The 894,200-nt window shown below is 72.0% G+C and carries 867 protein-coding genes, 7 tRNA genes, 56 pseudogenes, 1 riboswitch and 1 other annotated feature (2 of these 932 running past the window's edge); of the genes and pseudogenes, 595 read left to right on the top strand and 335 right to left on the bottom strand.

All coding sequences use genetic code 11. The features are described from left to right. The 7 genes from FIV44_RS11340 to FIV44_RS11310 all read right to left on the bottom strand — a co-directional run. Positions 1 to 319: the beginning of a crotonase/enoyl-CoA hydratase family protein gene (locus FIV44_RS11340; RefSeq protein WP_141004530.1), read on the bottom strand. The gene continues 488 nt to the left of window position 1, outside the view; the window shows 319 of its 807 coding nt (coding positions 1-319); its start codon is at positions 317 to 319; its stop codon lies off the left edge, out of view. Positions 320 to 375: 56 nt separating this feature from the next. Continuing rightward, positions 376 to 1,782, bottom strand: coding sequence for a sugar transferase (locus FIV44_RS11335; RefSeq protein ID WP_141004529.1), 1,407 nt, complete (start codon positions 1,780 to 1,782; stop codon positions 376 to 378). Then, a complete protein-coding gene (locus FIV44_RS11330; RefSeq protein ID WP_141004528.1) occupies positions 1,779 to 2,282 on the bottom strand; it encodes a glycosyltransferase in 504 nt (167 codons plus the stop codon). Before FIV44_RS11330 ends, FIV44_RS11335 begins: the two co-directional genes overlap by 4 nt. Continuing rightward, on the bottom strand, positions 2,279 to 2,728 hold the full coding sequence (locus FIV44_RS11325; RefSeq protein WP_246086918.1) for a UDP-N-acetylglucosamine--LPS N-acetylglucosamine transferase: 450 nt from the start codon (positions 2,726 to 2,728) through the stop codon (positions 2,279 to 2,281). Before FIV44_RS11325 ends, FIV44_RS11330 begins: the two co-directional genes overlap by 4 nt. Before the next feature lie 113 nt (positions 2,729 to 2,841). Further along, on the bottom strand, positions 2,842 to 3,528 hold the full coding sequence (locus tag FIV44_RS11320) for a response regulator transcription factor (protein ID WP_246086917.1): 687 nt from the start codon (positions 3,526 to 3,528) through the stop codon (positions 2,842 to 2,844). Further along, a complete protein-coding gene (locus tag FIV44_RS11315) occupies positions 3,525 to 4,952 on the bottom strand; it encodes a sensor histidine kinase (RefSeq protein WP_141004527.1) in 1,428 nt (475 codons plus the stop codon). Before FIV44_RS11315 ends, FIV44_RS11320 begins: the two co-directional genes overlap by 4 nt. Before the next feature lie 237 nt (positions 4,953 to 5,189). Next, positions 5,190 to 10,553: a PKD domain-containing protein gene (locus FIV44_RS11310; protein WP_141004526.1), complete on the bottom strand. Its 5,364-nt coding sequence runs from the start codon at positions 10,551 to 10,553 to the stop codon at positions 5,190 to 5,192. 575 nt (positions 10,554 to 11,128) lie between these two features. On the opposite strand from FIV44_RS11310, the gene FIV44_RS11305 reads away from it, so the two are divergent. Genes FIV44_RS11305 through FIV44_RS11285 form a run of 5 tightly spaced genes read left to right on the top strand, consistent with a single transcriptional unit; the run spans position 11,129 to position 17,220 of the window. Then, positions 11,129 to 12,508, top strand: a complete 1,380-nt coding sequence (locus FIV44_RS11305; protein ID WP_181411115.1) for a YveK family protein — start codon at positions 11,129 to 11,131, stop codon at positions 12,506 to 12,508. Then, positions 12,505 to 13,986, top strand: a complete 1,482-nt coding sequence (locus tag FIV44_RS11300) for a lipopolysaccharide biosynthesis protein (RefSeq protein WP_141004524.1) — start codon at positions 12,505 to 12,507, stop codon at positions 13,984 to 13,986. The genes FIV44_RS11305 and FIV44_RS11300 overlap by 4 nt, the downstream gene beginning before the upstream one ends. Further along, the gene (locus tag FIV44_RS11295) at positions 13,983 to 14,858 is read left to right on the top strand and encodes a sulfotransferase family protein (protein WP_141004523.1); all 876 of its coding nucleotides are present in this window, start codon (positions 13,983 to 13,985) and stop codon (positions 14,856 to 14,858) included. The genes FIV44_RS11300 and FIV44_RS11295 overlap by 4 nt, the downstream gene beginning before the upstream one ends. Further along, the gene (locus tag FIV44_RS11290) at positions 14,855 to 16,057 is read left to right on the top strand and encodes a ParB N-terminal domain-containing protein (protein ID WP_219996399.1); all 1,203 of its coding nucleotides are present in this window, start codon (positions 14,855 to 14,857) and stop codon (positions 16,055 to 16,057) included. The genes FIV44_RS11295 and FIV44_RS11290 overlap by 4 nt, the downstream gene beginning before the upstream one ends. After that, positions 16,054 to 17,220: an aminoglycoside phosphotransferase/kinase family protein gene (locus FIV44_RS11285; RefSeq protein ID WP_141004521.1), complete on the top strand. Its 1,167-nt coding sequence runs from the start codon at positions 16,054 to 16,056 to the stop codon at positions 17,218 to 17,220. The genes FIV44_RS11290 and FIV44_RS11285 overlap by 4 nt, the downstream gene beginning before the upstream one ends. Here FIV44_RS11285 and FIV44_RS11280 read toward each other — a convergent pair. From FIV44_RS11280 to FIV44_RS30410, 6 genes are all read right to left on the bottom strand, one after another. Then, positions 17,209 to 18,639: a carbohydrate binding domain-containing protein gene (locus FIV44_RS11280; protein WP_181411114.1), complete on the bottom strand. Its 1,431-nt coding sequence runs from the start codon at positions 18,637 to 18,639 to the stop codon at positions 17,209 to 17,211. The two genes, FIV44_RS11285 and FIV44_RS11280, sit on opposite strands and share 12 nt — an antisense overlap. Positions 18,640 to 18,878: 239 nt before the next feature. Next, positions 18,879 to 20,168, bottom strand: coding sequence for an HNH endonuclease signature motif containing protein (locus FIV44_RS30420; RefSeq protein ID WP_181411113.1), 1,290 nt, complete (start codon positions 20,166 to 20,168; stop codon positions 18,879 to 18,881). 143 nt (positions 20,169 to 20,311) lie between these two features. Beyond that, complete coding sequence (locus tag FIV44_RS11275; protein WP_141004519.1) at positions 20,312 to 21,181, bottom strand: glycosyltransferase family 2 protein; 870 nt, start codon at positions 21,179 to 21,181, stop codon at positions 20,312 to 20,314. Next, positions 21,178 to 21,378 (bottom strand): hypothetical protein, encoded by a 201-nt coding sequence (locus FIV44_RS11270; RefSeq protein ID WP_181411112.1) that lies wholly within the window; start codon positions 21,376 to 21,378, stop codon positions 21,178 to 21,180. The genes FIV44_RS11275 and FIV44_RS11270 overlap by 4 nt, the downstream gene beginning before the upstream one ends. Next, on the bottom strand, positions 21,375 to 21,905 hold the full coding sequence (locus tag FIV44_RS30415; protein WP_181411111.1) for a CDP-alcohol phosphatidyltransferase family protein: 531 nt from the start codon (positions 21,903 to 21,905) through the stop codon (positions 21,375 to 21,377). The genes FIV44_RS11270 and FIV44_RS30415 overlap by 4 nt, the downstream gene beginning before the upstream one ends. Next, positions 21,902 to 23,941 carry a hypothetical protein gene (locus FIV44_RS30410; RefSeq protein WP_181411110.1) on the bottom strand — a complete coding sequence of 680 codons (2,040 nt, stop codon included), beginning with the start codon at positions 23,939 to 23,941 and terminating at the stop codon, positions 21,902 to 21,904. Before FIV44_RS30410 ends, FIV44_RS30415 begins: the two co-directional genes overlap by 4 nt. A gap of 138 nt (positions 23,942 to 24,079) precedes the next feature. Here FIV44_RS30410 and FIV44_RS11260 point away from each other — a divergent pair, with 138 nt between their 5' ends. Continuing rightward, complete coding sequence (locus FIV44_RS11260) at positions 24,080 to 24,886, top strand: hypothetical protein (RefSeq protein ID WP_141004517.1); 807 nt, start codon at positions 24,080 to 24,082, stop codon at positions 24,884 to 24,886. After that, positions 24,876 to 25,562: a helix-turn-helix transcriptional regulator gene (locus tag FIV44_RS11255; protein ID WP_181411109.1), complete on the top strand. Its 687-nt coding sequence runs from the start codon at positions 24,876 to 24,878 to the stop codon at positions 25,560 to 25,562. Before FIV44_RS11260 ends, FIV44_RS11255 begins: the two co-directional genes overlap by 11 nt. Here FIV44_RS11255 and FIV44_RS11250 read toward each other — a convergent pair whose 3' ends face one another. Both FIV44_RS11250 and FIV44_RS11245 read right to left on the bottom strand, forming a co-directional pair. Next, entirely contained in the window at positions 25,563 to 26,813 is a 1,251-nt protein-coding gene (locus FIV44_RS11250; RefSeq protein WP_141004515.1) for a fatty acid desaturase family protein, read from the bottom strand. 31 nt (positions 26,814 to 26,844) lie between these two features. Next, positions 26,845 to 27,990: a ferredoxin reductase gene (locus FIV44_RS11245; protein ID WP_141004514.1), complete on the bottom strand. Its 1,146-nt coding sequence runs from the start codon at positions 27,988 to 27,990 to the stop codon at positions 26,845 to 26,847. 93 nt (positions 27,991 to 28,083) lie between these two features. On the opposite strand from FIV44_RS11245, the gene FIV44_RS11240 reads away from it, so the two are divergent. Continuing rightward, on the top strand, positions 28,084 to 29,274 hold the full coding sequence (locus FIV44_RS11240; RefSeq protein ID WP_141004513.1) for a PucR family transcriptional regulator: 1,191 nt from the start codon (positions 28,084 to 28,086) through the stop codon (positions 29,272 to 29,274). Continuing rightward, positions 29,271 to 30,155, top strand: a complete 885-nt coding sequence (locus FIV44_RS11235; protein WP_141004512.1) for an SGNH/GDSL hydrolase family protein — start codon at positions 29,271 to 29,273, stop codon at positions 30,153 to 30,155. Before FIV44_RS11240 ends, FIV44_RS11235 begins: the two co-directional genes overlap by 4 nt. A gap of 1 nt (position 30,156) precedes the next feature. Here FIV44_RS11235 and FIV44_RS30405 read toward each other — a convergent pair whose 3' ends face one another. The 7 genes from FIV44_RS30405 to FIV44_RS11200 form a co-directional block, all read right to left on the bottom strand. Beyond that, positions 30,157 to 31,110 carry a hypothetical protein gene (locus FIV44_RS30405; protein WP_181411108.1) on the bottom strand — a complete coding sequence of 318 codons (954 nt, stop codon included), beginning with the start codon at positions 31,108 to 31,110 and terminating at the stop codon, positions 30,157 to 30,159. A gap of 130 nt (positions 31,111 to 31,240) precedes the next feature. Then, positions 31,241 to 31,585: a PadR family transcriptional regulator gene (locus FIV44_RS11225; RefSeq protein ID WP_141004511.1), complete on the bottom strand. Its 345-nt coding sequence runs from the start codon at positions 31,583 to 31,585 to the stop codon at positions 31,241 to 31,243. A 176-nt stretch (positions 31,586 to 31,761) separates the two neighbouring features. Beyond that, on the bottom strand, positions 31,762 to 32,634 hold the full coding sequence (locus FIV44_RS11220) for an HpcH/HpaI aldolase/citrate lyase family protein (RefSeq protein WP_141004510.1): 873 nt from the start codon (positions 32,632 to 32,634) through the stop codon (positions 31,762 to 31,764). Positions 32,635 to 32,636: 2 nt separating this feature from the next. Then, positions 32,637 to 33,725 carry an HpcH/HpaI aldolase/citrate lyase family protein gene (locus FIV44_RS11215; RefSeq protein WP_141004509.1) on the bottom strand — a complete coding sequence of 363 codons (1,089 nt, stop codon included), beginning with the start codon at positions 33,723 to 33,725 and terminating at the stop codon, positions 32,637 to 32,639. 62 nt (positions 33,726 to 33,787) lie between these two features. Continuing rightward, positions 33,788 to 34,351, bottom strand: coding sequence for a DnaJ family domain-containing protein (locus FIV44_RS11210; RefSeq protein WP_141004508.1), 564 nt, complete (start codon positions 34,349 to 34,351; stop codon positions 33,788 to 33,790). 201 nt (positions 34,352 to 34,552) lie between these two features. Continuing rightward, positions 34,553 to 35,362 (bottom strand): poly(3-hydroxyalkanoate) depolymerase, encoded by an 810-nt coding sequence (phaZ, locus tag FIV44_RS11205; RefSeq protein ID WP_141004507.1) that lies wholly within the window; start codon positions 35,360 to 35,362, stop codon positions 34,553 to 34,555. An 11-nt stretch (positions 35,363 to 35,373) separates the two neighbouring features. After that, entirely contained in the window at positions 35,374 to 37,062 is a 1,689-nt protein-coding gene (locus FIV44_RS11200) for a PHA/PHB synthase family protein (protein ID WP_141004506.1), read from the bottom strand. A gap of 107 nt (positions 37,063 to 37,169) precedes the next feature. On the opposite strand from FIV44_RS11200, the gene FIV44_RS11195 reads away from it, so the two are divergent. Beyond that, positions 37,170 to 38,351 carry a PucR family transcriptional regulator gene (locus FIV44_RS11195; protein WP_141004505.1) on the top strand — a complete coding sequence of 394 codons (1,182 nt, stop codon included), beginning with the start codon at positions 37,170 to 37,172 and terminating at the stop codon, positions 38,349 to 38,351. Between the two features lie 471 nt (positions 38,352 to 38,822). Here FIV44_RS11195 and FIV44_RS32080 read toward each other — a convergent pair whose 3' ends face one another. The 3 genes from FIV44_RS32080 to FIV44_RS11170 are packed head-to-tail and all read right to left on the bottom strand — an operon-like array spanning position 38,823 to position 41,915. After that, a complete protein-coding gene (locus FIV44_RS32080; protein WP_246086916.1) occupies positions 38,823 to 40,997 on the bottom strand; it encodes an SLC13 family permease in 2,175 nt (724 codons plus the stop codon). Next, positions 40,994 to 41,476 carry a TrkA C-terminal domain-containing protein gene (locus FIV44_RS11175; RefSeq protein WP_141004502.1) on the bottom strand — a complete coding sequence of 161 codons (483 nt, stop codon included), beginning with the start codon at positions 41,474 to 41,476 and terminating at the stop codon, positions 40,994 to 40,996. Before FIV44_RS11175 ends, FIV44_RS32080 begins: the two co-directional genes overlap by 4 nt. Next, positions 41,466 to 41,915, bottom strand: coding sequence for a hypothetical protein (locus FIV44_RS11170; protein ID WP_141004501.1), 450 nt, complete (start codon positions 41,913 to 41,915; stop codon positions 41,466 to 41,468). Before FIV44_RS11170 ends, FIV44_RS11175 begins: the two co-directional genes overlap by 11 nt. Before the next feature lie 113 nt (positions 41,916 to 42,028). Between FIV44_RS11170 and FIV44_RS11165 the strand changes: the two genes are divergently transcribed. The 22 genes and pseudogenes from FIV44_RS11165 to FIV44_RS11065 all read left to right on the top strand — a co-directional run. Beyond that, positions 42,029 to 42,988, top strand: a complete 960-nt coding sequence (locus FIV44_RS11165; RefSeq protein WP_141004500.1) for a sensor histidine kinase — start codon at positions 42,029 to 42,031, stop codon at positions 42,986 to 42,988. Next, on the top strand, positions 42,985 to 43,647 hold the full coding sequence (locus tag FIV44_RS11160; RefSeq protein WP_141004499.1) for a response regulator: 663 nt from the start codon (positions 42,985 to 42,987) through the stop codon (positions 43,645 to 43,647). The genes FIV44_RS11165 and FIV44_RS11160 overlap by 4 nt, the downstream gene beginning before the upstream one ends. 30 nt (positions 43,648 to 43,677) lie before the next feature. Continuing rightward, entirely contained in the window at positions 43,678 to 44,316 is a 639-nt protein-coding gene (locus tag FIV44_RS11155; RefSeq protein ID WP_141004498.1) for an MBL fold metallo-hydrolase, read from the top strand. 58 nt (positions 44,317 to 44,374) lie between these two features. Further along, positions 44,375 to 45,055, top strand: a complete 681-nt coding sequence (locus FIV44_RS11150) for a hypothetical protein (RefSeq protein WP_141004497.1) — start codon at positions 44,375 to 44,377, stop codon at positions 45,053 to 45,055. Then, a complete protein-coding gene (locus FIV44_RS11145) occupies positions 45,052 to 45,771 on the top strand; it encodes a dienelactone hydrolase family protein (protein ID WP_141004496.1) in 720 nt (239 codons plus the stop codon). The genes FIV44_RS11150 and FIV44_RS11145 overlap by 4 nt, the downstream gene beginning before the upstream one ends. Positions 45,772 to 45,813: 42 nt before the next feature. After that, positions 45,814 to 46,503: a demethylmenaquinone methyltransferase gene (locus tag FIV44_RS11140; protein WP_141004495.1), complete on the top strand. Its 690-nt coding sequence runs from the start codon at positions 45,814 to 45,816 to the stop codon at positions 46,501 to 46,503. Between the two features lie 363 nt (positions 46,504 to 46,866). After that, positions 46,867 to 47,223, top strand: coding sequence for an NADH-quinone oxidoreductase subunit A (locus FIV44_RS11135; RefSeq protein ID WP_141004494.1), 357 nt, complete (start codon positions 46,867 to 46,869; stop codon positions 47,221 to 47,223). A gap of 51 nt (positions 47,224 to 47,274) precedes the next feature. Further along, positions 47,275 to 47,829: a NuoB/complex I 20 kDa subunit family protein gene (locus FIV44_RS11130; RefSeq protein ID WP_141004493.1), complete on the top strand. Its 555-nt coding sequence runs from the start codon at positions 47,275 to 47,277 to the stop codon at positions 47,827 to 47,829. Continuing rightward, positions 47,826 to 48,560 carry an NADH-quinone oxidoreductase subunit C gene (locus tag FIV44_RS11125; protein ID WP_141004492.1) on the top strand — a complete coding sequence of 245 codons (735 nt, stop codon included), beginning with the start codon at positions 47,826 to 47,828 and terminating at the stop codon, positions 48,558 to 48,560. The genes FIV44_RS11130 and FIV44_RS11125 overlap by 4 nt, the downstream gene beginning before the upstream one ends. Next, positions 48,557 to 49,897 carry an NADH-quinone oxidoreductase subunit D gene (locus FIV44_RS11120; RefSeq protein WP_141004491.1) on the top strand — a complete coding sequence of 447 codons (1,341 nt, stop codon included), beginning with the start codon at positions 48,557 to 48,559 and terminating at the stop codon, positions 49,895 to 49,897. Before FIV44_RS11125 ends, FIV44_RS11120 begins: the two co-directional genes overlap by 4 nt. Continuing rightward, positions 49,894 to 50,298 (top strand): annotated as a pseudogene (locus FIV44_RS34020) (NAD(P)H-dependent oxidoreductase subunit E); the annotation flags it as partial. The gene FIV44_RS11120 and the pseudogene FIV44_RS34020, both read left to right, overlap by 4 nt. Then, on the top strand, positions 50,283 to 50,600 hold the full coding sequence (locus FIV44_RS34015) for a hypothetical protein (protein WP_425465162.1): 318 nt from the start codon (positions 50,283 to 50,285) through the stop codon (positions 50,598 to 50,600). The pseudogene FIV44_RS34020 and the gene FIV44_RS34015, both read left to right, overlap by 16 nt. After that, positions 50,597 to 51,907 (top strand): NADH-quinone oxidoreductase subunit NuoF, encoded by a 1,311-nt coding sequence (nuoF, locus tag FIV44_RS11110; RefSeq protein ID WP_141004490.1) that lies wholly within the window; start codon positions 50,597 to 50,599, stop codon positions 51,905 to 51,907. The genes FIV44_RS34015 and nuoF overlap by 4 nt, the downstream gene beginning before the upstream one ends. Continuing rightward, entirely contained in the window at positions 51,904 to 54,366 is a 2,463-nt protein-coding gene (locus tag FIV44_RS11105) for an NADH-quinone oxidoreductase subunit G (RefSeq protein ID WP_141004489.1), read from the top strand. Before nuoF ends, FIV44_RS11105 begins: the two co-directional genes overlap by 4 nt. Further along, the gene (gene nuoH / locus FIV44_RS11100; protein WP_141004488.1) at positions 54,366 to 55,676 is read left to right on the top strand and encodes an NADH-quinone oxidoreductase subunit NuoH; all 1,311 of its coding nucleotides are present in this window, start codon (positions 54,366 to 54,368) and stop codon (positions 55,674 to 55,676) included. The genes FIV44_RS11105 and nuoH overlap by 1 nt, the downstream gene beginning before the upstream one ends. Beyond that, positions 55,669 to 56,253, top strand: a complete 585-nt coding sequence (nuoI, locus tag FIV44_RS11095; protein ID WP_141004487.1) for an NADH-quinone oxidoreductase subunit NuoI — start codon at positions 55,669 to 55,671, stop codon at positions 56,251 to 56,253. The genes nuoH and nuoI overlap by 8 nt, the downstream gene beginning before the upstream one ends. 26 nt (positions 56,254 to 56,279) lie before the next feature. Next, the gene (locus FIV44_RS11090; RefSeq protein WP_246087016.1) at positions 56,280 to 57,098 is read left to right on the top strand and encodes an NADH-quinone oxidoreductase subunit J; all 819 of its coding nucleotides are present in this window, start codon (positions 56,280 to 56,282) and stop codon (positions 57,096 to 57,098) included. Continuing rightward, positions 57,095 to 57,388, top strand: a complete 294-nt coding sequence (nuoK, locus tag FIV44_RS11085; protein WP_028657193.1) for an NADH-quinone oxidoreductase subunit NuoK — start codon at positions 57,095 to 57,097, stop codon at positions 57,386 to 57,388. The genes FIV44_RS11090 and nuoK overlap by 4 nt, the downstream gene beginning before the upstream one ends. Positions 57,389 to 57,399: 11 nt before the next feature. Beyond that, a complete protein-coding gene (nuoL, locus tag FIV44_RS11080; RefSeq protein WP_141004485.1) occupies positions 57,400 to 59,367 on the top strand; it encodes an NADH-quinone oxidoreductase subunit L in 1,968 nt (655 codons plus the stop codon). Further along, positions 59,367 to 60,896, top strand: coding sequence for an NADH-quinone oxidoreductase subunit M (locus tag FIV44_RS11075; RefSeq protein WP_141004484.1), 1,530 nt, complete (start codon positions 59,367 to 59,369; stop codon positions 60,894 to 60,896). Before nuoL ends, FIV44_RS11075 begins: the two co-directional genes overlap by 1 nt. Continuing rightward, positions 60,896 to 62,497, top strand: a complete 1,602-nt coding sequence (gene nuoN, locus FIV44_RS11070) for an NADH-quinone oxidoreductase subunit NuoN (RefSeq protein WP_141004483.1) — start codon at positions 60,896 to 60,898, stop codon at positions 62,495 to 62,497. The genes FIV44_RS11075 and nuoN overlap by 1 nt, the downstream gene beginning before the upstream one ends. Before the next feature lie 63 nt (positions 62,498 to 62,560). Continuing rightward, a pseudogene (locus FIV44_RS11065) lies at positions 62,561 to 63,073 on the top strand (ribulose-phosphate 3-epimerase); the annotation flags it as partial. A gap of 216 nt (positions 63,074 to 63,289) precedes the next feature. On the opposite strand, the gene FIV44_RS32075 reads toward FIV44_RS11065, so the two are convergent. The 10 genes and pseudogenes from FIV44_RS32075 to FIV44_RS11025 all read right to left on the bottom strand — a co-directional run bounded on the left by FIV44_RS32075 (position 63,290) and on the right by FIV44_RS11025 (position 70,213). Beyond that, a complete protein-coding gene (locus tag FIV44_RS32075) occupies positions 63,290 to 64,165 on the bottom strand; it encodes a phosphoribulokinase (protein ID WP_141004482.1) in 876 nt (291 codons plus the stop codon). Between the two features lie 10 nt (positions 64,166 to 64,175). Next, positions 64,176 to 64,652 carry a hypothetical protein gene (locus tag FIV44_RS32070; protein WP_246087015.1) on the bottom strand — a complete coding sequence of 159 codons (477 nt, stop codon included), beginning with the start codon at positions 64,650 to 64,652 and terminating at the stop codon, positions 64,176 to 64,178. Positions 64,653 to 64,673: 21 nt separating this feature from the next. After that, positions 64,674 to 64,805, bottom strand: a pseudogene (locus tag FIV44_RS34010) (hypothetical protein); the annotation flags it as partial. 41 nt (positions 64,806 to 64,846) lie between these two features. Then, positions 64,847 to 65,248, bottom strand: a pseudogene (locus tag FIV44_RS34005) (hypothetical protein); the annotation flags it as partial. 114 nt (positions 65,249 to 65,362) lie between these two features. Beyond that, positions 65,363 to 65,956, bottom strand: coding sequence for a hypothetical protein (locus FIV44_RS11050; protein WP_141004481.1), 594 nt, complete (start codon positions 65,954 to 65,956; stop codon positions 65,363 to 65,365). A gap of 122 nt (positions 65,957 to 66,078) precedes the next feature. Further along, positions 66,079 to 67,005: a class I fructose-bisphosphate aldolase gene (locus tag FIV44_RS11045; protein WP_141004480.1), complete on the bottom strand. Its 927-nt coding sequence runs from the start codon at positions 67,003 to 67,005 to the stop codon at positions 66,079 to 66,081. A gap of 86 nt (positions 67,006 to 67,091) precedes the next feature. Then, positions 67,092 to 67,919, bottom strand: coding sequence for a hypothetical protein (locus tag FIV44_RS11040; protein ID WP_141004479.1), 828 nt, complete (start codon positions 67,917 to 67,919; stop codon positions 67,092 to 67,094). Between the two features lie 4 nt (positions 67,920 to 67,923). Continuing rightward, positions 67,924 to 68,772 (bottom strand): hydrogenase nickel incorporation protein HypB, encoded by an 849-nt coding sequence (gene hypB, locus FIV44_RS11035; RefSeq protein WP_141004478.1) that lies wholly within the window; start codon positions 68,770 to 68,772, stop codon positions 67,924 to 67,926. Between the two features lie 33 nt (positions 68,773 to 68,805). Next, the gene (locus tag FIV44_RS11030) at positions 68,806 to 69,156 is read right to left on the bottom strand and encodes a hydrogenase maturation nickel metallochaperone HypA/HybF (RefSeq protein WP_141004477.1); all 351 of its coding nucleotides are present in this window, start codon (positions 69,154 to 69,156) and stop codon (positions 68,806 to 68,808) included. 1 nt (position 69,157) lies between these two features. Continuing rightward, on the bottom strand, positions 69,158 to 70,213 hold the full coding sequence (locus FIV44_RS11025) for an AraC family transcriptional regulator (protein WP_141004476.1): 1,056 nt from the start codon (positions 70,211 to 70,213) through the stop codon (positions 69,158 to 69,160). Positions 70,214 to 70,422: 209 nt separating this feature from the next. Here FIV44_RS11025 and FIV44_RS11020 point away from each other — a divergent pair, with 209 nt between their 5' ends. From FIV44_RS11020 to FIV44_RS34000, 17 genes and pseudogenes are all read left to right on the top strand, one after another. Then, on the top strand, positions 70,423 to 70,977 hold the full coding sequence (locus FIV44_RS11020; protein WP_181411107.1) for a DUF1641 domain-containing protein: 555 nt from the start codon (positions 70,423 to 70,425) through the stop codon (positions 70,975 to 70,977). 41 nt (positions 70,978 to 71,018) lie between these two features. Further along, a complete protein-coding gene (locus tag FIV44_RS11015) occupies positions 71,019 to 71,978 on the top strand; it encodes an NADH-quinone oxidoreductase subunit B family protein (RefSeq protein WP_141004474.1) in 960 nt (319 codons plus the stop codon). A gap of 81 nt (positions 71,979 to 72,059) precedes the next feature. Then, positions 72,060 to 73,667 (top strand): nickel-dependent hydrogenase large subunit, encoded by a 1,608-nt coding sequence (locus FIV44_RS11010; RefSeq protein WP_141004473.1) that lies wholly within the window; start codon positions 72,060 to 72,062, stop codon positions 73,665 to 73,667. A 99-nt stretch (positions 73,668 to 73,766) separates the two neighbouring features. Further along, complete coding sequence (locus FIV44_RS11005; RefSeq protein WP_219996500.1) at positions 73,767 to 74,324, top strand: hydrogenase maturation protease; 558 nt, start codon at positions 73,767 to 73,769, stop codon at positions 74,322 to 74,324. Continuing rightward, a complete protein-coding gene (locus FIV44_RS31280; RefSeq protein WP_219996395.1) occupies positions 74,261 to 74,494 on the top strand; it encodes a hypothetical protein in 234 nt (77 codons plus the stop codon). Before FIV44_RS11005 ends, FIV44_RS31280 begins: the two co-directional genes overlap by 64 nt. A 40-nt stretch (positions 74,495 to 74,534) precedes the next feature. Then, entirely contained in the window at positions 74,535 to 74,795 is a 261-nt protein-coding gene (locus FIV44_RS11000) for a hypothetical protein (protein ID WP_181411106.1), read from the top strand. A 526-nt stretch (positions 74,796 to 75,321) separates the two neighbouring features. Then, positions 75,322 to 76,206 carry a hypothetical protein gene (locus FIV44_RS31275; protein WP_141004472.1) on the top strand — a complete coding sequence of 295 codons (885 nt, stop codon included), beginning with the start codon at positions 75,322 to 75,324 and terminating at the stop codon, positions 76,204 to 76,206. Then, positions 76,203 to 77,105, top strand: a complete 903-nt coding sequence (locus FIV44_RS10990) for a NifU family protein (protein ID WP_141004471.1) — start codon at positions 76,203 to 76,205, stop codon at positions 77,103 to 77,105. The genes FIV44_RS31275 and FIV44_RS10990 overlap by 4 nt, the downstream gene beginning before the upstream one ends. Positions 77,106 to 77,127: 22 nt before the next feature. Then, entirely contained in the window at positions 77,128 to 78,318 is a 1,191-nt protein-coding gene (locus FIV44_RS10985; RefSeq protein ID WP_219996394.1) for an NHL repeat-containing protein, read from the top strand. Further along, entirely contained in the window at positions 78,315 to 80,678 is a 2,364-nt protein-coding gene (gene hypF / locus FIV44_RS10980) for a carbamoyltransferase HypF (RefSeq protein WP_141004469.1), read from the top strand. Before FIV44_RS10985 ends, hypF begins: the two co-directional genes overlap by 4 nt. Continuing rightward, positions 80,678 to 80,932: a HypC/HybG/HupF family hydrogenase formation chaperone gene (locus FIV44_RS10975; RefSeq protein ID WP_141004468.1), complete on the top strand. Its 255-nt coding sequence runs from the start codon at positions 80,678 to 80,680 to the stop codon at positions 80,930 to 80,932. Before hypF ends, FIV44_RS10975 begins: the two co-directional genes overlap by 1 nt. Beyond that, positions 80,929 to 81,699 (top strand): HypC/HybG/HupF family hydrogenase formation chaperone, encoded by a 771-nt coding sequence (locus tag FIV44_RS10970; protein WP_141004467.1) that lies wholly within the window; start codon positions 80,929 to 80,931, stop codon positions 81,697 to 81,699. The genes FIV44_RS10975 and FIV44_RS10970 overlap by 4 nt, the downstream gene beginning before the upstream one ends. Next, the gene (locus tag FIV44_RS10965; RefSeq protein ID WP_141004466.1) at positions 81,696 to 82,361 is read left to right on the top strand and encodes a D-sedoheptulose-7-phosphate isomerase; all 666 of its coding nucleotides are present in this window, start codon (positions 81,696 to 81,698) and stop codon (positions 82,359 to 82,361) included. Before FIV44_RS10970 ends, FIV44_RS10965 begins: the two co-directional genes overlap by 4 nt. After that, positions 82,358 to 83,470: a hydrogenase expression/formation protein HypE gene (gene hypE / locus FIV44_RS10960; RefSeq protein WP_141004465.1), complete on the top strand. Its 1,113-nt coding sequence runs from the start codon at positions 82,358 to 82,360 to the stop codon at positions 83,468 to 83,470. The genes FIV44_RS10965 and hypE overlap by 4 nt, the downstream gene beginning before the upstream one ends. 68 nt (positions 83,471 to 83,538) lie before the next feature. Continuing rightward, positions 83,539 to 83,814, top strand: a complete 276-nt coding sequence (locus FIV44_RS10955) for a HypC/HybG/HupF family hydrogenase formation chaperone (RefSeq protein WP_141004464.1) — start codon at positions 83,539 to 83,541, stop codon at positions 83,812 to 83,814. 1 nt (position 83,815) lies between these two features. Next, complete coding sequence (gene hypD, locus FIV44_RS10950) at positions 83,816 to 84,952, top strand: hydrogenase formation protein HypD (RefSeq protein ID WP_141004463.1); 1,137 nt, start codon at positions 83,816 to 83,818, stop codon at positions 84,950 to 84,952. Then, positions 84,945 to 85,756 (top strand): annotated as a pseudogene (locus FIV44_RS34000) (DUF6390 family protein). Before hypD ends, FIV44_RS34000 begins: the two are co-directional and overlap by 8 nt. On the opposite strand, the gene tkt reads toward FIV44_RS34000, so the two are convergent. Further along, complete coding sequence (gene tkt / locus FIV44_RS10940) at positions 85,692 to 87,650, bottom strand: transketolase (protein WP_219996393.1); 1,959 nt, start codon at positions 87,648 to 87,650, stop codon at positions 85,692 to 85,694. The pseudogene FIV44_RS34000 and the gene tkt overlap by 65 nt on opposite strands. Before the next feature lie 113 nt (positions 87,651 to 87,763). On the opposite strand from tkt, the gene FIV44_RS10935 reads away from it, so the two are divergent. After that, positions 87,764 to 88,456, top strand: a complete 693-nt coding sequence (locus FIV44_RS10935) for a response regulator (protein WP_141004460.1) — start codon at positions 87,764 to 87,766, stop codon at positions 88,454 to 88,456. An 18-nt stretch (positions 88,457 to 88,474) separates the two neighbouring features. Further along, positions 88,475 to 89,680 carry a GAF domain-containing sensor histidine kinase gene (locus FIV44_RS10930; RefSeq protein ID WP_219996392.1) on the top strand — a complete coding sequence of 402 codons (1,206 nt, stop codon included), beginning with the start codon at positions 88,475 to 88,477 and terminating at the stop codon, positions 89,678 to 89,680. Between the two features lie 30 nt (positions 89,681 to 89,710). On the opposite strand, the gene FIV44_RS10925 is transcribed toward FIV44_RS10930, so the two are convergent. Continuing rightward, positions 89,711 to 90,715 carry a class I fructose-bisphosphate aldolase gene (locus FIV44_RS10925; protein WP_141004459.1) on the bottom strand — a complete coding sequence of 335 codons (1,005 nt, stop codon included), beginning with the start codon at positions 90,713 to 90,715 and terminating at the stop codon, positions 89,711 to 89,713. 35 nt (positions 90,716 to 90,750) lie between these two features. Beyond that, positions 90,751 to 91,647: a LysR family transcriptional regulator gene (locus tag FIV44_RS10920; RefSeq protein ID WP_219996391.1), complete on the bottom strand. Its 897-nt coding sequence runs from the start codon at positions 91,645 to 91,647 to the stop codon at positions 90,751 to 90,753. A 121-nt stretch (positions 91,648 to 91,768) separates the two neighbouring features. Here FIV44_RS10920 and FIV44_RS10915 point away from each other — a divergent pair, with 121 nt between their 5' ends. From FIV44_RS10915 to FIV44_RS10895, 5 genes are all read left to right on the top strand, one after another. After that, positions 91,769 to 93,223, top strand: a complete 1,455-nt coding sequence (locus FIV44_RS10915; RefSeq protein WP_246086915.1) for a form I ribulose bisphosphate carboxylase large subunit — start codon at positions 91,769 to 91,771, stop codon at positions 93,221 to 93,223. Positions 93,224 to 93,236: 13 nt separating this feature from the next. After that, entirely contained in the window at positions 93,237 to 93,659 is a 423-nt protein-coding gene (locus FIV44_RS10910) for a ribulose bisphosphate carboxylase small subunit (protein ID WP_141004457.1), read from the top strand. After that, positions 93,649 to 94,605, top strand: coding sequence for an AAA family ATPase (locus FIV44_RS10905; protein WP_141004456.1), 957 nt, complete (start codon positions 93,649 to 93,651; stop codon positions 94,603 to 94,605). The genes FIV44_RS10910 and FIV44_RS10905 overlap by 11 nt, the downstream gene beginning before the upstream one ends. Before the next feature lie 134 nt (positions 94,606 to 94,739). After that, positions 94,740 to 95,684, top strand: a complete 945-nt coding sequence (locus tag FIV44_RS10900; protein ID WP_141007829.1) for a polyprenyl synthetase family protein — start codon at positions 94,740 to 94,742, stop codon at positions 95,682 to 95,684. An 82-nt stretch (positions 95,685 to 95,766) separates the two neighbouring features. After that, on the top strand, positions 95,767 to 96,270 hold the full coding sequence (locus FIV44_RS10895; RefSeq protein ID WP_141004455.1) for a flavin reductase family protein: 504 nt from the start codon (positions 95,767 to 95,769) through the stop codon (positions 96,268 to 96,270). Between the two features lie 94 nt (positions 96,271 to 96,364). Here the strand turns inward: FIV44_RS10895 and rarD are convergent, their stop codons facing one another. Next, the gene (gene rarD / locus FIV44_RS10890) at positions 96,365 to 97,273 is read right to left on the bottom strand and encodes an EamA family transporter RarD (protein ID WP_141004454.1); all 909 of its coding nucleotides are present in this window, start codon (positions 97,271 to 97,273) and stop codon (positions 96,365 to 96,367) included. 116 nt (positions 97,274 to 97,389) lie between these two features. On the opposite strand from rarD, the gene FIV44_RS10885 reads away from it, so the two are divergent. Beyond that, entirely contained in the window at positions 97,390 to 97,833 is a 444-nt protein-coding gene (locus FIV44_RS10885) for a hypothetical protein (protein WP_141004453.1), read from the top strand. Between the two features lie 73 nt (positions 97,834 to 97,906). On the opposite strand, the gene FIV44_RS10880 is transcribed toward FIV44_RS10885, so the two are convergent. Beyond that, entirely contained in the window at positions 97,907 to 99,070 is a 1,164-nt protein-coding gene (locus FIV44_RS10880; RefSeq protein ID WP_181411105.1) for a 2-oxoacid:ferredoxin oxidoreductase subunit beta, read from the bottom strand. After that, positions 99,067 to 101,019 (bottom strand): 2-oxoacid:acceptor oxidoreductase subunit alpha, encoded by a 1,953-nt coding sequence (locus tag FIV44_RS10875; protein ID WP_141004452.1) that lies wholly within the window; start codon positions 101,017 to 101,019, stop codon positions 99,067 to 99,069. The genes FIV44_RS10880 and FIV44_RS10875 overlap by 4 nt, the downstream gene beginning before the upstream one ends. Before the next feature lie 368 nt (positions 101,020 to 101,387). On the opposite strand from FIV44_RS10875, the gene FIV44_RS10870 reads away from it, so the two are divergent. From FIV44_RS10870 to FIV44_RS10850, 5 genes are read left to right on the top strand one after another with little or no spacing between them, the layout of a single operon-like run. Beyond that, a complete protein-coding gene (locus tag FIV44_RS10870) occupies positions 101,388 to 102,422 on the top strand; it encodes an extracellular solute-binding protein (protein ID WP_141004451.1) in 1,035 nt (344 codons plus the stop codon). After that, the gene (gene cysT / locus FIV44_RS10865) at positions 102,419 to 103,288 is read left to right on the top strand and encodes a sulfate ABC transporter permease subunit CysT (protein WP_141004450.1); all 870 of its coding nucleotides are present in this window, start codon (positions 102,419 to 102,421) and stop codon (positions 103,286 to 103,288) included. Before FIV44_RS10870 ends, cysT begins: the two co-directional genes overlap by 4 nt. After that, complete coding sequence (locus FIV44_RS10860; protein ID WP_246086914.1) at positions 103,281 to 104,129, top strand: sulfate ABC transporter permease; 849 nt, start codon at positions 103,281 to 103,283, stop codon at positions 104,127 to 104,129. The genes cysT and FIV44_RS10860 overlap by 8 nt, the downstream gene beginning before the upstream one ends. Further along, a complete protein-coding gene (locus FIV44_RS10855; RefSeq protein ID WP_141004449.1) occupies positions 104,126 to 105,124 on the top strand; it encodes a sulfate/molybdate ABC transporter ATP-binding protein in 999 nt (332 codons plus the stop codon). The genes FIV44_RS10860 and FIV44_RS10855 overlap by 4 nt, the downstream gene beginning before the upstream one ends. 9 nt (positions 105,125 to 105,133) lie before the next feature. Beyond that, the gene (locus FIV44_RS10850) at positions 105,134 to 105,586 is read left to right on the top strand and encodes a hypothetical protein (protein WP_141004448.1); all 453 of its coding nucleotides are present in this window, start codon (positions 105,134 to 105,136) and stop codon (positions 105,584 to 105,586) included. Here FIV44_RS10850 and FIV44_RS10845 read toward each other — a convergent pair. Genes FIV44_RS10845 through FIV44_RS10830 form a run of 4 tightly spaced genes read right to left on the bottom strand, consistent with a single transcriptional unit; the run spans position 105,540 to position 107,336 of the window. Then, positions 105,540 to 105,773 (bottom strand): SRPBCC family protein, encoded by a 234-nt coding sequence (locus FIV44_RS10845; protein WP_141004447.1) that lies wholly within the window; start codon positions 105,771 to 105,773, stop codon positions 105,540 to 105,542. The genes FIV44_RS10850 and FIV44_RS10845 overlap by 47 nt on opposite strands. After that, complete coding sequence (locus FIV44_RS10840; RefSeq protein ID WP_141004446.1) at positions 105,773 to 106,036, bottom strand: SRPBCC family protein; 264 nt, start codon at positions 106,034 to 106,036, stop codon at positions 105,773 to 105,775. The genes FIV44_RS10845 and FIV44_RS10840 overlap by 1 nt, the downstream gene beginning before the upstream one ends. A gap of 38 nt (positions 106,037 to 106,074) precedes the next feature. Beyond that, positions 106,075 to 106,848: a lytic transglycosylase domain-containing protein gene (locus FIV44_RS10835; protein ID WP_219996390.1), complete on the bottom strand. Its 774-nt coding sequence runs from the start codon at positions 106,846 to 106,848 to the stop codon at positions 106,075 to 106,077. Further along, positions 106,845 to 107,336 (bottom strand): YajQ family cyclic di-GMP-binding protein, encoded by a 492-nt coding sequence (locus tag FIV44_RS10830; protein ID WP_141004445.1) that lies wholly within the window; start codon positions 107,334 to 107,336, stop codon positions 106,845 to 106,847. Before FIV44_RS10830 ends, FIV44_RS10835 begins: the two co-directional genes overlap by 4 nt. A 117-nt stretch (positions 107,337 to 107,453) precedes the next feature. Between FIV44_RS10830 and FIV44_RS10825 the strand changes: the two genes are divergently transcribed. Next, positions 107,454 to 107,535, top strand: a tRNA-Tyr gene (locus tag FIV44_RS10825). Positions 107,536 to 107,562: 27 nt separating this feature from the next. Here FIV44_RS10825 and FIV44_RS10820 read toward each other — a convergent pair. Together FIV44_RS10820 and FIV44_RS10815 are read right to left on the bottom strand one after the other, a co-directional pair. After that, on the bottom strand, positions 107,563 to 108,018 hold the full coding sequence (locus tag FIV44_RS10820) for a nitroreductase family deazaflavin-dependent oxidoreductase (RefSeq protein WP_141004444.1): 456 nt from the start codon (positions 108,016 to 108,018) through the stop codon (positions 107,563 to 107,565). Between the two features lie 123 nt (positions 108,019 to 108,141). Then, entirely contained in the window at positions 108,142 to 108,750 is a 609-nt protein-coding gene (locus FIV44_RS10815) for an RDD family protein (RefSeq protein WP_141004443.1), read from the bottom strand. 151 nt (positions 108,751 to 108,901) lie between these two features. Between FIV44_RS10815 and mptB the strand changes: the two genes are divergently transcribed. After that, a complete protein-coding gene (gene mptB, locus FIV44_RS10810; RefSeq protein ID WP_141004442.1) occupies positions 108,902 to 110,428 on the top strand; it encodes a polyprenol phosphomannose-dependent alpha 1,6 mannosyltransferase MptB in 1,527 nt (508 codons plus the stop codon). On the opposite strand, the gene FIV44_RS10805 is transcribed toward mptB, so the two are convergent. After that, positions 110,418 to 111,536 carry a glycosyltransferase gene (locus FIV44_RS10805; protein ID WP_141004441.1) on the bottom strand — a complete coding sequence of 373 codons (1,119 nt, stop codon included), beginning with the start codon at positions 111,534 to 111,536 and terminating at the stop codon, positions 110,418 to 110,420. The two genes, mptB and FIV44_RS10805, sit on opposite strands and share 11 nt — an antisense overlap. A gap of 62 nt (positions 111,537 to 111,598) precedes the next feature. Between FIV44_RS10805 and FIV44_RS10800 the strand changes: the two are divergent. The 14 genes and pseudogenes from FIV44_RS10800 to FIV44_RS10740 all read left to right on the top strand — a co-directional run. Further along, a pseudogene (locus FIV44_RS10800) lies at positions 111,599 to 112,405 on the top strand (pirin family protein); the annotation flags it as partial. 70 nt (positions 112,406 to 112,475) lie between these two features. Beyond that, complete coding sequence (locus tag FIV44_RS33545) at positions 112,476 to 112,982, top strand: CidA/LrgA family protein (protein ID WP_342778906.1); 507 nt, start codon at positions 112,476 to 112,478, stop codon at positions 112,980 to 112,982. Next, positions 112,982 to 113,689: an LrgB family protein gene (locus tag FIV44_RS10790; protein ID WP_141004439.1), complete on the top strand. Its 708-nt coding sequence runs from the start codon at positions 112,982 to 112,984 to the stop codon at positions 113,687 to 113,689. The genes FIV44_RS33545 and FIV44_RS10790 overlap by 1 nt, the downstream gene beginning before the upstream one ends. 84 nt (positions 113,690 to 113,773) lie before the next feature. Then, entirely contained in the window at positions 113,774 to 115,171 is a 1,398-nt protein-coding gene (locus FIV44_RS10785; RefSeq protein ID WP_141004438.1) for an amidase, read from the top strand. Positions 115,172 to 115,245: 74 nt separating this feature from the next. Then, positions 115,246 to 115,318: transfer RNA gene (locus FIV44_RS10780), tRNA-Thr, on the top strand. 88 nt (positions 115,319 to 115,406) lie between these two features. Then, a tRNA-Met gene (locus tag FIV44_RS10775) sits at positions 115,407 to 115,480 on the top strand. 41 nt (positions 115,481 to 115,521) lie between these two features. After that, positions 115,522 to 115,692, top strand: a complete 171-nt coding sequence (rpmG, locus tag FIV44_RS10770; RefSeq protein ID WP_028654832.1) for a 50S ribosomal protein L33 — start codon at positions 115,522 to 115,524, stop codon at positions 115,690 to 115,692. A gap of 261 nt (positions 115,693 to 115,953) precedes the next feature. Continuing rightward, positions 115,954 to 116,352 carry an FAS1-like dehydratase domain-containing protein gene (locus FIV44_RS10765; protein WP_141004437.1) on the top strand — a complete coding sequence of 133 codons (399 nt, stop codon included), beginning with the start codon at positions 115,954 to 115,956 and terminating at the stop codon, positions 116,350 to 116,352. Beyond that, complete coding sequence (locus tag FIV44_RS10760; RefSeq protein ID WP_141004436.1) at positions 116,349 to 116,750, top strand: MaoC/PaaZ C-terminal domain-containing protein; 402 nt, start codon at positions 116,349 to 116,351, stop codon at positions 116,748 to 116,750. The genes FIV44_RS10765 and FIV44_RS10760 overlap by 4 nt, the downstream gene beginning before the upstream one ends. Then, entirely contained in the window at positions 116,750 to 117,013 is a 264-nt protein-coding gene (locus FIV44_RS33540) for a hypothetical protein (RefSeq protein WP_342778892.1), read from the top strand. Before FIV44_RS10760 ends, FIV44_RS33540 begins: the two co-directional genes overlap by 1 nt. After that, positions 116,944 to 117,792 carry a UDP-N-acetylmuramate dehydrogenase gene (locus FIV44_RS10755; protein ID WP_342778891.1) on the top strand — a complete coding sequence of 283 codons (849 nt, stop codon included), beginning with the start codon at positions 116,944 to 116,946 and terminating at the stop codon, positions 117,790 to 117,792. The genes FIV44_RS33540 and FIV44_RS10755 overlap by 70 nt, the downstream gene beginning before the upstream one ends. Before the next feature lie 161 nt (positions 117,793 to 117,953). Then, positions 117,954 to 119,009, top strand: a complete 1,056-nt coding sequence (locus tag FIV44_RS10750; protein ID WP_141004435.1) for a hypothetical protein — start codon at positions 117,954 to 117,956, stop codon at positions 119,007 to 119,009. A 152-nt stretch (positions 119,010 to 119,161) separates the two neighbouring features. Continuing rightward, positions 119,162 to 120,184, top strand: coding sequence for a hypothetical protein (locus FIV44_RS10745; protein WP_141004434.1), 1,023 nt, complete (start codon positions 119,162 to 119,164; stop codon positions 120,182 to 120,184). 201 nt (positions 120,185 to 120,385) lie between these two features. After that, complete coding sequence (locus FIV44_RS10740) at positions 120,386 to 121,387, top strand: hypothetical protein (RefSeq protein ID WP_141004433.1); 1,002 nt, start codon at positions 120,386 to 120,388, stop codon at positions 121,385 to 121,387. Positions 121,388 to 121,454: 67 nt separating this feature from the next. Here FIV44_RS10740 and FIV44_RS10735 read toward each other — a convergent pair whose 3' ends face one another. After that, positions 121,455 to 122,474 carry an adenosine deaminase gene (locus FIV44_RS10735; RefSeq protein WP_141004432.1) on the bottom strand — a complete coding sequence of 340 codons (1,020 nt, stop codon included), beginning with the start codon at positions 122,472 to 122,474 and terminating at the stop codon, positions 121,455 to 121,457. A gap of 269 nt (positions 122,475 to 122,743) precedes the next feature. Here FIV44_RS10735 and FIV44_RS10730 point away from each other — a divergent pair, with 269 nt between their 5' ends. The 10 genes and pseudogenes from FIV44_RS10730 to rplA all read left to right on the top strand — a co-directional run bounded on the left by FIV44_RS10730 (position 122,744) and on the right by rplA (position 127,927). Next, complete coding sequence (locus FIV44_RS10730; protein ID WP_141004431.1) at positions 122,744 to 123,343, top strand: RNA polymerase sigma factor; 600 nt, start codon at positions 122,744 to 122,746, stop codon at positions 123,341 to 123,343. After that, positions 123,340 to 123,918, top strand: coding sequence for a hypothetical protein (locus FIV44_RS10725; RefSeq protein WP_141004430.1), 579 nt, complete (start codon positions 123,340 to 123,342; stop codon positions 123,916 to 123,918). The genes FIV44_RS10730 and FIV44_RS10725 overlap by 4 nt, the downstream gene beginning before the upstream one ends. Positions 123,919 to 123,996: 78 nt before the next feature. Further along, on the top strand, positions 123,997 to 124,416 hold the full coding sequence (locus FIV44_RS10720; RefSeq protein WP_141004429.1) for a hypothetical protein: 420 nt from the start codon (positions 123,997 to 123,999) through the stop codon (positions 124,414 to 124,416). 10 nt (positions 124,417 to 124,426) lie between these two features. Continuing rightward, positions 124,427 to 124,837 (top strand): TetR/AcrR family transcriptional regulator, encoded by a 411-nt coding sequence (locus FIV44_RS31270; protein WP_219996389.1) that lies wholly within the window; start codon positions 124,427 to 124,429, stop codon positions 124,835 to 124,837. Beyond that, a complete protein-coding gene (locus FIV44_RS31265; RefSeq protein WP_219996388.1) occupies positions 124,837 to 125,106 on the top strand; it encodes a hypothetical protein in 270 nt (89 codons plus the stop codon). The genes FIV44_RS31270 and FIV44_RS31265 overlap by 1 nt, the downstream gene beginning before the upstream one ends. A gap of 115 nt (positions 125,107 to 125,221) precedes the next feature. Next, positions 125,222 to 125,294, top strand: a tRNA-Trp gene (locus FIV44_RS10710). 50 nt (positions 125,295 to 125,344) lie between these two features. Then, positions 125,345 to 125,617, top strand: coding sequence for a preprotein translocase subunit SecE (gene secE, locus FIV44_RS10705; RefSeq protein ID WP_141004428.1), 273 nt, complete (start codon positions 125,345 to 125,347; stop codon positions 125,615 to 125,617). A 47-nt stretch (positions 125,618 to 125,664) separates the two neighbouring features. Further along, positions 125,665 to 126,587: pseudogene (gene nusG, locus FIV44_RS10700) on the top strand (transcription termination/antitermination protein NusG). A 134-nt stretch (positions 126,588 to 126,721) separates the two neighbouring features. Continuing rightward, positions 126,722 to 127,150 (top strand): 50S ribosomal protein L11, encoded by a 429-nt coding sequence (rplK, locus tag FIV44_RS10695; RefSeq protein WP_141004427.1) that lies wholly within the window; start codon positions 126,722 to 126,724, stop codon positions 127,148 to 127,150. A gap of 63 nt (positions 127,151 to 127,213) precedes the next feature. Beyond that, on the top strand, positions 127,214 to 127,927 hold the full coding sequence (rplA, locus tag FIV44_RS10690; RefSeq protein WP_141004426.1) for a 50S ribosomal protein L1: 714 nt from the start codon (positions 127,214 to 127,216) through the stop codon (positions 127,925 to 127,927). A gap of 161 nt (positions 127,928 to 128,088) precedes the next feature. Here rplA and FIV44_RS10685 read toward each other — a convergent pair whose 3' ends face one another. After that, positions 128,089 to 129,372 carry an aspartate aminotransferase type Ic gene (locus FIV44_RS10685; RefSeq protein WP_246086913.1) on the bottom strand — a complete coding sequence of 428 codons (1,284 nt, stop codon included), beginning with the start codon at positions 129,370 to 129,372 and terminating at the stop codon, positions 128,089 to 128,091. A 272-nt stretch (positions 129,373 to 129,644) separates the two neighbouring features. Between FIV44_RS10685 and rplJ the strand changes: the two genes are divergently transcribed. From rplJ to FIV44_RS10610, 15 genes and pseudogenes are all read left to right on the top strand, one after another. Beyond that, positions 129,645 to 130,307: a 50S ribosomal protein L10 gene (rplJ, locus tag FIV44_RS10680; protein ID WP_141004424.1), complete on the top strand. Its 663-nt coding sequence runs from the start codon at positions 129,645 to 129,647 to the stop codon at positions 130,305 to 130,307. A 75-nt stretch (positions 130,308 to 130,382) separates the two neighbouring features. After that, positions 130,383 to 130,777 (top strand): annotated as a pseudogene (rplL, locus tag FIV44_RS10675) (50S ribosomal protein L7/L12). Between the two features lie 253 nt (positions 130,778 to 131,030). Next, complete coding sequence (locus FIV44_RS10670) at positions 131,031 to 131,996, top strand: ABC transporter ATP-binding protein (protein ID WP_141004423.1); 966 nt, start codon at positions 131,031 to 131,033, stop codon at positions 131,994 to 131,996. A 50-nt stretch (positions 131,997 to 132,046) separates the two neighbouring features. Then, the gene (locus tag FIV44_RS10665; protein ID WP_141004422.1) at positions 132,047 to 132,829 is read left to right on the top strand and encodes an MlaE family ABC transporter permease; all 783 of its coding nucleotides are present in this window, start codon (positions 132,047 to 132,049) and stop codon (positions 132,827 to 132,829) included. Between the two features lie 4 nt (positions 132,830 to 132,833). Then, complete coding sequence (locus FIV44_RS10660; RefSeq protein WP_141004421.1) at positions 132,834 to 133,661, top strand: MlaE family ABC transporter permease; 828 nt, start codon at positions 132,834 to 132,836, stop codon at positions 133,659 to 133,661. 7 nt (positions 133,662 to 133,668) lie between these two features. Then, the gene (locus FIV44_RS10655) at positions 133,669 to 134,916 is read left to right on the top strand and encodes an MCE family protein (RefSeq protein ID WP_141004420.1); all 1,248 of its coding nucleotides are present in this window, start codon (positions 133,669 to 133,671) and stop codon (positions 134,914 to 134,916) included. Next, entirely contained in the window at positions 134,916 to 135,959 is a 1,044-nt protein-coding gene (locus FIV44_RS10650) for an MCE family protein (RefSeq protein WP_246086912.1), read from the top strand. Before FIV44_RS10655 ends, FIV44_RS10650 begins: the two co-directional genes overlap by 1 nt. Before the next feature lie 16 nt (positions 135,960 to 135,975). Beyond that, positions 135,976 to 136,944, top strand: a complete 969-nt coding sequence (locus FIV44_RS10645) for an MCE family protein (RefSeq protein ID WP_141004419.1) — start codon at positions 135,976 to 135,978, stop codon at positions 136,942 to 136,944. Beyond that, a complete protein-coding gene (locus FIV44_RS10640; protein ID WP_141004418.1) occupies positions 136,941 to 138,077 on the top strand; it encodes an MCE family protein in 1,137 nt (378 codons plus the stop codon). The genes FIV44_RS10645 and FIV44_RS10640 overlap by 4 nt, the downstream gene beginning before the upstream one ends. After that, entirely contained in the window at positions 138,074 to 139,531 is a 1,458-nt protein-coding gene (locus tag FIV44_RS10635; RefSeq protein ID WP_141004417.1) for an MCE family protein, read from the top strand. Before FIV44_RS10640 ends, FIV44_RS10635 begins: the two co-directional genes overlap by 4 nt. After that, a complete protein-coding gene (locus FIV44_RS10630; RefSeq protein ID WP_141004416.1) occupies positions 139,528 to 140,832 on the top strand; it encodes an MCE family protein in 1,305 nt (434 codons plus the stop codon). Before FIV44_RS10635 ends, FIV44_RS10630 begins: the two co-directional genes overlap by 4 nt. A 172-nt stretch (positions 140,833 to 141,004) precedes the next feature. Further along, positions 141,005 to 141,739: a PT domain-containing protein gene (locus FIV44_RS10625; protein WP_219996387.1), complete on the top strand. Its 735-nt coding sequence runs from the start codon at positions 141,005 to 141,007 to the stop codon at positions 141,737 to 141,739. After that, positions 141,736 to 142,620, top strand: coding sequence for a J domain-containing protein (locus FIV44_RS10620; protein ID WP_141004415.1), 885 nt, complete (start codon positions 141,736 to 141,738; stop codon positions 142,618 to 142,620). The genes FIV44_RS10625 and FIV44_RS10620 overlap by 4 nt, the downstream gene beginning before the upstream one ends. 278 nt (positions 142,621 to 142,898) lie before the next feature. After that, positions 142,899 to 146,408 (top strand): DNA-directed RNA polymerase subunit beta, encoded by a 3,510-nt coding sequence (rpoB, locus tag FIV44_RS10615; RefSeq protein WP_246086911.1) that lies wholly within the window; start codon positions 142,899 to 142,901, stop codon positions 146,406 to 146,408. Positions 146,409 to 146,492: 84 nt separating this feature from the next. Then, complete coding sequence (locus FIV44_RS10610; protein WP_141004413.1) at positions 146,493 to 150,371, top strand: DNA-directed RNA polymerase subunit beta'; 3,879 nt, start codon at positions 146,493 to 146,495, stop codon at positions 150,369 to 150,371. Between the two features lie 214 nt (positions 150,372 to 150,585). On the opposite strand, the gene FIV44_RS10605 is transcribed toward FIV44_RS10610, so the two are convergent. Further along, positions 150,586 to 151,476 (bottom strand): alcohol dehydrogenase catalytic domain-containing protein, encoded by an 891-nt coding sequence (locus tag FIV44_RS10605; protein ID WP_141004412.1) that lies wholly within the window; start codon positions 151,474 to 151,476, stop codon positions 150,586 to 150,588. A gap of 101 nt (positions 151,477 to 151,577) precedes the next feature. Here FIV44_RS10605 and FIV44_RS10600 point away from each other — a divergent pair, with 101 nt between their 5' ends. Continuing rightward, positions 151,578 to 151,943 (top strand): winged helix-turn-helix transcriptional regulator, encoded by a 366-nt coding sequence (locus tag FIV44_RS10600; RefSeq protein WP_141004411.1) that lies wholly within the window; start codon positions 151,578 to 151,580, stop codon positions 151,941 to 151,943. A 10-nt stretch (positions 151,944 to 151,953) separates the two neighbouring features. Here FIV44_RS10600 and FIV44_RS10595 read toward each other — a convergent pair whose 3' ends face one another. From FIV44_RS10595 to FIV44_RS10560, 8 genes are all read right to left on the bottom strand, one after another. Further along, positions 151,954 to 153,300: a hypothetical protein gene (locus tag FIV44_RS10595; RefSeq protein ID WP_141004410.1), complete on the bottom strand. Its 1,347-nt coding sequence runs from the start codon at positions 153,298 to 153,300 to the stop codon at positions 151,954 to 151,956. A gap of 172 nt (positions 153,301 to 153,472) precedes the next feature. Further along, positions 153,473 to 153,964, bottom strand: coding sequence for a hypothetical protein (locus tag FIV44_RS10590; protein WP_141004409.1), 492 nt, complete (start codon positions 153,962 to 153,964; stop codon positions 153,473 to 153,475). A 68-nt stretch (positions 153,965 to 154,032) separates the two neighbouring features. Next, positions 154,033 to 155,310, bottom strand: a complete 1,278-nt coding sequence (locus FIV44_RS10585; RefSeq protein ID WP_141004408.1) for a hypothetical protein — start codon at positions 155,308 to 155,310, stop codon at positions 154,033 to 154,035. Positions 155,311 to 155,383: 73 nt separating this feature from the next. Next, positions 155,384 to 156,097 (bottom strand): hypothetical protein, encoded by a 714-nt coding sequence (locus tag FIV44_RS10580; protein WP_141004407.1) that lies wholly within the window; start codon positions 156,095 to 156,097, stop codon positions 155,384 to 155,386. Positions 156,098 to 156,163: 66 nt separating this feature from the next. Continuing rightward, a complete protein-coding gene (locus FIV44_RS10575; protein WP_219996386.1) occupies positions 156,164 to 156,865 on the bottom strand; it encodes a response regulator transcription factor in 702 nt (233 codons plus the stop codon). Then, a complete protein-coding gene (locus FIV44_RS10570; RefSeq protein WP_141004406.1) occupies positions 156,862 to 158,895 on the bottom strand; it encodes a sensor histidine kinase in 2,034 nt (677 codons plus the stop codon). The genes FIV44_RS10575 and FIV44_RS10570 overlap by 4 nt, the downstream gene beginning before the upstream one ends. 47 nt (positions 158,896 to 158,942) lie before the next feature. Continuing rightward, on the bottom strand, positions 158,943 to 159,431 hold the full coding sequence (locus FIV44_RS10565) for a hypothetical protein (RefSeq protein ID WP_141004405.1): 489 nt from the start codon (positions 159,429 to 159,431) through the stop codon (positions 158,943 to 158,945). After that, positions 159,431 to 160,678 carry a WD40 repeat domain-containing protein gene (locus FIV44_RS10560; protein WP_141004404.1) on the bottom strand — a complete coding sequence of 416 codons (1,248 nt, stop codon included), beginning with the start codon at positions 160,676 to 160,678 and terminating at the stop codon, positions 159,431 to 159,433. The genes FIV44_RS10565 and FIV44_RS10560 overlap by 1 nt, the downstream gene beginning before the upstream one ends. A gap of 189 nt (positions 160,679 to 160,867) precedes the next feature. Here FIV44_RS10560 and FIV44_RS10555 point away from each other — a divergent pair, with 189 nt between their 5' ends. The 17 genes from FIV44_RS10555 (at position 160,868) to FIV44_RS10485 (ending at position 174,256) form a co-directional block, all read left to right on the top strand. After that, positions 160,868 to 161,431, top strand: a complete 564-nt coding sequence (locus FIV44_RS10555) for a Uma2 family endonuclease (protein ID WP_181411104.1) — start codon at positions 160,868 to 160,870, stop codon at positions 161,429 to 161,431. Between the two features lie 25 nt (positions 161,432 to 161,456). Continuing rightward, positions 161,457 to 162,017, top strand: a complete 561-nt coding sequence (locus tag FIV44_RS33145; RefSeq protein ID WP_281285824.1) for an NAD(P)/FAD-dependent oxidoreductase — start codon at positions 161,457 to 161,459, stop codon at positions 162,015 to 162,017. Then, the gene (locus FIV44_RS33140) at positions 162,014 to 162,325 is read left to right on the top strand and encodes a geranylgeranyl reductase family protein (protein ID WP_281285823.1); all 312 of its coding nucleotides are present in this window, start codon (positions 162,014 to 162,016) and stop codon (positions 162,323 to 162,325) included. The genes FIV44_RS33145 and FIV44_RS33140 overlap by 4 nt, the downstream gene beginning before the upstream one ends. Positions 162,326 to 162,345: 20 nt before the next feature. Then, a complete protein-coding gene (locus tag FIV44_RS33135; RefSeq protein ID WP_281285822.1) occupies positions 162,346 to 162,699 on the top strand; it encodes a hypothetical protein in 354 nt (117 codons plus the stop codon). A 214-nt stretch (positions 162,700 to 162,913) separates the two neighbouring features. Next, positions 162,914 to 163,798, top strand: coding sequence for an NUDIX domain-containing protein (locus FIV44_RS10545; RefSeq protein WP_141004402.1), 885 nt, complete (start codon positions 162,914 to 162,916; stop codon positions 163,796 to 163,798). After that, complete coding sequence (locus tag FIV44_RS10540) at positions 163,795 to 165,081, top strand: hydroxyacid-oxoacid transhydrogenase (RefSeq protein WP_141004401.1); 1,287 nt, start codon at positions 163,795 to 163,797, stop codon at positions 165,079 to 165,081. Before FIV44_RS10545 ends, FIV44_RS10540 begins: the two co-directional genes overlap by 4 nt. Beyond that, positions 165,078 to 165,575, top strand: a complete 498-nt coding sequence (locus FIV44_RS10535) for a DUF1648 domain-containing protein (RefSeq protein WP_181411103.1) — start codon at positions 165,078 to 165,080, stop codon at positions 165,573 to 165,575. The genes FIV44_RS10540 and FIV44_RS10535 overlap by 4 nt, the downstream gene beginning before the upstream one ends. Before the next feature lie 119 nt (positions 165,576 to 165,694). After that, a complete protein-coding gene (locus FIV44_RS10530) occupies positions 165,695 to 166,756 on the top strand; it encodes a WD40 repeat domain-containing protein (protein ID WP_141004400.1) in 1,062 nt (353 codons plus the stop codon). After that, a complete protein-coding gene (locus FIV44_RS10525) occupies positions 166,753 to 167,004 on the top strand; it encodes a hypothetical protein (RefSeq protein ID WP_141004399.1) in 252 nt (83 codons plus the stop codon). Before FIV44_RS10530 ends, FIV44_RS10525 begins: the two co-directional genes overlap by 4 nt. Positions 167,005 to 167,129: 125 nt before the next feature. Next, positions 167,130 to 168,332, top strand: coding sequence for a class I SAM-dependent methyltransferase (locus FIV44_RS10520; RefSeq protein ID WP_141004398.1), 1,203 nt, complete (start codon positions 167,130 to 167,132; stop codon positions 168,330 to 168,332). Beyond that, positions 168,329 to 169,321: an esterase-like activity of phytase family protein gene (locus tag FIV44_RS10515; protein WP_141004397.1), complete on the top strand. Its 993-nt coding sequence runs from the start codon at positions 168,329 to 168,331 to the stop codon at positions 169,319 to 169,321. Before FIV44_RS10520 ends, FIV44_RS10515 begins: the two co-directional genes overlap by 4 nt. A gap of 159 nt (positions 169,322 to 169,480) precedes the next feature. Beyond that, positions 169,481 to 170,326, top strand: coding sequence for a DNA topoisomerase IB (locus FIV44_RS10510; RefSeq protein ID WP_246086910.1), 846 nt, complete (start codon positions 169,481 to 169,483; stop codon positions 170,324 to 170,326). Between the two features lie 83 nt (positions 170,327 to 170,409). Further along, a complete protein-coding gene (locus FIV44_RS10505) occupies positions 170,410 to 170,901 on the top strand; it encodes a macro domain-containing protein (protein ID WP_141004396.1) in 492 nt (163 codons plus the stop codon). A 123-nt stretch (positions 170,902 to 171,024) separates the two neighbouring features. Next, positions 171,025 to 171,300 (top strand): hypothetical protein, encoded by a 276-nt coding sequence (locus FIV44_RS10500; protein ID WP_141004395.1) that lies wholly within the window; start codon positions 171,025 to 171,027, stop codon positions 171,298 to 171,300. 280 nt (positions 171,301 to 171,580) lie between these two features. Further along, entirely contained in the window at positions 171,581 to 172,612 is a 1,032-nt protein-coding gene (locus FIV44_RS10495) for a hypothetical protein (RefSeq protein ID WP_141004394.1), read from the top strand. Then, on the top strand, positions 172,605 to 173,789 hold the full coding sequence (locus FIV44_RS10490; protein ID WP_141004393.1) for a hypothetical protein: 1,185 nt from the start codon (positions 172,605 to 172,607) through the stop codon (positions 173,787 to 173,789). Before FIV44_RS10495 ends, FIV44_RS10490 begins: the two co-directional genes overlap by 8 nt. A gap of 11 nt (positions 173,790 to 173,800) precedes the next feature. Continuing rightward, complete coding sequence (locus FIV44_RS10485; protein WP_342778890.1) at positions 173,801 to 174,256, top strand: Uma2 family endonuclease; 456 nt, start codon at positions 173,801 to 173,803, stop codon at positions 174,254 to 174,256. A gap of 6 nt (positions 174,257 to 174,262) precedes the next feature. Here the strand turns inward: FIV44_RS10485 and serC are convergent, their stop codons facing one another. From serC to FIV44_RS10470, 3 genes are all read right to left on the bottom strand, one after another. Next, positions 174,263 to 175,381, bottom strand: coding sequence for a phosphoserine transaminase (gene serC / locus FIV44_RS10480; protein ID WP_141004391.1), 1,119 nt, complete (start codon positions 175,379 to 175,381; stop codon positions 174,263 to 174,265). A 138-nt stretch (positions 175,382 to 175,519) separates the two neighbouring features. Then, positions 175,520 to 176,380, bottom strand: a complete 861-nt coding sequence (locus tag FIV44_RS10475) for an ABC transporter permease (RefSeq protein WP_141004390.1) — start codon at positions 176,378 to 176,380, stop codon at positions 175,520 to 175,522. 4 nt (positions 176,381 to 176,384) lie between these two features. Next, a complete protein-coding gene (locus tag FIV44_RS10470; RefSeq protein WP_141004389.1) occupies positions 176,385 to 177,266 on the bottom strand; it encodes an ABC transporter ATP-binding protein in 882 nt (293 codons plus the stop codon). Positions 177,267 to 177,398: 132 nt separating this feature from the next. Here FIV44_RS10470 and FIV44_RS10465 point away from each other — a divergent pair, with 132 nt between their 5' ends. Both FIV44_RS10465 and FIV44_RS10460 read left to right on the top strand, forming a co-directional pair. After that, entirely contained in the window at positions 177,399 to 178,496 is a 1,098-nt protein-coding gene (locus FIV44_RS10465) for a sensor histidine kinase (protein WP_141004388.1), read from the top strand. Continuing rightward, entirely contained in the window at positions 178,493 to 179,161 is a 669-nt protein-coding gene (locus tag FIV44_RS10460) for a response regulator (RefSeq protein WP_141004387.1), read from the top strand. The genes FIV44_RS10465 and FIV44_RS10460 overlap by 4 nt, the downstream gene beginning before the upstream one ends. Here the strand turns inward: FIV44_RS10460 and FIV44_RS10455 are convergent. Continuing rightward, positions 179,067 to 179,792 carry a pyridoxamine 5'-phosphate oxidase family protein gene (locus FIV44_RS10455; protein ID WP_141004386.1) on the bottom strand — a complete coding sequence of 242 codons (726 nt, stop codon included), beginning with the start codon at positions 179,790 to 179,792 and terminating at the stop codon, positions 179,067 to 179,069. The genes FIV44_RS10460 and FIV44_RS10455 overlap by 95 nt on opposite strands. On the opposite strand from FIV44_RS10455, the pseudogene FIV44_RS32060 reads away from it, so the two are divergent. Further along, positions 179,791 to 180,024 (top strand): annotated as a pseudogene (locus FIV44_RS32060) (hypothetical protein); the annotation flags it as partial. The gene FIV44_RS10455 and the pseudogene FIV44_RS32060 overlap by 2 nt on opposite strands. A gap of 140 nt (positions 180,025 to 180,164) precedes the next feature. Further along, on the top strand, positions 180,165 to 181,226 hold the full coding sequence (locus tag FIV44_RS10450) for an aminotransferase-like domain-containing protein (protein ID WP_246086909.1): 1,062 nt from the start codon (positions 180,165 to 180,167) through the stop codon (positions 181,224 to 181,226). Here the strand turns inward: FIV44_RS10450 and FIV44_RS10445 are convergent. Beyond that, positions 181,180 to 182,409, bottom strand: a complete 1,230-nt coding sequence (locus FIV44_RS10445) for a CynX/NimT family MFS transporter (RefSeq protein ID WP_181411102.1) — start codon at positions 182,407 to 182,409, stop codon at positions 181,180 to 181,182. The two genes, FIV44_RS10450 and FIV44_RS10445, sit on opposite strands and share 47 nt — an antisense overlap. 50 nt (positions 182,410 to 182,459) lie before the next feature. On the opposite strand from FIV44_RS10445, the gene FIV44_RS10440 reads away from it, so the two are divergent. Continuing rightward, entirely contained in the window at positions 182,460 to 183,122 is a 663-nt protein-coding gene (locus FIV44_RS10440) for a FadR/GntR family transcriptional regulator (RefSeq protein WP_141004384.1), read from the top strand. Here FIV44_RS10440 and FIV44_RS10435 read toward each other — a convergent pair whose 3' ends face one another. Next, positions 183,123 to 184,025, bottom strand: coding sequence for an EamA family transporter (locus tag FIV44_RS10435; protein WP_141004383.1), 903 nt, complete (start codon positions 184,023 to 184,025; stop codon positions 183,123 to 183,125). 74 nt (positions 184,026 to 184,099) lie between these two features. On the opposite strand from FIV44_RS10435, the gene FIV44_RS10430 reads away from it, so the two are divergent. Continuing rightward, positions 184,100 to 184,972 carry a LysR substrate-binding domain-containing protein gene (locus FIV44_RS10430; protein ID WP_141004382.1) on the top strand — a complete coding sequence of 291 codons (873 nt, stop codon included), beginning with the start codon at positions 184,100 to 184,102 and terminating at the stop codon, positions 184,970 to 184,972. A gap of 217 nt (positions 184,973 to 185,189) precedes the next feature. On the opposite strand, the gene FIV44_RS10425 is transcribed toward FIV44_RS10430, so the two are convergent. Next, positions 185,190 to 186,293, bottom strand: a complete 1,104-nt coding sequence (locus FIV44_RS10425) for a citrate synthase 2 (protein WP_141004381.1) — start codon at positions 186,291 to 186,293, stop codon at positions 185,190 to 185,192. A gap of 108 nt (positions 186,294 to 186,401) precedes the next feature. Here FIV44_RS10425 and pdxH point away from each other — a divergent pair, with 108 nt between their 5' ends. Beyond that, positions 186,402 to 187,079, top strand: a complete 678-nt coding sequence (gene pdxH / locus FIV44_RS10420; RefSeq protein WP_141004380.1) for a pyridoxamine 5'-phosphate oxidase — start codon at positions 186,402 to 186,404, stop codon at positions 187,077 to 187,079. Here the strand turns inward: pdxH and FIV44_RS10415 are convergent. The 10 genes from FIV44_RS10415 to FIV44_RS10380 form a co-directional block, all read right to left on the bottom strand. Next, positions 187,031 to 187,222 (bottom strand): hypothetical protein, encoded by a 192-nt coding sequence (locus tag FIV44_RS10415; RefSeq protein ID WP_141004379.1) that lies wholly within the window; start codon positions 187,220 to 187,222, stop codon positions 187,031 to 187,033. The genes pdxH and FIV44_RS10415 overlap by 49 nt on opposite strands. 403 nt (positions 187,223 to 187,625) lie before the next feature. Then, complete coding sequence (locus FIV44_RS30395; protein WP_181411101.1) at positions 187,626 to 188,210, bottom strand: glycosyltransferase; 585 nt, start codon at positions 188,208 to 188,210, stop codon at positions 187,626 to 187,628. Between the two features lie 41 nt (positions 188,211 to 188,251). Next, positions 188,252 to 188,890, bottom strand: coding sequence for a glycosyltransferase family protein (locus FIV44_RS30390; protein ID WP_181411100.1), 639 nt, complete (start codon positions 188,888 to 188,890; stop codon positions 188,252 to 188,254). After that, a complete protein-coding gene (locus FIV44_RS30385; RefSeq protein WP_181411099.1) occupies positions 188,887 to 189,441 on the bottom strand; it encodes a hypothetical protein in 555 nt (184 codons plus the stop codon). The genes FIV44_RS30390 and FIV44_RS30385 overlap by 4 nt, the downstream gene beginning before the upstream one ends. Before the next feature lie 7 nt (positions 189,442 to 189,448). Then, positions 189,449 to 190,534 carry a glycosyltransferase gene (locus tag FIV44_RS10405; protein ID WP_181411098.1) on the bottom strand — a complete coding sequence of 362 codons (1,086 nt, stop codon included), beginning with the start codon at positions 190,532 to 190,534 and terminating at the stop codon, positions 189,449 to 189,451. 140 nt (positions 190,535 to 190,674) lie between these two features. After that, positions 190,675 to 191,637, bottom strand: coding sequence for an NAD-dependent epimerase/dehydratase family protein (locus tag FIV44_RS10400; protein WP_141004377.1), 963 nt, complete (start codon positions 191,635 to 191,637; stop codon positions 190,675 to 190,677). Next, on the bottom strand, positions 191,634 to 192,908 hold the full coding sequence (locus tag FIV44_RS10395; protein WP_141004376.1) for a F390 synthetase-related protein: 1,275 nt from the start codon (positions 192,906 to 192,908) through the stop codon (positions 191,634 to 191,636). Before FIV44_RS10395 ends, FIV44_RS10400 begins: the two co-directional genes overlap by 4 nt. A 1-nt stretch (position 192,909) precedes the next feature. Further along, positions 192,910 to 193,749: an MBL fold metallo-hydrolase gene (locus tag FIV44_RS10390; RefSeq protein WP_141004375.1), complete on the bottom strand. Its 840-nt coding sequence runs from the start codon at positions 193,747 to 193,749 to the stop codon at positions 192,910 to 192,912. Next, positions 193,740 to 194,738, bottom strand: a complete 999-nt coding sequence (locus tag FIV44_RS10385) for a 3-oxoacyl-[acyl-carrier-protein] synthase III C-terminal domain-containing protein (protein ID WP_141004374.1) — start codon at positions 194,736 to 194,738, stop codon at positions 193,740 to 193,742. Before FIV44_RS10385 ends, FIV44_RS10390 begins: the two co-directional genes overlap by 10 nt. 62 nt (positions 194,739 to 194,800) lie before the next feature. Continuing rightward, on the bottom strand, positions 194,801 to 195,748 hold the full coding sequence (locus tag FIV44_RS10380; RefSeq protein ID WP_141004373.1) for a patatin-like phospholipase family protein: 948 nt from the start codon (positions 195,746 to 195,748) through the stop codon (positions 194,801 to 194,803). A gap of 61 nt (positions 195,749 to 195,809) precedes the next feature. Here FIV44_RS10380 and FIV44_RS10375 point away from each other — a divergent pair, with 61 nt between their 5' ends. The 4 genes and pseudogenes from FIV44_RS10375 to FIV44_RS10360 all read left to right on the top strand — a co-directional run bounded on the left by FIV44_RS10375 (position 195,810) and on the right by FIV44_RS10360 (position 201,980). After that, positions 195,810 to 197,531 carry a CocE/NonD family hydrolase gene (locus tag FIV44_RS10375; RefSeq protein ID WP_181411097.1) on the top strand — a complete coding sequence of 574 codons (1,722 nt, stop codon included), beginning with the start codon at positions 195,810 to 195,812 and terminating at the stop codon, positions 197,529 to 197,531. 156 nt (positions 197,532 to 197,687) lie between these two features. Next, positions 197,688 to 197,810 (top strand): annotated as a pseudogene (locus FIV44_RS33995) (hypothetical protein); the annotation flags it as partial. 460 nt (positions 197,811 to 198,270) lie between these two features. Beyond that, positions 198,271 to 200,010, top strand: coding sequence for an ABC transporter ATP-binding protein (locus FIV44_RS10365; RefSeq protein WP_141004371.1), 1,740 nt, complete (start codon positions 198,271 to 198,273; stop codon positions 200,008 to 200,010). After that, positions 200,007 to 201,980, top strand: coding sequence for an ABC transporter ATP-binding protein (locus FIV44_RS10360; protein WP_141007820.1), 1,974 nt, complete (start codon positions 200,007 to 200,009; stop codon positions 201,978 to 201,980). The genes FIV44_RS10365 and FIV44_RS10360 overlap by 4 nt, the downstream gene beginning before the upstream one ends. 74 nt (positions 201,981 to 202,054) lie before the next feature. Here the strand turns inward: FIV44_RS10360 and FIV44_RS10355 are convergent, their stop codons facing one another. Next, positions 202,055 to 202,705, bottom strand: coding sequence for a hypothetical protein (locus FIV44_RS10355; RefSeq protein WP_141004370.1), 651 nt, complete (start codon positions 202,703 to 202,705; stop codon positions 202,055 to 202,057). A 74-nt stretch (positions 202,706 to 202,779) separates the two neighbouring features. Between FIV44_RS10355 and FIV44_RS10350 the strand changes: the two genes are divergently transcribed. The 6 genes from FIV44_RS10350 (at position 202,780) to FIV44_RS10325 (ending at position 208,290) form a co-directional block, all read left to right on the top strand. Beyond that, positions 202,780 to 203,103, top strand: a complete 324-nt coding sequence (locus FIV44_RS10350; RefSeq protein WP_246086907.1) for a DMT family transporter — start codon at positions 202,780 to 202,782, stop codon at positions 203,101 to 203,103. A gap of 20 nt (positions 203,104 to 203,123) precedes the next feature. Then, entirely contained in the window at positions 203,124 to 204,008 is an 885-nt protein-coding gene (locus tag FIV44_RS10345; RefSeq protein WP_181411096.1) for a LysR family transcriptional regulator, read from the top strand. A gap of 158 nt (positions 204,009 to 204,166) precedes the next feature. Continuing rightward, positions 204,167 to 205,156: an ABC transporter substrate-binding protein gene (locus FIV44_RS10340; RefSeq protein WP_181411095.1), complete on the top strand. Its 990-nt coding sequence runs from the start codon at positions 204,167 to 204,169 to the stop codon at positions 205,154 to 205,156. Beyond that, positions 205,153 to 206,370 (top strand): quaternary amine ABC transporter ATP-binding protein, encoded by a 1,218-nt coding sequence (locus FIV44_RS10335; RefSeq protein WP_141004367.1) that lies wholly within the window; start codon positions 205,153 to 205,155, stop codon positions 206,368 to 206,370. The genes FIV44_RS10340 and FIV44_RS10335 overlap by 4 nt, the downstream gene beginning before the upstream one ends. Next, a complete protein-coding gene (locus FIV44_RS10330; RefSeq protein WP_141004366.1) occupies positions 206,363 to 207,277 on the top strand; it encodes an ABC transporter permease in 915 nt (304 codons plus the stop codon). Before FIV44_RS10335 ends, FIV44_RS10330 begins: the two co-directional genes overlap by 8 nt. A gap of 59 nt (positions 207,278 to 207,336) precedes the next feature. Next, positions 207,337 to 208,290, top strand: a complete 954-nt coding sequence (locus tag FIV44_RS10325; protein ID WP_141004365.1) for a TauD/TfdA dioxygenase family protein — start codon at positions 207,337 to 207,339, stop codon at positions 208,288 to 208,290. Positions 208,291 to 208,371: 81 nt separating this feature from the next. On the opposite strand, the gene FIV44_RS10320 is transcribed toward FIV44_RS10325, so the two are convergent. From FIV44_RS10320 to FIV44_RS10310, 3 genes are read right to left on the bottom strand one after another with little or no spacing between them, the layout of a single operon-like run. After that, the gene (locus FIV44_RS10320; RefSeq protein ID WP_141004364.1) at positions 208,372 to 209,049 is read right to left on the bottom strand and encodes a methionine ABC transporter permease; all 678 of its coding nucleotides are present in this window, start codon (positions 209,047 to 209,049) and stop codon (positions 208,372 to 208,374) included. Continuing rightward, on the bottom strand, positions 209,046 to 210,095 hold the full coding sequence (locus tag FIV44_RS10315; RefSeq protein WP_219996385.1) for a methionine ABC transporter ATP-binding protein: 1,050 nt from the start codon (positions 210,093 to 210,095) through the stop codon (positions 209,046 to 209,048). Before FIV44_RS10315 ends, FIV44_RS10320 begins: the two co-directional genes overlap by 4 nt. Then, positions 210,092 to 211,060 (bottom strand): MetQ/NlpA family ABC transporter substrate-binding protein, encoded by a 969-nt coding sequence (locus FIV44_RS10310; protein ID WP_141004363.1) that lies wholly within the window; start codon positions 211,058 to 211,060, stop codon positions 210,092 to 210,094. The genes FIV44_RS10315 and FIV44_RS10310 overlap by 4 nt, the downstream gene beginning before the upstream one ends. 489 nt (positions 211,061 to 211,549) lie before the next feature. Between FIV44_RS10310 and FIV44_RS10305 the strand changes: the two genes are divergently transcribed. Then, positions 211,550 to 213,232, top strand: a complete 1,683-nt coding sequence (locus tag FIV44_RS10305; protein WP_246086906.1) for an MDR family MFS transporter — start codon at positions 211,550 to 211,552, stop codon at positions 213,230 to 213,232. After that, the gene (locus tag FIV44_RS10300; protein ID WP_141004362.1) at positions 213,229 to 213,690 is read left to right on the top strand and encodes a MarR family winged helix-turn-helix transcriptional regulator; all 462 of its coding nucleotides are present in this window, start codon (positions 213,229 to 213,231) and stop codon (positions 213,688 to 213,690) included. Before FIV44_RS10305 ends, FIV44_RS10300 begins: the two co-directional genes overlap by 4 nt. A 9-nt stretch (positions 213,691 to 213,699) precedes the next feature. On the opposite strand, the gene FIV44_RS10295 is transcribed toward FIV44_RS10300, so the two are convergent. Together FIV44_RS10295 and FIV44_RS10290 are read right to left on the bottom strand one after the other, a co-directional pair. After that, positions 213,700 to 215,289, bottom strand: a complete 1,590-nt coding sequence (locus FIV44_RS10295; RefSeq protein WP_141004361.1) for a glycoside hydrolase family 13 protein — start codon at positions 215,287 to 215,289, stop codon at positions 213,700 to 213,702. Next, positions 215,286 to 216,014, bottom strand: coding sequence for a hypothetical protein (locus tag FIV44_RS10290; RefSeq protein ID WP_141004360.1), 729 nt, complete (start codon positions 216,012 to 216,014; stop codon positions 215,286 to 215,288). Before FIV44_RS10290 ends, FIV44_RS10295 begins: the two co-directional genes overlap by 4 nt. Positions 216,015 to 216,073: 59 nt before the next feature. Between FIV44_RS10290 and FIV44_RS10285 the strand changes: the two genes are divergently transcribed. Continuing rightward, positions 216,074 to 216,760, top strand: a complete 687-nt coding sequence (locus FIV44_RS10285; protein WP_141004359.1) for an iron-dependent transcriptional repressor DtxR — start codon at positions 216,074 to 216,076, stop codon at positions 216,758 to 216,760. Here FIV44_RS10285 and FIV44_RS10280 read toward each other — a convergent pair. The 5 genes and pseudogenes from FIV44_RS10280 to FIV44_RS10260 form a co-directional block, all read right to left on the bottom strand. Continuing rightward, positions 216,747 to 217,577, bottom strand: a complete 831-nt coding sequence (locus FIV44_RS10280) for a Sir2 family NAD-dependent protein deacetylase (protein ID WP_141004358.1) — start codon at positions 217,575 to 217,577, stop codon at positions 216,747 to 216,749. The two genes, FIV44_RS10285 and FIV44_RS10280, sit on opposite strands and share 14 nt — an antisense overlap. Then, positions 217,574 to 218,149 carry a protein-L-isoaspartate O-methyltransferase family protein gene (locus tag FIV44_RS10275; RefSeq protein ID WP_141004357.1) on the bottom strand — a complete coding sequence of 192 codons (576 nt, stop codon included), beginning with the start codon at positions 218,147 to 218,149 and terminating at the stop codon, positions 217,574 to 217,576. The genes FIV44_RS10280 and FIV44_RS10275 overlap by 4 nt, the downstream gene beginning before the upstream one ends. After that, positions 218,127 to 218,393 carry a DUF2277 domain-containing protein gene (locus tag FIV44_RS10270; RefSeq protein ID WP_141004356.1) on the bottom strand — a complete coding sequence of 89 codons (267 nt, stop codon included), beginning with the start codon at positions 218,391 to 218,393 and terminating at the stop codon, positions 218,127 to 218,129. Before FIV44_RS10270 ends, FIV44_RS10275 begins: the two co-directional genes overlap by 23 nt. A 25-nt stretch (positions 218,394 to 218,418) precedes the next feature. Continuing rightward, positions 218,419 to 219,873 carry an HNH endonuclease signature motif containing protein gene (locus FIV44_RS10265; RefSeq protein WP_141004355.1) on the bottom strand — a complete coding sequence of 485 codons (1,455 nt, stop codon included), beginning with the start codon at positions 219,871 to 219,873 and terminating at the stop codon, positions 218,419 to 218,421. Positions 219,874 to 220,324: 451 nt separating this feature from the next. Next, positions 220,325 to 221,260: pseudogene (locus tag FIV44_RS10260) on the bottom strand (integrase core domain-containing protein); the annotation flags it as partial. A gap of 206 nt (positions 221,261 to 221,466) precedes the next feature. On the opposite strand from FIV44_RS10260, the pseudogene FIV44_RS10255 reads away from it, so the two are divergent. Then, positions 221,467 to 222,752 (top strand): annotated as a pseudogene (locus FIV44_RS10255) (integrase core domain-containing protein). 87 nt (positions 222,753 to 222,839) lie between these two features. On the opposite strand, the gene FIV44_RS10250 reads toward FIV44_RS10255, so the two are convergent. Continuing rightward, positions 222,840 to 223,433, bottom strand: a complete 594-nt coding sequence (locus FIV44_RS10250) for a TetR/AcrR family transcriptional regulator (RefSeq protein ID WP_141004353.1) — start codon at positions 223,431 to 223,433, stop codon at positions 222,840 to 222,842. 167 nt (positions 223,434 to 223,600) lie between these two features. On the opposite strand from FIV44_RS10250, the gene FIV44_RS10245 reads away from it, so the two are divergent. Beyond that, entirely contained in the window at positions 223,601 to 224,071 is a 471-nt protein-coding gene (locus FIV44_RS10245; protein ID WP_219996384.1) for a class I SAM-dependent methyltransferase, read from the top strand. Between the two features lie 35 nt (positions 224,072 to 224,106). Here the strand turns inward: FIV44_RS10245 and FIV44_RS10240 are convergent, their stop codons facing one another. Next, on the bottom strand, positions 224,107 to 225,252 hold the full coding sequence (locus FIV44_RS10240) for a lysozyme family protein (RefSeq protein ID WP_141004352.1): 1,146 nt from the start codon (positions 225,250 to 225,252) through the stop codon (positions 224,107 to 224,109). 310 nt (positions 225,253 to 225,562) lie between these two features. On the opposite strand from FIV44_RS10240, the gene FIV44_RS10235 reads away from it, so the two are divergent. The 12 genes from FIV44_RS10235 to FIV44_RS10185 all read left to right on the top strand — a co-directional run bounded on the left by FIV44_RS10235 (position 225,563) and on the right by FIV44_RS10185 (position 243,097). After that, on the top strand, positions 225,563 to 233,545 hold the full coding sequence (locus tag FIV44_RS10235) for an RCC1 domain-containing protein (RefSeq protein WP_181411094.1): 7,983 nt from the start codon (positions 225,563 to 225,565) through the stop codon (positions 233,543 to 233,545). Continuing rightward, positions 233,431 to 237,405, top strand: a complete 3,975-nt coding sequence (locus tag FIV44_RS10230) for an RHS repeat protein (protein ID WP_141004350.1) — start codon at positions 233,431 to 233,433, stop codon at positions 237,403 to 237,405. The genes FIV44_RS10235 and FIV44_RS10230 overlap by 115 nt, the downstream gene beginning before the upstream one ends. Then, entirely contained in the window at positions 237,402 to 237,803 is a 402-nt protein-coding gene (locus tag FIV44_RS31260) for a hypothetical protein (RefSeq protein WP_219996383.1), read from the top strand. Before FIV44_RS10230 ends, FIV44_RS31260 begins: the two co-directional genes overlap by 4 nt. After that, the gene (locus FIV44_RS10225) at positions 237,800 to 238,351 is read left to right on the top strand and encodes an RNA 2'-phosphotransferase (protein ID WP_219996382.1); all 552 of its coding nucleotides are present in this window, start codon (positions 237,800 to 237,802) and stop codon (positions 238,349 to 238,351) included. The genes FIV44_RS31260 and FIV44_RS10225 overlap by 4 nt, the downstream gene beginning before the upstream one ends. 388 nt (positions 238,352 to 238,739) lie before the next feature. Further along, positions 238,740 to 239,090, top strand: a complete 351-nt coding sequence (locus tag FIV44_RS10220) for a hypothetical protein (RefSeq protein ID WP_141004347.1) — start codon at positions 238,740 to 238,742, stop codon at positions 239,088 to 239,090. Between the two features lie 29 nt (positions 239,091 to 239,119). Then, positions 239,120 to 239,722, top strand: a complete 603-nt coding sequence (locus tag FIV44_RS10215; protein ID WP_141004349.1) for a hypothetical protein — start codon at positions 239,120 to 239,122, stop codon at positions 239,720 to 239,722. Next, positions 239,719 to 240,120, top strand: a complete 402-nt coding sequence (locus FIV44_RS31255) for a hypothetical protein (protein WP_219996383.1) — start codon at positions 239,719 to 239,721, stop codon at positions 240,118 to 240,120. Before FIV44_RS10215 ends, FIV44_RS31255 begins: the two co-directional genes overlap by 4 nt. Beyond that, entirely contained in the window at positions 240,117 to 240,668 is a 552-nt protein-coding gene (locus tag FIV44_RS10210; RefSeq protein WP_219996382.1) for an RNA 2'-phosphotransferase, read from the top strand. Before FIV44_RS31255 ends, FIV44_RS10210 begins: the two co-directional genes overlap by 4 nt. A 388-nt stretch (positions 240,669 to 241,056) precedes the next feature. Continuing rightward, entirely contained in the window at positions 241,057 to 241,407 is a 351-nt protein-coding gene (locus tag FIV44_RS10205; protein WP_141004347.1) for a hypothetical protein, read from the top strand. 29 nt (positions 241,408 to 241,436) lie between these two features. Beyond that, positions 241,437 to 241,955, top strand: a complete 519-nt coding sequence (locus FIV44_RS10200; RefSeq protein ID WP_141004346.1) for a hypothetical protein — start codon at positions 241,437 to 241,439, stop codon at positions 241,953 to 241,955. 444 nt (positions 241,956 to 242,399) lie between these two features. Continuing rightward, positions 242,400 to 242,753: a transposase gene (locus FIV44_RS33990; RefSeq protein ID WP_141004345.1), complete on the top strand. Its 354-nt coding sequence runs from the start codon at positions 242,400 to 242,402 to the stop codon at positions 242,751 to 242,753. 140 nt (positions 242,754 to 242,893) lie between these two features. Then, positions 242,894 to 243,097 (top strand): hypothetical protein, encoded by a 204-nt coding sequence (locus FIV44_RS10185; RefSeq protein ID WP_141004344.1) that lies wholly within the window; start codon positions 242,894 to 242,896, stop codon positions 243,095 to 243,097. Between the two features lie 53 nt (positions 243,098 to 243,150). On the opposite strand, the pseudogene FIV44_RS10180 reads toward FIV44_RS10185, so the two are convergent. After that, positions 243,151 to 244,592 (bottom strand): annotated as a pseudogene (locus FIV44_RS10180) (IS256 family transposase). A 63-nt stretch (positions 244,593 to 244,655) separates the two neighbouring features. On the opposite strand from FIV44_RS10180, the gene FIV44_RS10175 reads away from it, so the two are divergent. Further along, the gene (locus FIV44_RS10175) at positions 244,656 to 245,972 is read left to right on the top strand and encodes an RHS repeat-associated core domain-containing protein (RefSeq protein WP_141004343.1); all 1,317 of its coding nucleotides are present in this window, start codon (positions 244,656 to 244,658) and stop codon (positions 245,970 to 245,972) included. Next, entirely contained in the window at positions 245,969 to 246,340 is a 372-nt protein-coding gene (locus tag FIV44_RS10170) for a hypothetical protein (RefSeq protein WP_141004342.1), read from the top strand. Before FIV44_RS10175 ends, FIV44_RS10170 begins: the two co-directional genes overlap by 4 nt. Positions 246,341 to 246,363: 23 nt before the next feature. Here FIV44_RS10170 and FIV44_RS32050 read toward each other — a convergent pair. After that, positions 246,364 to 247,095, bottom strand: a pseudogene (locus FIV44_RS32050) (transposase family protein); the annotation flags it as partial. Further along, positions 246,692 to 246,826 (bottom strand) — a sequence feature (AL1L pseudoknot). It overlaps the preceding pseudogene by 135 nt. 66 nt (positions 247,096 to 247,161) lie before the next feature. On the opposite strand from FIV44_RS32050, the gene FIV44_RS10160 reads away from it, so the two are divergent. Beyond that, complete coding sequence (locus FIV44_RS10160) at positions 247,162 to 248,025, top strand: polymorphic toxin-type HINT domain-containing protein (RefSeq protein WP_141004340.1); 864 nt, start codon at positions 247,162 to 247,164, stop codon at positions 248,023 to 248,025. Between the two features lie 407 nt (positions 248,026 to 248,432). Here the strand turns inward: FIV44_RS10160 and FIV44_RS10155 are convergent. Next, positions 248,433 to 248,700, bottom strand: a pseudogene (locus FIV44_RS10155) (transposase); the annotation flags it as partial. 149 nt (positions 248,701 to 248,849) lie between these two features. Between FIV44_RS10155 and FIV44_RS30380 the strand changes: the two are divergent. Continuing rightward, a complete protein-coding gene (locus FIV44_RS30380; RefSeq protein WP_181411091.1) occupies positions 248,850 to 249,152 on the top strand; it encodes a hypothetical protein in 303 nt (100 codons plus the stop codon). Positions 249,153 to 249,188: 36 nt separating this feature from the next. Here FIV44_RS30380 and FIV44_RS10150 read toward each other — a convergent pair whose 3' ends face one another. The 3 genes from FIV44_RS10150 to FIV44_RS10135 form a co-directional block, all read right to left on the bottom strand. Beyond that, entirely contained in the window at positions 249,189 to 249,386 is a 198-nt protein-coding gene (locus FIV44_RS10150) for a hypothetical protein (protein ID WP_141004339.1), read from the bottom strand. After that, entirely contained in the window at positions 249,380 to 250,816 is a 1,437-nt protein-coding gene (locus tag FIV44_RS10145) for a beta-propeller domain-containing protein (protein ID WP_181411090.1), read from the bottom strand. Before FIV44_RS10145 ends, FIV44_RS10150 begins: the two co-directional genes overlap by 7 nt. Positions 250,817 to 251,147: 331 nt before the next feature. After that, positions 251,148 to 251,666, bottom strand: coding sequence for a SigE family RNA polymerase sigma factor (locus FIV44_RS10135; protein WP_141004336.1), 519 nt, complete (start codon positions 251,664 to 251,666; stop codon positions 251,148 to 251,150). Positions 251,667 to 251,758: 92 nt separating this feature from the next. Between FIV44_RS10135 and FIV44_RS10130 the strand changes: the two genes are divergently transcribed. The 3 genes and pseudogenes from FIV44_RS10130 (at position 251,759) to FIV44_RS33130 (ending at position 258,773) form a co-directional block, all read left to right on the top strand. Next, positions 251,759 to 252,949 (top strand): saccharopine dehydrogenase family protein, encoded by a 1,191-nt coding sequence (locus FIV44_RS10130; RefSeq protein WP_141004335.1) that lies wholly within the window; start codon positions 251,759 to 251,761, stop codon positions 252,947 to 252,949. 329 nt (positions 252,950 to 253,278) lie between these two features. Next, positions 253,279 to 258,042, top strand: a pseudogene (locus FIV44_RS10125) (ATP-binding protein); the annotation flags it as partial. Further along, a complete protein-coding gene (locus FIV44_RS33130; RefSeq protein ID WP_281285859.1) occupies positions 258,012 to 258,773 on the top strand; it encodes a carboxyl transferase domain-containing protein in 762 nt (253 codons plus the stop codon). The pseudogene FIV44_RS10125 and the gene FIV44_RS33130, both read left to right, overlap by 31 nt. Positions 258,774 to 258,782: 9 nt before the next feature. Here FIV44_RS33130 and FIV44_RS10120 read toward each other — a convergent pair whose 3' ends face one another. Together FIV44_RS10120 and FIV44_RS30375 are read right to left on the bottom strand one after the other, a co-directional pair. Continuing rightward, positions 258,783 to 259,391: a TetR/AcrR family transcriptional regulator gene (locus FIV44_RS10120; protein ID WP_181411089.1), complete on the bottom strand. Its 609-nt coding sequence runs from the start codon at positions 259,389 to 259,391 to the stop codon at positions 258,783 to 258,785. Further along, entirely contained in the window at positions 259,388 to 259,984 is a 597-nt protein-coding gene (locus FIV44_RS30375) for a TetR/AcrR family transcriptional regulator (protein ID WP_181411088.1), read from the bottom strand. Before FIV44_RS30375 ends, FIV44_RS10120 begins: the two co-directional genes overlap by 4 nt. 233 nt (positions 259,985 to 260,217) lie before the next feature. On the opposite strand from FIV44_RS30375, the gene FIV44_RS10110 reads away from it, so the two are divergent. From FIV44_RS10110 to FIV44_RS10065, 9 genes and pseudogenes are all read left to right on the top strand, one after another. Further along, positions 260,218 to 261,072, top strand: a complete 855-nt coding sequence (locus FIV44_RS10110; protein WP_141004333.1) for an SDR family NAD(P)-dependent oxidoreductase — start codon at positions 260,218 to 260,220, stop codon at positions 261,070 to 261,072. Between the two features lie 29 nt (positions 261,073 to 261,101). Next, positions 261,102 to 261,935 carry a mycofactocin-coupled SDR family oxidoreductase gene (locus FIV44_RS10105; RefSeq protein WP_141004332.1) on the top strand — a complete coding sequence of 278 codons (834 nt, stop codon included), beginning with the start codon at positions 261,102 to 261,104 and terminating at the stop codon, positions 261,933 to 261,935. 44 nt (positions 261,936 to 261,979) lie between these two features. Next, positions 261,980 to 263,233 (top strand): aminotransferase-like domain-containing protein, encoded by a 1,254-nt coding sequence (locus FIV44_RS10100; protein ID WP_141004331.1) that lies wholly within the window; start codon positions 261,980 to 261,982, stop codon positions 263,231 to 263,233. Positions 263,234 to 263,340: 107 nt separating this feature from the next. Then, positions 263,341 to 264,486, top strand: a complete 1,146-nt coding sequence (locus tag FIV44_RS10095; RefSeq protein ID WP_141004330.1) for a sugar ABC transporter substrate-binding protein — start codon at positions 263,341 to 263,343, stop codon at positions 264,484 to 264,486. A 30-nt stretch (positions 264,487 to 264,516) separates the two neighbouring features. Continuing rightward, a complete protein-coding gene (locus FIV44_RS10090) occupies positions 264,517 to 266,040 on the top strand; it encodes a sugar ABC transporter ATP-binding protein (protein ID WP_141004329.1) in 1,524 nt (507 codons plus the stop codon). Positions 266,041 to 266,134: 94 nt separating this feature from the next. Beyond that, a pseudogene (locus FIV44_RS33985) lies at positions 266,135 to 267,039 on the top strand (ABC transporter permease). A 59-nt stretch (positions 267,040 to 267,098) separates the two neighbouring features. After that, the gene (locus FIV44_RS10075) at positions 267,099 to 267,932 is read left to right on the top strand and encodes a mycofactocin-coupled SDR family oxidoreductase (protein WP_141004326.1); all 834 of its coding nucleotides are present in this window, start codon (positions 267,099 to 267,101) and stop codon (positions 267,930 to 267,932) included. Continuing rightward, on the top strand, positions 267,929 to 268,315 hold the full coding sequence (locus FIV44_RS10070) for a RidA family protein (RefSeq protein WP_141004325.1): 387 nt from the start codon (positions 267,929 to 267,931) through the stop codon (positions 268,313 to 268,315). The genes FIV44_RS10075 and FIV44_RS10070 overlap by 4 nt, the downstream gene beginning before the upstream one ends. A gap of 5 nt (positions 268,316 to 268,320) precedes the next feature. Continuing rightward, entirely contained in the window at positions 268,321 to 268,734 is a 414-nt protein-coding gene (locus FIV44_RS10065) for a GlcG/HbpS family heme-binding protein (protein WP_141004324.1), read from the top strand. Positions 268,735 to 268,760: 26 nt separating this feature from the next. Here the strand turns inward: FIV44_RS10065 and FIV44_RS10060 are convergent, their stop codons facing one another. The 3 genes from FIV44_RS10060 to FIV44_RS10050 form a co-directional block, all read right to left on the bottom strand. Next, the gene (locus FIV44_RS10060; protein ID WP_141004323.1) at positions 268,761 to 269,261 is read right to left on the bottom strand and encodes a nuclear transport factor 2 family protein; all 501 of its coding nucleotides are present in this window, start codon (positions 269,259 to 269,261) and stop codon (positions 268,761 to 268,763) included. 98 nt (positions 269,262 to 269,359) lie between these two features. Beyond that, the gene (locus FIV44_RS10055; RefSeq protein ID WP_141004322.1) at positions 269,360 to 270,628 is read right to left on the bottom strand and encodes a hypothetical protein; all 1,269 of its coding nucleotides are present in this window, start codon (positions 270,626 to 270,628) and stop codon (positions 269,360 to 269,362) included. Positions 270,629 to 270,681: 53 nt separating this feature from the next. Continuing rightward, positions 270,682 to 271,527, bottom strand: a complete 846-nt coding sequence (locus FIV44_RS10050) for an LLM class F420-dependent oxidoreductase (RefSeq protein WP_141004321.1) — start codon at positions 271,525 to 271,527, stop codon at positions 270,682 to 270,684. Between the two features lie 68 nt (positions 271,528 to 271,595). On the opposite strand from FIV44_RS10050, the gene FIV44_RS10045 reads away from it, so the two are divergent. From FIV44_RS10045 to FIV44_RS09985, 13 genes are all read left to right on the top strand, one after another. Beyond that, positions 271,596 to 272,174: a TetR/AcrR family transcriptional regulator gene (locus tag FIV44_RS10045; protein ID WP_141004320.1), complete on the top strand. Its 579-nt coding sequence runs from the start codon at positions 271,596 to 271,598 to the stop codon at positions 272,172 to 272,174. After that, complete coding sequence (locus FIV44_RS10040; protein ID WP_141004319.1) at positions 272,171 to 273,412, top strand: cytochrome P450; 1,242 nt, start codon at positions 272,171 to 272,173, stop codon at positions 273,410 to 273,412. Before FIV44_RS10045 ends, FIV44_RS10040 begins: the two co-directional genes overlap by 4 nt. Beyond that, positions 273,412 to 274,206 carry an SDR family oxidoreductase gene (locus FIV44_RS10035; RefSeq protein ID WP_141004318.1) on the top strand — a complete coding sequence of 265 codons (795 nt, stop codon included), beginning with the start codon at positions 273,412 to 273,414 and terminating at the stop codon, positions 274,204 to 274,206. The genes FIV44_RS10040 and FIV44_RS10035 overlap by 1 nt, the downstream gene beginning before the upstream one ends. Then, positions 274,203 to 275,567, top strand: a complete 1,365-nt coding sequence (locus tag FIV44_RS10030) for a cytochrome P450 (RefSeq protein ID WP_141004317.1) — start codon at positions 274,203 to 274,205, stop codon at positions 275,565 to 275,567. The genes FIV44_RS10035 and FIV44_RS10030 overlap by 4 nt, the downstream gene beginning before the upstream one ends. After that, positions 275,564 to 275,764: a ferredoxin gene (locus FIV44_RS10025; RefSeq protein WP_141004316.1), complete on the top strand. Its 201-nt coding sequence runs from the start codon at positions 275,564 to 275,566 to the stop codon at positions 275,762 to 275,764. Before FIV44_RS10030 ends, FIV44_RS10025 begins: the two co-directional genes overlap by 4 nt. Beyond that, positions 275,761 to 276,414: a nuclear transport factor 2 family protein gene (locus FIV44_RS10020; RefSeq protein ID WP_181411086.1), complete on the top strand. Its 654-nt coding sequence runs from the start codon at positions 275,761 to 275,763 to the stop codon at positions 276,412 to 276,414. The genes FIV44_RS10025 and FIV44_RS10020 overlap by 4 nt, the downstream gene beginning before the upstream one ends. A gap of 133 nt (positions 276,415 to 276,547) precedes the next feature. Beyond that, the gene (locus FIV44_RS10015; RefSeq protein WP_246086905.1) at positions 276,548 to 277,870 is read left to right on the top strand and encodes an aldehyde dehydrogenase family protein; all 1,323 of its coding nucleotides are present in this window, start codon (positions 276,548 to 276,550) and stop codon (positions 277,868 to 277,870) included. A 122-nt stretch (positions 277,871 to 277,992) separates the two neighbouring features. Then, positions 277,993 to 278,742, top strand: coding sequence for an SDR family oxidoreductase (locus tag FIV44_RS10010; RefSeq protein WP_141004315.1), 750 nt, complete (start codon positions 277,993 to 277,995; stop codon positions 278,740 to 278,742). Then, positions 278,739 to 279,551, top strand: a complete 813-nt coding sequence (locus FIV44_RS10005; RefSeq protein ID WP_141004314.1) for an NAD(P)-dependent oxidoreductase — start codon at positions 278,739 to 278,741, stop codon at positions 279,549 to 279,551. Before FIV44_RS10010 ends, FIV44_RS10005 begins: the two co-directional genes overlap by 4 nt. Continuing rightward, positions 279,551 to 279,955 carry a carboxymuconolactone decarboxylase family protein gene (locus tag FIV44_RS10000; RefSeq protein ID WP_141004313.1) on the top strand — a complete coding sequence of 135 codons (405 nt, stop codon included), beginning with the start codon at positions 279,551 to 279,553 and terminating at the stop codon, positions 279,953 to 279,955. The genes FIV44_RS10005 and FIV44_RS10000 overlap by 1 nt, the downstream gene beginning before the upstream one ends. A 26-nt stretch (positions 279,956 to 279,981) precedes the next feature. Beyond that, positions 279,982 to 280,725, top strand: a complete 744-nt coding sequence (locus FIV44_RS09995; RefSeq protein WP_141004312.1) for a 4'-phosphopantetheinyl transferase family protein — start codon at positions 279,982 to 279,984, stop codon at positions 280,723 to 280,725. Positions 280,726 to 280,785: 60 nt separating this feature from the next. After that, entirely contained in the window at positions 280,786 to 281,856 is a 1,071-nt protein-coding gene (locus FIV44_RS09990; protein ID WP_141004311.1) for a hypothetical protein, read from the top strand. Between the two features lie 64 nt (positions 281,857 to 281,920). After that, entirely contained in the window at positions 281,921 to 283,393 is a 1,473-nt protein-coding gene (locus FIV44_RS09985; RefSeq protein WP_141004310.1) for an MFS transporter, read from the top strand. A gap of 24 nt (positions 283,394 to 283,417) precedes the next feature. Here the strand turns inward: FIV44_RS09985 and FIV44_RS09980 are convergent, their stop codons facing one another. Genes FIV44_RS09980 through FIV44_RS09955 form a run of 6 tightly spaced genes read right to left on the bottom strand, consistent with a single transcriptional unit; the run spans position 283,418 to position 289,044 of the window. Further along, complete coding sequence (locus FIV44_RS09980) at positions 283,418 to 284,032, bottom strand: malonic semialdehyde reductase (protein WP_219996381.1); 615 nt, start codon at positions 284,030 to 284,032, stop codon at positions 283,418 to 283,420. Between the two features lie 36 nt (positions 284,033 to 284,068). After that, positions 284,069 to 285,124: a 2-oxoacid:ferredoxin oxidoreductase subunit beta gene (locus FIV44_RS09975; protein WP_141004309.1), complete on the bottom strand. Its 1,056-nt coding sequence runs from the start codon at positions 285,122 to 285,124 to the stop codon at positions 284,069 to 284,071. Further along, complete coding sequence (locus tag FIV44_RS09970; RefSeq protein ID WP_141004308.1) at positions 285,121 to 287,151, bottom strand: 2-oxoacid:acceptor oxidoreductase subunit alpha; 2,031 nt, start codon at positions 287,149 to 287,151, stop codon at positions 285,121 to 285,123. The genes FIV44_RS09975 and FIV44_RS09970 overlap by 4 nt, the downstream gene beginning before the upstream one ends. A gap of 11 nt (positions 287,152 to 287,162) precedes the next feature. Then, positions 287,163 to 288,035 (bottom strand): SDR family NAD(P)-dependent oxidoreductase, encoded by an 873-nt coding sequence (locus tag FIV44_RS09965; protein WP_141004307.1) that lies wholly within the window; start codon positions 288,033 to 288,035, stop codon positions 287,163 to 287,165. Then, complete coding sequence (locus tag FIV44_RS09960; RefSeq protein WP_181411085.1) at positions 288,032 to 288,589, bottom strand: nuclear transport factor 2 family protein; 558 nt, start codon at positions 288,587 to 288,589, stop codon at positions 288,032 to 288,034. Before FIV44_RS09960 ends, FIV44_RS09965 begins: the two co-directional genes overlap by 4 nt. Next, entirely contained in the window at positions 288,586 to 289,044 is a 459-nt protein-coding gene (locus FIV44_RS09955) for a nuclear transport factor 2 family protein (protein ID WP_141004305.1), read from the bottom strand. The genes FIV44_RS09960 and FIV44_RS09955 overlap by 4 nt, the downstream gene beginning before the upstream one ends. A gap of 193 nt (positions 289,045 to 289,237) precedes the next feature. Between FIV44_RS09955 and FIV44_RS30370 the strand changes: the two genes are divergently transcribed. The 10 genes and pseudogenes from FIV44_RS30370 to FIV44_RS09915 all read left to right on the top strand — a co-directional run bounded on the left by FIV44_RS30370 (position 289,238) and on the right by FIV44_RS09915 (position 297,338). Then, positions 289,238 to 289,408 (top strand): hypothetical protein, encoded by a 171-nt coding sequence (locus FIV44_RS30370; RefSeq protein WP_181411084.1) that lies wholly within the window; start codon positions 289,238 to 289,240, stop codon positions 289,406 to 289,408. Beyond that, a complete protein-coding gene (locus tag FIV44_RS09950; protein WP_181411083.1) occupies positions 289,390 to 289,866 on the top strand; it encodes a VOC family protein in 477 nt (158 codons plus the stop codon). Before FIV44_RS30370 ends, FIV44_RS09950 begins: the two co-directional genes overlap by 19 nt. Then, the gene (locus tag FIV44_RS09945) at positions 289,863 to 291,455 is read left to right on the top strand and encodes an FAD-dependent oxidoreductase (RefSeq protein ID WP_141004303.1); all 1,593 of its coding nucleotides are present in this window, start codon (positions 289,863 to 289,865) and stop codon (positions 291,453 to 291,455) included. The genes FIV44_RS09950 and FIV44_RS09945 overlap by 4 nt, the downstream gene beginning before the upstream one ends. Next, positions 291,452 to 291,790 carry a hypothetical protein gene (locus FIV44_RS09940; RefSeq protein WP_141004302.1) on the top strand — a complete coding sequence of 113 codons (339 nt, stop codon included), beginning with the start codon at positions 291,452 to 291,454 and terminating at the stop codon, positions 291,788 to 291,790. Before FIV44_RS09945 ends, FIV44_RS09940 begins: the two co-directional genes overlap by 4 nt. A 127-nt stretch (positions 291,791 to 291,917) precedes the next feature. Further along, positions 291,918 to 293,567 carry an ABC transporter substrate-binding protein gene (locus FIV44_RS09935; protein ID WP_181411082.1) on the top strand — a complete coding sequence of 550 codons (1,650 nt, stop codon included), beginning with the start codon at positions 291,918 to 291,920 and terminating at the stop codon, positions 293,565 to 293,567. 86 nt (positions 293,568 to 293,653) lie between these two features. Further along, positions 293,654 to 293,872: pseudogene (locus FIV44_RS33125) on the top strand (ABC transporter permease); the annotation flags it as partial. Between the two features lie 83 nt (positions 293,873 to 293,955). Beyond that, positions 293,956 to 294,594, top strand: coding sequence for an ABC transporter permease (locus tag FIV44_RS09930; protein WP_342778889.1), 639 nt, complete (start codon positions 293,956 to 293,958; stop codon positions 294,592 to 294,594). A gap of 23 nt (positions 294,595 to 294,617) precedes the next feature. Further along, complete coding sequence (locus tag FIV44_RS09925; protein ID WP_141004299.1) at positions 294,618 to 295,493, top strand: ABC transporter permease; 876 nt, start codon at positions 294,618 to 294,620, stop codon at positions 295,491 to 295,493. Further along, the gene (locus FIV44_RS09920) at positions 295,490 to 296,461 is read left to right on the top strand and encodes an ABC transporter ATP-binding protein (protein WP_219996379.1); all 972 of its coding nucleotides are present in this window, start codon (positions 295,490 to 295,492) and stop codon (positions 296,459 to 296,461) included. Before FIV44_RS09925 ends, FIV44_RS09920 begins: the two co-directional genes overlap by 4 nt. Before the next feature lie 52 nt (positions 296,462 to 296,513). Beyond that, on the top strand, positions 296,514 to 297,338 hold the full coding sequence (locus FIV44_RS09915) for an ATP-binding cassette domain-containing protein (RefSeq protein ID WP_246086903.1): 825 nt from the start codon (positions 296,514 to 296,516) through the stop codon (positions 297,336 to 297,338). Positions 297,339 to 297,369: 31 nt separating this feature from the next. Here FIV44_RS09915 and FIV44_RS09910 read toward each other — a convergent pair whose 3' ends face one another. From FIV44_RS09910 to FIV44_RS09895, 4 genes are all read right to left on the bottom strand, one after another. After that, positions 297,370 to 298,158 carry an SDR family NAD(P)-dependent oxidoreductase gene (locus FIV44_RS09910; protein ID WP_141004298.1) on the bottom strand — a complete coding sequence of 263 codons (789 nt, stop codon included), beginning with the start codon at positions 298,156 to 298,158 and terminating at the stop codon, positions 297,370 to 297,372. Between the two features lie 65 nt (positions 298,159 to 298,223). Beyond that, positions 298,224 to 299,429, bottom strand: coding sequence for a cytochrome P450 (locus FIV44_RS09905; protein WP_141004297.1), 1,206 nt, complete (start codon positions 299,427 to 299,429; stop codon positions 298,224 to 298,226). A gap of 24 nt (positions 299,430 to 299,453) precedes the next feature. After that, positions 299,454 to 299,621: a DUF1059 domain-containing protein gene (locus tag FIV44_RS09900; protein ID WP_141004296.1), complete on the bottom strand. Its 168-nt coding sequence runs from the start codon at positions 299,619 to 299,621 to the stop codon at positions 299,454 to 299,456. Then, on the bottom strand, positions 299,618 to 300,046 hold the full coding sequence (locus FIV44_RS09895) for a nuclear transport factor 2 family protein (protein WP_219996377.1): 429 nt from the start codon (positions 300,044 to 300,046) through the stop codon (positions 299,618 to 299,620). Before FIV44_RS09895 ends, FIV44_RS09900 begins: the two co-directional genes overlap by 4 nt. A gap of 175 nt (positions 300,047 to 300,221) precedes the next feature. Here FIV44_RS09895 and FIV44_RS09890 point away from each other — a divergent pair, with 175 nt between their 5' ends. The 5 genes from FIV44_RS09890 to FIV44_RS09875 all read left to right on the top strand — a co-directional run bounded on the left by FIV44_RS09890 (position 300,222) and on the right by FIV44_RS09875 (position 303,645). Further along, positions 300,222 to 300,566, top strand: coding sequence for an antibiotic biosynthesis monooxygenase (locus tag FIV44_RS09890; protein WP_181411080.1), 345 nt, complete (start codon positions 300,222 to 300,224; stop codon positions 300,564 to 300,566). A 47-nt stretch (positions 300,567 to 300,613) separates the two neighbouring features. Beyond that, a complete protein-coding gene (locus FIV44_RS09885) occupies positions 300,614 to 301,816 on the top strand; it encodes a cytochrome P450 (RefSeq protein WP_141004293.1) in 1,203 nt (400 codons plus the stop codon). Positions 301,817 to 301,842: 26 nt separating this feature from the next. Then, positions 301,843 to 302,913, top strand: coding sequence for a flavin reductase (locus FIV44_RS09880; protein ID WP_141004292.1), 1,071 nt, complete (start codon positions 301,843 to 301,845; stop codon positions 302,911 to 302,913). Beyond that, on the top strand, positions 302,898 to 303,041 hold the full coding sequence (locus FIV44_RS30365; protein WP_181411079.1) for a hypothetical protein: 144 nt from the start codon (positions 302,898 to 302,900) through the stop codon (positions 303,039 to 303,041). Before FIV44_RS09880 ends, FIV44_RS30365 begins: the two co-directional genes overlap by 16 nt. Positions 303,042 to 303,138: 97 nt before the next feature. Then, positions 303,139 to 303,645 (top strand): DUF7700 domain-containing protein, encoded by a 507-nt coding sequence (locus FIV44_RS09875; RefSeq protein WP_141004291.1) that lies wholly within the window; start codon positions 303,139 to 303,141, stop codon positions 303,643 to 303,645. Positions 303,646 to 303,663: 18 nt separating this feature from the next. Here the strand turns inward: FIV44_RS09875 and FIV44_RS09870 are convergent, their stop codons facing one another. Then, a complete protein-coding gene (locus FIV44_RS09870; RefSeq protein ID WP_141004290.1) occupies positions 303,664 to 304,629 on the bottom strand; it encodes an alcohol dehydrogenase catalytic domain-containing protein in 966 nt (321 codons plus the stop codon). Between the two features lie 138 nt (positions 304,630 to 304,767). Here FIV44_RS09870 and FIV44_RS09865 point away from each other — a divergent pair, with 138 nt between their 5' ends. The 3 genes from FIV44_RS09865 to fdxA are packed head-to-tail and all read left to right on the top strand — an operon-like array spanning position 304,768 to position 307,250. Beyond that, positions 304,768 to 305,913, top strand: a complete 1,146-nt coding sequence (locus FIV44_RS09865; RefSeq protein ID WP_141004289.1) for a thiolase family protein — start codon at positions 304,768 to 304,770, stop codon at positions 305,911 to 305,913. A gap of 7 nt (positions 305,914 to 305,920) precedes the next feature. After that, entirely contained in the window at positions 305,921 to 306,877 is a 957-nt protein-coding gene (locus tag FIV44_RS09860) for an enoyl-CoA hydratase/isomerase family protein (RefSeq protein ID WP_141004288.1), read from the top strand. Between the two features lie 28 nt (positions 306,878 to 306,905). Then, a complete protein-coding gene (gene fdxA / locus FIV44_RS09855; protein ID WP_141004287.1) occupies positions 306,906 to 307,250 on the top strand; it encodes a ferredoxin in 345 nt (114 codons plus the stop codon). 24 nt (positions 307,251 to 307,274) lie between these two features. Here fdxA and FIV44_RS09850 read toward each other — a convergent pair whose 3' ends face one another. From FIV44_RS09850 to FIV44_RS33120, 3 genes are all read right to left on the bottom strand, one after another. Next, positions 307,275 to 307,826, bottom strand: coding sequence for a cytochrome P450 family protein (locus FIV44_RS09850; RefSeq protein WP_141004286.1), 552 nt, complete (start codon positions 307,824 to 307,826; stop codon positions 307,275 to 307,277). Between the two features lie 144 nt (positions 307,827 to 307,970). Further along, the gene (locus tag FIV44_RS09845; protein WP_141004285.1) at positions 307,971 to 308,900 is read right to left on the bottom strand and encodes a zinc-binding dehydrogenase; all 930 of its coding nucleotides are present in this window, start codon (positions 308,898 to 308,900) and stop codon (positions 307,971 to 307,973) included. Between the two features lie 185 nt (positions 308,901 to 309,085). Then, a complete protein-coding gene (locus FIV44_RS33120) occupies positions 309,086 to 309,211 on the bottom strand; it encodes a hypothetical protein (protein WP_281285819.1) in 126 nt (41 codons plus the stop codon). Between the two features lie 318 nt (positions 309,212 to 309,529). On the opposite strand from FIV44_RS33120, the gene FIV44_RS09840 reads away from it, so the two are divergent. Further along, the gene (locus FIV44_RS09840) at positions 309,530 to 309,823 is read left to right on the top strand and encodes a hypothetical protein (protein ID WP_141004284.1); all 294 of its coding nucleotides are present in this window, start codon (positions 309,530 to 309,532) and stop codon (positions 309,821 to 309,823) included. 94 nt (positions 309,824 to 309,917) lie between these two features. Here FIV44_RS09840 and FIV44_RS09835 read toward each other — a convergent pair whose 3' ends face one another. The 7 genes and pseudogenes from FIV44_RS09835 to FIV44_RS09815 form a co-directional block, all read right to left on the bottom strand. Further along, complete coding sequence (locus FIV44_RS09835) at positions 309,918 to 310,349, bottom strand: VOC family protein (RefSeq protein WP_141004283.1); 432 nt, start codon at positions 310,347 to 310,349, stop codon at positions 309,918 to 309,920. Between the two features lie 12 nt (positions 310,350 to 310,361). After that, on the bottom strand, positions 310,362 to 311,561 hold the full coding sequence (locus FIV44_RS09830; protein ID WP_141004282.1) for a cytochrome P450: 1,200 nt from the start codon (positions 311,559 to 311,561) through the stop codon (positions 310,362 to 310,364). A 68-nt stretch (positions 311,562 to 311,629) separates the two neighbouring features. Further along, the gene (locus FIV44_RS09825) at positions 311,630 to 311,824 is read right to left on the bottom strand and encodes a ferredoxin (protein ID WP_141004281.1); all 195 of its coding nucleotides are present in this window, start codon (positions 311,822 to 311,824) and stop codon (positions 311,630 to 311,632) included. Between the two features lie 50 nt (positions 311,825 to 311,874). After that, positions 311,875 to 312,273: a hypothetical protein gene (locus tag FIV44_RS32040; protein ID WP_246086902.1), complete on the bottom strand. Its 399-nt coding sequence runs from the start codon at positions 312,271 to 312,273 to the stop codon at positions 311,875 to 311,877. A gap of 134 nt (positions 312,274 to 312,407) precedes the next feature. Then, positions 312,408 to 312,902 (bottom strand): annotated as a pseudogene (locus FIV44_RS33980) (LLM class flavin-dependent oxidoreductase); the annotation flags it as partial. A 112-nt stretch (positions 312,903 to 313,014) separates the two neighbouring features. After that, complete coding sequence (locus FIV44_RS33115; protein ID WP_219996375.1) at positions 313,015 to 313,248, bottom strand: SDR family oxidoreductase; 234 nt, start codon at positions 313,246 to 313,248, stop codon at positions 313,015 to 313,017. Further along, the gene (locus FIV44_RS09815) at positions 313,245 to 313,829 is read right to left on the bottom strand and encodes an SDR family NAD(P)-dependent oxidoreductase (protein ID WP_219996374.1); all 585 of its coding nucleotides are present in this window, start codon (positions 313,827 to 313,829) and stop codon (positions 313,245 to 313,247) included. Before FIV44_RS09815 ends, FIV44_RS33115 begins: the two co-directional genes overlap by 4 nt. A 145-nt stretch (positions 313,830 to 313,974) precedes the next feature. On the opposite strand from FIV44_RS09815, the gene FIV44_RS09810 reads away from it, so the two are divergent. From FIV44_RS09810 to FIV44_RS09780, 7 genes are read left to right on the top strand one after another with little or no spacing between them, the layout of a single operon-like run. Then, positions 313,975 to 315,627: an AMP-binding protein gene (locus tag FIV44_RS09810; RefSeq protein WP_141004280.1), complete on the top strand. Its 1,653-nt coding sequence runs from the start codon at positions 313,975 to 313,977 to the stop codon at positions 315,625 to 315,627. Further along, complete coding sequence (locus tag FIV44_RS09805; protein ID WP_141004279.1) at positions 315,627 to 316,529, top strand: LLM class F420-dependent oxidoreductase; 903 nt, start codon at positions 315,627 to 315,629, stop codon at positions 316,527 to 316,529. The genes FIV44_RS09810 and FIV44_RS09805 overlap by 1 nt, the downstream gene beginning before the upstream one ends. A gap of 4 nt (positions 316,530 to 316,533) precedes the next feature. Continuing rightward, on the top strand, positions 316,534 to 317,550 hold the full coding sequence (locus tag FIV44_RS09800) for a phosphotransferase family protein (protein ID WP_141004278.1): 1,017 nt from the start codon (positions 316,534 to 316,536) through the stop codon (positions 317,548 to 317,550). Positions 317,551 to 317,581: 31 nt separating this feature from the next. Beyond that, positions 317,582 to 318,763 carry a thiolase C-terminal domain-containing protein gene (locus tag FIV44_RS09795; protein WP_141004277.1) on the top strand — a complete coding sequence of 394 codons (1,182 nt, stop codon included), beginning with the start codon at positions 317,582 to 317,584 and terminating at the stop codon, positions 318,761 to 318,763. Further along, the gene (locus tag FIV44_RS09790; RefSeq protein ID WP_141004276.1) at positions 318,763 to 319,170 is read left to right on the top strand and encodes a Zn-ribbon domain-containing OB-fold protein; all 408 of its coding nucleotides are present in this window, start codon (positions 318,763 to 318,765) and stop codon (positions 319,168 to 319,170) included. Before FIV44_RS09795 ends, FIV44_RS09790 begins: the two co-directional genes overlap by 1 nt. 51 nt (positions 319,171 to 319,221) lie before the next feature. After that, positions 319,222 to 320,064, top strand: a complete 843-nt coding sequence (locus FIV44_RS09785; RefSeq protein WP_141004275.1) for an SDR family NAD(P)-dependent oxidoreductase — start codon at positions 319,222 to 319,224, stop codon at positions 320,062 to 320,064. Further along, positions 320,061 to 321,275, top strand: coding sequence for an epoxide hydrolase family protein (locus FIV44_RS09780; RefSeq protein ID WP_181411078.1), 1,215 nt, complete (start codon positions 320,061 to 320,063; stop codon positions 321,273 to 321,275). Before FIV44_RS09785 ends, FIV44_RS09780 begins: the two co-directional genes overlap by 4 nt. 39 nt (positions 321,276 to 321,314) lie before the next feature. Here FIV44_RS09780 and FIV44_RS09775 read toward each other — a convergent pair whose 3' ends face one another. Beyond that, entirely contained in the window at positions 321,315 to 322,091 is a 777-nt protein-coding gene (locus tag FIV44_RS09775) for an SDR family NAD(P)-dependent oxidoreductase (protein ID WP_141004274.1), read from the bottom strand. Positions 322,092 to 322,235: 144 nt separating this feature from the next. On the opposite strand from FIV44_RS09775, the gene FIV44_RS09770 reads away from it, so the two are divergent. Beyond that, a complete protein-coding gene (locus tag FIV44_RS09770) occupies positions 322,236 to 322,676 on the top strand; it encodes a MaoC family dehydratase (RefSeq protein ID WP_141007813.1) in 441 nt (146 codons plus the stop codon). A 14-nt stretch (positions 322,677 to 322,690) separates the two neighbouring features. On the opposite strand, the gene FIV44_RS09765 is transcribed toward FIV44_RS09770, so the two are convergent. Continuing rightward, positions 322,691 to 323,863 carry an epoxide hydrolase family protein gene (locus tag FIV44_RS09765; RefSeq protein ID WP_141004273.1) on the bottom strand — a complete coding sequence of 391 codons (1,173 nt, stop codon included), beginning with the start codon at positions 323,861 to 323,863 and terminating at the stop codon, positions 322,691 to 322,693. Further along, entirely contained in the window at positions 323,860 to 324,795 is a 936-nt protein-coding gene (locus FIV44_RS09760; RefSeq protein ID WP_141004272.1) for an enoyl-CoA hydratase/isomerase family protein, read from the bottom strand. Before FIV44_RS09760 ends, FIV44_RS09765 begins: the two co-directional genes overlap by 4 nt. A 160-nt stretch (positions 324,796 to 324,955) precedes the next feature. Here FIV44_RS09760 and FIV44_RS09755 point away from each other — a divergent pair, with 160 nt between their 5' ends. Genes FIV44_RS09755 through FIV44_RS09745 form a run of 3 tightly spaced genes read left to right on the top strand, consistent with a single transcriptional unit; the run spans position 324,956 to position 327,457 of the window. Beyond that, a complete protein-coding gene (locus tag FIV44_RS09755) occupies positions 324,956 to 325,306 on the top strand; it encodes a putative quinol monooxygenase (protein ID WP_141004271.1) in 351 nt (116 codons plus the stop codon). Positions 325,307 to 325,316: 10 nt separating this feature from the next. After that, positions 325,317 to 326,228: an enoyl-CoA hydratase/isomerase family protein gene (locus tag FIV44_RS09750; protein WP_181411077.1), complete on the top strand. Its 912-nt coding sequence runs from the start codon at positions 325,317 to 325,319 to the stop codon at positions 326,226 to 326,228. Next, positions 326,228 to 327,457 (top strand): CaiB/BaiF CoA transferase family protein, encoded by a 1,230-nt coding sequence (locus tag FIV44_RS09745; RefSeq protein WP_141004269.1) that lies wholly within the window; start codon positions 326,228 to 326,230, stop codon positions 327,455 to 327,457. The genes FIV44_RS09750 and FIV44_RS09745 overlap by 1 nt, the downstream gene beginning before the upstream one ends. Here the strand turns inward: FIV44_RS09745 and FIV44_RS09740 are convergent. Genes FIV44_RS09740 through FIV44_RS09730 form a run of 3 tightly spaced genes read right to left on the bottom strand, consistent with a single transcriptional unit; the run spans position 327,448 to position 331,202 of the window. Then, positions 327,448 to 327,885: a cupin domain-containing protein gene (locus FIV44_RS09740; RefSeq protein ID WP_141004268.1), complete on the bottom strand. Its 438-nt coding sequence runs from the start codon at positions 327,883 to 327,885 to the stop codon at positions 327,448 to 327,450. The genes FIV44_RS09745 and FIV44_RS09740 overlap by 10 nt on opposite strands. 59 nt (positions 327,886 to 327,944) lie before the next feature. After that, a complete protein-coding gene (locus FIV44_RS09735; RefSeq protein ID WP_141004267.1) occupies positions 327,945 to 329,744 on the bottom strand; it encodes an acyl-CoA dehydrogenase in 1,800 nt (599 codons plus the stop codon). 24 nt (positions 329,745 to 329,768) lie between these two features. Continuing rightward, complete coding sequence (locus FIV44_RS09730; protein WP_141004266.1) at positions 329,769 to 331,202, bottom strand: MFS transporter; 1,434 nt, start codon at positions 331,200 to 331,202, stop codon at positions 329,769 to 329,771. Positions 331,203 to 331,327: 125 nt separating this feature from the next. Between FIV44_RS09730 and FIV44_RS09725 the strand changes: the two genes are divergently transcribed. The 11 genes from FIV44_RS09725 (at position 331,328) to FIV44_RS09675 (ending at position 339,597) form a co-directional block, all read left to right on the top strand. Beyond that, entirely contained in the window at positions 331,328 to 331,690 is a 363-nt protein-coding gene (locus FIV44_RS09725; protein ID WP_141004265.1) for an antibiotic biosynthesis monooxygenase, read from the top strand. A gap of 46 nt (positions 331,691 to 331,736) precedes the next feature. Next, on the top strand, positions 331,737 to 332,315 hold the full coding sequence (locus FIV44_RS09720) for a cysteine hydrolase family protein (RefSeq protein ID WP_141004264.1): 579 nt from the start codon (positions 331,737 to 331,739) through the stop codon (positions 332,313 to 332,315). 51 nt (positions 332,316 to 332,366) lie between these two features. Continuing rightward, positions 332,367 to 333,581: an acyl-CoA dehydrogenase family protein gene (locus FIV44_RS09715; protein WP_141004263.1), complete on the top strand. Its 1,215-nt coding sequence runs from the start codon at positions 332,367 to 332,369 to the stop codon at positions 333,579 to 333,581. Continuing rightward, the gene (gene fabG / locus FIV44_RS09710; protein ID WP_141004262.1) at positions 333,578 to 334,321 is read left to right on the top strand and encodes a 3-oxoacyl-ACP reductase FabG; all 744 of its coding nucleotides are present in this window, start codon (positions 333,578 to 333,580) and stop codon (positions 334,319 to 334,321) included. The genes FIV44_RS09715 and fabG (FIV44_RS09710) overlap by 4 nt, the downstream gene beginning before the upstream one ends. A 42-nt stretch (positions 334,322 to 334,363) precedes the next feature. Beyond that, positions 334,364 to 335,044 carry a sugar phosphate isomerase/epimerase family protein gene (locus FIV44_RS09705; RefSeq protein ID WP_141004261.1) on the top strand — a complete coding sequence of 227 codons (681 nt, stop codon included), beginning with the start codon at positions 334,364 to 334,366 and terminating at the stop codon, positions 335,042 to 335,044. Further along, positions 335,041 to 336,237: an NAD(P)/FAD-dependent oxidoreductase gene (locus tag FIV44_RS09700; protein ID WP_141004260.1), complete on the top strand. Its 1,197-nt coding sequence runs from the start codon at positions 335,041 to 335,043 to the stop codon at positions 336,235 to 336,237. The genes FIV44_RS09705 and FIV44_RS09700 overlap by 4 nt, the downstream gene beginning before the upstream one ends. Continuing rightward, complete coding sequence (locus tag FIV44_RS09695; RefSeq protein WP_141004259.1) at positions 336,230 to 337,024, top strand: SDR family NAD(P)-dependent oxidoreductase; 795 nt, start codon at positions 336,230 to 336,232, stop codon at positions 337,022 to 337,024. The genes FIV44_RS09700 and FIV44_RS09695 overlap by 8 nt, the downstream gene beginning before the upstream one ends. Before the next feature lie 48 nt (positions 337,025 to 337,072). Beyond that, positions 337,073 to 337,819: a glucose 1-dehydrogenase gene (locus FIV44_RS09690; protein WP_141004258.1), complete on the top strand. Its 747-nt coding sequence runs from the start codon at positions 337,073 to 337,075 to the stop codon at positions 337,817 to 337,819. 66 nt (positions 337,820 to 337,885) lie between these two features. Next, entirely contained in the window at positions 337,886 to 338,668 is a 783-nt protein-coding gene (locus FIV44_RS09685; RefSeq protein ID WP_141004257.1) for an enoyl-CoA hydratase/isomerase family protein, read from the top strand. Positions 338,669 to 338,797: 129 nt separating this feature from the next. Continuing rightward, on the top strand, positions 338,798 to 339,301 hold the full coding sequence (locus FIV44_RS09680) for a helix-turn-helix domain-containing protein (RefSeq protein WP_181411076.1): 504 nt from the start codon (positions 338,798 to 338,800) through the stop codon (positions 339,299 to 339,301). Beyond that, the gene (locus FIV44_RS09675) at positions 339,250 to 339,597 is read left to right on the top strand and encodes an IclR family transcriptional regulator domain-containing protein (RefSeq protein ID WP_181411075.1); all 348 of its coding nucleotides are present in this window, start codon (positions 339,250 to 339,252) and stop codon (positions 339,595 to 339,597) included. The genes FIV44_RS09680 and FIV44_RS09675 overlap by 52 nt, the downstream gene beginning before the upstream one ends. Positions 339,598 to 339,832: 235 nt before the next feature. On the opposite strand, the gene FIV44_RS09670 is transcribed toward FIV44_RS09675, so the two are convergent. Together FIV44_RS09670 and FIV44_RS09665 are read right to left on the bottom strand one after the other, a co-directional pair. Then, a complete protein-coding gene (locus tag FIV44_RS09670) occupies positions 339,833 to 340,117 on the bottom strand; it encodes a DUF7336 domain-containing protein (RefSeq protein ID WP_141004255.1) in 285 nt (94 codons plus the stop codon). A gap of 22 nt (positions 340,118 to 340,139) precedes the next feature. Further along, positions 340,140 to 340,212 (bottom strand) — tRNA-Arg (locus FIV44_RS09665). Between the two features lie 213 nt (positions 340,213 to 340,425). On the opposite strand from FIV44_RS09665, the gene FIV44_RS09660 reads away from it, so the two are divergent. Continuing rightward, positions 340,426 to 341,775: an LCP family protein gene (locus FIV44_RS09660; RefSeq protein ID WP_141004254.1), complete on the top strand. Its 1,350-nt coding sequence runs from the start codon at positions 340,426 to 340,428 to the stop codon at positions 341,773 to 341,775. Positions 341,776 to 341,794: 19 nt separating this feature from the next. Beyond that, complete coding sequence (locus FIV44_RS09655) at positions 341,795 to 341,998, top strand: hypothetical protein (protein WP_141004253.1); 204 nt, start codon at positions 341,795 to 341,797, stop codon at positions 341,996 to 341,998. 77 nt (positions 341,999 to 342,075) lie between these two features. Here FIV44_RS09655 and FIV44_RS09650 read toward each other — a convergent pair whose 3' ends face one another. The 3 genes from FIV44_RS09650 to FIV44_RS09640 are packed head-to-tail and all read right to left on the bottom strand — an operon-like array spanning position 342,076 to position 343,509. Beyond that, entirely contained in the window at positions 342,076 to 342,417 is a 342-nt protein-coding gene (locus FIV44_RS09650) for an MscL family protein (protein WP_141004252.1), read from the bottom strand. Positions 342,418 to 342,477: 60 nt separating this feature from the next. Next, positions 342,478 to 343,143, bottom strand: a complete 666-nt coding sequence (locus FIV44_RS09645; RefSeq protein WP_141004251.1) for an SAF domain-containing protein — start codon at positions 343,141 to 343,143, stop codon at positions 342,478 to 342,480. A gap of 54 nt (positions 343,144 to 343,197) precedes the next feature. Further along, positions 343,198 to 343,509 carry an FmdB family zinc ribbon protein gene (locus tag FIV44_RS09640; RefSeq protein WP_141004250.1) on the bottom strand — a complete coding sequence of 104 codons (312 nt, stop codon included), beginning with the start codon at positions 343,507 to 343,509 and terminating at the stop codon, positions 343,198 to 343,200. A gap of 95 nt (positions 343,510 to 343,604) precedes the next feature. Between FIV44_RS09640 and FIV44_RS09635 the strand changes: the two genes are divergently transcribed. After that, on the top strand, positions 343,605 to 346,220 hold the full coding sequence (locus FIV44_RS09635) for a penicillin acylase family protein (protein WP_141004249.1): 2,616 nt from the start codon (positions 343,605 to 343,607) through the stop codon (positions 346,218 to 346,220). 5 nt (positions 346,221 to 346,225) lie between these two features. Here FIV44_RS09635 and FIV44_RS33110 read toward each other — a convergent pair whose 3' ends face one another. Beyond that, positions 346,226 to 346,501, bottom strand: a complete 276-nt coding sequence (locus FIV44_RS33110) for a 5-formyltetrahydrofolate cyclo-ligase (RefSeq protein ID WP_281285858.1) — start codon at positions 346,499 to 346,501, stop codon at positions 346,226 to 346,228. 83 nt (positions 346,502 to 346,584) lie between these two features. Continuing rightward, positions 346,585 to 346,824: pseudogene (locus FIV44_RS33105) on the bottom strand (5-formyltetrahydrofolate cyclo-ligase); the annotation flags it as partial. 29 nt (positions 346,825 to 346,853) lie between these two features. On the opposite strand from FIV44_RS33105, the gene FIV44_RS09625 reads away from it, so the two are divergent. The 10 genes from FIV44_RS09625 to FIV44_RS09580 all read left to right on the top strand — a co-directional run bounded on the left by FIV44_RS09625 (position 346,854) and on the right by FIV44_RS09580 (position 355,701). Continuing rightward, positions 346,854 to 348,245 carry a UTP--glucose-1-phosphate uridylyltransferase gene (locus FIV44_RS09625; protein WP_141007811.1) on the top strand — a complete coding sequence of 464 codons (1,392 nt, stop codon included), beginning with the start codon at positions 346,854 to 346,856 and terminating at the stop codon, positions 348,243 to 348,245. Next, on the top strand, positions 348,238 to 349,443 hold the full coding sequence (locus FIV44_RS09620) for a molybdopterin molybdotransferase MoeA (RefSeq protein WP_141004248.1): 1,206 nt from the start codon (positions 348,238 to 348,240) through the stop codon (positions 349,441 to 349,443). The genes FIV44_RS09625 and FIV44_RS09620 overlap by 8 nt, the downstream gene beginning before the upstream one ends. Before the next feature lie 13 nt (positions 349,444 to 349,456). Beyond that, complete coding sequence (gene moaC, locus FIV44_RS09615; protein WP_141004247.1) at positions 349,457 to 349,936, top strand: cyclic pyranopterin monophosphate synthase MoaC; 480 nt, start codon at positions 349,457 to 349,459, stop codon at positions 349,934 to 349,936. Continuing rightward, the gene (locus tag FIV44_RS09610; RefSeq protein ID WP_141004246.1) at positions 349,933 to 350,415 is read left to right on the top strand and encodes a MogA/MoaB family molybdenum cofactor biosynthesis protein; all 483 of its coding nucleotides are present in this window, start codon (positions 349,933 to 349,935) and stop codon (positions 350,413 to 350,415) included. The genes moaC and FIV44_RS09610 overlap by 4 nt, the downstream gene beginning before the upstream one ends. After that, positions 350,412 to 351,092, top strand: coding sequence for a GNAT family N-acetyltransferase (locus tag FIV44_RS09605; RefSeq protein ID WP_246086900.1), 681 nt, complete (start codon positions 350,412 to 350,414; stop codon positions 351,090 to 351,092). Before FIV44_RS09610 ends, FIV44_RS09605 begins: the two co-directional genes overlap by 4 nt. Positions 351,093 to 351,199: 107 nt before the next feature. Beyond that, positions 351,200 to 352,114 (top strand): divisome protein SepX/GlpR, encoded by a 915-nt coding sequence (sepX, locus tag FIV44_RS09600; protein ID WP_141004245.1) that lies wholly within the window; start codon positions 351,200 to 351,202, stop codon positions 352,112 to 352,114. Positions 352,115 to 352,155: 41 nt separating this feature from the next. Next, on the top strand, positions 352,156 to 352,440 hold the full coding sequence (locus FIV44_RS09595; RefSeq protein ID WP_141004244.1) for a hypothetical protein: 285 nt from the start codon (positions 352,156 to 352,158) through the stop codon (positions 352,438 to 352,440). Between the two features lie 52 nt (positions 352,441 to 352,492). Beyond that, positions 352,493 to 352,565: transfer RNA gene (locus FIV44_RS09590), tRNA-Ala, on the top strand. A 347-nt stretch (positions 352,566 to 352,912) separates the two neighbouring features. Further along, complete coding sequence (locus FIV44_RS09585; protein ID WP_141004243.1) at positions 352,913 to 354,247, top strand: cytochrome P450; 1,335 nt, start codon at positions 352,913 to 352,915, stop codon at positions 354,245 to 354,247. Positions 354,248 to 354,351: 104 nt separating this feature from the next. Continuing rightward, positions 354,352 to 355,701 (top strand): cytochrome P450, encoded by a 1,350-nt coding sequence (locus FIV44_RS09580; protein ID WP_141004242.1) that lies wholly within the window; start codon positions 354,352 to 354,354, stop codon positions 355,699 to 355,701. A gap of 97 nt (positions 355,702 to 355,798) precedes the next feature. Here FIV44_RS09580 and FIV44_RS09575 read toward each other — a convergent pair whose 3' ends face one another. Then, a complete protein-coding gene (locus FIV44_RS09575) occupies positions 355,799 to 356,917 on the bottom strand; it encodes a 2-oxoacid:ferredoxin oxidoreductase subunit beta (protein WP_219996496.1) in 1,119 nt (372 codons plus the stop codon). 26 nt (positions 356,918 to 356,943) lie between these two features. Next, positions 356,944 to 358,945: pseudogene (locus FIV44_RS09570) on the bottom strand (2-oxoacid:acceptor oxidoreductase subunit alpha). Positions 358,946 to 359,094: 149 nt separating this feature from the next. On the opposite strand from FIV44_RS09570, the gene FIV44_RS09565 reads away from it, so the two are divergent. From FIV44_RS09565 to FIV44_RS09550, 5 genes and pseudogenes are all read left to right on the top strand, one after another. Beyond that, positions 359,095 to 360,009: an enoyl-CoA hydratase/isomerase family protein gene (locus FIV44_RS09565; RefSeq protein ID WP_181411074.1), complete on the top strand. Its 915-nt coding sequence runs from the start codon at positions 359,095 to 359,097 to the stop codon at positions 360,007 to 360,009. A 26-nt stretch (positions 360,010 to 360,035) separates the two neighbouring features. Then, positions 360,036 to 361,004 carry a phosphotransferase family protein gene (locus FIV44_RS09560; protein ID WP_141004239.1) on the top strand — a complete coding sequence of 323 codons (969 nt, stop codon included), beginning with the start codon at positions 360,036 to 360,038 and terminating at the stop codon, positions 361,002 to 361,004. A gap of 64 nt (positions 361,005 to 361,068) precedes the next feature. After that, positions 361,069 to 362,364, top strand: a complete 1,296-nt coding sequence (locus FIV44_RS09555; RefSeq protein ID WP_141004238.1) for an acyl-CoA dehydrogenase family protein — start codon at positions 361,069 to 361,071, stop codon at positions 362,362 to 362,364. Beyond that, positions 362,361 to 362,570, top strand: a pseudogene (locus FIV44_RS33975) (enoyl-CoA hydratase-related protein); the annotation flags it as partial. The gene FIV44_RS09555 and the pseudogene FIV44_RS33975, both read left to right, overlap by 4 nt. Further along, entirely contained in the window at positions 362,555 to 363,163 is a 609-nt protein-coding gene (locus tag FIV44_RS09550) for an enoyl-CoA hydratase-related protein (RefSeq protein ID WP_342778905.1), read from the top strand. The pseudogene FIV44_RS33975 and the gene FIV44_RS09550, both read left to right, overlap by 16 nt. A gap of 72 nt (positions 363,164 to 363,235) precedes the next feature. On the opposite strand, the gene FIV44_RS09545 is transcribed toward FIV44_RS09550, so the two are convergent. Then, positions 363,236 to 364,354 (bottom strand): NDMA-dependent alcohol dehydrogenase, encoded by a 1,119-nt coding sequence (locus FIV44_RS09545; protein ID WP_141004237.1) that lies wholly within the window; start codon positions 364,352 to 364,354, stop codon positions 363,236 to 363,238. Between the two features lie 123 nt (positions 364,355 to 364,477). Between FIV44_RS09545 and FIV44_RS09540 the strand changes: the two genes are divergently transcribed. Both FIV44_RS09540 and FIV44_RS09535 read left to right on the top strand, forming a co-directional pair. After that, positions 364,478 to 364,897, top strand: coding sequence for a Zn-ribbon domain-containing OB-fold protein (locus FIV44_RS09540; protein ID WP_141004236.1), 420 nt, complete (start codon positions 364,478 to 364,480; stop codon positions 364,895 to 364,897). Next, a pseudogene (locus FIV44_RS09535) lies at positions 364,894 to 366,047 on the top strand (thiolase family protein). The gene FIV44_RS09540 and the pseudogene FIV44_RS09535 overlap by 4 nt, the downstream one beginning before the upstream one ends. 144 nt (positions 366,048 to 366,191) lie before the next feature. Here the strand turns inward: FIV44_RS09535 and FIV44_RS09530 are convergent. Beyond that, entirely contained in the window at positions 366,192 to 366,401 is a 210-nt protein-coding gene (locus FIV44_RS09530; RefSeq protein ID WP_141004235.1) for a ferredoxin, read from the bottom strand. A 203-nt stretch (positions 366,402 to 366,604) separates the two neighbouring features. On the opposite strand from FIV44_RS09530, the gene FIV44_RS09525 reads away from it, so the two are divergent. Further along, entirely contained in the window at positions 366,605 to 367,687 is a 1,083-nt protein-coding gene (locus FIV44_RS09525) for an LLM class flavin-dependent oxidoreductase (RefSeq protein ID WP_181411073.1), read from the top strand. Between the two features lie 42 nt (positions 367,688 to 367,729). Then, complete coding sequence (locus FIV44_RS09520) at positions 367,730 to 367,972, top strand: hypothetical protein (RefSeq protein WP_141004233.1); 243 nt, start codon at positions 367,730 to 367,732, stop codon at positions 367,970 to 367,972. Positions 367,973 to 368,054: 82 nt separating this feature from the next. On the opposite strand, the gene fabG (FIV44_RS09515) is transcribed toward FIV44_RS09520, so the two are convergent. Genes fabG (FIV44_RS09515) through FIV44_RS09505 form a run of 3 tightly spaced genes read right to left on the bottom strand, consistent with a single transcriptional unit; the run spans position 368,055 to position 370,827 of the window. Beyond that, positions 368,055 to 368,822, bottom strand: a complete 768-nt coding sequence (fabG, locus tag FIV44_RS09515; RefSeq protein ID WP_219996369.1) for a 3-oxoacyl-ACP reductase FabG — start codon at positions 368,820 to 368,822, stop codon at positions 368,055 to 368,057. A 26-nt stretch (positions 368,823 to 368,848) separates the two neighbouring features. Then, a complete protein-coding gene (locus FIV44_RS09510) occupies positions 368,849 to 370,078 on the bottom strand; it encodes an acetyl-CoA C-acetyltransferase (protein ID WP_141004231.1) in 1,230 nt (409 codons plus the stop codon). 29 nt (positions 370,079 to 370,107) lie between these two features. Further along, a complete protein-coding gene (locus tag FIV44_RS09505) occupies positions 370,108 to 370,827 on the bottom strand; it encodes an SDR family NAD(P)-dependent oxidoreductase (protein WP_281285856.1) in 720 nt (239 codons plus the stop codon). A 184-nt stretch (positions 370,828 to 371,011) separates the two neighbouring features. Here FIV44_RS09505 and FIV44_RS09500 point away from each other — a divergent pair, with 184 nt between their 5' ends. From FIV44_RS09500 to FIV44_RS09485, 4 genes are read left to right on the top strand one after another with little or no spacing between them, the layout of a single operon-like run. Beyond that, a complete protein-coding gene (locus FIV44_RS09500) occupies positions 371,012 to 372,004 on the top strand; it encodes an acyl-CoA dehydrogenase family protein (protein WP_141004229.1) in 993 nt (330 codons plus the stop codon). After that, positions 372,004 to 373,131: an acyl-CoA dehydrogenase family protein gene (locus FIV44_RS09495; RefSeq protein ID WP_141004228.1), complete on the top strand. Its 1,128-nt coding sequence runs from the start codon at positions 372,004 to 372,006 to the stop codon at positions 373,129 to 373,131. The genes FIV44_RS09500 and FIV44_RS09495 overlap by 1 nt, the downstream gene beginning before the upstream one ends. Then, positions 373,128 to 373,559 carry a Zn-ribbon domain-containing OB-fold protein gene (locus tag FIV44_RS09490; protein WP_141004227.1) on the top strand — a complete coding sequence of 144 codons (432 nt, stop codon included), beginning with the start codon at positions 373,128 to 373,130 and terminating at the stop codon, positions 373,557 to 373,559. Before FIV44_RS09495 ends, FIV44_RS09490 begins: the two co-directional genes overlap by 4 nt. A gap of 28 nt (positions 373,560 to 373,587) precedes the next feature. Beyond that, entirely contained in the window at positions 373,588 to 374,502 is a 915-nt protein-coding gene (locus tag FIV44_RS09485; RefSeq protein WP_141004226.1) for a cyclase family protein, read from the top strand. A 75-nt stretch (positions 374,503 to 374,577) separates the two neighbouring features. Here FIV44_RS09485 and FIV44_RS09480 read toward each other — a convergent pair whose 3' ends face one another. Beyond that, positions 374,578 to 375,654, bottom strand: a complete 1,077-nt coding sequence (locus FIV44_RS09480) for a zinc-binding dehydrogenase (RefSeq protein ID WP_141004225.1) — start codon at positions 375,652 to 375,654, stop codon at positions 374,578 to 374,580. A gap of 217 nt (positions 375,655 to 375,871) precedes the next feature. Between FIV44_RS09480 and FIV44_RS09475 the strand changes: the two genes are divergently transcribed. The 3 genes from FIV44_RS09475 to FIV44_RS09465 all read left to right on the top strand — a co-directional run bounded on the left by FIV44_RS09475 (position 375,872) and on the right by FIV44_RS09465 (position 379,161). Further along, positions 375,872 to 376,780 carry a branched-chain amino acid ABC transporter permease gene (locus FIV44_RS09475; protein WP_141004224.1) on the top strand — a complete coding sequence of 303 codons (909 nt, stop codon included), beginning with the start codon at positions 375,872 to 375,874 and terminating at the stop codon, positions 376,778 to 376,780. Further along, complete coding sequence (locus FIV44_RS09470; protein WP_141004223.1) at positions 376,777 to 378,477, top strand: branched-chain amino acid ABC transporter ATP-binding protein/permease; 1,701 nt, start codon at positions 376,777 to 376,779, stop codon at positions 378,475 to 378,477. Before FIV44_RS09475 ends, FIV44_RS09470 begins: the two co-directional genes overlap by 4 nt. A 75-nt stretch (positions 378,478 to 378,552) precedes the next feature. Then, positions 378,553 to 379,161, top strand: a complete 609-nt coding sequence (locus tag FIV44_RS09465) for an ABC transporter ATP-binding protein (protein WP_141004222.1) — start codon at positions 378,553 to 378,555, stop codon at positions 379,159 to 379,161. Between the two features lie 100 nt (positions 379,162 to 379,261). On the opposite strand, the gene FIV44_RS09460 is transcribed toward FIV44_RS09465, so the two are convergent. The 4 genes from FIV44_RS09460 to FIV44_RS09445 form a co-directional block, all read right to left on the bottom strand. Then, on the bottom strand, positions 379,262 to 380,881 hold the full coding sequence (locus tag FIV44_RS09460) for a thiamine pyrophosphate-binding protein (protein ID WP_141004221.1): 1,620 nt from the start codon (positions 380,879 to 380,881) through the stop codon (positions 379,262 to 379,264). A 69-nt stretch (positions 380,882 to 380,950) separates the two neighbouring features. Then, complete coding sequence (locus FIV44_RS09455; protein WP_219996367.1) at positions 380,951 to 381,937, bottom strand: alcohol dehydrogenase catalytic domain-containing protein; 987 nt, start codon at positions 381,935 to 381,937, stop codon at positions 380,951 to 380,953. A gap of 97 nt (positions 381,938 to 382,034) precedes the next feature. Then, positions 382,035 to 383,321, bottom strand: a complete 1,287-nt coding sequence (locus FIV44_RS09450) for an amidohydrolase family protein (RefSeq protein WP_181411071.1) — start codon at positions 383,319 to 383,321, stop codon at positions 382,035 to 382,037. Positions 383,322 to 383,592: 271 nt separating this feature from the next. Next, entirely contained in the window at positions 383,593 to 384,789 is a 1,197-nt protein-coding gene (locus tag FIV44_RS09445) for an ABC transporter substrate binding protein (protein WP_141004219.1), read from the bottom strand. Positions 384,790 to 385,061: 272 nt separating this feature from the next. On the opposite strand from FIV44_RS09445, the gene FIV44_RS09440 reads away from it, so the two are divergent. Both FIV44_RS09440 and FIV44_RS09435 read left to right on the top strand, forming a co-directional pair. Then, on the top strand, positions 385,062 to 386,315 hold the full coding sequence (locus tag FIV44_RS09440; RefSeq protein WP_141004218.1) for an MFS transporter: 1,254 nt from the start codon (positions 385,062 to 385,064) through the stop codon (positions 386,313 to 386,315). Positions 386,316 to 386,347: 32 nt separating this feature from the next. Then, entirely contained in the window at positions 386,348 to 387,016 is a 669-nt protein-coding gene (locus FIV44_RS09435) for a GntR family transcriptional regulator (protein WP_181411070.1), read from the top strand. A 19-nt stretch (positions 387,017 to 387,035) separates the two neighbouring features. Here the strand turns inward: FIV44_RS09435 and FIV44_RS09430 are convergent, their stop codons facing one another. Further along, a complete protein-coding gene (locus tag FIV44_RS09430) occupies positions 387,036 to 388,265 on the bottom strand; it encodes an acetyl-CoA C-acetyltransferase (protein ID WP_141004216.1) in 1,230 nt (409 codons plus the stop codon). 108 nt (positions 388,266 to 388,373) lie between these two features. On the opposite strand from FIV44_RS09430, the gene FIV44_RS09425 reads away from it, so the two are divergent. From FIV44_RS09425 to FIV44_RS09400, 6 genes and pseudogenes are all read left to right on the top strand, one after another. Further along, positions 388,374 to 389,135 (top strand): enoyl-CoA hydratase/isomerase family protein, encoded by a 762-nt coding sequence (locus FIV44_RS09425; RefSeq protein ID WP_141004215.1) that lies wholly within the window; start codon positions 388,374 to 388,376, stop codon positions 389,133 to 389,135. Positions 389,136 to 389,148: 13 nt separating this feature from the next. Then, the gene (locus tag FIV44_RS09420; protein WP_141004214.1) at positions 389,149 to 389,607 is read left to right on the top strand and encodes an FAS1-like dehydratase domain-containing protein; all 459 of its coding nucleotides are present in this window, start codon (positions 389,149 to 389,151) and stop codon (positions 389,605 to 389,607) included. After that, positions 389,594 to 389,992 carry a MaoC/PaaZ C-terminal domain-containing protein gene (locus FIV44_RS09415; protein ID WP_141004213.1) on the top strand — a complete coding sequence of 133 codons (399 nt, stop codon included), beginning with the start codon at positions 389,594 to 389,596 and terminating at the stop codon, positions 389,990 to 389,992. Before FIV44_RS09420 ends, FIV44_RS09415 begins: the two co-directional genes overlap by 14 nt. Beyond that, on the top strand, positions 389,985 to 391,145 hold the full coding sequence (locus tag FIV44_RS09410) for an NAD(P)/FAD-dependent oxidoreductase (RefSeq protein WP_141004212.1): 1,161 nt from the start codon (positions 389,985 to 389,987) through the stop codon (positions 391,143 to 391,145). Before FIV44_RS09415 ends, FIV44_RS09410 begins: the two co-directional genes overlap by 8 nt. 6 nt (positions 391,146 to 391,151) lie before the next feature. Next, positions 391,152 to 392,315 carry a thiolase C-terminal domain-containing protein gene (locus FIV44_RS09405; protein ID WP_141004211.1) on the top strand — a complete coding sequence of 388 codons (1,164 nt, stop codon included), beginning with the start codon at positions 391,152 to 391,154 and terminating at the stop codon, positions 392,313 to 392,315. 38 nt (positions 392,316 to 392,353) lie between these two features. Beyond that, positions 392,354 to 393,892: pseudogene (locus tag FIV44_RS09400) on the top strand (class I adenylate-forming enzyme family protein); the annotation flags it as partial. 87 nt (positions 393,893 to 393,979) lie between these two features. On the opposite strand, the gene FIV44_RS33970 reads toward FIV44_RS09400, so the two are convergent. Further along, positions 393,980 to 394,348: a nuclear transport factor 2 family protein gene (locus FIV44_RS33970; protein WP_425465170.1), complete on the bottom strand. Its 369-nt coding sequence runs from the start codon at positions 394,346 to 394,348 to the stop codon at positions 393,980 to 393,982. Between the two features lie 238 nt (positions 394,349 to 394,586). On the opposite strand from FIV44_RS33970, the gene FIV44_RS09395 reads away from it, so the two are divergent. Genes FIV44_RS09395 through FIV44_RS09380 form a run of 4 tightly spaced genes read left to right on the top strand, consistent with a single transcriptional unit; the run spans position 394,587 to position 398,769 of the window. Continuing rightward, positions 394,587 to 396,206, top strand: coding sequence for a thiamine pyrophosphate-binding protein (locus FIV44_RS09395; RefSeq protein ID WP_181411069.1), 1,620 nt, complete (start codon positions 394,587 to 394,589; stop codon positions 396,204 to 396,206). Between the two features lie 14 nt (positions 396,207 to 396,220). Then, complete coding sequence (locus tag FIV44_RS09390; RefSeq protein ID WP_141004208.1) at positions 396,221 to 396,526, top strand: Dabb family protein; 306 nt, start codon at positions 396,221 to 396,223, stop codon at positions 396,524 to 396,526. A gap of 4 nt (positions 396,527 to 396,530) precedes the next feature. Continuing rightward, on the top strand, positions 396,531 to 397,631 hold the full coding sequence (locus FIV44_RS09385; protein ID WP_141004207.1) for a zinc-dependent alcohol dehydrogenase: 1,101 nt from the start codon (positions 396,531 to 396,533) through the stop codon (positions 397,629 to 397,631). A gap of 10 nt (positions 397,632 to 397,641) precedes the next feature. After that, positions 397,642 to 398,769 carry a zinc-binding dehydrogenase gene (locus tag FIV44_RS09380; RefSeq protein ID WP_141004206.1) on the top strand — a complete coding sequence of 376 codons (1,128 nt, stop codon included), beginning with the start codon at positions 397,642 to 397,644 and terminating at the stop codon, positions 398,767 to 398,769. Here FIV44_RS09380 and FIV44_RS09375 read toward each other — a convergent pair. Beyond that, positions 398,735 to 399,631: an amidohydrolase family protein gene (locus tag FIV44_RS09375; RefSeq protein WP_181411068.1), complete on the bottom strand. Its 897-nt coding sequence runs from the start codon at positions 399,629 to 399,631 to the stop codon at positions 398,735 to 398,737. The genes FIV44_RS09380 and FIV44_RS09375 overlap by 35 nt on opposite strands. Before the next feature lie 100 nt (positions 399,632 to 399,731). On the opposite strand from FIV44_RS09375, the gene FIV44_RS09370 reads away from it, so the two are divergent. From FIV44_RS09370 to FIV44_RS09350, 5 genes and pseudogenes are all read left to right on the top strand, one after another. Next, positions 399,732 to 400,934, top strand: a complete 1,203-nt coding sequence (locus tag FIV44_RS09370; protein ID WP_141004204.1) for a cytochrome P450 — start codon at positions 399,732 to 399,734, stop codon at positions 400,932 to 400,934. A 40-nt stretch (positions 400,935 to 400,974) separates the two neighbouring features. After that, on the top strand, positions 400,975 to 401,190 hold the full coding sequence (locus FIV44_RS09365; protein WP_141004203.1) for a ferredoxin: 216 nt from the start codon (positions 400,975 to 400,977) through the stop codon (positions 401,188 to 401,190). Then, positions 401,187 to 402,383 carry an NAD(P)/FAD-dependent oxidoreductase gene (locus tag FIV44_RS09360; protein ID WP_141004202.1) on the top strand — a complete coding sequence of 399 codons (1,197 nt, stop codon included), beginning with the start codon at positions 401,187 to 401,189 and terminating at the stop codon, positions 402,381 to 402,383. Before FIV44_RS09365 ends, FIV44_RS09360 begins: the two co-directional genes overlap by 4 nt. A 3-nt stretch (positions 402,384 to 402,386) precedes the next feature. Further along, positions 402,387 to 402,988 (top strand): annotated as a pseudogene (folE, locus tag FIV44_RS09355) (GTP cyclohydrolase I FolE). A 55-nt stretch (positions 402,989 to 403,043) separates the two neighbouring features. After that, positions 403,044 to 404,606 carry a class I adenylate-forming enzyme family protein gene (locus FIV44_RS09350; RefSeq protein ID WP_141004201.1) on the top strand — a complete coding sequence of 521 codons (1,563 nt, stop codon included), beginning with the start codon at positions 403,044 to 403,046 and terminating at the stop codon, positions 404,604 to 404,606. A gap of 203 nt (positions 404,607 to 404,809) precedes the next feature. Here the strand turns inward: FIV44_RS09350 and FIV44_RS09345 are convergent, their stop codons facing one another. The 5 genes from FIV44_RS09345 to FIV44_RS31230 form a co-directional block, all read right to left on the bottom strand. Beyond that, entirely contained in the window at positions 404,810 to 405,235 is a 426-nt protein-coding gene (locus tag FIV44_RS09345; protein WP_141004200.1) for a Sec-independent protein translocase subunit TatA/TatB, read from the bottom strand. Beyond that, positions 405,223 to 405,978 (bottom strand): twin-arginine translocase subunit TatC, encoded by a 756-nt coding sequence (tatC, locus tag FIV44_RS09340; RefSeq protein WP_141004199.1) that lies wholly within the window; start codon positions 405,976 to 405,978, stop codon positions 405,223 to 405,225. The genes FIV44_RS09345 and tatC overlap by 13 nt, the downstream gene beginning before the upstream one ends. Next, positions 405,975 to 406,178: a twin-arginine translocase TatA/TatE family subunit gene (locus tag FIV44_RS09335; protein ID WP_141004198.1), complete on the bottom strand. Its 204-nt coding sequence runs from the start codon at positions 406,176 to 406,178 to the stop codon at positions 405,975 to 405,977. The genes tatC and FIV44_RS09335 overlap by 4 nt, the downstream gene beginning before the upstream one ends. After that, a complete protein-coding gene (locus FIV44_RS31235) occupies positions 406,175 to 406,666 on the bottom strand; it encodes a peptidase associated/transthyretin-like domain-containing protein (RefSeq protein WP_219996366.1) in 492 nt (163 codons plus the stop codon). The genes FIV44_RS09335 and FIV44_RS31235 overlap by 4 nt, the downstream gene beginning before the upstream one ends. 111 nt (positions 406,667 to 406,777) lie before the next feature. After that, on the bottom strand, positions 406,778 to 407,179 hold the full coding sequence (locus tag FIV44_RS31230) for a hypothetical protein (protein ID WP_219996365.1): 402 nt from the start codon (positions 407,177 to 407,179) through the stop codon (positions 406,778 to 406,780). Between FIV44_RS31230 and FIV44_RS09325 the strand changes: the two genes are divergently transcribed. From FIV44_RS09325 to FIV44_RS09310, 4 genes are all read left to right on the top strand, one after another. Further along, complete coding sequence (locus tag FIV44_RS09325; protein WP_141004197.1) at positions 407,178 to 408,128, top strand: tyrosine-protein phosphatase; 951 nt, start codon at positions 407,178 to 407,180, stop codon at positions 408,126 to 408,128. The two genes, FIV44_RS31230 and FIV44_RS09325, sit on opposite strands and share 2 nt — an antisense overlap. A gap of 90 nt (positions 408,129 to 408,218) precedes the next feature. Continuing rightward, a complete protein-coding gene (locus tag FIV44_RS09320) occupies positions 408,219 to 409,547 on the top strand; it encodes a PucR family transcriptional regulator (RefSeq protein ID WP_141004196.1) in 1,329 nt (442 codons plus the stop codon). Then, positions 409,544 to 410,242, top strand: a complete 699-nt coding sequence (locus FIV44_RS09315) for an SDR family oxidoreductase (RefSeq protein ID WP_141004195.1) — start codon at positions 409,544 to 409,546, stop codon at positions 410,240 to 410,242. The genes FIV44_RS09320 and FIV44_RS09315 overlap by 4 nt, the downstream gene beginning before the upstream one ends. After that, entirely contained in the window at positions 410,242 to 411,231 is a 990-nt protein-coding gene (locus FIV44_RS09310) for an NADPH:quinone oxidoreductase family protein (RefSeq protein WP_141004194.1), read from the top strand. The genes FIV44_RS09315 and FIV44_RS09310 overlap by 1 nt, the downstream gene beginning before the upstream one ends. 15 nt (positions 411,232 to 411,246) lie before the next feature. On the opposite strand, the pseudogene FIV44_RS32030 reads toward FIV44_RS09310, so the two are convergent. After that, positions 411,247 to 412,043 (bottom strand): annotated as a pseudogene (locus FIV44_RS32030) (SDR family NAD(P)-dependent oxidoreductase). Between the two features lie 123 nt (positions 412,044 to 412,166). On the opposite strand from FIV44_RS32030, the gene FIV44_RS09300 reads away from it, so the two are divergent. Further along, positions 412,167 to 413,228 carry a phosphotransferase family protein gene (locus FIV44_RS09300; RefSeq protein WP_141004193.1) on the top strand — a complete coding sequence of 354 codons (1,062 nt, stop codon included), beginning with the start codon at positions 412,167 to 412,169 and terminating at the stop codon, positions 413,226 to 413,228. A 10-nt stretch (positions 413,229 to 413,238) separates the two neighbouring features. On the opposite strand, the gene FIV44_RS09295 is transcribed toward FIV44_RS09300, so the two are convergent. Together FIV44_RS09295 and FIV44_RS09290 are read right to left on the bottom strand one after the other, a co-directional pair. Beyond that, a complete protein-coding gene (locus tag FIV44_RS09295; protein ID WP_141004192.1) occupies positions 413,239 to 414,222 on the bottom strand; it encodes an NADPH:quinone oxidoreductase family protein in 984 nt (327 codons plus the stop codon). 13 nt (positions 414,223 to 414,235) lie between these two features. Then, positions 414,236 to 414,688 (bottom strand): MaoC family dehydratase, encoded by a 453-nt coding sequence (locus FIV44_RS09290; RefSeq protein WP_141004191.1) that lies wholly within the window; start codon positions 414,686 to 414,688, stop codon positions 414,236 to 414,238. Positions 414,689 to 414,876: 188 nt separating this feature from the next. Here FIV44_RS09290 and FIV44_RS09285 point away from each other — a divergent pair, with 188 nt between their 5' ends. Further along, complete coding sequence (locus FIV44_RS09285; RefSeq protein WP_141004190.1) at positions 414,877 to 416,118, top strand: acyl-CoA dehydrogenase family protein; 1,242 nt, start codon at positions 414,877 to 414,879, stop codon at positions 416,116 to 416,118. Here the strand turns inward: FIV44_RS09285 and FIV44_RS09280 are convergent. Continuing rightward, positions 416,107 to 416,664 (bottom strand): TetR/AcrR family transcriptional regulator, encoded by a 558-nt coding sequence (locus FIV44_RS09280; protein ID WP_141004189.1) that lies wholly within the window; start codon positions 416,662 to 416,664, stop codon positions 416,107 to 416,109. The two genes, FIV44_RS09285 and FIV44_RS09280, sit on opposite strands and share 12 nt — an antisense overlap. 76 nt (positions 416,665 to 416,740) lie before the next feature. On the opposite strand from FIV44_RS09280, the gene FIV44_RS09275 reads away from it, so the two are divergent. The 4 genes from FIV44_RS09275 (at position 416,741) to FIV44_RS09260 (ending at position 422,882) form a co-directional block, all read left to right on the top strand. After that, positions 416,741 to 417,949, top strand: coding sequence for a LuxR C-terminal-related transcriptional regulator (locus tag FIV44_RS09275; RefSeq protein ID WP_181411066.1), 1,209 nt, complete (start codon positions 416,741 to 416,743; stop codon positions 417,947 to 417,949). A gap of 117 nt (positions 417,950 to 418,066) precedes the next feature. After that, positions 418,067 to 419,731 carry an AMP-binding protein gene (locus FIV44_RS09270; RefSeq protein WP_141004187.1) on the top strand — a complete coding sequence of 555 codons (1,665 nt, stop codon included), beginning with the start codon at positions 418,067 to 418,069 and terminating at the stop codon, positions 419,729 to 419,731. Continuing rightward, entirely contained in the window at positions 419,731 to 420,927 is a 1,197-nt protein-coding gene (locus FIV44_RS09265; RefSeq protein WP_141004186.1) for an acyl-CoA dehydrogenase family protein, read from the top strand. Before FIV44_RS09270 ends, FIV44_RS09265 begins: the two co-directional genes overlap by 1 nt. 17 nt (positions 420,928 to 420,944) lie before the next feature. After that, the gene (locus tag FIV44_RS09260) at positions 420,945 to 422,882 is read left to right on the top strand and encodes an AMP-binding protein (protein WP_141004185.1); all 1,938 of its coding nucleotides are present in this window, start codon (positions 420,945 to 420,947) and stop codon (positions 422,880 to 422,882) included. Positions 422,883 to 422,898: 16 nt separating this feature from the next. Here FIV44_RS09260 and FIV44_RS09255 read toward each other — a convergent pair whose 3' ends face one another. Then, on the bottom strand, positions 422,899 to 423,681 hold the full coding sequence (locus FIV44_RS09255) for a FadR/GntR family transcriptional regulator (protein ID WP_219996364.1): 783 nt from the start codon (positions 423,679 to 423,681) through the stop codon (positions 422,899 to 422,901). Positions 423,682 to 423,806: 125 nt separating this feature from the next. Between FIV44_RS09255 and FIV44_RS09250 the strand changes: the two genes are divergently transcribed. From FIV44_RS09250 to FIV44_RS09135, 26 genes and pseudogenes are all read left to right on the top strand, one after another. Next, positions 423,807 to 424,883 (top strand): acyl-CoA dehydrogenase family protein, encoded by a 1,077-nt coding sequence (locus tag FIV44_RS09250; RefSeq protein ID WP_141004184.1) that lies wholly within the window; start codon positions 423,807 to 423,809, stop codon positions 424,881 to 424,883. 88 nt (positions 424,884 to 424,971) lie between these two features. Next, entirely contained in the window at positions 424,972 to 426,138 is a 1,167-nt protein-coding gene (locus FIV44_RS09245; RefSeq protein WP_141004183.1) for an acyl-CoA dehydrogenase family protein, read from the top strand. After that, entirely contained in the window at positions 426,138 to 426,896 is a 759-nt protein-coding gene (locus tag FIV44_RS09240; protein WP_141004182.1) for an SDR family oxidoreductase, read from the top strand. Before FIV44_RS09245 ends, FIV44_RS09240 begins: the two co-directional genes overlap by 1 nt. 1 nt (position 426,897) lies before the next feature. After that, positions 426,898 to 428,070, top strand: a complete 1,173-nt coding sequence (locus tag FIV44_RS09235) for a thiolase family protein (RefSeq protein WP_141004181.1) — start codon at positions 426,898 to 426,900, stop codon at positions 428,068 to 428,070. 9 nt (positions 428,071 to 428,079) lie between these two features. Next, positions 428,080 to 429,327, top strand: coding sequence for an acetyl-CoA hydrolase/transferase family protein (locus tag FIV44_RS09230; protein ID WP_141004180.1), 1,248 nt, complete (start codon positions 428,080 to 428,082; stop codon positions 429,325 to 429,327). A gap of 67 nt (positions 429,328 to 429,394) precedes the next feature. Beyond that, entirely contained in the window at positions 429,395 to 430,345 is a 951-nt protein-coding gene (locus FIV44_RS09225; RefSeq protein WP_141004179.1) for a hydroxymethylglutaryl-CoA lyase, read from the top strand. Between the two features lie 24 nt (positions 430,346 to 430,369). Continuing rightward, complete coding sequence (locus FIV44_RS09220; RefSeq protein WP_141004178.1) at positions 430,370 to 431,131, top strand: SDR family NAD(P)-dependent oxidoreductase; 762 nt, start codon at positions 430,370 to 430,372, stop codon at positions 431,129 to 431,131. 12 nt (positions 431,132 to 431,143) lie between these two features. Continuing rightward, positions 431,144 to 431,974, top strand: coding sequence for a 1,4-dihydroxy-2-naphthoyl-CoA synthase (gene menB / locus FIV44_RS09215; RefSeq protein ID WP_141004177.1), 831 nt, complete (start codon positions 431,144 to 431,146; stop codon positions 431,972 to 431,974). Between the two features lie 28 nt (positions 431,975 to 432,002). Continuing rightward, positions 432,003 to 432,779, top strand: a complete 777-nt coding sequence (locus tag FIV44_RS09210) for an enoyl-CoA hydratase/isomerase family protein (protein ID WP_141004176.1) — start codon at positions 432,003 to 432,005, stop codon at positions 432,777 to 432,779. A 27-nt stretch (positions 432,780 to 432,806) separates the two neighbouring features. Further along, positions 432,807 to 433,739: an EamA family transporter gene (locus tag FIV44_RS09205; RefSeq protein WP_141004175.1), complete on the top strand. Its 933-nt coding sequence runs from the start codon at positions 432,807 to 432,809 to the stop codon at positions 433,737 to 433,739. A gap of 156 nt (positions 433,740 to 433,895) precedes the next feature. Further along, the gene (locus tag FIV44_RS09200) at positions 433,896 to 435,110 is read left to right on the top strand and encodes an ABC transporter substrate-binding protein (RefSeq protein ID WP_141004174.1); all 1,215 of its coding nucleotides are present in this window, start codon (positions 433,896 to 433,898) and stop codon (positions 435,108 to 435,110) included. Positions 435,111 to 435,177: 67 nt separating this feature from the next. Continuing rightward, positions 435,178 to 436,032 (top strand): branched-chain amino acid ABC transporter permease, encoded by an 855-nt coding sequence (locus FIV44_RS09195; RefSeq protein WP_141004173.1) that lies wholly within the window; start codon positions 435,178 to 435,180, stop codon positions 436,030 to 436,032. Next, positions 436,029 to 436,706 (top strand): annotated as a pseudogene (locus FIV44_RS33965) (branched-chain amino acid ABC transporter permease); the annotation flags it as partial. The gene FIV44_RS09195 and the pseudogene FIV44_RS33965, both read left to right, overlap by 4 nt. Positions 436,707 to 436,777: 71 nt before the next feature. After that, positions 436,778 to 437,068: an ABC transporter permease gene (locus FIV44_RS09185; RefSeq protein ID WP_141004172.1), complete on the top strand. Its 291-nt coding sequence runs from the start codon at positions 436,778 to 436,780 to the stop codon at positions 437,066 to 437,068. Further along, positions 437,065 to 437,766 carry an ABC transporter ATP-binding protein gene (locus FIV44_RS09180; RefSeq protein ID WP_141004171.1) on the top strand — a complete coding sequence of 234 codons (702 nt, stop codon included), beginning with the start codon at positions 437,065 to 437,067 and terminating at the stop codon, positions 437,764 to 437,766. Before FIV44_RS09185 ends, FIV44_RS09180 begins: the two co-directional genes overlap by 4 nt. After that, a complete protein-coding gene (locus FIV44_RS09175; RefSeq protein ID WP_141004170.1) occupies positions 437,763 to 438,461 on the top strand; it encodes an ABC transporter ATP-binding protein in 699 nt (232 codons plus the stop codon). Before FIV44_RS09180 ends, FIV44_RS09175 begins: the two co-directional genes overlap by 4 nt. Positions 438,462 to 438,632: 171 nt before the next feature. Beyond that, the gene (locus FIV44_RS09170; RefSeq protein ID WP_181411065.1) at positions 438,633 to 439,409 is read left to right on the top strand and encodes a GntR family transcriptional regulator; all 777 of its coding nucleotides are present in this window, start codon (positions 438,633 to 438,635) and stop codon (positions 439,407 to 439,409) included. After that, the gene (locus FIV44_RS32020) at positions 439,406 to 439,666 is read left to right on the top strand and encodes a hypothetical protein (RefSeq protein ID WP_246086896.1); all 261 of its coding nucleotides are present in this window, start codon (positions 439,406 to 439,408) and stop codon (positions 439,664 to 439,666) included. Before FIV44_RS09170 ends, FIV44_RS32020 begins: the two co-directional genes overlap by 4 nt. Next, positions 439,603 to 440,829 (top strand): annotated as a pseudogene (locus FIV44_RS09165) (amidase); the annotation flags it as partial. The gene FIV44_RS32020 and the pseudogene FIV44_RS09165, both read left to right, overlap by 64 nt. Then, entirely contained in the window at positions 440,826 to 440,981 is a 156-nt protein-coding gene (locus FIV44_RS30360; protein WP_181411064.1) for a hypothetical protein, read from the top strand. The pseudogene FIV44_RS09165 and the gene FIV44_RS30360, both read left to right, overlap by 4 nt. Before the next feature lie 147 nt (positions 440,982 to 441,128). Further along, complete coding sequence (locus FIV44_RS09160) at positions 441,129 to 442,235, top strand: ABC transporter substrate-binding protein (protein WP_181411063.1); 1,107 nt, start codon at positions 441,129 to 441,131, stop codon at positions 442,233 to 442,235. A gap of 102 nt (positions 442,236 to 442,337) precedes the next feature. After that, a complete protein-coding gene (locus FIV44_RS09155) occupies positions 442,338 to 443,558 on the top strand; it encodes a CaiB/BaiF CoA transferase family protein (protein WP_141004167.1) in 1,221 nt (406 codons plus the stop codon). Continuing rightward, on the top strand, positions 443,555 to 444,367 hold the full coding sequence (locus tag FIV44_RS09150) for an enoyl-CoA hydratase/isomerase family protein (RefSeq protein WP_141004166.1): 813 nt from the start codon (positions 443,555 to 443,557) through the stop codon (positions 444,365 to 444,367). Before FIV44_RS09155 ends, FIV44_RS09150 begins: the two co-directional genes overlap by 4 nt. Before the next feature lie 5 nt (positions 444,368 to 444,372). After that, positions 444,373 to 445,212 (top strand): enoyl-CoA hydratase/isomerase family protein, encoded by an 840-nt coding sequence (locus FIV44_RS09145; RefSeq protein WP_181411062.1) that lies wholly within the window; start codon positions 444,373 to 444,375, stop codon positions 445,210 to 445,212. A 9-nt stretch (positions 445,213 to 445,221) separates the two neighbouring features. Then, the gene (locus tag FIV44_RS09140; protein WP_141004165.1) at positions 445,222 to 446,283 is read left to right on the top strand and encodes a phosphotransferase family protein; all 1,062 of its coding nucleotides are present in this window, start codon (positions 445,222 to 445,224) and stop codon (positions 446,281 to 446,283) included. Beyond that, the gene (locus tag FIV44_RS09135) at positions 446,280 to 447,308 is read left to right on the top strand and encodes an Rv3169 family protein (protein WP_219996363.1); all 1,029 of its coding nucleotides are present in this window, start codon (positions 446,280 to 446,282) and stop codon (positions 447,306 to 447,308) included. Before FIV44_RS09140 ends, FIV44_RS09135 begins: the two co-directional genes overlap by 4 nt. Before the next feature lie 195 nt (positions 447,309 to 447,503). Here FIV44_RS09135 and FIV44_RS09130 read toward each other — a convergent pair whose 3' ends face one another. Next, a complete protein-coding gene (locus FIV44_RS09130; protein WP_141004164.1) occupies positions 447,504 to 448,364 on the bottom strand; it encodes an alpha/beta hydrolase in 861 nt (286 codons plus the stop codon). A 256-nt stretch (positions 448,365 to 448,620) separates the two neighbouring features. Here FIV44_RS09130 and FIV44_RS09125 point away from each other — a divergent pair, with 256 nt between their 5' ends. From FIV44_RS09125 to FIV44_RS09085, 9 genes are all read left to right on the top strand, one after another. Then, the gene (locus tag FIV44_RS09125) at positions 448,621 to 449,415 is read left to right on the top strand and encodes an SDR family NAD(P)-dependent oxidoreductase (protein ID WP_141004163.1); all 795 of its coding nucleotides are present in this window, start codon (positions 448,621 to 448,623) and stop codon (positions 449,413 to 449,415) included. Further along, complete coding sequence (locus tag FIV44_RS09120; RefSeq protein WP_141004161.1) at positions 449,408 to 451,279, top strand: AMP-binding protein; 1,872 nt, start codon at positions 449,408 to 449,410, stop codon at positions 451,277 to 451,279. The genes FIV44_RS09125 and FIV44_RS09120 overlap by 8 nt, the downstream gene beginning before the upstream one ends. A 120-nt stretch (positions 451,280 to 451,399) precedes the next feature. Further along, positions 451,400 to 452,254 (top strand): branched-chain amino acid ABC transporter permease, encoded by an 855-nt coding sequence (locus tag FIV44_RS09115; protein ID WP_141004160.1) that lies wholly within the window; start codon positions 451,400 to 451,402, stop codon positions 452,252 to 452,254. After that, complete coding sequence (locus FIV44_RS09110; RefSeq protein WP_141004158.1) at positions 452,251 to 453,351, top strand: branched-chain amino acid ABC transporter permease; 1,101 nt, start codon at positions 452,251 to 452,253, stop codon at positions 453,349 to 453,351. Before FIV44_RS09115 ends, FIV44_RS09110 begins: the two co-directional genes overlap by 4 nt. Further along, complete coding sequence (locus FIV44_RS09105) at positions 453,309 to 454,007, top strand: ABC transporter ATP-binding protein (RefSeq protein WP_219996362.1); 699 nt, start codon at positions 453,309 to 453,311, stop codon at positions 454,005 to 454,007. Before FIV44_RS09110 ends, FIV44_RS09105 begins: the two co-directional genes overlap by 43 nt. Next, entirely contained in the window at positions 454,004 to 454,702 is a 699-nt protein-coding gene (locus tag FIV44_RS09100) for an ABC transporter ATP-binding protein (RefSeq protein ID WP_141004156.1), read from the top strand. Before FIV44_RS09105 ends, FIV44_RS09100 begins: the two co-directional genes overlap by 4 nt. 42 nt (positions 454,703 to 454,744) lie before the next feature. Next, on the top strand, positions 454,745 to 455,965 hold the full coding sequence (locus tag FIV44_RS09095; RefSeq protein ID WP_141004155.1) for an ABC transporter substrate-binding protein: 1,221 nt from the start codon (positions 454,745 to 454,747) through the stop codon (positions 455,963 to 455,965). Positions 455,966 to 456,007: 42 nt separating this feature from the next. Further along, positions 456,008 to 456,838 carry a FadR/GntR family transcriptional regulator gene (locus tag FIV44_RS09090; RefSeq protein WP_141004153.1) on the top strand — a complete coding sequence of 277 codons (831 nt, stop codon included), beginning with the start codon at positions 456,008 to 456,010 and terminating at the stop codon, positions 456,836 to 456,838. Between the two features lie 30 nt (positions 456,839 to 456,868). Next, entirely contained in the window at positions 456,869 to 457,771 is a 903-nt protein-coding gene (locus tag FIV44_RS09085) for a PaaX family transcriptional regulator C-terminal domain-containing protein (protein ID WP_281285817.1), read from the top strand. A gap of 30 nt (positions 457,772 to 457,801) precedes the next feature. Here the strand turns inward: FIV44_RS09085 and FIV44_RS09080 are convergent, their stop codons facing one another. Next, complete coding sequence (locus FIV44_RS09080) at positions 457,802 to 458,590, bottom strand: SDR family NAD(P)-dependent oxidoreductase (protein ID WP_141004151.1); 789 nt, start codon at positions 458,588 to 458,590, stop codon at positions 457,802 to 457,804. 137 nt (positions 458,591 to 458,727) lie between these two features. On the opposite strand from FIV44_RS09080, the gene FIV44_RS09075 reads away from it, so the two are divergent. After that, positions 458,728 to 460,350 (top strand): AMP-binding protein, encoded by a 1,623-nt coding sequence (locus FIV44_RS09075; protein WP_141004150.1) that lies wholly within the window; start codon positions 458,728 to 458,730, stop codon positions 460,348 to 460,350. A gap of 20 nt (positions 460,351 to 460,370) precedes the next feature. Here the strand turns inward: FIV44_RS09075 and FIV44_RS09070 are convergent, their stop codons facing one another. From FIV44_RS09070 to FIV44_RS09060, 3 genes are read right to left on the bottom strand one after another with little or no spacing between them, the layout of a single operon-like run. Further along, positions 460,371 to 461,309 carry an acyl-CoA dehydratase activase gene (locus tag FIV44_RS09070; protein WP_141004149.1) on the bottom strand — a complete coding sequence of 313 codons (939 nt, stop codon included), beginning with the start codon at positions 461,307 to 461,309 and terminating at the stop codon, positions 460,371 to 460,373. Continuing rightward, positions 461,306 to 462,655: a 2-hydroxyacyl-CoA dehydratase subunit D gene (locus FIV44_RS09065; protein WP_219996361.1), complete on the bottom strand. Its 1,350-nt coding sequence runs from the start codon at positions 462,653 to 462,655 to the stop codon at positions 461,306 to 461,308. The genes FIV44_RS09070 and FIV44_RS09065 overlap by 4 nt, the downstream gene beginning before the upstream one ends. A 13-nt stretch (positions 462,656 to 462,668) precedes the next feature. Then, positions 462,669 to 463,847, bottom strand: a complete 1,179-nt coding sequence (locus FIV44_RS09060) for a 2-hydroxyacyl-CoA dehydratase subunit D (RefSeq protein WP_141004148.1) — start codon at positions 463,845 to 463,847, stop codon at positions 462,669 to 462,671. Positions 463,848 to 463,915: 68 nt separating this feature from the next. On the opposite strand from FIV44_RS09060, the gene FIV44_RS09055 reads away from it, so the two are divergent. Continuing rightward, entirely contained in the window at positions 463,916 to 465,007 is a 1,092-nt protein-coding gene (locus tag FIV44_RS09055; RefSeq protein ID WP_141004147.1) for an NAD(P)H-dependent flavin oxidoreductase, read from the top strand. A gap of 12 nt (positions 465,008 to 465,019) precedes the next feature. On the opposite strand, the gene FIV44_RS09050 is transcribed toward FIV44_RS09055, so the two are convergent. Then, the gene (locus FIV44_RS09050; protein ID WP_141004146.1) at positions 465,020 to 466,156 is read right to left on the bottom strand and encodes an acyl-CoA dehydrogenase family protein; all 1,137 of its coding nucleotides are present in this window, start codon (positions 466,154 to 466,156) and stop codon (positions 465,020 to 465,022) included. Between the two features lie 9 nt (positions 466,157 to 466,165). Continuing rightward, complete coding sequence (locus FIV44_RS09045) at positions 466,166 to 466,960, bottom strand: enoyl-CoA hydratase-related protein (protein ID WP_141004145.1); 795 nt, start codon at positions 466,958 to 466,960, stop codon at positions 466,166 to 466,168. A 205-nt stretch (positions 466,961 to 467,165) separates the two neighbouring features. Between FIV44_RS09045 and FIV44_RS09040 the strand changes: the two genes are divergently transcribed. Further along, positions 467,166 to 467,840, top strand: a complete 675-nt coding sequence (locus tag FIV44_RS09040) for a PaaI family thioesterase (RefSeq protein ID WP_141004144.1) — start codon at positions 467,166 to 467,168, stop codon at positions 467,838 to 467,840. Positions 467,841 to 467,930: 90 nt separating this feature from the next. Beyond that, a complete protein-coding gene (locus tag FIV44_RS09035; RefSeq protein ID WP_219996360.1) occupies positions 467,931 to 469,598 on the top strand; it encodes an AMP-binding protein in 1,668 nt (555 codons plus the stop codon). A gap of 25 nt (positions 469,599 to 469,623) precedes the next feature. On the opposite strand, the gene FIV44_RS09030 is transcribed toward FIV44_RS09035, so the two are convergent. Next, positions 469,624 to 470,133 (bottom strand): thioesterase family protein, encoded by a 510-nt coding sequence (locus FIV44_RS09030; RefSeq protein ID WP_141004143.1) that lies wholly within the window; start codon positions 470,131 to 470,133, stop codon positions 469,624 to 469,626. A 147-nt stretch (positions 470,134 to 470,280) separates the two neighbouring features. On the opposite strand from FIV44_RS09030, the gene FIV44_RS09025 reads away from it, so the two are divergent. Beyond that, entirely contained in the window at positions 470,281 to 470,742 is a 462-nt protein-coding gene (locus tag FIV44_RS09025) for a MaoC family dehydratase (protein WP_141004142.1), read from the top strand. Between the two features lie 114 nt (positions 470,743 to 470,856). Here FIV44_RS09025 and FIV44_RS09020 read toward each other — a convergent pair whose 3' ends face one another. Continuing rightward, positions 470,857 to 471,630 carry an SDR family oxidoreductase gene (locus tag FIV44_RS09020; RefSeq protein WP_246086895.1) on the bottom strand — a complete coding sequence of 258 codons (774 nt, stop codon included), beginning with the start codon at positions 471,628 to 471,630 and terminating at the stop codon, positions 470,857 to 470,859. Continuing rightward, positions 471,627 to 472,640 carry an LLM class flavin-dependent oxidoreductase gene (locus tag FIV44_RS09015; protein ID WP_141004141.1) on the bottom strand — a complete coding sequence of 338 codons (1,014 nt, stop codon included), beginning with the start codon at positions 472,638 to 472,640 and terminating at the stop codon, positions 471,627 to 471,629. The genes FIV44_RS09020 and FIV44_RS09015 overlap by 4 nt, the downstream gene beginning before the upstream one ends. Before the next feature lie 249 nt (positions 472,641 to 472,889). Here FIV44_RS09015 and FIV44_RS09010 point away from each other — a divergent pair, with 249 nt between their 5' ends. From FIV44_RS09010 to FIV44_RS08945, 14 genes and pseudogenes are all read left to right on the top strand, one after another. Beyond that, positions 472,890 to 474,092 carry an AMP-binding protein gene (locus FIV44_RS09010; protein ID WP_219996359.1) on the top strand — a complete coding sequence of 401 codons (1,203 nt, stop codon included), beginning with the start codon at positions 472,890 to 472,892 and terminating at the stop codon, positions 474,090 to 474,092. Continuing rightward, on the top strand, positions 474,089 to 474,472 hold the full coding sequence (locus FIV44_RS31220; RefSeq protein WP_219996358.1) for an AMP-binding enzyme: 384 nt from the start codon (positions 474,089 to 474,091) through the stop codon (positions 474,470 to 474,472). The genes FIV44_RS09010 and FIV44_RS31220 overlap by 4 nt, the downstream gene beginning before the upstream one ends. A gap of 79 nt (positions 474,473 to 474,551) precedes the next feature. Further along, positions 474,552 to 475,748: an epoxide hydrolase family protein gene (locus tag FIV44_RS09005; protein WP_219996357.1), complete on the top strand. Its 1,197-nt coding sequence runs from the start codon at positions 474,552 to 474,554 to the stop codon at positions 475,746 to 475,748. Between the two features lie 17 nt (positions 475,749 to 475,765). Beyond that, on the top strand, positions 475,766 to 476,701 hold the full coding sequence (locus tag FIV44_RS09000; protein ID WP_141004140.1) for an LLM class flavin-dependent oxidoreductase: 936 nt from the start codon (positions 475,766 to 475,768) through the stop codon (positions 476,699 to 476,701). Continuing rightward, on the top strand, positions 476,698 to 477,681 hold the full coding sequence (locus FIV44_RS08995; RefSeq protein ID WP_141004139.1) for a zinc-binding dehydrogenase: 984 nt from the start codon (positions 476,698 to 476,700) through the stop codon (positions 477,679 to 477,681). Before FIV44_RS09000 ends, FIV44_RS08995 begins: the two co-directional genes overlap by 4 nt. A gap of 12 nt (positions 477,682 to 477,693) precedes the next feature. Then, positions 477,694 to 478,470 (top strand): enoyl-CoA hydratase/isomerase family protein, encoded by a 777-nt coding sequence (locus FIV44_RS08990; protein WP_141004138.1) that lies wholly within the window; start codon positions 477,694 to 477,696, stop codon positions 478,468 to 478,470. A gap of 13 nt (positions 478,471 to 478,483) precedes the next feature. After that, a complete protein-coding gene (locus tag FIV44_RS08985) occupies positions 478,484 to 479,662 on the top strand; it encodes a thiolase family protein (protein ID WP_141004137.1) in 1,179 nt (392 codons plus the stop codon). A 463-nt stretch (positions 479,663 to 480,125) separates the two neighbouring features. Then, the gene (locus tag FIV44_RS08970) at positions 480,126 to 481,493 is read left to right on the top strand and encodes a phospholipase D-like domain-containing protein (protein WP_141004136.1); all 1,368 of its coding nucleotides are present in this window, start codon (positions 480,126 to 480,128) and stop codon (positions 481,491 to 481,493) included. Between the two features lie 14 nt (positions 481,494 to 481,507). Beyond that, a complete protein-coding gene (locus FIV44_RS08965; RefSeq protein ID WP_141004135.1) occupies positions 481,508 to 482,143 on the top strand; it encodes an ABC transporter ATP-binding protein in 636 nt (211 codons plus the stop codon). Further along, entirely contained in the window at positions 482,140 to 483,636 is a 1,497-nt protein-coding gene (locus FIV44_RS08960; protein WP_141004134.1) for a DUF6297 family protein, read from the top strand. Before FIV44_RS08965 ends, FIV44_RS08960 begins: the two co-directional genes overlap by 4 nt. 64 nt (positions 483,637 to 483,700) lie before the next feature. After that, positions 483,701 to 484,468: an SDR family oxidoreductase gene (locus FIV44_RS08955; RefSeq protein ID WP_141004133.1), complete on the top strand. Its 768-nt coding sequence runs from the start codon at positions 483,701 to 483,703 to the stop codon at positions 484,466 to 484,468. After that, a pseudogene (locus FIV44_RS33960) lies at positions 484,432 to 484,806 on the top strand (thiolase family protein); the annotation flags it as partial. The gene FIV44_RS08955 and the pseudogene FIV44_RS33960, both read left to right, overlap by 37 nt. A 188-nt stretch (positions 484,807 to 484,994) precedes the next feature. Beyond that, positions 484,995 to 485,699: an acetyl-CoA C-acyltransferase gene (locus FIV44_RS33955; RefSeq protein WP_425465161.1), complete on the top strand. Its 705-nt coding sequence runs from the start codon at positions 484,995 to 484,997 to the stop codon at positions 485,697 to 485,699. 174 nt (positions 485,700 to 485,873) lie between these two features. Further along, on the top strand, positions 485,874 to 489,455 hold the full coding sequence (locus tag FIV44_RS08945; protein ID WP_141004132.1) for an HtaA domain-containing protein: 3,582 nt from the start codon (positions 485,874 to 485,876) through the stop codon (positions 489,453 to 489,455). Positions 489,456 to 489,511: 56 nt separating this feature from the next. On the opposite strand, the pseudogene typA reads toward FIV44_RS08945, so the two are convergent. Beyond that, a pseudogene (gene typA, locus FIV44_RS08940) lies at positions 489,512 to 491,415 on the bottom strand (translational GTPase TypA). A 66-nt stretch (positions 491,416 to 491,481) separates the two neighbouring features. Here typA and FIV44_RS08935 point away from each other — a divergent pair. Next, complete coding sequence (locus tag FIV44_RS08935) at positions 491,482 to 492,171, top strand: aspartate/glutamate racemase family protein (RefSeq protein WP_141004131.1); 690 nt, start codon at positions 491,482 to 491,484, stop codon at positions 492,169 to 492,171. Between the two features lie 83 nt (positions 492,172 to 492,254). On the opposite strand, the gene FIV44_RS08930 is transcribed toward FIV44_RS08935, so the two are convergent. Beyond that, a complete protein-coding gene (locus tag FIV44_RS08930; RefSeq protein WP_141004130.1) occupies positions 492,255 to 492,998 on the bottom strand; it encodes an SDR family NAD(P)-dependent oxidoreductase in 744 nt (247 codons plus the stop codon). A 24-nt stretch (positions 492,999 to 493,022) separates the two neighbouring features. Here FIV44_RS08930 and mshA point away from each other — a divergent pair. From mshA to FIV44_RS08915, 3 genes and pseudogenes are all read left to right on the top strand, one after another. Then, positions 493,023 to 494,138 (top strand): annotated as a pseudogene (mshA, locus tag FIV44_RS08925) (D-inositol-3-phosphate glycosyltransferase); the annotation flags it as partial. A gap of 229 nt (positions 494,139 to 494,367) precedes the next feature. Next, positions 494,368 to 494,619: pseudogene (locus FIV44_RS32015) on the top strand (YbjN domain-containing protein); the annotation flags it as partial. Between the two features lie 271 nt (positions 494,620 to 494,890). After that, a complete protein-coding gene (locus FIV44_RS08915; protein ID WP_219996356.1) occupies positions 494,891 to 495,703 on the top strand; it encodes an isocitrate lyase/PEP mutase family protein in 813 nt (270 codons plus the stop codon). Positions 495,704 to 495,776: 73 nt separating this feature from the next. Here the strand turns inward: FIV44_RS08915 and FIV44_RS08910 are convergent, their stop codons facing one another. The 3 genes from FIV44_RS08910 to FIV44_RS08900 form a co-directional block, all read right to left on the bottom strand. Continuing rightward, the gene (locus tag FIV44_RS08910; RefSeq protein ID WP_141004128.1) at positions 495,777 to 496,607 is read right to left on the bottom strand and encodes a hypothetical protein; all 831 of its coding nucleotides are present in this window, start codon (positions 496,605 to 496,607) and stop codon (positions 495,777 to 495,779) included. A 73-nt stretch (positions 496,608 to 496,680) separates the two neighbouring features. After that, positions 496,681 to 497,853 (bottom strand): RNA polymerase sigma factor, encoded by a 1,173-nt coding sequence (locus FIV44_RS08905; RefSeq protein ID WP_141004127.1) that lies wholly within the window; start codon positions 497,851 to 497,853, stop codon positions 496,681 to 496,683. Further along, positions 497,850 to 498,263: a YciI family protein gene (locus FIV44_RS08900; protein ID WP_141004126.1), complete on the bottom strand. Its 414-nt coding sequence runs from the start codon at positions 498,261 to 498,263 to the stop codon at positions 497,850 to 497,852. Before FIV44_RS08900 ends, FIV44_RS08905 begins: the two co-directional genes overlap by 4 nt. Positions 498,264 to 498,395: 132 nt before the next feature. On the opposite strand from FIV44_RS08900, the gene FIV44_RS08895 reads away from it, so the two are divergent. Then, positions 498,396 to 499,325 (top strand): DMT family transporter, encoded by a 930-nt coding sequence (locus FIV44_RS08895; protein ID WP_141004125.1) that lies wholly within the window; start codon positions 498,396 to 498,398, stop codon positions 499,323 to 499,325. Here the strand turns inward: FIV44_RS08895 and FIV44_RS08890 are convergent. From FIV44_RS08890 to FIV44_RS08880, 3 genes are read right to left on the bottom strand one after another with little or no spacing between them, the layout of a single operon-like run. Next, positions 499,313 to 500,266: a DMT family transporter gene (locus FIV44_RS08890; RefSeq protein WP_141004124.1), complete on the bottom strand. Its 954-nt coding sequence runs from the start codon at positions 500,264 to 500,266 to the stop codon at positions 499,313 to 499,315. The two genes, FIV44_RS08895 and FIV44_RS08890, sit on opposite strands and share 13 nt — an antisense overlap. A 55-nt stretch (positions 500,267 to 500,321) precedes the next feature. Then, the gene (locus tag FIV44_RS08885) at positions 500,322 to 500,999 is read right to left on the bottom strand and encodes a response regulator transcription factor (RefSeq protein ID WP_141004123.1); all 678 of its coding nucleotides are present in this window, start codon (positions 500,997 to 500,999) and stop codon (positions 500,322 to 500,324) included. Continuing rightward, positions 500,996 to 502,204: a sensor histidine kinase gene (locus FIV44_RS08880; protein ID WP_219996355.1), complete on the bottom strand. Its 1,209-nt coding sequence runs from the start codon at positions 502,202 to 502,204 to the stop codon at positions 500,996 to 500,998. Before FIV44_RS08880 ends, FIV44_RS08885 begins: the two co-directional genes overlap by 4 nt. A gap of 122 nt (positions 502,205 to 502,326) precedes the next feature. Between FIV44_RS08880 and phoU the strand changes: the two genes are divergently transcribed. Further along, positions 502,327 to 502,980: a phosphate signaling complex protein PhoU gene (gene phoU / locus FIV44_RS08875; protein WP_141004122.1), complete on the top strand. Its 654-nt coding sequence runs from the start codon at positions 502,327 to 502,329 to the stop codon at positions 502,978 to 502,980. A gap of 50 nt (positions 502,981 to 503,030) precedes the next feature. On the opposite strand, the gene FIV44_RS08870 is transcribed toward phoU, so the two are convergent. The 4 genes from FIV44_RS08870 to FIV44_RS08855 form a co-directional block, all read right to left on the bottom strand. Continuing rightward, entirely contained in the window at positions 503,031 to 503,399 is a 369-nt protein-coding gene (locus tag FIV44_RS08870) for a hypothetical protein (protein ID WP_141004121.1), read from the bottom strand. 698 nt (positions 503,400 to 504,097) lie between these two features. Then, positions 504,098 to 504,844, bottom strand: a complete 747-nt coding sequence (locus FIV44_RS08865) for a phosphoglyceromutase (protein WP_141004120.1) — start codon at positions 504,842 to 504,844, stop codon at positions 504,098 to 504,100. Then, complete coding sequence (locus tag FIV44_RS30355) at positions 504,844 to 505,467, bottom strand: copper chaperone PCu(A)C (protein ID WP_181411061.1); 624 nt, start codon at positions 505,465 to 505,467, stop codon at positions 504,844 to 504,846. The genes FIV44_RS08865 and FIV44_RS30355 overlap by 1 nt, the downstream gene beginning before the upstream one ends. A gap of 59 nt (positions 505,468 to 505,526) precedes the next feature. Beyond that, a complete protein-coding gene (locus FIV44_RS08855; protein WP_141004119.1) occupies positions 505,527 to 506,570 on the bottom strand; it encodes a UbiA family prenyltransferase in 1,044 nt (347 codons plus the stop codon). A gap of 207 nt (positions 506,571 to 506,777) precedes the next feature. On the opposite strand from FIV44_RS08855, the gene FIV44_RS08850 reads away from it, so the two are divergent. After that, entirely contained in the window at positions 506,778 to 507,263 is a 486-nt protein-coding gene (locus FIV44_RS08850; protein ID WP_028654642.1) for a CarD family transcriptional regulator, read from the top strand. A gap of 40 nt (positions 507,264 to 507,303) precedes the next feature. Then, a complete protein-coding gene (locus tag FIV44_RS08845; RefSeq protein WP_141004118.1) occupies positions 507,304 to 507,912 on the top strand; it encodes a 2-C-methyl-D-erythritol 4-phosphate cytidylyltransferase in 609 nt (202 codons plus the stop codon). Here the strand turns inward: FIV44_RS08845 and FIV44_RS33100 are convergent. The 4 genes and pseudogenes from FIV44_RS33100 to FIV44_RS08830 all read right to left on the bottom strand — a co-directional run bounded on the left by FIV44_RS33100 (position 507,896) and on the right by FIV44_RS08830 (position 510,197). Continuing rightward, positions 507,896 to 508,135: a 2-C-methyl-D-erythritol 4-phosphate cytidylyltransferase gene (locus tag FIV44_RS33100; RefSeq protein WP_281285816.1), complete on the bottom strand. Its 240-nt coding sequence runs from the start codon at positions 508,133 to 508,135 to the stop codon at positions 507,896 to 507,898. The two genes, FIV44_RS08845 and FIV44_RS33100, sit on opposite strands and share 17 nt — an antisense overlap. Positions 508,136 to 508,233: 98 nt before the next feature. Further along, positions 508,234 to 508,629, bottom strand: a pseudogene (locus FIV44_RS33095) (IspD/TarI family cytidylyltransferase); the annotation flags it as partial. A 25-nt stretch (positions 508,630 to 508,654) separates the two neighbouring features. After that, complete coding sequence (locus tag FIV44_RS08835; RefSeq protein ID WP_141004117.1) at positions 508,655 to 509,605, bottom strand: alpha/beta fold hydrolase; 951 nt, start codon at positions 509,603 to 509,605, stop codon at positions 508,655 to 508,657. A 103-nt stretch (positions 509,606 to 509,708) separates the two neighbouring features. Continuing rightward, positions 509,709 to 510,197, bottom strand: coding sequence for a winged helix-turn-helix transcriptional regulator (locus FIV44_RS08830; RefSeq protein WP_141004116.1), 489 nt, complete (start codon positions 510,195 to 510,197; stop codon positions 509,709 to 509,711). A gap of 100 nt (positions 510,198 to 510,297) precedes the next feature. Between FIV44_RS08830 and FIV44_RS08825 the strand changes: the two genes are divergently transcribed. Continuing rightward, entirely contained in the window at positions 510,298 to 510,927 is a 630-nt protein-coding gene (locus FIV44_RS08825) for a dihydrofolate reductase family protein (protein ID WP_181411060.1), read from the top strand. Here FIV44_RS08825 and ispF read toward each other — a convergent pair. Beyond that, positions 510,917 to 511,408 carry a 2-C-methyl-D-erythritol 2,4-cyclodiphosphate synthase gene (gene ispF / locus FIV44_RS08820; protein ID WP_425465160.1) on the bottom strand — a complete coding sequence of 164 codons (492 nt, stop codon included), beginning with the start codon at positions 511,406 to 511,408 and terminating at the stop codon, positions 510,917 to 510,919. The genes FIV44_RS08825 and ispF overlap by 11 nt on opposite strands. Positions 511,409 to 511,454: 46 nt before the next feature. Between ispF and FIV44_RS08815 the strand changes: the two genes are divergently transcribed. Further along, the gene (locus FIV44_RS08815; RefSeq protein ID WP_141004115.1) at positions 511,455 to 512,990 is read left to right on the top strand and encodes a molybdopterin-dependent oxidoreductase; all 1,536 of its coding nucleotides are present in this window, start codon (positions 511,455 to 511,457) and stop codon (positions 512,988 to 512,990) included. A gap of 80 nt (positions 512,991 to 513,070) precedes the next feature. On the opposite strand, the gene FIV44_RS08810 is transcribed toward FIV44_RS08815, so the two are convergent. Together FIV44_RS08810 and FIV44_RS08805 are read right to left on the bottom strand one after the other, a co-directional pair. Further along, a complete protein-coding gene (locus FIV44_RS08810; protein ID WP_141004114.1) occupies positions 513,071 to 514,312 on the bottom strand; it encodes a C39 family peptidase in 1,242 nt (413 codons plus the stop codon). A 78-nt stretch (positions 514,313 to 514,390) separates the two neighbouring features. Further along, positions 514,391 to 514,984, bottom strand: coding sequence for a TetR/AcrR family transcriptional regulator (locus FIV44_RS08805; RefSeq protein WP_219996354.1), 594 nt, complete (start codon positions 514,982 to 514,984; stop codon positions 514,391 to 514,393). A 61-nt stretch (positions 514,985 to 515,045) separates the two neighbouring features. On the opposite strand from FIV44_RS08805, the gene FIV44_RS08800 reads away from it, so the two are divergent. The 6 genes and pseudogenes from FIV44_RS08800 to FIV44_RS08775 all read left to right on the top strand — a co-directional run bounded on the left by FIV44_RS08800 (position 515,046) and on the right by FIV44_RS08775 (position 520,609). After that, positions 515,046 to 515,795, top strand: a complete 750-nt coding sequence (locus FIV44_RS08800) for a hypothetical protein (RefSeq protein ID WP_141004113.1) — start codon at positions 515,046 to 515,048, stop codon at positions 515,793 to 515,795. Between the two features lie 9 nt (positions 515,796 to 515,804). Beyond that, positions 515,805 to 517,199, top strand: coding sequence for a cysteine--tRNA ligase (gene cysS, locus FIV44_RS08795; protein WP_141004112.1), 1,395 nt, complete (start codon positions 515,805 to 515,807; stop codon positions 517,197 to 517,199). A gap of 3 nt (positions 517,200 to 517,202) precedes the next feature. Further along, positions 517,203 to 518,173: pseudogene (gene rlmB / locus FIV44_RS08790) on the top strand (23S rRNA (guanosine(2251)-2'-O)-methyltransferase RlmB). Beyond that, the gene (locus tag FIV44_RS08785; RefSeq protein ID WP_246086893.1) at positions 518,170 to 519,690 is read left to right on the top strand and encodes a metallophosphoesterase; all 1,521 of its coding nucleotides are present in this window, start codon (positions 518,170 to 518,172) and stop codon (positions 519,688 to 519,690) included. Before rlmB ends, FIV44_RS08785 begins: the two are co-directional and overlap by 4 nt. 94 nt (positions 519,691 to 519,784) lie before the next feature. Next, positions 519,785 to 520,306: an LppU/SCO3897 family protein gene (locus FIV44_RS08780; protein ID WP_141004111.1), complete on the top strand. Its 522-nt coding sequence runs from the start codon at positions 519,785 to 519,787 to the stop codon at positions 520,304 to 520,306. Between the two features lie 224 nt (positions 520,307 to 520,530). Then, a tRNA-Gln gene (locus tag FIV44_RS08775) sits at positions 520,531 to 520,609 on the top strand. 8 nt (positions 520,610 to 520,617) lie between these two features. Here FIV44_RS08775 and FIV44_RS08770 read toward each other — a convergent pair. Both FIV44_RS08770 and FIV44_RS33950 read right to left on the bottom strand, forming a co-directional pair. Beyond that, positions 520,618 to 520,902, bottom strand: a complete 285-nt coding sequence (locus FIV44_RS08770; RefSeq protein ID WP_141004110.1) for a TetR-type transcription factor C-terminal domain-containing protein — start codon at positions 520,900 to 520,902, stop codon at positions 520,618 to 520,620. A 167-nt stretch (positions 520,903 to 521,069) separates the two neighbouring features. Next, positions 521,070 to 521,186, bottom strand: a pseudogene (locus FIV44_RS33950) (TetR/AcrR family transcriptional regulator); the annotation flags it as partial. A 126-nt stretch (positions 521,187 to 521,312) separates the two neighbouring features. On the opposite strand from FIV44_RS33950, the gene FIV44_RS08760 reads away from it, so the two are divergent. The 15 genes and pseudogenes from FIV44_RS08760 (at position 521,313) to FIV44_RS08695 (ending at position 535,685) form a co-directional block, all read left to right on the top strand. After that, positions 521,313 to 522,293, top strand: a complete 981-nt coding sequence (locus FIV44_RS08760) for an amidohydrolase family protein (protein WP_141004109.1) — start codon at positions 521,313 to 521,315, stop codon at positions 522,291 to 522,293. Beyond that, on the top strand, positions 522,290 to 523,027 hold the full coding sequence (locus FIV44_RS08755; protein ID WP_141004108.1) for an SDR family NAD(P)-dependent oxidoreductase: 738 nt from the start codon (positions 522,290 to 522,292) through the stop codon (positions 523,025 to 523,027). The genes FIV44_RS08760 and FIV44_RS08755 overlap by 4 nt, the downstream gene beginning before the upstream one ends. Continuing rightward, positions 523,024 to 523,842: an enoyl-CoA hydratase/isomerase family protein gene (locus FIV44_RS08750; RefSeq protein WP_141004107.1), complete on the top strand. Its 819-nt coding sequence runs from the start codon at positions 523,024 to 523,026 to the stop codon at positions 523,840 to 523,842. Before FIV44_RS08755 ends, FIV44_RS08750 begins: the two co-directional genes overlap by 4 nt. A gap of 12 nt (positions 523,843 to 523,854) precedes the next feature. Next, positions 523,855 to 524,622 carry an SDR family NAD(P)-dependent oxidoreductase gene (locus FIV44_RS08745; RefSeq protein WP_141004106.1) on the top strand — a complete coding sequence of 256 codons (768 nt, stop codon included), beginning with the start codon at positions 523,855 to 523,857 and terminating at the stop codon, positions 524,620 to 524,622. A 67-nt stretch (positions 524,623 to 524,689) separates the two neighbouring features. After that, the gene (locus FIV44_RS08740; RefSeq protein WP_281285814.1) at positions 524,690 to 526,255 is read left to right on the top strand and encodes a CocE/NonD family hydrolase; all 1,566 of its coding nucleotides are present in this window, start codon (positions 524,690 to 524,692) and stop codon (positions 526,253 to 526,255) included. A 1-nt stretch (position 526,256) separates the two neighbouring features. Continuing rightward, complete coding sequence (locus FIV44_RS08735; protein WP_141004104.1) at positions 526,257 to 527,057, top strand: enoyl-CoA hydratase/isomerase family protein; 801 nt, start codon at positions 526,257 to 526,259, stop codon at positions 527,055 to 527,057. After that, a complete protein-coding gene (locus FIV44_RS08730) occupies positions 527,054 to 527,809 on the top strand; it encodes an SDR family NAD(P)-dependent oxidoreductase (protein WP_141004103.1) in 756 nt (251 codons plus the stop codon). Before FIV44_RS08735 ends, FIV44_RS08730 begins: the two co-directional genes overlap by 4 nt. 70 nt (positions 527,810 to 527,879) lie before the next feature. Continuing rightward, the gene (locus FIV44_RS08725) at positions 527,880 to 529,406 is read left to right on the top strand and encodes an ABC transporter substrate-binding protein (RefSeq protein ID WP_141004102.1); all 1,527 of its coding nucleotides are present in this window, start codon (positions 527,880 to 527,882) and stop codon (positions 529,404 to 529,406) included. A gap of 15 nt (positions 529,407 to 529,421) precedes the next feature. Continuing rightward, positions 529,422 to 530,408, top strand: a complete 987-nt coding sequence (locus FIV44_RS08720; protein ID WP_141004101.1) for an ABC transporter ATP-binding protein — start codon at positions 529,422 to 529,424, stop codon at positions 530,406 to 530,408. Then, complete coding sequence (locus FIV44_RS08715; RefSeq protein WP_141004100.1) at positions 530,405 to 531,403, top strand: oligopeptide/dipeptide ABC transporter ATP-binding protein; 999 nt, start codon at positions 530,405 to 530,407, stop codon at positions 531,401 to 531,403. The genes FIV44_RS08720 and FIV44_RS08715 overlap by 4 nt, the downstream gene beginning before the upstream one ends. Then, entirely contained in the window at positions 531,400 to 532,344 is a 945-nt protein-coding gene (locus FIV44_RS08710; RefSeq protein ID WP_141004099.1) for an ABC transporter permease, read from the top strand. Before FIV44_RS08715 ends, FIV44_RS08710 begins: the two co-directional genes overlap by 4 nt. Beyond that, positions 532,344 to 533,189: an ABC transporter permease gene (locus FIV44_RS08705; protein ID WP_141004098.1), complete on the top strand. Its 846-nt coding sequence runs from the start codon at positions 532,344 to 532,346 to the stop codon at positions 533,187 to 533,189. The genes FIV44_RS08710 and FIV44_RS08705 overlap by 1 nt, the downstream gene beginning before the upstream one ends. Before the next feature lie 57 nt (positions 533,190 to 533,246). Then, positions 533,247 to 534,292, top strand: a pseudogene (locus FIV44_RS33945) (AMP-binding protein); the annotation flags it as partial. A 177-nt stretch (positions 534,293 to 534,469) separates the two neighbouring features. Further along, positions 534,470 to 534,850: an AMP-binding enzyme gene (locus FIV44_RS33940; RefSeq protein ID WP_425465169.1), complete on the top strand. Its 381-nt coding sequence runs from the start codon at positions 534,470 to 534,472 to the stop codon at positions 534,848 to 534,850. A 142-nt stretch (positions 534,851 to 534,992) separates the two neighbouring features. Further along, positions 534,993 to 535,685: a CPBP family glutamic-type intramembrane protease gene (locus tag FIV44_RS08695; RefSeq protein WP_141004097.1), complete on the top strand. Its 693-nt coding sequence runs from the start codon at positions 534,993 to 534,995 to the stop codon at positions 535,683 to 535,685. 22 nt (positions 535,686 to 535,707) lie between these two features. On the opposite strand, the gene FIV44_RS08690 is transcribed toward FIV44_RS08695, so the two are convergent. Both FIV44_RS08690 and FIV44_RS08685 read right to left on the bottom strand, forming a co-directional pair. Further along, the gene (locus tag FIV44_RS08690) at positions 535,708 to 536,619 is read right to left on the bottom strand and encodes an NAD(P)H-binding protein (RefSeq protein ID WP_141004096.1); all 912 of its coding nucleotides are present in this window, start codon (positions 536,617 to 536,619) and stop codon (positions 535,708 to 535,710) included. 27 nt (positions 536,620 to 536,646) lie between these two features. Then, positions 536,647 to 536,826 carry a DUF5999 family protein gene (locus FIV44_RS08685; protein WP_141004095.1) on the bottom strand — a complete coding sequence of 60 codons (180 nt, stop codon included), beginning with the start codon at positions 536,824 to 536,826 and terminating at the stop codon, positions 536,647 to 536,649. 231 nt (positions 536,827 to 537,057) lie between these two features. Between FIV44_RS08685 and FIV44_RS08680 the strand changes: the two genes are divergently transcribed. From FIV44_RS08680 to FIV44_RS08655, 6 genes are all read left to right on the top strand, one after another. After that, positions 537,058 to 537,798 (top strand): ABC transporter ATP-binding protein, encoded by a 741-nt coding sequence (locus FIV44_RS08680; RefSeq protein ID WP_141004094.1) that lies wholly within the window; start codon positions 537,058 to 537,060, stop codon positions 537,796 to 537,798. Further along, entirely contained in the window at positions 537,795 to 539,042 is a 1,248-nt protein-coding gene (locus FIV44_RS08675; protein WP_219996351.1) for an FtsX-like permease family protein, read from the top strand. Before FIV44_RS08680 ends, FIV44_RS08675 begins: the two co-directional genes overlap by 4 nt. 85 nt (positions 539,043 to 539,127) lie before the next feature. Further along, positions 539,128 to 540,372: a sensor histidine kinase gene (locus FIV44_RS08670; RefSeq protein WP_141004093.1), complete on the top strand. Its 1,245-nt coding sequence runs from the start codon at positions 539,128 to 539,130 to the stop codon at positions 540,370 to 540,372. Beyond that, positions 540,369 to 541,010, top strand: a complete 642-nt coding sequence (locus FIV44_RS08665; protein WP_141007795.1) for a LuxR C-terminal-related transcriptional regulator — start codon at positions 540,369 to 540,371, stop codon at positions 541,008 to 541,010. The genes FIV44_RS08670 and FIV44_RS08665 overlap by 4 nt, the downstream gene beginning before the upstream one ends. Positions 541,011 to 541,136: 126 nt before the next feature. Further along, a complete protein-coding gene (locus FIV44_RS08660; RefSeq protein WP_141004092.1) occupies positions 541,137 to 542,066 on the top strand; it encodes a glycosyltransferase in 930 nt (309 codons plus the stop codon). A gap of 53 nt (positions 542,067 to 542,119) precedes the next feature. Next, positions 542,120 to 542,890, top strand: a complete 771-nt coding sequence (locus FIV44_RS08655) for a class I SAM-dependent methyltransferase (RefSeq protein WP_181411058.1) — start codon at positions 542,120 to 542,122, stop codon at positions 542,888 to 542,890. A 466-nt stretch (positions 542,891 to 543,356) separates the two neighbouring features. Here the strand turns inward: FIV44_RS08655 and FIV44_RS08650 are convergent, their stop codons facing one another. Then, a complete protein-coding gene (locus FIV44_RS08650; RefSeq protein WP_141004090.1) occupies positions 543,357 to 543,974 on the bottom strand; it encodes a hypothetical protein in 618 nt (205 codons plus the stop codon). Between the two features lie 226 nt (positions 543,975 to 544,200). Between FIV44_RS08650 and FIV44_RS08645 the strand changes: the two genes are divergently transcribed. The 3 genes from FIV44_RS08645 (at position 544,201) to FIV44_RS08635 (ending at position 549,304) form a co-directional block, all read left to right on the top strand. Next, positions 544,201 to 547,041: a fibrinogen-like YCDxxxxGGGW domain-containing protein gene (locus FIV44_RS08645; RefSeq protein ID WP_141004089.1), complete on the top strand. Its 2,841-nt coding sequence runs from the start codon at positions 544,201 to 544,203 to the stop codon at positions 547,039 to 547,041. Positions 547,042 to 547,154: 113 nt separating this feature from the next. Then, positions 547,155 to 548,228, top strand: coding sequence for a glycoside hydrolase family 16 protein (locus FIV44_RS08640; RefSeq protein ID WP_141004088.1), 1,074 nt, complete (start codon positions 547,155 to 547,157; stop codon positions 548,226 to 548,228). After that, on the top strand, positions 548,225 to 549,304 hold the full coding sequence (locus FIV44_RS08635; protein WP_141004087.1) for a glycoside hydrolase family 16 protein: 1,080 nt from the start codon (positions 548,225 to 548,227) through the stop codon (positions 549,302 to 549,304). Before FIV44_RS08640 ends, FIV44_RS08635 begins: the two co-directional genes overlap by 4 nt. A gap of 170 nt (positions 549,305 to 549,474) precedes the next feature. Here the strand turns inward: FIV44_RS08635 and FIV44_RS08630 are convergent, their stop codons facing one another. The 10 genes from FIV44_RS08630 to FIV44_RS08590 form a co-directional block, all read right to left on the bottom strand. Then, complete coding sequence (locus FIV44_RS08630; protein ID WP_141004086.1) at positions 549,475 to 551,088, bottom strand: oligosaccharide flippase family protein; 1,614 nt, start codon at positions 551,086 to 551,088, stop codon at positions 549,475 to 549,477. Continuing rightward, positions 551,042 to 552,352 (bottom strand): hypothetical protein, encoded by a 1,311-nt coding sequence (locus FIV44_RS08625; protein WP_141004085.1) that lies wholly within the window; start codon positions 552,350 to 552,352, stop codon positions 551,042 to 551,044. The genes FIV44_RS08630 and FIV44_RS08625 overlap by 47 nt, the downstream gene beginning before the upstream one ends. Further along, positions 552,349 to 553,251, bottom strand: coding sequence for a sulfotransferase (locus FIV44_RS08620; RefSeq protein WP_141004084.1), 903 nt, complete (start codon positions 553,249 to 553,251; stop codon positions 552,349 to 552,351). Before FIV44_RS08620 ends, FIV44_RS08625 begins: the two co-directional genes overlap by 4 nt. After that, the gene (locus tag FIV44_RS08615) at positions 553,248 to 554,570 is read right to left on the bottom strand and encodes a Wzz/FepE/Etk N-terminal domain-containing protein (protein ID WP_141004083.1); all 1,323 of its coding nucleotides are present in this window, start codon (positions 554,568 to 554,570) and stop codon (positions 553,248 to 553,250) included. The genes FIV44_RS08620 and FIV44_RS08615 overlap by 4 nt, the downstream gene beginning before the upstream one ends. Beyond that, entirely contained in the window at positions 554,567 to 554,806 is a 240-nt protein-coding gene (locus FIV44_RS31205; RefSeq protein WP_219996350.1) for a hypothetical protein, read from the bottom strand. The genes FIV44_RS08615 and FIV44_RS31205 overlap by 4 nt, the downstream gene beginning before the upstream one ends. 5 nt (positions 554,807 to 554,811) lie before the next feature. Next, positions 554,812 to 555,510: a glycosyltransferase family 2 protein gene (locus tag FIV44_RS08610; RefSeq protein WP_219996349.1), complete on the bottom strand. Its 699-nt coding sequence runs from the start codon at positions 555,508 to 555,510 to the stop codon at positions 554,812 to 554,814. Beyond that, the gene (locus FIV44_RS32005; RefSeq protein ID WP_342778887.1) at positions 555,507 to 555,983 is read right to left on the bottom strand and encodes a hypothetical protein; all 477 of its coding nucleotides are present in this window, start codon (positions 555,981 to 555,983) and stop codon (positions 555,507 to 555,509) included. The genes FIV44_RS08610 and FIV44_RS32005 overlap by 4 nt, the downstream gene beginning before the upstream one ends. Before the next feature lie 867 nt (positions 555,984 to 556,850). Further along, the gene (locus FIV44_RS32000; RefSeq protein ID WP_246086891.1) at positions 556,851 to 557,276 is read right to left on the bottom strand and encodes a LuxR family transcriptional regulator; all 426 of its coding nucleotides are present in this window, start codon (positions 557,274 to 557,276) and stop codon (positions 556,851 to 556,853) included. Between the two features lie 38 nt (positions 557,277 to 557,314). Beyond that, the gene (locus FIV44_RS31995) at positions 557,315 to 557,539 is read right to left on the bottom strand and encodes a hypothetical protein (RefSeq protein WP_246086890.1); all 225 of its coding nucleotides are present in this window, start codon (positions 557,537 to 557,539) and stop codon (positions 557,315 to 557,317) included. 37 nt (positions 557,540 to 557,576) lie between these two features. After that, the gene (locus tag FIV44_RS08590) at positions 557,577 to 558,266 is read right to left on the bottom strand and encodes a sensor histidine kinase (protein ID WP_181411056.1); all 690 of its coding nucleotides are present in this window, start codon (positions 558,264 to 558,266) and stop codon (positions 557,577 to 557,579) included. A 286-nt stretch (positions 558,267 to 558,552) separates the two neighbouring features. Between FIV44_RS08590 and FIV44_RS31990 the strand changes: the two are divergent. Both FIV44_RS31990 and FIV44_RS08580 read left to right on the top strand, forming a co-directional pair. Next, positions 558,553 to 559,017 (top strand): annotated as a pseudogene (locus FIV44_RS31990) (NTP transferase domain-containing protein); the annotation flags it as partial. A 966-nt stretch (positions 559,018 to 559,983) separates the two neighbouring features. Next, entirely contained in the window at positions 559,984 to 560,919 is a 936-nt protein-coding gene (locus FIV44_RS08580) for a TetR/AcrR family transcriptional regulator (protein ID WP_141004079.1), read from the top strand. 2 nt (positions 560,920 to 560,921) lie between these two features. Here FIV44_RS08580 and FIV44_RS33935 read toward each other — a convergent pair. Further along, positions 560,922 to 561,104 (bottom strand): annotated as a pseudogene (locus FIV44_RS33935) (LppU/SCO3897 family protein); the annotation flags it as partial. 295 nt (positions 561,105 to 561,399) lie between these two features. On the opposite strand from FIV44_RS33935, the gene FIV44_RS08575 reads away from it, so the two are divergent. After that, complete coding sequence (locus FIV44_RS08575) at positions 561,400 to 562,380, top strand: ribose-phosphate diphosphokinase (RefSeq protein WP_141004078.1); 981 nt, start codon at positions 561,400 to 561,402, stop codon at positions 562,378 to 562,380. 102 nt (positions 562,381 to 562,482) lie between these two features. Here FIV44_RS08575 and FIV44_RS08570 read toward each other — a convergent pair whose 3' ends face one another. Both FIV44_RS08570 and FIV44_RS08565 read right to left on the bottom strand, forming a co-directional pair. Beyond that, positions 562,483 to 563,655, bottom strand: coding sequence for an ATP-binding protein (locus FIV44_RS08570; RefSeq protein WP_141004077.1), 1,173 nt, complete (start codon positions 563,653 to 563,655; stop codon positions 562,483 to 562,485). Positions 563,656 to 563,710: 55 nt separating this feature from the next. After that, positions 563,711 to 564,346 (bottom strand): maleylpyruvate isomerase family mycothiol-dependent enzyme, encoded by a 636-nt coding sequence (locus tag FIV44_RS08565; RefSeq protein WP_141004076.1) that lies wholly within the window; start codon positions 564,344 to 564,346, stop codon positions 563,711 to 563,713. 94 nt (positions 564,347 to 564,440) lie between these two features. Between FIV44_RS08565 and FIV44_RS08560 the strand changes: the two genes are divergently transcribed. The 8 genes and pseudogenes from FIV44_RS08560 to FIV44_RS08530 all read left to right on the top strand — a co-directional run bounded on the left by FIV44_RS08560 (position 564,441) and on the right by FIV44_RS08530 (position 570,264). Then, complete coding sequence (locus tag FIV44_RS08560) at positions 564,441 to 564,872, top strand: MarR family winged helix-turn-helix transcriptional regulator (RefSeq protein WP_141004075.1); 432 nt, start codon at positions 564,441 to 564,443, stop codon at positions 564,870 to 564,872. Between the two features lie 198 nt (positions 564,873 to 565,070). Then, positions 565,071 to 565,711: pseudogene (locus FIV44_RS08555) on the top strand (50S ribosomal protein L25/general stress protein Ctc). A gap of 95 nt (positions 565,712 to 565,806) precedes the next feature. Beyond that, the gene (pth, locus tag FIV44_RS08550; RefSeq protein ID WP_141004074.1) at positions 565,807 to 566,409 is read left to right on the top strand and encodes an aminoacyl-tRNA hydrolase; all 603 of its coding nucleotides are present in this window, start codon (positions 565,807 to 565,809) and stop codon (positions 566,407 to 566,409) included. A gap of 544 nt (positions 566,410 to 566,953) precedes the next feature. Then, positions 566,954 to 567,124: pseudogene (locus tag FIV44_RS33090) on the top strand (inositol monophosphatase family protein); the annotation flags it as partial. Positions 567,125 to 567,317: 193 nt separating this feature from the next. Further along, positions 567,318 to 567,575 carry an inositol monophosphatase family protein gene (locus FIV44_RS33085; RefSeq protein ID WP_281285813.1) on the top strand — a complete coding sequence of 86 codons (258 nt, stop codon included), beginning with the start codon at positions 567,318 to 567,320 and terminating at the stop codon, positions 567,573 to 567,575. Between the two features lie 13 nt (positions 567,576 to 567,588). Then, positions 567,589 to 568,422, top strand: a complete 834-nt coding sequence (locus tag FIV44_RS30345; protein ID WP_181411055.1) for a hypothetical protein — start codon at positions 567,589 to 567,591, stop codon at positions 568,420 to 568,422. Beyond that, positions 568,419 to 568,814 carry a VOC family protein gene (locus FIV44_RS08535; RefSeq protein WP_141004073.1) on the top strand — a complete coding sequence of 132 codons (396 nt, stop codon included), beginning with the start codon at positions 568,419 to 568,421 and terminating at the stop codon, positions 568,812 to 568,814. Before FIV44_RS30345 ends, FIV44_RS08535 begins: the two co-directional genes overlap by 4 nt. A 119-nt stretch (positions 568,815 to 568,933) precedes the next feature. Then, positions 568,934 to 570,264: pseudogene (locus FIV44_RS08530) on the top strand (ISL3 family transposase). 87 nt (positions 570,265 to 570,351) lie between these two features. Here the strand turns inward: FIV44_RS08530 and FIV44_RS08525 are convergent. The 5 genes from FIV44_RS08525 to FIV44_RS08505 form a co-directional block, all read right to left on the bottom strand. Beyond that, positions 570,352 to 570,975 (bottom strand): alpha-ketoglutarate-dependent dioxygenase AlkB, encoded by a 624-nt coding sequence (locus FIV44_RS08525; protein WP_141004072.1) that lies wholly within the window; start codon positions 570,973 to 570,975, stop codon positions 570,352 to 570,354. A gap of 44 nt (positions 570,976 to 571,019) precedes the next feature. Next, the gene (locus tag FIV44_RS08520) at positions 571,020 to 571,385 is read right to left on the bottom strand and encodes a hypothetical protein (RefSeq protein WP_141004071.1); all 366 of its coding nucleotides are present in this window, start codon (positions 571,383 to 571,385) and stop codon (positions 571,020 to 571,022) included. A gap of 153 nt (positions 571,386 to 571,538) precedes the next feature. Next, positions 571,539 to 572,156, bottom strand: coding sequence for an HD domain-containing protein (locus FIV44_RS08515; RefSeq protein ID WP_246086889.1), 618 nt, complete (start codon positions 572,154 to 572,156; stop codon positions 571,539 to 571,541). 53 nt (positions 572,157 to 572,209) lie between these two features. Beyond that, positions 572,210 to 573,391 (bottom strand): RtcB family protein, encoded by a 1,182-nt coding sequence (locus FIV44_RS08510; protein WP_141004070.1) that lies wholly within the window; start codon positions 573,389 to 573,391, stop codon positions 572,210 to 572,212. Positions 573,392 to 573,521: 130 nt separating this feature from the next. Beyond that, positions 573,522 to 574,880, bottom strand: coding sequence for a TrpB-like pyridoxal phosphate-dependent enzyme (locus FIV44_RS08505; protein ID WP_141004069.1), 1,359 nt, complete (start codon positions 574,878 to 574,880; stop codon positions 573,522 to 573,524). Between the two features lie 56 nt (positions 574,881 to 574,936). On the opposite strand from FIV44_RS08505, the gene FIV44_RS08500 reads away from it, so the two are divergent. After that, positions 574,937 to 575,248: a chorismate mutase gene (locus FIV44_RS08500; protein ID WP_141004068.1), complete on the top strand. Its 312-nt coding sequence runs from the start codon at positions 574,937 to 574,939 to the stop codon at positions 575,246 to 575,248. Here FIV44_RS08500 and FIV44_RS08495 read toward each other — a convergent pair. From FIV44_RS08495 to FIV44_RS08470, 6 genes are all read right to left on the bottom strand, one after another. Continuing rightward, complete coding sequence (locus FIV44_RS08495) at positions 575,205 to 575,927, bottom strand: alpha/beta fold hydrolase (protein ID WP_181411054.1); 723 nt, start codon at positions 575,925 to 575,927, stop codon at positions 575,205 to 575,207. The two genes, FIV44_RS08500 and FIV44_RS08495, sit on opposite strands and share 44 nt — an antisense overlap. Before the next feature lie 109 nt (positions 575,928 to 576,036). Next, positions 576,037 to 576,315, bottom strand: a complete 279-nt coding sequence (gene catC, locus FIV44_RS08490; protein WP_141004066.1) for a muconolactone Delta-isomerase — start codon at positions 576,313 to 576,315, stop codon at positions 576,037 to 576,039. Continuing rightward, a complete protein-coding gene (gene catA, locus FIV44_RS08485; protein WP_141004065.1) occupies positions 576,315 to 577,181 on the bottom strand; it encodes a catechol 1,2-dioxygenase in 867 nt (288 codons plus the stop codon). Before catA ends, catC begins: the two co-directional genes overlap by 1 nt. Before the next feature lie 104 nt (positions 577,182 to 577,285). Then, positions 577,286 to 578,389 (bottom strand): mandelate racemase/muconate lactonizing enzyme family protein, encoded by a 1,104-nt coding sequence (locus tag FIV44_RS08480; RefSeq protein WP_141004064.1) that lies wholly within the window; start codon positions 578,387 to 578,389, stop codon positions 577,286 to 577,288. Positions 578,390 to 578,396: 7 nt separating this feature from the next. Continuing rightward, positions 578,397 to 579,302 (bottom strand): LysR family transcriptional regulator, encoded by a 906-nt coding sequence (locus FIV44_RS08475; RefSeq protein WP_141004063.1) that lies wholly within the window; start codon positions 579,300 to 579,302, stop codon positions 578,397 to 578,399. A 146-nt stretch (positions 579,303 to 579,448) separates the two neighbouring features. Next, entirely contained in the window at positions 579,449 to 580,342 is an 894-nt protein-coding gene (locus tag FIV44_RS08470) for a LysR substrate-binding domain-containing protein (protein ID WP_141004062.1), read from the bottom strand. A 72-nt stretch (positions 580,343 to 580,414) separates the two neighbouring features. Between FIV44_RS08470 and FIV44_RS08465 the strand changes: the two genes are divergently transcribed. The 4 genes from FIV44_RS08465 to FIV44_RS08450 all read left to right on the top strand — a co-directional run bounded on the left by FIV44_RS08465 (position 580,415) and on the right by FIV44_RS08450 (position 584,022). Next, the gene (locus FIV44_RS08465; RefSeq protein WP_141004061.1) at positions 580,415 to 581,599 is read left to right on the top strand and encodes a thiolase family protein; all 1,185 of its coding nucleotides are present in this window, start codon (positions 580,415 to 580,417) and stop codon (positions 581,597 to 581,599) included. After that, entirely contained in the window at positions 581,599 to 582,294 is a 696-nt protein-coding gene (locus FIV44_RS08460) for a 3-oxoacid CoA-transferase subunit A (protein WP_141004060.1), read from the top strand. The genes FIV44_RS08465 and FIV44_RS08460 overlap by 1 nt, the downstream gene beginning before the upstream one ends. Next, positions 582,291 to 582,968, top strand: coding sequence for a 3-oxoacid CoA-transferase subunit B (locus FIV44_RS08455; RefSeq protein ID WP_141004059.1), 678 nt, complete (start codon positions 582,291 to 582,293; stop codon positions 582,966 to 582,968). Before FIV44_RS08460 ends, FIV44_RS08455 begins: the two co-directional genes overlap by 4 nt. A 64-nt stretch (positions 582,969 to 583,032) precedes the next feature. Continuing rightward, entirely contained in the window at positions 583,033 to 584,022 is a 990-nt protein-coding gene (locus tag FIV44_RS08450) for a hypothetical protein (RefSeq protein WP_141004058.1), read from the top strand. On the opposite strand, the gene FIV44_RS08445 is transcribed toward FIV44_RS08450, so the two are convergent. Genes FIV44_RS08445 through FIV44_RS08405 form a run of 9 tightly spaced genes read right to left on the bottom strand, consistent with a single transcriptional unit; the run spans position 584,012 to position 592,486 of the window. After that, a complete protein-coding gene (locus FIV44_RS08445) occupies positions 584,012 to 585,118 on the bottom strand; it encodes an MSMEG_0565 family glycosyltransferase (protein ID WP_246086887.1) in 1,107 nt (368 codons plus the stop codon). The two genes, FIV44_RS08450 and FIV44_RS08445, sit on opposite strands and share 11 nt — an antisense overlap. Beyond that, on the bottom strand, positions 585,115 to 585,987 hold the full coding sequence (locus tag FIV44_RS08440; RefSeq protein WP_141004057.1) for a carbon-nitrogen hydrolase family protein: 873 nt from the start codon (positions 585,985 to 585,987) through the stop codon (positions 585,115 to 585,117). The genes FIV44_RS08445 and FIV44_RS08440 overlap by 4 nt, the downstream gene beginning before the upstream one ends. Before the next feature lie 21 nt (positions 585,988 to 586,008). Beyond that, on the bottom strand, positions 586,009 to 587,352 hold the full coding sequence (locus FIV44_RS08435; protein WP_141004056.1) for an MSMEG_0569 family flavin-dependent oxidoreductase: 1,344 nt from the start codon (positions 587,350 to 587,352) through the stop codon (positions 586,009 to 586,011). Beyond that, positions 587,349 to 587,645 carry an MSMEG_0570 family nitrogen starvation response protein gene (locus FIV44_RS08430; protein WP_246087006.1) on the bottom strand — a complete coding sequence of 99 codons (297 nt, stop codon included), beginning with the start codon at positions 587,643 to 587,645 and terminating at the stop codon, positions 587,349 to 587,351. The genes FIV44_RS08435 and FIV44_RS08430 overlap by 4 nt, the downstream gene beginning before the upstream one ends. A gap of 1 nt (position 587,646) precedes the next feature. Then, positions 587,647 to 588,540, bottom strand: a complete 894-nt coding sequence (locus FIV44_RS08425) for a carbon-nitrogen hydrolase family protein (protein ID WP_141004054.1) — start codon at positions 588,538 to 588,540, stop codon at positions 587,647 to 587,649. A 5-nt stretch (positions 588,541 to 588,545) separates the two neighbouring features. Further along, positions 588,546 to 589,976: an MSMEG_0567/sll0787 family protein gene (locus FIV44_RS08420; protein ID WP_141004053.1), complete on the bottom strand. Its 1,431-nt coding sequence runs from the start codon at positions 589,974 to 589,976 to the stop codon at positions 588,546 to 588,548. A gap of 2 nt (positions 589,977 to 589,978) precedes the next feature. Then, positions 589,979 to 591,070: an MSMEG_0568 family radical SAM protein gene (locus tag FIV44_RS08415; protein ID WP_141004052.1), complete on the bottom strand. Its 1,092-nt coding sequence runs from the start codon at positions 591,068 to 591,070 to the stop codon at positions 589,979 to 589,981. Between the two features lie 16 nt (positions 591,071 to 591,086). Further along, a complete protein-coding gene (locus FIV44_RS08410; protein ID WP_141004051.1) occupies positions 591,087 to 591,611 on the bottom strand; it encodes an MSMEG_0572/Sll0783 family nitrogen starvation response protein in 525 nt (174 codons plus the stop codon). Positions 591,612 to 591,658: 47 nt separating this feature from the next. Next, a complete protein-coding gene (locus FIV44_RS08405) occupies positions 591,659 to 592,486 on the bottom strand; it encodes an amidohydrolase family protein (protein WP_141004050.1) in 828 nt (275 codons plus the stop codon). 197 nt (positions 592,487 to 592,683) lie between these two features. On the opposite strand from FIV44_RS08405, the gene lon reads away from it, so the two are divergent. Next, positions 592,684 to 595,020, top strand: coding sequence for an endopeptidase La (gene lon / locus FIV44_RS08400; protein WP_141004049.1), 2,337 nt, complete (start codon positions 592,684 to 592,686; stop codon positions 595,018 to 595,020). A gap of 113 nt (positions 595,021 to 595,133) precedes the next feature. Continuing rightward, positions 595,134 to 595,670 carry a Uma2 family endonuclease gene (locus FIV44_RS08395; protein WP_246086886.1) on the top strand — a complete coding sequence of 179 codons (537 nt, stop codon included), beginning with the start codon at positions 595,134 to 595,136 and terminating at the stop codon, positions 595,668 to 595,670. On the opposite strand, the gene FIV44_RS08390 is transcribed toward FIV44_RS08395, so the two are convergent. Together FIV44_RS08390 and FIV44_RS08385 are read right to left on the bottom strand one after the other, a co-directional pair. Then, the gene (locus FIV44_RS08390; RefSeq protein WP_141004047.1) at positions 595,653 to 597,326 is read right to left on the bottom strand and encodes a DNA repair helicase XPB; all 1,674 of its coding nucleotides are present in this window, start codon (positions 597,324 to 597,326) and stop codon (positions 595,653 to 595,655) included. The two genes, FIV44_RS08395 and FIV44_RS08390, sit on opposite strands and share 18 nt — an antisense overlap. 9 nt (positions 597,327 to 597,335) lie before the next feature. Further along, positions 597,336 to 599,477 (bottom strand): helicase-associated domain-containing protein, encoded by a 2,142-nt coding sequence (locus tag FIV44_RS08385; RefSeq protein WP_246086885.1) that lies wholly within the window; start codon positions 599,475 to 599,477, stop codon positions 597,336 to 597,338. A 168-nt stretch (positions 599,478 to 599,645) separates the two neighbouring features. Here FIV44_RS08385 and FIV44_RS08380 point away from each other — a divergent pair, with 168 nt between their 5' ends. Genes FIV44_RS08380 through FIV44_RS08370 form a run of 3 tightly spaced genes read left to right on the top strand, consistent with a single transcriptional unit; the run spans position 599,646 to position 603,272 of the window. After that, positions 599,646 to 600,485 carry a PP2C family protein-serine/threonine phosphatase gene (locus FIV44_RS08380; RefSeq protein ID WP_141004045.1) on the top strand — a complete coding sequence of 280 codons (840 nt, stop codon included), beginning with the start codon at positions 599,646 to 599,648 and terminating at the stop codon, positions 600,483 to 600,485. Then, positions 600,482 to 601,999 carry an FHA domain-containing protein gene (locus FIV44_RS08375; protein WP_141004044.1) on the top strand — a complete coding sequence of 506 codons (1,518 nt, stop codon included), beginning with the start codon at positions 600,482 to 600,484 and terminating at the stop codon, positions 601,997 to 601,999. Before FIV44_RS08380 ends, FIV44_RS08375 begins: the two co-directional genes overlap by 4 nt. Positions 602,000 to 602,027: 28 nt before the next feature. Then, a complete protein-coding gene (locus FIV44_RS08370; RefSeq protein ID WP_141004043.1) occupies positions 602,028 to 603,272 on the top strand; it encodes an RDD family protein in 1,245 nt (414 codons plus the stop codon). Here FIV44_RS08370 and FIV44_RS08365 read toward each other — a convergent pair. Then, the gene (locus tag FIV44_RS08365) at positions 603,233 to 603,832 is read right to left on the bottom strand and encodes a GNAT family N-acetyltransferase (RefSeq protein WP_141004042.1); all 600 of its coding nucleotides are present in this window, start codon (positions 603,830 to 603,832) and stop codon (positions 603,233 to 603,235) included. The genes FIV44_RS08370 and FIV44_RS08365 overlap by 40 nt on opposite strands. 97 nt (positions 603,833 to 603,929) lie before the next feature. Here FIV44_RS08365 and FIV44_RS08360 point away from each other — a divergent pair, with 97 nt between their 5' ends. Then, complete coding sequence (locus FIV44_RS08360; RefSeq protein ID WP_181411053.1) at positions 603,930 to 604,325, top strand: cold-shock protein; 396 nt, start codon at positions 603,930 to 603,932, stop codon at positions 604,323 to 604,325. Between the two features lie 26 nt (positions 604,326 to 604,351). Here the strand turns inward: FIV44_RS08360 and FIV44_RS08355 are convergent, their stop codons facing one another. Next, positions 604,352 to 605,794: an MFS transporter gene (locus FIV44_RS08355; protein ID WP_246086884.1), complete on the bottom strand. Its 1,443-nt coding sequence runs from the start codon at positions 605,792 to 605,794 to the stop codon at positions 604,352 to 604,354. Between the two features lie 85 nt (positions 605,795 to 605,879). Here FIV44_RS08355 and FIV44_RS08350 point away from each other — a divergent pair, with 85 nt between their 5' ends. Then, complete coding sequence (locus FIV44_RS08350; protein WP_246086883.1) at positions 605,880 to 606,656, top strand: DUF3027 domain-containing protein; 777 nt, start codon at positions 605,880 to 605,882, stop codon at positions 606,654 to 606,656. Positions 606,657 to 606,850: 194 nt separating this feature from the next. On the opposite strand, the gene FIV44_RS08345 is transcribed toward FIV44_RS08350, so the two are convergent. The 4 genes from FIV44_RS08345 to FIV44_RS08330 form a co-directional block, all read right to left on the bottom strand. Then, entirely contained in the window at positions 606,851 to 607,387 is a 537-nt protein-coding gene (locus FIV44_RS08345) for a Clp protease N-terminal domain-containing protein (RefSeq protein ID WP_141004038.1), read from the bottom strand. Then, positions 607,285 to 607,593, bottom strand: a complete 309-nt coding sequence (locus FIV44_RS08340) for a hypothetical protein (RefSeq protein ID WP_246086882.1) — start codon at positions 607,591 to 607,593, stop codon at positions 607,285 to 607,287. The genes FIV44_RS08345 and FIV44_RS08340 overlap by 103 nt, the downstream gene beginning before the upstream one ends. A 63-nt stretch (positions 607,594 to 607,656) precedes the next feature. Continuing rightward, complete coding sequence (locus FIV44_RS08335) at positions 607,657 to 608,283, bottom strand: class I SAM-dependent methyltransferase (protein WP_141004037.1); 627 nt, start codon at positions 608,281 to 608,283, stop codon at positions 607,657 to 607,659. Next, entirely contained in the window at positions 608,276 to 608,563 is a 288-nt protein-coding gene (locus FIV44_RS08330; protein ID WP_246086881.1) for a DUF2530 domain-containing protein, read from the bottom strand. The genes FIV44_RS08335 and FIV44_RS08330 overlap by 8 nt, the downstream gene beginning before the upstream one ends. A 198-nt stretch (positions 608,564 to 608,761) precedes the next feature. Here FIV44_RS08330 and FIV44_RS08325 point away from each other — a divergent pair, with 198 nt between their 5' ends. The 11 genes and pseudogenes from FIV44_RS08325 (at position 608,762) to FIV44_RS08275 (ending at position 620,081) form a co-directional block, all read left to right on the top strand. Beyond that, entirely contained in the window at positions 608,762 to 609,145 is a 384-nt protein-coding gene (locus FIV44_RS08325) for a MarR family transcriptional regulator (RefSeq protein WP_141004036.1), read from the top strand. 6 nt (positions 609,146 to 609,151) lie between these two features. After that, the gene (locus FIV44_RS08320) at positions 609,152 to 610,441 is read left to right on the top strand and encodes an MFS transporter (protein ID WP_141004035.1); all 1,290 of its coding nucleotides are present in this window, start codon (positions 609,152 to 609,154) and stop codon (positions 610,439 to 610,441) included. After that, positions 610,438 to 611,895, top strand: a complete 1,458-nt coding sequence (locus tag FIV44_RS08315; RefSeq protein WP_141004034.1) for an NCS2 family permease — start codon at positions 610,438 to 610,440, stop codon at positions 611,893 to 611,895. The genes FIV44_RS08320 and FIV44_RS08315 overlap by 4 nt, the downstream gene beginning before the upstream one ends. Before the next feature lie 272 nt (positions 611,896 to 612,167). Beyond that, positions 612,168 to 612,541: pseudogene (rpsL, locus tag FIV44_RS08310) on the top strand (30S ribosomal protein S12). A 1-nt stretch (position 612,542) separates the two neighbouring features. Next, positions 612,543 to 613,013, top strand: a complete 471-nt coding sequence (gene rpsG / locus FIV44_RS08305) for a 30S ribosomal protein S7 (RefSeq protein ID WP_141004033.1) — start codon at positions 612,543 to 612,545, stop codon at positions 613,011 to 613,013. Between the two features lie 142 nt (positions 613,014 to 613,155). Beyond that, positions 613,156 to 615,227: pseudogene (gene fusA, locus FIV44_RS08300) on the top strand (elongation factor G). An 82-nt stretch (positions 615,228 to 615,309) separates the two neighbouring features. Next, positions 615,310 to 616,503 (top strand): elongation factor Tu, encoded by a 1,194-nt coding sequence (gene tuf, locus FIV44_RS08295; RefSeq protein WP_141004032.1) that lies wholly within the window; start codon positions 615,310 to 615,312, stop codon positions 616,501 to 616,503. Positions 616,504 to 616,592: 89 nt separating this feature from the next. Further along, positions 616,593 to 616,940, top strand: a complete 348-nt coding sequence (locus FIV44_RS08290; protein ID WP_141004031.1) for a DUF4190 domain-containing protein — start codon at positions 616,593 to 616,595, stop codon at positions 616,938 to 616,940. After that, positions 616,937 to 617,680: a tRNA (guanosine(46)-N7)-methyltransferase TrmB gene (gene trmB / locus FIV44_RS08285; RefSeq protein ID WP_141004030.1), complete on the top strand. Its 744-nt coding sequence runs from the start codon at positions 616,937 to 616,939 to the stop codon at positions 617,678 to 617,680. The genes FIV44_RS08290 and trmB overlap by 4 nt, the downstream gene beginning before the upstream one ends. A 205-nt stretch (positions 617,681 to 617,885) precedes the next feature. Continuing rightward, positions 617,886 to 619,211, top strand: a complete 1,326-nt coding sequence (gene phoH2 / locus FIV44_RS08280) for an RNA 5'-3' helicase PhoH2 (protein ID WP_219996347.1) — start codon at positions 617,886 to 617,888, stop codon at positions 619,209 to 619,211. A gap of 207 nt (positions 619,212 to 619,418) precedes the next feature. Continuing rightward, positions 619,419 to 620,081 (top strand): aggregation-promoting factor C-terminal-like domain-containing protein, encoded by a 663-nt coding sequence (locus FIV44_RS08275; RefSeq protein WP_141004028.1) that lies wholly within the window; start codon positions 619,419 to 619,421, stop codon positions 620,079 to 620,081. A gap of 385 nt (positions 620,082 to 620,466) precedes the next feature. Here FIV44_RS08275 and FIV44_RS08270 read toward each other — a convergent pair whose 3' ends face one another. Further along, positions 620,467 to 621,891 carry an acyl-CoA synthetase gene (locus tag FIV44_RS08270; RefSeq protein WP_219996346.1) on the bottom strand — a complete coding sequence of 475 codons (1,425 nt, stop codon included), beginning with the start codon at positions 621,889 to 621,891 and terminating at the stop codon, positions 620,467 to 620,469. Between the two features lie 133 nt (positions 621,892 to 622,024). Here FIV44_RS08270 and FIV44_RS08265 point away from each other — a divergent pair, with 133 nt between their 5' ends. Continuing rightward, positions 622,025 to 622,348, top strand: coding sequence for a hypothetical protein (locus FIV44_RS08265; protein WP_181411052.1), 324 nt, complete (start codon positions 622,025 to 622,027; stop codon positions 622,346 to 622,348). Between the two features lie 21 nt (positions 622,349 to 622,369). Here FIV44_RS08265 and FIV44_RS08260 read toward each other — a convergent pair whose 3' ends face one another. The 4 genes from FIV44_RS08260 to FIV44_RS08245 form a co-directional block, all read right to left on the bottom strand. After that, the gene (locus FIV44_RS08260) at positions 622,370 to 623,752 is read right to left on the bottom strand and encodes a class II fumarate hydratase (protein WP_141004026.1); all 1,383 of its coding nucleotides are present in this window, start codon (positions 623,750 to 623,752) and stop codon (positions 622,370 to 622,372) included. Positions 623,753 to 623,761: 9 nt separating this feature from the next. Then, complete coding sequence (locus FIV44_RS08255; RefSeq protein WP_141004025.1) at positions 623,762 to 624,571, bottom strand: class I SAM-dependent methyltransferase; 810 nt, start codon at positions 624,569 to 624,571, stop codon at positions 623,762 to 623,764. A 156-nt stretch (positions 624,572 to 624,727) separates the two neighbouring features. Then, positions 624,728 to 626,434: a fumarate hydratase gene (locus FIV44_RS08250; RefSeq protein ID WP_181411051.1), complete on the bottom strand. Its 1,707-nt coding sequence runs from the start codon at positions 626,432 to 626,434 to the stop codon at positions 624,728 to 624,730. An 88-nt stretch (positions 626,435 to 626,522) separates the two neighbouring features. Beyond that, a complete protein-coding gene (locus FIV44_RS08245; RefSeq protein ID WP_141004023.1) occupies positions 626,523 to 627,788 on the bottom strand; it encodes a choice-of-anchor P family protein in 1,266 nt (421 codons plus the stop codon). Between the two features lie 209 nt (positions 627,789 to 627,997). Here FIV44_RS08245 and FIV44_RS08240 point away from each other — a divergent pair, with 209 nt between their 5' ends. From FIV44_RS08240 to thiC, 8 genes and pseudogenes are all read left to right on the top strand, one after another. Beyond that, entirely contained in the window at positions 627,998 to 629,107 is a 1,110-nt protein-coding gene (locus FIV44_RS08240) for an NAD(P)-binding domain-containing protein (protein ID WP_181411050.1), read from the top strand. Further along, a riboswitch (TPP riboswitch) is annotated at positions 629,073 to 629,182 on the top strand. Its footprint overlaps the gene before it by 35 nt. Further along, positions 629,174 to 629,779: a thiamine phosphate synthase gene (gene thiE, locus FIV44_RS08235; protein ID WP_141004022.1), complete on the top strand. Its 606-nt coding sequence runs from the start codon at positions 629,174 to 629,176 to the stop codon at positions 629,777 to 629,779. Its footprint overlaps the riboswitch before it by 9 nt. Beyond that, positions 629,779 to 630,780 carry an FAD-dependent oxidoreductase gene (locus FIV44_RS08230; protein ID WP_141004021.1) on the top strand — a complete coding sequence of 334 codons (1,002 nt, stop codon included), beginning with the start codon at positions 629,779 to 629,781 and terminating at the stop codon, positions 630,778 to 630,780. The genes thiE and FIV44_RS08230 overlap by 1 nt, the downstream gene beginning before the upstream one ends. Beyond that, positions 630,777 to 630,980: a sulfur carrier protein ThiS gene (thiS, locus tag FIV44_RS08225; RefSeq protein WP_141004020.1), complete on the top strand. Its 204-nt coding sequence runs from the start codon at positions 630,777 to 630,779 to the stop codon at positions 630,978 to 630,980. The genes FIV44_RS08230 and thiS overlap by 4 nt, the downstream gene beginning before the upstream one ends. Then, on the top strand, positions 630,977 to 631,744 hold the full coding sequence (locus FIV44_RS08220; protein ID WP_141004019.1) for a thiazole synthase: 768 nt from the start codon (positions 630,977 to 630,979) through the stop codon (positions 631,742 to 631,744). Before thiS ends, FIV44_RS08220 begins: the two co-directional genes overlap by 4 nt. Then, positions 631,741 to 632,301, top strand: a complete 561-nt coding sequence (locus FIV44_RS08215) for a thiamine phosphate synthase (protein WP_219996345.1) — start codon at positions 631,741 to 631,743, stop codon at positions 632,299 to 632,301. Before FIV44_RS08220 ends, FIV44_RS08215 begins: the two co-directional genes overlap by 4 nt. Beyond that, on the top strand, positions 632,298 to 632,996 hold the full coding sequence (locus tag FIV44_RS08210; protein WP_141004017.1) for a bifunctional hydroxymethylpyrimidine kinase/phosphomethylpyrimidine kinase: 699 nt from the start codon (positions 632,298 to 632,300) through the stop codon (positions 632,994 to 632,996). Before FIV44_RS08215 ends, FIV44_RS08210 begins: the two co-directional genes overlap by 4 nt. After that, positions 632,993 to 634,674 (top strand): annotated as a pseudogene (gene thiC, locus FIV44_RS08205) (phosphomethylpyrimidine synthase ThiC). Before FIV44_RS08210 ends, thiC begins: the two are co-directional and overlap by 4 nt. Before the next feature lie 98 nt (positions 634,675 to 634,772). Here the strand turns inward: thiC and FIV44_RS08200 are convergent. Beyond that, positions 634,773 to 635,963, bottom strand: a complete 1,191-nt coding sequence (locus tag FIV44_RS08200) for an IS30 family transposase (RefSeq protein ID WP_425465159.1) — start codon at positions 635,961 to 635,963, stop codon at positions 634,773 to 634,775. Between the two features lie 129 nt (positions 635,964 to 636,092). Between FIV44_RS08200 and FIV44_RS08195 the strand changes: the two genes are divergently transcribed. Beyond that, positions 636,093 to 637,175: a 13E12 repeat family protein gene (locus tag FIV44_RS08195; protein WP_141004016.1), complete on the top strand. Its 1,083-nt coding sequence runs from the start codon at positions 636,093 to 636,095 to the stop codon at positions 637,173 to 637,175. On the opposite strand, the gene FIV44_RS08190 is transcribed toward FIV44_RS08195, so the two are convergent. Both FIV44_RS08190 and FIV44_RS08185 read right to left on the bottom strand, forming a co-directional pair. Then, positions 637,159 to 638,475 (bottom strand): IS256 family transposase, encoded by a 1,317-nt coding sequence (locus tag FIV44_RS08190; RefSeq protein WP_141007732.1) that lies wholly within the window; start codon positions 638,473 to 638,475, stop codon positions 637,159 to 637,161. The genes FIV44_RS08195 and FIV44_RS08190 overlap by 17 nt on opposite strands. Positions 638,476 to 639,138: 663 nt before the next feature. Next, positions 639,139 to 639,798, bottom strand: coding sequence for a YdeI/OmpD-associated family protein (locus FIV44_RS08185; RefSeq protein ID WP_141004015.1), 660 nt, complete (start codon positions 639,796 to 639,798; stop codon positions 639,139 to 639,141). Positions 639,799 to 639,856: 58 nt separating this feature from the next. Here FIV44_RS08185 and FIV44_RS08180 point away from each other — a divergent pair, with 58 nt between their 5' ends. Beyond that, entirely contained in the window at positions 639,857 to 640,864 is a 1,008-nt protein-coding gene (locus tag FIV44_RS08180) for an asparaginase (protein ID WP_181411049.1), read from the top strand. Positions 640,865 to 640,876: 12 nt separating this feature from the next. Here the strand turns inward: FIV44_RS08180 and FIV44_RS08175 are convergent, their stop codons facing one another. Beyond that, positions 640,877 to 642,085 (bottom strand): DUF4032 domain-containing protein, encoded by a 1,209-nt coding sequence (locus FIV44_RS08175; RefSeq protein WP_141004013.1) that lies wholly within the window; start codon positions 642,083 to 642,085, stop codon positions 640,877 to 640,879. 202 nt (positions 642,086 to 642,287) lie between these two features. Here FIV44_RS08175 and FIV44_RS08170 point away from each other — a divergent pair, with 202 nt between their 5' ends. Genes FIV44_RS08170 through FIV44_RS08155 form a run of 4 tightly spaced genes read left to right on the top strand, consistent with a single transcriptional unit; the run spans position 642,288 to position 646,556 of the window. Continuing rightward, positions 642,288 to 643,574 (top strand): extracellular solute-binding protein, encoded by a 1,287-nt coding sequence (locus tag FIV44_RS08170; RefSeq protein ID WP_181411048.1) that lies wholly within the window; start codon positions 642,288 to 642,290, stop codon positions 643,572 to 643,574. Next, on the top strand, positions 643,571 to 644,509 hold the full coding sequence (locus tag FIV44_RS08165; RefSeq protein WP_141004011.1) for a carbohydrate ABC transporter permease: 939 nt from the start codon (positions 643,571 to 643,573) through the stop codon (positions 644,507 to 644,509). The genes FIV44_RS08170 and FIV44_RS08165 overlap by 4 nt, the downstream gene beginning before the upstream one ends. A gap of 1 nt (position 644,510) precedes the next feature. Next, on the top strand, positions 644,511 to 645,344 hold the full coding sequence (locus FIV44_RS08160; protein ID WP_141004010.1) for a carbohydrate ABC transporter permease: 834 nt from the start codon (positions 644,511 to 644,513) through the stop codon (positions 645,342 to 645,344). A gap of 12 nt (positions 645,345 to 645,356) precedes the next feature. Beyond that, positions 645,357 to 646,556, top strand: coding sequence for an ABC transporter ATP-binding protein (locus FIV44_RS08155; RefSeq protein WP_141004009.1), 1,200 nt, complete (start codon positions 645,357 to 645,359; stop codon positions 646,554 to 646,556). Between the two features lie 24 nt (positions 646,557 to 646,580). Here FIV44_RS08155 and FIV44_RS08150 read toward each other — a convergent pair whose 3' ends face one another. Then, positions 646,581 to 647,450: an alpha/beta fold hydrolase gene (locus FIV44_RS08150; protein WP_246086880.1), complete on the bottom strand. Its 870-nt coding sequence runs from the start codon at positions 647,448 to 647,450 to the stop codon at positions 646,581 to 646,583. Between the two features lie 114 nt (positions 647,451 to 647,564). On the opposite strand from FIV44_RS08150, the gene FIV44_RS08145 reads away from it, so the two are divergent. Then, a complete protein-coding gene (locus FIV44_RS08145) occupies positions 647,565 to 648,395 on the top strand; it encodes an esterase/lipase family protein (RefSeq protein ID WP_181411047.1) in 831 nt (276 codons plus the stop codon). A gap of 173 nt (positions 648,396 to 648,568) precedes the next feature. Here the strand turns inward: FIV44_RS08145 and glpX are convergent, their stop codons facing one another. From glpX to FIV44_RS08120, 5 genes are read right to left on the bottom strand one after another with little or no spacing between them, the layout of a single operon-like run. Beyond that, positions 648,569 to 649,582, bottom strand: coding sequence for a class II fructose-bisphosphatase (gene glpX / locus FIV44_RS08140; protein WP_141004006.1), 1,014 nt, complete (start codon positions 649,580 to 649,582; stop codon positions 648,569 to 648,571). A 29-nt stretch (positions 649,583 to 649,611) separates the two neighbouring features. Further along, the gene (locus FIV44_RS08135; RefSeq protein ID WP_141004005.1) at positions 649,612 to 650,667 is read right to left on the bottom strand and encodes a sulfate/molybdate ABC transporter ATP-binding protein; all 1,056 of its coding nucleotides are present in this window, start codon (positions 650,665 to 650,667) and stop codon (positions 649,612 to 649,614) included. Beyond that, positions 650,664 to 651,449 carry an ABC transporter permease gene (locus FIV44_RS08130; protein WP_141004004.1) on the bottom strand — a complete coding sequence of 262 codons (786 nt, stop codon included), beginning with the start codon at positions 651,447 to 651,449 and terminating at the stop codon, positions 650,664 to 650,666. The genes FIV44_RS08135 and FIV44_RS08130 overlap by 4 nt, the downstream gene beginning before the upstream one ends. 8 nt (positions 651,450 to 651,457) lie before the next feature. Further along, the gene (gene modA / locus FIV44_RS08125; protein WP_246086879.1) at positions 651,458 to 652,270 is read right to left on the bottom strand and encodes a molybdate ABC transporter substrate-binding protein; all 813 of its coding nucleotides are present in this window, start codon (positions 652,268 to 652,270) and stop codon (positions 651,458 to 651,460) included. A 10-nt stretch (positions 652,271 to 652,280) separates the two neighbouring features. After that, positions 652,281 to 652,691: a TOBE domain-containing protein gene (locus tag FIV44_RS08120; RefSeq protein WP_141004003.1), complete on the bottom strand. Its 411-nt coding sequence runs from the start codon at positions 652,689 to 652,691 to the stop codon at positions 652,281 to 652,283. A gap of 112 nt (positions 652,692 to 652,803) precedes the next feature. Between FIV44_RS08120 and FIV44_RS08115 the strand changes: the two genes are divergently transcribed. Beyond that, positions 652,804 to 653,385: a DUF4245 family protein gene (locus tag FIV44_RS08115; RefSeq protein WP_141004002.1), complete on the top strand. Its 582-nt coding sequence runs from the start codon at positions 652,804 to 652,806 to the stop codon at positions 653,383 to 653,385. Here the strand turns inward: FIV44_RS08115 and FIV44_RS08110 are convergent. Together FIV44_RS08110 and xseA are read right to left on the bottom strand one after the other, a co-directional pair. Beyond that, the gene (locus FIV44_RS08110; protein WP_141004001.1) at positions 653,382 to 653,606 is read right to left on the bottom strand and encodes an exodeoxyribonuclease VII small subunit; all 225 of its coding nucleotides are present in this window, start codon (positions 653,604 to 653,606) and stop codon (positions 653,382 to 653,384) included. The two genes, FIV44_RS08115 and FIV44_RS08110, sit on opposite strands and share 4 nt — an antisense overlap. Continuing rightward, entirely contained in the window at positions 653,599 to 654,870 is a 1,272-nt protein-coding gene (gene xseA, locus FIV44_RS08105) for an exodeoxyribonuclease VII large subunit (RefSeq protein ID WP_141004000.1), read from the bottom strand. Before xseA ends, FIV44_RS08110 begins: the two co-directional genes overlap by 8 nt. Before the next feature lie 51 nt (positions 654,871 to 654,921). Here xseA and truA point away from each other — a divergent pair, with 51 nt between their 5' ends. From truA to FIV44_RS08090, 3 genes are read left to right on the top strand one after another with little or no spacing between them, the layout of a single operon-like run. Continuing rightward, on the top strand, positions 654,922 to 655,740 hold the full coding sequence (gene truA / locus FIV44_RS08100; protein WP_141003999.1) for a tRNA pseudouridine(38-40) synthase TruA: 819 nt from the start codon (positions 654,922 to 654,924) through the stop codon (positions 655,738 to 655,740). Further along, positions 655,740 to 656,336 carry a class I SAM-dependent methyltransferase gene (locus FIV44_RS08095; RefSeq protein ID WP_141003998.1) on the top strand — a complete coding sequence of 199 codons (597 nt, stop codon included), beginning with the start codon at positions 655,740 to 655,742 and terminating at the stop codon, positions 656,334 to 656,336. Before truA ends, FIV44_RS08095 begins: the two co-directional genes overlap by 1 nt. A gap of 25 nt (positions 656,337 to 656,361) precedes the next feature. Beyond that, a complete protein-coding gene (locus FIV44_RS08090) occupies positions 656,362 to 657,036 on the top strand; it encodes an SIMPL domain-containing protein (protein WP_141003997.1) in 675 nt (224 codons plus the stop codon). Between the two features lie 223 nt (positions 657,037 to 657,259). On the opposite strand, the gene FIV44_RS08085 is transcribed toward FIV44_RS08090, so the two are convergent. Next, positions 657,260 to 657,934, bottom strand: a complete 675-nt coding sequence (locus FIV44_RS08085; RefSeq protein WP_181411045.1) for a maleylpyruvate isomerase family mycothiol-dependent enzyme — start codon at positions 657,932 to 657,934, stop codon at positions 657,260 to 657,262. Between the two features lie 85 nt (positions 657,935 to 658,019). Here FIV44_RS08085 and FIV44_RS08080 point away from each other — a divergent pair. Together FIV44_RS08080 and FIV44_RS08075 are read left to right on the top strand one after the other, a co-directional pair. Then, positions 658,020 to 659,719, top strand: a pseudogene (locus FIV44_RS08080) (ABC-F family ATP-binding cassette domain-containing protein). Positions 659,720 to 659,789: 70 nt separating this feature from the next. Next, positions 659,790 to 659,972: a DUF5302 domain-containing protein gene (locus tag FIV44_RS08075; RefSeq protein WP_141003995.1), complete on the top strand. Its 183-nt coding sequence runs from the start codon at positions 659,790 to 659,792 to the stop codon at positions 659,970 to 659,972. 26 nt (positions 659,973 to 659,998) lie between these two features. Here the strand turns inward: FIV44_RS08075 and FIV44_RS08070 are convergent, their stop codons facing one another. Then, entirely contained in the window at positions 659,999 to 661,096 is a 1,098-nt protein-coding gene (locus FIV44_RS08070) for a S1C family serine protease (protein WP_246086878.1), read from the bottom strand. A 241-nt stretch (positions 661,097 to 661,337) separates the two neighbouring features. Between FIV44_RS08070 and FIV44_RS08065 the strand changes: the two genes are divergently transcribed. From FIV44_RS08065 to FIV44_RS08055, 3 genes are read left to right on the top strand one after another with little or no spacing between them, the layout of a single operon-like run. Continuing rightward, complete coding sequence (locus FIV44_RS08065; RefSeq protein ID WP_246086877.1) at positions 661,338 to 662,168, top strand: ABC transporter permease; 831 nt, start codon at positions 661,338 to 661,340, stop codon at positions 662,166 to 662,168. 2 nt (positions 662,169 to 662,170) lie between these two features. Continuing rightward, on the top strand, positions 662,171 to 663,223 hold the full coding sequence (locus FIV44_RS08060) for a taurine ABC transporter substrate-binding protein (RefSeq protein ID WP_141003992.1): 1,053 nt from the start codon (positions 662,171 to 662,173) through the stop codon (positions 663,221 to 663,223). A gap of 10 nt (positions 663,224 to 663,233) precedes the next feature. Further along, positions 663,234 to 663,998 (top strand): ABC transporter ATP-binding protein, encoded by a 765-nt coding sequence (locus FIV44_RS08055; protein WP_141003991.1) that lies wholly within the window; start codon positions 663,234 to 663,236, stop codon positions 663,996 to 663,998. Here the strand turns inward: FIV44_RS08055 and FIV44_RS33075 are convergent. Together FIV44_RS33075 and FIV44_RS33070 are read right to left on the bottom strand one after the other, a co-directional pair. Continuing rightward, positions 663,995 to 665,095, bottom strand: a complete 1,101-nt coding sequence (locus FIV44_RS33075) for an AMP-binding protein (RefSeq protein ID WP_219996344.1) — start codon at positions 665,093 to 665,095, stop codon at positions 663,995 to 663,997. The genes FIV44_RS08055 and FIV44_RS33075 overlap by 4 nt on opposite strands. Next, positions 665,068 to 665,634 carry an AMP-binding protein gene (locus FIV44_RS33070; protein WP_219996343.1) on the bottom strand — a complete coding sequence of 189 codons (567 nt, stop codon included), beginning with the start codon at positions 665,632 to 665,634 and terminating at the stop codon, positions 665,068 to 665,070. Before FIV44_RS33070 ends, FIV44_RS33075 begins: the two co-directional genes overlap by 28 nt. Here FIV44_RS33070 and FIV44_RS31965 point away from each other — a divergent pair. From FIV44_RS31965 to FIV44_RS08035, 4 genes and pseudogenes are all read left to right on the top strand, one after another. Then, positions 665,587 to 667,352: pseudogene (locus FIV44_RS31965) on the top strand (non-ribosomal peptide synthetase); the annotation flags it as partial. The gene FIV44_RS33070 and the pseudogene FIV44_RS31965 overlap by 48 nt on opposite strands. Before the next feature lie 860 nt (positions 667,353 to 668,212). After that, on the top strand, positions 668,213 to 669,514 hold the full coding sequence (locus FIV44_RS31960; protein ID WP_246086876.1) for a hypothetical protein: 1,302 nt from the start codon (positions 668,213 to 668,215) through the stop codon (positions 669,512 to 669,514). 54 nt (positions 669,515 to 669,568) lie between these two features. Further along, entirely contained in the window at positions 669,569 to 670,888 is a 1,320-nt protein-coding gene (locus FIV44_RS08040; protein WP_246086875.1) for a M1 family metallopeptidase, read from the top strand. An 88-nt stretch (positions 670,889 to 670,976) separates the two neighbouring features. Continuing rightward, complete coding sequence (locus FIV44_RS08035; RefSeq protein WP_141003990.1) at positions 670,977 to 671,537, top strand: Uma2 family endonuclease; 561 nt, start codon at positions 670,977 to 670,979, stop codon at positions 671,535 to 671,537. 63 nt (positions 671,538 to 671,600) lie between these two features. On the opposite strand, the gene FIV44_RS08030 is transcribed toward FIV44_RS08035, so the two are convergent. Together FIV44_RS08030 and FIV44_RS08025 are read right to left on the bottom strand one after the other, a co-directional pair. Beyond that, complete coding sequence (locus tag FIV44_RS08030) at positions 671,601 to 672,890, bottom strand: citrate synthase (protein ID WP_141003989.1); 1,290 nt, start codon at positions 672,888 to 672,890, stop codon at positions 671,601 to 671,603. Between the two features lie 52 nt (positions 672,891 to 672,942). After that, positions 672,943 to 673,824 carry a bile acid:sodium symporter family protein gene (locus tag FIV44_RS08025; RefSeq protein WP_141003988.1) on the bottom strand — a complete coding sequence of 294 codons (882 nt, stop codon included), beginning with the start codon at positions 673,822 to 673,824 and terminating at the stop codon, positions 672,943 to 672,945. A 297-nt stretch (positions 673,825 to 674,121) separates the two neighbouring features. Between FIV44_RS08025 and rplM the strand changes: the two genes are divergently transcribed. From rplM to glmM, 3 genes are all read left to right on the top strand, one after another. Next, positions 674,122 to 674,565, top strand: a complete 444-nt coding sequence (gene rplM / locus FIV44_RS08020) for a 50S ribosomal protein L13 (RefSeq protein WP_141003987.1) — start codon at positions 674,122 to 674,124, stop codon at positions 674,563 to 674,565. A 39-nt stretch (positions 674,566 to 674,604) separates the two neighbouring features. Next, positions 674,605 to 675,105 (top strand): 30S ribosomal protein S9, encoded by a 501-nt coding sequence (gene rpsI / locus FIV44_RS08015; protein ID WP_141003986.1) that lies wholly within the window; start codon positions 674,605 to 674,607, stop codon positions 675,103 to 675,105. Positions 675,106 to 675,315: 210 nt separating this feature from the next. After that, on the top strand, positions 675,316 to 676,671 hold the full coding sequence (gene glmM, locus FIV44_RS08010; RefSeq protein WP_141003985.1) for a phosphoglucosamine mutase: 1,356 nt from the start codon (positions 675,316 to 675,318) through the stop codon (positions 676,669 to 676,671). A 127-nt stretch (positions 676,672 to 676,798) separates the two neighbouring features. On the opposite strand, the gene FIV44_RS08005 is transcribed toward glmM, so the two are convergent. The 6 genes from FIV44_RS08005 to FIV44_RS07980 all read right to left on the bottom strand — a co-directional run bounded on the left by FIV44_RS08005 (position 676,799) and on the right by FIV44_RS07980 (position 682,063). Beyond that, on the bottom strand, positions 676,799 to 677,530 hold the full coding sequence (locus FIV44_RS08005; protein WP_141003984.1) for an HNH endonuclease signature motif containing protein: 732 nt from the start codon (positions 677,528 to 677,530) through the stop codon (positions 676,799 to 676,801). A gap of 546 nt (positions 677,531 to 678,076) precedes the next feature. After that, positions 678,077 to 678,457, bottom strand: coding sequence for a hypothetical protein (locus tag FIV44_RS08000; RefSeq protein WP_141003983.1), 381 nt, complete (start codon positions 678,455 to 678,457; stop codon positions 678,077 to 678,079). Continuing rightward, positions 678,454 to 678,846 (bottom strand): flagellar export chaperone FliS, encoded by a 393-nt coding sequence (fliS, locus tag FIV44_RS07995; protein ID WP_246086874.1) that lies wholly within the window; start codon positions 678,844 to 678,846, stop codon positions 678,454 to 678,456. The genes FIV44_RS08000 and fliS overlap by 4 nt, the downstream gene beginning before the upstream one ends. A 10-nt stretch (positions 678,847 to 678,856) precedes the next feature. Next, complete coding sequence (gene fliD, locus FIV44_RS07990; protein WP_141003982.1) at positions 678,857 to 680,194, bottom strand: flagellar filament capping protein FliD; 1,338 nt, start codon at positions 680,192 to 680,194, stop codon at positions 678,857 to 678,859. A gap of 101 nt (positions 680,195 to 680,295) precedes the next feature. After that, on the bottom strand, positions 680,296 to 681,093 hold the full coding sequence (locus FIV44_RS07985) for a flagellin N-terminal helical domain-containing protein (RefSeq protein ID WP_141003981.1): 798 nt from the start codon (positions 681,091 to 681,093) through the stop codon (positions 680,296 to 680,298). A 127-nt stretch (positions 681,094 to 681,220) separates the two neighbouring features. Continuing rightward, positions 681,221 to 682,063: a sigma-70 family RNA polymerase sigma factor gene (locus tag FIV44_RS07980; RefSeq protein ID WP_246086873.1), complete on the bottom strand. Its 843-nt coding sequence runs from the start codon at positions 682,061 to 682,063 to the stop codon at positions 681,221 to 681,223. 253 nt (positions 682,064 to 682,316) lie between these two features. On the opposite strand from FIV44_RS07980, the gene flgN reads away from it, so the two are divergent. Beyond that, entirely contained in the window at positions 682,317 to 682,796 is a 480-nt protein-coding gene (gene flgN, locus FIV44_RS07975) for a flagellar export chaperone FlgN (RefSeq protein ID WP_141003979.1), read from the top strand. Next, positions 682,796 to 682,867: pseudogene (locus FIV44_RS33930) on the top strand (hypothetical protein); the annotation flags it as partial. The gene flgN and the pseudogene FIV44_RS33930, both read left to right, overlap by 1 nt. Before the next feature lie 35 nt (positions 682,868 to 682,902). Here the strand turns inward: FIV44_RS33930 and FIV44_RS31955 are convergent. After that, positions 682,903 to 683,139: a hypothetical protein gene (locus FIV44_RS31955; protein ID WP_246086872.1), complete on the bottom strand. Its 237-nt coding sequence runs from the start codon at positions 683,137 to 683,139 to the stop codon at positions 682,903 to 682,905. Here FIV44_RS31955 and flgK point away from each other — a divergent pair. Genes flgK through FIV44_RS07950 form a run of 4 tightly spaced genes read left to right on the top strand, consistent with a single transcriptional unit; the run spans position 683,056 to position 685,759 of the window. Then, positions 683,056 to 684,198, top strand: a complete 1,143-nt coding sequence (flgK, locus tag FIV44_RS07965) for a flagellar hook-associated protein FlgK (protein WP_246087003.1) — start codon at positions 683,056 to 683,058, stop codon at positions 684,196 to 684,198. The genes FIV44_RS31955 and flgK overlap by 84 nt on opposite strands. Before the next feature lie 9 nt (positions 684,199 to 684,207). Further along, positions 684,208 to 685,098, top strand: a complete 891-nt coding sequence (flgL, locus tag FIV44_RS07960; protein ID WP_141003977.1) for a flagellar hook-associated protein FlgL — start codon at positions 684,208 to 684,210, stop codon at positions 685,096 to 685,098. Between the two features lie 8 nt (positions 685,099 to 685,106). Beyond that, complete coding sequence (gene fliW / locus FIV44_RS07955) at positions 685,107 to 685,496, top strand: flagellar assembly protein FliW (protein ID WP_246086871.1); 390 nt, start codon at positions 685,107 to 685,109, stop codon at positions 685,494 to 685,496. A gap of 17 nt (positions 685,497 to 685,513) precedes the next feature. Continuing rightward, positions 685,514 to 685,759 (top strand): carbon storage regulator, encoded by a 246-nt coding sequence (locus tag FIV44_RS07950; RefSeq protein ID WP_141003975.1) that lies wholly within the window; start codon positions 685,514 to 685,516, stop codon positions 685,757 to 685,759. Positions 685,760 to 686,000: 241 nt separating this feature from the next. Here FIV44_RS07950 and FIV44_RS07945 read toward each other — a convergent pair whose 3' ends face one another. Both FIV44_RS07945 and FIV44_RS07940 read right to left on the bottom strand, forming a co-directional pair. Then, positions 686,001 to 686,708 carry a response regulator gene (locus tag FIV44_RS07945; protein WP_219996342.1) on the bottom strand — a complete coding sequence of 236 codons (708 nt, stop codon included), beginning with the start codon at positions 686,706 to 686,708 and terminating at the stop codon, positions 686,001 to 686,003. A 112-nt stretch (positions 686,709 to 686,820) separates the two neighbouring features. Beyond that, positions 686,821 to 687,180, bottom strand: a complete 360-nt coding sequence (locus FIV44_RS07940; RefSeq protein WP_141003974.1) for a (2,3-dihydroxybenzoyl)adenylate synthase — start codon at positions 687,178 to 687,180, stop codon at positions 686,821 to 686,823. Positions 687,181 to 687,427: 247 nt separating this feature from the next. Here FIV44_RS07940 and FIV44_RS07935 point away from each other — a divergent pair, with 247 nt between their 5' ends. Continuing rightward, complete coding sequence (locus FIV44_RS07935; RefSeq protein WP_181411044.1) at positions 687,428 to 688,255, top strand: sigma-70 family RNA polymerase sigma factor; 828 nt, start codon at positions 687,428 to 687,430, stop codon at positions 688,253 to 688,255. Positions 688,256 to 688,342: 87 nt separating this feature from the next. Here FIV44_RS07935 and FIV44_RS31950 read toward each other — a convergent pair whose 3' ends face one another. Genes FIV44_RS31950 through FIV44_RS07920 form a run of 4 tightly spaced genes read right to left on the bottom strand, consistent with a single transcriptional unit; the run spans position 688,343 to position 690,759 of the window. After that, positions 688,343 to 688,975, bottom strand: coding sequence for a zinc-binding dehydrogenase (locus FIV44_RS31950; RefSeq protein ID WP_246086870.1), 633 nt, complete (start codon positions 688,973 to 688,975; stop codon positions 688,343 to 688,345). Beyond that, the gene (locus FIV44_RS31945) at positions 688,927 to 689,523 is read right to left on the bottom strand and encodes an alcohol dehydrogenase catalytic domain-containing protein (protein ID WP_246086869.1); all 597 of its coding nucleotides are present in this window, start codon (positions 689,521 to 689,523) and stop codon (positions 688,927 to 688,929) included. Before FIV44_RS31945 ends, FIV44_RS31950 begins: the two co-directional genes overlap by 49 nt. Next, a complete protein-coding gene (locus tag FIV44_RS07925; protein ID WP_141003972.1) occupies positions 689,520 to 689,723 on the bottom strand; it encodes a CDGSH iron-sulfur domain-containing protein in 204 nt (67 codons plus the stop codon). The genes FIV44_RS31945 and FIV44_RS07925 overlap by 4 nt, the downstream gene beginning before the upstream one ends. Positions 689,724 to 689,730: 7 nt before the next feature. Next, positions 689,731 to 690,759 carry an iron-containing redox enzyme family protein gene (locus FIV44_RS07920; RefSeq protein ID WP_141003971.1) on the bottom strand — a complete coding sequence of 343 codons (1,029 nt, stop codon included), beginning with the start codon at positions 690,757 to 690,759 and terminating at the stop codon, positions 689,731 to 689,733. Positions 690,760 to 690,999: 240 nt separating this feature from the next. Here FIV44_RS07920 and FIV44_RS07915 point away from each other — a divergent pair, with 240 nt between their 5' ends. The 9 genes and pseudogenes from FIV44_RS07915 (at position 691,000) to FIV44_RS07880 (ending at position 696,171) form a co-directional block, all read left to right on the top strand. Then, positions 691,000 to 691,689 carry an ANTAR domain-containing protein gene (locus FIV44_RS07915; protein WP_141003970.1) on the top strand — a complete coding sequence of 230 codons (690 nt, stop codon included), beginning with the start codon at positions 691,000 to 691,002 and terminating at the stop codon, positions 691,687 to 691,689. A 68-nt stretch (positions 691,690 to 691,757) separates the two neighbouring features. Beyond that, positions 691,758 to 692,618, top strand: coding sequence for an SDR family oxidoreductase (locus FIV44_RS07910; RefSeq protein WP_141003969.1), 861 nt, complete (start codon positions 691,758 to 691,760; stop codon positions 692,616 to 692,618). A gap of 61 nt (positions 692,619 to 692,679) precedes the next feature. Next, positions 692,680 to 692,841 (top strand): hypothetical protein, encoded by a 162-nt coding sequence (locus FIV44_RS30340; RefSeq protein WP_181411043.1) that lies wholly within the window; start codon positions 692,680 to 692,682, stop codon positions 692,839 to 692,841. After that, the gene (locus FIV44_RS07905) at positions 692,838 to 693,056 is read left to right on the top strand and encodes a hypothetical protein (RefSeq protein WP_141003968.1); all 219 of its coding nucleotides are present in this window, start codon (positions 692,838 to 692,840) and stop codon (positions 693,054 to 693,056) included. The genes FIV44_RS30340 and FIV44_RS07905 overlap by 4 nt, the downstream gene beginning before the upstream one ends. Before the next feature lie 83 nt (positions 693,057 to 693,139). Continuing rightward, positions 693,140 to 693,519: pseudogene (locus FIV44_RS07900) on the top strand (DUF6328 family protein). After that, positions 693,498 to 693,971, top strand: coding sequence for a hypothetical protein (locus tag FIV44_RS07895; protein ID WP_181411042.1), 474 nt, complete (start codon positions 693,498 to 693,500; stop codon positions 693,969 to 693,971). Before FIV44_RS07900 ends, FIV44_RS07895 begins: the two are co-directional and overlap by 22 nt. Continuing rightward, on the top strand, positions 693,968 to 695,200 hold the full coding sequence (locus FIV44_RS07890) for an NRAMP family divalent metal transporter (protein ID WP_141003965.1): 1,233 nt from the start codon (positions 693,968 to 693,970) through the stop codon (positions 695,198 to 695,200). The genes FIV44_RS07895 and FIV44_RS07890 overlap by 4 nt, the downstream gene beginning before the upstream one ends. A gap of 13 nt (positions 695,201 to 695,213) precedes the next feature. Then, positions 695,214 to 695,861: a hypothetical protein gene (locus FIV44_RS30335; protein WP_181411041.1), complete on the top strand. Its 648-nt coding sequence runs from the start codon at positions 695,214 to 695,216 to the stop codon at positions 695,859 to 695,861. A gap of 40 nt (positions 695,862 to 695,901) precedes the next feature. Beyond that, positions 695,902 to 696,171 carry a DUF7218 family protein gene (locus FIV44_RS07880; RefSeq protein ID WP_141003964.1) on the top strand — a complete coding sequence of 90 codons (270 nt, stop codon included), beginning with the start codon at positions 695,902 to 695,904 and terminating at the stop codon, positions 696,169 to 696,171. A 175-nt stretch (positions 696,172 to 696,346) separates the two neighbouring features. Here the strand turns inward: FIV44_RS07880 and FIV44_RS07875 are convergent, their stop codons facing one another. Beyond that, entirely contained in the window at positions 696,347 to 698,083 is a 1,737-nt protein-coding gene (locus FIV44_RS07875) for a dolichyl-phosphate-mannose--protein mannosyltransferase (RefSeq protein ID WP_246086868.1), read from the bottom strand. Between the two features lie 33 nt (positions 698,084 to 698,116). On the opposite strand from FIV44_RS07875, the gene rsmI reads away from it, so the two are divergent. The 7 genes from rsmI (at position 698,117) to FIV44_RS07840 (ending at position 705,810) form a co-directional block, all read left to right on the top strand. Next, the gene (gene rsmI / locus FIV44_RS07870; protein ID WP_141003963.1) at positions 698,117 to 698,965 is read left to right on the top strand and encodes a 16S rRNA (cytidine(1402)-2'-O)-methyltransferase; all 849 of its coding nucleotides are present in this window, start codon (positions 698,117 to 698,119) and stop codon (positions 698,963 to 698,965) included. Continuing rightward, on the top strand, positions 698,958 to 699,812 hold the full coding sequence (locus tag FIV44_RS07865) for an alpha/beta fold hydrolase (RefSeq protein WP_141003962.1): 855 nt from the start codon (positions 698,958 to 698,960) through the stop codon (positions 699,810 to 699,812). The genes rsmI and FIV44_RS07865 overlap by 8 nt, the downstream gene beginning before the upstream one ends. After that, positions 699,809 to 700,663, top strand: coding sequence for a TatD family hydrolase (locus FIV44_RS07860; protein WP_141003961.1), 855 nt, complete (start codon positions 699,809 to 699,811; stop codon positions 700,661 to 700,663). The genes FIV44_RS07865 and FIV44_RS07860 overlap by 4 nt, the downstream gene beginning before the upstream one ends. Before the next feature lie 217 nt (positions 700,664 to 700,880). Further along, positions 700,881 to 702,038 carry a resuscitation-promoting factor gene (locus FIV44_RS33065; RefSeq protein WP_281285810.1) on the top strand — a complete coding sequence of 386 codons (1,158 nt, stop codon included), beginning with the start codon at positions 700,881 to 700,883 and terminating at the stop codon, positions 702,036 to 702,038. Positions 702,039 to 702,219: 181 nt separating this feature from the next. Beyond that, on the top strand, positions 702,220 to 703,095 hold the full coding sequence (gene rsmA / locus FIV44_RS07850; protein WP_181411040.1) for a 16S rRNA (adenine(1518)-N(6)/adenine(1519)-N(6))-dimethyltransferase RsmA: 876 nt from the start codon (positions 702,220 to 702,222) through the stop codon (positions 703,093 to 703,095). Further along, positions 703,092 to 703,985, top strand: a complete 894-nt coding sequence (locus FIV44_RS07845) for a 4-(cytidine 5'-diphospho)-2-C-methyl-D-erythritol kinase (RefSeq protein WP_141003959.1) — start codon at positions 703,092 to 703,094, stop codon at positions 703,983 to 703,985. The genes rsmA and FIV44_RS07845 overlap by 4 nt, the downstream gene beginning before the upstream one ends. Beyond that, positions 703,978 to 705,810: an ABC-F family ATP-binding cassette domain-containing protein gene (locus tag FIV44_RS07840; protein ID WP_141003958.1), complete on the top strand. Its 1,833-nt coding sequence runs from the start codon at positions 703,978 to 703,980 to the stop codon at positions 705,808 to 705,810. Before FIV44_RS07845 ends, FIV44_RS07840 begins: the two co-directional genes overlap by 8 nt. Positions 705,811 to 705,836: 26 nt before the next feature. On the opposite strand, the gene FIV44_RS07835 is transcribed toward FIV44_RS07840, so the two are convergent. Then, the gene (locus FIV44_RS07835) at positions 705,837 to 706,325 is read right to left on the bottom strand and encodes a MarR family winged helix-turn-helix transcriptional regulator (RefSeq protein WP_141003957.1); all 489 of its coding nucleotides are present in this window, start codon (positions 706,323 to 706,325) and stop codon (positions 705,837 to 705,839) included. A gap of 65 nt (positions 706,326 to 706,390) precedes the next feature. On the opposite strand from FIV44_RS07835, the gene FIV44_RS07830 reads away from it, so the two are divergent. Next, the gene (locus FIV44_RS07830; RefSeq protein ID WP_141003956.1) at positions 706,391 to 707,296 is read left to right on the top strand and encodes an alpha/beta fold hydrolase; all 906 of its coding nucleotides are present in this window, start codon (positions 706,391 to 706,393) and stop codon (positions 707,294 to 707,296) included. After that, positions 707,293 to 708,090, top strand: a complete 798-nt coding sequence (locus FIV44_RS07825; RefSeq protein ID WP_141003955.1) for a methyltransferase domain-containing protein — start codon at positions 707,293 to 707,295, stop codon at positions 708,088 to 708,090. The genes FIV44_RS07830 and FIV44_RS07825 overlap by 4 nt, the downstream gene beginning before the upstream one ends. Positions 708,091 to 708,296: 206 nt before the next feature. Here the strand turns inward: FIV44_RS07825 and FIV44_RS07820 are convergent, their stop codons facing one another. Next, the gene (locus FIV44_RS07820; RefSeq protein ID WP_141003954.1) at positions 708,297 to 709,142 is read right to left on the bottom strand and encodes a hypothetical protein; all 846 of its coding nucleotides are present in this window, start codon (positions 709,140 to 709,142) and stop codon (positions 708,297 to 708,299) included. A 211-nt stretch (positions 709,143 to 709,353) separates the two neighbouring features. On the opposite strand from FIV44_RS07820, the gene FIV44_RS07815 reads away from it, so the two are divergent. Both FIV44_RS07815 and FIV44_RS07810 read left to right on the top strand, forming a co-directional pair. After that, a complete protein-coding gene (locus FIV44_RS07815; RefSeq protein WP_181411039.1) occupies positions 709,354 to 710,850 on the top strand; it encodes a sigma-70 family RNA polymerase sigma factor in 1,497 nt (498 codons plus the stop codon). 33 nt (positions 710,851 to 710,883) lie between these two features. Continuing rightward, the gene (locus FIV44_RS07810; RefSeq protein ID WP_141003952.1) at positions 710,884 to 711,360 is read left to right on the top strand and encodes a hotdog fold domain-containing protein; all 477 of its coding nucleotides are present in this window, start codon (positions 710,884 to 710,886) and stop codon (positions 711,358 to 711,360) included. A 4-nt stretch (positions 711,361 to 711,364) separates the two neighbouring features. Here FIV44_RS07810 and FIV44_RS07805 read toward each other — a convergent pair whose 3' ends face one another. From FIV44_RS07805 to FIV44_RS07785, 5 genes are all read right to left on the bottom strand, one after another. After that, the gene (locus tag FIV44_RS07805) at positions 711,365 to 712,243 is read right to left on the bottom strand and encodes an amino acid ABC transporter permease (RefSeq protein ID WP_141003951.1); all 879 of its coding nucleotides are present in this window, start codon (positions 712,241 to 712,243) and stop codon (positions 711,365 to 711,367) included. After that, entirely contained in the window at positions 712,243 to 712,896 is a 654-nt protein-coding gene (locus FIV44_RS07800; protein WP_141003950.1) for an amino acid ABC transporter permease, read from the bottom strand. The genes FIV44_RS07805 and FIV44_RS07800 overlap by 1 nt, the downstream gene beginning before the upstream one ends. A gap of 105 nt (positions 712,897 to 713,001) precedes the next feature. After that, the gene (locus FIV44_RS07795) at positions 713,002 to 713,886 is read right to left on the bottom strand and encodes a glutamate ABC transporter substrate-binding protein (protein ID WP_141003949.1); all 885 of its coding nucleotides are present in this window, start codon (positions 713,884 to 713,886) and stop codon (positions 713,002 to 713,004) included. Positions 713,887 to 713,900: 14 nt separating this feature from the next. Continuing rightward, positions 713,901 to 714,686: an amino acid ABC transporter ATP-binding protein gene (locus tag FIV44_RS07790; protein WP_141003948.1), complete on the bottom strand. Its 786-nt coding sequence runs from the start codon at positions 714,684 to 714,686 to the stop codon at positions 713,901 to 713,903. A 91-nt stretch (positions 714,687 to 714,777) separates the two neighbouring features. Beyond that, a complete protein-coding gene (locus tag FIV44_RS07785) occupies positions 714,778 to 715,176 on the bottom strand; it encodes a hypothetical protein (RefSeq protein ID WP_141003947.1) in 399 nt (132 codons plus the stop codon). Between the two features lie 41 nt (positions 715,177 to 715,217). On the opposite strand from FIV44_RS07785, the gene FIV44_RS07780 reads away from it, so the two are divergent. Together FIV44_RS07780 and miaB are read left to right on the top strand one after the other, a co-directional pair. Beyond that, positions 715,218 to 715,469 carry a VOC family protein gene (locus FIV44_RS07780; protein ID WP_141003946.1) on the top strand — a complete coding sequence of 84 codons (252 nt, stop codon included), beginning with the start codon at positions 715,218 to 715,220 and terminating at the stop codon, positions 715,467 to 715,469. A 74-nt stretch (positions 715,470 to 715,543) separates the two neighbouring features. Next, positions 715,544 to 717,061, top strand: a complete 1,518-nt coding sequence (gene miaB, locus FIV44_RS07775) for a tRNA (N6-isopentenyl adenosine(37)-C2)-methylthiotransferase MiaB (RefSeq protein ID WP_141003945.1) — start codon at positions 715,544 to 715,546, stop codon at positions 717,059 to 717,061. A gap of 185 nt (positions 717,062 to 717,246) precedes the next feature. Here miaB and FIV44_RS07770 read toward each other — a convergent pair whose 3' ends face one another. The 4 genes from FIV44_RS07770 to FIV44_RS07755 all read right to left on the bottom strand — a co-directional run bounded on the left by FIV44_RS07770 (position 717,247) and on the right by FIV44_RS07755 (position 718,585). Then, on the bottom strand, positions 717,247 to 717,498 hold the full coding sequence (locus tag FIV44_RS07770; RefSeq protein WP_141003944.1) for a hypothetical protein: 252 nt from the start codon (positions 717,496 to 717,498) through the stop codon (positions 717,247 to 717,249). A 61-nt stretch (positions 717,499 to 717,559) separates the two neighbouring features. Next, entirely contained in the window at positions 717,560 to 718,048 is a 489-nt protein-coding gene (locus FIV44_RS07765; protein ID WP_246086867.1) for an NUDIX domain-containing protein, read from the bottom strand. Positions 718,049 to 718,079: 31 nt separating this feature from the next. Further along, the gene (locus tag FIV44_RS07760) at positions 718,080 to 718,283 is read right to left on the bottom strand and encodes an antitoxin (RefSeq protein ID WP_141003943.1); all 204 of its coding nucleotides are present in this window, start codon (positions 718,281 to 718,283) and stop codon (positions 718,080 to 718,082) included. Positions 718,284 to 718,351: 68 nt separating this feature from the next. Further along, a complete protein-coding gene (locus FIV44_RS07755) occupies positions 718,352 to 718,585 on the bottom strand; it encodes an antitoxin (RefSeq protein WP_141003942.1) in 234 nt (77 codons plus the stop codon). A 123-nt stretch (positions 718,586 to 718,708) separates the two neighbouring features. On the opposite strand from FIV44_RS07755, the gene miaA reads away from it, so the two are divergent. Both miaA and FIV44_RS07745 read left to right on the top strand, forming a co-directional pair. After that, positions 718,709 to 719,653 carry a tRNA (adenosine(37)-N6)-dimethylallyltransferase MiaA gene (gene miaA / locus FIV44_RS07750; protein ID WP_141003941.1) on the top strand — a complete coding sequence of 315 codons (945 nt, stop codon included), beginning with the start codon at positions 718,709 to 718,711 and terminating at the stop codon, positions 719,651 to 719,653. 4 nt (positions 719,654 to 719,657) lie between these two features. Further along, complete coding sequence (locus FIV44_RS07745; RefSeq protein WP_141003940.1) at positions 719,658 to 720,299, top strand: NADPH-dependent F420 reductase; 642 nt, start codon at positions 719,658 to 719,660, stop codon at positions 720,297 to 720,299. Between the two features lie 18 nt (positions 720,300 to 720,317). Here the strand turns inward: FIV44_RS07745 and FIV44_RS07740 are convergent, their stop codons facing one another. Genes FIV44_RS07740 through FIV44_RS07730 form a run of 3 tightly spaced genes read right to left on the bottom strand, consistent with a single transcriptional unit; the run spans position 720,318 to position 725,009 of the window. After that, on the bottom strand, positions 720,318 to 721,745 hold the full coding sequence (locus FIV44_RS07740) for a phytoene desaturase family protein (RefSeq protein WP_141003939.1): 1,428 nt from the start codon (positions 721,743 to 721,745) through the stop codon (positions 720,318 to 720,320). Then, entirely contained in the window at positions 721,742 to 723,583 is a 1,842-nt protein-coding gene (locus FIV44_RS07735) for a DUF3556 domain-containing protein (RefSeq protein ID WP_141003938.1), read from the bottom strand. The genes FIV44_RS07740 and FIV44_RS07735 overlap by 4 nt, the downstream gene beginning before the upstream one ends. A 1-nt stretch (position 723,584) precedes the next feature. Beyond that, positions 723,585 to 725,009: a class I adenylate-forming enzyme family protein gene (locus FIV44_RS07730; protein WP_141003937.1), complete on the bottom strand. Its 1,425-nt coding sequence runs from the start codon at positions 725,007 to 725,009 to the stop codon at positions 723,585 to 723,587. 162 nt (positions 725,010 to 725,171) lie between these two features. Here FIV44_RS07730 and FIV44_RS31930 point away from each other — a divergent pair, with 162 nt between their 5' ends. From FIV44_RS31930 to FIV44_RS07690, 9 genes are all read left to right on the top strand, one after another. Then, entirely contained in the window at positions 725,172 to 726,302 is a 1,131-nt protein-coding gene (locus tag FIV44_RS31930; protein WP_246086866.1) for an RsbRD N-terminal domain-containing protein, read from the top strand. Then, positions 726,215 to 726,430: a helix-turn-helix domain-containing protein gene (locus FIV44_RS07725; protein ID WP_246087002.1), complete on the top strand. Its 216-nt coding sequence runs from the start codon at positions 726,215 to 726,217 to the stop codon at positions 726,428 to 726,430. The genes FIV44_RS31930 and FIV44_RS07725 overlap by 88 nt, the downstream gene beginning before the upstream one ends. Positions 726,431 to 726,507: 77 nt before the next feature. After that, positions 726,508 to 727,422 (top strand): helix-turn-helix domain-containing protein, encoded by a 915-nt coding sequence (locus FIV44_RS07720; RefSeq protein WP_141003935.1) that lies wholly within the window; start codon positions 726,508 to 726,510, stop codon positions 727,420 to 727,422. Beyond that, complete coding sequence (locus tag FIV44_RS07715) at positions 727,419 to 727,976, top strand: dihydrofolate reductase family protein (protein ID WP_141003934.1); 558 nt, start codon at positions 727,419 to 727,421, stop codon at positions 727,974 to 727,976. Before FIV44_RS07720 ends, FIV44_RS07715 begins: the two co-directional genes overlap by 4 nt. Before the next feature lie 48 nt (positions 727,977 to 728,024). Beyond that, entirely contained in the window at positions 728,025 to 729,857 is a 1,833-nt protein-coding gene (gene ggt, locus FIV44_RS07710) for a gamma-glutamyltransferase (protein WP_219996341.1), read from the top strand. Continuing rightward, complete coding sequence (locus FIV44_RS07705; protein WP_141003933.1) at positions 729,854 to 730,498, top strand: MSMEG_1061 family FMN-dependent PPOX-type flavoprotein; 645 nt, start codon at positions 729,854 to 729,856, stop codon at positions 730,496 to 730,498. The genes ggt and FIV44_RS07705 overlap by 4 nt, the downstream gene beginning before the upstream one ends. Beyond that, entirely contained in the window at positions 730,488 to 731,330 is an 843-nt protein-coding gene (dapF, locus tag FIV44_RS07700; protein ID WP_141003932.1) for a diaminopimelate epimerase, read from the top strand. Before FIV44_RS07705 ends, dapF begins: the two co-directional genes overlap by 11 nt. Before the next feature lie 90 nt (positions 731,331 to 731,420). After that, positions 731,421 to 732,098, top strand: coding sequence for a DUF4230 domain-containing protein (locus FIV44_RS07695; protein ID WP_141003931.1), 678 nt, complete (start codon positions 731,421 to 731,423; stop codon positions 732,096 to 732,098). Between the two features lie 74 nt (positions 732,099 to 732,172). Continuing rightward, positions 732,173 to 732,949, top strand: coding sequence for an SDR family oxidoreductase (locus FIV44_RS07690; protein WP_141003930.1), 777 nt, complete (start codon positions 732,173 to 732,175; stop codon positions 732,947 to 732,949). Positions 732,950 to 732,952: 3 nt separating this feature from the next. Here the strand turns inward: FIV44_RS07690 and FIV44_RS07685 are convergent, their stop codons facing one another. Continuing rightward, on the bottom strand, positions 732,953 to 733,492 hold the full coding sequence (locus FIV44_RS07685; RefSeq protein WP_141003929.1) for a hypothetical protein: 540 nt from the start codon (positions 733,490 to 733,492) through the stop codon (positions 732,953 to 732,955). A 174-nt stretch (positions 733,493 to 733,666) separates the two neighbouring features. On the opposite strand from FIV44_RS07685, the gene FIV44_RS07680 reads away from it, so the two are divergent. Continuing rightward, a complete protein-coding gene (locus FIV44_RS07680) occupies positions 733,667 to 735,295 on the top strand; it encodes an alkaline phosphatase D family protein (RefSeq protein WP_219996340.1) in 1,629 nt (542 codons plus the stop codon). A gap of 3 nt (positions 735,296 to 735,298) precedes the next feature. Here FIV44_RS07680 and FIV44_RS07675 read toward each other — a convergent pair whose 3' ends face one another. Next, positions 735,299 to 735,484, bottom strand: a complete 186-nt coding sequence (locus tag FIV44_RS07675; RefSeq protein WP_141003928.1) for a HepT-like ribonuclease domain-containing protein — start codon at positions 735,482 to 735,484, stop codon at positions 735,299 to 735,301. A 206-nt stretch (positions 735,485 to 735,690) separates the two neighbouring features. Between FIV44_RS07675 and hflX the strand changes: the two genes are divergently transcribed. Both hflX and FIV44_RS07665 read left to right on the top strand, forming a co-directional pair. Further along, the gene (gene hflX / locus FIV44_RS07670; RefSeq protein WP_141003927.1) at positions 735,691 to 737,202 is read left to right on the top strand and encodes a GTPase HflX; all 1,512 of its coding nucleotides are present in this window, start codon (positions 735,691 to 735,693) and stop codon (positions 737,200 to 737,202) included. A gap of 89 nt (positions 737,203 to 737,291) precedes the next feature. Then, positions 737,292 to 738,002 (top strand): SGNH/GDSL hydrolase family protein, encoded by a 711-nt coding sequence (locus tag FIV44_RS07665; protein ID WP_181411038.1) that lies wholly within the window; start codon positions 737,292 to 737,294, stop codon positions 738,000 to 738,002. Here FIV44_RS07665 and FIV44_RS07660 read toward each other — a convergent pair. Beyond that, entirely contained in the window at positions 737,974 to 738,864 is an 891-nt protein-coding gene (locus tag FIV44_RS07660; RefSeq protein WP_219996339.1) for a LysR family transcriptional regulator, read from the bottom strand. The genes FIV44_RS07665 and FIV44_RS07660 overlap by 29 nt on opposite strands. Positions 738,865 to 738,944: 80 nt before the next feature. Between FIV44_RS07660 and FIV44_RS07655 the strand changes: the two genes are divergently transcribed. Genes FIV44_RS07655 through FIV44_RS07645 form a run of 3 tightly spaced genes read left to right on the top strand, consistent with a single transcriptional unit; the run spans position 738,945 to position 742,621 of the window. Further along, positions 738,945 to 739,760, top strand: coding sequence for an alpha/beta fold hydrolase (locus FIV44_RS07655; RefSeq protein ID WP_141003925.1), 816 nt, complete (start codon positions 738,945 to 738,947; stop codon positions 739,758 to 739,760). Further along, positions 739,757 to 740,560: an LLM class flavin-dependent oxidoreductase gene (locus tag FIV44_RS07650; RefSeq protein ID WP_141003924.1), complete on the top strand. Its 804-nt coding sequence runs from the start codon at positions 739,757 to 739,759 to the stop codon at positions 740,558 to 740,560. The genes FIV44_RS07655 and FIV44_RS07650 overlap by 4 nt, the downstream gene beginning before the upstream one ends. A gap of 60 nt (positions 740,561 to 740,620) precedes the next feature. Further along, the gene (locus FIV44_RS07645; protein WP_141003923.1) at positions 740,621 to 742,621 is read left to right on the top strand and encodes an ATP-dependent DNA helicase; all 2,001 of its coding nucleotides are present in this window, start codon (positions 740,621 to 740,623) and stop codon (positions 742,619 to 742,621) included. Here FIV44_RS07645 and FIV44_RS07640 read toward each other — a convergent pair. Continuing rightward, positions 742,602 to 744,182 carry an MXAN_6640 family putative metalloprotease gene (locus FIV44_RS07640; RefSeq protein ID WP_141003922.1) on the bottom strand — a complete coding sequence of 527 codons (1,581 nt, stop codon included), beginning with the start codon at positions 744,180 to 744,182 and terminating at the stop codon, positions 742,602 to 742,604. The genes FIV44_RS07645 and FIV44_RS07640 overlap by 20 nt on opposite strands. Positions 744,183 to 744,249: 67 nt before the next feature. Further along, positions 744,250 to 744,999, bottom strand: coding sequence for a transcriptional repressor LexA (gene lexA, locus FIV44_RS07635; protein WP_141003921.1), 750 nt, complete (start codon positions 744,997 to 744,999; stop codon positions 744,250 to 744,252). A gap of 282 nt (positions 745,000 to 745,281) precedes the next feature. Here lexA and FIV44_RS07630 point away from each other — a divergent pair, with 282 nt between their 5' ends. Continuing rightward, positions 745,282 to 745,662, top strand: a complete 381-nt coding sequence (locus FIV44_RS07630; protein ID WP_141003920.1) for a LysM peptidoglycan-binding domain-containing protein — start codon at positions 745,282 to 745,284, stop codon at positions 745,660 to 745,662. Between the two features lie 140 nt (positions 745,663 to 745,802). On the opposite strand, the gene FIV44_RS07625 is transcribed toward FIV44_RS07630, so the two are convergent. Continuing rightward, complete coding sequence (locus FIV44_RS07625) at positions 745,803 to 746,132, bottom strand: hypothetical protein (protein ID WP_141003919.1); 330 nt, start codon at positions 746,130 to 746,132, stop codon at positions 745,803 to 745,805. Between the two features lie 359 nt (positions 746,133 to 746,491). Here FIV44_RS07625 and nrdR point away from each other — a divergent pair, with 359 nt between their 5' ends. From nrdR to FIV44_RS07605, 4 genes are all read left to right on the top strand, one after another. Then, positions 746,492 to 746,980: a transcriptional regulator NrdR gene (gene nrdR, locus FIV44_RS07620; protein WP_141003918.1), complete on the top strand. Its 489-nt coding sequence runs from the start codon at positions 746,492 to 746,494 to the stop codon at positions 746,978 to 746,980. 137 nt (positions 746,981 to 747,117) lie between these two features. Beyond that, positions 747,118 to 750,024: a vitamin B12-dependent ribonucleotide reductase gene (locus FIV44_RS07615; protein ID WP_141003917.1), complete on the top strand. Its 2,907-nt coding sequence runs from the start codon at positions 747,118 to 747,120 to the stop codon at positions 750,022 to 750,024. 114 nt (positions 750,025 to 750,138) lie between these two features. Continuing rightward, positions 750,139 to 750,366: a CopG family transcriptional regulator gene (locus tag FIV44_RS07610; protein ID WP_141003916.1), complete on the top strand. Its 228-nt coding sequence runs from the start codon at positions 750,139 to 750,141 to the stop codon at positions 750,364 to 750,366. After that, positions 750,363 to 750,776: a PIN domain-containing protein gene (locus tag FIV44_RS07605; RefSeq protein ID WP_219996338.1), complete on the top strand. Its 414-nt coding sequence runs from the start codon at positions 750,363 to 750,365 to the stop codon at positions 750,774 to 750,776. The genes FIV44_RS07610 and FIV44_RS07605 overlap by 4 nt, the downstream gene beginning before the upstream one ends. Before the next feature lie 34 nt (positions 750,777 to 750,810). Here the strand turns inward: FIV44_RS07605 and FIV44_RS07600 are convergent, their stop codons facing one another. Continuing rightward, positions 750,811 to 752,865 carry a nuclease-related domain-containing DEAD/DEAH box helicase gene (locus FIV44_RS07600; RefSeq protein WP_141003915.1) on the bottom strand — a complete coding sequence of 685 codons (2,055 nt, stop codon included), beginning with the start codon at positions 752,863 to 752,865 and terminating at the stop codon, positions 750,811 to 750,813. A gap of 42 nt (positions 752,866 to 752,907) precedes the next feature. Beyond that, positions 752,908 to 753,294 (bottom strand): (deoxy)nucleoside triphosphate pyrophosphohydrolase, encoded by a 387-nt coding sequence (locus tag FIV44_RS07595; RefSeq protein WP_246086864.1) that lies wholly within the window; start codon positions 753,292 to 753,294, stop codon positions 752,908 to 752,910. A 46-nt stretch (positions 753,295 to 753,340) separates the two neighbouring features. On the opposite strand from FIV44_RS07595, the gene FIV44_RS07590 reads away from it, so the two are divergent. From FIV44_RS07590 to FIV44_RS07560, 7 genes are all read left to right on the top strand, one after another. Then, complete coding sequence (locus tag FIV44_RS07590) at positions 753,341 to 753,832, top strand: CYTH domain-containing protein (RefSeq protein ID WP_141003914.1); 492 nt, start codon at positions 753,341 to 753,343, stop codon at positions 753,830 to 753,832. Beyond that, positions 753,829 to 754,461, top strand: coding sequence for a DNA-3-methyladenine glycosylase (locus tag FIV44_RS07585; protein ID WP_246086863.1), 633 nt, complete (start codon positions 753,829 to 753,831; stop codon positions 754,459 to 754,461). The genes FIV44_RS07590 and FIV44_RS07585 overlap by 4 nt, the downstream gene beginning before the upstream one ends. A 5-nt stretch (positions 754,462 to 754,466) precedes the next feature. Next, a complete protein-coding gene (locus FIV44_RS07580; protein WP_141003912.1) occupies positions 754,467 to 755,006 on the top strand; it encodes a SigE family RNA polymerase sigma factor in 540 nt (179 codons plus the stop codon). Continuing rightward, positions 755,003 to 755,653, top strand: coding sequence for a hypothetical protein (locus tag FIV44_RS07575; RefSeq protein WP_141003911.1), 651 nt, complete (start codon positions 755,003 to 755,005; stop codon positions 755,651 to 755,653). Before FIV44_RS07580 ends, FIV44_RS07575 begins: the two co-directional genes overlap by 4 nt. A gap of 67 nt (positions 755,654 to 755,720) precedes the next feature. Further along, a complete protein-coding gene (locus FIV44_RS07570; protein WP_141003910.1) occupies positions 755,721 to 756,158 on the top strand; it encodes a hypothetical protein in 438 nt (145 codons plus the stop codon). A gap of 38 nt (positions 756,159 to 756,196) precedes the next feature. Beyond that, a complete protein-coding gene (locus tag FIV44_RS07565) occupies positions 756,197 to 756,430 on the top strand; it encodes a FitA-like ribbon-helix-helix domain-containing protein (protein WP_141003909.1) in 234 nt (77 codons plus the stop codon). Then, on the top strand, positions 756,427 to 756,819 hold the full coding sequence (locus FIV44_RS07560) for a type II toxin-antitoxin system VapC family toxin (RefSeq protein WP_141003908.1): 393 nt from the start codon (positions 756,427 to 756,429) through the stop codon (positions 756,817 to 756,819). Before FIV44_RS07565 ends, FIV44_RS07560 begins: the two co-directional genes overlap by 4 nt. 103 nt (positions 756,820 to 756,922) lie before the next feature. On the opposite strand, the gene FIV44_RS07555 is transcribed toward FIV44_RS07560, so the two are convergent. Together FIV44_RS07555 and FIV44_RS07550 are read right to left on the bottom strand one after the other, a co-directional pair. Next, positions 756,923 to 757,489 (bottom strand): hypothetical protein, encoded by a 567-nt coding sequence (locus FIV44_RS07555; protein ID WP_141003907.1) that lies wholly within the window; start codon positions 757,487 to 757,489, stop codon positions 756,923 to 756,925. Continuing rightward, positions 757,473 to 758,189: a FadR/GntR family transcriptional regulator gene (locus FIV44_RS07550; protein WP_246086862.1), complete on the bottom strand. Its 717-nt coding sequence runs from the start codon at positions 758,187 to 758,189 to the stop codon at positions 757,473 to 757,475. The genes FIV44_RS07555 and FIV44_RS07550 overlap by 17 nt, the downstream gene beginning before the upstream one ends. A 103-nt stretch (positions 758,190 to 758,292) precedes the next feature. Here FIV44_RS07550 and FIV44_RS07545 point away from each other — a divergent pair, with 103 nt between their 5' ends. Further along, a complete protein-coding gene (locus tag FIV44_RS07545) occupies positions 758,293 to 758,826 on the top strand; it encodes a gluconokinase (RefSeq protein WP_141003906.1) in 534 nt (177 codons plus the stop codon). 10 nt (positions 758,827 to 758,836) lie between these two features. Further along, a complete protein-coding gene (locus FIV44_RS07540; protein ID WP_141003905.1) occupies positions 758,837 to 760,216 on the top strand; it encodes a GntP family permease in 1,380 nt (459 codons plus the stop codon). 18 nt (positions 760,217 to 760,234) lie between these two features. On the opposite strand, the gene FIV44_RS07535 is transcribed toward FIV44_RS07540, so the two are convergent. The 4 genes from FIV44_RS07535 to FIV44_RS07520 are packed head-to-tail and all read right to left on the bottom strand — an operon-like array spanning position 760,235 to position 762,013. Beyond that, a complete protein-coding gene (locus FIV44_RS07535; RefSeq protein ID WP_141003904.1) occupies positions 760,235 to 760,603 on the bottom strand; it encodes a DUF427 domain-containing protein in 369 nt (122 codons plus the stop codon). 24 nt (positions 760,604 to 760,627) lie between these two features. After that, positions 760,628 to 761,338, bottom strand: coding sequence for an HNH endonuclease family protein (locus FIV44_RS07530; RefSeq protein ID WP_181411037.1), 711 nt, complete (start codon positions 761,336 to 761,338; stop codon positions 760,628 to 760,630). 10 nt (positions 761,339 to 761,348) lie between these two features. Next, the gene (locus tag FIV44_RS07525) at positions 761,349 to 761,765 is read right to left on the bottom strand and encodes a type II toxin-antitoxin system VapC family toxin (protein ID WP_141003902.1); all 417 of its coding nucleotides are present in this window, start codon (positions 761,763 to 761,765) and stop codon (positions 761,349 to 761,351) included. Next, positions 761,762 to 762,013: a type II toxin-antitoxin system Phd/YefM family antitoxin gene (locus FIV44_RS07520; RefSeq protein WP_141003901.1), complete on the bottom strand. Its 252-nt coding sequence runs from the start codon at positions 762,011 to 762,013 to the stop codon at positions 761,762 to 761,764. The genes FIV44_RS07525 and FIV44_RS07520 overlap by 4 nt, the downstream gene beginning before the upstream one ends. Before the next feature lie 135 nt (positions 762,014 to 762,148). Between FIV44_RS07520 and FIV44_RS07515 the strand changes: the two genes are divergently transcribed. Genes FIV44_RS07515 through FIV44_RS07505 form a run of 3 tightly spaced genes read left to right on the top strand, consistent with a single transcriptional unit; the run spans position 762,149 to position 765,347 of the window. Continuing rightward, positions 762,149 to 763,876: an NAD(P)/FAD-dependent oxidoreductase gene (locus tag FIV44_RS07515; RefSeq protein WP_141003900.1), complete on the top strand. Its 1,728-nt coding sequence runs from the start codon at positions 762,149 to 762,151 to the stop codon at positions 763,874 to 763,876. 1 nt (position 763,877) lies between these two features. Beyond that, positions 763,878 to 764,747, top strand: a complete 870-nt coding sequence (locus FIV44_RS07510) for an SCO6745 family protein (RefSeq protein ID WP_141003899.1) — start codon at positions 763,878 to 763,880, stop codon at positions 764,745 to 764,747. A 51-nt stretch (positions 764,748 to 764,798) separates the two neighbouring features. After that, positions 764,799 to 765,347, top strand: a complete 549-nt coding sequence (locus tag FIV44_RS07505) for a hemerythrin domain-containing protein (RefSeq protein WP_141003898.1) — start codon at positions 764,799 to 764,801, stop codon at positions 765,345 to 765,347. Between the two features lie 157 nt (positions 765,348 to 765,504). Here the strand turns inward: FIV44_RS07505 and FIV44_RS07500 are convergent, their stop codons facing one another. Next, on the bottom strand, positions 765,505 to 765,837 hold the full coding sequence (locus FIV44_RS07500; protein ID WP_141003897.1) for a DUF6907 domain-containing protein: 333 nt from the start codon (positions 765,835 to 765,837) through the stop codon (positions 765,505 to 765,507). A 154-nt stretch (positions 765,838 to 765,991) separates the two neighbouring features. Here FIV44_RS07500 and FIV44_RS07495 point away from each other — a divergent pair, with 154 nt between their 5' ends. Further along, positions 765,992 to 766,276 carry a helix-turn-helix domain-containing protein gene (locus FIV44_RS07495; RefSeq protein ID WP_246086861.1) on the top strand — a complete coding sequence of 95 codons (285 nt, stop codon included), beginning with the start codon at positions 765,992 to 765,994 and terminating at the stop codon, positions 766,274 to 766,276. A 263-nt stretch (positions 766,277 to 766,539) separates the two neighbouring features. On the opposite strand, the gene FIV44_RS07490 is transcribed toward FIV44_RS07495, so the two are convergent. The 9 genes and pseudogenes from FIV44_RS07490 to FIV44_RS07450 all read right to left on the bottom strand — a co-directional run bounded on the left by FIV44_RS07490 (position 766,540) and on the right by FIV44_RS07450 (position 775,036). Continuing rightward, positions 766,540 to 767,727 carry a copper amine oxidase gene (locus FIV44_RS07490; RefSeq protein WP_281285854.1) on the bottom strand — a complete coding sequence of 396 codons (1,188 nt, stop codon included), beginning with the start codon at positions 767,725 to 767,727 and terminating at the stop codon, positions 766,540 to 766,542. Between the two features lie 116 nt (positions 767,728 to 767,843). Continuing rightward, positions 767,844 to 768,329 (bottom strand): annotated as a pseudogene (locus FIV44_RS33060) (copper amine oxidase); the annotation flags it as partial. A gap of 354 nt (positions 768,330 to 768,683) precedes the next feature. After that, positions 768,684 to 769,187 (bottom strand): hypothetical protein, encoded by a 504-nt coding sequence (locus FIV44_RS07480; protein ID WP_141003894.1) that lies wholly within the window; start codon positions 769,185 to 769,187, stop codon positions 768,684 to 768,686. 201 nt (positions 769,188 to 769,388) lie between these two features. Further along, positions 769,389 to 769,886, bottom strand: a complete 498-nt coding sequence (locus FIV44_RS07475; protein WP_141003893.1) for a hypothetical protein — start codon at positions 769,884 to 769,886, stop codon at positions 769,389 to 769,391. Positions 769,887 to 769,995: 109 nt separating this feature from the next. Then, positions 769,996 to 771,198 carry a helix-turn-helix domain-containing protein gene (locus tag FIV44_RS07470; protein ID WP_484213894.1) on the bottom strand — a complete coding sequence of 401 codons (1,203 nt, stop codon included), beginning with the start codon at positions 771,196 to 771,198 and terminating at the stop codon, positions 769,996 to 769,998. A gap of 368 nt (positions 771,199 to 771,566) precedes the next feature. Further along, positions 771,567 to 772,340, bottom strand: coding sequence for an Ig-like domain-containing protein (locus tag FIV44_RS07465; protein ID WP_141003891.1), 774 nt, complete (start codon positions 772,338 to 772,340; stop codon positions 771,567 to 771,569). A 23-nt stretch (positions 772,341 to 772,363) separates the two neighbouring features. After that, positions 772,364 to 773,359 carry an RCC1 domain-containing protein gene (locus FIV44_RS07460; RefSeq protein WP_141003890.1) on the bottom strand — a complete coding sequence of 332 codons (996 nt, stop codon included), beginning with the start codon at positions 773,357 to 773,359 and terminating at the stop codon, positions 772,364 to 772,366. Positions 773,360 to 773,505: 146 nt separating this feature from the next. Then, positions 773,506 to 774,006 carry a hypothetical protein gene (locus FIV44_RS07455; RefSeq protein WP_141003889.1) on the bottom strand — a complete coding sequence of 167 codons (501 nt, stop codon included), beginning with the start codon at positions 774,004 to 774,006 and terminating at the stop codon, positions 773,506 to 773,508. A 301-nt stretch (positions 774,007 to 774,307) separates the two neighbouring features. Then, the gene (locus tag FIV44_RS07450) at positions 774,308 to 775,036 is read right to left on the bottom strand and encodes a hypothetical protein (protein ID WP_141003888.1); all 729 of its coding nucleotides are present in this window, start codon (positions 775,034 to 775,036) and stop codon (positions 774,308 to 774,310) included. Between the two features lie 385 nt (positions 775,037 to 775,421). Between FIV44_RS07450 and FIV44_RS07445 the strand changes: the two genes are divergently transcribed. The 3 genes from FIV44_RS07445 to FIV44_RS07435 all read left to right on the top strand — a co-directional run bounded on the left by FIV44_RS07445 (position 775,422) and on the right by FIV44_RS07435 (position 778,157). Further along, on the top strand, positions 775,422 to 777,128 hold the full coding sequence (locus FIV44_RS07445) for an RCC1 domain-containing protein (protein ID WP_141003887.1): 1,707 nt from the start codon (positions 775,422 to 775,424) through the stop codon (positions 777,126 to 777,128). An 88-nt stretch (positions 777,129 to 777,216) separates the two neighbouring features. Next, positions 777,217 to 777,639: a hypothetical protein gene (locus FIV44_RS07440; RefSeq protein WP_141003886.1), complete on the top strand. Its 423-nt coding sequence runs from the start codon at positions 777,217 to 777,219 to the stop codon at positions 777,637 to 777,639. Continuing rightward, complete coding sequence (locus FIV44_RS07435) at positions 777,636 to 778,157, top strand: hypothetical protein (RefSeq protein ID WP_141003885.1); 522 nt, start codon at positions 777,636 to 777,638, stop codon at positions 778,155 to 778,157. The genes FIV44_RS07440 and FIV44_RS07435 overlap by 4 nt, the downstream gene beginning before the upstream one ends. Positions 778,158 to 778,434: 277 nt before the next feature. Here FIV44_RS07435 and FIV44_RS30330 read toward each other — a convergent pair whose 3' ends face one another. Next, the gene (locus FIV44_RS30330; RefSeq protein WP_181411035.1) at positions 778,435 to 779,403 is read right to left on the bottom strand and encodes a hypothetical protein; all 969 of its coding nucleotides are present in this window, start codon (positions 779,401 to 779,403) and stop codon (positions 778,435 to 778,437) included. Positions 779,404 to 779,826: 423 nt separating this feature from the next. On the opposite strand from FIV44_RS30330, the pseudogene FIV44_RS33925 reads away from it, so the two are divergent. The 10 genes and pseudogenes from FIV44_RS33925 (at position 779,827) to FIV44_RS07380 (ending at position 790,449) form a co-directional block, all read left to right on the top strand. Next, positions 779,827 to 781,565: pseudogene (locus FIV44_RS33925) on the top strand (ABC transporter permease). A gap of 165 nt (positions 781,566 to 781,730) precedes the next feature. Continuing rightward, positions 781,731 to 782,420 (top strand): ABC transporter permease, encoded by a 690-nt coding sequence (locus FIV44_RS07420; RefSeq protein ID WP_425465158.1) that lies wholly within the window; start codon positions 781,731 to 781,733, stop codon positions 782,418 to 782,420. Beyond that, complete coding sequence (locus tag FIV44_RS07415) at positions 782,417 to 783,802, top strand: MCE family protein (protein ID WP_141003884.1); 1,386 nt, start codon at positions 782,417 to 782,419, stop codon at positions 783,800 to 783,802. Before FIV44_RS07420 ends, FIV44_RS07415 begins: the two co-directional genes overlap by 4 nt. Continuing rightward, positions 783,799 to 784,884, top strand: a complete 1,086-nt coding sequence (locus tag FIV44_RS07410) for an MCE family protein (RefSeq protein WP_141003883.1) — start codon at positions 783,799 to 783,801, stop codon at positions 784,882 to 784,884. The genes FIV44_RS07415 and FIV44_RS07410 overlap by 4 nt, the downstream gene beginning before the upstream one ends. Next, the gene (locus tag FIV44_RS07405) at positions 784,884 to 785,897 is read left to right on the top strand and encodes an MCE family protein (protein WP_141003882.1); all 1,014 of its coding nucleotides are present in this window, start codon (positions 784,884 to 784,886) and stop codon (positions 785,895 to 785,897) included. The genes FIV44_RS07410 and FIV44_RS07405 overlap by 1 nt, the downstream gene beginning before the upstream one ends. Next, entirely contained in the window at positions 785,894 to 786,943 is a 1,050-nt protein-coding gene (locus FIV44_RS07400; RefSeq protein WP_141003881.1) for an MCE family protein, read from the top strand. Before FIV44_RS07405 ends, FIV44_RS07400 begins: the two co-directional genes overlap by 4 nt. Continuing rightward, positions 786,940 to 788,244, top strand: a complete 1,305-nt coding sequence (locus tag FIV44_RS07395; protein ID WP_141003880.1) for an MCE family protein — start codon at positions 786,940 to 786,942, stop codon at positions 788,242 to 788,244. The genes FIV44_RS07400 and FIV44_RS07395 overlap by 4 nt, the downstream gene beginning before the upstream one ends. Further along, the gene (locus FIV44_RS07390; protein ID WP_141003879.1) at positions 788,244 to 789,353 is read left to right on the top strand and encodes an MCE family protein; all 1,110 of its coding nucleotides are present in this window, start codon (positions 788,244 to 788,246) and stop codon (positions 789,351 to 789,353) included. The genes FIV44_RS07395 and FIV44_RS07390 overlap by 1 nt, the downstream gene beginning before the upstream one ends. Then, the gene (locus FIV44_RS07385; protein ID WP_141003878.1) at positions 789,350 to 789,931 is read left to right on the top strand and encodes a nuclear transport factor 2 family protein; all 582 of its coding nucleotides are present in this window, start codon (positions 789,350 to 789,352) and stop codon (positions 789,929 to 789,931) included. The genes FIV44_RS07390 and FIV44_RS07385 overlap by 4 nt, the downstream gene beginning before the upstream one ends. Beyond that, positions 789,928 to 790,449, top strand: a complete 522-nt coding sequence (locus tag FIV44_RS07380) for a hypothetical protein (RefSeq protein WP_141003877.1) — start codon at positions 789,928 to 789,930, stop codon at positions 790,447 to 790,449. The genes FIV44_RS07385 and FIV44_RS07380 overlap by 4 nt, the downstream gene beginning before the upstream one ends. Here the strand turns inward: FIV44_RS07380 and FIV44_RS07375 are convergent. Further along, positions 790,427 to 790,744 (bottom strand): helix-turn-helix transcriptional regulator, encoded by a 318-nt coding sequence (locus FIV44_RS07375; RefSeq protein WP_246086860.1) that lies wholly within the window; start codon positions 790,742 to 790,744, stop codon positions 790,427 to 790,429. The two genes, FIV44_RS07380 and FIV44_RS07375, sit on opposite strands and share 23 nt — an antisense overlap. A 188-nt stretch (positions 790,745 to 790,932) precedes the next feature. Between FIV44_RS07375 and FIV44_RS07370 the strand changes: the two genes are divergently transcribed. The 3 genes from FIV44_RS07370 to FIV44_RS07360 all read left to right on the top strand — a co-directional run bounded on the left by FIV44_RS07370 (position 790,933) and on the right by FIV44_RS07360 (position 793,968). Next, complete coding sequence (locus FIV44_RS07370; protein WP_484213893.1) at positions 790,933 to 792,249, top strand: helix-turn-helix domain-containing protein; 1,317 nt, start codon at positions 790,933 to 790,935, stop codon at positions 792,247 to 792,249. Continuing rightward, a complete protein-coding gene (locus FIV44_RS07365; RefSeq protein ID WP_181411034.1) occupies positions 792,246 to 793,265 on the top strand; it encodes an HAD family hydrolase in 1,020 nt (339 codons plus the stop codon). The genes FIV44_RS07370 and FIV44_RS07365 overlap by 4 nt, the downstream gene beginning before the upstream one ends. 67 nt (positions 793,266 to 793,332) lie before the next feature. Beyond that, positions 793,333 to 793,968, top strand: coding sequence for a class I SAM-dependent methyltransferase (locus FIV44_RS07360; protein ID WP_141003874.1), 636 nt, complete (start codon positions 793,333 to 793,335; stop codon positions 793,966 to 793,968). Here FIV44_RS07360 and FIV44_RS07355 read toward each other — a convergent pair. Beyond that, a complete protein-coding gene (locus FIV44_RS07355; protein ID WP_181411279.1) occupies positions 793,961 to 794,557 on the bottom strand; it encodes a mismatch-specific DNA-glycosylase in 597 nt (198 codons plus the stop codon). The genes FIV44_RS07360 and FIV44_RS07355 overlap by 8 nt on opposite strands. Positions 794,558 to 794,582: 25 nt before the next feature. Here FIV44_RS07355 and FIV44_RS07350 point away from each other — a divergent pair, with 25 nt between their 5' ends. Next, a complete protein-coding gene (locus FIV44_RS07350; protein WP_246086859.1) occupies positions 794,583 to 795,785 on the top strand; it encodes a site-specific DNA-methyltransferase in 1,203 nt (400 codons plus the stop codon). Here FIV44_RS07350 and FIV44_RS07345 read toward each other — a convergent pair. After that, a complete protein-coding gene (locus FIV44_RS07345) occupies positions 795,778 to 797,241 on the bottom strand; it encodes a WS/DGAT/MGAT family O-acyltransferase (RefSeq protein WP_246086858.1) in 1,464 nt (487 codons plus the stop codon). The genes FIV44_RS07350 and FIV44_RS07345 overlap by 8 nt on opposite strands. A 165-nt stretch (positions 797,242 to 797,406) precedes the next feature. Here FIV44_RS07345 and FIV44_RS07340 point away from each other — a divergent pair, with 165 nt between their 5' ends. Then, on the top strand, positions 797,407 to 798,939 hold the full coding sequence (locus FIV44_RS07340; RefSeq protein ID WP_141003871.1) for an FG-GAP-like repeat-containing protein: 1,533 nt from the start codon (positions 797,407 to 797,409) through the stop codon (positions 798,937 to 798,939). A gap of 3 nt (positions 798,940 to 798,942) precedes the next feature. On the opposite strand, the gene FIV44_RS07335 is transcribed toward FIV44_RS07340, so the two are convergent. Then, the gene (locus tag FIV44_RS07335; RefSeq protein ID WP_141003870.1) at positions 798,943 to 800,070 is read right to left on the bottom strand and encodes a glutamate--cysteine ligase; all 1,128 of its coding nucleotides are present in this window, start codon (positions 800,068 to 800,070) and stop codon (positions 798,943 to 798,945) included. A 36-nt stretch (positions 800,071 to 800,106) separates the two neighbouring features. Here FIV44_RS07335 and FIV44_RS07330 point away from each other — a divergent pair, with 36 nt between their 5' ends. Further along, positions 800,107 to 801,456 carry a threonine/serine exporter family protein gene (locus FIV44_RS07330; protein WP_141003869.1) on the top strand — a complete coding sequence of 450 codons (1,350 nt, stop codon included), beginning with the start codon at positions 800,107 to 800,109 and terminating at the stop codon, positions 801,454 to 801,456. A 159-nt stretch (positions 801,457 to 801,615) separates the two neighbouring features. Continuing rightward, the gene (locus tag FIV44_RS07325) at positions 801,616 to 801,897 is read left to right on the top strand and encodes a hypothetical protein (protein WP_141003868.1); all 282 of its coding nucleotides are present in this window, start codon (positions 801,616 to 801,618) and stop codon (positions 801,895 to 801,897) included. A gap of 89 nt (positions 801,898 to 801,986) precedes the next feature. On the opposite strand, the gene FIV44_RS07320 is transcribed toward FIV44_RS07325, so the two are convergent. After that, positions 801,987 to 802,580, bottom strand: coding sequence for a TetR/AcrR family transcriptional regulator (locus FIV44_RS07320; RefSeq protein WP_246086857.1), 594 nt, complete (start codon positions 802,578 to 802,580; stop codon positions 801,987 to 801,989). Positions 802,581 to 802,629: 49 nt separating this feature from the next. Here FIV44_RS07320 and FIV44_RS07315 point away from each other — a divergent pair, with 49 nt between their 5' ends. Genes FIV44_RS07315 through FIV44_RS07305 form a run of 3 tightly spaced genes read left to right on the top strand, consistent with a single transcriptional unit; the run spans position 802,630 to position 806,123 of the window. Then, positions 802,630 to 804,144 (top strand): flavin-containing monooxygenase, encoded by a 1,515-nt coding sequence (locus tag FIV44_RS07315; RefSeq protein ID WP_141003866.1) that lies wholly within the window; start codon positions 802,630 to 802,632, stop codon positions 804,142 to 804,144. After that, entirely contained in the window at positions 804,141 to 804,977 is an 837-nt protein-coding gene (locus tag FIV44_RS07310; RefSeq protein ID WP_141003865.1) for an SDR family NAD(P)-dependent oxidoreductase, read from the top strand. The genes FIV44_RS07315 and FIV44_RS07310 overlap by 4 nt, the downstream gene beginning before the upstream one ends. 39 nt (positions 804,978 to 805,016) lie before the next feature. After that, positions 805,017 to 806,123 carry an FUSC family protein gene (locus tag FIV44_RS07305; protein WP_141003864.1) on the top strand — a complete coding sequence of 369 codons (1,107 nt, stop codon included), beginning with the start codon at positions 805,017 to 805,019 and terminating at the stop codon, positions 806,121 to 806,123. Positions 806,124 to 806,136: 13 nt separating this feature from the next. On the opposite strand, the gene hglS is transcribed toward FIV44_RS07305, so the two are convergent. The 3 genes from hglS to FIV44_RS07290 are packed head-to-tail and all read right to left on the bottom strand — an operon-like array spanning position 806,137 to position 809,980. Next, positions 806,137 to 807,351 (bottom strand): 2-oxoadipate dioxygenase/decarboxylase, encoded by a 1,215-nt coding sequence (hglS, locus tag FIV44_RS07300; RefSeq protein ID WP_141003863.1) that lies wholly within the window; start codon positions 807,349 to 807,351, stop codon positions 806,137 to 806,139. Continuing rightward, the gene (gene amaB / locus FIV44_RS07295) at positions 807,348 to 808,883 is read right to left on the bottom strand and encodes an L-piperidine-6-carboxylate dehydrogenase (protein ID WP_141003862.1); all 1,536 of its coding nucleotides are present in this window, start codon (positions 808,881 to 808,883) and stop codon (positions 807,348 to 807,350) included. The genes hglS and amaB overlap by 4 nt, the downstream gene beginning before the upstream one ends. Then, positions 808,883 to 809,980: a saccharopine dehydrogenase family protein gene (locus tag FIV44_RS07290; protein ID WP_219996335.1), complete on the bottom strand. Its 1,098-nt coding sequence runs from the start codon at positions 809,978 to 809,980 to the stop codon at positions 808,883 to 808,885. Before FIV44_RS07290 ends, amaB begins: the two co-directional genes overlap by 1 nt. Before the next feature lie 218 nt (positions 809,981 to 810,198). Here FIV44_RS07290 and hrpA point away from each other — a divergent pair, with 218 nt between their 5' ends. Then, complete coding sequence (hrpA, locus tag FIV44_RS07285) at positions 810,199 to 814,038, top strand: ATP-dependent RNA helicase HrpA (protein WP_141003861.1); 3,840 nt, start codon at positions 810,199 to 810,201, stop codon at positions 814,036 to 814,038. 166 nt (positions 814,039 to 814,204) lie between these two features. Here the strand turns inward: hrpA and FIV44_RS07280 are convergent, their stop codons facing one another. Then, positions 814,205 to 814,804: a hypothetical protein gene (locus FIV44_RS07280; protein WP_246086856.1), complete on the bottom strand. Its 600-nt coding sequence runs from the start codon at positions 814,802 to 814,804 to the stop codon at positions 814,205 to 814,207. 222 nt (positions 814,805 to 815,026) lie between these two features. Between FIV44_RS07280 and FIV44_RS07275 the strand changes: the two genes are divergently transcribed. Continuing rightward, complete coding sequence (locus tag FIV44_RS07275; protein ID WP_141003860.1) at positions 815,027 to 816,427, top strand: extracellular solute-binding protein; 1,401 nt, start codon at positions 815,027 to 815,029, stop codon at positions 816,425 to 816,427. Here the strand turns inward: FIV44_RS07275 and FIV44_RS07270 are convergent. Further along, positions 816,364 to 817,692, bottom strand: coding sequence for an HRDC domain-containing protein (locus tag FIV44_RS07270; protein WP_141003859.1), 1,329 nt, complete (start codon positions 817,690 to 817,692; stop codon positions 816,364 to 816,366). The genes FIV44_RS07275 and FIV44_RS07270 overlap by 64 nt on opposite strands. Next, positions 817,692 to 818,306 carry a DUF3000 domain-containing protein gene (locus FIV44_RS07265; RefSeq protein WP_141003858.1) on the bottom strand — a complete coding sequence of 205 codons (615 nt, stop codon included), beginning with the start codon at positions 818,304 to 818,306 and terminating at the stop codon, positions 817,692 to 817,694. Before FIV44_RS07265 ends, FIV44_RS07270 begins: the two co-directional genes overlap by 1 nt. 69 nt (positions 818,307 to 818,375) lie before the next feature. Here FIV44_RS07265 and hemE point away from each other — a divergent pair, with 69 nt between their 5' ends. Then, positions 818,376 to 819,431: a uroporphyrinogen decarboxylase gene (gene hemE / locus FIV44_RS07260; RefSeq protein ID WP_141003857.1), complete on the top strand. Its 1,056-nt coding sequence runs from the start codon at positions 818,376 to 818,378 to the stop codon at positions 819,429 to 819,431. Between the two features lie 237 nt (positions 819,432 to 819,668). Here hemE and FIV44_RS07255 read toward each other — a convergent pair whose 3' ends face one another. Both FIV44_RS07255 and FIV44_RS07250 read right to left on the bottom strand, forming a co-directional pair. After that, positions 819,669 to 820,520 (bottom strand): NYN domain-containing protein, encoded by an 852-nt coding sequence (locus tag FIV44_RS07255; RefSeq protein ID WP_141003856.1) that lies wholly within the window; start codon positions 820,518 to 820,520, stop codon positions 819,669 to 819,671. A 32-nt stretch (positions 820,521 to 820,552) separates the two neighbouring features. Next, entirely contained in the window at positions 820,553 to 821,476 is a 924-nt protein-coding gene (locus FIV44_RS07250; protein WP_141003855.1) for a LysR family transcriptional regulator, read from the bottom strand. A gap of 136 nt (positions 821,477 to 821,612) precedes the next feature. On the opposite strand from FIV44_RS07250, the gene FIV44_RS31185 reads away from it, so the two are divergent. The 7 genes and pseudogenes from FIV44_RS31185 (at position 821,613) to FIV44_RS07220 (ending at position 828,769) form a co-directional block, all read left to right on the top strand. Then, on the top strand, positions 821,613 to 822,245 hold the full coding sequence (locus FIV44_RS31185) for an acyl-CoA dehydrogenase family protein (protein WP_219996334.1): 633 nt from the start codon (positions 821,613 to 821,615) through the stop codon (positions 822,243 to 822,245). Between the two features lie 14 nt (positions 822,246 to 822,259). Next, positions 822,260 to 822,871: an acyl-CoA dehydrogenase family protein gene (locus tag FIV44_RS31180; protein WP_219996333.1), complete on the top strand. Its 612-nt coding sequence runs from the start codon at positions 822,260 to 822,262 to the stop codon at positions 822,869 to 822,871. Positions 822,872 to 822,881: 10 nt separating this feature from the next. After that, positions 822,882 to 824,117, top strand: a complete 1,236-nt coding sequence (locus FIV44_RS07240; protein ID WP_141003854.1) for an acyl-CoA dehydrogenase family protein — start codon at positions 822,882 to 822,884, stop codon at positions 824,115 to 824,117. A gap of 148 nt (positions 824,118 to 824,265) precedes the next feature. Beyond that, positions 824,266 to 825,383: pseudogene (sfnG, locus tag FIV44_RS07235) on the top strand (dimethylsulfone monooxygenase SfnG). Further along, complete coding sequence (locus FIV44_RS07230; protein ID WP_141003853.1) at positions 825,383 to 826,600, top strand: SfnB family sulfur acquisition oxidoreductase; 1,218 nt, start codon at positions 825,383 to 825,385, stop codon at positions 826,598 to 826,600. The pseudogene sfnG and the gene FIV44_RS07230 overlap by 1 nt, the downstream one beginning before the upstream one ends. A gap of 141 nt (positions 826,601 to 826,741) precedes the next feature. After that, on the top strand, positions 826,742 to 827,902 hold the full coding sequence (locus tag FIV44_RS07225; RefSeq protein WP_141003852.1) for an LLM class flavin-dependent oxidoreductase: 1,161 nt from the start codon (positions 826,742 to 826,744) through the stop codon (positions 827,900 to 827,902). 96 nt (positions 827,903 to 827,998) lie between these two features. Then, positions 827,999 to 828,769 carry a hypothetical protein gene (locus FIV44_RS07220; RefSeq protein ID WP_141003851.1) on the top strand — a complete coding sequence of 257 codons (771 nt, stop codon included), beginning with the start codon at positions 827,999 to 828,001 and terminating at the stop codon, positions 828,767 to 828,769. A gap of 16 nt (positions 828,770 to 828,785) precedes the next feature. Here FIV44_RS07220 and FIV44_RS07215 read toward each other — a convergent pair whose 3' ends face one another. From FIV44_RS07215 to FIV44_RS07185, 7 genes are all read right to left on the bottom strand, one after another. Further along, positions 828,786 to 829,748, bottom strand: a complete 963-nt coding sequence (locus FIV44_RS07215) for a DUF4349 domain-containing protein (RefSeq protein WP_141003850.1) — start codon at positions 829,746 to 829,748, stop codon at positions 828,786 to 828,788. A gap of 64 nt (positions 829,749 to 829,812) precedes the next feature. Continuing rightward, positions 829,813 to 830,610 (bottom strand): neutral zinc metallopeptidase, encoded by a 798-nt coding sequence (locus FIV44_RS07210; protein ID WP_181411033.1) that lies wholly within the window; start codon positions 830,608 to 830,610, stop codon positions 829,813 to 829,815. 41 nt (positions 830,611 to 830,651) lie between these two features. Next, entirely contained in the window at positions 830,652 to 831,980 is a 1,329-nt protein-coding gene (locus tag FIV44_RS07205) for a DUF58 domain-containing protein (protein ID WP_141003848.1), read from the bottom strand. Between the two features lie 10 nt (positions 831,981 to 831,990). After that, positions 831,991 to 832,974, bottom strand: a complete 984-nt coding sequence (locus FIV44_RS07200; protein ID WP_425465168.1) for an AAA family ATPase — start codon at positions 832,972 to 832,974, stop codon at positions 831,991 to 831,993. Between the two features lie 5 nt (positions 832,975 to 832,979). Next, positions 832,980 to 834,119: a DUF4350 domain-containing protein gene (locus tag FIV44_RS07195; RefSeq protein ID WP_141003846.1), complete on the bottom strand. Its 1,140-nt coding sequence runs from the start codon at positions 834,117 to 834,119 to the stop codon at positions 832,980 to 832,982. Further along, a complete protein-coding gene (locus tag FIV44_RS07190; protein WP_141003845.1) occupies positions 834,116 to 834,760 on the bottom strand; it encodes a DUF4129 domain-containing protein in 645 nt (214 codons plus the stop codon). Before FIV44_RS07190 ends, FIV44_RS07195 begins: the two co-directional genes overlap by 4 nt. Next, positions 834,757 to 835,944, bottom strand: a complete 1,188-nt coding sequence (locus FIV44_RS07185) for a hypothetical protein (protein ID WP_141003844.1) — start codon at positions 835,942 to 835,944, stop codon at positions 834,757 to 834,759. Before FIV44_RS07185 ends, FIV44_RS07190 begins: the two co-directional genes overlap by 4 nt. Positions 835,945 to 836,315: 371 nt before the next feature. Here FIV44_RS07185 and rpsJ point away from each other — a divergent pair, with 371 nt between their 5' ends. From rpsJ to FIV44_RS07005, 38 genes and pseudogenes are all read left to right on the top strand, one after another. Then, the gene (rpsJ, locus tag FIV44_RS07180; RefSeq protein WP_007078637.1) at positions 836,316 to 836,624 is read left to right on the top strand and encodes a 30S ribosomal protein S10; all 309 of its coding nucleotides are present in this window, start codon (positions 836,316 to 836,318) and stop codon (positions 836,622 to 836,624) included. A gap of 10 nt (positions 836,625 to 836,634) precedes the next feature. Next, the gene (rplC, locus tag FIV44_RS07175; RefSeq protein WP_141003843.1) at positions 836,635 to 837,285 is read left to right on the top strand and encodes a 50S ribosomal protein L3; all 651 of its coding nucleotides are present in this window, start codon (positions 836,635 to 836,637) and stop codon (positions 837,283 to 837,285) included. 5 nt (positions 837,286 to 837,290) lie between these two features. Beyond that, positions 837,291 to 837,911, top strand: a complete 621-nt coding sequence (rplD, locus tag FIV44_RS07170) for a 50S ribosomal protein L4 (RefSeq protein ID WP_141003842.1) — start codon at positions 837,291 to 837,293, stop codon at positions 837,909 to 837,911. Continuing rightward, complete coding sequence (gene rplW, locus FIV44_RS07165) at positions 837,911 to 838,216, top strand: 50S ribosomal protein L23 (RefSeq protein ID WP_141003841.1); 306 nt, start codon at positions 837,911 to 837,913, stop codon at positions 838,214 to 838,216. The genes rplD and rplW overlap by 1 nt, the downstream gene beginning before the upstream one ends. Before the next feature lie 24 nt (positions 838,217 to 838,240). After that, on the top strand, positions 838,241 to 839,077 hold the full coding sequence (rplB, locus tag FIV44_RS07160) for a 50S ribosomal protein L2 (protein ID WP_141003840.1): 837 nt from the start codon (positions 838,241 to 838,243) through the stop codon (positions 839,075 to 839,077). A gap of 12 nt (positions 839,078 to 839,089) precedes the next feature. Continuing rightward, positions 839,090 to 839,371 (top strand): 30S ribosomal protein S19, encoded by a 282-nt coding sequence (rpsS, locus tag FIV44_RS07155; protein ID WP_036547879.1) that lies wholly within the window; start codon positions 839,090 to 839,092, stop codon positions 839,369 to 839,371. Continuing rightward, positions 839,368 to 839,796 (top strand): 50S ribosomal protein L22, encoded by a 429-nt coding sequence (gene rplV, locus FIV44_RS07150; RefSeq protein WP_141003839.1) that lies wholly within the window; start codon positions 839,368 to 839,370, stop codon positions 839,794 to 839,796. Before rpsS ends, rplV begins: the two co-directional genes overlap by 4 nt. Then, positions 839,796 to 840,632: a 30S ribosomal protein S3 gene (gene rpsC / locus FIV44_RS07145; protein ID WP_141003838.1), complete on the top strand. Its 837-nt coding sequence runs from the start codon at positions 839,796 to 839,798 to the stop codon at positions 840,630 to 840,632. The genes rplV and rpsC overlap by 1 nt, the downstream gene beginning before the upstream one ends. Before the next feature lie 3 nt (positions 840,633 to 840,635). Beyond that, positions 840,636 to 841,055 (top strand): 50S ribosomal protein L16, encoded by a 420-nt coding sequence (gene rplP / locus FIV44_RS07140; protein ID WP_056750333.1) that lies wholly within the window; start codon positions 840,636 to 840,638, stop codon positions 841,053 to 841,055. Then, entirely contained in the window at positions 841,055 to 841,291 is a 237-nt protein-coding gene (gene rpmC, locus FIV44_RS07135; protein WP_141003837.1) for a 50S ribosomal protein L29, read from the top strand. The genes rplP and rpmC overlap by 1 nt, the downstream gene beginning before the upstream one ends. Continuing rightward, the gene (gene rpsQ, locus FIV44_RS07130) at positions 841,291 to 841,572 is read left to right on the top strand and encodes a 30S ribosomal protein S17 (protein WP_141003836.1); all 282 of its coding nucleotides are present in this window, start codon (positions 841,291 to 841,293) and stop codon (positions 841,570 to 841,572) included. Before rpmC ends, rpsQ begins: the two co-directional genes overlap by 1 nt. A 71-nt stretch (positions 841,573 to 841,643) precedes the next feature. Beyond that, positions 841,644 to 842,012 carry a 50S ribosomal protein L14 gene (rplN, locus tag FIV44_RS07125; protein WP_028636402.1) on the top strand — a complete coding sequence of 123 codons (369 nt, stop codon included), beginning with the start codon at positions 841,644 to 841,646 and terminating at the stop codon, positions 842,010 to 842,012. Further along, positions 842,012 to 842,425 carry a 50S ribosomal protein L24 gene (gene rplX / locus FIV44_RS07120; protein ID WP_219996332.1) on the top strand — a complete coding sequence of 138 codons (414 nt, stop codon included), beginning with the start codon at positions 842,012 to 842,014 and terminating at the stop codon, positions 842,423 to 842,425. The genes rplN and rplX overlap by 1 nt, the downstream gene beginning before the upstream one ends. Continuing rightward, positions 842,425 to 842,994: a 50S ribosomal protein L5 gene (gene rplE / locus FIV44_RS07115; protein WP_141003835.1), complete on the top strand. Its 570-nt coding sequence runs from the start codon at positions 842,425 to 842,427 to the stop codon at positions 842,992 to 842,994. The genes rplX and rplE overlap by 1 nt, the downstream gene beginning before the upstream one ends. A 71-nt stretch (positions 842,995 to 843,065) precedes the next feature. Next, positions 843,066 to 843,251: a type Z 30S ribosomal protein S14 gene (locus tag FIV44_RS07110; RefSeq protein WP_011757321.1), complete on the top strand. Its 186-nt coding sequence runs from the start codon at positions 843,066 to 843,068 to the stop codon at positions 843,249 to 843,251. A gap of 67 nt (positions 843,252 to 843,318) precedes the next feature. Continuing rightward, entirely contained in the window at positions 843,319 to 843,723 is a 405-nt protein-coding gene (gene rpsH / locus FIV44_RS07105; protein ID WP_056894487.1) for a 30S ribosomal protein S8, read from the top strand. A gap of 22 nt (positions 843,724 to 843,745) precedes the next feature. Next, on the top strand, positions 843,746 to 844,285 hold the full coding sequence (gene rplF / locus FIV44_RS07100) for a 50S ribosomal protein L6 (protein ID WP_141003834.1): 540 nt from the start codon (positions 843,746 to 843,748) through the stop codon (positions 844,283 to 844,285). A gap of 2 nt (positions 844,286 to 844,287) precedes the next feature. After that, the gene (rplR, locus tag FIV44_RS07095) at positions 844,288 to 844,671 is read left to right on the top strand and encodes a 50S ribosomal protein L18 (RefSeq protein WP_141007771.1); all 384 of its coding nucleotides are present in this window, start codon (positions 844,288 to 844,290) and stop codon (positions 844,669 to 844,671) included. Between the two features lie 25 nt (positions 844,672 to 844,696). Further along, a complete protein-coding gene (gene rpsE / locus FIV44_RS07090; protein ID WP_141003833.1) occupies positions 844,697 to 845,341 on the top strand; it encodes a 30S ribosomal protein S5 in 645 nt (214 codons plus the stop codon). Continuing rightward, positions 845,341 to 845,529 (top strand): 50S ribosomal protein L30, encoded by a 189-nt coding sequence (gene rpmD / locus FIV44_RS07085; protein ID WP_141003832.1) that lies wholly within the window; start codon positions 845,341 to 845,343, stop codon positions 845,527 to 845,529. Before rpsE ends, rpmD begins: the two co-directional genes overlap by 1 nt. Before the next feature lies 1 nt (position 845,530). After that, positions 845,531 to 845,971 (top strand): 50S ribosomal protein L15, encoded by a 441-nt coding sequence (gene rplO / locus FIV44_RS07080; protein ID WP_141003831.1) that lies wholly within the window; start codon positions 845,531 to 845,533, stop codon positions 845,969 to 845,971. 184 nt (positions 845,972 to 846,155) lie between these two features. Next, the gene (gene secY / locus FIV44_RS07075; protein ID WP_141003830.1) at positions 846,156 to 847,469 is read left to right on the top strand and encodes a preprotein translocase subunit SecY; all 1,314 of its coding nucleotides are present in this window, start codon (positions 846,156 to 846,158) and stop codon (positions 847,467 to 847,469) included. Then, a pseudogene (locus FIV44_RS07070) lies at positions 847,466 to 848,040 on the top strand (adenylate kinase). The gene secY and the pseudogene FIV44_RS07070 overlap by 4 nt, the downstream one beginning before the upstream one ends. A gap of 49 nt (positions 848,041 to 848,089) precedes the next feature. Beyond that, complete coding sequence (gene map, locus FIV44_RS07065) at positions 848,090 to 848,932, top strand: type I methionyl aminopeptidase (protein WP_141003829.1); 843 nt, start codon at positions 848,090 to 848,092, stop codon at positions 848,930 to 848,932. 123 nt (positions 848,933 to 849,055) lie between these two features. Beyond that, a complete protein-coding gene (locus FIV44_RS07060) occupies positions 849,056 to 851,983 on the top strand; it encodes a DUF11 domain-containing protein (protein WP_141003828.1) in 2,928 nt (975 codons plus the stop codon). Continuing rightward, positions 851,980 to 856,005, top strand: a complete 4,026-nt coding sequence (locus FIV44_RS07055) for a DUF5979 domain-containing protein (RefSeq protein WP_141003827.1) — start codon at positions 851,980 to 851,982, stop codon at positions 856,003 to 856,005. The genes FIV44_RS07060 and FIV44_RS07055 overlap by 4 nt, the downstream gene beginning before the upstream one ends. Positions 856,006 to 856,055: 50 nt before the next feature. Further along, on the top strand, positions 856,056 to 856,820 hold the full coding sequence (locus FIV44_RS07050) for an SDR family oxidoreductase (protein ID WP_141003826.1): 765 nt from the start codon (positions 856,056 to 856,058) through the stop codon (positions 856,818 to 856,820). Then, on the top strand, positions 856,817 to 858,001 hold the full coding sequence (locus tag FIV44_RS07045; RefSeq protein WP_141003825.1) for an isochorismate synthase: 1,185 nt from the start codon (positions 856,817 to 856,819) through the stop codon (positions 857,999 to 858,001). Before FIV44_RS07050 ends, FIV44_RS07045 begins: the two co-directional genes overlap by 4 nt. Positions 858,002 to 858,033: 32 nt before the next feature. After that, positions 858,034 to 859,770 (top strand): (2,3-dihydroxybenzoyl)adenylate synthase, encoded by a 1,737-nt coding sequence (locus FIV44_RS07040; RefSeq protein WP_246086853.1) that lies wholly within the window; start codon positions 858,034 to 858,036, stop codon positions 859,768 to 859,770. A 177-nt stretch (positions 859,771 to 859,947) separates the two neighbouring features. Continuing rightward, positions 859,948 to 860,313 carry an isochorismatase family protein gene (locus FIV44_RS31920; protein ID WP_246086852.1) on the top strand — a complete coding sequence of 122 codons (366 nt, stop codon included), beginning with the start codon at positions 859,948 to 859,950 and terminating at the stop codon, positions 860,311 to 860,313. Continuing rightward, positions 860,250 to 860,846, top strand: coding sequence for an isochorismatase family protein (locus FIV44_RS33530; RefSeq protein WP_425465157.1), 597 nt, complete (start codon positions 860,250 to 860,252; stop codon positions 860,844 to 860,846). Before FIV44_RS31920 ends, FIV44_RS33530 begins: the two co-directional genes overlap by 64 nt. Continuing rightward, positions 860,818 to 864,003: pseudogene (locus tag FIV44_RS07030) on the top strand (amino acid adenylation domain-containing protein); the annotation flags it as partial. The gene FIV44_RS33530 and the pseudogene FIV44_RS07030, both read left to right, overlap by 29 nt. A gap of 38 nt (positions 864,004 to 864,041) precedes the next feature. After that, positions 864,042 to 864,431 (top strand): annotated as a pseudogene (locus tag FIV44_RS33920) (alpha/beta fold hydrolase); the annotation flags it as partial. A 456-nt stretch (positions 864,432 to 864,887) separates the two neighbouring features. Next, entirely contained in the window at positions 864,888 to 865,556 is a 669-nt protein-coding gene (locus FIV44_RS30305; RefSeq protein ID WP_246086999.1) for a FadR/GntR family transcriptional regulator, read from the top strand. A gap of 81 nt (positions 865,557 to 865,637) precedes the next feature. Further along, a complete protein-coding gene (locus tag FIV44_RS07020) occupies positions 865,638 to 866,639 on the top strand; it encodes a FecCD family ABC transporter permease (RefSeq protein ID WP_141003821.1) in 1,002 nt (333 codons plus the stop codon). Beyond that, complete coding sequence (locus FIV44_RS07015) at positions 866,636 to 867,670, top strand: FecCD family ABC transporter permease (protein WP_219996330.1); 1,035 nt, start codon at positions 866,636 to 866,638, stop codon at positions 867,668 to 867,670. The genes FIV44_RS07020 and FIV44_RS07015 overlap by 4 nt, the downstream gene beginning before the upstream one ends. Beyond that, positions 867,663 to 868,490: an ABC transporter ATP-binding protein gene (locus FIV44_RS07010; RefSeq protein WP_246086851.1), complete on the top strand. Its 828-nt coding sequence runs from the start codon at positions 867,663 to 867,665 to the stop codon at positions 868,488 to 868,490. Before FIV44_RS07015 ends, FIV44_RS07010 begins: the two co-directional genes overlap by 8 nt. Then, positions 868,487 to 869,701 carry an enterochelin esterase domain-containing protein gene (locus FIV44_RS07005; RefSeq protein WP_141003820.1) on the top strand — a complete coding sequence of 405 codons (1,215 nt, stop codon included), beginning with the start codon at positions 868,487 to 868,489 and terminating at the stop codon, positions 869,699 to 869,701. The genes FIV44_RS07010 and FIV44_RS07005 overlap by 4 nt, the downstream gene beginning before the upstream one ends. A gap of 148 nt (positions 869,702 to 869,849) precedes the next feature. Here FIV44_RS07005 and FIV44_RS07000 read toward each other — a convergent pair whose 3' ends face one another. Continuing rightward, positions 869,850 to 871,118, bottom strand: a complete 1,269-nt coding sequence (locus FIV44_RS07000; protein ID WP_141003819.1) for an HNH endonuclease signature motif containing protein — start codon at positions 871,116 to 871,118, stop codon at positions 869,850 to 869,852. Positions 871,119 to 871,580: 462 nt separating this feature from the next. Between FIV44_RS07000 and FIV44_RS06995 the strand changes: the two genes are divergently transcribed. Next, entirely contained in the window at positions 871,581 to 871,835 is a 255-nt protein-coding gene (locus tag FIV44_RS06995; RefSeq protein ID WP_141003818.1) for a hypothetical protein, read from the top strand. 247 nt (positions 871,836 to 872,082) lie between these two features. On the opposite strand, the gene FIV44_RS06990 is transcribed toward FIV44_RS06995, so the two are convergent. Next, complete coding sequence (locus FIV44_RS06990) at positions 872,083 to 873,843, bottom strand: Ig-like domain repeat protein (protein WP_141003817.1); 1,761 nt, start codon at positions 873,841 to 873,843, stop codon at positions 872,083 to 872,085. 214 nt (positions 873,844 to 874,057) lie between these two features. On the opposite strand from FIV44_RS06990, the gene FIV44_RS06985 reads away from it, so the two are divergent. The 7 genes from FIV44_RS06985 to FIV44_RS06955 all read left to right on the top strand — a co-directional run bounded on the left by FIV44_RS06985 (position 874,058) and on the right by FIV44_RS06955 (position 884,032). After that, positions 874,058 to 875,551, top strand: coding sequence for a hypothetical protein (locus FIV44_RS06985; RefSeq protein ID WP_141003816.1), 1,494 nt, complete (start codon positions 874,058 to 874,060; stop codon positions 875,549 to 875,551). Beyond that, a complete protein-coding gene (locus tag FIV44_RS06980; protein WP_141003815.1) occupies positions 875,548 to 876,546 on the top strand; it encodes an ABC transporter substrate-binding protein in 999 nt (332 codons plus the stop codon). Before FIV44_RS06985 ends, FIV44_RS06980 begins: the two co-directional genes overlap by 4 nt. After that, positions 876,543 to 878,342: a hypothetical protein gene (locus FIV44_RS06975; protein ID WP_141003814.1), complete on the top strand. Its 1,800-nt coding sequence runs from the start codon at positions 876,543 to 876,545 to the stop codon at positions 878,340 to 878,342. Before FIV44_RS06980 ends, FIV44_RS06975 begins: the two co-directional genes overlap by 4 nt. 1 nt (position 878,343) lies before the next feature. After that, positions 878,344 to 879,144, top strand: coding sequence for a hypothetical protein (locus tag FIV44_RS06970; protein WP_141003813.1), 801 nt, complete (start codon positions 878,344 to 878,346; stop codon positions 879,142 to 879,144). A gap of 202 nt (positions 879,145 to 879,346) precedes the next feature. Then, positions 879,347 to 880,399, top strand: a complete 1,053-nt coding sequence (locus FIV44_RS06965) for a TerC family protein (RefSeq protein ID WP_141003812.1) — start codon at positions 879,347 to 879,349, stop codon at positions 880,397 to 880,399. 74 nt (positions 880,400 to 880,473) lie between these two features. Beyond that, positions 880,474 to 882,942 carry an FHA domain-containing protein gene (locus FIV44_RS06960; protein ID WP_141003811.1) on the top strand — a complete coding sequence of 823 codons (2,469 nt, stop codon included), beginning with the start codon at positions 880,474 to 880,476 and terminating at the stop codon, positions 882,940 to 882,942. 46 nt (positions 882,943 to 882,988) lie between these two features. Beyond that, on the top strand, positions 882,989 to 884,032 hold the full coding sequence (locus FIV44_RS06955; RefSeq protein WP_141003810.1) for an LLM class flavin-dependent oxidoreductase: 1,044 nt from the start codon (positions 882,989 to 882,991) through the stop codon (positions 884,030 to 884,032). A gap of 21 nt (positions 884,033 to 884,053) precedes the next feature. Here FIV44_RS06955 and FIV44_RS31170 read toward each other — a convergent pair whose 3' ends face one another. Then, a complete protein-coding gene (locus FIV44_RS31170; protein ID WP_219996329.1) occupies positions 884,054 to 885,325 on the bottom strand; it encodes a molybdopterin-binding protein in 1,272 nt (423 codons plus the stop codon). 287 nt (positions 885,326 to 885,612) lie between these two features. On the opposite strand from FIV44_RS31170, the gene infA reads away from it, so the two are divergent. From infA to FIV44_RS06905, 9 genes and pseudogenes are all read left to right on the top strand, one after another. Then, positions 885,613 to 885,834 carry a translation initiation factor IF-1 gene (infA, locus tag FIV44_RS06945; protein ID WP_028656368.1) on the top strand — a complete coding sequence of 74 codons (222 nt, stop codon included), beginning with the start codon at positions 885,613 to 885,615 and terminating at the stop codon, positions 885,832 to 885,834. Between the two features lie 44 nt (positions 885,835 to 885,878). After that, positions 885,879 to 885,992 (top strand): 50S ribosomal protein L36, encoded by a 114-nt coding sequence (rpmJ, locus tag FIV44_RS06940; protein WP_004008316.1) that lies wholly within the window; start codon positions 885,879 to 885,881, stop codon positions 885,990 to 885,992. A gap of 155 nt (positions 885,993 to 886,147) precedes the next feature. Continuing rightward, positions 886,148 to 886,522, top strand: coding sequence for a 30S ribosomal protein S13 (rpsM, locus tag FIV44_RS06935; RefSeq protein ID WP_139621500.1), 375 nt, complete (start codon positions 886,148 to 886,150; stop codon positions 886,520 to 886,522). 59 nt (positions 886,523 to 886,581) lie between these two features. Beyond that, positions 886,582 to 886,983, top strand: coding sequence for a 30S ribosomal protein S11 (gene rpsK / locus FIV44_RS06930; RefSeq protein ID WP_038681087.1), 402 nt, complete (start codon positions 886,582 to 886,584; stop codon positions 886,981 to 886,983). A gap of 25 nt (positions 886,984 to 887,008) precedes the next feature. After that, positions 887,009 to 887,616: pseudogene (gene rpsD, locus FIV44_RS06925) on the top strand (30S ribosomal protein S4). A gap of 134 nt (positions 887,617 to 887,750) precedes the next feature. Then, positions 887,751 to 888,773 carry a DNA-directed RNA polymerase subunit alpha gene (locus FIV44_RS06920; RefSeq protein ID WP_141003809.1) on the top strand — a complete coding sequence of 341 codons (1,023 nt, stop codon included), beginning with the start codon at positions 887,751 to 887,753 and terminating at the stop codon, positions 888,771 to 888,773. An 80-nt stretch (positions 888,774 to 888,853) separates the two neighbouring features. After that, positions 888,854 to 889,477 carry a 50S ribosomal protein L17 gene (gene rplQ, locus FIV44_RS06915; RefSeq protein WP_141003808.1) on the top strand — a complete coding sequence of 208 codons (624 nt, stop codon included), beginning with the start codon at positions 888,854 to 888,856 and terminating at the stop codon, positions 889,475 to 889,477. A gap of 121 nt (positions 889,478 to 889,598) precedes the next feature. Next, positions 889,599 to 890,594 (top strand): 4-hydroxy-3-methylbut-2-enyl diphosphate reductase, encoded by a 996-nt coding sequence (locus tag FIV44_RS06910; protein WP_141003807.1) that lies wholly within the window; start codon positions 889,599 to 889,601, stop codon positions 890,592 to 890,594. Positions 890,595 to 890,607: 13 nt separating this feature from the next. Further along, positions 890,608 to 891,225, top strand: coding sequence for an L-threonylcarbamoyladenylate synthase (locus tag FIV44_RS06905; protein ID WP_141003806.1), 618 nt, complete (start codon positions 890,608 to 890,610; stop codon positions 891,223 to 891,225). Between the two features lie 14 nt (positions 891,226 to 891,239). On the opposite strand, the gene FIV44_RS06900 is transcribed toward FIV44_RS06905, so the two are convergent. Beyond that, entirely contained in the window at positions 891,240 to 891,662 is a 423-nt protein-coding gene (locus FIV44_RS06900; RefSeq protein WP_141003805.1) for a DUF6542 domain-containing protein, read from the bottom strand. 31 nt (positions 891,663 to 891,693) lie between these two features. Next, positions 891,694 to 892,769, bottom strand: a pseudogene (locus FIV44_RS06895) (ABC transporter ATP-binding protein). An 81-nt stretch (positions 892,770 to 892,850) separates the two neighbouring features. On the opposite strand from FIV44_RS06895, the gene FIV44_RS06890 reads away from it, so the two are divergent. Both FIV44_RS06890 and FIV44_RS06885 read left to right on the top strand, forming a co-directional pair. After that, positions 892,851 to 893,984, top strand: a complete 1,134-nt coding sequence (locus FIV44_RS06890; RefSeq protein ID WP_141003804.1) for an ROK family protein — start codon at positions 892,851 to 892,853, stop codon at positions 893,982 to 893,984. A gap of 3 nt (positions 893,985 to 893,987) precedes the next feature. Further along, positions 893,988 to 894,200, top strand: partial view of an extracellular solute-binding protein gene (locus FIV44_RS06885; RefSeq protein WP_219996328.1) — the 5' portion only. The gene runs 1,089 nt beyond the window's last position; the window shows 213 of its 1,302 coding nt (coding positions 1-213); the start codon lies at positions 893,988 to 893,990; the stop codon falls past the right edge of the window.

Here is an 894,200-nt window from a genome sequence, read left to right as displayed (position 1 = left end):
GGACGGGGATCCGGCGGAAGGCCCAGGGCGCCTCCTGGAAGGTGTTGGTGCCGCGCAGCGGACGCGGGACGAACGCCCGGGCGACCCCGGCCGGGTTGCGCAGCACGGAGGCGAAGTCGAGGCCGGCGCAGAAGGCGTCGCCGTCGCCGCTGACGATCACGGCGCGCAGCGTCCGGTCGCGGCGCAGGGCGTGCGCGGTCGACACCAGGTCGTCGAGGATGTCGAGGGTCAGCGCGTTGAGCTTCTCGGGCCGGCTCAGCCGGACGTGGGCGATGCCGTCGGTGACGGTGCAGGTGACCGGGCCGCTGTCGGTGCGCATGACCCGATACTACTCGCAGGTAACTTGCCGTGCGGAGCCGCCGCCAAGAGGCCCGGTCAGTACGCCCCGCGGCCGCCGAGGACCGCGCCGGCGGTGCGCAGCAGGATCCGGGCGTCCAGGAACAGCGACCAGTTGTCGACGTACTGCTGGTCGAGCCGCACCGACTCCTCCCAGGACAGGTCCGCGCGCCCGGAGACCTGCCACAGGCCGGTCATGCCCGGGCGCACGACCAGCCGGTGCCGGACGTCGGGGTGGTAGTCCTCGACCTCGGTCGGCAGCGCGGGCCGGGGGCCGACCAGCGACATCTGGCCGAGGGCGACGTTGACCAGCTGAGGCAGCTCGTCGAGGGAGGTACGCCGCAGCCAGCGGCCCACCCGGGTGACCCGCGGGTCCCGCTGGATCTTGAACAGGGGGCCGTCGGCCTCGTTGAGGTCGGCCAGCGTGACGGCGGTGGTGTCGGCGTCCTGGCGCATCGTGCGCAGCTTCCACATCGTGAACGGCGCGTCGCCGCGGCCGACGCGGGTCTGGCGGAAGAACGCCGGGCCGGGCGAGTCGAGGCGCACGGCCACCGCGAGCGCGAGCAGGATCGGAGCCAGGACGACGAGCGCCAGCGCGGCCACGGCGCGGTCGAGGACGTGCTTCACCGCGTGGGAGGGCCCGAGGCGGCGGGGCGCGCCGAGGTGCAGCAGGGGGACGTCGTCCCAGAGGTCGAGGCGGGTGCGCCCGACCGGGGAGGTGGCCAGGCCGGGCCAGACGAAGATCCCGACGCCGTCCTCCTCCAGCGCCCAGCGCAGCCGTCGTACCGCGTCGTCGGGGATGGCGTGATCGGGCGCCAGGATGACCGCGTCGGCGCCGTTGGCCCGGGCGGCCGAGGCGCAGGTCGCGAGGCCGGAGACGGTCGGGACGGCGTCCAGGTCGGCGGCCAGGATCGGGTCGCCGGCCGCGACGCACGCGCCCACGACCGAGAACCGGCGGTTGCGCGCGGCGCGGATCCGGGCGAGCAGGTCCGGCAGGGTGGTGGAGCTGCCGACGACGACCACCCGGTGCGGCACGGCGGCGGCACGGCGGGCGAGCGCGCCCAGCGCGGCGCTGCCGACGCACACCGCGGTCACGGTGCTGGCCGAGAGCGGGTAGGACAGCGCCTCGGTGGTCAGCAGCGTGGCGGTGGGCACCACCAGGGCGACGGCAGCCAGGCGCCGCACGTGCGCCACGAACCCGCCGGTGAGGCGGTACTCGCCGGTGACGGCGACGGCGAGCACCCACAGCGGCACGAAGAGGTACCCCGTGGCGCCCCGCTCGACCCCGCCGGGGACCTGGCTCGCGACGAGCACGGCGAGCGCCGCGGCGACCGCGTCCGCGGCGACGAACAGGCGGCCGGTGCGCTGCAGGGGCGCCAGGACGTCGACCGCGGTCCGGCGGCCGGTCGCGGCACGGGTCGTCGGGCGTGCGGAGATGACGGTCATCGGCGCACGAGACCGTCGACGAGCGCCTCGAAGCGGGCGAGGGTCGGGAGGGGGCGGTCCGGGCCGGCCGTGGAGTGCCCGACGAGGACGGCCAGCGACAGCCGGGCGCCCAGCTCCTCCTCGCTGTGCGCGGTGACGACCAGACCGGTCCGCGCCACGAACCGCGCGAAGCGCTGCTGGTGGTCGTCGACGTGCTCGCCGAGGCCCGGGTTGCGGGGGACGACGACGGGCACGTGCCCGTGCTCGCGGGCGTCCATGATCGAGCCGGGCCCGCCGTGGGTCACGACCGCGCTGGCCCGGTCGAGCAGGCCGGCCATCGAGGCGGGGTCCATCAGCCGGGTACCGGCCAGCCCCGGCGCCAGCGGGGTCGCGCCGTGCTGCACGTGGAACCGGAACAGCCCCCGTGCCTGCAGGCCGGCGGCCCAGGCGACCAGTCGGTCGAACCGGTGGTGGTCGGTGCCGAGGAAGACCGCCACGAGGGGCGGCGGCGCCGCGCTCACCACAGCTCCCCGACCAGGACGGAGGAGCGGTAGAGGCGCTGCTGCTCGGGCCACTGGACCAGGAAGAGGTCGGTGGCCGGACGGCACAGCCGGCCGGTCAGTGTCGCGGTCTCGACCCGGTCGTACACCTCGAGGTAGATCGTGGAGGCGTGCTTGCGGCGCCGCAGCCAGAAGTACGGCACGGCCACCGCCGCGCCGGTGGACACGATGAGGTCGGGGTCGTAGTGGCCGAGCACGCGGCGCGCCTGGACCGAGTTCCGGGCCAGGTTGCGCAGGTTCCGCGTCGTCGGGTGGTGCGCCCAGGTCACGTCCTCGCCCTCGAGCTTCGCGACGGCGTCGGCGGTGTCGAAGGTGACCCAGTGCCGGTCGTGCTTCTCCCACCACGGGCGCAGGCACATCAGCTGGGCGAGATGACCTCCGGACGAGGAGACGAGCAGCACCCGCACGAGGCACCTCCTGGATCGCTGGCCTGATGGGCGATCCCCCGACCCTAGGGACGGGTGGAGGCGCGGGCATGCCCCAAATACGGCAAAGCGGAGGCCGTGGGGGTCCCGCGGGATCAGTCCCGCGGAGGGTGCCAGCCGACCTTGTAGGCGGCCCCGACGGCGGCCAGCTGCGAGCTCATCTCGAGCTTGGCGAGGATCGACTTCACCTGGGTGCGGACGGTCGCCTCGGAGACCACGCTGGCGCGGGCGATCTCGCGCACCTGCTCGCCCTGCATCAGCGCGCCGAGCACCTCCATCTCCCGGCGGGTGAGGCGCTCCAGCCGGGCCCGGATCTCGCGGATCTCGTCGCGCTCGTGCAGGGCGAGGTCGATCAGCGCCCCGCGCTCCTCCGAGCCCATCAGCGGAAGCCCGTCGCGGGCGCGGCGGATGGTGGCCACGACCTCGTTGAGCGGGCAGGTCTTGACCAGGACCGCCTTCGCGCCGCGCCGCAGGCAGTCGCCCTGCCGGGCCTGGTCGGCGCTGCCGGTCACCACGACGACCGCCGCGCCGGCAGCCGCGAGAGGCGAGATGAGGCGCATCCCGTCGCCGACCCGGCCGAGGTCGAGATCGAGCAGCACGACCCGCGGCGCGCTGCGCAGGGTGGTGGACAGCACGGTCGCCAGGGTCGTGTGCCTCTCGCCGAGGTCGATCCGGCGGACCGTGTGCCCCTCCGACTCGAGGGTGAGCGCGACCGACTCGGCGAAGAGGGCGTGGTCGTCGATGATGGTGACGCGCATCGGGCGCGCGGGCGCGGTCGTCATCGCGTCGTGCGGGCCGGGATCGAGGCGGGGAGGGGGAACGGTACGACGCGCGGCGGTTCCGCGGCCTCGCCGGTGCCGGGCAGGGTGACCACGAAAACCGCGCCGCCGCTGCGGGCCGCGTCGTCGTCGTGGTGGAGCGAGCCGCCCAGCTCGAGCATCAGCCGGTGGGCGCGTTGCAGCCCGATGCCCTGGCCGGTCGACCTCGTCCCGCGGGCGCCCCACTGGAAGAGGCGGTCCTTCAGGTCGGGGTCGAGGCCCGGGCCCCGGTCGGAGACGCGGATCTCGACCGACCCGCCGACAGGCCGGCAGCTCACGGTGGTGGCGTGGCCGTGGGCGTGACGGTGGGCGTTGGTGAGCAACACGTTGAGCACCTCCGAGAGGGCGTCGCGCCGGCTGGTGACGTGGTGCCCGCCCGGCCGCCAGATCACCCGGTGGCCGAGGGCCTCGTGGGCGACGACGAGCGGCTCGACGATGTCGTCGACGGCGAGGTCGTGCAGGTCGTCGGGCGAGTCGGAGAAGCTCCGGCCCAGGCGGGCCGCCTCCACGTCCACCATGTGCCGCAGGGCGAGCCGGCGCGGCCCCGGCGGCACCCGGCCGCTGGCCAGCAGGTGCACGCCGGCGACGATGCCGGCCGTCGCCGCGCGCATCTCGTGGACCACCTCGCGGTCGTGCTGCACGGTCGCCTCGGCCTCGGCCGCCCGCAGCAGGAGCTTCGCCTCGCGGGTGATGGATGCCTGCAGCGTCGCGAGGAGGAGGCCGACGACGCTCGTGGCGAGCAGGGCGCTGCACACCAGCACGGCGGCGACGGCTGCCGGGGGCGGCGAGGTCGCCTCCACCAGCGTGGACCAGGCCCGCGCCGCGAACACCGCGCAGATGCCGCAGCTGATCCGGATCGCGGCCCAGCGGGGCAGCGGCGAGCGCAGCAGCGTGGCGACGACGGCCGCGGTCACCGCGGCGATCGTCGCGATCAGCAGGAGGTCCGTCCCGCGGTGCGTCGAGAGGAACGGCGTGGGATCGCTGACGAGGAGGGTCAGCCGGGCCGCGAGCACGAGGCTGCCGAGGACCAGTCCGCCGAGGAGTGCGCTGAACCGTGGCGGATGCTGGTCGCGGGTCCCGACGGTGAGCACCAGGAGCACCACCACGACGGTGACGAGGTGCCCGGCGGTGAGGCGGTAGCTGTGTCCGCTGTGGCCGGGGTCGGCCACAGCGATCACGACGAGGGGCAGGTCCTGCACGGCGACGAGCGTGGCGACGGTGGCCAACCTGGCCCGGATCAGGCTGCGCCGGAGGTGGGCGTCGAAGGACAGGATCAGGGCGCTGCCGAGCAGGGCGAGATCGGCGAGGATCATGCAGATGTGCCCGGCCGTGATGGTCGGGTCGAGGGCAGGATCCTCCAGCAGGAGGACGACATAGGGATGTGCCATCAGGCACGCCAGGAGCAGGGCCCACCATAAGGGCGCGCGGTCGACGTACTCCGGTCGGAGTGGATTGCGCCGGGCGACCGCCCGAGAGACGCCCCCGGAGGGGTGACGGGGCTGACGGCCCGGTTGTGGACGCGTCATGTCGAGATTATGCGCGGCCCGCCGGATCCTGTTCACGGAAGCCGGGAACGTACCCAATTTTTGACTGTTCAAGATAGGTGTTGGTGATGCCTCACCCCCTCACGGTGTGGTAACGGTCACTTGCCGGGTGGTCGTGGTGGCCGCGCCCCACCCGTCGGTCACCGTCAGCGCGACGGTGTAGGTCCCGGCGGCCGGGAAGCTGTGCGAGGTGGCCGACGCCGTCGAGTTCGGGCGGCCGTCGCCCCAGACCCAGCGGTAGGTGATGGTGTCGCCGGTGTCGGGGTCGGTCGAGCCGACCGCGGAGAAGTTGCAGGTCAGCCCGGAGCAGGCCGGCGGGTTGAGGACGGCGACCGGCGGCCGGTTCCCCGGAGGCGCGGTGATGGTGACCGTCCGGGTCGCGGTGGCGGTGAGGCCCCACTCGTCCCGCGCGGTGAGCGTCACGGTGTAGGTGCCCGGCGCCGCGTAGGTCCGGGTCGGCGCCGGTCCGGATCCGCTGCCGTTGCCGAAGTTCCACGCGTAGGTGAGCGTGGTCGCGTTCTCGTCGGTCGAGCCGCGCGCGTCGAAGCTGCAGGCGTTCGCCGTGCAGGTGGCGGTGAAGCTCGCGACCGGCGGGTCGTTCGGCGGGTGGACGACGCTCGCGCGCCGCTCGTAGATCGCGCTGATGAAGTTGTGGTGGTCGATGGCGCGCACCCGCACGGTGTAGGCGCCGGGCGGGATCACCGGCGTCGTGTAGGAGAAGTTCGAGCCGGGCGTCCCGGGGCTGTTGAGGAAGGCCGTGCGCCAGCTCGCGGCGGTGCTGGTGAAGGTGCCCGTCGAGCTCATGTACTGCCCGGCGGCGTTGACGATCGCGACCTGGACCTCCTGCATCGCCTGGTCGTCCTCGGCGCGCCCGCTGACGAAGATCTTGCCGTCGGGGAAGGTGGTGCCCTCGGTCGGGCTGAGCAGCGCCTCGTTCAGCACCGGCGGCCGGTCGCCCGGGTAGATCGGGTACCGCGCCGTCGCCCCGGTCGTCGTCGGGTCCTGCTGGCCGGCCGTGTCGATGGCGAACGCCGTGACGTTCCAGTCGCCCTGCGTCGGCAGCGCGACGTTGAGCGACCAGGTCGTGTTCGTCGCGCCGGGGTTGGCCAGGGTCGCGTAGAGCATCGCCATCGACGCGGACATGGTCCCGTTGGGCTGCAGGTAGCGACTGGTGTCGGCGTCGCGGATCGTGACCCCCACCTGGGCGACGCCCTTGTCGTCGGTCGCCCTCCCGGTCAGGTTGAGCAGCAGCACCTGCTGCCCGGTGACGGTGCCGGTCACGTCGAGCAGCCCGTTCGGCGGGCTGTCGCCGGGGATCTGGGCGTTGAGCGTGAGCCGGCCCTGGTTCGCCGACGAGGTGCTCAGCCCGATCCGGTCGCTGGCGCTGACGGTGAAGGTGTAGCTGCCCGGCGTGAGGTTGAACGGTGTCGTGTAGGACCAGTTGTAGCTGGGCTGGTTGAGGTTGACCGGCGAGATCCGGTACGACCCGGCCACGACGCCGGTGCCCCACGACCCGTCGGCGGCGAGCCGCTCCCCGGTGGAGTTGTTGCGGAGCGTGATCGTCACCGCGGCGAGGGCCTCGTCGTCGTTCGCCGATCCCGCGAAGGTGAGCGGACTGCCGGGGGTGACGTTCACCGTCTGGGCCGCCGTGGGCGGCACCATGGTCGCCGGCTGGGTGATGGACACCGTCGGCGGCTGGCCGTTCTCGCTCACGATCCAGCGCCGGTCGGAGGTGTCGAGCGAGGACTGCCCGGTGGTGTCGGTGGCCCGCGCCTGTGCCCACCACGTGTCCTCGTAGGGCACGGTGATCTCGTACGACCAGGTCGTGCTCGTGGCGCCGAGGACGTCCGGCGTCACCCGGAAGCTGCGGTAGGTGCCCGAGACGGTGCCGTCCTCCTGCAGGTAGCGGTTCTGGCTGTCGCGCAGCGTGAAGCTGACCCCGTCGACGCCGAAGTCGTCGGCCGCGGTCCCGGTGATCGTGAAGGTCAGCGCGTTGACCGGGCTCGCCGGGCCCGTGATGCTCGTGGTCGGCGGCCGGTCGCTGGTGCCGAACGTCTCGAACTTCTTGGTGGCCTTCGTGTTGTCGCCGGTGCCGTTGCCCGCCACGGCCCGTGCCCGCAGCAGCAGCTCCCGGTTGGCGGTCATCGTGAGCGGGAGCCGCCAGGTGCGGGAGGACCCGCTGCCGGGATCGAGCGTCGCGTTGATCGTGTTGCTCGTCGTCGTGCCCCAGGTGGTCAGGTCGTCGTTGAGGTAGCGCCCGGTCTTGCGGTCCATCACCTCGATCTCGACCCGCTGGATGCCGCTGGCCGCGGTCGCCGTGCCGGTGATCTCGAACTGCTCGTTCACCGGCTCGATCCGGCCCTCGATCGGCGAGGTGATGACGGTCTGGGTGCCGTTCTGCGCGGGGACGTTGTTGAAGTCGAAGAACGCCACCCGGCCCACGTTGTAGCTGCCCTTGGTGTTGCCGTCGCCGCCGACGAAGAGACCGCGCGGCGTGGCCTCGATGTGCTTGTCGCCCTCGTAGGAGTTGGAGGGCGCGAACCATTCCAGGGCGTGGCCGTCGGCGGGGTCGAGGGCGGCGAGGTGGAAGCGCTTGACGACCGCGTCGCCGAGGGCGTACGCCGACAGGCCCTGCCCGGTGCCGTACCCGACGTCGTCCAGGCCCGGCCACGGGATCGGCGCGCTCGCCGACTCGGCCCACTGGAAGTGCCCGCCGATGTAGATGCCGGCCTCGGTGGCGGCGACCGAGTAGACGGAGTCGAAGTGCCGCGAGATCCACAGCGGCTCGGCGTCGCTGTCGTCGTCGAGGGCGTAGGCGATCACCGTGTCGTTGATCGGCGGGCGGTCGCCGCCGGAGCCGCTGGTGACGACGAAGTACGAGTCGTCCGGCCCGATGTCGCCGCCGTACGCGCGCTGGATGCCGCCCACGAACTGCAGGTTGTCCTCCCACAGGCTGGTCTTCCAGGGCGTGAGCTTGTTCGTGCGGGTGTTGATGATCGCGACGCCGTACCGGTCCTTGCCGTTGACCTGCCGCCCGGTGTGCACGACCAGGAGCCGGCCCTCGTCGTGGGTGAGCTTGAGCCGCTGCACGGCGAGGTCGCCGTTGGTGCCGATGCCGCCGGTGAGGTTGTTGACGAAATCGGCGCGCACCGCGCCGGTCCGGCCGTCCAGGGCGGCGAGGGCCCCGCGCGGCACGTTGTTGATCGTCGTGAACCGGCCGCCGGCGTACACCGTCGAGTTCGTCACGGCCAGCTCGTTGACCTTCCCGTTGGCGTTGGCCGTGAAGGCCTCCACGGGCGCGCCGGTGGCCGGGTCGATCTGCGCGATCGCCTTGCGGCTCAGGCCGTTGACGGTGCCGAAGTTGCCCCCGATGTAGAGCCTGCTGCCGTCGGGGGAGGCCTCGACGGCGACGACCTGGCCGTTGGTGAAGGTCGGCCGGAAGGACGTGTCGACCTGCCCGGTGCTCCAGTTGTACGCCGCCAGGTAGGCCTGGTTGACGACCGCCCCGTTGTTCGGCTGGCGGATCGAGGTGAACGTGCCCGCGACGTACACGCGGTTGCCGACGACCTCGATGTCCCAGATCTCGCCGCTGGTGATCGTGGGCTGGTTGGTGCGCGGCGTGTCCGGCACCAGGCCGGTGTGGCCCGGCGGCGCCACCGGCAGCACGGCGGTCGCGCTGCTCGTGGCCTGGTCGGTGTGGCCGTGGCCGTCGTCCACGGTCAGGGTGACCGTGCGGGTCCCGGGGGTCGCGTACCTGTGCTCGGGGTTGACGCCGGTGCCGGTCTGTCCGTCGCCGAACTGCCAGTGGTAGGTCAGCGGGTCCTTGTCGACGTCGAAGGAGTGGGCGGCGTCGAACTCGCAGGTGAGGCCCGCGCAGCCGGTCGTGAACTCCGCGACGGGCGGCACGTTCGTGCCGGTGGTGTCGACGCCGGGGTCGAGCACGATCGAGAACATCGTCGACCGGCTGGCCGAGGTGCTCGTGGTGGCGGTGCGGCCCGCGACCGGCCCGACGGGTACGGCGCCGCCGGAGTCGGCGAGCACGCCGCTCACCTTCCCCGAGCCGGTCGCCGCCGCCTGGCTGCGGGTGGTGGTGCCGGCGGGCAGCGTCCAGGTGGTGTCCGTCGCGGACTTCTCGGTCCACAGGTTGACCAGCCACGAGTTCGCGTGCACCGCGGTGCTGGCCGGCGTGGTGTGGCTGGTGGCCGGGGCGTCCGCACCCCCCGCGGCGGACGCCCCGACCACGGCCGGTCCGGTGGAGCGGTAGGCGGCGACGGACATCACGGACTTCACGTAGGCGCTGTCCGTCACCGTGATCGTCCGGCCCGCGTCGATCGCCGTGGCGCTGCGGGTCCACGCGCGGCCGCGGATGCCGTTGCCGTCGCGCGACTGCAGCAGCTCCCAGCCCGGGAGCGCGTCGTCCAGGGTGGTGCCGGTGGAGTTCGTGACGAGGAAGAGGACCAGCCGGTCCCCGGGCTCGACGGCGGACGGGATCGTGACCGAGTGGCCGGCCCGGTTGCCGGCCGTGCTGGCCGCGCCGACGAAGCCGATCTGCCCGGCCACGACGGCGACGTCGGGGCTGACCTGGCGGGTGGCGGTCGCCTGGTTGCTGCCGTCGCTCACGGTCAGGGTCACGGTCCGCGGTCCCGGCGCGGCGTACGTGCGGCTGGCCGTGCGCCCGGTGCCGAAGCTGCCGTCGCCGAAGCTCCATGCGTAGGTCAGGTCGTCGCCGTCGGGGTCGCTCGACGCGGAGGCGTCGAAGGAGCAGACCAGGCCGCTGCAGCTCGCCGTGAACGAGGCCTCCGGCGGGTTGTCGGGCACGTCGCCGGGACTGATCACGACCGAGTACGTCGCCGTGCGGGACGCGGTCGTGCTCGTGGTCGCCGTACGCGCGACCGCGGTCCCGGAGGCCACGGCGCCGTCGGAGTCGCCCCAGACCGCGCTGATCTTGCCGGCGCCGGTCGCGGCGGCCGTGTCGCGCTGGGTCACGCCGGCGGGCAGCGTCCACGTGGTGTCGTCGGTCGACGACTTCTCCGCCCACACGCCGACCAGCCACGAGCCGGAGCCGGGCACCGCGACGGCCGGTGCGTCGTGGCTGGTGCCGGGGGTGTCGCTGCCGCCGGCGACCGCGGTGACCGACGGCGTCGCGCCGGTGCTGCGGTAGGCCGCGACGGACAGCACGGACTTCGCGGCCGCGCTCGTGGTCGCGGTGACATTGGCGCCGGAGTCGGCGCCGGTGGCGGTGCGCCGCCAGAGCCGGCTGCGCAGGCCGTTGCCCTCCCGGCCCTCCACCAGGGTCCATCCGGCCAGGGCGTCGGGGATCGTGGCGGTCGCGGAGTTCGTGGTGAGCGCCAGCAGCAGCACGTCGCCGGCACGCACCGCGGCCGGGACCCGCACCGTGTGGGCGGTCCGGTTGCCGGCCGTGCTGGTTGCGGCGACGAAGGACACCTCTCCCGGCGCGGCCTGGGCCGGCGGCGTGAGTGGCGCGAGCGCGGGGACGATCAGGAATGCCGCGACGATGGGGACGGCGGCGAACCTGGCGATATGTCTCCTCAGTCGGCCTGGGACCGGGTGGCATCGACTGTTGGCTGGAGACATGAGCTTCACCGACCCCGCACTCGCAAGGCCCTCGGTCCTGAGGGCGTTGCGATCGTGCCAACCCTTCGGCACCCGTGGCATGACCGATATTGGGCAGGTGACGGCGGCCACGAGGGCTTCCGCGACCGGTGCGCGGCCGCCCATCCCACAAATTGGGGGTATCCGCCCATCCGCCCGCCCGGAGCCGGCCGGCGTGCCCATCATGGGTCGGTCGTCGACCGGGAGGTGCCATGGGACAGCGCCGGATAGCCTGGATCCGCGGCAGGACCCCTGCTGCGCGATCCCACAGCGGCGCGCTGGCTGCGTTGCCGACGCTCGACGGTGCAACCAGACCGCCCTCGCGCCGGCGCCTTGCCATCACGCCCCTGTGGAACCGCTCGCGACGGCGTCCTCCCACGGATCCAGGCTTCGTCACCCCGCGACTGGTGCTCGCGGCGGTGCTCACGGCTGCCCTGTGCGCGGGCGCGGCCGTGGCTTGGGCCCTGCACCGCGAGGACGAGCACGTCGCCACCGCGGTGATCATGCTGCACCCGCTCGAGGGCAACGCCTACAGCCCCGGCGGCCGCGGCGACGACCTGGTGAACCTCGCGACCGAGGCCCAGGTGCTCCGCTCGGACGCCGTGGCCCGGGCCGTGCTGACCGAGCTCGGCCTGGACGGTGAGCCGGCCGACCTGCTCGCGACGGTGAGCGTGAGCGTCCCGCCCAACACCCAGCTGCTCGAGATCACGACCCGCGGCCCGGACGACAGCACGGCGGTCGAGCGGGCCTCCGCGTTCGCCGACGTCTATCTCCGGTTCCGCCGGTCCCGCACCGAGTCGGCGATCTTCGAGCGGACCTCCCGCCTCGACGAGCTGGTCGGGCTGCGCGAGGGCGAGCGCAACGCCGCGCTGGCCCGGCTGGACAAGCTGGCGCCGGACGCGCCCAAGCGCACGCTGATCGAGCAGCAGGTGCAGGAGGTGGTCGTGCAGATCAGCTCCCTGCGCGCCCAGCTCGCGGCGGCGCAGGCCGTCAGCCTGGACCCGGGGCAGCTGGTGACCCCCGGGAAGGTCGACCGGGGCGGGCCGTGGGCGGACCCGATGCGGGCCGGGCCCGCCGCCGGCGTCCTCGGGCTGCTGCTGGTGCTCGCCGTGGCGGTGGTCCGCGCCGGACGGCCGGTGCCGGACGTCGTCCGGGGTCTCGAGGACCTCGCCGACGGCGGTCCCGCGCCCCTCGGCGTGCTCCGGACCCCGGTCCGGGCCGACGACGACGTGATCGCCCACGTGCGGTCCGCGGTGCTCGCCGTCGGCTCGGACCGGCCCGCCGTGGTGACGGTCGCGGCGGCCGGCCGGGAGGACGAGGCGGCGTCCTTCGCCGCGCTGGTCGACTCCCTCGCCAGGGCGCGGTTCGAGGTGATCGCCGTCGACCTCACCCGGGACGACGACGCGGCCGCGATGGCCGAGCTGGTGCAGCTGCGGGCCGTCGTGGACGACGTCCTGCTCGAGGACGGGGACTTCCGCAGCCGGCTGGTGCCGTCGGACGACCCGGCGGGCGAGCCCTCGGACGAGCCGGGGGTGGATCTCGCGGACCTGGTCGCCTCGGCGGAGATGCAGCGCAGCCTGGCGCAGCTGGCCAAGCACGCGGACGTGGTCGTGGTCGGCTCACCCGGGTTCGCCACCGCCGTGGGCCGGGGGCTGCTCGCGGCCTCGAGCGCGGTGGTGGTCGAGCTGCGGCCGCGAGCGTGCACCCTGCCGGAGATCGACGTCCTGCTCACCGAGGCCGAGCGCAGCGGCACCGAGGTCGTCGGCTTCGTGGAGGTGCGTCCGTGACCGACGAGCGCGGACACCTGCGCGCGGTCGCACGGGGGAGCGCCGCCACCCTGGCCGGAGCGGTGCTGAGCACCGTGGCCGGGTTCGGTCTGGTGCTCGTGGTGACCCGCAGCGTGCCCCCGGACGCGGCGGGCCGCTTCTTCGCGGCCTCCGCGGTCTTCCTGGTCGCGCTCGCGGCCGCCGGGCTGGGCACCGACACCGGGCTGGCCCGGTTCGTGCTGCGCGACGACCGGCCCGACGCCGTACGGGCCCTCGTGCGGATCGCGGCCGTGCCCGTGCTGCTGACCGCCTGCGGCCTGGCCCTCGCCCTCGCGGTGTGGTGGCCGGACACCCGCGGCCTGGTGTGGGCGCTGCCCCTGGCCGCCGGCTCGGACCTGTGCCTGGCCGCACTCCGCGCGCACGCCCGCTTCCGGGACACCGTGCTCGTCGACCGGATCGTGCGCCCCGGGATGCAGATCGTGCTGGTCGTGGGGGTGATCGCCGCCGGCATCCCGGCGGGCATCGCCGCGGCGTGGGCGGCCGGGTACGTCGTCAGCGCGCTGCTCGCGCTCCGCTCGCTGCGCCGGCTCCTCGGGCGCCGGCCCCGGTCCGGGACCGCCGCCGCCACGGAGGCGGTCGGCGCCCGGGAGTACTGGACCTTCACCTGGCCTCGTGCCGTCGCCCGGATCGCCCAGGTCGGCGTGCAGCGGCTCGACATCGTGCTCGTCGCCGTCCTGCTGTCCCCGGGGGAGGCGGCGCTCTACACGGTCGCGACCCGGTTCGTCGTGTTCGGGCAGCTGGCCAACCAGGCGGTGTCCTCGGTGGTGCAGCCGCGGTTCACCCTGATCCTGGCCGGCCCGGCGGACACCGCACCGGCGCTGGTCACCCGGGTCTTCGGGGTGAGCACGTGCTGGAGCATGCTGCTGGCCTGGCCGGTCTACCTCGCGGTCGCCGCCGCCCCGATGGCCTATCTCGGCTGGTTCGGGGCGTCGTACACGACCGGGGAGGCCGCCACCGTCGCCCTCGTCATGGCCGCCGGGATGCTCGTCGCCGTCGCGTCCGGGCCGGTCGACACGCTGCTGCTGATGATCGGCCGCAGCGGCCGGAGCCTGGTCAACACCCTGGTCGCGCTGGCGCTCGACCTCGTGCTGTGCCTGGTGCTGGTCCCGCGGATCGGCATCGCCGGCGCCGCCGTGGCCTGGGTGGTCGCCGTGGTGGTGCGCTGCGTCCTCGCCATCGTCCAGCTGCGCGCCGACATCGGGCTCGCGCCCGCGATGGGCGAGCTGCTGCTCGCCGCGGCGCTTCCGGTGGCGTGCATCGGCGTCCCGGTCGCGCTGCTCGCCGTCGTCGTCGGGCTCTCGCCGCTCGGCTGGCTGCTGGCCTGCGCCGGCTCCGGGATCGGGTACGGCGTCGTGGTGTGGCGGCTGCGCATCCGGCTCTCCGTCGACGTCTTCACCGCCGGGCTGCGGTCGCGGCGGCGGATGGCGGTGGCGGCATGATCCGCCGGCTGGCCGGCCGCCTGCGCCGCCGGCTGCCGCGCCCGCTGCGTCGTACCGCACGGGCGGTGCTGCTCGCCTGGGGCTGGCTCACCGCGGACCTGCGCCAGGAGCCGGGGATCGTCGTCGTCGGCGCGCAGCGCGCCGGCACCACGACGCTGTTCCGGCTGCTCAGCGAGCACCCCGCGCTGTGCCGGCCGACGGTCGACAAGGGGACCGGCTACTTCGACGACGGCTACCGGCACGGCCGGCGCTGGTACCGCGCGCACTTCCCGCTGCGCTCGAGCGCCCGGGGGAGGGTGGCGTTCGAGTGCAGCGGCTACTACCTCTTCCACCCGCTCGCCGCCGAGCGGATCGCCCGCGACCTGCCCGGCTGCCAGGTCGTCGTCATGGTGCGCGACCCGGTCGCCCGCGCCCACTCCGCCCACCGGCACGAGACGGCGCGTGGCTTCGACACGCTGCCCTTCGCCGACGCCGTCGCGCAGGAGGCGGAGCGCACCGCCGGGCTGACGGACCTGCTCGCCGGCTCCCCGGGCGCGACCAGCTTCGCCCACCGCCACCACGCCTACCTCCAGCGCGGGGAGTACGCGTCGCAGGTGCAGCGGTACGTCGACGCCCTCGGCCGGGGCCGTGTGCACGTCGTCGACGCCGACGCCCTCTTCGCCGACCCGGTCTCCGGGTACGTCGAGCTGCAGCGCCGGCTCGGCCTGCCCCTGCACCGGCCCGCCGAGGTCGGGCGCTGGAACGAGCGACCCGGCGCCCCGCTCCCCCCTGACCTGGAGGCCGCCCTGCGCCGCCACTTCGACCGATCCGACGCGGCCCTCGCCGAGTACCTCGGCAGGGCGCCCACCTGGCGAGAGGAATCCCTATCGTGACCACCCTGCTCAACGCCCCCGCCCGCCATCGCCTGGCGCGGCTCACCCGCTGGCATCCCGGCCTGCGCGAGGTCCCCGTCGGCCAGCTGCTCCTGGGCGGGCAGAACGGGATGACCGCCGCGCAGTTCGCGACGGCGCTGGGCGACCCGCTGTGGCCCTCGCGCCGGGTGGCGGACGGCCCGCACGCCGCCCTGCTCGCCCTCGGCGGGACGGGCGCGGAGCCGACGGACGAGGAGATCCTCGCGTCGTCGTACGCCCGGATGGGGCGGGTGTGCATCCGGCACACCGGCCGGTACTTCGGCGCCACCGATGATGCGGGGATCCTCGCGCAGGCGCGGCGGTTCCTCGACGACGCCGACCACGCCGAGGCGCCCGCCGAGGACCTGCACTCCCCGCCGGGACAGCCGGTGCTCGCCGTGCCGGTGGCGGACTCGCACTGCTACCAGGTCGTCGACGGCCACCACCGGGTCGCCGCGGCGGCGGCCGCGGGGGAGACGACGGTGCCGGTGCGGGTACGACGCGGCGCGGTCAGCACGCCGCTGCAGGACCTGCTGCGGAAGATGTCGTGGCTCCACGGCGGCCGCGAGCTCTACCAGCCCGTCGACGCGCCCGAGCTCGACGCGCACTGGCCGACCGTGCGCTGCTGCACCGACCGGCTCGAGGCCATGGACGCCTTCCTGCGCCGGGTCATCGGGCCCACGCTGTCGGGGAGCTATCTGGACGTGGCCAGCTGCTACGGCTGGTTCGTCGCCCAGATGGCCGAGCGCGGGCTCGACGCGGAGGGCATGGAGCGTGACCCGCTGGGCGCCACGCTCGGGCGCCTCGTCTACGGGCTCGACCCGGAGCGGATCCGGATCGGCGACGCGGTCGGCCTGCTGCGGGGCACCCGCGAGACGTGGGACGTCGTGTCCTGCTTCAGCCTGCTCCACCACTTCGTGCTCGGCCGCGGCAGCTGCGACGAGGTCGAGCTGGTGCGGCTGCTGGACCGGGCGACCGGGCGGGTCCTGTTCCTCGACACCGGGCAGGAGCACGAGCGCTGGTTCCGCTCCTCGCTGCGCGGCTGGAACCCGGACCACATCCGCCGGTTCCTGCTCGAGAACACCACCTTCTCCCAGGTGCTCGACCTCGGACCCGACCGGGACGCCGTCGGGCCCTACGCCGACAACTACGGCCGCCACCTGTTCGCGTGCGTCCGATGAGTGCCGACCTCCTGGAGACCGCCGCCGAGCTGTGGCCCGGCGCCGACGTCGTACCCGCCGGCACGGCCGGCGACGGACGCCCCGTGCGCGCCCGGTACGCGGTCGTCAGCCGCGGCAGCACGCCGACGGTGCTCGTCCCCGTCGACTCCTCCGTCGCGGCGGGCGCGTCGCTGCGGCGGATCAGCACCGCGTCGAGCTGGTGGGACTCCACCGCCCGGGTCGCGGCCGGCGCCGCAGTGCGCGCCGTACCCGGTCTGCTGCGGCACCGGGTGGAGGTGCGCGGCGGCGACGACGGCCTGGCCGAGCACCTCTCGTCGGTGCTCGGCACGCCCGTCAGCTTCAGCATCACGATCGGCACCGCGCGGGTGAACCGCAAGCCGGTGCTCCAGGTGTTCGACGAGCAGGGGCGCTGCCGGGCCTTCGCCAAGGTGGGCTGGTCCGATCACACCTGCGCGGACGTCGCCGCCGAGGGGCGGGCACTCGCCGCCGTGACGTCGCAGGAGTACCGGTATGTCGTCCCGCCGCCGCTGATCGCGCGCACCTCCTGGCGCGGCCGGCCGGTGCTCCTCGCCGGTCCGCTCGCGCCGTCGCCGTGGCAGCGGCACCGGAGCTCGTGGACGCCGCCCGTGGCCGCGATGGACGAGCTCGCCGGGAGCTTCAGCATCCCGGACGGGCCGCTGGCCGAGTCCGCCTGGTGGCGGCAGCAGTGGCAGGTCGCCGGGAGCCTCGCCGACCCGGTGAGCCGGGGCCGCCTCGGCCGGGCGATGGAGCGGGTCGCCGCCATCACCGGCAGCCGTCCCCTCTCGTGGGGCGCCTGGCACGGCGACTGGACGCCGTGGAACATGGCGGTCTCCGGCGAGCGGGTGCTGCTGTGGGACTGGGAGCGGTTCGAGACCGGCGTCCCCACCGGCCTCGACCCGCTCCACTACGTCGTCAACGCGCTCAACGCGGGCTTCCCCTCCTCGCCGGAGGGGGTGCTCCGGGCGCTCGCGTTCGCGTCGTACCCGGACCGCAGCCTCGGCGGCGAGCCGCACGTGCGCAGCCTGCTGTACCTCGTCGCGATCCTGACCCGGTACCTCAGCCTGGTCGAGGCGCCCGGTGGCGAGCACATCTCGCCCCGGGCGACCCTCTCCCTGATCGCGCTGGAGCGGCTACTTGAGTGACGGCGCCCCCGCCAGTGCCTGCGCGAAGGCGTTGCGCTTGACCGCGGTGTTCAGCGTCCACGGCGCGATGCTGTTCAGCGCGCTGTCGAAGTAGCTGTAGGCGATACCGCCGTAGTTCTCCATCAGGTCCACCGCGTCGACGATCTCCGAGGGATGCGCGGCGGCGGCCGTGTCGGTCACGCCGGTCTCGCCGAGCGCCCAGTCGACGTCCATCGTGCGGGCCCAGGCGGCGATCTGCCGGTAATACTGCTCGAAGTCGGTCCACTTCGTGGTGGTGCTGCCGTTCTTGACCACGCCGTACTGCTGGTAGATGTCGAAGCCGGCCACGTCGATCTTCACGCCGCGGGGCCAGATCTGCGCGAGGCTGTACTGCGCCTCGCCGTAGAACTGGTGCCAGCCGGTCATCACCACGGTGAAGGCAACATTGGGCGAGGCGCCCCGCACCAGCGGCGCGAGGTGCTCCTGCATCCGGCGCCACTCCTGGATGTCACCGTCGCCCTCCGGCTCGTGATGGAACGCCACCCACACCGGGCCGCCGAGCGCCCCGAGCCGCTGGGCGAGGTCGACCGCCCACGCGTCGCCCTTGCCGTCGGCCATCTCGGTCCACGAGTGCGGCAGCTTGAAGCTCACCCACGGCAGCCGGCCGGCCGCCAGGTCGGCCTGCGCGATCCGCACGGCCCCCGCCACGCCCGTGGCGTTGAAGTAGGTACGACGGACGCCGAGCCGGTCGCCGAGCTGCTGCTCGAGCGCGCTCGGGTCGGTGTTGGAGCCGTGCGCGGCCCCGACGTAGGTCCCGCACGACGGGATGCCGCGGGCGGTGCGACCGCAGCCGTTCGTCAGCTTCCCGACGACGCCCTCGCTCTCGGACTCCTCGACGATCCGCAGGTCGTCCACGAGGATCCGCTCGTTCGCCGCCACCCGCGGGGAGCGGACGCGCAGCTTCAGCGCGGAGTTGCGCTTCTTCGTCGTGATCCGGGTCTTGATCCGGGTCCAGGTCCCCGCCTTGGCGGCCACCCGGACCGTCCTGGTCTGGACGCGCTTGCCGCCCGCGACCTCGCGCACCCGCAGCGCCACCGTGCGCTTCGTGTCGGTGCGCACCCACATCCGGACGACGTACGACGTCCCGGCCTGGTGCGCCCCGGCGAACCGGTGCCGGCTGATCGCGCCGACCGGCCCGCGCTGCGCCGTACGCACGACCATGGCGCGGCTGTGGTTGCGGCCCGCACCGCTGCGCGACAGCTTGACCCTGCTGCCCTTGACCCCCGCGAACCCGTCCAGGTGCGTTTCGAAGCTTCCCGTGGGGTACGCCTGGGCCGGCGCGGTGCGCGACTGTGCCGGCGGGACGGCCGCGACCGCCCCGATCATCACGGCCACCAGCGCAGCTGACAGCCAGGTCCAACGTCTGTAGGCGTTCTGCACGACGCCACCTCCCCGCATCTGGGCCGTGGGGGAGCATCGCGCACGGCCGCGTACTTCGTCACTCGTTCTGTCGGTCGATCGGCTCGATTCGACCCGGTACGAGGGGTCGGGGCCAATCTCGTCCCCCATATGGGGGACGAGTGAGCGGGGCGTGGGTGGGTCCGACGGGGCTGGTCTGAGCGGCTGGACGTGCCTGCATCCCCGCAACCATGGGGTGTGCGGGGTGCGGGGCGGGGTGGCTATTGGTCTGGTGGGGCTGGGTCGCCGGCGGGGTCGGTCGCGTGGTGGATGGGGTGGGTGCCTCGGTGGTCGACACGGAAGGTGAAACCGTTGGGGCTGGTCCAGACGTAGGTGGCTGGTGCCGTGGTCTGGTAGCGCCAGCGGCTGTGGGTTTTCGCCCGGTGATGGCGTCTGCACAGGGCCACCTCGTTGCACGGACAGGTAGGCCCGCCCTCGCCGTAGGGTCGGGCGTGGTCGAGGTCGCAGCGGGTGGCTGGTCTGGTGCAGTGGGGGAACCGGCACGCATGGTCGCGCAGAGCGACCTGGACGCGGTGGCGGTCGGGGATCTCGTAGGAGTCGATCGGGACGTGGTCGGCCAGGTCGATCACCGGGCGGACGATCACGGTCGAGGCGGTGCCGAGCCACTCGCGGATCTGCTCGCTCGACACGGGGACCTGCTGGTCTTCCCATCTGCCGACGGGGTTCACGCCGGTCAGGGTGGTGTCGGTGATGTGGACGTTCACGATCGCTTTGCGGCCCGGCGAACCCTCCAGATCGAGCGTGAGGTCGGCCCGGGCCAACTCGCCGAGCGCGACCGAGCGGCGCACATCGAGCGGAGCGTCGTTGCCGAGGTCCCCGAGGAGGTGGGCGCGGCGGGCGATCGCAACATCCAGATCACGCCCATCAGCAGCGTCGAGCACGGCATCGAGGTGCACGATCCCGTTCGTGTTGCCGTGGGTGTCGGGGTCCCCGACCTCCACATAGCGCTGGTCCGCAGCCGTCGCGCGTTCGGCTTCGGCGCGTTCGGGGTCGAACCGGAGGATCGCTTCGGCGATCAGCCGGTCCAACTGCGCCCACCCGACCCCGGAGGCATCGAAGAGCTGCCGGTCCACGAACCCAGCCGCCTCAGCACTCAGCCCGTGGGTGAGGTCCGCGATCCGCTCGGCCCGCCACGGCGTCAACCGACCCGCGACCACGGCGGCATAGACCTGAGGCAGCCGCCAGGCGCACTCGATGACCCGCCCCACATAGGCACGCCCACCGTCCGGCGAGCGTCCCAACACGGCGACCAGCTCCATCAACCCGAACTCCGACACCAACGGCGCCCCGTCCCCGGCGATCGGGACCCCGGTGTCGAGGTATCCGTCGGTGATCGTCGCCGCACCCTCCGGCCCGACGACGACGTGGTCGCTGGCCCAGGTGACGATGTCCTGCCATTCCTCGATCAGCAGGGTGTCACGGGCCTGGATCCGCGCACCGACCCGCGACAGCAGTGCTGCCGTCGAACGGGGCTGGGTTCCGAGATCCATGACTGGATTCTCCCACCCACCCCGACACCACGAAACGAGCAGACCCCGCCTGTGGACAGGCGAAAGTCCCTTCCGGCGGTGTGCACGAACGGCTCAGATCCCGTGCCCCCGCCGGTGCGCGAAATCGAGCAGCCGGTCCGCGCTCACGACCCGCAGCGCGACCAGCGCGGCGAGGTACGCCCGCGGCTCCCGGGGGAGGTCCAGGCGGTCCGGCCGGCCCAGCGCAGCGCGTCCCGGCGGCCGAGGGCGGCGAGGGCGAAGGCCTTGCGGCCGAGGAGGCGGGCGAGGGCGCGGCGGTCCTCGTGGAAGACGGCGTGCTTGGCGAGGCCGTAGTCGATCGCGTCGGCGATCGTCCCCCACTGCCGGGAGAACTGGGACCCGCCCCAGCGGACCCGCACCAGCGGCGCGGGTACGACGTGGAACCCGCCGGCGCCGGCGGCCCGGATCATCCAGTCGAAGTCCTCGCCGTAGCTGCCGGGGATGTCCTCGTCGACGAGCCCGATGTCCTTCAGCAGCTCGCGTCGTCGTACCAGCACGGTCGAGGGGTGCGCCTCCATCACCCGCCGCCGTACCAGGTGCCGCAGCTCGAGCGAGGCGGGCGTGGGCACCCGGGTGGTCGTGGTGCCGTCGTAGTCGACCTCGATCCCGGTGACGCAGGTGGGCGGACCGCCGGCGACCAGGGCCCGGACCTGGCGCTCGAGCTTGCCGGGGAGCCAGAGGTCGTCGTCGTCGCAGAAGGCGACCAGCGCGCCGTCGCCGGCGAGGATGCCGGTGTTGCGGGCGCCGGCGAGGCCGGGGCTGCGGTCGTTGGCGACGACGTCGACGGTACGACGGTCCCCGTCGCCGTAGGCGCACAGGTCGGGGTCGGGGGTGGAGCGGTCGAACACGACGATGCACCGGACCCGGCCGGGATACGCCTGCCCGACGACGGCCGCGATGGCCTCGCGCACGAGCACGGGACGGTCGTGGGTGGCGATCACCACGTCGACGTCGGGAAGGTCGGGGAGGCTCATGGCGGACCTGCTTCGAGGGAGGGGACACGGTCGAGCCGGCGGGCGATGCGCCACATCCGGCGAAGGTTGACGACGGTGGCGATGACATAGAAGGCGAGGGCGACCAGCAGGCCGCCGGCCGCCGCCCGAGCACCGGCGAGCGGCAGCAGGCCGAGCACGAGCGTCTCGGCCTCGACCGCCCACGGCACCGGGCTCATCCCGAGCCGGCGGCACACGCGCAGCCAGGGGTCGAGCAACGGCAGGTCGGTGCGGCGCAGCAGGGCTGGGCCCGACCCCCGTCGCCGAGGCCCGCCTGCTCGGCCAGGTGCTTGCGGTGGGCGAGGGCCCACCCGTAGCAGCTGAGCGCGGCGAGCAGCGCGGCCGCGACCGCGGGGTCGGCGTGGTCGTGGCGGACCGCCCACACCGCGAGCCCGGCGTACGCCGCCGTCACGCAGACGACGTCGGTCGCGACGTCGAGCAGGGCGCCCCGGTGCGAGCCGGAGCCCTGCAGCCGGGCGACCTTGCCGTCCACGCAGTCGGCGAAGAAGCGGAGCAGGAAGAGGATCCCGCCGAGGCGGAGCCGGCCGGTGGCCAGGCAGCCGGCGGCGGCGACGCCGAGCAGGCCCGAGACCACGGTCACCCGGTTGGGCGTCACCCACGCCAGCCGGGCGAGGGCGCGGGCGAGCGGGTCGGCCAGCGGGTCGATCGCCAGCCGGGTCCAGATGTCGCGCGGCCGGGCGGTCACGGACGCCTCCTCGCGAGCACGCGGGCCGCCGCCAGGCCGAGGAGCGCCCCGAGGGCGAGGCCGCTGGCGATCGGGACGCCGCGCTCGACGCCGACGGCGTGCGCGGGGCCGACCCGGATCACGCTCCCGACCGCCGGCCGGTGCGTCGTGAGGTGGTCGACCGCGGCCCGCAGGTAGGTCCGGGTCCGCGCCCAGTCCGGGTCCGCGGGGTCGATGGCGGCGAGCCGCTCCCCGAGCCGCGCGACCATGTCGGCGCGACGCCCCTCGAGGACGCGGCCGCGCTCGGCGAGATACTCGTCGACCACGGCGCGGGCGGCCGCCGCCGGATCCCGGTCCGAACCGGTCGTCACGCTCACCTGCAGCACCGTCGACAGCGGGGGCGCGACCACCCGGATGTCGGAGCGCAGGTCCGCGGGTGTCATGTGGACCCGCTGCCCGGCGCGCTCCAGCGCAGGCTCGGAGCGCAGCAGCGCCGCCTCGGTGTCGACCGTCGCCGGGTCCGGCGGCCGGACCACGGCGTCGCTGTCCGCCGCGCGGGCGACGTCGCCGACGTCGAGGTACGTCGGGGACGGGGTGAGCTCCACCGTCACCGTGCTGGTGACCTGGCGATCCGCCCCGACCGTCGTCGCGGCGCCGACCGCCGCGCCCAGGATCCCGGCCACCCCGGCCAGCGCCAGGGCGCGCGCCGGCGGCCGGTGCAGCGTCGGTGGGCGGGCCGTGGGGGACCGCTCCTCGCGCCAGGCGAGCCCCACCGCGGTCATCACGATCAACATCGGCAGCCCGAGGGTGTCGTACACCGTCAGCTGCAGCAGGAAGACGCCGAGGACGAAGGTCGCCACCGTCTGGTTGACGGTCCGACATCGCCAGGTGCGGCGCAGCGCCAGCACGAAGAAGGTCAGGAAGAACAGCGCCCCGATCCAGCCCTGCGAGAACAGCACCAGCCAGAGCTGTCCCTGGGTCCCGAGCGGAGGTACGCCGCACGCCGGGCAGCTCGGCGTGGCGCCGCCCGCGATCGAGGCGAAGCTGCCCTCGACGTCGCGGGTGCTGCCGTACCCCACGACCGGGGAGCCCCGGGTCATCGAGTCGACGGTCGCGACCAGGAGCTGCGAGCGGCGGTCGTTGCTGTGCGGGTGGTCGAGGCGCTCCGAGACCGTGTCCCCCAGGGGCGTGGTCGTCAGCACGACCCCGCCGAGGAGCACGACGGCGGCGAGGCCGGCGAGCGCGGCGTGGTTGCGGCGGGACGCCAGCAGGACCAGCAGGCCCACGGCACCGGCGCCGAGCGCCAGCCACAGGCCGCGGTTGAGGCTCAGCACGACCGGGACGGCGGCCGCCGCCAGCAGGGGACCGGCCAGCCAGCGCCATCGCGACCGGCTCGCGACCACCGTGGCGACGAAGAACACCAGGCTCAGCGAGATCACGCTGCCCCAGGTGTTGGTGAACGGGAACGGCGCCTTCGGCCGCGGCTGGTCGTCGCCGAGGACCCGCTGCACGTCGGCCGCCTCCGCCGACACCAGGGTGCTGACGAAGCCGTTGCCGCGCAGCCCGCCGGGCAGCAGCCGCTCCGCCAGCGTGGTGAAGGTGAGGTCCGGGCTGAGCAGGCCCAGCAGCCCGCCGGCCACGGCGACCACGAAGACCGAGGCCAGCACCCGGCGGACCAGCTGGTCGGGGAGCCGGGAGGCGGGGGTGTTGCCGAGCCAGACCAGCAGCACGGTGCACGACAGGTACCAGCCCAGCCGGTACCCGAAGACCATCAGCCGGCCCGCGCCGCCGTCGTCCACCGCGCCGGGCGCCGCCGCCCACAGTGTGCCCACGCCGAGGAGCACCCACGCCAGGAACAGCAGCCACCACCCGATGTGGGGCGGCAGCGCGATCCGGCGCCGGGTCCACAGGTCCCAGCCCAGGGGTACGGCGAGCAGCAGCGGCACCAACGACGCCACACCCAGCAGCCACCACACGGGCAGGCCGGCGACGCCGACGACGAAGCATCGCTCGGCAACACCCCCGGGCCGGTCCCCCGGTGACGTGGTGGACGCCATGGACGAAGCCAACCCGCCGGCCGTGCTGCATGGCTCACCAAATTTGGGTGACTATCGACGCACGGCCGCTCCGGCACCCCGGACCGTCCTACTGTCACCTCGTCCCGGGCCGGCACCGGGCGGGAAGGGAGACGCCTGATGCGCAGGAGGGCGCTCGTTCTCCTCGTGCTCGCCGCGGCGAGCGGCTGCGGCGTGAGCGACGGGGCGACCCTCCAGCCCCGGGCCGAGCGGACCCCCGACCTGAGCGACGTCGACCTCGGACTCGGCTTCGCCGGCGTGGTCGTCCCGGGCGACGTCGTACCCGGCGCCGCGAACGAGGGCACGGCCACCGTGAGCATCGTCGTGGCCACCGCCGGCGGGGGCCGGCTGACCTGGGCGCCGGGGCGCGACGGCGGTACGGCGATCCGGACGCCGGCGTACGCCCCCGACGGACCGGTGCCCGCCGCCGCGCTGGTGGTCTGGCCCGATCCGTCGGTCCCGGACCCGCTGGACCCGGGCACCGGCGACTTCGAGGTGAGCGTGGACTTCCGGGCCGACCCGGCGACCGCCGGGCGCCCCGGGGACGACGGCGACAACCTGGTCCAGCGCGGCCGGTTCGGGGAGCCGGCACAGCTCAAGATCCAGGTCGACCACGGCCTGCCGTCATGCCGGCTCGCCGGCACCCTCGGCGAGGCCCTGGTGAAGGCGGACGGACCCGTGGAGCCCGACCGCTGGTACCGCCTCACCTGCCTGCGGAGCGGCCCGTCGGTCCGCCTGCGGCTCGAGGACCTCGACGCCGCCGGCGCGCCGCGGGAGTGGGTCGTGGACAGCGACCCCGGCGCGATCACGTTCGCGCACATCCCCCTGTCGATCGGGGCGAAGGTGACGGCCGGTGGCCGGATCGCCACGGACTCCGTCGACCAGTTCCACGGGACGATCGACCGTGTCCTCGTCGATGTCCGTTGACGAGCCGGTGCGGCGGATCGCGCTGGTGGCCGAGCGTCGCCTGGTCGGCCAGGCGATCGCGGCCGCGCTGCGGGGACGCGGGCTGGCACCCGTGCTGTTCGACTGGCCCGAGCGGGGCGGCCGGCTCTCCTTCCGCCAGGCGCTGGCGCGCAGCGGCGCATCGGTCGGCGTCATCCTCTGCGACCTGCGCACGCCGGACCTGCTGCACGACGTGGAGATCCTTGTCAGCCGGGGTCCGCTGCGCTGGCTGGTGCTGACCGACAGCGACTTCGGGCCGCGCTGGGGGACGGTGCTCGCCGGCGGCGCGACGGGGGTGCTGCCGACCACCACGACGACCGCCGGGCTCGCGAAGGCGATCCGCGAGACGATCGCCGGCGGCTCGCCCACGCCGGAGGTGCTGCGCGAGCGCGCCATCCGCGAGTGGGAGAGCGTCGCCGAGGAGCAGCGCACCCTGGTCCGCCGGATGGAGCTGCTCACCCACCGTGAGTACGAGGTCCTCGGCTCCCTGTACGACGGCCAGTCGGTGCGCCGCATCGCCGAGCTCTCCGGCGTCGCGGAGGCCACGGTGCGCAGCCAGGTGAAGTCGCTGCGCCGCAAGCTGGGCGTGGACTCCCAGCTCGCGGCGGTGGCGATGTACCGCAGGTCGCTCGAGGTGTTCCCGCGGTCGCGGGCCTGATCAGGCGGCCTGCGCCAGCTTCCGGGACTCCAGCTTGCGGGCCTCGCGCTCCAGGCGGAGCTGGATCACCCGGCGGGTACGACGGTCCGCGGTCGCGAGCGCGTAGAGCAGCTTGAGCTGCGTGGGCAGGTTCTTCGCGTTGGTCGTCGCCAGCCAGCCGTTGGGGAAGGACAGCCGGACCACGCGGTGCCAGGCGCTGCCGACCTGCTGGGGGAGCGGCGCGGAGTGGTAGTTGAGGCCGTACTTGTCGAAGACGGCGCGCACCTTGGGGGCCACCTCGGCGTACCGGCTGCTCGGCAGGTCCGGGAACAGGTGGTGCTCGATCTGGTGCGACAGGTTGCCGGTCATGATGTGCATCAGCTTGGAGCCGGAGATGTTGGCGGAGCCGAGCATCTGCCGCAGGTACCACTCGCCGCGGGTCTCCTTCTCCGGGATCGACTTCAGCTCGAAGGTCTCCACGCCCTCGGGGAAGTGGCCGCACATGATCACCGAGTGCGACCACAGGTTGCGGATCACGTTGGCGGTGAAGTTCGCGGCCAGCGCGGGCAGGAAGGAGCCGGTCGGCGCGGCGAGGACCGGGTTGACGACGTAGTCCTTGGTGGCCTGCTTGCGGATCTTCTTCAGCGTGTTCGACAGGTTGCGCTTGAACTCCGCGCTGCGCTTCTCCTTCGGGGTGCGCAGGTTGCGGCCGAGCTCGAGGTCGTAGGCCGCGATGCCGTACTCGAAGAAGCAGGCGTTGATGAAGTTCCACAGCGGCTGGGCGAGGTACATGGGGTACCAGCGCTGCTCCTCGTCGACGCGCATGATGCCGTAGCCGAGGTCGTTGTCCTTGCCCACGATGTTCGTGTACGTGTGGTGGATCTCGTTGTGCGAGTGCTTCCAGCCCTCGGCGGTCGAGGCGTTGTCCCACTCCCAGGTGGTCGAGTGGATCTTCGGGTCGCGCATCCAGTCCCACTGGCCGTGCATGACGTTGTGCCCGATCTCCATGTTCTCGAGGATCTTGGCGACCGCGAGGCCGGCGGTGCCGAGCAGCCAGGCCGGCGGGAAGGCGCTCACCAGCAGCACGGCGCGGGAGCCGAGCTCGAGCTTGCGCTGCACGTCGACGACCTTGCGGATGTACGCCGCGTCCTGCTCGCCGCGCGCGTCGAGGACCTCCTGGCGGATCGCGTCGAGCTCGGCGCCGAGCGCCTCGACGTCCTCGGGGCTGAGGTGGGCGGTGGGGTTCTCGGACTTGTTGGTGATCGTGGTCATGGGGTGTCCTCCGTGGCTTCGGTCAGGGGGATCAGTGGTCGATGACGCAGTCGCCGGCGGCGGCGCTGATGCAGGTCTGGATCTTCACGCCGTCGGGGTGGGTCTCCCCGGGGACGGCGACGGTGAGCTCGCCGTTGCGCAGGTCGCGCACGGCGCCGGATCTCATGGGCAGCACGCAGCCCATGCAGATGCCCATCCGGCAGCCGCTCGGCATGAGGACGCCGGCGGACTCGGCGGCGTCGAGGATCGGGACGGAGCCGTCGGTCTCCACGGTGGTCGCCGCGCTGCCCGCGAAGGTGAGGGTGCCGCCCTCGGCGTCGACGTCGACGACGGTCGGGCGGAACCGCTCGGTGTGGAGCGTCAGCCGGCGCTCGTCGTAGAACTCCTCGAGCGTGTCGAGGAGGCCGGCGGGGCCGCAGGCGTACGCCGTGCGCTCGGCCAGGTCGGGGACCTCGGCCTCGAGGTCGGCGGTGGTGAGCAGCCCGTCGGTGTCGGTGTGCCGCTCGATCAGGCGCAGCCGCCCGGCGTCGGCGTGGGCGCGGAGCTCGGCGCCGAAGATGACCTCGTCGCGCTTCATGGCGGAGTGCACGAGCACGATGTCGTACGCCGCCCGGGCCGCCTCCTCGTTGCGCGAGTAGAGGTTGCGCAGCATGCCGATCACCGGCGTGATGCCCGAGCCGGCGGTGACCAGCAGCAGCCGGTGGCGGCGGCCGGACTCCGGCGGGCTCAGCACGAAGTCGCCCTCGGCCTGCGCGAGCTGGAGCATCTGGCCGGCGCGCGCCTCGCGGACGAGGTACTGCGAGACGGCGCCGTCGGGGATCGCCTTGACGGTGATCGAGATGTGGCCGTCGGGGCGGGGGCCGTGGGTCAGCGAGTAGGTGCGCCACAGGCGGACGCCGTCGACGTCGACGCCGACCCGGACGTACTGCCCGGGGATGTGGCCGGCCCAGTCCCTGCCGGGCTTGATCACCAGGGTCGCGGCGTCGGCGGTCTCCTGCTGCACCGCGACGATCCGGCCCTGGAGGCCGGTGGCGGCGCCGGGGCGCAGCGGGGCGAAGTGGTCGAGGAGGTCGTCGACGCTGAGCGGCGTGACGGCCGCGTCGAGGAGCGAGCGGAGGCCGGTGCGGAGGCGTCCGGTCCGGGCGGCCGCGGGTGGGGCGGCGGTCGTCGTACTCACACCACTAGAGTCCCAGCCGGGAGCGCTAAACTCATGACCTCAGCCGGTGAATCCGGTCCACGGTTTTGTTCGTCCGAGACAAAGAAGGCCGTAATGTCCCGTCGAGTGTTGCGCCGGCCACGTCCCGACGACGCCGTCCTGCTCCCGCGGGGCACGGTCGCGGCGATCCGGGCGGACCTCGCCACGGTCGCCGACGACGTCGTCGACCAGATCATCCGGGAGGTCCCCGCCTACGAGGACGCCTTCGGCGGGCCGATGGGCGAGACCATCCGCGGAGCCGTCCAGGTCGCCCTCGGCGGCTTCCTGTCGCTGATCAGCGACCGGCGCGGCCCCGATGCCCTCGCCCCGCGCTCCTCGGCCGTCGACGGCGCCTACCAGCTCGGCCGCGGCGAGGTCCGCAGCGGGCGCAGCACCGACGCCCTCCTGTCGGCGTACCGGATCGGGGCCCGGGTCTCCTGGCAGCACCTCGCCGCCAAGGCGGTCGAGCAGGGCATCGAGCCCGCCACGATGGCGTCCTTCGCCGAGCTGGTCTTCGCCTACATCGACGAGCTCTCCGCGGCGAGCGTCGCCGGGCACCAGGACGAGGCCGCCACCGAGGGCCGGATGCGCCAGCGGATGATGGAGCGGCTCGCCCGGCAGCTGCTGACCGGCGCGCCCGAGGCGAGCGTCCTCGCGGCCGCCGAGCGGGCGGAGTGGCCGCCGCCGACCACGCTGACCGCGGTGATCGCGCCGGAGTCCCGGGCCGGCGCGCTGCAGCAGTCGCTGCGCCGCGGGACCGTCCAGGCCAGCGACCTCCCCGAGCTCGACGGCGCCGCGCTGCTGCTCGTGCCCGACGCCGACGGCCGGCGGCGCGACGCGCTGCTGCGGGCCGTGGGCCGCCGGGACTGCCTGGTCGGGCCGGCGCGTCCGTGGCTGGACGTGCGGTCGTCGTACGACCGGGTGGTGCGGGCCCGCTCCCTCGGCCTCGCCGGCGACACCGAGGCGCACCTGCCGCGACTGGTCCTCACCGCCGACCCCACGGCGCTCGAGGACCTGCGCAGCCAGGTGCTCGCGCCCCTCGACGGGCTGCGCCCGGCCGCCGCCGCCAAGCTCCGCGAGACCCTGCGCGCGTGGCTGCTCCATCAGGGGCGCCGCGACGACGTGGCGGCGGCGCTGTTCGTGCATCCCCAGACGATCCGCTACCGGATGACCCAGGTCCGGGACCTGTACGGCGACCGGTTGGAGGACCCCGATACCGTCCTTGCCCTGACCATTGCTCTCGGGGTCGAGGAGGTGCGGGGATGACGCGTGCGGCGGGCCTGCCGGTCGTCGCCGCCCTCGCTGCGCTGCTCGCCGGGTCGCTCGCCGGCTGCTCCGACCCGCCGGAGCCGAGGATCGTCCGCAAGGAGGGGCTGCCGGCCGGCTCGACGTACGTCGCCCTCGGGGACTCCTACTCCGCCGGCCCGCGGCTGGGCCCCAGCAGCGGACCCGTCGGCTGCGAGCAGACGACCGGCAACTACCCGCACCTGCTGGCCGCGCGGCTCGGCCTCGAGCTGACCGATGTCACCTGCGGTGGGGCGACCAGCGCCCACCTCGCCGGCCCGCAGACGCCCCCGAACGGCGACCCGGTGCCGCCCCAGCTCGACGCCCTCACCGCGGACACCGACCTGGTCACGATCGGCATCGGCGGCAACGACGGCAAGGTCTTCGCGGAGCTCGTCACGACCTGCGTCGGCCTCGCGGTCGAGGACCGGCGCGGCGCCCCCTGCACCGCCGAGGACGCGGAGTTCCGGGCCAAGGTCGAGCGGCAGCTCGGCAAGCTGCCCAGCCGGATGATCGAGGCCGTCGAGGCCGTCCGCGAGCGCGCGCCCGACGCCACGGTCCTGGTCGTCGGCTACCCCCACGTCTTCCCGGCCTCCGGCACCTGCGACCTGCTGCCGCTCGCCCGCGGCGACTACCCCTACGGCCGTGACCTGGTCAGCCGGATCAACGACGGGCTGTCCGCCGCCGCCGAGCAGACCGGGGTCGGGTACGTCGACGTCTGGGCCGCCACGGAGGGCCACGACATCTGCTCGGCCGACCCGTGGATCGCGGGGCTGATCCCCGAGCGGGCGGCGCTGGAGTACCACCCGTACGCCGAGGAGCAGAAGGTCGTCGCCGACCTGCTCGCCGCCGCGCTGCGCTGAGCTACTCGGCCGGCGTCACCGGCTCCACCGGCGTCACCGGCTCCACCGGCGTCACCGGCTCGGCCGGTGCCGGCCAGGCGGGGGTGACGGGCGGAAGCGTCGCCAGCGGGAACGCCGGTGCCTGGGCGCCGGCCGCGCGCTCGGGCGTGCAGCGCCCACCCGAGGCGAGCTCGAGCCGCGCGAACGGGAAGGCGTTGCGGACCGGGGCGTCGCCGTTGCGGGCGGGGCAGGCGACGATCGGCGTACCGGTTCGGTCGTCCCACTGGATGGCGTCAGCGAGCGGGATGTCGAGGGGCCGGCCGTCCTGGTCGACGAGCTGGACCAGCGGGATCGGCCGGCCGGCGTCGTCGTAGGCGAAGATGTCGGTCACCAGGTTGCCGTGGTTGAGCAGGCCCTGGCGGGTGGCGTCGTCCCAGCCCTGCGCGTAGCCGTCGTCGCCGAACTGGTCGTAGCTGAGGTACGCCGGCCACGGCACACTCCACGTCAGGGGCAGCAGCGCGGCGGCGGTGTTGGCGGCCAGCAGGATCGCTCGCCCGGCGACCGGGCGGTCCGGTCCGGAGCCGGGCCACAGACGGCCGGTGCCGATGAGCACGCTGAGCACGACCGCCACGAGGAGCAGGAGCGCGCCGAGGCCCGGCACGACGAGTGTCGGGATCACGCTGACCGCCTCCCAGCCGCCCGCGACCACGTCGACCAGCGTGACCGCGACCCAGGCCCGGGCCACCCACCACACCGGGCGCAGCGTCACGAGCAGGTCCCACGCGGGGCGGATCCGCGGATCGGTCGCCCGGTCGAGGAAGAGCGCCCGGCCGCGGTCGAGGGCGTCGCCCGGCGTCCGGGGCCAGCCGCTGGTGTCGATCCGGCGGCGCCGGCGGACCCGCTCGGGCAGTCCCGCGGCCGCGCGCAGCTCGGCGGCGTACGCCGCGGGGTCGGCCAGCGGTGTGCCATCGGCCAACTGGTCGGCGAGATCCGCCTCGAGCCCGCCGAGCAGGTCGTCGCGGGTCTCCTCGTCGAGATCGGCCAGGTGCCGTCGTACCTCCTCGACGAAGGCGGTGACCTCGGGCGGGCCAGCGTGTGGTCGGTGCTCATGCCGAGGCTCCTGTCGGGCGCTGCTGCGGGGGAAGGAGGGAGGTGACGGTGCCGGCGAAGGAGGTCCACTCCTTGGCCTGCTGCGCGAGCTGGTCGCGGCCCGCGGGGGTGATGCCGTAGTACTTGCGGTGCGGGCCCTCGTCGGACGGCACGACGTACGACGTCAGCGCGCCCGCGGCGTAGAGCCGGCGCAGCGTCCCGTAGACCGACGCGTCCCCGACCTCGGCGAGCCCGCCGGCGCGCAGCCGGCGCAGCACGTCGTACCCGTAGCCGTCCTCGCGTTCGACCACCGCGAGGACGGCGAGGTCGAGCACGCCGCGGAGGAGCTGGGTGGTGTCCATGCGCCGCACACTACTACGGCTCGCGGAATAGCTCGGCGCGCCCAACCGCCCCAGCGCGGCGCGACCCGGCGCAAACTGACCTGAAAAACGCCCTGACCCGGCGCAAACTGACCTCACGCAAGGTCAGTTTGCGCCGGGTCGGTGAGATTCCCGGGTCGGTTTGCGCCGGGTCGGTGCTACTGGAGGGCCTGGATCGCGTCGTGGATCGCGAGCGTGCGCTCGGCGGACTCGACGTGGAGGCTCTCCACCATCTTGCCGTTGTACGTGACCACGCCGGCACCGCTCGATTCCCGCGCGTCCTCCCACGCCTGGATCAGGCCGCGGGCGTCCTCGACGGCCTGCTCGCCGGGGGCGAACCCGGCGTTCGCGCCCTCGACCTGGCCGGGGTGGATGAGCGTCTTGCCGTCGAAGCCCATCTGGCGGCCCTGCTCGACCTCGGCCAGGAAGCCGTCGATGTCCTTCACGTCGTTGTAGACGCCGTCGATGATCACGATGCCGGCCGCGCGGGCGGCGAGCAGCGCCAGGCCGAGGCCGGTGATCACGGGCTGGCGGCCGGGGACGTGCTCGGCGTACAGCTCCTTGACGAGGTCGTTGGTGCCCATCACGAAGCCGGTCAGCCGCTCCGACGCGGTGGCGATGGAGAGCGCGTTGAGCATGCCGATCGGGGTCTCGACCATCGCCCACAGGGTGGTCTTCGCGGGCGCGCCGGCGGCGGCGAGCGCGTCGGTGAGCTGGAGGACCTCCTCGGCGGAGTTCACCTTCGGCACCAGGACGACGTCGGGCCCGGCCGCCGCGGCGGCCTCGATGTCGTCGTCGTGCCACTCGGTGCCGATGCCGTTGACGCGGATGATCAGGTGGCGGCCGCCGTATTCGCCGGACCGGACGGCCGCGGCGGCCGCCTCGCGGGCGGCGGGCTTGGCGTCGGGGGCGACGGCGTCCTCGAGGTCGAAGATGATCGCGTCGGCGGGCAGCGTCTTCGCCTTCTCCAGCGCCCGCTCGTTGGAGCTGGGCATGTAGAGGACGGAGCGCAGCGGCTTGAACTCGGTCATGGTCAGGCCTCCGGGGTCTCGATGGCGTCGTACGTCGCCTTCAGCACGGGATCGATCGCGGCCAGCTCCTCGGCCAGCTCGACCAGGACCAGGCACTGCTTGAGGGAGGCGTCGTCCTCCATCTTGCCGTCGATCATGACGGCGCCGGTGCCGTCGCCCATCGCGGCGACGACGCGGCGCGCGTGGGCGATGTCCTCGACGCTGGGGGAGAAGACCCGGTTGGCGATCTCGATCTGGACCGGGTGCAGCGACCAGGCGCCGACGCAGCCGAGCAGGAAGGCGTTGCGGAACTGGTCCTCGCAGGCGACGGTGTCCTTGATGTCGCCGAACGGGCCCCAGTACGGGTAGACCCCGTGGGTCGCGCAGGCGTCGACCATCTTGGCCATCGTGTAGTGCCACAGGTCCTGCTGGAACCGGAACCGGTCGGCGTCGTACAGATAGCCGCCGTCGGCGTCGCGCGGCGCGTCCTCGCGGACCAGGTATCCCGGGTGGCCGCCGCCGACCCGGGTGGTCTTCATCTTCCGGTCGGCCGCGAGGTCGGCCGGGCCGAGGGAGAGGCCCTGCATGCGCGGCGAGGCGCCGCAGATCTCCTCGACGTTGGCGACGCCGCGCGCGGTCTCGAGGATCGCGTGGACGAGGATCGGCCGGGTGATGCCGGCCTTGGCCTCGAGCTGGGCGAGGATCCGGTCGACGTAGTGGATGTCCTCGGCGCCCTGCACCTTCGGCACCATGATCACGTCGAGCTTCTCGCCGATCGCGGGCACCAGCGTGGTGAGGTCGTCGAGCACCCAGGGGCTGTCGAGCGCGTTGATCCGGGTCCACAGCTGGGTCGGCCCGAAGTCCGTGTCCTGCGCGATGCGCACGAGGCCCTCACGGGCGGCGACCTTGTTGTCGGCCTTGACGGCGTCCTCGAGGTTGCCCAGGAGTACGTCGACGGTGCCGACCATCGCCGGGATCTTCGCGGCCATCTTCTCGTTGCTGGGATCGAAGAAGTGGATCGCGCGGCTGGGCCGGGCGGGGATCTCGCGCAGCGGCTGCGGCGCCCCCACGGCCAGCGGTCGGAAGAAGTCCTTGGCGCTCTTGTGACTCACGTTCCGACAACCTACCGGCGAGTCACGCCGCGCGGGTATGACGGATGTCTCGCGAGACGCGCCTATCGCCGGCGGCGCCACCACCGGCCGCGCCGGCGCTCGGGTTCCGCGGTCGCGGCGGTCGTACGACGCCGGGCGGCCCGACGCTCCCGCCAGGCCGCGAGCGTCTCGTCGACGTCGCGCGGCATGGTGACCAGCGGCGGGCCGTCGACGGGGGTGTAACGGGCGCGGACGACCCGGGCGTTGAAGTCCTCGACGAAGGCCCGCGCCTCGCGCTCGGAGCCCAGCGCGTCGATGGCGGCGTCGAGCTCGGCGTCGTCCTTGCGGAGCTGGAGCGCTGCGGGCAGGACGGTGATCCGCTCGCGTTCGACCAGGCGCTTGACCCACCAGTCGGGGTCGTGGGTGCCGCCGAGGTCGGCGATCGGCTTGCCGGCGCCGGGCAGGTCGTCGAAGTCGCCGCGCTCCATCGCCTGGCGCACCTGGAGGTCGACCCAGGTCTGCTGCTGCTCGATCCGGGCCCGGGCGGCGGCTCGGCTCGGCGTACGGTCGCGGACCGGGTGCTCCGGCGCGTCCGTCTCGTGCTCGTAGGCCGGGCGGCCGTGGGGCCAGTCCTCGCTCTCGGGCATCGCGCTCACCTCGGGGTCAGCGTACGCCCGCTGCTGTAACACGTTGTTCGCCGCTGTTCGGTGCGCGTGACAGCTGTAGCAGCCCCGTGCAGGGCATGGTGCGCGACGTCTCGCGGCGGGTAGGTGGGCGAACGACGTGTTACATCCGGCAACGGTCGGCAACAGCAGCGAACCACGTGTTACAGCGCGACCGGCACCACCTCACCCCCGCAGGAAGTCCGCGATCAGCGGGGCCAGCACATCGGCGCTGGTGACCAGGCCGAGGTGACCGTCGCGATAGACGTGCAGCCGGGCGTGGGGGATCAGCCGCGCCATGATCCGCGCGTTGACGAGCGGGATGATCGGGTCGTCGTCGCCGGCGAGGATCAGGGTGGGCTGCCGGAGGAACGGCAGGGCGGGGAGGCTGGACCAGCCGGCGCCGGCGAGCAGCTGCAGGAGGTAGCCGCGGCGCGAGCCGACGCGGGAGTGGGCGTGCATGAGACGGCGTACGTCGTCGGGTCGGTCGCGCATCTGCCCGCCGTACAGCTCCGCGGCGACCTGGACGGCGTAGTCGGCGTCGCGGTACCGCTGCGGCGTCACCATCTTGCGCAGCACCCGCGGCGGCGCCGGCACCATCAGCGATCCGGTGGCGGTGCTGACCAGGACCAGGCTGCGGCAGCGGCGCGGCTGCTGGAGGGCGAGCTGCTGCGCGAGCCCGCCGCCCCACGAGATGCCGAGCACGTCGTACGACGCGAATCCCAGCGCGGTCATCATCCTCCCCACGCCGTGGGCGAGCAGCGGGAAGTTGTAGGGCACGCGGGGGTCGGGGGAGCCGCCGACGCCGGGTACGTCGAAGCGGACCACCCCGATCCGCGGGTCGAGCGCCTCGACGAACGGCTGGAGCAGGTCCAGGCTGGCGCCGATGCCGTTGCACAGCAGCAGCGGCGGGCCGGCGTCCGTGCCGGGGCGGACGGCGACCCGGATCGAGTGGCCGAGGACGGTGAGCTGGCGCAGCTCCAACCCGGGCTTCAACGCAGGTGACCTCACTTGTCGAAGACGTAGGTGCCGGGGGCCTCGGCCAGTGGCTGGAGCCGGGCGGAGCCCAGCTCCTCCGGCGCGGGCCGGAGGTCGCCGCAGCGGCGGTCCAGCCAGGCCGCGACGTCGGTCCACCAGCTGCCCTCGGTGACGGTGGCGTCCTTCAGCCAGGCCTGGGCGTCGGAGGAGTGGTCGTCGTTGGTCCGGAAGCTCGCCTTCCGGTTCGTCGGCGGGTTCACCAGGGCCGCGATGTGGCCGCTGGTCGAGAGCACGAACCGGCTCGGGCCGCCGAGGAGCTGGGTGGTGCGGTAGCAGTTCTCCCAGGGCGTGATGTGGTCGGCGATGCCGGCGGCGATGTAGTTGTCCACCGTGACGCTGCCGAGATCGATCGGCACCCCCATCACCTTGAGCGCACCCGGGCGGGTCAGGGAGTTGTCCATCGCGAGGTCGACGAAGTCGGCGTGCAGGCCGGCCGTCATCCGGGTGGTGTCGGCGTTCCAGAACAGGATGTCGAAGGCGGGCGGCCGCTTGCCGAGCAGGTAGTTGTTGACCCAGTAGTTCCAGATCAGGTCGCTGGGCCGCAGCCACGCGAACACCTCCGCCAGCGACCGGCCGTCCAGATAGCCCTTGCGGGCGGACCTCGCCTTGGCCGCCTGCGCCAGCCGCGGGTCGGTGAGCGCGGACACGGTCCCCGCGCCCGCGTTGTCGATCACGGTGACGGCGAGGCAGACCGCGGCGATCCGGTCCAGGCGGCCGATGCCGGCGAGGTACGCCGCGGTGATGCTGGCCAGGATGCCGCCCGAGCAGATCCCGCCGAGCACGGTCCGCTCGCTGCCGGTGATCTCCTCGACCGCGCCCAGCGCGTCGAGGATCGCCCGGACGTAGGTCTCGATGTTCCACGCGGCGTGCCGGGCGTCGGGGTTGCGCCACGAGATGGCGAACATCTGCCGGTGGCTCTGGACGCTGAACTCCATCAGGCTGCGCCCGGGCGCGAGGTCGATCGCATAGAACTTGTTGATCGTCGGCGGCACCAGCAGCACCGGCACCTCGTAGACCTCGTCGCACTGCGGCCGGTACTGGATCAGCTCGAGCAGGTCGTTGCGGAAGACCACCGCCCCGGGCGTGGCCGCGATGTTCTCGCCGAGCTCGAACCCGCTGGTGTCGACCATCTCGGGCACCCGCGGCGCGGACGCGAGATCCCTGACCAGGCTGCCGGCGCCGCGCACCAGGCTCAGCCCGGCGGTGTCGATGACGGCCTTCGCGGAGGCGGGGTTGACCAGCGGGACGTTGCTGGGTGACACCGCCTCGACCACGTTCTCCACCAGGAAGCGCACCCGCTTGCGGTCCCGCGGGTCCAGGTCCGCCTCCGCGTCGGCGACCAGCTCGTCGGCGGTCCGGGCACCCGCCAGGTAGAGCTGGACGAGACGGTGGAGCAGGGGGTTCTCCGACCACCCGGCGTCGACGAACCGGCGGTCGCCGCGCGCCGGCTCGACGTCGGAGGCGCCGGCCACGATCCGGGCGGCCTCGGCGGCCAGGTCGCCCAGGCGGCGTCCGGTCGCGCGGGGACGCCGCGCCATCGAGATCGCCCAGCGCGCGGTGGAGGAGTCGGGGACGAAGCGGCGCAGCGGTCCGAGCGCCGCGTCGACCATCAGGACATCGAGGGGGGCGGCGGCGTCGGCCAGGTGCGTGGTGCTCATGACATCCAAGATCCCCTGCCGAGGCGGTCCCGCGCTTCGGCCGTCGGCACCGACTTTCCGGGCGATCGTGTGTGCTCATGCACAACGGACGTCCTACTGTCAGTGCTGTGGACGGACCGGACGTGAACCCCGAGGTGCGCAAGCTCAGTGCGCGGCTGCTGCCCGAGTCCGCCGCGCTCGGTGCGGCCATGGCCGAGCGGATCCGCTCCGAGATCCCCGTGTACGACGCCGGGGAGGCCGTGACGCACGACGAGCTGGTCGCCTCGTGCACGGTCAACACCCGCTACATCCTCGGGAACCTCGCGGGCGACGTCGCCGCCGGAGACACCCCCACCGAGACCGGCACGACCCGGGCCGAGCAGGGCGTGCCCTACGCCGTGGTGCTGCAGGCCTTCCGGGTCGGCGCCCGCTTCATCTGGGAGGTGCTCGTCGACCGGGCCGACCCCGAGGACCGTGACCTGCTGCTGCTCGCCGCCGCCGACATCTGGGCGGTCAGCGACCAGCTCGCCGCCGACGTCACCGACGCCTACCGGCGCGCCCTGGCCGACCGCGCGCGCCGTGACGGGCAGATGCGGGCCGTCCTGGTCGGCTCGCTGCTCGACGGCGACGCCGACGCCACGACGTACGTCGGGGAGACCGCCGGCATGCTCGACCTCGGGCGCGCCACGGAGTACGTCGTCGTGTCGGCCGAGTCGCCGTCGCCGGGCAGCGAGGGCCTCCCCGACGTCGAGCGGGTGCTGCGTCGCAGCAACGTCCGCTCGGCCTGGCGGCTCGACCACGACCACCAGGAGGGCGTCGTCGCCCTCCGGCGCGGCTTCGGCGCCGACCACCTGGCCGAGGCGCTGGACGGCCTGGCGCGGGCGCGGGTCGGCATCAGCAGCGTGGTCGCCCGCCTCGACGAGATCCAGGAGGCGCGACGCCAGGCGCGGGTCGCCTGCGCCGCGGTCTCACCCGGCGCCGCGATGGTCGGTCGCTTCGGCTCCGACCCGCTCGCCGTACTCCTCGCCGGGAGCCCCGACCAGGCCCGGGTGCTCGTGGACGCCGTCCTGGCCCCGGTGCTCGCGCTGCCGGAGGACGACCGGGCCGTCGTGTTCGCGACCGCCCGCGCCTGGCTGGCCGCCGGCGGCTCCACCTCCACCGCCGCCCGGGAGCTGCACGTCCACCGCAACACCGTGCGCTACCGCATCCGCCGGCTCGAGGAGATCACCGGCCGCGACCTCGCCCGACCGGTCGACGCCGCCGAGCTGTACGTCGCGCTGGAGTGCGTGCGGATCCTCGGCCTGGGCTGACCGACCCGGACAGGGGAGAGCGGCGTCAGCGGCGGATCTTGATCTTCCGGGTGCTGCCGTGCGCGGTCACGACCGCCTTGGTGACGGCCTTCTTGCGCAGCACCTTGCGGCCCGGCTTGGTCGTCTTCACGGTGATGGTCTTCTTCCTGCCGGGCTTGACGGCGTACGACTTCGGCTTGGTGACGGTCGTGCCCTTCACCGCCACCGTCACGACGCCGGTGCACCTCCCGCCGGACTTGACGCAGGTGAGCGTGATCCGGATCCGTTTGCCCTGGAGCTTCGCCGCGCCCTTGGGCTTGACGATCTTCGCCTTCCCCGTGCCGGTGGCGGCGACCGCGGGGGCGAAGGTGACGACGACATTGCTCGCCGAGGCGTCGGTCGTGAGCACGTGCACCTGGCCGCCGGGGTCCACGTCGACGTCCCGGGGGCCGAAGATCTTGAAGGGCGGGTTCCCGAAGGACCCGATGCTGGTCAGGTACGCGCCGGTGGCGGTGAAGACCTGGATCCTGCCGCCCTGCGCCCCGCCGTCGGCGTAGTCCGCGACGTAGACGTTCCCCTGCGCGTCGGTGGCGAGGCCGATGGGCCACTGGAACGCGCCGTTGCCGGTCCCGACCTGCCCCACGTGCCGCGGAAGTCCCCGCCGGGACCGAACCGGGACACCCGGTTGTTCCACCGCTCGCCGACGTAGACGTCGCCGCCGGGTCCCACGGCGATGGACTGGGGGTTGTCGAGCTGGCCGGCGCCGCTCCCGGAGCCGCCCCAGCGGCCCACATAGCTGCCGTTCGCCGCGTAGTGGATCACCTCGTCGTCGACGACGTCGGTGACGTAGATGTCACCGGAGGCGCCCACCGCCACGTCGGTCAACCCGACGTTCTCCACCGGCGTGTGGCCGATCAGGTCGAGGCCCGCGTCGAGGATCGCGACCCGGTCGTCGTCGACGACGTACACCCACCCCTGCGGCCCGACCTCCACCCCGCCGGCGGCGTCGAGGTCCACGCTCCTCAGCAGCGCGCCCGCCGCGCTGTACCGCTTGAGCCGGTCGAAGTTGTCGTCGACGACATAGACGTCGCCCGTCGCCGGGTTGACGGCCAGGTCGTCGTCGCCGTCGACCACGAGCTGCCGCACCGCCTGGTAGCCCTGGCCCGGCGTGACCGCGCTTGCGGGCGTCGCCGGCGCGAGCGCCGTCAGCACCAGCGCCAGCGGCACCCCCGCGGCGAGCGCCGTACGCCGCCGTACCGTCGAGATCCCCGTCCGATCCGCCCGATCCATCCGCATCCGTCGCCTCCTGAGCCCGGTCCCACCGCGACCCTCCCCGGTCGTCCGGCGGCCAAACGCGCGACCGTGTCCGAGCTCAGACCAGCACGAAGTAGCGGAGGTAGACGTAGAGCCAGGCGATGACGAGGGTGACAGCGGTGACCACGAGGCCGTACTTCGTGAACTTCCAGAAGCTGATCGGCTCTCCGGCCTTGGCGGCGATGCCGAGGACGACGACATTGGCTCCGGCGGCGACGGCGGTGGCGTTGCCGCCGAGGTCGGCGCCGAAGACGAACGCCCACCACAGCGGGCTGTCGGCCCCGAGGACGCCGTGGCGGCCACCATCTCCTCGACGATGGGGACCGTCGCCGTGGTGTAGGGGATGTTGTCGACGAAGGCGCCGACCACGCCGGAGCCGAAGAGCAGCGCGGTCGCGGCCACCAGCTCGCGGTCGCCCATCGCCTCGGCGGCGAGCTCGCTGATCCGGCCGATGACGCCGACCTGGACGAGGGAGCCGACCAGGACGAAGAGCGCCATGAAGAAGGCGAGCGTGCCCCACTCGACCTCCTCGAGGAACTCCTCCGGCTCGGTCCGCGACACCAGCACGGTCGCGCCGGCGCCCATCATCGCGACGACCGACGGGTCGAGGTGCAGCACCGTGTGCAGGCTGAAGGCCACCATCACGAGCGCCAGCACGATCAGGGAGCGGCGCAGCATCCGCATGTTGGTGATCGCGTCGCGGGGGTGGAGGCCGCCGAGCGCGTCGCCGACGTCGACCGATCGCGACAGGTCGTGGCGGAACAGCCAGCGGGCCATCACCACGAAGACGAACAGCAGGATGATCGTCAGCGGCAGGGAATGGATGAGGAAGTCGAGGAAGCTCAGGCCCGCACGGCTGCCGATGATGATGTTGGGCGGGTCGCCGATCAGCGTCGCCGTGCCGCCGATGTTGGAGGCCAGGATGAGCGAGATCAGGTACGGCGCCGACGGGAGGTTGAGCTGCCGGCACACCGAGAGCGTGACCGGCGCGACCAGCAGCACGCAGGTCACGTTGTCGAGGATCGGGGCGACGGTCGCGCTGATCAGGACGAGCAGCACGAGCAGCCGGTACGGGCGCCCGCCCGACTTCAGCGCCGCCCACAGGGCGAGGAACTCGAAGAGGCCGGTCTGCTTGAGGACGCCGACGATGATCATCATCCCGAACAGCAGGAAGATGACGTTCCAGTCGATGCCGGTGTGGTGGTCGAAGAACGCCGAGTTCGCGTCGACGAGCCCGATCACCACCATCCCGGCGACGCCGCCGAGGGCGGCCGCCACCCGGTGGACGCGCTCGGTGGCGATGAGGGCGTAGGCGACGATGAAGATGGAGAGCGCGGCGGAGGTGAGGATCACGCCGCACTCTCCCCGGCGGTCCGTACGCCGAAGGCCCGGGCGGAGTTCGGGGGCTCGAGCGACTCGTACCAGCCGGCCAGCCGGCCGTACCGGCTCACCGCGCGCAGCCGGTCCTCGACCTCGTCGACCTTGCCGAGGGCGGTCACGACGAGCACCTGGTCGCCGGTGCGGAGCGTGGTCCGCCCGGAGGGCACCAGCGCGTCCTTGCCGCGGGTGATGAGCGAGACCGCGGCACCGGGCGGCAGCCGCAGCTCGCCGACCTCGACGCCGGACATCTTCGACTCCGGCTCCACCTCGAAGCGCAGCAGGACGCCGTCCATCCGGTCGAGGGTGGCGAACCCGATCGACACCTTGTGGGTGAAGCTGCCCTTCTCCGCCCAGCGCGGCTGCCGGCCCCGGCCCACGGCCAGGCCGACCGCGAAGCCGACGGCCGCGCACAGCATCCCGACCGCGATGGCGAGCTCCAGCTCAGCGTTCATCGTCACCCTCCAGGTCGATGCGGTGCTCGGCGTCGGCCGACGGCGAGACGAGCAGGTGCTCCACGGCGACCACCTCCACGGACAGCAGGTCCGCCCCGAGCGCGCGGGTCTGGTGGCACACGCCCTCCTCGACCTCGCGCAGCCGCGGGCCGAGGGAGTCCTCCAGCGTCGCGAGCCGCTGGCGTCGTACCCAGGTGCTCGCGGCGGGGACGATGAGCGCCAGCGCGATCCGGTCGACCTCCGCCTGGGGCAGCGTCGCCGAGGACAGCTTGGCGTCGAGCAGGAGGCGGATGTCGGCGTCGTCCTCGGTCCGCTCCCGGACCGTCACGGGCACGACGTACACCGGTTGGCTGCCGGCGCTGCCTCCCGGACGGGTGTCGTCGTGCACCCGGCCGGAACGCAGGCCGAGCAGGCGGCGCAGGGGGGAGTCGGGCGGCATGTGTCCAGCCAAGTCGACGGCGGCCCGCCACGGTATGGGTGCTACCCCCCATTTCCGCGCGCGAGGGGAGTGGTGGCTGGCCCCGGACGGCGCGGTGGGCGAAGGTGGACACCGTGCGGCTCGCGAACTCCTCCCTCTACTGGAAGGTCTGCCTGATCAACGGCGCCGTGCTGTGCGCGAGCCTGCTGGTGCTGCTGCTCTCCCCGGCCCGGGTCTCCCGGCAGGTCGTCGTGTCCGAGGCGGTGGTGCTGGTCGTCGGGCTGGCCCTGGTCCTGGCGGTCACCGCCGTGCTGCTGCGGCGTGCGCTCGGGCCGGTCGACCGGGTGATCCGCGAGATGGCGACGGTGCGTCTCGGCGGGGTCGGCCAGCGGCTCGACGCCGGCGGCGAGGGGCCGGGCGCCCAGCTGGTCCGCAGCTACCACGCCATGCTGGAGCGGCTCGACGACGACCGCCGCGCCAGCAACGCCCAGGCGCTCGCCGCCCAGGAGGCCGAGCGGCACCGGGTCGCCCAGGAGCTCCACGACCAGGTGGGCCAGAGCCTGACCGTCGTGCTGCTCGGGCTCAAGCGGCTCGAGGAGCAGGCGCCGCCCGACCTGCGCGAGGAGCTGGCCTCGGTCCGGGAGAGCGCGCGCGCCGGCCTGGACGACGTACGACGGGTGGCGCGCGAGCTGCGTCCCGGCGTCCTCGACGACCTCGGCCTGCAGGCGGCGCTGGCCTCGCTGGCGACCGACGTCGCCCGGCACGGCGGGCCCGCCGTACGACGCAACTTCGGGCCGGGCCTGCCCGACCTGTCGCCGCAGGCGGAGATCGTGATCTACCGGGTCGCGCAGGAGGCGCTGACGAACGTCGTGCGTCATGCGGCGGCTTCCCGGGTGGAGCTGTCGCTGCTGCGGCTGGGCGACGAGGTGGTGCTCGAGGTCATCGATGACGGGCGGGGCTTCGCGGGCTCCGCCGACGCGCAGGCCGGGACGGGGATCGCGGGCATGCGCGACCGCGCCGACCTGGTGGGCGGATCGGTCGAGGTGGTCTCCGCCGAACGGGGGACGACGGTGCGGCTGCGGGTGCCGGCATGAGCGCGCCGGCCGGGAGGATCCGGGTGCTGCTCGCCGACGACCACGCGCTGGTCCGGCACGGCGTACGGCTGATCCTCGAGCAGCAGCCCGACATCGAGGTGGTCGCCGAGGCCTCGGACGGCGCGGAGGCGGTGGCGCTGCTGCGCGAGATCGACGTCGACCTCGTCGTCCTCGACATCGCGATGCCGACGATGACCGGGCTCCAGGCCGCGCGCGAGATCAACCGGCGCCGCGAGCCGCCGCGGATCCTGATGCTGTCGATGCACGACAACGAGCAGTACTTCTTCGAGGCCCTCAAGCTCGGCGCCAGCGGCTACGTGCTGAAGTCGGTCGTCGACGAGGACCTCGTCGAGGCCTGCCGCGCCGCCATGCGCGACGAGGCGTTCGTCTACCCCGGCGCGATGGGCGCGCTGGTGCGCGACTACCTCGACCGGCTGGCGCGCGGCGAGCGGGTCCCCGAGACCGTGCTCACCCCGCGCGAGGACGAGGTGCTCAAGCTGATCGCCGAGGGCCGCTCCACCCGCGAGATCGCCACGATCCTCTCGATCAGCGTCAAGACCGTCGAGAAGCACCGCTCCCACATCCTCGCCCGGCTCGGCATGTCCGACCGCACCCAGCTCACCCGGTACGCCATCCGGGCCGGGCTCGTGGAGCCCTGAGCCTCGGCGACCCCGACTACCGTGGGCGCCATGCGCCTCACCAAGTTCGGTCACTCCGCCGTCCGGATCGAGCACGACGGTACGACGGTCGTCCTCGACCCCGGCGGGTGGAGCCAGCGGGAGTCCGTCGACGGCGCGGACGCGGTGCTGATCACCCACGAGCACCCCGACCACTACGACCCGGACCACCTGCGGGCCGCCGACGCCCCGATCTACACGATCGACGCGGTTGCCGCGCAGATCCGCGAGGGTGCGCCCGACCTGGTGGAGCGGGTCACCGTGGTCGCGCCGGGGGAGGCCTGGTCGATCGGCGGGATCGGGGTCCGGGCGGTGGGCGAGCTGCATGCCGTGATCCACCCGGAGCTGCCGCGGTTCCACAACACCGGCTACCTGCTGACCGCGGGGGAGAGCACGCTCTTCCACCCGGGGGACGCGCTGGAGGGGCCGGGGGTCCCGGTCGACGTACTCCTGGTGCCGGTGTGCGCCCCGTGGATGCGGGTCTCGGAGGGCGTGGAGTTCGCCCGCGGCGTCGGCGCCGCGCGCAATGTGGCGATCCACGACCGGGTGTTCTCCACCGAGGGGCTCGGCGTGGCGGACGCGCAGTTCGGCAGGTTCCTGGGAGCGGACGGGCTGGAGTACGCCCGGCTGTCCGACGGCGCGGACCTCTGAGAAGGGCCGCTCCAGGGCCGCTCAGGGGCCGCACAGGTCGACCGGGCATGATGGCCCGATGCCGATCGCTCGATCCACCGTCGTGGGCGCCACCACCGGCGTCCTCCTCCTCGCCGGAGCCGTGGGCTTCGGCGTCGGCCTCCCCAAGGTCGTCGACGACGCCGCGGCGGTGTCCTCCGCCGATCTCCCCACCCTGCCGGACCGGCTCGACGACCGGATGATCGCCCTCTCCGCGGTCACCGCCGAGGACGCCGGCCTCACCGACCAGGCCGACCTGGAGGCCGTCCAGCAGGTCGCCGACCGCGCCGCGGACGGCGACACCGAGGCGTCCAGCAACCTCGCGACGATCTACGGGGCCGCGCAGGTCCGCGCGTACGTCGACGCCAAGGTGATGGGCCAGTCCGACGCGCAGTCCGCGCCCGCCCAGCTCGCCGTCACCGTCACGCCCGGCGGGGCCGGACTGGTCATCCCCAGCGGCCCGTTCGCGATCGACCAGCAGGGCGGCTCCCACTACGAGCTCCGCGAGATCGGCGGCCACCGCTGCGCCGTCGCCTGGCAGGAGAGCGTCGACCCGACGACCGGCCTGCCCACCGGCGAGGAGGTGCCGGCCGCCAACTACCAGGCCGAGTGCCGCGCCGAGAGCGACGGCCTGAGCTACGACGTCTACGCCACCGGGCTCGCGCCCGACGAGGTGGCGTCGTACGTCGACCGCGTCCTCGAGCTCGCCGCGAAGGGGTGAGCGCCATCGACGCTATCGTCGGCCGCCCGGACGACGGCGGGCGGGAGCACCCCGGCGTGCTCCTCTTCGCCGACGCCTTCGGGCTGCGGCCGCAGATCCAGGCGATGGCGGACCGGATCGCGTCCTGGGGGTACGTCGTCCTGGCGCCGCACCTGTTCCACCGCGACGGCACCGTCGCCGAGCTCGCGCCCCAGGGCGACCTGCGCACGCCGGAGGGCCGCGAGGCGGCGATCGGCCAGGCGATGACCCGGGTCCGGGCGCTGACCCCGGACCTGATCGTCGCCGACGCGGCCGACCACGTCGCGGCCCTGCGCGGTCTCGTCGGCGTGGCGGACGGACCGCTGGGCGCCACCGGCTACTGCATGGGCGGCGCCGTCGCCGTCCGGACCGCCTGCGCCCGGCCCGACGACATCGCCGCGGTCGGCAGCTTCCACGCGGGCCGGCTCGCCACCGACGCGCCGGACAGCCCCCATCTCGGGCTGGCCGACGCGCGGGCGGCGTTCGTCTTCGCCCATGCGGACCAGGACCCCTCGATGCCGCCGGAGGCGATCGCGCTGCTGGAGCGCACGCTCAGCGAGCACGGGCTGGAGTTCGCCAGCGCGACCTATCCGGACGCCCCCCACGGCTTCACGATGGCCGACACCAGCAGCTACCAGGAGGCCGGTGCCGAGCGGCACTACCGCGAGCTCCGCGACCTGCTCGCCGCGCGCCTCTGAGGCGGTCGGCGGCCGTCGGCGGGCGCCGACTAGGCTGCCGCGGTGGCCCGCGCAGAGCTCGACAAGCAGCCCGCCGACGTACGACGGATGTTCGACGCCGTCGCGCGGCGCTATGACCTGACCAACGACATCCTGTCCTTCGGCCAGGACCGCCGCTGGCGGCGCGAGGTGCTCGCCGCCGTGGACCCGTCGTACGGCGACCGGGTGCTCGACCTCGCCGCCGGCACCGGCACCTCCAGCCAGCCCTTCCGCGACGCCGGCGCCGAGGTGGTGCCGTGCGACTTCTCGATCGGCATGCTGCAGGTCGGCAAGAGGCAGCTGCCCCACCTGCCGTTCACCGCCGGCGACGGCACCCGGCTGCCCTTCCGCGACGCCACCTTCGACGCCGTGACCATCTCCTTCGGGCTGCGCAATATCGTCGACCCGCTCGCCGGCCTCGCTGAGCTGCGCCGGGTCACCAAGCCAGGCGGCCGGCTGGTCGTGTGCGAGTTCAGCCACCCGACCTGGGGCCCGTGGCGCACCGTCTACATCGAGTACCTCATGAAGGCGCTCCCCGCCGTCGCCCGCGCCGTCTCCTCCGCCCCCGACGCCTACGTCTACCTCGCCGAGTCGATCCGCGCCTGGCCCGACCAGCGCGGCCTGGCCGACCTGATCGCCGAGGCCGGCTGGTCCCGCCCCCAGTGGCGCAACCTCTCCGGCGGCATCGTCGCCCTGCACCGCGGCACCGCCTGACCCGCCGGCCGTCCTGCCCGGGGATCGCGCCCGGCCACTGCGGGCTGCGGCTGCATGGATCCCCGGATGTCCGGGGATCCATGCGGTTGTCAGGGGTTGCAACCCCTGACAACCGCATGAACTGCCCCTCCGCTGTGACGCCTGGTGCCGGTGAGCCGACGACCCCGCCCAAGGGGGCGGCGGTCGCCTCCTCCTCGAGGTCACCCGCGCGGGGGATTTTCGACACCTCGATGTGTGCTAAATCCGCAGGTCAGGGGGCATTTCGCGATATTGCGACCCCGCTGTGACGGGCGGACCCAGCAGTGGCAGTATGTGCTTCACACCACTAGTGATTCTGTTCACAAGGTCACGAGAGGGAGGCTCATGGAGCTCTACACGCCGGTGCTGGTGCTGGCGGCCTTGGCGGCGCTGTTCGCGGTCGGGTCGGTCGTCATGAGCACGATGGTGGGGCCGCGGCGCTACAACCGCGCCAAGCTCGACTCCTACGAGTGCGGCATCGAGCCGACGCCGCAGGCGCTGGTGGGCCGCTTCCCGGTGAAGTACTACATCACCGCGATGCTCTTCATCGTCTTCGACATCGAGATCATCTTCCTCTACCCCTGGGCCGTGCGCTTCGACGCGATGGCCTGGTTCGGGCTGGTCGAGATGGTCCTGTTCATCGCCACCGTCTTCGTCGCCTACGCCTACGTCTGGCGTCGGGGCGGCCTCGACTGGGATTGAGGACCACGATGCACCTCGGCGCCTCGCGGCCCTCAACGGGAGGAAACTGACATGGGTATCGAAGAGAAGCTCCCGAGCGGAGTCCTGCTGAGCACGGTCGAGGGCCTGGCCGGCTACATGCGCAAGGCCAGCTTCTGGCCCGCGACCTTCGGCCTGGCCTGCTGCGCGATCGAGATGATGACCAGCGGCGGCCCGAAGTACGACCTCGCGCGGTTCGGCATGGAGGTCTTCCGGGCCAGCCCGCGGCAGGCCGACCTGATGATCGTGGCCGGCCGGGTCAGCCAGAAGATGGCGCCGGTGCTGCGGCAGATCTACGACCAGATGGCCGAGCCCAAGTGGGTGCTGGCGATGGGCGTGTGCGCCAGCAGCGGCGGCATGTTCAACAACTACGCCATCGTCCAGGGCGTCGACCACGTCGTCCCTGTCGACATGTACCTCCCCGGCTGCCCGCCGCGCCCGGAGATGCTCATCGACGCGATCCTCAAGCTCCACGACAAGGTCCAGCACACGCCGCTCGGCGCCAACCGCCAGGCCCAGATCCGCGAGCTCGAGGCCGAGGGCCTCGCCGCCCTGCCCACCAGCGACATGAGGGGGATGCTGCGGTGAGCGACGACAAGCCCGCGGACAAGCCCGACAAGGCGGTCGAGCAGCCGGCGACCGACCAGTCGCCCGAGAACGCCCCCGAGGCGCTCGGCGAGCCCGGCATCGAGGTCCGCGCCGTCGGCGAGCGCCACGGCATGTTCGGCGTGCGGGGGTCCGGCGACACCAGCGGGTACGGCGGCCTGGTGGCGCCCGTCGTCCTGCCCGGTGCCGCGCAGCGGCCCTACGGCGGCTGGTTCGACACGGTGGCCGACGTGCTCGACCCGCTCATCGAGCAGGTCGTGATCCACCGCGGGGAGATCACCTTCCACATCCACCGCGACCACCTGCTCGAGGCGGCCAGGCTGCTCCGCGACGACCCGAGCCTGCGCTTCGAGCTGCTCTCCGGGGTCAGCGGCGTGCACTACCCGGGCGACGCCGGGCGCGAGCTGCACGCCGTCTACCACCTGATGTCCTACACCTGGAACCGCCGCGTGCGGGTCGAGGTCGCCGCGCCGGACGGCGACGCCAGGGTCCCGAGCCTGGTCCCGCTCTACCCCGCCGCCGACTGGCACGAGCGGGAGACGTGGGACATGTTCGGCATCGTCTTCGACGGCCACCCGGCGCTGACCCGGATCCTGATGCCCGACGACTGGCCGGGCCATCCCCAGCGCAAGGACTACCCGCTCGGCGGTATCCCCGTCGAGTACAAGGGCGCCAGCGTCCCGCCGCCGGACCAGCGGAGGAGCTACTCATGACCACACAGGACTTCTACGCCGACAGCACCGACACCACCGAGGGCCGGGTCTTCACCGTCACCGGCCAGGACTGGGGCGACATCGCCTCCGATCTGGGTGAGGGCGACGCCGCGGAGCGGATCGTCGTCAACATGGGCCCCCAGCACCCGTCGACGCACGGCGTGCTCCGGCTGATCCTCGAGATCGAGGGGGAGACGGTGACCGAGGCCCGCTGCGGCATCGGCTACCTCCACACCGGCATCGAGAAGAACATGGAGTACCGCTCCTGGACGCAGGGCGTCACGTTCTGCACCCGGATGGACTACCTCTCGCCATTCTACAACGAGGCCACCTACGTCCTGGGCGTCGAGCGCCTTCTCGACATCGAGGACGACATCCCCGAGAAGGCCCAGGTCATGCGGGTCCTGCTCATGGAGCTCAACCGGCTCTCCTCCCACCTGGTCTGCATCGCCACCGGCGGCATGGAGATCGGCGCGCTGACCGTGATGACGATCGGCTTCCGCGAGCGCGAGCTGGTGCTGGACCTGTTCGAGCTGATCACCGGCCTGCGGATGAACCACGCGTTCATCCGCCCCGGCGGCGTGGCGCAGGACCTGCCCCCGGGCGCGCTCGACGACATCCGCTCGTTCATCGCGCTGATGAAGAAGCGGCTTCCCGAGTACGCCGCGCTCTGCAACGCCAACCCGATCTTCAAGGCCCGCCTGGAGGACGTCGGCCACCTCGACCTCGAGGGCTGCATGGCGCTCGGCCTCACCGGCCCGGTCCTGCGCAGCACCGGCTACGGCTTCGACCTGCGCAAGGCCCAGCCCTACTGCGGCTACGAGACCTACGACTTCGACGTGCAGACCTGGGACACCGCCGACTCCTACGGCCGATTCCGGGTGCGGCTCAACGAGATGTGGGAGTCGCTGCGGATCATCGAGCAGGCCGCCGACCGGCTCGCGAAGCTGGAGGGCGCGCCGGTCATGGTCGCCGACAAGAAGGTCGCCTGGCCCAGCCAGCTCTCCATCGGCAGCGACGGCATGGGCAACAGCCTCGACCACATCCGCCACATCATGGGCGAGTCGATGGAGGCCCTGATCCACCACTTCAAGCTGGTGACCGAGGGCTTCCGGGTCCCTGCCGGACAGGCCTACGTGCCCGTCGAGTCGCCCCGCGGCGAGCTCGGCGCGCACGTCGTGTCCGACGGCGGCACCCGCCCCTTCCGGGCGCACTTCCGCGACCCGTCGTTCAACAACCTCCAGGCGATGGGCGTGATGAGCGAGGGCGGCCAGATCGCCGACGTCATCGTGGCCATCGCGAGCATCGACCCCGTGATGGGAGGCGTCGACCGATGAGCACCACTGCACCGTTGGACGACAAGACGCTCGCCGAGCTCCGCGAGATCGCGGCCCGCTATCCCGAGCCCCGCTCGGGCCTGCTGCCGATGCTCCACCTCGTGCAGTCCGTGCAGGGCCGGATCACCCCCGAGGGCATCGAGGCCTGCGCCGCGATCCTCGAGATCAGCGCCGCCGACGTCAACGGCGTCGCGACCTTCTACACGATGTACAAGCGGCACGGCGTCGGCGACTACCACGTCGGCGTCTGCACCAACACGCTGTGCGCGGTGATGGGCGGCGACGCGATCTTCGAGCGGCTCAAGGAGCACCTCGAGATCGGCAACGACGAGGTCGCCGCCCAGCGCCAGGGCGACTCGCGCACCGTCAGCCTCGAGCACATCGAGTGCAACGCCGCCTGCGACTACGCGCCGGTGATGATGGTCAACTGGGAGTTCATGGACAACCAGACCCCGAGTCGGCGGTCCAGCTGGTCGAGGCGCTGCGCTCCGGCCACGAGGTCAGCTCCACCCGCGGCCCGCGGCTGTGCACCTGGCGCGAGGCCGAGCGGGTGCTCGCCGGCTTCCCCGACGGTCGCGTCGACGAGGGCCCCTCGGCGGGTCCGGCGTCGCTGGTGGGTCTGGAGATCGCCCGTGAGCGGGGCTGGACGGCGCCCGAGCCCGCGGCGCCACCGGCGGTCGAGGCGAAGGAGGCGGACGCATGAGCGACGTGCTGACCCCGGTCCTGACGGACATCTGGGACGCCGAGCGGTCCTGGAAGCTGGCGACCTACGAGGCCCGGGGCGGGTACGCCGCCCTCGACGTCGCCTTCGCGATGAGCCCCGACGACGTCATCGCCTGCGTCAAGGACAGCGGCCTGCGCGGTCGCGGCGGCGCCGGCTTCCCGACCGGCATGAAGTGGAGCTTCATCCCGCAGGACAACCCGAAGCCGAAGTACCTCGTCGTCAACGCCGACGAGTCCGAGCCGGGCACCTGCAAGGACATCCCGCTGATGATGGGCAACCCCCACGTGCTCGTCGAGGGCGTGATCGTCAGCTCCTACGCCATCCGCGCCAACAAGGCGTTCATCTACATCCGCGGCGAGGTCGTCCACGTCATCCGCCGGGTCCAGGCCGCGGTGGCGGAGGCCTATGCCGCCGGGCACCTCGGCAAGGACATCCACGGCTCCGGCTACGACCTCGACGTGGTCGTCCACGCCGGCGCCGGGGCCTACATCTGCGGCGAGGAGACCGCCCTGCTGGAGGGCCTCGAGGGCCGGCGCGGGCAGCCGCGGCTGCGCCCGCCGTTCCCCGCCGTCGCCGGCCTCTACGCCAGCCCGACGGTCATCAACAACGTCGAGTCCATCGCCTCCGTCCCCGCGATCGTCGAGAACGGCGCCGCCTGGTTCGCCTCGATGGGCACCGAGAAGTCCAAGGGCCACGGCATCTTCTCGCTGTCCGGCCACGTGCAGCGGCCCGGCCAGTACGAGGCGCCGCTCGGCATCACCCTGCGCGAGCTGCTCGACCTGGCCGGCGGGGTCCGTGAGGGACACCAGCTGAAGTTCTGGACCCCCGGCGGCTCCAGCACGCCGCTGTTCACCGACCAGCACCTCGACGTGCCCCTCGACTTCGAAGGCGTCGCCAGCGCGGGCTCCATGCTCGGCACCCGCGCGCTGCAGATCTTCGACGACAGCGTCTGCGTGGTGCGGGCGGTGCTGCGCTGGACGGAGTTCTACAAGCACGAGTCCTGCGGCAAGTGCACGCCCTGCCGCGAGGGCACCTGGTGGCTGGTGCAGGCGCTGGCCCGGCTGGAGAGCGGCCAGGGCAGCGAGGAGGACCTCGACCAGCTGATCGACCAGTGCGACAACATCCTGGGCCGCGCGTTCTGCGCTCTCGGCGACGGCGCCACGAGCCCGATCACCAGCTCCATCCAGTACTTCCGCGAGGAGTACCTCGCCCACCTCACCCACGGCGGGTGTCCCTTCGACCCGGCGAGGTCGACCGCGTGGGCCGGACAGGAGGTGTCGGCATGACCACGACCCCCGACAAGACGGTCGAGCGCACCGACCTGGTCACCGTCACCATCGACGGTGTCGAGGTCAGCGTCCCCAAGGACACGCTGGTGATCCGCGCCGCCGAGCAGATCGGCGTGCAGATCCCGCGGTTCTGCGACCATCCGCTGCTCGCGCCGGTGGGCGCCTGCCGCCAGTGCCTGGTCGACGTACCCGATGCGGGGAACGGCCGCGGCTTCCCCAAGCCGCAGGCCTCCTGCACGCTGCCGGTCGCCGAGGGCATGGTCGTCAGCACCCAGGTCACCAGCCCGGTCGCCGACAAGGCGCAGCAGGGCGTGATGGAGCTGCTGCTCGTCAACCACCCGCTCGACTGCCCGGTGTGCGACAAGGGCGGCGAGTGCCCGCTGCAGAACCAGGCGATGTCCAACGGACGCGGGGAGTCGCGCTTCTCCGACGAGCGCAACCGCGGCGTGAAGCGGACCTTCCCCAAGCCGATCAACCTCTCGCCGACGGTGCTGCTCGACCGCGAGCGCTGCATCGTGTGCCAGCGCTGCACCCGCTTCGCCGACGAGATCGCGGGCGACCCGTTCATCGCGCTCGTGGAGCGCGGCGCCGAGCAGCAGATCGGCATCGCCGAGGACGCGCCCTTCCTGTCGTACTTCTCCGGCAACGTCATCCAGATCTGCCCGGTCGGCGCGCTCACCTCCGAGCAGTACCGCTTCCGGTCGCGCCCCTTCGACCTCGTCTCGTCGCCCGGTGTCGCCGAGCACGACGCGTGCGGCTCCGCGATCCGGGTCGACCACCGGCGCGGCAAGGTGATGCGCCGCCAGGCCGGCGACGACCCGCACGTCAACGAGGAGTGGATCAGCGACAAGGACCGGTTCGCCTTCGCCTACGCGCAGGCCGACGACCGGCTCACCTACCCGCAGGTCCGCGACACTCTGCCTGATGGAGGGCAGGGCAGCCTCCGCCCGGCGTCCTGGCCGGAGGCGTTCACCGTCGCGGCGCGCGGCCTGGCGGCCGCCCGCGAGGCCGGCGGGGTCGGCGTCCTCACCGGCGGCCGGCTCACCACCGAGGACGCCTACGCCTACAGCAAGCTCGCCCGGGTCGCGCTCGGCACCAACGACATCGACTTCCGCGCCCGGCCGCTTTCCGCCGAGGAGACCGCCTTCCTGGCGAGCCACGTGGCCGGGACGGTGCGTGGTGCCGGCGCGGTGACCACCGGCGGCCTCGCACCGGTCTCGTACGACGACCTGGAGTCCGCCGCGAAGGTGGTCCTCGTGGGCCTGGAGCCCGAGGACGAGGCGGCCGCGATCTTCCTGCGCCTGCGCAAGTCGGTCCGCGCCGGCGGCACCGAGGTGGTCAGCCTGGCGCCGTTCACGACCCGCGGTCTCACGAAGCTCTCGGGCCGCCTGGTGCCGACGGCGCCCGGCGACGAGCCCGCCGCGCTGCGGGCCCTCGCCGGCGAGCTCGACGCCACGAGCGTGCTGCTGGTGGGGGAGCGGATGGCGACGGTCCCCGGCGCCCTCGGCGCCGCCGCCGAGATCGCCGCCTCCACCGGCGCCCGGCTGGCCTGGGTGCCGCGCCGGGCCGGCGACCGCGGTGCGGTCGAGGCCGGCTGCCTGCCGACCCTGCTGCCCGGCGGCCGGCCGGTCGCCGAGGCCGCCGCCCGCGTCGACGTCGCCACCACCTGGGGGGTCCCCTCCCTGCCGGAGGCGCCCGGCCGCGACGCCGACGCGATCGTCGCCGCCCTGGCGGCCGGCGACCTCGGTGGGCTGCTCGTCGCGGGGGTCGACCCCGACGACACGGCCGACCCCGCCGCCACCCGCGCCGCGATCGACGCCGCCGGGTTCGTGGTCGCCCTCGACCTGCGGCGTACCGAGGTGACCGACCGCGCCGACGTCGTCTTCCCCGTCGCCCCGACCACGGACAAGGCGGGCACCTTCGTCAACTGGGAGGGCCGGGCCCGTCCCTGGGAGGCGGCGCTGCACAACCCCGCGTCCCTCCCCGAGCTGCGCGCCCTCGCCGGCATCGCCGAGGAGCTGGGCACGCCTCTCGGCTTCCGCACCGTCGACGAGGTCCGGGCCGAGATGGCCCAGCTCGGCCCCTGGGACGGTGCACGGGCCGAGTCCCCACAGGCGCCGGGAGCCCCCGCCGAACGCCGCGAGTCGACGGTGCTGCTCTCGACCTGGAAGCAGCTGCTGGACAACGGGTCGATGCAGGACGGCGACAAGTACCTCAAGGCGACCGCCCGGACGCCGGTCGCGCTGGTCACCGGCGCCGACTTCGACCGGTACGGACCGACGGTGACGCTCACGGGCGATCGCGGGTCGATGACGCTGCCCGCGGAGATCTGCGACGACCTCGTCGAGGGCGTGGTGTGGGTGCCGGCCAACTCGGTCGGCAACGGCGTGCTCGCCGATCTCGCCTCGCCGGGGAGCCCGGTCACGATCACGGGAGCGGAAGGGGTGCACGGCTGATGGGCCTGGACGCGTTCGGCAACGATCCCTGGTGGATCGTCGGCCTCAAGACCCTGTTGATCTTCGTCATCCTGGTCCTGCTGACGCTGTTCAACATCTGGGCCGAGCGCCGGGTGGTGGCCCGGATGCAGCACCGGATCGGGCCCAACGTCAACGGCCCGTTCGGGCTGCTGCAGTCGCTGGCCGACGGCGTGAAGCTCGCCTTCAAGGAGGACCTGATCCCCAAGGCCGCCGACAAGGTGGTCTTTGTCCTCGCGCCGGTCATCGTCGTGGTGCCCGCGTTCGTGACGTTCTCGGTGATCCCGTTCGGGCCGGAGGTGAGCTTCTTCGGCCACCAGACGCCGCTGCAGCTGACGGACATGCCGGTGGCGGTGCTGTTCGTGATGGCGATCGCCTCGATCGGGATCTACGGCATCGTGCTGGGCGGCTGGTCCAGCGGGTCGACGTACTCCCTGCTGGGCGGGCTGCGCTCGAGCGCGCAGATGATCTCCTACGAGGTCGCGATGGGCCTGGCCCTGGTCGCGGTGTTCATGTACGCCGGGTCGATGTCGACCAGCGAGATCGTCGCGGCGCAGGACAATCTGTGGTTCGGGCTGATCCTGTTGCCGTCGTTCGTGATCTATGCGATCGCCATGGTGGGGGAGACCAACCGGGCGCCGTTCGACCTCCCCGAGGCCGAGGGCGAGCTGGTGGGCGGCTTCCACACCGAGTACTCCAGCCTGAAGTTCGCGCTCTTCTTCCTCGCCGAGTACATCAACATGGCCACGGTCTCGGCGCTCGCGACGACCCTGTTCCTGGGCGGCTGGCGTGCGCCGTTGTGGATCGACGAGGTGTGGGCGGGCGCCAACTCCGGCTATTGGCCGGTGCTGTGGTTCTTCGGGAAGGTGTTCTTCTTCATCTTCGTGTTCATCTGGCTGCGTGGGTCGTTGCCGCGGCTGCGCTATGACCAGTTCATGGCGTTCGGGTGGAAGCGGTTGATCCCGATCTCGTTGGTGTGGATCGTCGCGGTCGCGACGATGCGGGCCGCGCGCAACGAGGGGGTGTTCGATGAGGGCTTCGGCAGCAATCCGCAGTTCTGGATGATCGTGGTCGGTGTCGTCCTGGTCGTGCTGCTGCTGACCTTCCTCGTGCCCGAGGCCGAGGACGACGAGGCCGACCTCGACATCGCCACGCCGCGTGCCGGGGGCTTCCCGGTCCCGCCGATGCCGGCCGGGGGCGCGGTCCGGGGCGCGGCCGCGCCGCTGGTGTTCCGTTCCGCCCATGAGACCGACCATGAGACCGTTCGCGATTCAGGGGTGAGCAATGGCTGACCAGCACGGTTCGAAGAGGACCCGGGAGAAGGGCCCGTCCCTCAAGGAGCAGTACTGGGACCCGGTCGCCGGGTTCGGCGTCACCTTCCGGACCATGTTCCGCAAGGTTGTCACCGAGCAGTACCCGAAGGAGAAGCTGCCCACCGCCCCGCGCTTCCACGGCCGGCACCAGCTCAACCGCTGGCCCGACGGCCTGGAGAAGTGCGTCGGCTGCGAGCTGTGCGCCTGGGCCTGCCCGGCGGACGCGATCTACGTCGAGGGCGCGGAGAACGACGACACCCTCGGCCCGGACGGGGAGTCCGGCCGCTACAGCGCCGGCGAGCGCTACGGCCGCGTCTACCAGATCAACTACCTGCGCTGCATCCTGTGCGGGCTGTGCATCGAGGCCTGCCCGACCCGGGCGCTGACGATGACCAACGAGTACGAGCTCGCCGACGACAGCCGCGCCAGCCTGATCTACGAGAAGTCCGACCTGCTGGCCCCGCTGCTGCCCGGCATGGAGCAGCCACCGCACGCCCAGCTGCTCGGCAGCGACGACGACTACTACCGCGGCGACTTCAAGGGGGCCCAGCAGTGACCGCGTTCTGGGTCCTCGCGCCGATCATGGTGCTCGCCGCGCTCGGCATCCTCTTCGTGCGCAAGGCCGTCCACGCCGCGCTGCTGCTGGCCGTGGTGATGATCAGCCTCGCCATCCTGTACGCCGTCCTCGAGGCGCCGTTCCTGTTCGCGGTGCAGATCATCGTCTACACCGGCGCGATCCTGATGCTGTTCCTGTTCGTGCTGATGCTGGTCGGCGTCGACGCCTCCGACTCGCTGGTCGAGACCATCAAGGGCCAGCAGGTGCTCGCGTGGCTGGTCGGCCTGGCCTTCGTCGTGGTCATGGTCGTCGGCCTGACCCAGCTGACCTTCGGCACGGCGGTGGGGCTCGACGAGGCCAACGCGGGCGGCAACGTCCAGGCCCTGGCCGACCTGCTGTTCTCGCGCTACGTCTTCATCTTCGAGGCCACCAGCGCCCTGCTGATCACCGCCGCGGTCGGCGCGATGGTGCTCGCCCACCGCGAGCGGCTGACCCCGAAGCGCACCCAGCCGGTGCTCGCGGCCGAGCGGCTCCGCGCGTACGCCGAGACCGGCGCCCACCTCGGCCCGCTGCCGTCGCCCGGCGTGTACGCCCGCCACAACGCGGTCGACACCCCGGCCCTGCTGCCCGACGGCAGCCCCGCCCCCGCGTCGGTCTCGCGGGTGCTCGCGGCCCGCGGCACCATGCAGGCGACCGGCCTGACGGACATCGAGGCGATCAAGGACCAGCTCGGCGTGGACCCGACCGAGAAGCCGGATGCGAAGCAGGCGGGGAGCGAAGCGACCGACGCCAATACCGCAGGAAAGTCAGCGGCCACCGGCTCGAGTGAGGAGAACGAGGCGTGACCGAGTACGTGGTGCTCAGCGCCATCCTGTTCACGATCGGCTCGATCGGGGTGCTCACCCGCCGCAACGCGATCGTGGTGTTCATGTGCGTCGAGCTGATGCTCAACGCCTGCAACCTGGCGTTCGTCGCCTTCGCCCACCAGCACGGCAACCTCGACGGCCAGGTCGCCGCCTTCTTCGTGATGGTGGTGGCCGCGGCCGAGGTGGTGGTCGGGCTCGCGATCATCATGACCATCTTCCGGACCCGTCGCTCGGCCTCGGTCGACGACGCGAGCCTGCTGAAGTTCTGAGAGGCCCCGCGATGAACGCACTCTCCACGCTTGCCCTCGAGGCCGGCGAGCACATCCCGGTGGTCGCGCCGACCGACGCCGACGGCCCGTTCGCCCTGCTCTGGCTGATCATCGCGCTGCCGCTGCTGGGCGCCGCGGTGCTGCTGCTCGGCGGCCGCCACACCGACAAGTGGGGCCACCTCCTCGGTACGGCGACCGCCGCGGCGTCGTTCGTGATCAGCCTCGTGCTCTTCCTGGCCCTGCTCGGCCGCGACGAGGGCGAGCGCCAGGTGAAACAGCACTTGTATGACTGGATCACCACAGGAGGCGAGGCCGGCAGCCTGCACATCGGCCTCGACCTGCTCTACGACCCGCTGGCCGCGCTCTTCCTGCTGCTGATCACCGGCGTCGGCTCGCTGATCCACGTCTACTCGATCGGCTACATGGCCCACGACCCGCGCCGGCGCAGGTTCTTCGCCTACCTGAACCTGTTCGTCGCGGCGATGCTGATGCTGATCCTCTCGGAGAACTACGTCGGCCTGTTCCTGGGCTGGGAGGGCGTCGGCCTCGCGTCGTACCTCCTCATCGGCTTCTGGCAGCACAGGCCCTCGGCCGCGGCCGCGGCGAAGAAGGCGTTCGTCATCAACCGGGTCGGTGACGTCGGCATGGGCCTGGCGATCTTCCTGATGGTCGCCACCTTCGGCACGACCAGCTTCAGCGGCGTCAGCGCGCTGGCCGGCGGCGCCAGCGAGAGCACGCTCAACTGGATCGGCGTACTGCTGCTCGTCGGCGCCTGCGGCAAGTCCGCCCAGGTCCCGCTCCAGGCCTGGCTGCTGGACGCGATGGAGGGCCCGACCCCGGTGTCGGCGCTGATCCACGCGGCGACCATGGTGACCGCGGGCGTCTACCTCATCACCCGCTCCAACTTCGTCTTCGAGCTCGCCCCGACCGCCCAGACCGCGGTCGTCATCGTCGCGACCGTGACCCTGCTGTGGGGCGCGATCATCGGCTGCGCCAAGGACGACATCAAGAAGGGCCTGGCCGGCTCCACGATGAGCCAGATCGGCTACATGATGCTCGGCGCCGGCCTCGGCGTGGCGGGCTACGCCTTCGCGATCTTCCACCTGCTGACCCACGGCTTCTTCAAGGCCAACATGTTCCTCGGCGCCGGCTCGGTCATGCACGCCATGGACGACGACGTGAACATGCGCCACTACGGCGCACTCCGCAAGATGCTCCCGGTCACCTTCCTGACCTTCGCGATGGGCTATCTCGCGATCATCGGCTTCCCCGGCTTCTCCGGCTTCTGGTCCAAGGACAAGATCATCGAGACCGCGCTGGTCGAGAACCCGGTCGTCGGCGTGTGCGCCCTGCTGGGCGCCGGCATCACCGGCTTCTACATGACCCGGATGATGCTGATGACCTTCTTCACCGAGAAGCGGTGGGGCTCTACTGAATCCGGGGGAGACGTCCATCCGCACGAGAGCCCGAAGGTGATGACGATCCCGCTGATCGTCCTCGCCGCGCTGTCCGTCCTCGGCGGCCTGATGCTCGCCGGCAACTGGATCGTCGACTGGCTCAGCCCCGTCGTCGGCCACGCCGAGCACCACGACCCGCCGGTGCCGGTCATCGTCCTCACCCTGCTCACGGTCGCCGTGGTCGCCGTCGGCGTGGCGCTGGCCTGGTTCCTGGTCGGCAGGCGGGAGGTCCCGCGGGTCGCGCCCACGGAGGTCTCGATCGCCACCCGGGCCGCCCGCGCCGACCTCTACGGCGACGCGATCAACGAGGGGCTGGTCGTCACCCCGGGCAGGGCCACGGTCCGCGGCCTGGTCGGCGCGGACCGCGGCATCGTCGACGGCCTCTTCATGGGAGGCACGACGATCCTCGCCGGCACCGGTGAACTGCTGCGGCGGCTCCAGAACGGCTACGTCCGCTCGTACGCCCTCGGCATCCTCGGCGGCGCGCTGCTCCTCGTCCTGACCCTGGTGGTGGTGAACTGATGTTGAGTCTTCTCATCTGGCTGCCCCTCGCCGGTGCGGTCGCGGTCGCGCTGCTGCCGCGCACGGTCAGCAAGACCGCCGGCCTGGGCATCGCGCTGGCGACCCTGGTCGTGGGCGTCGTCGTCGCGGCGTCGTACGAGCTCGACGGTGGGCGCCAGCTCACCGAGGAGCGCGAGTGGATCGAGGCGTTCGGGGTCCACTATGCCCTGGGCGTCGACGGCCTCGGCCTGCTGCTGGTGCTGCTGACCGTGCTGCTCGTCCCGCTCGTGCTGGGCGCCGAGTGGTTCAAGGCCGACGCCGCGGGCTCGGCCGGCGCGCGCTCCTTCGTGGCCTGGACGCTCGCCCTCGAGGGACTCTCGCTCGCGGTGTTCTGCGCGACCGACGTCTTCCTGTTCTACGTCGTGTTCGAGGCGACCCTGATCCCGGCGTACTTCCTGGTCGGCGGCTTCGGCCGCGACGGCCGGAGCGCCGCGGCGCTGAAGTTCCTGATGTTCCAGCTCGCGGGCGGCCTGATCCTGCTGGCCGCCGTCATCGGGCTGTACGTCGTGTCCGCCCAGCAGGGCGAGCCGTCGTACCTCCTCTCCGACCTCGAGCGGCTCGACATCGGCACCGAGGCCGGCCGCTGGCTGTTCTTCGGCTTCTTCATCGCCTTCGCGATCAAGGCACCGCTGTTCCCGCTGCACACGTGGCTGGCCGACACGACCGAGAAGGCGACCCCCGGCACCGGCGTGCTGCTCGTCTGCATCCTCGACAAGATCGGCACCTTCGGGATGATGCGGTTCTGCCTCGGCATCTTCCCCGAGGCCTCGCAGTGGGCGACGCCGCTCGTCATCACCCTCGCCCTGATCTCGGTCGTGTACGGCGCGCTCGTGGCGATCGGGCAGGACGACATCTTCCGGCTCATCGGTCTCACCTCGCTGAGCCACTTCGGCCTGATCACCCTCGGCGTGTTCACCATGAGCAGCCAGGGCGGCACCGGCGCGATCCTCTACATGGTCAACCACGGCCTCGGCACCGCCGCGCTGTTCCTGGTGGCCGGCTACCTCTACGACCGCAGCGGCACCTCCTCGATCCGCGAGATGCGGGGTGTCGAGAAGGTCGCCCCGGTCCTCGCCGGCCTGTTGCTCGTCGCCGGCCTGGCCACGCTGGGCCTGCCCGGCCTGTCGCCGTTCATCAGCGAGTTCCTGGTGTTCGTCGCGGCCTTCGACCACGCCTGGTACGTCGGCGCGATCGCGGTCACCGCGGTCGTCCTCTCGGCGATCTACGTGCTGTGGATGTACCAGCGCACGATGACCGGGCCCACGCCCCCCGAGGCGGAGACCACGAAGGACCTCGGCGTCCGCGAGATCGCCGCCGTCGCACCGCTGATGGTCGCGCTGGTGTTCTTCGGGTTCTATCCCGCGCCCCTGCTCGACGTCAGCAACCCGATGGTGGGTGACCTGATGCAGCACATGGGGATCCAGGACGACGCCCCGACGGTCGTCCACGCCGACACCGATGCCGAGCACGAGGGAGAGGCGGCCCACTGATGGAGTTCGTGAAGCCCGAGCTCGAGTACGCCGAGCTGCTGCCGCTCATCATCGTCCTCGGTGGTGCCTGCGTCGGCGTCGCGCTGGAGGCCTTCCTGCCGCGCGGCACCCGCCGGCTGCCGCAGGTCGGCCTGGCCCTGGTCACCGTCGTCGCCGCCCTGGTCGCGACCGTCGTCGTCGGCATCGGCCTCGACGACCACACCGGTGCGGCCGGCGGCGAGGGCCGCGGCCTGGTCGGCGCCATGGGCAGCATCGTGGTCGACGGCCCGACCGTCTACCTGTGGGGCCTGCTCCTCGTCTTCGCGCTCGGCGGCGTCGCGCTCTTCGCCGAGCAGCGCCTCGAGGGCGGCGTCTCGGCGTTCACCGGCCAGGCGGCCGCGCTGCCCGGCAGCGAGAACGAGCGGGAGGCCTCGACCCGCGGCCTGGAGCACACCGAGGTCTACCCCCTGCTGCTCTTCGCGGTGGCCGGCATGCTGCTCTTCCCGGCGTCCGGCGACCTGCTCACCATGTTCGTCGCGCTGGAGATCCTCTCGCTGCCGCTCTACCTGCTCTGCGGCCTGGCGCGCCGGCGCCGCCTGCTGAGCCAGGAGGCGGCGATGAAGTACTTCCTCCTCGGCGCCTTCGCCTCCGGCTTCTTCCTGTACGGCGCCGCGCTGGTCTACGGCTACGCGGGCACCGTCAACTTCGCCGGCATCAACGAGGCGGTCCGCGCGGGCTCGGCCAACCACGGTCTGCTGCTGGCCGGCATCGGCCTGCTCGCCGTCGGCCTGCTGTTCAAGATCGGCGCCGCGCCCTTCCAGGCGTGGACCCCCGACGTCTACCAGGGCGCGCCCACCGCGGTGACCGCGTTCATGTCCGCCGGGACCAAGGTCGCCGCCTTCGGCGCCCTGCTCCGCCTGCTGTACGTCGCGTTCGGCGGCGAGCGCTGGAGCTGGCAGCCGATGCTGTGGGTGATCGCGATCGCGTCGATGGTGCTCGGCGCCGTGCTGTCGGTGGTACAGACCGACGTCAAGCGGATGCTCGCCTACTCCTCGATCGCGCACACCGGGTTCATCCTCGTCGGCGTCCTCGGCGTGCAGAGCGCCGGCGAGCTCGCGGACGGCCAGTACACCTCTCTGGAGGGCGTGCTGTTCTACCTGACGACCTACGGCTTCGCCACCCTGGCGGCGTTCGCCCTCGTGACCCTGGTGCGGGATGCGGGCGGGGAGTCGACGGGCTATGACCACTGGGCGGGCCTAGGACGCCGCTCGCCGCTGACCGCGGGCGCGTTCGCCGTCCTGCTGCTCTCCATGGCCGGCATCCCCCTCACCGCTGGCTTCGTCGGCAAATGGGCGGTGTTCACGTCGGCCATGTCGGCGGGGGCGTGGCCGGTCGTGTTCGTCGCCATCGCGAGCAGCGTGGTCGGTGCGTGGGTCTACGTGCGGCATATCCGACTGATGTTCTTCACCGACGGAGACGGTCGGAGCGTCGGCACCGTCACCCGGCCATCGGTCCTCACGACCGGCACCATCGCGGTCGGCGTCGTGCTCACCGTGGCCCTCGGTGTGGTGCCGGGGCCGGTGCTGGACCTGGTCACGACCGCGGGCGACTTCATCCGCTAGCGGGGGATCTCACCCCTGGTGCCACCCGCACGGATCGTGCTCGCCACTGCCCCGACCGGTGGGATGGAGGCCTCCGACAGAGAGGCACTCCCGATGACCCAGCACGCGCGTTCTCCGCTGATCGTCCCGTCCGTCCTGCCCGCTGACCTGGGCCGCCTCGGGGCGGAGGTCGCCGACCTCGCCGAGGCGGGGGTCGACCGGATCCAATGGGACGTGATGGACGGCGTCTTCGTGCCCAACCTGACCTTCGGACCGGATGTGGTCGCCGCGGCTCGAAGGTCGACGGTCGTGCCGTTCGAGGCGCACCTGATGGTCGTGGAGCCGGACCGCCTTCTCCACCGGTACGTCGAGGCGGGGTGCGATCTGGTGATCGTCCACGCCGAGGCCTGCCCCCATCTGCACCGCACCCTGGCCGGGATCCGCCGGCTCGGCGCCCGCAGCGGCGTCGCGCTCAATCCCCACACCCCGCCTGAGGTCGTCGCCCACGTGCTCGAGGAGACTGACCTGGTGCTCGCGATGACGGTGAACCCCGGCTTCGGTGGACAGGCCTATCTCCCTGCGGTCGAGTCGAAGGTCGCCCGTCTGCGCCGGATGATCGACGAGTCCGGTCTCGCCATCGAGCTCGAGGTCGATGGGGTATCACCGACACCACGATCGTCGGTGCCGCCGAGGCCGGCGCCGACGTCTTCATCTCCGGCTCCTGGCTCTTCGATCACCCGGACGGCAAGGCCGCCGGAGTGGACCTGCTGCGCCGTCGCGCCACCGGCGCCGCCACCGCGTCAGCCTGATGGGCTACCGGGTCTGGTCCCGCCGCTCGAGCAGTCGCCAGAGCATCGGGGTGAAGATCAGCTGCATCGCCAGGTCCATCTTCCCGCCCGGGCACACGATCGTGTTGGGCCGCGACATGAACGAGTCGTGGAGCATCGAGAGGAGGTAGGGGAAGTCGATGCCGCGCGGATCCTGGAACCGGATCACCAGCATCGACTCGTCCTGGCTCGGGATGGTGCGTGCGATGAAGGGGTTGGACGTGTCGACCACCGGCACCCGTTGGAAGTTGACGTGCGTGCGGGAGAACTGTGGGCAGACGTAGGTCACGTAGTCGTGCATCCGGCGCAGGATGGTCTGGGTGATCGCCTCGGTCGAGTAGCCGCGCTTGGCCTTGTCGCGGTGGAGCTTCTGGATCCACTCGAGGTTGATCACGGGCACGACGCCGATGAGCAGGTCGACGTGTCGGGCGACATCGACGTCCTCGGTCGCCACGGCGCCGTGCAGGCCTTCGTAGAAGAGCAGGTCCGTGCCCTCGAGCAGGTCCTCCCAGGGAGTGAAGGTGCCCGGCGGCTGTCCGTACGGCGCGGCCTCGGCCTCGTCGTGGAGGTACCTGCGCAGCCGTCCCGTGCCGGTCGCCCCATACTGCTCGAAGAGCCTCTCGAGCTCGGCGAGCAGGTTGGCCTCGGGACCGAAGTGGCTGAACGTGTGGTCCTGCCCCTCGACAGCCTTGCGCATCCGCTCCGCCATCTCCGCGCGGTCGAACCGGTGGAAGCTGTCGCCCTCCACGAAGGCCGCGTCGACGCTCTCGCGCCGGAAGATCTGTTCGAAGGTCCGCATGACGGAGGTGGTGCCGGCCCCGGAGGACCCGGTGATGGCGACGATGGGGTGCTGTGCCGACATGGCTCCTCCCTCAGGTCGCCGCACGATAGAGGCCGCGCAGCCCGTAGAGCGGATACGACGCGTCGTCGGCGTCGCCGGGCTCGTGGTGGTAGCGGACGATCCGCTCGACCTCCTCGCGGCAGCCGAAGATGAACCCGACCCGCTGGTGAAGGTCGGTCGGCTGGACGTCCAGGACGGGCATCCGTCCGGTGGTGGCCAGGCCTCCTGCCTGTTCCACCAGGAAGGCGATCGGGTTGGCCTCGTAGAGCAGGCGCAACCGCCCGCGCATGTCCGGGGTCTTGGTGTCCCTCGGATACAGGAACACCCCACCACGGGTGAGGATGCGGTGTGCCTCGGCCACCAGCGAGGCGACCCAGCGCATGTTGAAGTCCTTGCGCCGCGGTCCCGCCACGCCGGCCAGGCACTCGTCGATGTAGCGGCCCACCGGCCGCTCCCAGAACCGTCGGTTGGAGCTGTTGACGGCGAACTCCGAGGTCGAGGTGGGCACCGTGATGTCCGGGTGGGTCCAGAAGAACTCACCGAGCTCGGGATCGAGGGTGAAGCCGTGCACGCCACGGCCGACCGAGAGGACGAGCAACGTCGAGGGGCCGTAGATGGCGTAGCCGGCCGCGACCTGCTGCACGCCGGGCTGCAGGAAGTCCGCAGCGGAGGGATCCGCCCCGGGGTCGGTGCGCGCAGGATCGAGAAGATGCTGCCGACGGACACGTTGACGTCGATGTTCGAGGACCCGTCGAGCGGGTCGAACGCCAGCAGGTACTTCCCTCGTGGGAAGGCGGCGGGTAGGACGTACGGCTCGGCGAGCTCCTCCGAGACCATCCCCGCCACCTGGCCGCCCCACTCGGTGGCACGGAGAACGATGTCGTTGGCGAGGAGATCCAGCTTCTGCTGCTGCTCGCCCTGGACGTTCTCCGCGCCGGCCTTGCCCAGGATGTCGCTCAGCGCCCCGGAGGCGATCCGACCCGAGATCGCCTTGCAGGCCAGCGCGACGTCGAGGATCAGGGCGTTGAGCTCGCCGCTGGATCCGGGATGGCGGCGCCGCTCCTCGATGAGGAAGCGGGCCAGGGTCGTACGGTCCGTGATCATCCGCCTCGCCTTTCGTGCAGGTGTGGTCCGGCAGAGCACACCAGCGGTGGGCGACGGGCACATCCAGCGCAGGGGTGACCGTGCGGGTGACCGGTCAGGGGGCGGTACGGCGGCTCAACCGGCCTCGCGCGGGGTCAGCGGCTGGGTGATCCGTCCTTCGAACTCGTCCCACACCCGGTCGGCGCGGCTCCACACGCTCCGCACCACCTTGCCGGCGACGCCGCGGTGGGGTAGGTGGGGGTGCGGCCGGGTGGGAGAGCGCAGCGCCGTCGCCGCGAGCAGGTCTCCGAGCCGCTGCATCTCGGTCTGCGGGAGGCTTGCGGACAGGCGGGTGGCCAGGTCGCGCTCCAGCACGGCGACCGCGTCCAGGTCGTCGTGCACCATCCCCCAGACCTGGTCCCATGCGCGCCCGATGTTCTGCGCCTGTCCGTACTGCTTCGCCTTGGCGATGACCAGCGCCCGCTCCAGCCGCTTCGCCGCGCGGAGGAACTCCCGCGAGACGTCCCTGCTGTCCGGCAGGTGCCGGCGTACGGCCGGGAGGACGATGTCGGTCACCGCGGAGAGGTGCTGGGTGGTCGCGACCAGGAAGTCGTCGGTGCACGCCCGGCGGTCGCCCGGACGGTGCGCCTGCGGCCGCGAGACCGCCTGCGCGAGGCGCTCGTGCAGCGTGCTCAGGTGGTCCTCGATCATGCTGGCCAGGGACGTCATCGGGGCTCCTCGGGACGAGTGGGTCGTGCTCCGAGGGTGCGCCGTGCTTTCACAAGCACACAAGGCTGGAATCTCCCTCGCCTCCCCGGCCCACCCCTGGGGGTGAGACGCCTCGCCCGATGTCAGTGGGAGGCCAGCGCCGGGACGAGGGCGCGGTGCGCCGCCTCGCACGCGGCACCGAACCGCTGCCGGGCCCGAGCCGGACCGCCGTCGCGCCAGCCGTCGAGGGCGGGCTCGAGGAGCGCCCGTCCGAGCGCGAAGCCGAGCGCCCGGGTCACGCCGCGCTCCAGCGCGAGACGGCTCACGGTGGCGAGCTGCCCACACACGTCCGGCAGGTCGTGCCCCGCGGAGAGGAACCAGACCGCCGGGACCTCGGTCGGCACGGCCTCGTCGAGCGCGTCGAGCGTGTGCTCGGCCACGACGTCGGCCGAGGCATCCTGGCCCGACCGCGGGCCCGGCGCGACGAGCGGGAGCCGTACGACGAGCCGCGCCGGGTCGCAGCGCAGGTCGGCCGCGGCGTCGAAGACCGCCCGGAGTGCGTTCACCATGACCGCCCGCGTCACCCCGATCCGGCTGCCGGGGAGCCCGGGCAGCGCGACCGTGACGACAGGGACGAGTCCGGCCTCCTGTGCCAGCGCCGCGGTACCGGTGACGGCCCGGGCATCGACATGGGGTTCTCCGCGGGCGAACTGCCCCGGACGTCGGTTCGCGCGCAACTCGACGAAGGTGGCGCCCAGTCGGCGTGCGGCGGCGACGGCGCTGCCCACGGCAACAGGTCCCACGCCGAGGTCCACCCCGACGCCCACCGCAGGTAGTTCGCCGTCCGGTGGCGCGACGAGTGGTCGTCGCAGCGTGAGATGTGCCGGCGACAGCAACACCGCGCCGAGCGACGGGCGAGCCGCAGGGGAGAGCGCGAAATCGACGAGGTCCCGCATCGCGTCGGCACGGATCTCACGATCGCGGAGCGCGACATCGGCGTAGTCGTCGACGACGAGAACGCCGAACCCGGGCCGGGTGAGGTGGTCGATGGCGAGGTCGAGGCGTGCCATGCGAGCCGACGCTAGGCGTCCGCGACCGTCACGTCCTCACCCCGGGGGAGGGGTGCGGGGGTGGTCCACCCCCACGGGGTTCCCCGTCAGAGGTGGACCAGCAGCGGGTCGAAGTCGGTCCGGCACCGCACCGACGCGTCGCTCGCGGCGACCACCAGGGCGGCGTCGTCACCGCGGCCGTGGAGGTCGATGGCACCGCTGTCGGGGCCGTCGCGGTGGGCGTTGAGGAAGTCGTAGAGCATCCAGTCCAGCGCGCACGCCGCCGCCATCCGGTCGGCGTTCGGCAGATCGGCCGCGGCGATCGTGCTGCGCAGGGCGGCGCGGTGCTCCTCGACCGCCGCCTCCTTGTTCACCCCGGAGCTGTCGTGGAGCAGCATGGAGAGGGTCGCGGGCAGGCGCCGGCCGTCGGTGGTGCGGACCACCCAGCGGGCGCCGGTCCAGGGCCGCTCGGGGTCGGCGACCACCAGGTCGCCGAAGCCTCCGACGATCCCGATCGACGGGTCGTCGAGCTCGCCGTCGAGCGGGGCAGGCCCCAGGAGCCCGATCGGCTGGCGGGCGAGGACGCTCACCAGCGTCGCCGTGCCGATGATCTGGCCGGCCCGGACGTCGGGCTCCGTCCCGGTCCGCGCCGCCGCGACGGCGTACTCGTGGCAGAGGCGGTCCAGCGCCCGGTGGAGCTCGCGGAGGTCGCGCTGCTCGTCGCCGGACGGCCGTCGACCGCCACCGAGCACGTCGCTGAGCCGGCCGGTCGCGATGATGAGGGCGTCGTCCAGCGCCTCCAAGTGCGTGGGCAGCAGCCGCTCGGGCTCCTCGTCGATCGCGACCAGGTCGGGCAGCGCGATCGGTTCGCCACTGCTCGTGGCCCAGTGGAAGCCGGCCTGGCCCTCGTCCTGGACGATGCGCGGTCGAGCCATCCGCTCAGCCCTCGCCGCCCGGGTGCCCGCCGCCCGGGTGCCCGCTGCCCGGGTGCCCGCCGCCCGGGTGCCCGCCGCCCGGGAGCCCGGCGCCCGGGAGCCCGGCGCGCGCGGCCGCGAGCCACTGTGTCCAGCGCTCGAGGCCCTCACCGGATCGGGCGCTCAGCTCGATCACCTCGGCGTCGGGGTTGACGCCGGCCAGGTGGGACCGGAAGAGGTCGAGGTCGAAGTCCAGGTGCGGCAGCAGGTCGAGCTTGTTCACCACCACGACGTCGACCGACCGGAACATGACGGGGTACTTCAGCGGCTTCTCCTCACCCTCGGTGATGGCGTAGACCATCGCCGAACGGTGCGCGCCGACATCGAACTCGGCCGGGCACACCAAGTTGCCGACGTTCTCGACGAAGAGGACGTCGAGCCCGGACAGATCCAGTCGCCCCAGCGCGTCGGCCACCATCGGGGCGTCGAGGTGGCACTCGCCGCCGAAGCCGTCGGCGGTGTTGAGCAGGGACACCCGGGCGCCGGCGGCCTCGAGTCGGTCGGCGTCGATGCTGGTCTCGATGTCGCCCTCGATGATGCCGACCCGCTCGGGTGCAGGCAGCGCCGCCAGGGTCCGCTCCAGCAGCGTGGTCTTCCCGGCCCCCGGCGAGGACATCAGGTTGATGGTGACGACGCCGGCCTCGTCGAGCAGGCTCCGGTTCTCCGCCGCCCGCCGGTCGTTCTCGTCGAAGATCCGCTCCAGGACCACGACGCGGTCGGGCCCCGTCTCGTAGCCGGAGTGGTCGCCGACGTCCTCGTGACCGTGGCCATGGCCGTGCCCGTGCTCGTCGTCGTGGCGGTGGAAGCGGCCCATCGGGTTCTCCTCAGGTGGCTGGATGACGGGACGTCAGGAGGCGGCGCGGTCGTCGAGGTCGAGCGTGGTGATCAGGAACTCCTCGCCGCGGACCAGGTCCATCGCGGCGCTCCCGCAGCTGCCGCAGGCCAGGACCAGGACCTGCTCGATCTCGGTCTCCTCCCCGCAGTCGCGGCAGACCCCGGCGACCGGGACCGACTCGATCCGCAGGGACGAGCCGGCGAGCGGCCCGTCCTCGGTCACCAGTCCCCAGCAGTAGGCAAGGGTGCCCGGGACCACCTGCCGCAGCTGGCCGACCTTGAGGTTCACGGCGTTGACGCGCTGGTCGCCGGCCGCACGCTCGACCACCTGGAGGATCGAGCGGCACAGGGAGAGCTCGTGCATGTCAGCGCCGCAGGGTCTGGGACGGGGACTCGCCGAAGCGCTTGCGGTAGGCCGCCGAGAAGTTGCCGAGGTGGTTGAACCCCCAGCGCTCGGCGACCTCGGTGACCGTGATCCCGTCGCTGGGCAGCGCGTCGGCGAGCTGGTTGCGGGCCCGCTCCAGGCGGCGGTCGCGGACGTAGTTCATCGGCGTCGTGCGCAGGTCGTCCGCGAACGCCTGCTGGATCGCCCGGGCGCTGCGGCTGGTGTGCCGGGCGATGTCGCGCAGGGTGATCGGGTCGGCGAGGTGCTCCTCGATGTAGGCGACCGCCGCCCGGACCGCGGCCCGGCCGCCGGTCTGCGAGACGTCGGCCAGGCTGGAGTGCACGTTCGACTGTTGCACCCAGAGCAGCGAGGAGATGATCAGCTCCTCGATCGGGCCGGCGCCGATGCCCTGCTGCACCAGCGAGTTCGGCGTCATCACCTCGCTGGAGAGCAGCTGGAGCGAGCCGTGCCAGCGGACCGCCGGGTCGGTGGTCATGTTCATCTCCGGCTCGAACAGGACCTGCTTGTCCAGGCTGCGCCCCAGCATCCGCGAGAGCTGGCGCTCGAGGGCCTGCACCTCGATCCGGATGATCAGCAGCGGTGTGTCGTAGGCGAGGCTGAGGAACAGGCGGGTGTGGGGGTTGACCACGAGGCCCTGGTAGGTCAGCCCGGTCGCCGCGGTGCCGTTGTAGCGGGCCTCCGCGGTGCCGCTGGTGGGCATCAGCACGGTGTAGTGGTTGCCCGTCTCGGCGAACTCCAGGCGGGCCGGGTGCTGATAGTCCAGGTAGGCCATCGTGACGTCGCGCAGGCGCACCGCGTGCATCGACGCCTGGAACGGCGCGTCGCCGCTGGTCACCGACAGGCGGTGCTGGCCCAGGAGATAGCCGACCATCTGCTCGGCCGTGGCCGCCTCGTCGGTGCAGAAGACCTCGGCCCCGGCCAGTGCGGTCGGTACGCCGCGGGACCGGATCCGCCGACGTACCGGTCCGGTCGTCTTCGAGGTGTTGATGAAGCCGAGCTTGGCCAGGCGAGCCACCTCCCCACCTCCTTCTCGACCGTCCGGGAGCCTCGGTTGTCGACGGCTGCTCGTGCCCACCATGGCCCCCGTTCGCATCAGCGGCAACTTTTCTGCGCGAAATGGATAGCGTCTTCGCCCAAGCGATAGCCGACCCACCGAGCGCGCTCCTATGGTCGTTGCGACGAAGGTCACACCGATTCTGGAGGCGTCGCATGACAGGAGACCTCGTGGTCCAGCCACAGACCTCGATCGGCATGCTCAGAGAGCGGCTCGACGACCCCCAGGTCGCCGCGGCGCTGAACAACCTGCTCGACCACGCAGACCTCCTCGCGATCCTCCTCGTTGGACTCGACGGGTTCGTCGGGAGGACGGAGACCATCGGCGAGGCGATCGCGGAGGGGTTGGCCGACATCCGCGGCGTCGCCGCGAGCAACCCGGCGCTGGAGTCGGTCGACCCGGGAGAGATCCTCGCCAGCGTGATCGCGCTCTCGACCGCAATGCCGAAGCTCACCCCCGCGGTCACCCGGGTGGTGGACGCAGGCCTGATCGACGACGTGCTCGACTCGGGGATCGTCTCGACCGAGATGGTCGATCAGATCGCGCGCATCGGACGCGGACTGACCGCCGGCGCCGAGCGCGCCGAGAAGGAGCCGGTCGAGGTCAAGGGCCTGTTGTCGCTGATGAAGCTGCTCAAGGACCCCGACATCCAGAGGGCGATCGCCTACATGGCCGCCGTCGCGAAGTCGATCGGCATCGAACTCGACTCCCAGCCCCGTGGCTGACCGCTCCCCTCGAAGGCCGGTCTCAACAGAAAGGAAGGGCCATGTCCTCAGTGCTGTGGCTGCAAGGCGGCGCCTGCTCCGGAAACACCATGTCGTTCCTCAACGCCGAGGAGCCGAACGTCGTCGACCTGATCGTCGACTTCGGCCTCGAGCTGCTCTGGCACCCCTCGCTCGGGCTGGAGCTCGGTGACAACGCGCAGAAGATCTTCGCCGACTGCGCCAGCGGCGCGCGTCCTCTCGACATCTTCGTGTTCGAGGGCACCGTCATCGAGAAGGACGGCTACGACCGCTTCGCCGACCGCGAGATGAAGGAGTGGGTGACCGACCTGGCGAACGCCGCCTCCATCGTGGTCGCGATCGGCGACTGCGCCACCTGGGGCGGGATCCCCGCGATGGAACCCAACCCGTCGCAGTCGACCGGCCTGCAGTTCCACAAGCGCAAGAAGGGCGGCTTCCTCGGCGCCGACTGGGTGTCGAAGGCCGGGCTGCCGGTCATCAACATCCCCGGCTGTCCCGCCCACCCGGACTGGATCACCCAGATCATCGTCGCGCTCGCGACAGGCCGAACCGCCGACATCGCCCTCGACGACCTGCACCGTCCGCAGACCTTCTTCAAGACCTTCACCCAGACGGGCTGCACCCGGGTGCAGTTCTTCGACTACAAGCAGTCGACGATGTCCTTCGGCGAGGGGACCCGGACCGGCTGCCTCTTCTACGAGCTCGGCTGCCGCGGCCCGATGACCCACAGTCCCTGCAACCGGATCCTGTGGAACCGCCAGTCCTCGAAGACTCGGGCCGGCATGCCGTGCCTGGGCTGCACCGAGCCCGAGTTCCCGTTCTTCGACCTGGCGAAGGGCACCGTGTTCAAGACGCAGAAGGTCTCCGGGGTGATCCCCAAGGAGGTTCCCGAGGGCGCCGACCACCTCACTTACATGGCGCAGGCGTCGGCGGCCCGGCTCGCCGCGCCCCAGTGGTCGAAGGAAGACATGTTCGTGGTGTGACCTCGCGGTCCTCCCACCCGATCCACACCACCGCCATCGGCCGGCACGACCAGGCCGGCCCAACGAGAAGGGCCCACCCACATGACCAGCACCGATCTCTTCGTCAGCCCGCTGGGGCGGGTCGAGGGAGACCTCGACGTCCGCGTGACCATCGAGGACGGCGTCGTCACCTCCGCCTGGACCGAGGCGGCGATGTTCCGCGGCTTCGAGATCATCCTCAGGGGCAAGGACCCGCAGGCGGGGCTCATCGTCACGCCTCGCATCTGCGGGATCTGCGGAGGATCGCACCTGTACAAGGCCTGCTACGCCCTGGACACGGCGTGGAAGACCCACGTCCCGCAGAACGCCACCCTGGTCCGCAACATCGCGCAGGCCTGCGAGACGCTCCAGTCCATCCCGCGGTACTTCTACGCGCTGTTCGCCATCGACCTGGTCAACAAGAACTACGCCAAGTCGCCGCTGTACGACGAGGCGGTCCGCCGGTTCGCGCCGTACGTGGGGACGTCGTACCAGAAGGGCGTGGTGCTCTCCAACAAGCCGGTCGAGGTCTACGCGATGTTCGGCGGTCAGTGGCCGCACAGCTCCTTCATGGTGCCGGGTGGCGTGATGAGCGCGCCCAGCCTGGTCGACGTCACCCGGGCCACGGCGATCCTCAACCACTGGAAGGACAACTGGCTGGAGGCGGAATGGCTGGGCTGCTCCGTCGACCGGTGGCTGGAGATCAAGACCTGGGAGGACATGCTCGCCTGGGTCGAGGAGAACGAGGCGCAGTACAACTCCGACTGCGGCTTCTTCATCCGCTACTGCCTCGACGTCGGCCTCGACAAGTACGGCGGCGGTGTCGGCAACTACATCGCCTCCGGGACCTACTTCCAGCCGGAGCTGTACGAGAACCCGACCGTGGACGGCCGGAACGACGCGCTGATCGGCCGGTCGGGCGTCTACGCCGACGGGAAGCACTTCGAGTACGACCACCTCCGCGTCGCGGAGGACGTCACGCACTCCTACTTCAAGGGTGACCGCCCGCTGCACCCCTGGGAGGGCGAGACCGTCCCGCTCGACCCGGCCTCGGCGCGCCAGGCGGGCAAGTACTCCTGGGCGAAGTCGCCGCGGTATGAGGTCCCCGGGCTCGGCCGGGTGCCGCTCGAGGCGGGGCCGCTGGCCCGACGGATCGCCGCCGGCAACCCGGACCGGCTCGAGCACCAGGACTACGACCCGCTGTTCATGGACATCCTGGGCAAGATCGGGCCGTCGGTCTTCACCCGCCAGATGGCCCGCATGCACGAGGGGCCGAAGTACTTCAAGTGGGTCATGGACTGGCTGTCGCAGATCGACCTGCACGGCTCCTTCTACACCAAGCCCGAGGAGCCCGTGTCGGGCAAGGGCTACGGTGGCACCGAGGCAGCCCGTGGCTTCCTCTCGGACTGGATCGTGATCGAGGACGGCAAGATCGAGAACTATCAGGTGATCACGCCCACTGCCTGGAACATCGGGCCGCGGGATGCCGAGGAGCAGCTCGGACCGATCGAGAAGGCGCTGGTGGGCGCCCCGATCGTGGACATGGAGGACCCGGTCGAGCTCGGCCACGTCGCGCGCAGCTTCGACTCCTGCCTGGTGTGCACCGTCCACGCGTACGACGGCAAGACCGGCCGCGAGCTCAACAAGTTCGTCGTCAACGGCATGCTCTGAGGCTGGGATCGACACCACGATGACCGACACCGCTCCGCTCCCGCACGAGCTCCTCGACGACGGCTTCGCGCCGCCGGCCTGTGACGTGCTGGTGCTCGGCTGCGGCAACATCCTGCGCGGGACGACGCGCTGGGACCCCGGCTGGTCCGGCTGCTGTGGCAGGAGGGCGTCCCGCAGGGCGTCCGCCTGGCCGACGGGGGCACTGCCGGGATGGACGTCGCGTTCCAGATGCGGGGCGCGGCGCGGGTCGTCATCGTCGACGCGGCCGCGACCGGGGCCGCGCCGGGGACCGTCTACCGGGTCCCGGGTGAGGAGCTGGCGGACCTGCCACCGGCGTCGGGGATCCACACCCACTCGTTCCGATGGGACCACGCGCTCGCGTTCGCCCGCTGGCTGCTCGGACCGCACTGCCCGAGTGATGTGACGGTCTTCCTCGTCGAGGTCGCCGACGTGACGCACGGGGCCGACCTCAGCGCGCCGGCGCAGGCCGGGCTCGAGACCGTGGCTGCGATGGTCCGCGCGGAGTTCTTCCCGCGGTCGAGGAGACCGTCGAGATCTCCGAGGAGGGCTACCTGCACCTCGACGCGGCCCTGGTGGAGCGCTACTTCCCGGCCGGCGTCGTCGGCGCGCTGGTCGAGCAGGACGCCGTCCTGCTGATCCCGATCCGCAGTGCCGCCAACGGCGGGCACCTGCTCAAGCACCGCAACCCGCAGGGGGACCGTTCGCTGTTGATGCGGGAGTTCCTCGATGGGGATCCCGTTCCGGGCGTGGTTGGCGTTGACTGGGATGTAGCACGGGGTGCGCTGAGGGTGCCGTTGACCGGTTGACCACCTGACTCCGGCCCCGCCGACCCAGGAGGGATGCGCGGTGGCCGACGACGAGAACGAGCGAAAGGAGTGGCGCACGCGACCCCCGACGGGACAGCACCGGGCCTACGAGGTCGACACGGTCGTCGTACCCGACCACGGTCAGTGGGCGGTGGAGGTGATCGTCGTCTTCGAGGACGAGGTGGTCCGCCGGCGCATCGACACCTATCGCACCGAGCGACTGGCACGGATCAGTGCCGACCTCATCAAGCGCACGGCCAGCCGGGAGCTCCCAGGCGGACCGCCGCGCGGGATGAGCTGAGGGCCGTGAGCACGGCCGAAGGAAGCATCACCACACATGGAAGGGCGAGTTCCATGGAGACCCGCACCCCCGTCGTCCAGCGACCCCAGGCGTTGGGAGCGTTCCCGCTCCCGGCCGGCTACCTCCTGGTCGAGGGTGGCTCCCCGGAGGTGACCGCAGCGCTCGAGGCACTCGCGGCCGGCCGGCGCCCGGACCCGTGGCCGGCCGAGCTGCAGGGACACCGGTGCGCACACCGGGGCGACGTCGCCGCCGCGCTCGCGGCGTTCGACCAGGACTCGCCCGTCGCGGCGTACAACCGGTTCGTGCTCGCGCCGGACGGCGTCGACCTCGGCCCGCTGCGCGCGGGCCTGCCGGCTGATGTCGCCCCGATGGTCGACGTCGTGGCGTACGCCGTAGGGCTCTCCGACACCGCGCCGCAGGTGGGCGCGGCCGAGGGGAGGTCCGGGCGCTGGTCCTCGCCGCGCGGGCCAGCGAGCTGCTCGACGCGGATGAGCCCGCTGCCGCGGCCGGAGCACTCCACGAGGCGGTGGCGGCGGCCGAGGCGGTCAGCGCACCGCTCGCCGGGGTGCTCCTCGGGCACGTGGCGGCGCTGGTGGCCGACCACGACCTGGTCGGCCCCGAGGGGACCGACCCGGCCAGCACGCTGCGCCGCGCCCTCGAGCTGCTCGCGGACAGCGACCTGGCCGTCGCCCGCGCCGAGCTGCACCTGCAGCTGGGGCTGGTCCTGCACCAGGGCGCGGAGACCGGCCGGCCCGTCCACGACGCCGTCGACCAGTACCACGCCGCGCTGCGCCTGGTCTCGCGTACGTCCTCCCCGCTCACCTGGGCGACCGCGAACCTGAACCTCGCCACGGCGTACCTGACGATGCCGATGGTCGAGGCCTCCGACCAGCTGCGGGCCGGCATCGCGATGCAGTCGCTGCGCGCGGCGCTGGAGGTGCTCACGAAGGAGGAGCACCCCGCGCAGTGGTCGACGGCGCAGCTGAACCTCGCCAACGCGCTGGTCTACACCCCGTCGACGCACCAGGGCGACAACCTGGTCGAGGCCGTCGAGCGCTACGAGGAGGTGCTCGCCGTGCGCGAGCGGGCCGCGGACCCGCTCGGCCGGGCGCGGGTGCTGGCCAACCAGGGCAACGCGCTGGCCCACCTGGGGGTGTTCGACCACGCCAAGGCCAAGCTGTTCGAGGCCCGCTTCCTGTTCGAGGAGCACCTCGACCACGACTCGGCGATGGCGGTGCGCGGCGTCCTGGACGAGATCGCCAAGCAGACCGTCCCCGACGGGGCGCCCCGCGCCGGCGGACTGCCCGGCTCCGGGGACGTCGCTGCCATTCGCGCCGATCGCGCCGCGGTGATGCCGCCGGCGCGCCCGCCGACGCGGGTGGTCCGCCTCGACCAGGGAGGTGAGGCATGACCGCCGTGGTCGACTCACAAGCCAAGTTGCCGGAGGACCGGGAGATCGAGGAGCTCGCCCGAGCGCTCGACGACGCCGTGGCCGCCGGACGGGAGCTCGACGAGCCCGGCGCGCAGCGGGTCGTCGCCGCGCTCCACCGGGCGCTCGACGACGCGCATCGGGCCGCCCTGGTGCGGATGGTGCGCCGGCTGCGCGAGGACGAGCGCGGCAAGGAACTGCTGTTCGAGCTGGTCGACGACCCGGCCGTGCGGATGGTGCTGCTGATGCACGGGATCATCCGGCCGGACCCGATGACCCTGGCCCGTCAGGCGCTGGACGAGGTGAGTCCCCAGCTGCAGTCCCACGGCGGGGACGTGGAGCTCTCCCACATCGAGGACGGTGTCGCCTACGTGCGCCTGTCCGGCGCCTGCAACGGCTGCTCCATGTCCGCGGTCACCATGCGCAACGGCGTCGAGGAGGCGCTGCGCGAGAAGGTGCCGGGCATCGCCGGGGTGGAGGTGCTGCCCAACGAGCCCGGTCCCGCGCTGATCCCACTCAGCGACGTGGGCCTGCGCCGCGCGGAGCCCGAGAAGGGCTGGATCCGCTCGCTCCCGATCGTCGGGTTCGAGCTGGACCGGATCACCGCCGTCGAGCTCCGGCCCGACGGCGGGCCCGAGGTGTCGGCGATCGTGGTCAACCTCGGCGGCCAGCTGTCGGCGTACGTCAACCAGTGCGCCCACCTGGCGATGCCGCTGGACGGCGCCGAGCTGGACACCTCCGACGGCAGCCTGACCTGCGAGTGGCACGGCTACTGCTTCGACGCGCTGTCGGGGGAGTGCCGCACCCTCCCCGGCACGCAGCTGGAGCAACTGCCGCTGCGGGTCGAGGACGGCGACGTCTGGATCAGGGCAGGGGAGTAGGCGAGCAAGGATGCGTGTGCGCGTGATCCCACCCGGCGCCGAGCACCTCGGCGCCCAGCTGGGCGCCGACCCGTGGGCGCCCGGCGGGCCGCTGCCGGCGACGTACGGTCCGTGGCACCCAGAGGTGGTGATCGGTGCCGACTCGCCCGGCGCGCTGCTGCTGCCGCCGGCCGAGCCGACGGCGTCGTGGGTGTACGCGCCGCGCGGGGTCTGGCTGGACGACGACCTGCTGGTCGTCGCCGACACCGGCAACCACCGGGTGCTCCTCTTCCACCGGGTCCCCGCCGCTGACGGCGAGCCGGCCGACGTGGTGCTCGGGCAGCCCGACGAGCACACCGAGGGTCCGCAGGCCGGCGGCGCCGGCCCGGAGGCGGGGATGAACCTGCCGACCGGGGTGCTGCGCCTCCCCGACGGGCGACTCCTGGTCGCCGACGCGTGGAACCACCGGATCCTGCTCTGGGACGACCTGCCCTCGGCCGACCGCCCGGCCGACCTGGTGCTGGGGCAGGCCACGCCGTACGACGTCGAGCCGAACCGCGGCCGGGACCCGACCGCGACGTCCTTCTACTGGCCGTTCGGGGTCGCCCTGGTCGACGGCCGGCTCTACGTCGCCGACACCGGCAACCGCCGCGTCCTGGTCTGGAGCGACGGGGCGCCGTGCAGCCCGGACCAGCCCGCCGACGTCGTCCTGGGACAGCCCGGCTTCGCCAGCCGGGGAGAGAACCGGGACGGCCCGGTGGGCGCCGCCTCGTTCCGCTGGCCGCACACGGTGGCCGGCAACGGCGGCGGTGTGGTCGTCGCCGACGCCGGCAACCACCGGCTGCTCGGCTGGCACGCGCACCCCGACCGGGACCTCCCGGCCGACTACGTCCTCGGCCAGCCGGACATGGCGACCGCCGTCGAGTTCCCGTACCGCCCGCAGACGGGGACCGGCTTCCGGTTCCCGTACGCCGCCGTGCGGACGCCCTCCGGGCTCGCGGTCGCCGACACGTCCAACAACCGGGTGCTGCTGTGGGACGGCGAACCTCGAGACCAGGGTGCCGAGCCGCGGTGGGTGCTGGGGCAGCCGTCGTTCGCCGCCAACGGCGAGAACCGCTGGGAGCAGGTCGGCTTCGACACCCTCTGCTGGCCCTACGGGCTCGCCGCCTGTGGCGACCGGCTGGCCGTGGCCGACTCGGGCAACAACCGCGTCGTCGTCTGGAGCAGGGCATGAGCGCGACCAGCCACCAGCAGGCGGTGGGCCGCAGCATCGAGGTCCGCGGCGTGGTCCAGGGCGTCGGGTTCCGGCCGCACGTCGCGCGCCTGGCCGCCCGCCACCGGATCGCGGGCGAGGTCGGCAACGACGAGCTGAGCGTGTTCATCGAGGCCGAGGGCACCGCCGCCGAGCTGGACGCCTTCGTGGCCGCGCTGACCGCCGAGCTGCCGCCGCTCGCGGTGGTGCTCGACGTACGGGTCACCGAGCGCGCCGTGCTGGGGGCCTCCGGCTTCCGGATCGTGCCGAGCCGCCACCGCGCCGGCGCCCGCACCCTGGTGCCGCCCGACGTGGCGGTCTGCGACGACTGCCTCGCCGAGCTGCGCGATCCCGGTGACCGCAGGTACCGGCACGCGTTCATCACCTGCACCAACTGCGGACCGCGCTTCACGATCATCACGGACCTGCCCTACGACCGGCCCGCCACCACCATGCGGGACTTCCCGCTGTGCCGTGCCTGCGAGGCCGAGTACGCAGACCCGGCCGACCGCCGCCACCACGCGCAGCCCCTCTCCTGCCACGTCTGCGGGCCGCGGTTGTGGTGGGAGCCGACGGCCGGCCCGGACGCGGACAGCGTGGTGCTCGGCGACGACGAGGTGCTGGCCCTGGCGCAGGGCATGCTGGCGGCCGGACGGATCGTGGCGGTCAAGGGCGTCGGTGGCTTCCATCTGGCCTGCGACGCCACCTCGGAGTCCGCCGTGCGGCTGCTTCGCGAGCGCAAGCGCCGCCCCCACAAGCCGCTCGCGGTGATGGCGAAGGACGTCGGCACGGCGCGCCGCGTCGTCGAGGTGTCGCCCGCCGCGGAGGCGGCGCTCCTCCAGCCGTCCCGCCCGATCGTGCTGTTGCCCCGCCGTGACGGGTCCCCGCTGGCGGCCACGGTCGCCGGGAACCTGGACGAGATCGGCGTGATGCTGCCCTACGCGCCCCTGCACCACCTCCTGTTCGAGCCGGTGCCCGGCCGTGAGGGACCGGTCGCCCCGGCGCTGCTGGTGATGACCTCCGGCAACCTGGCCGACGAGCCGCTGGCGTTCACCAACGACGACGCCCGGGCACGGTTGGCCCGGATCGCGGACGGCTTCTTGATGCACGACCGCGAGATAGCCGTGCCCTGCGAGGACTCCGTGGTGACGATCCAGGACGAGGCCGGGCAGGCCGAGGTCCCGGTGCGTCGCTCGCGGGGGTACGCACCCCTGCCGGTCGCCCTGGACCACCCGGTGGTGAGCACCGGCCCGACCGTGCTGGCCGTCGGCGCCGAGGTCAAGAACACCTTCTGCCTGGTGCGCGAGGACCTGGCCTTCGTCTCCGCCCACATCGGCGACATGGGCAGCCTGGAGAGCCAGGTCGCCTTCGGGCGGTCGGTGGACCAGCTGGTGCGGCTGCGCGACGCCGAGACCGAGCTGGTCGTCGCCGACCTGCACCCCGGCTACGCCACCCGCCGCTGGGCGGAGGACTACTGCGCGACGCTCGGCCGCCCGCTGATCACCGTCCAGCACCACCACGCCCACCTGGCCGCGCTGCTGGTCGACCGGTACCGGGTGGGGACCCCGGTGCTCGGGGTGACCTACGACGGCACCGGCTACGGCTGCGACCGCCAGATCTGGGGCGGGGAGGTCCTGTCGATGGGTGAGGACCTCGCCACGTTCGAGCGGGCCGGCCACCTCGCGCCGCTGGTGCTGCCGGGCGGCGAGGCGGCGGTGCGCAACCCGTTCCGCACCGCCCTCGCGCTGCTGGCCGCGGCCGGCGCGGGCGAGGACTGGACGCCGGAGGACGTGCCACCGGCCGAGGTGGCCCTGGTGCGCTCCCAGCTGGCCTCCGGGACCGGATGCGTGACCACCACGAGCGCCGGGCGGCTCTTCGACGGAGTCGCGGCGCTGCTGGGCGTGCGGCAGCGGGTCGGCTACGAGGCGCAGGCCGCCGTCGAGCTGGAGATGCTGGCGCGCCGCGCGCGTCGTACGACGCCCGTGGAGATGGCCGTCGCCGACGGCCTCGTCGACTGGCGGCCGGCGGTGCGGGACATTGTGGCCGGGCTCGCCCGGGGAGCCGACCGTGGGGCGCTGGCGAAGGGGTTCCACCTCGCGCTCGCCGCGGCCACGGCCGGGCTGGTGGTCACCGAGGCGGAGCACCGGCAGGTCGGCATGGTGGGCCTCACCGGAGGCGTGTTCGCCAACCGGGTGCTCACCGCCGCGCTGCGGCAGCACCTGACGACCGCAGGCCTGGAGGTGCTCACCCACCGCCGGGTCCCCTGCAACGACGCCGGGCTCGCGCTCGGCCAGGCCGCGATCGGGCGAGCGATCGCGGCACGAGAGAAGGGAGTGCGCTGATGTGCCTGGGAGTGCCGGGCCGGATCGAGCGGATCTGGACCACCGAGCAGGGCGCGCTGGCCGCGCTCGCCGACTTCGTCGGCGAGGTGCGGCAGGTGTGCCTGGACTACCTGCCCGACCTGGCGGTGGGCGACTACGTCATCGTCCACGCGGGCTACGCGCTCACCCGGCTGACCGAGGATTCGGCGCGGGAGACCATCGCGATGATGGTCGACCTGGGCGTGATCGAGGCACCGGCGGAGGGCGTCCGATGAGCGCGGCGCCGGAGGTGAGCGAGACGACGACCGAGGCCCGCGGCCTCATCGACGAGGACCTGTCCGCCGACCTGGCCGGTGCCGCGCTGGCGCTCGCGCGGCGGTTCCACGCGGGTGCCACGCTGTGGGTGATCTCGCCCCGGTGGGAGCCGCACGCCCACCACGTCGCCGTGGAGTTCGTGCACCCGGTCATCGTGGGCAAGCGCGCCCTGCCCGCCGTCGCGCTCGTCGCGGCCGACACCGTGGCGGAGACCCGCATCGCGACCCGACCGGGCGACGTCGTACTGGCGATCGCCGATGCCGCCGACGGCTCGGTCGCCGACGTGATGCGCCGCGCACCCGCGTGGGGCGCGGAGACGATCTGGATCGGGTACGGCGACCGACCGCCCGCCGGGGCCGCCGACCACGTCCTGTGGGTCCCCTCGGACGACCCGATGACGCCGGCGACCGGGCGCTTCGTGCTCATGTACCACCTGCTCTGGGAGCTGACCCACGTCTGCTTCGAGCACCCCGGCCTGCTGACGACCGCGGCCGAGGAGTGCACCGAGGAGGTGTGCGTCACCTGCAGCGACGAGGGCCGGCTCGGCGAGGTCGTCGCGCCGCCCGTCGACGCGCTGTCGGGGGCACTGGTGCGCACCGCCGACGGCGAGGAGTACGTCGACACGATGGTCGTCGGCGACGTGGTGCCCGGCGACCTGATCCTGATCCACGGTGGGGCGGCCCTCACCCGGCTCGAGGACGACCCGGCCGGAGGGAGGCCGCGATGACGGAGAACACCGACTTCCTCTACCCGTTCATCGAGGCGCAGGAGACCGACGTCGACGCGCTGCTGGTCGACCTGGCCGCCTCGGCCCGCAGCAAGGCCGGGGAGAGCGCCCGGCTGCAGCAGGCGTCGCTGGAGGAGTGGGGCGCCGAGATCGAGGCCGCCGGTTGCGCGATCGCCGAGCGCTTCGCCGCGGCGGGGAGGATGTACACCTTCGGCAACGGCGGCAGCTCCACGGACGCCGAGACGCTCGCCTCCCTCTTCGCCCGGCCCTCGCACGGCCGGCCGCTGCCGGCGCGCTGCCTGGCCGCGGACCAGGCGGTCCTCACCGCGCTCGGCAACGACATCGGCTTCGACGTGGTGTTCTCCCGCCAGCTGATGGCGCACGCGCGGCCGGGGGACGTCGCGGTCGCGCTGTCGACGTCCGGCAGCTCGGAGGACCTGATGACGGCGCTGGTCGAGGCACGCCGGCGGGGCCTGCTGACGATCGGGTTCTCCGGGCACGACGGCGGGCGGATGGCGGTGGCCGACGAGGTCGACCACTGCTTCACGATCCGGTCCCCGAGCATCCACCGGATCCAGGAGAGCCAGGCGCTCGTCGGCTACCGGCTCTGGGCGACGGCCCAGCACCATCTCGAGACCCTGGGCAAGGAGGGTGTGCGATGACCAGCGAACGGCTCACTCCGTCGGCCAGCGAGGTGCCGGACCCGGAGGACCGCACCCGGCTCCGGATCGAGGAGTTCCGCAAGCGCCGACCGCGACTGGTGGACGACGTGGTCACCATGGCCCACGGAGCCGGCGGGAAGTCCTCGGCGGCCCTGGTCGACCACGTGTTCGTGGAGGCGTTCCGCAACCCGCTCCTGGAGGAGCTGGGGGACGGCGCCCTGCTCCGGCTGCCGACCGGCGAGCGGCTGGCGTTCTCCACCGACTCCTACGTCGTCCAACCGCTGGAGTTCCCCGGCGGCTCCATCGCCGAGCTCGCCGTCAACGGGACCGTCAACGATCTGGCGGTCTCCGGCGCGGTGCCGCAGTGGATCTCGGCGGCGTTCGTGATCGAGGAGGGCTTCCCGATCGACCGCCTCACGCAGATCGCGCGGCAGATGCGGGTCGCGGCCGACGCGGCAGGCGTGCAGGTCGTGACCGGCGACACCAAGGTGGTGCCCCACGGAGCGGCCGACGGCCTCTACGTCACCACCGCGGGCGTCGGCGTGGTGCCCGCCGGGCGGGAGCTGTCGATGGAGTCGGTGCGGCCCGGTGACCGGGTGGTGGTGTCCGGCACCATCGCCGACCACGGCATGGCGGTGATGCTCGCCCGGGGCAACCTGGACATCGAGGCCGACATCGCCTCCGACTCGATGCCGGTCAACGCGCTGGTGGAGGGCCTGCTCGCGGCGGCGCCCGGCACCCGATGGATGCGCGACGCCACTCGCGGCGGGCTCGGCACGGTGTGCAACGAGCTCGCCCAGGCGGTCGGGCTGGGCGTGGTGATCGACGAGGGCCTGCTCCCCATCGACCCCACCGTGCTCGGCTGCTGCGACATGCTCGGGATCGACCCCGTGCACGTCGCGAACGAGGGGAAGTTCGTCGCCGTCGTACCGGCGGAGGAGACGGAGGCGGCCGTCGCGGCCCTGCGCAGCCGTGCGGGCGGCGGCCAGGCGGCGGTGATCGGCGAGGTCCTCGCCGAGCCCGCCGGGATCGTGGCGATGCGGACGCCGTTCGGCGGCACCCGCATCGTCGACATGCTCGTCGGCGACCCGCTGCCGCGGATCTGCTGAGAACCCATTCGGTGGTCGAGGAGGTCGCGCAGCGACCGTCACGAGGCCCAGGAAGGAGACGAATCACCATGTGCCTGGGAATTCCCGGCCAGGTCGTCGAGATCGTCGATCCCGACGAGCACCTCGCCCGGGTCGATGTCAGCGGCGTCCGACGCATCATCAGCATCAAGCTGCTCGCGGAGCAGGACGTGCGCACCGGCGACTGGGTCCTGGTGCACGTCGGCTTCGGCATGGCGAAGATCGACGAGGAGGAGGCGCAGATGACGCTGGACCAGGTCCAGAAGATGGGCCAGGACTACCTGGACGAGATCGACATGTTCAAGAGCACGGCAGTGGAGGCCTGAGATGAAGTTCGTGGACGAGTTCCGGGACCCCGCGGCCGCGCGCGCCCTGGTCCGGTCGATCACCGACCTTGCCGGGGACGACGAGTTCAAGTTCATGGAGGTGTGCGGCGGACACACTCACACGATCTACCGGCACGGCATCGAGCACCTCCTGCCCGCCAGCATCGAGCTGGTGCACGGCCCGGGCTGCCCCGTGTGCGTGATCCCGATGGGTCGCATCGACGACGCGATGTGGCTCGCCGAGCAGCCCGATGTCGTCTTCACGACGTTCGGCGACATGATGCGCGTCCCAGGGTCCCGCGGGTCGCTGCTCGACGCGAAGGCCCGCGGTGCCGACGTACGGTTCGTCTACTCCCCGCTGGACGCGGTCAAGATCGCGATGGAGAACACCGACAAGCATGTCGTCTTCTTCGCCGTCGGCTTCGAGACCACCGTGCCGTCGACGGCCGTCACGCTGGTCCGGGCCAAGGCGCTCGGGCTGACGAACTTCAGCGTGTTCAGCAACCACGTCACGATCGTGCCGCCGATCAAGGCGATCCTGGAGAGCCCCGACCTCCGGCTGTCCGGCTTCCTGGGGCCGGGGCACGTCTCGACCGTCGTCGGCACCCACCCGTACCGCTTCGTGCCCGAGGTCTACGGCAAGCCCGTGGTGGTCGCCGGCTTCGAGCCGCTGGACATCCTGGCCTCGGTGCACATGCTCCTGCAGCAGCACCGCGACGGCCGCTGCGAGGTCGAGAACCAGTACGGACGGGTGGTCCGCGAGGACGGCAACGTCGCGGCGCTGAAGCTGATGGCCCAGACCTTCCAGTTGCGCCCGCACTTCGAGTGGCGGGGCCTGGGCTTCATCTCGCAGAGCGCGCTGAAGGTCCACGACGACTTCGCCGACTACGACGCCGAGGTGCGGTTCTCGATGCCCGGGGTCCGGGTCGCCGACCCGAAGGCCTGTCAGTGCGGCGAGGTGCTCAAGGGCGCGATCAAGCCCTGGGAGTGCAAGGTGTTCGGCACCGCCTGCACGCCGGAGACGCCGATCGGCACCTGCATGGTCTCACCCGAGGGGGCCTGCGCGGCGTACTACAACTTCGGGCGGCTGCACCGCGAGACGGCGCTGATGGTCGGTCAGGGGGCGCCCGTTGGCTGATGACGGCTCCCGTCCGACCGGTCATCGGCTCTTCGCCCAGTATGCGCACGCACCGAACGCCCTGGGCTACTGCGGGCCCGCCGGATCCGCAGCCCTCGTCGCCGCCGCGACCGGCTCGCCCCCGGTCGCGGCGGTCACCGAGATCGAGGACGTCGCCCGGCGGTTCTCCGGCGCTTGGCCGTATCAGCGGCTGCTCGCCGAGCTCGCCGGCGTCGGCGACCCCTTGGACCCGCTCGTGGTCCGCGGCTACTGGACCGGCAACGACGTCTCCGCCGCGATCGACGGCGTCCGGTACGGCGAGCGGCTGCTGGCCGAGCTGAGGCCGCAGGCCGGCCACTACTGGGCGCACCTGACCGAGGAGCTGCTCCCGGAGGCCGCCCCAGCCACGCCTTCCACGTGCTCGCCGTCTACCCGTGGTCGAGGCTGCTCGGCGCCGGGCCGGAGCCGCTGCGGGTGCTGGAGTCGTGCCGGATCGGCTGGGGCGTCGTGGAGGAGGTCGGCGCCGACGAGCTGGTGGTCCGTGGCCCGCGCCTGGAGTACGCCGCGGCGACGCCCACGGCCGGCGCGCGACTGGAGCTGGGGGCGGACCAGACCAGGACCGTCGGCTATCGCGTCGAGGGCAGTCCCTTCGTCGACGGCGTTGCGGCGGGCGACCACGTCGCCGTGCACTGGGACTTCGCGTGCGACCGGCTGACGCCGACCGAGGTCGACGCGCTGGTCGCGCAGACCGAGCACCAGCTCACGGCGATGGCGCCGCGGATCGCAGCGCGGTCCGCGCCGCGTCGGCCACCGCGGCGACGGTGAGGCCCACATGATCGCGGACCGCGGAGCCCGCGCCGGACGCGCCGAACCTGTCGACACCCACGACGGCGTCGGCGAGGTGGCGCCACCCGAGGGTCGAACCGGCCTCGACGGCGACGGTGGCCCGCGCGCTGCCCAGACGATCACGGCGTACCTCGAACCGCTCCCGCCAGGGCACCGAGACGACCCGCACGGTCAGGCCCTCCCCGGCGAGGACCTCGGCGGCGGCCAGCGCGAGGTCCACCTCGGAGCCGGAGGCGAGCAGGTCGACGTCGGGATCGGCGCTCGCGCGCGCCACCCGGAACCCGTCGCGGGCCAGCCAACCGGGAGTGGTGTGGGCGCCGTCGAGCGGCGGGAGGGCCTGGCGGGAGAGCGCGAGGACGGTCGGGCCGTCCGTCGCGCCGAGTGCACACCGCCAGGCCTCCGCCGTCTCCCCGGCGTCGGCGGGCCGGAGGACGCGTACGTTCGGGATGATCCGGAGCGAGTCCAGGTGCTCGACCGGCTGGTGGGTCGGGCCGTCCTCGCCGACCGCGACCGAGTCGTGGGTGAGCACCTGGATGACGGGCTGCCGCATCAGCGCGGACAGGCGCAGCGCCGGCCGGAGGTAGTCGGCGAACACCAGGAAGGTGCTGCCGAAGCAGCGGAAGCCGCCGTGCAGCGCGATCCCGTTCAGCACCGCGGCCATGGCGAGCTCGCGGATGCCGAAGTCGATCCGCGCGCCGCCGTAGTCACCCCGCCGCACGGGGACGGTGCCGGCGTCGGTGCCGGTCGACCCGGCCAGGTCGGCCGATCCGCCGACCAGTTCCGGCAGCGCCTCGGTCAGCGCCGCGAGCACGGCGCGGGAGGACTGCCGGGTGGCGGTCGGCGCGTCCGGCAGCGTCGTGGCGAGGTGCGCCCAGAACTCCTCGTCGACGTCCGCCGGGAGGTCGCCGCGCTGCCGGCGCTGCCACTCGGCCGCGCGTGCGGGATCCGACTCCCGCAGCGCGGCCAGCCGCTCCTCCCACACGAAGCGGGCGGCGCGTCCGGCGGTGGCGTACTGCTCGCAGGCCGCCCGCACGTCCTCGGGTACGACGAACGCCTCGTCCGGCCAGCCGGCGCGTCGCTTCGCCTCGGCCAGCCGGTCCGCGCCGAGCGGCGACCCGTGCGCGGCGGAGGTGCCGGCGACGTCGGGCGCGCCGTGGCCGATGACCGTGCGCACCGCGACCAGGCTCGGGCGCGGATCCGCGACCGCCTCCGTGAGCGCGCGGTCGATCGCCTCCAGGTCGGTGCCGTCGGACACCTCGACGACATGCCAGCCGTAGGCGCGGAAGCGCGCCGACTGGTCGTCGCTGCACGATCGGTCGACCGCTCCGTCGATGGTGATCCGGTTGTCGTCCCAGAGGACGGTGAGCCGGCCCAGGCCGAGGTGCCCGGCCAGCGACGCGGCCTCGTGGCTGATCCCCTCCATCAGGCAGCCGTCGCCGGCGATCGCCCAGGTGCGGTGGTCGACCAGGCCGGGGAAGCGCGCGGCGTACATCCGCTCCGCCAGTGCCATCCCCACCGCCATCGCGATGCCCTGACCGAGTGGTCCGGTGGTGGCCTCGACGCCGGGGGTGTCGCCGTACTCGGGGTGGCCGGGGGTGCGGGAGCCGAGCTGCCGGAACCCGCGCAGGTCGTCGAGCGTCAGGTCGTACCCGAACAGGTGGAGGAGCGCGTACTGCAGCGCGGAGCCGTGCCCCGCGGAGAGGACGAACCGGTCCCGGTCGGGCCAGTCCGGCTGGGACGGGTCGTGGCGCAGGTGGCGGGAGAACAGGACCCACGCCATCGGCGCGGCCCCCATCGGCATCCCGGGGTGGCCGCTGTTTGCGGATTGCACCATGTCCGCGGCGAGGAACCGGATCGTGTCGACGGCGTTCACCCGCACAGCAGATCGAACGGCGCCCGGGCCGGACTCACCCGCAGGGGTGGCGGCACTGGTGGATTCACTGAAGGTGCGGCTCCCGTCCCGGCGCGAGCGCCTAGGCTTCGCCCATGAAGGCCGACGAGGAGGCGGCCGCTGTGTCGACGCGCAGCGGCCCGACGCGGATCGTGATGGCGGACGACCACGAGATGGTCCTGCACGGCGTGCAGGCGATGCTCGCCCATTTCGGCGACGAGGTGGAGGTGGTCGGCACCGCGACCGACCTCGAGCAGGCGCTCGCCGTCGTCCGGGACGCCGAGCCCGACATCGTGCTCTGCGACATCCGGCTCGGCCGCGACAGCGGGCTGGACCTGTGCCGACGGGTCAAGCAGACCAGCCCCGGCGTCCACGTGGTGTTCCTGACGGTCTACGACGACGAGCAGTACGCCTTCCAGGCCCTGCGCGCCGAGGCGTCCGGGTACGTCCTCAAGCGCGTCGACGGCGCCGAGCTGGTCGAGCACCTCAACCGGGTGATGGCCGGCGACGTGGTGATCGACCCGACCCTGGCCGGCCGGATCGCCATGTCGGCGGCGCGCGTCACCGCCGGCGAGTTCTGGCCGGGCGCGCGGCTGGGGCTCACCCAGCGCGAGAGCGAGGTGCTGGCTCTGCTGGTGGCCAGTCACTCGAACAAGGCGATCGCGGGCAAGCTCGTGGTCAGCGAGGACACCGTGAAGACCCACATCCGCGGCCTGTACCGCAAGCTCGGCGTGTCGGACCGCGGCGGCGCCATCGCGGTGGCGCTGCGCGAGGGTCTCTACCAGTGACCCTGCGGTGAGTTCGCCGTGGCTGACCTGACGCGGATTCACGAGCTTCTCGTCGTCCCCGGGGAAGTGGACCTGCGCGGCGTGGGGAGGGCGTTCGCCGAGCTCTTCGAGGCCGATGGAGCGACGGTGTTCATCGTCGTCGACACCGACCTGACCGTGGGCGGCGCCCATCCCGGCGACTCCGCCGCGGCGCGCGAGTTGCGGGTGCCCGTGGGGTACGGGGTGGTCGGCCTGGTCGCTCACAGCGGCAACTCGGTGACGATCGTGGACGACTCTCCCCGCAACCCGCACCACCGTGCTCTGCTGGGCCTGGATGAAGAGGAGGTCGTGTCGCGACTCTGCGTTCCTGCGCACGGGCTGGAGGGCACCATCGTCGCCGTGGTCTCGGTGCACCGCCGGGACCGTCGGCCGTTCGAGGCCGACGACCTTGCGCGCGCCCAGCGGCTCGCCGACCTGGTCGGCATCCGCTTGTACGCCGAGGGCCTCCGTGGTGACGCGGAGGACCATCATGCGATGCGGGACCGGCTCATCGCCCAGGCCATCTCGGCCCAGGAGGCCGAGCGGCGTCGGATCGCCGGCGATCTCCACGACGGGGTCACCCAGGCGCTCGCCTCGCTCTCCTTCCATCTCAGCGCCGCGCACACCGGTCTCGCGGCCGCTCTGCGCGGTACGGAGGAGGTCGTCGATCCGCGGCTCACGGGTGCGCTCGGCGAGATCGCGGCCGCCCGCCGCCTCGCTGGCCTGGCCTACGACGAGACCCGGGCCGCGATCACCGGGCTGCACTCGCTGCTCCTGGAGGACCTCGGGTTGGTGGCCGCGTTGGAGTCGCTGTGCCAGATTCTCCCGCAAGTCGACGTCGAGTTCCGCACGGACGACCAGTCGGAGTTCGTGGCAGTGCCCGACCACGCGGCTGCGGCGCTCTTCCGGATCGCTCAGGAGGCCCTCAACAACGCGATCAAGCACGCGGAGGCACAGCGTGTCGTACTCTCGCTGCGCCGTGTGGGCGACGCGGCCGTCCTCGGTGTCACCGACGACGGTGCGGGCTTCGACGTCGAGGCGGTTCGCGGACGGGGCCGTTCCGCAGCGGCCGAGCACTTCGGACTCGAGTCGATCGTCGAGCGCGCTGCGCTCGTCGGTGCGACCCTGCGGATCGACTCGATCGAGGGCCGCGGCACCGCGGTGATCGTGGAGTTCCCGCTGCCGAGCGGTGCGCCGGAGCGCTGAGCCTGCCCGGTCCGGGATGAGGATCGAGGGTCAGGCTGCGGCCGGCGCCCGGCCCGCGATCGCGTCGGCCGCCCGGGCGCAGTTGGCCAGCAGTACCGCCTGGGCCTCGTCGCGGTGAGCCTCCTCGCCGCCCCAGCGGCGTAGGGCGTCGCTGACCAGCGCCCGGCCGAAGGAGAACGTGAGCCTCCAGCTCCGTTCACCGGCTGCGGCGTTGACCGCGGCGAGGTACCGGCAGGCGGTCACGTTGTCGTGTCCACCGGAGAGGAAGGCGATCCCCGGGAGGGCCGGAGGCACCCGGCGGTCGAGCACCTTCAGGGTCGCCGCGGCGACCTGGTCCGCCGGTGCCGGGACGGCTCCGAGACCGGGCGTCACCAGGTTGGGCTTGAGGACCATCCCGGCGAGGTCGACGTGCTGTGCCTCCAGTTGCTCGAACACCGCGGCAAGGGCGCGATCGGTGACCTCGGCGCACCGGTCGAGGTCGTGGTCACCCGTGCACAGCACCTCCGGCTCGACGATCGGGACCAGCCCCTGTTCCTGGCACAGCGCCGCATAGCGAGCGAGGGCGTGGGCGTTGGCCTTCAGGGCGTGATCGGAGGCGGAGGCCACGTCGATGACGGCGCGCCACTTCGCGAAGGCGGCGCCCAGGCCGGCGTACTCCTTCAGCCGGTCGCGCAGCCCGTCGAGGCCCTCGGTGACCAGGGCGCCCTCCCCGAAGGCGAGCGGCGTGGTGCCGGTGTCGACCTTGATGCCGGGCAGAACGCCCCAGCGGTGACAGGCCTCGGGGAAGGCCAGGTCGACGTCGCCGAACGACGCGTGCTGCCGCAGCGTCTCGTCACACAGGATCACGCCGCTGACCCTGTCGCGAAGGCCGGGCGCCGACACGAGCAGCTCGCGGTACGCGCGGCGGTTCTCCTCGGTGGCGGGGACGCCCTCGGCTTCCAGCCGCTGGGACATGGTGCGGACGCTCTCGTCGGCGGCGAGGATGCCGCGCCCGGAGCTGACGAGGGACAGGGCGGTGTCGGCGAGGGTGCGCATGTCCCCAGGGTTCCGCCGGGCGGTGGCCGGGCTCGTCACCCCTGCGGGCGGTTGTGAGGGTGGAACCCGAAGTCCTCGCCCCGGCCGTCGACGTGGCCGCAGACGTGCTCGACGAACAGCTCCGCCGCCGGGGGAGCGGCGCCGGCGGTGACCAGGTGCCACGGGCGGTCCAGCGGTGTCCCCGGCACGGGTACGACGCGAAGCGCGCCCTCGCGCAGCGCGTCGGCCACGGCGTCCGAGTGCACCAGGGTCAGACCGAGGCCCTCCCGCGCGGCGGCGAGGACGGCACCGTGCGTGCCCAGGGTCAGCGTGGGCGGCTGCCACTGGCGCTGCTCGAGGAGCGCCAGGCAGGTCCGGCGGGTGCCGGAGCCGCGGCCGCGCAGCAGCCAGGTCGCGGTGGCCGGCGGGACGTCGTACCCAGGCGCGGCGACGACGACCAGCCGGTTGGGCCGCCGCGCGACCGACACCAGACCCGAGCCGTGCGGTGGCCGGCCGGCGACGGCGAGGTCGACCTGGTGCTGGTCGAGCTCGGCGAACAGCTCGTCGCGAGGGCGCACGGAGAGGCTCAGCTCGACGTCGGGGTAGCGGGCCCGGAAGGTCGCGAGCAGCCGGGGCAGCACGGTCTCGCCGGCGGTCGCCACGGCGCCGATCCGCAGTCGCCCGGAGGTGGCGGCGCGGACCGCGGTCTCGGCCTCCTCGGCGAGCCCGAGCAGGGTGCGGCAGTAGCGGGCGTAGGTGTGCCCACTCTGGGTCAGCCGGATCCCGCGGCCCTCGCGGCTCAGCAGCTCGACGCCGAGGTGGCGCTCGATGTGGCCGACGGCCGCGGAGACCGCGGGCTCGGTGACGTGCAGCTGCTCGGCGGCGGCCCGGATGCTGCCGGTGTCGGCCACGGTGACGAAGGTCCGCATCCGTGCCCAGGTCACCCCGCTCATGAGCAAATGTTAATCGATCGATGAAGGGTCGGTACAAACATTTCCATTGTCGTTGAACAGTTTCTGGCGCAGGGTGATGCCCGAGACCAGTTGTGAGCAGCTTGAGCAGAAGGAGCGCGCCGTGGCCATCGCCGAGGTCGAGAAGGATCAGCAGGACCGGTGGGACCCGGGCGTCCACAGCTACGCGTCGATGGGCTACTACGACGCCGACTACGAGCCGAAGGACACCGACGTGCTCGCCGTCTTCCGGGTCGCCCCGCAGGCCGGCGTGGACCCGATCGAGGCCGCGGCCGCGGTGGCCGGCGAGTCGTCGACGGCCACCTGGACGGTGGTGTGGACCGACCGGCTCACGGCCAACACCCACTACCAGGCCAAGGCCTACCGGGTGGAGGACGTGCCCGGCCGTCCCGGCGAGTACTTCGCCTACATCGCCTACGACATCGACCTGTTCGAGGAGGGCTCGATCGCCAACCTCACCAGCTCGATCATCGGCAACGTCTTCGGCTTCAAGCCGCTCACCGCGCTGCGGCTGGAGGACATGCGGATCCCGGTCGCCTACGTGAAGACCTTTCAGGGTCCGGCCCACGGCATCGTCATGGAGCGCGAGCACCTCAACAAGTACGGCCGCCCGCTGCTCGGCGCGACCATCAAGCCCAAGCTGGGCCTGTCCGCTCGCAACTACGGCCGGGTGGTCTACGAGGCCTGCCGCGGCGGCCTCGACTTCACCAAGGACGACGAGAACATCAACTCGCAGCCGTTCATGCGCTGGCGCGACCGCTTCCTCTACTGCATGGAGGGCGTCAACCGGGCGATGGCCGAGACCGGCGAGGTCAAGGGCCACTACCTCAACGTCACCGCCGCCACCATGGAGGAGATGTACGAACGCGCCGAGCTCGCCAAGGAGCTGGGCAGCGTCGTGGTGATGATCGACCTGACGATCGGCTACACCGCGATGCAGTCGATGGCGCACTGGGCCCGCCGCAACGGCGTCCTGCTCCACCTGCACCGCGCCGGCCACTCGACGTACACGCGACAGAAGACGCACGGCGTCAGCTTCCGGGTGATCGCCAAGTGGTGCCGGCTGATCGGCGTCGACCACGTCCACGCCGGCACCGTCATCGGCAAGCTGGAGGGCGACCCCGCCACCACCCGCGGCTACTACGACACATTGCGCGAGGAGCACATCCCGACGAACCCGGCCAACGGCATCTTCTTCGACCAGGACTGGGCCAGCATGCCCGGGGTCATGCCGGTCGCCTCCGGCGGCATCCACGCCGGCCAGATGCACCAGCTGCTCGACCTGTTCGGCGACGACGTCATCCTGCAGTTCGGCGGCGGCACCATCGGCCACCCCCTCGGCGTCGCCGCCGGCGCCGAGGCGAACCGGGTCGCGCTCGAGGCCGTCGTCAAGGCCCGCAACGAGGGTCGCGACCTGCTCCGCGAGGGCCCGGACGTGCTGCGCGCCGCCGCCGAGCGCAACAAGCCGCTCGAGGCCGCGCTCGCCACCTGGGGTGATGTCACCTTCGACTACACCTCGACCGACGCACCGGACGCGGTGCCCACGCCGTCGTACTGAAAGGGACGAGCCGATGCTGCTGCGCCACGGAGCCTTCTCCTACCTGCCCGACCTGACCGACGACGAGATCGCGCTCCAGGTCCGCTACGCCCTCGACCACGGCTGGCCGGTGTCGGTCGAGCACACCGACGACCCGCACGCCCGCAACGTCTACTGGGAGATGTGGGGGCTGCCGCTGTTCGACCTGATCGAGCCCGACGGCGTGCTGGCCGAGATCAACGCCTGCCGGTCGACCTTTCCGCACCACTATGTCCGGGTGCTGGCCTACGACGCCAGCCTGGGCCGCCAGACCACGGCGCTGTCCTTCCTGGTCCAGCGCCCGCCGGCCGAGCCCGGCTTCGAGCTGACCCGGACCGAGGGGCCGGGCCGCGCGCAGGCCTACGGCATCCGTCCGTACGCCGCGACCGCGCCGCCGGGTGAGCGCTATGGCGGCTGAGGGCCGGGCCGAGGAGCAGATCCAGGCCGAGGAGGAGATCCAGGCCGAGGAACAGTTCGACCTGGACGCCGACGAGGCGCGGCGCCAGGTCGAGGAGACCCTCGACTCCCTGGAGGCCGACCTGGTGGGCCTGTCGGCGGTCAAGGAGCGGGTCCGCGAGATCGCCGCCCTGCTGCTGGTCGACCGGGCGCGGCAGCAGCTCGGGCTGAGCTCGTCGCGGCCCACGCTCCACATGAGCTTCACCGGCGGTCCCGGCACGGGGAAGACCACCGTCGCCCAGCGGATGGCGCAGATCCTCCACGCGCTGGGCTATATCCGCACGCCGCGGGTGCACACGGTCACCCGCGACGACCTGGTCGGCCAGTTCATCGGCCACACCGCCCCGAAGACCAAGGAGGCGATCGCCCGGGCCGCGGGCGGCGTCCTCTTCATCGACGAGGCCTACTACCTCTACCGGCCCGAGAACGAGCGCGACTACGGGCAGGAGGTGATCGAGATCCTGCTCCAGGAGATGGAGAGCGAGCGGGCCAGCATGGTGGTCATCTTCGCCGGCTACGAGGACCGGATGGACACCTTCTTCTCCGCCAACCCCGGCCTGTCCTCCCGGGTGCCGCACCACATCTCCTTCGAGGACTACACCCACGAGGAGCTGGTGCGGATCGCCGACCTGATGGTCGAGCGAGAGAACTTCCGCTTCGCTCCGGCTGCGCGCGAGGCGTTCGCGGACTATCTGGCGCTGCGCATGCAGAAGCCTCGATTCTCCAACGCCCGCAGCGTCCGCAACGCGGTCGAGCGGTGCCGGCTCCGACAGGCCAAGCGCCTGGTGGAGCTGCGCCAGCCGCTGACCCGGGAGGACCTGGTCACGCTCGTGGACGAGGATGTCCGGGGCAGCAGCCTGTTCCGCCCTGCCACCGCGGACGCGATCCCCGGCACGACGACCCTCTGAGGCGATGGCGGCAGGTCGGGTTCTCGAAACGGTGGCGCGTGCGGGAGACTTCATCAGGTGACCCTGATGCGCGTCCCGCCGACCTGGCCCTGCCGATCGACGACACCGCCCTCGCCGACCGGCTCAGGGCGCGGATGGCCACGGTCGAGGAGGCCCTCTTCGAGCACGCGTCCAGCCGGGCGCCGTACGTCACCGAGGCGGCCCGTCACCTGCTGGCCGCCGGCGGCAAGAGGTTCCGGCCGCTGCTGGTGCTGCTGGCCGCCGAGGCGGGCCCCCGCCCCGGCGCCGACGAGGTGCTCACCGCCGCGTGCGTCGTGGAGATCACGCACGTCGGCTCGCTCTACCACGACGACGTCATGGACGAGGCCGCCCTGCGGCGCGGCGAGGACTCGGCCAACGCCCGCTACGACAACCTGGTCGCGATCCTGACCGGCGACTGGCTGTTCGCGAAGTCGTCCGAGCTCACCGCCCGGCTGGGCCCCGAGGCGGTCCGGATCCAGGCGGAGACGTTCACCCGCCTGGTCGAGGGCCAGATCCTGGAGACCGTGAAGCCGGGGCCCGGCGAGGACGCCCTCGCCCACTACCTCGAGGTCGTCGCCGGCAAGACCGGCTCCCTCATCGCCACCTCGGCCCACTACGGCGCGCTGTTCTCCGGCGCCGCGCCGGAGATCGTCGCCGCGCTCACGGCGTACGGCGAGCTGGTCGGCACCGCGTTCCAGCTCTCCGACGACATCCTCGACATCGCCTCCGAGAGCGCGGAGTCGGGCAAGACCCCCGGCACCGACCTCAAGGAGGGCGTCCCCACGCTGCCGGTGCTGATGGCCCGCGCCTCCGGCGACCCGGCCGACGCCCGCCTGCGCGAGCTGCTCGACCCCGAGCGCACCGACCTCGCCGACGACGCCGAGCTCCACGCGGAGGCGCTCGACCTGCTCCGCAAGCACCCCGCCATGGACGAGGCCCGGGCCTACGTCGTCGCCCGCTCCCAGGAGGCCAAGCAGCTGCTGCAGATCCTCCCCGAGGGCTCGGTCCGCTCCGCGCTGGAGGCGTTCGCGGACGTCGTGGCGGTCCGCTCGGCGTGATCGGCTCGGCCTGTCACGGGCTCGGCTGAATCGTCGCCACCCGGCCTCGTGAAACTCGACTATACGAGTTAACTTTGTCGGCATGAGCGTGATGGCCACGAACCAGGACCTCGACCCGGTCGCCCTGCGCCGGGCGTTCGGGGCGTTCCCGACCGGCGTGGTCGCCCTCGCGGCCGAGGTGGACGGCCGGACCGTGGGCCTCGCGGCCAGCTCGTTCACCTCGGTGAGCCTGGAGCCGCCGCTGGTGTCGATCTCGCTCGCGAGCGGCTCCCGGACCTGGCCGGACCTTCGCCGGGCCGGCAGCGTCGGCGTGACGGTCCTGGCCGATCACCACGGCGCCGTGTGCCGCCAGCTCTCCGGCCCCGTCGACGAGCGCTTCGCCGGCCTTCCCGTCACGGTCGGGGACGACGGCGCGGTGACCCTCGACGAGGGCCTGGTCCGGTTCACCTGCTCGCTCTACCGCGAGGTCGAGGCGGGCGACCACGTGATCGTGCTGCTCCGGGTGCACGCCGTCGACCACGGCGACGCCGGCGAGCCCCTCGTCTTCCACCGCAGCGGTTTCGGCCGCCTGGAGCGCTCCGCCTGAGCGCCCCCCACGAACGCCTCGCGCGGCGGCGACGCGCACCCCGTCGCCGCCGCGCGAGGCCGCTACCGGCCCCGTTGCCGGCGCCGCGGACCGCTCACGCCGCGGAGGACTCGGCGGCCAGGACCAGCTGGCGGCGGTGGTGTCGCAGGGCCTCGGCCGTGAGGACGACCAGCGCCAGCCAGACCAGGCCGAACCCGATCCACCGGCCGGCGGGCATGTGCTCGCCCAGCACGGTGACCCCCAGGGCGAACTGCAGCACCGGCGTGAGGTACTGCAGCAGCCCGAGCGTCGTCATCGACACCCGGGTGGCCGCCGCGCCGAAGCACAGCAACGGCACCGCGGTCACCACCCCGCTCGCGACCAGCAGCGCCACATGGCCCGCGCCCTCGCCGGCGAAGTGCGCACGCCCGGCGCTGCCGAGCCAGCACAGGTAGCCCAGCGCGAAGGGCGCGACCACCGCGGTCTCGAAGGTCAGGCTCTCGATCGCCCCGACCCCGGCCGACTTCTTCGCCAGCCCGTAGGTGCCGAACGAGAACGCCAGCACCAGCGCGATCACCGGCGGCCGCCCGTGGTCGAGGGTCAGGACGACGACCGCCGCCGCGCCGATCCCCAGCGCCGCCCACTGCGGGCCGCGCAGTCGCTCGCCGAGGATCAGCACGCCCATCAGCACGGTGACGAGCGGGTTGATGAAGTACCCCAGCGACGTCTCGACGACGCGATCGCTGTTGACGCCGTAGATGTAGGTGCCCCAGTTCGCCGTGATGGTGGCGGCCGCGACGACGAGCAGGAGCGTCGTACGACGACTGCGCAGCACGGCCCGCAGCGCCGCCGTACGCCGCAGCACGGCCACGAGGACGCCCATCACGACCAGCGACCAGACCATCCGGTGGGCCAGGATCTCGACGGGACCGCTCGGCTCGAGCAGCGGCCAGTAGAGGGGGAAGGCGCCCCAGATCAGGTACGCGAGGAACCCGAGGGTGAAGCCGCGACGGTCATCCGACACACTGGGACCCTAGCGACGTGGCCCCGTCTCGTGTGGGCGAGGTGGTTTCAGGTCGCTTTCCGGTGGGCACGAAGGTCGTGTCCACGAACGAACCCGATCTCGAGGGGGAGTCCCTTATGCGATTCACTCGCTCCATCTCGGTCCTGGTGGCGGCCTTCACGGCTGCGCTGCTGGGGCTGACGCTCGCACCGACCGCCGCGCACGCCGAGTCGATCCAGGTCGAGCCGACCACGACCGTCGCCGCGAAGAAGGGCCCGAACCCGCGTCAGGTCTACATCGCCGACTGCGGACCGCACCCCGAGGCGGGCTGCTACGGCAAGCGCCTGTGGGCCAAGTTCGCCGTCGACCCGCTCTCGCCGAAGGTGAAGATCAAGGTCTTCGTCAAGCGCGGCGGCAAGTGGCGCAAGCACGCCAACGTCAAGACCAAGGGCAACGGCCTCACCAAGAAGGTCTACGTCCGGGCGATCAACCGCAAGAAGACCAAGTACAAGGTCGTCGCCAAGGGTGACGCGGTGTGGGCCAAGGCCACCACGAAGTTCACCGTGTACTCCCGCCGCTGACCCGCGGGGTCGTACGACGCGTCGCGCCGCCGAGCTGTGCTCGGCGGCGCGTCGCGTTCTCCGGGCGGTCCGGTCAGTCGATGGTCCAGGTGTCGCCGGTGTTGATGAGGGTGGTGAGGCGTTCCTCGGGGCTGCCGTGGGTGGTGGCGGTCTTGCTGGCGGTGGCGACCTGGGCGCGGGCCTGGTCGTCGTAGGTGGGGCGCTGGACCTGGCGGAAGATGCCGATGGGGCTGCGGTTGAGGTAGCCGGCGTCGGTGAGCCGTGAGATCGCGAACGCGGTGGACGGGTCGGGGTTCTGTGCGTCGTGGACGATGATCTGCTCGATCGGGACGGATGTGGTGTCGGCGACCTCGACTCCGCCCGCGGCGCTGCGGATGAGGGCTTTGTCGCCGAGTCCGGTCAGGGGGCCGTCGGTCAGGGGTCCGTCGGTCTTGTCGCGGGTGCCGAAGGTGATGGGCTGGCCGTGGACCAGCGGGATGATCGCGTGTTCCTTGGTGTCTTTGTGCTCGCCCATGCCCTTGAGGGTGTCGAAGGCGCCGTCGTTGAAGATGGGGCAGTTCTGGTAGATCTCGACCAGGCTGGTGCCGCGGTGGGCGGCGGCTGCGGCGAGGACGTTGGTGAGGTGTTTGCGGTCGGAGTCGATGGTGCGGGCGACGAAGGTGGCTTCGGCGCCGAGGGCGAGGGAGACGGGGTTGAAGGGGTGGTCGAGGGATCCGGTGGGGGTGGATTTGGTGATCTTCCCGACTTCGGAGGTGGGTGAGTATTGGCCTTTGGTGAGGCCGTAGATGCGGTTGTTGAACAGCAGGATGGTGATGTTGACGTTGCGGCGTAGGGCGTGGATGAGGTGGTTGCCGCCGATGGACAGCGCGTCGCCGTCGCCGGTGACGACCCACACGGACAGGTCCTCGCGGGCTACTGCGATGCCGGTGGCGATGGAGGGGGCGCGGCCGTGGATGGAGTGCATGCCGTAGGTGTCGAGGTAGTAGGGAAACCTCGAGGAGCAGCCGATCCCGGAGACGAAGACGATGTTCTCCCGAGCTAGTCCGAGGTCGGGGAGGAAGGACTGGACGGCCTTGAGGACGGCGTAGTCGCCGCAGCCGGGGCACCAGCGGACTTCTTGGTCGCTGGAGAAGTCCTTGCCGGTCTGGGTCTGGCCCTCGGCCAGCCGGGGCACCAGAGCGGTGCCCGCCGAATGATGTGCGGGCATGGGCAGGTCTGCCAGGTTGTTGGCAGTCATCGGACGGGTGCCTCCTCTGGGCTGGTCTCGTGGTCGGCGGGAAGATTGAGGCCGTGTTCGCCGAGGTCGACCTCGCGGCCTTCGGCCTCGCCCACCAGGATGCCGATGGCTTCGGCGAGCTCGGCGGCCTTGAGGGGGAGGCCGTAGACGTGGTTGTAGCCCTGGGCGTCGACCAAGAACTCCGCGCGCAGCAGGCGGGAGAGTTGGCCGAGGTTCATCTCGGGCACCAGGACCTTGTCGTAGCCCTGGAGGATCTCGCCCAGATCGTTCGGGAAGGGGTTGAGGTGGCGCAGGTGGACTTGGGCCACGTGGTTGCCGGCGCGGCGCACGCGGCGGCAGGCGGCGCCGATGGGGCCGTAGGTGGAGCCCCACCCGATCACGAGGACCTTGGCCTGCCCACTCGGATCATCGACTTGCAAGGGGGGCAGCGAGTCGGCGATGCGCTGCACCTTGGCGGCGCGCAGGCGGACCATGTGGTCGTGGTTGACCGGGTCGTAGGAGATGTTGCCGGTGACATCGGCCTTCTCCAGACCACCGATGCGGTGCTCCAGGCCGGCCACACCCGGCGGCGCCCACGGGCGGGCGAGGGTGGCCTCGTCACGCAGATAGGGCAAGAACTCCCCATCCTTGTTAGGCCCGGTGGCGAAGCCGGGCTCGATCACCGGCAGGTCGTCGATGGTGGGGATGGCCCAGGGTTCGGAGCCGTTGGCGAGGTAGCCGTCGGAGAGGAGGAAGACGGGGGTGCGGTAGGTGATCGCGATCCGGGCGGCTTCGAGGGCGGCGGCGAAGCAGTCTCCGGGTGACTGCGGCGCGATGATGGGGACGGGGGCTTCGCCGTTGCGGCCGTACATGGCTTGGAGGAGGTCGGCCTGCTCGGTCTTGGTCGGCAGGCCGGTGGAGGGGCCGCCGCGTTGGACGTTGACGACCACCAGGGGGAGTTCGGTCATGACCGCGAGTCCGATGGCTTCGGACTTGAGCGCGATCCCGGGCCCTGAGGTGGTGGTGACGCCGAGTTGGCCGGCGAAGGAGGCGCCGATCGCGGCGCCGATCCCGGCGATCTCGTCCTCGGCCTGCAAGGTGGTCACCCCGAACCCCTTGTGCTTGGACAGTTCGTGGAGGATGTCCGAGGCCGGGGTGATCGGATACGAGCCTAAGAAGAGCGGTACACCGGCACGAACACTGGCCGCAACCAACCCGTAGGACAGGGCGAGGTTGCCGGTGATGTTCCTATAGGTGCCGGTGGGCATGACGGCGGGTTTGATCTCGTACTGGACCACGAAGGTCTCGGTGGTCTCGCCGTAGTTCCACCCCGCGCGGAATGCGGCGATGTTCGCGCCGAGGATCGCGGGGACCTTGGCGAACTTCTTCTTCAAGAACGCCACCGTGGGTTCGGTGGGGCGCCCGTACATCCAGGACAGCAGCCCGAGGGCGAACATGTTCTTCGCCCGTGCCGCGTCCTTACGCGAGAGCCCGAACTCCGCCACGGCCGCGATGGTGATCCCGGTCAGGTCGACCGGCTGCACCGCGAACCCCGCCAACACATCATCGACCTCGCCGAGCTTGTCGAGCGGGTTGGAGGTGTAGCCGGCCTTGTCGAGGTTGCGTTGGGTGAAGTCGTGGGTGTCCACGATGATCGTCGCCCCCCGCGGCAGATCACCCAGATTGGCCTTGAGTGCGGCGGGGTTCATCGCGACCAGCACATCCGGGCGGTCCCCGGCGGTGAGGATGTCGTGGTCGGCGAAATGGATCTGAAAAGAGCTGACCCCGGGGATCGTGCCCTGCGGGGCGCGGATCTCTGCAGGGAAGTTCGGCAACGTGACCAGGTCATTGCCGAACACCGCCGACTCCTGCGTGAACCGGTCACCGGTCAGCTGCATGCCATCGCCGGAGTCACCCGCGAACCGGATGATCACCCGATCCAACTGCTTGACCTGCTTGGTCTGACTCACGCCTGCTCCACTTCTCTCGACATCGACGGCGGCCGGGGTGCGGCCGCGGCGACAGGTGGGTCGATTCTAGAGTCAATCTAGAACGCGTTCCACTTTTGGTGGACACCTGTCCAGCTCGGGCCGGGCCGCCCGATCGGCGCAACTCGACAACCCCTTCTCGACACGATAGTCCGCCGCCGTACCCCATCCCGCCTCGGCGCCGCCTGATGGGCACCCGCGCGTCGCGGGGGTCGTCGTGTGACCTCGGCCATGCGGGCCGTCGATTTGTCTAACGAGCGAGTCTCTTAACTCACTAATGTGTATTATCCCGATCTAGTTTGAATGACTGGTCCCCGAGAGACCGGCCGACACAGCAAGGAATGGGTGCAATGAAGCGAGTGATCAAGGCTGCGGCCCTGGCGATGACCGGCGCACTGGCGCTGAGCGCATGCGCGAGCGCCGGCGGCGGCAGCGATGACAGCGGCACGACCACGATCAACATCGTCGGGTTCGCCGTCCCCGAGGCCGGCAACAAGGCGGCCGCGGTGGAGTTCAACAAGACCGACGCGGGCAAGGACGTGAAGTTCTCCGGTGCGTACGGCGCCTCGGGCGACCAGAGCCGCAAGGTCGTGGACACCAAGGGCAAGGACGTCGACTACGTCGTCTTCTCCGTCGAGCCCGACATGACCCGCCTCGTCGACGCGGGTCTGGTGGCCGAGGACTGGCAGGCCGGACCGAACGGGGGCATCGTCTCCAGTTCTGTTGCCGTGATCGCCGTGCAGAAGGGCAACCCGCTCGGCATCAAGGACTGGAGCGATCTGACCCGTGATGACGTCAACGTCATCACCGCGGACCCGGCCAGCTCCGGCGCCGCGAAGTGGAACATCCTCGCGCTCTACACCTACGCCCAGGAGCAGGGCATGAGCGAGGACGAGGCGGACGCCTACCTGAAGGACGTCTTCGGGAACGTCACCACGTGGGCGGCGAGCGGTCGCGAGGCGACCGAGGCGTTCAAGAAGGGCGTGGGCAACGTTCTCATCACCTACGAGAACGAGGCCATCCTGGCCAAGCAGAACGGCGAGGAGCTCGACTACGTCCTCCCCGAGCACACGTTCAAGATCGAGAATCCGGGCGCCGTCCTCAAGGATGCCGTCCCGGCTGCCGCGGACTGGCTGGACTTCATCCTCAGTGATGATGGTCAGAAGGCGTTCGCCTCCAAGGGCTTCCGCCCGGTCGGCGACGTCGACATCTCCGGAGTCCAGGTCGAGGGCGCCAACGACCCGAGCAACCCGTTCCCGGTGCCGCCGTCGCTGAGCACGGTCGCCGACCTGGGTGGCTGGGACGCCATCAACGCCGAGTGGTTCGGCAAGGACGGCGAGAAGCTCCGCTTCGACAACCTGTACGCCGAAGCAACGAAGCAGTGACGGACACCCTCGTCACACCCCTGGGGCCGGCTCCGACACGGGGCCGGCCCTCGGGCACTGCCAAGGGCGGTGCCGGGCTGTTCCGTCTCACCCCCACCTCGCGCCTCGGGCTCGGGGTGGCGCTGGTCTGGTTCAGCATCCTGGTGCTGCTCCCGCTCGCCGCGGTCGTTGGCGCAGCGGCCGAGGGCGGCTTCGGACGGTTCTGGGACACGCTCACCGACGCACAGACCTTCGCGGCGCTGCGGCTCACCGTCGTCGAGGCGCTGCTGGTCACCGTCGTGAACGCCGTGATCGGCACCATCGTCGCGTGGGTGCTGGTCCGCGACCAGTTCCCGGGCAAGCGCGTCCTCGACGTCGTCATCGACATCCCATTCGCGCTGCCGACCATCGTCGCGGGCCTGGTGCTGCTCAGCCTCTGGGGCCCGCAGAGCCCGGTGGGGATCAACATCGTGAACACCCGGCAGGGCATCTTCCTGGCCCTGCTCTTCGTCACGCTGCCCTTCGTCGTCCGCACGGTCCAGCCGGTCCTGATCGAGCTCGACGCCGACGTCGAGGAGGCCGCGGCCTCCCTGGGAGCCTCCCGGTTCACGACGTTCCGCCGGGTCATCCTCCCGAGTCTGGTGCCGGCGATCGCGGCGGGCTCGTCCCTGGGCTTCGCCCGGGCGATCAGCGAGTTCGGCTCGCTGGTGCTCATCTCGGGCAACACGCCTTACCAGACCGAGGTGGCGTCGCTGAAGATCCTCAAGTTCCTCGAGGGGGACAACCAGGCCGGGGCGGCGGCGGTCGCCGTACTCCTGCTGATCGTCGCCATCGTGACGATCGTGATCCTCGACCTGATCTCCCGAAGGGTGGCTCGCCGTGGCTGACACCCGACAGATCCGGGCCCGCAAGGGGCCGGTGACCTACGTCCTGCGGACGTTCGTGATCGCCTACCTCGCGGTGCTGGTGATCTGGCCGCTCTTCGAGGTCGCCAAGCAGACCTTCGCCCCGGCGGGCGTCGGCGACGAGGGCGGCTTCGGCGCCTTCTGGGAGCGGCTCAGCGACCCGTCGGTGACCTACGCCTTCAACCTGACCGTCACGGTGGCGTTCTGGGCGGTGCTGATCAACACCCTCTTCGGCGTGGGGATCTCGCTGCTCCTGGTCCGCTACCAGTTCCCGGGGCGGCGCATCCTCTCGGTCCTCGTCGACCTGCCGATGTCGGTGTCCCCGGTCGTCGTCGGCCTGGCGCTGGTGCTGGCCTACAGCACCGGCAAGGGCTGGTTCGGCGAGGCGCTGGAGTCGGTCGGCTTCTACGTCATCGGCACCACGCCCGGCTTGATCATGGCCACCGCCTTCGTCAGCCTCCCGCTGGTGATCCGCGAGATCGTGCCCGTGCTCGAGGAGGTCGGCATCGACGCCGAGATGGCCGCCCACAGCCTCGGGGCCAACGGCTGGCAGACCTTCCGGCGGATCACGCTGCCCAGCATCAAGTGGGCGGTCGTGTACGGCGTCGTGCTGAGCATGGCCCGCTCGCTCGGCGAGTTCGGCGCCGTCAAGATCGTCAGCCCGGGCGCCGAGTTCCGCGGCGAGACCGCCACCCTCCTCATCCAGAACCGCTACACCAACTACGAGGAGCCCACGGCGTACGCCGCCGCCTTCGTGCTCGTGCTGGCCTCCGTGCTCGCCCTCGTCGTGGTGTCCCTGATCCGCAAGGAGGATCACGCATGAGCATCGAAGTACGGGGTGTCGACAAGCGCTACGGCGACTTCGTCGCACTCGACGACATCAACGTGTCCCTGCCGACCGGCCAGCTGACCGCCCTGCTCGGGCCCAGCGGCGGCGGCAAGTCCACCCTGCTGCGGATCATCGCCGGCCTGGAGACGGCCGACAGCGGCACGGTCGAGATCGAGGGCGTGAACGCCACGAGGCTGCCGCCGCAGAAGCGCAACGTCGGCTTCGTGTTCCAGCACTACGCCGTGTTCAAGCACATGACCGTCGCGAAGAACGTCGCCTTCGGCCTGGAGATCCGCAAGCGGCCCAAGGCCGAGGTGAAGGCGAAGGTCGCCGAGCTCCTCGAGCTCGTGCATCTCTCGCAGTTCGCGCACCGGCTGCCCGCGCAGCTCTCCGGCGGCCAGCGGCAGCGGCTCGCGCTCGCCCGCGCCCTCGCCGTGGAGCCGACCGTGCTGCTGCTCGACGAGCCGTTCGGCGCGCTCGACGCGAAGGTCCGCAAGGAGCTGCGCGACTGGCTGCGCCGCCTGCACGACGAGGTGCACGTGACGACGGTCTTCGTGACCCACGACCAGGAGGAGGCGATGGAGGTCGCCGACGAGATCGTGGTCATCAACGACGGCCGGATCGAGCAGATCGGCACGCCCGACCAGCTGTACGACGAGCCCGCCAACGACTTCGTGATGGGCTTCCTCGGCGAGGTGACCCAGCTCGGCTCGCTGCGGCTGCGCCCCCACGACATCGAGGTCGCGGTCGAGCCCGGCGTCCCCGGCTCGAGCGCCGGGGTGGTCACCCGGGCGCTGCGGGTCGGCTTCGAGGTGCGGCTCACCGTCGACGTCGAGGGACAGGCCGACCCGGTGCTCGTCGTGCTCTCCCGCACGCACGCCCGCGCGCTCGACCTCGAGCTCGGCAGCCGGGTCTGGCTGAGCCCCACCACGGGCGCCACCACCGTCCCGGTGCTCGCGGTTCCGCGCCCGGAGGTGGCCTCCGCCTAGGGTGGCGGTGTGAGCTATCTGCGGGCGACACGGGTTCTGTGCTGGCTGCTCGGGATCGCGGTACTGGTGTCGGTCGTCCACTACGTCGACAACTACGTCAACTACGACGACTACCCGGTGCCCGGTCCCGACGCCGCCGTGCCCGCGCCGTCCGCGACCCTCGTCGCCGTCGGCTGGTTCGTGTTCACGGCGTTCGGGGCGGTGGGGCTGCTGCTGTGGTTCCGCCGGCACATCACCACCGCCGCGATCGCGCTGACGGGCTACTCGGTGTCGGGTCTGATCGGGATCGGGCACTACCTGGTGCCGGGTGCGACCGACATGGTCTGGTGGCGCCAGGCGCACGTGCTCGCCGACATCGTGTGCGGCGCGGCCGTCTTCGGGTTCGCGCTGTGGGCGGCGAGGAACTCCGACGAGCTCATTCCCCCGGGCGCGAAGACGCCACCGCCTCCGCCCGCCGCTTGAGGCCCTCGGCGTGGCGGCGGAAGCCGTCGGCCACGCGACCGGGCCCGGCGAGGCGGACCAGCGGGCCGTGGAACTCCTCGACGGTCGTGTACGTCGTGGGGCCGCCCGGCTCCTGGGTGAGGCGCTGGTGGCGCACGCCCCGCACCAGCCCGAGCCGCGCCGGCAGGCCCTCGTAGACGTACGACATCAGCGCGGTCGTCGTACCGGTGGCGGGGTCGGTGACGGGGCCCTCCAGCGCGGTGATGCGCTCGGGGAGCGGGTGCGGCCGCCGCTCGCCCAGACGACGTGGAGCACGATCGGGTTGCCGACTGCCGGTGGCTGCGCGGTCTCGGCGCGCTCGACGAAGGGGTTCCACTCGGCGTACCGCTCGGTGTCGAGCATGACGTCCCACACGACGGCGAGCGGGGCGTCGATGTCGATCTGCGCGGAGGGGTGCACGGGGCCGGCCATGGGCCCATCATGGCCCCCTCGCGGGCCTCCTCACGGCTTCAGCCGGCGCGGGCGGCGTAGACGTTGGCGAGGTTCGCGATGTCGGCGACGTAGGCGTCGGAGTGGTTGAAGCTGAACACCGCCCGGCGCCAGGTGTCGGGGCTGGTGAGGTCGCCGGCGTGGCAGAGGTAGCGCGCGGCAGCCAGCGCCGCGTCGTCGATCTGGTTGGGGTCGGCGACGCCGTCGTCGTTCCCGTCGGCGCCCCAGCGCTCCCAGGTCGAGGGGATGAACTGCAGCGGACCGATCGCGCGGTCCCAGGTGATGTCGCCGTCGAGGGCGCCGTCGTCGGTGTCGGGGACGGCCCCGAAGTCGCCTCCGTCGAGGACCGGCCCGAGGATCGTCGGCCGGGCCACGCCGTCCTCGCCGAGGACCGAGCCGTGCACGCTGCCGTGGGTGGACTCGATGCCGCCGATCGCGGCGAGGCTGTTCCACGCGACCCGGCAGCCGGGCTGCTCGGCGGCCGCCCGCAGGTGCGCCCGCGCGTACGCCGTGAGCGCCCGCACCGGGATCCCGGTCGCGCCCGCCACCCGCGCCAGCCACGCGTCGTCGGGGCGGTACGGATCGGGCGCGGTCGCCGGCTGCGCGGTCGGGGCCGGAGCGGCCGGCGCCGCATCGGTGACCACCGGGCCCGCCGGCGCGATGCCGGTGACCTCGGTGAGCGGCGTACGACGGTCGGCCCCGCCGTACGCGAAGGCCACGCCGACGCCGATCACCAGCGCCACCATGACGGTCGCGAGGGCGACGGCCCCGGCGAGGTAGCGGTCGGGCCTCACCGGTAGTTGGTGAACTGCACCGCGAAGTCGTAGTCCTGCGCCTTGACCAGGGCGATCACGGCCTGCAGGTCGTCGCGCTTCTTGGACGAGACCCGCAGCTCGTCGCCCTGGATCTGCGCCTTGACGCCCTTGGGGCCCTCGTCGCGGATCAGCTTGGAGATCTTCTTGGCGTCCTCGGAGGTGATGCCCTCCTTGAGGGTGATGCCGATCTTCGACTGCTGCCCGGACTGGCGGGGCTCGGAGGCGTCGAGGATCTTCAGCGACTGGCTGCGCTTGATCAGCTTGTCCTGGAAGACGCTGAGCACGGCGTTGGCCCGCTCGTCGGCGGACGCGCTGATCTCGATCGCGTGCTCGCCCTTCCACTCGATGGTCGCGCCCGTGCCCTTGAAGTCGAACCGGGTCGCGATCTCGCGCGCCGTCTGTCCGAGGGCGTTGTCGACCTCCTGGCGGTCGATCTTGCTGACGATGTCGAAGGAGGAGTCGGCCATGGGTGTCACCTGCGCTGTTTTCGGTCCGGCGGGTCTGCTGCGCTATTGTTTCGCGTCGTCGCCGACGCGCCAACTCAGGGTCTGTTCCCGGGGTCGGAGAGGCGAGGACGACAGCCCGGCAGGTTGCCCGAGCGGCCAAAGGGAGCTGACTGTAAATCAGCCGGCAATGCCTACGCTGGTTCGAATCCAGCACCTGCCACGGCGGTACGAACAGGGGCCCGGTCCGTCACGGACCGGGCCCCTGTCGTGCACGTGGCTGCGCGCTACCGAGGGTCAGCAGGAACACCGGGATGACCCGGTCGGTCCACTCCGTGTACTTGTCGTAGTTGGGCCAGATCGTCACCATGTGCGCCCACGCCCGGTCCTTCTCGTCCCCGGTCAGCTCGCGCCAGGTGCAGGTGTGGCGCCGGCGGTTGTAGTCGACCTCGACGGTCTCCGCCGCCCGCAGGTTGATCGTCCACACCGGCGCCTTCGGGCCGCCGAAGTGGGAGCCGGCGATCAGCCAGCCGCCCTGCCACGGCACGCAGAGCAGCGGCGTCGAGCGCGGGATGCCGGACTTGCGGCCCCTCACGGTCAGCATCAGGTTCGGCAGCCCGGCGACGTCCAGGATGCTCAGGCGCCCGCCGGTCAGCCGTTGGAGGGTCGTGTCGGTCCAGGTGACCTGGGGCAGCAGCTTCGGCATCCACGGCTGCGAGCCGATCCTGATCGCGAGGGGGTGAGCAGTCCCATGGCGGCACCCTAGTGCCGCCGAACAGGCGACGGGGCGCCCTTCGCGATGGAGGACGCCCCGTCGTACGACGACAGGTCAGCCGACCTGCATGACGCGGGTGCCGCCCGCGAACTTGTCGTGCCAGCCCTGGTGGTTGGGCTGGTCGCTGTTGAGGGTGATCGCGATGTAGATCACCGCCGCCAGGGGAACCGCCCAGCCGAGGAAGAACCACCCGACGAACGGGATGATGCTGAGGATGCCGAGCGCGGAGTAGGCGTTGCGCTTGAGCGCCTGCTCCATGGTCGGCTTGCTGACGCCGTCGGGACCGTAGGTCCGCAGCTTCATCACCATCTTGCCGACGGTCTGGCCCGAGTTGGACTCCATGAAGGCGAAGTACCCGATGTAGATCGCGGCCTGGAGGATCGCGGTGACCGTGTAGAACAGGAAGTACTCGCCGAAGGAGTGCACGAACCCGGTCAGGAAGACCGCGCTGAAGACGACGTAGAGGATGCCGTAGACCACTCCGAGGAGCACGTGGTCGATCAGCCGCGCCAGGAACCGGTTGAGCAGCTCACCCGGGCGGGGGACACCCGTGGGGACCCCGCCGGGGCCGGGCTGCGGCGGCGGGCCGCCGTACCCACCGGGCGGGGGCGGCGGAGCCCCCGGACCACCCGGAGGCGGGGGAGGCGGCTGGTTGTACGACATGGCTTCTCCTCGAAGTCGATGACGCCCGGAGGCGTTCGGGGTTGGCAGCACAGTAGTGCGGAAACGCGCCTCCGAGCAGGCGTTGCGAGCGTTCTTGCCCCGTTGCCCGCGCGTTCAACCCGCTGATGCCCGCCCGCCCTACCTTCCGACCGTGATCGCTCGCGGAACGCTCGGCAGCCTGCTCGTGCTGCTCGGGGGACTCGTCACGGCCACGCTGCCGGCCTCCACGCCGGTCCTGAGGCTCGACGCGCTGGGCGCGCTGCGGGCGCACGAGATCGGCCGGATGAGCGGCCTCGTGGTGGTCCTCGTGGGCCTCGGGCTGCTGGCCAACGCGTGGCTGCGGCTGTGCCGCACCGTCGCGGTCGGCGACCGGGAGACCGCGGACCCGGTCGAGGGCGTGGCGCTGGTGCGGTTCGCGGCCGTCGTGTGGGCGGCGCCGCTGGTGCTGGCGCCGCCGCTGTTCTCCCGCGACGGCTGGTCGTACGCCGCCCAGGGCAAGCTCGCCGAGGTCGGGCTCTCGCCGTACGTCTGGGGCCCGGGGGCGCTCGCGCCCGACACCTTCAGCCCGCTGCCCGGCTGGCTCACCGGGCCGCCGATCGTGCAGGCCGTGGACCCGCTGTGGTGGGACACCGCGACGCCGTACGGGCCGGTGCCGGTGTTCCTCGGCGCGATCGCCGCCGGTGTCACCGGCAACCCCTGGATCCTGGTCATCGCCCACCGCGGCCTCGCGCTGGTCGGCCTGGTGCTGCTGGCCTGGGCGGTACCGCGCCTCGCGGCGTGGGGCGGCGCCAACCCGGCGGTCGCGACCGCGCTCGTGGTGGTGTCGCCGCTGATGATGGCCAACGGCGTCGCCGGCCTGCACAACGACCTGCTGATGGTCGGCCTGATGGCCGCGGCCCTCGTCGTCGCCGTCGAGCGCGGGTGGGTGTGGGGCGCGGTGCTCGCCGGGGTCGCCGCGGGCGTCAAGGTCCCCGGCGGGCTGGTGGCGGTCGGGATCGTGCTGGTCTCGCTGCCCGTGGGCGCCGCCCTGGGCGCCCGGCTGCGGCGGCTCGGCGCGGTCGGCGCGGTGTCGGTCGGCACCCTGCTCGGCCTCGGCGTCGTCACCGGCCTCGGGAACGGCTGGCTGCGCGCCCTCACCGTCCCGGGCGAGGTCAACACGCCCCTCTCGGCGACGACCCTCGTCGGCGGCGTGGTCGACTGGCTAGCCCTGCACCTCGGGCTCGGCACCGACCCGGCCCTCTTCCGCGACCTGGTCCGCGCCCTCGGCCTCCTCGCCGCGGCCGGGATCGGGGTGTGGGTCGCCCTCGGCTGGCGCACCGGCTCCCGTCGTACGGCGATCGCGGCCGTCGCGGCCGTCGGAGCGGCGTTCGTGCTGCTCTCGCCGGTCGTGCACCTGTGGTACTTCCTGCTCCTGCCGCCCTTCCTCGCCGTCCAGCGCCTCCCGCGCCACGCCACCGGCGCCCTCGTGGCCGTGTCCGTGCTGCTCGGCCTGGTCGCGCCGCTGGACTCCTCGCTGCACGGCGCCTACTACGCCATCGTGATCGGCTGCATGACCGTCGCCCTGCTGATGCCGGTCCTGCTGCTCACCCGGCCCGCGCGGGAGCGGCTGGCCCGGATCGTCGCGCCGCTCGCCCCGCCCTCCGAGGACGCCGGCGCGGAGGTCGCGGTCAGGCGCTGAGGGCGCCGACCCGGTCGCCGGCGTGCAGCGCCAGCATCCGCGCCACTGTGCGGTCCCAGCCGAACTGCTCGGCCCGCCTCCGGGCAGCGGTACGACGACGCGACTCCGGCGTCGCGAGCAGCCGGAGCACGGCGTCGGCCAGCGCGGCCGGCTCCGGCGCGCCCCAGGCGCCGCACGCGGCGTCGACGAGCTCCCGCGCGCCGCCGCGGTCGGCGGTGACCACCGGAGTGCCGCAGGCGAGGGCCTCGAGCACGGCCAGGCCGAAGGTCTCGCCGGGGCAGACGGACAGGGAGACGTCGGCGGCGGCGAGCCGGTCGCGGAGCGCGGAGCGACCGTCGACGTGCCCGTGGAAGCGGACGGGCGCGTCGCCCGCGAGCTCCTCGAGCTCGTCGCGGTGCGGGCCCCCGCCGTACACGTCCAGGCACAGCGGCACGCCGCGGCGGTGCAGCTCGACGGCGGTGGCGACGGCGAGGTGCGGGGACTTCTCGCGGGAGAGCCGGCCGGCGTGGACCAGCCGCAGCACCCCGTCACCGGCGGCGGCCCGACCGGCGGCGGGACGGAAGGTGGCCAGGTCCACCCCCAGCGGCACCCGCTCGACCGGGCAGCCGGCGGCGTCCGCGACGGCGCGGAACTCGCCCTCGGCGTACGCCGACGTCACGACCACCACGTCGAAGCTGCGCACGATCAGCCGGTTGAGCAGCCCGATCGAGACCTTCGAGGTGGTCTCGAGGCCGGTGCGCATCGCGAACATGTCGCCCATCCGCTCGTGGGAGAGCAGCACCGACCGCACGCCGTTGCGGCGCGCCCACCACGCGACGGGCAGCAGGGTGAGCTTGTCGCTCCACTCCACGCTGGTCGGGGCGAAGCGCTCCAGCACCTCGGTCACCCGCCACGGCTCGACGATCAGCCGGTACCCGCCGCCCACCCGGGGAGCCCGCACCTGGACCACGTCCCCGAGCGAGGTCGTCCGGACCGCGTCGACCGGCCCGGGGATGACGAGGAGGCGCTCGGCGCCCGCGGCGACGTACCCCCGGCCGAGCTGCTCGATCGCAGTCCGCATGCCTCCCGAGGTCGCGCCGACGAAGTTGGCCAGCTGGGCGATCCGCACGGGCACACCATCGCGGTATCGGGTGAACCCTTGCCCACGGCCCGGTTGACGGGCGCGAAAGGATGGGGGGCATGAGCAACCCGGAGCGGGAACCGGACGAGGTGGTCTGCGAGGGCCGGCCGGCGGCCGGCGTCGAGCTGATGACGCCGCGCGAGGTGCCGCTGGGCGGGCCGCGGGCGATGCAGGTACGACGTACGCTGCCGCAGCGGCACCGCTCGCTGATCGGCGCGTGGTGCTTCCTCGACCACTACGGCCCGGACCGGGTGGCCGAGAGCGGCGGCATGGAGGTCGCACCGCACCCGCACACCGGCCTGCAGACCGTGAGCTGGCTGTTCACCGGCGAGATCGAGCACCGCGACAGCGCCGGCAATGTCGCGATGGTGCGGCCGCAGGAGGTCAACCTGATGACCGCCGGCCGCGGCATCAGCCACTCCGAGGTGTCGACCCCGGAGACCACGGTGCTGCACGGCGCCCAGCTGTGGGTCGCGCTGCCGGACGCCGACCGCGACACCGAGCCGGGCTTCGAGCACTACGCGCCCGCCGAGATCTCCGGCGACGGCTGGCGCGCGCACGTGTTCCTCGGCTCCCTGCTCGGCGACAGCTCGCCCGTCAGGACGTACACGCCGCTGCTGGGCGCGGAGGTCGTCCTCGACCCGGGCACGACGCTGCGCACGCCCGTCGACCCGGCGTTCGAGCACGGCGTGCTGGTCGACGTCGGCGGGGTGGCCGTCGGCGGGGTGGACGCGAAGGCCGCCGACCTCGCCTACGTCCCGCCGGGCGCCGCGGAGCTGGAGCTCGAGGCGGGGGACGAGGGCGCCCGGGTGCTGGTGCTCGGCGGGCCTCCGTTCGGCGAGGCGATCGTGATGTGGTGGAACTTCGTGGGCCGCACCCACGACGAGGTCGTCGCCTACCGGGCGGCCTGGCAGGAGCAGATCACCGGTGCCGACGGGGAGATCGTGCCCGACAGCCGACAGGTCGCGCCGGGGCGGTTCGGCGTCGTACCCGACCAGCCGCTGCGGCCGATCCCCGCCCCGGCCTCCCCAACGCGCGCCTGCGCGAGCGCCGGTGATCACCGGGCTCACCTGGCTGCTCGCGTTCCAGGTGGTCGGGGAGGTGATCGTCCGCGTCCTCGACGTGACCGTGCCCGGGCCGGTCGCGGGGATGCTGCTGCTGTTCGTGTTCCTGCGGGTCCGGCGGTACGGCGACGACGGCTCCATCGTGCGCGCCGGCTCCGCGCTGCTGCGGCACCTGCAGCTGTTCTTCGTCCCGGCGGGCGTCGGGATCGTGGCGTACCTCGGCGTGCTCGGCGACCACGCGCTGCCGATCGTGGTGGCCCTGCTGGGCTCGTGGCTGGCCGGTCTCGCGGTGGTCGGCTGGACCGCGGTGGGCCTGGAGCGGCTGCTCGGCAAGCCGCGCGACGACCTCGGCCGGGCCGGGGAGGGGTGATGGGGGAGGACCTCCTCGACCTCGCCCGCTCCCCGCTGGTGCTGCTGCTCGTCACCCTCGCCGGCTACCAGGCCGGACGCTGGCTCCAGGCCCGCACCGGCGGGCACGCGCTCGCGCAGCCGGTCCTGGTCGCGATCGCCGTCGCAGGGACGGCGATCTCCGTGCTCGGCGTCGACTACGCCGACTACCGCAGCGCCACCGAGCTGATCGCGTTCTGGCTCGGCCCGGCGACTGTCGCGCTGGCGATCCCGCTGCACCGCCAGGCCGACCGGCTCGAGGGCTTCGTGGTGCCGCTGCTCGTCGCGACCGTCGCCGGCGCCGCGACCTCGATCGTGTCCGCCGTCCTGCTCGCGCGGATGCTCGGGGCCGACGAGGCGCTGGAGAAGACCCTGTCCACCAAGGCCGCCACCACGCCCGTCGCGATCGCGCTCACCGAGACGCTCGGCGGGATCCCGCCGCTCGCGGCGGTCTTCGCGATCGCGACCGGCATCGTCAGCGCGATCACCGCGCCCGCCGTCCTCAACCTGCTGCGGATCCGCGACCGGCGGGCCCGCGGCCTCGCGGTCGGCGCGGTCTCCCACGGGATCGGCGCCTCCCGGATGCTCCGCGAGGACGAGACCGAGGGCGCCCTCGCCGGCCTCGGCATGGGCCTGTCCGCGCTCGCGATCAGCCTGCTCGTGCCGGTGCTCGCGCTCGTCCTCTTCTGACTCCGTGCAGGTGGGTGAACCGTCCCACCAGGTTCCGACCCAGGTCGGACGTGGGGAGCCGCCGGACCCGCTAGCGTGACCGGCATGCGCGTGCACGCCTTCACCGACGATGCCCTCGGCGACCTCGACGCGGTCGGCCTGGCCGAGCACCTCGCCGCGGGAAAGCTCTCCGCCCAGGAGGCGGTCGACGCGGCGATCGCGCGGGTCGAGGCCGTCAACGGCGAGCTCAACGCGATCGCGTACGACGCCTTCGACCAGGCCCGCGCCGAGGCCGGCACCCCGCGCCCGGGCTTCCTGTCCGGCGTACCCACCCTCGTGAAGGACAACGTCGACGTCGCCGGCATGCCGACCCGCTCGGGCACCGACGCCTGGGAGCCGCGGCCGGCCAAGCGCAACGGCGACTTCGCCGAGATGTACCTCGCGACCGGGCTGGTCCCGCTCGGCAAGAGCCAGCTGTCGGAGTACGGCTTCAGCGCCTCCGCCGAGCACCCCCGCCTCGGCGCCGTCCGCAACCCCTGGGACACCGAGCGGACCGCCGGCGCCTCCAGCTCCGGCTCGGCGGCCCTGGTCGCCGCGGGCGCCGTGCCCATCGCGCACGCCAACGACGGCGGCGGCTCGATCCGGATCCCGGCCTCCGTCAACGGCCTGGTCGGCCTCAAGCCCACCCGCGGCCGGCTGGCCCAGGACAAGCTGTTCCGCGACATGCCGATCCGGATCGTCTCCGACGGGGTCGTGACCCGCTCGGTGCGCGACACCGCCGCGTTCTACCGCGAGGCCGAGCGGCACTACCGCAACCTGAATCTGCCCCCGATCGGCGACCTGACCCGCCCGATCCGGCGCCGGCTGCGGGTCGCGCTCAACACCAGCGGCGTCGGCCGCCCCGCCGACGCCGAGACCCGCGCGCTCACCGAGCAGACCGCGAGCCTGCTCGAGGAGCTCGGCCACACCGTCACCGAGACCGACGCCCCGGTCGCGCCGTCGTTCGTCGACGACTTCCTCCTCTACTGGGCGCTGCTCGCCGAGGTGATGCTCACCACCGGCCGCCCGTTCCACGGACGCACCTGGGACCGCTCGCGCCACGACAACCTGACCCTCGGCCTGGCCCGTCACGCCCGCCGCAACCTGCACCGCGTCCCCGGCGCGATCACCCGCCTCAAGCGCGCCAACGCCCAGGCCGCGTCCTACTACGAGAGGTACGACGTCGCGCTGACGCCGACGCTCGCCACGGCCACACCCAAGGTCGGCCACCTCGACCCGACGCAGGACTACGGCACGATCATCGACCGGCTGCTCGACTGGGTGGCGTTCACGCCGTGGCAGAACATCACCGGCGCACCGGCCGTCTCGCTGCCCCTCGCCACCACCGCCTCGGGGCTGCCGCAGGGCATGATGCTCGGCGCGGCACCGGGCCAGGAGGCGCTGCTCATCGAGCTCGCCTACGAGCTCGAGCAGGCCCGCCCGTTCCCTCGCATCCAGGGCTGATTCCCGGGCCGGCGACGGGGAGACGGCGGCGATTTCGCGCCGTACCCGCGCCGCGTGTATCGTTCTGCGGCGTTGCCCCTTTAGCTCAGTCGGCAGAGCGTCTCCATGGTAAGGAGAAGGTCTACGGTTCGATTCCGTAAAGGGGCTCGGAGATGGGGCGCCGCCGCACGACCCGCCCGGGACGACGGGCGGCCCGGTTGAAGTCGGATCGGGGCGGAGGGCGCCCTCCTCACGTGGCGGGATAGCTCAGACGGTTAGAGCGCACGACTCATAATCGTGAGGTCACGGGTTCGATCCCCGTTCCCGCTACCGAGTACCCCGCACCACCACCAGCAACTGAAGGACTTCCTGTGGCCAGCAAGAGCAGCGACGTTCGCCCCAAGATCACGCTCGCGTGCGTGGACTGCAAGGAGCGCAACTACATCACCAAGAAGAACCGCCGCAACGACCCCGACCGCATCGAGCTGTCGAAGTTCTGCCCGCGGTGCCGCAAGCACACCGCGCACCGCGAGACGCGTTGATCCTGGCGCGCTGAGCGCCTCGTCGGCCCGCCGTCCCACTCGGGACGGCGGGCTGGCGTGCTTTCGGAGCTGCGTCGGCTCGGTGCTGGTGGCGTGCGCGCTGCTGGATCGCGCCCGCTGTAACACGTAGTTCGCCCACCTACCAGCCGCAAGACGTCGCGCGAGCGCCTCTGCAGGGGGCTGCCACAGCAGACACGCGGCTGCCAGAGGGGCAGACAACGTGTTACAAGCCGACCCGACCCGCCCCGATAGGGTGACCACATGCCGATCGACGCGTCCCTGGTCGGGCGTGCCTTCCCGCCCACCCTGCCGGTGCCGGTGACGACGGAGGCCGTCACGGCCTTCGCCACGGCCATCGGCGGCGGCGCGACGGAGAGCGTCCCGCCGACCTTCCCCATCGTGGTCACCTTCGCCGCCCTCCAGGACTTCCTCGCTGCCGAGGAGGTCGAGCTGTCCCGGATCGTCCACGGCGACCAGCGCTTCCGCTACGAGCGTCCGGTCGTCATCGGCGACGAGCTCACCGCCACCCTCACCGTCACCGGCGTCCGCTCGATCGGCGGCAACGACATCGTGAGCACGTCCAGCGAGATCACCGACGTCACCGGCGCCCTCGTGTGTACGGCGACCGCGACCCTCGTCCACCGCGGAGGTGCCTCATGACCGCCCTGCAGCCGGGCGCCGCGCTGGAGCCGCTCACCTTCGACATCACCCGGGCCGACCTCGTCGCCTACGCCGTCGCCAGCGGCGACCACAACCCGATCCACCAGGACGAGGAGATCGCGCTCGCGGTCGGCCTGCCCGGTGTGATCGCCCACGGGATGTACACCCTCGCGCTGGTCGGCCGCGCCGTCGCCGCGTGGACCGGCGACGCGGAGGTCGTCGAGCTCGGGGCGAAGTTCGTCGCGCCCGTCGTCGTACCCGCCGAGGGGGCGGCGCGGGTCACCGTCGCCGGCGCCGTCGGCGAGCGCAACGACGCCGGCCTGCTGCCGCTGGCCCTGGAGATCACCGTCGACGGCGCCAAGGTGCTCGGGGCGCCCAAGGTCCTCGTCCGCGCCTGATGGCCGCCGACCCCGCGCTGGCCGACCTCACCACGCTCCGCCTCGGCGGACCCGCGCGGAGGTACGTCGCCGCGCCCGATCCCGACGCCCTGGTCGCCGCGGTCTCCGAGGCCGAGCGGGCCGGTGAGCCGGTGCTCGTCGTCGGGGCGGCAGCAACCTGGTCGTCGCCGACGACGGCTTCGCCGGCACCGTCGTGCACCTGGCCGGCGGCGGCGTCCGGGTCGTCGAGGACGGCGAGCAGGACGGCGAGCAGGTCGTGGTGACCGTGGCGGCGGGGGAGCCGTGGGACGGCCTCGTCGCGCGCGCGGTCGCCGAGGGCTGGGTCGGCGCCGAGGCGCTGTCCGGCATCCCGGGGACCACCGGCGCCACCCCGATCCAGAACGTCGGCGCCTACGGCCAGGAGGTCGCCCAGACCATCACGTCCGTGCGGGTCTGGGACCGGATGCTGCGCGGCGAGCGCGTCTTCTCCGGCGAGGACTGCCGGTTCTCCTACCGCCACTCGCGCTTCAAGGCCGACCCCGGCCGCCATCTCGTCCTCGACGTGACCTTCGCCTTCGGCCGCGGCGCGGAGTCCGCCCCGGTGTCGTACGCCGAGCTCGCCCGCACCCTCGGGGTCGCGGTGGGGGAGCGTGCCCCGCTCGCCGCCGTACGCGAGGCGGTGCTGACGCTGCGCCGCGGCAAGGGCATGGTCCTCGACCCGGCCGACCACGACACCTGGAGCGCCGGCTCCTTCTTCACCAACCCGTTCGTCGACCCGGACGGGGTGCCCGCCGGCGCGCCGTCGTACCCCCAGCCGGACGGCAGCGTGAAGACCAGCGCCGCCTGGCTCATCGAGCACGCCGGCTTCGGCAGGGGCTTCGGCCTCGACCGGCCCGGGTCGCGGGTGTCGCTGTCCACCAAGCACACCCTCGCGCTCACCAACCGCGGCGGGGCCACCACCGCCGCCCTGCTCGACCTCGCCCGCGAGGTGCGCTCCGGCGTGTGGGACCGCTTCGGGATCGAGCTGGTCAACGAGCCGGTCCTCGTCGGCTGCGCACTCTGAGGCCGGCCCGGGGCCGGCCCGGTCGCCTGCGGCCGCGGGTGACATGGCGGGCGACAAATGCAGAACCCTCGCCGACAGCCGCGTCGAGCGTCCTAGCCTGCGCTCAGTAGACGGCCGCCGCTCCCGTGCGCCGTCGCGCCTTCTCGAGGAGCCCATCTCTCATGAACAACCAGCTCGTCCGCCGCAGCGTCGCCGGACTCACCCTGGCGGCGCTCGCCGCGGTCGGCCTGGCCGCCGTCCCGTCACCGGCTCGCGCCGCCGTCGACGAGGCCCAGCTGGGCGGCCAGTACGACCTCTACTCCTGGAACTGCGCGGGCACCGCCGACGGGGACGACCTGGACGCCGTGCCCTGGTCCGACGACAACGTGCCGGTCACCAAGAGCACCTCGGCCTCGGCGACGTTCACCGGGAGCGAGGGCGACGTCGTCCAGGCGACCAGCTCGACCAGCACCTCCATCACGGCCTCGCCCCTCGGCAGCGGCCCGGCCACGATCACCGGCTCCGCCACCGCGTCGGCGTCCGCCCTCGCGAGCGGCTCCACGACCGCGTGCGACGTCCGCTCGCAGGCGCAGTCCCAGGCGATGGGCGTCTTCACCCTCACCCAGCCGATGTGGGCGACCCTGACCGCCGCCGGCCAGGGGCAGCGCCAGGGCCAGGCGCAGGGCGCCAGCTTCGTCGGGGTGGGCAATATCGACGGGTTCGGCTCGTCGTGGGAGGGCTACTTCGGCCTCGGCGGCGACGGCCTGGTGGTGTCCGCCGGCAACCGGGGCTCCGCCGTGTCGAGCACCCTGCTCCCGGCCGGCACGTACGGCGTGGCCTTCGCCAGCATCGCGTACGCCGTGGCGTCGGACGAGGGCGACGGCAGCGCGTCGTACACGGGCACCTTCACGGTCGACCTGAAGCCCGTCGGCTCGGCGTCGGCCGCGACCGGCAAGGGTGCCTCGCTGGTCCGGTTCGGCGAGCGCGACTGCGCGAGCGGCGACGTGTCCGTCGTGCTCGGCAAGAAGACCGTGAGGAAGGCCAAGCGCGTCGCGTTCAAGGTCGACGGCGCGAAGGCGGCCGTGCTGAAGGGCAAGAAGCTCGAGGGCAGGAAGCCGAAGGCCAGGACCGTGACGCTGCCGACCACGGCCACGGGTGTGACCAAGGTGAAGGTCAAGATCGTCCTGGCGAACGGCCGCAGGATGCAGGCGACGAGGTCCTACCTGCCCTGCCGGTGACCGGCGCCCTGGGGTCCGGGGCGCTCGTCCCCGGACCCCAGGCGGGCGAAAGTAAAGAAACCGCGAAGTCGCCCATCGCGTCGGCGGCGGATCGCTAGCGTCGCGTCGGGCGGCGCCGTTGGGGACGCTGCCGATCTCTTGAGGAGCTATTGATGAAGCGACTTCTGGTCCGGCGCGGTGCTGCCGGACTCGCCCTGGGTGCGCTGGCCGCGACCGGGCTGGCCAGCATCCCGACGGCGGCGCACGCTGCGGTTGCCTACGCCACGGTGGGCGGCTCGGCGTACTCGGGCTCGGACTACTACGACGACAACACGGACACCTGGGTCGACTGCGACGAGTCGGGTGTGCTGGATGCCGACGAGACGGCGCCGTGGAGTGACAACGGTGTCCCCGTCAGCCGCGGCTACAGCATGGCCGGGACCTACACCGATCCCGCCAACACGGTCGACAAGGTCAACGTGAGCGCGAGCGGATCCGCCACGGTCTCCTCGACGCCCTTCACCGGGGGAGGCACGCCCACGACCATCACCGGGACGGCCCAGGCGACCGCGGCGGCCATCTCCCAGGGCGCCACGACCCGCTGCGACACCTACGTCAGCTCGCAGAGCGGGGCTCAGGGCGAGCTGGTCCTGACCCAGCCGGTGTGGGTCACCCTCACCGTCTCGGGGAACGGCAACGGTGGCGGGTTCATCCAGCTGGGTGGCTCCGACGGCGGCGCCTACGTGGGCGTCGGGAAGCGCGGCACGGCGAGCGCGAGCGCGCTGCTCTCCCCGGGAGAGGTGAACTTCTCCTTCAACGCCTCGGTCGGCGCCAGCGCTGAGGGCACTGCCGAGGGTACGTCCAGCTACAGCGGAACCTTCAAGATCGAGCTCCAGCCGGTCGGCTCCGCCTCGGCGATCTCGGGCAAGGGCAAGGCCTACACCCAGTTCGGCGCTCGCGACTGCGCGACGGGCAACGTGACCGCCGCCATCACCAAGAAGGCCAAGAAGAAGGCCAAGCAGATCGTGGTGAGCGTCAACGGCAAGAAGGCCGTGAAGCTCAAGGGCAAGAAGCTGAAGAAGCGCGCCCTGGTCCTGCCGGCGGCGCCCTCCTCGGCGGCCGAGGTGACGGCGAAGATCACCCTGAAGAACGGCAAGAAGGTCACCGTGACCAGGTCGTACCTGGCGTGCTCCTGAGCGCGTGACCGCCTGACCACCGCAGGCCCCGGCCGACTCGGCCGGGGCCTGCGGTGCGTCTCCGGACCGGCGGTGCCACGCGCTGGAAGGTAAAGAAACCGCGAAGTCGCTCACGCGACGGTCGGGGCTGGATAGGGTCGCGGGTTGACTCCCTGACGGTGCCGGACCGAGGCGTCGTCGCCCTTTCTCGAGGAGCTATTGATGAAGCGACTTCTGTTCCGGCGCAGCGCCGTCGGACTCGCGCTCGGCGCCCTGGCGGCGACCGGGCTGGCCAGTGTCCCGTCCCCGGCCCAGGCCGCGGTGTCCAACGCGTGGGTCAACGTCTACGCCGACGTTCATGACGACGCCGGTGGCTCCTGCGTCGCGACGCCGACGGGCAGCAGCCCCTCCGACGTGGCATGGAGCGACAACGGCCTCACCGTGACGCACAGCTACGCCGAGACGGGCACGGTCACGGCCCCCGGCAATGACGTGACCACGATGAGCTCGTCCGCGACGTCCTCGGTGTCGTCGACGCCGTTGGGCGCCGCCCCGGCGACCATCAAGGCCACCGGCTCGGTCTCGGCCTCCGCGGTCCCGAACACCCCGGCAACGGTGTGCGACGGACATGCCTCCGCTTCGACCGACGTCGATGGCGACTTCGTCCTGCCGCAGCCGATGTGGGCGACGGTCACCGTGACGGGGACGGGCACCGGCGGCGCCTACACCGGTGGATACGTGGAGATCGACCTGCCGGACGGCAGTCTCTACCTGCAGGCCACGAAGCGGTCGCAGGGCACCGTCACGGCACTTCTCCCGGCCGGCTCGGTCGGCGTGTCGGTCGAGACCTGGATCGACGCCTACGGTGGTGAGGCCGGTCGCAACACCGGCTCGTTCGCGATCTCGGCGAACATCGACCTCCAGCCGGTCGGCGCGGGGTCGGCCGTCTCGGGCAAGGGCAAGGCCTACGCCCAGTTCGGCGCCCGTGACTGCGCGACGGGCAACATCTCCGCCGCCATCACCAAGAAGGCCAAGAAGAAGGCCAAGCAGGTGCTGGTCAAGGTCAACGGGGCGAAGGTCGCCAAGCTCAAGGGCAAGAAGCTGAAGAAGCGCACCCTCGTGCTGCCCGCCGCGCCGGGATCGGCCGCGGAGGTGACGGCGACGATCAAGCTGAAGAACGGCAAGAAGGTCACCGTGACCAGGTCGTACCTGGCGTGCTCCTGAGCGCGTGACCGCCTGACCACCGCGGGCCCGGCCGACCCGGCCGGGCCCGCGGTGCGTTCCCGGCCGGTCAGGCAGGGGACGACGCGAGCCAGGCGTCGATGTCGGCGAGGGCGGCGTCGACGACGTCCTTGGGCGCCCGGCTGGCGCGGAAGGACATCCGGGCCAGCTCGGCGAGCTGCTCGTCGGTGAGCTCGTGGGCGGCGCGCATGGTGGCGTACTGGCCGGCGAGGCGGGAGCCGAACAGCAGCGGGTCGTCGGCGCCGAGGGCGACGGTGGCGCCGGCGTCGAGCAGCGTGGGCAGCGGGACCGAGGTGAGGTCGGTGTAGACGCCGAGCGCGACGTTCGAGACGGGGCAGATCTCGAGGGCGACGCCGGCGTCGACGATCCGGGCGAGCAGGTCCGGGTCCTCCGCCGCGCGTACGCCGTGCCCGAGCCGTCCCGCGTGCAGCGCGTCGAGGCACAACCGGATGTGCTCAGGCCCGCGCAGCTCGCCACCGTGGGGCGCCAGCAGCAGCCCGGCCCGCTCGGCGATCGCGAACGCCGGGGCGAAGTCGGCGGTCCGGCCGCGGCGCTCGTCGTTGGACAGGCCGAAGCCGACGACCCCGCGGTCGACGTACTGGCTGGCGAGGCGGGCCAGGGTGCGCGCGTCGAGCGGGTGCCGGGTCCGATTGGCGGCGATCACGACGGCGATGCCGAGTCCGGTCCGGGCCGAGGCGTCGCGGACCGCGTCGAGGACCAGGTCGGTGAAGGCGGTGATCCCGCCGAAGCGGGCGGCGTACCCGCTCGGGTCGACCTGGATCTCCAGCCAGCGGCCGCCGTCGGCGACGTCGTCCTCGGCCGCCTCGAGCACGAGCCGGCGTACGTCGGCCTCGGTGCGCAGCACGGACCGAGCGACGTCGTAGAGGCGCTGGAAGCGGAACCAGCCCTTCTCGTCGGCCGCGGTCAACTGGGGCGGCCACTCCTCGACCAGCGCGTCGGGCAGGTGGATCCGGTCGCGGGCGGCGAGTTCGAGCAGCGTGGCGTGGCGCATCGAGCCGGTGAAGTGCAGGTGGAGGTGCGCCTTGGGCAACGCCTTGAGATCCCGCACCCCGCCATCCTAGTAGCGCGTCGCAGCTAGAACGCGGGCTGGCAGTCGCCCAGGCACGCACCTCGCCGCGTTGGCGAAGCTCGGAAGACGCCAGCGGAGCCCCGGGTTGTCGGGAAGTCGCTCCGCTCCTGCCCGACAACCCGGTATGCCGTCGCTACGCCGCCTTGCGATGCACGCACCTGGACACCTCCCAACACCATGCTTTGGCCGCGACACACTACTAGGGATCGCGGCTGTAACGTCGAGGACCCCTGGCGCCAAGAGAGGGCATGAACCAGCAGCGAGCCGATGACCCGGACGACGTCCGCCGCATCGGCCACGACCCCGACGTCTTCGAGGCGTTCTACCGCACCCACCTCGACACCGTGCAGCGCTTCGTCGCTCGGAGGGTCGCCGACCCGCACCTCGCGGCGGATCTCACCGCCGACGTGTTCGTGGCGGCCGTCGACGCCGCAGCGGGCTATCGACCCGACCGGGGCAACCCCGCCGCTTGGCTGACGGGGGTGGCGCGCAACGTCGTGGCCGCCGAGTTCCGGCGGCAGGGCCGGCAGCGGGCCGCCGTACGCAAGATCGCCGGCCGCCGCCTGCTCGACCCCGACAGCGTGGCCCGGATCGAGGAGCGGATCGACGCCGAGCGCGAGACCCGCCAGCTGTACGACGCCCTGCAGGCCCTGCGCCCGCGCGACCGGGCGCTCATGGAGCTCGTCGCCGTCGAGGGGCTGTCCGTCACGGACGCGGCGGCCGTGCTGGGGGTGAAGCCGGCCACCGCGCGGGTCCGGCTGCACCGCAGCCGGCGCCTGGTCCAGTCCCACCTGCGGTCCCCGCACCCCGCTGTGGAGGCCGCACTCTCACCGGAGGTTCCGTCATGACACCCACCCTCGACCAATTCGAGCGGACTCTGCTCACCGAGCTGCGCCAGCACGTCGCCGAGCGCGCCGTCGTACCCCGCAGGCGCGGGCGCCGCCGGCTGGCCGCCCTCGGCGCCGGCGTCCTGGCCGCCGGCTCCGTCGCCACGGGCGCCGTCCTGCTGAGCCCGGACCCCGCCTTCGCCGTGCACGAGGAGTCCAACGGCGACGTCGTCGTGTCGATCTCCAGCCTGAAGGACGCCGACGGGCTGGAGCGGGCCCTCGCCGAGCACGGCGTCGACGCCGACGTCACCTACGACGCGGACGCCGAGCCACCGCCTGCGCCCGAAGCCGTCGACGAGGCTCCCGAGGGCGCCACCTTCGAGGCGCGCGGCGAGGACGGCGAGGAGGTGCCGCCCCCACCGCCGGGAGAGGCCGACTGCGGCTCGATCGCGGTCGAGCTGACCGCCGACGGCGTGACCTTCCGGCTGACGGCGGCTGCGGTCGCCGCCGACGCTCCGCTGCGGATCGAGACCGCCGGGGGCGACGCCGACGGGTGGGGCTCGATCGCGGTCCAGTGGGAGGGCTCCGTCTGCTGAGCAAGACTTGAACGTGTTCAAAACCTGGCCTACGCTGCGTAGTGTCAGGTTTTGAACGTGTTCAAGAGAGGGATCGCCATGAGCTGGACCATCACCGGGTACGTCGTCTACCTCGCCGTCACCGTGCCGCTCACCATCTGGGTGGCCACCACCCTGGCCCGCAACGGCCGGGTCTTCCTGGCCGACGTCTTCGGCGGCGACGAGGGTCTCGCCGACGCCGTCAACCGGCTGCTCGTCGTCGGCTTCTACCTGCTGAACCTCGGCTTCGTGATGCTCTACCTGCGCAGCGGCGGCGCGCACGGGCTCGAGGACGTCTTCGACACGCTCAGCGTCAAGATCGGCGTGGTCATGCTGACCCTCGGGATCCTGCACTTCCTCAACGTCTACGTGTTCAACCGGCTGCGCCGCCGCAGCCGGATGGAGCAGATGTACCGCCCGCCGGCGCCGCCGCTGCCGCCGTACCCCGCTCCGACTCCGCCCGTGGCCCGGCGAGCCTAGGCTGGCCGTCGTGCCGGACTCCCTGACGCCCAAGGCCGCGCAGACCCGCGCCGCGATCCTCGCGACGGCGCTCGGCCTGTTCCGCGAGGAGGGCTACGACCGCACGACCATGCGCGCGGTCGCCAAGGAGGCGGGGGTCTCGCTCGGCAGCACGTACTACTACTTCGCCTCCAAGGAGCATCTCGTCCAGGCGTTCTACGACGAGCTGCTCGCCGAGCACGAGGCGGCCGTCGAGGACGTGCTCGCCCGCGAGTCCGGCTTCGCGGACCGGCTCCGGGGCAGCCTCGACGCGTGGCTGGCCGTCGCGGAGCCGCACCACGCCTTCGCCGCGCAGTTCTTCCGCAACGCCGCCGACCCGGCCAGCCCGCTCTCGCCGTTCAGCGCGGAGTCCGCCCCGCCCGCGAGGGGAGCGTCGCGCTGATGCGCCGCCTGCTGGAGGGCTCCGACGCGAAGGTCTCCCGCCGCCTGGAGGGTCGCCTCCCCGAGCTGCTGTGGCTGCTGCAGATGGGCGTCGTCCTGTTCTGGGTGTACGACGCCAGCACGGGCCAGCAGCGCACCCGCGTTCTCGTGCGCGGCGTCGTCCCGCTGGTCGACCGGCTGGTCCGGATGAGCCGGTTGCCGGTGCTGCGCGGCGTCGTCGACGACGTACTCACCCTCCTGGACGCGGTGAGCGGCAACGGGGAGAGTTAGGACTCGGTCCGTACTTTGGTCGGCACCGGCTGCATCTGTAGAGTGCTCTCCGGTGGATCCTCCACATGCTCGGTCGCGCCCTCAAGCAGGACGCGGACGAGCGGGAGGGCCGCGGAGGGCACTAGCTCAACTGGCAGAGCATCGGTCTCCAAAACCGAAGGTTGGGGGTTCAAGTCCCTCGTGCCCTGCAAGAGATGACGACGAGCCGGCCGGGAGGCCGGCCGCTGAGAAGGAGAAGGTGAGCAGCGTGGCGGATGCTCCGGCAGTCCGTGGGGGTCGCAAGGACTCCTCGGGCGGCAAGCAGTCCGAGAAGCGCACCGGGCCGGTGACCTTCTACCGCCAGGTCGTCGCCGAGCTCCGCAAGGTGGTCTGGCCGACCCGGGAGCAGCTCGGCACCTACTTCGTGGTCGTGATGGTCTTCGTTCTCATCATGATCGCCCTGGTGTCGGCCCTGGACCTCGCGCTCGGAAAGCTCGCGTTCGAGGTCTTCACCGGCGCCGACGACATCTGAGCGTCGACGCGTCCCCGCGTCGGCAGACAAGAAGTTTTCGACAACTGATGGAGCAGCACGTGTCCGAGCAGTACGACCCGGCCCAGGCTGACGAGGCGCTCGCCGAGGCGGCCCACGACGTCGCCGACGTCGAGGACGCCGAGGACACCGCCCTCGAGGAGACCGCCGCGGCCGACGACGCCGAGCAGACCGTCGAGGTCGACGAGACCGTCGACGTCGAGGGTGCCGACGAGATCGCCGCCGTCGAGGACGACGCCGACCTCGACGAGGACCTCGACGAGGAGGCCGAGGCCGAGCCGGCCGAGGATGAGGTCGCCGGCGAGGAGCCCGAGGCCGCCGAGGACGACCCGCTCGAGGCGTTCCGCCGCGAGCTGTGGGCCAAGCCCGGCGACTGGTTCGTGGTGCACACCTACTCCGGCATGGAGAACCGGGTGAAGCAGAACCTCGAGAACCGGATCCACTCCCTCAACATGGAGGACTACATCCACGAGATCGTGGTCCCCACCGAGGAGGTCGCCGAGATCAAGAACGGCCAGCGCAAGATGGTCAAGCGCACCGTTCTCCCCGGCTACGTCCTGGTCCGGATGGATCTCACCGACGAGTCGTGGGCCGCCGTCCGGCACACCCCGTCGGTCACCGGCTTCGTCGGCCACAGCCACCAGCCGGTGCCGCTGAGCATGGACGAGGTCGAGAAGATGCTGGCCCGGCCGTCGTCACCGCGGCCGCCGCCGAGGCGGAGGCCGCCGCGGCCAGCACCGGCGGGGCCGCCGCCGCGCCGGCCAAGAAGCCGATCGAGGTTGCCGACTTCGGCCTCAACGACTCCGTCCTCATCGTCGACGGCGCGTTCGCCACGCTCCACGCGACGATCACCGAGATCAATGCCGAGGCCCAGCGGGTCAAGGCGCTGGTCGAGATCTTCGGCCGCGAGACCCCGGTCGAGCTCTCCTTCAGCCAGATCCAGCGGGTCTGAATTTCGCCGTCCGCGCCCCGGCGCGGAAGAATGTCCGGGTTGCCCGGTCCGTCCGACGGCCGGCCTGGCGACGCAGGTGGCAGAGGCGTGCGTCGTACGCCTCGTCATGACCACGAGAAGAAAGAGATTGAGGAATGCCTCCCAAGAAGAAGATCGCCGCACTGGTCAAGGTGCAGCTGCAGGCCGGCTCGGCCACCCCGGCTCCGCCGGTCGGTACCGCGCTCGGTCCGCACGGCGTCAACATCATGGACTTCTGCAAGGCGTACAACGCCCAGACCGAGTCCATGCGCGGCAACGTCATCCCGGTCGAGATCACGATCTACGAGGACCGGACCTTCGACTTCATCACGAAGACCCCGCCGGCCGCGGAGCTGATCAAGAAGGCCGCCGGCCTCCAGAAGGGCTCGGGCGTCCCGCACAAGGAGAAGGTCGGCAAGCTGACCAAGGACCAGGTGCGCGAGATCGCCACGACGAAGCTCCCCGACCTGAACGCCAACGACATCGACGCCGCGATGAAGATCGTGGAGGGCACCGCCCGCTCCATGGGCGTCACCGTCGACTGAAACGCCGTGGAAGGGCCGCGCTGGCCCGCTGACCACACCTCCTCCTCTACTTAAGGAATCACCATGCAGCGCAGCAAGACCTACCGCGCGGCTGCGGAGACGTTCGACAAGAACGAGCTCTACGCGCCGCTGGCCGCGATCAAGATCGCCAAGGCCGCCAGCAAGAAGAAGTTCGACGAGACCGTCGACGTCGTCATGCGCCTGGGCGTCGACCCGCGCAAGGCCGACCAGATGGTCCGCGGCACCGTCAACCTGCCCCACGGCACCGGCAAGACCGCCCGCGTCCTCGTCTTCGCGAACGCCGACAAGGCCGAGGCCGCCCGTGAGGCCGGCGCCGACTTCGTCGGTGGCGACGAGCTGATCGACAAGGTCGCCGGCGGCTGGACCGACTTCGACGCCGTCGTCGCCACCCCGGACCTGATGGGCAAGGTCGGCCGCCTCGGTCGCGTGCTCGGTCCCCGTGGCCTGATGCCGAACCCGAAGGTCGGCACCGTGACGCCGGACCCGGCCAAGGCCGTCTCCGACATCAAGGGCGGCAAGATCGAGTTCCGCGTCGACCGCCACGCCAACCTGCACTTCATCATCGGCAAGGCCTCCTTCTCCGAGCAGCAGCTCGCCGAGAACTACGCCTCCGCCCTCGAGGAGGTGCTGCGGCTCAAGCCGGCCAGCTCCAAGGGCCGCTACCTGAAGAAGGTCACCGTCTCCACGACCATGGGCCCCGGCGTCCAGGTCGACCCCAACCGCGTCAAGAACGTCGCGGTCGAGGACGAGGCCTGATCCAGGCACCCCGTCAGTACGTCGAAGCCCCGGGTCGCCGCGAAGGTGGCCGGGGCTTCGTCGTACGTCCGAGAGTTCTTGGCCTTCTCCTGCGCTTCTTGCCCGTTGCAACGGGCAAGAAGCGCAGGAATCACCGCTGAAGCGGCGATTCCTGCACCCGCTCAGGCCGTGAGCTGCTCCAGCGCGGCGAGCTCGACACAGACCGCCACGCCGGCCATGGCGGCCTGGACCTCGTCGAGGACGGGGAAGGTGGGGGCGAGGCGGATGTTGCGGTCGTTCGGGTCGTCGCCGTGGGGGAACGCCGAGCCGGCGGGGGTCAGCGCGATGCCGGCCTCCTTCGCGAGCTGGACCACGCGCGACGCCGTACCGTCGAGGACGTCGAGGTTCACGAAGTAGCCGCCGGCGGGGGCGGTCCACTCGGCGATGCCGAGCCCACCGAGCCGGGAGGAGAGCGCCTCCTCCACCGCCGCGAACTTCGGCGCGATCAGGTCGCGGTGCTTGCGCATGTGGGCGCGGACGCCGTCGGCGTCGCCGAAGAACTCGACGTGGCGCAGGTGGTTGACCTTGTCGGGGCCGATCGCGGCGAAGCTCAGGCGCTGGAGGTACCACGCCTTGTTCTCGGGCGAGGCGGCGAGCGCCGCGACGCCGGCACCGGCGAAGGTGATCTTCGAGGTCGAGGCGAACATGATCGGCCGGTTCGGGTGGCCGGAGGCGGCGGCCAGGCCCAGGGCGTCGGCGCTCTTGGCCTCGTCGTCGGTGAGGTGGTGCACGGCGTAGGCGTTGTCCCACAGGATCCGGAAGTCCGGCGCGGCGGTCGGCATCGCCATCAGCTCGGCCGCCACCTCGGCGGAGCAGACCGCGCCCGTGGGGTTGGCGTACGTCGGCACGATCCACATGCCCTTGACGCTCGGGTCGTCGGCGACCAGCGCCCGGACGGCGGCGACGTCGGGCCCGTCGGCGTTCATCGGCACGGTCACCATCTCGATGCCGAGCTCGGCGAGCATGGTGAAGTGACGGTCGTAGCCGGGCACCGGGCAGACGAACTTCACGACCGGCTCCTGCGACCACGGCCGCGGCGAGTCGGGGCCGCCCTTGAGCAGCATCGCGGTGATGACCTGGTGCATCATCGTCAGGCTGGAGTTGCCCCCGCAGACGACATTCGCGACGTCGACGCCGAGCAGGTCGGCGAAGATCTCCCGCAGCTCGAGCAGGCCCTCGAGACCGCCGTAATTGCGGACGTCCGTGCCTGACCGATCGCGGTACGACGACGGGAGCCCCAGCAGCGCGTCGGACAGGTCGAGCTGGTCGGCGCCGGGCTTGCCGCGGGTCAGGTCGAGCTTCAGGCCGCGTGCCTTCAGCTCGTCGTAGGCGGCGCGCACGGTCGTCAGGCGCGCGGCGAGCTCGTCGGCGGACAGGGCGGACAGCGGCGTCACGGAGGTGGTCACGGCACCATCGTGCCGCACCGCCCGGGCCGCCCGCGATTTGGCTGCCGCCGCGTGCTCGCCGTAGTCTCCTCGGTGAAACCTGAAGACCGCCGGTCGTCCGGGCTCCGAGCCCTGACCGAAGGTTCCGCCGAGAGGCGGACGGCCTGCGCAGGGGATCAGAGCAGCACCGGATGCGCCGCAGGGCGCACGAGGTCCACGCCCTGAGCGCCTGCGCTCGGGGCGTCCGTCATTCGACGGGTCCTTCGCGGTGGTCCCCATCCGGAAGGAGACCCATGGCGCGGGCAGACAAGCAGGCCGCCGTCGCGGAGATCGCTGAGTCCTTCAGCGACTCCGCTGGCGCTGTGCTGACCGAGTACCGCGGTCTCACCGTCAAGGAGCTGCAGGACCTTCGCCGCTCCCTCGGTGCGAACGCCAACTACGCCGTGGTCAAGAACACGCTGGCCAAGCTCGCCGCCAAGGAGGCGGGCATCGAGGGCTTCGACGAGCTCCTCACCGGCCCGACCGCCATCGCCTTCATCAAGGGCGACGTCGTCGAGGCCGCCAAGGGCCTGCGTGACTTTGCCAAGGCGAACCCCACCCTGGTCATCAAGGGTGGCGTTCTCGACGGCGCGCTCCTCGACGCGAAGGAGATCGCCAAGCTGGCCGATCTCGAGTCGCGCGAGGTGCTCCTGGGCAAGCTCGCGGGCGCGATGCTCGCTTCGCTCAGCCAGGCCGTCTACCTCCTCAACGCCCCGCTCGCCCAGGCTGCCCGGCTCGCCGGCGCCCTGGAGGCGAAGGCGCAGGAGGACCCCTCGATCCTCGCAGGTGGTGCCGGTACGCCGGCCGCCGCCGAGGAGGCCCCGGCTGCCGACGAGGCCGCCGCCGAGGAGGCCCCGAGGCCCCGAGGCTGCTGCCGACGAGGCCGCCGAGCCGACCGACGCCTGAGACCAGGCTGACGTACCCCACCACCTGAAACCCGGACCGCGGCGACAGCCGTCGCGGGCCACAAGCACCAAGAAGGAGACGCCACCATGGCGAAGCTCACCACCGACGAGCTCCTCGACGCGTTCAAGGAGATGACCCTCATCGAGCTCTCCGAGTTCGTGAAGCAGTTCGAGGAGACCTTCGGCGTCACCGCCGCCGCCCCGGTCGCCGTTGCCGCCGCCCCGCCGCCGGCGGTGCCGCCGCGGGTGGCGACGACGCCGCTGCCGCGCAGGACGAGTTCGACGTCATCCTCGAGGCCGCTGGTGACAAGAAGATCAACGTCATCAAGGAGGTCCGCGCGCTGACCTCCCTCGGCCTCAAGGAGGCGAAGGACCTCGTCGAGGGCGCCCCGAAGCCGATCCTCGAGAAGGTCAACAAGGAGACGGCCGACAAGGCCAAGGAGTCCCTCGAGGGCGCCGGCGCCACCGTCACCCTGAAGTGACCCACGCCTGAGCGAACGCTCCGGTCACGAGGCCGGCAGAGCATCCTGCTCTGCCGGCCTCGTGCATTTCTCTCGGTCCCGCCGCGTATCACTACTGGCGAGTTGGACGCTAGGCCTACTCGCCAGTACTTTGCGGGTCTCGATGGCCGAGTAGGCGTGACGCATGCCACGGGTGACGCGTAACGTGCGCCACGCGGTTGCGTTGTTCCTTACGCAGCCGGGGCCGGCGAGCGGACGTAGGGAGAGGTCAAGCATGGGCGTCGACGTACAGGTCACGAACCTGACGAAGCAGTTCGGGAAGCAGCTCATCTGGAAGGGCGTGACGCTGACCCTGCCCGCGGGGGAGATCTCGGTGATGCTCGGTCCGTCGGGCACGGGCAAGTCCGTCTTCCTCAAGGCCCTCATCGGCCTGATCAAGCCCGACGAGGGCTCCATCGTCATCGAGGGCACCGACATCGCCAGCTGCTCCGAGAAGGAGCTCTACGAGATCCGCAAGCTGTTCGGCGTGCTGTTCCAGGACGGCGCGATGTTCGGCTCGATGAACCTCTACGACAACGTCGCCTTCCCGCTGCGCGAGCACACCAAGAAGAGCGAGTCCGAGATCCGTGACATCGTCATGGAGAAGATGGACATGGTCGGTCTGCTCGGCGCGGAGATGAAGCTCCCGGGCGAGATCTCCGGCGGCATGCGCAAGCGCGCCGGCCTGGCCCGCGCCCTGGTGCTCGACCCCGAGATCCTGCTGATCGACGAGCCCGACTCCGGTCTCGACCCGGTGCGCACGTCGTTCATCAACCAGCTCTTCGTCGACCTCAACGCCCAGATCGACGCGACCTTCCTCATCGTCACCCACGACATCCACAGCGTCCGGGTGGTGCCCGACCAGATCGGCCTGCTCTACCACAAGCACCTCGCCATGTACGGCCCGCGCGAGATGCTGCTGTCCTCGGACGAGCCCGTGGTGCGCCAGTTCCTCAACGCCCAGACGATCGGCCCGATCGGCATGTCGGAGGAGAAGGACGCCGACCAGCTCGAGGCGGAGAAGGACATGGACCTGCCGCCACTCCCGCCGATCCCGCTGCAGATGGAGCCGTCCAACGGCATCCCGCGCCGGGCGCAGGCCGCGCCCGGTGCCTGGTGCCGGGCCAACGGCGTGACCCCTCCGCCGGGCTCGTTCACCCGCGAGGCGGAGCACGCCGCAGGACAACAGCAGCAGGGCTGAACGAGCAACACGGGCACGAGGGTCGGAACAGGGACGGAAAGGGGCGGTAGGTGTCGCTCACTGCTGCACGGGTGATCGCCCCGCTCGGCACGGCAGGCAAGCTCTTCGCGTTCGCGCTGGACGTCGGACGGGGCCTGTTCCGGCGACCGTTCCAGGGTCGCGAGTTCATCCAGCAGGCCTGGTTCATCGCGTCCGTCACGATCATCCCGACCGCCCTCGTCGCGATCCCCTTCGGCGCGGTCATCGCGCTGCAGGTCGGCGGCCTGATCAAGCAGTTCGGCGCGCAGTCCTTCACCGGCTCCGCCTCGGTGCTGGCGGTCATCCAGCAGGCCGGCCCGATCGCGACCGCGCTGCTGATCGCGGGCGCCGGCGGCTCGGCCATCGCGGCCGACCTCGGCGCGCGCAAGATCCGCGAGGAGCTCGACGCGATGATGGTGCTGGGCATCGACCCGATCCAGCGCCTCGTCGTCCCCCGCGTGCTCGCCTGCATGCTGGTCGCCGTCTTCCTCAACGGCATGGTCAGCGTCGTCGGTGTCGCCGGCGGCTATGTCTTCAACGTGATCCTGCAGGACGGTACGCCGGGCGCGTACCTCGCCAGCTTCACCGCCCTCGCCCAGCTGCCCGACGTGTGGATCGGCATGATCAAGGCGCTCGTCTTCGGTCTGATCGCCGCGATCGTCGCCTCCTACAAGGGCATGAACGCCGGCGGCGGCCCGAAGGGCGTCGGCGACGCGGTCAACGAGTCCGTCGTCATCACCTTCCTGCTCCTGTTCGTCGTCAACTTCACCCTGAGCACGATCTACCTCCAGGTCGTGCCCCCGAAGACGGGTTAGCGAAGTGGCGAGCATCAAGGCGATCTACGACCGGCCCATGAAGGGCCTGGACAACCTCGGCCACGAGCTGTCCTTCTACATCAAGGTGCTGCTGGCGCTGCCGCGCTCGGTCAAGCGCTACCCGCGCGAGATCCTGCGGATCCTCGCCGAGGTCACCCTCGGCTCGGGCGCGCTCGCCGTCATCGGCGGCACCGTCGGCGTCATCATCGGCATGACCTTCTTCACCGGCGCCCAGGTCGGCCTGTCCGGGTACGCCGCGCTCAACCAGCTCGGCACCGCGGCCTTCGCCGGCTTCGTCTCCGCCTACTTCAACACCCGCGAGATCGCCCCGCTCGTCGCCGGCATCGCGCTCGCGGCGACGGTCGGCTGTGGCTTCACCGCCCAGCTCGGCGCCATGCGGATCTCCGAGGAGATCGACGCGGTCGAGGTGATGGCGATCCCGTCGATGCAGTTCCTGGTGACCACCCGGGTCGTCGGCGGGCTGATCGCGATCGTCCCGCTGTACGTCGTGGGCCTGTTGTCGTCGTACGTCGCGAGCAGGCTGGTGGTCACCCAGTTCTACGGGCAGTCATCGGGCACCTACGACCATTACTTCAACCAGTTCCTGCCACCCGGCGACGTGCTGTGGTCCTTCGGCAAGGTGCTGGTGTTCGCGGTCGTGGTGATCCTGATCCACTGCTACCACGGCTACACCGCCTCGGGCGGGCCTGCCGGCGTGGGCGTGGCGGTGGGCCGCGCGGTGCGGACCAGCATCGTGGCGATCAACGTGATCGACCTGTTCCTCTCGATGGCGATCTGGGGCGCCTCGACGACCGTCCGGCTGGCGGGGTGATCGGCTGATGGACCGGATCCTCTCCGCCCACAAGGCGCTCGGCGTCCTCTTCGTGGCCCTGCTGCTGCTCGGCGTGTGGCTGACCTACGCGACCTTCACCAAGAAGTTCACCGACTACGACGAGGTCACCCTCAAGACGTCCTCGATCGGCCTCCAGCTGCCCAATCGCGCGGACGTGAAGGTCCGGGGCGTCATCGTCGGCGAGGTGCTCGACGCGCGCTCCGGCGCCAGCGGCGCGGAGCTGACCCTCGGCCTCTACCCCGACAAGATCGGCGTGATCCCGGCCAATGTCACCGGGTCGATCGTGCCGAAGACGCTGTTCGGCGAGAAGTACGTCGCGCTCGAGGTGCCCGACGGCGGGCCGTCCGGCACGATGCGCGCCGGGGCGACCATCGACCGCACCGAGGTGTCGACCGAGCTCGAGCAGGTCCTCTCCGACCTGTACCCGCTGCTGCGCACCGTCCAGCCGGCCGAGCTCAACGCCACCCTCACCGCCCTGGCGACGGCGCTGGAGGGACGTGGCGAGCTGCTCGGCAAGAACCTCGAGACGCTCGACGGCTACCTCAAGCGGCTCAACCCGCAGATCCCGGCGCTGCTGGAGGACCTGAAGCTCACCGCCCAGGTCTCCGACACCTACGCCGACATCCTCCCCCAGGTGGCCCAGATCCTCGACGACACCGTGAAGACGACCGGCACGCTGGAGGAGCGCGAGGCCGCGCTCACCGCGACCCTGCGCGACATCCGGAGCTTCTCCGACACCGCGCGCTCCTTCCTCGACGCCAACGCCGAGCGCCTCAAGCGCGCCGGCGAGCTGAGCACCGAGACCCTGCGCGCCGTCGCCCGCTACGCACCCACCATCCCGTGCATGTCGGCCGGCATCGTGAAGGCCCAGGGCCGGCTGGCCGAGGCGTTCCGCGGCTTCGAGCTGCACATCGTGCTCGAGACACTGCAGGACCAGCCGCGGCAGTACACCGCCAAGGACCGCCCGATCTTCGGCGACGACCGCGGCCCCGACTGCCTGGGCCTGCCGGACATCCCGTGGAGCCAGGAGAACCCGTTCCCGCCGCTCCCGCACCTCAACGACGGCATGAACGGCGACACCGGCAAGGGCAACCTGCGCCCGGCGACCGGTTACACCGGCAGCCCCGACGACGTGACCGCCCTGCGCGGCGTGCTCGACCAGGAGTACGACGGCGCCGGCTCCGACCTCAACGTGCTCCTCGCGGGCCCCCTCCTCGCAGGAGGGGTGCACTGATGGCCATCCGCGGCATGGACAAGAAGACCGGCGGCGACCTGATCCGGCTGGTCGTGTTCATGGTGACCACGGCGCTCGCGACGAGCGTCCTCATCATCACCATCGGCAACCTCTCCTTCGGGGCCACCAAGGACTACGCCGCCGACTTCGTCGACGCCACGGGCGTCAACAAGGGCGACGACATCCGGATCGCCGGCGTCAAGGTCGGCACCGTCCAGAAGGTCGAGATCGTCGAGGCCGACCGGGCCCGGGTGACGTTCTCGGTCGACGCGGACACCCGGCTCGACGACGCCACCCACGCGACGGTGAAGTACCGCAACCTGATCGGCCAGCGCTACATCTCGCTGACCCAGGACGGCGACGGCGCCGACCGCCTCGGCGAGGGTGACGCGATCCCGGTCGGCCGCACCAAGCCGGCCCTGGACCTGACCGTCCTCTTCAACGGCTTCAAGCCGCTGTTCCAGGCGCTCTCGCCCGACGACATCAACAAGCTGTCGTACGAGATCGTCCAGGTCTTCCAGGGCGAGGGCGGCACCGTCGAGGGCCTGCTGTCGAGCACCGCGTCGGTCACCCAGACCCTGGCCGACCGCGACAAGGTCATCGGCGACCTGTTGACGAACCTCGACTACGTCCTCGACCACGTCGCCGACCGCGACAAGCAGCTGACCAACCTGATCGACAGCTTCCGCACCTTGATCGGCGGCCTCAACGACGACCGCGAGGCGATCCTGTCCTCCCTGGACTCGATCTCGGAGCTGTCGGTGCAGACCGCGGCCCTCGTGACCGACATCAAGGACCCGTTCGTCAAGGACATCAAGGAGCTGCGCGAGGTCGCCGGCACCCTGGACAAGAACCGCCAGGAGATCGACCGCGCCCTGCAGGTCCTGCCGATCAAGCTCACCAAGATCGGCCGTACGGCGACCTACGGCTCCTGGTTCAACTTCTACCTGTGCCACTTCAAGGCCACGATCAAGATCCCCGGGGTCGCCAACCCGGTCAGCGCCACCTACGGCGTGACCGCCGACCGGTGCACGCTCGGATGAGGGGGGTGAGTCATCGATGAAGCCCTTCCGCGAGCGCAACCCCGTGGTGATCGGCGCCGTGAGCATCGCGACCCTGCTCCTGCTCCTCGTCGCCGCCCTGCGCGCCAACGACCTGCCGCTGATCGGTGGGGGAGACACCTACTACGCCTCGTTCTCGGAGGCCGGCGGCCTCAAGGAGAAGGACGAGGTGCGCATCGCCGGCGTCCGGGTGGGCCAGGTGACCTCGATGGAGCTCGACGGCAACGCGGTGAAGGTCGCGTTCAAGATCCGGACCGACACCCCGTTCGGCGACCAGACCCGGGCCGACATCAAGGTCAAGACCATCCTCGGCTCGATGTACCTCTCGCTCGACCCCGCGGGCTCCGGCCAGCTCGCGAAGGGGGCCGTGATCCCGGTCGAGCGCACCAGCTCGCCGTACGACGTGGTCGAGGCCTTCACCGGCCTGGCCGAGACGTCCGCGGACATCGACACCGACCAGCTCGCCAGCGCGCTGACGACGCTGGCCGACCTGACCCGCAACACTCCCGAGGAGTTCCGGGCGGCGCTCGACGGGCTCTCCTCGCTCGCCGAGACGGTCGCCTCGCGCGACGACGAGATCAACTCCCTGCTCAAGAACCTCAACCGGGTGTCGACCGTCCTCGACTCGCGCGACGACGACATCGTCGCGCTGATGAAGGACGCCGACTCGCTGTTCACCGCGCTGCTCCAGCGCAAGGCGCAGATCCACCGCCTGCTGGTGTCGACGACGAAGCTGAGCAAGAAGCTGACCCGCCTGATCAAGGAGAGCCGGGCCGACCTCAAGCCCGCGCTCGACCACCTCGACTCGGTGCTGCAGGTCGTGAAGAAGAACGAGGACAACCTCGAGGAGTCGATCCACCTGATGGCGCCGTTCTACCGCGTCTTCGCCAGCACCCTCGGCAACGGGCCGTGGTTCGACACCTACATCTTCAACCTGCCGCCGGTGCCCGGGACGGTGGGCCAATGAGCACCGTGCGCCGCTGGCTCCCGCTCGCCGTCATCGGGGTCCTGATCGTCACCGGTCTGGTCTGGATGTTCGGCGGCTCGGGCAACGACAAGACGGTGACCGCCTACTTCCCGCGGGCCGTGTCGGTCTACGTCGGCAGCGAGGTCCGCGTCCTCGGCATCCCCGTCGGCCGGGTCCGCGAGGTCGTGCCGGAGGGCACCAAGGTCAAGGTCGTGATGGGCTACGACTCCGACGTGAAGGTGCCGGCCGACGCGGACGCCGTCATCGTTTCGCCGTCCGTGGTCGGCGACCGCTACATCCAGCTCTCGCCGGCGTTCGAGGACGGCGACCGGGTGATGGCCGACAACACCGTCATCGACGCGACCAAGACCGCGATCCCGCTGGAGCTCGACGAGATCTACGGCAGCATCGACAAGCTGACCGTCGCCCTCGGCCCGGAGGGGGCCAACAAGCAGGGTGCGCTGACCGACCTGCTCGAGCAGACCGCGCGGAACTTCGGCGGCCAGGGCGCCCAGTTCCACCAGACCATCGAGGACTTCGGCCGGCTCAGCGAGACCCTCGACAACAACAAGGACGACCTCTTCGAGTCCGCCCAGCAGCTCGAGTCCTTCCTCAAGACGCTGGCCGACAACGACACCACGGTGCGCGACTTCAGCAAGTCCCTCGGCGACGTGTCCAGCCTGCTGGCCGACGAGCGCCAGGAGCTCACCACCGCCCTGTCGAACCTCGGTACGGCGCTCGACCAGGTCGGCCGGTTCGTCAAGCGCAACCGCGCCGTGCTCGGCCGCAACATCCGCGACGTCAACCGGGTCGCCAAGGTGCTGGTCCGCCAGCGCGCCGCCCTCGACGAGCTGCTCCAGGCCGGCCCGCTGGCGATCACGAACCTCTACCACACCTACAACCCCAAGGACGGCACGCTCGACACCAACGCCAACCTCGGCAACATCGTGCACGAGCTGACGTCCAACCCCGGCGCGGTGCTCTGCGCGCTGGTGTCGGCCGCCGACAAGGAAGGCAACATCTGCGGCCTGATCGAGACGCTGCTGCCGCGCAGCGCGCCGTTCGGCACCGGCTCCTGGTACGGCGAGCCCTACGACCCGACGCTCAACGGCCTGGTGGAGGTGGACCGATGACCCTCCGGACCCGCCTGCGCGCACTGGCCGCGCTGCTGGCCGGCATGGTGATGCTCACCGGCTGCGACTTCGACGTCTACGAGCTGCCGCTGCCCGGCGGCGCCGACACCGGCAAGGACCCGATCCAGGTCACCGTCCGCTTCGACGACGTCCTCGACCTGGTGCCCAAGTCGTCGGTCAAGGTCAACGACGTCGCCGTCGGGCAGGTGAGCGGGGTCCGGCTCGACGGCTACCAGGCCGTGGTCACCCTCGAGCTGCGCAAGGACGTCGACCTGCCCGACAACCCGGTCGCCTCGATCCGGCAGACCAGCCTCCTCGGCGAGAAGTTCGTCTCGCTCGCCGCGCCGGCCACCGGCGCCCGGGGCCGGCTCTCCGACGGGGACGTGATCGAGGACGGCGGCCGCAACCCCGAGGTCGAGGAGGTGCTCGGCGCGCTCAGCCTGGTCCTCAACGGCGGCGGCATCGCCCAGCTGAAGACCATCTCCACCGAGCTCAACCTCGCCCTCGAGGGCCGCGAGGACTCCGCCAAGTCGGTGCTCACCCAGGTCTCCTCGCTGATGGGCCAGCTCGACCAGCGCAAGCAGGACATCGTCGACGCCATCGAGTCGGTCAACCGGCTCGCCGTCACCGCCCGCCAGCACCAGGACAGCATCGACCTCGCCCTCGAGGAGCTGCCGAGCGCGCTGGAGTCCCTCGACCGGCAGCGCGACGACCTGGTCGCGATGCTCGACGGGCTCACCCAGCTCAGCGACGTCGGCGTACGGGTCATCAAGACCACGAAGACCGCGACGATCGACACGCTCAAGATGCTCGACCCGGTGCTCTCCCAGATCGCCAAGGCCGGCGACGACTTCGCGAAGGGCTTCAGCACCTTCCTGACCTACCCGTTCATCGACGAGTCGGTCGGCCGCGACCCGCAGGTCGCCCGCAACCTGCACATGGGCGACTACGTCAACCTCTCCATCGACCTGCAGCTCGACCTCGGCAACCTCAACCTGCCGGACGTGCCGTGCATCCTCACCAACCAGCTGCCGGACTCGCCGCTGGACCAGCTGATCAACCTCAAGAACCTCTGCGACAGCACCTGGAAGACGCTGCAGGGCTGCCTGAAGACGCCGCCCGACGCGCAGAAGTGTGCGCTGCTGCCGGTCTACCTGCTCGATGACGTCTGCGCCGCCGTCAAGCTCCTGTGCAACCTCACCGGCGGTCTGACCGGCGGGCTGACCGGTGGCGCGAAGGGCGGCGCCGCCGGCAACGCGAGCGCGGGCACGAACCCCATCCAGAGCCTGCTCGACAGCGTGCTCAAGGGCGGCGGTCTCGGCCGGCCGGCGCCGGGCGGCGACAGCGCGGTCGACGCGATGTGGTCGGAGTTCGACGCGACGTACGACATCGACCTCGTCAGCCTCTACTCGGCCCCGCTGACCGAGGGCGGGCAGAAGGAGCGGGCCCGATGATCACCCGCCGCACCCGCATCCAGCTGATGGTCTTCGCGATCATCACCCTGGTCGGCGTCTCCTTCGTGGGCGCCCGCTACGCCAAGCTCGACCGGGTCGTGATCGACCGCAGCTACACCGTCGTCGCCCACTACCCGCAGTCCGGCGGCATCTTCACCGGCGCCGAGGTCACCTACCGCGGCGTCGGCATCGGCACCGTCGGCGAGCTGGTGCTGACCGACGAGGGCGTCGACGTGAAGCTCGACATCGACAAGAAGTGGGACAAGATCCCCGCCGACACCCTCGCGCTGGTCGGCAACCGCTCCGCCGTCGGCGAGCAGTACGTCGAGCTGCAGCCGCAGACCGACGACGGCCCGTACCTCCGCGAGGGCTCGGAGATCTCCGACGTCGCCACGCCGATCGCCACCGAGAAGCTGCTGGGCGACCTGTCCGCCACGGTCGCGAGCGTCGACCGGGAGGCGCTGCAGACCACGGTCAGCGAGCTCGGCCAGGCCTTCGCCGGCACCGGCCCGGACCTCCAGCGGATCATCGACACCGGCAACTCCTTCATCCAGACCGCCGACGAGAACTTCGACCTCACCACCGCGTTGATCCGCGACAGCAACACCGTGCTCCAGGGCCAGGTGGCCTCGGAGTCGTCGCTGCGGACCTTCGCCCAGCAGCTGTCGCTGTTCAGCTCGGCGCTCGCCGGCGCCGACCCGGCGCTGCGCCAGGTGATCGACTCCGGCTCGGTCGCCGCGACCCAGCTGCGGACCTTCCTCGAGCAGAACGGCGTCGAGATCAGCGAGCTCCTCGCCAACCTGGTCGCCACCGGCGAGGTCGTCGTCAAGCACCTCGACGCGCTCAAGCAGTTGCTCGTCGTCTACCCGTACGCCGTCGGCGCGGGCCAGGTCGTCGTCGGCAAGCGGTCCAAGCAGCAGGGCGGCAGCGGCTTCTGGGACGCCCACTTCGGGCTCGTCCTCGCCCCGACCAGCACCCCCTGCTACGCCGGCTACAGCAAGAACCGCCGCAACCCGGAGTCCGACCGCGGCAACGCCCCGATGCCCGACAACGTCGGCTGCACCGAGCCGATCACCAAGAGCAACCCGCGCGGCACGCAGAACCTCCCGCGGGTCGCGCCCGGCGTGCAGGGCTACGACGTCGGCGTCCGGGTGGACGAGGAGACGGGCGAGCTGACCTGGGGCGTGACGGCCCAGGCGCAGCCCTGGCCGAGCACGCGAGGTAACGTGGCGCCGCCGTCCCTGGGAGAGGACTCGTGGAAGTGGCTCTACCTCCAACCGCTGCTCGACCCCACCCGATGACCGATCCCAAGGTCTCGCGCGCTCCGCGGCGCGCGCCACGCACGCTGGCGGCGTTGCCGACGCTCGCAAGACATCCAGTCTGCCTTCGCATCGGCGCCTTGCCATCGCACGCGTCGAGCGCCGCTCGCTCGCACGATCCCTCGGGATCGGTCATCCCGGTGAGAATCATCGCGTGAGGGGATCTGGTGCCGCGCTCCGCTGGAGCGTGATCGGACTGCTGCTCGGGGTCGTCGTCGCGGCGCTCGGCGTCAGCGTGTGGACGGTGGCCGCCAAGGGCACCGGCGGCGACCCGCTCGACCGGATCCAGTCGCTGCGCCACCCGCCGCCGGACGAGACCGCCGACCGCGAGAAGGCCCTGGCCGCCGCCCGGACCTTCGTCCAGCGGTTCAACACCTACGGCCCCGACCTGCTCGACAACGCGGGCAAGATGCCCGACTACGCCGCGGTCGGCAAGCTGATGACGGCGAAGTTCCGCACCGTGTTCGACAAGAACGTCGGGTACGCCGAGGAGACCGTCAAGCAGACCCAGATCGACCGCGTCGGCACGCCGTACGCCGTCGGCGTCGCCAGCATCGACGACGACTCGGCCGAGCTGCTGGTCGCCGGCGTCGTGGAGTTCTCCTACCCCGACCCCTCCGACAGCACCCAGCGGATCTCGTTCGAGCCGCTGCGGTTCCGCTACCAGGTGTCCCTCGTCAAGCAGGGCGGCACCTGGCTGGTCGACGACCTCGACGACCTCGACGACGAGCTGCCGTCCTTCGGCGAGGCCTCCATCCCCGAGGGCGGCACTCCTGGCGGCCAGCCCACCGGCGAGCCGTCGGTCGAGCCCTCCGACCAGCCGTCCGACCAGCCGTCCGACCAGCCGACCGACCAGCCGACCGACGAGCCGACGGGGGAGGGGCAGTGAGCGCCAACCTCTACGACCTCCTCGACGTCGAGGAGACCGCGACCGAGGACGAGATCCGCAGCGCCTGGAAGACGGCGATCGCCGACCTGGACCCGACCGAGCGCCGCTTCCGCGCCTACAGCGACGCGGCCGGGGTGCTCCTCGACCCCGCCAAGCGGGCGGCGTACGACGCCGAGCTGGCCGCCGAGCGCGCCGCCCAGGCCGACGCCGACGACGACGCCACCCCGGCCCCCGCGCCGGTCGACCTGACCGAGCCGGCGGACGCGACGGCGCCCGCGGACGCCGCAGCGACTCCGGCGGATCCGGCGGATCCGGCTGCTCCGGCCGCGGCGGACGAGCGCCGGGCGCCGGGGACGACCGCCCTGGTCGCCGCCGGGGTGGCCGCGGTGCTCGCCGTCGTCCTGGCCGTCTGGCTGGCGACCCAGCCCGGCGCCCGTGGCGACGAGTCGGCGAAGGACCGGGCCGAGCGCAACGTCCGCCTCGAACGTGCCGCGCTGGCCGCCGAGGCCGCGGCGGAGCAGATGGTGGCGCCGGTGCTGTCGTACAACCACCAGACGATGGCGGCCGACCTCGAGCGGCTGCGCGGCTACATGACCGACGCGATGGCGGCCAAGCAGGCCGCCGGCTGGCCCGACCTCACCAAGGAGGCCGAGGCCCAGAAGATCGTGGTCGAGGCCCGGGCGACGGGCGCGGCGCTCACCCGGGTCGACCCCGGCGGCCGGCGCGCGACGGTCGTGGTGTTCATCGACCAGAACGTCGCCAAGGACGGCCAGGACCCCTTCGTGCTCCGGATGTGGGCGACGTTCTCGCTGGTCAGGGCGTCGGGGAGCGAGTCGCGCTGGCTGCTCGACGACCTCTGCACCGACGACTCCTGCCAGTGATCCGGCGACGACGAGGCTGCGGGGGTCGGCCGCGCTGCTTGACCTCCGCGCCCGCGCCGAGCATGATCGGCAGACCGGATCCCACCGGACCCTGACCGGGGCTCGGAGCGGAGCGGTCCCTCGGCTGGGTGAGTTGCGCAGCCGACATTGTGGAGCGCGCCGATGTGGTGTACCGTGGCTCCTTGCGCCTGCCCTCAGATGCGCTTCGGCCTGCCCGGTGGCCGATGACGTGGTGGGCAGGGCGCTCTCGAAGAGTCGAACCCGTCGAAGGACAACTCTTGGCCGCGCGCACGACCCCCGGTAAGTCCCGCATCTCTTTCGCGAAGATCCAGCAGCCGCTGGAGCTCCCGCAGCTCCTCTCCCTCCAGACCGACAGCTTCGACTGGCTGATCGGCAACGAGGCGCACAAGTCCCGGATCGAGGCCCGTCGGGCCGAGGGCCAGGACGCCTCCGACAAGTCCGGCCTCGAGGAGATCTTCGAGGAGATCTCCCCGATCGAGGACTTCTCCGAGACGATGTCGCTCTCGTTCGAGAACCCGGTCTTCTACGACCCGAAGTACACCGTCGACGAGTGCAAGGAGAAGGACCTCACCTACTCCGCCCCGCTCTACGTCTCCGCGGAGTTCACCAACAACGAGACCGGTGAGATCAAGGGCCAGACGGTCTTCATGGGCGACTTCCCGCTGATGACGCCCAAGGGCACCTTCGTCATCAACGGCACCGAGCGGGTCGTCGTGTCCCAGCTCGTCCGCTCCCCGGGCGTCTACTTCGAGCGCACCGCCGACAAGACGTCCGACAAGGACATCTTCACCGCCAAGCTGATCCCGAGCCGCGGCGCGTGGCTGGAGTTCGAGATCGACAAGCGCGACATGGTCGGCGTCCGCCTCGACCGCAAGCGCAAGCAGAACGTCACCGTCCTGCTCAAGGCGCTCCAGGCGATCGCCGAGGACACCGGCGAGGAGTACGACTACGAGGCCGTCATGGCCGACCTGCGTCAGTACGAGTCGATCCAGCTGACCGAGGAGAAGGACAACACCCAGGGGCCGGACGACGCGCTGCTGGACATCTACCGCAAGCTCCGCCCGGGCGAGCCCCCGACCCGCGAGGCCGCGCTGACCCTGCTGAAGAACTACTACTTCAACCCCAAGCGCTACGACCTCGCCAAGGTCGGCCGCTACAAGGTCAACAAGAAGCTCGGCCAGCACGAGGCGTTCGACCAGCAGACGATGACGATCGCCGACATGGTCGCGACGATCAAGTACATCGTCCAGCTGCACAACGGCGACGAGTTCGTCCAGGCCATCGGCGGCGAGATCCGCAAGGACGCCGACGGCAAGGACCTCCCGGTCTCCGCCGACGACATCGACCACTTCGGCAACCGCCGCATGCGCACGGTCGGCGAGCTGATCCAGAACCAGCTCCGCACCGGCCTGGCCCGCATGGAGCGCGTGGTCCGCGAGCGGATGACGACCCAGGACGTCGAGGCGATCACGCCGCAGTCCCTGATCAACATCCGTCCCGTGGTCGCGGCGCTGAAGGAGTTCTTCGGCACCTCGCAGCTGTCGCAGTTCATGGACCAGACCAACCCGATCGCGGGCCTGACGCACAAGCGCCGCCTGTCCGCGCTCGGCCCCGGTGGTCTGTCCCGCGACCGCGCCGGCATGGAGGTCCGTGACGTCCACCCGTCGCACTACGGCCGGATGTGCCCGATCGAGACGCCGGAAGGCCCCAACATCGGCCTGATCGGCTCGCTCGCCTCCTACGGCCGGATCAACCCGTTCGGGTTCGTCGAGACGCCGTACCGCAAGGTCGACGGCGGCGTGGTCACCGACCAGATCGACTACCTCACCGCCGACGACGAGGACCGCTACGTCATCGCGCAGGCCAACGCGGCGCTCGACGCCCAGGGCCGGTTCGCCGAGGACCGGGTGCTGGTCCGCCAGCGCAACGGCGAGGTCGCCGAGGTCCCGGCCGACGAGGTCGACTACATGGACGTCTCGCCGCGCCAGATGGTGTCGGTCGCGACCGCGCTGATCCCGTTCCTCGAGCACGACGACGCCAACCGCGCGCTGATGGGCGCCAACATGCAGCGCCAGGCCGTGCCGCTCATCAAGAGCGACTCGCCGGTCGTCGGCACGGGCATCGAGTTCCGGGCCGCGGTCGACGCGGGCGACGTCGTGGTGGCCGACAAGGCCGGTGTCGTCAAGGAGGTCTCCGCCGACCTCGTCGAGACGATGAACGACGACGGCACGTACTCGTCGTACCGGCTCGCGAAGTTCAAGCGGTCCAACCAGGGCACCTGCATCAACCAGCGCCCGCTGGTCGAGGCCGGCGACCGGGTCGAGGTCGGCTCGCCGATCGCCGACGGTCCGTGCACCGACAACGCCGAGATGGCGCTGGGCACCAACCTGCTCGTGGCGTTCATGCCGTGGGAGGGCCACAACTACGAGGACGCGATCATCCTCAGCCAGCGCCTGGTGCAGGAGGACGTCCTCACCTCGATCCACATCGAGGAGCACGAGGTCGACGCCCGCGACACCAAGCTCGGCCCGGAGGAGATCACCCGCGACATCCCCAACGTCAGCGAGGAGATGCTCGCCGACCTCGACGAGCGCGGCATCATCCGGATCGGCGCCGAGGTGTCGACCGGTGACATCCTCGTCGGCAAGGTCACACCCAAGGGCGAGACCGAGCTGACCCCGGAGGAGCGCCTGCTCCGCGCGATCTTCGGTGAGAAGGCGCGCGAGGTCCGCGACACCTCGATGAAGGTCCCGCACGGCGAGTCCGGCACGGTCATCGGCGTCCGCGTCTTCGACCGCGAGGAGGGCGACGAGCTGCCGCCCGGCGTCAACCAGCTGGTCCGGGTGTACGTCGCGCAGAAGCGCAAGATCTCCGTGGGCGACAAGCTCGCCGGCCGTCACGGCAACAAGGGCGTCATCGCGAAGATCCTGCCGATCGAGGACATGCCGTTCATGGAGGACGGCACGCCGGTCGACGTCGTGCTCAACCCGCTGGGCGTGCCGCGACGGATGAACATCGGCCAGATCCTCGAGCTGCACCTCGGCTGGCTCGGCAAGCAGGGCTGGCACATCGACGCCGACCTGCGCGACGAGGAGTGGGCCAAGCGGCTCACCGCCATCGGCGCCGACGAGGCCGCGCCCGACACGAAGCTGGCCACGCCGGTCTTCGACGGTGCGCGCGAGGACGAGATCACCGGTCTGCTCGGCCAGACCCTGCCCAACCGCGACGGTGTCCGGATGGTCAAGGAGACCGGCAAGGCCAGCCTGTTCGACGGCCGCTCCGGCGAGCCGTTCAAGGACCCGGTCTCGGTCGGCTACATGTACATCCTCAAGCTCCACCACCTGGTCGACGACAAGATCCACGCGCGCTCGACCGGCCCCTACTCCATGATCACGCAGCAGCCCCTGGGCGGTAAGGCCCAGTTCGGCGGCCAGCGGTTCGGAGAGATGGAGGTCTGGGCGATGGAGGCGTACGGCGCCGCCTACGCGCTCCAGGAGCTGCTGACCATCAAGTCCGACGACGTGCCCGGTCGCGTCAAGGTCTACGAGGCCATCGTGAAGGGCGAGAACATCCCCGACTCGGGCATCCCGGAGTCGTTCAAGGTCCTCGTCAAGGAGATGCAGTCGCTCTGCCTCAACGTGGAGGTGCTGTCCCAGGACGGCACGACCATCGAGATGCGCGACGCGGAGGAGGACGTCTTCCGCGCCGCCGAGGAGCTCGGCATCGACCTGTCCCGCCGCGAGCCCAGCTCGGTCGAAGAGGTGTGAGTCGCGGGGCGCGCCTCCGGGCGCGCCCCGCCTCCGCCCCCAACCAACTTCACTGCTCAGAACCAACGAAGGGTTGCAGCCACCGTGCTCGACGTTAACTTCTTCGACCAGCTTCAGATCGGCCTGGCCACCGCGGACGACATCCGCACGTGGAGCCACGGCGAGGTCAAGAAGCCGGAGACCATCAACTACCGCACGCTCAAGCCCGAGCGTGACGGCCTCTTCTGCGAGAAGATCTTCGGTCCCACCCGGGACTGGGAGTGCTACTGCGGCAAGTACAAGCGCGTGCGCTTCAAGGGCATCATCTGCGAGCGCTGCGGCGTCGAGGTGACCCGGTCCAAGGTCCGCCGCGAGCGGATGGGCCACATCGAGCTCGCCGCGCCGGTGACCCACATCTGGTACTTCAAGGGCGTCCCCTCGCGCCTGGGCTACCTGCTCGACCTGGCACCGAAGGACCTCGAGAAGGTCATCTACTTCGCGGCGTACATGATCACCTCCGTCGACGAGGACGCGCGCCACCGCGACCTGTCCTCGCTCGAGGGAAAGATCCAGCTCCAGCGCGAGTCGATCGAGAAGCGGCGCGACGCCGGCCTCGAGGACCGCACCAAGAAGCTGGAGGAGGACCTGGCCGCCCTCGAGGCGGAGGGTGCCAAGGCCGACCAGCGCCGCAAGGTGCGCGACGGCGCCGAGCGCGAGCTCAAGCAGCTGCGCGACCGCGCCCAGCGCGAGCTGGACCGTCTCGAGGAGGTCTGGGACACGTTCAAGACCCTCAAGGTGCAGGACCTCATGGGTGACGAGGTCCTCTACCGCGAGATGAAGAACTGGTTCGGCAAGTACTTCGAGGGCCACATGGGGGCCACGGCGATCCAGAAGCGCCTGCAGAGCTTCGACATCGAGGCCGAGGTCGAGAACCTGCGCGAGACCATCGCGACCGGCAAGGGCCAGCGCAAGGTCCGGGCCCTCAAGCGGCTCAAGGTCGTCGACGCCTTCCGCAAGACCGGCAACAAGCCGCAGGGCATGGTGCTCGACGCCGTCCCGGTCATCCCGCCGGACCTGCGCCCGATGGTGCAGCTCGACGGTGGCCGGTTCGCCACCTCCGACCTCAACGACCTCTACCGCCGGGTCATCAACCGCAACAACCGCCTCAAGCGGCTGCTCGACCTCGGTGCGCCGGAGATCATCGTCAACAACGAGAAGCGGATGCTCCAGGAGGCCGTCGACTCGCTGTTCGACAACGGCCGCCGCGGTCGTCCCGTCACCGGCCCGGGCAACCGGCCGCTGAAGTCGCTGTCCGACATGCTCAAGGGCAAGCAGGGCCGGTTCCGCCAGAACCTGCTCGGCAAGCGCGTCGACTACTCCGGCCGCTCGGTCATCGTGTCGGGTCCGCAGCTGAAGCTGCACCAGTGCGGTCTGCCCAAGCAGATGGCGCTGGAGCTCTTCAAGCCGTTCGTCATGAAGCGGCTGGTGGACCTCTCGCACGCCCAGAACATCAAGTCCGCCAAGCGGATGGTCGAGCGTGCGCGCCCGGTCGTGTGGGACGTCCTCGAGGAGGTCATCACCGAGCACCCCGTGCTGCTCAACCGGGCGCCCACCCTGCACCGCCTCGGCATCCAGGCCTTCGAGCCGCAGCTGATCGAGGGCAAGGCCATCCAGCTCCACCCGCTCGTCTGCACCGCGTTCAACGCGGACTTCGACGGCGACCAGATGGCCGTGCACCTGCCGCTGTCCGCCGAGGCCCAGGCCGAGGCGCGGATCCTGATGCTGTCGACCAACAACATCCTCAAGCCGTCGGACGGCCGTCCGGTGACCATGCCGACCCAGGACATGATCATCGGCCTGTTCTTCCTCACCACCGAGCGTGGCGAGGCGACGGTCGAGGTCGACGGCGAGACCCGGCTGCGGTCCTTCACCTCCCCGGCCGAGGCGATCATGGCCTACGACCGTGGCGAGATCTCGCTGCAGGACCGGGTCCGGATCAGGCTGAGCGCCGACGCCCTCGAGGGTGCCGAGCAGGGCGAGGACACCGTCCTCGAGACGACCCTCGGCCGCACGATCTTCAACGACGCGCTGCCGGCCGACTACCCGTACGTCAACGAGGAGGTCGGCAAGAAGCGCCTCGGCGCCATCGTCAACGACCTCGCCGAGCGCTACCCCAAGGTGGTCGTCGCGGCGTCCCTGGACGCCCTGAAGGACAACGGCTTCCACTGGGCGACCCGCTCGGGCGTGACGGTGTCGATCGCCGACGTGATCACCCCCGCCAACAAGGCCGAGATCCTGGCCGAGCACGAGGGTGCCGCGGCGAAGATCCAGAAGCAGTACGAGCGCGGCCTGGTCACCGACGAGGAGCGCCGCCAGGAGCTCATCGAGATCTGGACGAAGGCGAGCCAGGAGGTCGGCAAGGCCCTGCGCTCCACCTTCGAGGCGAACCCGACCAACCCGATCTACGTGCAGGTGCACTCGGGCGCGTCCGGCAACTTCAACCAGATCAACCAGGTCGGCGCCATGCGCGGTCTGGTGGCCAACCCGAAGGGCGAGATCATCCCGCGGCCGATCAAGGCCAACTTCCGCGAGGGTCTCTCCGTGCTGGAGTACTTCATCTCCACCCACGGCGCCCGCAAGGGTCTGGCGGACACCGCGCTGCGGACCGCCGACTCCGGCTACCTGACCCGTCGTCTGGTCGACGTGTCGCAGGACGTCATCATCCGTGAGGACGACTGCGGCACCGAGCGCGGCCTGCCGAAGGTGATCGGCGTCAAGGACGAGAACGGCGTCGTCGTCAAGGACGAGAACGCCGAGACCGCGGCGTACGCCCGGACCGCCGCCAAGGACATCGCCCACCCCGGCACCGGCGAGGTCCTCGCCGCCGCGGGCGAGGACCTGGGCGACGTCAAGATCGCCGAGCTGATCGAGGCCGGCATCGAGGAGGTCACGGTCCGCTCGGTCCTGACCTGCGATGCCCGCACCGGCACCTGCGCGAAGTGCTACGGCCGCTCGCTGGCCACCGGCAAGCTCGTCGACATCGGCGAGGCCGTCGGCATCATCGCGGCCCAGTCGATCGGCGAGCCCGGCACGCAGCTGACGATGCGTACCTTCCACACCGGTGGTGTGGCCTCGGCCGACGACATCACGCAGGGTCTGCCCCGCGTGGTCGAGCTCTTCGAGGCCCGCACCCCCAAGGGTCACGCCCAGATCTCCGAGGCCGCCGGCCGCGTGGAGATCGAGGAGACCGACAAGGCCCGCAAGGTCATCGTCACCCCCGACGACGGCAGCGAGGTCAAGGAGTACGTCGTCTCCCGCCGATCGCGCCTGCTCGTCGAGGACGGCGGCCGGGTCGAGGTGGGCGACAAGTTCACCGCCGGCACCGAGGACCCGAAGGAGGTGCTGCGCATCCTCGGCGTCCGCCGTACCCAGCAGCACCTCGTCGACCAGGTCCAGGAGGTCTACCGGTCGCAGGGCGTGTCGATCCACGACAAGCACATCGAGATCATCGTGCGGCAGATGCTGCGCCGGATCACGGTGCTCGAGTCGGGCGACACCAACCTGCTCCCGTCCGACCTCGTCGATCGGGTCGTCTTCGAGGAGGAGAACCGCCGCGTGGTCTCCGAGGGCGGCAAGCCGGCCTCGGGTCGTCCCGAGCTCATGGGCATCACCAAGGCCTCGCTCGCGACCGAGTCGTGGCTCTCGGCGGCCTCCTTCCAGGAGACCACCCGGGTCCTCACCGACGCCGCGATCAACGGTCGCTCCGACAGCCTTCGCGGCCTGAAGGAGAACGTGATCATCGGCAAGCTGATCCCGGCCGGCACCGGCCTGGAGCGCTACCGCAACATCCGGGTCGAGCCGACCGAGGAGGCGCGCGCCGCGGCGTACGCCGTCACGGGCTACGAGTCCTACGACTACGAGTTCGGCAACCAGGGCCAGGCCGTCGCCCTGGACGACTTCGACTTCGGCTCCTACCAGAACTGAGTTGAATGGCGCGAGCGCGTCGTCGCTTCGCTCCGCCACGCTGCCGCGCGCGCAGTCGGCGCGCGTAGTGGCTGAGTAGGACTGGCGGCAAGACGACCGGGGCGGAGGAACGCCGATTCCTCCGCCCCGGTCGCTCGTTCCTCGCTCCCTCCGCTCCGTCGCTCGGCGTCCCTCTGTCGCCCGGTGGCGTACGGACGGGGCGCGGGGCGACCGGTCAGGGGAGGAGCAGCCAGCGGCCGCGCTGACCGCCGCCGGCGACCTTCTCGTAGGCGCTCGCCGCGTCGGCCAGGGGCAGTCGGCCGGCGACGCGGGGCTGGAGGACGCCCTCCGCGGTCAGCCGGAGCAGCTCGGCGAGCGCTGCTCCGTCCGGCTGGGTGACGACATGGTGGACCTCGACGCCGCGCTCGGGCTGCACAGCGGGCGCGGGGAAGCCGACGTACGCGCCTGCGTCGCGGACCGCGCCGAAGGCCACCCCCATCGAGAAGGCGGCGTCGAGGACGGCGTCGAAGGCGGCCTCGGGCAGCGCGGTGACGAGCTCGGCGGCGCCGGCGCGGCGTACGAACTCCTCGTCGGTGGCCCGGGCCAGCGCGGTGACCTGCCAGCCCGCCCGTACGGCGAGGGGGAGGGCGAAGCCGCCGACCGCGCCCGCGGCGCCCGCCACGAGCAGCCGCCGGCCGTCCGCGTCGCCGAGCGCCCTCAGCCCCTGGTCGGCGGCCATGGCGTTGATCGGGACGGAGGCGGTCTCGACGAGGTCGAGACCGTCCGGGACGGGAGCGGCGTCGGCGGCGGGGACGACCACCGACTCCGCGTGCGTCCGGACGGGAGCCGCGGCGTCGCGCTGGAGGGCGGCGACCCGATCGCCGGTCCGGAACGCCGTCACGTCCGCCCCGACCTCGACGACCGTGCCGGTCAGGTCGTTCCCGAGGCCGGTGTCGCGGGTGATGCCGAAGACCGCGCGTCCGGCGTCCGAGGCCAGGTGGACGTCGAGCGGGTTGACGGACGTGGCGGCGACGGCGATCCGGATGTCGGTCGCGCCGAGCGGCGCCGGTGCGGTCTCGACCAGGACCGGGCCGTCGACGCCCGGACGGGTGATGAGGGCTCGCATGGTGAACTCCGTTCGTTCGTGGTTGTCACACCACTTTCGGTTACCTACTCTCTAGTGGGAAGAAGGCACTTCGAAGTGGGGTACGCACCCGGAGGTGAGTCATGGCGACCGCGACGTTCGACGCGTTCACGGCGGCCTGTCCGAGCCGCAAGCTGCTCGACACGCTCAGCGACAAGTGGGTGAGCCTGGCGATCGTCGCCCTCGGGCTGAGCGGGTCGCTGCGCTACTCCGAGCTCGCGGCCCGGATCGAGGGGGTCAGCCAGAAGATGCTGACCCAGTCGTTGCGGCGGATGGAGCGCGACGGCCTGGTCACGCGGACGGTGACGCCGAGCGTGCCGGTGCGCACCGACTACGAGCTCACCGAGCTCGGCCGGTCGCTGATGCCGGTGATGAGGCACATCAAGGAGTGGGCGGAGGAGCACATGGCGGAGGTCGAGCAGGCGCGCGCGGCGTACGACGCGGCCTGAGAGGTTGCTCTCAGCGCCGGATCCGCTTGACGGGCGAGACCGAGACGAGATCGGGGAGGTGGGGTGCGGACGCGGTCACCCGGACGGTGATCCTTCGGCCGCGGTCGGCCTTGCGGAGCTTGTACGACGCCTTGGTGGCGCCCTTGACGGGCTTGCCGTTGCGGAACCACTGGTAGGTCCAGGCCTGGGCGGGGACGGTCAGCTGGGGGAGGACGGCGCGCAGGCGCCTGCCGACCCGGGCCTTGCCCTTGATGGCGGCGGGGGCGAGCACTGTCCATGCCGCGCCGTCGTCGGCGCCCGGGTTGCCCGGGTCGCCAGGGCCATCCGGGCCCGGCGTGGCGGCAACGGTCACGCTCCCCGCGCCACCGGGGAAGACGCAGGGGACGGTGGCGTCGGCGTACCCGGCCCGCGAGTAGACCTGGACGCAGGAGATCGTCGACCCGGCGTGCGCCTCGGTGAGCGGCAGGGCAGGCGCATCGGTCTCGTGCGTCTCGCCGTCGATCGTCCAGAGGTTGGCGTAGGTCCCGGGCGTCGGCACGATCGTGTCGGGCTGCGTGATCTCCAGCGTGCCGCCCACCTGCGCCGTTCCCGTCACCTGAGGCGCTCCGGTCACCTCGAACCTGCCACTCTCGACCAGGACGGACGGGGTGGACCCCGGGGTTGGGGTGTCGGCGTAGCCGTCGCGATAGGCGGTCGAGGTCAGGTAGATCCGGCGGCCCACGTCCGCCGCGGTCGGGGTGTACGTCGGACCGGTGCCGATGATCTTGCCGACGCTCAGCCAGGTGTAGGTCACCCGGTCCGGTGTCGGTGTCCAGCGACCGGCTGTCGCTCGGAGCGTCTTTCCGACGCGGACGCTCGGCGGGTCGCCCTCGATGACGGGCGGTTCGTCGACCCGGAGCAGCGGCTTCTCGACGGTGTAGTCGACGCTCCGGATCCGGCTACGGCCGACCTGGTCGACGGCGGTGACGTCGATCCGGTGGGCGCCGAGGGTGTCGGTGGGGACCAGGGCACCGGACGCCAGCGCGCCCGCCGTGCAGGACGCGACGGCGGTGCCGGCGTCGGCGCAGGTGAAGGTCAGCGTCCGCCTGGCGCCCTGCCGGATGACGCCTCCGTCCAGGACCGTCCCGCCGACCTCGACGGTCGGGTCGGCGAGGTCGAGGCCGACGCCGTACTCCCGGGTCGCCTGGTTGCCGTTGACGTCCTCGGCGGTCACGGTGATCGTGGTGACGCCGGGCTCGGTGAGCGTGAAGGCGAGCGGCTCGAGGTCGCCTGTGGCTTCGCCGGTCTGGGCGCCGGTGAGCCGGTAGGAGATGGCCTGGATCCCGGCGGCGTCGGTGGCCGACACGACGACCGGCACCGATCCGGCGTACCAGCCCGACCAGACGTCCTGGCCCGGGCTGGGCGGGACGTCGATCGTGATCTTCGGGGCGTAGTGTCGCCGCCCGGCGGCTCGGTATGGGCGGGTGTGGTCCAGGCGAGGGCCGTGGCGGTCGTGGTGGTGAGGGCGAGGGCGGTGAGCAGGCGGTGTCTCATGGCGGCGGTTCCTTGGATGGTGGCGGAGCAGAGGTGTCAGCGGCGGACGCGTTTGGCTTTGGCGGTCGAGACGAGGACAGTGCCGGTGGGGAGGTGGCGGTGATGCGCACCCTGATCTTGCGTCCGCGGTCGCTCGTGCGGATCTTGTAGGTGGCTGTGGTGGCGTTCTTGATGGGCCTGTTGTCGCGTAGCCATTGGTAGGTGTAGGACGCCGCCGGTGCGCTGAGCCGGGGGAGGATAGCGCGGAGCTTCCTGCCGAACTTGGCCCTGCCGTTGATGCCGGCTCGGGCCGTGATGGCCCAGGCGGCGTCGCTGCCGGGGCCGCCGGTGTCGTCGGTGCGGGGGATGGTGACGCTGGTGGCGCCGCCGGGGAAGGTGCAGGGGAGGGTGAGGTCGGCGTAGCCGGGGGCGGTGAAGACCTGGTGGCAGGAGACGGTCCTTCCGGCGTGGGCGCGGGTGAGGGTCAGGGCCTTGCTGGTGGCGGCCACGGTGCCGTCGATGCTCCAGCGGGTGCTGGCGGGCGGGGTGGCCGGGGTGACGGCGCCGTCGGTGATGGTCAGCGTGCCGCCGATGTCGGCGTGGCCGGTGACCGCAGGGGACTTCTGGGTCTGGAAGACATGCGGCTGGACCTTGACGGAGCTGACGCGGGGGGTGGCGGTGTCCAGATAGCTCGGATCCGGGTGGTGGCGTAGGCGTCCATGGTGATGGTCTTGCCGACGTCGGCCGGCTGGACGGTGTACTCCCTGCCGGTGCCGACCTGCTCGTCCCCGGCGTACCAGCGGTAGGTGACGCTGCTGGGCGTCGGCGTGAAGCCGGCCGGCCCGGCCTGGAGCACCCCGCCGGGCCGGGCGGTGGCGGGCCAGGGCTCGGTATCGGTATAGATCTCGGGAACTCTGGTGATGCGCAGGTCGTCTTGGACGAGGACGTCGCCGACCGGCGTGGTACGGGTCTGGTTGCCGAAGCCCGGTCCTGCGTCGGAGACGAAGGCCCGCAGCGAGATCCGCTTGCCGAGGTGCGCTGCCCGGGGGATGAAGGGGTTCTCCTGCGATACGACGACGCCGTCGATGACCCACTCGTAGGTGAACCGATCCGGAGTGGGCTCGAAGACCCCGCCGCTGGCGCGAAGCGGCTGGCCGACCTTGACTGTGGTGGGGTTGCCCTCGATCACGGGCGGGCTGAGCAGGACGTAGCGGGTGACGTCGTAGATCACGGTGCGCTGGGTCGTATGGCCGACCCGGTCGGCCGCGGTGATGACCACGACGTGTCGGCCGGTCCGGGAGGTGTCGATCCGGGTGCCGGAGGCGAAGGGCGCGCCGTCGTGGGTGGCGGTGCAGGAGACGATCGCGCCGGGGGGATCGCCGGGGTCGGTGCACGAGTAGTCGATGGTGCGGTTGTCGTTGCGGGGCACTCCCCCGACGAAGTTGCTGGTCGCGGTGGGCGCGGTGCGATCGATGCCGACGCCGTAGGAGCGGGTGGCGGTGTTGCCGGCGGTGTCGGTCGCGGTGATCGCGATGGTGGTCAGGCCCTCGGCGGAGATCGTGACCGGGAGGAGCGGACCGGCGAGGCTGCCCTCGCCGGTCTGGGCGCCGGTGAGCTGGTAGGACAGGCGGGCGATGCCGTCGTCGTCGGTCGCTCGCAGCATGGCTGAGACCGCGTCCTTGTACCAGCCGATCCAGGCGCCCTGGCCGTCGCTGGACCTGACATCGACGGTGATCACCGGCGGGGTGGTGTCGGCCAGCGCCGCCGCAGGTGGGTTGGTCGCCGAGACGAGCGCGGACGCGATGGCCAGCGTGAGAGTGGTCAGTGCGAGAGTGGTTGGCACAGGTCGCTTCATGAGATGTCCTTGCTCGTCGGGCGGAAATCCGGGCTGTTCGTCGATCGGCCGGAGGGGCGCGAGATCCGTCACCTCACGACTGCACCGCCGTGATCGCGCTGCGGCCGACGGCCAGCCAGATGCCGGCCACGATCAGGCCGACGATGACCATCGACGGCAGGCCGGGCACGCCGGTGACGAACACCGCGATCAGGAGCGCACTGGCGAAGAGGGCCGACAGGGCGCCGAGACCGCGGGAGACCAACCGCTCGCGGAACGCCATCCAGGCCAGGCCGTACGACGAGGCGAGCAGCGGGATGAAGGCGATGTAGGGGCTGAAGTCGGTCATGATGTAGTAGTTGTAGAGACCCTCGGCGTCGTAGGTGTCGCCTTCCGCGCCGGTCGGCAGGTAGTTGCCGACCGCGCCGCGCCAGCCGTAGGCCAGCGTGACCAGGGCCGCGGTCGCGATCACGCCGTACGACACCGCGGTGGCGCCGGAGGAGCCGGGGAACCGGCGCTCCACGCGGTGGCGCCACAGCACGGCGGCGGCGATGAGGAGCAGCGCGAGGACGTAGCCGACCGCGCCGGAGATCCGGTACGGCACGTGGTCCAGGCCGAGGACGTCCTCGGCGGTCACCGGATAGTCGAAGTCGCTGCCGTTGGCGTCCGGGCGGCCCTCCAGGAAGAGCGCGACGACGCCGAGGACGCCGCACAGGGAGATGAGCAGCGGCCAGGCGGTGAACCCGCCGCGGGCCGGGGTGCCGGCCGTGGGAGGCGCGGACGGGGACAGTGGAGTGGTCTCGTTCATGCCCCGAGACTCGGCTGTGCGACGGCCCGGGTGTCAGGTCCGTCCGTCACGACCTTTCGGGACGGCTCACCGGGACGCCCCGGTGTCATCGGTGTCATCGGTGTCATCGATGCCGTCGGTGCCGAGACCCGCTTCCCGGGCCCGGACGATGAGCTGTCCGCGGTCGGGTACGTCGAGCTTGGCGAGTACGCCGTACACGTAGTTGCGCACGGTCTTGCTGCTCAGCACCAGGCGCCGGGCGATCGTGGCGTTGTCGTACCCACGGGCGACCAGGTCCACCACCTCGCGCTCGCGGTCGGTGAGCTCTGGGAACGGTACGCTCCCGCGGGTGCGGGCCCCGGACAGATAGAGCGCGGCGCGCTGGGCGAGCTGGGGGCCGAGGAGGAAGTCCCCGTTCGCGACCGAGCGGACGGCCCGGGCCACCTCGTCGGGAGAGGCGCCCTTGAGCAGAAAGCCGCGGGCGCCCGCCCGGATCGAGGCGAACAGTGAGTCGTCGTCGCCGAGCATGGTGATCACCAGGACGCCCAGCGTCGGGTCCCGGCGGCACAGCTCGCGGGTCGTCTCGACGCCGGAGTCGTCGCCCAGGTCGAGGTCCATGAGGACGACGTGCGGCGCGTGCTGCTCCACGGCGGCCAGCGCCTGGGCCCGGTCGGCCGCCTCGCCCACTACCTCGACGTCGGGCAGGGAGCGCAGCAGGGCGCCCATCCCGATCCGGAACACGGGGTGGTCGTCGACGACGAGCACCCGGATCGGCTCGCTCCCCGTCACGGCAGCATCATGACCACGCAGGTCCCCTTCCCCTCGCCGGCGCTCACCTCGACCGCGCCGCCGAGCTCCGCGGCCCGCTCGCGCATGGACGCCATCCCGACGCCCGGCGTGGCCGTGTCGCCGATGCCGCGCCCGTCGTCGGACACCTCCAGCCGTACGCCGCCCGTGCCGGGCAGGGTGAGCCGCACGCGGCAGTGCCGGGCGCCGGCGTGCCGGGCCGCGTTGCGGACCGCCTCGGCCGCCACCTGGTAGACGACGATCTGGTGGATGCCGTCCAGCCGGTCGGCGTACGGCGCGTCGACGGTGACCGAGAACCGCGGCATCGAGTAGCGCTCGGCCAGCAGCTGCAGCGCCTCGCCGAGGCGGCCCTCGTCGAGCACGGGCGGGAGCAGCACACGCGCCATCTGGCGGACGTCGTCGGCGCGCCGGCTCAGCTCCTCGACCAGGCGCTGCAGCAGCACGGCGTCGCCGTCGCTCAGCGGTGAGGTGGCCGGCACCGCGGCGAGGGCGAGGGCGGTGCCGGACAGGGCCGGCCCGAGGCCGTCGTGCAGCTCGCGCCGCAGCAGGCGCCGCTCCTCCTGGCGCACCTCCACCAGCCGCGCCCGCGCCTCCTCGACCGCCCGGTTGGCGTCGTCGAGCTGGGCGGCGACCGCGACCAGCCCGGAGATCTGGCGCAGCAGGCGTACGGTGCGCGGGTCGAGCCGCTCGCCCCGGGGAGGGACGACGGTCAGCACCCCGACCGTGCGACCGCGTGGATGGAGGTCGAGGTGAAGCGCCCGCTCGTCGTCGTCCGTCTCGCGCCGGCCCGCGGAGGCGACCGTGGCGCCGTACAGGCTGACCTCGACCCGGGCCAGCCGCAGGGCGCTGCGCAGGGCCTCGACCAGGCCGCGGAGCTGGGGGCTGTCGGGATCGCCGGCATCGAGCGCGTCGGCGACCCGCCCCAGCAGCGCCGAGGGATCCGCGCCCGAGCCGAAGACCAGCCGCTCGACCTGGGCCTGCAGCCAGTCCCGCAGCGGGAGCACGGCGAGCGCCAGCGCCGCGACCACCACCAGGCCCGACGACTCCGCGCCCCAGGGCGCGACCATACCGAGCGCCCAGACGGCGAGGACATACGCCGCCACCAGGGTCGTGGTCAGCAGCAGCCCGACCAGCGTCCGCGAGATCGCCAGGTCCACGCGCCACGAGGGCTGGCGCCGGATCAGCACGAACACCGACGCGAGCAGCATCACCTCGGCGACCGAGAGCAACACGATGCCGGCGACGAACCAGGTGCCGTCCAGGCTGACCCCGACCTCGAACGTCATGTAGGCGCAGGCCACGGTGAGCAGCGCGACGAGGAGCCAGGTCAGGCCGCGGCGCTCCTCGCCGTCCGCGGTGCGCAGCCGCCTGCCCAGCCAGCCCGCCACGGCCAGGCCGAGGAGGAAGTAGATCGGGATCAGGTCCTCGTCGGCAGCGTAGGCGAAGTCGGAGAGTGCGCCTGCGCCGGTGAGTGGGTTCGGCGGGGCGTCAGGGGTCTGGATGAGCACCCGGAACGCGCTCGCGAGCACCACCACGCCCGCGCCGGCGCCGGCGAACCGTCGGGCCCAACCGGTCGGAGGCCCCGGGGTCAGCAGGAACGGCAGGACCAGCAGGGACGTCAGGGTGGCCGTGGTCCATCCGGTCAGCAGCAGCGGCGCCGCCAGGGCCGCGCCGGGCAGCCCCGGCTGGGCCACGCACAGCACGGTCCAGGCGATCCCGGCCGCCGTGACGGCGTACCCGCCGCCGATGAGGAGGAAAGCCCACCCGACGGCGTGCCGGCTGCGCACGACGATCAACGCGCCGAGCGGGCCGTACATCAGGCTCACGACCAGGTCGAGCGGCGCCAGCTCGCGCCGGACCTGGTACGGCGGGTCCGGCACGTCTGCCGTCCACACCAGGACCGCGAGGGTGGCCGCGGCGACCAGTACGTGGGTGACACCGAGCCCGGCCGCGACGTACCCCGCGACGCCGAGAGGGCGGCCGCGGGGCGTCGGGGGACCGGGCACGGGCATGTGTGCCATCATGGTCGTTCCGGCGGCCCGGTGGGACGGGTTCGGCGTCAGCCGGCCAACACCAGCACGAAGCCGCCGTCCTGCGGGGTCACCTGGATGACGACGTCGCCGGCCGTCGCGGTGACGATCGGCCGGCCGAGGCCGTCCTGGTCCCGCGTCGCGCCGTACGACGCGAGCGCGGCCTCGTAGCCGGCGAGCACCTCCTCGGCGGTGGCCGTGGTCGCATACGACGCGGTCTCGTTCGCGCCGCCGACGGTCTCCGCGGTGAGGCACAGGGTCGCCTCGACCGGGGGATCGGGGAAGCCGTCCGGGAGGAGGGCGAGCTCGCCGAGATCCGCCGCCGTGAACGCCTGCGGGAACGCCTCCCGGCACTCCTCCGGCACGTCCGCGGCGGCGCCGTCGCCGGTGTCGGCGCCGTCGGTGCCGCTGGTGGCGGCGGGGCCGCCGGCCGGTGCGGGATCGTCGCCGTCGTCGCAGCCGGCCACGACCGGCGCCGCCAGGACGAGGAGGGCCCAGACGGCCAGTGTCCGCCTCATCACTTCACCTTCACCTTCCGGCTGACCGCCGCCGCGTCGTGGTAACCGGTGCGGCTGACGGTGACCCGGACGCTGATCTTGCGGTTGCGGTCCTTGCTCTTGACCTTGTAGACCGGCTTGGTGGCCTTCTTGATCGGCTTGCCGTTGCGCAGCCACTGATAGCGGACCGCGGTGGGAGCCGGGCTCCAGGTGCCCGCGGTGGCGCGCAGCTTCTTGCCGGCCCGGACCTTGCCCTTGGCCTTCAACGCCGGCTTGGCGCCCTGCGCGAAGCCGTAGATCGGGCGGACCGAGTGCAGGGGCGCCGCCGTCCAGTGCGGGGAGGAGGCTCCCGGGATCACCAGCGATGGTGCGTCGTCGCAGCCCAGCGGGTCCTCCACCATCCACACGCCGTCCCCCTCCGCCCAGGCGAGGGAGGTGCTGTCCGGCGAGAACGTGGGGCTCGCGAAGGCGGCTTGCCCCCACGCGCAGGTCAGGGTCGGCCAGATGCCGGGCTCGCCGGCCCTGACCGGGCCGTTGAGGATGTCGCCGTTGACCTCCCAGATCGCCATGTGCTGCTCGGCGCCCACACCCCGGACGGTCGCCAGCATGGAGCCGTCGCGGGACATGGCCGGCTCGGCCAGGTCGTGCTGGTCGGCCGGGTTCGGCTGGCCGTCGTAGAACCAGATCGTCTCCTGGACGCCCGGGGTGAAGACGTGGAGCTCGTCGGTGAGGCCGCCGGTGACCAGCCGGGATCCGGTGATCCAGGAGGGGTCCGGGTAGAAGGCGAAGCCGTACTGCTGGGCGGAGGTGAGCTGCGTCGACGCACTGATCGCGGTCGTGTACCGGATCCGGCAGGCGCCCCCGGGCGGGCAGGTGCGGTGCGCGTAGGTGTAGGCGACCCTGGAGCCGTCCGGCGACACGACGGCGTGGACGACCTGGCCGCCGATGGTCTGCCCGGCCGAGTCCCAGAGGTCGTCGGGGTCGAAGCTGTTGAGCACTGTGCCCCACTGGTCCATCCGGACCACGGTCGTGCCGCGCGCCGCGAGCACGGTCCCGTCGTCGGCTCCGCTGGGGGTGCGCCACGGGTTCGCCGCCGTGCCGTCGGTGGTCAACCGACGCTCGCCCGACCCGTCGGGGCGGGCGACGTAGATGTCGTGACCCTTGAGGTAGACGATCGTGCCCGATGTCGAGGGAGCCAGCGCGGCGGCCGGTGGTGGACCGGCCCCGGGCAGGCCGAGGACGCCGGCGACGAGGGCGAGGAGGGTCAAGACGAGAGGACGAATCGGTCGGGAAGGACGCATGCCGTCGACCCTCGCCAGCCCGCCGACCCGGATTCCAGTGCCCGGCGGCCCGACTTCCCGGGACGCGGGCCTGTGGAGAGCCGTTTGCGGGGCGGATGGCGAGTGCGCAGGATCGACGCATGACCCGAATCGGAGGGGCGGTGCACAATGGGTGTCATGACGGTGGACCTCGACCTGCCGCAGGGGCAGGTGCTGACGGCGTACGACGTCGCGGAGCTGTGGGAGCCGCACCGGCGGCTCGAGCTGATTAACGGGGTGCTGACCGTCATGACGGGGCCGTCGATCGAGCACCAGTGGGCACAGATGCAGCTGTTGAAGCTGTTGTTCGCGGCTGCGCCGTCTCATCTGGCCAGCCTGGCCGCGCCGTTCGACATCCTGTCCGAGGACACCGCGGTGCAGCCGGACATCATGGTGATCGACCCCAGCGCGCTGGTCGGGACGGACCCGATCGAGTGCATCCCGCTGCTGGTGATCGAGATCCTCTCGCCCAGCACGGCGCTCTACGACCTCAACACCAAGTTCAAGCGGTACGAGCGGGCGGGCATCGCGTCGTACTGGGTGGTCGACCCGCTGGCGGGTCGGCTGATCGTGTGGGAGCTGCGCGACGGGGAGTACGCCAAGGTCGTGGATGCCACCGGCGACGAGCCGTGGACGGCGGCGGCGCCGTTCCCTGTGACGATCGTGCCCTCCGGGCTGGTCGGTCCCACGCGCGGCGAGTGACCAGCCGGCTGCGACAATGGCGCGCATGACGAGCGCGCCCGCCCTGAGCACCGACGTCCTCGTCGTCGGCGCCGGTCCCGCCGGTTCCGCGGCCGCCACGTGGGCGGCGCGGGCGGGGCTCGACGTGGTGCTGGCCGACGCGGCGGTGTTCCCGCGCGACAAGACGTGCGGCGACGGGCTGACGCCGCGGGCGATCGGGGAGCTGGAGCGGCTCGGGCTGCGCGACTGGGTGCGCTCGCACACCGTCAACCAGGGGCTGCGGGCGCACGGGTTCGGGCAGACGCTGCACCTGCCCTGGCCGGGCGGCAACCTGCCGGACTGGGGGAGCGCGATCGCGCGCACCGAGCTCGACGACCACCTGCGGACGACGGCGCTCAAGGCCGGCGCGACGCCGCTCGACGACGCCCGCGCGGTCGGCGTACGCAGGGACGGGGCGCGGATCGCTGCCGTCGTCCTCAAGGACGGCCGCGAGATCGGCTGCCGGCGGCTCGTCGTGGCCGACGGCGTGCGCTCGCCGCTCGGCAAGGTGCTGGGCGGGAGTGGCACCGCGACACCGTGTACGGCGTCGCCGGGCGCTCCTACGTGACCTCGACCCGTGCCGACGACCCCTGGATCAGCTCCCACCTCGAGCTGCGCGGCGAGGAGGGGGAGATCCTGTCGGGGTACGGCTGGATCTTCCCGCTCGGCGCCGGCACCGGCGAGGTCAACCTCGGTGCGGGAACCCTGGCGACCGCGAAGCGGCCCACCGACGTGGCGATCAAGCCGCTGATGAGGCTGTACGCCGACCGGCTGCGCGCCGAGTTCGGCCTCGGCGACGAGCTGCGGATGCCGACCTCGGCGCTGCTGCCGATGGGCGGCGCGGTGAGCAATGTCGCGGGCCGAACTGGGCGCTGATCGGCGACGCCGCGGCCTGCGTGAACCCGCTCAACGGCGAGGGCATCGACTACGGCCTGGAGACCGGGCGGGTGCTCGCCGAGCTGCTCGCCGAGGACGCCGACACCGACCTCGGCACGGTGTGGCCGCAGCTGCTGCGCGACCACTACGGCGAGTCGTTCTCCATCGCCCGCCGGCTGGCCGGCCTGGTCACCGTGCCCCGGCTGCTGCCCGCGCTCGGCCCGGTCGGCATGCGCTCGGACCTGCTGATGACCCTCGCCCTGCGCTGGATGGGCAACCTGGTCACCGACGAGGACCGTGACCGTGCCGCCCGGGTGTGGCGCTGGGCCGGCCGGCACTCCCTCGCCCGCGACGCCCGCCCGCCCTTCTCCTGACCCGTCCCCGGCACCCTTGAGTGTCCTGTCCGGCTGATTCGCCGCCATGTTCGGCAACCCTGGCACGCGCCTCGCGGCGTTGGCCGCGCTCGACAGACGACCCGGTATGCCCTCGCACGGCCGCCTTGCGATGCACGCACCAGGACCACCGACTACGTCAGCGCTTCAACCGGACAGGACACTAGGGTGGAGCCGGAGGGGACAGGAGGCGGTGATGGCGCAGCGGGTGCAGCGGTTGGCGGCGTACGCCGTGATCGTCCGCGGCGACCAGATCCTGTTGTCCCGGCTCGCGGAGCGGGTCACCCGGCGCGAGCTGTGGTCCCTGCCCGGAGGCGGGGTCGACCACGGGGAGGACCCGCGCGACGCGGTGGTCCGGGAGGTCTACGAGGAGACCGGCCTGCACGCCCAGGTCGGCGAGACCGCCCACGTGCACTCGCTCCACGTCGCCGACTCGTGGCGCCGCGGCCGGCGCGTCGACGCCCACTCGGTGCGGATCGTCTACGAGGGCTGGGTGCCGGCCGACGCGCCCGAGCCGCATGTCACCGAGGTCGACGGGTCGACCGCCGAGGCCGCCTGGAAGCCGATCGCGGCGGTGCTGGACGGCACCGTGCCGACGGTCAGCCTCGTGACCGAGGCGCTGGCGGCGTACGCCGTGCGGCAGCGCCAGCGCTCGGCCGCCTACGCGTACGTCGTGCAGGACGACGCCATCCTGCTGACCCGCACCTCCGACCTCGCGCCCGACCCCGGCACCTGGCACCTGCCCGGCGGCGGCATCGACCACGGCGAGTCGCCGCGCGACACCATCCGCCGCGAGCTGTGGGAGGAGTGCGGGCTCGAGGGCGAGGCCGACGAGCTGCTGACCGTGCTCGACCACCACTTCACCGGCACCGCCCCGAACGGCCGCGAGGAGGACTTCCACGCGATCGGGATCATCTACCGCGCCCACGTCGGACCGGGGGAGCCGCGGGTCGTCGAGGAGGACGGCACGACCGACGAGGTCGCCTGGGTGCCGCTGGCCGATGTCGCCGCCCGCAAGCTGAAGGTCTACGGATCGGTCCGCGCCGCCATCGAGGCGGCCGGCGATACCGTGTCGGCGTGACTGACCACGCGACGGAGACCGTCTTCACCTACGCCGCGCCCGCGCTCAAGTTCGGGCGGGGCGCCGCCGCCGAGGTCGGGTACGACGTCCGCGGCTGGGGCGCCCGACGGGCCCTGCTCGTCACCGACGCCGGCGTGGTGGCCGCCGGGCACGCCGAGACGGTCGCGGGGTCGCTGCGCGCCCACGGCGTCGAGGTCGTGACCTACGCCGGCGCCCGGGTCGAGCCGACCGACGCCTCGCTGGAGGAGGCGGTGGCGTTCGCCCGCGGCGAGGGGCCGTTCGACGCGGTGGTCGCCGTCGGCGGCGGCTCGTCGATCGACACCGGCAAGGCGGTCGCGCTGCTGGTGACCAACCCGGGCGAGCTGATGGACTACGTCAACGCCCCGATCGGCAAGGCGCGTGCGCCCGAGCAGCCGGTGCTGCCGCTGGCGGCCGTGCCGACCACGACGGGCACCGGCGCGGAGTCGACCACGATCTGCGTGATGGACGTGCTCGCCCTCGAGGTGAAGACCGGCATCAGCCACCCGGCCCTGCGGCCGCGGCTCGCGGTGGTGGACCCGGCCCTGTCCGCGACCCAGCCGCCGGGTGTGATCGCGGCGGCCGGGATGGACATCCTGTGCCACGCGCTGGAGAGCTACACCGCCCGCTGGTACGGCGAGTTCCCGGCCAAGAGCCCGGAGCAGCGGGTGCCCTACTGCGGCTCGAACCCGATCGCCGACCTCTGGTCGGAGCGTGCCATGGGGCTGCTGTCCGGCGCCTTCCGCGCCGCCGTACGCGAGGCGCGGGACGGCGCCGGCGGGACCGAGGCGGCCGAGCAGATGGCGCTCGCGGCGACCTTCGCCGGCCTCGGGTTCGGCAACGCCGGCGTGCACATCCCGCACGCCAACGCCTACCCGATCGCCGGGCGGGTGCGGGACTTCCGGCCGGCCGACTACCCGCAGGCCGAGCCGATGGTGCCGCACGGCATGGCCGTCGCGCTCACCGCGCCCGAGGCGTTCCGGTTCACCTTCGACGCCGCGCCCGAGCGGCACCTGCGGGCCGCGCGGCTGCTCGACCCGGCCGCCGCCGGCGACGGGCCGGACGTGCTGCCCGGCGTGATCGCCGCCCTGATGCGCGACATCGGGATCCCCAACGGCCTGGCCGAGGTCGGGTACGGCGCCGGCGACGTCGACGCACTCGTCGACGGTGCGCTGCAGCAGCAGCGGCTGCTGGCGACGGCGCCCAGGGACGTGACGGGGGAGGACCTGGCGGGGATCATGGCCGCCTCGCTGGAGCACTGGTGAGCGCGCGCCGCTGGTTCGCCGCCGCGGTCGCGGCGTACACCGCCGCGTGGGTCCTCGCCGCCGTCCTGCTGCCGGAGCGGGTGCCGGTGCACTTCGGCCTCTCCGGGGAGGTCGACCGCTGGGCCGGACGGACCGGTGCGCTGGTCGCCTTCGCCCTGATCGGCGCGGGCGTCGCCGCGCTGCTGTGGGGCGCCGCGGCGCTCGGCGACCGGGTGCCGCTGTCCCAGCTGAACACGCCGCGCAAGGACTGGTGGGCCGCCACGCCCGAGCGGGTGGCCGAGCTGCGCCGGCGCGGCCGGCGCGATCTCGAGGTCATCGGAGCCGCGACCATGGCACTGCTCACCGCTGTGCTGCTGGGCACGGTCCGGGCCGCGCGGGCCGAGACGCCCCGGCTGGGCGCCGTGTTCCTCGCGCTCGTCGCGGTCTACGTCGTGTTCGTGCTGGTGTGGGTGGTCCGGGCCCACCGCGACCGCCGGGCGGCCGGCGAGGACTGAGGCGCGACCGCTCCGACGCGAGGTGTCCGTCCCGGCCGTTCGGGGACGCGCGCATCTGGCCGCCGGGCTCTCCGCCCCGGGACCGTGGGGGAAACCCCGACGGAACTGTGGAGAACCCCATGACCCATCGTCTCGGCCGGCTCGCCGGAGCCGGGCTCGCCGCCCTGTGCGCCCTCAGCCTGACGCTCGCGTTGCCGCCGCATGCCACGCCGGCGGCGTCCGCCGCCTCGGGCGGCGGCACGCTCACCTACATCAAGGACCACGACGTGTGGATCGCGCGGGGAGACGGCACCGGCGCGCGTCCGCTGACGACCGACGGCAGCGCCGGGCTGCCGTACCGCGCGCCCAGCCAGTCCGACACCGGGATCGTCGCCGCGGTGCGGTACCAGAATCTGGTCGTGATGGACCAGCAGGGCCGGGTGCTGGCCGAGATCGACCCGCCGCGCCTGCCGAGCTCGCTCGGCGGCACCATGGACGGCAGCCCGGTCGACGCCGCCATCTCCCCGGACGGCGCCCTGATCGCCTACACCTTCGCCGAGCACTCCTGCACCAACGGCTGCGCCTGGCGCACCGCCACCGGATACGTCAGCACGACCGGCGCGGGCACGCCGGCGACGTACGGGACCTCGTTCTACGCCGACCCGTCCTGGGTCACCGGCCGGCGCACGCTGCAGAGCGGCGGCTACGGCCACCACGTGATGGTGCACGACATCGGGTCGCCGACCCAGCAGCACTGGTTCGACGACGGCGACATCTGGTACCCGAGCGAGGACTTCGGCAACGTCGAGGTCTCGCCCGACGGCACCCTGCTGGCCGGCGTCCGCGGGTACGGCGACGACCGCGACATCCTGACCTACCGGGTCGACGGGAACATCCGCTCGGGCACCCTGCCCGGCCTGCCGGCCGACGCCTGCCGCCTCGACGGCGAGGCGTCCGACAAGATCACCGACCCGACCTGGTCGCCCGACAGCACCACGCTCGCGTTCGGCGCCGCCGACGGCGTGTGGACCTTCGCGGACAACAAGCTCGGCTGCACCGGTGAGCTGCGGCTGCTGCTCCCCGGCGCCAGTGAGCCCGACTGGTCCGCGGCGCCGCTCAGCCCGCCCGCCCCGGCGGGCAGGGCGGCCCGGGCGGGCCGGCCGGCCCGCAGACGGGTGACGCCGCGGCGCTCACCGCCGTGAAGCCGCCGAAGGCACGGGGCACCGCCAAGGTCGGCACGGTCCTGCGCGCCACCACCGGCGCGTGGTCGGGGAGCGTCACGAAGGTCCGCTACCAGTGGCTGCGCAACGGCCGCCCGATCAAGAAGGCGACCAAGGCGCGCTACCGGGTCACGCGGGCCGACCGCGGGCGCCGGCTGTCCGTGCGCGTCACCGTGCAGGGCGGCGCGTCGACGGGCGTCTCGGTCAGCAAGGCGAAGAAGGTGCGCTGATCCGGCGCCGGGCGCGCGGGTCCGCCCGTCTACCATCGACGGGTGAACCCGCGCCACCGCCGCCTGATCATCCCGGCCGCGCTGGTGGCGCTCCTGCTCATCGTGATCGTGGCGGCCCTGGTCAAGTGAGCACGGTTCCCCTCAGCGACGCTCTGGTCCGGGTCCGCGCCGACCTGCTGGCCGACGACCGGCTGGTGCGTGCGGTCGCGTCGGGGCGCCGGCGCGCCGCCGTACCCCCGTGGCGGCGGGTCGAGCTGCGCTGGGTGGACCTCAAGGCCGGACGGCACCTCCAGGTCGTCCGGTACGACGCCACGCAGGCCCACACCGCCAACCACCTCCGCGGCGGGCCGGCCGAGGAGGCCGTCGACGCGCTGCTGGCCGAGGCGTTCGGCAACTGGACCGTCGAGACGACCGAGCGGCAGCTCAGCCTGCGGGTGACCAAGAGGGGCGATGCCGCCGTCCACACGAAGGCCCCGGCGGCGCAGGCCGCCGAGACGGCCGTCGACCGCGGCCACGACCGGGCCAAGGAGCGGCTGCTGCCGGAGGACGACCCGGTGTTCGCGGCGCTCGGGCTCGCCGACGCCCAGGGCCGGATCAAGCCGAGCCGGATGGCGAAGTACCGCCAGGTCGAGGACTTCCTGCGCGTCCTGGACCGCTCCGTCGCCGACGCCCGGGCCCGCGGCCACCTGCGCCGGCCGACCGAGGAGGACCCGCTGCGGATCGTCGACCTCGGCTGCGGCAACGGGTACCTCACCTTCGCCGCGCAGCGCTTCCTCAGCGAGCGCCGCGGGCTGCCGGTCCGGCTGACCGGCGTCGACGTCAAGGAGCAGTCCCGCGACCACAACGCCGCCGTCGCCGAGCGCCTGGGCATCGACGCCCGCTTCGTCGCCGGCACCATCGGCGGCGCGGAGCTCGAGCAGGCTCCGGACGTCGTGCTCGCGCTGCACGCCTGCGACACCGCCACCGACGACGCCCTCGCCCGCGCCGTCGGGTGGGAGGCTCCGCTGGTGCTCGCCGCGCCCTGCTGCCACCACGACATCGCGGCCCAGCTGCGCACGGCGACCGCCCCGGCGCCGTACTCCTCCCTGGTGCGCGACGGCATCCTGCGCGAGCGCTTCGCCGACACGCTCACCGACACGCTGCGTGCGCTGCTGCTGCGGCGGGCGGGCTACCGGGTCGACGTGATGGAGTTCGTCGACAGCCGGCACACGCCCCGCAACACGCTGCTGCGGGCGGTGCGGACGGGGGCCGCCGCCGACAGCGAGGAGTACGACGCGCTCGTCGCCGCGTGGGGCATCCACCCGCGGCTGGGGGAGCTGCTCGGGTGAGGCGGCTGCTCGCGGTCGTGCTGCTGCTGGCGCCGTTCGGGATCGGCCTCCTCACCCCCGGGGCGGCGGTCGAGCCGGTGCCGGGCGAGCCCGTCTTCCGCTTCACCGACCCGCGGATCACCGAGTCCAGCGGCCTGGTCGCGCGTGACGGCCTGGTCGTCACGGTCAACGACTCCGGCGACGCCAACCGGGTCTTCACCGTCGACCCCGCGACCGGCGACACCGTCGGCGTCACCCGCTGGCAGGGCCAGGCCCGCGACATCGAGGCGCTCGCGCCCGCCGGCGACGGCGAGGTCTGGGTGGGCGACATCGGCGACAACGCCGCCGCCCGTGACCACGTCGTGGTGGCCCGGGTGCCGTTCGGGCGGGGCGACCGCGAGGTCACCGCCCCGACGTACGACCTGGTCTACCCCGACGGGCCGCACGACGCCGAGACGCTGCTCGCCGACCCGGCGACCGGCCGGCTCTACGTCGTCGCCAAGGAGTTCATCGGCCGCCTGTACGCCGCACCCGAGCGGCTCGACCCCGACGGCCCCAACGAGCTGAGCGTCGTCGACGAGGTGCTCGGCGTCGCCACCGACGGCGCCTTCCTCCCCGACGGCGAGCGCCTGGTGCTGCGCAACTACGGGCAGGCCGCCGTCTACACCTGGCCCGGCCTGGACCGGGTCGCCCAGGTCGACCTCCCGCGCCAGCAGCAGGGCGAGGGGATCGCGGTCGCCGAGGACGGCACGGTGCTGATCAGCTCGGAGGGCGAGGGCAGCGAGGTGCTGCGCGTCGAGCTGCCCGTCGACGAGCTGCCCGCCGGCGAGTCGCCGACAGCGTCCCCGACAGCGTCCCCGACAGCGTCGCCGGCGCCGTCCGCGGGGGACGACGACCGGTCTCCCGTGCACCTCGACGACGAGCGGTCCCTGTGGCCGTGGGCGATCGGCGGGGTGGCCGGCGTCGTCATCGTGGTCGTGCTGCTGCGCTCGCTGCGTCCCCGGGACTGAAACCGCTCCCGCAGGGCACCTGACGTCCGTGGCCCGGCTCCGTCGTACCTCACCCGACGAGCCGGGCTGGACCCGGCGCCGAGCCGGGCGCGGGTTCGTCCATCTCGGCACCGACGACCGCCCGCTGCCCCCGAGGACGCCGCCCGCTGCCGGGCGCTGGTGATCCCGCCGGCCTGGACCGAGGTGTGGATCTGCCCGCGGCCCAACGGCCACCTGCAGGCGGTCGGGATCGACGCGGCCGGGCGCCGGCAGTACCTCTACCACCCGGACTGGGTCGCCCGGCGCGCGGAGGAGAAGCACGCCCGGGTGGTGCGGCTGGGCCGCCGGCTGCCGCGGATCCGGGAGGCGGTCCTCGCCGATCTCGACGCCGACGACCTCGGCGCCCGGGCGACCTGCGCCCTGGCGGTCCGGCTGATCGACCTCGGCTGCTTCCGCGTCGGCAACGACGTGTACGCCGAGGAGTACGGCTCCTTCGGGCTCACCACCCTCGAGCGTCAGCACGTGCGCCGGTCCGGGGAGGTGCTGGTCTTCGCGTTCACCGGCAAGTCCGGGATCGAGCACCACGTCGAGATCGACGACGAGCTCGCGGTCCGCGCGCTCGACCGGCGCCGGCGCCGCCGCCGGGCCGACCCGCGGCTGCTCGACGTGTCCGGGACCGACGTCAACGACTACCTGCGCGACGTGAGCGGGCTCGACGCCACCGCCAAGGACTTCCGCACCTGGCACGGCACCGTGCTGGCCGCCGCGGCCCTCGCCGAGGCGCCCGGGCCGGAGGCCACGAAGACCGCCCGGAAGCGGGCGGTCGCCGCCGCGATGCGCGAGGTCGCCGAGTTCCTCGGCAACACGCCCGCGCTCGCGCGCTCGGCGTACGTCGACCCACGGGTGGTCGACGCCTACGAGGAGGGCCGCACGATCCGGGCCGCCGCCCGGCGCCGGTACGACGACGCGGACGCGCGCCGCGCCGCGCTCGAGCGGGCGACGCTGCGGCTCGTCGGGGGTCGGTGACACCATCGGTCCGCGACCGAGCACGAGCTCACCGCCGCGCGGTGGCGCTGGGCGGCGTACCGTCGAGTGACGAGGAGGCCGGCATGGAGATCGAGGTCGTCGAGGGCGACATCACCGCGCAGGACGTGGCGGCCGTGGTCAACGCGGCCAACCGTGCGATGCGCGGAGGGGCGGGGGTGGACGGCGCCATCCACCGGGCGGGCGGGCCGGAGGTGCTGGAGGACTGCCGGCGCCGCTTCCCGCGCGGCCTGGCCACCGGCGACGCCGGGTGGACCACGGCGGGGCGGATGTCGGCCCGGTGGGTGATCCACGTCGTCGGGCCCAACCGCCACCGCGGCGAGACCGACCGGTCGCTGCTGACCTCGTGCTACCGCCGCGCGCTGGAGGTCGCCGACGAGCTCGGCGCCCGCTCGGTGGCGTTCCCGCTGATCAGCGCCGGCGCCTACGGCTGGCCCAAGGACGACGCCGTCGACGCGGCCCTGGAGACCCTGCGCGCGACGCCGACCGGGGTCGAGGTGGCGCGGATGGTGGCGTTCGGCCGGTCGGCGTACGAGCTCATCGCCGGCCGCCTGTAGCCCGCGATCCCCGCAACCGCGCGACCCGGGACCCGGGACCCGGTCCCGATTCCGCGGCGCGGTCGTCACCCGTCGTACCGGTGGTCGTTGGTCCGCTACCGACCCGCCGAGAGGAGACGACCGATGCCGCTGGAGCTCACCGCCGCAGCACTGCTGCTGGCGCTCGCCCTCCTCTGCGCGGGCTGGCTGGCCCGCTCGCGCGGCGCGGCCGACCCGATGCCGGGCAGGGGGCCGGACATCGAGGAGTGGCGGTCCGCGGCCCTGCGGCACTTCCAGGAGCACCGCGACCTCGAGCGCACCGTCGCCGCGGCCCTGGCGACCCCGGGCGCCGTGCGCGGCCCGGCCCGGACCGAGCTGCTGGTCGCGCTCGGGGCGAGCCGGGTCGACATCTACGCCTGAGCTTGCGATTAAAGCTCGACTCCGAGGTTTAATCGCAAGCTCAGAGGTGACAGGCGCGGCCTGTAACGGATCCAGCTCTTTCGACGCTGTGAGGGGAGAAGGGTGCCCCGGCACCGAGCGTCGAGTAGTGAGGAGCCCGCGTGCGCCGGGTGGACCGTCCGACACCGCTGCCCGACGGGGCCAAGCTCCTCCACATCGGTCCCCCAAGACGGGTACGTCGGCCCTCCAGGCCGCCTTCCACGCCGCGCGCGAGAGCCTCGAGGCCCAGGGCGTCCACTACGTGAGCCGGAGCGCGAACCCCCTCGGGCTGGCCCGCTCCGTCGCGCTGGGCCGGCTCGCGTCGGCGCCCCCGAGGTACCAGCGGCGCTGGGACCAGGTCTCCCGCGCCTTCCGGTCCAGCCCCGCCCGCCACGCGATCCTGTCCAGCGAGGGGTTCTGCGCCGCCTCCGCCGAGACCGCCGCGGACATCGCCACGGCGCTGGGCCCGGACGTCCACGTCCTCATCACCCTGCGGCCGATGACCGGCCTGCTGCCGTCGATCTGGCAGCAGATCACCCGCGAGGGCAACACCGACGGCTACCTCTCCTGGCTCGAGGACGTCCTGCCCGCCACCGGCCCCGGGCACGCGATGATGCGCGACTTCGACCCGGCCCACCTGCTGTCCGTGTGGGGGAGCGCCTTCGGCGAGGACCGGGTGATCTTCCTGTGCGGCGATCCCCGCGACCGGACCGCGCACCTCGACGCGACGAGCGAGCTGCTGGGCGCTCCCGGGGCGCTGACCCTGCAGCCGGTGCGCAACGCCTCCCCCTCCTTCGCGGAGATCGAGGTGCTCCGGCACGCCAACCTCGCCCGCGCCGCCGCCGGCGCGGTCGCCTCGGCCGGGCCCTGGCAGAAGGTGATGCGCAAGGCGGGACGCGAGCTCGGGGACCACCCCACCACGAGCGGCGGTGAGCGGGTCCGGCTGCCCCGGTGGGCCGTGGAGCGGTCGAACGAGAGGACCCGGAGGGCCGTCGCGGCCCTGGCGGCGTCCGACGCGCTGGTCGTCGGCGACCCGGAGCACCTGCTCGCCGACCCCCAGCGGTACGACGCCGCGGTGGCCGTGCCCACCCACGTCTCCGTCGCCGTGGCCGGGCACGTCGCCGACGTCGTCGCGCGGCAGGCCGTCGCGGAGTTCGGCGAGCCTGCGGCGCGGCGGATCCGCGGGCTCGAGTCGAGGGCGGCGCTGGTGCAGGACGCACCCGCCGCCCCGGACGGCGTACCCGCGCGGGAGGTCGTCAGCACACTGGTGCGCAGGGTGGTGCGTCGTGGCTGAGCGCCTCCCCGGCCCGCTGCCCCCCGGGTCGCGCGTCCTCCACATCGGCCTGCCCAAGACCGGGACCTCCGCGCTGCAGGCGTCGATCCACGCGGCCCGCGACGAGCTGGCCCGGGCGGGTGTCGACTACGTCAGCAAGGGCGCCAACCCGCTGTCCGCCGCCCGGTTCGCCGCCGGCGCTCCCGGACACCGCCGGCCGGGCGTCGGCCGCCGCTGGAACCGGCTCGCCGAGGACTTCCGGACCTCCACCGCGCGTTGCGTCCTGCTCTCGAGCGAGGGCTTCAGCGGGGCCACGCCGGACCGCATCGACGCCATCGCCGAGCAGCTCGGGCCCGAGGTCACCGTCGTCGTGACCCTGCGCCCGGTCGCCGAGATCCTGCCGTCCAGCTGGCAGCAGGCGCTGCGCCGCGGCGGCGCCGAGCCCCTGGAGACCTGGCTGGAGGGGGTGCTGGAGCCGGGCCACCCCCACCACGAGGCGATGCGCCGCTACGCACCGGAGACCATCCTCGCCGAGTGGGGCAGCCGGTTCGGCGAGGAGCGGCTGGTGTTCGTGTGCGGCGACAAGACGGACCGGATGCTCAACCACCGTGTCTTCGAGAGCCTCTTGGGGATCGACGGCGTGCTGGAGCTCCAGCCGGTGCTCAACGCGTCGCCGCCGTACGCCGAGGTCGAGATGCTGCGGCACTTCAACCTGTCCCACGGGCGCGGCGGCCCCGACGCGGAGCTGTGGACCCGGGTGATGCGCCAGGTCGGCCGGCGGATGGGTGACGCGCCGCCGAGCGGGGTCGGGCAGGAGCGGGTGCGGGTGCCGCGCTGGGCGGCCGAGCGGTGCAACGAGCAGGCGCGGAGGTCCATCGCCGCGCTGGAGGCCTCGGCGGCCACGGTCGTGGGCGACCCGACCCACCTGCTGGTGGACCCGCGGGACCACCCGGTCGAGGTCGCCGCCCCTGTCGAGGTCACGATGCAGTCCGCCGGCTGGTTCACCGACATCGTCGCCCGGCTGGCCGTCGACGAGCTGGCCGCGCGCACCCGGCAGCGGATCCAGCGGCTGGAGGCCCGGATCGCCCGCCTCGAGCAGGCCCGCCGGCCCGAGGCGGTCCTCGACGGCGCCTCGACCCAGGACCTGCTCCGGGCGCTCGGCCGCCGCGCCCGCAGCAGGCTCGGTCGTCGGAGCTGACCAATGCGCCTGTGGACGATGTCCTGACGTTGTCTCGCCGCCGGGAGGAGGCGGCACCTTCCGTGCACCACCATCGCGGTACATCATGGAAGGAGCACCGATGTGGTCCATGTCCGAGGAGTCACGATGTCCAGATGCCCAAGCGGGTCCGGGTGCCCGACGTGATGGTGGTGACCGAGCGTCCCTCCGGCAAGATCACCGACCAGGTGCCGGTCGTCGTCGCGGAGGTGCTCTCCCGCGACACCCGGTCGATCGATCTCGTCGACAAGTGGGAGGAGTACGCCGCCTTCGGCATCGCGCAGTACTGGGTGCTCGACCCCGAGCGCCGTACCCTCCGGCTGCTCCGGCTGGTCGACGGCGCCTGGGAGGAGACGCACCTGCTCGATTCCGACAACGACACTGCCGTGGTCACCGTCGGCGACCACGGCAGCGTGCAGCTGGACCTCGGGGAGATCCTCGGCGGCTGAGAGGGATCAGAGGCGCTCGACGACGTACTCGATCGACCTCGTCAGCGCCTCGACGTCGGCGGGGTCGACGGCGGGGTACATCGCGATCCGGAGCTGGTTGCGGCCGAGCTTGCGGTACGGCTCGGTGTCGACGATGCCGTTGGCGCGCAAGACCTTCGCCACCTCAGCGGCGTCCAGCCGAGACTCGAAGTCGATGGTGCCGATGACCAGCGAGCGGTGGCTCGGGTCCGCGACATAGGGCGTCGTGTACGACGTGCGCTCGGCCCAGCCGTAGAGCGCGTCCGACGAGGCGGTGGTCCGCTCGACCATGCCCTTGAGGCCGCCCTGGCTGTTCATCCAGTCCAGCTGCTCGGCCATGAGGAACAGCGTGGCGACCGAGGGGGTGTTGTAGGTCTGGTTCTTCGCCGAGTTGTCGATCGCGGTCGGCAGGTCGAAGAACGCCGGGATGTGCCGCTCGCTCGCCGCGATCCGGGCCGCGCGGTCGAGCGCGGCCGGCGACATGAGCGCGATCCACAGGCCGCCGTCGGAGGCGAAGCACTTCTGCGGGGCGAAGTAGTAGACGTCGGCCTCGGTCAGGTCGACCGGCAGGCCGCCCGCGCCCGACGTGGCGTCGACGAGCACGAGCGCCCCCTCGTCGGCGCCCTCGGGCCGCACGACCGGCGCCATCACGGCGGTCGAGGTCTCGTTGTGCGCCCAGGCGTAGGCGTCGACGCCGGCCTCGGCGACCGCCTCGGGCCGCGAGCCCGGGTCGCTCTTGACGACGCTCGGGGCGTCCAGCCACGGCGCGAGCTCCGCGGCCTTCGCGAACTTGCTCGAGAACTCGCCGAAGGACAGGTGCTGCGACTTCTGCTCGATCAGGCCGTGGGTCGCGATGTCCCAGAACGCCGTCGCGCCGCCGTTGCCGAGCACCACCTGGTAGCCGTCGGGCAGCTCGAACAGCGCCGCGAGTCCCTCCCGGACCCGGCCCACCGTGTTCTTCACCGGCGCCTGCCGGTGCGACGTGCCCATCAGGGTGTCGCCGGTCGCGGCCAGCGCGTCGAGGTGGCTGGTCTGGATCTTCGACGGGCCCGCGCCGAAGCGGCCGTCGGCGGGCTTGAGCTCTGCAGGGATCTGGATGTCGGTCACGTGGTCAACCTTCGCATCGTGGGCGAGTGAGGGGCGGCTGACGACGCTGTCAGAGATGAGCCCATTGTGACAGGCCGGTCACGGCCGTGTTCCATCCATTTCGCCAGGGGAGACCCGTCCGGCCCGGTCGCCGCCGGATCAGGCCACGTCGCGCCGCCGGACCAGCACGACGCTGACGACCACCGCGAGCACGACGTACACCGCGACGGTGAGGGCCGCCCGGTCGCCGGGGACGGTGTCGAGGACGCCGGGAGTGCCGTCGCCGTCGCCGGTGCCGACGATCGAGCCGATCAGCGAGCCGGCGGAGGTGCCGGGCAGCACCTCGGTGAGCGACTCCACCCAGCCGAGCAGCTGGCCGACGCCGCGGAGCAGGTTCTCGACGACGAGGGCCCAGACCAGGCCGAGGCCGACCGAGAGGGCCGGGCCGCGGGCGATCGTGCCGAGGGCGAAGCCGAGCACCGCCCACATCTCCAGCACCAGGAAGCCGGCGCCGAACGCCTCGGCGACCGATCCGAGCGACGGCATCACGACGTCCTGGCCCTCGGTCGCCGTGATGACCAGCGAGACCCCCATGTCGAAGGCGAGGGTGACGACCAGGGTGGCGAGGACGAAGACGGTCAGCGCGGCGGCGGAGCCGACCACGGCCGGCGTACGACGCACGCCCTGGGAGAACACCGTCTTCCAGGTGCCCCAGCCGTAGCCGTTCCCGGCGACCAGGGCGCCGAGCACCATCATCAGCGCGCCGCCGAACATCGGCATGCCCTGGAGGAACACGTCCGGCACGGCGGCGGGCATCAGCTGCGCGAGCTGCTGGGCCTGCGTGGTGCCCTCGTCGGCGAAGGTCGGGGTGCCGCTGGTGTAGGAGAGGTAGGTGAACAGGTAGCCGAACATCAGGCTCAGCAGCAGCCACGCGCCGAGCGTGATCCACACGGCCGGCCAGGCGCGCAGCCGCATCAGCTCGGCGCGCGTGCTGCGGGTGGTCGCGGTCAGGGTGCTCATGACGTCATCTCCTTCGGGCGGAGGTCATCTCGAAGAAGACCTCCTCGAGGCTGCGCTCGGCAGCGGTGATCTCGTGGACGTCGACGCCGGCGCCGACCAGTTCGCGGGCGACCCGCGGGGCGTCGTCCGGCGGCAGGGTGAGCAGCAGGGCGCCGTCGTCGGTACGACGGACGCCGTCGTCGCCGGCCAGCCGCATCGCGACGGCCAGGGCGTCGGCCTCGGGGGTCGCCCGCAGCCGGATCGAGACGCCGCCCCGCAGTTCCGCGACGCCCCCCTCGCGGAGCAGCCGGCCCTGGTGGATGATGCCGACCCGGTCGCAGATCTCCTGCACCTCGGCGAGCAGATGGCTGGAGAGCAGCACGGTCTGCCCGCCCCGGGCCAGGTCGACCACGAGCGCCCGCATGTCGGCCATGCCGGCGGGGTCGAGGCCGTTGGTCGGCTCGTCGAGGACGATCAGGTCCGGGTCGCCCATCAGGGCGGCCGCGACGCCGAGGCGCTGCTTCATGCCGAGCGAGTAGCCCTTGAACCTGTCGTCGCCGCGGTCGGCGAGGTCGACCCGCTCCAGCACCCGCTCGACCTCGGCGTCGGCGAAGCCGCGGTACCGGGCCAGGGTGCGCAGGTTCGCGCGGCCGGAGAGATAGGGGAAGAAGCCGGGACCCTCGATCAGCGCGCCGACGGGCGAGATCGCGCTCGCCGTACCGGACGTCGGCCGGATCAGGCCCAGCAGCATGCGCAGCGTGGTGGTCTTCCCGGCGCCGTTCGGTCCCAGGAAGCCGTACACCTCGCCACGACGGACGGTCATGCTCACCTGGTCCACGGCGACGCGGTCGCCGTACACCTTGGTGAGGCTCTCGGTGGAGGCCACCGTGGTTGCCTGTGCGTTCATGGCGCCCACCCTCGTCGCGCCAGGCCCCGGACGCGTCCGCCGGGACGCGGCTCCGGCGTACGCAGGACTGCGTACGCACGAGGCTCCCGCCGTCGTACGCCGCCCGGCTCGGGCTCGCCTAGGTTCGGGGCCATGGACACGAACATGTGGCTGGCCAAGCGCTGGTGGCTGATCCCGGTCGCCGTGATCATCACCGCCGGATCGGTGGCGGTGACCCTCGGCCACGACGGGCAGTACGACGCCGGCTTCTTCGAGCGGGTGCCCGCCGTGGTGCTGGCCGCGCTCGCCGCGGTCTCGCTGCTCACCCTCGACCGGTGGCCGCCGATGCTGGTCGCGACCGGCGCGCTGAGCGGCGGCTACTTCGCCCTCGGCGGCGAGAACGGACCGATCTTCTTCGCGCTCATCGTGGCGTCCTTCGTGCTCGCCACCCGGCGGCCGTTCCGCTCCTGGCTCCCGCTGCTGGCGGTGGCCGCGGTGCTGCTCTGGGCGGGCCTGCTCGTCCGCGGCCTGCGCTGGGACGACCTCGCCGTCGGCGCCTGGCAGTCGGTCGGCATCGGCGCGCTGGTGTCGTCGGCGATCGCGATCGGCACCGTGCTGCGCCAGGGCAGGGCCGCGTGGGTGGACCGCACCGCACGGGCCGCCACCGAGGAGCAGCTGCGGATGGCGCAGGACCTGCACGACGGCGTCGGCCACGGCCTGGCCGTGATCGCCATGCAAGCCGGCGTCGCGCTGCACGTCCTGGACCGGGACCCGGGCGCCGCGCGGACCAGCCTCGAGGCGATCCGCACGACCAGCCGCGAGGCGCTCGACGCGCTGCGCGCCGAGCTGGCGACGATCGCCGGCGAGCCCGCCCCGCGCCGCCCCGCCTCGGGTGTCGAGGCGATCCCGGCGCTGGTGGAGCGGGTGCGCTCGGCCGGGCTGCGGCTGGAGGTGATCGGCGAGCCCGGCGAGCTCACGCCGCAGGTCGGCGAGGCGGCGTACGCCGTGCTGCAGGAGGCGCTGACCAACGTGCTCCGGCACGCGGCGGCCGGCACCGCCACCATCGCGTGGGAGCGCGGCTCCGACACGGTCGCGCTGCGGGTCTCCGACGACGGGCGCGGCGGCGCGGTGCAGGATGAGGGCATGGGCATCGGCGGCATGCGCTCCCGGGTCGAGGCGCTCGGCGGCACCTTCCGGGCCGGCCCGCTGGACCACGGCGGGTTCGAGGTCACGGCGGTGTTGCCCCGATGAGCACCCCCATCCGGGTCGCGCTCGTCGACGACCAGCCGCTGGTCCGGATGGGCCTGGCCACCCTGGTCGCCGCCGAGCCGGACCTCGAGCTCGCCGGCGAGGCGGGAGACGGGCGCGAGGGGCTGGCGCTGCTGCGTCGTACGACGCCCGACGTGGTGCTCTGCGACATCCGGATGCCCGTCCTCGACGGCCTCGGCATGCTCGCCGCGGTCGCCGCGGACCCCGCGCTGGCCGGGGTGAAGGTGGTGATGCTGACGACCTTCGAGCTCGACGAGTACGTCTTCGAGGCGCTCCGCAACGGCGCCAGCGGGTTCCTGCTCAAGGACGCCGAGCCGACGGCGATCCTCGACGCGGTCCGGGTCGTCGCCGACGGCGGCTCCCTGCTCGCCCCCTCCGTCACCCGCACCGTGATCGACCACTTCGGCGCCAGCCGCCCCGAGCGCCCGCACCCGCGGCTCGGCGACCTCACCGAGCGGGAGAGCGAGATCCTCGGCTGGGTGGCGACCGGGCGCTCCAACGCGGAGATCGCGGCCGAGCTGGTCGTCAGCCCGGACACCGTCCGCACCCACGTCAGCCGGGCGATGGTGAAGCTGCAGGCGCGGGACCGCGCGCAGTTGGTGGTGTTCGCCATCGAGTCCGGGCTGCGACGTCCGCAGGAACGCTGAGCCCGGGCAGGTTGTCGCTCGCCGGGACGGCGTCGTCGACGACCCGGCACACCGGCAGGTGGCCGCCCCACACGCCCGCCACCACGTCCTCCGGCTCGTCGACCGGACCGCCGGCACGAGCCTTCATCGACGCCTCGTGGAGCGGTACGGCGAGCACGGCGGTCGCCGCCAGCTCCTTGCGGCTGCTGGGGCGCAGGGTGGCGGCGCGGCCCGGGATCATGTGGTCGACGATCAGGTCGAGGGCGTGCCGGTGCTCGTCGGCGTCGTCGACGAGGCGCGCGCGGCCGATGACGACGGCGGAGCGGTAGTTCATCGAGTGATGGAAGGCGGAGCGGCCGGCGACCAGGCCGTCCAGCTCGGTGACGGTGACGCACACGGTCGCGCCTTCGGAGGAGCGCAGCCAGGTGGCCGCCACGGAGCCGTGGACGTAGAGCGTGCCGCCCTCGTCGGGGCCGCCCGGGTCGACCGCGTAGGCGGTCGGCAGCACGACCGGGTGGTCGCCGACCGTGACGCCGAGGTGGGCGACCAGGCCGTCCGCGAGGAGGGCGAGCAGCGCGGCGCGGTCCGGCACCGCCCGATTCCTGCCGCGGCGGATCCGGGTGCGGTCGGTGGGCTCCAGGGCGACGTTCATGGCACCATCGTGGGCGACAAGTGGCCTGCACGCACGGGCCAGTTCCCAACGACTTCGACAGGCCAATCAGATGCTTCCGGTCCGTCTCGACCGCGCCGACCCGCGCCCGCTCGGGACCCAGCTCGCCGACCAGGTCCGCCGGCTCGTCCTCGACGGCGCCCTGGCCCGCGCCGACCGGATGCCGGCGACCCGCCGCCTCGCGGCCGACCTCGGCGTCTCGCGGTCGGTGGTCGAGCAGGCCTTCGACCAGCTGCTGGCCGAAGGCTGGCTCGAGGCGCGGCAGGGCGCGGGACCTGGGTCGCCGGCGGCACGGCCGGCCATCGCGCGACGCCGGCCCGGCGGCGTACGCCGGTCGAGGAGCGGGACCTGGTCATGCTCGACGCGGGCACGCCCTGGATCGACCCGCGGCATGCCGCGGTCTGGCGCCGGGCCTGGCGCGAGGTGTCGACGGCCACGCCGCCGCGCGGGTACGACGACCCGCGCGGCCTGCCCGACCTGCGGGCGCTGCTCGCCGAGCGGCTCGGCCGCACCCGCGGACTGGCCGTCGGGCCCGACGAGGTGCGGGTCACCGGCGGCACCGGCGCCGGGCTGCGGCACCTGCTGGCCGTGCTGCCGCGCGAGCCGGTCGCGGTCGAGGACCCCGGCTACCGGGCCGCGGTCGCGACCATCCGGGAGTCGGGCCGGGACGTGCGCGACCTGCCCGCGCTGGACCCGGTCACCGACCTCGGCGGCTGCGCGGCGGCGTACGTCACCCCGGCGCACCAGCACCCGCTCGGCCGGGTGCTGCCCGCCGCCGACCGGCTCACCCTGCTGGAGACCGCGCGCCGCGACGGGGCGCTGGTGGTCGAGGACGACTACGACTCCGAGTTCCGCTACGACGTCGCGCCGGTGCCCGCGCTCGCCTCGCTCGACCGCGGCCGGGTCGCCTACCTCGGCACCGCGTCCAAGGCGATCCTGCCGTCCCTGCGGCTGGGCTGGGCGGTGCTGCCCGACCGCCTCCTCGACGCCTACGACGCCCACCGCGAGCTGACCCACGACGCGCCGGCGTGGCCGGTGCAGCGGGCGCTGGTGACTCTGCTCCGCGACGGGTACGTCGACGCGGTGGTCCGCTCGGCGCGTCGGGTCTACGCCGAGCGGGCGCCGCGGGTCGTCGCCGCCCTCGAGCCGTACGCCGAGCTGGCCGGCCCGGTCGCCGGCATGTACTCCACCTGGCTGCTGCCCCACGCCCGTGCGGTCCGGGTGCGCGCCGCGGCCGAGGCGGCGGGGTTCCGGGTCAACCTGCTGCGCGACTACTGCCGCACGGCCCGGCTCAGCGGCCTGGTCGTCGGCTTCGGCGGCCCCACCGACGCCGAGCTGGACCGGGCGCTGGACGTGCTGGCGGCGGCGCTCAGCGCGCCGCGCCCGCGCCGGAGTCCGAGTCCGCGCCGATCCTGACCGGGCGGCCCGCGACGTACCCGGCGCTGGCCTGGACGACGCCGAGCCCGACGAGCAGGGCGCAGGGGAGGGCCCAGCTGCCGCTGGCGTCGTGGAGCACGCCGACGAGGAACGGCCCGCCGGCGGCGAGGAGGTAGCCGACGCTCTGGGCCATCGTCGAGAGCGAGGCGGTGTCGGCGGTCGAGGTCGTGCGCAGCGCGAAGAACGACAGGGTGACCGGGAAGACCGCGCCGCCGGCGCCGAGCAGGGCGGCCCACAGCCAGGCGCCGCCGGCCGGCGCGAGCCACAGGCCCGCCCAGCCGCCGGCGGTGACGAGGGTGAGGGCGAGGACCAGGTGCCCCTGGTGGCGCAGCCGGCCGGCCAGGCTCGGCGCGAGGAAGAAGAACGGGACGCCGATGGCGATGCTCACCGCCAGCAGCAGGCCGGCCGCCGCGTCGCTGAACCCCGCGTCGGCGTACAGGCTCGGGAGCCAGCTCATCATCACGTAGGCGTACAGGGACTGGGTGCCGAAGAGGAGCGTCACCGCCCACGCGGTGGGGCTGCGCCACAGCGACGCGCCGCGCGGGCGGGAGCGCTGCGGGTCGCGCCGGCGGCAGTACGGCGCCCAGGCGAGCGCCGCGGCGACGGCGACCAGCGCCCAGGCGCCGAGCCCCACCCGCCAGCTGCCGCCCGCGTCGGCGATCGGCACCGTCACGGCCGCGCCCGCCGCCGAGCCGAGGGAGAGCACGGCGGTGTAGGCGCCGGTCATCATGCCGATCCGCTCGGGGAAGTGCTCCTTGACGATCGCGGGGATCAGCACATTGGCGAGCGCGATGCCGGCGCAGGCGACGGCGGTGCCGGCGATGAGCGCCGGGGTCCCGTCGAGGACGCGCAGCACGAGGCCGAGCGCGAGCAGCCCGAGCGCCGCCTCCAGGCCGCGGTCGACCCCGACCAGCCGGGTCAGCGCCATCGCGGTGGCGCCCACGACGGCGAAGCAGAGCACGGGCAGCGAGGTGAGCAGCCCCTGGGTGGCGGCGGAGACGCCGAGGTCGCCGAGGTGGTCGAGCAGGGCGCCGAGGGAGGTGATGGCCAGGCGCAGGTTGAAGGCGACCAGCAGGACCGCGACGGTCAGCCCGAGGCCGCCACGGGCACGCGCGGGTGCTGCGGCGCCGGGTGCGACGGCATCATGGACGGAGGTGGCCATGCCGCCTAGGATAGACAGACATCCGATCATTGGACGAATGGAACCTCCTCATGCCGCTCGCCCCCGCCACGCCCGCCTCGCTGGTCGACCAGGCCATCGCCGGCATGCGCGCACTGCTGGACAGCGGTGAGTGGGAGGTCGGCACCCGGATCCCGCCCGAGCCCGCCCTCGCCGCCGAGCTGGGCGTCAGCCGCAACACCGTGCGCGAGGCGGTCCGGGCGCTCGCCCACCTCGGCCTGCTGCAGGTCCGCCGCGGCGACGGCACCTACGTCGCCGCCACCACCGAGATGCAGGCGCTGATGCGCAAGCAGCTCGACCGGGTCGACGTCATCCACCTGCTGGAGGTGCGCCACGCGATCGAGGTCCGGGCCGCGGCGCTGGCCGCGGAGCGTCGTACCGACGACGATCTGGCCGCCCTCGACGCGATCATGGCCCGCCGTCACGCGGCGATCCGGGACGGGGACGGCCCCGCCTTCGTGGACGTCGACGTCGACTTCCACTGCGCCGTCGTGGCGGCGGCCCACAACCCGCTGCTCGTCGAGCTGTACGACGGCCTGGTCGAGACCCTGCGCGCCAGCATCGACGGCGCCGCCGACGTGCTCGCCGACGTGCTCGCCGCGGAGCACGACGCGGTGCTGGCGGCGGTCCGCGCCGGCGACCCCGTGGCCGCGGCCGCGGCCGCCGCGGAGCTGCTCGACCACGTCGTGACCTGATCAGCGCCGGGCGAGCTGGCCGCCGAGGATGGCGGCGAGGGCGAGCCCGAAGCCGGCCAGCTGCACGGGGCCCAGGGCCTGGCCGAGGAGCAGCCAGCCGAGCCCGGCGGCCACGACCGGGGAGAGCAGGCCGAGCAGCGCCGTGGCGACGACCGGCAGCGAGCCCAGGCCGCGGAACCACAGCAGGTACGCCGCCAGCCCGCCGACCGCGCCGAGCCACAGGTAGCCGCCGGCCGCGGCGCCGTCGATCGCCGGTGGCGCGCCCTCGACGAGGAAGGTCGTGGGCAGCAGCACGACCCCGCCGGCCGTGAGGAGCCAGCTCACCAGCACGCCGGAGCCCACGCCCTCCGGTCGCCCCCAGCGCCGGGTGAGCACCACGCCCGCCGCCATCGACAGGGCACCGCCGAGGCCGGCGAGGAGGCCGACCGGGTCGAGGCGTGCGTCGGGACCGAGCACCACCAGGGCGACGCCGCCGGCGCCGGCCACGGCCCAGCCGACCCGCGCCGCCGTCGGCCGCTCGCGGAGCAGGGGCAGGGCGAGCCCGATCACCAGCAGGGGCTGGACCGCGCCCACCGTCGCGGCCACACCGCCCGGCAGCCGCTCCGCCGCCACGAAGAGCAGCGGGAAGAAGAGGCCGATGTTGAGGGCGCCGAGGGCCAGCGACCGCCACCACCACACGCCGGTCGGCAGCCGCCGCAGCACGAGCAGGAGCAGCAGACCGGCCGGCAGCGCGCGCAGCAGGCCCGCGAACAGCGGGTGCCCGGGCGGCAGCAGCTCGGTCGTGACGAGGTAGGTCGTGCCCCAGACGGCCGGGGCGAGCGCGGTCAACGCGGTGATGCCGGCGGTGCCGGCGGTGCTGGTGGCCGGGCCGGTGCCCGGAGCTCGAGCGTGGTGGTCATGCATCCAGGGTCCGCCGATCAGATCAATGAGTCCAACACATGCTTTTCATCTGATTGATCGTGAATCAAGATGAATGGATGGAGCTGCAGCAGATGAGGTACGTCGTGGCGATCGCCGAGCACGGGAGCTTCACCCGCGCGGCGGAGAGCTGCTTCGTCGTGCAGTCGGCGCTGAGCCACCAGGTGGCGCGCCTGGAGCAGGAGCTCGGCGTACGGCTGTTCCACCGGACCAGTCGCCAGGTCCGGCTCAGCCCGGCGGGCCAGGCCTTCCTCCCGGTCGCGCGGCAGTGCCTCGACGCAGCGGACCGGGCCCGCGCGGAGGTGGCGGCCGCGACCGGGGAGGTCCGGGGACCGCTGTCGATCGGGGTGATCCCGACGGTCGCCGCGGTCGACGTACCGGAGGCGCTGCGGACCTTCCGCGAGCGGTACCCGCAGGTGCAGGTCCGGCTCACCAGCGGCAACAGCGACACCCACGTGCAGCAGGTTGCCGACGGGGTGCTGGACCTCGCCTTCCTCGGCCTGCCGGAGGGGTGGGAGGTCGACGGCGTCGCGGGCCGCAGGCTGTCCCGCGACCACCACCGTGCCGTGATGGCGCCCGGTCACCCGCTCGCCGGGCGCTCCCGGCTGACCCTCGAGCGGCTCGCCGGGGAGACCTTCGTCGACTTCCCCGCCGGGACCACCGGGCGGCTCCAGGCCGACGGCGCCTTCGCGGACGCCGGGCTCCGCCGCGAGGTGAGCTTCGAGACCACCGACATGCTGCTGATGGGGCGGATCCTGCGCGCCGGGCTGGCCGTCGCCCTGCTCGCCTCGGCTTTCGTCGACCAGCTGCCCGGGCTGGTCGACGTCCCCGTCACCCGGGCGCCGGTCCGCACCGAGCACGTCGTGTGGAGCAGGTTCGGCCCCTCCCCGGCCGCCGCCGCCCTGCTGGAGCAGCTCGGCATCGCGCTCTGAGCGGCGCTGGCTCGGCGCTGGCTCGGCGCTGCCGGGACCTCGCGCTGTAACACGTTGTTGGCCCGTCTACCCGCCTCATGCCTGCTGTAGCCGCCCCGCACAGACCCGATTCTGCGATGTCTTGCGGCTGGGAGAGGGGCGAACAACGTGTTACAGCGCGCGACAGGCACCCCGCCGGAACAGCCGCCGGGAGGCACGGGTGGCGGTCGTGCGCGGCTCAGTCCGCCCAGGCGGGGTTCCAGCCCTCGATCTCGCTGGCGGGCCGGGTCGAGGGGCCGGTGTAGATGGCGGACGGGCGGATCAGGCGGCCGGTCGTCTTCTGCTCCAGGATGTGGGCCGACCAGCCGCCGGTGCGGGCGCAGGTGAACATCGAGGTGAACATGTTCGCCGGGACGTCGGCGAAGTCGAGCACGATCGCCGCCCAGAACTCGACATTGGTCTCCAGCACCCGGTCCGGGCGGCGCTCGCGCAGCTCGGCGAGGGCGGCCTGCTCGAGCGCCTCGGCGACCTCGTAGCGCGGGGCGCCGAGCTCGCGGGCGGTGCGGCGCAGCACCCGGGCGCGCGGGTCCTCGGCGCGGTAGACGCGGTGGCCGAAGCCCATCAGCCGCTCGCCGGAGTCGAGCAGGCCCTTGACGTACGCACGGGCGTCGCCGGACCTCTCGACCTCCTCGATCATGCCCAGCACCCGCGAGGGCGCGCCGCCGTGCAGCGGGCCGCTCATCGCGCCGATGGCGCCGGAGAAGGCCGCCGCGACGTCGGCGCCGGTCGAGGTGATGACCCGGGCGGTGAAGGTGGAGGCGTTCATGCCGTGCTCGGCGGCGGAGGACCAGTACGCGTCGATCGCGTGCGCGTGCTTGGGATCCGCCTCGCCGCGCCAGCGGATGAGGAACTTCTCGGCCAGGGTCGTGCCCTCGTCGACCGTCTTCTGGGGTACGACGGGCAGGTGGATGTCGCGGGCCGACTGGCCGGCGTACGACAGCACCATCACGGCGACCCGGGCGAGATCCTCACGCGCCTGCTCGTCGCTGATGTCATAGGTCTGGCCGAAGCCGAAGGCGGGCGCGAGCATCGCGATCGCGGCCTGCACGTCGACCCGGACGTCGCCGGTGTGGACCGGGAGGCTGAACGCCTCGGCCGGCGGCAGCCCCGGCGTGAAGGAGCCGTCGATGAGCAGGCCCCAGACGTTCTCGAAGGGGACCCGGCCGGCCAGGTCCTCGATGTCGACGCCGCGGTAGCGCAGCGCCGAGCCCTCCTTGTCGGGCTCCGCGATCTGGGTCTCGAAGGCGATGACGCCCTCCAGTCCGTGGTGTACCTCGGGCATCGGCGACTCCTTCGAGCGATACGGGCGAGCCGTCCGTCACCGGGCGGCCCGCGGGCCACCCGGCATTCTGCCCCACGGCCCGTCGCACCCGGTCCCTAAGGTGGGTCCATGGCCGACCCGACCGCACGACCCGACCCCGAGCTGCTGGCCGCGCTGCGCAGGGAGTACGGCGACGCCGGACTCGCCGAGGACGACGTCGACCCGGACCCGTGGGCGCTGTGGCGGCGCTGGTTCGACGAGGTCGCCGCTGCCGGTGTGCACGAGCCGAACGCGATGGTCGTGGCGACCGTCGACCCCGACGGCGCACCGTCGGCGCGGATGGTGCTGCTCAAGGGCGTCGCCGCCGAGCGGCCCGACGACGGGTTCACCTTCTTCACCAACACCGGCTCCCGCAAGGGCCGCGCGCTGGACCGCGAGCCACGCTGCGCGCTGCTGTTCCCGTGGCACCCGCTGGAGCGGCAGGTGCGGGTGGAGGGCACCGCCCACCCGCTCGCGCCGGAGCAGGTCGCGGCGTACTTCGCCTCCCGTCCGCGCGGCGCCCAGGTCGGTGCCTGGGCCTCGCCGCAGTCGGCCGTGGTCGCCGGGCGGGCCGAGCTCGACCGGCGCTACCGCGAGGCCGAGGAGCGCTTCGCCGGCGGCGACGTGCCCGTGCCCCCGGCCTGGGGCGGGTACCGCGTCCAGCCCGCGTCCTTCGAGTTCTGGCAGGGCCGGCCGGGCCGGATGCACGACCGGCTGCGCTACCTGCGGACGTCCGCCGGCTGGGAGGTCGCCAGGCTCGCGCCGTGAGGCGCGCTGTCGGGCGGTCCGCCGTCGGACGGCCGGTCGGACTGCTGGACCACGGTGTAGACGACGCCGAGCAGCACCAGCACCGCCAGCACGGCCACCAGGATCAGCGTCTCGCGCCGGTCGGCCCCGGCCGGACCGCGCATGGGGCGGGGTCGACAGCAGGCTCGACAGCGGGCTCGGGAGCGGGTACGGCGACGGCCGGCTCGAGCCGCCTCCCGTGCCCGGCGGACCGGCGACGCCTGCTGCGCCGGCGCCGGCGGACGGTCCGGTCGCCGAGGCCGGGCACGGCGCCGTCGAGCGGCTCGAAGCGGGGGACCTCGTGGCTGGTCGCCACGACCCGCCGGAACGCCTCGTGCTCATCGAGGGGCTCCGGCTCCGCATCCGCGGCCGGGTCGGTCAGCGGGTCGAACCGGGGACCTCGCGTGGGGGTTCAGCAGCGACCGGAACGCGGCGTGCTCCTGCTCCCGCTCCTCGGCGCGCGGGAGGTCGGCGGGAGCCAGGTCGGCTGGCGGCTCGGTCGGCTCGGGCTCGTCGGCAGGCACGGAGTCATCCTCGCGGATGCCGGGAGTCGAGGTGCAGGCGGGCGCGCACCTCGGCGGCGATCGTCTCGACGGCCGGCTCCAGCGCGATCGTGGCGGCGATCCGCTCCGCGGCGGTCCGGTACGACGGCTGGTCGAGCACCCGGCGCAGCGCGTCGGCGAGCCCGCCGGGCCGGCGTACCCGGACCGCGACGCCGGCGTCGGTCAGGCGCACGGCGTGGTCGAACTGGTCGTAGTCGACCGGCCACACCACCGCCGGCAGGCCCGCGGCGAGGGTGTGGCCGAGCACCCCGGCGCCGCCGTGGTGGACGACCGCGTCGAACCGGGGCAGGTCGCGGGCGTAGTCGACGTACTCGTGCACCACCACGCCCGGCGCCCGGAGCGGAGGCGCCGGTGCGGCGCCGCCGAGGCTGACGTGCACGTCGACGTCCGGGAGCCGGGCGGCCGCCGCGGCGGCACGGGCGACGAGATCGGCCTTGTGCCAGGGCAGATGCGTGCCGGCGGTGACCAGCACCGAGCGCCGCCCGGGGTCGAGCACCGGCGCCGCGACCGGTGACGGCGGGGTGTGCAGCACCGGGCCGACGTACCGCACCGCGGCAGGCAGCGCCCGCGGGTACTCGATCGCCTCCGGCGTCAGCGCGAAGACCCGCTCGGGGAGTAGATCGACTCCGAGCCGTCCTCCCGGTGGATCCGCGCCATGCCCACATCGGCCAGCCGGACCCCGGCCAGCCGTGGCGCCACCCGCTTGAACCCCCGCACGGCGGCCCGGCCGGCCGCGTCCCGCGCGCGACCGGCGGCCGAGCTCCCCGGCCGCCAGCCGCCGAGGTACGACGGCGGGCCGGCCCGTCCCTCGATCGCGCACGGCGACGGGTGGGTGGTCCACCACGGCACGCCGATCTCGTCGGCGGCGGTGCCGACGGCTCCCATGGTGAAGTCGGCGACGACCAGGTCGGGCTGGCAACGGCCCCAGGCGGCCAGCAGCTCGCGCCGGAAGTCCGCCTGCAGCGCCACCGCCGCCCGGAACTGCCGGAACAGGAGCCGGGGGTCGCTGCCGATCCGGTACGGCGGGTTCACGACCGTCTCGATCACCTCGTCGGCGCCGTCCAGCAGGGCGAGCCCGGCCACGCCGGCTGCGGTGATCGCGGGCTGCGCGGCGGCCGTGCTGACCACCCGGACGTCGAGCCGGGGCTCCTGCGCGAGGCGGGCGGCGATGCCGAGGACCGGGTGCAGGTGGCCCGCCATCGGCGGCGCGACCAGGTCGACCCGCCTCACGCCGCCTCCAGCTCGGCGACCAGCTCGCGGCACAGCCTGGCGAGCTCCGGGGAGGCGAGGTAGTCGAGGTGCCCGGCGGCCACCTCGACGTCGTGCGGCCACCACCGGGCGAGGTGGTCCGCCCGGCTGCCGACCCGGATCGTCCGGCATGCCGGCGGCCGGGGGGCGACCGCGCCGTAGGCGACCACGGTGAGCCGGTCCAGCAGGTCGGCCGGCAGGTCGAGGCGCCCGAGCAGGTCCAGGCCGATCGACCCGGCCAGCACCAGCGTCCGGTCCGCCGCGCGCAGCCGGCGCTCGACGAGTGGCCGATGCCGGCGCGCCCACGCGCCCCGCGCCAGCCGGATCCGCCCGAACAGCACCGCGTGGCACAGGCTGCCACGCCACAGCGGCACCCTCCGGTACGGCGCCAGCCCGGCGTCGTACGGGAAGTTGAGCCGGACCTTCGCGTCCTCGGGCAGGGGCAGGTCGTCGAGGAAGGCGTGCTGGGCGGGGGAGAGCGCGCACGAGCGCGGGTCGCTCTGCCCCGTCAGGTGGAGGACCTGGAGCCTCATCGCGGCCTCATCGGACAGGCGTGAAGTCGACGTCGGAGCGGACCCGGTAGGTGCGGGTACGCCAGCGGATGGTGCGCTGGACCGCACCGTGCGCGAGGTGCGCCGGCTGGACCAGCTCGGAGACCAGCGAGAGCCCGGGCGCGTGCAGCGAGCGGCCGTAGATGCGCCGCTGCACCAGCCGCAGCAGCAGCCAGCGGCCGCCGAGCACCGCCACCAGCGGCCCGGGACGGCGCGAGCGGACCGAGCCGACGAGGATCGCCCAGAGCAGGTTCGGGTGGGTGCCGTGCAGCAGGGCGATCGCCACGACGGTGCGGAGTGGCTGACGGCGCAGCAGCAGGTTCGCGAACAGCATCCAGCGGTGCATCAGGCGCACATAGTGCCCGCCGTCGTCCACGGAGGTGGTGATCCACTGCGGCGACGCGGTCTGGCAGATCGTCCCGCCGCTGCCCAGCACCGCGCCGGCGACGGCGAGGTCGTCGGTGAGGTGGCGCAGCAGCGGCGTGAGCCCGCCGAGCGCGCGCAGGTCCGCGACCCGCATCGCCCAGCACATCCCGTTGATCGTCACCGGCGCCATCGGCAGGTACGTCAGCACCGCGTTGTTGTCGACGAACTGCTCGACCAGCCGCGCCCACGGCGTCCGCCCGGGGAGGTACGCCGGCAGCCCGGTCGCCAGCGTGTGGTGCGCCAGGCCGCCGAGCAGCGCGCCGAGGCTGGCCCGCGGCAGCCGGGTGTCGTCGTCGAGCACCAGGAGCACCTCGTCGTCGGCCGCGGCGTCGAGGGCGGGCTGGAGCTTGGCCAGCTTGGGGTTCACCCCGTCCGGGGCGGGCGGGCAGAGCCGCACCTCGACGCGGGGCGCGGCGCCGATCCGGTCGACCACGCGCCGGGCCTCCGGGTCGTCCTCGTCGACCAGCCAGACGAAGCGCGCGCCCTCCAGCGCGAGCAGGTTGTCGCGCAGCGCGTCCTCCAGCCCGGGGTCGCCGGACAGGATCGGCTGCACGACGACGACCTTCCCGATCGCGTCCTCGGCGGGCTCCACCGCGACGGGCGCCCGGTCCGCGGCACGCAGCGCCGCGATCGCCTTGCCGCCCTGCAACGCGAGATAGCCGCCCGTGGCCGCCCATGCCCACCGGCTGATGCCACGTACTTGTTGACCGTTTCCTGCGCTTCTTGCCCGTTGCAACGGCCAGGAAGCGCAGGAATCGCCGCTGAAGCGGTGATTCCTGCACGCCCGCCTCACAGGTGCTCCCGCTGCCAGGCCACGAACCTCTCGACGCCCTCCGCCACCGATACCTTCGGCGCGCCGAGGTCGCGCAGCATCCGGTCCGGCACGAACGTCTTCGACCACGACAGCACGCCGACGCCGTACGGCGTGATCGGCGGCTCGCCGGGGAGGTGCAGGATCCGCCAGGTCCGCTCCAGCACGGTCGCCGCCCGCATGGCCGTGGCGACGCCGACCTCACGCGTCGGCGGGTCCAGGCCGAGCCGCGCGATCACGTCGAGCAGCATGGCCTGGATCTCCACCGGCTCGGCGTTGGTGAGGTGGTAGACGCCGCCGAGCTCGGGCCGCGCCGCGAGCTGCAGCAGGCAGTCGGCGAGGTTGTCGACGTAGATCAGGTCGCCCACCGCAGGTGTCGCGCGCCCGGTCAGCCGCGGGATCCGGCCGGCCTTCGCGGCGGCGACGATCCGTGGGAACAGCACGGTGTCGCCCGGCCCGAACACCGCCCGCGGCCGGGCGATGACCCACGATCCGCCGTACCTGCGGACGATCTCCTCCGACGCCGCCTTCGTGCGCGCGTAGTCGTTGGCGAACCGCGGTCCGACCGGCGAGTCCTCGGTCAGGTCGAGCTGGTCGCCATCGCGGTAGAGCACCGAGGACGACGACACGTGCACCAGCCGCAAGCCCCCCAGCCGCAGGCACCAGTCCACGACGGTCCGGGTGGCGATGACATTGTCGCGCTCGTAGTCCCTGCGGCGCGCGTACGGCGTGGCCCGCGCCGCGCAGTGGATGACCGCGTCCGGCTCCCACGGCAGGTCCGGCAGACCGGCCACGTCGGTGCGGCCGAGATCGACGCTCAGGTAGCCGTCGCGGTCGAGCCGGCGCCGCCCGAGCCCGACCACCTCGTGCCCGGCCGCGGCCGCCATCTCCACCAGCCGCCCGCCCACGAACCCGGACGCGCCGGTCACCAGCAGCCTCATGCCACCCTCCTGATCCGCCGGCGCTTCGCCTCGGGCGCCTCCGCCGGCCACGCCATGGGTACGACGACGGGCGGTCGTGCGTCCAGCCGCTGCGCCAGTCGGCCGACCTCCGTGGCCACCCGCTCCGGCGCCCGTGGATCGCCGGTGGTCACCGCGAGTCGCCACTCGGCGCCGTGCTGCTCGATCCGGTAGTCGCCGAGGTCGCCGGCGAGCGCGATCGCGTGCCGCAGCACGTCGGGATAGGCCGGCACCTCCGGCCTGCTCGGAGCGAGCGCTGGCAGGGTGAGCACGTCGTCGGCGCGGCCGAGGACGGCTGCGATCGAACGCCCCGGCCGCCCGCACGGGCAGGGAGCGGGCGCGGCGAGCAGCACGTCGTCGAGCCGGTGCCGCACGACGTACTGCGTCGTCCGGGTGAAGTCGGTGACGACCGGGTGGAAGCGCCGGTGGTCGATCCACTCCGGCTCGACGTGCACGTGCGCCTCGTTGAGATGCAGCCGCCCGGCCGGACAGCTGACCGCGAGCAGGCCCTCGGTGGCCTGGTAGATCTGCTCGACGGGTCGCCCGAAGGCGGCACCGATGAGCGCCGAGTCGTCGGGCTCCAGGGTCTCCGCGACCGAGACGACCTGCAGCGGACGCAGCCCGGCGGGCCTCGCCGACGCGATCTGCCGGAGCACGCTCGCGGGGGCGACCAGGACGTCCGTCCCGGGCAAGGACGGCAGGTGCGCGGACAGCGGCACGGTCAGGTCGTGCCACGAGAACGACACCCGGCGGCTGTCGAGGGTCTGGTACAGGTTGCTGTTGGCGCGCAGGAAGAGCGCGACCCGCAGCGGCCGCCGCGCGAGCGTCCGCAGTGACCGGGCGGACATCAGCTGTCCCATCAGGATCCCCGCCCACAGGCGGCTCTCCGCCTCCGAGACGAGGAAGACGCCGCGGGTGCCGGACGTCCCGGACGACAGGCCCACCGTCACCCCGCCCGGCAGCGTGTCGGCGAAGTCGCGCGAGCGCTCGCCGGCCTCGGCCACCGCGAGCGCCCGGTCGAGGGCGATGCCGTGCCGGTTGAAGGCCGCGAAGTCGGCCAGCACCGTGGCCTTGTCGACGACGGGCAGCTCGTGCAGCGGCCGCCCGGCAAGACCCGCGTAGAACGGGGCGTTCCGCAGGTCGTCGCGCAGGAACCGGTCCAGCGCGCGGGCCCGCGCGGCGTCGTACCGGCGGGGGAGGAGCCAGCGCTCGCGGGCGAAGGCCGCGGCCACCGCCGCCTGGGATCCGGCCAACTCAGGCCCCGGCGTACCAGGCCGCGTGCCCCTCGGGACAGTGCGCTGGGAGGACGAGCAGGTCGGGGTGCGCGGCGTCGAGGTCGTGCAGTACGCCGAGCGTGCTCACGGTCGCCGGCCAGTCGTGCGTGATCCCCTTCGCCAACCGGGACGGCGGCTTCAGGTCGCGGAACGACCGCGTGGTCCACGCCGCGTCGCCGACCAGCAGCACCTGCCGGCCGCCGGAGGTGAACAGCAGCCCGAGGTGGCCGGGCATGTGGCCGGGCAGGTCGACGGCGAGCAGGCTGCGGTCGCCGAGCAGGTCCCACGCCGCCAGCGGCCCGACGGCGAGCCGGGGGAAGGACTCGACCGGGTCCAGCCGGTCGCGCAGGTCGTCGGGCAGCAGCGCCGGCAGGATCGCGTGCCGTACGGCGTTGATCCCCCGCAGCGACAGCGCGTGCTCGGCCCCGGCGGACCCGGCGACGATCCGCGCCCGCGGGTGGTCGAGCAGCCCGCCGACGTGGTCGCCGTGGAAGTGCGAGACCACGATCCGGCGGATGTCAGCTGGCGCGATGTCGAGCGTCGTGAGCTGCCGGGAGAGATGCTCCTCCTCGGGCAGCGTGACCGGCAGCGTCTTCCGGTAGAGCAGCTCCGGCAGCCGCCGGGTCGCGTCGAGGAAGTGCTGGGAGTAGCCGGTGTCGAAGAGCGTCCAGCCGTGCTCGGGGTGCCGCAGCGCGCCGACGTACGACGGGAACTCGATCGGCCGCAGCCGGCCGCCCTGGCGCGCCATCGCCTCCGGGCCCTTGCAGTGGCCGACGCGGAGCCAGTGGAAGTCGACCTCGGGCTGGGATGTCAGTAGCACAGCACGATCCCACCCATGCTGAGCCCGGCGCCGGTGCCGAGCAGGAGCGCGTGGTCGCCCCGTTGCAGCCGGCCGGACTCGATCGCCGCGTGCAGCGCCGAGGGCAGCGAGGCGCCGACCTGGTTGCCGTGGTCGGCGTAGATGTCGACCAGCCGGCCCTCCTCGATGTCGAAGCGCTGCCGGAGCCAGGCCAAGGCGTGGTGGCTCGCCTGGTGCGGTACGACGACGGGCAGCTCCGCCAAGGTGACGCCGGCCGATGCGAGCAGCCGGCCCACGAACGGCGGCAGGTGCCGGACAGCCAGCCGGAACACCGCGCCGCCCTCCATCCGGAACCGCCCCCAGTCGGCGTACTCGCCCTCGACCCGGTCGGGGGCGTACCGCGATCCGCCGCCGCGGATCTCGCAGGTGTGCGCGCCCTCGCTGTGGGTGGCGAAGTCGGCGGCCAGGACGCTCGACCCGGTGTCGCCGGCGTGCCCGACCACGGCCGCGGCGGCGCCGTCGCCGAAGATCCCGGACGCTCCGAGGTCGGACCAGTCGAGCCCGACCGAGGCCAGGTCGGCCGACACGATGAGGATCCGCTCGTGCCGGCCGGCGTCGACCAGGGTGGCGGCGAGGTCGAGGGCGAGGAGGAAGCTCAGGCAGCTGGCGTTGACGTCCCAGGCGGGGATCGGCCGGCCCGGCGCCAGCTCCTCGTGGAGCAGCGCGGCGTTGCAGGGCAGCGGCTGGTCCGGCGTGGCGCCGGCGCCGATGATCACGTCGACGTCGTCGAGGGGCAGGCCCGCGGCGGCGAGCGCCTTGCGCGCCGCCCGGGCGCCCAGCTCGGCGGCGGAGCCGCGCTCGACGTACCGCACCCGGACGCCGGTGTGGCCCTCGACGGTGCCGGGCGCGAGCCCCAGCCGCGCGTCCAGTGCGGCGCTGGTGACCTCCTCGTCGGGCAGCACCGCGCCGGTGCCGAGGATCCGCAGGGCGCGTGGCCCGAGAGCTGGCATGGCGACGAGGATAAGGGGTGCCTGCCCGCTCGCGACGCCGACGAGCGGGCAGGCACCCCTCATCACCGGCCCAGGCTGTCCAGTGCCTCCTTGGTGAGCGCGCGGCCGAGGTCGACCAGCTCGCCGGCCCGGTGGAAGTCGATGGTCCGGGCGGCGCTGAGCGGGACGGTGACGAGGACGTCGGGCGGCAGCGCGGCGAGTCGGTAGCGCGTGATCAGGCTCTGCATCGCGTCGAAGGACAGCGAGACCACCTCGGAGGTCCGCACGTCCGGGCGTACGTCGACCGCCTCGGCCGGCGGCGCCTCGGCCGGGGCCGCGGGCGGGGCTGCGGGCGGCTCGGCGGCAGCGCCGTCCGCGGCCTCCTCGGCCAGCTCGCCCCGGCGGAACCGGCGCCGCAGGTCGGCCGTCCACTCCGCGCGGCGGACCGAGAAGCCGCGGGCGGGGGAGGTCGGCTCGTGGGGCTCGCGCGGGCCCTGGAGGGAGACGGCGACGGTGAAGTCGGCGGCCGCGGCGGCGGTGGGCTCGAGCGGCAGCGGGTTGAGCAGGCCGCCGTCCACGAGGACCCGGCCGTCGACCACCGCCGGCGTGAACAGGCCGGGGATCGCGAAGGACGCGCGCATCGCCGGGATCAGCGGTCCGCGCTGGAACCACACCTCGCGGCGGGCGGCGAGGTCGGTGGCGACCGCGGTGTAGGGAATCGGCAGCGACTCGATGGTGACGTCGCCGACGATCTCGTCGAGCGCCGCCATCAGCCGCTCGGCGGTGGCCGCGCCGCCGCCCGTCCACGTCGGGTCGGCCAGCCGGACCACCCGCCGGCCGGTCAGCGTGGCCGCCCACGCGGCGAACTCGTCGTCCTTGCCGGCGGCGACCAGGCCGCCCACGACGGCGCCCATCGACGTACCCGAGACCGCGACGATCTCGTGGCCGCGGTCGCGGAGCTCCTGGACCGCGCCGAGGTGGGCGTAGCCGCGGGCTCCGCCGGAGCCGAGGACCAGAGCGACGCGTGCCATGGCTCCATTGTGTGTCGCGGCGCGCGACATAGCCCGTGCCCGGCCATGTCGTTGTCCTCACATGGGTCTGCGTCTCGGAGTCGTCACGCTCGCCGCCAGCCTCCTCGCCGCCGGTCTCGTCGCGGCGCCGCCGGGAGCGGCCGTCGCGGAGGAGCCCGCGCCGGTGGTCGTCGACCAGCGGTTCACCACCTCCGACGGCGTCGAGCTGCAGACCACGCTGACCAGCGTCGGCCCGGTGACGGCCAAGCCGACGGTGGTCGAGTTCTCGCCGTACGGCGACGGCAGCCAGACGCTCGAGGTCACGCCCGACTACAACTTCCTGCTGGTCCAGATCCGCGGCACCGGCGACAGCGACGGCTCCTTCGACGCCCTCGGCCCGACGAGCCAGCGCGACGTCGTCGAGGTGCTGCAGTGGGCGTGCACGCAGCCGTTCAGCGACGGCAGCCTGGCGCTCAACGGCTTCTCGGCCAGTGCGATCGTGCTCTACAACTCCTGGCACCAGCGGCTGCCGTGCGTGAAGGCGGCGATCCTGCGCTCCGGCACCCACGAGCTCTACCGCGACCTACTCGTGCCCGGCGGCATCCTCAACCTCGCCCCGGGCGCCGGCGTGCTCGGCCTGATCGGCGCGCCCGCCCTGCTGCAGGGCATCGACCGGCTCCAGCGCGACCCGGCGTCCTCGCTGCCGGTCATCGGCGGGCTGTTCGCCACCGGCCTGAGCGTGCTCGCCCACCCCACCCTCGACTCCTGGTGGCAGCAGCGCGGCTGGCGCGGCGACGCCAACGACATCCCGGTGCTCATGCTCAACGGCTTCTACGACGTCGAGTCGCGCGGCGTCTTCCAGGCCTTCCAGGCGCTGCGCGACGACGGCGCGCACCTGGTGATGGAGGGCGGCCACGACGGTACGCCGGCCGGCACCGACGGCGGCGTCGGCGAGGCGCACGCGTGGCTGGACCACTACCTGCGCGGGGTCGACAACGGGATCGAGGCCCAGCCCGCCGTCCGGCTGCTCCTGGCCGAGGGCGACCGCGCGGCCTACCTCGACGGCCGGCACCAGGCGTACGACGCCGCGGACTGGCCGGTCCCCGGCACCCGGTGGACCGAGCTCGCGCTGTCCTCGGGCGGGCGGCTCGGCACGACCCCGGACGCGCAGGAGTCCCGGGCGTCGTACCTCACCGTGCCGACGCTGCCGACCATGTCCGACGTCCCGACCTGGTCGCTGCTGGAGGCCGGCGGCGCGAAGGCGCTGACCGGGGCGCTGCCGTTCCTCGGCCGGACGAACGCGGTCGCCCTCGACAAGGTGACCGGCCTGACCTACACGACCGGTGCCCTGGCGGCCGACGTGGCGACGGCCGGCCCGGTGACGCTCGACGTGCCGCTGGCCACCACGACGCCCGGCTCCGGCATCTGGGCGATCCTGTCCGACGTCGCACCGGACGGCTCCTCGCACCCGCTCACCGTCGGCCGGCTCTCCACGCACCACCCGGGCCTGGTCCCCGGGAGGTCCCTCACCGACGCGAGCGGCGCCGTGGTGCAGCCGTACGGCGACTACAGCGCCGTCGACCGGGCCCAGCCGGGGAAGCCCCGGCGCTACCAGGTCGAGCTGTGGCCGGTCGGCAACGTGTTCCGGGCGGGCCACCGGCTGCGGATCCAGCTCGTCGGCACCTCCCTGTTCTCCCTCCTCTCCCTGCCCGCCCTCCACACGGTCCGGCTCGGCGGCCCCGACGGCGCCCGCCTCCGCGTCCCCGTCCTCCCCGGCAGCGACCTCACCGCCGCGCTGGACTGAGAGCTCACCGCTCGACGCGCAGCACCACCGAGTCGACCCGCGGCGACGAGACTGTCGGCGACGAGGCTGTCGGCGACGAGGCGGCGTGCCCCGTCAGGCCGGAGCGCATCCGAAAACCGGTTGTGAGTGAGTGCTCACTCATTTACAGTGGCGCGCATGCCACCCCGTGCCGCACCGATGTCGCCCGAGGAGCGCCGGGAGGCGCTGATCCGGGTGACCCGTCCCCTCCTGTACGACCACGGGAGCCGGGTGACCACCCGGCTGATCGCCGAGGCGGCCGGGGTCGCGGAAGGGACCATCTTCCGGGTGTTCGCGTCCAAGGACGAGCTCATCGACGCCACGGTGGCGCGCGCCTTCGAGCCCGGTGACGTGCTGCGGCGCCTGGACGAGATCGACCTCGCCCTGCCGTTGCGCGAGCGGATGCTGGCGATGACGACGATCCTGCAGCAGCGGTTCCTGGCGATCTTCGGGCTGATGCGCGCGATGGGCTTCGTCGGACCGCCGGCGCACCTCCACGACCGGCCCGAGGTCAAGCAGGGCCTGGAGGACGTGCGCGACCGGCTGCTCGCGCTCATCGAGCCCGACGCCGACCGGCTCACCCTGCCGCCCGAGCAGGTGCTGCACGTGTGGCGCCTGCTCACCTTCGCCGGCTCCCACCGCGAGATCGCCGACGACGACCTGCTCACCCCACCCAGATCGTCGACACCGTGCTGCACGGTGTCGAGAGGAGGGATCCCTGATGCTCGGACAGCTCCTGCGCGGCTACCTCCGGCCCTACAAGGGCTGGCTGGCGGCCATCGTGGTGCTGCAGTTCACCGGCACCGTCGCCATGCTCTACCTGCCCAGCCTCAACGCCGACATCATCGACAAGGGCGTCGCCCAGGGCGACACCGGGTATGTCGTCGAGCTCGGCGCGGTCATGCTCGCCGTCGCCCTGGTCCAGGCGGCCTGCTCGATGGCGTCGGCGTGGTTCGGCGGCCAGGCCGCGATGGCGTTCGGCCGCGACCTGCGCAAGGCCGTGTTCGGCCGGATCGGCAGCTTCTCGGCGCGCGAGGTCTCCACCTTCGGCGCCCCGTCGCTGATCACCCGGGCCACCAACGACGTCCAGCAGGTGCAGATGCTGGCGATGATGACCTGCCTGATGGCGGTGACCATCCCGATCATGATGGTCGGCGGCGTCATCATGGCGATGCGCGAGGACTTCGGCCTGTCCTGGCTGGTCGTCGCCGTCGTCCCCGTGCTCTTCGTCTGCATCGGCGTCGTCGTGTCCCAGATGGTGCCGGCCTTCCGGCAGGTGCAGCAGCGGCTGGACGACGTCAACCGGGTGCTGCGCGAGCAGATCTCCGGCATCCGGGTGGTGCGCGCGTTCGTGCGCGAGCCGCAGGAGGTACGGCGCTTCGAGCGCGCCAACGAGGACCTGACCGTCGTCTCGCTGCGGGCGGGCCGCTGGATGGCGCTGATGTTCCCGCTCGTCATGGGCGTCTCCAATGTCGCGAGCGTCGGCGTGATCTGGTTCGGCGGCCACCGCGTCGACGGCGGGCAGATGGAGGTGGGCGCGCTGACCGCGTTCCTGGCCTACCTCATGCAGATCCTGATGTCGGTGATGATGGGCACCTTCATGCTGATGATGATCCCGCGGGCGTCCGTCAGCGCCGACCGGATCGGCGAGGTGCTCGGCACCGGCACCAGCGTCGTCCCGCCGGCCGCGCCGGTCACCGAGGTCGCCGTCGCCGGCCATCTCGACGTCGAGGGCGTCGGCCTCACCTATCCCGGTGCCGAGGCGCCGGTGCTGCGCGACGTCAGCTTCTCCGCCCGCCCGGGCCAGACCGTCGCGGTGATCGGGTCCACCGGCGCCGGCAAGACCACCCTGGTCAACCTGGTGCCGCGGCTGCTCGACGCCACCGAGGGCGTGGTCCGCGTCGACGGCGTCGACGTCCGCGACCTCGACCCGGAGCTGCTCTGGTCGCGGATCGGGCTGGTGCCGCAGCGCGCCTTCCTGTTCTCCGGCACGGTCGCGTCCAACCTGCGCTACGGCCGGCCCGACGCGCGCGACGACGAGCTGTGGGCCGCGCTCGAGATCGCCCAGGCCGCCGACTTCGTCCGCGCGATGCCCGAGGGACTCGACACCGCCGTCGCGCAGGGCGGCACGACGGTCTCCGGCGGCCAGCGGCAGCGCCTGGCCATCGCCCGGGCGCTGGTACGACGACCCGAGATCTACCTCTTCGACGACGCGTTCTCCGCGCTGGACGTCGCCACCGACGCGCGGCTGCGGGCGGCGCTGCGGCCGGTGACCCGGGACGCGACGGTGCTGATCGTGGCGCAGCGGATCGCCACCATCCGCGACGCCGACCTGATCCTCGTGCTCGAGGACGGCGAGGTCGTCGGCCAGGGCACCCACGACGAGCTGATGCGGGACAACCCGACGTACCAGGAGATCGCCGCCTCGCAGGGCATCAAGGGAGAGGAGGTCGCGGTATGAGCGGGACCGGCAAGACCATGAAGCAGACCGAGCGGATCGTCCAGCAGGGCGGGCCCGGCCGCGGCCCGATGGGCGGCATGGTCGGCCAGAAGGCCGACGACTTCGGCGCCTCCGCCCGGCGGCTGCTCGCCCGGCTCCGACCGGCGCGCGGCCGCGCGCTCGGCGTACTGCTGCTCGGGATCGGCAGCGTCGCCTCCGTCGTGGTCGGGCCCTGGCTGCTCGGCCGCGCCACCGACGAGGTCTTCACCGGCTTCATCGGCGGCCGGCTCCCCGCGGGCAGCACCCAGGCCGACGCCGTCGCGCAGGCCGAGGCGTCGGGCAACGACGGCCTCGCCGACTTCCTGCGCGGCCTCAAGGACGTCGTCCCGGGCCAAGGCGTCGACTTCGACAAGGTCGGCCAGATCCTGCTGATCACCCTGCTGGTCTACGTCGGCGGCCAGGTGCTCGGCTGGCTGCAGGGCTACCTCGTCAACGACATCGTCCAGGCCACCGTGAAGCAGATGCGCACCGACGTCGAGGAGAAGATCCACCGGCTCCCGCTGGCCTACTTCGACCGCCAGCCCCGCGGCGAGCTGCTCAGCCGGGTCACCAACGACATCGACAACGTCGCGCAGAACCTCCAGCAGACGATGAGCCAGCTGCTCACCTCGCTGCTCATGGTCGTCGGCGTGCTCGGCGCGATGTTCTGGGTCTCCCCGCTGCTCGCCGTGATCTCCCTGGTCTCCGTCCCGATCGCGATGTTCGCCACCAGCCGGATCATGAAGCGCTCGCAGAGCCAGTTCATCAGCCAGTGGCGCCAGACCGGCCGGCTCAACGCGCAGGTGGAGGAGTCGATCTCGGGGCACGCCCTGGTCACCGTCTTCGGCCGCCGCAAGGCCGTCGAGGACGAGTTCGACGCCGCCAACGAGGAGCTCTACCAGTCGTCGTACCGCGCCCAGTTCATCAGCGGCCTGGTGATGCCGATGATGATGCTGATCGGCAACCTCAACTACGTCGTGATCGCGGTCGTCGGCGGCCTGCGGGTCACCTCCGGCGCGCTGTCGCTGGGCGAGGTGCAGGCGTTCATCCAGTACTCCCGGATGTTCACGCAGCCGATCACGCAGATCGCGTCGATGGCCAACCTGCTGCAGTCCGGCGTCGCGTCGGCCGAGCGGGTCTTCGAGCTGCTCGACGCCGACGAGGAGGTGGCGCCCTCCTCGCTGGAGGCCGCGCCCGGGCGGGACACCACGACCCGCGGCGAGGTGCGCTTCGAGCGTGTGTCGTTCTCCTACGACCCGGACGAGCCGCTCATCGAGGACCTGTCCCTGCTCGCCCGGCCCGGCCAGATGGTCGCCATCGTCGGCCCCACCGGGGCGGGCAAGACCACGCTGGTCAACCTGATCATGAGGTTCTACGAGCTCGACCGTGGCCAGATCCTGCTCGACGGGCGCGACATCGCCGCGATGGGCCGCGCGGAGCTGCGCAGCCGGATCGGGATGGTGCTCCAGGACACCTGGCTGTTCGAGGGCACCATCCGCGACAACATCGCCTACGGCCGCCCTGACGCGACGGAGGAGGAGATCCGCGCGGCCGCGCGCGCGACGTACGTCGACCGGTTCGTGCACTCGCTGCCCGAGGGCTACGACACGAAGGTCGACGACGAGGGCTCCAACCTCTCGGCCGGCGAGCGCCAGCTGATCACCATCGCCCGGGCGTTCCTGGCCCAGCCGGCGCTGCTGATCCTCGACGAGGCGACCTCCTCGGTCGACACCCGCACGGAGCTGCTGCTGCAGCAGGCGATGGCGGCGCTGCGGACCGACCGGACGTCCTTCGTCATCGCGCACCGGCTCTCCACGATCCGCGACGCGGACCTGATCCTGGTGATGGAGCACGGCCGGATCGTCGAGCAGGGCTCGCACGCCGAGCTGCTGGAGCGCGACGGCGCGTTCGCCCGGCTGCACGCCGCCCAGTTCGCCGCGGCGGCGGTCTGAGTCTGAACCGCGCCCCATGCGAATTCGTCGTGGAATCAGCAGATCTGCTGCAAATTCGTATGGGGCGCGGCGGATCAGCAGTCGTACTGGAAGTCGGCGGGCGTGCCGCCGGTGACCGCGATGGCGGCGATGGGCGTGTCGCCGGTGACCTCGTCGGCGGGCGCGCCGAGCAGGAACCCGAAGTAGGGCAGGCCGTCCTCCTCGCCGGGCGGGTACACCGACGCCTGGTCGTAGCCGTCGTCCACCGGGGCGGTGATGTCCGGGAACGCCGCCGCGAGCTCGGCGTAGGTCGAACCGACCTGGAGGTCGCCGTGGTCGGTGACCGGACCGGGCGCGGTCACCCACAGCTGGGTGATGGTCGCGTCCTCGTCGGTCAGCACCCGCAGCGCCGTGCCGTCCGGGTCGTCCTTCCAGTGGATCAGCTCGCCCGCGCAGATCGCGGCCCCGTCGGCGAACAGCCCGGTCGCCTCCCACTCCGCCCGGGTCATCCCGACCTGCGCATCGCCGATCGCCGCCGGCCGGATCACCAGCGCGGGCACGTCGGCCGTGGGCGCGGGCGGCTCGGACGTGGTCGGCTCGGGAGCGGGCGTCGTGACCGTCGGGGTCGGCGAGGCCGTGGAGTCGCTCTCGTCGGGTTCGTCGGAGCCGCAGCCGGCCAGGGCGGTGGCGCCGAGGGCGAGCAGCAGGGCGAGGGCGGAGGTACGCCGGATGAGTGGGCCGGTCATGCTGGATGCCTACCCCTGGCCGCGCCGCCATGCACCGGCGCTGTGATGGGATCGGCCCGTCGAGAGGAGACACCGTGTGGTGGTGGCTGCTGGCCGCGATCGCCAGTGAGGTCGTCGCGACCCTGTCGCTGCGCGCGTCGGACGGGTTCACCCGGCTCGGGCCGTCGGTCGTGGTGGTCGTGGGGTACGTCGCCGCGTTCTACTTCCTGTCCCAGGCGCTGGTGCGCGGCATGCAGCTCGGCACGGCGTACGCCGTGTGGTCCGGCCTGGGTGTCGCCGCGATCGCGGTGCTCGGCCTCGTCGTCTTCGGGGAGTCCCTCACGATGGTGCAGGTCGGCGGCCTCGGCTTCGTGGTGGTCGGAGTCGTCCTGCTCGAGCTCGGCGCGCGCCATGGCTGAGTCCGGGGGCGGGTGACGGCGTGGAGCGCCGGCAGCTGGAGTTCTTCCTCGCCATCGCGGAGGCGGGCAGCATCACCCGCGCGGCCGCGCGGCTGCGTGTCGCCCAGCCCTCGCTGTCCTATGCGCTGCGGACCCTGGAGCGGGAGCTGGGCGCCGAGCTGTTCGAGCGGCTGGGGCGCGGCGTCCGGCTGACCCCGGCCGGCGAGGCGCTCGTCGGTCCGGCGCGACGCACCGTCCGCTCGTTCGGCCTGGCCGCGGGTGCGGTGCGCTCGCTGGGCGCCGACGGACACGGCGAGCTGCGGATCGTCGCCAGCACACTGTGGGCGATCGAGCCGCTCGCTCCGATCCTCGCGGCCTTCCGTCAGGTGCTCCCCGGCGTCCAGGTCGTGGTGACCGACCCGCGGCATCGCGCCGACGTCCTCGAGCAGGTCCGCTCGGGCGAGGCCCAGTTCGGACTGCTCGACGGACCTACGCCGGCCGGTGTGTTCGATGCCCAGTTCGTCCTCGACCAGGAGCTCGTCGCCGTCCTCCCGCCGGGCACGGCCTGGCACGCCGCGACGATCAGCGTCGACGAGCTCGCCGACCGCGGACTGATCTCGACCCCCGAGGGGACGGCGCTGCGCGACCTCCTCGACCAGCGCCTGGACGAGGCCGGCCGGCCCGGGGACGTCGCGATCACGACCGCGCACGTGGCGTCGGTCGTGCCGCTGGTGCTGGCCGGGGCGGGAGTGGCCCTCCTGCCCGAGGGCCTGGCGGCCGCGGCGCGCCGGGAGGGCGCGCCCAAGGTGCGCCTGGACCGGCCCTCGCAGGCGCGGGTGTCCCTGGTCTGGCGCCGGGGCGAGCTGGACCCGGTCGCGGCGCAGTTCGTCGCCGGCGCACAGGAGCTCTTCGCCGGCGACTCATAGAGAGCATCTATGGGTTCACTCGGATACCGGTCTGGCTCGACCGGCGACCGCGCTTGATCTTCTAAGTCGTCAATCTCTAGTGTCTTTATCCGGTATTGATGGATTGTGACGCTGGGCGCTCCGGCCCGGCGGCGACACGACCCTCGTCAGGAGAAGCCATGAGGACGACCCCGACCGCTCCGACCACTCGCCTCGGACGTCGAATCGCGGCGTGTGCGGCCGCCGTCGCGTTGACCGCGACGGGCTGCGCCGACTCCGGTGACAAGGACGACGCCTTCGCCTCGGGCTCCTCCGGCGGTGAGCAGGGATCGGTGGTCTTCGCCGAGCAGCCCTGGGTCGACCTCCAGGTCGAGAACCGGATCGCCGTGCAGATCCTGAAGGAGCTCGGCTACCAGGCGTCGATCAAGGAGAACCTGTCGGTCGAGACCGGCGCGGCCGCGATCACCAAGGGCCAGGTGGATGCCTACCTCGGCAACTGGTGGCCCTCCCAGGAGCCGACCTTCGGGGAGGCCATCGACGCGGGGGACGTCGAGGTGGTCTCGACGATCGTGGAGGGCACCGAGTACGCACCCGCTGTGCCCGGCGACGTCGCGAAGGAGCTCCAGATCGCGTCCCTGGCCGATCTGGACGCCCACGCCGACGCCTTCGGCCGCAAGATCTACGGCATCGAGGCCGGCACGCCCGGCAACGAGACCATCCAGAAGGCGATCGACGCCGACGCCTACGGCCTCGGCGACTGGGAGCTGGTCGCCAGCGGTACGCCGGCGATGCTGGCCCAGGTCGAGAAGTCGCAGAAGGCCGGCGACCCGATCGTCTTCCTCGCCTGGAGTCCGCACTGGATGACGGTCCAGTTCGACACCGTCTTCCTCGAGGATCCCGAGGGTGTGTGGGGCGGAGCCGGGGAGATCCGCACCATCACCCGCAAGGGCTTCGCCGAGGACAACCCGGAGATCAACGAGTTCCTCGGCAACCTGACCTTCACCACCGACGAGGCGGGCGAGTTCTACTTCGCCCACGACAAGGAGGGCAAGGAGCTCGACGACATCGCCGCGGCGTGGATCGAGGCCAACCCCGAGAAGGTGGCGCAGTTCCTCGACGGCGTCGAGGCCGAGGACGGCTCCCCGGGCGCCGAGAAGCTCGCGTCATGACCGCGTCGACCACGGACCAGCAGCCGGCGATCGTGGGACGCTCGCTGTCGAAGGTCTACGGCCTCGGCGCCCGCGCCAGCGCCCGGGCGCTCGCCAGCGACGACCCGCGTACGGCGGCCGCCGCGGCCGGCGGCTACCTCGGCGCCCACGACGTCGACTTCGCCATCGCCCGCGGCGAGATGTTCGTCGTGATGGGCCTGTCCGGCTCCGGCAAGTCCACCGTGCTGCGGATGATCAACCTGCTCAACGAGCCCAGCGCCGGTGAGCTGCTCATCGACGGCGAGGACGTCACGAAGGTCTCGCCGGCCCGGCTGCGGGAGGTGCGCAACGAGAAGATCGGCATGGTCTTCCAGCACTTCTCGCTCTTCCCGCACCGCACGGTCCGCGACAACGCGGCGTACGGGCTCAAGGTGCGCGGCGTCGGCCGGGACGAGCGCCGCGACCGCGCGGACGCCGCCCTGGAGAAGGTCGGCCTGTCCGGACGCGGGGACAAGTTCCCCCACGAGCTCTCCGGCGGCATGCGGCAGCGGGTCGGGCTGGCCAGGGCCCTCGCCATCGACCCGCCGATCCTGCTCATGGACGAGCCGTTCTCGGCGCTCGACCCGCTCATCCGCCGCGACATGCAGGACCTGCTGGTCCAGCTGCAGGCCGAGGAGGCGCGGACGACGGTCTTCGTCACCCACGACCTCAACGAGGCGATGCGGATCGGCGACCGGGTCATGGTGATGCGCGACGGCGAGGTGGTCCAGCTGGCGCCGGGACCGGAGATCGTCGCCCACCCGGCCGACGACTACGTCAGCGAGTTCGTCGCCGACGTCGACCGGGCCCGCGTGCTGTCGGCGACCGACCTGCTGCGGCCGGCCCGACTGGTGCTGCACGTCGCCGAGCGCCCCGCCGACGCCCTGGTCCGGCTCGGCCAGAACGAGGTCAACGGCGCCTTCGTGGTCGACGACCAGCAGCGCCTCCTCGGCGTCGCGACCGACGACCGGCTCGCCGACCTGGCGCACCGCGGCGCGGCCGATCTCGGCGACGCCGTCGGTGCGCCGTACGACCGGATCGAGCCGACCACCGTGGTCGGCGACGTCATGCACCTGGCCGGCCGCCGCGTCGTCCCGCTCACCGTGCTCGACGACGACGGCCGCCTGCTGGGCGTCGTCCCGCGCGCCGTGATCCTGTCCGCCCTCTCCACCGCCCGGGAGCCCGCTCATGCCTGACCTGCGCATCGGTGCCCGCGGTGAGGACCTCATCGACTTCCTCACCGAGCACTTCGCCGGCTTCTTCGACGGAGTCAAGGACGTGCTCAACTTCCTGCTCCGCACCGTGTACGACGTGCTGACGGCTCTCACGCCGGCCGCGATGATCGTCGTGCTCGGCCTGATCGCCCTGCTGGCCACGCGGCGGCTCGTGCTCACCGCGCTGCTCGTCGCCGGTCTGCTGCTCATCGAGTCGATGGACCTGTGGACGGAGACCCTGCAGTCGACGACCTCGGTCATCGTCGCGGCCGCCATCGCGCTGCTCGTCGGGATCCCGCTCGGCATCTGGAGCGCGTTCTCGGGGCCGGTGCGGGCGGTGCTGCGTCCGGTGCTCGACCTGATGCAGACCCTGCCCGTCTTCGTCTACCTGCTGCCGACGATCCTGTTCTTCGGCGTCGGCGACGCACCCGGCCTGGTGGCCACCATCGTGTTCTCCGTGCCACCCGCCGTCCGGCTGACCCAGCTCGGCATCAACCAGGTCGACCCGGAGACGGTCGAGGCGGCGCAGGCCTTCGGCGCCTCCCGGTGGGAGGTGCTGCGCGAGGTGCAGCTGCCCCTGGCACGGGCGTCGATCATGACCGGCGTCAACCAGGTCATCATGCTCGCCCTCTCGATGGTGGTCATCGCCGGCCTGGTCGGCGGCGCCGGCCTCGGCGGCGTCGTGGTCAACGCCGTCCAGGGCCTGCAGATCGGCGCGTCCATCGAGGGCGGTCTCGCCGTCGTCATCATCGCGATCTACCTGGACCGCGTCTCCGGCGCGCTCGGCGGCCAGGGCCGCGGCAACCCGTCGTGGTGGCCCCGGCTCGGTCGCCGTCGTCCGCCCGCTCCCGCCTCCGTGGCCGAGACCGCCCTGCCGGCCACCGCCTGACCACATCCACCACTGACCACATCCACCACTGACCACATCCACCACCCGAGGAGGACCCCGTGACCATCACCAGCCACCGCTTCGACGCCCCGGCCGAGGCGCTCGCTGACGGACCGATCACGGTCCGGCAGCTCGGGGGCAGCCTGGGCGCGGAGATCGAGGGCGTCCGCCTCGGCGGCGACCTCGGCCCCGGCCGTCTCGCCGCCGTCCGCGCTGCGCTGCTGCGCCACAAGGTCGTCTTCTTCCGCGGCCAGCACCACCTGGACGACGAGAGCCACGCCGACTTCGCCGAGCTCCTCGGCCCGCTGACGACCGCGCACCCGACGGTCAACACCGGCAGCGCCCGGGTCCTCCGGGTGACCGCGAACCGGGGGATGGCCGCGAACAGCTGGCACACCGACGTGTCCTTCGTCGACCGGGTGCCGGCCATCAGCGTGCTGCGCTCCGTGGTGCTGCCGGACTTCGGCGGCAACACGGTGTGGGCCAACACCGTCACGGCGTACGACGGCCTGCCCGAGCCGCTCCGGGCGCTGGTCGACCGGCTCTGGGCGGTCCACACGAACTCCTACGACTACGCCCAGCGGGACGAGGAGCACGACCAGCCCGACGCGAACTACACCCGCGAGGACTTCGCCTCCCAGATCTTCGAGACCCGGCACCCGGTCGTGCACGTGCACCCCGAGACCGGCGAGCGGTCGCTCCTGCTCGGGAACTTCGTGAAGTCCTTCGAGGGCTTCGGCTCCACCGAGTCCATCGCGCTGTTCAACCTGCTGCAGAACCGGATCACCAAGCTGGAGAACACGGTGCGCTGGCGCTGGGCGCCCGGCGACGTCGCGATGTGGGACAACCGGTCCACGCAGCACTACGCCGTGGCCGACTTCGACCACCAGCCGCGCGAGATGCGCCGGATCACCGTCCAGGGCGACGTGCCGGTCTCGATCGACGGCCGCCCCTCGACGATGGTCGCGGGCGACGCCTCGGCGTACACCCGCATCGACGAGCTGATCTCCTGACCTCCCCGTTTGCGGCGCCCCATGCGAATTCGTCGTCAGATCGCCCGGATCACGACGAATTCGCATGGGGCGCGGTCGGGATCAGCGGCGCAGCACCTTGCGGGCCAGCAGGTTGCCGCCGAGCTGGATGACCATCACCAGGGCCACGAGGACCAGGATCGAGGCCCACATCACGATGTTGTCGAACTGGCGGAACCCGAAGCGCTGCGCGAACGACCCCAGGCCGCCGCCGGCCACGACACCGGCGATCGCGGTCATGTCGACGATCGCGACGAAGGCGAAGGTGTAGCCGAGGACGAGCGGGCCGAGGGCCTCGGGGACCAGCACGGCGAAGGTGATCCGGGAGCGGCTGGCGCCCATCGCGCGGGCGGCCTCGATGACGCCGGGGCTGACGGTGACCAGGTTCTGCTCGACGATCCGGCTGATGCCGAAGGTCGCGGCGACCACGATCGCGAAGGTCGCGGCCGGCGTGCCGATGCCGGTGCCGACGACGACCCGGGCGAGCGGCTGCAGCGCCGCGACGAAGATGACGAACGGGATCGGGCGGAAGAAGTTCACGACCACGTTGAGGACGACGTACGCCGGGCGGCTGGCGTAGAGGCCGCCCTTGCGGGTGAGGTAGAGGCCCAGGCCGAGCCCCAGGCCGAGCAGGCCGCCGAGCAGCAGCGCGGTCGTCGCCATGATCAGCGTCTCGCCGGCCGCCTGCCAGAACTCCGGCTGCAGCTCGCCGAGCCGGGTGTCGAGGGCGAGAGCGGTCATCGCGCCACCTCCGTCCACTCCACGAGGGAGCCGATCTCGGCGAGGGCGCGGTCGATCGCGCCGGCGTCGCCGGTGAGGGCGAGGGTCAGGTTGCCGAAGGTGGTGCCCTGGACCTCCTCGATGCCGCCGTAGACGAGCTCGAAGCCCACCTGGTGGCGCAGGAGGGTCGCGAACACCTCGGACTGGCGCACCTGCTGCTGCCGGAGCGCCAGCCGCACGAACCGGCCGGGGTGGCGCTCGCGCAGCGCGGCGAGGACGTCGGGAGCGGGCAGGTCGTCCACCACGGTGCCGACGAAGCGCCGGGTCACCGGGTGCTGCGGGTCCGCGAACAGGTCGACCGCGCGGCCCTGCTCGACCACCCGGCCGTCCTCCATCACCGCGACCCGGTGGGCGATGCGTCGTACGACGTCCATCTCGTGGGTGATTAGCAGGATGGTGATGCCGAGCTCGCGGTTGACCCGCGCGAGCAGGTCGAGCACGTCGCGGGTGGTGTCGGGGTCGAGCGCGCTGGTGGCCTCGTCGGCGAGCAGCAGCCGCGGCTCGGTCGCCAGCGCGCGGGCGATCCCGACCCGCTGCTTCTGGCCGCCGGACAGCTCGCTGACCCGGGCGTGCGCCTTGTCGGCGAGCCCGACGAAGTGCAGCAGCTCGGAGATCCGCCGCTGCTGCTCGGCCCGCGACCGGCCGGCCACGACCAGCGGGAACGCGAGGTTGCCCCAGACGGTGCGCGACTCCATCAGGTTGAACTGCTGGAACACCATCCCGATCCCGAGCCGCAGCTCGCGCAGGCTGCGCTCGGAGAGCGCGGTGACGTCGACGCCGTCGACCACCACGCTCCCCGAGGTGACCGGCTCGAGGGCGTTGACCAGCCGCACCAGGGTCGACTTGCCGGCGCCGGAGTAGCCGATGATCGCGAAGATCTCGCCCGACTCCACGCGCAGGTCCACGCCGTCGACGGCGCGGTGTGCCGGGTCGCCGCGGCGGGCGCCGGGGAACTCCTTGACGACGCCGCGCAGCTCGACCAGCGGCTCGACCAGGGGCTCGGTCACTTCTGCTCGCGGATCTGCGCCTCGACCTCGTGCAGGCTCTTCTCGAGGTCGGCCTGGCTCAGCGTGACGAACTCGGCGGTGTCGCCGGAGGCCTCGTCGACGCCGTCGAGCACGGCCTGCGTCTGCTGGTAGACCTCGACCAGCCGCTGCAGCACCGGGTTGTCCTTGTCCTCGGCGCGGACGGCGAAGATGTTGACGTACGGCACCGCCTTCGGGTCGCTCGGGTCGTCGACGGCGATCGCGTCGTCGAAGGACAGGCCGGCGTCCTCGACGAAGTCGTTGTTGATGATCGCGCCGGCCACGTCGGGCAGCGAGGTCGGGGTGAGATCGGCCTGCAGCGCCTTCACCTCGACCCGCGAGGCCGCCTTGTCGACGTCGGCGATCGTCGAGAAGATCGAGCCGCCGTCCTTCAGCGAGATCAGGCCGGCCGACTGCAGCACGAGCAGGCCGCGGGCCTGGTTGGAGTCGTCGTCGGGGACGATCACGGTCTCGCCGTCGGGGATGTCGGCGACGTCGTCGTACTTCTGGGAGTACAGGCCCAGCGGGTAGATCGCCGTCGAGCCGAGCGGCACGAGGTCGTCGTCGTTGGCGACGTTGTACTCCGCGAGGTAGACGATGTGCTGGAACTGGTTGGCGTCCAGCTCGCCCTCGGCCAGAGCGGGGTTCGGCAGCGGGTACTCCGAGAAGTCCCGGATCTCCAGCTCGATGCCGGCCTCCTCCGCGGCGTCCTGGAAGGTCTTCCAGTACGGGTCGCTCGCGCCGACCGTGCCGAGCACGACCTTGACCGGGTCGTCCTGCGACAGCTCCGTCGCACCGTCGCCGCCGGTCGCGCGGCGGGTGTCGTCGCCGTCGCGGGTGGCGAGGAAGATCGCGGCCGCGATCACGGCGAGCACGGCGACCGCCACGCCGATCACGAGCGGCAGGCGGGACTTCGGGGCTTCGATGAGGGGGATCTCGTCGGACATGCCCGGTCTAATGCCACCAACTCGCTAGACATTCCCCGTGGGGACGTCGACTGCGTCACAGCCGAAATCCCGTTGTGCGACATCCGGCGGCGATCTACGGTGGTCGCACACGGGAAAGGAGGTGGTCCGAAGAATGAGTTCTTTCAGGACGCGTGAGGTGGCTGCCCGCTAGCAGCCCGCAGTTTGTTCGGGTCGAGCGTGTCTCCGGTGCGATGTTCTCTGGCAGCAAGCTGCCGTCGCGCACCTCCCGACACGCCGCCGACCTGAGGCTGCGCGCGAATCCAACGCAGCCACCCGACCCGCAGGTGAACCGGGATCGTCCTCCGGCCAGGTCCGCTCGGACCACACCTGCGGGTCGCTGCTTTTTCCGGGGTGGGGTGCGGCCGGGCCTGTCTCCCGCATCACAGAAAGTTGCCGTCGTCAACCAATGGAGCATATGGTTGATCACCGACAACCATTCGGGTGATGACGAGAAGAGATGACGACTCGATGACCAACGCTCCGTCGGCTACCGCCGAGCCGGGCCAGATGACCCACCGCGAGATCATGGAGGCCCTGACCGGGCTCCTGCTCGCGATGTTCGTGGCGATGCTCTCCAGCACCGTGGTGAGCAACGCCCTCCCCGCGATCGTGACCGACCTCCACGGCAGCCAGACCGGCTACACGTGGGTCGTCGTCGCGACCCTCCTGACGATGACGGCGACCACCCCGATCTGGGGCAAGCTCGCCGACCTGTTCAGCAAGAAGCTCCTGGTGCAGGCCGCGCTGGGGATCTTCTCGGTCGGCTCCGTGGTCGCCGCGGTGGCGCCCAACATGAGCGTCCTCATCGGCGCGCGCGCCTTCCAGGGCCTCGGCGTCGGCGGCCTGACCGCGCTGGTCCAGGTCGTGATCGCCTCGATGGTCTCCCCGCGCGAGCGCGGCCGCTACAGCGGCTACATCGGCGCCGTGTTCGCCACCGCCACCGTCAGCGGCCCGCTGCTCGGCGGCCTGATCGTGGACAGCCCGATGGGCTGGCGCGGCTGCTTCATCGTCGGCATCCCGATCGCCGCGATCGCCTTCGTCGTCCTCCAGAAGACCCTCCACCTGCCGACCGTCAAGCGCGACGTCAAGATCGACTACGCCGGCGCCACCCTGATCATGGCCGGCATCAGCCTGATCCTGGTCTGGGTCAGCCTCGCGGGCACGAACTTCGACTGGGTCTCCGGTACGTCAGCGGGTCTGGTCGTCGGCAGCCTGATCCTGATCGGTGCGGCCCTGTGGGTCGAGGCCCGGGTCGCCGCCGAGCCGGTCATCCCGCTGCGCCTGTTCCGCGACCGCACCACCGCGCTGGCGACCGCCGCGTCGGTGATGATCGGCGTGGCGATGTTCGGCGCCACCGTCTACCTCAGCCAGTACTTCCAGCTCGCCCGCGGCATGAGCCCCACCGAGGCCGGCCTGATGTCGGTCGCGATGGTCGGCGGCCTGCTCGTCTCGAGCATCGTCAGCGGCCGGATCATCACCCGCACCGGCCTGTGGAAGCGGTGGCTGGTCGGCGGCATGCTGTTCGTCATCGCCGGCATCGCGCTGCTCGGCACCATCGACGCGACGACCTCGCTGTGGGTGGTCGGCGGCTACATGGCGATCACCGGCATCGGCCTCGGCGCGACCATGCAGAACCTGGTGCTGTCGGTGCAGAACAACGTCGCGATGGAGGACCTCGGCGCGGCCAGCTCGGTCGTGGCGATGTTCCGCTCGATCGGCGGCTCCGCCGGTGTCGCGGCGCTCGGCGCCGTCCTCGCCCACCAGGTCACCAGCGGCGTGAAGGACGGCATCGCGGGCCTGGTCCGCGCCGGCCAGCTCAGCCAGGAGCAGCTCGTCGCCCTGCAGCACTCCACCGGCGACATCCCCAAGCTGGCCGACCTCCCGGCGCCGGTCCGGGCGATCTACGAGGCCTCCTTCGGCGACGCGGTCGGGCACCTGTTCCTCGTCGCCGCCCCGTTCGCCGTCGCCGCCTTCCTCTGCATCCTGTTCATCAAGGAGGTCCCGCTGCGGACCACCAACGGCCCGGCCGAGCAGGCCGGCCCGACCGTGGCCGAGTCCGAGGTCGAGGCCGCGCTGGTCGCCGCCGGCGAGCCGGTCGACTACCCCGCCTACGAGGTCGAGGGCGGTACCCGGGCAGGGCAGCGGCGATGAGCGCCACGCTCACCCGCACCGACGCGCTGCGCGACCTCGAGTCCGAGGTCGGGGTGCTGATCCGCCGGGTCCGCCGGGTGATCGGCGAGCGCGCCCGGGCGGTGCACCCGGAGCTGATGCCGTCGTCGTACCTCATGCTCGGCTATGTCCACGACCACGGTCCCCTGCGCGCATCGGCGATGTGCGCGGTCTTCGAGATCGACAAGGGCGCGATCAGCCGGCAGGTGCAGCACCTCATCGACCTCGGCCTGGTCGACCGGTCGCCCGATCCGGAGGACGGCCGGGCCACCCTGCTGACGGTCAGCGCCGACGGCGTGCGCCGGCTCGAGCAGGTCGCCACCGACCGCCGCGAGCAGCTCGCCGAGAGCCTCGGCGAGTGGTCGGCCGCGGAGCTGGCGGAGTTCGCCGCCTCGCTGCGGCGCTACAACGACGCGCTCGGCATCCCGGGCGACCGCTGAGGACGCCCCTCAGCCGATCCACGCGGCCGTGTCCGGCGGCAGCACGCCGCCGGGCAGCGGGCCGCTGCTGATCAGCACCTCGCCCGGGGGCAGCGGCGCCGGGTACGTGCCGGCGTTGAGGACGACCGTCACCCCCGCCCGGCGTACGACGAGCAGGTCGTCCTCCGCGGTCGCGACCGTCTCCTCGCCGGCACCCGCGAACACGGTGCGGCGGGCCGCGAGCGCCCGCTGGTAGAACGCCAGCGTGGAGTCGGGGTCGGCCAGCTCCGCCTCGACGGTGAGCGCCGCCCAGTCGTCCGGCTGCGGGATCCAGGGCTGGCTGCCGGCGGGTCCGCCGAAGCCGTACGGCGGCGCGTCGCCCGACCACGGCAGCGGCACCCGGCAGCCGTCCCGCCCCGGCTGCCCGGTGCGGAACCACGACGGGTCCTGCCGCGCCTCGGGCGGGACGTCGACCTGCTCCAGACCGAGCTCCTCGCCCTGGTAGAGGTACGCCGAGCCGGGCAGGGCCAGCATGGTGAGGGTCGCCGCCCGGCCGCGGGCGAGACCGACCGGCCCGCCGCCGTACCGGGTCGGGTGGCGCTCGACGTCGTGGTTGGACAGCACCCAGGTGGGCGCGGACGCGGCGGCCGCGACCGCGGCGATCGAGTCGGTGATCACCTCCGCGAAGGCCTCCGCGGACCACGGCGTGCCGAGCCAGCCGAAGTTGAACGCCTGGTGGAGCTCGTCGGGACGGATGAACTGGGCCATGGACGCGGCCGTCTGGGTCCATGCCTCCGCGACGGCCATCCGGTCGCCGGGGTAGGAGTCCAGGACGCGGCGCCAGCGGCGGTAGACCTCGTGGACCTCGGGCTGGTCCCACATCGGCTCGTCGTTGAGGACCCGCTCGACCATCGACTCGGCGGCCTTCGCGGGCTTCTCGGGCCGCTTCTGGTCGCGCAGCGAGGCCTCCTTGTAGAGCCCGTGCGCCACGTCCACCCGGAACCCGTCGACGCCGCGGTCGAGCCAGAAGCGCAGCACCTCCTCGAACATGTCCCCGACCTCGGGGTTGCGCCAGTCGAGGTCGGGCTGGGAGGAGTCGAAGAGGTGCAGATACCACTGGCCATCCGGCACCCGGGTCCAGGCCGGGCCGCCGAAGATGGAGTCCCAGTTGTTCGGCGGCTTCGCGCCGTCGCGTCCGCGGCCGTCGCGGAACAGGTAGCGGGCGCGCTCCGGGGAGCCGGGGGCGGCGGCGAGTGCCGCCTGGAACCACACGTGCTGGTCGGAGGTGTGGTTGGGGACGAGGTCGACGATCACCCGCAGGCCCAGGTCGTGGGCGGTCGCCAGCAGTCGATCGGTGTCGGCCAGGGTGCCGAACAGCGGGTCGACGTCGGTGTAGTCGGCGACGTCGTACCCGTGGTCCTTCTGCGGGGAGGTGTAGAACGGCGTGATCCACAGCGCGTCGACGCCGAGGTCGCGCAGGTAGGGGAGTCGCGACGTGATGCCCGGCAGGTCGCCGATCCCGTCGCCCTCGCCGCCCGCGGGGAGGCCGTCGGCGAAGCTGCGGACGTAGACCTGGTAGACGACCGCGTCGTACCACCACGGGTGGGCGGCCGCGCTCACCGGAACTCCCTCGGGTCGACGGCGATCCAGACATGCTCGGCGGCGGCGACCACCTCGTCGTCGGGGCCGTAGAGCGTGGCCGCGGTGTGGGTCTTGCGGCCCTCGATGCCGCGGACCTCGCCGACGACGACGTACCGCTCCGAGGTGCGCGGCAGGCTGCGCACCTCTGTGGTGATCCGGCCGAGCACGGCCGGCCGGCCCTCCAGGTCGCTGGCCCAGCCGCCCGGGCAGTCCAGCGCGGCCCAGGCGATCGGCACCGCGCTCTCGTGCGGCGTCCAGGTGGCCGCGACGCGTTCGTCGTCCGGTCCCGAGCGGCCGTGCGCGGGCAGCGGTCCCGCGAAGATCCGCAGCCCGTCGCCGACCCGGCGGTCGGGCCCGCACACGAAGCAGGTGGGGAACGGGTGCGTCCGGTGTCCGGGGTAGCCCGGCTCGGCCTCCGCGGCGACCGACGCCGGCACCGGCGCGACCGGGACCGGCCGGTTGTCGGCGTACACCGCCTCGGCGACGGGCTTCCCGTCGTGGGTCAGCGTCGCGCCGGCGGCCGTCGGGAGGACCGGCATCGGCAGATCGAGCGGCGGGGGCTGCCGCAGGGTGACCATGACCGGAGTCCCGATGCCCTGCGCGGGGAGGGTCGCGGCGAGCGCCCCCGCGGTCCAGCCGCCGTTGCCCGAGCGGGCCGGGCCGTTGAAGCGATGGGGGACGATCAGCGGTGGCAGGGAGGTCACCGGTCCAGCATTGCAGCCACGGGTGTGCGGGCTCTTCCTTAATGAGTCAGAATGGGCTCGTGAGCGATCTCATCGACACCACCGAGATGTACCTCCGCACGATCTACGAGCTGATCGAGGAGGGCATCGTCCCGCTGCGCGCACGCATCGCCGAGCGGCTGCACCAGAGCGGACCGACGGTGTCGCAGACGGTCGCCCGGATGGAGCGCGACGGCCTGCTGACCGTCGAGGGCGACCGCCACCTCGAGCTCACCGAGGAGGGCAACCGCCTCGCGACCCGGGTGATGCGCAAGCACCGCCTCGCCGAGCGGCTGCTGACCGACGTCATCGGCCTGGAGTGGGAGCTGGTCCACGAGGAGGCGTGCCGCTGGGAGCACGTCATGTCCGAGACCGTCGAGCGCCGCCTCATCGAGCTGCTCGACCACCCCACCGAGTCGCCCTACGGCAACCCGATCCCGGGCCTCGGCGAGCTCGGCCAGGACGCCCTCGCCGAGAGCTTCATGACCGACGTCGAGCCGCTGTCCAAGGCCGCCGGCGTCGAGAGCTCGCGCGCCGTCGTCCGCCGCATCTCCGAGGAGATGCAGAAGGACGACGCGCTGATGAGTGCCATGCGCCGGGTCGGCGCCCTGCCCGACAAGACGATCACCATCCAGGCGACCTCCGACGGCGTCCTCGTCGGCTCCGGTGGCGAGACCGCCGAGATCTTCCCCGAGGCGGCCGACCACATCTTCGTCAAGAGGCTGTGAGGCGGGCGGCGGCCAGCGCGGGCAGCCAGGCGCTGGTGCCGTCCTCGATCCGGTACGACGCGAGCTCGTCGCCGCGCGTCGTACCCCGGTTGACGATCACCACGGGGATCCCGCGCGTGGCCGCCCGGCGGACGAACCGCAGCCCGCTCATCACGGTCAGGCTCGACCCGGCCACGAGCAGCGTGCCGCCGGCGTCGGCCAGCGCCTCGACCGCGGCGTAGCAGCGCTCGACCCGCGGCTTGGGGACGTTCTCGCCGAAGAAGACCACGTCCGGCTTGAGCGCGCCGCCGCAGTCGCCGCACGCCGGGACCACGAAGCCGTCGGTCTCGTCGAGGTCGACGTCCCCGTCGGGGCGGACCGCGACGTCGGCGTGCCGTGCGGCCCAGCCGGGGTTGGCGTCCTCGAGGCGCTGCTGGAGGGCGGTGCGGGCCGTGACCCGGCGACAGGCGAGGCAGACCACGTCGGCGATCCGCCCGTGCAGGGCGACGAGGGCCGGCGTACCGGCCGCCTCGTGGAGGCCGTCGACGTTCTGGGTGATGACGAGGTCGGCGCCGAGCGCGGCCACCGCGTGGTGCCCGGCGTTGGGCGCGGCGCGTCGCATCCGGGACCAGCCGAGGTGGCTGCGCGCCCAGTACCGCTGTCGCGCGGCCGGCCCGGACACGAACTCCTGGTAGGTCATCGGCATCCGCGCCGGCGCGCCGGGGCCGCGGTAGTCGGGGATGCCGGAGTCGGTGGAGAGGCCGGCGCCGGTCAGCACCACGAGCGGACCGGACGCGCACCGCTCGAGCGCGGCGTCCCGCTGGCCGACGAGGGTCACGGCCCCAGCGTACGCAGCGGCACGAACACATACCGCCCGTGCCGCTCCACCCGCAGCATCTCGCCGCCGACCGGCCCGACCAGCACCCCGCCCTCGACCAGCTGGCGGACCAGCTCCATGGGCAGCACCTCCGCGTCGGCCGACACCAGGATCCGGTCGTACGGCGCACCCGCGGGCCAGCCGAGCACGGCCGGGTCGGCCTGGTGCAGCTCGATCTGGTGCAGCTCGACCTGGGCGCCGAGGCTGGTGCGGCAGGCGGTCAGTACCTCCGGCACCAGCTCCACCCCCACGACATGTCCCTCCGGGCCGGTCAGGTGGGCGAGCAGCGCCGTCGACCACCCCGACCCGCACCCGACGTCGAGCACCCGGTCACCGGGCTCCACGCCGAGCAGCGCGAGCATGGCCCGCACCGTCGAGGGCTGGGAGTTCGTGACGTCGTACCCGAGGGGGAGGGCGCGGTCCACCCCGGCGTACCGCCGCTGGTCGGGCGGCAGGAAGGACTCGCGCGGGACGGCGTCGAACGCCGCGGCGATCCGGGAGTCGGCCGGATCAGCCGTACCGGAGCCGCGCACGCTCGCGCGCCTTCTCCGCCTCGACCTCGCGGTTCTTCGGCGGCGCCGTCGTCACCAGCTCGTCGAGGAGGTGCTGGGTGATGTGGGCGATCTCCGCGACGGCCCTGTCGAACGCCGCCTGGTTGGCCTGGCTGGGCTTGGTGGTCCCGCTGACCTTGCGGACGAACTGCAGCGCCGCCGCGGTCACCTCGTCCCGCGTGGCCGGGGGCTCGAAGTTGTTGAGGGGGCGGATGTTGCGGCACATGCCTTCACGGTACGCCGGGCCGCCGTCAGGCGGCTTGTGGTGGGGAGGTGCCGGGTGGCCGGGGTGGTCGGGCCGGTCGGTGTTGTCGGGCTGGTCGGGGGCGGTGGTAGGTGAAGCGTCGGTGGTCGAGGGTGGCGCGGGGCGGTGGGGTCCATACGGGGTGCCCGGTGACCGGGTCGATCTGGACGGCCCAGGGCGTCTGGTGGGTCAGCACGTGGTGGTAGCGGCAGAGCATCACGAGGTTGTCGAGGCTGGTGGTCCCGCCGTCGGCCCAGTGGACGATGTGGTGGGCGTCGCAGGCCAACGGGACCCGGGTGCAGCCGGGGAACGCGCAATGGCGGTCGCGGACGATGAGCGCCGTCCACAGGGCGGGGGTGACGAGTCGTTGGGTGCGGCCCACGTCGAGGACCTGGCTGTGGGTGCCGAGGACGGCGGGGACGATCTCGGCGTCGCAGGCCAGTCGTCGGGTGGCGTGCGCGGACAGGCGGGCACCGGTCGGGGTCGCGGCGGGCTGGGCCAGTCCGGCGTCGATCACTCTCTGCTGGAGTGATTCCTGGTCGATGAGGACGATGACCTTGGGGACGGAGCCGTGGTCACGCGGCAGGGTCTCAGTGGCGCGGAGCCGGTCGCAGGCATCGATGAGGGCGTCCCACATCCGGGCGCCGGCGTCGCGGGGGTCGCGGCCGTCGTGGCCGCATCCGGGGGTCAGGCAGGGGACCTGGGTGGAGACGCCGTGTTCGTCGAACACCGGCTGATCGGGGGCTTGGTTCACCCCGCCGCAGGCGCCGGGCTGCGTGGTGAGGGGTGCCGCGAGGGGCATCAGGACGGTCTTGATCCTCTCGGCGTCCTCGATGGTGCCGTACCCCTTCAGGCGCACCCCGCCCAGGCCGTCCTCGGTGAGGGAGAGGTGGCGGGCGTGGTGGGCGCTGCGTTCGGCCTTGGTCTTTTCCTTCTCGGCGTTGACCAACTTCGAGTCGGGATCGAGCTCGCGGACCACGTCACCGAACGCGGTGCCCAGGTCGGAGGCGTCGAGGCCGCGGGTGGCGACCTCCTCCAGCATCCGTTCGGCGACCGCGGTCCGGAACTCCGCGACGCGGGGCAGCGTCGCCACCCTCGCGGCGATCACCCGGGCCTGGGGCAACGTCACCCGTCCGTCCTCCAGCGCGGTCTGCACCGCGGGCAGCTCCCGCAGCTGGGCGACGGCCCGGACCAGTCCGCCTCCGGTGCCCTTGTGGCCGCCGGTGAGATGGGTCAGGAAGTCCTTGGTCGAGGCCCAGCCGAGCTGGTCGAGGACGTGGGTGGTCTCGATCCGGTCCACGGTCCGGAGCAGGACGGCGTCCAGCAGCCCCCGCGCGGTGGCGACCACCCGGGCGATCTCGACGGCCTCGGGTCCGTCCACGCGCTCCCACGGGCTCCGGGCCAGCTCGCGGGCAGCCTCGAGGAGGCCGGTGGCCGTGTCGAGCGCTGCGGGAGGGGTCATGTGCTCATCCTACTCGAACATATGTTCGAACCGCAAGAGGTCTCCCGTGGCTATGTGTGTTGTCTCAGGACATCCCTGACAGTTCTGTATCAAGACATCCCTGACAGAAGGTGTCTCAGGACTTCCCTGACACTTCTCCGGGTCCGCGTCCTCCGGGTGGTCGGCCGTTGCCGACGTATCGGACGCCGGCGGGGGCGCGTTGGTGCTCGATGAGGATCTCGCCTTCGAGGTCGGCGACGGTGATGGTGTCGCCCTCAACGATGACCAGGACTTGCGGGAAGCCGTAGCGTCCGTCGACCTTGTAGTTGACTCCGGCCAGCATGAAGGTGCCCGCGGTGCTCAACCTCCTGACACTGGTGCCGGCCGGCAGGTCCTGCGGCGCTGGTACGGGCTGAAGCCGCTTGGTGACGGCCTGGACAAGGAAGGGCTCCTCGGGCTTGGGGCGCGGCGCTTCGGCCTTGGCGGTGGCCTCCCATGCCGTCAGTGGTGTGACCCGGCCCGGCAGTCCCTGGTGGGGACGCTCGGTGTTGTAGATGCGGTCGAACGCGTCTACCTGGGCCTGGAGTTCTGCGAGCCTGGCGGCCAGGGGCTGCTTGTCGAGATAGCGGAACAGCGTCTGGTGGAACCGTTCGTTCTTGCCCTGAGTCGTGGGCTTGTAGGGCTTGCCGGTGATCGCTTCGACGCCCAAGGACGACACGTGCTCGACAAGCTGGCCCACGAATCCGCGTCGGGAGGGGTTGAGCGCTGTCCCGTTGTCAGACAGCAGCCGTTGTGGGACTCCGTGCGCGGCCACGGCCTTGTCGAAGACCACGATCGCGGCCGCGGATGTCTCGCCCCACGCGACGTGAGAGGCGACGGCGTAGCGGGAGTGGTCGTCGATGAGCTGGAAGATCACGCACTTCCTGCCGCCGGTGAGCACGTATTCGGTGGCGTCCATCTGCCAGCACGCGTTCGGGGCCGGATACACAAACCTGCGCCAGGCCGAACGCGGCTTCTTGCGAGGCTCCTTGCGCGCCACACCTTCCTCACGGAAGATCCGCGCCAGCGTCGCGACCGACGGGACGGGCTCGAGGCCCATCGTCATCATCTTGTCGTGGACGCTGATCGGCCCGTGATCCAAGCCGGAAGACTCCAGCGCTGCCCGCACGCCCAGGGCCTGCTCACGCGCATCGTCGCCGACCTTGTTGGGACTGGTCCGCGGACGCCTCGATCGCGGCTCCAGAGCTGCTGCCGGACCGTCGGCGGCCGCACGCCGCCTGAGCATGTAGAACGTTTCCCTCGACACCCCGTGTTCGGCACAGAACGTCGACACCGCCCCGCGGGGAGCGTCATCAGGCCACAGTGCGATAGCGAGTCGGACACGGGGATCAACAGGTTCATTCGACACTGCTCAACAGAGCCAGAAGTGTCAGGACCCAACGCCGCCCAAACGTCAGGAATCTACTGATACAGAACTGTCAGGGATGTCCTGATACATGACACTCCCGTGGCTATGTTGTTATGTCTCAGGACATCGGTGACAGTTCTGCATCAGGACATCGGTGACACTTTGAGGGTTCGTGGTGGTGACACTTCTGCCTCGAATCTCGGGCGGTGGCTGCGAATGAACTCATCGATCCTCGTGTCCGTCTCGCGATCGCTCAGTGGCCCGATGACGCCCCGCGCGGGGCGGTGTCGACGTTCTGTGCTGAGCACGGCATCTCGCGCAAGTCGTTCTACGAGCTCCGCAAACGCGCCCAGGTCGACGGGCCGGCGGCGGTGCTTGAACCACGTTCGAGGCGACCGCGGTCGAGCCCGTCGCGGTTGAGCGAGGAGGCCAAGGCCTCGGCCCTGCAGGTCCGCGCGGCGCTGGAGTCCTCCGGTCTGGACTGCGGGCCGATCAGCGTGCACGACAAGATGAAGGCGATGGGGTTCGAGGCCGTGCCGTCGACGGCGTCGCTGTCGAGGATCTTCCGCGAGGCCGGCGTGGCTCGTCTGGAGCCGAGGAAGAAGCCCCGCTCGGCCCGCCACAATATGGCGGCGGTTCGTCTATCCCGCCCCGAACGCCTGCTGGCAGCTCGACGCCACCGAGCCGATATGGGTACGTCCTCACGGGCGGCCGCAAGTGTGTGATCTTCCAGCTCGTCGATGACCACTCCCGCTACGCGGTCGCCTCTCACGTCGCGGAAGGCGAGACCGCTGACGCCGCGATCGTGGTCTTCGACAAGGCAGTCACCGCGCACGGTGTGCCGCAGCGGCTGCTGTCCGACAACGGGCTCGCGCTCAACCCCTCCCGGCGTGGCTATCTGGGCCAGCTCGTGGAGCATGTCTCCTCGCTGGGTGTCGAGACGATCACCGGCAAGCCGTACAAGCCCACCACCCAGGGTAAGAACGAGCGCTTCCACCAAACGCTGTTTCGGTATCTCGACAAGCAGCCCCTTGCCGCCAGCCTGGCCGAGTTGCAGGCCCAGGTCGACGCGTTCGACCACCTCTACAACACCCAACGCCCCCACCAAGGCCTCCCCGGTCGGTTCACACCACAGACCGCCTGGCAGACCACCGAGAAAGCCGAGGCGCCGCGACCCAAGCCCGAGGAGCCGTTCTTCGTCCAGACCGCCGCGAAGCGCCTTCGACCCGCGCCCGTGCCGCAGGACCTGCCCGCTGGCACCAGCGTCAGGAGGTTGAGCACCGCCGGCACCTTCATGCTGGCCGGGGTCAACTACAAGGTCGACGGACGCTACGGCTTCCAGGACGTTCTGGTCATCGTCGAGGGCGACAACATCACCGTCGCCGACCTCGACGGCGAGATCCTCATCGAACACCAACGACCCGCACCCGGCATCACCTACGTCGGCAACGGAAGACCTCGTGGAGGTCGAGGAGCCGCACCCCACGACTGAAGTGTCACCGATGTCCTGACACAGCAAGTGTCACCGATGCCCTGATGCAGAACTGTCACCGATGTCCTGAGACATCACATCCCGTGGCTATGTCGTCAGGGCGTCCCTCGGGGTTGCGGTCACGAACCGCTCGACGGCCGCGGGGCCCGGCCTGTCGGCGTGGCGGTCGGCGAGGAGGAGGTGGCCGCCGCCGACCAGCGACAGCGTGAGCGCGTCGATGTCGGCGGCGGCGGAGAGTCGGCCGGCCTCGCGCTCCGCGGCGAGATACGCGGAGACGGCCCTGGTTGCGTCGGACAGGATCGCGATCCCGCCGCCCGGTCGCAGCTCGCGGAGCCGGATGCGCAGTTCGTCGCGGAACGTGATCAGCGGCAGGATCGCCACGGGGACGGGCCTGAACAGTGCGCTGAGGGCACGCGCGAGATTCTGCTCGACGGCGCCGACGCCGAGCGCGGCCATCAGTCGGGCCGAGTGCTCCTCCATCTGCGCGGCGCGATCGAGGATGAGCTCGGCCAGGAAGCCGTCGAAGTCGGTGAAGTGACGGTGCAGGACGCCCTTGGCGCAGCCGGCCTCGTCGGTGACCGCGCGACTGGTCAGCGCGCTCGGGCCATCGCGCAGGAGGATGCGCTCGGCGGCATCGAAGAGCTGTTGGCGGGCGTCCTGCAGATGCACGCCGGTCGGCACGGCTGAGTCTTTCGGCGTCGACACGAAGAGCTATGACGAGGCCCGGTCGCCGTACCCCGCCGGCCTGGTCGAACGGATCATGGGTGACCGGTCGGCGCTCCGCGTGCTCGACGTCGAGGTCTCGACCTTCGAGGCATGGGACGCGGCGGGGCCGACCGTTCGACGTGGTGACTGCCGCGCAGTCCTGGCACTGGGTCGACCCGGCGATCGGAGTCCCGAAAGCCGCTGACGTACTGCGTCCCGGTGGTCGACTCGCGATCTTCGGGCACGTCTTCGAGCCGCCCGAGCCCATCGCGGAGGCGACCGCTGAGGCGTACCGCCGCGTGGTGCCCGACTCGCCCTTCGGTGCCCAGGGACGACGACCTCTGGAGCTCTACCAGGCGGGCTATGCCAGGGTCGCGGAGTCCATCGGCGACAGTGGTGTGTTCGAGGGCGTCGAGCAGTGGCGCTTCACCTGGAGCAGGTCCTACACCCGCGAGGAATGGCTCGCCCTCCTGCCCACCACAGGCGGTCTCACCCGACTGTCTCCCGAGCAGAGATCCGAGATCCTGGAGTCCGCCGGAGCGGCGATCGACGCGCTCGGCGGAAGCCTCACGATGGAGTACGTCACCCTGGTGGCCACCGGCCTGCGGATGTAGGCCCCGTCGTCCGGGGGCCGTTGCGTGGATCCCGTTCACGGGACCTCCGGGGTCACCGGACAGCCGGGAACCGGCGTCTCCAGCGGTGGTGCGGAGGTCGGCATGTCCGTCGGGGCGGGAGGCGTCGGGTCCCCCGAGACTTCCGGGTTCGCGGTCGTCGTGGGCGTCGGCGTACAGGGCAGGGTGCTCGGTGCCGAGGACGGCGCCGAGTCGGGCGGCGTGGCGCGGACGCTCGGCTGCCGGAGCTCCGACCAGTGCCTGTCCGCGGTGGCGTCCAGCCAGGACTTCACCGCCAGCACGGTCGCCTCGGCTGTCGCCTCGGTTGAGGCTGCCGGGCCCGTCGCCGTATCGGGCCCGGGGCCGGGAAGGACGATCGGAACCGCGGACTCCTGCGTGAGCGCATCCGCCTGATAGGCCGCCGCCACGTCCAGCACCCGCCGCGCGAACACGGCGTTGGTGTTGAGTGTCGCCAGGGCCGCCTGTTGGTGGGCGACGACGCTCAGGTCCGTCGCTCCGCTGCAGAGCAGGACGGCCGTGGCGAGGGCCGCGTCGTCGATGTCCTGCGGGTTGCGTGCGCCGTCGTCGTCCGCGTCGACGCCGACGTGCGCCCAGGTGGTGGGCGTGAGATGGAGGGGGCCGATCGCCCTGTCGTGGACGGGGTCCTGGTCGAGCCGGCCGCCGTCCGTGTCGGACATCGGGCTCCGTCGGTCGTCGCGGACGGTCGGGCCGATGATCGGTGGCGTCGCGACGCCGTCGTCATCGAGCCGCGAGTCCCTGACCCGGCCGTGATCGGTCGCGATGCGGCCGATGGCGGCCAGCAGCATCCATGGCAGGTGGCACTCCGCGGCGGCGCCCGCGAGCACCGTCTCGGCACGCTGGTACGCCGTCAGCGCCGGCTGCGGGATGGCCTGGATCCGCGCCCGCCCGGCCTTGCCGGGAGCGACCACGCGGAACCACGCCTCGGAGACCGACGGCCCGGTCGCGGTCGGTGCTGCCGGCAGCATCTCGAGCGACGCCGTCGTCGTGCCGACTCGGTCGCCCTGGGGTGGCGAGCTCCTGGTGTCGGCAGACGCCAGGGTCAACGTGGTCGCGACGACAGCGGCGACGGTGATGGCGCACGAGCTGAGCACGGCGAGTGCCACGCTGTGCCGCAGCGTGCGGTCCCGAGATCCGCGTGCCACAGGGCTCGCTCCTTCCGGAGATGGCCCCATGCCGACGTACGTCGCCCCGGCCTCCATGAACGCCCCGCGCCTGTCGGGCTGTCAAGGGAGGTCGGGGTCCCGATTCGAATGGTCCGATCCGACCATCGAAGTTGGTCACTTCTGGGCATGGCGATTTTTGAGAGGGGCTACGAAGATCATTCGGCAGATGTGACGCCGGTCACGCTCGGGTGAACGTGACTTGGGGCCGGCGTCGCGGGAGGGGACCACCCCGATGGCTGCTCGTGCACGCGATCTCGCTCGCATCCTTCGCCGACGGCTCGTCGCTTCCTTGACCGTCGCTGCTCGACGGCTCGCCCGGATCCTGACTCCGGCGGGTGCGACTGTCACGCGCCGGCTCGTGGTCGCCGCGACCGCCGTGGCAGTGCTGGTCGGCAGTGTGGTGACGGTCGTCCTCGTGACCGATCGACCCCGTGCCGAGCGCGGTCCTCTGGCCGGTGCCGGTGAGGCGTTCGACGTCGATCTCGATCCGTTGAAGGCGATGAAGCGCCCGAAGGCCGGCGACGGCGTGAAGCTGAAGGACGCGGAGGAGGCGGCCTCGGGCGAGGTGAGGCGCCCTGGCGCGAAGTCGAAGAAGGCGTGCGAGAAGCCGAGTGCCTCCGGAGCAGGGGCGGGCGACGAGGCGGACGGAGCCAGTCCGCTCGATCTGCTTCTCGCGACAGACGGTGGCACGGAGGTGTGCGTCTACTCCGAGACCCGGCAGGCAGACGAGGTGCCCGACGCCGATCCGCTCACGATCGCCGAAGGATACGAGCCGGCGCCGGCCCCGAGGTCGCCTCCGGGCGACGCGACCGACGAGCCGAGCGACCAGCCCACCGACGAGCCGAGCGACCAGCCCACCGACGAGCCGAGCGACCAGCCCACCGACGAGCCGTCGGGGGATGCAGTCGACCCGCCGGACCAGGAGGGCGCGGGAGGACAGCCCCCCGGCCGGGTCCGTCAGGCGGCCTTCACCGGCACCCCTCGCGCCGCGGCGGCGCCGGACCCGGGGGAGTATCTGTCGCCGAACTGGGTCGAGCTCGCTCCGAGCTCCCAGCCCGACGCGTCGACCGAGGCCGTGATGGCGTACGACGTGACGCGTGACCAGGTCGTGCGGTTCGGTGGCCGCAACAGCGCGGGCACGGCGCTGGCGCAGACGTGGGTGTGGAACGGCATCGACTGGGTCCAGAAGACCCCGGCCACGAGCCCGCCGGTCCGCTACCGCGCGTCGATGGCGTGGGACGCCACCTTGGGCACGCTGGTCCTGTTCGGCGGCCAGAGCAGCGCGAGCGGGTGGCTGGGCGACGTCTGGGCGTGGGACGGCACCACCTGGGCGCAGCTGACTCCGACCGGCACGGCGCCGACGGCTCGGGCGGGCGCGATGATGGCCTACGACACCGCCCGTGGTGGTCTGGTGATCTTCGGCGGCACCAACGCCTCCGGCGCTCGCAACGACACCTGGCAGCTGAAGGCGAACGCGTGGACCCAGGTCCAGGCGCACGGTGCCTCCGGCGCCCCGGCGGCCCGCTTCGACGGGGGCCTGGCGTACTCGGCCTCGACGAACCAGCTGGTCCTGTTCGGCGGCGCCTCGACCTGCGGCTCGGGCACCTGCACGACGCTGGACGACACCTGGGTGCTCGGTCCGGCGGCCTCGGCCTGGACCGCGCAGAGTCCCGACCACGAGCCGCCCGCGCGCAGCTCGATGGCGATGACGCTGGACGCGGGCCTGGGCGTCGTACCGCCGGGCACGGGCGTCGATCCGTCGCAGGGCGCGGTCGTCCTGTTCGGCGGCATCTCCTACGACGGCACCACGCCGGTCCTGCACAACGACACCTGGGCCTGGACGGGCGATGACTGGGCCAGGGCCGTCGGCATCGCCTCGCCGAGTGGCCGGGCCGGGATGTCGATGGCTTCGGACGACAGCGGCCAGATGGTCCTGTTCGGCGGCATCGGTGGCGCCGGAGCCACCTTCCTCGACGAGACCTGGGCGTACGACGCGACGCTGCCCGTCCTCGAGGTGAACGTCACCGGCGCCTCCGGCGGCACGGAGGAGGAGCCGGTGTTCTGGACCGGCGACGTCGCCGAGATCACGATCACCGCCCACAACGCCGGATCGTCGGCGATCAGCGACGTCACCCTCACCTCCGCGCTGCAGAGCACCCTGCTCGCCGTGGGCAGCATCTTCAAGCTCGACGACACCGCCCTCCCGGTCTGCTCGGGAATCGTGACCGTCCTGTGCGGCGGCGTCAGCGACCTGACCGCCTCGATCACACGGATCGACATCCCGGTCGGTGCCACCCGGGTCGGCGACTTCCTCGCCGCGGTGGTCGGCACCCAGCGCGGCTGCGACCTGATCGACATCCCCGCGATCGCCTCCGACCTGCTGGGCGCCTCTCCCGAGGTCTACGCCCAGATCACCGTGTGCGGCGGCGGGCTCGGCAAGGAGGACTGGTGGACCTACGACACCACCGACCTCGGTGGTGGGGGGAGCGCGAGCGTCAACGTCGCCAACGGCAACCTCGTCGTCCAGCACACCGACACCACGCCGGTCCAGGCCCCTGGCCGGCTCGCGCTCGGGATCGGGCGGGTCTACAACTCCCAGGACCACTTCTCCGACAGCATGAACGACCCGCTCGGCATCGGCTGGCAGTTCGACCTCGGCGAGACGGGCGGGTTCGCCGGTGGGTTCGGCATCGGCGGGCTGCCCGTCCTGCCCAACATCCAGACCGTCCTGCAGCCGCTGTCGATGCCCTACATCGATCGCGACGGCACTCGCCACACCTTCAAGCTGCGCTCTGTCGGCGCCACGATCGGCGACGTCGACCTGCCGATCGACCTGACCGGCTCCGGCGGCGGCATCGTCCAGCAGATCCTCCGGCTGCTGAACCCGCAGACGCTGCTGTTCCCGCTGACCTCGACGGTCCTCGGGCAGAAGTACGACAAGCTCTGCATCGACCAGGCCTACACCGGCCCGCCGGGGTCGAACATGTATCTGTTCCGCTACATCGGCACCGCCGCCAGCGGCTGCGCCAACCCGGCGTCGGACGGCTTCGTCCAGGTCGGGTGGTCGCTGGTCCGACCGGACCGGGTGCGCTACGACTACGACATCCTCGGGCGGATCATCTCGGTCACCGATCCCGCGGGCCAGCAGATCAGGTACGAGTACAACCTCGACGAGACTCACGGACCCACGCGGATCTACACCAAGTCCTGCGGCCGGGTCGGCGCGTGCCCCTATCTCGAGATCGACTACGCGACGACCGGTCAGCCGATCGGGCGCCGGGTCGTGACGGTCACCGACTCCGCCGGCCGAGTGACGTCGTACCTGGTGCGCGTCGACGGCTTCACGCCGTACCTGGAGGAGGTCTGGGAGCCCGGCAACCCGCTCCCGCCTCCGGGCAGCGCCAGCCCGGCACGACCGTCGTGGAGCTACACCTACTCCACCTCCGTGGCGCCGTGCCCCGGCTCCGACGACGACGCGAAGACCGTCGGCCAGCTCTGCTCGGCCACCGACGCGCTGGGCAACACGACGACCTTCTCCTACATCCCGGCGCCCATCGGGCCCGACCGGGTCCTGGAGGTGACCGACCGCCGCGGCAACGACACCGACAGCGGCACCGGCGACGGCGACGGCGGGAGCAAGGGCCTGGCCACCCGCTACACGTGGACGGACCACTCCACCGACCACGACGCGCCTCCGGTCCAGGTCAACGCCGACATGGGCGCCCCCGACCAGGTCGCGGCGTGCAGCACCGGTGCGGACACGGGCTGCCAGCGGGTCCGCTACACGGGCATCGACGACTGGGGCCGCGTGGGCCAGATCGCCGAGGGCGACTCCGGCGGCTCCTACCTGCGCCAGACCGGCTACTTCTGGGACGGACTCGGCGAGTCCGGTGGCATCGAGTCCTGCACCGTGCCGCTCAACGCCGCGATGAACCACAATCTGTGCCAGACGATCCGGAAGGCCAAGCCGACCAACGACCCGCTGCCGCCGGGGCAGGCCGGCACCGCCACCGTGGACGGCGTCACCGCCCACGACGAGGCCATCGCCTACACCTACGGCACCCTCGGCCAGACGCTGCGGCAGAAGGTCCTGCTCGACGCCTCCCAGAGCTGGACCGACGCGAACTCCGCGATCACGACCTGGGGCAGCCACGACCAGTACTTCGACGCGAACGGCGACCAGCGGGTCTTCACCAACCACGTCCGAGGCAATGGGCAGGTCGGCTCCAGCGCGGTCGGTGCCCAGTACGTCGCCGCTGTCGACGCCGACGCTCCCTACGCCTACTGGCGGCTGGGGGAGACCAGCGGTGGCGGCGGCACGACGATGACCGCCCGCACCGGCCCCAACGGGGTCTACCAGAGCGGGGTCACCCTCGGCGCTCCCGGCGTGATCGGCGACAACGCCGCCATCAACGAGTCGACGACCGGCAATGGTGCGCTGGTGAGCCCGCTGAACGGCTTCGCCAACGGCACCGGCACGTCGTCGTCGTTCACGGTGGAAGCCTGGCAGAAGACAACCGACACCACGCAGCCGCAACGGACCTTCGCCTGGGGCAATGCGCTGGCGTACGCCGAGGTCGGCCGCAACTACGGCGGACGCCCGATCATCTACCTCAGCTCGGACGTCGCGGCGAACGACACCGCCGCGATCGTCGGCGCGAACTCGATCGCCGACGGAGAGTGGCATCACGTCGTCTACACCTACGACGGCACCGGCACCGCCGCGGGCCTGGCGATCTGGGTCGACGGCGTCCAACAGCCGGTCACGGTCGTCGCCGACACGCTGGACGGCGCCTTCGCGGCGAGCTCGACGACGGGGTCGACCGGTCGCGGCGGCCCAGGATCGAGCCTCGACGAGCTCACGCTCTACACCAAGGTCCTCACGCCCGGACGGATCAAGGCCCACTTCCAGTCCGGATTCGGTGGCGACCCGGTGGAAGCCGACACGCTGTACGCCGTCACCGACCAGACCCAAGAACTGTCGCCGCGCGGCAACGCGCCCGGCAATGCCAGCCACTGGGGTGACTACCTGACGACGATCCGTCGCGACCTGCCGCCCAACGGGACGCTGGCCTCGACCAACAAGCCCGGCGACGACACCATCTGCGGGACCGCGACCCGCGGCAACACCGGACTGGTCTGCGAGATCGACACGCCGTCCTCGGCCGGCGTCCCGGCGGGGGCGTGCCAGTCGCCCACCGCGAGCATGCCTGCCGGCAGTCCCGCGGCGCCGACCAGCGGCGGCTACACCCACGCCTGCACGACCTACGAGTACAACGACGCGGGACAGCGCACCCTGATGCGATCGCCGAAGGCCAATGCGGCGAACCGGCCCGAGACCACGGAGTACCGGTACTACGCCGACACCGACACCTGTGCCGGGGGTGCGCGGAACGACTGCGATCTGTCCGGGACGGTGTCCGCAGGTGGCTGGCTCAAGGCCGTGATCGACACCGACGGCAAACGGACCATCTTCGCCTACGACGCCGCGGGCAACGTCGCCCGTACCTGGGAGCGCAACGCCACCGCCGGGCTGCCGCTGAACGGCGCCTGGGCCAACGCGGCCACGCCGCCGTCGGCTGCGTACACCGACCAGGTCAACGCCACTCCAGTGACCTCCGACTCGCTGAGCGTGTCCAACACCGCGCTGGTCACCGTCGGACCCGACGGCACGATCTGGGGATCGGGCACCAACGCCTCCGGTGAGCTCGGTGACGGCACCACGACCCCCGAGTCCGAGGCGGTGCGGGCCGTCGGGATGGGCAATGTCGTCCAGGTCGCCCAGTCCTCCACCGGCGCGCTGTCGGGCTGCTCCCGCACCTTCTACCTCACCGGATCCGGCGAGGTGTGGTGGGCCGGACCCGGCCAGGCCATCCCTGCGCCGGTCGACCCGGACCCGACGCCGGCCGACCCGGACCCGAGCGTCCTGAAGGACATCATCCAGATCGCAGCCGGCGGCTGCCACGCCCTCGCGCTCGACGCCCAGGGACGGGTGTGGGCCTGGGGATCCAATGTGTCCGGGCAGATCGGCAAGGGCTCAACCGGCGGGGCGTGGGTCGACACCCCGGTCGAGGTCCTCGACAAGGTCTCCACCATCGGTGCCGGCTACCTGCACTCGCTGGCGGTCAGGATCGACGGCACCTTGTGGACCTGGGGCGACAACGCCACCGGACAGCTGGGTCTCGGCGACACGATCCTGCGCGACGCGCCCACGCAGGTCTCCGCCATGGGTCCGGGCAGCATCGGTGGGGTTCGCGCGGTCTCTGGCGGGGTCGGCGCCTCCTACGCCCTCACCCGCGACGGCAAGGCCTGGTCGTGGGGCGCGAACAGCACCGGCGACCTCGGCCTCGGCGACACCACGCAGCGCACGACGCCGACCCGGATCACGACGCTCGGTGACGGCACCACCGCGGGCCCCGTCCGGCAGATCATCGGCGCCTCCGGTGGCGCGGCCGCGCTGATGGCCGACGGCACCGTCCGCGCCTGGGGCGTCAACAGCTCCGGCCAGCTCGGCGGCGGCGCCTCCGGCACGTCCACCAGTCCCGTCGCGGTTCCCGGGCTCACCGGCCAGGTCGCCCTCGGCGGCGGCTGGGCGACCTGGGCCAGCGCCGATGCGGCCGGCAAGGTCACCGTCTGGGGCTCCACCGCCAACAGGCAGCGCGCCGACGGCACCAACCCTACCTCCACCACCACACCGGTCACCGCGGGGCTCGACATCTCGCCGTACCGGCTCCCGGGGTGGACCCTGCGGGGCACCCGCGACGCGACCGGCAACCTTACGACCCAGACCGCCGATCCTCTCGGCCAGGTCCGCCGGATCCGGTCCGGTCGGGGCAACGAGGTCCTGACCGCCGCCTTCGACACGACCGCCGGCTACGACGCCGCGGGACGTCCCACCTGGTCCGCCGGCGCCCAGCACCGCTCGACCAGCACGATCGCGACCGTCAGCTACGACCCGTACGGCAACCCGGTCAGGACCATCGATGCCCGCGGCGTGGCCTCGCGTGCGTCCTTCGACGACGTCAATCGTCAGCTCACCGCCGAGGTGACCCGCGGCCCGGTCGACCCGGGCAACACCGAGCTGAACGACAGCTGTCCGGGCACCGCGACCGCCGGCGCGTGGACGCCGGGCCAGGAGGGTCACCAGATCTGCACGACCTCCACGACCTATGACGGCGTCGATCGCCAGATCACCACCACCGACGGTGCATCACAGACGACTCGGACCTGGTTCGACGGCGCCGGACGACAGATTCGCCTCGACGTCCCGCGCAGCGAGGGCGTCACGTTGACCGGTCGCTGGAACTACGACGTCGACGGAAACATGGTCGACTACTGCACGCCACGCGAGTTCGACACGGGCAATGAGTCGGCTGCGTCCGGGACCTGCACGAGCACCGGCAAGCTCTCCACGCACTACACGGTGGATCGTGCGGGTCGCACGATCAGCGAGAAGCGGTACCGCGGCTCCACGGAACTCGTCACCGCCTACCGCTACGACGCCGACGGCAACGCGATCGGCGTCACCGACGCCAACGACCACGAGACCACGACGGCCTACGACTTCCAGGGCCGTCGCACCAGCCGGACCGTCCCGCGCTCGGCCAGCGCGTCCACCACCACGAGGTGGACCTACGACGACTCGGGCAACGTGACCGCGATCAACACGCCCGGGTTCCTCAACACCGGTACCGGAGCCGACGGTGACCTCGTCGTCGACGGCGCCACCAACGGTGTGGGCAATCCGTTCCAGGTTCCCCTCGGTGCGCAGTACCGCAATGTCACGCTCACCAACGGCGCCCACGTCACCACCACGGGCACCAGCAAGGGCCTGGTCTTCTCCGTGACCGGGACGCTCACCGTCTGCGCCACCTGCGCCATGACCATGGCCGGCAAGGGCGACACCGGCGGCATCTTCAACCAGGACGCCGCCAACCCCAACCCGGGGCACGGGGGCAAGAAGGGCTCCAGCAGTGTCACCGGTACCGGTGGCGGGGCGGCGGTCACAGGACGGACGGACAGCCCGGCGGTGGTGTCAGTGGCCCTGTCGGCCTGCCTGGCCTGGCGTCGGGCACCGCGGACTTCTCCGGGGTCGGCACCGACTATCTCGAGGGCTCCGGCGGGGGCGGTGGCGGCGGTGGCGGCGGCCTGCTCAGCGTGGGCGGCACCGGCGGCAACGGTGGTGGCTATGTCCGGATCACCGCTGACAAGGTCGTCGTCGACGGCACGATCACGGCTGCCGGCACCAACGGAGCCGCGCCGACCGGCGTGAACTCCGCGGGTGGTGGCGGTGGTGCTGGTGGCGGGATCTGGATCGAGGCGTCCGAGGTCGAGCTTGCGTCGGCGTCGGTACTGAATGTCGACGGCGGCACCGGTGGTCCTGGTGCGAACAACCGCAATGGCGGGGACGGCGCCGCGGGGCGGGTTCGCATCGATGCGGAGAGTGTCACCAACGCGCCCGCCGACGCCTACCGGGGCAGCAGTGACTCGATCACGGCGATCTCCTATGACGCCGCCAACCGGCCCCTCGACACCCTCGAGGGCGCCCAGACGGCACAAGCGGATCCTGCTCTGGATCACAGTGCCGCGGCGGTTCCTGGTCTTGACGGCTTGGAGAACACTCGCACTCGGGCGTTCTACGACGCCGATGGTCAGATCGTGGCGGTGTTGCCGCCGCAGGCGTTCAGCGATGTCGCGTCGTTGACGGCGCCGAATGCGAACGCTGCGCGCCGGATCGACTACGACCTGGACGGCAACGCCGCGCGGACGTACTCGCCCAGGTATGACAACGCCTCGGGCAGCGCGAGTGCGTCGGTGGGGGATGGCGATGACGGTGGGGCGGGTGTCGATCAGCAGGCCACCCAGTGCCCGAGCGGTGTGGTGACGGATCAGGTCCGTGGGCTCGCGGCCTATGCCTCGACGGTGGGGGTGTGCTCGACGCGGGCGAGCTACAACCCGGTCGGCAAGGTTCTGCGCCAGTACCTGCCGGCCTCGACTGGAGCCGACAACCGGTATCTGGAGTACTCCTACACCGGCGACAGCCTGGTCGCGAAGGTCACCGGCCCCGACCCGACCGACACCGGGGGCACGGGTCGCGTGGACGTGGTGACCCTGACCTACGACGGTGCCGGGCGCACCACCAAGACCGTCGATGCGTTGGGCCATGGTCCGCAGACCTCGTACACCGCCGACGGCCTGGTGGCCCAGGCCACCGGTCAGGGCTATACCGACGGCCTTCATGTGGTCAGTGAGGTCACCACTTTCGGTTACGACGCCAACGGCAATCTGGTCACGACGCTGAACCCCGAAGGCGATGAGACCGAGCAGGGGTGGACCACGGACAACCTGTTGGCTGCGATCACCGCGCCGGGTCCTCAGGGCGGGCAGACGGCGATCACGCGTTATACCTACGACGAGGTCGGTAACCCGATCGAGGTGGTGAACCCGAAGGCCGAGCATGCTGGTACGAGGGCGGTGGTGAACAGGTTCACCCATGACAACCTGATCGCCTACACGCACACCCCGATCGATGAGAAGACCTATCGTTCGGTGCGGTACGGCTACACGGCGGCGGGGCTGAAGGCGGTCACCGAGACCGCACTGTGCTCCGATCCCGATCCCGACACCGCTGTTGATGTCGATGACTGTGTGCGCGGTAACGCTGACACGTGGCATTCGGGTGGGTCGATGCGGCTCCAGTACGGCGACAACGGGCGGGTGCGCTCGCAGACCGGTCGTGATGGGGGGACGCGTCGCACGATCGAGACCGCCTATGCCCAGCACGGTGGCCTGGCCCATGTCAAAGACCCGATCAGCGATGTCACGATCGATGTGGGTTACTACCTGGACGGGAAGATCCGCACGGTCGCCGAGTCCGGTGCTGGTGCTGGTGGCGCGAACGAGAACACCTATGCCTACGACGGTGCGGGGCAGGTCACGGTCCGCTCCGATGAGACCGGGTCCGCTGGCGCGACCGAGGGCGACAAGGTCACCACCTCCTACGCCTACAACCAGGCGGGGTTGGTGGGGTCGATGACCTCTGAGGTGTTGGGCGAGGTGACGACCTACACCTACGACACCGCCAGCCGACTGCTGGAGGCATCGACCCCGTCCGGGGCCGGCATGCATGTCAACGAATGGGCCTGGCATCCCAACGACTCGCTCGCTCGGGCGAGGAGCGTGGTCTCCTCGGGCGGCAGCGACACCGTGATCGCGGACTACGTCTACGCCTACGACAACAACCGCAACATCATCTCCCAGGAGGTCTCCGGGGACGTCGCGGGGTCCGTGGGCAGCTACACGTCGAGCTATGAGTACACCCCCGCGCAGCAGTTGAAGAGGTGGGTCCATGATCCGGCGAGTGGTCCGAGCACGAGCATGGACTGGGGTTATGACCGCAACAGCAACCGGACCACGCAGGCGGTGACGGTCGGTGGCGGTGCCCCGCAGAGCACGAGTTGGGTGTATCGGCTGGACAACTCGATCGCGTCGGTCGACGGGCCGGTTGCTGGTGACAGCGACCAACGGTCCTACAGCTACAACAACGACGGGCTGCTCGACTCCGATGGGTGTGTCACCAACAGCTATGACGTGTTCGACCGGGTTCAGGAGGTCACGGTCGAGAACACCACTGTGTGTCCGGGTGATGTGAAGACCACCTCCTATACCTACGACGGGCTCGACCGGCAACGCGCGATCACGGTTGATGACCCCACTCCGTCCGGCGATCTGCCCGGGGATGTCGATGAGAGCGGCACGACCAAGAATGTCTACGACGGGCTGTCGGCCACGGTGGTGGGTCAGTACGACGCGGTCAACGGTGCGTTGAGCAAGCCGGAGGTGCTCTACCAGCTCGACGCGGGTGGGAACCAGATGGCCTACGAGCAACTCAACGCCTCGCCCGGGCGAGGGTTCCTCGACACCGACGGTCACGGCAACGTCACCGCGGTCACCACCGCCCCCACCACGGGCCCGAGTGGTGGTGCCGGTGTCTTGGGTTGTGGGGTGGTCTACGACCCCTACGGCAACCCGTATGAGCCGAGCACGGTCACGAACAGCAACAAGATCTGCGCCAACGGTACCCAGGTCACGACCACCGGTAACGCTGCCTGGTACCGGGGTCTGATCCGTGACGGATCGACGGGGACCTATCAGATGGGTACCCGGACCTACGACCCCGACACCGGCGCGTTCACCACCCCCGACACCTACCGGGTCGCCAGTCCGTCGACCGATCTGTCGGTCGGTGTCGACCCGTTGACCGCGAACACCTATGTCTACGTCAACGGCAACCCGCTCAACATGACCGACCCCGACGGCCACGGCGCCGTCGACGGATGGGGCAACGACGTGTCCCCGTGTGTGTCCAACCCGAAGTCGTGCAGCCCCGTGGGTGCGGCGAAGGAACAGGCGGCTCACAAGGCAACCGTCGAACGCGAGAAGCGGGCGTGGAACGCAGATGCCACAGATGTCGACCCGCCGACAAGGGACGAGCTCGACCAGGCAATGTACGACCTCTACGACCTGTTCCCGAACCAGGAATGGGCACAGGCTGACAAAGCCTATGACCAGCACCTGGCAGATCGCCCCGAGGATCAGGAGCGGTGGCGGAAGACCTGGATCGACATCCACCTTGGCGGCCATGAACCGGAGTGTCCGGGTGAATGGTGGTGCGTCATCGCCGAACCAGACTTCCAGAGGATGGTTCTGGAGTCCGTGGTCGGGGGCGGTGCCGCAGGACGGGTACTGGAAGCGATTATCCTTGCGCGTCGAGCCGCTGTTGCCGCAAACGCCGCGACCAGGGTGGACATCGCGGGCGCGCGCTTCGCGCAGAAGTCGTACAGCGAGATGTTCAGCAGTGGCGGGCGTTTCGCTGGCCAGAGCATCGACGATGTCGCTGGCGCGTTGAGGTCGGGGGCGTTGTCTCCGAAGGACGTCCCGATCGATGTCATCGCGCGCGGCGGTAACTCGCTGATCCTCAACACGCGCTCGTCCCAAGCGCTCATCAGAGCGGGCATCCCACGGTCGTCGTGGAACGTGATCGACCGGACCGGCCAGGCTGCCTACGAGGCTCGGCTCACGGGGCAGCTCACGCGCAACGGGCTGACGAGCTACGGGACGGAGCTGCCGTGAACTCGACTGCCACCAAGCGGGTGATCGGACCACTCTCGCCGTCACCGTCTGCTTACACCGAGAACGTGGTGTTCACTCATCCCGGCGGCGACGCCGAGCTGCGGTGCACCTACGAGCGGAACGGGTCGATGTACGCGGGCGGGCTTCGGTTCCGGAGGGTGCGTTCCTATCGGTTCCGGGCCGAGGGGCACTGCACGCCATGGCACATCGAAGACGCCTACGACACCCTCGTCGAGGTCGACCAGTCCGAGTGGATCGGCGAGCTGCTGGCTGCCGAGCCGAGCGAGACCTGGGGCCATTGGAAGATCCGACACTTCCTGATCTACCTCGACGGCGCAGGCGCCTACGAGGTTGCGGCGGAGGACGTCGAGTGGCTGCCGGAGGAACCTGCTTCGTGACGTTGAGCGGCGTCGATCTAAGTCGGGCCGTCTCTCAGGCTCTGCGCCACGCGCCGTGGCTCTACGAGTTGGAGTTGGACGAGGAAGGCTGGGCCCCGGTCGACCAGCTGCTCGCGTCGCTGCGCGAGAAGGGCGGCGCCTGGGGATCGGTTGACCGCGACGCGCTGGAGCGGATGCTCGCGACGGCTACGAAGCGTCGTCACGAGCTCGACGGCGACCGAATCCGGGCGCTCTATGGGCACTCGGTGCCCGGACGCATCCGGCGGCGTGTGGCGACGCCGCCAGCGCGGCTGTTCCACGGGACGGCGCCGGAGACCTGGGCCGTGATTCAGGCCGAGGGACTGGCGCCCATGCGACGCCAGTTCGTGCATCTGTCGGTGGACCGCGAGACCGCTCTGATGGTGGGGCGACGCAAGAGTGCCAGCCCGGTCCTCCTGCTGATCGATGCCGCCGGAGCTGCTGCGGCAGGGGCCTGTTTCTACGAAGGCAATGAGCTGGTGTGGCTCACCGACAGCGTTCCCGCTGGGTTTATCAAGCTCGTGGAGTAGTCAGCTCGTCTGTGCGAGGCGTCGGGCTTGGTGGCGCAGGAGGGCGCCTTCGATGAGGGCGCGGATGCCGGCGCGTTCGTCGGGGTCGAGTTGGTCGAGCGCGGCGAGGTGGAGCCGCAGGGATTCGTCCTTGGGGCCGCGTTCGAACGTGCAGCGCGACGTCGTCGTCGACGAGCACCTGGACGAGCAGGTCGAGGTGGCTCACGTCGCTGCGGACGAGGACTGCCACACACCCTTTGCACTGACGTGATCGGCGGGCGTGGCGTCATCCGTCGGTGACGAAACGAGCGCACCATGGAAGATCACCAGTTCGAGGTCCTCGGGAGCGACCATGGCGATCACACGGAGCTATCAATCGGTCGGTGAGTGTCAGCACTGCGGCGGTCCGATGCCGGTCGGGAAGTCAACCGGCCGACGCCGCGTCTACTGCGCGCCGGCGTGCCGCAAGGCCGCCTATGAGAAGCGGCGTGCACGGAAGCCCGACGCGACGATCGTGAAGGTCGTCGACCGAGTGGTCGTGGAGCGCCACGAGACGATCGTGGACAAAGGACACGACATCGGGACCTGTCAGTTCCGGGTCGCGCAGTCCCCGCGGGCGTGCACCCTGATCGTTCAGCACCTGGCCGGGATGGCTCGGAACAAGGAGCTGCTCGACAACAACGAGTGGGCGCCGGCCGTGCGGGCGATCGAGGACCTCTTCAACGCGATCACCGGACCACCACCACGCCGCTACCGCTGACCAGCCGCCAGCGCTGCGAGACTGACCCCATGAGTGCTTCAATCCGGCAGCGGACGACACCGCGCTGGGTCTTGCCCTTCCTAGCCGTCATCGTCGCGGTCCTGGCCATCATCGGTCTTGCCGCCACGTCGTCGGCCGCTACCGACGGCACGGCCGAAACTCGCGTCCGGGCTTCCAGCGTTGTGGCCGAGCCGCTCGTCGGGCCGCCCGAACGTATTGCTGCAGGTCAGCGGCTAGGAGAAGAGCCGTCGCGGGTCGTAGTTGTGGTGGCTACCGGTGTTGCCGCAAACGCCGCGACCAGGGTGGACATCGCGGGCGCGCGCTTCGCGCAGAAGTCGTACAGCGAGATGTTCAGCAGTGGCGGGCGTTTCGCTGGCCAGAGCATCGACGATGTCGCTGGCGCGTTGAGGTCGGGGGCGTTGTCTCCGAAGGACGTCCCGATCGATGTCATCGCGCGCGGCGGTAACTCGCTGATCCTCAACACGCGCTCGTCCCAAGCGCTCATCAGAGCGGGCATCCCACGGTCGTCGTGGAACGTGATCGACCGGACCGGCCAGGCTGCCTACGAGGCTCGGCTCACGGGGCAGCTCACGCGCAACGGGCTGACGAGCTACGGGACGGAGCTGCCGTGAACTCGACTGCCACCAAGCGGGTGATCGGACCACTCTCGCCGTCACCGTCTGCTTACACCGAGAACGTGGTGTTCACTCATCCCGGCGGCGACGCCGAGCTGCGGTGCACCTACGAGCGGAACGGGTCGATGTACGCGGGCGGGCTTCGGTTCCGGAGGGTGCGTTCCTATCGGTTCCGGGCCGAGGGGCACTGCACGCCATGGCACATCGAAGACGCCTACGACACCCTCGTCGAGGTCGACCAGTCCGAGTGGATCGGCGAGCTGCTGGCTGCCGAGCCGAGCGAGACCTGGGGCCATTGGAAGATCCGACACTTCCTGATCTACCTCGACGGCGCAGGCGCCTACGAGGTTGCGGCGGAGGACGTCGAGTGGCTGCCGGAGGAACCTGCTTCGTGACGTTGAGCGGCGTCGATCTAAGTCGGGCCGTCTCTCAGGCTCTGCGCCACGCGCCGTGGCTCTACGAGTTGGAGTTGGACGAGGAAGGCTGGGCCCCGGTCGACCAGCTGCTCGCGTCGCTGCGCGAGAAGGGCGGCGCCTGGGGATCGGTTGACCGCGACGCGCTGGAGCGGATGCTCGCGACGGCTACGAAGCGTCGTCACGAGCTCGACGGCGACCGAATCCGGGCGCTCTATGGGCACTCGGTGCCCGGACGCATCCGGCGGCGTGTGGCGACGCCGCCAGCGCGGCTGTTCCACGGGACGGCGCCGGAGACCTGGGCCGTGATTCAGGCCGAGGGACTGGCGCCCATGCGACGCCAGTTCGTGCATCTGTCGGTGGACCGCGAGACCGCTCTGATGGTGGGGCGACGCAAGAGTGCCAGCCCGGTCCTCCTGCTGATCGATGCCGCCGGAGCTGCTGCGGCAGGGGCCTGTTTCTACGAAGGCAATGAGCTGGTGTGGCTCACCGACAGCGTTCCCGCTGGGTTTATCAAGCTCGTGGAGTAGTCAGCTCGTCTGTGCGAGGCGTCGGGCTTGGTGGCGCAGGAGGGCGCCTTCGATGAGGGCGCGGATGCCGGCGCGTTCGTCGGGGTCGAGTTGGTCGAGCGCGGCGAGGTGGAGCCGCAGGGATTCGTCCTTGGGGCCGCGTTCGAACGTGCAGCGCGACGTCGTCGTCGACGAGCACCTGGACGAGCAGGTCGAGGTGGCTCACGTCGCTGCGGACGAGGACTGCCACACACCCTTTGCACTGACGTGATCGGCGGGCGTGGCGTCATCCGTCGGTGACGAAACGAGCGCACCATGGAAGATCACCAGTTCGAGGTCCTCGGGAGCGACCATGGCGATCACACGGAGCTATCAATCGGTCGGTGAGTGTCAGCACTGCGGCGGTCCGATGCCGGTCGGGAAGTCAACCGGCCGACGCCGCGTCTACTGCGCGCCGGCGTGCCGCAAGGCCGCCTATGAGAAGCGGCGTGCACGGAAGCCCGACGCGACGATCGTGAAGGTCGTCGACCGAGTGGTCGTGGAGCGCCACGAGACGATCGTGGACAAAGGACACGACATCGGGACCTGTCAGTTCCGGGTCGCGCAGTCCCCGCGGGCGTGCACCCTGATCGTTCAGCACCTGGCCGGGATGGCTCGGAACAAGGAGCTGCTCGACAACAACGAGTGGGCGCCGGCCGTGCGGGCGATCGAGGACCTCTTCAACGCGATCACCGGACCACCACCACGCCGCTACCGCTGACCAGCCGCCAGCGCTGCGAGACTGACCCCATGAGTGCTTCAATCCGGCAGCGGACGACACCGCGCTGGGTCTTGCCCTTCCTAGCCGTCATCGTCGCGGTCCTGGCCATCATCGGTCTTGCCGCCACGTCGTCGGCCGCTACCGACGGCACGGCCGAAACTCGCGTCCGGGCTTCCAGCGTTGTGGCCGAGCCGCTCGTCGGGCCGCCCGAACGTATTGCTGCAGGTCAGCGGCTAGGAGAAGAGCCGTCGCGGGTCGTAGTTGTGGTGGCTACCGGTGTTGCCGCAAACACAGCGCCTAAACTCGTTGAAGTCCCGAAGCTCGCGGGCGGAACCTTGCAGGAGGTCGGGGGGCCGATCTGGGCCCACGGCAACCCGGAGAGCCTTCTCGGGACCCGGAGCCCAGAAGTCCTTCGAGGACTGGCCAGCCGATCCGATGCCATCAAGCTGCGTGATTTCTACCAGGCAGCCGCCGACGCAGGGCGTGGCGGGTCGACCGCACCCATAAGGGTTCGATTAGCTCAGGAGATCATCGATGCTTGGGAGTAGCCGAACGGAGCAGGACCGGACGACGCTCAAAATCTCCGTTGCGCTCGGTGCGCAGTCGGAGATTGGCTTCGAGCCGATTGGCACGTCCTTCGTTCTTGACGGGGGGACTGGGTGACACTGGAACTTCCCGTTAGCGCTGTCGCTGAGGTCGAGATCGTTGCCTGGCCGAACGGCATCGCAGTCTGGGTTCCTTTCCCCGGTGACTACATCGTGTTTGATTCCTCCGGCAATGAGTTGGATCGACTGTGACAGTCCCGGGTCCGGCGCGTGCGCATAGCCCTGTCCCGTGGGCTTTGATCGCCGCCTTGGCGGCGATCCTCGGCATCACGACAGTGTCCGCGACGATGGCTGGTGTTGCTGAAACTCGCGTCGGGGCCATCAACCACACGGTCGAGCCCCCGTCGGTCCACCACAACACATCGCCGCTGAAGCGCACCGGGTTTGATGGAGACATCGAAACCTGGAGGAATGGAGCAGATGGCAGCGCAGCGTAAGTACCCGGCTGAGTTGAGGGAGCGGGCCACGAGGATGGCCATGGAGGCTCGGCGGGATCCGGCGACGAGGACCGGGGTCTACAAGCGGATCGGGGATCAGCTCGGGGTGCATCCGGAGGCGTTGCGGACGTGGGTCAAGCAGGCCGAGGTCGATGCGGGGGTGGCGCCGGGCACGACCACGGCCGATGCTGTGCGGATCGCGGAGCTGGAGCGTGAGAACCGCGAGCTGCGGCGGGCGAACTCGATTCTGAAGTCCACAGCGAGTTTTTGTAGGCGATGTGCCGGGGCTCGACCGGATCCCTGACTACGTTGAGGATGACGAACCGACGGTTCGCGCCCAACTGGCTTCATGGCGATCGGAGTTCGTACCCATCAGTGCCGTCTTCTTGGATCCCGCCCCGCTGGGATGACCTGTTTCGCCGGCAATCCGGCTGTGTCCGGGTGATGTGGAAGACCACCTCCTATACCTACGACGGGCTCGACCGGCAACGCGCGATCACGGTTGATGACCCCACCCCGTCCGGCGATCTGCCCGGGGATGTCGATGAGAGCGGCACGACCAAGAATGTCTACGACGGGCTGTCGGCCACGGTGGTGGGTCAGTACGACGCGGTCAACGGTGCGTTGAGCAAGCCGGAGGTGCTCTGAGCGTGTCAACTTTTCTGTGTAAGGGATCGGTCTCTCTGGTCGATTTCTAGTGGTTACAGGTGGGGGTTGATGCGGTCGGGGTAGGCGATGGCGAGTTGGGCGAGGGCCTGTTTCCAGTTCGTGACGACGAGTCCTTCGACCAGGCGGGGTGCGGCCTTGCGCTCGGCCGCGGGGCGTCCCTTCTCCTTGGCCCGCTCGCGGGCTCGTTTGTCCTCGATGTTGCAGATCGCCAGCCACAGCAGCTTGGTGACCGCGTCGTCGTTGGGAAAGTGGCCGCGGTTCTTGGTGACCTTGCGCAGCTGGTAGTTCAGCGACTCGATGCTGTTGGTCGTGTAGATCACCCGCCGCAGCTCGGGCGGGAACGCCAGGAACGGGATGAACCGCTCCCACGCCGAGCGCCAGGTCGCGACCGCGTGGGGTACTTGGCGCCCCACTGCCCGGCCGCGAAGGCGTCGAGCGCCTCCTCGGCCGCCGCCGCGGACACGGCCGTGTAGATCGGTTTGAGGGCCGCGGCGACCCCCTTGCGGTCGCTGTAGGAGACGAAGCGCATCGAGGCGCGGATCAGGTGCACGGTGCAGGTCTGCACGGTCGCTGCCGGCCAGGTCGCCTCGATCGCGTCGGGCAGGCCGGTGAGGCCGTCGCAGCACACGATCAGCACGTCGCGGATCCCGCGGTTGGCAAGATCGGCGCAGACCCCGGCCCAGAACTTCGCGCCCTCGGTGTGCTGCAGCCAGATCCCCAGCACGTGCTTGGTGCCGTCCATGTCGACACCGACGGCGATATGGGCGGCGATATGGGCGGCGATATGGGCGGACTTGTTCCGCACGTGCGCGCCGTCGCGGACCTTGACGATGATCGCGTCGAGGTAGATCACCGGGTACAGCGCATCGAGCGGTCGGGCCTGCCAGGTGAGGATCTCCTCGCACACCGCGTCGGTGACGTTGCTGATCGTCTCGTGGGACAGCTCGGTGCCCAGGGTGGCCTCGAGGTGGTCGGCGATGTCCCTGACGGTCATCCCGCCCGCGTACAGGCTGATGATCATGTCGTCGAGGCCACCCAGGCGGCGCACGCCCTTGGGGACCAGCCGCGGGGTGAAGGTGCCGTCGCGATCGCGCGGCACGGCCAGGTCGACGTCGCCGGCCTGGGTCGCCAGCGTCTTCGGGGTCGTGCCGTTGCGGGCGTTGGGGAACGCCGCTGCGTCCGGGTCGCCCTTCTCGTAGCCCAGGTGGTCGGTGAGCTCGACGGCCAGCCCGCGCTCGAGGCTGGCCTTGATCAACTCGGTGACGAACCCGCCGTCACCGGTCAGGTCGAGCTCGCCGCCGTCGATCTTGGCGAACAACCCGTCCAGCGCGCCCGACTCGGCCAACTCACTCACCGCCGCCCGGGCCGGCGACCCGGCGCGGATCGCGCGTCGCTCAGCCAGCCGGCTCGGCCGCTTGGAAGCGGGTCTGTCGTTCACGTCTGTCCCGGTGGCCTCGTCCGTCACAGCGGACATCGTGTCGGTCATGATGGTCCTTCCTCAGGACCGACCCCCTACACAGAACATCTGACACCCCCGGTGCTCTACCAGCTCGACGCGGGTGGGAACCAGATGGCCTACGAGCAACTCAACGCCTCGCCCGGGAGAGCGTTCCTCGACACCGACGGTCACGGCAATGTCACCGCCGTCACCACCGCCCCCACCACGGGCCCGAGTGGTGGTGCCGGTGTCTTGGGTTGTGGGGTGGTCTACGACCCCTACGGCAACCCGTATGAGCCGAGCACGGTCACGAACAGCAACAAGATCTGCGCCAACGGTACCCAGGTCACGACCACCGGTAACGCTGCCTGGTACCGGGGTCTGATCCGTGACGGATCGACGGGGACCTATCAGATGGGTACCCGGACCTACGACCCCGACACCGGCGCGTTCACCACCCCCGACACCTACCGGGTCGCCAGTCCGTCGACCGATCTGTCGGTCGGTGTCGACCCGTTGACCGCGAACACTTATGTCTACGTCAACGGCAACCCGCTCAACATGACCGACCCCGACGGGCACCGGCCGGCATGCAACGGCGAGGACTGCTCCTTCAATGTCGACGCCAAGGGCCACTACACCAACATCAAGGCGGCCTCTCCGCCGCAGTGGGTCCCACCGGAGGGCTATATAGCAGATGGGGCGCCGCTGGCTGACTTCCAGAATAAGGAAGCCTTCGCGAACGTCATCTACGGCGCCAGGGCCGAAGGGGCCAGCCCGGAAGAAGCGGCCCGACTGGCCTACGAGAACTGGTTCAGGTCATTCGCAGGTGGTGCGGGCAGCGTCGAGGGCTACGAGGCCGTGGAACTGGCTTACTGCCAGGTGTTCGGGGAGCACTGTGAGAGCGACGCGACGCTGTTGGACATCGGTATCCAGATGGCCAAGAACGCCTGGCACGAGATCACCGGCTGCTTCGGAAAGCGCGAACTCTCCTCCTGCGGCGCGCTCGGCGTGGATGTTGCGCTCTACGCCGTTCCGTTCGGCCTCGGCAAGGTCGCCCATGGCGCCAAGATCGCCGACGACCTGGCCGGCCTAGAACGAGCCGCAAAGACACCTGCGGTAGGCGACGACCTCCTGAAGCCGGGTCCGTGGGCGCGCGATTCGGTGCCTTCGAGCGCCCCGGGTAAGATCACCCAGAGTGAGCGTGACGCTCTGAACCCGATCGGCGACGCGTACGGATGCCATTCCTGCGGCGCGACGACGCCAGGCACCAAGAGCGGGAATTGGATCGGCGACCATCAGCCTCCCTCGCGCATGGCTGGCGGCGGCCCTCAGGTCTTGTACCCGCACTGCCAGACCTGCAGCAACGCTCAAGGTCTATGGATCATCAACCTCATCAGAAGGGGCCTGCTATGACCGTGCTCGCTGAGCTCAACGCCGACTTCCCCTGGGGTGTCCTTCTCGTCACGGACGCTCGTTCCACCGAGCAGATTCCTGATTGGGCCAGCCCCGAGGACATGGTCACTGCTGCCCACTCCGCCTTGGTCGTCCGAGTACGCCACGCGGACGAAGGATCGGTAGCCGTCCGCGTCCTTGACGCGGAGCCTGGTACTGGGCAGATGGTCTTCGAAGGTGCCCTCCAGGTCACCTGTGGGAGCCTACGCGTGTCCGATGCAACGGGTGGCTCGGCTGTCGATGTCCCGGCGCCGCCTGGCTCGCTGCGCCTGAGACTTTTCGCCGACGAAGTCTCTGAAGCGACGATGGTCGACGTGGTCATTGGGTGATCCGATGGGACGGCTGAAGCTTCGGCGGTGAAGTCCCGATCGAGGAAGGTCACCAGCCCGCTTGCCGTCCTTGGCCGGGATGGTGGTCCGGATCCCCTTCGATCGCCGAATCCCTTGCAGGGACAGCGATCTCATCGCCCGGTCCACCGATCCGGGCGATGCTTCCGGGCTGGTGCGCTGCACCAACGCGGTCATCTTCCGACGCCCGTAGAGCCCTTCGGGTGTCATCCTTCGCATCCCTTCGTTATCGATCGTCCAGGCCAGGTCACGGACCTGATTAGTGACCTGTGCGTCGGTGATCGTCCTGGCTGTGACCGGGCGGTGGTTCTGTGCCCAGTCGCGGTAGGTCCGCGCGGCGATCTGGCAGCCCTGCTCGCGCAGGACTCGGCAGATCGACTCGACCGCGTGGCTCTTGGCCCGCAGCTCGTCGATGAACGCGACGATCAGCGATTGCGGGGGTCGAGTTCCCCCGCGAAGAAAATCGAGGCCCTGCGCAGGATCTCGTTATCGTCCTCGAGCCGCCGGACCTTGGCCTTGAGCTCCTTGATCTCAGCCAGCTCCTCCGACGTGGCGCCCTGGCGCTGCCCGCCGTCGATCTGGGCCTGCACGACCCAGCGACGCACGGTCTCCTTCCCGAGCCCCTCGCGGCGTGCGACGGACTCGGCGGCCGCAGTCAGCGACGGGCACTCCGACAGGTGCTCCAGCACCTGCCGCACGCACCGCTCCTTGACCGCGGGATCGATCTTCTTCGGCATGGTTCGCATCCTTCCAACTCAAAAGGATGCGGCATCAAACCTGGGGCGCTTCACATCGCGTTCGCCGTGGCGCTCGGCAGCACCATGTTGGACAGCGGAATCACTGGGCGTGCTCTGACAAGCTGGTCGTCGAAGGTCAAGCTCTTCAAGTCCGCGGCGATGTCCTGTTCCTTCGTCGGCTCGACAACGGTTCTCATGGCCGACGGCACCCACAAACCGATCAAGGACGTCGGAGTCGGTGACAAGGTCGTCGCGACCGACCCCGAGACCGGAGAGCAAGTAGCCAAACGGATCGAGCAGGTCTTCGTCCACCACGACACCGTCCTGGACCTGGTCATTGATGGGGAGGTCATCGCCACTACCGAGGACCACCCCTTCTGGTCGGTCACCGACCAGCGGTTCGAGAGGGCCGACAACCTTGGTCCAGGGGAGCGGGTCTTGGCCGCTGATGGCCGGGTGCTCGATGTCATGGGACTGGCACTGAAGTCGACCCGTCAAGCGCTCGCCTACAACCTCAGCGTCGAAGGGATCCACACCTACCACGTCGGCGACAACGAAATCCTCGTCCACAATGTCTGTGGTGAGACCACGCGGAGGTATGGCAGCTTGAACGCAGCGCGTACCGACGCTCGAAAGTCGGCGGGCCTAGGCGACGACTCCGTTGACTTCGTGCAGCAGATCGGTCCTTTCAAGGGCAGGGTAACCGGCCGTCAGAGCCAGGACGGACTTCGTGGATGGAGAATCGACTGGGATGAGAAAAAGGGATTCCACGTGAACTGGTGGGATCGCACTGGTGGGCGGAAACGCGACTCTTGGAAGTATGGCGCGAATATTGTAGAAGGTGGAACGAGGGATGACTTCTATAGCCGCTCTCTCATTTCCCGAGATAAGGAGAGTGGCCTGTGCAACAACACCTTCTCGACTGGGTAGCGTCGAACGGCGCGGAGGTAGTCTCCGCCGAGAATCTGGTTGACTTCATCGCTCAACTCGAATCACTCCCGTGGGCTGGTATGCACCTTGACTGGACGCAGTTGGACGGCATAGAAGTCGATCTCCGTCGGCCGGATCTGTCGCTGGAAAGGGCGCGGATTGGGCGATGTGATCTTGCTCTGGCATTCATCGACTCTGCATCGGGGGGATCGTTGCTCCTATCAGGTCGATTATTGAGAGTCTTGATGAGTTGTACTGGACGAGTCCTGGGTACCGCTATATTTGCGGGGCTTCTGGAAACTTGCAGGGAAAGTTTACCCTGGAGTTCAATTCCATTGGTGAATATGATGGTGGACACGTCCTGAGGTTGAGGGCGTGAGTGGATAATCAGGGTCCCGGAAAGGGGCTCATCCCAATCGAGGGTGTAGTTGGGTCTGAAGCCGCCGGTTTCGAGCAGGCTTCTGGCGATGTAGTTGGTCAGGTTGCGGAACCCAAGAGCACTGCCGCGGAGGCGTTCGAGGCGGCCGTTGAGGGCTTCGGTGGGTCCGTTGGATGTGCCGGGGCGGTCGAAGTAGGCGAGCACGTCGGCGGCGCGCTTCTTCAACGTTTCAACGTCCGGCCCAGTCTGGTGACCTCGACCAGCGATCTCGGCACACCGGTGCTGACCGACTCGATCTGAATCGCCCCGGGTTTGATGCCGCTTCATGTGGAGTCTGTTGACCCGCGCGGTCGTCCGGTGTTGCATCAACTCAGCCCTGCCGTCCGCGGGTTCATCCGCCGCGGCGAGGACGCGGTCGGGCGGCCGCTGTGGGAGGGGAATGCGTATGACGCGGAGAGCAGTGACTGGGCTGGCGTTGGCGGCGGTGCTGGTCCTGTCGGGATGTGGTGGGGCGGATCCGGCTGAGGTGTCGGCGGCGGCGTCGCCGTACACGGCGTCGGACGGTCCGCTGGGTGTGCCGCTGGAGACGGAGCAGGCGGAGTGCCGGGTTCGGGTGCTGTTGGAGTCGGACCTGTCCGACGAGGCGAAGGCGGATGTCGAGCGTGGTCTGCCGCCTGCGCCGCACACCGACCGGGATGTCGAGGTGCTGCGCGAGGTCGCGGACGAGATCGCCCGGGAGTGCGTCTGACAGCGTCCAGCCCTGACCTGACCGGGCACGGCGTCCTCACAGCTCGAAGAACTGCGCGTCCTCGCCCGTCACCAGCACGACCCGCCCGTCCGGAAGAGGTACGACGCGGACCCGGCCGACGTCGTCGCCGTACTCGACCTTGACCCGGCGCTCGTGCAGCGCGCCGCCGGCGAGCTTGAGCACGGAGAGGTACCCGACCCGGCGGCTGCCCTGCTTCTCGACGACCGTCAGCACGGTGCGGTGATCGGGGAGCCAGGTGAAGGCGCGGGGTCGGCGCCGGCGAGGGGTGCGGTGCGCCGGCCGTAGGAGAGGACGTCGAGACGGGTGACGGCGCTGGTGTCGCGGACGTCGAACAGCCCGACCTGGGCGCCCCAGCCGTCCGGGCCCGGGCCCTCGCCGACGCCGATCAGCCGGGCGCGGCCGAGCGGGTGGAGGTAGGAGGAGAAGCCGGGGATCTTCAGCTCGCCGAGCAGCCGCGGGGTCGTGGTGTCGGTGAGGTCGACGGCGTACAGCGGGTCCACGCGGCGGAAGGTCACGATGATCGCGAGGTCGTCGAACCAGCGCACCGACCGGATCTCCTCGTTGCGGCCGAGCCCGTCGAGCCGGCCGCGCTCGACCAGGTCCTGGCCCCGGCGCTCCAGGGTCAGCACCGAGTTGAAGTTGCCGGTCTCGCTGGTCGGACCGACGGCGACCCGGAGCACGCCGCCGGCCTCGTCCAGCGACCAGCGGTCGCGGATCGCCCCCTCGACCTCGCCGGAGGCGACATGGGTGGCGCGGGTGCCGTCGAGCGCGAAGTCGAAGAGGTACGACGAGCCGCCCGCCGGTGCGCCGACGTCGCACCAGTCGACGCACCGCCACATCGAGCCGGCGCCGGACGAGGCGAGGTACAGGTGGTCGGCGGACTCGTAGGCGATGTCGGCCCGCCCCGCCAGCCCGATCGCGTCCACGCTGCCGGGCTCGGCGGCGTCGAAGCCGACCACGCTGGTGGTGCCGAGCGCGAGGTCGTCCGTGGGGATCGCCACGTCGCGGCAGTCGAGGAGCTGCTCGGGCCCGTCGTCGCCGACGGCGATGGTCGGCAGCCAGTCCTCGAGGGTCGAGTCCTCGACGGCCGCGCGGTTGTGCTCCAGCGCCTCCTCCGGGCTCCGCTTCCCGTGCGGCTCGACGAAGTCCAGGTCGGGCAGGCCGCTGGCGAGGACCAGCCGTACGTCGGCGCCGTGCTGGCGCACCGAGACCTGCCCGGCGTCGTACCGGACGTCGTCGGTGACCTCCGGCGCGGTCGGGTCGGCCAGCGACACGGTCAGCACCCGGGTGCCGGGGCGCTCCGGGCGTGCGCCCCGGTCCGAGCCGACGGCGACCACGGTGTCCCCGGTCAGGAGGAGCTCGGCGTCGCGGACGCCGGGCAGCCGTACGGAGGAGACCTTCTCGGTGGCGGAGCCGGTCACGTCGTACACGTCGAGGCGGTCGTGCCGCTCGACGACCATCAGCCTGCCGTCGGTCTTCACCGTGTCGGGCTCGTCGACGCCGGCCTCCTGGACGTTGGTGCCGGTCTCGCTGCTGACCTGGCGCTCGGTCCGCGGGCTCCGGTCGGCGGCCGCGGCCTCGCCGGAGACGCGGTTCGCCGTGTCGGCCTGGTCGTACACGACCGGCCCACCGCCCCAGCCCACGCGCCGACGATGTCCAGGCCGCGTTCGACGTACGCCGCGAGGAGGTCGTCGCAGGACTCCGCCGGCTCGAGGTCGGCCTGGAACGCGACGTGCCGGGGCAGCCGCTCGGGTCCGGCGGGACCGGTCGCCGACGGGCCGCCGGAGCCGCCGGACCCGCCGACCAGGACGCCGGCCACGAAGGCGCCGGCCAGGGAGGTGACCGCGGCCGCCGTCAGCAGCGGGCGTACGACGAGCCGCCGGCGCGGCCCGCGGGCAGGCGCGGCGGCGGTGAGGATCGCACCGACCGGCGCGGGGCCGGTGGGGTAGTCCTCCCAGAGGCGTTCGAGATCGGTCACTGGGGGCCTCCGGAGAGGTCGAGGAGATGGTCGTCGGCGGCGAGGTGGGCGAGTGCGCGGGAGAGCCGGCTCTTCACGGTCCCGGCGGGGACGCCGAGCACCTCGGCGGTCTGCCGCTCGCTCAGCTGCACGAAGTACCGCAGCACGACGACCTCCCGGTTGGGCTTGGACAGGCCGCCGAGCGCCCGGTGGACGGCGTCCGCGACGGCCACCCGGTCGGACGCGTCGGGCTCCGCCGTCCGCGACCCGTCCACCGGCACGTCGTACTGCCGGTCCTTCCACCAGCGGGTGCGCCGGACGTCGCGCAGGCAGTTGAGCAGCATCCGGTAGACGTAGGCGTCGCGGTTCTCCGCGCTGCTGACCCGGCTCCAGCCGGTGTAGCAGCGCACGAGCGTCGTCTGGGCCAGGTCCTCGGCCTCGTGCGGCCGGGCGCCGAGGAAGACCGCGGCACGGACCAGCGACGGCCAGCTCCGCCGGACGTACTCGGCGTACGCCGTCTCGGTGTCGGGTTCCACGTGCCCTCCTGTTCTGGACCTACGACGGAGCGAGGGGCCGGGAGGGTTCCATCGGCTTCTCAACGGATGGAGGCGGATGGAAGAGTGGGGTCATGGCAGACAGCGCGCGCCCGTACGACGTCGTCCTGTTCGGAGCCACCGGCTTCACCGGGGGACTCACCGCCGACTACCTCGCCGCCCACGCGCCGGCCGGCCTGCGCTGGGCGCTCGCGGGGCGCAGCGAGCAGCGGCTCGCCGCCGTCCGCGACCACCTCGCCGCGTCGGACGAGAGCCTCGCGGACCTGCCGCTGCTCGTCGCCGACGCCGAGGACGCCGACGCGCTGGCCGAGGTGGTGGCGACGACCAAGGTCGTGGCCACGACGGTCGGCCCGTACGTCGAGCACGGCGGCCCGCTCGTCGCCGCGTGCGCCAACGCCGGCACCGACTACGTCGACCTCACCGGCGAGCCCGAGTTCGTCGACCGGACCTACGTCGAGCACAACGCGGCGGCCGAGGGCTCCGGCGCCCGGCTGGTCCACTCCTGCGGCTTCGACTCGATCCCCCACGACCTCGGCGCGTACTTCACCATCCAGGAGCTGGCGGCGGAGGTCGGCGGGGAGATCACCACCCCGGTGACCATGCGCGGCGTCGTCCGCACCAGGGCCGGCTTCTCCGGCGGCACCTTCCACTCCGCCCTCACCGCGTTCTCCCGGGCCCGGCAGATGAAGGAGGCGTCGAGCGCGCGGCGCCGGATGGAGCCGCGTCCCGAGGACCGTCGCTCCCGGGCCGTCGCGGGCCGGCCCCGCCGCGACCACGACCTGGGCTACTGGCTGCTGCCGCTGCCCACGATCGACCCGTTCGTCGTCGCGCGCAGCGGCGCCCACCTGGCGTCGTACGGTCCGGCGTTCAGCTACTCCCACTACGCGGGCACCAAGACCCTGCGGTACGCCGCCGGCGGCGCCGTCGGCGTCACGGGCCTGACCCTGGCCGCGCAGGTCCCGCCGCTGCGCAACGCCCTGCTGAAGCGGGTCCCGCAGGGGGAGGGGCCGTCGCCGGCTCGGCGGGAGAAGTCGTGGTTCACCGTCGACTTCGTCGCCGAGACCGCCGGGACGACGGTCCGTACCCGGGTCTCCGGCGGCGACCCGGGCTACACCGAGACCGCCAAGATGCTGGCCGAGTCCGCGCTGTGCCTCGCCCTCGACGACAACCCGAACGTCGCCGGGCAGGTCACCACCGCCACCGCGATGGGCGATGCGCTGCTCGCCCGGCTGCAGCGGGCGGGCATCGCCTTCGAGCGCCGCTGAGGCCGAGCCCGCTCGGAGGGGCCTGGGGGTGGGGCTGGCTCGGGGCGGGTGGGCGCTGTAACACGTTGTCCACCCCTCTAGCAGCCCGGTGTCGTCGCGACACGCCGGCGACACGCCGTGTCCAGCGACGACATGGGGCGGGTAGGCAGGTGGACAACGTGTTACAGCGCCCGAGCGCCGAGCGCCGATCCACCGGCTGGACGGAGCCCACAACGAATCCGTGCCAAGCCTGTGGGTTCTCCACTGTCACGAGCCCGGGTCGGGGTGGAAGGGTCGGGATCGTGCCTCCGGTCTCTCGAATCGCCATCGTCAACCGTGGTGAAGCGGCGATGCGCCTGATCCACGCGGTCCGCGACCTCAACGCCCGGCGCACGCCGGAGACGGGGCAGAGCGGGGGGATCCGCACCGTCGCGCTCTACACCGACGTCGACGCGGGGGCGACGTTCGTCCGCGAGGCCGACGAGGCCTACCTGCTGGGAGCGGCGGCCGACCGTCCGTACCTCGACCTGGCCGCGCTCGAGCTCGCTCTCACCCGGACCCAGGCGGACGCGGCCTGGGTCGGCTGGGGCTTCGTGGCCGAGGACCCGGCGTTCGCCGAGCTGTGCGACCGGCTCGGCGTCACCTTCATCGGCCCGAGCGCGGACGCGATGCGCAAGCTCGGCGACAAGATCGGCTCGAAGCTGATCGCCGAGGAGGTCGGCGTCCCGGTGGCGCCGTGGAGCCGCGGTGGCGTCGACACCCTCGAGGAGGCGCTCGCCAGCGCCGAGGAGATCGGGTACCCGCTGATGCTCAAGGCCACCGCCGGCGGCGGCGGGCGCGGCATCCGCAAGGTCGCCTCCGGCGACGAGCTCGCCGAGGCCTACCAGCGCACCCGCGACGAGGCCGAGCGCGCGTTCGGCAGCGGCGTGGTGTTCCTGGAGAAGCTGGTCACCGACGCCCGCCACGTCGAGGTCCAGGTGATCGCCGACGGGCAGGGCACCGCCTGGGCGATCGGCGTCCGCGACTGCTCGGTGCAGCGGCGCAACCAGAAGGTGATCGAGGAGTCCGCCTCCCCTCTGCTGACCGACGAGCAGACCGACGAGCTCAAGGCGTCCGCCGAGCGGCTCGCCAACGCGGTCGGGTACGCCGGCGCGGGCACCGTCGAGTTCCTCTACCACCCGGGCGAGCGGACCTTCGCGTTCCTCGAGGTCAACACCCGGCTCCAGGTCGAGCACCCGATCACCGAGGAGGTGACCGGCACCGACCTCGTCGCCCTGCAGATCCAGGTCGCCCGCGGCATCCCGCTGACGGGGGACCGCCCCAGCGAGCGCGGCCACGCCGTCGAGGCCCGGCTCAACGCCGAGGACCCCGACCGCGACTTCGCGCCCGCGCCGGGCCGGATCAGCCGCCTGGAGTTCCCCGCCGGCCCGGGCATCCGGGTCGACACCGGCGTCGCCGAGGGCGACACCATCCCGGCCGACTTCGACTCGATGATCGCCAAGGTGATCGCCTGGGGCGCCGACCGCGACCAGGCACTGGCCCGGCTGCGCCGCGCGATGGGCGAGACCACGGTCGTCATCGACGGCGGCGCCACCAACAAGAGCTTCATCCTCGACCTCCTCGACCAGCCCGAGGTCACCGCCGGCACGCCCGCCTGGGCCGACACCGGGTGGATCGACCGGGTGCGCGGCGAGGGCCGGCTGCAGGCCGCCCGCCACTCCGGCGTGGCGCTGGTCGCCGCCGCCATCGAGGCGTACGACGAGGAGGAGCGCGCCGAGATCGCGCGTCTGCTGCAGACCGCCCAGGGCGGCCGGCCGCAGGTGCAGCACGACCCGGCCCGCACGATCGAGCTCAAGCTGCGCGGCGCGACGTACGCCCTGACCGTCCGGCAGACCGGACCCGCGCGCTACCAGGTCACGGTGGCCGCCGGCGCCGACGAGCGCACCGTCACCGCGACCCTGGACCGGATCGACGAGGTGCACGGCCGGCTCACCGTCGACGGCCACCGGTTCCGGCTGGTGACCTCCAGCCACGGCCCGGTCCACCTGGTCGAGGTCGACGACGTCATGCACCGGATCAGCCGCGACGAGGGCGGCATGGTCCGCTCGCCCGCGCCGGCGCTCGTCGTCTCCACCCCGCTCGCGGTCGGCGACGAGGTGGTCGCCGGGCACCCGGTGCTGGTGCTGGAGTCGATGAAGATGGAGACCGCGCTCACCGCGCCGTTCACCGGCCGGGTCAAGGAGCTGCTGGTCCGGGTCGGGAGCCAGGTCGAGACGGGCGCGCCGCTGGTGCGCCTCGAGCCCACCGGCGACGCCGACGAGGAGCAGGCCGGCGCGGGCCGGTACGGCGACCTCGACCTCCCGGAGCCCCTGCCGACCCCCGCGCCCGTCGCGGGGCCGGGGCGGGCCGCCGAGGCGCTGGCCGCCCTCAGCAGCCAGCTGCTGGGATACGACGTCGAGCCGGACCAGCGCTCCGCGCTGCTCGCGACCTATCTCACCGGTCGCGACGACCGCGAGCCGGCGGACACCCTGCGCGCCGAGATGGACCTGCTCTCGCTGTTCACCGACTTCGCCGAGCTCAGCCGCAACCGCCCCGGCGGTGACGAGCCGCATGCCGAGCTGCGCGTGCACAGCTCGCGGGAGTACTTCCACACCTACCTGCGCAGCCTCGACCCCGACCGGGGCGCCCTCCCCGACCACTTCCGCGACAAGCTGCTCCGAGTCCTCGCGCACTACGGCGTCACCGACCTGGACCGCACCCCGGAGCTGGAGCGGGCGGTGTTCCGGGTGTTCCTGGCCCAGCAGCACCCCTCCGACGTCGAGATCGCGGTGGGCGTCCTGCAGCGGTGGCTGAGCGCCCCGCCGCCCCCGGCGGAGGAGCGGGCCGCCGCCCGGGCGCTGCTGGAGCGGATGGTGCGCGCCACCCAGCTGCGGTTCGCGGTGGTCGGCGACCTGGCCCGGTCCATCCGGTTCGGCTGGTTCGACCAGCCGCTCGTCGACGACGAGCGGCGGGCGGTCCTCGAGGGCGTGGCCGCCGAGGTCGCCGCCCTGGAGGACGCGGACGCCCCCGATCGCGACGCCCGGATCGCCGCTCTCACCGCGATCCCCGAGCAGCTGGTCGGCTTCCTCCGCGACCGGCTGATCGAGGGACCGCCGGTCCGGGAGCCGCTGCTGGAGGTGCTGATCCGCCGGCACTACCTGGAGTACGACCTCCACGACCTGACCGTCACCGGTCCCGACGAGCACGCCGGCCGCCCGGTCGTGCACGCGGAGTACGCCACCGACGAGAAGGGCGCGACCCGCGTCGTGTCGACCATCGGCGACGTGACCGAGCTCGCCGACCCCGACAGCCCCCTCGGTACGGCGATCGGGTCGGCCCTCACCGCCGACCACGACGACGTCGTCGAGATCTACCTGCGCTGGCCGGACGCCCCCGCCGACCCCGACCTGGCCTCGGCCGAGGTCGCCAAGCTGCTCGCCGGGCAGGATTTCGCCGCCCGCGCCCGCCGGGTCTCGGTCGCCGTCTGCCCGGCCGCACCGCAGCCGGTCGACTACTTCACCTTCCGCCCCGATCCCCAGGCGGAGGGCGGGACCCTGGTCGAGGACACCCTGGTCCGCGGCATGCACCCGATGGTGGGCCGCCGGCTCAACCTGGGACGCCTCTCGGAGTTCGACGTGACCCGGCTCGCCGCCCCCGAGGACGTGCTCCTCTACGAGTGTGTGGCCCGCGCCAACCCGGCCGACCGGCGACTGGTGGCGGCCGCGCAGGTGCGCCAGCTCGCCGTCGTACGCGATGACGAGGGGCGGGTGATCGCCCTCCCGCACGCCGAGCGCGCCGTCGAGAACTGCCTCGAGGCGATCCGGCGAGTGCGCACCGCCCGCGGCCGCGAGGGCACCAAGCTCGACGTCAACCACGTCTGGGTGACCGTGTGGCCCGTCGTCGAGGCCGACCTCGACCAGCTCACCGCGTTGCAGGGCAAGATCACGCCGCTCAGCGAGGGCGCCGGGATCGAGGAGGTGCTCGCCGAGGGCCGGGTGGCCGGTCCCGACGGCACCCCGACGCCGCTCGCCATCCGGTTCCACGCCAAGCCCGGCGCCGGGGTGGTCGCCGACATCGTCGAGCCGCCGACCGAGCCGCTGGCTCCGCTGGACGAGTACGCCGGCAAGGTGCTCCGCGCCCGCCGCCGGGGCCTGGTCTACCCCTACGAGCTCCAGCCGGTGCTCGCGGGCGGCGGCACCGTGGTCGAGCACGACCTGGACGCGTCCGGGACCCTCGTGCCCGTCGACCGGGCACCCGGCCAGAACACCGCCGGCATGATCGTCGCCGTCGTCAGCACCCCGACCGCGCTGCACCCCGAGGGCATCACCCGCGTGGTCCTGTGCGGCGACCCGCTGAAGTCCCTCGGCGCCCTGTCGGAGCCCGAGTGCGCGCGGGTGATCGCGGCGATCGACCTCGCCGCGTCGATGGGCGTGCCGGTCGAGTGGTTCGCGGTCTCGGCCGGTGCCCGGATCTCGATGGAGAGCGGCACCGAGAACATGGACTGGGTGGCCGAGGCGCTGCGCCGGATCGTCCAGTTCACCCAGGACGGCGGCGAGATCAACATCGTCGTCGCCGGGATCAACGTCGGCGCCCAGCCGTACTGGAACGCCGAGGCCACGATGCTGATGCACACCAAGGGCATCCTGGTGATGACGCCGGACAGCGCGATGGTGCTGACCGGCAAGCAGTCCCTGGACTTCTCCGGCGGCGTCTCGGCCGAGGACAACCACGGCATCGGCGGCTACGACCGGGTGATGGGCCCGAACGGCCAGGCGCAGTACTGGGTGCCCGACCTGGCCGGCGCGTTCGGCGTGCTGATGGCGCACTACGACCACACCTATGTCGTACCCGGGGAGACCGGGCCGCGGCGCGCGCCCACGACCGACCCGGTCTCGCGCGACGTGACGTCGTACCCGCACGAGGGCGACTTCGCCACCGTCGGCGAGATCTTCTCCGCGGAGCACAACCCCGACCGCAAGCGGCCCTTCGACATCCGCACCGTGATGCGGGCGCTGGCCGACGCCGACCACGCGATGCTCGAGCGCTGGGCCGGCATGGCCGACGCCGACACCGCCGTCGTCGTCGACACCCGGATCGGCGGCTACCCGGTCAGCCTGGTCGGCATCGAGTCCAAGCCGGTCCCGCGCGCGGGCTTCCCGCCACCGACGGCCCGGACACCTACACCGCGGGCACCCTGTTCCCGCGCTCGTCGAAGAAGGTCGCCCGCGCGATCAACGCCGCCTCCGGCAACCGCCCGCTCGTCGTCCTCGCCAACCTGTCGGGCTTCGACGGCTCGCCGGAGTCGATGCGCAACCTGCAGCTGGAGTACGGCGCCGAGATCGGCCGCGCGATCGTCAACTTCGAGGGCCCGATCGTGTTCTGCGTGATCTCGCGCTACCACGGCGGCGCGTTCGTGGTCTTCTCCAAGCGCCTGAACCCGGCGATGACCGTGCTCGCCATCGAGGGCTCCTACGCCTCGGTGCTCGGCGGTGCCCCCGCGGCCGCCGTCGTGTTCGCCGCCGAGGTCGCCAAGCGCGCCGCCGCGGACCCCCGGGTCGCGGCCCTGGAGGAGCGGATCGACGCCCTTGCCGGCGACGACGGCGAGCGGGGCGCGCTCGTGGTCGAGCTCGCCGAACTCCGCGCCCAGCTGCGCGCGGACAAGATCGCCGAGGTGGCCGCCGAGTTCGACGGCGTGCACGACATCCACCGCGCCGTCGAGGTCGGCTCGGTCGACGAGGTGATCGCGGCCCGGGACCTGCGGCCGAAGGTGGTCGAGGCGATCGAGAAGGGGCTCGGCCGCGGCTGAGCCGATCCGTCAGTCGATCCCGAGGTAGTTGAGCCAGAGCCGGGTGAGGTCGTCGGCGGCGGCGTCGACGTCCTCGCGGTGCCCGAAGACGTACCAGACGTAGGCGAGCCGCTCGGTCATCGCGCCGAGCACGAAGGCGGCCGTGGCGGGGTCGACGTCGGGCGAGACCTCCCCGGCCGCCTGCCAGCGGGCGATCGCGCGCTCGGTGCGGCTGCGGTAGTACCGGTTCCGCTCGGCCAGGACGTCGGGGAGGTCGGACTGGCCGAGGGCGGCCGCCTCGACGCTCTTCCAGAAGCCCGAGTTGCGCTTGAACGAGCTGAGGTAGAGCGCGTTGGTCTCGCGGATCCGCTGGGCGGGGTCGACCGATCCACCCGACCGGCTCGGCACCAGCTCGCCGTAGACCTCGTCCTCGACGGTGATCAGCAGTTGCCGGAACAGGTCGTCCTTGTTCTCGAAGTGCAGGTAGAACGTGCCCGCGGCGACACCGGCCTCCTTGGTGATGTCGGAGACCCGGGTCTTGTGCAGGCCCTTCCGCTCCAGGACGCGGCGTCCGGCGCGGAGCAGGGCGCCGCGGGTCCGGTGCGCCTGGGTCGTCTGAGGGGTGCGCTCGGTCGTCATCGGACGCTCTCCGGGGTCATCCGCAGGATCGAGGCCCAGGCGCCGGCGATCACCGCGGTGGCCTCGTCGAGGTCCGGCCGGTCGGACCCGGTGCACCATTGCTGGACGGTCTGCTCGATGAGGGCGATGAGGGCGTCGACCACGACGGCGCTGTCGACACCCGGGTCGATCCAGCCCTGCTCGGCCCAGAAGCCGAGCTCGTCGGTGAGGGTGCGGGTCAGCGGGTCGGCCTGGTCCCGCAGCGCGGTGGCGATCTGGACGTTGCCCAGGGCGGCGGCGTTGATCATCCGCCAGGTCGCGGCACCCTCGATCAGCCCGGTGACCTGGAGCCGGACGACCTCGTACAGCCAGGCGCGTGCGCTCGCGGCGTCGGAGAAGCGGGCCCGCGGCACCTGGGCGGCCAACTCTCGGCGGACCTGCTCGACGACCTCGAGGAAGAGCACCTCCTTGGTGTCGAAGTAGGTGTAGAAGCTCCCTGCCGCGACGCCGGCGCGTTTGGTCACGTCGATCACCCGGGCGCCGTGGAGCCCCTTCTCGGTGAAGACGTCGACGGCGGCGTCGACCAGCGCCTGCCGGGTCGGAGGGAGGGTCACCGGGCCGCCTCTCGGGGACGTGGATGGTCGTTCGGACTGCCCGAAGGCTAGCCAGTACGCCACGGGGACGCCAGAATTGAACGTTAATTCAAGCTATCTGAATTCTGCGTCACCGACCTGAACGGGGAGTGCCAGGCGGTCAGATCGCGCTGGAACTGGTGGGATCCGCCGTGGCCCGGTCGACCCAGTGTGTCCCTTGACACACCTTCGGAGGGCGCGGTAGGACTACCCACATGAATGAAAATTCAACGCGGTACGACGACCGCCGGGTGCTCGTCACCGGGGGCGCTCGCGGCCTCGGCGCCGCGGTCGTCGCGTCCTTCGCCGCCGGCGGCGCGCGGGTCGCGGTCTGGGACGCGCCCACTCCGATGGCGCTCGACTACCCGCTCTCCGGCGCCGCCGAGCTCGATGCGGCGCGGGTCGCGGTCGGCCCCACCGGTCACGTCGCCGCGGTCGACGTCCGCGACGTGGCACAGGTCCGGTCCGAGCTGCCCGCGACCGTCGCCGCGCTCGGCGGGCTCGATGTCGTCGTCTGCGCCGCGGGCGTGCGCACCGCCGCCACGGCGGCGACGATGAGCGACGCCGCCTGGGACGCCGTCGTCGACACGAACCTGCACGGGACCTACCACGTGCTGCGGGAGGCGCTGATCCACCTCGAGGAGTCCGGCCGCGGCCGGATCGTCGTCGTCGCCGCCGAGGAGGGGCGCCGCGGCGCCTTCGGGCTCAGTCACTACGCCGCCGCCGCGTGGGCGCAGATCGGACTGGCGAAGTCGCTGGCCCACGAGGTGGCCGAGCACGGCATCGCCGTCGGTGTCGTGTGCCCCGGCGTGATGGACACCGCGATGACCAGCGACCCGGCGTACTGGTCGGTGCTGCAGGCGGGGCGCGACGGCTCCCTCGCGGTGGCCGCGCCCGACCGGGCCGAGGCGGAGCACGCGCTGCGGGTGCGCCACCCCAGCCACACGACGTACGTCTCCGTCGACGCGGTGGTCCGCGCCGTCGACCAGCTGGTCGCCGAGCCGGGGCTGGACCGCACCGGTGCCGTCGTCGACGTCTCGGCGGGACTGGCCGCCGCCAACACGGCCTGAGCCCGCCGAGCAACGAGGAGAGGACGACGATGAGGAACTTCGACGGCAGGACCGCGCTGGTCACCGGCGCCGCCAAGGGGCAGGGCCGCTCCCACGCGATCGCGCTCGCCCAGCGGGGAGCCGATCTGGTGCTGGTCGACATCGCGGCGCAGATCCCGTGTGCCTCGCGGATGGGCACGCCCGAGGAGCTGGACGAGACCGCTCGTGTCGTCGAGTCGCTGGGTGCCTCGTGCCTGACCCTCAAGGCCGACACCCGCAGCCCCGAGCAGATGCGCGACGCCGTCGCCGCCGCCGTCGACCGGTTCGGGCGCGTCGACGTGCTGCTCGCCAACGCGGGCATCGCCGCGTTCGGGCCGGTCCGCACGATGGCGGACGACGTCTGGCGCGACGTCGTCGACGTGAACCTCGGGGGAGTGGCGGCCAGCATCCGCGCGGTCGCGCCGGTGATGGCCGAGCAGCGTTCCGGCCGGATCGTCGCGACCGCGTCGGCCGTCGGCCGCGAAGGTGGTCCCAACAATGCCAACTACGCGGCGTCGAAGTGGGGCGTGATCGGACTCGTGAAGTCCGTCGCGATCGAGCTGGCCCCCTACGGCGTGACGGTCAACGCCATCTCGCCGATGTCGGTCTCGACCGACATGTGCCACAACGACCTCACCTACGGGCTCTTCCGCCCCGACCTGGAGGCGCCGACCACCGACGACGTACGCGCGACCTTCGCCACGCTCAACCCGATGGCGGTGCCGTGGATCGAGGTCGGCGACGCGACCGAGGCCGTCCTCTTCCTCGCCTCCGACGAGGCCCGCTACATCACCGGCACGGCGCTCGACGTCGCCGGTGGCTGGAACGCCTTCCACAGCGCCTGACGCATCCCGCCGACCCTCTCCCGACACACCAAGGAGCCTCCACCGTGACCTTCGACCCCACCGACAAGCTCTCCGACCTCGCCGCCGGCGGCCCGGCGCTGTTCTTCCCCGACCCGCCCGCGCAGGTCACCTTCAACTTCGACCAGGGCATCGCGGCCGAGGAGACCTTCCCGCTCGACGACTTCAACCGGCTGATGGGCGAGGTCCTCGACCGCGACGGCGGCCGGGCGCTGGAGTACATCTCCTTCGGCTACGAGGAGGAGACCGACCAGATCGTCTACCTGCCGACCTACATCGAGCTCATGCTCGGCCACACCGGCCTGCGCGAGGAGGTCGCCGCCTGGCTGGCCAAGACGCAACAGGTCGACGGGATCGGCGCGGACAACCTGATCCTCACGTCCGGCTCGGTGCAGGCCATCGCGCTCGCGGTCAACGCGCTGGTCAACCCCGGCGACGGCGTCCTCGTCGAGAAGGCCACGTTCCCCTACGCCATGCGCTTCATGCAGATGCGCGGCGCCGACATCCGCACCGTCGAGATCGACGAGCACGGCCTGGTCGTCGAGTCCCTGGTGGAGCGGCTCGAGGAGATGCGTCGCGACGGCGTCACGCCCAAGCTGCTCTACGTCATCCCGACCTTCCAGCTGCCGACCTGCGTCGTGATGCCCGAGGAGCGGCGTCGCCGGCTGCTCGAGGTGGCCGAGGAGTACGACTTCGTCATCCTCGAGGACTCCATCTACGCCGACCTGCGCTACAGCGGCGACCCGGTTCCCTCCCTGCTCAGCATGGACACCGAGGGCCGGGTCATGCAGAGCCACGGCTTCTCGAAGGTGCTCGCTCCGGCGCTGCGGATCGGCTGGATCGCCGCGCCGGAGCGGTTGATCCACGCGCTCGCGTCGGTGCGCCAGGACCTCGGCGTCAGCCAGTGGATCTGCCGGATGCTCACCGAGTACCTCAAGGAGGGCCGGCTCGACCCGCACATCGAGCGCGCCAACGCGGTCTACCGGCGCAAGCGGGACCTGGCCGTCGCGGCGGTGCGCGAGCACTGCGGCGGGCTGGTCACCTTCGACGTCCCGGACGGCGGCTACTACCTCTGGCTCAAGATCGCCGAGAACGTCGACTGGGAGAAGGCCCAGCACGAGGCGGCGATGGCCGGTGTCTTCTGCCGCCCGGGAGAGAAGTTCCTCGGCCAGGAGGCCGGCCAGGGCTACCTCCGCCTGGCCTACAGCCACGCGCCCGACCACGAGCTCGCGCGCGGCATCAAGGCCCTCGGAGAGGCGATCGTCGCGAACGCGCGCTGACCGCCGCCGCCGACCCCCGCCACCACCTGCTGTTCCCGGCGCCCAGGCCGGGGACGGAGCTCGGGCGCCCGAAACACCCGATACCGAACCCAACGAGAGGAATGCCCGTGCCTTCCAACAACCTCCCTCGATCGCGCCGCCGCGGCGCCGTGATCGCCGCTCTGGTGGTGGCCGCCACGGTCGCGCTCGCCGGCTGCAACAGCTCCGACACCGACGGTGGCGACGACGGACCGGCCGCCAGCGGTCCCTGGCTCGACGATGCCAAGGCCGCCGCCGAGAACGCCGTCCAGGTGCCGTCCGAGATCGCCGTCGCGTCGCTCGGCCCGGTCGAGCCGCCGGCCTCGATGACCGTCTACTTCGTCGGCTGCGACCAGTCGATCCCGGGCTGCGTGGCCCAGGTCGAGGGCGTGCGCCAGGCGACCGACGCGCTCGGCTTCGACCTGGAGGTGTGCGACGCGAAGAGCGACGTCGCCTCCTTCCAGAACTGCATGAGCCAGGCGGTCAACGCCAAGCCCGACGTCATCGTCAACAACGCCCGGCCCTCGGCCGACGCGTCCGAGGCCTACGCCAAGGCGCACGAGCTCGACATCCCGGTGATCGGGCAGTTCACCGCACAGCTCCCGGACCCGGAGAAGGGCAACACCGTCGAGGTCGGCAACGTCTGCCAGATCGAGGGCGAGCTGCTCGGCAACTACATCGTCGCCGAGTCCGGCGGCAAGGCGAACGTCGCGATCTTCGCCGACACCGTCTACCAGTGCAACGGCCAGCGTGCCGACGGCGTCAAGGCCGTGCTCGACACCTGCCCGAGCTGCACGGTGAGCGTCGACCGGTTCAGCGTCGCGACGGCGCAGACCGATCTGCCGCCGGCGCTCCAGGCCAAGATCCAGTCCAACCCGCAGCTCAACTGGGTGGTCAGCACGCCCGGTTTCTCGGGTGTGATGGCGGCCGACGCCGTCCGCCAGGCGGGCAAGCAGGACGGCATCTCCGTCGGCACCTTCGACGGTGACGAGCCCACGCTCGCGCTCGTGCGTCAGGGCGACATCATCAAGGCGGATGTGGCGTCCGGCGTCTACGAGAACGGCTGGACCGTCGTCGACGCGGCGTTGCGGCTCAAGGCCGGGCAGACCATCCCGGACAACATCGAGAACCCGACGCAGCTGCTGATGACCCAGGAGAGCGCGCCGGCGAGCGGCACCTACGAGGGCGCCGACGGCTTCCGTGACCAGTTCACCGCGCTCTGGGGCGTCGGCTGAGCCGACGGTGGCAGTGAGAGCGGAGACACGATGACCACGGAGGACGCGGCAGCCCTGGAGCTGCTCGGGATCGTCAAGACGTTCCCCGGGCAGCGGGCCCTCGACGGCGTCGACTTCACGGTCGCGCGCGGCGAGATCCACGCCCTGCTGGGGCACAACGGCTCCGGGAAGTCGACCCTGATCAAGGTGCTCTCCGGGTTCCACCAGCCCGACGCCGGACACTGCTCCGTCGCCGGATCGCGGCTGCGGTTCGGCGACGGAGTGGCGGTGAGCCGGGCCGGCGTCCGGATCATCCACCAGGACATCGGCCTGGTCGACGAGCTGTCGGTGCTGGAGAACCTCCGCCTCGGCGTCGGCACCTACCGGTCGGCCACCCTCGGTGCGATCCGTTGGCGCGGCGAGCGCGCCGCCGCCCGGGCCCGGCTCGCCGACCTCGGCCTCGGTCACATCGATCCCGGGGCCGAGGTGGCCGGGCTCTCCGCCGTCGAGCGCACCGAGGTCGCGATCGCCCGTGCGATCGACGACCCCGACGCGATCCGGGTCCTCGTCCTCGACGAGGCCTCGGCCGCGCTGCCCGAGGAGCAGGTCCAGCACCTGTTCCGGCTGGTTCGCACGCTCGCGGCCCGCGGCGTCGGCGTGGTCTACGTGACCCACCGGCTGGAGGAGGTCATCGACCTCGCCGACCGGGTGACGGTGCTGCGCGACGGCGCCGTCGTCCTGCAGGAGAGCGTCTCCGCGCTCACCCGCGAGGACCTCGCCCGGGTCATCGCGGGCAGCGATGTCCAGGCGGTGCACGGGACCGACCGCGCCGTCGGCCGGACGACGGGCGAGCCGGTGCTCGAGCTCGCCGACGTCGTCGCGGGGCGCGAGCTCACCGGTGCCAGCCTCGCCCTGCGCGAGGGCGAGGTCCTGGGCGTGGCCGGCCTGGCCGGCTCGGGCGTGCACGAGGTGGTCCGGCTGCTCCAGGGCCGCGCGACGCTGAGCTCCGGCTCCGTCGCGGTCGGCGGCGCGCCCGTGCGTCGGCCGGGCGTCCGCTCGTTGCGGCGCCTCGGGGTCGCCGTGCTGCCGGGGGAGCGCGACCAGAAGCGGATCACCGGCATGACGGTGGCCGAGAACATCACGATCGCCGACCTGGCGCCGTACTGGAGGGGCGGGCGGTTCCGGCACCGCGCCGAGCGCGCGGATGCCGTCGCCCTGGTCGAGCGCTACCGGATCAGGCCACCCGACGTGCAGCGGCCGATCGAGCTGCTCAGCGGCGGCAACGCCCAGAAGGCCTATGTGGCGCGGCTCCTGCGGACCGCGCCGCGCGTGCTGGTCCTCGAGGAGCCGACCCACGGCGTGGACGTCGGCGGCACCGCCGAGATCCTGCGCCTGCTCGTGGAGGCGGCGCGCAGCGAGGGGACCGCCGTGCTCCTGTGCTCCTCCGACACCGACGACCTCGCCGCCACCTGCGACCGCGTCCTGGTGCTGCGCGACGGGACGGTCACCGACGAACTAACCGACAAGGAGATCACCCGTGAGCGAATCGTTGAGCTCTGCTACGCAGCCGGCTGAGGAGGTGACGACGGCCCGGGCCACCGAGCACCGGGCCGGCCGGGTCGGCCTCGACCTGCTCGACCGCTGGGCCGGCCCCCTCCTGCTGGTGGCGATGATCGTGGCGTTCACGATCGCCTCTCCCGGTGTCTTCCTGACGAGCAGCAACCTGCTCGCGGTGGTGAACAACCAGACGATCACCGCGGTGGTGGCGCTGGGCCTGCTGTTCCCGCTCGCGGCCGGTGTCTTCGACATCTCGATCGGCGGGGTGCTGACCCTGGCGGTGATCACGTCGGCGTTCACCTTCCAGCAGACGGCCGGTGCGATGCCGGTGCCCCTCGCCATCCTGATCACGCTGCTGGTCGGCGCGACCGCGGGTCTGCTCAACGCACTGCTCGTCGTGCGGCTCACCATCGACCCGTTCATCGTCACCCTCGGCTCGGGCTCGATCTTCCTCGGTCTCTCGCAGCTGGTCGCGAACGGCCAGGTCGTCTCGCGCGACATCCCGACCGCGTTCACCGACCTCGGGCGCGGCGAGCTCTTCGGCATCCCGAACCCGATCGTGCTGGTCGTCGTCCTCGCGCTCGTCGTCTACTACGTGCTGGAGATGACCCCCTGGGACGGATGATCTACGCCACCGGATTCGGCCGCGAGCAGTCCCGGCTGGCGGGCGTGCCGACCAACCGGATCCTGGTCCTGGCGTTCGTGGTCTCCGGCTTCTGCGCCTCGCTCGCCGGACTCGTCTACACCTCCCGGATCGGCACGGGACAGCCGGACGTCGGCGCGCAGTACCTCCTGCCGTCGTACGCTGCGGCCTTCCTCGGCTCGACCATGATCAAGCCGGGTCGCTTCAACGTGCCCGGCCTGCTCGTCGGCCTGGCGATCCTCGCCATCGGCATCAACGGCCTGCAGCTGCAGGGGATCCCGTTCTGGGTGATCTCCACGTTCCAGGGCGGCGCGCTCATCCTCGCCGTCGTCCTCACCAAGCTCCGCAAGCTCTCGGCGCGCGCGGACGGCTGAGCGCCGTACGCCATCGCACCGACGACCCCGATCACCCGACCACCTGACAGGAGAACGACATGGGCAAGCTCGACGGCAGGACCGCGCTGATCACCGGCGCCGCCCGCGGACAGGGGCGCTCGCACGCCCTGACGCTCGCCGCGGAGGGGGCGAACGTGATCGCGGTCGACCTCTGCGCGGACCTCGTGACCATCCCGTACCCGCTCGCCACCCCCGAGGACCTGGCCGAGACGAAGGCACAGGTCGAGGCGCTCGGCGTCGCCTGCCACACGGTGCGCTGCGACGTCCGCGACACCGAGGCGATCGAGGCCGTCGTCACCGACGGCGTCGACCGGTTCGGCGCGCTCGACATCGCCGTCGCCAACGCCGGCGTCTGCGGTTTCGCGAAGTTCTGGGAGCTCGACGACGCCGCCTGGGACGAGATGATCGGCGTCGACCTGACCGGCGTCTTCAAGACGATGCGCGCCGCGGTCCGGCCGATGCTCCGACAGGGGCGCGGGCGGATCGTCGCCACCTCGTCGATGGGCGGGCGGATGGGCAACCCCAATCTCGCGCACTACGTCGCCGCGAAGTGGGGCGTGATCGGCCTCGTGAAGACCCTCGCCCTGGAGGCGGCGGCGTCCGGGATCACCGTGAACGCCGTCTGCCCGGCGACGGTCGACACGGCGATGGTCCACAACGACGCGCTCTACGGGCTCTTCTGTCCCGACCTCGACGCGCCGACCAGGGAGCAGGTCGAGCCGGCGTACGCCGCGATGAGCCCGATGGGCGTCGCGTGGGTGGCACCCGAGGACATCTCGAAGGCCGTTCTCTACCTGGTCTCGGACGACGCCCGCTACGTCAGCGGCACGACCATCGACGTCAGCGCCGCCGCGTCCGCGGGCATGCCGTGAGGGGCTACAACCCGCCGCACCTGCGCTTCGACGGGATGTCGCAGGCGGTGCGCAGCGGCGACTTCGTGGTGCTGTCCGGTCAGGTCGCGCTCGACGCCTCGGCCAAGATCGCCACGGACGATCCCTACGAGCAGGCCCAGCAGTGCTTCGAGAACATCCGGCTGGCCCTGGCCGAGGCGGACGCGACGCTGGCGCAGGTCACCAAGCTGGTGTGCTACCTGACGGACCCGGCCCACTTCCCGTCGTACAGCAAGGCGAAGGGGGAGGTGTTCCCCGTCGACGGCGCCCCGGCGAGCACGACCGTCGTCGTCTCGGCCCTGCTCGACCCGCGGATGCTGCTCGAGGTCGAGGCCTGGGCGTACGTCGGCGACGGCTCGGCGTGACCGCGGTGCCCAGGCAGCAGGCGGTGCTCACCCTCGCCGAGGCCCTGGTGGTGCTCCGGCGCGCCCTGGACGAGGCGGAGCGGCTCGAGGTCCCGGTCGCCGTCGCGGTCACCGATCCCGGCGGGGAGCCGGTCGCGACGGCCCGGATGGACGGCGTGTCGGAGCTCGTCGCGGCGGCCGCTCGGGGCAAGGCGCGCACCGCGGCCGCCCTGGGGGTCCCCACCCTGCTGTGGGAGGAGCGTGGCCGCACCGAGCCCTCCTTCGTCGCCGCCGTCGGCACCGTGCCCGGGTTCACTCCGCTGGGCGGGGGCGAGCCGGTCCGGGCCGGTGCGGCCGTGGTCGGTGCGGTCGGCGTCAGTGGCGGCACCGCCGACCAGGACGCCGCGATCGCCCGCGTCGCGGCGCAGGCCGCTCACTGACCGCTCACTGACCGCTCACTGACCGCTCAGTGACCGAGCACCGAGCGGCGCAGGACGGCGAACGGGTCCTGCTCGTCGCGTCGCCCGCGCGGGCCGTCGCCCTCGGGGGCGAGCATCCGGCCGCTGTCGTCGCGGGTCCATTCCCGCACGGCGAAGCGCTCCCGGATCCGCCAGCCGGCAGCGGTGCGCACGAAGTGGTCGACGTAGCGGAAGCCCGAGGTGAAGTTCCTCCGCGGGTCGCTCCCCGGCGTGCCCCAGTGCACCGCGGTCCCGTAGGTCTCCGCCACCGCGTGGTCGCCGTCGATCTCGGCGAGGTGGTTGCCGACCAGATGCATGGTGCCGTCGAGCGCCGGCAGGAGCTCGCGCAGCCAGGCGACGTACGCGTCGGCCGTGCCGCTGAATCCGGTGTGGTGGTCGACGCCGTCCTCGGCGTACACCGCCCGGATCCCGTCGAAGTCGAGACGGTCGACCGCTCGGCAGTAGCGGAGAACGGTCTCGTGGATCTCGCGCCGGTCGGGGTCGGGCATAGGCACTCCTCGGAAGGATCTCAACGGTGTCACGGTAGGCCACAGCGGCACGGGCGGGCCTCGCGTGGGAGCGAGGAGCGCTGCTCCCCGGCTGATCCTCACACGGGCGTGATCGGCAGCGACCGGCGCGGCTGGAAGGCGAACGTCGCGCCGGTGCTGAACCGGGTCACCGCGACCTCGTCGGCCTCGGGCGCGGGCTGGTCGCGGCGGACGACGCTCGCGAGCCAGGCGTCGTCCGGCAGCGCCGCGACCTCGACGTCCAGGTGCGGGTCGACAGCGCGCACGATCGCCTGGAGGGCGGCGGTCCAGTCCGGTCCGCACAGGGCGACCCACGCCTCGTCCTCGTGGGCGGCCGAGGGGCGTACGACGACGGCCGCCGCGTCGGCCGATGCGTCGACGTACGCCGCCGGGTTGAGGAGCGGGTGCACGGCGAGCAGCCGGGTGGCGGCCGTGACCGGGTCGTCGCGGCGGTCGAGGCCGAGCGCGCGGGCGAGCCGTTCGGCGCCGATGCCGGCGACGCCCACGAGCTGCTTGCGGCGGATCCTCAGAAGGTCGTCGGTGGTCTCGGTGCGCTCGGCCACCGCGAGCGCGAACGCCCGGTCCAGCAGGTGCATCTGCAGGCAGACCTCGTCGGCGATCCGCACCAGCGCGGAGTGGGAGAAGGCCGCGAAGTCCACGTCGGAGAGCAGCGGCCCGGCGTAGTCGGACGCGCCCTCGTCCGAGGGATCGATCGGCGCCAGCTCCAGCGTGGCGGCCCGTGACTGCTCGTTGACCGCGAGCGCCGGGACGGGCGTCGGCTCGGGGTGGGACTCGTCGATGATCACCGTCCACGCGCAGTGCGGGTGCCGGTCGGCCGGGGTTCGCGGAGGCCGGTGGATCGGGCGCACCCGGGCGTGCGGGTTGGTCGCGATCGCGGTGGCGTCGAAGGTCGGGTCCTCGATGTCGTGGCACATGCCGCGCACGTAGTCCTCGCCCATCGGCTCCACGTCCATCAGCGCGCCGCAGTGGTCGAGCCGGAACTCGCCGTGCCACGGGTCGTGCACCGTGTAGCGGAAGTCCATGAACTGCGGGGGCGCGCCGATGTCGAGCTGCAGCCCCTTGAAGATCGTCACCACGTCACCGCGCCCGGCGACCGCGGGCGCGTAGCCGAGCGCCTCCTGCATCCGCCGCGTGTAGATCGGCGAGGCCGCCGCCCACTCCTCGATCGCGATCCGCAGCATCTCCTCGCGGCCGAACGCCGCGATGCACCACGCCATCCCGGAGCGGTCGATGAGCTGGCCCATCAGCAGCAGCTCGGGTACGACGACCGCGAGCTCCGCGCGCGACAGCTCGGCGTACCGGCTGGCTGGCGTGTTGCCGCGCCCCATGCGAATTCGTCGCGAATCGCCCGAATCTGCGACGGATTCGCGTGGGGCGCCGTTCACGAGAGCCCCATGCGGGAGGCCATCTTGTCGAGATAGGTGAGCACGGCGGACTCGTCGGAGTCGGGCACGCCCCAGATCAGCTCGGACGCGCCGGCGGCCGTCCAGTCCGCGAAGTCCTCCTCGGTGGGCCGCTTGGCGACCAGGATCCGCACGTCGGGCTGGCCCTCACGGCCGGCGTCGGCCCAGGCCTTGCGCAGCCTGTCGGCGTTGGCGGCGACGTCGCTGGTGGTCGGCGTGGTCATCCAGCCGTCGGCGTTGGCGGCGATCCAGGCGAAGGTCTGGGGGCCCGCGCCGGCGCCGACGATGACGGGGATCCGACCCTGCGGGGGCTTCGGGTAGGCCCAGCTCGGGCCGAACGAGACGAACTCGCCGTCGTACGACGCCTCCTCCTGCGTCCACAGCGCCCGCATCGCCTCGAGGTACTCCTTGAGCACGGTCCGGCGCTTGCCGGCGGGCACGTGGTGGTCGGTCAGCTCGTCGGTGTTCCAGCCGAAGCCGGCGCCGATCGTGACCCGCCCGCCGGAGAGGTGGTCGAGCGTGGCGAGGGTCTTGGCGAGGGTGATCGGGTCGGACTCGACCGGCAGGGCCACGGCGGTCGACAGCCGGATCGTGGACGTGACCGCCGCGCAGGTGGCGAGCGAGACCCACGGGTCGAGGGTGCGCAGGTAGCGGTCGTCGGGCAGCTCCTCGCCGCCGGTGGGGTGCAGCGCGTCGCGGCGCACCGGGATGTGGGTGTGCTCGGGGACGTAGATGGTGTCGAAGCCGCGCTCCTCGGCCGCCTTCGCGAGGCGGGCCGGCGTGATGCCGCGGTCGGAGGTGAAGAGGACGATGCCGTTGCGCATGCGCCCAAACTAGAACGAGTTCTAGGAAATGTCTTGCGCCCGCCGGGAACGTCTCCTATGTTGGACACATGTCCAGTCAGGTGTTCGAGGCGCCGCGCCAGGGGCTCAACCCGCGTCAGGCCGAGACCGTCGAGAGGCTGCTCGCCGCCGGGCTGGAGGAGCTGCGCAGCGTCGGCCACGAGGCACTGACCGTGCGCACGGTCGCCCAGCGCGCCGGCGTCTCGCCCGCTACGGCGTACACCTATCTCGCCTCCAAGAACCACCTCTTCGCCGAGCTCTTCTGGCGCCACCTCACCGCCGACCCGGCGCCGGCCCCCGACGGCGGTACGGCGACAACCCGGCTCCAGGCCACGATGCGCGCCCTCACCGCGCGGATCGTCGAGGAGCCGGCGCTCGCCGCGGCCGTCACGCCGGCCTTGCTCGGCTCCGACCCCGACGTCGAGCGGCTGCGGCTGCGGATCGGCGGGGAGTTCCTCGCCCGCTTCGAGGCGGCGATGGGGGAGCAGGCCGACCCGGCCGTGCTGGAGGTGCTGGTGCTGACCCTCTCGGGAGCGCTGCTGCAGGCCGGCATGGGTCTGATGACCTACGACCGGATCGCGGAGCGACTGGTCGCCGCGGTCGACGTGATCATGCGAGGCAACTCATGACCGCGACCGCCCACGCCCCCCTGGTCTTCGACCCGTACGACTACGACTTCCACGAGGACCCCTACCCGACGTACCAGCGGCTGCGCGACGAGGACCCGGTCCACCACGCGCCGGCCGACGACCTCTGGGTGATCTCGCGCCATGCCGACGTCTTCGACGTGCTGCGCCGCGATGACATCTTCTCCAACCGGATGGGGGTCTCGCTCGACGCCTCGGCGTGGAGCCCAGACGCCCACAAGGTGATGAGCTTCCTCGGTCTCGACGGCGCCGAGCAGGCCCGGATCCGCAAGCTGGTCTCGGCAGCCTTCACGCCGCGCCGGGTGCGCGAGCTGACGCCGGAGGTGCAGCAGCTGACCGAGAAGTACCTCGCCTCCACGCTCGCGATCAGCGCCGAGCAGGGTGAGGCGGACTGGATCAGGGACTTCGCCGGCAAGCTCCCGATGGACGTCATCTCCGAGATGATGGGCGTGCCGGAGGCCGACCGGGACGAGGTACGACGCCTGGCGGACCTCGTCGTGCACCGCGAGGACGGCGTGCGCGACGTGCCGGTCGCTGGCATGGAGGCGTCCTTCGCGCTCTTCGAGTACTACGGCGACATGGTCGAGCAGCGCCGGGCCGCCCCCAGCGACGACCTCACCTCCGCGCTGCTCGCCGCCGAGCTCGACGGCGACAAGCTGCGCGACAGCGAGGTGATGGCCTTCCTGTTCCTCATGGTCGTCGCCGGCAACGAGACCACGACCAAGCTGCTCGGCAACGCGCTCCTCCACCTCTCCGCCCATCCGGAGCAGCGGGACGCGGTGCTGCGGGCTCCGGAGGACCCGAGCACACTGGTGGTGCCGTGGATCGAGGAGACCCTGCGCCACGACACGTCCAGCCAGATGCTGGCCCGCTACGTCACCGAGGACACCGAGATCGCCGGCGTGGCGGTCCCCGGCGGTGCCAAGGCGCTGGTCCTGCTCGGCTCGGCGAACCGCGACGAGCGGGTCTTCACCGACCCGACGACGTACGACATCCACCGCGAGAAGGCGGAGCTCTCGCAGATCCTCAGCTTCGGCACCGGCCGGCACTTCTGCCTCGGCGCCAACCTGGCCCGGCTGGAGGCGCGGGTGGTGCTGGAGGAGCTGGTCCGCCGGGTCGAGCACTTCGAGGTGCACGCCGACCGCGCGGTCCGGGTGCATTCGACCAGCGTGCGCGGGTTCGCGTCGCTGCCGACCGCCTTCACCGTGCGGAGCGCCTGATGGCTGCGTCACGGAAGCCCGTCCACCCCGACCGCCGGCCCGCCGTCGTCGCCGGCGCCTCCTCCGGGATCGGCGCCGCGACGGCGAAGGCGCTGGCGGCGGCCGGCTTCCCGGTCGCGCTCGGCGCCCGCCGGATCGATCGCCTCGAGGAGCTCGCCGGGGAGATCCGGGAGGGCGGTGGCGAGGCCTTCGTGCACCCGCTCGACGTGGCCTCGACCGAGTCGGTCGACAAGTTCGCCGCCGCGGCCGCCGCGGCCCTGGGCGACATCGAGATCGTGGTCTGCAATGCCGGCCTGCTCGCGCCCGGCGCGATCCTGGACGCGACGACCGAGCAGCTCGCCGCCGAGTTCGACGTCAACGTGCTCGGCGCCCACCGGCTGGTCCGCGCCGTCGGTTCCGGGATGGTGGAGCGGCGGCGGGGCGACCTGGTGTTCGTCTCCTCCGACACCGCTCTGCGCGCGCGGCCGTTCATGCGCGGCTACAGCGCCACCAAGTCCGGCCTCGAGGGCCTGGTCGAGGCGCTGCAGATGGAGCTCGAGGGCAGCGGGGTGCGCGCCTCCGTCGTGCGCCCCGGCCCGACCTGGTCCGAGATGGGCTCGGACTGGGACGCCGAGGCCGGCGCCAAGGTCCTCACCGAGTGGGTCAAGTGGGGCCACGCCCGGCACTCGCACTTCCTCAAGGCCACGGCCATCGCCGACGCGATCACGACCGTGGTCAGCGCGCCCCGCGGCGTGCACCTGAGCCCCGTCGACGTGAACCCCGAAGCACCACTGTCGAAGGAGGAGCAGTCATGACGCTCGCCGACATCCCCGAGGTCTCGACCGTCCTCGACGACCAGGACCCGTCCGTCCCCGCGATCATCAAGGGCACCGGCCACCTGCCGGAGATGCGGGTCGACCCGATCCGGCTCTTCCACCGGGTCCGCGAGGAATGCGGCGACCTCGGCCGGTTCCGGCTCGCCGACAAGCAGGTCGTCCTGGTGACCGGCGCGGAGGCCAACGAGGCCTTCTTCCGGGCGCCCGACGACGTGCTGGACCAGGCGGCGGCGTACCCGTTCATGACGCCGATCTTCGGCAAGGGCGTGGTCTTCGACGCCTCGCCCGAGGAGCGCCAGCAGATGCTCAAGAACCAGGCGCTGCGCGGCGACATGATGCGCGGGCACGCGCAGACCATCGAGGCCGAGATCCGCCGGATGGTCGCCGACTGGGGCGACGAGGGCGAGATCGACCTGCTCGACTTCTTCGCCGAGCTGACCATCTACACGACGTCCTCGTGCTTGATCGGCAAGCCCTTCCGCGACCAGCTCGACGGGTCCTTCGCGGAGATCTACCACCGGCTCGAGCACGGTACCGACGCGATCGCCTACGTCGACCCGTACGCCGACATCGAGAGCTTCCGGATCCGCGACGAGGCCCGCGAGGAGCTGGTCGCGAAGGTGCAGGCGATCATCTCCGCGCGCGTCTCCCGGGGCGAGGTTCCTCGTGACGAGAGGGACCTGCTCGACGTCCTCATCGCCGTCGGGTACGACGCGGACATGGTCACCGGCATCTTCATCTCGATGATGTTCGCCGGCCACCACACATCGTCCGGCACCGCGTCCTGGGCGATGATCGAGCTGCTCCGCCACCCCGCGGTCATGGCCTCCGTGGTCGCGGAGCTGGACGCGCTGTACGCCGACGGGTCCGAGGTCTCCTTCCAGGCGCTGCGCTCGATCCCGGTGCTGGAGTCGACGCTCAAGGAGACCCTGCGGCTGCATCCGCCGCTGGTCATCCTGATGCGGCTGGTGCAGGAGGACTTCGAGCTGCTCGGCCACACCATCCCGGCCGGCACCGTGCTCGCCGCCTCGCCGCGCGTCTCCAGCCGGATCGAGGACGACTTCCCTCTAGCCCACGCCTTCGAGCCCGGGAGGTACATAGACCCACGCCAGGAGGACCTGCAGAACCGCTGGACCTGGATCCCGTTCGGCGCCGGCAAGCACCGCTGCGTCGGCAACGCGTTCGCGATGATGCAGATGAAGGCGATCTTCTCGGTGATCCTGCGCGACTTCGCGTTCGAGCCGGTGCAGGAGCTGGACTCGTACCGCGACGACTTCACCAAGATGGTGATCCAGCTCGCCCAGCCCGCCCGGGTCCGCTACCGGCGGCGGTCCCGATGAGGGTCGTCGCCGACACCGGCATCTGCCAGGGGCACCAGCTCTGCCAGGGCGAGGCCCCCGACGTCTTCGGCTTCGACGAGGACGCCGATGTCGTCGTACTCCTCGACCAGCACCCCGGCGAGGCGCTGCGCGCCGACGTCACCACCGCCGTGAAGTACTGCCCCGCCTTCGCCCTGTCCATCGAGGAGGACCGATGAGTGACCCGACCGCGCCCCTGAGCCGGGCCGAGATCGAGGAGTTCTGGGAGACCTGGCTCCAGATCAACCGGGACGTCGAGGCCGCGGGCGACTGGCGCCCGATGGCCGAGTGGTACGCCGAGGACGCGACGTACGGCTGGATGTACCACCCGGACGAGCATTTCATGGCGGTGGGTCGCGACCAGATCCGGGACTGGGCGATCGGCATCGAGATGGACGGCCTGGACGGCTGGCACTACGACTACGTCTGCACCATGATCGACGAGCAGAAGTCGATGGTGCTGGGCTTCTGGAAGCAGCGTGCGGGGATCGTCGACGACTCGACCGGTGAGGAGTTCGAGATCCTCGGGATCGGCGGCTCGTGGTTCGGCCTCAAGCGGGTCGCCGAGGGCGCGGACGCCGGGAAGATCAAGATCGACTGGCAGCGCGACTGGTTCGACCTGCCCTCGACCGGCCACACCTTCGTCGAGATCCTCAAGTCGGGCAAGGCGCCCGACACGCTGATGAAGCGGCTCGAGGTCACCGGCCACGGCGTGCCCGGGCACTACCACTACGAGGACCTGCCCTCGACGCTGTGGCCGCCGCCGGTCGAGGCCGGTCGGTACGTCACGCAGGCGGCCGCGCCGGCCGCGCCGGGGGTGTCGTCGTGACGGCGCTGCCTCCCGCTGCTCAGCAGCTGATCGACGGCAAGCTCGTCGCGGCGTCGTCCGGGGAGACCTATCCGATCATCGACCCGGCCACCGGCGCCGAGATCGGGGTGGCCCCGACGGCACCGTTGCCGACGTGGACGCCGCGATCGCCGCCGCCCGCCGGGCCTTCGACGAATCGTCGTGGTCGACCGACCGCGAGCTGCGGGTGCGCTGCCTGCGCCAGCTGCACGCGGCGCTGCTGGAGAACGCCGACGCCTTCCGGGCACTCACCACGGCGGAGGTCGGGATGCCCGGCTTCATGATGGGCGCGGCCGGATTCGACGTACCCGTGGACGGGCTGAAGTGGGGCACCGACCTGGTCGAGACCTACGAGTTCGAGACGGACCTGGGGGTCGCCTCGCCGATGGGGATCCCCTCGCGTCGTACCGTGCGCCGGGAGCCGGTCGGCGTCGTCGCCGCGATCACGCCCTGGAACGTGCCGACCCAGATCAACCTCGCCAAGGTCGGCCCGGCGCTGGCCGCGGGCTGCACCGTCGTGCTCAAGCCGGCGCCGGACACCCCGTGGGTGGCGGCCGAGCTGGGCCGCCTGGTCGCCGAGCACACCGACATCCCGCCGGGCGTCTTCAACGTGGTGACGCCGCGGTCCAACGAGGTCGCCTCGGTCCTGGCGACCGACTCGCGCGTCGACATGGTGTCCTTCACCGGCTCGACCGCGGTCGGCAGGGCGATCATGGCCGCGGCCGCGCCGACCCTGAAGAAGGTCTTCCTCGAGCTCGGCGGCAAATCCGCCGCGATCGCCCTCGACGACGCCGACGTGGCCGCGGTCGCCGGTGGCACCGCCTTCGCTGCGTGCATCCACGCCGGCCAGGGCTGCGCGATCACGACGCGCCTGGTCGTGCCGCGGGAGCGCTATGAGGAGGCGGTCGCCGTCGCCGCGCAGACCATGGAGTCGATCGGCGCTCGCGATCCGGCTGACCCGGGCGCGATCTGCGGCCCGGTCATCTCCGCCGCCCAGCGGGACCGGGTGGCGGCGTACTTCGCCGTGGCGCTGGAGGAGGGCGGGCGCTTCGCGACGGGCGGCTCGATCATCGACCGACCTGGCTTCTGGGTGCAGCCGACGGTGGTCGCCGGCCTCGACAACTCCTCGCGACTCGCGCAGGAGGAGATCTTCGGACCGGTGCTCGTGGTGATCCCGCACGACGGCGACGACGACGCGGTGCGGATCGCCAACGACTCGGCGTACGGCCTCTCCGGCTCGGTCGACTCGGCGTCCCTGGAGCGGGCGAAGGCGGTGGCCGCCCGGATCCGGACCGGCACCCTCGCCGTCAACGGCGGCGTCTGGTTCAGCCCGGACGCGCCGTTCGGCGGCTACAAGCAGTCCGGCATCGGCCGGGAGATGGGCGTCGCCGGGTTCGAGGAGTACCTGGAGATGAAGACGATCGCCGAGCCGGCGTGAGGGGTGCAGGAATCACCGCTGAAGAGGTAGTTCCTGCGCTTCTTGACCGTTGCAACGGCCAGTAAGTGCAGGAATCGCCTCTTCAGCGGTGATTCCAGCACACCAGAGTGACAGGAGTGAACGTGCGTTTCGAGAACAAGGTCGTGGTGGTCACGGGCGCGGCCCAGGGCATCGGCGAGGCGTACGCCCGCGCGCTCGCCGCGGAGGGGGCGGCGGTGGTGGTGGCCGACCTCAACGAGGAGGCCGGGGCGAAGGTCGCGGCCAGCATCGACGAGGGCGGGGGCCGGGCGATCTTCGTCCGCTGCGACGTGTCCTCCGCCGCGTCGGCCGAGGCCCTGGTCGAGGCGACCACCGAGGAGCTCGGCGGGATCGACCACCTGGTCAACAACGCCGCGATCTACGGCGACATGGAGTTCAACCTGCTGATCACGGTGGACTGGGACTACTACCGCAGATTCATGAGCGTGAACCTCGACGGCGCCCTCGTCATGACCCGCGCGGTCTACCCCGAGATCGCCAAGCGCGGCGGGGGAGCGATCGTCAACCAGTCGAGTACGGCGGCGTACCTCTACTCCGGCTTCTACGGCCTCGCCAAGGCCGGCATCAACAGCCTCACCCAGCAGCTCGCGCACGAGCTCGGTGGCCAGCGGATCCGGGTCAACGCGATCGCGCCGGGGCCGACCGACACGGAGGCGACCCGCACCCAGGCCGGCGACGCGGCCCAGGACATCGTGCGCAACAGCCTCGCCATCAAGCGGATGGGCTCCGTCGACGACATGGTCGGCGCGCTGCTGTTCCTGCTCTCCGACGACGCGTCGTGGGTCACCGGCCAGGTGCTGGCGGTCGACGGCGGCCAGACCTTCCGGCTATGAGCGCCGCCATCAGGGTCGGCTTCGTCGGCCTCGGCAATATCGGCAGGCCGATGGCGCTCCGGCTGGCCGCGGCCGAGGCCATCGACCTCCACGTGTACGACGTCGCGCCGGAGCCCGTCGCCGAGCTGGTCGCCGCCGGGGCGACCGCCGCCGCCTCGGTCGCGGAGCTGGACGTCGACGTCGTCTGCGTGATGGTGCGCGACGACGACCAGGTCCGCGCGGTCGCCGCCGACGTACCGCACGACCGGGTGCTCGTCGTCCACTCGACGGTGGCGCCCGGCACCCCGGCCGAGCTGGCCGCGGCCGGGCACCGGGTGCTCGACGCGCCGGTCAGCGGCGGCCCGATGGGAGCGGCCGAGGGCAGCCTGGCGATCATGGTCGGCGGTGCCGCCGACGCCTTCGCCGTCGCTCGCGCCGCTCTTGAGGCGATGGGCTCAAAGGTCGTCCACGCCGGGCCGGTCGGGGCGGGCACCCGGATGAAGCTGGCCCGCAACCTGATCCACTTCGTCGCGTTCACGGCCGTCACCGAGGCCCAGCGCCTGGCCGAGGCCGCCGGCCTCGACCTGGTCGCGCTCGGCGAGGTCGTCCGGCACACCGATGCCATCACCGGCGGCCCCGGCGCGATCATGTACCGCGACACGACGGCGCCGATCGCGCCCGACGACTTCTGGCACGGCGTCCTCTCCCACGTGGCCGCGCTGGGGGAGAAGGACCTCGGGTTCGCGATCGCGCTCGCGGACGAGCTCGGCGTCGACGTACCACTGGCGCGCGAGGCGCTGCCGCGACTGGGGAAGGGGCTGGGGCTCTGATGAGCGACAAGTTCGACGACCTGCCGGAGGCGCGGGCCAGGGGCCTGCGCAAGATGGAGGAGGTCTACGGCTTCGACATGACCGACGGTGCCGGCGACTTCTTCCGCTACACCGCCGAGCACCTCTTCGGCGACATCTGGCAGCGGCCCGGGCTCACCGACCGCGACCGCCGGCTGTTCCTGATCGGCCTGCTCGTCGGCCAGCGCGCCGACGACGTGCTCGGCATCCAGGTCCCCGCGGCCCTCGCCAACGGTGAGCTCGACGCCGACGCGCTGCGCGAGCTGGTCATCCTGGCGTGCCACTACGACGGCTGGCCGAACGGATCCCGGCTGAACTCGGTCGTCGAGGACGCGATCGGCAAGGCCGAGCGGGCCGCTGCGCGCGACCGGGGGGACACCCCTTGACGGAGGCCTTGTTAGCCTCGGGATCGATGACACGCGATGTGGCGCAGGCGGTTCCGGACCGCAGGGCGGAGCCGGTGACCCCGGACGTCCTCGACTCCCTCCTCAACACCTCGGTCGCGCGCGACGGGGCGGCCGTCGGGGTCTGGCGGGTCCCGACCGAGACGATCGGCGACCAGGAGCTCGAGGTCGCCCGCGACTGGCTCGACGAGGGGGAGCGGCAGCAGGCGTCGTCGTACGTCCGGGCGGAGCTGCGCCGCGCCTACGAGATCGCCCACGCCGCCGCCCGCCTGGTCGTCGGCGCCGCCTCCGACACACCGCCGGAGAAGGTCGTCTGGGGCCGGCACCCCTGCCCCGGCTGCGGGGAGCCCCACGGCCGTCCGCGGGCGGAGGGGGCCGGCGTGGAGTTCTCGCTGAGCCACACGCCCGGCCAGGTGCTCGTCGCGGTGGCCGACGCGGCCGTCGGCGTCGACGTCGAGCGGCACCCCGACGACCCGGTCGCGCTCGCCAAGCTCCTCCACCCCCAGGAGTGGGAGGAGATCGACGCCGCCGCCCGCGGGACGCTCGACGGCGGCCGGGCGACGGTGCGGTTCACCCGCGCCTGGTCGCGCACCGAGGCCTACCTCAAGGGGATCGGCATCGGCCTGGGCCGCGACCCCCACCTCGACTACCTCGGCACCGACGACGCCTCCGGCCGCCGGCTCGGGTCGTGGACGGTCCGCGACGTCGTGGTGCCGGAGGGGTACGGCGCGGCGCTGGCCGTGCTCGCCTGAACCACCTCCGCCGGACCCCGGCTCTTCGCTACGCTGGCCGGGCTCGCGGAAAGGCCGCCCATGCATCGAGCCCGCGGTGTGCTCGCCACCCTCCTCGCCCTGCTGGCGGTGCTGTGCGCCCTGGCCGCGGTCGTCGCGGTGTGGGGGCGGGGCCAGATCCTGGACACCGACCGCTACCTGGCGTCCGTCGCACCGCTCGCCGACGACCCGGTGATCCAGGCCGAGGTCGCCGACAAGATCGCGGAGGCGATCATCGCCCGCCTCGACGTCGAGCAGTACGCCGCCGGCGTACTCGGCCCCGAGGCGGCCTCCCTCGCGCCGGCGCTGGCCCGGGGCGTGACGGACTGGGTCGGCGACACCGCCCGCGACGTCGTGAGCTCCCGCCAGTTCGCCCGGCTGTGGACGGCGGCGAACCGGATCGGCCACGCCGAGCTGGTGCGGCTGCTGACCGGCGAGGAGCCGCCCGGCGTCGTGATCAGCGCCGGCCGGATCCAGGTCGACCTCACCGACATGGTCGCGGTCGTCCGCGGCCGGCTCGTCGCCGCGGGGCTGTCGGTCGTCGCGACCATCCCGCCGATCACGCTCGTGGTCGACATCGCCGACGCCGACGGGCTGACCGCGGCCCGCGACGCCGTCCGCCTGCTCGACCGGCTCGCCTGGTGGCTTCCCGTCGCCGCGCTCGTCCTGATCGCTGCTGCCGCGCTCGCCGCCACGAGCCGTCGCCGGGTCGCGGTCCGGACGCTGGTCGCCGTCGCCTGGGCCATGGTGCTGCTGCGGCTGGTCATCGCGCTCGGCAAGCGGATCGCCGCCGACAGCATCCCGCGCGAGATCGCCACTCCCACTGCCGTGCACCACTACTACGACCACCTGCTGCGCCTGCTCGAACGAGGTGTGCTCGGCGCGGCGCTGGTCGCGGGGATCCTGCTCCTCGTGGTGGCCGCCACCGCCGTCGACGTACGCCGCCGGCGGGTCCCGGCGACCTATGTCGCGGCCGGGCTGGGGGTTCTCGCTGCCGTCCTGGTCATCCTCGGCTGGGGCCACGTCCTCGTCGTGGTGCTCGGCCTGCTCCTGGCCGCCGCCGGCATCGCCGTCGCCCGGGGCAGCCGTGAAGGCGCCGTGAAATCGGGGTGAAAGCGTCGCTCCCTAGCGTCTGACGCGTCGTCCGGTCGTCGGACGCCGTCCGAGGGGAGTCCGCATGTCCAGCACCACCATCGCGACCACGGGGCCGTCGCGCACCTATCCGTCGCTCCGCGCGGCGTGGATCCCGATGGCAGCGTTGTGCTTGGCGTTCTTCGTGGAGATGGTCGACAACACGCTGCTGTCGATCGCCCTGCCCACCATCGGTCGCGACCTCGGCAGCGGCACGACCGCCCTGCAGTGGGTCACCGGCGCCTACTCACTGACGTTCGGCGGGCTGCTGCTCACCGCCGGGTCGATCGCGGACCGGTTCGGGCGGCGCCGGGTGCTGGAGATCGGGCTCGCCGTGTTCGGCCTACTGAGCCTGCTGGTCGTGCTCGTGACGACCGCGGGGGAGCTGATCGCGCTGCGCGCGGCCCTCGGCGTCGCCGCTGCGGCGATGGCGCCGATCACGAACTCGCTCGTGTTCCGGCTCTTCGACGACAAGGCGCTGCGGATGCGCGCGATGACCGTGATGATCGTGGTCGGCATGTCCGGGTTCATCCTCGGCCCGCTGCTCGGCGGCACGGCGCTGGCCCACGTGCGGTGGGAGTGGCTGCTGGTCGTCAACGCGCCGATCGCCCTGCTCGCCTTCATCGGCGTACGTCTCGGCGTGCCCGCCGACCGGCCCGAGGACCTGACCCAGGACGTGCTCGACGTACCCGGCACCGTGCTCAGCATCACCGCGATCGGCCTCGCCTGCTGGTCCCTCACCAGCGGCGTCGAGCACGGCTGGCTCTCGGCCCTCACCCTCGCCTCGATCGTGGGCGCCGTCCTCGCCGCCCTGGCGTTCGTGGCGCACGAGCGTCGTACCGCCTCACCGATGCTCGACCTCCGCCTGTTCGCGAACGGCACCATCCGCGGCGCCGCCATCGCGCAGGTCGGTACGTCGATCGCGATGGCCAGCGTGATGTTCGGGCTGATCCTGCACTTCCAGTTCGCCTACGGCTGGAGCCCCGTCCGCGCCGGCCTGGCGAACCTCCCGATCATCCTGACCATGATCGTCGCCACCCCGCTGTCCGAGTGGCTCGCCGCCCGGTTCGGTCACCGCATCGCCTGCCTCATCGGCGCCCTGGCCCTCGCCGGGTCCCTCGTCGGCCTCGCCTGGGGCGTGGAGCACGGCTACCCGGCGATCGCCGCCGCCATGGTCGTGATGACCATCGGGCTGCGCACCGTGATGACCATCTGCGCCATCGCCCTGATCGACGCGATGCCGGCCAACCGCACCTCGATCGGCGCCGCGCTGAACGACACCGCGCAGGAGATCGGGACCAGCGTCGGCACCGCCGTGGTCGGCACCATGATCGCCGCCCTCGTCACCGCCCAGCTCCCGGCCGGCACCTGGAGCAGCGCGCTCGTCGAGTCCTTCTTCCACGGCGAGCGGATCACGTACGCCGTCCTGGCGGTCGTCGTCGGCCTGGTTGCCGTCGTCGGCGCCCTCGCTCTCACCGACTCCCACGCGACCGAGGAGCACCCCGACCCGGCCGAGTGACCGCCGCGGCCGGGGCCTGCGAGGTCACAGGAACCGAACGGTCTCCTCGGGCCGCAGGCGCGGCAGCCGGTCCATCCAGGCGCCCGGCCCCGGACGGCCGATGTTGACCACCAGCACCGTGCGCTGGCGACCGCCGGGGAAGAGCTCGCTGTCGATCGCCGCGGCGTCGTACCCCAGCATGGGACCGGCCGCCAGACCCGCGGCACGCACGCCGAGGATGAAGTACGCGGCCTGGAGGACTGCGTTGAACTCGGCAGACCGATGGCGACGGTCGACCGGGTTCTCGAAGTAGTCCGAGGCGCCTTCCAGATAGGGCATGAGCCGATCCATGTGGACGTGGAAGTCGAGATCGGCCGACAGGACGGCGACGACCGGCGCGGACGCGGTCTTGGCGCGGTTGCCCTCGTTGAGCAGCGGGATCAGGCGTGCCTTGGCCTCGTCGGTGCGCAGCACGGTCACCCGGAGCGGTTGGACGTTGCCGCTCGTCGGCGCCCAGCGCACGAGCTCCATGATGGACAGGACCTGTTCGTCCGTGACCGGCTCTGCGGTGAAGGTGTTGGCCGTCCGGGCGCGGCGGAAGATCAGGTCCTGCGCTTCGGTGGAGAGCGTGAGCTCGGCTGAGGCACTGGAGATGGACACGGTGGATTTCCTCTCGTGGAACGGGGTGAAGGGCGGTCAGTCGATGGTCCAGGTGTCGCCGGTGTTGATGAGCTGGGTGAGCCGCTCGGTGTCGGTGTCACCGGTTGCTGTGGCGGCGTCGCGGGCGTGAGCGATCTGGGCGCGGGTCTGGTCGTCGTAGGTGGGGCGGTGGATCTGGCGGAAGATGCCGATGGGGACCTGTCCGGTTGTGCCGGGTGGGGCGTTGTGGTCGCTGAGGCGGGAGAGGGCGAATTGGCGGGTGGGGTTGGTCTCGGTGGGGTCGTGGTGCCAGGTCTGGGTGTGGCCGTTGATGTCGAGGGTGATCTCGAGGCCGGGTTCGAGGCGGAGCAGGTGGTCGGCGGCTTGGGGTCCCTTGAGGGTGTCGAAGGCGCCGTCGTTGAAGATGGGGCAGTTTTGGTAGATCTCGACCAGGCTGGTGCCGCGGTGGGCGGCGGCCGCTTGCAGGATGGTGGTGAGGTGTTTGCGGTCGGAGTCGATGGTGCGGGCGACGAAGGTGGCTTCGGCGCCGAGGGCGAGGGAGACGGGGTTGAAGGGGTGGTCGAGGGATCCGGTGGGGGTGGATTTGGTGATCTTCCCGACTTCGGAGGTGGGTGAGTATTGGCCTTTGGTGAGGCCGTAGATGCGGTTGTTGAACAGCAGGATGGTCATGTTGACGTTGCGGCGTAGGGCGTGGATGAGGTGGTTGCCGCCGATGGACAGGGCGTCGCCGTCGCCGGTGACGACCCATACGGAGAGGTCTTCGCGGGCTACTGCGATGCCGGTGGCGATGGAGGGGGCGCGGCCGTGGATGGAGTGCATGCCGTAGGTGTCGAGGTAGTAGGGGAACCTCGAGGAGCAGCCGATCCCGGAGACGAAGACGATGTTCTCCCGAGCTAGTCCGAGGTCGGGGAGGAAGGACTGGACGGCTTTGAGGACGGCGTAGTCGCCGCAGCCGGGGCACCAGCGGACTTCTTGGTCGCTGGAGAAGTCCTTGCCGGTCTGGGTCTGGCCCTCGGCCAGCCGGGGCACCAGGGCGGTGCCCGCCGAATGATGTGCGGGCATGGGCAGGTCTGCCAGGTTGTTGGTCGTCATCGGACGGGTGCCTCCTCTGGGCTGGTCTCGTGGTCGGCGGGAAGATTGAGGCCGTGTTCGCCGAGGTCGACCTCGCGTCCTTCGGCGTGGCCGATGAGGGTGCCGATGGCTTCGGCGAGCTCGGCGGCCTTGAGGGGAAGCCCGTAGACGTGGTTGTAGCCCTGGGCATCGACGAGGTACTCCGCGCGCAGGAGTCTGCTGAGTTGGCCGAGGTTCATCTCGGGCACGAGGATCTTGTCGTAGGAGCGCAGGATGTCTGCGAGGTCGTGGGGGAAGGGGTTGAGGTGGCGCAGGTGGACCTGCGCCACGTGGTAGCCGGCGCGGCGCACGCGGCGGCAGGCGGCGCCGATGGGGCCGTAGGTGGAGCCCCACCCGATGACCAGGACCTTGGCCTGCCCACTCGGATCATCGACTTGCAAGGGGGGCAGCGAGTCGGCGATGCGCTGCACCTTGGCGGCGCGCAGGCGGACCATGTGGTCGTGGTTGGCCGGGTCGTAGGAGATGTTGCCGTGTCCGGTGGTGGGGGTGCCGGCTTTCTCCAGTCCGCCGATGCGGTGCTCGAGTCCGGGGGTGCCGGGGATGGCCCAGGGCCTTGCGAGGGTCTGGGGGTCGCGGGCGTAGGGCCAGAACTCCTTCGTGCCATCGCCCTTGTCGTGGTTGGCCTCGGTCGCGAAGTCAGCGTCGATCTTGGGCAGCTGGTCGATGGTGGGGATGGCCCAGGGTTCGGAGCCGTTGGCCAGATACCCGTCGGAGAGGAGGAAGACGGGGGTGCGGTAGGTGATCGCGATCCGGGCGGCTTCGAGGGCGGCGGCGAAGCAGTCCCCGGGGGATTGGGGGGCGATGATGGGGACGGGGGCTTCGCCGTTGCGGCCGTACATGGCCTGGAGGAGGTCGGCCTGTTCGGTCTTGGTCGGCAGGCCGGTGGAGGGGCCGCCGCGTTGGACGTTGACGACCACCAGGGGGAGTTCGGTCATGACCGCGAGTCCGATGGCTTCGGACTTGAGCGCGATCCCGGGCCCTGAGGTGGTGGTGACGCCGAGTTGGCCGGCGAAGGAGGCGCCGATCGCGGCGCCGATCCCGGCGATCTCGTCCTCGGCCTGCAAGGTGGTCACCCCGAACCCCTTGTGCTTGGACAGCTCGTGGAGGATGTCGGAGGCCGGGGTGATCGGATACGAGCCTAAGAAGAGCGGTACACCGGCACGAACACTGGCCGCAACCAACCCATACGACAGGGCCAGGTTGCCGGTGATGTTCCTATAGGTGCCGGAGTTCATCCGGGCGGGTTTGATCTCGTACTGGACCACGAAGGTCTCGGTGGTCTCGCCGTAGTTCCACCCCGCGCGGAATGCGGCGATGTTCGCGCCCAAGATCGCGGGGACCTTGGCGAACTTCTTCTTCAAGAACGCCACCGTGGGTTCGGTCGGGCGCCCGTACATCCACGACAACAACCCCAACGCGAACATGTTCTTCGCCCGTGCGGCGTCCTTACGCGAGAGCCCGAACTCCTTGACCGCCTCGACGGTGATCCCGGTCAGGTCGACCGGCTGCACCGCGAACCCCGCCAACACATCATCGACCTCGCCGAGCTTGTCGAGCGGGTTGGAGGTGTAGCCGGCCTTGTCGAGGTTGCGTTGGGTGAAGTCGTGGGTGTCCACGATGATCGTCGCCCCCCGCGGCAGATCACCCAGATTGGCCTTCAACGCGGCGGGGTTCATCGCGACCAGCACATCCGGGCGGTCCCCGGCGGTGAGGATGTCGTGATCGGCGAAATGGATCTGAAACGACGACACCCCGGGGATCGTGCCCTGCGGGGCGCGGATCTCGGCGGGGAAGTTCGGCAACGTGACCAAGTCATTGCCGAACACCGCCGACTCCTGCGTGAACCGGTCACCGGTCAGCTGCATGCCATCGCCGGAGTCACCCGCGAACCGGATGATCACCCGATCCAACCGCTTGACCTGCTTGACCGTCGTGATCGCCTCGGCGACGTGGCGCGCCACGTGGGGGTCCTTCCTCTCGAGGGTCATGGCTCCGGCGCTCAGAACTCGGGCGCGCGCGTGCGCTTGCGCTCGTACTGGGGGAGGTCGGGAGCGACCGGGCGCCGGAAGTGGGAGGCGCTGACGGCTCCGCCGTCGACGGGGAGGATGACGCCGTTGACCTGGCGGGACTCGTCGGCGAGGAGGTAGGTGGCGGCGTACGAGACGTCCTCCGGCTGCCCGACGCGACCCAGGTGGACGTCCCAGATCGGCGGACCCTGCACGGGATGGTCGAGGAGGGCCTCGAGGTACTCGCCGCCGGTCCGGGTCACGCCGGGAGCGATGCAGTTGCAGCGGATGTCGTAGCGGGCGTAGTAGCTGGCGACATTGTGCGTGAGGGCGATCACCCCGCCCTTGGCCGCGCTGTAGCCGGCCGCACCGTTCACTCCGCGGATCGCGTGCTGGGAGGCGAGGGTGACCACCGACCCCCCGTTGCCCGCGCACATCGCCTGGAGGGCGTGCTTGACGGTGAGGAAGGTGCCGGTGAGGTCGCTCGCGATGATCTGGTTCCAGCCGTCGAGACTCATCTCGGAGAGCAGGCCGTCGTGCGGGGCGTTGTCCTGGTAGCCGGACGCGTTCGCGACCACGCCGTCGAGGCGACCCCATCGCTCGGCCACCGCTGCGAAGGCACCGGCGACGTCGGCCTCGACCGAGATGTCCCCTCGGGCGAAGTGGGCGGAGCCGAGGCGACCCGCCAGCTCCGCCACGACCTGGTTCCCGTCGTCCGCGTTGCGCCCGATCAGGGTGACGTGGGCACCTTCGTCGACGAAGGTCTGCACCATGTGGCGGCCGAGCCCCCGGGTGCCCCCGGTGACCACGATGACCTTGTCCGCGAGCCGTCCCGTCACGTCCGGTCCTCCCTCTTCGCTCGTCATGTCAGATCTCCGTCCCGGTCGCCCGGCACCGGCCGGGTGATGTCGTCGCGGACCTGTCGGGCGACGTCGCGCACCTCGCCCCAACCCCGGTCGTACGGCGCGAGGAACGCGCTGCGTCGGCGGATCCGGCCGAAACGCCAGCCCGCGGCCGTCCGCACGTACTGCTCCTCGTAGCTGCCGCCCGACCACAGGGCCTGTCCGGCTGGGGTGAGCAGCGCGTTGAGGCCCTGCCAGGTGGCCTCGGCCGTGTCGCCCTCGACGCGGATCCGAGGCGTCGTCGCCAGGTGGACGGCCATCGCGAACCGCAGGCCGAAGTCCCGCATCATCTGCCGGATGGCCACCTTGCCCTGGAGTGCGCCCGTCATCGGGGTGTCGTACACGGCGTCGTCGGTGAAGAGGTCCGCCGCGGCATCCGGATCCGAGCCGGCGCCGTCCCAGCCCGTGTTGCAGTAGTGGCAGTAGAGGGCCTTCAGCGAGCGGATCCGCTCGTGGTCCTCCAGGATGCGCAGCCGGCTCTCGAGGTCCGGGGCCGGGTCGGGGGCAGCGGGCGTCACGAGGCCGGGGAGGTGATGGCGACCATGGGGTTCGCGTCCGGCTCGGTGATCCGCATGCCCGCGATCCGCCACTCGCCGTCGACCTTGCGGTAGGTGTCCTCGTACAGGCGGTAGCCCTGGGCGGCCTCCAGCCCGGCCTCGCCCGTCCACTGCATGTGGAAGCTCATCGACCAGCGGCCGGTCGCGGTGCCGTCCGGCAGCACGGCGATCTCCGGCATGTGGCCGGCGTGGAACGTGGTCAGTCGCGCGGACAGCTCACGCAGCGACGCGACGAACTCGCCGGCCGGGCCGCTCATGGCGGAGGTCGCGCGCACCTGGGCGTCGGGCCAGAACAGGTCCGCGACCTCGTCGAACTCGTGGGCGTCGACGTGGCGGAAGTAGCGGGCCTTGAGCTGCCTGATGGCCTCGACGTCCTCGAGCTGCCCGAGCCGCTGTGCTGCCTCAACCGGATCCATCGTGCCTCCTCGCTGGATGGCGCGATCTTGTCATCGAATCAAAGATCGAGTCAATGGAATCATATTTGAAGATTTCGGATGACATGCGTAATCTGACCGGAAAGGTTCGCCCGGGACCCGTCGGTGCGGTACGACGGCCCGGCGTCGGTCCCCAGGCGGAGGTCGGCCGCGGTCGGCCGGATGGGAAGTACGCGTGGCAGTGAGCGAGCTGTTCGAGGTCGCGATCGTGGTCGACGACATGGAGCGGGCGATCCGGGAGGAGCTGGCGCCGCTGCGGCCCTTCCTCGAGGACTGGTGGCGCACCGGGCATCCCTCGAGCGAGGTCTACGACGCCTCGATGGCCGGATGGGACCCGTCCCGGTGACGGCCGTGGGCCCGCAGCCCGACCCGCCCGCGCGGCCCGACCCGGCCGCGCCCTACGCCCTCGCGGCAGGCCTGCACGTGTCCGACCTGGCGGCGTCGGAGCGCTTCTATGTCGCGCTGCTCGGCTTCTCGGTGTTCGGCCGGCTCGACCTGCCGAACGGCCGGCTGGCCGCACTCCGGTTCGGCAACAGCATGCTGAAGCTGCTGCAGTGGGACGAGCCGAGAGGTCCGCGGGAGGCCGGGCCGGTGCTCGGCATCAGGTACCTGACGGTCCACGTGACGGACCCGGACGAGATCGTGCGGCAGGCCGTCGCCCGCGGCCACGCGGTCGTCCGCGCGCCGTACTCGTTCTCCGAGTCCGTGCGCGTGGCCTTCGTGGCCGACCCCGACGGCAACCACGTCGAGCTGTGCGCGGGCGTCGCGTGGAGCCCGGTGGGCTCGGACGGGAGCGGCGCATGAGCTCGGTGGTGGTCGTCGGCTCCGGCGCCGCCGGCCTGGCGGCCGCGCTGGCGGCCAGGCGTGGTGGAGCGGACCTCACCGTCCTCGAGGCGGCGCCGCGCATCGGGGGCACCACCGCGTTGTCGGCGGGAGCCGCCTGGCTGCCGGCCACGACCCACCTCGCGCGGGCCGGGATCGCCGACAGCCCCGCCGCCGCGTTGGAGTACCTCCGCAGCGTCCTGGTCGTGGGCTGGACGGACGCGTCGATGCTCGAGGCGTTCTGCGCCGACGCGGGCCGGGTGGCCGACCTGCTGGAGGAGCTCACCCCGCTGCGCTGGCAGGTCCAGGAGCATCCCGACTACTACGAACGGCCGGGCTCGCAGCCGCGTGGCCGGGTCCTGGAGCCGGCGCCGCTGCCGCTGACCGGCGGCGCCGCCGACGTCGAGCGACAGGTGCACCTCGGCGAGCCGGGCGACCTGGGGACGGTGCCGGTCACGTTCGGCGACACCCTGCACGGCAAGGCGGCCCACGCCCTCCCCGACGGCGCCGAACCGCTCGTGACGATGGGACGCGGTCTCGTCGTCGCGTTGGCGGCCGGTGCGGTGGCCGCGGGCGTGGTCGTGCGCACCGGCTGCCGGGCTACCCGGCTGCTCACCGACCGGAACGCGGCCGTGGTCGGCGTCGCGACGTCCGACGAGGAGTTCCTCGGACGGGTCGTCCTGGCGAGTGGGGGCTTCGAGCGGGACCCCGGCCTCACCCGCGCCTTCCTCCGCGGCCCGGCGCCCCATGCGCTGGGCGTCGCGTCCGTGCGTGGCGACGGGCTGCGGATGGCGATGGCGGCCGGCGCCGACCTGGCGAACATGAGCGAGGCCTGGTGGTGCCCGGCCTACCGCATCCCGGGGGAGACGGTCGCAGGAGGAGAGCCGAGGAGCCGGATCGTGTTCCCCTCCCATCGTGCGGCGCCGGGCTCCATCGTCGTCGACGCGGACGGGCGGCGGTACGCCGACGAGGCCAGCAACTACAACGACTTCGGTCGCACCATGACGGAGATCAGCACAGGGCGGCACGAGTTCGGGCGATCCCCGTCATGGCTGGTCTTCGACGCCGTCTTCCGCTCGGGCCATGCGAGCTTCCTGCCGCCCGACAGCGATCCCGCCTGGTGCCGGCGCAGCGCGACCTGGTCCGGCCTGGCCGCCGCGATCGGCGTACGACCGGACGTGCTGGAGGAGACGGTACGACGGGTGAACGGCCTGGCCGCGGGCGGACGCGACACCGACTTCGGTCGAGGCGACTTCGCCTACGACCGCTTCCACGGGGACCAGGGGGTGACCCTGGGGCCGCTCGTCACGCCTCCGTTCTACGCGCTGGAGATCCACCCGGGGGCGATCGGGACCAAGGGCGGCCCGCGCACCGATGCCGAGGGCCGGGTCCAGCGACCCGGCGGCAGCGGGGGCCTCCCCGGCCTCTATGCCGCCGGGAATGTCGCCGCGAGCCCGTTCGGTGCGATGTACGCCGGCGGGGGCGGAACCATCGGCCCGGCGCTGGTCTTCGGCTTCCGCGCCGGGGAGGCGGCCGCCGCCGACGCCACCGCCGAGGAGGGGTGCGCATGATCCTCCGTCTCCGTACCGCTCCGGCTCCCGTCCTGCTCGTCGAGGAGCCGGCCGTGATGAGCGCGCTGGCCCTCCTGTGCGACGGTGCGGACCGCGCGGCGCTCGGGCTCGCGCTGGAGCGGCAGGGCGCCGGATCCGTCGCCGACGACGAGCAGCACGTCTGGGTCCGGGTGGCGTGGGTCCGGGAGCAGGTCGCCGCCGTGGACCCGTCCTTGCTGGGCGGCTTCGACGGCATGGTCGCGTACGCGGCGAAGCACGGCTGGGTCGACGCGTCGGGGCATCACGTGCGGGTGCACATCGCCGCACCTGATATTGAATCGAATCCGACTGAATAGAACCATTGACCAGAAAAATGGAATGTGTCATGCTTCACAACACAGTGATTTCGAGTCAGTGGGACCGGTGTTTCGGGCAGTCCCCAAGAGAGGGGTGGACGATGGGATCAGTACGGTCAGGAAGCGGATGGGCGGTCGCCGTCTCGCCGCCGGCCTGGTGGCGCTCGTCCTGGGCGCGGCGGTGCTGGCGGCATGCGACGGCGGCGGCAGCGGGTCCGGGAGCAGTTCGAAGCCGGTCGACGTGTCCGAGCTGCCGAACAAGATGGAGCCGGCCTCAGGACCGGTCGACTCGGTGACGTGGAACATCAGCCCGCAGCCGACCAGTCTCGGCGTCCCGGGCTTCTCGGAGAACAACTACGCGCCCCAGTCGATCATGTGCGACCACCTGGTCGCGCTCGACGGCGACTGGAACTTCGTCCCCCACCTGGCGACCGAGCTGCGCTGGGAGACCCCGACGCGACTGGTGATGCCGATCCAGGAGGGCGTGACCTACTGGGACGGGACCCCGCTGACGGCTGACGACGTGGTGTGGAACCTCAACCACGTCATGGATCCGGCGGTCGCTCCGACGAACCAGGCCAACGTCGCCAACGTCGAGAGCGTCACGAAGACCGGCGACAACGAGGTGACGGTCGAGTTCACCCAGCACGACAGCACCTACGTCGCGACGGTGCTCGCCACCAACTTCGGTGCCATCCACAAGCCGAGCGTCGTGCAGGAGAAGGGCGACGCCTACGGGACGGCCGCCGGGGGCATCATGTGCTCCGGTCCCTTCGAGTACGAGTCCTGGCAGACCGGCGAGTCGATGACCATGACGGCCAACCCGGACTACTGGAACGACGACTACCAGCCGCTGATCCAGAAGCTGACCATCCGGTTCGTCTCCGACCCGAACGCGCTCGCCAGCGCGCTGCTCTCCGGCGAGATCGACGGCGCCTACAACCTGCCCCTCTCGATCACCTCCCGCCTGGAGGGCGCCAGCAACGGCACGCTGCAGCGCGGCAAGTCGGTGCTGTTCGACGTGCTGATCCCGGTCGACCAGTCCGGACCGCTCGCCGACGTCCGGCTGCGCAAGGCGCTGTCCCTCGCGATCGACCGGGAGGCCGTGGCCAAGGTGGGCTACGCCGGATACGGACACCCGAACGTCCAGGCCGTCTCCTCTCCGTCCTCCTTCACCTACGGCGGCGACGTCTTCAAGCAGCAGGTCACCGACAAGCTGGACTATCTGCTCGAGCCGGACCTGGAGCAGGCCAAGGGCCTGGTCGACGACGCGGGAGCGCCGAGCCGGCCGCTCACCCTGGTCTACACGGCAGGGGACCCGGTGCACGAGAAGGCGGCGTCGGTGATCCAGCAGTCCGCCGCCCAGGCCGGCATCGACATCGAGCTGGCGCCGAAGGACCCGACCGAGCTCCTCGGGCTGCTGACGACGCCGGACGCGCGCGCCGGCGTGGACCTCTGGCTGCGGATGGGCGTGCAGAACGCGCCCGACCCGCTGGTCGCGATCGTCTCGGGCTATGTGGGCAAGGGCGTCCTCACCTTCGGGCACGAGAACTCCGCGGCCTTCGACCTGATCAGCCAGGCGCGGGCCGAGCCCGACGACGACGCCCGGGCGGAGCTGACGGCGCAGGCGCTGTTCCAGATGACCGACGAGGACGCGTTCCCGATCCCGCTCGTCTACCGGGACAACACGCTCTTCCTCAACGAGCGTCTCGGCGGAGCCTGGCTCAACAACCCCTACTGGGAAGGTCCGTGGGCGGCGGTCATCGGAGCCAAGTGACGAGACCGGCTTCCCCGTGACCAGCAGGTGAGGGGGCACCACTCCCGGTGCCCCCTCGCCTCCCCAGCGAGACGAGAGGTGGCGCGATGTCCATCGTGATCGTTCTGGTCAGGCGCCTGACAGGGGCGCTCCTGACCATGGTGGCCTCGAGCTTTGCGGTGTTCGGTGCGATGTACCTGGCACCGGGCGACATCACCGATGTCCTGATCGGCGGCGACGCGTCGCCGGAGGCCATCGCCGCCGCCCGGGCGGAGTACCACCTCGACGATCCCTTCGTCGTGCAGTACTGGCACTGGCTCGAGCGTGTGCTCCACGGCGATCTGGGGGTCTCCCCGATCTTCCAGGTCCCGGTCGTCGACCTGATCGGGCCGCGGCTGGTGAACTCGCTGTGGCTGGTCGGACTCGCGACGCTCATCGTCGTGGTCGGCGGGATCGTGCTCGGCACGCTCGTCGGCCTGCGTCCGAACCGGCTCGGCCGGGCCATCCTCGGTCTCGCCGCGGCCGGCGTGGCCGTCCCGCCTTCGTGGCGGGCGTCCTGCTCCTGGCGCTGTTCTCCGTGCAGCTCGGCTGGTTCCCCACGTTGGGCGGGGGCGAGGGCGTCCTGGACCGGCTCTACCACCTGGCCCTGCCGGCGCTCGCGCTCGCGACGCCGATCGTCGCCTATGTCATCAACGTGACGGCGGCCGAGGTGGCGACCGAGGCCGAGCGCGAGCACGTCGAGACGGCGCGCTCGCGCGGCATCCCGAACCGGATCGTGACCCGGCGCCACATCGTGCGGAACGCGCTGATCCCGGTGACCACCGCGACCGGGTTGGCGGCCGCCTCGATGATCGCCGGGGGAGCGGTGATCGAGGTGGCCTTCGGGATCAACGGCGTCGGCTCGTACCTGGTCCAGGCCGTCCACCAGCGCGACATCGTCGTCGTCCAGGGCATCGCACTGCTCCTGGTCCTCTCGTTCGTCCTGGTCAGCATGCTGATCGACGTCCTCTATGCCGTGATCGACCCCAGGGCGGTGGCACGTACATGACCTTGCAGGCAGCCGATCCGAAGATGATCGGACGTGAGAGCTCCACGAGGAGAGGCGTCATCGGTACGACGGCGAGGCGCGTCGGGCGCTGGGCATGGTCGAGCAAGGCGGAGTTCGTCTGCGTCGTGGTGATCGCCCTGCTGTTCGCGGTCGCCCTGCTGGGTCCCCTGATCCAGCCCTACGACCCCAACGCCAACGACTACGACGCCATCTCCGCCTCGGCGTCCCTGAGCCACCCGCTGGGGACCGACGCGCTCGGCCGTGACGTCCTGTCCCGCCTGATCGCCGGCGCCCGGCCGAGCATGATCGGCGCGATCGTCGTCGTCGTCCTCGCCACCGCCGTCGGCACGGCCATCGCGCTGTTCAGCGCCTGGTTCGGGGGCTGGGTGGACGCGCTCGTCTCGCGCGTCCTCGACTTCCTGATGTCCTTCCCCGCGCTGCTGCTGGCGTTCATGGCCGTCTCCCTGTTCGGTCCCGGCCTGGTCGCCCCCGTCATCGCGATCAGCATCCACTTCACGCCGTACTTCTCGAAGATCATCAGAGGAGCGGCGCTCCGCGAGCGAGGGCTGAGCTATGTCGCCGCGGCGCAGGTCCTGGGCTTCTCCGGGCTGTTCATCGCCCGGCGCCATCTGCTGCCCAACGTCGCGCCCCTGATCCTGGTGCAGAGCGCCATGACCTTCGGGTACGCGATGCTCAACCTCGCGGCGCTGGCCTATCTCGGTCTCGGGGTGCAGCCGCCCGCCGCCGACTGGGGCCTGCTGATCGCCACCGGTCAGCAGGGGCTGCTGGAAGGACACCCGCTCGAGGCCCTCTCGGGCTGCGCCATGGTGTTGATCAGCGTGTTCGCCTTCACGGTTCTCGGTCAGCAGCTCGCATCCAGGTTCGGAGTCCGCCGATGACCACGTCGAGTCAGCCCCTGCTGCGCGTCGATCGCCTGCACGTCGACCTGGCGATCGAGGGCGAGCTGCGTCCGGTGATCCACGACGTCTCCTTCGAGCTCTCGCCGGGCCAGGCGCTCGGCCTGGTCGGCGAGTCGGGCTCGGGCAAGTCGATGACCGCCCGCTCGGTGATGCGGCTGCTGCCGCCGAAGGCCGTCGTGCAGGGGCGGATCGAGTTCGACGGCGCCGACGTCCTGACGCTGGACCGGACGGCCCTGCGCCAGTACTACACGCGGGAGGTCGCGATGATCTTCCAGGACCCGTCGGCGCACATCAACCCGGTCCGCACGATCGGCGCGTTCCTCACCGAGGCGATGCGCACGAACCTCGGCCACAGCCGGGCGAAGGCCGAGGCGCGGGCGGTCCAGCTCCTCGACGAGGTCGGCATCCCGGAGCCCCGCCGGCGGCTGCGGCAGTATCCGCACGAGCTCTCCGGCGGTCTGCTCCAGCGCGTGATGATCGCCTCCGCGCTCGCCCTGGAGCCGCGGCTGCTGATCGCCGACGAGCCGACCACGGCGCTCGACGTCACCCGGCAGATGGAGGTGATGGCGATCCTGGAGGACCTCCGGGCCGAGCGGAGCCTGGCGATGCTCTTCATCACCCACGACCTGGACCTGGCCGAGGCCATCTGCGACCAGACGGCGGTGATGTACGCCGGCTCGATCGTCGAGCGGCAGCCGACGACCGCGCTGCACGCCGAGCCGCTGCATCCCTACACCCGGGCGCTGATCGGCTCCCGCCCCGACTGGACGGTCGGGCGGAGCGGCTCAACGCCGTCGGCGGACGCCCCGTCTCCGCCTTCGAGGCGGGGGCCGGATGCGCCTTCGCCCCGCGCTGCGCGTCCAGCCGGCCGGGCTGCGTGGACGTGCGGCCGGTGCTGGAGCCGCGGGGCGAGGGCGAGGTGGCCTGCCTGCGGGTCGAGGAGCTGATGGGCGAGCGGCGTTCGGCCGCGGCGCCGGAGCGGATCGTGGGGTGAGGGAAGTGACGGCAGAGGACGTGGTCACCGTCGAGGACCTGCGCAAGGTCTATGTCCTGCGCGGCGGCCTGCGCCGCCGGCGGGAGCTGGTCGCGGTCGCCGGCTCGACCTTCAGCGTCGCGGCCGGCGGATCGCTCGCCGTCGTCGGGGAGTCGGGCTCGGGGAAGTCCACCACGGCACGGATGCTGGTCGGCCTGGAGACCCCGACGGCCGGACGCATCGTCGTGGCCGGACGCGAGCACGGAAGCGGGCGGATCACCGGCGGCGAGCGCCGGCGCCGGGCGCGCGACATCCAGATGGTCTTCCAGAACCCGTACGCCTCCCTCGACCCCCGGCAGAGCGTGAGCTCGTGCATCGCGAGCGTCCTGAGGCTCCACTTCCCAGAGCGCGACGATCACTGGCGCCGGGAGCGGATCCAGCGCCTGCTCGACCAGGTCGGCCTGGACGAGCGCCAGGGCCGGGCGCTGCCACGCCACCTCTCCGGCGGGCAGCGGCAGCGGGTGGCGATCGCCCGGGCCCTCGCGGCCGAGCCGCGGGTCCTGGTCCTCGACGAGGCGGTCTCGGCGCTCGACGTGTCGATCCAGGCCCAGGTGCTCAACATGCTCCGCGACATCCGCGAGGAGGTCGACATCGCCTATCTGTTCGTGTCCCACGACCTCGCCGTGGTCCGGCAGATCAGCGACGAGGTCATCGTCATGCGCGAGGGCGAGATCGTCGAGCGCGGCCGTACCGAGGACGTGCTCGACCGGCCGCAGCACCCCTACACCCGGCTGCTGATCGACTCCGTGCCCCGCCCGGGCTGGCGTCCTCGCCGGGTGGTCGGCGTCTGATCGTCGAGCCGGCCCGGACGTCCGGGCCGGCTCAGTGCTCCGGGGTGGCGGCGCGGCGGCTGTCCGCGGAGACCAGTCGCCCGCCGTCGACCGGCAGGGCGACCCCCGTGACGAACGAGGCCCGGTCGCTGGCCAGCACGACGGCCATCTCGGCCACCTCGTCCGGCTCGCCGACGCGGTCCATCGCGATCGAGGCGCGCAGGGCGTCGTAGCGTCCGGGCTCGGCGAAGACCGGCTCGTTCATCGGCGTGCGGATCGGGCCGGGGCAGACCGCATTGACCCGGATGTTGTCCGGCCCGTACTCCAGGGCCGCGCTCCGGGTCAGCATCACGATGCCGGCCTTCGCCGCCGAGTAGGCCGCGATCCCCTCGGTGGCGGCGAAGCCGCCGACCGAGGAGAAGGTGACGATCGACCCGCCACCCGCGGCGCGCATCAGCGGGACGGCGTACTTGATGGAGAGGAACGCCGAGGTGAGGTTGACCCGGACGATCCGGTCGAAGTCCGCGGGGTCGAGGTCCACGATGGGGTCGAAGACGTCGCACACGCCCACCGTGTTGATCACGGCGTCGAGCCGGCCGTGCCGGGCGTGCGCCTCCCGGACCATGCTCTCCACGCGGGCGGGGTCGGTCATGTCGGCCGACAGCGGGGTCGCCGCGGAGCCGATCTCCCGGGCGACGTCCTGCTCGGCGCCGGAGCGGTCGGCGACGAGCACGCGGCCGCCCTCGCGGACGTACGCCGCGGCGACCGCTCGGCCGATGCCGGATCCGGCTCCGGCGACGACGGCGACCTGCCCGGCGACCAGTCCTGGATGATCGGTCATGGGTGACGGTTCCCTTCGCGAGCGCCACGCCCTCGGCACGAGAGGCCTCCGGGTGGCGGTGGGTTCTACGGGAGGTTGGTGTGTGCCGGCATCGAGACGTAGCCGTTCAGCATCCCCCGCATGGGGAGTCGCTGCACGAGGCCCTCGTCGATGCTGTAGTCGGGGAGGCGCGTGAGGACCGCGGTCAGCATGAGAGTGAGCTCGAGCCGTGCGAGGTGGACGCCGAGGCAGTAGTGCGCGCCGGCGCCGAAGGCCAGGTGCTGGCCGCCACGCTCGAGGTCGATGGTCTCGGGTGAGGTGTATCTGCGCGCATCGACGTTCGCAGACGGCAGGAGCACGAGGACGCGGTCGCCGGGTGTGAAGGGGACCCCGCCGACCTCCACCTGCTCGCGCACGGTTCGCGCCAGGGAGACTGAGGGAGAGCTCGTCCGCACGAACTCGTCGACGGCGGGGCCGACCAGGTCGGGGTCGTCGATCAGGCGCTGTCGCAGTGACCGGTCGTGGTGCAGCGCCAGCAGCGCGTGCGCGGTGGTCGACGCCGTCGTCGGGAGTCCGCCGGCCAGGAGGTTCATGATGAAGCCCCGGATCTCCACGTCGGCCAGGCGCGGTGCATCGGCGGACACGAGATCGCTGATGACGTCGTCGCGCGGCGCTCGGCGTCGCTCGTCCATGGTGCGGCGGATCTGCTCCGACAGCCCGTCGACCGCGGCCAGTCCCTCCTGCGTCCCCCGGGTCTTCCCGAGGCCGAAGACCTCCTCCACGGCGAGCTTGTGCCGAGCGCGCTGCTCCGCGGAGCCGGGCAGGCCGAGGAGATGCACGGTCAGCGCGAGCGGCACCGGCGCGCCGAGGTGGTGGACGACGTCGAAGTCGCCGAGGGCGACGATCTCGTCGAGACATTCGTCGACGAAGCCCTGGGTGGCCGGCCGGTACGCCTGCACGGCGTTGCGTGCGAAGCGGTGGGTGAGCAGTCGCCGGAAGGCGGTGTGGCGGGGTGGGTCGATCTCGCCCGGGAGGAGGGTCTCCCGGGCATGGGTGCTGGGCGGGATCAGCAGGCCGCCGCGACCGTCCGGGTCCCTCTCCACGGAGAAGGACCTGTCGTCGAGCAGGACCTGACGGACCTCGTCGTAGCCGGTGATCACGTAGAAGCCGCCGTAGTGGTCGGTGTAGGCGACGGGGCTGGCGGTGCGCAAGGCCCGCAGGATGCCGTCCGGGTCGGCGGCGAACGCGGCGGAGTGATGGTCGAAGTCGACCAGGGGGCGGGCGGAAGACACGTGGATCTCCTGGTGAGTGCGGCCTCAGAAGGCCAGGAACAGGATCTCCTCGCGGGAGTACTCCCTGCCGGGATGGCGCTGGGCCAGGTGCGCCTGGACGGCCTCGACGAGCTCGTCCTCGCTCGGGCCCTGGAGGCGTGCGCCGCACGGGCAGTCCAGGCGCAGGGTCGGGTTCTGGTTCTGGTCGCTCATGCGGTGATCTCGTCCTTCCTGAGGCGCTGGAGGCTCAGGTGGCAGATCCGCCACGAGCCGTCGACCTTGCGGTACTTCTCGAGGTAGTAGCCGGCGCCGGTGAAGGCCGCGCGCCCGGTGGCGGGGTCGGGGACGACCAGGTCCTCCATCGCCCAGATGCCCTCCGCCGTCTCGTCGTCCAGGATCTCGATCTCCGGCGTGTGCCCGTGATGGATGGAGAGCCCGGCGTCCAGGTGGGCGCGTGCGCCGTCGACGAACTGGTCGCGGGTGCGGCGCGGCCCCGGCGTCTCCGGGATGTCCAGCACCAGGTCCTCGGTGAACAGGGCGCGGTACTCCTCCCACCGGTGCTGGTCCAGGTAGCGGAAGTACCGGGCCTTGAGCTTCTTGATCTCCTCGATGGCCAGGAGCCGTTCCAGGTCGTCCACGGATCGTCGTCCCCTCTCGGCCCCTCGGCCGGCGTCGTAGGACATGAATCATACGCCACTATGTCGGAAAGACATTCGAAAGTTTTGGCCAAAATCGCGAGGATATTGAAAAGCGCGCTCGTTGAGCTCTATGCTGGCGAAACTACGTCGAGGATGCCAGGGCGAGGAGTCGGTCATGTCGGTGATTCGGGCGAGAGCCGTGAACCAGGGGCGTTCGGCCGACTGGGCCGAGGCGAAGGCGACGGCCGGGCAGATGGTCGACCTCGCCCGGGACTTCGACGGCGTCCACTACTACGAGATGTACGTCGACGAGGCCGAGCACCGGCTCGTCAACCTGGCCGAGTACGCCGACGAGGCGGCCTGGCGCGCCTGGATCCAGGCCAACCGGCCGCTGGGCTCCCAACTGATGACGACGGTGGACGTGATCGCGATGGAGGTCTACGGCGAGCTGTCGCCGGAGCTGCGCGCGTCGATCATGAGCTACACCGCGGCGACCACCTACCCCCGACTCGCCGGTTGATCGGCCGCGCGGACCACACCACCCACACCAGGACCGAAGGAATCGATATGTCTGTGGCTCTAGACCTCCCCGTCATCCCGCTGGGTGAAGAGGCCACCTGGCAGACGCTGCAGGAGCACCTCACGGAGGCGCGCACGGTGTCCCCGTTCGCCCGCACCGACAGCGGGCTGGTGTTCGCCCTGCGGCACGCGGACGTCGACGCGATCTTGAAGTCCGACGCCTTCGAGTTCGGCGACCTGATCGCCTCGTTCGGCAACTACGAGGGCGTCTTCTACGACTGGTGGCACCGCACCATCTCCGCCTTCAACCCGCCGGCGCACACCCGGCTGCGGCGGCTGCTGGGCGGCGCCTTCACGCCGAAGCGGCTCAAGCCGCTGCGCCAGACGATCATCGACATCGTCAACGAGGCGCTCGACCCGTGCCTGGAGCAGGGCCATGTGGACATCGAGCAGTTCGCGCACGTCATCCCGCTGCGGGTGATGGGCGACCTGCTCGGCATACCGCGCGAGCAGCAGTCGATGTACGAGGACCTGACCCAGATGGTCGCGATGGGCTTCCACAACGGCACGGCCGACGAGCCGGAGCTGCGCAAGGCGGTCGACGACGCGGTCCTCCAGCTGGACGGGTACAGCCGGGGGCTGATCGAGGAGAAGCGGCGCGACCCCGGCCCCGACCTGATCACCGCCATGCTGGAGGAGCGGGACGGCGTCGACCGGCTCACCGAGCAGGAGCTGGTCGACCACATCATCTTCATGCTCTTCGCGGGGCACGACACGACCAAGGGCGCCCTCTCCATCGCCACGATGCTGATGGCGAAGTACCCCGGGCAGACCGACCTGCTGCGGCAGAACCCGGCACTGGCGCGCAGCGCCGCCGAGGAGGTCATGCGCTTCGAGTCGACGGTGCTCTTCACCACCCGCCAGCCGGTCGAGGACATCGAGTGGCACGGCCAGCTCCTCCCCAAGGGCATCCCGGTCGGGCAGTGCCTGGTTTCCGCGGGCCGCGACGAGGAGGGCATGCCCGACGCCGGCACGTTCGACATCACGCGCTCCGCGAACCGCGCGATCCCGTTCGGCTCGGGCATCCACTTCTGCCTCGGCGTGAACCTGGCCCGTGCCGAGATCGAGGAGGCGGTGGTCGCCCTGGCCACCCGCAGCCGTGAGCTGGGCCTCGACGGCGAGCCGCAGTGGTCGCCGTTCAAGTCGGTCCGGGGCTTCAAGGAGCTGCGCGTCCCGGTCGAGGCTCGCTGAGCCGACACGAGCAGAAGGGCAGATCCATGCAGTCGGGTGAGCTCGCCGCGGTCGACGCCGAGCGTTTCCGCCGGGTCATGGGGCACTACCCCACCGGTGTCGCCGTCGTCACGACGACGGGAGCCGACGGCCAGCCGATCGGCATGGTCGTGGGGTCGTTCACCTCGGTCTCGCTGGACCCGCCGCTGGTCGCCTTCCTCCCCGACAAGGGCTCCTCGACCTACGGTCGGATGGGCATGCCCGGGCGGTTCGTCGTCAACGTCCTCGGCGCCGAGCACGAGGCGCTGTGCCGCAGGTTCGCCGGCAAGGTCGAGGCGGAGAAGTGGAGCGGCGTGCGGTGGCGGCCGTCCGCGTCGGGCGAGCCGATCCTGGACGCCGCCGTCGCCTGGGTCGAGTGCGCGCTGCACACCGTCTACGACGGCGGCGACCACGACATCGTCGTCGGGAGGGTGACGTCCATGGACGTCGGCGACCCGGCGATGCCGCTGCTGTTCTTCCAGGGCGGCTACGGTCGCTTCTCGCCCCTGTCGCTCATGGCGCCGGCGGACGACGACCTGCTCAAGCACGTGCGGATCGCCAATATCGTCCGGCCGCTCATGGAGCGGCTGGCCGAGGAGCTGGGGGTCGAGTGCGTCGCCCAGTGCGTGGTCAACGACGACCTGGTGTCGATCGCGAACGCGTCACCGCCCGGCTCTGTCCTGGCGCCGAGTCGCGTGGGCGCCCGGCTGCCGTGGGTCCCGCCGTACGGCAGCCTGTACGTCGCCTGGTCGGGGCCCGACGCGATCGAGCGCTGGATCGGCAAGGCCACGCGCGAGCGCGACGTCTCTCGTGCGCACCTCCTGGAGTCGCTCGAGCGCGTCCGGGAGCGCGGCTGGTCGCTCGGCCTCGTCGCCGAGGTCCATCGCGAGGTGGACCAGACCCTGGCGGAGCTGTCCCAGGGCGGCTACGGCAGCGACGCGCAGCGGCGGCTGAGCAGCCTGCTGCAGGAGGTCGGCGACCTGTACGAGCCGCAGGACCTGGCTCCGGCCGAGGAGCACCTGGTGCGCTCGATCGGCGCCCCCGTCTTCGGCCCGGGGGCGAGGTGGAGCTGGCGCTGAAGCTCTTCGACTTCGCCACGGCGCTGACCTACGAGCAGATCATGACCTACCAGGAGAGCCTGGTGGCGGCGGCCCGGCAGGCATCTGGCCTGGTCCGGGACGCCCTGGGCCCGTCGCGGGCCGGTTGAGCCCGGCACCGCAGAGGAGGAGTGGAGCGATGGACGAGACGATCGAGTCGGTGGTCGTTGTCGAGAACGAGCAGCCCTACGAGTTCCCCGCGGGGCGGTGACGATCAAGGTCATCCACCGCGAGTTCACCGAGCAGGCGATGCTGAAGTACGAGGGACAGCCCGGCGTCGCGGAGATCCTGAAGAAGATCCGCGAGGAGGGCTACTACGACCGTGGCGTCTCGGTGTACGTCAACGAGACCAGCACCGGTCGGGACTACCTCAGGTTCGACTGCTTCGAGCGGGAGCCGCACTACCACTACCACCACCTGCACGAGCTGCGCGATGCCGGCGTGGAGATCTCGATGGAGTACCTGCGCATCTCCGGCTACGCCGAGTGCGTCACGATGAACGGGATGTGGCACCAGCTGCCGTTCGACTCGGTGGCCAACGGCGACATCCGCGACTGGGTCCTCGACCGGCTCGGCCGGCGGATCGCCCCCATGCTGCGCGAGGCAGGTGCGGCCGCGCTGGCCGATGCGGTCGACCAGGACGTCGTGGCGAGGGCTCTGGCCGAGGCGGAGCCGTACGTCTACGCCACGGCTCCCTCGGCCGGCCGGGACTGACCGGACCGGCCCCCGTCGTCAGGGCACGAGGAGCAGCTTGCCGGTGCTGGCGCGCGACTCCAGCGCGACATGTGCCGCCGCGGCCTCGGCGAGGGGATAGACGCTGGTCTCCGGGGCGATCAGGCTGCCGTCGGCGATCCAGGAGAACAGCTCGGAGCTGACCGCGCGCAGGCGCTCGGGCGCGGGCACGTGGTCGAGCACCACGGGCTTGGTCAGCAGGATGCTCCTCGGCAGGTCGAACAGGTCGACCGGCGGCACCGGGCCGCTCGCCTGGCCGAAGTAGGCGAGGAGCCCCTCGGACCGCACCTGGCGGAGGCTGGCCGGGAAGGTCGCCGCGCCGACGCCGTCGTACACCGCGTCGAAGCCGGCCTCGCCGTACCGCTGGGCGAGCGCCTCCTCGAGCTCCCCGGCCCCGGCCACGACGACCTCGTCGGCGCCGCGCGCGGCGGCCGCGGCCTTGGCCGGCGCGGACACGGTCCCGACGACGTGGTGCCCCTGCCGGCGGAGCATCTGGGTCAGCAGGGAGCCGACGCCGCCGGCCGCCGCGTGCACGAGGACCCGGCCGGGCCGGTCCAGGACCCGCGCGGCGACCGCGGCCAGGTGATGGCTGGTCAGGCCCTGGATCATGACGGCCGCGGCGGTCAGGTCGCCGATGCCGTCGGGGACGGGCACGGCGCCGCCGGCGGCGACCAGCACCTGCTCGGCGTAGCTCGATCCGGTCATGTTCCAGGCGACGCGGTCGCCGACGGCGAGCCCGGTGACGTCGTCGCCGACCTCGACCACCGTGCCGCTGCCCTCCCATCCGGGCACGAACGGGACCGGACGTGGCGGACCGATGCCCCGGCGCTGGCGCACGTCCATGAAGTTCACGCCGGCGGCCGCGACCCGCACGAGCAGCTCTCCGGCGCCGGGCTCGGGAGGGGGGACCTCTCCTGGCCGGAGCACCTCGGCCGACCCGAGTGACTCCACGACGATCGCCTGCATGGGGCCTGCCCCTTTCCCATTTGTCCGAATCGACTTCTAGTATAACGAATGCTCTTCCGTGTAGCATCGATCAGAACATGAAATCGTGATGCAGCTTTCTCTACGGGGATCATGCGTCACCGGGGAACGGATGTGAAGATGAGAGACGCGGTCATCGTCGAGGCAGTGCGTACGCCGATCGGCAAGCGGGGCGGAAGCCTGGCGGGCGTGCATCCCGCCGATCTGTCGGCGACCGTGCTCGAGGCGCTCGCCGAGCGCACGGCCGTCGACCCGGGCCTGGTCGACGACGTCGTCTGGGGGTGCGTCAGCCAGGCCGGCGAGCAGACCTTCGACATCGCGCGGACGGCCGTCCTCTCGGCCGGCTGGCCGGAGTCGGTCCCGGGCACCACGGTCGACCGGCAGTGCGGATCCTCCCAGCAGGCCGTCCACTTCGCCGCCGCGGGCGTCGTCGCCGGGCACTACGACCTGGTCGTCGCCGGCGGTGTCGAGTCGATGAGCCGGGTGCCCATGGGCTCGGCGGCGGGGGAGCAGTCCCCCCTCGGCCTGCGGTACGCCGCGCGCTACTCGGCCGAGTTCCCGAGCCAGGGGCTGGGAGCGGAGACCATCGCCGAGCGGTGGGGCCTGAGCCGCGCCCAGCTCGACGAGTACGCGCTGCAGTCGCACGCGCGCGCCGCGGCGGCCGTCGACGCCGGCGCCTACCAGGAGCAGCTGGTCGAGGTCACGACCCCGGACGGCGAGAAGGTGAGCGTGGACGAGGGGATCCGCCGTGGCGGCACCCTGGAGAGGCTCGCGACCCTGCCCACGCCGTTCCGTGAGGACGGCGTCGTCCACGCCGGCAACGCCTCGCAGATCAGCGACGGCGCGGCCGCCGTACTGATGACCAGCTCCGAGACCGCCGCACGGCTCGGGCTGACCCCGCTCGCGCGGATCCACTCGGTGGCGCTCGCCGGGAGCGACCCGAACATCATGCTGACCGGTCCCATCCCGGCCACGGAGAAGGTGCTGCGCAGGGCCGGACTCTCGATCTCCGACATCGGCACGTTCGAGGTCAACGAGGCCTTCGCGTCCGTCGTCCTCGCCTGGCTCGCCGAGACGGGGGCCGACCCCGCCACGCTCAACCCGGTGGGCGGCGCGATCGCCCTGGGCCACCCGCTGGGCGGCTCGGGAGCGCGGCTGATGACCACGATGGTCCATCACATGCGCGCCCACGGGATCCGCTACGGCCTCCAGACCATGTGCGAGGGCGGCGGCCAGGCCAACGCCACGATCCTCGAGCTGGTGTGAGCCACCGATGAGCGACACGGGCGCGCACTCCTCCGTGTGGTCCGGGGTGGTGGTGTCGGATGTGGTGTCGGTGGATGGTGCGGGTCCGGTGGATGCGTTGTTGGAGTTGGAGCATGTGCGGCGGGGTGGGGTCGACATCGCGTTGGTGCGGTTGAACCGGCCGGAGTCGTTGAACCCGGTGGACAAGGACACGATCGCGGCGTTGGCGTGGTTGTTGGAGACGTTGACGAGTCAGGGGGCCGATTCGGGCGCTGATTCGGGTGTCGATTCGGGTGTCGATTCGGGTGTCGATTCGGGTGTCGATTCGGGTGTGGTGGTGCCGGATGCGGTGGTGTTGACCGGGAAGGGCCGGGCGTTCTCGGCGGGTGGTGATCTGAAGGGGTATCAGTCGCTGTATCGGGATCCGGAGCGTTTTCGCCGGTTCATGGACGACTTCGAGACGGCGTGCGGACTGTTGGAGACGGCGGCGCCGTTGTCGGTGGCGATGGTCAACGGTGCGTGTGTGGCGGGTGGTCTGGAGCTGGCGTTGGCGTGTGATCTGGTGACGATGGCTGATTCGGCGCGGATCGGTGATGGGCATCTGAATTTCGCGCAGTTGCCGGGTGCGGGGAGCAGTCAGCGGTTGGTCAAGGCGTTGGGGAGTGCGCGGGCGTCGCAGTGGTTGCTGACGGGTCGGTTGTATTCGGCTGGGGAGGCGCGGGAGGCGGGTCTGGTGGCGTTGTGTGCTTCGGAGGAGGAGTTGTTGGAGGCGACGTTGGAGTTGGTTGCGCAGACTGCGCGGCACACGCCGTTGGGTCGGGCGAAGATGAAGAAGTTGATCTCGATCGCGGAGAACACCCCCCTCGACGACGGCCTCGCCCAGGAGGCCGAGCTCTTCTTCGACTACGCCACGACGTCCCACGACGCCTACGAGGGCCTGGCCGCGTTCGCCGAGAAGAGGCCCGCCCGCTACCTCGGCCGATGACCGGTCGCCCACCGAGGAGAGGCGCGCCATGTCCTACGTGATCACCGTCGGATGCGTGGACGTCAAGGACCGCTCGTGTGTCGAGGAGTGTCCCGTCGACTGCATCTACGAGGGGAGCCGATCCCTCTACATCCATCCCGACGAGTGCGTCGACTGCGGTGCCTGTGAGCCCGTCTGCCCGCAGGAGGCGATCTACTTCGACGGCGAGCTGCCCGAGGAGTGGGAGGCCTTCGTCAGGGTGGGCCGGGAGGTCTTCGCGGAGATCGGCTCGCCGGGCGGGGCCCGGCGCCGGGAGGGGGTCCTCGAGGACCATCCCCATGTCGCGGCGCTGCCCGCCGGCCCGGGGGCCGTGGACCTGGAGGGCGGGTCCTGAGAGCGTCTTCGTCCAGGGAGCGGCTCAGGTTCCGATCACCCTCGTCGCGGTGCGCATGAGCGCTCGAGTCGGTGTCGTCCAACGCAGCAGCTCGCTGACCGCGGTCTGCACGTTGGCAGGATCGAGGAGCAGGGTCTTCTGGTCCGGATTGTCCATGAGTGCCCGAACGCCACCGCCCAGGAAGCTGTTCGTGGTCTCGGCGCCCCCGACGAGGAAGCCCCAGCACATCATGAGCATCTCGTTCCGATCGAGGCCGCGCCCCTCGAACGTCCCGTGCGCAACGGCGGAGATGTAGTCGTCCCGTGGGTCGCTCATCCGTCGGTCGAGCTCGGCATCGAAGAAGTCGAGCATCTCGAGAAGGGGGTCCCAATCGACCGTCGCGAACGGTTCCACCGTCCCCTCGCTGCTGCACCACGTCGCAGCGTCGGCCGCGACCGCGCGAATATCTGCCGACTTCGCGAGGATCCAGAAGGGCGTGTGATAGTCGGGCCTGGGGTCATACCAGTATGTCGGCGCGTGGGAATGCATCCAGTCGATGGCGCGCGAAGGGTCGCGATGGAATTCCGCTCGCGTCACGTCCGGCCTCGATCACGCGGGCGGCAGGGGCTGCTCGGTCACTGTCGACGTCCGTATGCTCCTTCTTCTTGATCCGTCGAGGGGTCCTACCGGTCGTTGACGCCGAACTCCGCTGAGATGTCGTTGTCGGCGGCCGCGTCCTGCCTATGCAGTCGTCGTCCTCCCGGGCTCGATGACCGCCCGGCCGGTCAGCTCGCCGGCGCCGAGCAGCTCCATCGCATGCTCGATCTGGTCGAAGGCGAAGTACTCGTTGTCGATGCGGAGCAGTCCGCGCTCGGCGATCGACACGACCTCCTCGAGCTGTCCGATGGTCGCGCCCATCCGCCACGAGACCTCGGCTCCGATCGCCGGCGCCTTCGCCCAGGACAGCCGGACGTCGGCGTCCCCCACGCCGACCAGTGCGATCCGTGCCAGCGGCGCGGCGCTCTCCAGCGCGGTCTGGATGGACGCCGCGTTCCCGACGAAGTCGATGACCGCGTCGGCGCCGCGGCCACCGGTCAGGTCGCGCACCGCCTCCACGGTGCTCGGTCCCGACTCGATGGCGGCATCGGCGCCGAGCTCGGTGACGTAGGCGCGACGAGGCGCGGACACCTCGGCGACGACGACCTGGGCGGCCGTCAGCAGCTTGAGGTACTGCACGGCGTACGAGCCGACCCCTCCGGCCCCGATCACCAGGGCGGTGGCGTCCGGGGTCAGCCGGTCCAGCACATGGGCGACGGCGCCGTACGACGTGTGCCCGGCGTCGGCCAGCGGCGCGGCCTCGCGCGGCGCGAGGGTCGTCAGGCGCACCAGCTCCCGCTCGGGCACGATGACGTACTGGGCGAACCCGCCGTCGATGCCGGCGCCGCGGCCGCCGGTGGCCATGCCGCACAGGTTGTCGTGCCCGCGCACGCAGTAGCGGCAGCTCCCGCAGCTGCGGATGCCGGTCGCGATGACGGCGTCGCCGACCGCGAAGCGACTGGTGTGGTCGCCGAGGGCGGCCACCAGGCCGGCGTTCTCGTGGCCCAGCGTCCACGGGGGCGCCGAGCCCCAGCCGCCCTCGGGAGGTGCAGGAAGTGCAGGTCGCTGGCGCACAGGCCGGCGCCCTCGACCTCGACCAGGACCTCGCCGGCCCGGGGCTCGGGACGGGGACGGACTCGTAGGCGCCCTTCCCCCAGTCGACGATGCGGTAGGCGTTCATCTGGCTCATGGAGGTCTCCTCGGGGTCCACTGTCTTGGTTCTCGGGTTCAGGGTGCCCGGCCGGCCGGGCAGGGGTCGGTCAACGGGCCCAGTACGGCGCGGCGGCCTCGAACGCGCAGCGGGCGAACTGCTCGGGGCTCCACGCGCGCATCCGCGCCGAGACGATCTCGACGCCCACGAGCGCGTCGATGCCGTTGGCCCGCATCGTGCCGACGAAGCGGGGGAGGGGAACACGCCGGCTCCGGGCAGCAGCCGATGGTCCTTGGCGAGGGTGATCGGAGTGTCGCCGAGCGGACCGTGGTCGTTGAACTGGATCAGCGGCACCTGCTCGGCGCGCAGCGCGGCGAGGTCGCTCCAGGCGGTGGTGCCGTTGAAGACGTGCCAGGTGTCGACGGCGAGGCCGACGCGCTCGACGCCCAGGTCTGCGGTCACCCGCAGCGCCGACGGCACGTCGGTGACGGGGAACAGCGGACTGAACTCGAGGGCGAAGGCGACGGTGGGGTGCTCCGCGCGGAGGCGGGCGATGCTCTCCCGGACCAGGTCGAGGATCGCCTCGGTCGGCGGGACGAAGAGGATGAGCGGTACGACGTCGGGCCGCAGCGCCGCCACCCGCCGGCGCAGCGCCTCGACGCCGGCCAGCGTCGCGTCCGGGTCCGCCAGGATCCGCAGGGACTGGATCTCCCGGCAGGGCAGAGCGGCCCGCGCGCAGGCGCGGGCGACCCCGTCCAGGCCGGCGGGGGTCGCCTCGGCTGCCTCGAGCGAGTGCCGGTCGAAGGCGATCCAGGAGAACCCCGCTCCGGCGGCGGCGTCGATCTGACGCTCGAGCGACGGCGGCTGCGGGGTGAACTTCGGTGCGAACTGGATCGTCTCGTAGCCCAGCGCCGGCACGGTGGCCCCTTCGCGGCTCGGCATCAGACGGCAGGCCCGATGAGACGGTCGGCGGCGCTGCGGGGGATGAGCTCGATCCGGGTGCGGTCGAGGAGGAGATAGGCGCCCACCGGCGAGCCGTCGCGGTGCATCACGCCCTCACGGGTCGCCCCCGCGGCGCACAGTCGCTCGATCTCGCCGGGCAGGTCGTCGGTGAAGTAGCCCAGGTGGTGCAGGCCGAGATCCGCCCAGAGACCGCCGGGGTGCTGCTGGAGCAGCTCGTAGTGGACCGGCCCGCTGCGGCTGTAGACCGCGCCGACCTCCATCGTGTGGAAGCCCTCGGGGGTGAGGACGTCCGGCGTCGGGTAGAAGCACTCCCGCCAGTCGAGGCCCAGCGGGTCGCCGTACGCCGCCATGCCGGCCTGGAGGTCCTCGACCACGATCCCGACATGGAACAGATCCTCGTGGCGCAGCATCGAGCCCGCTCCTCAGACGGTGACCGGCAGGGCATGGACGCCGTGCACGGCGCTCTCGTACTTGAAGCTGACCTCCTCGAGCGGCACGCCCAGGGCGAGGCCCGGGAGCCGGCGGAAGAGCGTCTCCAGCGCCACCTGCATCTCGACGCGGGCGTAGGCCTGGCCGAGGCACTGGTGGATGCCGTACCCGAAGGCCATGTGGCGGCGCACGTTCGGACGCCGTACGTCGAGCTGGTCGGGGTCCGTGAAGACGCGGGGGTCGCGGTTCGCGGCGTTGAGGAGCGCTCGCACGCCCTCGCCCGCCCGGATGACCTGCTGCCCGATGGTCACGTCCTCGGTGGCCACGCGGCCGACCAGGAGCTGGGCGATGGTGAGATAGCGCAGCACCTCCTCGACGGCGCTCGGGTAGAGCTCGGGGTTGGCGCGCAGGTCGGCGAGCTGGTCGGGATGCTCCAGGAGCAGCATCGTGGCGAGGGTGATCATGCTCGCCGTGCTCTCGTGCCCGGCGATGAGCAGCTGCCGGGCCAGGTCCACGAGGGTGGCGCGGTCCAGCGTGCCCGGGAGCATGTACTGGTGCACGAGGTCGCTGATGATGTCGTCCTCGGGCTGCTCGATCTTCACCCCGACGAGGTCGTCGAGGTACGCCATCAGCTCGGTGGTCGCGGAGGAGACGTCGGCCGACGAGGCCGCCACGGCGAGCCGGGTGCCCGAGCGCTCCTGGAAGAACAGGTGGTCCTTCTCGGGAACGCCCAGGAGCCAGCAGATCACCGCGGTGGGGATCGGCAGGGCGAAGTCCTGCACGAGGTCGATCCGGCCCTCCTCGGCCAGCATGCCGTCGATCAGCTCGTCCACCAGGGCCTGGATCCGTGGGCGCATGGCCTCGGCCCGCTTCACCGTGAACCAGCGCGTCAGCATCCGCCGCAGCTCGTCGTGGTCCGGCGGATCCATGCTGATGAGGGACTTCTCCTTGTCGGCCTTGCTGGTGCGCCCCTCGAAGACCTCCGGATAGCCGTCCTTGGTGGTGTCCGAGCTGAAGGCCGGGTTCGTGCAGACGGCCATCACGTCGTCGAACCGGGTGATCAGCCACGCCAGCTTGCCGTCGAAGAGCTCGGCCTGCGAGATCGACGCGCTCTCCCTCAGCTCGGAGATCTCCGGCTCGAGGTCGAACGGCCGGGTGCGGGTGAAGGGGAAGCGAACAGCGGTGGTCGGCATGGGAGTCGCCTCGATTCTGATCGGTGGTGCGGAGGTGGGTCAGGTCGCTGACGGCCGCCGGCCGTGGGTCACTCGTGGACGGTGATGCACTGCGCCGGGCAGGCGAGAGCCGCCTCGCGCACGCCGTCGTGCAGATGGTCGGCCGGCTCGATGTCCAGCAGGATGACCAGGCCGGTCTCGTCGGACTGGTCGAAGACCTCCGGAGCGGCGAGGACGCACTGACCGGCTCCGCAGCAGCGCTCGAAGTCGATGTCGATCTTCATGAAGGTTCCTCCAGGCGGTCTGAGGGTCGGTACTGCGGGGCGGAGGGCCGTCAGGCCAGCTTGGGCAGGACCTCGTGGCCGAGGAGGTCGATCATGTCGAGGACCTCGGGGAGCGGCGCGCCGCCCGAGTCGACGTAGATGAGGTTGGTGTCGATGTCGAGCGTCTCGGACAGGTAGAGCAGCCGCTCGGTGACCTCGGCGGGGGAGCCCGCGACGGCGGACCCGTGGGTGATCGTCCACTCGAAGTCGAGCGGCGCGGAGGTGAAGCCCGGGGTCTGGCTCTGCACCAGCGAGCCGAACCAGTCGTGGTAGGCGGTGAACCGCGGCCTCCAGCGCTCGCGGGCCTGCTGACTGGTCGGCGCCACGTTGACGTGCCAGCACGCGCCGATCCGGGGCTGGCTGCCCTCGACGCTGCGGAACGCCTCCTTGTAGGTCTCGACGACCGGCACGAACCTGTCCGGCGCGCTGAAGCCGCTGGGCAGGACGAGCGGCAGGCCCAGCCGGGCGGCCAGGTGCGCGGTCTCTGCGGACCCGCCCCGCCGATCGCGAGCGGCGGGTGGGGGACCTGGATCGGCCTCGGCTGGAGCGTCACGTCGCGCAGGGGAGGACGGGAGAGCCCGCTCCAGGTCACCGACTCCTCGGTCCAGAGCCGGAGGAGCAGCTCGACGTTCTCCTCGAAGAGCTGGCGGGAGTCGTCCAGGGACTGGCCGAAGATCTCGTAGGTCTTGGCGAACAGGTTGCCCCGGCCGACGCACATCTCCGCGCGCCCGCCGGAGACCAGGTCGAGGACGGCGAAGTCCTCGGCGACGCGGAGCGGGTCGCTGTTGGCGAGCAGGGTCACCCCGGTCCCCAGCCGCAGCGTCGACGTCCGTGCGGCGACCGCGGCGAGGAGGACGGGCGGGCTCACGCTGACGAACGGGCCGGCGTGGTGCTCGCCGACGTTGAACCCGTCGAACCCGGCCGCCTCGGCCGCGACGGCCGACTCGATGATGGCGGCGTGACGTTCGGCGACCGTGGTCGACGTACCCGTCACGGGGTCCGGCAGGTGGTCGCCGAAGGTGAGCAGATGTGACTTCATGAGGGCGCTCCTTGAGATCGGGCCGCGAATGAGGGCCGATTTGCATCGTATTCCAAATACGAGACCTCGTGAAGCCCTAAATACGAATCGATTTCATGAATCGTCACGGCGATCAGAACCTCGTGTACGCGCCGTCCACGACCAGCGTGTCGCCAGTGTGGAACGTCAGCGACGGATCCGCCAGGAACGCGGCGACAGCGGCCATGTCCTCGCGGGTGCCCCAGCGCTGGACGGGTGTGCGGCGGCGGGTGTACTCGCGGACCTTGTCGTAGTTCTTGGCGTCGATGAACCCCGCCCCGGGCGCGACCAGGTCGGTCTCGGTCCAGCCCGGGACGAGCGTGTTCACCCGGACCCCTGGGGGGCGAGCTCGACGGCGAGCGCCCGCGACAGCGCCTCGATGCCCGCCTTGCTCGCGGCGTAGTGCTCCTTGCGCGCGCCGCCGTAGAAGTTCATGATCGAGGACACCGGGACCAGCGCGCCGCCGCCGTTGGCGACCATGTGGCGCGCGGCCTCGCGCAGGCACAGGAAGGTGCCGTCGAGGTTGATCGAGACGACGCTGCGCCACTGCTCGACGGTCATGTCCACGAAGGAGACCGCGTCGCCGGGCACGCCGGCGTTGGCGAAGAAGGCGTCCACCCGGCCGAGCGCGGACACGGTGTCGGCGAAGGCGGAGCACACCTGCTCCTCGTCCTGGATGTCGACCACCAGGGCGGTGGCGTCGAGGCCGGCCTCCCGGAGCTCGGCGAGGGCGGTCTCGTTCTTGGCCGCGTTGCGGCCCCAGATCGCCACGCGCGCGCCGGCGCGGGCCACGCCGTGGGCCAGGCCGAGCCCGATCCCGCCGTTGCCGCCGGTGACCACGACGCTTCGGCCGGTGAGGTCGTGCGCGGGTGCGGGGTGGGCGTGCGGTGCGGTGTCGGAGGATGTCATGGGCGTCCTTCTCGGGGCCGGGGGCAGCGAGCGGGTGTTGCGCAGCGTGTTTCGATTGCCGTACGATCACATCGTATTCCATTCGAGAATCTTCTACTAGACTCCGATCTGGATCGGCTCCAGCATCGGAGGGAGGTGTGGCGGGATGGCAACCAGCTCCCAGTCGGCGGTCCGGCTCCTGCGCGATGTGGTGACGCCGGCCGAGAGGCGCGAGCTGTACCGGTCGCGGGGGCACTGGAACTCCGACACCCTGGCCGACCGCCTGGCCCAGCACGCCGCCGCACGGCCGGAGAAGACCGCCGTGGTCGACCTCGCCGGCACCCGGCGGCGGACCTACGCGGAGCTCTACGCCGACGTCTGCCGCATGGTCCGGGTGCTGACCGAGGCCGGCGTCGAGCCGGGCGACGTCGTGGCGGTCCAGCTGCCCAACTGGTACGAGACGGTCGTCGTCGACCTGGCGGTGCTCGCCCGGGGCGCGGTCCTCAACACCATGCTGCCGATCTACCGCGGCAAGGAGATGCGCCACATGCTCTCGGCCGCGGGGTCGAAGCTCCTGGTGACGCCCGCCGTCTACCGCAGGTTCGACCACGCGGCACTGGCCGCCGAGCTCGTCGACGAGCTGCCCGCGCTCCGCACCCACCTCGTCGTGCCGGACCCGGTCGAGCAGCCGGCGGCGCTCGACGGGCTGCTCGAGGGGCACGCCGCGGCGCCGTACCCCTCCGGCCTGGATCCGGAGGCCGTCTCCGAGCTGATGTTCACCTCGGGCACGGAGTCGACCCCGAAGGCCATCATGCACACGGAGAGCACGACCGAGTTCGGCGTCCGTGCTGCGGGCGAGGCGCTGGGCCTGACGGCGGAGGACATCGTCTGGATGCCCTCGCCCATCGGGCACTCGACGGGGTTCAACTACGGCCTGCGGATGGCCCTCCACCACGGCCTGACCCTCTGCCTGCAGGACAAGTGGGACGCCGCCGAGGCCGTGCGCACGATCCAGGACGAGCGGTGCACCTACACCGTGGCCGCCACGACCTTCCTGGCCGACGTCCTGGACGAGGCGGATCGCGTCGGCGCCGACCTGTCGTCGATGCGGCGCTTCTCCTCCGGGGGCGCGGCCGTGCCGCCGCACCTGGTCAGGCGCGCGAGCGAGCTCGGGATGACGGTGCTGCGCCTCTACGGCTCCACCGAGGTCCTGATCGGCTCGTGGAACCGCCCGGAGAGCCCCGAGACCAAGCGGATCGAGACCGACGGTCTCCCGTTCGACGCCGTCGAGCTCGAGGTACGCCGCGACGGCCGCGCGGTCGTCGGGGAGCCCGGCGTGATCTACGTGCGCAGTCCCAGCGCGAGCGTGGGCTTCTTCAACGACCCCGAGCGCACCGCCAGCACCTTCGACGCGGACGGCTGGGTCGAGTCCGGCGATCTCGGCGTCCTCGACGCCGACGGCTACCTGACCATCGTCGGCCGGACCAAGGAGATCATCATCCGCGGCGGCCTCAACATCGCGCCCCGCGAGATCGAGGAGCTGATCGTCAAGCTCCCGGAGGTCGCCGCGTGCGCCGTCGTACCGGTGCCGGACGACCGGCTCGGCGAGATCGCCTGCGCCTGCGTCGTGCTCCAGCCGGGCGCGGCGCTCACGCTCGCGGAGCTGACGACGGCGCTGCGCGGCTTCGGCCTCGCGGCCTTCAAGCTGCCCGAGCGGCTGGAGGTCGTGGACTCCCTGCCGACCACGACCACGGGCAAGGTCCAGAAGAACGTCCTGGTCGACCGCCTGGCCGACGCGGCCGGCAGTCGAGGCGCCTGATGCGGATCGACGTGGTGCTCCCCCAGACGGAGCTGCCCGGGACGCCCCACGAGGTCGCCGCGTTCGCCGAGCTGGCCGACCGTGTGGGGTTCGGCCGCGCCGTCGTCTACGACCACGTGCTCGGCGCCGAGCACGCCGACCGCAGCCCCCGCCTCACCGGTCCCTACGACGAGCACACGCCCTTCCACGAGCCGTTCGTGCTCATGGGCTACCTCGCCGCGATCACGACCCGGATCGAGCTGATGACCGGCGTACTCGTGCTGCCCCAGCGGCAGACGGCGCTCGTCGCCAAGCAGGCGGCCGAGGTGCAGAGCCTCTCCGGTGGCCGACTCGTGCTCGGCGTCGGCGTCGGCTGGAACCACGTCGAGTACGAGTCGCTCGGCATGCCCTTCGCCGGGCGGGGGGCGATGCTCGAGGAGCAGGTGCAGGTGCTCGGCCGGCTCTGGAGCGAGCCCTCGGTCACCCTGGTCACCGCGCGCCACCGGATCGACCGGGCCTCGATCGCTCCCCGCCCCGCGAGCGCACCCGCGCTCTGGTTCGGTGGCAGCTCCCGTGCCGCCTACGCGCGGGCGGTCCGCCTCGGGGACGGGCTGATCGTCCCGGCTCGCGGCGACGACGTCCGCGCCGCGGTCGACGAGGTCGAGCAGCTGCTGGCGGACAAGGAGCGCGACCGCGCGAGCTTCGGCATCGAGGTCTTCGTCGACAGCGGCCCGGATCCGTCGGCCTGGCCGTCGGCCCTGGACCGGCTCGCCGGGCTCGGCGTCGACCGGGTCGCCTTCCGCACCATCGGCCAGGGACTGGACTCGCCGGCGGCGCACCTCGACGTGGTCGCCGCCTTCGCGGCGCAGGTGGCCGGGCGACAGGGACTTTCCGACGGTGAGCCGCTGGTGTGGAGGCGATGACGACATGACGATGACGACCGAGGTGACCGATGGCGACATCGTCACCGACCTGGAAGCGGTGCTCCGGGAGACGCTCGGCCTGGCGGATGCGTCCGTCTCGGACCTGGCGCCGTTCGGCGACGGACACTCGGGGGAGACGTACTCCTTCGTGCTGGCCTCACCGGCGGCCTTGAGCCGACTGGTGCTGCGGCTCTCTCCCGCCGGCGTCCCGCCGCGCGGCCCCGCCGACGTCGGGCGCCAGGGCCGGATCATGGCCGCGCTCCAGGCGGCCGGCGCCCCGGCGCCGCGCGTCCTCGCGTGCAGCAGCGAGCCCCGCCTGGCCGGCCGCGCGTTCGCGGTCATGGAGCTGGTCGAGGGCCGCTCCTGGTCCGACTTCCGGGCCGGTGCCGGCGACGCCGCGACGGCCGCCGCCGCGGTCGCGGCGCTGAAGGTGATCCAGTCGGTTCCGCTCGACCGGACCAGCCTGTCCCTCGCCGACGCCGACGGCGACCCGCTCGCGGAGGTCCGGCGGTGGGAGCCGCTGCTCGTCCGCGCGGAGGAGGACCTGCACCGACCAGGCGAAGCGCTCGCCGACCGGCTGGCGGCCGGCGCGGGCGACGCCGGTGCGGCAGCGCCGGTCCTGGTGCACGGAGACTTCCACTACGGCAACCTGATGTTCGGCGACGACGGCGTCGTCGCCGTCCTGGACTGGGAGATCGCCGGCGTGGGCCACCCCGCGACCGACCTGGCCTGCCTCGCGGTCGCCTCCCTGCGGCGACGCTACGCACCGGATCCGAACCCCACGGGCAGCATCGAGATCCCGCTCGGCGAGCTCGGCCGCACCTACGGCATCGGCGCCCGGGAGCTGGCGTGGCACGTGGCGGCGTCCTGCTACAAGTACGCCGCCATCGTGGGCTACAACCTGCGGCTCCATCGGCGCGGCAAGAAGCACGACCCGATCTACGAGTCGCTCCAGCACACCGCCCGCGCGCTCCTGGACGACGGCCTCACGCTGCTGCGTGACGGCATCGACTCCTTCTGACCCCTTCCCCCCGATCGACGAGGTGCTCACCATGACCAGCGCCCCTGGCAACCGTCCCGGCTTCGCCGGCACGACGGCGCTCTCCGGCGTCGGCTACACCGACCTGACCGCCTCCGGCGGCAGATCCGTTCTCGACCTGGCCCTCGAGGCCTCGCGAGCGGCGCTGGCCGACTGCGGTCTCACGCCGGCCGACGTCGACGGCGTCATCACCTACAGCCTGTTCAACGACTCGGTCTCCAGCCAGGCGGTCGGGACCGGCCTCGGCTGCGGCGACCTGAGCTACGTGCTCGACCTCAACAACGGCGGGTCGCAGCCGGGCTTCGCGGTCATGAACGCCGCCATGGCCGTCGCATCCGGACTGGCCGAGACCGTCGTCGTCTACCGGGCGCTCAACGGCCGCACCGGCAAGAAGGTCGGCTCCACCCACTTCGAGTCGCCGAGCGGCCAGTTCCGCTACCCGATCGGGTTCTCGTCCTACCCGTACTACATCGCGATGTGGTCGCGACGGTTCATGATCGAGACGGGGGCCACGGAGGCGGACCTGGCGGCCGTGGTGATGGCGCAGCGGGAGTACTCCGCGCTCAACGAGCGGGCGGTGCGCAGGAGCCTGCTCACCGAGGAGGAGTACTTCTCGCGCGGGTACGTCGTCGAGCCGTTCCGGCCGGTCGACTGCACCGTCGAGGTCGACGCCGCGGTGGCCGTCGTCGTGACGTCCCTCGAGCGTGCCCGGGACCTGAAGGTGCCGCCCGCGGTGCTCGAGGGCGGAGCCTGGGTCACCGGGCGCGGCTCGGGGCTCGACATCGCCGACGTCCACTACTGGCCCGACCTGAGCCGCAACTGCCAGCACCTGCTGGCCGACCGGCTGTGGGCCTCGGCGGGCCTGGGACCGGCCGACATCGACGTGGCCGAGATCTACGACTGCTTCAGCCCGGCCGTCCTCTACGGCCTGGAGGGACTCGGCTTCGTGGAGCGGGGCGGCGCGGGCGCCTTCGTCCGGGAGGGCAACACCCGGCTGGACGGCGTCCTGCCCACGAACACCCACGGCGGCCTGCTCAACGAGGGCTATGTGCACGGCATGAACACCGTGACCGAGGCCGTCCACCAGATCCAGGGCCGCGCCGGCATCCGCCAGGTGGAGGGCGCCGAGACGGCTGTGGCCACCTCGGGCGTGCTCGTCGACGGATCCGCGATCGTGCTCAGGAAGGACTCGTGATGACCAACCCCCTGCAGGACGTCACCGTGGCGCCGGACATCGATCCGGACACCGCCTGGTGGTGGGCGTCGCTCGCCGCCGGTGAGCTGCGGATCCCGCACTGCCGCTCCTGCGACCGGCACTTCTTCCCCCCGATCCCCGCGTGCGCCCACTGCGGCAGCACGGACATCGACGCCACCCTCTCGACCGGGGAGGGGCGCGTGTACTCGTGGATCGTGGCGCACCATCCGCTCGACGACACCTTCAAGGGGCACACGCCGTACACCGTCGTGGCCGTGGAGCTCCAGCCCGAGGGCGTCCGGCTGTTCGGCCGCATCGAGTCCGGCCCGCTCGACGAGAACACGCGGGTACGGGCCTATCCCTACGACGTCGCCGGGTCCACCCTGCTCGGCTTCGAACGCATCTGAGATGCCCTGACGGCTCCGGCCGGGTGCCGGCGCCACCGAGAGGAGAGTCCCATGACTGTTGCCCCTGACGTGTCGAACCGGTCGCTCGCCGACCTCTACTCGCTGGCCGGGAGGGTCGCGCTGGTCACCGGAGGAGGGCGCGGCATCGGCGCTGCCGTGGCAACACGGCTCGCGGAGGCCGGTGCGGCGGTCGCGATCGCCGACATCGACGAGAGCCTCGCCACCGAGACGGCCGAGAAGCTCGCCGCCGGCGGCGCGACCGCTGTCGCGGTGGCGATGGACGTCACCTCGCCCGAGTCGACACGGCAGGCCGTCGCGGCGGTCCGGTCCCGGCTCGGCGAGATCGACATCCTCGTCAACAACGCCGGTCTGCTCGGCGTGCCGAGTCCGTACGACCAGATCGCCGACGAGGACTTCGATCGCACCATGGCGGTCAACGTCCGCGGGGTGCTCAACGTCAGTCGCGTGGTCGGTCCGCTCATGGTCGCCGCCAGCCGGCCCGGCGTCATCATCAACATGGCCTCGACCGCCACCTATCGCTATCCCAACCCGGGCACGCTCACCTACACGACCTCGAAGCAGGCGGTCAACGCGATCACCAAGGGCCTCGCGGTGGAGCTGGGCCCGGCCGGCATCCGGGTGCTCGACATCGCGCCGGTGGTCGTCGAGACCCCCGGCCTGATCGCCCTGCGCGAGCGCAGCCGGGAGGAGGCGGCGAAGTCGGGCAAGACCGTGGAGCTGGGCAATCCCGCCGCCTTCGCCCACCTGCCGCTGGGCCGGACCGCCCTGCCCGACGACATCGCGCGGGTCGTGGCCTTCGCCGCCAGCGATGCCGCGATCCTGATGACGGGCTCGACCCTGGCGGTCGACGCCGGCTCGATGGTCGTCCGGTGACCGGTACGCCGGGCCCGGCCTGGGAGCCCGCCGAGCCGTTCGTGGTGCAGGTCGACCAGGGAACGCTCGACGACCTGCATGAGCGACTCGCCCGCACCCGGCTGGCGCCCGACCTCGACAACGAGGACTGGAGCTACGGCGTCAACGGCGCGTATCTCGCCGAGCTGGTGCACTCCTGGCGCACCGAGTTCGACTGGCGTGCCCAGGAGCGCCGGATCAACGAGCTGAGCCACTACCGGACGGTGATCGACGGCATCCCGATCCACTTCGTCCACGAGCGGGGGAAGGGGCCGGACCCGACGCCGATCATCCTGACCCACGGCTGGCCCTGGACCTTCTGGGACTTCCACGACGTGATCGGCCCGCTGACCGACCCGGTCGCGTACGGCGGCTCGGCCGAGGACAGCTTCGACGTCATCGTCCCGTCGCTGCCCGGCTTCGGCTTCTCCACGCCGCTGCGGCGCACGGGCATGACGATCTGGGACGTGGCCGACGTCTGGAAGACCCTGATGGTCGACGTGCTGGGCTACCCGAGGTTCGCCGCCCACGGTGGCGACTACGGCGTGATGGTGACCGCGCAGCTCGGGCACAAGTACCCCGAGCACCTCCTCGGTCTCCACTTCGCGCCACGGCCGCTGCCCCTGCATGCCTTCAACACCGACCGCCCGTGGGCCGACCTGTTCGCCAACGCCATCCCGTCGGGGGTGGGGGACCGGGCCACGTTCGTGGAGTACGAGCGCCGCAAGGTGGGCCACGTCGTCGCCCACGTCCTGGACCCGCAGACCCTGGCGCACGCCCTGCATGACTCCCCGGCCGGCCTGGCCGCGTGGCTGCTGGAGCGGCGACGCTCCTGGAGCGACTGCGGCGGCGACGTGGAGTCGGCGTTCAGCCGCGACGACCTGCTGACCAGCTTCACCATCTACTGGGCCAGCGACTCCTTCGTGAGCACCGCGCGCCTCTACCACGAGAACGCCAAGATCGGCTGGCAGCCCTCGCACGACCGGACGCCGGTCGTCGGCGTCCCGACCGCCGTCACCGTGTTCGAGAAGGATCTCCCGCCCGGGGCGTCGATGGCCTGGATGGAGGAGTACTTCGACCTCCGCCAGGTCACCTCCTCGCCCACGGGCGGTCACTTCGCCGCCGCGGAGGAGCCGGATGTCGTGGTCCGCGACATCAGGTCCTTCCTCGGGGGTGCGCATCGCGGGAGCTGAGGCTCGGCGTGGACATCGCTCACGCCGAGCCCGCGGGTTCTAACCGCGCATGTACTGCCCGCCGTTGGTGTCGAGCAGCTCGCCCGTCACGCTCGCCGAGAGCCGGGAGGCGAGGAACACCGCGGCGCCGGCGACCTCGTCGGGGTGCGGGATCGCGCCCAGCGGGATGTCGGCGAGCGCCCTGTCGACGTGCGCGCTGCGGGCGGGGTCGGCGCGCCACTCCTGGACCAGCGGCGTGTCCATCCAGCCGGGCAGGACGGCGTTGACGCGGATCCGCTCGGGCCCGAGCTCGAAGGCCAGGGTGCGGACCGCCTGGTTGAGCGCCGCCTTGGTGATCGCGTAGCCGCCCCGGCCGGGGGCCGAGACCATGCGGGTCGTCATGGCGCTCACCATCACGACCGCGGCCCGCTGCGAGCGGCGCAGGAGCGGCAGCGTCTCCTGCACCAGGGCGATCGGGCTCCACACGTTGATCTCGGCCAGGTCGCGCCATTCGTCGAGCGACGCGTCGGCGACGCCGGCGGAGGAGCCGGTCGCGGATGCGTTGTACACCAGGACGTCCAGGCCGCGGTCGGCGAGATCGCCGACGATGCGGGACCGGTCGGCGGCTGCGGTGACGTCGGCCCGGAGCCCGCTCGCGCGCCCGCCGTCGCCGGCGATCGCGTCGAGGGCGTGCTGGATCGACTCCTGCCGCCGGGCGGCGACGACGACGTGGGCACCGCTCTGCGCGAAGGCACGTGCGATCGACGTACCGAGGCCGGGGCCGACGCCCGCGACGAGGACGGTGGCGCCGTGCAGCCCGAGGAGGTCGGTGTCCATCTGTTCTCCTGTTCGATCGAAACGACCGCGAATATGTCGAATATAATTCGTAGAATGGTACCCTCGGATGCGATAAACCGGAAGCGAGTGACGCCGGTGACCATCCGAGCGTTCAGCGAAGAGAGAGTGAAGCGCGTGCCGAAGATGTCGTACGACCAGCTGGCCGAGGCGAAGGACCACGACTTGGGCGCCAGCCGCTGGGTGCTCGTGGACCAGGACCGCATCGACCGCTTCGCCGAGGTCAGCGAGGACCACCAGTGGATCCACGTCGACGCGGAGCGTGCTGCGGACGGCCCGTTCGGCACGACCGTGGCCCACGGCTATCTCACGCTCTCGCTCGTGGGCACCCTGCTCGGCGAGCTCCTCGACGTCGAGCCCGACGTCGTGCTGGTGAACTACGGACTGGACCGGATCCGGTTCCTGGCGCCCGTCGCCGCGGGCGCCCGCGTGCGTGCCCGCGGGCGGATCGTGGGCGTGGAGACGACCGCCCACGGGCTGCGGCTGCTGGTGAGCGCGCACGGCGAGACGGAGGGCCGCACCGACCCGGTGTGCGTCGCCGACGCGGTCGTGCTCGTCCGTCGTTGATCGGCGGCAGGACACTAGCGGCCGGTGAAGATCGCGAAGCTGGCGCGCAGGTCCGCGGCGACCTGCGCCGGCCGCTCCCACGGGGAGAAGTGCCCCCCGCGCTCGTGCGCCGCGCGCCACCGCAGGTCGTAGTACTCCTCGACCCACGGGCCGGGCCGGCGCGCGTGGTGGGCGAAGGTCGACAGGGCGGTGGGGGCGGTGATCACCCGGGTGCCGGTGCCGGGCTCCGGGCGCCACGGCCGCTCCGTCGCTGCCGGGTAGAAGCACAGGCTGCTCGCGACGGAGTCGGTGAGCCAGTACAGCATCGTCGTCGTGATGAGGTCGTCCTTGGTGTAGACGGTCTCGAGGTCGCCGCCGCAGTCGGTCCAGGCGTGCCGGCGCTCGACGAGCCAGGAGCAGAGGCCGGCGGGGGAGTCGGTGAGCGCGTGGCTCAGGGTGAGCGGGTCGAGCACGTGCACCGTGACGTGGGAGGCGGCCTTGCGCTCGAACTCCAGGAAGGTCGCGAGCTCCTCGGGGTCGAGGGCGGCGCGGGCGGGCTCGAAGAGGTCCCACGGGCGGGCGGTGCCCCAGACCTCGAGCCGCGCCGCGTCGAAGAGGTGGATGCCGAGGAGGCGGTGGGGGTGGCGGTGGCCGAGCTGGGCGGTCACCCAGGCTCCCCAGTCGCCGCCGACGGCACCGAACCTGTCGTAGCCGAGCGCGTCCATCAGCTCGACCCACAGGTCGGCGGTCTCCCACCAGTTCGGGCCGGCCGCGGCCGCCGACAGGCAGAAGCCGGGCAGGGAGGGGACGACCAGGTCGAAGGCCTGCTCGTCGGGACCGGCCGCGGAGAGCGTCTCCAGCAGCCGGGAGTAGTCGAGGAAGGTCCACGGCCAGCCGTGGCTGAGGATGAGCGGGATCGCGTCGGGACGGCCGCTGCGCAGGTGGACGAAGTGGAGCGGGCCCGCCGAGGAGTCGAGGACGAACTGCGGCAGCTGGTTGATCCGCTCCTCCGCGGCACGCCAGTCGTACGTCGTGCGCCAGTGCTCGACGAGCTCGTCGAGGTAGTCCGTGCTGGTGCCGTGCGCCCAGCTGTCGCCGTGGCACCCGGTGGGCCGCCGGAAGCGCCGGATCCGGTCGGCGACGTCCTCGAGGGCGTCGTCCCCGACCCGCAGGACGAAGTCGCGGATCCCTCCCGGACGCGTGGTCATCGGCCGAGGTAGCGGGCGGGCCTCTTCTCGGCGAACGCGGCCAGGCCCTCGTAGGCGTCGTGGGACGTCGTGGCGTACTCGAACACGAGGTCCTTCTCGAGCTTGAGGCCGTCGTCGAGGGGGGTGTTCTCCGCGATCGAGATCAACTTCTTCATCTTCGCCCGACCCAACGGCGTGTGCCGCGCAGTCTGCGCAACCAACTCCAACGTCGCCTCCAACAACTCCTCCTCCGAAGCACACAACGCCACCAGACCCGCCTCCCGCGCCTCCCCAGCCGAATACAACCGACCCGTCAGCAACCACTGCGACGCCCGCGCACTCCCCAACGCCTTGACCAACCGCTGACTGCTCCCCGCACCCGGCAACTGCGCGAAATTCAGATGCCCATCACCGATCCGCGCCGAATCAGCCATCGTCACCAGATCACACGCCAACGCCAGCTCCAGACCACCCGCCACACACGCACCGTTGACCATCGCCACCGACAACGGCGCCGCCGTCTCCAACAGTCCGCACGCCGTCTCGAAGTCGTCCATGAACCGGCGAAAACGCTCCGGATCCCGATACAGCGACTGATACCCCTTCAGATCACCACCCGCCGAGAACGCCCGGCCCTTCCCGGTCAACACCACCGCATCCGGCACCACCACACCCGAATCGACACCCGAATCGACACCCGAATCGACACCCGAATCGACACCCGAATCAGCGCCCGAATCGGCCCCCTGACTCGTCAACGTCTCCAACAACCACGCCAACGCCGCGATCGTGTCCTTGTCCACCGGGTTCAACGACTCCGGCCGGTTCAACCGCACCAACGCGATGTCGACCCCACCCCGCCGCACATGCTCCAACTCCAACAACGCATCCACCGGACCCGCACCATCCACCGACACCACATCCGACACCACCACCCCGGACCACACGGACATGGGCTTCCCCTTCGACTCTGCGAGCGACTCTGAACGTCATTTGGCCTGTCGACCATTACCGGCAGGATGACATATCCAGATTCGAGAATCCAGTGCTATCGTTCGATCTGAACGAATATGAAACGAAGTTGTTCGATCCAGGTGGTCGGAGGAGTGAGTCATGGCGACACTGCAGTGTCGGTCGGTGGTGGAGGTCGAGCCCGGCCGCTGGGCGGAGGCGACGTCGATCGCGGCCGCGCAGGTCGAGTTCGCCCGGACCCTGCCCGGGACGATCGGCTACGACATCTATGCCGACCCGGAGGGCAACACGCTGGTGCAGCTGGCGACCTACGCCGACGTCGCCTCCTGGCTGGCGCACAGTAGGAGCAACCCGTTCGCCGCCGACTACATGAAGGTGGTCCGGGTGAAGGCCCTCGAGGTCTACGGGGAGAGCACCCCGGAGCTCGACGAGATACTCGCGGCCTACGGTGCCGCCCAGCAGTTCACAACCGTTCGACCAGGCGATGAGTGAGGGATCTTCCATGACGCAGTTCGAGTTCATCCAGGTGGTCAAGCGCGGGCCGGTGCTCGAGTGCTGGCTCAACCGTCCCGAGGCGCGCAACGCCCTGTCCACCGCCGTCGAGGACGAGTGGGACGACGTGCTCGAGCTCGCTGCCGGCGACGACAGCATCAAGGTGGTCACGCTGCAGGGCAGGGGGCCGGTCTTCTCGGCCGGGGCGGACATGAAGGAGTTCGCGGCGACCTTCGAGGACGAGTCCGCCGAGGCCGAGCCCGACGACGCCGGCCCGGTCGAGATCCTCGAGCGGCCGCACCGCCGGCACGGCGCGAGCAAGCGGCTGTGGCCGCCGCCGGCGATGCACGAGCCGTCCCTGCCGCGCTCGTGGTACTTCCACAAGACGCTCATCGCCGGTGTCCACGGCTTCGTGGGGCCCTACGCCCAGCGGATGCTGGCGCCGTTCGACTTCATCATCGCGGCCGAGGGCACCCGGTTCAGCTGGGAGCAGGCGCGGATGGGCAGCCAGAACCACCCGCTGGCCGTCTACTCCTTCCAGCTCCCGATGCGGGTCCTCAAGCAGTTGCTGCTGATGGGCGGCTGGTTCGACGCCGAGACGGCGCACCAGCTGAGCCTGGTGCAGCGGGTCGTCAGCCAGGACGCGCTCCCCGACGAGGTGAGCCGCTGGGCGGAGGCCGCGTCGGGCCTACGGCTGGAGACCATCAGCGCCTACAAGGAGGGCATCCACCGGATGTACGAGATCATGGGCCTGCACGGCATGATCGGCATCGGCAACAACCTCAACGCCCACGCGGAGGGCAGCCGTGGCGGCGACTTCCACGGAACCCTGCGCGACAGCGGCATGACCGCGGCCCTGGCCAAGCGCAACGAGGGCGTCGACCCGGCGCTCACCCAGGTCACCTCGGGCGGTGGCCGGTGATGACCGCCGACGACACGACGGCGGCGGGCGAGCAGCGGCAGGGGCCGCTGGCGGGGGTGAAGGTCCTCGACCTGACCCGGGTGATCGTGGGGCCTTATGCCACGCAGTTCCTGGGTGACATGGGCGCCGACGTCATCAAGGTCGAGAGCCCCGTCGGCGACCTGACCCGCTCGGTCGGGTCGCAGCGGAACCCCGACATGTCCTCGAACTTCCTGATCTTCAACCGCAACAAGCGCAGCGTCGTCCTCGACCTCAAGCAGGCCGAGGCGCAGGAGGCGCTGCGCCGCCTGGTGGAGTGGGCCGACGTCTTCGTGGTCAACTACCGGCCGGCCGCGCTCGCCAAGCTGCACATCACCTACGAGGAGCTCCGCGCGATCAACCCCGAGCTCGTCTACTGCCGTGTCGTGGGCTACGGCGAGGACAACCCGAACGCCGCCAAGCCGGCGATCGACGACGTGATCCAGGCGCTGACCGGCTCGGTCGCGCTGCAGGGCGAGCTGACCGGGACGCCCAGCTTCGTCGGCCTCCCGCTGGCCGACCTGACCTGTGGGCTCTTCGCGCTCAGCGGCATCCTCGCCGCTCTCTACCGGCGCAGCGTCACCGGTGAGGGCGACGAGGTCGAGGTGCGGATGTACGACTCGATGGCCTCGTTCAACCTCAGCCCCCACCTGGCCGGGGAGTCCTTCGTGCCCGCGCTGGCGCCGGCGATCTATCCGCGCAGCGTCTCCTCCAACCGCAAGCCGTTCGCGACCGCCGACGGCACGATCACGGTGGCGCCGTACACCGACAAGGCGTGGCGCAGCTTCCTGCAGCTGATCGACCGCGCCGAGCTCCTCGACGATCCGCGGTACGCCACCGTCCACGCCCGTTCGGCCCACCTCAACGAGCTCTACGCGATGATGATCCCCGTCATCGCCGCCAAGCCCTCCGAGGAGTGGATGAAGCTCCTCGAGGAGGCGGACGTGCCGTGCAGCCGGGTCCAGACGACCCAGGACCTGGTCGAGGACCCCGCGCTGGTGACGGCCGGGCTGTTGACCGAGCACGACCATCCGACCGAGGGCCGGATCCGGCTCCTCGGCAATCCCGTGCGCTTCACGCACGCGCCGAGCTCGATCAGGCAGCTGCCGGCCAACCTCGGCGAGCACACCCGCGAGGTCCTCCTCGGCCTCGGCTACGAGGAGGACGACGTCGAGGCGCTGATCGGCTCCGGGGCCGCGGATCAGAGGTAGGTCACGCCGTGGCGCGCCGAGACGCCTTCGTTCGCGGCGGCGTCCGGCACCACGCCGGGCGGGGGCAGCGTCGGTGACTGCGCCGGCACCCCCGCCTCACGGATCAGGTTCTCGAAGCCGGCGGGCGCCGACAGCATGAGCCACCGTGCCCGGTCGCTCGTCACCGCGTAGCGGTGCGGCGTGCCCCGCGGCGTGAGGAAGGAGTCGCCGGGGTCGAGGGTCACCGTGACCTCGTCGGTGTGGACGGTGAGACTGCCCTCGAGCACGTAGAACGTCTCGCTCTCCCGGTCGTGCACGTGCATCGGGCCGTCGAACCGCTCCGCCTCCATCTCGGTGAGCGCGAACGCGCCGTCACTGTCGCTCCCGTCCACATGGATGCGCGCGAGGTAGTGCGCGAACCAGATCTCCTCGGGCCTCTTCGTGCTCATGTCATTCGTCCTTCGTCGGTGGGTTGCGGGTTGCGGGTGTCGGCAGGGCGGCGCCGGGCTCACAGCTCGTCGGCGTGTACGGCGAGCGCGGGGGACCGGTTGTGCATCAGGAGCTCGAGCTGGGCCCGTGCGTGCGGGAGCTCGTGGGAGAAGAAGTGCGCCGCGGCCGCGCGCTTGCCGCGGTAGAAGGGCTCCTCGCGCCCGGCGGTCGCCAGCGCCTGCTCGAGCCAGATCCAGGCCACGACCAGGTGACCGGCCGCCTCCAGGTAGACCGACGCGTTCGCCGACCTCTCCGCGGGATCGGACACCTCCGCGAGCCGCCGGCTGACCTCGGCGAGCCGCTCCCAGTCGCGCGTCAGGTCGGCGGCCAGGGCGCCCAGCTCCGGGACGGACGCCGCCGTCGCGCGCGCGGCGGTCTCCTCGACCAGCCCGGCGAGCAGGCCGAGCGCCGCGCCGCCGTCACCCACCACCTTGCGGTTGAGCAGGTCCAGCGCCTGGATGCCGTGGGTGCCCTCGTGGATCGGGTTGAGCCGGTTGTCGCGGTAGTGCTGCTCGACGTCGTAGTCGCGGGTGTAGCCCGCGCCGCCGTGCACCTGGATGGCCAGCTCGTTGGCGCGCAGGCACCACTGGGCCGGCCAGCTCTTGGCGATCGGGGTGAGCAGTCCGAGCAGGGCGGCCGCGCGCTCGCGCGCGGCCGGGTCCGGCGCGCTGCGCTCCTCGTCGAGGAGCCGGCCGCAGTAGAGGACCAGCGCCAGCGCCCCTTCGACGTACGACTTCTGGGTCAGCAGCATCCGGCGGACGTCGACGTGCTCGACGAGCGGTACCTGCGGGCTGTCCGGGTTGCCTTGGCCGAGCGGCCGTCCCTGCGGCCGCGACCGGGCGTAGGCCAGGGACTTCAGGTAGCCGGTGTAGCCGAGAGCCGCGCCGCTGAGCCCGATGCCCACGCGGGCCTCGTTCATCATGTGGAACATGTAGCTCAGCCCGCGATGCTCCTCGCCCACGAGGTAGCCGATCGCGCCGGGCTGCCCGCCGGGGGAGTGCGTGCCGTCGCCGAGGGCGAGCACCGTGTTGACCGTGCCCCGGGCCCCCATCTTGTGGTTGAGGCCGGTCACCACGACGTCGTTGTGGACGCCGGGCGCGCCAGCGGCCCCGGTCAGCACCTTGGGCACGATGAACAGCGAGATCCCGCGGGTGCCCGGGCCGCCGCCCGGCGCCTTGGCCAGGACCAGGTGGACGATGTTCTCGCCCATCCGGTGATCGGCGCCGGAGATCCACATCTTGTCGCCGAACAGCCGGTAGCTGCCGTCGGCCTGGGGCACGGCCCGGGTGGTGATGTCGGCCAGGCTCGACCCGGCCTGCGGCTCGGAGAGCGCCATGGTGCCGAAGTACCGCCCCTCGACCATCGGCACCACGAAGGTCTCGACCTGCTCGGGGGTGCCGTGGGCGAGCAGCAGGTTGGCGTTGCCGATGGTGAGCAGGTTGTACGCCGCGGTCGACATGTTGGCGGCGTAGAACCAGGCGGTGCACGCGTCGAACACGGTCTGGGGCAGCTGGAAGCCGCCGACCGCATGGTCCATCGTCGCGCCGACGAGCCCCGCCTCGGCGTAGGCCCGCAGCGCGGGCGCGATCTCGGGGAGCAGGTGCACCTCGCCGTCGACCAGGCGCGGCTCCTCGAGGTCGCCCTTGCGGTTGTGCGGGGCGAAGTGCGTCGTGGCGATCTGCTCGCTCAGCGCGAGGACGTCCTTGAAGGTCGCGACGGAGTGCTCGGCGAAGCGCTCTCGCTCCAGGAGCGCGTCGACCCGGAGCCATTCGAAGAGCAGGAAGTCGAGGTCGCGACGAGAGACGAGGGTCTCGGTCATGGGGGGTGTCCGTCCTTCTCGGGTTCAGGAGGTGGGCGCCGGCGCCGGGGCGCGGCCGCGCCGGGGCAGGAGCAGGCTGGTGAGCAGGGTGAGGGCCGCGGTGCCCAGGAGCAGGGCCAGCGCGGCCCAGAAGGCGCTCGCGCTCCGGTGGCCGGCGAGGGTGCCCGCGTTGAGGGCGACCAGGGTCGCCTGCACCCCGAGCGTGCCGCCGACGATCCTGATGTTGGTGTTCATGCCGACCGCGGCGCCGGTGTCGTGCCCGCTCACGAGCGACATGACGAGCGCGATCATGGCCGACTGGACGAGGCCGAAGCCGATCCCGAAGGCCGTGCAGGCGGCGGCGAAGTGCCAGGGCTCGGAGTGCAGCGGCGCCAGCAGCGCGAAGCCCAGCACGAGGCACGCCGCGCCGACGATCACCGGGAGCCGGGGACCGAGCCGGTCGATGATGGCGCCGGCGCAGGCGCCGAACAGGAACATGCACACGGGCATCGGGAGGGTCAGCAGGCCCGACCCCGCCACCGAGGCGCCCAGCCCGACGGTGCCGGGTCCGGCCGGCGTCTGGAGCACGACGGGCACGAAGGCGAAGACGCCGAACAGGGTCGCGCCGAAGAACAGGGAGGTGAGGTTCGCCTGCCACACGCCCTCGCGCCGCAGGACGGTCCAGCTGATCACCGGGTTCGGCGAGGTCCGCTCGGAGCGCAGCCACACCCAGAGCAGCGGGAGGGCGGCGGCGCCGCAGGCCAGCGTGGCCGGGGACGTCCAGCCCCAGCGGCCGCCCTCGGTGGCGGCGACCAGGATGGCGGTGATCCAGGCGACCAGCAGCAGAGCGCCGCGGTACTCCATCCGGCCCGCGGGGACCGTCGCGGTCTCGGGGACGACGAGCACGAGCACGGTCATCGACACGAGGGTGAGGACGAGCGGTATCAGGAACACCCAGGCGTAGCCGAGGTACTCCACGACCGGGCCGGCGAACACCAGGCCGGCCGAGGAGCCGCCGGTGATGCTGGCGGTGAAGAACCCGACGGCCGGGACGACCGAGGCGGGCGGCAGATGCTCGCGCAGGAGCACCACGACCAGCGGGAAGAGGACGGCGGAGGCGCCCTGCAGGCACCGGCCGACGACCATGACGGTCAGGTTCGGTGCCGCCGCGGAGAGGGAGAGTCCGACGACCATCAGGGAGAGCCCCCAGAGCAGGACCCGCCGGTTCCCGCGCAGGCTGCCGAGCCGGCCCCCGATCGGCGTCGCCGCCGCCGAGACCACGAGGAAGCTGGTCAACACCCACGCGGTCGCATGGGGCGAGCTGTCGAAGCGCTGCTCGGTGACGAGCAGCAGGGGAGGCATCACGGACTGGAGGCAGGCGAAGGCGAAGCCGGGGACGGCCAGGGAGGCCTGCAGGGCCAGGGACCGCCGTCGGGTCCGCGCCCAGGGGATGCCTCGACGGTCGTCACGAGCGAGCATGCCCCCTGCCTTGTGCGATGCCTTCCGAAATGGCGCGCCTGCATTCGCAGAATAGGTTGCAATACAGAAAATTTGCAACTAGATTCGATGTCAGCGAATCTAATCCGAACTATGAGGACGATGTGATGCCCGACGGCCCGCTGATGATGAAGGTAGTGCTCGACGTGGAGCCCGCCGCCGCGGACGACTTCGGTCGGGTCGCGCGGCAGTGGGTGGCCGACACGGCCGGCGAGAGCGGGGTGCTGACCTTCGTGTCGGCGTTCGACCCGGAGGCGTCCCAGGGCACCTTCGTCGAGGTCTACGCCGACTCGGCATCCTTCCTCGCCCACGCCGCCGCGGTCGACCCCGCGCTGCGCAGCGAGCTCTACTCGTTCGCGCGGCTTCACTCGTACGACGTCTACGGGGACCTCAGCGACGAGGCGCGGGCTGCCGTGGACGGTGCCGGGCCGACGTACCACCGGATCGAGGCCGCCCACATCGCCGGCTGAGCAGGACCCCTGTCCCACCACAACCACGATCGAGGATCTCCATTCAATGAACGCAGCAGCGGCCTCCGAGGCGACAGCACTCATCATCGGCGACGTGCAGAACGGCATCGTCAAGAGCTTCGGCGACGATGACGGCCACGTGGCACGCGTCGCGTCGGCGATCGAAGCCGCCCACCTGGCGGGCATCCAGGTGATCTACGTGCGGGTCGGGTTCCGCGCGGGCTATCCCGACGTGAGCCCGCGCAACCGCGGGTTCTCGGCGGCGGCCGCCAACAACATGCTGCTCGCGGACTCCGACGAGACGCAGATCGACGCCCGGATCGCCCCTCTCGAGGGCGACATCGTGATGACCAAGCGCCGGATCAGCTGCTTCTCGGGCACGGATCTGGACGTCGTCCTGCGCTCCCGGGGCATCACCCACCTGGTCCTCGCCGGCATCTCCACCAGCGGCGTGATCCTGTCCACCGTCCGGGAGGCCGCCGACCGCGACTACGCGCTGACGGTGCTCTCCGACGGCGCCAAGGACAACGACGAGGAGCTCCACCGCGTGCTCGTCGAGAAGCTCTTCCCGCGTCAAGCGGATGTCATCACCGTCGCCGACTGGGTCAGCGCGGTCGAGGCGTGAGCCCTCGGCCGTCCGACCCGTCCGCCCTTCGTCGAGAGTCAAGGAACTGAGATGGACTTCGAGTTCTCCCCGCGCTGCCAGCAGCTCCAGAAGGAGCTGCTCGCCTTCATGGACGAGCACGTCTACCCGGCGGAGCCTCGCTACGAGGAGCAGATGGCCGCGCTGCCGGACCCCCACGAGACCCCGCAGGTGCTCGAGGACCTCAAGGCCGAGGCCCGGGCCCGCGGCCTGTGGAACCTCTTCCTCCCGCACAAGACCGAGTGGACCGACGGGCTGAGCAACCTTGACTACGCGCCGCTGGCGGAGATCACCGGCCGGGTGCCCTTCGCCGCGGAGGCCCTCAACTGCTCGGCCCCCGACACCGGGAACATGGAGATCCTGACCATGTTCGGCACCGAGGAGCAGAAGGAGCAGTGGCTCGGGCCGCTCCTGCGCGGCGAGATCCGGTCGGCGTTCGCGATGACCGAGCCGGCGGTGGCGTCCTCCGACGCCACCAATATCGGATGCTCCGTCGTCCGGGACGGCGACGAGTACGTGATCAACGGGCGGAAGTGGTGGATCTCCGGATCGGCAGACCCCCGCTGCCGGATCCTGATCGTGATGGGCAAGACCGATCCCGACGGCGAGCGGCACCGGCAGCAGTCGATGGTGCTCGTGCCGATCGACACGCCCGGTGTGACGGTGGTCCGCAACCTCCCGGTCTTCGGGTACGTCGACCGCGAGGGGCACTGCGAGATCACCTTCGAGGACGTCCGGGTGCCGGTCGGCAACCTCCTCGGCGAGGAGGGCGGGGGCTTCGCCATCGCCCAGGCCCGGCTGGGACCCGGCCGGATCCACCACTGCATGCGCACGATCGGCGTCGCGGAGCGCGCCCTGGAGCGGATGGTCGCCCGCGCCGAGGGACGCGTGACCTTCGGGCAGCCCGTCGCCGAGCGCGGGCAGGTCCAGGACTGGATCGCCAACGCGCGGATGAACATCGACCAGGCGCGCCTCTACACGCTCTACGCGGCGTGGAAGATGGACCGCGACGGCAACCGGGCCGCGGCGACCGAGATCGCCGCGATCAAGGTGGCGGTCCCGAAGATGGCGCTGGAGGTCATCGACCGCGCCATCCAGGTCCACGGCGGCGGCGGTGTGTCCGACGACTTCGGGCTCGCCTGGGCGTACGCGCACACCCGCATCCTGCAGCTGGCCGACGGCCCCGACGAGGTGCACCGGCGTACCGTCGCCCGACGTGAGCAGCGCAGGCTGGCGGTGGCTCGATGAGCATGTCCTTCGACTTCTCGGGGCGCACGGTCGCCGTCACCGGCGCGGCGCAGGGCATCGGGCTGGCGGTCGCGCGATCGTTCCACGACGCGGGAGCGCGGGTGGTGGCCGTCGACCGGGACGAGGACGCGCTGACGGACTCCTGGTCGGCCGCGGCGCAGGACACGGTGCTGCCGATCGGCGTCGACGTGGCGGACGAGGACGCCGTCACCTCCGCGGTCGCGCAGGCGGAGGCCTGGGCGGGCGGCATCGACGTCATGGTGAACAACGCCGGGATCACCCGCGACGTCGTGGTCTGGAAGATGACCTCGGCGCAGTGGCGGGCGGTCCTGGACGTGCACCTGACGGGCACCTTCCACTTCACGCGTGCCGTGATCCCCCGCATGCGGCAGCAGGGATGGGGCAGGGTCGTCAACGTGACCTCCTACACCGGCATGCACGGCATGGTGGGACAGGCCAACTACGCCGCCGCCAAGGCCGGCCTGATCGGCTTCACCAAGGCGACCGCCAAGGAGGTCGCGCGCTTCGGGATCACCGTCAACGCCGTGTCGCCCAACGCCTCGACGGCGATGGTGGCGGCGATTCCCGCCGACAAGCTGGCCGCGCTCACCGAGTCGGTGCCGATGGGCAGGTTCGCCGAGCCCCGCGAGATGTCCGCTGCCTTCCAGTTCCTCGCCTCGGATGAGGCTGCCTACGTCACCGGCACCGTGCTGCCGGTCGACGGTGGCGTCGCGATGTAAAGGATGACGATGACCGATCTACTCACTTTCGGACGTTGGACCATGGGCGTCGGCGACGTCTGCTTCAAGCCCCGGGTCGACAACTACGAGGCGGCGCGCCGCGCCAAGGAGGCGGGCTTCTCGCACCTGGACCTGCACTCGTACTGGGACGACGGCGACGAGAGCAGGCTCGCCGTCCCGATCGGCAACCGGATCGTCAACACCGGCGACCCGGACCGTGAGCTGTCCGAGGTCGTGGCCGACGGCGACAAGCTCGCGGCCTGGCCGCGGGCGCGGGACGGCTGGGGCTATGTGCCGCCCCCGGACATGCCCGGCGCGTGGGAGCACACCGTCGCCGAGCTGCGCCGGGCGCCCAAGTCCGTCGTGGAGCCGTGGGCCGGCTCGGTGTGCTCCACCAACGAGGTCACCAAGCAGCTCATCGAGGAGGTGCCGGGGCTGCGGCTCATCGTGGACGTCGGTCATCTCGTCTACAAGGACGAGGACCCGTTCGAGCTGCTGCCCTATGCGGACATCATCCAGCTCCGCGACTGCGCGCCCGGGCAGCAGCAGCTGCACGTCGGCGACGGGGTGATGGACTTCGAGCGCCTCAAGACCGAGCTCGAGCGGCTCGACTACCAGGGCGCCATCACGATCGAGTACTTCGACCTGCACTGGGTGGGCTATCCGCTCGACACGCCCTGGGAGTGGAGCCTGGACCTCGCCCACTACCTGGACGCGCTGTGACCGTCGGCGCCGGGTCCGGGCACGACGTCGTGGTCGTCGGCGCGGGCGCCGCGGGCCTGACGGCGGCCGAGTCCCTGCGCCGGGACGGGTTCGCGGGCCGGATCACGCTCGTCGGCGACGAGCACCACGCGCCGTACGACCGGCCGCCGCTGTCGAAGCAGGTGCTGGCGGGGGAGTGGGAGGCCGCGCGGGCGGCGCTGCGTCCCGACGAGCACTACCGGGCACAGGACATCGACCTGTCTCTGCGCACCACGGCGCGTGCCCTCGACCCCGCGACGAGGCGGCTGACGCTGGCCACCGGCGAGGAGCTGGGCTACCGGCACCTCGTGATCGCCACCGGGGTGACCCCGCGGCGGCTGCCCTTCGGCCACGACCTCCACGGCGTCCACACGCTGAAGACGATCGACGACGCGGCCGCGATCGCGCAGGGGCTCGCCTCGGCGAGCCGGGTGCTGGTCGTGGGCGCCGGCTTCCTCGGCACCGAGATCGCCGCGACCGCGCGCAAGCTCGGCCGCGAGGTCGTGGTGGTCGACGTACTCGATGCGCCGCTGGTCCGCGGACTGGGCGCCTGGATGGGCGAGGTCGTGCGCGACGTGCACGCCGCGAACGGCGTGGAGATCCGCACCGGCACGGGCATCGTCGGCCTGACCTCGCTCGACGGCCGGGTCACCGGCGCCGACCTGAGCGACGGCAGCCACCTCGCCGCCGACCTCGTGGTCGTCGCGATCGGGTCCCAGCCCACGACCGGCTGGCTGGGGCGATCCGGCATCGGGCTCGACGACGGCGTGCTGTGCGACGAGTTCTGCTTCGCCGCGGAGGACGTCGTGGCGGTCGGGGACGTCGCCCGGTTCCGGCATCTCGGCTACGGGCGCTCGCTGCGCCTCGAGCACCGGATGAACGCGACCGAGCAGGCCCGGGCGGCGGTCGCGAACCTGCTGGCGCCGCCGGAGGGCCGGGTCGCCTTCGAGCCGATCCCGTACTTCTGGACCGACCAGTACGCCTACAAGATCCAGGCGTACGGACTGACGCCCGCGGACGCGGCGGTGCGCGTCGTCCGCGGGGACGTCGCCGAGCGCAGGTTCGTCGCCGCCTACGAGGTCGACGGCCGGGCCGTGGGCTTCGTCGGCTGGAACTCACCCCGGGACCTGCGCGCGCTGCTGCCCGAGCTGGAGCACCGGAGGGTCGATGTCTGAGTCGTCTGGGTCTGGGTCGGCAGCGGCGGACGGGCAGGTCGTCCTGGTCACCGGCGCGAGCAGGGGGGTCGGCCGGGCCACCGCCCTGCGGTTCGCTCGGGCCGGCGCGGCCGTCGCCCTGGCGGGCCGCGACGTCGAGGCGCTGGCCGAGACCGCGCGAGCCGTCGAGGAGGCAGGGGCGGAGGCGCTGGTCCTGGCCTTCGACGTCTCCGACGCCGATGCGTGCCGCGACGCCGTGCGTCGTACCGCGGAGAGCCTGGGCGCCGTCACGACCCTGGTCAACAACGCGGGCATCGCCGAGTCCGCGACCTTCCTCGACACGACGCTGACGGACTGGCGCCGCACGATGGCGGTCGACGTCGAGGCGCCCTTCGTGCTCACCCAGGCCGTGCTTCCCGCGATGCTGCAGGCCGGCGCCGGCGCGGTCGTCAACATCGCCTCGATCGCCGCGAAGCGGGGCTTCCCGTACGTCGCGGCCTATACGGCGGCGAAGCATGCGCTCCTCGGGCTGACCCGGTCGCTGGCGACCGAGTTCGCGACGAGCGGGGTGACCTTCAACTGCGTCTGCCCCTACTACATCGACACCGACATGGTCCGGCAGACCATCGACGCGATCGTCGCCCGCGGCCGCACGGAGGCCGAGGCGACGGCACGCCTGGCCAACCCGCAGGGCGGTCTCGTCGACCCCGAGGACGTGGCGTCGCTGTGCCTGTTCCTCGCCTCGCCGGCCGCCCGCAGCATCACCGGCCAGGCGTACAACATCGACGGCGGGCTGCACCAAGGCTGATCGCGGCGCCCTCCGGCGGCGTGCTCGACGAACAGGAAGGACGTGGCCATGCCGCGACTCGACCAGAAGGTCGCCCTCGTCACGGGCGCATCCCGGGGCCAGGGCGCCGCGCATGCGCGGCGCTTCGTGCGAGAGGGGGCCAAGGTGGTGATCGCCGACGTCCTCGACGACGAGGGCGGGGCGCTGGCGGAGGAGCTCGGCGACGACGCGCTCTTCGTGCACCTGGACGTCGCGGACGAGGACTCCTGGGCGGCCGCGACGGCAGCGCTGACCGAGCGCTTCGGCGCGCCGTCGGTCCTGGTCAACAACGCGGGGATCGTGCGTCACGCGCCGCTCCTGCAGGAGGACCTCCCGCACTGGCAGCGGGTGCTGGACGTAAACCTCACCGGGTGCTGGCTGGGGATGCGGGCGCTCGCTCCCCACATGACGCGTGGCGGATCGATCATCAACGTGTCGTCGAACGCCGGCCTGGTGGGCTTCGCCCAGGTGGGGGCGTACGTCGCGTCGAAGTGGGGCCTGCGCGGCCTGAGCAAGACCGCCGCGCTGGAGCTCGGCGGCGCGGGGATCCGCGTCAACTCGATCCATCCCGGCGTCGTCGACACGCCGATGCTCACCTTCGACCCGGCCACCTCGGCCGCCTTCCGGACGCAGCCGATCGCGCGGGCGGCCCAGCCGGAGGAGATCGCGGATCTCGTGGTCTTCCTCGCCTCCGACGAGTCGAGCTATGTCACGGGCGCGGAGATCGCGATCGACGGCGGCATGGTCGTCGGCTCGGTGCCGCCCTCGACGGTCTGACGGAAGGATGCGGATGCCCAGGTACCTGATGCTCGTGATGACCGACCCCGCGGGGACGGTGGGAGCGTGACGACGGGCGAGACGAGCGATGCGGTGGTCTCCGTCGAGGTCGACGACCGCGGGGTCGCCGTCGTGGAGTTCGGCCGCGGCCGGTCCAACTACTTCGACGCCGTCCTGATCGGCAAGATCGCCGACGCCTACGCCGAGCTCGCTGCCGACCGCGCTCGGGCGATCGTGCTGTGCTCGGCGGGGCGCCACTTCTGCGCGGGCCTGGACTTCGGCGACGCGCGCGACGTCGAGGCGACCGTGGCCGCGATCTACCGGCAGGGCCTCCGGCTCTTCGCCGCCGGCCCGCCGGTCGTGGCCGCGGTCCAGGGCGCCGCGATCGGCGGCGGGCTCGGCCTGGCGATGTCCGCGGACTTCCGGGTCGGAGCGCCCGATGCCCGGCTCGCGGCGAACTTCGCCCGGATCGGCATCCACCACGGCTTCGGCCTCAGCGTGACCCTCGCGCGCGCCGTCGGGCGGCAGCGCGCCGCGGGGCTGCTGCTCTCCGGCCGCACGCTCGACGGCCGGGAGGCGGGGGAGCTCGGCCTGTTCGACCGGGTGAGCGAGTCGGCCGACTCGCTCCGGGCGGAGGCCGTCGCCTGGGCGGGCGAGATCGCCCGGTGCGCCCCCCTTGCGGTGGCCAGCATCCGGCGTACGCTGCGCGGGAGCGACCTGGCCGAGCAGGTCGACGCCGCTCTCGCCCACGAGCTGGCCGAGCAGGTGGCGCTGATGCGGACCGATGACTTCGCCGAGGGGGTCAGGGCGGCGCAGGAGCGACGCGAGCCGGAGTTCCACGTGCGGTGAATGTCGGCCATCGGACGCGGCTGGGATAGTCTAGAATCAGATTCAGATGAATGGAACCTATTTCGCGCCGCCGTCGGGTCCGGGCACGGTCCGCCGCAGTCGGCGTCTCGGACCGATGTGAGGAGTGCCATGGCCGCACGCAAGGCTTCGGACGACATGGTGTCGCAAGCCCAGACCGTGAACAACAGCGCGATCGGCAAGGCCGTCGCCGTCCTGGGTGCGCTGCGCAACGCCAACGGGCCGATGACGCTGACGGCGATCGCGGAGGCCATCGGCGTCGCCCCCAGCTCGGCGCACTCGATCCTCAGCCATCTGCTGAAGGAGTCGATGGTCCTCCAGGTGCAGGACAAGAGGTACGAGCTCGGGCCGCAGGTGTTCTACCTCGGCGCCGGCTTCGCCCGCTCGACACCGGTCTACCGAGCCACCTGGATGGAGCTGGTCGACGCCGCCGCCGAGCTCAGCGTCACCTCCGCGGTCGCCGTCCCCTGGGGCGACACCTTCCTCGTGCTGAACTCGCACCGCGCGGGCCGGACCAATGTCGCCATGCCCTTCGGCGGCCGCGTCCCGCTCGACGCCTCGTCGTGGGGCAAGGTCTACTTCGCCTGGGCCGGCGTCAAGCCCCCACCAAGCTGACCCGCTACACCGACAAGTCGATCACCGACCCGAAGGTCTACGCGGAGGAGCTGGAGACCACGCTGCAGCGGGGCTACGCCGTCGATCGCGGCGAGTTCCACGAGGGCGTCGGTGGCGTGTGCGCGCCCGTCACCAGCAGCAACGGCTTCGAGGGGCTGGCGACCTTCGTCGCACCACTGGAGCGCCTCAACGAGGAGGGCATGGAGCGCATCGGCCGAGCCCTGGTGGCCATCACCTCGCGTGCGTCGCTGACGCTCGGCGACGTCGAGCGCGTCAAGTTCTTCGGCACCGTCTGAAGGGCTCGCGCCCGGCGCGCCGCCGTGTGGCCGGGGTGCGCGGACTCAACGCCTCCGCAGCAGGACGAACCGCGCATCGGCCCAGTCCGCCACGCGGGAGATCGACATGGCAACGACCCCCGTCACCACGGTGACGACGTACACGCGAGACGATCCCACCCACAGGCCGAACGCGCCGATCCGGCCGGACCGGTGTCGCGGCGTGGTTCTGCGGCTGCGCTGAGCGGAGGGCTCGTCAGTCCTCCTGGACCGGCATGCTGACGAACCCGTCGGTCCAGCGGTCCGCGTCGAGCGTGTAGGCGTCCGCGACGAAGCAGTCGGGCTCGTCGCGGAAGCCCTCGCGAAGTCGAGCGCGCTCGATGGCGGCCATCGCGGCGTCCGCGGTCGAATAGATCCCGATCACCTTGACGTCGTCGTACTCCTCGTCGATGAGCAGCTCTCCCGACTCGTCGCGATGCTCGATCGGCGATCCATCCACGTTCCTGGCGTGTCGGACGTGCCAGAGCAGGAAGACGTCCACGGGTGCCAAGGGTAACGTCGCGTGCCCCAGGCAAGAGTCGAACTTGCGACCTTTCGCTTAGGAGGCGGCTGCTCTATCCACTGAGCTACTGGGGCGTAGGTGTGTCAGGGTCCATCTTGTCAGGTCCAGTTGGGCGGGGCCGGATTGGGTCGAGAGGAGACGAGCGGTGACAATGGTGACGACTCGCCGCCGTGCTTGGTGCGGTCCGTACGGTGGGCGTGGTACCACCGGTGCCGACCGGCCGCTGACTCGGCAGCGCAGTCGAGCCACGACCATCCGCCGCGAGCGGCCACACGACCAGGTGATCCATGACGCAGGACGTTGAGACCGGGCGCGCCGACGCGACGCCGGGGAGCCGCGCGCGCCGGGTGCCGACCTCACGGGCCGACCGGGACCGCCGTCGTCCCCGCGCGGAGCGGGGCGGGCGGGGACGACGGGTCGCCGGGGGACGGCGCAAGGCGCCGCAGCCGGGCAAGACCGTCTTCAAGGTGATCGCCGCGAGCCTCCTGTCGCTCGGCCTGGCGACCGGTCTGGGCGTGGTCCTGGTCTACAACAACTGGAACGGCAATATCGACCGGCAGGACGTGTCGAACCAGCTGACCAACCGCCCCGACAAGGAGGACGTCGCCGGCCCCCGGGAGCCGATGAACATCCTGGTCATGGGCTCCGACACCCGCGCGGGCGAGGGCAACGGCATCGACGGCGAGTCGACCAACGGGCTCTCCGACACCACGATCCTGTTCCACCTCTCGGCCAACAGGGAGTTCGCCTACGGCATCTCCGTCCCGCGCGACACCGCGGTGATCCGGCCGGAGTGCACCAAGGAGGACGGCAGCAAGATCCGGGCCGCGAGCGGGTACGACAAGTGGAACGCCGCCTTCGCGTACGGCGGCCCGGCGTGCACGATCCAGCAGTTCGAGCAGGTCACGAACATCCGCATCGACAACTACGTCGTCGTCGACTTCAACCAGTTCAAGGACATGGTCAACGCCCTCGACGGGGTCGAAGTCTGCATCCCCGACGACATCGACGACGAGGTGCGCAACATCCACCTCAAGGCCGGCACCCGGGAGATCAAGGGCAACGAGGCGCTCACCTACGTCCGGGCCCGCTACCGGATCGGCGACGGCACCGACCCCAACCGCACCCGGCGTCAACAGGCCTTCATCGGCTCGATGATCAACAAGGCGCTCACGGCCGGCATGCTCGCCCGGCCCGACCGGCTGATCAGCTTCATGAACGCCGCCACGTCGTCGCTGCAGACCGACTTCAAGGGCATCGCGCAGATGGCCGACCTGGCCGTCACCGCGCAGGGCATCGGCGCCGACAACATCAAGTTCATCACCACGCCGTGGGTCTACTCCAGCAAGGTGAGCTCCGGCATCGAGTGGACCCCCGAGGTCGACAAGCTGTGGCGGCTGGTCCGCCAGGACAAGCCGCTGACGGCGGAGTTCCTCAAGGACGCGCTCAGCGCCGGCGACAACCCCGACGGCTCGCCGTCGGCGACCGGCGGCGCCGGCGCGAGCCCGACGGAGACGCCCTCCGACACGGCCAGCGGTACGCCGGACGGCACGCCCGGCGACGACACGCAGACCCCGCCGGCGACCCCCGAGGGCCTCAGCGAGTCCGGCCGGGCCGCGGCCGGCCTGTGCACCTGAGCCGGACCCGGCGGACCCGATGAGCGAGCACCCGCAGAGCGAGCACCCGCAGAGCGAGCACCCGCAGAGCGAGTGGGAGCGCCGGCGCCGGCTGGCCGAGATCTTCGGCGACGTCGAGCCCGCGGTGACCTCCGACGAGCGCGACGACCTGCCTCCCGAGGTCCGGGAGAGCGCCGGCGACCGCTGGCTCAAGGCGCAGGTCCCGCCCCACCACGGCGACTGACGGCGTCCCGAGAAGCATCGAGGGCCGGTGGGGGAGCTCCCCCACCGGCCCTCGCGCTGCCTCTCGGCGCTCGCCGCTCAGCGGTTGGCGAGCGAGTCCCGGATCTGGGTGAGCAGGACGATGTCCGGGGCCTCGGCCTCGGGCTCGTCGGGGAAGAAGCGCTCCTTGGCCTTGGTGTAGGGCATGACGACCAGGAAGTAGACGACGGCGGCCAGGATCACGAACGCGATCACGGCGTTGAGGAACGCGCCGAACGAGTTCGGGGTGTTGCTGAAGACGTCGCTGGCGGAGTCCGGCATCTGCGCGGTCAGCCAGTTGACGAAGGTGGTGACGACGGTGCCGAAGGACGCACCGATGATGAACGCGACAGCGATGTCGACCAGGTTGCCCTGGAGCAGGAACTTCTTGAACCCGGACATGTATCTCTCCTCTTTCCCGAGGCGCTGGTTGAGGTCGGGACCCTCTCTTGGGCCAGAAAACTATCTGCGACTCCACGTATAAGTCACGTATTCCGCTGCGGACGCGGCCGTGACGTGGTACACCTCGCCCGAATCTAGGGCCAGCACGACCAGCCGCCCGGGAAGCGCGCCGTCGTCCGCCGCGGCCGGGTCGGGGACGGCGAGCACGGTCGCGTCGCGGGCCAGCGTCCGGGTGGTGCGGCCCTGCGGATCGGTGCCGAGCAGGGTGATCCGGTCGCCGGGCGTCAGCAGCGCGACCTGCCCCGCGTCGGACAGCCGGACCGGCACGGTCACGGTGCCGGCGGGCTGGGCCGTGCCGAGGTCCGGCCCGACCAGGCGCACGTCGGTCACCGGCTCGCCCGCGCGCAGCGGCGCGGCCAGGCGCCGCCCGACCGGGTCGTCCGCCGCCCCGTCCGGTACGACGTCCGGCGGCACCCGCACCGTCACCAGGTCGCCGCGCGCCAGGGCCTGCCCGGCCGGCAGGTCGCGGGCCGCCACGAGCACCGCGGCGGTGGCCGGGGGCGGCGGCGCGAGGGAGCGGACGGCGACGGCGGCCCCCACGCCCAGGAGGAGGGCGGCGATCAGCCGGCGCCGGCGCAGCAGCCGGCGGCGTACCTCGTCGAGGGCGTCGCGGGTACGACGCAGCGGGCGGCGCGCGGGCGGGCGGTCAGGGTCGCGGGGCTCCATGCCGGCGACGGTAGGCCGCCGCGACGCCGGCTGCCGGCGTCATCCACAGGGGTCCTACGAGGCGGGCGAGGCCGCGGCGCTCGAGGTCGAGCCCGAGGAGTCGCTCGAGCCGCTCGAGCTCGACGCGGCGGGCGCGCTGTCGCTCTTCGCGGCGGGCTTCTCGGACGACGTGCCGCCCGACTTGCCGTCGGACTTGCTGTCGGTCTTGTAGAAGCCCGAGCCCTTGAACACGACGCCCACGGAGTTGAACACCTTGCGCAGGCGTCCGGTGCACTCGGGGCACGTGGTGAGGGCGGCGTCGCTGAACTTCTGGACCTGCTCGAAGGCATGGCCGCACTCGGTGCACAGGTACTGATAGGTGGGCATCGACGTTCCTCGCTTGGCGCTCTCGCCCTAGCACTCTTGCCGGGCGAGTGCCAATGCTACGCCAGGAGGGGCCTGCACGGCACAATGACGCCACCATGGTGGACCACGACCCGAGCGACACCGTCGCCGACGCCCCGGAGCGCCCCTCTCCCTCCTGGCCCCGGTGGCTGCGATGGACCGCGGCGATCGGCGTGCTGCTCGTCCTGGTGCTGATCGCCGGCCTGACGACCGCCGTCGTGGGCGTGCGCCGGTCCTGGCCGCAGACGGGCGGCGAGCTGACGATCAGCGGGCTCGAGGCGGAGGTCCGGGTCGTGCGCGACGACCACGGCATCCCCCAGATCTACGCCGACTCGACCCACGACCTGATGCTGGCCCAGGGCTTCGTCCACGCCCAGGACCGCTTCTTCGAGATGGACGTACGACGGCACGCGACCGCCGGCCGCCTCTCGGAGCTGTTCGGGGACTCCGGCCTGGAGACCGACCTCGTCGTCCGCACCCTCGGCTGGCGCGACGTCGCCGAGAAGGAGCTGTCCCTGCTGCGGCCCTCGACCCGGAGCGCGCTGGACGCCTACGCGGAGGGCGTGAACGCCTACCTCGAGGGCCGCTCGCCGTCCGAGATGTCCCTGGAGTACACCCTGCTGGGCATCACCGGCCTCGACTACCAGCCCGAGAAGTGGAGCGCCGTCGACTCGGTCGCCTGGCTCAAGGCGATGGCCTGGGACCTGCGCGGCAACCTCGACGAGGAGATCGGCCGCGCGCTCGCGATCGCGACCGTCGGCGAGGACCGCGCGAAGGACCTCTACCCCGACTACCCGTACGACGAGCACGCCCCGATCGTCCGGCCGGACGGCGCCGCCGGCGGCTCCCCGGCCCTGTCGCGCCCCGCGCCGGCCGGCGCAGGCACCGGCACCGTGCGTGCCCTCGCGCGGGTGCGCAGCGTCCTGGCCGGCGTGCCCGCCCTGCTGGGGCGCGGCGACGGCATCGGCAGCAACGCCTGGGTCGTCGACGGCGACCACACCGACACCGGCGCGCCGATCCTCGCCAACGACCCGCACCTCGGCATCTCGCTGCCCGGCGTGTGGACCCAGGTCGGCCTGCACTGCCGCACGCTGTCGCCCGAGTGCCCCTACGACGTCGCCGGGTTCGGCTTCTCCGGCGTCCCCGGCGTCGTGATCGGCCACAACCGCCACATCGCGTGGGGGTTCACGAACCTCGGTCCCGACGTGACCGACCTGTACGTCGAGCGGGTGAGCGGCGACACCTGGGAGTACGACGGCCAGCGGCTCCCGCTGACCCGCCGCACCGAGCGGATCGAGGTCCGCGACGGCGAGGACGTCGAGATCACCGTGCGCTCCACCAGCCACGGGCCGCTGCTCTCCGATCTCGCCCGGTTCGCCGACGAGGACGGGATCGAGATCACCCGCGACGGCCTGCTCGACCAGGTCGAGGACGTCGCGGACGCGCAGGACGCAGGCGAGGACGCCATCTCGCTGGCCTGGACGGCGCTGACGCCGCGGCCGACCGCGGACGCCCTCCTCGCCCTCGACCGGGCGAGCGACTGGGACTCGTTCCGCGAGGCGCTCGCCGACTTCGCCGTACCGGGGCAGAACGTCGTCTACGCCGACACCGAGGGCCACATCGGGTACCAGGCGACCGGTCTGGTGCCCATCCGCCGCCCCGGCAACGACGGGCGGCTGCCCGCCGCGGGCTGGCTGCGGTCGACCGGCTGGACCGGCGAGTTCGTGCCGTACGACTCCCTCCCGCACGTCCTCGACCCGCCGTCCGGGATCATCGCCACCGCCAACCAGGCGGTCACGGACCCGGGCGGGGACACGCCGTACCTCACCTCCGACTGGGACCTCGGCTACCGCTCGGACCGGATCAACCGGCTGCTCGCCGCCGACGACGAGCTCAGCGTCGAGAGGATGGCGGCCATCCAGCTCGACGACCGCAGCGCGATCGGGGAGGCCCTGACGCCGTACCTCCTCGACATCGACCTGCCCCGCGGCTACTACTCGGACGGCCAGCGGCTGCTGCGTTCGTGGAACTACCGGCAGGACGCCGACAGCGCGGCCGCGGCGTACTTCAACGTCGTGTGGCGCGAGGTGCTGGAGCGGACCTTCGCCGACGAGCTGCCCGAGGTGATCCGCCCCGACGGCGGCGACCGCTGGTTCGCGGTCGTCACCGCGCTGCTGCCGCGCGGCAAGAACGCCTGGTGGGACGACGTGAGCACCGACGACAAGGTCGAGCGGCGCGAGGACATCCTGCGCGACGCCATGATGGCGGCCCGCGACGAGCTCACCGCCCTCGAGTCGCCCCATGCCAAGGAGTGGACCTGGGGGGCGCTGCACGAGCTCGACCTGCGCTCCTCCACGCTGGGGGAGTCCGGCATCGGGATCGTCGAGCGGATCTTCAACCGCGGCGGCTGGGAGGTCGGCGGCGGCAGCTCGCTGGTCAACGCCACGGCGTGGGACGCCCGCGAGGGCTACCAGGTGGTCACCGCGCCGTCGATGCGGATGGTGGTCCCGATGGACGACCTCGACGCCGCGCGGTGGATCAATCTCACCGGCGTCTCCGGCCACGCCTTCCACCCTCACTACACCGACCAGACCGAGCTCTGGGCGCGCGGAGAGACCCTGCCCTGGGTGTTCTCCGAGAAGGCCGTCGAGGACGCCGGCAAGGACGTCCTGCGCCTCACTCCGGCCGGCTGACCCGGTCAGCCGGGGCGGACGCGCACGACACCGCTCGGCGTGGCGGCCGCGGTGACCGGCCGGTCGTGCGGCTCGGCGGGGACCTCGGGGAGCACCTCGTCGTCGTACAGCAGGACGCAGGTGAAGGTGCCGACGGGCACGCGGGCCAGCGCGCGGTCGTAGGACCCGCCGCCGCGGCCCAGCCGCAGGCCGCCGGTGGAGACGGCGAGGCCGGGGACGAGGACGACGTCGGCGGTCGCGACCGCGTCGACGCCGAGGGGCTCACCGAGCGGCTCGAGCAGGCCGCGGCGGGCGGGGCGAGGGAGGCCGGGCCGCGGTAGACGGCCCAGTCGAGGTCGTTGTCGGGCAGCAGCACCGGCAGGATCACCCGCTTCCCGGCGTCGGCGAGAAGGTCGAGCAGGGCGGTCGTGCCGGGCTCGGTGCCGACGGAGACGTACGCCGCGACGGTCGCGGCGCGGCGTACCTCCGGTGTCGCGAGCAGGCCGTCCGCGATCGCCCGGGCGGCCGCCCCGACCTCGGCCAGCGGCCGGCGCCGGCGGGCCGTCAGCAGCTGGTCGCGGGCCGCGACCTTGGCCGCCCCTTGGCACGGTTGTGGACCAGTCACCCGAGAAGCCTACGATCGGCGGTATGGGTATGAGCGGTCGCGGAGGCGGCCTCGAGAAGGCGCGGGCGAAGATGCTCGAGGCGGGGGTCGACCCCGTCGCGATCGAGACGTTCGCGCACTACTACCGGCTACTGGAGCACGGTGAGACCGGGATGGTGCCGGAGGCGACCATCGAGCCCGTCGACATCGAGAGCCTCGCCGACGTGGAGGTCCCCGACGACGTCGCCGCCGACGCGATCGGCCGGACCGTCGCGATCAAGCTCAACGGCGGGCTCGGCACCTCGATGGGCATGGACCGCGCGAAGTCGCTGCTGTGCGTGCGCCGCGGGCTGTCCTTCCTCGACATCATCGCCCGGCAGGCGCTGCACCTGCGGCAGAGGTACGACGCCCGGCTGCCGCTGCTGCTCATGAACTCCTTCCGCACCTCCGCCGACACCCTCCACGCGCTGGCGCGCTACGAGGATCTCGCCGTCGAGGGCCTGCCGCTGGAGTTCCTCCAGAACAAGGAGCCCAAGCTCCTCACCGCCGACCTCACGCCGGCCAGCTGGCCCAAGGACCCCGATCTCGAGTGGTGTCCCCCCGGGCACGGCGACCTCTACACCGCGCTGCGCGGCAGCGGCCTGCTCGACCGGCTGATCGAGCAGGGCTACCGCTACGTCTTCGTCTCCAACTCCGACAACCTCGGCGCGGTCCCGGATCCGCGGGTGGCGGGCTGGTTCGCCGCGTCCGGCGCGCCGTTCGCGATCGAGGCGGTCCGTCGTACCGCCTCCGACCGCAAGGGCGGGCACTTCGCCCGCCGCAGGGCCGACGGCCGGATCGTGCTGCGCGAGACCGCGCAGACGCTGCCCGAGGACCGCGAGGCGCTCGCCGACCTCGACCGGCACCGGTTCACCTCGACCAACAACCTGTGGTTCGACCTGCACGCGATGAAGGCGGTGCTCGACGAGCGCGACGGCATCCTCGGCCTGCCGCTGATCCGCAACGTCAAGCACCTCGACCCCGCCGACCCGGACTCGCCCGAGGTGGTCCAGATCGAGACCGCGATGGGCGCGGCGATCGAGGTCTTCGACGGTGCCCGGCTGATCGAGGTCGGCCGGGACCGGTTCATCCCGGTCAAGACCACCAACGACCTGCTGGTGCTGCGCTCCGACGTCTACGAGATCGGCGACGACTTCGCGCTCACCCAGGTCGCGTCCGGCGTCCCCTACGTCGATCTCGACCCCGGCTTCTACCGAACGATCAACGAGTTCGACAAGCGCTTCCCCGACGGGGAACCCCTTCTTTCCCGCTCCACCTCGCTGCGGATCCGCGGTGACTGGACCTTCGGCCGCGGCGTGCAGGTCGTCGGCGCCGTCGAGTTGGACGGTCGCGGCGCGCAACGGGTCGCCCCTGGTGAGGTGCTCGCCGGTTCGGATGACTGACGCTGTGGTCGGGGCGACGGTCGAGGACCATCGCCGACGGATCCTGGCCGGTGTGGAACCGCTGGGCCGGAGCGACACCGTACCGCTGGGGGAGGCGCTGGGCCGGGTGCTCGCCGCGGACGTCGTGGCCACGCTGTCGGTGCCGCCCTTCGACCACGCGGCGATGGACGGCTTCGCGGTCCGGGCCGCCGAGGTCGCGGCGCCGCCCGTGGAGCTGCCCGTCGCCGGCGTCGTCGCCGCCGGGGACGACGCGCCGCCGCTGCCTCGCGGGGCGGCGCTGCGGATCATGACCGGCGCGCCGGTGCCGCCCGGCGCCGACCTGGTCGTCCCCTTCGAGTGGACCAGCGGCACCGACCCGGTCCGGGTCCTGCGGACCGCCGACGCCGGCCGGCACGTGCGGTGCGAGGGCGAGGACGTGCGGGCGGGGGAGAGCGCCCTGGCCGCCGGCACCCTGCTCGGGCCCGCCCAGCTCGGCCTGCTCACCTCCGTCGGCGCCGCCTCGGTCGCCGTGCGCCCCCGGGTCCGGCTGGCCGTCGTCTCGACCGGCGCCGAGCTGGTCGAGGGGCAGGTGCCCGACAGCAACTCGCCCACCCTGCTGGCCGCCGGCCGGGCCGCGGGCGCCGACGCAGTGGCGTACGGACCGGCGCCCGACGACCCCGCCGGGTTCCGTGCCCAGCTCACGGCGGCCGTCGAGGCGGCCGACGTCGTCGTCACCACGGGCGGCATCTCCGCCGGCGACCACGACGTCGTCAAGGCCGCGCTGGCGGACGAGGACGGCTTCTGGTTCGGTCCGGTCGCGATGAAGCCCGGCCGACCCCAGGGCTGCGGCGCGCTCGCTGCCGCCGACGGCCGGCGGGTCCCGGTCGTGACGCTGCCGGGCACCCCGATCGCGGCGTACGCCGGCTTCCTGCTGTACGTCGTCCCGCTGCTGCACGCGCTCGCCGGCTCCCCGTGGCGGCCGGTCACCGCGCCCCTGGCCGCGCCGGTCCCCGCCGGCGACCGGACGGTGCTGCTGCCCGGCGTGCTCGACGACGACGGCCGGATCCGTCCCCTGCCCGGGCACGCCGGTCACTCGCAGCGGCTGCTCGCCGCGGCGGACGCGTTGCTCGTCGTCCCGCCAACCGGGAGGCTGGTGCCCGCGGGCACGCCCGTCGAGGTGCTGGCGTCCGTAGGCAGCCCTGTGGGGAGCCCCGTATGAAGGAGGAGGAGTCATGGCTGACGAGCAGGCCCGGCTGACCCACGTCGACGCCGCGGGCGCGGCGCGGATGGTCGACGTGTCGGCCAAGGACGTGACCCGGCGGGTCGCGACGGCGTCGGGACGGGTGCTCGTGTCGCCCGAGGTCGTGGGACTGCTGCGCGGCGAGGGCGTGCCGAAGGGCGACGCGCTCGCGGTCGCGCGGATCGCCGGGATCATGGGCGCCAAGCAGACGCCCGCGCTCGTGCCGCTGTGCCATCCGCTGTCGATCTCCGGCGTCACCGTGGACCTGTCGGTCGCCGACGACGCCGTCGAGATCGCCGCCACGGTCAGGACGACCGACCGCACCGGCGTCGAGATGGAGGCGCTCACCGCCGTCTCCGTCGCCGCGCTCACCGTCGTCGACATGGTCAAGGCAGTCGACAAGGGCGCGGTCATCACCGACGTCCGGGTGGAGACCAAGACCGGCGGCAAGTCGGGGGACTGGGCGCGATGAGCCCGGCCCTGCCCGCGGTGGTCGTGGTGGCGTCCAACCGGGCCGCCGCGGGGGTGTACGACGACACCACGGGCCCGCTGATCGTGTCGGCGCTGCGCTCGTGGGGCTTCTCGGTGGGAGAGCCCGTGGTGCGCCCGGACGGCGAGCCGGTGGGTGCGGCGATCGCGCTCGCCGTACGCGACGGTGCGCGGGTCGTGCTCACCACCGGCGGCACCGGCCTCACCCCGACCGACCGCACCCCCGAGGTGACCCGCCCCCTGCTCGACCGCGAGGTCCCGGGCCTGGCCGAGGCGATCCGGGCCGCGGGCGTCGCGAAGGGCGTGCCGACCGCCGTGCTCTCGCGCGGGCTCGCGGGCGTGGCGGGGCAGGCGCTCGTGGTCAACCTGCCGGGCTCGCGCGGCGGGGTGAAGGACGCGCTCGCCGTCCTCGAGCCGGTGCTGGTGCACGCCGTCGAGCAGATCGTCGGGAGCGACCATTGAGTGACGCCCGGCCCGGCGACGCACCACGGGGGGCTCCGCGGGAGCGCATGGTCGTCGGCGTACCCGGCCGCGCCTGGCCCAACGAGCTGATCTCCGGCACCGATCCCGTCGTCCGGCTCCGCCCGATCGTGAGCAGCGACGCCCGGGCCTGGCGCGCCGCGCGTCGCCGCAACGCGCTCTGGCTCGGCCCCTGGGACGCCACCGCCCCGCCCGGCTCCGACGCCCGGCCGACGTCCTTCCGCACGCTGGTCAAGCGGCTGCGCAAGGCCGCCCGGCACGGGACGACGTACCCGTTCGTGGTGGAGGTCGACGGCGTCTTCGCCGGCCAGGTCAGCGTCAACAACATCGTGCGCGGCTCGGCGCAGTTCGCGTCGGTGGGGTACTGGATCGACCAGCAGTTCGCCGGCCGCGGCGTCATCCCGCGCGCGGTGGCGATGGTGATCGACCACTGCTTCTTCCTCGGCGGCCTGCACCGGATCGAGATCTGCATCCGCCCCGAGAACACCAACTCCCTGCGCGTCGTGGAGAAGCTCGGCATCCGCGAGATCGGCTACGCGCCGTACTTCCTGCACATCGACGGCCAGTGGCGCGACCACCGCATCTTCGCCGTCACCCGCGAGGAGGCCCCCCGCGGCGTCCTCATCCGCCTCGACGAATCTGCCCGGGGTGACTCCTAGGGTGATCTACCGGGGGATCCCGCAAATCACATGCGTCACACGAATCAATCTGTGACACACCGATGGACATGCGCCCCGCGCTGCGGTACCGCTCCTAACCTCTCGGTGTGGACCTGAGCTCGCTGATCTTCGTCGCCTTGTTCGTGGCGTGGGCGGTCTACCTCGTTCCGAAGGCGCTCCGCCACCACGAGGAGGACGCCTCCAGCCGCTCGGTCGAGGGCTTCTCCAACCGGCTGCGGGTGCTCGCGCGGCGCGAGGCTGTCTCGTCCACCGAGGCCGAGCTGGTCGAGACCGGCCGCTCCGGTCGCGCCGAGCGCACGGACCGCTCGGACCGCTCGGACCGCTCGGAGCGGAAGCCGGTCGAGGAGCAGGAGCCCGATGCGGAGCCCGCGGCGCCCACCCCTGCGCCGCGCGCGTCCCGTCCGGCGCAGCGTCCGCTGGACCGCCCGTCCGCGCGCCGGGCCGCCGCCCGCCGTCGCCGGGTCTTCACCATCCTGCTCCTCGCGACCGTCGTCGTCGCCGGCCTCGCCATCGGCAAGGTCGTCGACTGGGTCTGGCTCGCCGCCCCGGCCGGGCTGATGGCCGCGTGGCTGGTCGCCTGCCGACTCATGGTCCGGCGCGAGCGCTCCGTCCGCTCCGTCCGCTCCAGCCCGGTCCGCAAGCGTCGGCGCACCCTCGCCGACGAGGCCATCGCCACCGAGGACGCCTCCGCCGAGGCGTCGGCCGAGCCTCTGCGCGACGACACCGACGAGATCCCTGCCGTCACAGCCGAGGTGCTGGACGAGCCGGCCGCCGAGTCCCCCGAGGAGGGCTGGACCCCGGTCCCGGTGCCCCTGCCGACGTACGTCGCCAAGGCGCCGGCGGGCCGCACCGTCCGCACCATCGACCTCGACTCCACCGGCGTATGGAGCTCCGGCCGCAACGAGGCCGACTCCCAGCTCGCCCGCGAGGCCGACGCCCAGCGCGCCCAGGCCGACGCGGCCGCCGCCGAGGCCGAGCAGCGCCGCGCCACCGGCAGCTGACCGTCCCGGATGCGCGGCCGAGCCGCGGGTAACGCCCGGCCATGACCGAGCACGAGGGCACCGCCGCCGACCGCCAGGCCGCCCAGCAGGCGCGCGAGCAGGAGAAGAAGTACGACGACTCCGCCACCGCCGTCTCACCCGACACCCAGCACCCCGATCCCGAGCGCGCGATCGACGAGAGCCCGTACGACGGCGAGTCCGCCCGCGGCCAGTCGACCACCTTCGAGGACCCGCCCAAGCCCCGCGGCAGCTCGGACGTCGACCGCGGTCCCCACGGGGACGACAACCCCCGCCCCGCCGGTCACGCCGACGAGGACCGCAACTGACCATCCCGATTCGGGCCCCGCGCCGCCCGGGTGCTACCGTTTCTCCTCGCTTGGGGCTGTGGCGCAGTTGGTAGCGCGTCTCGTTCGCAATGAGAAGGTCAGGGGTTCGAATCCCCTCAGCTCCACCCTAGTGAACTCTCCGGAGATCCCCGGACAGGCCGGACCTTTGATGGGGTCTGGCCTTCTGGTCTTGCTGGGGTCATAGGCCGCTGTCGAGCCCAGACACGAGTGAATGGTCCGTGGCCGCACAGCATCTCTGCCGGCGACCGACGCCCCCGGGATTCCGTCGTACTCACCGACGACCTCTCATGCCGTCACCAGGTGGCCGACCTTCGTGACCAGGTCGGCGGTTCAACTGGCCCAACGTCTGGACCCAACTGCCGGTCGACATGCTTGCCCGAACCTGACGTTGACCATACCGGCGTGACGAGTTATTTTGGGCGAAATATCGTTGATCAAAGAGGGGTTGGCCATGTCGGTCAAGAAGCTGGTCGAGCGCGAGTACTCGTTCTCCAACCTGGCAGGGGTGACCGTGCTGCGCGGGTATGACGACATCGCATTCGTGCTCAAGTCGTCCCTCGTGCGGCCGTTGAAGGGCGACATCCCTCCGGAGGGCATCCCCTTCGTTAAGGGTGCGATCGTGACCACCCATGGCGAGGAGCACCTGAAGCGACGGCGCCTCTACTCGTCGCTGTTCAGCAACGACGCCCTTCACTACCTCTATCACCACTGCAGCCGGCCTATCGTGACGCAGGCTCTCACGCGGCTCTACGAGACTCATCGTGACGAAAGCGGCCCGATCGTGGCTGACATGGCGCAGTTCGCCCCTCGCATGCTCTACCGGACCACGGCCGTCGTCGCCGGGATCGACCTCGGTGAGACCGATGAGGACGTGGACACCTTCAGTTCCGTGCTAGAGCAGTACGGTCCCGGCATCTCCATCGAGTTCTACACCGACGTCGAGGAGACCATCAAGAAGGCAACTGAGGCCAAGCGCAGGCTGATCGAGGACTACATGCGGCCGGCCCTAGCTCGTCGCCGCGCCCTTGTCGAGGCTTTCAGGGCGGGCCGCATCGACCGCGCCGAGCTCACCCGCGACGTGATGACGCTATGGCTCCTCGACGACGAGTTCGCTGAGCGCGATGAGGACACCCTGTTCATCGAGATGGGCGAGTTCCTCTACGCGGGCAGCCGCACCACCGTGCGGGTCCTGCCCCACATCATCAACCACGTTGCGGAGTGGACCGCCGATCACCCGGAGGACGCCGACAAGACGACCGACAGCGACTTCCTCCGCGGAGCCATCAGCGAGGCGCTGCGCTTCCACGCCCTCGTCCCCGCCCTCCTGCGTGAGGCGACCGAGGACTTCGAGCTGCCGAGTGGGGAGAAGGTATCCAAGGGTGAGTGGCTGGGCTTGGTCTATACCGACGCCAACCGCGATGCTGAGCGCTTCGGGGAGGACGCCGACGACTTCGACCCCCACCGGATCGAACGCCTCGGACGTGGCGTGTCGCCGTGGGCGTTCGCATTCGGGGGCGGCGCGCATATGTGCATCGGGCGCCGTCTGGTGACCGGCGGTGACTGGCGCCGCGGCAGCCAGGCATCCGACCGCGACATCGACGGCACGGTGGTGGCCATCGTGCGGGCACTGTTCGAAGCGGGGGTCCGTCCGGCTGCCGGCGGCGGCCAGCACCACTTCAATGCCGAGGCTGTTCTGTCCGATTTCGACGAATACCTCAGCTATCCCGTTGAGTTCACGACACTGGCGGAGTTCGTCGAACGTCACAAGTCGCTCTCCGCGGGGTAGCTCGGAGCCTCGACTCCGTGGGTCAGATCAAAGATGTTCAGTCCTTGGCCTCAACCAAGGACTCGTTTGGTGTTCCTTACGATTCTCAGTCTGAAGGTGGTCACATGGCGACATCCAGTACCGGCAAACCCATGGTCGAGCGGGACTTCGACTACGCCAGCCTCAAAGGCCTCACGGTCCTTCGTGGATGGGATGACATCGCGTTCGTGCTCAAGTCGCCGGACTTCATCCAACTCAAGGGCGACCTGCCGGTGATCGGCCGTCCGTTCAACAAAGGCTCCCTGCTGAGCCTCAACGGCCATGAGCATCTCGCCCGGCGCCGCCTCTATTCGCCTCTGTTCTCCAACGAGTCTCTCAGCTACCTCTATCACCATGCCGCCCGGCCGGTCATCGTCGAGGCTCTGCTGCGGGTGCACGAGCAGGCCAAGGATGTGTCCAGTCTGCCGTCGGCGGACCTGGCGCAGCTCGTGCCCTCGATGCTTTACCGCGTGTCCGCCAAGGTTGCGGGTGTCGACGATGTCGAGACGGAGGATCAGATCAAGGACTTCAGGGCGGTGCTCGGCAGGTACGCCAAAGGGGTCTCCCTCGAGTTCTTCGAGGACCCCGAGTCGTTCGTCGATGAGGCTCTTGCCGGAAAGGCAGAGCTCGCCGAGCGGTTCCTCAAGCCTGCCGTTGCGAGGCGGGCGGAGATGGTCAAGGCGTTTCACGAGGGTCGACTCGAGAAGGCCGATCTCAATCGTGATCTGATCACGCTGTGGCTGCTTGACGACGAGGATCTCCTGCACGGGCGGTCTGCGGCGAAGGAGGAGGACCTCCTGGTCGAGTTCGCACTCTTCCTTTACACCGCCAGCGGCACGACCCAGCGTCTCCTGCCGCACGTCATCCAGTCGATCTCCGACTGGATCGCGGCCCATCCTGAGGACGCGGACAAGACGACCGACAGCGCGTTCCTGCGTGGAGCGATCGCTGAGACGCTGCGCCACCACGGCCTTCCCGCCATGCTGCGCCGAGCTGTTACCGACGTCGAACTGCCCAGCGGCACCAGGCTGTCGCCGAGCGAGCTCGTGGCGCTGGACTACGTGGACGCCAATAAGGATCCCAAGGTCTTCGGTGACGACGCTGGAGATTGGAACCCGCATCGCATCGAGCGCAACATCAAGGGGCACCCGTGGGGGATGTCGTTCGGCGGGGGTGCCCATATGTGCATCGGCCGGCGACTCGTCACCGGTGGTGACTGGCGCAAAGGAACGACGGCCTCGGATCGCGACATCGACGGCACTGTGGTCGCCATCGTCCGGGCGCTCTTCGAGGCGGGGGTGCGCCCCGACGTCGAGGGCGAGTCGGTCTCGCACGGTCAGGCACAGCTGTCCCAGTTCGACGAGTATGTCGTCTACCCCGTGGTCTTCGACCGACTCGGCGAGTTCGCGGCCTCTGTGGCCAAGTCTGACGCCTAGCCTCGATAGATTCCGAGGCTGCTGACCCGCGGGTCGTACGACGCGACGCGCCGCCGAGCTGTGCTCGGCGGCGCGTCGCGTTCTCCGGGCGGTCCGGTCAGTCGATGGTCCAGGTGTCGCCGGCGTTGATGAGGGCGGTGAGGCGTTCCTCGGGGCTGCCGTGGGTGGTGGCGGTCTCGCTGGCGGTGGCGACCTGGGCGCGGGCCTGGTCGTCGTAGGTCGGTCGCTGGACCTGGCGGAAGATGCCGATGGGGCTGCGGTTGAGGTAGCCGGCGTCGGTGAGCCGTGAGATCGCGAACGCGGTGGACGGGTCGGGGTTCTGTGCGTCGTGGACGATGATCTGCTCGATCGGGACGGATGTGGTGTCGGCGACCTCGACTCCGCCCGCGGCGCTGCGGACCAGGGCCTTGTCGCCGAGTCCGTTGAGTGGGCCGGTGGTCTTGTCGCGGGTGCCGAAGGTGATGGGCTGGCCGTGGACCAGCGGGATGATCGCGTGTTCCTTGGTGTCTTTGTGCTCGCCCATGCCCTTGAGGGTGTCGAAGGCGCCGTCGTTGAAGATGGGGCAGTTCTGGTAGATCTCGACCAGGCTGGTGCCGCGGTGGGCGGCGGCTGCGGCGAGGACGTTGGTGAGGTGTTTGCGGTCGGAGTCGATGGTGCGGGCGACGAAGGTGGCTTCGGCGCCGAGGGCGAGGGAGACGGGGTTGAAGGGGTGGTCGAGGGATCCGGTGGGGGTGGATTTGGTGATCTTCCCGACTTCGGAGGTGGGTGAGTATTGGCCTTTGGTGAGGCCGTAGATGCGGTTGTTGAACAGCAGGATGGTGATGTTGACGTTGCGGCGTAGGGCGTGGATGAGGTGGTTGCCGCCGATGGACAGGGCGTCGCCGTCGCCGGTGACGACCCATACGGAGAGGTCTTCGCGGGCTACTGCGATGCCGGTGGCGATGGAGGGGGCGCGGCCGTGGATGGAGTGCATGCCGTAGGTGTCGAGGTAGTAGGGGAACCTCGAGGAGCAGCCGATCCCGGAGACGAAGACGATGTTCTCCCGAGCTAGTCCGAGGTCGGGGAGGAAGGACTGGACGGCTTTGAGGACGGCGTAGTCGCCGCAGCCGGGGCACCAGCGGACTTCTTGGTCGCTGGAGAAGTCCTTGCCGGTCTGGGTCTGGCCCTCGGCCAGCCGGGGCACCAGAGCGGTGCCCGCCGTGTGATGTGCGGGCATGGGCAGGTCTGCCAGGTTGTTGGTCGTCATCGGACCGGTGCCTCCTCTGGGCTGGTCTCGTGGTCGGCGGGTGGGTTGAGACGGTGCCCTTGTTCGTCGATGACTCCGTGTTCGCCGAGGTCGACCTCGCGTCCTTCGGCCTCGCCCACCAGCGTGCCGATGGCCTCGGCGAGCTCGGCGGCCTTGAGGGGGAGCCCGTTGACGTGGTTGTAGCCCTGGGCATCGACCAAGAACTCCGCGCGCAGCATCTTGGAGAGTTGGCCGAGGTTCATCTCGGGCACGAGGACCTTGTCGTAGGAGCGCAGGATGTCTGCGAGGTCGTTGGGGAGGGGGTTGAGGTGGCGCAGGTGGACCTGCGCCACGTGGTTGCCGGCGCGGCGCACGCGGCGGCAGGCGGCGCCGATGGGTCCGTAGGTGGAGCCCCACCCGATGACCAGCACCTTCGCCTTGCCTTGTCCTGGGGGCCGGAGGGGTCGTCGACCACGAGTGGGGGAGGGTGTCGGCGATGCGCTGCACCTTGGCGGCGCGCAGGCGGACCATGTGGTCGTGGTTGACCGGGTCGTAGGAGATGTTGCCGGTGACATCGGCCTTCTCCAGTCCGCCGATGCGGTGCTCCAGGCCGGCCACACCCGGCGGCGCCCACGGGCGGGCGAGGGTGGCCTCGTCACGCAGATAGGGCAAGAACTCCCCATCCTTGTTAGGCCCGGTGGCGAAGCCGGGCTCGATCACCGGCAGTTGGTCTGATTCTGTGGTGACGTCGGGGATGGCCCAGGGTTCGGAGCCGTTGGCCAGATACCCGTCGGAGAGCAGGAACACGGGGGTGCGGTAGGTGATCGCGATCCGGGCGGCTTCGAGGGCGGCGGCGAAGCAGTCCCCGGGTGACTGCGGGGCGATGATGGGGACGGGGGCTTCGCCGTTGCGGCCGTACATGGCTTGGAGGAGGTCGGCCTGCTCGGTCTTGGTCGGCAGGCCCGTACTGGGGCCGCCGCGCTGCACGTTGACCACCACCAACGGGAGTTCGGTCATGACCGCGAGTCCGATGGCCTCGGACTTGAGCGCGATCCCGGGCCCCGAGGTGGTGGTGACGCCGAGCTGGCCGGCGAAGGAGGCGCCGATCGCGGCGCCGATCCCGGCGATCTCGTCCTCGGCCTGCAAGGTGGTCACCCCGAACCCCTTGTGCTTGGAGAGCTCGTGGAGGATGTCGGAGGCCGGGGTGATCGGATACGAGCCTAAGAAGAGCGGTACACCGGCACGAACACTGGCCGCAACCAACCCATACGACAGGGCGAGGTTGCCGGTGATGTTCCTATAGGTGCCGGAGTTCATCCGGGCGGGTTTGATCTCGTACTGGACCACGAAGGTCTCGGTGGTCTCGCCGTAGTTCCACCCCGCGCGGAATGCGGCGATGTTCGCGCCCAAGATCGCGGGCGCCTTGGCGAACTTGCGCTCCAAGAACGCCACCGTGGGTTCGGTGGGGCGCCCGTACATCCACGACAACAACCCCAACGCGAACATGTTCTTCGCCCGTGCGGCGTCCTTACGCGACAGCCCGAACTCCTTGACCGCCTCGACGGTGATCCCGGTCAGGTCCACCGGCTGCACCGCGAACCCCGCCAACACATCATCGACCTCACCGAGCTTGTCGAGCGGGTTGGACGTGTAGCCGGCCTTGTCGAGGTTGCGTTGGGTGAAGTCGTGGGTGTCCACGATGATCGTCGCCCCCCGCGGGAGATCACCGATGTTGGCCTTGAGTGCGGCGGGGTTCATCGCGACCAGCACATCCGGGCGGTCCCCGGCGGTGAGGATGTCGTGGTCGGCGAAATGGATCTGAAAAGAGCTGACCCCGGGGATCGTGCCCTGCGGGGCGCGGATCTCGGCAGGGAAGTTCGGCAACGTGACCAAGTCATTGCCGAACACCGCCGACTCCTGCGTGAACCGGTCACCGGTCAGCTGCATGCCATCACCGGAGTCACCCGCGAACCGGATGATCACCCGATCCAACCGCTTGACCTGCTTGGACACGTGCATGCCTCCCCATCTCGTCGCCGATGCCGGATCCCGGCGCGGGCCGACTGGTCGGATCAATGATCAAGTGTCACATCTGGACAACTGTGATCAAAGACGTAAGATGAGTGATGCTAGATCATGAAACTGAGCGAGGCGAAAGGAGTCGGCGCATGGTCGCTACCGGCGGGGAGCTTTCCGAGCCGAGCCCAAACGGCGCAACGCCGCCTGCGCCGGCCGCTGACGCCGCGACACCTCGTGTGGCGACCTTGCTCCACGACGAGTCGAGCCCGGGGGCGACCGTCGAGATGGTTCTCGCCCGTCAGCTGGGGCCACTGCTTCATATCGAGCTCGCTCGACCCGAGAAGCTCAACGCGTTGTCGCCCGCGATGGGGCGGCAGCTGCGCGCGATCGTCGAGTCGGGCGCGGCCGACCCGACAGTGCGGGGGATCCTGCTCACCGGAAGGGGGCGTGGATTCTGCAGCGGAGCGGATATCTCTGGGCCGGCTACCACCGGACCCGACGGAGTGGTGGACGCCTCGCGCCATCTCGATGAGATCTTTCATCCGCTCATCCTGACCCTGCGCGAGGCCGGCAAGCCGATCGTGGCGGGGCTCCGAGGGCCGTGCGTCGGCATCGGGCTCGCTATCGCGCTCGCCTGCGACCTGATCGTCATGTCCGACACCAGCTATCTCATGGTGCCCTTCGTACGCATCGGCCTCGGCCTCGACGGAGGTCTGGCCGCCCAGGTCACCGACCGCGTCGGCCTGACTCGGGCCTCGGAGCTGCTCATGCTGGGCGAACGCCTCGACTCCGCCACCGCGCTCGACTGGGGACTGGTCAACAAGGTCGTCCCGGACGATGAGCTCGATCACGTGGTCACGACGCTGGCGACCACTCTTGCGGAGGGGCCGACGGTGGCGCTCGCGAGCATCAAGCAGGCGCTGTTGGCCGCCTCGACGCCCGACTTCGCCTCCCATCTCGCGCTGGAGGCGCGTCTCCAGCGCGAGACAGGGCGATCGGAGGACTACCGCCTGGGGCGCGAGGCCTTCCAGGACCGCAGCGCCGTCAGGTTCACCGGACGGTGAGCGTCGTGACGAAGCAGGATGAGCACGTGAGCGAGCGCATCCTCGAGCAGTTGGAGCGTCACTGCCGTCGTGCCTGGAACCTGCCGGATCTGCACTTCCGCGGTATGAGCGTCATTCCGGAAGGACACTCGGGCCTGACCTACTTCATCGATGCCGACGGCGCTCCGGACGCGCGCTACGTGCTCAGGCTGCCGCCGCCCAAGGCCCGCCATCTGGGACCGGCCGATGTCGTGCGCCAGGGACGCATCATGGCCGCACTGCGCGGTGAGGGGGTGCCCGTGCCACGCGTGCATGCCTGCGGCACCGATCCGGATGTTCTCGACGGCACGCCGTTTCTGCTTGTGGAGGCCGTCGACGGGGTCCGCGCGGAGATCGCCGTCGCGGATACTGACAGTGACACCCTGGCCAAGGCCACGGTCGAGGTTCTCCGGCGGATGCACGCCGTGCCGGTCGAGCGTACGGGCCTGGCTGGCGAACCGCCCGCCGACCTTCCGGCCGAGATCGATCGGTGGAGCAGGCTGATGTCGCGGGCGCCAGCCGAGCTCGACGTCTTCGGCGCCCGGCTCGCGCAGCGGCTGCGTGACACCTGCCCTCCCGAGGAGCCGCCGACGCTGGTGCACGGTGACTTCACCTACGGCAACATCCTCTACCGCGGCGGGGCGGTGGCCGCCGTGATCGACTGGGAGATCGCGAGCATCGGACAACCTCTCATCGATCTGGGATCCTTGTGCACCGTCGCCAAACGCGTGGAGTTTCCCCGCGACCCGAACCCCAGCGGCGCTGTGGAGGCCCGCCCCGAACAGCTGATGGAGTGGTACGGCGCGGATTCCGCCGTGACCGGGTGGTTCGTGGCTCTGAGCTACTTCAAATACGCCTCCATCCAGGCCTACAACCTCGGCCTCCACCGATCCGGCAAGCGACCGGACCCCATCTACGACCTGCTACCCGAGACCATCGAGGGGCTCCAGCGAGCCGCCTTCGATCTGGTGCGATGAGAACTCTGCGCACCACTGAGTGTCGGCCGGCCGGTCGGCCCGTGAAACGAGTGATTGGACGGCAATGGACTTCGACATCGAGCCGGAGTGGGAAGAGCAACTCGCGTGGATGCGGGAGTTCATGCGTGAGGAGATCTTCCCGCTGGAGGTGCTGGACGCCAGCCGAGAGGTCACGCTGGCCATCATCGCGCAGCTCCAGGAGCGCGTGAAGGAACGCGGCCTGTGGGCAGCGCACCTACCGCCGTCCCTCGGCGGACAGGGCTTCGGGCAGCTGCGGCTGGCCCTGATGCACGAGATCCTGGGGGCCAGCCATTGGGGCCCTCTCGTCTTCGGCAACCAGGCGCCGGAGTCGGGGAACATGGAGCTGATCGCCCTCGCGGGCACCGAGGCGCAGAAGGAGGAGTGGCTCTACCCCTCGTTGCGCGGTGAGCTCTACTCGGGGTTCTCGATGACTGAGCCGCAGGCCGGGTCGGACCCGACCCGCCTCGTCACGCGCGCCGAGCTGGACGCCGACGAGTGGGTCATCAACGGGCACAAGTGGTACACCGGGCACGGGTACGTCGCCGACTTCTGCATCGTGATGGCCGTCACCGACCCCGATGCTCCACCTCACGAGCGGGCGTCCATGATCATCGTCCCCAAGGGCACTCCTGGGTTCCGCCCCGCCCGCAACATCCCTAACCTGCACGACATCCCTGACCACCCGCTGGAGTTCGGCGAGTCCGAGGTCTTCTACGAGGATTGCCGAGTGCCGGTGACGAACCTGCTGGGCGAGCGTGGCCAGGGCTTCGCGCTCGCCCAGGCTCGGCTGGGGCCGGGTCGCATCCACCACTGCATGCGTTGGCTCGGCCAGGCACGGCGAGCCTTCGACATGCTCTGCGAGCGCGCCCTGCAGCGGGAGACTTTCGGCGGGCCCCTGGCTGAGAAGCAGACCGTGCAGAACTGGATCGCCGACTCTGCCGCCGAGATGCAGGCGGCTCGTCTGATGACACTGCATGCCGCGTGGGAGATCGACCGTGTCGGCGCCAAGGCCGCCAAGGCGGATATCTCGATGATCAAGTTCTTCGGGGCTAGGGTCCTCCACGATGTGATCGACCGGTCCCTCCAGGTTCACGGCTCGCTTGGCTACTCCGACGACATGCCGTTGGCGATGATGTACCGACGCGCCCGCGCGGCCCGGATCTACGACGGCCCCGACGAGGTCCACCGACTGACCGTCGCGCGGCACATGCTGCGGCGCTACGAGACCAACCAGGATCTCTGGCCGCGCGAGCACATCCCCACCCGGCGTGAGCGGGCACGGGAGCTGTACGCCGCGCAACTCGCCGGTCAGCCTTCCTCGGGACTCCACGCGCCGTGACCGGAGTCTCCCGCTACCAGGACGTCCTGTACGACGTCACCGAGGGTGTCGCGCACATCCAGCTGAACCGCCCTGAGGCCCTCAACGCCTGGACGCCGGCGATGGGTGCAGAACTGCTGGATGCGGTCAGGGCCGCAGCCGCGGATCCTGATGTGAGGTCGGTTCTGATCACCGGCGCCGGTCGGGCGTTCTGCGCTGGTGCCGACGTGAAGGACCCCGGGAGCTCACGGCTGAGGGTGTTCCGGACCTGTCCAGGCGGCTGCGGGAGATCTACAACCCCATCGTGCTGGCGATCCGACACTCGGACAAGCCGTTCGTCGCTGCCGTGCAGGGTGCGAGCGCCGGCCTGGGAGTCTCGCTGGCGCTCGCGTGCGACCTCCTGCTCGCCGCGGAGTCCTCCTATCTGCTGCTTGCGTTCGTCGGGATCGCGGTGATGCCCGACGGCGGCTCGACCGCGTTTCTCAGCGAGAGGCTGGGTCTGACGCGCTCGGAGGAGCTGTGCATGCTTGGACGCAGGCTGCCGGCGGACAAGGCGAAGGCGTGGGGCCTGGTCAACGCGGTGCATCCTCCCGGCCAGCTGCAGTCCGCGGCGCTCGGCCTGGCTCGACGGCTGGCTGCCGAGGATCCGCGCCGCATGGCCTACGTGAAGTCCATGCTCTCGGCCAGTGTCCAGCACGACCTGAGTCGCCATCTGGAACTCGAGGCCGACCTGCAGCAGCGGCACGGCGCGACCGACGACTACGAGGAGGGACGGGCGGCGTTCGCGGACAAGCGGCGCCCGCATTTCTCCGGCACCTGATCGCCGGGACGCCGAAGAGAGTGCGTCGGAGGAGCCGTGAGCCGCTGCCGCAGCTCCTCCGACGCGTGAGGATCAATCGAAGAGGACGACGCCGCGGATGTTGCGTCCCTCCAGCATGTCCCGATAGCCCAGGTTCAGATCGTCGAGCTTGTACGTCGAGGTCACGACCTGGTCGAGTTCGAGTTGCCCGCCGGCATACATGTCGAGCATCTTGGTGATGTCCCACATCGGGGAGACGCCGCCGAACATCGATCCCTGGATCCGCTTCTGGAAGACCGTCATCTCGTAGACGGGCACAGGCATCCCCACATGCTGGGTGTCGCCCAACGCCGTCACGACCACCGTGCCTCCCTTGCCTACCGCGGCGTACGCCTGCTGGATGTGCTCAGGCTCGAGGAGACCGACGGTGATGCAGGCGACGTCCGCGCCCTGACCGCGGGTCAGGCTGCGCGCGATGTCGTCCGCCTCTTGGATGGTGGCGGCCACATGGGTGGCGCCGAACCGGGGAGCCATCTGACGTTTGAAATCCACCGGGTCGACGGCGATGACATGGGTCGCGCCGCGGTGGCGAGCCCCCTGCAGGGCGAACGCACCGATCCCGCCGATGCCCATGACGATCACCGTGTCTCCCGGTCCGACCTCACCGAAGTTGGCGGTGGATCCCCACCCGGTGTTCACGCCGCAGCCGACCAGGCAGGCCTTGTCGAGCGGGATCGACGGGTCGATCCTCACCGCCGAGGATGTGCCGACAGTCGTGTACTCGGAGAATGTCGAGATGCCACACCACTGACCAACGTCGTGGCCGTCGAGGCGCATACGGTAGCTGGCCGGATCGTCGAAGCGGGAGCCGTACAGCAGGCTCGCGTTGAGGTCGCACAGATTGCCCCGCCCGCGCGAGCACATGCGGCAGCGCCCGCAGGAGGGAAGGGCGGAGAGGACCACGTGGTCGCCGACCGCCCAGCCGGGAGTGTGGGGACCGACCTCGGCGACCACGCCGGCACCTTCGTGGCCCATGACCATGGGCAGATGCTGCACGTGGTGCACGCCGCTGGCGATGCTGTAGTCGGAGTGGCACAGTCCCGAGGCCGCCATCTTGACCGTGATCTCGCCCTGCCGCGGGCCGTCGAGGTCCAGCTCGACGACCTCGAACTCGCTGGGGGCCGATCGCAGGACCGCTCCTCGCACCTTCATCCGTCCATCCCTTCGCCGCTTCGGGCACGATCTCAGATATCGCGTCTCATGTCATTGATCAAAGACCATGTTAAGGTCGCGCTGTATCCATCGCAATGCTCTCCGCACCCATGAGAGGGGCCCATGGCCACACGCTCGATCGCCCGCGACTTCTTCGTCGAGGATCTCGACCGTGGCTGGTCTCTTGTGGGCACGCGCTGTCGCTCGTGTCACGAGCAGCTCTTCGGCCGCGCCGATCCGGCGTGCCCGCGGTGCGCCGGCCCGGATCTCGATCCGGTCCTGCTCCCCGCCTCGGGTGCCGTGTGGGCCTACACCGTGCAGCGCAACCCGCCGCCCGGTCGGCGCCGTGCGACGACCCCCACCGTGCCGTACGCCGTGGGCCTGGTCGAGCTCGACGGCATCGGGCTCCGCATCCTCACTCATATCGACGTGGATCCGGAACGGGTCACCGTCGGACTGCCGGTCCGTCTGGCCGTCAGGGAGCTCTACCACGAACACGACGAACTCGTCGTCGGCTTCGCCTTCGAGGAGGTGCTGTCGTGACGCAGGACGTTTTCGTCGCCGGTGTGGGCATCCACCCGTTCGGGCGCTTCGACGGTGTCACGCCCGTCCAGCTCGGCCAGGCGGCCATGCAGGCGGCGCTCGCGGATGCCGACATCGGCTGGGGAGCGGTGGACGCGGCGTACTTCGCGAGCATGTACCTGCCGGCGACCTCGGGCGCGAGGACGCTCAAGCCCCTCGGCGCGACCGGCATCGCGATCTCGGATGTCGAGGCGGCGTGTGCCAGCGGAGGCGTCGCCATGAAGCAGGCGATGCTCGGCATTCGGTCAGGCGAGTACGACTGCGTGGCGGTGCTGGGCGTCGAGAAGATGCCCCGAGGCTTCATGGACCCTTCCATGATCTTCGACGAGTGGCAGATCGAGCTGGGCCTCGCGGTCAACCCCAGTTACTGGGCGATGCGCGCCGCCCGTGAGATCGATACCTCGGGGCTGACCGAGGAGCAGTTGGCGAAGGTGGCCGTGAAGAACCACCGCAACAGCGAGCACAACGAGAACGCCATGTATCGCAAGGTGTTCACGCTGCAGGAGGTACTCGCGTCGCCGCTGGTCTGTGACCCGATTCGACTACTGGAGATCTGCGCTCCCAATGAGGGTGCAGCTGCCGTCATCCTGAGCCGCGAGCCCGGTCCGATCACCGCCGATCGCCCGCCGGTGCGAGTGGCGGCCTGTACCCAGGTGCTCGCCGAGTACGCCGCCGACTGGAGGGCGCCGATGCACTCCCTCAGCGCCGCCACGGCTGAGGCCGTGCCTCCCACAACGCGGGCAGGACGCCGAGCGCTCGAGCAGGCCGCCTTGACCCTCGATGACGTCGACGTGTTCGAGGTCCAAGACACCGACGTCTTCTCCGAGCTCGAGGTGTACGAGCACCTCGGTCTGTGCGCTCGGGGGAGGGAGCTCGGCTCGTCGAGGAGGGCTACACCGACCTCGCCGGGCCGAAGCCGGTCAACGTGAGCGGCGGCCTGATCAGCAAGGGCGAGCCGGTCGGCGCCTCCCACCTGGGTCAGGTCGTCGAGATCGTGCGCCAACTGCGGGGCGAGTGCGGACCGCGGCAGGTTCGGAGGGCGCGAAACGGCCTGGCGCACGTGCTCGGCGCCGCGGGGAACTGTGCCGTCACGGTCCTCAGCGCGGGCTGAGGCCGAATTCAGGCAGGCCGAACGGCTTCGGGCCGAGCGGATGAGGCGCCGAGGTCGCCGCCTCCGTGGCCGGGGACCGGTCGACCCAGGGCCATCGGGAGCGGGAGAAGCCTCGATCGGCCTGCTCACGAGATTGTGCCCTGTTCAGCCGACGACCTCGATGGCTGTTGTGGGACACATGCTTTCGACCTCGACAAGTTCGTCGTGGTCGGCGAGCGCCGCTGCCTCTTGGTCGGCCACGGCCACCCCGTCGTCATCGAAGGAGAAGACCGAGGCCATGGAACGAACGCAGAAGCCGGTGCCCTCGCACGTGTACTGGTCCACTTTGACGACGGTCGCGGTCCGGTCGGTCATGGCTCTTCCTCCAGGCGTGCTAGGACTAAAGATTTCTGATCAAATACGTCGGAAACGCTACTCCTGGTGGGTCCGAGAGGTCAATCGCAAGGCCTTGGGTCGTATGAAAAGTCAAAGATTGCTAATGTGTGACTTCCGATGCGGACAATGAGACGCATGACACAGCGCACGTGCCGTGCGTGATGGGATCGAAGGGAGGACACATGGTTCGCACATGGACATTGGCGCCGGCGCCGATGGTCGACCGTGACGCGATCTGGGATTTCGCCCAGTCCGCGGAGGCCCAGGGGTGGGACGGGGTGATGTTTCCCGACAACCAGTCCCTGTGGGGCGACACCTACGTCTCCATGACGATCGCCGCGGAGGCGACCTCATCGCTCCAACTGGGGCATGCGTCGACCAACGCCGGCACTCGGCACCCCGCCGTCACGGCGTCGGCGGTCGCCGCGGTCGACCGCATCTCAGGCGGGCGCGCCTCGCTGGGTATCGCCCGAGGTGACTCCGCGCTAGCCCACGTCGGCTCGGCACCGGTCAGCGTCGCGCACTTCGAGAAGTACGTCTCGGTGGTCCGTCGACTCCTGCACGGTGAGACCGTCCCGTTCGACGCATGCGATACGTGGCGCCCCTCGGCGGCGGCCGCCAGTCTGCCGCTGTCGGACGCACCCGACGGCACGAAGCTCCACTTCCTGGAGCAGCAGAGCAGCACGCCGATCACGATCTATGCCTCCGGTCCCAAGACCATGGAAGTCGCCGGTCGGCACGCCGACGTGGCCCTCTTCGGACTGGGAGCCAGCGCCGAGCGCATCGCTTGGGGGATGGACGTGGTGCGACGGGCCGCTGAGGAGTACGGCCGTGACTCCTCGGCGGTCCGTTTCGGGGCGCTGATGAGCATCGCCGTGTCCGACGACCGGGAGGCGGCTCGCCGCCTGGTCGCCAATATCGTCGCGTCCGCGGCGCGGTTCTCTTCTCTTCATGGGCGCGTATCCGGGCCGGTCTCGACTGCTGACCGGTCTGTCTACGAATCGGTAGCTCAGACCTACAACATGCGCGCACACGGTGAGACGTCGAGTCAGGTCCGGGCGCTGAACGATGAGTTCATCGACGCGTTCGCCGTCGTCGGCGAAGTGGATCACTGTGTCGATCGGCTGCGTGAACTGGTCTCGTTGGGGCTCGATGAGCTCCTGCTCATCGTCCCGCGCAACGACCAGGCGAGCGTCGGGGCAGAATCCGCAACAGCGGTCGTCGAGGCCGTCCTGCCGCGTTTGAAGCAGGCAGCGGTCGTCTGAGTCGCCACATCAGCGTCCCGCAAGGAAGGAAGAGGAGGAAGCGTGGTCAACTGGGTGTATGAGATGAAGATCCCCGACGATGCGCCAGACGAAGAGCTCGACAGCTACAAGCAGATGGCGATCGATCTGTGGAGCACCAGCACGGAGATGATGGGAGCGCACGGCACCGAGCCGACCGTCACGCTGCTCGAGGTCGAGGAGCGCGGCACGGTGATCGATCCGGTCAGCCGCGAGGAGGTGCCCGGCCCCCGGCGCGTCTGGCGCGTCGAGGGCAGCGCTCTGTGAGATCGCCGACTCTCGTGGTCTGCGGATCGTGGAGGAGCGGCGGCCCCCGATCGGCCGCGGGCCGCCGCTGGTAGGGGGTGTCTCAGGCCTTCGGCCCACCGGCGACGTAGAGGACCTGCCCGGTCACGTAGCCGCTCGCCGGCTGACAGAAGAAGGACACGGTGTGGGCGATATCCTCGGGATGGCCCGCACGGCCCACCGGGATCGCGCTCACACGGTCGCTCAGGTAGGACTCCCAGTCCTGGCCGATCCGCTCCGCCGTGGCGCGCGTCATGTCACTGACCACGAAGCCCGGAGCCACGCAGTTGGCGGTGATCCCGTAGCGACCGAGCTCGAGGGCGAGCGTCTTGGTGAAGCCCTGAATGCCGGCCTTGGCGGTGGCGTAGTTGGCCTGTCCGCGGTTGCCGAGGGCCGATACGCTCGAGATGTTGACGATCCTGCCGTAGCCGGCCTCGACCATCACCGCCTGGGCGCACTGGCTGACCACGAAGTGTCCTTCCAGATGGACGCGGATGACCGTTCGCCAGTCGTCGTCGGACATCTTGAAGAGCAGGTTGTCCCGCGTGACGCCGGCGTTGTTGACCAGCGCGGTCGGGGTTCCGAGATCTTCGGTGATCGACGCGAACGCGGCGCCGACCTGGGTGCGGTCGGCTACGTCGACGGCGTACGCCCGCGCGGCTCGCCCTGCGGCGCGAACGAGATCGGCCGTCTCCTCAGCGGCGACGAGGTCGAGGTCGAGAACAGCGACGTCCATGCCGTCGTGTGCCAGCCGCTCGGCGGTGCTGCGGCCGATTCCGCGTCCGGCACCGGTCACCACAGCGATCTGCTTCTCGGGGGTGGTCAATCTCATCTCCTGGGTTGCTCAGGGTCGGGTGGTCACACGCGACCGTGGTTGGCGTTCTCGAATACCGCCGCGAGCCCCTGCCCGCCGCCGATGCACATCGTCTCCACGGCATAGCGGGCGTCGCGTCGCACGAGCTCTCGGGCCATGGTGGCCAGGATCCGCACCCCCGTTGCGCCGACCGGATGGCCCAGGGAGATTCCGGAGCCGTGCACGTTGAGCCGATCGAACTCGCGGGGACCGAAACCCCACTCACGGGTGCAGGCGAGCACCTGCGCGGCGAAGGCCTCGTTGAGCTCGATCAGATCCATGTCGCTGAGGGAGAGATCCGCGGCGCGCAGGGCCTTCGCCACCGCAGGGACGGGGCCGATCCCCATCTCGGCCGGCCCCACGCCGGCGAGTCCCCAGGAGACCAGGCGGACGAGCGGGGTCAGCCCGAGCTCGGCGGCGACCTCCGCGGTGGTGACCACGCAGATCGCCGCGCCGTCGTTCTGGCCCGATGCGTTGCCAGCCGTCACCGTCGCATCCGGGTCCTGGTCTGCGCGCAGAGGACGCAGCCGTCCCAGGGCGTCGAGGGAAGCGTCGGGTCGGATGTGCTCGTCACGCTCGATCACCGAGGTGGTCTTGCGGTCCTTCACCTCCACCGGGACGATCTCCTCCGCGAAGATCCCGGCTGCCTCGGCGACCGAAGCCGACTCGTGGCTGCGGACGGCGAACTCGTCTTGCTCCTTGCGCGGGATCGTGTACCTGCGACGCAGATTCTCGGCGGTCTCGATCATGCCGCCCGGAACCGGGTGATGACGTCCTCCCGCGGTCACGCGACCGCGGGCGAGGGCGTCGTGATAGCTCATGGCACCCGAGTGCCCGGCTCCCCAGCGCAGATCGTTGGAGTAGAAGGGGGCACGGCTCATCGACTCCGCGCCGCCGGCGAGAATCAGGTCGCTGTCTCCGGCGCGCACCTGCTGCGCTGCGTACAGGACCGCCTGGAGACCCGAACCGCAGCGGCGGTCGATCTGGATGCCAGTGACCGTCGTGGGCAGGCCGGCGTCCAGAGCGGCGACCCGGCCGACCGCTGGTGCATCCATCGACGGATAGCAGTTGCCCAACACCACGTCGTCGACACGCTCGCCGGGGATCCCGGTGCGCTCGAGGAGCGCGGCGATGACGGTGGCGGCAAGGGTGTGGGCCGGGACGTTCCGGAAAGCGCCGCCGTAGCCGCCCACGGGCGTGCGCAGCGGTTCGCAGACGACGACATCACGTCGCATCGGATCAGGCCTCTCCCGGGCACCGACAGTCATATGCGACCGCCGTCGACCCGGATCATCGCCCCTGTCGTATAGGACGAGAGGTCGCTGGACAGATAGAGAACTGTGCCGACGATCTCGCTGGGGTCGGCGGCTCGTTCGAGCGCGGTGGTCGCCTTCATCCGAGCCTGCGTGCCCGACTCGTCCCACCCTTGGGCGATGTCGGTCAGGAACGCCCCGCAGATGACGCCGTTCACCCGCACCGTCGGGCCAAGCCCGCGCGCGAGCCCTTCGGTCATCGCATTGAGCCCGGCCTTGGCGGTCGAATACGGCAGCCAGTCCGCCGCGGGCCGGATCGAGGCCACACTGGAGATGTTGATGATGGTTCCGCCCCGGGCGCTCACCATCTCGGCGCCCACGAGTGCGCTCAGTCGGAAGGGGCCTTTGAGGTTGACGTCGAGCGTCTTGTCCCACAGTTCTTCGCTGATCGACGTCAGGGAGTCATAGGTGGGCGAGATGCCTGCGTTGTTGACGAGCACGTCGAGCGGGCCGAGGGAGGAGTGGACGTCCGTCGCGAGGTCGGTGACGGCTTCCCAGGAGCCCATATGACAGCTGTGCGCGTGCGCTATGCCCCCATGGGTCTCCTGGAGCTCGCGAGCCACCTGCTCGCAGGCCTCTTGCTTGCGGCTGACGACGATGACCTCCGCGCCGCGGGCAGCGAACGCCTCGACCATGTGGCGCCCCAGGCCTCGGGTCGCCCCCGTGACCATGACCCTTCGGCCGTGGAAGTCGACTGCGGAATCCATTGGCGTCTCCCTTCTGGCCGTACACTAATGACCAAATGCCATTTGTCAAATACGACGAATGGGATAGGCTGCCACACCATCACGATTCACGGGGCGTCGGCATCGACGGTCCGGATCAGAGCCGACATGCGAGCTGAGAGGCGGTCCGGTGGAGTTCTTGCTGTCCCGTGAGGATCTGGATGTTGTGGAGTTGGCGCGCGAGGCCATCGGTGCGCACGTTCCGCTCTCCCGGGTACGCGAGTCCGAGGAGTGGCGCGGATGGGTCGCCCTCGGGTCCGCCGGCTGGCTGCATGCCTGTCTGTCGGGCGAGGTGAGCATGCCGGTGCTGAGCGCGATCGCCAGAGAGGCCGGCAGAGTCGCCGGCTCGGGCCAGTTCGTGAGCAACGCATGGACGATCCCGAAGCTCCTGTCGTCGGCCGCGGACGAGGACGCCGGTGCCGCGTGGCTGGACCACCATGGGTCACGGCCCGGTGCTCTGCTCCACGCGGGTATGGGGGAGCGGTCGGTCCTCGCCGGTCTCGGGCCGGGCTATGACCTGTACCTCGTCCAGGCGAGCGGGGCCGCGCCCACGCTGCACCGGTGCGACCACGGCACCGTGCTCTCGTCTCCCGTGGCCGGCCTCTCGCTGGGGGCGGCCCGCCTGGACGAGCTCCCTGCCCCGGACGCGACGCTCCCCCTCGCGCTCACCTCCGAGCAGGCACAGGCCATCACCCGCGGAGCCCGCGTCCTCGCTGCGGGCGCCGCGGCCGGCCTGGCCGATGAGCTGGTGGCGCGGACCGTGTCGCATGTGACATCGCGCGAGCAGTTCGGCCAGCCGCTAGGTCGGTTCCAAGCGGTCAAGCATCTGCTGGCCGACGCCCATGCCGGAGCAGAGGTCGCCTGGCTGTCGGTCCTGTTCGCCGCGGCCGACGGCGACGACGCGGCCGCAGACCACGCCGAGTTGCTCTCCCGACGCGCCCTGACCTTCGCCGCGCAGACCTCGTCGCAACTCCAGGGAGCGATGGGCTTCACCTGGGAGAGCGATCTGCACCTGCTGCTCAAGGCCGGACTCGACATCCGCGCGACGACCCAGGATCCGACGGTCGTCGCCCAGCGCAGCGGTCTGGCGACGATGGCCACCGTACCGACGATGGGAGAGTGATGGACCTCCACGACACCGAAGCCGAGGCGGGCCTGCGGGCGAAAGTACGCGACTGGCTGTCCACCCACGTGCCGGCATCGCTGCGCAGTGGGATGAGCATCGCCGAGCGAGCCGACCTGGACCGGGTGCTCGCGGGCGGGGGCTACCTGGGACTGACCTGGCCGCGCGTGCACGGGGGAGCGGGATTGTCGGCGGTCGAGGCGTCCGTGTTCGACGAGGAGGCGGCGCGGCTGGGGATCGACCTGTCCAGATCGCCCTCCCGCCTGGGGCTGAACATGATGGGACCCGCGATGATGGCGCACGGGACCCGCGAGCAGCAGCAGCGGTTCCTGCCGCCCGTCTTGGGCGTCGAGCAGCTATGGTGCCAGGGATTCAGCGAGCCGGACGCCGGCTCCGACCTCGCCGCGGTCCGTACGCTGGCCGTCCGCGACGGTGACGGCTACCGCGTGAACGGCACCAAGATCTGGACGACCCAGGCGCACGTCGCCGATCTCTGTCTGCTCCTGGTGAGGACCGAGCCCGACGCTCCCCGCCACCACAACCTGTCGATGCTGTTGCTGGACATGCACCAGCCCGGCGTCACGGTCTCGCCGATCCGTGACCTCGCGGGTGAGCACGAGTTCAACGAGGTGCACCTCGACGGCGCCCTGGTCCCCCGGGAGAATCTGCTCGGGGAGCCCGGCGGGGGATGGAAGGTCGCGATGACGACCCTGACCTCCGAGCGCAGCTACGCGCTGCGCGGCAAGTACGTCGTCTTCCACCGCCAGCTGAGGCGGATCGGGAGCCTGCTGGCCGAGCACGGCGGCGCGAGCCGGCCCAGCTGGGTGCAGCGCCTCGGCGATCTGTCCGCGGACGTCCATTCGGTGCGCAACCTCTCCTATCGGGCGGTCTCCTTGGTAGCGAGCGGTCGATCAGCCGGTTCGATCGCCCCGGTCGCCCACCTGTGGACGGGACAGACGCACCAGCGACTGGTCGAGTTCGGCTTCGAGGTCTCCTCGGTCCTCGGGGTGGACACCGACTACTGGTATCGGCTCTGGCTCGAGACACGCGCGGAGACCATCTACGGCGGTGCCGCGCAGGTCCAGCGCAACATGATCGCCGAGCGCATCTTGGCGCTGCCCCGATGAGCGATATGTCCGCGGCCTCGCCTGCGCCTCCCGAGCCGTCGGCGGACCGGGTCAGCGCGCCGTACTGGGAGGCGTTGCGCAACGGCTCGCTCGTGCTCCAGCGCTGCTCCCAGTGCCACCGCTTCCAGCACTTCCCGAGCGCGATCTGCGGCACCTGCCTGTCCTTCGATCTTCGGTTCGAGCCGGTGTCCGGGCAGGGACGCGTCGACACGTTCGTGACAATCCACCACGTCACCTCCCCGGCCTATGCGGACCGGGCGCCGTACTCGGTCGCCTGGGTCGAGCTGCCGGAGCAGGCGGGGCTGCGGGTGTTGGGCATCGTCGAGACCGAGGACGCAGCTACGCCACGGATCGGCGCTGACGTGCGGTTGCGGCTCGTGCCAGTGTCGCCGCGTCTGACGCTGCCCGAGTTCGTCGTCGCTTCGTGACCCCCACCCAAGACCCCTGGAGAGCGCCATGATCCACTCAGCCGAATCCCGTCCGTCGAACTGGGGACGGTGGGGCGACGACGACCAGCGGGGAGCAGCCAACCTCGCCACCCCTGAGGTCACACGTGCGGCCGCCCAGGCGGTATCGACGGGCATCGTGATCTCGCTTGCCGACGAGGTGCGCCGCGACCGTGTTCCGATCGCGCCGGCGCGCAACCCGGTGACCCACCTGATGAGCATGGACGGCGGTGACTTCGCCGCCGGGTTCGCGATGCCGGGATCCGATCACGGCGTGGCGGACGACTACATGTTCATCGCGTGCCAGGGAACGAGCCACGTCGACGCGCTGTGTCACCTTTGGTACGACCGCAGGCTCTACAACGACTTCTCGCCCGATCGGGTGCGCAGCTATGGTGCTACGCGCCTTGGTATCGAGAACCTCGTCCACCTCGTGAGTCGTGGGATACTGCTCGATGTCGCGGCGTGGAGAGGCGTCCCCCATCTCGAAGACAAGGACCGGATCGGGGCCGACGAACTGCAGGAGATCTGTCGCGCCAAGGGGATCCGGCTGCGACCCGGCGACGTCGTTCTGGTGAGGACCGGCTGGCGTCTGGTCCACGACTTGGACCCCACGCGATACCACGCGAGCTCGCCAGGTATCACTTTCGACGCCGCACGGTGGCTAGCCCGCCAAGACATCGCGGCCGTCGGCGCGGACAATATCGCCGTAGAGGTGATGGACAGCCCCCATTCATTTGCCGACGACGGTCCCGCCCCGGAGTGCCACAAGCTGCTGATCAGGGACTGTGGCGTCTATCTGTTCGAGCTGCTCAACCTCGAGGACCTCGCCGCGAACGACGCGGTCGAGTTCATGTTCGTCGCGGCGCCACTGCGCATCACCGGCGGCGCGGGTAGCCCGGTGAATCCCCTCGCCATCCTCTGAAGGGAGACCGGCCGCCCTTCGGGCCTCGCGCCACGCGCGCCACGCGGCGCCGGCCGGAGGCGCGCGCGAGGCTGATCAGTCGAAGAGCGCGACCTGTCGCAGGACGTGGGGATCGGTGTCGAGTGCCTTCAGCGCCGTGGGGAGGTCGTCCATCGTGATCCGGTCGGTGACGAGCCGGTCGAGGTCGAGCTTGCCCAGCAGATACAGCTCTGCGAACCGTGCCGGGTCGCGCTGGGGCAGGCAGTCACCGCCGACGTTGCCGATCAGGGTCTTGGCGTGCACCGAGAGCTCGTTGAGGTCGAACTCGACGCGTCCCTCGGTCCCGCCCAGTCCGGTGACGACGGTGGTCCCGTGGATGCGGGTGGCGTCCCATGCGGCGCGGATCGTCTCCGGTCGGCCCACGTTCTCGAAGACGTAGTCGAAACCCCGGCCGTCGGTGAGATCGTGGATGGCGTCTCCCACCTGCTCGGGCGTGATGACGTGCGTGGCGCCGAACGCGCGCAGCGCATCGTGCTTGGGCAGCGCCGGCTCGACGACGGCGATGACGCCGCAGCCGGAGAGCCGCGCGCCCATCACAGCGCAGGCACCGATGCCGCCCCCGCCGAAGAAGAGGGCACTGGCGCCGACCTCGGGGCGGGCGACGTTGATGACCTGTCCGGTTCCCGTGCGCACCGCGCAGCCGATGATGCTCGAGATCTCGTACGGCACGCCCTCGGGCATGACGATGCCGGCGGTCCAGTGGACGATCAGCTCCTGAGACCACGTGCCGCGCCCGATCATCGACTGGACTGGTGTGCCGTCGGCGAGCCGGAATCGGACGCCGGTGCCGGAGAGGTCCCGCTTCTCGCACAGTGTGGGCGCGCCGTGCGTGCACAGGTAGCACTGCCCGCAGGCCGGGGAGTCGATCATGACGTGCTGACCGACCCGGCGGTCGGTCACATTGGCACCCACCTCGACGATCACGCCGGAACCCTCGTGCCCGGCGACCAGAGGGAGCTTGGTCGGCCACTTGCCGTCGGTCGCTGACAGATCGGTTCGGCATACGCCGGCCGCCTTGATCGCGACGCGGATCTCGTCCGGTCCGCAGTCGAGCGTCTCGACGTCGTCGCGGACGCCGAACCGGCCCAGCTCCTCGATCACAAATGCGCGCACAGCTCACCTCTCGTTGTCGGATCGATGGTCGACCAAATTTGATCTTTGACCACATGTCTAGCAGATCTTGATGTGACATGCATTGCAGTCGCAAACGATCTGTGGTCAAATATCTTGCATTATCAAGGGTGGCTGTTCGTCTTCTCGACGCTGAGTCGCCGACGGTGGCGCATCCGGGAGCGCCGACGCGTTACAAGCCGAAGGAGGTTCCGACGACGTGGGCCTGATCGTCGAACTGTTGTTCAACGGTGTGATCGCCGGGTGTGTGTACCTGCTGTTCACAACCGGTTTCACCCTGCTCTACGGCACCTTCAAGATCGTCAACCTTGCGCAGGGGGCGATCCTTGTCGTCGGCGGCTTCGTCGGAATCTACTTCGACAACACCCTGGACGCTCCACTGATCGTCTCGATCCTCGGTGCCGGTGTCGCGGCGGGCATCCTCACCGTGGTCATGGACGTGCTCGTCGTGCGTCCTGCGGACCGCGCTCACGGCGGCGGACAGGTGGTCGGCAGCGACTTCGCGCCGCTGGTCGTGACCCTCGCCTTCGGCACCGTCGTGCTCGGGCTGCTGGTGAACCGGGTCGGTCACGAGCCCTACGCCTTCAACAACGACGGGTGGTTCACCGCACCCGCGTTCGGCTTCGTCTCGCGCATCGACATCGTGCTCCTGGCCGTCACGGCTGCCTTCGGCCTCCTGCTGTATTGGGCGATCAACCGGACCTCGGCAGGAGCGAAGGTGCGCGCAGTCGCCGAGGACCGTTCGATGGCGGCCGCCGTCGGGGTCCGTCCTGGCGTCGTCAGCGCGTGGACCTTCTTCGCGGCGGGCGCATTCACGGGCGTCGCTGGCGTGCTCATCGGGGTGAAGTACAGCAACATCAATGTCTCGATCTGGGAGAGCTACCTGATCATCGGCTTCGTGATCGCAACAGTCGGCGGGCTCGGGAGCGTGCTGGGGACCGCCGTCGCCTCGTTCGTGATGGGGATCGTCTTCCAGGTCGCCGGCTCGTTCTACAGCCAGCCCGTCGTCAACATCATCGTCTACGGCCTGCTCTTCGTCACCTTGTTCCTGCGGCCGTCTGGTCTTTTCGGCCAGCGGAGCTACACCCAGGGGGTCACCCGCACATGAATCTGTCCGCCATCACCGGTGACGCCTTCGTTCAGGCCTACCTGCTGACCCTCCTCGCGACGTACAGCATGTACGTCGTCCTGCGAGCAGGCGTGTACTCGATCGCCACGGTCGGGTTCATGGGCATCGGCGCGTATACGACGGCGATCCTGACCGTCAACCACGGCTGGCCCGCGATGCCGGCCGTGCTCGCGGGGATCCTGGTCGCCATGGTCGTCGGGGCCGTCCTCGGCAGGCTGATCGAGAAGCTCCGCGGTGCCTACCAGGCCATCGCGACCCTCGCCTTCGTCATGATCGTGCAGACTGTCGCGTTCGCCTGGACGAACGTGACCGGTGGCTATCTCGGGATCGTCGGAATCCCGCTGTGGGCAACCACCACCTGGCTCGTCATCCTGGCCGTGGTCGTCGCGGGCTTCTGCGTCGCCCTCGAGCTGTCCAAGCTCGGTCGTCGACAACGTGCGGCCTTTCACGACGAGATCGCGGCCGCCTCGATCGGCATCAACGTCGCGTCGAACAAGTTCGTGGCGGTCGTTGTCAGCGCTGGGCTCGGCGGCCTGGCGGGCGCCGCCCAAGCGGGCAACCAGTTCGTGGTGGACTCCACCATCTACGGCTTCTCCCTCGTCATCACCGTGCTGTCCTGCATCGTCATCGGCGGCTCACGCTCATTCCTGGGGCCGATCGTCGGCACGTTCGTCGTCGTGGCCCTTCCACTGGTGTTCAGCAGCTATGCCACCTTCGCCTCCATCGTGGTGGCTGTCGTCACATTGGTGATCATGTTGTTCCTTCCCCGCGGCATCGTGCAGGTGGTGCCGATCGACGCCTCGAGAGTCACCCGTTGGCTCCGCAAGCCGCCGAGCGTGGACTCGCTGGCGGAGCGCGAGTCTCCCTCCGAGCGGTTCGCTCCCCAATCCCGCTCCTCCCGAGACCCTCTGGTGGCGCGGAAGATCACCCGCAGCTTCGGCGCTGTGAAGGCGGTCAGCGATGTCTCGCTCGAGGTGCAACCGGGGCAGGTTGTCGGTCTGATCGGGCCGAACGGAGCGGGCAAGACGACAGCCCTGAACCTCATCGCCGGCGTTTCGCTGCTGGACGAAGGAACGATCACGGTCGGCGACAAGCGGATCGAGACCCTTCCGTCGTACAAGGTCGAGCGCGAGGGTGTGGCCCGGACCTTCCAGACCTGCCGGCTCTTCGCCGAGGCCACTGTCTGGGAGAACGTGCTCCTCGCCGCCAGTTCGGGCCGAAGTCGCGCCCGTCGCAACGAGCTGAACGATGCGAGGTGCGCGCTGGCCGCGCTGGAGCTCGCGGGCTGCCTCGAAGATGTGGACCGGATCGCCACCGAGCTCCCTTACTCTCATCAGCGGCGCGTCGAGATCGCCCGAGCGCTGGCCACCGAGCCGAAGTTCATCCTGCTCGACGAGCCTGCAGCCGGAATGCCGGAGTCGGAGGCCGACGCGTTGGCCGACATCGTCCGCGGTGTCGCGGCGCGTGGCATCGGTGTCTTGGTGATCGACCACAACGTGTCGTGGATCTGCTCGATCTCGTCGCGTGTCCTGGTGCAGAACTTCGGCTCCACGATCGCCGACGGGCCGCCCGACGAGATCATCAACAACCCCGTCGTCATCTCGGCGTACATCGGAGCCGAGGACGACCACACGGCCGCTGAGGTCGGAGAGCCAGCAGGAGCCGTCGATGCTTGACATCACAGACCTCTCGGTCTCCTACAAAGGCATCGAGGCCGTCCGCGGCGCCACGCTGAGCGTTCCGGGGGAGGCATCACCTGCCTCATCGGCCGCAACGGCGCTGGCAAGTCCTCCCTGGTCAACGCCCTGGCCGGTCTGGTCAAGCCTTCCGGCGGGCGGATCGTGCTGGATGGCAAGGATCTCTCCCGGGCAGGTGCGGCAACGCGATCTCGGGCCGGCATCGCCCTGGTGCCCGAGAGCCGTCGTGTCTACGGCTCGCTCAGCGCGCTGGAGAACATCTGGCTCGGCGCGCGTGGCAACAAGCGCGAGGCCGAGGAGCGCCTCGCGTCGATCATCGAGCTGTTTCCGGCGATCGAGCGCTTTCAGGACCGTGGGGGCAATCAACTCTCCGGCGGCGAGCAGCAGATGGTGGCGATCGCCCGAGCGCTGATGTGCGACCCGAAGGTGCTGGTGCTCGACGAGCCGAGTCTGGGCCTGGCGCCGATCGTCGTCAAGGCGGTGCTGGGGGGTATCGAGCAGCTTGCGCTACGGGGTCAGGCCATCTTGCTCATCGAGCAGAACGGTCGCGCCGCGCTCCGGATCTCCCAACACGCCTACGCGATGGCGCGGGGAGAGATCCATTCCCTCGATCACCAATCCCCCGAGTTCAACGAGCGGGAGCTGCAGGCTCTGTACCTCTGACCAGTACGTCTCAGGCCGGACCGAGGTCCGATGCGCGAATACGGCGGTGGAGTCTCGAGGTCTCCACCGCCGTATGTGCTTGCGTGCAAGACGCGAGCGATCAGCGCACGTCGCCGATCTCGACAGCGGGGTCGATGCGGAGGTCGACCACCAGCGGGAGCTCGCCGCGTGAGATGTGCTCGGCCACGACGTCGAGCTCGTTCTCGGTGCGCGCGGTGACGGCGTGAGCTCCCATGGACCGAGCCACCTCCGCGAAGGACGGCCAGTCGAAGAGCGACATCCTCGGATCGATGCCGAACTTCTCCAGCTGGGCCCATTCGGCGCCGTAGCAGGTGTCGTTGACCACCACGACGACCAGCGGCAGCGAGTGCCGTACGACGGTGGCGATCTCGGCCAGGCTCATCATCAGGCCACCGTCGCCGACGACGGCGACGGTGATCCGATCGGTCCGCACGGCCGACGCGCCGGCGGCCGCGGCGAGGCCGAGCCCGATCGACCCGAAGTTGGCGGTATGCGCGAAGTCCCCCGGATGAGACACGTGCAGGTACTTCCAGGGAGCGATGACGAAGCGGCCGACGTCGCTGACGACGAGACGATCCGGGGGCAACACCTCGTCGAGACGGATCATGGCCGTTCGGGCATCGACGTACTCAGCGCCGCTGGTGTCCTTGAAGTCGGCACGCGGGTCACGGGCCGCCAACCGGTCGGCGAGTGCCTGGGAACGGAAGCCTGAGGGGGAGTGCCCGATGCTGTCTAGTGCCTCGACCATCGCGAGCGCCACAGACTCCGCATCTCCCACCACGCCGGTCGTCGCCCCAGCATGTCGGCCGATACGTTCTGGGTCGTTGTCGACCTGAATCACTGCGCGTCCGTCGTAGAGCCAGCCGTGGGAAGAGGTGTATTTGTTCAGGCTGGCTCCGAAGGCGATGACGCAGTCGGAGCTGCCGACGGTGTCGATCGCGATGTCGTGACTGACGGTTCCCAGGACGCCGAGGTCCCACGGCTCGCCCTTGAACAGGTCGCGGCCCATCAGAGAGGTGGCCACCGGGGCGCCCAGACGTTCGGACAGCCGGAGTAGCGCGTCGCGGGCGGCGGGGGCTGTGGCGCCGCGGCCGGCAAGAACCACGGGCCTGCTGGCGGAGGCGATGATCCCGAGGGCGGCGTCCATTGCGTCCTCGCCCGGCGAGACGGCCTGCCGCGGCCGAGGCACCGCGGGACGACCGCTTCTCGCGCTCTCCTCCCACAGGAGCCGGTAGGGCACGTCGAGGACGACGGGCAGGCGTGCGGCCCGAGCCTCACGCAGCGCTTGGCAAACGTCGTGGTAGGTGTGTGCGGGGTCGAGCACCCGTCGATAGGTGGCCCCGGTGGCATTGACCACGGTCGGGATGTCGATCGCTTGCACGTAGTCGTGGACCGGCGGCGTCTCGCCGGTGAGCAGAAGGAGGGGAACCCGACCACGTACCGCTTCGACCAGCGAGGTGAAGGCGTTGGTCAGCCCGGGGCCGTGGGTGACCGTGGCGACGCCCACCGAGCCGGTGAGCTGCGCCGCACCGATCGCCATCATGACGGCGGCGCGCTCCTCCGCAGCGGCGAGGTAGTTGCCGCCCCCCTCGGTGAAGTCGTGAACGTAGACCATGTTGGCGTCGCCGAGAACACCGAACATCGTCGTCATCCCGCTGTCCAACAGTGCAGTAGCGACGGTTTCGTGGACCAAGGGCATGAAAGAACTCCGTTCTTCGCTGGTGGTTGCGTGTCGTGCCGACGGCGGTACAGCGCCACAGCGGCTCGTTCAGACCTCGAGAACGATCTTGAGACGCCCGCGTGCGGGAGCCGTGGCACTCTCGAACGCCTTCTGGGCGTCGTCGATCGGATAGACGTCGGTGACATAGGCGTCGAGGAGTTCCGGATGGCGCTGGATGTACTCGCCGGCTCGGTGCAGCATCGCCCTGCGCTCGTAGGTCGTGCCCGAGCGCAAGACGAGGTTCTTGCGCAGGAAGTCCCACATCGGAAAGGGGTAGACCTGATCGTCGGGGACGCCGAAGTAGTAGATCTCGCCGTGCGGCTCGATCGCGCGCACGGCGCTGGTCAACGTGTTGACCTGATGGCCGATCGCCTCCACGAGCCGTGTGGGGCCTGTGGTTCCGGCCGGCCTGCTGGCCCATCGGCTCACGGTGGAGTGGACCGGCTGGTCGATCAGGAAAGTCTGCGCGACGTCGCTACGGTCGATCTTGTCGACCCCGCTGACCTCGCCCGCGCCGGCTGTCTTGAGCACGTGGCTGAACAACAGTCCGATGGGGCCCAGGCCCAGGACCGCAACCCGCTCGTCCTTGACCGGACCCATCTGCTCGACCGCGTAGATGACGCAGGCGAGTGGCTGCAGCATCACCGCCGAGGTCGGCAGGAGCGCGGAGTCGTATATCGCCAGACTGCTGCCCTGGGTGACGACATACTCGGCCAGTCCGTCCATCGCGGTGGCCCAACCCACGACCCGTGAACCCTCAGCGAGGGTGGAGTCCCGACTGGCGACGACCTCCCCCACGATCTCATGGAGAGACGCGCCGGCCGGAGCCTCGGCATAGTTCGACTCGTCCACCATCGGGATCACCGGGTTGTGGTCGCCCTTGAAGTAGGGGAGGTCGCTGCCGCAGATGCCGCCGGCGAGAAGTCGTACGAGAACCTCACCATCGACCAGGGTGTCGGCGGAGGGCATGGGGGCGGTGGTCTGGGCGAGTAGCGTCGGAGTCTGTAGGCGGTAGGCCCACATCTGGTCGGTCAAGCAAAGCTCCTTGGGTGTGGGGTTCAGCGAGCGAAGAGGGCTGGTGGAGAACCGTTGTGGTTCCCCGACCAGCCCTCTGTCGTCGAGGTGACTCTCCTCAGACTGCGGCGGCCTCGGCCAGGGCAGCGGCCCTGCCGGTCTCGGACCGCGCGATCAGCTCCTCAGGCGGCAACGGGTGGTTGTACACCCGTGCAGCGTTCTCGAAGCAGACCTTGCGGACCACGGCGGGATCGAGGTGCTGCATCTCCCCGCGGATCATCTCCTGGCAGTCGGGCCAGGTGCTGTCGTAGTGGGGGTAGTCGGTCTCGACCATGACGTTGTCCTCACCGATGAGGTCGAGGCGCTGGAACGCCGATGGGTCCTCGATGGAGGTGAAGTAGAAGTTCCGGCGCACCAGGTCCATGGGCGTGGGGGCGTCGTCCGGCCAGCCCTTGCCGCCGCCCTCGCGCTGCCGGTAGGCGCGGGCAAGCCGCTCGAGCGCCATCGGAACCCAGGAGACGCCCGCCTCGGAGAGGGCGATCTTCAGCTTCGGGAAGCGGAGACACACGCCCGAGTAGACCCAGTCCATCAGTGCCTCGAGACCACTGACTGGGAAGAGGGCAACGGTCACCTCCTCCGCGGAGTCGGAGGTGGGGACCTGGGACACGCCGGACGACCCGACGTGCAGGTTGATCACGGTCCCGGTCTCCTCGCAGGCCTTGAAGAACGGGTCCCACGTGCTGCTGTAGACGTTCGGGAAGCCGAGGGGCTCGGGATTCTCGGAGAAGCTGACCGACCTGAACCCGCGCGCGGCGTTCTCATAGATCAACTGGGCGGCGACCTCGGCATCGGACAACCAGGGGAGCTGGCAGGGGATGTAGCGCTCCGGGGCGGCGGCGCACCATTCGTCGATCATCCAGTCGTTGTAGGCACGCAGCGAGGCCAAGCCGAGCTCTTGGTCCTTCATCTGCGAGAACCGCTTGCCCGCGAAGCCCCACACGAGGGAGGGGAAGCACAACTGGGCCCAGACGCCAACCAGGTCCATGTCGTGCACGCGGGCGGCCGGATCCCAGATGGCGGTGCGCATCTCGTCGAGGCGGGCGGCGGAGATGGCCCACTCGTTCATCGGCCGGCCCGAGGCTCCGTTGACGAGCAGGATGGGCACCCGGGCGCCCTCGATGTGCCACCAGGGGGCGCCGTCGTCCATCTCCTTGCAGAAGGGCGCGGCGTCCTTGAACTTCGCCGGCATGCGGTCCTCGAACAGGTTGGCCGGCTCGAGACAGTGGTCGTCGACGGAGATGATCGGGCAGAACAGCGGCTCGGGGTCGGGCTCTGGGATGAAGGAGACGGCACTCCCTCGACCGTGCTCGCGAACCTTCTTCTCAAGGTAGTCATCCAGGCTCATGGTGTGCGCTGCTCCTTTGCGGTCGTGTCTTCCTGTGGGGAATGTGAGACCGACCGGACACACCGGTCGGGGTGATGCGGGTGGCATGGCCACATGTGTGATTTGTGATCACTGTCACTTGACCATAGACTGGCCAGCGCGGTGGGTCAATGGCCTTGGCGGAGGATGCGCCGCTGATCTGTCGACGCCTTCGCCGAGGTGCACGGTGCTCTTGAAGAGACGCGGCGCCCGAGCGCCGAGCCTCCTTCCTGCGGGGTGCGACGGAAGTCGATCAGCCTGCCCAGGAGACGAACTTGCCGTCCTTGATCTCCAAGACGTTGGGCGGCACGGCGACGAGTCGGTCGTCGTTGAAGGTGAACGTCCCCCCGTTGACGATGGCAGGTGCCTGGACGTCCTGTAGGGCGTCACGCAGCTGATCGCCTGTCACCTCGCCGTCGATGGAGCAGATCGCGGCGGCGTAGGTCATCACGGACTGGAACCCGAGTGCCGCCCAGGAGTCGGGCTCCTTGTTGAAGTCGGCCTTGTAGGCCTCGCGGAACGTCTTGTTGAGGTCGTTGTCGAGGTTCGGGTCGTAGTCGGAGGCGAGCAGCGCCCCCTCGGCCTCGTCGCCACCGCCGTCGATCACGGCCTGGGTGAACATCGTCGAGTAGCCGAACCAGTGGGGGTGGTAGTCACTGCGGCTGGCGGCCTGCATGGCCGCGACCTGTGCGGGGGAGTTCAGCAGGATGTAGATCGCCTGAACGTCCTTGCTCTTGAAGGTGGAGATCGCCGAGGACAGGTCCGTGCTGGTGAACGGCACGGAGAACTCGATCGGAGTCTTTCCGGCCTTGGTCAGCTCCTCCATGATGAGCTTCGACATCGGGATGTGCGCAGCGGAGTCGCTTGCGTAGAGAACGCCGACGTTCTGGGCATCCGGCCATGCCTTCGTGAGGGCGTCCACGCCGGTGACCGCAGTCTGCGCGTCGGGCTGGCTCGAGGCGAAGACGTAGTCGCCCAAGCCCGTGAGCTCCTTGGAGCCGGGGGTATAGGGCACCAGCAGTGGGATCTTGGCCTTGGAGGTGAGTGGAGCCATCGCTTGCGCCTGCGCCGTGTAAAGAGGGCCGATGATCCCGAGGTACTCCCTGGAGCTGATGTAATTCTTGGCGATGGTGACGGCCGTGGTCGGCGCGTTCGTGCCGTCGTCGTACTTCAGTTCGATCTTGCGGTCGGGGGAGCACAGGTACGTGTCGGGGTCGCCGTTGATGACGTTGACTGCCGTCTCCTGTCCCTCCCGTCCCGCAATACCGATGACCGATGCGGGACCGGACAGGTCCGAGATCGACCCGAGCTTGATCGTCTGAGACCCGCCCGACCCCGAGGCGCCGTCGCCATCCGATCCGCAGGCGGCCAGTCCCAAGGCAATCGCGGCGGTGACGGCAACTGCGCCGACGACGCGTGGTGACCGCGCGATGCGGGCGTGAACCTTCATTGAACCTCCAACAACTCATCAGTGACTCTTGATCACAGGTGTGATCTCCAATCAAAGGTCACAAACGATCACAGCGCAAGGGTCTGTATCGATCAAATGTCAAGAAGTTCCCGGGTGGATTGCGTCACGATCCCGTCCGCATTGACAGTCGAACTCGCCCGACCTAAGGTGTGCGACCACATCTTTGGTCAGAAACCTAACGCAAAAGGTCATAGCGCCGCGAAGGTCGCGGTTCGCCCGCGGAGGTCGCGGTTGTCGGGAGCGAGGCGGTCGTGGCACGTGCCGGCACGCGGACGGGGGTGCTCCTGACTGCGCTTCTGCTCATGGTGGGCACCTGCCAAGGATTCGGCCGCCTGGGATTGGCCTTCATCCTGCCGGGACTCAAGAACGACGTGGCCGGCTCCTATGCCAGTGTGGGTGTGCTGTTGACCATCAGCTACGCCGGCTACACACTCGGTTGCCTCCTCATCCGGTGGATCGTCGGGCCCTGGGGCGAGGTGGTGATCCTGCGTGTCGGCCTCGTGGGGCAGGCGATCGCCTTTGTGCTGATCGGATTGGCTGTCGCGTGGGGTGTCGCAGCGATCGGGATGTGCCTATCGGGCGTGTCGAGCGCCCTGGTCTGGATCAGCGCGACCGCGCTGATCGGGGACATCGCCTCGCCCCGATGGCGCAACATGACGTTCGGTGCCGCGATGTCCACCACCGGTCTCTTCGTGGCAGGCTCGGGGTGGCTCCTCACGCTTCTCGCTGGAATGCCGTTGCCTGTTCCCGCGTGGCGGGCCATGGTGCTCGCCCAGGGTGTCGTGGCACTCGGCTTGGTGGTCGCCGGATTCGCCCTCGGATTCCGGCGGCCGGCCGCCAGCTCGCAGGCGAACGCCGCCGGCGTGCTCGAGAACGGGGCGGGCGGCCGATCGTCGAACGTCTCGGTGTACCAGACAGGCCCTTCGGCCGGCCAGTGCCGGAACGCGGTTCGGAGGCTGACTGCGGTCTTCTTCCTCTTCGGCGCGACCCAGGTGCTCTTCCTCAACTTCTTCGTTGCCGCGGTCGCCGCGGAGACCGACTACTCCCTTGCCGAGGCCACGGGCTTCTACTCCCTCGTCGGCATCGCCAGCGTCGTCGGCGGTGTCATCGGTGGTCGAGCTGTCGACGCCCTCGGGCCCCGGCCCTGCATGATCGCGTGCATGGGGAGCCTGGTGGTGTGCTCCCTGGTGATGGTGGTCGAGTTGGAGGTCCTCATCCCGCCGGTCGCCGCATTCTTCGGTGCCGCCATCACGGCGGTCGGGGCCACCTCCGTCGCCTACCTTGCGGACGTCCTGCCTGCTCGGGCGGTGTCGGCCGCATTCGCCGAGATCACGCTCGGCCTCGGTATCGGCCAGATGGTCTCCCCGTACGTCGGTGGCTGGCTCATCGACACCACTGGCTCGTTCGTCTCCTCTTATCTACTGTGCCTAGCGGCGAGTGTCGCCGCGGCCGTGGCCGCTCGCACGCTGCCTGTTACGCAACGCCGCACAGACCGTCATGTTTGACCACTGCGCTTTTGCTTCTTATCGTTGTCGGTGTGCTCTTGCCGGATGATCAGGGAACCGTGCGCCACAAGAAGGCGTCAGAATGGGTGCTGTCGCATCTGCGCGACTCCATCCTGGCGGGACGGCTGAAGCCGGGTGAGCCACTGCCGCTCGTCCAGCTCGCGAACGAGGTCGGCCTCAGCACGACACCGGTTCGCGAAGCACTCGGTCGGCTCCAGGACGAGGGCCTCGTGGTGGGTGACGCCCGTCGCACCTTCCGCGTCGCGGAGCTGACGCTCGACGACATCACTGACTACTACCTGCTACACGCGCAGTTCTCAGGCATCCTGGCCGAGCGCGCTGCCCGTTCGCTCTCCGAGTCGGACGTCAGCTACCTGCGGACGCTGGACCAGGAGATGCGTGAGAAGTCCGACGCGGGCGACTTCGCTGCACTGCACGAGCTCAACTACGAGTTCCACAAGCGCATCAATTCCCTCGCCGCCGGTGTGCTCAAGAGGTTCGTGACGGTGACCTCCCGGCTCGTGACGCGGCGCACCTACCCGGATGTGCCCGGCTACACCCACTCGATCGACGACCACAACGCCATCATCGAGGCGATCGCGGCTCATGACGGCGAGAAGGCGCGCACGCTGATGGAGGATCACATCAAGCACGTCGGCGAGGCCGTCATCGATGACCTCAGGGAACGCGGCTGGAAGTGAGCCCGCGGCGCTCGGCCGATCAGGCCAGGCGCTCGAGCACCAGCGCCATTCCCTGGCCGCCGCCGACGCACATCGTGGCCATGCCGATGGTCTCATCGCGGCTGCGCAGCCCGTTGATCAACGTGGTGACGAGCCGCGCGCCGGTCATGCCGAAGGGATGGCCGAGCGCGATGGCCCCGCCGTTCACATTGAGACGATCGAGATCGATCCCCAACTGCTCGTAGCTAGGGATCACCTGGGCCGCGAACGCCTCGTTCATCTCCACCAGGTCGATGTCGCCGACCGACATCCCGACCGATGCCATCGCCCGTGTGCACGCCTCGACAGGACCGAGTCCCATGATCTCGGGCGAGAGCCCGCTGAGACCCGATCCGAGCAGCCGCGCCAGCGGCATCAGCCCCAGGCTCAGGGCTCGCTGCTCGTCCATCACGACCAGAGCTGCGGCGCCGTCGTTGAGCGGGCAACAGTTGCCGGCGGTGACGCGGCCGCCAGGGCGGAAGGCCGGCTGAAGGCTTGCCAGCGTCTCGGTCGACACCCCCGGACGCGGGCAGTCGTCGACGTCGACCACAGTGCCGTCAGGCAGGGTCACCGGGATGATCTCGCGCTGGAAGAAGCCCGCCTCCGTGGCCGTGACCGCTCGCTGCTGGGACCGGGCGGCGAACTCGTCCATCGCCTCACGACTGACATTCCGGTGGACGGCGACGTTCTCGGCGGTCTGCCCCATGGTCATGTAGAGGTCGGGGACCCAGCCCCGCTCGCGCGGGTCATCCCATGCGTACTCCGTCGCCTTCAGTGCCACAGCGCTGCGATCCCGCGCCTCGGCGAAGAACGGGTTGCGCGTATCGGGCCAGCCGTCAGCGGTGCCGCGGTCGTAGCGCGAGACCGTCTCGACCCCCGCGCTGACGTACGCCGAGCCTTCCCCGGCGTTGATGGCATGCATGGCCATGCGTGTCGTCTGCAGCGACGAAGCGCAGAACCGGTTCACCGTCACCCCGGGCACGGAATCCAGTCCCAACTGGACGCCCGTGGCGCGCGCCAGGTTGAACGCCGCCTCCCCGGCGGGCTGCGCGCAGCCGACCATCAGGTCGTCGAGGGTCGTGGCGTCCAATGAGGGCACCTCGTCGAGGACTGCCCGGATCACTTGCGCCAGCAGATCGTCGGGGCGCATGCGAGTCAGGGAGCCCTTGCGCGCGCGACCGATCGGACTCCGGCCAGCTGCAACCACCACTGCACGGGACTGGGGGACCATCTCACCACCTGAGTTCTCGAGTTCGAGTGTCGGGGGAGGAATGCCCCTACTCGCCAACGGATATCTGTGATATTACATGAACGACCAAATATCGAAGGAGCTCCTGGAGTGTCTCTCGCGCCTACATTCAGCGACTATCAGCACAGGTACGCCAACGCGCGGCTCGAGCGAACCGACGGCATCTTGGAGGTCACGCTGCACACGGACGGCGACTCGATGGTGTGGACCCAGGCCATCCACGACGCCCTTCCCTATCTGTGGGAGGACATCGCCGCCGACAGCGAGAACAAGGTGGTCATCCTCACCGGCGCCGGAGACTCGTTCTGCAACGAGCTGGACTTCGCGTCCTTCTCGGTCACCACGCCGGCGACCTGGGAGGTGATCCTGCACGAGGGATCCCGGCTGCTCAACAACCTCTTGAAGATCAACGTGCCCGTCATCTCCGCGATCAACGGACCGGTGCGCTTCCACTCCGAGATCCCGGCGATGTCCGACATCGTCCTGGCGTCGGAGACCGCGGTCTTCTCCGACAAGGGCCACTTCCAGAAGGGCGTCGTGCCCGGCGACGGCGCCCACGTCGTGTGGACCCACCTCCTCGGACCCAACCGAGGGCGCTACTACCTCCTCATGGGGCAGGAGTTCGACGCGCGACAGGCGCTGGACTACGGAGTGGTGAGCGAGGTGCTGGCGCCCGAGGACGTGCTGCCCCGGGCACGGGAGATCGCGCGCGACTTCGCCGAGAAGCCGTTCCTCACGCGCCGCTACGCGCGCGAGGTGCTCACGCGCGAGTACAAGCGCCTTCTCCACGACGGCGTCAGCTACGGCCTGGCGTTGCAGGGGCTGGCGACCCAGGCCAACTGGAATCACTGAGGCCGCTCCTGTCATGCCTGTCGACCAGCGGCACGCCGGCCGGACCTACCCGCCGACCGAGCCCTACACCGTGACCCGCCACCTGATCCGTGAGTTCGCCGACGTGGTCGGCATCACCCACCCGGCCTGCTTCGACGTCGAGGCCGCGCGGGCGCTCGGCCACGTCGACCTGGTCGCACCGCCGACCTTCGCGATCGTCGTCACCCGGCGAGCCAGCCGGCAGGTGACCCACGACCCGGCGATCGGTCTCGACTACGCCCGCGTCGTGCATGGCGAGCAGCGCTTCGACCTCGCCCGCCCGATCGTGGCGGGAGACGAGCTGGCGGCCACCGTCACGCTGGAGTCGGTCGTCCACAAGGGCGCCATGACCTTCCTGACCACGCGCACGGACCTCCACGGGGCGAGGGGCGACCTCGTGGTGACGGCCCGCTCGACGCTGGTGGAGAGGGGCGGGGCCGATGAGCGGTCCTGATCGGCAGACGGTCGTGGTCGACCGCGCCCGCCTGGTCTCGTACGCGGCCGCGTCCGGTGACCTCAATCCCCTTCACTGGCACGAGGCCTCGGCTCGTCGCGCGGGCCTGGACGACGTCATCGCGCACGGGATGCTGACGATGGGCCTGGCGACCAGCACGCTGGTCAACGGTCTCGACGACCCTGGCCGAGTGTCCGCGGTCGTCGCGCGCTTCGCTCGACCGCTCGTCGTACCCGACGACACCGAGGTGCGGGTCGACGTGGGCCACGAGTTCGACGCGGAGAACCCGGCGGTGGCGAGCCTCATCGTCGTCGACGCCGGTGGCGAGCCCTTCCTGACCAGAGCGCGCCTGGAGCTGGACGTGCCGGAGGGTCCCGGTGCCTGAGCGGATCGTGGTCGTCGGCGCGGGGCTCGCCGGCGCCAGCGCGGCCGCTGAGCTGCGCAAGCGCGGTTTCACGGGGGAGCTGCACCTGATCGGCGCTGAGCCGCATCCGCCCTACACCCGGCCGCCGCTGTCGAAGAAGGCCCTGACCGACGGTCCCAGGGATCTCACCCTCCCCGTCGCGCGCAAGCTGGACGCCCGTCTCCATCTGGGGCTCTCGGCGGCTGCCGTGGACCTCGACGAGGGGAGCGTGCGGCTGGACTCCGGAGAGCCACTCTCCTTCGACGGGCTGGTGGTGGCCACGGGGAGCGCCCCGGTGCTCCTGGACCGCGAGCGCTTCGAGGGCGTGCTCTACCTGCGCACGGTCGAGGACGGCGACAGGGTCCGCGCCGCCGTGCGGCGCCCAGCCGACCGGCCGTTGGTGATCCTCGGCGCGGGACTGATCGGATGCGAGGTGGCGTCCTCCGCGCGGGCGGCCGGGCACGAGGTGATCATGGTCGACCTCGTCGACCCGTGCACGCGAGCGGTCGGCGCCTTCGCCGCCGGCTACCTTCGTCGGCTGCACGAGCGGCAGGGGGTCGGCGTCGTGGTGGGCGTCACCGCCGAGTCCGTCCGGAGGGCGGAGGGCGTCTCGACCGTGCTCCTCAGCGATGGCAGCGTGCTCGAGGCGGCCGACGTCCTGGTCAGTGTCGGCTCCCGCCCGGCGACCGGCTGGCTCGAGGGCAGTGGGCTACGGGTCGCCGACGGCGTGGTGTGCGACGCCGCCTGCGTCGCCGGCCCCGGCGTGGTGGCCGCCGGCGACGTGGCGCGCTGGCAGCCGGCCGGCAGCGACCGCCTCGTGCGCCTGGAGAACTGGAACAACGCGGCGGAGCAGGGCCGGCACGCGGCCCGATCGCTCCTCGCCCAGCTGGCGGGCACGGGGGCGGTGCCGTACGCTCCCGTTCCCTGGTACTGGACCGAGCAGCACGGCGTTCGCCTGCAGGTCGCCGGCTGGCTCGACCCGACGGTCGTCCCGACCGTCCTGGAGGGGGCGCTGGACGAGGACTCCTTCCTCCTCGAGGACCCTGGTCGGCAGTTCATCGTGGCCGCGAACCGCCCGCGTCAGTTCAACGACTGGCTCGGGAGAGCGATGGAGAAGGAGGCAGCCCGTGCGTGATCGAGCATGAGCGGGGAGCCGGACCCGCTGCGGGACCGGACCGCGATCTCCGGCATCGGCTACACCGCCTTCACCCGCGACTCCGGTGTTCCGGTGGCGCGGCTGGCGCTGGAGGCCGTGGTCGCCGCCATCGCGGACGCCGGCCTCTCGCGTGACGAGATCGACGGGCTGGTCTGCTTCCACGACAACGACTCCGCTCTCACCCGCGAGGTCGCCAGCTCGCTCCGTCTTCCGCGGCTGCGGTGGTGGTCCGACGCCTCGGTCGGCGGCAACTTCGCCGTGGCGGCGGTGGCGCAGGCCGCGATGGCCGTCGCGACGGGACTGGCCGACAACGTGGTGGTCTACCGCGCCATGAACGGCCGGTCCGGGAAGCGGATGGGGCAGTTCGGCGGGGGACGCACGGACGGCGCCTACCAGTACATGGCCCCGCTGGGGTTCGGCTCGCCCGCCCAGATCTTCGGAATGTTCGCTCAGCGGCACATGCACGAGTTCGGAACCACCCGTGAGCAGCTCGGCAAGGTCGCCATCACCCTTCGCGAGCATGCGGCGCTCAATCCGCGGGCGATGCGACGCGAGCCGCTGTCGATGGAGCAGTACCTCGCCGGACGGCCGATCGCTCTTCCGTTCACCCTCTTCGACTGCTGCCTGGAGACCGACGGCGCCGTCGCGCTGGTGGTCAGCTCCCGGGAGTCGGCCGCCGACGGTCCGCACCGGCCGGTGACGATCCACGCGGTGGTCCACGGCGCCGGCGACTCCCCGAGGCTCCCGTTCGACGGATGGGCGGACTTCTCCACCTCGTGCTTCTCCCGGCTGGGTCGCGAGCTGTTCGCCAAGTCGGCGGTGCAGCGTGACGACATCGACGTGGCGCTGCTCTACGACGCCTTCACCTTCGAGGTGATCCACCAGCTCGAGGAGATCGGCTTCTGCGCTCGTGGCGAGGGCGGTCCGTACGTCGAGTCGGGAGCCATCGCGCTGGGTGGCGAGCTCCCCGTCAATCCGCACGGCGGCCTGCTCAGCGAGGCGTACATCCACGGCCTGAACCACACCATCGAGGCGGTCCAGCAGCTGCGCGGCGATGCCGACGCGCGGCAGGTGACCGACGCGCGGCATGCCCTGGTGACCGCCTACGGGTTCGTCTCGGGCGGACTCATGATCTTGACCAACAGCTAGACCGACAGCTAGCGCCGGCCGCATTGGAGGCGACGACGATGACCGCGACCACACTCCCCGATGCCTACGCGGGACCTGACAGGATCGGGGCGATGCTGCGCGAGGTCGCCGCACGCCAGGGCGACCGCGAGGCGCTGGTCGTGGGCGAGCGCCGCGTGACCTACGCCGAACTGGAGCGCGACAGCGCCCGGATCGCCGGAGGCCTGCTCGAGCTCGGCGTACGACGCGGCGACGTCGTCGCGCTCTTCGCCCCGAACCTGGTCGAGGCCTATGTGGCGTTCTATGCCGTGACGCGCATCGGCGGCGTCTTCGCGCCGCTGAACCCGCGGCTCACCGCGCGTGAGCTCGCCCATGCCGTCGAGCGCTGCCGGCCGCAGGTCCTGCTCACGCTGGCCGAGGAGGGCGGGTACGACTTCACCGAGCGGCTGGCCCACGTGCGCGCCGAGGTCCCGCGGCTCGTCGCGCTCCGCGGCGAGCTCGACGACGCGCTGACCTGGGCCCGGCTCCTCGAGGACGGCAGCGGCCCCGGGGCCGCCGAGCGGCTCGCCCGAGCAGGCGATGCCGTGGAGCCGGGCGACTCCGCCATCTTGCAGTTCACGTCGGGAACCACCTCGCAGCCGAAGGGCGCGCTGCTCTCCCAGGGCGCCACCTGCCGAATGGCGGTGGAGCTGGGACGCCGGTTCGGGCTCGGCCCCGGCGACCGCTACTTCGGGTGCTCGCCGATCTGTCACCTCGGCGGGATGACGTTCTCGATGGTGGCGGTGATCGGCCAGGGAGCCACCTTCGTCACCCTGCCGACCTTCAGCGCGGGCGCGGCACTGGAGGCCATCGCCGCCGAGGACTGCTCGGTCGTCCACGGGATCGACACCCATCTGACCCTGCTGACCGGCCACGAGGCCTTCGATCCGTCGGCTCTCCCCTTGCGCCTGGTCTCGGTGTCCGCTCTTGCCGAGACGGTCGAGCGGGTTGCGGCCGCGTTCGGGGCCGGCGTCGTCACCATCTCCCAGTACGGCTCCACCGAGACCGGTGGCGCCCCGACCTGCGGTGCGTACGACGATCCGCGCGACAAGTTGTTGAGCACCGTGGGGAGGCCGCTTCCCGGGATCGACCTGGCGGTGGTCGACCCGGCGTCGCAGGAGGAGGTCGTACTCGGCGAGACAGGCGAGATCCGGGTCGGCGGCTGGAGCCTCATGATCGGCTATCTCTCTCAGCCCGAAGAGTTCGCCCGCTCGCTCGACGGGCGTGGCCGCCTCCGGACCGGGGATCTCGGCCACCTCGACGACGACGGCTACCTGCACTTCACCGGGCGGCTCAAGAACATGCTCCGCGTCGGCGGTGAGAACGTCTCGGTCGAGGAGGTCGAGCTGGTCCTCAAGGCGCACCCCGATGTCCGGGACGCCGTGGTGGTGGGGGTCGCCGATGACCGACTGGGCGAGGTCGCCTATGCCTACGTGGTCCCCGGCAGCGCACGGCCGCCGGAGGAGGCCGGGCTCCTCGCGCACTGCCGCGGTCAGCTCGCGACGTTCAAGGTTCCCCGGCGGTTCGAGCTGATCGAGATGGACGACGTCCCGCTGATCGGCAGTGGCAAGATCGACCGCCGTGCCCTTGCGGCCAGGGCCGCCGGACGGGCGGCCCCGGCCCTCGGTGAGGTGTCCGCCGGAGCCTCAGGACTCCGGCATCCCCGACCAGCCGGTCGCGGCACGGTGCGCGGCGACCGGGCCCCAGTCGTAGAAGGGCCGCATCTCCACGATGCGGTGGCTCTCGTCGCAGTCGAACACGTACACACCCTGGTTCTGGTAGTGGTGCCCGATGGAGAACCAGGCGTCGGTCGTGCACTCGACCAGCACCGTGCCCTTGTCGTCCTCGGCCACGTGGAGTGGTGTGTAGGTGAGTCGACCCGGGTCGGTGCGCGTGCAGTTCTCGCTGAGGTAGGCCGTGATCTCCTCGCGACCCTGCATCCAGTACCGCTCCAGGGATCCGTCACCGGTCAGGCCGACGGCCCAGTAGCGGCAGTCGGGCGTGAAGAACTCCATCGCCTTGGTCGCGTCCTGGCTGCTCATGCCTTCGTACCACCGGAGCACGGCCTCGGTGTTGGAGCGCGGGCCTTGTGCGGTCATCAGATGCTTCCTCCTGTGTTGGGTGACGCCTCAGCGTCGTTAGTCACTGATCGTTTGTCAACACTTCTCTTGGTTCTTGATCATTGACATGTGACCACCATCTATCTAGTGTCCGCCTCACCATGTCTTGCGGTTCCGTGGCGAAAGGAGACCGGTGCGGGTCTGTGAGCGCATCGCCGACGTCCTCGCCCAAGACGGAGTCGACACCGTCTTCGCGGTGCCGGGGGACGCCAACCTGTTCGTCGTGGACGTGATGAGCCGTGTCCGGGCCGTCCGTGTCGTCACGGCCGGCCACGAGGCCGGCGCGGTGACGATGGCGGACGGCTACGGCAGGGTCCGCGGTGAGGTCGGCGTGGCCTCGGTCACCCACGGCCCCGGTCTCACCAACACCATCACGGCTCTGGTGGAGGCGGTCCGCAACCGCAGCAGCCTCCTGCTGCTGGTCGGAGACACCTCGGTGACCCGGCCCTTCCACCTGCAGAACATCGACCAGCGTGAGCTGGTGAAGGCGACCGGTGCACGGTTCCGCGAGATCCGGTCGGCGGCCACCGCCGCCGACGACACTCGCCGGGCGCTGCACGAGGCCGCCTCGGGGCGCGGCCCGGTGGTGCTCAACTACTCCGCCGACCTCGTCCACGAGCAGGTTCCCGCCGACCGCGAGGTGCCACCGCCGCCCTGTCTGCCGGGAGGGGCTCCCCGTCTCGACGTCCTCCGGCAGGGCGCCGATGAGAACGCATTGGACGAGGCGTTGGGCATCATGGCGAGCGCACGGCGTCCCGTGATCCTGGCCGGACGCGGCGCGGTCGGATCGGGCGCTCGCGCGGAGCTGCTCGCCCTGGCCGAGCAGCTGGGTGCGCCGCTGGCGACCACGCTGATGGCCAAGGACTGGTTCCGCGGTGAGGCCGCCGACATCGGAGTCTGCGGGACCCTGGCCACACCGCAGGCCGGTGAGCTGATCGGTCAAGCCGACTGCCTGGTCGCCTTCGGCGCCTCGCTCAACCCGCTGACCACGGCCTCCGGAGACCTGGTCCGGGGCACGACGTTGATCCACTGCGACGCCGACGCGGCGGCCTTCGCGCGCTTCACCGACGCGCAGGTGAGGGTGCACGGGGACGTCCGGACCGTCGCACGAGCGATGCTGTCCAGTCTGGCCGGGATGGAGCCGACCTCGACCTACCGCTCGCGGGTGGCCGCTGTGGCGCAGACCGTGCCCGACGTGCGCTCCGGGCTCGACCCGGTCGAGGCGACCGACTTCCTCGACGCCGCGCTGCCCGCCGAGCGCACCCTCGTCCTCGACGCGGGGCGCTACATGGGAATACCGATGCGTCGGTTCCACGTCAGCGACCCGGGAGACTTCGTCTTCACCTGCAACTTCGGATCGATCGGCCTCGGCACGGGGGCCGCGGTGGGCGCGGCGCTGGCGCGCCCGGATCGGCCGACGGTCCTGTGCGTAGGCGACGGAGGTTTCGTCATGGGCGGGCTGGCCGAGTTCAACTCCGCCGTACGCCACGGCGCCGACCTCGTCGTCGTTCTCTACAACGACGCCGCCTACGGGGCGGAATACATCCAGCTCGAGCGCGCTGGACTGCCGACGGCACTCTCCGAGTTCGCCTGGCCCGACATGGCCGCGCTGGCGACCAGCCTGGGCGGCCAGGGCATCGGCGTCGACGGCCCCGACGACCTGCCCCGCGCGCTCGAGGCGATCAACCAGCGCACCGGGCCGGTGCTCGTCGACCTCCGGCTCGACCCGACCCAGATCCCACCCATCCACTGATCGATCGGTAGGCGATGTTCCAGCTCATCATCCTGGCCCAGCTCAAGGAGGGCGCCGACCCGCTCCCGCTCATGGAGTTCCTGCGTGCCGAGCTGCCCCGGCAGGTGCCGACGGTCCGTCGCTCCGAGGTGCGCGAGGACCTCGGGCTGACCAAGCACCTCGGGCACAACGCCACCTTCTGCTGGATCGTCGACTTCGACGACCAGGCGGGATGGCAGGTCTATCGCGACAGCGCTGCGCACGACACATTGTGCGAGCTGCTGTTCCCCGTGGCCGAGCAGTACCTGGCCACGCAGACGATCGTCGAAGTGGAGGGATGAGAACGTGGTCCGAGCGATGGTGATGGAGGACTTCGGCAGGATCGTGGCGCGCGACCTTCCCCGCCCAGCGGCGCCGCCGGGCGGGGCGCTGATCCGGGTCCTCGCCAACGGCATCTGCGGGAGCGATCTCGCCCTGTACTCCGGTGAGATGAGAAACCCCGGAGGCAAGCCGCCCGCCTTTCCCATGATCACCGGACACGAGCCGGTCGGCGAGATCGTGGAGATCGACGACGACGCCGCCCGCCGCTGGGATGTCGCGGTCGGTGACCGCATCGTCGTCGAGTCCAGGGCGCGCTGCGGCGTCTGCGCCGGCTGCCGCGACGGTGATGACTGCACCGACGCGATGATCTACTCGCTGCGCGGCCTCGACGACCACGAGGGACTGTGGGGCGGTCTCTGCGAGTACATGTGCGTGGTCGGCGGCTCCAACGTGTTCAAGGTGCCGGTCCATGTCAGCGACCTCGACGCCACGATGTTCAACCCGCTCGGGAACGCCTTCTATTGGGTCGCCGAGACCGCCCAGGTGAGGCCCGGGGAGTCCGTGCTCGTCCTCGGTGCGGGCCAGCGTGGCCTGTGCTGCGCGGCGGCCGCCGCAGAGGCAGGCGCGGCGCGGGTGATCGTCACCGGCCTGCGTCGGGATCAGGCCAAGCTGGCACTGGCCGGCAGCTTCGGCGCGACCGACGTGGTGATCGTCGACGAGGAGGACACCGTCGCTCGGGTGCGCGAGCTGCTCCACGGCCGGCCTCTGGACGTGGTGGTCGACACCGTCCCCGTGGCCGTGGAGCCGCTGCGCGACGCGGTGGAGCTGCTCCGGCCGCGGGGGCGGCTGGTGTTGGCGGGGGTGCGGGAGGAGGGCGCCGCGCCATTCGCGCTGGAGCGGTTCCGGATCAAGCAGCTCACCATGCACGGCGTGTCCGGAACCACCGCCACGGCCGTGGGCCGCGCCATGGCGACCATCGCTGCGGGCGCCTATCCCTTCCATCTGCTGCACTCCCACGTCATGGGCCTCGGCCGCGCCGTGGAGGCCATCGAGCTGCTCGGGCCTGCCGGCGCGCGGGCCGAGCAGGCGCCGATCCACGTCGTCGTGCGTCCGAGCGAGCCCTGAGCGGCCCGGCGTGACGGAGAGGTCGGCCCGGGTCGTCACCCTGACGCGGTTCGGCGCCGAGCCGGAGGTGAGGTCGGTGCCGCTGCCGGACGTGCTCGAGCCGGGGGCCGTTCTGGTCGAGGTGGAGTGTGCGACGGTCTGCGGTACCGACGTCCACGCGTGGCGAGGCGACCTGAAGCCCGATCTCGATCTGAGTGAGGGCTACGTGCTGGGCCACGAGTGCGTCGGCCGCGTCGTGGCCTTCGGGCCGGGGCCGCAGGAGGATACCCTGGGCGATCCGCTCGCCGTCGGCGACAGGTTGGTGTGGACCGGGGAGTCCTGTGGCCGATGCCCGGAGTGCACCGGCCTGGGGGAGCCGGGGCTGTGCCTGCGCCGCCGTGGCTATCTCACCGATCCGTCGAGCCGGTTCCCGTTCGTGACCGGCTCCTTCGCGGAGTACGCCTATGTCTATCCGCGCGCCGAGCGGGTCAGGGTCCCGGACGAGGTGAAGTCGACCTGGGCCTCCGCCGCCAGCTGTGCGCTGCGCACCGTCGTGCACGGATTCGAGAGGCTGGGGCGCATCGGACATGCGCAGAGCGTCCTGATCCAGGGCGCGGGCCCGCTGGGCCTGTTCGCGGTGGCGGTCGCCCGACGCGCCGGGGCGCGCCGCATCATCGTCGTCGGCGACCCGGCGCCACGGCTCGACGTCGCCCGGGCCTGGGGCGCGGACATCGTGGTGCCGCTCTCCGTGGCCGGCGGCCAGCGCGCCGAGACGGTCCTGGACGCCACCGACGGGCGCGGTCCCGATGTGGTGATCGAGGCGTCCGGCTCCCCGGAGGCCTTCGAGGAGGGCTTCGAGCTCGCCCGGATCGGCGCTCGCTACCTGAGCCTGGGAGCAGTCGGACCGGCGAGGGCTCGCGTCTCGCCCGGCGTGCTCAACCGCAAGCAGCTGACCGTCCTGGGCACGTGGTCGGCCTCGGCGCGCCATCTGCGCGACGCGCTGGCCTTCCTCGCGGCCGCGCGCGGCGAGGTCGACTTCGACCTCCTCCTCTCCGGTGACTACAGCCTCGACTCGGTGGGCGCCGCGCTGGTCGGCATGCTCGAGGGGCGTGAGGTCAAGCCGGTCATCTGGATGGCCCCGCGAGACCCAGGAGCCTGACCGCCGTACCTCCCAGCAGCATCGCCCGCTGCTCGGCGGACCAGGCCCGATGGCACCGGACGTAGTCCACCGCGTCCGCGTAGCTCAGTGAGTCGAGGTGCTGATTGATGTCGCTGCCCCACAGCAGCCGGTCCGTGCCGAAGGCCGCGACATAGCGGTCCAGGAGGGCGAGGACGTCGGGGAACGGGAACCGTTCCCGGGACAGCTCGGGCGCCGCCGAGCACTTGATGTGGATGTTGGGGATCGCCGCGAGCGCGAGCACCTGGTCCGCCAGTCGCCACCGTCGCTCGCGTGGCGCGTCGATCCACAGCCCCAGGTGATCCACCACGATGGGCGTCGCCGGACGGCTGGTCGCGAGGGCGGCGAGTCGATCGAGGCTGCCCATCGGGCTGACGAAGAGGGGGAGGCCGGCGTCCGCCACGTCCTCCAGGAACGAGCCGGCTCCCACGCCTCGTCCGGGTGCGCCCGCGTCCGGCGTCCCCAGGAAGACCCGGAGCCCGACCAGATCCCGCTGACCCACCGTCCAGTCCAGATACGAGGCGAGATCGGGGACCGTGTCGTCGACATAGGCCACGACGACGAAACGTCCGGGGAACCGCGCCGCGGCGTCCAGGGCGTAGGACGGGTCGGTGCCGTAGAGGAACGTCGAGGTCAGCACGGCGACATCGACCCCGGCCTCGTCCATCATGACGACGACGCGCTCGGCGGAGTGATCGCCGGTCTCGTACAGCGGCCGGAGCCGGGCGGGCAGGCGCCTCAGGTGCTGCTCCGACCACGGGAATCGCGGGGTCGAGGAAACCCAGGCATGGACCTGAGCGTCGACGAGCGGAGTATCGGAAGGATCTTTCATCGATGACCACACATACTCTTGATTTGACTGTTGATCACTGACAAAGTGTGTCGCAGTAGCCACGATCCGGCCAGTCCCGATCGATCGCGCACACGAGGGAGTCGGCACAACCATGACCCACAGCGAGAGCACGTGGCCTCAGCGGCGGGAGGCCGGTTGCCCGATCGACCCGCCGGCCGTCATCGCGCGCCTGCGCGAGGAGCACGCGGGTCCGGCCCGGGTCAGGCTCTACGACGGCACGACGCCGTGGCTGGTCACCCGCTACCGCGACGTGAAGGCGGTGTTGGCCGATCGCGCGATGTCCGCCGACCCGCGCACGCCCGGGTTCCCGCATCCGTCGGAGAAGACCAAGGTCGGCCGTTCGAAGCTGCGGAACTTCCAGCGGATGGACCCGCCCGAGCACGACGACCACCGCCGGATGCTGGCACCGGCGTTCTCGCTGGCGAACGTGGAGCAGAAGCGTCCCTTCGTGGAGGAGACCGTCGAACTGCTCCTCGACGACCTCGAGAAGTCGGGCCCGGGGGCCGACCTGGTGAGCCTGGTCGCGGAGCCGCTGCCCGCCCGCGTCACCTGTCAACTGTTGGGCCTTCCGCTGAGCGACAGCGAGTTCTTCCAGTACTGCGTCAAGACGTGGACGAGTGAAACGAAGTCACCCGAGGAGGGCGCCCGGGCCTCCGAGGAGCTGCTGCAGTACTTCGCGGACCTCGTCGCCGACCGCAACGAGCATCGCGGCGAGGACCTGGTGTCGCAGATGATCCGGGACCACGTCGACCCCGGACGGCTGTCCCTCGACGAGCTCGAGCACATGCTGTTCCTGCTCCTGGTGGGCGGCTTCGACACCACGGCCAACATGATCGCGGTGGGGATGCTCGTCCTCTTCCAGAACCCCGAGCAGCTGGTCCAGCTGCGGCGTTCGCCGGACCTGTGGCCCGGCGCCATCGAGGAGCTGTTGCGCTACGTCACCCCGGCGCACGAGGTCGGCTACCGACTCGCGCTGGAGGATCGTGAGGTCGGCGGCTGCCCGGTCTCGGCGGGCGAGGGCGTCATCGCGCCCATCATGGCGGCCAACCGCGACCCGAACGTCTTCGTGGACCCCGATCGGCTCGACATCCACCGCAACGCCCGGCACCACGTGGCCTTCGGGTTCGGTGTCCACCAGTGCCTCGGCCAGCCGCTGGCACGGCTCGAGCTCTCGATCGTCTTCCGTCGACTCCTCGAGCGGTTCCCGGACCTGCACCTCGCCTGCGAGCCCCACGAGCTCGAGTACACCGAAGCATTGGTCGTCGGCGTCCACTCCTTGCCCGTCGCGTGGTGAGCCACGCCCGCACACCACCACGACCGATCTGGAGCATCCCATGACCAGCACGCGCATCACCGTCGTTCCCGACCGCTGTATCGGGGCCGGCAACTGCGTGGACGTCGCCCCCGGCCACTTCGCGCAGGACGCCGCGACCGGTCTCGTGGTCCAGCTGCGCGAGGAGGTCGTGCCCGAGGAGCTCGGCGCCGTCCAGATGGCGGTCGACGTCTGTCCGGTGATGGCCATCGAGCTCACCGCGACCGATACGGCATGAAGAACGTCATCGTCGTCGGTGGCTCGATCGCCGGACTCAGCGCGGTGCGCGCTCTGCGTGCCAAGGGCTTCGACGGTCAGATCACCGTCCTCGACCGCGATCCGGTCGCGCCCTATCGCAAGCCCGAGCTGAGCAAGGGGATCCTGTCCGGCCGCATACGGCCGGAGGACATCGCCATCGAGTGGCCTGCCGATCTCGGCGCTGAGCGCTGGCACGGCGCCGCGACGGCGGTGGACCTGCACCGGCGGCGGCTGGGCGTCGAGGTCGATCGCGCGTCGCTGCAGCTTCCGTTCGACGGGCTGGTGATCGCCTCCGGGAGTGAGGCCCGACGCCACCCGACCTACGCCGCGGATGCCGGCGTCCACGTTGTCCGCACCCTCGCCGATGCCACCGCTCTGGCCGACGAGGTCGCGCTGGCCGCCGCGGTCGTCGTGGTCGGAGGCGGCTTCCTGGGTCTGGAGGCCGCCGCCTCCGTGCGCCATCAGGGCAAGCCTGTGACCGTGGTGGAGGCCGGCCCGGCTCTCCTCGGCGCCCGGCACGGTGCCGCCATGTCCGGGGCGGTCGCCGACCTGCATCGCGCGCACGGCGTTGATGTCCGACTTGCGGAGACGGTGGACGACATCGAGCTGGTGGGCGGCCGCGTGGCCGCCGTGAGACTCTCTCGCTCAGGCACCATCGAGGCCGATCTGGTCATCTGGTCGACCGGAGCCACACTCGACCTCGGGTGGCTCAACGGCATTCCGGCGGCCACCCGTGACGGGGTCCTGTGCCGTCCGGACTGCTCGGTCTTCGGCCTCGAGGGAGTCGTCGCCGCCGGCGACGTCGCGCGGCTGTACAACCAGCGCTTCAACGTCTCGATGCGCGTGGAGCACTGGACCAACGCCATCGAGCAGGGAACTGCGGCCGCGGCGACGCTGCTGGGCCGGGGAACGCCGCTGGTGAGCGTCCCGTACGTCTGGTCCCACCAGTTCGACCACAAGCTCGAGATGATCGGATGTCCGGGTGTCGCCGAGACCTCCGGTGTCGTGCGACCCGACGGGGGCGGTCTGATCGTGGAGTTCCGTCGCAGATCCGAGCTGGTCGGCGCGAGCTCGCTGGCAGCGGGAAAGAGCCTGCTCGCGCCATATCGGGCGCAACTGATGCGCCACGGCACTTCCCGCTCACTCCAGCCCGATCCCGCGGACCGGCGGTAGCGAGTGTCGGCAGCTGCCCCTGCGGCCCCGGCGTTCGACCGTCCGCGCGCGGAGGCGGCCGTCCGCGAGCTCCTCGCCGCCATCGGCGAGGACCCGGACCGCGAGGGTCTGCGCGAGACCCCCGCGCGCGTGGCCCGTGCGTACGCCGAGCTGACCGCCGGCCTGCGGATGGCCCCGAGGACGTGCTCACCACCACCTTCGACCTCGGCCACGACGAGATGGTGCTGGTCCGCGACATCGAGCTGTGGTCGATGTGCGAGCACCACCTGGTGCCGTTCACCGGCGTCGCGCACGTCGGCTACATCCCCGCCGAGAGCGGCAAGATCACCGGTCTGTCCAAGCTGGCCCGCCTGGTCGACGTCTACGCCAAGCGCCCTCAGGTCCAGGAGCGGCTCACCACCCAGGTCGCCGACTCGCTCATGGAGATCCTCGATGCCCGCGGCGTGATCGTGGTGATCGAGGCCGAGCACCTGTGCATGACCATGCGCGGCGTCCGCAAGGCCGGCGCCCGGACGATCACCTCCGCCGTCCGCGGCACCATGGTCTCGAGCCACGCCACCCGCGCCGAAGCCATGGCCCTGATCCACCGTGGGAGGACCAGATGAACGACAAGTCGCCACTGGTGAGTCCGGTTGGTCGGCATCAGGGAGATGTCGCGCCGTGAGCGTCGAGCGCTGTGCGCCCGAACCCCGGTTCATCGAGGTCATCGAGGCTCATGCGGCGCAGACCCCCGAGGCGATGGCGGTCGAGGATGAATGCACCCAGATGTCCTACGCACAGCTGTGGATGCAGGCGATGGAGGTCGCGGGCGGGCTCGGCGCGGTGGGAGTGCAGCCGGGGCAGAGGGTGGCTCTTGCCGTGGCACCGAGCGCACACGCCCTCGCGACAGTTCTCGGGTGCATGATCGCCGGTGTCGCGGCCGCGCCGATCAATCCCCGCTTCACCACCACCGAGGTCGACGCCTACTTCGAGGTCCTTGCCCCGAGTCTTCTGATCGGAGACGCTGCGGGAGGCCCACTTCTCGACGAGGTCGACGCCCGCCGCGATGTTCGGTGTCTGAGCATCGCGGACCTGTGCCGTCCCGCGGATGCTGTGGAGTCGAAGAGACCTGTCGTTCCGGTGGGCGCCAAGGCGCTGACGGAGGCGCCGGCGATCATCTTCGGTACGGGAGGCACGACCGGCCTCCCCAAGGCAGCAGCATGGAGCCATGAGTCACTCTGGCTCTACGGAGCCGCGTGCGCCCACGCGTTGGAGGTGCGCCGCACCGATGTCGAGCTCTTCTTCTCTCCCTTCTTCCACATCGCCCTGGCGACTGGTCCCCTCGGGACGCTGTTCGCCGGTGGAAGGGTGCAGTTCCTCGCTGGCTTCGACGCGGCGCGGGTGAACGCGGAGATCGCGACAGGTCGGGTCACCAGATTCTTCGCACCTCCCACCGCACTCGTTCGTCTCATGGAGCACCCGTCGTTCGATCGGACGAAGACCGGCCGCGTACGTCGGATCCTCTTCGGCTCCACCCGAAGTGAGCCGTCCTTGATCGGAAAGCTCACGGAGTCCTTCCCATCGACCGAGTTCATCACGGGCTATGGCGCCACCGAGTTCGGAGGTGTCCTACGGCTCCGCTCGTGGGAGCGGAGCGAGGCCGACGGGCCAGATGTCCTCGGATGGCCGGTGCCTGGCGTTCACGTGCGGATCGTTGGGCCTGACGGTGAGGACCTCCCGATCGGGGCGAGCGGTGAGATCGTCGCTCGCGCTCCGTGGCAGATGGACGGCTATCTCGGGGAAGCAGGGACCAACGAGTCGGCGTTCGTGAGGGGCGGAGTGCGCTCGGGAGACCTCGGCCTACGCCGGGCCGACGGATCGATCTTGATGCAAGGCCGTGTCAAGGACCTCATCATCACCGGAGGTGAGAACGTCTTCCCGATCGAGGTCGAGAGCGTCCTGTCCCGGCATAGGGACGTGCACGAAGCTGCTGTGTTCGGCGTACCGGACCCAGATTGGGGTGAGCGAGTCGAGGCAGCGGTCGTCCTCGGCGGCGGCCTTGTACTAGCCGGTGCTCGACACGAAGACGAACTGCGCAACTTCGCTCGGACGCATCTCGCTAGCTACAAGACACCGAAGCGAATCCACATTCTCGATTCGATGCCGCTCACGCCCGCGATGAAGATCGACAAGCGAGCGTTGAGGGAGCGGTTCGCTGGCGTCAAAGATCGCGACGGGGCTTGAGCACGAGTCCTTCCGCGCCCGGCTTCGACATCGGCTACCGCGACGTCGAAGGCCGGAAGCGGGCTGCTGTCCGAGCAGATGGCCGGCTTCGGCTGGCCGACCCCGCAGCAGCCGCCGACTGGGACCTGCGGCCTGATTCGCGGAGGCGCGAGGAGCGGACGCGCTCGTACGTCGAGGCCGACCAGGAGATCGGCCGACTGGCCCTAGTCGACCTCCGCCGCTCTCCGTCGCGGGTCGTCCTCCGGCAGCGAGGCGATGAGGACGCGGCGGGGATGGGCCGCGGAGCCGGTCACCAGGTACCTCTGGCCGGGGCGTACCCGCTGCGCCTCCTCGAGCAGTTCGGCACTCGGCGCCTCGGTCGGTTCGAGCAGGTCGGCGGGCTCGTCGAGCGCGTCCCGGACGATCCGCCGCGGGTCGTACCGACGCGGGTCGAGCGACTCCCAGTCGGTGCCCTGGAGGGAGACGCCCATCTCGCGCTCGGCCTGGGTGCGGGCGTCCGCGAGGAGGCCGCGCAGCGTCCGCACGAGGTCGGCGAGGCGCTGGGCGTAGACCGGCAGGCGATGGGGGCCCACGAGGAGCCCGGCGACGACCGCCACCAGGAGGAGCTTCTCGAACGTCAGGCCGAACATGGCGTGGACCTCCGGGCGTCGTGCAGGTGGGTGATGAGCAGGGCGAGGCCGAAGAGCGCGGACATCGGCACGGCGACCAGGAACATCGAGAGGACGTCCGCGGCCGGGGTCACGAGGGCGCTGAACAGCACGATGACGACGACGATCAGCCGCCAGCTCCGGCGCAGGGTGCGGGACGACACCACGCCGAGGACGTTCAGCATCACCATGAGGACGGGGAGCACGAACGAGATGCCGGTGGCGACCACGACCTTCATCACGAAGTCGACGTAGTAGGCCGCGGAGAGGATCGTGCTGTCCTCGTCGGAGGAGAAGCCGGTCAGCATGCTCACCATGTGGGGGAAGAGCAGGAAGCCGAACAGGCAACCGGCCGCGAAGAGGGGTACGGCGGCGAGCGTGAACCCGACGGCGTACCGCCTCTCGCGGCGGGTCAGGCCCGGCGTCACGAAGGCGAACAGCTGGTGGAGCCAGACCGGGCTCGACAGCACGATGCCGGTGAACAGGGAGATCCTGAGCTTCAGGTCGAACGCGCCGGTGACGGTGTCGTAGTTGAGGCTGGCCTGGCGCGAGGTCGCGAGCTCCTCGATCGGGGTGCGCAGCACGTCAAGGACCTGGCCGGAGAGCAGGTAGCCGGCGATCGTGCCGACGAGCAGCGCCACCGCCGCGCGGGTCCCGCGTCGTCGGGCCTCCCGCAGGTGGCCGGCGAGGGGCATGGTGCCCCGCGCGGCGGTGACGGCGGTCATGACGCGTGGCGGGTCGGGACCGGCTCGACGACGGCGGTCGCGGCCTCCTGCTCCTCGGCGCCCTGCTGCGCCTCGTCCTTGAGGATGCGCAGCGACTGCCCGACGCTCCGGGCGAGCGAGGGCAGCTTCGAGGAGCCGAAGAGGAGGAGGGCGATCGTGAGGATCACGAGGGCGTGCCAGCCCGTGAGGTTCTGCATCATGGTGGTTCTCCTTGCTGGGGATGGGTGATGGATGGGGAGGTCGGGCCGCGCCGGGCTACTGGCCGGGGCGCCCGAGGGAGGGGTGCCGCCGTTCGGGGCTGGCTGAGGCCCGGCTCGGTCGTGGTGTCGACGGCGACGGCCAGCGACCCGACGTACCCGGAGGTCGGGTCGCCGGTGAAGGTGCCCATCTGGAGGTCGTAGCCGTCGCTGAAGACGTTGTCGGTGGCCAGGCTCACCTGGGTGAGGTTGTCGGCGGAGCCGGGGTAGGTGTCGAGGGTGTAGACCTCGTCGAGCATGTCCTCGGGGAAGGCGACCTGCGAGGTGGCGATGGCGTTCTCGACGTTCGTGGCGGAGGCGGCGTCGGGGTAGACCTCGAAGTGGATGTGGGTCCAGCGGCCGGTGTAGCAGCCCGGCACGATGGTCTGGAAGGTCGCCTCGCCGTTGCTGTCGGTCACCTGGATGCCGCGGAGGTAGGTCTCGTCCTCCACCCCTCGGTGTACATCGAGTAGCGGCCCTGCGCATCGCACTGCCATGCGTAGACCGCCACCCCTCGAACGGGATGTCGCCGTTGGCCATGTCGGTGACGGCGAAGGTGAAGGTCAGCGGCACGCCCTCGACGGTCGTGCCGCCGTCGAGGCTCGAGGTGATGTCGCTGCGGACGATGCCCGACTCCTCGAGGACGTTGACGCCGTTGCTGCCGTCCGCGGGGTAGGGACCGTTGGTCTCCTCGGGATCTCCCCGTCGGACGTCGTCGCGGTCCCGTCGCTCGACCCGGAGCCGCTCGAGGAGCTCGTGCCGCTCGTGCCGCCCGAGGAGCAGGCGGCGAGCGCCAGCGCGCCGGCGCCGATGCCGACGACGCTCAGGACCCGGCGCCGGGTCAGCAGCGTCGCCATGTCGAAGGCCGCGCCCTGGTCGACCACCTCGTCCTCGGGGCGGACGAGCGGACGCCCCTCGTAGACTGGTCCGGCGGCCGTCTCGTCGGGTTCTGGGCTGGGGCTCATGGCGATGCCTCCTGGCACTCGGTGGGATGCGTACGACCGTCAATCTGTCAGCGGCGCCTGTGTCCCCGATGTGTGCCGGATATCCGGCTGCTGCGAGATGTCTGTGGCCTTCCTGTGGGCCGCGCCGGCGCCGCTCGTCCTCGCGCCGACTGTCGGACTCCACAGTCCCGGCGGGACGCCGTGTGGTGCCGGCGCCGAGCCGCGAGGAACCCTCGTCCCCGTGCCCTTCGAGTCCACCCAGCCGGTCGTGCCAGGAGATCGTGTCCACCTCGTCCCGGGGTCGCACAACGTGCGTGACCTGGGTGGACTCCGGACCCGGTCAGGACGCACCGTCCGGACGGGGCGGGTGTACCGCAGCGACTATCCGTCCTTCCTGGAGGTCGACGCCACGGCCATCGCCCGCTTCGGGCTCGCCACGGTCGTGGACCTGCGCCGGGGCACCGAGGCCGCGGAGGAGTGCATCGACTGGGGTGGTCGAGGGGTGGCCTACCGGCGGTGGCCGCTGACCGCCGGCCGGGAGAGCTCGTGGCACGCCCGCTACACGTCGTACCTGACGCGGCGTCCGGAGACCGTGGTCGGGGCGGTGCGTGAGGTGATGCGCCCCGCCGCGCACACGGTGCTCTTCCACTGCGCCGCGGGCAAGGATCGCACCGGCGTCCTGGCGGCCCTGCTGCTCGCGGTCCTGGGGGTGGGCGAGGACGACATCGTGGCGGACTACCTCCTCTCCGCGGCGAGCGTGGAGCCGGTGATCGCGCGTCTCGTCGAGATGGAGATGTACGCCGGCATGCTGGCCGACAGCAGCGTGGACGAGCAGCTGCCCCGCGCCGAGCACATGCACCTGCTGCTGCGCTGGCTCGAACGGCACGGTGGCGCCGAGGCGTGGCTGGTCGAGCACGGCGTGCCCGCGGGCGAGCTGACGGACTTCCGCGACGTCATGCTGGAGCGCTGAGCCGTGGCCCATCTCTCTTGCATAAACGGTCATACCATTCTAATCTCGGAGCAATGTGACCGTCATCTCTTGAGTCGAGAGGGAGATCCCATGGCTGCTCCGACGACATCTGCGGCCGATCCCCGGCGGCGGTTCGAGGAACTCAACCGCCGGTACGCCGTGGAGCTGCGCCTGTCCGGGGTGTCCGCCGCAGGCGGAGGCATCAGTGGGCTCGTCCAGGCGGTCGCGGAGATGACGACGAACCCGATCTGGCTCATCGACCCGCAGCGGCGGGTGGTCTCGCGGTCGGCGCGCGCCCGGGGGTCGGACTTCCGGCCGCCCGAGGTCGCGGCTCTCCTGGAGCAGCACGGTCCGGCCGACCTCGGCGGCGCCGAGCCGATGCTCGTGCCCGCCCAGCCGGCGCGGGGCGTCGTCCGTCGACACCTCCTCATGCCGGTGCGCCGCGACGACTGCCTGTTCGCCTGGCTGGTCGTGGCGGAGGTGTCGGGGCGCTTCACCCGCGAGGACTCCGCGCTGGTCAGCAGGGCCGCCTTCCACCTCGCCAGTGAGTACGCCGTGCAGCGGCGCGTGGCCCGCGCCTCGTGGAACGCACGGGCGACGCTCGCCCGGCAGCTCGTGCGTGGGCACAGCCGTGACGACGACATCGCCGACGCGGCGGAGTATCTCGGCATCCAGGCCGAGGCCGACCGCGTCCTCGTCTACCTCGCCGACGCCGCCGGGGTCGCGGCGGGCGACGAGGAGGGGCTCACCGCCCAGGTCGGCGCCGATCTCGGCGTCGAGGTCCTCGCCTCCCGCGGGCGCGAGGGGACCGTCCTCCTCATCGAGGCGCCCGAGGGGGCGCCGCCCGTCGCCTTCGTCCACCAGGTCAAGCAGGCCATGCGCCGGCTGCTCGCCGCCGTGGGCCAGCCGCACGCGACCGTCGGTGTCTCCGGCGTCACCCGTCCCGCGGCCCTGCAGCGCGCGTACCGGGAGACCCGGGAGGTCGTGCTCTGCGTCGACCGCTTCGCGCGGACCTCGGAGCGGGTGATCGCCGTCGACGATCTCGGCCCGGCGCGGCTCTTCGTCGCCAACGGCGACCTCGGCGCGGTCCGGCGCTACGTCCAGGACGTCATCGGCGCGCTGCTCGACGGAGGTCCGGGAACGGCCGATCTCCTGCGGACACTGCAGTGCTTCTTCGACACCGGTCGCAGCGTCCGCGAGTCGGCCGCGCGCCTCGGCATCCACGAGAACACCGTGCGCCTACGGATGGCGAAGGTCCACGACCTCACCGGTCTCGACGTGGCCGCCGACGCCAACGACCAGCTCTCCGCCCAGACCGCGCTGCTCGTGCTGCGGCTCGAAGGGCATCCGGCGATCCCCCCGTTCGACGAACGGCACGGGTTCGCAGCCGACACCGATCGAGGGAAGGACACTGCATGACGCGCCGAGCACTGGTGACCGGGGCAGGCCGCGAGGGCGGCATCGGAGAGGCGATCGTCCGGCGCCTGACCGACGACGGCTTCGAGGTCGTGACCCTCGACAAGGAGCCCGGCTGCACCTGGCAGCTCGACATCGCCCGCGACGAGCTGCCCGACTTCGGCGAGATCGACGTGTATGTCGCGAACGCGGCCATCACCACGCTCTTCGGGGCGGCGCACACCTTCTCGTTGGAGAAGTGGCAGCTCGACCTCGACATCAACCTGACCGGGACCTTCCGCGTCCTGCAGCAGTGCCTGGCGGGCATGCGTGAGCGCCGATACGGCCGCATCGTGGTCATCTCGAGCACCTCGGGCACCCAGGGCATGCCGGCGCAGGTCTCCTACGCCACGTCGAAGGCCGGGCTCATCGGCATGGTCAAGACGGTCGCCGCCGAGAACGTGCGCCACGGCGTCACGGCGAACTGCGTGCTGCCGGGGATGACGGCGTCGTCGGGGATCCTCGGCATGCCCGAGGAGATCAAGGACGCGTGGCTCGCCAGCCTGCCGAACGGCTTCGTCGACCCCGCCGACATCGCCAACGGCGTGGCCTTCTTCGCGAGCGAGACCTCCGGCATGGTCACCGGCCAGCTGCTCACCGTCGACGGTGGCGACGAGCTGAACACCCGCTCGGTCACCTCGTCGGTGGCCCGCCGCTGATGCGCGGCCTGGTCGTTCGCGAGACCACGGGGCCGGACGCCGTCGAGCTCCGGGAGGACCTCTCCGAGCCGGCCGGCGCGCATCCGTGGGCCGAGGGCAGGCGACTGCTGGTCGAGGTGAAGGCGGCGGCGGTCGCCTTCCCCGACCTGCTGCAGAGCCGTGGCGCCTACCAGCACGGCACGCCGGCTCCCTACGTCACGGGCGGCGAGTACGCCGGAGTGGTGCTCGAGGCGCCCCCGGGATCCCGCTTCCGGCCGGGCGACCGGGTCGCCGGCCTCAGCGTCTGGGGCGCCGTGGCCGAGCGGGTCCTGGCCATCCCGCGCTACACCGTGCGGATCCCGGAGCACATGGCCTGGGCCGACGGCGCGGCGTACTTCCTCAACTACGCGACCGCGTGGTTCACCCTCCATCGTGCCGGCTTCCGGGACGGACAGTCGGTGCTGGTGCACGGGGCGGCCGGCGGCGTCGGCACGGCGACGCTCGACCTGCTGCGTGGCCGCGCCGCGCCCTCGATCGCGGTCGTCTCCTCGGAGGCCAAGGCGGCGGTCGCGAAGGAGAGCGGGGCCGACGTGGTGCTGAGGTCCGACGAGGCGTGGGCCCAGCAGGCCCGGGAGGTCGGCGGCAACGGCGTCGCCGTCGTCGTCGACACCGTCGGCGGCGACCGGTTCACCGACTCCCTGCGCGCCCTGGACGTCGGGGGCCAGCTGATGGTCGTCGGGTTCGCCGGCGGCTCGATCCCCGAGGTCAGGGTCAACCGCCTCCTGCTGCGCAATCTGAGCGTCGTCGGCGTCGCGCTCGACCCGTGGGAGCAGCGGTTCCCCGGCTACGCCCCCGAGCTGGTCGCCGGCCTGGAGGCCGTGGCCGCCGAGGGCCGGGTCCGGCCGTACGTCGGCCACCGGCTGCCCTTCGAGCGGGCCACGACCGCGCTCGGCATCCTCGACCGTCGGGAGGCGCTCGGCAAGGTCGTCATCGACGTCGCCGCGGGCTGACGCGGCCGGTCCTGCTCAGAGGAGCAGGACCCCGCCGTCGACGGGGATCGAGACGCCGGTGACGTAGGCGGCCGCATCCGAGGCGAGGAAGACCGCCGTGCTGGCGATCTCGACCGGATCGCCGAGCCGGCCGGCCGGCACCCGCGCGTCGATGATCTTCTGCTGATACCTCGGGCTGTAGTTGGCCGTGGCCTCGGTGAGGAAGACCCCGGGAGGATGGCGTTCACCCGGATGCCGCGGGGGCCCCACTGTGCGGCGAGATCCCGCGTCATGCCCAGCACCCCCGCCTTGGCCGAGCTGTAGCCGGCAGCCGGCATCTTCGCCGTCGTCACCGCCATCACGCTGGAGATGTTGACGACGGCGCTGCCGGGCGGCATCGCCCGCCCGGCGGCCTGGGCCATCCAGTAGGAGCCGAAGAGGTTGACGTCGACGACGGACCGGAAGTGCTCGGGCGGGTCCTCGGTGGCCGCGTTGTAGTCGCCGCCGACGCCCGCGTTGTTGACGAGCACATCGCACCCGCCGAGCCGGTCGACGGCGGTCGCGACCAGCCGTTCGCAGTCCTCCACCCGGGTCACGTCCGTCTCGACGGCGACGCAACGGCGACCGAGTCCTTCGACCAGGGCGCGCGTCTCGTCGAGCATGTCGATCCGGCGCGCGCCGATCGCCACGTCGGCGCCGGCGGCGGCCATGCCCTGGGCGATCGCCACGCCGAGGCCGCTGGAGGCGCCGGTCACGACCGCGACCTTGCCGTCCAGGCGGAACCGGTCGCGCCACTCGGCGCTGGTGTAGGGGTTGTCCGAATCGGTGACCATGGACGAAGTCTGTTCGCCCCGGCCGGCGGTCTCGACGGATCGGCGCGAGCAGGCTGTGGGCCTCTCCAGCGCGGTGCGGCAGCCGCGTTGTCTCGCGTCCGCCGCCGCCGCAGAGTGAGGTGCGTGCAGAACATCGACCTGGACGGACTGCTGGATCGCGCCACAGCCGCCGCGAGGCGCCGTGACCCGGCCGCGGAGCTGCGGGGACTGCGGCGCCTCGAGGGCGGGGTGTCGAGCCTGACGTTCGCCTCCACGCTGGTCGGTGACCGTGCGGATCGACAGGTCGTGCTCAAGGTCGCGCCCGCCGGGCTGGCCCCGGTCCGCAACCGGGACGTGCTGCGCCAGGCGCAGGCGCTGCGGGCCCTGCGGCGGCTGCCGGGGTTCCCGGTGCCGGAGGTGCTCTTCGAGGATGCCGGCGATCCGCCCGAGGTCCCTCCCCTTTTCGCGATGTCGTTGTGCCCGGGGGAGTCGTACGAGCCGCTCCTCGACGTGTCGGCCGCGCCGCCGGAGGCCGACGTCGTTGCGGAGCGGATGCGGGTCGCGGCGCGAGCACTGGCGCGGCTGCAGTCCGTCGGTCCGGCGCGGATCGGCCTGGGCGGCGAGCCGGTGTCCGCCGTCGACGAGGAGCTGGAGCGCTGGCGGAGGCTGCTCGAGACGGTCGACGACGACATCGCGCCCGGCCACGAGAAGCTGTATCGGCGACTCGCCGATCGCGTGCCGTCCGGTGTGCCGCCCCGCCTGTTGCACGGCGACTACCGGCTGGCCAACATGCTCTTCGAGGGCGCCGGACTCACCGCCGTCATCGACTGGGAGATCTGGTCGGTGGGGGACCCGCGTGCCGACCTGGCCTGGCTGTTGATGCACCTGGCACCCGCCCATGTCTTCCACGAGGACCGGCCTGCGGGCGACCGTGCGGCGGGCGCCGCGCTGCCGACGCGTGAGGAGCTCTGGGGGGAGTACGCCGAGGCCCGCCGCGCCGCGGGAGCCGACGCCGCGGAGATCGCGGCGACAGCCGCAGACCTCGAGTGGTTCCTCGGTGTCTGCTACTACAAGACGGCGTCGACGATCGCGGTGATCTGGAAGCGCGAGCGCCGGCTGGACCGCCCGGACCCGAAGCTGGTGGTCGCCGCGCAGCACCTCGACGAGGTGCTGGCGGCGGGCCACGCGGTGCTCGACCGGGCGTGACGTGGCCCGCTCAGCGCACCTCGACCACGACCTTGCCGACGGCCGTCCGCTCGTCGAGCGCGGCGAGGGCGTCGGCGGCGCGGTCGAGCGGGTAGACGGCACCGATCGCGGGCCTGAGCCGCCCCTCGTCGAGCAGCCGCTGCACACCGAGCCGGACGCGTTCGAGGGTGCCCGGGTGCTCGGTCTCCATCACGTCCATCGTGATGCCGGTCAGGGTGAGATTGCGCAGCAGCAGCCGGTTCATCCGGAGCTCGGGGATGGAGCCACCGGCGAAGCCGACGATCACGCCCCGACCGCCGATGCGCAGCGAGCGGACCGTGTCGAGGAAGCGGTCGCCGCCGACCATGTCGACGAAGACCTCGACGCCACGGCCGCCGGTGAGCTCACGGACCGTGCCGAGCCAGTCCGGGTCGGCCCGGACGACGTGGGTCGCGCCGGCCCGTCGAGCCATCTCCTCCTTCGCGTCGCTGGAGACCAGCGCGATCGTGGACACGCCGAAGGCCGGACCGAGGTCCAGGACGCAGGTGCCCACCCCGCCCGCGGCCCCGGTGACGAGCACGGTCTCACCGGGACGGGCGCCGGCCCGATCGAGTGCGTACCAGGCGGTCGCGTAGTTCATGTAGATGCCCGCACCCTCGGCGTACGACATGGAATCGGGCAGCTTGACGACGAAGTCGTCGAGGGCGAGCGCCTGCTCGGCCATCGCGCCCTGCCAGACGATCCCGGAGACCCGGTCGCCCGGCTCCAGCCACGAGTCCTCCGGGGCCTCGACGACCATCCCGGATACCTCGGAGCCGCACACGTACGGCGCGGGGACGCCGCCCTGGTAGCGGCCCCAGGTCTGGAGGGGGTCGATGAACGACAGGCCGACGGCATGGACGTCCACCAACACCCGGCGTCCGCCGGCGCGCGGGTGGGCTCCGACCGGGGCCGGGACGTCCTTGACGACGGCGGAGCGGGGTCCGTCGAGGCGCTCGACGACGACAGCGCGCATGGTCTCCTCCTGGTCAGTCGAAGTAGGCGAAGAGGGACTCGGCCACGCAGGCCGGCTCGTCCTGTCCCTCGATCTCGAAGGTCTGTCGCGTGCGGAACTTCGAGCCGCCCTCGAGCGGCTCGGCGGCGAGGAGGTCCTGCGTCATCCGGAGCCGGGAGCCGACCTTGACCGGCGAGATCCAGCGGACCTTGTCGTAGCCGTAGTTGAGCGCCAGCGAGTGCCCGTTCATCTCGAAGATCTCGTACTGGAACTTCGGGCCGAGGGACAGGGTGAGGAGCCCGTGCGCGATGGTGACGCCGAAGGGTGAGCGCGCTGCCCGCTCCGGGTCGACGTGGATGCGCTCCCAGTCCTCCGTGGCGTCCGCGAACGCCTGGATGCGCTCCTGGGTGATGTCGTGCCACGAGCTGGTGCCGAGGCGCTCTCCCACCAGGGCGCGGAGCTCGTCGACGCTGTTGAGGATTCTCATGCCGCCATCGTCACGGCAGCCGACGGGCGGTGCGACGGACCGCCCGACGGCCGGTGGAGATCTCCACAGCACGCGCCGGTCGGCCACCACCGGGCGTTCCGGCGCCGGATCTAGCGTCGTCGCATCCGGTGACCGCGGGACTGCGGCACGGCACCAGCCCGTCCAGCGGGCCCGACCGAGGAGACGACATGGACTGGTCGATCCCGGAGGACGTCACGACGTTCCTCGCCGACCTCGACGCCTTCATCGAGGACAAGATCAAGCCGATCGAGGAGGCCAACCCCGAGTACTTCGACCACCGGCGCGAGTTCAGCCGCACCGACGTGGAGCGGGGCGGCATCCCCACCCGCCGATGGCGCGAGATCCTGCACGAGGCCCGGGTCCTTGCCGACCGGGCGGGCTTCTACCGCTATCCGCTGCCGAAGGCGCTGGGCGGCCAGGACGGCACGAACGTCGCCATGGCCGTGATCCGCGAGCACCTCGCCCGCCGCGGTCCGGGCCTGCACGCCGAGCTGAGCCACGAGGCGTCGATGGTCGCCAACCTGCCGCTCGCGCTCGTCCTGCACGAGTACGGGACGCCGGAGCAGAAGGAGCAGTACCTCGAGCGCCTCGTCTCCGGTGACATGGAGATGGCCTTCGGCCTGACCGAGCCCAACCACGGCAGCGATGTCACCTGGCTGGAGACCCGGGCGGTGCGCGACGGCGACGACTGGATCATCACGGGGGCCAAGCGCTGGAACAGCGTCGTCGACGTCTCCGAGGTCGACCTCGTCTTCGCCCGCACCAGCGGTGAGGACGGGAAGGCCGACGGCATCTCGGCGTTCCTCGTCCCGACGGACGCTCCCGGGTTCGAGGTGCCGTTCTACTGGTGGACGTTCAACATGCCGACCGACCACGCCGAGGTGCGCCTGGACGGCGTCCGGGTGCCGTCGTCGGCCATGGTCGGGGAGGAGGGCCGAGGCCTGGACTGCGCCCAGCTCTTCGTCCACGAGAACAGGATCCGGCAGGCCGCGAGCTCCCTGGGCGCCGCCCAGTTCTGCATCGACCGGGCCGTCGCCTACACCGAGGAGCGCAGGCTCTTCGGCAAGGCCATGCGCGACTACCAGGGCGTCCAGTGGCAGCTCGTCGAGCTGCAGACCGAGGCGGAGCTCGTGCGCAACACCATCGCGAAGGTCGCCTGGGAGATGGACGTCCACGGCAAGACCGCCGTGAGCGACAAGGTGGCCATGGTCAACGTACGGGGCAATCGCCTCGCGTGCGACGCGGCCGACCGTGCCATGCAGGTCCACGGCGGAGTCGGCTACAGCCGCCACCACCCCTTCGAGCACATCTACCGGCACCACCGGCGCTACCGCATCACGGAGGGCTCCGACGAGCTGCAGTACCGCCGGATCGCTGCCGGGATGTGGGACTTCCGTTCAGGCCGGTAGATCGACCCCGGCCACGCCGTGCAGGACCAGGCCCATGATGAGATCGGTGACCCCGGGGGCCGCCAGGGCCCGGTCCGGCCAGGTCGCCACGGAGAAGACGAGGCCCAGGCAGCCCTGGGCGGCCGCGGCGACCGCGCCGGGCTCCAGCGTCGGGAACGCGCGGGCGAGGAGAGTCTCCCAGGCGCGGACGTACTGCCTGCGCCGTCGGGTGAAGGCGTCCGCCCAGGGCTCCACCAGCGACCGGACCTCGCGTTGGTAGAGCGTGACCAGGTGCCGGTTGGCGAGCGCGAACTCGATGTGGTGCCGCAACGCCCGCTCCAGGTCCGTCCGCGGGTCGGGATCGACCGGCGTCGTGGCGCCGAGCAGCTCGTCCATCGCCTCGTCGAGGAGCCTGGCGAGGATCTCGTCCTTGCCGGCGAAGTAGCGGTAGAGCGAGGGACCGCTCAGTCCCGCACGACGTCCGAGCTCGTCCATGCCGACCCCGTGGAAGCCCTTCTCGTGGAAGGCGACGGCGGCGGCATCGAGGATCCGTCGGTCACGCGGCACCAGCGCAGACTATCATCGGACGGAACGATCGTTCACGGGTTGTGGTCCGGGGTCCACGACCAGGCAGGTGGTTCCCATGGAGTCGGGTAGTGCGGCGTCTGCGCGCCGACGTGCCGCGCTGGCCGAGCGGGGTCGGGAGGCCCATGCAGCGGCCGTCGGCCTGCTCTGGGAGCTGGGCGTCTTCGATCGGGACGACTACGCCGACGAGGTCGGTCAGCCGCCCTCGCCCGAGCTGCGCACGCTCGACGGCCAGCTGGCGATCCTGGGCGGGATCATGCGGGAGTGCCTCGTCGACCCGGACCGGGTCGCGAGACCCAAGGAGGTCGCCGACGTGAGCCAGGTGCTGCACGAGATCCATGCCGTGCGCTTCGGCATCCACGACCACCTCGGCCACGAGCGGCTGCGTCGGCTGGATCGGCTCGACCAGGGCCTCGGCACGCTGCGCCGGATGACCGATCAGGACCAGCTCCTGGAGACCGTGTGCGAGGCGGCCGCCGACGCAGGCGGGTTCGAGCGCGTGATGCTGTCGAGGGTCGACGGCGACACCTGGCGCCCGTGGCGCAGCTGGGCCAGCAGCATGGGCGAGGCCGAGCTGGCCTTCCGGGACTGGATCCGCGCGGTGCCCACGATCGAGCTGTCCCAGATGCTCCTCGAGAGCGAGCTGGTCCAGCGCCGGGAGCCTGCCATCGTGCTCCGGGCCGCAGACGACCCGCGCGTCTACGAGCCGATGGCCCGTGCATCCGGCCTGGTGTCGTACGTCGCCGCGCCGATCCTCTCCGGTGACCGGGTCATCGGGCTGCTGCATGCCGACAACCAGGGCACCGAGATGGTGGACCTCGACCGGGACATCCTGTGGTTCTTCGCGATCGGCTTCGCGCAGATCTTCGAGCGTGCCGTCCTCCTCGGCCGGCTGCGGGAGCAGCGGGTCCAGGTGATGGAGGCGATGCGCAGCGTCGAGGCGGTGCTCGACGAGCTCGCGACCAGCACGATCGACCTGGTGACCCGGGACGAGGCCACCGCCGTCGGCGTCAGCCGGCCGGTCCGGCCGGTGGTCGAGGTCGAGCGGCCCCGGGTCCTCGAGGAGGTGCTGACCGGACGCGAGCTCGAGGTGCTCGCGCTGATGGCGACCGGCGCCACGAACGAGCGGATCGCCCAACGGCTCGTCATCGCGACGGGCACGGTCAAGTCCCACGTCAAGCAGATCCTCCGCAAGCTGCGGGTGGAGAACCGGGCCGAGGCGATCTCGCAGTACCTCCGGCTCACCATCGGGGCGCGCGAGGACTGAGCCCCGCCGCGCCGCACCCGTTGCCTATTCGGTCTGACCATTGTAATCTCGGGACCAGTATCAGGTGACGTCCTGCACACGGCTCGACGCCGCGCAGACCGACCAGGAGGAGCTGCCATGGCGTTGGCCACGGTGCACGACCGCTACGACGACGAGGAGATCGCGCGGTTCTACGCCGACGGACTGTGGACGCAGGACACGCTGTTCGGTCTGGTCGAGCAGCAGGCCGCGATCCGTCCGGAGAAGGTCTTCGGCACCGACGCGACCACCGCGGTCACCTACGCCGAGCTCCGCGACCGCGCCCGGTCGCTCGCCGTCGGGCTGCGACGCCGCGGCATCGGGCCGGGCGACCGCGTGGTGGTGCAGATGCCGAGCTGGACCGAGTTCTTCGTGATCGCCGCGGCCGTGGCCAGGATCGGTGCGGTCCTGGTGCCGGTGATGCCGATCTACCGCGACGACGACGTGGGCTTCATCGTGGAGACGGCGGGAGCGAAGGCGGCCTTCACCGCGCTGTCCTACCGGAAGTTCGACCACGCCCGGATGTTCACCGAGCTGGCGGCGGCGAGCACGTCGCTGGAGACGGTGATCGTGCTCAGGCCCGACGGTGCCCTGCCGGACGGTGCGCTCGCCTACGACGACGTGCCCGTCGACCTCCCGGTCGAGGACGCCGAGGCGGAGATCGGCGCGGGCGTGGGCCCGGACGATCCCTTCGTGATCGTGTTCAGCTCCGGGACGACGTCGCGGCCCAAGGGCTGCCTGCACACCTTCAACACCATGGCCTGCGGGGCCCGCCTGCTCGGCCGCGGTTGGGCCTACACCGAGGACGACGTCCAGTTCGGTCCCTCGCCGGTCACCCACACCACGGGACTGGTCACGAGCTTCCTGCTGCCTCTGGCGCACGGGGGCGCCTCCCACCTGATGGAGCAGTGGGAGCCGCGTGAGGGGCTCGAGCGGATCCGCAGGTTCGGGTGCACGGCGTGCGTCAGCGCCACGACCTTCCTGCAGATGGTGCTGGACGTCTACGACCCCGCCGTGCACGACGCCAGCACCATGCGGTTCTGGACCTCCGCCGGCGCTCCGATCCCGGGCAGCTTCATCGAGGCGGCCCGGACCGCCCTTCCGGACATGGCGGTCCTCAGCCTCTACGGCCGGACCGAGAACATCACCACGACGATGTGCACGATCGACGACGATCCCCGCCGCTCGATCACCTCCGACGGCAAGGCGCTCCCGCTGCAGGAGGTCCGCATCGTCGACGAGCTGGGCAACGAGGTTCCCCGCGGGGAGGAGGGCGACATCGCCTACCGCGGCGCGATGAACTGCCTGGAGTACATCGGCCAGCCGGAGCTGACCGCCGCGAACTACACGGACGACGGCTTCCACCTCTCCGGTGACCTGGGGCGGATGGACGCGGACGGCTACGTCCGGGTCACCGGCCGTACCAAGGACATCGTGATCCGCGGCGGGATGAACATCAGCGTCCGTCAGGTCGAGGACGCCCTCACCGAGCACCCCGCCGTGGCCGGGGTGGCGCTCGTCGGCATGCCGGACCGCCAGCTGGGCGAGCGCGTGTGCTGCTATCTGGTCCTCCGTGCCGGCCGGGCGCCACTCACCCTCGACGAGATCCGCGAGTTCCTCCTCGGGCGCGGGCTGGCGATCCAGAAGGTTCCGGAGCGGGTCGAGATCGTCGACGAGCTGCCGATGACGGCGACCGGGAAGATCCAGAAGCACGTGCTTCGCGCCGACATCGCCACCAAGCTGGAGCGGGCGGGGGTGGCCTGATGGACCTGGCGGACGCCCCCGACGAGGCGGAGTTCCGCGCCCGGGTCCGGTCGTGGCTCGCCGAGTCCCTGCCGCGACTGCCGTGGCCGGAGCCGGCGGGCCTCGAGGCCAAGGTGCCGTTCTGGCGGCAGTGGCAGCGGATGCTGTACGACGCCGGGCTGGCCGGCCTGACCTGGCCCGTCGAGTACGGCGGCCAGGGCCTCGACGAGCGGATGCGCGCGATCTTCGGCGAGGAGTGCGACCTCGCCGGCGCGCCCGAGCGCCTCAACATCATCGGCGAGGACTTCTGCGGGCCGACCATCGCCCACTTCGGCACCGACGCCCAGAAGCAGCGGCTGCTCCAGCCGATCCTGACCGGCGAGGAGATCTGGTGCCAGCTCTTCTCGGAGCCGGAGGCCGGCTCCGACCTCGCCAGCCTGCGCACCAGGGCGGTCAAGGTCGACGGCGGCTGGCGGATCAGCGGCCAGAAGATCTGGACCAGCCGGGCCCAGATCGCCGCCCATGCCATCCTGCTGGCCCGCACCGGCGGCAACGATCCCGCCAAGGCGCGGCACAAGGGCATCACCTTCTTCCTGCTGCCGATGGACAGCGAGGGCGTCACGGTGCGGCCGCTGCGGCACATGCTCGGCGAGGCCGAGTTCAACGAGGTCTTCCTCGACGACGTCTTCGTCCCCGACGACGGTGTCGTCGGGGAGGTCGACGGCGGCTGGAAGGTCACCATGGGCACCCTCGCCTTCGAGCGGGTGGCGATCGCCACCGGCCGGGTCAACACGACCAAGGCGGTGGCCGACATCGTCGACGACATCCGCGGCATGACCGACTCCGCCGGCCGGCCGCTCGGCGCGGACCCGGCGCTCCGGCAGCGGGTCGCCGACCTCTGGGCGCGGGCGCTGATCCACAAGACCATCAGCCAGCGGGTCATCACCGGTGCCGCCGCCGGCGCCCCGCCGGGGCCGGTGACGTCCATCGGCAAGCTGTACTTCTGTCCGCTCGTCGAGGACCTGGCCGACTTCCGGCTCTCCCTCGCGCCGCTGGGCGGGCAGTTCGACCTCGACGAGGACGACGACGAGCTGGCGGCGACACGGTCCTGGCTGCGCCTGGCCAACCAGGGCCGCGGCACCGCCATCGCCGGCGGGTCGACCTACATCCAGCGCAATATCGCGGCCGAGCGCATCCTCGGCATGCCGCGGGCCTGAGCGAAGGAGACACCGACATGACGTACGTCTGGCGGCCGGACGCCGACTACCTCGAGCACTCCAACGTCGCGCGCCTCATGCGCACCCTGGGCGTGGACTCCGTCGCCGAGCTCCGCGCCCGGTCGGTCGCCGACATCGGCGCCTTCTGGGGCGCGGTGGTCGAGGACCTCGCCATCCCGTTCCACCGGCCGTACGCCGCCGTGGTCGACCAGAGCCGCGGGATCGCGTGGCCGGAGTGGTTCGTCGGGGGTGGGCTCAACGCCGTCGATGCCTGCCTCGGCGCCTGGGTCGAGCGGACGCCGGATGCCGTCGCGGTCGTGCACGAGGCCGAGGACGGCACGGTCGCGCGGCTGACCTATGCCGAGCTCGCGGATCGGGTCGCCCGGGTCCGGGCCGGCCTGCGGGCGCGCGGCATCGGCAAGGGCGACGCCGTGGCGATCTACCTCCCGATGACGCCCGAGGCCGTGGTGGCGACGTACGCCGTCGCGAGCCTCGGGGCCATGCTCGTGCCGCTGTTCTCCGGCTTCGCCGCGCCGGCGGTCGCCAGCCGGGTCCAGGATGCGGCCGCGCGGGCGGTGATCACCGCCGACGGCACGGTTCGCCGCGGCAAGCAGGCGGGTATGCTTCCGGCGCTGCGGGCCGCCCTGGCCGAGTGCCCCACGGTCGAGACGGTCGTCGTGGTCGACAACCTCGGCGAGGCGACGGACCTCCAGGACCGCGAGGTGGCGTGGAACGACCTGCTCGCGTCGGCGCCCGACCCCGTCGTCGAGCCGACCGACGCGAGCGACGTCCTGCTGCTCGCGTACACCTCCGGGACGACCGGCCGGCCGAAGGGGGCCGTGCACACGCACGCCGGATTCGTGACGAAGACGGCCTCCGAGGTCGCCTACGGCTTCGAGATGGCCCCCGGGCGCACCTTCTGCTGGATCACCGACATGGGCTGGATCATGGGCCCGCTCTCCATCTTCGGCACTCACGGCACCGGCGGCACGCTGCTGCTGTACGAGGGCTCACCCGACGTGCCCGACACCAGCCGGCTGTGGCAGCTCGTCGAGCGGCACCGGGTCTCGATGCTCGGGGTCAGCCCGACCCTCATCCGCACGCTCCGCGCCGCCGGCGACCTGCCGTCGCAGGACCTGGACAGCGTCCGGGTGCTCGGCTCGACGGGCGAGCCCTGGGACCCGGAGTCCTACGAGTGGCTGGCCCGGGACGTGTTCGGCGGTCGGGTCCCGATCATCAACTTCTCCGGAGGCACCGAGGTGGGCGGGTCCTTCCTCTGCCCCTACCCGGTCGAGGAGATCCGCAGCTGCTCACTCGGCGGGCCGGCCCTGGGCATGGACGTCGACGTCGTCGACGACGCGGCCCGGCCGGTGCGCGGCGAGATCGGCGAGCTCGTGTGCCGGCAGCCCTGGCCGTCCATGACGCGGGGCATCTGGAACGACGACGCCGAGGGATCGCGCTACCACGAGGCGTACTGGTCCACCTTCGACGGCCTCTGGCGGCACGGCGACTTCGCGCTGGTCGACGACGACGGCGGCTGGTTCATCCTGGGCCGCTCCGACGACGTCATGAACGTGGCCGGCAAGCGGGTCGCCCCCGCCGAGATCGAGTCCGTCGTCGCCCTCGACGGCGACGTCGCGGAGTCCGCCGTGGTCGGGATCCCCGACGCGACCAAGGGGGAGGCGGTGTGGGTCTTCTACGTCGCCACGGAGGCCGCCGACGGTGAGCCGGAGGTCGCGAGCCGGGTCCGCGGCCTGGTCGCGGGAGGGGTGGGGAAGCCGTTCGCGCCCAGCCAGGTGGTGCGGGTCGAGCGACTTCCGAAGACGCGTTCGGCGAAGATCCTGCGCCGCGCGATCCGCGCCGCGGTGCTCGACGCCGATCCGGGCGACCTGTCCGGCGCGGAGAACCCGCAGGCCGTCGACGAGATCCGGGAGCTCGTCAAGGGACTGCGATGAGCCCCCGGGGACACCTTCAGTCGCCCGGGACCTCGATCTCCGTGCGCTCCTCGACCTCGAGGACGGCCGAGGCGTACTCGTGGACATGGCGCGTCATCCGTCGTACGGCGGCGGACGCGTCGCGCTTGCGAATCGCCTCGGTGATGTTGCGGTGGGCCCGCACCGTGGTCTGCCGGACCGCGGCGTCGATGAACCCCGAGTTGTCGGTGGAGGCGTAGATGGCCCGCGACAAGGCGCCCATGAACCCGGTGAGCAGCTCGTTGTGCGAGGCGACGGCGACCGCCACGTGCCAGTCCACGTTCGCCTGCAGGAAGTCCGCGAGCGAGCCCTCGGCCGCGATCGCATCGTTCGCCCGGTCGAGCGCCTCCAGGTCGGCGTCGGTGCGGTACTTCGCCGCCAGCTGCGCGCAGGCCGGCTCGACCGCCTCGCGGGTCTCCAGCAGCGCGGCCATCCGGACCTGCCGGCCCCGGATCAGCAGGCTCACGGTGCTGGCGATCGACTCCTCGCCCGGCCGCTGCACGAAGGCGCCGCCGGCACGACCTGTCCGGATCTGCACCAGGCCCTGCACCTCGAGGATCCGCAGCGCCTCGCGGACCGTCGTCCGGCTCATCCGCGTCTGCGCCACGAGCTCGCGCTCCGGCGGCAGCGCCGTGCCCTCGGGGAACTCGCCGCGCAGGATCCGCTCGCGCAGGTCGTCCGCCAGGACGTCCGAGGCCTTGGGGACCTGCATCGGGGTGAGTTGGACGGGGTGCCGGATGCTGCCCGAGGTGATCGCCTCGGCTCCCGTGGAGTCAGTCATGTCATCCCGTTCCTTCGCGGTTTCTCCCGCACTTTTGGTCGTACCCAAACTAACAGTCGGGGCTTCCGTTCGTGGTCAGCACCCGGCCTGTCGACTGGACCAACGCACAGTGGAAAGGCAGCGTCATGCAGTGGAGGTTCTCTGAGGAGCAGCACGCCTATCGCGAGGCACTGCGGGGCTGGCTCGGTGACGTCGCCGGATCCGACCGGGTGCGCGGCTGGCTGGGCGTCGACGGCGAGGCGACGGATCCGGGTCCGTTCGAGCGGCGTCTCGTCGAGGACGGCATGGGAGGCGTCGGCGTCCCCGAGGAGCTGGGCGGCCAGGGAGGCGGGCTCGTCGAGCTCGCGATCGCCGCCGAGGAGCTCGCTCGCGTCGCGGCGCCGAGCTCGGCGTGGCTCGCGACGGCCCTCGCGGCGCCGGCGCTCGAGAGCCGTCCGGACCTCGCCAAGGCCGCCGTCGAGGGCGGTCATGCGGCGCTCGCGGTGGCGGCCGAGTCGCTGCCGGACCGCCCGCCGGCCGTCGCCGTCGAGGGAGGCCGGATCAGCGGGACCGTGCCGCGGGTCCTGGGCGCCGATCGCGCGGGGCTGCTCGTCGTACCTGCCGGAGGGGCCGACGGTCTGCGCCTGTACGCCGTGGATCCCCGCTCGCCCGGGGTGAGCATCGCGCCGCGGCGCCTGCTGGACCGGTCGCGCTCGGTCGCCGATGTCGGACTCGACGGGGTCACGGGGGAGGTGCTCGACGCCGACGCGGCCGCCGTGCTCGCCCGACTCGCCGACGTCGCCGGGGTGCTCGTGGCCGCGGACGCGCTGGGGGCCATGGAGCGGATGCTGGAGCTGGCGGTCGAGTACAGCGGACAGCGCCACCAGTTCGGCGTGCCGATCGGCTCGTTCCAGGCGGTCAAGCACGCCGCGGCGACGATCCTGGTCGACGTGGAGGCCGGTCGGTCCGGCGTCTACTACGCAGCCGCGTCCGTCGCCGGCGGGGACCCGCAGCGGGCGCTGCACGCCGCGGCGGTCAAGGCGCAGGTCACGACGGCGGCCGGGCGAGCCGCCGACAGCGCACTGACGATGCACGGTGCGATCGGCTACACGTGGGAGCACGACCTCCATCTGCTCTTCAAGCGGGCGCGGCTCGACGAGCAGCTCTTCGGCTCGGCCGGCGCATGGAACGAGCGGATTGCGGATGGCCTCGCCTTGGTCTAGTTTATGGTCGTACCATTTATTATAGTCAAGCCAATACTTGCCGCCGAGGCATCCTCGGCTCCCATCACCGATCAGGACGGACCCGACCGTGGATTTCGAGCTCACCGAGGACCAGCAGACCATCCGCAAGGCCGTCGCCGAGCTGGCTGCGAGGTTCGATGACCAGTACTGGATGGACAAGGACGCCGACCACGAGTTCCCGACGGAGTTCTACGACGCGTTCGCCGCTGGCGGCTGGCTCGGCATCACCACTCCCGAGGAGTACGGCGGGCACGGGTTCGGGATCACCGAGGCGTCGATCCTCCTGGAGGAGGTCGCCGCCTCCGGCGCCGGCATGAACGGCGCGAGCTCGATGCACCTGTCCATCTTCGGGATGCACCCCGTGATCGTGCACGGCTCCGAGGAGATGAAGAAGGAGACCCTCCCGCGGATCGTCAACGGCGACCTCCACGTCTGCTTCGGGGTCACCGAGCCCGGGGCCGGTCTCGACACCACGAGGATCACGACCTTCGCCAAGCGCGACGGCTCGGACTACGTCGTCAACGGGCGCAAGGTCTGGATCTCCAAGGCCGTCGAGTCCGAGAAGATCCTGCTGCTGACGCGGACGGCGAAGTTCGAGGACTCCCCGAAGAAGACCGAGGGCCTCACCCTCTTCCTCACCGACCTCGACCGTGCCCACGTCGACATCCGGCCCATCAAGAAGATGGGCCGCAACGCCATCACGTCCAACGAGCTGTTCATCGACGATCTCCGGATCCCCGAGGAGCACCGGATCGGCGAGGAGGGCCAGGGCTTCAAGTACATCCTCGACGGCCTCAACCCCGAGCGGATGCTGGTGGCCTCGGAGGCGCTCGGCATCGGCCGCGCCGCCCTGCGCCGTGCCGTGCGCTACGCCGGCGAGCGCGAGGTCTTCGGCCGCCCGATCGGCAAGAACCAGGGTCTCCAGTTCCCGCTGGCCGACTCGCTCACCCGCCTCGACGCCGCCGAGCTCGTGCTCCGCAAGGCGACCTGGCTCTACGACAACGGCCGTCCCTGCGCGCGCGAGGCCAACACGGCCAAGTACCTGTGCGCGGACGCCGGCTTCGACGCGGCCGACCGGGCCCTGCAGACCCACGGCGGCATGGGGTACTCCGAGGAGTACCACGTGGCGCGCTACTTCAGGGAGGCCCGGCTGACCCGGATCGCCCCGCTCTCCCAGGAGATGGTCCTCAACTACATCGGCGAGCACGTGCTCGGACTCCCCAGGAGCTACTGATGACCGCACCCTTCGACCTCAGCGGCCGCGCCGCCCTCGTCACCGGGGCCGGCAACGGCATCGGGGCCGCCGTCGCGCGCGCCTTCGCGCGCGCCGGGGCCGCCGTCCTCGTGACCGACCTCGACAAGGACGCGGCCGCCGCCGTCGCCTCGGAGATCGTCGAGGCCGGCGGACGGGCCGAGTCCGCGGTGCTCGACGTCCGTGACGCCGAGGCCGCCGCCGCGGCCGCCGAGCAGGCGGCCGACCTCGCCGGCGGCACGCTTCACGTTCTCGTCAACAACGCCGGCGCCATCGCACCGGCGATGTTCCCGAAGATGACCGCCGAGCAGTTCCGGTTCGTCGTCGACGTCCATCTCGGCGGCACCTTCACCGTCAGCCAGGCCGCGCTGCCCCTCCTGCCCGACGACGGCACCGGCCGGATCATCAACGTCACCTCGGCAGCGGGCCTGGTCGGCACGATCGGCCAGGTCAACTACAGCGCCGCCAAGTCGGGCGTGATCGGCGTGACCAAGTCGCTGGCCAAGGAGCTGGCGCGCCGGCGGATCACCGTCAACGCGGTGGCGCCCCTCGCCGCGACCACCATGACCGAGAACATCCGCAGCAACGAGAAGCTCGCCGAGCTGACCCTCGCCCGGATCCCGCTCGGGCGCTGGGCGGACCCGGACGAGATCGCCGGGACGTTCGTGTTCTTCGCCTCCGACGCGGCGTCGTACATCACCGGCCAGGTGCTGGCCGTCGACGGCGGGACGGTGATCTGAGATGCCGCTGACCGGTCGCGACGCCTGGATCGTCGAAGCACTGCGGACGCCGATGGGCAAGGCCCACCCCGAGCGCGGCTGGTTCCGCGACGTCCACCCGAACGCGATGCTGGGCGCGGTCTACACCGCCCTGCTCGAGGCGACCGGAGTCGCGTCCGGCGACATCGAGGACCTCCTGATCGGCTGCACCGCACCGTTCGGCGAGCAGTCCCGCAACGTGGCCCGCAACGCCTGGCTGCAGGCCGGCTACCCGCCCGAGGTCCCGGCCACCGTCCTCGACCGACGGTGCGGGTCGGCGCAGACCGCGGTCGAGATGGCTGCGGCGCTGATCGCCTCGGGCACGCACGACCTCGTGCTCGCCGGTGGCGTCGAGAACATGGGCCACGTCCCGATGGATGCCGTCGCGCGGATCGAGGAGCTGTACGGCGCGGCCTGGCCCGCCGAGCTCCGGGCGCTCTACGACTTCCCGACCATGGGCGAGAGCGCCGAGCGGATCGCCGAGCAGTGGGGGATCGGCCGGCGCGAGATGGACGAGTTCGCGGTGCGCTCGCACGCGCTGGCCGCCGCCGCGATCGAGGCCGGCCGGTTCGCGCGGGAGATCGTGCCGATGGAGCTCGACGGCGAGGTCCGGACCAGCGACCAGAGCGTCCGGCCCGGCACCAGCCTCGAGAGCCTGGCCGACCTGAAGACGATCTTCCGGCCCGAGACCGGCGTGGTCACCGCGGGGTCGTCCTCGCCGCTCACCGACGGCGCGGCCGGCGTACTGCTGGCCTCCGACGCGGCGGTCGAGCGGCACGGACTGGCGAAGCGGGCGCGGATCCTCGACCAGACGACCGTGGGCGTCGACCCGCTCATCATGCTGACCGGGCCGATCCCGGCCACCCGCAGGCTGCTCGAGCGCAACGGGATGACGATCGACGACATCGACCTGTTCGAGGTCAACGAGGCGTTCAGCTCGGTCGCGCTCGCCTGGGAGCGCGAGCTCAAGCCGGACATGGACCGGGTCAACGTCAACGGTGGGGCCATCGCGCTCGGCCATCCCGTGGGCGCCTCGGGCTCGCGCCTGTTCGCCACGCTCCTGGCCGAGATGGAGCGCCGGGACGTGGAGATCGGCCTCGTCACCATGTGCTGCGGCGGTGGTCTCGGCACGGCCACCCTGGTCCAGCGGGTCTGAGGGTCCGACATGTTCGACGTGGCGGACTTCCTGGATCCGGGCGACGGGGTCTGGTGGGGACAGGGCAGTGCCGAGCCCGAGCCGCTCGTCAACCAGGTGCTGGACGCCGTCGATCGCGTCGGGCCGATCCGGGCCTTCTCGGGGCTCACCTGGAACGAGCGGCTCTCCGGCGACCTGCCCGAGAAGCTGACCGTGGTCTCCTACGGAGGTCTCGGGCAGTTGCGCAGCCTCAGCCGGTACGGACGACTCGACGTGGTGCCGTGCCACTACTCCGCCATCCCGCGGATGTTCGCCACCGGCCAGCTGCCCAACGACGTGGGCCTGATCCAGGTGTCCGCACCCGGTCCCGACGGCCTGGTCACCCTCGGCACCGGGGTCGAGTACGTCGCCGACGCGATCCTGCACACCCGGACGCTGGTCGCCGAGATCAACCACCGGATGCCCGCCACGGTGGGCGGCCCACGGCTGCCGCTGTCGGCCTTCGCAGCGGTCATCGAGACGGACCGGCCGTTGCGGGAGGCGCCGGCGAAGGCCGGGGACACCGTCGACCGGGCGATCGCCTCCAACGTCGCGAGCATCGTCGACGACGGGTCGACGATCCAGATCGGCGTGGGCTCCCTGCCGTCCGCTGTGCTCGAGGCGCTGGCCGGGCACTCCGACCTGGGCTTCCACAGCGGGATGATCACCGACGGTGTGCTGACGCTGGTGGAGAAGGGCGTCATCACCGGTGCCCGCAAGGAGATCGACCCCGGCGTCGTCGTCACCGGTGCCGCGCTGTGCACCTCCGACGGCTACCGGCGCCTGGGCGAGCACCCCGTCGAGTTCCGCGCCGCGAGCTACACCCACGCGCCGGCGGTGCTCTCGCGGCTGGGGTCGCTGGTGTCGATCAACTCGGCCATCGAGGTCGACCTGCTCGGCCAGGTCGGCGCGGAGCTGGCCCGCGGCGTGCACATCGGCGCCGTCGGCGGCCAGGTCGACTTCAGCCGGGCGGCGTCGCTCACCGGCTCGCGCTCCATCATCGCGCTCCGCTCGACCGTCGGGTCGGGCGAGCAGTCCCAGTCCACCATCGTGCCGGCCCTCGCCGGCGGCGTGGTCACGACCGCGCGGGTCGACGTCGACGCCGTCGTCACCGAGCACGGCGTGGCGATGCTGACCGGCTGCACGGTGGCCGAGCGGGCGCTGCGCCTCATCGAGGTCGCCGCGCCCGAGCACCGTGAGCACCTCGAACGCAGCCTCGCAGAGCAGGAGAACCGATGAATCACCCCACGAAGTTCCGCACCTCCCCCGCTGCGCTCCTCCGGCGCACGACTTCGCGGGGACCCCGATGAGCACCGCGACCCTCCCCAACAGCACCGAGGGCGAGACCCGCACCGTCCACATCCGCGAGGTCGGTCCTCGCGACGGCTTCCAGAACGAGCCCGAGACCATCCCGACCGCCGACAAGATCCGGCTGATCGACGCCCTGGGCCGGGCGGGACTCAAGCGGATCGAGGTGGCCAGCTTCGTGCGGCCCGACGTGATCCCGCAGCTCTCGGACGGCGTGGCGGTGCTCCAGGGCATCGACGTCCCCGACGATGTCGCCCGGATGGTGCTGGTGCCCAACAGCAAGGGCCTCGACAACGCGCTGGCGCACCGCGACCTCTTCGAGGAGGTGGCCCTGTTCGTCAGCGCCAGCGAGACCCACAACAAGCGAAACATCAACCGCACCGTCCAGGAGACCATGGACGACGTCCGGGCGATGGGCGGGCGGATCCTCGCCGAGGACCTCACCTACTGCGCCGTGATCGCCACGTCCTTCGGGTGCCCGTTCGAGGGCGCCGTGCCGATGGACCGGGTCCTCGGCCTGGCCGAGCAGTTCGCCGAGTCGGGGGCGACCGAGATCGGCTTCGGCGACACCACGGGCATGTGCAACCCGTCGTACGCCGGCCGCTTCTTCGCCGCGGCCGTCGAGCGGCTGCCCGGTGTCGAGATCACCGCCCACTTCCACAACACCCGCGGCCAGGGCCTCGCCAACGCGTACGCCGCGCTCGAGGCCGGCTGCCGGAGCTTCGAGTCCAGCTTCGGCGAGCTCGGCGGCTGCCCGGTCCCGGCGGGCTCGACCGGCAACATCGCGACCGAGGACCTCGTGTCGATGTTCCACGAGATGGGCGTCGACACCGGCCTCGACCTCGGCAGCCTCATCGAGGCGGCCCGCGACGCCCAGAGCACCCTCGGCCGCAAGCTCACCAGCCACTCGATCATCGCCGGGCCGGTCATCTGGTCCCCCAGCGTCTGACCCCACCACCCAAGGAGAAGAAGAATGAGCAAGCGCGTCGCACTGGTCACCGGCGGTGCCCAGGGCATCGGCAAGGGCATCGCCACCACACTCGGGCAAGACGGCTTCCGGGTGGCGGTCGCGGACCTGAACCTGCCCGTCGCCGAGGAGACCGCCAAGGAGATCAGCGCCGCCGGCGGCGAGGCGATCGCCGTCCAGATCGACGTCACCTCGACAGAGTCGGTCAAGGCCGCCGTGGCCACCGTCGAGGCCGAGCTCGGCCCGATCGAGGTCGTCGTCAACAACGCCGGCTGGGACGACTTCATGCCGTTCGTGAAGACCACCGAGGACTTCTGGGACAAGATCCTCGACATCAACTACAAGGGCGCGTTGCGGGTCATCCACACCGTCGTGCCGGGGATGATGGAGCGCGGCTTCGGCCGCGTCGTCAACATCGGCTCCGATGCCGGCCGCGTGGGCTCGTCGATGGAGGCGGTCTACTCCGGCGCCAAGGGCGGCATCATCGCGTTCACCAAGACCCTCGCCCGCGAGGTCGCGAGGAAGGGCGTGACCGCCAACACGGTCTGCCCCGGCCCGACCGACACACCCGCGCTGCGCAAGTTCGCGGACGGGGCCGGAGGCGGCGACGCCGAGAAGGTCATCGCCGGCATGACGAGCGCGGTTCCCATGAAGCGTCTCGGCACGCCCGAGGACATCGGCCCCGCGGTCTCGTTCTTCGCGTCCGACGGTGCCGGCTTCGTCACCGGCCAGACGCTGTCCGTCAGCGGCGGCCTCACGATGGCCTGAGCTGTGGCGACGGTGACCGACGCCGTCGAGTGGACCGCGCGCGGCCGCTACGACGACATCGTCTACGAGACCAGCCCCGAGGGGATCGCCAAGATCACCATCGACCGCCCCGAGGTGCACAACGCCTTCCGGCCGCAGACACTGGTCGAGGTCGACCGTGCGCTCATGGCGGCGCGCGAGGACGAGTCGGTCGGCGCGATCATCCTGACCGGCGCGGGCGACCGAGCCTTCTGCTCGGGAGGCGACCAGCGGGTGCGGGGGGACAGCGGCTACCAGCTCGACGCCGACGCGACCGGCCGCTTCCACGTCACCGACCTGCACGTGGCGATGCGCCGCTGCCCGAAGCCGATCGTCGCCATGGTGGCCGGCTGGGCGATCGGCGGCGGCCACGTCCTGCACCTCGTCTGCGACCTGACGATCGCCGCGGACAACGCGGTGTTCGGGCAGGTGGGGCCGAAGGTGGGCTCCTTCGACGGCGGCTACGGCTCGAGCATCCTCTCGGACCTCGTCGGTCCGAAGAAGGCGAAGGAGATCTGGTTCCTCTGCCGGCAGTACGACGCGGAGCAGGCGCTGGCCATGGGCCTCGTCAACACCGTGGTCCCGCTCGACGAGCTGGAGCGGGAGACCATCCGTTGGTGTCGCGAGATGCTGGCACTCTCGCCGCGCGCACTGCGGATGTCGAAGCTGAGCTTCCACGCCCACGAGGACGGCTATGCCGGCATCCAGCAGCTGGCGCACGACGCCAACCTCCTCTTCTACGGCACCGAGGAGGCCCAGGAGGGACGGGAGTCCTTCAAGGCGCGCCGCACGCCCGACTTCACCGGCTTCCCGCGCCGCCCCTGACCGTCGTACCGATCCGAAAGAAGGACCCATGTCCGATACCCCCGTCGTCACCTGGACCACCGACGCGCCCGGCGTCGTCGTCGTGACCATGGACCGCCCGCCCGCGAACGCCCTCGGCATCCCCCTGCTGGACGGGCTGCACGCCGCGATCGACGCGGCCGAGCAGGCCGGCGACGTCAAGGTCATGGTGATCACCTCCGCGAGGGAGGGATTCTTCGCTGCGGGAGCCGACATCAAGCACATGTCGACGATCGACGCGGCCTCCTTCCTCGCGTACGGCGACCGGATGCGCGCCGTGAACGACCGGCTCGCGGCCGCGGGCTGGATCTCCATCGCCGCGGTCGACGGCCTGGCGCTGGGTGGCGGCCTGGAGCTCGCCATGGCGTGCACGCTGCGGGTGGCGGGGCCGCGGGCGAAGCTCGGCCTGCCCGAGGTCAGGCTCGGCCTCATCCCCGGCGCCGGCGGCACCCAGCGGCTCCCGCAGCTGGTCGGCCGGGGGCGGGCGCTCGACATCATGCTCACCGCGCGCCAGGTGCCCGCCGACGAGGCGCTGCGGATCGGGCTGGTCGACCGGCTGGCCGAGGACGACGTCGTCAAGGGCGCGCTCGAGCTCGCCGGAGACCTCGTGGGCTCCTCGCTGCCCGCCCAGCTCGCCGTCGTCCGCACCGTGGACGCCGCCTTCGCGATGCCGCTCGAGGAGGGCTTCGCCTTCGAGGCGCAGCAGGAGCAGGGACTCTTCGAGGACGGCGAGGCGGCCGAGGGCATCGCGGCCTTCGTCGCGAAGCGGCCGCCGAGCTTCGCGTGACCGCCCACGGTGCCTGAGCCCGGGCCGGTGCGGAGGCCCGACCGGCGTACGCTCGCCCTCTGCCTGGCGGCGGTGTGGCTGCTGTGGGGCTCGATCTATCTGGCGATCCGGCTCGTCGTACAGGAGGCCGATCCGTTCCAGGCCATGGCCCAGCGCTACGTCGTGGCGGGCCTGCTGCTCACCTGCATCGCGGTCGTCCGTCGTGGCTGGGGGGCCTTGCGGGTGTCGCGTCCCGAGGCGGTCGGCCTCGTGGTCACCGGGGTGCTGCTCCTGGGCATCGGCAACGGCTTCCAGGCCCTGGCGCAGGTGGGCGGCCTGCCCTCGGGGGTCGCCGCGCTGATCGTGGCGACGGTCCCGGTGTGGGCGGTCCTGATCCGGCTGGCCGGCGGGGAGCGGCCGCCGGCCGCCACCCTGTGCGGCGTCGCCGTCGGGTTCGCCGGCCTCGTCGCCCTCGTGGGGCTGGGGCAACGCGGTGGTGACGCGCTGCCGCTCGTCGCGGCCCTCTTCTGCCTGGTGTCCAGCCTCAGCTGGACGGTCGGCTCGTACCTCCAGGGCCGGCTGGTCCTTCCGGGTGACATCGTCGTGGTGGCGGCCTACCAGCAGCTGGTCGCGGCGGGCTCGTCGACGACCCTCGCGCTGACGACCGGCGAGACGTTCAGCATCGACTACTCCGCGCGCGGCTGGCTCGCCCTGGCCTGGCTCGTCCTGGCCTGCTCGGTCGTCGCCTTCCTCGCCTTCGCCTGGCTGCTGGCCAATGTGCCGTTGTCGTTGACGGCGACCCATGCGTACGTGAACCCCGTGGTCGCCGTCCTGCTCGGCTGGCTCGTCCTCGCCGAGCCGGTGGGCGTGGGCGTCCTCGTGGGCGGGGCGGCGGTGGTCGGCGCGGTCGTCGTCATCGTCAGCTCCGAGCGGCGGGTCGGCCCGCGGAGGCCGGTGCCCGAGAACGTCGCGCCCGGCTGACGTCCGCGTCACGCGGCGTGACGGGCGCCACTATCCCTTTGGGGATAGACGAAAACCCCTCCAAGTAGGGTCGTATTGATCTAACTATCGGACCATACTTTCGTGACGTGAGACACACCGAACGTCGGTGTTCCCGGACCCGAGGGGATCTTCCGCATGAAGCGACGACTGCTGGCGGCCGCGAGCGCCGCCACGTTGGCAATGACCATGGCCGCGTGCGGCTCGGCCAGCACCAGCTCGGGTGACGGTGGCGAGGACGGACCGATCAAGGTCGCCCTCATCCCGCCGACCAGCGGCGCCCTGGCCCAGTTCGGGACCGACGCCGTCAAGGCGTGGGAGACCGCCGTCAAGCTCGTCAACGAGGACGGCGGCGTCGACGGCCGCAAGATCGAGCTGGTGGTGAAGTCGACCGACGCGGACCCGGCCACGACGTTGCGGGTGGCCCGGGAGGCGGTCACCCAGGACGGCGCCCAGTACATCGGTGCCGTGATGACCTCGCCCGAGCACGCGGCGCTCAACGCCCAGCTCGAGGGACTCGGGGCGATGTCCTTCAACGCCCTCGGCAAGGACGACGCCCTCGTGGGCGAGCAGTGCTCGCCGTACGCGGTCCACGTGGTGCAGACCAGCAGCATGGACATCAACGCCCTGGCCAGCTCGCTCGCGACGCTCGACGGCGACAAGTGGGCGATCCAGGCGGTCGACTACGCGACCGGCCACAGCGCCGCGGACAAGTTCAAGGCGGCCGCCGAGAAGGCCGGCAAGGAGATCGTGCTCGAGCAGTTCGCCCCGCTCAACACCACCGACTTCGGCTCCTACATCACCAAGATCAAGGGCAGTGACGCCGACGCGGTCTTCGCCGTCGAGTACGGCGCCGACGGCGTCGCGTTCGTGCAGCAGGCCGACCAGTTCAACCTGGACGACCAGCTGAAGACGGTGCTCGGCTTCAACATGGTCTCCGAGCCGCTCTTCGAGACGCTCGGCGACACCATCGTCGGCTACTACAACAACGTCGGGTACGACGTCGCCGGCGACAACGAGCTCAACAAGGAGTTCGTCGACGCCTACACGGCGGACCACGGCAGCGCGCCGTACTACGTGCCCGCCGACAACTACCTCGCCGCGGAGACCCTGTTCGCCGCGATCGAGAAGGCGGGCTCCGCCGATCCGGCCAAGGTCTCGGAGGCGATCGGCGGCCTGACGCTCGACAGCATCGTGGGCGAGGTCACCGTGCGGGCCGAGGACCACCAGGTGCTGCGGGACTCCTACCTCGGCAAGGTCGTCGAGGCGGACGGGGGCCTGGCGTTCGACGTGCTCTCGAGCACGCCGCCGGACATCACGACCCCCGAGCCCGACCCGGCCTGCAAGTTCTGATCCGCCCGATGCCGGTGCGGGACTCGGGTCCCCGCACCGGACATCCCGGCGCAGCGAGGAGACGAACGTGAACGCAGCACAGCTGCTCAACGGTGTGGCCCTGGGCTCCCTCCTGATGGTGCTCAGCTCCGGGCTCGCGATGATCTACGGGCTCCGCGGGGTCGCGAACTTCGCCCACGGCGCCCTCTACATGTCCGGCGCCTACATCGCCTACTCGGTGTCGGACCGCGTCGGGTTCTGGGCGGCGCTGCTCGTCGTACCGCTCGCCCTGGCCGTGCTCGGCGTCATCTTGGAGCTGGCCTTCTTCCGGCCGCTGCAGCACCGGTCGCACATCGAGCTCGGCCTCATCACCTTCGGCATCGCGCTCATCGCCGAGCGGCTGGTGGTCCTGATCTGGGGTGAGCGCACCCTGCGGGTGAGCCCGCCGGAGTTCCTCCAGGGCACGACGTCCGTGCTCGGGGTCGAGTACCCCAGCTACCGGCTCGCGATCATCGTGATCGCCATGGCGCTGGCCGCGGCCCTGGTGCTCTGGCTGCGCAGCACGGAGATCGGGCTCCACATCCGCGCGGCCAGCCAGGACATCGAGACCGCGTCGATCATGGGCATCAACGTCGACCGGGTCAGCCTGGTCGTGGTCTCCGTCGGCGCGGCGCTCGCCGGTCTCGCGGGCGCCCTCGCGGCGCCGTACATCGCCCTGGACCCGGGCATGGGGAACGCCTTCCTCATCACCGTGCTCATCGTGGTCGTGGTCGGCGGCATCGGCAGCATCGGCGGGGCGATGGTGGCCGGGATGGGCCTCGGGGTGATCCAGACCGTCAGCACCGTGTGGTCGCCCAGCTTCGCGGTCATCGTGCCGTATCTCGCACTGAGCATCGTCCTGCTGTGGCGGCCCACCGGGCTCGCCGGAAAGAGGGTGTCATGACGACCACCGCTCCCGCCGACGACGTGACGGCCACGATGCTGGAGTCGCCGGCTCCGCGCGGCCGGCGGAAGGGGACCCTCGTCGGTCTGGGGGTCGCGGTCGGCACCGTCGTCGTCGGACTGGCCGTTCCCCACGCCGTGACCGACACCTACCGGATGAGCCTGCTGGTCGACGGCGCGATCCTCAGCCTGATGGCGATCGGCATCGGGTTCCTCGCCCGGCACCTCGGCATCATCAGCCTCGGGCACGGCGCGTTCTTCGGAGCCGCCGCCTACGGAGTCGGGATCGCCACCACCAACTGGGGCTGGACGCCCACGGTGGCCGTGGGCTTCGGTGTGCTGGCCGGCACCGCCATCGCGCTCGTGATGGGCCTGCTCGTCGTCCGCGCCACGGGCTTCGGCTTCCTGATGCTGACCCTGGCGCTCTCGCAGGCGCTCTACGCCCTCAGCGTGCAGACGTCCGCCCGGCCGCTGACCGGAGCACACGACGGGAAGCTGCTGTCCTACGACCGGGAGATGACCTTCCTCGGGCTGAGCCAGGCCGACGTGATGAACCCCGGGCTGTTCTGGCCCTTCGCCTGGATCGCGCTCACCGTGTGCGCCACCGTCCTCTGGCTGGTCGGCCGCTCCCGCTTCGGCACGACGCTCGAGGGCATCCGCGAGAACGAGGAGCGGATGCGCTTCTCCGGCTACGACACCTTCGGGCCCCGGCTCGCGGCCTTCGTCCTCTCGGGGCGGTCGCCTCGTTGGGCGGCGCGCTGTTCGCCATCAACGCCGGCTACGTGTCCCCGGACATCCTCGGGTTCGGCAAGGCCGGTGACTCGCTCATCGCGGCCCTGGTCGGCGGGTTCGGCCTGCTCGCCGGGCCGGCCGTGGGCACCTTCCTCTTCGTGTACGCGCAGGCCAACTTCAACTTCGGCGGCAACCTGCACCTCTTCACCGGCCTGGCGCTCATCGTCGTCCTGGTCTTCATGCCGGGCGGGATCACGGGTGCGTTCCAGAAGCTCTACCACCGGATCAGGAAGGGACGCCGATGACCATCTTCGAAGGACGCGGCCTGTCCGTGCGCTACGGCGCGCACGTGGCGCTCGACGGCGTCGACATCACTCTCGAGCCGGGCGTCGTGCACGGCGTGATCGGCCCGAACGGCGCCGGCAAGTCGACCTTCATCGACGCGCTGTCCGGCCGGAAGCGGCCCTCCTCCGGCACGGTGACCTTCGAGGGCGTCGACATCACCCGCAAGTCGGTGCGTTGGCGGCGGCGTCGGGGCCTGGCGCGCTCGTTCCAGCGGACCAGCGTCTTCGGCTCGATGACGGTGGGGGACCAGCTCGACATGATCGCGCGGCGCAACGACGAGCCCGACCTCGACGGGATCATCGACACCCTCGGCCTCGACGCGGTCCGGGCGCGCGTCTGCTCGGAGATCGCGTACGGCACCCAGCGCTCGGTCGACCTCGCGATCGCGCTGATCGGCCGGCCCAAGGTGGTGCTGCTCGACGAGCCGTGCGCGGGCCTGGTCCACGACGAGTCGGTGCGGATGCTCCAGCACGTGCGGGACATCTGCAAGGAGCGTGACGTCGCGGCCCTGTTGGTCGAGCACGACGTCGACGGCGTGTTCCGGACCTGCGACGTCATCACGGTGCTCGACCTCGGCAAGGTCCTGGCCACCGGCACGCCGGACGAGGTCCGTGCCGACGAGAACGTGATCCGTGCCTACCTGGGGAGCGCCGCATGACCACCACACCCGTCCTCGAGTTCCGCGGCGTCACGGCCGGCTACGCGGGCTCGGTCATCCTGCAGGACCTCTCCTTCTCCATCGCGCCGGGCGAGACCGTCGGTCTCGTCGGCCGCAACGGAGCGGGCAAGACCACGACGCTGATGTCCGTATACGGCGTCCCCACCGTCACCGGCCAGATCCTCGTCGACGGCAAGGAGGTGGGACGCAAGGCCCACCTCCCGGCCGCACGCGGCGTCTCGCTGGTGCCCCAGGGCAAGCGGATCTTCAGCAATCTCTCCGTCGAGGAGAACATCCGCCTCGGGCGCGCCTCCGGGCGTCCGACGACGTGGACCGTGCCGGACCTGCTGGAGCTCTTCCCCAACCTCGCCCGAGGACGCAAGCGCCCCGGGACCTCGTTGTCCGGTGGCGAGCAGCAGATGCTCGCCATCGCCCGGGCGCTCATGTCCGGACCGGCGCTGCTCATGCTCGACGAGCCGACCGAGGGCCTCGCGCCGGTCATCATCGACGCGATCGTCGAGGCGCTCGAGGAGATCCGGGCCCGCGGCACGGCGCTGCTCCTGGTCGAGCAGCACATCGGGATGATCCAGAAGGTCGCCGACCGCTACCTGGCGCTCCGCAAGGGGCGGCTGGTCGGTGACGGCCCGGTCGAGCAGCTCGGCGACCGGGCGGTCCAGGAGCTCATCGCCCTCTGACGGTGCCCGTCCCGCGGATCTCGACCCGTGGACGCGAAAAGCCCCGCGTCCGGCTTATCTGCCGCGGGGAGACGACCGATTCGGCCCGCGATCTGTCCGCGGAAGGGTGAGCGGCGTCACGCTCCTCCCATGGCGATCGACACCGTGAACCGAAGGACATGGGGCAGTTCCATGGCACTGCCCACGGCTCGCCGGCTGCTGGTACGACGGCTCCGGGACCTGCTGCGTGTGACCCTCGCGGACGCCGCCCACGACGTGCGGCCGGAGCGACGGCTGGGTGGGGAGGCCGAGCTGATGAGCGAGTTCGCCGCGCCGCGGGACGCCGTCCGCGAGGCACTGTCCCTGCTTGCGGACGAGGGCCTCGTCAGCCGCCGTCGCGGCCTGGGCACGTTCTGCACCGACGAGAGCTTCGACATCAACGTGCAGCTGCCGGCCCACGGGACGCCGATGGCCACCCAGTTCGGTGGCCGGGATCGGCTCACGATCCGGCTGCTCGAGTGGTCCTGGCTCCCGGCGCCGTCGGCCGTCGCCCAGCGCCTCGACGGCGTCGGCGACGGGGACGACTGCCTCTGCATCGACTACGTGCTGCTCCGCAACGACACGCCCGCCTGCGTGATCACGAACTACCTGCGGCGGCAGGAGGCGGCGTCGCTGACCCCCGCCGACTTCGTCGACGACTTCTACGCGATGCTGAGCGGAACCGGGAGCACGATCGCCTCGGAGGACATCGTCCTCCAGCCGCGGCTGGCCGATCCGGAGGTCGCCGACCTGCTCGGCATCGCCGCCGGCGACCCGGTCATGTGGATGGACCAGGTGATCCGGGACGACCGCGGGCAGGCGATCGACTTCGCCATCGTCCACATGCACGGCGAGCTGCGGGTCGGCATCCCCGGCGTACCCCGGATGACGCTGAGAGGCTTCGGGTCCGTCCCGGGGCTCCCGCGATGAGCGCGCCCCTGACGATCCGTTCGGCGATGGATGCCCTGCACAGCGGCGCCCTGTCCTCGACGGATCTCGTCCGCCAGGCCATCGCGCGCGCCGACGCGCTCGACGCCGGCACGGGCGTCTTCATCTCGCGGGACCCGGGGCCGCGCTCGCTGCCGCCGCCGAGGCCGACGAGCGCCGGCGCGCCGGCGAGTCGCGTGGTCCTCTGGACGGGATCCCGGTCGGGCTCAAGGACATCGTGGCGGACGCGGGGGCGGTGACGACGGCCCAGAGCCTGGTGCTCGACCCTGCATGGAGCGCCGCGGCCGGCACCGCGCCCGTGGCGGCCCGGCTCCGCGCCGCGGGCGCCGTCGTGATGGGAAAGGTCACCACGATGGAGTTCGCCACCGGCCTCCCCGACCCGGGCAAGCCGTTCCCGGTGCCCCGCAACGCCTGGGATCCGGATCGGTGGGCGGGCGGGTCGAGCTCGGGATCGGCCTCGGGCCTGGCGCTCGGGATGTTCCTCGGTGCCGTGGGGACCGATACCGCCGGCAGCATCCGCATCCCCTCGGCCTTCAACGGGGTGACCGGCCTCAAGCCGACCTTCGGCCGCGTGCCCAAGACGGGTGTCGTGCCGCTCGGGTACTCCCTGGACCACGTCGGTCCGATGGCGCGCACGGCCGCGGACTGCAGGATCCTGCTGGCCGCCATGGAGGGCCAGGACCCCGGCGATCCGTACTCGGCGGCGCCGCCGTCGACCGGCCGCCCCCGGCCGTCCCGAGCCGTCGGCGACCTGTCCGGGCTGACCATCGGCGTCGACCGGCTCGACGCCCATGCGGCGGCCGGGATCGATCCGGCACAGCCGGAGGCGTTCGATGCGGCGGTCGACCACCTGCGCGCCGCCGGTGCCGCGGTCCGTGAGGTCACGCTGCCCCTGTACGCCGAGGCGGTGGCGATCGACCTGGTCGTCATGCTGTGCGAGGCGCACGCGTATCACGCCCGCGACCTCCGGGCCCGGTGGGAGGACTACGGCCAGGCGACGAGGGTGCTGCTGGCCTCCGCCGACGTGCTGACCGGTGCCGACTACGTCCAGGCGCAGCGGGTACGCCGCCTGCTGCGCGACCGGGTGCGCGCGCTCTTCGGGCAGGTCGACCTCGTCGTCTCGCCGACCGGGCACCTCGGCGCGCCGTTGCTGCGGGATCTCGACCCGGGCGACTCGCTCACCGCGCTGCCGTCGGTGCACACGCCGTACTGGAACCCGGTGGGCAATCCCACCGTGGCGGTGCCGATCGGCCTCTCGTCGCGTGGCACGCCGTTGTCGCTGTCGATCACGGGCCGCTGGTGGGAGGACGCCCTGGTCCTCGATGCCGCGGAAGCGCTGCAGCAGCGCTCCGGGGAGCCGCCGGTCCCGCCGGCGCTCGTCGGGCTGGAGGCCGCGGCATGACCGGCGGCGAGCGCCACCGCTGGGGCGATCCCGCCGAGGAGGAGCTGATCGTCTGGAGCCGTGCGGTCTTCGCGGCGATGGCGGCGCTGCTGCACGAGGTCGACGACGCGCGCCAGCTCGATCCCCTCGGCGGGTTCGACCCGACCCGCTGAGCATCCCAACCGGAAAGGTCCAGGAACCATGGAGATCCCAGTGCCTCGCCGCCGGGGGCCGTCTGCGCCCTGCTGGCCGTCGCGGCCCTCCTCGCCGCCGGCTGCGGGGCGGCCTCCCGCAGCTCCGAAGCCGACGGGGACACCGTCGTGGTGGGACTCATCCCGCCGACGACAGGTGCGCTCGCCCAGTTCGGCACCGACACGGTCGCGGCCTGGAGGTTCGCCGCCGAGCAGGTCAATGCGGACGGCGGCGTCGACGGCCGGACGATCGAGATCAAGGTGTACGAGACCGACGGCAGCGTCGACACCACGATCCGCGAGGCCCGTCGAGCCGTGACCCAGGACGGCGTGTCGTTCCTGGGTGCCGTGATGACGGGCCCCGAGAACCAGGCGCTGAACGCCCAGCTCGAGGGGCTCGGCGCGCTGAACTTCAACGCCACCGGGAACGACGACGAGCTCACCGGCGAGGACTGCAGCCCCAACGCCTTCCGGTCGGTGACCTCGGCGTCGATGGACCTGGCCGCGCTCGCCCGGCAGGTCGCCGAGCTGCCCGAGAGGAGCTGGGCGGTGCTGGCGGTCGACTACTCGATCGGGCACAGCGCGTCCGCGACCTTCACCGAGGCCGTCGAGGCCGCGGGCGGCGAGGTCGTCGAGACCAGGTACGCGCCACTGGGGACCACGGACTTCGGCACCCACATCACCCAGCTGAAGCAGAGCGGCGCGGAGGGACTCTTCGTGGTCACCTTCGGCTCGGACGCCGTCGCCTTCGCCCAGCAGGGCGAGCAGTACCGGCTCTTCGATCGCTTCGACGACGTCTTGACCATGAACATGGTCTCCGAGCCGCTGTTCGACGTGATCGGGGGCGAGACCGAGGGGTTCTGGTCCAATGTCAACTACGACGTGGGCGCGGACAACGCGCTCAACGAGGCGTTCGTCGCCGCATGGACCGACGAGTTCGGGGACGCTCCCTACTACGTGGAGGCCAACACCTATCTCGCCGCGCAGATGCTGGTCGAGGGCATCCGGGCCGCCGACAGCACCGACCCCGCGCAGGTGCGCGAAGCCCTCTCCGGGCTGGCGTTCGACAGCATCGCCGGGCCGGTCCGGGTCCGGGAGGAGGACCACCAGCTGCTGCGCCCGGCGTACGTCGGGCGGGTGCAGGCGACCGCCGACGGTGCGCACGCCTTCGACATCGTGAGCGAGGTGCCGCCCGAGCAGACGACGCCGCAGGCGTCGCCGGACTGCCGCCTCTGACCCCGCCGGCCGGCCCCACTGGAGGAGTCTCCAGTGGGGCCGGCTCTGTGTTATGGTCTGACCATTCGGAATCTGCGTACGGTTGCCCGCGGAGGTGGTGGCATGGCGTCGATGACGGCCGACCGTGCGCTGACGGGCCCGCTCGCGGGACTCAGGGTGGTGGAGATCGGGAGCATCGGCCCGGGGCCGTTCTGCGCGATGCTGCTGGCGGATCTCGGCGCGGACGTCGTCCGCGTCGACCGGACCAGCGGTGCGGCGCTCGTGGGGCCGAACGCCGACTTCCGGACCGAGGTGATGCACCGGGGCCGACGGTCGGTCGCCGTGGACCTCAAGCACCCGCAGGGCGCCGACGTGGTCCTGGACCTCGTCTCGGGCGCCGACGCGCTGATCGAGGGCTTCCGTCCCGGCGTCACCGAGCGTCTCGGGATCGGGCCCGACGACTGCGCGGCGGTGAACCCGCGACTCGTCTACGGCCGGATGACCGGATACGGCCAGGACGGTCCGCTCGCACAGGCGGTCGGGCACGACATCAACTACGTCGCCCAGAGCGGCCTGCTCGCACTGGTGGGCCGCAACGGCCAGCCGCCGACGCCGCCGCTGAGCCTCGCCGGCGACTTCGGCGGTGGGGGGATGCTCCTTGCGCTCGGCGTGCTCGCGGCGGTCTGGGAGGCGCGGCGCACCGGGCGCGGCCAGGTGGTCGACGCCGCGATGGCCGACGGCTCCGCGCTGCTCGCCGCGGCCTTCCACGGCTTCGTGAGCAACGGGACCTGGAGCACCGAGCGGGGAACGAATATCGTCGACTCCGGAGCGCCGTTCTACGACGCCTACCAGACCGCCGACGGCCGGTGGCTCGCCGTCGGGGCGATGGAGGCGCACTTCTACGCCGACCTGCTGGACGTCCTCGGGATCGACCCGGCGACGCTGCCCGACCAGAACGACCGGTCGCAGTGGCCGCAGATGAAGAAGGTCTTCGCCGACGCGGTGCGGACCCGCACCCGGGACGAGTGGGTCGCCCGGTCCGCCGGCCGCGCCTGCATCTCGCCGGTGCTCGAGGTGCGCGAGGCGTGGAGCGACCCCCACAACGTGGAGCGCGGAACGTTCGTCGACGTCGCAGGCATCACCCAGCCCGCGCCGCAGCCCCGGTTCAGCCGGACCGCCGCGGTGGTCGACGGGCCGCCACCCGCCCCGGGCGAGCACACCCGTGCCGCCCTCGCCGCCTGGGGTATCGCCCCGGACCGCATCGACGAGTGGGAGACGGCGGGAGCGATCGCGCAGATCGACCCGGACGTCCCCGAGAACCAGAAAGGCAGCCAGGCCCGATGAAGAGCCTCGACCGCACGTACGAGACCCTGACCGTCGAGCAGGTGTCGCCGGGAATCGTGGTGCTCACCCTGAACCGGCCCGACCGGTACAACGCGATGACCAACGTGATGTTCGCCGAGCTGGAGCGCGTCGCCCTCGGCCTGGACCAGGAGGACGACCTGAGGGTCGTCGTCATGACCGGTGCCGGTGCGGCCTTCTGCGCCGGCTACGACCTCGCCGACGCCGAGCACCTCTCGGACCTCGGCGCCATCGGGATGCTGAACCAGCAGGAGCGCGCGGCGCGGGCGCTGCTCGCGGTCCGCTCGATGAGGGTGCCCGTGATCGCGGCGGTCAACGGCGCCGCCGCCGGCGGCGGCCTGGCGCTCGCGCTGCAGGCCGACATCCGGCTGGCCGCGCCCGAGGCGAAGTTCAACGCGGCCTTCGTCCGGATCGGCCTCACGGCGGGCGACCTCGGCACCTCGTGGCTGCTGACCCGCCTCGTCGGGCCGGCGGTGGCCAGCGACCTCTCGTTCACCGGCCGCATGGTCCTCGCCGAGGAGGCGGCACGGATCGGCCTGGCCAACAGCGTCGCCGAGCCCGGCCGCGTGGTGGACGACGCGCTCGCACTCGCCGGGCAGATCGTCGCCAACAGCCCCGGCGGCGTGCAGCTGTCCAAGCGTGCCCTCCACGCGAACATGGAGGTCGGCTCCTATGCCGCGGCGATCGAGCTCGAGAACCGCGGTCAGGCCCTGTTGACCCGCAGCTCCGACATGCCCGAGGCGCTCGCGGCGTTCAAGGAGAAGCGCCGTCCCGTGTTCAAGGGGGAGTGACGACGATGACCGCGATCGAGGAGAACACTGCCGTGAAGATCGACTTCCCCGACCTCCAGGAGCTCACCTTCGAGGTGCTGCCCGGCGACATCGGGGTGCTGCGGATCAACCGGCCCGACCGGATGAACAGCCAGACGATCCGGATGTTCGGCGAGTACGGCGAAGCCGCGCTCGCGCTGCGTGACGCGCCCCTGCGTGCGCTGATCGTCACCGGTTCCGGCACCCGGGCCTTCTGCGCCGGCTTCGACCTCGACGAGATCCACGAGATCACCGAGATGGGCGTGCGCGAGTTCCTCAAGTTCCAGGAGACCGCCACCGGCGGCATCCAGGGGATCCACTTCCTGCCGTTCCCGGTGATCGCCGCCGTCCACGGCCCGGCGACCGGCGGCGGCCTCGCCCTCGCCCTGGCGGCCGACATCCGGCTGTGCGATCCGGCAGCCAAGTTCAGCGCCGCATTCGTCAAGGTCGGCCTCTCGGTCGGGGAGCTCGGCACGTCGTACCACCTCACCCGGCTGGTCGGCCCCGCCAAGGCCGCCGACATCGGGTACACCGCACGGATCGTCGGTGCCGAGGAGGCCGAGCGGATCGGCCTGGTCAACCGCGTGGTGCCGACCGACGAGCTCTTCGCGGCCGCGGTCGAGCTGGCGGAGCAGATCTCGCGGAACTCCCCGGCCGGCGTGCGCATGTCGAAGCGCGCGATCCAGCGGAACATGGAGATCACGTCCTACGCCGCCGCGCTCGAGCTGGAGAACCGGGGCCAGGCGCTGATGACGCGGACCGAGGACATGCCCGAGGCGCTCGCCGCCTTCAAGGAGAAGCGCGCCCCGCGCTTCACCGGCGAGTGACCGCGTGCGATGAGCGACTGGGACTGGAGCCCCGACGAGCGCCGACGGCTCGCTGCGTTCCTGGAGGCGCATGCGGTCACCTCCGGTGAGGTGACCACGAAGCCGATCGGCGACGGCCACTCCAACCTGACCTTCCTGGTCACCGACGCTGCCGGCCGGCAGACCGTCGTACGCCGGCCGCCACCGCCGCCGACGCCGCCCGGCGCGCACGACATGCTGCGCGAGGCCAGGCTGATCGGAGCGCTCGGCGAGACGGCGGTCCCGGTCGCGAGGCTGCTCGCCACGGCCGAGGCGGGCGAGGTCATCGACGTCCACTTCTACGTCATGGGCTTCGCGTCCGGGCCGGTCGTCACCACGCACACGCCCGCGCCGCTCGACCGCCCGGAGACGCGCCGCCGGATCGGCGAGACGCTCGTCGACACCCTCGCCGACCTGCACGCCGTGGACTGGCGGGCCGCCGGGCTCGCCGACTTCGGTCGTCCGGAGGGCTTCAACGCCCGGCACCGGGCCAGCCTGGCCCGGCTCGTGGCGGACGCCGACGGCAGCCCGCCCCCGCACTTCGCCCAGGTCGACGCCTGGCTGCAGGCGAACGTCCCGCCCGAGTCGGGCACCGCGATCGTCCACAACGACTACCGGATCGGCAATGTCGTGCTCTCCGAGGAGCGGCCCGGCGAGATCGCGGCGGTCCTCGACTGGGAGCTCGCCACCCTCGGCGACCCGCTGTTCGACCTCGGCTACTTCCTCGCCTCGGTCCCCGGCGAGGAGCCGTACAACCCGACCGAGCGGTTCGGGCTGGCGATGCTCGAGGACGGCTATCCCGGCCGGCAGGAGCTGGCCGAGCGCTATGCCGCCCGCACCGGCGCCGACCTCGGCGAGCTCGGCTGGCACACCACGCTGGCGCTGTGGAAGCTCGCCGTCCTCTACGAGTACGGGCACCGGCGCGCGCTGCGCGGCGTCGGCGATCCCTACTACGCGGACCAGCGCCTCGTGCAGTCCTTCCTCGAGGACGCGCACCGCTCGGCGGGACTGCCGCCGCCCCCTCCCGCCCCGAACCCTGAGGAGTCCCGATGAGCAATCGCTCGTACGAGAAGTTCCACGACGAGATCATCCGTCCCGAGGAGGCCGCCGGCCTGCCCGAGCGCTTCTTCGACCGCTTCGTCTTCAACGTGCACCGCACCGACGCGACGACGCCGTCGATCCTCTTCGGACTCGGCCTGCACCCGGTGCGCGACACCGTGGACGGGTTCACGATCCTCTCGACGGCGACCGAGCAACGCAATGTGCGCTACTCGACCGAGCTGTCCGCCAGCGCGCCCGGGACCTGCGGACCGTTCAGCTACACCGTGCTCGCGCCCAACCAGACCTGGCGGGTCGCCCTGGCCGACAACCCCACCGGGCTGACCTTCGACCTGCTCTGGGAGGCGCGCACCCCCGCCTGGTGGGGGGACATCGACGTCACGAACTCCTCGGGGGAGACGACGTCGTTCTCGCACCTGTTCCAGTCCGGCTGGGTCTCCGGCACGGTCGCCGTCGACGGCGAGGAGCACAAGGTCGAGCGCTGGTACAGCCAGCGCGACCGCTCCCGCGGCGTGCGCACCATGGCCGGCGGGCAGGGCCTGCACATCTGGTACCAGGCCCAGTTCGAGGACCGCTCCGTCGGCTTCCTGCTCGTCGAGACCCGCGAGGGCGGCCGGATCCTCCTGGAGGGCGCGGTCATGCACACCGACGGCACGCTCGACGAGATCGTCGACGTACGTCACGACCTGGTCTTCGACGACCAGCTCGACCTCAGGTCCGGACGGGTCCAGGTCACCACCGCGTCCGGTGCGGTCTACCCGATCGACACCGACGCCTCCGCCGGCGGCGGCTACATGGCCGGCGGCGGGTACGGCGGTCACCACGGCAAGGCGCTGGGTCGGGACCATCTCGAGAGCGACGTCTACCCGCTCGACGGGTCGGTCACCCAGCGCACGCTCGACTCCTCGCTGACCGACCGGCTCTGCTCGTTCGACTGGGAGGGGCGGCCGGGATCCGGCATCTTCGAGTTCGCGCTGACCCGGTCGTCGTCGTACCGCTATCGGCCGACGCTGGACTGAGAACGTGTTTGAGAAGTCCTGGCCGTAGCGAGCGTCGCATCCGTCGAGTGTCTCGCCAAGGCCACTTCGTTCAGACCTAGATGCGACGGCGGTCTGGTTGCACCATCGAGCATCTGCAACGCCGCGAGGCGCCGACGGGGCGGCGCGCAGCAGGTCAGGACCTTCTTAAACACGTTCTGAGGCCTTGGGCCCGCCTCATGCGTGGGCGTCGAGCCAGGCGACGACGTCCGCGGTGATCGCGTCGCGGTTGGTCTCGTTGAAGATCTCGTGGCGCGCCTCGGGGTACAGCGTGACCGTCACGTCGGTCAGCCCGGCGTCCCGGTAGCGCTGGCCGAGCAGTTGGACGAGCTGGCCGGCGCCTGAGATCGGGTCCGCGTCGCCGGAGGTCACCAGGATCGGGAGGTCGTCCCGGATGGCCGCGAGAGCGGCGGGGTCGCCCAGCCGTGCGGCACCGGCGAAGAGCTGGGGGACGGCGTCGTCGGGGAGGTCGAAGCCGGAGAGCGGGTCGGCGACGTACGCGTCGACCTCGGCCTCGTCGCGGGACAGCCACTCGTAGCCCGTGCGGTGCTCGAAGCCGGCGTTGAACGCCTCGAGCCCGACCGGTCCCTCGGCCTTCGACAGCTCCGCGGCGAGCACGTCGAGCGCGGTGGAGCCGGAGAGCACCACGCCGGCGTACTGATCGGCATGGTCGAGGATCACGGCCTGCGCGGCGAAGGAGCCCATGGAGTGGGCGACGAGGAACAGCGGGAGTCCGGGATGCTCGGCGCACAGGGAGGCGCCGAAGGCGGCCACGTCGGCCACCAGGGCGGTGAAGTCGAAGTGCCCGAGCTCGTCGGCCGAGCCGACCGATCGGCCGTGGCCGCGGTGGTCGACCGCGCGCACGACGTACCCGGCCCCGACGAGCGCCCGGGCGAGCCGGTCGTAGCGGAGCCCGTGCTCGGCGATGCCGTGGGCGATCTGGACGACGCCGCGCGGCGCGGCGACCTCGTCGCCCCAGCCGTACGTCGCGATGGCGGTGCCGTCGGTCGGCGAGGGGAAGGTGGCGGTGGTCGGCATGGGGGCCTCCTCGGGGCGCGGGGATGTCCATGCTGCCACCGCCCCCGACCGGCAGTCTCCGGTCGTCGGGGCCGGCGGCTGGAGAAGTCACCACCCTTTGAGGTTCTACAATTTTCTACATTGAGGGTTGCTTTCTGTCTAACGTGGGTCTACCTTCGTCGCACGCCCTCGGCGTGACTGGGGTCACACGACATCCAGAAAAGGTCTGAGATTCAGCAGCAGCGGTGTTTCTGAACATTGCGGGACGGAGAGCACGATGGCGCAGCAGGGCCGGACGGCAGGCGAGTTCAGCGGACAGCGGGTGGTCGTCGCCGGAGGCACCTCGGGCGTCGGCCTGGCGACGGGCATCGCGTACGCGCTCGCCGGGTGCACCGATCTCGTCCTGGTCGGACGCGACGAGATGCGCGGCAAGCGGGCCGTCGAGGCGGTGCTCGACCGTGCCCCGGGTGCGCGGGTCGAGTTCGTCGCGGCCGATCTCAACACCGCGGAGGGGGCGCTCGACGCCGCGGCCACCGCGCGGCGCCTGCTCGGAGGCATCGACGTGCTCGTCTGCTCCACGGTGGCGCCCTACCAGCCGACCCTGTTGCACGACATCGCGATCGAGCAGCTGCGTGACGTGCTGGTCGAGCAGGCTCTGGGACCGCTCCTCATGACCCGGGCCGTCCTGCCGTACATGCGCGAGGCGGGAGCCGGCGCCATCGTCAACATCGCGAGCGACGCCGCCAAGGTGCCGACGCCCGGGGAGACCGGCATCGGTGCGGCGATGGCGGCGATCGTGACCTTCTCGCAGACCCTCGCCGTCGAGGCCAAACGCGACGGGATCCGGGTCAACGTGCTCACCCCGTCGCTCATCGTCAACACGGCGTCGTACGACCGGGCGATGGCCCAGGAGTTCAGCAGGCGCATCTTCGACAAGATCACCCGGCAGGCGGCGCTCGGCCTCACCGAGCCGGAGGACCTCGCCGAGGCGGCGCTGTTCCTGACCTCGCCCCGGTCCCGTCGGATCACCGGCCAGGTCGTGAGCGTGAACGGGGGGATCTCCGTTGCCTGAGCGGATCCTGCGCCGTCGCCGCATCCGGACCGCCGCCGACGTCGCCGCGATCGAGGCCGAGGGAGGCGCCGGCCTTCCGGCCGACACGATCCTCGACTGCCTCCGCCACGTCGCCGCGCAGCACCCCGACAAGCCGGCGATCCTCCAGATCGAGGCGCCCGACTTCCTGCAGCCCGTCCGGACCGTCGGCTACGCCCGGCTGGTCGCCGACGTCGAGGCGACGGCCAACCTCTTCCGCGCGCTCGCCGGCACCTCGCCGTCGGTCGTCGGGCTGATGCTGCCGATGGTGCCGGAGGGCCTGAGCGCCCTGTGGGGTGCGCAGACCGCCGGCGTCGGTGTGCCGGTCAACCCCTTCCTCGACCTGGCGCCCGTTGCCGCGATCCTGCGCGACACCGGGGCGACCGCGCTGGTCACGACCCGCGAGATCCTGGAGGCGAAGGGCGGCGCCGATGCGGTGCGAGCGCTCGTGCCGACGCTGGTCGACGTGCTCTGTGTCGACGACGCGGACCCCCGGACGGATCTGGCCTCGCGCGCCGCGGAGCACGGCGACGGGCTCGCCTTCGTCCCCGACCCGGACCCCTGGCGGGACGCACTGGTGATGCCCACCGGCGGTACGACGGGGGCACCGAAGCTGGTCCGGCTGTCGCAGGGCGGGCAGCTCCAGGTCAGCTGGAACGTCGGTGCCCTGATGGGCAACGAGCCGGACGGCGTGACCGCGCACGGCATGCCCAACTTCCACTGCGGCGGGACGATCTCGCTCGGCCTGCGCACCGTCGTGTTCGGCGGCACGCTGCTGACGCTGACCCAGGTGGGCTTCCGGTCCCAGCAGGCCGTCGCCGCGTTCTGGGACATCGCCCGCCACTACCGGGTGACGTCCCTGCTGGCCACGCCCACGACCGCCCTCGCGCTGTTGCACGGCCCCGGGAGCGCGGAGGGCTGCGTCATCCGCGACTTCCACGTCGGCGGGAGCGCGGTGCCGATGGAGCTGGTGCGCGCCTTCCACGACCGCTTCGGCATCTGGCTCCGCGAGAACTGGGGGATGACGGAGCTCCACGGCACGACGACGGGGCACTTCGGCGGCAGCGAGCAGCCGCGGGTCGGCTCGGTGGGTCGGCCGCTGCCCTTCGTGCGCGTCAAGGCGGTGGAGCTCGACGAGCACGGTCGCTGGATCCGCGACTGCCAGGTGGGGGAGCGCGGAGTCCTGCTCACCGCGACGCCCACGGTCGCCGCCGGCTACCACGACGCCTCCCGCGATGACGAGCTCCTCCCGTCCGGTGTGCCCGGCGAGGTGCCGGCCGGGGCCCGCTGGGCCAGCACGGGCGATGTGGGCACCGTCGACGAGGACGGCTACGTCTGGGTCTTCGGGCGGGCGAAGGACCTGATCATCCGTGGCGGTCACAACATCGACCCCAAGGAGATCGAGGACGCCCTGATCAGCCACCCGGCCGTCCGCCTCGCTGCCGCGGTCGGTCGCCCCGACCTCGCCAAGGGCGAGCTCCCGATCGCCTACGTGCAGGCCCGCGACGGTGTCGTGGCGGATCCGGAGGAGCTCCTCGCCCACTGTCGGGAGCACGTCCACGAGCGCGCCGCCGTGCCGGTCGAGGTCATCGTGATCGACGAGATCCCGCTGACCCCGGTCGGCAAGGTCGCGAAGCCGGCGCTGCGCGCCGACGCCGTCAGGCGCGTGGTCGGTGACCTCGCCCGCTCCCACGACCCCTCGGCGACGGTCGACCTGGACCGGTCCGGGCCGCGGCTCGCGGTCGACGTGACCGTCACGGATCCCGACGTGGTCGAGGGGCTCGCCCAGGCCGTCGCCGGCTTCGAGTTCGCCACCCGGCTCCGGATCGCGGAGCCGGTCTCATGACGTCCCCGGTCGAGGCGCCCTAGCCCGGCGTCGCCCCTTCTCCCGCTGCCACGGACCGACCGGTCCGCGGGCGGTCCCGCCCACCCGTCTCCACCCCCATCGGCCACCACTGGAGGTGCCATGCTCGTCCAGGTGCTGAACGGTCTCGCGTTCGGCGTCCTCCTGCTCGTCCTCTCCTCGGGACTGGCGTTGATCTTCGGACTCCGGGGCGTCGTCAACTTCGCCCACGGCGCCATCTACATGCTCGCGGCGTACGTCGCCCTCTCGATCTCGGACCGGACGTCGTTCTGGGTCGCGCTGGTCACCGTGCCGATCCTGCTCGCGGTGGCCGGCCTCCTCGTCGATCGCTTCGGCCTCCGCTTCCTGGTCGGCCGCAGCCCGCTCGACATGGTGCTGCTGACCTTCGGCATCACATTCGTCGTCGCCGACGTCGTGCAGACCTTCTGGGGCACGCACGCCCGGACCATCGATCCTCCCCGGGTGCTCGCCGGGAGCACCGACCTGGGGTTCGCGACCTATCCGACCTACCGGCTGTTCGTCATCGCCACAGGCCTCCTGGTCTGCGCCGGTCTGGTCGCGTGGCTCAAGCTGTCGCGCACCGGCCTGTTCGTCCGGGCATCCGGCGACGACCGGGTGACGGCGGGGGCGATGGGCATCAACGTCGACCGGGTCAGCGCGACCGTCGTGGCGCTGGGCTTCGGGCTGGCCGGGCTGGCCGGAGTCCTCGCCGGCCCCTACCTGACCCTGTCGCCCTCGATGGGGGCGGAGATCCTGATCACCACGTTCATCGTGGTCGTCGTCGGCGGTCTCGGCAGCATCGGCGGGCCGATGGTCGCCGCGCTCCTGATCGGCCTCGCCAACGCCCTGGCGACGGTGCAGGTGCCGACCCTGGCCGCGTACGTGCCCTACCTGCTGATGCTCGTGGTGCTGCTCCTGCGGCCCCAGGGCATCGCAGGACGGAGGACGGCGCTGTGAGCGGGCAGCCGACCGTCGCCGCGACCCTGCGCAGGCGCAACCGCGCGGCCCGCTGGCAGGCGGTCGCCTGGGCGGGCCTCGCGGCGGCGGGGCTGGGCGCACCCTGGGTCGTCTCCCTCTACCAGCTCCAGCTGGCTCAGCAGGCCGTGGTGCTGGGCCTGCTCGCCCTCAGCATCGGCTGGCTGCTGCGCCAGACCGGTCAGCTCAGCTTCGGGCACGCGGCGTTCTACGGCATCGCCGGCTACGCCACGTCGTACGTCGCCCAGGAGGCGGACCTGCCGATCGGCCTGACCCTGGCGGCGGGTGTCGCCTGCGGCACCGTCGCGGCGTTCGTGGTCGGACTGGTGACCATCAGGGTGCCCGGCATCGCCTTCGCGATGCTCACGCTCGCCATCGGGATGCTGGTCTGGGTCGCCGGCGGTCAGCTCCACTCGATCACGCGCGGCTCCGACGGCCTGAACGTGCAGCTCAAGGGCACCCTGCTCGGCAAGGACGTCGTGATGTACGGGAACCCGGTCGACGCGTGGCCGCTGGTGTGGGGCGTGCTGATGACGGTCGTCGCGGCGCTCTGGGCGCTGAGCCGCACCATGTGGGGCCGGCGGCTCGCGTCGATCCGCGACAACGCCGAGCGGATGCGCTTCTCCGGATACGCCACCTACTGGCCGCGGGTGCTGGCCTTCACCGTCTCGGGCGCCGTCGCCGGCGTCGCAGGAACGCTCAACCTGGTGACGACCAGCTTCATCTCGCTCTCGGCGCTGTTCTGGTCGACGTCGGGCATCGCGCTCATCGTCGCGGTGATCGGCGGCGTGCGCAGCGTCCTCGGGCCCCCGCTCGGCGCGGTCCTGTTCGTCGTGCTGCAGAGCTACCTCGCCGGCAGCGGCAATCACTACCAGGCGGTGATCGGACTGGTGCTGATCGTGGTGGTCCTGGTCGCGCCCGGCGGCTGTGTCGAGCTGCTGGAGCGCGGTTTCGAGGCAGCGCGGAGCCGCCTCCCGTCGCGGTCCCGGAAGGAACCGGACCCGTCCCCGTCCCCGTCCCGCCCCAGGAGGCCGCCGTGCTGCAGCTCGATGACCTGTCCTTCGCCTACGGCAGCGTGAAGGCCGTCGACCAGGTGTCCCTCGACGTGGCCGAGGGGTCCATCCACGGCCTGATCGGCCCCAACGGCGCCGGCAAGAGCACCTGCATCGACCTGATCTCCGGTCGGCAGCGCCCCACGAGCGGGTCGGTCCGGTTCCGTGAGCGCGACATCACCAGGATGGCCGCGCCGCGCCGCAGGCATCTCGGCATCGCCCGCTCCTTCCAGCGGATCAGCGTCTACCCGGACCTGACGGTCGCCGATCAGCTGGACGTCGCCGGACGCCTGGTCGGGGAGCAGGACGTCGACGCCGTGGTCGCCGCCCTGGCGCTCGGCCCGTCGCTCCCGCTCACCCCCTCCGAGATCGGGTACGGCGAGCAGCGGCGCGTCGACATCGCGCTGGCCCTGCTCGGAGCACCCGACCTCGTGCTCCTCGACGAGCCGGCCGCAGGCCTCTCCCGGGAGGAGAGCATCGCGCTGGCCGACCACCTCGCCGGCCTCGTGCGCGAGCGGGGCATGACGGTCGTCCTCGTCGAGCACCACCTCGAGGTGGTCTACCGGGTCTGCGACCGGCTGACGGTCCTCGAGCAGGGCGCGGTCATCGCCGACGGGAGACCGCAGGAGGTCCGGCGCGACCCGAGGGTCGTGGAGGCCTACCTCGGCCGGAGCGCGGCATGAGCAGCGTCCTGGCCTTCGACGGCGTGCGCGCCTACTACGACGACGCCCTGATCCTCGACGGTCTGGACCTCGAGGTCGCGGAGGGCGAGTCCTTCGCCCTGCTCGGTCCCAACGGAGTCGGCAAGACCACCAGTCTCAACACGATGTTCGGCATCGCGCACCTGCGTGGCGGAGCGATCACCATCGGCGGCAGGCGACTGCGTGGCCGGGCGCCGCACGAGGCCGCCGCCCTCGGGGCGGCCCTGGTGCCGCAGGGGCGCTGGATCCTGTCGTCGCTGACGGTCGAGGAGAACCTCGTGGTCGGCTCCGCGCCCCGGCGCAAGGGACCGTGGGGCCTCGCAGCCGTCTACGAGATGTTCCCCGACCTGGCGGAGCGCCGCGGCTCGCTCGGCACGCATCTGAGCGGCGGACAGCAGCAGATGCTCGCCATCGGCCGGGCGCTGATGTCGAACCCGACCGTCCTGCTCCTCGACGAGCCGTCCGAAGGACTCGCGCCCGTCGTCATCGATCTTCTCGGGGACTGCCTCGCCGGCCTCAAGGCGGCAGGGACGTCGATGCTGCTGATCGAGCAGCGCCTGGACCTCGTCACTCGTCTCGCCGACCGGTACGCCGTACTGCTCAAGGGGGAGACGGTCGCCGAGGGCCGCATCGAAGAGACCACGACCGAGACGCTGCGCGAGCTCGTCGGGGTCTGACCCGCTGGACCGGCCGACCGGCCCACCTGAACGGAGAAACCAATGAAGAACAAGCGTGTCCTCCTCGGCGCCGCCCTCAGCGGGCTGATGATCGCCACCGCCGGCTGCTCGGGCGGCGCCGCCAACAGCGGCAAGCAGGACGACGACGGTCCCATCCGGATCGCCGTCGTCACGCCGGAGTCCGGTCCCTACGCCGCCTACGGAGAGGAGCAGCGCCAGGGCATCCAGTTCGCGGCGGACGAGGCGAACGCCAACGGTGGCATCGACGGCCACCGGATCGAGCTGGAGTTCGCCGACGACCTCGGCACCCCGGAGGGTGCGCTCGCGGCGACGCAGCGACTGGTGCAGGAGAAGAACGCCCGCTTCGTGATCGGCATGGTGTCGTCGCCCGAGATGGCCGCCGTCACGCCGAAGCTCGAGGCGTGGGACGCACTGATGATCGGCACGCAGGGGCAGAGCGACGACCTCACCGGGAAGTCCTGCACCTCGCGCTACTTCCGGGTCACCGCCAACGACAGCGCCGGCGTGAACACGCTGGCCTACTGGCTGACCGAGGAGGACCTGCCGCAGTGGGACAGCATCGCCGCGGACTACTCCTTCGGCCAGGCCAGCACCAGTGGTGTCGAGAAGACCCTCGAGGCCGACGGCAGCAAGCTCAACGCCAAGCTCTTCTCGCCGCTCGGCACGACGGACTTCGGCAGCTACCTGAGCCAGCTCGGCGGCGAGGGCGGCCTCGTGGTGTCGCTCGCCGGCAGCGACGCGATCAACTTCCTCAAGCAGGCGCTCCAGTTCGGCGTGCTCCAGAAGTACGACAAGGTCCTGGTCAACACCGGCCTGTCGTCGACCACGCTCGCCGCCCTCGACGACGAGCGGCTGGTGGGTGCGCTCGGCACCAACTCCTGGATCCCCACCGCCGACACCCCGGGCACGAAGGCGTTCGTCGAGGCCTACACGGCGAAGAACGGCTCGGCCCCGACGGAGAACATCGGCAACGGCTACCTCGGCATGCAGGCGATCTTCGCCGGCATCGAGAAGGCCGGCAGCATCGCCCCCGGCGACGTGGCGAAGGCCCTCGAGGGCCTGAGCTTCGACTCCATCCAGGGCCAGGTCACGCTGCGGGCGGAGGACCACCAGATCGAGGCGCCGACCTACGTCGGCACGGTGGAGAAGACCGACGACGGCTCGCTCGCGCTCGTCGCGACCGCGGCGATCCCGGCGTCGGAGAACAACCCCGAGGCCAACCCGGCGTGCCGGCTCGGCTGATCGGGCGTCGGCGCCGGTGACGGGCGGGTGGGGGTGAGTCCGATGAGCAGCACCACCGGCAGGGTCCCACCCCCGCCCGATCCGACAGGCCCCGATCCGACCGGCCCCGATCCGACAGGCCCCGATCCGACAGGCCCGGCACTGCTGCGGCCGCTCCACGTCCCCAAGGCCAGCGACGTGCTGGCCGAGGACCTGGCGGCCAGGATCAGCAGGGGCGAGCTCCGCGAGGGGATGGCCCTCCCGCCGGAGCGAGCCCTGGTGGTGCAGACCGGACTGAGCAGGACGTCCGTGCGCGAGGCGCTGCGGGTGCTCGAGGTGCGTGGCTTCGTCGAGATCCGGGCCGGGCGGGGCGGTGGGGCGGTCGTCCGCCGTCCGACCGGCCACCAGCTCGCGGCCTCGGTACGCCTCGTGGTGCGCCGCAGCGAGGTCTCGCTGTCCGCGCTCCTGCAGACGCGGGCGACCATCGAGCCTCCCTGCGCCGGCCTGGCGGCGGTACGGCGTACCGAGCCCGCACTGCGGGAGCTGGAGGCGAGCAACCGGCTGATGCGCGAGACCAGCGATGTGAGCCGTTTCCTGCGCGCCAACGTGGAGTGGCACATGGCCGTCGCTCGGGCCTCGGGCAACGAGCTGCTGTCCGGGCTGATGGAGGCCCTGGCGGAGCTCATCTACGACTCGACCGGCTATGTCGGCACGGTCGACGCGCAGGTCCGGGCCGACACCTGTCGCGCCCACGAGGCGATCACGGCCGCCGTCCGCCGCGGAGACCGCCAGGTCGCGCGCCGGCGGATGGAGCGACATGTCCAGGCCTATGTCGACGGGCTGGGGGAGGAGGTGGGCAGCGTTCTCGACTGGACCGGCGCGGAGCGCGGGTGAGCCGCGGGACGGGCACGCCCCGCGCCGTCGGTGGACCCTGCGCTCTCCGGGCGCGCCGGGCTGATTGCATGTGCTCATGGCCGATGGACTGGTACTGCCGAGCCAGCGGGGTGGGCAGCCCCTGCTGCCCCGCCGAGCGCACGTTCCCTGCTGTTGACGATGGCCGGCGAGATGCTGCCCGACCGTCCCGAGGGGGCATGGACGACGGCGCTGCTCCGCGTGCTGGGCGGGCTGGGGATCGAGGACCACGCCGGCCGCCAGGTGCTGGCGCGGTCGGCGGCCGCCGGCTGGCTGGAGCGCGAGCGTGTCGGCCGGTCGGTCCGCTGGCAGCTGGCCGGCCACGGCCGGGAGCTGGTGGCCGAGGGCGTGCGGCGCTCCGAGACCTACCTGGCCGCCGACGACGGATGGGACCGGCGCTGGCTCTTCCTGTATGTCAGCGTGCCCCAGCAGCAGCGCACCACCCGGAAGCGCCTGTACGGCGGCCTCGACTGGCTCGGGATGGGCAACCCCACGCCGGGGCTGTGGGTCAGCCCCCACAACGAGCGCGCGCCCGAGCTCCAGCGGCTGATCGCCGATCTGGGCCTGGAGGACACCGCGGTGGCCGTCACCGGCCCCACCGCGGGAGTGGGCATGACGGATGCTCAGCTGGTCGACCGGTCGTGGGACCTGACCGAGCTCGCCGCGCAGTACCGGCGCTTCATCGACCAGGAGGCCGACGCCCCCGAGCCCGACGGTCCCGACGCCGTCCTGCTCACCTACCTGGACCTGCTCAACCTCCAGCAGCGGTTCATGCGCAGGGACCCGCAGCTGCCGTCGGCGCTTCTCCCGGAGTGGGTGGGACGGGAGGCGGCTGCCCTGCTGCGCGAGCGCCGGCGGAGGTGGGCGCGCAGGGCCCACGCCCGCTTCTGGCAGATCGTGGACGAGTCGGCCTGAGCACGCGGAGCGCGCTCGGTGCACGGGCCGTCAGGCGATCGAGACCCCGCCGTTCACGCTGATCGCCTGCCCCGTGACGCGCGCAGCGGCCGGTCCGCCGAGGAACACCGCCATCGCCGCGAGGTCGGCGGGCTCGGCGACGCCCAGGTGCGCCTGGCCGGCCGCCTTCTCGAACAGCTTCCTGCTGAAGCCGTCGCGCAGGACGTTGGCCGCGGTCGCCGTCCCCGCGATCAGGGACGGCGTGAGCACGTTGACGCGCACGCCGTCGCGCTTGGCCTCGAGCGCGGCGACGCGGCTGAAGACGACGATCGCGGCCATGGCGGCACCGAGCGCGGCCTCGCCCGGCGTGGGGACCTTGGCGGCGTCGGAGGCGATGTTGACGATGCTGCCGCCGCCCTGCTCCTGCAGGTAGGGCAATACGACGCGGGTCAGCAGCATCGGCGGCACGGCCTGGCCGACGAGGATGCGCTCGAGGTCCGCCGGGTCGGTGCGGTGCAGGAGGTCGGGGCGGTACGCCGTCGTGGTGGAGCTGACCAGCACGTCGAGTCCGTCGAGGAGCTCATGGGCGCTGCCGACCGCGTCGACGACCTGCGTCAGCTCGCCCGCATCGCAGGGCAGGAACTCGACCCGGGCGTCCGGGCAGTGGTCGGCGACCTGCTGGCGTGCGGCCGCGCCGCGGTCGGGGTTGCGGCCCAGCAGGGCGATGCGTCGTACGCCCGCATCGGTGAAGGCCACGGCGGTGGCGAGGCCGACACCGGAGGTGCCGCCGGCGATGAGGACAGCGGAGTCGGCGTGGCTGCGGACGAGCGGGACGGGCATGCGGGCCTCCTGTGGATTTCTACAATTATGGTCACTGAGTGCCCTTGAATGTCGAGCATTTTGGTCTTACCTTTTGAGTGACGCGGGTCACTCGACGGGTGATCGACGACCATAGGACAGGGCAACAGGAGCGGACGATGATGAAGACCTCCTACTGGCCGGCGGAGCCCGGCGAAGTGCGCGCGGTCACCGTGTGCGAAGTGCTGCGGAACGCAGCGGCCACGGTCCCGGACCGACTGGCGCTGGTCGACTGCGTGCCGGACCCGGAGCTGCGGCGGACGTGGAGCTACGCCGAGCTGGTGGCGGACGCCGAGCGGGCGGCGCGCGCCCTGCTCCAGCGCTACGCGCGAGGCGACCGGATCGCGGTCTGGGCGCCCAACAGCGCCGACTGGATCGTGCTCCAGCACGGCGTGGCGATGGCCGGCATGGTGCTGGTGGCCCTCAATCCGGCGTACCGGACCCGGGAGATGGCGTTCGTCCTGCAGCAGTCCGGCGCGGTCGCCGTCTTCTGTGTCGACGACCACCGCGGCTTCGACATGCGCACCATGGTCGAGGGAATCCGCGACGAGCTCCCGGAGGTACGCGACGTGCACTCCTTCGGCGACTGGAGTGCCTTCCTCGCGAGCGCCGACCCGGCCACGGCACTGCCGGAGATCGACCCGCGGGACATGATCCAGGTCCAGTACACGTCGGGCACGACCGGCTTCCCGAAGGGCGCGATGCTCCACCACATGGGTCTGGTCAACGAGGCGACGTTCGTCGCCGAGCGCGCCGGGTTCGACGACGGCGACGTCTACGTCAACGCGATGCCGATGTACCACATCGGCGGGGGCGCGGTGACCTCCTTCGGCGCCTGGGCCAGGCGCGGCACCTTCGTGCTCCTCCCGGGCTTCGATCCCGCGCAGCTGCTGGAGGCCGTCGAGACGTACGGCGGCACGCACTCCCTCGTCGTCCCCACCATGCTGATCGCGCTGCTCGACCACCCGGACGCCGCGACCCGCGACCTGAGCTCGTTCAAGACGGTCCTCAGCGGCGCGGCCTCCGTCCCCGCGGCGCTGGTGCGGCGGACCATGGCACAGCTGGGGTGCCGGTTCTCCATCCTCTTCGGGCAGACCGAGACGCACGGGGTGATCAGCCAGACCCGGATCACGGACGCCCCGGAGGACCAGGCGGACACGGTCGGCCAGCCGCTCCCGCAGCTGGAGGTGAAGATCGCCGGGCTGGGCAGCGGGGAGCCGCTCCCGATCGGCGAGCCCGGTGAGATCTGCGTCCGCGGCTACCAGAACATGCTCGGCTTCTACGACATGCCGGGTGAGACCGCGATGACCGTCGACGCCGACGGCTGGCTGCACATGGGCGACGTGGGCTCGATGGACGAGCGTGGCTTCCTGCGGGTCACCGGCCGTGCGAAGGACATGATCGTGCGGGGTGGCATGAACCTCTACCCGGCCGAGATCGAGGCCGTCCTGCTCGACCACCCGGCGATCGAGACGGCCGCGGTCATCGGCGTCCCCGACGAGCGGTGGGGCGAGCAGGTGGGTGCGGTCCTCTGCATCCGCGCCGGGCACGACCGGCCGAGCGTCGCCGAGCTGACCGCCTTCGTCCGCGAGCAGATCGCGCCGCACAAGGCGCCGACCTTCTGGTCGTTCGTCGAGGAGCTCCCGATGACGCCGACCGGGAAGATCCAGAAGTTCGTGCTGCGCGACCGGTTCGACGCGGGCTCCCTCACCTTCGACGAGGTGCGGCAGACCACGGCCTGAGCCGCGACGGCCGGGCGGCGTCAGCCGCCCAGCCGCAGCGGCAGGCCCAGGTCGACCGGATGGCCCGCCGGGGCGCCGATGGTGCCGTCGCAGCTGCCGCACGCGTGTGGCTCGCTCGGCCGGGGGAACAGACCGTCCGCCCCGGCGACGTCGTCCGCCACCGGCCGACCGCGCCGGTCCGCGTCGCGCGCGAGCAGCGCGGCGCCGTACGCGCCGGTGATCTGCGGATGCTCGGGCACCAGCACCTCGGTGCCGAGTGCTCGGGCCAGGAACTCGACGGCGGCGGGGTTCTGGGCGACGCCGCCGGTCAGCACGACGGGCTCGTGCCGGCCGACCTGGGCCACCAGGGCCAGGGTCCGCGCCGCGATCGCGCGATGCACCGAGGACGCGATGTCGGCCACCGGGGCGTCCTGGGCGAGCAGCGACACGATCTCGGTCTCGGCGAAGGTGGCGCACATGGTGGAGATCTCGAGGTCGTTGCTGCCCCGGAGCGCGAGCGCACCCAGCTCCTCGATCGGCACCTCGACGGAGGTGGCCAGGACCTCGTAGAAGCGTCCGGTGCCGCTCGCGCAGCGGTCGTTCATGGCGAACTCCTGCACGAAGCCCGCCTCGTCCACCGTGATCGCCTTGGAGTCCTGGCCGCCGATGTCGATCACGAGGCGGCAGCCGGGGACCATCGCCGACGTGCCCCGCGCGTGGCAGGTGATCTCGGTGAAGGTGCGCTGCGCCCCCGGCACCAGGCGCCGGCCGTAGCCCGTCGACACGGTGCCGCTCAGGTCGGCGGCGGCGATCTCCGCTCCGGCGAGGGCGGCGTCGACGGCCTTCTGCATGCCCGCCCGTGAGACGGCTCCCATGGCGATCGCGCTGGAGGACACGATCGCGCCGTCCTCCGCGACCACGACGGCCTTCGCCGTCGTGGAGCCGAGGTCGACCCCGAGGTAGCGCCGCCAGCTGGTCACGACGCCTGCGCCCGCTTGACGTCGATGGCCTCCAACATCGCGGTGAGGCGGCTCTCGAGGATCTCCTCCTTGTAGAACGAGGCGTCCGCGACGTCGCCCTCGAAGAAGATCGACGGGATGCCGAGGTTGTTCTGCGCCGACCGGGCCAGCAGGCGCTGGGGGCCGGTGAAGGCGCGGCAGGTGCGCGTCGAGTGGAAGACGATGCCGTCGACGTCGTACTCCGCGCAGTCGCGCAGCGTGAGGTAGTCGAGGGTCTTCGTGCCGTGGTTCGTCGGGCACAGCAGGTAGTGCTGGGCCATGCCGAGCAGCGGGTCGTCGGTGTCGATCAGCTGCGGCTCCTGCCAGAAGGCGTTCTGGATGTAGCGGCCGGCGAGCACCGCGACACCGTGCTCGGCGAACTTGCGGGAGAGGAACCCGAGCTTGTTCCAGTTCATGATCCCGTCGAAGTACATGCGGTACCGCTCGTTCTCGACGCCGGAGATGCCCCTGTCGATGCGGTCCTGGATCTCGTCCTTCACGGCCTGGAAGTAGTCGACCAGCCTCTGGTCGCCGGGCAGGAAGTTGATCGGGGCCACGCAGGAGATCCAGTCCCAGAACGTCGCGGGCGCGGGCTTGGCCTTGCACAGCTCGAGACCCTCGCGGCGCAGCTCGGCCGCACGCTTGATGTAGGTCATCGACTCGCGCAGCAGGTCCCAGTCGAACCTGTTGCCGGACCGCTCCTCGAGCCAGGCGATGAGGTCGACGAGCTGGTCGCGCACGTAGCGCGAGGCCGACTCCCACTCCTCGCCCGCGAGGTAGCCGGCGTCCGGCTTGTTGCCCCAGAGGAACGGGTGGGAGATGTTGAAGATCGGCACCTCCTTGTCGAAGACCCGGTAGGAGATCTCGTCCCACTGCTGGCCGGTGCTGCAGCCGGCGTAGTTGTTGACGAAGAAGTCCGGCCGCGGGAGGCGGGAGGCCAGCTCGGCCTGGTCGTGCATGCCGACGACCCCGGTGCTGCCGCCCTCGTCGCCCTGCAGGGTGAGGACCGCGCAGCCGAGGTGCGTGCGCGAGTAGGAGCACAGCTCCGCGTTGTAGCCGTACTCGGCGCCGGCCAGCTGCGCCGGTCCCTCGAGCTGCTGGGCGGCGAGACGGGCGGCGAACGCCTCGCCGTGGCACCAGGCCAGCCCCGCCGCCTGGAAGATCGGGTTGAGCGCGCCGCCGTTGTACCAGACGATCTGCTTGCCGCGCTCGCGCGCGGTGAACAGCTCGTCCCAGTACTCGGCGATCATGCGGCCGCCCTCGCGGGTGACGGCGAGGCGCCGCGAGCGGTCCGGCGTGGTCGTGGTGGTGGGCATCGTGACGGTCATGGGTGCTCCTCGGTCAGGCGTAGGCGGGACGATTGCGGTGGGTGCGCTCGACGAGCGCCTCGAGACGGGTGCGGAAGGACTCCAGCGGGATGCCCTCGTGCTCGGTCTCGACGAGCAGCTGGGGGAGCCCCGCGGTGTCCAGGGCGCGGCGGAGCTCGGGGTAATAGAGCATGTGCGGCTCGCAGAACTTCGGCATCAGGTGCACGACCGCCTCGGCGCCGCTGCGCTCGGCGGCGTCGAGGAGCCAGCGGTCCCAGTCGACGTCGTGCTGGACGCGGGTGGGGCACGGCACGGCGACATTGCGTTCGGCGTACCACCGGCCGATGGCCTCCAACGGTGGGGTGGACTCGTCCACCATCGCCTGCAGGTAGCGCCGCCCGGTCCACAGGTCGTCGTCGACGACCACCGCGCCGGCCTCCTCGATCACCTCGAGCAGCTCGCGGCGCGGCGCGTGGCACAGATGGCCGGAGAGGTGGACACGGATCCGGTCGTCGCGCGGCCGGGGCTCGCGGGCGGCGACCACCGCCGACAGCAGCCGGTGGTGCTCGTCGGGATCCATCGCCTGCGCGGACGCCACGACGTCCTGCAGCTCGACCGGCGAGAAGCAGGTGTCTCCGGCTGCCCGCGCGTCGAAGACCCGCCGCATCAGTGCGCGATCGCGGTTGAACGAGCGGATGCTGGCCCGCAGCGCGTCGTCGGTGATCGTCCGGCCGGCGAAGGACTCGACCTCCGTGCGCAGCGTGGCGACCATCTCGGCGATCTTCGCGCCGGCCGAGATGTCGTTGAGGGAGCTGATCAGCTGCCCGAGGAACACGGGGGCGCGCGGCTCCAGCTCGCGGACGATGTCCGTCGCCCCCAGCAGCTGGATGCAGTGGTCGGCGACGAAGAGGCCGTCGTACAGGTCGAAGCGCCCGGTGGCCGCCTGGTCGGCGAGATTGCGGGTGAATCCGCAGTAGAACTCCGGCAGGAAGGCGCGGCCCTCGGTGACCGGCTGCTGGTCGTCGGCGACGATCACCGGCAGTACGCCGGCCGCGTGGGCGAGCTCGCGGGGGAAGTTCATCGGGAGCACCCCGAGGACCTTCCGTCCCGGGTGCTCGGCGCGCCACCTTCCGACATATCCGCGCGGGTCGCGGGCGGCCGTCCGCAGGGTGTCGAGCGCTGCCGCTCCGTTGGTCTCGTCCGAGCTCTCCATCGTGTCCGCACTCTTTCAATGTTTGACGTATCTAGTCATTCAGTCATCAAGAGTGTAGAACATGGGGCATGAACAGTGAACCCTTGGGAAGCGCCGGACCGGTGGCGGACGCCGCCCCGATCAGCAACAGGTGGACCCGCCTCGTCGGTGTGCGGCACCCGATCGTGCAGGAGGGCCTCGGGCCCTTCCGGACACCGCGGCTCGCCGCCGCGGTGTCCAATGCGGGCGGGCTCGGCACGGTGTCGATGCCGGGCATGCCGGAGGACATCGAGAGCGGCGCCCGGACCTTCCGGGAGCACATCGAGGAGTGCGCCGGCCTCACCGACCGGCCGTTCGCGGTGAACATCCCGGTCGGCGTCGATGCGGCGGGCAGGGTGCTGCCGTTCACCGACGTCTACATCCGGATGGTGCTGGAGCTGCGGCGCTCGGACAGCGAGATCGCCCGCCGGCTCACCGTCATGACGACCTCGGCCGGGTTCCCCGGCGACTACGTCGCGATGATCAAGGACGGGGGGATGGTCCACCAGCACAAGGTGGGGGCCACCCGCCAGGCCGTGAAGGCGGCCGAGGCCGGGGTGGACGTCGTCCTGGCGGCGGGCTTCGAGATGGGTGGGCACGCACCGGCTGCCAAGGTGCACACCTACGTGCTGGTGCCGAGCGTCACCGAGGCCGTCGACGTCCCGGTCCTGCTCACCGGTGGTGCGCGGGACGGCCGGGGTCTCGCGGCGGCGTTGGCCATGGGCGCCGACGGCGTCGCGATGGGGACCCGCTTCATCACCAGCCGGGACAACAGCGACTGGCACCCGGCGTACGTCCAGGCGCTGCTCGACGCCACCGAGGGCGACGACGTCGCCTTCGACGGGGTGTACGGGCCGTGTCGCGGGCTGCGCAACGCCGCCTCGGAGCAGCTGCTCGCCCACGGCGCCTCCGGGCTGCCGGAGGATCCGGTCGAGATGGTGCGCTGGAAGATCGAGTCGATGCAGCGGGCGCAGACCACCGGCGACACGACCGACAGCCTGGTGATGACCGGTCAGGTGGCCTCGGCGATCACCGACCTGATCGACGTCGCCGAGTTCGTGCCGGGCATGGCACGCGAGGCGGCGGAGATCCTCCGCCGCCTCGCATCGTCCGTCGCCGCCCCGGAGCCGGTGGGCGCCTGAGCCGTGCCCCGCTCAGAACAGGGACTTGGCGATGATCTCGCGCTGGATCTCGTTGGTCCCGCCGAAGATGGGCGGCGCCAGGGCGCGGCGGACCTGGAACTCCATGCCGTACTCCCGCGCGTAGCCGGCGCCGCCCATCAGCTGCATCGCCTCGAGGGCGGCGTTCTTGGCGACCTCCGTCGCCCGCATCTTGGCCATCGCCGACTCGCGGGCCAGGTGGTCCTCCCGGCCCTCGTCGATCGCCTGCGCCACGTCGTAGACGAACGACCGGGTGACGGCGATGTCGGTGGCCAGGTCGGCGACGCGATGGCGCAGCGCCTGGAACGTGCTGATCGGCTGCCCGAACGCATCGCGCTGCTGCATGTACGCGATCGCGTCCTCGAGGGAGCGGCGTGCGGCGCCGATGCTGAACGCCGCGATGATCATCCGCTCGACGCTGAGGCCGCGCATCAGCTGCTTCCAGCCCTGGCCCGGAGCGCCGACCACGGCCGACACCGGGACCCGGGCCTGGGAGAAGAAGACGTCGTTGCAGGTGCGCGCCTCCATGGTGCGGACCTCGCGCATCTCGATGCCGGGCGTGTCGGTCGGCACCATCAGCAGGGTGAGCCCGTCGTGCTTGGGCCCGGAGGCGTCCTCGCGGACCAGGACCAGCATGTGCTCGGCCACGTGAGCGACCGAGATCCAGGTCTTCTGGCCGTCGATGACGTACGCGTCGCCGTCGCGGATGCCCTTGGTGCGGACCGCTCCGAGATCCGAGCCGGTCCCGGGCTCGGACAGCGCGATCGCCTCGATCCGGCCGGCCACGAGGTTCGAGACGATCGTCGTCCGCTGCTCGTCGTTGCCCCACTTGAGATAGGTCTGCGCCGCGGTGAGGCCGGTCGTGTAGGCGAGCAGGCCGGGAGTGAGGCCGCGGTGCGCCTCCTCGATGAAGACGCACTCGTCGACGAACCCGGCGCCACCGCCGCCGTACTCCTCCGGCAGCGAGACGCCGAGCCAGCCCAGGTCCGACATCTTCCGCAGGATCTCGTGGTTGGTCGCCACGGTGTCGTTCTCGGTCAGGGCGTCGCGCTGGGCGAGCGTCCCGTACTCACGCTGGCAGAAGTCCTCGATCGCCCGGGCGAACTCGAGCCGCTCGGCGTCCAGCTGCATCGGTGGTCCTCAGTTCCCGCGGTACTGCGAGAAGTCGGGCTGCCGCTTCTCGTTGAACGCGGTGATCCCCTCCTGGGCCTCGGGCATCTCGCCGAACAGCTTGAGCGTGGTGATGGCCATGTTGCCGATGGCGACGAAGTGCTCGGTGTCGCTGTTGAACGACTGCTTGAGCACTTTCAGGGCGGTCGGGGAGTAGGCGTTCATGGTCTCCGCCCACCGGCGGACCTCGTCCTTGAGCTCGGCGGCGGGGACGACCTTGTTGACCAGGCCCCAGTCGAGCGCCTCCTCCGCGCTGAGGCGACGCAGCATGAACCAGATCTCCCGCGCCCGCTTCTCGCCGACGACGCGCGCGAGATAGCCGGAGCCGAGCCCGGCGTCGAAGCTGCCGACCCGCGGGCCGTTCTGGCCGAAGCTCGCGGTGTCGGCGGCGATCGTCAGGTCGGCGAGGACGTGGAGCACGTGGCCGCCGCCGATGGCGAGACCGTTGACGGCGGCGATCACGGGCTTGGGGACGTCGCGCATCACCCGGTGCAGCGCCTCGACCTCGAACAGCCCGCTCTGGGACGGGCCGTAGTCGCCGGTCTCCATCCGCTGCTTCTGGTCGCCGCCGGCGCAGAACGCCTTCTCGCCCGCGCCGGTGAGGCAGATCGTGCCGACCTCGGGACTCGCCCATGCCCGCTTGAAGGCCAGGACCAGCTCGTCGACCGTCTGGGCGCGGAAGGCGTTGAAGCGCTCCGGGCGGTTGATCGTGATCCAGGCGAGGCCGTTCTCGACCTCGTAGGTGATGTCGGTGAAGTTGTCCATGCTCGGTGTCCTTCTCGTGGAGTGCGGGGCGTACGTCGCATGCAGGTGACGTTTGGCCTGACCATTTGTAACAATAGGGCTGTAAACGATCGTTCACAACCCCCGGAGGCAGTCGCGTGCAGCAGCTTCGATTCATGGGCAGCGGACCGGAGGACCTCTTCGGCGTCGGCAGGCTGCGCCAGTGCTCCGACGGCGTCGGCGGGGGATGACGCTCGGCCGCTGGGCGACGGGGCCGGACCGCCGCACCGCGGTGGGTGCCGTGGGCGTGCTGGCCGACGAGGTCCTCGGCTACGCGCTGATGGCCTCGCTGCCCCAGGGCGCGTGGTCGATCAGCACGGAGATCTGGCTCGACGTCGTCGGGGCCCTGCCCGGGGCCGGCGACACCGTCGCGGCGCATGCCACACCGGTGCAGGCGGGCTCGTACGCGGCGGGCGAGCTCCGCGACGGAGCCGGACGGCCGATCGTGCTGTGCCGGCAGCGGGGTCGCTTCACCACGCCACCGGACGGGTACGACGGGCCGGTCGTCCCGGCCGGCATCCGCTCCGCGCGCGGCATGGAGGAGCTCCTCGGCCTCCGCGCCGAGGGTGATGTCCACGTCATGGAGACCAGGCCGGACCTCGCCAATCCCAACGGCGTGCTGCACGGAGGTGTGTCGCTGGCGGCATCGGAGGTGGTGGCGACCCGGACCCGGGTGGACCTCGGATGCGAGCTGCCCACGTCGTCCGTGCACATCGTGCACACCCGCGGCGTCCCCGTGGGCGCGCCCGTCGTGTTCCGGTGCGAGGCGCGGCACGCCGGACGCAGCCTCTGGGTCTCGGAGGTCGTCGGCACCGTCGCCGGCAAGGTGTGCACGGTCGCCACCGTCACGGCCCAGGAGTAGGTCCGTTCCCGGAGTGCCGCTGTCGAAGTCCACAGTGGGTCGGCGCCGCTGCCCTTCGAGGCCCCGGCGGGCGCGACGAGACTCGGTCGCGTGGACGAGCACGAGTTCGACGTCGAGACGCTGCGCGGACGGCGGGCCGACCAGCGGTGGAACCGGATGTCCGTCGGCGACGTGCTGGAGCGCGTCACCTGGGCGACGCCCGACAAGGTCGCCCTGGTCGGGTGGGAGGGAGCCTTCGCGACGCCGCAGTTCGAGCGGATGACCTACCTGCAGGCGGACCGCGCCGCGAACCAGGTGGCGCACGCCCTGCTGGCCGCGGGCCGCCGCCCGGGGGACCGGATCCTCCTCTACTGCGACAACTCGGTCGAGGCGATCGTCACGATGTTCGGCATCGCCAAGGCGGGCATGGTCGTCGTACCGGTCAACTCGCTGCTGGCCCCCGACGTCCTCGCCTGGGCCATCGACCACGTCGGCGCGTCCTTCGTGGTCGCCGATGCTGCGCTCCTGCCACGTGGCGCCGAGGTCTTCGCCGCGGCCGGGCTCGAGCCGGACGTGGTCATCGAGATCGGCGGCACGGCAGCGGACGGGGCCGTCGCCTTCCCGGACTGGATCGCCGCCATGCCCACGCACGAGGTCGACGTCGCGGTGCACGGCGACGACATCTGGGCACTGCTGTTCACCTCGGGGACCACCTCGATGCCGAAGGCGTCGATGACCGCGCACTCGTACTCCTACCTGAGCGCCTACACGTACGCGATGTCGTTCACCCGCGGCCTGCCCTACGAGACGGACCTGGTGGTCGGGACCTTCCTGCCGATCGTCTACCACTGCGGCCACAACGCGACGGTGATGCCGGCCGCGCTGAGCGGCGGGACCTGTGTCATCGGGCGTCGTCCCGACGACGTCGCGCTCGCCGAGGCGATCACCCGCGAGCGGATCACCACGGTGTGGGCCGGCTCGCCGCTGTGGGTGCGCAAGCTGGTCGAGGTCGCGGAGGCACGACCCGACGACATCGACCTCACCTCGGTGACCGTCGCCCTGTTCTCGTGGGGCGCCCTGACGCCGGACCTGTTCCCGCGGCTGCGTGCCGTGACGGGCGGCTCGGTGCAGCCGGTGGAGGTGTTCGGGCAGACCGAGTCCCAGACCTGCTTCCGGTTCTGGCCCGACGCGCACCCCGAGCGGGCGGAGGAGTCCTACCGCGGCACCAACCACGTGGGCCTGCCCGTCCCGCTCCTCGCCGCCGACATCCACGCCCCGGACGGGCGCAGCCTCGCCGGGACGGCGGGGGAGGCGGGCGAGGCGGTCTACCGCAGCCCGGTGATCACGCAGGGCTACTACCGGAACGCGGAGGCGACCGCCGAGGCGTTCCGCGACGGCTGGTTCCACTCCGGCGACAGCTGCGCCTACGTCGGCGGGCCGGACCGCTCGCAGATCATGCTCGACCGGCTCAAGGACGTCGTGAAGACCGGCGGGGAGAACGTCTCCAGCGTCCGCGTCGAGGCCGTGCTGGCCGCCCATCCGGCCGTGGAGCGGGTCGCCGTGGTCGGCCTGCCGGACGAGACCTGGGGCGAGCTGGTCACGGCGGTCGTCGTACCCGCGGCGGGTGCGGAGGTCGTCGAGGACGACCTGATCGCCTGGGCGCGGGAGCGCCTCGCCGGCTACGAGACGCCGAAGCGGGTCGTCGTGGCCGACGGCCTGCCCGAGACCGTCGGCGGCAAGGTCCGCAAGCACGAGCTCCGGGAGAGGCTCCGCGGCTGAGGTCGAGCCGGCTCAGAACACGTTCTCAGTCCCGGCGGATGCCCATCGCGCCGGACAGTGGCAGTGGCCAGGGGAGCCGTCGCGCTGCCTCGACCCGCTCGTCCAGGGCGGCGGCCACGTCGGCGGGGAACTCCGCCGGCCGACGCGTGTCCATGTCGACGCCGACGATGACGATCTCGACGGTGCACGCCAGCCGCTCGCCGTCGCGGTCGAGGATGAACGACAGCAGATGCCCGGCCCGCGCCGACCGATCGACGACGGCCGTGTGCACCGAGAGCTTCTCGCCCTCGTGCATCTCGGAGAAGTAGCGGATGTGGTGCTCGGCGGTGAAGATGCCGAGGCGGCGCTGGGCCCGGTAGGCGTCGTCGATCCCGATCCGGCGGCACAGCACGTCGGCGCCGTGCGCGCCCGCGTCGAGATAGTGCCGGACGTTCATGTGGCCGTTCACGTCGATGAAGTCCGGCGTGACCTCGCTCTCGAGGAGCACCGGAAGGTCGAGGACCTGCTCGTACGTCGGCAGGGCGGGGCGGCTCATGCCGGCAATCTAGGACCTCGCCGGGTGCGGCGGGAGTGAGACGGCACGGGTCACTGTGGGCCGCGACAGTCCCGGCCGCCGCACGCGTTGACCCGGCAGTCCCAGCTCGACCACCGTGGTGGGCCCCACCACTGACGAGGAGAGTCGATGACCCTGGAGATCACCGTCGCCGAGCTGGCCGAGGCGAGGGATCTCGACCTCGGCTCGTCGCCATGGCAGCGCATCGAGCAGGGCCGGATCGACACCTTCGCCGTCGCGACGGACGACCACCAGTGGATCCATGTCGACCCCGACCGCGCGGCCGACGGGCCCTTCGGCCGCACGATCGCCCACGGCTACCTGACGCTGTCTCTCGTCCCGTCGATGCTCAAGCGGCTGATGGTGATCACCGACCACGGCCGCGGCACCAACTACGGCCTCGAGAAGGTCAGATTCACCTCGCCGGTGCCGGTCGACGCGGAGATCCGGCTCAGCGCCTCGATCCCGGAGGGCGTGCGCCGCGACGACGGCGGCGTCCAGTACCGCGTCGCGCTCCGGGTCGAGATCAAGGACCAGGAGCGACCGGCGATGGTGGGCGAGTCGATCTACCTCACCTACGCCGCGTCCTGAAGCGCGGCCGTGGGTCGGCTGTGCACCGGGTGAGGAGGCGCTCGCGCGTCACCAGGCGGACCGTGGTCATGGCCGCCGCCGTGGGGCGCGAGGCCTTGTGCCTTTTCGGTCCCGTCAGACCTGGTCCGTGGGTCGTACGACGACCTCGGCGAGCGCGACGCGTCGGGGAGCGGTCACGATGGTGGCCACCACGTCGGCCACGTCCTCGGCGCGCAGTCGCTCGACGCCCGCGAACAGGCGCTCGTAGTGCTCCTGGACCGGCGCCTGCTGGTGGCCGAACAGCTCGGTCTCGACCACGCCGGGCTCGACGACCGACACCCGCACGCTGCGGGGCGAGAACTCCTGGCGCCACGACTCCGACATCGCGCTCACGCCGAACTTGGTCGCGTTGTAGACCGCGACGTTGCGGTTCGCGAACCGCCCGGCGATCGAGGAGATGTTGACCAGGTCCGCCACCCGCCGCGGGCCGGTCGCGGCCGCCTCCACGAGGTGCGGGAGCGCCGCCTTGGCGACGTACATGACGCCCTTGACGTTGAGGTCGACCATGGCATCCCACTCGTCGAGGTGGGCGTCGAGCGTCGGGCCGTTGAGCATCACGCCGGCGCTGTTCACCACGGTGTCCAGCCGGCCGAACCGCTCGATCGCGGTCGCGACCGCGGTGGTCGCCGCGGCGCGGGAGGCGAGGTCGGCCGGCATCGCCACGCAGCGCTCCGGGCCCAGGCGCCCGACGAGGTCGTCGAGCCGCCCGGCCCGTCGTCCTACGACGACGACGGATGCGCCCTGCCCGACCAGCGACTCGGCGACCGCCCGTCCGATCCCGCTGGTCGCGCCGGTGACGAGCGCGACGGTGCCCGCGAGGGCGGTGCCCGCCAGGTCGTCGACGCTCACCGGCGGAAGGCCTCGATGATCGCGAAGGTGTTCTCGGTGACCCGCTCCGCCGCCATGGTGAAGCTCGGCGAGTAGAGGGCTGCGTGGTCGTAGCGCTTCTCGAGCAGTGCCACCCGGTCCCGTACCTCGTCGAGAGTGCCCGCCGCGGCCATCTCGTCGAGCATGCGGTCCGACACCGCCGCGACCATGGCGTCATGGTCCTTGGCCCGGAAGGCGGCCTGGATCGCCGCGGCCTCGTCGCCGAACCCGGACGCCTCCATCACCGGTCCGTAGGCCTTCGGCGCGACGTAGAACGCGATCTGCGCGGCGGCCTCGCGTCGCGCGACGTCGGGGTCGTCGTGGATCGAGGTGATGATCACTCCCTTGAGCCGGACGTCGGCGGCGCCGCGCCCGGTCTTCGCCGCGCCGCGCTCGATCGCGGGCCGTGCGGTCTCCTCGAGGTAGCGGTCGGTCAGCGTCGGGTGGCAGATCAGGCCGTCGGAGACCCGTCCTGCCACCTCGATCATGCGCGCGTTGACGCCGGCGGTGTAGATCGGGATCTCGGGTCGCACCGGCGGCTGGATATCCGCCGTCGGGGTGATGTCGCAGGTGTAGAAGCGGCCCTCGTGCCGGACCGGCCCCTCGTGCAGGCGCCAGAGCCGGCGCAACAGCGGGAGGAGCTCCTCCATCCGGCTCGCCGGGCCGTCGGGATCGGTGACCCCGTGCCAGCCGATCATCATGCCCCGGGTGCCCGTGCCGAGGCCCAGGGTGAGCCGCCCGCCGCTCAGCTCGTCCAGGAACCGGGCGTCGTTGGCGAGCACCAGCGGCGAGCGGCCGACGGCGTAGGCGATCGCCGTGCCCACCCCGATCCGCTCCGTGGCCGCGGCCATGGCCGCCACGGACACGACCGCGGAACGGTTGAGGAACTCGCCGGACCACGCGCCGTCGAACCCGGCGCGGTCGGCAGCCCGGGTGATCTCGACGGTCTCCGTGAGTCCGCCGGCAAGGACGGTGATGCCTCGTGTCGTCACGCCCTCACTGTCCCGGTCCGATCCGTCGGCTCGCAACGGGGAGGGCGGTCGGCGCTGGAGATCTCCCCACCGGGCCCAACGGCGGCGCAGCGCGGCCACCTGCCGCTCCCGCCGCGCGGGCGGCCCGGCACGCGACCTAGTCGCGGCTTGCCCGATGCGTGCCGTGGGGGCACGAGGGGCTTGATAAAAAGGACTGACCATTATAACATGCGACGTGACGCACATCTCACCCGGGGACAAGGAGTCGACATGGCGGAGCAGTTGAAGACGGTTCGGGACCGATACTCGGATGAGGAGATCGCCTCGTACTACGCGCAGGGCTTCTGGCAGGAGTCCAGCTTCTACCGCCTGGCCACCGACCAGGCGGCCGCGACGCCGGACGCCCCGTTCCTCGTGGACTCCTCCACGTCGCTCACGTACGCCGAGTTCGCCGACCGCGTGCTCCGGCTCGCCGCCGGGCTCCACCGCGCGGGCCTGCGCCGCGGTGAGCGGATCGCGGTGCAGCTGCCGAACTGGGTCGAGTTCCCGCTCGTCGCCGCCGCGGCCTCGCGGATCGGCGCGATCGTCGTGCCGATCATGCCGATCTACCGCGGTGACGAGGTCGGGTACGTCGTGCAGCACTCCGGAGCGGCGTTCGCGGTGACCTGCGGGGAGTTCCGCGGCTTCGACCACGCCGCGATGTTCGCCGAGCTGCGCCCGCGGACTCCCGACCTGCGCAAGGTGTTCGTGGCGCGTGCGGGCGCCTCGGGCGCCGACTCGCTGGACGCCCTCTTCGCGACGGGCGAGCCGGCCGAGCTGGAGGCCGAGGTGGGTGCCGACTCGTCGCCGGACGACGGCTTCCTGATCGTCTACACGTCGGGGACCACGTCGCGGCCCAAGGGCTGCTTCCACACCTTCAACACCCTGCGCTCGAGCGCCGCGGCGATCGCGCAGAGCCTGGACTACACCGCCGCGGACGTGCAGTTCGGCCCGTCGCCGATCACGCACAGCACGGGTCTGGTGACCAGCGTCGTGCTGCCCCTGCTGGCCGGCGCGAAGTCCTACCTCATGGAGGCCTGGGACCCGGCTGAGGGGCTGCGCATCATCGAGGAGCACCGGTGCACCGCCGCCGTCACGGCGACCCCGTTCCTGCAGATGCTCATGGGCGCCTACGAGCCGGGCAAGCACGACGCCTCGAGCCTGCGCCTGTGGGTGTGCGCCGGCTCGCCGATCCCGGGCTCGGTCGTCGAGCAGTCGCGCGAGATGTTCGCCGGCTGCCAGACGCTCTCGCTGTACGGCCGCTCGGAGAACTTCCTCACGACGATGTGCACGGTGCGCGACGCGCCGACCCGCTCCGCCTCCTCCGACGGATCGGCCCTCGCGGGTGCGGAGGTCCGCGTGGTCGACTCCGAGGGCCGGGAGCTGCCGCGAGGCGAGGAGGGGACATCGCCTACCACGGTCCGAGTCACATGATCGAGTACTTCCACAACGACGAGGAGACCGCGGCGCTCTTCACGCCCGACGGCTTCTCCCGCTCCGGCGACCTCGGCCGGATGGACGCCGACGGCTTCGTGCGGGTGACCGGACGGCTCAAGGACATCGTCATCCGCGGCGGCATGAACATCAGCGCCCGTGAGCTGGAGGAGCACCTGCTCCAGCACCCGGCGATCGCCAATGTCGCCGTGGTGGGCATGCCGGACGAGCGTCTCGGCGAGAAGGTCTGTGCGTACGTCGTGCCCGCGGATGCGGGCAGCGCGGTCAGCCTCGACGACGTCACGGCCTACCTCCGCGAGCACGACGTCGCGACGCAGAAGCTCCCGAGCGCCTCGAGATCACCGGTGCGCTGCCCATGACGGCGACCGGGAAGATCCAGAAGCACCTGCTGCGCGCGGACATCGCCGCGAAGCTCGAGTCCCCGAGCGCATCCTGAGTGTGGCGGCGGCCCTCCCGCCGAGCGGCGCCGTCCGGGCGTTCGTGCCGGAGGTCCGCGACGAGCAGGTCGCGGACCTGCGGGCACGGCTCGCGCTCACGCGCTGGCCCGAGGAGGCGACCGAGCCGGGCGCTGCCCAGGGGCCGGCGCTCGCGGACGTGCAGCGCCTCGTCGGCCACTGGCGCGACGGCTACGACTGGGCCGCCTTCGCCGGTCGCATCGCGTCGGTCCCGCAGCTCAAGGTGGACATCGACGGGCTGGGCGTGCATGCGATGCATGTCCGCTCGCGCCGTTCCGACGCCATCCCCCTCCTGCTGACCCACGGCTGGCCGAGCACCTGCTACGAGTTCCTGCGCCTGCTCCCGCTGCTGGCCGAGCCGGCGCAGGGCCTCGCCTTCCACGTCGTGGCGCCCTCGCTGCCCGGCTACGGCTGGAGCGACCGGCCGTCGGAGCCCGGCTGGGGCATCGAGCGGACGGCCGACGCCTGGGCAGCGCTGATGGACCGCCTCGGATACCCACGGTTCGTGGCCCACGGTGGTGACTGGGGCGCCGTCGTCAGCACCACCCTCGCCCGACGGCACCCGGAGCGGGTCCGCGGCCTCCACCTCACGCTGCCGATGTCGGCCGCGACGGACGACGACCGGGCCACCGCGTCGCCGCGTGAGCAGCGCGGCCTGATCCGGGAGGCGGCGTACCGAAGGGACGGCTCTGCCTATGCGCAGCTCCAGCGCACCCGTCCGCAGACGATCGGCTACGCCCTGGTCGACTCGCCGGTGGGCCTGTGCGCGTGGATCGCGGAGAAGATGTGGGCCTGGTCCGACACGGCGCCGGACGGTGGCAGCCTGCTCAGTGACGACGACGTGCTGGACGCCGTCTCCGTCTACTGGCTGAGCGCGACCGGTGCGTCCGCCGCCCGGCTCTACCGGGAGGTGGACTGGCGCGCGCAGCAGGCGCCGGTCGACGTCCCGACCGGGTGCTCGATCTTCCCGGCCGAGATCATCCGGCCCCCGCGGACCGCGGTCGAGCGCCAGTACCGCCGGCTGTGCCACTGGCGGGAGCTGGAGCGAGGCGGCCACTTCCCGGCGGCGGAGGTCCCGGAGCTGCTCGCCGCCGAGATCCGGGAGCTCGCCGAGCAGCTGCACCGGTTGGAGAGTTCTCCAGTTAATGGTCAGTCCAATCCTTGTGAAGGTCCTCGATGAGCGCCCACAATCCCACCATGACGACGGACATCGAGCTCGGAGTCGCGCTCAACGACGCCTTCCTCGAGGCCTCTCCGCGACGCCGACGCGATCTGCTCGCCCGGATGGAGGACGCCGGACTGGACCACCTGACGGTCGGCGACCACATCAGCTTCCACGGCGGCGTCGGCTTCGACGGCTTCGTCGCCGCCAGCACCGCGCTCGCCACCAGCGACACCCTCAACGTGCTGATGGGGGTCTACCTCGCCGGCCTGCGTCATCCGATGGCGACCGCGCGGCAGCTGGCCACGGTCGGCCAGATCGCGCCGGGGCGGCTCACCCTCGGCGTCGGCGTCGCCGGGGAGGACCGCCGGGAGGTCGCCAACATGGGCGTCGATCCCGCGAGTCGCGGACGCCGGATGGACGAGACCCTCGAGGTGCTGCGCCGGCTCGCGACCGGAGAGACGATCGACCACGAGGGCGAGTTCTTCCGGCTCGAGGGAGCCAGCATCCTCCCCGCACCGCAGCCGCGGGTGCCGATCGTGATCGGCGGCGGGGGTGAGGTCGCCGTCCGCCGGACGGTCGAGCACGGCGACGGCTGGCTCGGCATGTGGTGCTCGGCCCGCCGGTACGCCGCCACGCACCGGCAGATCGTCGACGGCTTCGCCGCGGCGGGGCGGGAGGGCCCGACGTTCGCGGGCCTGAACATCTGGGTCGGGCTCGGTGCCGACGCCGCGGCCGCGCGGGCGGCCCTCGGCGAGCGGATGTCGGCTCTCTACAACCTGCCGCCGGAGAAGTTCCAGCACATCAGTGCGGCCGGGACGCCCGACGACGTCGCCGCGTTCGTCGCGCCGTACGTCGACGGGGGCGCGCGCACGATCACCCTGATCCCGGTCGCCGGCTCCACCGACGCCGCGATCGAGCTCTCGGGTCAGGTGCGCGAGCGGCTCCGCGCCCTCGCGGCGGTGCGATGAAGGCGATCCTGCAGGAGGCCTACGGCCCCGCAGAGGTGCTGAGGCTCGGCGACCGTCCCGCCCCGGAGGCGCAGCCTGGATGGACGGTCGTCGAGCTGCGTGCCGCGGCGCTCAACTGGCACGACGTCCTCGTCCGCCAGGGCAGGTACGACTCGCCGCTGCCGCACACGCCGGGAGCGGACGGGGCCGGCATCGACCTCGCCACGGGCGAGGAGGTCGTCATCCTGCCCTCCCTGTGGTGGGGTGCCGACGAGTCCGCGCCCGGTCCCGAGTGGGAGATCCTCGGCGATCACCGCCCCGGCACCTACGCCGAGCGAGTCGCGGTGCCGTCCGGGTGCGTGGCGCCCCGGCCCGCGGGCCTGAGCTGGTCCCAGGCGGCCGCTCTGCCCCTGGTCGGGCTGACCACCTACCGCGCCCTCTTCTCCCGCGCCCGACTGCGCGCCGGCGAGACCCTGCTCGTCCTCGGAGCGGGTGGGGGAGTGGCGACGACGGCCGTGATGCTCGCCGCCTCGGTGGGCGTCCGCGTCGTCGTCACCTCGTCCGCCGATGCCAAGATCGACCAGGCGGTCGCGCTGGGTGCGGCCGGCGGGGTCCGCTACGACGGCGACGGGACGGCGTCCTGGCCCGAGGCGGCTCGCGAGCTGGCCGGCGGCCGGGGCTTCGACGTCGTCCTCGACTCGGTCGGCAGCTGGCCGGAGGCCATCCGGGCGCTCCGGCCCGGCGGGAGGCTGGTCGTGCTCGGCGCCAGCCGGGCCGACCGGGCCGAGATCGACGTGCGACCGTTCTACTTCGGCCAGTACGACCTGCTCGGCACCACGATGGGCAGCCCCCACGACTTCGCCGGCCTGCTGCGCCTGATGGCCGAGCACGACGTCCCGCCCCCGGTCGTCGACCGCTCCTTCCCCCTCGACCGCGCCGCGGACGCCCACGCTCATCTCGAGTCGGGCTCCGGCTTCGGCAAGGTCGTCCTCGAGATCTGAGAGAGGTACGTCATGGGCCAGGTCCGCTACGAGGTCGAGGACCGGATCGCGTTCGTCACCCTCGACGCGCCCGAGACCCGCAACGCCCTCGGCGACGCGCTTCTCGACGAGCTGCTCGCCGCGGTCGAGCGCGCCGGCGCCGACGACACGGTGCGCGTGGTCGTGCTCGCCTCGTCCCACGACCGCGTGTTCTCGGCGGGCGGCGACCTCAAGGCGTTCGCGAGCGACACCCCGATCATCGAGAAGTACGCCGGCCTCGACCGCTTCCCCCGCCTCTACGCGCTGATCGGCGGACTCGGCAAGCCGGTGATCTGCGCGGCCGGCGGCGACGTGCTCGCCGGCGCCTTCGGTCTCGCGCTCGCCTGCGACCTGGTGATCGCGCGCGAGGGAGTGCGCTTCGGCTGCCCCGAGATCAACGTGGGGGTGTTCCCGTTCATGATCTCGGCGCTGATCTATCGCAACGTCCCGCGGATGCGCGCGAACCAGCTGATGATGCTCGGCGAGCCGATCGACGCACGCGAGGCGGAGCGGCTCGACATCGTCAACGTGGTCGTCCCGGCCGAGGACTTCGACGCCACGGTGCGGGACTGGGCCGGCCGGCTCGCCGCGAAGTCGCCCCTGCTGATGCGGCTGGGCAAGGACGCGATCGACGCGACCCGCGACCTGGCGCTCCCGGAGGCCCTGTCGGCGCTGCAGTCCCAGCTCGCCCTCGCCTTCACGACCGAGGACATCAAGGAGGGCGTCACCGCCTTCCGGGAGAAGCGTGCGCCCGAGTGGCGCATGCGCTGAGAGGAGATCGACGATGGTGGACGAGCGGATCGTGCTGGTGGACGGCGCGCGGACCCCGATCGGCAGCTTCGGCGGCGTCTTCAAGGACGTGCCGGGGTTCGAGCTGGGCGCGACGGCCGTGCGCGCCGCCCTCGACCGGTCGGGGGTGGCGGCGACGGATGTCCGAGAGGTCGTCATGGGCTGCATCGGCCAGGTCGGACCGGACGCCTACAACGCCCGCCGGGTGGCGATCACGGCCGGGCTGCCGACCGGCGTGCCGGCGTACACCGTCAACCGGCTGTGCGGATCGGGCCTGCAGGCCATCTGGTCGGCCGCCATGGAGATGCGGTGGAACGACCTCGACATCACCCTGGCCGGCGGCGACGAGTCGATGACCCGGATGCCGTTCTACGACTTCGGCGCCCGCGACGGCTACCGGCTGGGCGACCGGACGCTCGTCGACGGCACCGTGATGATGCTGACCGATCCCTTCCACGGCATCCACATGGGCATCACCGCGGAGAAGGTCGCCGAGAGGTACGGCGTCTCCCGGGTCGAGCAGGACGAGTTCGCGGCCGAGTCCCAGCGTCGCGCCGCCACCGCGGAGGCCAAGGCGGTCTTCGCCGAGGAGATCGTTCCGGTGGAGGTGGGCGGTCGCCGCCCGGTGACCGTGAGCGAGGACGAGCATCCCAAGCCGGGCACGACCGTCGAGACCCTCGCCGGCCTCCGGCCCGCCTTCCAGAAGGACGGCACGGTCACCGCGGGCAACGCCTCCGGGATCAACGACGGCGCGGCCGCCGTCGTCCTGGCCCGCGAGTCCGCGGCGACGGAGCGCGGGCTGCGTCCGCTCGTCGCGCTGGAGGCGGTGGCGACCGCGGCGATGGAGCCCGAGCTGATGGGCTACGCGCCGGTGCTCGCGCTGAAGGCGCTGTTCGAGCGGACCGGCACCTCGCCGTCCGACATCGGGACGATCGAGCTCAACGAGGCCTTCGCCTCGCAGGCCGTCGCCGTGATCCGCGACGCCGGCCTGGGCCCCGAGCGGGTGAACCCCTACGGCGGCGCGATCGCCCTCGGCCACCCGGTCGGCGCGACCGGCGCGATCCTCTCCCTGCGCGTCGCGCGGGACCTGGTCCGGCGCGACCTCGAGCTCGGCATCGTCACCATGTGCATCGGCGGCGGGCAGGCGCTGGCCGCGCTCTTCCGGCGGGTGTGACCTCGCGGGTTCCGGACCCCGGAACGGGAGGTTCTCCGGGCCTGCGCGGCGCGGCAGCCTGAGGTGCCACCGCCCGGCGGCGACCCGGGGCGCGACCTCTTCCTGGTCCAGGACGACCGCTTCCTGCTCGAGCAGCGGATCGGCTGGACGGCAGGGTGAGGGTGCGCGCGAACTTCGCGGTGTTCCGCATGCGCGGCACCGCGTTCGACACCTATGTCGGCAGCCGGACCTCCACGTCTTCGCCCGCTGCGGCCACTGGACCCAGATCGAACGTGCTCGCGACTTCAACCAGGTCGTCGAGCAGTTCCTCGGATTCAGGGCCGAGTGAGGAGTTCCCGGTTCGCGACGGCCCCACGTTGGGTAGGGTCCCGGAGTCAGTGGGGTAGCGGGGCGACGTAGGGGGAGAGCGATCGTGGCGGCTGCATGGGGGACGGCGTCGGCGGCTCGGGGGACCAGGGGTCTGGTGGCGACGGGGGTGGCGCTGCTGCTCACGGCGGCGCTGCTGGTCGCCGGGCCGGGGGGCCTGGGCCGGGCGGACGCCGCGCCGGCGACCGACGGGGCCGCGCCCGCAGCGGTCGCGGCGCCCGCAGGAGCCGCGGCGGCGGCCGAGAAGCCCAACCCGAAGTACGTCGTGAAGCCGGGGATCACGTTCAACCACCCGTTCCGCCACGGCAAGCGCGGCAAGATCCACCGCAAGATCGTCAAGACGCTCAAGAACGCGCCGGCCGGCGCCACCGTCCGCGTCATCACGTGGAACTTCGACTCGCCGTACCTCGCCCGCAAGTTCATCGCCGCCCACAAGCGGGGCGTCTCGGTGCAGATCATCATGTCCCGCGGGCTCGCCCGGTCGCAGGGGGGCAACCCCAGCCGCTCGTACCCGATGATGCTGCGCGCCTTCGCGCAGGGGGACAAGAAGCGGCCCGCGGGCCTGAAGAGCTGGATCCGGACCTGCAAGCAGACCTGCCGGGGCAAGCGCGGGTCGATGCACCCGAAGCTGATGATCGTCAGCCGGTCGGGCGCCACGAACTGGATCGTCATGCAGGGCTCCGGCAACTTCACCGGCGCCGCCGCGGTGCAGCAGTTCAACGACTGGACCACGGTCACGGAGAACAAGGCGCTGTACGACGGCTGGATGCACATGTGGGACCAGGCGACCCAGGACCGGAACTTCCCGGTGCTGCGGTTCACCACCGGCAACATCACCTCCATGTTCGCGCCCCACCGCAAGCACACCGACCCGGCGCTGACCGTGCTCAACAAGGTGCAGTGCACGGGCGCCACCAACACGGCGAGCGGGCGTACCAAGGTGCGGATCGCCAACGCGGTGTGGGGCGAGGAGCGCGGGGCGCGGATCGCGCGGAAGGCGCGTCAGCTCGACCGCCAGGGCTGCGACGTCGAGATCGTGTTCATGATGATGCAGCGCAAGATCCGCGGCATCCTGCGCGGCATGCGCGCCAAGCAGATGGTCTACATCGTCGGCTCGACGGCCGACAAGTTCAAGGACCGCTACGTCCACATGAAGGGCCTCGCCGTGCAGGGCAATGTCGACGGCCGCAGCGACGGCAACGTGGTGCTGTCCAGCAGCGAGAACTGGACCCGGCTCGGCTGGCACTCCGACGAGCAGAACATCATCATCCGCGGCGACGCGGCGATGACGCAGAAGTACGTCAAGCACGTCGACCTGATCTACCGCGAGGCGCCGCGGAAGCTGAGCAACTACGTCAACTCCGCGGACCCCGACCCCAAGCCCCGGAAGGACGCTCCCGAGGACAGCAGGTACCTCGGGCCGAAGGACTACCCCTTCCACGAGCTCGAGGCCGAGCTGAGCTGAACCGGGCCGAGCGGGTGAGCGGGACCGTCCTGTCGGTGCGCGGCCTCACGCGCACCTTCGGCGAGCACCGGGTCCTGGCGGACCTCGACCTGGAGGTGGCCGCGGGATCGGCGGCGGTCCTGGTGGGCCCGAACGGCGCGGGCAAGTCCACCGCGCTGCGGTGCATCACGGGAGCCGACCAGGCCGACGCCGGCACCGTCGAGGTGCTGGGGGAGCGGCTCGACGAGCGCTCGGCCACCATCCGCGCCGCGATGGCGGTGGTGATGGACGACCTCGACTTCTTCCCCGACCTCACCGTGGTCGAGCACCTCGACCTGTTCGCGCGCGCCCACCGTACGCCGGACCCGGACGCCGTGGTCGACGACGTGCTCGACGAGGTCGGGCTCACCGCGCAGTCCGGGCAGCTGCCGACCTCGCTCTCCTCCGGCCAGCGGCGGCGGCTCGCGCTGGCCGGTGCCTTCGTCCGGCCCCGGCGCCTGCTGGTGCTGGACGAGCCCGAGCAGCGGCTGGACTCGGAGGGCCTCGACTGGCTGGTGGCCCGGCTGCAGGCCGAGAAGCGGGCCGGGCTCGCGGTCCTGCTGGCCAGCCACTCGCCGGTCCTGGTCGAGGCCGTGGCCGACGACGTGGTCCGACTGGCCCGGCCGTCGTGAGCACCGATCCGGCCGCCGTCGCCGAGCTCCGGGCCGAGATCCGGCACTGGCGCCGCAGCCGGCGGACGCTGAGCCTGGGCGAGGCGCTGCAGGACCTGTACATCGGCGTGTTCGCGGTGCTGATGCTCGGCTCGATGCTGATCAGCGTCCTGGTGAACCTCTCCGACCTCGGCGACCGGTCGTGTGTCGCGGCCGACTGCTCGGCGGCCCGGTCACTGCTGCCCTGGCTGGTCGTCGGGACGCTGCTGGCCGTGCTGTGGTCGCTGGCCCGGATGGTCGGCCCGGTGGCGGTCAGCCCGGGCGTGGCCGCGTGGCTGCTGCCCACCCCGGTCGACCGCGGCGAGCTGCTCCGCGGCCGCGCCCGCGGTACGACGCTCCTCGCGGCGGCGCTCGTCGCGCCGGTCGCGGCGGCCGCCGCGACCCTGGCCGGACTCGGGATGCCGTCGTCGGCGTTGTTCACGGCCTGCGCGGCCGGTGTGGCGGCGTACGGCGTGGGCGCGCTCGTCCACGCCCAGGCCACGGCGACCGGGCCGCGGAGCCGCCATCCAGCGCTGCTGCTCGGGCCGGTGAGCCTGCTCGCGGTCGGCGCCGGCCTCGCGGCGATCGCGTCCTCCCGCGCCCCCGCGCTGTCGGTGTCCGGGGCCGCCCGGGTGCCGTGGACGGTCGGCACGGCGCTGGTCTGGGTCGCCGTCGTGGTGCTCCTGCTCCGGGTACGACGCCTCACCGCCCGGCTGCGCCGTCGCGACGTGGCCCCGGGCGGGGTGCTCGTCCCCGGTCTGGGCGGCGCCCTGGCGACCCTGGACCTGGCCCTGATGTTCGACGTCCTCGTCGCCCACGCCACCGGCCGACGCGGTGCGGTGCGGCCGCGCCGCGGCGGTCCGCAGGGGCTCGCGGCCCTCGCCTGGCGCGACCTGGTCCGGCTGCGGCGTCACCCCGGCCGAGTGGCGCTGCTCGCCGGCTCCCTGCTGGTGCCGTACGCCGTCGCGGCGGTCGGCGGCGGCGTCGTGGTCGTCCTGGTCGAGGTGCTGGTGTGCTTCGTGCTCGTGCTGCCGTTCCTGGTGGCGCTGCGGGTGCTGACCCGGTCGTCGGGCATGGCCCGGATGTTCCCGACGGCGCTGGGGCCGACCCGCGCCGCGGCGGTCGTCGTCCCGGGGGCGCTGCTGGTCGGCCACGGCCTGCTCAGCGCTCCCGCACTGCACCGCACCCTCGACGGCACCGGCCCCGACCTCGCGCTCCTCGGTGCGGCGGCCGGCCTCGGCGGCCTGGCCGCGGGGGTGCGCTGGGTGACGGGACGCCCGCCGGACTACGGCCGTCCGCTCGTCTCGACGCCGGCCGGCGGCGTGCCGACGAACCTCTACGGCAGCGTGCTGCGGGGCGTCGACGTGGCCGTGCTGACCGCGCTGCCGATGCTGCTCAGCCCGACCGCCGGCGGGGCGGTGCTGGCCATGGCGCTGGCGCTGGGCGTGCTCTCCTACCTGTGCGGACGACGATAGCAACCTAGCACTTGCTTGGTAGTTGACCCTATGATCGTCGCTCGAGGGCGACGAAGGGGATCCCGTGGCGTACAGCATCGACATGACCGGCCAGGTGGTGCTCGTGACCGGTGGCGGCCGGGGCGTGGGCGACGGCATCGTGCAGGCCTACCTCGAGGCCGGCGCCGAGGTGGAGATCTGCGGCCGCAGCACCCCCGGGTCGCTGCGCGAGGTCGACGGCCGCACACCGCACTTCGCGCCGGTCGACGTGCGCGAGGCCGACCAGGTCGCGGCCTGGGTCGCGGACGTCGTACGCCGTCGTGGGCGCCTGGACGTCGCCGTCAACAACGCCGGGGGAGCGCCCCATGCGGACTTCGGTGCCGCGTCCGCGCGCTTCCACGCGAAGATCAACGACCTCAACTTCATGTCCGCGGTGTACGTCGCCCTCGCGGCCCACCCGCACCTGCGGGCGGCGCGTGGCTCGATGGTCAACGTCACCTCGATCTCGGCCCGCAGGCCCAGCCCCGGCACGGCGGTGTACGGCGCCGCGAAGGCCGCGCTCGAGAGCCTCACCGGCAGTCTCGGGGTGGAGTGGGCGCCCGACGTCCGCGTCAACGCGGTCAGCTGCGGCCTGGTCGAGACGCCCGGATCGGTCGATCACTACGGCGACGCGGAGCAGTTCGCGCGGGTCGCCGCCACCATCCCGCGGGGCGTCTTCGCCACCCCGCTCGAGGTCGGGCAGGCCTGCGTCCTGCTGTCCTCGCCGCTCGCCGCCCACATCACGGGTGCCGTCCTCAACGTCGACGGCGGCGGCGAGTGGCCCGCCTTCCTGCAGCACACCCCCAACGCCTGAGTCAGGAGCCCTCCGTGCCCGAAGCAGTCATCGTCTCCGCCGCCCGCTCGCCGATCGGCCGCGCCTACAAGGGCTCGCTGCGCGAGCTGCGGCCCGACGACCTGGCCGCGCAGATGGTGGACGCGGCGCTGTCCGCCGTACCCGAGCTGGACCGCGCCGAGGTCGAGGACCTGGTGCTGGGCTGCGCCCAGCCCGCGGGCGAGCAGGGCTACAACCTCGGCCGCATGGTCGCGCTCCGGCTCGGTCTCGACGGCGTGCCCGGCTCCACCGTCCACCGCTACTGCGCGTCGTCGCTGCAGGCCACCCGGATGGCGCTGCACGCGATCCGGGCGGGCGAGGGCGACGTGTTCGTCGCCGCCGGCGTCGAGTGCGTCTCCCGCTTCGAGCGGGGCAAGGCCGACGGCATGCCGGACACCCGGAACCCGCTGTACGCCGCCGCGGCCGAGCGCGCCGCGGCCCGGGCCGCCGCGGGGAGCCGTGGGCCGACCCGCGCTCGGCCGGCGAGCTGCCCGACATCTACATCGCGATGGGCGAGACTGCCGAGAATGTCGCGTCGTACTGCGACGTGCCGCGTGCCGCGCAGGACGCGTACGCCGTGCGCAGCCAGAACCTCGCCGAGGCGGCCGCCGAGCGCGGGTTCTGGAAGACCGACATCACGCCCGTCACCCTCGCCGACGGCACCGTCGTCGACACCGACGACGGCCCGCGCGCCGGCGTGACCCTGGAGAAGGTCGCGTCGATGCAGCCCGTCTTCCGGCCCGACGGCACCGTCACCGCGGCCAACTGCTGCCCGCTCAACGACGGCGCCGCCGCGCTGGTCGTGATGAGCGACGCCCGCGCCGCCCGGCTCGGGATCACCCCGCTGGCCCGGATCGTCTCGACCGGCGTCTCGGCGCTGAGCCCCGAGATCATGGGCCTCGGCCCGGTCGAGGCCAGCCGGCAGGCCATCGCCCGCGCCGGCCTGTCCGTCGACGACATCGACCTGGTGGAGATGAACGAGGCGTTCGCCGCCCAGGTGCTCCCGTGCGTGGACCAGCTCGGTCTCGACCCGGACCGCGTCAACGTCAACGGCGGCGCGATCGCCCTCGGTCACCCGTTCGGCTCGACCGGTGCCCGGATGGCCACGACGCTCATCCACGGGCTGCAGGAGCGGGGCGCCCGGTTCGGTCTCGAGACCATGTGCGCCGCCGGCGGTCAGGGCATGGCGATGGTGCTGGAACGGCTCGGCTGAGCAGGCTCGACCCGGCTGTGGAAGGCATCGCCTCCGCAGCCGGTTCCTCTTTTTCTGACTCCTTGTCAAGAAGATCTCTGGTGTGCCAACTTAGGTTTGCCAAACCTTATCAACGGTCGCTCGGGCGGCCCCGCCCGGACCACGGTCCGGTCCGTTCCCAGGAGATCACCACCGATGACAGCGACAAGGCGCCGCTCGTGGGCGCCGCCCGAGCCCTCCCGCGCCACCACCCGCCGTACCCGACCCGGACGCCTGATCGCCGCGGCGACCGCGGCGGGCGTCGTGCTCGGCCTCCTCGCGACCGGCGCATCGCCGGCGCGGGCGGCCGAGAGCCCGATCACGGGCGCCACCCTGGACTGGGGCATCAAGGCGTCCTTCCGCAACTACATCGAGGGCTCGATCGCGCACGGCTCGATCTCCACCTCCGGTGGGGCGACCCGCAACGCGGACGGCACCTTCCGGTTCGTGGACGGCTCCGGCACCTTCGACGACGAGGGCAACCTGACCGAGCTCTCCTTCGCGGGCACCGTCAGCTTCGACGGTCACGACGGCCAGCTCGACCTCGACATCAGCGACGTCCGCGTCGACCTCAACGGCGACCAGAGCGTCGTACGGGCCGACATGACGAGCAAGGACATGACCTCGGGCGAGGTCGTCGACTACCCCGACGTCGTCGTGGCGACCCTCGACCCCGAGGCCGGCACCTACGCCGGTGAGGACGGCAGCTCGACCTGGTCCGGCATCCCCGCCCGCCTGAGCGCAGCGGGCGCCCCGGCGTTCGGCGGCTTCTACGCCGGTGGCACCGAGCTCGACCCGGTCGCGCTCGGCTACGCCGGGCCGGGTGGTCAGCCGGTCGTCACGACGGAGACCTGGGATCCGCAGGGCCAGCCGTCGTACGCCAACACCAGCGTCCTGCACGACGACTTCCAGGGGACCGGTCTCACCTACGACACCGACCACGACTGGCTGTGGACCCGCAACTACAACACCGGCGAGGTGGTCGCGTTCGATGCGGCGACCTTGGAGAAGGCCGTCGCCGTCACCGTTCCCGGCCAGAACCCGCGCAATGTGGTGTACTCGCCGCAGTTCGACCGGGCGTACGTCATCGACACCGCGGTGACGGTCATCGGCCAGGACGAGGACGGCGACTGGCGGGTCCTCGACACCCTCCCGGTGCCGGGCACGGGTGCGAGCAACGACATCGCGGTCAACCCCGCCACCGGTGAGGTCTGGGCCTCCTGGCAGCAGGGAACGGCCGCCCTCCGCGTCTACACCCTGCAGGCCGACGGCAGCCACACCTACCGCGACGTCGCCTATCCGGACGGGTCGACCCCGGGCACGGTGCTCTTCTCGAGCAACGGTCACGGAGTCGCGATCGGTGCGACCTACCAGGCTCAGGCGGTCGGTGCCTTCCGGATCGTCGGCGACGCCGGTGATGAGACGGTCGAGCCGATCGAGGGTGTCGTCCAGGGAGGCGGATACGGGATCCTCGACGACGGCACGCTGCTGCAGGCGGCGGCCGACTACACCGAGTACCCGACGGTCAAGTATGGCGTGCTGCGCTGGGCGCTCACCGATGACGAGTACGCGTCGGCCGACCCGCTCATCCCGTTCGGGACGAGCCCCGATGTGGGCGGCTTCCAGTCCAGCATCCGCCAGAGCGGCGACCTGCTCGCCCTGGCCAGCTCCAACGGGCGCGAGCTGCGCATGTACCTCCACGGCGCACTGAGCAAGCCCCGCGGCTTCGGTACGACGATCGCCGGGACGGTGGTCCACGACGACGCGGTCTACGTGCTCTCGGCCAACAAGTACGTGCACCGGCTCGAGCTCGACGGGTTCACGCCGCGGCTCGGCGCCGATCCCGCGGACGCGACCGTGACTCTGGACGCCGGCCAGTCCGGGAGGCCGGTGACCTTCGAGGCCGCCCTCGCGGACGGCTCCACCGGCGAGCTGCAGTGGCAGGTCAAGGCGCCCGGTGCGCGGCGCTTCGCCGACGTCGAGGGCGAGACCGGCTCTACGCTCGAGCTGACCGCGGGAGCCGCCGACGACGGCACCCAGGTGCGCGTCGTGGCGACGAACGAGATCGGCACCGTGGTCTCCGAGGTCGCGACGCTCACCGTCCGGGCAGCGCCGTCGATCGTGGCGCCGCCGCGATCGACCACGGTCAGCGCGGGCACCCCGGCCGTCTTCACCACCACCTTCACCGGCCTGCCCGCGCCCGCGCTGGTGTGGGAGCGGCAGGTGAACGGCTTCTGGCAGCCCATCGACGAGGACGACCAGAACTTCGTCGTGGAGGAGGGCTCCCTGATGGTCCCCGACACCGATGTCGCGCAGAGCGGGACCCGGTTCCGGGCGCGGGTGAGCAACGGCGTCGGCACCGTCAGCTCCTCGGCGGCGACGCTGACGGTCAACCCGGCGGTGTCGATCCCCGAGGAGGGGCTGTCGCTGGAGGGCGTGAGCCTGGAGTGGTCGGGCAACCAGGAGGTGCAGTCGGCCCCGCCGTTCGGCGGGTCGAACTACCTCTCGGCCGGCGCCTCCGACGGCGACGAGGCGACCTACCGCGCCGTGGACGGCGATGTCGCCGTCGTGCACCGCGACGCCGCGGGCGCCGAGTCCCCGGCGTCGTACGACACGCGTGCGGCCCAGACCGGCGGCGCGGTGACCCAGCTGGTCCGCCTCTCCGGTGGACACGCGCAGATCGAGGCCGACGGCTCCGCGTCGGTGGAGTGGGACGGCTCGTTCAGCGTCAACTTCTACGGCGGCCTGGTGCCGTTCACGCTCACCGATCCGCACCTGTCCGTGGCCGCCGACGGCACCGGCACGCTGCGTGCCGACCTCTCCGGCTACGCGGCGACCATGGAGAACCCGGACGACCGCACACCGCTCGACCCGGTCGAGGACGTGACCATCGCGACGTACCAGGACGTCGAGCTGGACCCGGCGGGCCGGGTGACCATCACACCCGAGTACGCCGGCGTGGAGCTCGACGTCCCGGCCGGCCAGACCGCGCAGAACCGGAGCGTGACCGGCTGGGGCTCGTGGCCGCAGGAGTTCGTGGACTTCCACTTCGCCACCGGGCTGTCGTCGTACTGGTACTCCTCGGGCGGGGCGGCGGACGCCAAGAAGGCGCCGCTCCCGTCCGTCGTGGACCTCACCGACGCCGAGCAGGGGGCGGGCGCGACCGCGCCGGTGATCACGGGCCAGCCGGCCTCGGTCTCGGCGAAGGTCGGCGACCCGGTCGCGCTCCGCGTCACGGCGACCGGGTCCGGGCTGGCCTACCAGTGGCAGCGCCGGGTCGGCTCGTCGTGGATCTCGGTCGAGGGCGAGACGACGGACCGGCTGGTCATCGCCGCGGCCGAGACCGCTGACGACGGCGCCCGGTTCCGGGTCAGGGTGTCCAACGCCCGGGGCGCGGTCCTCTCCGAGCCGGCGACGCTGTCGGTCGTCTCGGCCGCCCAGCGGGCCACGGTGGGCTTCACCAAGGTGAAGGTGGTCAAGAGGCCCACCCGCAGCGCGCCGGGGCGGATCCGGGTGCGGGTGGCTGCCTCGGACGGCGCTCCCGTCGACGGCAAGGTCAGGGTCGTGCTGAAGAAGGGCGGTGTGAAGAAGAAAGTCAAGGCCAAGGTGGTCGACGGCCGAGCCGTCGTCGCCCTGCCCCGGCTGCCCCGCGGCAGGTGGAAGGTGACGGTGACCTTGAGGGCATCGGCCGCCTACGACCCCGTCACGGCGACGACCAAGGTCAAGGTGACTCGCTAGGACGGATCGATCGAAGGCTCTCGGGCGCCGGGTCACCGGTGCCCGAGAGCCTTCACCTACTTGTTCGCCTTGCGCGCCCGGCTCGCGATCTTGGCGCGCTCGTTCTGGTCGAGGACCACCTTGCGGATCCGGACGGTCTCGGGCGTGATCTCCACGCACTCGTCCTCGCGGCAGAACTCCAGGCACTGCTCCAGCGACAGCCTCTTCGGCGGGATGAGCTTCTCGAAGTTGTCGGAGGTGGCGGACCGGATGTTGGTCTGCTGCTTCTCCTTGGTGATGTTGACGTCCATGTCGTCGGCGCGGGAGTTCTCGCCGACGATCATCCCCTCGTAGACCTCGGTCGAGGGCTCGACGAAGAGCACGCCGCGCTCCTGCAGCGACGTCATGGCGTACGCCGTGGCGGCGCCCGAGCGGTCCGCGACCAGCGAGCCGGAGTTGCGCGAGCGGATCTCGCCCGCCCAGGGGAAGTAGCCCTCCGAGATGTGGTGGGCGATGCCGGTGCCGCGGGTCTCGGTGAGGAAGTCGGTGCGGAAGCCGATCAGCCCCCGCGCCGGCACGACGAACTCCATCCGCACCCAGCCGGTGCCGTGGTTGGTCATGCCCTCCATCCGGCCCTTGCGGTTGGCGAGCAGCTCGGTGATGGTGCCGAGGAACTCCTCCGGGGCGTCGATGGTGAGCCGCTCGAACGGCTCGTGCACCTTGCCGTCGACCTCGCGGGTGACCACCTGCGGCTTGCCGACGGTGAGCTCGTAGCCCTCGCGGCGCATCTGCTCGACCAGGATGGCCAGCGCCAGCTCGCCACGGCCCTGCACCTCCCAGGCGTCGGGCCGCTCGGTGGGCAGCACGCGCAGCGAGACGTTGCCGATCAGCTCGGCGTCGAGGCGGTCCTTGACCAGGCGGGCGGTGACCTTGTGGCCCTTGCCGCCCTTGCCCACCAGCGGCGAGGTGTTGGTGCCGATGGTCATCGAGATCGCCGGCTCGTCGACGTGGATCAGCGGGAGCGCGACCGGGCTCTCCGGGTCGGCGAGGGTCTCGCCGATGGTGATCTCCGGGATGCCGGCGACGGCGACGATGTCGCCCGGCCCCGCGGACTCGCCGGGCTTGCGCTCGAGACCCTCGGTGACCAGCAGCTCGGTGACCTTGACGTTCTTCACGCCGCCGTCGCGCCGCATCCAGGCGACCTGCTGGCCCTTCTTCAGGGTGCCCTGCTTGATGCGGAGCAGCGCGAGGCGGCCGAGGAAGGGGGAGGCGTCGAGGTTGGTGACATGGGCCTGCAGGGGCGCGCCCTCGTCGTACTCGGGGCGGGGATGGTCTCCAGGATGGTGCGGAACAGCGGCTCCAGGCCGTCGCCGTCGGGGAGCGCGCCGTTCTCGGGCTTCTGCAGGGACGCGATGCCGGCCTTGCCGGAGGCGTAGACGACGGGGAAGTCGAGGGCGTCCTGGCTGTGCGAGTCGTCGAGCAGGTCCATGAACAGCTCGTACGTCTCGTCGACGACCTCGTCGATCCGGGCGTCGCCGCGGTCGGTCTTGTTGACCACGAGGATCACCGGCATGTCGGCGTTGAGCGCCTTGCGCAGCACGAACCGGGTCTGCGGCAGCGGGCCCTCGGACGCGTCGACCAGCAGCACGATGCCGTCGACCATCGACAGGCCGCGCTCGACCTCGCCGCCGAAGTCGGCGTGGCCGGGGGTGTCGATGATGTTGATGGTCATCTCGCCGCCGGCGAGCTCCTGCGCGGCCGGGCCCTTGTAGTGGACCGCGGTGTTCTTCGCGAGGATGGTGATGCCCTTCTCGCGCTCCAGGTCGCCGGAGTCCATCACCCGCTCGGCGACGCCCTCGGCCTGGTGGGCGCTGAACGCACCGGCCTGGTGCAGCATCGCGTCGACGAGGGTCGTCTTGCCGTGGTCGACGTGGGCGACGATGGCGACGTTGCGGAGATCGGTACGACGAGTCTGGGACACGAGCGACCAGCCTACTGGCGCTGGACCGTCCCCCTCGCATCGTCGCGGTGGTCCTAGACTCACGCCATGCAGACCATCGGGCTCGTCGGCGGCATGTCCTGGGAGAGCAGCGCGGCGTACTACGAGGCGCTGAACCGCGGCGTCGAGGAGCGGCTCGGCGGCCTGCACTCGGCGAAGACCGTGCTGGCGTCGGTCGACTTCGCCGAGGTCACCGCCCTCCAGGAGGACGAGGACTGGGACGGCGTGGCCGCGATCCTGCGCTCGGCCGCGGAGTCCGTCGAGCGCGCCGGCGCCGACTTCCTCATGCTCTGCACCACCACCTTCCACCGGGTCGCCGAGCAGGTCCAGGACGCCGTCTCCATCCCGCTGCTCCACCTCGGCGACGTCGTCGCGGAGGCGTGCAAGGCCGAGGGAGTCGAGAGCGTCGCCCTCCTCGGCACGAGGTTCGCGATGTCCCGGACCTTCTTCACCGACCGGATCGCCGGCCACGGCCTCGGCGTCCTCGTCCCCGACGCCGCCCACCACGACGAGCTCAACCGGATCATCTACGACGAGCTGGTGCACGGGAAGGTCGTCGACGACTCCCGCCGCGCCGTCGTCGGCATGATCAGCGAGCTGTGGGACGCCGGCGCCGGCGGTGTCATCCTCGGCTGCTCCGAGCTGGAGCTGCTCATCCGACAGGCCGACTCCGAGATCCCCGTCTTCCCCTGCACGACCCTGCACGTCACCGCCGCGCTGGATCGCGCGCTCGGCTGAGGCGGCCGCTGCAGGAATCGCCGCTTCGGCGGTGATTCCCGCGCTTGTTGCCCGTTGCAACGGTCAACAAGCGCAAGAGACGGTCAGGAAGTCCGGTGCACCTTGTGCTGCGCGGCCTGGGCCCGCGGCTTGATCACCAGCTCGTCGATGTTGACGTGCGGCGGCCGGGTGGCGACCCAGGTGATCGCGTCGGCGACGTCGTCGGCGACCAGCGGGTCGGGGACGCCGGCGTACACGGCGTCGGCGCGGGCCTGGTCGCCGTCGAAGCGGACCAGCGAGAACTCCTCGGTGTGCACCATGCCCGGCGCCACCTCGCAGACCCGCACCGGCTGGTCGTAGAGCTCCAGGCGCAGCGTCTCGGTGACGACCTTGGTGCCGTGCTTGGCGGCGGTGTAGCCGGCGCCGCCCTCGTACGCGCTCCGGCCGGCGGTGGAGCCGACGTTGACGATGATCCCCGCGCCGCTGGCGACGAGCGCCGGGAGCAGCGCCTTGGTGACCTGCATCAGGCCGAGCACGTTGACGTCGTACATCCGGCGCCACTCGTCGGCGTCCGCCTCGGCCACCGGCGCGAGGCCGAAGGCTCCGCCGGCGTTGTTGACGAGTACGTCGACCCGCGGGCCGGCAGCCGACGCCAGCGCCGCGACGGACGACTCCGAGGTGACGTCGCAGACCACGGCGCGGCCCCCGATCTCGGTGGCGAGGGCCTCGATCCGGTCGGCGCGGCGGGCGGCGCAGAGGACCTCGAAGCCCGCGCGGGCGAGGTGGCGGGCGGTGGCGGCGCCGATGCCGCTGGAGGCTCCGGTGACGACGGCGATGGGTGTGGTCATGGACTCCATCTTGGTCGATCGGGAATGCCGGGCACACTGGGAGGGTTGACCGATCGACCGGCGTTGCGCGCGCGAGCCAGAGAAGCAGGAGGTGGCATGGGGGAGACGATCGGTCGCGTCGCCATGATCAGCCTCCACACCTCGCCGCTCGACCAGCCCGGCACGGGGGACGCGGGCGGCATGAACGTGTACGTCGTCGAGCTGGCCCGTCGGCTCGCCGACTGCGGCATCGAGGTCGACATCTTCACCCGGGCGACCAGCTCCCGGCTCGACCCCGTCGTCCCCGTCCGCGACGGCGTCACGGTGCACAACGTGCACGCCGGGCCCTTCGAGGGGCTGACCAAGGACCAGCTGCCCGGCCAGCTCTGCGTGTTCGCCCGCGAGGTGCTGCGCGAGGAGGCGGCCCAGCCGGCCGGCCACTTCGACGTCGTCCACTCCCACTACTGGCTCTCCGGCCAGGTCGGCGCGCTCGCCCGCGACCGCTGGGGGGTGCCCCTGGTCCACTCGATGCACACCATGGCGAAGGTCAAGAACGAGGCCCTCGCCGCCGGCGACACCCCCGAGCCGCAGGCCCGCGTGATCGGCGAGGAGCAGGTGGTGGACGCCGCCGACGTGCTCATCGCCAACACCGACCTCGAGGCCAAGCAGCTGATCAACCTGTACGACGCCGACCCGGGCCGGGTCGAGGTCGTCCACCCGGGCGTCGACACCGAGGTCTTCCGGCCGTTGACCCGCGCCGAGCAACGCCTGGCCCGCCGCGAGCGGGACCTCGCCGACGACGCCCTCGTGCTGCTCTTCGCCGGCCGGATCCAGCCGCTCAAGGCCCCCGACGTGCTGCTGCGCGCGGTCGCCGAGCTGCTCGTGCGCCGCCCCGACCTCCGCCCGCGGCTGGTGGTCCCGGTCGTCGGCGGCCCCTCCGGCACCGGCCTGGAGCGCCCCGCCGCGCTGGCCAATCTGGCCGCCGAGCTCCACATCGACGACGTCGTGCGGTTCGTGCCGCCGGTACCGCAGCCCGAGCTCGCGGGCTGGTACGCCGCGGCCACGCTCGTCGCCGTCCCGTCCTACAACGAGTCCTTCGGCCTGGTCGCCGCCGAGGCGCAGGCCTCCGGCGCCCCCGTCGTCGCCGCGGCCGTGGGCGGCCTGACGACCGTCGTCCGGGACGGTCACAGCGGCCTGCTCGTCGACACCCACGACCCCGCGACTGGGCCCGCGCGCTGGAGCGGGTCGTCGCCGATCCCGGCCTCCGGGACCGGCTGGCCGACGGCGCCCTCGCCCACGCCCGGCAGTTCTCGTGGGAGGCGACCGCCGCCCACACGGTGGAGGTCTACGAGCGGGCGCACGCACTGCTCCGACAGGAGGCACGCGTCGGATGACGAACCCGGCGGACGTCGTACGCACCTGGCTCGAGGACAACGAGATCGCCTTCGAGGAGACCGAGGAGCGCACGTTCGGCTTCTCGCTCCCCGGCGAGCGCAAGCTGCAGACGCCGGTCCGCCTCGACCTCGGCCCCCACGCGCTCGGCGTGCACGCCTTCGTCTGCCGCCGTCCCGACGAGGAGTTCGAGCGCGTCTACCGGTGGCTGCTCGAGCGGAACATGCGGATGTACGCCGTCGCGTTCGGCCTCGACCGCCACGGCGACATCTACCTCGACGCCCGCCTCCCGCTCTCGTCGGTCACCCCGACGACCTGGACCGGCTGCTCGGCTCGGTGCTGGAGTACGCCGACTCCGCGTTCAACACCATCCTCGAGCTCGGCTTCGAGTCGTCCATCCGCAAGGAGTGGGCGTGGCGGATCGAGCGGGGCGAGTCCACCGCCAACCTGGAGGCGTTCCGGGGGTGGCTGGAGGCCGACCGGCAGGACTGATGTCGGTGGCCCGGCCTACCGTCGTGGTCATGACGAGCATCGCCGAGCGCCGCGCCGCCTTCCGCGCCCTCCACGAGCAGGGCTGCTTCCTGCTGCCGAACCCGTGGGACCGCGGCTCCGCGCGCTACCTCGAGAGCCTCGGCTTCGCCGCGCTGGCGACCACGAGCTCCGGAGCGGCCTGGAGCCGTGGTCGGCCCGACGGCTCGGCGACGCGCGACGAGGCGCTCGACCACCTCGCGGACATCGTCGCCGCCACCGGCCTGCCGGTGAACGCCGACTTCGAGAACGGGTACGCCGAGACCGCCGACGACGTCGCCACCAGCGTGGCCCTCGCCGTGGAGACCGGCGTCGCGGGCCTGTCCGTGGAGGACGCGGCCGGCGGCGAGCTCTACGACCTCGACGTGGCGGTGGAGCGGCTGGCCGCGGCCCGGGAGGCGATCGACGCCAGCGGCCACGACGTACTCCTCGTCGGGCGCGCCGAGGGCTTCATCGCGGGCCGCCCCGATCTGGCCGACGTGCTCGACCGGCTGCGGGCGTACGCCGCCGCCGGCGCCGACTGCCTCTATGCACCCGGCGTCAGCGCCCCGGCGGACGTCGCCGCGGTGGTGGCGGCGGTCGCCCCCAAGCCGGTCAACCTGCTCGTCGGCGGCCCGAGCCCGCGGACCCTCGCGGAGATCGCCGGGCTCGGCGTGCGCCGGGTCAGCGTCGGCGGTGCGCTGGCGCGGGCGGCCTGGGGCGGGCTCGGGCGCGCTGCCGCTGGCCTCGTGGAGGGCCGGTTCGACGGCTTCGACGGCGCGGTCCCCGGTCCGGATCTCGACGCGCTCTTCGGCACGCTGCGGTAGCGGGCGCGACCGGAGGCGGACCGGCCGGGCCGATCCGCCTCCTTGTCCCCACGTGTCCCCGCTTCTCGCTTCGTCAGCGACGGACCTTCCACTTCGCCACCGCGGGCGTGCTCTCGACGACGCCGGAGGCGCCGACGGTACGGACCCGGACCCGGTGCTTGCCGGGCTTGAGCTTCTTCACGGTGAGCGGTGAGACGCAGGCCTTCCACACCTTCTTGTCCACCTTGCACTCGAAGGTCACGTTGGCCTTGTCGGCGGTGAAGGCGATCGTGGCCTTCTTCTTCTTGCTGACCTTCTTGGGCTTGCTGGTGATGGTGGTGTCGCCGGGGGTGTCGTCCGTGGTGATCGTCAGCGTGAACCCGCCCGCCAGCTGGCCGACGTCGCCGGCGGCGTCGTCGGTCACGAAGAGCGTCCAGGTGCCGTTGGCGTCGCGCCCGTTGAACGTCGACAGCGTGTCGACGATGGTCGTCCCGACCGGGGCGGTGTCGCCCGTGCCGACATTGGTCGGCCGGTAGGAGCCCGTCGGGCACGGCCCGGCCGGCGGCATGCTGGTCCCCGCCTGGTCGTCGATCGTCAGGAAGGCCCCGGCCAGGGGCGTGCCGCCGCCTCCGCAGGTGTCCGACATCAGCCGGACGACCTCGGTGGACCCCGGCGCCTGGAGGAAGATGTCCAGATCGGCGGGGAACGTGTGGAACACGTTGTTGAGGACGACGTCGACGTCGGTGATCGTGCCGGGCAGGTTGGCGACGTTGACCGTCGCCACGCTCGTGCTGAGGCTGGCGACGGGGATCGCCGGCGGGTGGGTGACGGTCCGAACGCCCGCCTGGGCGGGGCTTGCGGTGCTGAGGCCGGTGAGGCCTCCGAGGGCGATGACGCCCGCGGTCGTCAGGATGAGACGGCGCATGGCTGGTCCTTCCGGGAGAGGTACTGACAGGGGACGGACCCGCCAGCGCACCCCGGTGATACCGGCTCTTCGATCAGCCCGGTCCCGCGTCCCCGGCATGGCGGAGGCGGGCCGCCTGCCGGGTGAGGTGCTCCAGCTCCGCGGCGTTCGTCGCCCGCTCCGCGGCCAGTGCATAGCGGCGGGCGGCCTCCGCACGGTCGCCGGCCCGCTCGTGCAGCCAGGCCGCGACGGCGTCGCGCCGCGGCAGGTCCGCGGGCAGCCCCTCGACCTGGCGCAGGCCGGCCAGCGGGCCGTCGACCTCGCCCACCGCGACCGCGCGGTTGAGCGCCACCACCGGGCTCGGGGCCAGCCGGAGCAGCTCGTCGTACCACTCCAGGATCTGCGGCCAGTCGGTCTCCTCCGCGCTGGCCGCGTCGTCGTGGAGCGCGGCGATCGCGGCCTGGGCCTGGTACTCGCCGAGCGCGTCGCGGGCCAGCGCGTCCTGCAGCACGCGGACCCCCTCCGCGACCAGCGCGGTGTCCCACAGCGAGCGGTCCTGCTCGGCGAGCGGCACCACCGCGCCCGAGGGAGTACGCCGCGCGCGCCGGCGCGCGTGGTGCAGCAGCATCAGCGCCAGCAGGCCGTCGACCTCGGGGTCGTCGGTCGCGGCCGCGAGCTGCCGGGTGAGCCGGATCGCCTCCTCGGCGAGGTCGACGGTTCCGGTGAAGCCCTCGTTGAAGATCAGGTAGAGCACCCGCAGCACCGCGCCCACCTCGCCCGGCCGGTCGAAGCGCTGTCCGCCGACGGTGCGCTTGGCGCGGGTGATCCGCTGCGCCATCGTCGCCTCCGGCACCAGGAACGCCTCCGCGATCTGGGCGGTGGTGAGCCCGCCGACGGCGCGCAGGGTCAAGGCGATCGCCGAGGCCGGGGTGAGCGCGGGGTGGCAGCAGCGGCTGAGCAGGAGCAGCGTGTCGTCGGCCTGCTCGGAGGGGCCCGGCTCGGGCTCGAGATGGACCCGCAGCTCGCGCCGCTCGCGGGCGTACGCCGAGCGCTGGGCGTCGAGCAGCTTGCGGCCGGCGACCTTCACCAGCCAGGCCCGCGGATGGTCCGGGCGGTCCTCCGGCCAGTGCCGCAGCGCCTCGATCAGCGCCTCCTGGACGGCGTCCTCGGCCGCCGCGAAGTCGGCTCCGCGGCGGACGAGGACCCCGAGGACCTGCGGGGTGAGATCGCGCAGCAGCGCGCCCAGGTCCGACTCGTCCTCGGTCATTCGGTGACGACCGGCGGCTCGCCGTAGAACGGGCGCACCTCGATCCACTCGTGGATCGGCCGGCCGCCGGGACCCGGCGCCGACGACAGCCGCGCAGCGGCCTCGTAGGCCCGCTCCTGGCTGTCGACGTCGATGACCATCCAGCCGGCGATCAGGTCCTTGGTCTCCGCGAACGGCCCGTCGGTGACCGGGGGCCGGCCCTCGCCGTCGTACCGCACGAACGTGCCCTCGGGGGAGAGCGCCTGCTCGTCGACGAACTCACCCCGCTCGCGCAGCTCGTCGGCGACCAGCCGCATGAACTCGATGTGAGCGGTGACCTCCTCCGGCGTCCACTGGTCCATCGGGACGAGGTCGTCCTTCGCGATCGCGTGGTCGCCGCGGTAGTGCTTGAGCAACAGGTACTTCGCCATCGTGCATCTCCTTGGGTCCGAGACGGCCATCTTGCCGCCTTCCACCCCTGGGACGGAGCCGCCGACGGCTTCTCGACATGGTCCGGTGGAAAAGTCGGCGACGATGTCGGAGGCGGTCCCTAGAGTCCTCCCGTGACGAAGCGCGGATGGTCGCTGTTCCTGGCGATGTGCCTGATCTGGGGGCTGCCCTACCTGTTCATCCGGATCGCGGTGGAGCACGTCTCCCCGGCCGGGCTGGTCTTCCTGCGCACGGCGCTCGCGGCGCTGGTGCTCCTCCCGGTGGCGCTCGTACGCCGCGAGGTCGGCGCCGTGCTCGCCCGCTGGCGGCCGCTGGCGCTGTTCGCCGTCATCGAGATCATGGTCCCGTGGGTGCTGCTGGGGCATGCCGAGCAGCGGATCTCCTCCTCGTTGGCCGGCCTCCTGGTCGCGGCCGTCCCGCTGTTCGGGGCGCTGGCGTTCCTGGTGACCAGCCACGCGGAGCGGTTCACCGCCGCCCAGAGCGTCGGCCTGGTGCTCGGGTTCGCGGGTGTGGCGTGCCTGGTCGGCCTCGACATCGGCCACATCGACGTGCTCGCCGTCGCCGAGATGCTGGGCGTGGCGGTCTGCTACGCGACCGGCCCGCTGATCCTGGCCCGGTGGTTCGCCGACCTGTCCGGCCTCGGGGTGATGGCGTGCGCGCTCACCCTGACCGCGGTCGTCTACTCCCCGTTCGGGGTGCTCGACCCGCCGACCGACCTGCCCGCGAAGGTCTGGCTGAGCATCGTCGTCCTCGGCCTGGTGTGCACCGCGCTGGCGTTCGTGATCTTCCTCGACCTGATCAAGGTCGCCGGCCCGACCCGGTCGACGATCATCACCTACGTCAACCCCGCGGTGGCGATCCTGCTGGGCGTCCTGCTCCTCGACGAGCGGCTCACGACCGGCATGCTCGTGGGCTTCCCGCTGATCCTGGTCGGCTGCGTGGTCGCCGCCGGCGGCCGGGCCGCGGAGGCCGACGCGACGACCGTCGCGAGCACGGAGCCCGCGGCCGACGTGGTGATCGAGGTCGACGCTCAGGGCTCCTGACCCGGCACGACCGGGGCCGCGACGGGCCGCCGGGTGGGGGAGCGCCGCGCCACGCCGACGCCGAGCAGCGCGAGCACGCCGCCGGCGTACGCGACGAGGGGCGGGACCTCGTCGAGGAGCAGCAGGCCCATCACGATCGTGAGCGGCGGCACCAGGTAGGTCGTCACGCCCAGGGCGGAGGCCGTCATGTGCCGCAGGGCGTAGGCGTAGGTCGTGAAGGCGATCGCCGTCGGGAACACGCCGAGGTAGACCAGCCACAGCGAGGACGACACCGGTGCGTCCCGGGCCTCGGCGACGAGCCGCCCCGCCCACGGCAGGCAGGTGACGACGCCGACCGTGCACGCCAGCCAGGTGACGTGGACGGCGGAGAGGTCGGCGACGAGCGGCTTCTGCAGGATCACGCTGATCGAGTACGCCGCCGCCGGGACCAGGCACAGCACCACACCGAGGAGGTCGCCGGTGCTCTCGCCACCGGAGGTCGACAGGCCGATCACGACGACCCCCGAGAACGCCAGGGCCAGGCCGGCGGCGAGCTGCGCGGTGAAGCGCTCGCCGAGGAACAGGGCGGCCAGCACCGCGATCAGGACCGGGGAGACCTGGATCAGCATCGACGCCGTCCCGGCGTCGACGCGTTGCTCGCCGGCGTTGAGCGAGAGGTTGTAGATCCCGAACCACAGCACGCCGATCGTGACGATCGAGAGCCACTGCCCGCGGCTCGGGCGCGGCAGCCCCTGGGCGAGGGCGACCGGGGCGAGCGCGACGGCGCCCGCCGCCAGCCGGCCCAGGGACAGGGCGCCGGCCGAGAAGTCGTGGGCGAGGTGCCGGATGCCGACGAACGCGCTGGCCCACAGCACGAGCGTCACGCCGACCGCGGCGAGCGGGAGCAGCCCGGCGGTGCCGGTCCGATCGGTCCCATCGGTCTCGGTCGGGATGTCGGGCACCCGCCCACCGTAGGGGTCGGGTGCCGCGACGGTCGCGCGATTTTCCGACGTCGAATCAGACGTCGAACTTGTAGCCCAGGCCGCGGACGGTGACGAGGAACTTCGGCTCGCTCGGCTCCGGCTCCAGCTTGGCCCGCAGCCGCTTGACGTGGACGTCGAGCGTCTTGGTGTCGCCGACGTAGTCCGACCCCCACACCCGGTCGATGAGCTGCCCGCGGGTCAGCACCCGGCCCGGGTTGCGCAGGAACATCTCGAGCAGCTCGAACTCCTTGAGCGGCAGCCGCTGCTCGGTGCCGTCCACGGTGACGACGTGCCGCTCGACGTCCATCCGCACCGGACCGGCCTCGAGGGTGTCCGGCAGCAGCTCGTCGCCGATGCCGCGGCGGAGCACCGCGCGGATCCGGGCGACCAGCTCGCGCGGGGAGTAGGGCTTGGTGACGTAGTCGTCCGCGCCGAGCTCGAGCCCGACGACCTTGTCGACCTCGTCGTCCTTGGCGCTCACCATGATCACCGGGACGTTGGAGGTCTGGCGGATGGTGCGGCACACCTCGGTGCCGGGGATGCCCGGCAGCATGAGGTCGAGCAGCACGATGTCGGCGCCGTTGCGGTCGAACTCCTTGAGCGCCTCGTTGCCGTCGGCGGCGATGGCGACCTCGAACCCCTCCTTGCGGAGCAGGTACGCGAGCGCGTCGCTGTAGCTCTCCTCGTCCTCGACGACAAGTACCCGGGTCATGCGTCCTCCTGATCCTTCGTGCGTCCGCCCGGCGCTTCCGGGGTGGGCGCGAGCGGCGCGAGCCGCAGGTACGGCCCGTCCGCCTCGTGGTGCGGGTGCTGCGGCAGGACGAGGGTGAAGGTCGAGCCCTGCCCCTCCACCGACCAGACCCGCACCTCGCCGCCGTGGGTGGCGGCCACGTGCTTGACGATCGACAGCCCCAGACCGGTGCCGCCGGTCGAGCGGTGCCGGGCCGGGTCGACCCGGTAGAACCGCTCGAAGATGCGCTCGACCTCGCGCTCGGGGATGCCGATGCCCTGGTCGATGACGGAGATCTCCACGTTGTGGCCGACCCGCTTGCGGGTGACGACGACGCGGGAGTTCGGCTCGGAGTAGGCCACGGCGTTGGCCACCAGGTTGGAGACCGCGGCGCCGACCTGCTTCTCGCTGCCGAGCACCTTCAGGCCCTCCTCGCCCTCGGCGATGACCTGGATGTCCTTGGCGCCGGCGTTCATGTCGACGAAGTCGACCGCCGAGGCGACCACGTCGTCGATCGACACCGGCACCGGCGAGTCGAGGGGCTCGTCGCCCTGCAGCCTCGAGAGCTCGATGATCTGTTGGATCAGCCGCGAGAGCCGGTCGCTCTCGGTGAGCATGCGGGAGGCGAAGCGGTAGACGGCGTCGGGGTCGTCCGCGGCGTCCTGGACCGCCTCGGCGAGCAGCCGGATCGCGCCGATCGGCGTCTTGAGCTCGTGGCTGACGTTGGCGACGAAGTCGCGTCGTACCGCGTCGACCTGGCGCTCGCGGGTCCGGTCCTCCACCAGCGCCAGGACCAGCCGCGAGCCCAGCGGCGCGACGCGGGCGGTCACATGGCGCGGCGCCCCGGCCGCGCGCGGCACGATCAGCTCGGTCTCGCGGATCTGCCCGTCGCGGCGTACCTGCCGGATCAGCACGCCGAGCTCGTCGGAGAGCAGCGTGGTCCCGCGGACGAAGCCCATGGCGTACGCCGGCGCGGAGGCCTTGACGACCGCGTCCGACTCGTCGACGACGACCGCGCTGCTGCGCAGCACCGACAGCACCGCCGCGACACCGTCGGGCACGAGCGGCTCCTCGGGCATCTGGTAGACACGCTGCTGGCGGTCGCTGAGGTGCCATGCGAGCATGGCGCCACCCGCCACGAGGGCGCCGAGGAGCGCGGCCACGAAGGCCTGCGTCGTCGGATCCACATCTCGATCGTACGGCGCGCGCGGGGTCCCGCTCAGAATCCCGGCGGCCGTGCTTCGCGATGTTCACCCCCCGTTCACCGCAACTCGCTTGATGGACACCTCGCCTCCGTAGGCTCGGCGTCATGCGTGATGCCTACACCGACCAGCTCGACGCGATCTTCGACGACCTCGCCGGCATCTCCCGCCGGGTCCAGGTCGCGGTCGGGGAGGCCACCGAGGCCCTGATGACCGGCGACTCCTCGATCGCGGAGCGGGTCATCAGCAACGACGCCGAGATCGACCGCGCGCGGGAGCAGGTCGAGGACTCCGCCTTCGCCCTGCTCTCCCTCCAGCAGCCGGTCGCCGGCGACCTGCGGACCATCGTCGCCGCGCTGCGCATGGTCGCCGAGCTCGAGCGGATGGGCGACCTGTCCGTCCACGTCGCCAAGATCGCCCGCCTGCGGGTCCCCGACGTCGCCGTCCCCGACGAGGTCCGCCCCACCTTCGAGCGGATGGCCGCCGTCGCCGAGGACATGGTCGCCCGGGTCACCGAGGTCATCGCCGGCCGCGACGTCGAGGCCGCGATCGCCCTCGGCCGCGACGACGAGGAGATGGACCAGCTCCGCCGCCGCAGCTTCACCGAGCTGCTCTCCGGCGAGTGGGCCCACGGCGTCGAGGCCGCCGTCGACCTCGCCCTGCTCGGCCGCTACTACGAGCGGATCGCCGACCACGCCGTCTCGGTCGCCAACCGGGTCATCTTCGTCGTCACCGGCCACAACCCGGCTCCCGCCGCCTGAGCCCCCGCTCCGCGGGGGTCGTGTGCCTGAGAACGCGGATATCCGGGTCCTCAGGCACACGACCGCACGACGAGGGGGCGCACGCCGAGGGCGATGAGGTCGCGGGCCACCTCGCCCGGCTCGTGGCGCACCTCGAACGCGGACGCCCGTACGACGACCCGGTCGGGCGTCGTGAGCCGGCGTGCCCGACGCAGGTCGGCCGTCCACTGCGCCACCTCCATGTGGAACGATCCATCGACCTCGAGCACCAGCGCGCGGCCACCCGGCAGCGGCCACTCGCAGTCGGTCCAGCGCCGGCGGCCGGCGGAGTCGAGCCGACTGCGCTGGCGAGTCGGCTGAGGGATGCCGTAATTGCGGCAGAGCCGCGCGATGTCGCGCTCGGCGCCCGAGTGGACGCCGCCCTCCACGTCGCGCAGCATCCGGCGGAATCCCGCCGCGCGCCGCAGCGGCCGGAGCTGCTCGGTCCAGGTGATCAGCCGCGAGGCAGTGGTCAGGCGCTGCTGGACCGCCGCCGCGAGTGCGCCGTGGGCGGCGCGGAGCGAGGCGTCGTACCCGGACCACAGGAGCAGCGCCGGCTCGAGCCGGCTGGAGGGGATGCCCGGGCGGGGGTCGCGGAGCAGGTCGAACGGGGCGTCGTGAGCGGAAGAAGCGGATGCCGTCGACCGGCTCGAACGACAGCTCGTCGTCGACCAGCACGGTCACGTCGTGGCGGTCCCATCCCTGCAGGCCGTGACGCGCGGCGGCGGTCAGGCCGCCCAGCAGGCTGCGTGGACCGGCGTGGAGCACGCCGAGCCAGCGTCGTTGCTCGACAGTGAGCTCACCTGTCGTGGTACTGAGGACCCGGGGCGACCGCGCGGCCCACCGGCCGGCTCGGACCTGGCGCTCGACCTGGTCCCAGTCGACGCCGAGCGCGGTCAGCTGGCGGCGGGCGAGCATGTCAGATTGGCGGGCGGCGAGATCCTGGACGTCCGGGCGCATCCCCGAGGCCTGCCCTCGGGCGGGGTCGGGCCGAACCTCGGCTTCCGGTTCTCCACAGGTACGCCCGCTCGCGCTGGGTCGTGTGCCTGAGACCCCGGATATCCGCGCTCTCAGGCACACGACCCCCGCAGAGCGGGGGTCAGCGCCCCTGGTTGGCGACGGCGGCGGCGGCCTCGGCGGCCGCCTCGGGGTCGAGGTACCGGCCACCGGGGACGGTGGGGGCGAGGGTGCTCTCGTCGAGCTCGTAGACCAGCGGCATCCCGGTGGGGATGTTGAGGCCGGCGATGTCGGCGTCGCTGATCTGGTCGAGGTGCTTCACGATCGCGCGCAGGCTGTTGCCGTGGGCGGCGATGAGGACGGTGTGGCCGGCGCGGAGGTCCGGCACGATCCCGGCGTCCCAGTAGGGGAGCAGCCGCTCGATGACCTGCTTGAGCGCCTCCGTGCGGGGGAGCTCGTCGCCGAGGTCGGCGTAGCGGGGGTCGCCGGCGGGGGAGTACTCGTCGTCGTCGGCCAGCGGGGGCGGGGGGACGTCGAAGGAGCGGCGCCAGAGCATGAACTGCTCCTCGCCGTACTCGTCCTTGACCGCCTTCTTGTCCTTGCCCTGCAGTGCGCCGTAGTGGCGCTCGTTGAGGCGCCAGGAGCGGCGGACGGGGATCCAGTGCCGGTCGGCGGCGTCGAGCGCCAGCGCGGCGGTGTTGATCGCCCGGCGCTGCAGCGAGGTGTGGACGACGTCCGGCAGGATGCCGGCCTCCCGGAGGAGCTCGCCGCCGCGGACCGCCTCGCCGCGGCCCTGCTCGGTCAGGGCGACGTCGACCCATCCGGTGAAGAGGTTCTTCGCGTTCCACTCGCTCTCGCCGTGGCGGAGCAGGACCAGCGTGAACGTCATCAGTGCGCGCTCTCGGGCTCGGGCGCCTGGTCGGCGCAGTTGAAGGTGGCGTCGCCGGTCTCCTCGGCGTGCGCCTCGTCGCCCTCCTCCTCGGCGGCGACGTCGGCGGCCTCGCCGTCGGTCGCCTTCGCGGAGGCCGACCGGTCCTCGCTGGGGAGGTCGGTGGGGACCTGGGTGTACTGGAAGCAGGGCTTGACGACCGGTACGTCGAGGCTGAGCGTCGTACCGTCGCTGAACGTCAGCTCGAGCGGCACGACGTCGCCGGCCGTGAAGTCGCCGGTGAGCGGGACCACGGCGGCGGTGGCCAGGTTGACCGTGCCGCGGCCCGCGACCTCGACCGGCTCGAACGCGCCGGCGGTGATGCCCGCGGACGACGACACGGCGTCGAGCGACGCGGTCTCGCGCAGGTTGTTGGACAGCGAGCCGATCAGCCGGCCCTCGCCCTGCGCCGTCGCGAGCACCCGGATGCCGAGCGCGTCGACGTCGCCGCTGCGGTCGTTGACGCCCCCGGCGATGGTGTTGACCCGGTCGGTGGGGTAGTCGAACCCGCAGCCGCCGAGGGCCGTGGCGGGAACGACCGCCAGCAGCAGTCCGGCGAGCGCGGATCGGCGCAGGTGGGGCATGTCGGCGGGCCTCCGGGTCGGATCGGTTCAGTGCGCGAGCGGGCTCACTCTAGCGTCGGTCAGCGGCTGAGGCCGACCCGGGCACCGGCCACCACGAGCAGGACCACGATGACGACGGTGTAGAGCGTCGAGAGCGCCAGCAGCCGGGTCGCGCCGAGCTTGAGGCCGAGCTTGAGCGGCAGGTAGGTCCAGCCGTCCTCGTGGTCCGCCACCAGCCCCCACACGGCCCGCATGAAGTGGATCCCGACGCCCAGCAGCGCGGCGAGCACCACGATCGAGGTCTCCGGGGCGCTGCCGACCGCCTTGCCGCCCCAGCCGCCCCAGGAGAGGTACGCCGGCAGCAGGGCGTACGACGCCGCCCACGACCACCAGGACCAGAACCCGGTCCGCAGCACGACATTGCCGAGCATGGCCACCGCCACCGAGCCGACGTAGAAGGCGCCCGCCCGCACGCCGGTCGTCGTCGCGAGCGGGATGAGCAGCAGGAAGGCGACCACGATGGCGTACCACGCGGTGCCGACCTCGAGGCGGCCCGCCGCGATCGGCTTGCCGGTCAGGCCGTGCGCCTGGTCGCGCTGGCGATCGACGATGTCGTTGTGCCAGCCGAGGATGGTCTGGCCGACGAGCACCGTCACCAGGACCACGCCGGCCTCCCGCGCCGGGCGCCCGGCCACCGCGGCGACCAGGCCCATCGCGAGCGCGGTGGTGATCGCCTGCTTGGCGTGCGCGGCCTGCAGCAGCTGGAGGGGTACGACGTCCGCCGGCTCCCGGCCGCCGAGCAGCCAGCCGCTCAGGCCGGACCGCTCCGGGACGTGCGGCAGCGGGGGGCGCTCGTCGTCCAGGTCCGGGTCCTCGGGCTCCGCGTCGTCGGGCTCGGGGGTCTCCGCCTCCGGTTCCTCGGTCTCCTCGGTCTCCTCGAGCGCGTCGAGCTCGGGCTCCTCGTCGAGCGTGGGCTCCTCCTCGGCGGCCACCTCGTCGACCTCGTCGAGCTCCACCTCGAGGGTCTCCGCGGCGCTCTCGTCGAGGACGTCCTCGGGAGCCTCCGCGGAGAGGGTGTCCTCCCCGGCAGAGCGGCCGCGCCGCCAGCGCTGCATCTTCGCCATGGCGAGCAGTATTGACCACCGCCGAGCCGTGTGGGGGCGGGCCCGCCGATCGGGCGCCCACTCGCCGGGGACCGGTCGCGGCCCGTCGCCACCACAGGTTCGGTCACTTGTCAAGCCGGTGATTGTGCCCCTGACCTGCGCAAACGCATTCGGAGAGTCGTCGATCCCGTGGTAAGATAGGTCACCCTAGGAAGGGGTTTTGCTCATATGACTTTCACCGTCGGCGAAACGGTCGTCTACCCCAATCACGGGGCCGCGGTCATCGAGAACATCGAGATGCGGACGATCAAGGGCCAGGAACGGCAGTACCTCGTGCTTCGGATTGTCGCCCAGCAGGACCTCGTGGTCCGTGTGCCGGCCGACAACCTCGATCTCGTGGGTGTTCGGGATGTCGTGGACAAGGACGGGCTGGACCGGGTTTTCGGGGTGCTCCGTGCCGAGCACGTCGAGGAGCCGACCAACTGGTCGAGGCGCTACAAGGCGAACCTCGAGAAGCTCCACAGTGGCGACGTCATGAAGGTGGCCGAGGTCGTCCGCGACCTGTGGCGCCGCGAGCGCGACCGCGGCCTGTCCGCGGGCGAGAAGCGGATGCTGGCCAAGGCCCGCCAGATCCTGGTCTCCGAGCTCGCCCTGTGCGAGAACACCAACGAGGACAAGGCCGAGACCATCCTCGACGAGGTACTCGCCTCGTAGGCAGCTTGACACCAACGACGGCGTCATACGGTGGGTTCCGATGAACCCACATCCGTATGACGCCGTCGACATCTCCGCCCCCGTCTCCGGGATCGTGGTGGAGGAGGGCCGTGGCGCCCTGCCGTTCCACCTGATCCACGGCGAGTCGCTCGTCGCCTCCGCGGCCTGGGCCGCCGGCGAGGCCGGGATCGACCTGCTCGACCAGACCGTGCCCTGGGAGGTCGTCGTCGAGCGCGGCGAGCCGCTGGTCCTGCACGACCCGCTGTGCCCGATGACGCCGCCGGACTTCCTGCGCCGGTGCGCCGAGCGGGCCGCCGTCGAGGACCGGGTCGTGGTCGGCGTGCGCCCGGTGACCGACACCGTCAAGGAGGTCCGCCCCGCCGAGGGCGGGGAGGCGGTCGGCGCCACGGTGGACCGCGACGCCCTCGTCGCCGTCTGCTCCCCGGTCGTGCTGCCGGCGTCCCTGGTCGCGGACCTGCTGGGCGAGGGCGGCTCGCTGCCCTCGATCGACTTCGTCGAGCTGGTGGCCGAGCTGCGCCGACGGTACGGCGCCGAGCGGGTCCAGCTCGTCGAGGCCCCGCCCCAGGCCCGCCGGGTCGCCTCCGACGACGACCTCGCGGTGCTCGCCGCCCTCACCGAGCCGCGCTAGAACCCGCCCGTCCCAGCAGGCGGTCCGCCACCTGCAGGTCCTCGGCGAAGGTCACCTTGAGGTTGCCGGGCCCGGACGGCACCGCCCGCACCTCGTGCCCCGCGGGCGCGAACTCCGTGAACGTCGCCGCGGTGTCGGTGCCGTCGAAGCCCGCCTCGGCCGCGGCCGCGTAGGCCGCCAGCAGGGGAGCGGCCCGGAACGCCTGCGGCGTCGCGACGCCCACCAGCCGGGCGCCGCGGCCGCCGGGCGCCGGTGCCGCCGCCGGGTCGCGGGGGCCAGGCCGGCCAGCTCGTGCGTGGGTACGGCGCCGCCGTACCGCCGCGCCGTGGCGATCGCCTGCTCGAACAGCTCCGCCCCTGCCAGCGGCCGCGCGCCGTCGTGGATCGCGACCACGTCGACGCTCCCGTCGGCCACCCGCGGGGCCAGGGCGGTGAGCGCCGCCTGCTCGGAGTCCTGGCGGGTCGCGCCGCCCTCGACGAGCAGCACCTCCCGCTCGCCGATCACCGGGAGCAGCGCCGCCCCGGCGTCGGCGCGCTCGCCGGGCCGGTGGACGACCACGACCGGGTCGACGTCCGGCACCTCCAGCGCGGTCCGGACCGACCACGCCAGCACGGGCCGTCCGCGCAGCGGCAGCAGGATCTTGTTGACCTCGGCGCCGACGCGGCTGCCGCTCCCGGCGGCGAGGACGACGACGGCGGCGGTCGGGGGAGTCGTCACCCCGCGAGGGTAGCCAGCGCCGGGGTCAGGCGCGGGCGCGGTGCCGCCCCCGGCGTACGACGTCCTCCCGCGGCTGGTCCGCGAGCCGGGACAGGGCCCGGTCGACCAGCACGAACAGCTCGCCGCTGACCAGCTCGCGGCGCTCGAACGGCAGGTAGTGGCCGGCGTCCGGGGCGACGAGGAGCCGGGCGCCGCGGATGCCGCGGGCGATCTTGCCGGCGTGCTCGGGCGGGGTGAGCAGGTCGCGGGTGCCGACGAGGACGGTGGTCGGGATGTCGTCGAACGCGGCGAGGTTCCCGATCCGGTCGTGGCTCATCATGTCCTTGAAGAAGCCGGACATGGTCTCGGGCCAGGCGTGCACGAGCTGGTCGACGACATGCGCGACGTCGCGGGAGCGGGCCGGGCGGCCGAACAGGAACCGGCGGGCGATCTGGCGCTCGATGGTGGGGAACTTCTCCCGGCGGCTGAGGCTGAGCATCCGCGACCGGTTGGCGAGGATGAACGGCAGCCGGTCGCGCAGCACCGCCCCGGCCATCGCGGGCAGGCCGAGCGTCACCTGGGAGAGCTCGCCGCTCGTCGTGCTGACGAACAGGGCGCCGACGATCCGCGGCATCAGGTCGGGCCGCTCCTCCGGGATCGCCGTGATCGTCATGCCGCCGACCGAGTGGCCGGCGACGACCAGCGGCCCGTCCGGGGCGTAGGTGTCGACCACGAGGCCGAGGTCGCGGGCCAGGTGGGGGATGGTGCAGGCGGCCTCGGGCGCGCGGTCGGACTGCCCGTGCCCGCGGTGGTCCCAGGTCACGACGCGGATGTCGCGGCCGTACCGCGCCAGCAGGTCGGTCACCTGGTAGTGCCAGTCCGACTCCTCGGCGGTCCAGCAATGCGAGAGCAGCACCGTCAGCGGTGCGTCGTCCCGGCCCCGCACGGTCACGTGGATCCGCAGGCCGTCCTCGGTGATCACGGTGTGGTCGGACATCGGTACCCCCTCGCTGAGTCGCCCCACCCTGCCCCGTGATCCGCCGACGTGGCAGGTTCTGTGCGACGGGGTGTCACGCTACACAGGCGCGGCCCGTTCAGGCTCAGGTCCGCGCGAGCTCGGCTTCGTACGCTTCGCGCAGCTCGTCGAAGGCCGACCGGGTTCCCTCCGGTCGGGGGATGCCGAGATGCTGGTGGCGCAGCTCATCCATGAAGCGATCCCAGAACTCGGGCCCGCCGCGCTCGAGGAGCTCGGCACGGACCGACAGCTCGCGGCTCACCGGGAGGTGGCGACGGCCCCATGCGCCGAGGTGCGCGAGCACCGGCACCAGCTGGATCGCCGGCTCGGCGAGGCTGTACAGCACCTTCTGCTTGTGGCTGGGATCGGGTGCGCGAGTGATCATGCCCAGCTCGACGAGGCGCTGCAGCCGGTCGGCCAGGATGTTGGAGGCGATGCCCTCGTCGGAGTTCGCGAGGAGCACGTTGAAGTGCCGCCGGTTGCCGAACATCATGTCCCGGACCACGATCAACGACCACTTGTCGCCGAACACCTCGAGGGAGAGGTTGATCGGGCACCCGGAGCGCCGTTCCATCGACGCCACCTCCTCCCGCCAGGACAGACCACTTGCAGACTACAACTGGATTTCCTACGATGACAACCAGTTGCAGATCACTAGTGGTGAGGGGCGGATCATGGCCACCGAGCAGGACGACCGGCGCGGAAGGGTGCTGTGGAGCTTCATGATGTCGCTGGACGGATTCGTCGCAGCGCGCAACCACGACATGGACTGGATGCGGACCGGCGGATATCGCGCGGAGCCGGGCGTGATCGAGGGGTACATCGAGCGAACCGGCGCGATCGTCACGGGGCGTGACGGCTGGGACTCGCCCGGGGGGCACCGCCCGTGGGGTGGTGCATGGCGTGGCCCGATCTTCGTCCTCACCCACCATCCCGAGGACGCAGAGCCCGCTGAGGACGTGACGTTCCTGCGTCGCGACCCGGCCGAGGTCGTGCAGCTCGCGCTGGCGGCCGCGGGAGGCAGGGACATCATGGTGTTCTCCCCGAACATCGGCGCCCAGCTTCTCGAACGGGGGCTGATCGACGAGATCGACCTGCACATCGCGCCGGTCCTGCTCGGTGAGGGCATTCGGCTCTACAGCAGGCCCGGCGGTGTCCCGATCCGTCTCAGCCCACTCGCCGACGAGGGCGACGCGACGTCCACGGTCCGGGTGCGCTACCGGCCCATCGACCTGGCGGAACGCGACCCGGCGGAACCCGGCGCGAGGCGGCGCTCTCCTGGCGCTTCGGAGGTCAGGAGGTGAGCAGCGCCGTCGCGATCGCCGCGACGCCCTCGCCGCGCCCGGTCAGGCCGAGCCCGTCGGTGGTCGTCGCCGAGAGCGACACCGGCGCCCCGAGGACGTCGCCGAGCGCCGCCTCCGCCTCGGCGCGCCGCGGGCCCACCTTCGGCCGGTTCCCGATCACCTGCACCGCGACGTTGACGACCGCGAAGCCCGCGGCCTCGACCCGGCGCCGGGTCTCCCCGAGCAGGGCCGCGCCGCTCGCCCCGGCCCACGCGGGCTCCGCCGTACCGAAGTTGGAGCCCAGATCGCCCAGCCCGGCGGCCGAGAGCAGCGCGTCGCAAGCCGCGTGCGCGGCCACGTCGGCGTCCGAGTGACCCTCGAGGCGGACGTCCTCGTCGGGCCAGGTGAGGCCGCCGAGCGCGAGCGGCGAATCCTGCGGCCCACGCGGGACGAGGCGGTGGACGTCGGAGCCGATGCCGATGCGGAGGCCTGCGGAGATCACGGCCCGATCATGCCTGAGCCCGGGGCCGTGGGGGAGAATCGGACGGGTGAGGAACTCCCGTGCCTGGTGGCCGCTGGCCGGGCTGCTCGCCGGGGCCGTCGGCCTGGCGCTCAGCTACGCCGCGGCGGCGCTGCTGCATGTGCGGGACTCGCCGGTCGTCGCGGTCGCCGAGGGCATCACCGCGCTGACGCCCGGCAAGGTGGCGAAATGGGCGATCGACACCTTCGACACCACCGACAAGAAGGTGCTGGTCCTCGGCATCCTGGTGGTCCTCGCGATCGTGTTCGCCTGGCTCGGTCGGCTGGCGCACCGCCGGTGGTGGGCGGCGATGACGGGGTACGTCGTGCTCGCCGGCATCGGCGTGCTCGCGGTGGTCACCAAGCCGACGCCGAGCCTGGTCGACCTCGCCCCGGTCGTCGTCGGGCTGCTCGGCTGGGTGGTCGTGCTCGCGGTCCTGGCGGAGTGGCTGCGCCGCTGGGAGCTGGTCGAGGAGAGCGAGGACCCGGCCGCCGAGCCGATGCACACCCGCCGCCACTTCTTCGTCGCCGCCGGCGCGACGGCCGCCGTCGCCGCGGCCGGCGGGCTGATCGGCCGGGTCGCGAGCAACGCCCGCCGCCGCGCCGAGCAGAGCCGGCGACTGCTGCGGATCGAGGGCGTGACCGCGCCCGTCGTACCGGACGGAGTGAGCGTCGGCGTCGAGGGCGTCTCGCCCTGGCAGACGCCGAACGACGACTTCTACCGGATCGACACGGCGTTCATCAAACCGACCATCGCGCCCGCCGACTGGGAGCTGCGGATCCACGGGATGGTCGACCGCGAGCTGCGGCTGTCGTACGCCGACCTGGTGCGCCGGGAGATCGCCGAGGACTGGATCACCCTCAACTGCGTGTCCAACGAGGTCGGCGGCGACCTCATCGGCAACGCGTGGTGGAGCGGCGTCCGGCTGGCCGCGATCCTCGCCGAGGCCGGGCCGAAGGACGGTGCCGACGCGGTGCTGCAGACCTCGGAGGACGGCTGGACCTGCGGTACGCCGCTCGCGGCGCTGATGGACGAGCGCAACGCGATGCTCGCCGTGGCGATGAACGGCGAGCCGCTGCCGATCGAGCACGGCTTCCCGGTGCGCACCATCGTGCCGGGGCTCTACGGGTATGTGTCGGCCTGCAAGTGGGTGGTCGACATGGAGGTCACCCGCTTCGACGAGATCACGGCGTACTGGACCGAGAAGGGGTGGGCCGAGCACGGCCCGGTCAAGATCGCGTCCAAGATCGAGGTCCCCAGGAACGGTGCCGACGTCCCCGCCGGCGAGATGGTGTGCGCGGGCGTGGCCTGGTTCCAGCACACCGGCATCTCCGCCGTCGAGGTCCAGGTCGACGGCGGCCGCTGGCAGCGGGCCCGCCTCGCCGCCACCCCCAACATCGACACCTGGGTGCAGTGGCGCGTCGTCCTCGACGTCGAGCCGGGCGACCACCAGCTCCGGGTCCGGGCGGTCGACACGGACGGCCGGACCCAGACCGGCGCCGTCGCGGACGTCCTCCCCGACGGCGCCACCGGCTGGCACACCGTCGAGTTCAGTGCTGGATAGGCGCGAGCGTGTCGCAGTCGAGGTGAGACCTGGCTGAGGCCGCCTGGCGGCCAGACGCTGGCGGCGGGCCCGAGCCGGACCTACCAGTTGCCGCCGGGGGAGGGCGGCAGCGGGTGCGCGGCGTCGTGGATGACGTACGCCATGCCGCCCGAGGCCCGGAGCCAGATCTTCTCCAGCTGGGCGCGGGGGTAGACCCGCCGTACGCCGGCGGCGCCCGCGGCGGCGGGATCGTTGACGATCACGTCGCCGGTGGCGGTGAAGCCGACGATCACCAGCAGGTGCCCGTTGGAGGACGAGATCGGGGCGCCGGTGAGCTCGCCGCGCGCGAACGCGATGGAGACGACCGGCGGGATGCCCGCCCGGACGAGCAGCTCGGCGTCGGTGAGGTCGCGCAGCCGGGTCACGAACGCCTCGCCGACCCGCTTGGCCGCGAACGCCGTGTTGAACGGCCAGTTCCCGGTCCCCTTGTACGCATGGTCGTACGTCGCCCGCGCGGTGGCGTCCACCCACGGGTCCGGGTGCCCGGCCGGCACCCAGGAGTAGCTGCCGGGGCCGGGCAGGCGGCCGTAGTAGCCGAGCACCATCGCGGTCGACGTCGGCGAGCACCAGGCCTCACCGCCGCCGCCCCACTGCGGGTAGTGCCCCGCGTGGACCATCTGGGAGTACCGCGGCACCGCCAGCTCCAGGCCGCCCGCGGCGCTCGCCACGCCGGGCGCGGACACCGCGCCCACGCCCGCCGGCAGCCGGGACGTCATGGCCGTGGCGAAGGCGACCTTCGGCACCTTCCTCCCGCGCTGGTGGTGCGCCCTGATCCGGATCTTGTACGACGCCAGCCCGGCCGTCCGCCACGTGTCGGTGGCGACCCGGGTGCCGTCGTCCGCCTGCGCGCCGCCGGACCGCCGCTCGATCTTCTTGTCCTTGGCCGCCCAGCGGGCCAGGGTGTCCCAGCTCGTCCTGGCTCCCGCCGCGGACCGGCCGCGGACCTGCACCTCGATCCAGCTGGTGCCGGGGGTGCGGGCCGACCAGGACGCGATCAGCTCGGTGAAGTCGAAGCCGGGGGTGACCCAGCGGCTCTTCCAGCGCACGACGTCGTACTTCCGCCCGAACTTGGTCCGCGTCCCGCCGGCCTTCCACGGCCCCGGCGCGGTGAACCGCTCGAGGTCGACCTGCCGGTCGGAGACGGCGGCCGCGGCGGCGGCCTCGGGGCGGGCGTCCGCGGGAGCGCCCGGACGGCCGACGGCGACGAGGACGCCGGCCACCAGGCAGGCGGCTGCGGCCAGGGCGGCGAGGGACACGGCGGGGTGGGGGAAGGACCGGCGCACCGTCCCACGGTACGTCACACCAGTCCCATGCGTCACACGCTCGGCGAAGGTCCAGGCTCCTCCGGGCCGATCCGGGGCTCAGGGGGCGAGGAGGCGGTCCACGGCGTCGAGCAGCACGCCCCGCTCGCGGCGTACCGAGAACGCCGGATCGGACGCGAGGCGCCCGGTGAAGCCGTCCACCAGCAGGAAGACCCAGTCCGCGAGCCGGGACGCGGAGAGGTCGGTGCGGACCTCCCCGCCGCGCTGGGCGCGACGTACCCAGGTCGCGATCCCCCTCCGTTGCGCGCGTTCGTCGGCGGCCAGCGCGACGGCCACGTCCGGCTCGCCCATCACCGAGGCGACCGCCCGGACGAAGCCGGGCAGGCGCGGGTCGGTCAGCTCGTCGGCCGTGTGCGCGACGTAGTCCAGGAGCACCCGGCGGGCGTCGTCGCGGTCTCGCCGGGCGGCGAACCAGGCGGTCGTCTCCGCGGTGCCGTACTCGAGGATCGCGACCAGCAGCGCGGACTTGGTGGGGAAGTAGTGGAAGAAGGTGCCCGAGCCGATGCCGGCGGTCCGGCAGATCGCGGCGGTGGTGGCGCCGGCGTACCCGTCCTCGGCGAAGCGGGTCAGCGCGGCGTCGATGATCTGCAGCCGGCGCTGCTCGTGCCGGACGGGGTCGACGGTGCGCGCCACGTCAGTCGGCCGACGGGACCGGGAGAATTACTAGAGCGATCACTCTGTTAATATAGCCCGCGTGGCCGGCGAGCTGTGGCACCTGGATCGCGCGGGCCGGCGTCACGAGATCGAGATCAGCGACGCCGGCCTGGGCAAGCGCCTGGTGTGGCGGGTCGACGGCGAGCAGATCGCCGAGCGGAGGACCCACGACGAGCGGGTCCAGCTCACCCCCGAGGAGGACGGCGGCGGGGCGGTGTTCGTCAGGCTGCCCCGCTTCCTCGGGCCCGCCCGGCGGGTGACCTGGCTGGAGGAGCCGGCCGAGCTCGCGGGCGCCGGCGTGGTCCCCGGCGGCGTCGACTTCCGTCCCGAGCCGGGCTCCCGGGCCGACCGCCGCGAGCGGCGGATGCTCCACCACCCGCGGCTCCACACCTTCCTCGAGACCGGGGGCGCCGTGCTCGGCGTCCTCCTCTCGCTCCTCGTCGCCTGGCTGCTCGCCCGGGTCGTCATCGCGATCCCGTGGCCCGACATCCCCTGGCCGAGCATCCCGTGGCCGGACATCCGCCTGCCACGCATCCCCTGGCCCGACATCGACCTGCCCACCATCCCGTGGCCGGACCTCGCCCTCCCGGCGTGGCTGCGCTGGCTGCTGGACAACGCGAAGTACGTCGTCCCCGTGATCGTCGCGTTCGCCGTCGCCCGCGCCGAGGTCCGGCGCCGCCGCCGGCAGGAGCAACTGCGGCGGCAGGCGGCGAACGGCACGGAGAACGCCACGGAGAACGCCACGGCGAACGGCGGTCAGGAAGAGGGCGACAGCGCCCCCGCTCCCTAGACTGGCCCGGTGACCATCCGGCTCTACGACACCGCGACCCGCGAAGTCCGCGACTTCGTGCCCCTCCACGAGGGCAGGGCGGGTCTCTACGTCTGCGGGCTGACCGTCCAGAGCGAGCCCCACGTCGGCCACGTCCGGTCGGGGGTCAACTTCGACGTCCTCCAGCGCTGGCTGCGCTTCCGCGGGTACGACGTCACGTTCATCCGCAATATCACCGACATCGACGACAAGATCCTGGCGAAGTCGGCCGAGCAGGGACGCCCCTGGTACAACCTCGCCTACGCCATGAGGATCGAGCTGGACAAGGCGTACGCCGCGCTCAACGTCGCGCCGCCGACGTATGAGCCGGCGGCGACCGGGCACGTGCCGGAGATGATCGTCCTCATCGAGAAGCTGATCGAGCGCGGCCACGCGTACCCGGCCGACGACGGCTCCGGGGACGTCTACTTCGACGTCCGCTCCTGGCCGCAGTACGGCGAGCTGACCCACCAGGGCGTCGACGACATGGAGCCGGCGGCCGACGCCGACCCGCGCGGCAAGCGCGACCCGCGCGACTTCGCGCTCTGGAAGGGCCGCAAGGAGTCCGAGCCGGAGACCGCGTCCTGGCCGAGCCCGTGGGGGCCGGGGCGCCCCGGCTGGCACATCGAGTGCTCGGCGATGGCGGGCAAGTACCTCGGCGACGCCTTCGACATCCACGGCGGCGGCGTCGACCTGCGCTTCCCCCACCACGAGAACGAGCAGGCCCAGTCGCGCGCGGCCGGCGGCGCCTTCGCGTCGTACTGGATGCACAACGCGTGGATCACCACCGCCGGCGAGAAGATGAGCAAGTCGCTCGGCAACACCCTGTCGATCCCGGCCATCCTGGAGCGCTACCGCGGCGCCGAGCTGCGGTTCTACATCGTCGCGGCGCACTACCGCTCCCACGTGGAGTTCAGCTTCGAGGCCCTCGACGAGGCGGCCGCGGGCTACCGCCGGATCGTGTCCTTCCTCGACCGCGCCGGCGCTCCCGCCGCCGGCGAGCTGCCCGAGGCCTTCGCCGCCGCCATGGACGACGACCTCGGTACGCCGGCCGCGGTCGCCGTCCTCTACGACACCGTGCGCGAGGGCAACCGCCAGCTCGCCGCGGGCGAGGACGTCACCGTCACCGCCGGCGCGGTCGCCGCGATGCTCGACGTCCTCGGCGTCCACCCGGCCGACCCGGCCTGGGCCGGCAGCGGCGGCTCGGACGCCGAGGAGCGGCTCAGCGCCGCCGTCGACGCGCTCGTCGCCGGGCTGCTCGAGGAGCGCGCGCAGGCCCGCGCCGACAAGGACTGGGCCCGCGCCGACGCCCTCCGCGACCGGATCAAGGCGGCCGGCATCGAGGTCACCGACACCCCCGACGGACCCACCTGGACGGTGAGCTGAGCAATGGCAGGCAACTCCTCCCGCAAGGGCGCGATCCGCAAGACGAGCAAGAAGCCCACCGCCGGTTCCGGCGGCCGGGTCCGCCGCGGCCTGGAGGGCAAGGGGCCGACCCCGAAGGCGGTCGACCGCGAGTACCACAAGGCCCACAAGGCCGCCGAGGCGAAGAAGCGCGCCGAGAAGCGCGGCGGCGGTAGCCGCGGCCCGCGCCGCAAGCCGGGCGGCGACGAGTGGATCGCCGGGCGCAACCCGGTGGTCGAGGCGCTGCGCGAGCGGGTGCCCGTGACCTCGGTGTACGTCGCCGAGGGGGCCGAGCGCGACGGCCGGCTGCGCGAGGTGTTCCGGCTCGCGGCCGAGCACGGCGTCGGGCTGCTCGAGGTCAGCCGGGGCGAGCTGGACCGGCTCACCGACGGCGCCGTCCACCAGGGCCTGGCCGCACGGATCCCGGCCTACGAGTACGCCCACCCCGACGACCTGCTCGCCGCCGCGGAGGAGGGGGCCGGGCGCCGCTGGTCGTCGTCCTCGACTCGATCACGGACCCGCGCAACCTCGGCGCGATCGTCCGCAGCGCCGCGGGCTTCGGCGCCCACGGCGTCGTCATCCCCGAGCGCCGCGCCGCGTCGATGACCGCCGCCGCCTGGAAGACGTCGGCGGGCGCGGCCGCGCGCTGCCCGGTGGCGCAGACGGTCAACCTGACCCGGCAGCTCAAGGCCTACCAGGACGCCGGCTGCTTCGTCGTCGGCCTCGCCGCCGACGGCGATCTCACCCTGCCCGAGCTGGTCGCCGACGACGACCTCGCCCGCGGGCCGCTGGTCCTGGTCGTCGGCTCCGAGGGCGAGGGCCTGTCCCGGCTGGTCGCGGAGACCTGCGACCGGCTGATGTCCATCCCGATGGCCGGTGTGCTGGAGTCGCTCAACGCCGGCGTCGCCGCGTCGGTCGCGCTGTACGCCGTCGCGGAGGCCCGCGCCGAGCGGTGATCGCCCTGGTCCGCACGATGCCGACCCGCCGTCTCCTCGAGGTACTCGCGTACGTCGGGGCCTGGCTGGTCGTGTCCGTGGCGGTCGCGGCCGCGATCTTCGTCAACAGCGAGCGGACCGTCGAGATCGCCAGCCACGAGGCGACGCTCAGCCCGGACTTCTCCGGTGAGGTCGTGGCCCGGATGGGCCCGGTGCTGCCCGACCTGCGGATGCCGTCCGGCTCGCGGATCGGGATCGAGGTCGAGCTCGGGAAGACCGACGCGGCGACGCTCGAGGAGCTCACCGCCCGGTACGCCGCCATCGCCTCCCAGCCCGAGGGCCAGATCGCCGTCGCCGAGCGCGCGGTCACCGCGATGGCGCTGGCCGCGCTCGTCCAGGGCGCCGTCCTCGGCGCGGTCCCGCTCCTGGTGTGGGCGGCGATCGGCCAGGCCCGGCGGCGCGAGCTGTACGCCGGCCTCCGCACCCGCGGTGGGATCGCCGTGTCCGGGCTCGCGATCGTGCTGGTCGTCGCGCTCGTCGTACCCTTCGGCTGGGGGCGCACGGACCGGCCCGCCGAGCGCTGGACCTCGCTGCGCGACTTCGTCGGTCCCGACGTGACGCTGCCCGACGAGGTGGCCGACGTCGAGGTGATGACCGACGCGACGACCGCGCAGTCCCGGCGGCTCGTGGAGAGCGCGGTCAGCGGCTACCAGCAGAGCCTGGCGTTCTACTCCGAGGCGGCCGAGGACGCCGCCTTCCTCGACCTCCGCGAGCCGGAGGAGGGCGAGACGGTGGTCCTCATGGTGTCCGACCGCCACGACAACATCGGCATGGACAAGGTCGCCCGCGCGATCGCCGACGCCGGCGGCGCCACCGCCGTGATCGACGCCGGCGACGACACCTCGACCGGCAGCCGCTGGGAGGCGTTCTCGCTCGACTCCCTGGCCGCCGTCTTCCAGGACTTCGACGGCCGCTGGGCGGTCGCCGGCAACCACGACAACGGCACCTTCGTCCGCAGCCACCTCGAGGACCTCGGCTGGACCTACTTCGACGACGAGGTGATCGACGGCCCGGGCGACTCGCGGATCCTCGGCGTCGACGATCCCCGCTCCAGCGGGCTCGGCAACTGGCGCGACGAGAAGGGCCTGAGCTTCAAGGAGGTCGCCGACCGGCTGGCCGACGCCGCCTGTGCCGCCGACGAGGACGGCGACCGGGTCAACACCCTGCTCGTCCACGACGCCAACCTCGGCAGGCCGGCGCTCGAGCGGGGCTGCGTCGACCTGGTCCTCGGCGGCCACGTCCATGTCCAGACCGGGCCGACCGCGGTCACCGCGGAGGACGGCCGGGTCGGCTACACCTACACGCTGGGCACGACGGGCGGCGCGGCGTACGCCATCGCCATCGGCAGCAAGCTGCGCCGTCCCGCCAGCATCGGCCTGATCACCTACCGCGACGGGCGCCCCGTCGGCATCCAGTCGATCACCCTGCAGACCAACGGCCGCTACGACGTCGACCCGTGGGTCGAGCTCACGTACTGACCCTTCCGCATGGTTGGTGAGGGCTCCCCCTAGGGTGAGGCCCGACATTTTCACTGTGGGTGACTCGGGACCGCCCCTCTCGGAAGGGAAATCAATGGCCAACCTCGGTGGAGGCCTCCTCGGCCGCATCATCGGTCTCGTCGTCAGCCTCGCCGTCGCGGCGGCGGCGTACTTCATCTTCTTCAAGGGCCAGGAGAAGGTCGAGCAGGCCAAGGCGCCCAAGGTCGGCGAGTGCCTCGTCATGACCGGCTCCAGCTTCGACGCCGACCACGAGGAGGTCGAGTGCGACGACGCGAAGGCCGTCTACAAGGTGGTCGGCAAGGACGGCGGCTGCGACGACGCGGAGCTCAACTACACGATCTCGCTCGGCAACGACCGCAGCAGCGGCAACGTCGCCGACCTCTGCCTGGCGCTGAACGCCGCGGAGGGCGACTGCTTCGACCTCGGCGGCATGTCCACGCCGTCGACGAAGGTCGCCTGCACGGAGGGCGCGGGCACCACCTCGATCGTCAAGGTCGTCTCGGTCGGCAAGGCCGGCGACGAGTGTGCCGACGGCGCGCAGCCGCTCGAGAACAAGACCCGCAAGACGGTGCTCTGCCTCGGGCCCGCGGCCTGAGGGGGTGCTGCGGCCTTAGGCTGTTCACGCCATCCCCCGTTGGTCTGCCGGGCCGAGGTGCTGCCCCGCCAGGCGGGCCCTAGGCTGTTCACGCCATCCCCCGTTGGTCTGCCGGGCCGAGGTGCTGCCCCGCCAGGCGGGCCCTAGGCTGTTCTCGCCATCCCCCGTTGGTCTGCCGGGCCGAGGTGCTGCCCCGCCAGGCGGGCCCTAGGCTGTTCTCGCCATCCCCAGTTGGTCTGCCGGCAGGGCCCGCCTGACTTTGAATCAGGACTAGCGACGTAGGTTCGACTCCTACCTGGGGAGCCCGTCTCCTAGGTCGCGCGAGATGGTGTCGCTCCGACCATCTGCGTGACCAGCTCCACGTGCTGCCGCGCCAGCTCCGGCGCGCTGAGCCGGCCGTGGGTCCGGAACCACTTGCCGGCGTTGATGCACAGGTCGAGGATCGACTTGGCGGTGATGTCGGTGTCGGCGCCGACCGCGGCGAGGGTGAACTCGCCGTCGGCGATCCCGCGTCGCAGGCAGCCCTCGAAGAGCCGCCGGATCCTCTTCTGCTGCTCGAGGACGTCGGCGGCCCGCTCGGGGGCAGGTGTCGCCACTCGGTCTGGCTGACCAGTCCCTCGAGCTGCCGCTCCGAGTGGAAGATCGAGATCGCCCCCACCAGGGCGCGGAGCTGGGCGGTCGCGTTGTCGTCCGCGGTGCGGTGCGCGTGCAGGAGGGACGCGACCGAGTCGTCGAGGGATCGCATGAGGATCGCGTACAGCACGTCCTCCTTGGACCCGAAGTGGTTGTACAGCGAGCCCGCCGTGACGTTGCACGCCTGCATGATCTGGCGGACCGAGGTCGCGGGGTAGCCGTTGGTGAAGAACAGCTCGGTGGCCACGTCGAGAATGCGCCGGGCCGTGTCGGTCTGGCGCGCGTCGGTCTTCGCGGTGGTCACGACCCGACCGTACACGAATATATGAACGTTTGTTGACGCGGACGTGCGAGCACTGGTAAACAAACGTTCATGCACTCTGTGATGCCGTTCACCTCGCGGGCCGCGGTCGTCGACATGTGCGACGTCGTCCTGCGCCGCGAGGGCTGGCGTGCCTACCTGGGGGCGCTGCTCACCGCCGCCCCGCGCTACGGCGTGGTGTTCGCGGCCCGCTTCGCCGCGATGTCCGGTCGCTCCACCCGGCAGGTGCTGGCCGCGCTGGCGGAGGACCTCGACGCCGCGATCGAGGATCTGGCCGACGTGGCCGCGGCGGCCTTCGATCCGCGGGAGCGGGTCGCCGAGCTCGAGAGGCACGACATCGTGCAGGTGATCCACGGCGGCCCGTGGCCCTGTGCGGGCGGCACCGTGAACGACCACGTCGCCGAGATCGCGCGGCTCAGCGACCGCTTCGTGCCCTGGGGCGGCGTCTCGCTGGCGGACCCGGATGCCGCGGTCGTCGAGGCGGTGCGAGCGGTCGACGAGCTCGGGATGCCGGGGCTGTCGGTGATCCCGTTCCTCGACGGCGTGGATCCGCGAGACCCGGCCCTGGACGGGCTGTGGGCGCTCGCCACCGACCGGGAGCTGCCGGTCTGGATCCACAGCGGACAGAACTTCTCGCCGTCCCCCATGGCGATCAGCGGCCCGCAGGTCATCGACGCGCTGGCCACCCGTCACCCGCGCCTGCGCATCGTCCTGGGCCACGGCGGGTGGCCCTGGGTCCTGGAGGCGGTCGCGCTCCTGCAGCGGCACCCGAACGTGTACCTGGAGTTCTCCTCGCACCATCCGCGGACGATGGCCGCCGCGGGCTCGGGCTGGGAGCCGCTGTTCCTCCACGGCTCCCGATCGGTGCGGGACCGCGTGCTCTTCGGCTCGACGAGCTGGACGCACGCGCAGGGACTCGCGTCGGTCGCCGAGGCGGTGTCCGTCCTCCCGATCGCCCCCGACGTCCGCACGGCGTGGCTGCGCGACAACGCCGTGCGACTGCTGGTCCGCCGCGAGGACGCCGTCGCATGAGTGGCCCGCTCGACCGGCGACGCGTCGTCGTCACCGGTGCGCTGGGAGGGATCGGCACCGCGGTGACCGCCCGCCTGCTCGCCGACGGGGCCCAGGTCCTCGCGGTCGACCGGCCGGACGTCGTCCGGCAGCACCGGGAGCCGGGACCGCCGGGGCTGCACGTGGCCGGGGTCGACCTGAGGGACCCGCGGGCGCCGACGGAGATCGCCGGGCAGGCGCTCGAGCGGCTCGGCGGGCTCGATGCGCTCGTCAACAACGCCGGGATCGAGCTGAGGGCGTCGCTGCCCGACCACGACGACGAGCGATGGGACGCCGTTCTCGACGTCAACCTGCGGGCGCCGTTCCGCCTGGCGCGCGACCTGGCCGACCTGCTGGCGGCGGGGAGGTCGCCGGCGGTCGTCAACGTGTGCTCGATCGCGGTGACCGGCTTCGCCGGACAGGTCGCGTACGACGCCAGCAAGGGCGGCCTGCTCACGCTGACCCGGTCCCTGGCGGTCGAGCTCGGTCCCCGGGGAGTCCGGGCCAACGCCGTCTGCCCGGGATTCATCGACACGCCGATGCTCGACGAGGGCGAGCTGCGCTCGATCGCCGAGCGCGTCGCCCGAACCCTGCCGTTGCGCCGCCTGGGACGCCCCGACGACGTGGCCGGCGCCATCAGCTGGCTCCTCGGCGAGGACTCCGGCTACGTCACGGGCCAGTCACTTTTCATCGATGGAGGAATGAACCGCCAATGACCACCCTGCACGAGGACTTCGCCTGCTCGACGCTGCGCACGCACGAGCCCCACCCCGGCGTCTGCTGGATCGCGCTGAACCGCCCGGAGCGGCTGAACGCGATCGATCGCGAGCTCGGCGAGGACCTGTACGCCGTCCTCGAGCGAGCGCTGGCCGACCGCGAGACGCGCGTCCTGGTGATCACCGGCGAGGGCCGCTCCTTCTGCGCGGGCGACGACCTCGGCGCCGTCGAGGAGCACCTGCGCGGCGAGTACACGCGATCGCCGGTGATCGGCACCACGCCGGACCCGATGTACCTGCGCATCATCGAGATGCTGGTGACCAGCCGGGTCCCGGTCATCATGGCGATCAACGGGGACGCGGCCGGTGCCGGCGCCGAGCTGGCCTGCGCCGGGGACGTCCGGATCGCGAGCTCGCGGGCCCGCCTGGGCAGCGCCCTGCTGAACGTCGCGCAGGCCGGCGGCCTCGTGATGATGTCGCGGCTCGTCGGTGCCGCACGCGCGACCGAGATCTACCTCTCCGGCGCACTGCTCGACGCGGACGAGGCCGAGCGTCTCGGCATCTTCACGAAGGTCGTCGCCCCCGAGGACCTCGTCAGCACCACGCTCGCCGAGGCACAGCGGCTGGCGAGCGCGCCGACCGCGGCGATCGGCCTCTTCAAGGAGCTGCGCGAGCAGGCGATCGGACAGCCGGTCCAACAGGCGCTGCGCCTCCAGAACGCCGTCCACATCCGCAACAACGCCGAGGTCGTGGACGCGCTCGAGGGCGCCACGGCGTTCATCGAGAAGCGCCGCCCGCGCTTCGTCGGGAAGTAGGGAGACACCGCCATGGACGAGAGCATCTTCGGTCTCTTCGACGGCCACGTCGTGGTCGTCACCGGCGCGGCGTCGGGCATCGGCGCCGCCTCGATGGCGCTCTTCGAGCGGGCCGGCGCCACCGTGGTGGGCCTGGACCTGCACGAGGGCCCCGGGATCCGGCGCTGCGACGTGTCGGACCCGGCCGCGGTGGAGGCGGCGGTCCGCGACGTCGTGGCCGACCACGGCCGCCTGGACGTCGTGCACGGGAACGCGGGGATCAGCATCCCCGGGCGTCCGCACTCGATCTCGGACGACGACTACCGCCGCGTGATGGGCGTGTGCTGCGACGCCAACTTCTACCTCGTGCGCTCCGGCGTGCCGCACATGCGTGAACGGGGCGGGGTGTTCGTCTTCACGGCGTCGATGTGCGGCGTCGGGGCGACGCCGAGGTCCTCGGTCTACAACATGGCCAAGCACGCGGTGATCGGCCTGACCCGCTCGGTCGCCGTCGACTACGGGGCCCAGGGGATCCGCGCCGTGGCGATGGTCACCGGGCCGACCCGCACCGCGATGGCCGACGACCTGTGGCCCGAGGACGGCCCGGCCCGCAACGGATTCCTCCGGGCGACGCCGGCCGGGCGCCTCAGCCGTCCCGAGGAGCAGGCCCGCGCCGCCGTCTTCGCCGCGTTGCCCGGCTCGTCGTACATGAACGGCGGCGTCATCACGGTCGACGGAGGCGCGACGGCCGGCTGGAACGAGATGGGGCTGGGCATGCTCCAGACGGCGGGCCCGGCATGACCGCGGCGTTCTGGCTCGGCGACGTCGAGACGCCGATGCGCGACGACGTGACCCTGAGGGCCGACGTGTGGCACCACGGCGAGCCCCGGCCCGCGGTGCTCTTCCGGACGCCGTACGGGCGCCGGCTGATCTCCTCGGACGTGCTGCGACCGGCCGACTGCGTCCACGGCGGCTTCGCCGCCGTCTGCCAGGACACCCGGGACGGTTCGGCTCCGAAGGCGACTGGGAGCCGATCATGTGGGACCAGGAGGCGCACGACGCCTACGACACCGTCGAGTGGGTCGCCCGCCAGGAGTGGTGCGACGGCCGGGTGATCCTCGCGGGGACGTCGTACGGCGGCATCGTCTCCTTCCTCGGCGCCGCCGAGCGCCCGCCGAGCCTGGCCGGCGTGGCCGCCGCGATGGTGACCTCGGGCAGCCGCGACCTGCGCGAGCTCGGGGGCGCGATGCGCCTCGAGCAGGTCGTCAGCTGGCTGCTCTACATGGCCGCGGACTGGCTGCGGCGCCGCCCGGAGGACGCCGACGCCGAGACGGTCGCCACCCTGCACGCCCTGCTCCTCGACCCGGAGCCGGCCCTGACGGCGCTGCCCCTGGCCGATGGTCCGCTGGCGCGGCTGCGCGGCTTCCCGATCGACATCCCGGCGCTGCTGGCCGGCCGGGTGCCGACCACCCCCGAGTGGGAGCCGGCCGCGATCGAGGTGCCGGTGTTCGTCACGACGGGCTGGTTCGACGTCTTCGCCTCCGCCACGATCGACGCCTTCCGCGACGCCGTGCGTGCGCATCCCGACCTGCCGCACCGCCTCGTCGTGGGCCCGTGGGCGCACACCGGACCGCTGCCGCACCACACCGGCGAGCTGAACTTCGGCATCACCGCCTCCGCGGGGGCGGCGGCGGTGCCGGCCCAGCAGCTGGCCTTCTTCGCGGATCCCGCGGCGGCCGCGCCGCGGCACGAGGTCGGGTACTTCCTCATGGGCGCCGACCAGTGGCGCACGGCCGACGCCTGGCCGCCCCGTGCCGCCCGGGCCCGGGTGCTGCATCCGACACCGGCCGGCGGGCTCGGCCACGAGCCGGCGCCGGCCGGCACCGTCGACGGCTACGCCCACGACCCGCTCGACCCGGTGCCGAGCCGCGGCGGCCGGGTCATCCATCTCGGGCGATCCACGCCCGGGCCGATCGACCTGGGCCGGCAGCTCGACCGGCCCGACGTGCTCAGCTACCTGACCGCGGAGCTCGACGAGCCGCTCGACGTCGTCGGCGGCGTCCGCGCGGACCTGACGGTGTCGGTGAGCCGGCCGGACGCCGACCTCGTCGTCCGCCTGGTCGACGTCCGTCCTGACGGCCGGGTCTACCCGGTCGCCGAGGGCGTGGCGCGGCTGAGCCACGTGCTCGGCCGCCCCGCCGACGACACGCCCACACGGGTCCGCGTCGACCTCGGGTACGCCGCGCAGCGCTTCGGGCGCGGGCACCGGCTGGGCCTGCTCGTCGCGGGCAGCGCCTTCCCGCACCTCGACCGCAACCTCAGCACCGGCGCGCCCTCGAGCACCTCCGCCGAGGCCCGCACCGTCGTCGTCGACCTCCACCTCGCGGAGTCGGCGCTCTCCCTCGACGTCCTGCCACAGGAAGGCCGGCCCTGACATGCCGCTCTGGAACCTCGAGCGCGCCGGAGGCGTGGTCGAGCTCGTCTACGACAACCCGCCTCGCAACTTCCTCACCTTCGCCGCCCTCGAGGAGCTCGGCGCGCACCTGTCCGACCTCGCGGACGACCCGGACGCGGCCGTCATCGTGCTGGCGAGCGCCGACGAGGACCGCTTCATCGCGCACGCCGACCTCGACGAGCTCGGCCGCCTCGCCGACGGCCCCGTGCCGGAGGCGCGGGCGTGGTACACGACGATGCGCCTGATCGAGACGATGCCGCAGCCGGTCGTCGCCGCGATCGACGGCCAGGCGTGGGGCGGAGGGCTGGAGCTGGCGCTGGCCTGCACCCTGCGCTGGGCCGGTCCGCGCGCCCACTTCTCCGCGATCGAGACCGCGCTGGGCATCATCCCGGGAGCGGGCGGCTCCCAGCGCCTGATCCGCTTGATCGGCCGGGGACCCGCCACCGACCTCGTGATCACCGGCCTGCGGGTCGACGCGGACCACGCGGCCCGGCTCGGGATCGTCAGCCGGGTCCTCACCGGCGACTTCCGTGCCGAGGTCCGTGCCTCCGCGGCCGCGCTGGCGGACCTGCCGCGCGCCGCGGTGGCGGCCGCCAAGCGGGTGCTGCGCGAGGGTGCGGAGCTCGGGCTCTCCGACGCCCTCCGCCTCGAGGGCGGCGCGTTCGGGGAGCTCCTCGCGACGCCGGAGTCGCTGCGCCTGCAGCAGGCGGCGCGCGAGCGCTACGCGCGGGCGGCCGCCGGTGATCAGGTCGGCTTCGGGGGACTCGGGGAGCCGGCATGAGCGGGCTCGCCGTCGTCACCGGTGCGAGCCGGGGCATCGGCCGCGCGGTCGCCGAGCGCCTGGCCAGGGACGGGTACGACGTCGCCGTCGGCTACTTCGCACGGGCCGACGCCGCGAGGGACCTCGTCGCGACGATCGAGCGTCAGGGCGGGAGAGCGGCGGCCTACCAGGTCGACGTGCGCTCACCCGAGTCGTGCCGCCGGCTCGTGATCGACGCCCGGGCGGCGCTGGGACCGGTGCGTGCGATCGTCTCGAACGCCACCGGCTTCGGTGCGGACCACCCGGGCCTGGGGCCGTCCCTGGACGTGCCCCTGGCGGCGTACCAGGAGATGTTCGCGGCCCGGCTCGGGGCGCTGCTCAGCCTGGTCGAGGCCGCCGGCGCCGACCTGGACGGCGGCGGCCGGGTGGTGGCGGTGACGAGCACCGGCACGCACCGGCACGTTCCCGGCTACGCGCCGATCGCGGCGTCCATGGCCGCGGTCGAGAGCGTCGTGCGCTACCTGGCCGCCGAGCTCGGGCACCGGGGCGTCACCGCCAACACGGCTGTCGGCGGCGTCGTCGACACCGACGCCCTGGCCGAGATCACCGCGGATCCCGAACGCCTCAAGGAGGCCGTCCGGCGCGCGACGCCGCTCGGCCGGGTCGGGCGCGCCGCGGACATCGCCGCGGTCGTGAGCTTCCTGTGCAGCGTGTCCGCGGACTGGGTGACCGGCCAGTCGCTGATCGCCGACGGAGGCAACTCGCTGCGCTAGCGGCACGACGGCTCGGGCCGCACCTGACAGACCCCAGCGCGCCGAGCGCTGTCAAGGAAGGAAGAAAACCATGAGGTCAAGCAAGCTCATGACGCTCAAGCGGGCGGGCGTGGCGATGGTCGCCGCCCTCACCCTGACCGTCACCGCCTGCGGTGGCGACGGCGGCAGCGGGGGAGGGGACCAGCGGCTGGACGTCGCGGTGCCGGCCGACGCGTCCTCTCTCGACCCCATCCTCGGCAGCGCCGGAGGGGACCACGTGATGCTCTACCCCCTCTACGAGACGCTGATCAGCTTCGACGCCGACATGGTGGCGCGGCCCGGCCTGGTCGAGTCCTGGTCGCAGACGAGCCCGGAGGAGCTCACCCTCACCCTGCGGGAGGGACTGACCTTCCACGACGGGACCGCGCTGGACGCCGAGGCGGTCCGGTTCAACCTCGAGCGCGCCAAGGGCGAGGGCTCGAACGTCGCGGTCGACCTCGCCTCGGTCACCTCGATCCGGGTCGACGACCCGCTCACCGTGACGCTCGAGCTGTCCGAGCCGGACGCCTCGCTGCTCATGGTCCTCTCCGATCGCGCCGGCATGATGGTCTCGCCGGCCGCGGTGGAGGAGAGCGACGGCGACGTCAGCGACCACCCGGTGGGCGCCGGCCCGTGGGAGATCGTGAAGTGGAACCGTGGCCAGTTCCTCCGCGTCGAGCGGTTCGACGACTACTGGGACGCCGACGCGGTGCGCGTGCCGGAGATCCAGTTCAACGTGATCGCCGACCCGACCACCCGAGCCACCTCGCTGCGGTCCGGCAAGCAGGACGTCGCGCTGGGCTATGCGCCGGCCGACGCCGCCGAGCTGGACGACGAGTCGGGCATCCAGCTGGTCAGGACGCCGCGCCTGTGGGTAGACCAGGTGTACTTCGACATCGGCTCGCCGGAGCTGAAGGACGTGCGCGTCCGCCGGGCGCTGAACCTCGCGATCGACCGCAAGACGATCGTGCAGAGCGCCTACTTCGGCCTGGGCAGCCCGGCGTCGGGGCCGTTCCCGGACGGCTACTGGGCCGCGAACGGCGATCTGGCCTACGACTTCGACCCGGACCTCGCCCGCACGCTGCTCGCGGAGGCCGGCGCATCGGACCTGACCTTCGACATGCTGCTCAGCGCCGACGCCGGCACCGTCCGGATGGGTGAGATCCTGCAGCAGCAGTGGGCAGCTGTCGGCGTCACTGTCGACCTGAAGCCCCTGGAGGGCGTCCAGGCGGTCAACGCGTACTTCGTCGATCACGCCGAGCCCGCCCTGCTGTCGGCGTTCACGGGACGTCCCGACCCCAAGATGGCGTTCGACGTGCTCTTCTCGGAGAGCAGCTTCTACAACGTCTCCGGCCTGGCGACCCCGGGCCTCGCGGAGGCGCTGGCGAGCACCGACGCGTCGCTGGAGAACGCGGAGCGGGCGCCCGGCTTCCAGGAGGCCGCCCGGGCGGTCTTCGAGAACGCGTCCTTCCTGCCGATCTCCTTCCCGGACAACCTGATCGCCCTCGGCGAGGACGTCTCCGGCTTCGAGGACAACCTCCTCGGCAAGCCGAGGCTCCTCGGCGTCTCCCTGGGCTGAGGAGCAGGTGCTGCCATGAGTGAGGCACTGCTCGGCGTCGACCGCCTCGACGTCTTCTTCAGCGCGCACGGGACGGAGGTGCAGGCGCTGCACGGCGTCTCCTTCGACGTCGCGCCGGGGGAGGTCGTCGGTCTGGTCGGCGAGAGTGGGAGCGGGAAGACCGTCACCTCGCTGGCGCTCATGGGCCTCCTGGACCCGCGCACCTCGCGGGTCCAGGGGGAGGCACGGCTGCGCGGGGAGCCCCTGTGGGACGAGGCGGGTCGTCGGCGTCCGCACGCCGACGTACCGATGGCGATGGTCTTCCAAGAGCCGATGACGGCCCTGGACCCCGTGTTCCGGATCGGCCACCAGCTCGTCGAGACGCTCCGGCGGCGTCAGGGGACGAGCCGGCGGCAGGCGACCGCGCGGGCCGTCGAGCTGCTCGACCAGGTCGGCATCCCCGATCCGCGGGCCCGGCTGCGGGCCTACCCGCACGAGCTCTCGGGCGGGATGCGGCAGCGCGTGGTGATCGCGCTGGCGCTCGCGTGCTCGCCGCGCCTGCTGATCGCCGACGAGCCGACCACTGCTGTCGACGCCACGATCCAGGCCCAGCTGCTGGAGCTGATCTCGGGCCTGGCCCGCGACGAGGGGATGGGCGTGGTGTTCGTGACCCACGACCTCGGTGTGGTGGCACAGATGTGTCACCGGATGATCACGATGTACGCCGGCCGTGTCATCGAGTCCGGCGCGGTCGCGGAGGTGCTCGCCCGTCCGCTCCACCCCTACACGTCCGGTCTGCTCGCCGCGCTGCCCGCTCCGCAGCACCGCGGCGGCCGCCTGCCGACCATTCCCGGTGTGGTGCCGCCGCCCGGGCGGGTCGTCGAGGGCTGCGTCTTCGCCGACCGCTGCGCGCACGCGCGGTCCGCGTGCGGCGCGACGCCCCACCTGCGCCCGATGGCCGACGGTCGGCAGGTCCGGTGCGTACGTGCCGAGGAGCTGCATCTCGCGGGGAGCGGGACATGACCGTCCTGATGCGGCTCGACGACGTCGCGGTGCGCTTCCCCCTCGGGCGGCGGCGGAGCGTGTCGGCCGTCGACGGGGTGAGCCTGGACATCGTCCAGGGGCAGACGCTCGGCCTGATCGGGGAGAGCGGCTCGGGGAAGTCGACGCTGGCGCGCGCGATGCTGGGTCTGGTCCCGACGAGCGCTGGGTCGGTCTCGTGGCTGGGCGAGGACGTGGCGCGGATGCCGCGGCAGCGCCGCCACGACTTCACCGGCGAGGTCCAGATGGTGTTCCAGGATCCGCACAGCGCGCTCGACCCGCGCCGGCGGGTGCACCAGAGCGTCCGTGAGCCGCTCGACGTCCTGCGCCGTGGCGAACGGCGCGATCGCGACGAGCTGACCCGGCGGGCGCTGGCGGACGTCGGGCTCCCCGCCCACCTGCACGATCGCTATCCCCACCAGCTCAGCGGCGGTCAGAAGCAGCGGGTCAACATCGCCCGGGCCCTCGTGACCCGGCCGCGGCTGATCGTCTGCGACGAGTCCGTCGCCGCGCTGGACGTGGCGCTGCAGGCGGAGATCCTGAACCTCCTCGGCGACCTGAAGGACGAGCACGACCTGACGGTCGTGTTCATCAGCCACGACCTCGGGGTGGTCGGCCACATCGCCGACCGTGTCGCGGTGATGTACCTCGGCAAGCTGGTCGAGACCGCCGCGGCCGACGACCTGCTGGAGGCGCCGCGCCATCCGTACACGGAGGCCCTGCTCTCGGCGCGGCCCGACGTGCACCAGCCCGGCGGGGGCGATCGGATCGTGCTGCGCGGCGACGTCCCCAGCCCGCTGGCGCCGCCCAGCGGGTGCCGCTTCCATCCCCGGTGCCTGCACGCGAGCGCCGCCTGCGCGCGCGACCTGCCGGTCCTCGTCCCCGTCGAGAGCGGCGGCGCCTCGGCGTGCCTGCGCGTCGCGGACCTCTACGGCCCGGTCCCGGCCGACCCGCGAGCGATGCGAGGTGCCCGGTGAGGATCGCCTCCGCCGTGGCGTCCCGGCTGATGTGGACGGCGCCCACCCTGCTGCTCGCGACCCTGGTCGCCTTCCTGCTGCAGCAGCTGATCCCGGGCGACCAGGCGGTCGCGCTCGCCGGCGAGTACGCCAGCGAGGAGAGGCTGGCCGCCATCCGCGGCGACCTGGGTCTCGACCAGCCGGTGCTCGCCCGCTACCTGGAGTGGGTCGGTGGCGTGGTCACCGGCGACCTCGGGACGTCCTATCGCACGGGGCAGCCCGTCGCCGAGATCGTGCTCGACCGCCTTCCGGTGACCCTGCTGCTGACGCTCTTCGCGCTGCTCGTGGCGGTCGTGATCGGCGTCCCCAGCGGGATCGCCGCGGCGCAGCGTCCCGGGAGCTGGGCGGACCGTCTGCTCACGACCGCGGCGACGGCGGGGATCGCCATCCCGAACTTCTGGCTGGGCATGATGCTGATCGCCGTGTTCGCCGTGCAGCTCGGCTGGCTCCCCGGGCCGGGTGGCGTGGACTTCCGCGACGACCCGGCGAACGCCGTCCGCGCGCTCGTCCTCCCGTCGATCGCGCTGGGCATGGTCGGCTCCGCCGAGATATGCCGGCAGGTGCGGTCGGCGATGATCGAGAATCTGGGCTCCGACTACGTCCGGACCCTGCGTGCGAAGGGCCTGTCCCGCCGCTCCATCGTGTGGCAGCACGCCCTGAAGAACTCGAGCCTGCCGCTGGCGACGATCCTGGGGATCCAGGTGTCGCACCTCGTCGGCGGCGCGGTGGTGGTCGAGTCGGTCTTCGGCCTGTCCGGCATCGGCTCGCTCGTCGTGGAGGCGACGAACCAGCGCGACTACGTCGTCATCCAGGCCGTGGTGCTGCTGGCGGCGGTCATCGTGCTGGTCACGAACCTGGTCGTCGACATCTCCTACCGCCTCCTGGACCCGAGGATCTCGTGATGGCGACGACGCTCAGCCGGCCCGTCCGCACCGCCCCACGCCCGTCGGCCGTGATCTGGCTCAGCTACGGGATCCTCGCCGTCGTCGTCGCCGTGGTGCTCCTGGCCGACGTCCTCGCGCCGCACGCGCCGAACCAGCAGGACCTCACCTCCGTCCTCCTCGGGCCCAGCGGGGAGCACCCGCTGGGCACCGACGACCTGGGACGGGACGTCCTCAGCCGGCTGCTGCACGGCACGCGGGTCTCGATCCTCGCGGCGCTGCTGGCCGTCGGGATCGCGGTGGTCGTGGGATTCCCGTTGGGCATCCTGGCGGGGTACGTCGGGGGGTGGCCGGACGCGGTCCTCATGCGCCTGCTGGACACCGTCATGGCCTTCCCCGCCCTCGTTCTCGCCATCGGCATCACCGCGATGCTGGGGCCCGACATCACCACCGCCATGGCCGCCGTCGGCATCGTGCTGACCCCGGTCGTGGTGCGTCTGACGCGGGCGCAGACCATGGCCGTGGCGGGGCAGACCTACATCGAGGCGGCATCGTCGTTCGGGGCCCGCGGCGTGCGGCGGATGATCCTTCCCCACGTCGTGCCCAATGTCGTCCAGCCGATCATCGCCCAGCTGGCCGTGCTGATGGGCTTCGCGCTGATCGCCGAGGCCAGCCTGAGCTTCCTGCAGCTCGGCGTCCAGCCGCCCACGGCCTCCTGGGGCACCATCCTGGCGCGCTCCTACACCTTCCTCGAGCGGGCGCCGATGAGCATCTTCGTGCCCGGCGCGGCGATCGCCCTCACCGTCTTCGCGCTCAACATCGTGGGCGAGGAGGCGCAGCGGCTCCTGGACCCGCGCCGGCGGTGACCCGGCGTGCGCAGCGCCCATCCCACCTGCATCATCGACAACGACGACAGGAGACCCATGAACGCGAGTTGGCTGACCAGCGACGCGGCTGTGCTGCCGCAGGCCCTTCGGAGTCGCGCGGCCGAGCACCCGGACCGCACCCTCGTCGTGTTCGAGGACGGCCGGCGATGGACCTACCGGGAGACCCTGCACGAGGCCGAGAGGGTGGCCCATGCCCTGCGTCGCGTCGGGGTCGGCCGGGGGGACCGGGTCGTCTCGTGGCTGCCCACGGGCTCCGACGCGCTGCGGGTGTGGCTCGGCGTCAACCTCCTGGGAGCCGCGCTCGTGCCGCTCAACACCGCCTATCGCGGTGGTCTCCTGGAGCACTCCGTCGCACTCTCGGACGCGTCGGTGGCCGTCGTGCACGCGGATCTCCTCGACCGGCTGGAGACGGTCGACCACGCGGGACTGACCGACGTGATCGTCGTCGGCGGGACGGGGACGGTCGGCGGGCTGCGGGTGCACGACGCCTCCGTGCTGGACCGCGACCCTCCGCCGGAGCCGGCCGCGTGGCCGGACGTCATGCCGTGGGACCCCTACGCCGTCGTACTGACCTCCGGCACCACGGGGCCTCGAAGGGCGTCGTGTGCTCCTACGCACAGCTGTCGGCGTGCGCGCAGGCGGCCTTCGCCGGCGACTTCGGCGCCGAGGACAGGTACCTGGTGACCCTGCCGCTGTTCCATGCCGGCGGGACGATCGGGGTCAACGCGGCGGTGGTGCTGGGCGGCAGCATCGTGCTGACCTCCGGCTTCCGGACCGGGGACTTCTGGGACCTCGTCCGGGCGACCCGGCCGACGCACGTGACCCTGCTGGGGGTGATGGCGACCTATCTCAGCAAGCAGGAGCCGTCCGCCGCCGACAGGGACCACTCGCTGCGGCGGGTTTTCATGATCCCGTTGTCGGACGCGGCGACGTTCGCCGGGCGGTTCGGGGTCGAGGTCGTGGCGATGTACAACATGACCGAGATCTCGATCCCGATCATCTCGGGGCCGAACCCGGCCCGGGACGGCACCTCCGGACGGGTGCGTGCGGGGATGGAGGTCCGGCTCGTCGACGAGCACGACCTCGAGGTCCCGGACGGGGAGGTCGGCGAGCTGGTCGTGCGCGGCGCCGAGCCGTGGACCATCGCCACCGAGTACCTGGGGCGGCCGGAGGCGACGGCCGCGGCCTGGCGCAACGGCTGGTTCCACACGGGCGACGCCTTCCGGCAGGTGGACGGCGAGTACTTCTTCGTGGACCGGATGGGCGACACCATCCGCCGCCGTGGCGAGAACATCTCGTCGTTCGAGGTGGAGAGCGAGATCATCGCGCACCCCAGCGTGTCGGAGGTGGCCATCGTGGCCACCCCGAGCCCGGACGGCGAGGACGAGGTGCTGGCGATCGTGGCGCCCGCCCCGGGGCGGACCATCGACGTCCAGGAGCTGATCGAGTTCATCCGCCCGCGTCTGGCGCACTTCATGGTCCCGCGCTACTTCCGCGTTCTCGACGAGCTGCCCAAGACCCCGACGAGCAAGGTCCAGAAGCACACCCTGCGGGCGGCGGGGATCACGCCGGACACGATCGATCGCGAGGACCTGGGGATCAGGATCCGCAAGGAGCACATCGGCCGGCGACGCACGTAGCCGTCGCCGCTCGGTCGCCCGTCGGTCGCCCCTGTCCGGCGCGACGGCGGCGGGGCGGGGGTCCAGGTGGGGACAGACTCGACCGTACGCCGGTGCTGTGCACGACCGCCGGGGCCGTAGTTTCGGGGCGAGGAGGTGGGCCGTGCACCGCTGGCTGCGTCGGGCGCTGTGGGACGTCGTGCCGCGCGAGGACCGGGAGAGCCCGGCGGCGCTGCGCCGCCGGCGGCGGGTGACGGCGGCGGGGGTGGTCGCCGGGGCGCTGCTTCTCGGCGTCTCGCTGCGGATCGAGCCGGGCAGCGCCTGGTTCTACCCGGCGACCTTCGCGCTCGCGGCGGTGTGGACGGTCGGGGCGTTCGCGTCGGGACCGCTCCACCTCGGCCGGATCGCGGGCGGTCGGGGCGGCTCGCCGGTGCGCCCGGTGGTGACGCCGGTGGTCCTCGGGCTCGCCCTGGCGGCGCTGTTCGTGGCCGGCGCCCTGGTGGTCCGGGAGGTCCCGTGGCTCGACCAGCAGGTCCGCTCGGTCGTGGACATCGCGGACCGGGGCTCGCTCGGCCTGCTCGTCGTCGTGACGGTGGTCAACGGCGTGGCCGAGGAGCTCTTCTTCCGCGGTGCCGCCTACGCGGCGGTGCCGCGCCACCCGGTGGCCTGGACGACGGTGGGGTACGTCCTCGCGACGCTCGCCACCGGCAACGTGATGCTCGCCTTCGCCGCCGTGCTGCTCGGCGTCCTCGTCGGTCTGCAGCGCCGTGCCTCGGGCGGCGTGCTCGGGCCGGCCCTGACCCACTGCACCTGGTCGCTGGCGATGCTCTTCGCGCTGCCCCTCCTCTTCGCCTGACGCCCGGGATCGCTCGGGTCGCTCAGATCGCGTCGCCCCCGGCGAGCCGCTCGGCGAGCGCGCGTCGTACCGCCTCGCGGTAGGGGAGGGGATCACCGGGCACCAGCGCGCGGATCCGGTGGTCGGTCACCACGACCTCGGTGCTCATCGAGTCGATCAGGTTGCGTCCCGTCGTGACGTCCACGTCGGTCACCAGCGCCAGCCAGTACGACGACAGGCGGGGCGTCAGCACGGGTACCCGCACGATCGGGACCGGCCGGCCCGAGGCCACCTCCGCGGCGACGGTCAGCATGTCGACGTACGTCATCGCCTCCGGGCCGCCGATCTCGAACACCTCGCCGAGGGCGCGCTCGTCGCCGATCACGCCCACCAGGTAGCGGATCACGTCGTCGACGGCGATCGGCTGCGTCCGCGTGGCCGTCCACCGCGGCACGACCATCGCGGGCAGGTTCTTCACCAGCTGGCGGGTGAGCTCCCACGAGATGCCGCCGTGGCCGACGACGATCGCGGCCCGCAGCACCGTCACCGGCACGCCGGCCGCGCCGAGCAGGCCCTCGACCTCGCGGCGCGACCGCAGGTGGGGCGAGAGGTCGTCGCCCTCGTCGCCGAGGCCGCCCAGGTAGACGATCTGGCGGACCCCCGCCCGGGCGGCCGCGCGCCCGAAGGAGCGGGCCGCGGCGGCGTCGCGCTCGGCGAAGTCCTCCCGGTCCAGCGCGTGCACGAGGTACACGGCGACGTCGGCGCCCGCCAGCGCGTCGGCCAGCGATCCCTCGTCGGCGACGTCGCCGCCGTACGGCGTGCCCGGCCCGTCGTACGCGTCCGGGCGACGGGTGAGCGCCCGCACCGTCGCGCCGTCGTCGACGAGGGCGCGGGCGAGCCGGCTGCCGATGAACCCGGTCGCGCCGGTGACCAGCACCGTGGACGTGTCCGCCATCCCCGAGCGTACGGGGACGCTCCAGGCTCAGGCCGGGTGCGGCAGCGCCATCGCCCGCCCCTCGGGCGTGAGGTACGCGCCGTCGTCGAACAGGATGACGCCGTTGCAGAGCCGGCACCAGCCCTGCTCGCTGTGGTCGGCGGTCACGTGGGCGGTGCAGCAGTTCGCGTCCCCGGCGGACGGGCACTCGGGTGAGTGGTCACACATCGTCGTGCTCCCTTTCGGCTCGTTCTGTCATCTCTCGTGATACGCCCCATCGGCCGCGGATGCACGCGCTTTCGGCGAAAAAGGAAGCCGTGTCCCGAAAGGCGGGGTGGGGAAAACCCCACCCCGCACCGGCGGCCCAGGCCCATCGAGGACGGCGCCGGCCGTCCCTAGCGTCGGAGACGACCGATCCGCCGCCGGGAAGACAGCCCGGCGAACAGCCCAGGAGCAGCCATGTCCGCCACCGCGCTCGAGGTCCGGGACCTCACCCGCACCTACGGCAGCGGCGACAACACCGTCGTCGCCCTCGCCGGCATCGACCTCGCCTTCCGGCGGGGTACCTTCACCGCCGTGATGGGGCCGTCCGGCTCCGGCAAGTCCACCTTCCTGTCCTGCGCCGCCGGCCTGGACCGCCCGACCGGCGGCCGGGTCCTCGTCGGCGGTGAGGACGTCACCGACTGGGACGAGGAGCGCCGGACCCGGCTGCGCCGCGAGCGGATCGGGTTCGTCTTCCAGGGCTTCCACCTGCTGCCGTACCTCTCCGCCGCACAGAACGTCGCCCTCCCCAGCCGGCTCGCCGGGAGGCGGCCGGACCGCGCCCGGGTCCGCATGCTGCTCGACCGCGTCGGCCTCGCCGATCGCGCCCACCACCTGCCCGGCAGCCTCTCCGGCGGCCAGCAGCAGCGGGTGGCGATCGCCCGGGCGCTGCTCAGCGCCCCGGACGTGCTGCTCGCCGACGAGCCCACCGGCGCCCTCGACTCCGCCACCGCCCGCCAGGTGCTCGGCGTGCTGCGCAGCAGCGTCGCCGAGCTCGGGCAGACGGTGGTGATGGTGACCCACGACCCCGTCGCCGCGTCGTACGCCGACGAGGTGGTCTTCCTCGTCGACGGCCGGGTCGCGGGCCGGATGGCCCACCCGACCGCCGACGCCGTCGCCGGCCAGCTGGCCCACCTCGACGAGCTGGTGTCGGCATGAACGCCCTGGCCCTGCGCAGCCTGCGCCACCGCCCCCGCGCCGCGGTCGCCACCTTCCTCGCGGTCCTGCTCGGCACCCTGCTGATCGGCTCCTTCGCGACCCTCGCCGAGTCCTCCTCCGCCGCCTCCGGCGCCGACAGCGACACCCTGGTCATCCTCGGCGCCGTCGTCGGCGGCTGGGGCGCGGTCATCGTGCTCTTCTCCGTCGCCTCCACCGTCGGCATCACCACGACCCAGCGGGCCGGCGAGATCGGCCTCCTGCGCACCATCGGCGCGACCCCGCGCCAGGCCCGGCGGCTGATCGCCCGGGAGACCGGCGCGATCGCCGTCACCGCCGCCGTCCTCGGCGCCCTGCTCGCCTCCGTCGCCGGCCGCGCGCTCTTCGCGCTGATCCGGTCCGGCGGGCTGGTCTCCGAGCGCACGCAGTACGACGCCGGGCCGGCCTCGGTCGCCGGCGCCGCCCTCCTCGTGCTGCTCGTCTCCGCCCTCGCCGCCGCGGTGGCCGCCCGGCGCGCCACCCGCGGCCCGGCCGGGGTGCTGGTCCGCGAGAGCGGCGGCGAGCAGGGCCGGATGCGCTGGTGGCGGGTGGCGATCGCGCTGCTGCTCATCGGCTACGGCGTCGCCATGGCGGTCGTCACGATCACCGTGAGTGCCCACGACGAGGACCCCTACGCCGCGATGGCCACCAGCGGCTCCAGCTCGATCCTGGTCGGCGTCGGCCTGGCGGTGCTCGCGCCCGTGCTGCTGCGCTGGTGCGCAGGCCCGGTCCGGCTCTTCGCGGGAACGTCCGCGGCGGCGCACCTGGCGTCGTACAACACGGCCCGGCGCGCGCACCTGCTCGCCGGCGTCCTCGCCCCGGTCATCGTGCTGACCTCCGCCGCGGTCGGCACCCTGCTGCTGGTGAACATCGACCGGCGCACGCTGCCCGCCGGCACGGAGGACAGCGCCACCATCAACCTGCTCAACAACGTGGTGGTCGGGATGATCGCGCTGTTCGCGGCGATCATGGTCGTCAACGCGTTCGTCGCCACGGTCGCCCACCGCCGCGAGGAGCTGCGCCGGCTCTGGCTGCTGGGCGCCACCCCCGCCAGGTCCGCGGCTCGGTGGTCGCGGAGGCCGCGGTCGTCGCCGCGATCGGCGTGCTCCTGGGGACCCTGGCCGCGCTCACCACGGTCGTCCCCTTCGCGATCGCCCGCGACGAGGGCGCGGTCCCGGACGGCGGCCTGTGGCTGGTGCCGGCGGTGATCGCGGCCGTGGTCGCGGTGACCCTGGCATCGGCGCGGGCCGCGACCCGGGGCACGGTGCGGGACACCCTGGTCGGGGCCGGGCGATGACAGACTTGGCCACGATGGACGTACTGGCGCCGCTGCGGCCGCTCCGGCCGAGCCCGGTGACCGCCGCCGGGATCGGCGAGCGGGCCCGGCTGACCCTGCTCTCGGCCGGGTACGCCGCCTCCTTCCTCCCGTCCCTGGCGCTGGTGATCCTCACCCTGCTCTGCATCCCGCTGGGCCTGGTCGGGGCCGGCTTCGCCCTGGCCCTCGGCGTCGTGCCCGCGACCGCGGCGCTCACCGCGACCCACCGCCGGGTGAGCGGCCGGCTGCTCGAGGAGCCGATCGTCGCGGCGTACGCCCCGACCGCGGGCACCGCCGTCGTCGTCCGGCCGGTCCGCTGGCTGCGCGACCCGGCGCGCTGGCGGGACTTCGGGTTCCTCTGCTTCTCCGCGACCGGCGGCTTCGTGATGTCGCTGCTGCCGGTGGCGCTGCTGACCACGCCGCTGACCTGGCTGATCCTCGCGCTCACCGCGGGGGAGTGGGTGTGGCTCCTGCTGCTCCTGTTCAGCGGCCCGCTGCTGCTCGTCTGGTGGTTCGTGACCGAGCCGCTGGTGCGGGCCCGCGCCCGTGCGGAGCGCGGCATCCTCGGCCACGACCGGGTCGCCGCGCTCGCCGAGCGGGTCGAGCGGGTGGAGGAGTCCCGGGCCGAGACCCTCGACCACTCCGCGGCGGAGGTGCGCCGCATCGAGCGCGACCTCCACGACGGGGCCCAGGCCCGGATCGCGTCGGTCGGGATGAGCGTCGGGCTCGCCGAGAAGCTGCTCCAGACCGACCCCCAGGGCGCCGCCGCCCTGCTGCGGGAGGCGCGGGAGACCACGATGGACGCCCTCGACGACCTGCGCTCGGTGGTCCGCGGCATCCACCCGCCGGTCCTCGCCGACCGCGGCCTCGCGGGCGCGATCGAGGCGCTGGCCGTGGCGCTGCCCGTCCCCGTGGCGGTCGCCGTCGACGTACCCCGCCTCCCGGCGCCGGTCGAGTCCGCCGCCTACTTCGCCGTCGCCGAGTGCCTCGCCAACACCACGAAGCACGCCGCGGCGAGCCGGGCCTGGGCGACCGGGACGTACGACGGCGACCGGCTGCGCCTCGTCGTCGGCGACGACGGCCGGGGCGGCGCCGACGCCGCCGGGTCCGGGCTCACCGGGGTGGAGCGCCGGCTGGCCGCCTTCGACGGCACCCTGGCCGTCGACAGCCCCGCGGGCGGGCCGACCACGGTCCGGATGGAGGTGCCGTGCCGGATCGGCTGAGGGCCGTGCTCGCCGAGGACCAGGCGCTGCTGCGCGTAGGCCTCACCCGGATCCTCGAGTCCGGCGGGATCGAGGTGGTCGAGGCGGTGGACAACGCGCCCTCCCTCACCCGGGCGCTCGCCCGCGACGACATCGACCTGGCCGTGGTCGACGTACGCCTCCCGCCGACGCACACCACCGAGGGCCTGGAGGCCGCCACCGCGGCCCGCGCGTCGCGGCCGGCCTTCCCGGTGCTCGTGCTCAGCCAGTGGGTGGAGCCGCTGTACGCCCGGGACCTGCTCGCCGGCGGGGAGGGGGCGATCGGGTACCTGCTCAAGGACCGGGTCGCCGACGTCGACGGCTTCCTCGCCGCCGTCCGGCAGGTCGCGGACGGCGGCACGGTGCTCGACCCCGAGGTGGTGGCGGCGCTCGTCAGCGCCCGCAGCCGGCCGCTGGACCGGCTCACCGACCGCGAGCGGGAGGTGCTCACCCTGATGGCCGAGGGCCGCTCCAACGCCGCCGTCGCGGCCCGGATGGTCGTCACCGAGAAGGCCGTCGGGAAGCACATCAACAACATCTTCACCAAGCTCGACCTGCCGCAGGCGCCCGACGACAACCGGCGGGTGCTGGCCGTGCTGGCCTGGCTCGACGGGCGCTGACGAGACGCCACTGTTCACCCAGGTGGGGTAAAGACCTCACTCAACGACCATCGGAGCTGCCGCTCACGGTTCCCCTGGGACCATGCGCACTCGCCCCGCCACCGGTCCGGTGCTGTTGGCCTGTTCGTGCGGGGGCACTTCACCGAGTTGGAGCTCCTCGTCGAGAGTCACGGCATCGACCTCGCCGACCGGCACTGGGCGGTTCCCCGCCACCCCCAGACGGTCCATCGGCTGGAGGGCCACGACGACGTCACCTGGATGCCCAGGATCTATTCGCGCGACCTCGCCGGCGCCTGGCGCAACCTGCGACAGGCGTTCGCGCTGCACCGGCGCCTGCGGCCGAGCCGCGTGGTCACCACCGGCGCCGCCCAGGCCGTCCCGCACCTGCTCGCGGCGGCCTGTCACCGCACGCCGATCACCTACGTCGAGTCGGTCGCCCGCCTCGACGGGCCGTCGCTGACCGGTCGGCTGGCAGCGCGGCTGCCCCGGGCCCAGCTGCTGGCTCCCCGTGCCGGATGGGGAGGCCGCTGGACCGAGGCCGCCGACGCCTTCAGCGCCTTCGTCGCCGCGCCCCTGGAGCCCGCCCCGGCGGTCTCCAGCGCCGTCGTGGCCCTGGGCGGTGAGAACTTCCCGTTCCCCCGAGCCGTGCGGCAGGTGGAGAGCGCCCTGCGCGGGGTCGCCATCACCTGGCAGGTCGGCAGCACCGACCTCGCCGACGGCGTCGTCCGCAATCAGTGGCTCTCGCCGAGCGACCTGGAGGACGCCATGGCGGCCTCGTCGGTCGTGATCACCCACGGCGGCGCCGGCTCGATCCTCACCTCGCTGGCCGCCGGCCGGGTCCCGGTGGTGCTGCCGCGCACGGCCGAGCACGGCGAGGCGTGCGACGACCATCAGGTACGCATGACCGAGAGCCTGGAGCAGCGCGGCCTCGCCGTCATGGTGCACGGCGACGAGCAGCTCGACCTCGAGCACGTACGACGCGCCGCGTCACTGCAGGTGAGTCGTCTCGCCCGGCTCGCCGACCCCACCGAGCTGGCTCCCGAGCTCGTCGCCTGACAGTCCCGATGACATCGACGATGACGGCGCCGCCGTCCGGAAGGAAGATCGACGTGCTCTCAGCCCTGTGCCGGAGCGTGACCGACGGCGGCGCCGCCGCCGTCCGCCGCTACCAGTGGGAGCGGATCCAGGCCCTGCTGCCCGCCGAGTTCGACGCGGCCTGGCAGGCCGCGGACGGCGTACCGGGCTGGTTCGACCAGCGCCACGCCGCCGCCTTCACCCTGGCCCTCCAGTCGCTGCCCGCCGAGCCCACGGTCGTCGAGATCGGGTCGTACCTCGGCCGCAGCGCGGTGTTCCAGGCCCAGATCCTCGCGGCGCTCGGTCGCGGCGGCGGCATCACCGCCATCGACCCGCACACCGGTGACCGCCAGCATCTCGAGATGCTCGGGATCGAGGAGCTGCCCACCTGGGACATGTTCTGCTACTTCGTCCGGGGCCTCGACCCCGACGGTCTCGTCGACATGGTCCGGGCGACCTCGATCGAGGCGGCGAGGGAGTGGGACGGGCGCGAGATCGATCTCCTCTACATCGACGGCTGGCACTCCTACGACGCGGTCCGGGAGGACGGCGAGCACTGGCTGCCGCACCTGTCGGCCGACGGGATCGTGGTCTTCGACGACTACGGCTACTACGCCGACGACGTGGCTCGCGCCGTCGACGAGCTCGCCGAGGCCGGCCTGTTCACCCCGTGGGGCGTCAATGCCCGGCAGATGATCGGCGGTCGCCGGTCCGCGCCGTCCGCGCCGCTCGACCAGCTCCTCACGATCGTCGACTCCTCCGTCATGCGCAGGCTCGCCTCCGTCAAGGCCCGGATCTCGGCCTGAGGAGCTCGCAGGAACCGATACTCCCGTGGCGCGCATCGCCGATCGCGCGCTCTCGCCTCGCTGACCGCGTCCACCGACGGTGGCTCTCCCCTCACCGAGGACGCCGTTCTCAGCGCCGCCCACCACATGCTCCTGTCCGACGACCGCGTGGAGGGCGCGTGGGCGGGCCGATACGCCAGCGGCAGAACTGGATCGGAGGGAGCGACCTCAGCCCCTGCGGGCGCCGATCCTCGACATCGCGCGCGCCCAGGGGGTCACGGCCTCGACGAGGATCCGCACCGATGAGGCCGTCGACCGCCTCGAGGACGCAGGGATCCTCCACGAGATCACAGGAGCCGCCCGGAACCGGATCTGGGTGGCGAGCGACGTGATGACGGAGCTGCGCGACCTGGAGGAGCGCATCGGGGTCCGTGCGAGACCGTCACGCCGGTGGCTCCGGGCAGGACCGCCGTCCTAGCAGTCCGTCCTAGCAGTCCGGGTTGCGGGGGAAGGTCTGGTCGACGACCTGCCAGCGGTCGCCGGCCCTCTGCAGCGTGTAGATCGTCCGGGTGCGCGTGCTCGCGGAGCCGCGGGGGAGCTCGTCGCCGCTGGCGCCGGTCACCGTCACGTCGGACTGGTCGAGGCAGGCCCGCACCCGGAGCCGGTCGCTGCCGAGCCTGCGCACCACCATGCTGACGACGCGCGGGGTCCCGGTCACCCGCCAGTCGTTGTCGGCGTACTCGGCGGCCTGGGCGAGCAGCGCCTCCCGTGCGGCGCCGGCGATCAGGTCCTCGTCGATCTGGTCCGCCGCGGCAGGGGTGGCGAGGGCTCGCTCCACCGCGGAGAGCAGGTCCTCGGTGACCTGCTCGGCCTCGGCCACGATCGGCGGCGGCACGCCCTTGCCGCGGGCCTTGCCGCTCGCGGAGGCCGTTGGCGTCGACGCATCGGTCGTCGGGGAGGGGGAGTCGGAGGGGGACGCGGACGGGGACGCGGAGGGGGACGGCGCGGCGCCGGTCCGGCCGGCCTCGCCGTCGCCCGAACAGGCGGTGAGCCCACCCGAGGTCGTGAGCGCGGCGAGCAGCGTCCACGCCAGGGTCCTGCGCACCGACACCTCGTCCACCTCTCCACGGCTGAGCCGGACCCGTCGGAGTCCGGATCCGTGCCGAGCATCGTCCCCGCGGGGCCGGCGCACCGCAGCCGAGACGACTTATTCATCCACCCTGATGAAGACACTGACGGTGCCCTGCCAGCAGGCTGACGACGGCGTGGGCCGGGCCACGTCCTGGCCGACGTCTGCAAGCGACGTCCCTGACCACACGAGGTGCTCGAGAGTGCGTAGCAGCAACATCCGCCGGCTGGCTGCGGGCGTCCTGGCCGTCGGTACGGCGGTCACCGGCCTGACGGTCGCGACGACCCCCGCGGTCTCGGCCGAGCCCGGTGCCCCCGACCCCGTCACCCTGGGCACGACCCAGCAGACCGCGGCCGGCTCGTGCTGGGAGATCAAGCAGCTGCGACCGAGCGCGCCGGACGGCGCCTACTGGCTGCTCACCCCGTCGATGCCCGAGCCGCAGCAGTTCTACTGCGACATGACCACCGACGGCGGTGGCTGGGTGCTGATCGCCAAGGGCCGCAACGGCTGGACCCCCGACTACGACGGCAAGGGCACGCGCGCCGCGCTGCTGAGCCCGTCCTTCGCCGGCGGTGCCGACGTGCACCAGCTCCCGAGCCAGGCCGTCGACCAGCTCCTGGACGGCGGCCGGGTCGCCGACCTGACCGACGGCATCCGCCTCCGCCGGGCCCGCAACGCCGCCGGCAGCCAGTGGCAGGAGGCGCGGTTCAAGCCGAGCCGGCGGGACCGGTGGGTGTGGTCGTTCAACGCGCCCCACCCGCTCACGTCGTACTCGTTCGACGGCTCGAGCTGGTCGGGCGGGAACACCAGCTCGTTCGGGGCCGACAGCAGCTACCGACGGGTGATCACGACCTCGCGCTCCTCGACCGCCTGGAACTTCGGCTTCGGCTACGGCACCGGCGTCGGCGGATCCGCCAACGCCGACTCCTACCTGTACTCGCCGTCCGGCGGCGGGGAGGCGCTCCCCGTGACGCAGGTCTATCTGCGTCCGAAGATCAGGTCCACCGAGGGCTTCACCGCCATCCCCGACGGCGGCACGACCGCGGTCGAGCAGACCGCGCAGCCCAACTCCCTGGCCGACCCCCTGCCGTGGGGAGTGACGGGCATCGCCGGCGACACCAGCCGCGAGGGCAGCGTCGAGGTGCAGGCGTTCACCCAGTCCGGCAACCGGATGTACGTCGGCGGCAACTTCCGCTACGTCCAGCAGGACGCCTCCGGTACCGGACGCGTCGAGCAGTCCTTCCTGGCGGCGTTCGACGTCGACACCGGCGCCTGGGTCTCCTCCTTCCGGCCGGTTCTCAACGAGCAGGTCCGTGCCCTGGCGACGCTGCCCGACGGCCGGATCGTGGCCGGCGGCTCCTTCACCCACGCGAACGGGACCGCCGCCACCGGCATCGTGGCCCTCGACCCGGTCACCGGGGCCGTGGACCCGACCTGGTCGCTGACGGTGGAGAACCGGCTCACCGGCGGCGTCGTCAACGTCCGGGCCCTCGAGCTCGACGGCGACTACCTCTACCTCGGCGGCGCCTTCACCCACCTCAAGGGCAGGACGCAGGCGAACCCCTCCTTCATGCGGAACCTCGGCCGGGTCAACGTCGCCGATGCCAGCGCCACGAACGGCTGGAACCCCAACCTCAACGGCTCCGTGGTCGACGTCGACGGCGCGGCCGACCGCACCCGCGTCTACTCGGCCGGCTACTTCACCCAGGCCGACGGCCTCGCGGCGCCGAAGGCCGCCGCCTTCCGGACCGGAGCCACCGCGAGCCTCGCGACACCGGCGTGGAACCCCACCTGGAGCAGCAGCAACGACTACCAGCAGGCCATCGCCGAGGCCGGCGACCGGGTCTGGGTCGGCGGCTCGGAGCACAGCCTCTTCTCCTTCTCGACCAGCACGTTCCAACGGCTGAGCACCAACATCTTCGACCCGAAGGGCGACGTGCAGGCGGTCACCGCCGACGGCGACCAGGTCTTCGCCGGCTGCCACTGCTGGGACAACTCCTACGCCGACGCCGTCAAGTGGCCGCTGGACAGCACGCCGTGGAGCCAGGCCGACACCGTGCATGCGGTCGGGATGTGGGATGCGGCGACCGGTGCCCGGGTGCCCGGCTTCGTGCCGACGTTCAAGACCCGGGTCGGGTACGGCGTCTGGGCGATCACCAAGGACTCGAACGACCGGCTCTGGGTCGGCGGCGACATCGTCACCGTCTCCTCGCGGCAGAGCGCCACGGACTGGTCGGGCGGCTTCGCCCGGTTCGCGCCGCGGGACGCCACCGCTCCGGCCACGCCCGGGGGGCTCCGCCTCGTCGAGCACGGCTCCGACAGCGTGCGGCTGGCGTGGAACGCCAGCAGCGACCCCAGCGGCGTGCGCTACCAGGTGCTGCGCAACGACCGTCCCATCGCGGTGACCACCGCGACCAGCATCACCGTCCCGCACGCGGACGACGCCCGGTACTTCGTCCGCGCCGCCGACGGCGCCGGCAACGTCTCGGCGAGCACCGGCGTCCTGGCCGTCGGGGGCGCGGCTCCCCAGCAGGTCGTCCCGAACGACGCCAGCTGGCGGTGGCGCTACGAGGCCCAGGCGCCGCCCGCGACCTGGGCGCAGCCCGAGTACGACGACACCGGGTGGCAGCAGGGCACGGCGGTGCTGGGGTGGGGGTCCACCTCCGTGCAGACCAGCCTCGACCTCTTCGATCCCACCTCGAGCCGCCCGCTCACGGCGTACTTCCGGCACGCGTTCACCATCGACGACCCCGACGCCGTGCGGTCGCTGGTGCTCACGGGCGTCGCCAACGACGGCGCGGTCTTCTACGTCAACGGCGTCGAGGTGGCCCGGCGGGGCCTGCCCGACGGCCCGGTCACGCACCAGACCTACGCAGTCGTCGCGCCTCGCGAGGCGGCCGCCAAGTCGAGCCCGGTCGTGGTCGAGGTGCCGCTCGGCCTGCTCCGGCAGGGCCGGAACGTGATCGCCGCGGAGACCCACCTCAACTACCGGGGGACGCCGGACCTGACGTTCGAGGCGGGGGCCGTCGCCACGCTTGACTAGACCAGGCGGTCCCGTCCGCCTCCCGTCGCTATGCTGGCCCGATCCCCGCTCGCCGCCGGTGGCCCCGGGCGAGTCGCCCGGGACGCCGGGGCCCGACGGGAGGTGGGGCGTCGATGCCCAGGCCGGCACAGCGCCTCTCCGCTCACCGGGGGTGGCTGGTGATGGCGGTCGCGGTCGTCGTTGCCCTGGCGGTGGTGGTGTGGGCGGTGACCGAGCGCGCCCAGCGCGACGACGACGCCCGCCACCACGACGGCGCCGGTCGCTCGACGCCCGGGCCCGGCACCGCACCGGCCCCCACCAGCACCGACCCCACGGCAGCCGACCCGACCGGCGCCCCGGGCTCGCCGTCCGCCGAGCCGACCATCCGGCCCGTCGACCGCTTCTGCCTGGCGGGCCGCGAGCCCGGCGTCGAGCCGGACGGGTCCGACGGGACCGACGGCATCGTGTGGCGACGCGACCTCGACGAGCGGTTCGACACCCTCGACCGATCGCGCTGGAACGTCCGCGACCGGACCAGGCTCGACCACGAGTCGAGCTACCTGCTCGCGCGCAACGTCAGCACGCGCAACGGCAAGCTCGCCATCCGCGCGGCGCGGGAGGCCGTCGGCGGGCGCTCCTTCACGTCGGGCTTCATCGACACCAACGGCCGCTACGCGCTGCCCGACACGTTCCGGATGGAGGTGCGGGTGAAGGTGCCGATGGAGCGCGGCATGTGGGCCGCGGTCTGGCTCCGGCCGGCCGATCGCTCCGGCGGCGAGATCGACCTGGTCGAGACCACGCATCAGAAGGGCACTCGCCCTCGCTTCCACCACACGATCCACACGGACTACGGGCGGGGACACCAGAGCGTCGCGCGACGGTTCAGCTCCGCCGAGCTCGGCGACCGGCGCGGAACCCGCTGGCACACCTACACCATCCAGAAGACGCCCGGACTGATGGTGATGTGGATCGACGGGCAGCCGACCGCGGCCTTCTGCCCGGGCTCGCCGGGCTGGTACGACGACTTCTACGACGCCGGCAAGACCTGGAGCCTGCGGATCAACCTCCAAGTGGGCGGCTGGGGCGGTGAGCCCGACGCCACGACCGACTGGTCCGGCGACCGGACCACCCTGCTCGTCGACTACGTCAAGACCTGGGTGCCCCGGGACCGATCCGCCGGCGACGGATCCGCCGGCGACGACCGATGAGCCGTCGGCGCGCGGTGGTCGTCGCGGCCGCTGTGGTCGTGCTGGCCGGGCTGGCGGCGGCCGGGCTGCTCGCCGGCGCCGCCGACCCTCCGGCGGGTCCGGTGCCGCCGCCGTCCCTCGTCGAGGAGCCCGCGCCGTCCGGCTACCGCCTCGTCTGGTCCGACGAGTTCACCGGCGACGCGCTCGACCCCGCGAAGTGGAACGTCCGCGACGACCAGAACTACGGCGCGACCCTCGGCGTCGACCAGTGCTACCGGGCGGAGAACGTCGCGGTCCACGGCGGCCGGCTGCACCTGCGGCTGGCGAGGAAGACGGTGACCTGCGGCGGCATCAACCCCGACACGGGCGAGCCCACGTACTACTTCACCTCCGGTGCCGTGACCACCCGCGCCGACCGGGACGCGCCCCAGCGCTTCGCCTTCACCAGGGGCTACGTCGAGGCCGCGATCCGGCTGCCGCAGGGCAATGCGTACTGGGGGGCGTTCTGGCACACCGGTGGCGACGGCGCGCCGCCGTGGCCCGAGTACGGCGAGCTCGACGTCATGGAGCAGGACGGCGGCCATCCCGACCTGGCGCTCCAGACGGTCCACTACCGCTGCTCGACCGCCGCGTCCTGCGACACCGGCTCGGACCATCGGCACAACGTGCGCACCGGCAGCACCGATCCCGGGCCTCCGCTGACGGGCGTCGACGCCGGGACCTACCCGGGCGCGACGACGTCCCGCTTCGTCCGCTACGGCCTGCTGTGGGACGAGGAGCAGATCGCCTGGTACGTCGACGGCGAGCCGGTCCGCGGCTTCGACGGGGAGCGCGTCCGCCGCTATGCGACCGATGCCGAGGGCCGGGTCACCGTGGCCCACACCGGCCAGGCGCGGACGCCGGTGCGGCCGTCGTGGCCGGCGGTCCTCGACACCAGCCATGCCATCGACCTCAACCTCGCCTACGGCGGCGCGCTGCCGCGGAGCAGCGGCTACACCGGCGGCGAGACGGCGACGGGGTACGACGACGGCAATGTCGTGGGCGAGCGTGAGGGCACGATGGAGATCGAGTACGTCCGGGTCTACCAGCTGCCCTGAGCTTGGATCCGTGGATGGCCACCTACTACGCGACACGCCAGCGGCGCGCTCGCGGCGTTGCGGACGCTCAACAGTCAACCAGACTGCTGTCGCGCCCGCGCCTTGCGATCACACCCCTGGAGTGCCGCTCGCTACGGCGCCCATCCACGGATCCAAGCTGAGAACGTGGGCTACCGCGCCCGCCGCCGCATCAGGCCCGACAGCAGGTCCAGGCGCAGCTGTCGGCGGCCCAGCGCTGCGAGGGCGAGCACGACCAGCCCGGTGAGCGCCGTCGCCGCGACCATCCCCGCGACGCTCTGGCCGACGGTGGCGAGGAGCAGCAGCGAGGGCAGGCCGGCGGCGGCGGTGGCCGCCGCCAGGGCGAGCGCGATCCGGCGGGCGGCCGGGCGGATGCCCGTGAAGCGCCGTACCTGGGCCGCGGCGAGGACGCCGTCGAGCGCCATGCACACCGTCCAGGCGACGGCGGCGCCGAGGATCCCCCACCCGGGGATCAGGGCCAGGTCGAGGACCAGGCTGACGGCGAAGACGACGACCTTGTTGGTCGCCGCCCAGCCGCTGCGGCCGGTCATCAGCAGCAGCGACTGGATGTTGCCGCCGGCGAGCAGCGCGAGGCCGCCGGCGCACAGCACGATCATCGCCGTGACGCCGTCGGTGAAGTCCTCGCCCGGCAGTCCGAGGAGCGTGGGCGAGAAGCACGCCAGGAGGACGTAGACGGGCGCTCCGAACAGGACGATCCAGGTCGCCGTGACGGCGTAGAGCTCCTCGGCCTCGGCATTCTCGTCGGCGGCCAGGCGCGCGCTGAACTGGGGAGCGACCACGATCCGCAGCGCGGTCATCACCACCTGGCCGCCCGCCACGAAGCGGGACGCGACGCCGTAGACGCCTGCGGCCGCCGGGCCCACCAGGATGCCCACGAGGATCACGTCCAGCCAGAGCAGGGACTGCTCCAGCAGCGTCGACACGGTGCGCGGCAGGCCGAAGCCCAGCACGTCGCGCCGGACCGCGCGGGTGGGGAGCCAGGGGCCGCGGCGGCCCTGTGCGGAACGCTCCTGGCGGCGCAGCCGCCGCCCCATCACGGCGACGGCGACGAGCGCGCCCGGCAGGAGCACGCCGGCCCACCCGGCGGCCGCCGCCGCCGCCGATCCGCCGAGTGCGGCGACCGCGAGCACCACGACCGGACGGGCGGTGGGGACGGCGATATTGCCGACCGCGTTGAACGGCACCACCCCGCCGAAGCCGCGGGTGGCCGCGAGGGCGACCATCATCACCGAGCCGAACGGCAGCGCCCAGGCGACCGCGGACACGGCCCGGTCGACCCGGGGATCGCCGAGGAGGGCGGGGCCGACGAGGGCGTCGAGCAGCAGCCAGGCGCCGGCGACCGCGGTCCCGCCGAGCGCCGCCCAGCCGATCAGCGCCACGCAGGCGCCGCGGGCGGCGGCGGGATCCTGTCGCCGCAGCCGGGGCAGGAGCCACACGGCGGTGGTGTCCATCCCCAGCCGGCCCAGGGCGAGGCCGATGGTGGCGGCCGCGATCGCCTGCTGCACGATCCCCGCACCGAGCGCCCCGAACTGCCGGGCGAGCACCATCGTGAGCACGAAGCCCATCCCGGTGCTGACCGCGGCGCCGAGCAGGGTGACCAGCCCGCCCGAGCGGCGCCTCGGAGGTCCGCGGCGACGGTCGGCGACGGGTCCGGCGAGGACGGACTGGCAGGCGTCGGCGACTTGGCCGTCGCCTGGCTCATGGCGCCGTCCCCGCGAGGACGTGGCCCGCCTCCAGCAGGTCACGGGCCTCGTCGGGGAGCAGCCAGTCCTGGTACCAGCGGCCCATGCAGGCGGCGAGGTCGACGGCGCGCTCGACCAGGGTGGCGGCGTACAGGGCCGGCACGACCGTCCGCGTGGCGCGGGAGTGGCCCGCGGCGACCAGGATCGGCAGGGCCTCCTCGGCGGCCGCGGCGAGCAGCCGCCCGCCGTACCGCTCCCCGCGCAGCGTGCGGGTGGTCGCGGCCCAGTGGATCGCGTCCAGGCCCGCGGCCACGTCGGGCTCGCTGGACTCCCAGTCCCAGCACCACAGCCGGCCCCGGCCGTCGCGGGCGCAGTTCCACGGGGTCAGGTCGCCGTGCCAGCGCGCCGCCACGGGCAGCGTGCTCCCGGCGATCCGGTCCAGGAGCTCGGCGACCCGGCCCACCAGCTCCCGCTCCCGGCCCTCGGCGGCCAGCGTCGCCACCCGCTCCCGCAGCCCGGAGAACTGGCGGGTCGCCGCGAGGCGATCGGTGCGCACGACGGGGGCGAGCGCGAAGATCTCCTGCGCGCTCGGCAGGTCGTCCCCCCGCAGCCGCGTGCTGTCGGCCGGGAGCGGCTCGGTCACCAGGTAGGGCCACCCGTGCCAGGAGCCGCGGGCGAGCAGGCGTGGGGCGCCGACCGCTCCCGAGCCGCCGGCGGCGGTCATGAGGGCGGTGAGGGCGTCGGCCTCCCGGGTCACCCCCGCCGCGCTCAGGGCCTCCCAGGAGAACTTCGCGAAGCCGGCAGGAGCGCCGTCGTCGTCGACGAGCGACAGGGTCGCCTTCCGGTTCCCACCGGTCCGTACGCCGATCGCCGCGTGCAGTCGCGCGACGCCGAGGTCGCGCGCGATCCGCTCGGTCGGCAGCAGCGCTCGTTCGCCGGGCCCGGACCGCGCCTGCACCCGGACGGCGGGGAAGGGCAGGGGAAGGCCCGCGCCCGCCATCCGGCCCAGCAGCGACCGCTGGAGCCGGGGCGCCGGCATGCGCAGCCGCCGGAAGCTCAGCAGCGAGCCGGCGAGCACCTCGCGACTCGCCGCCGGCAGCAGCATCGTCGCGGTCTCCACCGACGGCAGCGCGAGGTAGCGCTCGACGTCCGTCCAGCCGTCGCCCTCGGCGTCGGGGCCGGTGGCGACGCGGATCTCGCCCGAGGCCAGCACGGGCGCCCACAGCTGCTCGACGACGTGTCGCAGCGCGCCGGCGGGGTGTCCCGATCCCGGCGCGAGCGCGGGGCGTGCCGCCGGGGCCGTCGGCGCCCTCTCCTCGGATCTCACGACGCTCCGGTCCAGTGCAGGTCGCGGCCGAGGAACGCCTCCAGCCGGCGGATGTGGGGGGCATAGAACTCCGCGAGCTCCGCGCGCTGGGGCTCCGGCACCGAGGACCTGGTCCGGCTCGCGTTGAGCGGCCGCCGGTTCGGCAGGAGATGGCGCGAGACGCCCAGGAAGGCGCAGACCCGGTCGAAGGTGCCCTGCACGTCGTCGTACATGTCCTCGCTGCGCAGGACCAGCAGCTGCTCGCGCGGGAACACCCGCAGCCAGTTCTCCAGCTGCGGCAGGTAGACGCCGCGCGCCCGGTAGCTGTACCAGTCGTGGGCGCTGCTGTAGTAGGCAGGATCGGCGAGCATCCGGTCCAGCTCCCCGTCGGTACGACGCTCCTCCGCGGCGAGCGCCGCGGCGAACCCGAGCGGCTCCACGCCGTTCTCGGTCCGCTCCTGGTAGTGCGACCAGGCACGCTCGACCGGGTCCCGGAGGAGGGCGATCGCCTTGACGCCGGGAGCGAGGTCGTGGACGCGTCGCGCGACGCGGGGATCCCACAGGTAGTAGGGCGACGCCTCGCCGCCGAGCGGGCGGTCGCCCGTGCGCCGCTCGACGCGCCGGCGGTGCTGGCGGGTGTGGAAGTGCGAGCGGTACCACCGCTCGCTCCGGCCGTCGTGCTTGAAGAAGAAGTCGGTGCTCTTCCGGCCGCGCGGCTCCGGGAAGAGGCCGAGCAGGGAGGGATGCTGGGTGAGGTAGCCGAAGAGCGACGTCGTCCCGCCGCGCTTGGTGCCGATCACGAGGAAGTCGGGCCCGGGCCGCAGCGACGAGGTGGCCAGTCCATAGCCTCGCGTGGTCAGGTTCGCGACGTCCTTGAGCCAGCGCGGCGCCTCCTCCTTCGCCTCGGCGAGCCGACTCACTGCCTCCCTCCCCGGCCGGTGGCTTCCGCGGCGCCGGCCTCGAGCGCGAGGGGCGTCGGACCGCCGCCCACGCCGCGCCGGTGCGGCGCCGTGCCGGCCTCGCGGAACCGGTGGGCGACGACGGTGCCCGCGGGGCGCACGCTGACCGCCGCCAGGTGGTCGACCAGCGCGTCGATCTCGCGCACCGTGGTGCGCCCCTTCTCGGCGGCGATCACCACCAGGCCCGCCCGTGGCGCGAGCCTGAGCGCGACGGCGTGGCCCTCCTCGGCCGGCACCGGCACCGCGCGGGGACGTCGCGTCATCGTCGGGCTCCCGGACTCCATCGCCTCCATCGCCTCCACGGCGCCCGCGGCCTGCTCCAGGGCCTGGGCCACCTCCGCGGCGGGCGCTCCGTCGGAGGCTCCGACGACCAGCATCACGGGGACGTCGACGTCGATCTGGGGACGCAGGCGGTGCCACGCGGTGAGCAGCGCATCGGCGTCGTGCTCGGACGCGAGCTCGGCGGGCTGCCGCGCCCGCAGGCTGGCGAGCAGCGGACCACCCCCGCCGGCGACGACGTCGGTGGCATCGTGCACCCGCCGTCGTACGGCGTCGGCGACCACTGCGAGGACCGCACCGCCGAGCAGGCCGAGCAGGCCGGCGGCCGCCAGGACCGTCGTACTGCGTGGGGACACCGTGGGCGCGACGTCCGATGCGTGGACCAGGAAGGTGCCGCCCGAGGTGCCGAGGGTGGTGATGCCGCTGATCTGGCTCACCAGCTGGCTCAGCTCGTTCAGCAGGGCGGTCCGGCCGGTCGCGGCCTGCTGCAGCTGGGCCTGGAGCGCGTCCCGGCGCTCGATGAGGGGCGCCAGCGCCGCCTGCTGCCGCTCGGTGGCGAGCTCGCCCCGGTAGCGGAGGTACTGGGAGGCCACCTCGTCGGCGACCTTCACCGCGGTCGTGGCGTTGTCGGCGGTGTAGCCGATCCGCATCACGGTCGCCCCGGCGAGCACCTCGACGCTCAGACCGCGGCGGACCTGGCGCGCGGTGATGCCGCCGCCGAGCGCCTCCGCCGCGCGCTCGACGACCTCGGTGGAGCGCGCCAGCTCCCGCTCCGTCGCCGCGTCGATCAGGGCCGAGGGCTGTCGCTGGCCGGAGAACGGCTGGTCGGTGATCACCTCGATGTTCACCTGGGCGGTGGCCGTGACCGAGGTCGGCGCCAGCGCCAGGTAGGCCGCCGCGGCGATCATCGCGACGACCAGGCAGACCACGATCGTGCGCCACCGGCGCAGGAGCACGGTGACGAACCGGCCCACCTCGACGGTGGGGTGCAGGTCGCTCATACGCCCCTCCCGAACTGGTGGAGGGCGTTGAGCACCCGCTCGGCGTTGGGCGGATGGGCCAGCACCGCCAGCGTGACGACGGCACGCCACTGGCGCGGATCGGCGCGCACGCAGCGGCGCACCCAGCGCCACGACTCGGCGCGGTCGCCGTCGGCGGCGGCGCCGAAGGCGATCTGGCCGTAGACCCGGGCCGCGGCGCGGCGGTCGGCCACGATGGCCGGGTGGTGCTTCAGCATCCACTTCAGCCCCTCGTTCTTGGACTTCCACCGACGCGCGAACAGCGATGACCGACCCCACTGCACGATCGTGAGCGGACGGTCGATGTGGGCGATCGGGCGGCGGCTCGAGGCGCGCAGCTTGATGTCCCAGTCCTCCAGCTGGCTCTCCGGGAGCTCCTCGTTGACCAGGCCGATCCGCTCGACCAGCGCTGCCCGGTCGAAGAAGAAGGACGACGGGGCAGCATGGCGAGGATGGAGCGGGTGAGGTCGGCATGGGTGACGGTCTCGGTGCCGGCCAGCCGGTCGCTGCGCCGGCCGTCGTAGTCGACGGTGATGGAGCAGGTCACCATCTCCGGCCGGTCGGGCCGGGTGGCGCGCTCGACCTGCCGGGTGATCTTCTCCGGGAGCCAGTGGTCGTCGTCGTCGCAGAACGCGATGTAGTCGGTGTCGAGATCGAGGATCCCGGTGTTGCGGGTGCCCGCCAAGCCCGGGGTGCGGGTGTTGCGCAGGATGCGGACCGGTCGTTCCGGTGCGGCGCCGACGACCGCCGCGAGGTGGGGGTCGGGCTCGGTGCCGTCGTACACGACGACGGTCTCGATGACGCCGGCGTAGTCCTGCGCGACGACGGCGGCCACCGCGCGGCGCAGCAGCTCGGGGCGGCTGTGCGTCGGGATCACGACGCCGACGCTGGGGGACGAGGGCCGGGACGGCGGGGCGTTCATGGGACGACCACTCCTGTGGGCTCGGGCTCAGGGCCGCGCGCGCTCACCGCGGCGGCCACCATCAACAGCGGCAGCCCGTAGGAGAGCATGCCGTAGAACAACAGCTGGACGGTGCCGACGATCAGCACGGTGCTGCTCGCGACGCCGATCGGGTCCCCGCGTCGGCGCCCGCGCCGGTGCATCGCGGCGAAGAACGCCACCCATGCGACAGCGGCCACGGGGCCGTGGGAGACGAGGAGCATCCAGATCTGGCCCTGGGTGCCGACGCGCGGGTCGATGGGATTGCTGGCCTCGATCGGCACGCCGTGGCCCAGCAGCGGCGACTCCCTCACCGCGGTCAGCGACTGCGCGTAGAGCGCGAGCCGGGAGTCGTTGCTGGTCGCCGCGGCGGTCTCGTCGAGGCGCATCCCGAGCCGTTCGCTGACGGGGAGCACGTTGAAGAGCACGACGCCGGCCACCCCGACCGCGGCCACGAGCGCCAGGGCCCGCCAGCGGCGCGCCAGGAGGGCGCGGAGGCCGAGATAGGCCCCGCGACGCCGAGGCTGACGAACATGCCGCGGTTGAGGGTCAGGAACGCCGGGATCACGGACAGGAGCAGGACGCCGGCCGCCAGCCGGCCGCGGAGCTCGGACCGGGTGTGGAGGATGTAGACGACGACGAACGGCACCAGCAGGGCGTAGACGCTGCCCCAGTTGTTCGTGTAGAGGAACGGCGCGGTGGGGCGCGGCGAGACCTCGAGGAACCCGTCGGGGTTGTACTGCGCGAACCGGCGCACGACCATCTGGTCGACCAGCGCGTTCGACGTCAGCCCGCCCGGCAGCAGGTGGCTCAGCGGCGTGCGGACGACCGCCGTCGGGATCAGCAGCCCGAGATAGCCGCCGACGGTCATGTAGGCGAACCACAGGGTCAGCCACCCCGACAGGCGGCGCGCGGTGAGGGTGGCGCCGGCGTTGAAGACGTAGACGAAGAGCACGCCCGCGGCGGCGTACAGCAGCCAGCGATAGCCGAAGGTGAGCAGGCCGGAGGGCTGGACCAGCATCACGACCGAGGCGGCCACCCACGCGCAGAAGAACAGCCACCACCCGAAGCCGCGGGGCAGCCGCACCTGGTCGGCGCGGCCGAGGAGCCAGAACGCCAGGACCCCGAAGGGGATCGTGATGACGTCGAGGACGCCGGCCGCCCACCACAGCGGAAGACCCCCGAAGAGGACCGCGACCGGCCACGCCGGCAGCGCCGGCGCGGATCGAGGCCCGGCGGCAGGGATCTCCGCGGGTCGGGCGCGTCCGGTGTCGTTGGTGAGCACGTCTGTGGCGTGCCGCTCTCCGTTCGGCATGGTCTCGTCAGCTGGCCTGCTCGGTGGGTGGATGCCACGACGCGCGGTTGGCCACGCTGACCGCGGCCAGCTGCGTGGAGACCCCGAGCTTGGTGAGCACGGCCTTGACCTGGGTGCGCACGGTGGCCTCGGAGACGACGCCGCGCGCGGCGATGTCGCGCACGCTGAGTCCCGCCATCAGCTGCCCCAGGACCGCCGACTCGCGGCGGCTCAGCTGGGCCAGGCGGCGATCGATGTCGTCGTTCTCCACCAGGCGGGTGTGCCAGGCGCCCAGCAGCTCCTCGCGCTCCGCGGCGTCCATGAGACCGAGCCCCTGGTTGGCGCGCCGGACCACGGAGGTCAGCTCGGACAGCGGTCGTGCCTTCGAGACGACCTTGCGGGCCCCGGCGAGGACCGCCCGGCCCCAGCGGGCGCGGTCGGGTGAGCCGGTCATCACGACGACCCGTACGTCGGCCCGCGCCAGGGGCTCGATCAGCCGGTTCCCGTCCCGAAGGCGCCCAGCTCGAGGTCCAGCAGCACCACGCGCGGGCGCACCCGCAGGATCGCGGTCACCAGTGCCGCCGGGGCGCCGCTGTGGGCGGGGACCGGGACGCGGCGCACGTCGTACCCCTGGACGGACAGGGCGAGAGCGAGGGACTCGGAGAGCAGCTGGTGGTCGTCGACGACGACGACCCGCCTGTCGATCAGGCCGTTCACCTCGGTGGGGGCGCGGGGTCGATGCTGGCCATGGAGGTCACGCCACCGATGCCTCGTGACGGCGCCGGCCGGTCGGGCTCGGGTGGCCGGCGGCGGGCAGCTCGATCACGAAGCGCGTCGGCGCCGCCCGGTCCAGCCGGAGGTCGCCGCCGCCGTCGCGCAGCCGGGCCCGGGCGACGTGGAGCCCGATGCCCCGGCCCGTCGATCCCGGCCGTCGCGCGCCCCGGGCGAAGAGCTGCCTGCGCATCCGATCGCCCACCCCGGGTCCGCCGTCGACGACGGCCACCTGGAGCCGATGGTCGACGGTGCGGACCTCGATGCGGATGTCGTCGGGCGTGCCGTGGGCGGCGGCATTGTCCAGCAGGACGTTGAGCGCCTCCGCGAGCACGTCGGCACTGCCGAGCGCCCGCGCGCCGCTGGGACGCCAGGAGACCTTCCGGCTCCGCGCGCGGTGCGTGGCCACCAGCGGTGCCACGACGTCGTCGACGTCGACGGACTGGATCTGATCGCCCCCGGCGCCGGAGAGCACGCGTTGCAGCCGACGCAGCTCGGCGAGCATCATCGACTCCAGTCCGGAGCGGTCGCCCTCGTCGAGCGTCGGCAGCAGCTCCGCCGCCGACGCGATCCCGGCCACCATGGAGGTGGCCTCGTGCAGGCGCGCCTCGTAGTCGTGGACACGCACGTCGTGCACACCTGCGTCGTGCTCGGTGCTCCGCTCGAACTGCATCTTCCCTGTTCCCGCCCTGGTCCGAACCCGGCCCGGTCCGGGTTGTGCTGGTGGTGCTGAGGGAGGTCCGCATCGCTGTCGCCGGACCTCCTGACACCCCACTGGTGCGGGCGGTCGGTCTTTCTGATCCATCGATTTGGGGAAATTCCCGACTCGATCGGTGGAGTTCTAGGGAGCGCTGATCAATGTCGCGGCGCGCAGTAGGCGAGATTGATCAGGGGTTCCCTAGGGTGGTGCTGTGACCGACCTGACCGTGATCGTCCTCGCCGCCGGCGGTGGCACCCGCATGAAGTCGAAGACCCCGAAGGTGCTGCACCGGATCGGCGGGCGCAGCATGATCGGCCACGTGCTGGCCGCCGTGGCGGCGCTCGAGCCGGCCCGGGTGGTCACCGTGATCGGGCACCAGCGCGAGCTGGTCGGGCCGCACGTCAGCGAGCTGCGGCCCGAGGCCGTGCTGGCCGTCCAGGAGGAGCAGCTCGGCACCGGGCACGCCGTACGGGTGGCCCTGGAGGCGCTCGCCGACGCGCCGCGGGAGGGCACCGTCCTCGTCGCGTACGGCGACACGCCGCTCCTCGAGGGCGCCACCCTCCGGGGCTTCGCCGAGTCGCACCGGTCCGCCGGCGCGGCGGTGAGCATCCTCAGCGGGATCGTCGCCGACCCGTCCGGGTACGGCCGGATCGTCCGCGACGGCGACGGCGTCGTCCAGGCGATCGTGGAGGAGAAGGACGCCTCCGACGAGCAGCGGGCGATCACCGAGATCAACTCCGGGATCCTCGCCTTCGACGCCGCCTTCCTGGCCGAGGCGATCGGCCGGATCGGCAACGACAACGCCAAGGGGAGTACTACCTCACCGACGCCGTCGGGCTGGCCCGCTCGGCCGGACGGGTCGTCACCGCCCACCCCGTCGAGGACGCGCTGCAGACCGAGGGCGCCAACGACCGCGCCCAGCTGGCCGACCTGGGCCGCGAGCTCAACCGCCGCATCGTCACCCGCTGGATGCGCGAGGGCGTCTCGGTCATGGACCCCGCGACCACCTGGATCGACGCCGACGTCGTGCTGGCCCCGGACGTCACCCTCCTCCCCGGCACCCAGCTCCTCGGGGCGACGGTCGTCGCCGAGGACGCCGTGGTCGGGCCCGACACCACGCTCGAGGACTGCGAGATCGGCGCCGGCGCGCGCGTCGTACGGACGCACGGGCAGCTCGCGGTCATCGGCGCCTCGGCGACGGTCGGCCCGTTCGCCTACCTGCGGCCCGGCACCGTGCTCGGCGCCGACGGCAAGATCGGCACCTTCGTCGAGACCAAGAACGCCCGGATCGGCGACGGCGCGAAGGTCCCGCACCTCTCCTACGTCGGCGACGCCGAGATCGGCGAGGGCACCAACATCGGCGCCGGCACGATCTTCGCCAACTACGACGGGGTCGCCAAGCACCGCACCGTCGTCGGCCGGCAGGCGAGGACCGGGTCCAACAACACCTTCGTCGCGCCCGTGTCGATCGGCGACGGAGCCTCGACCGGCGGCGGGACCGTCGTACGACGCGACGTGCCGGCGGGTGCGCTCGCCGTCAGCGCCTCCCCCAGCGCAACCTGGAGGGCTGGGTCCTGTCGCGGCGCGCGGGCACGGCGCAGGCGGAGGCCGCGGCCGCCGCTTCGGCGGCCGACGAGGGCCCGGGCGTTCACTGAACGACCGGTCAACGTACCGGGTAGGCTCCGAGGTCATGGCACCCCGGGCCGCATCGACCAACGCCGACCTCCGCGACCGCTCGCGTGGGGCGCTGGTCGAGGCCGCGGGACGGCTGTTCGCCGAACGGGGCTACGAGACGACCTCGCTGAGCGCCATCACCGCAGCGGCCGGGGTGTCCCACGGGCTGGCGAACTACTACTTCGGCAGCAAGCGGGCGCTCCTCGCGGCCGTGATCCGGCCCCGCCTGGACCAGATGCTCGCGCTGGTCGACCTGCTGCCCGACGATCCGGACCGGGCGCTCGCCACGATGATCGACGTCCACCTCGCGGCGGTGGCCGAGGATCCCGACGGACAGGCGCTCCTGCTCTCGCTGATGATCCAGCCGGGGGTGCGGGAGGTCTTCGCCGAGGTGGAGCGGGACGCCGACGCGGCGATGCGGGCCGCGGAGGACCGGCTGGCCGAGGTGTTCGCGCGCCGCGGCGCCGAGGACCCCGCGCTCGAGGTGGTGCTGCTGCGCAGCGTCGTGGAGGGCGCCATCCTCAAGGCCGCGATCTACGGCCGCACGTACCCGCTGGAGGACGTACGCCGCCGCCTGCACGCGCTCTACGGTCTCCCGGAGCCGGCGACCGCCCTGGCCGGCGGCCGGCGTACCCGGAGCCGTGGGCCATCCGGATGCGGGCCGACGCCGGTCGCTGAGCCCGGCCGGGATCAGCCGGCGCTGCCCAGGCAGATGAGGGTGTCGCGGGTCGTGTTGGCGCGCCGGTCGACCGTGGCCTTGGGACAAGGGCCGTCGGCGCTGTCCCGGGTGGCCAGGACCCGGACGGAGCTCGACCCGGTGGCCTCGGCGCAGTCGATCTTGCTGTCCGCGGAGATCATCTCGATCTCGAAGCAGTCGCCCTTCTTCGCGTTGAGGTCGAGGCACAGCCCGACCGCCTTGGCGCCGTTGCCCCTCCCGACCCGGATCTCGTAGGTCAACTCGGTCTCGTCGCAGGTGCCCTTGTCGGCGCGGACGACGTACGTCGCCGTGGGGTCGGAGCAGGGGAGCTCCTCGGTGTCCGCGTCGGCGATGCTGCCCGTGACGTTGACGCAGGTGCCGACGTCGGGTGCCGCGGCCGCCTCGGACCGCAGGAAGAAGTACGTGACGCCGGCGAGCACGGCGAGACCGACGACGAAGGCGACGGCCTTGCCGATCAGCCCCCTGACGAGCGTGGCGACGAAGCCGCCCGCGGTAGACGTGGCCACGTGGACCTCCCCGAGATGATGTTGACTGCTGGGTCAGTCAACATCATCGGAAGGCGGCGGGCAAGGGGGCGTCCGGTGGGGCTCGTCGCGCCGCGGCTCCCGCAGGTGACACGGCGGGTGACCAGCGCGTGAACCCCAGTTGGGTCTTCGGCGACCGAGGCGGCAGAATCGGGGGCACCACCTCCGTCGACCCAGGGGAGTCACGCGCGTGAGCGGTCTGAAGCGGACGACCGAGAAGAACCTGATGGTCTTCTCCGGACGAGCACACCCCGAGCTGGCCGACGAGGTCGCTCAGATCCTCGACCAGGAGCTGGTCCCGACGTCGGCGTACGAGTTCGCCAACGGCGAGATCTACGTCCGCTACGAGGAGTCCGTCCGCGGCTGCGACGCCTTCGTGATCCAGAGCCACACCACTCCGATCAACGAGTGGATCATGGAGCACCTGATCATGGTCGACGCGCTCAAGCGCGCCTCCGCCAAGCGGATCACCGTGGTCATGCCGTTCTGGGGCTACAGCCGCCAGGACAAGAAGCACCGCGGCCGCGAGCCGATCTCGGCCCGCCTCATGGCCGACCTGTTCAAGACCGCCGGCGCCGACCGGATCATCACCGTCGACCTGCACGCCGACCAGCTCCAGGGCTTCTTCGACGGCCCCGTCGACCACCTGATGGCGCTGCCGCTGCTGACCGACTACATCAAGGACAAGTACGGCGACCAGCCGCTCGCCGTCGTCTCGCCGGACGCCGGCCGGATCAAGGTCGCCGAGCGCTGGTCCGCCCGCCTCGGCGGCGCCCCGCTGGCGTTCATCCACAAGAGCCGGCGCACCGACGTCGCCAACGAGGTCGTCGCCAACCGGGTCGTCGGCGACGTCTCCGGGCGCATGTGCGTGCTGACCGACGACATGATCGACACCGGCGGCACCATCGTGAAGGCCGCCGAGGCGCTGATGGCCGACGGCGCGGCCGGCGTGATCATCGCCGCCACCCACGCCATCCTCTCCGACCCCGCCGTCGACCGGCTCAAGAACTGCTCGGCCACCGAGGTCGTCATCACCAACACGCTCCCGGTCCCGCCCGAGAAGCAGTTCGACAAGCTGACCACGCTGTCGATCGCCCCCCTCGTCGCCCGGGCCATCCGCGAGGTCTTCGAGGACGGCTCCGTCACCTCGATGTTCGACGGCCACGCGTAGTTAACGCCGTTCACAAATCCCTGCGGTTTGGGACCAAACCGCAGCAATTCGGGCCGTGGGCATGCAGTCTCTGCCCAATCGAACCCTCACCAAGACCGCGGTTCAGGCGTCGTCCAAGCCCCGGACGAAGGCGCCGAACCCGGGCAGGGTGAACCGCACCAGCCCGTGACCGACCGGCTCGATCACGCCCTTGTCGATCAGCCGCTCGCGGGGGACGCTGATGGCGCGGGAGTCGACCCCCATGCCGGCGGCGATCGCGGCCCGGGTGACATTGCCCTCGCCGGCGGCGGCCATCGCCGCGAGGAACCGCTGCTCGAGGCGGGTGGCCGCGCCCCAGCGTGCCCGGTGCATGGCGGCGAGCTGGTCGCGGGCGACGGGCAGTCCCCGCTTCACGGCCGCGAGGGTGAGCCGGCTGCCGCTGGCGGGTGCGGCGGCGTCCCAGGTGGTGCTGCCCAGCAGCTGGATGAGGTAGGGGTAGCCGCGCGACTCGGCGACGATCGCGGTGAGCGCGGCGTCGGACCACCCGACGCCCTCGGCCTCGGCGGGCCCGACCAGCGCCGCGCGGGCGTCGTCGTCGGAGAGCACGTCGAGCGAGACGAAGGTGCTGCGCTCGCCGAAGGTCGCGGCCCGGGTGAGCGCCTCGGGGGTGACGGGCAGCCCGGCGGCGACGGTGGCGAGCGGGTTCTCGGTCCGCTCGCCGTCGAGGTTCTGCAGGGTGTTGAGGAGCACGGACATCTCGTCGGCCGAGGCCGTGTGGAGCTCGTCGAGCAGGAGGAGCAGCCCCGCGCCGCCGTGCTGCCGGACCAACGACGAGGCGTCGTGCAGCAGCGACTCGAGGATCCCGATCGCCGCCTGCGGGGGAGCGGTCGCCTCCTTGCGGCCGACCTGCGCCTGCACCTTCGCGCCCGGGATCCCCACCTCGACGGTCAGCCGCTCGAGCTGGCCGCGCCAGCTGCTGCCGGCGGCGCCGGACGGTACGGCGTCCGCCCGGTCGAGCGCGCGCCCGATGGCGTGCGCGATCTCGGGCAGGACCGGCTGCTGGCGCGAGCACGCGACCCACGCGGTCACGAACCCGGACTCCACGGCGCGGCGTTGACCGGCCCGCAGCAGCGAGGTCTTGCCGATCCCGCGGGGCGCGTGGAACAGCAGCAGGGGGCCGCCGAGCTCGCCGTACGTCGCCACTCGGGCGAGCAGGCCCTCGATCCGGCGCATCTCCACGGCGCGGCCGGCGAGGATCCGCGGCACCTGGCCGGGGGTGTAGGGATTGCTCGGCATGGCCGGCCTCCGTGGTGTGATACGTCTTTATACTTCGGTCAAGTATAAGTCGGTATCAACCACGTGTCGCCAGCGCCGCCAGCCCGTCGCCACGGACCAGATCCGGGTCCGGCGCCCGGCCCGAGGCGATCATGAGCAGCTCCTGGATCGGCCCGGTGACGGTGGGCCCGGTGCCGCGGTCCCAGTCGACGTCGGTGGCGACCAGCCGGATGCTCCGCAGCAGGCGCCGGGTGCCCATGAGCGGCGCCAGCCGGCGTACCCGGTCCGCGGCGACGACCGCCGCCGCGGGCGCCATCGCGTGCTGTCGGCCGAGCGGCCGGGCGATGTCCTGGTGGTGCAGGAGGGCGTCGACGAGCGGCTCGACCGCGGTGGTCGTGGGGACGTGGCGGGTGCTGGCGGCGTACCTCTCGAAGTCGCCGAGGATGCTCGCGCGGGTCTCGCGGGCGCCGAGGCGCCTCACTTCGCGGAAGATCATCGTGTTGTAGCCGCGCCCGAGGTTGCGCGCGACCATGCCCGGCAGCTGGCGCCACCCGATCTGCGGCGTGGAGATCACGTGGGCGGCGATGTCGTGGACCGTCCAGCCGGGGCACAGGGTGGGGTGCTGCCACTCCTCGTCGGTCAGCCCGGCCAGCAGCTCGGCGATCGCCGCCCGCTCGGCGTGGATGTGCCGCCACAGCTCCGGCCGGTCCATCGCGCCTCCCTCCAACTGGTCAGGATGGCTGACTGATATCGTCAGCCTGACTGACCGGTTTCGTCAAGGTCGTCCGGCGAGGAGAGGGGACCGCGTGGCCGAGCCGCACCCCGCACTGCTCATGTTCATCGGCGCGCGGTACGTCGAGCAGCGGGTGGCCGACGCCCTCGCCGCCGCCGGGTACGACGACCTGACCCCCGCCATGGCCCGGGTCGCGGCGCGGCTGAGCGAGGACGGCATCCGGGTCACCGACCTCGCCGAGCAGGCGCGGATCACCAAGCAGAGCGCCAGCGTCCTCGTCGACCAGCTCGAGCGGGCGGCGTACGTCGAGCGGGTGCTCGACCCCGCCGACGCCCGGGCGCGGCTCGTCCTGATCGCGCCGCGGGGACGCGAGGCCCAGCGGCTGGCCCGCCGCGAGGAGCGGGCGATCGAGCGGGAGTGGACGCGTCACCTGGGTGCCGAGCGGATGGCCGCCCTGAGGTCGGCGCTGGCGGACCTGCGCGAGATCACCGACCCCTGGCGGTGAGGATTTCGCCCGGTCCGGCGTACCCGGGTAGCCTTCTGCGGTTGCCTCGGCGAGGGAGCACCCGCTTCTGTGACTCCGTGATCGACTGGGCCGGCTCGTCTGCACGACGCCGCGCGCCCTGCCGGTCACCGGGTGAGGGAAGCGCGGCGTTCCTCGTCCCCGGGGCATCCGCCCACCACCACTGACGAGGAGAGCCCCATGAGCAGCGAGAAGATCAAGGCCGAGGTCCGCACCGAGTTCGGCAAGGGCGCCGCCCGCCGCATCCGCCGCGAGGACAAGGTCCCGGCCGTCGTCTACGGCCACGGCAACGACCCGATCCACCTGACCCTCCCGGGCCACGACACGATGATGGCGATCAAGCACGGCGGCGCCAACGCGCTGCTCGAGCTCGACATCGACGGCACCTCGCAGCTCGCCCTGACCAAGCAGGTCCAGGTCGACCCGGTCCGCCGCGTCCTCGAGCACGTCGACTTCGTCGCCGTGAAGCGCGGCGAGAAGGTCACCGTCGACGTCCCGGTCCACGTCGTGGGCGACGCCGCCGCCGAGACCCTGGTCGTCAGCGAGAACGCCACGATCCAGGTCGAGGCCGAGGCCACCCACATCCCGAGCAGTTCGAGATCGACGTCACCGACGCCGAGGCCGGCACCCAGTTCCTCGCGGGCCAGATCACGCTGCCGTCCGGCACCACGCTGCTCACCGACGCCGAGACCCTCGTCGTCAACGTCACCTCCGCCCCGACCGCCGAGGCCGTCGAGGCCGAGCTGGAGGAGGCCGAGGCCGAGGCCGGCATCGAGAAGGACGAGCCCGAGGCGCCCGCCGAGGGTGGCGACACCGAGTGATCGGCAGGCTCAGGTGGTTCCTGGGCCGACTGATCTCCCCGGCGCGGGCTCTCGCGCCGGGGAGCACCGCCGTACCTGACGCCGAGGAGACCTCCGTGAGCGACGCGAACAGCGCCGACGTCTGGCTCGTGGTCGGCCTCGGCAACCCGGGCCCGTCGTACGCCGGGCACCGCCACAACGTCGGCCACCTGGTGGTCGACGAGCTGGCCCGCCGGATGGGCAGCGGCTTCCGCGCCCACAAGTCCGGCCGCGCCGAGGTCGTCGAGGGCCGGCTCGGCGCTCCGGGCACCGCCGCTCCGCGGGTGGTGCTGGCCAAGTCCCGCTCGTACATGAACGAGTCCGGTGGCCCGATCAAGGCGCTCGTGACCTTCTACAAGGTCCCCGCCGAGCGGATCGTCGCGATCCACGACGAGCTCGACATCGACTTCGGCACCCTCCGCGTCAAGAAGGGCGGCGGCGACAACGGCCACAACGGCCTGAAGTCGATGCGCTCCTCCCTCGGCACCGGCGACTTCCACCGGGTCCGCGCCGGCATCGGCCGCCCGCCGGGCCGCCAGGACGTCGCCGACTTCGTGCTCTCCAACTACTCGGCCAAGGAGCGCAAGGAGCTGCCGTTCCAGGTCGACACCGCCGCCGACGCCGTCGAGAGCCTGATCGCCGACGGCCTCGAGAAGACCCAGCAGCGGTTCAACTCCTGATGGCGCGAGCGTGTCGTCCGATCGACGGCCGCGGACGGTCACTCGCTTCGCTCGGACCATCCTTGCCGCCGATGCGCTGCGCGCAGGACGCCACGCTGCCGCGCGCTTCCTGATGGCGCGAGCGTGTCGTCCGATCGACGGCCGCGGACGGTCACTCGCTTCGCTCGGACCATCCTTGCCGCCGATGCGCTGCGCGCAGGACGCCACGCTGCCGCGCGCTTCCTGATGGCGCGAGCGTGTCGTCCGATCGACGGCCGCGGACGGTCACTCGCTTCGCTCGGACCATCCTCGCCGCCGATGCGCTGCGCGCAGGACGCCACGCTGCCGCGCGCTTCCTGATGGGGCCGCGGTCAGGGGGCTCAACTAGGCTGACCCGGTGACCTTCGAGCCCGGTACCCCCGCCCCCGAGGTCGTCGCCGACGACCACCTCCTCGCCGCCTGGCTGGCCGAAGAGGCCGGCCGCCGCCTGCTCGAGGTGCGGGCCGGGGGGCTGGAGGGCAAGGCGCTCAAGGACGCCGGCGACCGCGCCGCCCACGAGCTGCTCATGGAGCTGCTGGCGACCTACCGGCCCGACGACGCGGTCCTCTCCGAGGAGGCGCTCGAGAACGCCGCCGACAAGGACGCCCGCCTGCGCGCGACCCGCGCCTGGATCGTCGACCCCCTCGACGGCACCCGCGAGTTCTCCGAGCCGCCGCGCGACGACTGGGCGGTGCACGTGGCGCTGTGGCAGAACGGCGACCTGATCGCCGGGGCCGTGGCCCAGCCGGCGCTGGGGGGCCTTCGACACCGGCCGGCCGCCCGTCGTACCTCCCCGGACCTCGCAGCGCCCCCGCATCGCCGTCTCCCGCACCCGCCCGCCCGCCTTCGTCGAGGCCCTCGCGAAGGAGCTCGACGCCGAGCTGGTCCCGATGGGCTCGGCCGGCGTGAAGATGATGTCGGTGGTGCGCGACGTGGCCGACGCCTACGTCCACGCGGGCGGCCAGTACGAGTGGGACTCCGCCGCGCCGGTCGCCGTGGCCCGGGCCGCGGGCCTGTTCACCTCGCGGGTCGACGGCAGCGAGCTGGTCTACAACCAGGCCGACGTCTACCTGCCCGACGTGATCGTGTGCCGCCCCGAGCTGTCCGAGAAGATCCTCGCGTTCATCGCCGCGAACGGCACCGACTGACCCGGCGTCGCCCATGGCACAGACGGAGACCGATGAGAAGGCCGCCCGGATCGACTGGCAGGCGACCGCCGCGGGCGCTGGCGCGGCCGTCACGGTCGCGGTGCTGCTCTCCACCCTCGGCGCGGCCGGCACCCTGATCGGCGCCGCGCTCGGCAGCGTCATCGCGACCGTCAGCACCGCGCTCTACAAGCAGGGCATCGAGTCCAGCCGCCGCCGGATGGCCGACGTCCAGGCCGCGGCGATGCAGCGGGTCAACCTCGCCGAGCAGAACGTACGCCGCGCCGCGCGGCGCTCCGACCCGCAGGCGGCCGAGCGCGAGCTGGACCGCGCGCACCGCCACCTCGACGCCGCGGAGGGCGATGCCCCAGGGGAGGACGAGGGCGACGCCGCGGACGACGAGGCGGACGACGAGGCGGACGAGTCCGCCGAGCAGGCACCCAACCGCTGGGCCATGCTGCCCTGGAAGCGGATCGCGGTGCTGGCCGTCGGCGTCTTCCTGATCTCGCTGCTCGTGATCGGCGCCGTCGAGCTGGTCCTCGGCAGGAGCGTCTCGACGATCACCGGCGGCACCGACGGCAAGGACCGCACCTCCTTCTCCGGCATCTTCGGCAACAGCGGCGGCAGCAAGGACGAGAAGAAGCAGGAGGAGCCGGCCGAGGAGACGCCGACCCCCACGCCCACGCCGTCCCCGACCGACACCGCGACCACCGCCCCCACCGAGGCCACCACGACGCCCACGCCCTCCGAGACCGCGTCCCCGTCCGCCACGGCCACCGCGACCGAGACGGCCACGCCCACCCCGACCCCCACCCCCTCGCCGACGCCGACCCCAGGAGCGAGCCCGTGACGTCGTACGTCTCCCACACCACCATCGACTGCGCCAACGCCTTCGAGCTCTCCGAGTGGTGGAAGCCGGTGCTCGGCTACACCGACCTTCCCGACGACCCCAACGAGCCCGGGCACGAGGAGTGCATGATCGTCGACCCGGACTCCGGCCACCAGGTGCTGTTCATCGAGGTCCCCGAGCGCAAGGCCGGCAAGAACCGGATCCACCTCGACCTCCGCCCCCGCACCGGCACCCGGGACGAGGAGGTCGACCGACTGCTGCAGTACGGCGCCACGCAGGTCGCCGACCATCGCGGCATCCGCGGCCCCGGCTCCGGGTGGGTGGTGCTGGCCGACCCGGAGGGCAACGAGTTCTGCATCCTGCGCTCGGACGCCGAGGTCGCCGAGTCGTAGGGGTTTGGCGGCTCTTCGCAGATGAGGGTGTAGGTCGGGTCGGCGCGTCGGTCCTGGGATAGGTGTCGAGGTCTCCCGAGGATGGAGGTTCCTACGCCGCCCATCCAGAAGACCTCGACATGCCTGACGCTACCCCGCCGGCCGGGTTCGGCCACCCCGATCTGACTACCTTCGCCCGGCTCGACGGCCTCGGCCTGGCTGTGATCGGGCAGCGGCTCGAACCTGATCGTGCTGTCCTCGCCTGCCGGGTCGTCGATGACGACCGGTGGTGCCGCGGTTGCGGTGGGGAGGGACTGGCACGCGACACCGTGGTCCGTCGACTCGCGCACGAGCCGCTCGGTTGGCGCCCGACCACCCTCGAAGTCGCGGTCCGTCGCTACCGGTGCCGCGAGTGCGGCCAGGTGTGGCGCCAGGACACCAGCTTGGCGGCCGAGCCGCGGGCGAAGCTGTCGCGTCGGGGGCTGCGGTGGGCGCTGGAAGGGATCGTGGTGCAGCACCTGACCGTCGCACGTGTCGCCGAGGGTCTCGGGGTCGCGTGGAACACCGCGAACGATGCGGTCCTGGCCGAAGGCAGACGGGTGCTGATCAACGACGAGCACCGCCTCGACGGCGTCCGTGTGCTCGGCATCGACGAGCACGTGTGGAGACACACCCGGCCAGGTGATCGCGGCGACAAGTACGTGACCGTGATCATCGATCTCACCCCGGTGCGCGACGGCACCGGCCCGGCACGGCTGTTGGACATGGTCGAGGGCCGCTCGAAGTCGGTGTTCAAGACCTGGCTCGCTGAGCAGACCGAGGCGTTCCGTGCCGGTGTCGAGGTGGTCGCGATGGACGGGTTCACCGGCTTCAAGACCGCCGCCGCGGAGGAGGTCCCTGCCGCGGTCGCGGTGATGGACCCGTTCCACGTGGTCCGTCTGGCCGGTGATGCTCTCGATGAGTGCCGGCGCCGGATCCAGCAAGCGATCCACGGTCACCGCGGTAGGAAGGGCGACCCGCTGTACGCTGCGCGACGGACCCTGTCCACCGGTGCCGACCTGCTCACCGACAAGCAGATCGCCAGGCTCAACGCGCTGTTCGCCGAGGATGCCCATGTCGAGGTCGAGGCGACGTGGGGGATCTACCAGCGGATGATCGCGGCCTACCGGCACGAGGACCCCGCCGTGGCCGGGACCTGATGGTGAAGCTGATCGAGTCGGTCAGCACCGGTGTGCCGAAGACGCTGGTCGAGGTCACCAGGCTGGGGCGGACGTTGAAGAAGCGCGCCGCTGACGTGCTGGCCTACTTCGACCGGCCCGGCACGTCCAACGGGCCGACCGAGGCACTCAACGGCCGCCTCGAACACCTCCGCGGCTCAGCGCTCGGGTTCCGCAACCTGACCAACTACATCGCCCGATCCCTGCTAGAGACCGGCGGCTTCAGACCCCAACTACACCCTCGATTGCGATGAGCCGGTTTGGCCGGCAGCGCGGCGGGAGGCGACCTCCGGGAACTTGTTTGCTTTCTCGTCGCCGGAGACGCGCTCGGCCCAAGAGGATCAGAAGACGTTGAGGGGCCGGAACTGCACGGAGATCCGCGGCCCGGCGGTGGCGACCTTCGGCACGGCGTGCTCCCACGTCCGCTGGCAGGACCCGCCCATGACGACCAGGTCGCCGTGCCCCATCTCGACCGCGAACGCCTCCTCGCGCCGGTCCGGGTCGCGGGGGCGCAGGTGGAGCCGGCGCGGGTCGCCGACCGAGACGATCGCGACCATCGTGTCGTGCGTGGACCCGCGGCCGATCGTGTCGCCGTGCCAGGCGACGCTGTCGCGACCGTCGCGGTAGTAGCAGCAGCCCGCGGTCCGGAACGGCTCGCCCAGCTCGTCGGCGTACCGCGCCGTCAGCCGCTCCCGCGCCGCGGTGAGCGCCGGGTGGGGGAGGTCGTCGCCGATCATGTAGGTGAAGACCAGGCGGGGTACGTCGACGACGCGGTCGTACATCGCCCGCCGCTCCGCGCGCCACGGGACGTCGCGGACCAGCGTGGCGAAGACGTCGTCGGCATCGGGCAGCCAGTCACGCGCGACGTCGACCCAGGCGCCGCCGCTCAGCCGCCGCCGCTCGGTGGCGACCTCGCTCGCCGGAGCGGCGGCGTCGAACAAGCTGGTCTGGAAGTCCACCGGCATGCATCGAGGATATCTCAGATTCGAACAGATGTTCGTACGGCGGGTCAGGTGTCGAGGCCGCCGAGCGGCGCCACGACGGTGCCGGACTCCTCGCAGACCCAGGCCGGGTCCGGGCCGCCGAGATCGGGCTCGATGTGCAGGGCGTGCACGGGTCCGTCGCCGCAGCGGGTGCACACCGGCCACAGCCCCTCCCGCGCCTGCCGCCCGAACCGGTCGGCGAGCGCGTCCTGGACGTCCTGGGCCACCAGCCCGGCGATGAACGGCGCTCCCTCGGGCCACTGACCGAGCCACCACCGGCGCTCGGAGCAGGCGTCCTCGAGGAGGGTCACGGAGTCCGGCGTACCGAGGGCGCGGGCCTGCAGGTCGGCCAGAACCTGCGCTCGGGCCCGGAAGATCACGCTGTCATCCACAGGTCCATTGTGCGCGGGTTCGGTGACGGGCCGGTTCCGGGCATCGCAGCCGGCACCGCTCCCGACCCGCGACGGCCCGCCGCCCGCCCCATGCGAAATCGTTGGGAAAACGTCGAAAGCCGCGCGAATTCGCATGGGGCGCCGGGGACGGGGTCAGGCGGGCAGCGTCGCCAGCTCGCGCGCGACATTGGCGCGGGCCGGCCGTTCCCACCGCTCGCGGCCGTGGGCGGTGCGGAACAGCTCCTCGGTGTCCGTCAGCGCGCGCAGCACCTCGGCGCGACCGGCGGCGAACACGTCGTCGGCGAGGTGGGCGTACTCCGAGCGGACCGCGGCGACGTACTCGTCGTACCGCTCCCGGGGGGCGGCCAGGATGGACAGGTCCGCGTCGGAGAGCGCGCAGCCGTTGGCGTCGCCCGGCTCGGGGCGGTGGTGCTCGGTGAGGCGCACCAGCCGGGCGACCTCGGCGACCGTGGCCGCGTCGGTGTGCGCCGGCAGCGCGTCCTCCGCCCAGGTGGCCGAGCGCTCCTCGGCGTCCCGCTCGCCGTCGTACACGGCGTCGTGGAACCAGGCCGCGAGCAGGACCGGCGTCCGGTCGTAGCTCGCGCCGGCTGCCGCCAGCTCCTCGAGGCGGGCGAGCACCTCGGCGAGGTGACGGGTGCCGTGGTGACCGCGGCTCGGCTCGGCGTACGCCGCCAGCAGCTCGTCACGCAGGGCGTCGGCTCCGGTCAGCGGCCAGGGCAGGTCGATCGGATCGGGATGGTCGTCCTCCATCCCGGTATTCAAACCGACCCGCCCCGCCGCTGTCACGGCCGGGGTGCCTCCGGTCAGTCACCCTTGACGTTCACGACCTGGCGCAGCGTGTGCCGGACCTCGACGAGGTCGGCGGCGTCGGCCATCACCCGGTCGATGTCCTTGTACGCCGCCGGGATCTCGTCGATGAACGCGTCCGTGTCGCGGTACTCGATGCCCGCCATCGCCTCCCGCAGCTGCTCGCGGGTGAACGTCCGGCGGGCCTTGGACCGGGAGTACTCCCGCCCCGCGCCGTGCGGCGCCGAGTTGAGCGCGACCGGGTTGCCGAGCCCGCTGACGACGTACGACGCCGTGCCCATCGAGCCCGGGATCAGGCCCGGCCGTCCCCGCTCCGCGTTGATCGCGCCCTTGCGGGAGAGCCAGACGTCGCGCCCGAAGTGGCGCTCCTGCTCGGTGTAGTTGTGGTGGCAGTTGATCTCCTCGACCCGCTCGACGTCGTCGGCGGACCCGAGGCCCACCCACTCCGCGAACTGCCGGACCACCCGGTCCATCATCTCCTCGCGGTTGAGCAGGGCGTAGCGCTGCGCCCACCGCATCTCGCGGATGTACGCCCAGAACTCGTCCGTGCCCTCGGCGAGGTAGGCGAGGTCCTTGTCCGGCAGCTTGATCCACCACTTCTCGCACAGCTCGCGGGCGACCTGGATGTGCTTCTGCGCGATCTTGTTGCCCACACCCCGCGAGCCGGAGTGCAGGAACAGCCAGACCCGCTGCTCCTCGTCGACGGTGACCTCGATGAAGTGGTTGCCCGAGCCGAGGGTGCCGAGCTGGAGCTCCCAGCGCCCGGCGTAGCGGCCGGGCTCGAATCCCGCCTTCTCCGCCGCCTCGGTGAGCTCGGCGAGCCGGCGCTCGGTGTGCGCCCGGCTGATCCGCTGGTTCGCCGCGCCGGCCGAGAGCGGGACCGCCCGCTCGATGGCCTCCCGCAGCGGTCGCCGGTCGGCGGGCAGCTGGTCGGTGGTGAACCGGGTGCGCACGGCGATCATGCCGCAGCCGATGTCGACGCCGACCGCGGCCGGGATGATCGCGCCGAGGGTCGGGATGACCGAGCCCACCGTCGCGCCCAGACCCAGGTGGGCGTCGGGCATCAGCGCGAGGTGCGGGTGGATGAACGGCATCCGTGCCGTGGTCATCGCCTGGTCGCGCGTGCCCTGCTCGAGGATCGAAGCCCAGCTGAGGAGCTTCGGGGTGATCTTGTCCATCGTGGTGTCCTGCGTCGTTGCCCTTCTCGTGTGTTCTGCTCGGCCCGCGGGATCGCGGCCAGCCGGGAACGCTACGGCCCGGTAAATGCGTTGCACACCGCATTTACCGGGCCGTACGACGAGGGGCGGGTCAGCCGACCACCGGCACGTTCGCCAGCGCCGCGGTCAGCGCCTCGTCCGAGAGCGGGTCGTCCTCCAGCCGGCCGCCGAGGAAGCTCTCGTACGCGCCGAGCTCGAGCAGGCCGTGCCCGGACAGCCCGACCACGATGACCGGCGACGCACCGGCCTCCGTGGCGGCGAGCGCCTCGCGGCGTACCTGGGCGAGGGCGTGCGACGACTCGGGGGCCGGTACGACGCCCTGGGTGCGGGCGAACTCGACGGCGGCCTCGAAGCACTCGCTCTGGTGCAGCGCGACCGCGTCGATCAGCCCCTCGTTGACGGCGTGGGAGACCAGCGGCGCCATGCCGTGGTAGCGCAGGCCGCCCGCGTGGATGGGGGAGGGCACGAAGTCGTGGCCGAGGGTGTGCATCTTCATCAGCGGCGTGAGGCCGGCGGTGTCGCCGAAGTCGTAGCGGTACTCGCCGCGGGTCAGCGTGGGGCACGAGCTCGGCTCGACGGCGAGGATCCGCGGCGCCTGGTTGCCGGCCAGCCTCTCGCGCAGGAACGGGAAGGACAGCCCCGCGAAGTTCGAGCCGCCACCGGCGCAGCCGACGACCAGGTCGGCGCCGGACTCGCCGGCCTTGGCGAGCTGGCGCAGCGCCTCCTCGCCGATCACCGTCTGGTGCAGCAGCACGTGGTTGAGCACCGACCCGAGGGCGTACTTCGCCTCGGGATCCTGCGCCGCCACCTCGACCGCCTCGGAGATCGCGATGCCGAGCGAGCCCGGGTGCTCCTCGGCGAACGCCTTGCCCGACTCGGTGAGCCGGCTCGGCGAGCGGTGCACCCTGCCGCCGAAGACCTCGATCAGGGTGCGTCGCTGCGGCTTGGTGTCGTACGACGCCCCGACCTGCCAGACCTCGCACTCGACGCCGAACAGCGCGGCGGCGTACGACAGGGCGGTGCCCCACTGACCGGCGCCGGTCTCGGTGGTCAGGCGCGTGATGCCGTTGAGGCGGTTGTAGTAGACCTGCGGCACGGCCGTGTTGACCTTGTGTGACCCGGCCGGCGAGACGCCCTCGTACTTGTAGTAGATCCGCGCGGACGTGCCGAGCCGTTCCTCCCAGCGGCGGGCCCGGTACAGCGGCGAGGGCCGGTACTGGCGGTAGACGTCGAGGACCGGCTCCGGGATCTCGACGTACCGCTCGGCGGTGACCTCCTGGGCGATCAGCTCCGGCGGGAACAGCGGCGCGAGGTCGTCCGGCCCGACCGGCTCGTGGGTCGCCGGGTGCAGCGGCGGCGGGGGAGGCGTCGGCAGGTCGGCCACGATGTTGTACCAGTGGGTCGGCTGCTCGTCCGGCTCGAGGGTGTACGTCACCCGGTCGTCGCTCATGGGCGTCCTCTCGGTCTGCGGTTGTCGAAGGAGGGTTGCCCGGATCGTAGGGCAGGATGGAGCACGTGAGTGCAGACGACGCCCGGGCCGAGCTCCACCGACTCCGGTCGAGCATCGACAACCTCGACGCCGCCCTCGTGCACCTGCTGGCCGAGCGCTTCAAGTGCACCGAGACGGTCGGGCGCCTCAAGGCGCGCGCCGGCATGCCGCCCGCCGACCCCGCCCGCGAGGCGGTTCAGATCGCGCGGCTGCGGTCGATGGCGGAGAGCTCCGGGCTCGACCCGCACTTCGCCGAGAAGATCCTCAACGTGATCATCGCGGAGGTCATCCGCAACCACGAGCAGTTCGCTGAGGAGAGCGACGACTGAGCTCACCCCGCAGCGCTGACGAGAGCAGCGCCGCGACCTCGGCCGGCGCCTCGTACGGCGCCAGGTGGCCCACGCCGTCGAGGACCTCCAGCCGTCCCTCGGGTACGCCGTCGGCGAGCTCGGCCAGGACGGCCGGCGGGGTGGCGACGTCCTCGGCGCCGGCGACGGCGAGCAGGGGAACGCTCACCGACGCCAGCCGTGCCCGGACGTCGAAGCCGGCCAGCGCCTCGCAGACCCGGGCGTAGCCCTCGGGGTCCACCTCCGCCAGGTCCGCCAGCGGCCCCGCCGTGCGCTCGCCGGGCGCGGAGCGGATCGCCGACCCGAACCAGCGCGCCGGCGAGGAGGCGACCATGGGCGCCATCCCCTCGGCGCGGACCCGCGCCGCCCGCTCGTGCCAGCCGGCCGGGGGGCCGAAGGACGCGGCGCTGCACAGCACGGTCAGCGAGCACACCCGGCCGGGGTGGTCCAGGGCGAGCTGGAGCCCGACGGCGCCGCCGACCGAGTCGCCGGCGTACGCGAACGGCAGGTCGTCGCCGACCGCCTCGTCGACGGCCGCGAGGACCGCCGCGGCCAGGTCGCTCATCGAGAAGCCGGGCGTCAGCCGGTCCGCGGCCGGACTGGCGCCGTGGCCGGGCAGGTCCCAGCCGAGGAGGTTCCAGCCCGGCAGGGAGGCGGCCACCGCCCCCAGAGCCGGTCGGCCGTGGTGCCGAGCGACGGGCCGACGACGAGCAGCGGCCGCCGGGGCAGGCCGGCGAGGTGCCGCAGCGCGATCACCGGGAGCGGGGCGGTCATCGGATCGCCGACGGGTGCGCGGTCAGTGGGGTGACCTCGATCCGCAGGAAGGGGAACAGCGGGAGCCCGGACAGGATCTCGTGCAGCCGCGCGTTGGAGTCCACGTCGAAGATGCTGATGTTCGAGTACAGCCCGACGATGCGCCAGATGTGCGCCCACTCGCCGCCGCGCTGGAGCTCCTGGGAGTACGCCCGTTCCCGCGCGACCAGGTCCTCGCGCTCGGCGGGGGCGAGGTCGCGCGGGAGGTCGACGTCCATCCGGACCGCGAAGAGCATCAGGCGCGCACCGGGTCCAGCACGAAGCCGTAGTCGACGGTGATCGAGCCGTCGGGCTGGTCGACCGGGGCGAGCATCAGCTCGGGCTTCACGGCGTCGGCGATGTCGTCGTCGTTGTGCTCGTCGCCGGGGAAGTACAGCTGGGCGGTGAGCAGCTCGTGGCCGGGCGCGGACACCTTCACGTGCAGGTGGGCGGGTCGCCAGGCGTGCCAGCCGGCCGCGGCGATCAGCTTGCCGCAGGAGCCGTCGGTCGGGATCTGGTACGGCGCCGGGCGGATCGAGGTGATCTCGAAGCGGCCCTGCTCGTCGGTGGTGAACGTGCCGCGCAGGTTCCACTCGGGGATGCCCGGCGCGAACTGGGAGTAGAAGCCGTCGCTGTCGGCGTGCCACAGCTCGACGACCGCGCCGCCGAGCGGGCTGCCGTGGGTGGAGGTGACCTGGCCCGACCAGAGCATCGGGGTGCCGGCCTCGCCGTCGCGCATCGCGATGGTGCCGCGGGCGCCGCGCTCGGGCGCGTCCGGCACGTAGTAGGGGCCCTCGATGGTGCCCTTGCTGCCCTCGCGGTGGTCGGTGTTGACCTCCTCGACGACGTGCTCGACCCAGACGTCGAGGAAGAGCGGCCACTCGCCGTCCTCGCCGACGTTGATCATCCAGGCCTTGAGGGCGTTGTACTCGTCGTAGCTGACCCGCTCCTCGCGGATGGTGGCGTGGACGGCGGCGAGCACCTTGCGGGCCAGGGCGTCGACCCGCTCCGGCGGGGTGTCGCGGACCGCGGCGAAGGGGGACTTGTCGGTGTGGAAGCGCTCGGTGGCGCTGGCTCCCGAGGCCGCGGCGGTCGCGACCTCGTGCGTGGTGTCGACGGACATTGTCGGGTTCCTCTCGGGTGGGGACTGGCAGTGCCACATGCCTGCCAGGGTCGGTGGTGGTCGGGTGGTCTGGTGGTCGGGTGGTCTGGGGTGGTCCGGGTGGGTCAGCGGTCGCAGCGGTAGCGCCGCAGCCTCTCCTCGTCGATCTGGACGCCGAGGCCGGCGCCGGGGCGCAGGACCAGCTCGCCGTTCTCGATCCGCAGCGGCTCGGTGAGCAGGTCGTCGCTCATGTCGAGGAAGTTCGAGAGCTCGCCGGCGTGCAGGCTGCTGCGCTGATGCGCCGCCCCGAACGCCACGGTGCAGATCGAGCCGAGCTGGCCGTCGATCTGGTTGCCCATCACCACCTCGAGCCCGAGCCCCTCGGCGAGGTGGAGCACCCGCTGCGAGCCGGTGAAGCCGGTCCGCGCGGTCTTGACCGAGAGCGCCGTGGCCGAGCCGCCGAGCACCTCGCGGGTCACCTCGGCCGGCGTCGTGGCGGACTCGTCGGCGATGAACGGTACGTCGAGCTGCCCGACCAGCCAGCGCCGCCCGAGCACGTCGTCGGCGGGGCTGAGCTCCTCGGCGAAGGCCAGGTCGAGGTCGGCCATCTGCCGCATCGCCCGCGCGGACTCGGACGCGGTCCAGCCGCGGTTGCCGTCGACGTACAGCACGACGTCGGGGCCGAGGCCCTCGCGCAGCGCGCGGACCACGGCGACGTCGAGCGATGCGGGCCGGCGCCCCACCTTGACCTTGAACGTGGTGATGCCGTGCACGTCGCGCATCCGCTCGGCCTCGTCGACCATCGCGGCGGGCTGGTCGAAGCCGAGCATGTGGGAGACCCGCATCCGGTCGGTGTAGCCGCCGAGCAGCTCGGAGACCGGCAGCCCGAGGGTGCGGCCGAGGGCGTCCCACACGGCCATGTCGATCGCGGCCTTGGCGGTGGGGTTGCCGACGGTGCGGCCCAGCAGCGCGGCCATCTGCTCGCGGTCGGTCAGCGCCAGGCCGACCACCTGCGGCGCGAAGATCGTCTCGATCACCGCGATGATCCCGCGCTGGGTCTCGCCGTAGGTGAACGGCCGCGGCGGCGCCTCGGCCACGCCCACGACCCCGTCGTCGGTGTGCACCCGGACCAGCACGTGGTCGGCGACGTGCACCTCGCCGCTGGCGAACCGCAGCGGCTTGACGTACGGGATCCGGAACGGGATCGCCTCGATCGCGGTGATCTTCACGGGGTCCTCAGCTCGTGGGGGAGGGTTGCGGGGAGAAGAAGCCGTGCCGGTCGAGTACGCCGAGCGCCCCGGCCACCAGGGCCGACGGCTCGTCGGCCCGCCAGGCCAGCGAGAGGTCGATGGTCGCGGCGTCGGCGACGTCGCGGAACACCACGCCCCTGAGCTGCATGCTGCGCACCGACTCGGGCACCAGCGCGACGCCGAGGTGGGCGGCGACCAGGGCCAGCAGCGCCGCCGTGCCGGGCGCCCGGTGGGTGACATTGGGCGAGAAGCCCGCGCGCAGGCAGCTGGAGACCATCGCCTCGTTGACGGCGGAGCGGGCGTCGGCGTACGCGACGAACTCCTCGGCCGAGACGTCGACCACCTCGAGCGCGGGCTCCGGGACCAGCCGGTGGTCGGCCGGCAGCGCCAGCACGAGCGGCTCCTGCATCAGGGTGCGGGTCTCGATGCCGGGGTCGGCGACCGGCCCGCGGAGCACGCCGAGGTCGAGGCGGCCGTCGAGCAGCCGCTCCACCTGGCCGGGCGTCAGCAGGTCGGCCTGCACCTCCAGGGCGACGCCGGGCAGCGCCGCGCGGACCATCCGGGAGAGGCGGGCCAGCTGGGTGAAGGCGCTGGTCCCGGTGAACCCGACCCGGAGCAGGCCGCGGCTGCCGTCGGCGATGCTGCGGGTGCCGACCACGCAGGCGTCGAGATCGCCGAGGATCCGGCGCACCTCGCGGTGGAAGAACTCGCCGGCCGGCGTCAGCGCGACCTGCCGGGTCGTCCGGGCGAGGAGGAGCACGCCGAGCTCGGCCTCGAGCCGCCGGACGGCCTGGGAGAGCGCGGGCTGGGCCAGGTGCAGGCGCTCCGCGGCCTGGCCGAAGTGACAGGTCTCCGCGACGGCGTCGAAGTAGCGCAGCTGCTTGAGATCCATGGTCACCTCCCCCTGCCGGCCGGTGCGGCGTGACGGGCGTCACGCGGCCCCTTCACGCTAGGACGGAGGGATCCAGAAACACAAAGACGAATAATGCGCTGATTCATAAGCACAGCGTATGAATCAGCGCCGTCCGGAGCCAGGCCCTAGGAGTCGCGCACGACCTCGGTGAGCACGGCGAGGGTGCGGTGCAGGTGCGGCTCGGTGCGCCCGGCGCGGTGCGCGACGGCCAGCTCGACGGATCGCGCGGGCCGCACCAGCGGGCGAAAGGCGACGCCGTCGAGGGCGAGCGCCCCCACCGGCTCCGGTACGACGGCCGCGCCGAGCCCGCCCGCCACCAGCGTCACGAGCGTGGAGGTCTCGCCCACCTCGTGCCGGATCCGCGGCGTCACGCCGGCGTCGGCGAACAGGCGCCGCACGACGTCGTACATCGCGGACCGGCGGCCGGCCGAGTGCACGATCAGGTCGGTGCCGGCGAGGTCGGCGACCCGGACCTGCCGGCGCGTCGCGAGCCGGTCGCCGGCGGGCACGGCGACGACCAGCCGCTCCTCGCGCAGCGCCGTGACGGCCAGCCCGGGGTCGTCGACCGGCGGGCGCAGCAGCGCGAGGTCGATCCCGCCGGACCGCAGTGCCTCGACCTGGTCGGCGACCAGCATCTCCCCGCGGAACGCGACCTCGATCCCGGGCAGCTCCTCGGCCAGCCGGCGCGAGAGCGCGGGCAGCAGGCTGTAGGTCGCGGACCCGACGCAGCCGACGGCGAGCCGCCCGACCGTGCCGGCCGCGACCCGCCGGGCCTCGCCGGCGGCGTCGTCGACCTCCGCCAGGATCGCCCGCGCCCGCTCCAGGTAGGCCGCGCCGGCCGGGGTGAGGTCGACCCGCCGGGTGGTGCGCTCGAACAGCGCGACCCCGACCTCGGCCTCCAGGCGGCGGATCTGCTGGGAGAGCGGGGGCTGCGCCATGTGCAGCCGCTCGGCGGCGCGGCCGAAGTGCCGCTCCTCGGCGACGGTCACGAAGTACCGGAGGTGGCGCAGCAGATCCATATCGATAACCGTCTCAATCGAGTCAGATATTGATCCTTCACAATATCAACTCCCGGCCCTACGGTCGGATCCGTGAGCGCCTTCGTCTATGCAGCGGTCCGTACGCCCTTCGGCCGGTTCAACGGTGCCCTGGCGGGCGTCCGCACCGACGACCTGGGCGCCGCGGTCGTGTCGTCCGTCCTCGCCCGTACGCCGGGGCTCGACCCGGCCGCGATCGGCGACATCGTCTGGGGCAACGCCAACGGGGCCGGGGAGGACAACCGCAACGTCGGCCGGATGGCCGCCCTGCTCGCCGGCGTCCCGGTGAGCGTCCCCGCCGTCACGGTCAACCGCCTCTGCGGCTCCAGCCTCGAGGCGGTCATGGCCGGCTCCCGTGCCATCGAGACCGGCGACGCGGACGTCGTCCTGACCGGCGGCGTCGAGTCGATGACCCGCGCCCCGTGGGTGCTCCCGAAGCCGGACCGCGCCTTCCCCGTCGGCGACGTCACCGCGGTCTCGACCGCGCTGGGCTGGCGGCTGGTCAACCCGCGGATGCCGGAGGAGTGGACGGTCAGCCTCGGCGAGGCCAACGAGCAGCTCCAGGAGCGGTTCGGGATCTCCCGCGAGCGGCAGGACGCCTTCGCGGCCCGCTCCCATCAGCGAGCGCACCAGGCCTGGGAGGACGGGTTCTACGACGACCTCGTCGCCCCGGTCGAGGGCACCGACCTCGCCCGCGACGAGGGCATCCGGGCCGGCAGCACACCGGATTCCCTCGCGGGCCTCGCGCCGGTCTTCCGCAAGGACGGCACGATCACCGCCGGCAACGCCTCGCCGCTCAGCGACGGCGCCTCCGCGGTCCTGCTGGGCTCGGAGGCGGCCGCCGACCGGATCGGTACGGCGCCGCTGGCGCGCGTGGCCGGCCGGGCGGCGTACGCCCTCGAGCCGCAGGCGTTCGGCTACGCCCCCGTCGAGGCCGCCAACGCGGCGCTGGAGCGGGCCGGGATCGGCTGGTCCGAGGTGGGGGCGGTCGAGCTCAACGAGGCCTTCGCGGTGCAGTCGCTCGCCTGCGTCGACGCGTGGCCGATCGATCCCGAGATCGTCAATCGGCGCGGCGGCGCGATCGCCCTCGGTCACCCGCTGGGCGCGTCCGGCGGCCGCCTGGTCGGCACCCTGGCCAAGGTGCTGCGCGAGACGAACCAGCGCTGGGGCGTCGCCGGCATCTGCATCGGCGTCGGCCAGGGCCTCGCCGTCGTCCTCGAGAACCTCGAGGCGCGCTGATGGCCCGCACCGCACTGCTCGACACCGCCGACGAGGCCGTCGCCGGGATCGAGGACGGATCGACCGTCCTGGTGGGGGGATTCGGGCTCGCCGGGATGCCCTTCGACCTGATCGACGCCCTCATCCGGCAGGGGGCGACGGACCTGACGATCGTGTCCAACAACGCCGGCAACGGCGAGGTCGGGCTCGCGGCGCTGCTCAAGGCGGGCCGGGTGCGCAAGGTGGTCTGCTCCTTCCCGCGCCAGGCCGACTCGTACGTCTTCGACGAGCTCTACCTCGCCGGGCGCCTGGAGCTGGAGGTCGTCCCGCAGGGCAACCTCGCCGAGCGGATGCGCGCCGCGGGCGCCGGCATCGGCGCCTTCTACAGCCCGACCGCGGTCGGCACGCCGCTCGCCGACGGCAAGGAGTCGCGGGTCATCGACGGGCGGGAGTACCTGCTCGAGTACCCCGTCAAGGGCGACTACGCCCTGATCTCCGCGCACCGCGCCGACCGCCTCGGCAACCTCGTCTACCGCAAGACCGCCCGCAACTTCGGCCCGGTGATGGCCGCTGCCGCGACGACCACGATCGCCCAGGTGAGCGGCGTGGTCGACACCGGCACCCTCGACCCCGAGGCCGTCGTCACGCCCTCCATCTACGTCGACCGCGTGGTCGCCGTGGAGGAGCGCCACTACACCGTGCAGGGGGCACGATGACCACGCTCGCCACCACCGTCGAGAACCTCGACCGCGGCCCGCTGACCATGGACGAGCTCGCCGTGGTGATCGCCCGCGACATCCCCGAGGGCTCCTTCGTGAACCTCGGCATCGGCCAGCCCACCAAGATCGCCGACCACCTGACCCCGGATCAAGGCGTCGTCCTGCACACCGAGAACGGCATGCTCGGCATGGGGCCGGCCGCTCACGGCGACCAGGTCGACCCGGACCTCACCAACGCCGGCAAGGTGCCCGTCACCGAGCTGCCCGGGGCGTCGTACTTCCACCACGCCGACTCGTTCGCGATGATGCGCGGCGGTCACCTCGACGTCTGCGTGCTGGGCGCCTACCAGGTCGCCGCCAACGGCGACCTCGCCAACTGGCACACCGGCCGGCCGGACGCGATCCCCGCCGTGGGCGGCGCGATGGACCTCGCCATCGGCGCCAAGGACGTGCTGGTGATGATGGCGCTGTTCGGCAAGGACGGCTCGCCCAAGCTGGTCCCGGCCTGCACCTACCCGCTCACCGGCGTCGCCTGCGTGAGCCGCGTGTATACCGACCACGGCGTCTTCGAGCTCGGCGGCCCGGAGGTCGTCGTCCGCGCCACCTGGGGGATCGGCCTGGCGGAGCTCCGCGACCGGCTCGGCGTGCCGCTGGCGGCGAAGGAGGCCTGACCCCGCGACGCCGGACCTCGGACCCGGTGAGGTTCGTGCCTGCGCGACCGGGTAGGAACGCCGCATGAAGTCGCGCCGTCGTGCCCTGCTGGTCGTGCCGCTGCTCCTGTCGCCCGCGCTCGCGGCCTGCTCCGACGACGCGGGCGGGGCGGAGCCGACCAGGCCCGCGGAGCCGGTCGACGACATCGCCGCAGCGGCCGCGCAGTGCACGGCCGTGCTCAACGAGCGCGACGAGGCGGTCTTCCGGGCCGGGCAGGATGCGGGGTTCGAACTGCTCACCCTCAGCCTGAAGGATGAGGCGCCGTCCGCGGCGGAGCGGAGCGAGTTGGTCGATGCCATGTCTGCCGTGCGCGACCTGCTGCAGGCCGATCGAGACCGGCTTGCCGATGCCTCCGCACTGGATGGCTGGGAGGATCTGCTCGCGCCGCTGGACGAGACGATCGAGGTGCTCGGCAGCCGCGTCGAGGGCCTGGAGTCGGGCCGGTGGCCGCTCAGCAAGGACGAGCTCTCCCTGGGCGCGCCGTTCGCTTCGGCCGACCGGGACGCCGCGGAGGCGAGCGGTCTTGCCGGCCGCGACTGCGAGGTGCTGGCGGCGGTCGCCGGCCCGGCAGCAGAGGCGGAGGAGCTGGTGCGGGCCGCCTCGGTCGCCTGCGGCACCATCGTGGACCGGCGCCGGACCAGCGGATACGACGACGCGGCCACCACGTCGCTGGAGGTGGTGCTCGCGGTCCGGCAGGGCGACGACCTCGACGTGACCGACGCGATGGTCGGCGACCTGCGCGCGCTGCGCGACGAGTGGCAGGCGACGTACGACGACCTCGCCGCCGTCCCCGCCGACGGGGTCGCCGACGCCGGGATCGCCGAGGCCTGGGCGAGCGACCTCCAGCTCGCCGAGGACCGCGCGCGGCTCTACGGCGAGCGGCTCGCGGCGCTGGAGTCCGGCGAGCGGGCGCGCATCGACGAGGAGTTCCAGACGACGAAGATCGGCGTCCCGGGCTGGGACTGGGAGGGCGTCGGGCTGCAGAGCCGCGACTGTCGCAGCGTCAGGGCCTGATCGCGAGCCCTCGGTAGAAGCCGAGGTGCGCCTCGGCGGCGGCCCGCCAGGTGTACCGCGCCGCCAGGTCACGCCCGGCGGCGGGCGTCGGCGGCGTGGTGAGGGCGACGCCCAGCGCATCGGCGATCGCGGGCACGCCGTCGGCGTACGCGACGGTGTCGGCGAAGACCTCGCGCAGCACCGGCAGATCCCGCGCCACCACGGGCACGCCGGCGGCGAGCCCTTCCATCGCGGCGAGCCCGAAGCCCTCCTTGGTCGACACGAATCCGAGGGCGGCCGCCTCGCCGACCAGCGCGGGCAGCTCGTCATCGGCGACCGGCCCGAGAACGACGGGAGCGGTGCCGAGCTCCGCGGCCCGCGCCTCGAAGGCGGCGCGGTAGTCGCGGTAGTCGAAGAGCGTCTCGCCACCGCCGAACACCAGGCGGACATCGGCCATGGCCGGCTCCCGCGCGACCAGCAGCGCGTGCGCCTCGAGCAGGTCGATGCTGCCCTTGCGCGGCTCGATGCCGCCCAGCGCGAGCAGGTAGCGGCCACCGATCCGCTCGCGCCACCGGCCCCGGCCGGCGGTGTCGGCGGCGCCGGCTGAGAAGCGCTCGGCGGCGACACCGTTCGGGATGACCGTCGGGACCAGTCCCCAGCCGGCCTCGACCTCGGCGGCGACCGCCGCCGACACGCAGATCCGCGCGATCGGCTCCACGACGGCCCGCTCGTGGCAGGCCGCCAGCTGGGGCGTGGTGAACTGGTCGAGGTGGTGGATGGTGCGCACGCAGGGGAGGGCGGCGTTGGCGCTGATGCAGTCCTGCGCGTGCACGACGTCGTACGACGCCCGCTCGGCCGCGAAGGCGTCACGGAGCACTGCGATCGACCGCACGATCCGCTCGCCCACCTCCTCGTCCTCGACGGGCGGGAAGGGCACCGCCCGGACCCCGACCCGCGGGTCGACCGCGCGGAAGAAGGCGGTGTCGCCGTCGCGTGCGAGCGTCCACACGTCGACGGCAGCGCCCAGATCGGCCAGCGCCTCGGCGAGGGCGAGGGTGTGCACCACCCCGCCGCGCGGCTTCGTGGAGTAGGTCAGCAGCGCGATCCGCATGCTCATCCCGGCTGCGGGCCGCAGTCGGTGGACCGCATCGCCCGGTAGGCGGCGGGCGTGCGCTCCTCGAGGTGGTGGAGCACCCGCCGGGCCCGGGCCACCTCGGCCTCGACGTCCACCTCGGCGACGGCCAGGCCGCCCTTGGACGACGTCCGGGCGAGGATGTCGCCGCCCGGGCCGACCACCTTCGCCTGCCCGAGGAAGCGCAGGCCGCCCATCACGCCGGTCTGGTTGGAGGACACCCAGATCACCTGGTTCTCCGCCGCGCGGGCGCAGTCGTAGAGGTCGAAGAGCCGTGATTGGCGGTCCTGCGGGAGCCGTGAGGCGCGGTCGGTGACCGACGCGGGCCACGCCGACAGGCACGCCAGCGTGGTGGCGCCGTCCAGGGCCAGGGAACGCGCCGCCTCGGGAAAGGTCTTGTCGTAGTCGATGAGCAGGCCGAGCCGGCCGACGGGGGTGTCGAAGGCGGCGAAGGAGTCCCCGGCGTCGTACACGAGGGACTCGCCGGCGGGCTGGTGCACCTTGCGGTGGCGCCCGAGCACCCCCGAGCCGTGCACACACAGGGCGGTGTTGAACAGCCGCGGCTGCCCGTCGAGGACGGCCTCCTCGGTGTAGCCGAGGCAGACGACCATGTCGCCGGCCAGCGCCGCGATCCGCTGCACCTCCCACGAGTCCTCGGTCAGCCCGGGCGGCAGTGCCGCGGGGTCGGGCCGGCGCAGGTCGGACAGGTAGCCGCCGAGGGTGGCGTCGGGCAGCACCAGGAGCCCGACGCCGGCCGCGCGCGCGTCGGCCACGATGCCCTCGATCTTCGCCAGCGCCCGCGCCAGGTCGCGGCCGAAGTGCGCCGCGACGGCACCGATGCGCTGGACTCCCACGGGCGTCAACCTATCCCGGGCTCAGCCCGCCAGCGCGACGTCCGCGAGCCGTGCGCCGCTCCCGGGCGACCGCCGCCGGGCGAGGTCCGCAGCGCTCTCGATGGTGGCGCCGGTCCGGCCGGTGATCGCGCCGGCGACGTGCTCGGCGTCCGCGGCGATGCCGAGGTAGCGACCCGAACCCCAGGTGTGCAGCCAGGGCAGGCCGAGGAAGTACAGCCCGGGCAGCGAGGTCACGCCGCGGGTGTGCGTCGGGCGGCCGCTGCCGTCGAAGACCCCGGCACCCACCCAGCGGTAGTCGGGCCGGTAGCCGATCGCCCAGACGACGGTGGAGATCCCGGCCGCGGCCAGGTCGAGCGACGTCGGGTCCTCGGCCGGCTCCCAGACGGGGACGTACGGCGTCGCCGGGGGAGCGTCGATGCCCTGCGCGTCGATGTGGCGGTCGATGTCGCGGCAGATCGAGCGGTAGACCTCGTCGGCACTGTCAAGCGCCTGGCGCAGGCTCGGCAGGAACGAGAGCTGCGTCCCGGCGCCCGAGTCCAGGAGCCCGTAGAGCCGCATGCCCTCGGCCGCGAACTGGCGCAGGTCGATGTCGCGACCGCCGTCGCGGCCGGTGACGTAGTGGTTGGTCTTCTCCCGGGCGGCGAGGCCGCCGGGGTACTGCGCGACACCGGTGTCGTAGAGCCCCATCTCGGCCAGCCAGGTCATGGAGTCGCGTCCGCGGTGGAAGCGGGCGACCCGCGGGGCGTCGCCGAGCGCGAGGTGCACCCGGCGCCCGGCGAGGTGCAGGTCCTCGGCGATCTGCGCGCCGGACTGGCCGGAGCCCACCACCAGCACCTCGCCCGCCGGCAGCTGCCCGGGGGACTTGTAGTCGGCCGAGTGCAGCTGGGTGATCGAGGCGTTGAGCGCCGGCGCCCAGGACGGGACGATCGGCACGTGGTAGCCGCCGGTGGCGACCACCACGTGGTCGGCCTCCCAGACCTCCGGCCCGTCCGGGCCGGTCGCCTCGAGCCGGAAGCCGCCGCCGTCGCGCTCGGTCAGCGCGGTCACCCGGGTGTGCTCGCGCAGCGGTGGGCCGAAGGTCGGCGCGTAGCCGGACAGCCAGGCGACCACCTCGTCGCGGGTCATGAAGCCGTCGGGGTCCGGTCCGTCGTACTCGTAGCCGGGGAGGCGGCAGTGCCAGTTCGGCGTCACCAGCGTGAAGTTGTCCCAGCGGGTGTCGGCCCACTCGTGGCCGGCGGTCCCGGTCTCGAGGACGACGTGGTCGACGCCGTCGCGGACCAGGAACCAGCTGGCGGACAGGCCGGCCTGGCCGCCGCCGACGACGGCGACGGTGGCGCGGTGGAGGGTGGGGGTCGTGCTGCTCATGACGGGTTCTCCTCGGGGAGAGGCGGGTGGAGGCGGAGGACGGTGACGGCCGCGTCGGCGGGGTACGACGCCGCGAGCTCGTCGATGCCGGCGAGGCTGGCCGCGGCGGAGGTGCACGCGAAGCCGAAGCGGGCCCGGACCCGGTCGCTCGCGATGCCGAGTGCTCTGGCGGAGCGGTCGCGGAACTCGGCGACCGGGTAGGTCGCGCCCACGTCGAGGTGGTCGTGCACCACCAGCGAGGGCGAGTAGTGCTCGGCGACCCGGCCGTCGGGCCACCGCACCGTGAAGGTCATCTCAGGCACGGACCGGCTCCCGGAGCGGGGCGCCGGCCACCGCGCCGTAGGTGTCGGGACGGCGGTCGCGCAGGTGGAACATCGCCCGGCGGGCGGTCTCCAGGGCGCTCGGCACGTCGATCTCCGCGACGGCCATCCCGGAGCGGATGCCGGTGGTGGCGAGCACGTCGCCGCCCGGTCCGACGACCTTCGCGTTGGCGACGAAGCGCAGCTTGCCGAAGGTGCCGTGCTGGTTGGCGGCGAGCCAGACGACCTGGTTCTCCAGGGCGCGGGCGGCGTCGAAGAGGTTGAACCGCTTGGTCCACCGGTCCTCGGCGATCGACTCCCCGGTGGCGGTGCGCGAGGCGGGCCACGCGGAGATGCACGCGATCACCTCGGCGCCGTCGACGGCCAGTGCGCGGGCCGCCTCGGGGAATGCCTTGTCGTAGCAGATCAGCGCGCCCACCCGTCCTGCCGGCGTGTCCACGCAGCCGAACTCGCTGCCGGCGGCGTAGAACATCGACTCGCCCAGCGGCTGGTGGACCTTGCGGTGTACGCCGAGCACGCCGGAGCCGGTGACGATCGCCGCGGTGTTGTAGCGGTCGGTCCCGTCGGACTCGCAGAGGCCGACCACGACCGTCATGTCGCCGGCGAGGGCCGCGACCCGGCGCAGCTCGGGGCCGTCGACGTCCATCACCGGGGGCAGGTCCTCGGGCTGCTCGTCGTGGCTGCCGTCGCGCCCGGCGCCGAGCACCGATAGGTAGCCGCCGAGGCAGGCCTCCGGCAGGGCCAGCAGGCTGACCCCCTCGGCGCGCGCCTGCTCGATCAGGTCGGCGATCTGGGCGAGGTTCTCCTCGACGTCGCGCCCGAAGCCGGCGCAGACGGCGGCCACGGCGGAGCCGAGTGGAGGGTTCATCAGGGTCATGAGGCGGTCCCCAATCCGGTGACGGTGTGCGTGATGGCGTCGGTGACGGTGCCGTCGGGCCAGCGCAGGCCGACCCCGGTCCCGGGGACGAGCTCGCCGCAGACGGCGCTGGCGAGGTGGCCCGGCAGCCGGACGTTGTCGGGAGCCCGGTCCTCGGTCGAGACGATCGCGAACCCGGGGAAGCAGGTGAGCCAGTCGGCGGTGCCGGCGGTGGCGGGAGCCGGCACCGCCGCGACGTCGAGGACGGCCCGGCAGCCGCTCGCCTCGGCGAGCATCCCGGTGCTGCCGACGAGCCCGCTCATGCTGACGTCCTTGGCGGCCCGCGGCCGCAGGGCGGGGACGACGGACGCCTGGGCCCGCAGCTCGCCCGGGCTCCGGTGCGAGGTCGAGTCCCACTGGGAGCCCGTGTAGCCGTGGCGCCAGCCGCCGCCGAGATCGGCGGTGACCCGGACCTGCTGGCCGGGAGCCCCGCCCGCGCCGGGCACCGGCGTCGCGGTGCGGCCGAGGGCCGTCACGGCCAGGGCGCCCGGGACGCCGAGCTGGGTGTGGCCGCCGAGGACGGGCACGCCCCAGGCGGCCGCGGCATCGGCGATGCCGCGCACGATCCGGCGGGCGAAGGAAGCGTCGCGGGCGCCGACGGCGTCGAGCAGTCCCACGGGCGCGGCGCCCATGGCAGCGAGGTCGTTGAGGTTGACCAGCACGCTGCACCAGCCGGCCCACTCGGGGTCCCGCTCGACCATCGCCGGCAGGATCGCGTCGCACGCGGCGACCAGATCGCTGCCGGGCACGGGCGCCGCGTCGTCGCCGAGGAAGCCGGCCGGCACGCCCGCGGCGAGCTCGGCGAGCAGCCCGCCGAGCGGCGCCTTCGTCGCGTCGGCCAGCCGTTGGATCCGGGTGACCGGGAAGTCGACGACGAGATGGGGACGGCCGTGCAGGACGCGCTCGGAGCGGACCCGCCAGCCGAGCCTCTCGAAGAGGCGGCGGTGCTGGGCCTGGATCTCCGCGTCGAACCGGAGCGCCCCCTCCGCCTCCGCCCGGGCGCACGCGGCCCGGACGAGTGCGGCGCCGACGCCGAGGTGCAGGCGGGCGTCGGCGGTGACCGCCAGGCGGCTGCCGCGCCACCAGCCGAGATCGCGGGCGGGCTGGCTGCCGTCGGCGGCAGGGGCGGGGTGCAGGCGCACGCCGCCGAGCGCCTCGCCGTCGTGGGCGCGGGCGAGGAGGACCACCGTCCGCGGGTCGTCGTCGACCGGGTCGGTGTCTTCGTCCGCGAACAGGCCCTGCTCGCGGACGAAGACCTCGTGGCGCAGCGCCCGGTACGACGCCAGCTCGGCGCGCCCGGCCTCCACGACGACGTACGACGGGTCGCGGAGCCGGTCCGGCGGGGCCTGGCGGGCCAGGCCGGTGAGGACGGAGACGTCGAGGGTCATGGTCAGGCTCCTTCGCAGGACAGGGCCGAGCACGCCCCGCACGCGGCGCAGCCGGCCGACTGCGCCGAGCCGAGCATCCCGGCGCTGCGCAGCGCGGCGGCGACCCGGCCGGTCACCTTCGCGACCACGCGCGGGTCGGGCGAGGGCACCCGGTCGACATCGGTGGCGAGGGTCCCCGCGAGCGGCCGGAAGGGGACGACGAAGGGATAGACGCCCATCGCGATCAGCTCCTCGGCCCCGGCGATCATCTCGTCGGGGTCCTCGCCGAGGCCGACCAGCAGGTAGGTCGAGACCTCGTTCCAGCCGAACACGCGGACCGCCTCGGCCCACGCCGCGCGGTACTCTTCCATCGGCACCGCGCCCTTGCCGGGCATCCAGTGCCGGCGCACGGCGTCGTCGAGGGACTCGACGTGGATGCCGATCGAGCGCGCGCCCGCGTCGTACAGGTCCTGGATGACGGCGAGGTCGCCGGGCGGCTCGCACTGGACCTGGATCGGCAGGTCCGGCAGCACTTCCCGGACGGCGCGGGTGCAGCGCGCGAGGTGCACCGCTCCCCGGTCACGGCCGTTGGACGTCCCCGTCGTCATCACCATCTGCGTGATGCCGTCGAGCTCGTACGCAGCGCGCGCGACCTCGGCGATCTGTGCTGGGCTCTTCACCGCGATCGTGCTGCCCTGGCGCAGCGACTCCTCGATCGCGCAGAACCGGCAGCGCTGCGACTCCTCGTAGCGGACGCAGGTCTGCACGACGGTCGTCGCGAGGACGCGGGCCGAGTGCAGGCGGGCGATCTTCTCGTAGGGCACGCCGTCCGCGGTGTTCAGGTCGTAGAACCGCGGACGGGTGATGGTCTCCACGCCCATGCCGGTGTCGGCGCCGTCGAGCAGGAGCTTGCCGCCCTGGACGGTGTAGGGGCTGCGGGGGTTGAGCGGGATGGCCGCGCCGACGCCGTCGAGCAGCAGGTGCCCGTCGTCGCTCGGCCCGGCGCCCGCACGGCGGGACACCGGCGCGTCGGCGAGCCGGATGCCCTGGATGGCCAGGTCCACGCGGGTGGAGCTGGTCGCCGGAGTGGTCGTCGGGAGACCCGGCGCGGCCATGATCCGGTCCGCCCGTTCAGAGGTTGTAGGTGGAGTTGATGATGGCGCCCTTGCGGGCGTAGTAGATGAGGGCGTCCTGGACATCCAGGGGATGCGTCGGCACCACGCCCTCGATCAGGTCCTCCTCGCGCAGGCCGTGCAGGCCCATGCCGAACCGGCAGCAGTAGACGGTCCCGCCCTCGGCGATGAAGGTCTCGATGGACCCGTTCGTGTTCTGCTCGCCGGGGAAGCCGGAGTCGCCCGTCGTCGGGAAGCCGCGGGTCGACATGCACGCCAGCGTGCCGGGGCCGTAGAAGTAGATCGCCGACTCGAAGCCCTTCCTCAGGGCGCGGGTGGCCTGGAGGATCGCGACGAAGCTCACCGAGGACTCGTGCGGGATCCCGTGGACCAGGGTGAAGTAGGTCTCGCCCTCCTCGGCCTGGAAGTCGGGGAAGACCTTGGTCGACCCGTAGAGGTTGGTGCCCTTGGGCTGGGACGGGTGGGGGATCTCGGCGAGCGAGGCCTCCATGTTGGCCTTGATCTGTGCGTCGAGGTCGGTCATGGGAATCTCCTTGTGGCGAGGCGGTGCAGCGGGATGAGGGTGTGCGGTCAGGCCCCGTAGAGGGACTCGAAGTTGCCCCGGAAGAGCGCGTCGGTGAGCTCGGGGTCGTCGGTGGCGGCGGCCAGCCGGGCGTACTCGCCGGCGTGGTCGCCCCAGGGGGTGTCGGTCGCGAAGAGGACCCGGTCGTGGCCGACGCCGCGGCGCTGGATCTCCTGACACAGCCATGCGGGGGCGAAGCCGATCGCCCAGCTGGTGTCGGTGTAGACCTGGAGACCGCGCTCGATCCAGTCGAAGAACCGGCCGCCGATCAGCTTGAGGTGGCCGCTCATGCCGCCGCCGAGGTGCACGAGGTGGATCCGCGTCGAGGCGCCGTACTGCTCGACGAGCTTGCCGACCTGGTCGACATCGGATGCCGCGCCGGGCGACGTGTGCACGTGCACCACCAGGTCGCGCTCGGCGGCGGTGGTGAAGATCTTGTGCAGCTCGGCGGCCGAGTCCGGCGCGTCCACCGCGCCGCCCAGCAGGAAGCTGGTCTTCAGGGCGACCACGCCGGCCTCTGCGGCAAGGGCCAGCGCCTTGTCGTTGCGGGCGCTGTCGGAGGCCCGGGGAGAGACCCACAGGCCGCAGCGCACCCTGTCGTCGGCCTGGGCGGCCTCGATCGCGAGCTGGTTGAGGTCGAAGGCGACATCGGGGTCGGGGACCCCGTAGTTCGGGAGGACCAGGGCACGCTCGGTGCGCTCGGCGTCGAGGTCGGCGAAGAGCTCCCGGACCGTCGCCCGCGCCGTCGTGTCGGGGCTGACCGGTGGTCCGCCGTAGAAGCCGTACGACGGCAGGCGGCCGATGTGCCGGTGGGCGTCGTGGGTGGGCCTGTCCATGCAGAGAAGTCCACAAGCCGGTTGTTTCGCTCTGGTTTCGCCAGGAATACGGGGTGCTACCTGGTCCGTAAGGTTCTTGTTACCCGGTGCCGGGTCGTCGGGCGGTTCGCGCGGCTCGTCCGCGGGTTTTCGCCCACCGCGAACGCCGGAACAGGGTGAACCCGGAACGCATTGGACGATGCATGAATGAAGGGGCAATGACGAACCCGATCCAGCTTCCGGTGCTGTTCCTCTCCGACGTGGTGGTGCTCCCCGGGATGGTGGTCCGGGTCGAGCTCGACGAGCCCGCCCAGGCCGCCATCGACGCCGCCGCCCTGGCCGCCAACGAGTCGGGGGACACCTCCCGCGTGCTGGTGGCTCCCCGCCTCGAGGACCGCTACGCGTCGTACGGCGTCGTGGCGAGCGTCGAGAAGGTCGGCCGCTTCTCCGGCGGCGCCCCGGCGGCCGTGCTCAAGGCCGGCGGCCGGGCCCGCATCGGCAGCGGCGTGACCGGCCCCGGCGCGGCCCTGTGGGTCGAGGCCGAGCCGGTCGACGGCGGTGTCGTGGACGACGACGTCCGCGCCCTCGCCGAGGACTACCGCAAGCTCGTCGTCGGTCTCCTGCAGCGCCGCGAGGCCTGGCAGGTCGCCGACCAGGTGACCCGGATCGACGACCCGGCCACGCTGGCCGACACGGCCGGCTACGCGCCGTACCTCTCCGACGACCGCAAGCGCCAGCTCCTGGAGACCCCGGAGATCGGCGAGCGGCTGCGGCTGCTCGTGGAGTGGACCCGCGACTTCGTGGCCGAGTCGGAGGTCAGCGAGAAGATCGAGTCGGACGTGCGGGAGTCGCTGGAGAAGAGCCAGCGGGAGTTCCTGCTGCGCCAGCAGCTCGCCGCGATCCGCAAGGAGCTCGGCGAGGGCGACCCCGACGGCGGCGACGACTACCGCGCCCGGGTGGAGGCCGCCGACGTCCCGGACTCCGTCCGCGAGGCGCTGCTGCGCGAGGTCGACAAGCTCGAGCGCGCCAGCGAGCAGAACCCCGAGGCCGGCTGGATCCGCACCTGGCTCGATACCGTGCTCGACCTGCCCTGGTCGGTGCGCACCGAGGACGACACCGACGTCGCCGCGGCGCGCGCCGTCCTCGACGCCGACCACCACGGGCTGGACGAGGTGAAGGACCGGATCACGGAGTACCTCGCCGTCCGCGCCCGTCGCGCCGAGCGCGGGTTGGAGGTCGTCGGCGGACGCGGCTCCGGCGCGGTGATCCTGCTCGCCGGGCCTCCGGGCGTCGGCAAGACCTCGCTCGGCGAGTCCGTCGCCCGCGCCCTCGGACGCAAGTTCGTGCGGGTCGCCCTCGGCGGCGTCCGCGACGAGGCCGAGATCCGCGGCCACCGCAGGACGTACGTCGGCGCGCTGCCCGGCCGCGTCGTCCGGGCCATCAAGGAGGCCGGCTCGATGAACCCGGTCGTGCTGCTCGACGAGGTCGACAAGGTGGGCTCGGACTACCGCGGTGATCCCGCCGCTGCGCTGTTGGAGGTCCTCGACCCCGCGCAGAACCACACCTTCCGCGACCACTACCTCGAGCTCGACCTGGACCTGTCCGACGTGCTGTTCATCGCCACGGCCAATGACGTCGGGTCGATCCCGGCCGCCCTGCTCGACCGGATGGAGCTGGTCTCGATCGACGGGTACACCGAGGAGGACAAGGTCGCCATCGCCCGCGACTTCCTGGTCCCGCGCCAGCTCGAGCGGGCCGCGCTGACCCCCGACGAGGTGACCATCAGCGACGACGCGCTGCGGGAGATCGCGGCGAACCACACCCGCGAGGCCGGCGTACGCCAGGTCGAGCGGCTGCTCGCCAAGGCGTTCCGCAAGGCCACCGCCCGGCTCGCGTCGGGCTCGGTGGCGCGGGTCGACATCGGGCTGGACGAGCTGGTGGACCTGATCGGCCGGCCGCGGTTCACGCCCGACGTCGCCGAGCGGACCTCGGTGCCCGGCGTGGCCACCGGCCTGGCCGTGACCGGCATGGGCGGCGACGTCCTGTACGTCGAGACCTCGGCCGCGTCCGGGGAGGCGGGACTCACCGTCACCGGCCAGCTCGGCGACGTGATGAAGGAGTCCGCGCGGATCGCGCTCTCGTGGGTGCGCTCGCACGCCGACGAGCTCGGCATCCCGGCCTCCGCCTTCGAGCAGTCGATCCACGTGCACTTCCCCGCGGGCGCCGTACCCAAGGACGGGCCGTCGGCCGGCGTCACCATGGTCACCGCCCTGGTGTCGCTGCTGACCGGTCGCCCGGTGCGCTCCGACATCGCGATGACCGGCGAGGTCACCCTCTCCGGCCGGGTGCTCCCGATCGGCGGGGTGAAGCAGAAGCTGCTCGCCGCCCAGCGCGCCGGCGTCGCGGAGGTGTTCCTCCCCGAGCGCAACCGGCCCGACCTGGACGACGTGCCGTCCGAGATCCTGGACGCACTGACCGTCACCCCGGTCGGCGCGGTCACCGAGATCCTGGAGCGGGCGCTGGTGGCCGCGGACGAGGGCGTCGTCGCAGCCTGACGGCGAAGTTCTCCACAGGCTGGAGGTCCATGTTCGGCGAATCCGCGAACTGTGCGGATGATCGTCGGCATGGACCTTCAGTCGTCTCGGGGAAGTGAGGCACCATGGTGAGCATGGCCGCGGTGGAGATGTTGACGCGCGAGGATCTCGACGCGATGCCGGACGACGGCAACCGCTACGAGCTCATCGAGGGTGAGATCGTCGTGTCGCCGTCGCCCCGCTCGCGTCACCAACTCGCCGTCACGCGCCTGATCGTGTTGCTCGACGCCGCCTGCCCCGAGCACCTTCGCGTCTCGCAGGCGCCGTTCGACGTGGTGCTCAGCGAGTTCGATGTCGTGCAGCCTGACGTCCTCGTGCTGGACCCGGAAGGGCTCGACGAGCGTGCCCTCAACACCCCGCCGCTCCTCGCCGTCGAGGTGCTCTCGCCGACCACCCGCCGGCGCGACCTGACCGTCAAGAAGCGCCTCTACGAGCAGGCGGGCGTTGCCGCCTACTGGGTCGTCGACGCCGAGACCGAGGGGCTCGCGCTGACGGCGTGGGAGCTGCGGGACGGTCGCTACGAGGTCGTCGCCGCAATCGCCGGTGACGAGGAGTGGACCGCGACGGTGCCCTTCGAGGTCACTGTCGTCCCGTCACGCCTGGTCCGCTGACGGCGTGCCGAGGTCCTCGGCATCGATGATCCGGTAGGCGTACCCCTGCTCGGCCAGGAACCGCTGCCGGTTCTGCGCGAACTCGGCGTCCACGGTGTCGCGGGAGACGATCGTGTAGAAGTGCGCGACCTTCCGCTCCCCGTCCGGCCCCGGTGAGCCCGGGCGGAGCAGCCGGCCCAGCCGCTGCGCCTCCTCCTGTCGCGACCCGAACGAGCCGGAGACCTGGATGGCGACCTCGGCGGTCGGCAGGTCGATCGAGAAGTTCGCGACCTTCGAGACGACCAGCAGGCCGAGCTCGCCGGAGCGGAAGGCGTCGAAGAGACGCTGCCGCTCCTTCACCGTGGTCTGCCCGGTGATCACGGGAGCGTCCAAGGCGAGACCGAGCTCGGCGAGCTGCTCGAGATACTGGCCGATCACCAGCGTCGGCTGTCCGGCGTGCCGGTCGACGAGGTCCTTGACCACGGAGAGCTTCTCCGGCGTGCACGCGGCCAGCCGGTAGCGCTCCTCCGGGTCGGCGGTGGCGTAGACCATCCGGGAGGCGTCGGGCAGCGAGACCCGCACCTCGATGCAGTCGGCCGGGGCGATCCAGCCCTGTGCCTCGATGTCCTTCCACGGCGCGTCGTACCGCTTCGGGCCGATCAGCGAGAACACGTCGCCCTCGCGGCCGTCCTCGCGCACCAGGGTCGCGGTCAGCCCGATCCGCCGCCGCGCCTGCAGGTCCGCGGTCATCCGGAAGATCGGCGCGGGCAGGAGGTGCACCTCGTCGTACACGATCAGGCCCCAGTCGCGCGCGTCGAACAGCTCGAGGTGCGGGTAGACGCCCTTCCGCTTGGTCGTGACGACCTGGTACGTCGCGATGGTGACCGGGCGGATCTCCTTGACGGTGCCGGAGTACTCGCCGATCTCCTCCTCCGTCAGGGAGGTACGACGGACCAGCTCGTCCTTCCACTGCCGGGCGCTCACGGTGTTGGTCACCAGGATCAGCGTGGTCGCCTGGGCGTGCGCCATCGCCGCCGCGCCGACGAGCGTCTTGCCCGCGCCGCAGGGGAGGACGACGACGCCGGACCCGCCGTGCCAGAACGACTCCGCCGCGTCGCGCTGGTAGTCCCGCAGCGACCAGTCCTCCTCGGCGAGCTCGATCGGGTGCGCCTCCCCGTCGACGTACCCGGCATAGTCCTCGGCCGGCCAGCCGAGCTTGAGCAGCGCCTGCTTGAGGTTGCCGCGCTCCGAGGGATGCACGGCCACGGTGTCGTCGTCGATCCGCGCGCCGAGCATCCCGGCGACCTTCTTGGCGCGCAGCACCTCCTCCAGCACCGGCCGGTCGCTGGAGGCGAGGACCAGCCCGTGCACCGGGTGCTTCTCCAGCCGGAGCCGGCCGTAGCGCGCCATCGTCTCGGCGACGTCGACCAGCAGCGCGTGCGGGACCGGATAGCGCGAGAAGGTCAGCAGCGTGTCGACGACCTGCTCGGCGTCGTGCCCCGCCGCCCGCGCGTTCCACAGCCCCAGCGGCGTCAGCCGGTAGGTGTGGATGTGCTCGGGCGAGCGCTCCAGCTCCGCGAACGGCGCGATCGCCTTCCGGCACTCCGCCGCCTGCGGGTGGTCGACCTCCAGCAGCAGCGACTTGTCGGACTGCACGATCAACGGTCCCTCGGTCACCGCACGAGTTTACGAGACCGGCACCACGCGGCTGATCCGGTGCACCGCATACCTCCGCTCGGCGTCCGGGTCGTCGTCCTCGGCGTCGGCGTCGAGGGCGGTGAGCTGGCCGCCCTCCACGACGAGGGGCAGCACCGCGCGCTCCGAGACGACGCCCTGGTTGTCCGTGAACCCGATCAGTACGACGCCGCGCCGCTCGATCGCCTCCCGCAGCGCCGACAGCACGCCACCCCCCGCGGCCGAGGCCGACGCGGGCCGCGACCGCGCGGCCTCCTCGCCCTCGCGCAGGGTGGCGACGGCGGCGACCACCTGGGCGGCCTGCCGCGCGGCGGAGCGGGCGGCGTCGGCGACCTCGCGGGCCCGCGGCGCCCGCGCGCGCAGCGACTCGGCGGCGCCCACCCGGACCACGCCGTCGGGACCCTCCACGACCGGAGCCAGCCCGAGCTCGCGGAGCCGGGGGAGCAGCACGTCGATGGGCAGGCCGGACACCACGACGGTGGGGGCGATCCGCTGGAGGTCCAGCCCGGCGGCCCTGGGGTGGTTGACCAGCGCGGCGAGGGCGGCCTCGTCCTCCGAGCGGACGAAGGACGACGCCATCCCGACCCGCAGCCGGCCGAACGAGCGGACCACGTCGTCGATCAGGTAGGTCAGCGGCTGGGGGACCGGCGTGCGCGAGGCCGCCAGCACGAAGGCGTGCAGCTCGGCCGCTGTCCAGCCGGCGTCCAGCGCGCGGCGTACCGAGTCCGCGGTGAAGCGGTACACCGTCGCCGCGCCGTGCGAGTCGACGTCCGCGACCTGCTGCAGCCGGCGGGCCAGCTCCGGCTCCAGCGGGCCCGGGGCCACCGCGGTCAGGTCGGCCTGGACGAGGACGTGGTCGACGGGCGGCGGCAGCAGCTCCGCCAGCGCGGGCGCCGGGTCGGCGCCGGCCAGCAGCGGCCGGGCGTACGACGCCAGCACGTCCGCCCCCGTGATGCCGAGCGCGGCGGCCTCGGCGACCGCCCACGCCACCAGGTCCGGCCGGGTGCGGGGCCGGCGGGGCCGCTCCCACGCGACCCGGGCGACGAGCGAGGGCAGGCCGGTGCCGGCCGCCAGGCCGTGCCCCTCGGGCAGCTCGGCGAGCAGCCCCAGCGCCATCGCCTTCGCCTCGGGCATCCCGGCCGCGGACAGCTCCGGGCTCAGCGCGTTCCAGGGCTTCTGGTCCGGACCCCGCTCGCCGACGAGCGAGGGCAGTCGGGAGCTGGACAGCCAGGCCCGGGCGAGCACGGTCCACCGCTCGGCCACCGGGAGCTCCGCCCACGCGTCGAACGCCGTCGACGGCACCCACACCGGGTTGCCGTCGGCGTCCGCGCGGGTGCCCGCCAGCCCGGCCTCGTGCGCGAGCTCGACCAGCAGCGCCGCCTCTCCCTCGCCGACCTGCAGGTGCGCGGCGGTCGCCCGCAGCTCGCGCACGCCCAGGCCGGTGGTCCGCAGCGCCGCCGCCGGGCGGCTGCCCCACCACTCGAGGAGCAGCCCGACCCGTCGTACGACGTCCGTGGCGGCGCCCAGCGCAGCACTCACCGCGAGCCGCGGCGAGCGCTCCTCCGCCGCGACCGCCGGCGGGACGTCGACCGGCTCGGCCGTCGTCCGGCCGTCGCGCACCACCAGCCCCACCTCGCCGGGCACGACGAGCAGCTCCGGCATCAGCGAGCCGCCCGGGACGAGCAGCCGGTGGGCGACGAGCAGCTCGGCGGGCGTCTCCGCGTCCTCGGGCCGCAGCCCGACCCGGACCGACCCGGACTTCGCCGTACCGCCCTCGGCGATCACGTGGTCCAGCAGCGCCCGCGCCCCGGCCGGCAGGGACGCCAGCGCCTCCGCGATCTCCTCGGCCGGGCGCGGCGAGGCAGAGCGGGGGCGCAGACCGCTCACCCCGGCGTCCGGTCCACCGGCCAGCGCGTCGGCCACGCCGCTCAGCGCGCGCAGCCCCTCGGGGGAGTCCCAGGCGACGGCGAGGTCCCGCAGCCGGGCCAGGGTCGCGGTGACGTACGACGGCTCGGCACGCACGATCCCGGCGACTTCGGGATCCGTGGTTTGGCCCGCGACGACGAGGGCATCTAGCACCGAGAGCTCGCCTCGGGTGAGGCCGTCGAGAGCGCGTGCGATCGAGTTCCTCACCGCAGCGCGGGACGCGAGTTGTCCGAAGTCGTGAGGGGCAGGGGTGGCCAGGTCGGGACGTTCGGTGAGCAGGCGCTGGAGCCGCTCGTCAGGCCACGACCGCAGCTGGTCGGCCAACGACCGGTGTCCGCTCGGTCCCGCTCCCACGGGATCAACGCTAGGACATCGATGAACCGGGTCGAGCTGCACCACGGGGCCGCCACCGATGTCGGCCTGGTCCGCGAGGTCAACGAGGACGCCTTCCTCGCCGATCCGCCGGTCTTCGTCGTCGCCGACGGCATGGGCGGCCACGATCGGGGTGACATCGCCAGCGCCTATGCCGTCGAGGAGCTGGCCCGCCTCGCCCACGGCGACTACGGCCTCGAGGAGGGCACCGCCGCCGTCGACGCCGCGCTCCAGGCGGCGCAGGACCGGCTCCTGGCCTACGACGAGGAGCAGCGCGCCGCGGGGGCGGCCGACTCCTTCGCGGCCGGCACGACCGTCGTCCTCGCGCTGCTGGTGCAGTCGCCCGACGGGCCGCACTGGCTGCTGGCCAATGTCGGCGACTCCCGGATCTACCGCTTCACCGAGGGCGAGCTGGAGCAGGTGAGCGTCGATCACAGCCTGGTCCAGGAGCTCGTCGACTCCGGCCGGATCACCCCCGACGCGGCCGCCGTCCACCCCAGCCGCAATGTCGTCACCCGGGCGCTCGGGGGAGCGGCGATGCCGGGCGCCGTGAGCGGCGCGGCCGACTACTACCTCCTGCCGCTGGCCGCCGCCGAGCGCCTGCTGCTGTGCTCCGACGGCGTCAGTGGCATGGTGGACGACGTGACCATCGCCTCCACCCTGGCCCGGTACGACGACCCGCGCGACGCCGCCGACGCACTGGTCGCCGCCGCGGTGGCCGCGGGCGGGCACGACAACGCGACGGCGGTCGTGGTGGATGTGGTGGGATTGGCGAACGAAGACCCGTACGACTCGCACGCGCAGCGGCTGAGTCTGGAGCAGAAGTTGGGGGCCCTCCCATGAGCGACGCCTGGTCGTACCGCAGTGGTGCATGGTTCGCGGTGTTCGGGACCGAGGCCGCCATCGTCCTGCCGGAGACGCAGAAGGACCAGGTCGTCGGCCTCTGGGCGCTGGTCGACGGCGGGGCCGGGTTCGACGAGGTCCTCGACGGCCTGCTCGCCTCCGGGCTGAGCCGGATCCCCGGCTTCGTGCTGGTCAGCAACGGCGAGGGGCCGACCCGCTTCCTGCTCCGCGGCACCGGCGTGGTCGCCACGGTCACCGCCGCCGGCGAGACCGTCACCGTCGACGGCGGCGCGAGCCACACCTGGGTCGAGCGCAGCCTGGACGACGTCACCGCGCTGAGCATCGGCCTGCCCGCGGGCGAGCACGAGACCGGGGCCGCCGACGTGGACTTCCCGATCGTCACCGGCCTGGTCCGGGTCGGCCGGATCGACCGGCCGGCGGCCGCTCCCGTCGCCGAGCCCGCCGCGGACATGGTCGCCGAGCCGGTCGCCGAGCCAGCCGAGGAGCCGGTCATGGAGCCGGTCATGGAGCCGGTCATGGAGCCGGTCATGGAGCCGCCCGCCGCGGAGATGGCGCCCATGGTCGGCGGCGCCCACCTCGCCGCCGAGGAGCCCGCACCCCTCGACGAGCCCAGCCCGCTGGACGACCGCGCGTCGGCGGTGACCGAGGCGGCGTACCTCGACGACGGCCCGGCCACCGAGGTCATGGAGACCCTCGACGAGACGCCGGCCGAGGAGCCCGAGTCCGCCGAGGAGCCGCTGGCGGAGGCCCCGCAGGAACCGGCGCCGGACGGCTGGGTGACCCCCTGGGACAGCCCCGCGCCCCCGCCGGTGGGCGGCGATGCCCCGACCACTCCACCGGTGGAGTCGCTCGACGAGCCGGCGACGCCGGCCGTTCCCGCGCCGGCGTTCCCGCCGCTGGGCGGTGCGACCGAGGTGGCGCCGCCGGGATGGGTCCCGCCTCCGCCGCCGGGCGTCCCCGCCCCCGAGGCCCCGGACGCCCCGCCGCTGCCGATCGGCTCGTGGGAGCCGGTGGGCGGCGTGGCGCCGCCGCCCGGACCCGGTGTGGAGCACGACGGCTTCACCGTCGCGGGCGCCGGCGAGCCGCCCGCGCCGCTGGTCCAGCCCGTCCCCGGTACGCCGGCCGCCCCGCCCGTCACCCAGCCGGTCGCGAAGCTGCTGGTCTCCGACGGGCAGTCGATCATCGTCGACCGGGCCGTGCTCATCGGCCGCGCGCCGGAGGCCCGCCGGTTCACCTCGACCGAGCAGCCCGTCCTCGTCACGGTCCCGAGCCGGCTCCACGAGATCTCGTCCACGCACGTCGAGGTGCGTCCGGGCACCGGCGCCGACCTCGGCACCGCCGTCGTGACCGACATGGGCTCGACCAACGGCACCGTCCTGGTGCAGCCGGGCCTGGGGCCGGAGGACCTCAAGCCCGGCATCGCCGTCCAGCTGATCCCCGGCGCGACCATCAACCTCGGTGACGGGATCACCATCCAGGTCACCCGTCCCTGACCCCGCCCGCGTACTCGGAGCGCCCTGCATGACGCACCTCCCCACCCCGCCGCTGCCTCCCGGCGCCGGCGCCTTCCCCCCGGCCGAGATGGAGCGACGGTTCACCGCGTTCGTCATCGACCGCGCGGTGGGCTGGGGCATCGCGGCCGCCGCGGCGTTCGTGGTCTGGAAGGTCGTCGAGCCCGACAGCGGCGCCGTCGTGGTCCTCGCCTTCGCCGGCGTCGCGGTCCTGGTCGGGCTGGTGCTCGCCGTCCTCGTCGGTACGACGGGCCTCACGCCCGGCAAGGCCGCCACCGGCCTGCGGGTGGTGCGGCGTACGACGGGCCGCCCGATCGGCCTCGGCGCCGCCCTGCTGCGCACGATCGTGCTCGGGATCGCGGGCCTGCCCACCGCGGGCCTGGGCCTGGCCACCCTCGCCTGGACCGCGGCGATGGACCCCTCCCGGCAGCGTCGCGCGCTCCACGACCGGATCGGTGACGCGGTCGTCGTCGACGTCCGGCCGCGTCCGGTCGAGGCCGCCCCGGAGGTCGAGCAGCCCCGGCAGATCGTGAACCTCACGGCGATGCGGCTGCTCCCGTCGCCGGTCGAGGAGCACACCCCCACGCCCACGTCGACCCCTGCACCGACCCCTGCGGCGACCTCCGCGCCGGTGCCGCCCCCCGCCCCGGCTCCCACGCCGCCGGTGGTCCGCACCCCCGCAGCGCCGGCACCGGCGGTCCCCGCTCCCGCTCCCGCCGCCCCCGTGCCCGCGACCCCGTCGACCCCGCCGGCCGCACCCCCGACCCCGGCCGCCCCTGCGGCCCCGCCCGCAGCGACCCCGCGCCTGCCGGTCGAGCAGACCCGGGTCCGCCCGGCACCGGGCAGCGAGCCGGCGACGACGCCGCCGAGCCCGGCCACGGTGCGCTGGCGGGTGGAGTTCGACACCGGAGAGGCGTTCGTCGTGGAGGGACTCGCCCTCGTCGGCCGGCGGCCCGAGCCGCGGCCGGGGGAGCCGGTGAAGCATGTCGTACCGCTGCGCTCCTCCGACATGTCCCTGTCGAAGACGCACGCGCAGTTCCAGGTCGCCCCCGACGGCGCGCTCGTCGTGATGGACCGCGGGTCGACCAACGGCTCCTATGTCATCCGCAAGGGGATGTCCCGCTCGTTGTCCCCGGGCCGCCCGAGCACGCTGCTGGCCGGCGACGTGGTCCGGTTCGGCGACCGCAGCATGCGCGTCGAGCGGGCCGAGCCCCCTCAGAACGCCGCGGCCCACTCCGGTCGCAGCAGCCCGTAGACCGCGGTGTCGCTCCACGTCCCGTCCCGCTCCGGGAAGTCCTGGCGGGTGTGCGCCTCGTGCCGCATCCCCAGCCGCTCGCACAGCCGCGCCGACGTGACATTGCGCGGGTCGAGCCGCGCCATCAGCCGGTGCAGCGGGTAGTGCGTGAACGCCAGGTCGACCAGCGCCCGGGCCGCCTCGGTCGCGAACCCGCGCCCGGCGTACTCCGGCGCGAACACCCAGCCCAGCTCGGCGATCGCCGGCGGGTCCGCCGGTCCGTGCCGGTCGGTGAGCCGCAGCATCAGGTCTCCGACGAGCACGCCCTCGTGCTCGACCGCGAGCGCCAGCATCTCCTCCGGCGCCGACGGCGCCGTGCCGGCCACCAGCCGCTCCATCCGCCGGGCCAGGCCGTCGGCGTCCAGGGCGGGGAAGGGCAGGTACCGGGTCACCTCGGGGTCCGCGCAGTAGGCGCCGATCGCCGCGCTGTCATCGGGTACGACGGCGCGCAGCACCAGGCGCTCGGTACGGATCGGCAGGGGCGGTGCCGGCAGCACCGGGGGCGTCAATTCGGTTGCCACGTCGGTGAGAATAGGTGCTGACACCGCATGTCCTACGATGTGCGGCGCGTGCGCCCGACCGGGCGCCCGCGTGCGATCAGAGAGGTTGGGCGGACCCGTGCCGACTGGCAAGGTGAAGTGGTACGACGCGGAGAAGGGCTTCGGCTTCCTCTCCCAGCAGGGCGGGGAGGACGTCTACGTCCGGGCCGACGCGCTGCCCGACGGCGTGACCACCCTCAAGGCGGGGACCCGGGTCGAGTTCGGGATCGCCCAGGGCCGCCGCGGCGAGCAGGCCCTCCAGGTCCGGATCCTCGACGCCCCCGCCTCGGTCGCCCGCAACCAGCAGCAGGCCAAGCGCAAGAAGCCCGAGGAGATGGTCCCGATCGTCGAGGACCTGATCCGCCTGCTCGACGGCGTCGGCGAGGCCTACCGCCACGGCCGCCACCCTGACCGCCGTACGGCGCAGCCGGTGGCCAAGCTGCTGCGCGCGCTCGCCGACGAGCTGGAGTCCTGAGCCTCGATCCAAGCTGAGCCCGAGGGCTAGCCGCGCGGAGCCGCTCCGGAGGGCGTGGTCGCGGCGGCCGACCTCGCCGTCTTCGGCTTCGGCCGGGTGCGCAGCACGAACACCGCCCACGCGGTGAGCAGCACCGCGGCGAAGGCCAGGCCGATCCCGTTGACGGCGGGATAGGACATGACGACGCCGAGGAAGCCGCCGAACACCCAGGCCAGCTGCAGGGTGGTGTCGCCCTTGGCGAACGCGCTGGCGTGGGCCCGCACCGGGACGCCGCTCTGGATGGTGGAGTCGAGCGAGACCTTCGCGAGGTACTGCATCAGGCCGACGGTCAGGCCCAGCGCCACCAGCGGCACCAGGCCGTAGAAGAGGGTGGCGAACACGAGCGCGACGATGTCGGCGATCAGCGCGATCACCACCATGACGGCGGGGTTGATCCTGCGCGCCAGCGAGGCGACCACGATCCCGACCGTGTTGCCGAGCCCGGCGGCGCCGACGACCAGACCCACCAGCAGCGTGGCCCGGGTCTTGCTCTCCCAGCCGTCGAGCGGCTCGGTGAGCAGCACGAACGTCATGAACATGGTGAGGAAGCCCGAGAGCAGGCGCGGACCGCAGTTGGCGCGCAGGGCGAACGCGACCCGCGGCGGCAGCCCGCGCCGCGGGCCGGTGGCGGAGCCCCGCGGGGCGTCGACGGACTCCTCGCCGGCCGAGGAGTCGACCCGGCCGGGGAGCAGGATCGCGGCGACCGTGCCGACGGTGAACACCAGGAAGGCGTAGCGACAGGCCCACTCGGGACCGATCCAGTACGCCGCGCCCGCGAGCGGTCCCGAGACGCAGGCGCCGACCACGCCGGCCAGGGCGACGCGGCCGTTGGCCTTGACGAGGGTGATCTCCTGCGGGAGCAGCCGGGGGACCGCGGCGGCCTTGGCGACGCCGTACGCCTTCGAGGAGACGAGGACGCCGAGCGCGGCGACGTAGAACCAGGGCGAGCCGTCGTCCAGCGTCCCGGCCAGCACCCAGCACAGGAACGCGCGCAGCGCGAAGGTCGCGCCGATCGCCCAGCGGCGGCCGTGGCTGAACCGGTCGAGGAACGGGCCGATCAGCGGCGCCACGATGGCGAACGGGACCATGGTGAGCCCCAGGAACAGCAGCACCGGGCCGCGCTCGCCGCTGGTGGCGCCCGCGAAGAACACCGTGCCGGCCAGGGCGATCGCGAACGCCGAGTCGCCGGCGGCGTTCGCGGCGTGCAGCTCGATGAGCCGGTTGAGACCTGAGCGCTCCGCCCCCTGCGCCCCAGCGGCCTTGCGGGCCGTGCGGACCGTCGCCCTGCTGGCCCGGCCGGTGACCCGGGCGAAGCCCTTCACCCCGCGCGCGGTCGCCTTGGCGGCCCGGACCGAGCCCGTCTCGGCAGGCGCCTCCCCGGCGGGTCCGCGCTCGGGCGGAGTGCTCGGATCGGGGCCGTCGGTGCTCACCCCCCTATCTTGCCTGTTGCTCCCGACACGGCCGGTGTGCCGCCCCGACGTGACGAGCGTCGCCACCATGGGGGATGCTGTGCCCGTGTCCACCCTGGAGCGCAAGCTGACCGACGCCGCCACCGCCGACGCCATCGACGCTGCCCGCTCGGCGCTGCTCGAGGAGGTCGACGCCTCCGACGTCGGCGACCACCTCGGTCACCAGGTCGACGGTCTCCGGGTCGTCACCCACCTCTTCGAGTGCACCCGCCGGGGCTACCGCGGCTGGCAGTGGGCGGTCACGCTCACCCGGGCGTCGCGCCAGCGCAAGGTCACCGTGGTCGAGGTCGTGCTGCTGCCCGGCACCGACGCGATCGTCGCGCCCGCGTGGGTGCCCTACCGCGACCGCCTCCAGCCCGGCGACATGTCGCCCGGCGACCTGCTGCCCGTCACCGACGACGACCCGCGGCTGGTGCCGACGTACTCCTTCGGCGACGACCCGCTCGACACCGACGAGAAGGCGCAGATCCGCCAGGTCGCCAAGGACCTCGGCCTCGGCCGGGTCCGGGTGCTGTCCCCGGAGGGCCGCGACGCCGCCGCCGAGCGCTGGTACGACGGTCAGGCCGGCCCCGACGCGCCGATCGCCAAGTCCGCGCCGCACCACTGCTACTCCTGCGGCTTCCTGGTCCGCCTCAGCGGCCCCCTGTCGGAGACCTTCGGCGTGTGCGCCAACGGCGACGCCAACGACGACGGCCGCGTGGTCGCCTTCCAGCACGGCTGCGGCGGTCACTCCGAGGTGCGGCTGACCAAGCGCCAGCAGCCCCAGCCGCCCGCCCCGCCGGTCGTCGACACCGTCTCGCTGGACGACCTCGAGAAGTTCTGAGCTGGATGGCGCGAGCGCGTCGCTCGTTCCTCGCGCCGCGCTGCCGCGCCGCGGTCGAGGTTCGCTGAGTGCCAGGTTGCCTGGCGGCCATCTGCCCGGCGCGGCGGAAAGCACCGGTCTCCTCGGCTCCGGTCGCTCGTTCCTCGCTCCCTGCGCCTCCTCGCCCGGCGTTCCCGCCGCAGCCGGCTGCTGGCTCAGGCGGCGTCGTGGCCGAGCAGCTCGACCAGCCGGGCCCGGACCTCGGGGACGCTGCTGACCGCGTCGACGACGGCCCGTACCTCGGCGTCGTCGCTGCGCAGTGCGCCGAGCAGCACGTGCTCGCCGCGGATCGAGCCGGCCTTGAGCCGGATCGCCTCGCGCAGGGCGAGCTCGAGCGACTTCTTCGCGTCCCGGGTGAAGGGCAGGTGGCCGCTGCGGCGCCGGCCGCCGGGCCGGCGCCGTAGGTCCGCGCCGAACCGGTCGCGGACCGCGTCCGCGACGGAGTCGAGGTCGATGCCCAGTCCGCGCAGGGCGTCCTCCTCCGCGGCGCTGAAGACCGTGCCGGAGAGGGTGCGGGCGCGCTCGGCCGTCAGGCCCAGCGCGGCGAGCGCGGCGCGTGCGGGCTCGTCGAGCGAGGCCAGCACCGCGCTCAGCAGGTGGGTCGCCGCGACCCGGTCGGCGCCGGCGTCCCGCGCGTGCTCCTGAGCGAGGACGACGGCGGCGCGGGCGTCCTTGCTGAACCGTTCGAACATGGCCTACCTCCCGGGTCCGTGCTTCTTGTGCATCGCCTGACGACTGACCCGAGCACGTCGGCGATCTCCTGCCACGACCAGCCGAGCCGGCGGGCGTTCTCCACCTGGATCGCCTCGAGCCGGTCGGCGAGCTTGCGCAGCGCGACGACCGCGCGCAGTCCCTCGGCGGGGTCGTCCGAGGCGGCGGTGTCGACGAGCGGGGTCATGGCGTCAATCTAGGTTGACATCGCCAGGATGTCAATCACGGTTGACACACTCGAGGGTCGGGCTCAGTCGCGGGCGAGCACCCAGACGGCGTACCGGTCGTCGGGCGGGCGCAGGTCGTAGCCCCCGAACCGGTGCTGCACCCGCAGCCCCGCCGCCTCGACGTCGGCGACGAGCTCCTCGGGCGGGTAGGGGCGCGCGGTCGACGGGCCGCCGGCGAGGTGGTAGCCGACCAGGATCCGGCCGCCGGGGGCGAGCAGCGAGCCGAGCCGGCGCAGCACGTCGACCTCGGTGTCCTCGGCGACGAACGCGAGCACGTTGCCGACGCAGACGACGAGGTCGTACGCCGTGGGGGCGCCGGCCGCGGTCAGCGCCTCGGGCGTCAGGGCGAGGATCTCCAGAGGTACGACCGGCAGGTCCGGGAACATGCGCCGGGACTGCTCCACCAGCGCCGGGTCGGGCTCCGCGGCGGTGACCCGGTGGCCCTGCGCGAGCAGATGGGCGCCGATCCGGCCCATCCCGGAGCCGGCGTCCAGGATCCGGGCGTCGCGCTCGACGAGCACGTCGGCCAGCCGGGCCTCGCCGACGACGTCGGCCCCGTCGGCGATCAGCTCGGCGAACCGCGTGCCGTACCCGGCGTGCTCGGCCCCGCCGAGGGCCCACCGGGTCGGCGGGAGCGGGGACTCACTCATCGTGGTCGCGGGCGGCGCGGACCTGGCGACGGCGCTTGCAGTACTCCGTCCCGAGCAGGCCGAGCCCGACCCCGGTCAGGCACATCCACAGCAGCCAGGTGCGGTTGTCCTCCTCGAGGCGCCCGTAGAACGGCAGCAGCCCGACGAACGCGACGAGGAACAGGAGGGTGCCGACCTGGACGGTCCGCACGCCGTCGACGTCGAGCGGCTCGACCGGCGCGATCAGGTAGGTCCGGTTGCCGAACTCGTGCTGGGTCGGCTGGTCGTCGCGGAGCTCCACACCACGATCGTACGTCGGCCGGCCCGCCAGGCTCGAGAAACCCCGAGCGCCGACCCCTCCCTCCGCGGAATAGTTACCGGAGGTAATGACTTATGCTAACGATATGCCGACTCTCGAGAAGCACGTGCGCCCCGCCGGCGGCGAACTGACGTAGCCGATCCTGTGGGAGCGGTTGCGACCGAGCTCCGGTTCGCGGTCATGCGCCTGCGCCGGCGACTCGCGCGCGAGCGGCACCCCGACAACGACCTCAGCGTCTCCTCGATGGCCGTGCTCTACGCGCTCAACCGGTCCGGCGACCTCACGGTCGGTGCGCTCGCGGGCCGGGAGCAGGTGCAGCCGCCGAGCATGACCCGGACCGTGACGGCGCTGGCCGACGTCGGGCTGGTCGAGCGCTGCGCGCATCCGAGCGACGGCCGCCAGGTCGTCGTACGCCTGACGGACGAGGGGCGGGCGGTCGTCAGCGCCGACGTGGCCCGCCGCGACCGCTGGCTCTCCCGCCGCCTCGAGGAGCTGACCGCCGACGAGCGCGACGTGCTCCGCCGCGCGGCCCCCCTCCTGCAGCGCCTCGCCGAGGCCGACTGACCCCCACTGACCGAAGGAGTCCCCACGAGTCCCCGATTCCGCTCCCTGGCCCATCCCAACTACCGCCTGTACTTCGCCGGCAGCCTCGTCTCCAACATCGGCACGTGGATGCAGCGCGTCGCCCAGGACTGGCTGGTCCTCACCATCCCCGGCAACGGCGGCGCCGCGCTCGGCATCACCACCGGCCTCCAGTTCCTGCCCGTGCTGCTGCTCTCCCCGTACGCCGGAGTGGTGGCCGACCGGATCCCGAAGCGGGTCCTGCTGCAGATCACCCAGGCGGTGATGGCCCTCGCCTCGCTCGCCCTCGGCGTCGTCGCGGCCCTCGGCGTCGCCCAGACCTGGCACGTCTACCTGATCGCCTTCGTCTTCGGCATCGGCGCCGCCTTCGACGCGCCCGCCCGCCAGGCCTTCGTCTCGGAGATGGTCGGCGCCGACGACGTCGCCAACGCGGTCAGCCTCAACTCGGCCGCGTTCAACACCGCCCGCCTCGTCGGCCCCGGTCTCGCCGGCCTGCTCATCGCCCTCGGCGGCGGCGGGATGCGCGCCACCGGCTGGGTGATCCTCGCCAACGCTCTGTCCTACCTCGCCGTCATCGCCCAGCTGCGCCGGATGGACGAGGCGGCCCTGCACTCGCCGCGCCCGGCCGGCCGCACGCCCGGCATGCTGCGCGAGGGCATCGTCTACCTGCGCAGCCAGCCGAAGATGCTGATGATCCTGGTGCTCGTCTTCTTCGTCGGCACCTTCGGGATGAACTTCCAGATCACCTCCGCACTCATGGCCACCGAGGTCTTCGGCAAGGGCGCGAGGGAGTACGGCGTGCTCGGCTCCGTGCTCGCGATCGGCTCCCTGGCCGGCGCCCTGGCCGCGGCGGGCCGCGTCCGGGTCCGGGTCCGGCTGCTGATGGGCGCCGCGGTGGCGTTCGGCGTGCTGGAGATGGCGGCCGGCCTCGCGCCGTCGTACGTCGCCTTCGTGCTGCTGTGCCCGCTGCTCGGCTTCTCGACGATCACCGTCCTCAACTCCTGCAACGCCCTGCTCCAGATCGAGTCCGACCCGGCGCTGCGCGGGCGGGTGATGGCCATCTACATGACGATCGTGATGGGCGGCACCCCGCTGGGCGCACCGCTGATCGGCTGGGTCGGCGAGCAGTTCGGCGCCCGCTGGACGCTGATCATCGGGGGAGCGCTCGTGCTGGCCGGCGTCGCGCTGGCCGTGCTGGTCCGCCGGGCCGCGGGGCGAGGCATCGAGCCGGTGGCGGGGTCGACCCCGGTCGCCGCTCCTGTCATGCTTCGGCCGTGAACTCGGCCGCACCCCTCGCTCCCACGAACCCGCTCGACCGCTACTTCCGCATCACCGAGCGCGGCTCCAGCCTCGGCCGCGAGCTGCGCGGTGGCGTGGTCACGTTCTTCACGATGGCCTACATCGTCGTGCTGAACCCGCTCATCCTCGGCTACGCGACCGACGTCGACGGCGAGTTCCTCGGCGGCGGCAGCGCCCCCAACCTGGCGGCGATGGCCGCGGGCACCGCCCTGGTGGCCGGCGTCCTGACCATCCTGATGGGCGTCGTCGCGAACTTCCCGCTCGCCCTGGCGACCGGGCTCGGCCTCAACGCGTTCCTCGCCTTCTCCGTCGCCAGCCAGATGACCTGGGCCGACGCGATGGGCCTGGTGGTGATCGAGGGCGTCCTCATCCTCGTGCTGGTCCTCACCGGCTTCCGTACGGCGGTCTTCCGCGCCGTCCCCGCGCAGCTCAAGGTCGCGATCTCCGTCGGCATCGGCCTGTTCATCGCCCTGATCGGCTTCGTCGACGCCGGCGTCGTCAAGCGGATCCCCGACGCGGCGCAGACGACCGTCCCGGTCCAGCTCGGCGCGGACGGCAACCTCAGCGGCTGGCCGGTGCTGGTGTTCGTGGTGGGCCTGCTGCTGATGCTGGCGCTGTGGGTGCGCCAGGTGCGCGGCGCGATCCTGATCTCCATCGTCGCGACGACCGTGCTCGCCGTCGTGGTCGAGGCGATCGGCGACCTGGGCAGCTCCGCGGAGCGGGCCGGCGGCTGGGCGCTCACCGTCCCCGCCTGGCCCGACGAGTTCCACGCCCCCGACTTCGGTACCCTCGGCGAGTTCAACCTGCTGGGCTCGTGGGACAAGGCGGGCGTGGTCACCGTCCTGCTGCTCGTCTTCTCGCTGATGCTGGCCGACTTCTTCGACACCATGGGCACGATGACCGCGATCGGCGCGGAGGCGAAGCTGCTCGACGAGGACGGCGTGCCGCCGCACGCGGAGCGGATCCTGGTCGTCGACTCGGTCGCCGCGATCGCCGGCGGCGCGGCCGGCGTCTCGTCGAACACGTCGTACATCGAGTCGGCCTCGGGCGTCGGCGAGGGCGCGCGGACCGGTCTCGCGTCGGTCGTGACCGGCCTGCTCTTCCTGGCGACCATCTTCTTGTCGCCGCTGGTCGCGATGATCCCCTCCGAGGCCGCCGTCCCGGCGCTGGTGCTGGTGGGCTTCTTGATGATGCAGCAGATCACCGGCATCTCCTGGAGCGACGTGGAGATCGCGGTGCCCGCCTTCCTGACCATCGTGCTGATGCCGTTCACCTACTCGATCACGGTCGGCATCGGGGCGGGCTTCGTGTCCTTCGCCTTCCTCAAGCTGGTGCGCGGCAAGGCGCGCGAGCTGCACCCGCTGCTGTGGGTCGTGGCCGGCCTGTTCGTGATCTACTTCGCGATCGACCCGATCACCCGCTGGCTGACCTGAGCCCACGCCTGAGCCCACGCCTGAGCCCACGCCTGAGCCCACGCCTGAGCCCGCCGTCCCCAGGCGTGCGCTCCGCATTTTGACCCGCCTATGGGCGGCCGGTAATCTCGAACTTCGTGTCTGGGGCTACCCGGCACGTCGAGCCTGCCCTCACATCGGCCGCCCGCTCGGGCGCGGTGAGCGGGGGAGCGCTCCGGCACTCAGCATCATCGCTTCACCCCGAGCCCGGCACCGTGCCGGGCCGTGAGAACAGGACGAAAGGGAACCACCAGGTGCCCACCATTCAGCAGTTGGTCCGCAAGGGCCGCCAGGACAAGGTGTCGAAGACCAAGACGCCTGCCCTGAAGGGTTCGCCCCAGCGGCGCGGTGTGTGCACCCGCGTCTACACCACCACCCCAAGAAGCCGAACTCCGCCCTGCGCAAGGTCGCCCGCGTGCGCCTGAGCAGCGGCGTCGAGGTCACCGCCTACATCCCCGGTGAGGGCCACAACCTCCAGGAGCACTCGATCGTGCTCGTCCGCGGCGGTCGTGTGAAGGACCTGCCCGGTGTTCGCTACAAGGTCATCCGCGGCGCGCTCGACACGCAGGCCGTGAAGAACCGCAAGCAGGCTCGCAGCCGCTACGGCGCCAAGAAGGAGAAGAGCTGACATGCCGCGCAAGGGCCCCGCGCCGAAGCGCCCCGTCGACGTCGACCCGGTCTACGGATCGCAGCTGGTGAGCCAGCTGGTCTCGAAGGTGCTCCAGGATGGCAAGAAGCAGGTCGCTCAGCGGATCGTGTACGCCGCTCTCGAGGGCACCCGCGAGAAGACCGGCACCGACCCGGTCATCACCCTCAAGCGCGCGCTCGACAACGTGCGCCCCGCGCTCGAGGTCAAGTCCCGCCGCGTCGGCGGCGCGACCTACCAGGTCCCCGTCGAGGTCAAGGGCAACCGCGGCACGACGCTGTCGCTGCGCTGGCTGGTCGGCTACGCCCAGGAGCGTCGCGAGAAGACCATGGCCGAGCGCCTGCAGAACGAGATCCTCGACGCTGCCAACGGCCTCGGTGCCGCGGTGAAGAAGCGCGAGGACACCCACAAGATGGCCGAGTCCAACAAGGCCTTCGCCCACTACCGCTGGTGACGCCCGTACGGCGGGGCCGCCCGGCTCCGCCGTACCCCACCGGCGTCATCCTCCCCATCAACAAGCACCGACCTAAGGAACGCTGACTCACGTGGCAGTCGACATCACGACGGACCTCAACGCCGTCCGCAACATCGGCATCATGGCGCACATCGACGCCGGCAAGACCACCACCACCGAGCGCATCCTGTTCTACACCGGCATCACCTACAAGATCGGTGAGGTCCACGATGGCGGCGCCACGATGGACTGGATGGAGCAGGAGCAGGAGCGCGGCATCACGATCACGTCGGCCGCGACGACCTGCTGGTGGAAGAAGCACCAGATCAACATCATCGACACCCCCGGGCACGTCGACTTCACCGTCGAGGTCGAGCGCTCGCTGCGCGTCCTCGACGGCGCCGTCGCGGTGTTCGACGGTGTCGCCGGCGTGGAGCCGCAGTCGCAGACCGTGTGGCGCCAGGCCAACAAGTACGCCGTCCCGCGGATGTGCTTCGTCAACAAGCTCGACCGGACCGGTGCGGACTTCTACCGCGTCGTCGACTCGATCGTGCAGAAGCTCAACTCCACCCCGCTGATCCTGCAGATCCCGATCGGCGCCGAGGGCGACTTCATCGGCGTCGTCGACCTGGTCGAGATGAACGCCAAGGTCTGGCGCGGCGAGACCCAGCAGGGCGAGGACTACGTCGTCGAGGAGATCCCCGCCGACCTCGCCGACAAGGCCGCGGAGTACCGCGAGAAGCTCGTCGAGACCCTCGCCGAGGCCGACGACGACATCATGGAGGTCTACCTCGAGGACGGCGACACGTTCGACGTGCCGACCCTCAAGGCCGCCATCCGTCGCGCGACCCTGGCCGACAAGGTCAACCCGATCCTCACCGGCACCGCGTTCAAGAACAAGGGCGTCCAGCCCCTGCTCGACGCGATCGTCGACTACCTCCCCTCGCCGCTCGACGTCGACGCGATCGTCGGCCACAAGCCGGGCGCGGAGGAGACCGAGGAGAACGAGATCGTCCGCAAGCCGTCGGTCGAGGAGCCGCTGTCGGCGCTGGCGTTCAAGATCGCCGCCGACCCGCACCTCGGCAAGCTGACCTTCGTCCGCGTCTACTCGGGCAAGCTCGAGGCCGGCGCGACCGTGCTCAACTCGAGCAACGGCCGCAAGGAGCGGATCGGCAAGGTCTACCAGATGCACGCCAACAAGCGTGAGGAGATCGCGTCGGTCGGCGCCGGCCAGATCGTCGCCGTCATGGGCCTCAAGGACACCCGGACCGGTCACACGCTCTCCGACTCGGCCAAGCCGGTCGTGCTGGAGTCGATGACCTTCCCGGCCCCGGTCATCTCGGTCGCCATCGAGCCGAAGACCAAGAGCGACCAGGAGAAGCTCGGCGTCGCGATCCAGCGGCTCGCCGAGGAGGACCCGACCTTCGTCGTCAAGACCGACGAGGAGACCGGCCAGACCATCATCTCGGGCATGGGCGAGCTCCACCTGGAGATCCTCGTCGACCGGATGAAGCGCGAGTTCAAGGTCGAGGCCACGGTCGGCAAGCCGCAGGTCGCGTACCGCGAGACCATCCGCGGCACGGTGAGCAACCACAGCTACACCCACAAGAAGCAGACCGGTGGCTCGGGCCAGTTCGCGAAGGTCATCATCTCGATCGAGCCGAACATCGACCCCGAGACCGGCACCGGCGCGGGCTACGAGTTCGCCAACAACGTCACGGGCGGCCGCGTGCCGCGGGAGTACATCCCGTCGGTCGACAACGGCGCCCAGGAGGCCATGGAGTTCGGCGTCCTCGCCGGCTACCCGATGGTCGACGTGAAGGTCTCGCTCGAGGACGGCGCCTACCACGACGTCGACTCGTCCGAGCTCGCGTTCAAGATCGCCGGCATCCAGGCGTTCAAGGAGGCCGCGCGCCAGGCGCGTCCGGTGCTCCTCGAGCCCGTGTTCGCCGTCGAGGTGACCACCCCGAGGACTTCCTCGGCACGGTCATCGGCGACATCAACAGCCGTCGCGGTCAGATCCGCGCGCAGGAGGAGCGTCACGGCGACATCGTCGTCAGCGCCCTCGTGCCGCTGTCCGAGATGTTCGGGTACGTTGGCGACCTGAGGTCCAAGACCTCCGGTCAGGCGTCGTACTCGATGGAGTTCGACTCGTACGCCGAGGTTCCCACGAACATCGCCGACGAGATCATCAAGAAGGCGCGCGGCGAGTAGTCCCTCCGGGACCTCATCGCAGACCCTCGGCGCACCACCCCTTTAGTACGAGTCAAGTAACAACACACCAGGAGGAGCCCCAGTGGCTAAGGCGAAGTTCGAGCGGACCAAGCCGCACGTCAACATCGGTACGATCGGTCACATCGACCACGGCAAGACCACGCTGACCGCGGCCATCTCGAAGGTCCTGCACGACGCGTACCCCGAGCTCAACGAGGCCTCGCCGTTCGACCAGATCGACAAGGCTCCCGAGGAGCGTCAGCGCGGTATCACGATCTCGATCGCGCACATCGAGTACCAGACCGAGGCGCGCCACTACGCGCACGTCGACTGCCCCGGTCACGCCGACTACATCAAGAACATGATCACCGGTGCCGCCCAGATGGACGGCGCGATCCTGGTGGTCGCCGCGACCGACGGCCCCATGCCGCAGACCCGCGAGCACGTGCTGCTCGCCCGCCAGGTCGGCGTGCCCGCCCTGGTCGTCGCGCTCAACAAGTGCGACATGGTCGACGACGAGGAGCTCATCGAGCTCGTCGAGATGGAGGTGCGCGAGCTCCTCTCCGAGTACGAGTACCCGGGCGACGACGTCCCCGTCGTGCGCGTGGCCGCCTTCCCGGCGCTCAACGGCGACGAGAAGTGGGGCCAGTCGGTCCTCGAGCTCATGAGCGCCGTGGACGAGTACATCCCGCAGCCGGAGCGCGAGATCGACAAGCCGTTCCTCATGCCCGTCGAGGACGTCTTCACGATCACCGGTCGCGGCACCGTCATCACCGGTCGCATCGAGCGCGGCATCGTGAAGGTGAACGAGGAGGTCGAGATCATCGGCATCCGCGACACCTCGCAGAAGACCACCGTCACCGGTGTCGAGATGTTCCGCAAGCTGCTCGACGAGGGCCAGGCCGGTGAGAACGTCGGCCTCCTGCTCCGCGGCACCAAGCGCGAGGACGTCGAGCGCGGCATGGTCGTGGTGAAGCCGGGGACCACCACCCCGCACACCAACTTCGAGGCCAGCGTCTACATCCTCTCGAAGGAGGAGGGCGGCCGTCACACGCCGTTCTTCAACAACTACCGTCCGCAGTTCTACTTCCGGACCACCGACGTGACCGGCGTCGTGACCCTCCCCGAGGGCACCGAGATGGTCATGCCGGGCGACAACACCGACATGTCGGTCGAGCTGATCCAGCCGATCGCCATGGACGAGGGTCTGAAGTTCGCGATCCGCGAGGGTGGCCGCACCGTCGGCGCCGGCCGGGTCACGAAGATCACCAAGTGATCTGACCTGCTTCGGGGAGCGCCCCGCTGCTTCGGCAGCGGGGCGCTCCTGCTTTTCGGGCGCCCCACCTCGCGTGGGACCATGGCCGCGTGAGCCAGCAGCCCGGTCCCAACCCCTACGACCCGCGCCCGTACCCGGCGTACGGCCAGGGCGGACCGTTCTACGGACCGCCGCCGGACCACCCGCAGGCGACCATGGTGCTCATCCTCGGGATCCTCGGGCTGGTGCTGTGCCAGGCGGTGTCGCCCTTCGCGTGGGTGATCGGCGGCCGTGTGCGCAAGGAGATCGCCGCGTCCAACGGCACGCTCGGCGGCGGCCAGATGGTCACCATCGGGTGGGTGCTCGGCATCGTGGGGAGCTGCCTGCTGCTCGCCCTGCTGGCGCTCTTCGTGATCTACATCGTGATCATCATCGTGGCGATCGGGGCGTCGGCGTGAACGGTGGGGTGACCCCGGCGCGCCCGCACCACAAGCTCACCGAGGACGGCCGCCGGCTGCGCGAGGTGCTCACCTACTCCCGGCGGGGCAGTCGCTTCACGCCCCGGCAGCAGGCCGCCTGGGACAGGTACGCCGCCGAATGGGTCATCCCCGACGAGGCGGTCGACGCGCCGGACTTCTCCTGGGCGCGGTGGTTCGGCCGCGAGGCGCCGCTGGTCGTGGAGATCGGCGGCGGGGTCGGCGAGGCCGCCGCGGCGCTGGCGGCGGCCCGCCCCGAGGTCGACGTGCTGGCGCTGGAGGTGTGGCTGCCCGGAGTCGCGGAGAGCCTGGGCCGGGTGGGCGAGGCGGGCGCGACGAACGTGCGGTTCTGCAGCGTCGACGCCGTGTGGACCCTGGAGCACCTGATCGCGCCGGACTCCGTCAGCGAGCTGTGGACCTTCTTCCCCGACCCGTGGCACAAGACGCGGCACCACAAGCGGCGCCTGGTCAACCGTGGGAACGCCGCCATGATCGCCTCGCGGCTCGCGCCGGGCGCGCGGTGGCGACTGGCCACCGACTGGGCCGACTACGCCGAGCAGATGGTCGAGGTCCTCGACGCCGAGCCGCTGCTCGAGGGCGGTGTCGTCGAGCGTTGGGCGGAGCGCCCGGTGACCAAGTTCGAGCGCAAGGGCGTCGCCGTCGACCGCACGATCACCGACCTCTGCTACCGCAGGCCTGTGCGTTCGCAGGAGGCAGTGTGAACGCCGTGTGAAGTTCATCCACGCGTTCGGGCGTGTCTCCCGGATCGGTTGTCTCCGAGGCGTACGTTCCGAAGCAGTGGCAGGTGGGGAAGCCGGCCACATCGGGAGGCCGAACGTGAGCAACCGCGAACGCGCAGCCCGGTCCGTCAACTCCAAGGGATAGGGCCGGGCGGCCCTAGGGGTGCGCGGTCCGGTGAGGTGAATCGTGGCGAACACGAAGGCACAGCCCAGCGCCGAGCGCCGTACCTATGTTCTCGACACCAGCGTCCTGCTGGCCGACCCGGCCGCGCTGCGCCGGTTCGCCGAGCACGAGGTGGTGCTGCCGGTGGTCGTGATCACCGAGCTCGAGGGCAAGCGGCACCATCCCGAGCTGGGCTACTTCGCCCGCAGCGCACTGCGGATGCTGGACGAGATGCGGGTCAGCCACGGCCGGCTCGACACGCCCGTCCCCGTCGGCGAGGAGGGCGGCAGCGTCCGGGTGGAGCTCAACCACACCGACGCCTCCTCGCTGCCGTCGGGCTTTCGCCTCGGCGACAACGACACGCGCATCCTCGCGGTCGCCCGCAACCTCGCCGACGAGGGCCACGACGTCACCCTGGTCTCCAAGGACCTGCCGATGCGGATCAAGGCCTCGGCGGTCGGTCTCGCGGCCGAGGAGTACCGCGGGGAGACGATCAGCGACTCCGACACCGGCTACTCCGGCATGGCCGAGATGGAGGTCGCGGCCGCCGACCTCGACGAGCTGTACGACGACGGCACGCTCGACCTCGCCGACGCCCGCGAGCTGCCCTGCCACACCGGCCTGGTGCTGCTCTCCGAGCGCGGCACCGCCCTGGGCCGGGTCGGGCCCGACAAGCAGGTCCACCTGGTGCGCGGCGACCGCGAGGCGTTCGGCATCCACGGCCGCAGCGCCGAGCAGCGGGTCGCGCTCGACCTGCTGCTGGACCCGGAGGTCGGCATCGTCTCGCTCGGCGGCCGGGCCGGCACCGGCAAGTCCGCGCTCGCCCTGTGCGCCGGCCTCGAGGCCGTGATGGAGCGCCAGCAGCACAAGAAGGTCGTCGTCTTCCGCCCGCTCTTCGCCGTCGGCGGCCAGGAGCTCGGCTACCTCCCCGGCTCGGAGTCGGAGAAGATGTCGCCCTGGGCCCAGGCGGTCTTCGACACCCTCGGCGCCCTCACCTCGCGCGACGTGGTCGACGAGATCCTCGACCGCGGCATGCTCGAGGTGCTCCCGCTGACCCATATCCGCGGCCGCTCGCTGCACGACTCGTTCGTCATCGTCGACGAGGCGCAGTCGCTGGAGCGCAACGTGCTGCTGACCGTGCTCTCCCGGATCGGCGCGAACTCCAAGGTGGTGCTGACCCACGACGTGGCCCAGCGCGACAACCTGCGCGTCGGCCGGCACGACGGCGTCGTCGCGGTCGTGGAGAAGCTCAAGGGCCACCCGCTCTTCGCGCACGTCACGCTGACCCGCTCCGAGCGCTCGCCGATCGCCGCGCTGGTCACCGAGATGCTGGAGAACGTCGTCGTGTGACGTCGGTGGCTCCCGATGCCTGGGACTGGTGTGACTCATGTGAAGGGCGGGGCGTGAGGTCCCTGAGAAGCCGGGGGAAATCCGCGGTTCGGTTTGCGTGAGTCCTGCCCGTCAGGCAGGGTGGTCGCTGGCCGCCGGCGGTGTGACAGCGAAGTCGGCCCGATCGGGAGGCGGCCGTCCCCCGTCGTCGAGCCCAGATCCGAGCACTTGTCGAATCACGCGAAGCAGGCGCCCAAGCACCGCGGCGCGCCGAAGCACGCCCACATCGCACAGGCGCCGCGCCGGGCCGCGCGCAATATCGTCCTGCTCTCGTCGGTCGCCGCGGCCGTCACGGGCGTCTCCGTCGCCGCCGGCCTGGCCGGACAGCAGGCGACGCCGGCCGCCGCCGGAGCCGCGGAGGCCGACGGCTTCGCCACCGTGGGCGCCAGCGCCCTCACCGCCCCGACCACCGAGCGCCGCGAGGCCGTCGTCTCGCGCGACGACCGCCGTCCCGAGGCGGTGCCGGCCAAGTCGGTCGACCTCGCCGGGTCCGGCACCGCCGCGATGACCGACAGCCGCAAGCTCTCCGACTCCGACCCGCGCGACATCGCCCGCGCGCTCCTCGGCGAGTTCGGGTTCTCCGCCGACCAGTTCGGCTGCCTCGACTCCCTGTGGACCCGGGAGTCCAACTGGCGCTGGAACGCCGACAACCCGCGCTCCAGCGCCTACGGCATCCCGCAGGCCCTGCCCGGCTCCAAGATGTCCTCCGCCGGCGCCGACTGGGCCACCAACCCGGCCACCCAGATCCGCTGGGGACTGGGCTACATCAAGGGTCGCTACGGCAGCCCCTGCGGCGCCTGGGGCCACAGCCAGTCCCACGGCTGGTACTGAGCTGGCTGGCGCGAGCGCGTCGCTCGTTCCTCGCGCCGCGCTGCCGCGCACGCGGTTGACGTGCTTGGTGCCCGACGTGGCTGGTGCCGACGTACCTCGTCGAGGGCTCGCTGGGCGGCAGCTCGTGCGGCGCGCTGTAACACGTAGTTCGCGGCTGCGGCAGCCACGTGACTGCTGTAACACGTAGTTCGGACGCCTCCCAGCCGCATGCCTGTGGTTGGAGCCCTGTACAGGGCCCGGAAATCGATGTCTTCAGGCGGGTAGTGCGGCGAACAACGTGTTACAGCACCCCCCGGCTCGCCCCCCGCTCGCCCCCGGCTCGCAGCCCCCGCTCGCACCACGCGTCCGCTGGGGCCGCCGGCGGCCCTGCTCACAGGTCGCGTCCTCAGCCGCGGAGCCTGGTCTTCTGCACCTTGCCCATCTCGTTGCGCGGGAGCGCGTCGACGAAGCGCACCTCGCGCGGGCGCTTGTGGGCGCTCAGCTCCGCACCGACGTACGCCGTGAGCTCGGCGGCGAGGGCGTCGTCCGCGCGGGCGTCGCGGGCCACGACGAAGGCCACGATCCGCTGGCCCAGGTCGGCGTCGGGGAGGCCGACGACGGCGCACTCGGCGACGGCGGGGTGGCCGAGGAGGGTCGACTCGATCTCGCCGGCGCCGATCCGGTAGCCGCCGGACTTGATCAGGTCGACCGACGCGCGGCCGACGATCCGGTGCCGACCGTCGGGGGCGATCGCGGCGACGTCGCCGGTGCGGAACCAGCCGTCGTCGGTCCAGCAGGCGGCGGTGGCGTCGTGGCGGTTGAGATAGCCCGCGAAGAGCGTCGGGCCGCGCACCTCCAGCGCGCCGGCGGACTCGCCGTCGTGGGGAACGTCGGCGCCGTCGTCCGTCCGCAGGCGGGTCTCGACGCCGGCGACCGGTACGCCGACCCAGCCCGGCCGGGCCGAGCCGTCGGCCCGGGTCGCGACGGTGATCAGGGTCTCGCTCATGCCGTACCGCTCCACGACGCGGTGCCCGGTGAGCTCCTCGAGACGCTCGAACACGGGCGCGGGGAGGGCCGCGCTGCCGGAGACCAGCAGCCGCGCGTCGGTGAGCGCCTTGGCGTGCTCGGGGGCGTCGGCGATCCGGCCCCAGACGGTCGGGACGCCGAAGAACAGGGTGGCGCCCGCGCGGGCGGCCTCGGCGTAGGCCTCCGGGGTCGGCCTGCCGACGTGCAGCAGGCCGCCGCCGAGTCGTAGCGGCCCGAGCACGCCCAGGACCAGGCCGTGGACGTGGAACAGCGGCAGGCCGTGCGCGAGGACGTCGTCGCCGGTCCACGCCCACGCCTCGGCCAGCGCGTCGAGACCGGCCACCAGTGCCCGGCGGGGGAGCAGCACACCCTTGGGGAGCCCGGTGGTGCCGGAGGTGTAGAGGACGAAGTCGGCGTGGTCCTCGCCCACCTCCCGGGGACGGTACGACGCCCGGCCGGCCAGGTCGACCGGGACGTGGTCGAGCCCGTGGCGATCCGCCGGCGGCTCGCCCACCCAGCACCCGGGCGCGCTGTCGGCGAGCACGTGCCGGACCTCGGCGACGCCCGAGTCCGGCGGCACGGGTACGACGGTCACGCCGGCCGCCAGCGCGCCGAGCACGGCGACGACGGTCTCCATGGTGGGGGTGGCGTGCACCGCCACGCGCTCCACGGCCGGCAGCCGGCCGGTCACCGCATCGGCCACGGCGGCGGCCGCGGCGAGGAGGTCGGGAGGCGTCATCGTCGTACCGCCCACGGTGACGGTCCGGCCACGGGACTGCGCCAGGGCGCCCAGCAGATCTGTCACGGGAGACCATTCTCCCGGAACTCCGCCACGCCGGCCGCAACGGTCCACGGTGCTCGCCTGGCGGCCCCATCGGGGGCATGATGCCGTCATGGGCGGGGCTTCGGGTGCCCCGCACGACGTGAGGAGCCTGCACATGGACCTGGTCTGGACCATCATCGTCACCCTGGTCGGCGGCACGATCATCGGCGTCATCGGCAAGGCCGTGGCACCCGGCGACCGCGACAAGATCCCGTTCTGGCTCACCGTGGTGTGCGGCATCGTCGGCATGCTGGTCGGCAGCCTCGTCTACTGGTGGCTGTTCGGGCACAACAACAAGCCGTTCGACGGCCACGAGCCCACGTGGGACAACGCGACCAACGGCATCGACTGGTGGCGTCACATCTGGCAGATCGCGGTCGCCGCGGTGGCGGTCGTGGTCGCCGCGGGCCTCACCGGCCGGAGCCGGACGAGGGTCTGACCGCCCCGCCCCGGGACCGACTCAGGGGCGCGTCATCGACGCCAGGTCGAGCGCGGCGTCCAGCTCCTCCAGGGTGAGCTCACCGCGCTCGACGTACCCCATCGCCAGGACGGTCTCGCGGATCGTGCTGCCGGTGGCGAGCGCCTGCTTGGCGACCTTGGCGGCGGCCTCGTAGCCGATGTGCTTGTTGAGCGGCGTGACCACCGACGGTGACGACGCGGCGTAGCGCAGCATCCGGTCGGCGTCGGCGCTGATGCCGTCGACGCAGCGCTCGGCGAGCGTGGTCGACGCGCGGGCGAGCAGCCGGATCGACTCGAGGACGTTGCGCGCCAGCACCGGCATGGCGACGTTCAGTTCGAAGCTGCCGCTCGCGCCGGCGGCCGTGACCGCGGCGTCGTTGCCGATCACCTGCATGCAGACCATCAGGGTCGCCTCGGGGAGCACCGGGTTGACCTTGCCGGGCATGATCGACGACCCGGGCTGCAGGTCGGGCAGGTGGATCTCGGCGAGCCCGGTGGTCGGCCCGGAGCCCATCCAGCGCAGGTCGTTGCAGATCTTGGTGAGCCCGACCGCGATCGTCTTGAGCACCCCGCTCAGCTCGACCAGCGAGTCCCGGGTGCCCTGCGCCTCGAAGTGGTCGCGCGCCTCGGTGAACTCCTGCCCGGTGGCCTCGCCGAGCGCCCGGATCGCGGCCGGCGCGAAGCCGGGGGGCGTGTTGATGCCGGTCCCGACCGCCGTGCCGCCGAGGGGCAGCTCGCGCACCCGGGGGAGTACGGCGGCGAGCCGCTCGGCGGCGTACCGGACCGTCGCCGCATAGCCCCCGAACTCCTGGCCCAGCGTCACCGGCGTGGCGTCCATCAGGTGGGTGCGCCCGGACTTCACGAGGTCCGCGAACTCCTCGGCCTTGGCCTCCAGGGAGGTCGCGAGCCGGTCGAGTGCCGGGACCAGGTCGTCGGCGACCGCGAGCGCGGCGGCCACGTGGATCGCGGTCGGGAAGGTGTCGTTGCTCGACTGGCTCGCGTTGACGTGGTCGTTGGGGTGCGCGGTGACGCCCTCGCGCGCGCACAGCGAGGCGATCACCTCGTTGGCGTTCATGTTCGAGCTGGTGCCGGACCCGGTCTGGAAGACGTCGATCGGGAACTGGTCGTCGTACCGGCCCTCGGCGACCGCCCGGGCCGCCGTCGCGATCGCGGTCGCCAGCTCGGGGTCGAGGACGCCCAGCGCGGCGTTGGCGGTCGCGGCCGCCGCCTTCACGTGGCCCAGCGCGTGGATCAGCGCCGGCTCGATCGGCGTGCCGCTGATCGGGAAGTTCTCGACGGCGCGCTGGGTCTGCGCCCGCCAGAGGGCGTCGGCGGGGACCCGGACCTCGCCCATGGAGTCGTGCTCGATGCGGAAGTCGCTCATGGTTCGACCTTAATTCTCGGGACCCAGCTCGAGCAGGGTGAGGGACGGGCGGGTGTTGCGGACGACGGGCAGGTTGCTCGCCCCGCGCAGCAGCGTCGACCCCCACGGTCCGCGGCCGCGCGGGAGGTCGAGATCCACCACCCGTCGTACGCCGGGCAGGTCGGTGAGGCGCCGTGCCTCGTCGACGGTCTGTGCGTAGGGCATCGGCGGCGTCACGTAGCCGCCGGAGAGCGTCAGCCCGTCGAGCGTCTTGTCGCGGAACCAGCGCGGGATCGAGTCGTAGACCAGCACGCCGCCGGGGAAGCGCTGCGCGATGTCGGCGATCAGCGCCCGGACCTGGTCGGGCTGGAGGTACATGAACAGGCCCTCGGCCGTGACCACGACACCGTCGGAGGGGTCCACGGCCTCGAGCCAGGCGCGGTCGAGCGCGTCCAGCGCCAGGTGCTCCACGGTGCGCTCCTGCGGCAACAGTTCCTCACGGAGCGCCACGACGGGCGGCAGGTCGACGCTCAGCCAGCGTCGTACCGTGCGGCCGAGGCGCCAGTACGACGTCTGGAGACCCTCGGCGAGGGCGACCACCGTGGCGTCGGGGTGGTCGTCGAGATAGCGCCCGATCTCGTGGTCCGCCGCGAGCGCCCGCAGCGGATGCGACTGGCTGGGCTTCCCGAAGACCTCGTAGTCGTAGTCGATGTCCCGGTAGAGCCGGACCGCCCACGGGTCGTCGTACGACGAGTCCGGGCGCAGCGCCTCCTCCGCCCGGTTGCGCAGCGTCCACAGGGTCGTGGCGGAGACGCCGTCGAGAGTGCGGCCGTCGATCATGGAAGTAAGGTTACCCTTACTTCCTCTCGCGCGACCGTCTCGGCCATCGGTGGCCTTCCTCACGCCCTGACGATTTGTCAGCAAAAGGGTTGACGGGCTGCCGACGCTGGTCGTGAGTACCGGGCGGTAGCGCCGAGACGGGTGCGCCCGGCCGGGCTACTCGGCCGAGCGCACCCGGATGCCGGAGGCCTGGAGCGAGCTCAGCGGGACGGTGACGGCGCCGCCGGGGTCGGTGAAGAAGTCGTTGCCCTTGTCGTCGACCACGATGAACGCCGGGAAGTCCTCGACCTCGATCCTCCAGACCGCCTCCATGCCGAGCTCGGGGTACTCGATGACCTCCTGGCTCTTGATGCAGTCCTGGGCCAGCCGCGCGGCCGGCCCGCCGATGGAGCCGAGGTAGAAGCCGCCGTACTCGCCGCACGCCTCCGTGACCTGCTTGCTCCGGTTGCCCTTCGCGAGCATGACCATCGAGCCGCCGGCGGCCTGGAAGGACTTCACGTAGGAGTCCATCCGGCCGGCGGTCGTCGGGCCGAACGACCCCGATGCCATGCCGGTGGGCGTCTTGGCCGGGCCGGCGTAGTAGACCGGGTGGTCGCGGAGGTACGACGGCATCGGCTCGCCGGCGTCGAGGCGCTCCTGGATCTTGGCGTGCGCGATGTCGCGGGCGACGACGAGCGGGCCGGTGAGGGAGAGCCGGGTCTTGACGGGGTACTTCGTCAGCTCCGCGAGGATCTCCGGCATCGGGCGGTTCAGATCGATCTTCACGACCTCGCCGCCGGCGATGTCCTCGGCGACCCCCGCGTCGGGCATGTACTGCGCCGGGTCGGTCTCGAGCTGCTCGAGGAAGACGCCGTCGGCGGTGATCTTGCCGAGCGCCTGGCGGTCGGCGGAGCAGGAGACCGCGATCGCGACCGGGCAGGAGGCGCCGTGGCGGGGCAGGCGCACCACGCGGACGTCGTGGCAGAAGTACTTGCCGCCGAACTGCGCGCCGATCCCGAACGACTGGGTCAGCTTGAAGACCTCCTCCTCCAGCTCGAGGTCGCGGAAGCCGTGGGCGTCCATGGACCCCGAGGTCGGGAGGTTGTCGAGGTAGTGGGCGGAGGCGTACTTCGCGGTCTTGAGCGCGAACTCCGCGCTGGTGCCGCCGATCACGACCGCCAGGTGGTACGGCGGGCAGGCGGCCGTGCCGAGCGAGCGGATCTTCTCGTCGAGGAACTCCAGCATCCGCTTGGGGTTGAGGACGGCCTTGGTCTCCTGGAACAGGAAGGACTTGTTGGCCGATCCGCCGCCCTTGGCCATGAAGAGGAACTTGTACTCGGGCTTCCCGTCCTTGGCGGGCGTCGAGTAGAGCTCGATCTGCGCCGGCAGGTTGCTGCCGGTGTTCTTCTCCTCGTACGTGGTGAGGGGAGCCAGCTGCGAGTAGCGCAGGTTCAGCCTCGTGTAGGCGTCGTACACGCCCTTGCTGATCCACTCGCCGTCGTCGGCGCCGGTGAGCACGCCCTCGGACTTCTTGCCCATCACGATGGCGGTCCCGGTGTCCTGGCACATCGGCAGTACGCCGCCGGCGGAGATGTTGACGTTCTTGAGCAGGTCGAGCGCTACGAAGCGGTCGTTGCCGGACGCCTCGGGGTCGTCGATGATCTTGCGCAGCTGCCGGAGGTGGGCGGGCCGCAGGTAGTGGCTGATGTCGTGCATCGCCTCGGCGGTCAGCCGCTGGATCGCCGCGGGGTCGACCTTGAGGAAGGTGCGGCCGTCCGGGCCCTCGACGGCCTCGACCCCCTCGGTGGTGATCAGCCGGTAGGGGGTGTCGTCCTTTCCGGTCGGGAGGAGGTCGGAGTACCGGAATTCTGCTTCAGACGCCACGACCACCAAGGATATCGCCGCCCGGAACGCCGCAGGGGCCGGGTCGCCACTGGCGACCCGGCCCCTGCGGGGGTGATGCGGATGCGGCTCAGGCCGCCGGCGGGGCGATGGCCGTGTAGGCCACGCCCAGCTCGATGACCGCGCCGATCGGCAGGCCGGCCTGCGCTGTGTCGAGGGTGACCCGGACCGCCGTGATGGCGTTCTGGTAGGCGCCGTTGGTGTTGGTCTGCTGCAGGTTCAGCGCGACCTGGCCCAGACCGGCGATGTTGAGGATGGTGTTGGGCGAGACGTCGATCGGGATCTTCTGGCCCGCGATCACGAGGTTGACCAGCTCCATCTTCATGTCCGAGGTCCACTGGCCGTCCTGCAGCTTGCCGGCAGCGGTGACCTTGACGGCGTTGGCCTTGACCAGCCCGCCCAGCAGGTTGATCCCGGTGGTGCGGTTGGTGTTGGTGATCTCGCCGTTGCCGAAGGCGTCCTTCTTGGACATCGTGGTCGAGGTGATCGCACCCGTGTTGAGGACGCCGGGGACGCGGACCGCGAGGGTCGAGTTGCTCAGCGTCCGGCCGTTGCTGCCGCCGACGGGCGTGCCGACGCGGGCGGTCGGGTCGCTGACGACCGTGACGGCGTCGCTGACGTTGGCCTGGACCCGGCTGCCGTAGGCGGTGCCGCCGAACGAGGCGCCGGAGGACGGGGCGACCTCGGAGAGGTACTGGTTGACCGGGTTGACCAGCAGGGTCACGCCGGCGGAGTAGCCGCCGAGGGGCTGCAGCAGAGTCACGCCGACCGCCCAGCCCATGGTGCCGATCAGGTCGCCCTCGGGCTGCTCGATCTTGCCGTGCAGCGTGTAGTTGAGGGTCACGCTGGCGACGCCGGGGATGGTGACGGCGTAGTTCTTGGGGATGTTGAGCGGCAGCTTGACCCCGGCGATCTTGATGTTCGCGAGGCGGCTGTTGGCCGTGTAGGAGCCGGTGCCGTTGGCGCGGCCGGTCGTGGTGACCGTGGTCTCGAGCGCGTCGGCGGTGATCAGGCCGCCGAGCAGCTTGACCTGCGCCGTGCGCGCCCACGACTTGAGCGTGGTCTGCGGCTGCCCGAGGACCTGCTGGACCGTGGCGTCGGTGGTCGTCTCGACCGCGCCCAGCTCGGCGAGGTTGAGGATGTTGGCGGCAGCGGTGCTGTTCTTGGAGCTGCTCGACTTGGCGCCGCCGGTGACCGAGGACTGCGCCGTCAGGTCGGACTGGACGACGCCGTCGAGGAGCTTGACGTACGTCGCGCCGGTGCTGGCCGCGTAGGACCAGTAGACCGGCTCGGCTGCTTGGGCAGGTGCCGGAACGGCGACAAGGCCCGCGCCCACGAGAGCGAAGGCGACAAAGGAGACAAACTTCCGCACGTTCACGGGACCCCATTCCCATTCGTGTATCGACTGTTGTTGTAGCCCCCAAGCAACCACCCCCAGCGGAGCGGAGCGAGCCGGGGCGTGGGTCCTGCGAGCGTTTCAACGAACAATCTCCCACAATGTCACGCCTCGGGCATAGGCGGGCCGAAATCGCGGTTTCCACCGGTGTGCACGTGTACGACGCGGTGGTGATCGGGGCCGGCCAGGCCGGCCTCTCGGCGTCCTTCCACCTCACCCGGCTCGGGATCGACCACGTCGTCCTCGACGCCAACGAGCGGGCCGGCGGCGCCTGGCAGCACCGGTGGGACTCGCTGTCCATGCACGACGTCCACGGGGTCGCCGACCTGCCGGACGCGGCCGCCCCCGGCGGCTCCGCGGAGCGCGCGAACGCGGTGCTGCCGGCGTGGTTCGAGCGGTACGAGCGCGCGAACCGGCTGCCCGTCGTACGGCCGGTGCGGGTCGACCGGGTGAGCGACGACGGCGACCTGCTGGTGGTCCGCGCCGGGGAGCGGACCTGGACCACACGGACGCTGGTCAACGCGACCGGCACCTGGACCCAGCCGTTCGTGCCGTACTACCCCGGCGCCGAGACCTTCCTGGGCGAGCAGCTGCACACCGCCGACTACCCGGGACCCGAGCACTTCGACGGTCGCCGGGTCGTCGTGGTCGGCGGCGGGGCGTCGGCCGTGCAGTTCCTGGGCGAGCTGGCGCCGCGGACCGAGGTGGTCTGGGCGACCCGGCGCCCGCCGGTGTGGCGCGACCACTTCGACGAGAGCGTCGGCCGGCACGCGATCGAGCTGGTGCAGGAGCGGGTCCGCGCCGGGCTGCCGCCCGCCAGCGTCGTCAGCGTCACCGGCCTGGCGCTGCGCCCGCAGGAGCAGGAGGCCGCGCGGCTCGGGGTCTACGAGCGGCGCCGGCCGATGTTCGCGCGGATCGAGCCGGACGGCGTGCGCTGGGCGGACGGCTCCTTCGAGCGGGCCGACGTGATCCTGTGGGCCACCGGCTTCCGGCCCGCCGTCGGGCACCTCGCGCCGCTCCACCTGCGCAGCGAGCGCGGCGGGATCGCGCTGCTGCAGAGCGGTGCCGATGTGCAGACCGCCACGACCGCCGTCCGCGATCCGCGGGTGCAGCTGGTCGGGTACGGCCCGTCGGCGAGCACCATCGGCGGCAACCGGGCCGGCCGCGCGGCGGCACTGGCGGTACGGCGCTACCTCGCGGCGCACGGGAGTGCTAGGGTCACCGACGACAACCCACGGGAGTCCGCGGCAGCGGGCTGAGAGGGAGCTGGAGCCGCTCCGACCGTCACACCTGATCCGGATCATGCCGGCGAAGGAACGGAAACGATGACTCCTCTGCCCACATTTCCCAGGCTGTTCTGCCTCGTCTCGGAACGCGACGACCTCGCGCTCCTGCCCGCCCTCGCCGACGCGGGCGTCGACGGCTTCCAGGTCCGGGCGAAGTCCCTGGCCACCGGCGACCTCGTCGCCCTGACCCGCTCGGTGGCCGCCGCGGTGCGCGTCTCCGGGGCCGTGGTCGTGGTGAACGACCGGCTCGACGTCGCGCTCGCCGCCGGCGCCGACGGCGTGCACCTGGGCGCGTCCGACCTCGCCGTGGCCGACGCGCGGCGGATCGCGCCGGGCCTGGTGATCGGCGCGACCTGCCGCTCCCGTGCGGAGGTGGTCGCGGCGGCCGAGGCGGGCGCCGACTACGCCGGCTTCGGGCCGGTGTTCGCCACGTCGTCGAAGGCCGGCCTGCCCGCCTCGCTCGGCGTCGCGGCCGTGACCGCGGCGGCCGGGACGCTGCCGCTGGTCGCGATCGGCGGCATCTCCGCCGCGACCGCCGGCGAGGTGCGCGCGGCCGGCGCCGACGGCGTCGCCGTGATCGGCGCGATCTGGCGACATCCCGATCCCCTGGTGGCAGCGAAGGAGCTCGTCGCGGCGGTCTCCTGATGCGCGTCGACGTGGTGGGCGCCGGGATCATCGGGCTGACGGCCGCCGAGGAGCTCTCCCGCCGGGGGCACGACGTGGTCGTCGTCGACCCGCAGCCGGCCGGCGGGGCGTCGTACGCCGCGGCGGGGATGCTCAGCCCCGCGGCCGAGGTCTGGCACGGCGAGGAGGAGATCCTCAGGCTCGGTCTCGCGTCGCTGGAGCAGTGGCCGGCGCTCGCCGCCCGGCTCGGCGTCGAGCTGCGGCGGGCCGGCACCCTGCTCGTCGGGTACGACGGCGGCGACCTCCAGCAGGTCGAGCGCCAGGTCGCCCTGCTGGCCGGCCACGGCCGTCACGTGGAGCTGCTGGGCCGGGCCGGCGTCCGGTCGGCCGAGCCCGCGCTCGCGCGGGTCGCCGGCGGCGCGCTGTTGCCGGACGAGGCGAGCGTCGACCCGCGGGCGGTGTGCGCCGCCCTGCTCGACCGCGTGGCGCTGCGGGAGGCGCGGCGGCCGGACGCCGAGGCGACCGTGATCGCGACCGGTGTGACCCTGCCCGAGCCGTGGGCCGCGGCGGTGTCGGGCGTGCGGGGCGAGATCCTGCGACTGCGCTCGGACGACTCGCCGCGTCGTACCGTCCGCGGCTGGGTGGGCGGCGAGGCCGTCTACCTCGTGCCGCGCGGCGACGACCGCGTGCTGCTCGGTGCGACGTCCGAGGCGCACCAGGCGCCGCCCGTGGTGAGCGCAGGGGGAGTGCTGCGGCTGCTCGCCGCGGGACGGGCCCTGTGGCCGGCGCTCGACCGGGCCGAGCTGGTCGAGGCGACGGCGCGCGACCGCCCGGCCACGGCCGATGGCCTGCCGCTCGTCGGCCCGACCGGCGTCGACCGGGTCGTCCTCGCCGCCGGCCACTACCGCCACGGCGTCCTGCTGGCGCCGCTCACCGCACGGCTCGTCGCCGACCACCTGGAGACCGGCGCCGTCGAGCCGGCCCTGGACCCACGCCGCTTCCATCGAGGAGGAGAAGGATGACGATCACCTGCAACGGAGAGGCGGTCGCGGCCGACGCGGCGACCGTCGCCGAACTGCTGGAGCGCCGGCTCGGCGACGCCCGCCCGCACGGCGTCGCGGTGGCGGTCAACGAGGAGGTGGTGCCGCGCGGCGACTGGGCCACGCGGCGCCTGGCCGACGGCGACGTCGTCGAGGTCGTGACGGCGGTGCAGGGCGGATGACCACGCCTCTCACCATCGCCGGAGAGACGCTCCCGTCCCGGCTGTTCCTCGGCACCGGCGGCCTGCCGCGGACCGCCCTCGTGGAGCCGGTCCTGGACGCCGCGCGGCCGGCCCTGGTGACGGTGTCGGTCCGGCGTACCTCGTCGCTGGCGGAGGGTGGTCTGCTCGCGGCGCTGCGGGCCGCCGGCGTACGGCTGCTGCCCAACACCGCGGGCTGCCTGTCCGCGCGGGAGGCCGTGCTGACCGCCGAGCTCGCCCGCGAGGCGCTCGGCACCGACTGGGTGAAGCTCGAGGTGATCGGCGACGAGCGGTCCCTGCTGCCGGACGTCGTCGAGCTCCTCGACGCCGCCGAGCAGCTGGTCCGGCGCGGGTTCGTGGTCCTGCCCTACACGACCGACGATCCGGTCCTCGCCCGCCGACTGGCCGACGCGGGGTGCGCGGCTGTGATGCCGCTCGGGTCGCCGATCGGCTCCGGCCTCGGCGTGCTCAACCCCCACGCGGTCGAGGCGGTGCGGGCAGCGGTCGACGTGCCGGTGGTGCTCGACGCCGGAGTGGGTACGGCGAGCGACGCCGCGCTGGCCATGGAGCTCGGCTGTGACGCGGTCCTCGCCGCCACCGCCGTCACCCGCGCCGACGACCCCGTGGCGATGGCGTCGGCACTGCGGCTGGCGGTCGAGGCGGGATGGCTCGCCCGGAGCGCCGGCCGGATCCCGCGACGATCGTCGGCACGAGCCTCCAGCCCCGTCCTGGGGCTGATCTCGTGACCCGGCTGCTCGTGCTCACCGACCGTGCGCAGGTGCCGGCCGGCCGCTCGCTGCGCGACGTGCTCGCGGCCGCGGCCGACGCGGGCCTGCGCACCGTGCTGCTGCGCGAGGTCGACCTGCCCGACGACGAGCGCGCCAAGATCGCCGACCACGCCCGCACCGCGGGCCTCGAGGTCGTGGCCGCCCACCGCCCGGTCCCGGGCTGTGCCGGCGTCCACCTGCCCGCCGACGCCCCGCTCCCCGCGGTCGCCACCCGGTGGGGACGCTCCTGCCACCACCGCGCCGAGCTCGCCGCCGCGGCGGCCGAGGGGGCGTGGTGGGCCACGCTGTCGCCGTACGCGAGGACGGAGAGCAAGCCGGGCCACGGCCCGCCGCTGCCTGCGTCGGCCTTCGCGGGCGCACCGCTGCCGGTGTTCGCGCTCGGCGGGATCACGCCGGCCAACGCCGCCGCCGCCCGGTCGGCCGGCGCGTACGGCGTCGCCGTGATGGGCGCCGTCATGCGGGCCGACGACCCGGCGTCCGTGGTGGCCGCCCTGCTGCGGGAGGTCCACCCGTGAACCCGCCCGTCGTGGTGACGATCGCCGGCACCGACTCGGGCGGCGCGGCCGGCATCGCCGCCGACCTGACGACCTTCGCCGCCCTCGGCGTCCACGGCGCCTGCGTCGTCACGGCCGTCACCGCCCAGGACACCACCGGCGTGCGTGCCGTCCACCCGGTGCCGACCCAGATGGTCCTCGCTCAGCTCGACGCGGTGCTCGACGACCTGCCCGTCGCCGCGATCAAGACCGGCATGCTCGCCTCGCCGGAGACGGTCGTGTGCCTGAGCACCCGTCTACGCGGGCTCTCAGGCACACGACCCCGGCTGGTGGTGGACCCGGTGCTCGTCGCCACCTCCGGTGCGGTGCTCGGCTCGGCCGAGGTGGTCGCGGCCTACCGCGAGCACCTCCTGCCGATCGCCGATGTCGTCACCCCCAACGAGGACGAGTTCGACGCGCTCGGCCGGCCCGATCTCGCCAACGTGCTCGTCACCCGCGGCGGCGACATCCCGACCACCAACGACCACGGCACCGGCTGCACGCACAGCAGCGCCCTGGCGGCGTACCTCGCCCACGGTCTCGACCGAGCCACCGCCGCCGCCCGCGCCGACGCCTTCGTCGCGCGCCAGCTCCACCTCAGCAAGGACTGGACCCTCGGCCGAGGCCGGGGACCCGTCGCCCACCTCCACCCCCTCACCCCAGGAGAGATCGCATGACCGTCCACCCCGCCCACACCCGCATCGAGCTCGGCGACCTGCGCGTGCCCGTCACGCGGGTCGCCCTCACCAACGGCGAGACCTTCGACCGCTACTGCACCTCCGGGCCCGGCTCCGAGCCCGATGTCGGCCTGCCGCCGCTGCGGGCCGCCTGGATCGCGAGCCGCGGCGACACGGCGTCGTACGACGGGCGCGAGACCCAGCTGATCGACAACGGGAGGAGCGCGATCCGGCGCGGCGAGGCCCGCGACGAGTGGCGGGGGGAGAGGCGGCGTCCACGGCGGGGCGAGAACGTCACCCAGATGGCCTACGCCCGCGCGGGGATCGTGACCGAGGAGATGCGGTACGTCGCCGTCCGCGAGGGCTGCGACGTCGAGCTGGTCCGGTCGGAGCTGGCGGCCGGTCGGGCGATCATCCCGGCCAACGTGAACCACCCCGAGTCGGAGCCGATGATCATCGGCCGCCGGTTCCTGGTGAAGGTCAACGCCAACATCGGCAACTCCGCGGTCACCTCCTCGATCGCCGAGGAGGTCGACAAGCTCACCCACGCGATCACCTGGGGCGCCGACACCGTGATGGACCTCAGCACCGGTGAGGACATCCACACCACGCGGGAGTGGATCATCCGCAACTCGCCCGTCCCCATCGGGACGGTGCCGATCTACCAGGCCCTGGAGAAGGTCGCCGGCGAGGCCGACAAGCTCTCCTGGGAGGTCTTCCGCGACACCGTGATCGAGCAGTGCGAGCAGGGGGTCGACTACATGACCATCCACGCCGGCGTACTGCTGCGCTATGTCCCGCTGACCGCCGCGCGGGTGACCGGCATCGTCTCGCGCGGCGGCTCGATCATGGCCGGCTGGTGCCTCGCGCACCACCAGGAGAACTTCCTCTACACGCACTTCGACGAGCTGTGCGAGATCTTCGCGGCGTACGACGTGTCCTTCTCGCTCGGCGACGGCCTGCGCCCCGGCTCCACCGCCGACGCCAACGACGAGGCCCAGCTCTCCGAGCTCCGCACGCTGGCCGAGCTGACCGCCCGCGCATGGGAGCACGACGTCCAGGTCATGGTCGAGGGACCCGGCCACGTCCCGCTCAACCTGGTCGAGGAGAACGTCCGCCTGCAGCAGGACTGGTGCCACGGCGCGCCGTTCTACACCCTCGGCCCGCTCGCCACCGACGTCGCGCCCGGCTACGACCACATCACCTCCGCGATCGGCGCCGCCACCATCGCCATGCACGGCACCGCGATGCTCTGCTACGTCACCCCAAGGAGCACCTCGGCCTCCCCAACCGCGACGACGTCAAGACCGGCGTCATCACCTACAAGCTCGCCGCCCACTCCGCCGACGTCGCCAAGGGCCACCCCGGCGCCCGTGACTGGGACGACGCGCTGTCGAAGGCGCGCTTCGAGTTCCGCTGGCACGACCAGTTCGCGCTCGCCCTCGACCCGGTCACCGCCGAGTCCTTCCACGACGAGACGCTGCCCGCCGAGAACGCCAAGACCGCGCACTTCTGCTCGATGTGCGGGCCGAAGTTCTGCTCGATGCGGATCAGCCAGGACGTCCGCGAGCGGTTCGGCTCCGAGCTGTCGGCGGAGGACGCGGCGCTCGGCATGAAGGAGAAGTCGGCGGAGTTCGTCGAGCTCGGTGCGTCGGTGTACGTCGAGCCGCGGGGCTGATCCTGGGGAGTCTGCGTCGACGTTCTTCGGCGCGTCTGGAGCCGTTGTTCGTCCACACCCCCGGGTCGGGTTTCGCCTGTCCACAGGCGGGGGCGGATTCAGGCGGTGGTCGCAACACCAGGTGGTCTTGATCGGCCCGACAGTAGCGCGTCAAGGGCTTCGGCGGGGGTGTGCCAGTCGAGGGTCTTTCGGGGTCGGTTGTTGAGCTCTGTGGCGATCTGGTCAAGCATCCCGGGTCCGTAGAACGACAGGTCCGCACCCTTGGGCAGGTACTGACGCAGCAGACCGTTGGTGTTCTCGTTGGTCCCGCGTTGCCATGGCGAGTGTGGGTCGCAGAAGTAGATCGAGAGTCCGGTGGCCTCGGCGATCTGGGCGTGGTTGGCCATCTCGCTGCCCTGGTCCCAGGTCAGCGTGCGGCGGAGTTGCTCGGGCAGCGTCGCCATCTTCGCGACCATCGCTTCCTGCACGACGTCGGCGGTGTGTGAGCCGGGCAGGTGGAGCAGCATCACGAAGCGGGTGGTCCGCTCGACCAACGTTCCCACCGCAGTGCCTGGGGTGCCGAGGATCAGGTCGCCCTCCCAATGACCGGGCACGGCACGGTCGTCGGCCTCGGCCGGGCGTTCACTGATCGGCACCATCCCGCGTAGCCGTGCACGACGTTGGTCTTCCTTGCAGTGGGGCTTACGGATGCTGCGGCCGGTGCGCAGGTGCTGCACGAGCTCTCGTTTGAGCGCACCGCGGCTTTGCACGTACAGCGCTTGGTAGATGGTCTCGTGGGACACCCACATCTCCGGTTCGTCGGGAAAGTCGATGCGCAGCCGGCGAGCGATCTGCTCGGGACTGTGGTTCTCCTTCAGACGATCCTGCACCTCGTCCCTGAGCCGGGTGTTGACGGCCAGCTTGGACGGCTTCGGACGCCGCAGTTCACGGTCAGCGTCGGCCTGTGCGACCGAGGGAATGTAGCGGCGGGCGCGGTAACGGTCCTTGCCGCTGTAGTGGTACTTCAACCGGCGCAGCTCACGACTGATGGTCGATGGGCTTCGGCCCAGAGCGCGCGCGATGGTGCGCACGCCCTGCCCCTGAGCGCGTAGCAGTCCGATCTGCTCACGCTCCGCAAAGCTGAGACATCGGCTCCGCTCATGGGTTCCCGCACGAGGCATCACCCCACCACGTTCGATGAAGAGCTTGCTCGTCACTGCCTGTGACACGCCGATGACCTCGCCAGCGGTGTCTCTCGAGCATCCTGCTCGGATCGCCTCCCAGAACCTGGCGACCTGCTCTGCCGGCATCGCCGGCTTGCCTCTCCTGACTTCTCCCACGGTGTCCTCCTGAGCTGGGTCAGGTGTTGCGATCACCGCTAGAACTCAGGGGGGTCTGCTCGTTTCGTGGTGTCGGGGGTCGGTGGGAGAATCTGTGTCATGGATCTCGGAACCGCGCCCCGTACGACAGCCCGCCCGGCTGGTCGCTCGCCTGGTCGCTCGGCTGGCGTGCTGTCCGCGATCCGGGCCGAGGTCGAAGGACGCCAGGCCTCCCAGATCAGGGAGTGGGAGGCCATCGTCACCTGGGCCAGCGACCACGTCGTTACCACACCGGAGGGCGCCGCGACGATCACCGACGGGCACCTCGACACCGGGGTCCCGATCGCCGGGGACGGGGCACCGTTGGTGTCGGAGTTCGCGCTCATGGAACTCGTCGCGGTCCTCGGCAGGTCGCCCGATGGTGGACGTGCCTATGTGGGGCGGGTCATCGAGTGCGCCTGGCGGCTACCTCAGGTCTATGCCGCCGTGGTCGCGGGTCGGCTCACACCCTGGCGGGCCGAGCGGATCGCGGACCTCACCCACGCCTTGAACGCCGACGCCGCTGGGTTCGTGGACCGACAGCTGTTCCACGCCTCCGGGGTCGGGTGGGCGCAGTTGGACCGGCTCATCGCCGAGGCGATCCTCCGGTTCGACCCCGAACGCGCGGAGGCTGAGCGGGAGGCGGCTGCCGATCAACGCTATGTGGAGGTCGGGGACCCCGACACCCACGGCAACACCCACGGGATCGTGCACCTCTCCGGGGTCCTCGACGCCGCCGACGGACACGACCTGGACGACGCGATCACCCGCCGCGCCCGTCTGCTCGGGGACCTCGGCAACGACGCTCCGCTCGATGTGCGCCGCTCGATCGCGCTCGGCGAGTTGGCCCGGGCGGACCTCACGCTCGATCTGGAGGGTTCGCCGGGCCGCAAAGCGATCGTGAACGTCCACATCACCGACACCACCCTGACCGGCCACAACCCCGTGGGCCGCTGGGACGAAGGCCGGTGCCCGATCTCGAGCGAGCAGATCCGCGAGTGGCTCGGCTCCGCCTCGACCGTGATCGTGCGACCGGTGATCGACCTGGCCGACCACGTGCCGATCGACTCCTACGAGATCCCGAGCGCCACCGGAGCTTGTCAAGATTTCTGTGTAAGCGATCGGTCCCTCGTGGGTTGGGTTTCTCTTACAAGTAGGGGTTGATGCGGTCGGGGTAGGCGATCGCGAGCTGGCCCAGGGCCTGCTTCCAGTTCGTCACGACCTGCCCCTCGACGAGCCGGGGCTTGGCCTTGCGCTCCGCGGCCGGCTTGCCGCGCTCCTTGGCACGTTCGCGGGCTCGCTTGTCCTCGATGTTGCAGATCGCCAGCCACAACAGCTTCACCACGGCCTCGTCGTTGGGGAAGTGGCCGCGGTTCTTGGTGACCTTCCGCAACTGGTAGTTCAACGACTCGATCGAGTTCGTCGTGTAGATCACCCGACGCAGCTCGGGCGGGAACGCCAGAAACGGGATGAACCGCTCCCACGCCGCGTCCCAGGTCGCCACGGCGTGGGGGTACTTCTTGCCCCAGATCGAGTCCTGGAACGCTGCGAACGCCTCGCGGGCGGCCTTGTCGGACGAGGCGGTGTACATCGGCTTCAACGCCTTCGCCACGGCCTTGCGGTCGCCATAGGCGACGAACCGCATCGACGCGCGGATCAGGTGCACCACACAGGTCTGCACGGTCGCTTGGGCCCAGGTCGCTTCGATCGCCTCTGGGAGCCCGGTGAGGCCGTCGCAGCACACGATGAGGACGTCGCGGACGCCGCGGTTGGCGAGCTCGGCACACACCCCGGCCCAGAACTTCGCGCCCTCGGACGTCTGGATCCAGATCCCCAGGACGTGCTTGATGCCGTCCATGTCGACCCCGACGGCGATGTGAGCGGACTTGTTGATCACGTGCGCGCCGTCGCGGACCTTCACGACAATCGCGTCCAGGTAGACCACCGGGTAGAACGCATCGAGCGGCCGGGCCTGCCACTCGAGGATCTCCTCGGCGATCGCGTCGGTGATGTTCGAGATGGTCTCGTGCGACAGCTCGGTCCCGATCGTGGACGCGAGGTGGTGGGCGATGTCGCGGACCGTCATCCCGCCCGCGTAGAGCGAGATGATCATCTCGTCCAGCCCTGACAGCCGCCGGCTGCCTTTCGGGACCAGGGTTGGGGTGAACGTCGCGTCACGGTCGCGCGGAACCGCCAGATCGACTTCACCGGCCTGGGTGGCGACCTTCTTCGGGCTCGTGCCGTTCCTCGAGTTCGCGATCGCGGACGCCTCGGGCGCGCCCTTCTCGTAGCCCAGATGGCTCGTGAGCTCGGCCTGGAGACCGCGTTCCAGGGTGGCCTTGAGCAGCCCGGGGATGAACCCGCCATCGCCGGTCAACTCGATCTCACCGGCGTCGATCTTGGCGAACAGCTCGTCCAGCGCGCCTGACTTGGCGAGCTCAGCCGCGGCCTTCGCGCCGGGCATGTCAGCCCGGTCAGCACGCGCGGCCGCGGCGGCCTTCTTGTAGTCCGGTCGCCCGGTCCCTTCGGTCACAGCAGTCATCATCGTTCCTTTGCTGAGACCGACCCCTTACACAGACCATCTGACACCCCCCGCCACCGCGTCCAGGTCGCTCTGCGCGACCATGCGTGTCGGTTCCCCCACTGCACCAGACCAGCAACCAGATGCGACCTCGACCACGCCCGACCCTACGGCGAGGGCGGGCCTACCTGTCCGTGCAACGAGGTGGCCCTGTGCAGACGCCATCACCGGGCGAAAACCCACTCCGCGTGGTCCTACGACATCGTGATGCCCGGCTCCTACATCTGGACCAGCCCCAACGGATTCACCTTCCGCGTCGACCACCACGGCACCCACCCCATGATCGACCCCGCAGACGACCCGGCCCCACCAGACCAATAGCCACCCCGCCCCGCACCCCGCACACCCGACGGTTGCGGGGACGCAGGCGTGTCCAGACCCACTCTCCGCACCGACATCCCCGCGACCACCGCAACCCCAGGGGTCAGACTTCGACAACGCCGGGCCCGCCGGCGACCCCAACCAACCACCGTGACCCCAGCGGACCGCAACCACGTCATCGGTAATCAAAGACCCGGCACCGAGCAAACCCGCAGGCCGAACAGATCACCCAGCAGCCGCAGCAGCCCGCTCCACCCACTTCGGGATCTCGCCGTACCGCTGGCTGGGGATCAACCGCCCGGCGGCGGAGTCCTCGACCAGTTGGGCCATCCGGCGGTCGCGGGTGGCCTCCTGCTTGGCGGTCACCACCCAGTTGACGCAGATCCGGCGGTAGGTCCTCGTGGCGGCCTCGAAGAACGCGGTGGCGGCGGGGGAGGCGGCGAGCTGGGCGGCGTACTCGTCGGGCAGGACCAGCTCGCCGTCGACCTCGTGGGTGTACGGGGCGGGATCGCGGCGCCGCGCCTCCCAGATCGCGAGGCCGGCTGGCTGCATCCGGCCCTCGGCGCGCAGCTGCTCGACGAGCTCGAGGTTGACCCTGCTCCAGTTGCTGGTGCGCTTGCGCGGCGTCCAGCGCTGGCGGGTGGTGTCCTCGTCGATGCGCTGGGCGACGGAGTCGATCCAGCCCCAGCACAGGGCCTCGGGGACGGCCTGCTCCCAGGTGAGCCCGCGGTCGGGGACGTGCCTCTTGTACAGCCCCATCCACAGCTCGGTCTCGGTGGCGTGGTGGACGGCGAGCCAGGCACCGAACTCCGCGGCGTCCGCGAAGAACCGCGCCGGGCGCTCGGGCGTGCCGCCGAGCCGGCCGGGGATCGAGTCCTGCGACATGCCGCCAGCCTGCCACCGCCCGCCGACATCCTGCCGACCGATCCGCGAGGATGGCGCCATGACCACGCCCACGGTGGCGATCGGCGCCCTCGGCGGCACCATCGCCTCGACGTCCAGCGCGACCGACGGCAGCGAGATCGTGCCCACCCTCACCGCCGAGAGCCTGGTCGCGGCGGTGCCGGGACTCGACGCCGTCGCGACCGTGCGGGCCGAGACCCTGGCCCGGCTGCCGAGTCCGTCCCTCGACGAGCCGACGATCATGCGGACTCTGCTGTGGGCGCAGGCCGCGGTCGACGCGGGGGCCGCGGGCGCGGTGGTCACCCAGGGCACCGACACCCTCGAGGAATCGGCGTACCTGCTCGACCTGTTCTGGGATCGCCCCGCCCCGCTGGTCGTCACCGGCGCGATGCGGTCGGCCGGGGCCGTCGGCGCGGACGGCCCGGCCAACCTGCTCACCGCCGTCCGCTGCGCCCTCGCGCCCGTGTCGCGCGACCGGGGCGTGCTGGTGGCGTTCGGCGACGAGATCCACCAGGCCCGCTGGGTCGCGAAGACCGACTCGATGTCGCCGAGCGCGTTCCGGTCGCCGGCGTTCGGACCGGTCGGGCGCTGCGCCGAGTCGCTCGTCGAGTACGCCGCCCCGCCCGCGCGGGTGCCGCCGCTGCGGCTGTCGCGGGGCCAGGAGACGGGCGACCCGCGGGTCCCGCTGGTGGCGACCTACCTCGGCGACGCCGGCTACCTGCTCGACGCCATCCGGCCCGAGGACGTCGACGGCGTGGTCGTCGCGGGCTTCGGCGCGGGCCACGTCTCGGCGGGCACGGCCGAGGCGGTGGGCCGGCTGGCACGCCAGGTCCCGGTCGTCTTCGCCTCCCGCACCGGATCCGGGCCGACGGGTCGCGCGATGTACGGCTACCCCGGCTCCGAGGTCGATCTGCTCGCCCGTGGAGCCGTCGGAGCCGGCTGGCTCCCGCCGGTCAAGGCCCGGCTGCTGCTGTGGGCGCTGGCGCTGCGCGGACCGGTCCCGCGCGCCGACGTCGCCACGGCCTTCGCGGAGCGCGGCCGGCTGTAGTCGCAGCTGTCGTCACAGCCGGCCCAGCCCCGACGGCGTGTCCGGCGGCCGGTGGGGGAGGACGTTGGCGACGTAGTCCCGGGCCGAGTCGAAGATGTCGACCTCGTGGCCGGCCTCGTCGGAGAGCGCCCAGCGGTGCTCCATCACCTCGTGGAAGTACTCCGGCGCCGAGATCCCGCGGCTCAGCTCCGGGGGCAGCAGGTCCACGATCGGCGTGTAGACGGTGGCCAGCCAGCGCCGGGCGACGGCCTCGCGGGGCTGGTCGTCGTACCCGCCGTGCGCGGTGAAGGCCGCGAGGTCGTTGAGCAGCTTGCGGGCCTGGCTGTCCTCGGCGACCAGCCCGGTCAGCTCGCGCAGCTCGCGCCGGTGGTGCCCGGCCTCGACGACCTTCGGCTGGATCCGAACCCGATCGGAGTCGGTCTGCACGTCGAGCTCGTCGACGTCGAAGCCGAGGTCGTTGAGGCGCGCGATCCGCTGCTCGATGCGGTACCACTCGTCGCTCCCGAACTCCTCGACCGCGGTCAGCTCGTCCCACAGCGCGTGGTACCGGTCCGCCAGCTGCTCGACGATCGCGAAGGCGTCGACCTCGATGTCGGTGTCGCCGCTCGCCTGCAGGTCCATCAGCTCGGCGAAGATGTTCTCCACGCCGACCGTGACGTCCTGCTCCCGCATCGCGTCGGACACCTCGGCCCGCAGCTCGCCGGTCTCGGCGTCGACGAGGAAGGCCGCGAATCCTCCGGCACTGCGGCGGAACAGGGCGTTCGACAGCGACACGTCGCCCCAGAAGAAGCCGGCGAGATGGAGCCGCACGAGGAGGACGACGAGCGCGTCGACCAGCGCCGGGACCTGCTCCGCGCGCAGGCCGTGCTGGAAGACCGTGCGATAGGGCAGCGAGTAGTGCAGGTGCTCGGTGAGCAGCGCCGCCGGGAGCGGCTCGCCGTCCGGCGTGGTCCGTCCCGTCACCACCCCCCGGGGTACGACGGCGGGCTGGTCGATCCGCTGGAGGTCGCGCAGCAGGTGGTACTCCCGCAGCGCGATCGCCGCCTCGGTCTCCTTGACGGCGAGGAACTGCCGGTTCACCTGGACCACCCGCACGACGTGCCGGGACAGGCCGAGCGGCAGCGGCACGACGTACCAGTCGTCCCACTCCGCCAACGGCCGCGACCACGGCAGCCGGAACAGCGCCGGATCGGTGCGGGCGGCGACGACGTGCAACGCCATGACGGCAACCTACGACACCCGGGGACGTCTGCGTACCACCGTCGGGGGTACTCCGCAATCGCTCATCTGGGCGATCCGTGGTCGTGGACAAGGCCGTGGAATAGCGGTAGGACTGTGTGACGCATACCACTCGGAGGGGTGACCAATGGCGGTCACGTCGAAGAACGCCAGATCGGGGCGATGGTCTCGCCGACGGCGCCGCGTGGCGGTCGCCGCCGTGGCGGCACTCGCGGCCGGTGGGCTCAGTGCCTGCGGCAGTTCCGGGAAGCCGACGCTGAACTGGTATGTCAACCCGGACGGCGTGGACACCTTCAAGAAGTACGCGAAGGAGTGCAGCACCGACGACTACGACCTCGAGGTCCAGGAGCTGCCCAACTCGGCGACCGACCAGCGCACGCAGCTGGCCCGTCGGCTCGCGGCGAAGGACTCCTCGACCGACCTGATGAACCTCGACCCGGTCTTCGTCGCGGAGTTCGCCAACGCCGGCTGGCTGCAGGAGGTCGAGGGCGATCTCGCCGACACGATCATGAGCAGCGTCGAGGGCGACGGCGACTACCTCTCCGGCGCGGCCGAGACGGTCACCTGGGACGACAAGGTCTACGCGATCCCGCTGTGGGCCAACACCCAGGTGCTCTGGTACCGCAAGTCCCTCGCGCAGGCCGCCGGGCTCGACATGACCCAGCCGGTCACCTGGGACCAGGTCATCCAGGCGGCGGCCGACAACGACGGCACCGTCGGCGTCCAGGCCAACAAGTACGAGGCGTACGTCGTGTGGATCAACGCCCTCGTCCAGGGCGCGGGCGGCAGCCTCGTCTCCGACACCGAGGCCGGCCGGGACGCGAAGGTAGAGATCGACTCCGACGCCGGCCGCAAGGCGGCCGAGGTCATCCAGGAGCTCGCCGACTCGAGGGCCGCGCAGCCGGACCTGACCGTGTCCAACGAGGGCACCAGCCTCGGCCAGATGTTCCCGGCGACGGGGGCCGGCGAGTTCATGGTCAACTGGACCTTCGTCTACAAGAACTACGAGGGCCAGGTCGGCTCCGGCCTGACCGAGGACCAGTTCGCGGACCTCGGCTGGGCCCGCTACCCGGCGACGGTGGAGGGCGAGCCCTCGAAGCCGCCGGTCGGCGGCATCGACATCGGCGTGGGCGCCTACAGCAAGCACCCCGACTGGGCGATGGAGGCCGCGCGCTGCATCACCTCGGAGCAGGCGCAGGTCGACCTCGCCCTCGACAACGGCCTGATGCCCTCGACCAATGCGGCCTACGACAAGGTCGCGGCGAGCGGCGACTACCCCGCCGACCTGATCGAGCTGTTCCGCACCAGCGTCGACGACGGCGGGCCGCGGCCGAAGAGCGCGTTCTACGCGATGATCTCGGGCGCGATCCAGGCGCGGTGGCACTCCCCGACGTCGGTCGACCCGGATACCACGCCGGAGGACTCCGCCAAGTACCTGGCGGACGTGCTGGAAGGGAAGTCGCTGCTATGAGTGCCGTCACCGCCCCCGCACCCGGCAAGCAGGCGGGCAAGCCGGTGGTCAGCGACCGGGCCCGGGCCGAGACCCGGCTCGGGCAGAGGCTGGTCGCCCCGGCGATCGTGCTGATGCTGCTGGTCACCGCCTTCCCGATGCTCCGGGCGCTCTACCTGTCCACCTTCGACTACGCCCTCACCGCGCCGGACGACCGTGACTTCGTCGGGCTCAGCAACTACCTGACGGCGCTGACCGACGGGCTGTTCTGGCGGACCACCCTCATCACCGTGCTCTACATGGTGGTGACGGTGGCGATCGAGCTGGTGATCGGCTTCGCGTTCGCCATGGTGATGCACCGGGTGATCTTCGCTCGTGGCGTCATCCGCACCTCGATCCTGATCCCCTACGGCATCATCACGGTCGTCTCCGGCTTCGCCTGGCAGTTCGCGTTCTCGTTCCAGAACGGCTTCATCAACGGGTGGCTGCCGTTCGTCGGCGACGACTTCAACTGGTTCGGCCAGACCGGGTCCGCGGTGACGGCGATCATGGTCTCGGAGATCTGGAAGACCACGCCGTTCATGTCGCTGCTGCTGCTCGCCGGGCTGGCCCAGGTGAGCGAGGACATGATCGAGGCGGCGAAGGTCGACGGCGCGACCTGGACGCAACGACTGGTCAAGGTGATCCTGCCGAACATGCGGGCGGCGATCATGGTCGCCGTCCTGTTCCGGGCGCTGGACGCCTACCGGATCTTCGACAACATCTTCGTGATGACCGCGGGCGCGGTGAAGACCGAGTCGATCAGCTTCCTGACCTACCGCCAGACCATCGAGCAGTTCCAGCTCGGCATGGGCTCCGCGCTCTCGGTGCTGCTGTTCCTCTCGGTGCTGGTGGTGGCGTTCCTGATCGTCAAGCTCTTCCGCGTCGATCTGGCGCAGGCACGGCAGGAGTCCTGACATGAAGAACCGCATCGGCCTCATCGTCGGCTGCATCCTGATCATGATCTGGTGCCTGCTGCCCGTGGCCTGGATCATCTCGCTGTCCTTCAAGTCCGAGAGCGCGATCACCAACGGAAGCCCGGGCTTCTTCCCCTCCGACGGCGGGGGAGCGGGCTGGGCCAACTACCAGGCGGTCTGGGACAACGAGCAGTTCCGGCGCGCGATCTTCAACTCCATCGGCATCAGCCTGATCGCGACCCTGCTCTCGGTCATCGTGGCCACGCTGGCGGCGTACGCCATCGCCCGGCTGGAGTTCCGCGGCAAGAAGGCGGTGCTGACCATCGCGCTGGCGATCGCCATGTTCCCGGTGGTCTCGCTGGTCGGCCCGCTGTTCGACATGTGGCGGGCGATCGGGCTCTACGACACCTGGCCGGGCCTGATCATCCCGTACATGTCGTTCACGCTGCCGCTGGCGATCTGGACGCTCTCGGCGTTCTTCCGCGAGATCCCGTGGGAGATGGAGCAGGCCGCGCAGGTCGACGGCGCGACGTCGTGGCAGGCCTTCCGGAAGGTGATCGTGCCGCTGGCGGCGCCGGGCGTCTTCACCGCCGCGATCCTGACCTTCTTCTTCGCCTGGAACGACTTCGTGTTCGGCATCTCGCTCACCTCGACCGAGAACGCCCGCCCGATCCCGGCGTCCCTGTCGTTCTTCGTCGGCTCCGACCCGTTCAACCGGCCGGCGTCGCTGCTGGCCGCGGGCGCGGTCATCGCGACCGTCCCGATCGTCGTCATCGTCCTGATTTTCCAGCGCAAGATCGTCGCCGGCCTCACCTCCGGCGCGGTGAAGGGGTAGGGGAGAGATCTCATGGCTGCCATCACGATGAACAACATCGTCAAGAAGTACGGCGACGGCTTCCCGGCCGTGAACGACGTCTCGATCGACGTCGCGGACGGCGAGTTCATGATCCTCGTCGGCCCGTCCGGGTGCGGGAAGTCCACGCTGCTGCGGATGATCGTGGGACTGGAGGACATCACCTCCGGCGACATGATGATCGGGGAGCGGCGGGTCAACGACCTCGCCCCGCGCGAGCGCAACCTGGCGATGGTGTTCCAGAACTACGCGCTCTACCCGCACCTCACCGTCTACGAGAACATCGCCTTCCCGCTCCGGCTGGCCAAGAAGCCCGACAGCGAGGTCGACCAGCTCGTTCGGGAGGCGTCGGCGACCCTCGAGCTCGACGAGCACCTCGAGCGCAAGCCCGGCAACCTGTCCGGAGGGCAGCGGCAGCGGGTCGCGATGGGACGCGCGATCGTCCGGCAGGCCGACGCCTTCCTCTTCGACGAGCCGCTGTCCAACCTCGACGCCAAGCTGCGCGGTCAGATGCGCACCGAGATCGCGCGGCTGCAGAAGCGGCTCGGCATCACCACGGTCTACGTCACCCACGACCAGACCGAGGCGATGACGCTGGGCGACCGCGTCGCCGTACTGAAGCGCGGCATCCTGCAGCAGCTCGCGACGCCCCGCGAGCTCTACGAGAACCCCGGCAACCTGTTCGTCGCGGGCTTCATCGGCTCCCCGCCGATGAATTTCCTGCCCGCGACGGTCGAGGGCACCCAGGTGCAGCTGCCGTTCGGCAGCGTGGAGATCCCGGCCGACAAGGCCGAGCGCGCCGCCGGCCGCGGGCTGCTGATCGCGGGCATCCGGCCCGAGCACTTCGAGGACGCCTCGCTCGCCGCCGAGGCGCGCAGCGGGTCGACGTTCTCGGCGAAGGTGGACGCGGTGGAGTGGCTCGGCAACGAGACCTACGCCTACATCCCGTTCGAGGCGCCCGACGAGGTGAAGCAGCAGCTGCAGCAGCTCGAGAAGGACCTCGACGGCGAGGCGATGCGCACCCAGCTGGTCGTCTCCCTCGACGGCGCGAGCCGGATCACCGAGGGCCAGGACGCCGAGATCTGGGTCGACGGCCGCCGGATCCACCTGTTCGACCCGGCGACGGGGGAGAACCTCACCGTCGACCGCGAGCGGGCCGGGCGGATCCCGGGCGCGGAGGTGACCGCCTCCTGAGCCCGGGCCCAGGCTGCGTCAGGGTCAGGAGGCGCGGTCGGCGTTGCGGCGGATCGCCGTCGTGAAGGTCGGGAACAGCACGGTGGGCAGGTCGTGCCCCCAGCCCTCGACGAAGGTCGCCCGGGCTCCCGGCACGGCGGCCGCGGTCGCGCGCCCGCCGGAGACGTGGACCATCCGGTCGGCGAGGCCGTGCATGACGAGGGTCGGCGCGGTGACGGCGGCCAGCGCTCGGGTCCGGTCGGGCTGGGTCAGCACCGCCATCATCTGGCGCAGCACGCCCGCGCGGGTGACGCCGCGGTCCCAGGTCTCGCCGGCCCGCTTGCGCAGTTGCTCCTCGGTCTGCGGGAACCGCGGCGAGCCGATGATCCGCCACACCGCCAGGCTGCCGCGGATGTAGTCCTCGCGCGCGGGCCCGCGGCCGGCGACGAGCGTCGGGAGCAGGCTGGGGTGCTGCCGGCCGACGGTGCGCCGGCCGGTGGTCGACATGATGCTGCTCAGGCTGCGGACCCGCTCCGGCGCGGCGAGCGCCATGGTCTGGGCGATCATGCCGCCCATCGAGACGCCCGCGACGTGCGCGGCGTCGATCCCGAGGTGGTCGAGCAGGCCGAAGGCGTCGTCGGCCAGGTCCGCGATGGAGTACGGCGCCCGCGTGGGCGCCCCGACGAACGCCCGGACCAGGTCGGTGCGCCGCACCCGGCCGGCCGCGCGGGTGGAGCGCCCGGTGTCGCGGTTGTCGTAGCGGATGACGTGGAAGCCGGCGCCCGCCAGCTGGAGGCACAGCTCGGTGTCCCACCAGGTCATCGGGCCGCCCAGGCCCATGACCAGGAGCAGCGGCTCGGCCTGCGGGTCCCCGAAGGTCTGGTAGCAGAGCTCGACACTCCCGACCGGTGCCATCAGCTCATCGGACATGGTCATCTCGGGTGGTACGGCACTCTGTGAAGGTCCGGACATAGCGACAGTTTGCCGAATTGCGGGTAGTTCGTCTTTCAACTGGGTACCGTCTGTGACGTGAGCAACACGTTGGCGCCCTGGCTGCTGCCCGACGGCTACGGCCGTCCGGCACTGGCCGCGCTCCTGCGCGAGGGCAGTCTGGTGACCGAGGCCGGCCGGTTCGCGGCCCGCCGTGGCGCGAGCCGACGGGCCCGCCGTCGTACGCCGGTGGCGGTGCGCTCCGCGGCCCGGGTCGCCGAGCCGGTGCTGTTGATCCCCGGCTTCCTGGCCGGCGACTGGACGCTCACGGCGATGGCCGCCGAGCTGCGCGGACGCGGCTTCCGGACCTACCGCTCCCACATCCACGCCAATGTCGGCTGCACCCTCGGCTCCGCGCTCGGACTCGAGGCCCGGCTGGAGGAGATCGCCGAGCGCCGCGACGCCCGCGTGCAGATCGTCGGCCACAGCCTCGGCGGCATGATCGCCCGCGGCCTGGCCGCCCGGCGCCCCGACCTGGTCGCCGGCATCGTCACGATGGGCAGCCCGATGCGGGCCCCCGCCGCCCACCACGCCCTGCTCACCCGCGGCGTGCGGGTCCTCAACCGGCTCTCCGACGCGGGCGTCCCCGGCCTGATGACCGCGGACTGCGTCGCCGGCGAGTGCGCGCACCTCAGCTTCACCGAGTCGCAGGAGCCGCTGCGCGCCGACGTCGCGATGACCAACGTCTACTCCCGTCGCGACGGCATCGTCGACTGGAGGGCCTGCATCGACCCCGCCGGTCGCGCCGTCGAGGTCCGCGCCTCCCACATCGGCATGGCCGTCGACCCACGGGTGATGGATGTCGTCGCGGAGGCCCTGCTGGTCCCGGAGGCTCGTCTCACCCGGCAGCTGGGTCGCGATTCGGCCTGAGCCGCGACCCGGCGCATCCTGACCCTGGAATTACGCCGACCCGGCGCGTCCTGACCTGTCGCGCCCGCCGACCCGGCGCATCCTTCCTGGGCTCGCTGGCGCTCGCCGGTAAGGATGCGCCGGGTCGGCTGCGGCGCCTCGCTGCGCTCGCGCCCGTGGGCTGCTGTTGCAGGTCAGTCGAAGTCGATGCTGGAGAAGCCGCGCAGCTTCGAGAGCTGGTGCTCGGAGGTGATGGTGCGGATCGTGCCGCTGCGCGAGCGCATGACGAGGGACTGGGTGACGGCGCCGCCGCCGCGGTAGCGGACGCCGCGGACCAGCTCGCCGTCGGTGATCCCGGTGGCGACGAAGAAGCAGTCGTCGCCGGTGACCAGGGTGTCGGTGGTGAGGACGTGGTCGGCGTCGAGGTTGTGGCCGGCGTCGAGGGCGCGCTGGCGCTCCTCGTCGTCGGTGGGCCACAGCCGGCCCTGGATGGTGCCGCCGAGCGCCTTCATCGCGCAGGCGGCGATGATGCCCTCGGGGGTGCCGCCGATGCCCATGAGCAGGTCGATGCCGGTGTCGGGGCGGGCGGCCATGATCGCGCCGGCGACGTCGCCGTCGGTGATGAACTTGATCCGGGCGCCGGTGGCGCGGATCTCCTCGACCAGCGTGGCGTGCCGCGGCCGGTCGAGCAGGACGACGGTGACGTCGGAGGGGTTCGAGCCCTTGGCCTTGGCGACCTGGTGGATGTTCTCGGCGACGGGATAGCGGATGTCGACGACCTCCGCCGCCTCCGGCCCGGTCACGAGCTTCTCCATGTAGAAGACCGCGGACGGGTCGTACATCGTGCCGCGCGGGGCGACGGCGAGGACGGCGACCGCGTTGGCCATGCCCTTCGCGGTCAGCGTGGTGCCGTCGATCGGGTCGACCGCGACGTCGCACTCGGGGCCGGTGCCGTCGCCGACCTCCTCGCCGTTGTAGAGCATGGGGGCGTTGTCCTTCTCGCCCTCGCCGATCACGACGGTGCCGTTCATGCTGACCGACGAGATCATCACCCGCATCGCCTGCACGGCCACGCCGTCGGCGCCGTTCTTGTCGCCCCGGCCGACCCAGCGGCCGGCCGCCATCGCCGCCGCCTCGGTGACGCGCACCAGCTCGAGGGCGAGGTTGCGGTCGGGGGCGGGCGGCTCCACGGCGAGGGCGGGGTTCATGAGGCGAACCTTATCGGTTCGGCGCGGGCCTACCGTGCGTAGACGTCGACCTCGGTCGCCTTGACCACGAAGGTCACCTCGGCGCCGGGGGCCAGCGCCAGCTCGGCGACGGAGGCGACCGTGACGTCGGCGGCCAGGTCGCCGGCCCGGACCCGGACGAGGTCGCCGAGCGGCTCGAGCTCGGTGACGAGGACGGGCAGGGCGTTGCGCGGGCTGCCGCCGGGCGGGCCGCGGTGGACCGCGACCGCGGAGGGCCGGAACACCGCCACGGCGGCGGCGCCGTCGACCGGCGGGGGATCGCCGGGGGTGCCGTGCAGGACGACGCCGTCCGGTCGTCGTACCCCGTCGGGGGTGGCGGTGCCCGCGACGAGGTTGAGCCCCGCGAACCGGGCGGCGAAGGCGCTGCGCGGCCGGGACAGCACGTCGGCGGTGGCGCCCTGCTCGACCACCCGCCCGCCGTCGAGGACCACGACCCGGTCGGCGAGCAGCAGCGCGTCGAGGACGTGGTGGGTGACGATCACGGTGGTCTGCTCGGCGAGCACCCGGCGGAACAGGGTGCGCAGCGCCGGCGCCACGGCGACGTCGAGCGCGGCCATCGGCTCGTCGAGGAGGAGCAGCCGCGGCTCGGCCGCCAGCGCCCGGGCGACCGCCACCCGCTGCGCCTGTCCGCCGGAGAGCTGGGCGGGCCGGCGGTCGGCGAGCTCGGTGGCGTCGACCTCGGCCAGCCAGCGCGCGGCCGTGGCCCGGGCGTCGCGCCGGCCGTTGCCGGTGCTGCGGGGGCCGAAGGCGACGTTCTCCAGGGCCGAGAGGTGGGGGAAGAGCAGCGGGTCCTGGGCCAGGAGCGCGGTACGCCGCGCGTGCGGCGCGACCCAGCGGTCGGGGCCGGTCTGCCCGGTGCTGGTGAGCACCTCGTCGTCGAGGACCACCCGGCCGCTGTCCGGGCGGAGCAGCCCGCCCAGCACGGCGAGGGTGGTGGACTTCCCGGCGCCGTTGGGGCCGAGCAGGGCGACGGTCTCCCCGTCGGCGACCTCGAAGGCGACGTCGACGCCGCGCTCCGCCACGGCGATCTCGACCAGCGCGCTCACAGCGCGCCCCGGGGCCGGACCAGGCCGATCACGAGGACGGCGACCGCGACCAGCACGAGCGACATGGCGACGGCCGCGTCCGCATCGGTGACGCGGAGGTTGTAGATCAGCAGCGGCAGGGTGCGGGTGGTGCCCTCCAGCGAGCCCGCGAAGGTGATGGTGGCGCCGAACTCCCCGAGGGAGCGGGCGAACGCCAGCACCGCGCCCGAGGCCAGCCCCGGCAGCACCAGCGGCAGGGTCACCCGGCGCAGCACCGTGGTGGGGCGCGCGCCGAGCGAGGCCGCCACGACGTCGTACCGCTCCCCGGCGGTGCGCAGCGCGCCCTCCAGGCTGACGACCAGGAACGGCAGGGACACGAAGGTCTGGGCGAGCACGACCGCGATCGAGGTGAACGCGATCTTGATGCCGAGAGTCTCCAGGTGTCCGCCGAGCAGGCCCTGCCGCCCGAAGGTCGAGAGCAGCGCGATGCCGCCGACGACCGGCGGGAGGACGAGGGGGAGCAGCACCAGCGAGCGGAGTACGCCGAGCCAGCGCGCCTCGCTGCGGGCGAGCACGGTCGCCAGCGGGATGCCGAGGAGCAGGCAGAGCAGGGTGCTGGCGGTCGAGGTGCGCAGGCTGAGGAGCAGCGCGGACCGGGCCGCCTCGGAGGTGACCAGCGACGGGAAGTCGCTCCAGGCGATCCGCGTGGTCATCGAGGCGACCGGCAGCACCACGAACACGCCGGCCAGCAGCGCCGGGCCGAACAGCCAGCGCGGCAGGCCGACGTGCCGGGTGTGACTCATGCCGGGGGTCAGGCGCCCGGCGCGCCGAAGCCGGCCTCCTTGAAGACCTGCTGGCCGTCGCCCAGGACCAGGTCGAGCCACTCCTTCGCGAGGTCGGCGTGCTCGGAGCCCTTGACCGCGACGATCGGGTAGTGGTTGACGACGTCCGCGGCCTCGGGGAAGTCGATGCCCTCGACCGTGTCGCCCGCCGCGGTGACGTCGGTGACGTAGACCAGGCCGGCGTCCGCCTCGCCGGAGGAGACCTTGGCCAGGACGTCGGTCACCGACTGCTCCTCGCTGACCGGCTGGAAGGTGAGCCCGGCGGCCTCGGCGACCTTGAGGGACGCGCTGCCGCACGGCACCTCGGGCTGGCAGAGCACCAGGTTGACGTCCTTCTCGGTGAGGTCGGCGAGGTTGGTGATCCCGGCCGGGTTGCCCGGCGGCACCGCGATCATCAGGGTGTTGGTGGCGAACTCGGCCGGCTCGCCCTCGGCCAGGTCGGCGGCGACCAGCTTGTCCATGTTGGCGGTGTCGGCCGAGGCGAAGACGTCGGCGTCGGCGCCCTCGGTGATCTGCGCGACCAGGTCGGAGGAGCCGCCGAAGGACAGCTTGACGTCCACGCCCTCGTGCGCGTCCTCGAACTGCTTCTCGAGCTCCTCGAAGGTCTTGGTGAGCGACGCGGCGGCGAAGACGGTCAGCGTCTCCGTGCCGCCGCCGTTGCCGTTGTCGCCGGAGCCGCTGTCGCCGTCGTCGCCGCAGGCGGCGAGCGGGAGGGCGAGCAGGAGGGCGGCCGCGGTCGCGCTGAGCCGGAGCCGGTTCTTCTTCATCGGTCCTTGCTTCATCGGGCTTGCCTCAGGACTTTCTCGTGACGGGTCGTTCGATGACGACATTGGTGGACTTCACCGAGGCGATCGCGCGGACCCCGGGCTCGAGCCCGAGCTCCGTGGCCGCCTCGGTGCTCATGAGCGACACGATCCGGTAGGGCCCGCAGACCATCTCGACCTGGGCCATCACCGTGTCGGTGAGGACCCGGGTGACGATCCCGGTCATCCGGTTCCGCGCGCTGACGGCGCCGGCCCGCGTGCGGACGCGGTCGGCGTCGTCGACCAGGGACGCCGCGAGCGCGGCGAGGTCGGGGCCGGGGATGACGGTCCGGCCGTCGACGGTGCGACCGGGCACCCGGCCGGCCTCGATCCAGCGGCGCACGGTGTCGGTGCTGACCCCGAGGATCTCGGCGGCCTCGGCGACACGGTAGTCGGACACAGGGGCCACCTTGGCGCATCTGCGGCGAAAACTCCATGAAGTAGACGCAGATGAGACAGAACCGTTGCCCGGGTGCACGCCCCCGGACGTCGGCTGGGAGACTCGTCGCGTCATGAACGCGCAGCAGGCACAGCCGCCGGGCCGACCGGGCCGCTACCAGCGCTCGGCGGTGGGACTCGTGACCTCCCTGGTCGTCACCGTGGTCGCCATCGGCGGGCTGCTGTACTTCATGGGCGTCTTCCGGCCCGACTTCGAGGTCAAGCCCGAGGCGGTCGACTACGTCGAGACCGTCCGCTCCGCCCAGCAGTCCGGGCTCACGCCGGTCTACCCGACCGCCCTGCCCGACGGCTGGATCGCTACCGGCGTCGACGTCACCCCCGGCGACGACCCGGTGTTCATGATCCGGATGCTCACCGACCGGGGGAAGTTCGTCGCCGTGCGCCAGGAGGACGCCTCGGTCGGCGCGCTGCTGGGCAAGTGGGTCGACGAGAAGACCGAGGCGGTCGAGGGCTACACCGTCCCCGCCGACGTACGACGCCCGGTGGCCCGCGACTGGAAGGGCTACGCCGACGCCGGCGGCGACTCGGCGTACGCCGCGGAGGTCGGCGACGAGACCGTGCTGGTGTTCGGCTCCGCGTCGCGCACGGACCTGCAGGCGATCGTCGACGCGCTGGTCACGACGCCGGTCGGCTAGCCCTGGTCGTCGCCGTCGTCCTCGTCGTCCAGCGCCGCCTCGAGCCGGGCGCGGGCGCCGTCGAGCCAGCCCTGGCAGGTGGTGGCCAGCGCCTCGCCGCGCTCCCAGAGCGCGAGCGACTCCTCGAGGGTCGTGCCGCCCGCCTCGAGCTGACGGACGACCTCGACCAGCTCGGCGCGCGCGTCCTCGTAGGACAGCTCCTCGGTGGTGTCGTCAGTCATGGGTCTCCTCGGTCGGCTCGGTGCTCGGCTCGGCGATCTGCTCGGCGATCTGCTCGGAACGGGTGGCGGTGACGTGGATGCGGCCGTCGGCGACGCGCACGCTCAGGGCGGCGCCGTCGGCGACGGGGTGGACGGAGGTGACGACGTGGCCGTCGGCGTCCTGGAGGACGGCGTACCCGCGGCGCAGGGTCGCCAGCGGGGAGAGGGCCCGGACCTGGGCCCGGCGGTGGTCGAGGTCGTCGGCGGCCCGGTCGAGCTGCCACTCCAGCCGTCGGCGGATCCGCGCCCGCCAGTCGTCGAGCTCGTCGCGCCGGGCGTCGAGCAGGCTGCCGGGATGGGCGAGCGCGGGCCGGGCACGCAGGGCGTCGAGCTGGGCCTGCTCGCGGTCGAGCCGATGGCGTACGGCGCGGCGCAGGGCGTCGCGGGCGCGGTCGACCATCAGCCGCTCCTGCGCCATGTCGGGCACGATCAGCTTCGCGGCGTCGGTCGGGGTGGAGGCGCGGACGTCGGCGACGAGGTCGAGCAGGGGCGTGTCGGGCTCGTGGCCGATCGCGGAGACGACCGGCGTCCGGGCGGCGGCCACCACCCGGATCAGGCCCTCGTCGGAGAACGGCAGCAGGTCCTCGACCGATCCGCCGCCGCGGGCCACGACGATCACGTCGACGCCCGGGTCGGTGTCGAGGCGGCGTACGGCCTCGATGACCTCCGGCGCCGAGCGCGGGCCCTGCATGGAGGCGTAGGCGGTGGTGAAGGCGACCGCGGGCCAGCGGCGGGTGGCGTTCTCGACGACGTCGCGCTCGGCGGCCGAGCTCGGCGCGGTGACCAGGCCGATCCGGCGGGGGACGGCGGGCAGCCGGCGCTTGCGCTCCTGGCTGAACAGCCCCTCGGCGGCCAGCAGCTGGCGGCGCCGCTCCAGGCGGGCGAGCAGCTCGCCGAGGCCGACCATCCGGATCTCGCGGGCCTGCAGGGACAGGCTGCCGCGGTTGGCGTAGTAGGACGGGCGGGCGTGGATGACGACGCTCGCGCCCTCGGCCACCGGCGTGGACAGGCCGTCGAAGAGCACCCGGGAGCAGGTGACGGGGACCGAGATGTCGGCCACCGAGTCGCGCAGGGTGAGGAACACCGTGGCCAGGCCCGGCCGCCGGCTGACCTGGGTCACCTGGCCCTCGACCCACACCGCGCCGAGCCGGTCGATCCAGCCGGCGAGCGCGTTGGCGATCGCCCGCACGGGTGCCGGCTTCTCCAGCGACGTCTCCAGGGCCACGGCCGCGAGCCTATTTCATCGGGCCGACACGGACCCATCTACGCTCTACGGGTGCGGCTGCGGATCGACCTCGCCTACGACGGCGGTGACTTCCGGGGCTGGGCGACCCAGCCGGAGCTGCGCACGGTCCAGGCCGCGCTGACCACCGCGCTGACGACGGTGCTGCGGCTCCCCGAGGGCTCGCTGCAGGTCACCTGCGCGGGCCGCACCGACGCCGGCGTGCACGCGCGCGGCCAGGTCGCGCACGTCGACGTCCCGGAGGATCCGCGGCTCGAGCGCCTCGACGTGCTGGCGCGGCGCCTCAACGGCGTGCTCGACCGGGACGTCCGGGTGCACCGGCTCACCGTGGCGCCCGCGGGCTTCGACGCGCGGTTCGCGGCGCTGTGGCGGCGCTATGCGTACCGGATCGTCGACGATCCCGCCCGCGTCGACCCGCTGACCCGCAACCACGTGCTGGCCTGGCCGCGGGCGCTCGACGTCGCGGCCATGGACCAGGCCGCGCGGTCCCTGGTCGGCCTCCACGACTTCGCGGCCTTCTGCAAGCATCGCGAGGGCGCGACCACGATCCGGACGCTGCTCGCCTTCGACTGGCGTCGCGCGGACGACGGCCTCGTGGTCGGGCACGTGCAGGCCGACGCGTTCTGCCACTCGATGGTGCGTGCGCTGGTCGGCTGCATGATCGCGATCGGCGAGGCCCGCAAGGAGCCCGCGTGGGCGGCGGAGATCCTCACCGGACGGCGGCGCGACCCGGGGGTGGTCGTCGTGCCCCCGCACGGGCTGACCCTCGAGGAGGTCGCCTACCCGCCCGACGCCGAGCTGGCCGCCCGGGTCGCGCAGACCGCCGCCCGTCGTACGACTCCGGAGGCCTGATGGACGACCACTACTTCTCCGCCGACCCGTCGGTGCCCTTCCAGCGCGCCGCGGTCCACGCCGAGGTCTGGGGCCTGGAGCTCGACCTGGTCAGCGGCTCCGGCGTGTTCGCGCAGGGGCGGCTCGACATCGGCACGTCCGTGCTCTTCCGGGAGACCGAGCCGCCGGCGGGCGGCCGGATCCTCGACCTCGGCTGCGGGTACGGCGTGATCGGGCTCGCCTGTGCGCTGGCGGCGCCGGCCGCCGTGGTGACCGGCGTCGACGTCAACCGGCGCGCGGTGCTCCTCGCCAACGAGAACGCCGCGTCCCTGGGGGTGGCCGACCGGTTCACGGCGAGCGTTCCCGAGGACGTCGACCCCGCGGCGACGTACGACGAGATCTGGTCCAACCCGCCGATCCGGATCGGCAAGCAGGCCCTCCACGAGCTGCTGCTGGCCTGGCTGCCGCGGCTCGCGCCGGACGGCCGGGCGGTCATGGTCGTCGGCAGGAACCTCGGCGCCGACTCGCTCCAGCGCTGGCTGGGCGAGCAGGGCCTCCCGACCACGCGGCTGGCCAGCGCGAAGGGGTTCCGGGTCCTCGAGACCCGCCGTGCCTGAGGCGTGGATGCCTAGAGTGGGCGCCATGCCGACCGAGTTCACCGTGCGCGGGTCGCACACCGCCTTCCAGCGTCCCGAGCGCGGCACCGCGCAGGTCACCCTGGCCTTCGAGGGTCCCGCGATGCAGCCCGTCTACGACCGCGTGGTCCGCGACCTCGAGGCGGTGAAGACGTCGATCCAGGCGCTCCACGACCCCGAGCACGGCCCGGTCACCTGGTGGTCGACCCAGCACGTCCGCACCTGGGCGCAGCGCCCGTGGAACCAGAGCGGCAAGCAGCTCCCGCTCGTCCACCACGCCAGCGTCGGCGTCCAGGTGAAGTTCCGCGACTTCGGCGTCCTCGCGACCTGGGTCGGCCAGCACGTCGCCGCCACCCAGGGCTTCCGGCTCGACGGTGTCGTCTGGGCGCTCACCGAGAGCAACCGCCACGACCTCGAGCGCGCGGTCCGCACCCGGGCGGTGCAGGCGGCGGTCCGCCGCGCCCAGGAGTACGCCGAGGCGCTCGGCCTCGGCCCCGTCCGGCCCGTCGCGGTGGCGGACGCCGGCATGCTCAGCACCGGCATCGCGCCGGTGGGCGGCGGCAGCGCGCCGTTCATGCGGATGGCGGCGGCCAAGGACGCCGGCGGCGGCGCGGAGCTGGAGCTGGCCCCCGAGGACATCGAGGTGTCGGCGGAGATCGACGCGCGGTTCGTGGCGGAGTGAGGTGAGCCGGCTCTCGGAGATCGCCCGGTCGCTCGACCGGAGCGGCGAGCTCAGCCACCACCGGGCCGCGATCCTGCAGCAGGCCGCCGACCCCGGCCGGCCCGAGCGGTACAAGTGCGTGCACCCCGAGCTCGCCGGCGCCGGATGGTCGCACCCGTGGCCCGACCAGGAGATGTACCCCACGCGTGCTGCCGGGTGCACGAGCACTGCCCGGCGGAGTGGGTCAGGGAGTGACGGCCGACTGCGCGAGCACCGCGGCGGCGGGCCCCTCGGCCGGCCGCCGGCCCCACAGGCCGAGCAGCAGGTCGACCGCGGGTCCCGCCAGCTCGACGGCGTCGCCGGGCGCGTCCGGCTCGAGCACCACCGAGCGCGCGAGGTCGGTGGCCGTCACCCGGACCGGCGCCGGCAGGGGACCGGTGCGGCCGAGTCGCACCTGGCGCGGGTAGAAGATCGTCGCGACCTCGTCGACGCCGTCCCAGCCCAGCTCGGGGGTGAGCGACCACGCGTCGGTCCGCGCCTGGGAGGCCAGGGCGTCGTACAGGTGCATGGTGACCTCGTGGACCTGGCGCCGCCGCCAGAACTCCGCCTTCCGCTCCGGGCCGAAGGTCCAGGCGTGGTCGTCCGGAGCGGTACGCCGCAGCACGTCGAGCAGCCCGGCGGCGGCCGCGCGGTAGCCCGCGACCAGGGTCTCGCGGTCGGCGCCGACGGCGGCGGTGTCGCCGTCCGGGCTGCCGTCGGTGATCGCGTGCGTGGCCCAGGCGTGCACCCAGCGGGTGTGCTCGCCGAGGTCGGCCAGCGTCCAGGCCGGGCATGCGGGGACGGGCGCCGCGAGGTCCCCGGTCGCCAGCACGTCCGCGAAGCGCCCCGTCGCGTCCTCCAGCAGGTCGATCCAGTCCATGCGCAGCATCCTTGCAGCATCCCCGGCGCGCTCCCACGCGATATCGGGTCGCGGCGCCGGGCCCGAACCCGGAGAATCGAGCCTCGTGGGTCATGTGGAGGTCGCCGCCGTCCGGTACGAGCTGCCCGACGGGAGGGTGCTGCTCGACGACGTGTCCTTCCGGGTCGGCGACGGCGCCAAGGTGGCGCTGGTCGGCGCCAACGGCGCGGGCAAGACCACGCTCCTCCGGCTGATCACCGGCGAGCTGGCGCCGCACGCCGGCGCCGTGACGCGATCCGGCGGCCTCGGCGTCATGCGCCAGATGGTCGACCGGGGACTCGGCGAGGAACCCACCGTCGCCGACCTGCTGCTCGGCCTGGCTCCCGAGCGGGTGCGCGCGGCCGCGGCCGAGGTCGACCGCTTCGAGCTCGCGCTGATGGACACCGACGACGAGGCCACCCAGCTCGGCTACGCCCACGCGCTGGCGGAGTACGCCGACGCGGGCGGCTACGACGTCGAGGTGGTCTGGGACGTGTGCACCGTGAAGGCGCTCGGCGTGCCCTTCGACCGGGCGAAGTACCGCGAGCTGCGCACGCTCTCGGGCGGCGAGCAGAAGCGGCTGGTCCTGGAGTACCTGCTCGCCGGGCCCGAGGAGGTGCTGCTCCTCGACGAGCCCGACAACTTCCTCGACGTCCCCGGCAAGATCTGGCTGGAGCAGCGGATCGCCGCCTCGGACAAGACGATCCTGTTCATCAGCCACGACCGTGAGCTGCTCGCGGCCTGCGCCACCCACGTGGTGACGGTCGAGCTCGGGGCGGGCGGGGCGGCAACAGCGTCTGGACGCATGCGGGCGGGTTCGCGTCGTACCACGAGGCGAGGAGGGACCGGTTCGCCCGCTTCGCCGAGCTGCGCCGGCGCTGGGACGAGGAGCACGCCAAGCTCGAGGCGCTGGTGCTGCGGCTGAAGGTCAAGGCGGAGTACAACGACGGCATGTCCTCGCAGTACCGCGCCGCCCAGACCCGGCTGCGGAAGTTCGAGGAGGCCGGGCCGCCGACCGAGCAGCCGCGCGAGCAGCAGGTGACCATCCGCCTCTCCGGCGCCCGCACCGGCAAGCGCGCGGTCGTCTGCGAGGACCTGGAGCTCACCGGCCTGATGCGGCCCTTCGACCTCGAGGTCTGGTACGGCGACCGGCTGGCCGTGCTCGGGTCGAACGGATCCGGCAAGTCCCACTTCCTGCGCCTGCTCGCCGCGGGCGGCACCGATCCGGACGTCGAGCACCGGCCCGTCGGCGACGTACCGATCGCGTCGGTGGCGCACACGGGACGGGCCCGGCTCGGCGCGCGGGTGCGGCCCGGCTGGTTCGTGCAGACCCACGAGCACCCCGAGCTGGCCGGCCGGACGCTGGTCGAGATCCTGCACCGCGGCGACGGCAGCCCGACCGGGCGCACGGGGATGGGCCGGGAGCAGGCGAGCCGCGTGCTCGACCGGTACGAGCTGGCGGCCAGCGCCGAGCAGCCCTTCGACTCGCTCTCCGGCGGCCAGCAGGCCCGCTTCCAGATCCTGCTGCTCGAGCTGTCCGGCGCGACCCTTCTGCTGCTCGACGAGCCCACCGACAACCTCGACGTGCAGTCGGCGGAGGCGCTCGAGGAGGGCCTGGCCGCCTTCGACGGCACCGTCGTGGCGGTCACCCACGACCGCTGGTTCGCCCGCGGGTTCGACCGCTTCTGCGTGTTCGGCGCCGACGGCACCGTGTACGAGTCGGACGGCCCGGTCTGGGACGAGGGCCGGGTGGCTCGCGCGCGATAATCCCTTGGCTCCGCGGCTCGGGGATGCGACGGTGGAGGCGTCACCCCTCTCTTGCTGCGGAAGGACGACCATGACTGCCGAAGGTGCGAACGAGGATCTCAAGGCCAAGATGCGCGAGGCCCTGGACCGCAAGAACCGCAAGGAGCACGGCGTTCACGAGGACGGGCCGGTGAAGGAGAAGGCCCACGGCTCCGAGGTCGTCGGTGGCGCTCCGAAGATGCACCGGCGCAAGGCCGGCGGCGGAGGCTCCTAGGGAGACGCGCCCCAGGGAGACGACACCTATCCGTCGGAGCCGAGCTTCAGCTCGGTCGTGCTCTCCTTGCCGTCGCGCAGGTAGGTCACCTTGACGCTGTCGCCGGGCCGGTACGAGCGCACGGTGGCGATCAGGCCCTCGGTGCCCTCGATCCGGTGGTCGTCGATGGCGGTGATGACGTCGCCCTGCTTCAGGCCGGCGTCGGCTGCGGCCGAGCCGTCCTCGAGCTCGGCGATCCGGGCGCCGGTGAGCGTGGTGTCGCTGGAGCCCGCCTGGCCTGCGGCGTCGGAGACCTGGATGCCCAGCCGGGCGTGCGTCGGGGTCTCGCCCGCGCGGAGCTGCTCGATGATCGGCAGCACCTCGTCGATCGGGATCGCGAAGCCGAGGCCGATCGAGCCCGACTCGGCGCCCTGGCCCGAGGCCGTCGAGCGGATGGAGGCGTTGATGCCGACCAGCTGGCCGTCCATGTTCACGAGCGGGCCGCCGCTGTTGCCGGGGTTGATCGCGGCGTCGGTCTGGATCGCCGGGTAGGCCGTCGCGTTGCCGTTGGCGTCGCGGGCGACCTCGACCGGACGGTCCAGCGCGCTGACGATGCCGCTGGTGACGGTCGCGTCCAGCCCGAAGGGCGATCCGATCGCGACGACCTGCTCGCCCACGTCGAGGTTGCTCGACTTGCCGATGGTGATCGGCGTGAGGTCGTCGACGCCGTCGACCTTCACCAGGGCGGTGTCGGTGAGCGGGTCGGTGCCGACCACGGTCGCGCGCACCTTCCTGCCGTCGTTGAACGACACCGTCACCTCGGCCTGGTCGGCGCTGATCTCCCCGCCGAGCGTGACCACGTGGTCGTTGGTGAGGATCAGGCCGTCGGTGTCGAGCACCACGCCCGACCCGCTGCCCGCCGCGCCTCCGCCGCTGACGTCGAGCGCCACCACGGAGGGGAGGACGGCCGCCGCGACGGACTCCACGCTGCCCGACGCCGCGGCGCGGTTGCCGTTGTCGACGACCGGCAGCGACGACGTACCGCCGGTGCCGTTGCCGGAACCGCCGGACGCGGCGTCATAGAGCGCCGCGCCGGCGACCCCGGCCCCGCCCCCGACCACCAGGGCGCCGGTCAGCACCGCCACCGCGAACCCGGCCCGCCTCGGTCGCCGCTGGGGTGACGGCGGCCTCTCGAGGGAGGGGGCGGGTACGACGGGGGACAGGCGGTACCGGCTGCGCCGGCGGGATCGGGGGCAGGACCTGGGTCATGTCCTCACTGTGCGAGCCGTCCCTGTGATCCGGCTGAGACCGGGGTGAGGACTTCCTCTGAGCCTGCTGGGGACTAGAAATGGATAAAGTTGAGCAAATCACTATAGATTGCGTCGGGTGTCCACCCCTTCCGACGCCCGCAGCGGGCCCCGCCGCTGGATCGGCCTCGTCGCGAGCCTCGTCGTGCTGCTCGTCGTCTGGTCGGTCGTGGCTGCGGCCGACATCGTCGAGCCGCACTACCTGACCCCGAGCCCGGTCGAGGTCTGGAACGCCTTCGTCCGCGCCAACAGCCACCACCCGGTCGGCGGCGGCATCGACCGCGTCGTCCGCGGCGAGGAGCACTACTTCCTGTGGGAGCACCTGCTGGTGAGCCTGCGGCGGATCGGTCTCGGCCTCGGGCTGGGGGTCGCCGTCGGCGTACCGCTCGGGCTGCTGATGGGCACCGTGCGCTGGGTCGGCGACCTCGCCGGCCCGTACGTCGACTTCCTCCGCTCGCTGCCGCCGCTGGCCTATATCGGCTTCCTGGTGGCGTGGTTCGGCATCTACGACACCTCGAAGGTGTGGCTGCTGTTCCTCGCGGCCTTCCCGCCGATCACCCTCGCCACCATCAACGGCGTCCGCGGCGTCCGCATCGACCAGGTCAACGCCGCCCGCAGCCTCGGCGCGTCGGGGCTCCAGGTCACCACCAACGTCATCCTCCCCGCCACCCTGCCCGACATCCTGTCCGGGCTGCGGGTGGCCGTCGGGTTCGCGTGGACGACGGTCGTCGCCGCCGAGCTCGTCAACGGACTGCCGGGCATCGGGGGCCTGGCCTATCTCTCGGGAACGCAGAACAAGATCGCGCTGTCGGTCGCCTGCATCCTCGTCATCGGCCTCACCGCGATCGCCCTTGACGCCGTCATCCGCACCATCGAGAAGCTCGTCGTCCCGTGGCGAGGAAAGGCCTGACCATGAACCGCATCCGCACGTCCGTCCTCGGCGCCGCTGTCGCCGCGATCGTGCTGCCGCTGTCCGCCTGCAGCCTCGGCGAGGAGGACACCGCCTCGGCCAGCGACTGCCCCTGGGCCGCCGACGAGTCGGTCACCGGCACGGTGCGCATCGGCTACCAGAAGATCCCGAACGGCGACGTCGTCGTGAAGGACCAGAGGATCCTCGAGTCCTGCCTGCCGGAGGCGACCATCGAGTGGAGCAACTTCGCCTCCGGCGGCGACGTGATCCAGGCCTTCGGCGCCGGCAGCCTCGACCTCGGCCTGGCCGGCTCCTCGCCGTCCACCAAGGCCCTGTCGGCGCCGCTGAGCCTGCCGGTGGAGGTGATCTGGATCCACGACGTCATCGGCGAGGCCGAGTCGCTGGTCGTCCGCGACCCCGCGATCACCGACATCGCCGGCCTGAAGGGCAAGGTCATCGCCACTCCCTTCGGCTCGACCGCGCACTACTCGCTGCTGCAGGCGATCGCCGATGCCGGCGAGGACCCGGCCGACTACAAGCTGATCAACAGCGAGCCCGAGCAGGTCGCGCCGGCGTGGGGGAAGGGCGACATCGACGCCGCCTGGATCTGGGACCCGACGCTCTCGGAGCTGAAGAAGGACGGCGGCACCGTGATCCTGTCCAGCGCGGACACCGCGGAGGCCGGCAAGCCGACGTACGACCTCGGACTGGCGAGCACGTCCTTCGTCGAGGAGAACCCCGCGTTCCTCGCGGTGTGGGCGAAGGCGCAGGACTACGCCGTCCAGCAGATCCTGGAGGACCCGGACAAGGCCGCGGAGAGCGTCGCCGTCGAGGTCGGGGTCACGGCCGAGGAGGCCAAGGCGCAGTTCGCGGGGCTGACCTACCTGCGCGCCGCCGAGCAGGCGAGCGACGACTGGCTGGGCAGGCAGCTCGGCGAGGACCTGCTCGCCACCGCCGAGTTCCTGCTCGGCCAGGACGGCATCGAGTCCGTCGCGTCCGCCGACGTCTACAGCGCGGGGGTCGACCCGGCGGTCGCCGCGTCGGCCGGGAAGTGAGCCGCGGCCGATGAGCAGGGGCATCACCGTCGCGGGCCTGGAGCACGCCTTCCGGGTCCGCGGCGGTGCCGTGCCCGCGCTCGGCCCGATCGACCTGGACATCGCCGCGGGCGAGCTGGTCACCCTCGCCGGCCCGTCCGGCTGCGGCAAGACCACGCTGCTGCGGATGATCGCCGGCTTCGCCGCGCCCTCCCAGGGCGAGGTGGTGGTCGGCGACGCCGCCGTGCGACGTCCCGGGCCCGACCGCGGGGTGGTCTTCCAGCAGCCGACGCTGTACCCCTGGCTCGACGTACGCCGCAATGTCGCCCTCGGTCCCAAGCTCCGCGGGGTCGGCAAGGCCGAGCGGCTCGCCGTCGCCGACCGGTACCTCGCGCTCGTGGGCCTCGCCGACGCCGCCGACCGCCGTCCCTACGAGCTCTCCGGCGGCATGCAGCAACGCGCCCAGATCGCCCGCGTCCTCGCCGGCGATCCCGAGGTGGTGCTCATGGACGAGCCGTACGGCGCCCTCGACGCCCTCACCCGCGAGCGGCTCCAGAACGAGCTGCTCACCCTGTGGCGCGAGACCGGCAAGACCATCCTGTTCATCACCCACAGCGTGGACGAGGCCGTCTTCCTCGGCTCCCGGGTGCTCGTGATGAGCCCCCGCCCCGGCCGGATCGTGCTCGACGAGCAGGTGCCCTTCTCCTCCGACGCCACCCTCGCCCCCGACGAGATCCGGGCGCTGCCGACGTTCGCCGCGACGACCGCACGGGTGCGGGCCGCCATCGCGCACTAGACCTGGCGCTGCTGCTCCTCCCAGTACGGCCTGCGCAGCTCCCGCTTGAGGATCTTGCCGGTGGGGTTGCGGGGGAGCGCCTCGGTGATGTCGACGGTCTTGGGGGCCTTGAAGTGGGCGAGGCGCTCGCGGGTCCACTCGATCAGCTCGACCTCGCTGGCGTCCGAGCCCTCCTTGAGCGCGACGACGGCCTTGACCGACTCGCCCCAGGTCGGGTCGGGGACGCCGATCACGGCGACCTCGAGCACGCCGGGGTGCTCGGAGAGGACCCGCTCGACCTCGGGGGAGTACACGTTCTCGCCGCCGGTGATGATCATGTCCTTGAGCCGGTCCGAGACGAACACATAGCCGTCCTCGTCGACATGGCCCATGTCGCCCGTGCGGAACCAGCCGTCGGACGTGATCACCTCCGCGGTGGCCTCCGGCTTGTTGAGGAAGCCCTTCATCAGCTGCGGGGTCTTGAGCCAGATCTCGCCGTGCTCGCCGGTGTCGAGATCCTGCAGGGTCGCCGGGTCGACGATGCGGACCTCGCACTCCGGCAGCGGCTTCCCGGCGGAGACCAGCCGCTCGGGGTGGCCGTCGGCCTCGGCGGTGCGGTGGTCCTCGGGCATCAGGTGGGTGGCGACGCCGGCGACCTCGGTGAGCCCGTAGACCTGGATGAAGTCGGTCTCCGGCCATGCCTCCATCGCGGCGCGCAGCAGCGGCGGCGGCATCGGCGCGGCGCCGTACGTGTAGGTCTTCAGCGCGCCGAAGAGCTTGATCGCGTCCGGCCCGGCCTGCAGCACCTGCGCCAGCACGGCGGGCACGAGGAAGGTGCGGTTGGCGCCGGCCAGGATCGCGCCGGCCAGGGAGGCGGCGTCCGGCTCGCGGGTCATCACGCTGGGAATGCCGTCGTGGATGCCGAAGAGGACGTACGACGACCCGCCGACGTGGAACAGCGGCATGGCCACCATCGACTTGTCCCCGGGCTCGAAGCCCCAGCCGTCGTGGGCGTTGATCGTGTGCCGGACCATGTTGCGGTGCGTGAGCATCACGCCCTTGGGCCGCCCGGTCGTGCCGGAGGAGTACATCACCAGGCAGACGTCGTCCTCGAGCACGTCGGGCCCGTCGTCGCAGGGCGGGGCCGCGGCCAGGAACCGCTCGTACGCGTCGTCCTCGCCACCCTCGGGGTGACCTCGATGATCGTCTGCACGTTGGGGAGCCGGTCGCGGATCGCCTCGATGGTCGGCATCAGCTCGCGCCCGACGAAGAGCACCTTCGCGCCGGAGTCGTTGACGGCGTAGTCGATCTCGTCGCCGGCCGAGCGCCAGTTGATGATCGCGTTGGCGGCGCCGATCGACCCGGCGGCCAGGCTGATCTCCACGCAGGCCGGGTGGTTCTTGTCGAGGAAGGACACCACGTCGCCGCGGGCGATGCCGAGGTCGCGCAGGCCGCCCGCCGCGCGGTGCACCCGGTCGGCCCACTCCCGCCAGGTCCAGGTGCGGCCGAGATAGGTCATCGCCTCGGCGTCGGGCGTGGCCTCCGCCCAGTAGTTGAGCCGGTCCTCGACGTACGTCGGCTCGGGCGGGTTCGCCGGCGGCCAGGCTCGATGGGCGATGTCGGGGGACTCGGCAGATGGCTGGGTCGTCGCGCTCACCCCGCCGATTGTGGCCCACATCACAAGCCGGCACAACGGACCGGTCCTCCATCCGGCCACTTCCCGTTCACCTGCGTCCACGAGGATCGAGAGGTGAACCCCCTGCTCCGCGGCGACGAGGCACCGGCGCCACGCACGCTCGTCGACGTGCTCCGGCGTACGGCGGCGGACCACCCGGACGCGATGGCGCTCGACAGCGGCAACGACACGGTGACCTACGCCGAGTTCGCGGAGGCGGCGGAGGCGGTCGCGGTCGACCTGGCCGAGCTGGGGATCGGGCCCGGCGACAAGGTCGGGGTCCGGCTGCCCTCGGGCACGACCGACCTGTACGTCGCGATCATGGGGTCCTCTTCGCCGGCGCGGCCTACGTCCCCGTCGACGCCGACGACCCCGAGGAGCGGGCCCGGCTGGTGTTCGGCGAGGCGCGGGTCGCCGCGCTGATCGGCCCCGGCCTGGTGATCGAGCCGCACCGGGACGCCCCGGCCCGCGACCGTCGCGACCCGGCCGTCGAGGACGACGCGTGGGTGATCTTCACGTCCGGCTCGACCGGCACGCCGAAGGGGGTCGCGGTCACCCATCGCAACGCCGCCGCCTTCGTCGACGCCGAGGCCGGGATGTTCCTCCAGGACGCGCCGATCGGCCCGTCCGACCGGGTGATGGCGGGTCTCAGCGTCGCCTTCGACGCCAGCTGCGAGGAGATGTGGCTCGCCTGGCGGTACGGCGCCTGCCTGGTCCCCGCGCCCAGGGCGCTCGTGCGCAGCGGCGTCGACGTCGGGCCGTGGCTGACCGCCAACGACATCACCATCGTCTCGACCGTCCCGACCCTGGTCAGCCTGTGGCCGGACGACGCGCTGGAGCGGGTCCGGATGGTCATCCTCGGCGGCGAGGCGCTGCCGCCGGAGCTGGCCGCGCGGCTGGTGCGCGGGGGCCGCGAGGTCTGGAACACCTACGGCCCGACCGAGGCCACCGTCGTCGCGTGCGGCGCGCTCGTCGACGCAGACGGCCCGGTGCGGATCGGCCTGCCGCTGGCCGGCTGGGACCTCGTCGTCGTCGACCCGGCCACCGGCCACCCCGTCGCGGAGGGCGAGCGCGGCGAGCTGATCATCGGCGGCGTCGGCCTGGCGCGCTACCTCGACCCGGCGAAGGACGCCGAGAAGTACGCCCCCATGCCCGCGCTCGGCTGGGAGCGCGCCTACCGCAGCGGCGACATCGTCATCAACGACCCGGCCGGCCTGCTCTTCGCCGGCCGCGCCGACGACCAGGTCAAGGTCGGCGGGCGCCGGATCGAGCTCGGCGAGATCGACTCCGCGCTGCTCGCGCTGCCGGGGGTCACCGCGGCCGCGGCGGCCGTGCGTCGTACCAGCACGGGCAACCAGCTGCTCGTCGGCTATGTCACCACCACCGCCGAGTACGACGGCACCGCGGCCACCGCGCACCTGCGGGCCACCATGCCGGCCGCCCTGGTCCCGCGGCTCGCGGTCGTCGACGACATCCCGACCCGCACCTCCGGCAAGGTCGACCGCGACGCGCTGCCGTGGCCGCTGCCGACCGCCGACCCGGCCGGCGCCGGGCTGCACGGCACCGCCGCGCGGATCGCTGAGGTCTGGCAGCAGGTGATCGGCGCCGTGCCCGACGGCCCCGGCGCGGACTTCTTCGACCTCGGCGGCGGCAGTCTGACCGCCGCCCAGGTCGTCACGCTGCTGCGCGCCGACCACGCCGAGCTGACCGTCGCCGACCTCTACGAGAACCCCACGGTGGCGGGTCTCGCGGGCTTCCTCGACTCCCTGGAGCCGGCCGCGCTGGCCGAGCAGAGCCGCAGGGTGAAGCCGATCCCGCGCAAGACGCAGGTCGGCCAGGTGCTCGCCGTACCCCTGCTCCGGGCGCTCGCCGCACCGCGTTGGCTCGCGGTCGCCCTCACCGCCGCCCGGCTGGTGCACGACCTGCTCGACGTGGCGTGGCTGCCGGTCGTCCCGTGGTGGGTGCTGGCGCTGCTCGGCGTCGTGTTCGTCAGCCCGCCCGGTCGGATGCTCGTGGCCGCCAAGCTGGCGCAGGCGGTGCTCGCGGGCGTGCAACCGGGCGCGTACCCGCGCGGCGGCAAGGTGCACCTGCGGATCTGGACCGCCGAGCGGCTCGCCGACGAGCTGGGCGCGACCCGGCTGTCCGGGGCGCCGTACATCGCCTGGTACGCCCGGCTGCTCGGCGCCAAGGTCGCCCGTGGCGCCGACCTGCACTCGCTGCCCCCGGTCACCGGGCACCTCACCGTCGGCAAGGGCGCCTCGATCGAGCCCGAGGTCGACCTGACGGGCTACTGGATCGACGGCGACACCCTCCACGTCGGCGGCATCCGGGTCGGTCGGCGCGCCCGGGTCGGCACCCGCTCGATGCTGTGCCCCGGCGCGGTCGTCGGCGACGACGCCGAGGTGGCGCCGGGGCGGCGGTGTTCGGCGAGGTCCCGGCCGGTGAGTTCTGGTCGGGGGCGCCGGCGGTGCGGATGCGCGGCGCCGCCCGCGGGCCCTGGGCCGAGCGGCCGGCCGCCTCCCGCGGCTCGCTGCGCGCCTGGGCGATCGGGTACGCCGCCGTGGCCGGTGCGCTCTCCTGCCTGCCCGCGCTCGCGGTGCTGGTCGTGGTGGTCCCGGTCCTGCTGCTGGCCGACGTCGGCAGCACCGCCGGCGCGGGCGACGCGGCCGCGGCGATCGCGCCCTGGCTGGTGCCGGCGGTGCCGGCCGGCGTCGTCGTCCTCGCTGCGCTGATCCTCGGCGCCGTCCGGCTGCTCGGGCTCGGCGTGAGGGCCGGCGCCCACCCGTTGCAGAGCGGGCCCGCGCTGTGCGTGTGGTCGACCATCCGGGTGCTCGACGAGGCGCGGACCTGGCTGTTCCCGCTCTACAGCTCCCAGCTGACGCCGGGCTGGCTGCGGCTGCTGGGCGCCCGGATCGGCAAGGACGTCGAGGCGTCCACCGCGCTGATGATCCCGTCGCTGGTGAGCGTCAGCGACCAGGCGTTCCTCGCCGACGACACCCTGATCGGCGGCTACGAGCTCGGCGGCGGCTGGCTGCGCGCCGAGCGGGTCAAGGTCGGCAAGCGGGCCTTCGTCGGCAACTCCGCGATGGCGGCGCCCGGCCGCAAGGTCCCGAAGCGCTCGCTCGTCGCGGTCCTCTCCGCCGCGCCGGCCCGTCGGGCCGTCAAGGCCGGCGAGTCCTGGCTCGGCAGCCCGCCCGCGCCGCTGCGCCGGGCCGCCCAGGGCTCCGCCGACGAGCGTACCTACGCGCCGCCGACCCGGCTCAAGGTCGCCCGGGGCTGCTGGGAGGTCGCCCGGCTGGTCCCGGTCACCCTCGCCGTGTGCCTCCACCTCGCGGTGGTGCTGGGGACGCTCGCCGTCTGGGTCCGGTACGGCGCGGTGGCCGGCGTGCTCGCCGTACCCCTGCTGTTGTGGGGCGCCGGGCTCTTGGCCGCCGTGGTCGCGGTGCTCGCCAAGTGGCTGCTGGTCGGCCGGGTCCGTGCGGGGTCGCACCCGCTGTGGAGCTCGTTCGTGTGGCGCAACGAGCTCGCCGACACCTTCGTCGAGGTGGTCGCGACGCCGTGGTTCGCCGGGCTGGCGACCGGGTCGCCGCTGATCACCGGATGGTTCCGGGCGATGGGGCGCGAGTCGGACGCGGCGTGTGGTGCGAGTCGTACTGGCTGCCCGAGCCGGACCTCGTCGAGCTCGGCGCCGGCTCAGTCGTCAACCAGGGCAGCGTCGTGCAGACCCACCTGTTCCACGACCGGCTGCTCGCCACCGACGCCGTCCGGCTGCACCGCGGCGCCACCGTGGGCCCCAACTCGGTGGTGCTGCCGGCCGCGACCTTGGGCAGGCACGCTACGGTCGGGCCGGTGTCGTTGGTGATGAGGGGGAGACCGTGCCGGACAAGACGCGCTGGATCGGCAACCCGATCGGCCCGTGGGCCGACTGACCGCCGTGCCGCAGCTCCCCACCGCCGATCCGTACCTGCCCGGCCACGGCGACCCGTCGTACGCGGTCCGGCACTACGACCTCGACCTCGCCTACGTCCCCGACGGCAACCGGCTGACCGGGACGGCGGTCCTCGACCTCGTCGTGCTCCAGGACACCCCGCGACTGGTGCTCGACCTCGCCGGCCTCCGCGCCGGCAAGCTGCGCCTCGACGGCGCCCGCGTCAAGAAGTGGTCGGCCCGCGAGCGGCGGCTGGTCCTGCAGCTCGACCGCTCGGTGGCCGCGGGCACGCCCTTGAGGCTGACCGTGGTCTACGGCGGGTCGCCGAAGCCGGTCATCGACCGCCGGCACGGCGACGCCGGCTGGGAGGAGCTCGAGGACGGCGTCATCGTCGCGGCTCAGCCCCACGGCGCGCCCACGTGGTTCCCGTGCAACGACCGGCCCGACGACAAGGCGACGTACCGGATCACGCTGGCGGCGCCCACCGGCTACGCCGTCGTGTCCAACGGCACGCTCGCGGCCCACCAGCGCCACGCGAGCGCCGAGAGCTGGACCTACGTGATGGACCGGCCGATGTCGACCTACCTGGCCACGGTCCAGATCGGCCGCTACGCCACGACCGACCACGGCCCGCGCACCCGCACCATCGCGCCGCCGGACGCCGACCTCGCCGGCTCCTTCGACCAGCAGCCGGCGATGCTGGAGTTCTTCGAGCGGGTCTTCGGGCCGTACCCCTACGACGGGTACACCGCCGTCATCACCGACGACGACCTCGAGATCCCGCTGGAGAGCCAGAGCCTGTCGACCTTCGGCCGCAACTACTGCAAGCCGGACTGGTCGCACGTGCGGCTGATCGCCCACGAGCTCGCCCACCAGTGGTACGGCAACGCCGTCACCCTGCGCCGCTGGCGCGACATCTGGCTGCACGAGGGCTTCGCCTGCTACGCCGAGTGGCTGTGGTCGGAGGAGAGCGGCGGCCCGCGCACCTGCGACGCGTGGGCCCGCCACCACCACGAGCGACTCGCCGACCTGCCGCAGGACCTCGTCCTCGCCGATCCCGGGCCGGAGCTGATGTTCGACGACCGCGTCTACAAGCGCGGCGCCCTGGCCCTGCACGCGTTGCGCGTGGCTGTCGGCGACGAGGCCTTCTTCGGCGTCCTCCGCGACTGGGCCGGGTCACGGGCGGGGGAGTCCGTCACCACCGACGACTTCCTCGACTTCGCCTCCGCCCGCACCGGCACCGACGTCGCCGGGCTGCTCCGGCCGTGGCTGTACGACGTCGCTCTGCCCGGTTTTCCACAGGGTTGACGCCGCCGGTTGCGAGTCCTCGGGCGGTTGCGGAGGGTCAAGGCATCGGCGACGATCTCGGGAGACGCCGAAACCGGAAGGAGTGGCGATGAGCGTGGCGATCCAGCCCGGTGACATCCGGCCCAGCGACGAGGCGCAGCGCTTTCCGATGACCTGGGAGGAATACCTCGAAGCGGATGTGGTCCCGAGCGAGTACTACGAAGGAGCACTCGTCGTGGCCGCACAGCCCTCACAGCGTCACCAGAACATCGAGTTCCGGCTGCAGATGATCCTGCACCAGCATGTGGCTCCGGGCACCCAGGTGACCCGAGGCTGGGGCTGGATCCCCTCGGGCGTCCGGGAGGAGGTCGGCCCGGACCTGATGGTCCACGACGTGACCGACGAGCAGCGAGCGCTGTCGGGGACGCCGCACCTGATCGTGGAGATCGTGTCCACCAACCGGGCCCGGGACATGATCGCCAAGGTGCAGCGCTACGCCGCCTGGGGCGCACCCTGCTACTGGATCGTCGATCCCCGCGACCACGAGGTCGTGACCATGGACCTGGTCGACGGCATCTACGTCCAGACCGCCCGCTTCACCAGCGGCCAGGCGACCCTGCGCTACGGCGAGGTCGAGGTTCCGGTCGACGTCGACGCACTCCTCGCCTGACGCCCCGCCGACGCAACGACCCCGGTCACCAGGTGACCGGGGCCGTGACGAGGCGGGTGGGACTCAGGCCCAGCGCTGCTCGGCGGGGACGAAGTCGAGCGTGCGCGCGCCGGTGTAGATCTGCTTCGGGCGCGCGATCTTCTGCTCCTTGTCCTGCACGAGCTCCAGCCACTGCGCGAGCCAGCCGGGGGTGCGGCCGATCGCGAACAGGACCGTGAACATCTCCGGCGGGAACTCGAGGGCCTCGTAGATGAGCCCGGAGTAGAAGTCGACGTTGGGGTAGAGCTTGCGCTTGACGAAGTACTCGTCCTCGAGCGCGATCTTCTCCAGCTCCTGGGCGACCTCGAGCAGCGGGTTGACCCCGGTGACCTCGAAGACGTCGTCGCAGGCCTTCTTGATGATCTTCGCGCGCGGGTCGTAGTTCTTGTAGACCCGGTGGCCGAAGCCCATCAGGCGCTCTTCGCCGTTCTTCACGCCCTCGATGAAGGCGGGGATGTTGTCCTTGGTGCCGATCCGGCGCAGCATCCGCAGCACCGCCTCGTTGGCGCCGCCGTGGAGCGGGCCGAACAGGGCGCCGATGCCGGCGGAGACGGCCGAGTAGGGGTCGACCTGCGAGGAGCCCACCGAGCGGACCGCGTTGGTCGAGCAGTTCTGCTCGTGGTCGGCGTGCAGGATGAAGAGCACGTCGAGCGCCTTGGCGATGCGCGGGTCCGCGGCGTACTTCGTCTCGCTCATCTTGAACAGCATCGAGAGGAAGTTCTCGGCGTACGACAGCTCGTTGTCGGGGTAGACGTACGGCTTGCCCTGCGCGTGGCGGAAGGACCAGGCGCCGAGGGTCGGCATCTTGGCGATCATCCGGACGATCTGGATGTGGCGGTTGTCGGGGTCGTCGATGCGGCTCGACTCGGGGTAGAACGTCGACAGGGCCCCCACCGACGCCATCAGCATCCCCATCGGGTGCGCGTCGTAGCGGAAGCCCTGCATGAACGTCTTCACGTTCTCATGCACGAACGTGTGGAAGGTGATCTCGTGCACCCACTGCTCGTACTGCTCCTTGGTGGGCAGGTCGCCGTGGATGAGGAGATAGGCCACCTCGAGGAAGTTCGACTTCTCGGCGAGCTGCTCGATCGGGTACCCGCGGTACTCGAGGATGCCCTTGTCGCCGTCGATATAGGTGATGGCGCTTCGACAGGAGGCCGTGTTCACGAAGCCGGGGTCGTAGGTGGCGAGGCCCGGCTCGTCGTCGTTGAGCTTGATCTGCCCGAGGTCCGCGGCCTTGATGGTGCCGTCGGTGATCGGGATCTCGTACTCCGCGCCGGTGCGGTTGTCGCGTACGGTGAGAGAGTCAGTCACCCTTGCAACCTAGTCGCCTGCGTCACTCGACCAAAAGGCGGTGTCCGTTTTCTCACCGAGCGGGGTCGGCGACCCGGCCGGTCCGGGAGCGGGTGAGCAGCCATCCGGCCAGCAGCGCGAGCGGGAACATCAGTACGCCGTACACCGCCGCCGGCACCGCCAGGGTGTCGTTGTCGAGCACGCTGAGGGCGACCGCGATCGCCAGCGTGCTGTTGTGGATGCCGACCTCGAACGCGGAGGCGAGCGCCTGCTTCTCGGCGACGCCGAAGAGGCGGGGGAGCAGGTAGCCGATGGTCAGGCTGAGGGCGCAGAACAGCGCGGTGGCGACGCCGATGTCGGCGAGGTAGTCGGCGAGGCTCTCCCGCTCGCCGATCAGCGCCCCGGCGATCACCAGGGCGAGGACGACGGCCGACGCGATCCGCACCGGCCTGTCCGCGCGCTGCGCGAACGCCGGCCGGGCGTGCCGGACCAGCATCCCCAGCGCGACCGGCACCAGCACGATCGCGAACACCTGGGCCGTCTTGGCGAGCTGCAGCCCGATGTCGTCGGCCCCGGGCGGGTCGAACCAGCCGACCGCGAGGTTGACGACGAGGGGCAGGCTGACGACGGCGATCAGTGAGTTGACCGCCGTCAGCGTGATGTTGAGGGCCACGTCGCCGCGGAACAGGTGGCTGAACAGGTTGGCCGTCGTACCGCCGGGCGAGGCCGCCAGCAGCATCATGCCGACGGCGAGGATCGGCTCGAGGTCGAGCGCGAGGACCAGGCCGAAGCACACCAGCGGCAGGACGACGAGCTGCGCGGCCAGCGCGACGCCGACCGGCAGCGGCGTGCGCCCGACGCGGCGGAAGTCGTCGACCGTCAGCGCCAGCCCGAGGCCGAACATGATGATCGCCAGGGCGGCCGGAAGCCCGACCGACACCAGTCCTGAGTCCACGGCCTCTCCTCTCCGGAGGCCAGAGTGTGACACAGGTCACCATGAGGCGGCATTTTGACCGTGCTCCGGGGCGCCCGTAGTCTTGCTGGTCGCGTCTCCTGCCGCTTCGCGCGCCCGCTCCTCCCGGAGCCCGGTCCGCGCGGGGCAGACCCGGATCGCCCATGGATCGTCGAGAGACGAGCGTGCGTGGGCCGGGCTGAGTTCGTCAGGAGACGTCGCCCGAGCGGTCCGCCGCGGAGGCAACCCGGGCGGCGACCGTCGTACGGGCAACGAACTAGCAAGGAAGGGTACGCACTCATGCGCACCTACGCTCCGAAGCCCGGCGACGTCGAGCGCGCCTGGCTCGTGATCGACGCGACCGACGTCGTCCTCGGTCGGCTGGCTGTCACCGCCGCGAACCTGCTGCGCGGCAAGCACAAGCCGATCTTCGCGCCGAACGCCGACACCGGCGACTACGTCATCATCGTCAACGCCGACAAGGTCGCCCTGTCCGGCAACAAGCGTGCCGACAAGCTGGTCTACCGCCACTCCGGCTACCCCGGCGGCCTGACCGCGACCCCCATCGGCGACGTCCTCGACAAGGACGCCCGCAAGGCCGTCGAGAAGGCTGTCTGGGGCATGCTGCCGAAGAACCGCCTCGGCCGGCAGATGATCAAGAAGCTGAAGGTCTACAGCGGCCCGGCTCACCCCCACCAGGCCCAGAAGGCCGTCCCCTACGAGATCACCCAGATCTCCCAGTGACTTCTCGACTGATCTGAACGGACTGAGGACTGACCCATCGTGACTGAGAACACCAACGAGGTCGAGGAGACCTTCGAGACCGACGACCAGGGTGTCGCCTACACCAGCGAGACCTCCCCGTCGGCTGCCGTCGACAACCGCCCCGTGACCATCGCCCCCGGCGCCGCCACCGGCCGCCGCAAGGAGGCCGTGGCCCGGGTGCGGATCGTCCCCGGCACCGGCAACTGGACCATCAACGGCCGGACCATCGACGACTACTTCCCCAACAAGCTGCACCAGCAGGTCGTCAACGAGCCGTTCGCGGCGCTCGGCCTCGAGGGCCGCTTCGACGTCATCGCCCGCATCCACGGCGGCGGCATCACCGGTCAGGCCGGTGCGCTGCGCCTCGGTGTGGCCCGCTCCCTCAACGGGGTGGACGTCGACGCCTACCGCCCGACGCTGAAGAAGGCCGGTCTGCTGACCCGCGACGCCCGGGCGACCGAGCGCAAGAAGGCCGGTCTCAAGAAGGCCCGTAAGGCCCCGCAGTACTCCAAGCGCTGATTCTGCGCCGCGTGCCGGGCACCGCAGCGAGCGACTGTCGCCGCTCGACGACCGCTCCGCCTCAGAGGTCGCCTTCGCGGCTCCGCCTTGCGAGGCACTCCGGCACGCGACGCAGCGCAAAGATCGACACGACAGGGCCACGCACCGCAGCCGCGGTCCGTGGCCCTGTCGCCATTTCACCCGCACCACACCAATCGCCAGGGGGAGCACGTGCCGCGCATCTTCGGGACCGACGGGGTCCGTGGGCTGGCCAACGACAAGCTGACCGCCGGGCTGGCGGTCGATCTCGGCAGCGCCGCGGCCCGCGTGCTCGTCGAGCACGGCGGGTACAGCCGGCCGCGCCCGCTGGCCGTCGTCGGCCGTGACACCCGGATCTCCGGGCAGTTCCTCGAGCACGCCGTCGTCGCCGGCCTCGCCTCGGCGGGGGTCGACGTACTGCGCCTGCGGGTGCTGCCGACGCCGGGCGTCGCCTACTTCACCGACGCCCTCGGCGCCGACGTCGGCGTCGTCATCAGCGCCTCCCACAACCCGATGCCCGACAACGGCATCAAGTTCCTCGCCCGCGGCGGAGTCAAGCTCGACGACGCCCTCGAGCGGGAGATCGAGGCGCTCCTCGGCCAGGACTGGGAGCGCCCGACGGGCGCCGCGGTCGGCCGGGTCACGCCGTACGGTCCCACCGTCAAGGAGTACGTCGACCACCTGGTCCGCACCCTCGACGCCCCCGCCGGCCGACCGCTGGCCGGGCTGCGGCTCGTCCTCGACTGCGCCCACGGCGCGGCGAGCGAGGTCGGCCCCCGGGCGCTCGCCGACGCCGGCGCCGACGTCATCACCATCGGCGCCTCGCCCGACGGCCTCAACATCAACGACGGCTGCGGCTCCACCCACCTCGGGCCCCTGCAGAAGGCGGTGCTGGACCACGGCGCCGACGCCGGCTTCGCCGTCGACGGCGACGCCGACCGCTGCCTGGCCGTCGACCACACCGGCCAGATCGTCGACGGCGACCAGATCATGGCGGTCCTCGCGCTCGCGCTCCGCGAGGCCGGCGGGCTCGTCGACGACACCCTCGTCGCGACCGTGATGAGCAACCTCGGCCTGCTCCAGGCCATGGACTCCGCCGGCGTCAAGGTCGTGCAGACCGCCGTGGGCGACCGGTACGTCCTCGACGAGATGCGCCGCGGCGGGTACAGCCTCGGCGGCGAGCAGTCCGGCCACGTGATCCTGCGCGAGCACGCGACCACCGGCGACGGCATCCTCACCGCCCTCCACGTCGCCCGCCGGATGGCCACCACCGGCCGCTCCCTGCGCGATCTCGCCGGCGTGATGACCCGCCTCCCGCAGGTGCTCGTCAACGTCGGCGGCGTCGACCGCACCCGCACCGACGACCCGGCCCTGCTCGAGGCGGTCGCCGGGGCCGAGGCCGAGCTGGGTACGACGGGCCGCGTGCTGCTGCGTCCCTCCGGCACCGAGCCGCTGGTCCGCGTCATGGTCGAGGCCCCGACCGCCGAGCAGGCCGAGGCCGTCGCGCAGCGGCTCGCGGGCGTCGTACGGGAGCGGCTGGCGCTCTGACAGCTGTCCGGCGGCCGGTCCGCTTCTCCTTGCGGTCTGCTGGGTTGCGGGGATCGCAGCGCTGAGAGTGGGTCTGGACACGCCTGCATCCCCGCAACCGTCGGGTTGCGGGGTGCGGGCGGGGGATTCAGTCGTCCGGTGGGTGGGTGCCGTGGTGGTCGACCCGGAATCGGAAGCCGCTCGGGCTGGTCCACTCATAGGAGCCGGGCATCACGATGTCGTAGGACCACGCGGAGTGGGTCTTGGCGCGATGGTGCCTACGACAGAGCGGCACCTCGTTGCACGGACAGGTCGGCCAACCCTCGCCATAGGGCCTGGCATGGTCGAGGTCGCAGCGGGTGGCCGGTCTCGTGCAGTGGGGGAAGCGGCACCTGTGGTCACGGAGCTGGACCTGGACGCGGTGGCGCTCGGGGATCTCGTAGGAGTCGATCGGCACGTGGTCGGCCAGGTCGATCACCGGTCGCACGATCACGGTGCTGGCCGAGCCGAGCCATTCCTTGATCTGCTCGCTCGAGATCGGGCACCGTCCCTCGTCCCAGCGGCCCACGGGGTTGTGACCGACCAGGGTGGTGTCGGTGATGTGCACGTTCACGACGGCTTTGCGGCCCGGGGAACCCAAGGACCCTGGTGAGCCGGGGCCGGGTCCGTCGAGATCGAGCATCAGGTCGGCCCGGGCCAACTCGCCGAGCGCGACCGAGCGGCGCACATCGAGCGGAGCGTCGTTGCCGAGGTCCCCGAGCAGGTGGGCGCGGCGGGTGATCGCAACATCGAGGTCGTGTCCGTCAGCAGCGTCGAGGACCCCGGAGAGGTGCACGATCCCGTTCGTGTTGCCGTGGGTGTCGGGGTCCCCGACCTCCACATAGCGTTGATCGGCCGCGGTCGCGCGTTCGGCTTCGGGCGCGTTCGGGGTCGAACCGGAGGATCGCTTCGGCGATGAGCCGGTCCAGCTGGGCCCACCCGACCCCGGAGGCGTGGACGAGCTGCCGGTCCACGAACCCAGCCGCGTCGGCGTTCAACCCGTGGGTGAGGTCCGCGATCCGCTCGGCCCGCCACGGGGTGAGCCGACCCGTCATCACGGCGGCATAGACCTGAGGGAGCCGCCAGGCGCATTCGATGACCCGCCCCACATAGGCCCGTCCACCGTCCGGCGAACGTCCCAACACGGCGACGAGCTCCATGAGCGCGAACTCCGACACCAACGGCGCCCCGTCCCCGCGATCGGGACCCCCGTATCGAGGTACCCGTCGGTGATCGTCGCCGCACCCTCCGGTGTGGTAACGACGTGCTCGCTGGCCCAGGTGACGATGGCCTCCCACTCCCTGATCTGGGAGGCCTGGCGTCCTTCGACCTCGGCCCGGATCGCGGACAGCACGCCAGATGCTGTCGGGACCACCGCCGCCCGACGTCAGGCGGTGACGTCCAGGTAGACCGGCGTGGTGGGTGCGGTCGTCGCCCGTCCGACCCGGTCGGCGACCTGCTGCTGGCCGCGGGTGTCGGCGAGGACGCCGGGGATGGCGGCCATCAGCCGCTGCTGGCGGGTCAGGAGGGCGCGGGCGCGGGGGACCATCTCGCCGGGCATCGGGCCGAGGTCGGTGGGAGGCAGCCAGGGCGCGAGCGTCGTACCGGTGGCGCCGGCGGGGACGCCGTGGAGCATCTGCTCGGCGTGGTCGGCGTGCGCCTCCAGTCGGTCGAGCGCCTCCTGCCAGGACGCCGGACGGTCGGGGTGGACGGGAGCCTCAGGACCCTCCGCCGGCACCGCGGAGCTGGCGGCGTGCACGGTGGTCACGGCGCGACCGCCGTCATCGCCGCCTCGCGCCAGGTGTCGCAGAGCTGCCGGGAGAGGTCGAGCGCCTCCTCGGTCAGGCTGGTCCGGCGGCGGACGTTCGCGAGGACCAGTCGGCCGCGGAGGTACTCGTAGAGGGCCGCGAGCTGCCGCCCGGCCGGCATCCGGTCGATGTCGAGGCTCGACTCCAGCTCGATCACGATGTCCTGCGCGTGCAGCAGGTGCTCGTGCGCCTCGGACCACTGCCCGGCCTCCTGGGCGGCCAGGCCGCGTTGGACGTCGAGCACGAGGCGCTCGACCAGCATCACGAGGAGACGGGCGGGGGACGCCGTCGCCACGGCGTTGTCGCGGTAGGCGGACTGCGCGCTGCGCATCGAGGTGGTGGCGTACATCGGATGGTCCTCAGCTGCTGGTCGAGTTGGCGAGCGCCTCCAGCTGGCTGGTGAGCCAGGAGGACTGGCTGTTCAGCTGGGAGAGGGCGGTCTCGAGGGCGGTGTACTGGCGTTCCAGGGTCGCCCGCCGCAGCTCGAGACGGTCGTCCCAGGCCGCGATGCTCGCGTTCAGGCGGGTGATGGTCGAGGTGTGGCTGGTGATCGCGTTCGTCACCGTGCCGTCGTACTTGTCGCTCGCGGCGTCGGCGACCTTCTGCACCCGCGCGGCGAAGCCGTCGGCGCCGGTGAAGGCGGCGGCGGTGGCGACCGGGTCGGCGGCGTACGACGACGCGAACACCTCGGCGTCGAAGGTGACCTTGCCGTAGCGGTCCACCTGGATGCCGAACCTCGCCATCGACGTGCCCTCGGGCGGGAAGACCGCGTCCTGAAGGGCGCCGGCCACCCGGCGCAGCGTGCTGTCGCCGGCGAGCGTGCCCTTGGCCTCGGCGCCGTTGGCGGTCAGCGTCGAGATCTGGGTGAGGACCGCGTTGAGCTGGTCCACGAAGCCCTTGACCGCGGCGCTCTGGGCCTCGGCGTCGCGGGCGACGGTCACGTCGGCGCTCCCGGTCGCCGCCGCCCCGAGGGTGATCGTCACGCCGGGTACGACGTCGGCGAAGGTGTTGCTGGCCGAGGTGGCGGTGATCCCGCCGATGTCGATGCTCGCGTCGCGTCCGGCGCGCACGGTGGCGTCGCCGAGGAGGGCGGCGCCGCTGCTGTCGGTGAGCTCGAAGGCCTGCGCGGCGCCGGTGGCCGAGGACTCGACGAGCAGGCGGTACTGGTCGGTCCCGCCGGCGCTGCCGGTCCGCACCAGCGTCGCGCGGACGCCGGCGTCGGCGCCGTTGATGGCGGCCGCGAGCTCCTCGAGGGTGCCGTTCGCGGTGTCGATCTGGAGGTCCGGCTCGCCCGCCCGCTTGAGTACGACGCTGCTCGTCGCGCCGGTGACCACGTCGGAGCGGCTGTGGGCGTCGGCGTACGCGAGCTGGTGGGTGAGCGCCGTCTGCCCGACGGTCACCGTGAACGCGCCGGGGGTCGCGGCCGACGTGGCCGCGATGCTCACCCCGGTGTTGCTCGAGGTCGCCGTGAGGCTGGACCAGGTGCTCGTCGCGGGGACGGCCATGGCCTTGGCGGCGGTGGCGAGCGACTGCAGCGCGGTGTTCAGCTTCTGCAGCGCGGTCACCTTGCCCTGCTCGGTCGTGACCTGCGACTTCAGCTTGGTCTGCGACACGGCCTCGAGCGTCATCAGCTGGTTGACGATGGTCGCGGTGTCGAGACCGCTGGCGAGCCCGCCGATGCTGCTGGTGCCGGCCATGGTGCTCCTCCGCGGGGGTGCTCGGGACGGTGAGGGGAGAGACGCGAGCGCCGGTGGGCCGGTCGGCCCACCGGCACGCGTCGGGTGCAGCGGCTGCGGGATCAGCCGCGGAGCAGCTGCAGCACGCCGTTCGGGGCCGAGTTGGCCTGGGCGAGCATGGCGGTGCCGGCCTGGGAGAGGATCTGCGAGCGGGTGAGGCTCATCATCTCCTGGGCCATGTCGGTGTCGCGGATCCGCGACTCGGAGGCCGAGAGGTTCTCGATCGCCACGTTGACGTTGTTGATGGTGTGCTCGAACCGGTTCTGCACCGCACCGAGCTCGGCACGCTGCGTCGAGACGGCGGTGATGGCCGCCTGCACCGCGTCGCTGCCGCCGGCCGCGGTCAGCGTGCCGACGGCGGTCGTGAAGTCGGCGAGCGCGGTCGCCGAGATCGTGATCGAGTCCGCGTCGGCGTACCCGACCTGGAAGTCCAGCGCGGTGCCGCCGAACAGGGCCACACCGTTGAACTTGGTGTTGTCCTTGATCCGGGTGATCTCCGAGTTGAGCTCGGTGACCTCGGCCTCGATCGCGGCCTGCGAGTCGGTGTTCTGCGTGCCGTTGGCGTACTGCACGGCGAGGTCGTTGATGCGCTGGAGCATCGAGTGGACCTCGGTGAGCGCGCCTTCAGCGGTCTGGGCGACCGAGATGCCGTCCTGGGCGTTGCGGACGGCGACCTTGAGACCACCGACCTGCGAGCGCAGGCCCTCGGAGATCGCCAGGCCGGCGGCGTCGTCGGCGGCCCGGTTGATCCGGAAGCCGGACGACAGCTTCTCCATCGACTTCGAGAGCTGGTTCTGCGTCACCGACAGGTTGCGGTACGCGTTGGTCGCCTCGATGTTCTGGTTGATGCGAAGACCCATGGTGTTTCCCTCCTGGAATCAGGTCACTTGCGGTTTCCCGGGAGACCGTCCGTGGTCGCCCTTCGGGGTGGTGATCGGTACGCCGATCGCGGGGCTGAGCGGTTTTCCGCGGCGTTTCCGCGGCGAGTCAGCCGACCGCGTCGAGCGGGCTGAGGCCCCGTCGTACGCCGGCGGCGTGGCGGGCGGCGACGGCAGCGAAGTAGGACTCCCGGCGCCGCTGCGCGACTCCTCCGGCCTTGCCGGTCTGCTGCACGAGCGACGGCTCGAGCTCGTGGTTGAGGGCGTCGCGGAGCAGGGAGAGCGCCTCGGCGCGCATCTGCGAGATCCGGGAGTCGGTGACGCCCAGGTCCGTCGCGATGTCGGCCATCGGCCGCTCGGCGAAGAAGTAGTCCTCCACGACGACCCGCAGCCGGTCCGGCAGCTCGGCGATCGCCTCGCGGAGGTAGGTGAGCCGCTCGCCGTGCTCGAGCAGGTCCTCGGGGGAGGGGGCGCGGGTCGGCACCAGCTCCTCGATCGGGGTGGTGCTCGAGCCCTGCAGCGACAGCACCTGGGCCCGGGACACGTCGTCGTCGTTGGCGACCACCTCGTCCTCGCTCAGGCCGGTGGCGCGGGCGACCTCGGCGAGGGTGGGCGTGCGGCCGAGGACCACCGAGAGGCGGTTGCGCGTCTCGGCGAGGTCGCGGGCGCGGCGCCGTACGGACCGCGAGGCCCAGTCGACCGAGCGCAGCTCGTCCAGCAGCGCGCCGCGGATCCGGGTGGCGGCGTACCGGTCGAACGGCACGCCGCGGCCGTCGTCGTACGCACGGGCCGCCAGCACCAGGGCGGTCAGGCCCGCCGAGGTGAGGTCGTCGCGGTTCACGTGGGACGGCACCCGCCCCATCGTCTCCCGCACGATGTGCCCGACCAGGGGCATGTGGCCGGTGACCAGCTCGTCCGTTCCCGTGGTGGCGGTCGCCTCGTTCGCGTTCACGAGCACGAGATTCGGGCGCGCGGTGTGCGGCGCGCAGGGCATTTGATCCATTGGGTCCGGACGGTCCGGCAAATGGGGACCGAGGTCCCGGGTGCCTCTGGTCACCATGGAAACCGCGCGCTGACCGTTCGGTGGTGAAGCTGCCGGAAACGGCTCAGGTACGGGCCGGTCCGGGCGATGGGACCACACGAATGTCCCCGCAGCTCGGGGCGGAGAGGTCGGAGACGTCGTGGTCGACACAGACACAGCAGAGATGGACAGGCTGTCACAGGTCCTGTGGCGGGAGCGGGAGATGCTCGAGGCGCTCGCCTACCGCCTCGAGGTCGAGCGGCTGGTGCTCGCCAGCGGCCGGACCCGGTGGCTGGTCAACGCCACCCGTGACATCGAGGCCCTGCTCGACGACCTGCGCGCCACCGAGGTGCTGCGCGCCACGGCCGCCGACGAGACCGCCGCGCTGCTGGGCTTGACGCCCAACCCGTCGCTGTCGGCGCTCGCCGAGGCGGCGCCCGACCCGTGGCGCGGCATCCTGCACGACCACCGCGACGCCCTCGTCGCGATCGCCCGCGACATCGCGGAGACCTCCGAGGAGGCCAAGGGCCTGCTCACCGCCGGCTACCGGTCGGCCCGCGAGACGCTGCTCGCGATCGGGGGCACGACGACCGCGAGCTACACGCACGCGGGGACCGTCGTCGCCGACGCCCCGCGCCAGCACCTGCTCGACCGGAGCCTGTGATGGCCGGCTCGTTCGGCTCCATCACCTCCGCCCTCTCCGCGCTGCGCTACAACCAGGTCGCGCTCGAGGTCGCCGGCAACAACATCGCCAACGCCACCACCGAGGGCTACGTCCGCCGCAGCGTGGTCGGCGCCTCGGTCAGCAGCGCCCAGGCCGCCCTCTGGTCGAGGTACGACGGGCACGGCGACGGCGTCGCGGTGGGCGGGATCCGCCGGATGACCGACCCCTGCTCGACGCGCGGGTCCGCCGCGAGCACGGCCTGCTCGCCTACCTCTCGACCAGCCGGACGATCCTGGCCCGGGTCGAGGCGGGCGTCGGCGAGCCCGGCCCGAACGGCGTGCACGCCGCGATGCTCGACCTCCGCAACGCCTGGCAGGACCTCTCGCTCAACCCCGGCGGCACCGCCGCGCGCCAGCAGGTCCTCGGCCGCGCCGAGACGCTCGCGCAGGCGCTGCGGATGCAGGTCGGCAACGTCACGCGGGAGGAGGCCGACCAGCGCGTCCACGCGAACAGCCTCGTCAGCGAGATCGACACCGCCGCCAGCGGCCTCGCCGCGCTCAACCACGACATCCTCGTCACCGAGCAGAACGGCACCGACGCGGGCGTGCTGCGCGACCGCCGCGACCAGCTCGCGCTGCGCCTGGCCGAGCTCGCCGGCGCCGTCACCACGATCGAGCCCGACGGCCAGTACACCGTCGCCGTCGGCGGCACCACCCTCGTCCAGGGCAAGGAGGCCGGCGCCCTCGTCGTCGCCTCGGGCATCACGCCGGCCGGCGACGCGGACGGCTCCGCCATCAGCTACCGCGTCGACGCCTCGTGGGGCAGCACCGTGCTCCCGACCGGCTCGGCCGGACCCGGCGGCGAGCTGGGCGCGGTCACGGAGGTGCTGACGACCACCCTGCCGGCGTACCGCGCCGGGCTGGACGCCGTCGCCGCCGACCTCGCCGCGAGCGTCAACGCCCAGCAGGCGGCGGGGTACGACGCCAGCGGCGCCCCGGGCGTGCCGCTGTTCACCTACGACCCACTCGTCGGCGCCGCCAGCCTGCAGGTCGCGATCACCGACCCGGCGCAGCTGGCCGCGTCCAGCCTGCCCGGCGGCGCGCTCGACGGCGGCAACGCCGACCTGCTCAGCCGGGTCGGCACCTATCCGGACGCCTACCAGCGCCTCGTCAACGGCCTCGGGACCGAGGTCGCCGCGCTCGAGCGTCGTACCGCCAACCAGGCCTCGCTCTCCGGTGCCCTCGACGACGCCCGCGAGCAGCAGGCCGGCGTCAGCCTGGACGAGGAGACCGTCAACATGGTCGCCGCGCAGCGGGCCTACGAAGCGGCCGCGCGGCTGATGACGACGCTCGACGAGGTGCTCGACACGCTCATCAACCGCACCGGCCTCGTCGGGCGATAGGGGACAGCCATGACGATCGGACGCGTCACCCAGCGGATGCTCACCGAGGGCTCGCTCGCCAACCTGCAGCGCAACCTCGGGCGGATGGCGACGCTGCAGGAGCAGCTCTCGTCCGGACGGGTCATCAACCGCCCCTCCGACAACCCGACAGGAACGACGGCCGCCATGCGGATCCGAGCCTCGGTCTCCGACCAGACGCAGTACGCGCGCAACGCGCAGGACGGCATCGGCTGGCTGACCCAGATCGACAGCACGCTGGACGCCACCACCAGCACGGTACGACGCGCGCGGGATCTCGCGATCCAGGGCGCCAACACCGGCGCCCTGGGCCAGCAGGCCCGCGACGCGCTCGCGGTCGAGGTCGAGGGGATCCGCGAGCAGCTGCTCGGCCTCGCCAACGCCAGCTACCTCGAGCGGCCCGTCTTCGGCGGCGTCACCGCCGGGGGGCGGGCGTACGACGCGGGTGGCAACTGGGTCGGCGTACCCGGCTCGGTGGACCGGCGGGTCGCCGACGGCGTCGTCGTCCAGGTCGACGTCGACGGGCGGACCGTGTTCGGCGACGGCGCGAGCTCGGTGTTCGCGGAGCTGGACGCCCTGGCGGCCGCGCTGCGCGCCGGCGACACCGCGGCCATCGGGGCCTCGATCGACGTGCTCCGGGCGCGGGAGGACACCGTCACCGGCGCCCGCGCGGTCGCGGGCACCCGCTACCAGCGGATCGAGCAGTCGGGCCTGGCCGCCGACGACGCGAAGATCTCGCTGGAGAACAGCCTGAGCACGATCGAGAACGCCGACCTGGCCGAGACCACCGTGCACCTCAAGCTGCAGGAGGTCGCCTACCAGGCGGCCCTGGCCGCGACGGCGCGCGTCATGCAGCCCAGCCTGCTGGACTTCCTGCGATGATCGGGTGCATGGACCTCCCCGTCATCGAGCTGGCCCACCCGATGCCCGGGTTCCCCGACGACGAGCGGTTCGCGCTCGTCCGCCTCGACGACGACGGCGTGCTGCACGGCTTCCGGTCGCTCGACAGCCAGGACCTGCAGTTCGTGGTGGTGCCCCCTGCGCCGTTCTACCCCGACTACGCCCTCGACCTCGACGACGACGTCGCCGCCGAGCTCGGCATCGACGAGGAGTCGGCCGCCGACGTACTCGTGCTGCTCGTGGTCCACGCCGGCGCCACCCTCGCCGACACCACCGTCAACCTCCGTGCACCGCTGGTCGTCAACCCGGCGACGCGGCGCGGCAGCCAGGTGATCCTGGACGACGCGGACCTGCCGCTCGCCGCACCGCTCGTCGCGTGACGCGATAGCCTCACCACGTGCTGGTTCTCTCGCGTCGCATCGGCGAAAGCGTCGTCATCGGCGGCGGCTCGCCCGAGGCCGTCACCGTGACCGTCCTCGAGGTGCGCGGCGACGTCGTCCGGATCGGCATCGACGCCCCGCGCTCGGTCGCCGTCCACCGCGCCGAGCTGCTCGCCGAGCTCGCCGACGCCAACGCCGACGCCGCCTCCCCGCCGGAGTCGGCTGTCGCGTCCCTCAGCCAGGCCCTCCGCTCCCGCACCTGACGGCTCGGCCTACCTCGACGGGGCCAGGTCCCCTCGCTGCACTCGCCTCACCCTGCGCGGGTCGGGCTCGGGCCGGCTCGGCTGCATGGATCCCCGGACATCCGGGATCCATGCGCTTGTCAGGGGTTGCAACCCCTGACAAGCGCATGAAAAGCCCCATCCCAGTGACTCATGGGACAGGGGTTACTCCTGGTACGACGCCCAGGACGACGACCGAGCGACGCTCGGCCCACGCGGCGCCTCAGCCCACCCGGCGCGCCACCGCCACCCCGGAGCCGGCGCCCACGGCCGGCCGGGCGCCCTCGGCCCCGCGCAGCCGTACGGCGAGCAGCGCGGCCTGCGTGCGGTGCTGGAGGCCGAGGCGGGCGAGCAGGCCGGTGACGTGGTTCTTCACGGTCTTCTCGGCGAGGTAGAGCTTCTCGGCGATCTGCCGGTTGGTCATGCCCTCGGCGATGAGGAAGAAGATCTTGCGCTGCTGGGGCGTGAGCTCGCAGATGACGTCGAGCGACTTGCGCTGCATCTCCATCTGCTCCACGACCCGGTTGGCGACCGCGGGGTCGATGAGCGAGTGGCCGCCGGCGACCAGCTTGATGCCGTTGAGGAGCGAGTTGCCCTCGATCTTCTTCAGGACGTACCCGGCGGCGCCGGCGAGGATCGCGGCGGAGATGGCGTCCGGGTCGTCGTACGTCGTGAGGATCAGCGCCTTGATGTCGGGGTCGACCGAGCGCATCTCGCGGCAGATGTCGACGCCGGTGCCGTCGGCCAGGTTCGCGTCGAGGATGGCGATGTCGGGCCGCAGCTCGAGGATCTCGCGCAGCGCGACGCCGGCGCTGCCGGACTGTCCGACCACCTCGAGCTCGGGGTCGGTGGCGATCAGGCTCGCCACGCCCCGGCGCACGACCTCGTGGTCGTCGACGATGTAGACGCGGATCGGATTCTCGGCTGGCACGAGAGGATTCTCCGCTGCCGCGCCGCGAGACGCGAGACCATTCACCAAGGTCCGTTCGGTAAAGAATCCGCCCTGGTCCGGATGGACTACGCCGCGGTGGTCGAACGAAGGATCAGCGGGCGCGGAGATCGGCCAGCGCGTCCGCGACGTCGCGCTCGCTGCGCCGCAGCTCGGTGAGCAGCGCGACGATGTCCCGGGTCGTGAGCCGCTCGCCGTCGGTCGGGGGCGCCACGCACTCTACGGCCTCGGCGGCGGTGATGCGGGTGCCGATCTCGATCCGGTACGACGTGTCGGCGAGCTCGAACGCGATGTCGGCCACGACGGCGGTGAAGTGCTCGTCGGCCACCGGGTCGTGGAGGACGAGGTGCTCGCCGGGCTCGAGCCCGCGGTCGAGGCCGAGACCGGCGTGACCGAGGGCGAGGGACCGGCTGCGGCGCGTGAACGGGCTCAGTGCCACCACGATCTGCTCCACCGTGACCTCCGTGGTCCGTGGCCCCTGCGGGCCGAGGGGCGCCGGGTGCGCCCTGACGGCGGTACAACCCGTGGCAGGCATGCCCGGTTACGGCGCCCGACGTCCCCTTTCGCCTAGCCCGTTGGGACCACGTCCGATGGTCATCGGGGGTGGTCATCGGTATGAAGAGTCGCTAGGTTGGGTAAAGACGCACCAGACATCGTGGCCAAGCCCACCGCCACATCACTCTCGATCCTCGGGAGTAATCGTGTCCTCCGTCGCAATCCCAACCATTCCCAACCGTTCCACCGCATCGATCACCGGCCAGGTCAGCTCCGCCGAGCGCAAGGCTCGCACCGCCGAGCTCCTGGACAGGGCGCGGGAATGTCCACCGGGCGAGCGTGATGGTCTCCTCGAAGAGGTCATCGTCCTCAACATCCCGGTGGCCCGCACCCTCGCGGCCCGCTACCGCAACCGCGGCCAGAGTCTCGACGAGCTCGAGCAGGTCGCCTGCCTGGCGCTCACCCGTGCGGTCCAGTCCTTCGACCCCGCACGCGGCGACGACCTGCTGGTCTTCGCCGTGCCGAGCATCCTCGGCGAGCTCAAGCGCCACTTCCGCTCCGCCGCGTGGGCGGTCCGCCCGCCGCGACGGATCCAGGAGATCCGGCCGCGCCTGGTGGCCGCCGAGGAGGAGCTGGCGCAGCACCTCGGCCGTCCGCCGACGCCGCAGGAGCTGGCCGACGAGCTCGACTGCCCGCCGGCCGAGGTCGAGGAGGCCCTGGCCTGCGGTGACCTCGCCCACGCCGCCTCGCTCGACGAGCCGGTCGCCGCCACGGGAAGCCCGCTGGGCGACCTGCTGCCGGCCACCGAGCCCGGCTTCGAGCACAGCGAGGCGGTCGCGATGCTGGGCCCTGCGTGCCGCAAGCTCAAGCCGCGCGACCGCCGGATCCTGCGGATGCGCTTCTACGAGCAGCGCACCCAGCAGGAGATCGCCGACGAGCTCGGCGTGACCCAGGTGCAGGTCTCGCGGCTGCTGCAGCGGATCTTCACCGACCTGCGCCGCGCCGTCGGCGCGGGCAGCCCCCGCGCGGCCTGACCAGCCGGGCGCCCCATGCGAATTCGTCCCGGTTTCACGCAAATCGCGACGAATTCGCATGGGGCGCCGTCGTCTGGCGCCGTCGTCTCACGGCTGGAAGAGCACCTTCACCATGCCGTCGTTCTTCTCGCGGAAGTCGTGGTACGCCGCCGGCGCGTCCTCGAGTGGCAGGTGGTGGGTCGCGAACGAGTCCACCCCGAGGTGGTCGGTCGGCTCGAGGAGGAGGGCGAGGATGTCGTCGCTCCAGTGCCGCACGTTCGCCTGTCCCATCCGCAGCTGGATCTGCTTGTCGAACATCTCCATCAGCGGCATCGGGTCCATCGGCCCGCCGTAGACCCCGACCACCGAGACGGTGCCGCCGCGTCGCACGGCGTCCATCGCCAGGTGCAGCGCGGCCAGCCGGTCGACGCCGGCGGTGCGCATGATCGGCTCGGAGAGACGGTCCGGCAGGAAGCCGACCAGCTTCGCCATGGACTCGGCCACCGGCGAGCCGTGCGCCTCCATGCCGACGGCGTCGATCACCGCGTCGACGCCGCGGCCGCGGGTGAGCTCGAGGACGCAGGTGACCGTGTCGGTGTCGTTGTCGGTGACGATCACCTCGGCGCCGTACGCCGAGACCCGCTGCATCCGCTCGACCACCGGGTCCGTGACGAACACCCGGATGCCGCGCATCAGCGCGATCCGCGCGCACATGTCGCCGATCGGGCCGGCGCCCAGCACGAGCAGCGTGTCCTCGGGCGGAGGTCGGCGTACTCCACGGCCTGCCAGGCCGTCGGCAGCACGTCGGAGAGGAACACGAAGCGGTCGTCCGGCGGCCCGTCGGGCACCTTGATCGGCAGCGTGTCGGCGAAGGGCACCCGCAGGTACTCCGCCTGCGCGCCCGGCACCTGCCCGTACAGCTTGCTGTAGCCGAACAGGCTCGCGCCGGTGCCCTGCTCGGTGTTCTGCGTGGTCTCGCACTGGCTGTGCAGGCCCCGGGCGCACATCCAGCACCGGCCGCAGCTGACGTTGAACGGTACGACGACGCGGTCGCCCACCCGGAGCGACCCGACGGCCGCGCCGACCTCCTCGACGACCCCGATCGGCTCGTGCCCGACGACGTCTCCGGGCTCCATGAACGGCGCCAGCGGGTCGTAGAGGTGCAGGTCGGAGCCGCACAGCCCGGTCGAGGTGACCCGGACGACGACGTCGTCGGGCTGCTCGATCCGGGGGTCGGGAACGTCCTCGACGCTCATCCGTCCCTTGCCCTGCCAGGTCACTGCTCTCACGATGTCCTCCTTCGCCTGCGATCGCGGTGACTGTCGTCGCACCAGGGCAGCCGGTCGGACCGGCCGCACCGGCACAGCGCCACGACGGCGCGCTCCACCGGAGCGGCGGTGCCGTCGATCCCGACGACCTCGTCCGCGCCGCGGATCAGCAGCGGTCCGCCCGGGCACTCGGTCACCGTCACCCTGCGTGGTGTGGTCATCGCCGCCTCACCCCGCCGCCGGTGCGTCGCGCTGCGCCCGCCAGCCGTCGAGGAGCACCTCGCCGGCGAGGCCGTCCACGGCCAGGCACGCGGTGGCGCCGAGCACCACGTCGGCGGCGAGCTCCGGCTCGTCCGCGACCAGGGCGGCGCAGATGCCGCGAATGGCGAGCTGCTCGTGCACGGCGTCGGCCTCCACGTGCTCGTCGTAGTAGTCGCACACCGCCTCCGGCAGCCGCAGCCGGCGTGCGCCGCGCAGGATCCGCTCGCACGGCAGCGAGCTGGTCGCCTCGAACGCCGCCAGGTGGCCCATCGCCGCGCCCCGCAGCCGGCGGTTCAGCGCGAACAGCGACATCAGGTTGACCGACGCCAGGGTCGCCCCCGTCGCGCCGGCGACGTACGGCGCCAGGTCGGTCGGCATGTCGAGGGACTCGAGCGCGCGGGCGAAGAGCGTCTGGTGCAGCCGGTCGGGTCGGCCGCCGCCGTACTCGTCGTACTGGAGCTCGGCGAGCGCCACCTTCGCGGCGCCGCCGATCCGGGGCAGCACGAAGCTCTGCGGGTCGGACTCGCGCAGGTGGTAGACCGCCCGCTCGGCCAGGTAGGAGCAGAACTCCGTGCGCGTCGCCCGGCGGTGCAGGAACTGGGCGACCTCCGAGGGGCCGGAGCGGGCGGTCATCCGGACCAGCGCCGCGGTGACCTGCTCGGCCGGGGTGGCGCCGAGGTCGGCGAGCGCGGGGGCGTCACCGGGGGCCTCGCTCACGAGGGTGCGGACGGCGTGCTCGAAGGTCCGCTCCAGGCCCGCACGGCTGACCATCAGCAGCGGGTCCCACTCCGCGTGGGGATCCTCGACGTCGTCGAAGCCGCGGTAGTGGAGCTCGTAGAGCGTCCACAGCGCGAGCTGGAAGTCGCGGTCGGTGAGGGGGTAGGTGACGTCGCCCATCGCCCGCGGCTCGGGCACCGCGTGCGGGCCGTGGGGGCGGGCGCGGAGAGTGTCGACGACGCGCTCGCTGAGCGGTCCGCAGGGCTCGGGCAACTTCATCTAGGTCCTCGTCCTTCCTTCCCACAGCTCGCCCCAGATGAGGCGCAGCAGCATGCGACGCAGGGTCAGCACAAGGATCAGGTGCCCCCCTGTTGTGTGCCGCGATCCCGATTCGCCATAGTTCTCGTCGTAGACGGTCCGCCGACCCATGCGACCTCCTCCGGTGGTTGCGGGGTACCCGGGCCGTGGGCAACGCATACCGAGGTCACCTCGGCCGCACGGAGGGCACGGAGGGGCGCGATGGGTGAGGACCTGCAGGAGGGTGAGCCGGCATCGCTGGCGGGGGTCGGCGGCGCCCGCCAGACGGGCCGGTTCGTCTACGACGTAGCGGGCGACGCGTGGGAGTGGGACGACGACGTCTTCGCGATCCACGGCTACGAGCCGGGTGAGGTGGAGCCGACCACCCAGCTGATCATGCGCCACAAGCACGAGCTCGACCGCGAGCTCGTCGAACGGACGCTGCAGGTCGCGATCGACGGCGGCTCGCCCTTCAACGTCTACTACCGGATCCTGGTGGGCGACGAGGTCCGCAATGTCGTCCTCGTCGGCGAGGGCCAGTACGACGGCGGCCGCACCAGCGGCAAGGTCGACCGTCTCCTCGGCTACTACCTCGACCTGACGCCCGAGCTCGAGGCGGAGACCAGTGCCGCGGCCGACGCCGCGGTCGCCGCGTCGGCTGCGTCGCGGGACACCATCGAGCAGGCCAAGGGCATCCTGATGCTGGGCTACGGCCTCGACGCCGATGCCGCCTTCGCCATGCTCAAGTGGTGGTCCCGCAACCGCAACGTGAAGGTGCGGGAGGTCGCCGAGCGCCTGATCCAGGTGGCTCGGGAGGGGCATGTCAGCCACCCTGGACTGCGCCGGTTGCTGGACGCGCTGCTCGACGACCTCACCGCCAGCCGGACGGCTCGGGGAAACCGGCCCGACTGAGTCCGTTCGCGTCGACTCGGCCCGGGGAGTACCCGACTCTCGCGGCATCACCCGGGTAACACCGGGACATGAGCGAGCAGGCATTCCCCGCCCAGCAGCAGACACCCCCCGGCCTGACGGGGGAGATGGACCCCGAGCCGGACCACGGCGAGCAGTCGTACGTCGGGCACGGACGCCTCGACGGACAGGTCGCGCTGATCACCGGCGGCGACTCCGGGATCGGCCGCGCGGTCGCGATCGCCTACGCCCGGGAAGGCGCCGACGTCGCCTTCACCCACCTCCCCGAGGAGCAGCCGGACGCCGACGCCACCGCCGCGCTCGTGACCGACGCCGGCCGCCGGGTGCTGCCCATGGCGCTCGACCTGCGCACCAGCGAGGCGTGCGACGAGGCGGTCCGTCGTACGGTCGACGAGCTCGGCGCGCTGGACGTCCTGGTCAACAACGCCGGCTACCAGATGGCGCGCGACCACGCGGTCGACGACCTGAGCGACGAGCGGATCGACCGCACCTTCAAGACCAACCTCTACGCCCTGATGTGGCTGGTCCGCGCCGCCGCGCCGCACCTGCGCGAGCGGCCCGGCTGCATCGTCAACAACGCCTCCATCCAGGCCTTCGAGCCGTCCGAGACGCTGCTCGACTACGCCGCCACCAAGGCCGCCATCAACAACCTCACGGTCAACCTCGCCTCCTCCCTCGGCGGCGACGGGATCCGGGTCAACGCGGTGGCGCCGGGACCGATCTGGACCCCGCTCCAGCCGGCCACCCAGGAGCCGGAGAAGGTGGCGCGCTTCGGGCTCGACACGCCGCTCGGGCGGGCCGGGCAGCCGGCCGAGGTCGCGCCGGCGTTCGTGTTCCTCGCCTCGCCCGGCGACGCGTCGTACGTCTCCGGCACGGTGCTCGGCGTCACCGGCGGCAAGCCCGTGTTCTGACCCGCCGCCGGGGTACCTCACCGGCATGGACAACCGACCGCGAGAGCGTGACGATGGCCAGGTGTCCGAGGTCGGCAACCTCGACGACGCCGGAGCCGCCGAGACCCCCTCGGACGCCGTCGCCGGGCACCCGACCGACGACGACGTGCAGGAAGGTGCGACCGGGCCGAACGCCCGGACCGGAGACCAGACAGGAGACCAGACAGGAGGCGGTCGACCGTGACCATCCCCGACCCCGAGAATCCCGAGCGGCCGCAGGAGCCGGACGAGCCGGTCGACCCGGAGCAGCGGCCGGTGCCGGAGGCCGACCGCTCGACGCCCGAGGACTACCACGTCCCCGACCGCGACCCCGAGGTGCCGCTCGACCACCCGGGGGAGGACGCCGACCCGGACGAGATCTACCCCCACGCGCAGGACGTGGAGGAGGGCTGGGCGTGACCAGCCCGCCGGTCGGGCGGCGGCCCCGGCCGCCGCAGCAGATCACCCGGAACTTCAACGAGCTGCTCCAGGAGCTCCGGGTGATGCAGACCGGCGTGCAGATCCTCACCGGCTTCCTGCTGACCGTGCCGTTCACCGAGCGGTTCACCGAGCTGACCGAGACCCAGCAGCGGATCTACCTCGGCATTCTGGTCGCGGCCGTCCTCACCACGCTCGTCATCGTCGCGCCGGTCTGCTACCACCGCCTGCTCTTCCGGCGGGGGAGCGGGAGTGGATCGTCGCGGCCGCGCAGCGGTGCGCCCTCGCCGGCCTGGTCGGCCTGGCCACGGTCTCCGCGGCCGTGGTGCTGCTGGTGTTCGACGTCGTCCTCGGCCGCGTGGCTGCCCTGACCGCCGCGGCGGCGGTCGCGCTCGCGTTCACCCTGATGTGGGCCGTGGTCCCGTGGCGGGGCCGCGCGAGGTGAAGCGCTCGGAGCGACCGGCCGTCGTCGCGGTGCTCGTCGTCTGGCTGGCCGTCCTGGGGCCGCTGGTCGCCGGGTGCGGCGTCGTGGGCCGGCCGGACGCCGACGGCTGGGACGAGCAGGCGGAGCAGGCCCTGGCCGACGCCGCGAGCCAGGTCGCCACCGCCCGCCTGGCGCTGGAGACAGCTGCCGAGGGGCGGACCTGGTCGTCGTACACGACCGTGCTGATGGCCGACGCCGAGGAGGCGGCCGGTAGGGCGGAGGACGACCTGGCCCGGGTCCAGGCGCCCGCCCGGCGGACCGGGGCGGCGCGGGCGGTCCTGGACCTGCTGGCGCGGGCCGTCGAGCTCGTCCGCACCGCCCGCGCGCACGTCGTCGCGGGGAGGTACGACGACCCGGCCCTGCTCGACGACCTCGACCGGATCGCGGGGGAGCTCGAGCGAGCGTCGCCGTGAAGCGCTATCTCGCCGTCCTGCTGGGCGTCCTGACGGCCATCGGCGGCTTCGTCGACATCGGCGACCTAGTCACCAACGCCCAGGTCGGCGCCCGGTTCGGCACGTCGCTGGTGTGGGTGGTGGTCGTGGGCGTGGTCGGCATCTGCGTGTTCGCCGAGATGTCGGGACGGATCGCGGCGGTCAGCCATCGCGCGACCTTCGACCTCGTGCGCGAGCGGCTCGGCCCGCGGATGGGCTTCCTCAACCTGGTCGGCTCGATGCTGGTCACCCTGCTGACCTTCATCGCCGAGATCGGTGGCATCGCCCTCGCGCTGCAGCTGGTCAGCACGATCCACCACCTGTTGATCATGCCGGTCGTCGCGGCCGCGGTGTGGATCGTGCTGTGGCGCGCGAAGTTCTCCGCGATCGAGAACGTGCTCGGCCTGCTGGGCCTGGCCCTGGTCGCGTTCGCGGTCGCGCTGTGGCAGCTCGGCCCGGACTGGGGCGAGCTCGCGGCCGGGCTGTCGCCGGCGGAGAAGCCGGCCGCGGAGGGCTGGACGACGTACGCCTACTACGGGGTCGCCCTGTTCGGCGCCGCCATGACGCCGTACGAGGTGTTCTTCTTCTCCAGCGGTGGGGTCGAGGAGCGCTGGACGACCAGGGACATCGGGGTGATGCGGGCCAACGTCTTCATCGGCTTCCCCCTCGGGGGACTGCTGTCGGCGTCCATCGCCGCCTGCGCCGCGGTCGTCTTCCTCCCGACCGGCATCGAGGTCGAGACGCTCGGCCAGGTCGGCCTGCCGGTGGCGGTGGGGCTCGGCAAGATCGGGCTGGCGGTCGTGGTGCTGGGCTTCTTCGCGGCCACCTTCGGCGCCGCGTGCGAGACCGGCCTCGCGACGGGCTACAGCCTGGCGCAGTACTTCGGCTTCCCGTGGGGCAAGTACGTCCGCGCGCGGGAGGCCGTCGGCTTCCACGTCATCCTGCTCGTCGCCACGGTCGTCGCGGCCGGGGTGCTGCTCACCGGCGTCGACCCGATCATGGTCACCGAGATGTCGGTGGTGTTCTCGGCGATCGCGCTGCCGCTGACGTACTTCCCGATCCTCGTGGTCGCCAACGACCCGGACTACCTCGGCGAGCACGTCAACGGGCCGGTCGCCAACGCGCTCGGGGTCGGCTACCTCGTCGTCATCGCGGTCGCCGCCGTGGCCGCGATCCCGCTGATGGTCGTCACGTCGATGGGACAGGGCTGAGGGGAGTGGGCCGATGGTGTCGCTGACCGAGCGCGACGGGTACGACGTCGGGCTGCACCTGCTCGACCGCCAGGTCGTCACCTCCGACGGCCGCCTGGCCGGGAAGGTCGACGACATCGAGCTGCTCCGCGGCGAGGACGGGACGCTGACGCCCACCGCGCTGCTGACCGGCCTCCCGGCGCTCCTGCCACGCTTCGACCTCTCCGTGCGCGCCCTCCCGCGCGTGATCGACCTCGACCTGATCGAGGACGTCGACAGCGAGGTCCGACTGACCGTGCCAGGCCCGGACCCGTCCAGCCCGATGGAGCCCGCCCGCGCCACGGACCCGCGCCGGCTCCGGGTCAGCCGGGTGCTCGGCCTGCCCGTCCGCTGCGCCGTCGTCCCGCGCCGCTCGAAGGTGCTCGACCTGCGCATGCTCGGCTCGCCCTGCGGCCCCGGGGAGCACCGGGTCACCGCCCTGATCGTCGGCCCCGGCCGCCCCGGCGCCCTGTTCGGCTACGACCGCCGCAGCGAGCCGGGTCCTGCCGCCGTCGCCGCGGTCGTGCGCCGGCTGCACCGGCACGCCCGCGTCGTCGACCTGGACGACGCCGTCGAGCTCGACCTCGACGCGGGCGAAGTCCGGATCGGTCCCGGGGCGTCTCTCCGGCCGCTGCGCGGGTAGCGCCTGCAGAGGACCCACACCCGGATTCGGAGGAGGAGACATGCCCGGCAAGAAGCACGGTCCCGGGATCAAGAACCCGGACGCCTACGAGGAGATCCGCAAGGGCGGCGCCAGCAAGGAGAAGGCCGCGCGCATCTCCAACGCCATGGCCTCCGAGGGCTCCAGCAAGGTCGGCCGCCGCGGCGGCAAGGCCGAGCCCTACGAGGAGTGGACCGTCGACGAGCTCCGCAAGCGCGCCGGCGAGCTCGACATCGACGGACGGTCGTCGATGAGGAAGGGCGAGCTCATCGACGCCCTCCGCAACCACTGACCCGGCACGAACTGCCCTGGGATTTGCGCTGACCCGGCTCATCCTGACCGCGCATTCCCGCTGACCCGGCGCGTCCTGACCTTCTCGTGAGGTAAGGACGCGCCGGGTCGATGACGTCCGCGGGTAAGGACGCGCCGGGTCAGCGTCGTCTGCGGGGCAGTTCGCGCCGGGTCGGTCAGACCCAGCGGGAGAACCAGACCCGGTCCAGCCACTCGCTGTGGGTCAGCATCTGGTTGGTCCAGATCGGCCAGAACCAGGCGAAGTTCACCAGCGTCAGCACCACGAACGCGCCGCCGACGATCACCCCCGCGGTACGACGGGCCGACGGCGCGCGCGAGGGCCCGATCAGCGTGCCGATGGTGAGCGTGATCGCCATGACGGTGAACGGCAGGATCGCGATCGCGTAGAAGAGGAAGATCGGCCGGTCGTCGTACATCATCCAGGGCAGCCAGGCGGACAGGGCGCCCACGACCGCCAGTCCGTAGCGCCAGTCGCGGGCGCCGATCCACATCACCACGGAGAACAGCAGCGCGAGCACGCCGCCCCACCACAGCACGGGTGTGGGCAGGAGCAGCACCTGCTTGATGCAGTGGCTGTCGGCGGGAGCGTCGCAGCCGGGCGTGTCCGGCGAGATGTCGTTGGTGACCGCGACGCCGACCGGACGGTTGACCAGCAGCCAGCTCGACGGCTTCGACTCGTAGAAGTGCTCGGAGCAGTTCAGGAAGTGCGTGTGGAAGGTGTAGACGTCCTGGTGGTAGTACCAGAGCGAGCGCAGCGACTGCCAGGTCTCGCCCAGGCCGGTCGCGTCCTTCTCGGTGGCGGTCGGCCAGCGCTTGGTCTTGTCGAGGTCGGTCGCGACATAGGAGTCGTCGTCCTTCGCGCAGTGCCCGTGGCCGGTGTACTGGCGGTACTGCGTGGAGCTGAGGTGCTCCTCGTACTCCTTCGCGTGCGCCAGCCAGCCGCCCCACGTCGCGATGTAGACGAGCAGCGCCACCACGACCAGCGACAGGAACGCCGGTACGCCGTCGACCAGCGCGCCCTTGACCAGCGCCCACCGGATGCCGAGCGAGCGGCGGGCGCCGGCGCTCCAGACCCAGCACAGGACGCCGAGGGCGGCGAGCGGGAAGAGCGCCGTCCACTTGGTGCCGATCGCCAGGCCGAAGCAGACGCCGGCGGCCAGCAGCCACGGCCGGAACAGGACCGGCGGCCCCCACCCGGTCAGCGCCACCCCGCCGTCGGTACGACGTGCCCGGGCCCCGAGTCTCGCCCGGTGCCAGTCCCGGTCCGCCACGAGGCAGGACACCGCGCACAGCAGGAAGAGCGCGAGGAAGATGTCGAGCAGCGCGAGCCGCGAGAGCACGAAGTGCAGGCCGTCGAGCATGAGCAGGGTGCCGGCGATGCAGCCGAGCATCGTGGAGCCGGTCATCCGTCGTACCAGCCGGCACATGACCAGCACCATCAGCGCCCCGGCGACGGCCGAGGCGATCCGCCAGCCGAACGGGTCCATCCCGAACGCCTGCTCGCCGAGCGCGATCAGCCACTTGCCGACGTCGGGGTGCACCGCGAGCGACGGGTCGCCGGTCCACACGCCCTGGGTGTGCCCGGCGAGGATGTCGGCGTTGATGTCGGTCTTGGTGTTGCCGTCGACGTCGGTGAGGTAGGTCTGGACGTAGCCGTTGTTGAGCAGCGACCAGGCGTCCTTGGCGTAGTACGTCTCGTCGAACGCGAACCGGTGCGGGTTCCCCAGCCCGACCACCCGCAGCCCGAACGCCAGGACCGTGAGCGCGATCGGCGCGAGCCAGCCGAGCAGCCGCTCCCGGCCCGACAGCCGCCGGATCGGGCTGATCGCCCGCTCCACCGCCAGCGGCACGCGCTGGCCGAGCGCGGTGCGGGAGAGGCCGGCGACAGTCACGGTGCCGAAGCCTACGTGGCGGCCCCGCCTGCGATGATCGGTCCCGTGAGTGGAGTCCTGGTGCTGGCGGGCACGCCGATCGGTCAGGTCGGCGACGCCCCGCCCCGGCTGGCCGAGGAGCTGGCGGCCGCCGACGTGGTCGCCGCCGAGGACACGCGACGGCTGCGGCGCCTGGTGACCGATCTGGGGATCGAGCTGAGCGGGCGCGTCGTGTCGTACTTCGAGGGCAACGAGGCCGCGCGCACGCCGGCCCTCGTGGAGGCCCTGGTCGGGGGCGAGCGAGTCGTGCTGGTGACCGATGCGGGCATGCCGAGCGTGTCCGACCCCGGCTACCGGCTGGTGGCTGCCGCCGTCGAGGCCGGCATCCGGGTCACCGCCGTGCCCGGCCCCTCCGCGGTCCTCACCGCGCTCGCGGTGTCCGGCCTGCCCGTGGACCGGTTCTGCTTCGAGGGCTTCCTGCCGCGCAAGGCGGGTGAGCGGGCGCGCCGGCTCGCGGACCTCGCGACCGAGCAGCGCACCCTGGTCTTCTTCGAGGCGCCGCACCGCATCGCGGCCGCGCTGGAGGCGATGCGCGACGCGTTCGGCGCCGACCGTGCCGCCGTGGTGTGCCGCGAGCTGACCAAGACCCACGAGGAGGTACGCCGCGACGCGCTGGCCGCCCTCGTCGACTGGGCCGCCGACGGCGTACGCGGCGAGGTGACGATCGTCGTCGCGGGCGCGACGCCCGGCGCCGGGATGGCGACCGACCCCGACAGCCTGCGGGCGGCGGTGGCCGGGCTCGTGGAGTCCGGCATGCGAAGCAAGGATGCGATCGCCGTGGTGGCCGGGCAGGCTGGACTCCCCAAACGCGACGTCTACCAGGTGGTGCACATCCATGACTGACCGGATCTCGAGCGTCACCCGCGGCGGCCTCGTCCTCGACGTGTACGACGAGGGGCCGATCGACGGCGACGTGGTCGTCCTGCTCCACGGCTTCCCCGAGCGGGCCGACTGCTGGCGGCTGGTGGCGCCGCTGCTGCACGAGGCCGGCTGCCGGACGCTGGCGATGGACCAGCGCGGCTACTCGCCGCGCGCGCGGCCCCGGCGGCGCCGCGACTACCAGATGAGCGAGCTGCTGGGCGACGCCCGCGCGCTCGCCGAGGCGGCCGGCGGCCGGGTGCACGTCGTCGGCCACGACTGGGGCGCGATCCCGTCGTGGCTGCTCGCGATCCACCACCCCGAGCTCGTGGCCAGCCTGACCGCGGTGTCGGTGCCGCACCCGCAGGCGTTCCTCGCCTCGATGGTGCGCTCCACCCAGGGCCTCAAGTCCTGGTACATGCTCGCCTTCCAGGTCCCGTTCCTCCCCGAGCGGCTCGGCCGCAGCCGCGGCGGCTTCCTCGACAGGCAGCTGCGCGCCGCGGGGATGACCGCCGAGGACGTCGACCGGTTCCGCGCCCGGATCGTCGACGACGGCGCGCTGACCACCGCGCTGAACTGGTACCGCGCCATGCCGTTCGGCGACCCGCGGCTGAGCCGTGGCCGGGTCACCGTCCCCACCACGATGGTGTGGAGCGACCACGACATCGCGCTCGGCCGCTGGGGCGTCGAGCACACGGTCCGGTACGTCGACGCGCCGTACCGCTTCGTCGAGCTCAACGGCGTCTCCCACTGGATCCCGACCCAGGCGCCCGACGCGCTCGCCGACGCGATCCTCGACCGGGTCCGCAGCGTCGGCCCGGGGGCGGCGTGAGCGACGAGCGCCCGCCCGCGCCCGAGCCGCTGCCGCACCCGGTCGTCGACAACCACTGCCACCTCGACATCAGCCGGGCCGGACGCGGCACCGAGCCGTGGGACGCCGGCGAGGCGATCGCGGCGGCGGCCGCCGTCGGCGTACCCCGGATCGTGCAGATCGGCTGCGACCTGCCCGGCGCCCGGTGGGCGGTCGCCGCGGCGACCGAGCACGACGCGCTGGTGGCCGGCGTCGCGCTGCACCCCAACGAGGCGCCGCGGATCCTCGCCGAGGGCGGCCGGGCGGCGCTGGAGGCCGCCTGGGACGAGATCGAGCGGCTCGCCGGCGCCCACGACCGGGTGCGCGCGGTGGGGGAGACCGGCCTCGACGCCTTCCGCACCGGCGAGGAGGGGCGCGCCGTCCAGGTGGAGTCCTTCCGCCGCCATGTCGACATCGCCAAGCGGCTCGGCAGGACGCTGGTCATCCACGATCGGGACACCCACGACGAGGTGCTCGAGGTCATCGACAGCGAGGGCGCGCCGGACCGCTGGGTGATGCACTGCTTCTCCGGCGACGCGGACTTCGCGCGCGCCTGCCTGGACCGCGGCGCCCATCTGTCCTTCGCCGGCACCGTCACGTTCAAGAACGCCGCGCCGCTGCGCGAGGCGCTGCGGATCGTGCCGCGCGACCGGCTGCTGGTGGAGACGGACGCGCCGTACCTCACACCGGCGCCGTACCGCGGCCGCGCCAACGCGTCGTACCTCGTCCCGCTGACGGTGCGCGCGATGGCCGCCGAGCGGGGCGAGGACCTCGGGGAGCTGTGCGCCGCCATCGACGCCAACACCGAGGCGGCCTTCGGCGGCTCTTGGTAGGACCTTCCGCGACCTGTGACAGGAGTGACTCCTGAGGCGCCGATGGCGTGAGTCGGGTCACGCCGTGCTGTGGTGAGAGGCCTCGCCGAGTTGCCATCGGCGGGTGCGCCCTGCTCTCGTGGATGGCTGACGGCCGGGATCGGGGAGCGGTTCTCCGGCCGGCTCGCCTCGGCGGGCCGGTCGCCCGAGGCCCGGAGAGCACGACGTTCGGAGCACTGTGCGACCTGCGCACCTCAAGGCCCTCCTCCTCAAGCTCGCCCACAGCCGCAAGGCCCTCACCGTCACGGTGGCCGCCGTGCTGGTGGCGGTCTCCGCGGTCACCTGGGGCTACTCCTCGATGAGCACCGAGGTCCGGCTCTCGGTCGACGGCGAGGAGCGCACCGTCTCCACGATGGGCGACACCGTCGGCGACGTGCTGCGCGACGAGGGCATCGAGGTCGGTGACCGCGACATCGTCCAGCCGGGCCTGGACGAGCAGGTCCGCGCGGGCGACCGGATCGCCGTCCGGTTCAGCCGTCCCGTCGAGCTCACCGTCGACGGCGAGACCAGCACCCACTGGGTGACCGCGACCGACGTCGCGAGCGCGCTCCGAGAAATCGGCGCAGCGATCGGCATGGGTTCTGACACGGCGTACGCCGACGCCCGGCTCTCCACCAGCCGCGGCGCCGACATCGACCGCGGCGGCGCGGAGATCGAGGTCGTGACGCCCAAGGAGCTCACCTTCGTCCTGGCCGGCGCGAAGCCGGTCACCCGCGAGGTGCCGGCGCTCACCGTCGAGGACGCGCTGGCCGAGGTCGGCGTCGAGCTCGACGAGCACGACAAGGTGCGGCCGAAGCGCGGCACCGAGGTCGCCGCGGGCGACCGGATCGTCTTCACCGACATCGAGAAGGACGAGCGCAGCGTGACCGGCGAGGCCGTGCCCGCACCGGTGGAGAAGGTCTCCGACGGGTCGATGTACCAGGGCCAGAGCAAGGTCGTCACCGACGGCGCCGACGGCGCTCGCGACGTGACCTACCGGGTGACCATCCGCAACGGCAAGGTCGTCAAGCGCGTCGTCCTCACCGCGACGGTGACCCGTGAGCCCACCGCCAAGGTGGTCAAGGTCGGCACCAAGCCGGTCGTGGAGTCCGGGAACACCGTCTGGGACCGCCTCGCCCAGTGCGAGTCCGGCGGCAACTGGCACATCAACACCGGCAACGGCTACTACGGCGGCCTCCAGTTCAACCTCGGCACCTGGCGCGCCAACGGCGGCACCGGCTACCCCCACCAGGCCTCCCGCGAGACCCAGATCGCCGTCGCCACCCGCCTCCGCGACCGCTCCGGCGGCTACGGCGCGTGGCCCGGCTGCGCGGCCAAGCTCGGCCTCCCGCGGTAGCCCGATAGCCTGGGCCCCATGCCTGAATCCTCCGCGCCGCGGCTGCTCGATGAGTGACTCCGCGAGATCGCTCGTTGAGCGCCGCTCGGCGCCGGTCCGGCAAGGCGCCGGCGCGAAGGCATGCTGGGCGCACGTCGAGCGTCGGCAACGCCGCCGGCCCGGATGCTGAGTGGTGCTCGGCGTGCGAGATCGTGGGGTCACTCATCTAGGCCCGGCGGAGGTTCGGGAGCTGGCGGCGCGGCTGGGCCTGCGTCCCACCAAGCAGCGGGGGCAGAACTTCGTCATCGACGCCAACACGGTCCGGCGGATCGTGCGCGAGTCGGGCGTGACGGCGGGGGAGGTCGTCGTCGAGGTCGGGCCGGGACTGGGGTCGCTGACCCTGGCGCTGCTCGAGACCGGAGCCGAGGTGACGGCGATCGAGGTCGACCCGCTGCTGGCCGGCGAGCTGCCCGCGACGATCGAGGCCTTCGCGCCCGCTCAGGCGGGCCGGCTCCGGGTCGTGCTCGCCGACGCGATGAGCGTGACCGAGCTGCCCGGGCCGCCGCCGCAGGCGCTGGTCGCGAACCTGCCCTACAACGTCTCCGTCCCGGTGCTGCTGCACCTGATGGCGCTGCTGCCCTCGCTCGAGCACGGCCTGGTGATGGTGCAGGCGGAGGTCGCCGACCGCCTGGCCGCACCCCCGGGATCGAAGACGTACGGCGTCCCGTCGGCGAAGGCGGCCTGGTTCGCCGACGTACGACGGGCGGGGGCGATCGGGCGCAACGTGTTCTGGCCGGCCCCCAACGTCGACTCCGGGCTGGTCGCCTGGACCCGGCGCGAGCCGCCCACGGACCGGATCGCGCGCGAGGAGGTGTTCGCCGTCATCGACGCGGCGTTCGCCCAGCGGCGCAAGGCGCTCCGGGGCGCGCTGCGCACGCTGGCCGGCGGGGCGGAGCAGGCGGAAGCGGCGCTGCGGGCGGTGGGCATCGACCCGCTGACGCGCGGCGAGACGCTCGGGATCGACGACTTCGTGGCGATCGCGATCGCCCTCCACGAGATGACCCCGGAGAGCGCATGACCCAGGTGACGGTGCGGGCCCCCGCGAAGATCAACCTCCATCTCGGAGTCGGCGGGCTGCGGCCGGACGGCAAGCACGCCCTCGCGACCGTCTACCAGGCGGTCGGCCTGTATGACGACGTCACCGTGGTCGAGGCCGCCGACTGGTCCGTCGGGCTGACCGAGCCGATCGACGGCGTACCCCTCGACGAGGCGAACATCGCGATCCGGGCCGGCCGGGCGATCACCGCCCACCACGGGCTCGACCGGGCGGCCCGGATCACCATCGCCAAGGGCATCCCCGTGATGGGCGGGATGGCCGGCGGGTCCGCCGACGCCGCCGCCACGCTGCTCGCACTGGACCGGCTCTGGGACCTGCAGACCCCCGACGACGACCTGCTGCGGATCGCCGGCACCCTCGGCAGCGACGTGCCCTTCGCCCTGCTCGGCGGCACCGCGCTCGGCACCGGCCACGGCGAGATCGTCACCCCCGTCGAGGACAACAGCTCCGTGTGGTGGGTCGTCGTCCTCTCCGACGAGGGCCTCTCCACGCCGGCGGTCTACGGCCACTTCGACGAGCTCGCACCCGACGCCCCCGCCGAGCCGCCGACACCCGACGCCCTGATCGAGGCGCTCGGCCACGGCTACACCGACGAGATCGGCGACCTGCTCGCCAACGACCTCTGGCCGGCCGCCCGCGACCTGCGCCCCGACCTGGTCGACATCGAGGTGCAGCTGCGCAGCCGGGCGCCCGACGGCGTCCTCCTCTCCGGGTCCGGCCCCACCCTGCTCGTCCTCCACGAGGACGTCGAGGAGGCCCGCGCGACCGTCGCGGACCTGACCGCCGAGGGGCACCGCTGCACGCTCGCGCCCGGCCCCGTCGCCGGTGCCCATGTGGTGACCTATGCCTGAGCCGCGTTCGCTCCTGAGCCTGGAGCGGGTCTCGAAGTCGTACGGCGTCCGCCCGCTCCTCACGGACGTCTCGCTCGGCGTGGGCGAGGGGGAGCGGATCGGCATCGTCGGCCGCAACGGCGACGGCAAGACCACGCTGCTGCGGCTGATGACCGGTGCCGAGGAGCCTGACGAGGGACGGGTCTCGCGTCAGCGCGGCCTGCTGCTCGGCGTGCTCGCCCAGCACGACGACTTCGACGACAGCCACACCGTCCGCGAGGTCGTGCTGCAGGGCATGGCCGACCACGAGTGGGCCGCGGACGCCCGGCTGCGCGAGATCGTGGAGGTGCTGCTCGCCGGGGTCGACCTGGACCGCGCCGTCCACGGCCTCTCCGGCGGCGAGCGGCGCCGGTGCGCGCTGGCCGGCCTGCTGCTGGGCGACCACGACCTGGTCGTGCTCGACGAGCCCACCAACCATCTCGACGTCGAGGCGGTCGCCTGGCTCGCCGCCCACCTCGCCGCGCGCCCCTCCGCGCTGGTCGTGGTGACCCACGATCGGTGGTTCCTCGACGCCGTGTGCCAGCAGACCTGGGAGGTCCACGACGGCGCCGTCGACACCTACGAGGGCGGGTACGCCGCCTTCGTGCTCGCCAAGGCCGAGCGCCAGCGCCAGGCCGCCGCCTCCGAACAGCGGCGGCAGAACCTGGTCCGCAAGGAGCTCGCCTGGCTGCGCCGCGGCGCCCCCGCCCGCACCTCCAAGCCGAAGTTCCGCATCGACGCCGCCAACGCCCTCATCGAGGACGTGCCCCCGCCACGCGACCGGCTCGAGCTGCAGCGGTTCGCGACCCAGCGGCTCGGCAAGGACGTCATCGACGTCGAGGACGTCGACTTCGCCCGCGGGACCCGCCAGCTGCTCTCGCACGCCACCTGGCGCCTCGGGCCCGGCGACCGGCTCGGCCTGGTCGGCGTCAACGGCGCCGGCAAGACCTCCGTCCTGTCACTGCTGTCCGGCGAGGCGGCGCCCTCGGCCGGCCGGGTCAGGCACGGCCGGACCGTCGCGCTCCAGCACCTCACCCAGGACGTCGAGGTCGACGACCCCGACGCCCGGGTGCTCGCCACCGTCGAGGGCATCCGCCGGGTCACCCGCACCGCCGACGGCGAGATCACCGCGACCTCCATGCTCGAGCGGTTCGGGTTCACCGGCGACCGGCTCACCGCTCGGATCGGCGACCTGTCCGGCGGCGAGCGGCGACGCTTCCAGCTGCTCCGGCTGCTGCTGACCGAGCCCAACGTGCTGCTCCTCGACGAGCCGACCAACGACCTCGACATCGAGACCCTCAACGTCCTCGAGGACTTCCTCGACGGCTGGCCCGGCACCCTCGTCGTCGTCTCCCACGACCGGTACTTCCTCGAGCGGGTCACCGACTCCGTCTGGGCGCTGCTCGGCGACGGCCGGATCTCGATGCTCCCGCGCGGGGTCGAGGAGTACCTCGAGCGCCGGGCCGGTGCGCTGGCTGACGCGAACCGCGCAATTGAACGGATCGAGCAGGAACAGACGCCGGATCCTCCCTCAAACCGTTCAATCGAGCAGTTCGAGCACGTGACCGCGACCCCCAAGGCGAGGGCCGGGTCGGCGGAGGAGCGGGCGGCGCGCAAGACCGTCGCCCGGCTCGACAAGGTCCTCGAGCGACTGGCGGGTCGCGAGGCCGAGCTGACCGCCGACCTCGCGGCGCACGCGACCGACCCGGAGCGGCTCACCGCGATCGGCGCCGAGCTGACCGCGCTGCAGGAGGAGAGGGAGACCGCCGAGCTGGAGTGGCTCGAGGCCGCCGAGCTCCTGGAGTAGGCCGCGTCCTGGCCCGTCCCGGCGCGTCAGCCCGCGAACGGCACCAGCAGCCGGCGGAGCAGGCCGGCCAGCTCGGTCTGGTCCGACTCCGACAGTCCGGTCAGCAGCTCGCGCTCGGCGTCCAGCAGCGCGGCGAACGCGCCGTCGACGGCGTCCTTGCCCTCCGGCGTGAGCCGGACGAGCACGCCCCGGCGGTCCGAGGGGTCGGGGTGCCGCTCGACCAGGCCGCGGACGGTGAGCCGGTCGACCCGGTTGGTCATCGTCCCGCTGGTCACCAGCGTCTCGCGCAGCAGCCGGCCGGGGGAGAGCTCGTACGGCTCGCCGGCCCGGCGCAGCGCCGCCAGCACGTCGAACTCCCACGACTCGATGCCGTGGGTGGTGAACGCCTGCCGGCGGGCCCGGTCGACGTGGTGCGCCAGCCGGGAGATCCGGCTGAACACCGACACGGGACCGAGGTCGAGGTCGCCGCGCTCACGCGCCCACGCCTCGATCAGCTCGTCCACCTCGTCCCGCATGGCGCCACCTTATCCGACGAGTCGAGAATCTTGATATCAAGATAGGCTCGGCATAGGGTCGCCCCGTGAACCAGCGCACCGCCGACCTCGGCCCGGTCGCCCTGACCAGCCTCATCTGGGGTGACGTCGACGACCGGGACCGGCCGCTGGCCGTGCTCGTGCACGGGTTCCCCGACACCGCGCACACGTGGCGGCACCTCGGCCCGGCGCTCGCCGGCGCGGGCTACCGCGTCGTCGCGCCGTTCACCCGGGGCTACGCGCCCAGCGGCATCCCCGACGACGGCAGCTACCACGTCCCCGCGCTGATGCACGACGTGCTCGGCCTCCACCGCGCGTACGGCGGCGACCACCGGGCCGTGCTCGTCGGGCACGACTGGGGCGCGATCACCGCCAACGGCGTCGCGGCCTCGCCGGCCGCCCCGTTCGGAGCGATCGTGTCGCTGTCCGTACCTCCCTTCTCCGTGATGAGCCCGCGCCGTGACGACCTCCGGCACTGGCTGCGCATCCTGCCCCGTCAGGCCGGCCTGAGCTGGTACACGCTGTTCAACCAGCTGCCCCGCCTGCCCGAGCAGCGCTTCGACGCCCTGGTCGCCCACCTGTGGCGTCGTTGGTCCCCGGGCTACGACGCGACGGACGACCTCGCCCACCTCGCCGCCGCCGTACCCGACGACGCGCACAAGGCCGCCGCGATCGGCTACTACCGCGCCCAGCCGCGGATCCGGCAGCTCCCGGAGCGGTACCGGTCGCTGGCGCGTGACTGGACCCGCGAGCTCCGGGTGCCGCTGCTCTACCTGCACGGCGCCGACGACGGCTGCCTCGACGTGCGCTGGGCCGGACGGATCGGCGACCGCCTGCCGGCCGGCAGTCGCGTGGCCGTCGTCGACGGCGCCGGGCACTTCCTCCAGCTCGAGCGCCCGGACGTGGTCAACGCCCGCATCCTCGACCACTTCCGTGAAGGAGCACAGCCATGACCCTCGCCTGGGACCCCGACCGCTACCTGGCCTACGCGGACGAGCGTGGCCGCCCGTTCCTCGACCTCGTCGGCCGGGTCGCCGCCGCCGATCCACGCGTGGTGGTCGACCTCGGTTGTGGACCTGGCAATCTCACCTCCCTCCTCGCTGACCGCTGGCCGGGTGCGGCGGTCACCGGTGTCGATTCCAGTGACGCCATGATCCGCGCCGCCTCCGACAGTTCGGCCGCGGCACACGTGGCTTTCCACAGGGCCGACCTGCGCGACTGGCTGCGCGCCGCTCCGGCGGGCGGTGTCGACGTCCTCGTGTCCAACGCGACGCTGCAGTGGCTGCCCGAGCACCTCGACCTGCTCCCCGCGCTCGTGCGGGCGGTCGCCCCCGGCGGCCGGCTGGCCTTCCAGGTGCCGGGCAACCACGACGAGCCCAGTCACACGCTCCGGGCGGAGCTCGCCGCCGAGGCGCCGTACGCCGCCCACACGGCCGGCGTCGCCGCGCCGCGATCCCGCGACGCCGCGACCTACCTGCGGGCCCTCCAGGCGCTCGGCTGCGAGGTCGACGCCTGGGAGACGACCTACCTCCACGTGCTGCACGGCCCGGACCCGGTCTTCGCCTGGGTCTCGGGCACCGGCGCCCGCCCGACCCTGCAGGCGCTGCCCGACGACCTCCGCCCGCGGTTCGAGGAGGAGCTCAAGGCCCGGCTGCGCGCGGCGTACCCCGACGACGGGCACGGCGTCGTGCTGCCCTTCCGCCGCGTCTTCGTGGTCGCTCGCACCCCCGGCGAGGACCGCGCCTGAAAAGGGGCGCCGCCGGGGCCCCTCCCGTGGACCCCGGCGGCTGGTGCTCCCACCCGTGGTGGTGGTGTGTCGCCGGAGCGACTGCAGGTCCTGGGCCGTCGGCCCCGGACGACGGATCCGGCAGCACCCCCCAGATGCTTCGGACCCTGGCCGCTCCACCCCGCCCCCCAGCCGGATCGGATCGGCGCTGCAGTCGCCCCGGCTGCTCAGGGGGCGGCCCGGCCGCTCGGGTACCGCGACCGTCGCCGGGTGCGGTGGTCGACCGCGAGCGCCTGCTCGCGGCACAGGTCGATGATCGTCGCGATCACGATGGCGACGTGCCTCTTCCCACTCAGCCGGGCGAGCTCGACGATCCGCGTCGTGTACGGCGACCACGGGTCGGCGATCACCATCGCGACGTGGTGCCGCCACTCCGCGATCGTGCCGTGGGCGGCGATGTCGGCGAGCTCCTCGACGGAGTCGAGGGTCGGGACGGTCCAGGCCCGGTCGACGCCCTGCACGAGCAGCGCGTGCGCCGCCCGCAGGCAGGCGTGGTCGATCGCCTCGCTGCGCCGCGCTGTCCGCGGGTGGGCGGCGAGCCGCACCTCGAGCCCCGGGACGAGCATCCGGCGCAGCGCGGCGGTGGTCAGCGGCAGCCGTGAGTCCGTCTCGAGCGCGGTGCCGTAGCGGTGCTGCAGCCGCGCGAGCCGTTCGTGGCCGAGCTCGTCGGCGAGGCCGCCCAGCGCGGCATGGTCCTCGATGTCGCCGAACAGGGCGAGACCGAGCAGGTTCGCCGACGCGGCGCAGGCGGGCAGCGTGTGCGACAGGTCGGCGTGCTCCTCGAGGAGCGCCACCAGCCGGGCCCAGACGCCCAGGTCCTCGGGGCGCACCCGCCGGGTGCGGCCGAGGGCGCCGTCGACCACCGCGAGGAACAGCTCCTCGTGCGGTACGTCGGCAGCGCGCCGCACGTGCACGCTCTCCCGGAGCGTCGCGGTGCGGCGGGCGAGCGACCGCGGGCGCAGCTCGACGACGGGAGGCGCGATGCACGAGGTGACCGAGCGCGTCGTACTCATCTCTCTCCGTCCAGTGCCGGCCGACGGCCCGGGCGGGCAGTCACCGAACCGGACGGAGGAGGGACCGGAACATCACGCGATTTCGGGGACGAGTTCGAAAGTTTTCCGAATACGTGCATCATCGGAGGGGTTCGATCGTTGGAAGTACGCCGTGGAATGCTCTGCGGCACGACGTCAGCGCAGCAACACGGGAACGAACACGGGGGATCGGATGGGCGACGACGCGGCCCGCACGCCGGAGGAGGAGCTCCTCGTCCGAGCGCGCGCCGGCGACGCCGAGGCCTTCGAGGAGCTCTACCGCGAGCATCTCGACGGTGCCCGGCACCTCGCCCGGATCCTCGTCGGCTCCGAGGCGGCCGACGAGCTGGTCGCGGAGTCCTTCGCCCGGGTCCTCGGCCAGCTGCGCTCCGGCGGCGGCCCCACGTCGAGCTTCCGGTCCTATCTCCACGTCACGATCCGCAACGGCTACCGCGACGGCCTGCGCAGCCGCCGCGAGGCGGTGGCCTCGGACCAGCCGTGGCTCTTCGAGCAGGCGGAGAGCGCCGAGGTCACGCCGGAGGAGGCCGTCGAGGGGCTCGACGAGACCGTGGCCTCCGACGCGCTCGCGAGCCTCCCGGAGAGCTGGCAGAAGGTCCTGTGGCACGTCGAGGTCGAGGGCCGCAAGCCCGCCGAGGTCGCGACCCTGATGGACCTCAAGCCGCGCGCGGTCTCCTCGCTGGCGCACCGCGCCCGGGAGGGCCTCAAGCGCGCCTACCTCGACCTGCACGCCGGCCCCGAGCCGGCCCGCGACCAGTGCCGCTGGGTGCACACCCGGATGAGCCAGTACGCCCGCGGCGACCTCGGCGCCCGCGCCGAGCAGCGGTTCGGCGCCCATCTCGACGACTGCGCCGGCTGCCGCCAGGCGTTCCTCGTCGTCGACCGGGTCAACCAGAAGCTGGCCGTCCACGTCCTCCCGATCGTCCTCCTGGCCCTGCCCGCCGGCGGCAAGGGACTGGCGTGGCTCGCCGGCGGCGCGGCCGCGGGCGGCGCGACGGCCGGCGCCTCGGCCGGTACGTCGGGTGGTGCCTCGAGCGGTGCGTCCGGCGGCGCCGCCTCGGGCGGCGCGCCCGGGCCGGCCGTCGCGGTGGCCGCGGTCGTCGCCGTGGCGGCGGTCGCTGCCGGGGCCTTCGCGGCGTTCGGCGGCGACGAGCCCGAGCGCGCGCCGGCCGCCTCCTCGCGGCCGGTCGCCGAGGCCGGCGCAGCTGCGCCCGCCGACCCGGCGGATCCCGCCCCGGCCCGCCAGGCCGACCCGGCAGATCCGGCCGATCCGGTGCCGGCCGATCCCACCACGGCGAGTGCGTCACCGCAGGACGGGCAGGGCTCGTCACCGTCGAAGCCGCGATCGCCGGCGCCTGCGAAGACGCCGGACGATCCGCCGGCCACGCCCGCGGACCCGTCTGCCGGTTCGCCCGCCCCGCCGGCGTCGACGCCGCCGGCGGACGACCCGACCGCACCGCCCGTCACGCCGCCCCTCACGCCGCCGACCGACCCACCGCCGGCGACGCCGACCCCGATCCTCTGCGGCGATCGCCTGATCTGCGTCGGTCCCCTCAAGGTCACCCTTCCCAGTGACACCGAGCCCGGCGCGACGATCGAGATCAACCTGACCTGGCCACCGATCACGATCACGATCGGCCCGGACGGCGTGATGGTGGTCACCCGCCGTTAGCGCCGGAGGTTACTCGCGAGTAATCTGAGGTCCATGACCCAGGTCCACAGCCTCTGGAAGACCACGACGAGCCTCCCCGTCGTCGGCAGCACCCTCGGCAAGCGCGTGTTCTCGATCGCGTTCAGCCAGAAGGCGCCGTACTTCGCCACGATCCACCCGCGGGTGACCGAGCTGCGCCCCAACTACGCCGAGGTCGTCCTCCCGAAGCGCCGCAGCGTGCAGAACCACATCGGCACGGTGCACGCCATCGCGCTCTGCAACGGCCTCGAGATGGCGATGGGCGGACTCGCGGAGGTGACCATCCCCGGTGACAAGCGGTGGATCCCCAAGGGGATGACCGTGTCCTACACCGCCAAGGCGACCGGCGACGTGACCTGCATCGCCGAGACCGACCAGGAGCAGTGGGACACCGCCGAGGGCGACCTGCCGGTGCGGGTCCGCGGCGAGCTGGCCGACGGCACCGTCGTCATCCAGGGCACCATCGACCTGTGGGTGACCAGCAAGCGGTAGCCGGTCAGAGGATCTGCCCGGCGCCGCCCTGCCGCATCTCGCCGGTGACGGTGAGCGCGGTCATGCCGACGTCGAGCTGCTTGCGCTCGCCGACGAACCTCTTCTGGAGCCAGGTCGCGACGACCGTCAGCACGAGGTTGACCGCGATGTAGAGGAACGCCAGCACGATCGCGGTCTGCAGGTGGGTGCCGCTGAACTCGGTCCACATCGCCTTGCCGATGTAGGTCAGGCCGGGCGCGGTGATGTAGTAGCCGAGGCTGGTGTCCTTCAAGGCCACCACGCACTGGCTGATGATCGCCGGCAGCATGATCTTCACCGCCTGGGGCAGCAGCACCAGCGTCATCACCTGGGTCTTGCGCATCCCGATGGCGTACGCCGCCTCGGCCTGCCCCTTCGGCACCGCCAGGACGCCGGCGCGGAACACCTCCGCGAGCACCGAGCCGTTGTAGAGCGTCAGGGCGATGACCACGGACCAGTAGGCGCCGAAGCCGTCGCCGACGCCCCAGCTGAAGAAGACGAAGATCATCAGCAGCAGCACGGGCACGGCGCGGAAGAACTCCACGACCAGCGTGCAGAGCCACCGCACGGGCCGGTGGTCCGACAGCTTGCCGACGCCGAACACGACGCCGAAGATCACCGCGAAGATGACCGACGTGAACGCCATCTGCAGCGTCTTCAGCAGGCCGTCGACCAGCAGCGCCCGGATGTACTTCGGGGTGACGAACTGCTCCCACTTGCCGTAGGCCAGCTCTCCCTTCGAGTCGAGGAAGAGCACCAGGCCGACGACCGCGGCGAGGACGGCGAGACCGGTGAGGACGGTGTAGAGGCGGTGCCGCAGCACCGTCCGGGGCCCGGGGCTGTCGAAGAGGACGGAGCCGGTCATCAGCGGGCCGCCTTCCAGCGCCGCTCGAGGCCGACGGCCGCGAGCGAGATCAGCTCGACGAGGATGATGTAGCCGATGGCGAACACGATGAAGATCGCGATCGTGTCGTCGGCGTTGCGGTTGACGAAGTAGCGCATCCGGGCGGTGGCCTCCATCAGGCCGAAGACCGCGACCACCGAGGTGTTCTTGGTCATCGCGATCAGGGTGCTCGCCAGTGGCGGCACGGAGGCGCGGAAGGCCTGGGGCAGCACCACGTGGCGCATGTTCTGGCCGAAGGTCATGCCGACCGCCCGAGCCGCCTCGGCCTGCCCGAGGTCGACGGCGTTCACGCCCGAGCGGAGCGCCTCGGCGACGAAGGCCGCGGTGTAGAGACCGACCGCGACCACGCCCTTGACGAGGAAGGGCGTCCCGGTGAGCACGCCCAGGTTGGGCGCGGCGAAGAACACGAAGATGCAGATGACCAGGAGCGGTGTGTTGCGCACCAGGGTGACGTACGTCGACGCGACCCCGCGGAGCACCGCGATCGGTCCCACCCGCATCGCGGCCAGCGCGGTGCCGAGCACCATCGCGGTCAGGCCGGAGAGCACCGCCAGCTGGATGGTCAGCCAGAACGCCTTCAGCACCAGGTCGAAGTGGGAGAACACGTCGTCCACGAACGATCCCCTCCTCTCGGTCTACGTCGGTCGCCTCGGTCGGCGGGCCCGCTCCACCGACCACCGGCCCGGCACGCGGGGTGCCGGGCCGGCTCGGTCAGCGGGTCAGGAGCAGGCGTCCATCTCCGGCGGCTCCGGGGTGTCGACGCCGGACTTGCCCAGCGTGACCTCGAAGGCCTCGCCCCACTTGCCGTCGTCCTGCGCGGCCTTGAGGGTGTCGGTGATCCACTGGCACATCTCCGGGTGGTCGAGCGAGTAGCCCACGCCGTACCGCTCCTCGGAGAACGGGTCGACGACGACCTTCAGGTCGTCCGGGTGCTCCGCGGCGTACCCGAGCAGGATCGCGCCGTCGGTCGTCATCGCGTCGACGGTGCCGTTGAGGACCTGGTCGACGCACTCGGAGTAGGTGTCGAAGCCGCGCGGCGTGGCGCCCTCGGCCTCGATGTTGTCCAGGGACGTCGAGCCCGTCACCGAGCAGACCTCGGTGCCCTTGACGTCGGCGAGGCTCTCGATCGTGCTGTCCGACTTCACCAGGAGCTGCTGGCCGGTGACGTAGTAGGGGCCGGCCTGCCCGACGACCTTGCGCCGGTCGTCGGTGATGGAGTACGACGCGATGACCAGGTCGACCTCGCCCTGCTGGAGGAAGGACTCCCGGTTGGCGGAGATGGTCTCGACCCACTCGATCTTGTCGGCGTCGATGCCCAGGTCGGCGGCCAGGATCTTGCCGATCTCGGGGTCGAAGCCGGCGGGCCGGTCGTCGGTCGCGCCCTTGAACCCGATGCCGGGCTGGTCGAACTTCACGCCGATCTTGATCGTGCCGGCGTCGGCGAGCTCGCGCATGCGCGTGCCCTCGTCGAACTGCGAGGTGGCGTCGTCGCGGACGTCGACGTCGATGCCGCCGTCGTCGTCGCTGCCGGCGTCACCGCATGCGGCGAGGGTGGAGGCGACGAGAACGGCTGCCGCGGCAACCTTCAGTCTGGTCAATCGCATGCGTCTTCTCCTTCTCAGTGTTTGAGGATCTTTCCGAGGAAATCCTTGGCACGGTCGCTCTGGGGGCTGGTGAAGAACGTCTCGGGCTCGGCGGTCTCGATGATCCGGCCGTCGGCCATGAACACGACGCGGTTGGCGGCGGTGCGGGCGAAGCCCATCTCGTGGGTCACGACGACCATGGTCATCCCGCGCTCCGCGAGATCGACCATGACGTCGAGCACCTCCTTGATCATCTCCGGGTCCAGCGCCGAGGTCGGCTCGTCGAAGAGCATCACCTTCGGCTCCATCGCCAGTGCCCGGGCGATGGCGACGCGCTGCTGCTGGCCGCCGGACAGCTGGGCGGGGTACTTGTCCGCCTGGTGGCCGACGCCGACCCGGTCGAGGAGCTCGCGGGCGCGGGTCTCGGCCTCGGCCTTCGCCTTCCTGCGCACCTTGATCGGTCCCAGCGTGACGTTCTCCAGGATCGTCTTGTGCGCGAACAGGTTGAAGCTCTGGAACACCATGCCGACGTCGGCGCGGTGCCGGGCGAGCGCCTTGCCCTCCTGGGGGAGCGGCTCGCCGTCGACGAGGATCTGGCCGGAGTCGATCGGCTCCAGGCGGTTGATCGTGCGGCACAGCGTGGACTTCCCGGACCCGGACGGCCCGATCACCACGACGACCTCGCCGCGCGCCACCGAGAGGTTGATGTCCTGCAGGACGTGGAGCCCGCCGTACCACTTCTGCACGTCGGAGAGCTCGACCAGGGGCTCGCCGGAGCGCTGGGCGCTCTTGTCGGCCGGAGCGTCGTCGGTGACGGTCATACGCGTGGACGCTATCCCCGAGGAGCCCCTCCCGGCTAGGTCGACGTGCCGCCGAGACCAACTTGTGATGCCGCCGGCGCCGGCACCCGGGTCAGAGGATGTCGGGGAGGACGCTGAGCGCCAGGCCCACCAGCAGCGCGAGTACGGCGAGCAGGGCGGCCCTGCGCCGAGCCCTCGCCGAGGTCGCCCGGTCGGCGTCCGTGAGCGGGTCGAGCCCACGCTCCGCGCGCCAGCTCGTCTCCTCGCGATCCCACTGCTCGGGCGGGGTCGCGCTCCGCAGCATCGCGCCGAGCCCGAGGAGCAGCAGCGTGAACGCACCGCCGGCGACGGTGAGCACCGTGAGGATCGCCGAGACGCCGCGGGTGCCCGTGCCGAACATCAGGCCCGCGCCCATCCCGACCGAGGCGAGCAGGGCGATGATGCTCAGGACGCTGCCGATCACCTCGTTGTTGCGGGCGACGAAGCCGGGGGACGGTGCGGTCTCAGGCATGGCTCCACTCTAGGAGCGGGCATGTCGTCTACGCTCGATCGGTGCTCGGAGAGCGTGGCGCCGTGTTGACGGGCATCCGCCAGATCAAGCTTCCGGTTGGTGACCTCCAGGTCAGCGTCCGCTGGTACGCGCGGGTCCTCGGCCTGCGGCTCGTCGCGGAGCTCGCCGATCCCGACGGCACCCTGGTCCGGATCGTCACACCGCCGCAGGCGGGCCCGTTCGTCGGCGTGGTCAGCGGCCCGGACGGCTCTCCCTCCTTCTACGACACCCCACGGCTCCGCGTCGACCCGTGACGTCTCACGGGGCCACGCCTGCGCGCTCCACTGGTTTCCGCGATGAACCTCCCCGCTCGTACCCTTGAGCGGTCATGACCAGCACGCAGCAGCAGCCGAGGACCTACGAGGTCCGCACCTACGGCTGCCAGATGAACGTCCACGACTCCGAGCGCCTCTCGGGGCTCCTCGAGGACGCCGGCTACCTCCCGTTCGACAAGGACGCCGAGGGCGGGCGGGCCGACTGCGCCGACATCGTGGTGTTCAACACCTGCGCGGTCCGGGAGAACGCCGACAACCGTCTCTACGGCAACCTCGGCCACCTCGCGCCGATCAAGGCCAAGCGGCCGGGCATGCAGATCGCCGTCGGCGGCTGCATGGCGCAGAAGGACCGCGAGACCGTCGTGAAGCGGGCGCCGTGGGTGGACGTCGTGTTCGGCACCCACAACATCGGGTCGCTGCCGGCACTGCTCGACCGGGCGCGCAGCCAGGAGGAGGCGCAGGTCGAGATCCTGGAGTCCCTCGAGGTCTTCCCGTCGACGCTGCCGACCAAGCGGGAGTCGGCGTACGCCGCGTGGGTGTCGGTGAGCGTGGGCTGCAACAACACCTGCACGTTCTGCATCGTGCCGAGCCTGCGCGGCAAGGAGAAGGACCGGCGGCCCGGCGAGATCCTCGCCGAGATCGAGGCGCTGGTCGCCGAGGGCGTCTCGGAGATCACGCTGCTGGGCCAGAACGTCAACGCGTACGGCGTGGAGTTCGGCGACCGGCAGGCGTTCTCCAAGCTGCTGCGGGCCTGCGGCGAGATCGAGGGCCTGGAGCGGGTCCGGTTCACCAGCCCCCACCCGGCCGAGTTCACCGACGACGTCATCGAGGCCATGGCCGAGACGCCCAACGTGATGCCGAGCCTGCACATGCCGCTGCAGTCCGGCTCCTCGAAGGTCCTCAAGGACATGCGGCGGTCCTACCGGCGCGAGCGGTTCCTCGGGATCATCGAGCGGGTCCGCGCGGCCCTGCCCGACGCGGCGATCACGACCGACATCATCGTCGGTTTCCCCGGCGAGACCGAGGAGGACTTCCAGCAGACCCTCGAGGTCGTGCGGGAGGCCCGCTTCTCCGGGGCGTTCACGTTCCAGTACTCCAAGCGTCCCGGTACGCCGGCCGCGACCCTGCCCGACCAGGTGCCCCAGGCGGAGGTCACCGACCGCTACAACCGGCTCGTCGAGCTGGTCAACGAGATCACCTGGGCCGAGAACAAGCGGCTCGTCGGCCGCGAGCTGGAGCTGATGGTCGCCGAGGGCGAGGGCCGCAAGGACGCCGCCACCCGCCGCCTGTCGGGCCGCGCGCCCGACAACCGGCTGGTCCACTTCGAGGCCGACTTCTCCCAGGTCGACGGCGAGCCGCGGCCCGGCGACATGGTCACCGTCGAGGTCACCTACGCCGCCCCCCACCACCTGGTCGCCGACGGGCCGGTGCGCGCGCTGCGTCGTACCCGCTCCGGTGACGCGTGGGAGCGTCGTACCGCGGCCCCGGCCGCCGCGAGCGCGAGCGTCGGGCTGGGCATGCCGTCGATCGGCGTCCCCGCTCCGCTGCCGGACGCGCCCGTCTGCGGCTGACCGCTGCCGACGGCGGCGCTCAGCTTGGATTCACCGATTTCCCGCTGCTGCGCGTCACCATCCGGGCGCGCTGGCGGCGTCAGCGACGCTCGATGGTGCAACCAGACCGCCGTCGCGCCGCTGCCTTGCCATCGCACCCGCCTGGTGACGCTCGCGACGCGGCCCATCGGTGAATCCAAGCTGTCTCAGGCCGGCGACTCCCGTTCGGGAGGGACCTCCGGGTTGCCCTTGGTCGCCTCGGTGTCGGTGTCCTCGGGCGTGACCGTCTCGGCCGGGAGCTCCTCGTCGGTCGCCGGGTTGTCCTGGGGCCGGGGGTCTCGCGACTCGGTGCTGTAGGCGCCGTCGCCGCCGACCCCCTCGATCCGGTGCGGTCCGCCGGGGGGCGGGTCCGGGGGCTCGGCGACCGGCTCGGGTGCGGGAGGCAGCTTCTCGTCCATCTCTCTCCTCTCGAAGCGGGAGCACCTGGACGAGCGGTAACCGGTCGTGCCGGTTCCAGTCTCAGAACCCGTGGTGGGTCAGCGTGGGCAGCGCGCCGGAGCGCAGCCCCGCGAGGACGACGGCCTCGTGCGGGACCACGGGTGTGGGCAGGGCGGACAGCGGGAACCAGCGCAGGTCCGCGCACTTGGCCGGCTCCACGATCCGCGGTTCGCCGGACCAGGACCGGGCGGTGAAGAAGAAGTCGATGCGCTCGTCGATCGGCAGGTCGTGGGCGGTGCGCTGCATCGCGGTGGCGAAGACCAGGTCGAGATCGGCGACCGCGATCTCCTCCAGCGCCTCCCGCCGGGCCGCGGCCTCCGCGGTCTCGCCGCGCTCGACGTGCCCGGCCGCGGCGGCGGCCCAGTGGCCGTCCATGTAGCCGGTGTGCCGGCGCAGCTGGAGGAGCACCTCGGTGCCCGTGCCGTCCGGCGCCTCCCGCAGGAGGAAGACGTACGAGGCGGGGACGACCACGAACCGGCTGGCGCCGGTCGCGGGGTCCAGGACGGTCACCGAGGTGCTCGCTTCTGCCGGCGGGCGCCGGTCAGCTGATGTCGTCGTTCTTGCCGTCGAGCGAGTCGAGGGCGTCCTTCGCCTTCTCGGCGCCCAGCTCGATCTTGTCGTCGAACTTGCCGCCGGTCTTGTCCGAGGCGAAGCCGGCGGCCTTGTCCACCGCGTCGCCGATCTTGTCGCCCTGCTTGTCGACCGCGTCGGTCAACTTGTCCTTGGCGTCATCGAGAAAGCCCACGAGAACCCCCAACGGTGTGCGTGCGGTGACCCGCCTTGAGCCACCGGGCACACCCTAGAGGATCGAGGCTACGCGGGGGTGTCGTCGCCGGGCTGGTCGCTCTCCAGCTTGCCGAGGGCGTCCTTGGCCTTGCCGGTCGCGCCCTCGATCTTGTCGTGGTACTTGCCGCCCGTCTTGTCGTCGACGAAGCCGGCGGCCTTGTCGAGCCCGGACTCGATCTTGTCGCCGTGCTTGTCGACGGCCTCGCCCACCTTGTCGGTGACGGTGTCCTTGGCGCCCTTCAGCCTGTCCAGGAATCCCATGGTCTGCTCCTCGCGGTCCCGGCCCGAGTGGGCCGCTGGGTGTCGGTGCTTGCCAGAGTAGTGTCCTGTCCGGCTGACTCGCCGCCATCGTCGGCGCTTCAACCGGACAGGACACGAGGACCCATGCCCAGCCCGCCCACCACGCCTGCGATCGTGGCGATCGTCGGGCCGACGGCCAGTGGCAAGACGGCGCTCTCCCTCGACCTCGCCGAGGCGCTGGGGGGCGAGATCGTCAACACCGACGCGATGCAGGTCTACCGCGGCATGGACATCGGTACGGCGAAGCTGCCGCCCGCCGAGCGCCGCGGGATCCCGCACCACCTGCTCGACACGCTCGGGGTCCGCGACCCGGCCACGGTGGCGGAGTTCCAGGGCTGGGCGCGGGCCGCGATCGCCGACATCCGCGGGCGCGGCGCGACGCCGCTCCTCGTCGGCGGCTCGGCGCTCTACACCCGCGCCATCCTCGACCGGTTCGAGTTCCCCGGCACCGATCCGGCGGTCCGCGCCCGGCTGGAGGCCGAGCTCGCCGAGGCCGGCAGTCCGGCGCTCCACGCGCGCCTGCGGTCGCTGGACCCGGAGTCCGCCGAGCGGATCGAGATCGAGAACGGCCGCCGCGTCGTACGCGCCCTGGAGGTCATCGAGATCACCGGCCGGCCGTTCAGCGCGAGCCTCCCCGTCCAGGAGTACGCCGACCCGCGCACCGTGCAGCTCGGCGTCACCGTCGACCGGGCCGTCCTGGAGCGCCGGATCGAGGCGCGGGTGCGGCAGATGTTCGACGACGGCCTCCTCGCCGAGGTCGAGCGCCTCCTCGGCGAGGGCCTCGCGGAGGGCCGCACCGCCGCCCTGGCCATCGGCTACCGCCAGGCGAGGGCGGTCCTGGCCGGCGAGCTGACGCCCGACGAGGCGATCGAGCGGACGGTCATCGCGACCCGGCAGTTCGCCCGCCGGCAGCTGGCGTGGTGGCGCAACGACCCGCGCATCACCTGGCTGGCGTACGACGACCCGGACCGGGTCGCGAAGGCGCTCGCCGTGGTCCGGGGAATACCTGCCGGAACGGGGCGTTGGTGATCCTGTGACCACTCTGGGAATCATCGGCGCGGGGAACATCGGAAGCAACGTGGCCCGGGCGGCGATCGCCGCAGGCTACGACGTGGTGATCGCCAACTCTCGCGGGCCGGAGACGCTCGGCGACCTCGTCGCCGAGCTCGGCCCCCGGGCCCGGGCGGCGACCGCGGAGGAGGCGGGGCGGGCCGGCGACGTCGTGGTCGTGACGGTGCCGTTGCACGCCCTCGACAAGATCCCCGTCGAGCCGCTCGCGGGCAAGATCGTGCTCGACACGAACAACTACTACTTCGAGCGCGACGGGCACATCGAGGCGCTCGACCAGGGCGAGACGACGACCTCCGAGCTGGTGCAGCGCCACCTGCCCACGTCGAAGGTCGCCAAGGCGTTCAACCACATCGTCGCGACCCAGATCGTCACCGACGGCGCGCCCGCCGGCACCCCGGGCCGCCGGGCGCTGGCGACGGCGAGCGACCACGACGACGCGGTCGAGCTCGTCACCCGTCTCTACGACGAGCTCGGCTTCGACACCGTCAACATCGGCCCGCTGAGCGAGTCCTGGCGGGTCGAGCGCGACCGCCCGGCCTATGTCGTGGCCCAGGACGCCGAGGAGCTGCGCGCCAACCTCGCGATCGCCAACCGCCTTCCCTGAGGCGGCTTGCCCGACGCGTCAGCGCAGCCGCGCCAGCGCGGCCTCCGCGGCATGGAACCCGCCCATGCCGTGCACACCCGCGCCGGGCGGCGTGGCCGACGAGCACAGGTAGACCCCGTCGACGCCGAGGGCGTAGGGGCTGAGCGAGATCCGCGGCCGGAACGCGATCTGCCGTGCCGTGTTCGCGCCGGCGCTGATGTCGCCGCCGACGTAGTTGGCGTTGTGGGCCTCCAGCGCGGCCGGGTCGCGCGTCGACACCGCCAGCACCCGCTCCCGGAAGCCCGGGGCGAACCGCTCGATCTGCGCCAGCACGGCGTCGGTGGCGTCGCCGTCGTACCGGTGGGGGACGTGGGCGTAGGCGTAGACCGGGTTCGTCGATCCCGAGGACCGCGCGGGGTCGCACAGGTACTGCTGGCCGAGCAGCACGAACGGCCGCTCCGGCATCTCGCCGCGCACGGTGGCCGCCTCGACGGTGGCGATCTCCGCCGCGGAGCCGCCGAGGTGGAGGGTGCCGGCGCGCCGGCAGTCGGGGCTGGTCCACGGGATGTCGCCCTCGATCGCGAGGTCGACCTTGAACGCGGCGGGCCCGTAGGAGTAGCGCGACAGTGCCCGCCGGACCCGCGCCGGCAGCCGGTCGCCGACGATGTCGAGTACGCCGGCGGGCGCGGTGTCGAGCACCACGACGTCGGGCCTCCCGCCCGCCAGCTCGTCGAGCTGGGCGAGCGAGGCGACGCGGACGCCGGTCACCACCCGCCCGTCGTACGACGCCAGCTCGGCCAGCAGCGCCCGGGTGATCGACTCCGTGCCGCCCTCGGCCACCGGCCAGCCGACGGCGTGCGCGCTCGCGCCGAGCATCAGCCCGACGGAGGCGCTGAGCGGCAGGTCGAGCCGGCCGAACTTGTGCGCGGCGACACCGGTGAACAGCGCCCGCGCCGGGGCGTCCCGGAACCGCCGGGCGAGCACGGTGGCCGGCAGCAGCGCCTTCGCCCCGAACCGGCCGAGCGTGACCGGGTGCCGCGGGACGTGCACGACCGGCTGGAGGACCTCGGCGATCAGGTCGTCGAAGTGGCGCACCGCGGGGCCGAGCATCCGCGTCCACGCGGTCGCGTCGGCCCCCAGCGAGGCAGCCGACGAGACGAGGTCGCGGGTGGCGATGCCGGCGCGGCCGTCGTCGAGCGGGTGGGCGAGGTCGACCTCCGGCCAGAGCCAGCGCAGGCCGTGCCGCTCGAGGCCGAGCGAGGCGAAGAAGGGGGACGCGACCCCGGTGGGGTGGAAGGCCGCGCAGTCGTCGTGGAGCAGTCCGGGCAGGGTGAGCTCACTGGTCCGGGTGCCGCCGCCGGGCCGGTCGTGCGCCTCGACGACCGTGACCGCCAGGCCGGCCTGGGCGAGGCGGATCGCGGCGGCGAGCCCGTTGGGCCCGCTGCCCACGACGACGGCGGTGCTCACGCGACGGGATCCTTCCGCTGGTAGCCGCCCGCCGTCCAGGTCACGCGCAGCGGCACCGGCCCGTTCGGCAGCCACGGCTGCTCCCGGACGCAGTCGCGCACGTCCCAGGTCCCGCGCTCGACGACGCCGAGGGCGGCGTCGATCACGCGGTACTCCTGCGGGCGCGAGGTCCGCCACGGCGTGGCCTGCGACTCGCAGTAGGCGACGACGAGGTCGCCGGGCTCCAGGCCGAGCCGCCTCTGGACGGCGGCGACCAGACGCTCGTCGTGCAGGTGGCCGTCGCCGAAGTTCCAGCCCACGAGGATGTTGCACATGAACTCGCCCTCGCGGACGTCGCGGGTCTCGATGTCGTCGAGGTGCTCGTAGAGGACCGAGAACAGCCCGCGGCCCTGGCTGTGCATCGAGCGCCAGGCGAGCGCCTTCTGCACGGTCATCTCGGCCTCGTCGGCGGTGTAGGCCATGCCGGGCATCCGCTGCAGCTGGTCGTTCTGGGTCTCCACCAGCAGCAGCTCGTTGAGCCGCTGCTCCACGCCGGGCCGCATCGCCCAGACCGCGGAGGCCCAGTTGCCGGCGTACTGCCGCATGGACGGGAGGAAGGACACCAGGTCGGGGCGCAGGTTGCCGAGCACCGGCCCGAACAGCAGCAGCGCGAAGACCGGCAGGAGCAGCAGCGGCTCGGAGAACTCCCAGACGTTGTACGTCGACGCGTCGAACCCGGCGCCGAGGTCGGTCCCGCCCCACAGCACGATCGCGATGTAGCCGAAGTAGACGTTCCACTCCAGCGGCACGGCCAGCGGGAAGGTCGAGGTGATGAAGATGTGGAAGACCAGCATCGCGATCGCGCCGAGCATGGCGATCGTGTCGTCGGTCGTGAGCAGCAGCACGACCGGGATGATGATCTCGACGGTGGTGCCGCCGACGTGGGCCATGAGCCACGCGAGCCGCGACGGCCGGATGTCGTCGGGTGCGTCGCGGTAGTGGAGCCGCTTGACCACGTTGAGCTGGCCGGGGCTGTTGGACACCATCGGCGGGACGACGTTGATGAAGTGCTCGCCGATCTTGGAGGTGCCGGCGCCGATCCACACGACGCAGATGATGATCTTGAAGGCGACGACCAGGTTGACGAAGTCCGCGGCGTCGGCGCCGTCGCGCAGCGCGATCGCCCCCAGCGTCGCGGAGAACAGCATGATCGGCAGGTACTGCTCGGACCGGGCGGCCAGGAACACCACCTTGTCGCGCAGTCCCATCAACGGCATCGTCACCAGGATCGGCACGAACGCCAGCGGCGGGATGAGCTCCTGAGGCCCCGTCCCGGACGGCACCAGCGGCACCGGGGCGGCCTGGACGAGGAGCGGGCAGGCGAGGCTGGCCAGCACGGCGACGTACAGGACGACGTCGCCGACGGTCCGCTCGTCACCGCCGGTGAGCGGGACATGGCGGCCCCACGGCGCCATCCGGATCGTGCCGGGCCGCAGCCAGTAGCGGATGTTGCCGAGCATCGGCGCGAAGTGGCCGCACAGCGGGCCGAAGGCGCCGCCGAGGCCGATCACCTCCAGCAGCATCAGCCAGACCGCGAGCTTCTGGTAGACCACGATGTTGTCGAACCAGGTGCCCGGGTCGGTGAAGTGAACGTGGTCGGTGGTCCACGACGTGATGGCCAGGCCGACGGCGAAGTAGAGGCCGAGCATCTTGAGGATGTAGACGACGTGGAGCATCCGCGGGGTGTTGAAGCCCTCGGTCACCCAGTTGGTGCTGAGCACCCGGATCCGCTCCCGCAGCGGCAGCGCCAGGAAGTCGGCGGGCGGCAGCGGCTCCGGTGCGGGCTTGAGGAATCCCATGTCAGGCTCCTGCGAGTCGGGCCCGCAGCGCGGGCTTGTCGATCTTTCCGACGGGGTTCTTGGGGAGAGCATCCAGCACGTGGAGCGCCACCGGGACCTTGATCTTCGTCAGCTCCCCGCGACAGTGCGCGATCAGGGCGTCGACGTCGACGGCGTGGCCGGGACGGGCGGACACGAAGGCGACCACCACCTCGCCGTACACCGGGTCGGGGCTGCCGACCACGGCCGCCTCGAGCACGTCGGGGGAGGAGTGCAGGACGTTCTCGATCTCCTTGGGGTAGATGTTCTCCCCGCCCCGGATGATCATGTCCTTGATCCGGTCCACGATGCGGAGATATCCGTCCTCGTCGAGGATCCCGACGTCGCCGGTGTGCAGCCAGCCGTCGCCGAGCGTCTCGGCCGTGGCCTCCGGGCGGTTGAGGTAGCCGCGCATCACGTTGGCGCCCTTGACGACGACCTCGCCGCGCTCGCCGTGGGGGACCAGGGTGCCGTCGGGGGACATGATCGCGACCAGCTGGCCGGGCAGCGCGGGTCCTACGGTGCCGGGCTTGCGGAGACCGTCGACCGGGTTGCACGTCGACGCGCAGGTGCCCTCCGAGAGCCCGTAGCCCTCGACCAGCGGGAACCCGAACCGCTCCTCCACGGCCGCGAACAGCTCCGGCGGCGCCGGCGCGGCGCCGCAGATCGCGAACCGCACCGAGCTCGTGTCGGGGATGACCTCGGCGGACAGGGCGACCAGGTGGGAGTAGATCGTCGGCACCGCCGAGAAGTACGACGGCCGCAGCCGCTCGATCGCCTGCAGGAACGCGACCGGGTGGAACCGCTGCAGCACCGACAGCTGCGCGCCCGCCGACATCGGCGTCAGCCAGCTCACGCAGATCGCGTTGACGTGGAACAGCGGCAGCACCAGCAGGCAGTGGTCGTCGGCGCCGACCCCGATCGCCTCGCCCATGCCGGCGATCATCGCGTCGACGTTGCCGTGGTCGAGCATCACGCCCTTGGGGCGGCCGGTGGACCCGCTGGTGTAGACGAGCAGCGCGAGGTCGCCCGACCGCGTCTCGGCCGGCGGCAGGGTGCCGGTGGGCGTGGTGGGCAGGTCCGCGACACTGTCGCCGTCGATCACCAGGACGGCCCCCGAGTCGCGGATCTGGTGCTCCGCCTCGGTCGCGGTGAAGGTGGGGTTGACCGGCGTCGCGGCGGCGCCCAGGCGCCACGCGGCCATGATCGCGACGAGCAGCTCGACCCGGTTGGGGAGCATCACGGCGACCACCGAGCCGCGGCGCACGCCCTGCGCGGCGAAGTGCTCGGCCGCGGCGTCCACGCGCTCCGCGAAGGTCCGGTAGGTGAGCTCGGTCCGCTCGTCGCGGACGCAGGGGCGGTCGTCGTACGCCGCCGGGCGGTGCCAGGGGAGGTGCTCGAGGGTCATGCCGGAACGCTAGGACCGCCGATCGTCGTGGCTCTTGGTTCCGCGCACCAAAGTCGAGGGCCGGATTCGGGGTCGCGCGGCCAAGCCGCGGTGGCATCCCGCTCTGGCACCATGACGTGACCGTCGTCACCGGTTGGTGCCACGGCCCAAAGAGGAGGAGCGATGTCGGACCCGGAGACCGAGCTGCAGGGCATCGCCGTCCTGCTCGCCGAGCGGCACGCGGAGCTCACCGACGGGCTGGTCCGGGCCTTCGGCGACCGGATCCCCGAGCTGCCGCGCGACCCCGTGCTGGTCGACCTGCTGCACGGCAGCGCGGGCTCCAACCTGGAGAGCCTCGCCCACCTGCTGCGCGGGCACATGCCGGCCAGCGACGTGCGGGCGCCGGCGGCCGCGGTCGAGTACGCCCGGCGGCTGGCGCAGCGCGGCACCTCCCCGAGCGCGCTGCTGCGCGCGTACCGGCTCGGCCAGCAGCTGATCCTGGCCTGGGCGGTCGAGGAGATCGCCGCCCGTGTGCCCGACCCGCTGCTCGCGCTGCAGACCAGCAATCTGCTGACCCAGACCTCCTTCGAGTACGTCGACGCCGTCTCCGAGGACGTCATCGGCGCCTACCAGTCCGAGCGCGAGCGCTGGCTGGCCAACCGCAGCGCCGTCCAGCGCGAGACCGTCGAGGCGCTGCTGCGCGACGAGCGGCTGGACGTGGCCGCCGCCGAGTCGTCGCTCGGCTACCGGCTGCGGCAGCACCACCTCGGCCTGGTGCTCTGGACCGCGCCCGGCGACAGCGACCTCGCCACGGTCGAGCGGGTCGTGGGCGCGATCGCCGACCGGGTCGGGCCGGGCATCCGCTGTTCGTCCCCCGTGACCGCGAGACCGCCTGGGCATGGCTCCCGATCGGGCGCACCGGCGAGGTCGACCTCCCCGACGCCACGGCCGCCCTCGCCGACGTCCTCGCCGACGGCGGCGGCCGGGTCTCGGTCGCCATCGGCTCGCCCGCCGCCGGCGAGCCGGGCTTCCGGGTCACCCACCAGGGCGCCGTCGCCGCGCAGGAGGTCGCCCAGCTCGGCCAGCACCGACCCGGCCGGGTCATCACGTACGACGACCCGACCGTCCGCGCGGCCGCCCTCCTCGCCCGCGACCTCCCCACGACCCGCCGCATGGTCCGCACCGCCCTCGGCGACCTCGCCGACGACACCGACAGCGCCGCCCGGCTGCGGGAGACGCTGCTCGCCTTCGTCGAGGAGCGCGAGAGCTATGTCGCCACCGCCGTCCGCGTGCACCTGCACAAGAACACCGTGAAGTACCGCGTCGACCGCGCCGTCGAGGCCCGCGGCAAGCCGCTCGGCGACGAGCGGCTGGACCTCGAGCTCGCGCTGATCGCGTGCAAGTGGCTCGCGCCGGAGGTGCTGGCCCGGGCGGGCGGCTGAGCCGTGCCGCCTGCTGGCGGGACCTCTGAGCAAGAACGGTCAAGCACCACCACCCCGCGGCCGACCACACTGGACCCATGACCGGCCGTGACCGCCTCCGCGAGCTCCTCGACGCCGTGCTCGACGAGGACAACCGGACGCTCGCCGACATGGCGGACGGGGCGTTCGCGTCGCCGTACCACTTCACCCGGGTGCTGTCCCGCGACGCCGGGGAGGCGCCGGTGGCGATGCGGCGGCGGGTGATGCTCGAGCGGGCCGCGTGGCGGATCCGGCGGGGCACGCCGGTCACGGAGGCCGCGTGGGAGGCGGGCTACGAGTCCCTGGAGGGATTCAGCCGGGCGTTCACGCGGGCCTACGGGCACCCGCCGAGCGAGGCCGGCGCGGGCGCCGTCAGCGTCTGGCTGCCTGCGGCCAACGGGATCCACTTCCATCCGCCCACGAGCCTGTGGGTGCACACCTCGGAGCAATCGATGAACCCTGTCACCGACCAGCTGGTCCGCCACGACCTCGACGACACCCGCGAGCTCATCGAGCACGCCAAGGGACTCTCCGACGCCGCGTGGCGCGAGGTCCGCGGCCCGGGCCACGAGGTGGCGTCGTGGGAGGGACCGGAGGAGTCGATCGCGGCGGTGCTCGAGCGGACCGTGTTCGCCAAGGAGGTCTGGCTGGCGGCGATCGAGGGCACCGACTTCCCCGACGTGGACCGCTCGCCGAGCCCGGCCGGGCTGCTGGAGAGGTACGACGCGGTCGCGGCCCGGTGGCTGGCGGCCGTCCGCGACATCGACCGGCGCGGCGCGTGGGACGACCGGATCGTCGACGCGCTGTGCGAGCCGCCGGAGTCGTTCGTGCTGAGCAGCATCGTGGCGCACGTGCTGACCTTCTCGGCGTACCGCCGCCAGCTGACCCGGGTCTGGCTGCGCGCCGCCGGTGTCGACGCCGACGACGGCGACCCGATCAACTGGCTGCGCCGCGAGCTGGGGGAGGACGCGTGAGCGCCGTCTATTACACCGCCACCACCCTCGACGGCTTCATCGCCGACCCGTCCGACTCGCTCGACTGGCTGCTGCGGCAGCCGCAGGACGAGGGCGGAGCGCAGAACTACGAGGAGTTCATCGAGCGGATCGGTGCCCTGGTGATGGGCTCGACGACCTACGAGTGGGTGCTCGCGCACCTCGAGCGCACCGGCGAGGCGTGGTACTACTCCCAACCCTCCTGGGTGCTGAGCTCCCGCGACCTGCCGGCCCTCGACGGCGCCGACCTGCGGTTCGCCTCCGGCAGCATCCGCGAGGTGTACGACGATGCGGCGGCCGCCGCCGGCGAGCGCGACGTCTGGGTCGTCGGTGGGGGCGACCTCGCGGGCCAGTTCGCCGACGCGGGCCTGCTCGACGAGGTGATCGTCTCGATCGCCCCGGTCGTCCTCGGCGCCGGACGCCCGCTGCTCCCGCGGCGGCTCGACCTGCAGCTGGAGGAGACCGCCCGCAACGGCGCCTTCGTCACCGCCCGCTACACCGTCGCCGGCCCGCTCACGGAGGACCGCACGGGTTGACAGCGGGGGGATGGTGGAGGGACTGGTCCACTGTCTCGGGAGGACATCGTGCGCCGTACCCTCACCGCCCTGGTCACCTCGACCGTCATCGCCGCCCTCGGCATCGTCGGTCCACCCGCCGCGGACGCCACCAAGCCACCGCACCACCCGCCGCCCACGCCGTCCAGGACGCCCACCGCCACCGGGCACGGCGGCGCCGTCAGCTCGGTCGATCCCGACGCCACGGCGATCGGGCTCGAGGTCCTGCGCCGCGGCGGCAACGCGGTGGACGCCGCCGTCGCCACGGCCGCCGCGCTGGGCGTCACCGAGCCCTACAGTGCGGGCATCGGTGGCGGCGGCTACCTCGTCCACTACGACGCGGCGACGGGGAGGGTGCACACGATCGACGGTCGCGAGACCGCGCCGGCCGGGATCCGTCCCGACGCGTTCATCGATCCCGCGACCGGGGAGCCGTACCCGTTCACGCCCGAGCTCGTCACCAGCGGCGTCTCGGTGGGCGTCCCCGGCACCGCCGCCACCTGGCAGACCGCGCTGGACCGTTGGGGCAGCCTCTCGCTCGCCCAGGCGCTCCGGCCCGCGGCCCGCCTCGCGGAGAAGGGCTTCGTCGTCGACGACACCTTCGCGCTGCAGACCCGCGAGAACGCCGAGCGGTTCCGGACCTTCACCAGCAGCAGCGACCTCTTCCTGGCCGACGGCGTGCCGGCGGCGGGCAGCCGGTTCCGCAACCCCGACCTCGCGCGCACCTACCGCAAGCTGGGCGCGAAGGGCATCGGCTGGCTCTACCGGGGCCGGCTCGGCGCCGAGGTGGCCCACACCGTGCAGCAGCCGCCCCTCAGCGGCGCGACCGACCTGCCGGTCCCGCCGGGCAGCATGACGGTGCAGGACCTCGCGACGTACGAGGCGCTCGTCCAGGCGCCCACCTCGACCGGCTACCGCGGCTACGACGTCTACGGCATGGCCCCGTCCTCCTCCGGCGGCACGACGGTCGGGGAGGCCCTCAACATCCTCGAGCAGACCGACCCCGCGGGGACGGTCCCGACGCTCCACCACTACCTCGAGGCGAGCGCGCTCGCCTTCGCCGACCGGGGGAGGTACGTCGGCGACCCGGCCTTCGAGGACGTCCCCGTCGACGCGCTGCTCGACGACACCTTCGCCAAGGAGCGCGCCTGCGCCCTCGATCCCGACGCCGCGGCCGCCAAGCCGGTCCCGGCGGGCGACGTGGCGGCCTACGACGGCGTCTGCGCGGATCCGGCCGCACCGGGCGAGGAGGCCGCCGACACCGAGGGCCTGTCGACCACGCACCTCACGACCGCCGACCGGTGGGGGAATGTCGTCGCCTACACCCTGACCATCGAGCAGACCGGCGGGTCCGGCATGGTCGTCCCGGGCCGCGGGTTCCTGCTCAACAACGAGCTGACCGACTTCTCCGCCGTCTACGACCCCGCCGACCCCAACCGGATCGAGCCCGGCAAGCGCCCGCGCAGCTCGATGTCGCCGACGATCGTGCTCCGCCACGGCCGTCCCGTCCTCGCGGTCGGCTCGCCCGGCGGCTCGACGATCATCACCACCGTCCTGCAGGTCCTGGTCAACCGGCTCGACCTCGGCCTGTCCCTCCCGGACGCCGTCGCCGCGCCCCGGGCCTCGCAGCGCAACACCGTCGACGTCACCGCCGAGCAGGCCTTCATCGACGCGTACGGCGCCGCGCTGGCGCCGTACGGACACCCCTTCGCCGTCGCCGGGCCCCCGGGGTCGAGCGCCGCGGAGATCGGCGCCGTCGCGGCGATCGAGCTCGGCCGCCACGGCAGGCTGACCGCAGTGGCGGAGCCCACGCGCCGTGGGGGAGGAGCGGCGGGGGTGGTGCGGCCTAGGCTTGGGCCGTGACCACCGAGGTCTGGACCGAGATCACCGACGAGCGGGCGCTGACCGCGCTGCTCGGCGAGCCGCTGCCCGCCGTACGCGCGAAGGAGCGGTCCGCCCTGACCGGGATCGACCGGGACTGGCTGGCGTCCTCGCCGTTCTGCATGATCGGGACCGCCGACGCCGAGGGGCGCTGCGACGTCTCGCCGAAGGGCGACCCGGCCGGGCGCCTGGTCCACGTCATCGACGACACCACGATCGCGATCGCCGAGCGGCCGGGCAACCGGCGGGCGGACGGCTACCGCAACATCCTCGCCAACCCGCAGGTCGGGCTGAACTTCCTCATCCCCGGCCGCGGCGACACGCTGCGCATCAACGGCCGGGCCCGGCTGGTCAGCGACGCGCCCTTCCTCGATGCCATGGTCGTCAAGGGCCACCGGCCGCTGCTCGCGGTCGTGGTCGTGGTCGAGATCGAGACGATCTTCTTCCACTGCGCCAAGGCGTTCCTGCGCTCCCGGCTGTGGCGCCCGGAGACCTGGGCCCCGGAGGCCCAGGTGCCGCGCCGGGCCGTGCTCGCGCAGCGGATGGAGCGGCCCGGCGACAGCATCGAGGAGCTCGACGCCTACTACGGGCCGAGCTACGAGGAGCGCCTCTATGTCCAGTGAGGGCTACCCGTTCCTCAAGGGCCACGGCACCGAGAACGACTTCGTGCTCCTGCCCGACCCCGACGGCACCGTCCACGGCGCGCTCGACCCCGACCGGGTCCGCGCCCTGTGCGACCGCCGGGCCGGGATCGGCGGCGACGGCGTGCTGCGCATCATCCGGGCCGCGGCGATCGGCGAGCCCGGCGCCGGGCAGGACGCGGAGTGGTTCATGGACTACCGCAACAGCGACGGCTCGGTGTCGGAGATGTGCGGCAACGGCGTGCGGGTCTTCGGCCGCCACCTCGCCCAGCGCGGCCTCGTCGACCCGGCCCGGCCGGTCCCGGTCGCGACCCGGGCCGGCGTCAAGGTGCTGACCTTCGCCGACGGCGCCGTCGACGGCGAGATCACCGTCGACATGGGCGGCCCGACGGTCCTGGGGGAGACCAAGGTGTCCGTCGGCGACCGCGCCTGGCCGGCGCTGCACGTCGACATGGGCAATCCCCACGCGGTGGCCTTCGTCGACGACCTGGCCGACGCGGGACTCCTGCTCGACCCGCCCGCGCACGACCCGGCGGTCTACCCGCACGGCGTCAACGTCGAGTTCGTCGTACGACGCGGGCCCGGCCACGTCGCCCTGCGGGTCCACGAGCGCGGCTCCGGCGAGACCCGCTCCTGCGGCACCGGCGCCTGCGCGGTGATGGTCGCGACCGCCCTCGCCGACGGCGCCGCGCGCGACACGGCGTACCGCATCGACCTGCCCGGCGGCACGCTGCGGATCACCTGGACCGGCGACGACCGGATCCTGATGACCGGGCCGGCGGTCGTCGTGGCCGAGGGTCGCACCAGTCTCTGAAGCCGGGGCCGGCGTTCATCGGCGCCGCGACGACGAGTGCAGATCCGGTTTCGGCCGTTTCTGCTGCAGGGTTGCGATAGCTTCCGCGGCATGAGGTTCCTGAAGTTGGCCGCAGGCCCGCTGGTGGCTCTGCTGGCCGTCGGCGTCTTCGTCGTCGTGGCCCCAACTGGCCTCAAGAGTGCGATATCCGACTGGCTCTCTGGACTGAACCCGCTGAGCGAGGAAACGGTCGATCGGACGGGGCCGTCGGTCCTGGTGTCGCTGACCGACCTCAGTGAGTACCGTGCGGCGACCGGCTACTACGAGACTGTGGTCGACATCGAGAACGACTCCAAGCTGCCTTCCTGGATCAAAGGTGAGCGGGTGCTCTACGTCGGCAAGGGCGACGTAGCTGCATTCGTGGACTTCGGCGAACTCGACGAGCAACGAGTCGTGGTCTCAGAGGACAGACTCTCCGCCACGATCAGACTGCCTGCTCCACAGCTCGACAAGCCCGTCCTCGACCTGGAGAAGAGCTATGTCGTCGATCACGACAGCGGTTTCATGAGCAACTTCGGCGGGTCGGACCTCGAACGCGAAGCCCAGCTCACGGCAGTACGACAGATGGCGACCGCGGCTACCGACACGGGCGCTCTTGTCGACCTGGCCAGAAAGAACACCGCAGCGATGCTGCGGGGTCTGCTCGGAGGTCTCGGCTACGTCGACGTCACCGTGACCTGGGATGACGAGCCAACGGCGTCGCCCTCGCCGACGCCGTCCCCTCAGTGACCGTCAGATCACGGTGATGTCCCGATCGTGACACCGATGGTGTCAGCGTCAAGCGGCGCCCCTATGCTCGCCCCATGGAACTCACCGGATCCTCCGCCATCGTCACCGGCGCGGCCTCGGGCATCGGCGCCGCCGCGGCCCGCCAGCTCGCCGCCCAGGGCGCGACCGTCGTGGTCGCCGACCTCCAGGCAGACAAGGGCGAGGCCCTCGCCGCCGAGATCGGGGGCGTCTTCGCCCAGGTCGACGTCACCAGCACCGAGCAGATCGCGGGCGCGGTGAAGGCGGCCGCCGAGATCGCCCCGCTCCGCGCGGTCGTCAACTCCGCCGGCATCGGCTGGGCCCAGCGCACCATCGGCCGCGACGGCCAGCTCGAGTCGGCGCACTCGCTGGAGGCCTTCACCAAGGTGATCGCGATCAACCTGATCGGCACCTTCGACGTGGTCCGCCAGGCCGCCACCGTGATGAGCCAGAACGAGCCCGACGCCGACGGCTGCCGCGGTGCGATCGTCAACCTGGCGAGCGTCGCCGCGTTCGACGGCCAGATCGGCCAGGCGTCGTACTCCGCCTCGAAGGGCGGCGTCGTCGGCATGACCCTCCCGGTCGCCCGCGACCTCGCGGCCTCCGGCATCCGGCTCAACACCGTGGCCCCCGGCCTGATCGACACCCCGATCTACGGCGAGGGCGAGGCCGCGGAGGCGTTCAAGGCCAAGCTCGGCGAGAGCGTGCTCTTCCCCAAGCGCCTCGGCGTCCCGGACGAGCTGGCCAGCATGGTCGTCGAGTGCCTCACCAACTCCTACATGAACGGCGAGGTCATCCGGGTCGACGGCGGCATCCGGATGCCCCCGAAGTAGGGCTCAGCCCTCGCACCACATCGCGCTGTAGGCCCCCTGCGTCGAGCGCCGCTCGGTCACCTTGCCGTCGACCGTGATCACGCAGGTGACCGGCTCCTCGACCCGGCCCTGCTGGGCGAACACCACCGCGTAGTCCGGGTTGCCGTAGACCGTGGTCGTCAGCGACCAGGTGCCGCCGCGCACGACGGCGGTGCCCTCGTGGCTCTCCACGCTGGTGGGGATGATCCACGCGATGGTGCCCAGCTGCCCGGCGGTCGACATCTTGATCGTCAGGGTGTGCTTCGGCAGCTGCGTGTAGTCGCCACTGCCCTCGAGCCCCGGCGGTACGCCGAGGTTGCGGGTGTGGCCGCCGAACAGGTCGGGCTCGGCGCTCGCCGACGGGTCGCCGGTCGTGGCCGGCTGCTCGGGGGACGGGACGTCGGTGGGCACCGTCCGGGACTGGCGCTCCCGCGGCGTGGAGTCGATGGCGCTCTCCGGCGCCCCCGGTCGCAGGAACAGGAAGCTGCCGACGATGACGATGACGGAGGCGATGGCGATCAGCACGAACGTCCTGCTCTCGCCCCCCGGCCGTAGAGCACGCACACCCCGCCAACGAGCGACCGACCGGAATCGCTATGGCCGGCCGGCGTGTTCCGTCCCACGGTGGTCCTCCGGTGTTCACCGACACGCAGCGTGCCGATCAGGACACCGTCGTCGGGGGCGGTTCCCTGACGCAACGTGACGCTGCTCCGGGACGACCAGACCCGCCTGGCCGAACGACTGGGCGACCTCCGCGTCGGCCGCCGTACGACGATCGTGGCCGGCCTCTCCGGCGCCTCCGTCCCCGCGCTCGGCCTCCTCGGCCGCTCACCCGCCTTCGTGGAGCGCCGCCGCGATCTCACCTCCGGCGTGCGCAGCGGCGAGGTCACCACCAGCTCGGCGGTGATCTGGTCCCGCGGCCTGCGGCCCAGCCGGATGATGGTCCGCCTGCACAGCGACGGCCGGCAGCGCCGCCTGGTCCGCGGGCCCTGGACCGACGTGCGCGCCGACCTCACCGCGCGGGTGCACCTCACCGACCTCGCGCCCGGTCGCCCGTACGACGCCGAGGTGTGGTTCGAGACCCCGGACGGCGAGCGCAGCGCGCCACAGTCGCTCACGTTCGCGACCGCGCCGATCCACGCCGCGGCCCAGTCCGTCGTGTGGTCGGGCGACACGTGCGGCCAGGGCTGGGGGATCGATCGCGCGCGCGGCGGCCTGGCGACGTACCGCGCCATGCTCGAGCGGCGCCCCGATCTCTTCGTCCACGTCGGCGACACCATCTACGCCGACGAGCCGATGGACGAGACGGTGCTGCTGCCCGACGGCACCACCTGGCAGAACGAGCTCACCGAGGACGTCATGGTCGTCTCGGAGACCCTCGACCAGCTCCGCGGGCGGCACCGGTACCCGCTGCGCGACGACAACGTCCGCGCCTTCTACGCCGCTGTGCCGACCGTCGCGATGTGGGACGACCACGAGACCTGCAACAACTGGTGGCCCGGCGAGGTGATCGACGACGAGCGGTACGGCGAGCGGCGGGCCGACGTGCTCGCGATCCGCGGGCGGCGCGCGTGGCAGGAGTACCAGCCGGTCCCGGTCCGGCGGCTCGCCCCCTCCGACGGCGACGGCTTCGTCGGCAAGCGGCTGTACCGGAAGGTCCCGCGCGGCCAGCACCTCGACCTCTTCTGCCTCGACATGCGCAGCTGGCGCGGCCCCAACCCGGACACGAACCCGGCCGTGGTCGCCGACCGGCTGCAGGCCGGGCTGCTCGGCAGGGACCAGGAGGAGTGGCTGGTGCGCAAGCTGCGCTCCTCCACGGCGACGTGGAAGGCGATCTGCGCCGACCTACCGCTCTCCACACCCACCAACCGGGTCACCGATCTCGACGGCTACGCCAACAAGGACCACGGCCCGCCGCTGGGCCGCGAGCCGGAGCTCGCGCGGATCCTGTCGGCGATCAGGCGGCACGGCGTCCGCAACGTCATCTGGCTCACCGGCGACGTCCACTACACCGCCGCCCACCACTACAGTCCCGAGCGGGCGGCGTTCACCGACTTCGACCCGTTCTGGGAGTTCGTCTCCGGCCCGGTCGCCTCCTCGCCGTTCTGGCTCAAGGACGACGAGCTCGACCGGACCTTCGGCCCGGAGGTGGTGTTCTCGCAGGGGGAGTCCGAGGTCGGCCGGCTGGACGTGGCGCCGCAGCCCACCAACCAGTACTTCGGCCAGCTCGACATCGCCGCCTCCGGCCTGCTCACCGTCCGGCTGTACGACGGCACGGGCACCGTGCTCTGGGAGCGCGCGCTCGAGCCGGACCCGGTCGCTCGGTGAGATTCAGTCGTCGGCGGTCGGGTCGGACTGGTCGGCGAGCGCCTGTCCCAGGCCCTCGGCCACGGTCGGCAGGTTGACGGTCGCCACGTCGTGGAGGATCTGGAAGTCGACGTCCCAGCAGCCGTGCACGATCCTGTTGCGCCATCTGGTCGCCTGGCGCCATTCGACCTGCGGGTACGCGAGTTCGATCTCGTCGAGGTCGACTGGGCGGCCGAGGAGCTGGGCGAGCTCGCCCGTAGCGCTCGCACACGTCGCGCAGACGCTCTTGGTCGACCTCCATCACCAACACGACGTGGGGTCTACGGGCGCAGACGTCGACGCGGTGGGACCGAGTTGTCCGTCGGTCGTAAACGGGAAGCATCTCGGGGCGCCGGTCGTTACCCTGGGTGACGCCTATGACGAACCGTGCCGAAGAAGACTTCTCCCTGACCGCCGCGCTGCGCGCCACCGAGGGCTGGGACGACCCCGAGACCGACGACTTCGATACCGACGACTTCGAGTCCGGCTACGCCGACCAGCCCGCCGGCTATCTGGACGAGGACCCGACCACCGGCGACCTCGACCTGGTCGAGCGCCACGAGCTGCGCCGGGTCGCCGGCCTGCGCACCGAGCTCGAGGACATCACCGAGGTCGAGTACCGCCAGCTCCGCCTGGAGCGCGTGGTCCTCGTCGGCGTCTGGACCGGCGGCGCCATCTCCGAGATCGAGAACGCGATGGCCGAGCTCGCGCTGCTCGCCGAGACCGCGGGCTCGGAGGTGCTCGACGCGATCTACCAGCGGCGCACCTCGCCCGACCCCGCGACGTACATCGGACGCGGCAAGGTGGAGGCGCTCCGCGAGATCGTGCAGGCCACCGGTGCCGACACCGTGATCTGCGACGGCGAGCTCGCACCCTCCCAGCTGCGCAACCTGGAGGACAAGGTCAAGGTCAAGGTGGTCGACCGGACCGCGCTGATCCTCGACATCTTCGCCCAGCACGCGAAGTCCAAGGAGGGCCAGGCGCAGGTCGAGCTCGCGCAGCTCAACTACATGAAGCAGCGCCTGCGCGGCTGGGGCGGCAACCTCTCCCGCCAGGCCGGTGGCCGGGCCGCCGGCGGCGAGGGCATCGGCGGCCGTGGTCCCGGTGAGACCAAGATCGAGACCGACCGCCGCCGGATCAACGACAAGATCGCCAAGCTCCGCCGCGAGCTGAGGGTGATGAAGGGGACCCGCGACACCAAGCGCCAGGAGCGCCGCCGCCACGAGGTCCCGTCGGTCGCCATCGCCGGCTACACCAACGCCGGCAAGTCCTCGCTGCTCAACCGCCTCACCGGCGCCGGCGTGCTCGTCGAGGACGCCCTGTTCGCGACGCTCGACCCGACCACCCGTCGTACGACGACCGCCGACGGCCGGGTCTACACGATGAGCGACACCGTCGGCTTCGTCCGGCACCTCCCGCACCAGCTGGTCGAGGCGTTCCGCTCGACCCTGGAGGAGGTGGCCGACGCCGACCTGATCGTCCACGTCGTCGACGGGTCGCACCCCGACCCCGAGGGCCAGCTGGCCGCGGTCCGCGAGGTGCTCGCCGAGATCGGCGCCACCGGCGTCCCCGAGCTGGTGGTCGTCAACAAGGTCGACGCCGCCGACCCCGTCGTGGTCGACCGGGTGCTGCGCCGCGAGCCGCACTCCGTGGCCGTCTCGGCCCGCACCGGCGAGGGCATCCCGGAGGCGATCGCCGCCGTCGAGGCCGAGCTGCCGCGCCCGCGCGTGGAGTTCACCGCCCTCGTCCCCTACGCCCGCGGCGACCTGATCGACCGGATCCACAAGGACGGAGAGATCGGCACCCTCGAGCACACCGCCGACGGCACCCGGGTCACCGGCCGCGCCACCGAGGCGCTCGCCAGCGACCTCGCCGTCTACGCCGTCTGAGGTCGGCCTGCTCCGGCGCCCCATGCGTTTTCGCGGTCAGTTCCGCCTTTTTGCCGCGAAAACGCATGGGGCGCGGAGATGATGCGGCGGTGACTCGGCACCGTCTGCTCCTCGGTCTCCTCGCGCTCGTGCTCGCCACCGCGGCCAGTACGACGCTGCTGGCCCGCGCCGGTGCGCGGCCGGACCCGTGCGTGGTCAAGGGGGAGCGGGCCGAGGCGAGGGAAGCGCTGGTCACCGGGTCGGGCACGCAGGTGCTGGTGATCGGGGACTCCTACTCCGTGGGCGCCGGCGTGCTGCCCGAGGAGTCGTGGCCGGTCCGGCTGCCCGGCCGGGTCCGGGTCGACGGGTTCTCCGGCAGCGGGTTCAGCCGGGGCGCCAGCGGCTGTGGCGACGTCTCCTACGCCACCCGAGCCGCCGCGGCCGCCGGGTCGGCCCGGGCCGGGCTGGCGCGGGCCGACCTGGTCGTGGTCGAGGGCGGGCTCAACGACGCCGACCAGCCCGGCGCCGACCTGGAGGCCGGCTTCGTGCGGCTGGTCGAGGTGCTCGACGGCCGGCCGGCGCTCGTGGTCGGCCCGCCGCCCGCACCCCGCCTGCCGTACGACGACGTGGCCGCCGTCGACGCCGCGCTGACCCGGCTCGCGGCGGTCCACGGGACGGCGTACCTCTCCATGCTCGACGTCGAGCTGACCTACCAGCAGGACCGGCTCCACCCCGACGCCGCCGGGCAGCGGGTGTTCGGCGACCGGGTGGCGGCGCAGGTGCGCAGCCTGCTCACCACCGGCAGCCGCCCGCGTCCGTGACCGACCGGGCGCACCGCGCCGCCAGCGCGACGACCTGCTCGGCCAGCGGGGACAGGGTCCCGCGGGTGAGCGCGTAGATCCGCCGGGACGGCAGCGCCGGCTCCAGCGGGTGGAGCGCGACCCCCTGTGGGCGCTGCGGCCAGCCGAGCGAGAGCACCGGCATGACGGCCCAGCCCAGCCCCGCGCGGACCATCGAGGTGACCGCCCGGTGGTCGGCGGTCCGGAACACGACGTGCGGGGCGACGCCGAGGGCGGACAGGTGCTCCTCGACCTCGCGCTGGTCGCAGATCGCGGGGAGCGCGACCATCGCGGCGCCGTCGAGCCGCTCGAGTCCCACCGGGCCCTCGGGGAGGTCCCCGGGCCGGGCGAGCAGGACGTGCTCGTCCTCGAGCAGCAGGGTGCTGTCGACGTCGGCCGTGCCCGCACGGTCGAAGAAGAGGACGTCGAGATCCTCCAGGTCCGGCTCGTCCGCCTCGTCCTCGACCAGGCGGATGTCGCATCCCGGGTGCGCCGCCCGCAGCTGCTGGACCACCGTCGGGAGCAGCACGTCGGTCACCGTCTGGAAGGTCCCGACGTCGACCCTGCCGTCACCGGCATGGAATCGGGCGACGGCCTCCTCGGTCTCCCGCGCCAGCCCGAGCATGTCGCGCGCGGCGGTCAGCACCAGCCGGCCCAACGGCGTCAGCCGGACCGGTCGCGGGCCGCCGGGCCGATCGAAGACGGCGCCGCCGACCGCTCGCTCGAGAGCGGCGACCTGCTGGCTCAGGGTGGACTGGGTGTAGCCGAGCCGCCCCGCGGCCCGGGCGTAGGTGCCCTCGGCCACGATGGCGTCCAGTGCGCGGAGGTGCCGGAGCTCGTACACGGCAATGATCGTATAGAACGAACACAATGATCGGAAACGATCGCTTTTCACGATGGCGATCCACTCCTAGCGTCGACCCCATGAGCAACGAGTCCAGCCACGACGTCAACGGCGTCACTCTCTGCGCCGAGACCTTCGGCGACCCCGCCGATCCCGCGATCCTCCTCATCCACGGAGCCTGCGCCTCGATGCTGTGGTGGGAGGAGGAGCTGTGCCGGCGCATCGCCGCCGCCGGCCGGTACGTCATCCGCTACGACCAGCGCGACACCGGTCGCTCGACCAGCTTCCCGCCGGGAGCCCCCGGCTACGGCCTGCGCGACCTCGCCGCCGACGCGGTCGGCCTGCTCGACGCCCTCGGCGTCGACCGCGCCCACGTCGTGGGCCGCTCGATGTCGGGTGGCGTCGCGCTGGTGCTCGGCATCGACTACCCGCAGCGCGTCCGCTCGCTCACCCTGGTGAGCACCACGACGGGGGAGCTCCCGATGGGCGGCCTCGACGTACCCCCGGACCCGGATCCCGACGACCCCGCCGCCGTCGTCGAGTACCTCGTCGCGGTGATGCGGGCGTACGCCGGCTCCTCGCCCCACTTCGACGAGGACGCGACCCGGGCGATCGCCGCGGCCGACGTCGCCCGGACCCGCGACCTCCGGGCTGCGCTGGGCAACCACTTCGCGATGGACTTCGACGGTCCTCGCAACGGCGAGTGGAGCGACCTGCGGGTCCCCACCCTCGTCGTCCAGGGCGAGCTCGACCCGGTCTTCCCGTCGGCCCACGGACGAGCGCTGCGCGACGCCGTGCCGGGCTCCCGTCTGGTCGTGCTCCCGCAGTCGGGCCACGACATGCTCGCGCCGACCTGGGACACGTTCGTCCGGGCGCTCGCGGAGCTCACGGCATGAGGTCGGCGGTCTGGGTCCCGCTGTTCGACGAGCTCGCCGATCCGAGGGCGGCGGTCCGGCTCGCCGTGGCGGCCGAGGAGCACGGGTGGGACGGCTTCTTCGTGTGGGACCACGTGCGCTGGCGCGAGCCGGTCGCCGCCGTCGCCGACCCGTGGACGACCCTGGCCGCCGTGGCGACGGCCACCTCGACGATCCGGCTGGGGCCGATGGTGACCGCCCTGCCGCGCCGGCGGCCCCAGGTCGTGGCCCGGCAGACGGCCACGCTCGACGTGCTCAGCGGTGGCCGGCTGGTCCTCGGCGCCGGCCTCGGCAGCGACCGGTTCGGTGGGGAGTACTCCCGGTTCGGCGACGAGGTCGACGACCGCCGCCGGGCCGGGATGCTGGACGAGGCGCTCGAGATCCTGGGTACGGCATGGGCGGGCGAGGTCGTCGAGCACCACGGAGAGCACCACACCGTCGACGGGGTGCGCTTCCTCCCCCGTCCCGTGCAGGAGCGCGTCCCGGTGTGGATCGCCGGATTCCCCGGCAGACGGCGTCCGCTGCACCGGGCGGCGCGGTACGACGGGTTCGTCCCGGTCAATCTCGAGCATCCCGACCAGCTGGCCGCCGCCGTCGGGCAGATCCACGACCTGCGGGACGACCCGGCCGCGCCGTACGACGTCGCGGTCACCCTCCCCGCGTCAGCGGACCTCATCGGGTTCGAGGCGGCCGGAGCGACCTGGTGGCTGACGGACTTCGACCCGCACCGGATCACCCTCGACGAGGTCGGGGGAGTGGTCCGCGACGGTCCCTTCCGATGAATCGGCGTGACCTGTGGAGGGGCGCGCGACGATGTCGCCGGCACCCTCTAGGGTTCTGCGGTGACCACCACCGCTGCCGACCGGACCTCGCCGGTGCGCGACCTGCTCGCGACCGCGGTGGCGGCCCTCGGCGGCCAGGAGCGCGCCGGCCAGGTGGCGATGGCGGAGGCCGTCGCCGACGCCTTCGCCGACAAGGAGCACCTTCTCGTCCAGGCGGGCACGGGCACCGGGAAGTCGCTCGGCTATCTCGTCCCCGCCCTGCTCCACGACCGGCGGGTCGTCATCGCCACCGCGACCCTCGCCCTCCAGCACCAGCTGGTCGAGCGCGACCTGCCGCGGCTGGTCAAGGCGGTGGGCACGGTGCCGGGCGTGGACGCCAGCCATGCCGTGCTGAAGGGGCGCTCCAACTACGCCTGCCTGCACCGGGTCCGCGAGGGCGCGCCCGACGAGCAGGGTGAGCTGATCCAGGCCGAGCAGGCCCTCGGCGCGCTGGGCCGCAAGGTCCTCGAACTGCGCGCGTGGGCCGAGAAGGCCGCCGAGGGCCGCGGCACGGGCGAGCGCGACGACGCCCCGCGGCACACCGACAAGGAGTGGCGGCAGGTCAGCGTCACCGCCCGCGAGTGCGTCGGCGCGAGCAAGTGCCCGTTCGGGGAGGAGTGCTTCGCCGAGCGCGCGAAGGAGAAGGCGCAGAAGTCGCACCTCGTCGTCACCAACCACTCCCTGCTGGCGATCGACGCGATCGAGGGGATCCCGATGATCCCGGAGTACGACGCCGTCGTGATCGACGAGGCCCACGAGCTGGCCGCGCGGGTCACCCAGGCCGCGACCGACGAGCTGTGGGCGGCGGAGGTGGAGCGCGCCGCGCGGCGCAGCGTCCGCCACGTCGAGGGCACCGAGGCCGACGACCTCGCCGACGCCGCCGACGCACTGCGCGCCGCGATCACCGACGCGCCGGCCGGCCGCTTCGAGCGGGTGCCCGAGGCGCTGGCCGACGCGCTGGTCCTGGTCCGCGACGCCGCCCGCGCCTGTGCCGGGGCGTTCCCGAAGGCCGAGTCCGGCAGCGAGCCCGACGCCGGGATGACCCAGGCCAAGGGCATGGTCCAGGAGGTGTTCGCGACCGCGGAGCGGATGGCCGCCGACTCCGAGGCCGACGTGCTGTGGCGCACCGAGGGCACCGACCGGATCCCGCCCACCCTCTGCATCGCGCCGCTCCAGGTCTGGGGACAGATGCGCGACAAGCTGCTCGCCGACAACACCGTCGTCCTCACCTCCGCCACCCTCATGCTCGGCGGCGACTTCGCGACCGTCGCGACCTCCGTCGGCCTGAAGCCGTCCGAGCGCACCGACGGGCCGGCCTCGCGCGACGACTGGCCCGACGATGCCCAGCCGTGGCGGGGGCTCGACGTCGGCAGCCCGTTCGACTACCCCCGCCAGGGCATCCTGTACGTCGCGCGGCACCTGCCGCCGCCCGGGCGCGACGGCCTCGGTCCGGCCCAGCTCGACGAGATCACCGAGCTCGTCGACCAGGCCGACGGCCGGACCCTCGGCCTGTTCTCCAGCCGCCGGGCCGCCCAGGCCGCCGCCGAGCACGTCCGCACGACGCTGCCCCACCTCACCACCCTCGCCCAGGGCGAGGCGCAGCTGCCCGAGCTGGCGCGCCAGTTCGTCGAGGACCCGCACACCTGCCTGTTCGGGACGCTCGGCCTCTGGCAGGGGCTCGACGTCCCCGGCGACACCTGCCAGCTGGTGATCATCGACCGGATCCCGTTCCCGCGCCCCGACGACCCGCTGATGAGCGCGCGCCAGAAGGCCGCCGACCAGGCGGGCGGCAACGGCTTCATGCAGGTCGCCGCCACCCACGCGGCGCTGCTGCTGGCGCAGGGCACCGGGCGGCTGATCCGGACCACGGACGACCGCGGCGTGGTCGCCGTACTCGATCCGCGGCTGGCGACCGCCCGCTACGGCTCGTTCCTCAAGGCCAGCCTGCCGCCCATGTGGCCGACGACCGACCCGAAGGTCGTCCGCCAGGCCCTGAGCAGGCTCAGCGGACGTTCGCGCTGACCTTGACCTTGCCGTCCTTCTTGCCGCTGTTGGCCACGGTGACCTCGACCCACTTCACCTTCTTGCCGAAGGGGTAGGCCACCGTCTTGTTCCCCTTCTTGTTGATCTTGACCTTCTTGCTGACCGGCGGCTTGCCCTTCTTCTTGATGGTCACGACCGCGAAGCTGCCCTTCTTGCGGTTGGGGGCGTCGACGTGGACGCGCAGCCGTGCCTTGCCGGAGAACTTCGACTTGAAGCGGACCGTGCGGGAGGCGAGGTGCTTGAGCGAGGTGCTGGCGGAGAAGCTGCGGCGGGATCCGCTCAGCTTCACCCCGCGCCACAGCGACGCCGTCGGGTAGTACGCGCCCTCGCTGTAGTTCGCGGCCGGCCGGCGGTTGGCAGCGGCGAACCAGCCGAACTGCTTGCGGAGATCCGTGCCGCGCACGCCCAGCGCGGCGCCGAGCGCCTGGCGGGCGTTGGGGGCGCCGGCGGCCAGCTCCCACACGTCGCGGACGATGGTCGGCAGGCCGCCGGGTGCGTTGACCGCCGGGTAGCGCTCGCTGAGGAACTTGAAGAAGATCCAGGCACCGTACGGCGCGAGGCCGCGGCGGTAGTCCAGCGGCTGCGCGGGCAGGCCGAGCGGCCCGCCCCGGAGGTACTGGCGGTTGTCGTTGATGTCGTCGTAGAGCTCGTCCTCGGCCCACACGGCCGTGGCCTCGAGCAGCCAGGTCTCCTCGTTGACGTCGTAGGCGAACTGCACGGCGTGGAAGTACTCGTGCGCCGCCGTCACCTGGAGGTTCGCGAGCGGGCCGGGCACGGCGCCGTACTCGGCGTAGTTGTTGTCGAGGACGCAGTACGCCGCCGCCGTGGTGTGACCGGAGACGCGCTGGTCGGTCGTGCAGTAGCCGTAGAGGCCGCGCTGACCGAGGTCGGCGAGGTAGACGTCGAAGACGTTGCTGCCGTTGCCCGCCCCGCCGCTGGAGGTGCCGATGGCACCGTCGCCGACCGGCGGCCGGTAGCCGGCGGCGGCGTAGCGGCCGGCGACGTGCTGGAGGACGCCGAGCACGACGTTCGCGTAGCTCGCGGAGGCGGCGTCCGCGGTGCTCGCCACCCGGTGCACGCAGATCCCGCTGCCGCAGACCGGCGTGGCCTCCGGAACCGTGTAGCACGGCAGGCCCGAGCCGTTGGAGCACTCGATGCCGCCGACCGGGTCGGTCGGGTTGGGGCGGGCCAGCAGCCGGCCGGCGTCGTCCTGCAGGTGGGTCGGCAGGTCGGTGCGGGTGACGGCCAGGTCGCGCAGCGCCATGGTGAGGTCCGCGCCCTCGCCCTCGGCCGGGGCGACCGGGTCGGACGTCGCGCCCGACGGGACCGGCTCGAGCATCTCCCGCACCGTCTCCAGCGCCTGCTCGGCCACCTCCTGGGCGACCGGGTCGCCGGCGTCGACCGCCGGGTCGGCGGGCGCGGCGGGGTCGGCCTGCGCGACGGTGCCGAGCGTCGAGACCGCCAGCAGGGCGGCGAGGAGCGCGACGAACAGGTGGCGAAGGGGCAGCCCGGCAAGGGGGAAGTGGCTGCGACGAGACATCGGGACCGGCCTTAGGTACGGCGACAGGACGATCCCGACCCTATGCCACCGGCCGGTCAGGCAAACCTCACACTCGCCGGAGCACCGCCGTGACCTTGCCGAGGACGGTCGCGTTCGTGCCGTCGATCGGCTCGAACGCCGGATTGTGGGGGAGCAGCCAGACCTGGCCGTCCTTGCGCTGGAAGGTCTTGACCGTCGCCTCGCCGTCGATCATCGCGGCGACGATCTCGCCGTTCTCGGCGGTCGGCTGCTGGCGGATCACGACGTAGTCGCCGTCGCAGATCGCGGCCTCGATCATGGACTCGCCGCTGACCTCGAGCAGGAACAGCTGGCCGTCGCCGACCAGCTGCCGGGGCAGCGGGAAGACGTCCTCGACCCGCTCCTCGGCGAGGATCGGGCCGCCGGCGGCGATCCGGCCGACGACGGGCACGTTGGCGGGGACCGGCGCGGCGTCGCCGATCCCGGTCTCGTCGTACGCCGTCTCCTCGGCGGTGCCCATCGCCCGGCGCGCGGCCATCACCTCGGGCAGGAAGACCTCGAGCGCGCGCGGCCGGTTGGGGTCGCGCTTGAGGAAGCCCTTCTCCTCGAGGGTGCGCAGCTGGTGGGCGACGCTGGAGGTGCTGGTGAGCCCGACGGCCTGGCCGATCTCGCGCATGCTCGGCGGGTAGCCGCGCTTCTCGATGCTGTCCTTGATGTGGGCCAGGACCCGCTGCTGGCGCGGGGTGAGCCCGGTCGCGTCCGCAGGCCCGTCGGGCAGCTCCGAGACGCTGCTCGCCTGCCCGTCGCCCTTGCGCTCGGTGCCCTTGCGGTCAGCCATGGGATGCCCTCCAGATCGGCCTCGGGTGCGGCCCGGAACGACCCGGGCCCGTGTGCCGACGCTAACCGAATCCGACCGTCTGTTTCAAACACCTGTTCGAACCGCGTGTCGCGACACGCCGGTCGAACGAACTTTCGAACAGGTACTGGAAATGTTCGAACGCCTGATCTAGTCTCGTACACATGTTCGATCGAACGCCTGATCGAACCCCTTCCGTCGGACCCTCTCGCTAGACCAGTCCCGACAGGTCCCGCGTCGTCCACTTCCCCCGGAGGTCACACCATGAGCACGATCACCCTCGCCCCGCGCGTCGCCCCCGCCCGCCGTACGACGAGCGCAGCCCGCCGCCCGGCGGCCCGCGGCCAGGTCCGGCTGACCCGGCGCGGCCGCCTCGTCGTCTTCCTGCTGGCGCTCGGCGTCGTGACGCTGGCCGCCGTGTGGCTGGCGGCCGGCTCCGCGGCCACCCGCGAGGACGGCGGCGCACCGCAGATCGAGCTGGTCACCGTCGCCCCCGGCGACACGCTGTGGGACATCGCCAGCGACGCCGCGGCGACCACCGGCGACGACGTGCGCGACATGATGCGCACCATCCAGCAGCTCAACACCATCGACGGCAGCGTCCTCTACGCCGGCCAGGAGCTGCGGGTGCCGGCCGTCGGCTGAGCCCGCCTGCTGTCGAGCAGGTCGCGCGGCGACCGCCACGAGACGCTCCGCTGACTCGACCCCAGCGGAGATTGGGGAAGACGAGGGGCGGGATCCGACCGAACCGGATCCCGCCCCTCGCGCGCCTCTCGGTGTGCGGGTCAGCGCGCGGCGCGCTTGCCGCCCTTGGGCGTGTCCGGATCGCGCTTGGGGCGCGGGGTGGGGCTCGAGGTCAGGCCGAGGGCGCGCGAGAGCCGGATCGCCAGCATGAAGGCGAGGAAGAGGCAGAGCATGGCGCCGAGTGCGGCGACGGCCAGGAAGGCCCAAGCGCTGGTCTTGCCGTCGTGGCGTGCGGTGGCGCCGAAGTCGATCGCGGCGATGATCAGGTAGCCCCAGGCGACGATGGAGACGGTGATGCCGGCGGCCAGCAGCAGGAGGTCAGGGCGGAATCGCGCCTTCGCCCGGTTCCCCGCTCGCTTGCCACCCGTCACGGCGGTCATTGTTGCCGATGGGTGGATGGAACGCTCAGCCAACGCGCCCACCGGTCCCGGGGCCGGCCGGGAAACGCCGGGGCCGAAGCGGTCGTGGCGCGGTGTTCCTGGGGGTGACCTGCGCAAACGCGTGCCCGGCGACCCCCTCGTGGAACTCGTGTCCGCCCACGCTTGCATCGGTGGTGGCCGGGGCGTACGGTTACCACTACATCTAGTAGTTACAACGATGTAGTTCTCCACATCTAGTCCACAGGACGACGCTCCGTCACCCACAGGACAGGCGTGGAAACGCACAGATCGCCCCGGCTTCTCCACAGGCAGGGGGTTGTCCACAGCTCGTAGTCTCGGGAGGAGGGGCCATGCACTGTCCGTACTGCAAGCACAACGACACCAAGGTCCTCGACTCCCGTGTCTCCGACGACGGCTGCTCGATCCGGCGCCGCCGGGTCTGTCAGTCGCCGAGCTGTGAGAAGCGGTTCACGACCGTCGAGGCCATGCAGCTGACCGTGCTCAAGCGCTCCGGCGCGACCGAGCCGTTCACCCGCGAGAAGGCCGTCGCCGGCGTCCGCAAGGCCTGCAAGGGTCGCCCGGTGGACGAGGACGACCTGGCCCGGCTGGGCCAGGAGGTCGAGGACCAGCTCCGGCTTGCCGGCAGCCCGGAGGTCGCCGCCCACGAGGTGGGCCTGGCGATCCTGCCGCCGCTGCGTCGCCTCGACGAGGTCGCCTACCTCCGGTTCGCCTCCGTCTACCGCGGCTTCGACTCCGCCGCCGACTTCGAGAACGAGATCTCCCTGATGCGGGCCGAGCACCAGCTCGCCTCGGAGATCGCCACGGCCCCGACGGGCTGACCACAGACGCCCGGCAGGTAGTGGGGAAGCTGCCTGCCGGGCCACCAACCTTCCCCTTCTTCATGGGAGCTCCGCCGCTCCTGCTGCACCGCCGACGCCCCGCCGAAACCGCCGCACCAGAGGAGACCAGGAGAGCCATGACCGAGACGGCCCGCAACGAGACGACCAGCGAGACGGCGAGCTACCCGAAGTCGGGCCTGAGGATCGAGCGGGTCTTCAGCACCGAGGGCGTGCACCCGTACGACGAGATCACCTGGGAGCGGCGCGACGTCGTCCAGACCAACTGGAAGACCGGCGAGGTCGTCTTCGAGCAGCTGGGCGTCGAGTTCCCCGACTTCTGGTCGCTCAACGCCTCCACGATCGTCACCACCAAGTACTTCCGCGGCGCCGTCGGCACGCCGGAGCGGGAGCGCGGGCTCAAGCAGCTCATCGACCGGGTCGTGTCGACGTACGTCAAGGCGGGCAGGGAGCACGGCTACTTCGCGTCCGCGGCGGACGCGGAGGTCTTCGAGCACGAGCTGACCTGGCTGCTGGCCCACCAGTACTTCTCCTTCAACTCCCCGGTCTGGTTCAACGTCGGCACGACCGCCCCGCAGCAGGTCTCGGCGTGCTTCATCCTGTCCGTCGACGACTCGATGGACTCGATCCTGAACTGGTACAAGGAGGAGGGCTTCATCTTCAAGGGCGGCTCCGGCGCCGGCCTGAACCTCTCCCGGATCCGCTCCTCCAAGGAGCTGCTGAGCAGCGGCGGCACGGCGTCCGGCCCGGTCTCCTTCATGCGCGGCGCCGACGCCTCGGCCGGCACCATCAAGTCCGGCGGCGCCACGCGTCGTGCGGCCAAGATGGTCGTGCTCGACGTCGACCACCCCGACATCGAGGAGTTCGTCGAGACCAAGTGGCGCGAGGAGGACAAGATCCGCGCCCTGCGCGACGCCGGCTTCGACATGGACCTCGGCGGCAAGGACATCACCTCGGTCCAGTACCAGAACGCCAACAACTCGGTCCGGGTCACCGACGAGTTCATGCGCGCGGTCGAGAACGGCACCGAGTTCGGCCTGCGCGCGCGGATGACCGGCGAGGTGATCGAGACCGTCGACGCCCGCGGCCTGTTCCGCAAGATCAGCGAGGCCGCCTGGGCCTGCGCCGACCCGGGCCTGCAGTACGACGACACCATCAACGACTGGCACACCAACCCCGAGACCGGCCGGATCACCGCGTCCAACCCGTGCTCGGAGTACATGTCGCTCGACAACTCCTCGTGCAACCTCGCGTCGCTGAACCTGATGAAGTTCCTGCGCGAGGACGACACCTTCGACGCCGCGCTGTTCGCGAAGGCCGTCGAGTTCATCATCACCGCGATGGACATCTCGATCTGCTTCGCCGACTTCCCGACCGAGGCGATCGGCCAGACCACCCGCGACTACCGTCAGCTCGGCATCGGGTACGCCAACCTCGGCGCGCTGCTGATGGCGATGGGCCTGGGCTACGACTCCGACGGCGGCCGCGCCATGGCCGCCACCATCACCTCGCTGATGACCGGCACGTCGTACCGCCGCTCGGCCGAGCTCGCCGCGATCGTCGGCCCCTACAACGGCTACGCCCGCAACGCCGAGGCCCACAACCGGGTGATGCGCAAGCACCAGGCCGCCAACGACGACGTCCGCACCCTGCACGTCGCCGACGCGAAGGTGCACAAGCTGGCCACCGAGGAGTGGGCCAAGGTCGTCGAGCTCGGCAAGGCCAACGGCTTCCGCAACGCGCAGGCCTCGGTGCTCGCGCCGACCGGCACCATCGGCTTCATGATGGACTGCGACACCACCGGCATCGAGCCCGACTTCTCCCTGGTGAAGTTCAAGAAGCTCGTCGGCGGCGGCTCGCTGCAGATCGTCAACCAGACCATCCCGCGGGCGCTGAAGAAGCTCGGCTACGACGAGGAGAAGATCGAGGCGATCGTCGCCTACATCGGCGAGCACGGCCACGTCGTCGACGCCCCCGGCCTCAAGCCGGAGCACTACGAGGTCTTCGACACCGCCATGGGCGAGCGCTCGCTCAAGCCGATGGGCCACGTGCTGATGATGGCGGCCTGCCAGCCGTTCCTGTCCGGCGCGATCTCCAAGACGGTCAACCTGCCCGAGTCGGCGACGGTCGAGGAGATCGAGCAGATCTACCTCGAGTCGTGGAAGCTCGGCCTCAAGGCCACCGCGATCTACCGCGACAACTGCAAGGTCGGCCAGCCCCTCGCCGACGGCGGCGGCAAGGCCAAGAAGGACGCCGCCGACGCCGCGGAGGCCGCCGCCGAGGGCAAGGTCGTGGAGAAGGTCGTCGAGAAGGTCGTCTACGCCCCGACCCGCAAGCGCCTCCCGAAGTCCCGCCAGGCCCGCACCACCTCCTTCACGGTGGCCGGCGCCGAGGGCTACATGACCTCGGGCGCCCACGACGACAACACCCTCGGCGAGATCTTCCTCAAGCTCGGCAAGCAGGGCTCGACTCTCGCCGGCGTGATGGACGCCTTCTCGATCGCGGTCTCGATCGGCCTGCAGTACGGCGTCCCGCTGGAGACCTACGTCTCGAAGTTCACCAACCTCCGCTTCGAGCCCGCCGGCCTCACCGACGACCCGGACGTCCGGATGGCGCAGTCGATCATGGACTACGTCTTCCGCCGCCTGGCCCTCGACTACCTCTCCTTCGAGGAGCGATCCGCCCTCGGCATCTACTCCGCCGAGGAGCGCCAGCGCCACCTCGAGACCGGCTCCTACGAGCCGATCGAGGAGACCGGCAACGCCTCCGAGCTCGTGGAGACCGCCCCGGTCGCCAAGTCCGTCCCCGTGGAGGTCGAGGCCGAGGTCGTCGAGACCGACGAGGACCCCCTCGCCGGCGCCCCCGTCGTCGAGGCCAAGGTCGCCAAGACCACCGCCGAGCTGCTCGAGCAGATCACCGGCCACGCCGTCGACTCGCCGCTGTGCATGACGTGTGGTACGAAGATGCGGCCCGCCGGGTCCTGCTACGTGTGCGAGGGGTGCGGCAGCACCTCCGGCTGCAGCTGAAAGCGAGCGACCTACTCGACAAAGGGCAGCGAGGGGCGGTCACCCGGACGGGTGGCCGCCCTCGCCACGCTCAGACCGTTCCCTCCGAATCGGGTTGCCGGTAGGATTGGCGACATGTCGGCTGAGCCCAGCTTTGAGAAGGCTTCCTGGACCATTCCGTCGGACGTTCTGGAGGCCGTGCGCCGGCATGCCCCACGGGGAAAGGTCTCGGCGTACGTCGCCGACGCGCTCAGGCGTCAGCTGGAGCTCGATGACCTCGCCGCTCTGGTTGATGAGATGGAGGCGGCGAGCGGGCCGTTCGACCCTGAGATCGTCGCGCGCTACGCCGATGAGATGCGGTGAGCGACCGGACTCTCCGGGTCGTCATCTTGGACTCGGAAGGCCTGGCCGGCGTGGGCCGGAACGACCGTGTCGTCGCCCATAGGTTGGCGGCCGCTCGTGACAACGGCCAGCGAGTGATTCTCCCGGCCGTCGTCGCGGCCGAGGTCATCACCGGCGGGCCGACCGACGTGGGCGTGTACCGTGCGATGAAGCGGCTGATCGCCGAGCCGATCTCTGTGGACCTCGCTGCACGAGCGGGCCAGCTTCGAGAGCGGGCCGGGCGCGCCCGCCGGAAGAAGCGCGATCTGACAGTCGATGCGATCGTCGCCGCGGTGGCGATCGCAAGGGCACCCTCGGTTGTCCTGACGGCAGATCCGGACGACCTCCAATTGCTGACGGAAGGGCATGACGTCCGGGTGATCGGCCTCTGATGCGAGGCGGCGCCGGGCCGTCTCCCCTCCGTCGTCACCGGGGCAGGTAGCCGAGCCAGAGGCCGTCACGCGCCCGGGTCATCCCGACGAACAGCTCGCGACGGAACCGCTCGCGACGCTCGGCGTACGCGGACTCTGTTTCGCCCGACCGCTGCGCCGGCGGCTGGTGGCGCATTCCGGGCATGAGGACGTACTTGAAATCCAGGCCCTTGCCGCGCTTGAAGGTACCGACCTTCACCTTGTCCTGGGTGGTTCCGTCGTAGGCGCTGAGCTCCACGGTCGGGATGCCGGCCGTGCCCAGGACGCGACGGTAGCGCTTCACCTCGTCGAGATAGGCGACCAGGACGGCCAGGTCGCCCAAGGGCACACCGCGGTCGCGGGTCCGAGCGATCTGGTCGACGAGCTGTCGCTCGAGGTGGAGCTGCGATCCGGCGAAGACCTCGAGCGGGGCGGGACCTTGGCGCGCGATGGTGACATCGCGTGTCCCCGGTTCGATCGATCCTTCGAGGTCGCCGAACCGGTCGTGCGTGACCTCGCGGCTGGCGCGTTCCAGGATCTGGGCAGTGTTGCGGTAGTTGACCTTCAACACCGTCGATCGGCCGCTGATGTTGATGCCTGCCTCGGCGAGGTTGAATCCGCCCGGATAGACGGACTGCTGTCCGTCGCCGATGAGCAGGACCTGGCCGTCACGAGCGAGCGCGGAGAGGAAGCGGAGTCCGGTCAGGGTAAGGTCCTGGACCTCGTCGATGATGACGGCGCCGTACCTCAACAGCCGGGGCTCCTCTTCGAGGATCTCCAGCGCGTTGATCAGCAGGTCGTTGAAGTCGCATACGCCTGCTTCTTCGAGGAGCTCGCCATACCGGCAGTAGAGATTCCAGAGACCTGCGCGGGACTCCCGCGGGAAGACGGTCTTGCGGCCGACCCGGTCGAGGTCGCGATAGGCCTCGAAGTCGAGGATGCCGCGTCCTTTGATGACGTAGTCGATCTCTTCACGCCAGTACTCCGGCCTGGGCTCGAAGCGGGAGAGCTGGGTTGCCGAGGCGGTCTCGTCCCAAGCACGCTGGAAAGCGACTCCGCAGGCGACGGGATCGATGGTGGCGGTCATGCCCGCGGTCTCCAGGACGCGGTATGCGACCTGATGTGAGCTGGCGAACTCGATGTTGTCCGCCCCGGTCGGTGAGATCCTGCGCGCGAGCGCGGCCTGGACCCGAGGGAGGGTCTTGACGTAGGACGTGAAGAGGACGGGAAGGTCGGTTCGCTGCGCCAGGTAGACCGCGCGATGGAGGCCGACGACGGTCTTGCCGGTGCCCGCGGGACCACGGATGCGGTACGGGCCGTTCCACTGGGCACGGACCAGCTTGTTCTGGTCCGGGTGGACGAAGGTCATCCAGTCCTCGATGGGTCTCGCCAGCAGCGCCTCGTTGAGGGCTCCCTGCACCTCGTCGAACTGGATCAGCGGCTCCTCGTGCTCGACATCCTGGGGTCGCGGCTTCCGCGGCACCTTGGTTCTGGTGAGTGTCGTCTGCGGCGTCTTCGGGGGGCAGCCCAGCTCGAGGTGATCGGCGATCCTCCGGCGTTGGGACTCCTTCAGCCGCCGCGGTCGTGCGAGCAGCCAGCCGATGAGCTCCGTGACCCCGATCGCGGTGACGGGACCGATCGAGGTGGCCTTCATGTCGTGGTTCGTGAACGCAAGTACGGACTCGATGGCACTGGGCACGAGGCCGTGGTCCTCGAGCTGGTCCGCGATCCGGTCGATGAGCGCGATCTGCTTGTCCACGGTCTCGGTCTCGTCCGCATCGCCTCGGTACAGCGTGTCGTCGGCGATCGTGACGTCGGCCCACTCCTTGGCATCGATCACCAGGACGCCCGGTGGCCCTATGGCGATGAAGTCGATGTTCGCCCGCGAGCTGTTCGGCCATGCGCGGTCCTCGAGGATGCGCCAGCCGAACTGAACGAGCTCCCGGAGATAGCGTGCGAGCGTCTTCTCCGACTCGGCGGCCACCAGGAAGTTGTTGGCGCGCTCGTGGACGGCCAGCGCATGGCGCCTGAGCCGCTCGGCCTCCTCGCGCGCGGAATCGCCAGCCGCCATGGCTCACTCCCCTCCTCGGCAGAGGATAGTTGGGGAGACCGATCACCAGGTCGAAATGACCAGCTCGACCGCCGGCACGTCCGCCGGCGCCCACTCGAGCTCACCGAGCCGAGCGGCGGGCAGCCACCGCACAGCCGCGTGCTCGGTCGGCTCGGGCGTTCCCGCCACCACCCGGCACCAGTACGTCGACAGCTCGACCACCGCCGCCGACCCGACGTGCCGCGTGGTCGTCACCAGGTCGCCGACCTCCACCACGCAGCCGAGCTCCTCGCGGATCTCCCGGGCCAGGGCGGCCTGCGGGGACTCGCCGGGCTCGACCTTGCCACCGGGGAACTCCCACATGCCGCCGGCCTCGCCGCCGGGCCCGCGCCGGGCGCACAGGACCAGGCCGTCACGGACGATGACGGCGCCGACGACCTCGATCTCCACGGGGCCGATCGTCGCAGGTGTCAGGCCTGGTGCGGAGAATGGCGCCATGGTGTCCCTCAAGTACGCGGTGGTGGAGCGCGAGCGAAGGTTCCTCGTGTCGGCGATCCCGGAGGGGGTCGCGGAGGTGTGGGAGATCGAGGACAGGTACGTCGAGGGGACGCGGCTGCGATTGCGGGAGGTGCGCAGGCCGGACGGGTCGGTGGTGCGCAAGCTCGGGCACAAGGTGCGGCTGGGCGGAGGTCCGGGGGAGGTGGCGTGCACGTCGATATACCTCGACGACACGGAGTGGGCGCTGCTGTGGGACCGGCTGCCGGGGCAGGGCCTGCGCAAGCGGCGGCACCAGGTGCGCCGCGACGGGCTCCACCTCGTGGTCGACGAGCTGGCGGACGGGACGCTGCTCGCCGAGCTCGATGACGGCGACGTGGAGCCCGCCGCCCTCCCGGAATGGCTGGAGGTCGTCGCGGACGTGAGCGCCGACGAAGCCTGGACCGGTGGCGGGCTGGCCGTGCGGGGCACCGACCGGGGGAGCGAGCGGTGAGTGCGCGCGACCGCGCCGACGTCGTACGACGGGCGCGGGCCCTGCTGGGCCGGACGATCGTCGGCCACGGGGTCACGGTCCGGATCACCGAGGTGGAGGCCTACGGCGGATGCGAGGACCCGGCGTCGCACGCGTTCACGCGGACGCCGCGCTCGGAGGTCATGTACGGCCCGGCGTACCGCCTCTATGTGTATCGCTCCTACGGCATCCACTTCTGCGCGAACGTCGTGACCGGGCCGACCGAGATCGGGGCGGCGGTGCTGCTGCGGGCCGGTGAGGTCGTCGACGGACACGAGCTGGCGCGCTTCCGGCGCGGCGAGACCCCGCCCGAGCGCGACCCCAACCTGGCGAGGGGACCGGGCAATCTCGCGCAGGCGCTGGGGATCACGCTCGACGACCTCGGCACCGAGCTCCTCGCCGACCACGACGACACCCCGGGGACGACGGGGTTCACGGGTGTCCGCCTCGGCCCCGAGGTCCGCACCCGCCGGCGGATCGCGAGCGGCCCGCGCGTGGGCGTGTCCAAGGCGGCCGACGTGCCGTGGCGGTTCTGGCTGGAGGGCGACCCGACCGTGTCCGCGTACAAGCGCAGCCCGCGTGCAACCCCCGTGGGTCCCCCGCACGTGTAGGGGACATGAGACCGAAGGCCCGCGACGCCGAGTTCGAGGATTTCGTACGCCGCCGCCGCTCCCACCTGCTCGGTACCGCCGTCGTGCTGACCGCCGGCGACCACCACCTCGCCGAGGACCTGGTCCAGGGCGTGCTGGTGCGGCTGTACCTCGCCTGGGGACGGGCTACCCGGCGCGGCGGAGTCGACGCGTACGCCCGCCGGGCGCTCGTCAAGGCCTTCATCGACCATCGCCGGCGCCCGTCGGTGTCCCGGGAGACGGCGACCGCCGAGCTCCCGGACCGCGCGTCGGCGACCGCCACCGCCGTCGGGGAGCCGGTCGACGCCGAGCTCCTCGCCGCCCTCCGCGCGCTGCCGGAGCGGATGCGGGCGGCCGTCGTGCTCCGTCACGTCGCCGACCTCAGCGTCGAGGACGCCGCGGACGCGCTCGGGTGCAGCCCGGGCACGGTCAAGAGCCAGACGGCTCGCGGTCTCGCCAAGCTGCGGGAGGCCCTCCCGCAGGCCGCGCCGATCCCGGCCGCCCCTCACGAAGGAGACCCGTCATGACCGAGCCCGCCGACCTCATGGACCGCCTGCACCGCCTCGGCACCGCCGCGCCCGCGCCCTCCGAGGAGGCGGTACGCCGCGACCTCGCCCGCGGCCGGGGCGCGTCCCGGCGCCGTGCGCTCCGGGTGGGCACCGCCGGTCTCACGCTGGCCGCTGTCGCCGGCGTGGGCACCGCGATCGCCGTCAACGCCGACCGGACGACGACGCCCGCGCCGCCGGTCGCCGTACCGAGTGCCGACCAGGGGAGCGACGGCGTCGAGCTGGTCGCCTACACCGGGGCGCAGCAGCCCGGCTTCGTCGTCGCCAAGGTCCCGGCCGGGTTCGTGCTCGAGGGCGCCACGCCGTTCAACCTCAACGTCGCCCGCGCCGGCGACGACAGCGGCCTCGACGTGTTCGAGGACAAGCTGGTCGTGATGCTCGAGTCGTCGTCGGTCACCGGGAACCCGGAGGGTGCGCCGGTGCGGGTCGGCGCGCACGACGGCTGGCTGCGCACCGTCGAGGGCGGGACCCAGGTCCTGACGTACGACGACGGCGAGCACCGCGTCGTCGTCCAGGCCTGGAAGTCGCTGGGCCTCACCGACGCCCAGGTCGTCGAGTTCGCCGAGGGCGTGACCGTGACCGCCGAGGCGCAGGCCGGCGTGGGCTGATCGGCCTGGTCGCGGGCCTGTGGATGAGGACCGACGTCCCGGTCGGAAATGGCGCACCCTCGTCTGCATGACCGAGTACGACGACGTCCCGCCCCTGCTCCCACCCGATCGGATGCCGCCGATCACCGACCAGGCGGCGCTCGAGCACACCTGGCGGGCGCTGACGGGCCGGCTCGGCTTCGACGAGCCGCAGCTGTGGACGCTGTTCGTCGACGGCGTCCGGCCGCTGCACCTGGCCCAGGTACGGGGCGTCCCGCTCGTGCCGGTGGCCGACGACCTCGACCGGCTGCAGGTGCTGGTCCGGCACGCGCGCCAGCACGACCTCGCGTGCGCGTTCCTCTACGCCCGGCCGGGCCGCCGGGCGCGGACGCCGGGCGACCTGGCCTGGGCGCGCGGGCTGGCGGGGCTGGATGGGCGGTGGCCGGTGCACCTGGCCAATGACGCCGAGCTCCGGGTGGCGGCGCCCGACGACCTTGTCGATGCCGGATGGGCGGGAGCCGCCTGATGCTTGCAGATCGCATGCAGACGCAGCATTCTGGCAGCATGGTGTCGATCACGATCCGTGACGTCCCCGACGAGACGCGTGCCGAACTGGCCGCGCGCGCGGCGCGCAGCGGCCAGTCCATGCAAGAATTCCTGCGTGCCCGGCTCGTCGAGCTGGCAGAGACTCCGGACCCCCAGGACGTGCTCGACAGGATTCGCCGTCACAAGGCTGCGTTCGGACAGGGCTTGTCGGTAGAGCAGATCTTGGTCACCAAGGGCGCGGACCGGGCGTGACGACCGTCGTCGACGCGTCGGTGGTCGTGGCGGCGCTGGTGACCGGTGGGTCTGAGGGCGCATGGGCGGAGACGCGCTTGATCGACGGTCCCGTCGTCGCGCCGCACCTCCTGCCTGTGGAGGTCTTGAGCCAACTGCGACGGGCCGTCGCAGTCGGGATGCTGGCTCCCGAGCAAGCGGGGGTGGCGGTGGCCGATCTCGGCCACCTCCCGATTCGCTACCTCGATGTCGTCGGCCTCGTCGACCGGATCTGGGAGCTTCGCGCCAACGTCTCGGCCTACGACGCCTGGTACGTCGCCGCGGCAGAGATGTTCGATGCGCCGCTGGCAACGCTGGACCTGCGCCTTGCGCGGGCACCAGGTCCGCGCTGTGACTTCATGACTCCGTGATCTCTGCGCTGCGGCCGGGGGCCTTGGACTGCGGCCGGTCAGCCGCAGTTGTCGCAGACGCCCGTCGCCGGCAGCGCCATGAAGCAGGTCGGGCAGACCGCGATCACCGGCTCCGGCTTGGCCGGCTTCGGCGGCGCCTTGGGCTTGGTCGCGCGCGGGGCGCGGGCCGGCTTGGCGGAGGCGGCCGGCACCCGGCTCTCGCGTACGGCGGGCACCGGCGGCGCCTCGACGACCGGCGGCACCCAGCCGGGGGAGGCGGGTCGGTGATGCCGAAGCGGGTCAGCACCTCGCGGGCGGCGTCGGTGGGCTGGTGCTTGGGCCGCGTGACGATGTCGAACGGCGACGACGCGCCCTCGAGGAAGGTCTGCGCGTCGGGACGGAGCGTGGCCGGCGGCCGGCGGTGCCGCCAGCGCTGCGGGGTCGCGCCCTTCTGGGTGATGGTCACCAGGTCGGGGCGGTCCCAGGCCACCAGTGCCCAGTCGTCGTGGTGACTGGTGGCCCAGACGGCGAGCGCGACGTCGCCGGCCTCGGCGGCCGCGCGCAGCGCGATCCGCTCCGGGTTCGAGAACCGGCCCGTGACGTGGAGGACGCCGGGCAGTGGCTCGGTGACGTCGTACTCCTCGCTCTGCAGCTGGTCGATCAGGTTCGCGAGGTCAGGCGTGTTCTCCATCGCCTCCGAGGGTAGTCGAGTCCTCCGCGACGGCTCCCGTCGCCTCCGAGATGATCGCCTCCATCGCGGCTCGCGCGGCGGCGGCGTCGCCGGCGCGTACGGCGCGCGCGACCTCCACGTGCAGGTCGATCGCCTCGTCCTTGGGGTGGGCCGGCATCAGGTGGTGGTGGGTCCGCCCGGACAGCACCTCGGCGACCACGCCGTCGAGCGCGGCGAGCATCTCGTTGCCGGAGGCCTGGAGCAGCAGCCGGTGGAACACGATGTCGGCGGCGAGGAACGCCTCGAGGTCGCCGGCCCGGCCGTGCACGACCATGTCGCCGACCGCGGTCGTGAGCGCGCCGCACTGCTCCGGAGTGGCCCGCGAGGCGGCGAGTGCCGCGGCGACCGGCTCGAAGCCGCTGCGCAGCTCCCCGAGCGACTGCAGTTGCGCCGAGCGGTCGTCGGAGTCGAGACGCCAGCGGATCAGCCGCGGGTCGAAGACCTGCCAGGCCGTCCGCGGCTGCACCGTCAGGCCGACCCGCCGTCGCGAGGCGACCATGCCCATCGAGCCGAGGACCCGGACCGCCTCGCGCGACACGGAGCGGCTGACGTCGTACTCGGTGTCGATGTCGTCGAGGGTCAGGACCGTCCCCGCCGCGAGGTCGCCGCTGACGATGCGGCGCCCCAGGGCGTCGAGGACGTCGTCGTGCAGGGCCGCCACGGCCACCTCCCACAAAAATCAGATTTATTTCGGGATCGGTCTTGTTAAAAGCAGATTAATGGATGCACACTGTGACGGCCAGCACATCCGTGAAGGAGGTCACATGAGCAGCACGAGCACCGAGGGCCGCCGGGTCGTCCAACTCGTCGTGATGGGCGTGTCCGGCTCGGGGAAGTCGACCGTCGGGGCCGCGATCGCGCAGCGGCTGGGGGTCCCGTTCGGCGACGCCGACGACTTCCACCCGCCGGCCAATATCGCCAAGATGACCGCCGGCATCCCGCTCGACGACGACGACCGGTACCCATGGCTCGAGGCCATCGGCCGCTGGCTCGCCGAGCACGACGACCGCGGCGGCGTCATCAGCTGCTCGGCGCTCAAGGTGGCCTACCGCGACCAGCTGCGCGCCCACGCGCCGCACGTGTCCTTCCTCCACCTGCACGGCACCCGCGAGGTCATCGCGCGGCGCCAGGCCAGCCGTCCCGGCCACTTCATGCCGGCGTCGCTGCTCGACTCGCAGTTCGACACGCTCGAGCCGCTGGGTCCCGGCGAGGCCGGCATGGTCATCGACGTCGACCAGTCCGTCGACGCCATCGTCCACGAGTACGTCGAGCGCCGGTCCGCCGGCGGGCAGGCCTGAGGAGGCCCCCATGTCCATCCAGCTCATCGCCGCCGCCGGCACCGACCTCGTCGAGCCGGTCGCCTCCGAGGGCCGACTCGTCCTCGCCGCCCTGCTCGGCATCGGCGTCATCGTCGTCCTCATCATCGCCGCGAAGGTGCACCCCTTCCTCGCGCTGACCGCCGGCGCGCTCGCCGTCGGCGTCGTCGCCGGCGTCGACGTCGAGACCGCGATCGCCAGCTACACCGCCGGCTTCGGCTCGACCGCCGCCGGCGTCGGCATCCTGATCGCCCTCGGCGCCATGTTCGGCAAGCTGCTCGCCGACAGCGGTGGCGCCGACCAGATCGTCGACACCATCATCGGTCACGCCTCGCCGCGTGCGCTGCCGTGGGCGATGGCCGTGGTCGGCGCGATCATCGGCCTGCCGATGTTCTTCGAGATCGGCCTCGTGCTGCTGATGCCGGTCATCTACCTCGTCGCCCGCCGCTCCGGGCAGTCCCTGGTCACCATCGGCATCCCCGCCCTCGCCGGCCTCTCCGCGATGCACGGCCTGGTCCCGCCGCACCCCGGCCCGCTCACCGCCATCGACTACCTCGGCGCCGACCTCGGCACCACCCTCGCCCTCGGCGTCGCCGTCGCGATCCCGACGGTGATCATCGCCGGGCCGGTGTTCGGCATCGTCGGACGGTATGTCGTCGTCGACGTGCCCCACCGCTTCGAGGGGAAGGGCGAGGAGGACGCCGCCGGCCGGCCGTCGTTCGGGATCACCATCGCCTCCGTGCTGCTGCCCGTGGTCCTGATGATGGGCAAGGCGCTGGCCGACATCTTCATCGACGACACGACCGACCCGCTGCGCCGTACCCTCGACGTCCTCGGTACGCCGCTCATCGCGCTCGCCCTCGCGGTCGTGGTCGGGATGTTCACCCTCGGCGGCAAGATGGGCCGCGACGGCGTCGCGAAGTCGCTGGAGTCCTCGCTCCCCGGCGTCGCGGGCATCCTGCTCATCGTCGCTGCCGGCGGCGGGTTCAAGCAGTCCCTGGTGGACACCGGCATCGGCACGATCGTCGCTGAGCGGGTGGCCGACAGCAACATCTCCGTGCTCGTACTCGCGTGGTTCGTCGCGGTCCTCATCCGCCTCGCCACCGGGTCCGCGACCGTCGCGACCGTCACCGCCTCCGGCCTGCTCGCGCCGCTCACCGACCAGCTCTCCAGCGGTGAGGTGTCGCTGATGGTGCTCGCGATCGGCGCCGGCTCGGTGTTCTTCTCCCACGTCAACGACGCCGGCTTCTGGCTGGTCAAGGAGTACTTCGGCATGACCGTCGGCCAGACCATCAAGACCTGGTCGGCCATGGAGACGCTGCTCTCGGTCAGCGGCCTGGTGTTCGTGATGGCGCTCAACCTGGTGATCTGAGCGCCGGCCGGGGTGGGGTCAGCCGGCGCTGATCTCCACCCGGTCGGGGTAGAACGCGAGGTGGCCCGCGATGGCCGGCACCGCGTCGTAGGGCTGCTCGTAGGACCAGACCGCGTCCACGAGCAGCCCGTCGGCGGTGGGGATCGAGAAGTACGACGCGTCGCCCTTGTAGGGGCAGTAGGTGCGGGTGTCGCTGGGCTGCAGCGCCGTCAGGTCGGCGTCCTCGCGGGGGAGGTAGAGCACCGGCGGGTACGACGCCTCGCGCAGCTCCAGCGCCCGCTCGGTGTCGACGAGGGCGCGCCCGCCGGCGCGCACGACGACCCGCCCCGGGTGGGGCGTGACGGTGATCGGGTGGTCCGGGCCGGGGACGAGCACGGGGCGAGACATGTGCCCGACGGTAGCCGGGCGGGCTCAGGAGCAGTAGCCCAGCATGTCGTCGAGCGCGGCCACCTCGCTGGGGTCGACCGTCAGCCGCCAGCGCGCCTTGACCTCGATCCAGCGACGGGCGTAGGCGCACTGGTAGGCCTTCCGCGGACGCCATGCGGCCGGGTCGTCGGCGCCCTTGGCGGCGTTGGTCGGGCCGTCGACGGCGAGCAGCCCGGCGAGGTCGTTGGCGTACTCCCTGCGCCGCGCGTCGTCCCACGCGGACGCGCCGGAGACCCACGCCTCGGCGAGCGGGACGACATGGTCGATCTGGATCGCCTGTGCCTGCGCGGGATCCTTGAGGTCGTCGAAGGTCAGCGTCCTCCCGGTGTAGGGATCGGTCCACGTGCCGGCGAGCACGTCGTGGTCACAGCGGCCCTGGCGTGCGATGCGGGCGGTGCCGGGCTCGGCGTCGCGCAGCAGCACGTCGTCGCGCTGGTTGCAGCCGTTGCCGTCCACGTCGGCCCACCGGGCGCCGAACGCGTTGCGGTCGTAGTCGGCCGGCGGCCGTGGCCGCGCGGTGACGACGAGCCCGGCCAGCGCCTCCGCGGCGTCCGTGGCACCGGTGGTGTCCATGGCGTCCGTGGGCAGCACGGTGCCGTCGCCCGCGGAGGCGCCCGGTGGGGCAGGTGCCAGCGGCCCGCACGCGGTCAGCAGCGTCACCAGCCCGGCCACCAGGGCCGCCCACCACCACCTCACATCGGCAAACCTAGGCGCTGCTAGGGTCGTGGGGGTTGACGACCGGTACGCCGGTCCGCGCGAAGTCGGCGACATTGCGGGTGACCACGGTCAGGCCGTGGACCAGCGCGGTCGCCGCGATGTAGGCGTCGTCGATCGGCATCGGATCGGGCACGTGGAGCGCCGCGGCGCGGGACGCGACGGCCGTGTCGACCGGAAGGGTCGTCCTCTCGAAGTCCGGGACCACCTTGCTGTCGAACCAGCGTCGCAGCGGTTTTGCCTGTCGGGGATCGCGTCGTTCGAGCAGCAGGATGCCGTGCTCGAGCTCGAACAGTGTGATCGTGCTGATCGCGAAATCCTCATCGGGATGCTGCTTGGTCCAGGCCACGACCGACGGGCGCCTGCGGTACAGGTCGCTGACGATATTGGTGTCGAGAAGATGCCTCACAGGTCGAGGGGGCGGAACGGCTCCACCTTGCGTGGGGGGATCGGAATCTCGATGTCCTCCGACCCCGGAGGCCCGGCCAGTCGGTCGGCGAGGGTCCCGGCCTGCCGTCGCAGGCGGCGGTAGTCCTCGATCGACAGCAGGACGTGGGACGGCTCGCCGTGGTCGGTGACCATGACCGGTCCCTCCAGTGCGGCGCGCTTCGCCGCGCTGACATCGCGGTTGAACTCCCTGCTCGTGATGGTCGTCATGGCGATCGCCTCCTGTAGGTACCGTACCTACACCAAGGTACCTCGTCTCCTGACCCGAGATCCTCTTCATGCCAGGATCGTGGGCCGAGGGCCCGACACTGGCCGGTGGCTTTCCACAGCCCTCACACTGGATCCGTGGCCGACCCCATCATCCTTCTCGTCTCCGCCGACGAGATCGACGTCCTGACCGAGCAGTTCCACCGCTACGAGCGCGAGTACGACGTCCGCTCCGCCCGCAGCGTCGCCGAGGCGAACGCCCTCCTGAAGGCGGTGCGCCGGTCCGGGCAGCCGGTCGCCCTCGTCGTGACCGACTCCGAGCTGCCCGACGAGAACGTGCTCGTCGCGATGCACGACTGGCGGGCGCTCGTCCCGACCGCCCGGCGGATCGTCGCCATCCCGATCGCCCGCTTCGCAGCCGACACCGAGTCGCTGCGGCCCTATCTCGCCAAGGGCAAGTTCGACACCTACCTCGTGCTGCCCCAGGGGCGCCGCGACGAGGAGTTCCACTACGCGATCGTCGAGCTGCTCAGCGACTGGGGTGCGACGGTCGCGTCCTCGGAGGTCGACTCGGTGCGGGTGATCGCGCCCGACGCCTCGCCGCTCGCGCTGGCGGTGCGCGACTTCCTGGACCGGACCGGCTTCCCGTACCGGACCTACCCGCCGGACTCCCCGCAGGGCGAGGAGGCCCTCGCGCTGTACGACGGCCCGCCGTCGTACCCGTTGGTGCACCTGGCGGCCAAGCCGTTCGGTCGGCTGCCGGTCGTCGCACCGCAGTCGGTGCGGGAGCTGGCCGCGCTGATCTACGGCCGGCCCTCCGACATCGAGGTGGACACCGTGGTCGACCTCGCCATCGTCGGGGCCGGCCCGGCCGGTCTCGCCGCCGCGGTCTACGGCGCGTCCGAGGGACTGAGCACCGTCGTCCTCGAGCAGGAGGTGATCGGCGGGCAGGCCGGCACCAGCTCGATGATCCGCAACTACCTCGGCTTCCCGCGCGGCATCTCCGGCATGCGGTTGGGACAGCGGGCGCGGACCCAGGCGATCCGGTTCGGCGCCCGCTTCTTCACCGGCTGGCCGGTGGTGGGCCTGGAGCCGGGCGCCGACGGCGCGCCGCACACCGTGGTGACCGAGGGAGGGGAGGTCCGCGCCCGCTCGGTCCTCGTCGCCTCCGGGGTCGCCTACCGGCGCCTCGGCATCGCGCCGCTGGAGGATCTCGTCGGCGCCGGCGTCAACTACGGCGCCGCGATGACCGCCGCGCGCGAGATGGAGGACCGCGACGTGTACGTCGTCGGCGGCGGCAACTCCGCGGGACAGGCCGCCGTGCACCTGGCCCGGTTCGCGCGCTCGGTCACGATCCTGATCCGGCGCGAGGACCTGGCCGCGACCATGTCGACGTACCTCATCGGCGAGATCTCGTGGAACCCGCGGATCGACGTGCGTCCGTGCACGGAGATCGTCGACGGCGGCCCCGACGACAGCGGCCAGCTGGGGTGGCTGCAGCTGTGCGACGTCCGCACGCGGCAGGAGGAGCGGGTCGCCGCGGGCGGGCTCTTCCTGCTGATCGGCGCCGCACCCCACTGCGACTGGCTGCCCGCCGACGTACTCCGCGACGAGCGCGGCTTCGTCCTCACCGGCCGCGACGTGCCCACCGAGTGCTGGGTCGACGGCCTCCCGCCGGAGAACCTCACCACCTGCGTCCCCGGCATCTTCGCCGCCGGCGACATCCGCTCCGGCTCGATGAAGCGGGTCGCCGCCGCCAGCGGCGAGGGCGCGTCGGCGGTGTCGCTCGTGCACGGGTACCTGGAGTCGCTCCGGTCGTCGCCCGCGCCCGCCGGCGAGGCCCCCGCACCGCTGCGTGGGGCGTGACGTGAGGCATCCGCGGGCGGACGTCGCCCGCGCGGTGTGGCGGTCGATCGAGCCGGTGCACGCCGTCACGTACTTCTCGCCGGAGCCGCTCTCGGCGCTGGCGGCCGCCGGCTACCGCGGGTTCTGGATGGGCTACTTCGCCGGACGCGCCGCACCCCTCGGCCCGGCGCCGGCCGAGCTGGTGCACGCGCTGTTCCACAACTTCGACCTGGGTCACGTCGCCCGTGCCCTCCCGGACGCCTGGGCCTTCGCGGCTCCGGAGGCGGCACTGCGGGCCCGCCTCGACGGCTCGGTCGCGGCGCTGCGCCGGCAGCTCGGCACCGCGGCGCCCGTCCCCGGCGTCGAGCGAGCCGCCGAGCTGGCCGAGCGCGCTGCCGCCGCAGCGCCGCTCGAGGGCCGGCCGCTGTTCGCGGCCAACCGCGCGCTGCCGGTGCCGGACGAGGCGCTGGCCCGGCTCTGGCACGCCGCCACCCTGCTGCGCGAGCATCGCGGCGACGGGCACGTCGCCGCACTGACCGCCGCGGGGATCGGTGGCCGCGAGGCCCACGTCCTCCACGCGCTCGCCACGGGTACGCCGGCCGCGGTCTACCGCACCGCGCGGCACCTGACGGACGCCGAGTGGGACGCGATCCTCGACGGGATGCGCCAGCGCGGTCTCGTCGATCCCGCCGGACACCTCACCGAGCGCGGGCGCGCGGTGAAGGAGCGGATCGAGGAGACGACGGACGACCTGGCGGCGCCGGCGTACGCCGTCCTCGGCGACGACGAGGTCGACGACCTGCTGACGGCGCTCGCCCCCGTGCGGGCGGCGATCGTGGCGGCAGGGGAGATCCCGACCAGGTCGCCGATGGGGCTGGACCTGTCCGACTGACCGCCCGAGGCCCGCACGGTTGCGCCGGATCGCTCCGGGTACCTGCGCGCCATGACCTCCGGAATCGACCTGGGCCGCCCCACCTCGGGCGACGTCATCGACCTGATCAGCGACGACCACCGGCGCTTCGAGCAGCTGCTGTCCCAGATGCGTCTCGGCACGGCCGACCGCGACGCCGTACGACGGGCCTTCGCCGACGTCCTCGTCGCCCACGGCGAGGCGGAGGAGGAGCTGGTCTATCCCGTCCTGCGCAAGGCCGCCGCCGACATCGACGCCCACGACGTCGAGCACGGCCGGGAGGAGCACGCCGAGGGCAACGACGCCCTGCTGTCCCTCCTCGAGCTCAAGGGCACCGACACCCAGGCGTTCGCCGACGCCGTGGAGGAGCTCAGCAACCTGGTCGCCCACCACATCGCCGAGGAGGAGCTCAGCATCCTCGAGCCCGCCCGCACCGAGGTCTCGACCCGCGTGCGCTGGGATCTCGGTGAGAAGTGGGCGGCCCGCCGCAACGCGCTGATCGACGAGCGCTGCGGTGCCGTCGAGAACGTACGACGGATCGTCGCCGCCGCGCAGCGGGAGGGCCTGCTGCAGGACGCGTGAGCCGCCGCAGGGCTGGCGCTCGCCCCGCCCGCCGGATGCTAACGTCGAGCTATCGCCCACCTCCTCTGGGGGATTGGGAAGTGGAGGCCGGAACCCCCGCCGGACGGCGGGAGCCGGCCTCGGCGCTTTCTCCGGCTCTGCTGGCTCGTGAGGTGGCTCAGCGGGCGGTGAGGGCCAATTGCTCGGCCAGGGCGTCGAGGAGTCGTTGAGCGGACTCGCGGGTCAGGGTCAGCCGCGGCTGGCGGGACAGGCTGGGCTCGATGGTGACCCACTCGATGAGCTCGCCGACGGGCCGGGTCATCCCGACGATGAGTTCTACGGCATCCGCGGAGGCGGACGGCGGCAGCCTGTCCTCGTCGGTGGCGATGGCCGGAACGACGCTCGCCTCGCTGGAGTGGTACCGATCCTCGGGGTGGTCGTCCTCGACGTGCTCGCGGGTGCACCATGCAGGACAGGGCTCAAGCAGCCAGGTAGGTCGTCGATGGTCCATATCCGCCTCCGAATGTCGCGTTGCTGCGAAGATAGGAAGAGGTGCCGACATGGGTGCCCTCTGTGCTGTGCTTCTCCACAGACTGATCCTCTCGTGGCCGTATTCCCATACCAGTATGCTCGATCAAAGCGGTGCGCTGGGCCAAAGTGGTCAGGTGCAAGATCCCCGAAGGACATCTCCGGCCTGGGCGGCCTACGCGCGCGAGATCGGCCACGCTCTGAAGCGGGCGCGCGCCGCCGCCGGATGCAGCCAGCGCGCTGTCGCGACACGAGCCGGGATCGCGACACAGACCTACCAGAAGTACGAGAAGGGCGAGTCCAAGCCCGGTACGCCGCTCAACCCGGAGCTGCTGACCCTCGTGGCCGTGTCTCAGGCTCTGGGGATCACGATCGCCGACCTGCTGCCACCGGGGGCGCCTGACCTCACTGTCGGGCGCTGACGACGCCGGTCGCGGAGCAGAGCGCGAACCCCGAGGCCGCAGGAGGCCCCGGGGTTCGCGGTGGACAGTGGCCTCCGCGCGCGCCGGGCCCGGACTCTCGGGACACGCTCCGGGCCCGGCGATGGCTGCGCTTCCCGGCGGGAGGGCCGGAGAGGCGGTGTCCGCGTCGATTCATCCATGTCGCGAGCGATGGCGACGGGCGTTCGGGTCAACGGGGCAAGATCCGTGCGGAGTTTGCGATGCGGGTGACAAGATCGCGCCGCTCACGACCTGGGCACTCGGGCTTTGGCGGTCACCTTCAGATAGCGCTGGTCGCCGGGATAGACGACTTTGACTCGGTAGCGCTTGCCGACGCGCGGCAGCCGTACGACGACGCGACCGCCGCGCAGCACCGCGGTCGCGATCGTACGACCCTGGCGGCGGATCAGCACGACACCCTCACCGGGACCGTGGTCTCCACGCACCACGATGCGCAACCGCGGCCGGCCGTTCCTCGACTTCTTCAGCTTGAGCTTCAGCTTCGGCTGGATACGCACCGCGCCACTGCTGGGCGGCAGGACGGCGGAAGGCGCCGGCACGGTGAGTGGCGCAGAGGTGGCACTGCCCGGGATCACTCCGGCTGCCGACGCGGTCACCTGCACCGTGATCCGGTGCCCGACGTCCGCGTCGGTGAGACGGTAGGTCTCGCCGGTGGCGGCCGTCGGCAGCCCGTCCTCGCCGGTGGTGAAGATCGGCGCCCCGTCGCGCAGCCACAGGAACTGGTACGACAGCGTCGTCCGCGTCACGCGCCACGTCCCGGTGTCGGCGGTGAGGAGGGCCCCGGACGCCGGTGTCGCTCGGTCGACGGCGATGGTCGGCGGACCGGCGCTGATCGCGGCGCATGATCCGATCGCGCCGGTGGTCAGTCCGTTGTCGCAGGAGCGCTCGGCCGGAGTGACGGCCTGCTGGGCCAGCAGATCGCGCGGCACCAGGGAGAAGCTCTGCCAGTGCACCGGCATCGGGGACTGGTCCTCGTCGCGGGGGATGTGGTGGTAGCCGACGCTGACCCAGGCGACGGGGTCGGTCAGCGGCGCCGTCTCGGCGGCGACGTAGTCGGACACCGACTGGTTGGGGCACCCTGCGTTGAGGTTGCCCGAGGCGTACTCCTGGCACGGGTGGTCGTTGGTGAAGCTGATCTCGGGCCGGGTGAGGGTCCGGTAGGGATCCCGGCTGCCCTCGTTGACGATCTCGTACGAGCGAGCGTGTCCGTCGCCGTTCAGCGATGCCGGGTTGACCACCCGCCACCAGGTGGTCGGCGCGGTGTCGTCCTCCGCGCGGAACGCCTGGGCGCGCAGCGTCCCGGACCCCCGTAGACGAGCGGGCCGTTCGGGATCGCGCTCGTAGTCCCACTGCTCCACTCGCTGCGTCCCGCTGCCGTCGTCGGTGTCGACGGCGAAGTCGACGCGGTAGATCGCGTTGTGCCAGTGCGAGGCCGCGTGGCGGTCGTCGTTCGCCGCGCCCTCCTTCCCGAGTGCCCAGCCAAGATCGGGGTCGGTGGGGAAGAAGAACTCGCCGGGGCCAGGTCGCCTGCGGCGCCGAGGCCGACGGTGATCGTTCCCTGGTCGGTGAGGGTGACCCTCTGCTGGTACTCGTACCAGCCCGCTTTCGACAGTGACGACACCTCCAGGGCACGGCCTTGTTGCACGTAGCGGTCCCCGGTCTCCGCCCACGTCTCCTGCGAGTGCCACCCCAGTCCGGTCTCGGTCTCGCGTACGCAGATCCCGGGGATGGTGCGTTCGACGAGCTGGAGGCCGCGCAGGAAGGACTGCTCGACGTCCAGGGTGTCGCCGTCGCAGGTCTCGGGTGTCTGGGTCAGCAGCTGCCCGTCGCCGAAGCCGACGTCGGTGATGTCGTCGAAGGCCGCTTGGCCGGTGTCGTAGGGCACGTTGAGCTGGGCGAGGTAGAGGGATCCGATCACCCGCATCCAGCCGGGGTGCTCGCGCTCGCCGGTCGCGGGCCGGAACTGGACGTCCTCGAGCACCAGACCCTTGAACGGGTGGATCCGAGCACACATCCGCCAGGCGGAGCCGGTGGAGAGGGTGCGCGTGACGAGAGCGGTGCCGCAGTCCGGCTCCTCGGCCGCACCTGCGTTGCCGGGACTCGAGCCGGCGGGGTCGGCGGCGCCGGACGGTGCTGTTCCCGCCAGGACGCCCGACCAGGCGAGCAGCGCGGAGCAGCCCAGCGCCGCCAGGCGAGACGGACGACGGAGGCGCTCAACCATGGCGGTGCCCGCCCGCCGGGAGCAGCGTCACCGTGCGGCGGCTGAGGTTCACCACGAAGTCGTCGGTGCTCAGGTAGCGGCCCGACGGAAGTGCCACCAGGAGCTGCACGCAACGGTTCTGACCGCAGCCCGAGGTCGTGCCGGCGATCACCCCGACCTGCTCGGGGTGAGCAGCGGTCCGCCCGTGAGCTGGCGGAACTGGTCGACGAAGGCGGGCGCCGGCATCGCCGACAGCGCCAGGTCGATGGCCACCTGGGTCTCGGCCGCCGACGGCGGCAGCTGGACGCCGCGCAGTGTCTGCTCGGCGATGACGCGACCGGTGGCGAGGTCGAGGAGGACCTGGTGCAGCCGGTTGTCGTCATAGTCGTACGCCGAGACCTCGACCCGTCGGCGTCCGGCCCGCTCGGACGGCGCGGGTAGGTCGGCGGCCAGCACCTCGGCCCCGGGCTGGTCCAGCACGTCGCGACTCGAACCGGGTAGCGCGGTCAGTGCGAGGCCGATGGCGTACCCGCGCTCGGCCGTGCTCAGCGGAGCGCCCGGCTCGCGTAACGCGGGTCGCTGCTCGGGCAGGCTGCCGTCACCGGCCACCGTGAACTCGTCGCCACCACCGGGGCTGGCGCCGCTGCCCGGCGCGCCGGGGAGGGGACCCACTGCAGGACCAGGCCACCGGCGACCAGGGCGACCGCGGTGGCGGCGCTGAGCAGGAGTCGACGCATAGCCCAGCATCGCCCATGTTCACGGACCGTTGAGCGGACCGACGCCAGGCCGCCGTACTCGGGCCCGAATTGCTCACCCGGATGACAAGTCTCGGTCCGGGCCGGATGTCCCCCGTGTCCGGCCCCCAGTGACCGGTCAGGCGGCCGGATGGCGCAGCAGGTGTGCCTTGACGATCTTGAGGTCGTCCTCGACCGCTCCGAGCCGATGGTCGATGGAGTCGAGCCGGACGCCGAAGACCTCGGTGAGGTGGTCGTGCTTCGCATCCGACCTGTTGGCGATCGTGTCGATCCTCGCGTCGAGCCGGTCGGCGGTGGCGTCGATCTTGGCGTCGAGCCGGTCGGCGGTGGCGTCGATCTTGGCGTTGAGCTGGTCGGCGGTGGCGTCGATCTTGGCGTCGAGCTGGTCGGCGGTGGCGTCGATCTTGGCGTCGAGCCGGTCGGCGGTGGCGTCGATCTTCTGCTCCAGGCGCTTCTCGGTCGCGACCAGTTGACCGCCCAGCGTGTCGATCCGGCCGCCGAGCTCGGCCTGGCCCGTCCTCATCTCCGCGCGGAGGGCGGACACGGTGTAGCGGGTCGACGCGAGCATGAGCGCGCTGAAGACCCCGATCAGGGTCCAGATCTGCGGATCGTTCACCAGGGCCACCTCTTCAGTGTGCAACGGACGGTCCTATCGTGCCACCGGTTCAGCTGTCGGCCATCTGATGAGCGCTCGCCTGTGGATAGGGGGAACGGGGGCGCTCGCCTCAGTTGACGCGCGCGAGGTCGAAGTCGCTCTGGTCGCCCTTCGTCCACAGCGGCACGCTGGCTTTGAGCACCAGGGTCATCTGGAGCACGACGTCGGGATCACGGAGGGAGTCGCCGAGCAGCTCGTTGATCCGTTTCCAGCGGTAGCGCACGGTCTGCGGGTGGACGCCGAGGCGCGTCGCGAGGGCTCGCGCGCTCTCACGGGTCTCCGCCCAGGCCAGCAGCGTCTCGGACAGGATGGCGCGGGAGTTGGCCGGCTCGGCGAGGAGTGGCCGCAGCACCTGTTGGCACAGGTGTCGTCGCAGCGAAGACTCGGCGTGCAGCCAGAGCTGGGTCGCGTGCTCGGCGCAGTCGATCACCGGCGTCGGTGGGATGACGCCGGCTCGGACGAGGTCGAGGGCACGCTGGCACCAGCGCAGCGCAGCACCGGTCTCGACCACCGTCACGGGCCAGCTTCGCGCGATCCGCGGACCGGAGCTGGAGCGCATGATCTGCTGGACGAATGGGGCGTGCATCTCCGCCGGGCAGACCACGAGCACGTGGCCGGGGTGGGCCTGGATCAGCAGGTTCGGCGAGGGCGGTATCGCCGGCGCGTCGTGGTCGTGCCCGATGGCCAGTGCCACCACTCTCGCGGGGAGCGGCCAGCGGGCGAGCTCAGCCAGATCCCGCAATTCTCTCTCGTCGAGGCGGTGCGCGTGGCCGGGAGCAGACCGATCCGCGGTACCCCGCAGTAGCCGGAACAGGCGCACTCGGGCAGCGCCGGGGTCGCGCCCACGTGCGTCCTGGGCGAGGTCGAAACCCTCCCCCAGGAGGCGGTGCAGGTGGGCCAGGAAGTCGAAGAGCGCATCGGCCAGCTCACGGAGCGCCGCGCTGGACAGGTCATGATCGACGGCGAAGTCCGCGAGGTAGCGCCACGAGCACTGCATAGCCGCGTGCATGGCGGCATCCATCGACTCCCGGCTTCCTTCTCGCCGGCCCTGGGCGTAGCCGAGGCCGCGGAAGATCTCGTCGACCTGCTGTGCATGCTCGGGCCGCCGCGCCGCGCCGTCGAGGAAGACCTGGGCAGCGGCCCGGGCTGCCGCGATGAAGAGCCGGTGCCGTCGTGTTCCGTCGGCGGCGGCATGCTCCGGTACGGCATCTTGGACCCGGCGGACGATGCTGGCGGTGGCTCTGGTCATCTGCGGACGCAGCGCGTCCGCCATCGGTGGTGGCGACGCCCTGTGCGTCGCCCCGTGGACCGTTGACCGCCGGGATGCCCCTTCTCGCGTGTTGTCCATCTCCGGTCCCTCCCTCCGCCACGCGGCGAAGCAACGCCTTTCGGCGCGGCCCGCCGCGGCCGGTCGTCGGCCGGTCCCCCCGGGTGCGTCGCACCCATCCGCGAGTGACCAGCGTCACATGCCTCGGGGAGGTGTGGTGTGGACGCGGCATGCGGGCTGGCCAGCTGCCTCGGAAATGCTCACGCGGATGACAAAGCCTGGGCCCAAAGGCCCAGGCCGATGTGGCTCGATCCCACGGAGATGGGCCGTGGGGCGGGGCCGCGACGCGACCCCGCCCTGCCGTGGATGGTGGATCAGATCGTGACCTTCGTCTTGACCTTGCCGCCGATCACCGTGGCGGAGCCGGAGTAGGTCCACGTGGCCTTGTACTTGCCGCGCTTGATCTTCTTCAGCTTCACCTTGGCCACGCCGTTGGGCTTGACCGTGACGGTGACCGTGCGCTTCTTGACCCCCTTGCCCTTGAGTACGAGCTTCACGGTGCCGTCCGGCGAGACGCCGGCGGCGCCCACGTTGACCTTGAGCACGATCTTCTTGGCGATCGTGCCGCTCTTGCCCTTGACCTTCGTCTTGCCCGCCGTCAGCGTCGCTGCCGCCTTGGTGACGCTGACCGTGGCCACCGCCGAGGTCGACGGATCGGTGGTGGCGTCACCGGCATAGGCGGCGGTGAGCGTGTGCACTCCCACCGCCAGGTCGCCGGGGAGGGTCCAGGTGGCCTTGCCGTCGGTGAGCCCGGCCGTGGCGGCCTTGCCGTCGAGGGTGAAGGTGACCGAACCGGTCGGCGTGCCGCCGCTCTTGGCGACGGTCGCGGTGGCGGTGCGGGTGGTGCCGTACGCACCATTCGCCGGCGTCACCGTCAGCGTGGTCGTCGACGGCACGGTCTCCGGCGTGACCGGCCCGACCTCCTCGGAGGTCGACTCGATCGTCTCTCCGTTGCGGACGGCGCTCGTGCGGTAGCTGATCATCGCGTCCAGCAGGTCCTCGTCCAGCGTCAGCTCATCGCCGGTCTCGCCCGCGATCTCTTCGCCGTCGGCGAGCCACTGCCCGGTCGCCGGGCTGTCCGGCTCCAAGGAGAGCTCCGCCGAGGTGGCCGTCAGGGTCTGTCCGACCGCGGGAATTCCGGCGATCGACGGGGACGAAACCACGCGGAAGTCGGTGACCACGACCACGGCGTGGTTCTGCCCGACGGACACCGCAGCGACATGGGCGTCGTCGAGTGATGATGGGATGTCGTTGATATCGGCGTTCGGCCCCAGGCGTAGACCTCGCCGTCCTCGGTGGCCGCGATCGCGTTCCCGGAGTAGAGGGCCAGGGAGGCGATCGTCTCGCCGGTGAGCTCGAGGGGCACGGCCGACGCGCTGATTCCCCAGGTCCGGACCGAGCCGTCGTCGAGGATGACGCCGATGGCCAGTCCGCCCACGGCGAGCTTCTCGACGTGCCCCTGGACCTCGGAAGGCACCTCCAGCGCGGGGTTGTCGGCGAGGAGCCCCCACAGATGGAGTTCGCCGTCGGCGTCCAGGGCGGCCGTGACGGCCGCGGCTGCGGAGACGTCCACCAGGCCGGTCAGGCCCTCTGGTGGCGCGGGGTTTGAAGGCCCGTGTTCGGTGCCCCAGGACACCAGGGTGCCGTCGGTGGTCACGGCGTAGGCGCTCTGGTTGTTGACGCTGACGGCCTTTGCGCTCAGGCCGGTCGGAGGAGCGTCGATCCCGTTCTCGCCCCAGCCCACGACGCTGCCGTCGCGCTTGAGGGCGACTCCGCCACCGAGCCGGAGTGACACCGAGGCCACGTCGGTGAGACCGACGGGAGCGGCGTCGACCTCGACGACGCTCGGGTCTCCCCACACGAACAGGTCACCATCGGCGGTGACCGCGGCGGTGCCCTTGTTGCTGGCCGAGACGCTGATGATCTGCTTGTCGTCCAGTTCGGCGGGCACGGTGGTGGCGGTCGCGGCCAGTGCGTTGCCCCACGCCTCCACATGGCCCGAGCGTGCCTCGGGAACCGCTCCAGGGTCGGCGTGGGCGGGCATGCCGCCCAGCCCGGCGAGAATGGTGCCGGCCGTGGATGCGGCCAGCAGGGTACGGAGTCTCATGCGTGTCTCCTGATCGGGTGTCGGTCGGCTCGATCCTGCGCGTTTCCGGCGCGCGGATGGGGCCTTCGCCGGCGGAGGGCGAGCCGGACTGCCAGATGTTGTGACGGCGCTCACAACTTCTGGGGACTTTGCAGTCGCATCTCACGTCACTCGTCGCAGTCGGGGCCTTCCTCGTCGTTGCACTTGATGTTGATCAGGCCTTCGGGGGAGTCGATGTTGACGGTGAGGTTGAAGGTGACCGGGTCGTTGTTGTTGACGATGAAGAGGCAGCCGGGGTTGGTCACGTTGGTCGCGAACAGTCCGGTGCTGCCGGCGGAGAACTCCTGGAGCGGGCGCGGGGAGCCGGCTTGGGGCGTTTCGTGGAAGGTGGCCGGTGGGGTCCCGTAGATGTCCATGCTGCAGGGGAAGCCCACGGTCTGGACGTGTAGGCACGGCGCGCCGAGGGTGCCGAGGAACAGCACGCTGTCGACGTCGTCGAGCATCGCGTCGGTGACGAGGGTGCCGGGAGTGGTCCTGACTTCGGCGTCACAGTTGTTGGTGATGTTCACCGGGCTCACTTCGATGGTCGTGCAACCAGTGAGGTTCAGCTCGCTGAACCTCAGGTAGGTGGTGCCGACCGTGTGGGCGCCGGACCGGACCTCGCCCACCGGGTTGATACCGGTGCAGGTGTTGTCCAGGCTGCCAGCTGGCGGTGATGAACCCCTTGTTCACGGCGGTGATGTCGTGCCAGCCGTTGGTGGTGTGGGCGCCGACGTCGATCTGAGTCGGTGGTGGCCGCGGGTGTGAAGGTGACGATGGCGATGAGGGCTGCAGGCACGGCGAGAAGCCGGTGCAGTGGGAAAGCGCGGGTCATGGCGTCTCCTCGGAGCGACGCTGAAGGGAGGGCGAGGGCCCGGTGGGCTGTGCCCGCCGGGCCCTCAGGGTGAGGCTCTATGGCCCGGTCAGTCGTCAGCAGTCGGGGTCGGACGACTCGCTGCACTTGAAGTTGATCAGCCCGTCGGGTGAGGTCAGGTTGACGGTCAGGTTGAAGGTGACCGGGTCGCCGTTGTTGACGATGAAGAGGCAGCCGGGGTTGGTCACGTTGGTCGCGAACAGTCCGGTGCTCCCGGCGGAGAGATCCTGGACCTGGGGGGTGCCCTTGGGTGTCTCGTGGAACACGGCGGGCGTGGTCCCGTAGATGTCCATGCTGCAGGGGAAGCCCACGGTCTGGACGTGCAGGCACGGCGCGCCGACGGTGCCGAGGAACAGCACGCTGTCGACGTCGTCAACCATCGCGTCGGTGACGAGGGCGCCGGGAGTGGTCCTGACTTCGGCGTCACAGTTGTTGGTGATGTTCACCGGCGCGATCTCGATGCCGGTGCAGCCCGTGAGGCCGAGGTCGCTGAACCTCATGTAGGTGGTGCCGGCCGTGTACGGGTCGGCGGCCAGGACCCCATCGCCGTCGGCGGCGTAGCCGACCGGGTTGGCGCTGGTACAAGTGGCGTCTAGGCCGCCGAGGCTGGCGGTGATGTTGCCCTTGTTCACGCCGGTGATGTCGTGCCACGCGTTGTCGGCGACACCGCCGACCTCGATGGTGGTCGGCGTGGAGGCCGCGGTGGCCGCCGGCGCGAATGCCAGGACGGCGACGAGGGCCGCGGGCACGGCGAGAAGCCGGTGCAGTTTGCGAGTTCGGAACACGGAAATCTCTCCTTCTCATGGGGCGACGCGGGTTTGCGTCGGCATGTGATGGTGATCTCCGTGACATGGGTCCTGCAGGGGTCGGGAGGGGAAAGGTGGCGATTCACCGGCTCCTTTGTTTACCCAGTGAGCACTTGTCGAGATTTCTCCCACACCGGTCTGGGCTTTTGGCGACGCCCACTTCCGCCGAGCCTCGGTTCGCGGTAGCAGGCGGGCGCGCGCCGGACGGACTGCCTGACCGTCGCCGGTAGGTGTGGTGGTCCGGTGTTCTACTCACGGGGGTGACAACTTTCGGGTCCGTCGCCACGTCATGCTCGGCGCAGCCGTCGAAGACCCGGAAGTCTGCCTAGGGTGTGGGCCACGTCACTTCACCGAGGACTGTGGCGTGGGTGAGGAGGAAGTCGTGGCGATGCGTGGTGCGGTGGGACGACGGTCGGCGAGGCGGTTGCGGGTCGGGGGAGTCGCCGCGGTGACCGCGGCCCTGACGGTGAGCCTGGTCACCGCCGCACCCGCCGGCGCGGACCCGGCGAGCGCGGTGGGGGGGCAGAACCTGCCGGTCCCGCTGGAGCGGGCGGGCGGCTTCGTCGGCTGGGGCAGTCCGGGTGACGCGTTGACGCCGCCGGCGTCGCTGGACGGCGTCGCGCTGCGCGAGGTCGCGCTGACGGCCGAGACGGCGCTCGCGCTGACCGGGGACGGGCGGGTGGTCGTGTGGGGCGTCGACGGCCAGACCAATGTGATCCCCGCGAGTGTCGGGTCGCTGGACGTGGTGGACCTCGCTGCATCGTCGATCAACGCAGGAGTGGTGACGCGCGACGGGAGGGTCGTGGTCTGGGGGGCCTCGTCGTCGACGAAGGAGGATCCCACCGACGTGCCGGCCGGCCTGAGCGGGGTCACTCAGCTCGCGATCGCCCACACCAGCGCCTTCGCGCTGAAGGACGACGGCAGCGTCGTGGCCTGGGGCAGGCAGGGCGACCTCGGCGTGGTGACCGGCGTGCTTGAGGTGCCGGACGGGCTGCGGGCGAGCGCGATCAGCGCGGCCGACTTCAACGCCTATGCGCTGACCACCGACGGCACGGTGGCCGGCTGGGGTCGCTGGGGCGGCGGGGGCGGTGACAGCAATGCGCCGTTGCCCGCCGCGACTCAGATCCCGGGCAATGTCACCGCGGTCGCCGCGATCCAGCAGGGAGGCGTGGCGTTGCTGGCCGACGGCTCGATCACCGCCTGGGGCCTGTACGGCGCCGAGATGTATCCGGACCTGGGCGGGAAGCGCGCCGTGGCCATCGCAGGTGGACTCGCTGACGCCTACGCGGTGCTGGACGAGGACGGGGTCCTCCATTTCGGCGGCCCGGGGGCCGTGGACCCCGCCTTGGTGTCGCCGGCCGAGGTCGTGGGGGCGCCGGTGGCGCAATTCGCCGTCGGCGGAGGGCAGGTCGGAGTGATCCAGACCGAGATGCTACGTGGCAGCGCGCCGACGGTCGCCGGGACGGCGCGGGTGGGGTCGGTCCTGACCGCGACGCCGGGCACCTTCTCCGGCGAGCCCGACGAGGTGAGCAGCCGGTGGCTGGCTGACGGGCAGCCGATCGGCGATCCGGCCAGCGGGACCGCGCCGGCGTCGCTGACGCTGGGCGCCGACCTGGCCGGCAAGCGGATCAGCTACGAGTCCACCGCGACCAAGGACGGTGTGGAGCCGGTGGTATCGACCTCGGTACAGACCGCGGCGGTGAGCGTGCCGCCTCCGCCAGTCCCGGCCAAGGTCGCGTCGATGACAGCCGTGACCAAGGTGAAGATCAAGAAGGCCGCGAAGAAGGTGATGGTCAAGGGAGCCGTCAATGCCGCGGCCTCCCCCGCGGGTCAGGCTCAGGTCAGCATCGTCAAGGGCAAGAAGACCATCGTGACCGCGACCGTCCCGGTCGCCGCCGACGGCTCGTTCAAGCTGGTGGCGAAGAAGTTCGGGAAGAAGGCGATCAAGAAGACCAAGGCCAAGAACAAGGCCACCGGCTACCGCGGCAAGTACCAGGTCACAGTCACCTACGACGGCAATGGTGGTGTTTCCGCGAGCAGCGGTGCGGCGACCTTCAAGGTCAAGAAGTAGCTGGCGCGAGATGCGGATGATGATCCTGGCGGCTCGGCTGAGGGCTCGCGCGAGCAGGCGCGAGCGAACTCGGGTACGCCCACGAACCGTGGGTCTGGTCGTCGTGTTGAGCGGTGCGCTGCTGGCCTGCCCCTGGCGCAGCCAGGCGGAGCCGACGTACCCGGGCCTGCCGGAGCCCGCCTTCCAGCCGGGCGGGTTCATCGCGGTCTCCCAGGTCGGGCTCTCCGAGACCGCCAAGGCGCGTCAGTGGGTGAGCGTTCCCGCGCTGACGGCGACGGCGTGGAGTGGCACCGTCAACTCGATCCTCGATCCCGAACCAGGGGTGCGGGTCCGGCAGGGAGCCATCGGCGACGCCTTCTTCGTCTCCCCGCCCGGTGCCCCCGCCCCTACGGCTACCTGCCGCCGCTACGGGTCCGCACCGTCGGTTTCGGCCTGCTGCCGGTCGAGGCGATCGTGCAGGTCAGCCAGCGCCGTGCCGACGGCGTCCCGATCCCCATCCGTGGTCAGGTGACGGAGGACACACTCTACGGAGAGGGGGGCAAGAACATGCGCGACCCCCACGTCGATGACGCCTTCGAGGTCCGGGTCATCCGGGTACTGGTCGACGGCGTCGATGTCGGCCTCACCGGCCAGTGCCGCACCGTCCAGCCAGCGCCGGTGCACCTCACCGCGCCGAGCTACCACATTCCGTTCGAGGCGTTGAACGACGTGCGGGCCTACCTCGCCACGCTCGACCCCACCAGCTACTGGCACTCCCGGTTCGGAGGACAGCTGAGCGGCACTCTCGACCTGCCGCCGTTCACGGGCTGCACGACCAAGAACGGGGACGACCTCTCGGCCATGATGACACTGAGCGTCTCTGGGCCCGGCAATCGCGTCGTGTTCCGGACGAACGCCTGCGGCAGAGAGGAGACGGACGAGCTGGGCAGGTCCATCCCCGTGCCGACGGGCCAGTACACCCCCGACCTCTACCCACCCGGCTGCCCAGCACCGGACGCACTCCCGTATCCGGATCGACCTGGCGACTGATCGATCCTCGAACGTCAGCCTGATCCGGGAATCAAAGGTACGTGCGCGCGGCTCGACGACCAGGGAGACGCAAGAGGGACGCTGTCGGTGCGTCCGGCCGCTCGGTGGGCGTCCGGTCAGGGCGGAGAGAGTGGTTAGTCGGGGGAGCCGACGTCCATGGTGGTGTTCAACCGCCGCAGTCGCCGCGGACGTGGCCGCTGGCCTGGAGATCGTTATGGGGCTGGGATGGCTCAACAACTGGCCGACCGGCCTAGTGAGGCCAGGCCAGGAAGTGATGTCAGCGGTCCATGACGTCCTCGATCGTGGTCGCCGTGACAGCCTTGCGCAACCAGGTGCTGAGCAGGACGGTGTCGGTGGTTGCCATGATCTGCGTGCGAGTCCGCGCGGGCACCTCGAAGCCTCGCGCCTCCAGGACGGCGATCAGCGCCGTCGCCTCGCCCTCGGCGCGGCCTTGCTCGAGGCCCTGCTCGAGGCCCTGCTCGAGGCCCTGTGACAGGCCTCTCGCGACAGCCTCGGCCTCCAGGGTGCGCAGGTGATCGCTGAGGAAACGGTGCTTCACGGTCGTGGTCATGAACGTTCTCCAATCCTCGCTGACCGCTGGGGCGAGTCCGGCGGCAACGATGTCATAGTACGAAACAGACAGGTGCTCTCCCACCGCTTCGACGGCGCTGGCGAGAGCGGGAAAGGCAGTCCGGATCCCGTCGTCACCGGCGTGCGCCAATGCTGAGAGGATCGCCCGCCCCGGATCGCTGTGAGCGATGCTCGGATCCGTCACCGGGGGAAGATCCCGAGGTGTGAGGAAGTGGGGCCGAACCGTGAGGCTCCTCTGCGGGTCGGCGAACAGCCGGCGATACCGCTGCGCGATTCGCGGGTCCGTGCAGTACACGACGAGCGCGGCTCTCACGCCGAGCTCCGACTCCAGATGGGCCAGGTACAACGGCCAGGTCCGCTCCTTTCGTGGATCCCAGCGTCGCTGGACCTCCGCGATGGCCGCGAACACCGGTTGGCCCTGCGCATCGGCGTAGACCAGGATCGCGTCGGCGTGGTAGGTCCGGGGCACCAGGATCCGTGTGTCGGTGGCATGTGGGCGGGTGGTCGCGTAAGGCGGGACCATGACGCCGAACAACTCGCTCAGCAGCGAGGCGATCAACCCTGGGTCGTGTCGCATCAGGGCGATCGGGGTCTCGTGCTCGGCGGACGGTATGGGACGACGATCCCGTCTCGCGGCGATGACGTCGACCCTCATGTCGCCGGTTGTGGATAACCGCTGTCTCAGCGGGCGGTGGAGATCTCGCGTTGTCACTGGCATCACAACAATATGACCATATTCGCATGAGATCGTCTCGCCTTGTTGTGTTGATCCTATCGGCGTACCACGGTGTCGATCGTGGGTGTGAGAGGCGGCCGACGTCTCGCGCGGCGACGGCGGATGGTGTCGCTGCCGCCGCGGGTGCCGGCTCCGCCGACCGGAACTTGTCACCCCCCTGACAACAAAGTGGCTCGCCTATCGGAGGCGGGTCACCAGATATGCGCAACCGCCGATTTGTGATCGCGGCCACATCTAGGCTGCTGTGGCCGGCCCCTCGGCTCCAACAGCCCTGCCAGACACAACCCATCCCTTAGGCAACCCGCACAGCAACCCAGGAGGACTCGTGGCGGATCGATCGAAGTGACCGGGCTCAGCAAGACCTACGGTCGCCAGAACATCTGGCACGACGTCACGCTGACCCTGCCGCCCGGCGAGATCACCGCGATGATGGGTCCGTCGGGCACCGGCAAGTCGGTCTTCCTCAAGTCGCTCATCGGGCTCGTCCAGCCCGAGGAGGGCCAGGTGCTCGTCGACGGCGTCGACATGGTGTCGGTGCCGGAGTCGCACAAGCTCGAGCTGCGCAAGAAGTTCGGCATCCTCTTCCAGGACGGCGCCCTCTTCGGCTCGATGAGCGTCTACGACAACGTGGCCTTCCCGCTGCGCGAGCACACCAGGCTCAAGGAGCCGCAGGTCCGCGACGTGGTCATGGAGAAGCTGGACATGGTCGGGCTGGTGGGTCAGGAGCACAAGCTGCCAGGGGAGATCTCCGGCGGGATGAAGAAGCGGGCCGGCCTGGCCCGCTCCCTGGTCACGGACCCGGAGATCATCCTCATCGACGAGCCCGACTCCGGCCTCGATCCCGTGCGCACCTCCAACCTCGCGCAGCTGCTGATCGAGGTCAACGCGGCCACCGACGCCACCATGCTGGTGGTCACCCACAACATCGAGTTGGCCCGCACCCTGCCCGACAACATCGGCATGCTCTACCGCCGCGAGCTGGTCATGTTCGGGCCGCGCGAGGCGTTCCTGATCACCGACCACCCGGTCGTCTCCCAGTTCATGAGCGGCGACCCCGACGGTCCGATCGGGATGAGCGAGGAGACCGACCACCGGCGCTCGGAGGCCTTCGACTACTCCGGCGGCTATCCCGACGCCGGCATGTTCCACAGCGGAGCGCGCGCCATCGAGGTCGTGCCGCGCCAGCTCCAGCCACGGTCGGGAGCCGTGCGTCCCAGCGCCGAGCGCCACCGCGAGCGGGTGGCTTCGGGCCGTGCGCCGCTGTACGTCGCCGACGACGAGGAGTCCGACCAGGCCCGCCCCATCGCGCGCCCGAGCCTGCCGGTCCGCTCGCTCACGGCGACCGGAAGCCTCTTCGCCCTCGCCCTGGACACCCTGCGCAACCTGTTCCGGCGCCCGTTCCGCGCCGGTGAGACCCTCGAGCAGTTCTGGTTCGTGGTCAGTGTGTCGTGGGTGCCGGCCATTCTCATCTCGATCCCGCTCGGCGCGGTGATCGCGCTGCAGCTGGGCACCTTGACCACGCAGCTGGGAGCGCAGTCGTTCACCGGCGCGGCCAGCGTGCTGGCCATCGTGCAGCAGGCCGCGCCCATGGTCACCACCCTCGTCATCGCCGGTGCCGGAGGCGCCGCCATCTGCGCGGAGCTGGGGTCGCGGACGATCCGCGACGAGATCGCCGCCATGCGGGTGATGGGGCTCAACCCCGTGCACCGGCTGGTGGTGCCCCGGACGCTGGCCTGCGTCGGCGCCGCCGTCCTGCTCAACGGCCTCGTCTCGGTCGTCGGCGTGCTCGGCGGCTACTTCTTCAACGTGATGCTCCAGGGCGGGACCCCGGGGCCTACCTGTCCAGCTTCACCGCCCTGGCCCAGATCGCCGACCTGTGGATCGGTGAAATCAAGGCCGTGATCTTCGGGTTCATCGCCGCGGTGGTGGCCTGCTACCGCGGGCTCAACACCGCGCCCGGTCCCAAGGGCGTCGGGGACTCGGTGAACCAGTCGGTGGTGGTCACCTTCCTGCTCCTCTTCTTCGTCAACTCCGTCCTCACCGCGCTCTACCTGACGCTGGTGCCCATGAAGGGGGCCTGACATGGCCGTCGCCACTCCCCAGCCGCGGTTCTCGCCGCCGCGCCGCGTCGCCACCCGCCCGATCGACAAGGTGGCCCAGATCGGCGCCGACATGCGGTTCTACGGGGACGTGCTGCGTCACGTCCCGAACACGCTGCGGCACTACCCCGTGAGGTCCTGCGGCTGTTGTCCGAGGTCAGCTTCGGCTCGGGTGCCCTCGCGGTCATCGGCGGCACCGTCGGCGTGATGCTCGGCCTGACCCTCTCGGTCGGCCTGGTGGTCGGCATGCAGGGCTACGCCGCCCTCGACCAGATCGGCACCGCCACGCTGACCGGGTTCATCTCCGCCTACTTCAACACCCGCGAGGTCGCCCCGATGGTCGCCGCGCTGGCGCTCTCGGCGACCGTCGGATCCGGCTTCACCGCCCAGCTCGGCGCGATGCGCATCAACGAGGAGGTCGACGCGCTCACCGCGATGGCCGTCTCCAGCGTGCAGTTCCTCGTCACCACCCGGGTCATCGCCGGGTTCGTCGCGATCATCCCGCTCTACGTGATCGGTCTGCTCACGTCGTACGCCGGATCCCGGCTGGTCACCGTCTACGTCTACGGGCAGTCCGCCGGCACCTACGATCACTACTTCGAGCTGTTCCTGCCACCGATCGACATCCTGCTGTCCTTCGTCAAGGTGCTCGTCTTCGCGGTGATGATCATCTTGGTGCACTGCCGGATAGGCTTCAACGCCTCCGGCGGACCCGCCGGCGTCGGCGTCGCCGTGGGCCGCGCCGTGCGCCGCAGCCTCGTCGCGGTGGCGCTCCTCGACCTCATCCTGTCGATGGCGCTGTGGGGCGCCACCACGACGGTGAGGATCGCGGGATGAGGGGCCTCGGCAGCCCGGGCAGGGTCCGCGACCTGCTGGTGGGAGTGTGCGCCCTCGCGCTGGCCGTGGCCGGTCTGGCCGTGGCCTACCTCGCCTACCAGCGGGTGCTCGTCCCCAGCGAGACCGTCACCCTGCGCACCGACGTCGTCGGCAACGCCATGCAGAGCGGCTCCGACGTGAAGCTCAACGGCGTGCCGGTCGGTCGCGTCGAGCGGATCCGGGCCACCGAGGACGGCGCCGCCCTCTCCCTGGCTCTCGATCCCGGCGTGCTGCACCTGCTGCCGGACAACGTGGTCGCCCGGCTGCTGCCCAAGACCCTCTTCGGTGAGCGCTACGTCGCCCTGGTGGAGCCCGCCGACCCCAGCGGCAACCGGCTGCGGGCAGGGGACGTCATCCATCAGGACGACTCGGCCGAGGCCGCCGAGCTCCAGCAGGTGCTCGACGAGCTGCTGCCCGTCATGAAGGCCATCCAGCCCGACAAGCTCGCCGCGATGATGGGCGAGTTCGCCGAGATGCTCCGCGGCAACGGCGAGGAGATCGGCGACACGATGGCGCTGTGGCAGCGCTATCTGACCAAGCTCGAGCCGCTCGTGCCGCAGATGGCCGACGACCTCGTCCGGCTCGGCCGGGTCGCCGAGGAGTGGAACGTCGCCGCGCCCGACCTGCTCGACGCCCTCGCCACGATGACGACCAGCGCCGAGCTCCTGGTCGACAAGCAGACCCAGCTACGTGATGTCTACGCCAGCGTCATCGGCTCCGCCGACACCACCGCCGGCTGGGTGGGCAAGAACCACCAGACGATCACGGTGCTGTCGAAGGAGAGCCGGCGCGCGCTGCGGGCCACGGCGCCGTACGCGTCCCAGTTCCCGTGCCTGTTCCGCGCGGTGCGCGACTACATCCCGAAGATGGAGCAGGCACTGGGCAAGGGCGCCGGCGAGCCCGGCCTGCACGCCGTGCTGCAGGTCGTGCCGACCCGGAGCAGGTACCTCGCCGGCCAGGACAAGGTCACCTACACCAAGGGCACCCCCAAGCCCCGGTGCCCCTATGTCACCGGTCAGGTCGGGACGACCCCGGCGCCGCGGGTGACGCTTCCCGGTGCGGCCGAGGCCGACGCCGTGTGGCCCGCCACCAGTACGCCGAGCGACGCCGCGAGCACCGACGATCCCGAGGCCCCCGCGGCCATCGGGCCGCCGCCCGGCGCCACCGTGCAGTCCTACGAGTACGCGATGACCGGACTGGGCGAGGCCAACTCGCCCGGCGAGAACCAGTTGATCGCCGAGCTGATCGCTCCCACGCAGGGCATGGCACCCGGCGACTACCCGGCGTGGAGCAGCCTGCTCCTGGGGCCGACCCTGCGGAACACGAAGGTGGTGCTGAAATGAGTGGCGCGTCCGACCGGCACCGGCTGCGCTGGACGGCGGTGAAGAGCCTGGTGTTCACCGTGGTCACGGTGCTCGCCACGACCGTGCTCGCCCTCACCATCCGCAACAGCTCCGGCGGCGACGTCCAGGACTATGCGGCCGTCTTCACCGACGCCACCAGTGTCAGCCGCGGCGACGACGTGCGGGTCGCCGGTGTCAAGGTCGGCAGCGTCCGCGACGTGAAGATCACCCAGGGGCGACTGGCCAGGGTCAGATTCACCGTTCGCAAGGGCGTGCGCCTGCCCGAGACCACGATCGTCCAGATCCGCTTCCGCAACCTGGTCGGCCAGCGCTATCTCGCTCTGGTGCAGCCGTCGGGGGTGACGAGCAGTCCCGTGCAGCCCACGGTCAGCACAGTCAGCAAGGCCAGCACGGGCGGCGTGATCCCCGCCGGCCACACGTTCGGGGTCGACCAGACCCGACCGGCGCTGGACCTGACCCTGCTGTTCAACGGCTTCCAGCCGCTGCTGCGGATGCTGGACCCCGACGACGTCAACCGTCTCAGCGAGCAGATCGTCGCGGTGTTCCAGGGCGAGGGCGCCACCGTCGAGGGGCTCCTGAAGAGCACCGCGTCGCTCACCACCACGCTGGCCGAGAAGGACCAGGTGATCGGCGAGCTGATCAACAGCCTCAGCAGCGTGCTCACCACCGTCAACGACCGCTCCGACCAGCTCGACACCACGCTCGTGACCATGCAGCAGCTGGTCTCCGGCCTCGCCGAGGACCGGGCGGCGATCGGTGGCGCGATCACCGGCATGGGCGAGCTCACCACGAGCGTGTCCGGGCTGTTGGGTGAGACCCGCCCCGCCGTACGGAAGTCGATCCGTCACCTGGGCAAGCTCGCGAAGAACCTGGACCAGCACAGCGACGAGGTCGAGTCGTTCCTGCAGCAGCTGCCCGTGAAGTTGGACCGGATCGGTCGCCTGAGCAGCTACGGATCCTGGCTCAACACCTATCTGTGCTCGATGCAGGGGCGCATCCCCATGCCCCAGGGATACATGGGCGACCTCGGCGCGTTGCCGGTCGCGGAGAGGTGCCAGTGATGACCCGCTTCCGTCGCTCCTTCGCCGAGCGCAACCTCGTCACGATCGCGGTGGTCGGGATCCTCGTCCTCGGTGTGTCGTTCACCGCGGCGCTGAACCTCTCGTCGCTGCCGGTCGTCGGCGGTGGCGCGGTGCACCAGGCGGTGTTCGCCGAGTCCGGCGGGCTCGGCCCCGGCGACGAGGTCCGGGTCGCCGGCGTGCGTGTCGGCGAGGTCACCGCCGTCGACCTCCGTGGCCGCGAGGTCGTCGTGAGCTTCCGGGCCAAGGGCGTCACGCTCGGCGACCAGACCTCGGCGGCCGTCAAGGTCAAGACCATGCTGGGCCAGAAGTTCCTGGCGATCGACCCGCTCGGCTCCGGCAGGCTGAAGGGGCCGATCCCGCAGGCGCGCACGTCGACGCCGTACGACGTGAACGCGGCCTTCTCCGACCTGAGCACCAGCGTCGGCGAGATCGACACGGCCCAGCTGGAGCAGAGCTTCCGGGCGCTCTCCGATGCCTTCCGGGGCACCCCCGAGTCGGTCCAGCAGATGGTCGACGGACTGACCGCGCTCTCACGCACCATCTCCACCCGCGACGACGACTTGGCGGAGCTGCTGAAGGCGACCACGAAGGTCAGCGGCACCCTCGCCGAACGCAACGAGCAGATCGCCGCACTCATCAACGACGGCTCCGACCTGCTCGGCGAGCTCCAACAACGCCGCGAGGCGGTCCATGCGATGGTGGTCGGCACTGCCGACCTCGGAGCCCAGGTGCGGGGTCTGGTGCAGGACAACGAGAAGAGCCTGGCGCCCGCACTGGCCAAGATCGACAAGGTCTCGGCCATCCTCGAACGCAACCAGGCCGATCTCGACAAGGCGCTGCGCCAGCTCGGCCCCTACTACCGCGTGCTGGCCTCGGCCACCGGCAACGGACCCTGGGCCGACTCGTACCTGTGCGGCCTCTTCGACGACGACGGCAATCCGGTCCTCGAGAACGATGTCGTCCGCAACTGCCATCCCGGAGGTGTGCGATGAGCTCCTTGCCCCAGCGCCGACTCGCGATCGTCCTGGCGGTCCTCCTGGTGGTCAGCGGCGCCATCGGGCTCCGCGCGATGCTGCGTCCGGAGCCGGTGCGCTTCAGCGCGATGTTCGAGTCCACGGTCGGCCTGTACCCCGGCTCGGACGTCCAGGTGCTCGGCGTCCCGGTGGGTCGTGTCACCAAGGTGCAGCCGGCCGGTGAGAGCGTCCGGGTCTCCATGGAGCTCGATCCGGGGCGGGAGGTGGCGGCCGACACCGCGGCGGTCATCATCGCCCCCACCCTGGTCAGCGACCGATTCGTCCAACTCACCGCACCCTGGGCCGAGGGGGAGGGGATCGCCAAGCTCCGGTCGGGCACGGTCCTCGACCTCGACCGGACCGCGGTCCCGGTCGAGATCGACGACCTCTACGAGGGTCTCACGAGCGTGTCCGATGCACTCGGTCCCGACGGCGCCAACCGCGACGGCGCGCTCAGCGACCTGCTCGACGTCGCCGCGGCCAACCTCGACGGTCAGGGTGAGGGACTCAACACGATGTTCCGAGAGTTCGGCGAGGCCAGCGCCACCCTGTCCGGCCTCGACGACGACTTCTTCGCCACGATCCGCAACTTCGAGAAGCTCAACGCCATGCTGTTGGCCAACGACTCCGCCGTCTCCCGGGTCAACGAGCAGTTCGCCGACGTGGCCGGCTTCTTGGCCGACGACCGCGAGGACATGGGCCGGGCGGCGAAGAACCTGGGTGAGGCGATGGCGATCCTCGACGACTTCATCCGCGACAACCGCGCTCACCTGAAGAAGAGCGTGGACAACCTGGTTCCCACCACCAAGACGCTACGCAAGCAGCGTGACTCGCTGGAGGAGATGGTGCGTCTGGCGCCGTTGCTCATGCAGAACCTGCTGCGCCTCTACGACCCGGACAACAACGTCCTGGTCGGGCGCGGCAATCTCAACGAGGCCACCGTGTGGAGCGACACGCTGACGGCACGAACCTCCGAGAAGGCGCCGCCGACCCTGCTCGAGGGCGCCGTAAGGAGCGGGCGATGAAGGCCCGGCGAGCGCTCCGTCGCCGAGCGGCCCTGGTCGGATTCCTCGCGTTCGTGCTGTCGGGATGCGGTCTGGGGGGCGGCATCTACGACCTGCCGCTGCCCGGCGGCGCCGACGTCGGCAGCGACCCGATGACCATCACCGTGGACTTCGCCGATGTGGTCGACCTGGTGCCCCAGAGCAGCGTCAAGGTCTCCAACATCGCTGTCGGCAGGGTCTCGAGGATCGAGCTCAACCCCGACGGGCTCAGCGCACGGGTCACTCTCGTGGTTCGCAACGACCTGGACCTCCCCGCCAACACCGGCGCTCGGCTCCAGCAGTCGTCGCTGCTCGGGGAGAAGTACGTCGCGCTGGTACGACCCGGATCGACGGATGCCACCGGCGAGCTGCGCAGTGGGGCCCACATCGGCCTCGCCGCGACCAGCCAGGTGGCCGAGGTCGAGCAGGTCCTCGGCGCCGTCTCGACGGTGCTCAACGGCGGCGCGGTCGGGAGGTTCCAGGAGATCTCCCGTGAGCTGCAGAAGGTCGCCGACGGCCGGCCCGAGCAGATCCGTGACTTCCTGCGGACCACACGGGCCTTCGTGGAGGGACTCGACGCGCGCAAGGACGCGATCGCCTCGGCCCTCGACTCGCTCAGCGACCTGTCCGCGACGCTCGATGCGGACAAGGACAAGATCGCGACGGCGTTGGAGGGGCTCAGCCCCGGGATGCAGGTCCTGGTCGACCAGCGCACCCAGCTCGTCGCCATGCTCAGCTCCCTGAACAAGCTCAGCAAGGTCACCATGCGGACCCTGAACGCCTCGCAGGAGGACATGATCGAGGACTTCAAGCTGCTCGAACCGATCCTCGAGAACCTTGCGGCCGCGGGCGACGCGTTGCCGGAGTCGCTGCAGATCCTGCTCACCTATCCGTTCCCCGACGCCGTCCTGGGGGCCATCAAGGGCGACTACCTCAACGTGTTCGTGACCACGAACTACAGCTCGCTGCCGCCGGGGTGCGCCGCGATCGGGTGCCCGTGGGCACAACCGGGCTTCGATCTCACCGGCGTCTCGTCGGCGAGGTCACCGGTCATCCCGCGGATGTCGCCCGCCACGACGCCGGATCCCACGGAGTCACCGTCGTCCGAGACGCCGACCCCGTCGGCCTCGTCGACACCCTCGCCGACCCTGTTGCCGCCGACCGACTCACCGCTGCCGGGGATCCCGTCGCCGACCGTTCAAGTGCCGAAGCCCAGCGACACGGAGAGTCCGCCCGTTCCGTCCGGCTCTCCGTCGGCCACCGCTACCGCTACGGAGGACTGATGCTCAACCTCACGGCCAAGGCGAAGCTGATCACATTCATGGTGCTCGCGATGGTGACCACCACCTTCCTCGCCGCCCAGTACGTCGGCCTGGATCGCTACGTCGGCGGCTACCGGGTCACCGTCGACCTGCCCGAGGCGGGCGGTCTGTTCGACAACAGCGAGGTCACCTACCGCGGCGTCCCGGTCGGCCGGGTGGAGAGCCTGGACGCCACGCGCGGCGGCGCTCGGGCCGTCGTACGGATCAAGCCCGGGGCACCGGACATGCCGGCCGGGGTGGAGGCGCGGGTCGTGAACCGCTCCGCCATCGGCGAGCAGTACCTCGACCTGCGCGGCGGGAAGCTCGACGGTGAGCGCCTCGGTGAGGGCGACCGGATCGCCGTACGAGCATCCGGACTGCCCCCATCGCTCGACGGCCTCCTGCGCAGTAGCCGCGACTTCGTCGCGTCCGTGCCCTCCGACGCGCTGACCACCGTGATCGACGAGACCTACGACCTCACCCGTGGCAACGGGACGCACCTGGCCCGGCTCGTCGAGACGTCCGCGGAGTTCGCCCGGACGGCGGACAAGAACTTCCTGGTCTCGGCCAGTCTCATCCGCAGCTCCGGTACCGTCCTGGCCACCCAGGAGGCAGCAGCCGACAGCTTCCAGAGCTTCAGCAAGGACATGTCGCTGCTCGCCCACGCCCTGGCCGACCAGGACGACGCGTGGCGCGAGCTGATCGCGCAGACTCCGGAGGCCGCACGTGAGCTCGGGCTGCTCTTCGATGGCGTCGGGCAGCCGCTGGGCACGTTGATGAGCAACATGGTCTCCACCGCCCAGATCTTCGGGACCAACGCCGCCGGAGTGAAGGAGACGCTGATCAAGCTCCCCGAGGGGATCAGCATCACCTACGCCGTGATGACGTCGAAGGGCCTGCGGATGGGGGTCACGCCGACGTTCTTCAGCCCGATGCCCTGCGTGACGGGCTACGGTGCGACGCCGCTGAGAACCGGGCTGGACACCAGCCCCGGCCAGCCGTTCAACACCGGCGCCGGCTGCACCCTCTCGCCTTCGTCGGGCGTCAACGTCCGAGGGCCGGGCGCCGTGTCGAAGGGAGGAAGGCGATGACCGAGCCCGGCGAGAGCTCGACGATCGTCGTCACGGTCGTGTCGGACGACCCTCTTCCCCGGCGGGCCCGCTGGCGGCGCCTGCTCGGGCGCTGGACGTGGGTCGTGCTCGCCGTCAGTGTCATCGCCGTGGTGGCGGCGTACCTGTCCTGGAAGGACGCCGACGCCGACGTCGATCTGGCGAGGGCCCAGCTGCGGGATCTCGCGGTCATCGAGGGCACGGCCGCCGTGGAGACCATGAACTCGATGGACTATCGCGACGTGGAGGCCGGCCTGGAGGCATGGCGCTCGGTGACGACGGGCGTGTTGCACGACCAGCTGATGGCCGTCGCCGCGGACGAGCGCCAGCTGCTGGCGGACCAGGGCAAGATCGCCACGGCCCGCGTCGTCGAGGCCGCGCTCACCGATCTCAGCGATCGCACGGCGACCCTGATCGCGGCGGTGGAGGTGACTGTCGCCGACAAGGAGCCCGACCAGGAGCCGACCGTCAAACGGAACCGGTACAGCGCCGAGCTCGTGCTCGTCGACGGCGGCTGGAAGCTCGAGGACCTGGCTCCCGTGCCGGTGACGATCTCATGAGGTCAAGAACGGACGGGGCCGGCGTCGCTCGGGCTGCGGCGCTGGTCGTCGCTCTCGCCCTGCTCGGTGTCGCCGTGGTGCTGGGCCTGCGTGCACAGGCCTTGCGCGATGACCCGGCCCTGGCCAACCGCGCCCTGCTGGACGAGGCTGTCGCTCGCGAGGTCTCGACCGCCGTCTCCCGCAGCCTCGTCCAGGTTCTCAGCTACGACTGGTCGCAGCCCGACCTCACCCACGCCGCAGCAGACAGACTCCTCTCGGGGCAGGCGCGCGACGAGTACGACACCCTGTTCGCCAGTCTCCAGGAGCGGGCGCCCGACCAGAGGCTCACGCTGGTCACCGAGGTCCAGGTGGTCGGGATCCAGCGTCTCACCGAGGACGGTGCGACGCTGCTGATCTTCCTCGATCAGTCCAGCAGCCGGGCCGAGGACGACGAATCATCGGTCTCCGCCGCTCAACTGCGGGTCGAGGCCGAGCGGAACGGCAGATCCTGGGTGATCACGGGGTTGCACCCGCTGTGACCCCCGCAGAACCGGTGAGATCGGGGTTCCAATCCGGAAGCAAAGCCGCGAGAGGCATGCCCAGCGCCTGGCTGAGCGCCATCGCGTTGCGCAGGCTCATGTTGGCCGGAGTGCCCGGCTTCGACTGGCCCTTCTCGTACAGACCGCAGGTGTTGGATGTGATGCCGGCGCGCTCGGCGAGGCGCTCCTGGCTCAGCCCCGACCGCACCCGCGCGCGAGCGAGATTGACTCCGAGCTCGCGAACGAAGGCGTCCCAGGAGAGATCGGGATGACGGTCGGGCACGTGGCTCATCATCGTGCTCTTGCTTGACGATCACACCCATACTGGTATGTGATTCTCGGTGGCGGGGGGTCTGACCTGCCGTCGCGCGTGACCTCCGGTCGACGTGGTGGCCGTCGGCTCGGTGCCGAGTGAGCCGTGACGTACAGGTTCGAAGCGAAAATTTGTCACCTGCGTGACAACCGTCGCCGTGGGTGCTGCCGATGTGTGCGCTCTTGCGGTGCAGGCCGGACGGGAGTGAGATGGTGACCCGCGACACAGGTCGTTCTCGGGGAGGTAGCGCTCGGAGGGAGAGAGCCGTGCCGGAAACAGCCACACAGGTCGGTACCTCGGAGACGGCCAGACTCGTCCTCCCCGCCGTACGACGCCGTCTGCCACGAATCGCCCAACGGGTCGCCGACGAGATCCGGTCGACCGTACCCGCCTATGCCGGCGCCGATCACCGGCAGCCAGTCTTCACGGCCGTCAACAGTGCTGCGGCTTACTTCATCGGTCGTGCGCTGGGCGAGCCGGTCTCCTCGATGGCCGCTGACGACCTCTTCGCCAAGTTGGGTTTCCGCGAGGGTGGCGGCGGGGGCGATCTCTCGCGCCTGGACAGCGCCGTGCGGGTGGCGGCCGGCATCTACTGGGCGGAGATTCGCGTGGAGGCGGCGGCGCTGGGGATCTCGCCGTACGCATTGGAGGATCTTCGCGACGCCCTCGACGCCTACGCCGAGCACCTCCTCGACCAAGCGCGGCGGGGTCATGCCGCCGGCAGCACCGTGCGCGAGCAGGACACCGGGCTCGCTCGTCGCCGCCTCGTCGACGGTCTGCTCGCCGGCGCCGACCTCGCGGACCTCCAGCCGTACACCGAAGTCGCGAGCTGGTCGCTCCCGGCGCAGGTCGTGGTGATCGCCGTCGAGCTGCCCGAGGAGGCGCGTCTCGACCTGAGCGATCTGCCGGCTTCCGTGCTGTGTCGGACCGCGACCGGTCGAGCCGCCCTGGTCGGCGCCGAGGCCGACACCGAGGACGCGATCGCCCAGGTCCGGGCCCAGGTGCCCGCCGCGCGCTTTGCGGTCTGCTGGCCGGTCGAGCCGCGGGACGCTCCTGCCGCGCATCGCTGGACCCAGCGTGCGCTGGGGCTGGCGAGCAAAGGCATCCTGCCCCCGGAGCCGGTCCTCGAGTGCCGCTCCTACCGCACCGAGATCTGGCTCCACGCCGAGCCCGTCATGCGCCGGCAGCTGGCTCAGGAGCTCCTCCAGCCGTTGCTGGAGGAGACCGCCAACTCCCGCGAGATCCTCTCGGAGACGTTGCTGGTCTGGCTGGAGACCCGGGACAGTGCCCCCGCGATCGCCGCACGGCTCGGCGTGCACCCCCAGACGATCCGCTATCGGTGGCGCCGGATCAACCAGCTCTTCGGCGACGCACTGCACGATCCGGAGTATGTCGTCCAGCTGATGCTCGTGCTCAAGGCGAGCATCGCGCTCTGGGCCGCGGGTGATCAGAGTGACTTCGAGCGCTACTCGGGACGCGCTCAGTGAACCTGCCCGTCGTGCTCCTCGTCCTCCTCCCGATGCTCGCCGGGCTCCTGTTGCCTCTCCCCGCATGGCTGACTGTGCGCCGGGCGCGGCAGGAAGGAGTGGAGTTCCGGGGCATCGCCGCGCTCCGCGGGGCCGGGGCGATCGACACGGTGCTGCTCGACAGATGGGGCACGGTCACCACCGGCGAGCTCGTGGTCAGCGACATCGATCCCATCGAGGAAGGCAACGAGCGCAACCTGCGCTGGTTCGCCGCTGCGCTCGAGCACGCCTCTGCCGACCATCCGGTGGCGCGGGCGATCGCCCGCCTCGCCGGGACCGGAAAGGTCACCTCGGTCGAGATCTGTCCAGGTCAGGGGATCAGCGGCGCGGTGGACCGACATCCCGTCCGGGTGGGCACTCCCTCCTGGCTCGGTATGGAGGCGCGCGGCGGACTGGGGGAGACCGTCGGCGTCGAGGTCGACCACCGCCCCTTCGGCTACCTGACGGTGACCGATCAGATCCGTGCGGACGCCCCTCTGGCGGTGGCGCGCCTGCGGTCGTCGGGAGTGGAGCCGATCCTGCTCTGCGACGGCGATGCACTCAACGCCGAGCATCTGGCACGGTCCTGCGGGATCGAGAAGTGGCTTCTCGGGAATGACGCCGCGCAACGAGAGCAGCTGGTCCGGGAGCAGCGCGGTGCAGGACATACGATCGCGGTGGTCGCGAGAGCCGCGGGCAACACGGCAGCCCTCGCCGCGGCGGACGTCGCGTTCACCGACGCCGACACCGGCTCCGCCCCGGCGCACGCGCGCATGCCGGACCTGGACGCCCAGCGGGTCGCACGCGTGCTCGAGCTCGCGAGGCGGCTGCCCGTCATGGTCCTCCGTACGCGGATCGCGGGCCTCCTCCTCGCGGCCGTCGGAGCGCTGCTGGCCGCGCTCGGCCTGTTGAGCCTCACCGCCGCCGTCGCCTGGGCTGTGCTCGGGCTCGTCGTCGTCGGCCTCGTCACCCCGCTCTCGCTCGGTCGGCGCCGGTAGTCGCGGCCGGTGCACATCACTCGTCAAGGGCTCCGGTGGACGATCCGTCGTCGGTAGGGTCGGCCCCATGACCGACGGCCCGGGAACCCGCCGCCAGCGGTTCTTCGCCCGCTGGTATCCCGACATGATGCAGCGCTCCGAGGACGCCGGGCAGGCGGCGATCCGGGCCCGGCATCTCGCGCGGGCGACCGGCCGGGTGCTGGACCTCGGGACGGGCAACGGGTTCTCGGTGCCGCACTACACGGCGGCGGTGACCGAGCTGGCGATGGTGGAGCCCAATCCGGTGCTGCGGCGTCAGCTCCAGCGTCGTACCGCCGACATCCGGGCGCGGGCCTGGCAGGTCGTCGACGGCGATGCCTACGCGCTGCCGTTCGCGGACGCGTCCTTCGACACGGTGACGGCGTCGCTGGTCTTCTGCTCCCTCGACCGCCCGGAGGCCGCGCTCGCCGAGCTGGCGCGGGTGGTCCGGCCGGGCGGGACCTTCCTGTTCCACGAGCACGTCCGCGGGACGGGGCTGCTCCGGGTGCTGCACGAGGTCGCGACGCCGCTGCAGTCCCGGGTCGCGGACGGGTGCCACCTCAACCGCGACTTCCTCGGCCTGCTCGACCGCTCGCCGTTCGCGGTCGCCGAGGTCGAGCACCTGCGGATGCCGGGGCCGCCGGCCAGGGTGACCCCGATGGTCGTGGGGTCCGCGATCAGATGATGCCGGCCGCGACGGCGACCTCGCGGTAGGCCGCGGCGAGGGAGGCGACCGTCTCGTGGGCGTTGAGCCCGCTCGGGTTCGGGACCACCCACAGCTCGGCGCCGGACCACAGGTCGTCGAGGGTCTCCGGCTGGCGGCCGGGCCGGGCCTTGGGCAGGCCGAAGGCGGTGCGGTACGCCGTGATGCCCGCGATCGCGACGACCTTGGGGCGCTCCCGGGCGACGAGCTCGGTGAGCCGGACCCCGCCCGCCCTGAGCTCCTCGTCGCTCAGCTCGGAGGCCTTCGCGGTCGCGCGGTGCACGACATTGCTGATCCCGATGCCGCGCTCGCGGAGGCGGTCCCGGTCGGCGTCGGACATGCCGTCGGCCGGGTCGATCGGCTCGGTGATCACGCCGCCGAGCAGCAGGGCGGGGTAGAAGCGGTTGCCCGGGTGCGCGAAGTGGGTCTGGGTCGCCGCGGTCCACAGGCCGGGGTTGATGCCGACGAAGAGCAGCCTCAGCTCCTGGCCGGGCGCGTTCGGGAGCAGGTCGGGGACCTCGGCATCGCGGAAGGACTCCAGCTCGGCTCGGGTGAAGGTACGGCGGGACACGGGCCGAGCCTGCCACGATGATCCGGTGACCACGGAGCCGGCCTGGAACACCTTCGTCGAGGGGGACAACCTCGACGTGCTCGCCGCCGTGCTCGAAGGCATACCCGACGCTGTGCCGACGGAGTACGACCTGATCTACCTCGACCCGCCCTACAACACCGGCAACGACTTCGCCTACCACGACGACTTCAAGGGACGGCGGGGCGCGGGCGCGGCGGGCCGGCACGCCGCGTGGGCGGCGTACCTGCGGCCGCGGCTGGAGGCGGGGCGCCGCGTGCTCGCCGACACCGGCGCGCTCTTCGTCAGCATCGACGACCACGAGGTGGCGCACCTGCGGCTGCTCCTCGACGAGGTGTACGGCGAGGCGAACTTCCTCGCGCAGGTCGTGGTCAACCTCAACCCCAAGGGGCGGCAGCTGGGGAAGGGCTTCGCGACGTCGCACGAGTACCTCCTCGTCTACGCGAAGGACGCCGCACGGTGCGTGCTCGACGCGTCCTCCCCGCACACCGTGGTGGCGGCCGACTTCCCGCTCGAGGCGGCGGACGGCCGGCGCTACCGGCGGCTGCCGCTGCGCAACACCAACAAGAGGTTCAACCCGCTCTCCTCGCCGACCCTGCACTACCCGCTCTGGGGGGACCCGGAGACCGGCAGGGTGGCGGCCGAGCCGTTCGAGGGCGCGGTGGAGGTCAAGCCGGTCTTCGGGGACGGTACGCCGGCGGTGTGGCGCTGGTCCCGCCCACGGGTCGAGGGGCGGCCCGACGACCTCGAGTGCCGGGTGGTGCGCGGCACGCGAGGCGATCGGGTCGACGTCTACCAGCGCGACTGGCGCCACCCGGCCGGCGGGCGGCGCAAGAAGCTGCGCACCATCTGGCTCGCCGAGGAGGTCGGCTCCACCGACACCGCGGTCGCCGAGCTCAAGGACCTCGTCGGCCACGTCTTCGAGTCGCCGAAGCCGACCGGCCTGCTGCTGCGGGTGCTCGGCACGATGCCCGACGACGCGCGGGTGCTCGACTACTTCGCCGGGAGCGGCACCACCGGCCATGCCGTCGCGCTCGCCAACGCCGCCGACGGCGGGCGGCGCACCTGTCTCTCGGTGAACTCCGCCGAGCCGACCCGGGTCGGCTCCAACGCCGAGCGCGCCGGCTACGCGACGGTCTCCGCGGTCACCCGCGCCCGGCTGCGGGCCGTCGCCGAGCGCATCGGCGGCGGCTTCGTGGAGATCAGCTGACGCCGGCGGCCTTCTCCAGCGCGGCGAGCTCGTCGTCGAGGAAGGTGAGTAGACGCTGCAGGTGGGGGACGGTGCGGCGGCAGCCGGTGAGGCCGAAGCCCATGTTGCCGGCGTACGACGTGCAGGTGATGTTGAGCGCCATGCCGTTGATCGGGATGGAGACGGGGTAGTTGCCGACGAGCTGCGCGCCGTTCCAGTAGTGCGGCACCCGCGGGCCGGGGACGTTGCTGATGATCAGGTTGTACGGCGGCCGGACGATCCCCTGCATCCTCAGCATCGGCACCACGATCGACGGCGCCATGCCGATCGCGCTCATCGCCACGATCTGCGCCGGCGTCATCGACGACAGCGCCTCCTTGCCGTCCTTCATCGACGCTGCGATCGTGCGCAGCCGGTCGGCCGGGTCGGCCTTGTCGGTCGCGAGGCGCACCATCACCGAGCCGATCGCGTTGCCGCCGTCGGCGGACGCCGTCCCGGCCTGCTTGGCCTTGAGGCCGACCGGGACCATCGAGACCATCGACTGCTCGGGCAGCGCGTCGAGCTCGGTGAGATAGGTCCGCATCGCGCCGCTGCACATGGCGAGGACGACGTCGTTGATCGTCGTACCGGTGGCCTTGCCGACACCTCGGATCCGCTCGACCGGCCAGTCCTGCGCGGCGAACCGCCGGGCGCCGGTGATCGACTGGTTGAAGATCGTGCGGGGCGCGGCGAGCGACACCGCGGACGTCTCGTTGCGCAGGCCCTTGCGCAGCGTCTTCACCAGCGCGAGGGGCATCCCGGCGGCGTCGGCGCTGATGCTGAGGGCGGTGCGTACGGCGTCCCCCGGCAGGTCGGCGAGGGTGCGGGCGGCCGTCGTCGCGGCGTCCATCGCGGCGGCCGGCAGCGTCTCCGCGGGGTCGGGCTCCGGCCTGCGCCGGCGGGCGGCGCCCTCGGCGAAGGGCGCGGGCATGCTGCGGCGGTCGGCGTCGGACGACAGCACGCTGGCCATCAGCCGCATCGCGGAGATGCCGTCGACGAGGGCGTGGTGGAGCTTGGTGTACATCGCGACCCGGCCGTCGGCGAGCCCCTCGATGACGTGGGTCTCCCACAGGGGGCGCTCCCAGGCGAGCCGGGTGGAGTGCAGCCGCCCGACGAGCTCGAGCAGCTCGCGGACCCGGCCGGGCTGGGGGAGCGCGCTGTGGCGCACGTGGTGCTCGATGTCGAACTGCTCGTCCTCGCGCCAGACGAGGGTGCCGCCGGTCTTCACCGCGCGGTAGGGATGCTTGAGGAACAGCGGCGCGATCCGCTCCGTGTCGCGCATCGACTCGAACATCTCGCGGACGTAGTCGGGACCCGCGTCGGCCGGCGGCTCGAAGAGCTGGAGGCCGCCGACGTGCATCGGCATGTTGCGGTTCTCGGCGAGCAGGAACGCCGCCGAGGTCGGGTCGATCGGACGGAAGCCGGGCACGGAGACCACGGAGCAGCCCCTTTCGTCGCAGGTGGACCCGATCCTTGCGCGTCGTGACGGGCGTCACAAGCGAATCCGGCGGATGTCGGTCGTCGTTGTCGGGGAGAGGCGTGACCTGGCCCGGCACGGGGTAGGAGCGCCAGCGGCTGCACCCGAACGGATTGGACGCAGGTCTTGAGCAACATCACCCCGCCCGGCTGGTATCCCGACGGCGACGGCTGGGAGCGCCGCTGGGACGGCGGCTCCTGGACCGACGACCGGCGCCGGATGGCCGAGCCCGAGCCGGCCGACGAGGCGACCCGGGTGCGCCCGCAGGAGCCGCCGACCGCTCCGCCGGCCGCTCAGCCCACCGCTCAGCCCACCGCCCCGCCCGCCCCGGCGCCCGCTCCGGCGCCCGCTCCGGGCCCGCCGACCGCGCCGCGTGCCGGGACGCCGGCGCCCTCGCCGCCGGGCTACGGCCAGGTCCCGCACGGGTCGTACGGCGGCCAGCCGGCGCCGCACGGCCCGCCCACGCCGCCGCGCCGGAGCCGGCTCGGCCTGTGGATCGCGCTGGCCGTCGTACTCGTGCTCATCGCCGGTGCCGCCGGCACCCTCGCCGCGCTCCGCCCGTGGGAGGACGACGACCGGACCGCCGGCGACGGCGGCGGCCAGGGCGACGACCCGGCCGCGGTGGCGATCCAGGGCGACCTCGACGGCGACGGGCACGGCGACGCCGTCTACTACTTCTACCCCGACTACGACAGCGGCAAGAAGATCACCGCGACCAGCAACGGCGAGGTGTTCAGCACGACCGAGGTCGCCGTCGAGCCCTACCGCGAGCCCGACAGCCTGTTCCTCGACTGGGACGGCGACGGCGTCAACGAGGTGCTCACCTGGGCCTTCGTCGACTCCGCCAACCAGCTGACCCTCTCCTCGACCGAGTCCGACTTCCCGGGCGAGCAGACCTTCCGGCTGCCGCTGTCCTCGCTCAAGGACTACGGGCTGCGGATCCAGGTCCAGGCGGGCGACTTCGACGGCGACGGCAAGGTCGACCTCGCGGTCGCCGGCCCGAACGACAAGGCGGTCGACATCCAGGTGCTGAGGGGCGACGGGACGGGCGGCTTCGGCGACCCGGTGCGCTGGGCCTCGATCCCGAACGCCACCATCGACGCGACCGAGATCCGCAGCGGCGACTTCGACCACGACGGCGACGCCGACCTGTGGACCCAGCTGCCGTCGGAGAAGGTGAAGGACGAGGACTACACCGGCTACTACTCCGGCCGGAAGGGCTACGCGATGCTCACCTCCACCGGCAGCGAGTTCGAGATCGGCGCCGTCACCGAGAACAGCATCTACGCCGACGAGTACCTCGTCGGCGACGTCACCGGCGACGGCACGATCAGCCTGGTCACGGTCCAGGCCAGGAGCTACGACGAGAAGGTGGAGGTCAAGGTCTACGACCTGGCCGAGGGGCGGCCGAAGGAGGTCGCCGGGTTCACGGGCACCTCCACCATCGGCCAGCGCAGCCTGCAGGGCGCCATCCTCAGCGACGTCGACGGTGACGGCCGGGGCGACATCGTGTTCGTGGTCAAGGCCTACAAGGAGTCGAAGTTCACCGGCGTGCAGGTGATGCGGTCCAACGGCTCGGGGTTCGAGCGCGCGACGGTATGGGCGGAGACCCCGCCGTGCGACAGCGACGACTGCCGGATCCGGTTCCAGGGATCCTGACGGCTACAGGCCGGCCCTCAGCTCGGAGACGACCGAGTCGACGACGGCCACCAGGTCGTTGCCGGTCCGTTCGGCGACCGCCCGCTGGCGGACGTACGACGGGCCGCGGTGCGCGATGTCCAGCACCGAGGCCAGCTCGGCCTCGCAGCCCAGCCGGGCCGCGACCGGCTCCAGCCGCGGTACCAGGTCCGCGAGATCGTCGGTGACCAGCCGCTCGTGGGACTCGCCGTCGAGGATCACGATGGCGTCGACGCCGTACCGCGCGGCCCTCCACTTGTTCTCCTGGACGTGCCACGGCGGCATCGTGGTCAGCGTCTCGCCGGCGGCGACCCGCTCGTCGAACCAGACGACCAGGCAGTGCATGAGCGCGACCAGCGCCTCCATGTCGGCCAGCGTGGAGACGCCGTCGCAGATGCGGTTCTCCAGGGTGCCGTGCTTGATCGCCGGGCGCAGGTCCCAGCGGATCTCGCTGAGCTCGTCGATCACGCCGGTCGTGATCTGGTCGTGGGCGAAGTGCTCGAACTCCTCCCACCGCTCGAACTGGAACGGCAGGCCGGCGGTCGGCAGCTGCTGGAACATCAGCGCCCGGTTGGAGGCGTAGCCGGTGTCCACGCCCATCCAGATCGGCGAGGACGCCGACAGCGCCTGGAGGTGCGGATAGTAGGTCAGCAGGCCGGTGAGCACCGGCATCACGCGGCTCTGCTCGGGCAGCCCCACGTGCACGTGCACGCCCCAGATCAGCATCTGCCGGCCCCACCACTGCGTGCGGTTGATCAGCTCGGCGTACCGGTGACCCTCGGTCAGCTGCTGCCCGGTCCAGTCCGCGAAGGGGTGGGTCCCGGCGCCGTACAGGTCGAGGTCGAGGTCGTCGGCCGCGGCGGTGACGTACTGCAGCGTGTCGCGCAGGTCGGCCATCGCGTCCCCGACGGTGGTGCACACGCCGGTCACGACCTCCACGGTGTTCTTCAGCAGCTCCTTGTGGAGCTTGCCCGGGTCCGGCATCCGCGGCTTGGCGCGCGCGAAGAGGTGGGCGGCGTCGTTGCGGAGGTCGCGGGTACGACGGTCGACCAGCGCGAACTCCCACTCCACCCCCAGGGTCGGCTCCGCCGAGCCGTGGAAGTCGATGCGCACGCGATCAGCGTACGGCCGACCTGACAGCATGACGGCATGGACGACCTGCGGACGCTCCACCGCACGCTCGACCTGTGCCTCAAGGTCGGCGAGGTGCTGCTCTCCTCCGGTGCCGGCGCCCCCGACGTGGTCGCGACGATGCGTGCGCTGGCGCGGGCCCTCGGAGTGCGCCACACCCAGGTGGACGTCACCTTCACCTCGCTGGCGATGAGCGTCCAGCAGGGGCCGGACGAGCCGCCCGTCGTGCAGCTGCGGGCGGTGACCCAGCGCGAGATCGACTACGAGGACCTCACCCGGGTCGACCATCTCGTCCGCGACGTGGTCGCCGGCGGCACCGATCTCGAGGGCGCGCGGACCGCGCTCGCGCAGATCGTCTCCTCCGGGCACGCCCGGCCGCGCTGGGCGGCGACCGTCGGGTGGGGGCTGATGTGCGCCGGGGTCGGGCTCCAGCTCGGGGGCAACCTGGTCGTCGTCCTCGTGGCGATGCTGGCCGCGATCTGCATCGACCGGCTGCAGCTGCTGATGACCCGCCGCCGGCTGCCCGGGTTCTACCAGCAGGTCGCCGGCGGCGTGGTCGCCACCGTGCTCGCGGCGCTCGGCACCCGGCTCGCCGAGCCGTGGGTGCACCTCAACGCGTCGCTGGTCGTGACCGCGAACATCATCATGCTGCTCGCCGGCATCGGGTTCATGGGCGCTGTCCAGGACGCGCTGTCGGGCTTCTTCGTCACCGGCGGCGCGCGGATCCTCGAGGCGGTGCTCGCCACGGCCGGCATCATCGCCGGCGTCAGCGGCGGGCTGTCGCTGTGCGCGGCCGTCGGCCTGGAGATCCCGCGGCTGACCCTGCCGCGGTTCGACCTGGTCGGGGTGACCGCCCTCGGCGTGGGCGGCGCGATCGCGGCCGCGGCGTTCGCGTTCGCGTCGTACGCCCCCCTGCGCACGCTGCTCCCCGTCGGCGTGCTCGGCGGCGTCGGCCTGGTGATCACCCAGGTGGTGGTCGAGGCCGGCTTCGGGCGGACCTGGGCGGTCGGCCTGGCGGCGTTCCTGATCGGCCTGTTCGGCTACACCGTCGGCCGGCGGTTCCGGGTCCCGCCGCTGGTCGTCGTGGTCTCCGCCGTCGTGCCGCTGCTCCCCGGCCTCTCCATCTACCGCGGCCTGTTCCTGCTCGGCGAGGAGGGCGGTCAGCAGGCCGCCCAGGGCCTGCTCGCGATGGTCACCGCCGCCTCCATCGCCATCGCCCTCGCCTCCGGCGTGATCCTCGGCGAGTACGTCGCCCAGCCGGTCATGCGCGAGGCCCGCCGCGTCGAGGCCCGCCTCGCCGGCCCCCGCCTGGTCGGTGTCACCCGGGTCCGCCGAAGGAGCGCGCGCAGTCGCGCGAAGGAGCGGTAGCGGCCGCGTGGATGGGAGGAAGGTCACGTTCGCCGTGACCGATGTTTCACCACGCGTCCTCGTGGCAGGCTCCCGGCGCTTCCTGTGTCCGGGCGCTGGCGTTCGTCGGCGTCCGGATGTCCCAAGCGCGATCACCTACCTGAAGTACGGGAGAAATCTATGAAGAAGACCACCCTCGGCCTCGGCAGCATCGTTCTCGCCGCCGCGTTCTCGCTCACCGCGTGCGGTGGTGCCGACGAGGGCAAGCTCGCCAAGGAGTACTGCGAGCTGGCCAAGGACGCCTCCGACGCGGCCGCGTCCGGCGACGCCGACAAGGCGGAGAAGGCGGCCAAGGCGCTCACGGACTGGGCGGAGAAGAACAAGGACGCTAGGGGCGACGGCGAGGAGTTCGCGAAGGCCATCAAGGAGGAGTGCGGCGACCTGTCGCCCTCGCTGCCCTGATCGCACCGACCTTCCGCCAGCCGGGCTCCCGTCGCATCGGGAGCCCGGCTCGCTGCTTTCCGGCCGCCGGACGGCGATCCCGGACCGGGTCAGGGAAGGGTGTCGACGAGGGCGGGGAGGGAGGCGGTGATGACGTGGAGGAGGTCGTCGCGGGAGAGACCGGCGGGGTCCTCGCACCAGGTGAGGACGAGGTCCTCGACCATGGCCTGCCAGGCGTGGATGACCAGGCGGACGGCGGGGGTGTCGGGGATGACGAGGCCGCCGGGGTCGGAGGTGAAGAACCGGTCGGCGAGGGCGGCGAAGGTCGTCTCGTAGATGGCGCGCAGGTTGTCGTTGCCGGCGGTGGCGCCCTTCACCAGGGAGCGATAGCCGGTGTGGTTGGCGATGACGTAGTCGACGTACCCCGTCAGTGAGGCGAGCAGGCGCTCCAGCGGCTCGCCCTCGGCGGGGGGAGCCGTGCGGGCGTAGAGGTCGTCGGCGGCGTGCTGGACGACGGCCTCGTAGAAGCCCTGCTTGCCGCCGAAGTAGTGGTACATCAGCCCGCGGGAGATGCCGGCCTCCTCGGCGAGCACGTCGATGGACAGCTCGTCGAGCGAGCGGGTGGCGAGCAGGCGGACCCCGAGGTCGAGCAGCTGGGTACGGCGCTCGTCGGGGGAGAGGCGGGTGCGCGTGGGCGTCGTCACGTCGGCCATCCTATTGACAGATGTTCAATAACGCCAATAGCGTCGTCCCATGAGCGCTACTCCCGGTCGCAGCAACGTCGACCACCTCATCGTCGGCGCCGGCTTCGCCGGCCTCGCCGCGGCCATCAAGCTCGACGAGGCCGCCGAGCGCGACTTCGTCGTCATCGAGAAGGACAGCGACGTCGGCGGCACGTGGCACATCAACACCTATCCGGGTGCGGAGTGCGACGTCCCGAGCCAGCTCTACTCCTACTCCTTCGCGCTCAACCCGGACTGGTCCAAGGTCTACTCGCCGCAGCGGGAGATCTGGGAGTACACCCGCAAGGTCGCCGAGGAGTCCGGCACGCTCGACCGCTTCGTCTTCGACACCGCCGTCCTCGACGCGACGTGGGACGACGAGGCGCAGCGCTGGATCGTCCGGACCGAGGGGCCCGACGGTGTGAAGGAGTACGCCGCCCGCACGATCATCTCCGGCTCCGGCGGCCTCTCCGAGCCGCGGCTGCCCGAGATCGAGGGCATCGACGACTTCCAGGGCGAGATCTTCCACTCCGCCCGCTGGAACCACGACGTCGACCTCACCGGCAAGCGGGTCGCCGTCATCGGCACCGGCGCCTCGGCCATCCAGCTCGTCCCCGAGCTGCAGCAGGTGGTCGGCCACCTCGACGTCTACCAGCGCACGCCCAACTGGGTCATCCCGCGCAACGAGCGGTCCTTCAGCGACCTCGAGAAGACCGTCTTCAAGCGGGTTCCCGGCGCTCAGCGGGCGCTCCGCGCGCTCGTCTACGCCACCCTCGAGTCCCGGGTGCCCGCCTTCGCGCGGTTCCCGCAGGCGATGCGCGCGGTCGAGCTGCAGGGCAGGCGCAATATCGCCAAGGGCATCACGGACCCCGAGCTGCGCCGCAAGGTCACGCCCGACTACCGCGCCGGCTGCAAGCGGATCCTGATCTCCAACAAGTGGTATCCCGCCCTCGACGCCGGCAATGTCGACCTCGTCACCGACCCGATCGCCAAGATCACCGGCAACGCGATCGTCACCGCCGACGGCGTCGAGCGGCCGATCGACGTGCTCGTCGTGGCCACCGGGTTCTACGTCACCGAGCCGCCGATCGCGCAGCACATCACCGGCCGGGAGGGGCGCACGCTGGCCGAGGTCTGGGACGACGGCGGCATGGCGGCGTACAAGGGGACGACGATCCACGGCTTCCCCAACCTGTTCCAGATCGTCGGTCCCAACACCGCGCTCGGCCACTCCAGCATGATCTTCATCATCGAGTCGCAGGTGCGCTACGTCGTGGAGGCCGCCAAGGCGATGCGCCGCGAGGGTCTCGGGTCGGTCGAGCCGACGCAGGTCGCGCAGGACGCGTGGACCGCCGAGATCCGCCGCAGGATGAGGCCGACCGTGTGGCAGACCGGCGGCTGCGCGAGCTGGTACCTCGACAAGTTCGGCAACAACACCACGCTCTGGCCGGGCCAGACGTTCACCTTCCGCCAGCACCTGTCGAGGTTCGACCTCGACAGGTACGACGTCCGGGCAGTTCACCAGCGAGAGGCAGTCAACGCGTGAAGAACCTCAACAACAAGGTCGTCGTCATCACCGGCGCGGGCTCGGGCATCGGCCGCGCCCTCGCGGTGAACCTCGCCGGCAAGGGCGCGCGGCTCGCGCTCTCGGACGTGAACGAGGCGGGTCTCGCCGAGACCGCCGAGCTGGCCGCCGGGGCGGGCTCGCCCGACGTGCAGACCGCGCGGCTCGACGTCGCGGACCGCGAGGCGTTCGCGTCGTACGCCGCCGGCGTGGCCGAGCACTTCGGCCAGGTCAACGTGGTCGTCAACAACGCCGGCGTCGCGCTGGCGGGCGACGTCACCGACCTCGACTACAAGGACATGGAGTGGATCGTCGGCATCAACTTCTGGGGTGTCGTGCACGGCACCAAGGAGTTCCTGCCCCACCTCATCGCCTCCGGCGAGGGTCATGTCGTCAACCTGTCCTCGCTCTTCGGGCTGCTCGCGATGCCCGGCCAGAGCGCCTACAACGCGACCAAGTTCGCGGTCCGCGGCTTCACCGAGGCGCTGCGCGAGGAGATGCTCATCGCCGGCCACAACGTCGGCGTGACGTCCGTCCACCCCGGCGGCATCAAGACCGCGATCGCCCGCAACGCCCGGGTCTCCGACAAGGAGGACAAGGCCGCCACGGCGAAGCTGTTCGACGAGAAGCTCGCCAAGATGACGCCCGAGCGCGCCGCCGAGATCATCGTCAAGGGCATCCAGCGCAACCAGGCCCGGGTGCTCGTCGGCCTCGACGCCCACGCGCTGCACAACTTCCAGAAGTTCACCGGCTCGCGCTACGAGGACATCGTGGCGCTCGTCTCGAAGAGGGTGCTGCCCGCCAAGGCGGTCTGACCCCTAGCCTCGGGATTTCGCGAGGCTAGGGTCTCCTGCATGGAGGCGTCCTTCGACGGGGTTCTCGACCGGATGTGGTCGCGTAGCCGCCTGTCGCTGCGCGGCCGCGTCGACCGCTGGCGCGACAAGCTGTGGGTGGTCGTGCAGTGCTCGATCGCCGCGGGCGTGGCCTGGTTCGTGGCCCATGACCTGCTCGGCCACGACCTGCCGTTCTTCGCGCCGATCGCCGCCGTGCTGTGTCTCGGCACGTCCTACGGCCAGCGGCTGCGCCGGGTCGTCGAGGTCACGATCGGGGTCGCGATCGGCGTGCTCATCGCGGACGTGCTGGTGGCGGGCATCGGGTCGGGTGCCTGGCAGCTCGCGCTGATCGTCTTCCTGTCGATGTCGACGGCGCTGCTGTTCGACGCCGGGATCATGTTCGTGAACCAGGCCGCGGTGCAGTCGATCGTCGTCACCGTGCTGCTGCCGGGAGCCGGGGGCGCCTTCCTGCGCTGGACCGACGCGGTCGTCGGTGGAGGCGTCGCGCTGGTGGCCGCGATGGTGGTGCCCGCCGCGCCGCTGCGCCGGCCTCGCGAGCAGGCCGCCGCCGTCGCCCGCAAGATCGCCGACCTGCTGCGGGCCGCCTCGGACGTGATGGTCGACGGCGAGGTGACGCCCGCGCTCGAGCTCCTCGCCGACGCACGTACGACGGACCGGCTGATCCGCGAGCTCCAGGCCGCGGCCGAGGAGGGCATGTCGGTGGTCAGCTCCTCGCCGTTCCGGATCCGCCACCGAGAGCCGCTGCGCCGGATGGTCGAGCTGGTCGACCCGCTGGACCGGGCGCTGCGCAGCACCCGGGTGCTCGTCCGGCAGACCACCATCACGGCGTACCGGCGGCTGCCCGTGCCGCCGTCGTACATCGGGCTGACCGCCGACCTCGCCGCGGCCGCCGACGCCATCGCCCGCGAGCTGCACGCCGACCGGATCGCGACCGCCGCCCGCGAGGACGTGCTGGCGGTGGGCGCGGCGACCGGCCAGGTGGAGCGCAGCGACATCCTCACCGCGGAGGCGATCCTCGCCCAGCTGCGCGCGATCGTCGCCGACCTGCTGATGGTCACCGGGATGGGGCAGCTCGAGGCGACCGACGCGCTGCCGCCGCCGCGCTGACAACTGTCCCTGATCAGACCTGTGCGGCGTACAGCGCGTAGGGGTCGTGCAGCGGCCGGCCCAGGGCCTCCCGCAGCCACCCGGCGTCGCGGGCCGACGCCCGCTGGGCGGCGTCGACCGTGCCGTCGCCGGTGAGATTGGACGCGAAGATCCCGGCGGCCGACTTCGGCAGGAAGTCCTCGTAGACGATCGGCTGGAGTACGCCGTCCTCGTCGCGGCGGTAGTAGGCCAGCCCGGCCTCGTGCAGCTCCTGCTCGGTATCGGGGAAGGCATCGATCCCGCGCTCGTCGTACACGGCCCGGCCCTCGGGCGTCAGCGCGACCCCGCGCGCCTCGACCTCGCCGAAGCGCACCCGCAACTGGCCGTGGCTGATCGACCCGTCGCGGTCCCGGAAGCGGCGGGGCTCGGCGAGCGCCCGGAACGACGTCTGGCGCAGCAGCACCGCCGGCTTCCCCGGGGTCGTGGTCGGCGGCGGGCCCTGGATCCGGTCGATCATGGTGATCCCGCGCTCGGTCATCCGGCGGTAGAGGTCGTCGATGTCGAGCACTCGCGGGGTGAGGTGATTGATGTGCGTCGAAGTGACCCCGCCGATGTCGGCGGCAACGGACGAGATCGCCTCGAGGTGGTCGTACCAGGCGCGGTCGACCGGCTCCGGCGAGAGCGCGAAGGCCGCGGTGGCGAGCTCGAGGAAGCGGTCCGCATCCGCCGCCGGAAGGCCGCCGCCCTTCTCGGCCAGGTCGGCCAGGTCGAGCAGCTCGTCGGGGAACAGCCGGCGCGCGCCGAGGAACTCCTCCAGCTGCGCCTGCGTGGCCGCGTCGAAGAACCGCCGGTCGTCGACGACGAGCAGCGAGGTGAACACCCGGAACGGGTTGGCCGCGAGCTCCGCGCCGTCGATCGGCCGGAACGCCGTCGACACCACCGGGATGGGCGGGCTCGCCTCGCGCAGGTCGTAGAAGCCGACCGGGTGCATCCCGCACGCGCCGAAGATCTTGGCCACTTGGGCGATCTCGTCCGGCGTACCGACCCGGATCGCGCCGTGCCGTTCGGCCGTGACCCGCGCGATGGACCCGAGGCGCTCGGCCTCGGGGCCCATCGCGGCGAGTACGTCGGCGTTCACGGCCTCGGAGACCTCCACGAGCGTCGTGTACGCCGGCACCTCGGTGCCGTACAGCGCCGACAGGCTGCGGGCGAAGCGCGCCCGCAGCTCGGTCGGGCCGATCAGGCTCATCCGAATTCGACCCCTTGGGCGAGCGGCAGCTCGGTGGAGTAGTTGATCGTGTTGGTGGCCCGGCGCATGTACGCCTTCCACGCGTCCGAGCCGGACTCGCGGCCGCCGCCGGTCTCCTTCTCGCCGCCGAACGCGCCGCCGATCTCGGCGCCGGAGGTGCCGATGTTGACGTTGGCGATGCCGCAGTCGGAGCCGACCGCGGAGGTGAACGTCTCCGCCTCGCGCACGTCGAGGGTGAAGATCGCCGACGACAGGCCCTGCGCGACCTCGTTGTGGAGCGCGATCGCCTCGCCGAGGTCGCGGTACGTCAGGACGTAGAGCAGGGGAGCGAAGGTCTCCTGCCTGACGATGTCGGTCTGGGCCGGCATGTCGACGACGGCGGGCACGACGTACTCGCCGCCGGGTACGCCGTCCGCGCGGCCGCCGCCGGTGACCAGCCGGCCGCCGTCGGCCTGCGCCTGCTCGACGGCGGCGAGGAAGCCCTCGGTCGCGGCGGCGTCGACCAGCGGGCCGACCAGCGTCGCCGGGTCGAGGGGCGAGCCGATCGAGAGGGTGCCGTAGGCCTTGGACAGCCGAGTGACGAGCTGGTCGTGGACCGACTCGTGCACGATCACCCGGCGCAGCGACGTACACCGCTGGCCGGCGGTGCCGACGGCGGCGAACACGATGCCGCGCACCGCGAGGTCGAGGTCGGCCGAGGGGGCGACGATCGCCGCGTTGTTGCCGCCGAGCTCGAGCAGGCAGCGGCCCAGGCGCGCGGCCACGCGCGGCGCGACGAGCTTGCCCATCCGGGTGGAGCCGGTGGCGGAGACGAGCGGCACCCGCGGGTCGTCGACGAGCGCCTCGCCGACGGCCGCGTCGCCGACGACGACCTGGGCGATGTCCGCGGGAGCACCGACCCGGCGGGCCGCCTCGGCGAGCAGCGCCTGGCAGCCGAGGGCGGTGAGCAGGGTCTTCTCGGACGGCTTCCAGACGACCGCGTCGCCGGCGACGAGCGCGAGGGCGGCGTTCCAGGACCAGACCGCGACGGGGAAGTTGAAGGCGCTGATCACGCCGACGACACCGAGCGGGTGCCACTGCTCCATCATCCGGTGGCCGGGGCGCTCGGAGGCGATGGTGAGGCCGTGCAGCTGGCGGGACAGGCCGACCGCGAACTCGCAGATGTCGATCATCTCCTGGACCTCGCCGAGGCCCTCGGAGCGGATCTTGCCGGCCTCGATCGAGACCAGCTCGCCGAGCAGCTCCTTGTTCTCGCGCAGCAGCTCGCCGAGCTCACGGACCAGGTGGCCGCGCACGGGAGCGGGTACGACGCGCCACTGCTCGAACGCGGCCTGCGCCCGGGTCACCGCGGCCGCCACGTCGTCGGGGGTCTGGGCGGCCAGCCGGCCCAGCGTGGAGCCGTCGATGGGGGAGCGGGCGACGAGGGCGCCGTCCGCGGCGCCGTCCGCGGCTTTGTCCACAAGGAACGGGTCGCCCGCGCCGAGCTCGGCGAGGATCTGTCGGGTCCGTGTGGTCAGGTCGGGCATGGTCATCAGGCGATCCTTCCGTAGTCGGCGAAGCGCCGGCCCGCATGCGTGGCGTGCAGGTCCTCCAGCGCGATGTCCTCCTGCCGCACGAAGCCCTCCTGCGGCAGCCTTCCGTCGGCGACGAGCTCGACGACCGCGACCGCCGCGGACGCCGTGGTCCACGAGATGGCCCGCCACGTGCGACCGCCGATCTCGACGGGGAGGTACCCGCGGACGTGGTTCTCCCGGAACGGCTGGCCGCTCTTCGTGCCCTCCACCGCGGCGTGCAGGTAGACGATGTCGTCGTTGACCGGCGGCTTGGCCTTGACCAGGATGCGACCGACCTCCTCACGGCACTCGCGCAGCCCGAGCTCGTCGAAGAGGAAGTGCATCTGGTCGAAGTGGCCGGGGTAGCGCAGCGTCTTGTAGTCGAGGCGCTGCACCCTGCCCTCGTAGGTCTGGCACATGGTGCCCAGGCCGCCGGAGGTGAGCGCCGCCTCGAGCTCGATGCCGCCGATGACGACCCGCTCCTTCTCCTCCATCGCCGGCACCATCTGGCGGCGACCGGAGCGGAGCACCTCGCAGTCGTTGAGGTACTCGTTGACGACGCCCTCGGCCGACCAGTTGAACGCGTAGCCGAGCAGGCCGGTGGGGTTCTGCGGCAGTGCGCCGACCTTGAGCTCGATCGAGCGGATCTCCTCGAAGCCCTTCGCCAGGGAGGCGCCGACGATCCCGATCAGGCCCGGAGCCAGGCCGCACTGCGGCACGAACGCGACGCCGGGGTGCTCCGCGGCGAGCTCGATCACCCGCTGCGTCGTGGGGACGTCCTCGGTGAGGTCGAAGTAGTGGCAGCCGACTGCGGCGGCGGCCTCGGCGACCTCGATGTTGCGGTCGTAGGGCAGGCAGGAGACCACGGCGTCCACGCCGCGCAGCGCCTCGCGCAGGGCGTCGGCATCGCGCACGTCGAGCTCCGCGGTCTCGAACCGGAGGCCCTCTCGCGGGCTGCTGTCGTACCCGCTGACCTTGAAGCCGGCGTCGGTCAGCAGGCCGGCCACCAGCTCGCCGACCTTGCCGAGGCCGATCACCCCGACCTGGTTGATGGTGCGCTTCGGAGGAGTGGTCACGAGTTATCTCCGCTCACTGTGCGATAGAACAGAAAGATTTGCTGTCAAAAGCCCAAACTACTGACAATCTTTCTCTACTGTAACCCACCCCGCGGCCGGGGTGACAGCGGTGCCTGCGCGCCGCGCCGCCGATCCGCGAGCGGCTCGGTCGCCAGGGCGGCGACCACGGGGATGCGCCGAGCCGCCGACCGGGGGACGGATGGGAGACTGGTCCCGCTGTGGACATCTCCTACCCGCCCGACCTCCCGGTCAGCGCCCGACGTGACGACATCGCCGCCGCGATCCGCGACCACCAGGTCGTGATCGTCGCCGGCGAGACCGGCTCCGGGAAGACCACCCAGCTGCCGAAGATCTGCCTCGAGCTGGGGCGGGGGACGCCCGGCGAGGACGGCCGGCCGCGGATGATCGGCCACACCCAGCCGCGCCGGATCGCGGCGCGCTCGGTCGCGGAGCGGATCGCCGAGGAGCTGGGCACCGAGCTCGGCGACCTGGTCGGCTACCAGGTCCGGTTCACCGACCGGACCTCGCGGCAGAGCCGGATCAAGCTGATGACCGACGGCATCCTGCTGGCCGAGCTCCAGCGCGACCGGATGCTGCGGCGCTACGACACGATCGTCATCGACGAGGCCCACGAGCGCAGCCTCAACATCGACTTCCTGCTGGGCTACCTGCGCCAGCTGCTGCCGAAGCGGCCCGACCTCAAGCTGGTCATCACCTCGGCGACGATCGACCCGGAGCGCTTCGCGGAGCACTTCGCGGACGCACGCACCGGGGAGCCCGCGCCGATCGTCGAGGTGTCCGGCCGGACCTACCCGGTCGAGGTGCGCTATCGCCCGCTGGTCGACTATGCAGGCCTCCCGGAGGACGACCGTGTTGATGGAGACGGCGAGCCCATCGTCAGGGACCAGACCGAGGCGATCGTCGACGCGGTCAAGGAGCTCTCCGCCGAGGGGCCGGGCGACATCCTGGTCTTCCTCCCCGGCGAGCGCGAGATCCGCGACACCGCCGAGGCGCTGGCCCCGCTGGGCGACGGCGTGCGCGGGGTCGACGTACTGCCCCTCTACTCACGTCTCTCCGCCGCGGAGCAGCACCGCGTCTTCGCGCCCGCCAAGGGCTCGCGCCGCCGCGTGGTGCTGGCGACCAATGTCGCGGAGACGTCGCTGACCGTGCCCGGCATCCGGTACGTCGTCGACACCGGCGTCGCGCGCATCTCGCGGTACTCCGCCCGGACCAAGGTCCAGCGCCTGCCCATCGAGCCGATCAGCCAGGCGTCGGCCAACCAGCGCTCCGGCCGCTGCGGCCGGGTGGCCGCGGGCATCGCGATCCGGCTCTACGCCGAGGAGGACTTCGAGGCGCGCCCGGAGTTCACCGATCCCGAGATCCTGCGGACCAACCTGGCCTCGGTGATCCTGCAGATGACCTCGCTGGGGCTGGGCGACATCGAGCGGTTCCCGTTCGTCGAGCCGCCCGACCGGCGCAACGTGCAGGCCGGCACCCAGCTGCTCGAGGAGCTCGGCGCGGTGTCCGCCAAGGGCGACCTGACCAAGGTCGGCCGCCGCCTGGCCCGGCTGCCGATCGACCCGCGGCTGGGCCGGATGCTGCTGGAGGCGGAGCGGCTCGGCTGCGTGCGCGACGTCCTCGTCATCGTCGCCGCGCTCTCGCTGCAGGACCCGCGCGAGCGGCCCGGGGCCGACCGGCCGACCGAGCGCGCGCAGGCGGACCAGCTGCACGCCCGGTTCAAGGCCGAGGGCTCGGACTTCCTCAGCTGGCTCAACCTGATGACCCACCTGCGCCAGCAGCAGAAGGAGCTCTCGGGCAGCGCGTTCCGGCGGATGTGCAAGCGCGAGTACCTCAACTACCTGCGGGTGCGCGAGTGGCAGGAGTTCGTCGCCCAGCTGCGGCAGGTCGCCAAGGAGATGGGCATCCGTCTCGAGGCATCCGGCGACACCCTCGACGCCGACGGCATCCACCAGGCGCTGCTGTCCGGCCTGCTCTCCCACATCGGTGTGCTGGAGGAGAGGGAGAAGCCACGGCCGGGACAGAGGCGGCAAGGGCGCCCGGGGCCGCGGGAGTACCTCGGCGCGCGGGGCGCCCGGTTCGCGATCTTCCCCGGCTCCGGCCTGGCCCGCAGGAACCCACCGTTCGTGATGGCCGGCGAGCTGGTCGAGACCGGCCGGCTCTGGGCTCGCCAGAACGCCGCGATCGACCCCCGCTGGGCCGAGCGGCTCGGCGCCCACCTGGTGAAGCGGACCTACTCCGAGCCGCACTGGTCCCGCAAGCGGCAGTCCGTGATGGCGCGCGAGCGGGTCACCCTGTACGGCGTACCGCTGGCCGCCGACCGCGCCGTCTCCTACGGCAAGGTCGATCCCGAGCTGTCGCGGGAGATCTTCATCCGGCACGCGCTGGTGTACGGGGAGTGGGACACCCGGCACCGCTTCCTGCGCGAGAACCAGCGGCTCCTGGAGCAGGCCGAGGAGCTCGAGCACCGCGCCCGCCGGCGCGACCTCGTCGTCGACGAGCACACCCTGTTCGACTTCTACGACGCCCGCGTCCCGGAGGGGATCGTCAGCGGCGCGCACTTCGACCGCTGGTGGCGCGACGCTCGCCGGGAGCAGCCGGAGCTGCTGACCTTCGACCCGACGATGCTGACCCACGACACGGCCGAGGAGGTCCGGGAGGCGGACTACCCCGAGGAGTGGTCGGTCACGGGCGGCCTCACGTTCCCGATCAGCTACCACTTCGAGCCGGGCGCGAAGGACGACGGGCTCACCATCGACATCCCCGTCGCGACCCTCAACCGGGTCGACGACGACGACTTCTCCTGGATCGTCCCCGGACTGCGCGAGGAGCTGGTGACCGAGCTGATCCGCAGCCTGCCGAAGGCGCTCCGGGTCAGCTTCGTGCCGGCGCCGAACACGGCGCGGGAGTTCCTCGCCGCCGTGCCGCCGGGGGAGGAGGCGCTCCTCACCGCGCTCGAGAGATATCTCCGCTCGACGACCGGCGTGCACGTCCCGCGCGACGCCTGGGACCTCGCCGCCCTGCCCGAGCACCTCAAGCCGAGCTACCGGGTGGTCGACGAGCGGGGGAGGGTGCAGGGCCGCGGCAAGTCGCTCGCCGAGCTCAAGGCGCCGCTGCAGCCGGAGTTCGACAAGGCGATCGCCGCGGTCGCCTCCGACTCCGGCGTCGCGCGCACCGGCGAGACCGACTGGGTCTTCGACGAGATCCCGGTGACCGCCACCTGGACCCGCGCCGGCCACGAGGTCGAGGCCCACCCCGGCCTGGTCGACGAGGGCGCCACCGTGGGCCTGCAGGTCTTCGGCTCCGCCGACGAGCGCGACGCCCGGCACCGGCAGGGTGTCGTCCGGCTGCTGCTGCTCGCGCTCGGGGAAGCTCCCCTCGACGGCGTGGTCGACGGACTCGGCAACGCCGAGAAGCTGGGCCTCGCCGGGACGCCGTACTCCGGTGTGCCGGCGATCCTCGCCGACTGCCTGCGCGCCGTCGTGGCCGACGCCGTCGACGCCCGGCCGCCGGTCCGCACCCGCAGCGAGTACGACGCGCTGCTCGCCGCCCTGCGCCCCACCGCCGCCGCGGGGGCGCGGGAGGTGCTCGCCGAGCTGCTCCGCGTGCTCGCCGCCTGGCGCGAGGTCGACCGCCTCCTCAGCGGCCGCGCCGACCTGCCGCTGCTGCCCGCGCTCACCGACCTCCAGGGCCAGCTCGCCCGGCTCGTGCACGACGGCTTCGTCGGCGAGGCCGGGGCCGTGCGGCTGCGCCGCTACCGCACCTGGCTCGGGGCGATGCGCGAGCGTCGTACCGCCCTCGAGACCGGCGGGCCCGCCGCCCTGGCGAAGGACCGCCAGCGGATGGACCTCGTCCAGCCGCTCCAGGACGCCTATCTCGCCCGGGTCGCCGCCCTCCCCGAGGGCCGGCCCGCGGGCGCGGGTCTGCGGGCGGTCCGGTGGATGCTGGAGGAGTACCGCGTCTCGCTGTGGGCCCAGCAGCTCGGCACCGACGGCCCGATCTCGGACGTGCGGATCCGCAAGGCCCTCGACGCCCTGTGATCGAGCACACCGGGCCGGGAGCGCCTCACGGCGCAGGGCCGCTCGTAGCGGCTAGATGTTGGGACCCGGGGCTGCCGCGACCCGGCGTGCTCGAATCCCCATTATAGAGCCTCCGCCCGTAGGTGACGCCCTGTTGCATCACCTACGGGCGGAACCTCTCGAGCCTTCAGCCCAGTGGTCGTGAGAGTTCGAGGTGACCCGCTGCCTCGAGCTGCTCGGCCAGGGCCAGCATGCGGCGTACGTCGGCGTCGGGGATCTCGCTCAGGCCGGCCCGGCCGGCGGCGACGACCCGGGCGAAGGCGGCGGCGCGGAGGAGGACGTCGGCGAACTCGCGCTCGGCGATGCCGCGGAGGACCTCGTCGACCATGCCGCGCAGCTCGTCGGGGCCGGGCGGGTCGGCGACACCGGCGACGACGCGGGCGAACTCGGCGCGGCCGCGGCCGGCCTCGAACTGGCGGGCGACGCCGGCCGGGTCGGCGTACACCCAGGACCGGAGCAGGTACAGCCGCCACAGGCAGCCGGCGAGCGTGTCGGCGGCGGCGTGGGACCAGACCTCCGCGATGGCCTCGATGCCCTCGGTGTCGGCGAGGTGGACCAGCCGCTCGGAGACGCCGGCGTCCTCGCTGGAGCGCGCACCGCGGACGAGGAGGACGGCGGCGCGCTCGGCGGCCTCGGTGAGCAGGGCGGGGTCGGCGCCGTCGGCGTACTCGTCGAAGAACGCGGCCTCCCGCGGCGCGGGGCGGTGGTGACGCCGGTGCTCGGACACCCGAACAGCCTAGTAGCGCGTCGCAGCTAGAACGCGGGCTGGGAGTCGCCCAGGCACGCACCTCGCCGCGTTGGCGAAGCTCGGCAGACAACCCGGTATGCCGTCGCTCCGCCGCCTTGCGATGTACGCACCTGGACACCTCCAACACCACGCTCTAGCCGCGACACACTACTAGAACGACCGGCAGAGCCGAGGCTGTGACCGGCCGGTAGGGTTGCCGCCGTGGGTCGGTTCACGTGGCGGACGGGTGCAGTCGTGGTCGGGGTCGCGCTGGCGGTCCTCGTCGGCATGATCGCGCTCGCGAGCGGCACCGAGCAGCAGCAGCCGGCCACCCGGCCCAAGCCGCCGGCCGCCGCCAAGACCGAGCTCGAGCTCGCGGTGTGGGGCAGCGAGCAGGAGATCGCGGCGTACCAGACGGTCGTCGACGCCTACAACGCCAGCAGCAAGGACACCAGCGTCGCCATCGTCTCCTGGCCGGACGCCGACGCGATGCTCGACGCGATGCGCAGCGACGAGGCGAAGCCCGACCTCTATCTGCTGCCGCGCGGCGAGCTGGCCCAGACGGTCGCGGAGAAGCGCAACGTGCCGCTCCTCGACCTGATCAACGAGCGGGAGATCCCGATCGGCGACGACTTCGCCCGTGACGCCGTGTCGGCGTTCTCGATCGAGGACGACCTGCAGTGCATGCCGTACGCCGCGTCGCCGATGGTCATCTACTACAACACCGACCTCATCGACTTCGAGGCGATGGAGGCCGAGGGCCTGCCGGTGCCCCGGGGCGACCACACGGGCTGGAACTTCGCCGAGTTCCGCGCCGCCGCGGAGTTCGGGAGCCGGCCGCGCCGCAACACCCGCGGCATCTACATCGACCCCACGCTGCGGGGCCTGGCCCCGTTCGTCTACTCCGGCGGCGGCCAGCTGTTCGACAACGACGGCGACCCGGCCAGCCTCGCGCTCGGCGAGGACGGCTCGACCGACGCGCTGCGGCGTACCCTCGAGCTGCTCCGCGACCCGCGGCTGACCCTCAGCTCCCAGCAGCTGGAGCGACGCTCCGCCGTGGAGTGGTTCCAGCGCGGCAAGCTCGCGATGATCGCCGGCTTCCGCTCGATGACCCCCGAGCTGCGGGCGACCGAGGGCCTCAGCTTCGACGTGATGCCGATGCCGTCGCTCGGCTCGCCGCAGACGGTGGCCGACCTCGACGCCATCTGCATCGCGCCCAACGGGCCGGCGCGCACGGACGCGTCGGCCAACGTGCTGAGCTATCTGGTGAGCGACGAGGCGCTGGCGCGGGTGGCCGGCACGGGCTACGTGCAGCCGGCCAAGCTCACGGTCGCCTTCTCCGACGACTTCCTCCAGCCCGGGCGGGCGCCCGAGCACGCGGGCGTGTTCAACGCGGTGATGCGCTCGATCGTGCTGCCGCCGCTGATGAGCCAGGGCAGTGAGCTGCGCGAGCTGGTCGACCCGGACATCGAGACACTGCTGACCACGCCCGACATCGGCGACCTCCAGGAGGCGCTGCGGGCCATCGACGAGAAGTCGCGGACCCTGCTCGACCCCGACTACGAGGAGCCGTCGGACGCGCCGTCGGACGGCTCCTCGCCGTCGGCCACCGACGGCGACTGACGCGTCTTCGCCGAGGTCGCCTCGGCATCGAGGATCGCGCGGGTCAGCGCGGGCGCGGTGAGCCCGATCTGCCAGCTGCGCGCGCCCAATCCGCGGAGCTGGTCGATGACCGCCTCCAGCAGGTCGACCGAGTCACGCGTCCGCGGCGGGGTCCACATCACCCGGCGCAGGCTGTCGGGGGTGAGCAGGTTCTCCAGCGGTACGTCGTGCTCCTCGGCCAGTGCGCTCATGGCGGCCCGCGCGAGCTCGAGCCGGCGGGCGGCGACGGGGTCCTTGTCGGCCCAGGTCCGCGGCGCCGGCGGGCCGTCGCCGTGGGTGGTCCGCGTGGGCAGCGCGTCCTCGGGCAGCTCGGCGGCCTCCTGGATCGCCGCCAGCCACTCGCGGGCGTGGCGTGCGGCACCGCGGCCGTGGAAGCCGGACGTGCCGAGCAGCGCGCCGCGTGTGGTCGGCATCGCGGTCGCCGCGGCGATGATCGCGGTGTCGGGGATCAGCCGTCCCGGCGTGACGTCGCGCTCGCGGGCGATCCGGTCGCGGGTCTCCCACAGGGCCCGCACCGCGGCGAGGGTGCGGCGGCCGCGGACCTTGTGCAGGCCCGACGTACGCCGCCACGCGTCGACCCGCACCACCGGCTCGAACCCGCGGACGTGCTCGAACTCCTGCCGCGCCCAGTCGGCCTTGCCGGCCTCCTCGAGCTGGGCGGCCAGCAGGTCGCGGAGCTCGACCAGCACCTCGACGTCGAGGGCGGCGTACTCCAGCCAGGGCTCGGGCAGCGGGCGGGTCGACCAGTCGACGGCGGAGTGCTCCTTGCGCAGGTGGCGGTCCAGCAGCGTCTCGACGAGGGTCGCGAGCCCGACCCGGGGGTAGTTCAGCAGCCGTCCGGCGAGCTCGGTGTCGAACAGCGCGACCGGCCGCAGCCCGACCTCGGCGAGGCAGGGGAGGTCCTGCGTCGCGGCGTGCAGGATCCACTCCGCGTCGCCGATCGCCTCGGCGAGCGGCGCGAGGTCGCCGAAGGGGATCGGGTCGATCAGGCCGATGCCGGCGCCGTCGCGCTTGACCTGGATGAGGTAGGCGCGGTTGGAGTACCGGTAGCCGGACGCGCGCTCGGCGTCGATCGCCACCGGTCCGGACCCGGCGGCGAGCGCCGCGCAGTAGGCGGCGAGCGCGTCCGGCGTCTCGATGACCGGCGGCAGACCGTCGGAGAGGGTCAGCAACTCGACCGGCTGCTCCTCCTCGGGGGTCGGCTGGGCGCTCGGGGCCTGCGCCATCAACCGGCGCCGCCCCGCTGGCCGCGCCGGGCCGGCATCACCGCGATCCCGTCGGGCACCGGCTCGAGCCCGCCGGCGGTGCACAGCAACTCGCCCCAGGCCTCGGCGTGGGTGGCCAGGTCGCCCGGGTCGACGGGGGTCCAGGACGCCCGGATCTCCAGCTGCGCGCTGCCCGGCTCGTCGGCCATCGACCCGTAGCTCTCGGTCGCCACCCGGGTGACCGTGCCGGAGACGGCGACGTGCTCGGCGCCGTGGGCCGTCAGGGCGTCGGTGAGCCAGGTCCAGCCGACGTCGGTGAGCAGGGGGTCGGTCGCCAGCTCGTGGTCGATCTCGGCGCGGCAGTAGGCCACGCAGCGGAAGGTGCCCTCCCAGGCGTCGTTGCCGGCCGGGTCGTGGAGCAGGACCAGCCGCCCGGTGGCGACCTCGTCGTCGTCCACGGTCACGTCGGCGGAGAGCGCCGCGGCGTACGGCGCGATCCGCTGCGGCGCCGGCATCTCCTCGCAGAACACCTCGGGGCGGAACGCCGCCGCCCGCAGGCCCGCGACCGCACGGGTGAACTCGGGGGGAGTGCCGGCCGCGCCGGACCCCTGGTTCATCTCCTGGCGGGCGACCATGGGCCCACCCTAGGACCCCCGGGCCGGATCGATGTGCGTCCCACGCCGTTGACCTGACACGCTGGGCCCGTGACCACCGGCAGCACCGCACTCCAGGACAGCGCATTCCTCAAGGCCGCCCGCGGGGAGCCCGTGCCCCACACGCCGGTGTGGTTCATGCGGCAGGCCGGACGCTCGCTGCCGGAGTACCTCGAGGTGCGCGAGGGCGTCGCCATGCTCGACTCGTGCATGAACGCGGAGCTGATCACCGAGATCACCCTCCAGCCCGTGCGCCGGTACGGCGTGGACGCCGCCATCTTCTTCTCCGACATCGTGCTGCCGCTGAAGGCCGTCGGCGTGGACCTCGACATCGTCCCGGGCGTCGGGCCGGTCGTCGCCGACCCGGTGCGCACGCTCGAGGACGTCGCGGCGATCCCGTCGCTGACCCCGGAGCAGCTTCCGTACGTGAGCCAGGCGGTCGACGGGCTGGTCGGCGAGCTCGCCGGGATCAACGGGGGCACGCCGCTGATCGGGTTCGCGGGCGCGCCGTTCACCGTGGCGTCGTACCTCGTCGAGGGCGGGCCGTCCAAGGAGCACGCCAAGACGAAGGCGCTGATGTTCGGTGCCCCCGACGTGTGGGACGCGCTGATGCGCAAGATCGCCGACATCTCCGCGGTGTTCCTCGAGACCCAGGTCGCGGCGGGTGCCTCGGCCGTGCAGCTCTTCGACTCCTGGGCCGGGGCGCTCACGCCCGACGACTACGTGCGGTTCGTGCAGCCCCACTCCGCCCGGGTGCTCGCCCGCATCGGCGGGCTCGGGGTGCCGCGCATCCACTTCGGCGTGGGTACGACGAACCTGCTCGACCTCATGGGCGAGGCCGGCGCCGACGTGGTCGGGGTCGACTGGCGCACCCCGCTCGAGCGGGCGATCCCGGTCGTGGGGGACCGGTCGGTGCAGGGCAACCTCGACCCGACGCTCGTGTTCGCGCCGACCGAGGTGATGACCGAGCGGGCTGCGGCGATCATCGAGGCCGGCCGGGCCGCGCGCGGGCACGTGTTCAACCTCGGCCACGGGGTCATCCCCAGCACGGACCCGGACCAGCTGGCGCGGCTGACGGAGTTCGTGCAGTCGTACCCGCTGGACTGACTCGGTCCTGCTGGTGGCTCTCTCGGTCTCGGCCGGAGTGTTCGGCCGGCGGGCGGGAGACGCGCTGTAACACGTCGTTCGCCGCTCTAGCCGCCCCATGCCTGCTGTAGCAGCCGCCTACGAGGCTGCTCGACCGATGTCATGGGGCTGGTAGGTCGGCGAACGACGTGTTACAGCGGGCTGGGCGACCCGCAGCTGAGCCGCAGGCGACCCTGCTCCAGCCCTGCGTCGTGACGGTCAGGAGCCGGCGGCCTTCCTCGTCGTCCTCTTGCTCGCCGTCTTCGCCGCCGTCGTCCTCGTCGCCGTGGCCGTCCGCGTCACCGCCTTCGCCACCGGCTTCGTCACCGGCTTCGTCACCGGCGTCGTCTGCCCCTTGAGCCCGACCTTCACGCCGGAGCCGGATCCGGTGGTGGTCAGGTAGGCCTGGCCCTCGACGAGCGTGGCGAGCTTCGCGGCGCCGTACAGCCGCGGGTCGAAGGAGGAGTCGGCCGAGCGGAGGTACTTGCCGATGGCGCTGAGGTGGGACCAGCCGTCGTCGTCCGAGGTCGCGTTGACGGCCCGGCTGAGCAGGCTCTGCAGGTTGGGCAGCGGGGCGGCCGGCTCCGCGCCCTCCTCGGCACCCTCCTCCGGCCCGCCGACGGCGCCCCTGCCGAGCACCTCGAGGTAGATGAAGGTGTCGCACGCGGCGACCAGCGACTGCGGCGTCTTGCGCAGCCCCAGCCCGTAGACGGTCTTGCCGGACTCCCGCAGCCGGGTCGCCAGCCGGGTGAAGTCGCTGTCGCTCGACACCAGGGCGAACGCCTCCAGGTTGCCGGAGTAGAGCAGGTCCATCGCGTCGATGATCAGCGCCGAGTCCGTCGCGTTCTTGCCCGTCGTGTACGCGAACTGCTGCACCGGGACGATGGCGTGCCGGTTCAGCTCGGCCTTCCAGCCGCCGAGCTGCGGCGTGGTCCAGTCGCCGTAGGCGCGCTTGACCGTGGCCACGCCGTACGTCGCCAGCTCCTCGAGCAGCGCGCTGACGTGCTTGGGCGAGGTGTTGTCGGCGTCGATGAGGACGGCGAGCCGGGTGGTGCTCGGGGTGGTGGTCACGCCCTCATCATGGCCGACCGATCCCCGCCCGCTCAGGAGGCGGCGCTGGCGGTGGACGCCCGGTACTCGCTGGCCCGCGTCGTGAGCGCGGCCTGCAGCTCCCGCACGGGCAGCGGCTGCTGGAGCGCCTTGCGCTGGCGCAGCTGGAGGGTGAGGAAGGTCTGGTCGCCGGCGATGGGGCGGGACTCGATCATGCCGACGCGGTGCAGCGGGTCGCCGAGCACGGAGTAGTCGGGCAGCACGGTGACGCCCACGCCCTCGGCGACCAGCGCCTTGCCCATCTCGGCGCCGTCGGTGCTGTGCGCGGCGGGCGGGACGTCGGGGCCGAAGGCCCGGTGGACGTAGCGGTGCATGACGTAGCCGGCCCGCATCATCACGAACCGCTCCTGGCGCAGCTCCTCGATGGTCACCTGGGGGCGCTCGGTGAGCGCATGCCCCGCAGGGAGTACGGCGACCGGTCGGCCGTGCAGCAGGTCGATCCCGTCGAGGCCGATCGGCGGGTCGTCGCCGTCCAGGACGTTGACCAGGCCCAGGTCGAGGGTCCCTTCCGCGAGCGCCTCGTCGATCTGGGCCTGCTGCATGGTGAGCACCTCGACCGTGGTCCCGGGGTGGCGCTCCTGGAACGACCGGACCGCGGGGACGAGGAGGGTCGAGGTGGCGGCGTGCACGGTGCCGAGCCGGATCACCCGGGTGTCGGTGCGCTGGTCGCCGGCGGCGGTGCGGAGCCGGTCGACGGCGGCGAGCACCTCGGACATGTAGGGGAGCAGCTCGCGGCCCTCCCGGCTGATCCGGGCGCCGGAGCGACGGCGGTCGAGGAGGGTCACCCGGAGCTCGCGCTCGAGCTTGGTCAGCGCCTCGCTGAGGGCCGGCTGGGAGAGGTGGAGCTTCTCGCTGGCGCGGCGCAGCGACCCGTGCTGGGTGACGGCGGTGAGGTACTCCAGCTGTTCGATGCGCATGGGTGCTGCCTTTCACATCCATCGGTGACGCCGTGGGTCGGAGTCCTTGTCCGCGAATTAAAGTCAAGTAAGTCTGTAGACAAACAATAACACGCGGGGTGCGCACAGATCGACCGAGGAGAGGAATCCATTTCCGATGACCGCAGATCTCACGACCCCGGCCGCAACGGCATCCGGCGCGCCCGGCGGCTGGACCGAGCACCCGACCACTCCCGAGGGCTGGCTCGAGCGCGCCCGTCAGGTGGCCACCACGCTCGCGGCCGACGCCGTCGAGCGCGACCGGGCGCTCGCCGTACCCGCTGCCGAGATCCGGCTGCTCAAGGACTCCGGCCTGGTCACCCTGCTCGGCCCGGGCGAGCACGGCGGCGCCGGCCAGGACTGGACCACCGCGCTGCGGGTGGTCCGCGCGGTGAGCGCCGGCGACGGCTCGATCGGCCAGCTGCTCGGCTACCACTACCTCTGGTTCTGGGCGGTGCGCCTGGTCGGCACGCCCGAGCAGATCGCGGCGGTCGAGGAGCAGGCCACCAGGGAGCAGTGGTTCTTCGGCGGCGCCGTCAACCCCCGTGACGCCGACCTGGTCATCGTCGACGAGGGCGACGAGCTGGTGTTCCGGGGCGAGAAGTCGTTCTCCACCGGCGGCCGGATCTCCGACGTCACCGTGCTCGAGGGCGTCATCGAGGGGACCGACAAGCACGTCTTCGCGATCGTCCCGACCGACCAGCCGGCGATCCGGTTCAAGGGGACTGGGACGCCCTCGGCCAGCGGCTGACCGAGAGTGGCGGCGTGGTGATCGACGGCGTGCGGGTGCCGTGGGCGGCCGCGGCGGGCTACGTGCGGACCGACGCCGGCTGGGAGTTCCGGCCGCGGGTCTACAACACGCTCAACGTGCCGCTGATCCAGATCATCTTCGCCAACCTCTACCTCGGCATCGCCGAGGGTGCGCTCGCCACCGCGGCGACGTACACGCGGGAGAGGACGCGGCCCTGGCCCTACACGCCGGACCTCAAGGAGTCCGCGACCCAGGAGTTCCACGTCCTCGAGACCTATGGCGACCTCCGCGCCAAGCTGTGGGCCGCCGAGGCGCTGACCGAGCGGGCCGTCACGCTGATCGAGGCCATCAACGCCCACGCCGACACGGTCACGCCGGAGGAGCGCGGCGAGGCGGAGGTCGTCATCGCCGCCGCCAAGCAGGTCGCCATCGACGTCGGGCTCGAGGTCGGCACCCGCGTGTACGACGTGACGGGCGCTCGCGCGACCGCCAGCTCGGTCGGGCTCGACATCTTCTGGCGCAACATCCGCACGCACAGCCTCCACGACCCGGTCGCGCACAAGCGCGCGGAGGTCGGTCGCCACGCGCTGCTCGGCGAGCTGCCCGAGCCGAGCTGGTACACGTGAGGAGGCGGGGATGAGCATCACCGACACCCGCCCCCTGCTCGAGGAGCTCCGGGCGGCGTATGGACCGCTCCTCGCCGAGATCGGCGCCGGCGCGCTGCAGCGCGAGCTCGACGACGTCCTGCCCGACCAGGAGGTGCGCCGGCTCAAGGAGGCCGGCTTCGGGGCGCTGCGCGTCCCGACCCAGTACGGCGGCCGCGAGGTCTCGATACCCGGGCTCACGCAGCTCTGGATCGACCTCGCGGCCGCAGACAGCAATCTGCCGCAGGCCCTGCGCGGGCACGCCGCGCTGGTCGAGGACCGGCTCTGGCAGCACGCGCAGGGCCGGGACCAGCGGGTGTGGTTCGACCGGTTCGCCGCGGGCGAGATCGCCGGGAACGCGTGGTCGGAGGTGGGGCCGACCACGATCGACACCCAGCGCACGATGCTGACCGGGCAGCAGGACGGCAGCTACCTGCTGAGCGGCAGCAAGTTCTACGCCACGGGCACGATCTACGCCGAGTGGGCCGACGTCTACGCCCGCATCGACGGCCCTGGCGCCGAGCCGCAGTTCGCGATCGCGCTGGTCGACACCCGCGACCCGGAGGTCACCGTGACCGACGACTGGGACGGCTTCGGGCAGCGCGGCTCCGGCAGCGGTACGACGACCTTCGACGCCGCGCCGGTGCCGGCCGAGAACGTGCTGCCGTTCGGCGAGCGGTTCCCCTACCAGACCGCGCTCTACCAGCTGAACCTGCTCGCCGTGCTGGCCGGGATCGGCCGCGCCGCGCTCGACGACTTCGTCGGCCACGTGCAGCAGCGCGACCGCAACTACTCCCACGCCAACGCCGCCCGGGTGCGGGACGACCCGCAGGTGCTGGCGCGGATCGGGGAGGCCTCGGCCGCGGTGTACGCCGCCGAGGCGGCGACCCTGCGGGTGGCGGACGCCGTCCAGCGGGTGGCCGACCTGGCGCCGTACGCGGCGGGGGTGCCGGACCGGGTGGCGGCGGCCAACGAGGCGGCCGAGATCGAGTCCTCGCAGGCGCAGGTGGTCGTCACCGAGCTCGTGCTCGGGCTCACCACGAGCCTGTTCGACACGCTCGGCGCCTCGGGCACCGCGCTCGCCAAGGGGCTGGACCGGCACTGGCGCAACGCCCGCACGGTGGCGTCGCACAACCCGCGGATCCTCAAGGCCCGCGTGGTCGGCGGTCATCTCGTCAACGGGACGCCGCCGCCGTACGCCTGGGCGATCGGGCGCACCGAGCGCTGATCGCCCGATCGGCGGCCGCACGGTGCAAGGTCCTGCCTGTCGCGGGGTCGTCGGTTCCACGGGGCCGGCGACCCCGTTCGCTCTTGCAGCGTGCGCTCCGTCCATTAATGTCTATCGAACTACTTGACTTATCTCACGGAGTGCAGCCATGACCGAGATCCTCGACCGCGAAGCCTTCGCGCAGCCGCTCAAGTTCGCCTACTGGGTCCCCAACGTCAGCGGGGGCCTGGTGGTCAGCAAGATCGAGCAGCGCACCGACTGGAGCTACGACTACAACGTCCGGCTCGCCCGCCTCGCCGAGAACAACGGCTTCGAGTACGCCCTCTCCCAGGTGCGCTACATCGCGTCGTACGGCGCCGCCTACCAGCACGAGTCGACCAGCTTCAGCCTCGCGCTGCTGCTCGCCACCGAGCGGCTCAAGGTGATCGCCGCCGTGCACCCGGGGCTGTGGCAGCCGGGCGTGCTCGCCAAGCTGGTCGCCACCGCCGACCAGATCTCTGGCGGCCGGGCGGCGATCAACGTCGTCAGCGGCTGGTTCAAGGACGAGTTCACCAAGCTCGGCGAGCCGTGGCTCGAGCACGGCGAGCGGTACCGCCGCGCCGAGGAGTTCATCCGCTACGTCCGCGAGATCTGGACCTCGGAGCACGCTGAGTTCAACGGCGACTTCTACAACCTGCACGACTTCGACCTCAAGCCCAAGCCGCTCGCCTCCGAGGGCCGGCCGCACCCGGAGATCTTCCAGGGCGGCAACTCCACCGACGCCCGCGGCATGGCCGGCCGGGTCTCCGACTGGTACTTCGCCAACGGCAACACCCCGACGGCATCGCCGAGCAGATCCGCGACGTCACCGACGTCGCCACCGTGCACGGCCGGACGGTGCGCTTCGGTGTCAACGGCTTCCTGATCGCCCGCGACACCGAGGCGGAGGCGCGCGACGTGCTGCGCGAGATCGTGGACAAGGCCGACCGCGAGGCGGTCGAGGGCTTCGGCGCCGCGGTCAAGCAGGCCGGCCAGAGCACCGGTGACAAGAAGGGGATGTGGCAGGACTCCGAGTTCGCCGACCTGGTGCAGTACAACGACGGCTTCCGCACCGGCCTGATCGGCACGCCCGAGCAGATCGCCACCCGGATGATCGAGTACAAGAAGCGCGGCGTGAACCTGCTCCTGCTCGGCTTCCTGCACTACCTCGAGGACGTCGAGTACTTCGGCCGCGAGGTGCTCCCGCTGGTCCGCGAGCTCGAGGCCGCGGAGTTGGAGCGGGTCTGATGACCGTCGCCGCACCGCCCCGCCATGTGCACACGGCCGCGTCGGCGATCGCGGCGGCCGCCGAGCTGGCGGACCGCTTCGCCGAGGAGTCGGCCCTCCGCGACCGCGAGCGGATCCTCCCGGTCGCCGAGGTCGACGCGTTGTCGGCGTCCGGGCTGCTGGCGATCACCGTGCCGGAGGAGTACGGCGGGCCGGGGCTCGGCGCCGCCGTCCTCACCGAGGTGGTGCGGCTGGTCGCGACCGGCGACCCGAGCATCGCGCAGATCCCGCACAGCCACTTCGTCTACGTCAACGCGCTGGTCGAGCAGGGCACCGAGGAGCAGAGGCGGTTCCTGCTCGGCGAGGTCGTCGCCGGCAGGAGGTTCGGCAACGCGCAGTCGGAGATCGGGAGCCGGCACGTGCGGGAGCACGCGACCACGCTGCGGCCCGACCCCGCCGCTCCCGGCGGCTGGGTGCTCGACGGCGAGAAGGGCTACGCGACCGGCGCGCTGCTGGCGCACTGGGTGCCGGTGCTGGCGCACCTCGGCGAGGGCGGACCGCTGTCCGTGGCCTGGGTGGAGCGCGACGCTCCCGGGCTCACCGTGATCGACGACTGGGACGGGCTCGGGCAGCGCACGACCGCCAGCGGGACCGTCCGGCTCGAGGGAGTGCGGGTCGCGGCGGACCGGGTGACGCCGTACCACCTGACCTTCGAGCGGCCGCAGGTGTACGGCGCCTTCGCGCAGCTGCTGCACGCCGCGATCGACGCGGGCATCGCCCGGGCTGCGGTGCGGGATGCCGCCGCGTTCGTGTCCACGAGCAGCCGGCCCTATCCCGACGCGCTCGCGCTCTACGACACCTCCGGCGCCGCCGACGACCCGCTCGTCGTGCAGGCCTTCGGCGAGGTCGAGCTGCAGGTGCGGGCCGCCGAGGCACTGCTGGCCGAGGCGGGCCGCGCCGTCGACCGGGCCCGCGCCGACCTCACCGCGGCCACCGCGGCCGAGGCGAGCCTCGCGGTCGCCGCCGCCCGGGCCTCGACGACCGCCGCCTCGCTGGAGGCGTCCAGCCGGCTGTTCGAGGTGTCCGGCACCCGCTCCGCGCTGCGCGGTCTCGACCTCGACCGGCACTGGCGCAACGCCCGTACCCACACCCTGCACGACCCCGCCGCGTGGAAGGTGCACCACCTCGGTCGCTTCGCGATCGACGGCACCCCGCCGCCCAACCACGGCCAAGTCTGATGGGCCGAGCGTGTCGCAGACGCCGCTCGCCGCACGGACCTCGCTCCGCTCGGCCAGCGGGCTTCGCACCGTGCCGCTTCGCGGCCGTGCGCCACGCTGCCGGCCGAGTTCCTCCGCTCCGCGCTCGATGAAGGAAGCCTCATGTCCCTCAAGTTCCACTGGTTCCTGCCCACCAACGGCGGCGACGGCCGCCACGTCGTCGGCGGCGGTCACGGCGTCAACCCCGGCCAGGCGGGCCGTCCCGCCGACGTCGCCTATCTCACCCAGGTGGCGCGCGCGGCCGAGGACAACGGCTTCGAGGCGGCGCTGACGCCCACCGGCGCGTGGTGCGAGGACGCCTGGCTGACCACCGCGATGCTCAGCCAGACCAGCGATCGGCTGAAGTTCCTGGTCGCGTTCCGGCCGGGCATCGTCGCGCCGTACCTCGCCGCCCAGATGGCCGGCACCTTCCAGAACCTCACCGGAGGCCGGCTGCTGCTCAACGTCGTGACCGGCGGGGAGAGCCACGAGCAGCGGATGTTCGGCGACTTCCTCGACAAGGAGGAGCGGTACGAGCGGTGCGGCGAGTTCCTCGAGATCGTGCGCCGGCTCTGGGCCGGCGAGACCGTCGACTTCGCCGGGAAGCACCTCTCGGTCGAGGCGGCGCGGCTCGACCAGATCCCCGACCCCGTCCCGGACATCTACTTCGGCGGCTCCTCGCCGGCCGCCGGCCGGGTCGCCGCCGACCACGCCGACGTCTACCTCACCTGGGGCGAGCCGCCGCAGGCCGTCGCCGAGAAGATCGCGTGGATCCGCTCGCTCGTGGCCGGGGCCGGTCGCGGCGCGGACCACCGGCCGATCCGGTTCGGCATCCGGATGCACGTGATCACCCGCGACACCTCCGCGGAGGCGTGGGCGGAGGCCGACCGGCTGCTGGCCGGCATCGACCCGGCCGCGATCCGGTCGGTGCAGGAGGGACTGCGTCGCAGCGAGTCCGAGGGACAGCGGCGGATGCTGGACCTGCACAGCGGCAGCACCGACGACCTGCAGATCTACCCGAACGTCTGGGCCGGCGTCGGCCTGGTCCGCGGCGGTGCCGGCACCGCCCTCGTCGGCAGCCACGAGGAGGTCGCCGACCGGATCGCCGAGTACGCCGCGCTCGGCCTCGACGAGTTCGTGCTCTCCGCCTACCCGCACCTCGAGGGCGCCTACTGGTTCGGCGAGGGCGTGCTGCCGATCCTCGCCGAGCGCGGCCTGTGGAAGCACGCCGGCCCCGAGCGCCGGGTCAGCGCCTCGGTGCCGTTCGGCGCGGTCGGGCGGTGAGCACTGCGGTCGTCGTCGGCGTGACCTGACGGGCCTTGCTTCCGGGGCCTGTGGATGACGCCCGCGGGGAATCGCGGGGTCCGGCAGGGTGGCGGGATGCCGTCCGCGGAGCACGAGACGCCGATCGCCCTGGTGCAGCGCGACCCGGAGGTGGTGGCGTGGCTGCTGTCCGAGGTCGCGGGCGTGCCGCTGCCGGCGCATGCCTCGGTGCGGCCCCATCCGACCGAGGCGCGGATCACGGTGCCGAGCACCTACCACGCCGATGCGGTCCTGGTGCTGTGCGACGAGGCGGACCGGCCGGTGCTGGCGGTGGTCCTCGAGGTGCAGCGCGCGTGGGATCCCGGGAAGCTCCGTTCCTGGCGGATCTACCTGGCCCACGTCGAGATGGAGCTCGAGGTCTCCGCGGCGCTCCTGCTCTACATCCCGCGCCGCCCCCTGGCGGAGCGCCATCCGGCGGTGGCCGTCCTGGGCGCCCTGGCCCATGGCTCCGAGGCCGAGATCGACGACGTGTTCCCGGCGCTGGCCGCCGCTCTGGACTCGCTTGGGGAGACCGACCGGATTTCGTACTATGACATCGTGCTCGCCGGGCTCCCGGCGGGTGCTCGTTCTCGTTGGGAGGACTTCATGACCGCGACGACGCAGCGCTGGTACAGCGAGAAGTTCCGCAAGATGGAGGCGGACGCGCTCGCCGCGGGCGCCGCCCAGGGCAAGTCCCAGGACGTGCTGCTCGTGCTGGCGGCCCGAGAGATCACGGTTCCCGCCGACGTCCGGGACAAGGTGCTGGCGACGACCGATACCGACCTGCTCGAGCGCTGGCTCCGGCGGGCGGCGACCGCCGCGACCCTCGACGAGGTCTTCGCCTCCTGAGCCGGGCCGCCGCGGGTCAGGGGCCGGCCGGTGTCGCCGGGGGCGTGACGCCGCGCCGGCGGCGCCGGACGACGACCCACACCGGCGTGGCCAGGAGGGCGAGGAGCACGAGCCAGGGGAGCAGGAACCCGACGACGAGGAGCACGGCGCCGAACCCGTCGACGAAGGCGTCCCAGCCCCGGGCGAGCCCGCCGAGGAAGCCGTCGGCGGTGTCCTCCTCGGACGACTCGTCCTTCTCGGCCGGCTGCTCGATGTAGACGGTGACCGTCGACAGGCTGGTCTGGTCGGCGAGCCAGCGCTGGCGGGACTCGAGGGCGTCGAGGTCGGCCTGGCGGCTGGCGAGCTGGGCCTCGATCGCGACGATCTGCTCGATGCTCTCGGCGCGGGCGAGGAGCGCCTCGATCCGGCCCACGCTCTTGCGCTGCGCCCGGATCCGGGCGTCGACGTCGACCACCTCGGCGGTGACGTCCTGGCCGTTGGTGGTCGTGCCCGTCGGCGTCGCGACCTCCTCCAGCGCCGCCACCAGGTCGTCGAAGCGATCGCTCGGCACCCGGAGCACCAGCCGCGCGGTGCTCAGCTCGCCCTTCTCGCCGGTCGTGGTCTCCTGCTCGCCGACGGTGCCCTGGTACTGGTCCACCAGCTTGCGGACCCCCAGCCGCGCCTTGCCGACGTCCTCGGCCTCCAGGGAGACGGTGCCCGTGGAGATGACGGCGGGCTGCTGGGCCGCTGCGTTCTTCCCGGCGTCCCTGCCTCCGGCGTCGTCGGCCGGCGCTCCGGCCGGCGCCTCGGCCGCCGCGTCGGCGTCCTGCACGGCCGAGCGCTCGCCCGCCTGCTCGGTCATCTCCAGGTCGGCGGTCGCGGGCCGTGAGTCGCCGCCGGAGGCGGAGCGGTCGGAGCTGCTGCAGCCGGCGAGGGCCACGACCGTGGCGAGGCCGGCGAGGACGAGTGCGGTACGTCGGGGTCCGGGTGTCGTGTGCATGGCACTCCGACGCCGCGCTCCGCCTACCGGTTCCCCGCTGCCGGTTCCCACGGCGCGGCGGAGGTCAGGAGACCAGTGCGGCGGGCGCCTTCCAGGTGTTGCAGGCCTTGACCCGGGCGTGGGTGCGGCCACGGGTGATCCAGTACTGCTGGCTGGTCGTGCTGCCGTGGTTCGCCACCGCGATGGTGCTCCAGCCGAAGTCTGCCGCCTCGGCGGGCGTCAGCCCGACGCTGGCCGCCTCGGCCTGCAGGAACAGGTTGCCCAGGCAGCTGGCCTGCAGCTCGAGACGGCGCTCGAGGGTGGCCCTCTTGGCAGCCCCCGCGCGGATCGAGGAGCGATGCCACGCGCCGAGCACACCGGAGAGGTGCTGGATGTGATGGCCGTACTCATGGGCGAGGGTGTGCAGCGCGGCGAGCCTGATGTTGCGCTGGGCGACCGGGTTGCCGGGCCATGCGGCCCACAGTTGGGTGATCTCGTCGGCGTACATGAAGACGGTGCCGCGCTTCGCGCTGCAGTAGAAGGACAGCCCGGTGTAGGCGCCGCACTTGCTCTTCTTGGACACGCCCGTCCAGACCACCAGCTTCGGCGCGTGGAACCGCTTCTTGGCGCTCTTGACGACCTTCTTCCAATCGCGCTTCAAGCACGGCGCGAGCGCCTGGTAGTAGGCGGTGACGTTCGCCGTCGTGTCCAGGGGGATGGTCGGGATCGCGCAGCCGTGGCCCTTGATCTTCTTGGCGTGGTAGATCGAGGCGTGCTTCAGGACGCGCGCATCGCCGGCGGTGGCCGGGGGCGCCGACGTGCCGACCAGCGCGACGATCAGCGCCGTGAGGCAGACCAGGACCGAGAGTCTCCGTGCTCGCACGAGCCGACGCTGCCCGCCGCGCGGTGGCGCCAAACCCGGGCCTACAACAGCCCCTGTGCCTTGAGGGCGAGGTAGTGGTCGGCCAGGGCGGGCGGCAGCTCGCCGGCGTCGGCGTCGACGACGTCCACGCCGAGGCGGACCAGCATGTCGCGGGTGCGGGCGCGGCGGTGCAGCTCGTGGGAGGCCGCCGCGGCGGCGTAGACGTCGTCGGCGGTGGGCACGAGATCGTCGGACACGGAGGCGGTCCGGTTCAGCTCCGGGTCGCGTACCGAGGCGATCACCACGCGGTGGTGGCGGGTGAGGACGGGCAGCACGGGCAGCAGGCCGTCGGCGACGGCGGAGGGCTCCAGCGCCGTCAGGAGGACGACGAGGGCGCGCTGCCGCCCGAAGCCCTGGACCGCGCCGGCGAGCAGGTCCCAGTCGGCCTCGACCAGGACCGGGTCCAGCTCGGCCATCTGCTCCTGCAGCCGGGCGGCGACGTCGCGGGTGCCGTGCAGTCGCTGGCGGGCCCGGACCCGACGGTCGCCGGCGACGAAGTCGACCCGGTCGCCGGCGCGCGAGGCCAGCGCCGCGAGCAGCAGTGCGGAGTCCATCGCGGCGTCGAGTCGCGGCATCCCGTCGGTCTCCGACTCTCCGACAGTGCGCGCGACCCGCCCGGCCGACGTACGCGAGGTGTCGAGGACCAGGACGACGCGGCGGTCCCGCTCCGGCTGCCAGGTGCGGACCACGACGTGCGGGCTGCGGGCGGAGGCGCGCCAGTCGATGGACCGGACGTCGTCGCCGCGGACGTACTCCCGCAGCGAGTCGAACTCGGTGCCCTGCCCGCGCACGCGGACCGCCGCCCGGCCGTCGAGGTCGCGCAGCCGGGCGAGCCGGGACGGCAGGTGCTTGCGGGACTCGAACGGCGGCAGCGCCCGCACCGAGCCGGGCACGTCATAGGTCCGCTGCCGCGCGACCAGCCCGAGCGGTCCCCAGGACCGGACGGTGACGCCGTCGCCGCGCAGGTCGCCACGCCGGCGCGGGAGCAGCGGCGTGGTCAGCCGGCGCCGGTCGCCGGGAGCGAGCCGGAGCCGGAAGCGGTTGTCGTGGGCGCCGGCGGAGGGCTGCCAGGCGTCGCGGACCTGCAGATGGAGGGGCCGGCCGCTGCCGGCCACGACCAGCTCGGACGTGGCCGGGTCGCCCAGCCGCACCGACCCGGGCGGCCGCCGGCTCAGCGAGGCGAGGGCGGGCGAGGGTGCCAGCAGCCGGTCGAGCCCGACCAGCAGGAGCACGCCGAGCAGCCAGAGCCAGACCGTGCCCGCCTGCGGGCGCAGCGCGACCGCCACCACCCCCAGGAGGAGCAGCAGCGGGACCCGGCCGGAGATGACCATCAGGAGACCCTCAGCGCGGCACCGGGACGGACGCGATCGCGGAGGCCAGCACCTGCGCGACGTCCACCCCCTCGAGCTCGGCCTCGGGCCGGACACCGAGCCGGTGGGCCAGGGACGCCTGGGCCAGCGCCTTCACGTCGTCGGGCGTCACGAAGTCGCGCCCCGACAGCCAGGCCCAGGCGCGGGCCGCGCGCAGCAGCGCCGTCGCACCGCGCGGGCTCACCCCCAGCGACAGCGAGGGGGACTGCCGGGTCGCCCGCGCGATGTCGACGATGTACGACGCCACCTCGGGCGAGACCTGCACCTTCGTGACCGCCGCCTGGCCGGCCTCCAGGTCCGCGGACCCGGCGACGGCCCGCACCCCGGCGCCGGCGACGTCGCGGGGGTCGAAGCCCTCGGCGTGCCGGGTGAGGATGGTGATCTCGTCCTCGCGCGGCGGGACGGGCAGGACCACCTTCAGCAGGAACCGGTCCAGCTGGGCCTCCGGCAGCGGGTAGGTGCCCTCGAACTCGACCGGGTTCTGCGTCGCGGCGACCAGGAACGGCCGCGGCAGCGGCCGGGTCACGCCGTCGGCGGACACCTGGCCCTCCTCCATCGCCTCCAGCAGCGCCGACTGGGTCTTCGGGGGCGTGCGGTTGATCTCGTCGGCGAGCAGCAGGTTGGTGAAGATCGGCCCCTCGCGGAAGCTGAGCTCGCCGCCGCCGGCGGAGTCGATCACCAGCGAGCCGGTGATGTCGCCCGGCATCAGGTCCGGCGTGAACTGCACCCGCCGGGTCTGCACCTCCAGGCTCTGCGCGAGGGTCCGCACCAGCAGCGTCTTCGCCGTGCCGGGCACACCCTCCATCAGCACGTGGCCCCCGCACAGCAGCGCGACCAGCAGCCCGGACACGGCGGCGTCCTGGCCGACCACGGCCTTGGCCACCTCCTGGCGTACGGCGAGCAGCCGCTCGCGCACGGCGTGCTCGTCCCCGCGGGTCGGGGGTGGCGGTGGCATCTGGGTCATGAGCGTCGTACCTCTCTCCTGAGTCGGGCCAGGTCCTGCGCGAACCGGACCAGGTCCTGGTCGGTGGCCGGGGGCGTGCGGTCGTCGTCGAGCAGTGCGGCCACGGTGGCGACGGGGGCGCCGAGGTGGCGCGCGGCGGCCTCGGCGACCGCCGGGGGAGCGGTGCCGCGGTCGAGGCGGAGCCGGCCGGCGATGTCGGCGCACGCGGCCCGGCGCAGCGCGCGGGCGGCGTGGGCGCGGTCGCCGCTGCGGCGGTACATGCGGCCCCGGCTGCGCGCCGTCTCCACCGCGCGGACGACCACCGGCAGCGGCTCGGTCGAGAGCGGTCCCAGCCGGCGGAACCGCCACAGCACCAGCGCGACGCCGCTCAGCGCCAGCACCCACAGCCCCGGACCGATCCAGTCCGGCAGTAGCGTGCCGATGGTCACCGCGTCGTCGGCGACGGCGTCGGCGGCGTCGGGGACGTACCAGACCAGCCGTGGGTCGTGCCCGAGCAGCCGCAGTGCCACCGCGGCGTTGTCGCCGCGGGTCACCTGGTCATTGGTCAGCGCCTGCCCCGCCCCGAACAGGACCAGCCCGTCGACGGTGCGCACCAGCGAGCCGGCCTCGCGGGGGAAGCACTCCTCACCGTCGCCGTCGAGGCGGTACGACGTCGCCCGGTCCACCTCGACCGTCAGCCCGTCGAGGCCCACGCCCGCAACGCCGTCGGGGCACCGGGCGGCGACGGCGTCCGCGTCGTCGGCCGCGACGGGGAGCGTGCCGAGCTCCTCGTCGATCTCCCGCGCCAGCGCGTAGCCCGGCTCCACCAGCACCACCCGCGCTGCGGAGGCGGCGTGCTCGCGCAGTCGCGCGAGCGTGCTCGGCGCGAGCTCGTGGGTGCTGCTGACCACGACCGTGGTCCCGTCGTCGACCACAGCGTCCTCGAAGGCGTCGGCCGAGCGGGCGATCGTCACGTCCACGCCCTGGTCCTCCAGCACCCGCGCCACCGCCTGGGCGCCCTCGGGCGCCGGGTTCCGCGGATCGGCCGTGCCGGGGTACTCCTCCGCGCCGCGGGTCAGCCACACGCCGACCACGAGGGCGAGCACGATCGCCGCGATGACCACGACCCGCGCGCGGCCGACGCGCAGCCGGGTCATCGGCGGGCCGCCCGGGCGGCCAGGGCGTCGTCGAGCGCCAGCAGCTCACCGGCCTGGTCGGGCGTGGCCGGGCGCTCGCCGTACAGGACGCCGTCGAAGAGGTCGGCCCCGCGCAGGACCGCGGCCCGGTGGTCGGGGAAGACCGCTACGAGCGCGGTGGCCAGCTCGTGCGCGGTCGCCTGCGGAAGGTCCTCGACCCGGCCACGCTCGATCTGCCGCACCGCGGCCGACCGGAAGGCGTCCACCAGGGCGCCGGCGGCGTCGCCGGCGGCCAGCGCCGCCTCCGCCCGGGCGCGCAGCTCGTCGGCGGTCACGACCTCGTCGGTGAGCGCGGGGGCGTCGGCGGCCCGCCCGGTCGCCGTACGGCGGGCGCGGCTGACCAGGAACAGCACCCCCGCCGCGAGGAGCAGCACCACCAGGATCGCGACGGCGGTGGTCAGGCCCGAGGAGCCCGAGGCGGCGTCGACGGTGTTGGTGATCAGCCGGTCGAGCCAGCGGGCCAGCCGGTCGAGGACGTCGTCCTGGTGGTACTCCGGCCGGAACAGCTCGCGGCGCAGCTCGCGGCGCGCCTCGTCGCCGCTCGGGTCGAGCGGAGGGTCGAGCCGCAGGGCCGGGAGCACCGGGAGGACCGCGTGGTTCATGCGGGGACGATCCCCGCCTCACGCATCAGCTCGACGTCGAAGGCCTCCTTGCGCATGCGGAGGTCGACGTACTGGACGGAGGTGACGGCCGCGAGGAACGGGGCGATGAACGCGTTCTGGACCACCAGCGCGATCGCCTGGGTCAGGACCAGCAGCAGGGTGGCGTACTCCGGCGCGGCGAGCGCCGCGACATTGCCGACGATGCTGACCGGGACGGTGAGCAGCCCGCCGGCGAACTGGGCGACGAGCACGGTGAGCAGCGCGATCCCGAACGTCCGCCAGTACTGCCGTGCGGTGAGCGTCCAGCCCCGGCCGATCGCCGCGAACATGCCGATCGGCTCCAGCATCAGCGCCGGCACCGGCAGGTAGTAGAAGCGGATCCACAGCCAGCAGCACAGGGCGATGAACGCGGGGACGCTCAGCAGGCCCCAGATGACGATCGGCCACGGGTCGCCGCTGACCGCCACCACGACGACCCACAGCAGCACGTAGACGAACAGCAGGAGCCCGAAGGCCAGGTTGAGGAGCAGGGTGAGCCCCAGCAGCCGCCACCTCTTGCCGCGGGTCGCCGCCCAGGCCTCGCCGAGCCCGAGCCGGCGGCCGACCGCCGCCGCGTGGGTGACGTGGGCGACCATGCCGGTCACGAACACCACCCCGATCTGGGCGACGACCAGGGACACCAGCAGCGTGCCGTACGCCGCGAGCACGCCGAGCGCGTCGGCGGTGGTCGCGTCGGGGTCCAGCTCGCCGGACGCGTCCACCGCGAGCCCGACCGTGAAGGTCAGCACCAGCGTCACCACGACCGGGATCAGCATCGCCACGGCCGTCACCAGCACCGCCGCGCCGACCGTCGCCTTCGGGTTGAACCGGATGATCCGGAACGCGCCGTCGTAGATGTTGCCGAGGTTGAGCGGCCGCAGGGGGAGCGCGCCGGGCTTGTGGGCGGCGCCGAGCAGCAGTCCCGGCGCCGGGCGAGGCCCCGGCCCGGTCGGGTACGGCGCCCAGCCGGCCGGTCCGGGCCCCGTCGCCGACCCCGGGGCGGTCCCGGGCGCGTGACCCGGCGCGGGGGCTGCCGCCGGCTCCGGCACACCGCCGGGCGGGGGGAAGCCGCCGGGCGGCGGGTAGGGGTCCGCAGGCGGCGGCGCACCCGGGGGCGGGTACTGCTGCGAGGGGCCGTCGGTCATGCGCGCCATCCTTGCATCCACCCCCTGCGGAGACCGGGGGCGTCGCAGATTTGGCGACCCCCGCGAACTCTGCCAAGATGTTCCGGTTGCCCCGGGCAGGTCGTCGGGGTGCGCGCTAGACCTTGACTACTGAATCGTGTCTCCCCAGCGTCAGCGTTCGGCCCTGCCGAGCCGAAGCCGCGTGGAGCGTGCCCGGTCGTCGAGATTCCAGCTCGTACCGCACGCCAGGAGACCCGAGGCAGCCGAGAACAACAGCTCCACTTCCCCCTCCGGGAGACGTGCGTGCCACGAACAAGGCGCGACACGCCCGACCGCGGGGGTCGGAGCTGAAGGACCCAGAGTCGTACGACGAGTAAGGACGAGAGAGACCTATGGCGGGACAGAAGATCCGCATCAGGCTCAAGGCCTATGACCACGAGGTGATCGACACCTCGGCGCGCAAGATCGTGGACACGGTCACCCGCACGGGTGCGAAGGTCGCCGGCCCGGTGCCGCTGCCGACCGAGAAGAACGTCTTCTGTGTCATCCGCTCGCCGCACAAGTACAAGGACTCGCGCGAGCACTTCGAGATGCGCACGCACAAGCGTCTCATCGACATCATCGACCCCACGCCGAAGACGGTCGACAGCCTCATGCGTCTCGACCTGCCGGCCGGTGTCGACATCGAGATCAAGCTCTGAGGTTCGAGACATGACTATTGAGCGCAACGTGAAGGGGCTGCTGGGCACCAAGCTCGGCATGACCCAGCTCTGGGACGAGAACAACCGGGTCATCCCGGTGACCGTGATCGCCGCCGGCACGAACGTCGTCACCCAGGTCCGCCAGCCCGAGCCGGACGGCTACAACGCCATCCAGATCGGCTACGGCGAGATCGAGGGCCGCAAGGTCAACAAGCCGCAGGCGGGTCACTTCGCCAAGGCCGGGACGACGCCGCGTCGCCACGTGGTCGAGATCCGCACCGCCGACGCCAGCGAGTACACCGTCGGCCAGGAGCTGCCCGTCGACACGTTCGAGGCCGGCCAGGCCGTCGACGTGACCGGCACCAGCAAGGGCAAGGGCTTCGCCGGTGTCATGAAGCGCCACGGCTTCGCCGGCGTGAGCGCCTCGCACGGTGCCCACCGCAACCACCGCAAGCCGGGCTCGATCGGCGCGTGCGCCACCCCCGGCCGCGTGTTCAAGGGCCTGCGCATGGCCGGCCGGATGGGTACCGACACCGTCACCACCCAGAACGTCACCGTCCACGCCGTCGACGTCGAGAAGGGCATCGTCCTGGTCAAGGGCGCCGTCCCCGGCCCCAAGGGCGGTCTCGTCGTTCTCCGCACGGCTGCGAAGAAGGGCTGATCGAGATGGCCAAGACTGTTTCCGTCGACTTCCCCGCCGAGATCTTCGACGTCGAGGTCAACATCCCGCTGATCCACCAGGTCGTCGTCGCCCAGCAGGCCGCTGCGCGTCAGGGCACCCACGCCACCAAGACCCGCGGCGAGGTCCGCGGCGGTGGCAAGAAGCCCTACAAGCAGAAGGGCACCGGCCGCGCCCGCCAGGGCTCGACCCGGGCGCCGCAGTTCGCCGGCGGTGGCACCGTCCACGGCCCGCAGCCGCGCGACTACAGCCAGCGCACCCCCAAGAAGATGAAGGCCGCCGCGCTGCGCTCGGCCCTCTCCGACCGGGCCCGCAACGAGCGGATCCACGTCGTCGAGGGCCTGGTCTCCGGCGACAAGCCGTCGACCAAGGCCGCGCTCGCCTCGCTCTTCGAGCTGACCGACCGCCGCAAGTTCCTCGTGGTGCTCGAGCGCGCCGACAGCCTCACCTGGCTCTCGCTGCGCAACGCGCCCGAGGTGCACATCGTGGCCGTCGACCAGCTCAACACCCGCGACGTCCTCGTGAGCGACGACGTGGTCTTCAGCAAGGCCGCCTACGAGGCGTTCGTCGCCGGCGGCAGCGCGGGCGCGAGCGAGGAGGACAACTGATGAGCACCCTGCACAAGGACCACCGCGACGTCCTGATCGCGCCGGTGGTGTCGGAGAAGAGCTACAGCCTCCTCGACGCCAACAAGTACACCTTCCTGGTGCACCCGGACGCCAACAAGACCGAGATCAAGATCGCCGTCGAGAAGATCTTCGGCGTCAAGGTCACCTCGGTGAACACGCTCAACCGTCCGGGCAAGGTCCGCCGCACCCGCAACGGCCTCGGCAAGCGCAAGGACACCAAGCGCGCCATCGTGAGCCTGGCCGACGGTCACCGCATCGACATCTTCGGAGGTCCGGTCTCCTGACCGGGCCAGGTAGAGGAATCTGACATGGCTATCCGCAAGTACAAGCCGACCACCCCGGGCCGCCGTGGCTCCTCGGTGGCCGACTTCGCCGAGATCACCCGGACCACCCCCGAGAAGTCGCTGACCCGTCCGCTCCCCAAGAAGGGCGGTCGCAACAACCAGGGCCGGATCACCACCCGGCACCAGGGCGGCGGTCACAAGCGTGCCTACCGCATCATCGACTTCCGTCGCTACGACAAGGACGGGGTGCCGGCCAAGGTCGCGCACATCGAGTACGACCCCAACCGCACCGCACGCATCGCGCTGCTGCACTACGCCGACGGCGAGAAGCGCTACATCGTGGCGCCCAAGGACCTGACGCAGGGCATGCGCGTGGAGTCGGGCGTCGGCGCCGACATCAAGCCGGGCAACAACCTGCCGCTGCGCAACATCCCCGTCGGTACGACGATCCACTGCGTCGAGCTCCGCCCCGGCGGCGGCGCCAAGCTGGCCCGCTCGGCCGGCAACAGCGCGCAGCTGGTCGCCCGCGAGGGCTCGCGCGCCACGCTGCGCCTGCCCTCGGGCGAGATGCGCTACGTCGACGTGCGCTGCCGCGCGACGATCGGCGAGGTCGGCAACGCCGAGCAGTCGAACATCAACTGGGGCAAGGCCGGCCGCATGCGCTGGAAGGGCAAGCGCCCGACCGTCCGCGGTGTCGTCATGAACCCGGTCGACCACCCGCACGGTGGTGGTGAGGGCAAGACCTCCGGTGGTCGCCACCCGGTCTCGCCGTGGGGCAAGCCCGAGGGCCGCACGCGCAAGCGCAAGGCCAGCGACTCCCAGATCATCCGTCGCCGCAAGTCCGGCAAGAACAAGCGCTGAAGGAATTAGACGATGCCTCGCAGCCTGAAGAAGGGCCCCTTCGTCGACGGCCACCTGCTCAAGAAGGTGGACGCCGAGAACGACAAGGGCACCCACAACGTCATCAAGACCTGGTCGCGCCGGTCGATGATCATCCCCTCGATGATCGGCCACACGATCGCGGTCCACGACGGCCGCAAGCACGTGCCGGTCTTCATCTCCGACTCGATGGTCGGCCACAAGCTCGGTGAGTTCGCGCCGACCCGCACCTACCGCGGCCACGTCAAGGAAGACCGGAAGGGACGCCGTCGATGAGCACCACTGAGCGTCACCGCACCAGCGCGCGCCGCGAGTCGCTCCTGGGCGACGCGCCCGGCGCGTTCGCGAGCGCCCGCTTCGTGCGGATCACCCCGATGAAGGCGCGCCGCGTCGTCGACCTGGTCCGCGGCCTGCCCGCCGACGAGGCGCTGACGCTGCTGCAGTTCGCGCCGCAGTCGGCCTCCGAGACCGTCTACAAGGTGCTGCAGAGCGCCGTCGCGAACGCCGCGACCACCGAGGGCCTGCCCACCGGCGACCTGGTCGTCTCGGTCGCGCGGGTCGACGAGGGCCCCACGATGAAGCGCTGGCGTCCGCGTGCGCAGGGCCGGGCCACCCGGATCAACAAGCGCACCAGCCACATCACCATCGCGGTCCAGCCGGCCGACGTCGTCAACGCTGCCGGGAAGAAGGGCAAGAAGTAATGGGCCAGAAGATCAACCCGAACGGCTTCCGCCTCGGCATCTCCACCGACCACAAGTCGCGCTGGTACGCCGACAAGCTCTACAAGGCGTACGTCGGCGAGGACGTCGCCATCCGCAAGCTGCTCAGCAAGGGCATGGAGCGGGCCGGCATCGCCAAGGTCGAGATCGAGCGCACCCGGGACCGGGTCCGCGTCGACATCCACACCGCGCGTCCGGGCATCGTCATCGGCCGCCGCGGCGCGGAGGCCGACCGGATCCGCGGCGAGCTCGAGAAGCTCACCGGCAAGCAGGTCCAGCTGAACATCCTCGAGGTCAAGAACCCCGAGATCGACGCGCAGCTCGTCGCCCAGGGCGTCGCCGAGCAGCTCTCGGGCCGCGTGCAGTTCCGCCGTGCGATGCGCAAGGCGATGCAGACCTCGATGCGCTCCGGTGCCAAGGGCATCCGGATCCAGTGCTCCGGCCGCCTCAACGGCGCCGAGATGTCGCGCACCGAGTTCTACCGCGAGGGTCGCGTCCCGCTGCACACGCTGCGCGCCGACATCGACTACGGCTTCTACGAGGCCCGCACCACCTTCGGCCGGATCGGCGTGAAGGTCTGGATCTACAAGGGCGAGGTCGCCGGCACCCGTGCCGAGCGTCAGGCCCAGGCCGCTGCCCGCGCCGGCGTCCCCGGTCGCGGCGGCCGTCCCAGCCGCGGCGGCGACCGTCCGACCCGTGGGTCGCGCGGTGACCGCCCGAACCGCTCGGACCGCAACGCCGAGGCTGCCGCTCCCGCCGTGGAGAGCAACCCCGAGGCCGCGCCGGCTGCCGAGCCCAGCACCGGAACGGAGTCCTGACCCATGTTGATGCCGCGTCGCGTCAAGCACCGCAAGCAGCACCACCCGAAGCGCCGGGGTGCTGCCAAGGGCGGTACGTCGCTCGCGTTCGGCGACTTCGGGATCCAGGCGATCGAGGGTCACTACGTGACCAACCGCCAGATCGAGTCGGCCCGTATCGCGATGACCCGCCACATCAAGCGTGGCGGCAAGGTCTGGATCAACATCTACCCGGACCGCCCGCTGACCAAGAAGCCGGCCGAGACCCGCATGGGCTCCGGCAAGGGCTCCCCGGAGTGGTGGGTCGCCAACGTCAAGCCCGGTCGCGTCATGTTCGAGCTGTCCGGCGTCCCGGAGGACGTGGCCCGCGAGGCCATGCGCCGGGCGATCCACAAGCTGCCCATGAAGTGCCGTTTCATCACGCGAGAGGCTGGTGAGTTCTGATGGCGAACGTCATCCGCGCCCACGAGCTGGACGAGCTCAACGAGATCGACCTCGAGGCCAAGCTGCGCGAGGCCAAGGAGGAGCTGTTCAACCTGCGCTTCCAGGCGGCCACCGGCCAGCTGGAGAGCCACGGCCGGCTCCGCACGGTCAAGAAGGACATCGCCCGGATCTACACGGTCGTTCGCGAGCGTGAGCTCGGGATTCGCACCGCGCCGGGTGCCGAGGAGGAGAACTGATGGCTGAGAACACCGACGCCACGACGGTCGAGCGCAACGCTCGCAAGACCCGCGAGGGCCTGGTCGTCAGCGACAAGATGGACAAGACCGTGGTCGTGTCCGTCGAGGACCGCGTCAAGCACGCCCTGTACGGCAAGGTCATGCGCCGCAACACGCGGCTCAAGGCCCACGACGAGCAGAACGACTGCGGCGTCGGCGACCGCGTCCTCATCATGGAGACCCGCCCGCTGTCGGCCACCAAGCGCTGGCGCGTGGTGGAGATCCTCGAGCGCGCCAAGTAGTCCACACGTTCGGCCAGGCTCGGCTTCGGCGTTGAGAAGTCGAGAACCGGCACGACAACCAGGAGAAATCGATGATTCAGCAGGAGTCGCGACTCAAGGTCGCCGACAACACCGGTGCGAAGGAGATCCTCTGCATCCGGGTGCTCGGCGGCTCCGGTCGTCGCTACGCCGGGATCGGGGACGTCATCGTCGCCACCGTCAAGGACGCGATCCCCGGCGGCAACGTCAAGAAGGGCGACGTCGTCAAGGCCGTCGTCGTGCGCACCGTCAAGGAGCGCCGGCGTCCCGACGGCTCGTACATCCGCTTCGACGAGAACGCCGCGGTGATCCTCAAGAGCGACGGCGAGCCTCGCGGCACCCGCATCTTCGGCCCCGTCGGCCGTGAGCTGCGTGAGAAGAAGTTCATGAAGATCATCTCGCTCGCGCCGGAGGTGCTGTGATGGCCAGCAAGTTCATTCGGAGCACCCGCAAGAAGTCCGAGCAGAACCGCAAGAAGCCCAACCTGCGGGTCAAGAAGGGCGACACCGTCAAGGTCATCGCCGGCAAGGACAAGGGCGCCGAGGGCAAGATCATCAAGGTCCTCCGTGAGGAGGAGCGGGTGATCGTCGAGGGCGTCAACCGGATCAAGAAGCACACCAAGGTCGTCGACCAGGGTGGGCGCTCCGGCAACACCGGCGGCATCATCACCACCGAGGCCCCGATCCACGTGTCCAACGTGATGCTCGTCGAGGGCGACGGCGTGACCAAGGTCGGCTACAAGCGGGTCGAGGTCACCAAGCGTCGTCCCGACGGTTCCGAGTACAGCTCGACGCGCAGCGTGCGCATCTCCCGCAAGACCGGGAAGGAAATCTGATGACCGAGAGCACCATCGAGAAGGTCACGCCCCGGCTCAAGACGAAGTACCGCGAGGAGATCCTCCCGGCGCTCAAGGCCGAGTTCGAGATCGCCAACGTCATGCAGGTGCCCGGCCTGACCAAGATCGTGGTCAACATGGGCGTCGGCGAGGCCGCACGCGACTCGAAGCTGATCGAGGGCGCGATCCGCGACCTGACCGCGATCACCGGCCAGAAGCCGGCGGTCACCAAGGCCCGCAAGTCGATCGCCCAGTTCAAGCTGCGCGAGGGCATGCCGATCGGCACGCACGTCACGCTGCGGGGCGACCGCATGTGGGAGTTCCTCGACCGCCTGCTGGCGCTCGCGCTGCCCCGCATCCGCGACTTCCGCGGCCTCTCGCCGAAGCAGTTCGACGGTCGCGGCAACTACACCTTCGGGCTGACCGAGCAGGTCATGTTCCACGAGATCGACCAGGACAAGGTCGACCGCCAGCGGGGCATGGACATCACCATCGTCACCACGGCGACCAACGACGAGCAGGGGCGCGCGCTGCTGAAGCAGCTCGGCTTCCCGTTCGCGGAGCGCTGACATGACCAACAATCGCGAAGCGGTCATGTCGGGGCGCGCAGCGAACCATCAGCAGAGCAAGGAGAACTGACATGGCGAAGACTGCGCTCAAGGTCAAGGCGGCGCGCAAGCCGAAGTTCGCGGTGCGCGGCTACACCCGCTGCCAGCGCTGCGGCCGTCCGAAGGCGGTCTACCGCAAGTTCGGCCTGTGCCGGATCTGCCTGCGGGAGATGGCCCACCGCGGCGAGCTGCCCGGCGTCACCAAGTCGAGCTGGTAATACCCAACGACGTTGCAGGTCCGCACGCCGGTGAGCGCGCGGAAACCACAGCAGAAGGAAACACATCATGACGATGACTGACCCGATCGCAGACATGCTCACGCGTCTGCGCAACGCCAACCAGGCGTACCACGACGCGGTGACCATGCCGTACAGCAAGCTCAAGGAGGGCGTGGCGGAGATCCTCAAGCAGGAGGGCTACATCACCTCCTACGGGGTCGCCGACAACGAGAACGGCGTCGGCAAGCTGCTGACCGTCACCCTCAAGTACGGCCGCAACCGCGAGCGCTCGATCGCCGGCGTGCGCCGGATCAGCAAGCCCGGCCTGCGGGTGTACGCCAAGCACACCGGCCTGCCGAAGGTGCTCGGCGGCCTGGGCGTGGCGATCATCTCGACCAGCCAGGGTCTGCTGACCGACCGCCAGGCCAACCAGAAGGGCGTGGGTGGGGAAGTCCTCGCCTACGTCTGGTGACAAGGGAAGGAGAGAGAAGAACATGTCGCGCATCGGCAAGCTCCCCGTCCCGGTCCCGGCTGGGGTCGACGTCCAGATCGACGGCGCCACCGTCACGGTCAAGGGCCCGAAGGGCACCCTGAGCCACACCGTGGTCGCCCCGATCACGGTCGAGAAGGGCGAGGGCGTCCTCGACGTCAAGCGTCCCGACGACGAGCGTCAGTCCAAGGCCTACCACGGCCTGTCCCGCACCCTGATCAACAACATGGTCGTCGGCGTGACCGAGGGCTACGAGAAGAAGCTCGAGATCGTGGGCGTCGGCTACCGCGTCCTGTCCAAGGGACCGACCCAGCTGGAGTTCCAGCTCGGCTACTCGCACCCGATCATCTTCGACGCGCCCGACGGCATCAGCTTCACCGTCGAGGGCCCGACCAAGCTCGGCGTCCAGGGCATCGACAAGCAGCTGGTCGGCGAGGTCGCCGCCAACATCCGCAAGCTCCGCAAGCCCGAGCCCTACAAGGGCAAGGGCGTCCGGTACGCCGGCGAGCACGTCCGTCGCAAGGTCGGAAAGGCTGGTAAGTGACCATGGCGATCACCCTCAAGCACCAGCGGAACCTCTCGGCTCGCGCCAGCTCCAAGCTGCGCCGCCAGATCCGCGGTCGCAAGAAGATTTCTGGCACTGACCTGCGGCCGCGGCTGGTGGTCACGAGGTCGAGCAAGCACATCACCGCGCAGGTCGTCGACGACCTGGTCGGCAAGACCCTGGTGTCGGCCTCGACCCTCGAGGGCGACCTGCGCGCCTTCGACGGCGACAAGACCGCCAAGGCCAAGAAGGTCGGCGAGCTCGTCGCCGCCCGCGCCAAGGAGCAGGGCGTGGAGTCGGTCGTCTTCGACCGGTCCGGCAACAAGTATCACGGTCGCATCGCGGCCCTGGCAGATGGCGCCCGCGAGGGCGGCCTGACCTTCTGACCGCGAACAGGACTGAGGAGAGATCATGAGCGGACCCCAGCGCGGACAGCGTTCGGGCGGCGACCGTGGTGGCCGTGGCGGTCGCGACGGCGGCCGTGGCGGCGCCGACAAGAACCAGTACGTCGAGCGCGTCGTCGCGATCAACCGCGTCGCCAAGGTCGTGAAGGGTGGTCGTCGCTTCAGCTTCACCGCCCTCGTGATCGTCGGTGACGGCGACGGCCTGGTCGGCGTCGGCTACGGCAAGGCCAAGGAAGTTCCCGCGGCGATCGCCAAGGGCGTCGAGGAGGCGAAGAAGAACTTCTTCCGCGTCCCCCGCGTCCAGGGCACGATCCCGCACCCGGTCCAGGGCGAGAAGGCCGCCGGCGTGGTGTTCCTGCGCCCGGCCGCCCCCGGTACCGGTGTCATCGCCGGTGGTCCGGTGCGCGCCGTCCTGGAGTGCGCCGGCATCCACGACGTGCTCAGCAAGTCGCTGGGCTCGTCCAACCAGATCAACATCGTGCACGCGACCGTCGCGGCGCTCCAGATGATGGAGCAGCCCGAGGCGGTGGCCGCACGCCGTGGTCTGCCCGTCGAGCACGTCGCCCCGGCGGCGCTGCTGAAGGCCAAGGCCGAGGGCGAGGCCGCCGCGGCGGCCGCCAAGGCGGCGGCCCCTGAGGCGGTGTCGGTCTGATGGCACAGCTGAAGGTCCAGCAGACCAGGTCGAAGATCGGCACGAAGGCCAACCAGCGCGAGACCCTGCGCAGCCTCGGCCTCAAGCGGATCGGCGACGTCGTGATCAAGGAGGACCGTCCCGAGATCCGGGGCATGGTCCACACCGTCCGTCACCTGGTGACGGTCGAGGTCGTCGGAGGCGAGTGAGATGACGCTCAAGCTGCACCACCTGCGCCCGGCACCGGGCGCCAAGACCGCCAAGACCCGCGTGGGTCGTGGTGAGGGCTCCAAGGGCAAGACCGCCGGTCGTGGTACGAAGGGCACCAAGGCCCGCTACCAGGTCCCGGTCGCGTTCGAGGGCGGCCAGATGCCGCTGCACATGCGGCTCCCGAAGCTCAAGGGCTTCAAGAACCCCTTCAAGGTGACCTTCCAGGTCGTCAACCTCGACAAGATCAGCACGCTGTTCCCCGAGGGTGGCGACGTCACCCCGGAGACGCTGGTCGCCAAGGGCGCGGTCCGCAAGGGCCACCCCGTCAAGGTGCTCGGCCAGGGTGACCTGACGGTCAAGGTCGCGGTGAGCGCGGATGCGTTCTCGGCCTCGGCCAAGGAGAAGATCGAGAGCGCCGGCGGGACCGTCACGGTCGTGTGACGGCGTGAGCCTTGATGCTGCGAGGGGCGCGTCGGTCCTGGGTTGTCCCAGGTCTCGCCGCGCCCCTCGTGTCGTCTCCGTACGTCGCCGGCCGGCCTGCTCGTCGTACCCCGTCAAGGGGCTGTGACCTCCCTGTTAGGCTTCCCGCTGGCCACAAGGCCAGCGATGAGAGAAGAGGACCCGCGTGCTCACCGCGTTCGTGAACGCCTTCCGGACCCCGGACCTGCGGCGCAAGCTGCTGTTCGTCCTGATGATCATCGTCATCTTCAGGGCCGGATCGCAGATCCCGGCCCCTGGCGTCCATGTGGCCAATGTCGAGAAGTGCATCAAGGTCGTCGAGGAGGGCAGCAACGCCAGCCTCTACAGCCTGGTCAACCTCTTCTCCGGTGGAGCGCTCCTCCAGCTGACGATCTTCGCGCTCGGCATCATGCCGTACATCACCGCGAGCATCATCCTGCAGCTGCTCGTCGTGGTGATCCCGCGGCTCGAGGCCCTCAAGAAGGAGGGCCAGGCCGGTCAGACGAAGATCACGCAGTACACCCGCTATCTCACCCTGGGCCTCGCGGTGCTGCAGGCGACCGGCATCGTCGCGCTCGCGCGCACCGGCAACCTGCTGCAGGGATGTGACAGCTCGCAATTCCCGTTGCTGCACAGCAACGACACCACGACCTTCCTCGTCATGGTCGTGACCATGACCGCCGGTACCGCCGTCATCATGTGGCTCGGCGAGCTCATCACCGAGCGCGGCGTCGGCAACGGCATGTCGATCCTGATCTTCTGCCAGGTCGTCGCGACCTTCCCGACCGCGCTGTGGCAGGTCAGGATCAGCCAGGGCTGGTGGACCTTCGGCATCGTGGTCGCGATCGGCCTCGTCCTGGTGGCCGCGGTCATCTTCATCGAACAGGCGCAGCGCCGCATCCCGGTGCAGTACGCCCGCCGGATGGTCGGCCGCAAGATGTTCGGCGGCAGCTCGACGTACATCCCGCTCAAGGTCAACCAGGCGGGCATCATCCCGGTCATCTTCGCCTCGTCGCTGCTCTACCTGCCGGCGATGGCGGTGCAGTTCAACCAGGAGAACCCCAACCAGATCATCCGGTGGGTCAACAAGTACCTCGTCGACCAGGGGAACCCGCTGCACATGGCGGCGTACTTCGCCCTGATCATCTTCTTCACCTACTTCTACGTGTCGATCACCTTCAACCCGCAAGAGGTGGCCGACAACATGAAGAAGTACGGCGGCTTCATCCCCGGGATCCGGGCGGGCAAGCCGACCCAGGACTATCTGTCCTACGTCCTGTCCCGCATCACGCTGCCGGGCGCTCTCTACCTGGGTCTGATCTCGCTCGTACCGCTGATCGCGTTCGTGATGATCAATGCCAATCAGAACTTCCCGTTCGGCGGCACGTCCATCCTGATCATGGTGGGCGTCGCACTCGACACGGTGAAGCAGATCGAGAGCCAGCTCCAGCAGCGCAACTACGAAGGATTCCTGCGTTGAGGCTTCTGATCATGGGCCCGCCCGGGGCCGGCAAGGGCACCCAGGCGAAGGCGGTCGCCGACCACTTCGGCGTCCCGGCCATCTCCACCGGCGACATCTTCCGCGCCAATGTCGGCCAGGGCACGCCGCTCGGCGTCGAGGCGAAGCGCTACATGGACGCCGGCGAGTACGTCCCCGACGAGATCACCAACAACATGGTCCGCGACCGGATCGCCGAGCCGGACGCCGAGCAGGGCTTCCTGCTCGACGGCTACCCCGGACGCTGGCCCAGGTCACCGAGCTCGACGGCATGATCGACGCGACCGGCCACCAGCTCGACGCCGTCCTCGTGCTCACCGTCGACACCGACGCCGTCGTCGGCCGCCTGCTCAAGCGGGCCGAGATCGAGGGCCGGCCCGACGACACCGAGGACGTCATCCGGCGCCGCCTCGAGGTGTACGCCGAGGAGACCGAGCCGCTCATCGAGGTCTACGCCACGCGGGGCCTGGTCGTCTCCGTCGACGGCATGGGCGACATCGCCGAGGTCCAGCAGCGGATCTTCGACGCGCTCGACTCCGTCCCGCAGAGTTGATCTGCCCGAGCGTGTCGCAGACGGCCTTCGCCGCCCGGGCGAGCTGATCATGTTCTTCGACCAGCGCCGGATCGAGATCAAGACCCCGGACCAGGTGCGCGTGATGCGTGCGGCCGGCCTCGTCGTCGGCCGCACCCTGGCCCGGCTGCGCGAGGCCGTCCGCCCCGGCATCTCCACCGCCGAGCTCGACACGCTGGCCGAGCAGAGCATCCGCGAGCAGGGCGGCGTCCCGTCCTTCCTCGGGTACGGCGAGCCGCCGTTCCCCGCGAGCATCTGCGCCTCCGTCAACGACGAGGTCGTCCACGGCATCCCCGGTCCCCGGGTGCTCGCCGACGGCGACGTCATCTCCATCGACTGCGGCGCGATCGTGTTCGACGACGCCGGGCAGGGCTGGCACGGCGACGCCGCGATCACCGTCGCCGTCGGCACCGTGCGCGACGAGGTCGCCGAGCTGATGCGGGTGACCGAGGAGGCGCTGTGGCGCGGCCTGGCGGCGGCCCGCGCCGGCGGCCGGGTCGGCGACATCTCCCACGCGGTCGCGTCGTACGTCCACGGCCAGGGCGACTACGGCATCGTCGAGGGCTACACCGGCCACGGCATCGGCACCGCCATGCACATGGAGCCCGACGTCCCCAACCAGGGCCGGCCCGGCCGCGGGCCGCGGCTGCGGCAGGGCATCGCCCTGGCCGTCGAGCCGATGATCACCCTCGGCGCCCCCGACACCGACGTCGCCGACGACGACTGGACCGTCGTCACCACCGACGGCCGGTGGGCGGCGCACTACGAGCACACCTTCGCGTTGACCGAGGCGGGGGTGTGGGTGCTCACCGCCGAGGACGGCGGTGAGGCGCGGCTGAGCGCCCTGGGGGTGCCTTTCGGTGGGTCTGTGTAGTCCCTTCGGGTGACAAACCGGGTGAAACCGGTGCGACCTGCATAGCTTTTACCCGGATTCGGCCATGGGCGGCCTCCTTTCACCCGTACGGTCCTCGGCGGGAGAGGGAGTGAAGTGAAAATCGTGGATGACGTGCGCCCGCAGTCGGGTGGAAATGTTCGACGCTGGGGCATCGGGGTCCTGGCTGTGCTGTTGGCGGTGCTGGGTGTGGTGGCGGTGGTCTCGCCGTCGTCGGGGGCACCCAACTCGCTGCAGATCGACAAGACGGTGGACAAGGCGGAGCCGCAGCCCGGCGAGACCTTCACCTACCTGATCCAGGTGCGGTGCTCCGAGGACGACTGCCTCGACACCCGGGTCGTGGACGAGCTGCCCGCGGAGCTGGTGGGCTTCCCGATCCAGAACGTCACCTTCAGCCCGAACGCCGGCACGGTGCCGCGCACGGTGACCTGGCAGCCCGGCGGCGGGTCCGCGCCGCCGGCCGCGGTGACCGCGGGCACCAGCCTGACCGTCGACCTGGCCCAGCCGACCGACGGTCCCGTCGGCGTCGGTCTCGAGGCCGGTACGACATACACGATCTCGGTCTCGCTCAAGGTCCCCGACGACTACCCGCCGGGCCGCAGCCCCGACATCGTCAACACCGCTCGGGTGTCGGCGTCCAATGCGGACACCAAGCAGAGCAGCGCGACGATCAACGTCGAGGCGCCGGTCGGCATGGGCGTGACCGTCGACAAGTCGTGGACGCCGGCGAGCCAGTCGTTCGAGCCCGGCGCGGACTCGACCATCGGCCTCGACGTGCGCAACAACAGCAATGTCGCGGTCGACCGGCTGACGATCCAGGAGCCGAAGGCCGCGCCGGACGGCGCGTCCACCCTCGCCGCGAGCAACCCGTTCACCATCACCGACTTCACCGGCTTCGGCGACGTGTCGCTGCCCGCGGGCTGCACGACCGTGCGTGTCGACGCCTACGTCCGCACGGGCGGCACCTGGAGCTGGCAGCAGGGCGACGCGGCCCCCGCGACGGACCCGCTCAGCCTGCCGAGCGGTGTCACCGACGGCCAGGTCGGCGGCATCCGGCTGACCTGCGAGGGGACCATCGCGCCCGGCCAGCGGGTCGAGCTCGACCTCGGCCTCGAGCAGCGCGCCACCCACCGCAACGACGAAGCCGACCTGTCGACCGCGGAGCACCAGGTCGACAACACCGCGACCGGCAGCGCCCAGCTGAGCGGCCAGCCGACCGCGAACGACGACGGCACGGCGTCGTACGTCGTGCGGCCGGCCATCCCCTCGGTGGAGGCCAACAAGGACATCTCCCCGGGCAGCATCACCGCCGGCCAGCAGGCCACGGCGACGATCACCGGCACCAACGGCGGCGTCCCGGTCACCCGGCTGCACGTGGCCGACCTGGACTTCTTCGACGACGAGGTCACCTTCGGCGGGTTCACCGCTGCGCTGAACTGGCCCGCCGCGGCGACCGAGGCGACCATCACCTACCACCTGCTGGGCGGCGGTCAGGAGAGCGAGACCGTCACGAGCGGCCAGCTGCCGACCGGCCCGAGCGCGAGGATCTCCGGGTTCGAGATCACCTGGACCGGCCCGATCGGCGCCGACGAGTCCGGCGGCGCCACCTTCACCATCGCCACCACGGAGGACGCCACCGGCGGCCTGCCCGAGAAGACGCTCACCAACCGGGTCGACGCGGACGTGCGCGCCGCCAACGGCCTCACCGACGCCGACGACGACAGCGACACGCTGCGGATCGTCGACCCGGCGATCACCACGACCCTGACCAAGACGGTCCGGCCCTCGGCGGCGGTCGAGCCCGGCGACGCCGTGATCTCGTCGCTGTCGGCCAACGCGGTCGCGCACGGCGACGGCGCGCTCGTGCACGACATCGTCGTGGAGGACGCCGTCGGCGGCGGCAGCGCGGAGTTCTGGGACGCCTTCGACCTGGTCTCCATCGCGCCGACCCAGGTCCCGGCCGGAACCGTCCTGACGGTCGAGGTCCAGGACACCGCCGGTGCCTGGCACGAGCTGGTCGTGCACGGTCCGCAGGCAGGCGCCTCGGTCCTGCGGCTCGACGCCGCCGCGACCGCGGCCGCGCTGGCGCCGCTCACCGGCGAGGACGTGCAGGGCATCCGCTTCTCGTTCCACAACGCCGCGGGCTTCGCGTCCGACACGACGGTCACCCCGAACATCGAGTTCGAGGCGCGCAGCGACCTGCGCGGCGGGGGCGCCATCACGCCCGGACCCGACCAGCCGACCCCCTACGTCAACTCGGCCACGGTCGAGGCCGACGGCGAGTCCGCCGGCGGCAACGACCTGCACGACGCCGACGGCGACACCGGCACGGGCACCGTCGTCACCGATCCCGACGGCCCCGGCACCGGCGTCCACCTCCGCAAGAACTGGGTCGAGGCGGCCGTGGACGCGCAGTCCGGCGACCGGGCCACGACCCACCTGGACTGGCACGTCGGCCGCGGCCTCTCGCCGGTGACGATCACCGACGGCGCCGCCGACCCGGCCACCACGCCGGTCGCCCAGACGGTGTACGACGCCTTCGACCTGGTCCGGATCGAGCCGGTCGCGGCCAGCGGCACGCCGTACACCAACGGCTGGTACCTCCGCTACGACACCGTCACCGAGGTCGCTCTCTACAACGACGTCACCGACCAGTGGGAGCCGGTCGCCCCGCCCGGCGGCTCCTGGATGGAGGGCTCCCGCGGCTTCAAGGGCTACGAGCTCAGTGGTCCGCAGCGCGCCTCGACCACCGGGGTGCGGATCACGCTCGCCGAGACGGCGGCCGACACCGCGGCGCGGCAGGCGGCCCAGCAGCCCGGCGCGGCCTTCGACCCGTACGCGCCCGACGCCGGCACCGGCGTCGGGGCCGGCAGCACCGACCGCCGGTTCTCGCTGCTGTGGCAGGTGCGCGACAAGGCCCGCTCCGACGGCGCGTTCGTCGTCGAGGAGCGGGACTACAACACCCCCGACCAGGGCCTGGTCGAGAACGACGTCCGGATCACCGGCATGCCGCTGGGGGCGGCATGCCGGTGACCGGCACTGACGACGACACCATCCAGATCCTCGACCCCGACCCGGCGGTCGCGGTGACCAAGACCGTCGCGCCCACGGACCCGGTGCACGTGCCGCCCGTCGGCACCTCCGCGGGCGACTACCCGACCGCGACCTGGACGATGGTCGGCCACAACGGCTCGACCGCGCGGGCGTCGTACGTCCGGCTGACCGACCCGGCGGCCTGCACCGACACCACGCTGGCGGCCTGCGCGAGCACTGCCGACGCGACCGGCGCCCACGCCAACCCGTTCGACCTGGCCGAGGACCACCTCGGCGACCCGTCGCGGCCGAACCCGCTCAACCGCTTCGACGTCACCGGCATCACCATCGCGGCCAGCCGGCCGGGCCAGGTGGACCTCGCCGCGAGCGTCGTCTGGCTGCTGCGGTACGACGCGTCCGCCGGCACCTACACGGCCGAGCAGACCACGGCGGCCGCCGTCAACGGCGGCGTGACCAGCCCGGGCACCATCGTCGGCATCAGCGTGACCTTCCAGGACACCGCCCCGGCGACCGGCGGCGGCACGATCACCCAGGACAACGACCTCAGCATCACCCTGGCGACCCGCCTGCGACCGACCCTGCGCGACACCGGGGCCGACCAGGTGCTGCGGGCCGGCGACACGCTCGACGTCGTGAACCGGGTCTTCGCGCAGTCCTACGACCCGGTCACCAGCCCCGGCGTCGCGACCGGCGACGTCGCCGACGCGACCATCCGGCTCACCGGCGGCATCGTCAACATCACGCCCAGCAAGTCGGTCAGCCCCACCCTGATCAACGAGCCGTCGCCCGACGTACCGGTGACCGTGACGCTCGGCGCCAACCAGGGCAGCGGCCCGCGCAGCACGCTCTCGCCGCAGCGCCTGGTCATCGAGGACCAGGCGGAGTCGCCCGACTTCTGGGACGTCTTCACCTTCACCGGCCTCGGCACGGTGAGCCTGCCGGCGGGCGCCGACCGCGTCCAGGTCGACGTGTACGACGGCCAGCAGTGGGTCACGGGCACGCCCGCGGCCGCCGCGACCCTGCCCGGGCAGGTGCCCGGCGACCTCCCGCTCGCCGACATCCAGGGCGTCCGGTTCACCTTCACCCGGGCCGACGGCCGGCTCTTCTCCACCACCGTCCCGGCCCCGAACTGGTCCGCGACCGCGCGCTTCCAGGTGAGGCTGCGGGAGACCCACCGCGGCTCGGGCGACCCCGTCGTGTTCGCCGGCACCGTCCCGAACACCCAGACGTCCTGGACGACCCGGCCCGACGGCAACGACTCCGAGCGCAAGGACGCCGCCGCGGCGATCCAGCTCTCGCCGGGCACCCGCGAGATCGCCGTCCGCAAGCTCACCAACGACGGCAACCGGCTGGCCTCGGTCGGCGACGCGGTCCCGTTCGACCTGACCGTGCAGAACACGGGCACCGGCTTCCTCACCCTCACCGACCTGACCGACACGCTCCCGCCGGAGCTGCTCTACACGGGCACGCCGGCGCCGGTCTTCACCGCGGACCCCACCGGCACGCTGTCGGACCAGGTGACGGTGACGCCCGAGTCGGGCGGCACGGTGCTCCGGTTCGCCTGGCCGGCCGACGGCCGCCAGATGCGCCCGGGCGAGGTGTTCCGGATCCGGCTGTTCCTCGAGCTGCAGCCCGGCCTGTCCACCGGGCAGACCGCCACGAACACGATGACGGTGCGCACCGACGAGGTGCTGGGCGCCTGCCGCAACACCGTGGCCGGCGGCCCGCTCACCGGCGACTGGGGCCAGGACGCCCACACCTGCGGGACGACCGACTTCGTCGGCACCGTCACCGGGCCCAACCTGTACACGGTCAAGGGTGTGCGGGGCTCGCTCGCCGGCGCCTTCCAGCCGGCCAACCCGGCGGCGACGTGCGCGCAGAACCTCGCCGCGACGGGTGGCTCCTACTACCGCTCGCCGTGCGTGGCCAACAGCGAGGTCGACGGCACCGACGACTGGGTGCTGCACAGCGTCAACGCCGGCACCGTCGCCATCGACGAGATGACGGTCTTCGACCAGCTCCCGGTCCGCGGTGACCGGCAGCTGGTGTCGGGCAGCGCCCGGGGCTCGGCCTTCCGGCCGCAGCTGGTCGCCGGCTCGCTGCAGGTCTCCGCGCCGGCCGGCACGACCCGGACGGTCGAGGTGACCACGAGCGCGGGCGTGTGCGTCGACACCTGGACCGACCTCGCCACCCAGCCGGTCTGTGAGCAGAACGGCGAGACCTGGACCGTGGCCGACGGCAGCACGGACTGGTCGCAGGTGACCGGCATCCGCGTGCACCTCGACTTCCGGACGACGACGGCGGGCTCGCTGCGTGCCGGCCAGGCCGTCGACGTCACGTTCTCCACGACCAACGTGATGGCCTCGGACGCCGACCCGAGCGGCGTCTCGCGCACGGTCCCGGGCGACGACCTGCTGGCCTGGAACCAGCACGGCATCAAGTTCAAGTACACCGGGATCAACGGCTTCCGGCAGATCGCGCCCAACCGGGTCGGCGTGCACCTGCGCACCGGCTCGGTCGAGATCACCAAGCAGCTCACCGGCCCGGCGGCGTCGTACGCCCCCGAGGAGCTCCGGGTCGACGCCGCCTGCGAGGCCGGCGGCGTCGCGCTCGACCTCGGCGCCGCCGCGGTGACCGAGCTGCGCCAGGCCGACGGGCTGACCGCGCGCATCGACGGCGTGCCGATCAGCGCCCACGGCAGCTCCTGCACCTTCACCGAGCAGGGCGCCGTCGGGACGTTCGGCGAGACCTCGCGCTCGGGCACCCCGGTCACGGTGGCCGTCACCGACGTCCCGGCGTCGGCGACCATCGCCAACGACTACCAGTTCACCGGGCTGACGGTGACCAAGCGGGTGCAGACCCAGGCGAGCGGCACCACCTTCGGGCCGTTCACCTTCACCCTGAGCTGCGTGTCGATCTCCGGCCGGGACGTCACCTTCGACGGCGCCGGCACCACCGAGCTGGAGTTCACGCTGGAGGCCGACGAGACGTTCGTGGCGCCGACGGACACCATCCCGGTCGGCGCGACCTGCGAGCTCACCGAGACCGACCGGTTCTTCGCCGACCAGATCGTGGTCACCGGCGACAATGTCGTCGACCACGGTGACGGCTCGGCGAGCATCACTCCCGGCACGGACGTGGCCGGCGTCGAGGTGACCAACGCCTACGACGCGGGCACCGTGACCGTGGAGAAGAAGGTCGACGGCGACGGTGCGACGCGCTACGGCACGGCCACGTTCACCTTCCCGGTGCGCTGCACCTACCGCGGCCAGACGCCGTACGACGACACGATCCGGCTCGCGGCCGGGGAGTCGCGCACCATCGGCCCGTTCGCGATCGGCACGTCCTGCACGGTGACCGAGTCCGGCTCCGGCGGCGCCACGTCGACGGTGCTCGCCCCGGTGGACGGCATCGTCGAGGTGCCGCCGCCCGCCCAGCAGGGCGGCGTGAGCCAGGTGACGCTCACCGCGACGAACACCTTCCGGCTGACCTCGCTCGAGGTGACCAAGGAGGTGGTCGGGGACGCGACCGCCCCGGGGGCGAAGGGGCCGTTCCGGGTCTCGCTCTCCTGCACCTGGATCGTCGACGGCCAGCGAGTGGCCTTCGACGTGCCCGGCGGTGCGGACCGGCTGCTGTCGCGCGGCAACGGCTACCGGGCGTCGTACGACGACCTGCCGTCGAGCGCGGCCTGCACGCTCACCGAGACCAAGGACGGCGGTGCCGCGTCGACGACGATGACGGCGACCGTCGCGGGGGCGGTGACCAAGGCCCGCAAGCCGGCGATCGCCGTCGACCTCACGCCCACCGCTGGGCCCGGCGAGGCATCGGTCCGGGTCGTCAACCGGTTCGACTCCGTGGCGGGCGGCGAGGGCTCGCGCGGCGACGGCGGTCTTCCGAATGCCGGCGCGTCGTTCCGCCCGTGGCATCTGGCTCTCGGCCTGCTTCTCCTGCTGGCGGGTGTCGGCCTTGCGATCGGAGGACGTCGTCGGCGCGCCGTCTGACGGATGGACGCCGATGGACGCCTAGGTAAGGTGCGCCTTATTATCATCACATGATTCGCGAGTCCGTTGCGGCACCGGTGCTGGTCACCGGTGCCGCTTCGGGCATCGGGTGGGCGGTCGCCCGGCAGCTGGGCGCCGGCGGGACGCCGCTGGCGCTGCTCGACCGCGACGAGGCCGGGCTGCGCGCGGTCGCGGCCGAGCTGACCGGCTCCGTGCTGGAGGTCGTCGCGGACGTCGCCGACGCGGTCGCCGTACGCGATGGCTTCGGGCGGGCGGCCGAGACCCTCGGACCGCTGGGCGGGGTGGTCTCCGCCGCGGGCGTCCTGGTCCCGGGCGGGCTGGCGGAGGTCACCGAGGCCGACTGGCAGCGGCACCTCGCCGTCAACGCCGGCGGGGCGCTGCACTGCCTCCAGGGCGCCGCCCGCCACGTGCGCGACGGCGGCTCGGTCGTCGTGGTCAGTTCCAACGCGGCCCGGGTGCCGCGGACCGGGATGATCGCGTACGCCGCCTCCAAGGCAGCCGCGTCGGCGGCCACGCGGGCCGCCGGGCTCGAGCTCGCCGCCCGCGGCGTGCGCTGCAATGTGGTCGAGCCGGGCTCGACGGACACCCCCATGCAACGCGACCTGTGGCCGGACCCGGAGGATGGTGCGGCACGCGCTGTCCACGGCGACCCGCAGGCCTTCCGGGTCGGCATCCCGCTGGGCCGGATCGCCTCGCCCGAGGACGTGGCCTCGGTCGTGACCTTCCTGTTGTCGGACGCTGCGCGGCATGTGACGCTGCAACAGATGTTCGTCGACGGAGGAGCCTCGCTGTGAACGATCGAGAGACCGCACCGATCACCCCTGCCGCACTGGCGGCGCGGCCGCTGCTGTTCGCGTCCGGCGAGCAGGCGTACGTCGCCGACCGGGTGCTCCGCACCTGGCAGACGCCCGACGGCGCCGACGTCGCCTGGGCCGACGAGGTCGTCGACGCCCTCGCCGAGGGGGAGCGGGCGCTGGTGGCGCTGTCCTTCGCCTCCGGCGCGCCCGGCATCGCCCACCAGGTCGCCGGCTCCGAGCGCGCGCTCCTGCGCCACGAGCACGACGGAGTCGTCGAGCGCCGGTACGACGTGACCGCGTTCCCCACGCCCGCGGAGTACGCCGCCATGGTGACCGCCGCGCTGGAGCGGATCGCCGAGGGCTCCCTGCACAAGGTCGTCCTGGGCCGCTGCCTCGACGTGGTGAGCACCCCGCCGCTGGTGCCCGCCGAGATCATCGACCGGCTGCTGACCACCCGGCCCGGGCGCTACGTGTTCAGCGTCCCGCTGGTGCCGGCCGCCGGCGACGGCAGCCTGCCGGGGGAGGGCGCGATCCTCGTCGGCGCCAGTCCCGAGCTGCTGGTCCGGCGCGAGGGCCGGTCCATCGCGTGCACCCCGCTCGCCGGCTCGGTGCCCCGCTCGGACGACCCGGCCGAGGACGCCCGCCGGGCGGAGGGCCTGCAGGCCTCGGCGAAGGACCTCGCCGAGCACGCCTTCGTGGTCGAGGCGATCGTGCACGCCCTGAAGGACGTCTGCGTCGAGATCGAGTACCCCGCGACGCCGGAGCTGCTCTCGACCGACACCGTGTGGCACCTCGCCACCCCGATCCACGCCCGGCTGGCGCCCGGGGTCGACGGCCCGAGCGCGCTGCGCCTGGCCCAGCTGCTGCACCCCACCCCGGCCGTGGGCGGCGTGCCCACCGCCGCGGCCAATGCGGTCATCGCCGACCTCGAGGGCGACCTGCGCGACTGGTTCGCCGGGTGCGTCGGCTGGGTCGACGGCGACGGCGACGGCGAGTTCGCCATCACCATCCGCGCCGCCGTGATGGACGGCGACCGGCTGCGGCTGTTCGCCGGCGCCGGCATCGTCGCCGGCTCCGACCCCCTCCTCGAGGTGCGCGAGACCGGCGCCAAGCTCGCCACGATGGCGCGCGTCACCGGCTTCACCCCGCCGCCCGACACCACCGAGCCACCGGGGTGAGCCGCGCGTCCGCGCGGTCACCGCTCGCTCCTGTGGCTGCCCATCCCGAGGAATTCGCTGCGCGCTACCGCGCAGCCGGCTACTGGATCGACGAGACCTTCGCGGACTTCGTCGCCGACCGGACCACCCGGTTCGCGGACCGTACGGCGGTCGTCGGCGTCGACGCCCACGGCACGCCCGTGCGCTGGACGTACGCCGAGCTGGCGGCCGCCGCCGACGCGGCCGCCGCCCGGCTGGCGGGCGCGGGCGTCGTACCGGGTGACCGGGTGGTGCTCGCCCTGCCCAATGTCGTGGAGTTCGTGGCCGTCGTCCTCGGCTGCTTCCGGGCCGGGATCCTGCCCGTCTTCGCGCAGCCCGGGCACCGCGAGACCGAGCTGAGCCAGTTCTGCGCGATCGCCGACGCCGCGGCGATCGTGGTCTCCGGCGACACCGACGGCCACGACCACCGCGCGCTGGTGGACCGGGTGGCCGAGCGGCTGCGGGCGCAGGGGGTCGAGCCGCCGGCGCTGGTCGACGTCCAACAATGGCCCCGACCCGGCTCATCCGAACCCCGAATTCACGCCGACCCGGCGCATCCTGACCTGGGGACGGGTCGGGTCGGCGTCCTCCGGAGGTCAGGATGCGCCGGGTCGACGTCTTCTGAAGGTCTGTTTGCGCCGGGTCGGGCGGAGGAGGTGGCGTTCCTCCAGCTGTCAGGGGGGACGACGGGGGTGGCGAAGCTGATCCCGCGGACCCATGCCGACTACCTGTACTCGGTGCGGGCCTCGGCGGAGATCTGCGGGCTCGGCGAGGAGACCGTGCTGCTCGTCGTGCTCCCGGCGGCGCACAATTTCGCGATGAGCTCGCCCGGCATCCTCGGCGTCCTGCACGTCGGCGGCACCGTGGTGCTGGCCCGGGATCCCAGTCCGCGCACGGCGTTCCGGCTGGTGGCCGAGGAGCGGGTGACCTGGACCTCGCTCGTCCCGCCGCTGGCGCAGGCGTGGATCTCGTCGGCCCGCCGTCGTACGCCGGACCTGTCCTCGCTGGAGGTGATCCAGGTCGGCGGCGCCCGGCTCTCCGACGCCGTCGCCGCCGAGATCGGGCCGGTGCTCGGCGCCCGGGTGCAGCAGGTGTTCGGGATGGCCGAGGGCCTGGTCAACTACACCCGGCTCGACGACCCCGACGAGCTGGTGCTCACCACGCAGGGCCGCCCGATCAGCCCCGACGACGAGATCCGGATCGTCGACCCGGCCGACCCCGACGAGGCCGAGGTGCCCGACGGGGAGGAGGGCGCGTTGCAGACCCGCGGGCCGTACACGATCCGCGGCTACTACGCCCCCGGCGGCGCCGACGACCCGGTGAACCGCGACGCGTTCACCGCCGACGGGTTCTACCGCACCGGCGACCTGGTCCGCCGACTGCCGAGCGGGCACCTCGTCGTCACCGGACGCGCCAAGGACCAGATCAACCGCGGCGGCGAGAAGGTCGCCACCGAGGAGATCGAGGGCCCGCTGCTCGCGCGCCCCGACGTCCTCGACGCGGTCGTCGTCGGGCTGCCCGACCCCTACCTCGGCGAGCGGATCTGCGTCGTCGTCCGCCCCGAGGCCGGCGTCCGGTCCGGGCCGGATCTCGGCGCCGAGCTCACCGAGCACCTGCGGGCCAGCGGCCTGGCCACCTACAAGCTCCCCGACCAGTTCGAGTTCCTCGACCAGTTCCCGGTCACCCACGTCGGCAAGAACAGCCGGCGCGACCTGCGCCGGCTGCTCGCCGCCCGTCTGTCCGATGAGTAGTCCCAAGGTCTCGCGCGCTGCGCGGCGCCCAGAGCGCACGCTGGCGGCGTTGCCGACGCTCACCAGACGACCCGGTATGCCCTCGCGCCGAGGTCTGAACGAAGTGGCCTTTGCCAGCGCGCGCCCTGAGCACCACTCGCTGCACGATCCCTTGGACCTACCCATCGAGGAGCCCTGATGCCCCTGCCGCCGTCGATCGACTACGCCGGTCCCGACCTGTCCGCCCTGCCCGTCAGCCGGGCCGGATGGACGCTGCGGGCCGAGCGGGCCGCGGTCCTGGTCCACGACCTGCAGCGGTACTTCACCCGGCCCTACGCGCCCGACTGCGCCGCCCTGCACCAGGCGGTACGCCGCACCGCGGAGATCCTGGGCGCCGCGCGCGCCGCCGGCGTACCCGTCTTCTACACCGCGCAGCGCGGCGACCAGGACCAGACCGCGCGGGCCTGCAGCGGGACCTGTGGGGCCCCGGGATGCGCGCGGTGCCCGAGCACACCGACATCCTCGACGCCGTCGCGCCCGAGGCGGGGGAGCGGGTGCTGGTGAAGCACCGCTACAGCGCCTTCGCGCGCAGCGAGCTCGCCGAGGAGCTGGCCGCGGCCGGTCGCGACCAGCTGGTGATCACCGGCGTCTACGCCCACATCGGCGTCACCGCCACCGCGCTGGAGGCCTTCCAGCGCGAGGTGCACCCGTTCGTCGTGGCCGACGCCGTCGCCGACTTCGGGCCCGAGGAGCATGCGCTCGCGCTGCGCCAGATCGCCAGCTGTTGCGGGGTGGTCGCCACGGCCGACAGCGTCGTCGCGGCCCTCACGCCGGCGGCGCCGGCCGCCGCCGGTGCCGGCGCTGGGCTCGACGCCGTGCTGCGCGACGAGCTCGCCGTCCACCTGGACGCCGACCTGGTCGCGACCGCGTTCGCGGACCCGGAGACCGACCTGTTCTCTCTTGGCCTGGACTCGCTGCGCGCCTTCGAGGTGCTCGACGTGCTCGCCGAGTCCGGCGTCGACGTCGACTTCGGCGAGTTCACCCGCCGGCCCACGATCTCCTTCCTCCGTGAGCGCGCGCTCGTCGTCGGTGTCTGACCTTCCGCTCACCAGCGCGCAGCTGGGCCTGTTCTTCGCCCACGAGCTCGCGCCGGACAACCCCTGCTACACCACCGCCGAGGTCGTCGAGCTCGCCGGCCCGGTCGACGCCGACGTGCTCCGCGAGGCGCACCGGCGGGCGTACGCCGAGCACGAGCAGGTCCGCGTCGAGCTGGCCGTGGCCCCGGACGGGCCGCGGCAGCGCGTCACGGAGTTGATTGAAGGGCAGGTGCCGGAGGTGGCGCTGCCCGTGGTCGACGTCGCCGGCGAGCAGGCCGCCGAGGCGTGGCTGCGCGACGACCTCGCCGTCCCGATGCGCCTGACCGGGGGCGATCCGCTGGTGCGGTCGGCGCTGCTCCGGCTCCCGGACGGCCGCTGCTGGTGGTACCACGCGGCGCACCACCTGGTCGCCGACGGGTACGCCGCGCAGCAGCTGCTCCGCCGCATCGCCGAGCACCACGACGCGATCGTGGAGCAGCGCGCACCCCGTGCCGAGCCGGGCGCCGTTCTCGCGGACGTGGTCGCCGAGGACGCCGCCCGCGACGACACCGCCGCCACGTCGGCCTGGCAGGAGCGGCTGGCCGGCATGACGGGCGTCGTCGCGCTCGCCGGGCGGACGTCGTCCCCGGCAGCCCGCGCCCGACGCGCGGTGGTCCCGCTCGACGAGGAGGCCCAGACCGCGCTGGTGCAGGGCGCCCGCCGGCTCGGCGTCGGCTGGACCGACCTGGTGACCGCCGCGGTGGGCGCCTACCTGGCCCGGATGGCCGGCCGCGACGCCACCCGGATCGGGCTGCCGCTGATGAACCGGGCCGTCCCCGGCGTCGGCCAGCTGGCTGCGGCCCGCACCGTGTGCACCGCGACGAACGTGCTGCCCCTGACCATCCCCGGCCGCGGCACCGTCGCGGACGTCCTGGCCGCCGTGGCGGCCGGCCAGCGCGAGGTGCGCGAGCACCCGTTCGTCCGGCAGGAGGCGCTCCAGCGGATGCTGGCCCGTGAGCATCCGGGCGCTCAGCTGTTCGGCGCTCAGCTCAACCTGATCCCGTTCGACCTCGAGATCTCGCTGGGCGAGGTCGCGGGTGCGGTCCGCAATCTCACCGCCGGCCCGGTCGAGGACATGACCATCGGGCTGCGCGGCACGCCCGGCCGCGGCCGCGCCGTACGCCTCGAGCTCGACGCCCACCCCGACCTGTACGACGCCGGCGAGCTGGCCGCCCACCTGGCGCGCCTGCGGTCGTGGCTGGTCGCCCTCGCCGGCGCCGAGCCCGACCTCCCGGTCGAGGCGCTGCCGCTCGCGACGCCGGACGAGCTGCGCATGATCGACGGCTTCAACGCCACGGCCCACCCGCACGACGCGGCGACCCTCGCGCAGCGGTTCGTCCGGCAGGCGGAGGCCACCCCGGAGGCGCCGGCCCTGGTGTTCGCCGGCGCGACCCGGACCTACGGCGAGCTGCTCGATCGCAGCCGCCGGATCGCCGGCGGGCTGCGCGAGCGGGGCGTCGGCCCGGGCGATGTCGTCGGCGTCCGCCTGCCCCGCGGGCTCGGGCTCTACGAGACGATCCACGCGGTCCAGCTGCTCGGCGCGGTGTACCTGCCGCTCGACCCGGACCTCCCCGAGGCGCGGCTGGCCGCGATGTGCGAGGACGCCGACGTGGCGCTGGTGGTCACCGACCCCGCCCGCCCCGCGCCGCCCATGACGCGCGCTGGCGGCGTTGCCGACGCTCGACGTGCGCCCAGCATGCCTTCGCGCCGAGGTCTGAACGAAGTGGCCTTTGCCATCACCCGCCCTGGACGACGCGGAACTGGGCAAGCGTTCCCGCTCGAGGAGCTCGCGGCCGCCGAGCCGGTGGCCGACGTCTTCGCCGACCCCGCCGCGCCGGCGTACCTGCTCTTCACCTCCGGCTCGACCGGCCGGCCCAAGGGCGTCCTGGTCGGGCACGCGGCGATCGACAACCGGCTGGCCTGGATGCAGCACTACTTCCGGCTCGCGCCCGGCGAGCGGGTGCTGCACAAGACGCCGATCTCCTTCGACGTCTCGGTGTGGGAGCTGTTCTGGCCGCTGCAGGCCGGAGGCTGCGTCGTGATCGCCGAGCCCGGCGCCCACCGCGATCCGCGGCGACTGGCCGAGCTCGTGGTCGAGGAGCGGGTGACCACGCTGCACTTCGTGCCGTCGATGCTGCGCGCCTTTCTCGCCGACCGGGTCAGCCGCGAGCGGGTGCGCTCCGGCGTAGTCCGCTCCCTGGTGTGCAGCGGCGAGGCGCTGACGCCGGACCTGGTGGCGGGCTGCGTGGAGTGGTTCGGCGTCGCGCCGACCAACCTCTACGGACCCACCGAGGCCGCGGTCGACGTCACCGTCTGGGACTGCTCGCCGGACGACGAGCGAGCGGTGCCGATCGGCCGGCCGGTGTGGAACACCACCTGTCACGTGCTCGATCCGGGCGGCCGGCCGGTGCCGATCGGGGTGGTCGGCGAGCTGTGGCTCGGCGGCGTCCAGCTCGCCGAGGGGTATGTCGGGCGGCCCGATCTGACCGCCGAGCGGTTCGTGGACGTTCCGGGCCTCGGCCGCCTCTACCGCACCGGAGACCTCGCCGCCTGGCGCCCCGACGGCGCGCTGCGCTATCTCGGCCGCACCGACGACCAGGTCAAGGTCCGCGGCCAGCGGATCGAGCTCGGCGAGATCGAGGCCGCCGTCGCCGGGACGGACGGGGCCGACGCGGTGGCGGCCGGGGTCGTGGACGGCCGGCTGGTCGTCTGGTTCGTCCCGGCCCCGGGCGTCGGTGCGGACGAGGTGGTCGGCGGTCTGCGCGCACGGGCCGCCTCGGCGCTGCCCGAGGGCTGGATGCCCAGCCACTACGTGCCCGTCGCCGCGATGCCGCTGGGCACCAGCGGGAAGACCGACCGCGCGCGGCTGGCGGAGCTCGCGCCGCCCGACACCGGCGCCGCGGCCGGCGCCGAGGCGCCGTCGACACTGGTCGAGCAGCAGCTGTGCGCGATCTTCGGCGAGGTGCTCGGCGGCTCGCCGCTCGCCCCCGACGCCGACTTCTTCTCCAGCGGCGGCGACTCGCTCGGCGTACTGCGCCTGCTCGGGCGGGTCGAGGACGACCTCGGCGTCGAGCTCGGCCTGGCCGACGTGTTCGCGGCGCCCACCCCGGCCGGGCTGGCGGCCCTCGTGTCCGGCGGGAGCGCCGGCGGGGAGGCCTGGACGAGGTCCTCACCCTGCGCGCCGCCCGGGACAGCGACCGCGCGCCGCTGTTCCTGCTCCCGCCCGCCGGCGGCCTGGGCTGGTGCTACACGAGCCTGCTCGGCGCCCTGCCGGCCGACCTGCCCGTCCACGCCCTCCAGGCGGCCGGGCTCGCCACCGGCACGCCCACCGCTTTCGACGACCTCGAGGCCCTCGCCCGCCACCAGCTGGCCGCGATCCGGGCCGTGGTCGGCACCGGCCGGTTCCACGTCGCCGGCTGGTCGCTGGGCGGGATGGCCGCGCACGCCGTCGCCGCCCTCGCCCGCGCGGACGACCAGGACGTCGGCGCCGTGCTGCTGCTCGACGCCTATCCCTCCGAGCAGTGGCAGCACCTCGCCGAGCCCACCGAGCAGGAGGCGCTGCGCGGCATCCTGCGGATGGGCGGCGTCGAGGGACTCCTGCCCGACGACGCCGACGGTGCCCCCGTCCTCGACCGCGCCATCGTGGTGGACGTGCTGCGCGCCGGCGGCTCCGCCCTCGCCGCCCTGCCGCCCGACGTCCTCGCCGGCTGCATCGCCGGCGTCGTCAACGCCGCCCGGATCGTGCGCAGCTCCCGGCACCCGATCCTCGACGGCGACGTCGATGTCGTCGTCGCGACCGCCCGCGGGCGGAGATCTGGCTGGAGGCGACCGGCTGGTCGTCGTACACGAAGGGGGAGGTGCGCCGCCACGACGTCGCCGCCACCCACGGCGATCTCGTACGCCGCCCCGCGGTCGACCGGGTGGCCGACGTCCTCGCGGCCCTGCTGGACTGAGGGTGACCGACGTGCTGGCGTCCCGGGCCTAGACTCACCCCACGTGAGCATGGGTAGCGATCGGGCGCGCGAGACGGTGCGTCGCCTGCAGGCCGACATCACCTCGGGCCGGTGGCCGGTCAACGGCAAGATCCCGACCGAGGCCGAGCTGGCCGCGGAGCTGGGCGTCGGCCGCAGCACGGTCCGGGAGGCGGTGCGCAGCCTCGCCCATCTCGGCATGCTCGAGCCGGCGCCGGGACGCGGCACCTTCGTGCGCTCGCTGAACCCGGTGCGCAGCGTGCTGACCGACTTCGCCGCCGAGCACTCCTGGGAGGACCTGCTCATGGTGCGGCGCGCGCTGGAGGTGCAGGCCGCCGAGCTCGCCGCCGAGCTCGCCGACGCCGACGGCGTGGACCGGCTGCGCGCGGCGCACGAGGCGGATCTCGCCGCCAGCGACGGCTCGGAGCGCGGACGCACCCCCGGGCAGTTCCACGCGCTGCTGGTGGACCTGTCGGGCAACCGGCTGCTCTCCGAGCTCTACTCGGGCCTGATGGCCGCGCTGCGCCGGGGGATCGAGAGCGGTGCGCTGCACATCGGGCAGGACGAGCAGGAGCGCCACGACGCGCACGCCGGCCTGCTCGAGGCGATCGCGGCCGGGCGGGTCCGGGAGGCGGGCGAGCTGGCGGGCACCCACGCGTGCCGCGACATCGCCCCCGGGAGCGGCGCGCCGGCCCGGTAGCAACTCAAGATCCGATGAATGTTAGGGTCGGCTTAGTTTCGCAGGGGTCCAGGTCGTCCTGCGCCGTCCCCGGAAGTCATCTTGTCGCCAGTCGCCCGCCGCCCGCTGCTGCTCGGCGGTGCGTTCCTGGTGCTGCTGGGGGCGATCGTGCTCAGCCTGTCCTTCGGGTCCAACCCGATCCCGCTCGGCGACGTGTGGCGCCTGCTGCTGCACCCCGACGGGAGTACGGCGTCCGGCGTCGTCCACGACCAGCGGATCCCGCGGACGGTGGTGGCCGGGGTGGTGGGGGCCGCGCTCGGCGTCGCCGGCGCGCTCATGCAGTCGCTGACCCGCAACCCGCTCGCCGACCCCGGCATCCTCGGCATCAACGCCGGCGCCACCCTGGCCGTGGTGCTCGCGGTCGCGGTCGCGGGCGTCGCCGGGATCTGGTTCTACCTCTGGTTCGCCTTCACCGGGGCCGCGGTCGCGGCGGTCGCCGTCTACGTCCTGGCCGGCACCGGCCGCACCAACGCCAGCCCGGCGCGGCTCGCTCTCGCCGGCATCGCGGTCAGCGCGGCGCTGACCGCGATCGTGCAGACCGTGATGCTGCTCGACCAGGTCGTCTTCAACGAGCTCCGCTTCTGGGTCGTCGGCTCGACCGAGGGCCGCGGCTGGCCGGTCCTGCAGGCGGTGGGGCCGTTCCTCGTCCTGGGCGTGGCCGTCGCGGTGCTCCTCGGGCCGGCGCTCAACGCGCTGGCGCTGGGCGACGAGACCGCGCAGGGCCTGGGGGTGCGCCTGGGCCGGGCGCGCACCCTCGCGATCGTCGCGGTGACCCTGCTGGCGGGCGCCGCGACCGCCGCCGTGGGCCCGATCGGGTTCGTCGGGCTCGGCGTGCCGCTGATCGCCCGGACGCTGGTCGGGGCGGACCAGCGCTGGATCACCGCGCTGTGCCTGCTGCTGGGGCCGGCGTGGCTGCTGGCGGCCGACACGCTCGCCCGGGTCGTCGTACCCCGGGCCGAGATCGAGGTCGGCATCGTGGCCGCGCTGCTGGGCGCCCCGGTCTTCGTCGCCGTCGTGTCGCGCCGGAAGGTGCCGGCACTGTGAGGCACCTGCTCGTGGGCCGCGGCGCGGTGACCCTGCGCCTCCCCGTCCGTACGACCGTCGCCGTCCTCGTCGGGCTGGTCGTCCTGGCCGGGCTGTCCGTCGCCTGCCTGCTCGTCGGCGACTACGACATGACGCTGGGCGAGACGCTCCGGGCCCTGGTCGGCCGGGGGGACGACGGCCTCGGCATCTACTTCGTGCAGGAGACCCGCGCGCCCCGGGTCGCGGCGGCCGCGCTCGTCGGCATCGCCCTGGGCGTCGCCGGCGCGATCTTCCAGAACGTCACCGGCAACCCGCTCGGCAGCCCCGACATCATCGGCTTCACGACGGGTGCGGCGACCGGTGCGCTGGTGCAGATCCTGCTGCTGGGCGGCGACACCGACGCGGTGGCGCTCGGCGCGCTCCTCGGCGGCTTCGGCACGGCGGCGCTCGTCTTCGGGCTCACCCGCGCCGCCGGGCTGACCGGCAACCGCCTGGTGCTGGTCGGCATCGGCGTCGGCGCGGTCCTCGCGGCGATCAACTCGCTGCTGATCGTGCGCGCCTCACTCGACGCCGCGCAGACCGCCGCCCAGTGGACGGCGGGCTCGCTCAACGCGGTGCTCTGGCCGCGCACCGCGCTGCTGGCGGTCTCGGTCGCCGTGCTGCTGGTGCCGGCCGCGCTGCTCGCCCGTCCGCTGGGGATGCTCGCCCTGGGCGACGACCTCGCCGCGGGGACCGGCGTACGCGTCCAGCGGGTGCGGAACGCCTCGGTCGTCGTCGCCGTCGCGCTGGTGTCGGTCGCGATCGCCGTGACCGGACCGCTCGCCTTCGTCGCCCTCGCCGCCCCGCAGGTCGCGCGCCGGGTCGGCGGCCAGCCCACGCCCGGGCTGCTGTCGTCGGCGGTGACGGGCGCGGTCCTGGTCGTGGCCAGCGACCTCGCCGCCCAGCGGCTCTTCGCGCCGACCCAGCTCGCCGTCGGTGTCGTCACCGGCGCGGTCGGCGGGGTCTACCTGGTCCTGCTGCTGGCAGGGGAGTGGAGGAAGCAACGTGGCTGAGCCGGCACCCGTGCCCGAGTCCGCCGAGGGGCGGCTGCGGGCCGACGGACTCGCGGTCCGGTACGGCGACCGCGTCGTGATCGAGGACCTCGACGTGGTGATCCCCGACGGCCGGATGACGGTCGTCGTCGGGCCCAACGCCTGCGGCAAGTCCACCCTGCTGCGGGCCCTGGCCCGGCTGGTGCCGGCGGCCGCCGGCACGCTGACCCTGGACGACCGGCCGTTGGCGGACTACGGCGCCAAGGAGCTGGCCCGCCGCCTCGGCCTGCTCCCGCAGTCGCCGACCGCACCGGACGGCCTGACCGTCGCCGACCTCGTCGCCCGGGGCCGCTACCCGCACCAGAGCCTGCTGCGGCAGTGGTCGCCCGCGGACCGCGCCGCCGTCGACGCGGCCATGGCGGCCGCCGACGTCACCGACCTGGCCGACCGCGGGGTCGGCGAGCTGTCGGGTGGCCAGCGGCAGCGGGTCTGGCTGGCCATGGTGCTGGCCCAGGAGACCGGGCTGCTGCTGCTCGACGAGCCCACGACGTACCTCGACATCGCCCACCAGGTGGAGGTTCTCGAGCTCGCCCGGCGGCTGAGCGTCGAGGGACGTACCGTCGTGACGGTGCTGCACGAGCTGAACCTGGCGTTCCGGTACGCCGACCACCTGGTCGTGATGTCACGAGGGGCGATCGTGGCCCAGGGCGACCCGACCCGGATCGTCACCCCCGAGCTGATCGAGTCCGTCTACGACCTGCCCTGCCGGATCATCCCGGACCCGCTGACCGGCACGCCGCTGGTGATCCCGGCCGTCATGACGACCCGGGAGCTGCGATGACGACCCGCCGCCAGCCCCCGAAGGTGCCGCGGCCCGAGCCCGTCGAGCGCGCCGACTCGCCGACCGTCACCGCCCTGCTCGCGTCCGCCGACCCGGCGGCCGCCGTCGCGGCGTGGTGGGACGGCGTCCGGCTGCCGCTGGTCGAGGACGTCGGCGTCCCCGGCCGGGTGCTGGTGACCTTCTGCTGGCGCGACCCGGACGCGGAGCAGGTGCTGCTGTTCGCCAACCGGCTCACCGACGAGACCCGGCTCGCCGAGAGCCTGCTCGAGCGAGCACCCGGGACCGACCTGTGGCACGTCGGCTACCTGATGGAGCCGGACTGGCGGGCGTCGTACTCCTTCCTGGTGCGGGCCGCGGACGCCGCGGCGCCGTGGGAGCAGGAGGGCGACCAGGTGTCGATCCGGGCGGCGCTCGACCGCGGGCATCCCGACCCGCGCAACCCGCAGACCTGCCGCAACCGCGCCGGCGTCGTCCAGTCGGTGGCCGCGCTCCCCGAGGCCCCCGCCCAGCCGTGGCTCGAGCCCCGGCCGGACGTCGCGCGCGGCGTCCTCGCCGAGGAGACCGGTCCGCTGGGCCGCGAGCTGATCACCTACGAGGCCCCCGGTGCCGACATCGGCTCCCCGTTGCTCCTCGTGCTCGACGGCGAGGTGTGGACGTCCGTCCAGTCCCTCCCGACCACCCTCGACCACCTGGTCGCCGACGCCGTCGTCCCGCCCCTGCGCGCGGTCTTCCTCCCCTCCGGCGGCCGGGACGCCCGGTGGACGGAGATGGGCGGCACCGAGGGCGACGCCACCGCCGCCTACGTCCTCGACCACCTGCTGCCGGACCTGACCCGCCGGGGCTGGGTGCCGGCGCCGGAGCGGGTGAGTGTCGTCGGCCAGAGCCTCGGCGGCCTCACCGCGCTGCGCATCGCCCTCGCCCGCCCCGACCTCGTGGGCATCGCGCTGAGCCAGTCCGCCTCCCTGTGGCTCGACGACCTCGGGACGGAGCTCGCCGCCCTCGCCGCGCGCCCCGGCCCGCGCCCGCGCGTCGACCTGGCCCACGGCCGGCAGGAGTGGGTCCTCGCCGGCCCCCACCACGACCTCGCCCGCCGCCTCCGCGAGGCCGGGGTGGAGGTGAGCGCCACCGGCTACAACGGCGGTCACGACTACGCCTGGTGGCGCGGCGCGGTCGCCGACGCCCTGGCCCGGACGTGGCACTGGCGCCGCTGAGGTTCCGCGTGGGGCGTCTGCTCGTCGAGTAGCCCGAGCCCCTGGGCGAGGGCGTATCGAGACGCACATACCCGGCCTCTCGACACGCTCGCTACTCGACGAGCAGAACGGTGTGGCGCCCTTTTCGATCAGTGTTTCCTGTCCGGCCTCATGTGCGTCGGTGGAAGCGGATGCCGTCGGGCAGCCGTTCGTGGGTGTAGCGGTGGTCGTGGATGCGTTGGTGGTGGTGCGCGCAGAGGGTGACGGCCTGGTCGAGGTCGGTGGTGCCGCCGCGGGACCAGGGGTCGTGGTGGTGCAGGTGGCACCAGCGGGCGGGGATGGTGCAGCCCTCAGCCCGGCAGGTGTGGTCGCGCAGGCGGATCGCGACCCGTTGGGCGGGTTGGAAGAGTCGTGCGGAGCGGCCGAGGTCGAGCACCCGCCCCCGGCCGTCGAGGACTGCCGGGAGGATCTTGGCCTGGCAGGCCAGACGCCGTGCCTCGGACGCCGACATCGACTCTTCGCCCTCGGTGGTGAGGATCCCCGCGGTGGCGAGGTCGGTGCGGAGTTCGTCGATACCGATGGTCACCACCACGGTGGTGGCGTCCCCGCCGTGGACGGGCAGTGCGTCGGGGTCGATCAGCTCGAGCAGGTCCATGAACGCCCAGGCCCGGCGGCGGTGGAACGGGGTCCGCGCGAGATCAGGATTCCCGTCCACCGCCTCCGCCACGTCCGTACCGTCGGTGATGCGCCGCGGGTTGGTGTGGGCGTCGAGGTAGGTCTTGAGCCGCTCGACGGCGGTGGTAGGCAAGACCCCGGACAGGCGTGAGCTGCCGTCGCCGAGGTCGCGGAACTTCAACGACGCCTTGTCGCGAGCCTTCTGCTCCTCGGCTTCCAGACGCCTGGCTTCCTCGGCCTCGGCGATCTCGGGCGCCAGCACGTCGAGGATCCGCCGCCCCAGACGGCGCAGCTCGACCGGACCGAACTCCGCGGCATAGGCCACCAGCCGGGCCTCGGCGTCGTCGAGGATCTCGGGCCCGAGCCGGTCGGGCAGATCCCCGACGGCCGCCGTGATCACGCGTGCCTGCGCTGGGCTCACCGTCCCGGTGCGCATCGCCTCGACCACGTGCGGTCGCTGCTCGAGCGCGTGGGCGAGGTGCAGGTCGGCTCGGGCGGGCGCGGGGTCGATGTGGGCGGCGTGGGCCAGCCACGCGGCTGTGTCCCGCGCACCGTGAACAACAGCCACATCACCTGCGTCGGCCAGGGTCCGCAGCCGCAGCTCCTCGACCTGCGCCGCCAGTCGCGTGGCCTGGATCAGCAACTGCTCCTTCTCGGTGGTCGACAGGTACAGCGGCTGGGCGTCAGCCACCTCGGCCAGCGCCTCACGACACGTCTCCACCGCGGCCAGCAGAGGCTGCTGAACGAGCGATGCGACGGTCACGGATGGTCGCCTTTCCCGAGTGGTCGACGTACGTCGATCCTACCACGGATTCGAACATGTGTTTGAACAGAATGATCGGAGTCTGTCCAACTCTTCGGTTCTCCTGACAGGTGCGTGGCGGGAGACAAGCATGGACGCAGTCCTGGTGTGAGAAAGATCTGCACGTGATCGACGCGTCAATCGGCCAAGAACTCCGCGGGCTTCGCCTGTTGTGGACCGCTTCGGGATGTTCCGGGCGGAGCATCGATGCGGCCGCCGCCGCACGCTTCGTCTCCTCGCTCGGCGAGAAGAAGGTCGCGCAGCTCCTCGCCAGGTCGCGACCTTCCATGAGATCTGCGAACGCAACGGACTCCACGCTGCCATCGCAGAGTGGCTCGCGGCACGAGGCGGGCCACGTCCGAGTGGGTGGGGCTCGGACTGGAATCGATGACCGCCGGCTGGGTCTGATTCTCTGGCACGCCTGTGCGGACGCCCGCCGAAGGTCGATTCAGTTGCGACAGGCTGGAGATCGGCTTTGCCGATGCGGTGAACAACGTGCTCGGGCTCGAGGGAACGGTCGACCCCAGAATCTTCTCCGGGACAGTGGTGCCGGTGCGCACGCACATCACCATCGAACCGTGGATCAGATCTACCAGGGCCTGGGGCCTGAGCCTCGACAAGACCTGCCCTACGCCCGCAGCCCGTTCCTCTCCCGTCTTGAGAAGGCGGCCGCCGTGAACAGCCAGTCACGGGCCTGGCAGGACCTGCGGAAACGCCATGGCTTTCGCTACGTGAGCCTCGCGGTGGAGTGCTGGCGTGACCTCCAGGGACGAATCGGATCTCCTCGCGCGGATCGAGGATTTCGCGTCGCTCCCTCTCGAGTTGAGGGGGATCCGGGTCGGCTGAGCATCGTGTCCCCCGCAAACGCAACGAGGGCCCTCCCCGCATCGGGGAGGGCCCTCGGGTCAGCGCTGGCGCGCAGCCACTACTTCGTGACCTTCACCTTCACCGTGGAGCTGGTCGAGCCCGCGTGGGTGGGGCTGCCGGCGTAGGTCGCCGTCACCTTCCACTTGCCCTTCTGCAGCTTGGGCAGCTTGACCTTGGCGACGCCGGTGGCCGACACGGTGGCCGTGGCGGTCTTGGTCTTCTTGCCCTTGGTCGCGGTGACCGTCACCTGGCCGCCGGCGGCGGGGGCCACCGTGACGGTGACCTTGGCGCGCTTGCTGGCCTTGACCTTCTTGGGGGCCTTGGCGGTGGTGGACGTGGCGGCCGGCGCCGGGGTCGACGGGACGTCGGTCTTGGCCGGGGCCTTGAGGGTGAACACGTCGGTCACTCCGCCGGCGGAGGTGCCGAAGCTCGACGCCCACACCTGGTGGGTCACCGGGTCGACGGCGAGCGCGGAGACGTTGCCCGAGGTGGGCAGTCGCAGCAGCTCCTCGAAGGTCTCGGTGCTGTAGACCACGACCTCCTTGTCCTGCAGGTTGGCGGAGAAGAGCAGGTCACGCTCGGCGTCGACCTCGACCGAGTTGGTCTGGCCGGTCTGGATGGTCTCGATGACCGTGCCGTAGGACGGGCTCGCGAGGTCGGCGTCGACGACGGAGATCACCTTCGCCTGGTACGAGGAGACGTAGAGGCGCTTGTCCGTGGGGTCGTACGTCGGCCGGGCGTTGCCCGGCACGGCGGCGTCGAGCTCGACGACCTTGCTCGCGTTGAGGGTCTTGTCCTTCGGGTTGGAGGTGTTCAGCCCGTCGGCGTCGATCCGGAACAGCTTGGTGAGCTTGGTGTTGTCCTGGGTGATCTGACCGACGTAGACGTCGTTGTTGGCCTCGTCGACGGTGACCCCGATCGGGCCGCCGTCCTTGACCTCGTCCGTCACGGCGGCTGGCGCCGGGATCGCGATCCGCGCGTCGACGGTCTTGGTCGGCAGGTCGATCACGGTGATGTAGCCGCGTCGGCTGGACGGGTCGGCGGAGCGTCCCTGGGCGAAGTTCCCGATATAGGCCTTGTGGGTCTCCGAGTTGACCGCGATCCGGCGCGAGCCGTCGGAGATCTGCTCCCCGTCGTCGAACTTCCACAGCCGGTCGGCGTCGGTGGGGGCGCCCTGCGAGGCCTTCCAGATCACGATGCCGCCGCCGTAGCCCACCGACGTGTCGGTGACGGGGTCGTAGCCCTGCTGACGCACGTGGGTCGTGATGATCGTCGGGTCGTTGGTGCCGTCGTACGTCGTGTTCGGGTCGACCGCGATGCCGTTGGGCGAGAAGTGGGTGCGCAGGCTGCTCTGGCTCTGGACCTGACCGTCCGTGGTCGCCTCGGCGAAGCCGGTCCACGAGTGGGCGACGTTCTCCTTCACGCCCGTCAGTCGGGTCAGCCCGGTGTAGTCGACGTTGCGCTTGGTGCTGTTGGCGGTGTTGATCTCGACCACTTTGCCGGTGCCGGCGGTGAAGCCGTACTGGTAGGTGTAGCCGTTGACGGCACCGGAGGTGTCGTAGGTGGCGACCCGGGTTCGGGTGTCGGTCCGCTGGTTGCCGTCGGTGTAGTAGGCCTTGCGGTGCACCGGGTCGTACGCCATGTCGTAGGCGTTGGTGATGCCGGTGCTGAGGGTGGTGACCGAGTAGCTCCACCCGTCGCCCTCGGCTGCGTGCGCCGGGCTGGTGCCGGCCGTCAGCGCCAGGGGCGACGCCAGCAGCGCCAGACCGGTGGCGGATGCCAGCACGCGGCTGCGGAACCGCGGGGTGGCCGGGGACATGACCTTCATTTCTTCCCTTTCCTAGGTGGCACAGGTGCGCCTCTGCCGTGAGCACTCAATGAGCAGATGATGATTAGGTTAGCCTAATCTTGGACTACCCTACCGGTTCAGGATGTGGCTGCCAGCCAAAGATCAGATAATGGTCAGGTTAGGCTAAGCAAGGCTCGGGACCGACCGCTGCGGGGCTCCCGCCCCACCACCGATGAGGACGAACATGTTGAACACGATCAGGCGAGGATCCGGCCTGCTGGCCGGCCTCCTGGTGGCTGGCACGCTGGCCGTGGCCACCCCGGCGCAGGCGGCCGTGACGCCGTTGCCCGGGAGCAACGGCCTCGGCGGCACGATCACCTTGAGCGACGACCACTTCCACCCCGGCGACCGGATCGACATCTCCGGGACCGGGTTCACCGTCGCCGCCGGGACGGAGAGCGCGCCGGGACGCCCGGTGCTCGGCGTCAAGGTGCAGGACGACACCTACGAGGACGAGGGCTTCCCCTGGGAGGCCGGCGGTGCGTCCTACGTCGCGAGCCCCGGCGGCGCGGTCGACGGGCAGGGCGGCTATGCCGCGTTCCAGATCGAGGAGGACGGCACCTTCGACGGCTGGGTCGAGATCCCCGACGACTGGGACGTCCTCGGCCAGTCCCGGCTCACCTTCCTCGGCGGCTCGCTGACCACGGCGCCCGACGGGCTCGGCAAGAAGCTGCCGGCCCAGGTGACCCGGATCGACTTCCCGATCCTGGGACCCGACCAGCCGTGGGTCGAGATCACCTCGAAGAACCACACGCCCGGCAGCTTCATCGCCGACGGCAAGTCCCTGAGCGTGAAGGTCCGGAACTTCAAGAAGACCGGGGGCGGCGGGCAGCAGGTCGCATTCAAGATCGACGGCCAGGACATCGTGGTCGACGGCGAGGTCGTGCTGCCCTGCATCGCGACCGACGCCGACGGCGACGGCCAGGGCACCATCCCGCTGCCGACCGCGGCCAACAGCCTCGACGGGGCGGCCGACCACACGCTGAACGCGCTGGCCGGGACGGCCTGCGGCACCGCCAGCCCGGGAGACCCCGGCTTCGAGGCGCCCGGGCGGATGGTGCCGAAGACCTTCAAGGTCACCACGGCCAAGGTGACGAGCACGACCCACTACCCGGGCGGGCAGATCTCGGTGCAGCTCCACAACTACCTCAGCGCCTCCGGCTTCGGCGGGCAGAAGGTCGCCGTGCTGCGGGTCGGCGCGCCGTCGGACGTGCAGCTCGGGTGCGTCACCACCAACTCCGCCGGCAACGGCACCGGCACCTTCACCCTCCCCGCGAACACGGTCGTCGGCGAGGTGTCCGTCCAGTTCCTGGCCGGCACCGCCTGCGGCGCCGGAGCCGACGCGCCGGGACGCTCGCTGCGCCTGCCGCTCACCGTCACCGCGGCGCCGGCCCCGCCGCCCGCGCCCCAGGCCATCGCCAACACCGCCAAGCCGACGGTGAAGGGCAAGTTCAAGGTCGGCAAGGCGCTCAAGGCCAAGCCCGGCGCCTGGTCGGTCGGCGGCGTGGCCGTGTCCTACCAGTGGCTGCGCAACGGCAAGCCCATCAAGGGCGCCACCAAGGCCAAGTACAAGGTCACCAAGAAGGACCGCAAGAAGAAGGTCTCCGTGCAGGTCACGGCCACCGCGCCGGGCTACGCCGCGGCCGTGACGACCTCGAAGGCCAAGAAGGTCAAGTGAGTCCCAGGACCACGGTCAGGAGTACGGCGGCAGCCGCTGTCGTCGTACTCCTGGCGACCCTGCTCGCCGCCTGTGGCGGCGGCGCGGAGGGCGTCGACGGGCCCACGCGCACCGTCACCGACGTGCGCGGCGAGCAGGTCGAGGTCCCCGAGAGCCCGCAGCGGGTGGTGACGCTCAGCGAGCCCACGCTCGACGGGGCGCTCGCCCTCGGCGTCACCCCGGTCGGCACGGTCTCCGGCCGCGGCCAGTCGACGGTGCCCGGCTACCTCGTCGACCTCGCGGGGGACATCCCGCTCCTGGGCGGGATCGCCCAGCCGAACTTCGAGGAGATCGCCAACGCCGATCCCGACCTGATCCTGGTCGACGAGACCAGCATCAACAACAATCCGCCGGCGATCGAGGCGCTCGAGCACATCGCGCCCCTCGTCGTCACCGGCCGGGCCGGCGGCGACTGGCGCGCCAACCTCGCGCTCACCGCCGACGCCCTCAACCTCGCCGACAAGGGCCGCGAGGTCGTCGAGGAGTACGACGCCCAGGTGGCCGACGTCGCGGCGCGGCTCGACGCCGTGGCCGGCGACACCTTCTCCGTCGTGCGGTGGCAGGGCGGGGCCCCCTCGCTCATCCTCAAGGAGCTGCCGGCCGGCGTGGCCCTGGAGGATCTCGGGCTGAAGCGGCCCCCCAGCCAGGACAGGCGAGGGCGCGGCCACTCGAACCCGGTCTCGCTGGAGAACCTCGCCGAGATCGACGCCGACCACATGTTCTTCGGGACCCTCGGCGGGTCGAGCGTCACCAACCCGTCCGCCGGTGGCGGGACCGGTACCGACGCCGCGCGCCAAGCCCTCGCCGAGGCCGTCAAGGTGCCCGGCTTCACCGCCCTGAAGGCCTATCAGGACAACACCATCATCCCGGTCGACGGATCCCTGTGGACCTCGACCGGCGGCCCGATCCTGATGAGCCGGATCGTGGCCAACATCGAGGAGGCGCTGGTCCGATGACCACCCAGCTACGTACCTTCGTCGTCCTGTGCCTGCTGGCACCGTGGGCGGCGCTCCTGCTCGCGCCCCCGGCGTCGGGCACCACGGAGACCACGCCGGACGGCGCCGAGCTCGAGGTGCCGGACGAGGTCGTCTTCGGCACGTCCCTCCGGCTCGAGGGCCGTGGCTGGACCCACCCCGCCGGCGGCGGGTCCGGGGTGGTCGTGAAATTCGACGTACGCGGACCCGACGACACGCCCGTGACCACCCAGCGCGACATCACCGATCCGGTGAACGGCGGGGTCTACGCCGACAAGAGCATCCATGGAGCCGTCGTCGCTGACGACAACGGCAGTTGGTCGCTCACGATCCCGCTGCCGACGCTGGAGAACTCCGACGCGCTCTGGTTCCCCGGCGAGGTGCATCACGTCCGGGTGCTGTCCGGCTCGGCCAAGGACGGCGACACCGGCAGATCGGTCGGGGTCGACTTCACCGTGACCGCGCCCACCAGCACCTGCACCGCCGAGTCGGTGAGCCTCCAGGTCGCGTCCACCGCGGGCTTCGGCCAGCCGCTGCGCGTGCAGGGGACCGGATGGTGCCATCCCACCGACGGCGCCTCGCTGATCGCGGTGAAGATCGACGACGGGGCGTACTCGCGACTGGACGAGTCGCTCTACTCCGACCGCAGCGTGTGGGCCGTGATCCAGCCGGACCCGGCGACCGGTGACTTCGACACGACGATCACCATGCCCGACGGCACGACCGCCACCTCGACCCCGGCGCTGCCCTCGGGGGCGCACAAGCTGCGCTTCCTGACCGGCACGATGAAGCCCGGCGACCGGGTGCGCAGCCGCCTCTCGGGCGAGGTCGTGATCGGCGACTACAGCCCCAACGGCGCGCCCGAGCCGCTCGACCCCGCAGCGCTGTCCAAGGGCGCCAAGGGCGGGGTGAAGGCGAAGATCGTCAAGAAGAAGCTCGAGGTGACCGTCCCCGGCGCCCGGGCCGGCGACTGGATCTACCTCGACGCCTACGTCGACGGCGCACCGCGCGCGCCGTGGGGCCCGACCTGGTTCCAGGCGAGCGCGAAGGGCGTCGTCAGCGCCCCGCTCAAGGGAGTCACCCTGCCGGAGGGCGTCAGCAAGCTCACCGTGCAGTCCGGCAACCAGGGCGAGGTCGGCCGGCTCCGCGGCTGGGCGCGGCTGAAGATCGCCGGCGCCGACGAGACCACCAGCGGGTCGAAGACGACGTCGGCGTCCGCGAGCACCTCCGGCAGCAGTGCCGCGTCGAGCACGGCCGGCAGCACGGCGACCGCGACCGCGGCCTCGGCGCCGGTGACCGCGCCGTCCGCGCCGGTGGAGGACATCGGCCAGCTGACCTCCGACAACGCGGGCGAGGTCACCGGCACGCTCGAGGGCGGCCAGCTGCGGGTGAGCGTCCCCGGCGGGACTGTGGACCAGTGGCTGCACGTGTGGCTCTACGACGCGCAGGGCCACGCCGCGCTCGGATGGACCCGGCTCGACGCCGACCGCACCTTCGTCGTCGACGTCAGCGCGCTGGGCGACGCCCGGTTCAAGCTGGCGGTCCAGGACGAGCAGGGACAGCTGCTCGGCTGGACCGGCGGCGGCGTCGACGCCCCGGTCGACGAGCGGGCCGCCGGGGTGGTCACGGCGGCTCCGGCCGCCGCCGGCATCCCCGTCGACGACACGCCGGCCCCGCTGCTGCTCAACCTCGGCCTGTCCGGCATCGGGCTGGTCTCGCTCGTCGGCACCATGACGGCGCTCGCACTCGGCCGCCGCCCGGCCCCCGGAAAGGACTGACATGTCGACCACCTCGCCGAGCAGGCGCCGTACCCGCGCCGTCGTGGCCGCCTTCGTGACCGCCCTGGTCGCGGCGCTCCTCCTGCTGCCCGGGGCCCGGGAGAGCGGCGCCGCCGCGATCCCGCCCGGCGGCGCGGGCCCCGACACCCCCGGGACGGCGTCCAGCATCGCCACCAAGAAGGTCCCGGTCGGTGGCACGGTCAAGTTCACCGTGCAGGGGTTCCCGGGTGGGGAGACGCTCTACATCAAGATCGACGACGAGGCGTTCTGCACCTCGCCGCCCTTCGGTGCGTGCGTCTACCACCAGCAGAAGATCCCGGCCAACGGGACGGTCAACGGGTCGATGACGCTCCCGGCCGGCCTGCCGGCCGGATCGCACACGCTGCGGTTCCTCGCCTCCCAGACGGTGACGGAGAACGGCCAGGAGGTCCTCAAGGGGTACACCCGCAAGAGCCCGGCGTTCACCGTCGAGGCCGCCTCGGCCGAGAAGGCGGACAAGGGCGGTGCCGCCACGTCCGGCGCCGCTCCGGCCGAGGCCGGTGGGGACACGACCGGACAGGCCCCCGCCGCGGAGCCGTCGAGCGCCGGCGCCCTCGTGGTGACCGCGCCCAGCGGCGCGGCGGTCACCACGACCGAGGAGGCCGCCCCGCCGGCCGCCGAGCCGGTGCTCGTCGCGACGCCGACGACCTCCGCCACGGACGACGATCTGGTCCCCATGCCGTGGATCGGGCTCTACGTGCTCCTGGGGTGCCTGCTCGTCTCGAGCCTGATGACCACGATCGCGGTGTTCCGGCGGCGCTGACGCCCGCGATGCCGGGCGTGGAGGGCGCCCGTGCAATGATGTGCCGCACCAGGGGGGAGTACTCCTTCGCTGCGGGCTCGTCATCACGAGCGGACGATGTCGTCCGCTCCGGTCCCGTAGGCTGCTGGACGGCGTCAGCCGGCGGCAGCGGAAGAGACCTCGGGCGATCTGTCGACGCATCCGCCCCTGAAGGGACACCTCTATGGACGTGACCACCCTGGAATGGACGATCACCATCGCGGTGACCGTCGGAGTCCTCCTCTTCGACGTCATCGTCATCGCCCGCGACCCGCACGAGCCGTCCATGAAGGAGTGCGCGATCGCGCTCTGCTTCTACGTCGGCGGCGCGATCGCGTTCGGTGCGTTCATCCTCGCGCACCACGGACACGACTACGGCATCGAGTTCTACACCGGCTGGCTGACGGAGTACTCGCTGTCGATCGACAACCTCTTCGTCTTCATCATCTTGATGTCGGCGCTCAAGGTGCCCCGGAAGTACCAGCAGGAGGCGCTGCTCGTCGGCATCGTCCTGGCGCTGATCTTCCGCGGCATCTTCATCGCCCTCGGCTACGCGCTGATCGAGAACTTCAGCTGGGTCTTCTACATCTTCGGCGCGTTCCTGGTCTACACCGCGGTCAAGCTGGTGAAGTCCTACGGCAGCCACGACGACGAGCACCCCGAGGACAACGCGGTCGTCACCTTCGCCCGGCGCCACATGCGGGTCGGCGAGGCCTACCACGGCCTCAAGCTCTGGTACCACGAGAACGGTGTCCGGTTCGTCTCGCCGATCGTGATCGTCATCATCGCCCTCGGCGTCACCGACATCCTGTTCGCGCTCGACTCGATCCCCGCCATCTTCGGCATCACCCAGGAGCCCTACCTCGTCTTCACCGCGAACGTGTTCGCGCTGATGGGCCTGCGCCAGCTGTACTTCCTGCTCGGCGGACTGCTGAAGAAGCTCGTCTACCTCTCGCTCGGCCTGGCCTTCATCCTGGCCTTCATCGGCGTCAAGCTCGTGCTCCACGCCCTCCACGAGAACGAGCTGCCGTTCATCAACGACGGCCACGGCGTGCACGGCGCCCCGGAGATCTCGTCGCTGTTCAGCCTCGGCGTGATCGTCGTGACCCTGATCGTCACGGCGGTCGCGAGCCTGTGGAAGTCCTCGCGGGGCGGTGACGACCACGTCCCCGACCACGCGACCGGTCCGCGTGAGACCGCCGACGTCGACGACACCGCCGGTCCCGACTGGCGCTGATCGCCCGTGGGTCCGGAAGCGGATCGACTAGGGTTTCTCGACGTCATCCGCTCCCGAACCCGAGGACGCTTGTCGTGGATCGAATCCAGGTGCAGTGGGCCGGGCAGACCCGGACCTTCGACGGCCCGCGCGTCGTCATCGGGCGCGAGCTCGACTGCGACGTGCCGGTCACCGACGCCAAGGCGTCGCGGCACCACGCGTTCCTCCAGGTCGAGGACGGCGGCTGGGTCGCCGTCGACGGCAGCAGCAACGGCACCTTCGTCTCCGGCCAGCGGATCACCCGCCTCCAGCTGACCGGCGCGCCGGTCAGCCTCCACCTCGGTGGCCCGGCCGGGGAGCCGGTGGTCGTGACGGTGCTGGTCTCGGCGGTGCAGGCGGCACCCGCTGCGCCCGCGGCCCCCGCCGCGTCCGCGCCCCCTCCACCGCCGCCGCCTCCGCCGTCCCCGTCCTCGTCGTCGCGGCCGGTCCCGGTGTCCTCCGAGCCCGCCCCCCAGGGCGAGTTCTGGAAGAACCTCCCGCCGCCCCAGGTCCCCGCCAGCGGCGGTCCGGTCGACGCCTGGCGCCCGGCCGGCGTCCTGCCTCCGGGACAGCTCCCGCACGGCCACTCCGTCGTCCTGCCCCAGCAGCTCCAGGCCGGCCGGTCGCTCACCATCGGCCGCGACCACGGCAACGACATCATGCTGGCGGACCCGCTGGTCTCCCGCCGGCACGCGCGACTCGACCCGGCCACCCCGACGACGCTCGCGGTCCTGCACGACCTCGGCTCCTTCAACGGCACCTTCGTCAACGGCCAGCGGGTGGAGGGCTCGGTGCCGCTGGCGCTCGGCTCCGAGGTCATCTTCGGCAACCAGACCTTCCGCTGGGACGGCCACCAGCTGATCGCCTCGGCGACGGCCCACGAGTTCACGCTGTACGCCGACGGGCTGACCCGCGTCGTCGGCGGCGGCAAGCGGCTGATCGAGAACATCTCCTTCAAGCTCGAGCCGCGCAGCCTCACCGCCGTGATCGGCCCTTCGGGCTCGGGCAAGTCGACCCTGCTCGGGGCGCTGACCGGTCTCAAGCCGGCCAGCCACGGCCGGGTGATCTGGCAGGGCCACGACCTCTACCAGCACTACGACCAGCTGCGCTTCCAGATCGGCCTGGTGCCGCAGCAGGACATCCTGCATCCGCAGCTGAAGGTCAAGCAGGGCCTGCGCTTCGCCGCCCAGCTCCGGCTCCCGCCCGACACCACGGCGCAGGAGTGGGACCACCGCGTGCAGACCGTCGCGGACCAGATGCAGCTCACCCAGCGGCTCGACAACCGGATCGGCACCCAGCTCTCCGGAGGCCAGCGCAAGCGAGTCTCCATCGCCACCGAGCTGCTCACCGCGCCGCCGCTGCTCTTCCTCGACGAGCCGACGTCGGGCCTCGACCCGGGCCTCGACCTCGAGGTGATGCGCCAGCTGCGCAGCCTCGCCGACGACGGCCGCGTCGTCATGGTCGTCACCCACTCCGTGCTGGCGCTCGACGTGTGCGACAACGTGCTCGTGCTCGCCCCGGGCGGCCGGGTCGCGTACTTCGGCCCACCCGACGGCGTCCTGGCCCACTTCGGGAAGACCAACTACCCCGAGGTGTTCGACCTCCTCGACGAGCCGGACCTGTGGCAGCGGATCCCGGCGCCCCAGCACGCCGTCGACACGTCGTCGCTGCCGCAGCAGTCGTACGGCGCCGCCGTCCCCGCGCCGCCCCACCAGTCGGTCTCCCGGCAGCTGAGCACGCTGGTCAAGCGCAACCTCGCGGTCGTGCTCGCCGACCGGCTGCTGCTCGGCATGCTCGTGCTGCTGCCGCTCATCCTCGGCGGGCTGAGCCGCGTGGTGCCCGGCAAGGACGGCATCTCCGTCGCGGCGGCGGGCTTCCGCGGGGCGGAGGCCCAGCAGCGGCTGACGGTGCTCATCGTCGCGGCCTGCCTGATGGGCACAGCCCTGTCCATCCGCGAGCTGGTGGGGGAGCGGCCGATCTTCCGGCGCGAGTACGCCGTCGGCCTCTCGCCCGGCATCTACTTCACCAGCAAGGTCCTCGTCCTCGGCACCGCCGCGTTCGCCCAGGGCCTCGTGGTCACCTTCCTCGCCACCGTCGGCCTGCCGGGCGCGGACGGCACCGCCGGCACCTTCCGGGTCGCGTTCGCCATCGCCGTCCTGTCCTCCGTGATGGTCGTGATCGGCCTGGCGCTCTCTGCCCTGGTGACCAGCACCGAGCAGACCATGCCGGCCCTCGTGGGCCTGGTGATGCTGCAGCTGGTCCTCTCCGGCGCGCTGTTCGAGATCGCGGGGCGGGTGCTGCTCGAGCAGATCGCCTGGCTCTCGCCGTCGCGCTGGGGGTACGCCGCCTCCGCCTCGGCGATCCAGCTCGTCGACCGGTTCGAGGGCGGCGACAGGGCGGACTGGATCGCCCAGAGCGGCGCCGGGCACTACCTGATGGACCTGTTCATGCTGGTCCTGCTGGGCGTCGGGGCGTTCGGGGCCGGCCTGCTGCTCGTGCGCCGCAGCGCGACCGGCGACGATTGAGAGGCATCCCGGGAATGCCTGGGTGCGCGAGCGCCTTGGACCAGCGATGTCCCTCGCACTCTCCGTCCTCGACCTCGTCCCCGTCCGCAGCGACCAGACCACCGGCGACGCCCTCGCCGCCACGCTGGAGCTGGCCCGGACCGCCGACCAGCTGGGCTACCACCGCTACTGGCTGGCCGAGCACCACAACATGCCGGCCGTCGCGGCGACCAACCCGCCCGTCCTGATCGGCCTGGTGGCCGGCGCCACCGAGCGGATCCGGGTCGGCTCGGGCGGCGTGATGCTGCCCAACCACGCACCGCTCGTGGTCGCCGAGCAGTTCGCGCTGCTCGAGGCAGCCTTCCCGGGCCGGATCGACCTCGGCATCGGCCGGGCGCCCGGATCCGACCCGGTCACCGGCTGGGCGCTGCGCCACGGCGCCGGCGGCGTGAGCGACGAGGCCGTCTCCCGCTTCCCCGAGTACGTCGACAACGTGCTCGCCATGATGGAGCCGGCCGGCGTCGGGCTGGCCCTGCGCGGGTCGCAGCACGTCCTCCGGGCCACGCCCGCGGCGCAGTCGGTCCCGCAGATCTGGCTGCTCGGATCCTCCGACTACTCCGCGCGCCTCGCCGCCGCCAAGGGCATGCCCTACGTCTTCGCCCACCACTTCTCCGGCTCCGGGACCGCCGAGGCGCTCGCGCTCTACCGGTCGAGCTTCCAGCCCTCGCCGGAGTTGAGGGAGCCGCGCACCTTCCTCACCGTGAACGCCTCGGTGGCCGACACCGCCGAGGAGGCGCAGCGGCTGGCGCTCCCGCAGCTGCTGCAGATGGTCGCGCTGCGCACCGGCCAGCCCCTGGTCGCCCAGCGCACGGTCGAGGACGCCGAGACGATCGTCGACGCCGGCCTGCCGGAGGCACAGGACGCGCTGATCGACGCGATGCGCCGGCGCTGGGTGATCGGCGACGCCGCCACGGCCCGGGCCGAGCTCGAGGAGCTCGCGGCGTCGTACGGCGTCGACGAGGTGATGGTCAACCCGGTCGGCGGCGCGCTCCGCGACACCGACCCCCGGACCGCCCCGGCCCGGGTGCGGACCCTCGAGCTCCTGGCCTGACTCCGCGGCCGGGCTCGCCGGTCAGGACAGGCGCAGCGTCACCGACCAGTGGACGGTGCGCCCGTTCCGGGTCGTGGTGCCCCGCAGCCGGTACTGCTCGGCCACGACCTTCGAGCGCAGCACGAGCTGACCGCCCTTCCCGACCACCCGGGTCCGGGTCGCGAGGGCCTTGCCGCCGTGCCGCAGGGTCGCGGACAGCCGGGCGTGCCGGGCGCGGACCAGCTTGACCTTGCACTTCACCTTGGTCCGGCTCTTGTTGACCTTGCAGGTGACCTTGGCGTCGGCTCCCGCGGGGCCCGTCGCCCCGACGGGGCCCTGCGGTCCGACGGGGCCCTGGGGGCCGGCGGGCCCCTGCGGGCCGGGGGGAGCGGCGTACCCGCAGTCGGTGTCGGGGACGCAGCCCACGACGAGGTCGGAGAGCCCGGACACGTAGCGGCCGCCCCGGACGTCGCCGGAGACCACCAGGCGCGGCGTCGAGGTGGTGGGGATGCCGTCGGCGGTCTCCAGCAGGGACACCTGCAGCACCTTGCCGGCGAGGCGCTCGCCGGGGGTGACGACGGCGATGTACCCGTCGGTCGACGCGACGCCCGCCACCCAGGCCACCTGGTCGGGGACATAGCCCGCGCGGCGCAGCACGGTCTCGAGCAGCGGCCCGGTCTCCGTGCGGGTCTGCGGGGTGGTGCCCTGGTTGTAGTGGACGGTGCGGGTCGTGCTCGGCAGCGCGGCCAGGTCGGCGGCGCTCAGCGTCGTGCCGGCCGCGTCCGGGCCGCGGACGGTCACCGAGCCGGTCGGGGCGTCCAGGGTCGGCTCCGGGCTGCGGACCGTCACCTCCACGCGCGTGACCAGCGCGAGCATCCGCGACGCGTCGGCGTCGTCACCGACGACGAGGGTGGGCCCGGACGCGTTGAGGTCCGTGCCGTCCTTCTGCAGCGCGAGGACCGCCGGGTGGTTGCCGAAGTTGGCCGTCAGCTCGCCCAGCGCCAGCGTGACGGTGCGGCCCGCGGCACCGGTCACGGCCAGCGTCACCTGCAGGCTCGGGTTGTGCCCCTCCGGCAGGTCCGGGCCGGCGGCCGTGACGAGCGCCTCCAGCGAGGGGCCGGTGAAGGCGTGGACGTCGCCGCCGGTGACCGCCTCGACCGTCACCTGGGGCAGCATCCTCAGGTCGGCGACCTCGTACGTCGTGGGCGCGGTGACGTCGCCCGCCACGGCCACCGTCGCGGTGTCCTCGAGCGCCGCGGCGGGCTGCACGACGGCGGCCTCCCCGACGAACGCCAGTGCCAGTCCGACTCCCAAGATCCATCGTCTCATCGCACCCATGAGCCGCACCGTAGGTCAACACCTAGGAAATGCCTAGAGTCTGTCGAGGATCGCCTGGGGATCGCCCGGGGGAGGAGTCGCATCCGCGCGGGGTGAGCGCCGCCGATTGGGAGTTGTCAACACCCCGCGCATAGACTGGCGTGTCGGTCCAACGTGGGTTCGTGTGTGGTGCACGGGCTTCACGAGGTCCACTCCGCCGCCCACGGGCGACGGAGAGGTTCCCGGGCCACCGGTAGACAACATCCCCGAGCAGATTGTGAGACATGGCGAAGAAAGAAGGCGTCATCGAGATGGAGGGCTCCGTCGTGGAGGCCCTTCCGAACGCCATGTTCCGCGTCGAGCTGAGCAACGGCCACAAGGTCCTCGCTCACATCAGCGGCAAGATGCGTCAGCACTACATCCGGATCCTCCCCGAGGACCGCGTGGTGGTGGAGCTCTCGCCGTACGACCTCTCCCGCGGGCGGATCGTCTACCGCTACAAGTGACGCCCACCGGCGTCACTTCCCGCCACTAGCAAGGAAGGGCTGACATGAAGGTCAACCCGAGCGTGAAGCCGATCTGTGACAAGTGCAAGGTGATCCGTCGCCACGGCCGCGTCATGGTGATCTGCGAGAACCCGCGCCACAAGCAGCGCCAGGGCTGAGCCCCGGTCGCGACAACTGAATACCTCTTGCAGCGTGACCGCACCTTCGTCGTACCGAACCATCGGACGGAGGCCACCGCCGGACCTGAGGCCGGCGCCCCCGCGGGGGACGCATCACGCACGACACCTCAGAGACACCAAGGAGAACGCCTTTCATGGCACGCCTCGTCGGAGTCGACCTGCCGCGCGACAAGCGCATCGAGGTCGCTCTCACCTACATCTACGGCATCGGCCGTACCCGCGCCCAGCAGCTGCTGAAGGCCACCGGCGTCAGCCCGGACCTTCGCGTCCACGAGCTGGGCGACGAGGAGCTGGTCAAGCTCCGCGACGAGATCGAAGCGAACTTCAAGATCGAGGGTGACCTCCGTCGCGAGGTCCAGGCCGACATCCGTCGCAAGATCGAGATCGGCAGCTACCAGGGTCGCCGTCACCGCATGGGCCTTCCGGTCCGCGGCCAGCGCACCAAGACCAACGCTCGTACCCGCAAGGGCCCGAAGCGCACGGTTGCCGGCAAGAAGAAGGCCAAGTGATCGCACGCCGTAGGGCGTCTCACTGACCTCACGACCAGCTTTCTCAAAGGAGATAACGCATGCCTCCCAAGGCTCGCGCGGGCGCCAAGAAGGTGCGCCGCAAGGAGAAGAAGAACGTCGCTCAGGGCGAGGCCCACATCAAGAGCACGTTCAACAACACGATCGTCACGATCACCGACCCGACCGGTGCGGTGATCTCGTGGGCCTCTGCCGGCACCGTCGGCTTCAAGGGCTCCCGCAAGTCCACCCCGTACGCCGCTCAGATGGCCGCCGAGGCCGCCGGCCGGCGGGCGATGGAGCACGGCATGAAGAAGATCGACGTCTTCGTCAAGGGCCCGGGCTCGGGTCGCGAGACGGCGATCCGCTCGCTGGGTGCGATCGGCCTCGAGGTCGGCACCATCCAGGACGTGACCCCCGCCCCGCACAACGGCTGCCGCCCGCCGAAGCGCCGTCGCGTCTGACCTGAGGACTTGAAGGAGAACTGAGATGGCCCGCTACACCGGACCCCTGACCAAGAAGTCGCGCCGCCTCGGCGTCGACCTCGTGGGCGGCGACGCCGCCTTCGAGAAGCGCCCCTACCCCCGGGCCAGCACGGCCGCGCGCGGGTCAAGGAGAGCGAGTACCGCAACCAGCTGCAGGAGAAGCAGAAGGCCCGCTTCACCTACGGCGTGCTGGAGAAGCAGTTCCACCGCTACTACGAAGAGGCCGCCCGTCGCCAGGGCAAGACCGGCGACAACCTGCTCCAGCTGCTGGAGTGCCGCCTCGACAACGTGGTCTACCGCGCCGGCTTCGCCCGGACGCGTCGCCACGCCCGCCAGCTGGTGACCCACGGTCACTTCCTGGTCAACGGCAGGAAGGTCGACATCCCGTCCTTCCAGGTGACCCAGTACGACATCATCGACGTGCGCGAGAAGTCGCTCGAGATGACCCCCTTCATCGTGGCTCGCGAGACCCACGGCGAGCGGCTCGTCCCGGCGTGGCTCGAGGCGCTGCCGTCGCGGATGCGGATCCTGGTGCACCAGCTGCCCGTCCGCGAGCAGATCGACATGCCGATCCAGGAGCAGCTCATCGTGGAGTACTACTCCAAGAAGTGATCGCGAGCCCGTCCCGGTCCACCTCCACCGCGTGAGGGCACCGGGGCGGGCAGCGTCATCCCGCAGTCCCTCTTCTCCATCCGCACCACGTCTGGGTCCTCATATAGCGGTCGGCCCGGAAAGGAACGAAACAAGTGCTCATCGCACAGCGCCCCACCCTGTCGGAGGAGACCGTCGACCAGTTCCGGTCGCGCTTCGTCATCGAGCCGCTCGAGCCCGGCTTCGGCTACACGCTCGGCAACTCGCTGCGTCGTACCCTCCTCTCCTCGATCCCCGGTGCCTCGGTCACGAGCATCAAGATCGACGGCGTCCTCCACGAGTTCTCGACCATCGAGGGCGTCAAGGAGGATGTCACCGAGATCATCCTCAACCTCAAGGGCCTCGTCGTCTCCTCCGAGCACGACGAGCCGGTCACCATGTACCTGCGCAAGTCGGGTGCCGGTGACGTCACGGGTGCCGACATCGCGCCGCCCGCCGGCGTCGAGGTCCACAACCCCGACCTGAAGATCGCCACCCTCTCCGACAACGGCAAGCTCGAGCTCGAGCTGGTCGTGGAGCGGGGCCGCGGCTACGTCTCGGCCGTCCAGAACAAGGGCGCCGACAACGAGATCGGCCGGATCCCGGTCGACTCGATCTACAGCCCGGTCCTCAAGGTGACCTACAAGGTCGAGGCCACCCGTGTCGAGCAGCGCACCGACTTCGACAAGCTCGTCATCGACGTCGAGACCAAGCCGTCGATCCTGCCCCGCGACGCCATCGCGTCGGCCGGCAAGACGCTGGTCGAGCTCTTCGGCCTGGCCCGTGAGCTCAACGTCGAGGCCGAGGGCATCGACATCGGCCCCTCGCCCGTCGACGAGCAGCTCGCCGCCGACCTCGCCCTGCCGGTCGAGGACCTGCAGCTGACCGTCCGGTCCTACAACTGCCTCAAGCGCGAGGGCATCCACACCGTGGGCGAGCTCATCAGCCGCTCCGAGCAGGACCTGCTGGACATCCGCAACTTCGGTGCGAAGTCCATCGACGAGGTCAAGGCCAAGCTGCACGAGATGGGCCTGTCCCTCAAGGACAGCGCGCCGGGCTTCGACCCGTCCGCCGCCCTGGCGAACTACTCCGACGATGACGAGGACGACACCTCGTTCATCGAGGACGAGAGCTTCTGACCCACCCCACCCTCCGGTACCTCGCACGGCCGGACCTATCTCCCGGTACCTGACACGGCCGGGGAGAAACGAGAGAAGCAATGCCCAAGCCCAAGAAGGGCCCCCGCCTCGGCGGCGGCGCCGCGCACCAGCGCCTCATCCTGTCGAACCTGGCCACCGCGCTCTTCGAGCACGGCCGGATCACGACCACCGAGGCCAAGGCGCGCACCCTGCGTCCGTACGCCGAGAAGCTGATCACCAAGGCGAAGAAGGCTCACGCCGGCGAGAACCCGCTGCACCAGCGCCGCGAGGTCCTCAAGGTCATCCGCGACAAGGGCGTCGTCCACTCCCTGTTCGAGGAGATCGCGCCCACCTTCGCCGACCGTCCCGGCGGCTACACCCGGATCACCAAGATCGGTCCGCGCCAGGGCGACAACGCGCCCATGGCCGTGATCGAGCTGGTGACCGAGGCGTACACCCCGTCCGCGCCGAAGTCGGCCAAGGCCGAGCCGGCCGCTGAGGCCGCCCCGGCTCCGGTCGAGGAGACCGCCGACGAGGTCGTCGAGACCGAGGAGACCGAGGCCGCCGAGGTCGAGGAGACCGAGGCCGCCGAGGCCGCCGAGGTCGAGGAGACCGAGGCCGCCGAGGCCGAGGCCGAGGTCACCGCGGAGGCCGCCGAGGAGGCGCCCGCCGAGGAGTCCGACGAGGACGCCGACAAGGCCTGATCTGCTGTTCCATCACCGACCCGTCGCGTTCGAACGCGACGGGTCGGTGCGTTTTCGGCGCTCAGATGCCACGGGTCGGTGGATTGGGGCGGGAGAGAAGGGCGTCCGTAGACTGGGGGCCATGACGATCGACCTGGGAACGCCGCGTCTGCTCGAGGACGCCGAGCGCGAGGTGCTGCTGGCCGACCCGCGCGGCTACTGCGCCGGGGTCGACCGGGCCGTGGTGACCGTCGAGCAGGCGCTGGACCTGTACGGCTCGCCCGTCTACGTCCGCAAGCAGATCGTCCACAACAAGCACGTCGTGTCCAACCTCGAGTCGCGCGGCGCGATCTTCGTCGAGGAGCTCGACGAGGTGCCGGCCGGGGCGACCGTCGTCTTCTCCGCCCACGGCGTCTCGCCGGCGGTGCACCGCCAGGCGGCCGAGCGCGAGCTGAAGACCATCGACGCGACCTGCCCGTTGGTGACCAAGGTGCACCGCGAGGCGGTCCGCTTCGCGCGGGAGGGCTACACCATCCTGCTGATCGGGCACGCGGGGCACGAGGAGGTCGAGGGCACGGCCGGCGAGGCGCCCGAGCAGACGGTCCTCGTCGAGCACCCCGACGACGTCGCCACGCTGGAGTTCCCGGCCGACGCCAAGCTCGCCTGGCTCTCCCAGACCACGCTCAGCGTCGACGAGACGATGGAGACGGTACGCCGGCTGCGGGCCAAGTTCCCGCAGCTGGAGGACCCGCCCAGCGACGACATCTGCTACGCCACCCAGAACCGCCAGGTCGCGGTCAAGGAGATCGGCGCCACCGCAGACCTGGTGATCGTGGTGGGCTCGGCCAACTCCTCGAACTCGGTCCGCCTGGTCGAGGTCGCGCTGGAGGCCGGCGCGAAGGCGTCGTACCGCATCGACGACGTCTCCGAGCTCGACGAGGCCTGGCTCGACGGCGTGCAGAGCGTCAGCGTGACGTCGGGGGCGTCGGTGCCGGACCACCTCGTGCAGGAGGTGCTGGGCTATCTCGCCGAGCGCGGCTACCCCGACGCCCGGCCGGTGCAGACGGCGGAGGAGACGCTCGCGTTCTCGCTGCCCAAGGAGCTGCACCGCGACCTCAAGGCCGCCGGCCGGGTCTGAGCGGCAGACACCGATGGCCCGCTACCTCGACGTCCACCCGGACAACCCGCAGCCGCGCCTGCTGCAGCAGATCGTCGACGCGCTGCAGGACGACGCGCTGATCGCCTACCCGACCGACTCCGGGTACGCCCTGGGCTGCCGGATCGGCAACCGCGACGGGCGCGACCGGATCCTGCGCATCCGCGGCCTCGACGAGAAGCACCACTTCACGCTGGTGTGCCGGGACTTCTCCCAGCTCGGCCAGCTGGTCCACGTGGACAACGCCGCGTTCCGGGCGATCCGCGCCGCGACCCCGGGGCCGTACACCTTCATCCTGCCGGCGATGCCCGAGGTGCCGCGCCGCCTGCTGCACCCGAAGAAGCGCACGGTCGGCGTCCGGATCCCCGACCACACCTTCGTACAGGCGCTCCTGGCCGAGCTCGGCGAGCCGCTGCTGACCTCGACGCTGATCCTGCCGGGCGAGACCGAGCCGCGCACCATGGGCTGGGAGATCAAGGAGGACCTCGACCACGACGTCGACATCGTCGTCGAGGCGGGCGAGACCCCGGCCGAGCCGACCACGGTCGTCGACTGGTCCGAGGGCGCGCCCGAGGTGCTCCGCCGCGGCGCCGGGGATCCCGACCGGTTCTGAGTCGTCTGGGTCGGTCAGCGCGGGTGGCGCTCGACGAAGGAGCGCCGCATCGCCAGCAGGCCCAGGCAGGCGGCGTACCCGAACGCCAGGGCGAGGCCGTGCCGGGAGAGCCCGGAGATCGCGGCCTGCGCGAGACCGTCGTCCGGGCGGGCGATGCTGGCCCGGTCGCTGACGGCGAGGAGCAGGACGACGAGCGCCATCGCCAGCGGCGGCAGCACGCCGATCACGAAGAAGTCGCGGGGGCGCACGGTGAGCGCGGCGCCCACGCACAGCGACACGAACGCCAGGTCGAAGAACAGGCCCAGCCCGTCGGAGAGCAGCAGGTCGAGCACGGTCGCGGTGAGCAGCAGCGCGACGGTCAGGGAGGCGACCTCCTGGCCGGGACGACGCCCCTCCTCCCACAGGGTCTTGGAGCACTGGTGCGCCGCGCTGCTCACGCCTCCACGCTAGGGCATGCCGGCGGCCATTTCAGGGACTGAGCCGGCGTCCGCCGGCCGTGTCGAAGACGTGCGCCCCGCTGGGCACGGCGACGTGGAGGACGTCGTCCGGGCCGACGTGCCCGCGCGAGGGCAGCCGGACGGCGACGGGGGCGGTGGTGTCGCCGAGGTCGGCGGTGCCGTGGGCGAAGCCGTCGGAGCCGAGCTCCTCGACCAGGTGGACCCGGACCGGTACGCCGGCGCCGGGCGCCACGAGCGTCCAGGCCTCCGGCCGGACGCCGACCGTCACCTCCGGCGTCAGCGCGGCGCGGGTGCCGGGGTCGAGCGGGACGTCGTACCCGCCCAGGCAGAGGCGCTCGCCGTCGACCCGGGCCGGCAGCAGGTTCATCTGCGGCGAGCCGATGAAGCCGGCCACGAACAGGTTGGCCGGGCGGTCGTAGAGGGCCAGGGGAGCGTCGACCTGCTGGATCTCGCCGGCGTTCATCACCGCGACCCGGTCGCCCATGGTCATCGCCTCGACCTGGTCGTGGGTGACGTAGACCGTGGTGACGCCGAGCTCGCGCTGCAGCCGGGCGATGTCGCTGCGGGTCTGCACGCGCATCTTGGCGTCGAGGTTGGACAGCGGCTCGTCCATGCAGAAGACCTGGGGGAGCGGACGATCGCCCGTCCCATCGCGACCCGCTGCCGCTGGCCGCCGGAGAGCTGCTTGGGCTTGCGGTCGAGCAGCTCGGTCAGCCCGAGGAGCGCGGCGGCCTCGGCGACCCGGCGCTCCCGCTCGTCCTTGCCGACGCGGGCGATCCGCAGCGCGAAGCCGAGGTTCTCGCGCACCGACTTGTGGGGGTAGAGCGCATAGCTCTGGAACACCATCGCGATGTCGCGGTCCTTCGGCGCGAGCCGGGTGACGTCGCGCTCGCCGATCAGGATCCGGCCGGCGTCGACCTCCTCGAGCCCGGCGAGCATGCGCAGGGTGGTGGTCTTCCCGCAGCCGGACGGGCCGACGAGGACGAGGAACTCGCCGTCCTCGACCACGAGGTCGATGCCGGGCACGGCGGGGGCGTCCGCGCCATCGTACCACCGCTGCGCGCCCTCGAAGGTGATGCTGGCCATCGCTGCTCCTCGCCCTGATCTGTGACCTGGATCGCATTCTGCCCTTGCGAGGGTATATGTAAGTGTGCTGAACTAACAAACATGTCCTGGCGCAGCCCGACCTCCCGGTCGCCCCGAGAGCGGATCAAGCTCGACCGTGCCGACTCCCGTCGCCACCACCGCTCGATGCTGCTCCAGGAGCTCTTCGCGGCGGGCCCGGCCAGCCGGGCCGACCTCGCCCGCAGCAGCGGCCTGACCCGGGTCACCGTCTCCGACCTGGTCGCGGAGCTGCTCGCCGAGGGCCTGGTCGAGGAGCTGGGTACGCCGACCGAGAGCCGCGTGGGCAAGCCGCCGACGCTCGTGGGACTGGTCGCCGACGCCAAGCACGTCGTCGCCATCGACCTCTCCGTCGACGACCAGATCGCCGGGGCCGTGCTCACCCTCGAGGGGCAGGTCGTGCTCCGCGACGCCCGCCCGCGGGAGGGCCGGATCGGGGCGAACGCGGTGGCGCTGGTGCGGGAGTTCGCGGCGGACCTGATCGCGCGCAGCAGCCGCCCGCTGCTCGGCGTCGCCGTCGCGACCCCGGGCGTCGTCACGCCCGAGGGCGTCGTCCTCGACGCGCCCAACCTGGGCTGGCACGACCTCCACCTCGCCGACGACCTGGCCGCCGCGCTCGACCTGCCGGTCTACGTCGCCAACGACGCCAACACCGCGGTGATGGGGGAGTTCGTCTTCGGCAGCCGGGGCGAGGGCGGCCTGCTGCTGCTCCGGCTCAGCACCGGTCTCGGCGCCGGGCTGGTGCTGGGCGGCGCGCTCCTGCACGGGCAGGGCGGGGCCGCCGGCGAGATCGGCCACGTCCAGGTCGACCCCGACGGTCCCCTCTGCGGCTGCGGCCGGCCGGGCTGCCTGGAGACCTACCTGGCGGTGCCGCGGCTGCGGCGCGAGCTCGCCGACGCGTCCGCGGACCGGGCCGATGCCGTGCTCGCCGACGCCGGCGCCCGGCTCGGGCAGGCGCTCGCGCCGGTCGTCGCCACGCTCAACCTCGGCGAGGTGGTGCTCAGCGGACCGGCCGACCTGGTCGAGCCGCTGGCCCGCGTGGCCGAGCAGGCGGTCCGGGACCGGGTGATGCCGGTCTCGGCCCAGCAATTCGTCGTCCGTACGTCGTCCCTGGGCGACGACGGCGTGCTCGCCGGAGCCACGGGCGTGGTGCTCGCCGGCGAGCTGGGGGTGTCCTGAACCATGAGGAAGATCGAAGGGAAACTAGCCGTGCGACTCAAGAAGACCCTGGCCCTGGCGGCCGTCACCGCCCTGCTGGGCGTGACCAGCGCATGCGGATCCGACACGGACGAGCCGAGCAGCGGCGGTCCCGACAAGGCCGAGATCGTCGTCTGGCTCAACGGCGCCGACACGCCCGACGCGGCGCGCGCCTGGCTGAAGAAGACCTTCGAGGAC

It is taken from the genome of Nocardioides humi (assembly GCF_006494775.1).
Lineage (GTDB): Bacteria > Actinomycetota > Actinomycetes > Propionibacteriales > Nocardioidaceae > Nocardioides > Nocardioides humi.
Note: the sequence above shows the minus strand (reverse complement) of the source record. Positions and strands in the feature narration are given on the sequence as shown.

Excerpts from the sequence above, each read along its gene's own strand:
- FIV44_RS11335 (WP_141004529.1), bottom strand. The coding sequence starts at position 1,782 with ATGACCGTCATCTCCGCACGCCCGACGACCCGTGCCGCGACCGGCCGC.
- FIV44_RS11320 (WP_246086917.1), bottom strand. The coding sequence starts at position 3,528 with ATGACGACCGCGCCCGCGCGCCCGATGCGCGTCACCATCATCGACGAC.
- FIV44_RS11315 (WP_141004527.1), bottom strand. The coding sequence starts at position 4,952 with ATGGCACATCCCTATGTCGTCCTCCTGCTGGAGGATCCTGCCCTCGAC.
- FIV44_RS11295 (WP_141004523.1), top strand. The coding sequence starts at position 13,983 with ATGATCCGCCGGCTGGCCGGCCGCCTGCGCCGCCGGCTGCCGCGCCCG.
- FIV44_RS11285 (WP_141004521.1), top strand. The coding sequence starts at position 16,054 with ATGAGTGCCGACCTCCTGGAGACCGCCGCCGAGCTGTGGCCCGGCGCC.
- FIV44_RS30420 (WP_181411113.1), bottom strand. The coding sequence starts at position 20,168 with ATGGATCTCGGAACCCAGCCCCGTTCGACGGCAGCACTGCTGTCGCGG.
- FIV44_RS11275 (WP_141004519.1), bottom strand. The coding sequence starts at position 21,181 with ATGAGCCTCCCCGACCTTCCCGACGTCGACGTGGTGATCGCCACCCAC.
- FIV44_RS11270 (WP_181411112.1), bottom strand. The coding sequence starts at position 21,378 with ATGAGCCCGGTGCCGTGGGCGGTCGAGGCCGAGACGCTCGTGCTCGGC.
- FIV44_RS30410 (WP_181411110.1), bottom strand. The coding sequence starts at position 23,941 with ATGGCGTCCACCACGTCACCGGGGGACCGGCCCGGGGGTGTTGCCGAG.
- FIV44_RS11260 (WP_141004517.1), top strand. The coding sequence starts at position 24,080 with ATGCGCAGGAGGGCGCTCGTTCTCCTCGTGCTCGCCGCGGCGAGCGGC.
- FIV44_RS11255 (WP_181411109.1), top strand. The coding sequence starts at position 24,876 with ATGTCCGTTGACGAGCCGGTGCGGCGGATCGCGCTGGTGGCCGAGCGT.
- FIV44_RS11250 (WP_141004515.1), bottom strand. The coding sequence starts at position 26,813 with ATGACCACGATCACCAACAAGTCCGAGAACCCCACCGCCCACCTCAGC.
- FIV44_RS11240 (WP_141004513.1), top strand. The coding sequence starts at position 28,084 with ATGTCCCGTCGAGTGTTGCGCCGGCCACGTCCCGACGACGCCGTCCTG.
- FIV44_RS11235 (WP_141004512.1), top strand. The coding sequence starts at position 29,271 with ATGACGCGTGCGGCGGGCCTGCCGGTCGTCGCCGCCCTCGCTGCGCTG.
- FIV44_RS11225 (WP_141004511.1), bottom strand. The coding sequence starts at position 31,585 with ATGGACACCACCCAGCTCCTCCGCGGCGTGCTCGACCTCGCCGTCCTC.
- FIV44_RS11220 (WP_141004510.1), bottom strand. The coding sequence starts at position 32,634 with ATGACCGAGTTCAAGCCGCTGCGCTCCGTCCTCTACATGCCCAGCTCC.
- FIV44_RS11210 (WP_141004508.1), bottom strand. The coding sequence starts at position 34,351 with ATGCCCGAGAGCGAGGACTGGCCCCACGGCCGCCCGGCCTACGAGCAC.
- FIV44_RS11200 (WP_141004506.1), bottom strand. The coding sequence starts at position 37,062 with ATGAGCACCACGCACCTGGCCGACGCCGCCGCCCCCCTCGATGTCCTG.
- FIV44_RS11175 (WP_141004502.1), bottom strand. The coding sequence starts at position 41,476 with ATGAACGCTGAGCTGGAGCTCGCCATCGCGGTCGGGATGCTGTGCGCG.
- FIV44_RS11170 (WP_141004501.1), bottom strand. The coding sequence starts at position 41,915 with ATGCCGCCCGACTCCCCCCTGCGCCGCCTGCTCGGCCTGCGTTCCGGC.
- FIV44_RS11160 (WP_141004499.1), top strand. The coding sequence starts at position 42,985 with ATGAGCGCGCCGGCCGGGAGGATCCGGGTGCTGCTCGCCGACGACCAC.
- FIV44_RS11155 (WP_141004498.1), top strand. The coding sequence starts at position 43,678 with ATGCGCCTCACCAAGTTCGGTCACTCCGCCGTCCGGATCGAGCACGAC.
- FIV44_RS11150 (WP_141004497.1), top strand. The coding sequence starts at position 44,375 with ATGCCGATCGCTCGATCCACCGTCGTGGGCGCCACCACCGGCGTCCTC.
- FIV44_RS11135 (WP_141004494.1), top strand. The coding sequence starts at position 46,867 with ATGGAGCTCTACACGCCGGTGCTGGTGCTGGCGGCCTTGGCGGCGCTG.
- FIV44_RS11130 (WP_141004493.1), top strand. The coding sequence starts at position 47,275 with ATGGGTATCGAAGAGAAGCTCCCGAGCGGAGTCCTGCTGAGCACGGTC.
- FIV44_RS11120 (WP_141004491.1), top strand. The coding sequence starts at position 48,557 with ATGACCACACAGGACTTCTACGCCGACAGCACCGACACCACCGAGGGC.
- nuoF (WP_141004490.1), top strand. The coding sequence starts at position 50,597 with ATGAGCGACGTGCTGACCCCGGTCCTGACGGACATCTGGGACGCCGAG.
- FIV44_RS11105 (WP_141004489.1), top strand. The coding sequence starts at position 51,904 with ATGACCACGACCCCCGACAAGACGGTCGAGCGCACCGACCTGGTCACC.
- nuoH (WP_141004488.1), top strand. The coding sequence starts at position 54,366 with ATGGGCCTGGACGCGTTCGGCAACGATCCCTGGTGGATCGTCGGCCTC.
- nuoI (WP_141004487.1), top strand. The coding sequence starts at position 55,669 with ATGGCTGACCAGCACGGTTCGAAGAGGACCCGGGAGAAGGGCCCGTCC.
- FIV44_RS11090 (WP_246087016.1), top strand. The coding sequence starts at position 56,280 with ATGGTGCTCGCCGCGCTCGGCATCCTCTTCGTGCGCAAGGCCGTCCAC.
- nuoL (WP_141004485.1), top strand. The coding sequence starts at position 57,400 with ATGAACGCACTCTCCACGCTTGCCCTCGAGGCCGGCGAGCACATCCCG.
- FIV44_RS11075 (WP_141004484.1), top strand. The coding sequence starts at position 59,367 with ATGTTGAGTCTTCTCATCTGGCTGCCCCTCGCCGGTGCGGTCGCGGTC.
- nuoN (WP_141004483.1), top strand. The coding sequence starts at position 60,896 with ATGGAGTTCGTGAAGCCCGAGCTCGAGTACGCCGAGCTGCTGCCGCTC.
- FIV44_RS32075 (WP_141004482.1), bottom strand. The coding sequence starts at position 64,165 with ATGTCGGCACAGCACCCCATCGTCGCCATCACCGGGTCCTCCGGGGCC.
- FIV44_RS11050 (WP_141004481.1), bottom strand. The coding sequence starts at position 65,956 with ATGACGTCCCTGGCCAGCATGATCGAGGACCACCTGAGCACGCTGCAC.
- FIV44_RS11045 (WP_141004480.1), bottom strand. The coding sequence starts at position 67,005 with ATGGCACGCCTCGACCTCGCCATCGACCACCTCACCCGGCCCGGGTTC.
- FIV44_RS11040 (WP_141004479.1), bottom strand. The coding sequence starts at position 67,919 with ATGGCTCGACCGCGCATCGTCCAGGACGAGGGCCAGGCCGGCTTCCAC.
- hypB (WP_141004478.1), bottom strand. The coding sequence starts at position 68,772 with ATGGGCCGCTTCCACCGCCACGACGACGAGCACGGGCACGGCCATGGC.
- FIV44_RS11030 (WP_141004477.1), bottom strand. The coding sequence starts at position 69,156 with ATGCACGAGCTCTCCCTGTGCCGCTCGATCCTCCAGGTGGTCGAGCGT.
- FIV44_RS11015 (WP_141004474.1), top strand. The coding sequence starts at position 71,019 with ATGTCCTCAGTGCTGTGGCTGCAAGGCGGCGCCTGCTCCGGAAACACC.
- FIV44_RS11010 (WP_141004473.1), top strand. The coding sequence starts at position 72,060 with ATGACCAGCACCGATCTCTTCGTCAGCCCGCTGGGGCGGGTCGAGGGA.
- FIV44_RS10990 (WP_141004471.1), top strand. The coding sequence starts at position 76,203 with ATGACCGCCGTGGTCGACTCACAAGCCAAGTTGCCGGAGGACCGGGAG.
- hypF (WP_141004469.1), top strand. The coding sequence starts at position 78,315 with ATGAGCGCGACCAGCCACCAGCAGGCGGTGGGCCGCAGCATCGAGGTC.
- FIV44_RS10975 (WP_141004468.1), top strand. The coding sequence starts at position 80,678 with ATGTGCCTGGGAGTGCCGGGCCGGATCGAGCGGATCTGGACCACCGAG.
- FIV44_RS10970 (WP_141004467.1), top strand. The coding sequence starts at position 80,929 with ATGAGCGCGGCGCCGGAGGTGAGCGAGACGACGACCGAGGCCCGCGGC.
- FIV44_RS10965 (WP_141004466.1), top strand. The coding sequence starts at position 81,696 with ATGACGGAGAACACCGACTTCCTCTACCCGTTCATCGAGGCGCAGGAG.
- hypE (WP_141004465.1), top strand. The coding sequence starts at position 82,358 with ATGACCAGCGAACGGCTCACTCCGTCGGCCAGCGAGGTGCCGGACCCG.
- FIV44_RS10955 (WP_141004464.1), top strand. The coding sequence starts at position 83,539 with ATGTGCCTGGGAATTCCCGGCCAGGTCGTCGAGATCGTCGATCCCGAC.
- hypD (WP_141004463.1), top strand. The coding sequence starts at position 83,816 with ATGAAGTTCGTGGACGAGTTCCGGGACCCCGCGGCCGCGCGCGCCCTG.
- FIV44_RS10935 (WP_141004460.1), top strand. The coding sequence starts at position 87,764 with ATGAAGGCCGACGAGGAGGCGGCCGCTGTGTCGACGCGCAGCGGCCCG.
- FIV44_RS10925 (WP_141004459.1), bottom strand. The coding sequence starts at position 90,715 with ATGCGCACCCTCGCCGACACCGCCCTGTCCCTCGTCAGCTCCGGGCGC.
- FIV44_RS10920 (WP_219996391.1), bottom strand. The coding sequence starts at position 91,647 with ATGAGCGGGGTGACCTGGGCACGGATGCGGACCTTCGTCACCGTGGCC.
- FIV44_RS10910 (WP_141004457.1), top strand. The coding sequence starts at position 93,237 with ATGCTGCTGCGCCACGGAGCCTTCTCCTACCTGCCCGACCTGACCGAC.
- FIV44_RS10905 (WP_141004456.1), top strand. The coding sequence starts at position 93,649 with ATGGCGGCTGAGGGCCGGGCCGAGGAGCAGATCCAGGCCGAGGAGGAG.
- FIV44_RS10900 (WP_141007829.1), top strand. The coding sequence starts at position 94,740 with ATGGCCACGGTCGAGGAGGCCCTCTTCGAGCACGCGTCCAGCCGGGCG.
- FIV44_RS10895 (WP_141004455.1), top strand. The coding sequence starts at position 95,767 with ATGAGCGTGATGGCCACGAACCAGGACCTCGACCCGGTCGCCCTGCGC.
- FIV44_RS10885 (WP_141004453.1), top strand. The coding sequence starts at position 97,390 with ATGCGATTCACTCGCTCCATCTCGGTCCTGGTGGCGGCCTTCACGGCT.
- FIV44_RS10880 (WP_181411105.1), bottom strand. The coding sequence starts at position 99,070 with ATGACTGCCAACAACCTGGCAGACCTGCCCATGCCCGCACATCATTCG.
- FIV44_RS10870 (WP_141004451.1), top strand. The coding sequence starts at position 101,388 with ATGAAGCGAGTGATCAAGGCTGCGGCCCTGGCGATGACCGGCGCACTG.
- FIV44_RS10855 (WP_141004449.1), top strand. The coding sequence starts at position 104,126 with ATGAGCATCGAAGTACGGGGTGTCGACAAGCGCTACGGCGACTTCGTC.
- FIV44_RS10845 (WP_141004447.1), bottom strand. The coding sequence starts at position 105,773 with ATGTCGTACGTCTACGAGGGCCTGCCGGCGCGGCTCGGGCTGGTGCGG.
- FIV44_RS10840 (WP_141004446.1), bottom strand. The coding sequence starts at position 106,036 with ATGGCCGGCCCCGTGCACCCCTCCGCGCAGATCGACATCGACGCCCCG.
- FIV44_RS10830 (WP_141004445.1), bottom strand. The coding sequence starts at position 107,336 with ATGGCCGACTCCTCCTTCGACATCGTCAGCAAGATCGACCGCCAGGAG.
- FIV44_RS10820 (WP_141004444.1), bottom strand. The coding sequence starts at position 108,018 with ATGCCGAAGCTGCTGCCCCAGGTCACCTGGACCGACACGACCCTCCAA.
- FIV44_RS10815 (WP_141004443.1), bottom strand. The coding sequence starts at position 108,750 with ATGTCGTACAACCAGCCGCCTCCCCCGCCTCCGGGTGGTCCGGGGGCT.
- FIV44_RS10790 (WP_141004439.1), top strand. The coding sequence starts at position 112,982 with ATGGGGGAGGACCTCCTCGACCTCGCCCGCTCCCCGCTGGTGCTGCTG.
- FIV44_RS10785 (WP_141004438.1), top strand. The coding sequence starts at position 113,774 with ATGCGCGTGCACGCCTTCACCGACGATGCCCTCGGCGACCTCGACGCG.
- FIV44_RS10765 (WP_141004437.1), top strand. The coding sequence starts at position 115,954 with ATGCCGATCGACGCGTCCCTGGTCGGGCGTGCCTTCCCGCCCACCCTG.
- FIV44_RS10760 (WP_141004436.1), top strand. The coding sequence starts at position 116,349 with ATGACCGCCCTGCAGCCGGGCGCCGCGCTGGAGCCGCTCACCTTCGAC.
- FIV44_RS33540 (WP_342778892.1), top strand. The coding sequence starts at position 116,750 with ATGGCCGCCGACCCCGCGCTGGCCGACCTCACCACGCTCCGCCTCGGC.
- FIV44_RS10750 (WP_141004435.1), top strand. The coding sequence starts at position 117,954 with ATGAACAACCAGCTCGTCCGCCGCAGCGTCGCCGGACTCACCCTGGCG.
- FIV44_RS10745 (WP_141004434.1), top strand. The coding sequence starts at position 119,162 with ATGAAGCGACTTCTGGTCCGGCGCGGTGCTGCCGGACTCGCCCTGGGT.
- FIV44_RS10740 (WP_141004433.1), top strand. The coding sequence starts at position 120,386 with ATGAAGCGACTTCTGTTCCGGCGCAGCGCCGTCGGACTCGCGCTCGGC.
- FIV44_RS10730 (WP_141004431.1), top strand. The coding sequence starts at position 122,744 with ATGAACCAGCAGCGAGCCGATGACCCGGACGACGTCCGCCGCATCGGC.
- FIV44_RS10725 (WP_141004430.1), top strand. The coding sequence starts at position 123,340 with ATGACACCCACCCTCGACCAATTCGAGCGGACTCTGCTCACCGAGCTG.
- FIV44_RS10720 (WP_141004429.1), top strand. The coding sequence starts at position 123,997 with ATGAGCTGGACCATCACCGGGTACGTCGTCTACCTCGCCGTCACCGTG.
- FIV44_RS31265 (WP_219996388.1), top strand. The coding sequence starts at position 124,837 with ATGCGCCGCCTGCTGGAGGGCTCCGACGCGAAGGTCTCCCGCCGCCTG.
- rplK (WP_141004427.1), top strand. The coding sequence starts at position 126,722 with ATGCCTCCCAAGAAGAAGATCGCCGCACTGGTCAAGGTGCAGCTGCAG.
- rplA (WP_141004426.1), top strand. The coding sequence starts at position 127,214 with ATGCAGCGCAGCAAGACCTACCGCGCGGCTGCGGAGACGTTCGACAAG.
- rplJ (WP_141004424.1), top strand. The coding sequence starts at position 129,645 with ATGGCGCGGGCAGACAAGCAGGCCGCCGTCGCGGAGATCGCTGAGTCC.
- FIV44_RS10670 (WP_141004423.1), top strand. The coding sequence starts at position 131,031 with ATGGGCGTCGACGTACAGGTCACGAACCTGACGAAGCAGTTCGGGAAG.
- FIV44_RS10655 (WP_141004420.1), top strand. The coding sequence starts at position 133,669 with ATGGACCGGATCCTCTCCGCCCACAAGGCGCTCGGCGTCCTCTTCGTG.
- FIV44_RS10650 (WP_246086912.1), top strand. The coding sequence starts at position 134,916 with ATGGCCATCCGCGGCATGGACAAGAAGACCGGCGGCGACCTGATCCGG.
- FIV44_RS10645 (WP_141004419.1), top strand. The coding sequence starts at position 135,976 with ATGAAGCCCTTCCGCGAGCGCAACCCCGTGGTGATCGGCGCCGTGAGC.
- FIV44_RS10640 (WP_141004418.1), top strand. The coding sequence starts at position 136,941 with ATGAGCACCGTGCGCCGCTGGCTCCCGCTCGCCGTCATCGGGGTCCTG.
- FIV44_RS10635 (WP_141004417.1), top strand. The coding sequence starts at position 138,074 with ATGACCCTCCGGACCCGCCTGCGCGCACTGGCCGCGCTGCTGGCCGGC.
- FIV44_RS10630 (WP_141004416.1), top strand. The coding sequence starts at position 139,528 with ATGATCACCCGCCGCACCCGCATCCAGCTGATGGTCTTCGCGATCATC.
- FIV44_RS10605 (WP_141004412.1), bottom strand. The coding sequence starts at position 151,476 with ATGCGAGCCCTCATCACCCGTCCGGGCGTCGACGGCCCGGTCCTGGTC.
- FIV44_RS10600 (WP_141004411.1), top strand. The coding sequence starts at position 151,578 with ATGGCGACCGCGACGTTCGACGCGTTCACGGCGGCCTGTCCGAGCCGC.
- FIV44_RS10585 (WP_141004408.1), bottom strand. The coding sequence starts at position 155,310 with ATGAAGCGACCTGTGCCAACCACTCTCGCACTGACCACTCTCACGCTG.
- FIV44_RS10580 (WP_141004407.1), bottom strand. The coding sequence starts at position 156,097 with ATGAACGAGACCACTCCACTGTCCCCGTCCGCGCCTCCCACGGCCGGC.
- FIV44_RS10570 (WP_141004406.1), bottom strand. The coding sequence starts at position 158,895 with ATGCCCGTGCCCGGTCCCCCGACGCCCCGCGGCCGCCCTCTCGGCGTC.
- FIV44_RS10565 (WP_141004405.1), bottom strand. The coding sequence starts at position 159,431 with ATGAGGCGGACACTGGCCGTCTGGGCCCTCCTCGTCCTGGCGGCGCCG.
- FIV44_RS10555 (WP_181411104.1), top strand. The coding sequence starts at position 160,868 with ATGACGGTGGACCTCGACCTGCCGCAGGGGCAGGTGCTGACGGCGTAC.
- FIV44_RS33145 (WP_281285824.1), top strand. The coding sequence starts at position 161,457 with ATGACGAGCGCGCCCGCCCTGAGCACCGACGTCCTCGTCGTCGGCGCC.
- FIV44_RS10545 (WP_141004402.1), top strand. The coding sequence starts at position 162,914 with ATGGCGCAGCGGGTGCAGCGGTTGGCGGCGTACGCCGTGATCGTCCGC.
- FIV44_RS10530 (WP_141004400.1), top strand. The coding sequence starts at position 165,695 with ATGACCCATCGTCTCGGCCGGCTCGCCGGAGCCGGGCTCGCCGCCCTG.
- FIV44_RS10505 (WP_141004396.1), top strand. The coding sequence starts at position 170,410 with ATGGAGATCGAGGTCGTCGAGGGCGACATCACCGCGCAGGACGTGGCG.
- FIV44_RS10500 (WP_141004395.1), top strand. The coding sequence starts at position 171,025 with ATGCCGCTGGAGCTCACCGCCGCAGCACTGCTGCTGGCGCTCGCCCTC.
- FIV44_RS10475 (WP_141004390.1), bottom strand. The coding sequence starts at position 176,380 with ATGAGCACCCTGACCGCGACCACCCGCAGCACGCGCGCCGAGCTGATG.
- FIV44_RS10470 (WP_141004389.1), bottom strand. The coding sequence starts at position 177,266 with ATGAACGCACAGGCAACCACGGTGGCCTCCACCGAGAGCCTCACCAAG.
- FIV44_RS10465 (WP_141004388.1), top strand. The coding sequence starts at position 177,399 with ATGGACACGAACATGTGGCTGGCCAAGCGCTGGTGGCTGATCCCGGTC.
- FIV44_RS10460 (WP_141004387.1), top strand. The coding sequence starts at position 178,493 with ATGAGCACCCCCATCCGGGTCGCGCTCGTCGACGACCAGCCGCTGGTC.
- FIV44_RS10455 (WP_141004386.1), bottom strand. The coding sequence starts at position 179,792 with ATGAACGTCGCCCTGGAGCCCACCGACCGCACCCGGATCCGCCGCGGC.
- FIV44_RS10450 (WP_246086909.1), top strand. The coding sequence starts at position 180,165 with ATGCTCGACGCGGGCACGCCCTGGATCGACCCGCGGCATGCCGCGGTC.
- FIV44_RS10445 (WP_181411102.1), bottom strand. The coding sequence starts at position 182,409 with ATGGCCACCTCCGTCCATGATGCCGTCGCACCCGGCGCCGCAGCACCC.
- FIV44_RS10440 (WP_141004384.1), top strand. The coding sequence starts at position 182,460 with ATGCCGCTCGCCCCCGCCACGCCCGCCTCGCTGGTCGACCAGGCCATC.
- FIV44_RS10435 (WP_141004383.1), bottom strand. The coding sequence starts at position 184,025 with ATGCATGACCACCACGCTCGAGCTCCGGGCACCGGCCCGGCCACCAGC.
- FIV44_RS10430 (WP_141004382.1), top strand. The coding sequence starts at position 184,100 with ATGGAGCTGCAGCAGATGAGGTACGTCGTGGCGATCGCCGAGCACGGG.
- FIV44_RS10425 (WP_141004381.1), bottom strand. The coding sequence starts at position 186,293 with ATGCCCGAGGTACACCACGGACTGGAGGGCGTCATCGCCTTCGAGACC.
- pdxH (WP_141004380.1), top strand. The coding sequence starts at position 186,402 with ATGGCCGACCCGACCGCACGACCCGACCCCGAGCTGCTGGCCGCGCTG.
- FIV44_RS10415 (WP_141004379.1), bottom strand. The coding sequence starts at position 187,222 with ATGCGCGGTCCGGCCGGGGCCGACCGGCGCGAGACGCTGATCCTGGTG.
- FIV44_RS30385 (WP_181411099.1), bottom strand. The coding sequence starts at position 189,441 with ATGAGGCTCCAGGTCCTCCACCTGACGGGGCAGAGCGACCCGCGCTCG.
- FIV44_RS10400 (WP_141004377.1), bottom strand. The coding sequence starts at position 191,637 with ATGAGGCTGCTGGTGACCGGCGCGTCCGGGTTCGTGGGCGGGCGGCTG.
- FIV44_RS10385 (WP_141004374.1), bottom strand. The coding sequence starts at position 194,738 with ATGCCAGCTCTCGGGCCACGCGCCCTGCGGATCCTCGGCACCGGCGCG.
- FIV44_RS10380 (WP_141004373.1), bottom strand. The coding sequence starts at position 195,748 with ATGGCACGCGTCGCTCTGGTCCTCGGCTCCGGCGGAGCCCGCGGCTAC.
- FIV44_RS10375 (WP_181411097.1), top strand. The coding sequence starts at position 195,810 with ATGGGTCTGCGTCTCGGAGTCGTCACGCTCGCCGCCAGCCTCCTCGCC.
- FIV44_RS10365 (WP_141004371.1), top strand. The coding sequence starts at position 198,271 with ATGCTCGGACAGCTCCTGCGCGGCTACCTCCGGCCCTACAAGGGCTGG.
- FIV44_RS10360 (WP_141007820.1), top strand. The coding sequence starts at position 200,007 with ATGAGCGGGACCGGCAAGACCATGAAGCAGACCGAGCGGATCGTCCAG.
- FIV44_RS10355 (WP_141004370.1), bottom strand. The coding sequence starts at position 202,705 with ATGACCGGCCCACTCATCCGGCGTACCTCCGCCCTCGCCCTGCTGCTC.
- FIV44_RS10340 (WP_181411095.1), top strand. The coding sequence starts at position 204,167 with ATGAGGACGACCCCGACCGCTCCGACCACTCGCCTCGGACGTCGAATC.
- FIV44_RS10335 (WP_141004367.1), top strand. The coding sequence starts at position 205,153 with ATGACCGCGTCGACCACGGACCAGCAGCCGGCGATCGTGGGACGCTCG.
- FIV44_RS10330 (WP_141004366.1), top strand. The coding sequence starts at position 206,363 with ATGCCTGACCTGCGCATCGGTGCCCGCGGTGAGGACCTCATCGACTTC.
- FIV44_RS10320 (WP_141004364.1), bottom strand. The coding sequence starts at position 209,049 with ATGACCGCTCTCGCCCTCGACACCCGGCTCGGCGAGCTGCAGCCGGAG.
- FIV44_RS10310 (WP_141004363.1), bottom strand. The coding sequence starts at position 211,060 with ATGTCCGACGAGATCCCCCTCATCGAAGCCCCGAAGTCCCGCCTGCCG.
- FIV44_RS10305 (WP_246086906.1), top strand. The coding sequence starts at position 211,550 with ATGACCAACGCTCCGTCGGCTACCGCCGAGCCGGGCCAGATGACCCAC.
- FIV44_RS10300 (WP_141004362.1), top strand. The coding sequence starts at position 213,229 with ATGAGCGCCACGCTCACCCGCACCGACGCGCTGCGCGACCTCGAGTCC.
- FIV44_RS10270 (WP_141004356.1), bottom strand. The coding sequence starts at position 218,393 with ATGTGCCGCAACATCCGCCCCCTCAACAACTTCGAGCCCCCGGCCACG.
- FIV44_RS10265 (WP_141004355.1), bottom strand. The coding sequence starts at position 219,873 with ATGACCCCTCCCGCAGCGCTCGACACGGCCACCGGCCTCCTCGAGGCT.
- FIV44_RS10220 (WP_141004347.1), top strand. The coding sequence starts at position 238,740 with ATGCCGGTCGGGAAGTCAACCGGCCGACGCCGCGTCTACTGCGCGCCG.
- FIV44_RS10215 (WP_141004349.1), top strand. The coding sequence starts at position 239,120 with ATGAGTGCTTCAATCCGGCAGCGGACGACACCGCGCTGGGTCTTGCCC.
- FIV44_RS10205 (WP_141004347.1), top strand. The coding sequence starts at position 241,057 with ATGCCGGTCGGGAAGTCAACCGGCCGACGCCGCGTCTACTGCGCGCCG.
- FIV44_RS10200 (WP_141004346.1), top strand. The coding sequence starts at position 241,437 with ATGAGTGCTTCAATCCGGCAGCGGACGACACCGCGCTGGGTCTTGCCC.
- FIV44_RS33990 (WP_141004345.1), top strand. The coding sequence starts at position 242,400 with ATGGAGACATCGAAACCTGGAGGAATGGAGCAGATGGCAGCGCAGCGT.
- FIV44_RS10185 (WP_141004344.1), top strand. The coding sequence starts at position 242,894 with ATGTGGAAGACCACCTCCTATACCTACGACGGGCTCGACCGGCAACGC.
- FIV44_RS10170 (WP_141004342.1), top strand. The coding sequence starts at position 245,969 with ATGACCGTGCTCGCTGAGCTCAACGCCGACTTCCCCTGGGGTGTCCTT.
- FIV44_RS30380 (WP_181411091.1), top strand. The coding sequence starts at position 248,850 with ATGACGCGGAGAGCAGTGACTGGGCTGGCGTTGGCGGCGGTGCTGGTC.
- FIV44_RS10130 (WP_141004335.1), top strand. The coding sequence starts at position 251,759 with ATGGCAGACAGCGCGCGCCCGTACGACGTCGTCCTGTTCGGAGCCACC.
- FIV44_RS10120 (WP_181411089.1), bottom strand. The coding sequence starts at position 259,391 with ATGACGACCGAGCGCACCCCTCAGACGACCCAGGCGCACCGGACCCGC.
- FIV44_RS10110 (WP_141004333.1), top strand. The coding sequence starts at position 260,218 with ATGAATGAAAATTCAACGCGGTACGACGACCGCCGGGTGCTCGTCACC.
- FIV44_RS10105 (WP_141004332.1), top strand. The coding sequence starts at position 261,102 with ATGAGGAACTTCGACGGCAGGACCGCGCTGGTCACCGGCGCCGCCAAG.
- FIV44_RS10090 (WP_141004329.1), top strand. The coding sequence starts at position 264,517 with ATGACCACGGAGGACGCGGCAGCCCTGGAGCTGCTCGGGATCGTCAAG.
- FIV44_RS10075 (WP_141004326.1), top strand. The coding sequence starts at position 267,099 with ATGGGCAAGCTCGACGGCAGGACCGCGCTGATCACCGGCGCCGCCCGC.
- FIV44_RS10060 (WP_141004323.1), bottom strand. The coding sequence starts at position 269,261 with ATGCCCGACCCCGACCGGCGCGAGATCCACGAGACCGTTCTCCGCTAC.
- FIV44_RS10055 (WP_141004322.1), bottom strand. The coding sequence starts at position 270,628 with ATGGGGCGCGGCAACACGCCAGCCAGCCGGTACGCCGAGCTGTCGCGC.
- FIV44_RS10050 (WP_141004321.1), bottom strand. The coding sequence starts at position 271,527 with ATGCGCAACGGCATCGTCCTCTTCACCTCCGACCGCGGCATCACGCCG.
- FIV44_RS10045 (WP_141004320.1), top strand. The coding sequence starts at position 271,596 with ATGTCCAGTCAGGTGTTCGAGGCGCCGCGCCAGGGGCTCAACCCGCGT.
- FIV44_RS10040 (WP_141004319.1), top strand. The coding sequence starts at position 272,171 with ATGACCGCGACCGCCCACGCCCCCCTGGTCTTCGACCCGTACGACTAC.
- FIV44_RS10035 (WP_141004318.1), top strand. The coding sequence starts at position 273,412 with ATGGCTGCGTCACGGAAGCCCGTCCACCCCGACCGCCGGCCCGCCGTC.
- FIV44_RS10030 (WP_141004317.1), top strand. The coding sequence starts at position 274,203 with ATGACGCTCGCCGACATCCCCGAGGTCTCGACCGTCCTCGACGACCAG.
- FIV44_RS10025 (WP_141004316.1), top strand. The coding sequence starts at position 275,564 with ATGAGGGTCGTCGCCGACACCGGCATCTGCCAGGGGCACCAGCTCTGC.
- FIV44_RS10020 (WP_181411086.1), top strand. The coding sequence starts at position 275,761 with ATGAGTGACCCGACCGCGCCCCTGAGCCGGGCCGAGATCGAGGAGTTC.
- FIV44_RS10005 (WP_141004314.1), top strand. The coding sequence starts at position 278,739 with ATGAGCGCCGCCATCAGGGTCGGCTTCGTCGGCCTCGGCAATATCGGC.
- FIV44_RS10000 (WP_141004313.1), top strand. The coding sequence starts at position 279,551 with ATGAGCGACAAGTTCGACGACCTGCCGGAGGCGCGGGCCAGGGGCCTG.
- FIV44_RS09995 (WP_141004312.1), top strand. The coding sequence starts at position 279,982 with ATGACACGCGATGTGGCGCAGGCGGTTCCGGACCGCAGGGCGGAGCCG.
- FIV44_RS09990 (WP_141004311.1), top strand. The coding sequence starts at position 280,786 with ATGCATCGAGCCCGCGGTGTGCTCGCCACCCTCCTCGCCCTGCTGGCG.
- FIV44_RS09985 (WP_141004310.1), top strand. The coding sequence starts at position 281,921 with ATGTCCAGCACCACCATCGCGACCACGGGGCCGTCGCGCACCTATCCG.
- FIV44_RS09975 (WP_141004309.1), bottom strand. The coding sequence starts at position 285,124 with ATGACGACCAACAACCTGGCAGACCTGCCCATGCCCGCACATCATTCG.
- FIV44_RS09970 (WP_141004308.1), bottom strand. The coding sequence starts at position 287,151 with ATGACCCTCGAGAGGAAGGACCCCCACGTGGCGCGCCACGTCGCCGAG.
- FIV44_RS09965 (WP_141004307.1), bottom strand. The coding sequence starts at position 288,035 with ATGACGAGCGAAGAGGGAGGACCGGACGTGACGGGACGGCTCGCGGAC.
- FIV44_RS09955 (WP_141004305.1), bottom strand. The coding sequence starts at position 289,044 with ATGGATCCGGTTGAGGCAGCACAGCGGCTCGGGCAGCTCGAGGACGTC.
- FIV44_RS09950 (WP_181411083.1), top strand. The coding sequence starts at position 289,390 with ATGGGACCCGTCCCGGTGACGGCCGTGGGCCCGCAGCCCGACCCGCCC.
- FIV44_RS09945 (WP_141004303.1), top strand. The coding sequence starts at position 289,863 with ATGAGCTCGGTGGTGGTCGTCGGCTCCGGCGCCGCCGGCCTGGCGGCC.
- FIV44_RS09940 (WP_141004302.1), top strand. The coding sequence starts at position 291,452 with ATGATCCTCCGTCTCCGTACCGCTCCGGCTCCCGTCCTGCTCGTCGAG.
- FIV44_RS09935 (WP_181411082.1), top strand. The coding sequence starts at position 291,918 with ATGGGCGGTCGCCGTCTCGCCGCCGGCCTGGTGGCGCTCGTCCTGGGC.
- FIV44_RS09925 (WP_141004299.1), top strand. The coding sequence starts at position 294,618 with ATGATCGGACGTGAGAGCTCCACGAGGAGAGGCGTCATCGGTACGACG.
- FIV44_RS09920 (WP_219996379.1), top strand. The coding sequence starts at position 295,490 with ATGACCACGTCGAGTCAGCCCCTGCTGCGCGTCGATCGCCTGCACGTC.
- FIV44_RS09910 (WP_141004298.1), bottom strand. The coding sequence starts at position 298,158 with ATGACCGATCATCCAGGACTGGTCGCCGGGCAGGTCGCCGTCGTCGCC.
- FIV44_RS09900 (WP_141004296.1), bottom strand. The coding sequence starts at position 299,621 with ATGAGCGACCAGAACCAGAACCCGACCCTGCGCCTGGACTGCCCGTGC.
- FIV44_RS09890 (WP_181411080.1), top strand. The coding sequence starts at position 300,222 with ATGTCGGTGATTCGGGCGAGAGCCGTGAACCAGGGGCGTTCGGCCGAC.
- FIV44_RS09885 (WP_141004293.1), top strand. The coding sequence starts at position 300,614 with ATGTCTGTGGCTCTAGACCTCCCCGTCATCCCGCTGGGTGAAGAGGCC.
- FIV44_RS09880 (WP_141004292.1), top strand. The coding sequence starts at position 301,843 with ATGCAGTCGGGTGAGCTCGCCGCGGTCGACGCCGAGCGTTTCCGCCGG.
- FIV44_RS09870 (WP_141004290.1), bottom strand. The coding sequence starts at position 304,629 with ATGCAGGCGATCGTCGTGGAGTCACTCGGGTCGGCCGAGGTGCTCCGG.
- FIV44_RS09865 (WP_141004289.1), top strand. The coding sequence starts at position 304,768 with ATGAGAGACGCGGTCATCGTCGAGGCAGTGCGTACGCCGATCGGCAAG.
- FIV44_RS09860 (WP_141004288.1), top strand. The coding sequence starts at position 305,921 with ATGAGCGACACGGGCGCGCACTCCTCCGTGTGGTCCGGGGTGGTGGTG.
- fdxA (WP_141004287.1), top strand. The coding sequence starts at position 306,906 with ATGTCCTACGTGATCACCGTCGGATGCGTGGACGTCAAGGACCGCTCG.
- FIV44_RS33120 (WP_281285819.1), bottom strand. The coding sequence starts at position 309,211 with ATGCGGGCCAACGGCATCGACGCGCTCGTGGGCGTCGAGATCGTCTCG.
- FIV44_RS09840 (WP_141004284.1), top strand. The coding sequence starts at position 309,530 with ATGCTCTCCCGGACCAGGTCGAGGATCGCCTCGGTCGGCGGGACGAAG.
- FIV44_RS09835 (WP_141004283.1), bottom strand. The coding sequence starts at position 310,349 with ATGCTGCGCCACGAGGATCTGTTCCATGTCGGGATCGTGGTCGAGGAC.
- FIV44_RS09830 (WP_141004282.1), bottom strand. The coding sequence starts at position 311,561 with ATGCCGACCACCGCTGTTCGCTTCCCCTTCACCCGCACCCGGCCGTTC.
- FIV44_RS09825 (WP_141004281.1), bottom strand. The coding sequence starts at position 311,824 with ATGAAGATCGACATCGACTTCGAGCGCTGCTGCGGAGCCGGTCAGTGC.
- FIV44_RS09815 (WP_219996374.1), bottom strand. The coding sequence starts at position 313,829 with ATGACATCCTCCGACACCGCACCGCACGCCCACCCCGCACCCGCGCAC.
- FIV44_RS09810 (WP_141004280.1), top strand. The coding sequence starts at position 313,975 with ATGGCAACCAGCTCCCAGTCGGCGGTCCGGCTCCTGCGCGATGTGGTG.
- FIV44_RS09805 (WP_141004279.1), top strand. The coding sequence starts at position 315,627 with ATGCGGATCGACGTGGTGCTCCCCCAGACGGAGCTGCCCGGGACGCCC.
- FIV44_RS09800 (WP_141004278.1), top strand. The coding sequence starts at position 316,534 with ATGACGATGACGACCGAGGTGACCGATGGCGACATCGTCACCGACCTG.
- FIV44_RS09795 (WP_141004277.1), top strand. The coding sequence starts at position 317,582 with ATGACCAGCGCCCCTGGCAACCGTCCCGGCTTCGCCGGCACGACGGCG.
- FIV44_RS09790 (WP_141004276.1), top strand. The coding sequence starts at position 318,763 with ATGACCAACCCCCTGCAGGACGTCACCGTGGCGCCGGACATCGATCCG.
- FIV44_RS09785 (WP_141004275.1), top strand. The coding sequence starts at position 319,222 with ATGACTGTTGCCCCTGACGTGTCGAACCGGTCGCTCGCCGACCTCTAC.
- FIV44_RS09775 (WP_141004274.1), bottom strand. The coding sequence starts at position 322,091 with ATGGACACCGACCTCCTCGGGCTGCACGGCGCCACCGTCCTCGTCGCG.
- FIV44_RS09770 (WP_141007813.1), top strand. The coding sequence starts at position 322,236 with ATGTCGTACGACCAGCTGGCCGAGGCGAAGGACCACGACTTGGGCGCC.
- FIV44_RS09765 (WP_141004273.1), bottom strand. The coding sequence starts at position 323,863 with ATGACCACGCGTCCGGGAGGGATCCGCGACTTCGTCCTGCGGGTCGGG.
- FIV44_RS09760 (WP_141004272.1), bottom strand. The coding sequence starts at position 324,795 with ATGTCCGTGTGGTCCGGGGTGGTGGTGTCGGATGTGGTGTCGGTGGAT.
- FIV44_RS09755 (WP_141004271.1), top strand. The coding sequence starts at position 324,956 with ATGGCGACACTGCAGTGTCGGTCGGTGGTGGAGGTCGAGCCCGGCCGC.
- FIV44_RS09750 (WP_181411077.1), top strand. The coding sequence starts at position 325,317 with ATGACGCAGTTCGAGTTCATCCAGGTGGTCAAGCGCGGGCCGGTGCTC.
- FIV44_RS09745 (WP_141004269.1), top strand. The coding sequence starts at position 326,228 with ATGACCGCCGACGACACGACGGCGGCGGGCGAGCAGCGGCAGGGGCCG.
- FIV44_RS09740 (WP_141004268.1), bottom strand. The coding sequence starts at position 327,885 with ATGAGCACGAAGAGGCCCGAGGAGATCTGGTTCGCGCACTACCTCGCG.
- FIV44_RS09735 (WP_141004267.1), bottom strand. The coding sequence starts at position 329,744 with ATGACCGAGACCCTCGTCTCTCGTCGCGACCTCGACTTCCTGCTCTTC.
- FIV44_RS09730 (WP_141004266.1), bottom strand. The coding sequence starts at position 331,202 with ATGCTCGCTCGTGACGACCGTCGAGGCATCCCCTGGGCGCGGACCCGA.
- FIV44_RS09725 (WP_141004265.1), top strand. The coding sequence starts at position 331,328 with ATGCCCGACGGCCCGCTGATGATGAAGGTAGTGCTCGACGTGGAGCCC.
- FIV44_RS09720 (WP_141004264.1), top strand. The coding sequence starts at position 331,737 with ATGAACGCAGCAGCGGCCTCCGAGGCGACAGCACTCATCATCGGCGAC.
- FIV44_RS09715 (WP_141004263.1), top strand. The coding sequence starts at position 332,367 with ATGGACTTCGAGTTCTCCCCGCGCTGCCAGCAGCTCCAGAAGGAGCTG.
- fabG (WP_141004262.1), top strand. The coding sequence starts at position 333,578 with ATGAGCATGTCCTTCGACTTCTCGGGGCGCACGGTCGCCGTCACCGGC.
- FIV44_RS09705 (WP_141004261.1), top strand. The coding sequence starts at position 334,364 with ATGGGCGTCGGCGACGTCTGCTTCAAGCCCCGGGTCGACAACTACGAG.
- FIV44_RS09695 (WP_141004259.1), top strand. The coding sequence starts at position 336,230 with ATGTCTGAGTCGTCTGGGTCTGGGTCGGCAGCGGCGGACGGGCAGGTC.
- FIV44_RS09690 (WP_141004258.1), top strand. The coding sequence starts at position 337,073 with ATGCCGCGACTCGACCAGAAGGTCGCCCTCGTCACGGGCGCATCCCGG.
- FIV44_RS09680 (WP_181411076.1), top strand. The coding sequence starts at position 338,798 with ATGGCCGCACGCAAGGCTTCGGACGACATGGTGTCGCAAGCCCAGACC.
- FIV44_RS09660 (WP_141004254.1), top strand. The coding sequence starts at position 340,426 with ATGACGCAGGACGTTGAGACCGGGCGCGCCGACGCGACGCCGGGGAGC.
- FIV44_RS09655 (WP_141004253.1), top strand. The coding sequence starts at position 341,795 with ATGAGCGAGCACCCGCAGAGCGAGCACCCGCAGAGCGAGCACCCGCAG.
- FIV44_RS09650 (WP_141004252.1), bottom strand. The coding sequence starts at position 342,417 with ATGTCCGGGTTCAAGAAGTTCCTGCTCCAGGGCAACCTGGTCGACATC.
- FIV44_RS09645 (WP_141004251.1), bottom strand. The coding sequence starts at position 343,143 with ATGGAGCCCCGCGACCCTGACCGCCCGCCCGCGCGCCGCCCGCTGCGT.
- FIV44_RS09640 (WP_141004250.1), bottom strand. The coding sequence starts at position 343,509 with ATGCCCACCTATCAGTACCTGTGCACCGAGTGCGGCCATGCCTTCGAG.
- FIV44_RS09635 (WP_141004249.1), top strand. The coding sequence starts at position 343,605 with ATGGTGGACCACGACCCGAGCGACACCGTCGCCGACGCCCCGGAGCGC.
- FIV44_RS09625 (WP_141007811.1), top strand. The coding sequence starts at position 346,854 with ATGAGCGGTCGCGGAGGCGGCCTCGAGAAGGCGCGGGCGAAGATGCTC.
- FIV44_RS09620 (WP_141004248.1), top strand. The coding sequence starts at position 348,238 with ATGACTGACGCTGTGGTCGGGGCGACGGTCGAGGACCATCGCCGACGG.
- moaC (WP_141004247.1), top strand. The coding sequence starts at position 349,457 with ATGGCTGACGAGCAGGCCCGGCTGACCCACGTCGACGCCGCGGGCGCG.
- FIV44_RS09610 (WP_141004246.1), top strand. The coding sequence starts at position 349,933 with ATGAGCCCGGCCCTGCCCGCGGTGGTCGTGGTGGCGTCCAACCGGGCC.
- FIV44_RS09595 (WP_141004244.1), top strand. The coding sequence starts at position 352,156 with ATGACCGAGCACGAGGGCACCGCCGCCGACCGCCAGGCCGCCCAGCAG.
- FIV44_RS09585 (WP_141004243.1), top strand. The coding sequence starts at position 352,913 with ATGTCGGTCAAGAAGCTGGTCGAGCGCGAGTACTCGTTCTCCAACCTG.
- FIV44_RS09580 (WP_141004242.1), top strand. The coding sequence starts at position 354,352 with ATGGCGACATCCAGTACCGGCAAACCCATGGTCGAGCGGGACTTCGAC.
- FIV44_RS09575 (WP_219996496.1), bottom strand. The coding sequence starts at position 356,917 with ATGCCCGCACATCACACGGCGGGCACCGCTCTGGTGCCCCGGCTGGCC.
- FIV44_RS09565 (WP_181411074.1), top strand. The coding sequence starts at position 359,095 with ATGGTCGCTACCGGCGGGGAGCTTTCCGAGCCGAGCCCAAACGGCGCA.
- FIV44_RS09555 (WP_141004238.1), top strand. The coding sequence starts at position 361,069 with ATGGACTTCGACATCGAGCCGGAGTGGGAAGAGCAACTCGCGTGGATG.
- FIV44_RS09545 (WP_141004237.1), bottom strand. The coding sequence starts at position 364,354 with ATGAAGGTGCGAGGAGCGGTCCTGCGATCGGCCCCCAGCGAGTTCGAG.
- FIV44_RS09540 (WP_141004236.1), top strand. The coding sequence starts at position 364,478 with ATGGCCACACGCTCGATCGCCCGCGACTTCTTCGTCGAGGATCTCGAC.
- FIV44_RS09530 (WP_141004235.1), bottom strand. The coding sequence starts at position 366,401 with ATGACCGACCGGACCGCGACCGTCGTCAAAGTGGACCAGTACACGTGC.
- FIV44_RS09525 (WP_181411073.1), top strand. The coding sequence starts at position 366,605 with ATGGTTCGCACATGGACATTGGCGCCGGCGCCGATGGTCGACCGTGAC.
- fabG (WP_219996369.1), bottom strand. The coding sequence starts at position 368,822 with ATGAGATTGACCACCCCCGAGAAGCAGATCGCTGTGGTGACCGGTGCC.
- FIV44_RS09510 (WP_141004231.1), bottom strand. The coding sequence starts at position 370,078 with ATGCGACGTGATGTCGTCGTCTGCGAACCGCTGCGCACGCCCGTGGGC.
- FIV44_RS09505 (WP_281285856.1), bottom strand. The coding sequence starts at position 370,827 with ATGGTCACGGGGGCGACCCGAGGCCTGGGGCGCCACATGGTCGAGGCG.
- FIV44_RS09495 (WP_141004228.1), top strand. The coding sequence starts at position 372,004 with ATGGACCTCCACGACACCGAAGCCGAGGCGGGCCTGCGGGCGAAAGTA.
- FIV44_RS09490 (WP_141004227.1), top strand. The coding sequence starts at position 373,128 with ATGAGCGATATGTCCGCGGCCTCGCCTGCGCCTCCCGAGCCGTCGGCG.
- FIV44_RS09485 (WP_141004226.1), top strand. The coding sequence starts at position 373,588 with ATGATCCACTCAGCCGAATCCCGTCCGTCGAACTGGGGACGGTGGGGC.
- FIV44_RS09470 (WP_141004223.1), top strand. The coding sequence starts at position 376,777 with ATGAATCTGTCCGCCATCACCGGTGACGCCTTCGTTCAGGCCTACCTG.
- FIV44_RS09460 (WP_141004221.1), bottom strand. The coding sequence starts at position 380,881 with ATGCCCTTGGTCCACGAAACCGTCGCTACTGCACTGTTGGACAGCGGG.
- FIV44_RS09450 (WP_181411071.1), bottom strand. The coding sequence starts at position 383,321 with ATGAGCCTGGATGACTACCTTGAGAAGAAGGTTCGCGAGCACGGTCGA.
- FIV44_RS09445 (WP_141004219.1), bottom strand. The coding sequence starts at position 384,789 with ATGAAGGTTCACGCCCGCATCGCGCGGTCACCACGCGTCGTCGGCGCA.
- FIV44_RS09430 (WP_141004216.1), bottom strand. The coding sequence starts at position 388,265 with ATGGTCCCCCAGTCCCGTGCAGTGGTGGTTGCAGCTGGCCGGAGTCCG.
- FIV44_RS09420 (WP_141004214.1), top strand. The coding sequence starts at position 389,149 with ATGCCTGTCGACCAGCGGCACGCCGGCCGGACCTACCCGCCGACCGAG.
- FIV44_RS09415 (WP_141004213.1), top strand. The coding sequence starts at position 389,594 with ATGAGCGGTCCTGATCGGCAGACGGTCGTGGTCGACCGCGCCCGCCTG.
- FIV44_RS09405 (WP_141004211.1), top strand. The coding sequence starts at position 391,152 with ATGAGCGGGGAGCCGGACCCGCTGCGGGACCGGACCGCGATCTCCGGC.
- FIV44_RS33970 (WP_425465170.1), bottom strand. The coding sequence starts at position 394,348 with ATGGAGTTCTTCACGCCCGACTGCCGCTACTGGGCCGTCGGCCTGACC.
- FIV44_RS09390 (WP_141004208.1), top strand. The coding sequence starts at position 396,221 with ATGTTCCAGCTCATCATCCTGGCCCAGCTCAAGGAGGGCGCCGACCCG.
- FIV44_RS09370 (WP_141004204.1), top strand. The coding sequence starts at position 399,732 with ATGACCCACAGCGAGAGCACGTGGCCTCAGCGGCGGGAGGCCGGTTGC.
- FIV44_RS09365 (WP_141004203.1), top strand. The coding sequence starts at position 400,975 with ATGACCAGCACGCGCATCACCGTCGTTCCCGACCGCTGTATCGGGGCC.
- FIV44_RS09360 (WP_141004202.1), top strand. The coding sequence starts at position 401,187 with ATGAAGAACGTCATCGTCGTCGGTGGCTCGATCGCCGGACTCAGCGCG.
- FIV44_RS09345 (WP_141004200.1), bottom strand. The coding sequence starts at position 405,235 with ATGTTCGGCCTGACGTTCGAGAAGCTCCTCCTGGTGGCGGTCGTCGCC.
- tatC (WP_141004199.1), bottom strand. The coding sequence starts at position 405,978 with ATGACCGCCGTCACCGCCGCGCGGGGCACCATGCCCCTCGCCGGCCAC.
- FIV44_RS09335 (WP_141004198.1), bottom strand. The coding sequence starts at position 406,178 with ATGATGCAGAACCTCACGGGCTGGCACGCCCTCGTGATCCTCACGATC.
- FIV44_RS09325 (WP_141004197.1), top strand. The coding sequence starts at position 407,178 with ATGGCGATGCCTCCTGGCACTCGGTGGGATGCGTACGACCGTCAATCT.
- FIV44_RS31230 (WP_219996365.1), bottom strand. The coding sequence starts at position 407,179 with ATGAGCCCCAGCCCAGAACCCGACGAGACGGCCGCCGGACCAGTCTAC.
- FIV44_RS09320 (WP_141004196.1), top strand. The coding sequence starts at position 408,219 with ATGGCTGCTCCGACGACATCTGCGGCCGATCCCCGGCGGCGGTTCGAG.
- FIV44_RS09315 (WP_141004195.1), top strand. The coding sequence starts at position 409,544 with ATGACGCGCCGAGCACTGGTGACCGGGGCAGGCCGCGAGGGCGGCATC.
- FIV44_RS09310 (WP_141004194.1), top strand. The coding sequence starts at position 410,242 with ATGCGCGGCCTGGTCGTTCGCGAGACCACGGGGCCGGACGCCGTCGAG.
- FIV44_RS09295 (WP_141004192.1), bottom strand. The coding sequence starts at position 414,222 with ATGCGCGCTGTCGTCGTCGAGCGCCTCGACGGACCCCGCTCCGCCGTC.
- FIV44_RS09290 (WP_141004191.1), bottom strand. The coding sequence starts at position 414,688 with ATGAGAATCCTCAACAGCGTCGACGAGCTCCGCGCCCTGGTGGGAGAG.
- FIV44_RS09285 (WP_141004190.1), top strand. The coding sequence starts at position 414,877 with ATGGACTGGTCGATCCCGGAGGACGTCACGACGTTCCTCGCCGACCTC.
- FIV44_RS09275 (WP_181411066.1), top strand. The coding sequence starts at position 416,741 with ATGGAGTCGGGTAGTGCGGCGTCTGCGCGCCGACGTGCCGCGCTGGCC.
- FIV44_RS09270 (WP_141004187.1), top strand. The coding sequence starts at position 418,067 with ATGGCGTTGGCCACGGTGCACGACCGCTACGACGACGAGGAGATCGCG.
- FIV44_RS09265 (WP_141004186.1), top strand. The coding sequence starts at position 419,731 with ATGGACCTGGCGGACGCCCCCGACGAGGCGGAGTTCCGCGCCCGGGTC.
- FIV44_RS09260 (WP_141004185.1), top strand. The coding sequence starts at position 420,945 with ATGACGTACGTCTGGCGGCCGGACGCCGACTACCTCGAGCACTCCAAC.
- FIV44_RS09255 (WP_219996364.1), bottom strand. The coding sequence starts at position 423,681 with ATGACTGACTCCACGGGAGCCGAGGCGATCACCTCGGGCAGCATCCGG.
- FIV44_RS09250 (WP_141004184.1), top strand. The coding sequence starts at position 423,807 with ATGCAGTGGAGGTTCTCTGAGGAGCAGCACGCCTATCGCGAGGCACTG.
- FIV44_RS09240 (WP_141004182.1), top strand. The coding sequence starts at position 426,138 with ATGACCGCACCCTTCGACCTCAGCGGCCGCGCCGCCCTCGTCACCGGG.
- FIV44_RS09235 (WP_141004181.1), top strand. The coding sequence starts at position 426,898 with ATGCCGCTGACCGGTCGCGACGCCTGGATCGTCGAAGCACTGCGGACG.
- FIV44_RS09230 (WP_141004180.1), top strand. The coding sequence starts at position 428,080 with ATGTTCGACGTGGCGGACTTCCTGGATCCGGGCGACGGGGTCTGGTGG.
- FIV44_RS09225 (WP_141004179.1), top strand. The coding sequence starts at position 429,395 with ATGAGCACCGCGACCCTCCCCAACAGCACCGAGGGCGAGACCCGCACC.
- FIV44_RS09220 (WP_141004178.1), top strand. The coding sequence starts at position 430,370 with ATGAGCAAGCGCGTCGCACTGGTCACCGGCGGTGCCCAGGGCATCGGC.
- FIV44_RS09210 (WP_141004176.1), top strand. The coding sequence starts at position 432,003 with ATGTCCGATACCCCCGTCGTCACCTGGACCACCGACGCGCCCGGCGTC.
- FIV44_RS09200 (WP_141004174.1), top strand. The coding sequence starts at position 433,896 with ATGAAGCGACGACTGCTGGCGGCCGCGAGCGCCGCCACGTTGGCAATG.
- FIV44_RS09180 (WP_141004171.1), top strand. The coding sequence starts at position 437,065 with ATGACCATCTTCGAAGGACGCGGCCTGTCCGTGCGCTACGGCGCGCAC.
- FIV44_RS09175 (WP_141004170.1), top strand. The coding sequence starts at position 437,763 with ATGACCACCACACCCGTCCTCGAGTTCCGCGGCGTCACGGCCGGCTAC.
- FIV44_RS09170 (WP_181411065.1), top strand. The coding sequence starts at position 438,633 with ATGGCACTGCCCACGGCTCGCCGGCTGCTGGTACGACGGCTCCGGGAC.
- FIV44_RS32020 (WP_246086896.1), top strand. The coding sequence starts at position 439,406 with ATGAGCGCGCCCCTGACGATCCGTTCGGCGATGGATGCCCTGCACAGC.
- FIV44_RS30360 (WP_181411064.1), top strand. The coding sequence starts at position 440,826 with ATGACCGGCGGCGAGCGCCACCGCTGGGGCGATCCCGCCGAGGAGGAG.
- FIV44_RS09155 (WP_141004167.1), top strand. The coding sequence starts at position 442,338 with ATGGCGTCGATGACGGCCGACCGTGCGCTGACGGGCCCGCTCGCGGGA.
- FIV44_RS09150 (WP_141004166.1), top strand. The coding sequence starts at position 443,555 with ATGAAGAGCCTCGACCGCACGTACGAGACCCTGACCGTCGAGCAGGTG.
- FIV44_RS09145 (WP_181411062.1), top strand. The coding sequence starts at position 444,373 with ATGACCGCGATCGAGGAGAACACTGCCGTGAAGATCGACTTCCCCGAC.
- FIV44_RS09140 (WP_141004165.1), top strand. The coding sequence starts at position 445,222 with ATGAGCGACTGGGACTGGAGCCCCGACGAGCGCCGACGGCTCGCTGCG.
- FIV44_RS09135 (WP_219996363.1), top strand. The coding sequence starts at position 446,280 with ATGAGCAATCGCTCGTACGAGAAGTTCCACGACGAGATCATCCGTCCC.
- FIV44_RS09130 (WP_141004164.1), bottom strand. The coding sequence starts at position 448,364 with ATGCCGACCACCGCCACCTTCCCCTCGCCGACCGACGGCACCGCCATC.
- FIV44_RS09125 (WP_141004163.1), top strand. The coding sequence starts at position 448,621 with ATGGCGCAGCAGGGCCGGACGGCAGGCGAGTTCAGCGGACAGCGGGTG.
- FIV44_RS09115 (WP_141004160.1), top strand. The coding sequence starts at position 451,400 with ATGCTCGTCCAGGTGCTGAACGGTCTCGCGTTCGGCGTCCTCCTGCTC.
- FIV44_RS09100 (WP_141004156.1), top strand. The coding sequence starts at position 454,004 with ATGAGCAGCGTCCTGGCCTTCGACGGCGTGCGCGCCTACTACGACGAC.
- FIV44_RS09095 (WP_141004155.1), top strand. The coding sequence starts at position 454,745 with ATGAAGAACAAGCGTGTCCTCCTCGGCGCCGCCCTCAGCGGGCTGATG.
- FIV44_RS09090 (WP_141004153.1), top strand. The coding sequence starts at position 456,008 with ATGAGCAGCACCACCGGCAGGGTCCCACCCCCGCCCGATCCGACAGGC.
- FIV44_RS09080 (WP_141004151.1), bottom strand. The coding sequence starts at position 458,590 with ATGCCCGTCCCGCTCGTCCGCAGCCACGCCGACTCCGCTGTCCTCATC.
- FIV44_RS09075 (WP_141004150.1), top strand. The coding sequence starts at position 458,728 with ATGATGAAGACCTCCTACTGGCCGGCGGAGCCCGGCGAAGTGCGCGCG.
- FIV44_RS09065 (WP_219996361.1), bottom strand. The coding sequence starts at position 462,655 with ATGACCGTCACGATGCCCACCACCACGACCACGCCGGACCGCTCGCGG.
- FIV44_RS09060 (WP_141004148.1), bottom strand. The coding sequence starts at position 463,847 with ATGGAGAGCTCGGACGAGACCAACGGAGCGGCAGCGCTCGACACCCTG.
- FIV44_RS09055 (WP_141004147.1), top strand. The coding sequence starts at position 463,916 with ATGAACAGTGAACCCTTGGGAAGCGCCGGACCGGTGGCGGACGCCGCC.
- FIV44_RS09050 (WP_141004146.1), bottom strand. The coding sequence starts at position 466,156 with ATGCAGCTGGACGCCGAGCGGCTCGAGTTCGCCCGGGCGATCGAGGAC.
- FIV44_RS09045 (WP_141004145.1), bottom strand. The coding sequence starts at position 466,960 with ATGGACAACTTCACCGACATCACCTACGAGGTCGAGAACGGCCTCGCC.
- FIV44_RS09040 (WP_141004144.1), top strand. The coding sequence starts at position 467,166 with ATGACGCTCGGCCGCTGGGCGACGGGGCCGGACCGCCGCACCGCGGTG.
- FIV44_RS09030 (WP_141004143.1), bottom strand. The coding sequence starts at position 470,133 with ATGAGCCGCCCCGCCCTGCCGACGTACGAGCAGGTCCTCGACCTTCCG.
- FIV44_RS09025 (WP_141004142.1), top strand. The coding sequence starts at position 470,281 with ATGACCCTGGAGATCACCGTCGCCGAGCTGGCCGAGGCGAGGGATCTC.
- FIV44_RS09010 (WP_219996359.1), top strand. The coding sequence starts at position 472,890 with ATGGCGGAGCAGTTGAAGACGGTTCGGGACCGATACTCGGATGAGGAG.
- FIV44_RS31220 (WP_219996358.1), top strand. The coding sequence starts at position 474,089 with ATGATCGAGTACTTCCACAACGACGAGGAGACCGCGGCGCTCTTCACG.
- FIV44_RS09000 (WP_141004140.1), top strand. The coding sequence starts at position 475,766 with ATGACGACGGACATCGAGCTCGGAGTCGCGCTCAACGACGCCTTCCTC.
- FIV44_RS08995 (WP_141004139.1), top strand. The coding sequence starts at position 476,698 with ATGAAGGCGATCCTGCAGGAGGCCTACGGCCCCGCAGAGGTGCTGAGG.
- FIV44_RS08990 (WP_141004138.1), top strand. The coding sequence starts at position 477,694 with ATGGGCCAGGTCCGCTACGAGGTCGAGGACCGGATCGCGTTCGTCACC.
- FIV44_RS08985 (WP_141004137.1), top strand. The coding sequence starts at position 478,484 with ATGGTGGACGAGCGGATCGTGCTGGTGGACGGCGCGCGGACCCCGATC.
- FIV44_RS33955 (WP_425465161.1), top strand. The coding sequence starts at position 484,995 with ATGGGCGAGACTGCCGAGAATGTCGCGTCGTACTGCGACGTGCCGCGT.
- FIV44_RS08945 (WP_141004132.1), top strand. The coding sequence starts at position 485,874 with ATGACAGCGACAAGGCGCCGCTCGTGGGCGCCGCCCGAGCCCTCCCGC.
- FIV44_RS08935 (WP_141004131.1), top strand. The coding sequence starts at position 491,482 with ATGCAGACCATCGGGCTCGTCGGCGGCATGTCCTGGGAGAGCAGCGCG.
- FIV44_RS08930 (WP_141004130.1), bottom strand. The coding sequence starts at position 492,998 with ATGACCACACCCATCGCCGTCGTCACCGGAGCCTCCAGCGGCATCGGC.
- FIV44_RS08915 (WP_219996356.1), top strand. The coding sequence starts at position 494,891 with ATGACGAGCATCGCCGAGCGCCGCGCCGCCTTCCGCGCCCTCCACGAG.
- FIV44_RS08910 (WP_141004128.1), bottom strand. The coding sequence starts at position 496,607 with ATGCGCCGTCTCATCCTGACGACCGCGGGCGTCATCGCCCTCGGAGGC.
- FIV44_RS08905 (WP_141004127.1), bottom strand. The coding sequence starts at position 497,853 with ATGACCGAGGACGAGTCGGACCTGGGCGCGCTGCTGCGCGATCTCACC.
- FIV44_RS08900 (WP_141004126.1), bottom strand. The coding sequence starts at position 498,263 with ATGGCGAAGTACCTGTTGCTCAAGCACTACCGCGGCGACCACGCGATC.
- FIV44_RS08885 (WP_141004123.1), bottom strand. The coding sequence starts at position 500,999 with ATGACCCGGGTACTTGTCGTCGAGGACGAGGAGAGCTACAGCGACGCG.
- phoU (WP_141004122.1), top strand. The coding sequence starts at position 502,327 with ATGCGTGATGCCTACACCGACCAGCTCGACGCGATCTTCGACGACCTC.
- FIV44_RS08870 (WP_141004121.1), bottom strand. The coding sequence starts at position 503,399 with ATGCTGCGCGACGTGGAGGGCGGCGTCCACTCGGGCGCCGAGCGCGAC.
- FIV44_RS08865 (WP_141004120.1), bottom strand. The coding sequence starts at position 504,844 with ATGACGTTCACGCTGGTCCTGCTCCGCCACGGCGAGAGCGAGTGGAAC.
- FIV44_RS30355 (WP_181411061.1), bottom strand. The coding sequence starts at position 505,467 with ATGCCCCACCTGCGCCGATCCGCGCTCGCCGGACTGCTGCTGGCGGTC.
- FIV44_RS08855 (WP_141004119.1), bottom strand. The coding sequence starts at position 506,570 with ATGGCGAAGATGCAGCGCTGGCGGCGCGGCCGCTCTGCCGGGGAGGAC.
- FIV44_RS08850 (WP_028654642.1), top strand. The coding sequence starts at position 506,778 with ATGACTTTCACCGTCGGCGAAACGGTCGTCTACCCCAATCACGGGGCC.
- FIV44_RS08845 (WP_141004118.1), top strand. The coding sequence starts at position 507,304 with ATGAACCCACATCCGTATGACGCCGTCGACATCTCCGCCCCCGTCTCC.
- FIV44_RS08835 (WP_141004117.1), bottom strand. The coding sequence starts at position 509,605 with ATGTCCGACCACACCGTGATCACCGAGGACGGCCTGCGGATCCACGTG.
- FIV44_RS08830 (WP_141004116.1), bottom strand. The coding sequence starts at position 510,197 with ATGGAACGGCGCTCCGGGTGCCCGATCAACCTCTCCCTCGAGGTGTTC.
- FIV44_RS08825 (WP_181411060.1), top strand. The coding sequence starts at position 510,298 with ATGGCCACCGAGCAGGACGACCGGCGCGGAAGGGTGCTGTGGAGCTTC.
- FIV44_RS08780 (WP_141004111.1), top strand. The coding sequence starts at position 519,785 with ATGGCCAACCTCGGTGGAGGCCTCCTCGGCCGCATCATCGGTCTCGTC.
- FIV44_RS08760 (WP_141004109.1), top strand. The coding sequence starts at position 521,313 with ATGCACTCTGTGATGCCGTTCACCTCGCGGGCCGCGGTCGTCGACATG.
- FIV44_RS08755 (WP_141004108.1), top strand. The coding sequence starts at position 522,290 with ATGAGTGGCCCGCTCGACCGGCGACGCGTCGTCGTCACCGGTGCGCTG.
- FIV44_RS08750 (WP_141004107.1), top strand. The coding sequence starts at position 523,024 with ATGACCACCCTGCACGAGGACTTCGCCTGCTCGACGCTGCGCACGCAC.
- FIV44_RS08745 (WP_141004106.1), top strand. The coding sequence starts at position 523,855 with ATGGACGAGAGCATCTTCGGTCTCTTCGACGGCCACGTCGTGGTCGTC.
- FIV44_RS08735 (WP_141004104.1), top strand. The coding sequence starts at position 526,257 with ATGCCGCTCTGGAACCTCGAGCGCGCCGGAGGCGTGGTCGAGCTCGTC.
- FIV44_RS08730 (WP_141004103.1), top strand. The coding sequence starts at position 527,054 with ATGAGCGGGCTCGCCGTCGTCACCGGTGCGAGCCGGGGCATCGGCCGC.
- FIV44_RS08725 (WP_141004102.1), top strand. The coding sequence starts at position 527,880 with ATGAGGTCAAGCAAGCTCATGACGCTCAAGCGGGCGGGCGTGGCGATG.
- FIV44_RS08720 (WP_141004101.1), top strand. The coding sequence starts at position 529,422 with ATGAGTGAGGCACTGCTCGGCGTCGACCGCCTCGACGTCTTCTTCAGC.
- FIV44_RS08715 (WP_141004100.1), top strand. The coding sequence starts at position 530,405 with ATGACCGTCCTGATGCGGCTCGACGACGTCGCGGTGCGCTTCCCCCTC.
- FIV44_RS08705 (WP_141004098.1), top strand. The coding sequence starts at position 532,344 with ATGGCGACGACGCTCAGCCGGCCCGTCCGCACCGCCCCACGCCCGTCG.
- FIV44_RS33940 (WP_425465169.1), top strand. The coding sequence starts at position 534,470 with ATGGGCGACACCATCCGCCGCCGTGGCGAGAACATCTCGTCGTTCGAG.
- FIV44_RS08690 (WP_141004096.1), bottom strand. The coding sequence starts at position 536,619 with ATGGCGGACACGTCCACGGTGCTGGTCACCGGCGCGACCGGGTTCATC.
- FIV44_RS08685 (WP_141004095.1), bottom strand. The coding sequence starts at position 536,826 with ATGTGTGACCACTCACCCGAGTGCCCGTCCGCCGGGGACGCGAACTGC.
- FIV44_RS08680 (WP_141004094.1), top strand. The coding sequence starts at position 537,058 with ATGTCCGCCACCGCGCTCGAGGTCCGGGACCTCACCCGCACCTACGGC.
- FIV44_RS08675 (WP_219996351.1), top strand. The coding sequence starts at position 537,795 with ATGAACGCCCTGGCCCTGCGCAGCCTGCGCCACCGCCCCCGCGCCGCG.
- FIV44_RS08670 (WP_141004093.1), top strand. The coding sequence starts at position 539,128 with ATGACAGACTTGGCCACGATGGACGTACTGGCGCCGCTGCGGCCGCTC.
- FIV44_RS08640 (WP_141004088.1), top strand. The coding sequence starts at position 547,155 with ATGCCCAGGCCGGCACAGCGCCTCTCCGCTCACCGGGGGTGGCTGGTG.
- FIV44_RS08635 (WP_141004087.1), top strand. The coding sequence starts at position 548,225 with ATGAGCCGTCGGCGCGCGGTGGTCGTCGCGGCCGCTGTGGTCGTGCTG.
- FIV44_RS08615 (WP_141004083.1), bottom strand. The coding sequence starts at position 554,570 with ATGAGCGACCTGCACCCCACCGTCGAGGTGGGCCGGTTCGTCACCGTG.
- FIV44_RS31205 (WP_219996350.1), bottom strand. The coding sequence starts at position 554,806 with ATGCTGAAGCACCACCCGGCCATCGTGGCCGACCGCCGCGCCGCGGCC.
- FIV44_RS08610 (WP_219996349.1), bottom strand. The coding sequence starts at position 555,510 with ATGAACGCCCCGCCGTCCCGGCCCTCGTCCCCCAGCGTCGGCGTCGTG.
- FIV44_RS32000 (WP_246086891.1), bottom strand. The coding sequence starts at position 557,276 with ATGACCGGCTCACCCGACCGCGCCCGCTGGGGCCGGGCGGTCCTCGCC.
- FIV44_RS08590 (WP_181411056.1), bottom strand. The coding sequence starts at position 558,266 with ATGCAGTTCGAGCGGAGCACCGAGCACGACGCAGGTGTGCACGACGTG.
- FIV44_RS08580 (WP_141004079.1), top strand. The coding sequence starts at position 559,984 with ATGGCACCCCGGGCCGCATCGACCAACGCCGACCTCCGCGACCGCTCG.
- FIV44_RS08570 (WP_141004077.1), bottom strand. The coding sequence starts at position 563,655 with ATGCCGAGCAATCCCTACACCCCCGGCCAGGTGCCGCGGATCCTCGCC.
- FIV44_RS08565 (WP_141004076.1), bottom strand. The coding sequence starts at position 564,346 with ATGGACCGGCCGGAGCTGTGGCGGCACATCCACGCCGAGCGGGCGGCG.
- FIV44_RS33085 (WP_281285813.1), top strand. The coding sequence starts at position 567,318 with ATGGGCTCGGCCGGCGTGAAGATGATGTCGGTGGTGCGCGACGTGGCC.
- FIV44_RS30345 (WP_181411055.1), top strand. The coding sequence starts at position 567,589 with ATGGCACAGACGGAGACCGATGAGAAGGCCGCCCGGATCGACTGGCAG.
- FIV44_RS08525 (WP_141004072.1), bottom strand. The coding sequence starts at position 570,975 with ATGCCGGTGGACTTCCAGACCAGCTTGTTCGACGCCGCCGCTCCGGCG.
- FIV44_RS08515 (WP_246086889.1), bottom strand. The coding sequence starts at position 572,156 with ATGGAGGACGACCATCCCGATCCGATCGACCTGCCCTGGCCGCTGACC.
- FIV44_RS08510 (WP_141004070.1), bottom strand. The coding sequence starts at position 573,391 with ATGGACAAGATCACCCCGAAGCTCCTCAGCTGGGCTTCGATCCTCGAG.
- FIV44_RS08505 (WP_141004069.1), bottom strand. The coding sequence starts at position 574,880 with ATGAGCGACGACCGGGTGACGTACACCCTCGAGCCGGACGAGCAGCCG.
- FIV44_RS08500 (WP_141004068.1), top strand. The coding sequence starts at position 574,937 with ATGGAGCACGTGAGTGCAGACGACGCCCGGGCCGAGCTCCACCGACTC.
- catC (WP_141004066.1), bottom strand. The coding sequence starts at position 576,315 with ATGCTCTTCGCGGTCCGGATGGACGTCGACCTCCCGCGCGACCTCGCC.
- catA (WP_141004065.1), bottom strand. The coding sequence starts at position 577,181 with ATGTCCGTCGACACCACGCACGAGGTCGCGACCGCCGCGGCCTCGGGA.
- FIV44_RS08475 (WP_141004063.1), bottom strand. The coding sequence starts at position 579,302 with ATGGATCTCAAGCAGCTGCGCTACTTCGACGCCGTCGCGGAGACCTGT.
- FIV44_RS08470 (WP_141004062.1), bottom strand. The coding sequence starts at position 580,342 with ATGGATCTGCTGCGCCACCTCCGGTACTTCGTGACCGTCGCCGAGGAG.
- FIV44_RS08460 (WP_141004060.1), top strand. The coding sequence starts at position 581,599 with ATGGCCCGCACCGCACTGCTCGACACCGCCGACGAGGCCGTCGCCGGG.
- FIV44_RS08455 (WP_141004059.1), top strand. The coding sequence starts at position 582,291 with ATGACCACGCTCGCCACCACCGTCGAGAACCTCGACCGCGGCCCGCTG.
- FIV44_RS08450 (WP_141004058.1), top strand. The coding sequence starts at position 583,033 with ATGAAGTCGCGCCGTCGTGCCCTGCTGGTCGTGCCGCTGCTCCTGTCG.
- FIV44_RS08445 (WP_246086887.1), bottom strand. The coding sequence starts at position 585,118 with ATGAGCATGCGGATCGCGCTGCTGACCTACTCCACGAAGCCGCGCGGC.
- FIV44_RS08435 (WP_141004056.1), bottom strand. The coding sequence starts at position 587,352 with ATGAGCAGCACGACCCCCACCCTCCACCGCGCCACCGTCGCCGTCGTC.
- FIV44_RS08430 (WP_246087006.1), bottom strand. The coding sequence starts at position 587,645 with ATGACCTTCACGGTGCGGTGGCCCGACGGCCGGGTCGCCGAGCACTAC.
- FIV44_RS08425 (WP_141004054.1), bottom strand. The coding sequence starts at position 588,540 with ATGAACCCTCCACTCGGCTCCGCCGTGGCCGCCGTCTGCGCCGGCTTC.
- FIV44_RS08420 (WP_141004053.1), bottom strand. The coding sequence starts at position 589,976 with ATGACCCTCGACGTCTCCGTCCTCACCGGCCTGGCCCGCCAGGCCCCG.
- FIV44_RS08415 (WP_141004052.1), bottom strand. The coding sequence starts at position 591,070 with ATGGCCGCGCCGGGTCTCCCGACGACCACTCCGGCGACCAGCTCCACC.
- FIV44_RS08410 (WP_141004051.1), bottom strand. The coding sequence starts at position 591,611 with ATGACCGACCTCGACGCACAGATCAAGGCCAACATGGAGGCCTCGCTC.
- FIV44_RS08405 (WP_141004050.1), bottom strand. The coding sequence starts at position 592,486 with ATGGACAGGCCCACCCACGACGCCCACCGGCACATCGGCCGCCTGCCG.
- lon (WP_141004049.1), top strand. The coding sequence starts at position 592,684 with ATGACGAACCCGATCCAGCTTCCGGTGCTGTTCCTCTCCGACGTGGTG.
- FIV44_RS08395 (WP_246086886.1), top strand. The coding sequence starts at position 595,134 with ATGGCCGCGGTGGAGATGTTGACGCGCGAGGATCTCGACGCGATGCCG.
- FIV44_RS08380 (WP_141004045.1), top strand. The coding sequence starts at position 599,646 with ATGAACCGGGTCGAGCTGCACCACGGGGCCGCCACCGATGTCGGCCTG.
- FIV44_RS08375 (WP_141004044.1), top strand. The coding sequence starts at position 600,482 with ATGAGCGACGCCTGGTCGTACCGCAGTGGTGCATGGTTCGCGGTGTTC.
- FIV44_RS08370 (WP_141004043.1), top strand. The coding sequence starts at position 602,028 with ATGACGCACCTCCCCACCCCGCCGCTGCCTCCCGGCGCCGGCGCCTTC.
- FIV44_RS08345 (WP_141004038.1), bottom strand. The coding sequence starts at position 607,387 with ATGTTCGAACGGTTCAGCAAGGACGCCCGCGCCGCCGTCGTCCTCGCT.
- FIV44_RS08340 (WP_246086882.1), bottom strand. The coding sequence starts at position 607,593 with ATGACCCCGCTCGTCGACACCGCCGCCTCGGACGACCCCGCCGAGGGA.
- FIV44_RS08335 (WP_141004037.1), bottom strand. The coding sequence starts at position 608,283 with ATGAGTGAGTCCCCGCTCCCGCCGACCCGGTGGGCCCTCGGCGGGGCC.
- FIV44_RS08325 (WP_141004036.1), top strand. The coding sequence starts at position 608,762 with ATGCGCCTGCGCCGGCGACTCGCGCGCGAGCGGCACCCCGACAACGAC.
- rpsG (WP_141004033.1), top strand. The coding sequence starts at position 612,543 with ATGCCGCGCAAGGGCCCCGCGCCGAAGCGCCCCGTCGACGTCGACCCG.
- FIV44_RS08265 (WP_181411052.1), top strand. The coding sequence starts at position 622,025 with ATGGACCTGGTCTGGACCATCATCGTCACCCTGGTCGGCGGCACGATC.
- FIV44_RS08260 (WP_141004026.1), bottom strand. The coding sequence starts at position 623,752 with ATGAGCGACTTCCGCATCGAGCACGACTCCATGGGCGAGGTCCGGGTC.
- FIV44_RS08255 (WP_141004025.1), bottom strand. The coding sequence starts at position 624,571 with ATGATCGACGGCCGCACTCTCGACGGCGTCTCCGCCACGACCCTGTGG.
- thiE (WP_141004022.1), top strand. The coding sequence starts at position 629,174 with ATGACTCCTCTGCCCACATTTCCCAGGCTGTTCTGCCTCGTCTCGGAA.
- FIV44_RS08230 (WP_141004021.1), top strand. The coding sequence starts at position 629,779 with ATGCGCGTCGACGTGGTGGGCGCCGGGATCATCGGGCTGACGGCCGCC.
- thiS (WP_141004020.1), top strand. The coding sequence starts at position 630,777 with ATGACGATCACCTGCAACGGAGAGGCGGTCGCGGCCGACGCGGCGACC.
- FIV44_RS08220 (WP_141004019.1), top strand. The coding sequence starts at position 630,977 with ATGACCACGCCTCTCACCATCGCCGGAGAGACGCTCCCGTCCCGGCTG.
- FIV44_RS08200 (WP_425465159.1), bottom strand. The coding sequence starts at position 635,963 with ATGCCGGCAGAGCAGGTCGCCAGGTTCTGGGAGGCGATCCGAGCAGGA.
- FIV44_RS08195 (WP_141004016.1), top strand. The coding sequence starts at position 636,093 with ATGGATCTCGGAACCGCGCCCCGTACGACAGCCCGCCCGGCTGGTCGC.
- FIV44_RS08190 (WP_141007732.1), bottom strand. The coding sequence starts at position 638,475 with ATGCCCGGCGCGAAGGCCGCGGCTGAGCTCGCCAAGTCAGGCGCGCTG.
- FIV44_RS08185 (WP_141004015.1), bottom strand. The coding sequence starts at position 639,798 with ATGTCGCAGGACTCGATCCCCGGCCGGCTCGGCGGCACGCCCGAGCGC.
- FIV44_RS08180 (WP_181411049.1), top strand. The coding sequence starts at position 639,857 with ATGACCACGCCCACGGTGGCGATCGGCGCCCTCGGCGGCACCATCGCC.
- FIV44_RS08175 (WP_141004013.1), bottom strand. The coding sequence starts at position 642,085 with ATGGCGTTGCACGTCGTCGCCGCCCGCACCGATCCGGCGCTGTTCCGG.
- FIV44_RS08165 (WP_141004011.1), top strand. The coding sequence starts at position 643,571 with ATGAGTGCCGTCACCGCCCCCGCACCCGGCAAGCAGGCGGGCAAGCCG.
- FIV44_RS08160 (WP_141004010.1), top strand. The coding sequence starts at position 644,511 with ATGAAGAACCGCATCGGCCTCATCGTCGGCTGCATCCTGATCATGATC.
- FIV44_RS08155 (WP_141004009.1), top strand. The coding sequence starts at position 645,357 with ATGGCTGCCATCACGATGAACAACATCGTCAAGAAGTACGGCGACGGC.
- FIV44_RS08150 (WP_246086880.1), bottom strand. The coding sequence starts at position 647,450 with ATGGCACCGGTCGGGAGTGTCGAGCTCTGCTACCAGACCTTCGGGGAC.
- glpX (WP_141004006.1), bottom strand. The coding sequence starts at position 649,582 with ATGAACCCCGCCCTCGCCGTGGAGCCGCCCGCCCCCGACCGCAACCTC.
- FIV44_RS08130 (WP_141004004.1), bottom strand. The coding sequence starts at position 651,449 with ATGAGTCACACCCGGCACGTCGGCCTGCCGCGCTGGCTGTTCGGCCCG.
- modA (WP_246086879.1), bottom strand. The coding sequence starts at position 652,270 with ATGAAGCAAGGACCGATGAAGAAGAACCGGCTCCGGCTCAGCGCGACC.
- FIV44_RS08115 (WP_141004002.1), top strand. The coding sequence starts at position 652,804 with ATGAACGCGCAGCAGGCACAGCCGCCGGGCCGACCGGGCCGCTACCAG.
- FIV44_RS08110 (WP_141004001.1), bottom strand. The coding sequence starts at position 653,606 with ATGACTGACGACACCACCGAGGAGCTGTCCTACGAGGACGCGCGCGCC.
- FIV44_RS08095 (WP_141003998.1), top strand. The coding sequence starts at position 655,740 with ATGGACGACCACTACTTCTCCGCCGACCCGTCGGTGCCCTTCCAGCGC.
- FIV44_RS08090 (WP_141003997.1), top strand. The coding sequence starts at position 656,362 with ATGCCGACCGAGTTCACCGTGCGCGGGTCGCACACCGCCTTCCAGCGT.
- FIV44_RS08085 (WP_181411045.1), bottom strand. The coding sequence starts at position 657,934 with ATGGACTGGATCGACCTGCTGGAGGACGCGACGGGGCGCTTCGCGGAC.
- FIV44_RS08075 (WP_141003995.1), top strand. The coding sequence starts at position 659,790 with ATGACTGCCGAAGGTGCGAACGAGGATCTCAAGGCCAAGATGCGCGAG.
- FIV44_RS08060 (WP_141003992.1), top strand. The coding sequence starts at position 662,171 with ATGAACCGCATCCGCACGTCCGTCCTCGGCGCCGCTGTCGCCGCGATC.
- FIV44_RS08055 (WP_141003991.1), top strand. The coding sequence starts at position 663,234 with ATGAGCAGGGGCATCACCGTCGCGGGCCTGGAGCACGCCTTCCGGGTC.
- FIV44_RS08035 (WP_141003990.1), top strand. The coding sequence starts at position 670,977 with ATGAGCGTGGCGATCCAGCCCGGTGACATCCGGCCCAGCGACGAGGCG.
- rplM (WP_141003987.1), top strand. The coding sequence starts at position 674,122 with ATGCGCACCTACGCTCCGAAGCCCGGCGACGTCGAGCGCGCCTGGCTC.
- fliS (WP_246086874.1), bottom strand. The coding sequence starts at position 678,846 with ATGTACGCCACCACCTCGATGCGCAGCGCGCAGTCCGCCTACCGCGAC.
- fliD (WP_141003982.1), bottom strand. The coding sequence starts at position 680,194 with ATGGCCGGCACCAGCAGCATCGGCGGGCTCGCCAGCGGTCTCGACACC.
- FIV44_RS07985 (WP_141003981.1), bottom strand. The coding sequence starts at position 681,093 with ATGGGTCTTCGCATCAACCAGAACATCGAGGCGACCAACGCGTACCGC.
- flgN (WP_141003979.1), top strand. The coding sequence starts at position 682,317 with ATGGACAGGCTGTCACAGGTCCTGTGGCGGGAGCGGGAGATGCTCGAG.
- flgL (WP_141003977.1), top strand. The coding sequence starts at position 684,208 with ATGACGATCGGACGCGTCACCCAGCGGATGCTCACCGAGGGCTCGCTC.
- fliW (WP_246086871.1), top strand. The coding sequence starts at position 685,107 with ATGGACCTCCCCGTCATCGAGCTGGCCCACCCGATGCCCGGGTTCCCC.
- FIV44_RS07925 (WP_141003972.1), bottom strand. The coding sequence starts at position 689,723 with ATGACCACACCACGCAGGGTGACGGTGACCGAGTGCCCGGGCGGACCG.
- FIV44_RS07920 (WP_141003971.1), bottom strand. The coding sequence starts at position 690,759 with ATGAAGTTGCCCGAGCCCTGCGGACCGCTCAGCGAGCGCGTCGTCGAC.
- FIV44_RS07915 (WP_141003970.1), top strand. The coding sequence starts at position 691,000 with ATGGGTGAGGACCTGCAGGAGGGTGAGCCGGCATCGCTGGCGGGGGTC.
- FIV44_RS07910 (WP_141003969.1), top strand. The coding sequence starts at position 691,758 with ATGAGCGAGCAGGCATTCCCCGCCCAGCAGCAGACACCCCCCGGCCTG.
- FIV44_RS30335 (WP_181411041.1), top strand. The coding sequence starts at position 695,214 with ATGGTGTCGCTGACCGAGCGCGACGGGTACGACGTCGGGCTGCACCTG.
- FIV44_RS07880 (WP_141003964.1), top strand. The coding sequence starts at position 695,902 with ATGCCCGGCAAGAAGCACGGTCCCGGGATCAAGAACCCGGACGCCTAC.
- rsmI (WP_141003963.1), top strand. The coding sequence starts at position 698,117 with ATGATCGGTCCCGTGAGTGGAGTCCTGGTGCTGGCGGGCACGCCGATC.
- FIV44_RS07865 (WP_141003962.1), top strand. The coding sequence starts at position 698,958 with ATGACTGACCGGATCTCGAGCGTCACCCGCGGCGGCCTCGTCCTCGAC.
- FIV44_RS07845 (WP_141003959.1), top strand. The coding sequence starts at position 703,092 with ATGACCCAGGTGACGGTGCGGGCCCCCGCGAAGATCAACCTCCATCTC.
- FIV44_RS07840 (WP_141003958.1), top strand. The coding sequence starts at position 703,978 with ATGCCTGAGCCGCGTTCGCTCCTGAGCCTGGAGCGGGTCTCGAAGTCG.
- FIV44_RS07835 (WP_141003957.1), bottom strand. The coding sequence starts at position 706,325 with ATGCGGGACGAGGTGGACGAGCTGATCGAGGCGTGGGCGCGTGAGCGC.
- FIV44_RS07825 (WP_141003955.1), top strand. The coding sequence starts at position 707,293 with ATGACCCTCGCCTGGGACCCCGACCGCTACCTGGCCTACGCGGACGAG.
- FIV44_RS07820 (WP_141003954.1), bottom strand. The coding sequence starts at position 709,142 with ATGAGTACGACGCGCTCGGTCACCTCGTGCATCGCGCCTCCCGTCGTC.
- FIV44_RS07815 (WP_181411039.1), top strand. The coding sequence starts at position 709,354 with ATGGGCGACGACGCGGCCCGCACGCCGGAGGAGGAGCTCCTCGTCCGA.
- FIV44_RS07810 (WP_141003952.1), top strand. The coding sequence starts at position 710,884 with ATGACCCAGGTCCACAGCCTCTGGAAGACCACGACGAGCCTCCCCGTC.
- FIV44_RS07805 (WP_141003951.1), bottom strand. The coding sequence starts at position 712,243 with ATGACCGGCTCCGTCCTCTTCGACAGCCCCGGGCCCCGGACGGTGCTG.
- FIV44_RS07795 (WP_141003949.1), bottom strand. The coding sequence starts at position 713,886 with ATGCGATTGACCAGACTGAAGGTTGCCGCGGCAGCCGTTCTCGTCGCC.
- FIV44_RS07790 (WP_141003948.1), bottom strand. The coding sequence starts at position 714,686 with ATGACCGTCACCGACGACGCTCCGGCCGACAAGAGCGCCCAGCGCTCC.
- FIV44_RS07785 (WP_141003947.1), bottom strand. The coding sequence starts at position 715,176 with ATGCCTGAGACCGCACCGTCCCCCGGCTTCGTCGCCCGCAACAACGAG.
- miaB (WP_141003945.1), top strand. The coding sequence starts at position 715,544 with ATGACCAGCACGCAGCAGCAGCCGAGGACCTACGAGGTCCGCACCTAC.
- FIV44_RS07770 (WP_141003944.1), bottom strand. The coding sequence starts at position 717,498 with ATGGACGAGAAGCTGCCTCCCGCACCCGAGCCGGTCGCCGAGCCCCCG.
- FIV44_RS07755 (WP_141003942.1), bottom strand. The coding sequence starts at position 718,585 with ATGGGATTCCTGGACAGGCTGAAGGGCGCCAAGGACACCGTCACCGAC.
- miaA (WP_141003941.1), top strand. The coding sequence starts at position 718,709 with ATGCCCAGCCCGCCCACCACGCCTGCGATCGTGGCGATCGTCGGGCCG.
- FIV44_RS07735 (WP_141003938.1), bottom strand. The coding sequence starts at position 723,583 with ATGGGATTCCTCAAGCCCGCACCGGAGCCGCTGCCGCCCGCCGACTTC.
- FIV44_RS07730 (WP_141003937.1), bottom strand. The coding sequence starts at position 725,009 with ATGACCCTCGAGCACCTCCCCTGGCACCGCCCGGCGGCGTACGACGAC.
- FIV44_RS31930 (WP_246086866.1), top strand. The coding sequence starts at position 725,172 with ATGTCGGACCCGGAGACCGAGCTGCAGGGCATCGCCGTCCTGCTCGCC.
- FIV44_RS07720 (WP_141003935.1), top strand. The coding sequence starts at position 726,508 with ATGACCGGCCGTGACCGCCTCCGCGAGCTCCTCGACGCCGTGCTCGAC.
- dapF (WP_141003932.1), top strand. The coding sequence starts at position 730,488 with ATGTCCAGTGAGGGCTACCCGTTCCTCAAGGGCCACGGCACCGAGAAC.
- FIV44_RS07695 (WP_141003931.1), top strand. The coding sequence starts at position 731,421 with ATGAGGTTCCTGAAGTTGGCCGCAGGCCCGCTGGTGGCTCTGCTGGCC.
- FIV44_RS07690 (WP_141003930.1), top strand. The coding sequence starts at position 732,173 with ATGGAACTCACCGGATCCTCCGCCATCGTCACCGGCGCGGCCTCGGGC.
- hflX (WP_141003927.1), top strand. The coding sequence starts at position 735,691 with ATGACGAACCGTGCCGAAGAAGACTTCTCCCTGACCGCCGCGCTGCGC.
- FIV44_RS07655 (WP_141003925.1), top strand. The coding sequence starts at position 738,945 with ATGAGCAACGAGTCCAGCCACGACGTCAACGGCGTCACTCTCTGCGCC.
- FIV44_RS07650 (WP_141003924.1), top strand. The coding sequence starts at position 739,757 with ATGAGGTCGGCGGTCTGGGTCCCGCTGTTCGACGAGCTCGCCGATCCG.
- FIV44_RS07640 (WP_141003922.1), bottom strand. The coding sequence starts at position 744,182 with ATGTCTCGTCGCAGCCACTTCCCCCTTGCCGGGCTGCCCCTTCGCCAC.
- lexA (WP_141003921.1), bottom strand. The coding sequence starts at position 744,999 with ATGGCTGACCGCAAGGGCACCGAGCGCAAGGGCGACGGGCAGGCGAGC.
- FIV44_RS07630 (WP_141003920.1), top strand. The coding sequence starts at position 745,282 with ATGAGCACGATCACCCTCGCCCCGCGCGTCGCCCCCGCCCGCCGTACG.
- nrdR (WP_141003918.1), top strand. The coding sequence starts at position 746,492 with ATGCACTGTCCGTACTGCAAGCACAACGACACCAAGGTCCTCGACTCC.
- FIV44_RS07615 (WP_141003917.1), top strand. The coding sequence starts at position 747,118 with ATGACCGAGACGGCCCGCAACGAGACGACCAGCGAGACGGCGAGCTAC.
- FIV44_RS07610 (WP_141003916.1), top strand. The coding sequence starts at position 750,139 with ATGTCGGCTGAGCCCAGCTTTGAGAAGGCTTCCTGGACCATTCCGTCG.
- FIV44_RS07600 (WP_141003915.1), bottom strand. The coding sequence starts at position 752,865 with ATGGCGGCTGGCGATTCCGCGCGCGAGGAGGCCGAGCGGCTCAGGCGC.
- FIV44_RS07590 (WP_141003914.1), top strand. The coding sequence starts at position 753,341 with ATGGTGTCCCTCAAGTACGCGGTGGTGGAGCGCGAGCGAAGGTTCCTC.
- FIV44_RS07580 (WP_141003912.1), top strand. The coding sequence starts at position 754,467 with ATGAGACCGAAGGCCCGCGACGCCGAGTTCGAGGATTTCGTACGCCGC.
- FIV44_RS07575 (WP_141003911.1), top strand. The coding sequence starts at position 755,003 with ATGACCGAGCCCGCCGACCTCATGGACCGCCTGCACCGCCTCGGCACC.
- FIV44_RS07570 (WP_141003910.1), top strand. The coding sequence starts at position 755,721 with ATGACCGAGTACGACGACGTCCCGCCCCTGCTCCCACCCGATCGGATG.
- FIV44_RS07565 (WP_141003909.1), top strand. The coding sequence starts at position 756,197 with ATGGTGTCGATCACGATCCGTGACGTCCCCGACGAGACGCGTGCCGAA.
- FIV44_RS07555 (WP_141003907.1), bottom strand. The coding sequence starts at position 757,489 with ATGGAGAACACGCCTGACCTCGCGAACCTGATCGACCAGCTGCAGAGC.
- FIV44_RS07545 (WP_141003906.1), top strand. The coding sequence starts at position 758,293 with ATGAGCAGCACGAGCACCGAGGGCCGCCGGGTCGTCCAACTCGTCGTG.
- FIV44_RS07540 (WP_141003905.1), top strand. The coding sequence starts at position 758,837 with ATGTCCATCCAGCTCATCGCCGCCGCCGGCACCGACCTCGTCGAGCCG.
- FIV44_RS07535 (WP_141003904.1), bottom strand. The coding sequence starts at position 760,603 with ATGTCTCGCCCCGTGCTCGTCCCCGGCCCGGACCACCCGATCACCGTC.
- FIV44_RS07520 (WP_141003901.1), bottom strand. The coding sequence starts at position 762,013 with ATGACGACCATCACGAGCAGGGAGTTCAACCGCGATGTCAGCGCGGCG.
- FIV44_RS07505 (WP_141003898.1), top strand. The coding sequence starts at position 764,799 with ATGACCTCCGGAATCGACCTGGGCCGCCCCACCTCGGGCGACGTCATC.
- FIV44_RS07500 (WP_141003897.1), bottom strand. The coding sequence starts at position 765,837 with ATGGACCATCGACGACCTACCTGGCTGCTTGAGCCCTGTCCTGCATGG.
- FIV44_RS07470 (WP_484213894.1), bottom strand. The coding sequence starts at position 771,198 with ATGGCGGACGCGCTGCGTCCGCAGATGACCAGAGCCACCGCCAGCATC.
- FIV44_RS07460 (WP_141003890.1), bottom strand. The coding sequence starts at position 773,359 with ATGAGACTCCGTACCCTGCTGGCCGCATCCACGGCCGGCACCATTCTC.
- FIV44_RS30330 (WP_181411035.1), bottom strand. The coding sequence starts at position 779,403 with ATGAGGGTCGACGTCATCGCCGCGAGACGGGATCGTCGTCCCATACCG.
- FIV44_RS07415 (WP_141003884.1), top strand. The coding sequence starts at position 782,417 with ATGAGGGGCCTCGGCAGCCCGGGCAGGGTCCGCGACCTGCTGGTGGGA.
- FIV44_RS07410 (WP_141003883.1), top strand. The coding sequence starts at position 783,799 with ATGAGTGGCGCGTCCGACCGGCACCGGCTGCGCTGGACGGCGGTGAAG.
- FIV44_RS07405 (WP_141003882.1), top strand. The coding sequence starts at position 784,884 with ATGACCCGCTTCCGTCGCTCCTTCGCCGAGCGCAACCTCGTCACGATC.
- FIV44_RS07400 (WP_141003881.1), top strand. The coding sequence starts at position 785,894 with ATGAGCTCCTTGCCCCAGCGCCGACTCGCGATCGTCCTGGCGGTCCTC.
- FIV44_RS07395 (WP_141003880.1), top strand. The coding sequence starts at position 786,940 with ATGAAGGCCCGGCGAGCGCTCCGTCGCCGAGCGGCCCTGGTCGGATTC.
- FIV44_RS07390 (WP_141003879.1), top strand. The coding sequence starts at position 788,244 with ATGCTCAACCTCACGGCCAAGGCGAAGCTGATCACATTCATGGTGCTC.
- FIV44_RS07385 (WP_141003878.1), top strand. The coding sequence starts at position 789,350 with ATGACCGAGCCCGGCGAGAGCTCGACGATCGTCGTCACGGTCGTGTCG.
- FIV44_RS07380 (WP_141003877.1), top strand. The coding sequence starts at position 789,928 with ATGAGGTCAAGAACGGACGGGGCCGGCGTCGCTCGGGCTGCGGCGCTG.
- FIV44_RS07375 (WP_246086860.1), bottom strand. The coding sequence starts at position 790,744 with ATGATGAGCCACGTGCCCGACCGTCATCCCGATCTCTCCTGGGACGCC.
- FIV44_RS07370 (WP_484213893.1), top strand. The coding sequence starts at position 790,933 with ATGTGTGCGCTCTTGCGGTGCAGGCCGGACGGGAGTGAGATGGTGACC.
- FIV44_RS07360 (WP_141003874.1), top strand. The coding sequence starts at position 793,333 with ATGACCGACGGCCCGGGAACCCGCCGCCAGCGGTTCTTCGCCCGCTGG.
- FIV44_RS07330 (WP_141003869.1), top strand. The coding sequence starts at position 800,107 with ATGGACGACCTGCGGACGCTCCACCGCACGCTCGACCTGTGCCTCAAG.
- FIV44_RS07325 (WP_141003868.1), top strand. The coding sequence starts at position 801,616 with ATGAAGAAGACCACCCTCGGCCTCGGCAGCATCGTTCTCGCCGCCGCG.
- FIV44_RS07315 (WP_141003866.1), top strand. The coding sequence starts at position 802,630 with ATGAGCGCTACTCCCGGTCGCAGCAACGTCGACCACCTCATCGTCGGC.
- FIV44_RS07305 (WP_141003864.1), top strand. The coding sequence starts at position 805,017 with ATGGAGGCGTCCTTCGACGGGGTTCTCGACCGGATGTGGTCGCGTAGC.
- hglS (WP_141003863.1), bottom strand. The coding sequence starts at position 807,351 with ATGAGCCTGATCGGCCCGACCGAGCTGCGGGCGCGCTTCGCCCGCAGC.
- amaB (WP_141003862.1), bottom strand. The coding sequence starts at position 808,883 with ATGACCATGCCCGACCTGACCACACGGACCCGACAGATCCTCGCCGAG.
- FIV44_RS07270 (WP_141003859.1), bottom strand. The coding sequence starts at position 817,692 with ATGGCGCAGGCCCCGAGCGCCCAGCCGACCCCCGAGGAGGAGCAGCCG.
- FIV44_RS07265 (WP_141003858.1), bottom strand. The coding sequence starts at position 818,306 with ATGGTCGCCCGCCAGGAGATGAACCAGGGGTCCGGCGCGGCCGGCACT.
- FIV44_RS07250 (WP_141003855.1), bottom strand. The coding sequence starts at position 821,476 with ATGCGCATCGAACAGCTGGAGTACCTCACCGCCGTCACCCAGCACGGG.
- FIV44_RS31185 (WP_219996334.1), top strand. The coding sequence starts at position 821,613 with ATGACCGCAGATCTCACGACCCCGGCCGCAACGGCATCCGGCGCGCCC.
- FIV44_RS07240 (WP_141003854.1), top strand. The coding sequence starts at position 822,882 with ATGAGCATCACCGACACCCGCCCCCTGCTCGAGGAGCTCCGGGCGGCG.
- FIV44_RS07230 (WP_141003853.1), top strand. The coding sequence starts at position 825,383 with ATGACCGTCGCCGCACCGCCCCGCCATGTGCACACGGCCGCGTCGGCG.
- FIV44_RS07225 (WP_141003852.1), top strand. The coding sequence starts at position 826,742 with ATGTCCCTCAAGTTCCACTGGTTCCTGCCCACCAACGGCGGCGACGGC.
- FIV44_RS07220 (WP_141003851.1), top strand. The coding sequence starts at position 827,999 with ATGCCGTCCGCGGAGCACGAGACGCCGATCGCCCTGGTGCAGCGCGAC.
- FIV44_RS07215 (WP_141003850.1), bottom strand. The coding sequence starts at position 829,748 with ATGCACACGACACCCGGACCCCGACGTACCGCACTCGTCCTCGCCGGC.
- FIV44_RS07205 (WP_141003848.1), bottom strand. The coding sequence starts at position 831,980 with ATGGTCATCTCCGGCCGGGTCCCGCTGCTGCTCCTCCTGGGGGTGGTG.
- FIV44_RS07200 (WP_425465168.1), bottom strand. The coding sequence starts at position 832,974 with ATGCCACCGCCACCCCCGACCCGCGGGGACGAGCACGCCGTGCGCGAG.
- FIV44_RS07195 (WP_141003846.1), bottom strand. The coding sequence starts at position 834,119 with ATGACCCGGCTGCGCGTCGGCCGCGCGCGGGTCGTGGTCATCGCGGCG.
- FIV44_RS07190 (WP_141003845.1), bottom strand. The coding sequence starts at position 834,760 with ATGAACCACGCGGTCCTCCCGGTGCTCCCGGCCCTGCGGCTCGACCCT.
- FIV44_RS07185 (WP_141003844.1), bottom strand. The coding sequence starts at position 835,944 with ATGACCGACGGCCCCTCGCAGCAGTACCCGCCCCCGGGTGCGCCGCCG.
- rpsJ (WP_007078637.1), top strand. The coding sequence starts at position 836,316 with ATGGCGGGACAGAAGATCCGCATCAGGCTCAAGGCCTATGACCACGAG.
- rplC (WP_141003843.1), top strand. The coding sequence starts at position 836,635 with ATGACTATTGAGCGCAACGTGAAGGGGCTGCTGGGCACCAAGCTCGGC.
- rplD (WP_141003842.1), top strand. The coding sequence starts at position 837,291 with ATGGCCAAGACTGTTTCCGTCGACTTCCCCGCCGAGATCTTCGACGTC.
- rplW (WP_141003841.1), top strand. The coding sequence starts at position 837,911 with ATGAGCACCCTGCACAAGGACCACCGCGACGTCCTGATCGCGCCGGTG.
- rplB (WP_141003840.1), top strand. The coding sequence starts at position 838,241 with ATGGCTATCCGCAAGTACAAGCCGACCACCCCGGGCCGCCGTGGCTCC.
- rpsS (WP_036547879.1), top strand. The coding sequence starts at position 839,090 with ATGCCTCGCAGCCTGAAGAAGGGCCCCTTCGTCGACGGCCACCTGCTC.
- rplV (WP_141003839.1), top strand. The coding sequence starts at position 839,368 with ATGAGCACCACTGAGCGTCACCGCACCAGCGCGCGCCGCGAGTCGCTC.
- rpsC (WP_141003838.1), top strand. The coding sequence starts at position 839,796 with ATGGGCCAGAAGATCAACCCGAACGGCTTCCGCCTCGGCATCTCCACC.
- rplP (WP_056750333.1), top strand. The coding sequence starts at position 840,636 with ATGTTGATGCCGCGTCGCGTCAAGCACCGCAAGCAGCACCACCCGAAG.
- rpmC (WP_141003837.1), top strand. The coding sequence starts at position 841,055 with ATGGCGAACGTCATCCGCGCCCACGAGCTGGACGAGCTCAACGAGATC.
- rpsQ (WP_141003836.1), top strand. The coding sequence starts at position 841,291 with ATGGCTGAGAACACCGACGCCACGACGGTCGAGCGCAACGCTCGCAAG.
- rplN (WP_028636402.1), top strand. The coding sequence starts at position 841,644 with ATGATTCAGCAGGAGTCGCGACTCAAGGTCGCCGACAACACCGGTGCG.
- rplX (WP_219996332.1), top strand. The coding sequence starts at position 842,012 with ATGGCCAGCAAGTTCATTCGGAGCACCCGCAAGAAGTCCGAGCAGAAC.
- rplE (WP_141003835.1), top strand. The coding sequence starts at position 842,425 with ATGACCGAGAGCACCATCGAGAAGGTCACGCCCCGGCTCAAGACGAAG.
- FIV44_RS07110 (WP_011757321.1), top strand. The coding sequence starts at position 843,066 with ATGGCGAAGACTGCGCTCAAGGTCAAGGCGGCGCGCAAGCCGAAGTTC.
- rpsH (WP_056894487.1), top strand. The coding sequence starts at position 843,319 with ATGACGATGACTGACCCGATCGCAGACATGCTCACGCGTCTGCGCAAC.
- rplF (WP_141003834.1), top strand. The coding sequence starts at position 843,746 with ATGTCGCGCATCGGCAAGCTCCCCGTCCCGGTCCCGGCTGGGGTCGAC.
- rplR (WP_141007771.1), top strand. The coding sequence starts at position 844,288 with ATGGCGATCACCCTCAAGCACCAGCGGAACCTCTCGGCTCGCGCCAGC.
- rpsE (WP_141003833.1), top strand. The coding sequence starts at position 844,697 with ATGAGCGGACCCCAGCGCGGACAGCGTTCGGGCGGCGACCGTGGTGGC.
- rpmD (WP_141003832.1), top strand. The coding sequence starts at position 845,341 with ATGGCACAGCTGAAGGTCCAGCAGACCAGGTCGAAGATCGGCACGAAG.
- rplO (WP_141003831.1), top strand. The coding sequence starts at position 845,531 with ATGACGCTCAAGCTGCACCACCTGCGCCCGGCACCGGGCGCCAAGACC.
- map (WP_141003829.1), top strand. The coding sequence starts at position 848,090 with ATGTTCTTCGACCAGCGCCGGATCGAGATCAAGACCCCGGACCAGGTG.
- FIV44_RS07050 (WP_141003826.1), top strand. The coding sequence starts at position 856,056 with ATGATTCGCGAGTCCGTTGCGGCACCGGTGCTGGTCACCGGTGCCGCT.
- FIV44_RS31920 (WP_246086852.1), top strand. The coding sequence starts at position 859,948 with ATGCCCCTGCCGCCGTCGATCGACTACGCCGGTCCCGACCTGTCCGCC.
- FIV44_RS30305 (WP_246086999.1), top strand. The coding sequence starts at position 864,888 with ATGGGTAGCGATCGGGCGCGCGAGACGGTGCGTCGCCTGCAGGCCGAC.
- FIV44_RS07005 (WP_141003820.1), top strand. The coding sequence starts at position 868,487 with ATGACGACCCGCCGCCAGCCCCCGAAGGTGCCGCGGCCCGAGCCCGTC.
- FIV44_RS06990 (WP_141003817.1), bottom strand. The coding sequence starts at position 873,843 with ATGTCCCCGGCCACCCCGCGGTTCCGCAGCCGCGTGCTGGCATCCGCC.
- FIV44_RS06985 (WP_141003816.1), top strand. The coding sequence starts at position 874,058 with ATGTTGAACACGATCAGGCGAGGATCCGGCCTGCTGGCCGGCCTCCTG.
- FIV44_RS06975 (WP_141003814.1), top strand. The coding sequence starts at position 876,543 with ATGACCACCCAGCTACGTACCTTCGTCGTCCTGTGCCTGCTGGCACCG.
- FIV44_RS06970 (WP_141003813.1), top strand. The coding sequence starts at position 878,344 with ATGTCGACCACCTCGCCGAGCAGGCGCCGTACCCGCGCCGTCGTGGCC.
- FIV44_RS06965 (WP_141003812.1), top strand. The coding sequence starts at position 879,347 with ATGGACGTGACCACCCTGGAATGGACGATCACCATCGCGGTGACCGTC.
- FIV44_RS06955 (WP_141003810.1), top strand. The coding sequence starts at position 882,989 with ATGTCCCTCGCACTCTCCGTCCTCGACCTCGTCCCCGTCCGCAGCGAC.
- infA (WP_028656368.1), top strand. The coding sequence starts at position 885,613 with ATGGCGAAGAAAGAAGGCGTCATCGAGATGGAGGGCTCCGTCGTGGAG.
- rpmJ (WP_004008316.1), top strand. The coding sequence starts at position 885,879 with ATGAAGGTCAACCCGAGCGTGAAGCCGATCTGTGACAAGTGCAAGGTG.
- rpsM (WP_139621500.1), top strand. The coding sequence starts at position 886,148 with ATGGCACGCCTCGTCGGAGTCGACCTGCCGCGCGACAAGCGCATCGAG.
- rpsK (WP_038681087.1), top strand. The coding sequence starts at position 886,582 with ATGCCTCCCAAGGCTCGCGCGGGCGCCAAGAAGGTGCGCCGCAAGGAG.
- rplQ (WP_141003808.1), top strand. The coding sequence starts at position 888,854 with ATGCCCAAGCCCAAGAAGGGCCCCCGCCTCGGCGGCGGCGCCGCGCAC.
- FIV44_RS06910 (WP_141003807.1), top strand. The coding sequence starts at position 889,599 with ATGACGATCGACCTGGGAACGCCGCGTCTGCTCGAGGACGCCGAGCGC.
- FIV44_RS06905 (WP_141003806.1), top strand. The coding sequence starts at position 890,608 with ATGGCCCGCTACCTCGACGTCCACCCGGACAACCCGCAGCCGCGCCTG.
- FIV44_RS06890 (WP_141003804.1), top strand. The coding sequence starts at position 892,851 with ATGTCCTGGCGCAGCCCGACCTCCCGGTCGCCCCGAGAGCGGATCAAG.